This is a genomic window from Streptomyces sp. NBC_01166 (assembly GCF_045039765.1).
Lineage (GTDB): Bacteria > Actinomycetota > Actinomycetes > Streptomycetales > Streptomycetaceae > Streptomyces.
The window spans coordinates 850525-1773270 of sequence record NZ_CP108613.1; the positions used below are offsets into that span (position 1 = coordinate 850525).

798 protein-coding genes, 7 tRNA genes, 3 rRNA genes, 12 pseudogenes and 5 riboswitches (2 of these 825 cut by a window edge) are annotated in these 922746 nt (G+C 70.9%); of the genes and pseudogenes, 340 read left to right on the forward strand and 480 right to left on the reverse strand.

Going from position 1 to position 922746, the window contains the following annotated elements:
- The 3 genes from lnt (OG379_RS04110) to OG379_RS04120 all read right to left on the reverse strand — a co-directional run.
- Positions 1 to 894, reverse strand: the 5' portion of a protein-coding gene (lnt, locus tag OG379_RS04110; protein ID WP_405659376.1) for an apolipoprotein N-acyltransferase. It extends 738 nt beyond the left edge of the window; the window shows 894 of its 1632 coding nt (coding positions 1-894); its start codon is at positions 892 to 894; its stop codon lies off the left edge, out of view.
- Positions 895 to 961: 67 nt separating this feature from the next.
- Complete coding sequence (locus OG379_RS04115; protein ID WP_362929750.1) at positions 962 to 1525, reverse strand: hypothetical protein; 564 nt, start codon at positions 1523 to 1525, stop codon at positions 962 to 964.
- Between the two features lie 69 nt (positions 1526 to 1594).
- Entirely contained in the window at positions 1595 to 2386 is a 792-nt protein-coding gene (locus OG379_RS04120; protein ID WP_393754977.1) for a glutamate racemase, read from the reverse strand.
- A 58-nt stretch (positions 2387 to 2444) separates the two neighbouring features.
- Here OG379_RS04120 and OG379_RS04125 point away from each other — a divergent pair, with 58 nt between their 5' ends.
- Positions 2445 to 3626: a glycosyltransferase gene (locus OG379_RS04125; RefSeq protein WP_405659379.1), complete on the forward strand. Its 1182-nt coding sequence runs from the start codon at positions 2445 to 2447 to the stop codon at positions 3624 to 3626.
- A 10-nt stretch (positions 3627 to 3636) separates the two neighbouring features.
- Here the strand turns inward: OG379_RS04125 and OG379_RS04130 are convergent, their stop codons facing one another.
- From OG379_RS04130 to OG379_RS04145, 4 genes are all read right to left on the reverse strand, one after another.
- Complete coding sequence (locus tag OG379_RS04130) at positions 3637 to 4923, reverse strand: TerD family protein (protein ID WP_405659382.1); 1287 nt, start codon at positions 4921 to 4923, stop codon at positions 3637 to 3639.
- Between the two features lie 153 nt (positions 4924 to 5076).
- Positions 5077 to 6405 (reverse strand): SGNH/GDSL hydrolase family protein, encoded by a 1329-nt coding sequence (locus OG379_RS04135; RefSeq protein WP_405659387.1) that lies wholly within the window; start codon positions 6403 to 6405, stop codon positions 5077 to 5079.
- A gap of 111 nt (positions 6406 to 6516) precedes the next feature.
- A complete protein-coding gene (locus OG379_RS04140) occupies positions 6517 to 7974 on the reverse strand; it encodes an acyl-CoA synthetase (protein WP_405659390.1) in 1458 nt (485 codons plus the stop codon).
- 64 nt (positions 7975 to 8038) lie between these two features.
- Positions 8039 to 9301 (reverse strand): SLC13 family permease, encoded by a 1263-nt coding sequence (locus OG379_RS04145; RefSeq protein ID WP_405659392.1) that lies wholly within the window; start codon positions 9299 to 9301, stop codon positions 8039 to 8041.
- 197 nt (positions 9302 to 9498) lie between these two features.
- Between OG379_RS04145 and OG379_RS04150 the strand changes: the two genes are divergently transcribed.
- From OG379_RS04150 to OG379_RS04170, 5 genes are all read left to right on the forward strand, one after another.
- Positions 9499 to 10221 (forward strand): FadR/GntR family transcriptional regulator, encoded by a 723-nt coding sequence (locus tag OG379_RS04150; protein WP_362929764.1) that lies wholly within the window; start codon positions 9499 to 9501, stop codon positions 10219 to 10221.
- A gap of 199 nt (positions 10222 to 10420) precedes the next feature.
- Positions 10421 to 10915 carry a DUF6643 family protein gene (locus tag OG379_RS04155; protein WP_405659394.1) on the forward strand — a complete coding sequence of 165 codons (495 nt, stop codon included), beginning with the start codon at positions 10421 to 10423 and terminating at the stop codon, positions 10913 to 10915.
- Positions 10916 to 10960: 45 nt separating this feature from the next.
- Positions 10961 to 11785 carry an MOSC domain-containing protein gene (locus tag OG379_RS04160; protein WP_405659397.1) on the forward strand — a complete coding sequence of 275 codons (825 nt, stop codon included), beginning with the start codon at positions 10961 to 10963 and terminating at the stop codon, positions 11783 to 11785.
- Positions 11786 to 11924: 139 nt separating this feature from the next.
- Positions 11925 to 12542: a hypothetical protein gene (locus tag OG379_RS04165; RefSeq protein ID WP_405659400.1), complete on the forward strand. Its 618-nt coding sequence runs from the start codon at positions 11925 to 11927 to the stop codon at positions 12540 to 12542.
- Between the two features lie 206 nt (positions 12543 to 12748).
- Positions 12749 to 15181, forward strand: coding sequence for a right-handed parallel beta-helix repeat-containing protein (locus OG379_RS04170; protein ID WP_405659402.1), 2433 nt, complete (start codon positions 12749 to 12751; stop codon positions 15179 to 15181).
- Here OG379_RS04170 and OG379_RS04175 read toward each other — a convergent pair.
- Positions 15151 to 17553, reverse strand: coding sequence for a hypothetical protein (locus OG379_RS04175; RefSeq protein WP_405659405.1), 2403 nt, complete (start codon positions 17551 to 17553; stop codon positions 15151 to 15153). The two genes, OG379_RS04170 and OG379_RS04175, sit on opposite strands and share 31 nt — an antisense overlap.
- A gap of 257 nt (positions 17554 to 17810) precedes the next feature.
- Between OG379_RS04175 and OG379_RS04180 the strand changes: the two genes are divergently transcribed.
- Both OG379_RS04180 and OG379_RS04185 read left to right on the forward strand, forming a co-directional pair.
- On the forward strand, positions 17811 to 18641 hold the full coding sequence (locus tag OG379_RS04180; RefSeq protein ID WP_405659408.1) for a DeoR/GlpR family DNA-binding transcription regulator: 831 nt from the start codon (positions 17811 to 17813) through the stop codon (positions 18639 to 18641).
- A 72-nt stretch (positions 18642 to 18713) separates the two neighbouring features.
- Positions 18714 to 19148, forward strand: a complete 435-nt coding sequence (locus tag OG379_RS04185) for an SRPBCC family protein (protein ID WP_362929776.1) — start codon at positions 18714 to 18716, stop codon at positions 19146 to 19148.
- A gap of 322 nt (positions 19149 to 19470) precedes the next feature.
- Here the strand turns inward: OG379_RS04185 and OG379_RS04190 are convergent, their stop codons facing one another.
- On the reverse strand, positions 19471 to 20604 hold the full coding sequence (locus OG379_RS04190; protein ID WP_393755005.1) for a PLP-dependent cysteine synthase family protein: 1134 nt from the start codon (positions 20602 to 20604) through the stop codon (positions 19471 to 19473).
- A gap of 236 nt (positions 20605 to 20840) precedes the next feature.
- Between OG379_RS04190 and OG379_RS04195 the strand changes: the two genes are divergently transcribed.
- Both OG379_RS04195 and OG379_RS04200 read left to right on the forward strand, forming a co-directional pair.
- The gene (locus OG379_RS04195; protein WP_393755007.1) at positions 20841 to 21218 is read left to right on the forward strand and encodes a hypothetical protein; all 378 of its coding nucleotides are present in this window, start codon (positions 20841 to 20843) and stop codon (positions 21216 to 21218) included.
- A 197-nt stretch (positions 21219 to 21415) separates the two neighbouring features.
- Entirely contained in the window at positions 21416 to 21940 is a 525-nt protein-coding gene (locus tag OG379_RS04200; RefSeq protein ID WP_393755009.1) for an ATP-binding protein, read from the forward strand.
- A 106-nt stretch (positions 21941 to 22046) separates the two neighbouring features.
- Here the strand turns inward: OG379_RS04200 and OG379_RS04205 are convergent, their stop codons facing one another.
- Positions 22047 to 22346 carry an SHOCT domain-containing protein gene (locus OG379_RS04205; RefSeq protein WP_405659413.1) on the reverse strand — a complete coding sequence of 100 codons (300 nt, stop codon included), beginning with the start codon at positions 22344 to 22346 and terminating at the stop codon, positions 22047 to 22049.
- Positions 22347 to 22536: 190 nt separating this feature from the next.
- Here OG379_RS04205 and OG379_RS04210 point away from each other — a divergent pair, with 190 nt between their 5' ends.
- The 3 genes from OG379_RS04210 to OG379_RS04220 are packed head-to-tail and all read left to right on the forward strand — an operon-like array spanning position 22537 to position 24594.
- Positions 22537 to 23115 carry a TetR/AcrR family transcriptional regulator gene (locus OG379_RS04210; protein ID WP_405659416.1) on the forward strand — a complete coding sequence of 193 codons (579 nt, stop codon included), beginning with the start codon at positions 22537 to 22539 and terminating at the stop codon, positions 23113 to 23115.
- Between the two features lie 10 nt (positions 23116 to 23125).
- Entirely contained in the window at positions 23126 to 23707 is a 582-nt protein-coding gene (locus tag OG379_RS04215) for a DUF4865 family protein (RefSeq protein WP_405659418.1), read from the forward strand.
- The gene (locus OG379_RS04220; protein WP_405659420.1) at positions 23704 to 24594 is read left to right on the forward strand and encodes a phosphotriesterase; all 891 of its coding nucleotides are present in this window, start codon (positions 23704 to 23706) and stop codon (positions 24592 to 24594) included. Before OG379_RS04215 ends, OG379_RS04220 begins: the two co-directional genes overlap by 4 nt.
- Positions 24595 to 24618: 24 nt before the next feature.
- On the opposite strand, the gene OG379_RS04225 is transcribed toward OG379_RS04220, so the two are convergent.
- Positions 24619 to 25833, reverse strand: coding sequence for an ROK family protein (locus tag OG379_RS04225; RefSeq protein ID WP_405659422.1), 1215 nt, complete (start codon positions 25831 to 25833; stop codon positions 24619 to 24621).
- Between the two features lie 121 nt (positions 25834 to 25954).
- Between OG379_RS04225 and OG379_RS04230 the strand changes: the two genes are divergently transcribed.
- From OG379_RS04230 to OG379_RS04240, 3 genes are all read left to right on the forward strand, one after another.
- A complete protein-coding gene (locus tag OG379_RS04230) occupies positions 25955 to 27187 on the forward strand; it encodes an MFS transporter (protein ID WP_405659425.1) in 1233 nt (410 codons plus the stop codon).
- A gap of 71 nt (positions 27188 to 27258) precedes the next feature.
- Positions 27259 to 27630 (forward strand): SCO4225 family membrane protein, encoded by a 372-nt coding sequence (locus tag OG379_RS04235; protein WP_405659426.1) that lies wholly within the window; start codon positions 27259 to 27261, stop codon positions 27628 to 27630.
- 24 nt (positions 27631 to 27654) lie between these two features.
- Positions 27655 to 28407 carry a maleylpyruvate isomerase family mycothiol-dependent enzyme gene (locus OG379_RS04240; RefSeq protein WP_405659428.1) on the forward strand — a complete coding sequence of 251 codons (753 nt, stop codon included), beginning with the start codon at positions 27655 to 27657 and terminating at the stop codon, positions 28405 to 28407.
- Positions 28408 to 28423: 16 nt separating this feature from the next.
- Here OG379_RS04240 and OG379_RS04245 read toward each other — a convergent pair whose 3' ends face one another.
- Positions 28424 to 28858: a MarR family transcriptional regulator gene (locus OG379_RS04245; protein ID WP_405659430.1), complete on the reverse strand. Its 435-nt coding sequence runs from the start codon at positions 28856 to 28858 to the stop codon at positions 28424 to 28426.
- A 177-nt stretch (positions 28859 to 29035) separates the two neighbouring features.
- On the opposite strand from OG379_RS04245, the gene OG379_RS04250 reads away from it, so the two are divergent.
- Complete coding sequence (locus OG379_RS04250) at positions 29036 to 29332, forward strand: DUF6332 family protein (RefSeq protein ID WP_405659432.1); 297 nt, start codon at positions 29036 to 29038, stop codon at positions 29330 to 29332.
- Here OG379_RS04250 and OG379_RS04255 read toward each other — a convergent pair.
- The 3 genes from OG379_RS04255 to OG379_RS04265 form a co-directional block, all read right to left on the reverse strand.
- A complete protein-coding gene (locus OG379_RS04255) occupies positions 29293 to 29958 on the reverse strand; it encodes a response regulator (protein WP_393766733.1) in 666 nt (221 codons plus the stop codon). The two genes, OG379_RS04250 and OG379_RS04255, sit on opposite strands and share 40 nt — an antisense overlap.
- Positions 29955 to 31283 (reverse strand): sensor histidine kinase, encoded by a 1329-nt coding sequence (locus tag OG379_RS04260; protein WP_405659434.1) that lies wholly within the window; start codon positions 31281 to 31283, stop codon positions 29955 to 29957. Before OG379_RS04260 ends, OG379_RS04255 begins: the two co-directional genes overlap by 4 nt.
- A 154-nt stretch (positions 31284 to 31437) precedes the next feature.
- Complete coding sequence (locus OG379_RS04265; protein WP_405659436.1) at positions 31438 to 32169, reverse strand: TetR/AcrR family transcriptional regulator; 732 nt, start codon at positions 32167 to 32169, stop codon at positions 31438 to 31440.
- Positions 32170 to 32306: 137 nt separating this feature from the next.
- On the opposite strand from OG379_RS04265, the gene OG379_RS04270 reads away from it, so the two are divergent.
- The gene (locus tag OG379_RS04270) at positions 32307 to 32762 is read left to right on the forward strand and encodes a nitroreductase family deazaflavin-dependent oxidoreductase (RefSeq protein WP_405659438.1); all 456 of its coding nucleotides are present in this window, start codon (positions 32307 to 32309) and stop codon (positions 32760 to 32762) included.
- On the opposite strand, the gene OG379_RS04275 is transcribed toward OG379_RS04270, so the two are convergent.
- Entirely contained in the window at positions 32746 to 34011 is a 1266-nt protein-coding gene (locus OG379_RS04275; RefSeq protein WP_405659441.1) for a geranylgeranyl reductase family protein, read from the reverse strand. The genes OG379_RS04270 and OG379_RS04275 overlap by 17 nt on opposite strands.
- A 194-nt stretch (positions 34012 to 34205) precedes the next feature.
- Between OG379_RS04275 and OG379_RS04280 the strand changes: the two genes are divergently transcribed.
- Both OG379_RS04280 and OG379_RS04285 read left to right on the forward strand, forming a co-directional pair.
- The gene (locus OG379_RS04280) at positions 34206 to 35570 is read left to right on the forward strand and encodes a dipeptidase (protein WP_405659443.1); all 1365 of its coding nucleotides are present in this window, start codon (positions 34206 to 34208) and stop codon (positions 35568 to 35570) included.
- 89 nt (positions 35571 to 35659) lie between these two features.
- On the forward strand, positions 35660 to 36340 hold the full coding sequence (locus OG379_RS04285) for an MBL fold metallo-hydrolase (protein WP_405659445.1): 681 nt from the start codon (positions 35660 to 35662) through the stop codon (positions 36338 to 36340).
- 18 nt (positions 36341 to 36358) lie between these two features.
- Here OG379_RS04285 and OG379_RS04290 read toward each other — a convergent pair whose 3' ends face one another.
- Positions 36359 to 37402, reverse strand: coding sequence for an NUDIX domain-containing protein (locus tag OG379_RS04290; protein WP_405659447.1), 1044 nt, complete (start codon positions 37400 to 37402; stop codon positions 36359 to 36361).
- A gap of 197 nt (positions 37403 to 37599) precedes the next feature.
- Between OG379_RS04290 and OG379_RS04295 the strand changes: the two genes are divergently transcribed.
- Positions 37600 to 37776, forward strand: a complete 177-nt coding sequence (locus OG379_RS04295) for a hypothetical protein (RefSeq protein WP_405659449.1) — start codon at positions 37600 to 37602, stop codon at positions 37774 to 37776.
- Between the two features lie 16 nt (positions 37777 to 37792).
- Here OG379_RS04295 and OG379_RS04300 read toward each other — a convergent pair whose 3' ends face one another.
- The gene (locus OG379_RS04300) at positions 37793 to 38761 is read right to left on the reverse strand and encodes an ROK family protein (RefSeq protein ID WP_405659451.1); all 969 of its coding nucleotides are present in this window, start codon (positions 38759 to 38761) and stop codon (positions 37793 to 37795) included.
- 184 nt (positions 38762 to 38945) lie between these two features.
- Here OG379_RS04300 and OG379_RS04305 point away from each other — a divergent pair, with 184 nt between their 5' ends.
- Complete coding sequence (locus OG379_RS04305; RefSeq protein WP_104790888.1) at positions 38946 to 39974, forward strand: LacI family DNA-binding transcriptional regulator; 1029 nt, start codon at positions 38946 to 38948, stop codon at positions 39972 to 39974.
- Positions 39975 to 40017: 43 nt separating this feature from the next.
- Here OG379_RS04305 and OG379_RS04310 read toward each other — a convergent pair whose 3' ends face one another.
- The 5 genes from OG379_RS04310 to OG379_RS04330 form a co-directional block, all read right to left on the reverse strand.
- On the reverse strand, positions 40018 to 41316 hold the full coding sequence (locus OG379_RS04310; RefSeq protein WP_405659453.1) for a DUF6986 family protein: 1299 nt from the start codon (positions 41314 to 41316) through the stop codon (positions 40018 to 40020).
- 170 nt (positions 41317 to 41486) lie between these two features.
- Positions 41487 to 42449 carry an electron transfer flavoprotein subunit alpha/FixB family protein gene (locus tag OG379_RS04315; protein ID WP_393766744.1) on the reverse strand — a complete coding sequence of 321 codons (963 nt, stop codon included), beginning with the start codon at positions 42447 to 42449 and terminating at the stop codon, positions 41487 to 41489.
- Positions 42450 to 42506: 57 nt separating this feature from the next.
- Positions 42507 to 43292 carry an electron transfer flavoprotein subunit beta/FixA family protein gene (locus tag OG379_RS04320; protein ID WP_033305351.1) on the reverse strand — a complete coding sequence of 262 codons (786 nt, stop codon included), beginning with the start codon at positions 43290 to 43292 and terminating at the stop codon, positions 42507 to 42509.
- Between the two features lie 202 nt (positions 43293 to 43494).
- Positions 43495 to 44001, reverse strand: a complete 507-nt coding sequence (locus tag OG379_RS04325; protein WP_405659456.1) for a flavin reductase family protein — start codon at positions 43999 to 44001, stop codon at positions 43495 to 43497.
- A 195-nt stretch (positions 44002 to 44196) separates the two neighbouring features.
- The gene (locus tag OG379_RS04330) at positions 44197 to 44523 is read right to left on the reverse strand and encodes a TlpA family protein disulfide reductase (RefSeq protein WP_393766746.1); all 327 of its coding nucleotides are present in this window, start codon (positions 44521 to 44523) and stop codon (positions 44197 to 44199) included.
- A gap of 219 nt (positions 44524 to 44742) precedes the next feature.
- Between OG379_RS04330 and OG379_RS04335 the strand changes: the two genes are divergently transcribed.
- Positions 44743 to 45465 (forward strand): lysophospholipid acyltransferase family protein, encoded by a 723-nt coding sequence (locus OG379_RS04335; protein WP_362929856.1) that lies wholly within the window; start codon positions 44743 to 44745, stop codon positions 45463 to 45465.
- A gap of 23 nt (positions 45466 to 45488) precedes the next feature.
- Here OG379_RS04335 and OG379_RS04340 read toward each other — a convergent pair whose 3' ends face one another.
- From OG379_RS04340 to OG379_RS04360, 5 genes are all read right to left on the reverse strand, one after another.
- The gene (locus tag OG379_RS04340) at positions 45489 to 46181 is read right to left on the reverse strand and encodes a B3/4 domain-containing protein (protein ID WP_405659459.1); all 693 of its coding nucleotides are present in this window, start codon (positions 46179 to 46181) and stop codon (positions 45489 to 45491) included.
- A 43-nt stretch (positions 46182 to 46224) separates the two neighbouring features.
- On the reverse strand, positions 46225 to 46824 hold the full coding sequence (locus OG379_RS04345; RefSeq protein ID WP_405659461.1) for a transglutaminase family protein: 600 nt from the start codon (positions 46822 to 46824) through the stop codon (positions 46225 to 46227).
- Positions 46825 to 46895: 71 nt separating this feature from the next.
- Positions 46896 to 47978: a threonine aldolase family protein gene (locus tag OG379_RS04350; protein WP_405659464.1), complete on the reverse strand. Its 1083-nt coding sequence runs from the start codon at positions 47976 to 47978 to the stop codon at positions 46896 to 46898.
- The gene (locus OG379_RS04355; RefSeq protein WP_405659466.1) at positions 47957 to 48721 is read right to left on the reverse strand and encodes an SDR family NAD(P)-dependent oxidoreductase; all 765 of its coding nucleotides are present in this window, start codon (positions 48719 to 48721) and stop codon (positions 47957 to 47959) included. The genes OG379_RS04350 and OG379_RS04355 overlap by 22 nt, the downstream gene beginning before the upstream one ends.
- Before the next feature lie 26 nt (positions 48722 to 48747).
- Entirely contained in the window at positions 48748 to 50145 is a 1398-nt protein-coding gene (locus OG379_RS04360; protein WP_393766751.1) for a DUF6421 family protein, read from the reverse strand.
- Positions 50146 to 50425: 280 nt separating this feature from the next.
- Here OG379_RS04360 and OG379_RS04365 point away from each other — a divergent pair, with 280 nt between their 5' ends.
- Positions 50426 to 51076: a glycerophosphodiester phosphodiesterase gene (locus OG379_RS04365; RefSeq protein WP_393766767.1), complete on the forward strand. Its 651-nt coding sequence runs from the start codon at positions 50426 to 50428 to the stop codon at positions 51074 to 51076.
- A gap of 31 nt (positions 51077 to 51107) precedes the next feature.
- Here OG379_RS04365 and OG379_RS04370 read toward each other — a convergent pair whose 3' ends face one another.
- Positions 51108 to 51653 (reverse strand): GNAT family N-acetyltransferase, encoded by a 546-nt coding sequence (locus OG379_RS04370; RefSeq protein ID WP_405659467.1) that lies wholly within the window; start codon positions 51651 to 51653, stop codon positions 51108 to 51110.
- Positions 51654 to 51834: 181 nt separating this feature from the next.
- Between OG379_RS04370 and OG379_RS04375 the strand changes: the two genes are divergently transcribed.
- The 5 genes from OG379_RS04375 to OG379_RS04395 all read left to right on the forward strand — a co-directional run bounded on the left by OG379_RS04375 (position 51835) and on the right by OG379_RS04395 (position 55213).
- Positions 51835 to 52443 (forward strand): DUF5134 domain-containing protein, encoded by a 609-nt coding sequence (locus OG379_RS04375; RefSeq protein ID WP_405659468.1) that lies wholly within the window; start codon positions 51835 to 51837, stop codon positions 52441 to 52443.
- Positions 52444 to 52528: 85 nt separating this feature from the next.
- Positions 52529 to 53464: a M56 family metallopeptidase gene (locus OG379_RS04380; protein ID WP_405659470.1), complete on the forward strand. Its 936-nt coding sequence runs from the start codon at positions 52529 to 52531 to the stop codon at positions 53462 to 53464.
- Positions 53465 to 53498: 34 nt separating this feature from the next.
- Positions 53499 to 54197, forward strand: coding sequence for a phosphatase PAP2 family protein (locus OG379_RS04385; RefSeq protein ID WP_405659472.1), 699 nt, complete (start codon positions 53499 to 53501; stop codon positions 54195 to 54197).
- 30 nt (positions 54198 to 54227) lie between these two features.
- The gene (locus tag OG379_RS04390; protein ID WP_405659474.1) at positions 54228 to 54953 is read left to right on the forward strand and encodes an HAD family hydrolase; all 726 of its coding nucleotides are present in this window, start codon (positions 54228 to 54230) and stop codon (positions 54951 to 54953) included.
- 80 nt (positions 54954 to 55033) lie between these two features.
- Positions 55034 to 55213: a hypothetical protein gene (locus OG379_RS04395; RefSeq protein ID WP_104792033.1), complete on the forward strand. Its 180-nt coding sequence runs from the start codon at positions 55034 to 55036 to the stop codon at positions 55211 to 55213.
- Positions 55214 to 55377: 164 nt separating this feature from the next.
- Here the strand turns inward: OG379_RS04395 and OG379_RS04400 are convergent, their stop codons facing one another.
- A complete protein-coding gene (locus OG379_RS04400) occupies positions 55378 to 56868 on the reverse strand; it encodes an LVIVD repeat-containing protein (protein ID WP_405659476.1) in 1491 nt (496 codons plus the stop codon).
- Between the two features lie 181 nt (positions 56869 to 57049).
- Between OG379_RS04400 and OG379_RS04405 the strand changes: the two genes are divergently transcribed.
- Positions 57050 to 57709: a DUF305 domain-containing protein gene (locus tag OG379_RS04405; RefSeq protein WP_393766768.1), complete on the forward strand. Its 660-nt coding sequence runs from the start codon at positions 57050 to 57052 to the stop codon at positions 57707 to 57709.
- A 92-nt stretch (positions 57710 to 57801) separates the two neighbouring features.
- On the forward strand, positions 57802 to 59178 hold the full coding sequence (locus tag OG379_RS04410) for an FAD-dependent oxidoreductase (protein WP_405659478.1): 1377 nt from the start codon (positions 57802 to 57804) through the stop codon (positions 59176 to 59178).
- A 4-nt stretch (positions 59179 to 59182) separates the two neighbouring features.
- Here OG379_RS04410 and OG379_RS04415 read toward each other — a convergent pair whose 3' ends face one another.
- From OG379_RS04415 to OG379_RS04465, 11 genes are all read right to left on the reverse strand, one after another.
- A complete protein-coding gene (locus tag OG379_RS04415) occupies positions 59183 to 59530 on the reverse strand; it encodes an ArsR/SmtB family transcription factor (RefSeq protein ID WP_405659480.1) in 348 nt (115 codons plus the stop codon).
- Positions 59531 to 59581: 51 nt separating this feature from the next.
- A complete protein-coding gene (locus tag OG379_RS04420) occupies positions 59582 to 60310 on the reverse strand; it encodes a class I SAM-dependent methyltransferase (RefSeq protein WP_405659482.1) in 729 nt (242 codons plus the stop codon).
- A 29-nt stretch (positions 60311 to 60339) separates the two neighbouring features.
- Positions 60340 to 61440, reverse strand: coding sequence for an NADH:flavin oxidoreductase/NADH oxidase (locus tag OG379_RS04425; RefSeq protein WP_405659485.1), 1101 nt, complete (start codon positions 61438 to 61440; stop codon positions 60340 to 60342).
- 144 nt (positions 61441 to 61584) lie between these two features.
- The gene (locus tag OG379_RS04430) at positions 61585 to 61977 is read right to left on the reverse strand and encodes a hypothetical protein (RefSeq protein WP_405659486.1); all 393 of its coding nucleotides are present in this window, start codon (positions 61975 to 61977) and stop codon (positions 61585 to 61587) included.
- 27 nt (positions 61978 to 62004) lie between these two features.
- The gene (locus OG379_RS04435) at positions 62005 to 65184 is read right to left on the reverse strand and encodes a glycosyl hydrolase 115 family protein (protein ID WP_405659489.1); all 3180 of its coding nucleotides are present in this window, start codon (positions 65182 to 65184) and stop codon (positions 62005 to 62007) included.
- A gap of 84 nt (positions 65185 to 65268) precedes the next feature.
- Positions 65269 to 66804, reverse strand: coding sequence for a sodium:solute symporter family protein (locus OG379_RS04440; RefSeq protein WP_405659492.1), 1536 nt, complete (start codon positions 66802 to 66804; stop codon positions 65269 to 65271).
- A 446-nt stretch (positions 66805 to 67250) separates the two neighbouring features.
- Positions 67251 to 68354, reverse strand: coding sequence for an endo-1,4-beta-xylanase (locus tag OG379_RS04445; RefSeq protein WP_405659495.1), 1104 nt, complete (start codon positions 68352 to 68354; stop codon positions 67251 to 67253).
- Between the two features lie 140 nt (positions 68355 to 68494).
- On the reverse strand, positions 68495 to 70897 hold the full coding sequence (locus OG379_RS04450) for a glycoside hydrolase family 3 N-terminal domain-containing protein (RefSeq protein WP_405659497.1): 2403 nt from the start codon (positions 70895 to 70897) through the stop codon (positions 68495 to 68497).
- 52 nt (positions 70898 to 70949) lie between these two features.
- Complete coding sequence (locus tag OG379_RS04455) at positions 70950 to 71849, reverse strand: carbohydrate ABC transporter permease (RefSeq protein WP_405659500.1); 900 nt, start codon at positions 71847 to 71849, stop codon at positions 70950 to 70952.
- A 4-nt stretch (positions 71850 to 71853) separates the two neighbouring features.
- A complete protein-coding gene (locus tag OG379_RS04460) occupies positions 71854 to 72783 on the reverse strand; it encodes a carbohydrate ABC transporter permease (protein WP_405659502.1) in 930 nt (309 codons plus the stop codon).
- A gap of 2 nt (positions 72784 to 72785) precedes the next feature.
- Positions 72786 to 74030: an extracellular solute-binding protein gene (locus OG379_RS04465; protein ID WP_393757112.1), complete on the reverse strand. Its 1245-nt coding sequence runs from the start codon at positions 74028 to 74030 to the stop codon at positions 72786 to 72788.
- A gap of 214 nt (positions 74031 to 74244) precedes the next feature.
- Between OG379_RS04465 and OG379_RS04470 the strand changes: the two genes are divergently transcribed.
- The gene (locus tag OG379_RS04470; protein WP_405659505.1) at positions 74245 to 75303 is read left to right on the forward strand and encodes a LacI family DNA-binding transcriptional regulator; all 1059 of its coding nucleotides are present in this window, start codon (positions 74245 to 74247) and stop codon (positions 75301 to 75303) included.
- 190 nt (positions 75304 to 75493) lie between these two features.
- Positions 75494 to 76579: a WD40/YVTN/BNR-like repeat-containing protein gene (locus OG379_RS04475; RefSeq protein WP_405659507.1), complete on the forward strand. Its 1086-nt coding sequence runs from the start codon at positions 75494 to 75496 to the stop codon at positions 76577 to 76579.
- Between the two features lie 27 nt (positions 76580 to 76606).
- Here OG379_RS04475 and OG379_RS04480 read toward each other — a convergent pair whose 3' ends face one another.
- The 4 genes from OG379_RS04480 to OG379_RS04495 all read right to left on the reverse strand — a co-directional run bounded on the left by OG379_RS04480 (position 76607) and on the right by OG379_RS04495 (position 80822).
- Positions 76607 to 77023: a universal stress protein gene (locus OG379_RS04480; protein WP_405659508.1), complete on the reverse strand. Its 417-nt coding sequence runs from the start codon at positions 77021 to 77023 to the stop codon at positions 76607 to 76609.
- 1 nt (position 77024) lies between these two features.
- Positions 77025 to 78518, reverse strand: coding sequence for an APC family permease (locus OG379_RS04485; protein ID WP_405659511.1), 1494 nt, complete (start codon positions 78516 to 78518; stop codon positions 77025 to 77027).
- Between the two features lie 107 nt (positions 78519 to 78625).
- Positions 78626 to 79846: a saccharopine dehydrogenase family protein gene (locus OG379_RS04490; protein ID WP_405659513.1), complete on the reverse strand. Its 1221-nt coding sequence runs from the start codon at positions 79844 to 79846 to the stop codon at positions 78626 to 78628.
- A gap of 298 nt (positions 79847 to 80144) precedes the next feature.
- Positions 80145 to 80822: a uracil-DNA glycosylase gene (locus tag OG379_RS04495; RefSeq protein ID WP_393756549.1), complete on the reverse strand. Its 678-nt coding sequence runs from the start codon at positions 80820 to 80822 to the stop codon at positions 80145 to 80147.
- A gap of 188 nt (positions 80823 to 81010) precedes the next feature.
- On the opposite strand from OG379_RS04495, the gene OG379_RS04500 reads away from it, so the two are divergent.
- Together OG379_RS04500 and OG379_RS04505 are read left to right on the forward strand one after the other, a co-directional pair.
- On the forward strand, positions 81011 to 82003 hold the full coding sequence (locus OG379_RS04500) for an N-acetylglucosamine kinase (RefSeq protein WP_405659515.1): 993 nt from the start codon (positions 81011 to 81013) through the stop codon (positions 82001 to 82003).
- Between the two features lie 138 nt (positions 82004 to 82141).
- Complete coding sequence (locus OG379_RS04505) at positions 82142 to 83065, forward strand: sirohydrochlorin chelatase (RefSeq protein ID WP_405659518.1); 924 nt, start codon at positions 82142 to 82144, stop codon at positions 83063 to 83065.
- A gap of 81 nt (positions 83066 to 83146) precedes the next feature.
- Here the strand turns inward: OG379_RS04505 and OG379_RS04510 are convergent, their stop codons facing one another.
- Together OG379_RS04510 and OG379_RS04515 are read right to left on the reverse strand one after the other, a co-directional pair.
- Positions 83147 to 84217 carry a lactonase family protein gene (locus OG379_RS04510; RefSeq protein ID WP_393756555.1) on the reverse strand — a complete coding sequence of 357 codons (1071 nt, stop codon included), beginning with the start codon at positions 84215 to 84217 and terminating at the stop codon, positions 83147 to 83149.
- 159 nt (positions 84218 to 84376) lie between these two features.
- Positions 84377 to 85888: an FUSC family protein gene (locus OG379_RS04515; protein ID WP_405659520.1), complete on the reverse strand. Its 1512-nt coding sequence runs from the start codon at positions 85886 to 85888 to the stop codon at positions 84377 to 84379.
- Positions 85889 to 86033: 145 nt separating this feature from the next.
- On the opposite strand from OG379_RS04515, the gene OG379_RS04520 reads away from it, so the two are divergent.
- On the forward strand, positions 86034 to 86243 hold the full coding sequence (locus OG379_RS04520; RefSeq protein WP_405659522.1) for a hypothetical protein: 210 nt from the start codon (positions 86034 to 86036) through the stop codon (positions 86241 to 86243).
- Positions 86244 to 86298: 55 nt separating this feature from the next.
- Positions 86299 to 86679 carry an FKBP-type peptidyl-prolyl cis-trans isomerase gene (locus OG379_RS04525; RefSeq protein ID WP_405659524.1) on the forward strand — a complete coding sequence of 127 codons (381 nt, stop codon included), beginning with the start codon at positions 86299 to 86301 and terminating at the stop codon, positions 86677 to 86679.
- Between the two features lie 198 nt (positions 86680 to 86877).
- On the opposite strand, the gene OG379_RS04530 is transcribed toward OG379_RS04525, so the two are convergent.
- Positions 86878 to 87345: a hypothetical protein gene (locus tag OG379_RS04530; protein WP_405659526.1), complete on the reverse strand. Its 468-nt coding sequence runs from the start codon at positions 87343 to 87345 to the stop codon at positions 86878 to 86880.
- A gap of 59 nt (positions 87346 to 87404) precedes the next feature.
- Positions 87405 to 88025 (reverse strand): TetR/AcrR family transcriptional regulator, encoded by a 621-nt coding sequence (locus OG379_RS04535; protein ID WP_405668405.1) that lies wholly within the window; start codon positions 88023 to 88025, stop codon positions 87405 to 87407.
- Positions 88026 to 88214: 189 nt separating this feature from the next.
- Between OG379_RS04535 and OG379_RS04540 the strand changes: the two genes are divergently transcribed.
- From OG379_RS04540 to OG379_RS04555, 4 genes are all read left to right on the forward strand, one after another.
- Positions 88215 to 88982, forward strand: coding sequence for an SDR family NAD(P)-dependent oxidoreductase (locus OG379_RS04540; protein WP_405659529.1), 768 nt, complete (start codon positions 88215 to 88217; stop codon positions 88980 to 88982).
- Positions 88983 to 89042: 60 nt separating this feature from the next.
- Positions 89043 to 89522 carry an Lrp/AsnC family transcriptional regulator gene (locus OG379_RS04545; RefSeq protein WP_362927609.1) on the forward strand — a complete coding sequence of 160 codons (480 nt, stop codon included), beginning with the start codon at positions 89043 to 89045 and terminating at the stop codon, positions 89520 to 89522.
- Between the two features lie 24 nt (positions 89523 to 89546).
- A complete protein-coding gene (locus OG379_RS04550) occupies positions 89547 to 90236 on the forward strand; it encodes an HAD family hydrolase (protein WP_405659532.1) in 690 nt (229 codons plus the stop codon).
- A gap of 241 nt (positions 90237 to 90477) precedes the next feature.
- Positions 90478 to 91659, forward strand: a complete 1182-nt coding sequence (locus OG379_RS04555) for a serine/threonine-protein kinase (protein WP_405659535.1) — start codon at positions 90478 to 90480, stop codon at positions 91657 to 91659.
- A 9-nt stretch (positions 91660 to 91668) separates the two neighbouring features.
- On the opposite strand, the gene OG379_RS04560 is transcribed toward OG379_RS04555, so the two are convergent.
- Positions 91669 to 92661, reverse strand: coding sequence for an aldo/keto reductase (locus OG379_RS04560; protein ID WP_393756570.1), 993 nt, complete (start codon positions 92659 to 92661; stop codon positions 91669 to 91671).
- Between the two features lie 54 nt (positions 92662 to 92715).
- Positions 92716 to 93633, reverse strand: a complete 918-nt coding sequence (locus OG379_RS04565; protein ID WP_405659538.1) for a family 16 glycosylhydrolase — start codon at positions 93631 to 93633, stop codon at positions 92716 to 92718.
- Positions 93634 to 93826: 193 nt separating this feature from the next.
- On the opposite strand from OG379_RS04565, the gene OG379_RS04570 reads away from it, so the two are divergent.
- Together OG379_RS04570 and OG379_RS04575 are read left to right on the forward strand one after the other, a co-directional pair.
- A complete protein-coding gene (locus tag OG379_RS04570; RefSeq protein WP_405659540.1) occupies positions 93827 to 94351 on the forward strand; it encodes a DUF4232 domain-containing protein in 525 nt (174 codons plus the stop codon).
- Between the two features lie 138 nt (positions 94352 to 94489).
- Positions 94490 to 95044: a DNA polymerase ligase N-terminal domain-containing protein gene (locus tag OG379_RS04575; protein ID WP_405659542.1), complete on the forward strand. Its 555-nt coding sequence runs from the start codon at positions 94490 to 94492 to the stop codon at positions 95042 to 95044.
- A gap of 4 nt (positions 95045 to 95048) precedes the next feature.
- Here the strand turns inward: OG379_RS04575 and OG379_RS04580 are convergent, their stop codons facing one another.
- The 5 genes from OG379_RS04580 to OG379_RS04600 all read right to left on the reverse strand — a co-directional run bounded on the left by OG379_RS04580 (position 95049) and on the right by OG379_RS04600 (position 102687).
- On the reverse strand, positions 95049 to 99503 hold the full coding sequence (locus OG379_RS04580; RefSeq protein WP_405659545.1) for a HEAT repeat domain-containing protein: 4455 nt from the start codon (positions 99501 to 99503) through the stop codon (positions 95049 to 95051).
- 115 nt (positions 99504 to 99618) lie between these two features.
- Positions 99619 to 99993, reverse strand: coding sequence for a MerR family transcriptional regulator (locus OG379_RS04585; RefSeq protein WP_405659547.1), 375 nt, complete (start codon positions 99991 to 99993; stop codon positions 99619 to 99621).
- 36 nt (positions 99994 to 100029) lie between these two features.
- Complete coding sequence (locus OG379_RS04590) at positions 100030 to 101067, reverse strand: MDR family NADP-dependent oxidoreductase (protein WP_405659550.1); 1038 nt, start codon at positions 101065 to 101067, stop codon at positions 100030 to 100032.
- A 95-nt stretch (positions 101068 to 101162) separates the two neighbouring features.
- Positions 101163 to 101852, reverse strand: a complete 690-nt coding sequence (locus OG379_RS04595) for a class F sortase (protein ID WP_405659552.1) — start codon at positions 101850 to 101852, stop codon at positions 101163 to 101165.
- A gap of 118 nt (positions 101853 to 101970) precedes the next feature.
- Positions 101971 to 102687, reverse strand: coding sequence for a hypothetical protein (locus OG379_RS04600; RefSeq protein ID WP_405659554.1), 717 nt, complete (start codon positions 102685 to 102687; stop codon positions 101971 to 101973).
- 258 nt (positions 102688 to 102945) lie between these two features.
- On the opposite strand from OG379_RS04600, the gene OG379_RS04605 reads away from it, so the two are divergent.
- From OG379_RS04605 to OG379_RS04640, 8 genes are all read left to right on the forward strand, one after another.
- A complete protein-coding gene (locus tag OG379_RS04605; RefSeq protein WP_405659556.1) occupies positions 102946 to 103926 on the forward strand; it encodes a formylglycine-generating enzyme family protein in 981 nt (326 codons plus the stop codon).
- 66 nt (positions 103927 to 103992) lie between these two features.
- Positions 103993 to 105207 carry an ROK family protein gene (locus OG379_RS04610; RefSeq protein WP_405659558.1) on the forward strand — a complete coding sequence of 405 codons (1215 nt, stop codon included), beginning with the start codon at positions 103993 to 103995 and terminating at the stop codon, positions 105205 to 105207.
- The gene (locus OG379_RS04615; RefSeq protein ID WP_405659561.1) at positions 105204 to 106034 is read left to right on the forward strand and encodes an ABC transporter permease; all 831 of its coding nucleotides are present in this window, start codon (positions 105204 to 105206) and stop codon (positions 106032 to 106034) included. Before OG379_RS04610 ends, OG379_RS04615 begins: the two co-directional genes overlap by 4 nt.
- On the forward strand, positions 106031 to 106810 hold the full coding sequence (locus OG379_RS04620; protein ID WP_405659563.1) for an ABC transporter ATP-binding protein: 780 nt from the start codon (positions 106031 to 106033) through the stop codon (positions 106808 to 106810). The genes OG379_RS04615 and OG379_RS04620 overlap by 4 nt, the downstream gene beginning before the upstream one ends.
- A gap of 45 nt (positions 106811 to 106855) precedes the next feature.
- Positions 106856 to 107839: an aliphatic sulfonate ABC transporter substrate-binding protein gene (locus OG379_RS04625; RefSeq protein WP_405659565.1), complete on the forward strand. Its 984-nt coding sequence runs from the start codon at positions 106856 to 106858 to the stop codon at positions 107837 to 107839.
- Positions 107836 to 109347, forward strand: coding sequence for a sulfatase-like hydrolase/transferase (locus OG379_RS04630; protein WP_405659567.1), 1512 nt, complete (start codon positions 107836 to 107838; stop codon positions 109345 to 109347). The genes OG379_RS04625 and OG379_RS04630 overlap by 4 nt, the downstream gene beginning before the upstream one ends.
- Entirely contained in the window at positions 109344 to 111713 is a 2370-nt protein-coding gene (locus OG379_RS04635; RefSeq protein WP_405659570.1) for a family 43 glycosylhydrolase, read from the forward strand. Before OG379_RS04630 ends, OG379_RS04635 begins: the two co-directional genes overlap by 4 nt.
- Positions 111714 to 111956: 243 nt before the next feature.
- A complete protein-coding gene (locus OG379_RS04640) occupies positions 111957 to 114137 on the forward strand; it encodes a discoidin domain-containing protein (protein ID WP_405659572.1) in 2181 nt (726 codons plus the stop codon).
- Positions 114138 to 114210: 73 nt separating this feature from the next.
- On the opposite strand, the gene OG379_RS04645 is transcribed toward OG379_RS04640, so the two are convergent.
- Both OG379_RS04645 and OG379_RS04650 read right to left on the reverse strand, forming a co-directional pair.
- Positions 114211 to 115833: an FAD-dependent monooxygenase gene (locus OG379_RS04645; protein WP_405668407.1), complete on the reverse strand. Its 1623-nt coding sequence runs from the start codon at positions 115831 to 115833 to the stop codon at positions 114211 to 114213.
- A 121-nt stretch (positions 115834 to 115954) separates the two neighbouring features.
- Positions 115955 to 118657 carry a cellulose binding domain-containing protein gene (locus OG379_RS04650; RefSeq protein ID WP_405659574.1) on the reverse strand — a complete coding sequence of 901 codons (2703 nt, stop codon included), beginning with the start codon at positions 118655 to 118657 and terminating at the stop codon, positions 115955 to 115957.
- 757 nt (positions 118658 to 119414) lie between these two features.
- On the opposite strand from OG379_RS04650, the gene OG379_RS04655 reads away from it, so the two are divergent.
- The 4 genes from OG379_RS04655 to OG379_RS04670 all read left to right on the forward strand — a co-directional run bounded on the left by OG379_RS04655 (position 119415) and on the right by OG379_RS04670 (position 125662).
- A complete protein-coding gene (locus OG379_RS04655; protein ID WP_104790783.1) occupies positions 119415 to 119642 on the forward strand; it encodes a type A2 lantipeptide in 228 nt (75 codons plus the stop codon).
- An 83-nt stretch (positions 119643 to 119725) separates the two neighbouring features.
- Positions 119726 to 120532 (forward strand): HlyD family efflux transporter periplasmic adaptor subunit, encoded by an 807-nt coding sequence (locus OG379_RS04660; RefSeq protein ID WP_405659576.1) that lies wholly within the window; start codon positions 119726 to 119728, stop codon positions 120530 to 120532.
- On the forward strand, positions 120529 to 122802 hold the full coding sequence (locus OG379_RS04665) for an NHLP family bacteriocin export ABC transporter peptidase/permease/ATPase subunit (protein ID WP_405659578.1): 2274 nt from the start codon (positions 120529 to 120531) through the stop codon (positions 122800 to 122802). Before OG379_RS04660 ends, OG379_RS04665 begins: the two co-directional genes overlap by 4 nt.
- A gap of 1 nt (position 122803) precedes the next feature.
- Complete coding sequence (locus tag OG379_RS04670; RefSeq protein WP_405659580.1) at positions 122804 to 125662, forward strand: NHLP bacteriocin export ABC transporter permease/ATPase subunit; 2859 nt, start codon at positions 122804 to 122806, stop codon at positions 125660 to 125662.
- Here OG379_RS04670 and tkt read toward each other — a convergent pair.
- Positions 125659 to 127839 (reverse strand): transketolase, encoded by a 2181-nt coding sequence (gene tkt / locus OG379_RS04675; RefSeq protein WP_405659583.1) that lies wholly within the window; start codon positions 127837 to 127839, stop codon positions 125659 to 125661. The genes OG379_RS04670 and tkt overlap by 4 nt on opposite strands.
- 205 nt (positions 127840 to 128044) lie before the next feature.
- On the opposite strand from tkt, the gene OG379_RS04680 reads away from it, so the two are divergent.
- Both OG379_RS04680 and OG379_RS04685 read left to right on the forward strand, forming a co-directional pair.
- The gene (locus OG379_RS04680) at positions 128045 to 128728 is read left to right on the forward strand and encodes a TetR/AcrR family transcriptional regulator (RefSeq protein ID WP_405659585.1); all 684 of its coding nucleotides are present in this window, start codon (positions 128045 to 128047) and stop codon (positions 128726 to 128728) included.
- A 43-nt stretch (positions 128729 to 128771) separates the two neighbouring features.
- Positions 128772 to 129929: an FAD-dependent oxidoreductase gene (locus tag OG379_RS04685; protein ID WP_405659587.1), complete on the forward strand. Its 1158-nt coding sequence runs from the start codon at positions 128772 to 128774 to the stop codon at positions 129927 to 129929.
- Between the two features lie 74 nt (positions 129930 to 130003).
- Here OG379_RS04685 and OG379_RS04690 read toward each other — a convergent pair whose 3' ends face one another.
- Entirely contained in the window at positions 130004 to 130984 is a 981-nt protein-coding gene (locus OG379_RS04690) for a phosphotransferase family protein (protein ID WP_405659588.1), read from the reverse strand.
- Positions 130985 to 131075: 91 nt separating this feature from the next.
- Entirely contained in the window at positions 131076 to 132740 is a 1665-nt protein-coding gene (locus OG379_RS04695) for an IclR family transcriptional regulator C-terminal domain-containing protein (RefSeq protein ID WP_405659591.1), read from the reverse strand.
- Between the two features lie 126 nt (positions 132741 to 132866).
- Here OG379_RS04695 and OG379_RS04700 point away from each other — a divergent pair, with 126 nt between their 5' ends.
- The 7 genes from OG379_RS04700 to OG379_RS04730 all read left to right on the forward strand — a co-directional run bounded on the left by OG379_RS04700 (position 132867) and on the right by OG379_RS04730 (position 138770).
- Positions 132867 to 133637 carry a CoA transferase subunit A gene (locus OG379_RS04700; RefSeq protein WP_405659593.1) on the forward strand — a complete coding sequence of 257 codons (771 nt, stop codon included), beginning with the start codon at positions 132867 to 132869 and terminating at the stop codon, positions 133635 to 133637.
- Positions 133637 to 134284: a CoA transferase subunit B gene (locus OG379_RS04705; protein ID WP_405659595.1), complete on the forward strand. Its 648-nt coding sequence runs from the start codon at positions 133637 to 133639 to the stop codon at positions 134282 to 134284. Before OG379_RS04700 ends, OG379_RS04705 begins: the two co-directional genes overlap by 1 nt.
- Complete coding sequence (locus OG379_RS04710) at positions 134281 to 135495, forward strand: thiolase family protein (RefSeq protein ID WP_405659597.1); 1215 nt, start codon at positions 134281 to 134283, stop codon at positions 135493 to 135495. The genes OG379_RS04705 and OG379_RS04710 overlap by 4 nt, the downstream gene beginning before the upstream one ends.
- Positions 135496 to 135696: 201 nt before the next feature.
- On the forward strand, positions 135697 to 137520 hold the full coding sequence (locus OG379_RS04715) for a SpoIIE family protein phosphatase (RefSeq protein WP_405659600.1): 1824 nt from the start codon (positions 135697 to 135699) through the stop codon (positions 137518 to 137520).
- Positions 137521 to 137617: 97 nt separating this feature from the next.
- Positions 137618 to 137758 (forward strand): hypothetical protein, encoded by a 141-nt coding sequence (locus OG379_RS04720; RefSeq protein ID WP_405659602.1) that lies wholly within the window; start codon positions 137618 to 137620, stop codon positions 137756 to 137758.
- A 30-nt stretch (positions 137759 to 137788) separates the two neighbouring features.
- Positions 137789 to 138205, forward strand: coding sequence for a serine hydrolase domain-containing protein (locus OG379_RS04725; protein ID WP_405659605.1), 417 nt, complete (start codon positions 137789 to 137791; stop codon positions 138203 to 138205).
- A 61-nt stretch (positions 138206 to 138266) separates the two neighbouring features.
- Positions 138267 to 138770, forward strand: coding sequence for a serine hydrolase (locus tag OG379_RS04730; RefSeq protein WP_405668409.1), 504 nt, complete (start codon positions 138267 to 138269; stop codon positions 138768 to 138770).
- 43 nt (positions 138771 to 138813) lie between these two features.
- On the opposite strand, the gene OG379_RS04735 is transcribed toward OG379_RS04730, so the two are convergent.
- Positions 138814 to 139311 (reverse strand): hypothetical protein, encoded by a 498-nt coding sequence (locus OG379_RS04735; RefSeq protein ID WP_405659608.1) that lies wholly within the window; start codon positions 139309 to 139311, stop codon positions 138814 to 138816.
- 75 nt (positions 139312 to 139386) lie between these two features.
- Entirely contained in the window at positions 139387 to 139962 is a 576-nt protein-coding gene (locus OG379_RS04740; RefSeq protein WP_405659611.1) for a CGNR zinc finger domain-containing protein, read from the reverse strand.
- Between the two features lie 103 nt (positions 139963 to 140065).
- Between OG379_RS04740 and OG379_RS04745 the strand changes: the two genes are divergently transcribed.
- Entirely contained in the window at positions 140066 to 141238 is a 1173-nt protein-coding gene (locus tag OG379_RS04745; protein ID WP_405659613.1) for an epoxide hydrolase, read from the forward strand.
- A 288-nt stretch (positions 141239 to 141526) separates the two neighbouring features.
- Here OG379_RS04745 and OG379_RS04750 read toward each other — a convergent pair whose 3' ends face one another.
- From OG379_RS04750 to OG379_RS04775, 6 genes are all read right to left on the reverse strand, one after another.
- Positions 141527 to 141925: a hypothetical protein gene (locus tag OG379_RS04750; RefSeq protein WP_405659616.1), complete on the reverse strand. Its 399-nt coding sequence runs from the start codon at positions 141923 to 141925 to the stop codon at positions 141527 to 141529.
- A 48-nt stretch (positions 141926 to 141973) separates the two neighbouring features.
- A complete protein-coding gene (locus OG379_RS04755) occupies positions 141974 to 142879 on the reverse strand; it encodes a Gfo/Idh/MocA family protein (protein ID WP_405659618.1) in 906 nt (301 codons plus the stop codon).
- A gap of 33 nt (positions 142880 to 142912) precedes the next feature.
- Positions 142913 to 144121, reverse strand: coding sequence for an ROK family transcriptional regulator (locus OG379_RS04760; RefSeq protein WP_405659620.1), 1209 nt, complete (start codon positions 144119 to 144121; stop codon positions 142913 to 142915).
- A gap of 88 nt (positions 144122 to 144209) precedes the next feature.
- Positions 144210 to 145076 carry a carbohydrate ABC transporter permease gene (locus OG379_RS04765; protein ID WP_393757120.1) on the reverse strand — a complete coding sequence of 289 codons (867 nt, stop codon included), beginning with the start codon at positions 145074 to 145076 and terminating at the stop codon, positions 144210 to 144212.
- 80 nt (positions 145077 to 145156) lie between these two features.
- On the reverse strand, positions 145157 to 146137 hold the full coding sequence (locus tag OG379_RS04770) for a carbohydrate ABC transporter permease (RefSeq protein ID WP_405659622.1): 981 nt from the start codon (positions 146135 to 146137) through the stop codon (positions 145157 to 145159).
- A gap of 33 nt (positions 146138 to 146170) precedes the next feature.
- Positions 146171 to 147574: an ABC transporter substrate-binding protein gene (locus OG379_RS04775; protein WP_405659625.1), complete on the reverse strand. Its 1404-nt coding sequence runs from the start codon at positions 147572 to 147574 to the stop codon at positions 146171 to 146173.
- A 136-nt stretch (positions 147575 to 147710) separates the two neighbouring features.
- Here OG379_RS04775 and OG379_RS04780 point away from each other — a divergent pair, with 136 nt between their 5' ends.
- From OG379_RS04780 to OG379_RS04795, 4 genes are all read left to right on the forward strand, one after another.
- Positions 147711 to 148757, forward strand: coding sequence for a zinc-binding alcohol dehydrogenase (locus tag OG379_RS04780; RefSeq protein WP_405659627.1), 1047 nt, complete (start codon positions 147711 to 147713; stop codon positions 148755 to 148757).
- A 71-nt stretch (positions 148758 to 148828) separates the two neighbouring features.
- Positions 148829 to 149629 carry a TIM barrel protein gene (locus OG379_RS04785; protein ID WP_405659629.1) on the forward strand — a complete coding sequence of 267 codons (801 nt, stop codon included), beginning with the start codon at positions 148829 to 148831 and terminating at the stop codon, positions 149627 to 149629.
- On the forward strand, positions 149626 to 151014 hold the full coding sequence (locus OG379_RS04790; RefSeq protein ID WP_405659631.1) for an MGH1-like glycoside hydrolase domain-containing protein: 1389 nt from the start codon (positions 149626 to 149628) through the stop codon (positions 151012 to 151014). Before OG379_RS04785 ends, OG379_RS04790 begins: the two co-directional genes overlap by 4 nt.
- Entirely contained in the window at positions 151011 to 153035 is a 2025-nt protein-coding gene (locus tag OG379_RS04795; RefSeq protein ID WP_405659633.1) for a glycogen debranching N-terminal domain-containing protein, read from the forward strand. Before OG379_RS04790 ends, OG379_RS04795 begins: the two co-directional genes overlap by 4 nt.
- 205 nt (positions 153036 to 153240) lie before the next feature.
- On the opposite strand, the gene OG379_RS04800 is transcribed toward OG379_RS04795, so the two are convergent.
- Complete coding sequence (locus OG379_RS04800; RefSeq protein ID WP_393756663.1) at positions 153241 to 153372, reverse strand: hypothetical protein; 132 nt, start codon at positions 153370 to 153372, stop codon at positions 153241 to 153243.
- A 186-nt stretch (positions 153373 to 153558) separates the two neighbouring features.
- Positions 153559 to 154464 (reverse strand): NAD(P)-dependent oxidoreductase, encoded by a 906-nt coding sequence (locus tag OG379_RS04805; RefSeq protein ID WP_405659636.1) that lies wholly within the window; start codon positions 154462 to 154464, stop codon positions 153559 to 153561.
- Positions 154465 to 154547: 83 nt separating this feature from the next.
- On the opposite strand from OG379_RS04805, the gene OG379_RS04810 reads away from it, so the two are divergent.
- Together OG379_RS04810 and OG379_RS04815 are read left to right on the forward strand one after the other, a co-directional pair.
- Positions 154548 to 154919: a winged helix-turn-helix transcriptional regulator gene (locus OG379_RS04810; protein ID WP_405659637.1), complete on the forward strand. Its 372-nt coding sequence runs from the start codon at positions 154548 to 154550 to the stop codon at positions 154917 to 154919.
- Between the two features lie 96 nt (positions 154920 to 155015).
- Positions 155016 to 155600, forward strand: coding sequence for a GNAT family N-acetyltransferase (locus OG379_RS04815; RefSeq protein ID WP_405659639.1), 585 nt, complete (start codon positions 155016 to 155018; stop codon positions 155598 to 155600).
- Positions 155601 to 155803: 203 nt separating this feature from the next.
- Here OG379_RS04815 and OG379_RS04820 read toward each other — a convergent pair whose 3' ends face one another.
- The 3 genes from OG379_RS04820 to OG379_RS04830 form a co-directional block, all read right to left on the reverse strand.
- On the reverse strand, positions 155804 to 157270 hold the full coding sequence (locus tag OG379_RS04820; RefSeq protein ID WP_405659641.1) for an arabinose isomerase: 1467 nt from the start codon (positions 157268 to 157270) through the stop codon (positions 155804 to 155806).
- A gap of 238 nt (positions 157271 to 157508) precedes the next feature.
- Entirely contained in the window at positions 157509 to 160898 is a 3390-nt protein-coding gene (locus OG379_RS04825; RefSeq protein WP_405659644.1) for a CARDB domain-containing protein, read from the reverse strand.
- 313 nt (positions 160899 to 161211) lie between these two features.
- The gene (locus tag OG379_RS04830; RefSeq protein WP_405659646.1) at positions 161212 to 161817 is read right to left on the reverse strand and encodes a TetR/AcrR family transcriptional regulator; all 606 of its coding nucleotides are present in this window, start codon (positions 161815 to 161817) and stop codon (positions 161212 to 161214) included.
- A 58-nt stretch (positions 161818 to 161875) separates the two neighbouring features.
- Between OG379_RS04830 and OG379_RS04835 the strand changes: the two genes are divergently transcribed.
- Positions 161876 to 162928, forward strand: a complete 1053-nt coding sequence (locus OG379_RS04835) for a hypothetical protein (RefSeq protein ID WP_405659648.1) — start codon at positions 161876 to 161878, stop codon at positions 162926 to 162928.
- 52 nt (positions 162929 to 162980) lie between these two features.
- On the opposite strand, the pseudogene OG379_RS04840 reads toward OG379_RS04835, so the two are convergent.
- Positions 162981 to 163204: pseudogene (locus tag OG379_RS04840) on the reverse strand (30S ribosomal protein S14); the annotation flags it as partial.
- Between the two features lie 178 nt (positions 163205 to 163382).
- On the opposite strand from OG379_RS04840, the gene OG379_RS04845 reads away from it, so the two are divergent.
- Positions 163383 to 164090 carry a DUF2470 domain-containing protein gene (locus OG379_RS04845; protein ID WP_405659650.1) on the forward strand — a complete coding sequence of 236 codons (708 nt, stop codon included), beginning with the start codon at positions 163383 to 163385 and terminating at the stop codon, positions 164088 to 164090.
- 53 nt (positions 164091 to 164143) lie between these two features.
- Here the strand turns inward: OG379_RS04845 and OG379_RS04850 are convergent, their stop codons facing one another.
- Both OG379_RS04850 and OG379_RS04855 read right to left on the reverse strand, forming a co-directional pair.
- A complete protein-coding gene (locus OG379_RS04850) occupies positions 164144 to 164680 on the reverse strand; it encodes a hypothetical protein (protein WP_405659652.1) in 537 nt (178 codons plus the stop codon).
- A gap of 458 nt (positions 164681 to 165138) precedes the next feature.
- The gene (locus OG379_RS04855; RefSeq protein ID WP_371604899.1) at positions 165139 to 165216 is read right to left on the reverse strand and encodes a 50S ribosomal protein bL37; all 78 of its coding nucleotides are present in this window, start codon (positions 165214 to 165216) and stop codon (positions 165139 to 165141) included.
- 400 nt (positions 165217 to 165616) lie between these two features.
- Here OG379_RS04855 and malX point away from each other — a divergent pair, with 400 nt between their 5' ends.
- The 4 genes from malX (at position 165617) to OG379_RS04875 (ending at position 171728) form a co-directional block, all read left to right on the forward strand.
- The gene (gene malX, locus OG379_RS04860; protein ID WP_405659655.1) at positions 165617 to 167218 is read left to right on the forward strand and encodes a maltose/glucose-specific PTS transporter subunit IIBC; all 1602 of its coding nucleotides are present in this window, start codon (positions 165617 to 165619) and stop codon (positions 167216 to 167218) included.
- Positions 167219 to 167220: 2 nt separating this feature from the next.
- Positions 167221 to 168408 carry a MalY/PatB family protein gene (locus tag OG379_RS04865; RefSeq protein WP_405659658.1) on the forward strand — a complete coding sequence of 396 codons (1188 nt, stop codon included), beginning with the start codon at positions 167221 to 167223 and terminating at the stop codon, positions 168406 to 168408.
- 120 nt (positions 168409 to 168528) lie between these two features.
- A complete protein-coding gene (locus OG379_RS04870; RefSeq protein ID WP_405659661.1) occupies positions 168529 to 168999 on the forward strand; it encodes a MarR family winged helix-turn-helix transcriptional regulator in 471 nt (156 codons plus the stop codon).
- Positions 168996 to 171728 (forward strand): FUSC family protein, encoded by a 2733-nt coding sequence (locus OG379_RS04875; RefSeq protein WP_405659663.1) that lies wholly within the window; start codon positions 168996 to 168998, stop codon positions 171726 to 171728. Before OG379_RS04870 ends, OG379_RS04875 begins: the two co-directional genes overlap by 4 nt.
- Positions 171729 to 171764: 36 nt before the next feature.
- Here OG379_RS04875 and OG379_RS04880 read toward each other — a convergent pair whose 3' ends face one another.
- The 4 genes from OG379_RS04880 to OG379_RS04895 all read right to left on the reverse strand — a co-directional run bounded on the left by OG379_RS04880 (position 171765) and on the right by OG379_RS04895 (position 174048).
- Positions 171765 to 172283, reverse strand: coding sequence for a hypothetical protein (locus OG379_RS04880; protein WP_405659666.1), 519 nt, complete (start codon positions 172281 to 172283; stop codon positions 171765 to 171767).
- A 335-nt stretch (positions 172284 to 172618) separates the two neighbouring features.
- On the reverse strand, positions 172619 to 172789 hold the full coding sequence (locus OG379_RS04885) for an AAA family ATPase (protein WP_405659668.1): 171 nt from the start codon (positions 172787 to 172789) through the stop codon (positions 172619 to 172621).
- 59 nt (positions 172790 to 172848) lie between these two features.
- Entirely contained in the window at positions 172849 to 173505 is a 657-nt protein-coding gene (locus OG379_RS04890; protein ID WP_405659670.1) for a maleylpyruvate isomerase N-terminal domain-containing protein, read from the reverse strand.
- Positions 173506 to 173577: 72 nt separating this feature from the next.
- On the reverse strand, positions 173578 to 174048 hold the full coding sequence (locus OG379_RS04895; RefSeq protein WP_405659672.1) for an HIT family protein: 471 nt from the start codon (positions 174046 to 174048) through the stop codon (positions 173578 to 173580).
- A gap of 171 nt (positions 174049 to 174219) precedes the next feature.
- Here OG379_RS04895 and OG379_RS04900 point away from each other — a divergent pair, with 171 nt between their 5' ends.
- The gene (locus OG379_RS04900; RefSeq protein WP_405659674.1) at positions 174220 to 174588 is read left to right on the forward strand and encodes a hypothetical protein; all 369 of its coding nucleotides are present in this window, start codon (positions 174220 to 174222) and stop codon (positions 174586 to 174588) included.
- A gap of 79 nt (positions 174589 to 174667) precedes the next feature.
- Here the strand turns inward: OG379_RS04900 and OG379_RS04905 are convergent, their stop codons facing one another.
- Both OG379_RS04905 and OG379_RS04910 read right to left on the reverse strand, forming a co-directional pair.
- Positions 174668 to 176107 (reverse strand): gamma-aminobutyraldehyde dehydrogenase, encoded by a 1440-nt coding sequence (locus tag OG379_RS04905; protein ID WP_405659677.1) that lies wholly within the window; start codon positions 176105 to 176107, stop codon positions 174668 to 174670.
- 101 nt (positions 176108 to 176208) lie between these two features.
- Positions 176209 to 177744, reverse strand: coding sequence for a purine-cytosine permease family protein (locus tag OG379_RS04910; RefSeq protein WP_405659678.1), 1536 nt, complete (start codon positions 177742 to 177744; stop codon positions 176209 to 176211).
- Positions 177745 to 177847: 103 nt separating this feature from the next.
- On the opposite strand from OG379_RS04910, the gene OG379_RS04915 reads away from it, so the two are divergent.
- Both OG379_RS04915 and OG379_RS04920 read left to right on the forward strand, forming a co-directional pair.
- Positions 177848 to 179299, forward strand: a complete 1452-nt coding sequence (locus OG379_RS04915; RefSeq protein ID WP_393756699.1) for a PucR family transcriptional regulator — start codon at positions 177848 to 177850, stop codon at positions 179297 to 179299.
- A 106-nt stretch (positions 179300 to 179405) separates the two neighbouring features.
- Positions 179406 to 179897, forward strand: a complete 492-nt coding sequence (locus OG379_RS04920; protein ID WP_405659680.1) for an ATP-binding protein — start codon at positions 179406 to 179408, stop codon at positions 179895 to 179897.
- A 71-nt stretch (positions 179898 to 179968) separates the two neighbouring features.
- Here the strand turns inward: OG379_RS04920 and OG379_RS04925 are convergent, their stop codons facing one another.
- The gene (locus OG379_RS04925; protein ID WP_393757124.1) at positions 179969 to 180508 is read right to left on the reverse strand and encodes a transglycosylase SLT domain-containing protein; all 540 of its coding nucleotides are present in this window, start codon (positions 180506 to 180508) and stop codon (positions 179969 to 179971) included.
- Positions 180509 to 180973: 465 nt separating this feature from the next.
- Between OG379_RS04925 and OG379_RS04930 the strand changes: the two are divergent.
- The 3 genes and pseudogenes from OG379_RS04930 to OG379_RS04940 form a co-directional block, all read left to right on the forward strand.
- Positions 180974 to 181489 (forward strand): annotated as a pseudogene (locus OG379_RS04930) (trimeric intracellular cation channel family protein); the annotation flags it as partial.
- A 207-nt stretch (positions 181490 to 181696) separates the two neighbouring features.
- Positions 181697 to 182950 carry an amidohydrolase gene (locus OG379_RS04935; RefSeq protein ID WP_405668411.1) on the forward strand — a complete coding sequence of 418 codons (1254 nt, stop codon included), beginning with the start codon at positions 181697 to 181699 and terminating at the stop codon, positions 182948 to 182950.
- Positions 182951 to 183077: 127 nt separating this feature from the next.
- Entirely contained in the window at positions 183078 to 185078 is a 2001-nt protein-coding gene (locus OG379_RS04940; protein ID WP_405659682.1) for a glycoside hydrolase family 127 protein, read from the forward strand.
- A 641-nt stretch (positions 185079 to 185719) separates the two neighbouring features.
- Here OG379_RS04940 and OG379_RS04945 read toward each other — a convergent pair.
- From OG379_RS04945 to OG379_RS04970, 6 genes are all read right to left on the reverse strand, one after another.
- On the reverse strand, positions 185720 to 186556 hold the full coding sequence (locus tag OG379_RS04945; protein WP_393756705.1) for a carbohydrate ABC transporter permease: 837 nt from the start codon (positions 186554 to 186556) through the stop codon (positions 185720 to 185722).
- Positions 186553 to 187521, reverse strand: a complete 969-nt coding sequence (locus OG379_RS04950; protein WP_393756707.1) for a carbohydrate ABC transporter permease — start codon at positions 187519 to 187521, stop codon at positions 186553 to 186555. The genes OG379_RS04945 and OG379_RS04950 overlap by 4 nt, the downstream gene beginning before the upstream one ends.
- A complete protein-coding gene (locus OG379_RS04955; protein ID WP_405659684.1) occupies positions 187518 to 188849 on the reverse strand; it encodes an ABC transporter substrate-binding protein in 1332 nt (443 codons plus the stop codon). Before OG379_RS04955 ends, OG379_RS04950 begins: the two co-directional genes overlap by 4 nt.
- 81 nt (positions 188850 to 188930) lie before the next feature.
- Positions 188931 to 189659 carry a cupin domain-containing protein gene (locus tag OG379_RS04960; protein ID WP_405659686.1) on the reverse strand — a complete coding sequence of 243 codons (729 nt, stop codon included), beginning with the start codon at positions 189657 to 189659 and terminating at the stop codon, positions 188931 to 188933.
- Positions 189653 to 190576, reverse strand: a complete 924-nt coding sequence (locus OG379_RS04965) for a PmoA family protein (protein WP_405659689.1) — start codon at positions 190574 to 190576, stop codon at positions 189653 to 189655. Before OG379_RS04965 ends, OG379_RS04960 begins: the two co-directional genes overlap by 7 nt.
- Positions 190573 to 191721, reverse strand: a complete 1149-nt coding sequence (locus tag OG379_RS04970) for a Gfo/Idh/MocA family protein (protein ID WP_405659691.1) — start codon at positions 191719 to 191721, stop codon at positions 190573 to 190575. Before OG379_RS04970 ends, OG379_RS04965 begins: the two co-directional genes overlap by 4 nt.
- Positions 191722 to 192015: 294 nt before the next feature.
- On the opposite strand from OG379_RS04970, the gene OG379_RS04975 reads away from it, so the two are divergent.
- Positions 192016 to 193059: a LacI family DNA-binding transcriptional regulator gene (locus OG379_RS04975; RefSeq protein ID WP_405668413.1), complete on the forward strand. Its 1044-nt coding sequence runs from the start codon at positions 192016 to 192018 to the stop codon at positions 193057 to 193059.
- A gap of 102 nt (positions 193060 to 193161) precedes the next feature.
- Here the strand turns inward: OG379_RS04975 and OG379_RS04980 are convergent, their stop codons facing one another.
- The gene (locus tag OG379_RS04980; protein ID WP_393756716.1) at positions 193162 to 193455 is read right to left on the reverse strand and encodes a hypothetical protein; all 294 of its coding nucleotides are present in this window, start codon (positions 193453 to 193455) and stop codon (positions 193162 to 193164) included.
- Positions 193456 to 193687: 232 nt separating this feature from the next.
- Here OG379_RS04980 and OG379_RS04985 point away from each other — a divergent pair, with 232 nt between their 5' ends.
- A complete protein-coding gene (locus OG379_RS04985) occupies positions 193688 to 194047 on the forward strand; it encodes a hypothetical protein (protein WP_405659694.1) in 360 nt (119 codons plus the stop codon).
- Between the two features lie 4 nt (positions 194048 to 194051).
- The gene (locus OG379_RS04990) at positions 194052 to 194732 is read left to right on the forward strand and encodes a hypothetical protein (protein WP_405659696.1); all 681 of its coding nucleotides are present in this window, start codon (positions 194052 to 194054) and stop codon (positions 194730 to 194732) included.
- A 23-nt stretch (positions 194733 to 194755) separates the two neighbouring features.
- Here the strand turns inward: OG379_RS04990 and OG379_RS04995 are convergent, their stop codons facing one another.
- From OG379_RS04995 to OG379_RS05030, 8 genes are all read right to left on the reverse strand, one after another.
- The gene (locus OG379_RS04995) at positions 194756 to 195523 is read right to left on the reverse strand and encodes an ABC transporter ATP-binding protein (RefSeq protein WP_405659698.1); all 768 of its coding nucleotides are present in this window, start codon (positions 195521 to 195523) and stop codon (positions 194756 to 194758) included.
- On the reverse strand, positions 195520 to 196320 hold the full coding sequence (locus OG379_RS05000; protein ID WP_393756721.1) for an ATP-binding cassette domain-containing protein: 801 nt from the start codon (positions 196318 to 196320) through the stop codon (positions 195520 to 195522). Before OG379_RS05000 ends, OG379_RS04995 begins: the two co-directional genes overlap by 4 nt.
- Entirely contained in the window at positions 196317 to 197198 is an 882-nt protein-coding gene (locus OG379_RS05005) for an ABC transporter permease (RefSeq protein WP_405659701.1), read from the reverse strand. The genes OG379_RS05000 and OG379_RS05005 overlap by 4 nt, the downstream gene beginning before the upstream one ends.
- Complete coding sequence (locus tag OG379_RS05010; RefSeq protein WP_405659704.1) at positions 197195 to 198160, reverse strand: ABC transporter permease; 966 nt, start codon at positions 198158 to 198160, stop codon at positions 197195 to 197197. The genes OG379_RS05005 and OG379_RS05010 overlap by 4 nt, the downstream gene beginning before the upstream one ends.
- Positions 198160 to 199677: an ABC transporter substrate-binding protein gene (locus tag OG379_RS05015; RefSeq protein WP_405659706.1), complete on the reverse strand. Its 1518-nt coding sequence runs from the start codon at positions 199675 to 199677 to the stop codon at positions 198160 to 198162. Before OG379_RS05015 ends, OG379_RS05010 begins: the two co-directional genes overlap by 1 nt.
- A 39-nt stretch (positions 199678 to 199716) precedes the next feature.
- A complete protein-coding gene (locus OG379_RS05020; RefSeq protein WP_405659709.1) occupies positions 199717 to 200457 on the reverse strand; it encodes a DUF1684 domain-containing protein in 741 nt (246 codons plus the stop codon).
- Between the two features lie 323 nt (positions 200458 to 200780).
- Complete coding sequence (locus OG379_RS05025; protein ID WP_405659712.1) at positions 200781 to 201341, reverse strand: GNAT family N-acetyltransferase; 561 nt, start codon at positions 201339 to 201341, stop codon at positions 200781 to 200783.
- A gap of 249 nt (positions 201342 to 201590) precedes the next feature.
- Entirely contained in the window at positions 201591 to 202244 is a 654-nt protein-coding gene (locus OG379_RS05030) for a hypothetical protein (protein WP_405659714.1), read from the reverse strand.
- A 228-nt stretch (positions 202245 to 202472) separates the two neighbouring features.
- Between OG379_RS05030 and OG379_RS05035 the strand changes: the two genes are divergently transcribed.
- Both OG379_RS05035 and OG379_RS05040 read left to right on the forward strand, forming a co-directional pair.
- Complete coding sequence (locus tag OG379_RS05035; protein WP_405659717.1) at positions 202473 to 203654, forward strand: sensor histidine kinase; 1182 nt, start codon at positions 202473 to 202475, stop codon at positions 203652 to 203654.
- Entirely contained in the window at positions 203655 to 204332 is a 678-nt protein-coding gene (locus OG379_RS05040; RefSeq protein WP_405659719.1) for a response regulator, read from the forward strand. It begins immediately after the preceding gene.
- 5 nt (positions 204333 to 204337) lie between these two features.
- Here OG379_RS05040 and OG379_RS05045 read toward each other — a convergent pair whose 3' ends face one another.
- Both OG379_RS05045 and OG379_RS05050 read right to left on the reverse strand, forming a co-directional pair.
- Positions 204338 to 206341 carry a CASTOR/POLLUX-related putative ion channel gene (locus OG379_RS05045; protein ID WP_405659721.1) on the reverse strand — a complete coding sequence of 668 codons (2004 nt, stop codon included), beginning with the start codon at positions 206339 to 206341 and terminating at the stop codon, positions 204338 to 204340.
- Positions 206342 to 206758: 417 nt separating this feature from the next.
- Complete coding sequence (locus OG379_RS05050; protein ID WP_405659723.1) at positions 206759 to 210184, reverse strand: HelD family protein; 3426 nt, start codon at positions 210182 to 210184, stop codon at positions 206759 to 206761.
- A gap of 324 nt (positions 210185 to 210508) precedes the next feature.
- On the opposite strand from OG379_RS05050, the gene OG379_RS05055 reads away from it, so the two are divergent.
- A complete protein-coding gene (locus OG379_RS05055) occupies positions 210509 to 211003 on the forward strand; it encodes a hypothetical protein (protein WP_405659725.1) in 495 nt (164 codons plus the stop codon).
- A 41-nt stretch (positions 211004 to 211044) separates the two neighbouring features.
- Here the strand turns inward: OG379_RS05055 and OG379_RS05060 are convergent, their stop codons facing one another.
- Positions 211045 to 212208, reverse strand: a complete 1164-nt coding sequence (locus OG379_RS05060; protein WP_405659728.1) for a hypothetical protein — start codon at positions 212206 to 212208, stop codon at positions 211045 to 211047.
- Positions 212209 to 212798: 590 nt separating this feature from the next.
- Between OG379_RS05060 and OG379_RS05065 the strand changes: the two genes are divergently transcribed.
- From OG379_RS05065 to OG379_RS05085, 5 genes are all read left to right on the forward strand, one after another.
- Positions 212799 to 215300, forward strand: coding sequence for a CHAT domain-containing protein (locus OG379_RS05065; RefSeq protein WP_405659730.1), 2502 nt, complete (start codon positions 212799 to 212801; stop codon positions 215298 to 215300).
- A gap of 42 nt (positions 215301 to 215342) precedes the next feature.
- Positions 215343 to 215555, forward strand: a complete 213-nt coding sequence (locus tag OG379_RS05070; RefSeq protein WP_405659733.1) for a hypothetical protein — start codon at positions 215343 to 215345, stop codon at positions 215553 to 215555.
- Positions 215545 to 216246, forward strand: coding sequence for a DUF6338 family protein (locus tag OG379_RS05075; protein ID WP_405659735.1), 702 nt, complete (start codon positions 215545 to 215547; stop codon positions 216244 to 216246). The genes OG379_RS05070 and OG379_RS05075 overlap by 11 nt, the downstream gene beginning before the upstream one ends.
- A 220-nt stretch (positions 216247 to 216466) precedes the next feature.
- Complete coding sequence (locus tag OG379_RS05080; protein ID WP_405668840.1) at positions 216467 to 216934, forward strand: hypothetical protein; 468 nt, start codon at positions 216467 to 216469, stop codon at positions 216932 to 216934.
- Positions 216935 to 217425: 491 nt separating this feature from the next.
- Positions 217426 to 218760: a hypothetical protein gene (locus OG379_RS05085; RefSeq protein ID WP_405659738.1), complete on the forward strand. Its 1335-nt coding sequence runs from the start codon at positions 217426 to 217428 to the stop codon at positions 218758 to 218760.
- Between the two features lie 609 nt (positions 218761 to 219369).
- Here the strand turns inward: OG379_RS05085 and OG379_RS05090 are convergent.
- Together OG379_RS05090 and OG379_RS05095 are read right to left on the reverse strand one after the other, a co-directional pair.
- Positions 219370 to 219489, reverse strand: a pseudogene (locus OG379_RS05090) (MoxR family ATPase); the annotation flags it as partial.
- Positions 219490 to 219555: 66 nt separating this feature from the next.
- The gene (locus OG379_RS05095; RefSeq protein ID WP_405659741.1) at positions 219556 to 221529 is read right to left on the reverse strand and encodes an acyl-CoA dehydrogenase; all 1974 of its coding nucleotides are present in this window, start codon (positions 221527 to 221529) and stop codon (positions 219556 to 219558) included.
- 229 nt (positions 221530 to 221758) lie between these two features.
- Here OG379_RS05095 and OG379_RS05100 point away from each other — a divergent pair, with 229 nt between their 5' ends.
- The 8 genes from OG379_RS05100 (at position 221759) to OG379_RS05135 (ending at position 231601) form a co-directional block, all read left to right on the forward strand.
- Positions 221759 to 222277 carry a GNAT family N-acetyltransferase gene (locus OG379_RS05100; protein ID WP_405659743.1) on the forward strand — a complete coding sequence of 173 codons (519 nt, stop codon included), beginning with the start codon at positions 221759 to 221761 and terminating at the stop codon, positions 222275 to 222277.
- A gap of 534 nt (positions 222278 to 222811) precedes the next feature.
- A complete protein-coding gene (locus tag OG379_RS05105) occupies positions 222812 to 223765 on the forward strand; it encodes a hypothetical protein (protein WP_405659745.1) in 954 nt (317 codons plus the stop codon).
- Between the two features lie 216 nt (positions 223766 to 223981).
- The gene (locus OG379_RS05110) at positions 223982 to 224950 is read left to right on the forward strand and encodes a sugar phosphate isomerase/epimerase family protein (protein WP_405659747.1); all 969 of its coding nucleotides are present in this window, start codon (positions 223982 to 223984) and stop codon (positions 224948 to 224950) included.
- 86 nt (positions 224951 to 225036) lie between these two features.
- Positions 225037 to 228336, forward strand: a complete 3300-nt coding sequence (locus tag OG379_RS05115) for a PQQ-dependent sugar dehydrogenase (protein WP_405659749.1) — start codon at positions 225037 to 225039, stop codon at positions 228334 to 228336.
- A gap of 271 nt (positions 228337 to 228607) precedes the next feature.
- A complete protein-coding gene (locus OG379_RS05120) occupies positions 228608 to 229816 on the forward strand; it encodes an ROK family transcriptional regulator (protein ID WP_405659752.1) in 1209 nt (402 codons plus the stop codon).
- Between the two features lie 58 nt (positions 229817 to 229874).
- Complete coding sequence (locus tag OG379_RS05125) at positions 229875 to 230129, forward strand: hypothetical protein (protein WP_405659754.1); 255 nt, start codon at positions 229875 to 229877, stop codon at positions 230127 to 230129.
- A 7-nt stretch (positions 230130 to 230136) separates the two neighbouring features.
- Positions 230137 to 230352: a hypothetical protein gene (locus tag OG379_RS05130; RefSeq protein ID WP_405659756.1), complete on the forward strand. Its 216-nt coding sequence runs from the start codon at positions 230137 to 230139 to the stop codon at positions 230350 to 230352.
- Between the two features lie 49 nt (positions 230353 to 230401).
- Positions 230402 to 231601 carry a PP2C family protein-serine/threonine phosphatase gene (locus OG379_RS05135; protein ID WP_405659759.1) on the forward strand — a complete coding sequence of 400 codons (1200 nt, stop codon included), beginning with the start codon at positions 230402 to 230404 and terminating at the stop codon, positions 231599 to 231601.
- 5 nt (positions 231602 to 231606) lie between these two features.
- On the opposite strand, the gene OG379_RS05140 is transcribed toward OG379_RS05135, so the two are convergent.
- Positions 231607 to 233049 carry an aldehyde dehydrogenase gene (locus OG379_RS05140; RefSeq protein WP_405659762.1) on the reverse strand — a complete coding sequence of 481 codons (1443 nt, stop codon included), beginning with the start codon at positions 233047 to 233049 and terminating at the stop codon, positions 231607 to 231609.
- Positions 233050 to 233189: 140 nt separating this feature from the next.
- On the opposite strand from OG379_RS05140, the gene OG379_RS05145 reads away from it, so the two are divergent.
- The gene (locus OG379_RS05145) at positions 233190 to 234125 is read left to right on the forward strand and encodes a TIGR03619 family F420-dependent LLM class oxidoreductase (protein ID WP_405659764.1); all 936 of its coding nucleotides are present in this window, start codon (positions 233190 to 233192) and stop codon (positions 234123 to 234125) included.
- 29 nt (positions 234126 to 234154) lie between these two features.
- Here the strand turns inward: OG379_RS05145 and OG379_RS05150 are convergent, their stop codons facing one another.
- Positions 234155 to 234643, reverse strand: coding sequence for a TetR/AcrR family transcriptional regulator (locus OG379_RS05150; protein WP_393757132.1), 489 nt, complete (start codon positions 234641 to 234643; stop codon positions 234155 to 234157).
- A 300-nt stretch (positions 234644 to 234943) separates the two neighbouring features.
- Here OG379_RS05150 and OG379_RS05155 point away from each other — a divergent pair, with 300 nt between their 5' ends.
- Positions 234944 to 235783: a hypothetical protein gene (locus OG379_RS05155; protein ID WP_405659766.1), complete on the forward strand. Its 840-nt coding sequence runs from the start codon at positions 234944 to 234946 to the stop codon at positions 235781 to 235783.
- Between the two features lie 113 nt (positions 235784 to 235896).
- On the opposite strand, the gene OG379_RS05160 is transcribed toward OG379_RS05155, so the two are convergent.
- The 4 genes from OG379_RS05160 to OG379_RS05175 all read right to left on the reverse strand — a co-directional run bounded on the left by OG379_RS05160 (position 235897) and on the right by OG379_RS05175 (position 240485).
- Positions 235897 to 238170: a serine/threonine-protein kinase gene (locus tag OG379_RS05160; protein ID WP_405659768.1), complete on the reverse strand. Its 2274-nt coding sequence runs from the start codon at positions 238168 to 238170 to the stop codon at positions 235897 to 235899.
- 262 nt (positions 238171 to 238432) lie between these two features.
- A complete protein-coding gene (locus OG379_RS05165) occupies positions 238433 to 238942 on the reverse strand; it encodes a hypothetical protein (protein ID WP_405659770.1) in 510 nt (169 codons plus the stop codon).
- A gap of 71 nt (positions 238943 to 239013) precedes the next feature.
- Positions 239014 to 239874 carry an ABC transporter permease gene (locus OG379_RS05170; protein ID WP_405659772.1) on the reverse strand — a complete coding sequence of 287 codons (861 nt, stop codon included), beginning with the start codon at positions 239872 to 239874 and terminating at the stop codon, positions 239014 to 239016.
- On the reverse strand, positions 239871 to 240485 hold the full coding sequence (locus OG379_RS05175) for an ABC transporter ATP-binding protein (RefSeq protein WP_405659775.1): 615 nt from the start codon (positions 240483 to 240485) through the stop codon (positions 239871 to 239873). Before OG379_RS05175 ends, OG379_RS05170 begins: the two co-directional genes overlap by 4 nt.
- A 358-nt stretch (positions 240486 to 240843) precedes the next feature.
- On the opposite strand from OG379_RS05175, the gene OG379_RS05180 reads away from it, so the two are divergent.
- Positions 240844 to 242226, forward strand: a complete 1383-nt coding sequence (locus OG379_RS05180; protein ID WP_405659777.1) for a flavin-containing monooxygenase — start codon at positions 240844 to 240846, stop codon at positions 242224 to 242226.
- A gap of 37 nt (positions 242227 to 242263) precedes the next feature.
- On the opposite strand, the gene OG379_RS05185 is transcribed toward OG379_RS05180, so the two are convergent.
- Entirely contained in the window at positions 242264 to 243622 is a 1359-nt protein-coding gene (locus OG379_RS05185; RefSeq protein WP_405659780.1) for a hypothetical protein, read from the reverse strand.
- A 781-nt stretch (positions 243623 to 244403) separates the two neighbouring features.
- Here OG379_RS05185 and OG379_RS05190 point away from each other — a divergent pair.
- The 4 genes from OG379_RS05190 to OG379_RS05205 are packed head-to-tail and all read left to right on the forward strand — an operon-like array spanning position 244404 to position 260008.
- The gene (locus tag OG379_RS05190) at positions 244404 to 245549 is read left to right on the forward strand and encodes an SDR family oxidoreductase (RefSeq protein ID WP_405659783.1); all 1146 of its coding nucleotides are present in this window, start codon (positions 244404 to 244406) and stop codon (positions 245547 to 245549) included.
- A 33-nt stretch (positions 245550 to 245582) separates the two neighbouring features.
- Complete coding sequence (locus tag OG379_RS05195; RefSeq protein WP_405659785.1) at positions 245583 to 247166, forward strand: PfaD family polyunsaturated fatty acid/polyketide biosynthesis protein; 1584 nt, start codon at positions 245583 to 245585, stop codon at positions 247164 to 247166.
- A gap of 56 nt (positions 247167 to 247222) precedes the next feature.
- A complete protein-coding gene (locus OG379_RS05200; RefSeq protein WP_405659787.1) occupies positions 247223 to 253300 on the forward strand; it encodes an SDR family NAD(P)-dependent oxidoreductase in 6078 nt (2025 codons plus the stop codon).
- A 42-nt stretch (positions 253301 to 253342) separates the two neighbouring features.
- Complete coding sequence (locus OG379_RS05205; protein WP_405659789.1) at positions 253343 to 260008, forward strand: beta-ketoacyl synthase N-terminal-like domain-containing protein; 6666 nt, start codon at positions 253343 to 253345, stop codon at positions 260006 to 260008.
- On the opposite strand, the gene OG379_RS05210 is transcribed toward OG379_RS05205, so the two are convergent.
- Complete coding sequence (locus tag OG379_RS05210) at positions 259967 to 261583, reverse strand: phytoene desaturase family protein (RefSeq protein ID WP_405668415.1); 1617 nt, start codon at positions 261581 to 261583, stop codon at positions 259967 to 259969. The genes OG379_RS05205 and OG379_RS05210 overlap by 42 nt on opposite strands.
- Before the next feature lie 193 nt (positions 261584 to 261776).
- Here OG379_RS05210 and OG379_RS05215 point away from each other — a divergent pair, with 193 nt between their 5' ends.
- Positions 261777 to 263102, forward strand: coding sequence for an APC family permease (locus OG379_RS05215; RefSeq protein WP_405659792.1), 1326 nt, complete (start codon positions 261777 to 261779; stop codon positions 263100 to 263102).
- Here OG379_RS05215 and OG379_RS05220 read toward each other — a convergent pair.
- A complete protein-coding gene (locus OG379_RS05220) occupies positions 263091 to 263828 on the reverse strand; it encodes a FadR/GntR family transcriptional regulator (RefSeq protein WP_405659795.1) in 738 nt (245 codons plus the stop codon). The two genes, OG379_RS05215 and OG379_RS05220, sit on opposite strands and share 12 nt — an antisense overlap.
- A 176-nt stretch (positions 263829 to 264004) precedes the next feature.
- On the opposite strand from OG379_RS05220, the gene OG379_RS05225 reads away from it, so the two are divergent.
- Both OG379_RS05225 and OG379_RS05230 read left to right on the forward strand, forming a co-directional pair.
- Positions 264005 to 266380: a beta-galactosidase gene (locus OG379_RS05225; RefSeq protein WP_405659796.1), complete on the forward strand. Its 2376-nt coding sequence runs from the start codon at positions 264005 to 264007 to the stop codon at positions 266378 to 266380.
- 111 nt (positions 266381 to 266491) lie between these two features.
- Positions 266492 to 267766, forward strand: coding sequence for a cellulase-like family protein (locus OG379_RS05230; protein ID WP_405659798.1), 1275 nt, complete (start codon positions 266492 to 266494; stop codon positions 267764 to 267766).
- Between the two features lie 95 nt (positions 267767 to 267861).
- Here the strand turns inward: OG379_RS05230 and OG379_RS05235 are convergent, their stop codons facing one another.
- The 4 genes from OG379_RS05235 to OG379_RS05250 all read right to left on the reverse strand — a co-directional run bounded on the left by OG379_RS05235 (position 267862) and on the right by OG379_RS05250 (position 271554).
- Positions 267862 to 268836, reverse strand: coding sequence for a sugar kinase (locus OG379_RS05235; protein ID WP_405659800.1), 975 nt, complete (start codon positions 268834 to 268836; stop codon positions 267862 to 267864).
- Entirely contained in the window at positions 268833 to 269474 is a 642-nt protein-coding gene (locus OG379_RS05240; RefSeq protein ID WP_405659803.1) for a bifunctional 4-hydroxy-2-oxoglutarate aldolase/2-dehydro-3-deoxy-phosphogluconate aldolase, read from the reverse strand. The genes OG379_RS05235 and OG379_RS05240 overlap by 4 nt, the downstream gene beginning before the upstream one ends.
- Positions 269475 to 269550: 76 nt before the next feature.
- Positions 269551 to 270696 (reverse strand): galactonate dehydratase, encoded by a 1146-nt coding sequence (dgoD, locus tag OG379_RS05245; RefSeq protein ID WP_393756811.1) that lies wholly within the window; start codon positions 270694 to 270696, stop codon positions 269551 to 269553.
- 90 nt (positions 270697 to 270786) lie between these two features.
- Positions 270787 to 271554 carry an SDR family NAD(P)-dependent oxidoreductase gene (locus OG379_RS05250; protein ID WP_405668417.1) on the reverse strand — a complete coding sequence of 256 codons (768 nt, stop codon included), beginning with the start codon at positions 271552 to 271554 and terminating at the stop codon, positions 270787 to 270789.
- Positions 271555 to 271934: 380 nt separating this feature from the next.
- On the opposite strand from OG379_RS05250, the gene OG379_RS05255 reads away from it, so the two are divergent.
- Positions 271935 to 272108 (forward strand): CsbD family protein, encoded by a 174-nt coding sequence (locus tag OG379_RS05255; protein ID WP_393756815.1) that lies wholly within the window; start codon positions 271935 to 271937, stop codon positions 272106 to 272108.
- 222 nt (positions 272109 to 272330) lie between these two features.
- On the opposite strand, the gene OG379_RS05260 is transcribed toward OG379_RS05255, so the two are convergent.
- Positions 272331 to 272771: an ATP-binding protein gene (locus OG379_RS05260; protein ID WP_405659806.1), complete on the reverse strand. Its 441-nt coding sequence runs from the start codon at positions 272769 to 272771 to the stop codon at positions 272331 to 272333.
- Positions 272772 to 272930: 159 nt separating this feature from the next.
- On the opposite strand from OG379_RS05260, the gene OG379_RS05265 reads away from it, so the two are divergent.
- Together OG379_RS05265 and OG379_RS05270 are read left to right on the forward strand one after the other, a co-directional pair.
- Positions 272931 to 273101: a hypothetical protein gene (locus OG379_RS05265; RefSeq protein ID WP_405659808.1), complete on the forward strand. Its 171-nt coding sequence runs from the start codon at positions 272931 to 272933 to the stop codon at positions 273099 to 273101.
- 411 nt (positions 273102 to 273512) lie between these two features.
- Positions 273513 to 274682: an MFS transporter gene (locus OG379_RS05270; protein WP_405659810.1), complete on the forward strand. Its 1170-nt coding sequence runs from the start codon at positions 273513 to 273515 to the stop codon at positions 274680 to 274682.
- Between the two features lie 170 nt (positions 274683 to 274852).
- Here OG379_RS05270 and OG379_RS05275 read toward each other — a convergent pair whose 3' ends face one another.
- The gene (locus OG379_RS05275) at positions 274853 to 275449 is read right to left on the reverse strand and encodes a TetR/AcrR family transcriptional regulator (protein WP_393756823.1); all 597 of its coding nucleotides are present in this window, start codon (positions 275447 to 275449) and stop codon (positions 274853 to 274855) included.
- A 177-nt stretch (positions 275450 to 275626) separates the two neighbouring features.
- Here OG379_RS05275 and OG379_RS05280 point away from each other — a divergent pair, with 177 nt between their 5' ends.
- Both OG379_RS05280 and OG379_RS05285 read left to right on the forward strand, forming a co-directional pair.
- Positions 275627 to 277216: a class I adenylate-forming enzyme family protein gene (locus OG379_RS05280; protein ID WP_405659812.1), complete on the forward strand. Its 1590-nt coding sequence runs from the start codon at positions 275627 to 275629 to the stop codon at positions 277214 to 277216.
- Between the two features lie 21 nt (positions 277217 to 277237).
- Positions 277238 to 278416 carry an acyl-CoA dehydrogenase family protein gene (locus OG379_RS05285; RefSeq protein ID WP_405659815.1) on the forward strand — a complete coding sequence of 393 codons (1179 nt, stop codon included), beginning with the start codon at positions 277238 to 277240 and terminating at the stop codon, positions 278414 to 278416.
- Positions 278417 to 278596: 180 nt separating this feature from the next.
- Here the strand turns inward: OG379_RS05285 and OG379_RS05290 are convergent, their stop codons facing one another.
- Entirely contained in the window at positions 278597 to 279094 is a 498-nt protein-coding gene (locus OG379_RS05290) for a GbsR/MarR family transcriptional regulator (RefSeq protein WP_405659818.1), read from the reverse strand.
- A 130-nt stretch (positions 279095 to 279224) separates the two neighbouring features.
- Here OG379_RS05290 and OG379_RS05295 point away from each other — a divergent pair, with 130 nt between their 5' ends.
- The 3 genes from OG379_RS05295 to OG379_RS05305 all read left to right on the forward strand — a co-directional run bounded on the left by OG379_RS05295 (position 279225) and on the right by OG379_RS05305 (position 283446).
- Positions 279225 to 280787 carry a GMC family oxidoreductase gene (locus tag OG379_RS05295; RefSeq protein WP_405659820.1) on the forward strand — a complete coding sequence of 521 codons (1563 nt, stop codon included), beginning with the start codon at positions 279225 to 279227 and terminating at the stop codon, positions 280785 to 280787.
- Positions 280788 to 280870: 83 nt separating this feature from the next.
- Positions 280871 to 282295 carry an aldehyde dehydrogenase family protein gene (locus OG379_RS05300; RefSeq protein ID WP_405659823.1) on the forward strand — a complete coding sequence of 475 codons (1425 nt, stop codon included), beginning with the start codon at positions 280871 to 280873 and terminating at the stop codon, positions 282293 to 282295.
- A gap of 11 nt (positions 282296 to 282306) precedes the next feature.
- Positions 282307 to 283446, forward strand: a complete 1140-nt coding sequence (locus OG379_RS05305; protein WP_405659825.1) for a M20 family metallopeptidase — start codon at positions 282307 to 282309, stop codon at positions 283444 to 283446.
- Between the two features lie 127 nt (positions 283447 to 283573).
- Here the strand turns inward: OG379_RS05305 and OG379_RS05310 are convergent, their stop codons facing one another.
- Positions 283574 to 284152: a TetR/AcrR family transcriptional regulator gene (locus tag OG379_RS05310; RefSeq protein ID WP_405659827.1), complete on the reverse strand. Its 579-nt coding sequence runs from the start codon at positions 284150 to 284152 to the stop codon at positions 283574 to 283576.
- A 549-nt stretch (positions 284153 to 284701) separates the two neighbouring features.
- Here OG379_RS05310 and OG379_RS05315 point away from each other — a divergent pair.
- The 3 genes from OG379_RS05315 (at position 284702) to OG379_RS05325 (ending at position 287063) form a co-directional block, all read left to right on the forward strand.
- The gene (locus OG379_RS05315; protein ID WP_405659835.1) at positions 284702 to 285259 is read left to right on the forward strand and encodes a DUF3291 domain-containing protein; all 558 of its coding nucleotides are present in this window, start codon (positions 284702 to 284704) and stop codon (positions 285257 to 285259) included.
- Positions 285260 to 285375: 116 nt separating this feature from the next.
- Positions 285376 to 286653, forward strand: coding sequence for an erythromycin esterase family protein (locus OG379_RS05320; RefSeq protein WP_405659838.1), 1278 nt, complete (start codon positions 285376 to 285378; stop codon positions 286651 to 286653).
- A complete protein-coding gene (locus OG379_RS05325) occupies positions 286650 to 287063 on the forward strand; it encodes a VOC family protein (protein ID WP_405659840.1) in 414 nt (137 codons plus the stop codon). The genes OG379_RS05320 and OG379_RS05325 overlap by 4 nt, the downstream gene beginning before the upstream one ends.
- A 25-nt stretch (positions 287064 to 287088) precedes the next feature.
- Here OG379_RS05325 and OG379_RS05330 read toward each other — a convergent pair whose 3' ends face one another.
- The 18 genes from OG379_RS05330 to fabD are packed head-to-tail and all read right to left on the reverse strand — an operon-like array spanning position 287089 to position 326772.
- The gene (locus tag OG379_RS05330; RefSeq protein ID WP_405659843.1) at positions 287089 to 287745 is read right to left on the reverse strand and encodes a 4'-phosphopantetheinyl transferase; all 657 of its coding nucleotides are present in this window, start codon (positions 287743 to 287745) and stop codon (positions 287089 to 287091) included.
- A gap of 13 nt (positions 287746 to 287758) precedes the next feature.
- Positions 287759 to 288781: an acyltransferase domain-containing protein gene (locus OG379_RS05335; RefSeq protein WP_405659846.1), complete on the reverse strand. Its 1023-nt coding sequence runs from the start codon at positions 288779 to 288781 to the stop codon at positions 287759 to 287761.
- Positions 288765 to 291596 (reverse strand): beta-ketoacyl synthase N-terminal-like domain-containing protein, encoded by a 2832-nt coding sequence (locus tag OG379_RS05340; RefSeq protein ID WP_405659849.1) that lies wholly within the window; start codon positions 291594 to 291596, stop codon positions 288765 to 288767. Before OG379_RS05340 ends, OG379_RS05335 begins: the two co-directional genes overlap by 17 nt.
- Before the next feature lie 19 nt (positions 291597 to 291615).
- Positions 291616 to 291876, reverse strand: coding sequence for an acyl carrier protein (locus tag OG379_RS05345; RefSeq protein ID WP_405659851.1), 261 nt, complete (start codon positions 291874 to 291876; stop codon positions 291616 to 291618).
- A gap of 56 nt (positions 291877 to 291932) precedes the next feature.
- Positions 291933 to 292709, reverse strand: a complete 777-nt coding sequence (locus tag OG379_RS05350) for a class I SAM-dependent methyltransferase (RefSeq protein ID WP_405659854.1) — start codon at positions 292707 to 292709, stop codon at positions 291933 to 291935.
- 5 nt (positions 292710 to 292714) lie between these two features.
- Positions 292715 to 294118: an AMP-binding protein gene (locus OG379_RS05355; protein ID WP_405659857.1), complete on the reverse strand. Its 1404-nt coding sequence runs from the start codon at positions 294116 to 294118 to the stop codon at positions 292715 to 292717.
- A 43-nt stretch (positions 294119 to 294161) separates the two neighbouring features.
- A complete protein-coding gene (locus OG379_RS05360) occupies positions 294162 to 294950 on the reverse strand; it encodes a hypothetical protein (protein ID WP_405659860.1) in 789 nt (262 codons plus the stop codon).
- Between the two features lie 41 nt (positions 294951 to 294991).
- Positions 294992 to 299506, reverse strand: coding sequence for a beta-ketoacyl synthase N-terminal-like domain-containing protein (locus OG379_RS05365; RefSeq protein WP_405659863.1), 4515 nt, complete (start codon positions 299504 to 299506; stop codon positions 294992 to 294994).
- A 17-nt stretch (positions 299507 to 299523) separates the two neighbouring features.
- Positions 299524 to 305112, reverse strand: coding sequence for a beta-ketoacyl synthase N-terminal-like domain-containing protein (locus OG379_RS05370; protein ID WP_405659866.1), 5589 nt, complete (start codon positions 305110 to 305112; stop codon positions 299524 to 299526).
- Positions 305109 to 312740, reverse strand: a complete 7632-nt coding sequence (locus tag OG379_RS05375) for an SDR family NAD(P)-dependent oxidoreductase (RefSeq protein ID WP_405659869.1) — start codon at positions 312738 to 312740, stop codon at positions 305109 to 305111. Before OG379_RS05375 ends, OG379_RS05370 begins: the two co-directional genes overlap by 4 nt.
- Positions 312737 to 320296 carry an SDR family NAD(P)-dependent oxidoreductase gene (locus OG379_RS05380; protein ID WP_405659871.1) on the reverse strand — a complete coding sequence of 2520 codons (7560 nt, stop codon included), beginning with the start codon at positions 320294 to 320296 and terminating at the stop codon, positions 312737 to 312739. Before OG379_RS05380 ends, OG379_RS05375 begins: the two co-directional genes overlap by 4 nt.
- A 5-nt stretch (positions 320297 to 320301) precedes the next feature.
- On the reverse strand, positions 320302 to 321060 hold the full coding sequence (locus OG379_RS05385; RefSeq protein WP_405659873.1) for a polyketide synthase: 759 nt from the start codon (positions 321058 to 321060) through the stop codon (positions 320302 to 320304).
- Positions 321048 to 321812, reverse strand: a complete 765-nt coding sequence (locus OG379_RS05390; protein ID WP_405659875.1) for an enoyl-CoA hydratase/isomerase — start codon at positions 321810 to 321812, stop codon at positions 321048 to 321050. Before OG379_RS05390 ends, OG379_RS05385 begins: the two co-directional genes overlap by 13 nt.
- The gene (locus OG379_RS05395; protein WP_405659877.1) at positions 321809 to 323077 is read right to left on the reverse strand and encodes a hydroxymethylglutaryl-CoA synthase family protein; all 1269 of its coding nucleotides are present in this window, start codon (positions 323075 to 323077) and stop codon (positions 321809 to 321811) included. The genes OG379_RS05390 and OG379_RS05395 overlap by 4 nt, the downstream gene beginning before the upstream one ends.
- Positions 323078 to 323089: 12 nt before the next feature.
- Positions 323090 to 324310, reverse strand: coding sequence for a beta-ketoacyl synthase N-terminal-like domain-containing protein (locus OG379_RS05400; RefSeq protein WP_405659879.1), 1221 nt, complete (start codon positions 324308 to 324310; stop codon positions 323090 to 323092).
- Positions 324303 to 324548, reverse strand: a complete 246-nt coding sequence (locus tag OG379_RS05405) for an acyl carrier protein (protein ID WP_405659881.1) — start codon at positions 324546 to 324548, stop codon at positions 324303 to 324305. The genes OG379_RS05400 and OG379_RS05405 overlap by 8 nt, the downstream gene beginning before the upstream one ends.
- Positions 324549 to 324593: 45 nt before the next feature.
- On the reverse strand, positions 324594 to 325853 hold the full coding sequence (locus tag OG379_RS05410; protein ID WP_405659883.1) for a hydroxymethylglutaryl-CoA synthase family protein: 1260 nt from the start codon (positions 325851 to 325853) through the stop codon (positions 324594 to 324596).
- 52 nt (positions 325854 to 325905) lie between these two features.
- Entirely contained in the window at positions 325906 to 326772 is an 867-nt protein-coding gene (gene fabD / locus OG379_RS05415) for an ACP S-malonyltransferase (RefSeq protein WP_405659885.1), read from the reverse strand.
- 534 nt (positions 326773 to 327306) lie between these two features.
- A riboswitch (ZMP/ZTP riboswitch) is annotated at positions 327307 to 327396 on the forward strand.
- On the opposite strand from fabD, the gene OG379_RS05420 reads away from it, so the two are divergent.
- Positions 327367 to 328581 (forward strand): phosphoribosylaminoimidazolecarboxamide formyltransferase, encoded by a 1215-nt coding sequence (locus tag OG379_RS05420; RefSeq protein WP_405659887.1) that lies wholly within the window; start codon positions 327367 to 327369, stop codon positions 328579 to 328581. Its footprint overlaps the riboswitch before it by 30 nt.
- Here OG379_RS05420 and OG379_RS05425 read toward each other — a convergent pair.
- From OG379_RS05425 to OG379_RS05510, 18 genes are all read right to left on the reverse strand, one after another.
- A complete protein-coding gene (locus OG379_RS05425; RefSeq protein ID WP_405659889.1) occupies positions 328575 to 330389 on the reverse strand; it encodes an ABC transporter ATP-binding protein in 1815 nt (604 codons plus the stop codon). The two genes, OG379_RS05420 and OG379_RS05425, sit on opposite strands and share 7 nt — an antisense overlap.
- Entirely contained in the window at positions 330386 to 332281 is a 1896-nt protein-coding gene (locus tag OG379_RS05430; protein WP_405659891.1) for an ABC transporter ATP-binding protein, read from the reverse strand. Before OG379_RS05430 ends, OG379_RS05425 begins: the two co-directional genes overlap by 4 nt.
- Positions 332268 to 334289, reverse strand: coding sequence for an FkbM family methyltransferase (locus OG379_RS05435; RefSeq protein ID WP_405659893.1), 2022 nt, complete (start codon positions 334287 to 334289; stop codon positions 332268 to 332270). The genes OG379_RS05430 and OG379_RS05435 overlap by 14 nt, the downstream gene beginning before the upstream one ends.
- Before the next feature lie 133 nt (positions 334290 to 334422).
- Positions 334423 to 335451: a hypothetical protein gene (locus OG379_RS05440; RefSeq protein ID WP_405659895.1), complete on the reverse strand. Its 1029-nt coding sequence runs from the start codon at positions 335449 to 335451 to the stop codon at positions 334423 to 334425.
- Between the two features lie 23 nt (positions 335452 to 335474).
- A complete protein-coding gene (locus OG379_RS05445) occupies positions 335475 to 336251 on the reverse strand; it encodes an ABC transporter ATP-binding protein (protein ID WP_405659898.1) in 777 nt (258 codons plus the stop codon).
- An 11-nt stretch (positions 336252 to 336262) separates the two neighbouring features.
- Positions 336263 to 337108, reverse strand: a complete 846-nt coding sequence (locus tag OG379_RS05450) for an ABC transporter permease (protein ID WP_405659901.1) — start codon at positions 337106 to 337108, stop codon at positions 336263 to 336265.
- Positions 337105 to 338130 (reverse strand): ABC transporter substrate-binding protein, encoded by a 1026-nt coding sequence (locus OG379_RS05455; RefSeq protein ID WP_405659904.1) that lies wholly within the window; start codon positions 338128 to 338130, stop codon positions 337105 to 337107. Before OG379_RS05455 ends, OG379_RS05450 begins: the two co-directional genes overlap by 4 nt.
- Positions 338131 to 338152: 22 nt before the next feature.
- Entirely contained in the window at positions 338153 to 339361 is a 1209-nt protein-coding gene (locus OG379_RS05460) for an MFS transporter (protein WP_405659906.1), read from the reverse strand.
- A 32-nt stretch (positions 339362 to 339393) separates the two neighbouring features.
- Positions 339394 to 340260 (reverse strand): phosphoribosyltransferase, encoded by an 867-nt coding sequence (locus OG379_RS05465; protein ID WP_405659908.1) that lies wholly within the window; start codon positions 340258 to 340260, stop codon positions 339394 to 339396.
- Positions 340257 to 340616: a cupin domain-containing protein gene (locus OG379_RS05470; RefSeq protein ID WP_405659910.1), complete on the reverse strand. Its 360-nt coding sequence runs from the start codon at positions 340614 to 340616 to the stop codon at positions 340257 to 340259. The genes OG379_RS05465 and OG379_RS05470 overlap by 4 nt, the downstream gene beginning before the upstream one ends.
- Entirely contained in the window at positions 340613 to 341872 is a 1260-nt protein-coding gene (locus tag OG379_RS05475) for an aspartate aminotransferase family protein (protein ID WP_399234288.1), read from the reverse strand. The genes OG379_RS05470 and OG379_RS05475 overlap by 4 nt, the downstream gene beginning before the upstream one ends.
- Positions 341869 to 343173 carry a histidinol dehydrogenase gene (gene hisD / locus OG379_RS05480; RefSeq protein WP_405659911.1) on the reverse strand — a complete coding sequence of 435 codons (1305 nt, stop codon included), beginning with the start codon at positions 343171 to 343173 and terminating at the stop codon, positions 341869 to 341871. Before hisD (OG379_RS05480) ends, OG379_RS05475 begins: the two co-directional genes overlap by 4 nt.
- The gene (locus OG379_RS05485; RefSeq protein ID WP_405659913.1) at positions 343170 to 344843 is read right to left on the reverse strand and encodes a thiamine pyrophosphate-binding protein; all 1674 of its coding nucleotides are present in this window, start codon (positions 344841 to 344843) and stop codon (positions 343170 to 343172) included. Before OG379_RS05485 ends, hisD (OG379_RS05480) begins: the two co-directional genes overlap by 4 nt.
- Entirely contained in the window at positions 344840 to 345931 is a 1092-nt protein-coding gene (locus OG379_RS05490; protein WP_405659915.1) for a pyridoxal phosphate-dependent aminotransferase, read from the reverse strand. The genes OG379_RS05485 and OG379_RS05490 overlap by 4 nt, the downstream gene beginning before the upstream one ends.
- Positions 345924 to 347225, reverse strand: coding sequence for an acetyl-CoA carboxylase biotin carboxylase subunit family protein (locus OG379_RS05495; RefSeq protein ID WP_405659917.1), 1302 nt, complete (start codon positions 347223 to 347225; stop codon positions 345924 to 345926). The genes OG379_RS05490 and OG379_RS05495 overlap by 8 nt, the downstream gene beginning before the upstream one ends.
- Entirely contained in the window at positions 347222 to 348559 is a 1338-nt protein-coding gene (hisD, locus tag OG379_RS05500) for a histidinol dehydrogenase (RefSeq protein WP_405659919.1), read from the reverse strand. The genes OG379_RS05495 and hisD (OG379_RS05500) overlap by 4 nt, the downstream gene beginning before the upstream one ends.
- A gap of 581 nt (positions 348560 to 349140) precedes the next feature.
- The gene (locus tag OG379_RS05505; RefSeq protein WP_405668419.1) at positions 349141 to 349974 is read right to left on the reverse strand and encodes an HAD family hydrolase; all 834 of its coding nucleotides are present in this window, start codon (positions 349972 to 349974) and stop codon (positions 349141 to 349143) included.
- A gap of 160 nt (positions 349975 to 350134) precedes the next feature.
- Positions 350135 to 351304, reverse strand: a complete 1170-nt coding sequence (locus OG379_RS05510; RefSeq protein WP_405659920.1) for a sulfotransferase family protein — start codon at positions 351302 to 351304, stop codon at positions 350135 to 350137.
- Positions 351305 to 351782: 478 nt separating this feature from the next.
- Between OG379_RS05510 and OG379_RS05515 the strand changes: the two genes are divergently transcribed.
- Positions 351783 to 352394 carry a TetR/AcrR family transcriptional regulator gene (locus OG379_RS05515; protein WP_405659922.1) on the forward strand — a complete coding sequence of 204 codons (612 nt, stop codon included), beginning with the start codon at positions 351783 to 351785 and terminating at the stop codon, positions 352392 to 352394.
- 205 nt (positions 352395 to 352599) lie between these two features.
- Positions 352600 to 354099: a DUF4246 domain-containing protein gene (locus tag OG379_RS05520; RefSeq protein WP_405659924.1), complete on the forward strand. Its 1500-nt coding sequence runs from the start codon at positions 352600 to 352602 to the stop codon at positions 354097 to 354099.
- A gap of 120 nt (positions 354100 to 354219) precedes the next feature.
- Here the strand turns inward: OG379_RS05520 and OG379_RS05525 are convergent, their stop codons facing one another.
- Positions 354220 to 354825, reverse strand: coding sequence for a class I SAM-dependent methyltransferase (locus tag OG379_RS05525; protein ID WP_405659925.1), 606 nt, complete (start codon positions 354823 to 354825; stop codon positions 354220 to 354222).
- A 67-nt stretch (positions 354826 to 354892) separates the two neighbouring features.
- Positions 354893 to 355486 (reverse strand): PadR family transcriptional regulator, encoded by a 594-nt coding sequence (locus tag OG379_RS05530; RefSeq protein ID WP_405659928.1) that lies wholly within the window; start codon positions 355484 to 355486, stop codon positions 354893 to 354895.
- 110 nt (positions 355487 to 355596) lie between these two features.
- Here OG379_RS05530 and OG379_RS05535 point away from each other — a divergent pair, with 110 nt between their 5' ends.
- From OG379_RS05535 to OG379_RS05545, 3 genes are read left to right on the forward strand one after another with little or no spacing between them, the layout of a single operon-like run.
- Positions 355597 to 356730 (forward strand): Rieske 2Fe-2S domain-containing protein, encoded by a 1134-nt coding sequence (locus OG379_RS05535; protein ID WP_405659931.1) that lies wholly within the window; start codon positions 355597 to 355599, stop codon positions 356728 to 356730.
- A 1-nt stretch (position 356731) separates the two neighbouring features.
- Positions 356732 to 357736: a PDR/VanB family oxidoreductase gene (locus OG379_RS05540; RefSeq protein WP_405659933.1), complete on the forward strand. Its 1005-nt coding sequence runs from the start codon at positions 356732 to 356734 to the stop codon at positions 357734 to 357736.
- A 48-nt stretch (positions 357737 to 357784) separates the two neighbouring features.
- Complete coding sequence (locus OG379_RS05545) at positions 357785 to 359119, forward strand: MFS transporter (protein ID WP_405659934.1); 1335 nt, start codon at positions 357785 to 357787, stop codon at positions 359117 to 359119.
- A 467-nt stretch (positions 359120 to 359586) separates the two neighbouring features.
- On the opposite strand, the gene OG379_RS05550 is transcribed toward OG379_RS05545, so the two are convergent.
- Entirely contained in the window at positions 359587 to 359853 is a 267-nt protein-coding gene (locus OG379_RS05550) for a hypothetical protein (protein WP_393756855.1), read from the reverse strand.
- A gap of 547 nt (positions 359854 to 360400) precedes the next feature.
- Here OG379_RS05550 and OG379_RS05555 point away from each other — a divergent pair.
- The 4 genes from OG379_RS05555 (at position 360401) to OG379_RS05570 (ending at position 364770) form a co-directional block, all read left to right on the forward strand.
- Positions 360401 to 360985 (forward strand): hypothetical protein, encoded by a 585-nt coding sequence (locus OG379_RS05555; protein WP_405659935.1) that lies wholly within the window; start codon positions 360401 to 360403, stop codon positions 360983 to 360985.
- A gap of 754 nt (positions 360986 to 361739) precedes the next feature.
- Positions 361740 to 363188: a protein kinase domain-containing protein gene (locus tag OG379_RS05560; RefSeq protein WP_405659936.1), complete on the forward strand. Its 1449-nt coding sequence runs from the start codon at positions 361740 to 361742 to the stop codon at positions 363186 to 363188.
- Positions 363189 to 363309: 121 nt separating this feature from the next.
- A complete protein-coding gene (locus OG379_RS05565) occupies positions 363310 to 363750 on the forward strand; it encodes a hypothetical protein (RefSeq protein ID WP_405659937.1) in 441 nt (146 codons plus the stop codon).
- 387 nt (positions 363751 to 364137) lie between these two features.
- Complete coding sequence (locus OG379_RS05570) at positions 364138 to 364770, forward strand: HAD family hydrolase (protein ID WP_405659938.1); 633 nt, start codon at positions 364138 to 364140, stop codon at positions 364768 to 364770.
- Between the two features lie 448 nt (positions 364771 to 365218).
- On the opposite strand, the gene arr is transcribed toward OG379_RS05570, so the two are convergent.
- The gene (gene arr, locus OG379_RS05575; RefSeq protein WP_405659939.1) at positions 365219 to 365629 is read right to left on the reverse strand and encodes an NAD(+)--rifampin ADP-ribosyltransferase; all 411 of its coding nucleotides are present in this window, start codon (positions 365627 to 365629) and stop codon (positions 365219 to 365221) included.
- A 134-nt stretch (positions 365630 to 365763) separates the two neighbouring features.
- Between arr and OG379_RS05580 the strand changes: the two genes are divergently transcribed.
- Positions 365764 to 366183 carry a hypothetical protein gene (locus OG379_RS05580; protein WP_405659940.1) on the forward strand — a complete coding sequence of 140 codons (420 nt, stop codon included), beginning with the start codon at positions 365764 to 365766 and terminating at the stop codon, positions 366181 to 366183.
- 10 nt (positions 366184 to 366193) lie between these two features.
- On the opposite strand, the pseudogene OG379_RS05585 reads toward OG379_RS05580, so the two are convergent.
- Positions 366194 to 366415: pseudogene (locus OG379_RS05585) on the reverse strand (IS110 family transposase); the annotation flags it as partial.
- A gap of 162 nt (positions 366416 to 366577) precedes the next feature.
- On the reverse strand, positions 366578 to 367000 hold the full coding sequence (locus tag OG379_RS05590; RefSeq protein ID WP_405659941.1) for a secondary thiamine-phosphate synthase enzyme YjbQ: 423 nt from the start codon (positions 366998 to 367000) through the stop codon (positions 366578 to 366580).
- A 75-nt stretch (positions 367001 to 367075) separates the two neighbouring features.
- Between OG379_RS05590 and OG379_RS05595 the strand changes: the two genes are divergently transcribed.
- The gene (locus tag OG379_RS05595) at positions 367076 to 368152 is read left to right on the forward strand and encodes an FAD-dependent oxidoreductase (protein WP_405659942.1); all 1077 of its coding nucleotides are present in this window, start codon (positions 367076 to 367078) and stop codon (positions 368150 to 368152) included.
- A 126-nt stretch (positions 368153 to 368278) separates the two neighbouring features.
- Here the strand turns inward: OG379_RS05595 and OG379_RS05600 are convergent, their stop codons facing one another.
- Both OG379_RS05600 and OG379_RS05605 read right to left on the reverse strand, forming a co-directional pair.
- Positions 368279 to 368914, reverse strand: a complete 636-nt coding sequence (locus OG379_RS05600; RefSeq protein ID WP_405659944.1) for a hypothetical protein — start codon at positions 368912 to 368914, stop codon at positions 368279 to 368281.
- A 52-nt stretch (positions 368915 to 368966) separates the two neighbouring features.
- A complete protein-coding gene (locus OG379_RS05605; RefSeq protein ID WP_393756903.1) occupies positions 368967 to 370772 on the reverse strand; it encodes an ABC transporter ATP-binding protein in 1806 nt (601 codons plus the stop codon).
- A 153-nt stretch (positions 370773 to 370925) separates the two neighbouring features.
- On the opposite strand from OG379_RS05605, the gene OG379_RS05610 reads away from it, so the two are divergent.
- The 6 genes from OG379_RS05610 (at position 370926) to OG379_RS05635 (ending at position 381481) form a co-directional block, all read left to right on the forward strand.
- Positions 370926 to 371372 (forward strand): MarR family winged helix-turn-helix transcriptional regulator, encoded by a 447-nt coding sequence (locus OG379_RS05610; RefSeq protein WP_393756905.1) that lies wholly within the window; start codon positions 370926 to 370928, stop codon positions 371370 to 371372.
- A 45-nt stretch (positions 371373 to 371417) separates the two neighbouring features.
- Positions 371418 to 374360 (forward strand): FAD-binding and (Fe-S)-binding domain-containing protein, encoded by a 2943-nt coding sequence (locus OG379_RS05615; protein ID WP_405659946.1) that lies wholly within the window; start codon positions 371418 to 371420, stop codon positions 374358 to 374360.
- Between the two features lie 367 nt (positions 374361 to 374727).
- Positions 374728 to 376179, forward strand: coding sequence for a Gfo/Idh/MocA family protein (locus OG379_RS05620; RefSeq protein WP_393756909.1), 1452 nt, complete (start codon positions 374728 to 374730; stop codon positions 376177 to 376179).
- A gap of 151 nt (positions 376180 to 376330) precedes the next feature.
- Positions 376331 to 378163 carry an ABC transporter transmembrane domain-containing protein gene (locus OG379_RS05625; protein ID WP_405659948.1) on the forward strand — a complete coding sequence of 611 codons (1833 nt, stop codon included), beginning with the start codon at positions 376331 to 376333 and terminating at the stop codon, positions 378161 to 378163.
- Positions 378160 to 379941 (forward strand): ABC transporter ATP-binding protein, encoded by a 1782-nt coding sequence (locus tag OG379_RS05630; protein ID WP_405659950.1) that lies wholly within the window; start codon positions 378160 to 378162, stop codon positions 379939 to 379941. The genes OG379_RS05625 and OG379_RS05630 overlap by 4 nt, the downstream gene beginning before the upstream one ends.
- Positions 379942 to 380119: 178 nt before the next feature.
- A complete protein-coding gene (locus OG379_RS05635; protein WP_405659952.1) occupies positions 380120 to 381481 on the forward strand; it encodes an NAD(P)/FAD-dependent oxidoreductase in 1362 nt (453 codons plus the stop codon).
- Between the two features lie 45 nt (positions 381482 to 381526).
- Here OG379_RS05635 and OG379_RS05640 read toward each other — a convergent pair whose 3' ends face one another.
- Both OG379_RS05640 and OG379_RS05645 read right to left on the reverse strand, forming a co-directional pair.
- Positions 381527 to 383062 (reverse strand): ATP-dependent DNA ligase, encoded by a 1536-nt coding sequence (locus tag OG379_RS05640; protein ID WP_393756917.1) that lies wholly within the window; start codon positions 383060 to 383062, stop codon positions 381527 to 381529.
- A gap of 55 nt (positions 383063 to 383117) precedes the next feature.
- On the reverse strand, positions 383118 to 383909 hold the full coding sequence (locus OG379_RS05645; RefSeq protein WP_393756919.1) for a metal-dependent hydrolase: 792 nt from the start codon (positions 383907 to 383909) through the stop codon (positions 383118 to 383120).
- Between the two features lie 156 nt (positions 383910 to 384065).
- On the opposite strand from OG379_RS05645, the gene OG379_RS05650 reads away from it, so the two are divergent.
- Together OG379_RS05650 and OG379_RS05655 are read left to right on the forward strand one after the other, a co-directional pair.
- Positions 384066 to 386579 carry a DEAD/DEAH box helicase gene (locus tag OG379_RS05650; protein WP_405659954.1) on the forward strand — a complete coding sequence of 838 codons (2514 nt, stop codon included), beginning with the start codon at positions 384066 to 384068 and terminating at the stop codon, positions 386577 to 386579.
- A 34-nt stretch (positions 386580 to 386613) separates the two neighbouring features.
- The gene (locus tag OG379_RS05655; RefSeq protein ID WP_393756923.1) at positions 386614 to 387489 is read left to right on the forward strand and encodes an acyl-CoA thioesterase; all 876 of its coding nucleotides are present in this window, start codon (positions 386614 to 386616) and stop codon (positions 387487 to 387489) included.
- Between the two features lie 19 nt (positions 387490 to 387508).
- On the opposite strand, the gene OG379_RS05660 is transcribed toward OG379_RS05655, so the two are convergent.
- On the reverse strand, positions 387509 to 387739 hold the full coding sequence (locus OG379_RS05660; protein WP_393756925.1) for a DUF6011 domain-containing protein: 231 nt from the start codon (positions 387737 to 387739) through the stop codon (positions 387509 to 387511).
- Positions 387740 to 387787: 48 nt separating this feature from the next.
- Here OG379_RS05660 and OG379_RS05665 point away from each other — a divergent pair, with 48 nt between their 5' ends.
- Positions 387788 to 388477 (forward strand): hypothetical protein, encoded by a 690-nt coding sequence (locus OG379_RS05665; protein WP_405659956.1) that lies wholly within the window; start codon positions 387788 to 387790, stop codon positions 388475 to 388477.
- A gap of 134 nt (positions 388478 to 388611) precedes the next feature.
- Here the strand turns inward: OG379_RS05665 and OG379_RS05670 are convergent.
- Positions 388612 to 388783 (reverse strand): annotated as a pseudogene (locus tag OG379_RS05670) (trehalase-like domain-containing protein); the annotation flags it as partial.
- Between the two features lie 87 nt (positions 388784 to 388870).
- On the opposite strand from OG379_RS05670, the gene OG379_RS05675 reads away from it, so the two are divergent.
- The 3 genes from OG379_RS05675 (at position 388871) to OG379_RS05685 (ending at position 392838) form a co-directional block, all read left to right on the forward strand.
- Positions 388871 to 389830, forward strand: coding sequence for a DUF389 domain-containing protein (locus OG379_RS05675; RefSeq protein WP_405659958.1), 960 nt, complete (start codon positions 388871 to 388873; stop codon positions 389828 to 389830).
- Between the two features lie 112 nt (positions 389831 to 389942).
- The gene (locus OG379_RS05680) at positions 389943 to 391373 is read left to right on the forward strand and encodes a DUF2252 domain-containing protein (protein WP_405659960.1); all 1431 of its coding nucleotides are present in this window, start codon (positions 389943 to 389945) and stop codon (positions 391371 to 391373) included.
- A 130-nt stretch (positions 391374 to 391503) separates the two neighbouring features.
- Complete coding sequence (locus OG379_RS05685; RefSeq protein ID WP_405659963.1) at positions 391504 to 392838, forward strand: chloride channel protein; 1335 nt, start codon at positions 391504 to 391506, stop codon at positions 392836 to 392838.
- Here the strand turns inward: OG379_RS05685 and OG379_RS05690 are convergent.
- A complete protein-coding gene (locus tag OG379_RS05690; RefSeq protein WP_405659966.1) occupies positions 392792 to 393223 on the reverse strand; it encodes a hypothetical protein in 432 nt (143 codons plus the stop codon). The two genes, OG379_RS05685 and OG379_RS05690, sit on opposite strands and share 47 nt — an antisense overlap.
- Positions 393224 to 393339: 116 nt before the next feature.
- Between OG379_RS05690 and OG379_RS05695 the strand changes: the two genes are divergently transcribed.
- Genes OG379_RS05695 through OG379_RS05705 form a run of 3 tightly spaced genes read left to right on the forward strand, consistent with a single transcriptional unit; the run spans position 393340 to position 395021 of the window.
- Positions 393340 to 393930, forward strand: a complete 591-nt coding sequence (locus OG379_RS05695; protein WP_405659967.1) for a helix-turn-helix domain-containing protein — start codon at positions 393340 to 393342, stop codon at positions 393928 to 393930.
- Between the two features lie 19 nt (positions 393931 to 393949).
- Positions 393950 to 394501 carry a GNAT family N-acetyltransferase gene (locus OG379_RS05700; protein ID WP_405659969.1) on the forward strand — a complete coding sequence of 184 codons (552 nt, stop codon included), beginning with the start codon at positions 393950 to 393952 and terminating at the stop codon, positions 394499 to 394501.
- 31 nt (positions 394502 to 394532) lie between these two features.
- Complete coding sequence (locus OG379_RS05705) at positions 394533 to 395021, forward strand: glutathione peroxidase (RefSeq protein WP_393756943.1); 489 nt, start codon at positions 394533 to 394535, stop codon at positions 395019 to 395021.
- 166 nt (positions 395022 to 395187) lie between these two features.
- Here the strand turns inward: OG379_RS05705 and OG379_RS05710 are convergent, their stop codons facing one another.
- The 3 genes from OG379_RS05710 to OG379_RS05720 all read right to left on the reverse strand — a co-directional run bounded on the left by OG379_RS05710 (position 395188) and on the right by OG379_RS05720 (position 397163).
- Positions 395188 to 395550, reverse strand: coding sequence for a DoxX family protein (locus OG379_RS05710; RefSeq protein WP_405659971.1), 363 nt, complete (start codon positions 395548 to 395550; stop codon positions 395188 to 395190).
- Positions 395551 to 395686: 136 nt separating this feature from the next.
- Positions 395687 to 396181 carry a cupin domain-containing protein gene (locus OG379_RS05715; RefSeq protein ID WP_405659973.1) on the reverse strand — a complete coding sequence of 165 codons (495 nt, stop codon included), beginning with the start codon at positions 396179 to 396181 and terminating at the stop codon, positions 395687 to 395689.
- A gap of 154 nt (positions 396182 to 396335) precedes the next feature.
- A complete protein-coding gene (locus OG379_RS05720; protein WP_405659976.1) occupies positions 396336 to 397163 on the reverse strand; it encodes an alpha/beta fold hydrolase in 828 nt (275 codons plus the stop codon).
- A 110-nt stretch (positions 397164 to 397273) separates the two neighbouring features.
- Here OG379_RS05720 and OG379_RS05725 point away from each other — a divergent pair, with 110 nt between their 5' ends.
- On the forward strand, positions 397274 to 398101 hold the full coding sequence (locus tag OG379_RS05725; RefSeq protein ID WP_405659979.1) for a helix-turn-helix domain-containing protein: 828 nt from the start codon (positions 397274 to 397276) through the stop codon (positions 398099 to 398101).
- A gap of 186 nt (positions 398102 to 398287) precedes the next feature.
- Here OG379_RS05725 and OG379_RS05730 read toward each other — a convergent pair whose 3' ends face one another.
- Positions 398288 to 399514, reverse strand: a complete 1227-nt coding sequence (locus OG379_RS05730) for an acyl-CoA dehydrogenase family protein (protein ID WP_104790646.1) — start codon at positions 399512 to 399514, stop codon at positions 398288 to 398290.
- A gap of 173 nt (positions 399515 to 399687) precedes the next feature.
- Here OG379_RS05730 and OG379_RS05735 point away from each other — a divergent pair, with 173 nt between their 5' ends.
- A complete protein-coding gene (locus OG379_RS05735; RefSeq protein ID WP_393756955.1) occupies positions 399688 to 400338 on the forward strand; it encodes a TetR family transcriptional regulator in 651 nt (216 codons plus the stop codon).
- 22 nt (positions 400339 to 400360) lie between these two features.
- Here the strand turns inward: OG379_RS05735 and def are convergent, their stop codons facing one another.
- Positions 400361 to 400915, reverse strand: a complete 555-nt coding sequence (def, locus tag OG379_RS05740) for a peptide deformylase (RefSeq protein WP_393756957.1) — start codon at positions 400913 to 400915, stop codon at positions 400361 to 400363.
- A gap of 114 nt (positions 400916 to 401029) precedes the next feature.
- Here def and OG379_RS05745 point away from each other — a divergent pair, with 114 nt between their 5' ends.
- The 7 genes from OG379_RS05745 to OG379_RS05775 all read left to right on the forward strand — a co-directional run bounded on the left by OG379_RS05745 (position 401030) and on the right by OG379_RS05775 (position 406391).
- Positions 401030 to 402268 (forward strand): MurT ligase domain-containing protein, encoded by a 1239-nt coding sequence (locus tag OG379_RS05745; protein ID WP_031094061.1) that lies wholly within the window; start codon positions 401030 to 401032, stop codon positions 402266 to 402268.
- A gap of 34 nt (positions 402269 to 402302) precedes the next feature.
- Positions 402303 to 403031 (forward strand): type 1 glutamine amidotransferase, encoded by a 729-nt coding sequence (locus OG379_RS05750; RefSeq protein WP_393756960.1) that lies wholly within the window; start codon positions 402303 to 402305, stop codon positions 403029 to 403031.
- Positions 403032 to 403216: 185 nt separating this feature from the next.
- Complete coding sequence (locus tag OG379_RS05755) at positions 403217 to 404242, forward strand: 6-phosphofructokinase (protein ID WP_362927751.1); 1026 nt, start codon at positions 403217 to 403219, stop codon at positions 404240 to 404242.
- A gap of 111 nt (positions 404243 to 404353) precedes the next feature.
- On the forward strand, positions 404354 to 405304 hold the full coding sequence (locus tag OG379_RS05760; protein ID WP_405659982.1) for a cytochrome c oxidase assembly protein: 951 nt from the start codon (positions 404354 to 404356) through the stop codon (positions 405302 to 405304).
- Between the two features lie 68 nt (positions 405305 to 405372).
- Positions 405373 to 405531 carry a hypothetical protein gene (locus tag OG379_RS05765; protein ID WP_107103313.1) on the forward strand — a complete coding sequence of 53 codons (159 nt, stop codon included), beginning with the start codon at positions 405373 to 405375 and terminating at the stop codon, positions 405529 to 405531.
- A gap of 202 nt (positions 405532 to 405733) precedes the next feature.
- Complete coding sequence (locus OG379_RS05770) at positions 405734 to 405988, forward strand: HU family DNA-binding protein (RefSeq protein WP_405659984.1); 255 nt, start codon at positions 405734 to 405736, stop codon at positions 405986 to 405988.
- Between the two features lie 16 nt (positions 405989 to 406004).
- A complete protein-coding gene (locus OG379_RS05775) occupies positions 406005 to 406391 on the forward strand; it encodes an SRPBCC family protein (RefSeq protein ID WP_405659986.1) in 387 nt (128 codons plus the stop codon).
- A 102-nt stretch (positions 406392 to 406493) separates the two neighbouring features.
- Here the strand turns inward: OG379_RS05775 and OG379_RS05780 are convergent, their stop codons facing one another.
- Positions 406494 to 407519, reverse strand: coding sequence for an Lrp/AsnC family transcriptional regulator (locus tag OG379_RS05780; RefSeq protein WP_405659988.1), 1026 nt, complete (start codon positions 407517 to 407519; stop codon positions 406494 to 406496).
- Positions 407520 to 407610: 91 nt separating this feature from the next.
- Between OG379_RS05780 and OG379_RS05785 the strand changes: the two genes are divergently transcribed.
- From OG379_RS05785 to OG379_RS05800, 4 genes are all read left to right on the forward strand, one after another.
- Positions 407611 to 408921 (forward strand): amidohydrolase family protein, encoded by a 1311-nt coding sequence (locus tag OG379_RS05785; RefSeq protein WP_405659990.1) that lies wholly within the window; start codon positions 407611 to 407613, stop codon positions 408919 to 408921.
- Positions 408918 to 410498 carry an AbgT family transporter gene (locus OG379_RS05790; protein ID WP_405659992.1) on the forward strand — a complete coding sequence of 527 codons (1581 nt, stop codon included), beginning with the start codon at positions 408918 to 408920 and terminating at the stop codon, positions 410496 to 410498. Before OG379_RS05785 ends, OG379_RS05790 begins: the two co-directional genes overlap by 4 nt.
- Before the next feature lie 366 nt (positions 410499 to 410864).
- Positions 410865 to 411575: a lysophospholipid acyltransferase family protein gene (locus tag OG379_RS05795; protein ID WP_405659994.1), complete on the forward strand. Its 711-nt coding sequence runs from the start codon at positions 410865 to 410867 to the stop codon at positions 411573 to 411575.
- A gap of 65 nt (positions 411576 to 411640) precedes the next feature.
- Entirely contained in the window at positions 411641 to 412690 is a 1050-nt protein-coding gene (locus tag OG379_RS05800; protein WP_405659996.1) for an NAD-dependent epimerase/dehydratase family protein, read from the forward strand.
- A 79-nt stretch (positions 412691 to 412769) separates the two neighbouring features.
- Here the strand turns inward: OG379_RS05800 and OG379_RS05805 are convergent, their stop codons facing one another.
- From OG379_RS05805 to OG379_RS05840, 8 genes are all read right to left on the reverse strand, one after another.
- Positions 412770 to 414347, reverse strand: a complete 1578-nt coding sequence (locus tag OG379_RS05805) for an alpha/beta hydrolase (RefSeq protein WP_405659998.1) — start codon at positions 414345 to 414347, stop codon at positions 412770 to 412772.
- A gap of 154 nt (positions 414348 to 414501) precedes the next feature.
- The gene (locus tag OG379_RS05810) at positions 414502 to 415287 is read right to left on the reverse strand and encodes an urease accessory protein UreD (RefSeq protein ID WP_405660001.1); all 786 of its coding nucleotides are present in this window, start codon (positions 415285 to 415287) and stop codon (positions 414502 to 414504) included.
- Positions 415284 to 415961, reverse strand: coding sequence for an urease accessory protein UreG (gene ureG / locus OG379_RS05815; protein WP_405660003.1), 678 nt, complete (start codon positions 415959 to 415961; stop codon positions 415284 to 415286). The genes OG379_RS05810 and ureG overlap by 4 nt, the downstream gene beginning before the upstream one ends.
- Positions 415962 to 416005: 44 nt before the next feature.
- On the reverse strand, positions 416006 to 416671 hold the full coding sequence (locus OG379_RS05820) for an urease accessory protein UreF (protein ID WP_405660006.1): 666 nt from the start codon (positions 416669 to 416671) through the stop codon (positions 416006 to 416008).
- A 17-nt stretch (positions 416672 to 416688) separates the two neighbouring features.
- Entirely contained in the window at positions 416689 to 418410 is a 1722-nt protein-coding gene (locus OG379_RS05825) for an urease subunit alpha (RefSeq protein ID WP_405660007.1), read from the reverse strand.
- Entirely contained in the window at positions 418403 to 418714 is a 312-nt protein-coding gene (locus OG379_RS05830) for an urease subunit beta (protein WP_405660008.1), read from the reverse strand. The genes OG379_RS05825 and OG379_RS05830 overlap by 8 nt, the downstream gene beginning before the upstream one ends.
- Positions 418715 to 418728: 14 nt before the next feature.
- Complete coding sequence (locus OG379_RS05835) at positions 418729 to 419031, reverse strand: urease subunit gamma (RefSeq protein ID WP_104790628.1); 303 nt, start codon at positions 419029 to 419031, stop codon at positions 418729 to 418731.
- 139 nt (positions 419032 to 419170) lie between these two features.
- Positions 419171 to 419791 (reverse strand): TetR/AcrR family transcriptional regulator, encoded by a 621-nt coding sequence (locus OG379_RS05840; RefSeq protein WP_405660011.1) that lies wholly within the window; start codon positions 419789 to 419791, stop codon positions 419171 to 419173.
- Positions 419792 to 419900: 109 nt separating this feature from the next.
- On the opposite strand from OG379_RS05840, the gene OG379_RS05845 reads away from it, so the two are divergent.
- Complete coding sequence (locus tag OG379_RS05845; protein WP_405660014.1) at positions 419901 to 420896, forward strand: ABC transporter permease; 996 nt, start codon at positions 419901 to 419903, stop codon at positions 420894 to 420896.
- 99 nt (positions 420897 to 420995) lie between these two features.
- Here OG379_RS05845 and OG379_RS05850 read toward each other — a convergent pair whose 3' ends face one another.
- The gene (locus OG379_RS05850) at positions 420996 to 421295 is read right to left on the reverse strand and encodes a type II toxin-antitoxin system Phd/YefM family antitoxin (RefSeq protein WP_405660017.1); all 300 of its coding nucleotides are present in this window, start codon (positions 421293 to 421295) and stop codon (positions 420996 to 420998) included.
- A gap of 79 nt (positions 421296 to 421374) precedes the next feature.
- On the opposite strand from OG379_RS05850, the gene OG379_RS05855 reads away from it, so the two are divergent.
- From OG379_RS05855 to OG379_RS05865, 3 genes are all read left to right on the forward strand, one after another.
- Positions 421375 to 422010 carry an ATP-dependent Clp protease proteolytic subunit gene (locus OG379_RS05855; RefSeq protein ID WP_393756998.1) on the forward strand — a complete coding sequence of 212 codons (636 nt, stop codon included), beginning with the start codon at positions 421375 to 421377 and terminating at the stop codon, positions 422008 to 422010.
- Positions 422011 to 422017: 7 nt separating this feature from the next.
- The gene (locus OG379_RS05860; RefSeq protein WP_405660020.1) at positions 422018 to 422326 is read left to right on the forward strand and encodes a hypothetical protein; all 309 of its coding nucleotides are present in this window, start codon (positions 422018 to 422020) and stop codon (positions 422324 to 422326) included.
- Positions 422327 to 422666: 340 nt separating this feature from the next.
- A riboswitch (cyclic di-AMP (ydaO/yuaA leader) is annotated at positions 422667 to 422863 on the forward strand.
- Between the two features lie 3 nt (positions 422864 to 422866).
- Positions 422867 to 423337 (forward strand): C40 family peptidase, encoded by a 471-nt coding sequence (locus OG379_RS05865; RefSeq protein ID WP_393757002.1) that lies wholly within the window; start codon positions 422867 to 422869, stop codon positions 423335 to 423337.
- A gap of 18 nt (positions 423338 to 423355) precedes the next feature.
- Here the strand turns inward: OG379_RS05865 and OG379_RS05870 are convergent, their stop codons facing one another.
- Positions 423356 to 423997 (reverse strand): LysE family translocator, encoded by a 642-nt coding sequence (locus OG379_RS05870; RefSeq protein ID WP_405660023.1) that lies wholly within the window; start codon positions 423995 to 423997, stop codon positions 423356 to 423358.
- A 72-nt stretch (positions 423998 to 424069) separates the two neighbouring features.
- On the opposite strand from OG379_RS05870, the gene OG379_RS05875 reads away from it, so the two are divergent.
- Positions 424070 to 424984 carry a LysR family transcriptional regulator gene (locus OG379_RS05875; protein ID WP_405660026.1) on the forward strand — a complete coding sequence of 305 codons (915 nt, stop codon included), beginning with the start codon at positions 424070 to 424072 and terminating at the stop codon, positions 424982 to 424984.
- Between the two features lie 82 nt (positions 424985 to 425066).
- Here the strand turns inward: OG379_RS05875 and OG379_RS05880 are convergent, their stop codons facing one another.
- On the reverse strand, positions 425067 to 425498 hold the full coding sequence (locus tag OG379_RS05880) for an ATP-binding protein (RefSeq protein WP_393757008.1): 432 nt from the start codon (positions 425496 to 425498) through the stop codon (positions 425067 to 425069).
- Positions 425499 to 425728: 230 nt separating this feature from the next.
- On the opposite strand from OG379_RS05880, the gene OG379_RS05885 reads away from it, so the two are divergent.
- Complete coding sequence (locus tag OG379_RS05885) at positions 425729 to 426682, forward strand: helix-turn-helix domain-containing protein (RefSeq protein ID WP_405660030.1); 954 nt, start codon at positions 425729 to 425731, stop codon at positions 426680 to 426682.
- Positions 426619 to 426825 (forward strand): DUF397 domain-containing protein, encoded by a 207-nt coding sequence (locus OG379_RS05890; RefSeq protein ID WP_405660033.1) that lies wholly within the window; start codon positions 426619 to 426621, stop codon positions 426823 to 426825. Before OG379_RS05885 ends, OG379_RS05890 begins: the two co-directional genes overlap by 64 nt.
- On the opposite strand, the gene OG379_RS05895 is transcribed toward OG379_RS05890, so the two are convergent.
- On the reverse strand, positions 426818 to 427966 hold the full coding sequence (locus tag OG379_RS05895; RefSeq protein ID WP_405660036.1) for an 8-amino-7-oxononanoate synthase: 1149 nt from the start codon (positions 427964 to 427966) through the stop codon (positions 426818 to 426820). The two genes, OG379_RS05890 and OG379_RS05895, sit on opposite strands and share 8 nt — an antisense overlap.
- A 144-nt stretch (positions 427967 to 428110) precedes the next feature.
- Here OG379_RS05895 and bioB point away from each other — a divergent pair, with 144 nt between their 5' ends.
- The 4 genes from bioB (at position 428111) to OG379_RS05915 (ending at position 432023) form a co-directional block, all read left to right on the forward strand.
- Positions 428111 to 429274 (forward strand): biotin synthase BioB, encoded by a 1164-nt coding sequence (gene bioB / locus OG379_RS05900; protein ID WP_405660039.1) that lies wholly within the window; start codon positions 428111 to 428113, stop codon positions 429272 to 429274.
- Positions 429267 to 430571 (forward strand): adenosylmethionine--8-amino-7-oxononanoate transaminase, encoded by a 1305-nt coding sequence (locus OG379_RS05905; RefSeq protein ID WP_405660042.1) that lies wholly within the window; start codon positions 429267 to 429269, stop codon positions 430569 to 430571. Before bioB ends, OG379_RS05905 begins: the two co-directional genes overlap by 8 nt.
- Position 430572: 1 nt before the next feature.
- Positions 430573 to 431262: a dethiobiotin synthase gene (gene bioD, locus OG379_RS05910; protein WP_405660045.1), complete on the forward strand. Its 690-nt coding sequence runs from the start codon at positions 430573 to 430575 to the stop codon at positions 431260 to 431262.
- Positions 431263 to 431327: 65 nt separating this feature from the next.
- The gene (locus OG379_RS05915; protein ID WP_405660048.1) at positions 431328 to 432023 is read left to right on the forward strand and encodes a class I SAM-dependent methyltransferase; all 696 of its coding nucleotides are present in this window, start codon (positions 431328 to 431330) and stop codon (positions 432021 to 432023) included.
- 10 nt (positions 432024 to 432033) lie between these two features.
- Here OG379_RS05915 and OG379_RS05920 read toward each other — a convergent pair whose 3' ends face one another.
- Together OG379_RS05920 and OG379_RS05925 are read right to left on the reverse strand one after the other, a co-directional pair.
- Positions 432034 to 432405 (reverse strand): fic family toxin-antitoxin system, toxin component, encoded by a 372-nt coding sequence (locus tag OG379_RS05920; protein WP_362927781.1) that lies wholly within the window; start codon positions 432403 to 432405, stop codon positions 432034 to 432036.
- Complete coding sequence (locus tag OG379_RS05925) at positions 432402 to 432629, reverse strand: hypothetical protein (protein ID WP_014157595.1); 228 nt, start codon at positions 432627 to 432629, stop codon at positions 432402 to 432404. The genes OG379_RS05920 and OG379_RS05925 overlap by 4 nt, the downstream gene beginning before the upstream one ends.
- A gap of 122 nt (positions 432630 to 432751) precedes the next feature.
- On the opposite strand from OG379_RS05925, the gene OG379_RS05930 reads away from it, so the two are divergent.
- From OG379_RS05930 to mug, 7 genes are all read left to right on the forward strand, one after another.
- Positions 432752 to 433171, forward strand: a complete 420-nt coding sequence (locus OG379_RS05930) for a GNAT family N-acetyltransferase (RefSeq protein WP_405660052.1) — start codon at positions 432752 to 432754, stop codon at positions 433169 to 433171.
- Positions 433172 to 433380: 209 nt separating this feature from the next.
- Positions 433381 to 434718: a hemolysin family protein gene (locus tag OG379_RS05935; protein ID WP_405660054.1), complete on the forward strand. Its 1338-nt coding sequence runs from the start codon at positions 433381 to 433383 to the stop codon at positions 434716 to 434718.
- Positions 434715 to 435734, forward strand: coding sequence for a hemolysin family protein (locus tag OG379_RS05940; RefSeq protein ID WP_405660057.1), 1020 nt, complete (start codon positions 434715 to 434717; stop codon positions 435732 to 435734). Before OG379_RS05935 ends, OG379_RS05940 begins: the two co-directional genes overlap by 4 nt.
- Before the next feature lie 118 nt (positions 435735 to 435852).
- On the forward strand, positions 435853 to 436689 hold the full coding sequence (locus OG379_RS05945; protein WP_393757030.1) for an SGNH/GDSL hydrolase family protein: 837 nt from the start codon (positions 435853 to 435855) through the stop codon (positions 436687 to 436689).
- A gap of 124 nt (positions 436690 to 436813) precedes the next feature.
- The gene (locus tag OG379_RS05950) at positions 436814 to 437614 is read left to right on the forward strand and encodes an SAM-dependent methyltransferase (protein ID WP_405660060.1); all 801 of its coding nucleotides are present in this window, start codon (positions 436814 to 436816) and stop codon (positions 437612 to 437614) included.
- 97 nt (positions 437615 to 437711) lie between these two features.
- Complete coding sequence (gene purB / locus OG379_RS05955) at positions 437712 to 439154, forward strand: adenylosuccinate lyase (RefSeq protein ID WP_405660062.1); 1443 nt, start codon at positions 437712 to 437714, stop codon at positions 439152 to 439154.
- A 19-nt stretch (positions 439155 to 439173) separates the two neighbouring features.
- Complete coding sequence (gene mug / locus OG379_RS05960; RefSeq protein WP_405660064.1) at positions 439174 to 439719, forward strand: G/U mismatch-specific DNA glycosylase; 546 nt, start codon at positions 439174 to 439176, stop codon at positions 439717 to 439719.
- A 200-nt stretch (positions 439720 to 439919) separates the two neighbouring features.
- Here the strand turns inward: mug and OG379_RS05965 are convergent, their stop codons facing one another.
- The 3 genes from OG379_RS05965 to OG379_RS05975 all read right to left on the reverse strand — a co-directional run bounded on the left by OG379_RS05965 (position 439920) and on the right by OG379_RS05975 (position 442170).
- Positions 439920 to 440357 (reverse strand): hypothetical protein, encoded by a 438-nt coding sequence (locus OG379_RS05965; protein WP_405660066.1) that lies wholly within the window; start codon positions 440355 to 440357, stop codon positions 439920 to 439922.
- Between the two features lie 128 nt (positions 440358 to 440485).
- A complete protein-coding gene (locus tag OG379_RS05970) occupies positions 440486 to 441229 on the reverse strand; it encodes an ABC transporter permease (RefSeq protein WP_405660069.1) in 744 nt (247 codons plus the stop codon).
- Positions 441230 to 441234: 5 nt separating this feature from the next.
- The gene (locus OG379_RS05975) at positions 441235 to 442170 is read right to left on the reverse strand and encodes an ATP-binding cassette domain-containing protein (RefSeq protein ID WP_405660072.1); all 936 of its coding nucleotides are present in this window, start codon (positions 442168 to 442170) and stop codon (positions 441235 to 441237) included.
- 107 nt (positions 442171 to 442277) lie between these two features.
- On the opposite strand from OG379_RS05975, the gene OG379_RS05980 reads away from it, so the two are divergent.
- From OG379_RS05980 to OG379_RS05990, 3 genes are all read left to right on the forward strand, one after another.
- The gene (locus tag OG379_RS05980; protein WP_405660074.1) at positions 442278 to 443456 is read left to right on the forward strand and encodes a sensor histidine kinase; all 1179 of its coding nucleotides are present in this window, start codon (positions 442278 to 442280) and stop codon (positions 443454 to 443456) included.
- Positions 443457 to 443460: 4 nt separating this feature from the next.
- The gene (locus OG379_RS05985; protein WP_393757046.1) at positions 443461 to 444111 is read left to right on the forward strand and encodes a response regulator; all 651 of its coding nucleotides are present in this window, start codon (positions 443461 to 443463) and stop codon (positions 444109 to 444111) included.
- 133 nt (positions 444112 to 444244) lie between these two features.
- Positions 444245 to 445402, forward strand: coding sequence for an ROK family protein (locus tag OG379_RS05990; RefSeq protein WP_405660077.1), 1158 nt, complete (start codon positions 444245 to 444247; stop codon positions 445400 to 445402).
- Positions 445403 to 445556: 154 nt separating this feature from the next.
- On the opposite strand, the gene OG379_RS05995 is transcribed toward OG379_RS05990, so the two are convergent.
- A complete protein-coding gene (locus tag OG379_RS05995) occupies positions 445557 to 446324 on the reverse strand; it encodes a GntR family transcriptional regulator (RefSeq protein ID WP_405660079.1) in 768 nt (255 codons plus the stop codon).
- Positions 446325 to 446602: 278 nt separating this feature from the next.
- On the reverse strand, positions 446603 to 447487 hold the full coding sequence (locus tag OG379_RS06000) for an RNA polymerase sigma-70 factor (RefSeq protein ID WP_393757050.1): 885 nt from the start codon (positions 447485 to 447487) through the stop codon (positions 446603 to 446605).
- A 145-nt stretch (positions 447488 to 447632) separates the two neighbouring features.
- On the opposite strand from OG379_RS06000, the gene OG379_RS06005 reads away from it, so the two are divergent.
- Positions 447633 to 448496, forward strand: coding sequence for an alpha/beta fold hydrolase (locus tag OG379_RS06005; RefSeq protein ID WP_405660082.1), 864 nt, complete (start codon positions 447633 to 447635; stop codon positions 448494 to 448496).
- A 63-nt stretch (positions 448497 to 448559) separates the two neighbouring features.
- On the opposite strand, the pseudogene OG379_RS06010 reads toward OG379_RS06005, so the two are convergent.
- Positions 448560 to 449360, reverse strand: a pseudogene (locus OG379_RS06010) (DMT family transporter); the annotation flags it as partial.
- Between the two features lie 47 nt (positions 449361 to 449407).
- Here OG379_RS06010 and OG379_RS06015 point away from each other — a divergent pair.
- From OG379_RS06015 to OG379_RS06025, 3 genes are all read left to right on the forward strand, one after another.
- A complete protein-coding gene (locus tag OG379_RS06015; RefSeq protein ID WP_405660084.1) occupies positions 449408 to 450895 on the forward strand; it encodes a PLP-dependent aminotransferase family protein in 1488 nt (495 codons plus the stop codon).
- Positions 450896 to 451030: 135 nt separating this feature from the next.
- Entirely contained in the window at positions 451031 to 452611 is a 1581-nt protein-coding gene (locus OG379_RS06020) for an alkaline phosphatase D family protein (RefSeq protein WP_405660087.1), read from the forward strand.
- Between the two features lie 147 nt (positions 452612 to 452758).
- Entirely contained in the window at positions 452759 to 454162 is a 1404-nt protein-coding gene (locus OG379_RS06025; RefSeq protein WP_405660089.1) for a GNAT family N-acetyltransferase, read from the forward strand.
- Here OG379_RS06025 and OG379_RS06030 read toward each other — a convergent pair.
- Positions 454092 to 455312 (reverse strand): trans-sulfuration enzyme family protein, encoded by a 1221-nt coding sequence (locus OG379_RS06030; protein WP_405660091.1) that lies wholly within the window; start codon positions 455310 to 455312, stop codon positions 454092 to 454094. The two genes, OG379_RS06025 and OG379_RS06030, sit on opposite strands and share 71 nt — an antisense overlap.
- Before the next feature lie 59 nt (positions 455313 to 455371).
- On the opposite strand from OG379_RS06030, the gene OG379_RS06035 reads away from it, so the two are divergent.
- From OG379_RS06035 to OG379_RS06045, 3 genes are all read left to right on the forward strand, one after another.
- Positions 455372 to 455854: an Lrp/AsnC family transcriptional regulator gene (locus OG379_RS06035; protein WP_405660093.1), complete on the forward strand. Its 483-nt coding sequence runs from the start codon at positions 455372 to 455374 to the stop codon at positions 455852 to 455854.
- Between the two features lie 56 nt (positions 455855 to 455910).
- The gene (locus tag OG379_RS06040; protein ID WP_405660095.1) at positions 455911 to 457599 is read left to right on the forward strand and encodes a DUF885 domain-containing protein; all 1689 of its coding nucleotides are present in this window, start codon (positions 455911 to 455913) and stop codon (positions 457597 to 457599) included.
- A gap of 84 nt (positions 457600 to 457683) precedes the next feature.
- Complete coding sequence (locus OG379_RS06045) at positions 457684 to 458553, forward strand: ATP-grasp domain-containing protein (protein ID WP_405660097.1); 870 nt, start codon at positions 457684 to 457686, stop codon at positions 458551 to 458553.
- Positions 458554 to 458586: 33 nt separating this feature from the next.
- On the opposite strand, the gene OG379_RS06050 is transcribed toward OG379_RS06045, so the two are convergent.
- The 3 genes from OG379_RS06050 to OG379_RS06060 form a co-directional block, all read right to left on the reverse strand.
- Entirely contained in the window at positions 458587 to 461640 is a 3054-nt protein-coding gene (locus tag OG379_RS06050) for an AAA family ATPase (RefSeq protein WP_405660099.1), read from the reverse strand.
- Positions 461637 to 462803 carry an exonuclease SbcCD subunit D gene (locus OG379_RS06055; RefSeq protein WP_405660102.1) on the reverse strand — a complete coding sequence of 389 codons (1167 nt, stop codon included), beginning with the start codon at positions 462801 to 462803 and terminating at the stop codon, positions 461637 to 461639. The genes OG379_RS06050 and OG379_RS06055 overlap by 4 nt, the downstream gene beginning before the upstream one ends.
- 133 nt (positions 462804 to 462936) lie before the next feature.
- Positions 462937 to 463572, reverse strand: a complete 636-nt coding sequence (locus tag OG379_RS06060) for a YigZ family protein (protein WP_393757070.1) — start codon at positions 463570 to 463572, stop codon at positions 462937 to 462939.
- A gap of 82 nt (positions 463573 to 463654) precedes the next feature.
- Between OG379_RS06060 and OG379_RS06065 the strand changes: the two genes are divergently transcribed.
- Positions 463655 to 464071: a CoA-binding protein gene (locus OG379_RS06065; protein ID WP_405660104.1), complete on the forward strand. Its 417-nt coding sequence runs from the start codon at positions 463655 to 463657 to the stop codon at positions 464069 to 464071.
- Positions 464072 to 464188: 117 nt separating this feature from the next.
- Complete coding sequence (locus tag OG379_RS06070; protein WP_405660106.1) at positions 464189 to 464998, forward strand: aminoglycoside N(3)-acetyltransferase; 810 nt, start codon at positions 464189 to 464191, stop codon at positions 464996 to 464998.
- Positions 464999 to 465022: 24 nt separating this feature from the next.
- Here the strand turns inward: OG379_RS06070 and OG379_RS06075 are convergent, their stop codons facing one another.
- Both OG379_RS06075 and OG379_RS06080 read right to left on the reverse strand, forming a co-directional pair.
- Positions 465023 to 465577, reverse strand: coding sequence for a YbaK/EbsC family protein (locus OG379_RS06075; RefSeq protein ID WP_405660108.1), 555 nt, complete (start codon positions 465575 to 465577; stop codon positions 465023 to 465025).
- A 31-nt stretch (positions 465578 to 465608) separates the two neighbouring features.
- On the reverse strand, positions 465609 to 466193 hold the full coding sequence (locus OG379_RS06080) for a helix-turn-helix domain-containing protein (protein WP_405660110.1): 585 nt from the start codon (positions 466191 to 466193) through the stop codon (positions 465609 to 465611).
- A gap of 93 nt (positions 466194 to 466286) precedes the next feature.
- On the opposite strand from OG379_RS06080, the gene OG379_RS06085 reads away from it, so the two are divergent.
- On the forward strand, positions 466287 to 467153 hold the full coding sequence (locus OG379_RS06085) for an EamA family transporter (protein WP_405660112.1): 867 nt from the start codon (positions 466287 to 466289) through the stop codon (positions 467151 to 467153).
- A 39-nt stretch (positions 467154 to 467192) separates the two neighbouring features.
- On the opposite strand, the gene OG379_RS06090 is transcribed toward OG379_RS06085, so the two are convergent.
- Complete coding sequence (locus tag OG379_RS06090; RefSeq protein WP_405660115.1) at positions 467193 to 467945, reverse strand: acyltransferase; 753 nt, start codon at positions 467943 to 467945, stop codon at positions 467193 to 467195.
- A 148-nt stretch (positions 467946 to 468093) separates the two neighbouring features.
- On the opposite strand from OG379_RS06090, the gene OG379_RS06095 reads away from it, so the two are divergent.
- Positions 468094 to 468627 carry a gamma carbonic anhydrase family protein gene (locus tag OG379_RS06095; RefSeq protein ID WP_399234484.1) on the forward strand — a complete coding sequence of 178 codons (534 nt, stop codon included), beginning with the start codon at positions 468094 to 468096 and terminating at the stop codon, positions 468625 to 468627.
- 36 nt (positions 468628 to 468663) lie between these two features.
- Here the strand turns inward: OG379_RS06095 and OG379_RS06100 are convergent, their stop codons facing one another.
- Together OG379_RS06100 and OG379_RS06105 are read right to left on the reverse strand one after the other, a co-directional pair.
- Entirely contained in the window at positions 468664 to 469323 is a 660-nt protein-coding gene (locus OG379_RS06100; protein ID WP_405660117.1) for a DedA family protein, read from the reverse strand.
- Positions 469324 to 469453: 130 nt separating this feature from the next.
- Positions 469454 to 469891, reverse strand: coding sequence for a DUF4442 domain-containing protein (locus OG379_RS06105; protein WP_405668420.1), 438 nt, complete (start codon positions 469889 to 469891; stop codon positions 469454 to 469456).
- A gap of 109 nt (positions 469892 to 470000) precedes the next feature.
- On the opposite strand from OG379_RS06105, the gene OG379_RS06110 reads away from it, so the two are divergent.
- Both OG379_RS06110 and OG379_RS06115 read left to right on the forward strand, forming a co-directional pair.
- A complete protein-coding gene (locus tag OG379_RS06110; protein ID WP_405660120.1) occupies positions 470001 to 471035 on the forward strand; it encodes a hypothetical protein in 1035 nt (344 codons plus the stop codon).
- A gap of 67 nt (positions 471036 to 471102) precedes the next feature.
- Positions 471103 to 472413, forward strand: a complete 1311-nt coding sequence (locus tag OG379_RS06115) for an MFS transporter (RefSeq protein ID WP_405660122.1) — start codon at positions 471103 to 471105, stop codon at positions 472411 to 472413.
- Here OG379_RS06115 and OG379_RS06120 read toward each other — a convergent pair.
- The 3 genes from OG379_RS06120 to tuf all read right to left on the reverse strand — a co-directional run bounded on the left by OG379_RS06120 (position 472375) and on the right by tuf (position 475376).
- Positions 472375 to 473220: a spermidine synthase gene (locus OG379_RS06120; protein ID WP_405660124.1), complete on the reverse strand. Its 846-nt coding sequence runs from the start codon at positions 473218 to 473220 to the stop codon at positions 472375 to 472377. The genes OG379_RS06115 and OG379_RS06120 overlap by 39 nt on opposite strands.
- 64 nt (positions 473221 to 473284) lie before the next feature.
- Positions 473285 to 474136 (reverse strand): patatin-like phospholipase family protein, encoded by an 852-nt coding sequence (locus OG379_RS06125; protein ID WP_405660126.1) that lies wholly within the window; start codon positions 474134 to 474136, stop codon positions 473285 to 473287.
- Positions 474137 to 474206: 70 nt separating this feature from the next.
- On the reverse strand, positions 474207 to 475376 hold the full coding sequence (gene tuf, locus OG379_RS06130) for an elongation factor Tu (RefSeq protein WP_382495411.1): 1170 nt from the start codon (positions 475374 to 475376) through the stop codon (positions 474207 to 474209).
- A gap of 417 nt (positions 475377 to 475793) precedes the next feature.
- On the opposite strand from tuf, the gene OG379_RS06135 reads away from it, so the two are divergent.
- From OG379_RS06135 to OG379_RS06150, 4 genes are all read left to right on the forward strand, one after another.
- Positions 475794 to 480473 carry an RHS repeat-associated core domain-containing protein gene (locus OG379_RS06135; protein ID WP_405660129.1) on the forward strand — a complete coding sequence of 1560 codons (4680 nt, stop codon included), beginning with the start codon at positions 475794 to 475796 and terminating at the stop codon, positions 480471 to 480473.
- Between the two features lie 88 nt (positions 480474 to 480561).
- Positions 480562 to 481053 (forward strand): hypothetical protein, encoded by a 492-nt coding sequence (locus tag OG379_RS06140; protein ID WP_393757100.1) that lies wholly within the window; start codon positions 480562 to 480564, stop codon positions 481051 to 481053.
- Between the two features lie 208 nt (positions 481054 to 481261).
- The gene (locus OG379_RS06145; protein WP_393757102.1) at positions 481262 to 482008 is read left to right on the forward strand and encodes a TVP38/TMEM64 family protein; all 747 of its coding nucleotides are present in this window, start codon (positions 481262 to 481264) and stop codon (positions 482006 to 482008) included.
- Between the two features lie 171 nt (positions 482009 to 482179).
- A complete protein-coding gene (locus OG379_RS06150) occupies positions 482180 to 483052 on the forward strand; it encodes an undecaprenyl-diphosphate phosphatase (protein ID WP_393757104.1) in 873 nt (290 codons plus the stop codon).
- Between the two features lie 88 nt (positions 483053 to 483140).
- Here OG379_RS06150 and OG379_RS06155 read toward each other — a convergent pair whose 3' ends face one another.
- Positions 483141 to 484418 (reverse strand): HEAT repeat domain-containing protein, encoded by a 1278-nt coding sequence (locus tag OG379_RS06155; protein WP_405660133.1) that lies wholly within the window; start codon positions 484416 to 484418, stop codon positions 483141 to 483143.
- Between the two features lie 236 nt (positions 484419 to 484654).
- Here OG379_RS06155 and OG379_RS06160 point away from each other — a divergent pair, with 236 nt between their 5' ends.
- Entirely contained in the window at positions 484655 to 485437 is a 783-nt protein-coding gene (locus OG379_RS06160; RefSeq protein ID WP_405660136.1) for an SGNH/GDSL hydrolase family protein, read from the forward strand.
- A gap of 2 nt (positions 485438 to 485439) precedes the next feature.
- Here the strand turns inward: OG379_RS06160 and OG379_RS06165 are convergent, their stop codons facing one another.
- A complete protein-coding gene (locus OG379_RS06165) occupies positions 485440 to 489576 on the reverse strand; it encodes a molybdopterin-dependent oxidoreductase (protein WP_405660139.1) in 4137 nt (1378 codons plus the stop codon).
- Positions 489577 to 489793: 217 nt separating this feature from the next.
- Here OG379_RS06165 and OG379_RS06170 point away from each other — a divergent pair, with 217 nt between their 5' ends.
- The 3 genes from OG379_RS06170 (at position 489794) to lnt (OG379_RS06180) (ending at position 492965) form a co-directional block, all read left to right on the forward strand.
- Complete coding sequence (locus tag OG379_RS06170; protein ID WP_393765481.1) at positions 489794 to 490657, forward strand: universal stress protein; 864 nt, start codon at positions 489794 to 489796, stop codon at positions 490655 to 490657.
- A 99-nt stretch (positions 490658 to 490756) separates the two neighbouring features.
- Positions 490757 to 491227 (forward strand): nuclear transport factor 2 family protein, encoded by a 471-nt coding sequence (locus OG379_RS06175; protein WP_405660142.1) that lies wholly within the window; start codon positions 490757 to 490759, stop codon positions 491225 to 491227.
- Positions 491228 to 491336: 109 nt separating this feature from the next.
- Positions 491337 to 492965 carry an apolipoprotein N-acyltransferase gene (gene lnt / locus OG379_RS06180; RefSeq protein WP_405660145.1) on the forward strand — a complete coding sequence of 543 codons (1629 nt, stop codon included), beginning with the start codon at positions 491337 to 491339 and terminating at the stop codon, positions 492963 to 492965.
- On the opposite strand, the gene OG379_RS06185 is transcribed toward lnt (OG379_RS06180), so the two are convergent.
- Together OG379_RS06185 and OG379_RS06190 are read right to left on the reverse strand one after the other, a co-directional pair.
- Entirely contained in the window at positions 492889 to 493794 is a 906-nt protein-coding gene (locus OG379_RS06185) for a Gfo/Idh/MocA family protein (RefSeq protein ID WP_405660148.1), read from the reverse strand. The genes lnt (OG379_RS06180) and OG379_RS06185 overlap by 77 nt on opposite strands.
- 33 nt (positions 493795 to 493827) lie before the next feature.
- Complete coding sequence (locus OG379_RS06190; RefSeq protein WP_405660151.1) at positions 493828 to 495039, reverse strand: FAD-dependent monooxygenase; 1212 nt, start codon at positions 495037 to 495039, stop codon at positions 493828 to 493830.
- A gap of 82 nt (positions 495040 to 495121) precedes the next feature.
- On the opposite strand from OG379_RS06190, the gene OG379_RS06195 reads away from it, so the two are divergent.
- Both OG379_RS06195 and OG379_RS06200 read left to right on the forward strand, forming a co-directional pair.
- On the forward strand, positions 495122 to 495751 hold the full coding sequence (locus tag OG379_RS06195) for a TetR/AcrR family transcriptional regulator (protein WP_405660154.1): 630 nt from the start codon (positions 495122 to 495124) through the stop codon (positions 495749 to 495751).
- 40 nt (positions 495752 to 495791) lie between these two features.
- A complete protein-coding gene (locus OG379_RS06200; RefSeq protein WP_405660157.1) occupies positions 495792 to 496304 on the forward strand; it encodes a DinB family protein in 513 nt (170 codons plus the stop codon).
- Positions 496305 to 496342: 38 nt separating this feature from the next.
- Here OG379_RS06200 and OG379_RS06205 read toward each other — a convergent pair whose 3' ends face one another.
- The 18 genes from OG379_RS06205 to dnaK form a co-directional block, all read right to left on the reverse strand.
- Entirely contained in the window at positions 496343 to 496834 is a 492-nt protein-coding gene (locus tag OG379_RS06205; RefSeq protein ID WP_405660160.1) for a hypothetical protein, read from the reverse strand.
- 109 nt (positions 496835 to 496943) lie between these two features.
- Positions 496944 to 497663, reverse strand: coding sequence for a uracil-DNA glycosylase (locus tag OG379_RS06210; RefSeq protein WP_405660163.1), 720 nt, complete (start codon positions 497661 to 497663; stop codon positions 496944 to 496946).
- A gap of 90 nt (positions 497664 to 497753) precedes the next feature.
- The gene (locus tag OG379_RS06215) at positions 497754 to 499334 is read right to left on the reverse strand and encodes an ABC transporter substrate-binding protein (protein WP_393765665.1); all 1581 of its coding nucleotides are present in this window, start codon (positions 499332 to 499334) and stop codon (positions 497754 to 497756) included.
- A 119-nt stretch (positions 499335 to 499453) separates the two neighbouring features.
- Positions 499454 to 500209, reverse strand: coding sequence for an SDR family oxidoreductase (locus tag OG379_RS06220; RefSeq protein WP_405660167.1), 756 nt, complete (start codon positions 500207 to 500209; stop codon positions 499454 to 499456).
- Positions 500210 to 500231: 22 nt separating this feature from the next.
- Positions 500232 to 500993, reverse strand: a complete 762-nt coding sequence (gene fabG / locus OG379_RS06225; RefSeq protein WP_037831334.1) for a 3-oxoacyl-ACP reductase FabG — start codon at positions 500991 to 500993, stop codon at positions 500232 to 500234.
- Positions 500994 to 501195: 202 nt separating this feature from the next.
- Positions 501196 to 501579, reverse strand: a complete 384-nt coding sequence (locus OG379_RS06230; protein ID WP_393765499.1) for a DUF3037 domain-containing protein — start codon at positions 501577 to 501579, stop codon at positions 501196 to 501198.
- Positions 501576 to 502457 carry a HipA family kinase gene (locus tag OG379_RS06235; RefSeq protein ID WP_405660171.1) on the reverse strand — a complete coding sequence of 294 codons (882 nt, stop codon included), beginning with the start codon at positions 502455 to 502457 and terminating at the stop codon, positions 501576 to 501578. The genes OG379_RS06230 and OG379_RS06235 overlap by 4 nt, the downstream gene beginning before the upstream one ends.
- Before the next feature lie 243 nt (positions 502458 to 502700).
- The gene (locus OG379_RS06240; RefSeq protein WP_405660174.1) at positions 502701 to 504872 is read right to left on the reverse strand and encodes an FUSC family protein; all 2172 of its coding nucleotides are present in this window, start codon (positions 504870 to 504872) and stop codon (positions 502701 to 502703) included.
- 318 nt (positions 504873 to 505190) lie between these two features.
- Positions 505191 to 506312, reverse strand: coding sequence for a hypothetical protein (locus OG379_RS06245; protein ID WP_405660177.1), 1122 nt, complete (start codon positions 506310 to 506312; stop codon positions 505191 to 505193).
- A 225-nt stretch (positions 506313 to 506537) separates the two neighbouring features.
- Positions 506538 to 508277, reverse strand: coding sequence for an FAD-dependent oxidoreductase (locus OG379_RS06250; protein WP_405660180.1), 1740 nt, complete (start codon positions 508275 to 508277; stop codon positions 506538 to 506540).
- On the reverse strand, positions 508277 to 508540 hold the full coding sequence (locus tag OG379_RS06255; protein ID WP_393765509.1) for a UBP-type zinc finger domain-containing protein: 264 nt from the start codon (positions 508538 to 508540) through the stop codon (positions 508277 to 508279). The genes OG379_RS06250 and OG379_RS06255 overlap by 1 nt, the downstream gene beginning before the upstream one ends.
- Positions 508541 to 508647: 107 nt before the next feature.
- A complete protein-coding gene (locus tag OG379_RS06260; RefSeq protein WP_393765511.1) occupies positions 508648 to 509076 on the reverse strand; it encodes a DUF2267 domain-containing protein in 429 nt (142 codons plus the stop codon).
- A gap of 221 nt (positions 509077 to 509297) precedes the next feature.
- Positions 509298 to 509738 (reverse strand): thioredoxin, encoded by a 441-nt coding sequence (gene trxA, locus OG379_RS06265; protein WP_405660184.1) that lies wholly within the window; start codon positions 509736 to 509738, stop codon positions 509298 to 509300.
- Positions 509735 to 512374, reverse strand: coding sequence for an ATP-dependent chaperone ClpB (gene clpB / locus OG379_RS06270; RefSeq protein WP_405660186.1), 2640 nt, complete (start codon positions 512372 to 512374; stop codon positions 509735 to 509737). Before clpB ends, trxA begins: the two co-directional genes overlap by 4 nt.
- Positions 512365 to 512769, reverse strand: coding sequence for a chaperone modulator CbpM (locus tag OG379_RS06275; protein ID WP_405660188.1), 405 nt, complete (start codon positions 512767 to 512769; stop codon positions 512365 to 512367). The genes clpB and OG379_RS06275 overlap by 10 nt, the downstream gene beginning before the upstream one ends.
- Positions 512766 to 513725 carry a DnaJ C-terminal domain-containing protein gene (locus tag OG379_RS06280; RefSeq protein WP_393765519.1) on the reverse strand — a complete coding sequence of 320 codons (960 nt, stop codon included), beginning with the start codon at positions 513723 to 513725 and terminating at the stop codon, positions 512766 to 512768. The genes OG379_RS06275 and OG379_RS06280 overlap by 4 nt, the downstream gene beginning before the upstream one ends.
- A 6-nt stretch (positions 513726 to 513731) precedes the next feature.
- Positions 513732 to 514328 (reverse strand): nucleotide exchange factor GrpE, encoded by a 597-nt coding sequence (locus OG379_RS06285; RefSeq protein WP_405660190.1) that lies wholly within the window; start codon positions 514326 to 514328, stop codon positions 513732 to 513734.
- Between the two features lie 7 nt (positions 514329 to 514335).
- Complete coding sequence (dnaK, locus tag OG379_RS06290) at positions 514336 to 516234, reverse strand: molecular chaperone DnaK (RefSeq protein ID WP_393765523.1); 1899 nt, start codon at positions 516232 to 516234, stop codon at positions 514336 to 514338.
- Between the two features lie 531 nt (positions 516235 to 516765).
- Between dnaK and OG379_RS06295 the strand changes: the two genes are divergently transcribed.
- On the forward strand, positions 516766 to 518538 hold the full coding sequence (locus OG379_RS06295; RefSeq protein WP_405660193.1) for a PucR family transcriptional regulator: 1773 nt from the start codon (positions 516766 to 516768) through the stop codon (positions 518536 to 518538).
- Positions 518539 to 518889: 351 nt separating this feature from the next.
- On the opposite strand, the gene OG379_RS06300 is transcribed toward OG379_RS06295, so the two are convergent.
- Positions 518890 to 520002, reverse strand: coding sequence for an acetate/propionate family kinase (locus OG379_RS06300; RefSeq protein ID WP_405660195.1), 1113 nt, complete (start codon positions 520000 to 520002; stop codon positions 518890 to 518892).
- Between the two features lie 229 nt (positions 520003 to 520231).
- Positions 520232 to 520528, reverse strand: a complete 297-nt coding sequence (locus OG379_RS06305; protein ID WP_405660198.1) for a hypothetical protein — start codon at positions 520526 to 520528, stop codon at positions 520232 to 520234.
- On the opposite strand from OG379_RS06305, the gene OG379_RS06310 reads away from it, so the two are divergent.
- Positions 520506 to 521531 carry a hydroxyacid dehydrogenase gene (locus tag OG379_RS06310; protein WP_405660200.1) on the forward strand — a complete coding sequence of 342 codons (1026 nt, stop codon included), beginning with the start codon at positions 520506 to 520508 and terminating at the stop codon, positions 521529 to 521531. The two genes, OG379_RS06305 and OG379_RS06310, sit on opposite strands and share 23 nt — an antisense overlap.
- 58 nt (positions 521532 to 521589) lie before the next feature.
- Here the strand turns inward: OG379_RS06310 and OG379_RS06315 are convergent, their stop codons facing one another.
- Positions 521590 to 522639: a zinc-binding dehydrogenase gene (locus tag OG379_RS06315; protein ID WP_393765531.1), complete on the reverse strand. Its 1050-nt coding sequence runs from the start codon at positions 522637 to 522639 to the stop codon at positions 521590 to 521592.
- A 74-nt stretch (positions 522640 to 522713) separates the two neighbouring features.
- Between OG379_RS06315 and OG379_RS06320 the strand changes: the two genes are divergently transcribed.
- Positions 522714 to 523289, forward strand: a complete 576-nt coding sequence (locus OG379_RS06320; protein WP_405660202.1) for a TetR/AcrR family transcriptional regulator — start codon at positions 522714 to 522716, stop codon at positions 523287 to 523289.
- A 24-nt stretch (positions 523290 to 523313) separates the two neighbouring features.
- On the opposite strand, the gene OG379_RS06325 is transcribed toward OG379_RS06320, so the two are convergent.
- On the reverse strand, positions 523314 to 524201 hold the full coding sequence (locus tag OG379_RS06325) for a LysR family transcriptional regulator (RefSeq protein ID WP_405660204.1): 888 nt from the start codon (positions 524199 to 524201) through the stop codon (positions 523314 to 523316).
- A 307-nt stretch (positions 524202 to 524508) separates the two neighbouring features.
- Here OG379_RS06325 and OG379_RS06330 point away from each other — a divergent pair, with 307 nt between their 5' ends.
- Positions 524509 to 525351, forward strand: a complete 843-nt coding sequence (locus tag OG379_RS06330) for an alpha/beta fold hydrolase (RefSeq protein WP_405660206.1) — start codon at positions 524509 to 524511, stop codon at positions 525349 to 525351.
- A gap of 249 nt (positions 525352 to 525600) precedes the next feature.
- Here the strand turns inward: OG379_RS06330 and OG379_RS06335 are convergent, their stop codons facing one another.
- The gene (locus tag OG379_RS06335) at positions 525601 to 526116 is read right to left on the reverse strand and encodes a shikimate kinase (protein WP_405660209.1); all 516 of its coding nucleotides are present in this window, start codon (positions 526114 to 526116) and stop codon (positions 525601 to 525603) included.
- Positions 526117 to 526486: 370 nt separating this feature from the next.
- On the opposite strand from OG379_RS06335, the gene OG379_RS06340 reads away from it, so the two are divergent.
- Positions 526487 to 526900: a hypothetical protein gene (locus tag OG379_RS06340; protein ID WP_393765541.1), complete on the forward strand. Its 414-nt coding sequence runs from the start codon at positions 526487 to 526489 to the stop codon at positions 526898 to 526900.
- Between the two features lie 84 nt (positions 526901 to 526984).
- Here OG379_RS06340 and OG379_RS06345 read toward each other — a convergent pair whose 3' ends face one another.
- From OG379_RS06345 to hutH, 22 genes are all read right to left on the reverse strand, one after another.
- Positions 526985 to 528049 carry a GDSL-type esterase/lipase family protein gene (locus tag OG379_RS06345; RefSeq protein ID WP_405660212.1) on the reverse strand — a complete coding sequence of 355 codons (1065 nt, stop codon included), beginning with the start codon at positions 528047 to 528049 and terminating at the stop codon, positions 526985 to 526987.
- Positions 528046 to 529485 (reverse strand): MFS transporter, encoded by a 1440-nt coding sequence (locus tag OG379_RS06350; protein ID WP_405660215.1) that lies wholly within the window; start codon positions 529483 to 529485, stop codon positions 528046 to 528048. Before OG379_RS06350 ends, OG379_RS06345 begins: the two co-directional genes overlap by 4 nt.
- 232 nt (positions 529486 to 529717) lie before the next feature.
- Entirely contained in the window at positions 529718 to 530563 is an 846-nt protein-coding gene (locus tag OG379_RS06355; RefSeq protein ID WP_405660217.1) for a class I SAM-dependent methyltransferase, read from the reverse strand.
- Between the two features lie 111 nt (positions 530564 to 530674).
- Entirely contained in the window at positions 530675 to 531910 is a 1236-nt protein-coding gene (locus OG379_RS06360; RefSeq protein ID WP_393765550.1) for a serine hydrolase domain-containing protein, read from the reverse strand.
- 136 nt (positions 531911 to 532046) lie between these two features.
- A complete protein-coding gene (locus OG379_RS06365; protein WP_405660219.1) occupies positions 532047 to 532901 on the reverse strand; it encodes a class I SAM-dependent methyltransferase in 855 nt (284 codons plus the stop codon).
- Positions 532902 to 532903: 2 nt separating this feature from the next.
- On the reverse strand, positions 532904 to 533695 hold the full coding sequence (locus OG379_RS06370) for an alpha/beta fold hydrolase (RefSeq protein ID WP_405660221.1): 792 nt from the start codon (positions 533693 to 533695) through the stop codon (positions 532904 to 532906).
- Positions 533692 to 535077 carry a DUF6182 family protein gene (locus OG379_RS06375; protein WP_405660224.1) on the reverse strand — a complete coding sequence of 462 codons (1386 nt, stop codon included), beginning with the start codon at positions 535075 to 535077 and terminating at the stop codon, positions 533692 to 533694. Before OG379_RS06375 ends, OG379_RS06370 begins: the two co-directional genes overlap by 4 nt.
- Positions 535074 to 536210 carry a hypothetical protein gene (locus tag OG379_RS06380; RefSeq protein ID WP_405660226.1) on the reverse strand — a complete coding sequence of 379 codons (1137 nt, stop codon included), beginning with the start codon at positions 536208 to 536210 and terminating at the stop codon, positions 535074 to 535076. The genes OG379_RS06375 and OG379_RS06380 overlap by 4 nt, the downstream gene beginning before the upstream one ends.
- Positions 536207 to 537643 carry an NAD(P)/FAD-dependent oxidoreductase gene (locus tag OG379_RS06385; protein WP_405660229.1) on the reverse strand — a complete coding sequence of 479 codons (1437 nt, stop codon included), beginning with the start codon at positions 537641 to 537643 and terminating at the stop codon, positions 536207 to 536209. Before OG379_RS06385 ends, OG379_RS06380 begins: the two co-directional genes overlap by 4 nt.
- A complete protein-coding gene (locus tag OG379_RS06390; protein WP_405660232.1) occupies positions 537640 to 538506 on the reverse strand; it encodes a class I SAM-dependent methyltransferase in 867 nt (288 codons plus the stop codon). Before OG379_RS06390 ends, OG379_RS06385 begins: the two co-directional genes overlap by 4 nt.
- A complete protein-coding gene (locus tag OG379_RS06395) occupies positions 538503 to 540203 on the reverse strand; it encodes a GH3 auxin-responsive promoter family protein (protein ID WP_405660235.1) in 1701 nt (566 codons plus the stop codon). The genes OG379_RS06390 and OG379_RS06395 overlap by 4 nt, the downstream gene beginning before the upstream one ends.
- Positions 540200 to 540829 (reverse strand): hypothetical protein, encoded by a 630-nt coding sequence (locus tag OG379_RS06400; protein ID WP_405660238.1) that lies wholly within the window; start codon positions 540827 to 540829, stop codon positions 540200 to 540202. Before OG379_RS06400 ends, OG379_RS06395 begins: the two co-directional genes overlap by 4 nt.
- Positions 540826 to 542040, reverse strand: coding sequence for a chorismate synthase (gene aroC / locus OG379_RS06405; RefSeq protein ID WP_405660241.1), 1215 nt, complete (start codon positions 542038 to 542040; stop codon positions 540826 to 540828). The genes OG379_RS06400 and aroC (OG379_RS06405) overlap by 4 nt, the downstream gene beginning before the upstream one ends.
- Positions 542037 to 542888 (reverse strand): prephenate dehydrogenase/arogenate dehydrogenase family protein, encoded by an 852-nt coding sequence (locus tag OG379_RS06410; protein WP_405660244.1) that lies wholly within the window; start codon positions 542886 to 542888, stop codon positions 542037 to 542039. The genes aroC (OG379_RS06405) and OG379_RS06410 overlap by 4 nt, the downstream gene beginning before the upstream one ends.
- Positions 542885 to 544249, reverse strand: coding sequence for a class II 3-deoxy-7-phosphoheptulonate synthase (locus OG379_RS06415; protein ID WP_405660247.1), 1365 nt, complete (start codon positions 544247 to 544249; stop codon positions 542885 to 542887). Before OG379_RS06415 ends, OG379_RS06410 begins: the two co-directional genes overlap by 4 nt.
- Before the next feature lie 30 nt (positions 544250 to 544279).
- On the reverse strand, positions 544280 to 545374 hold the full coding sequence (locus OG379_RS06420) for a carbohydrate kinase family protein (protein ID WP_405660249.1): 1095 nt from the start codon (positions 545372 to 545374) through the stop codon (positions 544280 to 544282).
- Complete coding sequence (gene metF / locus OG379_RS06425) at positions 545361 to 546347, reverse strand: methylenetetrahydrofolate reductase [NAD(P)H] (protein WP_405660251.1); 987 nt, start codon at positions 546345 to 546347, stop codon at positions 545361 to 545363. The genes OG379_RS06420 and metF overlap by 14 nt, the downstream gene beginning before the upstream one ends.
- Positions 546344 to 547339 (reverse strand): carbohydrate kinase family protein, encoded by a 996-nt coding sequence (locus tag OG379_RS06430; RefSeq protein ID WP_405660253.1) that lies wholly within the window; start codon positions 547337 to 547339, stop codon positions 546344 to 546346. The genes metF and OG379_RS06430 overlap by 4 nt, the downstream gene beginning before the upstream one ends.
- A gap of 1 nt (position 547340) precedes the next feature.
- Positions 547341 to 548540, reverse strand: a complete 1200-nt coding sequence (gene metK / locus OG379_RS06435) for a methionine adenosyltransferase (RefSeq protein WP_405660255.1) — start codon at positions 548538 to 548540, stop codon at positions 547341 to 547343.
- On the reverse strand, positions 548537 to 550372 hold the full coding sequence (gene asnB / locus OG379_RS06440) for an asparagine synthase (glutamine-hydrolyzing) (RefSeq protein WP_405660257.1): 1836 nt from the start codon (positions 550370 to 550372) through the stop codon (positions 548537 to 548539). The genes metK (OG379_RS06435) and asnB overlap by 4 nt, the downstream gene beginning before the upstream one ends.
- Before the next feature lie 13 nt (positions 550373 to 550385).
- Positions 550386 to 551819 carry a phenylacetate--CoA ligase family protein gene (locus OG379_RS06445; RefSeq protein WP_405660259.1) on the reverse strand — a complete coding sequence of 478 codons (1434 nt, stop codon included), beginning with the start codon at positions 551817 to 551819 and terminating at the stop codon, positions 550386 to 550388.
- On the reverse strand, positions 551803 to 553443 hold the full coding sequence (gene hutH / locus OG379_RS06450; protein WP_405660261.1) for a histidine ammonia-lyase: 1641 nt from the start codon (positions 553441 to 553443) through the stop codon (positions 551803 to 551805). The genes OG379_RS06445 and hutH overlap by 17 nt, the downstream gene beginning before the upstream one ends.
- Positions 553444 to 553917: 474 nt before the next feature.
- Between hutH and OG379_RS06455 the strand changes: the two genes are divergently transcribed.
- The 4 genes from OG379_RS06455 (at position 553918) to OG379_RS06470 (ending at position 557772) form a co-directional block, all read left to right on the forward strand.
- On the forward strand, positions 553918 to 554502 hold the full coding sequence (locus tag OG379_RS06455; RefSeq protein WP_393765588.1) for a LuxR C-terminal-related transcriptional regulator: 585 nt from the start codon (positions 553918 to 553920) through the stop codon (positions 554500 to 554502).
- A 158-nt stretch (positions 554503 to 554660) separates the two neighbouring features.
- Positions 554661 to 555851 (forward strand): acyltransferase family protein, encoded by a 1191-nt coding sequence (locus tag OG379_RS06460; protein ID WP_405660264.1) that lies wholly within the window; start codon positions 554661 to 554663, stop codon positions 555849 to 555851.
- Between the two features lie 14 nt (positions 555852 to 555865).
- Positions 555866 to 557068 (forward strand): cytochrome P450, encoded by a 1203-nt coding sequence (locus tag OG379_RS06465; RefSeq protein ID WP_405660267.1) that lies wholly within the window; start codon positions 555866 to 555868, stop codon positions 557066 to 557068.
- 206 nt (positions 557069 to 557274) lie between these two features.
- On the forward strand, positions 557275 to 557772 hold the full coding sequence (locus tag OG379_RS06470; protein WP_393765593.1) for a MarR family winged helix-turn-helix transcriptional regulator: 498 nt from the start codon (positions 557275 to 557277) through the stop codon (positions 557770 to 557772).
- Positions 557773 to 557805: 33 nt separating this feature from the next.
- On the opposite strand, the gene OG379_RS06475 is transcribed toward OG379_RS06470, so the two are convergent.
- Complete coding sequence (locus OG379_RS06475) at positions 557806 to 558786, reverse strand: LLM class F420-dependent oxidoreductase (RefSeq protein ID WP_393765595.1); 981 nt, start codon at positions 558784 to 558786, stop codon at positions 557806 to 557808.
- A gap of 257 nt (positions 558787 to 559043) precedes the next feature.
- Here OG379_RS06475 and OG379_RS06480 point away from each other — a divergent pair, with 257 nt between their 5' ends.
- From OG379_RS06480 to OG379_RS06495, 4 genes are all read left to right on the forward strand, one after another.
- Entirely contained in the window at positions 559044 to 560249 is a 1206-nt protein-coding gene (locus tag OG379_RS06480; protein ID WP_405668421.1) for a cytochrome P450, read from the forward strand.
- A 206-nt stretch (positions 560250 to 560455) separates the two neighbouring features.
- Complete coding sequence (locus OG379_RS06485; protein WP_405660269.1) at positions 560456 to 561727, forward strand: SGNH/GDSL hydrolase family protein; 1272 nt, start codon at positions 560456 to 560458, stop codon at positions 561725 to 561727.
- Between the two features lie 81 nt (positions 561728 to 561808).
- On the forward strand, positions 561809 to 562261 hold the full coding sequence (locus tag OG379_RS06490; RefSeq protein WP_405660272.1) for a Rieske (2Fe-2S) protein: 453 nt from the start codon (positions 561809 to 561811) through the stop codon (positions 562259 to 562261).
- A gap of 85 nt (positions 562262 to 562346) precedes the next feature.
- Positions 562347 to 562817, forward strand: a complete 471-nt coding sequence (locus OG379_RS06495) for a pyridoxamine 5'-phosphate oxidase family protein (RefSeq protein WP_405660274.1) — start codon at positions 562347 to 562349, stop codon at positions 562815 to 562817.
- A gap of 3 nt (positions 562818 to 562820) precedes the next feature.
- Here the strand turns inward: OG379_RS06495 and OG379_RS06500 are convergent, their stop codons facing one another.
- Positions 562821 to 563744 carry a LysR family transcriptional regulator gene (locus OG379_RS06500; protein ID WP_405660276.1) on the reverse strand — a complete coding sequence of 308 codons (924 nt, stop codon included), beginning with the start codon at positions 563742 to 563744 and terminating at the stop codon, positions 562821 to 562823.
- 73 nt (positions 563745 to 563817) lie between these two features.
- Here OG379_RS06500 and OG379_RS06505 point away from each other — a divergent pair, with 73 nt between their 5' ends.
- Complete coding sequence (locus OG379_RS06505) at positions 563818 to 564807, forward strand: DMT family transporter (protein ID WP_405660280.1); 990 nt, start codon at positions 563818 to 563820, stop codon at positions 564805 to 564807.
- On the opposite strand, the gene OG379_RS06510 is transcribed toward OG379_RS06505, so the two are convergent.
- A complete protein-coding gene (locus OG379_RS06510) occupies positions 564794 to 566125 on the reverse strand; it encodes an aminotransferase class I/II-fold pyridoxal phosphate-dependent enzyme (RefSeq protein ID WP_405660282.1) in 1332 nt (443 codons plus the stop codon). The genes OG379_RS06505 and OG379_RS06510 overlap by 14 nt on opposite strands.
- A 36-nt stretch (positions 566126 to 566161) precedes the next feature.
- Between OG379_RS06510 and OG379_RS06515 the strand changes: the two genes are divergently transcribed.
- The gene (locus OG379_RS06515) at positions 566162 to 566857 is read left to right on the forward strand and encodes a pyridoxamine 5'-phosphate oxidase family protein (protein WP_405660284.1); all 696 of its coding nucleotides are present in this window, start codon (positions 566162 to 566164) and stop codon (positions 566855 to 566857) included.
- Positions 566858 to 566900: 43 nt separating this feature from the next.
- On the opposite strand, the gene OG379_RS06520 is transcribed toward OG379_RS06515, so the two are convergent.
- The 8 genes from OG379_RS06520 to OG379_RS06555 all read right to left on the reverse strand — a co-directional run bounded on the left by OG379_RS06520 (position 566901) and on the right by OG379_RS06555 (position 574326).
- A complete protein-coding gene (locus OG379_RS06520; RefSeq protein ID WP_405660286.1) occupies positions 566901 to 567857 on the reverse strand; it encodes a DMT family transporter in 957 nt (318 codons plus the stop codon).
- Positions 567858 to 568012: 155 nt separating this feature from the next.
- Positions 568013 to 569032, reverse strand: a complete 1020-nt coding sequence (locus tag OG379_RS06525) for an EamA family transporter (protein WP_405660289.1) — start codon at positions 569030 to 569032, stop codon at positions 568013 to 568015.
- Positions 569033 to 569099: 67 nt separating this feature from the next.
- Entirely contained in the window at positions 569100 to 569642 is a 543-nt protein-coding gene (locus OG379_RS06530) for a Clp protease N-terminal domain-containing protein (protein WP_405660291.1), read from the reverse strand.
- 212 nt (positions 569643 to 569854) lie between these two features.
- Positions 569855 to 570460, reverse strand: a complete 606-nt coding sequence (locus tag OG379_RS06535; RefSeq protein WP_393765618.1) for a PadR family transcriptional regulator — start codon at positions 570458 to 570460, stop codon at positions 569855 to 569857.
- A gap of 625 nt (positions 570461 to 571085) precedes the next feature.
- A complete protein-coding gene (locus tag OG379_RS06540) occupies positions 571086 to 571826 on the reverse strand; it encodes a dienelactone hydrolase family protein (protein ID WP_405660293.1) in 741 nt (246 codons plus the stop codon).
- 345 nt (positions 571827 to 572171) lie between these two features.
- Positions 572172 to 572465, reverse strand: a complete 294-nt coding sequence (locus tag OG379_RS06545) for a DUF1330 domain-containing protein (protein WP_405660295.1) — start codon at positions 572463 to 572465, stop codon at positions 572172 to 572174.
- 280 nt (positions 572466 to 572745) lie between these two features.
- Positions 572746 to 573630 (reverse strand): carboxylating nicotinate-nucleotide diphosphorylase, encoded by an 885-nt coding sequence (nadC, locus tag OG379_RS06550; RefSeq protein WP_405660297.1) that lies wholly within the window; start codon positions 573628 to 573630, stop codon positions 572746 to 572748.
- Positions 573631 to 573741: 111 nt separating this feature from the next.
- Positions 573742 to 574326: a carboxymuconolactone decarboxylase family protein gene (locus OG379_RS06555; RefSeq protein ID WP_405660299.1), complete on the reverse strand. Its 585-nt coding sequence runs from the start codon at positions 574324 to 574326 to the stop codon at positions 573742 to 573744.
- A gap of 80 nt (positions 574327 to 574406) precedes the next feature.
- On the opposite strand from OG379_RS06555, the gene OG379_RS06560 reads away from it, so the two are divergent.
- From OG379_RS06560 to OG379_RS06575, 4 genes are all read left to right on the forward strand, one after another.
- Positions 574407 to 574775 (forward strand): winged helix-turn-helix transcriptional regulator, encoded by a 369-nt coding sequence (locus tag OG379_RS06560; protein WP_405660301.1) that lies wholly within the window; start codon positions 574407 to 574409, stop codon positions 574773 to 574775.
- Positions 574768 to 575637, forward strand: a complete 870-nt coding sequence (locus OG379_RS06565; RefSeq protein WP_405660303.1) for a PhzF family phenazine biosynthesis protein — start codon at positions 574768 to 574770, stop codon at positions 575635 to 575637. Before OG379_RS06560 ends, OG379_RS06565 begins: the two co-directional genes overlap by 8 nt.
- Positions 575638 to 576148: 511 nt before the next feature.
- Positions 576149 to 576808: a class I SAM-dependent methyltransferase gene (locus tag OG379_RS06570; protein ID WP_405660305.1), complete on the forward strand. Its 660-nt coding sequence runs from the start codon at positions 576149 to 576151 to the stop codon at positions 576806 to 576808.
- Positions 576809 to 576907: 99 nt separating this feature from the next.
- A complete protein-coding gene (locus OG379_RS06575) occupies positions 576908 to 577729 on the forward strand; it encodes a PhzF family phenazine biosynthesis protein (protein WP_405660308.1) in 822 nt (273 codons plus the stop codon).
- 22 nt (positions 577730 to 577751) lie between these two features.
- Here the strand turns inward: OG379_RS06575 and OG379_RS06580 are convergent, their stop codons facing one another.
- Positions 577752 to 578561 (reverse strand): CPBP family intramembrane glutamic endopeptidase, encoded by an 810-nt coding sequence (locus OG379_RS06580; protein WP_405660310.1) that lies wholly within the window; start codon positions 578559 to 578561, stop codon positions 577752 to 577754.
- Between the two features lie 65 nt (positions 578562 to 578626).
- Positions 578627 to 580132: a glutamate-cysteine ligase family protein gene (locus OG379_RS06585; protein ID WP_405660312.1), complete on the reverse strand. Its 1506-nt coding sequence runs from the start codon at positions 580130 to 580132 to the stop codon at positions 578627 to 578629.
- Positions 580133 to 580624: 492 nt separating this feature from the next.
- On the opposite strand from OG379_RS06585, the gene OG379_RS06590 reads away from it, so the two are divergent.
- Positions 580625 to 581239, forward strand: a complete 615-nt coding sequence (locus OG379_RS06590; RefSeq protein WP_405660314.1) for a hypothetical protein — start codon at positions 580625 to 580627, stop codon at positions 581237 to 581239.
- 289 nt (positions 581240 to 581528) lie between these two features.
- On the forward strand, positions 581529 to 581735 hold the full coding sequence (locus OG379_RS06595; RefSeq protein ID WP_103759919.1) for a DUF5999 family protein: 207 nt from the start codon (positions 581529 to 581531) through the stop codon (positions 581733 to 581735).
- Positions 581736 to 581805: 70 nt separating this feature from the next.
- Here the strand turns inward: OG379_RS06595 and gcvP are convergent, their stop codons facing one another.
- Positions 581806 to 584691 carry an aminomethyl-transferring glycine dehydrogenase gene (gene gcvP, locus OG379_RS06600; protein ID WP_405660316.1) on the reverse strand — a complete coding sequence of 962 codons (2886 nt, stop codon included), beginning with the start codon at positions 584689 to 584691 and terminating at the stop codon, positions 581806 to 581808.
- A gap of 193 nt (positions 584692 to 584884) precedes the next feature.
- Positions 584885 to 584980, reverse strand: a riboswitch (glycine riboswitch).
- A 133-nt stretch (positions 584981 to 585113) separates the two neighbouring features.
- Here gcvP and OG379_RS06605 point away from each other — a divergent pair.
- Positions 585114 to 585485 (forward strand): PRC-barrel domain-containing protein, encoded by a 372-nt coding sequence (locus OG379_RS06605; protein ID WP_401516890.1) that lies wholly within the window; start codon positions 585114 to 585116, stop codon positions 585483 to 585485.
- Here OG379_RS06605 and OG379_RS06610 read toward each other — a convergent pair.
- From OG379_RS06610 to OG379_RS06670, 13 genes are all read right to left on the reverse strand, one after another.
- Positions 585407 to 586882: a DNA polymerase IV gene (locus tag OG379_RS06610; protein ID WP_405660320.1), complete on the reverse strand. Its 1476-nt coding sequence runs from the start codon at positions 586880 to 586882 to the stop codon at positions 585407 to 585409. The two genes, OG379_RS06605 and OG379_RS06610, sit on opposite strands and share 79 nt — an antisense overlap.
- A gap of 79 nt (positions 586883 to 586961) precedes the next feature.
- Positions 586962 to 587579: a MerR family transcriptional regulator gene (locus OG379_RS06615; protein WP_405660322.1), complete on the reverse strand. Its 618-nt coding sequence runs from the start codon at positions 587577 to 587579 to the stop codon at positions 586962 to 586964.
- A gap of 167 nt (positions 587580 to 587746) precedes the next feature.
- On the reverse strand, positions 587747 to 588220 hold the full coding sequence (locus tag OG379_RS06620; protein WP_006123076.1) for a bifunctional nuclease family protein: 474 nt from the start codon (positions 588218 to 588220) through the stop codon (positions 587747 to 587749).
- A gap of 53 nt (positions 588221 to 588273) precedes the next feature.
- A complete protein-coding gene (locus OG379_RS06625; RefSeq protein ID WP_405660324.1) occupies positions 588274 to 589017 on the reverse strand; it encodes a MerR family transcriptional regulator in 744 nt (247 codons plus the stop codon).
- Positions 589018 to 589059: 42 nt separating this feature from the next.
- Entirely contained in the window at positions 589060 to 589842 is a 783-nt protein-coding gene (locus tag OG379_RS06630; protein WP_393765654.1) for an FHA domain-containing protein, read from the reverse strand.
- A gap of 190 nt (positions 589843 to 590032) precedes the next feature.
- On the reverse strand, positions 590033 to 590902 hold the full coding sequence (locus OG379_RS06635; protein ID WP_405660327.1) for a DUF881 domain-containing protein: 870 nt from the start codon (positions 590900 to 590902) through the stop codon (positions 590033 to 590035).
- A 17-nt stretch (positions 590903 to 590919) separates the two neighbouring features.
- Positions 590920 to 591252: a small basic family protein gene (locus tag OG379_RS06640; RefSeq protein ID WP_003970459.1), complete on the reverse strand. Its 333-nt coding sequence runs from the start codon at positions 591250 to 591252 to the stop codon at positions 590920 to 590922.
- Positions 591249 to 592169, reverse strand: a complete 921-nt coding sequence (locus OG379_RS06645) for a DUF881 domain-containing protein (RefSeq protein ID WP_405660329.1) — start codon at positions 592167 to 592169, stop codon at positions 591249 to 591251. Before OG379_RS06645 ends, OG379_RS06640 begins: the two co-directional genes overlap by 4 nt.
- A gap of 97 nt (positions 592170 to 592266) precedes the next feature.
- A complete protein-coding gene (locus tag OG379_RS06650) occupies positions 592267 to 594762 on the reverse strand; it encodes a sugar phosphate nucleotidyltransferase (protein ID WP_405660331.1) in 2496 nt (831 codons plus the stop codon).
- Between the two features lie 112 nt (positions 594763 to 594874).
- The gene (locus OG379_RS06655; RefSeq protein ID WP_033301245.1) at positions 594875 to 595483 is read right to left on the reverse strand and encodes a CDP-alcohol phosphatidyltransferase family protein; all 609 of its coding nucleotides are present in this window, start codon (positions 595481 to 595483) and stop codon (positions 594875 to 594877) included.
- 146 nt (positions 595484 to 595629) lie between these two features.
- A 5S ribosomal RNA gene (gene rrf / locus OG379_RS06660) occupies positions 595630 to 595746 on the reverse strand.
- Positions 595747 to 595825: 79 nt separating this feature from the next.
- A 23S ribosomal RNA gene (locus OG379_RS06665) occupies positions 595826 to 598951 on the reverse strand.
- A gap of 296 nt (positions 598952 to 599247) precedes the next feature.
- A 16S ribosomal RNA gene (locus tag OG379_RS06670) occupies positions 599248 to 600773 on the reverse strand.
- The 16S, 23S and 5S rRNA genes sit together here, the layout of an rRNA operon.
- 681 nt (positions 600774 to 601454) lie before the next feature.
- On the opposite strand from OG379_RS06670, the gene OG379_RS06675 reads away from it, so the two are divergent.
- The gene (locus tag OG379_RS06675) at positions 601455 to 601904 is read left to right on the forward strand and encodes a PTS glucose transporter subunit IIA (protein WP_033304207.1); all 450 of its coding nucleotides are present in this window, start codon (positions 601455 to 601457) and stop codon (positions 601902 to 601904) included.
- 76 nt (positions 601905 to 601980) lie between these two features.
- Positions 601981 to 603651, forward strand: coding sequence for a phosphoenolpyruvate--protein phosphotransferase (gene ptsP / locus OG379_RS06680; RefSeq protein WP_405660335.1), 1671 nt, complete (start codon positions 601981 to 601983; stop codon positions 603649 to 603651).
- Positions 603652 to 603720: 69 nt separating this feature from the next.
- Here the strand turns inward: ptsP and OG379_RS06685 are convergent, their stop codons facing one another.
- Complete coding sequence (locus OG379_RS06685) at positions 603721 to 604635, reverse strand: hypothetical protein (RefSeq protein ID WP_405660338.1); 915 nt, start codon at positions 604633 to 604635, stop codon at positions 603721 to 603723.
- 78 nt (positions 604636 to 604713) lie between these two features.
- Complete coding sequence (locus tag OG379_RS06690; protein ID WP_405660340.1) at positions 604714 to 606699, reverse strand: acetoacetate--CoA ligase; 1986 nt, start codon at positions 606697 to 606699, stop codon at positions 604714 to 604716.
- Positions 606700 to 606920: 221 nt separating this feature from the next.
- Between OG379_RS06690 and OG379_RS06695 the strand changes: the two genes are divergently transcribed.
- Entirely contained in the window at positions 606921 to 609284 is a 2364-nt protein-coding gene (locus tag OG379_RS06695) for a glycoside hydrolase family 31 protein (protein ID WP_405660342.1), read from the forward strand.
- A gap of 73 nt (positions 609285 to 609357) precedes the next feature.
- On the opposite strand, the gene OG379_RS06700 is transcribed toward OG379_RS06695, so the two are convergent.
- The gene (locus OG379_RS06700; protein ID WP_405660345.1) at positions 609358 to 610113 is read right to left on the reverse strand and encodes a nucleotidyltransferase domain-containing protein; all 756 of its coding nucleotides are present in this window, start codon (positions 610111 to 610113) and stop codon (positions 609358 to 609360) included.
- 18 nt (positions 610114 to 610131) lie between these two features.
- Positions 610132 to 610638: an NUDIX domain-containing protein gene (locus OG379_RS06705; protein WP_405660347.1), complete on the reverse strand. Its 507-nt coding sequence runs from the start codon at positions 610636 to 610638 to the stop codon at positions 610132 to 610134.
- A 61-nt stretch (positions 610639 to 610699) separates the two neighbouring features.
- Here OG379_RS06705 and OG379_RS06710 point away from each other — a divergent pair, with 61 nt between their 5' ends.
- Together OG379_RS06710 and OG379_RS06715 are read left to right on the forward strand one after the other, a co-directional pair.
- The gene (locus OG379_RS06710) at positions 610700 to 611506 is read left to right on the forward strand and encodes a M15 family metallopeptidase (protein ID WP_405660349.1); all 807 of its coding nucleotides are present in this window, start codon (positions 610700 to 610702) and stop codon (positions 611504 to 611506) included.
- 117 nt (positions 611507 to 611623) lie between these two features.
- Positions 611624 to 611971, forward strand: coding sequence for an Mpo1-like protein (locus OG379_RS06715; protein WP_405660352.1), 348 nt, complete (start codon positions 611624 to 611626; stop codon positions 611969 to 611971).
- Between the two features lie 162 nt (positions 611972 to 612133).
- On the opposite strand, the gene OG379_RS06720 is transcribed toward OG379_RS06715, so the two are convergent.
- Genes OG379_RS06720 through OG379_RS06735 form a run of 4 tightly spaced genes read right to left on the reverse strand, consistent with a single transcriptional unit; the run spans position 612134 to position 616408 of the window.
- Positions 612134 to 612739: a GTP-binding protein gene (locus OG379_RS06720; RefSeq protein WP_405660354.1), complete on the reverse strand. Its 606-nt coding sequence runs from the start codon at positions 612737 to 612739 to the stop codon at positions 612134 to 612136.
- Positions 612720 to 613157, reverse strand: coding sequence for a DUF742 domain-containing protein (locus tag OG379_RS06725; RefSeq protein WP_393767035.1), 438 nt, complete (start codon positions 613155 to 613157; stop codon positions 612720 to 612722). Before OG379_RS06725 ends, OG379_RS06720 begins: the two co-directional genes overlap by 20 nt.
- Before the next feature lie 9 nt (positions 613158 to 613166).
- Positions 613167 to 613610: a roadblock/LC7 domain-containing protein gene (locus OG379_RS06730; protein ID WP_356712706.1), complete on the reverse strand. Its 444-nt coding sequence runs from the start codon at positions 613608 to 613610 to the stop codon at positions 613167 to 613169.
- Entirely contained in the window at positions 613607 to 616408 is a 2802-nt protein-coding gene (locus OG379_RS06735) for a nitrate- and nitrite sensing domain-containing protein (protein ID WP_405660357.1), read from the reverse strand. The genes OG379_RS06730 and OG379_RS06735 overlap by 4 nt, the downstream gene beginning before the upstream one ends.
- Positions 616409 to 616913: 505 nt before the next feature.
- Here OG379_RS06735 and OG379_RS06740 point away from each other — a divergent pair.
- Positions 616914 to 617399, forward strand: a complete 486-nt coding sequence (locus OG379_RS06740; protein ID WP_393767039.1) for a hypothetical protein — start codon at positions 616914 to 616916, stop codon at positions 617397 to 617399.
- 21 nt (positions 617400 to 617420) lie between these two features.
- Here OG379_RS06740 and OG379_RS06745 read toward each other — a convergent pair whose 3' ends face one another.
- The 6 genes from OG379_RS06745 to OG379_RS06770 all read right to left on the reverse strand — a co-directional run bounded on the left by OG379_RS06745 (position 617421) and on the right by OG379_RS06770 (position 630811).
- A complete protein-coding gene (locus tag OG379_RS06745) occupies positions 617421 to 622163 on the reverse strand; it encodes a hypothetical protein (RefSeq protein ID WP_405660360.1) in 4743 nt (1580 codons plus the stop codon).
- Positions 622164 to 622241: 78 nt separating this feature from the next.
- Positions 622242 to 623153: a hypothetical protein gene (locus OG379_RS06750; RefSeq protein ID WP_393767043.1), complete on the reverse strand. Its 912-nt coding sequence runs from the start codon at positions 623151 to 623153 to the stop codon at positions 622242 to 622244.
- 67 nt (positions 623154 to 623220) lie between these two features.
- Complete coding sequence (locus OG379_RS06755; protein ID WP_405660363.1) at positions 623221 to 624747, reverse strand: hypothetical protein; 1527 nt, start codon at positions 624745 to 624747, stop codon at positions 623221 to 623223.
- Between the two features lie 57 nt (positions 624748 to 624804).
- Complete coding sequence (locus OG379_RS06760) at positions 624805 to 628416, reverse strand: hydantoinase B/oxoprolinase family protein (protein WP_405660366.1); 3612 nt, start codon at positions 628414 to 628416, stop codon at positions 624805 to 624807.
- Positions 628417 to 628769: 353 nt separating this feature from the next.
- Positions 628770 to 630188, reverse strand: a complete 1419-nt coding sequence (locus OG379_RS06765; protein WP_405660368.1) for a HEAT repeat domain-containing protein — start codon at positions 630186 to 630188, stop codon at positions 628770 to 628772.
- 230 nt (positions 630189 to 630418) lie between these two features.
- Entirely contained in the window at positions 630419 to 630811 is a 393-nt protein-coding gene (locus tag OG379_RS06770; protein WP_393767051.1) for an ankyrin repeat domain-containing protein, read from the reverse strand.
- 327 nt (positions 630812 to 631138) lie between these two features.
- Here OG379_RS06770 and OG379_RS06775 point away from each other — a divergent pair, with 327 nt between their 5' ends.
- Together OG379_RS06775 and OG379_RS06780 are read left to right on the forward strand one after the other, a co-directional pair.
- Positions 631139 to 631333 carry a hypothetical protein gene (locus OG379_RS06775; protein ID WP_014044751.1) on the forward strand — a complete coding sequence of 65 codons (195 nt, stop codon included), beginning with the start codon at positions 631139 to 631141 and terminating at the stop codon, positions 631331 to 631333.
- A 37-nt stretch (positions 631334 to 631370) separates the two neighbouring features.
- Positions 631371 to 632972, forward strand: a complete 1602-nt coding sequence (locus tag OG379_RS06780) for a hypothetical protein (protein ID WP_405660371.1) — start codon at positions 631371 to 631373, stop codon at positions 632970 to 632972.
- A 12-nt stretch (positions 632973 to 632984) separates the two neighbouring features.
- Here the strand turns inward: OG379_RS06780 and OG379_RS06785 are convergent, their stop codons facing one another.
- Positions 632985 to 634484, reverse strand: coding sequence for a PLP-dependent aminotransferase family protein (locus tag OG379_RS06785; protein WP_405660373.1), 1500 nt, complete (start codon positions 634482 to 634484; stop codon positions 632985 to 632987).
- A 101-nt stretch (positions 634485 to 634585) separates the two neighbouring features.
- Between OG379_RS06785 and OG379_RS06790 the strand changes: the two genes are divergently transcribed.
- The 4 genes from OG379_RS06790 (at position 634586) to OG379_RS06805 (ending at position 638074) form a co-directional block, all read left to right on the forward strand.
- Complete coding sequence (locus tag OG379_RS06790) at positions 634586 to 635254, forward strand: YitT family protein (RefSeq protein WP_405660374.1); 669 nt, start codon at positions 634586 to 634588, stop codon at positions 635252 to 635254.
- A gap of 5 nt (positions 635255 to 635259) precedes the next feature.
- Complete coding sequence (locus tag OG379_RS06795; protein WP_405668423.1) at positions 635260 to 636024, forward strand: glycerophosphodiester phosphodiesterase; 765 nt, start codon at positions 635260 to 635262, stop codon at positions 636022 to 636024.
- Positions 636025 to 636070: 46 nt separating this feature from the next.
- Positions 636071 to 637435 (forward strand): MFS transporter, encoded by a 1365-nt coding sequence (locus OG379_RS06800; protein ID WP_405660377.1) that lies wholly within the window; start codon positions 636071 to 636073, stop codon positions 637433 to 637435.
- 264 nt (positions 637436 to 637699) lie between these two features.
- Positions 637700 to 638074, forward strand: a complete 375-nt coding sequence (locus OG379_RS06805) for an RNA polymerase-binding protein RbpA (protein ID WP_078598328.1) — start codon at positions 637700 to 637702, stop codon at positions 638072 to 638074.
- 117 nt (positions 638075 to 638191) lie between these two features.
- Here the strand turns inward: OG379_RS06805 and fxsA are convergent, their stop codons facing one another.
- The 4 genes from fxsA to OG379_RS06825 all read right to left on the reverse strand — a co-directional run bounded on the left by fxsA (position 638192) and on the right by OG379_RS06825 (position 642311).
- A complete protein-coding gene (gene fxsA, locus OG379_RS06810; protein WP_405660379.1) occupies positions 638192 to 638791 on the reverse strand; it encodes an FxsA family membrane protein in 600 nt (199 codons plus the stop codon).
- A gap of 68 nt (positions 638792 to 638859) precedes the next feature.
- Positions 638860 to 639627, reverse strand: coding sequence for a polyprenol monophosphomannose synthase (locus OG379_RS06815; RefSeq protein WP_393767347.1), 768 nt, complete (start codon positions 639625 to 639627; stop codon positions 638860 to 638862).
- 535 nt (positions 639628 to 640162) lie between these two features.
- Positions 640163 to 641803: an amidohydrolase gene (locus tag OG379_RS06820; RefSeq protein ID WP_405660382.1), complete on the reverse strand. Its 1641-nt coding sequence runs from the start codon at positions 641801 to 641803 to the stop codon at positions 640163 to 640165.
- Between the two features lie 67 nt (positions 641804 to 641870).
- Positions 641871 to 642311: an Lrp/AsnC family transcriptional regulator gene (locus OG379_RS06825; protein ID WP_033304241.1), complete on the reverse strand. Its 441-nt coding sequence runs from the start codon at positions 642309 to 642311 to the stop codon at positions 641871 to 641873.
- A gap of 202 nt (positions 642312 to 642513) precedes the next feature.
- Between OG379_RS06825 and OG379_RS06830 the strand changes: the two genes are divergently transcribed.
- Complete coding sequence (locus OG379_RS06830; RefSeq protein ID WP_393767351.1) at positions 642514 to 642924, forward strand: hypothetical protein; 411 nt, start codon at positions 642514 to 642516, stop codon at positions 642922 to 642924.
- 399 nt (positions 642925 to 643323) lie between these two features.
- Here the strand turns inward: OG379_RS06830 and OG379_RS06835 are convergent, their stop codons facing one another.
- Entirely contained in the window at positions 643324 to 644496 is a 1173-nt protein-coding gene (locus tag OG379_RS06835; RefSeq protein WP_405660385.1) for an acyl-CoA dehydrogenase family protein, read from the reverse strand.
- 351 nt (positions 644497 to 644847) lie between these two features.
- Here OG379_RS06835 and OG379_RS06840 point away from each other — a divergent pair, with 351 nt between their 5' ends.
- A complete protein-coding gene (locus OG379_RS06840; RefSeq protein WP_405660387.1) occupies positions 644848 to 646122 on the forward strand; it encodes a glycoside hydrolase family 18 protein in 1275 nt (424 codons plus the stop codon).
- An 81-nt stretch (positions 646123 to 646203) separates the two neighbouring features.
- Here OG379_RS06840 and OG379_RS06845 read toward each other — a convergent pair whose 3' ends face one another.
- From OG379_RS06845 to OG379_RS06865, 5 genes and pseudogenes are all read right to left on the reverse strand, one after another.
- Complete coding sequence (locus OG379_RS06845) at positions 646204 to 646350, reverse strand: SCO1431 family membrane protein (protein WP_393767357.1); 147 nt, start codon at positions 646348 to 646350, stop codon at positions 646204 to 646206.
- A gap of 365 nt (positions 646351 to 646715) precedes the next feature.
- A pseudogene (locus OG379_RS06850) lies at positions 646716 to 646955 on the reverse strand (LysR family transcriptional regulator); the annotation flags it as partial.
- 118 nt (positions 646956 to 647073) lie between these two features.
- Positions 647074 to 648096, reverse strand: coding sequence for an ABC transporter substrate-binding protein (locus OG379_RS06855; protein WP_405660390.1), 1023 nt, complete (start codon positions 648094 to 648096; stop codon positions 647074 to 647076).
- Positions 648097 to 648131: 35 nt separating this feature from the next.
- Positions 648132 to 648905, reverse strand: a complete 774-nt coding sequence (locus OG379_RS06860; protein ID WP_405660392.1) for an ABC transporter ATP-binding protein — start codon at positions 648903 to 648905, stop codon at positions 648132 to 648134.
- Positions 648905 to 650014, reverse strand: coding sequence for a FecCD family ABC transporter permease (locus tag OG379_RS06865; RefSeq protein ID WP_405660394.1), 1110 nt, complete (start codon positions 650012 to 650014; stop codon positions 648905 to 648907). The genes OG379_RS06860 and OG379_RS06865 overlap by 1 nt, the downstream gene beginning before the upstream one ends.
- 121 nt (positions 650015 to 650135) lie before the next feature.
- Positions 650136 to 650213, reverse strand: a riboswitch (cobalamin riboswitch).
- 170 nt (positions 650214 to 650383) lie between these two features.
- Between OG379_RS06865 and OG379_RS06870 the strand changes: the two genes are divergently transcribed.
- The 9 genes from OG379_RS06870 (at position 650384) to OG379_RS06910 (ending at position 660645) form a co-directional block, all read left to right on the forward strand.
- Positions 650384 to 651604 carry a cytochrome P450 gene (locus tag OG379_RS06870; RefSeq protein ID WP_405660397.1) on the forward strand — a complete coding sequence of 407 codons (1221 nt, stop codon included), beginning with the start codon at positions 650384 to 650386 and terminating at the stop codon, positions 651602 to 651604.
- Positions 651598 to 652251, forward strand: coding sequence for a TetR/AcrR family transcriptional regulator (locus OG379_RS06875; RefSeq protein ID WP_405660399.1), 654 nt, complete (start codon positions 651598 to 651600; stop codon positions 652249 to 652251). Before OG379_RS06870 ends, OG379_RS06875 begins: the two co-directional genes overlap by 7 nt.
- A 43-nt stretch (positions 652252 to 652294) precedes the next feature.
- Positions 652295 to 652495 carry a ferredoxin gene (locus tag OG379_RS06880; RefSeq protein WP_405660401.1) on the forward strand — a complete coding sequence of 67 codons (201 nt, stop codon included), beginning with the start codon at positions 652295 to 652297 and terminating at the stop codon, positions 652493 to 652495.
- Entirely contained in the window at positions 652492 to 653700 is a 1209-nt protein-coding gene (locus OG379_RS06885) for an NAD(P)/FAD-dependent oxidoreductase (RefSeq protein ID WP_405660402.1), read from the forward strand. Before OG379_RS06880 ends, OG379_RS06885 begins: the two co-directional genes overlap by 4 nt.
- A 138-nt stretch (positions 653701 to 653838) precedes the next feature.
- On the forward strand, positions 653839 to 655095 hold the full coding sequence (locus OG379_RS06890) for a cytochrome P450 (RefSeq protein ID WP_405660404.1): 1257 nt from the start codon (positions 653839 to 653841) through the stop codon (positions 655093 to 655095).
- 463 nt (positions 655096 to 655558) lie between these two features.
- A complete protein-coding gene (gene modA / locus OG379_RS06895) occupies positions 655559 to 656356 on the forward strand; it encodes a molybdate ABC transporter substrate-binding protein (protein ID WP_405660406.1) in 798 nt (265 codons plus the stop codon).
- 75 nt (positions 656357 to 656431) lie between these two features.
- The gene (locus tag OG379_RS06900; protein ID WP_405660408.1) at positions 656432 to 658381 is read left to right on the forward strand and encodes an ABC transporter permease; all 1950 of its coding nucleotides are present in this window, start codon (positions 656432 to 656434) and stop codon (positions 658379 to 658381) included.
- Between the two features lie 81 nt (positions 658382 to 658462).
- Positions 658463 to 659401: a MerR family transcriptional regulator gene (locus OG379_RS06905; protein ID WP_405660410.1), complete on the forward strand. Its 939-nt coding sequence runs from the start codon at positions 658463 to 658465 to the stop codon at positions 659399 to 659401.
- 125 nt (positions 659402 to 659526) lie between these two features.
- A complete protein-coding gene (locus OG379_RS06910) occupies positions 659527 to 660645 on the forward strand; it encodes a cytochrome P450 (RefSeq protein ID WP_405668424.1) in 1119 nt (372 codons plus the stop codon).
- A gap of 103 nt (positions 660646 to 660748) precedes the next feature.
- Here OG379_RS06910 and OG379_RS06915 read toward each other — a convergent pair whose 3' ends face one another.
- The gene (locus OG379_RS06915) at positions 660749 to 661333 is read right to left on the reverse strand and encodes a TerD family protein (RefSeq protein ID WP_393765737.1); all 585 of its coding nucleotides are present in this window, start codon (positions 661331 to 661333) and stop codon (positions 660749 to 660751) included.
- Between the two features lie 341 nt (positions 661334 to 661674).
- Between OG379_RS06915 and OG379_RS06920 the strand changes: the two genes are divergently transcribed.
- The 6 genes from OG379_RS06920 (at position 661675) to OG379_RS06945 (ending at position 668128) form a co-directional block, all read left to right on the forward strand.
- Positions 661675 to 663747: an ABC transporter ATP-binding protein gene (locus OG379_RS06920; protein ID WP_405660412.1), complete on the forward strand. Its 2073-nt coding sequence runs from the start codon at positions 661675 to 661677 to the stop codon at positions 663745 to 663747.
- A gap of 80 nt (positions 663748 to 663827) precedes the next feature.
- Positions 663828 to 664334 carry an NUDIX domain-containing protein gene (locus OG379_RS06925; protein ID WP_405660414.1) on the forward strand — a complete coding sequence of 169 codons (507 nt, stop codon included), beginning with the start codon at positions 663828 to 663830 and terminating at the stop codon, positions 664332 to 664334.
- 46 nt (positions 664335 to 664380) lie between these two features.
- A complete protein-coding gene (locus tag OG379_RS06930) occupies positions 664381 to 665538 on the forward strand; it encodes an NUDIX hydrolase (RefSeq protein WP_405660416.1) in 1158 nt (385 codons plus the stop codon).
- A 117-nt stretch (positions 665539 to 665655) separates the two neighbouring features.
- Positions 665656 to 666459 (forward strand): alpha/beta fold hydrolase, encoded by an 804-nt coding sequence (locus OG379_RS06935; RefSeq protein WP_405660418.1) that lies wholly within the window; start codon positions 665656 to 665658, stop codon positions 666457 to 666459.
- Positions 666459 to 667742 (forward strand): PP2C family protein-serine/threonine phosphatase, encoded by a 1284-nt coding sequence (locus tag OG379_RS06940; RefSeq protein ID WP_405660420.1) that lies wholly within the window; start codon positions 666459 to 666461, stop codon positions 667740 to 667742. The genes OG379_RS06935 and OG379_RS06940 overlap by 1 nt, the downstream gene beginning before the upstream one ends.
- Positions 667739 to 668128: an STAS domain-containing protein gene (locus tag OG379_RS06945; RefSeq protein WP_405660422.1), complete on the forward strand. Its 390-nt coding sequence runs from the start codon at positions 667739 to 667741 to the stop codon at positions 668126 to 668128. Before OG379_RS06940 ends, OG379_RS06945 begins: the two co-directional genes overlap by 4 nt.
- A 51-nt stretch (positions 668129 to 668179) precedes the next feature.
- Here the strand turns inward: OG379_RS06945 and OG379_RS06950 are convergent, their stop codons facing one another.
- Positions 668180 to 669526, reverse strand: a complete 1347-nt coding sequence (locus tag OG379_RS06950; RefSeq protein WP_405660423.1) for an MFS transporter — start codon at positions 669524 to 669526, stop codon at positions 668180 to 668182.
- Between the two features lie 2 nt (positions 669527 to 669528).
- On the reverse strand, positions 669529 to 670941 hold the full coding sequence (locus OG379_RS06955) for an alkyl sulfatase dimerization domain-containing protein (RefSeq protein ID WP_405660425.1): 1413 nt from the start codon (positions 670939 to 670941) through the stop codon (positions 669529 to 669531).
- A gap of 180 nt (positions 670942 to 671121) precedes the next feature.
- On the opposite strand from OG379_RS06955, the gene OG379_RS06960 reads away from it, so the two are divergent.
- Positions 671122 to 672360, forward strand: a complete 1239-nt coding sequence (locus OG379_RS06960; RefSeq protein WP_405660427.1) for a PucR family transcriptional regulator — start codon at positions 671122 to 671124, stop codon at positions 672358 to 672360.
- 129 nt (positions 672361 to 672489) lie between these two features.
- Here OG379_RS06960 and OG379_RS06965 read toward each other — a convergent pair whose 3' ends face one another.
- Positions 672490 to 673851: a peptidase C39 family protein gene (locus OG379_RS06965; protein ID WP_405660429.1), complete on the reverse strand. Its 1362-nt coding sequence runs from the start codon at positions 673849 to 673851 to the stop codon at positions 672490 to 672492.
- Between the two features lie 186 nt (positions 673852 to 674037).
- Between OG379_RS06965 and OG379_RS06970 the strand changes: the two genes are divergently transcribed.
- Positions 674038 to 674652 carry a uridine kinase gene (locus OG379_RS06970; RefSeq protein WP_405660431.1) on the forward strand — a complete coding sequence of 205 codons (615 nt, stop codon included), beginning with the start codon at positions 674038 to 674040 and terminating at the stop codon, positions 674650 to 674652.
- Between the two features lie 367 nt (positions 674653 to 675019).
- On the forward strand, positions 675020 to 676927 hold the full coding sequence (locus OG379_RS06975) for an AAA family ATPase (RefSeq protein WP_405660434.1): 1908 nt from the start codon (positions 675020 to 675022) through the stop codon (positions 676925 to 676927).
- A 50-nt stretch (positions 676928 to 676977) separates the two neighbouring features.
- On the opposite strand, the gene OG379_RS06980 is transcribed toward OG379_RS06975, so the two are convergent.
- The 12 genes and pseudogenes from OG379_RS06980 to OG379_RS07035 all read right to left on the reverse strand — a co-directional run bounded on the left by OG379_RS06980 (position 676978) and on the right by OG379_RS07035 (position 687015).
- Positions 676978 to 678063 carry a hemolysin family protein gene (locus OG379_RS06980; protein WP_393765750.1) on the reverse strand — a complete coding sequence of 362 codons (1086 nt, stop codon included), beginning with the start codon at positions 678061 to 678063 and terminating at the stop codon, positions 676978 to 676980.
- The gene (locus OG379_RS06985) at positions 678060 to 679427 is read right to left on the reverse strand and encodes a hemolysin family protein (RefSeq protein WP_405660436.1); all 1368 of its coding nucleotides are present in this window, start codon (positions 679425 to 679427) and stop codon (positions 678060 to 678062) included. Before OG379_RS06985 ends, OG379_RS06980 begins: the two co-directional genes overlap by 4 nt.
- 187 nt (positions 679428 to 679614) lie before the next feature.
- Positions 679615 to 680094 (reverse strand): PH domain-containing protein, encoded by a 480-nt coding sequence (locus OG379_RS06990; RefSeq protein WP_405660438.1) that lies wholly within the window; start codon positions 680092 to 680094, stop codon positions 679615 to 679617.
- Between the two features lie 40 nt (positions 680095 to 680134).
- Entirely contained in the window at positions 680135 to 680983 is an 849-nt protein-coding gene (gene hisG, locus OG379_RS06995; RefSeq protein ID WP_104790454.1) for an ATP phosphoribosyltransferase, read from the reverse strand.
- A 54-nt stretch (positions 680984 to 681037) separates the two neighbouring features.
- Complete coding sequence (locus OG379_RS07000) at positions 681038 to 681310, reverse strand: phosphoribosyl-ATP diphosphatase (protein ID WP_031097852.1); 273 nt, start codon at positions 681308 to 681310, stop codon at positions 681038 to 681040.
- A gap of 35 nt (positions 681311 to 681345) precedes the next feature.
- Positions 681346 to 681831: a 6,7-dimethyl-8-ribityllumazine synthase gene (gene ribH / locus OG379_RS07005; RefSeq protein WP_356712634.1), complete on the reverse strand. Its 486-nt coding sequence runs from the start codon at positions 681829 to 681831 to the stop codon at positions 681346 to 681348.
- A 25-nt stretch (positions 681832 to 681856) separates the two neighbouring features.
- Positions 681857 to 683143, reverse strand: a complete 1287-nt coding sequence (locus tag OG379_RS07010) for a bifunctional 3,4-dihydroxy-2-butanone-4-phosphate synthase/GTP cyclohydrolase II (RefSeq protein ID WP_405660443.1) — start codon at positions 683141 to 683143, stop codon at positions 681857 to 681859.
- A complete protein-coding gene (locus OG379_RS07015) occupies positions 683140 to 683784 on the reverse strand; it encodes a nicotinamide mononucleotide transporter family protein (protein WP_362937542.1) in 645 nt (214 codons plus the stop codon). Before OG379_RS07015 ends, OG379_RS07010 begins: the two co-directional genes overlap by 4 nt.
- A complete protein-coding gene (locus OG379_RS07020) occupies positions 683781 to 684401 on the reverse strand; it encodes a riboflavin synthase (protein ID WP_405660445.1) in 621 nt (206 codons plus the stop codon). Before OG379_RS07020 ends, OG379_RS07015 begins: the two co-directional genes overlap by 4 nt.
- Positions 684402 to 685502 (reverse strand): bifunctional diaminohydroxyphosphoribosylaminopyrimidine deaminase/5-amino-6-(5-phosphoribosylamino)uracil reductase RibD, encoded by a 1101-nt coding sequence (gene ribD, locus OG379_RS07025; RefSeq protein ID WP_405660447.1) that lies wholly within the window; start codon positions 685500 to 685502, stop codon positions 684402 to 684404.
- A gap of 161 nt (positions 685503 to 685663) precedes the next feature.
- Positions 685664 to 685794, reverse strand: a riboswitch (FMN riboswitch).
- A 158-nt stretch (positions 685795 to 685952) separates the two neighbouring features.
- Entirely contained in the window at positions 685953 to 686153 is a 201-nt protein-coding gene (locus OG379_RS07030; RefSeq protein ID WP_405660449.1) for a DUF397 domain-containing protein, read from the reverse strand.
- A pseudogene (locus tag OG379_RS07035) lies at positions 686150 to 687015 on the reverse strand (helix-turn-helix domain-containing protein). The gene OG379_RS07030 and the pseudogene OG379_RS07035 overlap by 4 nt, the downstream one beginning before the upstream one ends.
- Before the next feature lie 523 nt (positions 687016 to 687538).
- Between OG379_RS07035 and OG379_RS07040 the strand changes: the two are divergent.
- The 6 genes and pseudogenes from OG379_RS07040 (at position 687539) to OG379_RS07065 (ending at position 691516) form a co-directional block, all read left to right on the forward strand.
- Positions 687539 to 688588 carry a MarR family transcriptional regulator gene (locus OG379_RS07040; protein WP_405660452.1) on the forward strand — a complete coding sequence of 350 codons (1050 nt, stop codon included), beginning with the start codon at positions 687539 to 687541 and terminating at the stop codon, positions 688586 to 688588.
- A gap of 158 nt (positions 688589 to 688746) precedes the next feature.
- A complete protein-coding gene (locus OG379_RS07045; RefSeq protein WP_405660455.1) occupies positions 688747 to 689241 on the forward strand; it encodes an ATP-binding protein in 495 nt (164 codons plus the stop codon).
- A 68-nt stretch (positions 689242 to 689309) separates the two neighbouring features.
- Positions 689310 to 689825, forward strand: a complete 516-nt coding sequence (locus OG379_RS07050; protein ID WP_405668426.1) for an SseB family protein — start codon at positions 689310 to 689312, stop codon at positions 689823 to 689825.
- On the forward strand, positions 689818 to 690447 hold the full coding sequence (locus OG379_RS07055) for a hypothetical protein (protein ID WP_405660457.1): 630 nt from the start codon (positions 689818 to 689820) through the stop codon (positions 690445 to 690447). The genes OG379_RS07050 and OG379_RS07055 overlap by 8 nt, the downstream gene beginning before the upstream one ends.
- A 157-nt stretch (positions 690448 to 690604) precedes the next feature.
- A pseudogene (locus tag OG379_RS07060) lies at positions 690605 to 691011 on the forward strand (protein kinase domain-containing protein); the annotation flags it as partial.
- A 43-nt stretch (positions 691012 to 691054) separates the two neighbouring features.
- Positions 691055 to 691516, forward strand: coding sequence for a hypothetical protein (locus OG379_RS07065; RefSeq protein WP_405660459.1), 462 nt, complete (start codon positions 691055 to 691057; stop codon positions 691514 to 691516).
- Positions 691517 to 691541: 25 nt separating this feature from the next.
- Here the strand turns inward: OG379_RS07065 and OG379_RS07070 are convergent, their stop codons facing one another.
- Complete coding sequence (locus OG379_RS07070) at positions 691542 to 692744, reverse strand: ROK family transcriptional regulator (RefSeq protein WP_405660461.1); 1203 nt, start codon at positions 692742 to 692744, stop codon at positions 691542 to 691544.
- Between the two features lie 141 nt (positions 692745 to 692885).
- Between OG379_RS07070 and OG379_RS07075 the strand changes: the two genes are divergently transcribed.
- The 4 genes from OG379_RS07075 to OG379_RS07090 all read left to right on the forward strand — a co-directional run bounded on the left by OG379_RS07075 (position 692886) and on the right by OG379_RS07090 (position 699169).
- A complete protein-coding gene (locus OG379_RS07075) occupies positions 692886 to 694115 on the forward strand; it encodes an MFS transporter (RefSeq protein ID WP_405660462.1) in 1230 nt (409 codons plus the stop codon).
- A 152-nt stretch (positions 694116 to 694267) separates the two neighbouring features.
- Positions 694268 to 695659 (forward strand): uracil-xanthine permease family protein, encoded by a 1392-nt coding sequence (locus OG379_RS07080; protein WP_393765761.1) that lies wholly within the window; start codon positions 694268 to 694270, stop codon positions 695657 to 695659.
- Between the two features lie 313 nt (positions 695660 to 695972).
- The gene (locus OG379_RS07085) at positions 695973 to 698237 is read left to right on the forward strand and encodes a penicillin acylase family protein (protein ID WP_405660464.1); all 2265 of its coding nucleotides are present in this window, start codon (positions 695973 to 695975) and stop codon (positions 698235 to 698237) included.
- A 221-nt stretch (positions 698238 to 698458) separates the two neighbouring features.
- Positions 698459 to 699169 carry a DUF5995 family protein gene (locus tag OG379_RS07090; RefSeq protein ID WP_405660466.1) on the forward strand — a complete coding sequence of 237 codons (711 nt, stop codon included), beginning with the start codon at positions 698459 to 698461 and terminating at the stop codon, positions 699167 to 699169.
- Between the two features lie 15 nt (positions 699170 to 699184).
- Here the strand turns inward: OG379_RS07090 and OG379_RS07095 are convergent, their stop codons facing one another.
- The 5 genes from OG379_RS07095 to OG379_RS07115 form a co-directional block, all read right to left on the reverse strand.
- Positions 699185 to 700876: a flavin monoamine oxidase family protein gene (locus tag OG379_RS07095; protein ID WP_405660469.1), complete on the reverse strand. Its 1692-nt coding sequence runs from the start codon at positions 700874 to 700876 to the stop codon at positions 699185 to 699187.
- A gap of 46 nt (positions 700877 to 700922) precedes the next feature.
- Positions 700923 to 701720: a carbon-nitrogen hydrolase family protein gene (locus OG379_RS07100; protein WP_405660472.1), complete on the reverse strand. Its 798-nt coding sequence runs from the start codon at positions 701718 to 701720 to the stop codon at positions 700923 to 700925.
- 232 nt (positions 701721 to 701952) lie between these two features.
- Entirely contained in the window at positions 701953 to 702411 is a 459-nt protein-coding gene (locus OG379_RS07105) for an Lrp/AsnC family transcriptional regulator (protein ID WP_104790440.1), read from the reverse strand.
- Positions 702412 to 702528: 117 nt separating this feature from the next.
- Entirely contained in the window at positions 702529 to 703989 is a 1461-nt protein-coding gene (locus OG379_RS07110; RefSeq protein WP_405660474.1) for an aldehyde dehydrogenase family protein, read from the reverse strand.
- Positions 703990 to 704192: 203 nt separating this feature from the next.
- The gene (locus OG379_RS07115; protein WP_393765768.1) at positions 704193 to 705659 is read right to left on the reverse strand and encodes a GuaB1 family IMP dehydrogenase-related protein; all 1467 of its coding nucleotides are present in this window, start codon (positions 705657 to 705659) and stop codon (positions 704193 to 704195) included.
- A 294-nt stretch (positions 705660 to 705953) separates the two neighbouring features.
- Between OG379_RS07115 and OG379_RS07120 the strand changes: the two genes are divergently transcribed.
- Positions 705954 to 707006: a terpene cyclase gene (locus OG379_RS07120; RefSeq protein ID WP_405660476.1), complete on the forward strand. Its 1053-nt coding sequence runs from the start codon at positions 705954 to 705956 to the stop codon at positions 707004 to 707006.
- 58 nt (positions 707007 to 707064) lie between these two features.
- Here OG379_RS07120 and OG379_RS07125 read toward each other — a convergent pair whose 3' ends face one another.
- Positions 707065 to 708051, reverse strand: coding sequence for a sugar-binding domain-containing protein (locus OG379_RS07125; RefSeq protein ID WP_362929676.1), 987 nt, complete (start codon positions 708049 to 708051; stop codon positions 707065 to 707067).
- A 138-nt stretch (positions 708052 to 708189) separates the two neighbouring features.
- The gene (gene rpe, locus OG379_RS07130; RefSeq protein ID WP_362929473.1) at positions 708190 to 708873 is read right to left on the reverse strand and encodes a ribulose-phosphate 3-epimerase; all 684 of its coding nucleotides are present in this window, start codon (positions 708871 to 708873) and stop codon (positions 708190 to 708192) included.
- Between the two features lie 533 nt (positions 708874 to 709406).
- Here rpe and OG379_RS07135 point away from each other — a divergent pair.
- The 4 genes from OG379_RS07135 (at position 709407) to OG379_RS07150 (ending at position 713239) form a co-directional block, all read left to right on the forward strand.
- Positions 709407 to 710291, forward strand: coding sequence for an ABC transporter permease (locus tag OG379_RS07135; RefSeq protein WP_405660479.1), 885 nt, complete (start codon positions 709407 to 709409; stop codon positions 710289 to 710291).
- A gap of 71 nt (positions 710292 to 710362) precedes the next feature.
- The gene (locus tag OG379_RS07140; RefSeq protein WP_405660481.1) at positions 710363 to 711418 is read left to right on the forward strand and encodes an ABC transporter substrate-binding protein; all 1056 of its coding nucleotides are present in this window, start codon (positions 710363 to 710365) and stop codon (positions 711416 to 711418) included.
- Complete coding sequence (locus tag OG379_RS07145) at positions 711402 to 712238, forward strand: ABC transporter ATP-binding protein (protein WP_405660483.1); 837 nt, start codon at positions 711402 to 711404, stop codon at positions 712236 to 712238. The genes OG379_RS07140 and OG379_RS07145 overlap by 17 nt, the downstream gene beginning before the upstream one ends.
- 65 nt (positions 712239 to 712303) lie before the next feature.
- Entirely contained in the window at positions 712304 to 713239 is a 936-nt protein-coding gene (locus OG379_RS07150; protein WP_405660485.1) for a TauD/TfdA dioxygenase family protein, read from the forward strand.
- Positions 713240 to 713311: 72 nt separating this feature from the next.
- On the opposite strand, the gene OG379_RS07155 is transcribed toward OG379_RS07150, so the two are convergent.
- Positions 713312 to 714745: an RsmB/NOP family class I SAM-dependent RNA methyltransferase gene (locus OG379_RS07155; RefSeq protein WP_405660487.1), complete on the reverse strand. Its 1434-nt coding sequence runs from the start codon at positions 714743 to 714745 to the stop codon at positions 713312 to 713314.
- A gap of 78 nt (positions 714746 to 714823) precedes the next feature.
- Positions 714824 to 715756, reverse strand: a complete 933-nt coding sequence (gene fmt / locus OG379_RS07160) for a methionyl-tRNA formyltransferase (protein ID WP_405660489.1) — start codon at positions 715754 to 715756, stop codon at positions 714824 to 714826.
- Positions 715757 to 716015: 259 nt separating this feature from the next.
- On the opposite strand from fmt, the gene OG379_RS07165 reads away from it, so the two are divergent.
- A complete protein-coding gene (locus tag OG379_RS07165; protein ID WP_401522922.1) occupies positions 716016 to 716528 on the forward strand; it encodes a hypothetical protein in 513 nt (170 codons plus the stop codon).
- 48 nt (positions 716529 to 716576) lie between these two features.
- On the opposite strand, the gene OG379_RS07170 is transcribed toward OG379_RS07165, so the two are convergent.
- From OG379_RS07170 to pyrR, 14 genes are all read right to left on the reverse strand, one after another.
- Entirely contained in the window at positions 716577 to 718721 is a 2145-nt protein-coding gene (locus OG379_RS07170; protein ID WP_405660492.1) for a primosomal protein N', read from the reverse strand.
- Positions 718722 to 718840: 119 nt separating this feature from the next.
- Positions 718841 to 720049, reverse strand: a complete 1209-nt coding sequence (gene metK, locus OG379_RS07175) for a methionine adenosyltransferase (protein ID WP_362929204.1) — start codon at positions 720047 to 720049, stop codon at positions 718841 to 718843.
- A 240-nt stretch (positions 720050 to 720289) separates the two neighbouring features.
- Positions 720290 to 721492 (reverse strand): bifunctional phosphopantothenoylcysteine decarboxylase/phosphopantothenate--cysteine ligase CoaBC, encoded by a 1203-nt coding sequence (gene coaBC, locus OG379_RS07180; RefSeq protein ID WP_405660494.1) that lies wholly within the window; start codon positions 721490 to 721492, stop codon positions 720290 to 720292.
- Between the two features lie 191 nt (positions 721493 to 721683).
- The gene (gene rpoZ, locus OG379_RS07185; protein ID WP_003970369.1) at positions 721684 to 721956 is read right to left on the reverse strand and encodes a DNA-directed RNA polymerase subunit omega; all 273 of its coding nucleotides are present in this window, start codon (positions 721954 to 721956) and stop codon (positions 721684 to 721686) included.
- A 98-nt stretch (positions 721957 to 722054) separates the two neighbouring features.
- Positions 722055 to 722672: a guanylate kinase gene (gene gmk / locus OG379_RS07190; RefSeq protein WP_401522912.1), complete on the reverse strand. Its 618-nt coding sequence runs from the start codon at positions 722670 to 722672 to the stop codon at positions 722055 to 722057.
- Positions 722673 to 722710: 38 nt separating this feature from the next.
- Complete coding sequence (locus tag OG379_RS07195) at positions 722711 to 723034, reverse strand: integration host factor (RefSeq protein WP_014157387.1); 324 nt, start codon at positions 723032 to 723034, stop codon at positions 722711 to 722713.
- Between the two features lie 244 nt (positions 723035 to 723278).
- Entirely contained in the window at positions 723279 to 724118 is an 840-nt protein-coding gene (pyrF, locus tag OG379_RS07200) for an orotidine-5'-phosphate decarboxylase (RefSeq protein WP_405660497.1), read from the reverse strand.
- Positions 724115 to 725224 carry a quinone-dependent dihydroorotate dehydrogenase gene (locus tag OG379_RS07205; protein ID WP_405660499.1) on the reverse strand — a complete coding sequence of 370 codons (1110 nt, stop codon included), beginning with the start codon at positions 725222 to 725224 and terminating at the stop codon, positions 724115 to 724117. Before OG379_RS07205 ends, pyrF begins: the two co-directional genes overlap by 4 nt.
- A 56-nt stretch (positions 725225 to 725280) precedes the next feature.
- A complete protein-coding gene (carB, locus tag OG379_RS07210) occupies positions 725281 to 728589 on the reverse strand; it encodes a carbamoyl-phosphate synthase large subunit (protein ID WP_405660501.1) in 3309 nt (1102 codons plus the stop codon).
- Positions 728582 to 729724, reverse strand: coding sequence for a glutamine-hydrolyzing carbamoyl-phosphate synthase small subunit (gene carA / locus OG379_RS07215; protein ID WP_405660504.1), 1143 nt, complete (start codon positions 729722 to 729724; stop codon positions 728582 to 728584). The genes carB and carA overlap by 8 nt, the downstream gene beginning before the upstream one ends.
- Entirely contained in the window at positions 729721 to 730335 is a 615-nt protein-coding gene (locus OG379_RS07220) for a hypothetical protein (protein ID WP_405660506.1), read from the reverse strand. Before OG379_RS07220 ends, carA begins: the two co-directional genes overlap by 4 nt.
- The gene (locus OG379_RS07225; RefSeq protein WP_393765784.1) at positions 730332 to 731618 is read right to left on the reverse strand and encodes a dihydroorotase; all 1287 of its coding nucleotides are present in this window, start codon (positions 731616 to 731618) and stop codon (positions 730332 to 730334) included. The genes OG379_RS07220 and OG379_RS07225 overlap by 4 nt, the downstream gene beginning before the upstream one ends.
- Positions 731619 to 731620: 2 nt before the next feature.
- Complete coding sequence (locus OG379_RS07230) at positions 731621 to 732637, reverse strand: aspartate carbamoyltransferase catalytic subunit (RefSeq protein WP_356712559.1); 1017 nt, start codon at positions 732635 to 732637, stop codon at positions 731621 to 731623.
- Between the two features lie 90 nt (positions 732638 to 732727).
- A complete protein-coding gene (gene pyrR / locus OG379_RS07235; RefSeq protein ID WP_401522886.1) occupies positions 732728 to 733312 on the reverse strand; it encodes a bifunctional pyr operon transcriptional regulator/uracil phosphoribosyltransferase PyrR in 585 nt (194 codons plus the stop codon).
- A gap of 221 nt (positions 733313 to 733533) precedes the next feature.
- Between pyrR and bldD the strand changes: the two genes are divergently transcribed.
- Entirely contained in the window at positions 733534 to 734034 is a 501-nt protein-coding gene (bldD, locus tag OG379_RS07240) for a transcriptional regulator BldD (protein ID WP_014157378.1), read from the forward strand.
- 170 nt (positions 734035 to 734204) lie between these two features.
- Here the strand turns inward: bldD and nusB are convergent, their stop codons facing one another.
- The 13 genes from nusB to OG379_RS07305 form a co-directional block, all read right to left on the reverse strand.
- Complete coding sequence (nusB, locus tag OG379_RS07245; RefSeq protein ID WP_031097763.1) at positions 734205 to 734636, reverse strand: transcription antitermination factor NusB; 432 nt, start codon at positions 734634 to 734636, stop codon at positions 734205 to 734207.
- Between the two features lie 2 nt (positions 734637 to 734638).
- A complete protein-coding gene (efp, locus tag OG379_RS07250) occupies positions 734639 to 735205 on the reverse strand; it encodes an elongation factor P (protein ID WP_014044814.1) in 567 nt (188 codons plus the stop codon).
- A 75-nt stretch (positions 735206 to 735280) separates the two neighbouring features.
- On the reverse strand, positions 735281 to 736387 hold the full coding sequence (locus tag OG379_RS07255; protein ID WP_405660508.1) for a M24 family metallopeptidase: 1107 nt from the start codon (positions 736385 to 736387) through the stop codon (positions 735281 to 735283).
- A gap of 69 nt (positions 736388 to 736456) precedes the next feature.
- Positions 736457 to 737308, reverse strand: coding sequence for a Pro-rich N-terminal domain-containing protein (locus OG379_RS07260; protein WP_405660511.1), 852 nt, complete (start codon positions 737306 to 737308; stop codon positions 736457 to 736459).
- A gap of 107 nt (positions 737309 to 737415) precedes the next feature.
- A complete protein-coding gene (aroQ, locus tag OG379_RS07265) occupies positions 737416 to 737859 on the reverse strand; it encodes a type II 3-dehydroquinate dehydratase (protein WP_393765789.1) in 444 nt (147 codons plus the stop codon).
- A complete protein-coding gene (aroB, locus tag OG379_RS07270; RefSeq protein WP_405660514.1) occupies positions 737856 to 739502 on the reverse strand; it encodes a 3-dehydroquinate synthase in 1647 nt (548 codons plus the stop codon). Before aroB ends, aroQ begins: the two co-directional genes overlap by 4 nt.
- Complete coding sequence (gene aroC / locus OG379_RS07275) at positions 739499 to 740683, reverse strand: chorismate synthase (protein ID WP_393765791.1); 1185 nt, start codon at positions 740681 to 740683, stop codon at positions 739499 to 739501. The genes aroB and aroC (OG379_RS07275) overlap by 4 nt, the downstream gene beginning before the upstream one ends.
- A gap of 147 nt (positions 740684 to 740830) precedes the next feature.
- Complete coding sequence (locus OG379_RS07280; RefSeq protein WP_405660516.1) at positions 740831 to 741667, reverse strand: shikimate dehydrogenase; 837 nt, start codon at positions 741665 to 741667, stop codon at positions 740831 to 740833.
- Positions 741664 to 743382, reverse strand: coding sequence for an endolytic transglycosylase MltG (gene mltG, locus OG379_RS07285; protein ID WP_405660519.1), 1719 nt, complete (start codon positions 743380 to 743382; stop codon positions 741664 to 741666). Before mltG ends, OG379_RS07280 begins: the two co-directional genes overlap by 4 nt.
- 100 nt (positions 743383 to 743482) lie before the next feature.
- On the reverse strand, positions 743483 to 743956 hold the full coding sequence (gene ruvX / locus OG379_RS07290; RefSeq protein ID WP_393765806.1) for a Holliday junction resolvase RuvX: 474 nt from the start codon (positions 743954 to 743956) through the stop codon (positions 743483 to 743485).
- An 8-nt stretch (positions 743957 to 743964) separates the two neighbouring features.
- Positions 743965 to 746634: an alanine--tRNA ligase gene (alaS, locus tag OG379_RS07295; RefSeq protein ID WP_405660521.1), complete on the reverse strand. Its 2670-nt coding sequence runs from the start codon at positions 746632 to 746634 to the stop codon at positions 743965 to 743967.
- Positions 746634 to 746930 (reverse strand): hypothetical protein, encoded by a 297-nt coding sequence (locus OG379_RS07300; RefSeq protein WP_393765795.1) that lies wholly within the window; start codon positions 746928 to 746930, stop codon positions 746634 to 746636. The genes alaS and OG379_RS07300 overlap by 1 nt, the downstream gene beginning before the upstream one ends.
- A gap of 7 nt (positions 746931 to 746937) precedes the next feature.
- The gene (locus OG379_RS07305) at positions 746938 to 747393 is read right to left on the reverse strand and encodes a DUF948 domain-containing protein (RefSeq protein WP_393765796.1); all 456 of its coding nucleotides are present in this window, start codon (positions 747391 to 747393) and stop codon (positions 746938 to 746940) included.
- Positions 747394 to 747633: 240 nt separating this feature from the next.
- Here OG379_RS07305 and OG379_RS07310 point away from each other — a divergent pair, with 240 nt between their 5' ends.
- On the forward strand, positions 747634 to 749892 hold the full coding sequence (locus OG379_RS07310; protein ID WP_405660523.1) for an ATP-binding protein: 2259 nt from the start codon (positions 747634 to 747636) through the stop codon (positions 749890 to 749892).
- 14 nt (positions 749893 to 749906) lie between these two features.
- Here OG379_RS07310 and rpsD read toward each other — a convergent pair whose 3' ends face one another.
- Positions 749907 to 750521, reverse strand: coding sequence for a 30S ribosomal protein S4 (gene rpsD, locus OG379_RS07315; protein ID WP_031097728.1), 615 nt, complete (start codon positions 750519 to 750521; stop codon positions 749907 to 749909).
- A gap of 188 nt (positions 750522 to 750709) precedes the next feature.
- Between rpsD and OG379_RS07320 the strand changes: the two genes are divergently transcribed.
- A complete protein-coding gene (locus OG379_RS07320; RefSeq protein ID WP_405660525.1) occupies positions 750710 to 751411 on the forward strand; it encodes a DUF2470 domain-containing protein in 702 nt (233 codons plus the stop codon).
- Positions 751412 to 751421: 10 nt separating this feature from the next.
- Here OG379_RS07320 and OG379_RS07325 read toward each other — a convergent pair whose 3' ends face one another.
- The 4 genes from OG379_RS07325 to OG379_RS07340 form a co-directional block, all read right to left on the reverse strand.
- Positions 751422 to 752795, reverse strand: coding sequence for a replication-associated recombination protein A (locus OG379_RS07325; RefSeq protein ID WP_393765799.1), 1374 nt, complete (start codon positions 752793 to 752795; stop codon positions 751422 to 751424).
- A 44-nt stretch (positions 752796 to 752839) separates the two neighbouring features.
- Complete coding sequence (locus OG379_RS07330; protein ID WP_104790401.1) at positions 752840 to 753475, reverse strand: vitamin K epoxide reductase family protein; 636 nt, start codon at positions 753473 to 753475, stop codon at positions 752840 to 752842.
- A gap of 309 nt (positions 753476 to 753784) precedes the next feature.
- A complete protein-coding gene (gene hisS, locus OG379_RS07335) occupies positions 753785 to 755047 on the reverse strand; it encodes a histidine--tRNA ligase (RefSeq protein WP_405660528.1) in 1263 nt (420 codons plus the stop codon).
- A 15-nt stretch (positions 755048 to 755062) separates the two neighbouring features.
- Positions 755063 to 755749 (reverse strand): MBL fold metallo-hydrolase, encoded by a 687-nt coding sequence (locus tag OG379_RS07340; RefSeq protein WP_405660530.1) that lies wholly within the window; start codon positions 755747 to 755749, stop codon positions 755063 to 755065.
- Positions 755750 to 755896: 147 nt separating this feature from the next.
- Between OG379_RS07340 and OG379_RS07345 the strand changes: the two genes are divergently transcribed.
- From OG379_RS07345 to OG379_RS07355, 3 genes are all read left to right on the forward strand, one after another.
- The gene (locus tag OG379_RS07345) at positions 755897 to 756685 is read left to right on the forward strand and encodes a peptidylprolyl isomerase (RefSeq protein ID WP_405660532.1); all 789 of its coding nucleotides are present in this window, start codon (positions 755897 to 755899) and stop codon (positions 756683 to 756685) included.
- A 189-nt stretch (positions 756686 to 756874) separates the two neighbouring features.
- Positions 756875 to 758104 carry a DUF349 domain-containing protein gene (locus OG379_RS07350; RefSeq protein WP_405660534.1) on the forward strand — a complete coding sequence of 410 codons (1230 nt, stop codon included), beginning with the start codon at positions 756875 to 756877 and terminating at the stop codon, positions 758102 to 758104.
- 205 nt (positions 758105 to 758309) lie between these two features.
- Positions 758310 to 758768 (forward strand): ALF repeat-containing protein, encoded by a 459-nt coding sequence (locus tag OG379_RS07355; RefSeq protein ID WP_405660536.1) that lies wholly within the window; start codon positions 758310 to 758312, stop codon positions 758766 to 758768.
- Between the two features lie 52 nt (positions 758769 to 758820).
- Here OG379_RS07355 and OG379_RS07360 read toward each other — a convergent pair whose 3' ends face one another.
- The 15 genes from OG379_RS07360 to pgsA all read right to left on the reverse strand — a co-directional run bounded on the left by OG379_RS07360 (position 758821) and on the right by pgsA (position 774205).
- On the reverse strand, positions 758821 to 761493 hold the full coding sequence (locus OG379_RS07360) for a RelA/SpoT family protein (protein ID WP_405660539.1): 2673 nt from the start codon (positions 761491 to 761493) through the stop codon (positions 758821 to 758823).
- Positions 761494 to 761661: 168 nt separating this feature from the next.
- Positions 761662 to 762216, reverse strand: a complete 555-nt coding sequence (locus OG379_RS07365; protein WP_405660542.1) for an adenine phosphoribosyltransferase — start codon at positions 762214 to 762216, stop codon at positions 761662 to 761664.
- Positions 762213 to 763334 (reverse strand): protein translocase subunit SecF, encoded by a 1122-nt coding sequence (secF, locus tag OG379_RS07370; RefSeq protein WP_405660544.1) that lies wholly within the window; start codon positions 763332 to 763334, stop codon positions 762213 to 762215. Before secF ends, OG379_RS07365 begins: the two co-directional genes overlap by 4 nt.
- Before the next feature lies 1 nt (position 763335).
- Positions 763336 to 765090: a protein translocase subunit SecD gene (gene secD, locus OG379_RS07375; RefSeq protein ID WP_405660546.1), complete on the reverse strand. Its 1755-nt coding sequence runs from the start codon at positions 765088 to 765090 to the stop codon at positions 763336 to 763338.
- Between the two features lie 147 nt (positions 765091 to 765237).
- Complete coding sequence (yajC, locus tag OG379_RS07380; protein ID WP_405660548.1) at positions 765238 to 765720, reverse strand: preprotein translocase subunit YajC; 483 nt, start codon at positions 765718 to 765720, stop codon at positions 765238 to 765240.
- 168 nt (positions 765721 to 765888) lie between these two features.
- The gene (gene ruvB, locus OG379_RS07385) at positions 765889 to 766974 is read right to left on the reverse strand and encodes a Holliday junction branch migration DNA helicase RuvB (protein ID WP_405660551.1); all 1086 of its coding nucleotides are present in this window, start codon (positions 766972 to 766974) and stop codon (positions 765889 to 765891) included.
- A gap of 83 nt (positions 766975 to 767057) precedes the next feature.
- Complete coding sequence (gene ruvA / locus OG379_RS07390; RefSeq protein ID WP_362929271.1) at positions 767058 to 767684, reverse strand: Holliday junction branch migration protein RuvA; 627 nt, start codon at positions 767682 to 767684, stop codon at positions 767058 to 767060.
- Positions 767681 to 768214 (reverse strand): crossover junction endodeoxyribonuclease RuvC, encoded by a 534-nt coding sequence (ruvC, locus tag OG379_RS07395; RefSeq protein WP_033304357.1) that lies wholly within the window; start codon positions 768212 to 768214, stop codon positions 767681 to 767683. The genes ruvA and ruvC overlap by 4 nt, the downstream gene beginning before the upstream one ends.
- A 112-nt stretch (positions 768215 to 768326) precedes the next feature.
- Entirely contained in the window at positions 768327 to 769079 is a 753-nt protein-coding gene (locus OG379_RS07400; RefSeq protein ID WP_099176837.1) for a YebC/PmpR family DNA-binding transcriptional regulator, read from the reverse strand.
- 61 nt (positions 769080 to 769140) lie between these two features.
- Positions 769141 to 769734: a pyridoxal 5'-phosphate synthase glutaminase subunit PdxT gene (pdxT, locus tag OG379_RS07405; protein ID WP_393758366.1), complete on the reverse strand. Its 594-nt coding sequence runs from the start codon at positions 769732 to 769734 to the stop codon at positions 769141 to 769143.
- A gap of 6 nt (positions 769735 to 769740) precedes the next feature.
- Positions 769741 to 770661, reverse strand: coding sequence for a pyridoxal 5'-phosphate synthase lyase subunit PdxS (gene pdxS, locus OG379_RS07410; RefSeq protein WP_104790385.1), 921 nt, complete (start codon positions 770659 to 770661; stop codon positions 769741 to 769743).
- A 161-nt stretch (positions 770662 to 770822) separates the two neighbouring features.
- A complete protein-coding gene (locus OG379_RS07415; protein WP_104790384.1) occupies positions 770823 to 771368 on the reverse strand; it encodes a hypothetical protein in 546 nt (181 codons plus the stop codon).
- A gap of 73 nt (positions 771369 to 771441) precedes the next feature.
- Entirely contained in the window at positions 771442 to 772602 is a 1161-nt protein-coding gene (locus tag OG379_RS07420; protein WP_405660555.1) for a glycosyltransferase family 4 protein, read from the reverse strand.
- Positions 772599 to 773522, reverse strand: coding sequence for a phosphatidylinositol mannoside acyltransferase (locus tag OG379_RS07425; protein ID WP_393758361.1), 924 nt, complete (start codon positions 773520 to 773522; stop codon positions 772599 to 772601). Before OG379_RS07425 ends, OG379_RS07420 begins: the two co-directional genes overlap by 4 nt.
- Complete coding sequence (pgsA, locus tag OG379_RS07430; protein ID WP_393758359.1) at positions 773519 to 774205, reverse strand: phosphatidylinositol phosphate synthase; 687 nt, start codon at positions 774203 to 774205, stop codon at positions 773519 to 773521. Before pgsA ends, OG379_RS07425 begins: the two co-directional genes overlap by 4 nt.
- Positions 774206 to 774482: 277 nt before the next feature.
- Here pgsA and OG379_RS07435 point away from each other — a divergent pair, with 277 nt between their 5' ends.
- Complete coding sequence (locus OG379_RS07435) at positions 774483 to 776708, forward strand: elongation factor G-like protein EF-G2 (RefSeq protein WP_405660559.1); 2226 nt, start codon at positions 774483 to 774485, stop codon at positions 776706 to 776708.
- A 156-nt stretch (positions 776709 to 776864) separates the two neighbouring features.
- A complete protein-coding gene (locus OG379_RS07440) occupies positions 776865 to 778535 on the forward strand; it encodes a hypothetical protein (RefSeq protein WP_393758419.1) in 1671 nt (556 codons plus the stop codon).
- Positions 778536 to 778563: 28 nt separating this feature from the next.
- Here OG379_RS07440 and OG379_RS07445 read toward each other — a convergent pair whose 3' ends face one another.
- Entirely contained in the window at positions 778564 to 779136 is a 573-nt protein-coding gene (locus tag OG379_RS07445) for an HIT family protein (RefSeq protein ID WP_393758355.1), read from the reverse strand.
- A gap of 66 nt (positions 779137 to 779202) precedes the next feature.
- On the opposite strand from OG379_RS07445, the gene OG379_RS07450 reads away from it, so the two are divergent.
- Positions 779203 to 779874, forward strand: coding sequence for a potassium channel family protein (locus OG379_RS07450; protein WP_405660560.1), 672 nt, complete (start codon positions 779203 to 779205; stop codon positions 779872 to 779874).
- Between the two features lie 29 nt (positions 779875 to 779903).
- Here the strand turns inward: OG379_RS07450 and thrS are convergent, their stop codons facing one another.
- The 3 genes from thrS to OG379_RS07465 all read right to left on the reverse strand — a co-directional run bounded on the left by thrS (position 779904) and on the right by OG379_RS07465 (position 783822).
- Complete coding sequence (gene thrS / locus OG379_RS07455) at positions 779904 to 781880, reverse strand: threonine--tRNA ligase (protein ID WP_405660562.1); 1977 nt, start codon at positions 781878 to 781880, stop codon at positions 779904 to 779906.
- 101 nt (positions 781881 to 781981) lie between these two features.
- Positions 781982 to 783223: a hypothetical protein gene (locus tag OG379_RS07460; protein WP_405660564.1), complete on the reverse strand. Its 1242-nt coding sequence runs from the start codon at positions 783221 to 783223 to the stop codon at positions 781982 to 781984.
- The gene (locus tag OG379_RS07465) at positions 783223 to 783822 is read right to left on the reverse strand and encodes a DUF4365 domain-containing protein (RefSeq protein ID WP_405660567.1); all 600 of its coding nucleotides are present in this window, start codon (positions 783820 to 783822) and stop codon (positions 783223 to 783225) included. The genes OG379_RS07460 and OG379_RS07465 overlap by 1 nt, the downstream gene beginning before the upstream one ends.
- A 194-nt stretch (positions 783823 to 784016) precedes the next feature.
- Here OG379_RS07465 and OG379_RS07470 point away from each other — a divergent pair, with 194 nt between their 5' ends.
- Complete coding sequence (locus tag OG379_RS07470; RefSeq protein WP_399234662.1) at positions 784017 to 784742, forward strand: 3'-5' exonuclease; 726 nt, start codon at positions 784017 to 784019, stop codon at positions 784740 to 784742.
- Positions 784743 to 784803: 61 nt separating this feature from the next.
- Here OG379_RS07470 and OG379_RS07475 read toward each other — a convergent pair.
- Both OG379_RS07475 and OG379_RS07480 read right to left on the reverse strand, forming a co-directional pair.
- Positions 784804 to 784875: transfer RNA gene (locus OG379_RS07475), tRNA-Val, on the reverse strand.
- Between the two features lie 39 nt (positions 784876 to 784914).
- Complete coding sequence (locus OG379_RS07480) at positions 784915 to 785361, reverse strand: SRPBCC family protein (RefSeq protein ID WP_405660569.1); 447 nt, start codon at positions 785359 to 785361, stop codon at positions 784915 to 784917.
- Between the two features lie 91 nt (positions 785362 to 785452).
- Between OG379_RS07480 and OG379_RS07485 the strand changes: the two genes are divergently transcribed.
- Entirely contained in the window at positions 785453 to 787873 is a 2421-nt protein-coding gene (locus OG379_RS07485) for an SCO7613 C-terminal domain-containing membrane protein (RefSeq protein WP_405660571.1), read from the forward strand.
- A 13-nt stretch (positions 787874 to 787886) separates the two neighbouring features.
- On the opposite strand, the gene OG379_RS07490 is transcribed toward OG379_RS07485, so the two are convergent.
- From OG379_RS07490 to OG379_RS07520, 7 genes are all read right to left on the reverse strand, one after another.
- Positions 787887 to 790637, reverse strand: coding sequence for a Tat pathway signal sequence domain protein (locus tag OG379_RS07490; RefSeq protein ID WP_405660574.1), 2751 nt, complete (start codon positions 790635 to 790637; stop codon positions 787887 to 787889).
- Between the two features lie 55 nt (positions 790638 to 790692).
- A complete protein-coding gene (locus OG379_RS07495) occupies positions 790693 to 791241 on the reverse strand; it encodes a hypothetical protein (RefSeq protein WP_405668428.1) in 549 nt (182 codons plus the stop codon).
- A 46-nt stretch (positions 791242 to 791287) separates the two neighbouring features.
- A complete protein-coding gene (locus OG379_RS07500; protein WP_405660576.1) occupies positions 791288 to 792148 on the reverse strand; it encodes a carbohydrate ABC transporter permease in 861 nt (286 codons plus the stop codon).
- Positions 792145 to 793128, reverse strand: a complete 984-nt coding sequence (locus tag OG379_RS07505) for a carbohydrate ABC transporter permease (protein ID WP_405668429.1) — start codon at positions 793126 to 793128, stop codon at positions 792145 to 792147. The genes OG379_RS07500 and OG379_RS07505 overlap by 4 nt, the downstream gene beginning before the upstream one ends.
- 19 nt (positions 793129 to 793147) lie before the next feature.
- The gene (locus OG379_RS07510; RefSeq protein ID WP_405660578.1) at positions 793148 to 794434 is read right to left on the reverse strand and encodes an ABC transporter substrate-binding protein; all 1287 of its coding nucleotides are present in this window, start codon (positions 794432 to 794434) and stop codon (positions 793148 to 793150) included.
- Positions 794435 to 794667: 233 nt separating this feature from the next.
- Positions 794668 to 794739 (reverse strand) — tRNA-Val (locus OG379_RS07515).
- Positions 794740 to 794793: 54 nt separating this feature from the next.
- Positions 794794 to 795249 (reverse strand): TIGR02611 family protein, encoded by a 456-nt coding sequence (locus tag OG379_RS07520; RefSeq protein WP_393758333.1) that lies wholly within the window; start codon positions 795247 to 795249, stop codon positions 794794 to 794796.
- A 190-nt stretch (positions 795250 to 795439) separates the two neighbouring features.
- On the opposite strand from OG379_RS07520, the gene OG379_RS07525 reads away from it, so the two are divergent.
- Positions 795440 to 795853, forward strand: a complete 414-nt coding sequence (locus tag OG379_RS07525) for an SsgA family sporulation/cell division regulator (RefSeq protein ID WP_003959770.1) — start codon at positions 795440 to 795442, stop codon at positions 795851 to 795853.
- Positions 795854 to 796248: 395 nt separating this feature from the next.
- Positions 796249 to 796806 carry a CGNR zinc finger domain-containing protein gene (locus tag OG379_RS07530; protein ID WP_405660581.1) on the forward strand — a complete coding sequence of 186 codons (558 nt, stop codon included), beginning with the start codon at positions 796249 to 796251 and terminating at the stop codon, positions 796804 to 796806.
- Positions 796807 to 796942: 136 nt separating this feature from the next.
- Here OG379_RS07530 and OG379_RS07535 read toward each other — a convergent pair whose 3' ends face one another.
- From OG379_RS07535 to OG379_RS07545, 3 genes are all read right to left on the reverse strand, one after another.
- Positions 796943 to 797098, reverse strand: coding sequence for a hypothetical protein (locus OG379_RS07535; RefSeq protein ID WP_356712427.1), 156 nt, complete (start codon positions 797096 to 797098; stop codon positions 796943 to 796945).
- A 166-nt stretch (positions 797099 to 797264) separates the two neighbouring features.
- Positions 797265 to 798284, reverse strand: coding sequence for a LacI family DNA-binding transcriptional regulator (locus OG379_RS07540; protein ID WP_405660584.1), 1020 nt, complete (start codon positions 798282 to 798284; stop codon positions 797265 to 797267).
- Positions 798285 to 798602: 318 nt separating this feature from the next.
- Positions 798603 to 799064, reverse strand: a complete 462-nt coding sequence (locus tag OG379_RS07545; protein ID WP_405660586.1) for a hypothetical protein — start codon at positions 799062 to 799064, stop codon at positions 798603 to 798605.
- A 154-nt stretch (positions 799065 to 799218) separates the two neighbouring features.
- Here OG379_RS07545 and OG379_RS07550 point away from each other — a divergent pair, with 154 nt between their 5' ends.
- On the forward strand, positions 799219 to 799734 hold the full coding sequence (locus OG379_RS07550) for a DsbA family protein (protein ID WP_401630311.1): 516 nt from the start codon (positions 799219 to 799221) through the stop codon (positions 799732 to 799734).
- Positions 799735 to 799772: 38 nt separating this feature from the next.
- Here OG379_RS07550 and OG379_RS07555 read toward each other — a convergent pair whose 3' ends face one another.
- The 3 genes from OG379_RS07555 to OG379_RS07565 are packed head-to-tail and all read right to left on the reverse strand — an operon-like array spanning position 799773 to position 802540.
- Positions 799773 to 800609: a GNAT family N-acetyltransferase gene (locus OG379_RS07555; RefSeq protein ID WP_405660588.1), complete on the reverse strand. Its 837-nt coding sequence runs from the start codon at positions 800607 to 800609 to the stop codon at positions 799773 to 799775.
- A gap of 60 nt (positions 800610 to 800669) precedes the next feature.
- Positions 800670 to 801491, reverse strand: a complete 822-nt coding sequence (locus OG379_RS07560; protein ID WP_393758322.1) for an aminotransferase class IV — start codon at positions 801489 to 801491, stop codon at positions 800670 to 800672.
- Positions 801488 to 802540, reverse strand: a complete 1053-nt coding sequence (locus OG379_RS07565; RefSeq protein WP_405660590.1) for a chorismate-binding protein — start codon at positions 802538 to 802540, stop codon at positions 801488 to 801490. Before OG379_RS07565 ends, OG379_RS07560 begins: the two co-directional genes overlap by 4 nt.
- Before the next feature lie 144 nt (positions 802541 to 802684).
- Here OG379_RS07565 and OG379_RS07570 point away from each other — a divergent pair.
- The 5 genes from OG379_RS07570 to OG379_RS07590 all read left to right on the forward strand — a co-directional run bounded on the left by OG379_RS07570 (position 802685) and on the right by OG379_RS07590 (position 803130).
- Positions 802685 to 802757 (forward strand) — tRNA-Gly (locus OG379_RS07570).
- Positions 802758 to 802794: 37 nt separating this feature from the next.
- Positions 802795 to 802868: transfer RNA gene (locus OG379_RS07575), tRNA-Cys, on the forward strand.
- A 1-nt stretch (position 802869) separates the two neighbouring features.
- Positions 802870 to 802941, forward strand: a tRNA-Val gene (locus OG379_RS07580).
- A 19-nt stretch (positions 802942 to 802960) separates the two neighbouring features.
- Positions 802961 to 803032, forward strand: a tRNA-Val gene (locus OG379_RS07585).
- A 23-nt stretch (positions 803033 to 803055) separates the two neighbouring features.
- Positions 803056 to 803130: transfer RNA gene (locus tag OG379_RS07590), tRNA-Val, on the forward strand.
- A gap of 153 nt (positions 803131 to 803283) precedes the next feature.
- Here OG379_RS07590 and OG379_RS07595 read toward each other — a convergent pair.
- The 6 genes from OG379_RS07595 to OG379_RS07620 form a co-directional block, all read right to left on the reverse strand.
- A complete protein-coding gene (locus tag OG379_RS07595; RefSeq protein ID WP_393758318.1) occupies positions 803284 to 804633 on the reverse strand; it encodes an OFA family MFS transporter in 1350 nt (449 codons plus the stop codon).
- Positions 804634 to 804762: 129 nt separating this feature from the next.
- On the reverse strand, positions 804763 to 805071 hold the full coding sequence (locus OG379_RS07600; RefSeq protein ID WP_362929328.1) for a zf-TFIIB domain-containing protein: 309 nt from the start codon (positions 805069 to 805071) through the stop codon (positions 804763 to 804765).
- Between the two features lie 63 nt (positions 805072 to 805134).
- On the reverse strand, positions 805135 to 806097 hold the full coding sequence (locus OG379_RS07605) for a phosphotransferase family protein (RefSeq protein WP_405660594.1): 963 nt from the start codon (positions 806095 to 806097) through the stop codon (positions 805135 to 805137).
- Between the two features lie 242 nt (positions 806098 to 806339).
- Entirely contained in the window at positions 806340 to 806546 is a 207-nt protein-coding gene (locus OG379_RS07610) for a hypothetical protein (protein ID WP_362929332.1), read from the reverse strand.
- A 291-nt stretch (positions 806547 to 806837) separates the two neighbouring features.
- Complete coding sequence (locus OG379_RS07615) at positions 806838 to 806960, reverse strand: hypothetical protein (RefSeq protein ID WP_405660596.1); 123 nt, start codon at positions 806958 to 806960, stop codon at positions 806838 to 806840.
- A gap of 97 nt (positions 806961 to 807057) precedes the next feature.
- A complete protein-coding gene (locus OG379_RS07620; protein ID WP_393758310.1) occupies positions 807058 to 807303 on the reverse strand; it encodes a hypothetical protein in 246 nt (81 codons plus the stop codon).
- A gap of 205 nt (positions 807304 to 807508) precedes the next feature.
- Between OG379_RS07620 and OG379_RS07625 the strand changes: the two genes are divergently transcribed.
- Entirely contained in the window at positions 807509 to 808864 is a 1356-nt protein-coding gene (locus OG379_RS07625) for a protein kinase domain-containing protein (protein ID WP_405660598.1), read from the forward strand.
- Here OG379_RS07625 and OG379_RS07630 read toward each other — a convergent pair.
- The 8 genes from OG379_RS07630 to OG379_RS07665 all read right to left on the reverse strand — a co-directional run bounded on the left by OG379_RS07630 (position 808837) and on the right by OG379_RS07665 (position 819669).
- A complete protein-coding gene (locus OG379_RS07630) occupies positions 808837 to 809661 on the reverse strand; it encodes a TrmH family RNA methyltransferase (protein ID WP_393758306.1) in 825 nt (274 codons plus the stop codon). The genes OG379_RS07625 and OG379_RS07630 overlap by 28 nt on opposite strands.
- Before the next feature lie 60 nt (positions 809662 to 809721).
- Complete coding sequence (gene cobA, locus OG379_RS07635) at positions 809722 to 810975, reverse strand: uroporphyrinogen-III C-methyltransferase (RefSeq protein WP_405660601.1); 1254 nt, start codon at positions 810973 to 810975, stop codon at positions 809722 to 809724.
- Between the two features lie 245 nt (positions 810976 to 811220).
- Positions 811221 to 814523 (reverse strand): nicotinate-nucleotide--dimethylbenzimidazole phosphoribosyltransferase, encoded by a 3303-nt coding sequence (gene cobT / locus OG379_RS07640; RefSeq protein ID WP_405660604.1) that lies wholly within the window; start codon positions 814521 to 814523, stop codon positions 811221 to 811223.
- 332 nt (positions 814524 to 814855) lie between these two features.
- Positions 814856 to 816070: a precorrin-6y C5,15-methyltransferase (decarboxylating) subunit CbiE gene (gene cbiE / locus OG379_RS07645; RefSeq protein ID WP_405660606.1), complete on the reverse strand. Its 1215-nt coding sequence runs from the start codon at positions 816068 to 816070 to the stop codon at positions 814856 to 814858.
- A gap of 145 nt (positions 816071 to 816215) precedes the next feature.
- On the reverse strand, positions 816216 to 816854 hold the full coding sequence (locus tag OG379_RS07650) for a GNAT family N-acetyltransferase (RefSeq protein ID WP_356712390.1): 639 nt from the start codon (positions 816852 to 816854) through the stop codon (positions 816216 to 816218).
- 142 nt (positions 816855 to 816996) lie between these two features.
- Positions 816997 to 817863 (reverse strand): MetQ/NlpA family ABC transporter substrate-binding protein, encoded by an 867-nt coding sequence (locus tag OG379_RS07655; RefSeq protein ID WP_405660610.1) that lies wholly within the window; start codon positions 817861 to 817863, stop codon positions 816997 to 816999.
- Between the two features lie 67 nt (positions 817864 to 817930).
- Positions 817931 to 818602, reverse strand: coding sequence for a methionine ABC transporter permease (locus OG379_RS07660; RefSeq protein ID WP_104790347.1), 672 nt, complete (start codon positions 818600 to 818602; stop codon positions 817931 to 817933).
- The gene (locus tag OG379_RS07665; protein ID WP_393758294.1) at positions 818599 to 819669 is read right to left on the reverse strand and encodes a methionine ABC transporter ATP-binding protein; all 1071 of its coding nucleotides are present in this window, start codon (positions 819667 to 819669) and stop codon (positions 818599 to 818601) included. Before OG379_RS07665 ends, OG379_RS07660 begins: the two co-directional genes overlap by 4 nt.
- A gap of 575 nt (positions 819670 to 820244) precedes the next feature.
- Here OG379_RS07665 and OG379_RS07670 point away from each other — a divergent pair.
- Together OG379_RS07670 and OG379_RS07675 are read left to right on the forward strand one after the other, a co-directional pair.
- A complete protein-coding gene (locus tag OG379_RS07670; RefSeq protein WP_405660613.1) occupies positions 820245 to 820604 on the forward strand; it encodes a hypothetical protein in 360 nt (119 codons plus the stop codon).
- Between the two features lie 2 nt (positions 820605 to 820606).
- Positions 820607 to 821083 carry a hypothetical protein gene (locus OG379_RS07675; protein ID WP_405660615.1) on the forward strand — a complete coding sequence of 159 codons (477 nt, stop codon included), beginning with the start codon at positions 820607 to 820609 and terminating at the stop codon, positions 821081 to 821083.
- 33 nt (positions 821084 to 821116) lie between these two features.
- Here the strand turns inward: OG379_RS07675 and OG379_RS07680 are convergent, their stop codons facing one another.
- From OG379_RS07680 to OG379_RS07690, 3 genes are all read right to left on the reverse strand, one after another.
- On the reverse strand, positions 821117 to 821620 hold the full coding sequence (locus tag OG379_RS07680) for a GNAT family N-acetyltransferase (protein WP_405660617.1): 504 nt from the start codon (positions 821618 to 821620) through the stop codon (positions 821117 to 821119).
- A 36-nt stretch (positions 821621 to 821656) separates the two neighbouring features.
- Positions 821657 to 822238, reverse strand: coding sequence for a sigma-70 family RNA polymerase sigma factor (locus OG379_RS07685; protein ID WP_405660620.1), 582 nt, complete (start codon positions 822236 to 822238; stop codon positions 821657 to 821659).
- Between the two features lie 99 nt (positions 822239 to 822337).
- Positions 822338 to 823501: a glycerophosphodiester phosphodiesterase gene (locus OG379_RS07690; protein ID WP_405660622.1), complete on the reverse strand. Its 1164-nt coding sequence runs from the start codon at positions 823499 to 823501 to the stop codon at positions 822338 to 822340.
- 233 nt (positions 823502 to 823734) lie between these two features.
- Here OG379_RS07690 and OG379_RS07695 point away from each other — a divergent pair, with 233 nt between their 5' ends.
- On the forward strand, positions 823735 to 824406 hold the full coding sequence (locus OG379_RS07695; protein ID WP_356712377.1) for a lysophospholipid acyltransferase family protein: 672 nt from the start codon (positions 823735 to 823737) through the stop codon (positions 824404 to 824406).
- A 50-nt stretch (positions 824407 to 824456) separates the two neighbouring features.
- Here the strand turns inward: OG379_RS07695 and OG379_RS07700 are convergent, their stop codons facing one another.
- Positions 824457 to 826004 carry an MFS transporter gene (locus tag OG379_RS07700; RefSeq protein ID WP_405660624.1) on the reverse strand — a complete coding sequence of 516 codons (1548 nt, stop codon included), beginning with the start codon at positions 826002 to 826004 and terminating at the stop codon, positions 824457 to 824459.
- Positions 826001 to 826552: a TetR/AcrR family transcriptional regulator gene (locus tag OG379_RS07705; protein ID WP_405660627.1), complete on the reverse strand. Its 552-nt coding sequence runs from the start codon at positions 826550 to 826552 to the stop codon at positions 826001 to 826003. The genes OG379_RS07700 and OG379_RS07705 overlap by 4 nt, the downstream gene beginning before the upstream one ends.
- Positions 826553 to 826806: 254 nt before the next feature.
- On the opposite strand from OG379_RS07705, the gene OG379_RS07710 reads away from it, so the two are divergent.
- From OG379_RS07710 to OG379_RS07720, 3 genes are all read left to right on the forward strand, one after another.
- Positions 826807 to 827622 carry a carboxylesterase family protein gene (locus OG379_RS07710; protein WP_405660630.1) on the forward strand — a complete coding sequence of 272 codons (816 nt, stop codon included), beginning with the start codon at positions 826807 to 826809 and terminating at the stop codon, positions 827620 to 827622.
- Positions 827604 to 828407, forward strand: coding sequence for a carboxylesterase family protein (locus tag OG379_RS07715; RefSeq protein WP_405660632.1), 804 nt, complete (start codon positions 827604 to 827606; stop codon positions 828405 to 828407). The genes OG379_RS07710 and OG379_RS07715 overlap by 19 nt, the downstream gene beginning before the upstream one ends.
- A gap of 100 nt (positions 828408 to 828507) precedes the next feature.
- Positions 828508 to 829008 (forward strand): hypothetical protein, encoded by a 501-nt coding sequence (locus OG379_RS07720; protein WP_405660634.1) that lies wholly within the window; start codon positions 828508 to 828510, stop codon positions 829006 to 829008.
- A gap of 87 nt (positions 829009 to 829095) precedes the next feature.
- Here OG379_RS07720 and OG379_RS07725 read toward each other — a convergent pair whose 3' ends face one another.
- Together OG379_RS07725 and argH are read right to left on the reverse strand one after the other, a co-directional pair.
- A complete protein-coding gene (locus OG379_RS07725; RefSeq protein WP_405660636.1) occupies positions 829096 to 830067 on the reverse strand; it encodes an aldo/keto reductase in 972 nt (323 codons plus the stop codon).
- Positions 830068 to 830130: 63 nt separating this feature from the next.
- The gene (gene argH, locus OG379_RS07730; protein WP_405660637.1) at positions 830131 to 831564 is read right to left on the reverse strand and encodes an argininosuccinate lyase; all 1434 of its coding nucleotides are present in this window, start codon (positions 831562 to 831564) and stop codon (positions 830131 to 830133) included.
- A 193-nt stretch (positions 831565 to 831757) separates the two neighbouring features.
- Here argH and OG379_RS07735 point away from each other — a divergent pair, with 193 nt between their 5' ends.
- Positions 831758 to 832357 carry a pyridoxamine 5'-phosphate oxidase family protein gene (locus OG379_RS07735; protein WP_393758269.1) on the forward strand — a complete coding sequence of 200 codons (600 nt, stop codon included), beginning with the start codon at positions 831758 to 831760 and terminating at the stop codon, positions 832355 to 832357.
- A 64-nt stretch (positions 832358 to 832421) separates the two neighbouring features.
- Positions 832422 to 833123 (forward strand): L,D-transpeptidase, encoded by a 702-nt coding sequence (locus OG379_RS07740; protein WP_405660640.1) that lies wholly within the window; start codon positions 832422 to 832424, stop codon positions 833121 to 833123.
- Here the strand turns inward: OG379_RS07740 and OG379_RS07745 are convergent.
- Genes OG379_RS07745 through argC form a run of 5 tightly spaced genes read right to left on the reverse strand, consistent with a single transcriptional unit; the run spans position 833117 to position 837986 of the window.
- The gene (locus OG379_RS07745; protein ID WP_393758266.1) at positions 833117 to 833662 is read right to left on the reverse strand and encodes an arginine repressor; all 546 of its coding nucleotides are present in this window, start codon (positions 833660 to 833662) and stop codon (positions 833117 to 833119) included. The genes OG379_RS07740 and OG379_RS07745 overlap by 7 nt on opposite strands.
- A 25-nt stretch (positions 833663 to 833687) precedes the next feature.
- Positions 833688 to 834887 carry an acetylornithine transaminase gene (locus tag OG379_RS07750; protein ID WP_405660643.1) on the reverse strand — a complete coding sequence of 400 codons (1200 nt, stop codon included), beginning with the start codon at positions 834885 to 834887 and terminating at the stop codon, positions 833688 to 833690.
- Positions 834884 to 835810, reverse strand: a complete 927-nt coding sequence (argB, locus tag OG379_RS07755; RefSeq protein ID WP_393758262.1) for an acetylglutamate kinase — start codon at positions 835808 to 835810, stop codon at positions 834884 to 834886. The genes OG379_RS07750 and argB overlap by 4 nt, the downstream gene beginning before the upstream one ends.
- Complete coding sequence (argJ, locus tag OG379_RS07760; RefSeq protein WP_405660645.1) at positions 835807 to 836961, reverse strand: bifunctional glutamate N-acetyltransferase/amino-acid acetyltransferase ArgJ; 1155 nt, start codon at positions 836959 to 836961, stop codon at positions 835807 to 835809. Before argJ ends, argB begins: the two co-directional genes overlap by 4 nt.
- A complete protein-coding gene (gene argC, locus OG379_RS07765; RefSeq protein WP_401522674.1) occupies positions 836958 to 837986 on the reverse strand; it encodes an N-acetyl-gamma-glutamyl-phosphate reductase in 1029 nt (342 codons plus the stop codon). The genes argJ and argC overlap by 4 nt, the downstream gene beginning before the upstream one ends.
- Before the next feature lie 151 nt (positions 837987 to 838137).
- Between argC and OG379_RS07770 the strand changes: the two genes are divergently transcribed.
- A complete protein-coding gene (locus OG379_RS07770; RefSeq protein WP_405660648.1) occupies positions 838138 to 838770 on the forward strand; it encodes an SRPBCC family protein in 633 nt (210 codons plus the stop codon).
- Between the two features lie 7 nt (positions 838771 to 838777).
- Here OG379_RS07770 and OG379_RS07775 read toward each other — a convergent pair whose 3' ends face one another.
- Both OG379_RS07775 and OG379_RS07780 read right to left on the reverse strand, forming a co-directional pair.
- The gene (locus OG379_RS07775) at positions 838778 to 840043 is read right to left on the reverse strand and encodes a HEAT repeat domain-containing protein (protein WP_405660651.1); all 1266 of its coding nucleotides are present in this window, start codon (positions 840041 to 840043) and stop codon (positions 838778 to 838780) included.
- A 1-nt stretch (position 840044) separates the two neighbouring features.
- The gene (locus OG379_RS07780; RefSeq protein WP_405660654.1) at positions 840045 to 840464 is read right to left on the reverse strand and encodes a DUF5997 family protein; all 420 of its coding nucleotides are present in this window, start codon (positions 840462 to 840464) and stop codon (positions 840045 to 840047) included.
- 37 nt (positions 840465 to 840501) lie between these two features.
- Here OG379_RS07780 and OG379_RS07785 point away from each other — a divergent pair, with 37 nt between their 5' ends.
- The 5 genes from OG379_RS07785 (at position 840502) to OG379_RS07805 (ending at position 845507) form a co-directional block, all read left to right on the forward strand.
- Positions 840502 to 841281, forward strand: coding sequence for a LysR family substrate-binding domain-containing protein (locus tag OG379_RS07785; protein ID WP_405660657.1), 780 nt, complete (start codon positions 840502 to 840504; stop codon positions 841279 to 841281).
- A 133-nt stretch (positions 841282 to 841414) separates the two neighbouring features.
- A complete protein-coding gene (locus tag OG379_RS07790) occupies positions 841415 to 842374 on the forward strand; it encodes an alpha/beta hydrolase (RefSeq protein WP_405660659.1) in 960 nt (319 codons plus the stop codon).
- On the forward strand, positions 842367 to 843554 hold the full coding sequence (locus tag OG379_RS07795; protein ID WP_405660661.1) for an acyltransferase: 1188 nt from the start codon (positions 842367 to 842369) through the stop codon (positions 843552 to 843554). The genes OG379_RS07790 and OG379_RS07795 overlap by 8 nt, the downstream gene beginning before the upstream one ends.
- A complete protein-coding gene (locus tag OG379_RS07800) occupies positions 843547 to 844842 on the forward strand; it encodes a sensor histidine kinase (RefSeq protein ID WP_405660664.1) in 1296 nt (431 codons plus the stop codon). Before OG379_RS07795 ends, OG379_RS07800 begins: the two co-directional genes overlap by 8 nt.
- Positions 844839 to 845507: a response regulator gene (locus OG379_RS07805; RefSeq protein ID WP_393758243.1), complete on the forward strand. Its 669-nt coding sequence runs from the start codon at positions 844839 to 844841 to the stop codon at positions 845505 to 845507. The genes OG379_RS07800 and OG379_RS07805 overlap by 4 nt, the downstream gene beginning before the upstream one ends.
- Positions 845508 to 845514: 7 nt before the next feature.
- Here the strand turns inward: OG379_RS07805 and OG379_RS07810 are convergent, their stop codons facing one another.
- The 4 genes from OG379_RS07810 to OG379_RS07825 form a co-directional block, all read right to left on the reverse strand.
- Positions 845515 to 846666 carry a serine hydrolase domain-containing protein gene (locus OG379_RS07810; protein ID WP_405660666.1) on the reverse strand — a complete coding sequence of 384 codons (1152 nt, stop codon included), beginning with the start codon at positions 846664 to 846666 and terminating at the stop codon, positions 845515 to 845517.
- Between the two features lie 94 nt (positions 846667 to 846760).
- Positions 846761 to 847336, reverse strand: coding sequence for a histidine phosphatase family protein (locus OG379_RS07815; protein WP_405660667.1), 576 nt, complete (start codon positions 847334 to 847336; stop codon positions 846761 to 846763).
- A gap of 69 nt (positions 847337 to 847405) precedes the next feature.
- Entirely contained in the window at positions 847406 to 847843 is a 438-nt protein-coding gene (locus OG379_RS07820; RefSeq protein ID WP_405660669.1) for a GNAT family N-acetyltransferase, read from the reverse strand.
- On the reverse strand, positions 847840 to 849300 hold the full coding sequence (locus OG379_RS07825; RefSeq protein ID WP_405660671.1) for a PLP-dependent aminotransferase family protein: 1461 nt from the start codon (positions 849298 to 849300) through the stop codon (positions 847840 to 847842). The genes OG379_RS07820 and OG379_RS07825 overlap by 4 nt, the downstream gene beginning before the upstream one ends.
- On the opposite strand from OG379_RS07825, the gene OG379_RS07830 reads away from it, so the two are divergent.
- Both OG379_RS07830 and OG379_RS07835 read left to right on the forward strand, forming a co-directional pair.
- Positions 849299 to 850270 carry a DMT family transporter gene (locus tag OG379_RS07830; RefSeq protein WP_405660673.1) on the forward strand — a complete coding sequence of 324 codons (972 nt, stop codon included), beginning with the start codon at positions 849299 to 849301 and terminating at the stop codon, positions 850268 to 850270. The genes OG379_RS07825 and OG379_RS07830 overlap by 2 nt on opposite strands.
- Before the next feature lie 42 nt (positions 850271 to 850312).
- On the forward strand, positions 850313 to 850516 hold the full coding sequence (locus tag OG379_RS07835; RefSeq protein ID WP_405660675.1) for a DUF1918 domain-containing protein: 204 nt from the start codon (positions 850313 to 850315) through the stop codon (positions 850514 to 850516).
- Between the two features lie 79 nt (positions 850517 to 850595).
- Here OG379_RS07835 and OG379_RS07840 read toward each other — a convergent pair whose 3' ends face one another.
- Positions 850596 to 851828, reverse strand: coding sequence for a glycoside hydrolase family 10 protein (locus OG379_RS07840; RefSeq protein WP_405660678.1), 1233 nt, complete (start codon positions 851826 to 851828; stop codon positions 850596 to 850598).
- A gap of 226 nt (positions 851829 to 852054) precedes the next feature.
- Between OG379_RS07840 and OG379_RS07845 the strand changes: the two genes are divergently transcribed.
- The gene (locus OG379_RS07845; protein ID WP_356716362.1) at positions 852055 to 852915 is read left to right on the forward strand and encodes a 3-hydroxybutyryl-CoA dehydrogenase; all 861 of its coding nucleotides are present in this window, start codon (positions 852055 to 852057) and stop codon (positions 852913 to 852915) included.
- 134 nt (positions 852916 to 853049) lie between these two features.
- On the forward strand, positions 853050 to 853268 hold the full coding sequence (locus OG379_RS07850) for a hypothetical protein (RefSeq protein ID WP_405660681.1): 219 nt from the start codon (positions 853050 to 853052) through the stop codon (positions 853266 to 853268).
- Positions 853269 to 853326: 58 nt separating this feature from the next.
- Here the strand turns inward: OG379_RS07850 and OG379_RS07855 are convergent, their stop codons facing one another.
- Positions 853327 to 854235 (reverse strand): nitroreductase/quinone reductase family protein, encoded by a 909-nt coding sequence (locus tag OG379_RS07855; protein ID WP_405660682.1) that lies wholly within the window; start codon positions 854233 to 854235, stop codon positions 853327 to 853329.
- Between the two features lie 309 nt (positions 854236 to 854544).
- On the opposite strand from OG379_RS07855, the gene OG379_RS07860 reads away from it, so the two are divergent.
- Both OG379_RS07860 and OG379_RS07865 read left to right on the forward strand, forming a co-directional pair.
- A complete protein-coding gene (locus tag OG379_RS07860) occupies positions 854545 to 854814 on the forward strand; it encodes a hypothetical protein (protein WP_405660685.1) in 270 nt (89 codons plus the stop codon).
- Positions 854815 to 855134: 320 nt separating this feature from the next.
- A pseudogene (locus tag OG379_RS07865) lies at positions 855135 to 855251 on the forward strand (3-hydroxyacyl-CoA dehydrogenase family protein); the annotation flags it as partial.
- A 414-nt stretch (positions 855252 to 855665) separates the two neighbouring features.
- On the opposite strand, the gene OG379_RS07870 reads toward OG379_RS07865, so the two are convergent.
- On the reverse strand, positions 855666 to 856025 hold the full coding sequence (locus OG379_RS07870; RefSeq protein ID WP_405660687.1) for a hypothetical protein: 360 nt from the start codon (positions 856023 to 856025) through the stop codon (positions 855666 to 855668).
- 363 nt (positions 856026 to 856388) lie between these two features.
- On the opposite strand from OG379_RS07870, the gene OG379_RS07875 reads away from it, so the two are divergent.
- The 3 genes and pseudogenes from OG379_RS07875 to OG379_RS07885 form a co-directional block, all read left to right on the forward strand.
- Positions 856389 to 856838, forward strand: coding sequence for a DUF1931 family protein (locus OG379_RS07875; protein ID WP_405660690.1), 450 nt, complete (start codon positions 856389 to 856391; stop codon positions 856836 to 856838).
- A 331-nt stretch (positions 856839 to 857169) separates the two neighbouring features.
- Positions 857170 to 857418, forward strand: a pseudogene (locus tag OG379_RS07880) (NADP-dependent phosphogluconate dehydrogenase); the annotation flags it as partial.
- A gap of 18 nt (positions 857419 to 857436) precedes the next feature.
- Positions 857437 to 857552: pseudogene (locus OG379_RS07885) on the forward strand (3-hydroxyacyl-CoA dehydrogenase family protein); the annotation flags it as partial.
- A gap of 104 nt (positions 857553 to 857656) precedes the next feature.
- Here the strand turns inward: OG379_RS07885 and OG379_RS07890 are convergent.
- From OG379_RS07890 to infC, 10 genes are all read right to left on the reverse strand, one after another.
- Positions 857657 to 858910, reverse strand: coding sequence for a hypothetical protein (locus OG379_RS07890; RefSeq protein WP_405660693.1), 1254 nt, complete (start codon positions 858908 to 858910; stop codon positions 857657 to 857659).
- A 223-nt stretch (positions 858911 to 859133) separates the two neighbouring features.
- Positions 859134 to 859664 (reverse strand): NUDIX domain-containing protein, encoded by a 531-nt coding sequence (locus OG379_RS07895; protein ID WP_405660696.1) that lies wholly within the window; start codon positions 859662 to 859664, stop codon positions 859134 to 859136.
- 87 nt (positions 859665 to 859751) lie between these two features.
- The gene (locus OG379_RS07900) at positions 859752 to 861092 is read right to left on the reverse strand and encodes a transcriptional regulator (RefSeq protein WP_405660699.1); all 1341 of its coding nucleotides are present in this window, start codon (positions 861090 to 861092) and stop codon (positions 859752 to 859754) included.
- A 358-nt stretch (positions 861093 to 861450) separates the two neighbouring features.
- Complete coding sequence (pheT, locus tag OG379_RS07905; RefSeq protein ID WP_405660702.1) at positions 861451 to 863961, reverse strand: phenylalanine--tRNA ligase subunit beta; 2511 nt, start codon at positions 863959 to 863961, stop codon at positions 861451 to 861453.
- Positions 863961 to 865088: a phenylalanine--tRNA ligase subunit alpha gene (gene pheS / locus OG379_RS07910; protein ID WP_033304472.1), complete on the reverse strand. Its 1128-nt coding sequence runs from the start codon at positions 865086 to 865088 to the stop codon at positions 863961 to 863963. The genes pheT and pheS overlap by 1 nt, the downstream gene beginning before the upstream one ends.
- A 113-nt stretch (positions 865089 to 865201) precedes the next feature.
- Complete coding sequence (locus OG379_RS07915; RefSeq protein WP_405660705.1) at positions 865202 to 866356, reverse strand: ATP-binding protein; 1155 nt, start codon at positions 866354 to 866356, stop codon at positions 865202 to 865204.
- 136 nt (positions 866357 to 866492) lie between these two features.
- The gene (locus OG379_RS07920; protein WP_104790307.1) at positions 866493 to 867329 is read right to left on the reverse strand and encodes an RNA methyltransferase; all 837 of its coding nucleotides are present in this window, start codon (positions 867327 to 867329) and stop codon (positions 866493 to 866495) included.
- Between the two features lie 162 nt (positions 867330 to 867491).
- Entirely contained in the window at positions 867492 to 867875 is a 384-nt protein-coding gene (gene rplT / locus OG379_RS07925; RefSeq protein WP_003970214.1) for a 50S ribosomal protein L20, read from the reverse strand.
- Positions 867876 to 867989: 114 nt separating this feature from the next.
- Positions 867990 to 868184: a 50S ribosomal protein L35 gene (rpmI, locus tag OG379_RS07930; protein ID WP_099176763.1), complete on the reverse strand. Its 195-nt coding sequence runs from the start codon at positions 868182 to 868184 to the stop codon at positions 867990 to 867992.
- Between the two features lie 120 nt (positions 868185 to 868304).
- The gene (gene infC, locus OG379_RS07935) at positions 868305 to 869027 is read right to left on the reverse strand and encodes a translation initiation factor IF-3 (protein ID WP_393758413.1); all 723 of its coding nucleotides are present in this window, start codon (positions 869025 to 869027) and stop codon (positions 868305 to 868307) included.
- A 329-nt stretch (positions 869028 to 869356) separates the two neighbouring features.
- Here infC and OG379_RS07940 point away from each other — a divergent pair, with 329 nt between their 5' ends.
- Complete coding sequence (locus OG379_RS07940) at positions 869357 to 869722, forward strand: DUF1844 domain-containing protein (RefSeq protein ID WP_031097477.1); 366 nt, start codon at positions 869357 to 869359, stop codon at positions 869720 to 869722.
- Between the two features lie 55 nt (positions 869723 to 869777).
- Here OG379_RS07940 and OG379_RS07945 read toward each other — a convergent pair whose 3' ends face one another.
- Positions 869778 to 870506 (reverse strand): SseB family protein, encoded by a 729-nt coding sequence (locus tag OG379_RS07945; protein WP_405660708.1) that lies wholly within the window; start codon positions 870504 to 870506, stop codon positions 869778 to 869780.
- Positions 870507 to 870592: 86 nt separating this feature from the next.
- Here OG379_RS07945 and OG379_RS07950 point away from each other — a divergent pair, with 86 nt between their 5' ends.
- Positions 870593 to 871486 (forward strand): serine hydrolase, encoded by an 894-nt coding sequence (locus OG379_RS07950; protein WP_405660711.1) that lies wholly within the window; start codon positions 870593 to 870595, stop codon positions 871484 to 871486.
- Between the two features lie 11 nt (positions 871487 to 871497).
- Here OG379_RS07950 and mycP read toward each other — a convergent pair whose 3' ends face one another.
- Both mycP and OG379_RS07960 read right to left on the reverse strand, forming a co-directional pair.
- Positions 871498 to 872724 carry a type VII secretion-associated serine protease mycosin gene (mycP, locus tag OG379_RS07955; RefSeq protein WP_405660714.1) on the reverse strand — a complete coding sequence of 409 codons (1227 nt, stop codon included), beginning with the start codon at positions 872722 to 872724 and terminating at the stop codon, positions 871498 to 871500.
- Positions 872721 to 873584: a hypothetical protein gene (locus tag OG379_RS07960; protein ID WP_405668431.1), complete on the reverse strand. Its 864-nt coding sequence runs from the start codon at positions 873582 to 873584 to the stop codon at positions 872721 to 872723. The genes mycP and OG379_RS07960 overlap by 4 nt, the downstream gene beginning before the upstream one ends.
- A gap of 510 nt (positions 873585 to 874094) precedes the next feature.
- Between OG379_RS07960 and OG379_RS07965 the strand changes: the two genes are divergently transcribed.
- The gene (locus OG379_RS07965) at positions 874095 to 875297 is read left to right on the forward strand and encodes an amino acid deaminase/aldolase (protein ID WP_405660716.1); all 1203 of its coding nucleotides are present in this window, start codon (positions 874095 to 874097) and stop codon (positions 875295 to 875297) included.
- A gap of 8 nt (positions 875298 to 875305) precedes the next feature.
- On the opposite strand, the gene OG379_RS07970 is transcribed toward OG379_RS07965, so the two are convergent.
- Genes OG379_RS07970 through OG379_RS07985 form a run of 4 tightly spaced genes read right to left on the reverse strand, consistent with a single transcriptional unit; the run spans position 875306 to position 879771 of the window.
- Positions 875306 to 876220, reverse strand: a complete 915-nt coding sequence (locus OG379_RS07970; protein ID WP_405660718.1) for a DUF2510 domain-containing protein — start codon at positions 876218 to 876220, stop codon at positions 875306 to 875308.
- Positions 876221 to 876238: 18 nt separating this feature from the next.
- Positions 876239 to 877030, reverse strand: coding sequence for a 3-oxoacyl-ACP reductase (locus OG379_RS07975; RefSeq protein ID WP_393758201.1), 792 nt, complete (start codon positions 877028 to 877030; stop codon positions 876239 to 876241).
- 6 nt (positions 877031 to 877036) lie between these two features.
- Positions 877037 to 878401: an aldehyde dehydrogenase family protein gene (locus OG379_RS07980; protein WP_405660720.1), complete on the reverse strand. Its 1365-nt coding sequence runs from the start codon at positions 878399 to 878401 to the stop codon at positions 877037 to 877039.
- A gap of 8 nt (positions 878402 to 878409) precedes the next feature.
- A complete protein-coding gene (locus OG379_RS07985; protein WP_405660722.1) occupies positions 878410 to 879771 on the reverse strand; it encodes a glutamine synthetase family protein in 1362 nt (453 codons plus the stop codon).
- Positions 879772 to 879809: 38 nt separating this feature from the next.
- Here OG379_RS07985 and OG379_RS07990 point away from each other — a divergent pair, with 38 nt between their 5' ends.
- Together OG379_RS07990 and OG379_RS07995 are read left to right on the forward strand one after the other, a co-directional pair.
- A complete protein-coding gene (locus OG379_RS07990) occupies positions 879810 to 880583 on the forward strand; it encodes a FadR/GntR family transcriptional regulator (RefSeq protein ID WP_405660724.1) in 774 nt (257 codons plus the stop codon).
- 112 nt (positions 880584 to 880695) lie between these two features.
- Positions 880696 to 881409 carry a gamma-glutamyl-gamma-aminobutyrate hydrolase family protein gene (locus OG379_RS07995; RefSeq protein WP_405660726.1) on the forward strand — a complete coding sequence of 238 codons (714 nt, stop codon included), beginning with the start codon at positions 880696 to 880698 and terminating at the stop codon, positions 881407 to 881409.
- Between the two features lie 31 nt (positions 881410 to 881440).
- On the opposite strand, the gene OG379_RS08000 is transcribed toward OG379_RS07995, so the two are convergent.
- A complete protein-coding gene (locus OG379_RS08000; protein ID WP_405660728.1) occupies positions 881441 to 882376 on the reverse strand; it encodes a LysR family transcriptional regulator in 936 nt (311 codons plus the stop codon).
- 70 nt (positions 882377 to 882446) lie between these two features.
- Here OG379_RS08000 and OG379_RS08005 point away from each other — a divergent pair, with 70 nt between their 5' ends.
- Positions 882447 to 883601 (forward strand): TDT family transporter, encoded by a 1155-nt coding sequence (locus tag OG379_RS08005; protein WP_405660730.1) that lies wholly within the window; start codon positions 882447 to 882449, stop codon positions 883599 to 883601.
- Here OG379_RS08005 and OG379_RS08010 read toward each other — a convergent pair.
- The 4 genes from OG379_RS08010 to OG379_RS08025 all read right to left on the reverse strand — a co-directional run bounded on the left by OG379_RS08010 (position 883540) and on the right by OG379_RS08025 (position 888714).
- The gene (locus OG379_RS08010; RefSeq protein WP_405660733.1) at positions 883540 to 884244 is read right to left on the reverse strand and encodes a helical backbone metal receptor; all 705 of its coding nucleotides are present in this window, start codon (positions 884242 to 884244) and stop codon (positions 883540 to 883542) included. The genes OG379_RS08005 and OG379_RS08010 overlap by 62 nt on opposite strands.
- 13 nt (positions 884245 to 884257) lie before the next feature.
- Complete coding sequence (locus tag OG379_RS08015; protein WP_393758185.1) at positions 884258 to 884803, reverse strand: helix-turn-helix domain-containing protein; 546 nt, start codon at positions 884801 to 884803, stop codon at positions 884258 to 884260.
- Positions 884804 to 884990: 187 nt separating this feature from the next.
- Complete coding sequence (locus OG379_RS08020) at positions 884991 to 887618, reverse strand: ABC transporter permease/substrate binding protein (protein ID WP_405660735.1); 2628 nt, start codon at positions 887616 to 887618, stop codon at positions 884991 to 884993.
- On the reverse strand, positions 887611 to 888714 hold the full coding sequence (locus tag OG379_RS08025; protein WP_405660737.1) for a glycine betaine/L-proline ABC transporter ATP-binding protein: 1104 nt from the start codon (positions 888712 to 888714) through the stop codon (positions 887611 to 887613). Before OG379_RS08025 ends, OG379_RS08020 begins: the two co-directional genes overlap by 8 nt.
- Positions 888715 to 888978: 264 nt before the next feature.
- Between OG379_RS08025 and OG379_RS08030 the strand changes: the two genes are divergently transcribed.
- Positions 888979 to 889887 carry a 5'-3' exonuclease H3TH domain-containing protein gene (locus OG379_RS08030; RefSeq protein WP_405668433.1) on the forward strand — a complete coding sequence of 303 codons (909 nt, stop codon included), beginning with the start codon at positions 888979 to 888981 and terminating at the stop codon, positions 889885 to 889887.
- Positions 889888 to 889970: 83 nt separating this feature from the next.
- The gene (locus tag OG379_RS08035) at positions 889971 to 890813 is read left to right on the forward strand and encodes a siderophore-interacting protein (protein ID WP_405660740.1); all 843 of its coding nucleotides are present in this window, start codon (positions 889971 to 889973) and stop codon (positions 890811 to 890813) included.
- A gap of 64 nt (positions 890814 to 890877) precedes the next feature.
- On the opposite strand, the gene OG379_RS08040 is transcribed toward OG379_RS08035, so the two are convergent.
- On the reverse strand, positions 890878 to 891507 hold the full coding sequence (locus OG379_RS08040) for a MerR family transcriptional regulator (protein ID WP_405660742.1): 630 nt from the start codon (positions 891505 to 891507) through the stop codon (positions 890878 to 890880).
- A 195-nt stretch (positions 891508 to 891702) separates the two neighbouring features.
- Here OG379_RS08040 and OG379_RS08045 point away from each other — a divergent pair, with 195 nt between their 5' ends.
- From OG379_RS08045 to OG379_RS08080, 8 genes are all read left to right on the forward strand, one after another.
- Entirely contained in the window at positions 891703 to 892614 is a 912-nt protein-coding gene (locus tag OG379_RS08045; protein ID WP_405668434.1) for a hypothetical protein, read from the forward strand.
- Positions 892611 to 893081 carry an ABA4-like family protein gene (locus OG379_RS08050; RefSeq protein ID WP_405660744.1) on the forward strand — a complete coding sequence of 157 codons (471 nt, stop codon included), beginning with the start codon at positions 892611 to 892613 and terminating at the stop codon, positions 893079 to 893081. Before OG379_RS08045 ends, OG379_RS08050 begins: the two co-directional genes overlap by 4 nt.
- A 77-nt stretch (positions 893082 to 893158) precedes the next feature.
- Complete coding sequence (locus OG379_RS08055; RefSeq protein ID WP_405660747.1) at positions 893159 to 893743, forward strand: sigma-70 family RNA polymerase sigma factor; 585 nt, start codon at positions 893159 to 893161, stop codon at positions 893741 to 893743.
- On the forward strand, positions 893740 to 894495 hold the full coding sequence (locus OG379_RS08060) for an anti-sigma factor domain-containing protein (RefSeq protein ID WP_405660750.1): 756 nt from the start codon (positions 893740 to 893742) through the stop codon (positions 894493 to 894495). Before OG379_RS08055 ends, OG379_RS08060 begins: the two co-directional genes overlap by 4 nt.
- A 318-nt stretch (positions 894496 to 894813) precedes the next feature.
- Positions 894814 to 896409, forward strand: coding sequence for a molybdopterin-dependent oxidoreductase (locus OG379_RS08065; protein WP_405668436.1), 1596 nt, complete (start codon positions 894814 to 894816; stop codon positions 896407 to 896409).
- Between the two features lie 58 nt (positions 896410 to 896467).
- Complete coding sequence (locus OG379_RS08070; RefSeq protein ID WP_405660752.1) at positions 896468 to 897109, forward strand: fasciclin domain-containing protein; 642 nt, start codon at positions 896468 to 896470, stop codon at positions 897107 to 897109.
- 27 nt (positions 897110 to 897136) lie between these two features.
- Complete coding sequence (locus OG379_RS08075) at positions 897137 to 898141, forward strand: ADP-ribosylglycohydrolase family protein (RefSeq protein ID WP_405660753.1); 1005 nt, start codon at positions 897137 to 897139, stop codon at positions 898139 to 898141.
- A gap of 89 nt (positions 898142 to 898230) precedes the next feature.
- Entirely contained in the window at positions 898231 to 898722 is a 492-nt protein-coding gene (locus OG379_RS08080; RefSeq protein WP_405668437.1) for an SPW repeat protein, read from the forward strand.
- An 88-nt stretch (positions 898723 to 898810) separates the two neighbouring features.
- Here OG379_RS08080 and OG379_RS08085 read toward each other — a convergent pair whose 3' ends face one another.
- From OG379_RS08085 to OG379_RS08140, 12 genes are all read right to left on the reverse strand, one after another.
- A complete protein-coding gene (locus OG379_RS08085; RefSeq protein WP_393758165.1) occupies positions 898811 to 901639 on the reverse strand; it encodes a DEAD/DEAH box helicase in 2829 nt (942 codons plus the stop codon).
- 49 nt (positions 901640 to 901688) lie between these two features.
- Positions 901689 to 902579, reverse strand: a complete 891-nt coding sequence (locus OG379_RS08090; RefSeq protein ID WP_393758163.1) for a diacylglycerol kinase — start codon at positions 902577 to 902579, stop codon at positions 901689 to 901691.
- 18 nt (positions 902580 to 902597) lie between these two features.
- Complete coding sequence (gene tatC, locus OG379_RS08095; RefSeq protein WP_393758161.1) at positions 902598 to 903560, reverse strand: twin-arginine translocase subunit TatC; 963 nt, start codon at positions 903558 to 903560, stop codon at positions 902598 to 902600.
- 49 nt (positions 903561 to 903609) lie between these two features.
- Positions 903610 to 903903 (reverse strand): Sec-independent protein translocase subunit TatA, encoded by a 294-nt coding sequence (tatA, locus tag OG379_RS08100; protein ID WP_356716962.1) that lies wholly within the window; start codon positions 903901 to 903903, stop codon positions 903610 to 903612.
- 214 nt (positions 903904 to 904117) lie between these two features.
- The gene (locus tag OG379_RS08105) at positions 904118 to 904315 is read right to left on the reverse strand and encodes a hypothetical protein (protein ID WP_129261536.1); all 198 of its coding nucleotides are present in this window, start codon (positions 904313 to 904315) and stop codon (positions 904118 to 904120) included.
- A gap of 23 nt (positions 904316 to 904338) precedes the next feature.
- Positions 904339 to 904614: a hypothetical protein gene (locus OG379_RS08110; RefSeq protein WP_362939756.1), complete on the reverse strand. Its 276-nt coding sequence runs from the start codon at positions 904612 to 904614 to the stop codon at positions 904339 to 904341.
- 37 nt (positions 904615 to 904651) lie between these two features.
- Positions 904652 to 905608, reverse strand: a complete 957-nt coding sequence (locus OG379_RS08115) for a YafY family protein (protein WP_104790274.1) — start codon at positions 905606 to 905608, stop codon at positions 904652 to 904654.
- Between the two features lie 14 nt (positions 905609 to 905622).
- Positions 905623 to 906576: a YafY family protein gene (locus tag OG379_RS08120; protein WP_104790273.1), complete on the reverse strand. Its 954-nt coding sequence runs from the start codon at positions 906574 to 906576 to the stop codon at positions 905623 to 905625.
- Positions 906577 to 906691: 115 nt separating this feature from the next.
- Positions 906692 to 907066, reverse strand: a complete 375-nt coding sequence (locus tag OG379_RS08125; protein WP_124279619.1) for an FKBP-type peptidyl-prolyl cis-trans isomerase — start codon at positions 907064 to 907066, stop codon at positions 906692 to 906694.
- A 43-nt stretch (positions 907067 to 907109) separates the two neighbouring features.
- Complete coding sequence (locus tag OG379_RS08130; protein ID WP_405660757.1) at positions 907110 to 908045, reverse strand: FKBP-type peptidyl-prolyl cis-trans isomerase; 936 nt, start codon at positions 908043 to 908045, stop codon at positions 907110 to 907112.
- A 121-nt stretch (positions 908046 to 908166) separates the two neighbouring features.
- A complete protein-coding gene (gene pafA / locus OG379_RS08135) occupies positions 908167 to 909528 on the reverse strand; it encodes a Pup--protein ligase (RefSeq protein WP_104790270.1) in 1362 nt (453 codons plus the stop codon).
- 9 nt (positions 909529 to 909537) lie between these two features.
- Positions 909538 to 910797 carry an MFS transporter gene (locus OG379_RS08140; RefSeq protein ID WP_405660759.1) on the reverse strand — a complete coding sequence of 420 codons (1260 nt, stop codon included), beginning with the start codon at positions 910795 to 910797 and terminating at the stop codon, positions 909538 to 909540.
- A 129-nt stretch (positions 910798 to 910926) separates the two neighbouring features.
- Here OG379_RS08140 and OG379_RS08145 point away from each other — a divergent pair, with 129 nt between their 5' ends.
- A complete protein-coding gene (locus tag OG379_RS08145; protein ID WP_405660762.1) occupies positions 910927 to 911955 on the forward strand; it encodes a LacI family DNA-binding transcriptional regulator in 1029 nt (342 codons plus the stop codon).
- Between the two features lie 64 nt (positions 911956 to 912019).
- On the opposite strand, the gene prcA is transcribed toward OG379_RS08145, so the two are convergent.
- The 6 genes from prcA to arc all read right to left on the reverse strand — a co-directional run bounded on the left by prcA (position 912020) and on the right by arc (position 917881).
- Positions 912020 to 912880, reverse strand: a complete 861-nt coding sequence (gene prcA / locus OG379_RS08150; RefSeq protein WP_405660766.1) for a proteasome subunit alpha — start codon at positions 912878 to 912880, stop codon at positions 912020 to 912022.
- A 55-nt stretch (positions 912881 to 912935) separates the two neighbouring features.
- Entirely contained in the window at positions 912936 to 913781 is an 846-nt protein-coding gene (gene prcB, locus OG379_RS08155; protein WP_329226989.1) for a proteasome subunit beta, read from the reverse strand.
- Complete coding sequence (locus OG379_RS08160) at positions 913733 to 914029, reverse strand: endonuclease domain-containing protein (protein WP_405668439.1); 297 nt, start codon at positions 914027 to 914029, stop codon at positions 913733 to 913735. The genes prcB and OG379_RS08160 overlap by 49 nt, the downstream gene beginning before the upstream one ends.
- 7 nt (positions 914030 to 914036) lie before the next feature.
- Positions 914037 to 914255 (reverse strand): ubiquitin-like protein Pup, encoded by a 219-nt coding sequence (locus tag OG379_RS08165; RefSeq protein ID WP_393758145.1) that lies wholly within the window; start codon positions 914253 to 914255, stop codon positions 914037 to 914039.
- Between the two features lie 120 nt (positions 914256 to 914375).
- Positions 914376 to 915887 carry a depupylase/deamidase Dop gene (dop, locus tag OG379_RS08170; protein ID WP_405660769.1) on the reverse strand — a complete coding sequence of 504 codons (1512 nt, stop codon included), beginning with the start codon at positions 915885 to 915887 and terminating at the stop codon, positions 914376 to 914378.
- A gap of 227 nt (positions 915888 to 916114) precedes the next feature.
- Positions 916115 to 917881, reverse strand: coding sequence for a proteasome ATPase (gene arc / locus OG379_RS08175; protein WP_104790264.1), 1767 nt, complete (start codon positions 917879 to 917881; stop codon positions 916115 to 916117).
- 241 nt (positions 917882 to 918122) lie between these two features.
- On the opposite strand from arc, the gene OG379_RS08180 reads away from it, so the two are divergent.
- Positions 918123 to 918434: a ferredoxin gene (locus OG379_RS08180; RefSeq protein ID WP_104790263.1), complete on the forward strand. Its 312-nt coding sequence runs from the start codon at positions 918123 to 918125 to the stop codon at positions 918432 to 918434.
- Between the two features lie 4 nt (positions 918435 to 918438).
- On the opposite strand, the gene OG379_RS08185 is transcribed toward OG379_RS08180, so the two are convergent.
- From OG379_RS08185 to OG379_RS08195, 3 genes are all read right to left on the reverse strand, one after another.
- Positions 918439 to 919035: a hypothetical protein gene (locus OG379_RS08185; protein WP_405660774.1), complete on the reverse strand. Its 597-nt coding sequence runs from the start codon at positions 919033 to 919035 to the stop codon at positions 918439 to 918441.
- 199 nt (positions 919036 to 919234) lie between these two features.
- A complete protein-coding gene (locus OG379_RS08190; protein WP_307127888.1) occupies positions 919235 to 920143 on the reverse strand; it encodes a tRNA (adenine-N1)-methyltransferase in 909 nt (302 codons plus the stop codon).
- Positions 920144 to 920184: 41 nt separating this feature from the next.
- Positions 920185 to 921435, reverse strand: a complete 1251-nt coding sequence (locus OG379_RS08195; RefSeq protein ID WP_405668441.1) for a site-2 protease family protein — start codon at positions 921433 to 921435, stop codon at positions 920185 to 920187.
- A gap of 170 nt (positions 921436 to 921605) precedes the next feature.
- Between OG379_RS08195 and OG379_RS08200 the strand changes: the two genes are divergently transcribed.
- Complete coding sequence (locus OG379_RS08200) at positions 921606 to 922451, forward strand: RecB family exonuclease (protein ID WP_405668443.1); 846 nt, start codon at positions 921606 to 921608, stop codon at positions 922449 to 922451.
- Between the two features lie 9 nt (positions 922452 to 922460).
- Positions 922461 to 922746 carry the 5' portion of a response regulator gene (locus OG379_RS08205; protein WP_393758138.1) on the forward strand. It continues 386 nt past the right edge of the window, so 286 of the gene's 672 nt are visible here — the first part of the coding sequence; its start codon is at positions 922461 to 922463; its stop codon lies beyond the right edge, outside the window.

Sequence of the window (922746 nt, forward strand, 5' to 3'; positions counted from 1 at the left end):
GCGGTAGGGGTCGAGGTCGGACGAGTTCTCCGGCCACAGCACGAAGTCGGGCTGGGGTACCTTCCCGGCCTTCACGTCCCGCGCCAGCTGTTCCGTACGCTCCGCGTGGTTGTCCAGGACGGCCCGGCGCTGGGAGTTGAAGTCGAGCCCGAGGCGCGGCACGTTGCCCTGGACCGCCGCGACCGTGGCGGTGCCGTCCTCGGGCGAGTCGTCCACGAGCGGGAGGGCTGCCAGGGCGGCGGCGACCGGGGCGGCCACGGTGACGGCCGCGGCGACGACCGCGGAGCGGGGCACGGTGCCGTCGGCCCGATGGCGGCGGAACTGCCGGGCGGCCTCCAGGAGCCCGAAGCCGCACAGCACGACGGCGAACGTGAGCAGGGGGGTCCCGCCCACCGCCGCGAGCGGCAGGAACGCGCTGTCGGCCTGGCCGAAGGCGATCTTGCCCCAGGGGAAGCCGCCGAACGGGACACGGGCGCGGAGCGCCTCGTCCAGGGTCCACACGCCCGCTGCCCAGACGGGCCAGTACGGGAGCCGGGAGACCGCGGCGATCCCGACGCAGCCGACGGCGATGAAGAGGGCCTCCGCCAGCGCGAGCGCCAGCCAGGGGACGGGGCCGACCTCCTCCCCCGTCCAGTGCAGCAGGGGCAGCATGAAGCCGAGGCCCGCGAGGAGGCCGAGGCCCAGTGCCGCCCGCAGCCGCCGTGCGGTCAGGACCCACCCCAGCAGGGCGAAGCCGGGCAGCACCAGCCACCAGAGCGGCCGGGGCGGAAAGCTCGCGTAGAGCAGCACACCGGACAGCACGGCGGCGGCAGGCCGGACGAGCCGCGGCCACAGCTTCCTGCTGCGGGACACGGGGGCGGGCGGCGGTTCGGCGGTGGTGATGGTGGCGCTCACCTGCCGGAGTCTACGGTGGGCGGCTGTGAGGGCGGCAGCCGCTCCTGCCGTCCCGTACCCCGGCGGCTCAGCTCCCCGTGGTCTTCCCGGGGGCGGGGAGGTGCAGGCGGTCCCGGATGAAACGTACGGCGGCTTCCGCGTCGTCCACAGTGACGGTGAAGGTCATGCCGTCACCCAGCCGGAGCACCAGTGCCTCCCCCCGGCGCACGACCACGGCCGTGCCCTGCTCGGGGCGCCAGCGGTAGCCCCAGCCGCCCCACTGGCGCGGAGTGACCTTGGGTGCGAAGTCCGCGCCCACCACATGCGTGAGGAGGATCCGGCGCCTCGGAAGCCCGGCGTGACCGCAGCGCACCTCGAGGGCGTCGCCGTCGACCTTCACGGCCACGTGGACGAAGGCGAGGGTCCCGAAGAGGATCAGAAGCCCTGCGGCGACACAGCCGATGACGGACATGAGCAGAGGGGCGAACCCGCCGTGCCAGGCCGAGTCGACCGCGAGTTCGATGCCGAGCGCGAGACATGCGGCGCCGATGGCCGCGAGCAGCCACTGGAAGCGATTGGTGGCCCGTCCCGTCCAGACCGTGCTCGGGGCCTGGCTCGAACCGTGCCACGTGTTACCGGGGTGGTCCGTCATGCCCAGCAGCGTACCCACGTTCCGCGCCGCGGGGAGGGGGCCTGCGTCCCGGCGGGGCGCCGGGCGCGCTCAGAGCGCGGGGGTGACGGCCTTGAGCAGCAGGCCCTCGGCGTAGGCCAGAGCGGGTTCGGGCAGGTCGCCGGCGTGTCCGGCGAGCAGCACGGTGAGAGTGCCGACCGGTTCGGCCGACGGAGCGGGCACCGCCCCGACGCGGCGGAGCGCCTGGGCGGCCACCGCGTCGGCGGAGCCGTGGAGCACGAGGGGTGCGCGGCCGGGCCGGTTGCTCTCGACAGCGGCGCGAATGCGTTCGGCCACCAGTTCGTAGTGGGTGCAGCCCAGGACGACGTCCGTCACCCCTGCGGGGGTGAGAGCGGCGGCGGCGGCCACCGCGCGGTCGATCGCCTCCTCGTCGGCGTGCTCCACCGCGTCGGCGAGACCCGGGCAGGGCACTTCGGTCACGTCCACGGAGCGGGCGAATTCATTGATCAGCCCACGCTGGTAGGGGCTCCCGGTGGTCGCCGGCGTGGCCCAGATCGCGAAGGGGCCGCCGCCCGCGGCGGCCGGCTTGATCGCGGGCACCGTGCCGATGACCGGCAGTCCGGGCTCCAGTTCGGCCCGCAGGGCGGGCAGGGCGTGGACGGACGCGGTGTTGCACGCGACGATCAGGGCGTCCGGCCGGTGGTCCGCCGCGGCGCGGGCCACGGCGAGCGCGCGCCGGGTCACGTCCTCGGGCGTACGGGGCCCCCAGGGCATCGACCCGGGATCCGACGACACCACCAGATCGGCGTCGGGCCGCAGCCGGCGTACCGCGGCCGCTGCCGCGAGCAGGCCGATTCCCGAGTCCATGAGTGCGATCTTCACCCGGTCACCATAGTCGACAGCCCTTGCGGCACCGCCGGAGTGGGGCACACTTCGACGGATGAGCGCCGTTGCCTGGATCGCCGTGGGTTCGCTGATCGTGTGGATGTGGCTGTTGCTCGGCCAGGGCTTCTTCTGGCGGACCGACCAGCGGCTGCCCTTGCGCGGGGACCCGACGCGCTGGCCCTCGGTGGCCGTGGTCGTACCCGCGAGGGACGAGGCCGAGGTCCTGCCGATGAGTCTGCCGTCCCTGCTCGCCCAGGACTATCCGGGTGACGCGGAGGTCATCCTGGTCGACGACTGCAGCGGCGACGGCACGGGCGGGCTCGCCCGCGCGCTGTCCGAGCGGTACGGCGGGCTGCCGCTGACCGTGGTGACGCCCGGTGAGCCGGAACCGGGATGGACGGGCAAGCTGTGGGCCCTGCGGCACGGGATGGAGCTGGCCCGGCAGCGTAAGCCCGAGTTCCTGCTCCTGACGGACGCCGACATCGCTCATGAGCCGGACAGCCTGCGGGAACTCGTCGCCGCGGCCGGGAACGAGGGCGCGGGCGGTTTCGACCTTGTCTCGCAGATGGCCAGGCTGCGGGTGGCGAGCACCTGGGAGCGGCTGGTCGTGCCGGCCTTCGTCTACTTCTTCGGGCAGCTCTACCCGTTCCGCCGAGTGAACGGCAAGGGGTCGCGCACGGCCGCGGCGGCGGGCGGATGCGTACTGCTGCGGGCCGGAGCCGTCGAGCGCGCGCGGCTCCCGGAGTCCATCCGTTCGGCGGTGATCGACGACGTGTCGCTGGCGCGCGCCGTGCGGCGCAGCGGCGGCCGCATCTGGCTCGGACTCGCCGACCGGGTGGACAGTGTGAGGCCCTACCCTCGGCTGGCGGACCTGTGGCACATGGTCGCGCGGAGTGCGTACGCTCAGCTGCGGCACAGCCCCACACTGCTCGCGGGCACGGTCCTCGGCCTGGGCCTGGTCTACGTCGCGCCGCCCGTCACGCTGGTGGCGGGGCTGCTGACAGGCGATCCGGTGGCAGCGGCGGCCGGCGGGGCGGCCTGGGCGGTGATGGCGGGGACGTACATGCCCATGCTCGGGTACTACCGGCAGTCGCTGTGGCTGGCACCGCTGCTGCCCTTCACCGCGGTCCTCTATCTCCTGATGACGGTGGACTCCGCGGTGCAGCACTACCGGGGGCTCGGCGCGGCCTGGAAGGGGCGTACGTACGCCCGCCCCGAGGCCGCGCCGGAGCCCTGAGCCCGGCGGGTCACTTGCGCCCGGGTGTCCAGTTCATGCCCCACCCGTAGGCGGCGTCGATGGTCCGCTGGGGGCTGACCCCGCGCTGGGGGACGAGATAGCGGGCCTCGCGCTGCACGGTGAGGTCTCCCCCGGTGCTGGTGATCAGCGCGAGCGCGCACACCGTGGAAGGCACGGTGCATTCGTCGAGGGAGAAGTCGATCGCCGCCCCGTTCTGCGGCTGGAGCGTGACGGTGGCATGCAGGTCGGCGAAGCTCCGGGCGCCTTCGTAGATCGTGACGAAGATCAGGACACGGCGCAGCCGGTCCTTGTGGTCGAGGTTGACCGTGAGGTTCTCGCCGGACGAGTCGGCGCCCGTGCGGTCGTCCCCGTCGAGGTGGATGTAGGGCGGCTGCCGGAGAGAGCCGTAGGCGTTTCCCAACGCCTGCACGACTCCCTTGCTGCCGTCCGTGAGCTCGTACAGTGCGCAGAGATCGAGGTCCAGGTCCGCGTGCATGGCGACGGCCCTGCCGAGTTTCGCGCCCCAGCCCTTGAACTGCTTGCGCACCTCCCAGTTGAGATTGACGCGCAGCGCTCCGGAGGTGCCGCCCTGTTTCGACAGCGACACCGTGGGGACTTCCTTGGTCAGCGTGACCTTGGTCAGCCGCACGGCCTGCACGACGGGCGGGGCGGGCGGAGGCGTCGGGGCGGCCGCGGGTGCGGCCGGGCGCGCGGGCGGCTGCGGAGCGCTCTGCGGCTGCCGGGGCGGCGGCGACTGCTGCGGTTCGTCGACGGAGATGCCGAAATCCGTGGCGAGGCCCGCGAGTCCGGTGTCGTATCCCTGTCCCACGGCCCTGAACTTCCAGGCGCCCTGGCGGAGGTAGAGCTCACCGAGGATGAACGCGGTCTCGACGGTCGCGTCGGCGCTCTCGAAGCGCGCGATCTCCGAGTTGTCGACCGTGTTCACGATCCTCACGTAGAGGCCGGCCACCCGTCCGAAGGTTCCGCCGTCCGCCGACGCCGCGATCACGACACGGTCGATCGCCGGCTCCATCCGCGCGAAGTCCACGACGAGGCTGTCCGTGACGGCGCCCCCGGACGTCCGCTTGCCTTCGTGGCGCACCCCACCGGACCCGTGCGCCGGCTGGTTGTAGAAGACGAAGTCCGCGTCGCTGCGTACCTTTCCCGACACCAGAAGGAGCGCCGAGGCATCCACGTCCGGTGTCCCGGGTGATGTACGCCAGCCCAGCTCGACCCGCACGGCCTGAGCCGGCACCGCGACATTGGTTCCCTTTTGCATGGTCATGCTCGCCCCCATCACGAGTCCGGCTGCCCGGAGAGTCTCCCGACAACCTAATCCCCGGCCCTGCGGGGAGCCCACACTCCCGACGGGACAGCCGCCGGCGGTCCTCCGGCTGCTGTCCCGCACGAGGTGCTCACACGTCGCGGACCAGCCCCTTCGCCGACGTCGTCATCGTCGGGACGAGACCGCGAGCATCGGCAGCGAGAGTGTGTCGGCCAGGGCCTGCTGTCCGGATATGTTCACGTGGACACCGTCGCCGGTGTCGTAGGGCGGGTTGATGGCGTTCGGCTTCAACGGGTCCTTCAGAACCTGGTCGAAGCCCATGATGCCGTCGCAGGTGCCACTGCAGTCGTTCCGGTTCAGGACGAACGAGTTGACGGTGTGGCGGACCCTGTTGTGGTCGTCGGTGTAGCCCGGACGGGGGGTCACAGGAGTGACGTACACCTTGATGCCGGCCGCGTGCAGCCGTCGGAAGGTGTCGCGGTAGCTCGCCAGCACCTGCTCGGCGTCGCATCCGGCGGGCAGGTCGTTGGTGCCGTAGTAGTAGAGGACCCCGGTGACTCCGTGCAGGGCCAGGACGTCCCTCTGCAGGCGCGCCCCCGCGTCCAGACCGCGCAGGGGTTCGGCGAGCTTCGGGCAGTCGGGAGCGCTGGTGGTGCCGTTGACACCGGCGTTCGCCACCGCGAGCCGGCCCGTGGGGGGCAGCTCCGTGGTGATCCGCCGTGCGAGGTCGTCGGTCCATCGGCGGTTGGCGCCGGGCTGTGTGCAGCCGGGGCCGCAGTCGGTGGATCCGACCCCGTCGACCACGGAGCTGCCGTAGGCGACGAGGCTGCCCTTCAGGCGCGGGTTGTGTACGTCCACGGCGGTGACCAGATAGGTGGACCCGGTCGTCTCCGTGTAGGCGGCGGGACTCGTGTCGCGGGTGTGGTCCCCGGTGCCGGGCGCGGTCAGGTAGTTGGTACGGAACGCGGTCCCGTGCCGGCCCGGGACGACGGTGCCGGAGACGGACAAGGAGACCGCGACATCCGCCTGGGCGTGGGTCGTCAGGACGGTGGCGTCACTCCAGAGCTCGCCGCCGGCCGGGATGACTGCCTCCGGCCGGCCGTCGAAGGTGACGGGCCGGGGGCGCCCCTGTGTGGCGGCGCTCCCGCCGTCGGTGAGTCCCACGGTGGCGGCGTCCACGGTGAGGGGGGTCGTGCCGAATGTGTTCTGGATCCGGATGCGGAGCGCGTCGCCCCCCTGGCTGAGGTGGCTGACCATGCGAACGGTCTGGTCACGCAAGGGCGTGGGGGCGAGGTCGTGCTGTGAGTTCGACCAGGACGTGAACCAGCCACGCGAGCCGGACCGTTGGCCGGACGCGGTGTCACCCGCGGCGTCGGTCGTCGGTGCGGAGACGGCGAGGGCTGCCGCCGACATCGCGGCGGCCAACGCGATCGACGTGCGTCTCGCCTGCGGTATCCGGAGGCGGCGGGCTCCGGCGAGGAGGGATCGGATCAACGGCTTGCCTTTCCATGGGGAGAGGGGAAGGGTTTCCGTGCTGGGGTCCTCCGGCCGCGCTCCGACGGGAGGTTCAGGGGCCGTGCGCCTACGCCGGTCCGTTCCGAATCCTCAGGCGCGAAGAGCCCGCTTCATGATCTTGCCGAGGTCGTTACGGGGCAGCTCGGAGAGGTACCGCACGGTCCGCGGACGCTTGTGCGGGGCGAGCTGAGCAGCGACGTGGTCGGCCAACTCGGTTACGCCAGGGCAGTGCTGGGGGTCCTCCGGTACGATCCACGCCACGATCCGCTCGCCGAGGTCGGCGTCCGGCTCCCCCGTCACAGCCGCGTCCCTCACTCCGGGGTACTCCATCAGCGCGTTCTCGATCTCGCCCGCGCCGATCTTGTAGCCGCCGCTCTTGATGAGGTCGGTCGCCTTGCGGCCGACGATGCGGACGTAGCCGTCCGGATCGAGCACCGCCATGTCCCCGGTGCGGAACCACCCGTCCCCGGTGAACGCCTCGGTGGTGGCTTCGGGCCGGTTGAGGTACTCGGTGAAGAGGTTCGGGCCCCGCACCTGGATCTCGCCCACGACGTCCGGACCCGTGCCGGCCGGTTCGCCCTCCTCGTCGACGACCCGCAACTCGACGCCGCGCAAGGGCACTCCGACGGTTCCGGCCCGAGGCTCGCCGTCCGCGCGCACGCTGGTGTTCATCAGGGTCTCCGTCATCCCGTACCGCTCGATGACGGTCCGGCCTGTCGCCTCCGCGATCCGCTCGTGGTCGCGTGCCGGAAGCGCCGCCGATCCCGACACGAGCAGGCGCGCACCGGACAGCGCTCGGGCCAGCGCGGCGTCACCCGGCCCCGCGGAGAGGGCCTCGGCGATGCGGTGGTACATGGTCGGGACACCGAACAGCATCGTGGCCCCGGCGCTCAGCTCCCGTGCCACACCCTCGGTGCTGAACCGGCCGAGGTGGCGCACCGATCCCCCGCGTCGCAGAGGCCCGAGGATGCCGAGGATGAGCCCGTGCACGTGGAACAGCGGCAGCGCGTGGACCAGTACGTCGTCGGCCTCCCACTCCCAGGCGTCCCGGAGGGCGTCCAGCGTGCTGGTCAGGGCCCGCCGCGGCAGGACGGCGCCCTTGGGCGGGCCGGTGGTGCCGGAGGTGTAGACGATCAGGGCGGGGTGGCCCGGGCCGGGTTCGACGGGAAGCGCGCCCGCCGGCCCCGCGTTCGCGTCGACGTTCTCGCGAGGCAGTCCGTCCAGCGCGGCGGGGAGTGCGTCGCCCGCTGCGGCCAGGACCAGCGACGGCGCGCTGTCGGCCACGATGTGTGCCAGTTCCCGCTCGCCGGTCCGTGGATTGAGCGGCACCGCGGGCACTCCGGCGAGGAGGGCCGCCACCACGCCGACGGCGGTCTCCAGGGTCGGCGTCGCCCATACGGCGACCCGGCGAGCCGTACCCAGGGTCGCGGCGAGGCAGCCGGCCGACGCCGCGAGTTCCTCGTACGACAGGGTGCGGTCCCCGAACCGCAGGGCGGGCCGCGCACTGCGCTCGGCGAGTGCGGGGAACAGTGCCGTGGGGGCATTCACGCGTCGTACTCCGATCGACGGAACGGCGGAAAGGGGAGAGCCGCGGGCGGCGGTCTGCCGGGAGTCACCCGAATCCCGGCACCACCAGGACGAGCCACGCCGCGGCGGGCACCACTGCGACGACGACCCCGCCGTAGACCATCAGCTGCTTGAAGAAGCGTTCCCGGTCGACGTCCGGCGCCGCGGCGAGAACGAGTGCGCCGTTCGTCGAGAAGGGGCTGACGTCCACCACGGTCGCCGACACGGCCAGCGCCGCGATCATCCCGATCGCCCCGATCTCTCCCTGTGCGAGGAACGGCACGGCCAGCGGGATCAGCGCGCCCATGATGCCGACCGAGGAGGCGAACGCGGAGACGATCGCGCCGATGTAGCACAGCAGCAGCGCCGCGAGCAGCGGTACTCCGATGCCTCCGACGCCCTCCCCGGCCCACTTGATCGTGCCCATCTCCTCGAGCACGCCGACGTAGGTCAGTACGCCGCAGATGAGCAGCACGGTGGGCCAGGCGATCGCGCCGACCGCCTGGCGGCTGGTGTCCGGCCACGCGGCGCTGATCAGCACGGCGAGCGTGATGGCGGTCAGGCCCGCGTCCAGATCGAAGCCGAGTACGGCGACGACCAGGGCGATCAGCGCGAGAAGGGTGGCCGCCCGGGGTGCGTCGAGCCGGGTGGTCTCCTCGTCCGCGGGAGGTCCGGGTGAGTCGTCGCTCTCCACGGCACGGTGCCGGGCGAGCTTCAGTCCGCCGAAGAGCACGAACACCACACCGGCGATGACCAGGTTGGCGGCCAGCGAGGCGAGGAACAGGGCGATCTCGTTGCCCGGCAGGTTCTCGCGCTCCACGATGCCGTTCACGATCGAGCCGTAGATGCTGATCGGGGAGAAGCCGCCGCCCTGCGCACCGTGCACCACCATCGCGCCCATCAGGAGCGGGCTGATGCCGTAACGGGCGGCGAAGCTCAGAGCGATCGGTGCGACGATCGCCACCGCGGCGGGGCTGACCGCGCCGATCGCCGTCAGCGCCCCGGTGATCACGAACATCACCCAGGGGATCAGGGCGATACGCCCGCCGACCAGGCGTATGGACGCGTGCACCAGCCAGTCCGTGGTGCCGTTGGCCCGGGCGATCGCGAACAGATAGGTGACGCCGACCAGGACGACGAAGAGGTCCCCGGGAAACCCGGCGAAGATGCCGTCCGCGTCCAGGTCGGCGACCAGCTCCCCCACCACGAACGCGGCGGCGAAGGCCAGCGCGCCCATGTTGATCGAGCGGGTGGTGGCGATCACGAAGACCACCACGAGTACGAGGATAGAGATGAGTTCCGCGGACATTGCGGGCTCCTGTCCTGGGCCGACCCTTATTGGTCTGGTGGATGAGCCACTTCGCCTGTTGACGGCACTCAGAGTCCGGGGAGCGGCAACAGCCGTCAAGGGGGTGCGCAGGAATTGGTTCAGCCTCCGGACCACTGGGCGCTGCTACGCTGCCGGTGCCAAGAGGGCGCGGGGACCCTCCGGAACAGGGGCAGGGGATGTCCGACGCACTGCGGCCCATGGGGCGCACACGACTGTACGAGCAAGTGCTCGACCGACTGCGCTCCTTCGCCGCCGAGAGCGGTCTGGTGGCCGGCGACAGGCTTCCGCCTGAGCGCGACCTCGCTCAGCGCCTGAGAGTCTCCCGGGCCTCGGTGAAGCAGGCCATCGTCGTCCTCGAGGTGCAGGGGCTCGTCGAGGTGCGGCACGGAGGCGGCACCTACCTCCTCGGGGACGGACTGGACGCCGAACCCGTCGAGCGGCTCGTCGAGCGCCGGCGCAGACTGCCCGATGTGCTGGAGGCACGTGAGGCACTGGAGACCAAACTCGCCGAACTCGCGGCGGAGCGGCGCACCGAGCAGGATCTGACCGCGCTGCGGGCATCGCTCGCCCACATGGCGGCGGAGATCGCCGACGGGGGCCACGGCATCGAAGGCGACCGGCGCTTCCACGCCGCGGTGACCGCGGCCGCCCACAGCGCGCTGCTGGCGGAGTTCATGCGGTCCATCGCCGACCAGATCACCGAGAGCAGGCACGAGTCCCTGCGCCAGCCGAGGCGGCCCGGCCGCTCCCTGACCCAGCACCAGGCCATCCTCGACGCCATCGAGGAGCGGCGCGGCAAGGCCGCCGCCGCGGCGATGCGGCGCCATGTCCGCACCGTCGCGAAGGTGAGGCTCCTGGACTGGAACCCCGAACCGGACACCGCCGACGGGACGTCCTGAACCGTGCCGGACGACGGCCGGGCAGGTGCCGCCCTCCGCGGCGCGTGCGCCACTTCTCGTAGGCCGTAAAAAAAGCCCCCGCTGTCAACGGAAGCTTTGGCAATGTTTTAGCAGGTCAGGCGGCCAGAACTGGCGTAAAACGGATAAGCCCAAGATTGGGGCTCCCCAACCGGCACATCGTGGGCTTAACTTATGTGTCATGACCTCCCCCCGCTCCACCTACGGCAGCGGCTACTACGCCGCGCCGTCGTTCCCCGACACCCCGATCTACGACTCCCTCGTCGCCGAGCGGGGGACCCCTCAGATCGCGCCGATCCGGGTTCCCGCCGCCTACGACACCGGGAACAGCTACCTGCCGGCTCTGCCGTCCGCTCTTCCGGCGCTGCCCGCTGCCCCGTCGCAGCACACCGGCTCCTACGGCTACCCGCAGCAGGCGGCGCCGCAGCCGCAGTACCAGAACGCCGGGATGCAGCAGGCGCCGACGATGCAGCCCGCACAGCTGCAGCACGCGCCGGCCCCGTACATCCCGCAGCAGCCGTCGGCGCCCCGCGGCTACCAGCAGCAACAGCAGCAGCAGCGGCCCGGCACGGGTTACGAGGCGATGCGTCCCGCGTCGCCCCGGCCCGTGCCCGCTCCCGCGCAGTCGCCGTACGAGGACCCGTACAACCGCCCGTACCAGAGCCGGGGCTACTGACGGGCGCTGCCTGCCGTCGTCAGTGACGGCTGGCAGGATGAGTGCATGCTTTCGCCTGCGCTCAGTGCCGTACACATCCACCCGGTCAAGTCGCTGGCTGCCCGCGCCGCCGACGAGGCCGTCGTCGAGCCATGGGGACTCGCCGGCGACCGCCGCTGGATGCTGATCGACAGCGGGAGCAGGGTCGTCACGCAGCGTCAGCAGCCGCGCATGGCACAGCTGTCCGCCGAGCCCGTGCCGGGCGGCGGACTCGTGCTGTCGGCGCCCGGGAGCCCGTCCCTGACGGTGGAGGTGCCCGACCCGGCCCGCACGGTCGTCACGGAGCTCCACCGGAGCAAGGTCACGATGGTCCTGGCCGCGGACGCCGCCCACGCCTGGTTCGGTGCGCGTCTCGGTGCGGAGGTCCGGCTCGTCCATCTCGACGCGCCGTCGCACCGCAGACCCGTCGATCCGGAGTTCGGCCGGCCGGGCGAGACGGTGTCGCTCGCCGACACGTTCCCGTTGCTCCTCACCACGCGTGCCTCGCTGGACGCGCTCAACTCGCTGGTGGCCCAGGGGGACCATCCGGACGAGGGGCCGCTGCCGATGAACCGGTTCCGGCCGAACGTGGTCGTGGACGGCACCGCGCCCTGGGCCGAGGACGACTGGAAGCGGATCGCGATCGGGGAGGTCGCGTTCCGTGTCGCCAAGCCGTGCGGACGGTGCGTCATCACGACCACCGACCAGCGGACCGGTGAGCGGGGCAAGGAGCCGTTGCGCACGCTCGCCCGGCACCGCCGGGACGGGAAGCTCCTCCTCTTCGGCCAGCTCCTGGTCCCGGAGGGCACCGGTGTGATCCGGGCCGGGGATCCGGTGCGGATCCTCGGCTGACCACCCGGCGCACCGGCGCGGATCGGATCGGAACTCGGGCGGGCATGGGGGCCGTTGGCGGCGTGAGGTTGCTCTCTCTTCGCCGTCGGAGGACGCAATCGCCGCCCTCCCGGGTTATCACGGACAGGGAAGGGGGTGCATGACTGTGCGAGCGGTTCTGGGAATCCGGCGGTGGCGGCACAATCCCGTGTGCCGGGCCACCGACCGGCACGAGGCATGGGTGGCGCTGACCGCGCTGCTCCTGATGCTGCTGGCGGCACCGGCCCTCGGCTGGAAGGTCGGCGCGCTCACGGACGACGCGCTCCGGCGGACGGTGCGGACCCAGCACGAGCAACGCCATCCGACCGCGGCTGTCGTGGTCCGCGCGGCCTCGGGCACGTCCCGCTTCGCCCAGGACCCCGAGGCGGCCGTCGCCGAGGGCTCCATGCGTACGTCGGTGGTGGCCGACTGGCTCGCCCCGGACGGTACGGCACGCACGGGCACCGTGTCGACGGGGTCCACGGAGACCGCACCCGGCACCCGCATCCAGATCTGGACGGACGACCGGGGCCGTCCCGCGATGCGTCCCATGGACATGTCCACGGCCCGCACCCACACGGTGCTCGCAGGCATCGGTGCGGCGCTGATCGCGGGCGGCCTGACCGAAATCGCCCGCAGGCTCGTCGTATGGCGCATGATGCAACGGCGGTACACCCGGCTCGACCGTGCCTGGGCCGAAGTCGGCCCCGACTGGGGCAGAACGGGTACGGGCAGCTGACCTCGGGGGCGCAGGTTCCTCTCGTATCCGGCTGACCAGTGGCCTTCGGCGGCCGACCCGTCAACTCGCGCCCGTCTCGCGCGCTACGGTGGACCGGCCCGCCCGACTCCTCGGCAGGCGGGCCAGAGGGCTGCCGGCCGACCGGCGGCGACTGGGGACACGTACGAGGCAGCGCACACGGCACGAGGTGGGGGCACAGCAGCACCATGGCACAGGGCACGGTCCAGGTGACGCACACCGGCACATCGCGATGGCGGCGCCGTACGGGCGAATACGCATCCCTCACCGCAGCCCTGGAGGCCGCAGCGGACGGTGACGTCCTCACCATCGCCCCCGGCACCTACCGGGAGAATCTCGTCGTCCACCGAGCGGTGACGCTGCGCGGCCCCGAGGGATCCGCGGGTTCGGTACGCATCGCGCCGGTCGACGGTGTCCCCCTGACCGTCCGCGCCTCCGCCGTCGTCCAGGACCTGCATGTGGAGGGCCAGGACTCGGCCGCCCCCGCGCTGCTCGTCGAGGAGGGCGCCCCCGAGCTGTCGGACCTGCGCATCGTGACCAGGTCGGCCGCCGGCATGGAGGTGCGGGGCGCCGCCAGGCCCACCGTGCGCCGCTGCACGGTCGACAACCCGGCCGGGGTGGGCATCGCCGTACTCGACGGCGCCGGCGGCGTGTTCGAGGAGTGCGAGGTCGTCTCGGCGGGCCAGTCCGGCGTCTCGGTCCGCGACGGCGCGCACCCCCGGCTCGAGCGCTGCCGCGTGCACCACTCGTCGGGGGCGGGGCTGAGCGTGACCGGGGAGGGCAGCGGCCTCGAGGCGGTGGGCTGCGAGGTGTACGAGATCAAGGGCAGCGGGGTGCAGGTCACCTCCCGCGGTACCGCGCACCTCACGGACTGCAGTGTCCACCGCACGTCCGCCGACGGGATCACCCTGGACACCGACGCGGTCCTCACGCTCGCGGACTGCGACATCCACGACATCCCGGAGAACGCGGTCGACCTGCGCTCCCGTTCGGTCCTCACTCTGACCCGTTCCACCGTCCGCAGGTTCGGCCGCAACGGCCTCTCGGTCTGGGACCCGGGTACCCGCGTGGACGCCAACCAGTGCGAGATCCACGACAGCACGGGTGACTACCCGGCGGTGTGGGTCAGCGACGGGGCCACGGTGATACTCGACTCGTGCCGTGTCCATGACGTGCCCGACGCCCTCTTCGTCCTCGACCGGGGCTCACGCGCGGATGTCGTGGACAGCGATCTGACCCAGATCCGCAACACGGCTGTCTCGGTGAGCGACGGCGCCACCGCCCAGCTCGACGACTGCCGGATCCGCGAGGCCTCCACCGGAGCGTGGTTCCGGGACCACGGGAGCGGCGGCACACTGAACAACTGCACCATCGACGCGGCGCAGACCGGGGTCATCGTGACCAAGGGCGCCGACCCGACCATCGAGAGGTGCACGGTCACCTCGCCCGCGGAGGCCGGTTTCTACGTCTCCGCCGAGGGCCGGGGCACCTTCGACAGCTGCCGGGTCACGGGGAGCGACGGCTACGGCTTCCACGTGATGGACGGCTGCCGCTCGACCCTGACCCGGTGCCGGACCGAGCGGTGCGCACGCGGCGGATACGAGTTCGCCGACGGCTCCGGTGGCGACGGCGGCACCAGTGGTCCGGTGGCGCGGGACTGCACCAGCGACGAGAGCGGTCTGCGCAGCGCCACTCCCCCGCCCCCGCCGGTACTGACGGCGACGCAGACCACGCCCGGGCTGCTGGGTGCGATGCCCGGGCAGCGGACGGCCGAACCCGCCGCGGTGTCCGCGGCGCCCGCCGAACCGGTGCGCGACTCGGGCGCCGTGCTGGGCGAGCTCGACGCGTTGGTGGGCCTCGACAGCGTCAAGCGTGAGGTGCGGGCGCTGACCGACATGATCGAGGTGGGCCGGCGCCGCCGGCTGGCGGGTCTGAAGGCGGCATCGGTGCGCCGGCACCTGGTCTTCACCGGCTCCCCCGGCACGGGCAAGACGACGGTGGCCCGGCTGTACGGGGAGATCCTGGCCTCGCTCGGCGTCCTGGAGCACGGCCACCTCGTGGAGGTCTCGCGCGTCGATCTGGTCGGCGAGCACATCGGGTCCACCGCCATCCGCACCCAGGAGGCGTTCGACCGGGCGCGCGGCGGGGTCCTGTTCGTCGACGAGGCGTACGCGCTCTCGCCCGAGGACTCGGGCCGCGACTTCGGCCGGGAGGCCATCGACACTCTGGTGAAGCTGATGGAGGACCACCGCGACGCCGTGGTGGTGATCGTGGCCGGGTACACGCACGAGATGGAGCGCTTCCTCACCGTCAACCCCGGTGTGGCCTCCCGTTTCTCACGGACCATCACCTTCAGCGACTACGAGCCCGAGGAGCTGCTGCGGATCGTCGAGCAGCAGAGCGACGAGCACGAGTACAGCCTGGCGGAGGGGACGGGGGAAGCGCTGCTCAAGTACTTCACGGTGCTTCCCAAGGGCCCCGCCTTCGGTAACGGCCGAACGGCCCGTCAGACCTTCGAGTCGATGGTGGAGCGGCACGCGGGCCGGGTCGCCCAGCTCCCCGAACCGACCACCGAGGACCTGACCATGCTCTACCCCGAGGACCTTCCGGCGCTTCCCTGAGCAGTGCTGCCCCGGCCCTCCGCACCCGCCTGCTGGGGCACGACCGGCTCGAGCCGTTCCAGGAGCGCGGCACGCTCGACGGCGAAGACCGGGTCGGCCTGGTAGTCGGAGTGCCCCAGGATGGGTTCCGGCAGCGGGTGTTCGGCGGTGCGCCCGTAGACCAGCGGGTCCTTCAGCGGCCCCCGGTCCACTTCGTGGCCCGGCCCCTCGTCGATCCTGACGGGGCCGCCGATCGGGTCCGTCGAACGCCAGAGGTTCCGCCAGCAGTGGACGGACCGGTGCAGCCCTTCGAGGGGGACGCGGCCGAAGTAGGCCGGGAACCAGCGCCCGTACAGCCGCTCGATCGGGGAACCGTACGTGAGCAGCGCGACCCGGCGCCGGGCGGAGTCGGGGAGCTGCCACACCGCCGCCGCGGCGAGCACGCTTCCCTGGGAGTGGCCGGAGATGACGAGCCTGCCGCGGGTGCGCCCCGTCCAGGCGCACATGCGGGACGAGAGGTCCGGGACGGCCCGCTCCGCGTAGCAGGGCGGTGCGAACGGATGGGCGGCACGCGGCCAGAACGTACCCACGTCCCACAGGATGCCGATGGTGCGCCGGGCGGAGACGTCACGGTAGGCACGGCGCCCCCAGGTGACGAGCAGTATCACGCCGAAACCGGTCATCCAGGAGCCGGTCGACTGGGCGGTCTCGGCGACCGACTCGACGAACGGACCCGTGCCGTCCGTCGCGAGGCCGGGAACCTCGCCGGTGAGCCAGGACCCGGTCACGGCTCCGGCGCCGAGCAGCAGCGTGGCGGCGGAGAGCAGTCCTAGGATCCCCGGCGCGGAGTCGGTGAGCGCGGCGGTGGCCCGGGTGCGGGCGATCCGCCGGGTGCGTCCGGGCTCGGGGTGCCTCTCCTCGTACTCCGCCTCGACGGCGGGCCCCAGCCGGCGGGCGCGGCGCACGGTGCGGACGGCCAGCCAGATGACGGGCGGGAGCAGGAGCAGCAGCAGGACCGGGATCACGGAGGCCTGCCAGCTGAGGAGCACGGGCGGCCCCTCTATGTCCGCGCCCGCACCCATGCCGGGCGTACCGGGGCCGTCGAGCCAGTCGGCCACGCGCTGGGCGATCCCGCCGGTCATGACCCCGCCGAGCGCGCAGGCGAGCATGGCCACCGCCGGGCCGCCGAGACCATGGAGGGTGGTGCGCGGCTCGGGGGCGCGCCGGTACAGGCTCAGGGCCACCACGGCGAGTACGGAGACGAGCAGGCCCTGACCCAGGGCGAGCGTGCGGAAGACGGCCTCTCCGGAGAGGGCACCCGAGGACACCCAGTCGGGGCGCGACCACCCGGCGTACACGACCGTGCCGAGCAGCAGGGCGAGGGCGGCGCCGGGCAGGAAGGTGGTGACGGCCCGGTCGAGCCGGTTGTCGAGGCGCCGCTCGCTGCGTCCCCGGTGGCAGACCACCGCGACGACGACGAGTCCGCACAGGGCGAGGGCGGACTCGAACAGGGCGCCGATGACCGGGGGTACGGGGCTGCCGGCGGCCCTGTCGTGCCGGGCCGCCGTGCTGCCGACCGCGGCCGCGACCATGAGGAGTCCGGCAGCGGTGTGCGCCGCGCGCAGCCGGGCCACCAGCCTGCGTCCGTACCAGAAGCCGGGCCTGCCGAGGGCCGGGCGGACGACGGGGGCGCCGGACTGGGCGGCCACATCCGTGTCCGCCTCCTCGTCCGTCTCCGCGCTGTCCGGTTCGTCCCAGGTCAGGGAGCGCTGTGACTCGTAGGCTGTCCAGGTGCGGTTGGACAGGTACCAGAGGAGTCCCACCAGGGCGGCGGGTACGAGCGCCGCGACGGCGAGGCGGCGTCCGGGCTGGGCGAACCAGCCGTCCTGCCGTGTGGAGAGGAAGCCCAGCCAGGAGCGCTGCACGGAGCACTCGGGCGTCCCCGCGCACTGCCAGGCCACCAGGTCGAGGGCGACCTCGCAGACCGCGGCGGTAAGGAGCACGGTCAGGCTGAGCGCGAGGAGCCGCACCAGCACCCCGTAGAGCCGGACCGTCCGCTTACGCCCCTGGGCGGCGGGCCGCATCCAGTGGGCGAGGTTGACCACCATGAAGGGGAGCAGCAGCAACCACAGGGCGCGGGAGCCGTTGCCCGAGGTGAGGTTGGACCAGCAGTAGGCCTCGGCGATGGGCCCGTCCCGGTGGCGCTCGGGGTGGTGTTCGGCTCCGACGTCCTCGGTGCGCCGGTGGACGGCTGCCGTGGCGTCACCGGTGATCCTCGTCGTACGCGGGTCGCCGAGCATCTCCTGCGGAGTGGTTCCGCCGACACCGTGGACGAGCAGTTCCAGTGCGACGCCGCTGCTCTGCGCGGCCTCGGCCTTGGGGGCAGGGGGCAATGTCGGTGACTCGCTCTCTGGTCCTTCCGGCTCGCGGCCGGTGGGCGGCTGTTCGTCCGGGACGGGCTGGGCTGATGCGCGTCGGACGGGCTGGGCTGATGCGCAGTCACCACCATCGCCGACGGGAGCCGTCCGCCGCACCGGCTCTCACCGAATCTCCCCAGTGGCACGGCTCGTACGCGTGCGTGGGAGGATGTGGGAGTCCCGCAGGACCGCTGCAGGACCGTGCGGACAGAGCGAAGGACCGGGGCCCCGCGTTGAGCGAGAATCAGAACCTGCTCGCGGAGCAGCGGCGTGCGCTCATTCTGGACGACGTACGCAAGCGTGGCGGGGTCAGGGTCAACGAGCTGACCCGCAAGCTGAGCGTCTCCGACATGACCATCCGCCGGGACCTGGACGCACTGGCGCGCCAGGGTGTCATCGAGAAGGTCCACGGCGGAGCCGTGCCGGTCGTCGAGGCGAGCACGCACGAGCCCGGTTTCGAGGCCAAGTCGACGCTGGAGCTCAGCGCCAAGGAGGACATCGCGCGCACGGCCGCCGGGATGGCGCTGCCCGGCAGTGCGATCGCGCTCTCAGGCGGCACGACGACGTTCGCGCTGGCCAGGCATCTCCTGGACGTCCCGGGCCTGACCGTGGTGACGAACTCGGTGCGGGTCGCCGATGTGTTCCACGGCGCGCAGCGGCCGACGGCTGCGGGCGGTGCGCGGGCCGGTGCGGCCACGGTGGTGCTGACCGGCGGGGTGCGTACGCCTTCGGACTCGCTCGTCGGGCCGGTCGCGGACCGCGCGATCAGCTCGCTCCACTTCGACGTGCTGTTCCTCGGCGTGCACGGGATCTCGGTCGAGGCCGGTCTCTCCACGCCCAATCTCGCGGAGGCCGAGACGAACCGCCGCTTCGTGCGGGCGGCCAGGCGTGTCGTCGTGGTCGCCGACCACACCAAGTGGGGCACGGTGGGCCTGAGTTCGTTCGCGGCGCTGGACGAGGTCGATGCCTTCGTCACGGACGCGGGTCTGCCGGACTCGGTCAGGCAGGAGATCGAGGAGCACCTGCCGGGCCTGGTGGTGGCGGGCGGGCCGGCGGACGAGTAGTCCGACGGCGGGTGCCGCCGCCACGCCTTCCGTTCCTGGGCCCGCAGACGGCGGACGTCCTAGGATCGGGCTGTGGCCGTATTCCGCATAGAGCGTTTCACTCCCCTCCCTGCCGCCGAGGCGTGGCGACGGGTGACCGACTGGGAGCGGCACGGCGGGACCGTTCCGTTCACCTCGGTCACCGTCCCCGCTGGCCTGCCCACCGGGACGGGGACGGTCTTCGTCGCCCGTACCGGCGTGGGGCCGCTTGGTTTCGACGATCCGATGGAAGTGGTGCGGTGGACCCCGCCGGCCGCAGGCCGGGCGGGGCTGTGCCGGCTGGAGAAGCGGGGTTCCCTGGTGCGCGGCCGGGCGTCGATCGACGTATGCCCGACCGGTTCGGGTTCGCATGTGATCTGGGTCGAGGAGCTGCGTGTGAGGCTGCTGCCGCGCTGGACGGATCCGCTGCTGGCCGGCGCGGGGCGGCGGGTCTTCGGCCGGGTGCTCGGCACTCTGCTCGACGACTGAGGCCTGACCGCGCGCCCCGTCCCGGCGGTGCGGTGTCTCCCGGGGCCTGCGCCCAGGAGGGGCGGCGGGGAGCGCCATGCGGTATCCCGGATCCATGGGTGTGCGGCAGTCGGTACCCGGGCTCAGGGGCGGTGCCCGGCGGTCCCGGGCCTTCATCGCGGTGCCCGCTGGCCGAGCGGGTGGCCTCGTGGCCGGGTATGGGGGCCCGAGCCGCTGCCGGAGCGGATCTCCGCCGATCTGCCGCGCCACGCGGGCGGCCACCTGGGGGGCGTCGCCCTCGTGGCGGTGGAACCGCTTCCGGGTCCGGGGTGAGCGGCCCGGCTCAGGCCGGCCAGGTGCCGGTGGCCAGGAAGTGGTCGATCGTCTCCGTGTAGGGCCGGATGTCCAGGCCCTGCTCGCTCAGCCAGGCGTCCGAGTAGTACTTGTCGAGGTAACGGTCGCCCGGGTCGCAGAACAGCGTGACGACGCTTCCTGTACTCCCCCGCTCCACCATCTCGGCCACGAGCTTGAACGCGCTCCACAACCCGGTGCCGGTGGAGCCGCCCGCCTTGCGGCCGATGGCGCGCTCCAGCACCCGGACGGCCGCCACGCTGGCCGCGTCGGGCACCTTCATCATCCGGTCGATGGCTCCGGGCACGAAGCTGGGCTCCATGCGGGGTCGGCCGATGCCTTCGATGCGGGAGCCGCAGTCGCTGGTCGCCAGCTGGTCGTTCCGGGTCCACCCGTCGAAGAAACAGGAGTTCTCCGGGTCGGGTACGCAGATCCGCGTGTCGTGCTGCATGTAGCGGACGTAGCGCCCGATGGTCGCGGAGGTCCCGCCGGTGCCGGCGGTGGCGACGATCCAGGCGGGTTCGGGATACCGCTCCATCCTCAGCTGCTGGTAGATCGACTCGGCGATGTTGTTGTTGCCGCGCCAGTCGGTGGCGCGCTCGGCGTAGGTGAACTGGTCCATGTAGTGGCCGCCGGTCTCGGCCGCCAGGGCCGCCGACTCCTCGTACAGCCTGCGGGAGTCGTCGACGAAGTGGCACTGACCGCCGTGGAATTCGATGAGGCGGCACTTCTCCGGGCTGGTGGTCCGGGGCATCACGGCGACGAACGGCACACCGATCAGCTTCGCGAAGTAGGCCTCCGAGACTGCCGTCGAGCCGCTGGAGGCCTCGATGACCGGCTTGCCCCGGCGGATCCAGCCGTTGCAGAGCCCGTAGAGGAAGAGCGAACGGGCCAGCCGGTGCTTGAGGCTGCCCGTCGGGTGCGTCGACTCGTCCTTGAGATAGAGGTCGATGCCCCAGTGCTCCGGCAGCGGGAAGCGCAGGAGATGGGTGTCCGCCGAACGGTTCGCGTCCGCCTGGACCTTGCGCACCGCTTCCTTGAGCCAGGCCCGGTAGTCCGGGTCGCTCCGGTCGACGTCGACGGTCTCCATGACGCCACCGCCAGGTGTGTTCTCACCGGTGTCCATCAGCGGTCTCCTTCGGGTGACGGCGGTTCTCCACGGGACCCACGATATTCCCCCCACCTGCACAAACGTTTACTTTGGCGTCCCATAGGCCTCCCTTGGCCCCGGGCGTCCCGCCGGCACACCCGGACGCGTGCCCGATCCGGGCCGTGGCCGGAATCGATCGCGGTGAGGCCTGGCGTACGGGCCCTGTCCATGGGCAGAATTGCAGAAGCCGGTACAAGGGGGGCGAAGTCGCCATGGCCGAGACAGAATTCAGTCCTGCGGATTTCCGCGCGCGGGAGTTCGGCGCGGTGGAGTTCAGGGCGAGCGACGTCAGGATCCGCCGTTGGGCGCGGTCGCTGACCAGGGCCGGCCAAGTGATCGTCGAGGACGGCCGGATCGCGCTGCTGACGAGCGACGGGCGGGAGATCGCCAGCGCCCCGGTGACCGCGGTGAGCGCCGGGAAGCCATGGTTCCTGGCCGCCGACTCGGCGATCGCCCGGATCAACGGCGTGCGGTACCGGCTGACCATGGGCCAGCGCAACCGCAGGCCCGGCGGGGCGGCGCCGGTCCGCAGATTCCTGAAGGCGCTGCGCAGCGCCGCGGGACGGCGGTCTGACGCTACGGTCCGGTAGGAACACCGCGAGTTGCGGAGCCCAACCCCCTGAGTCACGCTGTTCACACGTCACTGATGGTGTACCGGCGGTGACAGCGAAAGCCGCCCCGCCGGGAGCCACGCAGGGCGGACCACGCATGACCAGAAACAGCAGCCAGCCATCTGCTGGATCCGTTCCTTCGTCTTCTTCCGGACCTATTTCGGGGAGTCGCAGCCGTGATCAGCGAGCCAAGCAGGCACTGCGCGGTGGAGCTCCAAGCCCTGCCGTCGCGGATCGGTCAGGTCCGCAGAATCATTTCGGCGCAACTGCGCTACTGGCATCTCGATCCTCTGATCGACCCGGCAGCGCTCGGTGTCACCGAACTGCTGACCAACGTCCACCGGCACGCACAGCCGGACAAATCATGCACCGTCGAGATCGAGCTGCTGCTCGACCGGCTGACGGTCTCCGTCCACGACCACGACCCCCGGCTGCCGACCGTGTGCGACGCCGATCAGTCCGCCACCTCCGGGCGCGGGCTGGCGATGATCGCCGCGGTCAGCGAGAGCTGGGGTGTACGACCGAGCGACGACGCGGGAAAGGTCATCTGGTTCACCCTGCCGGCACCGTCGTTCACCACCGCTCTGCCCCCTCTCCCGGTGTACGGGTCGACGACCGACGGCCCGTTCGGCTCGGACGTCGCGGGGCTCATGGAGCCGACGGCAGCACGGACGCGGGCCCGGTCGGCCGTCGTCGGCTGACGGGAAGGCGGCCGCGCGCCGTACACCGCGCACAGGAGCGCGTCGGTCCTCCCGGACCGACGCGCTCCGCTCCGTTCCCGCCCGGAGCCTCACCCACCTCCCGCGGTCACGCCGGGCCGTCCTTCTCGTAACGGCCGTAGGGCTCGTCAAGGACGGAGAGCCTCCGCCAGTACTCGTCCTCGTCGATCTCACCGGCGGCGAACCGCCGGCCCAGGAGATCGATCGGCGAGTGCTCGCCCGTGGGCCCGCCCCGCCGGACGCCGTGCGACTGCCAGGGCCCCGGGCGGCGGCCGCGCCGGACGGTGCGGCGCAGCAGCGTGATGACGCCGACCGCGACGGCCGCCCAGATGAGGGGGAAGAGGAGGATCCAGGGCCCGGGCCCTCCGTGGTTCGCCAGCGTGTTCATCTCGGTCAGCTCCTCGGTCAATCGTTCGTCCGTGCGTTCCTGTCACCTACGAGCCTGTCTCCGGGAGGCGGCCGGAGCGTCGTACGGGCGGCGGCAGTTCGCGTACGGCGGTGGGAGTACGGCGGAGCCGGGCACCTGCTTCCGCCGACCGCCGTGGATTCTGTACCTACTGGTATGTACAGTGGAGTTCATGAGCACTCCGGACCGGTTGATCGAAGCCACCCAGGAGCTCCTTTGGGAGCGCGGATATGTCGGCACCAGCCCCAAGGCGATCCAGCAGCGGGCCGGGGCGGGCCAGGGCAGCATGTATCACCACTTCGCGGGCAAGCCCGACCTGGCGCTCGCCGCCGTGCTCCGCACATCCGCGGAGATGCGGGAGACGGCCGGCCGCCTGCTGGACGGCCCCGGATCGGCGTACGAGCGGATCTCGGCCTATCTGCTGCGCGAGCGTGACGTGCTGCGGGGCTGCCCGGTGGGGCGGCTGACGATGGATCCCGAGGTGGTGGCCGACGACGCGCTGCGAGCACCGGTGGACGAAACGATCGGCTGGCTGCGCGGCCGGCTCACCGAGATCCTCCAGGAGGGCCTGGACGTGGGCGAGTTCTCCCCCGGCCTCGTGCCCCGGGACGTCGCGGCGGCCGTCGTGGCCACGGTTCAGGGGGGCTACGTCCTGGCCCGTGCGTCCGGTTCGCCGGCGGCGTTCGACTCGGCCGTCCACGGGCTGCTCTCCCTGCTCGCCCCGCACGTACCACCGAGCCGCACAGCCTGAGGAGTACGCCATGCACGCCATGCAGTACGAGATCACCCTGCCCGCCGACTACGACATGGGGATCATCCGGGAGCGGGTCGCGGCCAGGGGGCATCTCCTCGACGGCTTTCCGGGGCTGGGCCTCAAGGCGTACCTGGTCCGCGAACGCGGTGGCACCTCGCCGGTCAACCAGTACGCGCCGCTGTATCTGTGGTCCGCCCCGGAGGGCATGAACACCTTCCTCTGGGGCCCCGGGTTCCAGGGCATCGTGGATGACTTCGGCCGCCCCGAGGTGCAGCACTGGACCGGACTCTCCTTCCAGGAGGGTGCGGCCTCGGCGGCGCTCCCCCGCACGGCGGTCCGCCGCCGCGAGCGGGTCGCGGACACCGCGGCCCCGGCTGTCGCGGTGGAGGCCGCGCTGGAGGAGAGCCGTCGGCTGGCCGCCGCCCCCGGGGCCGTCGCCACCGCGCTGGCCGTCGATCCGCGCCACTGGGAGCTGCTCCACTTCACGCTCTGGGAGGACGAGCCGTCGGGCGACGCGGGCGACCGCTTCGAGGTGCTGCACCTGTCGTCGCCGGAGCGTGACCGGCTGGGGCGGGGGAAGCAGTGGTGAGCCCGGTCCGTACGGTCCTCGGGGACGTCCCCGCCGGCGAGCTCGGCGTCTGCGACGCGCACGACCACCTCTTCATCCGCAGCCCGGTGCTGCCCGGGCTGGAGCTCGACGACCCGGAAGAGGCAGGCGAGCGGCTGAGGAGCTTCCACGAGCTGGGCGGACGGACCGTCGTCCAGTGGACTCCGCACGGGATGGGCAGGCGGGCCGGGGACCTGGCGGCGCTCTCCCGAGCCGGCGGTACGCGGATCGTCGCGGCGACCGGGCTGCACCAAGCCGCCCATTACGCGCCCGGGTTGCTCGGCCGGATCATGCCGGAACTGGAAGAACTGTTCGTCTCGGAGATCACGGAAGGGATCGGGGCCACAGGAGTACGGGCGGGGCTGATCAAGGTGGCCGGGGCGTTCCACGGCATCGACCCGCACGCCAGGCACACCATGACGGCTGCTGCCGGTGCCCATCGGCGTACGGGGGCTCCGATCGCCGTCCATCTGGAGCTGGGTACGGGTGCGCGGGACGTACTGGATCTGCTGTGCGGGGAGCTGGGGGTGGAGCCGCGGCGGGTCATCCTCGGCCATCCGGGCCGGTTCCCGGACGGCGTCGCGCAGCTCGATGCCGCGCGGGTGGGCGCGTTCCTGGCGTTCGACGGCCCTTCCCGGGCGAATCACGCCACGGACTGGCGGCTGCCGGAGCAGCTCGCCGGGCTCGCGGAGGCCGGGTTCGGCGGGCAGTTGCTGCTCGGCGGCGACACCACGGTGCCCGGGACGCCCGGCATGCCGTATCTGCTGCGGCGGCTGCGCCCACGACTGGCGCGGTCGCTTGGCGAGGAGCTCCTGGGAGCGATGCTCGTGGCCAATCCCGCGCGGGCGTTCGCCCTGGCCGCGCGCTGAGCGTGGCCGCCCCCGGCCCGCCGGTCAGGCCAGTGCGGCCAGCGGGTCGTCGAGAACGGGCTGCCAGGCCAGTTCGGCCGCGCCCACCAGGCTGTTGTGGTCGAGCGTGCAGGACAGGATCGGCACGCTTCCGCTGCGCCCCCAGAGGCTGCGGTCGGCGACGACGGCCCGCAGGCGTTCGGGGTCGGCCTCCAGGAGATCGCGGTGCAGGCCGCCGAGGATGATCCTGTCCGGGTTGAGGATGTTGACCAGCCCGGCCAGGCCCAGGCCGAGACGGTCGATCAGCTCCTCGGCCGCGGCCCGCACATCGGGGTCGCCGTACTCGGTGCGGAGCAGGCCGCCGGACTGCTTGAGCAGCGACTCCTCGGGGCCGGGCTCCCGGCCGGCCGCCGTGAGGAAGGCGAGGGGGTCCGTCTCCACGTCGAGGCAGCCTCGCCCGCCGCAGTGGCAGGGGCCGCCCTCAGGGTTGACGGTCAGATGCCCGACCTCCAGGGCGAGCCCCGAACTCCCGCTGTGGAGGCGGCCGTCCAGGACGAGGGCGCCACCCACCCCCCGGTGGCCGGTGGCCACGCAGAGCAGGTGCTGAGCACCACGCCCCGCGCCGTGCCGGTGCTCGGCGAGGGCGGCGAGGTTGACGTCGTTGGCGGTGAAGGCGGGGCCCGTGATGCCCGCGGCGCGTACGCAGGTGGAGAAGATCTCCCGGACCGGCGCTCCGGCCGGCCAGGCGATGTGCAGCGGATTGAGGGCCGTTCCCTCCGGTTCGGCCACGGCGGAGGGAACGGCGAGCCCGGCCCCGACGCAGCGCAGCCCGGTCTCTCGCAGGAGCTGGGCCCCCGCCTCGACGACCTCGCCGAGGACCTGGGCGGGATCGGCCATGACGGCGACGCAGCCGGGCGCGGTGGCCACGATCCTGCCCCCGAGCCCCACGAGCGCGGCGCGGAAGCCGTCGGAGTGCACCTGGGCGGCGAGAGCCACGGGCCCGCTGTCGCGGATGGACAGCCGGTGCGAGGGGCGGCCCTGGGAGCCGGCGGCGGAGCCCGGGCTGGAGTCGACCTTGATGAGCCCGAGCGCCTCGAGCTCCGCGGCCACCGCGCCCGCTGTGGCACGGGTGACGCCGAGTTCGGAGGTGAGCACGGCGCGGGTGGGGGCACGCCCGGTGTGCACGAGCTCCAGGGCGGGCCCGAGCGCGCTGCGGCCCCTCTCCAACTTCGTCCGCGTGGTGGTCGACTTGCCGTTCATGGGGGCGAGTCTCCCATGATCCGGAGCCGTTGCCGACGCTCCGGCACCCCGCACCGTTCACCGGCCGGTCACCGGCGCAGCGGCCTTGCGCGCTCCCTCCGGGCGACCCTATCCTCACTTTGTGCCGCAAGTAAACAAACTGCGGACGGCCCTGCCGGGGGAACGTGGCGGAGACACCGCTCCACCTTCGCCGGCCCGCCTCCGTACCGCGCTGACCGTGTTCTTCGCCCTCGACGGGTTCCTCTTCGCCGGCTGGGTGGTCCGCATCCCGGCCATCAAGGACCGGACGGGGGCCAGCGCCTCCACCCTCGGGCTCGCCCTGCTCGGCGTCTCCGCCGGTGCGGTGATCACGATGATGCTCACCGGGAGGCTCTGCTGGCGCTACGGAAGTCACGCGGTCACCGTGGTCTGCGGTGTGCTGCTGTCACTGAGCATCGCCCTTCCGGCACAGATGGGTTCGGCGCTCACCCTCGGCCTCGTGCTCCTGCTCTTCGGTGCCGCGTACGGCGGGCTGAACGTGGCGATGAACAGCGCGGCCGTCGAAGTGGTCTCCGCGTTGCGCCGCCCGGTGATGCCGAGCTTCCACGCCGCCTTCAGCTTCGGCGGCATGGCGGGCGCGGGCCTCGGCGGGCTGGTCGCCGGCAGTCTCTCGCCCGCGACCCATCTCTTCGCCCTGACGGGCACCGGACTTCTCGTCACCGCGGTGACCGGCCCGGTGCTCCTGCGTGGCCGGACCGCCGCGCCCCCGGTGGAACAGCGGGCGACGGACGCCCGTGAGCTGCCGAAGGGGATGAGCGCCCAGGCGCGCCGGGTCGTCGTCCTCTTCGGTGTCATCGCCCTCTGCACGGCGTACGGGGAAGGGGCACTGGCCGAGTGGGGCGCGCTGCACCTCAGCCAGGACCTCGGTGCCGCCCCCGGTCTCGCCGCCGCCGGATACTCCTTGTTCGCGCTGACGATGGCCATCGGCAGGCTCAGCGGCACCGCTCTCCTCGAACGGTTCGGGCAGACCCGCACGCTGGTGGCGGGCGGGGCCACGGCCGCGGCGGGGATGCTGCTCGGCGCGCTGGCTCCGGCAGTCTGGCTCGTACTGCTCGGCTTCGCCGTGGCCGGTCTGGGACTGGCCAACATATTTCCCGTCGCGGTCGGCCGGGCGGGCGCGCTGGCCGGGCCCAGCGGGGTGGCCGCAGCGTCCACCCTCGGCTACGGCGGGATGCTCCTGGGGCCGCCGGTGATCGGCTTCCTCGCCGACTGGATCTCCCTCCCGGTGGCCCTCACCACGGTGACGTTGCTCGCCGCCACGGCGGCGGTACTGGGCGGTGCCGCCCGCAACGTGAGCGAACACCTGAGCGGTTGAGTAGCCGTACTCAGGCACCACCGGCTCTCCCGGCACAGGATGGAGGCATCAGCCATCCACGGGAGCGGGACATGAGTCATCAGGTGACGAACAACCGGCAGTTGCGCACTCTGGCACGACTGACCTTCGGCAACACGGCTTCGCGGATATACCTCGGTCTCGTACTGGCGGCCTCGGTGTTCGTCGCGGTGGACACCCTGTTCGTGTCCCACGAGGACGCCTCGTTCGCCGGTGTCTGGGTGTTCTTCCTCGCCGCCCCGACCGTGTTCGTGTTCCTCCTCGGCAGCTCGATGGCCGGCGCGGACTTCGGGGGCCCAGCCTGGTTCATCTATCTCGCGCTGGTCGTGTCGGTGCTCGTGCAGGCCTGTGCGCTGGGCTGGTTCTCACGGCTGCTGCTCCGCGGGCCCCGCCGGGGCGGTTCCGCACACCCCCAGGGCGCCTGACGCCGCTCTGGCACAATCGCCGGCGTGGAGACCACCGAGCACCTGACAGCCCTTACCGCTGAAGGCCACGCCCTCGCTCGCGCCGCACGCGAGGCGGGGACGGACACCCCGGTCCCGACCTGCCCGGGATGGCGGGTGCGCGACCCCCTCGAGCACACCTCCATGGTCCACCGCTGGGCCACCGCGTTCGTCGTCGACGGGCACCGGACGTACCGCCCGGCGGCCGACGAGCCCGAACTGGACGGCGAAGCACTGCTCGACCGTTTCACCGAGGGCCACCGCCTGCTTGTCGACGCGCTCCGGACCGCACCGGACGGCCTGGAGTGCTGGACGGTCTTTCCCTCCCAGGCCCCGCTCGCGTTCTGGGCGCGCCGCCAGGCGCACGAGACCAGAATCCACCGGGTGGACGCGGAGTCGGCGCGGGGCGGCCCCCTCACCCCCGTGACACCGCCGCACGCGGTGGACGGCATCGACGAGCTTCTGGCCGGCTTCCACGCCCGCGCAAAGAGCCGTGTCCGTACGGAGTCCCCGCGCACTCTCCGGGTGCGGGCCGTGGACACGGACGCGGTGTGGACCGTACGTCTGTCGGCCGATCCGCCGCTCACGGTGCGCGGGGCCGCCGCCCTGGAGACACCGGCCGACTGCACGCTCAGCGGCACGGCCGAGGAGCTCTACCCGGGGCTGTGGAACCGCGTCCCGCTGTCGTCCGTCGGCTTGTCCGGGGACCCAGGGTTCGTCGCGCTGTGGGAGGAGAACTCCGCCGTCGTCTGGTCGTGAGCGGGGCCGGGTCCGCTCAGCCCCCCGGCCTGTCCGCTTCCCGGTCCTGTCCGGCGCCAGGGTGGTTGAGCATCCGGGAGAGCACCGCCCGCTGGAGGGGCCTGGCCTCGGTATGGCGGGCCCGGCCGGTCTCCGTCAGCTCGACACGCACACCGCGGCGGTCCTCGCTGCACATCGCGCGGCGCACGAGGCCGTCCCTCTCGAGCCGCGCGACGAGACGCGACAGCGCGCTCTGGCTGAGATGGACCCGCGAAGCGATCTCCTGAACGCGGAGGCAGCCGTCGCCGCCCTCCGCACCGGCTTCCGCGAGGATGTCCAGGACCTCGAAGTCACTGGCTCCCAGGCCGTGCCGGTCCAGCGCCCGGTCCAGCTCACCCAGGGTCCTGGCGTGCAGCGCGAGCATCTCGCGCCACTCGCCGACGAGCGCCTGCTCGGACTTCTTCGCTGCCATGACCGCACGCTAGCAGAGGGGGGAACCATTCATGCACACACATTAAATGCATACGCATCAGAACATTCCGAGTCGGATCCGGGGCCGGCGGGAAGCGGCGGGAAGACGCGGGGAACTGCCGAAATCGCGCGGAAACGCAGCCTTGCCGTCGGCCACGACTCCTGTGACACTTCGGACATGTCGCGACGCACTCAGGCGGAACGGGACGCCATGACCGTGGAGATCGGGTACGCCCTGGTCAGCGGAGCCGTGGTCGCCGCGGCCACCTTCGCCGGGGTCTGCCTCCCCGCGCTGCTCCTCCACCTGCCGGCCGGTGCGGAACGCGTGCTGTTCCGGTTGGGGGCTGTGCTCGGCGCGCTGGTGTTCGCCCTCCGGATGGTGCACGTGCTCCGGCACTTCCCCCGCACGGCCGAGGAGCGGCGCCTGCCGGTCGTTCAGCCGAGCCAGCCGGGCCGCACGAGCCCCGACTCATAGGCCAGTACGACGAGTTGGGCCCTGTCCCGGGTGCCCAGCTTGACCATGGCGCGGCTGACGTGGGTCTTCGCGGTGAGCGGGCTGACGACGAGCCTGCGGGCGATCTCCTCGTTGGTGAGGCCGATGCCGACCAGGGCCATGACCTCCCGCTCACGTTCGGTGAGTTCGTCCAGGACCGTCGCCGCCGCGGGCGCCTTGGAGCGGGCCGCGAACTCCGCGATGAGCCGCCGGGTGACTCCCGGCGACAGCAGGGCGTCCCCGGCCACCACCGCACGGACCGCGCGCAGCAGTTCGTCCGGTTCGGTGTCCTTGACCAGGAATCCGGAGGCTCCGGACCGGATCGCCTCGAAGACGTACTCGTCGAGTTCGAAGGTGGTGAGCATGACCACCTTCACCTCGTGGAGGGCCGGGTCGTCGGTGATCGCCCGGGTCGCCGCCAGACCGTCCAGCTTCGGCATCCGGATGTCCATGAGCACGGTGTCGGGGCGCAGTTCGCGCACGAGGCGTACGGCCTCCGCCCCGTCGGCGGCCTCACCGGCCACCTCGATGTCCGGCTGGGCGTCCAGAAGCGCCCGGAACCCTGCCCGTACCAGCAACTGGTCGTCGGCGAGCAGTACGCGGATCACGTCGTTCCCTCCGTTCCCGTCTCGTCCCGTGCGGCGGGCCCGCCCCGGCCGGGCCGCAGGGGGAGTTCCGCCGTGACGCGGAATCCGCCGTCGGGACGAGGGCCCGCGTCGATCGTGCCACCCAGGGCCGCGGCCCGCTCCCGCATGCCGATGAGTCCGTTGCCGCTGCCTCCGGCGTCGTCGCCCGTGGCCGGCCCCTCGTCGTCGACCAGCAGTCCGAGGTGTTCGCGACCGTACGCGATCCGGACACGTGCGGTACGCGATCCCGAGTGCCGCACCACATTCGTCAGAGCCTCCTGCACGATGCGGAAGGCGGCGAGGTCGGTACCGGGCGGAACCGGCCCCCGGGCACCGTCCGTTTCGACGGTCACGGTGAGCCCCGCTCCTGCGGCCTGGTCGACCAGCTCGGGCAAGCGGTCCAGGCCTGGGGCCGGAGCCCGGGGGGCGTCGCCGGGGGTCCGGAGGTTCTCCAGCACCTGACGCACCTCGCCGAGCGCCTCCTTGCTGGCGGACTTGATCGTGGTGAGTGCCGTACGGGCCTGTTCGGGATCGGAGTCGAGCAGGGCCAGCCCGACCCCGGCCTGCACGTTGATGACGGAAATGCTGTGGGCCAGGACGTCGTGGAGTTCGCGGGCCATGCGCAGCCGCTCCTCGTCGGCCCGTCGTTTCTCCGCGGCCTCCCGCTCCGCCCTGGCCGCCGCCCACTGCTCACGGCGCACCCGGAGGAGTTCGGCCGCGGCGACGACGGCCACGACCCAGGCGGTGATGAACGCCTCCTGGGCCCAGGGAGCCGGGCCGTCGCCGTCCGGCGGCAGCCATCGGTACAGCCAGTGCGCGACCAGCAGGTGCCCCGCCCACAGGGTGCCCAGCGACCACCATGCCGCCTTGCGGTGGCCCGCCACGATGGCACTGAAGCAGCCGACGGCGACGGCGAGGAAGACCGGGCCGTACGGATACCCGAGGCCGAGATAGACGAGCGTGGCGACGGACGTGCCGGCCACCGCGACGACAGGGTGGCGGTGGCGCACGAGCAGCACGGCGACCGCGGCGAGGAGCAGCAGCCGGGCGGCGAGGCCGAGCGGTTCGCGGTCCTGGCCGTGCGCGGCGACAGTGGTGCCCACCATCACGATCACGCCGACGACGACGGTCGACGGCCATGGCAGCCGGTCGCCGCGCCGTCCCCGGCCGGCGAACCTCCCCAGGCCGCCGGGCCCCTCCCCGCCGTCGTACCGTCCGCGCCACGGGAGGCCGTGGCCGGCCCGTCGGCCTCCCGGCCCGGGGCGGGGGCCGGCCGCCGCACTCTGGTGCGCTCGCTGATCCTGCATACCGGCCACGCTAGACGCGCGAACCCCCGGCGCACGTCAGCCGGGCGTGGTGATCCCACGTACTCCCTGCGGAGTACCCGCCCGGGGCGCCGCCCCGGCCTCTCCGCCCCGCGCCTGCGCGCCCGGGGGGATACACGGCCGCCCCCGCCCCTCGTCAGCCTCCGGCGCCCCGGGCTCCGGAGTGCCGGCCGTCCAGCAGGCCGACCGAACGCCCGAGCTCCTGAACAGCGTGCCGGAAGAACTGTTCGCGTGCCTCGACCACGCGGTTGAACTGACCGAAGAGTTCGAAGGAGATCAGCCCGAAGAGCTGCGCCCACGCGGCGACCAGGGCCACCACGACGGCGGGCGGCAGGTCCTCGGCCAGGTCGGCCGCCATCCGCGCGCCCTCGGTGCGCAGTCCGGCATCCTGCGGGGGGACGGCGAGGCCCTCGGCGAGGTAGGCGTCGCGTACGAGACCAATCAGGGCTTGGCCCACGCGTGAGGCGGGGCCGACGGTGTCCTGCGGGGCGGTGTAGCCGGGGACCGGCGAGCCGAAGATCAGCGCGTACTCATGGGGGTGGGCCAGGGCCCAGTCGCGTACGGCGCAGCCGACGGCCAGCCAGCGGGCCGGGTGGGGGACGGCCGGGAGGCCTGCCTTGCCGCGCGCCGCCGTCTCCGCGGCTTCGCCCACCGCGTCGTAGGCGTCGACGATGAGCGCCGTCAGCAGGTCGTCGCGGCTGGGGAAGTAGCGGTAGAGCGCGGAGGACACCATGCCGAGCTCGCGGGCGACGGCACGCAGGGAGAGCTTCGCGGCGCCTTCGGCGGCGAGCTGTCTCCTGGCCTCGTCCTTGATGGCCGCGGTGACTTCGATGCGGGCGCGTTCTCGGGCTCCTCGAATGGTGCTCATCGGTTCAGTCTGCCATGCGATCGGAGCAGTGAACAAAAACGAGAGCACTGCTCTTGCTTTGGTGCGCCGCACTCGTGCACACTGATCTCAAGCGAGAGCACCGCTCTCCCAACGGCACTCGATGGCAGGAGCCACCCATGTCGCAGCAGCCGTACTACCTCCAGGCCAACGCCTTCGCCCAGCGGATGAACGGTGTCGTCGGCTGGCTCGCACGGCACGGCGTCAGCCTCCTCGGCTCCGCCGAGATGTCGGTACGGGGCCGTAAGAGCGGCCGGATGCAGCGCATCCCCGTCAACCCCCACCGCCACGACGGCGTCCAGTACCTGGTCTCCGCCCGCGGCCACTCCCAGTGGGTGCGCAACATGCGCGTGGCCGGAGGCGGAGAGCTGAAGGTCGGCCGGAAGGTCCGTGCCTTCACCGCCGTGGAGATCCCGGACGACGAGCAGAAGGTGCGGATCGTCCGCGCCTATCTGAAGCGCTGGGGCTGGGAGGTCAACCAGTACTTCCAGGGCATCACGGTGAAGTCGACCGACGCCGAGCTCCTGGCCGCCTGCCCCGACCACCCGGTCTTCCGGATCACGGTCGAGAGCTGACCCCGCCCGCCCCCTGGCGGTCCATCACATGCATCGCCCGCTGCGCCAGCGGATGCGTACGGACCAGCTCGGCCAGTGACGTCGTCCCCCGGGTGACCCCCGCGAACGCGTTCCAGGCAGGGCGGAAGCCCGTCAGCACCGCGTGCAGGATCCCCGGGCGCCGCTCGAACAGCCTGAGCATGCGGCGTCCGACACTCATCTCCACACCCAGCCCCGCCTTGATCGCGAAAGCGTAGTTGAGCGCCTGCCGGCGGGCGTCGACCGCGTCGTGCGCCTCCGCGATCCGCACGGCCCATTCGCCCGCGAGCCGCCCGGACCGCAGTGCGAAGGAGATGCCCTCCCTGGTCCAGGGTTCCAGCAGCCCGGCCGCGTCGCCGCAGACCACGACCCGTCCGCGGGAGAGCGGCGAGTCGTCGCTGCGGCACCGGGTCAGATGGCCTGAGGAGACAGTGGGCTCGAACCCGGCGAGGCCCAGCCGTCCGACGAAGTCCTCCAGATACCGCTTGGTCCCCGCACCGTCGCCGCGCGCCGAGATGACGCCGACGGTCAGCGTGTCGCCCTTGGGGAAGACCCAGCCGTAACTCCCGGGCATCGGGCCCCAGTCGATGAGCACCCGGCCCGCCCAGTCCTCGGCGACCGTCTCCGGGACGGGGATCTCCACCTCGAGCCCGAGGTCCACCTGGTCGAGCTTCACGCCGACATGAGCCCCTATGCGGCCGGCGCTGCCGTCCGCGCCGACGACGGCCCGGGCGAGCACCGTCTCCCCGCCGGCCAGCACGACGGCGACCGTACGCCGGTCGGGCACGGCCGTGCCGTGCTGCTCCACCCGCGTCACCGCCACGCCCGTGCGCAGCTCGGCACCGGCCTTCTGGGCCTCTTCCACCAGACCGGCGTCGAACTCCGGCCGGTTGATCAGCCCGAAGAGCATCCGCTTGGACCTGCGGGTGCGCGACAGCTTCCCGTTGAGCGAGAAGGTGACCGCGTGGATCCGGTCCTTCAGGGGGAGTTCGAACCCGGGGGGCAGGGAGTCCCGCGAGTACCCGATGATTCCACCGCCGCACGTCTTGTAGCGGGGGATCTCCGCCTTCTCCAGCAACAGCACCCGACGGCCTGCGACAGCCGCCGCGTACGCCGCGGAAGCTCCGGCCGGGCCCGCGCCGACCACGACGACGTCCCATACCGAGGACTCCTGCGGTACCGACGACGTCTCATCCGGCTCACGTCCGGCGTCTGCGTTCTCGCTGCTCACGATGTGCTTCTGCTCCTGATCCGACCAGTGGCCCCAGCTGCTCACGGCATCCTACGGCGCGCCGTGGCCGAACTCCGCTGTGGGAGGATCAGCCATGAATTCGTTGTACACGTGTCGCCGCGTCCACGGCGTCGCCCCCGGCCGCGTACACACCGCGCCATAGTCCTAACGTCGCACCCACGAGGAGCGTGCCCATGACCGCCCGTCCGATTTCAGAGACCGTCGCCTCGCTGATGCCCCGCGCGAAAGCGGAGCTCGCCGAGCTGGTGGCCTTCCGGTCGGTGGCGGACCCCGCACAGTTCCCCCGGAGCGAGTGCGAGGCGGCGGCAGGCTGGGTCGCGGACGCGCTGCGCGCCGAGGGCTTCCAGGACGTCGCGCTGCTCGACACCCCCGACGGAACCCAGTCGGTGTACGGCTACCTGCCGGGCCCGCCCGGATCGCCCACGGTGCTGCTCTACGCGCACTACGACGTGCAGCCGCCGCTGGACGAGTCCGCCTGGCTCTCCCCTCCGTTCGAGCTGACCGAGCGCGACGGCCGCTGGTTCGGCCGGGGTACCGCGGACTGCAAGGGCGGCTTCATCATGCACCTGCTCGCGGTGCGCGCCCTCATGGCGAACGGCGGCGTGCCGGTGTCCGTCAAGGTGATCGCGGAGGGCTCGGAGGAGCAGGGCACGGGCGGCCTCGAACGGTACGCCGAGGCGCACCCGGAGCTGCTGGCCGCCGACTCGATCGTCATCGGTGACGCGGGCAACTTCCGCGTCGGGCTGCCCACCGTCACCGCGACGCTGCGCGGTATGACCATGCTGCGGGTGCGGCTCGACACCCTCGAAGGGAACCTGCACTCCGGACAGTTCGGCGGCGCGGCACCCGACGCGCTGGCCGCGATGATCCAGCTGCTGGCGTCCCTGCGGGACGAGGACGGCACGACCACGGTCGACGGACTCACGGCCGACGCGGAGTGGGACGGGCTGCAGTACCCGGAGAGCGAGTTCCGCGGCGACGCCAAGGTGCTCGACGGCGTGGGGCTCATCGGCACGGGTACGGTCGCCGACCGCATCTGGGCGCGGCCCGCGGTGACCGTCATCGGCATCGACTGCCCGCCGGTGGTGGGAGCCACTCCGTCGCTCCAGGCGAGCGCCCGGGCGCAGATCAGTCTGCGGGTGCCGCCGGGCCACGACGCCTCCGAGGCGACGAAGCTGCTGACCGCCCACCTCGAGTCGCACGCCCCCTGGGGAGCACGCGTCTCCGTCGAACAGGTCGGCCAGGGACAGCCGTTCCGCGCCGACGTCACCAGCCCCGCCTACGCGTCGATGGCCGAGGCCATGCGGCTCGCCTACCCGGGTGAGGAGATGCAGGCCTCCGGCATGGGGGGCTCCATCCCGCTCTGCAACACCCTGGCCGCGCTGTACCCCCAGGCGGAGATCCTGCTCATCGGGCTGAGCGAGCCCGAGGCCCAGATCCACGCGGTGAACGAGAGCGTGTCCCCCGAGGAGCTGGAGCGGCTCTCGGTCGCCGAGGCGCTCTTCCTGCGGAACTACGCGGAGTCCAGGAACGGCTGAGGGCCGCGCCCGCCCCCGTACGCGCTGAGCGGAGTCGCCCGGAGCAGAACTCCGGGCGGCGGGCCGCCCGCCGTCCGTACGTTGACCGTATGGACCGTGTCGAGGTACTTCCGCAGCTGCACATGTTCCGCTTCCCGATCGGCCAGGCGTATCTCTGGCGTGACGGCGCGGACCTGACATTGATCGACGCCGGTGATGTGCACGCGGCGGCCGCCGTCGAGGACGGCATACGGGGCCTCGGTGCGGACCCGGCCGGGATCCGGCGGATCGTCCTCACCCACGGCCACCCCGACCACTACGGCGCCGCCCAGGAGCTGGCGGACAGATACGGCGCCGAGATCCTGGCGCACCGGCTGGACGCCCCGGTGGTCCGGGGCGAGGAGCGCATGCCCGATCCCGACCTGCACGACTGGGAACGGCCCCTGTACGCCCATGCGCTGACGGTCCCCGAGGCGCCGCCCACCCGGGTCGACCGCGAGCTGGAGGACGGCGACGAGCTCCCGTTCGGGGGCGGGGCACGGGTGGTCCACTCCCCCGGTCACACCCCCGGCTCGATCGGCGTGCACCTGCCCCGCCACGACGTGCTGTTCACCGGGGACACCGTGGCGGGGGTGGACCGGGTGATGCCGGGTGTGTTCAACACCGACCACGCACAGGTACGGGCGTCCTTCCGCCGACTGGCCGCCCTCCGTCCGGTCGTCGCCTGCTTCGGCCACGGTGACCCGCTCACCACCGACGCGGCGTCCGTCCTGCGGGCCGCCGCGCGGTGAACGGCGGCCCGCAGGACGCTATCGGCCGCCCACGGGCACTCCGGCCTCCAGATTCAGCACGGTGGACCGCTCGCGGGCGCGCAGCGCCCAGCGGAGCCTCTCGAAGCGGGTCGGCGGCAGCAGGCCGGCCGCCTCCTCCTCGGTGACGAACCGCCAGCCACGCAGCTCCGAACCCGGCAGCAGCAGCCGCGCGGCGTCCTCGCCCCGCAGCCGGCCGCCGTCGAACAGGAAGCGCAGTCCTCCGTACGCGGGCGGCTTCGGCGCCTCCCAGTCGATCACCAGAAGCCCCGGCACCGTGCCCAGGTGGAGCCCCAGCTCCTCGGCGACCTCTCGTATCCCGGCCTGGGCGGGAGCCTCTCCGGGTTCCACCACGCCGCCGGGGAACTCCCAGCCGGGTTTGTAGGTGGGGTCGACGAGCAGCACCCGGTCCTGCTCGTCGAAGAGCAGCACCCCGGAGGCGACGGTCTCCGCACGCGGTTCGGGGGTCTGGACTATGCCGCACTCCCTGGCCTCGCCGGTGCGCAGTGCTTCGGCAATCCGCTGGGCCGTCTCGTAAGGGGTGAGGGCGCTGGTGTCGATGGTGTGGGCGTCGGCGGTGATCCATCCGAGGGCCGCCCGGTAGGGCTCGATGTGCTCGTAGGCCCATTGCCGGACGCGCTCACTGTGCTCGGGATCGTCGGCGAATTCCTCGCGCTGGGCGATCCGGCTCCGCAGGATCGTTTCCTCAGGTGAGAGCAGTACATGACGCACCGGTATGCGCCGGGAGGCGAGCCCGCCGAATATCTCGTCGCGGTACTCCTGCCTCAGCAGTGTCATCGGCACGACCAGTACCCCGGAGAGTTCCGCGAGAAGCGCGGCGGCCGTGTCGACCACCAGGCGCCGCCATATCGGCAGGTCCTGGAAGTCGGTCACCTCGGCTAGCTTCTTCTGGGGCAGTAGCCGACGCAGTCCCCCGCCGGTCAGTCCGGGGTCGTAGAAGGTGCTGTTCGGGATCAGATCGATCAGTTCGCACGCGGCGCTGGTCTTGCCCGCACTGAACGCACCGTTGATCCAGACGATCACGGGTCCCCCTCTTCCGTAGCCCCCTGTGGCTTGCCCGCAACACCCCGCTCCGGAAACCCCGCACGGGCGACTCGGTTGCGCCGGCGCGGACGCCGGGGGCGTCCCACTGTACGAGCCGGGCCCGGCGCACCGCCGTAACGAGTGACGGCCGGACGTCGTTGGAGCGGACAGTCACTGGAACGACGAGGGGATGCGCGGTGCGCCGCACGGTACTGGGGCAGTTTCCCGCTGGAGGGCCACGGGGCAGCCGGCCCGCCGAGGAGTTCGCCGCCGCCCGCCGCGGGGAGGGCATGGCCGCCGAGGTGGTGATGGACCTGGAGCAGGACGCCTTCCTGGTGGTGGCGCCTCGGCAGCCGACGGACAGGGGCCGCTGACCGGGCGGCCCTGTCCCTACGGGGTGGCTACGGCCCGTACGCCGTTCGAGGTGACGTGGCGGACCGTCGAGGCCGCGGCGGCCGCACCGACCAGTCCCGCGTCGGTGCCCATCACCGCGGAGGTCACGGTGAGGTCCTGGACGAAGGACAGCGTGGCGTAGTCGCGCAGGGACCTGCGCAGCGGCGCGAAGAGCACCTCGCCCGCTCCCGCCACTCCCCCGCCGATCACGGCGATGTCGATGTCCGTCAGGGTGGCGGTGGCGGCGATCCCGGCGGCGAGAGCCTGGGCGGCCCGCTCGAAGGAAGCGGCGGCGACCGGGTCCCCCGCCCGCGCGGCGGCGGCCACCGCGGCGGCCGTGGCATCACCGTCCGGGCCGGGGCGCCAGCCGTTCTCCAGGGCCCGCCGGGCGATGTTCGGCCCGCTGGCGATGCGCTCCACGCAGCCGCGCGCGCCGCAGGGGCAGGGGTCGCCGTCCAGATCGACACTGATGTGCCCGATGTGACCGGCGTTGCCCGAGGGGCCCGGGTACAGCTTTCCGCCGAGTACGAGACCGCCGCCGACTCCGGTGGAGACGACCAGGCACAGCGCGTTGTCATAACCCCGGGCGGCGCCCAGCCAGTGTTCGGCCGCCGTCATCGCGACCCCGTCGCCGACGAGCGTGACCGGCAGCCCGCCGGTCGCCGCGGCCACCCGGTCCACCAGCGGGAAGCCGCGCCAGCCAGGGACATTGACCGGGCTGACCGTGCCCGCCGAGGCGTCGACGGGCCCCGCACTCCCGATGCCGACCGCACGCGTCCGGTGCCACAGCGGCGAGGCCGCCAGCTCCGTCAGGACGTCGCTCACCGCACCCATCACGGCCTCGGCGCCCTCGCGGGCCGGGGTGGGGCGCTGCGCCCGTACGAGAAGGGATCCGCCGCCGTCCACCAACGCCCCGGCGATCTTGGTACCGCCGATGTCGAGCGCGGTGACGAGGTCGGTATGCATCGGTGTGGACTCTCCGGAGGGGGTGAGGCGCAGGACCTGCGACTTCAGTCAGATGATGCTCCTAGTCTCCATTCTCTTGACAACGTTGTCCAGGGCCTATGCTCGACGCCACAGCATCCGGCCCGTTCCCGGCACCGCCGAAGGGGGCCGGAATCACCCGTTCCCGACGTCAGGACAGCGCACCGTGGCCGAGACCGCCCGCCATTCCGAGTCCCGCTACGGCAACAGGCCGACCATGAAGGACGTGGCAGCCCGTGCCGGAGTAGGCCTCAAGACGGTCTCACGCGTGGTGAACAGCGAGCCCGGAGTCACCCCCGACACCGAACGCCGCGTCCAGGAGGCGATCGAGGCGCTCGGATTCCGCCGCAACGACAGCGCGCGCGTCCTGCGCAAGGGCCGAACCGCGTCGATCGGCCTCGTGCTGGAGGACCTCGCGGACCCCTTCTACGGCCCGCTGAGCCGCGCCGTCGAGGAGGTGGCCCGCGCCCATGGCGCGCTGCTGATCAACGGCTCCAGCGCGGAGGACCCGGAGCGCGAGCAGGAGCTCGTCCTCGCGCTCTGCGCCCGCCGGGTGGACGGCCTCATCGTGATCCCGGCGGGCGACGACCACCGCTACCTGGAGCCCGAGATGAAGGCCGGCATCGCCACCGTGTTCGTCGACCGTCCGGCGGGCCGGGTCGACGCGGACATGGTCCTGTCGGACAGCTTCGGCGGGGCGCGCGCGGGCGTCGCCCACCTGGTCGCGCACGGCCATCGCAGGATCGGCTTCATCGGTGACCAGCCGCGCATCCACACCGCGACGGAACGACTGCGCGGGTACCACGCGGCCCTGGCCGACGCGGGGATCGAGGTGGAGGACGCCTGGGTCTCCCTGGGCCCGACCGACCCGGCCCGGGTCAGGTCCGCCGCCGAGGCCATGCTGGCCGGGCCCGAGCCGGTGACCGCCCTCTTCGCGGGCAACAACCGCGTGACGGTCACGGCGGTCCGCGTCCTGGCCGAGTGCGAACGCCGGATCGCCCTGGTCGGCTTCGACGACATCGAGCTGGCCGACCTGCTCGGCATCACGGTGATCTCGCAGGACGCCGCGGCGGTCGGCCGCACCGCGGCGGAGCACCTCTTCCGCCGCCTCGACGGCGCCGCTCACGCCCCTGCGCGGGTGGAGCTCCCGACGCGGCTCATCCCACGCGGCTCGGGGGAACTCCCGCCCGCGTGAACGCCCGGGGCAGGTGAGCCCCGGGCGTTCCGGACGGGAGACCTCAGGGGGCCGTCACGGTCAGCCCGCCGCGCCGGGGCGAGGCGAAGCCGTCGAGGTCCGCGCGGCTCAGGCCGGTGAGGTCCGTGACCTCCGGGGTGTCCAGGGCGCCGCAGTCGATGCCACGGAGCAGGTAGCCGCTCAGCGCCTTCGCGGTGGCGGGCTCGTCCATGACGTCCCCGCCGGCCTTGGCCACATAGGCGGCGAGCCGGGACGCGGCCTGGCCGAGGCCCTCGCGGTAGAAGCTGTAGACGGCGGCGTAGCGGGTGGGCAGGTGGCCCGGGTGCATGTCCCAGCCCTGGTAGTAGGCGCGGGCCAGAGCGCGGCGGGTGAGGCCGTAGTGCAGGCGCCAGGCGTCGTGGACCTGCTGGGCGGGGCCGACCGGAAGCACGTTCGTGGAGCCGTCGCAGACCCGCACGCCGGTGCCCGCGGCGGCGACCTGCATGACGGCCTTGGCATGGTCGGCGGCGGGATGGTCACTGGCCTGGTAGGCGGGGCTGACACCGACACAGGCGCTGTAGTCGAAGGTCCCGTAGTGCAGACCGGTCGCCCGGCCCCGGGCGGCGTCGATCATGCGGGCCACTGCGGCGGTTCCGTCGGCCGCCAGGATGGACTGGCTGGTCTCGATCTGGATCTCGAACCCGAGGCGGCCGGAGGGCAGACCGTGGGTCTCCTCGAAGGCCTCGAGCAGCCGCACGAAGGCGGTGACCTGTTCGGGGTACGTCACCTTGGGCAGCGTCAGCACGAGCCCCTCGGGGAGACCTCCTGCCCGCATCAGGCCGGTGAGGAAGATGTCCGTGGTGCGGATGCCCCGGTCACGTACGGCGGCTTCCATGCACTTCATCCGGATGCCCATGTACGGAGCCGCGGTCCCGTCGGCGTACGCCTCGGCCACCAGACGCGCCGCGCGGGCGGCGGCCTCGTCCTCCTCCGCGTCGGGGCGCGGGCCGTACCCGTCCTCGAAGTCGATGCGCAGGTCCTCGACCGGCTCGCGCTCCAGCTTGGCGCGTACGCGGTCGTGGACCGGCTCGGCGAGCTCCTGCGGGATCCCGAGGACCGAGGCGAGGGCGGTGGCGTCGGGGGCGTGCTCGTCCAGCGCCGCAATCGCCTGGTCACCCCAGGTGCGGAGGGTCGTGGGGGTGAAGCTGTCCGCGGGCACGTAGACGGTGTGGACGGGCTGACGCGTGCCGGGGTCTCCTGGGTACCGGCGGGCCAGTTCGGCGTCCACCGATGTGAGGGAGGCGCTGATCTCCTCACCGACCGTGCCGGCGAGGCTCGTTGCCACCTTCTCCTGCTGACCCATGACCGTACCCTCCACGTATTCAGTAATTCCGCTTCCCGGAATCTTTCATCCGCATAGTGAAGTTATAAGTCTCCCGGCCCTGCGTCAATGGTGGTCGGAAACAGCCCGGGGCCGCGCGGTGAGAACACCACGCGGCCCCGGGCCGTCGTACGGGCAGAGCTCCTGCCGGGTCAGCCCTTGCGGGTCTTGACCTCGTCGGTGAGCTGCGGGACGACGTCGAAGAGGTCGCCGACGACGCCGTAGTCGACGAGGTCGAAGATCGGGGCTTCGGCGTCCTTGTTGACCGCGACGATGGTCTTCGAGGTCTGCATGCCGGCCCGGTGCTGGATCGCGCCGGAGATGCCCGAGGCGATGTACAGCTGCGGGGACACGCTCTTGCCGGTCTGGCCGACCTGGTTGGTGTGCGGGTACCAGCCGGCGTCGACCGCGGCACGCGAGGCACCGACGGCCGCACCGAGGGAGTCGGCGAGCGCCTCGATGATCGCGAAGTTCTCGGCGCCGTTGACGCCGCGTCCGCCGGAGACGACGATCGCGGCCTCGGTCAGCTCCGGACGGCCGGTCGACTCACGCGGGGTGCGCGAGAGGACCTTGGTGCCGGTGGCCGTGGCGGAGAAGGAGACCGTGAGGGCCTCGACGGCACCGGCGGCCGGGGCGGCCTCGACGGCGGCCGAGTTCGGCTTGACCGTGATGACCGGAGTGCCCTTGGAGACACGGGACTTGGTGGTGTACGAGGCGGCGAACGCCGACTGCGTCGCGACCGGGCCCGAGTCACCGGCCTCCAGGTCCACGGCGTCGGTGATGATGCCGGATCCGATGCGCAGCGCGAGGCGGGCCGCGATCTCCTTGGCCTCGGCCGAGGAGGGCAGCAGCACGGCGGCCGGGGAGACCGCGTCGTACGCGGCCTGGAGCGCGTCCACCTTCGGTACGACGAGGTAGTCGGCGAACTCCGGCGCGTCGGCGGTCAGTACCTTGACCGCACCGTGCTCGGCGAGCGCGGCGGCGGTGTCGGCGGCACCCTTGCCGAGGGCGAGCGCGACGGGCTCGCCGATGCGGCGGGCGAGCGTCAGCAGCTCCAGGGTGGGCTTGCGGACGGCACCGTCCACGTGATCGACATAGACGAGAACTTCAGCCATGGGACTTCAATCTCCTGCGTGCGAAAGAGGCGGGGCGGCGATGGGGACGGGCGGGGCTCAGATGAACTTCTGGCCCGCGAGGAACTCGGCCAGCTGCTTGCCGCCCTCGCCCTCGTCCTTGACGATCGTGCCCGCGGTGCGGGCGGGACGCTCGGCCGCGGAGTCGACCGCGGTCCAGGAGCCGCCCAGGCCGACCTCGTCCGCCTCGATCTCAAGGTCCTCGAGGTCCAGCGACTCGACCGGCTTCTTCTTCGCCGCCATGATGCCCTTGAACGACGGGTAGCGGGCCTCGCCCGACTGGTCGGTCACCGAGACCACGGCCGGCAGGGACGCCTCGAGCTGCTCGGACGCGGAGTCGCCGTCACGGCGGCCCTTGACCGTGCCGCCGTCGACCGAGACCTCGGAGAGCAGCGTGACCTGCGGGACGCCGAGGCGCTCCGCGAGCAGAGCCGGGAGCACGCCCATGGTGCCGTCCGTCGACGCCATGCCGCAGATGACCAGGTCGTAACCGGTCTTCTCGACAGCCTTGGCCAGGACCAGGGAGGTACCGATGACGTCGGTACCGTGCAGGTCGTCGTCCTCGACGTGGACGGCCTTGTCGGCGCCCATCGACAGCGCCTTGCGCAGCGCGTCCTTGGCGTCCTCGGGGCCCACCGTGAGCACGGTGATCTCCGCGTCGTCCGCCTCGTCGGCGATCTGCAGCGCCTGCTCGACCGCGTACTCGTCGAGCTCCGACAGCAGACCGTCGACGTCGTCACGGTCCAGGGTCAGGTCATCGGCGAAGTGCCGGTCGCCGGTGGCGTCGGGCACGTACTTCACACAGACAACGATCCTCAAGCTCACGCCGGCTCTCCTACTGCATCGTCATTTCTGGGCTGCCTTGTTGCACGCAGCATAGGCGCCTTATCGGGCGGTTTCCGGTCGGGGCGACCCGGCTCCCGGCCAAAATATTACTCGCCAGTACACCCAGTACATTACCCATAAGCAAGCGCTTGGAACTGTGACGTAGCCAACGAGGTCGGCTCCGGCACCGCCTTGCTCGCCCTCAGTCTCGCAGAGCCGTGAAACGCCCCTGGTGGTAGACCAGCGGCCTGCCGCCCCGCGACGGGTCCCCGGCCACGGCCTCGGCGATCACGATGCGGTGGTCCCCCGCCGGGATCCGGGCCACCACCCGGCAGACCAGCCAGGCGACCACACCCCCGAGCAGGGGCACCCCCTCGGGGCCCCTGCTCCAGTCGGTGGAGGGGCCGAACCGGTCGGCGCCGCTGCGGGCGAACGTCGCGGCGAGCTCCTGCTGGTCCTCGCCGAGTATGTGCACGCCCACGTGCTCCGCCTCCGCGACCACGGGCCAGCTGGAGGACGAGGTGCCCACACCGAAGGAGACGAGCGGGGGCTCGGCGGCGACGGAGTTGAGCGAGGTGGCGGTGAAGCCGACCGGCCCCGCGCCCGCGGCGGTGATCACCGCGACCCCGGCGGCGTGCCGACGGAAGACGGAGCGGAGGAGTTCGGGGGAAGCCGTCCGGGTGGTGCCGAGATCGGGCGAGGCCGTCATGGGGTGTCCTTCTGCGAGGGGGCGGTACGGGGCGTGGGGTCTTCAGGCACCCGGACAGCGCGCACTCGCGTGGCGCACGAGGTCGACATGGACCCGGCCGAAAAGAAGGAGTTCTGGCGGCATAACGTCAGAGTGACGATGCGTGGTGTACACAGTCAAGTGCGTCCCGTCATGTGGGAGATGCGTCACGGTCCGTCACATCGCCTGCCCCAGAGCGGCGACGACATCCGCCGCACGCGGCTGCCCCGCCGCCCGGCGGACGATGCGGCCCGCCGCGTCGAGCACCAGGACCGTGGGGGTCCGGCTGATGCCGAGGCTGCGCACGAGCGCGAGATGCGCCTCGGCGTCGATCTCGACATGGGCGACGCCGTCGACCATCCCGGCCACCTCCGCGAGGGTGCGCCTGGTGGCGCGGCACGGCTGGCAGAACGCGGTCGAGAACTGCACGAGAGTCGCCCGATCCCCCAGTTCCGCGCCGAGTTGGGCCGCGTCCAGCGTGCCCGCGTCCGTCCGCCCGTCCATCCCGGCCTCCCTCTCAGAGCTCTGCGCAAAGGGTCAGCGCCCTGCGACCTCATTACATTCCCGGATGATTCACGTGACGAGAATCTCTCGCGCCGGGCCCTTTGGGGCTGGCCACGGCGTCGCGCATGGGGCACGATCGCCCCAATGCCGAAAACCTACGGCTGCGTAACTTCCGCCGGGAGAACCCTCCCCAGGCATTGAAGAAGGGTCTTCATCCAGATGGCAGAGCTCGTCTATCGGCCGGTCATCGGCGCCGCTCGCACGCTGTTCAAGGCGCTCGACCTGAAGATCGACACCCAGGGTTCGGAGCACATCCCGAAGACCGGTGGCGCGGTTCTGGTCAGCAACCACATCAGCTATCTGGACTTCATCTTCACCGGGCTCGGCGCCCTGCCCCAGAAGCGGCTCGTCCGCTTCATGGCGAAGGAGTCGGTGTTCCGCCACAAGGTGTCGGGACCGCTGATGCGCGGCATGAAGCACATCCCCGTCGACCGTAACCAGGGCGAGGACGCCTACGCGCACGCGCTCGCGTCGCTGCGCGCGGGCGAGATCGTCGGAGTGTTCCCCGAGGCGACGATCTCCCAGTCCTTCACGCTGAAGAGCTTCAAGTCGGGCGCCGCGCGCCTCGCCCAGGAGGCGGGCGTGCCGCTGGTCCCGATGGCGCTGTGGGGTACCCAGCGACTGTGGACCAAGGGGCGCCCGCGCAATTTCCGGCGCAGCCACACCCCGATCACGATTCGCGTGGGCGAGGCCCTGGAGGCCCCCACCGACCAGTACGCGGGTGCGATCACCCGCCGGCTGCGTGAACGCGTCCAGGAGCTCCTCGAGGCGGCACAGCGCGCCTACCCGGTGCGCCCCAAGGACGCGGCCGACACCTGGTGGGTGCCGGCGCACCTCGGCGGTACGGCTCCGACGCCCGCGGAGGCTCGCGAACTCGGCTGATCCTCCGCGCGTCGGAGGGAAGGTCACGCCGGGTCGTGGAGGGTGATCCGTACTCCGGGGCTGATCTTCTCGAGCGACTCGGCGAGTTCGGCGGCCGCGGCCCCGAGCTCCGGCGCCGTCACGGGAGCGAGGCCCTCCAGAAGGAAGACGGCGTTGACCGATTCCTCGGTGAGACGGGTGCGTGTGCCCTGGCGCCAGTTCCAGCGCCTGCAGGTGACGCACTCGTCGTCACGCCAGACGACCTCCCCGGGGTCGGGGTGCTCCACGACCTCCTCGCCGCCCGCGACCGTGGGGAACGGGTCCAGGCCGGTGGAGCGCACCAGCCTCATGGCGCCGCTGATGCGGTCGGTGTCCTCTCCGCCGACCGGGATCAGATGGGCGACACTGACCGCGTTGTAGAGATCGACCAGCCGGTTGATGCGGGGCAGCCCGGCCTCGGTGAGGGCGCGCCTCGCGAGGGCTTCGGCGGAGTTGCGGGTCCGGGAGGGCTTGGCGCCGAAGGCCGTGTACATCTCACGCCAGGCGGCCACATGCGGGTCCTCGTGCGGCGCCCGGCCGCAGAGCCGCTCGGTGAGCCTTCGGGTCGCGTCGTCGAGCAGCGCCGAACTCTCGTCGTCGCTGGGGCCGTTGACGAGGCCGTGCGCCTCGACGGCGATGTGGGTGAAGCCGGGGGCGAGGCTGCGGACCTCGTCGGAGACCGTGATCGTCAGGGTCATCTTCTGCAGTGCTCCGGTGCGGGTTTCGGGGACATGGCCGGGCTCAGAGCGTGGCCGGAAGGTTCCGGCCCAGCTCCGCGCGGTCGCGTGAGCTCCGCAGGGCATGGAGAGTCGCCGCGTGCGGTACTGCATATACTACCGGATAGTCCATTTCATTGAACTCCGGCCGCGGTACCCAGGCCAGCCGCTCCTCGCCGGCCGAGAACCGGGCGTCGACTCCGCCCACGTTCCCGCGCGGATCCTGCCGCACCCACCGCTCCCACCCGGGCAGCCGCACCGCGACCAAGCCGTGGATGACGAGGTCCGTGCCGTCACTCCCGGCGAGCCGCTGGTAGCAGAGGCCGGCATGGATGCCCGCGGCCCGCAGCAGCGCGGTCAGGGCGTGCGACTTCGCGTAACAGATACCGGTGCGGGCGGCCAGGACGTCGGACGCACGCCAGGTGACCCGCGGATCTCCCGTGTCCATCGAGTGCGGGATGGTGTCGCGCACGAACGCGAAGGCCGCCGAAGCGTATGCGTATGCGTCGACCGTCTCGGCGCCGAGACGCTCGGACGTCTCCCGCACGAGGGGATGACGGTGGTCGATGACCTCATCCTCGGCCAGATAGGCGGAGATGTCCGAGTCGTGCTGGATCAGCTTCATGCCCGGGGAGCGTAGCGATGCGGCCGACCGGACGCAATACAATTCCGATCGGCCGCATAAGTATGTGGCTGCTACTGCCGGGCCATCTCCTCCTTGAGCGCCAGAACGAAGGAGTCGACGTCGTCCTCACGAGTGTCGAAGGCACACATCCAGCGGACGTCTCCCGCCTTCTCGTCCCAGAAGTAGAACCTGAACCGCTTCTGCAGCCGTTCGGTCACCTCGTGCGGCAGCCTCGCGAAGACGGCGTTGGCCTGCACCGGGTAGAGGATCTCCACCCCGTCCACCGTCCGGACCCCGTCGGCGAGCCGCTGGGCCATGGCGTTGGCGTGGCGCGCGTTGCGCAGCCAGAGATCCCGCGCGAGCAGCGCCTCGAGCTGGACCGAGACGAAGCGCATCTTGGAGGCGAGCTGCATCGACAGCTTGCGCAGATGCTTCATGGCCCGGACCGCGTCCGGGTTCAGGACGACCACGGCCTCACCGAAGAGCGCGCCGTTCTTGGTGCCGCCGAAGGACAGGACGTCCACGCCGACCGTGTTGGTGAACGTACGCATCGGCACGTCCAGCGATGCCGCGGCGTTGGCTATCCGGGCGCCGTCGAGGTGCACCTTCATGCCCCGCTCGTGGGCGTGCTCGCAGATGGCGCGGATCTCGGCGGGCGTGTAGACGGTGCCGAGCTCCGTGTTCTGGGTGATCGAGACGACCTGCGGCATCGCCCGGTGCTCGTCGTCCCAGCCGTACGCCTCCCGGTCGATGAGCTCCGGTGTGAGCTTGCCGTCCGGGGTCGGGACGGTGAGCAGCTTCAGCCCGCCCACCCGCTCCGGCGCCCCGCCCTCGTCCACGTTGATGTGGGCGGACTCGGCACAGATCACCGCGCCCCAGCGGTCGGTCAGCGCCTGGAGGGCGACGACGTTGGCTCCGGTGCCGTTGAAGACCGGGAAGGCCTCGGCGGTGGGACCGAAGTGGCTGTGCATGATCCGCTGGAGGTGTCCGGTGTAGTCGTCCTCGCCGTAGGCGACCTGGTGGCCGCCGTTGGCGAGGGCGAGGGCAGCGAGGACCTCAGGGTGCGCGCCGGCGTAGTTGTCACTGGCGAAACCGCGCACCTGCGGGTCGTGATGACGTCGCGCGTCGGTCCTTACGGTTGCGGGGTCAGCCACAGACGCTTTCCGTTCACTTCTCCGGCGGGCATGTCCCAGACTCCGGCGATGGCATCGGCCAGCTCCGTGACGTCCGTGAAGCCCGCGAACTTCGCATTCGGGCGCTCGGCGCGCATCGCGTCGTGCACCAGTGCCTTGACGACCAGGATCGCAGCAGCCGACGTCGGGCCCGCTTCGCCCCCCGCCTTTCGGAAGGCGTCCGCCAGGGCGAGCGTCCAGGCCTCGGCCGCCGCCTTGGACGCGGCGTAGGCGGCGTTGCCTGCGGTGGGGGCGCCGGCTCCGGCCGCGCTGATCAGCACGTACCGGCCGCGGTCGCTGCGCTGGAGGACCTCGTGGAAGGCGAGCGAGGTGGACTGGACCGTGCGGATCAGCAGCTTCTCCAGGTAGTCCCAGTCGGCCAGGCTGGTGTCCGCGAAGCCGGAGCCGCCGCGCCAGCCTCCGACGAGATGCACCAGTCCGTCGACGCGGCCGAACTCCTTCTCCGTCTTGAGGGCCCACTCCCGCGCGGCCGCCGGATCGAGGAGGTCGACCGTGTCGCCGGTGACGGTCGCTCCCCCGTGGGCGTAACGCGCGGCGTCGACCGCTTCCACGAGCCGCTCGGGGTTCGCGTCGGAGGCGACCACGGTCGCCCCCGCCTCCGCGAGCCTGAGCAGGGTGGCGCGGCCCGCCGGCCCCGCCGCTCCGGCCACCGCGATCACGGCGCCCTCGAGCACACCGTTGTCGTCCCTGCCTGTTCCGTTCATCGCCACCGCCTCCTCAGAACCCGCGCTCACGCAGCTGCCCGCCCGGCGTCCGCCGCGGTGATCCCCTTGGTGGAGGCGATCACATGCTTCAGCTTCTTCGAGAGCGCCTCATAGAACATGCTCAGGGGAAACTCGTCCGGAAGCACGTCGTCGACGAGCTTACGAGGCGGTTGGTTCAGGTCCAGGGCATCCGGGCCCTTGGCCCAGCGGGATCCCGGGTGGGGTGCGAGATAGGTCGCGACAAGGTCGTACGCCGCGAACCAGTGCACGAGCTTCGGGCGGTCGATGCCGTCGCGGTAGAGCTTCTCGATCTCACCGCAGAGCTGGTTGGTGACCTCGGGGGCGCGGGCCCAGTCGATCTTGAGCGTGTTGTCGGTCCAGCGGACGACGTCGTGCTTGTGGAGGTAGGCGAAGAGCAGCTGACCGCCCAGGCCGTCGTAGTTCCGCACACGCTCGCCGGTGACGGGGAAGCGGAACATCCGGTCGAAGAGCACGGCGAACTGGACGTCGCGGCCCTGGCCGAAGCCGTCGGCCTCCAGCTTCACCGCCTCCCGGAAGGCGGTGAGGTCGCAGCGCAGCTCCTCCAGCCCGTACATCCAGAACGGCTGACGCTGCTTGATCATGAACGGGTCGAACGGAAGGTCGCCGTGGCTGTGGGTGCGGTCATGGACCATGTCCCAGAGCACGAACGCCTGCTCGCACCGCTTCTGGTCGCCGATCATCTCGCGGACGTCGTCGGGCAGCTCGACGCCCAGCAGGTCGACGGAGGCCTCGGTCACGCGGCGGAAGCGGGCGGCCTCACGGTCGCAGAAGATGCCGCCCCAGCTGAAGCGCTCCGGCGCCTCGCGTACGGCGATGGTCTCGGGGAAGAGCACGGCGGAGTTGGTGTCGTAACCCGAGGTGAAGTCCTCGAAGGTGATGCCGCAGAACATCGGGTTGTCGTAGCGCGTGGCCTCGAGGTCGGCGAGCCACTCGGGCCACACCATCCGCAGCACGACGGCTTCGAGATTGCGGTCCGGATTGCCGTTCTGCGTGTACATCGCGAACACGACCAGGTGCTGGAGGCCGTCCGCGCGGCTCCTGGCGGGCTGGAAGGCGAGCAGGGAGTCGAGGAAGTCCGGGACACCGAACCCGTCCGCGGCCCAGCGGCGCAGGTCGGTGACGAGCGCGCGGTGGTAGGCGTGGTCGTGCGGGAGCAGCGGGGAGAGCTGCTCGACCGCGGTGACGACGCGCTCGATGACGGCCCCGGCCGTTTCGGCCGAGGGCGCGCCCTCGGACCCGAAGTCGATGGAGCCGTCCTTGGACTGCCAGGGGCGGAGCTCCTCCACGGCACTCTTGAGCGCCGGCCAGGCAGGGTGCTCCACGACCCGCTGGGCAGAAGCTATCGCGCCGGTGGCGGCGGCGTGCTCAAGAATTTCCGTCATAACACTTCCTTCACGGGAGAACCTCGCGTCAAGCAACCGTATCCATCCACGGCTCCATCAGACAAGTGGAGGGCAGCAAATCATCCTGCCGACTCACATTTTCACCGTTATTTTTCCTGCCACACCTCCATGCGACAACTTCTTCCGCCGGACTGGCAGGGCAGGGGCCGTCCTGCACGGGAGAACTGGTTCCCTGGGGGTAGGAGCCGCACGCGGGGCGTACACGACGGACGGAAGCGGGAGTGCCTTGACTTTTCTCACCATCGGTCATCGCGGTGTCATGGGTGTCGAGCCGGAGAACACACTGCGTTCGTTCGCGCACGCGGAGCAGGCCGGCATGGACGCCGTCGAACTGGATCTCCACCTGAGCAAGGACGGCGCGCTCGCCGTGATGCACGACGCCGCCGTGGACCGCACGACGGACGGGCGGGGGCTGATCGCCGAGAAGACGCTGGCGGAGCTCCGCGAGCTCGACGCCGGGCAGGGCGAACGGGTGCCGGTTTTCGAGGAGGTGCTCGACGCCATCGGCTCGCCCGTCCAGGCCGAGATCAAGGACGTGGCGGCGGCGAGGGCACTGGCCGAGGTGATGCTGCGACGTGATCTGGCCGCCCGCGTAGAGGTCTCCTCGTTCCACGACGAGGCGGTCGCCGAGATCGCGCAGCTCGTCCCGGGCGTACGCACGGTGCTCATCGCCAGTCACTGGGAGGGCGATGTGGTGGACCGGGCGAAGGCGGTGGGCGCGGCGACGCTCGCCCTGAATATCCGCCGCCTCACCCTCGAGGTCGTCGAGCACGCCCACGCGGAAGGGCTGAAGGTGATCGGCTGGGTGGTCAACACCCCCGACCACCTGCGCCTTGTCCGCGCACTGGGCCTGGACGGCGCGACGACCGACTATCCGGAGATCCGGCGCGCAGGGCGCTTCACCGCCTGAGGCACCCCGCGCGCATCCCGTTTCCCGTGCCCTACAGCTCCTTGACCAGGAGCTCGAAGGCGAGATCGTCGCGCTGCGGGATGCCGAAACGCTCGTCGCCGTACGGGAAGGGCGTGAGCTCTCCCGTACGGCGGTAGCCCCGGCGCTCGTACCAGGCGATCAGGTCCTCGCGGACCGAGATCACCGTCATGTGCATCTCGCTCACACCCCATTCCTCCCGGGCCGTGCGCTCCGCCTCGGCGATGATGACCTTGCCGAGGCCCGCGCCCTGCAGCTCCGGCTTCACCGCGAACATGCCGAAGTACGCGGCCTGCCCACGGTGTTCGAGCTGGCAGCAGGCGACCGGCCCGCCGTCCTGCTCGGCTATGAGGACCCGGCCCCCGGGGACCGCGAGCACCTCGCGCACCCCGTCGGCGTCCGTGCGCTGCCCCTGGAGAATGTCCGCCTCGGTGGTCCATCCGGTCCGGCTCTCGTCGCCCCGGTAGGCGGACTCGACGAGTCGCACGAGGAGCGGCACGTCGTCGCCGGTCGCGTCGCGGAAGGTGAGTGACCGTGCCGTGGCCGGTGCGCTGTCCATGTGGTTCTTCTCCGGTCCTGTGCTGCCGACGGTGTTTTCCAGAGACTAACCCGCCCCCCCGCCGCGCCCCCGCAGGTTCTGGCGCGCTCCCCCAGTACCCCAATGCGCCCCGGTAGGAGCGGTCGGTACGGGGCATCGATGGGACGACACCGGCGTGATTCGCCGTAGGGGGAGGTGCACCGTGCACGGACCGGCGCTGTCCGGCTGGCTGCTCATGGTGTTGTGCGGGGCCACGGGGGCGTACTGCCTGCTGCGGACCCGCGACGGCACGGAGCGGGAACGCAGATCGGCGCGCGCCGAGGCGCTGATGGGGTTCGGTATGGCCGCGATGGCCGTGCCCGCGGCCCTGCTCACGCTCCCGGAGTGGACGTGGTTGGTGTACGCGGTGGTGTTCGGCGCAGCCGCGCTGCAGGCGGTCGTGTACGCCAGGAGCGGCGGTCACCATCTGCACCATCTGGTCGGCTCGCTGGCCATGGTCTACATGGCCGTGGCCATGGCCCCGGGAGCCGCCCATGCCACGGGAGGCGGCCACGCGGGCCACGGAGCGGGCACGGCCGGGGGCATTCCCGTGCTGACCGGAGCGCTGCTCGTCTACTACGCGCTCTACGTCCTGCACTCGGCGGGGCAGCTGATACCTGCCCCCACGCCCGTCGGCGTGACGGCCGGCGGGGGCGGTGGCGGCCACACCGGCATGACGGCGGCCCCGCCCTGGGGCGCGCGGCCGGAACTGGCCCTGGCGTGCAGGCTCACCATGGGGATAGCCATGTTCGCCATGCTGCTCACGCTGTGAGGCGGCCCGGCCCCGCGCCGTGTCGTACGTCACTTGGCGCGCGCGGCCATACCCGTGGGTACCACGGCACTCATAGGCTGACGCCATGTTGGTCTCCCTCGCGCTGCTGCTGCTCGGTGCACTGGCTGCCGTCGTGGCCCCGGGCCTGATGGCGAGGGCCCGATGGCCCGAGCGCGAGCCGGTCGTGGCCCTGTGGGTCTGGCAGTGCGTGGTCGCGGGCGTCCTGTTGTCGTTCGGGCTCTCCATGACCTTCAGTGCGGCTGCCGCCTGGCAGGCGGTCCGCGGCCATGTCTTCGCCCCCGCTCCGCACGCCGTGGTCGAGGCGTACGCCCTGGGCGCGTACGGGCCGTGGTCGGCGGTCATCGCGGTCCTGCTGGCGCTCGGCGGACTGTGGACCGCCGCCATGCTCGTACGGGAGATCCACCGGGCCCGGGCCCGCCGTCGGCAGCGGCGCGGCGAACTGCTGGTGCGTTCCCCCCTGATGCCGGGCGAGGAGCCCGGCAGCGGGCGTCTCGTGGTGCTGGAGGGCGAACGGCCAGACGCCTGGTGGCTGCCGGGGGCGGCTCCTCAACTGGTCATCACCACCGCGGCACTCGGCCGGCTGAAGGGGCGTCAGCTCGATGCCGTGCTGGCGCACGAGCAGGGCCACGCCCAGGCCCGTCACGACTGGCTCCTGCACTGCTCGGACGCGCTCGCGACCGGATTCCCGCAGGTGCCGGTGTTCGCGGCGTTCCGCGACGAGATGCACCACCTCGTCGAACTGGCCGCGGACGATGTGGCGTCACGGCGCTTCGGGCGTCTCACGATCGCACTCGCCCTGGTCGAACTCAACGAGGACCGCGGTGTGTTCGGCCCGGCGCCGGCCTCCGGAGCCCATGTGCCGCTCAGGGTCAACCGCTTGCTCGCCCCCGTGGACCGGCTGACCGCGGGGCGCCGACTGCGGCTGACCGCCGCCGCCGCGCTGGTACCCGTCATACCGTTGCTGGTGGCCTTCGTACCGGGACTCAGGGCACTGGGATAGCCTCACGGGCGGATCATGCACGAGGATCATCCCCATGCACTCCCCTCCTCCCCTCCCCCCGCCCGCCCGGCGCCCCTTCCTGATCACGGGCGTCGTCTGCGCCTCGCTGTCCCTCGTTCTGCTCGTGCTGGTCGCGGTGCGCTGGCCGCCCTTGATGTCCATGGACACCTCGGTGGCCGGGGCGCTGCACCGCCGGGCGGTGACCGAACCGGGGCTGGTCCAGGTCAGCCGGGTACTGACGGACTGGGTGTGGGACCCCTGGACCATGCGCGTGCTGACCGCCGTCGTCGTGGTCGCCCTGTGGTGGCACGGCTTCCGGCTGCTCGCGGGGTGGGTCGCCGCGACCAGTCTGCTCACCTCGCTCGTGCAGCAGGGGCTGAAGGCCGCCGTGGGCCGGGAACGCCCCCGGTGGATCGACCCGGTGGACTCGGCGCAGTACGCGGCCTTCCCCTCGGGTCACGCCATGACCGCGGCTGTCACCTGCGGGCTGCTCGTGTGGCTGCTGCGTCTGTACGGCGCGCGCCCGCCCCTGTGGTGGGGCTCACTCGTGCTCGCCGTGATCTCGGTGACCGGCGTGGCCCTCACTCGTGTCTACCTGGGCGTGCACTGGCTGAGCGATGTGGTGGGTGGAACGCTCATGGGCGTCGCCCTGGCCTCGCTGTCAGCGGCCGGCTACACCGAGTACACCAGGCGAAGCCGGCGGCCTGCCGGTGACGGCGGCTCGCCCTTGTAGATCCTGACCGGAGGCGGCCAAGATCGGCTCATGTCAATCAAGGGTGTACTTTTCGATTTCTCCGGGACCCTCTTCCGGATCGAGTCCGTCTCCGCGTGGCTGCGCGCGGTCCTCGACGCACGGGGCACGGACGTGGAGCAGGCGGACTTCGAGCACTGGACGCGTGGGCTCACCGAGGCCGGAGCGCTGCCCGGCGGCCCGGCCCCCTCACGGATCCCGCCGGCGCTGGCCGCCGCGTGGGCCGACCGCGACCGCACCGCGCCGGCGCACAGGGAGGCGTACACCGGGCTGGCCCGGCAGGTGACCCTCCCGGACCCGGCCCTGTACGACGCTCTGTACGACCGCCACATGACCCCTGCCGCCTGGCAGCCGTACCCCGATGCGGCCGAGGTGCTGCGCGGGCTGCGCCGCGACGGCACCGCGGTCGGGATCGTCAGCAACATCGGCTGGGACCTGCGCCCCGTCTTCCGCGCGCACGGCCTGGACGAATTCGTCGACGCGTACGTCCTGTCGTACGAACACGGCGTCCAGAAGCCCGATCCGCACCTGTTCCGCACGGCGTGCGCGCTGCTGGAGCTGGATCCCGCGGATGTGGTGATGGTGGGTGACGACCGCCACGCGGACGCCGGCGCGGCCGCCGTGGGCTGTGAGGTGCGTTTCGTGGACCATCTGCCCGTGGCGGAGCGGCCGGACGGGCTCCGGGCGCTCGGACTTCCGGAACTCGCCGCGGAGACGCCCGGCACACACCGTCCGTGAAGGATTCCGGGAGACGGTGTGAGGGATATCCCTGTCCCGGAGGGGGTCCTGCGGCCCGCAGGGGGTTTAGTTTGGTGGACATGTCCCCGTATCCGAACCCGTCCGCCACCGTGCGCCCCGCCTCCGTGGTCAACGAAGAGATCCGCACCCTGTGGCAGCGCTCGGGCGGACTGCTGTCCCCGGACGACGAGACGGAGTACCAGCGCCTGCTGGTGGAGTGGGCCGCGGCCGCGGGCACGAGCGTGCGGCCGGCGGCCTGAGCGGCGCGCCGTCCCGTGTCTGATTCCGGCGATCCCCCGCATCGCCGGAATCAGGGATACAGCATGTCCCCGTGCCGCCCACCGGTCAATGAGATAAACGTGCCCCGCCGGGCGGAGACCGTCCGGCGGGGCACTCGCTTTCAACTGCGGGAGGAACCTGTGGTTCAGCGGTCGAAGTAGTCCGGCTGCGTCTGCACGTTGAGCTCCTTCAGCCGCACCTTCTTCGCCGGGTCGGTCCGCCGGTCGTCGAGCTTCAGGACGTCGAAGCCCTTGGCGATGTCGTTGGAGTAGATGTAGCCGTTGTAGTAGTAGGCCGACCACGGGCCGGCCGTGGTGACCGCGTCCGTGGAGACCGGACCGCGCTCGAAGTACGCGATCTCCTTCGGCTTCGAGGAGTTGGTGAAGTCCCACACGGAGACGCCGCCCTGGTACCAGGCCTGGACCATCAGGTCCTTGCCCTTGACCGGGATGATCGAGCCGTTGTGCGCGACGCACACCTCGGTGTCCGCCTGCGGGCGATCGATCTTGAAGTAGCTGCGGAAGACCAGCTTGCGGTGGTCCCCCCTGCCCGTGATGTCGTAGACGCCGTCGGCACCGCGGTTCGGGCCGATCTCGTCGTTGCAGGTGGCCGCACCGCCGCCGCCGAGCTCATCGGTGAACACGACCTTGTCGGCATCCTGGTTGAAGGTCGCCGAGTGCCAGAACGCGAAGTTCACGTTGTCCTGGACCCGGTCGATGATCTTCGGGTTCTCCGGGTCCTTGATGGAGAACAGCAGGCCGTCACCCATGCACGCCCCGGCCGCCAGGTCCTTGGACGGCAGCACGGTGATGTCGTGGCACCCGGTGGTCTTGGAGACGCCGGGGTTGGCCGGCGCTCCGGGGTTGCCGCCGTCCGGGAAGAGCACCGGGAAGTTCACGATCCGGGAGTCCTCGGGGGCGCTGCGCGGCACCTTGATGACGGAGATTCCGTCGTGCGGCGGCTGGCAGTCCGGGAACGTCTCGTTCGGCGAGTACGAGGAGACGTACACGTACACGTTCCTGCGCTCGGGGACGATCGTGTGGGTGTGCGAACCGCACGCGGTCTCGACGGCGGCGACGTACTTCGGGTGGCGCTTGTCGCTGATGTCGAAGACCTTCATGCCCTCCCAGGACGACTTCTCCGTGGCGGGCTGCGTGGTGCTGGCACAGGAGTTGTCACTGCGGGAGGAGTCGGTCGACAGGAAGAGGAGATCCCCGGAGACCGAGATGTCGTTCTGCGAACCGGGGCACAGAACCTGTGCGACGGTCCTCGGCTTCTTCGGGTTGCGGATGTCGAAGATCCGGAAGCCGTCGTAGTTCCCGGCATAGGCGTAGGTGCCCTGGAAGGCCAGGTCCGTGTTGGTCCCCTGGAGCGCGTCCTTGGGGACGTTCGTGAGGTGCTCGATGTTGGCGCTGTGGACGATCTCGTCCACGCCGGGTATCTCGCCGCTCTCGATCGCGGCCCGTGCTTCGGCCTGCTCGCTCGCGGAAACACCGCTGCGGGTGGTGGCGGTGTCACCGGGGTCCGGTGTCGCGGCCGCGGGTCCGGCCGTGAACAGCGTGGCGATGAGCCCGGCCGCGGCTGCCGCCACGCCCAGACGTCTGCGCCGCACGCTGGTGGTGTGCAACGAGGTCACTGCGTCCTCCCTTGTATCCGTTCGTCGACGAACGGTCCTTGGACCCCGGCAGTATCGTCCCTCTCATGTACACACCAACAGATGGCAACAGAGACGTAATAAAAGTTTTTGATCACGAGCAGGTGGAAGGTGTTAGGACAGTCTGCGACAAACTCATGTGTCAATGGAGGTCGCCGTGTTGATGCCCCGTCGGACCACACGCGTGCGCGCAGCCGCCCTGGCGACGACGCTCGTGGCCGCAGTTCTCGCTCTCGGGGGCTGCGACGACGGCAGCGGCGGAGCGGCCGACGCCGGGGCGGACAAGGGCGTTTCGGTCGTGGCTCCCGGGAAGCCCGGTGAACCGGCCAGGACGCTCTCGGCGGACGAAGCGGCGAAGGCCGCCGGCAACGACACGCCCAACTCCGCCGACTTCCGCTACGCCCGCATGATGATCCAGCATCACGAACAGGCGCTCGTGCTCACCGCCCTCGTTCCCGGACGGGCGTCGTCCGCATCTGTCGAACGGCTCGCGAAACGCATATCGGCAGCCCAGAAGCCGGAGATCGGCGCCATGGAGGGCTGGCTGAAGAACAACGGCGGGGACGACCGTGAGGAGACGCACGACCACTCCACGATGCCCGGCATGGCGACCGACAAACAGATCGAGAAGCTGCGCGCCTCGCAGGGCAAGGCCTTCGACGAACTGTTCCTGGAGCTGATGATCACCCACCACCAGGGCGCGGTCACGATGGCGACCGAGGCTCTCGCCGACGGCAACAACGTACTGGTGGAGGAGATGGCCAACGACGTCGTCGCGCAGCAGACCGTGGAGATCGACCGGATGCGCGGCCTGATGACCTGAAGGGCCCCACCGGGACCCCCGGGCCCGCGAGCCTCTCCCCGCTTCCCCGCGGCGGTGCCATGCTGGAGGGAACCTGCCGCAGGAGGTGCGCCGTGCTCCGTGTCGCCGTCGTGGGTTCGGGCCCCAGCGGGGTCTACACCGCACAGGCCCTGCTGGAGCAGTCCCGGGTGCCGGACGTGCGCGTGCACGTGCTGGACCGGCTGCCCACACCGTACGGACTCGTCCGCTACGGTGTGGCACCCGACCACGAGAAGATCAAGTCGCTGCAGAGCAGTCTCCGTGCGGTCCTGGAGGACGACCGGATCACCTTCGTCGGCCATGTCGGAGTGGGTGACGAGGGCGGGCTTTCACCCGCCCGGCTCAAGGAGCTGTACCACGCGGTGGTCTACTGCGTCGGCGCCGCGGAGGACCGGCCGCTCGCCGTTCCCGGGGAGGGCCTGCCGGGGAGCTGCTCCGCCACCGAGTTCGTCTCCTGGTACAGCGCCCACCCGGACGCGGCCGCCGGCGCCTTCGCGCTCCGGGCCCGTTCGGCCGTGGTGGTCGGCGTCGGGAACGTGGCGGTCGACGTGGCCCGGATCCTCGCCCGCGGCGCGGCCGAGCTGCGGGGCACGGATGTCCCGCGGGCCGCGCTCGACGCGCTGGGGGCGAGCAGGGTGCGTGAGGTCCACATCGTCGGCAGACGCGGCCCCTCGCAGGCCAGGTTCACCACGAAGGAGCTCCGCGAACTGGGCGCGCTCCCCGGGGCCCGTATCGCCGTCGACGGGGCGGAGCTGGCGCTGGATCCGGCGTATGCCGTCGCGGCGGGGCGTCCGGGGGCGCCGCTGCCTGCCGTGGTCCGGCGCAATCTGGACGTGCTGCGCGGGTGGGCGACGGATCCGCCGTCCACGACGGCGGGCCAGGAGCGCCGCATCCGGCTGCGGTTCTTCCTGCGTCCGGTCGAGCTGCTGGAGCGGGACGGGCGGGTCGCCGGAGTGCGGTTCGCTCGGACGGCCCCGGACGGCGCAGGAGGCGTACGGGACACCGGGGTGTACGAGGACGTCGAGGCGCAGCTCGTGCTGCGGGCCGTGGGGTACCGGGGGACGCCCCTGCCCGGCCTGCCCTTCGACCCGGTGCGCGGCACCGTGCCGCATCTCGCGGGCCGCGTGGTCAGGGACGGGGCGGCGTCGCCCGGGGAGTACGTCGCCGGGTGGATCAAGCGCGGCCCCACCGGGGTGATCGGTTCGAACAGATCGTGCGCGAAGGAGACGGTCGCCTCGCTGATCGAGGACGCGCCGCTGCTCGTCGGCCGGGAGGTCTCCGCCGACCCCCTGGGCGCTCTCCGGGCCCAGGGGCTGCGTCCGGTGGAGTGGGACGGCTGGCTGTCCATCGAGCGTGCGGAGTCGGCGCTCGGCCGCTCTCTCGGCCGCGGGCCGGTGAAGATTCCCGACTGGTCCGGGCTGCTCGACGCCGCTCGGGGCGAGTCCCGGTAGCGCGTCAGCTCAGGCCGAGACGCTCGGCCTGCAGCTCCACCCCGCCGAGAACACTGTCCAGCAGGCCGGGGAAGAGTGCCTCCAGATCCTCGGTCCGTACGCAGCTCAGCTTGGCCGTGCCACGGTAGAACTGGGAGATGACGCCGTTCTCGCGGAGCACCCGGAAGTGGTGCGTGGTGGTGGACTTGGAGACCGGGAGATCGAAGCGGGAACAGGACTGCTCGTCGGTCGCGCCTGCCAGTTGGTGCACGATCCGGAGCCTGATCGGATCGGACAGCGCGTGGAGCACGCCCTCGACGCGGATCTCCTCGCGCGAGGGGTGGGCGAGCACGCGAGCGGCGTTCGACGTCACGGTGCCTCCACTTCGTCCGGGGGGGCCCATTGTACGAGAGTCGTCGTAGTTTTATCCACGGGCCGCCGCCACGAGCCGGACGCGAGGGCTGCCGTCCGGTCTCCGGCCGAACTCCTCCAGCGGCAGCAGCCGCACGGCGAATCCGGTCCCCACGAGGTCGTCCACCACCCCGGCGAGCGGGAACGTGCGGTAGTACATGACGAAGGGCGGACGCCACAGCGCGTTGCGCGCCCGCATGGCCAGGTCGAAGCCGAGCATGGACCAGTAGGCCCGGGAGCCCACCGCCGGAGGCGCGCCAACCGGGAAGACGAACAGGCCGCCGGGCCGCAACGCCGCGTAGACCTGGTCGAACAGTGCGGGGCGTTCCTCCGGCAGGAAATGGCCGAACGCCCCGAAGCTCAGGGCCAGGTCGAACACGCCCGTGAACGGCAGGGCCAGGGCGTCGGCCCGGACCCAGTCAACGGCGGGACCACCGGCGTCCACGGCGTACGCCTCCCGGGCGACGTCGAGCATGCCGGCGCTGAAGTCGATGCCGGTGACCCGATCCCGGCACAGCCCGCGCAGCACGCCGACCCCCGCCCCGGTGCCGCAGCAGACGTCCAGACCCCGGTCGAAGGGCCCGAGGGGCCGCACCGCGTCGGCGACGGCTTCGAGCACCCGGTCCGGGGTCCGGTAGGGCGTCAGGTCGAACTTCGGCGCGAGAAGGTCGTATCCGCGCATCGTCGAGGAGAGCGCCTGCACGGCCAGTTCGCGCAGTGTGGGGCCCTGGGGAGTGAACATCGCCGCTCAGCGTACCCACAGACGCGGTGTCACACCGCCCGCCCGTACTGGTCGGGCGTCCGGATGTCACCACCGAGTTCGCGCGCGGCCTTGCGGGCGAAGTAGGGGTCACGCAGCAGCTCGCGGCCGAGCAGGACGGCGTCGGCGCTGCCGTCGGCGAGGATCTTCTCCGCCTGCACGGGGTCGGTGATCAGCCCCACCGCGGCCACCGGAAGGCCGGTCTCCTTGCGCACCCGCTCGGCGAACGGCACCTGGTAACCGGGCTCCACGGGGATGCTCGCCCTCGGCGCCAGACCGCCGGTCGAGACGTCCAGCAGGTCGACGCCGTGAGCGAGCAGCTCGCGCGCGAAGCGGACGGTGTCGTCGGCGGTCCAGCCCTCGCGCGGGTCGTCCCCGTTCTCGGTGAGCCAGTCGGTTGCGGAGATGCGGAAGAAGAGCGGGAGCTCCTCGGGCCACACGGCGCGCACGGCGTCCACGACCTCCAGTGCGAAGCGTGTGCGGTTCTCGAAGGAGCCACCGTAGGCGTCGGTGCGGTGGTTGCTCTCCGGGGACAGGAACTGTCCGATCAGATAGCCGTGCGCTCCGTGGATCTCGGCGACCTTGAAGCCCGCGTCGAGCGCCCGGCGGGCGGCGTCGGCGAACTGCCGCACGACCTGCTGGATGTCGTCGACGCCCAGCTCGGCGGGCACCGTGTGGCCCTCGTCGTACGCGAGGGGGCTCGGGGCGACCGTCTGCCAGCCCTCGGGGTCACCGGCATCGATGGAGGCCCCACCGCGCCAGGGACGGTCCGTCGACGCCTTCCGTCCGGCATGCGCGAGCTGGATCCCCGGGACGGTTCCCTGAGACGCGAGGAAGCCGGTGATCCGGCGGAACGCCTCCACCTGACGGTCGTTCCAGATGCCGAGGTCGGCGGGGCTGATCCTGCCCTCCGGGCTGACGGCGGTCGCCTCGACCAGGACGAGCCCGGTGCCGCCGACCGCGCGGGAGGCGTAGTGGGCCACGTGCCATTCGTTGGCCGTACCCGCCTCGGGGCCTGACGTTTCCGCACTGTACTGGCACATCGGGGCCATCCAGACCCGGTTGGGGACGGTCAGCGACCGAAGGGCGTAGGGCTCGAACAGTGCACTCACAGGGGACTCCGATTCCTCGGGACGCGACAGGCTGCGCGACGGCCCGGGGCGCCCCGGGCCGTCGCTTCGTACGAGATTCACCGTACTACGAGATTCACCGTACTACGGCAGCTGTCGAAATACGAAGTGGCCCGTACGCCTTCCTCACCGCTCCGGCCGCAGCCGACGCCGGAGGCGGATGTCCGCGTCGGCCTCGTACATCTGGCTCCAGCTGCGTCCGCCTCCCGACGTCCAGGTCACCTGGACGTTCGCGCCGTCCGTCCGGACGGACTCCACCGTCATCAGCCGGTCCCCGTCCCGTACGTCCCCGCGCAGCAGCTCGCGCGCCTTGACGGTGACGGGCTCAGCCGACCGCGCGCTCTCCGTCTCGGCGGCCGCGGCGACGAGTGCCGCGGCCAGTTCCCTGGCCGCGGCCGTCGAGCAGGACCAGGAGTCGCCCTCGATCCGGATCCCGACCCGGAGGGGCCCCTCCGCGGGCCCGGGGGCCACCTCCAGCGCCGCACCGCGCCCCTCGGTGTCCAGGATCTCGATGCTCATTCCTGCCGCCTCCTCGTCCCGCTCCGGTCAGCTCAGCCGGAGACTCTCCGGCGGGCCCAGATAGCTGGGCTTGAGGCCGCCGGTGTCCACCACGAGGTTCTGGAGTACCACGGTCGGGTCGACCATCCAGAATTTCAGTACGTGGGCGCCCGCCCTGCCGATGTGGTGCGCGGTGCCGGTGCGGTTGACGTTGTCCGAGGTGTTGCGGGCCCACTGCGTGTTCATGGTGCCGTCGTCCGACCCCGTGACCTCGGTGATGTCGACGGACTGCGGGGCGTCGTCGTCGAAGGAGACGGCGTACGTGAGTCCGTCGGTGGCCAGGGCGCTGTTGCGGGGCGACAGATACGCCCAGACGGTCACCGGCCCGGTGGTGAACAGGCTGACCCGGTACTCCAGCCGGGGCCCCCGGCCGCCGGGGGTCTGCCGTGCCGCGGTGACGGGGAAGGGCTCCATGCCCGATCCGGTACGGCCGATGCCCGGCAGGCGGCGCCAGGAGATCCCCTCCCTGCCGACCGCCCGGTGGAAGTGGTCGGCCTCGATGGAGACGTAGCCGTTGGCCTCGACGAACCCCTTGAGCTGTGACCGCTCCAGCCGGGGCCGGTCGACCACGGCACGGACGGTGACCTCCCTGCCGCCGGGGCCGGAGACGGTGACGGGAACCCGTGTGACGCCCTTCGGGGCCCGGGACCAGTCGACCCGGAAGGTCACCCGGGTCTGGGCGTCCACCCTGCCCCGCGTCCGGTCGGCGACCAGCCAGGAGGCGCCCGTACGGATGCGGAAGTCGAAGGGTTCGCTGCCCCGGTTGAACACCTCCACGTACTGCGCGGGCTGGCTCTGGTAGGGGCTGAAGACGGGCAGGACGGCCTCAGCGCCGGACGCCGGCCACCAGTCGGACGAGCCGTCGACGGCCACGCCCATCTCGGCCCTGCGCGGGAGTTCGATGCGCCGCACGGCGGGGAAGATCTCGTCCGCGATCGCCACGTTGTTCAGCTCGGGCTGCTGCCAGGGGGCGTTGGGGCCGTAACGGTCCACATCGCCGTAGCCGATGTGCGGCTGGGTCTGGAAGCCTTCCCATTTGCCGTCGGCCACCTCGGTGTTGAAGCGGCGCGCCAGTGCGAAGTCCTCGGCCAGGCCCGCCTCGGCGGTCGCCGCGAGCTGGTTGGTCAGGGCGCGGCCCTGGGGTGCGTAGTGCAGGTTGGTGAATTCCGCCTCCCGCAGGGCGTACAGATTGGCGGTCGCCCGGACCGCGTAGCCGACGAGCTCGTACCAGGCGTCCTGCGCGGACGCCGGCAGGCTCCGCCGGACACGTTCGGCGGCGGCGTCGAGGCGCTGCCAGTCCTCGGTGACCCGCTCCAGCTCGCGGTAGTCGACGATGCTGAAGGGCGTGGCCCGGTCGTCGTAGACGATGGCGGAGGAGTCCGTGGCCGGGTCCTTGGCCGGATCGAGAGTGATCTTCCGGTTGAGCAGCTCGGGCTTGCGGCGGGACTGCAGCCGGGCGTACGTACGCAGGATCTCGGCGATCTCCTCCGCCCGGCGCTCGCCGAAGTTCTGCGCGGCGTAACGCTCCTCCCACTCGGGGAGCGCCTCCAGAGGCCAGCGGTCGGGGTCCCAGGCGTACTCCAGGAAGAACTGGGTGGGCAGTTCGTTGCCCTTGAGGTCGCCCACGTTGGTGACCCAGAGGCCGTGGTTGCCGTAGGCCGCGCTCTGGTGGAGCTGGTCCCACATGTTGGGGAGCGAGGCGGTGTCGACCCACTTGTAGTTGCGCCCCACCCCGACGTAGTCGAAGTGGTAGTAGAGGCCGTAACCGCCGCTGCGGGCATCGTTCTTCAGGTCCGGCAGCTTGCGGACGTTGGCCCAGTTGTCGTCGGTGAGGACGACGGTGATGTCGTCGGGCACCCTCAGTCCACGGTCCCAGTAGTGCTGGACCTCCTTGTAAAGGGTCCAGACCTGCGGGACGGCGTCCTGTTCGCCGAGTTCCTCGGCGAGGATCTGACGCTGGGTGGCGATGATCTCCGTCATCAGGTCGATTCCGTCGCCGTCCGGCAGGCTGACGTCGCCGTTGCCGCGCATCCCGAGGGTGACCACGCCCTCGAAGTCCTCGTCCGCCATGCGGCGGACGCCCTGACGCCAGTAGGCCTTGATGGCCTCGGCGTTGCGGCGGAACGACCACTCGCCGGTGCCGCCGTACGGGTCGTGGCCCGGCTCGGTGATGTTTCCCGCACTGTCGCGGACAGCGGCGACGGCGTGCCGGTTCCACTCCTCGATGCCCCGCATCATGGGCGCCTCGTGGGAGGTGCCCATGACGACCCCGTAGGCCTTCGCGGTGGCGTGGTTCTCCGGGTCGTCCTCGGCGAAGGCGCGGCCCCAGACCGCCGGCCAGAGGTAGTTGGCCTTGAGCCGCAGCATCACTTCGAAGATCCTGGCGTAGAAGGCGGCGTTGAAGCCGCCCTCGAAGCCGGGCGCCTTGCCGGGGCCGAAGAAGGCGGGTGCCCAGGTGCCGAGCGCAGGGTTCTCGTCGTTGATGAAGAACCCGCGGTACTTCACGGCGGGGGTGCCCTGGCTGTACCGGCCGGGCAGGACGTACAGCGCGTCGCGGTGGACGGGGGTGACGTCGTCCCACCAGTACCAGGGCGAGACCCCGATGCCGCGGGAGACGTCGTACGCGCCGAAGATCGTGCCGCGCTGGTCGCTGCCGGCGATGACGAACGCGCGCTCCACTCCGGGCAGCGGCTTCTCCACCACCGTCTGCAGGCTGGTCTCCCACGTGCCCGCGATCCCGGAGACCCTGAGCTTGCCCGCGGCGATCAGGCCGTCGATCAGCGGACTGCGGCCGATGGTGCCGACGAGGACGATCTCGCGGGCGCGGGGCGCCTCGTTCCGGAAGAGCGCGGGGCGCACGCCGGTGACGCGCTCGATGTCGTCCCGGAGGTCGCCTGCCACCCGGACAACGCCGTCGTGATCCTTGTCGCTGACCACGACCGGGACCGCCTTGCCGGCCCTGACCAGGGGGAAGGCACCGGAGCGTGGCGTGAAGGAGATGTACGCCCCGGGGTCGGTGGGGCGCACCCCCGGGGAGCGCCCCGAGCCGGCGGGCGTCGCCGCGGCCTCCCCCGTCAGCCCCATCAGCGACCCGAGGGGCGTCGCCGCCAGTGCCGTGACGCCGAGGCCGGCCCCGAGGACCGCTCTGCGGCTGGTGTGCTTGTCCATGTCGCTCTCCCCATTTTGTTCACACTCATGACAAATTGAGTGGGCGTGAGCCCTTGGCAGATGTGCGGTGCGGGCGCCGCGAGGTCAGTCGGTGACGGCGGGCGCGGCTGCGGGCCGCCGGGCTGCGGGCGCCGGTCCGCCTTCCTCGCCCGGGCCGGGCGAGAGCGCGGCGACGATGGCGTCGGCGGTGCCGTCCGGCTCCGGGCTGATCAGCCCGACGACGATGTACACCACCAGCGAGGTGACGAGCGGTGTGACGATCACGAGCGTCTGGTCCGTGCTGTCCAGCCCGAACTTCACGAGGAGGTACCCGAGCATCCCCAGCGCCCAGGAGGACAGTGCGGCCCGGGGCCCGAACCGGCGGAAGGCGGGCAGCAGCCCCAGCAGCATCGGAATCGATATGGGGCCCATCACGGCCGCGACCAGTCCGACGATGATGCCCAGCACACCACCGAAGTGGTCCGCCTCGATCGCGACGATCATGCTGACGCCGATGAAGACGACGGTGCACACCCGGGCGACGAGCAGCCCGGTCGCCGGGGGGAGATCCCGGGCGCGGCGGACCACGGCGGGGATGATGTCGCGGGTGACCACCGCGGAGACCGCGTTGGCGTCCGAGGAAGCCATCGCCATGGTGTGCGAGAACATCCCCGCCAGCGTCAGCCCGACGAGCCCGGCGGGCAGGTACGACTCCGCCATGAGCGCGTAGACCTTCTCCGGGTCCGCGATGTCCGGCAGCAGCACGGCCGCGGCGACGGGCGGGAAGAGCAGGACGGCCGGCCAGAACACGTACAGCAGGGCGGAGAGCCCGGCCGAACGGCGGGCCGCCTTCGGGGAGTCCGTGGCCATGTAGCGCTGGGCCAGGTTCCACATGCCGCCGTTGTACTCGAAGAGCTTCACGACGACGTACGCGCCGAGGAAGGTCGCGGTGTACGGACCGACGAGCGGCTGCCCGTGCCCCTCGGGCAGCCTGTGCCAGATGGTGCCCAGGCCGGCCAGGCCGTCGCCGAGGCGGTCCAGCACGACCCAGAGCATGGCGAGTGCGGCCGCGCCCTGGATGACGAACTGCCCGAAGTCGGTGAGCGCGTCGGCCCACAGGCCGCCGACGGTGCAGTAGAGGAGGGTGACGATGCCGGTGATCAGGATGCCGGTGGTCATCGACATGCCGGTGAACACGTTGAGCAGCACGGCCACGGAGGCCCACTTGGCGGCCACGTCGAACACCTTGAGCAGCGCGCCGCTCCACGCGAGCGCCTGCTGGGTGGGCACGTTGTAGCGCTTGGCGAGGTACTCCAGGGGCGAGGCGACCGCGTAGCGCTGCCTGAGCCGCTGCCAGCGCGGGGCGAACAGCCAGGCGCCCACCGCGGTACCGAAGGCGAGCGGCAGGAAGGCCCAGACGTAGACGGTGATGCCGTAGCTGTAGGCGATGGCGGCGTAGGCGACGAACACGGCGGCGCTGTAGCCGGACATGTGGTGCGAGATGCCGGAGAGCCACCACGGCATCCGGCCGCCTCCGGTGAAGTAGTCGCTCACGTTGCCGACGCGGCGGTGCGACCAGAGGCCGATGAGCAGCATCACCAGGAAATAGCCGCCCAGGGCGGCCCAGTCGAGCGGGGCCATCAGAACTCCTCGATGTGCGTACGTGACCGGGGCCGCGCGGCGGGGAACCGGCGGCCCGGGCGGATTACCGGCGGGGCGTCCTCTCTCGTACGAGGGGCCGATCCGCTTCATGCAGCCGGTGTCGTCCCGGTTGCGCGGTCGTCGGCGTGGCAGCCGCCGGGTGGGTCATCGCGGCCGGGCGGATGCCCAGGTGCGGGTCGGAGTGCACACAGCCCCATGCCGAAGGTGCCGCGGATCCCGGAGAGGAGCCCGGAGCGGTGCAGGCCGCCCCGGTGACGGTCCGGCAGCACGATCTCGCGATCGCCCGCAGTGCGCAGGACTCGTGCACACCGACCGCGTTCCGCGGGGCCGGGTCCCGGAAGACGACCGGAGTGATGCGCACTCCGGTGGTGTTCCGGAGATCCGTCGTCGTCCCGCACCTCTCCGTGCCTGTGGTGGTGTGTGGTTCAGTGCCGGCCCGCGGCGAGCGTCAGGGTCTGGCGCAGGGTGCTGTAGGCGGGCTTGGGGACGTAGTTCTCGTCGAAGATGTTGGCCGCGCCCTCGCCGGGGAAGGTGTCCGGGACCCAGGAGTAGGTGTCGGAGAAGCCCCAGACGGTGAAGTCGTTGCAGCCCGGGGTGAGGAGGCAGCCGCGCAGCAGGACGGCGTAGCCCTCGGCCTGGGCCTCGAGCTCCGTGCTGTCGGCCGGCATGGGGATCCGGACGTCCGCCTCCGTGATCGCGGTCTCGAGGCCGAGACGGTCGAAGCGCAGCATGTTGTCGGCGATGTCGTGGGGTGCGCTGTACTGGACGCCGAGGTGGCCCTGGATGCCGACTCCGTGGACGGGCACGTGCTGCTCACGCAGCTCGGTGACCAGCTCGTGGAGGGCCGTGCTCTTCGCGTTGACGCCCTCGATGTTGTAGTCGTTGATGAAGAGGCGGGCCTTTGGGTCCGCTCGGTGGGCCCAGCGGAAGGCGTCCGCGATGTAGCCGGGGCCGAGCTTCCGCAGCCAGATGCTGTCCCTCAGCGTGCCGTCGTCGTTGAAGGCCTCGTTCACGACGTCCCACTGCCAGATCTCGCCCTTGAAGTGCGTGACCTGGTCCGTGATGTGCCGGCGCAGGATCTCCCGGAGCTCGGCGGTGGTGAAGTCGCCCTCGTTCAGCCATGCGGGCAGCTGGTTGTGCCAGACCAGGGTGTGGCCGCGGACCAGCTGTCCGTTCTTCTTCGCGAAGTCGACGAGCTCGTCGGCGGCGGCCCAGTCGTGCGTCCCCCGCTGCGGCTCGACCACCTCCCACTTCATGACGTTCTCGGCGGTGACGGAGGAGAACTCCCCCGCGGCCTTGGCCCGGTAGGGCGCGTCCTCGGCCAGGGCGGAGGTGTCGACCGCCGTCCCGATGCGCAGTCCGGCCTTCCGGCCGAGGTCGCCGAGGCTCCGCGGGGCGGCGCTGTGACCCTTTCCGCCCTGCCGTCCGGAGTCGTTGCCGGCGGCGGAGGCGCTGGAGAGGGTGAACGCGGAGACCAGGAGGACGGCGGCCGCCGAGCCGACCGCGACCGAACGAGTTGCCTTGAGCATGACAGGTACCTTTCCGTGGTGACGCGGGGACGCGAAGCCTGCGCCCGGGCGCGCCGAGGTGGCCTTCGAAAGTTTCGACACCGCCCCCCGCCCCCGGAGGGTGCGCGGGGCGGGTGTGCGGGGGCCGAGGCCCCCGCACGTCACACCCGGGCGATCAGCGAGTCGACGGACGTGGCGCACACCATGCGGCGGCGGTGATCGACGGTCCGCTCAGGGCCGGTGAGACGCAGCCGTACGGTGTGCTTGACGTCGGCCAGGTCGCTGGAGGTGGCGAGGCGCAGCTCCAGGTCGCCGGGCTCGACGATCCGGCGCCCGTCGGCCCCGGTGAAGGAGACCAGGTCCGGGTGGAATCGGAAGCTGACCTTCCGGGACTCCCCCGGGGCGAGCTCCACCCGGGCGTACCCGATGAGCCGCGCCTCGGGGCGCGTGGTCTGGGCGACCGGGTCGTGGACGTAGAGCTGGACCACTTCGGCCCCGTCCCGGTCTCCGGTGTTGCGCACGGTGACCGCGAGGTCGGTCTCGCCGTCGGTGGGAAGGTCGGCCGGCACGTCGGCACCGGCCTCCCAGGCGAACGAGGTGTACGAGAGCCCGTGACCGAAGGGATAGAGCGGGGTCGGGTCCAGGTTGCTGACCCCGTTGGCCCGGCCGAGCGGCGGCTGCAGATACGTCCACGGCTGGCCGCCCGCACCGTTGGGCACGCTCACGGGCAGACGCCCGGAGGGGTTGACCCGCCCCGAGAGCACGCCCGCGAGCGCCGGGCCGCCCTCCTCACCGGGGAAGAACGCCTGCACACAGCCGGCCAGCCGGTCCGCACGACCGCCGAGTGCGTACGTCCGTCCCGTCAGCAGGACGAGGACGACCGGGGTGCCGGTCGCGAGCAGCGCGTCGAGGAGCTCGCCCTGGAGACCGGGCAGCGCCAGATCGGCCGCGTCGCAGCCCTCGCCGGAGGTACCGCGGCCGAAGAGCCCGGCCCGGTCGCCGAGCACGGCCACGCAGACGTCGGCCCCGGCCGCCAGAGCGGTGGCCTCCTCGATCCGGGAGGCGTCCGTGCCGTCCACGTCACAGCCCTGCGCGTAGTCGATGCCCGCACCGGGGAACTCCTCACGGAGCGCCTCCAGCACGGTCGGCACGTCGATGCCCATGGCTGCCTCTGGGTGCTGCACCCCGACGTGGCTGGGGAAGGAGTAGCAGCCGAGCATGGCCAGCGGGTCGTCGGCGCGGGGCCCCACGACCGCGATCCGTCCGGTGCCGCTCAGCGGGAGCACGGCCTCGGGGTTGGCCAGCAGGACACAGGACCGCTCGGCGAGCAGCCGGGCCAGGGCCCTGTTCCGCGGCGGGTCGAGGTCCACCGTGCCGCGCGCCTGCCCGGGATCCACCCCGTTGAGCACGGCGGGCAGGACCTTCCGGTCCGGATCGAGCAGGCCGAGCTCGCACTTCTGCAGCAGGACCCTGCGCAGGGCACGGTCCACCAGTTCCTCCGCCACGAGTCCGTCGCGTACGGCGGCGACCAGGGCGTCACCGTAGCTGCGCACGGTGGGCAGCTCCACGTCGACGCCCGCGGTGAGGGCCAGGCGCGCGGCGTCGCCGCGGTCCGCGGCCACCTTGTGCAGGGTCTCCAGGAAGCCGATGCCGAAGTAGTCGGCGACGACGGTGCCGGTGAACCCCCAGGTGTCGCGGAGGAGTCCGGTGAGCAGCGACGGGTCGGCGGCCACGGGTACGCCGTCGATCTCGGCGTACGACAGCATCACCGAGCGGGCGCCGCCGTCACGGATCGCCATCTCGAACGGAGGCAGGATCACATCGGCCATCTCCCGGGCACCGGCCCGGACCGGGGAGAGGTTGCGGGCGCCGGCCGACGCCGAGTAGCCCGCGAAGTGCTTGAGCGTGGCGACGACCCCGGAGGACTCCAGGCCCCGGACGTAGGCCGTACCGATGGTCGCGACGAGGTAGGGGTCCTCGCCGATCGTCTCCTCCACGCGGCCCCAGCGCAGGTCCCGCACCACGTCCAGGACCGGGGCGAGGCCCTGGTGGACACCGACCGACCGCATGTCGCTGCCGATGCGGTGGCCCATCTCGGCGACCAGCTCCGGGTCCCAGGCGGCGCCCCAGGCGAGCGGGACCGGATAGGCGGTGGCGCCCCAGGCGGTGAAGCCGGCCAGGCACTCCTCGTGGGCGAGGGCGGGGATCCCGAACCTGCCCGCCGCGGAGATCCTGGCCTGCGCGGTGGCCAGCGAGACCGCGCCGACGCCGGGGTCGACCGGCGCGGTGCCGAACGGGCGCGTGAGCTGGCCGAGTCCACGCGTGGTGATGTCCTCGAAGTCGACCGGGTCGACCATGTCGTTCTGGTGCGGTGCGACTCCGTCGCCCTCCGCGTCGGCGCCCACCCAGATTCCGTAGAGCTGGGCAGCCTTCTCCTCTAGGGTCATACGGGCCGCGAGGTCGGCCACCCGCTCCTCGGGGCTGAACGACGGGTCGCTCCACGGGCCGTCGGCGGTGGTGGGCGGGTCGGCCCGGCGGGTGTGCGGGGCGGGGTGGATTGCCATGGCGGCAGGGGTTCCTCTCATGAGTGCGGTGGTCCGGAGCGGCGTCGATGTGCTATTTGCCGCCCACCCCCATCAGGCCGTTGATCAGCGCCCGCCTCGCCACGAGGTACACGGCGAAGATGGGTATGACGGAGAGGATGATCGCCGCCAGTACCGCGGGGATGTTCACGCCGAACTGGCTCATGAAGTTGAACAGTCCGAGCGTCAGCACCCGTTGCTCCTCCGACTGCGTCAGGATCAGCGGGAAGAGAAAACCGTTCCACGCCTGCAGGGCGGAGAAGATCGCCACCGTGCTGATCCCGGCCTTGGACAGCGGCACCGCCAGCTGCCAGAGCATGCGCACGGGCGAGGCACCGTCGAGGGCCATCGCCTCGTACATCTCCTCCGAGACGTCGCGCATCGTGCCGCTCAGCACGAGGACCGCGACAGGCATCGCGAAGGCCGCGGTGGGCAGGATGATCGCCCACAGGGTGTCGTACAGCCCCATCTTGCCGATCATCAGGTACAGGGGCACGATCACCGCCTGCGCCGGGATCGCCACACCGAGCAGGAACGTCCGGAAGGCGAGCGACGAGAGCCGGCTGCGGGTGCGCACCGCCACGTATGCCACCGGGACGGAGAGCACCAGCACGATGGCGACCGTGGCCACGGCGACGATCGCGGTGTTGCCGATCAGCGAGAGGAACCCGCTGTCGAGCACGAAGTTGTAGTTGTCGAGCGTCGGATCCGAGGGGACGGCCAGCGGGTCGCCGTTCAGCGCCTCGTCCTGGTGCATCAGCGACGCGGAGACCAGCGTGTAGAGCGGCACCAGCACGATGACGAGCCAGATCAGCGAGCCGATGCCGGCCACGGGGTTGCCCAGGGACCTGCGCCGGCGGACCGGGCGGCCGCGGCGCGGCGGGGTGGGTGTCGTGCGCTGCCGCGGCGAAGCGGGGCGGGTGTCGATCGACATCTCGTCACATACCTTCCCGGGTTGACCGCATGGTCCCGAAGCCACTGAGGCGGACCATGATCAGCGAGATGCTGGTGGCCACGACGACGAGAGCCGTGGCGATGGCCGCCGCGTAGCCGAGGTCGTACGTCTGGAAGCCGGTCCGGTACATCAGGTAGGGCAGGATCGTCGTGTCCGTGCCGGGGCCGCCCTTGGTCATGATGAGTACGGTGTCGAAGTACGTCAGCGAGCCGACGATCATCAGGATCGACGAGGTCGTCATCGTGTGGCGCAGCTGCGGCAGGGTGATGTGGAAGAACTGCCGCAGCATGCCCGCGCCGTCGATGGAGGCGGCCTGGTAGAGGACCTCCGGGATCTGCCGGGCACCGCCCTGGTAGATCAGCGTGTGGAAGGGCATGAACTGCCAGCCGCCGACGAACGCCACCACGAGCAGGGCGCCGGTGGACGATCCCATGACGTTGGGGTCGATGCCGAGCCAGGGCCCGATCGTCTGGATCACACCGAAGTTGGGGTCCAGCAGGGCGCGGAACAGCATCGCGATGGCGGTGGTGGAGAGCAGCAGCGGGATGAAGAAGACCGCGGACAGGAACGCGCGGCTGCGCTGGCGGCCCGCGGCCCAGACACCGAGCAGCAGGGCCACCGGGGTCTGGAAGAGCCAGCTGATCGTGGTGAGCAGGAGGCTCAGCCAGGCTGCCTGGCCGAACTCGGAGTCCTTGAACAGCCGGGTCCAGTTGTCCAGGCCGGTGAAGACCGGGGAGTCGAGCCCGTCCCACTCGCAGAAGGAGAGATAGACGGCGATCGCCAGAGGGACGATCGCGAAGACGGCGAAGAAGAGTATGCCGGGAACGGCCCAGGCGACCGGCGGGCGGCCGACGTTGCCGACGGCCGCCTTCCTGTCTCCGTGGCTCTTCGCGACCGGAGTGTGGTGGGACATCGTTACTTTGCGGCCTTCATTGCTTCGACGAACTGCTCGGGGGTCGTCTTGCCGGCGAACAGCTTGCTGATCTCCGTGAGCAGTGGCGTGGCGTACTGGGATTCGAGCGCCTGGTCCCACGAGAGGGTGAAGCTCGGGGCCTTCTGCACCATTTCGTACTGGTCGGTGGCGAACTCCGGGTTGGGTGAACCGCTCAGCATCGAGGCCGCGTTGGACGTGGTGGGTACGTCACCGTTGTCGACGAGGGCCTGCGCGTAGGTCTTCGACGCCATCGCCTTCAGGAAGGCGATCGCGGTGTCCTTGTGCTTGGTCCGGGCGTTGATCGACCAGTAGTTGGTGGGATTGCCCACCACGTTCGCGGGGTCCCCCACGCCGCCGGCGACGGTCGGGAAGGCGGTCCAGCCGAGGTCCTTCTTGGCGAACTCGGGGGCCTTGCCCAACTGCGTCGAGTACTCCCACGAACCCATGAGGTGCATGGCGGCCTTGCCCTTGCTGAGCAGTGTCGGCGCCGCTCCGCTGCCGTAGTCCACGGAGTTGAAGTTCTTGCCGAAGGCGCCCTGGTCGATCAGCTCCTTGACGGTCTGCGCCGTCTTGAGCACCGCGGGGTCGCCCCAGCCTTCGGTGTCGCCGTCCTGGATCTTCTTGAAGACGTCGGGGCCGGCGATCCGGTCCAGCAGGTACTCCATCCACATCAGCTCGGGCCACTTCTCCGAGCCGCCGAGGGCGAAGGGGATGATTCCGGCGGCCTTGAAGGTCTTGATCGCCGCCTGGAGGTCTTCCCAGGTCTTCGGCGGCTCGATCTTGTGCTCGGCGAAGAGGGTCTTGTTGTAGAAGAGCATCACGGGCTGCATGCCGCGCATGGGCACCCCGTAGACCTTCCCTTCGAGACCGCCGGCCGTCATGATCGACGGAATGAAGCCGTCCTTGAGCGTGGCGTCGTTCTTGACCGTCGAGGTCAGATCGACCAGGTCCTTGGAGTCGACGTACGGCTTGATGGACCCGCCGCCCCAGTTGAAGAAGACGTCCGGGGCGCTGGGCGAGCCCATGGCGCTGCGCAGCTTGTTCACGTAGTCGGCGCCGGGGACCGGAACCAGCTTCACCTTGACCTTGGAGGTCTTGTTGAACGTGTCGACCGCCGCCTGCTGAACCTTGACCGCGTCGTCCCCGTAGACGTAAGCGGTGATGGTCCCGCTGTCGCTCCCGCCCCCGCCGGAGCCGCAGCCGGCCAGCACGCCGGCCATGACCATCGCCGCGCCCGCCGCGGCCCATCTCGTCGTACGTGTGCCCTGAGTGAATATCCCCGACCGCATGACCGCACCTCTGTCGAATGTTTCGGCGTGCCTTTCGAATGTTGCCGGAACCGTACGGTCGTGTTTCGGGCGCGTCAAGAGGGCAGGAGCAAGGATTTACCAACCTTGCCCGGACGCCTGTCCGGAGCTGTGGGGGAGCTACGATTCGTGCATGAGCCCTGCAAAGGTCCAGCCCCAACAGGAGAAGGCGCCCGTCGACGAGTCGTCGGAGAGCACCGCCACGCTGGCAGAGATCGCCCGAGCGGCCGGAGTTTCGGCTCCGACAGTTTCGAAAGTGCTGAACGGCCGCGCCGATGTCGCCCCAGGTACGCGCACGAAGGTGGAGGAGCTGTTGCTGCGGCACGGCTACCGCCGCAGGCGTGGCGCCTCCCAGCAGTCCCAGCTCATCGACCTGGTCTTCCACGAGCTGGACAGCGCCTGGGCGATGGAGGTCGTCCGGGGCGTCGAGAACGTCGCGAGGGAGGAGGGCCTGAGCCTGGTCCTCTCGGAGAGCGCGGGCCGGCTCACCCCGGGCCAGACATGGGTGGACGGCGTGCTGGCGCGCCGGCCGGCAGGGGTGATCCTGGTGCTCTCGGACCTGGACGCTGCGCAGCGTGCCCAGCTGACGAGCCGCTCCATCCCGTTCGTCGTCGTCGATCCGGCGGGCGACCCGGGTGACGACATCCCGTCGGTCGGGGCGGCCAACTGGCAGGGCGGGCTTGCCGCGACCCGCCATCTGACGGGGCTGGGCCACCGGCGGATCGGCGTCATCGGCGGACCGGCCCGCATGATGTGCAGCCGCGCCCGGATCGACGGTTACCGCGCCGCCCTGGAGACCTCGGGCGTTCCGATGGACCCCGAGCTGGTCCGGGAGGGCGAGTTCAACCACGAGGGCGGCTATACGGCGGCCCTGGAGCTGCTGCGCCTGCCGGAACCGCCCACGGCCATCTTCGCCGGGGACGATCTGCAGGCACTCGGTGTCTACGAGGCCGCGCGCGAGCTGGGACTGCGGATCCCGGAGGACCTCAGTGTGGTCGGCTTCGACGACCTGCCGCTCACCCGCTGGATCGGACCGCCGCTCACCACGGTGCGCCAGCCGCTCATAGAGATGGCCGAGACCGCCGCCCGGCTGGTCCTCGACCTGGGCCGGGGCAGGCAGCCGGCGACCACCCGGGTCGACCTGGCGACGAGCCTGGTGGTGCGCAGCAGCACGGCCCCGCCGGCACGCTGAGCGGTGGCCGTGACTCCGCGGACCGGGCGACGGGGAGGCCGTAAGCCACCGGTGAGGCTCGGGCCGGCCGGTGGCTGTGCGCGTCCATGGCCGCTGTGACCTGGGCGGGTGCCGTCGTTGCGGGCCGTTGTCAGTGGCGGGGTGCAGACTGACCCGTATCCGGCACAACGGCGTCTCGGGAGGTCTTGTCATGACCGATGTACTGCTCACCGTAGGCACCCGCAAAGGGCTCTTCCTCGGCCGCAGACGCGGCGGGACATGGGAGTTCGGCGATCCGCACTTCAACGCCCAGGCGATCTACTCGATCGCGATCGACACCCGCGGGAAGGCGCCCCGGCTGCTGGTCGGCGGCGACAGCGCGCACTGGGGCCCTTCCGTCTTTCACTCCGACGACCTGGGTGCCACCTGGGTGGAGCCGAAGCAGCCTGCCGTGAAGTTCCCGCAGTTCACCGACGCGTCGCTGGAGCGGGTCTGGCAGCTGCACCCCGCAGGCCCCGAGGCCCCCGACGTCGTCTACGCGGGGACCGAGCCGGCCGCGCTGTTCCGGTCGGACGACCGGGGCGAGTCCTTCGAACTGGTCCGCCCGCTCTGGGAGCACCCGACCCGGTCCCAGTGGGTCCCGGGCGGGGGCGGCGAGGGCCTCCACACCATCCTGACCGACCCGAGGGACGCCCGGGCGGTGACCGTCGCCGTGTCCACCGCGGGCGTGTTCCGTACCGAGGACGGCGGTGAGCGCTGGGCTCCCTCCAACAAGGGGGTTTCCGCCGTCTTCCTGCCGGACCCCGATCCCGAGTTCGGTCAGTGCGTGCACAAGGTCACCCGGGACGCGACCGATCCCGACCGGCTCTACCTCCAGAACCACTGGGGCGTGTTCCGCAGCGACGACGGCGGGAAGCGCTGGAAGGACATCGGCTCCGGCCTGCCCTCGGACTTCGGCTTCGCCGCCGCCGCGCACCCTCACCGTCCGGACACGTTCTACGTCTTCCCGATCAACGCCGACGCCGACCGTGTCCCCGCCGGACACCGCTGCCGGGTGTACCGCACGCAGGACGCGGGCGAGACATGGGAGCCGCTGACCCGCGGTCTTCCGGACGGCGATCACTACGGGACGGTGCTGCGCGACGCGCTCTGCACGGACGACGCGGACCCGGCCGGCGTCTACTTCGGCAATCGCAACGGGGAGGTGTACGCGAGCGCGGACGACGGCGACAGCTGGCAGCAGCTCGTCTCGCATCTGCCGGACGTGCTGTGCGTGCGGGCAGCCGTGATCGGCTGACCAGGCGCCGTGTCACCGCCCGCCGGATCATTCCTCGGTCGGCACGCAGAGCACCGGAACGGTCGACAGGTGCAGGAGCTTGTGCGGGGTGGAGCCGAGCAGCGCACCCCGCAGCGGGCTCTCGCCCCAGCTGCCCACCACGATGACTCTCGCTCCGTGGCGCGAGGCGGCTTCGATCAGCGCCTGTGCCGGACTCAGGTCGATGACCTCGACCGTGGTCGGCACGTCGGCCTCCTCGGCCGAGGCGACGGCGCGCTCCAGCCCGGTGCGCCCGGCCTGGCGGATGGCCTCGTAGTGGGCGCGGTACTCCTCGCCGGTAGGACCGGGCGGCGCCGCCCCGTAGACCAGGACCAGCCGCTCGCCGAACGCGGCGGCCACCTCGATCGCCGCCTCCAGGGCACGCGCGGCACCCGGCGACTCGTCGTATCCGAGGACCACGGACATCTCAGGGCTCCTTGCCGTGTACGAGGTCTGGGTCCACCACACCTCGGCGTTCGGCCCAGAAGGCCGGCGACCGGAATCGCAGCACCACCATGAGCACCACACCGGCGAGGCTGATGCAGATGCCGATGACGAGAGGGGGACCGAGCCCGAACCAGGAGGTCCCGCTGTAGGAGTTCGCCGGGTCGGACATGTCCATGACCGACCTGACGAGCAGCCAGGTGAGCAGCCCGGCTCCGACCAGCGGACCGAGGCCGACGAGGAAGAAGTTGCGCACGCTCTCCGTCAGATGGCGGCGGTAGTAGACGGTGCACGCCACCCCGGTGAGCGCGTAGTAGAAGGCGATGAGCAGGGACAGTGCGGTCAGGGAGTCGAAGAGTGCGTTCTCGCTGACCTGGCTGACGACGAGATACCAGGCGATGGCGATGGCGGCCACCCACCACGTGCTCACGTCGGGGGTCCGGAACCGTGGGCTGATACGGGCGAAGTGAGCGGGAAGCGCGTGGCGGCGGGCCATGGACAGTGCGGTGCGCGACGCCGGGATGATGGTGGTCTGGGTCGAGGCGAGCGCGGACGTCGCGACCGCGAGCAGCACGATCCAGTCCCAGCCCCCCATGACCTCGCCGGCGAGCAGGGCGAAGACGAACTCCTCCTCCCCCGCGTTCTCCGACAGATAGGCCGTTCCGGCGAACGCGACGACGGCGAAGCCGACGGACAGGTAGGTGACCAGAAGGATGACCGTCGACCACACGCCGGCCTTTCCTGGCGCACTCGCGGAGTCCTCGACCTCCTCGGTGAGGTTCACGGCCGATTCCCAGCCCCAGTAGATGAAGACGCCCAGCAGCAGCCCGCTCGTGAGGGCCGCGCCGCCCGCCCCGAAGGGGTTGAGCCACTCGGCCGAGGGTCTGACCGAGTCGAAGGACGTGGTGCCCGCGTAGACCCGGTAGAGCGCGACGATCACGAACACCAGGAGGAAGGCCACCTGAGCCAGGATCAGGACGTTCTGCACCTTGGCCGACAGCTCGGTCCCGATGACGCACAGCCCGGTCATCACGATGATCAGGAGCACGGTGAGCAGTTGGCGGACGAAAGTGTTCTCTGCCCAGCTGTCGAGTCCGACGGCGAGGAGCCCGAAGCTGACGGCGATGTCCGCCAGTGACCCGACCACGAGCACACCGGTCATCGCGATCGCCCAGCCGCCGAGCCAGCCGGTCCACGGGCCCAGGGCGCGCGTCACCCAGGAGAACGTCGTCCCGCAGTCCTGGTCGACCTTGTTCAGGTAGTAGAAGGCCGAGGCGATGAGCAGCATCGGCACGAAGGACGCGAAGAGCGCGCCTGGTGCGTAGATGCCGACGAGCGCGACGATCGGGCCGATGACGGCCGCCACCGAATAGGCAGGGGACGTGGCGTTCAGTCCGATGACCAGCGCGTCGACGAAGCCGATCGCGTTCGGCTTCAAGGTTGCCGGTGGGGCGGATCCGGCAGGGTCCTTCGCCATGTTCCCTCGCTCGGGTCACAGGCCTGAAGAGAAGGCGGAATGTTTTCTTCCACATGCTATGGACGTACTTCCGGGTGCGCATGTCCGGCGGGCCGGCATCGCGGCTGTCACTGCTCGCGCATGCCCCACGGGGCGCCGTACTCCGTCAGCAGGTCGAGGAACGGCCTCGGCGGCATGGCCTCCGGCCCCAGCACTCCGCTGCCGCCCCAGACGCCGCTCGCGACGAGTTCGAGCGCGGCGACGGGGTTGATCGCCGTCTGCCAGACCACGGCCTGGGAGCCGTATTCGCGCATCGACCACTGGTTGTCGACCACGTGGTACAGGTAGACCTCCCGGGGCCGCCCGTCCTTGCTCCCCTTCACCCAGGTGCCCGCGCACGTCTTCCCGTGCATCCGCTCGCCGAGTCCTGCCGGGTCGGGCAGGCAGGCGGCCACCACGTCACGCGGCGAGACGTCGGCGTTCCCTGCACCGCTCTTCACCGACACGGGGTCCGTACGGTCGAGACCCAGCTTGTGCAGCGTGCGCAGCACCCCGATGAACTCGTCACCCAGGCCGTACTTGAAGGTGACGCGCCGGACCTTCAGCCACCGCGGGACGAGCAGTACCTCCTCGTGTTCGACGTTGACGCACTCGACGGGCCCGATGCCCTCGGGAAAGTCGAAGACCTCCGGCTCGCTGAAGGGGGCGGTGGTGAACCAGCCGCGCCCCTCCTCGTAGACGACCGGTGGGTTCAGACACTCCTCGATGGTGGTCCAGATGCTGAAGGACGGGGCGAAGTCGTAGCCCTCCACCGTCAGGTCGGCGCCGTCCCTGATCCCGATCTCCTCGATCTCGTCGAACAGTTCGTCGGAGGCGTACCGGGCGAACACGTCCGAGAGCCCGGGCTCCACGCCCATCCCGACCAGCGCGAGCCGCCCGGTGGCCTCCCACTCGGCCGCCCGGTCGAACTGCGCGTCGCCGAGCTTGACGCCGCACTCCTCGTACGGGCGGGACGGGTGCGGCCGGGAGAGGGACATGGCCATGTCCATGTAGTGCGCGCCATGGGCGAGAGCCGCCTCGAACAAGGGCATGACGAAACGCGGGTCGGTGGCGTTGAGCAGGACGTCGCAGCGGTGTCCGGCGAGAGCGGCTCGCACGGCTGACCGGTCGGACGCGTCCAGCCGGACCGCGTCGAAACGGTCCCCGCGCTCCCCGAGGGCAGCGACGGCGCTCTCGGCCCGGCCGATGTCGTAGTCGGCGACCGTCATGTGCTCGAAGAAGGGCCGCCGGGCCGCGATCCTTGTGATCGCCGTGCCCACGCCACCCGCGCCGACCAGGAGGACACGCATCGGACACCACTCCTCTGCCGCTTCTGCCGCGGCAACGGCTCCAGCCGGGCCGGCCGGTCCGGTGGAGTGGGGACGCTAACAGCCGGGGCGCCCGGCGGCGGGCAGCCGTCCGGGCGGTGTCCCGCGTCCGGGCTATCCGTCCCGGGGCGCCCACCCGGACGGGCGCCCGGCGGCGAGGAGCGAGCTCCCGGCTCGTCGGGACGCGGCCCCGGCCACCGCTGTCAGCGGAGTGTCCGCCCCCGGGGGCGGAAGGATGACGAAGGGTGACGGTGAAGCAGGATGTCCGGCCCGGCACCGCTCACGGCAGGCGCCAGTCCACGGGCTGTTCCCCGGCGCGCAGCAGGTAGTCGTTGGTGCGGCTGAAAGGCCGCGAGCCGAAGAAACCGCGGTCCGCGGACATGGGGGAAGGATGGGCGGATTCGATCGCGGGCAGATCGCCGAGGAGCGGCCGCACATTGCGCGCGTCCCGCCCCCACAGCACGGAGACCATCGGCTTGCCCCGGGCGGCCAGGGCGCGGATCGCCTGCTCGGTCACTTCTTCCCAGCCCTTGCCACGGTGTGCGGCGGGTTTCCCGGGAGCCGTGGTGAGTGCCCTGTTGAGCAGCAGCACGCCCTGCTGCGTCCAGGGCGTCAGGTCTCCGTTCGAAGGCCGGGGAAGGCCCAGGTCGGAGTGGAGCTCCCTGAAGATGTTCTCCAGGCTTCCCGGCAGACGTCGCACGTCGGGCGCCACCGCGAAACTGAGACCGATGGCCATGCCCGGTGTCGGGTAGGGGTCCTGACCCACTATCAGGACGCGCACCTCGTCGAAGGGCTGCTGGAAGGCGCGCAGCACGTTCTTCCCCGCGGGGAGATAGGTGCGGCCCGCCCCGATCTCCGCACGGAGGAAATCCCCCATCGCGGCGACCCGGTCGGCCACCGGCCCCAACGCCTCGGCCCAGCCGGGCTCCACAAGTTCGCTCAACGGTCGCGCTGCCACACCCGTCACTCTACCGGCCTACACGGGCCGGAGTGATCATGTGGTCCCCCATGGACGGGCGTGAGCGATAGGGTGCCGGTCGTCGTCAGTCCTCCATCCCCCCGGAGTCCAGCCATGAGGCGCGCAGGCGTTCGTCCGCAGACAGCGTTGCCCGTGGCTTCCGGCGGTCGGGCCTCCCGGCGGCTGCCGTGAGCGCCGGCACGTTCGTCCTCGGCGTCGACTCGGGCGGGTCAGGGCTCCGCGTGGCCCTCGGGCCGGTGGAGGCGGAGAACCCGGCGCTGACCGTCGCCTGCGCCGAGCCGGTGCGGACGGGGACGGACGGCATAGACGCCGGACACCTGCTGGAGCAGCTGCTGCCCGCCGTACGCGGGCTGCTGGAGCAGGCGGGTCCCGGGGCGACCGTCGTCGCCGCCGCGATCGGGGCCGCGGGAATGGCGACCCTCGGCGAACAGCTGCGCGCTCTGCTGCCGGACGCGCTCGCCGGCTCGCTGGGCGTGCGGCGGGTGGCGCTGGCCGCCGACGCGGTGACCGCGTACGCCGGAGCGCTGGGACAGCGGCCCGGAGCGGTCGTCGCGGGTGGCACGGGCCTGATCGCACTCGGCACCGATCTGACGTCGTGGCACAGGGCGGACGGCTGGGGGCATCTGCTGGGCGACAGCGGCGGCGGCGCCTGGATCGGCCGGGCGGGACTCGATGCTGCGATGCGGGCCCACGACGGCCGCCGCGGAGGGTCGTCCGCGCTGCTGACACGGCTGGAGGCGGTCCTCGGTCCGGCCACCGGCCTTCCGGGCCTGCTCTATCCGCGTACGGACCGTCCGGCGCTGCTCGCCTCGTTCGCCCCCGAGGTCGGGGCCTGCGCCCTCCAGGACGAGGTCGCGGCGGGCATCCTGCGGGAGGCGGCGGCCCACATCGCCGAGGCAGCGGCAGCGGTGTGTCCCCGCCCCACCGGCTCCAGCCCTGACGGGTGCGAAGTCGCTCTGACCGGTGGGCTGTTCCGCATGGGTGAGCCTCTTCTCGGCCCGCTGCGGGCCGAGCTGGCGAAGCAGGTCCCGCAGGCACGGGTGGTTCCGGCGAAGGGTGATCCGCTGCACGGTGCGCTGGAGATCGCCCGCGCCCTCGCAGGACCGGGGCTGCGACTCCCGGCCCACCCTTCACTGCTCTTCGTACCGGGAGTAACCTAGACGATTCGAGCGGTCGTCCGTCCGGACAGAGCAGGTCAGTTGCCCGCTATGCCACTCAACAGACATATACGGACAGATAACGCCTGACGGCCCCCTCCCCGAACAGAGGGGCACCCAAAACCAGTAGCATGCGGCGCCATGAGCACCCCCACTGGGCCCGCTTCCGGCCTGCCTGTACGAATGCCGCGACCTCGCCAGTCCGGACGGCACCGCCGCCCGGAGCCCGTGGTCGCACCTGAGGGCGCTGCCGCGCTCGTTCTCGCCCTTCCCGGTACCCCTTCCCCGGCCTCGCGCAGCCTGGCCGAGGAAGTGATCAGCATCGCCCGCTCCGAGCTGCCCGGTCTGAACGCGCAGATCGGTTATCTCGACGGCGACGACGCCGAATTTCCCACTCTCGTCTCCGCGCTCACCCATGTCGCCGCCGAGCGCACCGCGCGCTACGAGCAGGCCGTCGCCGCGGGCCGCGAGGTCGCTGCGCCCTCGGGCCCGTCCGCCGTCGTGGTGCCGCTGCTCGCCGGCCCGGACAGCGCCCTGATCCGGCGCATACGGCAGGCCGTCATGGACAGTGGCACGCAGGCCGAGCTGACCGACGTACTGGGTCCGCACCCGCTGCTCGCCGAGGCACTGCACGTACGCCTTTCGGAGGCCGGTCTGGCGCGCGCCGACCGCGCGAGGCTGTTCACCGTGGCGACCGCGGCCGACGGCATCGTGCTGGCCACGGTGGGTGGCGAGGAGGCCGTGCAGGCCGCCGGGATCACCGGCATGCTGCTGGCCGCCCGTCTCGCCGTGCCCGTGATGGCCGCGGCCCTGGACGTGGAGGGCTCGGTCGCCTCGATCGCCGCTCAGCTGCAGAACTCCGGTTCGGCGCAGCTGGCGCTCGCGCCGTACCTGGTGGGCCCGGAGATCGACCCGGGGCTGCTGGACGCCGCCGCGAAGGAGGCCGGCTGCTCGACCGCCGAGCCGCTCGGCGCGTACCCGGCCATCGGCAAGCTGGTGCTCTCGCTGTACGCGACGACGCTGGGCATCACCCCGGAGACTCCCCAGGGAGCGCAGGCGCACTGATCCGCGCCACACAAGTGCCGGGCGATGCGGCGCGGACCGGTTCACGCCGGTCCGCGCCGCAGGCCGTCGCGGGGCCGGGCGTCAGGCGAAGACCACGCAGGAGGCGGCCGGAACCTCGATGGAGCCCGCGTGTGCCGGGATTCCCGTCTCCGCGTCCACGGCGAACCAGCTGACGTTCCCGGAGTGCTCGTTTGCGGCGTAGAGCCACTGCCCGGTGGGGTCGAGGGTGAGATCGCGGGGCCAGCGTCCGCCGCAGCCCACAGCCGCTGCCAGGACGAGTTTCTCGGCCGTCTCGTCGAGTGTGAGGACGGAGATGCTGTCATGGCCGCGATTGGCGGTCCACAGGAACCGGCCGTCGTGCGAGACCACCACCTCCGACGGGTACGTACGCACGCCGGCGCCCTCGTCGTGGTCGTGCGGCAGCACCTGCGTCTCCCCGAGCGGTTCGAGCAGACCTCCCGCTGCGTCCCAGCGGCACACGGTGACCGTCGGCTCGAGCTCGTTCAGGACGTACGCATGTCCCCCGGACGGGTGAAAGGCGAGATGGCGCGGTCCGGTCCCCGGCCGCAGTGCCGTCTCGGCGTGCAGCCGCAAGGAGCCGGTGGCGGGGTCGAGTGCGCAGACGCGTACGGAGTCGGTACCGAGGTCCACGCTCAGCACCCAGTTCCCCGAGGGGTCGGCCAGCACCTGGTGCGCGTGCGGGCCCGACTGGCGGCCCTCGTCGGGACCTCGGCCCTCGTGCCGCAGCACCCCGGCCGCCGGGCCGGGTGAGCCGTCGTCCCGGACCGGCAGCGCGGTGACGCTCCCGGAGCCGTAGTTGGCCGTCAGGAGGTGCCCCGCGGAGACGGTCAGGTGGGTCGGGCTGCCCCCGCCGACCGGCCGTACCTCGCCGATCAGCCGCGGCGTGCCGTCGTCGTCGATACCGAAGGCCGCGGCGGCGCCCTCGGAGGTCTCGCTGACCGCGTACAGCACGGGGTCGCCCGTCCCGGGAGCACGGCCGACGGCGAGGAAGGAGGGGTCGGCGACGGCGTCCGTGGACGCGAGCACGGACGGCGCTCCGGTGTCCCGGTCGACGGCGGCGACACTGACGCCGAGTCCGCCCGCCGACGTGAACGACCCTATGAATGCCCGCTTCTCTTCGTCGGCGCCCATCCCGCTACCCCTCTTCGCGTCCGTCACGATCTTCCCGGCCGACGGTAGCAGGCGACGTTTCCCGGTCCGGGCCTGAACGTGGGGCGTCAGGCTGCCGATCGGCGGAGCGCGGGGGGGCGAGCCGGGGTGATGCCCGACGATCCCGCCGTGCGTGACGGCTCAGGCGCCGGCCGTGATCCGGCGGGACCTGCGGAGGGGCACCGCGAGTTCGAGCAGGGCCTGCTCCAGCGCATGGAGGTGGGCGAGCATCTGCTCGGCGCCCGTCGGCTCCGTAGCCGCCATGTCGTCGGGTCGGAGGTGCCGCCCGACGGCCGGCGCATCGGTGAGGGCCTCGACGGCCGCCTCCACCCGCCAGCAGGCCGCGGCGAGCCGGACGTCGTGCGAGGCCTCGGGGTCGGCAGCGACGGAGGCCAGGCCGCGCACCTCGCGTACGCAGTCGTCGAGCAGCGCGAGCACCTGCCGCGCCCGTCGTTTGCGGGCCTTCAGCGGGTTGAGCGGGTGCACCAGCGGCGCGAGCGACAAGCGCACCCGGCCGAGGATCGCCTCCAGCTCGACGACGCGCCCGGGTGGGTCGGCGTCCTCGCTCCCGGCGAGCCGGGCGGCGGCCTCCGCCGTGCACGTGTGCACGCATCGGAGCGCCCGCTCCACCCAGGCCTCGGTCACCGAGTGCGTGGTCACCGGCAGCACGAACAGCACCGCCAGTACGGCGCCGAGCGCCCCGACCGCCGTCTCGGTCACCCGCAGCACGAGCAGACCCGTGTCGAGCACGCCGAGCAGCCCGTACAGCATGCTCGCCATGACGGTCACGGCCAGCATCATCCAGGTGTAGGAGACAGCGGCGGTGTAGAAGATCCCGAACACACTGATCGCCACGACCAAGGCGGCCACGACCGGCTCATGGTGCAGCGGCACAGCCACGGCGAAACCCAAACCGATCCCGAGCACCGTGCCCAGGAATCGCCGGAACCCGCGGACCACGGTCTCGCCTCGCGAGGTCGTGGCCACGAACACCCACCAGGTGGCGCCGACAGCCCAGTACCAACGCTGGTCGGAGAGCACCTGCCCCACCGCGAGCGCGAACCCCGCTCCCACTGTCGCCTGCACGGCCTGCCGCGTCGTGATCCGCGCGAGCCCGGATGCCCCGGCAGGGAGGGCGACCGCCACGGGGGCCGCGAGCCGCCGCTCGTAGCACCACACACCGAACCGCACCGCCGACGACGCGACGAGCGACAGCAGCACGGCCGCGTACAGCTCGGGCAGCTGGCCGGGCACGGTGTGCAGGAACTGCGCGGAGAAGTAGGACATGAAGCCGAACACGCCCAGCGAGTGCCCGCGAGGTCCCCACCGCCTCGCGTACACCCCCGCCCCCACGACGGCGAGGAACGCCAGGTCGCGGGCGACGGGCACGTCGTGCAGCACGGCGGCGAGCGTGAGAACCGGGAGGCCGACGACGGGGAGGAAGGCGGTCGTGATCGCCTGCCCACGCACCGTCGCGTCGGTCACCGTGAACAGTGCGAGCAGCGCGGCCAGGCCACCGGTGACGGCCGCCGCCAGCGAGTGCCCGGCGGCCCCGCACAGCGCGACGGCGAGCCCGATGCCGAGCACAGCCCGGGAAGCGAACCGCAGCCGTATCTGTCCCGGATCCGGTGCCACGAACGCCCTCTTCAGCAAGTTGCCCCGTACCTTTCGCACACAGACCAGCACAGACATGAGAAAGGCGCCGCGGAGATCCCCGGGGGACCCGCAGCGCCATTGATACCTCCATCTCAGCACTATGGGGTCTGATGGTTCAACCGACGCCCAATACACTGGGCCATTGGCCCACAAAGGACTGGCATCGCTCGGCCACAGGAGAGCCAACGGACCAGCCACGGTCAAGAGCCGCGCAGTCTTCGTCGGCGAGGCGGCGGTCCTCGTCAGCGAGATCGACCGGCCCCGGTCACGCTGCGCGTCGTGCACCTTCGGGCTTGATGCACTCAAGGAGATCAGCGTTCACGGCAGCATGATGATCTACTGCATGGAGTGACCATGCGCCTGGCCGGTCCGTACAAGGTGTCCGGCGGCGAGCGAATGAGGCTGCGATGAGTGAACTGACGAAGCCCGAGATCGACCTCCCGGAGGGTGACGCTCCCACCGAGCTGACAATCCGCGACCTCGTCGTCGGGGACGGGCTCGAGGCGAAGCCGGGCAGGGTGGTCCAGGTCCACTACGTCGGGGTCACCTACGGGTCCGGAAAGGAGTTCGACACCTCCTGGGACCGGGGCCGGACGTTCAAGTTCGCCGTGGGCGGTGGCAAGGTCATCAAGGGCTGGGACCGCGGGATCAGAGGGATGAAGGTCGGCGGCAGGCGCGAGATCATCGTTCCCCCGCGCCTCGGCTACGGCGACCAGTCACCCTCGACGTTGATCCCGGCGGGCTCGACACTCGTCTTCGTGGTGGACCTGCTCTCCGTCGCAGCCTGAGGCCTTCTGCTGCGCGGGCTCTCCGCCCGGAAACCCAGCCCGGTCCACCGGCCGACGGCCGGGGCGCCCGATGAGGCCGGCCGTCGCGGGTGAGTGCGGAAGCAGCGGGCGGCGGTCCGGGCGGACACAGTGCCCTGCCTGGGCCGAACCCCCGCGGGACGCCTTCCGCAGATCCCACGCGCGCTCCGTGATGCCCCGTCACCGGCCGTACGTGGTGCGGCACAGGTCGACGATGTCGGCGGACGCGACCCCCCGCCCCGTCGCACAGACGGTGCGCATGTCGTACGTCTGCCGCGGCCGCGCCCGGTGGGGCGTGCCCGCGCCGCGCCGCGGGCCGGGCCTGGCGGGCTCCGCACGTCGCGGCTGGTTCCGCACCTCCTGGCGCACCGGGGGCGCGACCACGTCCGCACGCCGGGCAGGAGCACGCGCCCCCTTCTCCTCCTTCCGCTTCCCACCGTCCGCACGGTCCGGCCCCTCCTCGGTCTTCCCGAGGGCGTCATGGACGGCCGGGGGCGCGGTGGGCACCGTGGACGCCTGTGCGGCGGGGGCGTTTCCGGGACGTACGGAGGCGGGGGACGCCGGCCTCTCCGCTCCTGCCTGGACGGAGACGCAGCCGGCCGCGCCCAGCAGGGCGACGAGCACGAGGGGGATGGACCGCAGGTTCATGCCCTGGTCAACGACGGGCAGTGCGAGCGGACACGTCCGGAAGCTCCGGGCGGGAGCGCTCAGTCGGACAGGCCGGACCGGGCGATCCCCAGCGCGCGGTGGATGGTGCGGGACAGCGCGGCCGGCTGCGGGTCCGCGCTCCACGCCCACTGCTCGACCGCGATGCGGAGCGCCCCGTTCAGCAGGGTCGCCTGCACCCGTGGTTCGAGGTCGTCCGGCCCGTGGCCCGTCCGCTCGGCGATGACCGCGGCGAAGGCCGGCTCCGCGTCGTGGTGGACCTGCAGCCACACGGCGCGCAGCCCGGGTTCGGTCCGGGTGAGCAGGACCAGGTCGCGCAGGGCGTCCGCGTCGGGGCCCGCCGATGCGACCGGGTGCGAGGACGGGCTCCCCACGACGGCTTCCACCAGCGGCCGGTCGCGCGGCCACGACCTCATGAGGGCGATGACGAAGTCGAGCGCGTAGGTCAGCAGGGGGCGTACGCACAACTCCTTCGATGAGGTGTAGCGCCACAGGGTCCGCTGCGAGATTCCCGCGGCGGCGGCGATCTCCTCGGCGGTGGTCGCGGCCACACCCCGTACGGCGAAGAGGCGCACGGCTTCACGGGCGATCTCCAGCCGGGTCGCGGCCTTGCGGCGCTCCGTCAGCGGCGGGCGTCCGAGGCGGACTCCACCGTCGGCCACGGCTCCGGCGGTGGCCGGGGCAGGGTCCGGCGCCCCTCCGGCGTGCGCGGCTTCCACGGTTTTCGGCCACCTTCCTTCACAGCTGGGCCCATCGTAGCGATATCTTTTCTGGCACCGCCTGCCATTTTGGCACCGCACGCCATTAAAGGTAGCGTGCCGACCCCTGCCGACGAACCCGAGGAGCATCACGTGAGCACCACCACCAGCGGCCCGGGCCGCAGCGTCATCGTCACCGGCGCCGGCTCGGGCATCGGCCGTGCCACCGCTCTGCTGTTCGCGAAGGAGGGGGCCCGCATCGTGATCGCCGACGTCGACGAGGCGGCCGCCCGGACCGTCGCGGAGGAGGTGGAACTGGACGGCGGGACCGCGGTCACCGTGATCGGGGACCTCCGCGACCAGGCCGTCGTCGACCGGGTGGCCGCGGCCGCGGCGGAGGAGTTCGGCGGCATAGACGTCCTGGTCAACAACGCCGGAATCATGGACAGCATGTCGGCGGCGGCCGACACCGGTGACGACGAGTGGGAGCGCGTCATCGGCATCAACCTCACAGCCCCGTTCCGTCTCACGCGTGCCGTGTTGCCGCACATGCTCGCCGCGGGGAAGGGCGCCGTCGTCTTCACCGCCTCCGAGGCCTCCCTGAGGGGCAGCGCCGCGGGTGCCGCGTACACGGCGTCCAAGCACGGCATCGCGGGCCTGACCAAGTCCCTGGCCGTCATGTACCGCGACAGGGGCATCCGCTCCAACGCCATCGCGCCCGGCGGCACGATCACCAACATCCGGGTCGATGCCGACCGGGGCGCCCACGGGCCGGCCGCTCTCGCCCCCTACATGGGCAACGTCGGTTCGCCCGCGCGGGCGGAGGAGCAGGCGGCGGCGATCCTCTTCCTGGCATCCGACGCGGCGAGCAACATCAACGGGGCGATCCTCCCCGTCGACAACGGCTGGTCCGCGGTCTGAACCCTGGCCCTGGGTAGAGTCGGGCGACCGATCACCGAGCCAGGAGGAGCACAGCCCGACATGGCGGTGGACGCCCTCGACACCCGCATCCTCCGGCTGCTCATCGAGCAGCCGCGCACCAGCGTGCGCGAGTACGCGCGCATCCTCGGCGTGGCACGCGGGACCCTGCAGGCCCGGATGGACCGTCTCGAGCGGGACGGAGTGATCACGGGCACGGGCCCCGCCCTCTCCCCCGCGGCCCTCGGCCACCCGGTACTCGCCTTCGTGCATCTGGAGGTGACGCAGGGGCATCTGGACGAGGTGGGTGACGCGCTCGCCGCCGTCCCGGAGATCATCGAGGCGTTCTCGACGACCGGGGGCGGTGACCTCCTGACTCGCGTCGTGGCCCGCGACAACGGGCATCTGGAGGACGTGATCCAGCAGCTGATCCAGCTCCCCGGAGTGGTCAGGACCCGGACGGACGTGGCCCTGCGCGAGCGGGTGGCACACCGGGTCCTGCCGCTCGTCGAGTCGGTGGGGCGGGCAGCGGGACCGGGCTGATCACCGTCGGGCATGCTGGAGGCCATGAAGACCGCGCCCTCCCCCGCCCCGCCCGTACTGTTCGACCTCGACGGCACCCTGGTGGACAGCGAGCCGAACTACTACGAGGCGGGGCGCCGGCTGCTCGCCAGGTACGGCGTGCGGGACTTCAGCTGGGAGAACCACACCCGCTTCATCGGGATCGGCACCCGGGAGACCCTCACGGTCCTGCGGGAGGAGTACGGGATCGAGGCGCCGGTCGACGAACTCCTGGCCGGCAAGAACGCCCTGTACCTGGAGCTCGCCGGCGCCTCGACCGAAGCCTTCCCGGAGATGCGGGCCCTCGTCGAGCGGCTGCACGAGGACGGGGTGCCGATGGCGGTGGCGTCGGGGTCCTCCAGGGCGGCGATCGCGGCCTCGCTCGCGGTCACGGGGCTGGAGGCGCACCTCCCGCTGTACGTGTCCGCGGAGGAGGTGGCGCACGGCAAGCCGGAGCCCGACGTGTTCCTGGAGGCGGCCCGGCGGCTCGGTGTGGCGCCCGGCTCATGCGTGGTCCTGGAGGACGCCGTCCCGGGAGTCCGGGCGGCTCACGCGGCGGGAATGCGCTGCGTCGCCGTCCCCGACCTCCATGCGGCGGCTGACGGCGCGGAGTTCGGGAAGGCGGAGTTGCTGTTCCCGGGCGGGCAGGCGGAATTCACCGCTGCGGCCGTGCTGGACTGGCTCCACGCCGGGTGAGAACAAGCCGGTCCGGCCCGCCGATTGGCCGGATCCGGCGTCTCGTGCTCCGGCCGGGCGAGCGGGGGTCCCGGGGGCGGATATCCTGATCATGCCGCGCACCCCGACGCACCGTACCGAGGCGATGAGCCCGATGAGGTCGCCGCCGCGGCAGTCGGAGAGGGCCATAATTCGAGATTGGTGTGCACAGGTGCTGGTTGCTGGGCGGTACCGGCTGATATCCCCCATCGGCCGTGGCGGTATGGGTGAGGTGTGGCGCGCCACGGACGAAGTGCTGGGCCGGGCCGTGGCGGTGAAGCTGCTGCTGGGTGACCAGGCCGATGCCTCGTCGACCGCACGCTTCCGCCTGGAGGCGCAGACGGCCGCGCGTCTGAGCCACCCTCACCTGGTGGCCGTGTTCGACTTCGGCTCATGGGAGGACCGCTTCTATCTCGTGATGGAGCTGGTCGAGGGAAGGAGCCTCGGGGATCTGCTGGAGGCCCAGGAGACCGTCCATCCCGAGCAGGTCGCCCATATCGCCGGCCAGGCCGCCGCCGGTCTGGCCGCCGCTCACCGGCAGGGCATCGTCCACCGGGACATCAAGCCCGGCAACCTGATGCTGGACGCCGACGGGTCCGTGAAGATCGGGGACTTCGGCATCGCCCAGTTCGTCGACGACCCCTCGACGGCGCTGACCACGGCCGGCCACATCGTCGGTACGAGCCTGTATCTGGCTCCCGAGCGGGCCCTCGGCCGTACGGCGGACTCCGCGTCGGACATGTACTCGCTGGGCTGCGTCATCTATCAACTGCTGGCCGGGCAGCCGCCGTTCCGCTCGGACACGGCGACCGCGACGCTCTACCAGCACGTGGACACGCCTCCGGTGCCGGTCAGGCAGCGGGGGGTGGACATCTCCCCCGCGTTCGACTCGTACCTCCTGGGCCTGCTGGCGAAGCAGCCCGAGGACCGGCCGAGCGCGCAGCAGGTCTCCGACTGGTTCCGTACGGATGCCTGGCGTGGCCGGCCCGAGCCGCTGCCGCACCACGCGGCCGCCGCCCCGCGGCCCGCCACGCATGTCCCTCCCGCGCCGGCCCCGGGCGCCCAGGCCGCCGGGGGCCCGTCGACGTACCGGCTGCCGCAGTCCGGCGGCCGCAGACGGGCGGCTCCCGCGCCCCGGACGTCCAGATCCGCGGCCAGATCGGCCACGACGCGCCGGATCAGCACGAGTGAGGCCATCCGCCGCCGCCCGCGTGTGGCGAGTGCAGTGGCCGGTACGGTCGCCTTCCTGGCGGCGGTGTATCTGGGCACGATCCTCTTCGCGCCGGACACCGGGGCGGCGGACACCCCGGATCCCGGCTCCTCGCCGACTGCGGGGCTCGAATCGCCCGCGCCGACCGGACCGGCGGTGGAGCCGGCCCAGGACGGCGAGGGCGAGGACGACTGAGCCTTCGGCTCACCAGCGCGCGTGTACCTCCGCGCGGATCCGGCGGTCGTACAGGTCGCGCACCGCGTCGAGGGTGCTCTGCGGGAGTGGCGGGAGAGCGGCGGCCGACGCGTTGGCCCGGGCCTGCTCGACCGACCGTGCACCGGGGATGACGCTGGTGACACCGGGCTGCTGGATGATCCAGCGCAGTGCGGTCTGTGCCGGGGTGGCGCCTTCGGGAGCGAATCCGGCGAACTCCGCGGCGGCGGCCACGCCCGTCGCGTAGTCGACGCCGGAGAACGTCTCGCCCTGGTCGAACGCCTCGCCGTGCCGGTTGTACGTGCGGTGGTCCTCGGGAGCGAAGACCGTGTCGGCGGTGTACTTGCCGGACAGCAGCCCGGAGGCGAGCGGAACGCGCGCGATGATGCCGACCCCGGCCTCCGCCGCGGCCGGGAGGACCTCGTCGAGGGGCTTCAGGCGGAAGGGGTTGAGGATGATCTGGACGCTCGCGACTCCGGGCCTGGCGATGGCCGTGAGCGCCTCGGCGCATGTCTCCACGCTCACCGCGTACGCGGCGATCCGCTGCTCGGAGACGAGCGTGTCGAGGGCGTCGTACACGGCGTCGGAGGAGTAGACCGCCGTGGGCGGGCAGTGCAGTTGTACGAGATCGAGGGTGTCGACGCCGAGGTTGGCGCGCGAGCGGTCGTTCCAGGTACGGAAGTTGTCCAGGACGTAGTTCTCCGGAAGCTGTTCGGCTCGCCTGCCCATCTTGGTGGCGACGAAGACGTCCGCGTCCGGGCGTTCCTTCAGATAGCGGCCGATGAGCTGTTCGCTGCGGCCGTCGCCGTAGACGTCGGCGGTGTCGAAGAAGGTGACTCCCGACTCGACGGCGGCGTCGAGGACGCCGAAGGCGTCGGCCTCCCGCACCTCGCCCCAGTCCCCGCCCAGCTGCCAGGTGCCCTGTCCTACGACCGATACGTCACGGCCGGTCCTGCCGAGTGTGCGCTGCTCCATACGGATCATGCTACGTCCGCAAGCGGACCGGCGGCGGTGGCCGGCGCCGGTCCGCGTGCGCGCTCAGTCGGCTGTGGTCACGCGGACGTAGTCGACGACGAGCTGCTGCGGGAAGCTCGTGCTGCCGTCGGGGTCGCCGGGCCAGTAACCGCCCACGGCGAGGTTGAGGATGAGGAAGAACGGCTTGTCGAACACCCAGGCGTTGCCGTTGAGGTCCGCGGGTGTCCGGCGCTGGTAGACGGTTCCGTCGACGGACCAGGTGATGGAGTCGGGGGCCCAGTCCACGGCGAAGGTGTGGAAGTCGTCGGCGAAGGCGGCTCCGCCCGGCAGGGTGTAGCCGGCGCCTATCCCGCCGCTGCCGGAGTAGCCGGGGCCGTGCAGCGTGCCGTGGACGGTGCCGGGTTCGAAGCCGACGTTCTCCATGATGTCGATCTCACCGCTGTTGGGCCAGCCGACGCTGCCGATGTCGGCGCCGAGCATCCAGAAGGCCGGCCAGATGCCCTGTCCGCGCGGGATCTTCATCCTGCTCTCGACGTGTCCGTACGTCGCGGTGAACTTGCCCGAGGTGTTGAGCCGGGACGAGGTGTACTCACAGGTCCCGTACCAGCACTGGTAGTTGCCGGGGTTCTCCTTGCGCGCGGTGATGACCAGGTTGCCCTGGCCGTCGAGGGCGGCGTTGCTGTTGCCCGAGGTGTAGTACTGCCGCTCGTGGTTGTTGACGTTGTCGCCGGTCTCCGTCAGCCACTTGCCGCCGTCGACGGCCGAGCCCGCGGGGCCGTCGAACTCGTCGGCGAAGGCCACGGCCGCCGTCCGGGAGTTCGTGGAGGACGCAGCCGTGTGGGGGGCGGGTGCGGCCGAGGCTCCGGCGGGAAGCGCGGTCATGACCATGGAGCAGCAGAGCAGGGAGAGTGCGGCGTACAGCGTCGTACGGCGCCTCTTCGGGAGGCGGCGCACGGCGTGGTGGGGAGAATGCACGGTCATCACTTCTTTTCGGGGTGGGGGGATGACAGTCATGCGCATGACAGGTAGACGCCGAGAGGTGAACGCTTCGCACGCTCGCCCCGGCGGCATCTTTCAACACTTGATTTAAGGGAGTGGTCCGAGGCCCGTCAAGGATCTGGTCCGGACCGGGCGGGTACGGGTAGAACTCGACGCGGCGGGGAACGGACAACTCATGCGCATCCGTACCGAAGTCACCGTTCCCGCCACCCTCGCCCTGGCCGTCGCCCTGCTGGCTCCGGCCGGCGCCGCGACGGCCTCCTCCGCCACACCCGCTGTCCCCACCTGTCGGGAGGGCAGCCTGAAGGTCGCCGCCGCAGCCTCCGACCAGCCCGAGACGCTGCGCATCAGCGTCACCAACCGGGGCCGCCAGGCCTGCGTCGTCGACCGCATCCCCACGGTCGTCTTCGGCGACCTGGACGGCCCGGCCCTGCCGGTGCCCGAGGGCGCGAGCGGTCCGTACCGTCTGCCGGCGGGCGGATCCGGCTACGCCGCGGTGCGCACCCTGGACCCGGCGGCCACGGAGCTGCGGGTGGTGGACCGGCTGACGGTCGCCGGTGACCCCGCGCACCGCGGGCGGACCTTCGACTCCGCCTCGCTGGGGGCGCCGGACGGGATCCGGGTGTGGGAGCCGGTGACCACGTGGTGGCACCGCTCGAGCGCGGCGGCCGACGCGACCCTCGAGCGGTACACCGACTGACCGGACTCTCCGCGCGGCTGCCGTCGTGCGGCGTGCGGTCGACGGCCGCACAGTGGAGACATGGACTGTGCGGGGCCTGCCCGGCCTCGGCCGGGCAGGCGCACATCGTCCGACCGCATCCCGGCGGAAGGATCAGACGTGGATACCGAGAGCACACGGCGTTTCGTGGTGCAGATCCACGACGCCCGGCGCATGCATTTCGATTTCCGTCTCGAGGTCGGCGGCGTCCTGAAGTCCTGGGCCGTGCCGCGCGGCCCGTCGGACAACCCCAGCGACAAACGGCTGGCCGTGCCGACGGACGACCACCCCTTGGAGTACCGAGAGTTCGAGGGCGTCATTCCGCAGGACGAGCAGGGCAGCGGCACCGTGATCGTCTGGGACCAGGGCACCTACACCCCGACCAGCCATGACCTCGCGGGTGACCCCGTCCCGTTCGCCGAGTCCCTGGAGCGCGGGCACGCCACGTTCCGGCTCGAGGGCGCCAAGCTGCACGGGGAGTTCGCGCTCACCCGCTTCCGCATCGACGACGAGGAAGGGACCCGGGGGCCGGAGGCCTGGCTGCTGATCAAGGCGAACGACCGGCAGGCCGTCCACGACCGGGCGGGCACCCCCGACCCGTACCACGCACGCTCGGCCCGCACCGGCCGGACGCTGCACCAGGTCGCCGTGGCCGAGCGGGAGGGCGCCCGCTGAGCACTCACCGGAGGGGCGGCGCGTCACCGGACCCGGTGAGCCGGTCCAGGACGTCTGTGTAGCGGGAGCGCTTGTCGGGACGGGCCTGGCCGACGGCGTGCCGCAGAGCGGGGACGGCGGCTCCGCCCATCAGCAGCAGTCCTTCGGCGGCCTCTCCTCGGACACCCTGATGCGTGTGGCCGAGCAGGGCGACCAGCGCGGGAACGGCGGGTTCCCAGGCGGCGTGACAGAGCGTCCTGATGGCCATGCGCCTGATGTCCGGCTGCGGGTCGTCCAGCAGGACGGCCGTGTGGAGCAGGTGGGCCGGCCGGTCCAGCATGGTGCGCGAGATCCGGTGGGCGTGCAGCCTGACCTTGGGCCGGGGATGGGTCAGCAGCGCACCGATGACCTCCTTCAGGGCGGGGTCCGGGTCCGGGGCGCGGCCGGTGTGCTCCTCGGCGAGGCGGGAGAGGGCCCTGCGTATCTGCTCCGGTCCCCCGGTCCGGGCCAGACGCAGCAGTTCGGCGCGCCCGGGCCGGTGGACCGCTCCGGCGGGAGCCGCCGTACGGAGGCCGGAACCCGGCCCCTCGTCCAGGAGGAACCTCTCGGCCAGGTCGTCCCGCCCCTCGGCACGCAGCCGCTCCCGGATCCTCGTCCTGTCCGGGGAGCCCAGCAGCGGCCGCCCCGCAAGCAGGTCCAGGAACCCCCAGGATCCCGCCTCGATCCGGGGCAGGAGGTGGTCCGCCAGGATTTCCGCGGGTGCCGTCCGCAGGGCCTGGGCGGCTTCCGTCCGGAGACCGGAGGGGCCGTGCTCCCACCATCCGAGCAGCAGCGGGATCAGAGGCACGAGGTCCCAGGGGTCCAGGTGCGGGGCGAGGCGGACCACCCTGGCGGGCATGATCCCTCCACCGCCCAGCTCTGCGGGAGCGACGGTGGCCAGTGCGCGCGCCAGGCGGTCTCCGGGCGGCAGGTCGACACGTCCTCGGAGGTACGCGTCGAGGACCGCGCGTGCCGTCTCCGGCTCCGGCCAGTCCAGGAGCTGCCGGGCCGCGCCGGATCTGCGGCCGGGGTCCGGCGCTTCCAGCGTTTCCATCAGCCGGGTGCGCCGCTCGGCGGAACGCGGCCGGCCGGGGGCGTCGCGTACGACTTCCGAAGCCGGGCCTGCCGTCTCGGAGAGCGTCCACGGGGGCGTTCCGAGAGGTTGAAGGTCCGTCATCCAGTCGACCAGAAGGGCGCGTACCCCGTCGTCGACGGCATCGGGGTACGCGTCGACAAGGGCGCCGAGGCGCTGCCTGGAGTCCGGCGGGTACGGGGCGCGGCGCCGGAACTCCTCCAGGGCGCGACGGGTGCGGAGGGCCTGGCGCAGCGCGGACCGCCACGCTTCCGCCTCCTTGCCGGGCGTGGGCGGCTCCGGCACTCCGAACGCCTCATGCAGTACGGCGTTCTCGGCCTTCTGTACGTCGTCGTCGAGGCGCGCGGCGGCGAGGGCCCGGTCCAGGTCGCCTCCGACGGGCACGGCATCGCAGGCACGGAGCAGCCGCAGCGCCGGCACGTGCTGAGGGGGCGTCATGGCGCGTACGGCATCGGCGAGTGCCATGCGCTCCGGCCAGGGCAGCCGGGGAGCCACGGCCTGGAGTACGGCGAGGAGTCCGGGCCGGTGTTCCCGCTCGCCCGAGAGGCCGTCCGTCAGCACCTGGACGGAGTCCGCCATCTTCTCCAGTTCGTCGGACGGCCAGGGTGCGGGGCACATCCGCAGGACGAGGCCGAGGACCCGGTCGCGGGCGCCTTCCGGTACGGACCGGGCCAGGCACAGCCACTCCGCCAGCATCGGCCGCAGCTCCCTCAGGCGCCGTGGCCGCAGAGCGTCCGGGCTGTCCGCGAGGCGCAGGGCGACCGGCGCGCTCCAGCCGTGGTCGACGAGCCGGGTGGCCCAGGACTCGGCCTCGTCGGCCGGCCGACGGCCGGACGGTGCGTTCCCGTGGGCGGCCGACAGCTCCGCGAGGTCGGCGGCGCTCCCCGCACCGAGGCGGATACGGCCGTCGGCCACCGCGGCGAGCAGGTCCGGCACGAGCGGGGAGCCCTGGTCGGCCAGGGCGACGACCGTGCGGGCGGTGAGGGCGCCGGTGAGGGCCCCCAGCAGCAGCGTGCGCTCGCGGGGGGCGCCGGTGCGTGCCGCGGCGGCGAGGACCGTGGCCGTGCAGGCGTCACCCAGCACCGCGCGCAGCGCGGCGACCAGTCCGGCGCGCAGCCCCGGGTTGTCGTTGCGGCCGAGTGCGCGCAGGAGGCCGGGCACGGCGGCCGGTGTCCCGGCGCGCGCGAGGGCCGACGCGGCGGTCTTCCTGATGTTCATGTTGGGGTGGTCCAGGAGTGCGGTGATCGCCGGGCAGGCCCAGTGCGCCTCCGCGTGGCCGAGGGCCAGCAGCGACTGCCGTACGGTCTGGATGTCCTCGGCCCGGGTCAGGGCGATCAGCGTCGCCGACAGGGCCTGCGCGTCCTCGCCGCCCGCGCCCGCGGCCAGGAGGGCGATCACCTGCTTGCGCACATGCGGATCGCGGTGGCGGAGCAGCCGGTGCACGCGGGGGCGGGTCTCCGCGGACGGTGCGCGCCGCAGGACTTCGAGGAGGACGGACTGCTGACGGGCGGACAGGTCCGGCCTGTCCAGCAGGTCCAGGACGATCCCGGCCATCAGCGCGTCGCCGGCCTCCCGGGCGTCCCGGGCACCGAGCAGGCAGGACGGCCTGATCCTGCGCCGCTCGTGCAGGCGGCCGCCCAGACCGCGTACGGCGTCCACGATCTCCTGGGGGACGACGGGCTCCCCGGCGGGGGCCGGTTCCGGGTGCGGGTCCGTCTCCACCGTCTCCCACGAGGCCGCCAGTCCGCTCACGACCCTCAGCAGCAGGCCGGTGAGGGCGGGCAGGGTGGCGGCGCTCCCGCGGGCCGCGAGCGCGCGGAGGGCCGCCACCGGATCGGCCGGCTCCGGACCCCCGGTCAGCAGGGCCAGTTCGCGCTCGTCGGGGGCTCCGAGGTCGGCCGCGACGGCCGGTGGCGGCGCGGTGGGATCGACACGGGCGAGCAGGTGGCGCCGGAGGTCCGGATCGGTGTTCAGCTGCCACAGGAGCTCGAGTGCCCGGTGGCGTACGGGGCGGAGGAAGGGCGCGGTCCCACGGCCGTCGGGGTCCGGGCCGAGCGCCTCGGTCAGCACCGCGACGGTGCGGTCTCCGCCGATGGCTTCGAGCGAGTCGAGGGCGGCGGCCGGGACTTCGGGCAGCAGCGCGAGGACGGCCTCCTCGGCGTCCTCATGACGGAGTGCGCGGATCGCGCCGAGGAACGGCGCGGGTACGCGTGCGGAGGGGAGCAGCCGGGTGACCGCGGCCCCGATCGGGAGGTCTCCCGTCCCCTGCCCGGCCAGGGCGACGAGCAGGTCGAGCCTGTGCGGCGCGCCCGGGTCGTCCGCAGGGGCGTCGACGAGCAGGTCCAGGACCGTCCGGCGGCAGGTGTAGAGGATCGTCGCGACCGTGCGGGGATCGATCGAATGATCGGCCAGCGCCAGGCCGACGACGGCCGGTGCCTGCGACGCGTCGGGGAAGTGCCCGCGCCTGTGGAGCCCTTGCAGACAGCTCATCGCGGGTCCGCCGAGCAGCAGCGGGTCCTGGGCCGCGATGTCCAGGAGCGTGCCGATGTCGCCGCGTCCCGCCAGATCACCGAGGAGTTCCATGGCCAGTCGGCGTACCGCCGGAGGTACGGCGGGGTCCGCCGCCGTACGCGGCAGCAGCGACCCGTGCCCGTGCCGGGCCGCGGCGGTGAGCGCGGGGGCCGCGACCGCGACCGGCCGGGCGGGGTCGAAGTACGGGGCGAAGAAGGCGGCGGGAAGGGGGTCCGACGCCGCCCAGGGCTCGGCCAGTTCCTCCAGGGCGGCGGCCGCGACGGCCGTGTCGTCCTGGCCCGCACCGAGCAGCCCGGCCAGATGGTCCCTGGCGAGGCCGGGGGCCAGCAGACCGGCGTGCAGGCCCTGCCGGATCAGCCGGACCGCCTCCGCACGCAAGGTGGGGTCACGGGTGCCCAGGACCTCCGCCACGAGCCGGTCCGGCCGGTGGGCGTCCCGGGCGTCGATGGAGCGAACGGCCTGGTGGAGTGCTTCCCCGGCCGGCTCGTCCCGCAGCCCGGAGGGGTCGGTGAGGAGTTCGGCACGCAGCCAGGCGATCCGTACCCGTTCCGGCAGCGGGACCGTACGCCAGGCGGGCAGCCCGCGCGGGAGGTGGATCCCGAGACGGCCGTGGAGCCCTGCCAGGAGGAGCGACTCGTCGGGCGACTCAGGGACGTCCGGCGGCAGCAGTGCCGCCAGCTCGGCCGCTTCACCGGCCGGCAGGTGGGGCCCGGCCGCCCGCTCGGCGAGGAGGGCCAGCCCCAGATGCCTCGTACGACGGTCCGTGTGTCCGACGAGCCGGCCGAGCTCGGAGACCGGGCAGAGGTCAACCGCCATGTCACGCCCCGGACGTCCCGTGTGTCGCTGCTGTATCCGCGCGTCCGCGGGGCTCGTGGTCACCCGGGGATATTAGGTGCGTACGGGACGGCTCAGCCAGTGGATACCGGTGCTGTCAGCGGACCGCCCCGACCCGGGACGCCAGTTGCTCGCGCAGCCGGGTGAGGCGGGCGATCTCCGCGTCGAGGACGGCCAGTCTCCGCGCGGCGACCCCCGGGCTCTCCGCGTCCCCGTCACCCGATCCGCCGCAGCACTGCGGCGGATCGTCCATCAGCAGGTCGAGACGGTCCGCGCAGTGGCTCAGGTCCTCCACTGTGAGACCCAGGGCCAGCAGCTCCCGGATGAACCCGACCCGGGCGACATCGCGTGCGCTGTACTGCCGCTGCCCCGTGGTGCTGCGCGCCGGAGGGGGCAGCAGCCCCCGCTCCTCGTAGAACCGGAGCGCTCTCGGTGTGGTCCCGGCAGCCGCCGCCGCGTCACCGATCCGCATCTCCCCACCCCCACCTGCTGCTGTGCCGTCCCGGTGCTACAGCTCGACCACCACTGTGCCGAGATGCTGTCCGGCCATCAACTCGTGCAACGCGGAAGGGGCGTTGTGGATGCCCGCGATCCGTACGTGCGGAAAGGTGATCTCGCCCGAGCGCAGCCACTCGCCGAACTTCCGGGTCCATTCGCCCTGGGCCTCGGGATGGTCCAGCCCGGTGATCCCGCGCATCGTGATCCGCTTGACGACCAGCTGGAAGGTGTCGATCTCGACCGGCGCCGTGGTGCCGCCCCCGTCTCCGGACAGCTGGCCCGCCAGCGTGCCGACCAGGACGAAACGGGCGCCGGGCCGTGCGGCCCGTACGGCCGCCCGCAGCTGCTCACCCCCGACCATGTCGACAAAGACATCAATGCCCTCGGGAGCCGCTCCGGCCAGCCGGGCCGACAGGGATTCCTCCGGGCTTCTCGCCACGACCGCGTCGTATCCGAGAGCGTCCGTCATCCTCCGGGCCTTGGCCGGAGAACCCGTGGACCCGATGACACGTCCGGCCCCGAGCAACCGGGCGATCTGGCCCGCCATGGAGCCGATGCCCCCGGCACCGCCCGACACGAACACGGTCTCCCCCGGCTGGAGTTCCGCGATCCGGGTGAGCGCCGTGTACGCCAGGGAGCCCTGGGACAGATGAGCCGCCGGATCGGGGAGCCCACCGCCGTCGAGGAGCTCGCACTCGGCAGCGGGGACCACCGCGTACTCCCGCCAGCCCTGGAAGTGCGAGACCGTCGCCCCCACCGGCGGTCCGGCGGGTCCGCGCCGCGCCGCGACCTCACCGACGGCCGGGCCGAACAGCGCGTCCCCAGGATTCAGACCGGCGAAGGGCGCGCCCTCCACCCCGCCGCCGATGAGGGTGCGCAGGGCGGGGAAGACCTGGAAGTACGTGTTGCGCACCAGCACCTCCCCCTCCCCCGGCCGGGGAAGCGGCTGCTCCACGACACGGAAGTGCTCGGGGCGCGGCAGCCCGTCGGGGACGGCCGCGAGCCGTACCTCCCGGGAGGTACGCGGCAGGGTCGGGCGTGCGGTCATGGGCGGACTCCTCGTCTGCGTGCTCCGGGCCGGTCGGCCGGAGCACGCAGACGCTAAACCCTCACCCGTGCGTCAGGGGCAATGGCCGGACCGCCTCAGGAGTTCGTGGTGGAGGCGAGGTGGGCGAACACCACCACGTTGTCCTCGTAGTCCTTCTTCTTCTTGTCGTAGACACCACCGCAGGTGATCAGCCGCAGCTGGGCGGTGCCGTTGTCGGCGTACACGCGGTCGTCCGGGAAGTCCTCCTTGCTGAAGGTCTCGACCGTGTCGATCTTGAACGTGGCGACGGAGCCGTCCCGGCGGGTGATGTCCACGGTGTTGCCCGCCTTGAGCGTGCTGAGCAGCAGGAACACGGCGGGACCGGTCTTGGTGTCGACGTGCCCGGCGACCACCGAGGTGCCGCGCTCACCAGGGGTGGCACCGTCCTTGAACCAGCCCGCGAGATTCGCGTCGTTCGCGGGCGGCGCGTCCAGTTGCCCGGAGGGGCCGATCGACAGGGGCGTGAAGGGGGCGTCGACGGCGATCGACTTGATCGAGATCCGTTCGGGCTCGGACCGGGGCAGCCCGAGGCGGGCGGAGGACGCGGATGCCGAGGGTGCGGGCGAGGCGGGCGCCGAGGCCGCGGGCAGGGACACCACGGCGGGGGCAGGCGGGACTCCGGCCGACGCGTCGAAGGAGTTGTAGACGAGGAGGAAGCCCAGCCCCACCGCCGCGACGGGCCACAGCAGGGAACGGCCGAGGGCAGGGGAGGCGGGGGCTGGTTCTGACGGCTGCGGGGCGGCCATGCGCATGCTGCCTTTCGCGTTTGGGAGGGGCGGGCGACTGTACGGGGAAATCGGCGCGGCCACCGCCCCGGAGAGGGCGGCGGCCACGACAGATTCGATCAGCGGTGCGATGCGCCGGTCAGGCGGCCGCCGCACCCGTGGCGTTGCGGCGGCGCAGCTTGTACGCGGCGGCACCCAGGCCACCGAGCATCAGCACCGAACCGGCGGCCAGGCCGCTGCCGGAGAGCGCCATCGCTCCACCGCCGGTGTGGACGCCGCCCTCGGGCTTCTCGTGCTTCCAGGTCTGCTCGCTGTCGCCGGAGCCGGACTCCTTGTCCTTGTCCTTCTCCCAGTCGTCGGCCGACAGACCGGCGAGCGCACCGCCACCGGCGTGTACGCCGCCCTCGGGCTTGTCCTGCTTCCACGAGTCCGGCTTCTCACGGTCGTCGTTGCTGCCGGAACCGGACTCCTTGTCCTTGTCCTTCTCCCAGTCGTCGGCCGACAGACCGGCGAGCGCACCGCCACCGGCGTGTACGCCGCCTTCCGGCTTCTCGTGCTTCCACGAGTCCGGCTTCTCACGGTCGTCGTTGCTGCCGGAACCGGACTCCTTGTCCTTGTCCTTCTCCCAGTCGTCGGCCGACACGAGGGCCAGCGCACCGCCACCGGTGTGGACGCCGCCCTCGGGCTTGTCGTGCTTCCACGAGTCCGGCTTCTCACGGTCGTCGTTGCTGCTGGCGGAGGAACCGCTGTCCTTGTCCCAGTCGTCCGCCGAGGTCACGGCGTATGCGGCGGGAACGGAGACCGCGAGGACCGCCGTGACGGCGGCCGATGCGAACAGGGTGCGGGCAGAGCGCATGGATACACAGTCCTTTCGCCACCCCCGCGCTGGCCGGCTGGTTGTCGGCTCATCGGATCACGGGTGCGACGTGATCCACCGTCAGCTGAAATCCGGAGGCGCACCACTCGGGAAGGCCGCATTCGAGGGAAGGAGTGGGCTCATCGTGTGACAGGAAGCCAGATGTCACCCGTTGGACGGCACGCCACGCCGGGAGGAGGTTTGGGCGGCGACGATCATCGGTGTAGGGGGCTCACGGGGTGCTCGTAGGATCACGGCATGAACGACATAGCACCTGCCGGCTGCTGCTCACCCAGCCGTAAAGGGCCTGACGGCCCGTCCGGGACCGCCCCCTCCGTCCGCCCCGGGCAGGACCGGGCCGCTCCCGCGGTATCAGCGGCGAAGGATGTCGCCGACGGGACGGTGCTGCTCACGGGAGGACCGTTCCTCATGGGGACCGAGGACCCCGACGGGTTCCGGGCGGACGGTGAGGGCCCGGTCCGCGAGGTGCGGGTGTCCGCCTTCCGCATCGATGCCCACGCGGTCAGCAACGAGCGGTTCGCGGAGTTCGTCTCGGCCACCGGTCACGTCACGGAGGCCGAGCGTTTCGGCTGGTCGTACGTCTTCGCCGGGTTCCTGCCGGCCGCGCTCCGTCGCGGCGCCGGCCGTCCGGACGGCGCCCCGTGGTGGTGCGGGGTGGAGGGAGTCCGGTGGGACAGGCCCGAAGGTCCCGGCAGCGGGATCGAGGACCGCGCGGACCATCCCGTCGTGCATGTCTCGTGGAACGACGCGCGCGCGTACTGCCGTTGGGCGGAGGCCCGGCTGCCGACGGAAGCCGAGTGGGAGTACGCGGCGCGGGGCGGCCTGGTGCAGGCACGCTTCCCGTGGGGCGACGAGCTGACCCCCGACGGGGAGCACCGCTGCAACGTCTGGCAGGGGCACTTCCCCACGAAGAACACCGCCGAGGACGGCTACGCGGGCACCGCACCGGTCGATGCCTACCAGCCCAACGGATACGGCCTGTACAACATGGCGGGGAACGTCTGGGAGTGGTGCCAGGACTGGTGGAGCACCGACCGTCAGGCGGCCCGCCGGAGCGACCCGCGCGGGCCGGGCGCGGGTGACGCCAAGGTGATCCGGGGCGGCTCCTACCTGTGCCACCGCTCGTACTGCAACCGCTACCGGGTGGCGGCGCGCACCCGCAACACGCCGGACAGCACGACGGGGAACCTCGGCTTCCGCTGTGTGCGCCCGGCCTGATCCCGCCGTCATTGCGGCAACATGAATATTTTTCCGGGTCATTGACTAAAAAATCGCGCGGTCATCATGCTGGGCGCCATGCACTCACACGGTGGACCTCTCTCGCGGCTGAGGCGCGGGCACGAGGAACGCGTACTCGGTCTGCTGCGCCGTCACGGACCACAGAGCCGAGCCGAGCTCGGACGCCAGGCCGGGCTGTCGCGTACCACGCTGTACGACATAGTCGGGACCCTGGTCGCGAGCGGTGCCGTCGTGGCGGCCGCCGCGGAACCGGGTCCGCGCCGGCGCGGCCGTCCGGTCGAGCACCTCACGCTCAATCCCGCGGCCGGCCAGGCCGTCGGCATCGATTTCGCCCGGCGCGCCGTTCATGTGGCCGCCGCCAACGTGGCGCACGAAGTCATCGGGTCGGCGAGCCGGGCCCATCCTCCCGGGCTCTCCTGGGAGCGGCGGGTGGAACTGGCCGAGCGGCTGGTCGCCTCGCTGGCGGGCGGCACCCTGCGGCTGGCCGCCCTCGGCACGACCGGTGCGGTCGGGGTCGGTGTCGTGGGCCCGGTGCGGACGGCCGCGGGCGCACCCGAGGAACCGCTGGCGAATCTGGCCGGGCTGCTGGGCAAGCGGTTCGGGGCCCCGGTCCTGCTGGACAACAACACCCGGCTCGCGGCCCTCGCGGAGTCCACCTGGGGGGCTGCGGCGGCAAGCCAGGACGTGCTGTATCTGCGTCTGTCCCACGGAGTGGGCGGCGGCCTCGTGGTGAACGGTTCGCTCCACCGGGGTGTGGACGGACTGGCGGGCGAGCTCGGCCACATCACCGCCGATCCCGAAGGCCGACCGTGCGAGTGCGGGGGCACGGGGTGCCTGGAGACGATCGCGTCGATCGGGCCCGTACTCGCCTCCTTCCGCGCCCTGGGCGGACGCGCGGACGACGTACCGACCCTGCTGCGAGCGGTCGAGAACGGCGACCGGGCGGCACACGAGGTGCTACGGGCGGCGGGGGCCAGGACCGGCACGGTGCTCGCGGGGGTCGTCAACGCGGTCGGTCCGGGTGTGATCGTGCTGGGCGGTGAGCTGGCCCGGGCCGGCGAGGCGCTGCTCGCACCCGTGCAGGAGGCACTCGACGCGCATGTCATGCCGCTGGCCCGTGGGCGCGTGACGCTGCTGCCCGCCGGGCTCGGCGAGGCGGGCGGCGCGCTCGGCGGGGTCGCCCTCGCCCTCCATGAATCCCCTCTGCTCGCCCGCTACCCGGGGCCGGGCGCCGACGACCTTCCCGAGGACGCCACATGAGTTCCACGGAGACACCCCTGAAGCAGGCCGGACCCGTACTCGAGGACGCGGTACCCGCCCGCGAGCGCCGGCGGAAGCGCCTCCGGGCCCCCGCGGTCGTACTGAACCTGATCGCCCTGGCGGCGGGCATCGGCCTGTGGGCCTGGCTGGCGTCGCTCGGGGTGCAGGCGCTCCCGGGGCCCGCCGCCGTGGCGGGCAGGGCGGGGGAGCTGATCGCTGACGGCACGCTGGCCGACGACTCGCTGGCGAGCCTGCGCCGGGTCCTGAGCGGTTTCGCGCTGGGCACCCTGCTGGCCGTGCCGGTGGGCTTCCTGATGGGCTGGTATCCGGTGGCCCGCGGGCTGCTGGAGCCGTACGTCCAGTTCTTCCGCACCGTGCCGCCGCTGGCCATGATCCCGCTGGCCATCGTGCTCCTGGGCATCGGCGAGGTGCCCAAGGTGTTCGTCATCTTCCTGGCGGCGTTCCTGTCGAGCGTCGTGGCGGCCTTCCAGGGCGTCGTGGGGGTCGACAGGACGCTCATCGACGCCGCCCGGGTGCTGGGCGCCCGGGACGGGACCATCTTCCTGAAGGTGGTCGTCCCCGCCTCCGCTCCGTTCATCCTCGTCGGGATGCGGATCGGCCTGGGCTCCGCCTGGGGAACCCTCGTCGCGGCGGAGTTGATCGCCGCCCAGGAGGGGCTCGGCTACCGGATGCAGAACGCCCAGCTCTACTACGACCTCCCCACCATCTTCGTCGGTCTGATCACCATCGGTCTGCTCGGCCTTCTGATGGACCGGTTGCTGCTGCTGGCCGAACGTCGCCTCACCCGTTGGCAGGAGACCCGATGAACGCCAAGATCTCCTTCCGGAACGTCTCACGGACCTTTCCGCTGAAGAAGACCACCTTCACCGCCCTGGACGAGGTGTCGCTGGACATCGGTGACGAGGAGTTCGTCACCGTCGTCGGCCCGTCCGGGTGCGGCAAGAGCACCCTGCTCAATCTGGCCGCCGGCCTCGCCGTCCCGACCTCGGGCGAGGTCCTCGTCGACGGGCGGCCCGTCGGCGGTCCCGGACCGGACCGTGGGGTGATCTTCCAGCAGTACGCGCTCTTCCCCTGGCTGACCGTGCGCGGCAACGTCGAGTTCGGGCTGAAGCTGGCGTCCGTGCCGGCCGCCGAGCGGAAGCGGCGGGCGGAGCGCGCCATCGAGCTGGTCGGTCTCACCGACTTCGCCGACGCGCTTCCCAAGACGCTGTCGGGCGGGATGAAGCAGCGCTGCGCGATCGCCCGTGCCTACGCCGTCGATCCGCAGGTGCTGCTGATGGACGAACCCTTCGGAGCCCTGGACGCCCTGACCCGGGTCCAGCTGCAGGACCAGCTCCTGGACACCTGGAGCCGTGACAAGCGCACCGTCCTGTTCGTCACGCACGACGTGGACGAGGCCGTGTACCTCGCGCGTCGCGTCGTCGTGATGGCCGCGCGGCCGGGACGGATCCAGTCGGTCATCGATGTGGACCTGCCGTATCCGCGTACCGAAGCCATCCGGCTCTCCCCCGAGTTCGCCCGGATCCGCAATGCCGTGTGGACCTCCGTCTACCACCAGTCCCCGGCCGCCCCGGCCGCCTGAGACCTCCCAGCCGCTCACCCGAACTCCCGTAAGGAACCCTGCGTCATGCGTCTACCTCAGCGCGCCCTGACGGCGGCCGTCGCCGTGTCCGCCCTGGCACTCTCCGTCACCGGGTGCTCCGGTGACTCGTCCTCCGACGGAGCCTCCACCGTCCGATTCGGCTACATCAGCGACTACAACGGCGCGAGTCTGCTGGCCATCGCGGACAAGCAGGGGCTGTGGAAGAAGGAGGGGCTGAACCCCGAGTACAAGCCGTTCACCAACGGCCCGCTGCAGATCCAGGCGCTCGGGTCCGACAACCTCGACTTCGGCTACATCGGGCCCGGCGCCATGTGGCTGCCCGCGTCGGGCAAGGCCAAGGTCGTCGCGATCAACACGCTCGCCCGCGCCGACCGGGTCATAGCCCAGCCCGGCATCACCTCCATCAAGGGCCTCAAGGGCAAGAAGGTCGGGGTGCCCGAGGGCACCTCCGGCGCGATGGCGCTCAACCTCGCGCTGCAGAAGGCCGGGATGTCGGAGAAGGACATCGAGAAGGTGCCGATGGACCCGTCCACGGTCGTCTCGGCGTTCGTCTCCGGGCAGATCGACGGGGCGGGCCTCTGGTATCCCCTGATCGACACCATCAAGGCGAAGCAGCCGAAGCTCAACGAGGTCGCCAGCACGGCGGACTTCAAGGACCGGGCGTTCCCCACGGCCTTCGTGGCGCCCGCCAAGAGCGACGAGAAGCTGAACAGCAAGGTCGTCAAGGTCCTCCAGGAGGCCAACGACTGGCGCGCCGCACACCCCGACGAGGCCATCGACGCGGCTGCCTCGCTGCTGAAGATCGACCGCGACAAGGTGGCGGCCGACGCGGCCAACGTGGAGACGCTGTCGACGGCCGATCTGGTCGCCAGGACCGCGGACGGCACCGTGGACGGCTGGCTGGACGGGCTCGGCGATTTCTTCGTGGACACGGGCCAGCTCAAGAAGGCCCCGGCGGCGGACACCTACTACGAGGGCGATCTCTACACGAAGGCGTACAAGAAGTGAACCTGCTCTTCCTGATGACCGATCAGCACCGGGTGGACACCCTCGGCTGTTACGGCAATCCGCACGTCGCCACCCCGAACCTGGACCGGCTGGCGGCCACCGGCACACGCTTCGACCGCTTCTACACGCCCACCGCGATCTGCACCCCGGCGCGCGCGAGCCTGCTCACCGGACAGGCGCCCTTCCGGCACCGGCTGCTCGCCAACTACGAGCGCAACGTGGGTTATCTGGAGGACCTGCGGGAGGACGCCTTCACCTTCCCGGCGGCCCTGGCGGAGCGCGACTACCGGCTGGGGCTCATCGGCAAGTGGCACGGCGGGACCCATCGCAACGCCGCCTCGTACGGTTTCGAGGGCCCGGACCTGCCGGGCTGGCACAACCCTGTCGACCATCCGGACTACCTGGCGTATCTGGAGGAGCGCGGGCTGCCGCCTTACCGCATCTCCGAGCCGATCCGGGGCACGGCCCCGGGCGGCAACCCGGGGAATCTGCTGGCCGCCCGGCTGCACCAGCCGGTGGAGGCGACGTTCGAGCACTACCTCGCCACCCGGGCCATCGAGCATCTGGAACGGTACGCGGCCGGCGAGGAGCCGTTCTTCCTGGCGACGCACTTCTTCGGCCCGCATCTGCCCTATCTGCTCCCGGACGCCTACTTCGACCTCTACGATCCGGAGCTCGTCGAACTTCCGCCGTCCATCGCCGAGACCTTCGAGGGCAAGCCACCGGTGCAGCGCAACTACAGCGCGCACTGGGCCTTCGACACCATCCCGATCGAGACGACCCGCAAACTGATCGCCGTCTACTGGGGCTATGTGACCCTCATCGACGAACAGATCGGACGCATCCTCACCCGCCTCGACGAGCTGGGGCTCAGCGAGGACACCTCCGTGTTCTTCACCGCGGACCACGGCGAGTTCACCGGCGCCCACCGGCTCCACGACAAGGGTCCGGCGATGTACGAGGACATCTACCGCATCCCCGGCATCATCCGGATCCCCGGGGCCGCCCCGCAGGTCAGGGACGAGCTGGTCAGCCTCACCGACTGCACCGCCACACTGCTCGAACTGGCGGGCTGCGACCCGTCGCCGGCCGTGGACAGCCGCAGCCTGGTCCCGCTGGTCAAGGGTGAGACCCCAGACTGGCCGGGTGAGCTGGTCGCGGAGTTCCACGGCCACCACTTCCCGTACCCGCAGCGGATGATCCGCGACGACCGCTACAAGCTCGTCGTCAATCCGGAGTCGGTCAACGAGCTGTACGACCTGGAGGCGGACCCGCACGAGCTCAGCAACCGCTACACGCACCCCGAATTCAAGGCGGTCCGGGCCCGGTTGATGCGGCGGCTGTACGAGCTGCTGCGGGACAGGGGCGACAACTTCTACCACTGGATGACGTCCATGTACGACATCGGCGCCTCCGACTACGACCCGAGCCTGAGCGCCTTCGAGACGGACGACACGACCTGGACCGCGACGGCGGATCCGGGCGGGACACTCGCGGAGACCCCATGAGACGCACACGAAGGAGCGCCCGCACCCGCTTCCTGCCCCGGTGGGCGGCCGCAGCGGCCGCCCTGGTCTGGATCCTCACCCTCGCTTCCGCTCCGTCGCACGGTGCGCAGGACCGCGCGGCCTCCAGGGCGACGTACACCAACCCGGTGTCCACCGGGGCCGTCGACACCTTCCCCGACCCCGCGATGATCCGCGGCAAGGACGGTCTCTGGTACGCCTACGGCACCCAGAATCCCGTCATGCAGAGCAAGGGCGAGGACGGGGAGCGCATGCTGCCCATCCTGCGCTCGGCCGACATGGTGACGTGGGAGTACGCGGGCGAGGTGTTCACGCCCGGGAACAAGCCGGCCTGGCACGAGGGTTCGCGGCTGTGGGCGCCCGAGGTGCGCTACGCCCTCGGCCGTTACTACCTCTACTACTCCGTGCCCGGGCGCAACACCGTCGGCCTCGTCACGTCCACCACACCCACGGGCCCGTGGACCGACCGCGGAGCCGTGCTGCCCTCGCCGAGCGGCTGCCCGGCGGGCAACATCGACCAGGCGCAGTTCACGGACACGGACGGCACCCCCTACCTGTACTGGGGCAGTTACGACACGATCTGCGTCGCGAAGCTGAACGCCAACCTGTCCCGGACCGAGGGCGAGGTCACGCAGGTGGCCCGTGGCCGCCGGGTCGAGGGCGGCTTCGTCGTGCGGCGTGACGACTTCTACTACCTGTTCTACTCCGACGCCGGCTGCTGCGACGGCGCGTACAGCGGCTACCAGGTGAAGGTGGGCCGCTCCACCAGCCCCACCGGTCCCTTCACCGACGACGAGGGCACCGGACTGATGGCCCTCACCAGCAAGGCGGGCGTGGTCGCCGGGGCCAACGGCAACCGGTGGATCGGCCCCGGCCACAACTCCCTCCAGACCGACCTCGCGGGCCAGGACTGGCTGGTCTACCACGGCATCCCCGCCGAGTCACCCGATCTCGCCCCGGCCTCGAACGGCACCCTGAAGCTGACCCGGCGCCCGATGCTCATCGACCGGCTCGACTGGATCGACGGCTGGCCCGTCGTACGCGCCGGCGCGGGGCCCTCGGACGGGCCGACAGCCGCGCCGGTTACCTCCTGGGCGACGGGCGGAACCTTCGAGGACGGCGGCCTGTCGGGCTGGCGCCCGAAGGGCGACGCGCCCACCGGCTGGTCCACCGCGACCCATCCGGACTCGGGCGTCCACGCCGTGTACGCCCCCGGCGCTTCCAGGACGGGCACCGCGTACCTCGTCGCCGATGGACGCGCCCCCGCGGACCTGCGGGCCGAGGCGGACCTGAAGGTGACGGAGGCGGGTGGCGCCGCGGGGCTCACCGTCGCCTACCGGGACCCCGGCAACCGGATCGTGGCCTGGCTCGACCGGGCGCGCGGCGCGCTCGTCACCGACGTACGTGTGGGCGGCAGGAGCCGTGGCGAGCAGGTCACCGAGCTGCCCTCCGGATTCTCCTGGGACACCTGGAACAACGTGTCCGTGGAACTGCGCGGCACCCGGCTGACGGCCGAGGTGACCGGTGACCGGCTGCGGGACCCGGTAGCCCTGCAGTCCCGTGACCTGCCGGACGCCGCTGTGCGCAAGGGCGCGGTGGGTGCCGCCGCGCGAGGCGCCGGCGCGGCGGCGGACAACGTGGGGGCGGCCGCCCTGTACCGGCCTGTCAAGAAGCGGGTGGTCCTCGATCCGCCGGGGCGTCTGCTGCGGGAATTCAGCGACGAGTTCGACACCGCCACGGTCCCGGGCACCGGTGCCGCATCCCCCTGGCAGTGGGTGCGCGGGCCGGCCGCGGGGGTCACCGTGTCCGACGGGGCGCTGTCCTGGCCGACGCAGAACGCCGAGCTCCATCTCGGCAACAACACGGCGTCCGTGCTCCTGCGGGACGCGCCCAGGGGTGACTACACGGTCGAGACCGAGCTGCGCTTCGCCCCCGACCGGGCGGCCCAACAGGCCGGTCTCGTGCTGTACGAGAACGACGACCGTTGGTTCAAGCTCGTCCACTCGGTGCTGCCGCTCACCAACGGCGACGGCGCCGTGCTCGATGTCAGCGAGTTCGGCAAGGAGGGCGAGCGCCCCACCACCACCCCGCCGACGGCCGTGGCCAACGCCCCGATGTTCGGGGGACCCACGGCCGACACGATGTGGCTGCGGATGGCCTACCACCGCGACACCACGCACGGGGAGCACGAGGTACGCGCGTCCACCAGCCGCGACGGCATCCACTGGTCGCCGGGCGGCACCTGGACCCTTCCGGTGCGGGGGGAGCTGAGGATCGGCCTGGTGTCCCACAACCGGGCGGGCGCGACAGCGGACTTCGGGTACGTACGGACGTACGGAGCCTCCTGAAACCCGCTACCACTTCCTGAACCCATAACCCGTCAGTTATCACAATCAGTCACCGAGGAGGGCGATCCGGAGGGGCCTTCAGCGCGCCGGAGCCATCAGTTCTTGTCGACAACAGGCCCTGAGATACCTGTTGTTGCACATCTCTTGACGCGTCCGTAACCAGGGTGGAGTATCTCGCACAGCCGGAGAGAGCGCTCTCCGGCTGTGCGCGTCGTGTACCCGCCCCACGACTCAGGAGACCCCATGTACGCACCTCCGAACCTCCACAGACCCGCGTTCGCACCGCTCGGAAGACGCAGCGGCGTGCTGGCCGTCATTGCCGGCCTCGTCCTCTCGCTCCTGGCCTTCGTCCCCCAGCCCCCCGCGAGCGCCGCACCCTCGCTGCTCTCCCAGGGGAAGACGGTCACCTCGTCCAGCCAGGAGAACGACGGCACCCCCGCCGCCGCCGCGGTGGACGGGAACAGCGGAACGCGCTGGTCGAGCGCGTTCTCCGACCCCCAGTGGATCAAGGTCGACCTCGGCGCCGCCGCCTCGGTCAGCCAGGTCGTGCTCCGCTGGGAGGCGGCCTACTCCACCGGCTACCGGATCGAGTTCTCCCCGGACAACAGCAGCTGGAGCACCGCCTACTCCACCACCACCGGCCCCGGCGGCACGGAGACCCTGAACGTCTCCGGCACCGCTCGCTACGTCAGGCTGACCGGCACCGCGCGCGCCACCGGATACGGCCACTCGCTCTGGGAGTTCCAGGTGTTCGGCACGACCGGCGGAGGTGACCCGCAGATCCCCGGCGGTGGTGACCTCGGCCCCAACGTGCTGGTCTTCGACCCCTCGACCCCGGACATCCAGGGCAAGGTCGACGCGATCTTCAAGCAGCAGGAGTCCGCGCAGTTCGGCACGGGCCGCTACGCGCTGATGTTCAAGCCGGGCACGTACAACAACATCAACGCCCAGATCGGCTTCTACACCTCGATCGCCGGACTCGGCCTCAAGCCCGACGACACCACCTTCAACGGCGATGTCACCGTGGACGCGGGCTGGTTCAACGGCAACGCCACCCAGAACTTCTGGCGCTCGGCCGAGAACCTCGCGCTCAATCCGGTGAACGGCACCAACCGCTGGGCCGTCTCCCAGGCCGCCCCCTTCCGCCGCATGCACGTCAAGGGCGGCCTCAACCTCGCGCCGAACGGCTACGGCTGGGCGAGCGGCGGCTACATCGCCGACAGCAAGATCGACGGCCAGGTCGGCCCCTACTCGCAGCAGCAGTGGTACACCCGCGACAGCTCCATCGGCAGCTGGGGCAACGGCGTCTGGAACATGACGTTCTCCGGCGTCGAGGGCGCCCCCGCCCAGAGCTTCCCCGAGCCGCCGTACACCACGCTGAACAACACCCCGGTCTCCCGCGAGAAGCCCTTCCTCTACCTCGACGGCAACGACTACAAGGTCTTCGTCCCCGCCAAGCGCACCAACGCACGCGGTGTCTCGTGGAACGGCACCCCGCAGGGAGAGTCCGTCCCGCTGAGCCAGTTCTACGTCGTGAAGCCCGGTGCGACCGCGCAGACCATCAACGCGGCCGTACGCCAGGGGCTGCACCTGCTGTTCACCCCGGGCATCTACCACGTCGACCAGCCCATCGAGATCAACCGCGCGAACACCGTGGCCCTCGGCCTCGGGCTCGCCACCATCATCCCGGACAACGGCGTGACCGCGATCAAGGTCGGCGACGTCGACGGCGTCAAGCTCGCCGGACTCCTCGTGGACGCGGGCACGCAGAACTCCTCCGTGCTCGTCCAGGTCGGTCCTGAGGGCGCGGCGGCCGACCACTCGGCCAATCCCACCAGCCTCCAGGACGTGTTCGTCCGGGTAGGCGGCGCGGGCGCCGGCAAGGCGACCACCGGGATGGTGGTCAACAGTGACGACACGATCATCGACCACACCTGGCTGTGGCGCGCGGACCACGGCGACGGGGTCGGCTGGGAGACCAACCGGTCCGACTACGGCCTCCGGGTGAACGGTGACGACGTGCTGGCCACCGGGCTGTTCGTCGAACACTTCAACAAGTACGACGTCCAGTGGTACGGCGAGAACGGGAAGACGATCTTCTTCCAGAACGAGAAGGCGTACGACGCCCCCAACCAGGCCGCCATCCAGAACGGTGACATCAAGGGCTACGCCGCCTACAAGGTGGCCGACTCCGTCACCACCCACGAGGGCTGGGGCATGGGCAGCTACTGCTACTTCAACGTCGACCCGACCATCCGCCAGCAGCACGGCTTCCAGGCCCCGGTGAAACCCGGAGTCAAGTTCCACGACCTGCTCGTCGTCTCCCTCGGCGGCCAGGGACAGTACGACCACGTCATCAACAACACCGGATCCCCCACCTCCGGCACGTCGACCGTCCCCTCCCAGGTGGTGTCCTTTCCCTGAGACGGGATGAGATGAGCGAGCCGGCTCATCGGACGGCGCGGGGCCCGGCGGTCACTCCCTGCCGGGCCCCGCGTCACGTCCCGAGGAGCATGGCCAGATACACCGGCAGGTCCGGCCCGTCCGCCGGAATCGCGCGCAGCCCGAGATAGCCGTCGGGCCGCACGACGACCGCCTCACCGCCCCGCGCACCGTAGGTACGGCGAAACTCGTCGAGGCTGTCGTGCACGGCGGGCAGGCGCAGCGCGGGCGCGCCCACCTTCGGAGCGAGCACCGCACAGGCGTTCAGCATGCCGTGGGCCGCGTGCACCGCCGAGGCCGCCACCTGGTCGAACGATGCGAGCTGGTCCTCGTGGTCGGCGTAGAGGATCAGGGTGTGCTCGCGCTCCCGCAGCAGGCTGAACAGCCGGGCGGGGAAGGTTCCCAGGGCGTACAGGAGGCCGCCGCAGTCGGGCGCCCGGTCGCCCGGTGCCGGGCCGTCGTGTGCTGAGCCGTTCGGCCCCACGATCTCGCTGCCCCGGTATCCGAGGAGGAGCTGGGCCTCACGGAGCATCATGGTCGCCGGGTCGTCCGGGTCGGCCTGGATGCCGCTCCGCGCGTGGCGCAGGGTGCGGTCCACCACTTCCTCACCGACCGGCCGGCGTTCGGCGTCGTAGCTCTCCAGCAGTCCGGCACCCGCGTGCCCCCGCACCGCGGCGGCGACCTTCCACGCCAGGTTGTACGCGTCCTGGATCCCGGTGTTCATCCCCTGGGCGCCCGTGGGCGGGTGGATGTGCGCGGCGTCCCCGGCCACGAAGACCCGCCCCCGGCCGTACCGGCCGACGATGCGGTGGCTGATGCGGAACACCGAGGACCAGCGCAGCGAGGACGCGGTCGTGGGGCGGGGGGAGAGCCGGTCGAGCACTGCCTGGATGTGTTCGACACCGGGCACCGGGCCCTGTTCACCGCTCAGGCCGTGCGTGACGCCGTCCGCGTCCTTCCGCCCCGCACGCGAGAGTTCGGGCGGGGCCGCCATCGACATCCGGTAGCGGCGGTCACCGGGCAGCGGGATGCACACGAGGAGGTCGTCCGGTTGCCCGTCGACGACGTGCGAGGCGCGGATGCCGTATCCGGCCGGCAGGTCCCAGTCGACCTCGACGTCTCCCAGCATGTACTCCACGGGAAGGGCCGCGCCTTCGAAGGACAGGCCCAGCCCCTTGCGCACCGCGCTGTGGGCGCCGTCGCAGCCCAGGAGGTAGTGCGCCGTCAGTTCCTCGGTGCCTCCCGACGGTACGGAGAGAAGGACCCGCACCTCGTCGGAGTCCTGCTCGAACGAGACGAGTTCGGTGCCGCGTTCGACGTCGCCTCCCCTGCTGCGGAGGAGTTCCTCCAGGAGCCGCTCGGTCTCGTACTGCGGGAGGGCGGCGAAGCCGTAGGGCACCTCCGGAGGCAGTTCGAGATCGATCCGGGGGCCTTCCTCACCGTTGACGTAGAGCAGTTGCCCCTTCAGCGGAACCGCTGTCTCCAGGGCCTCACGGACCATCCCCATCCGGTCCCAGATCTCCAGTGTCCGGGGCTGGACGCCCACGGCCCGTGCATAGGGAAGACGTGCCGGGAGCCGGTCGACGATCCGGCACGACACTCCGCGGCGGCACAGCTCGGACGCGGCTGTCAGGCCGACGGGGCCCGCCCCTGCGATCAGCACATCGACGTCGACCACGGGTGCCTCCCAGGGCGAGGTGCGTTCACTCCAATGCAGCACGCCGTGGACGGTATGTCCATTTGGCGGCCCGCGGGGCCGGTGCGGGGTGTGGTCTGCTCGCCGCACCGGCCCCCGGGGGTCAGCCGACGGTGCAGGCCTCACCGCCCAGCGTGAACGCGTCCGGCTCGGTGCTGCCGCCCGGTGTCGTGCCGGTGAAGCCGAAGCCGGCCGAGGAGCCGGGCGCCACCTTGCCGTTCCAGCCGACGTTCGTCACGGTGACCTTCGCCCCGCCCTGCTGGTGGGTGGCGTTCCACATCTGGGTGACCTTCTGACCGCCCGGGAAGGACCAGCCCAGCTGCCAGCCGTCGTAGGCCGTGCTGCCGGTGTTGGTGACCGTCACCTCGGCCTGGAAGCCGCCGGACCACTGGTTGGTGACCGTGTAGGTCACCGCGCAGTCGGCAGCCGCCGGCGGCTCCTCCGGGTCGGGATCGGGGTCCGGGTCGGTGCCCGGCCCGCCGGTGCCGGAGGACTCGCCGACCTGGATGCCCCGGCCGTTCGTGGAGACGTACACCCGGCCGTAGACCCGTGGGTCCCCGGTGATGGCCGCGCCCGTCCAGGCCCACTGGTGCGCGTCGTCGTTGATCCGTGTCCAGTTGGCGCCCGCGTCCGTGGACCGGAAGATGCCGCGCACCCCGCCGATCTTCGCGCTGACGAAGACGGTCTGGTATGAGGCCCCGGACGCCGCCTTGCCGAAGCCGACGCTGTCGGCCTGCTCCACTCCGGAGAACTCGGTGAAACTCGTACCGGAGTCGGTGGAGCGCCAGAGCCCGTACGCCCCCGTGGCGGCGCCGCCCGCGAGCCAGATGTCGCCCTCCTTGCCGGGCAACGCCTTGAAGCGGACGTTGCCCTCGGCCGGGAGGCCGGTCGCCTTCGCGGTGAACGTGGCGCCGCCGTCGGTCGACACGTAGAAGGTGCCGCCCTTGAATCCGTAGAACTTCTCCGGGTTCTCCCGGTCCGACTCGACCGTCGCGCCCGCCGGGATTCCCGTCGAGGCCGTCCAGGAGTTGCCGTAACCGGTGGTGTGATGGACGGCCGCGCCGTCCGGGCTCCAGACGAATCCACTGCCGTCCGCCGCGGCGGCGACCGTGCCTCCGCCGGTGACACCGGAGGGTTCGGAGCCCTGGAACCAGTTGGCACCGTTGTCGGTGGAGAAGCCGATGTGCGGAGCGGCGTCGGCGTTGCCGACCCGCACGACGGTGCCGGGGGACTTCTCCGCGAAGTCCAGGCTGGTGGTCGAGTCCAGGTTCGGGGAGGTGAACATCATGGCGGGCACCGTGTCGAGGTCGGTGTGCCGGAAGCCTCCGATGTCGCCGAGGGCGCTCAGCAGCGGCGCGCCGGAGGGCGGGCTGGCCAGGTCGTTGACGGCCGTCTCCTCCAGTCCCTTCACCATCGGCTCGATCGTGAACTGGCTCCCGGAGTCCCAGGACGTGAGGTCCTCGGTGCCGTAGACCGTGGCACCCGTGCCGTACATCATCCGGTCCGAGTCGAAGGGGTCGATCTCCAGGGACTCGGTCATCCAGCCCAGTTTGGGCGCGGTCTCCGGCGGTGAGGGGTTCGCTCCCCAGCTGAGCCAGGGCACCGAGGAGACGTCCAGCGTGTAGCGGTTCGAGCGGTTGGGGTAGCTGGTGTAGTCCCATGCCTGTGTCCACGTCGCGCCGCTGTCCGTGGAGCGGAAGATCTGAGTGTCGGGCCACCACGAGCTGTAGGCGGTCGCCATCAGGGTGCCGGGCTTCTGCCGGTCGACGGAGATGCCGCTGAAGCCGTAGTAGGTGTCGGCCTCCGCGACGGGACTGACGTCCGTCCAGGCGCCGGACTCCGTGTCGTACCGCCAGATCTGTCCCTTGCCGCCGTCGTACGGGCCGCCCGTGTCACTCAGCGTCAGGTAGAGATGGCCCGTCGATGAGTCGAGTACGCCCTTGTGCGCGAGGTACCCGGTCGGCTGGCCGGCGATCCTGGACCAGGTGGAGCCGCCGTCCGTGGAGCGGTAGACGGTGTTCTCCTTGTCGGCGACCCCGACGTAGATGTCCTGGGTGGCGCTGCCCGCACCGCCGGAGCGTTCGTCGAAGGTCACCCACACGATGCCCTGGTTGTCGTTGCCGTACCCGCTGGTGTCCGTGGGGTCCTGCGCGTAGTTGCCGGGGTTCGGGAAGGCGGTCACCTCCGACCACGTGACGCCCGAGTCGGTGGACCGCCAGAGCCCGTTGCCGCTGGGGGCGCCGAGGTACAGCACGGAGTTCTTGTTCGGGTCGACCGCGAGCCGCTCCCCCATCCCGCGCCCCGGCATGTTGCCGCCGAGCTTGAAGGGCAGCGTGGCCGCCTTCCAGGAGGCGCCCCGGTCCGAGGAGCGCAGGACGGCCCCGTTCTTCGGGTCCCAGTCGTTGGTGTACGTGCCGACGGCGGCGTACACGTTGTCGGGTTCGGCCGCGTCGGAGGCGAGACTCACCACCCCGGACCAGCCCCACCGGTCCCAGTCCACCCAGTCCAGCAGCGGTGTCCACTGCTTGCCCGACTGGTCCCAGCGGTAGGCGCCGCCGATGTCGGTGCGCGCGTAGGCGAGGTTCTTCTCGGACCGGTTGAAGACGATGCCCGGCACGAAGCCGCCCCCGTCGATCCGTGCGTTCTTCCATGTGTATGTGTCCGCGGCTACGGACACATCCGATGCCTCGGCCGTGGCGGGCCCTTCGTCCGAGCGTGCGACGGCCGGGGTTCCGGTGACCGTCAACCCGGCGGTGAGGGCAAGTGCCGCCAGTAGGGCGGCGATTGGTCTGGCGCTCAAGCGCACGGAAACGTCCTCTCCGAGCTGGACCGCCGCTCAACGGCGGTACGGGGCTGACACAGAGATGGGAGCGCTCCCATAAAGCATCCCGATGGTAGCGCCGCGTGTCGCCCTGGAGAAGGGTGGTGCGGACGTTTCATCGGATGAATCAGACCCGCCCCTCCCGTCCGACCACGCAAGCACCCGCACTCCACCCACGACACCCAGGAAAGGAAGCACATCTTCTCCACATATCCGGAGGCCGCGTGACAGCGTGATCACTTGAACGCGGATAACGCTTCATAAATGCGCCGTTCATTCATACGCCGGGCACAGAGAAAAGAGAGCCATGTTCATCTTTCACAACCACGTGAATACCGATACCTTCCGAACTTCGCTCGGCTTCCCTCGTCACCGGCGCCCGGAATTGAAAGGGCCCCCGGATCGAAGAAACCTGCACACGGCGTGCGCACACCGATCACGCGACCTGGCACGGAACGCCAGGTCCAGACCGGGTCAGGGGGTGATTGAGGCGGGAGTGCCCCACTTGGGGGGCGTGAAGCTGCGGGGTCACGGAATTCATCCTGTGAAGCTCGTGAAGGATTCGCCGCCATGGAATGAACACTTCTGCACGTAAGTCGATTCCAGCAGGCCTTTAACCACAGATCCGCCGCAGTTCGATTGGCTGTACGAGGCACGGGCGTGCTTTGATCCTGACCCATACGGAGGCCGCACCACGGGTTTCCGTATATAGGCAATTTCCACACGAAGGGCAGCGCTCATCATGAACTACACCCCCCAGGTCGAGACCGCCGAGATCTCCGACAGCGACCTCGACAACGTCTCGGGCGGCCTCGTCGGCGGCGTGCTCGGCAACGTCACGGGCACCGTTGAGGGCATCGTCCCGGTCGCCGGCGTCGTCGGCTCGGTCACCGGTCTCGTCGAGTCCGCCACCGGCGTGAACACGGGCGCGGTCACCGGCCTGGCCACCGGCCTCACCGCCGGTCTCTGAGACACGGCAGTACCCCACCGAGCCCCGGAACCCGTCGGTTCCGGGGCTCGGTGCCGACCGCTGACAGGTGAGGGAAGAGTTCCGTGCAGTTCCGCCAACAGGCCCTTTCCAAGCTGCAGTCGCCCGAACAGCTCGACCTTCCGGTGCGCTTCGCCCGCCCGCAGGGCCTGCTCGTCCTCTGCGTCACCGTCGCGGTGATGGCCGCCGCCTGCTTCTGGGCCGTTACGGGCTCCGTCGCCAGCACCCTCGACGCCCCCGGCATCCTCACGCACTCCCGCGGCAGTTACATCCTGCAGAGCCCCGTCGCCGGCCAGATCACCGAGGTGCTCGCCGACGAGGGCGAGACCCTGCCCCGGAACTCCCCCCTGCTCAAGGTCCGTACGGCGCAGGGTGAACGCGTCGTCCGCACGATCGACGCGGGCCGGCTCACCTCGGTGACGGCCACGATCGGCGCCGTGGTCACCACCGGCGCGGACGTGGCGAGCGTCGAACGGATCGACGGCGCCGACGACCCGCTGGTCGTCCTGCTCTACGTGTCCGGCAGCAGTGCCGCCTCGGTCCCGGTGGGCGCCTCCGTCGACCTCACCGTCCAGTCCGTGCCCGCCCAGCAGTACGGGGTGCTGCGCGGCAAGGTGGCCGCGGTCGGCAGGGCCGCGCAGACACAGCAGCAGATCACCCGCTTCCTCGGTGACGCCCAGCTCGGCGAGCAGTTCTCCCGGCACGGCAGGCCGTTGGCGGTCCTGGTGAAGATCGAGCCCTCGGACTCCACTAAGTCCGGCTACCGGTGGTCTTCGGCCGACGGCCCCCCGTACGCGATCGGCTCCATGACCCTGGCCACCGGCTCCGTCCGTCTCGCCGACCAGCGCCCGATCGATTGGCTGCTCCCGTGACCGCACCGCATCCGTCCCCCACCGCCCAGCAGCTGCCGCCGCCCAGCCGTGGCAGGCACCGCCCGGAGGGGGCCCCGGGCAACAGGCGGCGGTCGCGCCCGGCGGCGAAGCCCGGGCGGACCAAGACCGTGCACACCCCCACCGTGCTCCAGATGGAGGCGCTGGAGTGCGGTGCGGCCTCACTGGCGATGGTGCTCGGCCACTACGGCCGCCATGTGCCGCTGGAGGAGCTGCGGATCGCCTGCGGCGTCTCGCGTGACGGCTCGCGCGCCAGCAACGTGCTCAAGGCCGCCCGCAGTTACGGTCTCCAGGCCAAGGGCATGCAGATGGAGCCGGCGGCCCTCGCGGAGGTCCGGGCGCCCGCCATCCTGTTCTGGGAGTTCAACCACTACGTCGTGTACGACGGCGTGGGGCGCCGTCTCGGACGGCGGGGCGTGTACATCAACGACCCCGACAAGGGGCGCCGGTTCGTGCCCGCCGAGGATTTCGACACCAGCTTCACCGGGGTCGTCCTGGTCCTCGAACCCGGCGAGGGCTTCGAGCGCGGCGGACGGAAGCCCGGTGTCATGGCCGCCCTGCCGGCCCGGCTGCGCGGCACGACGGGCACGATGCTGGTCGCCCTGCTCGCCAGCCTGCTGCTGGTGGCGGTCGGGGCGACGCTCCCGGCCCTGAGCCGTACCTATATCGACATGTTCATGATTGGCGAACAGACCTCGCTGCTGGGCGTGCTGTTCGCCGCGATGGGCACCATGGTCGCCCTCACCGTCGTGCTGACATGGCTGCAACAGGCGAATCTGCTGCGTGGGCGCGTCATCGCGTCGACGCTCGGCAGCGCGCGCTTCTTCCGGCATCTGCTCCGGCTGCCCGTCACCTTCTTCTCGCAGCGCAGCCCCGCCGACCTCGTCCAGCGTCTCCAGTCGAACGACGCCGTGGCCGAGACCCTCGCCCGGGACCTCACCGCGGCGGGCGTGGACGGCATCGTCGTCCTCCTCTACGCTTTTTTGCTCTGGACCTACGACCCCCAGCTGACCTTGATCGGAGTGGGGATCGCCCTGCTCAACGTGGTCGCCATGCGCATCGTCGTACGAATGCGGGCCGTCGGGACCCAGAAGCTGCGGGCCGACAGCGCGCGGCTCACGAACACCTCGTACACCGGCCTCCAGCTGATCGAGACGATGAAGGCCACTGGCGGCGAGAACGGGTACTTCCGCCGGTGGGCCGGGCAGCACGCGACGACCTTGGAGGAGCAGCAGCGCCTCGGTGTGCCGAGCGCCTGGCTGGGCATCGTCGCCCCGGCCCTCGCGACGCTCAACAGCGCGCTGATCCTGTGGATCGGCGGACTACGGGCCGTCGAGGGGCACATCTCGATCGGTCTGCTCGTCGCCTTCCAGGCTCTGGTGACCCGCTTCACCGCGCCGGTCACCCGGCTCAACGGGGTGGCCGGCAGGGTCCAGGACTTCGCTGCCGACGTTGCCCGGCTCAAGGACGTCGAGAACTTCCCCGTCGACCCGCTGTACTCCCGCCGTGAGCCTGCGGCGAGCACCCGCCGTCTCAAGGGCCATGTGACGCTGGAGGACATCACCTTCGGCTACAGCCCGCTCGACAAGCCGCTGCTCACCGGCTTCTCGCTCTCCGTGGGACCCGGGCAGCAGGTGGCGCTCGTCGGCGGTTCGGGCAGCGGCAAGTCGACGGTCTCGCGGCTCATCTCGGGTCTCTACAGCCCCTGGGAGGGCACGATCCGCATCGACGGGCAGCGTCTGGAGGACATACCCCGGGGGGCGCTGGCCGCGTCCGTGTCCTTCGTCGACCAGGATGTCTTCCTCTTCGAGGGGACGGTCCGGGACAACGTGGCGCTGTGGGATCCCTCGGTCCCGGACGAGGCCGTGGCCGAAGCCCTCCGGGACGCCGCCCTGTACGACGTCGTCGCCCGCCGGCCGCGCGGCATCCACAGCCGGGTGGAGCAGGACGGCCGGAACTTCTCCGGCGGGCAGCGTCAGCGCCTGGAGATCGCCCGGGCACTCGTGCGCCGCCCCAGCATCCTGGTCCTGGACGAGGTGACCAGCGCGCTGGACGCAGAGACGGAGCGGGTCATCATCGACAACCTGCGGCGGCGTGGCTGTGCCTGCGTCGTGATCGCGCACCGGCTCAGCACCGTCCGCGACAGCGACGAGATCGTGGTCCTGGACCACGGGACCGTCGTGGAGCGCGGCCGGCACGAGAACCTGGTGGCCGCCGGGGGCCCGTACGCCGATCTGGTCAGGGAGCACTGACGTGGCATCCGTACATCCTCTCGCGGGCACGGAGGCTCCCGGGCAGGACCCGGTCATCGGCGCGCTGGGAGCTCTCGGCGAGCCGGTCGACTGCGCCGGGCTGCGGAGTCTGTCGCTGGAGGGCCCCCAGGTGCTGTGGCTCGTCGTGGGCGGCGCCCTCGACCTGTTCGCCGTGGACGCGGTGGAGCAGGGGCACTGGCACTTCCTGGGCCGGCTCGAACCGGGAACACTCGTGCTGGGCCCCGTCGAGGGCCCGCAGCACACCCTGGTCGGGCGGCCGCTCCAGGAGTGCGTGCTGCGCCGGATCCCGCTGCGTGAGCTGTACCGGCCGGAGTACGCCGACCAGGGGGCGCACGAGGCGCAGTACCGCAGCCGTTACGACACCGGGGACGCGACGCTGAGCCTGCTGGAGCACGCCTTCTCGCTCGGCGTGGGCCGGAGCCAGCGGGTGCTGTTCGAGGCCCCGCTGGACGGGCGGACCACCTTCGACGAAGCGGTGGGCGACGACGACATCCTGTGGCTTCCGGTGTCGCCCGGCAGTGTGCAGTACGGCGCCGCGTTCAGCGCCGAGGCGGCGGGTGACCTGCTCGTCGACCCGGCGATGTGGCAGGGGATGGTCAATCAGCAGTACCGCCTGCTCTCGGCGCTGGACCGCTGGATCGAACAGCTGGAGCGCGCGCACGAGGACCGGACCGCGGCGGGCATGAAGGCGGGCGAGGCCGTCCGCAAGGAGGCCGACCAGGCGCTGCTGACGTCGATCGGCCGGTCCCGGAGGGGCTCCTCGCCTGCGACGGGGGCCTCGGACGACGCGGTGTACGCGGCCTGCCGCCTGGTGGCGCGGGACTCCGGGATCGTCCTCGGTGAGCCCGCGACGGGCGGGGCGGTGAGCGACCGGATCGACCCGGTGGAGCGGGTGGCGGTCGCCTCGCGTGTCCGCACCCGGGCGGTACGGCTCGCCGGACGGTGGTGGCGGGAGAACTCCGGGCCGCTGGTGGGCCGTCGGGCCGCGTCCGGAGCACCGGTCGCCCTGCTCTGGCGCCGGGGCCGCTACGAGGCGGTCAACCCGCTGACGGGGCGGCGCAGCCGTGTCGACAGCTCCTCCGCGCAGGAGTTCGACGAACGAGCCGTGATGTTCTACCGGCCGCTGCCGGAGCAGCCCTTGAGCAAGAGGCAGCTGCTGCGGTTCGGCCTGTTCGGCACCAGGGGCGACCTTCGGAGACTTGTGCTGGCGGGGCTGGTGACGGTGGCGCTGGGTTCGCTGGTGCCGATCGCGACCGGCAAGGTGCTCGGCGTGTACGTGCCCAACGCGCAGAACGCCCTCATCGTGCAGGTGTCGCTGGCCGTCATCATCTCCGGTGTGGTCTCGGCGGCCTTCATGCTGCTGCAGAACCTCACGATCCTGCGGATGGAGGGGCGGATCGAGAGCACGCTCCAGCCCGCGGTCTGGGACCGGCTGCTGCGGCTGCCGACGAAGTTCTTCACGGAGCGCTCCACGGGCGAACTGGCGAGCGCGGCGATGGGGGTCAGCTCCATCCGCAGGGTGCTGTCCGGCACCGGTCCGGTCGTCGTGCAGGCGGGCACGCTGGGGGCGATGAATCTGGGCCTGCTGCTCTGGTTCAGTGTGCCGCTGGCTCTCACCGCCGTCGCGATGCTGGTGGTCATCGCCGGGGTGTTCCTCACCATGGGCATGTGGGAGCTCCGTTGGCAGCGCCGTCTGGTCGTGCTGGGCAACAAGCTCAACAACCAGGCGTTCCAGACGCTGCGAGGGCTGCCCAAGCTGCGGGTCGCTGCGGCCGAGAGCTTCGCGTACGGGGCGTGGGCGGCCGAGTTCGCCCGCAGCCGCGAGCTGCAGAAGCGGGCGGGCCGGATCAAGAATCTGACGACGGTCCTGAACGCGGTCTATCTGCCGCTGTGTTCGCTCGTCATCTTCGTCCTGCTGGCGGGCCCGGCACGCGGATCACTCACGGCCGCCGAGTTCCTGACCTTCAACACGTCCGTGACGATGCTGCTGACGGCCGTCACCCAGCTGACCGGGGCCTTCGTGTCAGCCGCCGCCGTACTGCCGATGTTCGAGCAGATCAAGCCGGTGCTCGACGAGGCACCCGAGGTACGCGGCGCCAGCACCCAGCCGGGCGAGCTGTCCGGGGAGATCGAGGCCAGAGGGGTGTCGTTCCGCTACTCCGACGACGGCCCCGTCGTCCTCGACGACGTGTCGCTGACCGTGCGCCCCGGGGAGTTCGTCGCGGTCGTCGGCCCGAGCGGATGCGGCAAATCGACCCTGCTGAGGCTCCTCATCGGCTTCGACAAGCCGGTCTCGGGCAGTGTCCTGTACGACGGCCAGGACCTGACGGCGCTCGACCAGGCGGCGGTGCGCCGCCAGTGCGGGGTCGTCCTGCAGAACGCCCAGCCGCTGTCCGGATCGATCCTGGACTGCATCTGTGGCGCCGAGGTCTTCACCCAGGAGGAGGCGTGGGAGGCCGCGGCGATGGCGGGGCTGGCCGAGGACATCAAGCGGATGCCGATGGGGCTGCAGACCATGATCTCCGGCGGGGGCTCGATCTCCGGGGGGCAGCGCCAGCGGCTGATGATCGCCCAGGCTCTCGTCCGGCGCCCTCGCATCCTGTTCTTCGACGAGGCGACCAGTGCGCTGGACAACGAGACGCAGCGCACGGTGATCGAGAGCACGAGGTCCCTGCGGGCCACCCGGGTGGTGATCGCGCACCGGCTGTCCACGGTCATGGACGCCGACCGGGTGATCGTCATGGCGGACGGCCGCGTCGTCCAGGAGGGGCCGCCCGCCGAGCTCCTCGCGGACACGGACGGGCAGCTCCATGAACTGGTGCGGCGTCAGATGAGCTAGGACCGGCGCCCGCCCGGTACGGGGGGCTCCACCGCGTCGCGGATGCTGGCACGGGCCGCCGCGGCGACGGCCTCGGCGGTGATGCCGAACTCGTCGTACAGCCGCTGGTAGTCGGCGGAGGCGCCGTAGTGCTCCAGGCTGACGATCCGGCCGGCGTCGCCGACCACCTCGCGCCAGCCCTGGCCGACGGCGGCCTCGACGCTCACCCGTGCGCGCACGTCCGGCGGCAGCACCTCGTCCTGGTAGGACAGCGGCTGCTCGGCGAACCATTCGCGGCAGGGCATCGAGACCACGCGGACGGCCAGGCCTTCGTCGACGAGCAGCTTGCGGGCGTCGAGAGCGATCTGGACCTCCGACCCCGTCGCCACGAGGATGACGTCGGGGACGGTTCCGGAGGCCTCCACGAGGATGTAGGCGCCGCGCGCGGCTCCCTCGGCTGGGGCGTGGACCCCGTCGGCACGGTCGAGCACCGGCAGGTTCTGCCGGGTGAGGACGAGGCCGGCGGGCCGGTCGGTGTGCTCCAGGATCGTCCGCCAGCAGGTGGTGGTCTCGTTGGCGTCCCCGGGGCGTACGACGTCGAGCCCGGGGATCGCGCGCAGGGCGGCCAGGTGTTCGACGGGCTGATGGGTGGGACCGTCCTCGCCGAGCCCGATCGAGTCGTGGGTCCACACATAGGTGGCGGGAAGCTTCATCAGGGCGCCGAGGCGGACGGCGGGGCGCATGTAGTCGCTGAACGTGAGGAACGTGCCGCCGTAGGGACGGGTCAGGCTCTGCAGCGCGATGCCGTTGAGCACCGCGCCCATGGCGTGCTCGCGGATGCCGAAGTGCAGGGTGCGCCCGTAGGGGCCTCCCGAGAACTCGGCCGTCTGCCGGTCGGCCGGGATGAAGGAGGGCTCGCCGTCCATGGTGGTGTTGTTGCTCCCCGCGAGGTCCGCGGAGCCGCCCCACAGCTCGGGCAGGACCGGTGCGAGCGCGGTGAGCACCTTGCCGGACGCCTTGCGGGTGGCCATGCCCTTGGGGTCGGCCGGGAAGTCCGGCAGGGCGTCGGTCCAGCCGTCCGGGAGCTCCTGCTCACGCAGCCGGTCCAGCAGGGCCGCCCTCTCCGGGCTGGCGGTCCGCCACTCCTCGTAGGCCCGCTCCCAGCGCTTCCGGGCCTCCCTGCCCCGCTCCCCCACGGCCCGGGTGTGGGCGAGGACCTCGTCCTCCATGGGGAAGTACTCCTCGGGGTCGAAGCCGAGGAGCCGCTTGGTGCCGGCGACCTCGTCGTCCCCCAGGGCCGCCCCGTGCGCCTTACCGGTGTTCTTCTTCGTGGGCGCCGGCCATCCGATGATCGTGCGCAGCATGATCAGTGAGGGCCGGGACCGCTCCGCCTTCGCCGCCTCGATCGCGGCGAGCAGCGCGTCGACGTCCTCGACGTAGTCGCCCGTTCGGGTCCAGTCCACGGTCTGCACGTGCCAGCCGTACGCGGCGAAGCGGGCCGGCACGTCCTCACTGAACGAGATGTCTGTGTCGTCCTCGATGGAGATGTGGTTGGAGTCGTAGAAGGTGATGAGGTTGCCCAGCTGCTGATGTCCTGCCAGCGACGCGGCCTCGGAGGCGACGCCCTCCATCATGTCGCCGTCGGACGCGAGCACGTAGACGTGGTGGTCGAACGGGCTGGTGCCAGGTGCGGCGTCCGGGTCGAGCAGGCCCCGCTCCCGGCGTGCGGCCATCGCCATCCCGACGGAGGCGCCCATGCCCTGGCCCAGCGGTCCCGTGGTGATCTCGACGCCGCGGGTGTGCCGGTACTCCGGGTGGCCGGGGGTCGCCGACCCCCAGGTCCGCAGCGCCTTCAGGTCGTCCATCTCCAGGCCGTAGCCGGCCAGGTAGAGCTGGATGTACAGGGTGAGGCTGGTGTGGCCGCACGAGAGGACGAAGCGGTCCCTGCCCAGCCATTGGTCGTCGGCGGGGTCGTGCCGCATGACCTGCTGGAAGAGCAGGTAGGCGAGCGGGGCCAGGCTCATCGCCGTGCCGGGGTGGCCGTTGCCCGTCTTCTGCACGGCATCGGCGGCGAGTACCCGCACGGTGTCCACCGCGCGCAGGTCCACGTCGCTCCACCCCGCCCGCTCGGCCAGTGGCCGGGCGAGGCCGGGGTCTCGTGATGCCGTTAGGCCTGAAGAGGATCGCTCGGGCGCCATGGTTTTGTCTCCCTCGGACGTCGCGTCTCGGTACGACGGGGCCGGTAGGTGCGGCTCGCCACCTTTCGCATCCTCTGTTTTCCCGCCGCCCTCCGCACCCGGAGTGGCGGCGGAAGAGGCTCCGTCGCCCGGTCGCCTACCCTCTGCGGCCCCCGACAGGCACGACGAACTTGTTCGTAACGAACATGTTCGTTACCGTTGGACAGTGACCCCGCGATCCCCGGAACACCGAAGCCGCCGCGAACGGCCGGCCAAGCCCGCCCTCACCCACGAAACCATCGTCAGTGCAGCCGTCCGGCTCATGGCCGCCGAAGGACTGCAGCGCGTCACCATGCGCCGACTGGCCCAGGAGCTCGACACCGGGCCCGCTTCGCTGTACGTGTACGTCGCCGGCACGGCGGAACTGCACGCCGCGATCCTCGAGGAGCTTCTCGGCGAGGTCGACCTCACTCCGGCCGCCGGCGACGGCGACTGGCGTGACCGGCTGGCGCAGGTACTCCTGTCGTACACCCGCGTCCTTTTCGACCACCCCGGCCTCGCCCGTTCCGCACTGCTCGCCCGGCCCGCCGGGCCGCACTACCTGGCGCTCGTCGAGACGGTCCTCGCGATCCTGCACCAGGGCGACGTGCCCGACGCGCAGGCCGCCTGGGGAGTGGACGTACTCCTCCAGGTGGCCACCGCCACCGCTGCCGAGCAGTCCGGGCGCGCGGGCGATCCCGACGCCGAGGCCGAGCACGACGCCCTCGTCGAGACATTGCGGCAGGCATCCCCCCGGGCCCACCCGCGTATCGCCGCCCTCGGCAGCGACCTCGCCTCCGGTACCCCGCAGCAACGGCTGGCCTGGATCTTCCGTGCGGTCGTCAACGGCACGGCCGGCACACCCCGCTGAGCCCGCCGGAAGTGCCCGTACCCGTACGAAGGAAAGCGAAGGCATGACCATGAACACCACCCCGCACCACCCCATAACCATCGTCGGCGCCGGCATCGGCGGCCTGGTCCTCGCCAGGGTTCTTCACGTGCACGGCTTCGAGTCCGCCGTCTTCGACCTGGACGCCGACCGGCATGCCCGCACCCAGGGCGGCATGCTCGACATCCACGGGGAGACCGGGCAGGCGGCGCTGCGCGCCGCGGGGCTGTACGAGGAGTTCCGGGCCCGGGTGCATCCCGGCGGCGAAGCCGCGCGCGTGGTCGACAAGCAGGGCCGCGTGATGCTGGACCACAAGGACGACGGCAACGGCGACCGGCCCGAGATCGACCGCGGCGATCTGCGCGATCTCCTGCTCGACTCGCTCCCCGGGGGCACCGTCCGCTGGGGCGCCAAGGTCATGGGGGCAGAGCCGCTCGGCGACGGGCGCCACGCGGTGACGCTCGCCGACGGCACCACGTTCACCACCGGCCTGCTCATCGGGGCGGACGGAGCGTGGTCGAGGATCCGGCCGCTCCTGTCCGGGGCCCGGCCCGCGTACACCGGCATCTCCTTCGTCGAGCTCGACCTCCACGACGCCGATGCCCGCCACCCCGAGTGCGCCGAGCTGATCGGGGGCGGGATGTTCTTCGGGCTCGGCGAGAACAAGGGGTTCCTCGCCCACCGCGAGACGGACGGGAGTCTGCACGTCTACGTGGCGCTGCGCGCAGCCGAGGACTGGCTGTCCACCGTCGACTTCACCGACACCGAGGCCGCGAAGGCCGCGCTGCTGGCGCACTTCACCACATGGGCGCCCGGCCTGCGCAAGCTGATCACCGAGGCGGACGGCCCACTGACCCCCCGCCTCATCCACGCACTGCCCACCGGGCACCGCTGGCAGCGCGTTCCCGGTGTCACCCTGCTCGGCGACGCCGCGCACCTGATGTCGCCGTTCGCGGGTGAGGGCGCCAACCTCGCCATGATCGACGGTGCCGACCTGGGGCAGGCCGTCGCCACTCACCAGGGGGACACCGAGGCCGCGCTGTCGGCCTACGAGGCGGTCCTGTTCCCGCGGAGCGAGCAGACCGCCCTGGAGTCCGCACGGGGCCAGGAGACGCTGTTCGACGACCGGGCGCCGCAGCCGCTCATCGACATGTTCACCTCTCATGGGGAAGGCGGAGCCTGACCGTTGGATGACGGCGCCCTTGTTCCCGAGGGGTCCGGCTTGGACACAGGCCGAGCCGCTGCGTGCGTGGACGTTCAGCCGAAGCGGCTGAACAGCTCTTCGAGATAGTCCTCCAACCTTCTTGTGAGCAGGGCCGAGGTCAGGTCGGTGCGACCCAGTTCACGCCAGGGCACCGCTACCTTCTCGGCATCCGGCGCGAACCCGAGCGCATCCAGGACACGCCAGTACAGGTGAGCGGCCGGGTCGTCGCTCAGCGCGCCCCCGCAGGCCAGATAGCTGTCGGCCAGCCGCATTCCTTCCTGGACGCCGTACAGGAGAGCCAGGGCGGTGGAACAGTGCGCCACGTCCAGATCGGCCGGCCCCCAGGAGGTCTCCACCCAGTCGACGACACCACTGATCTCCGTGCGGGCGCCCTGCCCGGTGAGGAGCACGTTGCCGGGGTGGAAGTCCCGGTGCAGGAAGCAAGGCCGGTATTCAGGTGGATCGCGCCGGATGACGTCCACAGCTCGCTGCCACAAGTCCGGTCGCCCGGTGGATTCGGGCAGCCGCACCCGGTCGGGCGAGGCCCAGCCCTGGTACACGCGTGGCCGGACCTCGGGCGGGACACGCACCTGGTGAATACCGAGGAGTTGGCGGGCCAGAAGCTCGGTCCGCAGCCCCGCCCCCACCTCATCCAATCGCACACCGCCGGGCAGCAGTGACATCAGCAACGACGGGTGGTCGCAGTACGCCGCCGTCGCATCGACACCGAGACACTCCGCCACCGGCACCTCGGTCTCGCGGAGAAGAGTCAACACATCCGATTCGCGGGTGAGCAGACCCTTCGCATGCTGGACGAAGAAGGGCTTCACGAACGACCTCAGCACGAACCACTGCGGCTCCGCCGTCCCACTGACGCGAAGACTCCGCATCTCCGAGGTCCAGCCCCCACGCAGTCGCTCGACGGCGTCGATGCGGCGCCCTCCGCCGAGACGTTCCTCCACCCAGGCGCGCGTGTCGGACCAGCCTCGGTCATCGATGGCGCCCGCGACGGCCACACCCTCATTCGCAACCATGCACACAACCTATCGACCGCCTGTGGATGATCAGGTTCACCTCAGGACGGAGAGTCGGCGGGCGGATCGCCCGGAGCCCGGCCCCACCCGCTCACATCACCGCGACGTCCGTGAAGCGGGCCGCGGTGTGCAGTTCGGACTCGATGTCCCCCGCGGTGCGGCGCAGTTCGGGCAGCACCTGCTCCAGGCATTCACCGATCGTCCGGCTGCTGCTGTGCATGGCGACGTTGATGGACGCGATCGCCGTGCCCGCCCGGTCCCGTACGGGTACGGCGATCGAGCGCAGGCCCGCCTCCAGCTCCTCGTCGACCAGGGCGTACCCCTCGGTGCTCACACGCTCCAGCGCGGCTTCGAGTTCGGTGCGGTGGGTGAGGGTGTGGGGCGCCAGGGGGCGCAGCTCCGCGTGGTCGAGGAGCGGCCCGAGCTCGTCCGCGGGCAGTCCGGCCAGCAGGGCGCGGCCCAGAGAGGTGGCGTAGGCGGGGAAGCGTGTGCCGACGGTGATGTCGACGTTCATGATGCGGTGGGTGGCGGCGCGCGCCACGTACTGCACGGAGTCGTCGACGAGGACGGCGAGGGAGGCTGAATCCTCGATCCGTCCGGCCAGCGCGGCGAGGTGTGGATCGGCGATCTTCGCCAGGGTCGTACGGGAGAGCGGTGCGTAGCCGAGGGCCAGGACGCGTGGTGTCAGCCGGTGGTCACGGCCTTCGACCGTGACGTACCCGAGGTGTTCGAGGGTGATCAGGGCGCGGCGGGCGGAGGCGCGCGAGAGACCGGTGGCGCGTGCGACGGCACTGAGCGTCAGGCCGGCGCCGTCCTCCCCGAAGGCGGTGATGACCGTCAGGCCCCGGGCGAGGGACTCGATGAACTCCCGGCCGAGCTCCTGCTTCGAGGCCGTGGTCCAGGAGGCGAGGGCGCCCGGGGCCGAAGTCGGGTCCGCGGGGGGCTCGTCACGCAGTCGGCGCTCCATCGCAGAGGCGGCGTCGAGCAGCCGGGGCAGGAGGTCCTCCCGGAGGCCCCGCACGGTGTGCCTGCTGGTGTGGCTGACCACGCTGAGCACGCACGCGAAGCCTCCCGCGTGATCCCGCACCGGCACGGCGAGGGCGAGGAGGCCTGGCTCGATCAGCTGGTCGTCCACCACCCAGCCGTCCGCCCGCGCCGATTCCACCCGCTCCTCGAACAGGTCGTCCGCCGACCGGGGCCCCCGAGGCAGGGACGGGAAGTCCGCCCCGTCCGGGTCCGAAGCCCGCCGCTCCCGCCAGGCCCGCCACTCCTCCGATCCCCATCGGGTGGCGAACAGCGTGCCCGGGGCGGTGCGTTCGGCCGGCAGCAGATCACCGATGCGGAAGCGCAGGGACATCGCGCGCCGGCGGGTGGCCTGGTGCACGAAGCGGACACCGCTGCCGTCGGGAACGGCGAGGGAGACGGACTCGTCGAGCTCCTCCGCGAGGTCGTCCACCCGGCCGCCGAGGAGGCCGGGAAGGCGGACCGAGGAGAGGTAGGCGTTGCCCAGCTCCATCAGGCGCGGCGCGAGGGTGACGACCTTGCCGTCGAGGCGGACGTATCCCGTGCGGGCGAGCGTGAGCGTGATCCGGTCGACGGTCGAGCGGGCCAGCCCGGTGGCGCGCTCCAGATCACTGAGGCCGAGGGAGCCGTCGGCGTCGGTCAGCCGGCGCAGGACGGCTATGCCGCGCATCAGCGGGGCCACCGCCTCCGCGGGCGTCTCCTCGCCCGGCTGTGGCGTGCCGGTCGGTGCCATCTGTCCTCCGTCGGGTGGGGGCGGCCGATGCCGGGACCGTTGACAGAGCTCCGGCCCTGGCGGCAGACTCACACCATCGTAGTGAAGGAAACTTCACTATGCGAACACTATTGGATGGACGGTCCCATGGACAAGGTGGTCGCGTCAGCGGCGCTGGCCGTCGCCGACGTGCCGGACGGCGCTTCGGTGGCGGTGGGAGGCTTCGGTCTCAGCGGTGTGCCGAACGTGTTGATCGATGCTCTGTACGCGAGCGGCGTCAGCGGGCTCGGTGTCGTGTCCAACAACTGCGGAGCGATGGACACGGGGCTCGCGGTGCTGCTCTCCGCCGGCCGGATCACCAGGGTGACCGGCTCGTACATCGGCGGGAACAAGGAGTTCGCCCGGCAGTACCTCGGGGGCGAGCTGGAACTCGAACTGATCCCCCAGGGCACCCTCGCCGAGCGCCTCCGGGCGGGCGGGGCGGGGATACCCGCGTTCTACACCCCCGCCGGCGTGGGCACGCAGGTCGCCGACGGCGGGCTCCCCTGGCGCTACGACGGCGACGGCGGGGTGGCCGTGGCCTCCCCGGCCAAGGAGGTACGCGACTTCGACGGCACCGAGTACGTCCTGGAGCACAGCATCCGCACCGACTTCGCCCTCGTCAGGGCGGCGAAGGGCGACCGGCACGGCAATCTGGTCTTCAACAAGTCCGCGCGCAACTTCAACCCGCTCGCCGCCATGGCCGGCCGCATCACCGTCGCGGAGGTCGAGGAGCTGGTCGAACCGGGCGAGATCGACCCGGACCACGTGCACCTGCCCGGCATCTTCGTGCAGCGGGTGGTCGCGCTGACAGCCGAGCAGGCCGTGGACAAGAAGGTCGAGAAGCGGACGATCACGGAGCGGGGGGCACAGGGCTGATGGCCTGGAACCGGAACGAGATGGCCGCCAGGGCGGCCGCGGAGCTGCGCGACGGCGAGTACGTCAACCTCGGCATCGGACTGCCGACGCTGATCCCGAACCACCTGCCCGAGGGCGTTCACGTCGTCCTGGAGTCCGAGAACGGCATCCTGGGCACCGGCGCCTTCCCGTACGACGAGGATGTCGACCCCGATCTGATCAACGCGGGCAAGGAGACGGTGACCGTGCGTCCCGGGGCCTCGTTCTTCGACTCGGCGCTCTCCTTCGGCATGATCCGGGGCGGTCACATCGACGCCGCCGTCCTCGGGGCGATGGAGGTCTCGGCCCGGGGCGACCTCGCCAACTGGGCGGTGCCGGGAAAGATGGTGACGGGCATCGGCGGGGCCATGGACCTCGTGCACGGGGCCCGCCGCGTCATCGTGACCATGACGCACACCTCCAAGGACGGCAGCCCGAAGATCGTCGAGGAGTGCACCCTTCCACTGACCGGCAAGGCGTGCGTCCACCGCATCATCACGGATCTCGCCGTGCTCGACGTGACCGACGACGGCCTGCTCCTGGTGGAGACCGCCCCCGGGGTGAGTGTCGCCGAGGTCCTGGAGAGGACGGCCGCCCCGGTCATCACCCCCGAAAGGGTCACCTCATGAGCTTCCGCCCCCGCGACGTGTACATCGTCGACGCCGTCCGCACCCCGATCGGCAGGTACAACGGGGCACTGGCGCAGGTACGGCCCGACGACCTCGCCGCCCACACCATCCGCGCACTGCTCGAGCGCACCCCGGAGCTCGACCCGTCGCGCATCGGTGACGTGGTGCTGGGAAACGCCAACGGCGCGGGTGAGGAGAACCGCAACGTCGGCAGGATGGCCGCGCTCCTCGCGGGTCTGCCGGTCTCCGTCCCCGGCGTGACCGTCAACCGCCTCTGCGCCTCCGGCCTCGAAGCCGTGGTGCACGCGGCCCGTGCGGTGGCGCTCGGGGACCACTCGCTCGTCGTGGCCGGCGGCGTCGAGTCGATGACCCGCGCCCCGTACGTCCTGCCCAAGAGCGACCGCGCCTTCCCCGCCGGGCACACCGAGATGTACTCGACCACCCTGGGCTGGCGCATGGTCAACCCCCGGATGGATCCGCAGTGGACGGTGCCGCTCGGCGAGAGCGCCGAGCTGATCGCCGACAAGCACGCCATCAGCCGGGAACAGCAGGACGAGTTCGCTCTCGCCTCCCACCGGAAGGCGTCGGCGGCACGGGCGGCGGGGCTGTTCGACGGGGAGATCGCGCCCCTGACGATCCCGCGCCGGAAGGGCGATCCGCTCGTCGTCGACCGGGACGAGTGCATCAGGGACGACGCCTCGCTGGAGGCCATGGCCAAGCTCCGCCCGTCGTTCCGCACGGAGGGCGGCACCGTCACCGCGGGCAACTCCTCCCCGCTGAACGACGGTGCGGCGGCCCTGCTGCTGGCGGACGAGGAAGGCCTCCGGGCCACAGGCCGCGAACCGCTCGCCCGGATCACGGCCTCCGCCGTGTCGGCCAACGAACCGCACTACTTCGGGCTCGCTCCCGTCGAGGCCGTGAACAGGGCGCTCGACCGGGCGGGCAGGAGCTTCGCCGACCTCGCGGCCCTCGAACTCAACGAGGCGTTCGCCGCCCAGGTCCTGGGCTGCCTCGCCGAGTGGCCCGACCTCGACCCGTCCGTCCTCAACCCTCGTGGTGGAGCGATCGCGATCGGCCACCCGCTCGGCGCCTCGGGAGCCCGCCTCGCCGGGTCCGTCGCGCACCAGCTCAGGGCCGCCGGGTCCGGGACCGGCGTGGCGACACTGTGCATCGGCGTGGGCCAGGGCTCCGCGCTGGTGCTGGAGAGGTAGCCCGGGGCTGCGGGGGCGCCCTCCTCCCGAGCGGCGGAACGGGCGTGCCGGATGAATGATGGACGGCATGACCTCCCAGACCGTGATTCCGGCGGCGGACACGATGCCGCCCGTGCGGCTGCCGCCGCCGGGCGGCCCGGAAGGCACGAGGACGTCGAGCACGGGCGGAGAGGGCCGCCCGGGGACGGCGAGGGCCGCTCGATGAGGTCCACGGACGGGCTGCTGGAGATCGGCTTCATGCGCACGGTGTTCGACAGCCTGGGGACAGGGGTCTTCGTCACCGACAACACCGGCAGGCTCACCGCCTGCAACCCACGTGCTCAACAGATCCTCCGCCGTCCGCAGGAGCAGATGCTCGGTCATGACATGCACGATCTGCTGCACCGCGGACCGGACGGCGCCACGGTCCCGCGGGACGAGTGCGTCATGCTGACCGTCCTGGAGAGCGGCCGGCCGGCCGAGGGCAGCGAGGAACTCTTCCTGCGTGGGGACGGCACCCTGGTGCCGATCATCTGGGCGGCGACTCCGTTGCGGCACGAGGGACTTGCGGAAGGCTCGGTGGTCGTCTTCCACGATTTCAGCCTGCACCGTGACGCGGCCGAGCAGACCGCGGCCTATCTCGCGGCCCTGGAGGGGCTCACCGCCCGGCTGACGATGGTGGCGGAGGTGTCGACGGTCCTGATCTCCGCCCTGGAGACACCGGAGATGCTGGACAGACTGGCCGGACTGCTCGTGCCGGACATGGGTGACTGGGCTGCGATCGACGTGCACACCGCGAGGCAGGCGGGCGAGATGCAGCGCGTCGCCGTCCGTGCCCCTCGCGACCACCGGGCGGCCGAGTCACTCAAGGGCCCGCTGCCGCCCCTGCCCGAATCAACCCGTTCCGCCGTGGTCCAGGCCATGCGGAGCGCCGAGCCCGTCGTTCTCGACGCGGACGCCCTCGCGGAGCTGCCGGACAGCCCGCTCGCGCGCGCCCACCGGGAACTCTTCGACCGGCTGGGGGGCAGCTGCGCCGTTGTGGTGCCCCTGCACACCCGGCGGCAGGTCTTCGGCGCGCTGACCGTGGCGCGGGTCGCCCCCGGATCCTCCTACAGCGAGGCCGAGGTCTTCGTACTGGCCGACATCGCGCGCCGCGCCGGCCTGGTCATGGAGGCCGCCGTACTGTTCGAGCAGCAGCGGCATGTCGCCGAGACCATGCAGCGCCAGCTCCTCACTCCCCTGCCGCAGGTCGACCACCTCACGATGGCGGCCCGCTACCGGCCCGCCGAGAGCGCCGCCGAGATCGGCGGGGACTGGTACGACTCCTTCCTCCTGGGCGACGGCGTCCTGACGATGGTCATCGGGGACGTCGTCGGCCACGATCTCAAGGCCGCGGCCCACATGGCCGAGGTCCGCAACATGCTGCGCGCCCTGGCCTGGGACCGGACGGAACCCCCCAGTCTGATCATGCGCCGTCTGGACGAGGCCATGACCCATACGAGTGATGCGCCCATGGCCACCTGTGTCTTCGCCCGGATCGAAGGCGAGGAGGGCGGGCCCTGGCAGCTCCACTGGGTCAACGCCGGCCACCCCCCGCCGCTCCTGATCACGGCCGACGGGCACACGCGCTTCCTCGAGGACGGCCACGGCCCTCTCCTCGGTCTCAGCTCGGCCCTGCACATGGGGCTGGGGTGGCCCGACGCCCATGTGGACCTCCCGCCCCGGTCGACGCTGCTGCTGTACACCGACGGGCTCGTCGAGAGCCGCACCCGTGACATCGAAGCCGGTCTCGCCACACTGCGCCGGCATGCCGCGGCCCTGGCCCGTCGGGACATCGAGGACTTCCTCGACGAGCTCCTGGTCCGCATCGAGCCCAGCGGCGACGACGTCGCCCTGCTGGTCCTGCGCACCCCGGCGGCGGGCGTCGGCGCCGGCACGGACGAGGCACCGGCGCAGCATGCGCACAGCCCGGCCGCCGGCAACCGCGGAGCGCCCGGGTCCCGTATCGAGGACACACCCGTCAGGGACACCTCCGAACCGGCCTGACGCATACGACGGGCGTCCTGACAAGGGGGGTTGAGGACACCTTCGATTCGGGGCCGGGACGCACCGATCTTGCGGCGGCCGCCTGGCAGGGTCATCGGTGAGCGACCGATCGGTCCGCGTGATTCCGGGCCACGACTCAGGGGGAACACCCATGCACCGCAAGCACCTCGCCGCAGCAGTCCTGCTCGCCGCCACGCTGACCGGGGCACTCGCCCCTGTGGCAGCCGCCCGTCCGTAGGACCCGGTACAGCGTCAGCTCGACCTGCTCGTGGACAGGGACGGTGTTCCCGGCGCACTCGCGTACGACGGCAGGACCACCCGGACGGCCGGGGTGGCGGACCTGGTGTCCGGCCGTCACATGCCGGGCGCCCAGGGCCGGTTCCGGCTGGCCAGCGACACCAAGGCGTTCACCGCGACCGCCGTCATGCGCCTGGTCGCGGACGGTCGGATACGTCTCGACGACCGCGCCGGGGTCCATGTGCCCCAGCTCGCCGGAAGCGCCATCACCGTACGTCAGCTGCTGAAGCAGACCAGTGGGCTGCCGGAGTACTCCGCGCTGGTCGACTGGTCCGAGGCGGGCACGTCGGAGGAGTATCTGGCGTCGGCGCTCGACGCGGAGCCCGTCTTCGAGCCCGGGGAGGACTGGGCTACTCGAACACCAACTATCTGGTACTCGGCATGGTGATCGACAAGGCCTCGGGCGTCGGCTTCCGCACCTCGAGCGTACGATCCTGCGCCCGCTGCACCTGGACGACACCTACTGGCCGGCCCCGGGCGAGCTGACCCTGCGCGGCCCGCACGCCCGCAACTACGGCGTGCACCCCGCGTCCCCGGAGGCAGGCGTCGTGGACGTGACCGAGCTTCCCGGGTACGAGTTCGGCGCGTCCGGCGGGCTCGTGTCCACACCCGAGGACCTCAACGCCTTCTGGGACGGCCTGTTCGGCGGCCGGCTCCTGCCCGACCGGGCGCTGCGCCCGATGATGCGGGACACCACCGGCATCGGCGGCAGGGACGTCTACCCCGCGGGCAGCCGCTACGGCTACGGCATCGCCTCGATCCCGCTCAGCTGCGGCGGCGTCTACTGGGGCCATGGCGGTGACCTGCCCGGCGGCTCGGTGGGCGGGGGCCGGGCCACGGGCGGCCGGGGCACCGTGACCGTCTACACCACGACCTGGGCGGCCGAGGGCGACAGTCTGGAGCATCTCCAGGGCGCGGTGGACGCCGCGCTGTGCGGCAAGGGCCACGGGTGAGCCGGCCCCACGCCACAAGGACCTGACCCGACGGAGCGCCGGGTCAGGTCCGGCCGGCGACCCTTCGGCCGAGCTGTTCGAGAAAGTGCTGGACGGACTCTGCGGTGACTTCGAAATCGGCGAGCCAGGAGGCGGTGGCCGACCTCCAGACCCGTCCGCTTCCTGCCACCGCGAACAGACGCCCACCACCGTCACTGGCAAACACGATGCCAGGTGGCTCGTCGTCGATCTGGACGGATCCGTACTCGCGCAGGTGCTCCGCTACCGTCGAGGCCGGGTGGACGAAGTATCCGTGCTCCACATCAGGCATGGAAATTTCGCAGACCACCCAGTAAAGGGTCGTCAGGTCGGAGGGGATCGGCGTCAGATCCACGAGTGCGCCCGTCGCCCCATGACTCTCATCCGTTGCGAGGACGACGGCGTTCCCACCGGGCGGATAGCCGTGCGTCTCCAGGAACGACGACATCAGAGCCGAGAGCCCAGCAGAAGTCCGCTCGCACCAGCCCCGTACCCACTCCGCGTCGAGCCGCTCACCGGACACGTCCGTCCTCCTCGCGCCCGACGCGGCAGATGTGTCGCAGGCGTGGGGCCCACTCGGATGTACCGAGGATGACGTTCACTCCGCTGACCTGGTGCTTTTACGCTGGCCGGCATGGAAGCGCGCCTTCTTCTGACGATTCCCGCACGTGTTCATGTCACACCATTTGCGGGTGCGACTCTGGCTGGTGTCGAAGAAGGCGGCCCGGCAGGTCGGGGATGCGCACAAGGCCAGCTTTCCGTCTCGTTCGCCTGCGATGACGCTGATCGCGTCGGCGGCGATCACGCTGAGGGCATCTTCCACACAGGAAGCCGAGCTGAGCCGCCATCGCCGTTCACCCTCGGGCGTCAGGATCGCTGCGGCCCGGCCTTGAGCGCTGCAGTCGTTGATGACTTGGACAGCGGAAGCAGGGAGAGCGTCCTGGATCGCCGCAGCTGTCGCGGCGGCGTGGATCGACTCCCTCAGTTCCCGAGCGAGTTCGAGCTGGGCGGTGGTGCAGGAGTCCACGGCGAGGCCGCTCACCGCCAGCCAGTCGATGAGCCGGTGAGGCGTGGGAATGCGCTCCACAGCGTCACCACGACGCTCCGACAGAGTCCCGGTGAAGCTCATCGCGAGCACCTTGCCGAGGCGGAAGTCAGGGAACGCAGCACACATGGAACCACCTTAGCCGGTTGCAGCGGGGCTCGGAGAACTGCTAGAACCGTCTTAGCCGGTTCACAGAAGACCGTGGCCGGCTCCACGACGGCCAGGAGGTCTCATGCCCCGTCCGACCAGCGACGTGCAAGCATTTGAAGCCCATGCCACTGACGTCGAGCTCGACGATCTGCGCGCGCGACTGGCCGCGGCGCGGCTGCCGGAGGCCGAGACGGTCCATCGCACCGCGCCCGGCCCTCGCCGATGGGAGCAGGGCGTTCCTCTGGCCGACCTCGTCGACGTCGTGAACTACTGGCGCACCGGGTACAACTGGCGGTCGTTCGAAGAGCGCCTCAACCGGATCGGCCAGTTCCGCACGACCATCGATGATCTGGGAATCCACTTCCTGCACCGCCGGTCCCCGCACGCGGATGCCACTCCCCTGCTCCTGACGCACGGCTGGCCGGACAGCATCGCTCGGTTCATCGACGTAGTGGACGAGTTGGCAGATCCGAAGGATGCGAACGCGCCGGCGTTCCACGTCGTGGTCCCCTCGCTGCCAGGCTTCGGTTACAGCGACAAGCCGGCCACCACCGGGTGGGGAACCGAAAAGATCGCAGCCGCGTGGGTGGAGCTGATGGGAAGGCTCGGCTACGACAAGTTCGTGGCCCACGGCGGCGACTGGGGAGGCAACATCACCACGGTTCTCGGCGGCAGGTTCCCGGCGCACGTCCTCGGCATCCACACGACGTTCGCGGAGGGACCGCCCGGGCTGACCACGGACGGGCTGACGGCGATCGAGCGCAGGTGGACCGAGGAAACCCGTGATTTCTGGCGCCACCACGCGGCGTACGCGAAGCAGCAGGCGACCCGACCGCAGACCATCGGCTACTCGCTCGTCGACTCACCGATCGGGCTTCTTGCCTGGATCCTCGACAAGTTCGCCGAGTGGTCGGACACCGAGGACAGCCCGTTCGAGACGATCTCCCGAGACCGCATTCTCGACGACGTCACCCTGTACTGGCTGACGCGGACCGGCGCGTCGGCGGCCCGCATCTACTACGAGAGCCACAACTCGCTGGACCCCGGACTTCGGGTCGACGTCCCGTCGGCACTCACCATGTATCCCCGCGATGTCGAGAAGTGCCCGCGCCCCTGGGCGCAGGAGCGGTACCGGCAGATCGTGCGATGGAGGTCGCCCGAAGCCGGGGGGCATTTCCCGTCGCTGGAGGTTCCCGGATACTTCGTCAAAGACCTGCAAGAGGGCCTCGCGGCGGTGCTGGCCGCCCATCGGTGAACGCGGCTCGGCGACCGGCGCTCGCCTGGACTCCGGGTGCGTCAACGGCCCGCCCGCCTCGGCCCGGGAGGGTCGAAGCTCACCCCGTGCTCGTCGAGCGCGGTGAAGACGGTCACGCGACCCGTCTCGAAGGCGAAGCTGGTGTCGACGTTACCCTGAGCGATGTCCTCGCCTGTCCCTTCGAGCCGTTCGGCCCCCTGAGCGGCAACCCTCGCAAGGGTCGAAGCCGGGCCACCGCGACTGGCGAGGTGGCTGAACGGCGGCAGGGTCGCCTCACCCTCGTGTGCATCACAGCAGGTAGGGATACAGGCTGACCCTGTCGCGCTCGACACGGACCTCGACCCACGTTCCGTCAACCGCAACCGGTGGCAGCGGATCGGCGACGTCGAACAGGATCTGTGAGTCACCCGCTTCCAGCACCGCCCCGCCGTCGCCCGTGAGAGTCAGACGCCCCCGGAAGACGACCTGACTGCCGTTCTCACTCAACGCGGGCGAGGGACAGACCACTGGTTGGGTGTTCCCGCCCCAGGCCACGTCGTCATCAACAGTCCACTCCACATAATGCTCGCAGCCCACATCCGTCGGGCCCCCACACCAGAGCCCGACGGCGACGCCCACCTCCGAGCGCACCCGGACCATCGCAGCCCCGCCGGAGATCTTTCGTACTGCTTCAATCTGGACCAACACCCCGCAATCATCCACGCCAGGGGCGCATACCAAGCCGGTCCTGCGGGCTCATCCGGTCGTGCGGGCGGCCATGTCGAGCAGCTCCTGTATGTGCAGGCCGTGGGCGGCGTCGATGTCGGTCCCCCGGCCGGTCCTGACGGCGGTGGCGAATTCGCGCCGGAGGACCGGCCAGCATTCCTCGTGGTCGATGCCGGCCGTGTCGTAGACCAGCTCCTCCCCCGGGCCGAACAGTTCGATCCTGGTCCGGGCCTTCGGGAGCCGCACGCAGCCCGAGAGGGATGCCTGGCTGACCGCGCCGTTCTCGTGCTCACAGGTCAGTTCGACCCAGCGGCGCGGGTCCCCGGTCGCCCGTACGGAGACGATGGGCGCGACCGCGGTGTCGAGGAGGTCCAGGAGGTGGGGGCCGAGGTCGAGCAGCGCGCCGTGTTCCAGCCGCCAGGACGTGGCGAACTCCCCGCCGAGGAAGGCCCCGTGCAGATAACAGGAGCGGGCTCCCGTGACCTCGCGGGTGGCCGCCTCGGCGAGGAAGGCGCGGGTGGCCGGGTGGTACCGCTTCGTGAGGACGAGCTGGGAGACCACCCCGTGGTCGCGGACGGCGTCCGCCACGGCGCGGGCCGCGCCGAGATCGGCGCCGAGCGGCTTCTCCAGCAGGAGGGCGCGGCCCGCAGCCGCGGCACGGGGTGCGAGGGCGGCCTGCACGGCGGGCGGCACGGCGAACGCGACCGCCTCGCAGCGGTCGAGGAGTTCCTCGAAGGAGTCGGCGACCGGTGCGCCGTAGGGCTCCGCGACCTCGGCCGCGGCCTCGGGGCGGCGCGCCCAGACCGCCGCCAGGGAGGTTTCCGGCCCGGCCGCGAGCATGCGGGCGTGCATGGTCCGGGCCCAGGGCCCTGCGCCCACGAGGCCGACGCGGACCGGTTCGTGGGGGCGGCTGTCCTGGAGGGGGGCGGTGGACATGGTGCTCTCCGTCGTTCTGCTGGGGGCGGTGGCTCAGGCGCCGGTACGGGCGAGTGCCGCGAGGCGGGCGTCGGCGCGTTCGGGCGCGTACAGGTGGTCGATGACCATGCGGGCGGCTCCGACCAGGGCCGCGCGGTCGCCCAGCTCGGAGGTGACGACCTGGAGGTGGGCGGTGGTGCGCGGCATGGCGCGCTGGTAGATGAGTTCGCGGACGCCGGTGAGGAACGGGGTGCCGGCCAGGTCGCCGCTGAGCATCAGTACGCCGGGGTTGAGCAGCGTGACGACCGTGACCAGGACCTCGCCGACGCGCTGTCCCGCCTCGCGGGCGAGCCTGACGGCATCCGGCTGGCCCGCGGCGAGATGCTCGCGTACGTCGGAGCCCGACGCGGTGGGCACACCGGCCGCGGTGAGCTGTCCGGCGATCGACCGGCCGCTGGCGACGGCGGCGAGGCATCCGTAGGACCCGCACATGCACAGTGCGTCAGGGCGATCGTGCAGCCGGATGTGGCCGATGTCGCCCGCCCCGCCGTCGATGCCCCGGTAGACCTCGCCTCCGACGACGACGCCGGCGCCGATACCCGTGGACGCCTTGATGAGGACGAAGGCGCTGCAGTCCGGGTGGCCGGCCCGCTGCTCGGCCAGGGCCATCAGGTTGGCGTCGTTGTCCACGAAGACGGGCAGGGGCCCGGCGGCCGGCATCGGTCCGACGTGCTCGGTCCAGGCCTCCCGCAGTCGTTCCCGTACGGGGAAGCGGTCCCAGCCGGGCATGATCGGCGGCTGCACGATCTGGGCCGACTCCCAGTCCACCGGCCCCGGCACGGAGAGCCCGATGCCGCAGACACGCTCGGCCCCCACTCCCGCCTCGGCGAGCAGCGGGCCGAACCAGCGCGCCAGTTGGTCCAGGGCGCGGTCGGGGCCGTCGGCGATGACGAGGGCCCCGGTGTGCTCGGCGAGGACGGTGCCGGAGAGGTCGAGCGCGGCGACGCGGGCGTGCCGGGTCTCCAGGTCCGCGACGAGCACCACGGCGTGCCCCGGGTCGAACTCCAGCCGGGCGGAGGGGCGTCCGCCGGTGGAGGTGCCGGTGGCGCCGCGCAGCCAGCCCGCTCCGAAGAGCTGGTCGAGCCGGTGTCCCACCGTGGAGCGGGACAGGCCGGTCGCCTGCTGGAGCTCGCCGCGCGTGGTGGCTTCGCCGCTGCGAATGAGCTGCAGCAGATGCCCCGCGCTGGCCTGGTTTCCTGCCATCCCCGCCGTCCTCGCCCTGTCTGTCGCGTCGCTGCCCGGCCCCGGGGGCCGTTGGATCCCGCCCTGCCGGCCCTCCCGGCTCCCGGCGTCAGCCCTTGTCCGCACCGCTGGTCAGGCCCTCGGTGAGGAGCCGTTCGGCGGAGAAGAACAGGAGTACCACAGGGATGGTGAGGACGACCGACCCGGCCATCAGCACCGTCTTGGACACCTCGATGCCGTTGGCGAGTTGCTGGAGACCGAGGGAGACGGTCCACCGTTCCGGGTCGGCCGCCAGGAAGAGGAGGGCGAACAGGAACTCGTTCCAGGCGATCATGAAGACGTACAGCCCGGTGGCCATGAGGGTCGGCAGGGCGAGCGGCAGGATGATCTTGCGTACGGTCTGCAGCCGTGACGCGCCGTCGATCGCCGCCGCCTCCTCGATGCTGAACGGGATGGTGACGAAGTAGTTCTTGAGCATGTAGATCGAGACGGGCACGGTCTGCGCGATGTAGACGATGGCGAGCCCGACGAGGCTCCCGGACAGCCCCATCTTCGCGAACATGACGAAGAGCGGGACGGCCAGCAGCGTGGCCGGGAACAGGTAGACGGCCAGGAAGACCGCGCTGATCTGGCGGTTGCCGAAGAACTTCAGCCGGCTGACGGCGTACGCGCCCGGTACCGCGGCGGCCAGCGTGAGCAGGACGGTGGCGACGGCGACGAGCGCCGAGTTGAGCAGCATGCCGAGGAAGCCCTGGCCGCCGTCCTCCGAGGACTTGAGGACGCTCTCGTACGTGTCGAGCGTGAAGTCCTTCGCCGAGACCCAGAGGTTGCCCGGGTCCAGGAGCAGTGCGTCGATGGGCTTCACCGACAGCATCAGCATGTAGTAGAAGGGCACGATCGTGATCGCCGCGAGAAAGGCGATCACCACCCAGCGCAGGACTCCGAAGAACCGTTCCTCGAACTGGGCGCGGGTCAGCCGCGGCCGGGGCCGCCGCGACTCGGGCAGCGGGCGGGCGGTGCGCTCGGCCGGCTCATGGGTCATGGTCGGGGTGGGGGTCATGCCGACTCCTCCTGCATCTTCTTGCCGAAGAACTTGAAGTAGACGCCCAGGAGGGCCATGAGCACGACGGCGAGGACGAGGGCCTGCGCGGAGGCCGCTCCGACGTCGAAGCGCGAGGTGAGGAAGTCGTAGACGCGGACGGCCACGACGTCCGTGCCGGAACCGCCGCCGGTGAGCAGGTAGATGTCGTCGAACTTGTTGAACGTCATGATGAAGCGCAGGACGGACAGCAGGGCGATGACAGGCATCAGCTGCGGCAGCAGGATGTGGCGGAAGCGCTGGGACAGCGTGGCACCGTCGACCTCGGCGGCCTCCTCGAGACCGTCCGGTACCGCCTGGAGGCGGGCGAGCATGAAGAGGAAGGCGAACGGGAAGTAGCGCCAGGTCTCGAAGGCGATGACGGTGAGCAGCGCCAGCGGGATGTCGAAGTGGACCCCGAGCACGCCGACTTCGTAGGAACGGGTGGACAGGAAGGCGATGGGGTCGTCCCACCCGAAGAGCTTCTGGCCCCATTCGTTCACGATGCCGTACTGCGGGCTGAGTGCGACCTCCCACACGAAGGAGACCGCGACCACGGGGGCGACGTACGGCAGGAGCATGGCGGCGCGCAGTGCGCCCCTTCCGCGGAAGGGCTTGCGCAGGGCGAGGGCGGCGATCAGACCGAGGACGACGGAGCCGGCGGTGGCGCCGACGGTGTAGAGGAGCGTGGTGCCGAGGCTGCTCCAGAAGCCGGGCGAGCCGAAGACCTGGGAGAAGTTGTCCAGGGTCCAGCGACCGAAGAGGCCGTTCTCCTGGATGTCGACCAGCTTGGCGTTCTGGAAGGCGAGCAGGACGGTCCAGAGGATCGGCAGGATCACCACGACCAGGACCACCAGGAAGGTGGGGGTCACGAAGGCGAGGCCCGCGCGGTTCTCCCGCCTGCTCGTACTCTGCGGTGGGATGCGGCGCTTCTTCGCGCCGCTCGTGATTGTGCTCATGGGTCGGTTACCTCGTGAGGGAGCGGCGGGCGGCTACTGGAGGGACTTCTGGAGGGCGGCCACTTCGTCGTTGGCCTCCTCGGCGGCCTCGTCGGGCGAGAGCTGGCCACTGGTCATCGCCCCGATGGCCTTGCCGACGGGGAGTTCGCCGTTCGTGGCGCCGACAAGGGCGCCCTGCCCCTGGGTCAGGCCCCACCGCTTCATGCCTCCGACACCGGTGACGAGCCGGTCGAGGAGCGCGGAGGGGTAGGCCTTCTGCATGGATTCGCGGCGGTCGACGCCCATGACGCTGGCGCGCCACGCCTGCTCGAAGGAGCCGGGCTTCTCCGCCGTGCCGGTACGGACGGGGATCTTGCCCTCGGGGGCCATGCCGAACCAGTCGGCGTACCCGTTGCCCATCATGTACTCGATGAACTTCTGGGAGGCGTCCGTCTCGGCGGTCCGGGTGACGGCCCAGGAGGTGATCTCGCCGAACTGGGCGGGTTCCTTGCCGTCGGGGCCCTTCAGGGAGGTGACGACGCCGGTGTTACGGGCCAGGAACTTCGGGTCCTTCTTGCACTCCGGGCAGCTGGGCAGCGCGTCCGACCGCAGGCCCGCCAGCTCGTCCAGGAGGAAGGACGACCAGACCATCATCGACGACTGACCGGCGAAGTAGGTGGCGCGGGTGGAGTCCACGCTCTGGGTGCCGGGCGCTCCGTGCTCGCGGGCGAGATCGTCGTACGCCGCGAAGGCGTTTCGGCACGCCGGTGAGTCGAGAGCGGGCTCGCCCGCCTCGTCGACCAGCTGGCAGCCGTTGGCCAGGGCGAGGTCCTCGAAGCTCTGCTGGGTGAAGACGTCCGAGGGGTCGGTGGCCAGCGAGATGCCGTCCCGGCCGCCCTGGTCGAGGGCGGCGGCGGCCTTCAGGGCGCTCGGGTAGTCCTCCGGTGCGTCGAGCCCGGCCTTCGTGAACAGGTCCTTGCGGTAGACGAGGATCTGGAGCCAGGCGTCGGAGGGGACGCCGAGCCTGGTGCCTCTGTCGGATGTGAGCTCGAGCGCGTTGCTGTTGAACGTGTCCGGCCGCAGATCCTTCACGATGCGGTCCGCGACCTCGGTGTTGAGCAGGCCGTTGCCGTACATCTGCCAGACCTGGCCCATCGGGACCGCCCCGATCACATCCGGGAGCTTGCCGGCCGCGGCGGCGGACATGATCAGCTGCGGCAGCTGGGCCTCGTCCACGCCGACGAGGTCGACCTCGACGCCGCTCTCCTTCTCGAAACGGCTGATGACCTTTCTGGTCGCCGCCATCCGCGGCGGCAGGTTCTCCTGTGACCACACCGTGATCCTGTTGTCGGGCCGCTCTGCGCCGGAGCTGCCGGAGCAGCCGGCCAAAAGGCCGCCGGCCAGGGTCGCGGCGAGCCCGAACAGGGTCACCCTCGACCGTCGGGTCTTCATCACCATGCTGTGTCCTCACGCCACTTACGCACTTTCCTGACGCATCTCAGCATCACTTTTGCTTATTGACAAGACATAACTCTGAGATATCTTCGACTGAAGTCAGCGAGCAACACCCCTCCAAGCGCTACCGGAGCCCCCCGTGGAACGCGTCGTCCAGTTCACCGGCCCCCGTCAGGTCGAAGTCGCCGAGCACGAGAGTGCTCCGCTTCCCGCGGGGCACCTGCGGGTCCGCACCCGCTACTCCGGCATTTCGGCAGGAACCGAACTCACCGCCTACCGAGGGACGAATCCGTACCTGACACGCACCTGGGACGCCGAGGCCCGGATCTTCCGCGACGGGGCGGCCGGGATCGAGTACCCGGTGGCCGGCTGGGGCTACTCCGAGGTCGGCGAGGTCACCGAGGTCTCCCCCGAGCTCGTCGGCACGCCCGGTATGCCGGTCGAGGGCGATCTGGTCTGGGGCATCTGGGGGCACCGCAGCGAGGGCATCGTCCCGGCCGAGCGCATGGTCGGCCACACCCTGCCCGCGGGCCTGGAACCGCTCGCCGGGGCCTTCGCCCGGGTCGGCGCCATCGCGTACAACGCGATCCTCGCCGCCGACATCCACCTGGGCGAGGACGTGGCCGTCTTCGGCCAGGGCGTCATCGGGCTGCTCACCACCCGTCTCGCCCAGCTCAACGGCGCGCGCGTCACCGCGGTCGACGCGCTCGACGGACGGCTCGCGACGGCCCGGGAGTACGGGGCGCGGCACACCCTCAACGCCCGTACCGGCACCGTCGCCGAAAGCATCCGGGCCGCCACCGGCGGGGCGGGCGCCGATGTCGCGATCGAGATCAGCGGTGTGTACCCGGCCCTGCACGAGGCCGTGCGCTCCGTCACCGTCGGCGGCCGGGTCGTGGCCTCCGGCTTCTACCAGGGTGACGGCGCGGGTCTTCGCCTCGGCGACGAGTTCCACCACAACCGGGTGCAGCTGATCTGCTCCCAGATCGGCGGAGTGCCCCCGCAACTGGCGGGGCGCTGGACCGTCGAGCGGCTCCAGCAGACCTTCCTCTCGCTGGTCGCCGAAGGCCAGGTCGACGTGAAGTCCCTGGTCAGCCACGTCGTCCCGGTGGCGGAAGCCGCCGACGCGTATGTGCTGCTCGACGAGAAGCCCGCCGACGCCCTCCAGGTCGTCCTGGAGTTCTGAGCCCTCGCGGCCCGGACCGATCACACCACCAGAACTCCCGAGCGCCGTCCGCCGGCGCCGAAAGGCACCCCATGCTGAAAACCGCCTGCCAGGAACAGCTCCTCCCCGGCGACACACTCCAGGAGAAGTGGGCCTTCGCCCAGGACGCCGGCTACGACGCCGTGGAGCTGCGCTCGAAGGGGGATTTCCACTTCCGTGACCGCCTGCCCGAGCTCAAGCAGGCCCTGGCCGACGGTGTGGTCATGCCGACCGTCTGCGTCGACATGCTGCACTTCTTCGCCGCGTTCGACGACGGCCTGCGCCGTGACGCCCTGGAGCAGATGAAGTCCCAGCTCTCCGTCGCTGCCGAGATCGGGGCGCTGGGCGTCCAGACCCCCGCGTCCTACGGGATGTTCTCGCGCAGGCTCCCCCCGTTCGAGCCGCCGCGCACCGAGGAGCAGGACCGCGAGGTGCTGCTGTCCGGCCTCTCCGAGCTGGGGGAGCACGCGCGCCGCGAGGGCGTCACCCTCTACCTGGAGCCGCTCAACCGGTACGAGGACCACATGGTCAACCGGCTGGAGCAGGCCGTCGACCTGATCCGTACGGTGGGCCTGGACTCGGTCCGCATCGGTATCGACAGCTATCACATGAACATCGAGGAGGCCGACCCCTCGGCGTCGATCCTGGCGGCGGCGCCCTACATCGGCCACGCCCAGGTCAGCGACTCGAACCGCTTCCAGCCGGGGGCCGGCCACCTCGACTGGCCCGCTTGGATCGGCGCGCTGCACAGCATCGGCTACGACGGCTACCTCGCCGCCGAGTGCCGGCTGACCGGCGACCCGCTGGCGGCCGTGCGCTCCGTCCCCGCGTTCCTCCGGAGGTCCGGCGCGTGACGTCGCTGCTCGAAACCCCCGTGCCCGCCGCCGCCGATCACCTGACCCTTCGGCGCGGCGCGGCACGGGTACTCCTCACCAACTGGACGGGGTCCTCCACCGTCCCGTCGCGCGGGCTGTATCCGCACCAGTGGAGCTGGGACTCGGCCTTCATCGCGATCGGTCTGCGCCATCTGTCCGTGCGCCGGGCCCAGCGTGAGCTGGAGAGCCTGCTGGGCGCGCAGTGGACCGACGGGCGCGTCCCCCACATCGTGTTCAGCCCCGCCGTGCCCCTCGACGCGTACTTCCCCAGCCCCGACTTCTGGCGCTCCTCCACGGACGGCGCCACGGCAGGCGCCCCGGCAGGCACCGAGACCTCCGGCATCGTGCAGCCCCCGGTGCACGCGCTCGCGGCCTGGCTCGTCTACCGGGCGGACCCGGAGACCTCGCGCAGCCGCGGTTTCCTGCCCCGTGTGTACGACCGGCTCGTGGCCTGGCACGACTACCTCACGGGCCCCCGCGACCTCGGCGGCGGCGGGCTGGCGGCCATGGTGCACCCGTGGGAGCCCGGCATGGACAACAGCCCCTGCTGGGACGGCCCGTTGGGACGTGTCGAGCCGGCCGCCCCCGGTTCGTACCGCCGCGCCGACCTTGACCACGGGCAGGCCTCGGAACGTCCGACCGACCTGGACTACGGACGCTATGTGCGGCTCGCCGCCGACTACCGCGACAGCGGTTACGCGGACGTGCCGGGCGGGCATGCCTTCGCGGTCGAGGACCCCTGTGTCAACGCTCTGCTGATCGTCTCCGAGCACGCGCTGGCCCGGATCGCCGCCGAGACGGGTGCGGACCCCGCCCCCCACGAGGCGCGGGCGGCGCGCCTCACCGCGGCCCTGTTGGAGCGGCTCTGGTCGCCCGCCGACGGCATGTTCCTCTGCCGTGACCTGGTCGGCGGCGAGCTGATCCCCGAGCGCAGCGTCGCCGGGCTCGTCCCGCTCATGGTGCCCGGACTCCCCCAGGACATCGTGGACGCCCTGCTCGGCACGGCGACGGGCACCGGTTTCCGCCTCGGCGAGGTCCCGATGGCTCCGTCGTACGACATCACCGGACACGCCTTCGACCCCTCCCGCTACTGGCGCGGCCCCGCCTGGTTCAACACCAACTGGCTGCTGGAGCGCGGTCTGCGCCGGTGCGGGCACGCGCAGACCGCCGATTCCCTGCGCGGGGCCATGCTCGACGCCGCCGGTGCCAGCTCCTTCGCCGAGTACGTGGACCCCTTCACGGCCGAGGCCCGCGGGACCCGCTCCTTCGGCTGGACGGCCGCCCTCACCCTCGATCTGCTGGCCGCCACGCGGCCTGCCGACGGCGGTGCCCCCCGCACCGCACCGATCGGAGCACACACGTGAACGGCAAGGCGGACACCACCCTGGTCCGCGCGGGCACCTTCGCGGTCCTCGGGGCCGACGGCGGTGTGAGCGGCCGTCGCGGCACCTCCCCCGACGGACTGTTCCATCGCGACGCCCGGCATCTGAGCCGGTGGGCACTGACCGTCGACGGCACCGAGCCGGCCGTGCTGGTGCCGTCGGACGGCGAGGCGTCCGCCCGGTGCGTGCTCACACCCCCGGGCACCAGGGACGAACCGGCGGGCTACACCGTCTTCCGCGAACAGGCCGTCGACACAGGCGTCCTGACGGAGTCCCTGCGCCTGGTGAACAACCGTCCGGCGCCCGTCACCGCGGTCCTCTCCCTCACCGCCGACGCCGACTTCGCCGACCAGTTCGAGCTGCGCTCCGACAAGCGGCGGTACGAGAAGGCCGGTGCCCTGCGCACGGCGAGCGTCCACGCCGAGGGGGTCACCTTCACCTACGAGCGCGGCACATGGCTGTCCCGTACGGCGGTGTGCGCCACGCCCGCCCCGGCCGCCGTCCGGCCCGTGGGCGTACAGGACACGGCCCACCGGCTGGACTGGCACCTGGAACTGCCCGCCCACGGCACCGCCGAACTCCTGATCACCGTCACGGCGTACGCGCACGGCGCGCCCGCGCCGGCCCTCGTCGGTACACCGGCCGAGGCGGTCGCGGAGCGTGCGGCGGACACGTCGGCGTTCACGGGCGCGCCGCTGCCCGTTCCGGCCGGTGCGCCCGAGGGTCTGGCCGCCGCCTGTGCCCGTGGGCTGAGCGACCTGGCGGCCCTGCGGGTCCCCGCCACCGGCCCGGACGGTGAACACGTGCGCGTACCCGCGGCGGGGATCCCCTGGTTCCTCACGCTCTTCGGGCGCGACTCCCTGTTCACCTCGCTCTTCGCGCTGCCGTACCGGCCGGAGCTGGCGGAGGGCACCCTGCGTGCCCTGGCCACCACCCAGGGCACGGAGTACGACACCGCCCGCGGCGAGCAGCCGGGGCGCATCGTCCACGAGATCCGGCACGGCGAGCTGGCCCACTTCCGCCAGGTGCCGTACGGCCGCTACTACGGCTCGGTCGACGCCACCCCGCTCTTCCTCGTGCTCCTGGACAGCTTCACCGAGGCCACCGGCGACCGCGCCCTGGCCGCCCGTCTGGAGGACCACGCGCGGGCGGCGGTGGACTGGATGTTCCGCGACGGCGGCCTGGACGACGGCGGCTACCTGGTCTACTCGCCCGACCCGCAGGGTCTGGTGAACCAGAACTGGAAGGACTCCGACGGCGCCGTCTGCTTCCTAGACGGTACCCAGGCCGAGGGACCGATCGCGGTCGCGGAGGCACAGGGCTACGCCTACGACGCGCTGGTGCGCACCGCGCGGCTGGCCCGCTCGGTGTGGGACGACGACGCGTACGCCGACCGGCTCGACGGCGCGGCCGCCGGTCTGCGGGCCCGGTTCCTGCGGGACTTCTGGATGCCCGGCCCCGACTTCCCGGCGCTCGCCCTGGACGGCCGGGGCAGGCAGGTCGACTCGCTGGCCTCGGATGCCGGGCACCTGCTGTGGTCCGGCATCCTGGACGACCGGCACGCGCGGCGCGTGGGGCGGCGGCTGCTGGAACCCGACTTCTTCTCGGGCTGGGCCATCCGTACGCTGGCGTCCGGCCAGCCGGGGTACCACCCGCTCTCGTACCACCGGGGCACGTCCTGGCCGCACGACAACGCGGTCATCCTGCTCGGTCTGGCACGGTGCGGCCTGCGGGACGAGGCGCGCACGGTCGCCCTCGGTCTGCTGGAGGCGTCGGCCCACCACGGTCACCGGCTGCCCGAGGTCATGGCGGGCTACTCGCGCGCCCAGCACCCCCGGCCTGTTCCGTACCCCCATTCCTGCTCCCCGCAGGCCTGGGCGGCGGCGACTCCTCTGGCCGTACTCACCGCGCTGCTGGAGGAGGACGAACATGTTCCCGCCCGCCACGGCGCCCCGGGAGTGGCACAGGCTTGGCCCGTGGACCAGGGGCCGCAGCGGCCGTGACGTCGGCGTAAGAGGTGACGCGCGATGAGGCTTGCCGTCCAGGAGTTCCTGTACCTCGACTCCCAGGGCCGCCCCGGTCGTCCTGCGGCTCGTCAGCCGCAGGACGACCGCGCGGGCTCTCGGTACACACCTTCGAGAAGACGGGACTGCCGGAACAGGGCATGTACGCGGCCTGAGCCCTGCTGTGGGTAAAGGGGACGGGCTGCTACCGCTGGCCGTGCACCTGGTCCTGAAGGCGGCGGCCCTCGTCCCGCAGCCGCTGGTCCTGCAGGGCCTTGCCGTCCGCTTCCATCTTCCGCCCTCGCAGCAGCTTGAGCGCGGAAACCATCTTGCCCATGAGACCACCTCACGATCTCGATACCGCCGGACCTGTGCACGACAGATCCTTCCGTCCGGCCGGCCGGGGCGACTCCGAAGAGCCGCCCCGGTCCGCCTTGCCCCAATTTTTCCCCCCTGTCCGAACCGAATGCAAGTGCGGAAAGTCCCCCGCGTTCGGACAGGGGGAAGAAGCACGGGTGTGCGGTCAGCGCGGTGCCCGGATCCTGTCGATGATGCGTGTCCAGTTGTCGCTGCCGTGCCCGTCCTCGACCGCGTGCCGGTAGTGGGCCTGCACGGCCAGCGGGAGCGCGAGGTCGAGTCCGAGTGACGTGCTGGTCTCGACGATGTGGTCGGCCGTCGCACCCATCATGGTGACCGTGCTGAGGTGGCCGGGATGCTCGCCGGCATCGAGCGCGGCGCCGGGACGCTCTTCGCCGGCGCTCATGATGTCGCCGATCGTGCCGGCGGCGGCGAGCAGCTCCGGCAGCGATTCCTCGGCCTTCATCCCGGCGGTTCCAAGCATCGCTGTGGCGTGCATCAGCGCGGAGAGGGTGGTGAGAAACACCGCGAGCTGGGCTTGGTACATCATCTGGGCGAGGCCCGGATCGTCGCCCAGATACCTGGGTGCGCCGAGCGGCGCCAATGCCGCCCGGTGCCTCTCCATCACTTCACCGGGACCGCTGTAGTAGACGTAGGACGCCTCCGTGCCGACCATCGGCGCCGGGGTCATGACCCCGCCGGTGAGGAAGGCGGCACCGTGGCCCGCCGCCCAGGCGGCAGCCTCGCGTGTGCGATCGGGAGTGTCGGAACTCAGGTTCACCAGCGTCCGGCCGGCCAACGATCCGGTCGCATCACCGAGGATGTCGTACATCGCCCGGTAGTCGGTGAGGCTGAGGATCACGAGGGCGCTCGCGTCGAGGGCCTCGCGCGGTGTCGCCGCGCGCGTCGCCCCGTCGGCGACGACGCCGTCGGCGCGGCCGGGGGTGCGGTTCCAGACGGTGACCGGGCGGCCGGTGGCGAGGAGGGTGCGTGTCATCGCCCGGCCCATCGGGCCGAGCCCGATCACGGTGACAGCGTCGTCTTGTCCGGTGTTACGGGTCTGTTCGTTCACCCCCCCATCCTCGGAGAGCACCACTACTCTCGGAAGTACCCACTATTTTCTGCGGTACTTACCTTTTAGTAAGGGAGCCACTGATGGCCAAGGCGCCGAGACGCGGGCCCTACATCTGCGGCATCGACGCCGCGTTCGACGTGGTGAGCGGCAAGTGGAAGGGGCTGATCCTCTGGGAGCTCGACGCCCATCGCGTACGCCGGTTCGCCGAGCTCCGCCGCGGACTGCCGGGAGTGAGCGAGAAGATGCTCACCCAGCACCTGCGTGAGATGGAGGCGGACGGCCTCGTGCACCGGAAGGTCTACGCCGAGGTGCCGCCACGCGTGGAGTACTCCCTGACCGAGCACGGACACACGCTCAACCAGGCGCTCGAACCGCTGGGCACCTGGGGCGTCGAGCGTATGCGCCGCGAAGGCTCCGACAGGGCCGACGTGGTGGAGACTCCACACGCTTGAGCGGCGGTCCGGCCGGTCGGACGTGGCATTTCGGCTCGCGGAAGACCGGGTCCGCGACCTTGACGCGCGGCGTCCCCCTCGGCCGATCATGGCCCCATGACTCGCGCCCTCTCGACGCAGCCCGTCATTGCCTCCGGCTCGCTCGCCGGTTCCTCCCAGCCTGTCCTCGCCGCTGCCGGGGGCCTGCTGCTACGCCCCTGGGAAGAGGGCGACGTACCAGGGTTCCTCTCCGCCTATCGCGACGAGGAGATCCGCCGCTGGCACACACGCCGGCCCCTGACCGAGGCCCAGGTCCGGGAGTGGTTCGAAGACCATCGCCGGGACTGGCGACGTGAGAAGGGAGGCCACTGGGCGGTCACCCGTGACGGCGGGGAGATGCTCGGCCGGATCGCCCTGCGCGGGCTGGACCTCGACGACGGCGTCGCCGACGTCGCGTACTGGGTGCTCCCGGCCGCTCGTGGCGCCGGCGTGGCCTCCGGTGCCGTCGCCGCGCTCACTACCTGGGCCCTGCACGAGATCGGCTTCCACCGCCTGGAGTTGGACCACTCGACGCGAAACACCGCTTCCTGCGGGGTCGCCATGAAATCCGGCTACCTGCTGGAAGGCACCAGGCGCAGCGCCGCGGTGCACGACGACGGCCGGCACGACATGCACCTGCACGCCCGCATCCGGAGCGACTGAGCCCGTCCGGTCTCCACATCGCAGGCAGCCGGACGCAGTTGGTGAATTCAGACCGGGGACACAGCGACCAGGACGACGTCGGGGCCGCCGAAGACCGCGGTGTTACGCAGACAGGTCTGGGCACGCGCCCAGCGGGGGAGGCGTCCTCGGCGGCCCGGAGCGGCAACTCACCACGTAGAACCGAGCGAGCCCCCACCGGTCACTCACAGCTCGCCGGGGCCGTCGACCCTGCGGAAGGGGATGCCGAGCAGGTCCGCCGCGGCCTTGAAGTCCTTGGCGCGGTGGCCGGTGCAGAGGGTCCAGTGATGCCCGATTCCGGTCGAGGACCAGGCGTCCGTCCATTCCCCGGGGTCGAAGCCGAAGTCGACACGGGAGGTGGTGTTCCCGATCTCCAGCAGGGGCCCCGGAACGACTTCGCCCTCGGAGACGATGAAGCTGAAGGTGCCGTCCGCCTCCTGACCGATGCCGAAGGTGGTGACCGGACCGTGCGTCACGTCGAACTCCACGCTGACCCCCCAGCCACGCTTGCCGTGGTAGACGCCGAGTCCGCGCAGGAGCGGGTCCCTGGACGAGATGGCGAGGTGAGCGGGTCCGTCGTGTCCCATCTCCACCACCCCGTCACGGAAGTTGAGGGCCTGGAGCTCGGTGAACGACCCACCCGCGCCGAGGGTGTCGGCGATCAGCATGGCGAGGCTGGTGCGGAGTTCGTACTCGCCGGCGACCGGTATGCCGCGGGCGGTGAGCAGAGAGGCGCCGAGGATCATGCCCGCGCCGAGCCGCTCGTGGATCTCGCCGTCGAGGCCGCGGTGGTAGTACGCGAGGCTGTCGAGGCCGAAGTCCTCCACCAGGCGGTCGAGACCCACCGAAACCCGGGCCGCCCAGTCGAGGTCCTCCTCCTTGACCGAGCCGTCGAGAGTGAAGACGCGGCGGGCCAGGGCGACGCGTTCGGCGGCCTGCTCGTCCGTCACCGCCGCGACCCTGACCCGCAGGTCGTCGAATTCCAGCACCTCCACATGCCCGCCGAACTGGCTGGACACCAGGGTCATGTCCGTGGAGACGTCCAGCATCCCCGGGTAGAGGTGTCCCATCAGGCCGTGCCGGCCATGACGCATCGCACCACGCACACCGGCCGAAGAGATCCACCTGCCGATCCGGGTCCAGGCGTTCTCGTCGTGCAGATGCCCCGAGACCGAACGGAACGGGATGCCGCTGCGCCGGAAGACGTTGGCGACCTCGGGCAGCGGGCACTGCCCGCAATAGGCCAGCCACTGCCCCGTACCGGTGTTCGGGTGGTCCATCGCTTCGGTCGGCTGGAGGTCGATGACCAGGACGGGCGTGTGGGTGCGCTGCGCGATCGGCAGCACCATCGAGGCGGTCAGATACGTCGTCAGGAACGTGACGACGATGTCGCAGTCGGCCTTGCGCAGCACCTCGGCCGCCTTGGCGGCTTCCTGCGGGTCCGAGATGAAGCCGGCGTCGACCACCTCGCAGCCCATCCCCTCGAATCGCCGGGTGACGAACAGCGCCGAGTCCTGCAGTTGGCCGAGGAGGCCCGGGAACTGCGGCCAGTACGCACCGAGTCCACCGGAGACCAGTCCGACGCGGGTACGGCGCCGCCGCACCGGTGTGAGAGCCCCGTCGAGCACGGCGGGGGAAAGGTCGTCGGCCATTCAAGCGCCCCTTCCTGAAAGTTCCACGGCTGCGAGGTTAAGCACGGGTGACGCAGGCCGACAAGGGGTTGAAACGTATCAATCAAGCGGCGGGAGGGCTGCCCGAAGGGCACGCTCCGGGGCGCGCGGTCAGGTTCTGTGGACAGGATCACCGTGAGCCGAGGTCGTCGCTCCCCCGGCCCGCTCGCGCCATGGCGAGCGGGCCGGGGGCTGCGCGCGGTCCGGGGACCCGGCTGATCTACTTCCGGGCCGGCGCCGTACCGGCGCTGCCGTTGATGACGAACTGCGATCCGGGTTCGACCTCGACGTCGCCGTCCGCCGAACCGGTGATGGTCACATCGGTCAGGGTCGCGCTGCCCCGTGCGCCTCCGTGGGCCAGGATCCCGGACCCGTTGACGGAGTTGTCGATGCGGACGTCCGAGATCTTCGCTCCGGGCACGGACCCGCCGCCGGACTTGAACTGGATCCCGTCGTAGGTCGAGTCATGGATGTCGGTGTCGCGGATCGTGACACCGGGAATGTCCTGGCCGGCGGCGAACAGCGTGATCGCGCCGAACTCCTGGGCCTCCCCCCAGAACGCCCCGCCCGTGCGGTGGAGCGCGTTGTTGGCGATCAGTGTGTCCCCGGAGAAGGGCAGCGGGTCGTGGTCCGTCGCCAGCATGATGCCGGGGTAGTTCATCGTGTCGGAGATGATGTTGTTCTCGATGGTGTTGCCGTAACCGCCGTAGACCGCGATGCCGTTGGCCCTCCACGGCAGCTGGATCGTGTTGTTGCGGAAGTGGTTGTCGTGACCGACGTCCACCGACGGGTTCTTCACGTACTTGCTCGACCACACGGCCAGCGAGTCGTCCCCGGTATTCCTGAAGGAGGAGTTGAACACCGTTGAATTGCGCGTCCCGTTGGCGAGGTTGATGCCGTCCGCGTAGGTGTTGCGTATCCGCATCCCCGTGAACTCGACGCCGTCACCGGGTCCCCAGAGATCCGGGATGTTGTCGTAGTCGCGGCCGACCCAGACCCCCACGTTCGCGTGTTCCAGCCAGATGTTGGTGATCTTGGTGTCGTCGCCGAAGCGTCCGTTCAGTCCCACTCCGCCCTCGGCGTTCCCGTCCCCTCCGCGGATGGTGCCGGAGCCGAAGATCGCCAGGTCCGAGATCTTGGTGTTGTCGTCGATGTCGAAGCCGAAGTTCCCCTCGTGCGGGTGGTTGATACCGCCCGCGTCCTGCGGCTGGGTGAGTGTGTACAGCTGGGAGTGCCACATGCCCGAACCGCGGATCGTGACGTCCCTGATGCCGACCTGGTTGAACTGCCCCCGGTTCAGCGGGTCGTCGGTCAGGATCTTCTGCTCCTGCCGCCACTGCCCCGGCGGGATCCACACGCAGTCGATGTCTCCGTTCTGATCGGCCGTCACCGCCCGCTGAATGGCGTCCGTGTCGTCGATCCCGTCGTTCGGAACAGCGCCGTAGGAGGTGATCGAGGTGCATCCGGCCGGCTGGCTCGCCGCCGGCGCCACCTGCTCCAGGTCGACGAGGTCGATGACGTAGAAGGACGCCGTGTCGCCCGCGTCCCGCTGGAGGCGGAACTTCGTCCCGGCGGGGTAGGTCCGGCCGAGCAGGGCGTTGGACTCGTCGAAGAGCCTGCGGGCGTCCGCCTGCGGCTGGTTGGTCAGACCCTCCGGACTGTCGGTGTCGCCGTAGAGCCAGCTGTGCTTGGAGGAGAGGGTCAGCTTCCGGGCGAAGGTGCCGTCGGCGTACAGGCTGATCGTCGCCTCGGTCCCGCCGCCGCCGGGGGCGTCGGGGATGGAGTTGCGGACCACGATCGAGTTCGTCGGCACGGTCGAGGTGACCTCGACGTACTCACCGGTGGTGTTCAGCCGCACGGACTCACGGCCCGAGGACTCCGTGGCGAAGTTGGTGTGGCCGAAGGTGCGCTTCTGGTCGGACTTCAGCAACGTGCCCTTGTACGCACCCTGTTCGGCCTCGTACTCGGTGTACGGGACCGCGGCGCCGCGGCCGACCACGATGGCGCGCGAGAAGACGTTGTTGTTCTCGTCGGTCTCGGTGACCACACCCGTCGCGTCCGCGGTGGCGGTGAGGTTGGCCCCGCCGCTCCTGGCGGTCCAGCTCCCGTTGATGGGCACGGTGACGGTGGATCCGGCGGGAACCGACCCTGTCGTCCCGTTCAGTGTGGTGCTCTCCACCAGGAGACGGGTCACCGTGGACGAACTCACGGCAGTCGTACCACGGTTGTGGAGAGACACGGTGAAGCTGACGGCTGCGCCCACAGCGGGATTCGACGGGCTGGAGGTGATGCCGAGCACCTCCAGGTCGGGGCCGGGGCTCTGGCCGACGACCAGCTTCGACGAGGCGGTGAGGCTGTTGTTGCTGTTGTCCTGCTCGACGACGGTGTCGGTGGGATCGACCACGGCCGAGACGCTGTACGTGCCCATCGGCTGCCTGCCCACGTCGACCGGCACGGTGGCCGAGGCTCCGGCGGCGAGACCGTTCACCGCCGCGCTGCCGACGACCACCCCTGCCAGGCTCACGTCGACGGCCGTCGCGGCGGCGGCGGACGTGCCCGTGTTGCGCACGGTGGCGTTCACGGTGACGTCGTCCGTCTCGGACGGCGTGGCGGGTGACCAGGTCAGCCCGGTGACGGTCAGGTCGGGGTTGGGAGCCGCGGTGCCGGCGACCTGGATCTCGGCGACCTGGGCCCCGGGGGCGCCGGTGTTGGCGAAGAACTTGAGCTGCACGTCCGCATACCTGCCGCTGACCGGGATGGTCACCGTGTTCTGGTTCCCCGAGGGGTTGAACACGTGGTCGGCGCGGTCCTTCAGCGAGGTGAAGCCGGTGGCCGACTGGGCGCGGCCGAGCACCTGAAGACTCTGCGTCCGGGTTGCCCACGCCTGGTCCGGGGAGAGCTTGACGACGACGGCCTGGATGTCCGCGTCGGCGCCGAGTTTCACCGTCAGCGTCGAGGGGTGGCCGTTCGCCTCCCAGTACGTACCGAGCTTGTCGTCATTGGCGTTGGCCGCCACATAGGTCTGCGTGGACGACGACGCCTCGATCGGCTTGTTCAGCGCCAGGTTGGAGCCGTCGACGGGAAGCGGACCGGAGCCTTCCTCGCCGTGGACCTCGACCTGGGAGAGCTGTGCGGCGTTCCAGCCGGTGTTGGCGGTCACCTGGACCCGGATGTACCGCACCTGCTTCGCGGTGAAGCCGACGGTGACGGTGTTGCCCGCCGCCGGGGTGAACTCGCGGGCGGCCGATGCCGACAGGGTGCTGAAGCTGCTCCCGTCCGTGCTGCCCTGGACGCCGAGTGTCTGGGTCCGGGCCTCCCAGGTGGCCGGCAGCTTCAGCACCACCTGGTCGACGTCGAAGGAGCTGCCGAGGTCGATCCGGATCCACTGCGGGAAGGTGCCGGAGCTCTCCCAGTACGTCTGCTGGCTGCCGTCGGTGACGTTCGACGCGGGGTAGGCGCCGTGCGACCCACTGGTCGTCACCTGCTTACCGAGGGCCAGGTCGGGGCTCCGGTCGGCCGCCGTGGCGACGACGGGCAGGAGTCCGACGGTCATCAGTGCGGCTGCCACCGCGCCGATGACGAACCGCCGTCCGAATTGCTTCCATCTCATGCTGTCCTCTGTTCCGTGCGGCTGCGGGACCGGGAGGGCACGGTGACGCCTCACCGACCGCGCGATGCGTACGGCATCGGCGGTCGAGGACGGGCAGGTGCGGGCTGCCGGCACACCGACGAGGGGGCGATCAGGGACGCCGACAGGAGAGGGAGCAGGCCACCTGCCGGAAACTCGCGCGCATTGCCTAGGTTTTTGAGCGAACCAGTCAATATTTTGCGGTGTCGAGGTGACAGGTTTCTAGCAGGCCGCACTTTTGTCAACGGTCCTCACACCGGGGGCCGCTCCCCCGGAACTTCCGGGCGGCAGGCTCTCAGGCGTGCCGGTCCCGCCGGAGCGCGACGAGGGGGAGGAACAGCAGGTCCACGACTTCCTCCAGGTCGGCCTCGGACGGGGTGCGGCGGGCCATGAGGAGGTCATGGAGGACCAGGACCACCGGGAGCGCGACCAACCGGTCGGGAAGCGGAACCCCGGGATCGATCTCACCGCGGCGGGCGGCACGCTCCAGGACCGTACGCATCCAGTCGCCTCCAGGGCTGCGGTTACGCGAGGTCAGATACGCGGACAGCTCCGTGTCCTGCCCCTGCTCCGCGGCGAGCGCCTGTCGCACATGGGCCAGACCGGCCGTCTGCCCGACGACGAAGCGGAGCAGGGCGAGCACGTCACCGCGCAGATTTCCCGTGTCCGGCGGCTCGTCCGGGACGGGCGGCGCCTTGCTGCGCAGGGCGGCAAGGACGAGTTCCCGTTTCGTCGGCCAGCGGCGGTAGAGGACGGCGCGGCTGGTGCCGGCGCGGCCCGCGACCGCTTCGTAGGTCAGCTGTTCGTAGCCGGCGGCGGTCAGCTCGTCCCAAGTCGCGTCGAGGAGCGCCGCTTCCAGCTCGACCCCTCGGCGACGCTTGCGCGCAGGCTCTTTAGACACGTCGTGTATCTTAAGCGAAACCGTAAGATACACAGCGACTCTTATTGGAGGCGTCGGAATGCGCGGCAGAGGAATCCACTACGACACCGGCATGTACGTCCTCGGCAAACACTCCAGGCCGTCCTTCGACCCCCGTGTCGTCGAGCGGGAGATACGCGTCATCAGCGAGGACCTGCACTGCAACGCGATCCGCGTCATCGGCGACGACCCCGACCGCATCGACGTGGCGGCACGGTACGCGGCGGCCGCGGGACTCCAGGTCTGGTACTCGCCCTTCCCCTGCGAGATGACGAACGAGCAGATGCTGCCGTACTTCGTCGACTGCGCCGAGCGGGCCGAGCGGCTGCGCCTCGACGGCGCGGACGTCGTCCTCGTCACGGGCTGCGAGCTGAGCCTGTTCGCCCAGGGGTACCTGCCCGGCGACACCTTCGCGGCCCGCATCCCGGTCCTCGCCGGTCCCGACCGGGAGTCCGCCCTCCAGGGCATCCCCGACCGGGTCAACGCCTTCCTCGGTGAGGTCGTCGACGCCGTGCGGCCCGTCTTCGGCGGACCTGTCACCTACGCCTCCAACCCCTTGGACGGCGTGGACTGGAGCCCGTTCGACATCGTCGGCCTCGACGCTTTCCGCGGCCTGCGCAACGCCGCCACCTACCGCGACGACCTGCGCCGGGAGTTCGCCCACGGCAAACCGGTGGCGATCCTGGAGGTCGGCTGCTGCACCTTCCGCGGGGCCGGCGACTACGGCGGCGCCGGATGGTACGTGGCCATGGAGCCGGACGGCGTCACACTCAAGTCCGACCTGGTGCGCGACGAAGGCGAACAGGTTCGCTACATGGACGAACTCATGCCCGTCTTCGAGGAGGAGGGCGTCGACTCCGTCTTCTGGTTCAGCTTCGCCGACGGCCGCGCACCCCACCGACCGGTCGGCGGCCCGGACCTGGACATGGCCTCCTACAGCATCGTCAAGCTGCTCCAGGAGGACCACGGCGTCCCCGCGTCCTCACGCGCCTATCCCGACATGCGCTGGGAACCGAAGGAAGCGTTCCACGCGCTCGCAGGCCACTACGAAGCCCTCGCCACATCGGGCGCCGTCGCCCCGGCCCCGAAGTAGACGCCTGTGGCGGGTTGCACGGCGCCACCCGCCACGGTTCAGGGAGCAGGCGTCACCACGACGACCAGGTCACCCCGGCAGAGATCCGGCGTGCGCCTGCTCCCGCATCCGGACCCGGGACAGCCCGAACTTCCGCAGGTGCCCACGGGGCCGTCCATCCACGCCGCCCCCGTTGCGGACGCGCGTGGCACTGGCGTCACGCGGCCGGCGCCGCGGCTCCTCGACGGCCACTCTCCGGGCCGCCTCCGCCGCCCACGGTTCACGGATGATCCCTTTACTTCGAAGGACACGGAACTGCTGCGGAAGTAAGTGACCGGCCACCGCGCCGCTTTCCGGTCAATGCGGCGTGGCTGGGGACGCGGCGCCGCTACCCGAACCCCGAATCATGGGTTAGGTTAGGCATACCTAAGTAACTGCAATGAGGTCTCCCCGCCCGCTCCTCTGGAGAACTTGGATGCGTCCTTTCAACTCCCGCGCCAACCAGCCCACCCCCGCCGAACGCGTGCTGTCCATCCTGACCGCGGCTCATTCGATGACAGTGGTGAGCGACGGGCTCGACCCCGTCGAGGTGCACCGCCTCGACGGTACGGCCGCGATGGGCCACATCCACCTGCACGAACCGTCGGAGGCCGGCTCCCCCCACCCGGGGCCACGCGTCCCCGTCCGGCTGGAGTTCACCGACATCGCGCCCACGCCCGTACGGGACCGCACGCGCGCCCGTGTCACGGTGACCGGCCTGCTGGCGACCCCGTACACCACAGACGCCGCGGAGAGCACCTGCATGGAGTTCGGCCAGGCGGTCTTCGAGGACCACAGGGGCCGCACGTTCGTCACGCTGGACACACTGCAGGACACCGACCCCGATCCGATCGCCACGAGCGAGGCCGGGATGCTGACCCACCTCGTGGACGATCACGGCGAACTCGTCCCCCTCCTCCTTCGCCTGGTGCAGCCGCAGCCGGCGAAGGGCGCGACGCGCGTCCTCCCGCTGGCGATGGACCGCTACGGCGTGACCCTGCGTCTGGAGTACCCGGGCACCCACCGCGATGTGCGCCTGCCGTTCGCGAAGCCCGTGGCCCGGCTCGACCAGGCCGGTCCTCAGATCCACGCCCTGCTGGCGGCCGCGCGTCGCGCGTCCCACCGGAACCAGCTGCTGACCTGACCTCGGGCGGACGAGAGACCGGACGGGGACCGCGTCGGGGTGCGCCGATTCCATCACGCAGCAGCCTGCTCCAGCCCCGCTGCCCACTTCGACAGTGCGCTGAAGTCCTCCGCCAGGAGGCCCAGGCGTGGGTCCACCCGGTGCAGGAGCGCTGGAGCATCGTGGTGCTCCTGGACCCATGCGCGGTCTTCAGGACCCAGCTCGTCGTCCACCCAGGCGAACGGCCGGCCCTGTGCGTACTCGACCAACGCCCGTGTCTTCCAGTGCAGTCGGTGGCTCTGCGGCGTCGTGGACGGCCAGTCGACGAAGGGGAGTGTGGGCAGCCCGAGGTGTGGGCCGATCCAGTCGTTCGCCTCGTTCTTCCACGTCGTGGCCCACACGAGCTCGTAGGGCAACGCCAAGAGGTCTTTCCCGTGGTCGTGGTTGAGCCAGACCCGCAAGGGCTTGTCCCACGGGTTCTCCCACCCGGTCGGGCGCATGCGGTGCGTGCCGTAGCCGGCAGGACGCTTGTGCGGCGGGGCGGCGTAGGGGTTCAAAGGGCCGTCCACATCGAGCAGGAGCAGCGGACGTCCATCGCTCTCGTACCCCATGCTCCTCCCCCCGAAGCAGTGACGTAGAAGGGCGATTGTAGGTGGGTGGGCATGAGGCGGTCCGTCGAACGCCGCGTTCAGAGATGGTTTCCCGTGACGGCAGCCGGGACAGCGGCACGAGGCGAGGCGAGGCAGCCCGGTCCGGCCCTCCGCCTCCGCACCCTGGATAGTTGCAGGGTCCTTCCGAGTGCCCGCCCGCACCGGTGCCGGCGAACTACCGAGGGGGAACTCGCGATGGGATTCAGGACAAAGGTGGCAGCCGTCTGACACCACGGTCCGGCCCGGCGGACGCCCCTCAGCCGCGGGGAAGAGCTGCTTGCTCGTTTTCGAGGGGCCTGAGCTGGGCCGACCCGGAGCCTCGGATCGAGGTGCCCGTCGCCGTCGAGGTCGCCCCAGGTTCCGTCAGGAACGCGTCCGGGGGGTGGCATGTGCCACCCCCCGGTCATGTCTGCGCGTCCTCAGGTCTGCGGACGGCTGCCGTGGTTCGCGCCGTTCTTGCGGCGGGCCTTCTTCTTGCGACGTCGCTTCGAGGACATCGAACCTCCTGGATCAATAGTTTTCGCACACTATCCACCGGATTGTCGGATCCGGCGGCCAATGAGCCCCTTACCCACCGACACGTCGGCAAACACCCGATCGTGATCCGGACAGGTGGCGTACGTCACGGCGCGCGACAGCCGGTTCACTGCCCGTCGGGCCCTCCGCGTCCGGTTCGGCCGACGCTCCGGCCTCCATGGACAGCCGTCGACCCGCTGTGATGTGATCCGTGCGGCGGAACGGCCCCGTCTGGCGCTGCTCACCGGGCGATCCTCAGGTGCGTTCGCGCGAAGGCGGCCCGGGCCCCTCGTCCATATCCACCGACGCTCGATCACCCGTGGGTCCATCGCCACGGCGAGCGCCCGGGTCCGTCCCCCCAGGCTCGAAAGTTCCGTACACATGCAGAAGACCAAAGCCGCACTCTGGGAATTCCTCCAGGGGCTCGGCAAGACGTTCATGCTCCCCGTGGCCCTGCTCGCGTTCTGCGGCATCATGCTGGGCATCGGCTCCTCACTCTCCAGCGAGGCCGTCACCGACAATCTGCCCTTCCTGAAGGCAGAGGGCTTCCACCTCGTCTTCACCTGGATGGCCAACACGGGTCTGGTGGCCTTCACCTTCCTGCCCGTCCTCTTCGCGATGGCGATTCCCCTCGGCCTCGCCCGCGAGGACAAGGGCGTGGCGGCGTTCTCGGGTTTCGTCGGCTTCGCGGCCATGAATCTCGCGGTGAACTTCTACCTCACCGCCAAGGGTGTCGACTTCGAGGACGACGCCGCCGTCGAGCACTACGGCATAGCCGATGTGCTCGGTGTGCAGTCCATCGATACGGGACTCCTCGGAGCCGTGGCCGTTGGCATCGTTGTCAGCCTCCTCCACCAGCGCTTTCGTACGCAGCGGATGCCTGACGCACTGGCCTTCTTCGGTGGTCTGCGCTTCGTCCCGATCATCTCCGCTCTCGTCCTGAGCGTCCTCGGTCTGCTCATCCCCCTGGTGTGGCCGGCCTTCAACGGCTGGATCACCGCGGTGGGCCGCGGCATCGGGCACACCGGTGTCTTCGGGCCGTTCTTCTTCGGCATGGGAGAGGTGCTGCTGCGCCCCATCGGTCTGCACCACATCCTGGTGGCCATGTTCCGGTTCACCGACGTCGGCGGTTCGGGAGCCGTGTGCGGGGACAACGTCTCCGGTGCCCTGAACATGTTCTACGCGCACCTCGACTGCGCGGGCGCGCCGAGTGCCGCAGTCACGGACGCGACGCACTTCCTCTCCCAGGGCAAGATGGCGTCCTACCTCGGCGGCCTGCCGGGCGCCGCGCTCGCGATGTACCACTGCGCGCACAGGAAGATGCGCCCGGAGATCAAGGCGCTCCTCGTGTCCGGCGTGGTGGCCTGCGTGGTCGGCGGCATCACGGAGCCGCTGGAGTTCCTGTTCCTGTTCGTCGCGCCGTGGCTGTACGCCATCCACGCTGTCCTGGTGGGGCTCGGCTTCCTCACGGCTGCCCTGCTCGGCGTCTTCATCGGCAACACGGACGGCAACGTCATCGACTGGCTGGTCTTCGGCGTCCTCCAGGGATCGACCACCAAGTGGTACCTGGTGCCGGTGATCGCGGCGGTGTGGTTCGCCGTCTACTACTTCCTGTTCCGCTGGGCGATCAACCGCTTCGACCTCAAGACCCCCGGGCGCGAGGAGGAACAGGACGAGAAGGACGGCGAGCCCGTCGCTCCGGACTCGGCGGAGCAGCCCGCGCGCGAGCTGGTCGCGGGCAAGTACGACGCCGTCGCCATCCTCGACGCGATCGGCGGCGCCGGCAACATCCGGTCCCTGGACAACTGCATCACCCGCCTGCGCATGACGGTGGGGGACGCGGCGCAGGTGGACGAGGCGCGGCTGAAGAAGCTCGGCGCCGTAGGCGTGATCAAGCTCGACGGCCACAACGTGCAGGTCATCATCGGGCCGCAGGTCCAGTCGGTGAAGGACGCCATCGCCACCATGATCCCGGTGGGCTGACCATGGCTTCCCCCTCCCCCGCGTCGCAGGATCCGTACGGCTTCGGCACCGTCGTGGACCGGCACGGCACCTGGTGCACACAGTGGGACTACGTCGAGGACCGTTTCGGCGTGCCGGACCTGCTGCCGTTCACGATTTCCGACATGGACTTCGAGACCGCCCCGGAGATCATGGCCGCACTCCACGGCCGGCTGGACCACGCCGTGCTGGGTTACTCGCGGTGGCGGCAGGACGACTTCCTCTCCGCGATCGTCCACTGGTACGCGACGCGGCACGCGACGGCCGTCGACCCCGCGTCGATCGTCTACGCGCCGTCCGTCGTCTACCAGCTGTCACAGCTGCTCCGGCTGTGGTCGCGCCCCGGGGACGGCGTGGTCGCCCACACCCCCATGTACGACGCGTTCCCCAAGACCGTGGCGGCCCACGGGCGGCAGCTCCGGGAGTGTCCGCTCGACGACCGGGCGGAGCTGGAGCGGCTCCTGGCGTTGCCCGACACGGCCGTGCTGCTCCTGTGCTCGCCGCACAACCCGACGGGCAAGGTCTGGTCCGCCGACGAGCTGGATTGGATGGCGCGGCTGTGCGCGGAGCACGGAGTGGCCGTCATCAGCGACGAGATCCACGGCGACCTGGCCCATCCCCCGCACGTTCACCGCCCCTGGTCCGGACTCGGGGGCGAGGGCCGGTGGGCGGTGATCACCTCGGCGTCGAAATCATTCAACATCCCTGCTTTGACAGGGAGTTACGGGATCATCGGCGACCCCGCGTCGCGCGACGCGTATCTGCGGCAGCTCAAGGAGGCCGACGGCCTCTCCTCCCCCGCCGTGCTGTCACTGGTCGGGCACATCGCCGCGTACAGGGAGGGAGCACCCTGGCTGGACGCCTTGCGTACGTACCTCGCCGGAAACCTCGCGATGGTCGCCGACCGCCTCCGCGGGGAGTTCCCGCAGCTCGGCTGGGAGCCCCCGGAGGCGGGATACCTCGCCTGGATCGACCTGCGGCCGCTCGGCGTCGACGACGAGGCGCTGCAACGCGAACTCGTCGAGGTGGAGAAGGTGGCCATCATGCCGGGAACGGCGTACGGCGCCCCGGGGTGGGTCCGGCTCAACGTCGGATGCCCCCGGTCCAAGGCGGTCACGGGCGTCGAGGCACTGGCGCGCGCGCTGCGCCGGCTCACGCGGGCGCGCGGGTGACCGGCACCCGCCCCGGTGAGGTCCGACCCACCGGGGCGGGGCAGCGGACTGCCGGACGAGGCCGGGCATTTTGCCCGCACATGGTTCCGCACCAACTCTTGACATCTATATAATTGCTATATGCATCAATCGTCATCCCCGGCAGGCCTCACCGACGAGCAGCGCATCGAAAGCGCTGCCCGGGGCCTCCTCAGAGGCATCGGACGGCTCTCGCAGACGCTCTTCCGCACCGGGGACTTCGGGCTCAGCCGCAGCCAGGTGGCCGTACTCGACGCACTGGAGGACGGCCCGCGGCGGGTGACCGCTCTTGCCGCGTACACGGGCATGTCCCAGCCGCGCGTGACAGTGGTTCTGCAGAGCGTCGAGGAGCGCGGCCTGGCCACGCGCGAACGCCGCGCCACCGACCGACGCGTCGTGGAGGCCTCCCTGACCCCTGCCGGAGGGGACCTGCTCGACCGGGGGCGCCGGCGGATGGCCGCGGCGCTCCTGCGAGGCCTCGACGCGGGCGTCGACGACTCCGAGCGCGCCGTGGGCGCCGCCCGGAACGCCCTCACCACCCTGCTCGACGCGATGGATTCGGAGCCCAGTTGATCAGCCCAGGTACCGCGCCGTCGGACACGGCGTCGGAACTCGCGCCCTCCGCACCGCCCACCCGCGCCCCCGCCGTCGCACCGCACCGGGTGGGCGGCCCACGGCGGCGCTGGGACTGGATTCTCGCGGCGGACCCCGGCCTGGGGCAGCTCCAGGCGGGCTGGCGCACCCTCGTCGCGATGGTGACCTCGCTCGCGGTCGGCTACGGGATGGCCCGGGCCCTGGACGTCCCGGCCATGATCGGCATGATCGTCGGCGGGATGATGGGCCTGATGAGCGCCTTCGCCGTCGCCGAGAACACCTGGCAGCGGCTCACCCGCGCCATCCTGTGGATGCCGTTCCCGTACGCCGCCGTCCTGTGGGCGGCCACCGAGCTGCACGACGACCGCGGCCTGGAGATCAGCCTGATGGTCGCGGCGCTTGCCCTGACCTTCTTCCTCGCCCGCTTCGGACAGCTGTCGCTGCTCACGGGCATGATGCTGTTCAACGGCCTGATGGTCGGCATGATGGCGGACATCCCCTCCGCCATGTGGGGCAAGGCGTTCGCCGTCGCCCTGGTCTCCGCCGGTGCGGTGCTCCTGACACGGCTGCTGTTCTGCTGTCCGATGCCGCGCGAGGACCTGCTGCGCACCCAGCGCGCCTTCGTCGTGGAGGCACGCCGGGTGGCCGACGCGGCCATCGAGACGCTGGACCCCGACGCCGACCAGGAGCGGGCCGTGCGCCGCATGGCACGTGCCCTGCACCACCTCAACGTCACCACCGTCACCATCGACGGCCGGCTCGCCCAGCCGGAGGTCGCCGCGGACCCCGGCATGGCCGAACTGCTGCACCGCCACCTCTTTGACGCCGAGCTGGCCCTGCGCGGTATCGGCCGGGCCGTGCAGGACCTGGCCCGCCTCGACGTACCGCCGCACCTGCGCGAGGCGATGGCCGTCGGCCTCGTCATCGCACGGGACACGCCCCTCGGCAGCGCGCAGGGCCTGCGTCCGGCCGCCGAACGCATCCGCCGCCAGGCCGACCGCGTGCGCGAGCACCCCGACACGGGCGACAGCCGGGCGCAGACCGTCGAGCTCGCCCGTCGCGTGGCCCATCTCCTCGACTCGCTGGCCGGATCGCTCTCCCGCTGGCTCGCGCTGGGCTGGAACTCCCCGGAATCCCCTGCGCAGGTCCCCTTCCAGCCGACCGTGGCCCTGGAGCGCAACCGCCCCGCCGGGTCGGCGGGCGCGACACAGCGCGTGCTCGCCGCGCGCACGGAGAAGAGCTGGCGGCGCGCCGTCCCCTTCGTACGCGCACCACTGCACGCGGGGGTGGCCGCCGCCATCGTCTGCCCGATCACCGACGCGATCGACCCGCAGCGCTTCTACTGGGGTCTCGTCGGTGTGATGATCACCCTCTTCGGCACGAACACGACGCACGAGCGGCTGCGCAAGTTCGGCCACCGTATGGCGGGCACGGTGATCGGCGCCGTGCTCGGCATCGCCCTGCTCCATCTCCTGGGCCACGGCCACGTCTACGGGACGCTGACGGTCATCGTGGCGGGCCTTACCCTCGGGGCCTGGGGGATGCAGCGCGCCTACGCCCTCTGGGTCGTCGGGCTCGTCGTCGCGCTGGTGCAGTTGTACGGACTGACGACGCCCTACGGCGGGATGGACCACCTGCTCGGCGAGCGACTGCTGGACAACGGCCTCGGGATACTCGTCGCCACCGCGTGTGCCGCACTGATCTTCCCGTTGTCGAGCCGCAGGATCACGCGGGAGGCGGAGCGCGGCTACGTGTCCGCCGTCGACACCCTCGTCTCCCAGCTCGCCCTGCGCTGGGAGGACCCCGATGCCCCCGTACGGCTCCGTGGAGCCGCCCGCGGGGTGGACTCCGCCCTGTTCGAGGTCCTGAGCCTGGCCCGTCCGCTGGTCCGGATGCCACGCGGTCTGCGGGGGCGTGACGCGGACAACCGCACCGCGCTGCTCACCACGGCGACGGGCCATGCCCGCGCCCTCGCGGCGGCTGCGGACATCGACATCGACCTGGCCCCGGGGCCGGCCGAACGGTTCGCCCGCATCACCACGACGCTGAGCTGTTCACTGCGTGCCCTCGACCGCTCGCTGACGACCGGTGAGCCCGAGGGGGGCTGGCAGCGGGTGGGCCCACTGGTACGGGAGTTGAGGGCGGACCTGGACAAGGCACCGCCCGGACCACGGGCGTCGCGCATCCGCACGACGCTGCGGGAGCTCTCCGCACTCGACGAGACGCTCGCCGGCTACGCGGAGCGGTGCGGGCTCGCCGTGCACGACAACGCTCCCGGGACCACGGCGGGTTCACCGATGGAACGCCGTACTCGGGCGCTCGTGGCGGAGTGGTCCCTGCGGCCGGCGACACGGGCAGCGGTCGCTCCGGGGAACGCCACTCGCACCGCCACGGCCACTGACGCACCTCGGACGGCCCCGGGGCCGGGCCCGGTGACCGACACGGAGACAGCCGGAGTGACCGTCGCGGGCACCGTCCGGTGCGCAGCGCATCCAGCGGGGTGTGCGGGATGGATCACCGTGATCGACGCACGGGGGAAGCGGGTCGCGGCAGGGCCGGTGCGGTCGGGCCGGTACCTCGTCGACGGGCTCCGGGCGGGGAGTCACACGCTCATCGTGTCGGCGACGTCCCACGCCCCGCACGCGGAGTTCCTGTACGTGCCGGAATCGCGGGAGACCGGCCGAATCGGCCACGACATGCGGCTGTAGCGAGCGCGAAGGCGCGCCCGCGCCGTCTCCGCCCCGTCAGTGCCCGGCGGCCGCCTTCACCAGCGCGACCGCGACACCGATCACCGCGTCGGCCAGACCCGCCAGCACGGCCGGCAGAACACCGCCTCCCATGCGCAGCCCTCCCGCGCACCCCCAGGCGAAGAGTGAGGCGATGCCCACTCCGGCGGCCGTCGTCAGGGCGGCGGACAGGGACAGGACGTCCAACGCCGCGAGGGTGATCATCACAGCCGGGCCGACCGCGCAGGACAGCAGCGGGCTGCTGACGTACAGCATGCGCCGCAGGTCGTGGCCCGTCGCGAGGTGACGGTGGACCGTGCGGTGCGCCTGCTGGTCGGCGACGAAGGCCGCGAGCCACAGCCCCAGAGCGGTCGTCAGCACCGTGGCCAGGGCGCCTGTGGTGCCGGCTTCGCCCAGGGACAGGCCGACCACCACGGCGATCATCGTGATCGTCGCGTAGATACGCTCCTTGAGCCGGTCCGCCGACGCACCCGCGGCCTGCTCGGGCGGCAGTCCTGACAGCCGGTCGTCCGCCATGTGGTTTCCCTCGTACGTCACGGGACGGCGGACGTCGCGCGTCCCTGGTCCGGCACCGCGGCAGGCCCACGGGAAGCGCCGTGGCCACGGCCACCAGCATGCCCTGCCGGCGGTCCGGAACCCGGAACCACGAGACCGCCGCGGCGGGTGTCACGCCTCGGGCCGCCTACTGCCCGCAGGCGGTGAGGTGACGCAGGAGTGAGTCCAACGACTCCTGCGGCCGCTCCCCCGCGGTGTCGACGACGATGTGGTCCCCGTTCCACGGCTCGTGGTCGTGGTCGAGGACCTGCTGCCAATCGGGCGGTTCAGGCCGGGGATGTCGACGGACTGCGAGGTCACCCGGTGCCGGTGCTCGTCCCGGTCCGGGGGCGCGGGGCCGGGCCCGAGTGGACGCACGCCTGCTCGATGGTGTCGATCCGCAGGTGGACCGCACCGATCCGTGAGGCGAGGAGTCGCGCGAGCGTGGTCTTTCCGGTTCCGGGCAGTCCACCGATGACGATGAGCATGCTCCCGTGCTGTCATCGAGTGCTGCCGTCGAGTGCTGTCCGGGCGGGCGGCCGTATGGTCAGCCGAGGACGAACGGGAGTCTCGCGGCGAGTTCGCCCAGGTCGGCCTTCTCCGCGTCGGTCGGGGGACGCCGTCCGGTGCCGACCAGCAGCGCGTCCTTGTCGGAGAGGGAGGCGGGGAAGGCGCTACCGGCGATCTCCTCCAGCAACTGACGGGAGCGGGCGAGGCCTTCCGCGGGTGCTTCCGGGACATCGGGGAGGTGCGCGGCGAGATCGAGGTGGTGCAGCGTCCACTCCAGGACGTACGTGGTGAGGTAGTCGCCCACGCTCATGACCTCCCCGCGGGTGCCGACCCGGAGGCCGGGGGCGGCGAGTCCGGCGGCACGGCCGGCCGCGGATCCCACGTCGTCCAGGTGGAACTTCAGCAGCGAGGGCTGCTCGTACGCGGCGGCCAGCCTCACGGTCAGCGCGTCGAGCGGATCGTCGCCGCTCGGCGGAGTCCCGGTGATCTCCCAGTAGCTGACCGCGTCCCGGGTCGGCTCCGTAGCGGCCGGAGTCGCGAGGGTGATCAGGACGTCCTGGGCGTCGATGACCAGATGGCACACCAGGTCCCGCACGAGCCACCCGGCGCAGCCGGACGGCTGTGAGAAGTCCTCGTCCGGGAGTTCGGCGACCACCGTGCGCAATGCCGCCCACGAGCGTGAGAAGAGATTCACACCGGCAACGCTAGTGCGCTGCCGCGAGGGCCTGCAAGGACGCTCACGGTCCGGGCGCGGCCGCCCCCGGCCTCACTGTGGCTCCCGCGGGCCCTCCTCCAGCCGGGCTCGGAGGGAGCGGGCCAAGTCGTCAGCCCGGTCAGCCGTTACCCGCTCGGGCTCCGGTCGGCCGAGCAGCCGGAAGACGCCCGGCCCTCGTTGCTCGGGAGGCAGGTCCGTCATGCGCGGCACGATGTGGAAGTGCGCGTGGGCGAAACCTTCGGCTTCGGCGAACTGGACGACGTAGGTCTTGGCGCAGCCGGTCACGCTCCGGAGAGCCCGGGAGAGCCTGACCTGCCATGTCCCCAGGGCGGCTGCCTCGGCGTCTGTGAGGTCGTGGACGGCGGTGACATGACGGCGGGGCAGGAGCACCAGCCAGCCGGGCAGTGCCGTGTCGAAGGCGTGGGCCACCCGCCAGTGCTCGTCGGACGCGACGCGCTCGCGTGGTGGGAGTTCGCCGAACTGTGCTTCTCTGCCGCACGCGTAGCAGTCGGGAGCCCTCATGGACCCCGATGGTAGAACCACCCCGTGCCGCCGGGCGGGTGTTCGGGCACATGGGGACGAGGTTGATGTGTACTTACGTGACACGAGGGCGAGTTCACCGCGACGCGAGCAGAGAGGGCACCGCCCATGGGACGGCCGACGACGTCAACACCCCTGCCGAGGAACACGAAGGTGCTGTCCATCGGACTGCATCCGAGTGCGCTCGACCACACCCGGATGCCCGACGGTCTCGACGAGGCAGCGCTCACCGCCCGGATCGCGGCCGGGAACACGGCGCTGCGTGCGGCGGGGTTCGATGCCGTCCCGTGCCTGATCGACACCTCTCCGGACCGCGCCGAGGCGACCGTCCGGAAGCGTCTCCAGGAACATGCGTTCGGTTTGGCGATGATCGGCGGTGGCATACGCATGGCGCCGGAGAACACCCTGCTGTTCGAGCGGCTGGTCAACGTCCTGGCCGAGGCGGCGCCCGGGATCCGGCTGTGCTTCAACACGTCGCCCGAGACCACGGTCGATGCGCTGAGGCGGTGGATCCGGGAGTGAGGGGGAAGAGCCTGCGCTCCGGGCCCCCGTCCTGCCGCCCGGCTCGGTCGTACCGTTCCGGGCGGCAGGCTCCCGGATGTCAGAGCGACGTCATGACGTGCTTGATCCGGGTGTAGTCCTCGAAGCCGTACGCGGAGAGGTCCTTGCCGTAGCCGGACTTCTTGAACCCGCCGTGCGGCATCTCGGCGACGAGTGCCATGTGGGTGTTGATCCAGACACAGCCGAAGTCGAGCTTCTTCGACATCCGCATCGCCCGCGCGTGGTCCTTGGTCCACACCGAGGAGGCCAGGGCGTAATCCACGCCGTTGGCGTACTCGACGGCCTGGGCCTCGTCCGTGAACGACTGGACGGTCATGACCGGTCCGAAGACCTCCTGCTGGACGATCTCGTCGTCCTGGCGGAGGCCCGAGACGACCGTCGGGGCGTAGAAGTAGCCCTTGTCGCCGACCCGGTGGCCGCCCGCCTCGATCCTGGCGTGCTCGGGCAGGCGCTCGATGAACCCGCTGACCTGGGCGAGCTGACCCGCGTTGTTGAGGGGCCCGTACAGCACGTCCTCGTCGTCCGGGAGCCCGGTCCTCGTGTCGGCCGCCGCCTTGGCGAGGGCGGTGACGAACTCGTCGTGGACGGACTCGTGGACGAGGACGCGGGTGGCGGCCGTGCAGTCCTGACCGGCGTTGAAGAAGCCGCCGACCACCAGGTCCTCGACCGCCTTCGCCAGGTCGGCGTCCTCGAAGATCACGGCGGGAGCCTTGCCGCCCAGCTCCAGGTGGACACGCTTGACGTCCTTGGACGCGCTCTCGGCGACCTGGATGCCGGCCCGCACCGAGCCGGTGATGGAGGCCATCGCCGGGGTCGGGTGCTCCACCATCAGCCGGCCGGTGTCACGGTCACCGCAGACCACGTTGAAGATTCCGGTGGGGAGCTCCAGCTCTGTCAGGACACCGCCGATGATCTCAGCCATCAGCACCGTGGACGCCGGGGTGGTGTCCGAGGGCTTGAGGACCACCGCGTTGCCCGCGGCGAGCGCGGGCGCGAACTTCCACACCGCCATCAGCAGGGGGTAGTTCCAGGGCGCGACCTGGGCGCAGACGCCCACCGGCTCACGGCGGATGATGGAGGTGAGGCCCTCCATGTACTCGCCGGCCGAACGGCCTTCGAGCAGCCGGGCGGCACCCGCGAAGAAGCGCACCTGGTCGATGGCGGGGGCGACTTCCTCGCTGCCCGTGAGGTGGAGCGGCTTGCCGGTGTCCCGGCTCTCCGCGGCGACCAGGTCGTCCGCCCGTGCCTCCATCGCGTCGGCGATCTTCAGCAGCGCGCGCTGGCGCACGGACGGTGTGGTGTCGCGCCAGACGGGGAACGCGGCGGCCGCGGCCGCCATCGCCGCGTCGACGTCGGCCGCCCCCGAGAGGGGGGAAGTCGCGTAGACGTCGCCCGTGGTGGGGTCCACCACATCGAGCGTACGGCCGTCCGAGGCGTCGGCGAACGCACCGTCGATGTAGTTGCGGAACGTGGTGCTCATGGAGGTCTCTCCCGGTCAGGCGGTGGTGCGGGCGGAAAGGTGTGCGTGGACGGCGGCCGTCCTCGGCGCGGGCGAGGACGGGGGCGCGTCCGGCGGAGGAGTCAGTGGGCCGTTGCGGGTTCGGTGGCGGGGCCCTCCGCGCCGCCGGTGATCGGAGGCACCGGGGAGTCCGAGGCCCGGACGAAGCGGGGTCCGTCCGGTCCGTACACGGCACGCGGTTCGGGGAACAGGGCGAGCAGTGCGAGGTAAAGGACGGTGGCGAGGGCGAGGCCCACCGGCAGGGAGATGTCCGTGCCGTTGGCGAGGTCACCGAGCGAGCCGACGAACTGGCCGGGCAGGTTGGTGAAGAGGAGCGCCACGACGGCCGAGACGAGCCAGGTGGACAGGCCACGCCAGTTCCAGCCGTGCGTGAACCAGTAACGGCCGCCGCGCTGACGGCGGTTGAAGACCTGGAGCGCCTCGGCGTCGTACCAGCCGCGGCGAGTGACGTAGCCCAGCGCCATCACGATCATCCACGGTGCGGTACAGGTGATGATCAGCGTCGCGAAGGTGGAGATGGACTGCGCGAGATTGAGCGCGAAGCGGCCGACGAAGATGAACGCGATGGACAGGACGCCGATGAAGAAGGTGGCCTGGACGCGGCTGAAGCGCGTGAAGACGCTGGAGAAGTCGAGGCCCGTGCCGTAGAGGGCCGTCGTACCGGTGGAGAGGCCGCCGATCAGCGCGATCAGGCAGAGCGGCAGGAAGTACCAGCCGGGCGAGATCGCGAGCAGCCCGCCCACGTAGTTGGGGGCCGCGGGGTCGACGTACTTCGCGGCCTTCGACGCGATGATCGACGCGGTGGCCAGGCCGAAGAGGAACGGCAGCAGGGTGGCGATCTGGGCGAGGAAGGCGGCCCCCATCACCCGGCGGCGCGGGGCCCCGGCCGGTATGTAGCGGGACCAGTCGCCGAGGAACGCGCCGAAGGAGACCGGGTTGGAGAGCACGATCAGCGCGGCGCCGATGAACGACGGCCAGAACAGTGGGTCTGCGGTCGAGGCGAAGGCTCCCGCGTAACCGGGGTCGAAGTCTCCGGCGAAGGCGAACGCGCCGAGGACGAAGAGGGACGACGCGGCCAGCACCGCGATCTTGTTGACCAGCAGCATGAAACGGAAGCCGTAGACGCAGACGACCAGCACGAGTCCGGCGAAGACCGCGTACGCGACGCCGTACGTGAGATCCGATTCGGGGAGGTCGACGAGACGGTGCGCGCCTCCGACGAGTGCGTCCCCCGAGGACCACACCGAGATCGAGAAGAAGGCGATCGCCGTGAGCAGGGAGAGGAACGAGCCGACGACCCTGCCGTGTACGCCCAGGTGCGCGGAGGAGGAGACGGCGTTGTTGGTGCCGTTGGCCGGTCCGAACAACGCCATCGGGGCGAGCAGCAGCGCACCCGCGACGAGGCCGAGAACGGTCGCGGCGAGGCCCTGCCAGAAGGAGAGGCCGAAGAGGATCGGGAAGGCGCCCAGCACACAGGTCGCGAAGGTGTTGGCACCGCCGAAGGCGAGCCGGAACAGATCGACCGGGCGGGCCGTGCGGTCCTCGTCCGGGATCCGCTCGACACCATAGGTCTCGATTTCGGTGATCGAGGTCGTCACGGACGCTCCACCTTCCGTTCATGCGTCGGGGCGTCCCAGCAGTCTGTGGCCCGCAGATGATCAGCGACAACTGTGTTCAGCACAAAGATGTAGGCTGCCGACTGTGGCCGGCAACAAACTCACCGTCGAGGATCTGCTCTCCTTCCCGGCGCTCCAGCTCTCGGTGAAGGCCGGCAGCGGCGGCCTGGGCCGGTCCGTGTCGTGGGCGCACGCCAGCGAGCTCGCCGACCCGACGCCCTGGCTGCTGGGCGCCGAGGTGATCATGACGGCCGGTCTGGCGGTCCCCCGCAGTGCGGCCGGGCAACGCGCCTATCTGGAGCGGCTGGACGACGCGGGTGTATCCGCTCTCGCGCTCTCGGCCCAGCTGCACATGCCGCCCCTCCACGACGCGCTCTTCGAGGCAGCCGAGGAACGCGGCTTCCCGGTCCTCGAAGTCCCGCTCGCCGTCCCCTTCATCGCTGTCGCCCAGGAGATCGCGGCTTCGGTCCAGGAGGACGCCCGGCACCGGCTGGGGGCGCAGCTCCAGGTCTTCGGCTCCCTGCGCTGGCTGGTCGCCGAGGACCTCGACACCCCGGCGCTCCTGCGCCGTCTCGAAGGCCTGTCGGGCTACGACATCTACCTCTGCACGCCGCAGGGCCGCCCGCTCCTGCCGGGCGTCCCCACCCCGGACCCCGGTGTCCTGCCCGCGTCCGTCGACGCCCCGCCCACGATGCCCGGCGGCTTCGTCATCCCGGTGCCCGCGCCCGGCGGGCCGGCGGGCTTCCTCGTCGCGTACGAGCGCCAGGGCGCCCAGCCGGCGGGCCTCGCCGTGGTCCAGCACATCGCCACGGTGGCGGCGCTGCGGCTGGCCATGGTGCGCAACGAGCGCGAGGTGCTGCGCCGCGAGGGGGCGGAGACCCTGGCCGAGCTGTTGCAGGAGGTCCTCGACCCGGAAGCGGCCCGCCGTCGGCTCGCCCGGCATGCGATCGAGGGCGACGCCGTGCTGTTCGTGGTCCGCCGCGCCACTGACGAGGCGCTGCTGAGCTGCCTGGAGGGTCACCCTCATCTGCTGCTCACCTGGGGCGAGGACCGCTACGTCCTGGGAGCGCCGGACCTGGCGGAGGCCGTCGGTGGGCTGCCGGCCGTGGCGGCCGGGATGAGCCGTCCTTTCGCGCCGGGCGTCGCGCTGAAGGTCGCCGAGCGCGAGGCGCTCTGGGCCGTCTCGAAGGCCGTGGAGTCGGGCCGCCCGGTCGTCCGGTACGGCGACGACTCGACGGGCCGGTGGCTGCCCGACGACCCCGCTGTCCTGACCGCCCTGGTCGAGCATGTGCTCGGCGAGGTCCTGCGGTACGACGAGGCCCACGACTCGCATCTGCTGGTCTCGGCCCGCACCTGGATGGAGCGCGACCGCCGTACGGAGACGGCCGCGGCGGCGCTGCACATCCACCCGAACACCCTTGCGTACCGGCTGCGCCGCTTCGGTGCTCTCTCACAACGAGATCTGACATCGACGGGCGCGCTGGCCGAGGTCTGGCTGGCGATCCAGGCGGCGGGCGCGCTGGGTCTCACCGACTGACACCGGTTCTGTCTCCCGTGATTTCTCCGGGCCTGAAATCCGTGACGGGGGGTAGGCGGGCGGTGTACTGAGCTGCGTGGTGCAGCTGACGAACGGGGGAACTGGCATGGAACGGCTGGCGACGAGGTGCGGGACCGAGCAGGACAGGACGCAGGGCGACGCGGGCGTCGTGGCAGGTAGCGCCGCGTACGACATGGAGTCCGGGGAGATTTCCCGTGCTCGTGGTTTCGTTCGGGAGTTTCTGTCCGATGCACGGACCCTGCGAGGTGTGGACGTGCCCGCGCGGGCCATGGAGGTCTCGCAGCTGGTGGTGAGCGAGCTCGCCACGAATGTCTGCAAGTACGCGCCGGGCCCGTGCCTGCTGGATCTCGAGGTGGACGGCAGCATGCTGACCATCACGATGTGGGACTCGGGCTCCGTGCTCCCCAGCGCTGTGCAGGGCGACCCCTCACGGGCGGGGCAGCACGGCCTGGAGATCGTTCTCGCGGTCTGCCAGAGCTTCGAGGTGCGCCGCGAGCCTGTGGGCAAGCGGGTGCGCGTACAGATCTCGCTGCTCGACGGCTTGGACGGCGACCTTGCGGGCCAGTCGCCCTGGTGACGCCCGGTGGATGACAAGCGGCACGGCCACACCCCGGGAGGGGTGTGGCCGTGCCGTGTGTGGCTCGTGCCTCAGTAGGCGGAGTCGACGTTGTCGATGGAGCCGTACTTGTCGGCCGCGTAGTTGGCGGCCGCGGTGATGTTGGCGACCGGGTCGGTCAGGTCCTTCGGGGTGCCCGAGACGTGATAGGCGTCGAAGGTCGGCTGGATGACCTGCAGCAGGCCCTTGGAGGGCGTGCCGTTCTGCGCGTTGACGTCCCAGTCGTTGGATGCCTCGGGGTCGCCGCCGGACTCACGCATGATGTTGCTGTGCAGACCCTCGTAGCTGCCCGGGATCCCCTTGGCGTCCATGATCTTGAGGGATTCCCGGATCCAGCTGTCCAGGTTGTCCTTGTCGGCAGCCGCCTTGTCTGCCTTCTCACCGATGGCGTCCGCCTGCGCGGCGACTCCGGCGGCCGAGACGCCGGCCGACGCGGCCACGCTGTGCGAGGCCGGCTCGGAGGCGTGCGCGGGGGACGGGGCGAGGGTCAGAGCGGCTGCTGCGGCTCCTGCCGCGCACAGTCCGGAGACCGCGAACCTGCGGATCCGGGCGGTACGGGCGGTGGGGGCCAGGGACTGAGCGGACGTACGGATAAAACACTCTCCTTGCGCTGATGTCAGGGACGTCCCGGGGCCGGAGTCCGGAGCGGAGACGCGCGGCGGAGTCCGTAACGGAATGCCGCGATCCACCGGTCCGGGGCGTCAGCTCCCCGGGGCTCGAACCATGATTAGCGGCACGCCGCGACGACGGCAACGACCCGGGCTACTAGGCGTTTACGTAGTCCGGGGCCGGAGGTGCGAACGGTGCGCCCGGACACCGAGACCTGGGAACCGGCTGCTACTACCGCGTCTCGTATGTGACCTGGGACCTATGGGCCGACTCACAGACCGACGCACGTGGGTCCGGCATTCGGGCGATGTCTCCGCCGGACCCAGGAGGATGCGGGTGCTCGGGGGAAGGGCTCGTGCACGGCCCTTCTTCGCGGTACGCGCCGCGCGCCGGAGGTCACCGGCCGCTCGCAGGATGGGAACGACGACATGGGCCACTGGCTGTCACCGGACCAGGTCGACACGGTGACCCGCTGGCTCGACCTGGCCGGTGTCTTCATCTGCGCACTGCTCGGCGGCGTCGTCGCGAGGCACGAGGGGCTGGACCTGTTCGGATATCTGGTCGTCGGCACCGTGTCCGGGCTGGGTGGCGGCCTGATCCGCGACACGCTGCTCCAGCACGGCACCCCCGTGGCCCTCACGGACGCCGCCTACCTGCCCACCGCGTTCGCGGGCGCCCTCCTCGCCTTCGTCCTCTCCTTGGACCAGGACCAGTGGGCCAGGGCATTCACCGCCCTGGACGCCGCTGTCATCGGCTTCTGGTCCGTGGCCGGTGCGCAGAAGACACTGGCCGCCGGTCTCGGCTGGCTGCCCGCCGTCCTCCTCGGCACCATCACGGCGGTCGGCGGCGGAGCCGTGCGTGACCTGCTGCTGCGGCGGGTGCCGGAGGTCTTCGGAGGCAACGGCCTGTACGCCACGGTGGCCGTCGCGGTGGCCGGGGTCTATGTGATCTGCGCAGACCTGAACCGGCCCACCCTGGGCATCGTCTGCGGTGTGCTCCTGGCCCTCGTCTTCAGGCTGCTCGCCCACCGGCGGGGCTGGTACCTGCCGGTAGGGCTCTCGCTGGAACCGCGTACCGCCCTGAACGCGGTGCGCGACAGAACTCCCTGGGGTACGGCTACGGGCCGACGCCCACGAGGAAGGAAGAATCCCATGTCAGCGCCGCTCGACCGCGTCCTGTCCGGTCTCCCCGGTATCCGCCGGGCCGCCGAGGACTTCTACAAGGACCTGCACGCCCACCCTGAACTCGGCAACGAGGAGCACCGCACCGCCTCGCGCGCGGCGGAACTCCTGCGGGGCTGTGGGTACGAGGTGACGGAGAACATCGGCACCACGGGTGTCGTCGGCGTCCTGTCCAACGGCGACGGCCCGACGGTGCTGCTGCGCGCGGACATGGACGCCCTGCCGGTCCGGGAGGCCACCGGGCTGCCGTACGCGTCGACCGTCACCGTGACCGGGGACGACGAGCAGGAGCGTCCGGTCATGCACGCCTGCGGCCACGACGTGCACGTCACCTGCCTGCTCGGCTTCGCACAGCTCATGGCCTCGGGCAGGGACGCCTGGCAGGGCACCGTCATCGCGCTCTTCCAGCCCTCGGAGGAGAACGGCGACGGTGCGGACGCCATGGTGGACGGCGGTCTGGCCGATCGTGTTCCCCGGCCGGACGTCGCTCTCGCCCAGCACGTCCTCCCCTACCCGGCCGGATACGTCGGAGTGAGGCGGGGATCGTTCCTGTCGGCAGCGGACAGTCTGCGCATCACCCTGTACGGGCGCGGTGCCCACGGCTCCATGCCGCAGGCCGCCGTCGACCCCGTCGTCATGGCGGCCATGTGCGTGGTGCGCCTGCAGACCGTCGTCTCGCGCGAACTGGCCGCCACCACACCTGCCGTACTCACCGTCGGCAGCATCAAGGCCGGCGCGAGCCCCAACGTCATCCCGGACACCGCCGTCATCGAGCTCAACGTCCGCACCTACGACGACGCCACGCGCAAGCAGGTCCTGGAAGCGGTCCGGCGCTGCGTCAACGCCGAGGCGGCCGCGTCGAACGCGCCCGAGGAGCCCCTCATCGAGCGGCTCAACGCGTTCCCCCCGACCGTCAACGACCCCGATGTCGCCGACCGCGTCGACCGCGCCCACTTCGGCGACGAAGCACACACCATCGACCTCCAGACCGCCAGCGAGGACTTCAGCCGCATCCCGCAGGCACTGGGCGCCCCCTTCGCCTACTGGGGTATCGGCGGTATCGACCCGGACACGTACCGGGCAGCAGACGAGCGAGGCACCGTCGCGCAGGACATCCCCGTCAACCACTCCCCCGCCTTCGCTCCCGTCCTCCAGCCCACCCTGGACACCGGCATCACCGCGCTCACCGTCGCCGCCTTCGCCTGGCTCGGCCGGGACGCGTGAGCCTGAGCGCTGTCGGCGGCATTGACGCTTGGGGACGGCCCCCCTAGGGTTCCGGCGGCTTGACGAACAGTGTTCGACATCACGAACGCAAGGCAGGCGCTCCCCCGACCACGGAAAGGGCCGCACGATGTCCCCCTCCATCAGCAGACGGCACCTCCTCCGGACGGCAGGGGCCACCGCCGTCGTCTCCGCCGCCGGGCCCCTGGTCGGCAACTCTCCCGCCGGAGCTGCCGTTCCCCCGCGCGTGGCCGGCATCGGGGTGTCCGCCTCCCCCTTCGCTCTCGGTCAGGTCCGTCTGGCCGAGAGCCGGTGGCTGGACAACCAGAACCGCACCCGCGCCTACCTCCAGTTCGTCGACCCCGACCGGCTGCTGTACAACTTCCGTGCCAATCACGGGCTGTCCACCCGTGGAGCGGCTGCCACCGGCGGCTGGGACGCTCCCACGTTCCCCTTCCGCACCCACATCCAGGGCCATTTCCTGACGGCCTGGGCGCAGTTGTACGCCGTCACCGGGGACACCGCCTGCCGGGACAAGGCGGTCCACATGGTCGCGGAACTGGCCAGGTGCCAGGCCAACAACAAGGCCGCCGGGTTCGGCGCCGGATATCTCTCCGGCTACCCGGAGTCGGAGTTCACCGCCCTCGAGGAGCGGACCCTGGACAACGGCAACGTGCCGTACTACACGATCCACAAGACGCTCACCGGCCTGCTGGACGTGTGGCGGCACATCGGCAGCACCCAGGCCCGGGACGTGCTGCTGGCATTGGCCGGCTGGGTCGACCGGCGCACGGCCCGGCTCAGCGGCGGGCAGATGCAGACCATGCTGGAGACCGAGTTCGGCGGCATGAACACCGTGCTCACCGATCTCTACCTCCAGACCGGCGACACACGGTGGCTCGCCGTCGCCCGGCGCTTCGACCACGCCGCCGTGTTCGACCCACTGGCCGCCGGCCAGGACCGGCTCGACGGACTGCACGCCAACACCCAGGTACCGAAGTGGATCGGAGCGGCACGCGAGTACGGGGCCACGGGGACCACGCGCTACCGGGACATCGCCACCAACGCCTGGAACGCCTGCGTCGGCACGCACACGTACGCGATCGGCGGCAACAGCCAGGCGGAGCACTTCCGCGCGCCGAACGCCATCGCCGCGTACCTGAAGCGGGACACGTGCGAAAGCTGCAACACGTTCAACATGCTCACCCTCACCCGTGAACTGTTCACGCTGGACCCGGACAGGGCGGCCCTGTTCGACTTCTACGAGCAGGCGTGGCTCAACCAGATGATCGGGCAGCAGGACCCGGCCGACCGCCACGGCCACGTCACCTACTTCACCCCGCTCGAACCGGGAGGCCGGCGTGGTGTGGGACCGGCCTGGGGCGGCGGCACCTGGAGCACCGACTACGACTCCTTCTGGTGCTGCCAGGGCACGGGCCTGGAAATGCACACCAGGCTCATGGACTCCGTCTACTTCCACCGTGACACCACACTGATCGTGAACCTGTTCGTGCCGTCGGTGCTCACCTGGACGCAGCGTGGGATCACCGTCACCCAGAGCACGTCGTTCCCGGTCGGCGACACCACGACCCTGCGGATAACCGGCGACGCCGCCGGTACCTGGGCGATGCGCATCCGCATCCCGGGCTGGACATCGGGGGCCACGGTCGCTGTCAACGGCGTGGCCCAGGACATCGCCACCACGCCCGGAAGCTACGCGACCGTGACCCGTTCCTGGGCTGCCGGCGACACGGTCACCGTCCGCCTGCCCATGCGGGTCGTCCTGCGGGCGGCCGCCGACGACCCCGACGTCGTGGCGGTCACGTACGGTCCGACGGTCCTCTCCGGTGACTACGGCGACCGCTCACTCGGTTCCCTCCCGGTGCTCGACACTGCCTCGGTCACACGGACCGGCGGCAGTTCGCTCGCGTTCACCGCCGTCGCCGACGGCTCCACGGTCGGCCTGGGCCCGTTCCACGATGCGCACGGCCACAACTACACCGTCTACTGGAAGGCCGGTCGCCCGCTGGCCGGGGCGGATTCCGTGGACTTCGCCGGTGCGCGCAAGGGAGTTGACGGAGGATCGACCGGAGGCCCTGGAGCGGGATCTTCGGCCGGCGGTCGGCCGTGAGGAGGCCGTTGGTCTCCTGTTCGGTGTCGGTGAACGGCGGCGGTGGAGCGGATGTCCACCACGGTGGCGGCGAACGCCAGCGGCCCGGGCAGCAGCGGGATCAACAGGGGCATCGACCACGCGAGGAGCGCCGCGAGCAGCACGGCTGCGGCCAGCAGGAGGGCGCCTCCCGGGTCGGCGGCGGAGCGGACGAGTCCCTCGCGTACGGACAGCCGGTGCGGGGCCCGGAGCGCGGTGGCGCGCAGCCCGACGACGGCAGCCGCGAGGGCGAGCAGGGCCAGGGCGGGTGCCACGACGGGTGCCCCGGGCAGCTCGCTGCGGACCAGGGCGGCGTCGATCAAGAGGAGCAGGACGAGTACGGGCACCAGCAGTCCGGCGGCGAGCGTGCGGAGGGACAGGTGTGCCCGGAGCCGTCCGGCGTACGCCCCGAAACCGACCGGCAGGCCGTCGTGCGCGGTCCGGCGCAGGCTTCCCGACGCCGCGGCGAATGCGGCCGGGGCGGTGACGACCGGCAGGCAGGCGAGGCTCGTGAGCAGTCCGACGAGCAGCATGTCGGCGAAGAGGCTGAAGCCGGATCCGAAGACCTCGCCGGGCTCCCGGCGGTCGCGGTGCGGCACGGTGGGTGCGTGGGACACGGTGGTTCAGCCCTTCAGCCCGGAGGTGGCCATGCCCTGCACCAGGTAGCGCTGGAACACGAAGAAGAACAGCACGATCGGGAGTACGGAGATCACCGACATGGCGAACATCGGTCCGTACGCGGAGGTGCTGGACTGGTCGACGAAGCTGCGCAGGGCCAGGGTGATGGTGAATTTCTCCGGCGCGAACAGGTAGATCATCTGGGTGAAGAAGTCGTTCCACGTCCAGATGAACGTGAAGATGGCCGTGGTGATCAGCGCGGGCCGGCTCAGCGGCAGAGTGATCGACCAGAAGGTGCGGAAGGGACCGCACCCGTCGATGCGGGCGGACTCCTCCAGCTCACGGGGAAGCCCGCGCATGAACTGCACGATGAGGAAGACGAAGAACGCCTCGGTGGCAAGGAACTTGGGCAGGATCAGCGGCCAGTAGGTGTCCACCAGGCCTAGCTGGTTGAAGACGATGTACTGCGGGATCAGCACGACGTGGTGCGGCAGCATCAGCGTCGCCACCATGAAGGCGAACATCCCCTTGCGCATACGGAAGCGCATCCGGGCGAAGGCGTAGGCGGCAAGCGAGCAGGACAGGACGTTGCCGAGGACGGCGCCGCCCGCGATCACCAGGGTGTTGCCGAGCAGCCTGGTGACGGAGACGCCCGACACACCGTCGAGGGCGGTCGTGTAGTTGGACCACTCCAGGTGGCTCGGCCACAGGTCGAGGCTGGTGACCACCTCGTCGACCGGCTTGAGTGACGTGGCGAGCAGCCAGGCCAGGGGATACAGCAGGACGAGAAGGCTCACTGCCGCGGCCGTGTGCGGCAGCCACCGCTTCGTGGCGAAGTTCATCGTCCCTCCTCGTCCGCGTAGAAGACCCAGGACCGGGAGGTCCGGAACAGGATCAGGGTGACCAGGCCGATGGCGATGAGCAGCAGCCAGGCCATCGCCGACGCGTAGCCCATGTGGGAGGCGGTGAAGCCGCGCTCGTACAGGTAGAGCGTGTAGAACATGGTCGAGTCCGCCGGTCCGCCGTCGCCGCCGCTGATGGCGAAGGCGGGCGTGAAGACCTGGAAGGACTGGATGGTCTCGAGGACCAGGTTGAAGAAGACGACCGGGGAGAGCATCGGCACGGTGACGGAGACGAACTGCCGCCACCGGCCGGCCCCGTCGAGCGCCGCCGCCTCGTAGAGGTCGGGTGAGATCTGCTGCAGACCGGCCAGGAAGATCACCATGGGTGCGCCGAACTGCCACACGGTGAGCAGCACGACGGCGAACACCGCCAGGTCGGGGTTGCCGACCCAGCCGCCGAGGTCGATGCCGATCGCGCCCAGCACGCCGTCGACCGAGCCGCCGTCGTTGAACAGGGCCTTCCACACCAGGGCGATGGACATGCTCGCCCCGAGCAGGGAAGGCGCGTAGAACGCGGAGCGGTAGAAGGCACGGCCCCGGCCGAGGTTCTTCAGCAGCATCGCCACACCGAGGGCCAGGGCCAGTTTCAGCGGGACGGCGACCACGACGTACAGCAGGGTGGTTCCCACCGAACGCCAGTACCGCGGGTCTTCGGTGAGCATCTCGGTGTAGTTGCGCAGGCCGACCCATCGCGGCGCGTCGAAGAGGTTGTAGTCGGTGAAGGACAGGTACAGGGACACGGCCATCGGCACGAGGGTCAGGATGCCCGCGCCGATCATCCACGGTGAGAGGAACACATAGGCGGGCCACTGCTTCTCGCGTACCTGGCGGCGCCGCTTCTCCGGCGGCTTCGGGGGCGTCGTCCGGTCGGTGGACGCGGGTGTGTCGGTCGAGACCGCGCTCATGACCTCAGCTCCCTGTTCGCCTCGTCGATGAGTTCACGCGCGGACTCCCGGGGTGTGGCGAGGCCGTATGCCACGCGCTGGTACTGGCGCTTGAAGGCGTTCTGGATCGCGACGTCGCCCCGCGGCGGTGCGGCCGGCGGGGCGTCGAGGCCGTACTTCTCCATCTCCTGCGCATACCGGTAGATCTCCAGCTCCGCGCCCTTGAGGGTCTTGGCGACCCGGCCCGCGACCATCCGGTTGGGCGGAGTGGACCGGGTGAAGCCGAGGATGTCCCCTGCCCGCCGGTCGTTGAGCAGGAAGTCGACCAACTGGGCTGCTTCCTTGGGGTGTTCGGTGCTCGATCCGACACCGAAGAGCATGGAGGGCTTGAAGTACGAGCCCTGGCGGCCGCCGGTCGACGGGGTGGGGCCGAAGCGGATCTGGTCACCGAGGAGGTCCGGGTAGCCGGGGAACGGCGCGTCCCAGGTGAAGTCGGAGGCCGCGAGACCGCGGCCGATGGGGCTGGTCTCGGTGGTGACGGCCTGCACGGTGTCCTTGGCCTGGGCTGCGGCGCCCTCACGGCGCAGCGTGTCGCAGAGTGCCCAGAACTCGGTGAGGTCGTCCTCGGTGAAGCCGAGCTCGGTCTGTCCGGCGTACAGCTTCCCGCCGCGGCTGCGCAGCCACGTCTCGAACACGTCCTCGTTGACCCCGCCGTCGTTGGTGCCCGCGAAGGGGCGGCCGTCGGGGGACTTCAGGCCGAGGGCGGCGATGCGCCTGTTCGCCTCCGCCCACTCCTCCCAGGTCCGGTCCGGCCGGGGGGTGGGGACGCCGGCCTTCTTGTAGATGGCGGAGTCGTAGGCGTATCCGGTGATGCCGCGGCCCGCGGGCAGTGCGTACTGCTTGCCCTCGTAGGTGCCCGTGCGGACGAATTCCGGGTCCATCTCGGAGGTGCGGATCGTCCTGTCCCGGATGGCGTCGCCCAGTGGCAGGAGTGCGCCGCCGCCCGCGTACTGGGAGATCTGGCGGTAGTCGAGCTGGGCGACGTCGGGGATGCCGCCCCCGGCCGCCTGCGTGGCCAGCTTCTGCATGTACGAGCCGAAGTCGCCGTTGGAGGTCCGGACGGTGACGCCGGGGTGTTCCTTCTCGAAGAGCCGCACGGCCTGCACGGTGCGGGAGGCGCGGTCGTCGTTGCCCCACCAGGAGAACGTGAGGGTGATTCCTTCTGAGCTGCCGCCGCTCCCGGCGGAACACGCGGTGAGCGACGCCATCAGTGCGGTGCCGAGGCCGGCGCCGGCCGCGGCCAGGACGGCCCGGCGGCTCGGTTGCCGGCCGCTTCGGGGCTCAGGCATGGGGGCCTTCCAGGGGTGGGACATGGGTGGAGGAGGGGCCCGGGCGTGCTGCCGGGCCCCCGGTCCGGGCGACGGGTTCCGTCAGATGCCCGGGTAGACGTCCAGGCGGCCGCACATGCCGAAGCGTCCGCGTGCGATGGGGCCGGTCGAGGTGACCCGGGCATCCGCCAGGTGCCGCCCGTCCCCGCCACGCAGGGCGCCGAGCTGGGCCTCGGTGGCCGACGCGGCGGCGTGCGCCCCGTCCCGCCATCGCTGTTCCCAGCCGTCGAGGCGAGGCCGCACCAGCTCGGCGGCCGCCCGCTGGAAGGCCGCGAGCGGTTCCGGGTCGCCGCTCTCGGTGGCCTCGCGCAGCTCCAGGAATCGGCGGGTCGCCAGATCCCGGCGTGCGCGGGCGACGTCCGCCTGCTCGGCCTCGGAGACGTCGGCCGGGATACGGACCGCGTCGGCGTAGGTGCCGGGGTCGCCGAGGCGGTCCTGCGGCAGCGTGAGGACGGCGTCCCCCGCTTCCGGGAGACCGCTGTTCTGCATCACCACGACGATCTCCAGACCGCCTTCGTTGACCAGGCGGTGGATCGTACCGGGCGTGAACCAGGCGACGGAGCCCGCCTCCAGGGGCGTCTCCTGGTAGCCCGCGGTGGTGAGCGTCTGCACGGCACCCCGGCCGGCGGTGACCACGTAACCCTCGCTGCAGGTGAGGTGCAGATGGGGGGTGCCACCTCCGGGCAGGCCCTCGACGGTGGGCCAGTCGTAGACGCTCAGCCGTGACACGCCGACCGCTGCCGGAAACCCGTCGTACGTCGCGCTCACCACGTCTGCGCCTCCAGGTGTGCCGCGACCCGTTCGCGGTCCCAGGCGCCGTCCGCCACGAGCACGCGGTAGCTCCGGTCGAGCGTGTCGCCGGGGGCGAGGACCAGCTCCTCGTGGAACGCCCAGGACGGCGCGACCGCTGCGAACGGGGCGCTGCGCACGAACCAGTGAGCCGGGTGGGTCCCCTTGTCGCCCGCGTGGTCGTTGGCGGGCGCGTGCTCGAAGACGACCGTGGCATGGCCGTCACGGCCGTCGTGCTCACCGACGTATGCCAGCCAGGGCGCCTGACTGCCCATCAGGTCCTCGCCGTCCGAATCGGCGGTGAAGACCTTGCCGTCGCGGAAGGCGCGGGGGCCGCGCCAGAAGAGTCCGGTGTATCCGGCGGCGGGACGGCCGTGGGTCGTGGGGCTGCCGAAACGCAGCGGCTCCTCCCGCCGGTTGGTGACCGACGAGGTCCAGCTGAGCGTCCAGCTGCCGGCCTCCGCGTCGACGTCGCACACCTCGATGCGGCGCTCCTCCTCGGCCCACAGCTCGCCGTCGTACGGGTGCCAGTTCAGCCGTTCGGCGATGACGGCCCGGTCACCGGCCGCGGAGACCTCGCCGAAGGCCACATGGGCCATCGAGCCGATCCTCTCCGGCAGTGCGAGGTACCCCTCGCCGTGCACATAGGTGTTGCCGCCCCACAGGTTCTGGCCCGACAGGTGGGAGGCCGTCAGCTGCAGCCCCTTGTGCCACCGGTGGTCGTTGGGCCGGTAGTCCGTGACGAGTCCGCCGGAGAGGGTCCTGACCGGGTGCAGGTAGGGCTTGGGCGCCTCCCATGGGGCCTCGGGGCGGTACACGTAGGCGAACAGCTCGGTGCCGGTCGCCTCGTGCGCGACGGTGATCCGGTCACCGTGGGCGTGGGTCAGCGAGAGCGTCATACGTGGTCCTCTTCCTTGCGGGTGGTGGCCGGCGCCCAGCCGGGGGCGCCGCCGTGCAGTTCGGTGTAGTAGGGGTCGCCGGGCCCGATGTCACCCGCACGCACGGGTGTGCCGGTGAACGCGGACTTGTACAGGGCGGTGATGAATTCGAGCGTCTGACGGCCGCCGACGCCGCTGGTGGGGTGGCGCCGCCCGCCCCTGATGTCGGCGACCAGCGCACGCAGCTGGGCGACGTGCGAGCTGGGCTCGTCGGCGCCGAAGTCCTGCCAGGCCGCCGCGGTCTCCCCGGGGACTCCGGGCGCCGGGGTGATGCGCCAGTCCGCGTTGCGGTAGCCGTACAGGTGGGTGAGCTCGATCGTGGCCTTCTCGCAGTCGATGCGGATCCGGCTGACCTCGTCGGGGCTGAGCACGCTGTTGACGACGGTGGCGACAGCTCCGCCCTCGAAGCGGATCTGCGCGGTGGACACGTCCTCGGTCTCCACGTCGTGCACGAGCCGCGCCGCCATGCCGCGCACCTCGGCCCAGGGCCCCATCAGATCGAGCAGCAGGTCGGTCTGGTGGATGCCGTGGCCCATGGCGGGGCCCCCGCCCTCGGTGGCCCAACGGCCGCGCCACGGAACCGCGTAGTACGCCGTGTCCCGGTACCAGGTGGTCTGGCAGTGCGCCACGAGCGGTCGGCCGAACGCACCGCTGCGCAGCAGCCGTCGGACGTGACGCGCGCCGGAACCGAAGCGGTGCTGGAAGACGATGGCCGCGTACGGGTCCGCGTCACCGCCCTTCTCCGCCGCCTCGATCGCGTCGAAGTCGGCGAGGGACGGGCACGGCGGCTTCTCGCACCACACCCAGGCGCCGGCCTTCAGCGCCGCGACCGACTGCTCCCGGTGTACGGCCGGCGGCGTGCACAGCACCACGAGATCCGGGCGCACGTCGGCGAGCATGGCGTCGAGTTCCGTGCCGGCGTACGGGATTCCGGCCTCGTCCGCGAGCAGTCGGACGGCGTTCCCGTCGACGTCGACCGCGGCGACGACCTCCACCTCGCCCTCCGCGGCCAGGGCCTGAAGGGCGGGCAGATGACTGGAGCGTGCGATCCCTCCCGTGCCGACCACGGCTGTGCGCAGCGGGGCGCTCGAACGGTGCGGAGACATGCAGACCCTCTCGTGAAGCGGGTGGGCGGAGCACTACGGCCTCGGGCCGTAGTGACGAGCCGGCCCGGGCAGCGGCCCTGGTGAGGGCGGCCGACCGCGCGCCGCAGCCGTCCGGCGGTCCCGATAGAAAGCGTTTGCTGTCGTGGCCGTCGTCGACGTGTTCCAACGTTGTAACCGCCGTAAGTCTCCGAGGTCAACCCATCGGACAGCACGGGCTCGAGATCCGCTCCGAGCCCTGACACTGCGCGACAGTCCATGCATAATCCGGTGAATGACGACAAGGGAGGCCGGTCGGTGGCAGCGGTGACGCTCAAGGACGTGGCGGAGCGCGCGGGGGTGTCGATCAAGACCGTGTCCAACGTTGTACGTGGCGCCCCCCGGGTGTCCGAAGCCACCCGGGAACGGGTGATGCGCGCCGTGGGCGACCTCGGCTACCGCCCCAACCCGACGGCGCGCCGCCTCCGGACGGGACGCAGCGGTCTGATCGGGCTCGCCGTCCCGGACCTCGCGACGCCCTACTTCGCGGAGCTGGCCCACCATGTCAGGTCGGAGGCCGCGGCGTTGCAGCTCACCGTCCTGATCGAGGAGACCCTGGGGGACGCGACGGAGGAGCTGCGCCTGGCGACGGGCGTCGGCGCCTCGCTCCTGGACGGGATGATCCTTTCACCGCTGCACGTGTCGCTCGGTGAACTTGCCCCGGTGGCAAGCGAGTTCCCCCTCGTACTGCTGGGCGAGCGCAACTACGGGGGCGACCGGATCGTGGCGGACCATGTTCTGATCGACAACGTCGCGGCGGCTCGTGAGGCGACCGCGCACCTCGCCGGCCTGGGACGGACCCGGATCGCCGCCGTGGGCGTGGACGCCCAGGGGTCCGCGACCAGTCGGCAGCGCCTCGAAGGGTTCCAACAGGCCTTGCACGGCTCCGGGTTGACATTCGATCCCCGGCTGGCACCCCCGGTGAGGGAGTTCGACCGGCGCAACGGCCTGCTGGCCACGCGCGCGCTCGCCGCCCTGCCGCAGGCCGTGCGGCCCGACGCGGTGTTCTGTTTCAGCGACCCGCTGGCCGTCGGAGCACAGCGGGCCTTGTACGAAGCGGGGATGAGCGTCCCGGGGGACGTCGCGGTGGCGAGCATCGACGGCTCGGACGAGGCGCTCTACAGCACGCCGTCCCTCACCTCGGTGGTGCCGGACAAGGCTGCGATCGCGGCCTTGGCGGTGAAGTGCCTGGCGACACGCATCCGTTCGGAGGTGCCGCTGCCGTTCGAGGTCCACATGGCCCCGCACTGGCTGGAAACACGGGAGTCCACCGACGGCGTACGAAGACAGCTGGCCCCGTGAGCCGGAGCAGCCGAACGCGGGGCGCGCACACCCCTCGCAGACCACCCGCCGTCATGCGGTGGGCCGTGGACACCACGAGGCCGACGGGTGGCCGTCCGGACGTCAGAGGATGAAGACGCTTCCCGCGGTTTCGGAGTGGTACGTCCCGCCCGGATGGACGAGCTCCTCCACCTGTCCCGTGCAGTCGGGACCTGAGTGCACCTCGGCGATGGCGTCGGTGTGGTTGGTCACCGACGACGGATACCACTTGATCGAGTAACAGCCGGACGGGTCCTTGTACTCACCACCATTGATGACCAGCACACCTTCGGCCGCGTATGCGGAACCCTGGACCGTGAGGGCCAGCGCTGCGGCGGCCGCGAACACTCCCAGGCTTGTCGCCATGCGTCTCTTCATGCGCGTCGTTCCTTTCGATGCCGCGAGCCGTGTCTGCAACGACTCACTGTCATCACGCAAAGTATCGGCGATCGGACGAAAGGTGAATGCGGTGGACCCGGACGGCCCGGGTCGGTGTTCCGGCCGCCAGGCGTCGATGTGATCTGTTCGAACTCCTGCACGCAATGGCACACTTGGTGTGCACGTGGCATTTACGACGCCGGCCGCATCGACTCAGGGAAGGTGGCTTCACGTGATCGCCATTCGTCGTGCGCTCGCCCCTCTCCGTAAAGTCTTCACCGCCCATCCGCCCGTCCCCGTCCCGCCTCGGGACCCGACCCGCCCGCGGCACAACGTCTTCGAAGCCGCCGCGACGTACGTGACCGCAAGCGCCGAGGAGGACACGGACCGCCTCGACGACGCGGCGGGCTGGGTCGCGCCCGACGCCTTGGCCTTCGGGATCAACGAGCTCGCCTGCCGAGCCGTGATCGCTCTGGCCAGGGAGCGCGACGAGCCCGTGGAGGTCGTGGCACGCGGTCTCCTCGGCTTGCCGGAAGCGCAACCGGCGGGAGCGGCGCCAGGGCGCCGAGAACCACCCGGCGACAAGGGCTGAACCAATGACACTGCGCTCCGATGTCGCCGAGTTGCTGGCGGGGGCCGGCATCATCGACGTGGACGTCGATGATGCCGTCGCGGACGAGCACGTCCGATCGTCCGCGTACCGACGCGTCGTCTCGGTGACCGCTGCCTCGCGGAGCCGCGACCGGGACCGCGAGGTGGTGGCCACGATCCTGCGCGATCCCGTCGAGATGGTGTCCAAGACCGCGGCGGTCGACCTCGTGGACCGGATCGCGATGAAGGCGACCGGCCCCGCGGAGTTCCGGCAGTGGTCGGCCGAACTGCTGCCGGAGATCGGCCGGCTCAGGGCGGAGGGGTATCGCGAGTTCATCCGCCGCCGCATGGACGACTGGCTGTTCTACCTGTCCGTCAAGGACGGTCACGTGTCGACGCCGGCCGAGCTGGCGAAGGTCACGGACTGGATGCAGCGCTTCCTCGCCACGGGGTCGACGTCGCCGGCGGTACTCGCCCTGCTCGCCGAGTCGGGCAGCACCAGGAAGATACGGAACATCGCGAAGGACCGGGCCGGGAGCCGCAGGCTGAAAACGCAATGGGCCGGCAGGAGGCAGTCGGCAGATGCGCCGACTGCCTCACCCCGGGACGGCGGCATGTCCGACGGTCATGCGGGAGAACACGTCGCCGGCGAAAAGCGACGTAGGCCCAGCCACGCCAGGTCCTGACCTGACCAGTGTGACCAGACCGGTCACACCGTCGGCAGCCGCGGCACGCTCTCGATCAGCCGGCGGGTGTACGAGTGCGCGGGTTCGCCGAGCACCTGGGCGGTGGCTCCCTGCTCGACGACCCGGCCACGCTCCAGCACGGCGGTGCGCTCGCACAAGGAGGCCACGACCGACAGGTCGTGGGAGACCATCACCATCGTCAGCCCCCGCTCCTCCTTCAGCTCGGCCAGCAGGTCGACGACCTTCACCCGGGTGGTGACGTCCAGCGCGCTGACCGGTTCGTCGGCCAGCAGGACCCGTGGGTCGCAGACGGTGGCCCGGGCGATGGCGATGCGCTGGCGCTGGCCGCCGGAGAACTCGCGCGGGTAGCGGTCGACGGCGTCCGCCTGGAGGCCGACGCGCTCGAGCGCCGTGGCCACCTGGGGCGCCGCCGTGGCGCGGGTGGCGAGCCCGAGGGAACGCAACGGTTCCGCGACGATCGCGCCGACCTTCCGGCTGGGGTCGAGGGAGGAGTACGGGTCCTGGAAGACGCACTGCACGCTGCGCCGGAAACGGCGCATCTGCTCGCGGTCGCGCGGGTTCAGGCCGGCCCCGTCGAATCGGACCGTGCCGGCCGTGGGGCGGGCCAGCCCCAGCAGCAGGCGCAGCAGCGTCGTCTTGCCCGCGCCGGACTCGCCGACCAGCGCGAGGCTCTCGCCCGCTTCGACGGCGAGGGACACGTCCCGCACCACGTCGGCGGCGGCACCCCGGTAGCGCACCGCGGCGTCCTTCAGCTCCAGCACCGGTGTCATCGCGGGCTCCTCAGGTCCAGGGCGGACTCCAGCTTCCGGGCACTGGCGACCAGAGCCCTGGTGTACTCCTCGCGTGGCGCGCGCACGATGTCGTGGACCGCGCCCTGCTCGACGGCCCGGCCGTCCTTCATGACCAGCACCCGGTCGGTGACCCTGGCGACGACGGCGAGGTCGTGGCTGACGAACAGCACGGCCATCTCCCGCTCCCGCACCAGGCCGTCGATCAGCTCCAGCATCTCCGCCTGCACGGACACGTCCAGGGCGGTGGTGGGCTCGTCGGCGATGAGCAGCTTCGGCTCGCAGGCCAGCGCCATCGCGAGGGCGACGCGCTGACGCTGGCCGCCGGAGATCTCGTGCGCGAAGGCGCGGGCGATGCGGTCGGGGTCGGGCAGCCGTACCTGTTCGAGGGCGTCGTGCACGGCCCCGCGGAGCTGCTTGCCCTTGAGGCCCGTGCGGCGGGCGAGCGGCTCGGCGATCTGGCGGCCCAGCCGCATCAGCGGGTCGAGTGCGGTCAGCGGCTCCTGGAAGACCACGGCCGCGTCCCGCCCGCGTACGGCGGTGAGCCGCTTCTCGGCGGCGCCCACGGTCTGCGTCCCGGCCAGTTCCACACTGCCGGCCGAGGTCATGCCGTCCGGCAGCAGCCCGAGCACGGCGAGCGTGGTCAGAGACTTGCCGGAGCCGGACTCACCGATGAGTCCGAGCCGTTCACCGCCGGCCACAGTGAAGGACAGGTCGTCGACCAGGGTCCGCCCGTCGGGAGCGTGGACGGTCAGTCCGCGTACGTCGAGGAGAGTCACGTGCGCCTCCGCCGGGTGGCCGGGTCGAGGGTGTCACGCATGCCGTCGGCGACGAGGTTCACACCGATGACGAGCAGTACGAGCAGGATGCCGGGCGCGAGGGCGCCGGCCGGCGCCGTGGTGAAGGTGGCCTGGGCCTCCTGGAGCATGCGGCCCCAGGACGCGTTGGGCGGCGGCGCTCCGAGTCCCAGGTAGGAGAGCCCGGCCTCGGCGAGCACGGCGAGGCCGAACTGCAGGGCGAGGTTGACCACCAGTGTGGGCCAGATGTTGGGCAGGACGTGGGAGAGGACCGTGCGCGGCCAGGAGGTGCCGGAGGTACGGGCGGCGGTGATGTAGTCCTGGGCCAGGACCCGCTTGACCAGGATGCGCACCAGCCGCGCCACGACCGCGCTCTGCGCCAGGCCGATCGCCAGGACCGCCGAGCCGAGCGTCGCCGACCGTGCGGCGACGATGAGCATCGCCAGCAGCAGCGTCGGGAAGGCGATGAGGATGTCGAGGAACGCCGAGAGCGTGTCGTCGATCCAGCCCTGTGCGAACGCCGCGAGCACTCCCAGGGTGACCCCGATGGCGGCGGCGATCGTCACCGAGCCGAGCCCTGCCTCGACGGCGATGCGGGAGCCGGTCATCACCTGGGTGAACAGGTCGCGCCCGAGCTTGTCGGTACCGAGCAGGTGACCGCCGCCGGGCCCGGCGAGCCGTCCGCCGGAGGTGTCCTCGGCGTCGTAGGGCAGCCAGAAGAACGACACCACGGCCAGCAGGGCGATCAGACCGGCCAGTACGCATCCGACGGCGAGGGTGGCGGAGCGCCGCGGTGAGCGCGGCTTCGCGGAGGGCTTCTTGGGCGGCTTCGTGGGGGTGAGCAGGTCCGTGCCGGTCATCGGGCACCTCCCGAGAGTCGGCCGCGCAGCCGCGGATCGATGATCCGCTGGACCAGGTCGGCCACGAAGCCGATCATCAGCACCGCGAGGGTGGATACGAACAGCACGCCCTGGATGACCGGGTAGTCGTGCTGTGCGATGCCGGTGGCGAGCAGCGAGCCGAGGCCCGGCAGCGCGTACACCGACTCCACGACCACGGCGCCGAGCAGCGTCGAGGCGAGTTCGATACCGAGGACGGAGATCACCGGCACGGCGCCGTTGCGCAGACCGTGCCGCCACATGGCGCGGCCGAAGGACGAGCCGAGGGCGCGGGCGGTCCGCAGGTAGTCGCTGCCGAGGACGTCGAGGGTGGCGGAGCGGACGTAGCGGATCAGGGACGCGCTCATCACGAGGGCGATGGTCACGACCGGCAGGACGAGGGCGCGGAACGCCTCGGCGGGGTCGGACCAGCCGTCCTGCGGGAACCCGCCGGAGGGCAGCCAGCCCGCGTTCAGCGCGAACACCGCGATCAGGATCATGCCGAGCCAGAACACGGGTATCGCGATGCCCAGTTGGGACACGCCGCTGAGCAGCGCGCCGTACCAGGTGTGCCGCTTGTACGCGGCGACGAACCCCGCGGGTACCGCGACCAGGACGGCAAGGACGAATGCGGCCAGGGTGAGCGGCACGGTGACGTCCAGCCGGGCGGTGACCTCGGGTCCCACGGGCAGCGAGCTGACGAACGAGGTGCCGAGGTCGCCGCTGGCCAGCTGCCCGAGCCAGTGGGTGAACTGTTCGGGCAGCGGGCGGTCGGAACCGATGGAGTGGCGGGCCGCGGCTATCTGCTCAGGGCCGGCGCCCACCGCGGTGAGCGCGTTGGCCGGGTCGCCGGGCAGCATCCGCAGCAGCACGAACAGCACCACGCTCGCCAGGGCCAGCGATACGGCGAGGAAGGCGAGCCGGCGCAGCAGATAGCGCGCCATCAGCCCGTCTTCTTGATGTCGTAGGCGAAGAACTGGGAGTTCAGGCCGTTGAGCGGGTAGCCGGAGAGCTTGTTGTTCGCGACGACGATCTGCGGGTAGAGGTACAGCCAGTCGCTGGCGGCGTCCTCGGCGGTCTGCCGGTTGACCTTCTTGAGCAGCTCGGTCTGCTCGGCGGTGCTGGAGGCTTCCTCGGCCTGCTCCACCCACTTGCTGACCTGCGGGTTGTCGTAGCCCCAGTAGAAGTCGGGGTTGCCGTACCAGACCAGGTCGCGGTCGTTGACGTGTTCCTGGAGCGTGGCCGTGAAGTCGTGGTTCTTGTAGACCTTCGTGTACCACTCGTCCGGCGTGATCGTGTTGATCTTGACCGTGATGCCGACCTTGGCGAGCTGGGACTTGATGAAGGTCGCCGCCGTCGGGTGCGGGTCGTAGTTGGGGGTGTCGAGGGTGAAGCTGAAGCCCTTGGCGTAACCGGCCTCGGCAAGCAGCTTCTTGGCCTTCGTCACGTCGTGGGCGTCGACGTCGGTGAGGTCCTCGTACCAGGGGTCGGTGGGCGGCACCATCGAGCCGATCTGCTTGCCGTAGCCGCCCCAGACGGACTCCAGGAGCTTCTTGTCGTCGATGGCGGCGGACACGGCCCGGCGCACCTTGACGTCGGTGAAGGGCTTGGCCTTGTCGTTGAACGCCAGCAGCAGCTTGGTGGTGGAGTCGCCGTCGTTCACCTTGTAGTTGCCGTTGCTCTTGAACTGCTCCAGGGCGTCGGGCGACTGCTCGCTCGTGACCACGTCGACGGCGTTCGTCAGCAGCGCGTTGTTCAGCGCCGTGGCGTCCTTGTAGTAGTGGAAGACGACCTGCTTGTTGGCGGCGGCGTCGCCCCAGTAACCGGCGAAGCGGTTCAGGCTCAGCGCGGAGCCACGGGTCCACTTGTTCAGGGTGTACGGGCCGGTGCCGTCCTCGGTCGTCTTCAGTTCCTTCGCCTGGGAGTTGATGATCCAGACGTAGGAGAGGTTGTAGACGAAGGAAATCGACTTCTTGGAGAGCGTGATCTTCACGGTCCGCGCGTCCGGGGTGGCGATGTCCTTGACGACCTCGAGATTGCTCTTGCGTGCGGACTGCGAGTCGTCCGCGAGCACCTTCTCCAGGCTGTACTTGACGTCCTGGCTGGTGAGTTCCTTGCCGCTGTGGAACTTCACACCGTCGCGGAGGGTGAAGGTGTAGGTGAGACCGTCGGCGCTGGTCTCGTAGTCCTGGGCGAGGAGCTTGTCGACCTTGCCGTCGTCGGCGAGTTCGAACAGGCCCTCGTAGACGTTGCCGTTGAGCGCCTCCGTGACACCCTGGCCGCCGCCCGCGGTGTTGTCGAGGTTCTGCGGCTCGTAGAGGGAGCCGATGTTGACAACCGCGTCCTTGTCCCAGGTGCCGCCCGAGGCGCTGGACCCGCCGGAGCCGCCGCAGGCGGTCAGGGTCAGGGCGAGAGCGGCGGCGGAGGCGGTGCCGTACAGGACGTTCTTCTTGGTACTCATGGGGTGAGGGCTCTTTCGGTGCGGGGAGCTGCGGGGTGATCAGTGCTGGGCGTCGAAGCCGTCACGGAAGACAGGGAGCTTCTCGCCGGCCTCGACGGGCAGGTGGAAGCGGTTCTGCCGCGGCGGCATCGGACAGTTGTACTGATCGGAGAATCCGCAGGGCGGCACGAAGGCCTGGTTGAAGTCGAGGACGACCCGGGTCTCGTCCTCCGTACGCCGCACGAAGAGGAAGCGGCCGGCCCCGTAGGTGATGTCACCGTTGGTCGGGTCGCCGAAGACGAGGAGCAGCGTGCCGTCGTCGTCGAAGGCGCTGAGCGTGTACGGGCGGCCGTCGACGGTGAGCGTGATGTCTCCGGGGACGACCAGGTCGCGGCTGCCGCCGTTGTCCCGGATGTGCTCGAAGGCGATGCGCCGGGCGTCGGCGACAGGCGTGTACGAGGCTTCCAGGACCCAGGCGGGGTCGTAGGGGAAGGCATCCACCCGGTCGAAGTGGCGGATGGCGGGCGCGTCGGCGTCCCAGAATCGCAGACCGTGCTCGTCCTGGCCGCTGACCCGGTCGGTGCGCCGGAGGGTGGTGACGGTCACGGTCTCCGGCTGACCCGCTCGCGCGTCCGCCACGTCCGGGACCTCACCGGCCGGAGCCCAGCGGGTCTCGACCAGGGCGAGATTGCCGGTCGGGGACGTGAGCGCGCGGTGGCGCTCGGCACGCCAGGCGTCCCATTCCTCCGCGGGGTCGATGGATGCGCGGTCGGGGGCGGCATGGGACACGGCGTTACTCATTCGTCTAGGTGGAGCAGCCCTCACAGCCTCTGGGTAGCAGGACGTGAATATATGGCCAAAGCATCACCTTTATTGTCCATAAGCCCACCTAATGTCAAACGTACCTGTCACATTGTGAGACGAATCCCGGCCCGGACCGCGACGCGGAGGTTGTGCCGAGAAGACGCGGACGGTGTCCGCCCCTCCGTGGAAGTACTCGCCCCCGGCCACCGCCGGCAGGGTGGCCGCGGCCGACCTGGAGCGGATCCGGAGCACTCCAGGAGGCGTTGAACCCCGCGGTGGCACCCGACGGCGACGATCCACATATCCGTCGAGGCCGTGAGTCACTCAGCCTGAACAGCACCTGCCGGGACCTCGAAGACGATCACGAGCCCGTCGCTCTCGTTCCCCTGCTCGCCGACGCGGGTGAAACCGAAAGCCGCGACGGTTGCCAGCGAGGCGCTGTTGTCGGCTCTGACCCTGGCCCGCACGGTCCTGACCTCGGGTTCGGCGGCAGCCCTGACGAGCAGCGCCCTCAACATGGCTCGGGCATAGCCCTGGCGGCGATGTCCAGGCACGACGGTGAAGCCGACCTCGACCATGCCGGCATCGTCCGGTGGCCCGTGAAACCCGGCGTCACCGACGACGATCCCGTCCGGCTCGGACACCGCGACCCGCGTGATCCAGGGCGCGGCAGACGGGTTCTCGGCGAGCTGGCCGGCGCGATGGCGGAAGATCCAGCGAGCCCGGTCGCAGACGAAGTGTTCGTCCAGGGCGACGCCGGCCTCGGCGCTGCCCCCGGCGAGGTCACCGTCGGCAAGGGCCCCCAGAGCCTTCGCGCTCAGCTCGACGAAGCGGACGTGTTTGGAGGTGGCGAGCGAGGTGGCGAGAGGTTCGTTGTTCATCGCGGAGATGCTGGCCCGGCGCCGAAGGACTGTCCACTGCTTTACGACCTCGGCGGACAGGATCGTCCCGGTCGGCCCGTCCACCGTCGGACTACGGCTGTCCGAAGGCGCGCAGAAGTTTCGTCCGCTTGCGTCGGGCGCTGGTCACACACCGGAAGCGTGGCCGCGCACCGCCCGCGGTGATCGCGAAGGTCCGGTCACTTCCCGCCCGGATCACAGACACCTCCGTTGAGCGTGCGCTCCGGCCACTCAGCCGGCCCCGCCGTCGAGCAGCCAGCTGTAGCGCAGCCGCAGTGCCCGCTCCGTGCTGGCCACCGCAGTGCCGATACCGACGGCGATGTTGAGCCATCCCGGCAGGTCGACGGGCGAGGTGAAGGTCCCGATGCGTTCCGCGACGGGCTCCACCTGGGTGACCGTCCCGATGAGCTGCGAGACGAGGAGAGCCAGGGCGAGGACGAGCACGATCGACGACATGACACCGAAACAGCGGCTCAGTACGGGGTGCGCCCTGTCGAAGTGTGCGCGGCGTCCTTCGGCGGAGCGGGGGTCGGGGGTGAGTTGGTACTCGGCCCCCTCTGCGGTGACGTAGTGGCAGCGCTTGATCCCGAAGGCGCTCATCCTCACCTCGACGGTGCCGCCCTGGACGGGGAAGTTGGCGGGGAGTTTCGACCGGGCGTGCTGCCTGCCGTCGAGGTACAGGTGGGCCTTGACCTCACCGGACGACTGGTTCTGCCCATGCCTGACGTCGACGGCGTAGACCGCCTGCCTGCCGTCGTCCTGCGGCAGCCGAAGGTAGAACAGTGCGCGGAAGAGCATCTGCCACCAACGGAACCGCTTCAGCGTCCGCCCGTCCCCCGGCGTGACCCGCTGCGCGGCCCTGTGACGCCGCCACTCCTTGAACATGCCTCCCGCTCCCTCCACCCGCCCGGCTCCGCCGCGCGGACGACGCCCTGCGACGGTCGCTGTCCCACGGTCCGGAATCCGAGTCTGTCCGCGCGGACCGCCCCGCACATCAGCCCGGCGGTCCTGAGGGCCTTCGACCGCGGGCGAGGCACTGGTTCGACTCAGGTCCAAGGCGGTGTCAGCCCCAGGTCCGACTCGTCGGCCGCACCGCCTGGCGATAATGACCAGGTGAACACGGACGGCGCGCCACAGCTCGGATGGTGGCAGCAGACCTGGCGACTGGCAGCAGCCGCGGCAGTGGGCATTCCGGCCTGGCTCTACACGGGTGTGCTGCTGCACTGGCAGGGCGCCGAAACGGGCTCCTGGTTCGTCATCGGTGATCCGCTGGTGGCTCTCGGCTGTCTGGCCGCGCTTCTGTGGCGGCGGCGGTTCCCGCTCGCGGTCGCCTTGGCGGTCGCGATCGCCTCGGCCGCGTCGGCACTCGCGGCCGGCGCCGCGCTCGTGGCGCTGGGCTCGGTCTCCACTCGTCGACGTCCGGCGGAGATCGGGGCCGTCGTGTCGGCCTACGTGATCGCGTCGCAGTTCGCCGTCGGGTTCTACCCGGTCCAGATCCCGCCCGGCTCGTTCTGGCTCCAGGTCGCGTTCCCGGCACTGACCGCGGGCATCGCTGTGGCCGTCGGTATGGCCGTCGGCGCGCGGCGTGTCGAGGTTCGGTCCTTGCGGGAGCGGGCGGAGAGCGCAGAACGGGAACAGAGCGCACGAGCGGCGCAGGTACGGGCCCTGGAACGCAACCGGATCGCCCGCGAGATGCACGACGTGCTCGCGCACCGGATCTCCCTGGTCGCCATGCAGGCGGGGGTGCTGGACCACCGCAGCGACCTCGGGGCCGAGGACAGCCGCGTGCTGGTCCGCGGCATCGCCGAGGCCTCCCACAGCGCGCTGGAGGAACTACGGGATGTCCTCGGTGTGCTCCGCGCCGACCCGGGCCACCCGGAACCACCCCAGCCCTCCCTCGACCGGATCCCCGAACTCGTCGCCGAGGCCCGCGCATCCGGACTGGACGTCACGCTCACCAGCACCGTGTCGGGAACACCGTCCGACGTCGTCGGACGGACCTGCTACCGGGTCGTCCAGGAAGGGCTCACCAACGCCGCCAAACACGCCCCGGGCGCACGCATCCACATCGCTCTCGCGGGAACGGCGGACGACGGACTCGATGTCAGCGTCCACAACTCCTCGGCGACCACGAAGCCCGTCCAACCGCCGGCATCGGGATTCGGACTGCTCGGCCTCGCCGAACGGGTAGGCCTCGCCGGCGGAAAGCTCGACCATCACCCCGGCCCCGGCAACGGATATGTCCTCACGGCGCGACTACCCTGGCCGAACCCCATCCACGAAAAGAGAACATGAGTGGACAGCGAGCGGGAGCCGGTGCGTGTCGCCGTCGTAGACGACGAACAGCTCGTGCGGATGGCGCTGCGGCTCGTCATCGACGGCGAACCCGACCTGACCGTCGTCGCGGAGGCGGCCGACGGGAACGCCGCGATCACCATGGTGGACGAACACCGGCCGGACGTCGTGCTGATGGACGTACGGATGCCCGGTCGTGACGGTCTCAGCGCGACCCGGGAGCTCCTCACCCGCCCGGAGCCGCCCCGGGTGCTCATGCTGACCACGTTCGACTCCGACGATCTGATCCTCGGCGCACTGCGCGCCGGAGCGCTGGGGTTCGTCCTCAAGGACACCCCACCGCCGCAGATCCTCGACGCCGTGCGGGCCGTCGCGGACGGCAACCCCGTGCTGTCTCCCGCGGCCACGGCACGGGTGATCGCCGCGGCCACCGGGCCTCGGTCCTCCCACGCCCGCGACTCGTCCCGCGAGGCCGCGCGGAGGCGGCTGTCCACACTGACCGAACGGGAACTCCAGACCGCTCGGGCCATCGCCGACGGACTGGGCAACCCTGAGATCGCGCGAAGGCTGAACATCACAGTCGCGACCGTCAAGGCGCACACAGGCGCCCTGTTCGCCAAGCTGGCGGCCGAGAACCGGGTGCAGATCGCCCTCTTGGTCCGTGACGCGGAGGAGTGACCGTGTCAGTCCCGGGTGATCACGATGACATCGTCGCTCTCGTTCCAACGCCGGACGTCGGTCTTGCGGGGGTTGACCCGCACCCCGTAGCCGGGCCCCGTCGTCGCGCGGTCACGGCACCGGTATCCGATGGCGCACTCTCCTCGGCGCGAAGCAGACTCGACGACGGTGGCGAAGGAGGCGCGGCACCCCGCCCTCACATAGTGGCCGGCCGGCTTGAGCTGGATCGTGTTGCCGCCGGGAGCGAGGAGTTCCTCGAACAGGCCGGCGAGATGCCAGTTCTGCGAGATCTGAGAGATCAGAAGGCCGACCAGTTTGCCGCTGACGACGAAATCGGCCCCGGGGCCGACCGGCGCGATGGCCCTGTTGCGGTCATCGGTCATCTCGGTGACCACGGTGACCGGGCTCCCCGACGTGCGTTCCAGATCGCGCAGGAGCAGCAGGGTCACCAGCGTGCGGTCGTCAGGCGCACCGCCACAGACCTCGCGGTCGGGGCCGAGGACGATGACGCCGTCGTACGCAGCGAGGTCCAGGCCGTTCACCGTCTCGGGCAAGGTGGGGTCTCCGGGGCGCAGGACGACCGTGAGGCGGGTGGCGACCTCCGCCTCCGCGGCGCGAACCTCCGCGGCGGTGGGCTCCCCGCCGTCTGCCACCACGTGGAGGACCGAGCCGGGGCCCACGTGGTCGGACAGGTGGCGGACGATGCGGCGTGCGCGGCGGTTCCACCCCAGCAGGAGCATCCTTTCGGACCGCGACGCCGCCGGTGGCCGGGACACGATCACCGACGCGTCGACGGGCGCGGGCTCAGGGGCCTCCGTCGTGGTGTCGTCGTCCTCCGCGATCACGACGATCCGGTCGCCCGTACGAACGAGCGAGTCGGGTGCGGGGTTGAGCCGCAGCTCCCCGCCCGCACGCACGATGCCGACCGCCGTCGACGCCGGATAGGCCGTCAGGACTTCGGCGAACGTGCGGCCGTCCTGCATCGGCGCCTCGACCACGTAGAACTCGTCGCCGGCGAAGTCCAGCAACTCCTGGTACACGGTCGACAGCCCGGGCTGCCGGGCGCACTGTGCCACGAGCCGTGCGGTGATGTCGTCGATCTCCACGACGACCGCCCCCGGGCCGGCGGCGAGAGTGGCGGCCAGCCGGTAGCGGCCGTCCCGGACCACAGCCAGGATCCGGGCGCGGCAGTCGTCGTCGATCGCCGCCCGGAGGGACAGCAGGTTCTTGACGATCTCGGCGTCCTCGTCGGGTTCGTCGCGCGGTAGCACCAGGACGACGTCCGCCGTGGCCGGGCTGACCCGTTCGAGCGCGGCCGGGTCCGTCGGGCGGCCGTTGCGGCAGATGAGCCGGGTGCCGCCTGTGTCACCCACTTCGGTACGCAACTCCTCCTCCATGTCCGTCTTGTCCCGGTCGGCCAGGACGGCGATGGCTCTCCGCCCCTGGTTGGCGTTGGCCTCCACGATCTCGGCCACGACCGTGAAGATCTGGTCGGACCAGCCGAGTACGACGGTGTGGCCGTCCTCCAGGACGGTGGAGTGGCCTCGGCGGAGGTCCAGGAGCTTCTCGGTGATCGCGGCGGTGATCAGGCTGACGAGGGTGGACACGTAGAAAAGAGCGACCAGGGCGAGGAAGACCGACAGGACGACGCGCAGGGGCGATCCGGGCTCTCCGCCCAGCCGCAGGGTCTGTCCGACGCTCCGCCACACCGCAGCGGCCTTCGCCCACCGGTCGTCGGGTGCCTGCTCGTCCGTCCACACCAGAATCGCGCTGGCCGGGACGACGATGACCAGGCACGCGACGGCGAGCCAACCGATGAGGGCCGCGGCACCACCTGCAAGCGTGTTGTCGAACCAATACCGCGCCTGCTCGCTCAGCGCTGCCCGGCGGGACACCCCCGCGGCAGGGCCCACCGGGGCCGTGGGGGCGGCCTGACCTTGCCGTTGCTTACCCACCCTGGCGGCCCCGGGCCGGCGGCGCCTGTCCTGATCGTTGCTCGTCTTGTGCACAGCAGCAGCGTGAAGAGTCGTTGACCACGGCATACGGGTATCCGTTCGCGGTTCATCCTTTAGAGGACGAAGTGGACATCGGCGCGGCTTCTCCCCCTGCCCGGCGTGGCCGGCTGTCCGCCGCGCGTGTCCGCTTCACCCAGACCGTGGCGCCGGCCCCTCAGGCCAACCGGAACACCGGGCCACGCGGAGTGAACGGCAGAGTGACACCCTGCGGGATCATCGCTGCCTCAGGACGGTCACGCCGCGGGTCGTGTCCCACAGGCCACCGAGCGTGCGAATCGAGTGCTCCAGGCTGGATCTCTGGGAATCGTGGGCCATGGTCGCTCTCCCCTGCTCGTATGGTGCTTGCGGACGTGATCGCGGGCGCTGGACGGGCGGCGGCGTAGCCAGTCGTACGTCGTGCGCCCCGCGGCCTCATGCCTGGGGGCGGCCGAAGGCGGCGTCGGAATCGTCGCCGCCCCAACCACCCCGAGTACGCCACAGGACGTGAACCCCGAAGACCTCGCGCACGGTCTCGGCAGCCCAGTCCTCGGCAGGCGGCTCGCACAGGACCAGGTGCAGGCGGTCGGCCGGCGTGTGCAGGGTGTGGTTGATCTCGAGAAGACGGGTCGCTCCCGAGCGGAGATCCTCGTACGCGGAGTGGCCCACTCCCAGAACCTCGTAGACGTACAGCCCGTCGCCCACGGTGCAGAGGACGTCGACAGCCTCCGAGTCGTTCGGCTGAAGGTCCGCCCACAGCAGCTCCGACTTCAAGGCGTGGCGCACCGCCTCGTGCTTCTTGCAGGTGCGGTCGACGGCGGCCGAGGCCTCCAGGGCGCGCAGGAAGCCTTCCTTCGAGGTCACGGCCGGTACCGCGGGTGCTTCTTCGACGGTGGTCACGAGTTCGGCTTCCTTCTGATCTGCGTGCTCGGGCTGGTGGGCGGCGGGTTCGGTGGTGTTGTCGAGGGTCACGGCGTCGGCCAGGCGGGTGCGGAGCGTCTTCTGTGCTTCAGCCAGAGCCACGGCCCATCCGGACTCGGCGAGTTCTGACCTCAGGCGAGCGGTCTCCAGTGTGCTGTCCTTCAGCGCGCGGTTGGTGCGTGATGCGAGGTCTCTCAGCACGCCCAGGCGCTGCCGGTCGGGGGAGCCGAGAACGCGGTACACGTCCACCCAGTCCGGCGAGTCGCGGCGGAGGATACGGTTGACAATGCCCTGCAGTTCGGACAGCCGGGCACGCGCATCCGCCACGACTACCTCGTCGCCGGCGATGAGGTCTTCGAGCACGCCGAGCGCCGCCAGATAGCGCTGAGCCATCTTCGTCGAGATGGGCAGGCGGCCCCGACTGTCAGTGGTGAGCACACTCTGGCCCGTCTCGTTGGCGAACACCCAGCAGTCCAGTTCGTCGCCGGGGCGGGGAGGCGTGGAACCGTGCCGGACCGTGAGGGCCAAGGGCCGGTCCGTCTCGGGGCTGAGTGCCTGAACCTTGTAGCGGCCGCCCGGCCCGGGGCCGAGCACCCGGACGCGGATATCTGCCCCGATCTCGGGGACGTCGCCCCGGTCCGTACCGGATCCTGTCTCGGCGGAGGGGGCGTCCTGGTGGCCGGGATCCGTCTCCGTGAGGACATCCGGAAGCGGCGAGGTGTGCAGCACCGTCAGGCTCTGCGTGCTGCGCGTGAGGGCGATGTACAGCTGCCGCAGGCCGGTCGGACCGCGGCCGGCGAAGGTGGCGGGCTCGAGGACCAGGACATGGTCGTACTCCATGCCCTTCGCTTGAGGCGCGGCCAGAACGGATACCGCCTCACGGTCCGTTCCCGTGAGGTCGGCGCCCTCATCGAGGCGACGGCTGATCTCCTCCAGCCAGGGCGAGTCGTCGGGGACGATGACGGCGACGGAGCGCGGTGTGTTCCCGTCGCTGGTGCCGACCAGGCGGGTCATCTGGGTGACGGTGTCGTCGAGCAGCTGCCCCGGTTCGGTCGCCACCGTTCGTACGGCGTCCTCCCCCGCTCTTCGCACAGCCTGCGGGTACAGCTGTCCCGGGGCGACCGCGCCGGCGAGGGGCGCGACGAAGTCCATGATCTCGGCCGGCACGCGGTAGCTGGTGCTCAGCTCGGCGACGCGCCAGTCCCCGTGATCGGACAGAAGTGCGCCGAGAGGGTCCCAGCTGAGGTGGGTGTGGGGGCCGGTGGCCTGGGCGAGGTCGCCGAGGACCGTCATGGAGCCGCCGACGGCGCAACGGCGGCGCAGCGCGCGGGCCTGCAGCGGGGTGAGGTCCTGGGCCTCGTCGATGACGATGTGCCCGTAGCGGCGGGGTGTCTCCCCCGCAATGAGGAACCGGAGTTCTTCGAGGCAGACATGGTCGTCGAGACTCCAGGGCTCGGCGTCGGCGGTGGCGGCCCGGGGCCGGTGCAGGGCTGCCTGCTCGTCGGCGTCGAGGATGCCGTCCGCGCAGGCGTGCAGGAGGTCTGGCGAGTCGTAGAGGCTGCGCAGGGCCTCCCTTGCGCCGGGCGACGGCCAGATGCGTTCGACGAGCCGCTCGACGCGGCGGTTGCGTTCGAGGTCGCGACGGATCGTGCCGCCCTGGCCTCGCCGGGGGGCGATGGTGGCCAGCTCCTGGAGGAGCCGGTCGACGAACAGGCTGCGGAAGCGTTCGCGGCGCTGCCGGTAGGGGCCGTCAACGGCGCGTGCCTCGTCGAGGAGTGTGAGGACCTCGGACTTCGGCACGCGGAGCGTCGTACTGCCGGCGGTGACGACGACGGCCGGCTCGTCGCCCTCGTAGGAGGGCGCGGTGGTGAGGTCGTCGAGTGCCTCGGGACGGCAGTCGCTCTCGACACGGCGCCGCAGCACGGCCGCCATCCGCTCGTCGGACTTCACCTGCCGCGCCTGCGAGGTGTCGGTGCCGAGGGTCTCGCCCTCCCACAGCCGGTTCAGCTGGACGACGTTGACGTCGCGTGTGCCGAGCGTGGGCAGCACCTGACCGACGTAGTCGAGGAATCTCTGGTGCGGGCCGATGACGAGGATGTCCTGGGCCTTGAAGTGCTCGTTGTTGACGAGCCAGGTCACGCGGTGCAGCCCGACGGCGGACTTGCCGGTACCCGGGCCGCCCTGCACGACGAGGATGTCGGAGGGTGAGCCGGTGACCAGGTCCATCTGGTCACGGCGGATGGTCTCGACGATGTCCCGCATCCGGCCACCGCGCGAGCGCCGCAGCTCGCGCAGCAGGAAATCGTCCGGCTGGAGCGGCTTACGGCGCTGGTGGCGGACGACGTCGCCGGGCGTCGGGGACGGCGGACGGCCCACCGGCTGTTCGTCGCCCGGCTCCGGACGCCTCGCGACGGGCGTCTCGGGGGCCATCTGCGTATCTGCCCCGGTCGCGTCGTCCGCGGCCGGGCGCGGCTGCGGGACGGATGCGGGGGAAGGGTCCGCAGCTGCGATCTCGTCGAAGTAGTCCTGGACGACACGCTGTACGCAACGCAGCCGCCGCCGCAGAACCACCTCCCCGGGTGCCTCGGGCAAGGCCTCGGCCCACCTCTTGGCGAGTGTGCTGGTCCACAGCAGGACCACCGGATCGTTCTCGGCATCGCGCACACCCCGCCGACCGATGTACCAGGGACGCGGCTTCACGCCCGGGTCATCCGGCGCGTCCACCCGGGAGAAGACCAGCGCCTCGTCACCGAGCCCTCCGTACGCTTCGGCCTGCGCCTCCGCGTGCTTCCGGTTGGCGATGCCGTCCTTCCCGCTCGCCGAAGCCGTCGCGGCCGACGTCCCGGTCATCTCGGCCAGCTTCGCGGTGTAACAGGCGTACGCGTGGTCCACCGCCGTCTGCTCGGTGGCGATTACCTCGTCGTGCGTGGTGGTGCCCATGTACATCCTCCCTGCGGGCGCCCGTGAGCGCCGCTACGGGCCTGCGCCCGTACCCCGCTGCAACAACTACCAGAAGCCGGACGGTGACAACTAGTCAGATGCCAAGTTCGCGTACCAGCTCCCCGACCTCGGCATGCCGGACGCTCACCTGATCGCGCGGGGGCCTGATCTCGTACTGGTGGTGTGGCCCGGAGTTCGATACGACACAGGCCGGGCAGCACGTAGGCGTGTGCTGCTTCCGGGAGGCTAGGCCGTCTCTCTCGGATCTTGTCGCTGCTTTCCCCCGCCTCTCTGTTCCCACCCGCCGAGCGGCAGGATGGACGGATGGCGATGAGCGAGACGGAACTGCTGGCCCTCCTGCGTGAACTCGACGACCCCGAGCGGCTGGAGTGGCCGCTGAACTACGACCGCGCCGCAGCCAGCCTCACGTTCGGCAGGCTGGTGCGCCGGCTCGAGGCGGACTTCGGGGTCCAGTGCGAGTTCGAGCAGGAAACGCAGGACTCCAGCGAATACGGGCGTATACGCGTGCCGGCCCAGGCGACGCTCTGCGGGACGCGGATCGTGGTCTGCGTGAGCAAGTTCGGCTCTCTCGCCGAGGTCTGCGCCGACAATCCAGGGGCCTACTTCGGCACGGACGACGCCCGAGAGGAAGGCGCGCTGGACCCCTCCGACCTTGCCACCGTGGAGCGAGCGCTGGACGATATCGGCTACGTGAGCGTCCCCGAGGAACTGCTGGAAAGCGACTACGAGGGCCCAAGTGCGCTGGTGCTGTTCGAAGCGCGGCCCACTTGGTGGACGCGGTTCTTCGGCCTTGTGTGATCCGCCTGCCCGGCGGGATCTCGCAGCAAGAACGGTTCCGACTACCCCCGCCGGCTGGCTGCGCGGAGATCGGCGATAGACGGCATGCTGTCCATCGCTTCTTCTGCACGTCCGTGTTTGATGAGGAGCGCGGCCACCTCCCACGCCTCCACGTCGGCATCTGCCCGGAGCAGGCCGAGAGCCTCGTCGACGCGTCCTGACTGCTCCAGGATCCACGCGGTGCTGGATGTCAGTCCGTACACGTCCGTCGGTAGGGTCTTGGCGTAGGCGAGGGCTTCCTCGTATCGGCCTGCCTCGCCCAGCAGCCCTATCCGATTCGTGTGGAACCAGGACGAGTGCTCGTCGATGTATTCGGCATCGCGCTCGTCGAGGATGGCCAGGGCGTCATCGAAACGCCCGGCCTCGGAAAGAAGATGGATGACGCTTTCGAGAAGGCAGGCATCGTGGTGGTCGAACGTAGGTCGTCCCACCTCGACGGCCTCCGCGATCCGACCCTGCCGCCCCAGCAGCTCGATCAATGGCCAGCGGCAGCGGTCCCACTCGTCAGCCGCAATGAAACGTCGCAGGACGGTCTCGGCCTCTTCGGCCTGACCGCGGTCTTCGAGGGCCCTGGCGTAGTAGGGCAAGCCGACGTGCGCGTGCTCCCCTATGCCCAGTTCGCGCAGTTCGTCTATGCGACCGTTGCGCTGGAGGAGTTCGGCATAGGCGGTGAGCGTGTTCTGGACCAGGAAGTGACCGGCGGCTATGTCTGCCCTGAGTAGCCGGACGGCCTCGTCGACGCGGCCCGCGCGTTCCAGGACCTGGGCCTGAAGGTCCTGCGCATTACTGGCATCGAGGTTCCATCGTTCCTCACCGCAGGCGGTGCGGGCCCGCTCGGCCTTCGGTGCGAGCAGTTCAAGGACCCGCTCGTCCCGGTTCTGTCCCTCGGTCAGCTCGACCAGGGTGGACAAGAGCCATCCCCTGTCAAGATGCGGGGTGAGAACGGCGATCGCTTCATCCACCTGTCCCGCCTTGACCAGCAGCTCCGCGAAGTTGCGGCACACGTGCTCCGACGCCAAATCCGTATCGTCCGGGCGGCCCCAGTCCAGCGCCTGCTGTACCCGTCCCGCCTGCAGCATGATGTCGGCAGCCGCCCAGCGTGCTGGCTCCCAGCCAACTTCGACAAACGGCTTCAGTACGCCCAGAGCCCGCTCGAACTCCGCCATCCTGCCCAGCTCGCACGCTGCCGCCCTCGCGCAGGACCACGCTCCCCTTGAAGCCGCCCGGACCAGCAGTTCCACGTGCCCTTGCTCTACCAACAGGTCCACCAACACGGGCGGGTATCCACCGAGACCCCGTGACTGCCAGTTAAGATCATCAATATTCACGGGCTGAGCGTACGGTCGCCCACTGACAAACCAGCGGCACCATACTTCGATCGCTGAGCTAGCCGATCGTCGGCAACGCTCCTTCCCTCTAGCCGTTTCGACGGTCCTCAACTGCACCGCGTTGACTGGCGCGCAGCAGGTCGTCCATCACGACAAGGCAAACGTTGCCTGATACGGCACTGATGGCCCTGGCCTCGGTGAGCGCCTGCCCGGTCGGATCCGCCAGGTGCCTGCCGGGGCCAGTCGGTAGACAGCACCGCGAGCCGGTTTCATCTGATTTTCCGTTTTCGACAGCCTTCGTAGGCTCGTATCCCTATGCTGAGCGCCCAAGGCTGAGCAGTGGGGGGCAAATGGGCGAAGCCGGGCATGGCCATGAGCCGAAGATCGATGACACACGACGTCGGGTCTCCTGGAAGTTTCTTGCCGCGGTGGCGGTCTTCTCGTACCTCATATCGCGGGCGCTCAGGGGCGGCTCCTGGTATCCGCCCCTGGTGCTGCTCGTCCTGGGTGTCGTCGTACTCACCGTGCGGCACATACGGGACACGAGCATGGTCGGCATGGGCCAGCTCCTGCGTGAGGCCACCGTTGCGGAGCCGCTGATGAAGCGACTGACGAGGGCGGACCAGCTGAGTCTGGCCGGAGAGGTCGCCGCAGCCGTCGAGTTGCTCGATTCCGTGGCTGCGGATCCGGCCACCCGGCGGTTCCCGCTGCTGGCGGCGCACGTCGCCATGAAGCGCAGCGACTTCGCGGTGGGGCAGGGCGACCTGGCGACCGCCGAGTCGGAGGCGATCGCTGCGGTGCGCCACCACGAGAAGGGCCGTAACCGCTCCGCCCATTCCGAGGCGCTGGAGAAGCTTGGCAAGATCCAGTTGATCCTGGGCCGGAACGACGAGGCGGACGCCACCGTCACTCAGGCTGTGGCCGTCGGCGGGGGCCACATGTTCCGGATCAGCCGGGTCCGTGCGGAGCTCTACCTCGCCAACCTCGCCTTCGATCAGGACGACGTTCCGCAGGCCGCCGAACACGCCATGACGGCCCGCACGCTGGCCGCCAAGTGGCACTGCTACCCGCAACACGCCGGTGCGTGCGACCTGCTCGCCGTCGTAGCGCTCGCTGAGAACCGCGTCGCGGACGCGGCCACATGGACCGCCGAGGCCGATCGTGCGCTCTCGCGCGAAGGCAGTACATCGCCTCACCGCGTACGCCACCTGATCGCCACCGCCCTGGTCGCCCATGGGCAGGGCGACGAGACGGGCGCCCTCGCCGCTTACCTGCAGATGATGCGGGGCGTCGCCGAACTGCGCACCGGCTGGGGTTGGCGCGATGCCCAGGCGTATTACGTCGACCTCTACAGCGAACACGAGTTCGCCGCGTACACCACGGCGCACGCGCTGTATCAGAGCGGCGACCACCAAGCCCTGGACGCCTTCGCGTCGCTCCTCGACCTCGGCAGCCGGACCGCCCTGCGGCGCATGCTGCGCGGTGAACTCGTCTCGCGTACACCCGACGACCTCGAGGAGGACGGCATGGGGGAGATCGTCGGCCTGCTGACGACGCTGGCCGGAGCCGAGGCCACGAGTAGCGGTCCGGAGGGTGCGCTGATCGCCGAGGTCCAGTCGGCCCCCGCCCGGCCCGAAGAAACGAGCGGCCAGGTGGCGCGGGCGTACGAGCGTCTGGAGACGCTGGTGTCACTGAGGTTCCGTTGGGCCATCGAAGTGGACGGCGACGCCCCGGTCGCCGATCCGCGCACGTACGCGGATCGCTGGAACAGCCATGTGCTGCACGCACGGCTCGTGTCCAACGGCCAGGAGACCTCTGTGGTGGGGCTGTGGACGACCCCCGACGGCACGAGGCTCCCCTTCCTGCACCCGGTCCAGGGAGCCGCGGCGGCGCTGCTCGGCGACGTGGCCGGCATCGAGTCCCTGCGGAGCGGGCGGAAGCCGGTGACGCCGCCGGAGCCGGACACCACCGGGGAGACAGAGGGTGTTCGCGCCGAAGCACCGGACTGGCGGAGGACGCCACGCCATCGCCACCTGGCCTCCCGAGACGTCTTACCCTGGGCGGCCTTGGCCCGTCTTCTGCTGCCGCCCGGTCTCCTGGAACTCCTGGACGACGCCGACCCCCGCGGCGCAGTGCCCAAGCTGCTGGTCGTCCCGGACTCAAGCCTGTGGCGGGTGCCGTGGGCCGCTCTGAGCGTCGCGCCGGATGACCCGGATGGGTACGTAGTGGACCGATCGGTCCTCGCCATGTCGCCGAGCCTGTCCCTCATGGAGGGCCAGCAGCAGACTCCCCGGCCTGCCTCGGGCACGGAGGGCGGGGTGCCCGGACGGGCATTCACGTTTCTCTCCGGTGTGAACGCCGAAGGGCTGGACCTTGAACGGGCCGCCCTTGATGCCGCGTACGGCACCGGTGTCGTCCACGCCCGGACCCCCGGGCAGTTGCTGTCGCTGCTGGACCCCGACGGCGTGGACTTCGTGGTCGGTGCCGCCTCCGTGCACGGCAACGACAGACCGGGACTCGCGCACGCCCTGCACCTCGACCGGCACACCACGCTGTCCGCTGCCCGCATGCTTACCCTGCGGTTCCCGCGCACGCTGCTCTTCAACGCCTGTCTCTCCGCTGAACTCGACGAACGCCGCGGCACCGATCCGCTCGGCATCCCGACGGTCGCGTTGTGCCGAGGCGCCGAGACGGTCATCGGGGGGATCTTCCCGCTGCCGGACGGGAAGGGGAAGAACCCCCTGTACAGCCACCCGACGGCCCGCATCCTGGCCGCCCTCTACCAGCTCCTGGCCGAGGGCGTCGCGCCGGCCACGGCACTGCGCACCGCCCAGCGCCAGTTCCGGGCAGAGGTCGGCCCGGTCCCGCCGCTGCTGTGGGCGGGACTTGTCAGTATCACGGCGTCGTTCGATGACCCACCCAACACCTGACCCACCCATATCTGGAGCCTGCAGAGAAAGGACGCGTGCGTCATGACGACCCGAAACAGTGAGCCATCACCGGACCCTCAGAACAACGGGGGCGAGGGAGCGGACTGGGAGGACGAGTTCGGTTTCGACGACCGCCAGTTCGTCGTCGAGGATCTCACCGACGGGCCCGAGCTCCCGTTGCCACCCGCCGTGACCGGCGCCCCTCCCGCCCCGACGCCCGCCGTCGAACCGCCAGGGGAGCCAAGTGCCCAGTAGTGTCATCGCCGCAGTGCTGCTGCTCGCCGCGATGACTCCGGGTTATGCCTTCCACCGGTCCATGAACCGCTACCGCCCCAAGGACACCAGGTCCTCAACCACCGAGGTCGTCGAGCTGTTCAGCGTGGGGGCGCTGGCGACCGCCGCCGGGCTGCTGCTGACCCTGCTCCTCGGTGAACTCGCGCCCTTTCTCGTGACGCTCCGTGAGGTGACGAAGGCACCGGCCCACTTCCGGGACCACCCCTGGTCGTGGGTCGGTGCGGTGGTGCTGGCCATGGCACTGAGCATGGCGCTCAGCACGCTGGCCGGCGTGTACGCAGGCCGGAAGTCACCGAGACGTACGGGCGCTGCGGTCCGGGAGGGGACAGTGGCTGTACACGCTCTCACCGACCGCGCGGGGCCGGACAAGCGACGCAAGCCGTTCGTCTCCGTCGAGCTGTCCGACGGGAGATTGGTGGAGGGCTACGTGCGCTACGTGTCGACCGATCCGGACCCGGCCCGTCGGGACATCGTGCTCCAGCGGCCGATCGCGTGGACGGGCCCGGGCGCCGTACCGCGCACCGCGTCACCGGCCGTGTGTGTCTTCGTACCGGGGGCGCTCGTGCGTGTGGTGCACATCAGTTATCCGCCTGCGCAGGCACCGAGCGCCACACCGGTGCTCCGGTCGCAGGCGGCGTCGGCCGCTCCGTAGACCTGGTCCTCAGAGCCATCGAGCCCGTGGTCAACGAGTGGTCCACGGGCAGAGCCTCGGACAGCTGAGCAGTCCTTGCCTCCCCGCCGGTCCTGGCAGAGATCTTCTCCGCCAGGACCGGCGTCTGCGAGCGGCGCATGGCAGTGCGACAAGCCGAGCCAGCGCGCCCTCGAGGCGCCCGTGTTCTACGGGCGGGCGTGGTCATGGCACATCCTGGGAGATGACCCAGATACGCCAGAGACCGCCGCGAGATGATCTTGGAGACCGTCTCGCCCTGCGCATCCACGACGGGGCGTTCTCCGCGATGGATCTCACCGCCCGCTACCCGCGTACCGGCGAGCTGCTGGCCACCGTGAAGTTCATGGTCCGGACCCTCGCCGCCCCGCAGTCGGCCAGGCCGACGCTTGGTGTCGGACTGGTCGTACTGCGCGGGCCGGCAGGCGCGCCGTACCGGGTACGGGTCCGTCGCCTGAACGGTGCACTCGTGCACGGCGCGGGGGCGGCCGACAGGTGTGAACTACTTCGCTCTCCGCAGCCATCGTTCTCGGCCTCGACATTCGCTGTGCTACGACCGTCTGCATCTTTGCGCTCCTCCGTGCCGACCAGGATGGACATCGTCTCTGTCGTGCGGGCGCTCCCGGACCTCGTGCTTGCCCCGCTCCCCGGCGCCGCCAGTGAATGGGCATGAGCCCCGGATCGCCGGTATCGACGGCGGGTCTGACACACGAATCCCGCCGGTGGTCACCCGAGCCACCAACCAGATCAGCGACTATTCCTCGCTTTCTGGTCCCGGCTCAGCTGCAGTCGCCAGCGGCGCCTCACCGCCCCTGGGCGTCGGCGCGGCCCGTGGGCGTCAACTGGGCATGTGCCGCGGGGAGTTGGACCGGGCGCTGGAGCGGGGCGTGCATACAGGCGGCATGGTCGCGTTAAAGTGCCCGCCGTGGAGGCGGGATGGCCCGTGGAGCCGCTCGAGAACGTCCCGGTTCGCCGGGCAGGGCCACCATCGCTCGACTGATCAAATCCTGCGCGCCAGGCGATGACACACGGATACGATGCGCTCGCCGCTCGTACAGACGTGCCCATCGGGGCACCCTGCGTGCGATCAACGGGAGGAATCACTTGACCATGTCCTTCGGCGCGAGACCGCGTGCAGTTCTCGCCTCTCTGGGAGCTGTTGCCATGGCGCTGGCCGGCGCCGCAACCCCGGCGAACGCGGTCGACGGGACGCTCACCCCACCGACTCATCTGTTCAACGAGTACAGACACTGCGCGACGGACGCACAGCAGCCTTCGTACCGGTGGGCCCGCGAAGGTCTGCTGGTGGAAGGCATCCCCGGAGTCACAGAGGCCACGGGAGGCGCCCGCGTCAGCGTGCGGTACCAGGTCTGGCCGGTAGCCGATCCCTCGAAGATCACCACGGTCACCCGCGACTACGCCACCCCCGGATTCGAGGCTCCCGCCACACTTCCGGCAAGCGCGTTCGTCGATGGGCAGAGCTACGCGTGGCAGGCGCGGACGGTGGCAGGGGACGCGGTCTCGGACTGGTCAGCGCCCTGCTATGTCACCGTCGACAACAGCAAACCTGCGAATGCCCCCTCCATCACCTCGTCGAACTACACACCCGAGACATGGAACGAGGGCGGCGAGCCGGTCGAGTTCACGCTCGGCGCGAACGGCGTCGACGATGTCGAGGGCTTCGAGTTCTCCTGGCAGCAGAGCCTGCCGGTCATCGGTACGAGTATCGGTGACCACGGCATTCCGCAGCCCGTCGACCCGTACGCCGATACAAAGTACTTCAAGCGCGCCAACACGCTCGGTGGCTCGACCACGCTCAGTCTGGTGCCGCCGACCGGCTCCGGTCCGATGACGCTGTGGGTGCGCAGCCTGGACCGCGCCTACAACGGGTCGGGGATCGCCAGGTACGACTTCCGAGTCAATTCCACGGCGCCCACCATCTCACCGGCGGTCCCGGAACCCGAGTTCGGTCAGCCTACCGAGTTCACGTTGCGCCCCGACCCCGAGCTGCAGGCGAAGAGCCCTGTCGTGAGCTACTCCGTCAAGACCATCGGAGGTCAGGAAGACAGGACCTTCGACGTCACGGCACGACCGGACGGCACTGCGACGGTGGAGCTCGCGCTGGATGGCCTCTACAACGAGCACCTCCAGGTGAGTAGCAGGAGTGGCAACGGATGGGTGAGCGACGCAGCGTGGTGGGGTATCAGTTTCGACACCACGCCCGGTGTCTCCTCGGTCACCTACCCTGAAAACGGTTCGGGCGGTGGCATCGGCGTTCCGGGCACCTTCACGTTCACACCCAGGGTGAAGGATGTCGTGAGCTTCACGTACAGCTTCAACAACGGTGACCCGGAGGTGACGGTCCCCGCGGGCGCCGACCACACGGCAAGCATCGACTGGAGCCCGGCCGCGGATGGCTGGCATGACCTCACGGTGTACGCGACGACCCGCTCGGGCCTTCAGCTGGCGCCCTACGACTACTTCTTCACCGTGAACTGAATCCAACCCACCAGATGGTCCCGGGCCCGGGCTCCCCTGCGGAGGCCGGGCCCGCGTCTGCACAGGCCGGTCAGGCCGGTCAGGCCGGTCAGGCGTCATCGTCGCTCCCGCGGCACCCGACGATGACTACCCCGAAGAATGCCGGATGCCTATTCAATAGCGGCCGTGTTGGAGACCGACCTGGCCTGGTACCGCGAGGACCGTACGGACGAGACCGAGTTCCGCTCCGTCACCGACCTCCGGGGACTTGGCCTCCATCCGTAGAGACCATCCCCGCGGGGGCGGGGAGCAGACTGCGTGACCTGCAGGTTCATCGGCGAGGGGACGCGTTTCTGGGCACCTTCACGAGAATCGACACTACAGACATAGTTCACTTATCTTCCAAAGAGCCAGAACTGCTGCGCTGGAACTCTACCGAGATCAGCAGTCGGCCGGGGCCCGGCAAACAGCTACCTTCGGTGACCACAGACCGGCTTGCACAGCTGTCCACCAAGCAGCACCCGGTAAGGCATCGCTGCCGGTCGCAGGACCACAGGGCCAAGACCCAAGTGACCGTCCAGCTCCTGCCGCAGCTACTATCCGGTCTCCGTCCGGTCGGCGCCTCCCCGGAACTTCTGGGGTGGCGGCCTTCAGCTCGTCGAGGAAGAGGCAGTACGGTTCGTCGCGCGCGATGCTCTCCGGCAGGCAGAACACGGACCGCCCGTCGCGGATCTGCGGCACACCGATCATCTACTTCGGCACGTGGGAGAGTGAGCCCGCTCAGTTTGGGAGCGCCCACGGACCGCCCGCAGCCGATTATCGGGCGGGTCGGCCCACCAGGTCCGGCGCGCGCAGCATCTCCGGCGGGATGCCCCAGGCGTCGACGAAGTCGACCGCGAGGGGGCGGACCTTGCGGCAGAGGTCGTTCACCTCGCGGCTGATCGCCTTGGAGCGCTGGACGGTCAGCCGGCCGTGCTCCATGAACCAGGCCCGGTCCGCCTCGATCGTGGACAGGGCGAACAGGTCGCACAGCAGGCCCAGCGCGACCTTGTTGCCGCCCTCCGGCAGTGTGCGCACCTTGTCGACGAACGCCTCCAGCACCAGGCGCTCGACGTGTGCGTGGGCGACCGCGATGACGTGGTCCTGCACCTGCGAGAAGACGACGCCGGGATTGCGCTTCTGGTCGACCCCGCGCTTGAGCCGGCGGGCCACGCCGGCGAGCATGTGCTCCTCGCGGTAGCGGAGCATCGCGAGCTGGTACTCCGAGTCGAGCAGGCCGGCTTCCTGGTCCCACTCGTCGCCGCCGGGCAGCAGGTCACGGACCCGCTCGAGCAGCTTGTGGGCCGAGGTCTTCTCGATGACCGTCTCGACGGCGAGGCCGGTGACGTAGCGCACCATGCCGAGCTGGTCCAGGTCCTCGAACTCGGCCGCGTAATGGGTGAGCAGGCCCTTGGCCACGAGCTGCAGCAGGACGTGGTTGTCGCCCTCGAAGGTGGTGAAGATGTCGCTGTCGGCCTTGAGGGCGGCGAACCGGTTGACGGCGAGATAGCCGGCTCCGCCGCACGCCTCGCGGCACTCCTGGACGACCCGGGTGGCGTGCCAGGTGGCGAGCGCCTTGGTGCCGGCGGCCCGCGCCTCCAGTCGGCGCCGTCCCTGCGCGTCGTCCTTGATGCCGGAGAAGACCTCGTGCAGTTGCGTGCGCACGACGTCCTGCGCGAAGTGCAACGCGTACGTACGTGCGATGAGCGGCAGCAGACGACGCTGGTGCAGACCGTAGTCGAGGAGCAGTTGCTCCTCCGTGTCCGAGGCCGCTTCGAACTGGCGGCGCCGCACGGCGTACTTCGTGGCGATCGCGAGGGCGACCTTGGCGGCGTTGACCCCGGCGCCGCCCACGCTGACCCGGCCCTGCACCAGCGTGCCGAGCATGGTGAAGAAGCGTCGGTCGGGGTTCTCGATCGGGCTCTCGTAGACACCTTCGGCGGTGACGTCGGCGAACCGGTTGAGCAGCGCCTCACGCGGCACCCGTACGCCGTCGAACCAGATGCGTCCGTTGTCCACGCCGTTGAGGCCCATCTTGCGGCCGTCGTCCTCGATCCGGACGCCGGGCGCCACTTCGCCGCCGGCCCGGATCGGCACGACGAACGCGTGCACCCCCCGGGACTCCCCGCCGACCTCCAGCTGGGCGAAGACGACTGCCAGCTCGGCGTGGCGCGCCGCGTTGCCGATGTAGTCCTTGCGGGCATGGTCGCCGTCGGTGGTGATGACGAACTCCTGGCGGGCGGCGTCGTACGTCGCGCGGGTGCCGAGCGCCTGGACATTGGAGCCGTGCCCGGTCTCGGTCATCGCGAAGCATCCCATCAGCCGCCCGGTGATCAGGTCCGGCAGATAGGCGTCGTGGTGGCGTTCGGTGCCCAGCTGCAGGATCGCGCCGCCGAAGAGGCCGAACTGCACGCCGACCTTCACCAGCACCGAGAGGTCACCGAAGGCAAGCGTCTCGAACGCGGCGATCGAGGCCCCGATGTCGCCGCCCCCGCCGTACTTGCCCAGGAAGCCCATGCCGGTCTGGCCCGTCGCAGCCATCTCGACCACGAGCTCACGCACCCGCTCGCGAAACGCGTCGAAGCCGAGCTCGTCGGCCTCCTCGAGGACGGAGGCGTACGTCACAAGGTTGGTCCGGACGAGGTCGCGGATCTCGGCGTACTCGCCGTCGAGCACCTCTGTCAGCGCCTGGACGTCGATCTCGGGCTGCACGTAACCGCTCGGGTCGGTGGATGTGTTGTCAGTGGCCATGCCATTTCGCTACCCCGCCCCGACGCGATCAAGCGGTCGGCCCGCGCTCCCGGAGCCATACGAGGGAAGGATGGGGCTGCCGGCGCCCGCAGTGATGGCCGCCGACGGCGAAAGGCGAGGCGGTACTCTGAAACCGATGACCGGGCGCGCCCCCGTATGACCAGCACGCCACCGGTCGGCTTCCAGCTGACAAGGCAGCAGAACACCCGTGAGCTCCACGCTGATCCGCTTGATCGAGCCCTCCGACGGCGCCGTGCTCGCCGGGCTGCTCGCCCGGGACCGGCAGGCGTACGCGCGCTGGCTGCCCGCGAGGCCCGCGGAGTTCTACACGCCCGAGGGGCAGGCCCAGGTCATCGAGTCCCTTCTGCGTTCCCATGACCAGGGGCTCGCATGGCCCGGCGTCGTGGTCTCCGACGACACCGTCATCGGACAGGTGACCATCAGCTCGATCCTGCGCGGGCCGTTTCAGAAGGGCTTCCTCGGCTACTGGGTCTCTTCGCTTCACCATGGACTCGGTCACACGAGCCGTGCCGTCGGCCTCGCAGTGCGGATCGCCGAGGACAAGCTGAACCTGCATCGGCTGGAGGCGCACACCCAGCTGGAGAACCTCGCGTCCCAGTCGATTCTCCGCAAGCACGGATTCAACCCCTGGGGCATCGCCCACGAGCATTTCCACGCCGAAGGCGCATGGCGTGACGAAGTGTTCTGGGAGAGGAGACTGACCGGCGGACTCGCCCCTCAGCCGTAACGCCGTGACGACCGGGGGCGGCCGGGGTCCGGGGAGGGCACAACCGGCGCCGTCCCGCGCCGACTCGACGGACCTGTCACCCCTGCCCGTGAGACGACCGTAGCCGGAATCGGCCCAGGCCCGGGCGTCTGCGCCCGAACACGGCGCCCGACGCGCACCCTGGCGTCCGATCCCCGGCAGCCCCGTCCTCCCTTTTCACCGGCGCGCCACATCTTTTGATGAATCATCAGAAAGTTCAGGAGATTCGTACCGAACCTCTGGACAGTCCCCGGGGCCGCGCCCTAATCTCTCGGCGCATCGAGACATACGTTTCGCCCAGGTAACACCGCAGCCGATCGGCGTTCCCCCCGAACGCTCCTCACCTCACGAATCTCTCCACGTCTCTCCCCCCACGGCCGGGCCCCGCCCGTCACGAGGCACCGCGCGATCGCAGGCAAGCGGTCGTCGCGCACGCACCGTCTCAGCACCCCCGTCGGAACGGGGAAACCGGCCGGGTCTCCGACCCCGCCGTGAACGCAGTGGAAGGGAAGCGACATGAAGATTCGCACGTTCATCGCGACGGCCTCACTGGTGGCATCCGGGACCCTGGTGGCCTTCTCCGGCTCGGCCCAGGCCGCGCTCTACACCACCTGTGTCGGTGACGGCGGGGCCGTGACCGTCGGCAACGACCTCGTCGTACCGGCCGGGAAGTCCTGCACCCTCACCGGGACGAAGGTCAAGGGCACGGTGACGGTCGAGGCCGGAGCCGACCTCGTGGCGGCGGGTGCCACCTTCAACGGCGCGGTCACCGTCGAGGAGAACGCCTACCTCGATCTCACCGACACCACCGTGAAGGGCGCGCTCACCACCGAATCCGCCTTCGGCGCGCACCTGGAGAAGAGCAACCTCAAGGCGGTCGACGCCACGGAGGGATTCGTCTACGTGGTCGACTCGACGCTCGGCGGGAACGTCAGAACCGGCGCCGGCGAGCTGTACGTCTCCGGGAGCACACTCAGCGGCTCGCTGACGGGCGACGGCAACCAGTACAGCGATGTGTACGACTCCACCGTCAAGGGCGCGCTCACCGTCGACGGCAACACCCTCGGCGGCGTGTTCTGCGCCAGCGAGGTGTACGGCGCCGCGAAGTACGCGGGCAACGCGGACAACCTCCAGCTCGGCGGCGAGGGCCTGCTCGGCTCCTGCGCGGGCGCCTCGTACTTCGGCGGCAACCTCGCGGTCACCGACAACACCGCGAAGGCCGTGCTCGACAACGCGATCGTGCGCGGCGGGCTCACCGCGACCGGCAACGACCCCGTCCTGGTCGTGGGCGAACTGGCGCGGGTCCGTGGCGCCGTCACCGGCGAGACCGCCACCGCCGCCGCTTCCTCCTCCCGCTCGGCGAAGGAGGCTGCGCCGGAGGACCGGGGTGCCGACCTCGCCGAGAAGGCCGCCGCCCGCGCCGCCCAGGCGCGGGCCGACGCCCACGGGGCGGGCAGGTCCAGCCTCTGACGCCGAGCGGTACAGCCGGCGGCCCACGTGGTGGTCCGCCCGGCGGTACCGGCCGGCGGCCCGCCCCCGCCGCCGTACCTCCGCACAGCGCGGCGGCTCCCCTCCCGCCGTCGCCCACGCCCGATCCCCGGAACCCCGGGGGTCCACGTCGCCGGGCGCACAGACCCATTTGCGCCCCGACCCGTACGTCCTTCTCCTCAGTACCCAGGAGTGACCGTGAGTCATATCCGCAAGTCCTTCGACCGCAGGGACTTCCTGCGTGCCACCGTCGGCACCACCGTGGCCATCGCCGCAGCCTCCGTCACCGGGGCCGTGGCGACCTCGGCCGCCGCCGCACCGAGCGGTCTGTCCATCCCCAAGGACCGGATCGGCATCCAGCTCTACAGCATCCGCGACAAGGTCAGTGCGCTGGGCTTCGCCGTCGTCCTCCCCGAACTGGCCCGGATCGGCTACAAGGAGATCGAGTTCGCCGGATACACCCAGTCCACCTCCATCCTTGGCCGGCAGATCACTCTCCCGGAGATCCGCACGCTGCTCGACGACCACGGACTGCGGGCGGTCGGCAGCCACGTCGGCATCGGCAATCTGCGGACCAACCTGCAGGCCGAACTGGACGCCGCGCAGATACTCGGGATGCCCCACGTGGGCACCGCCAACGCACCCTCGAACGTCAACACCGTCGCGGGCTACCGCGCCGCCGCCGACGAGTTCAACGTCTGGGGCGCGGCGGCGACCGCGCGTGGTCTCAAGCTCTACCAGCACAACCACGCGGGAGAGTTCGCATTCGCCACCGACCAGCCGTCGGTCCGGCTGTACGACGTGTTCCTCAAGAACACCGACCCACGCCATGTCTACCTGGAGCTGGACATCTACTGGGCCTACGTGGGCCAGTACCGCTGGCCCGGATTCGACCCCGCCGCGTACGTGCGCAACCAGCCCTACCGCTACCCGCTGTTCCACATGAAGGACGGCGACGCCAACGCGGCGAACGTCAACGGCTTCGACATCGTCGAGTTCGGCGCCGGTGACCTCCCGTACGAGAGGTTCATCCGCGACATCGGGCCCCGTGCCTCGCACGTCGGCATCTGGGAGCAGGACACCGCGCCCAACACCCAGCCCAATCCGCCCGGTTCGCTCGGTGCGGCGGAGCGCAGCTTCACCGCGCTCGAAGGGCTCCTCGCCTGAACAGCGCCCACGGCAAGGGAGGCGCCTCCACGTGAGGCGCCTCCGTGTCCGCTCCTCACCGCCAGCGATCAAGGAGACGCATCACCGTGCACCGCACTCTGAGACGCCTGATCACAGGGGTTCTGCTCATGGCACTGCCCGCGCTGGGCGGTGTGGCGCTCGCGCCCGCCGCTCAGGCGCACCCCGGCCATGAACACGCCCTGGACTGGTCGAACTACGAGAAGGTCACCCTGACGAAGGACACCGGCGAGCCGATCGACCTCGCCGTGCTGCCCGACAACCGCGTCCTGCACACGGCCCGCAACGGCGACGTACGGCTCACCGACCCCGGCAGCGGCGTCACGAAGGTCGTCAACCACGTCGACGTGTACCAGAACTCCGAGATGGGGCTGCAGACCGTCACGCTCGACCCGGACTTCGCCACCAACAAGTGGGTCTACCTGTACTACTCGCCGCCGCTGAACACCCCGGCCGGCTCCGCACCGCTCCAACTGCCCGCCGGGCAGGACGACTCGTACTGGAAGCAGTGGGAGGGGTACGACACCCTGACCCGCTTCAAGTGGACCGGGGACAAGCTCGACCTCTCCACCGCACAGGAGATCATCCGGGTCGACAGCAACCGCGGCCAGTGCTGTCACGTGGCCGGTGACGTGGACTTCGACGGGGAGGGGAACCTCTACCTCGCGACCGGCGGCAACACCCCCGCGTCGGGCCCGAACGTCAACGGCTACACGCCGATCAACGACGCGGCCGGTTACAACCCCGGGCTCGACGAGCGCCGCGGGTCGGGCAGCACCAACGACCTGCGGGGCAAGATCCTGCGCATCCATGTGCAGGAGGACGGCAGTTACACCATCCCTGAAGGGAACCTCTTCGAGCCCGGCACGGACAGGACCCGTCCCGAGATCTTCGTGATGGGCCTGCGCAATCCCTTCCGGCTGGCGGTGGATCCCGAGACCGACGCCGTGATGTGGGGCGACTACGGCCCCGACGCCGGTACCGCCGACCCGAATCGCGGGCCGATGGGCTACGTCGAGTGGCAGACCACGACCAAGGCCCTGAACAGCGGCTGGCCGTACTGCACGGGTGACAACAGCAAGCCCTACCGGGACTTCGACTTCGCCACCCTCACGCCCGGCCCCGCCTTCGACTGCGCGGCGCCGGTCAACGACTCCCGCTGGAACACCGGCCTGACCGAGCTGCCCGCGGCCGCGCCGGCCACGCTCTGGTACGGCGACCGGGACACCGACCAGCCCTGGCCCGAGCTGACCGCCTTCCGCGGTCCCGGCGGCCCGGGTGGGCAGGCCCCGATGGGCGGCCCCGTCTACCACTACGACGCGGACAACCCCTCACCCGGCAAGTTCCCCGAGTACTGGGACGGCAAGGCGTTCTTCGCGGAGTTCTCCCAGGACTACGTCGCCGCGCTCACGCTCGACGGGCCGGACGGCCCCGTGAGCAAGCTGGAGAACCTCCTGCCCAACAGCGAGCGTTCGCAGAACGGCATCCCGCAGTGGGACAACCCGATGGACCTGGAGTTCGGTCCGGACGGCGCGCTCTACGTCCTCGACTACGGTGACGGCTTCTTCCGGCAGAATCCCGACGCCGGCCTCTACCGGATCGACTACGCCGAGGGCAACAAGGCACCCACCGCCGTGATCAAGGCCGACAGGACGTCCGGCCAGGCCCCTCTGAAGGTCTCGTTCGACGCCACCGGCTCCAGCGACCCGGAGAACGGCGACCTCACCTACCAGTGGGACCTCGACGGCGACGGCACCTTCGACGCCACCGGGCCCACGGCCACCCGTACGTATCCGGAGAACGGCCAGTTCCAGGCGCGGCTGAAGGTCTCCGACCCCCAGGGCAAGTCCGGCCTGTCGAGCCGTCAGATCACCGTGGGCAACACGGCGCCGACGGTACGGATCACCTCGCCCCCCGACGGCGGGTTCTTCAACTGGGGCGACGCCGTGCCGTACGGCATAGCCGTCGAGGACCCGGAGGACGGCACCACGCCCGACTGTGCCAAGGCGGCCTGGACGTTCGGTCTCGGGCACAACCAGCACGGGCACCCGGTCAACAGCGGCACCGGCTGCGCGGGCGGCGTCGTCACCCCGACCGACGCGGGGCACGGTGACACCGAGAACGTCTTCGGCGTGCTCGGAATCACCTACACCGACAAGGGTGCGGGCGGCGTTCCGCCGGCCACCGGCGACGCCCAGGTGGTGCTCAACCCGGCCCTCATGCAGGCCGAGCACTACGACTCGGCGGAGGGAGTCACGGTCACGGACGACACCACGGCGTCCGGGCAGCGCAAGCTGACCTCCTTCGACGCGGATGACTGGATCGCGTACGACCCGGTGTCGTTCGCCGGGATCACCGGGGTGCAGACCCGCGCGAGTGGCGCCGGCACTCTGGCGCTGCGCTGGGGCGCGGCCGACGCGGAGCCGTTCGCCACGGTGTCGGTTCCGGCCGGCGAGGGCTGGCAGACCGTCACCACCGCGCTTCCCGGGGGGCCTTCGGGGAGCGGGGAGGTCTTCGTCACCAGCTCGGGCGGTGTCGAGCTGGACTCACTGACCTTCCAGGGCGCGGGCGTCGCGGACCGGACCGCGCCCAAGGTCACCGCCACGCTCAACCCGCCCCGGCCCAACGGTGACGACGGCTGGTACACCGGCAACGTGTCGCTCGCTGTCTCGGCGACCGACAACGGGACGGTCGCGAGCCGTCAGTACTCGGTCGACGGAGGGACGACGTGGCAGTCGGCCAACGCGGCCGTCACGCTGTCCACCGAGGGCGCCACGACCGTCCGTTACCGGGCGACGGACAACGGCGGCAACGTCTCCGAGGTGCGTTCGCTCACCGTACGGATCGACCGCACCGGCCCCACGGTGGCGGTGAACGGTCTCGACACCGACGGCGTGTACGGGGATTCCGAGCGACCCACGCCGGTCTTCTCGGCGCAGGACGCGGTGTCCGGCGGGGCCACTGCGACGGCCACACTGGACGGCAGATCCGTCACCTCGGGCCAGGTGCTGGAGCTGTGGCGGCTGCCACTGGGGAGCCATGACCTCACGGTCAGGGCCCGGGACAAGGCCGGCAACACCACCACGAAGACCGTCACCTTCACGACCCGTACGTCCTACGCGGACATCCGCGGGCTGATCACCCGGCTGCGGGCCGACGGCCTGATCACGGCGCAGGGACAGCAGCGGCTCACCGTACGGCTCGCCCAGGCGGAGGCGCACGCCGATGCGGGCCGCACCGGTCAGGCCGCGGCCGTGCTGGAGTCGTTCGCCGGCTACACGTCCGACACCGCCCTCGTCCCGGACGGCGAGGCCGGCGCGGCACTGGCACGGAGCGCGCGGGCGTTGAAGGTAGGCGCCGCCGGCTGACGCCAGGAGGGACGGAGCTGCCCCGCTGTCACCGGCGGGGCAGTTCTGTGCCCGGTGCTTGCGAGAGGTGGGTGCTTCCAGGTGGCGGGGCGGGAGTTCCGTCAACAGTGCGGCAACTTTCTGCGTTCTATGAAAAAGTTGCCGGAAGTCGCCCGCGCCTCACTTTGCGGCGCGCGAGCGCGGACCCCGCCGGGCATCACGTTGCCGGGTCTCCGTGCCACGCCGCGACAACTCCCCAAGCTCTCCGAGGGCGTTCAGAGGAAGTGAGTCCGTGAACCTTCAGTACCGCGTGTTGAGTCTATTGCGTGACAACGGACCGCTGTCCCGCGCCCAACTCGCGGACCGGCTGGAGGTCCCACGCCCGCGGCTGCTCGGCGAACTCGACCGCATGGTCGCGGCCGGGCTCGTCCGCGAGGCCGGCCCCGCCGCGTCGCGCGGCGGGCGGCGCTCCACCCTCGTCCAGCTCGATCCCGGGGTGCGCTTCGCCGCCGTCGATCTGGGCGCCAGCTCCATCGACATCGAGATCACCGACGGCTCGCTGGCACCGGTGGCCTCCTGCTCCGAGCCGGCGGACATCCGCTCCGGGCCGGTCGCCGTGCTCGGGCGCGTCAGCGAACTCCTGCGAGCGCTGGCGGACGAAGGGCACTACGCGCGACTCGACGCGATCGGCATCGGACTGCCGGGGCCGGTCAGCTTCCGCGAGGGCATACCCGTCTCGCCGCCGATCATGGTGGGCTGGAACCGCTTCCCGGTACGCGACACCCTCGCCCGTGCGCACGGCTGTCCCGTCGTGGTCGACAACGACGTCAACGTGATGTCCCTCGGGGAGCAGCACAGCGGGGTCGCGAGGACCGTCGACCACCTGCTGTTCGTGAAGATCGGCAGTGGTATCGGATCCGGCATGCAGCACCACGGCCGCATCTACCGGGGCGCGGAGGGGTGTGCCGGCGACATCGGGCACGTCCAGGTCGAGGCCGAGGCAGACGGACCTGTCTGCTCCTGCGGGAACACCGGCTGCCTGGAGGCGTACTTCGGCGGGGTGGCGCTGTCCAGGGACGCAACGGAGGCCGCGAGGTCCGGGCAGTCACCCGCCCTTGCCGAACGGCTCGCCGAGCGGGGGGTCCTGACCGCCCGGGATGTCGGGGAGTGCGCGGACGGCGGCGACAGCACGAGCGTCGGCCTGATCCGGGCCGGGGGCCACCGGGTCGGACAGGTCCTCGCCACACTGGTCAGCTTCATGAACCCGTCGATGATCGTGATCGGCGGAGGACTGACCGGGCTGGGCTACCCCCTGCTCGCCGAGATCCGCAGCGTCGTGTACAAACGGTCGCTCCCCCTGGCCACCGGAAACCTGCCGATCGTCATGTCCGAACTCGGCCCTCGCGCGGGGGTGGTGGGAGCCGCGCTCCTGGCGAGCGAACTCGCCTACGGCGAGGTGTCGGTGGCCGGGGACGCCCGAGCGGCGGAGGCCGCCGGATAGGCGCCCCGGCCGGTTTTCCCCGCTCGATCAAGCCGCATTCCTCTGTTGCTTTTTGTACGTGGACGCGGGGCCCTCCGGCGCGCCGACGCTGAAGGACTACACCCGCCTGGCGCCGGAGAGCAGCCGGCACGAGGGCGTCGGCTTCGGCTGGGCGGGCAACACGCCCGATGCCACCGAAACCGGGCTGTTCGATGTCGTCCGCCGCGACTACGTACGGGACAGTGCCCCCACCGTGCTGCGGTTGAAGCTGCCCGCCGGACGCTTCACGGCACATCTGCTCACCGGCGACCGAACACGTTCAGCAGGACACTGATCGTCCGGTGGACGGTGCGGAGAGGGCCCGCAGTGAGCAGCTCGACGGCCGGGAGTTCACCTGGCTCCGGGTTCCGCTGGACGGTGGTCCCTCCGGACGCGAGGTGGACCTGGAACTGTCCGCGAAGGAGGACCAGACCTGGCATCTGAGCGCCTGCCTCGTCCTGGCGGACGAGGCGACCTGGGGGGACGGCAGGGGCCTGTTTCGAAAAGTTACGAGGTGAGGTTGGCGAATCCCGGGGAACAAGGGGCGACAGACGATGGGAGGTTGCCATGGATGGCAGAGATCTGGAACTTGGCGAGCTTCTGGCCGCCGCGGAGTCCGCGCCGCCCGGAGCGTCCGTCGGCGTGGTCGCGCACGATCTGCGCAAGCGCTTCGGGGCGGAGAGTGTGTCGTTCCTGTTCGTCGACCTCATGGGGGAGCGACTGCTACGCCTGACCGCGCCCGTCGAGGGTGACATGGCGGACGTTCCGGAACAGATCGGTCTGCAAGACAGCGTCTACGACACGGTTCTCCGCAGCCAGCGCCAGTACGTGGGGCCGGACGGCCAGGGCGGCCGGCGCGTGATCTCGCCGGTGAGCAACAGGGGCGACTGTATCGGTGTGCTGGAGGTGACACTGCAGTACGCCGACGAGGCGGTGCTCGGACAGATCAGCGACGCAGCCCACGCACTGGCTTACATCATCGTCACGGACCGCCGCTTCACCGACCTCTACCACGCCGGCCGGCGCACCACCCGGACCAGCCTGGCCGCCGAGATCCAGCATCAGCTGCTCCCTTCGGCCTCCTGCTGCGAGGCTCCCCAGTTCACGCTCGCCGCAGGTCTTGTCCCGGCCGACGACATCGGCGGCGACACCTACGACTACACCCTCGATCAGGACACGCTGCACCTGTCCATCACCGACGCCATGGGCCACGACACCGACTCCGCCCTGCTGGCCACATTGGTCACGGGCGCGCTGCGCGGCGCCCGCCGCACAGGCTGCGACGCGCTGCACCAGGCCCATCGCGCTCACGAGGCCCTGCTGAGCCACAGGCGTGGGCTGGCGACCGGACAGCTGCTGTGCGTCCGACTCGAGACGGGCACCTGCGAACTCGTCAACGCGGGGCACCCCTGGCCCCTTCGCCTGCGGGAGGATGCCACCGAGGCCGAGGAGGTCCAGCTCGCCGTCAACCTGCCGTTCGGCGTGGCGGCGCCCACCTCCTACCAGCTCCAGACGCTTCAGCTGCACCCCGGCGACCGCCTCGTCCTGCTCACCGACGGCATGCAGGAACGAGGGGCCGCGGCGGTCGATCTGGCCCACCTCGTGGGCGAGACCCGCGCCTCGCATCCCAGGGAGGCCGTCCGCGCCCTGACCACAGCGGTGCTGAATGCCTGCCGGGGCAACCTCAGGGACGACGCGACCGTCCTCATACTGGACTGGCACGGAACCGAGGAGACCGTTCGGCGAGGCACGCTCGCGGCGCACTGAGTCGTTCAGACGGTGATGGTCTTGTACTCGATGTACTGGGAGAGGCCGGCAGCCCCGTACTCGCGACCGATGCCGCTGGCCTTGAAGCCTCCGAACGGACCGTCGAAGCCGACGGAAGCGCCGTTGACCGTCACGGTTCCGGTGCGGATCCGGCGAGCCACAGCCAGGGCCCGGGCCTCGTCGGAGGACCACACGCCGCCGGAGAGTCCGTACTCGGAGTCGTTGGCGATGCGTACGGCGTCGTCCTCGTCGTCGTAGGCGATGACGACCAGGACGGGGCCGAAGATCTCCTCCTGCGCGATCCGCATGGAGTTGTCGACGTCGGCGAACAGGGTCGGGGTGACGTAGTTACCCCTTTCCAGGCCCTCGGGGACCTGCGGGCCTCCGGTCACCAGGCGGGCGCCTTCCTCGATGCCCAGCGCGATGTAGTCGCGCACCCGCTGCTGCTGGTCCCGGCGGATCATCGGGCCGATGAAGGTGTCCGGCTCCTCGGGGTCACCCACCTTCAGGGACTCCACGAGCTCCTTCAGCGCGGCCACGACCTCCTCATGACGGGAGCGCGGTACGAGGATGCGGGTCTGGGCGATGCAGGACTCGCCGTTGTTGAGCAGCGAGCCGAACTTCAGCCCTTGAACCGCCTCGGCCACGTCGGCGTCCGGAAGGATCACCGCCGCCGACTTGCCGCCCAGCTCGAGGCTGACGCGCTTCAGCTGTTCACCCGCGATCGAGGCGATCCGGCGCCCCGCCCGCGTCGATCCGGTGAACGCGATCTTGTCGACCCCCGGGTGTGACACCAGGTACTCGCTGGTCTCCCTGTCCGCCGGCAGGACGCTGATCACGCCCTCCGGCAGGCCGGCCTGCTCCAGCAGTTCTGCCAGCAGCCCCATGCTCAGGGAGTTCTCCGGCGACACCTTCAGCACCACCGAGTTTCCCGCCAGCAGGGCCGGAATGATCTTCGCCGTCGCCGACGAGAACGGTGAGTTCCACGGAATCACAGCGGCCACCACGCCCACCGCCTCCCGGCGCACCACGCTGCGCACCGGCGAAGCAGGATCGGAGGGCTCCAGGGTCTCCTCCCATCCGAACTCCTCCGCCGCCTTCAGGTAAGCGTTCGCCTGCCGCGTGAGGCCCGGCTGACCGGCAAGCGTGAACCACCTGGCCGATCCGTTCTCCGCCGAGATCAGCGCGGCGATCCTCTCGGCGCCCGCTTCCCGCAGGGCGTTGAACTCGCGCAGTACGGCGACCCGTTCAGCAGGCGCCACTCCCTGCCACACGCCTGCCTCGAACGCTGCGCGCGCCGCTGCCACCGCACGGTCCACATCGGCCGGCAGGGCCTGCGCCGCACGGCCGATCACGGTCTGGTCGTGCGGGGAGCGGATCTCCCGCAGCCCCGCGCCGCTCGGGTCCGTCCAGGAACCGGCGATGAAGAGCCGGTCGTAGGTGATCATTCGCTCCCGCCTCCATGAGCTCGTTTAAATGTCTCACCAATGTAGCACTTCGCTCGATTGATAGCACTCTCCTGTGCTACCCGGAGCGCCGGGCACGGCCTCTTCCCCCCGCACGCGGGCACGTGACATCGTGAGTTCCCATGTCACAGAGCACTCGTACGCGACTGGGCGTGGCCCTCCCGACGTTCGGTCCGGACGCAAATCCCGAAGGCATCATCAGAGCGGGCCGCACCGCGGAGGACATGGGCTACGACTCCCTGTGGACGGGTGACCGCCTGCTCGCCCCGGCCGAGCCGAGCGCGCCCTACCCGGGCCGGGGTGGCGTGATGCCACGCACCTACGAGAACCACCTGGACCCCCTTGTAGCCCTGACGTTCGCCGCGGCGCACACGAGCCGGGTCCGCCTCGGGACCAGCACGCTGAACGGCCTCTGGCAGCCGCCGATCATGCTCGCCCGGTCATTGACCACGCTCGACCTGGTCAGCCGGGGGCGCCTCGACGTCGGCCTCGGGCTCGGCTGGATGCCCGAGGAGTACGAGGCGGTGGACGTGCCGTGGGAAGGCAGGGGCGCGAGGCTGGACGAGACGCTCGACGTCCTGGAGGGGTACTGGGCCGGCGGTTCCTTCGCCCACGACGGGAGGCTGTTCACCGTTCCGGAGACGGAAGTGGGGCTCGGGCCGCATCAGCGGCCCGGGCCTCCCGTGCTCCTCGCGGCGTTCACACCCCGGGGCTTCGCCCGCATCGGACGACGGCTCGACGGCTGGCTGCCCGGCGCCATGCCGCTGACGTACCTCATGGACATGTGGGGCGCCATCGTGCGGGAGGCCGAGAAGGCGGAACGGGACCCGGCCACTCTGAGGATGGCGCTGCGTGTGAACCTCGAACTGACCCACACCGAAGCGGAGCCGGAGCAGGTGCCACAGCGGGGAACACTGCAGCAGTACGTCGACTACGCCCGGGCCGCGGCCGAGCACGGCGTGCATGAACTGTTCGTGGATTTCGGCCAGACACCCGTCACGCTCGACGAACGAATCGACCTGGCCGGCCGCTTCCTCACCGGAGTGCGTGCGGGATGACGGGCCGTACGCGGGTGCACTCGCGTACGTCAGGTCCTTCCGAGCCCTCGCAGCAGCGTGTCGACGACGAGGTCGGCCGCCCGGGCGGCCGACAGATCCGGCATCTGCCGCGACGCGAGGTGCATGAGCTGGGGCAGCAGAACACCGGCCCAGCCCGCCGGTGCGTCGGAGCGGAGGAGGCCCTCGTCGGTGGCGCGTCGGAGGAAGGCGTCGACTTCGCGGATCGAAGCGTCCCTGCGGGCGCGGACCTCGTCGTCGGCGAGCATGCGGGCCAGGTCCACGGGCCAGGTCCGGTTCACGCCGATGATGTTCTCGACGTACCGGTGCAGAGCCACAGCTACCGGGGCCTCACGCAGTCGCGCGTCCTCGATGGCCCGCTCGATGGCCTCCAGCCGGGACGCGTAGACGGCCGCGAGGAGTTCCTCGCGGGAGGCGAAGCGCCGGTAGACCGTCCGCCGGTCCACCCCGGCCTCGGCGGCGATGCTCGCGATACTGGCACCCGGATCGGCGGCCAGCATGCGCGCCCCGGTGGTCAGGACCGCTTCCATGTTGCGTACGGCGTCGGCTCTCACGCCTGGATTTTACCCACACCCGAGGAGCCTGTGGCCATACATGTCCCACGGGTGCGCGAGTATCACATAACAGAAGCCACATCGGAGTGGTGGATGTGCGTCCCCGGGTCCCTCAGGACGCCGGGTCCGGGCAGCACACGACGTCGCGTGGCGTTGCCCACGGGGCAGGCATAGCCTCGTAGGAGGGGCGGGATACGACGCGCGGGGTCCCGCGTGCACCGATCCGACTTGCCGGGAGGTCACGGCATGGTACGGGGTATCCGCAACACCATCGGACTGATCCTGGCTGTCCTGGGCGCTGCCGCTGCACTGTGGGCGCCGTTCCGCAATTGGTACAGCGGCCGGCTCGGCCATGACTACCGGGTCTGGGAGCTGTTCACCGGGGCCGGGGTGACCGACTCGGGCGCAGGGTTGTTCGCGTCCATGTTCCTGCCCCTCCTCGTCGCCGCCGTACTCACGGTCATCGGAGTGGTGTGGCGGTCGCGCCTGCTCGTCCTCATCGCCGGAATCATCGCCCTCGGGTTCGCAGTCCTGTGGATGGTCAGGCAGGGGCAGGCGCAAGGCAGCCTGACGGCCTCGGGGGACGGCAACGGTCTCGGCAGCGGAGTGGGGCTCGCCCTTCTCGGCGGCGTACTCATGCTGGTCGGATCGGCAGTCATGAGCGGGCGCGAGCACCGGGCGGAGCGCCGGGCGCGCCATGAACGGGGACAGCGGGAGCAGGACACTGTGCACGCCGAGGATCGGAACCGTCGCGGTGCGGAACCCGATTCCCCCTACGGCATGGCGGCCCGCAGCGACACCGAACCGACGGCTGCCGCCCCTGGGGACAGCGGGGAAGACCGGCGCACGGCCACCGACTCCGTCGGCCGGGCTCCGGGAGAAGCGGTGCCGCCGCGGCACGCCCGGCAGCAGCCGCCCGCGCCGCGCGGCAGGCCGGTGCCGGCCAGAGACGCAGGGTCCGACGGCGCGGGGCGCGGAGAGCGGGACCGTACGCAGTACGAGCAGGGCGACCAGCCAGGCGGCTCCCACTCGTCGGACGACCCCCGTTCGGGCCGATGGCACCTGCATCGCGGCGACCGGTCCTGATCCGGTCGCCTGCTACCCCAGGGGGCGTGGCGCAGGCTGATCGCTTGACGGCAGGAGTCGACGTCTGAACGTACGTGCCCGCACAACGGGAAAGGCGGCCGGTGCCGCCGGGGTCAGCCCGACTTCGGCGGCTTCTGCGCGTCGAAGGCGAATAGGGTGTTGTCGGCCGCGGCCACGATCACCGCGCGCCCCGCGACGGTCACGCGCGGGCTCTCGCCCTCCCCGCCGGACAGACCCTCGGCCTGCGGATCCGTCGTCCACAGGGGTTTGCCGTCGTCTTGCGACAGCGCGACGACCCGGCCGGTGGCCGAGCTGAAATACAGCGCGCCGGCTCCCGCCACGGGGCCCGAAGCGCCCTCCACGGGCGTCTGCCGCGACCACTTCTTCCGTCCGGTCGCGGGGTCGAGCGCCGTGACAAGGCCCGTCTGTCCGCTCACGTAGACGGTGCCGTCCGCCATGCCGGGCGTCCCCGCGTACGTCTTGGCCAGTCGGGAGTACGTGACCTTCCGCGAGGCCGGGTCGACCCGCGCCACCCCGTCGTACCCGGCCAGCGCCGTGCCCTCCCTGTGCTCCTGAAGGAGTACGAGACCGCCCTGGTCGACGCCCACCGGCCTGGCGGGCCCGTCGACCGCGATGGGCCCGCCCAGTGTCCCCGAGGCGCGGTCGAGCGTCTGCAGGGTGGGGTGGCGCACCTCCAGGGCATCCACCTCGGCTTCCGTCGCGCACATCGCGAAGAGCCGCGGTCCCGCGGGGACGGGAGCGCACTGCGTACCCGCGGGAAACGGTGTCTTCCAGGTCACCTCGCCGCTGTGCGCGTCCCGCGCCTCGAAGCGGGAGTTGGAGGCGTCGACCGTCACGACGGCGGAGCCGGCCACGACGGCGTCCTGGGTCCGGCCCGTGACGGCCGTGGACTGGGCGCCGGACGGCACGGACCACAGCTCCCGGCCGCTGTCCGCGTCGATGGCCACCACCTCGCGGGGAGGGCCCTGCGGGGCGTCCTGGGAGGCGAAGCGGTAGCCGAGCACCGTGTCGTCGGTGGCGCCCACCAGGTGCATGCCCTGGACGGGGACGCCCGGGCTCTTCGCCGTCCACGCTCTCGAGCCGTCCACGGCACTGATACGGGTCGCGACGACACCGCCGCCCCCGCAGAACAGCGCGTCGCCGCGCGCGACGCAACGCAGCTCGTCGGGTATGCCCTCGTCACCGCCCTGCACGGTACTGCGCCACGGCTCGAAGCCGTCCGGAAGGGCGGCGGCCGGCGCCGCGACGCTGGCGCCCTTGTCGCCGCCGCTGCCTCCGAAGCTGCCCGTCTTCAGCGCGGCGACTCCCCCGCCGATCGCTGCCACCGCGATCGCGGCCGCGAGCACGGGCCGCCATCCACGACGCAGGCGGCGACCGGTCGGGGCGCCGCTGCTGCCCGTACCGGGACCGGCCGGGGCGGCGGCAGCCGGGACGGCCGGCGGCGGGGTGGCCGGCGGCGGGGTGGCCGGCGGCGGGGTGGCCTCCGCCCCGGAGTGATGCTGCGTGATCATGTCGCGGGTCCGGCTCGCGCCGGCCGCAGGCGTCTCGGTCCCACCGAGGTCGGACGGCAGGTCACGCAGCAGCACGAGGAGTTCGTCCGCCGAGGGGCGCCCCTCCGGCTCCTTGTCCAGGCAGGACTCGACGACCGCACGCAGAGCCGCCGGCACGGCGCCCAGCGACGGCTCCTCGTGCACCACCTGATACGCCGTCATGTAGGGACTGTCCGCGTCGAAGGGCCCGTGGCCCGTCGCGGAGTACACCAGCAGGGTCCCCAGCGAGAAGACATCGGACCGCGGACCCACACCGCGCGGCGCCTGCAGCTGCTCCGGCGACATGAAGGGCGGCGTACCGATGACACGCCCGGTCATCGTCAGCGTCTGCTGGTCCGCGGCGCGTGAGATGCCGAAGTCGATGACGCGCGGGCCCTCGGGCGAGAGAACGACGTTCGAGGGCTTCAGGTCACGGTGGACGACCCCCACCCGGTGGATGTCGCGCAGCGCCTCCGCCAGCCCGATGGCGAGCCTCCTCAGCTCCGCACCGTTCAGCGGGCCCTTCGCGGCGATGTGCTGGGCGAGCGTGTTCCCCTCGATATAGGTGGTCGCCATCCACGGCTGCTCGGCCTCAGGGGCGGCGTCGACCACGGCGGCGGTGAACGCGCCGCTCACCCGTCTCGCGGCCGCCACCTCCTGCCGGAAACGGATGCGGAACTCGTCGTCCCCCGCGAACTGCTGGTGGATCAGCTTGATCGCGACGGGTCGTCCCGAACTCGTACGGGCCAGGAAGACCGTGCCCATACCGCCGGAGCCGAGCCGTGCCTCGAGCGGATAGCCGCCGATCTCCGCTGGATCACCTCCGCGCAGCGTCACTCTTCCCGACCTCCCGTCCCCCGTGCACCTCGCCGTCACGGGCCCCTGCCTGTCCTGCACCCAAACTAACCGCAGGGCAGTACGGCAGAGCAAAGCGGGTGACGAAGAGGGAGCACCGGGCTGCTCCCGCGCCTCGCACGGCGGAGCCCCGCCAGGAGCCCGGCGTGGCTCCGCCGTGTCCGGGACACCGCGCGGTGCGGCCTGTCGCACACGCGTCACCCCGTGGGCGCAGGCCGATCCGACGCCTCGCCGCCCGGTTCCGCTACCAGCCGGCCTTCACCCCGGTGTAGGCCGTACGGCAGTCGGCGTTCGTGGCCTCCGCGGCCAGCTTCTCCATGGAGTTCTGCCAGACCTTCTTGGCCAGCTTCTCCAGCTCCCGCGTCGCGGCGGGCACGTTCGGGGCGTACTTCTTGATCGTGGCCATGGAGGACTTGGCGAACTTGTTGCACACGGGCCCGGTCGCGTTCCGGTAGCGGGTGTCCAGGTCCGCGGCGACGGCCTGGCCGTTCTGGGTCGCCCAGGTGTTCCAGGCCGCACACGCCGTCTCGGTGAGGACCGCCTGGTCGGCCTCGCTCAGCCCCAGGACCTCGGCCAGCATCGTGTTCTGGGCCTTGTCGGGGACCGTGAAGTCGACCACGGGGAACTTGTCGAGGGTCTCGAGCAGCGCCTCCTGACAGGCCGGGGGCAGCGGGGCGGCCTGTGCGGGCGAGGGGACGGCCAGGGCGGAGGCCGACAGGAGAACGGCGGTGAGGACGGTGCGCGAAAGGGTCATGAGGGTGGTGCTCCTTGCACGGAGAACGTGTCGGTCCGGGCACCGCGTCGGCGCCCGCGGCTACAGAACGATCAACGGCTTCCCTTGGTCACGGCCGTTGCGGGCGGGGCCTCTTGAGTGCCCTCGGCCGCAGCGGGCCCGGAGGGGGACGGAACGCCGGGCTTCCGTTCCGGTGGCAGCGCAGTGCGGGTGCGCCGTCGGAAGACCAGGAATCCGGCGAACGCGGCGCCGGTGAGCCACAGGACCTGGATCACGAGGCCCTCACGCACCGACGCGTCGGAGAAGGCCGCGGACATGCTCGCCTGCACGGCTCCGTACGTCGGCAGGAAGCGCACGACGGCGCTGTCCGATCCGGAGCTGGAGAGGGGGTTCTGCAGGGCGACGTCGAGGATGCTGATCATCAGGATGGCGAACATGCCCTCCACCTCGCGACGGAGCACCGATCCGAAGACCACGCCGAACGCGCCGTAGGTGAGGGCGGCGCAGAACAGCGCGGCGGCGAGCATGAGGGGCTGCCGGGGGGACCAGGCGAAACCCGCGGCGGCCGTCGCGTACGCGGCGACGGCGGCGCAGACCAGCGTGAGCGCGGAGAGCTTGGCGAGGACGAGGTGATACCTCGGGTATCCCGCCATGGCCAGGCGGCGGTCGAACGCACCGCCCGTGAAGGTGGCGGCGAACATCATGAACCCGGCGATCAGGGTGACCGCGTTCAGCGCCCCGGTGATCTGCGTGAGGTGGTTCCCCGGCGGGGACAGGATCTCTCCCGTGGCCCGCAGCCGGAACGGTGCGGGATCGTCGGGGATGGTCACATAGGCGAGCCCGATCCACACGGGGATGTACGCGACCACCAGCAGCATCGCGAACCGGTTGCGGGCATGCCCGATCAGGGCGTACCGGGACGCCGTGGTGAAGAGGGACCAGTGCCGCCTCATGCCGTCGCCCCCGCCCGCGGTTCCTGAAGGGTGAGGCGCCCGCCGTCCAGGCGCCACAGCACGTCCAGCCGGTCGATGTCGTACGCAAGATGAGAGACGACGAGCACCGAACGTCCGGCGTCGCGCAGACTCGTCGCCAGCTCCCAGAAGCGCAGATAGGTCTCCCAGTCGAACCCTTGGTAGGGCTCGTCCAGCAGCAGCACGTCCGGATCGTGCATGAGCGCCAGGGTCAGATTCAGCTTCTGCCGCGAGCCCCCGCTGAGCTGGCCGGCGCGCCGGTCGAGGTACTCGGTGAAGGCCAGGGTCTCCATCACTTCTCCGGCCCGCCGCAGGTCCGGGAGCCCGAACGCGTTCCGGAAGAAGTCGAGATGCTGGCGGACGGTGAAGGAGTCGTCCAGAACCACGGACTGCGGGCAGTAGCCGAACCTGCCGGCATGGCGCACCGACCCCCGGTCCGGCCTCAGTTCACCGGCGAGGGCCTTCAGCAGAGTCGTCTTGCCGGCGCCGTTCTCCCCGACGATCCCGGCGAGGGTGCCGGGCCGCAGCCGAAAGTCGACGCCCCGGAGAACGGCGTGCTGCCGGTAGGAGTGGTGCACATCTCTGACGTCCATCGCGCTGCTCCGTCGTGACAGGTCTTCCCGATGGCTGCGGAACCGGTCCGCGTCTTCCAGTCGGCGAGTTCGTCCGGCCGGCCACTCGGCGGCTCGACCGGTCCGCTCGTGGTCAACGAGCGGGCCACGCAGCGGAAACGGCGCCGGAAGCACGTCGGCGTCAACGTGGTGCACGACATGTCACGCGTGCGGCGGGTTCACCGCCGTCATCCGGTTCCGAGGGGGCGGGGGTGACTAGCGTGACCGGGCCGGGGCGCCGCGGCGGCCGGGCCCCGTCGTCCGGTCCGACCCCTTCGTGCGGTCCTGCCCACGCGCGTTCCGGCGCGTTCAACTCCACACGAGGGAAGGTCGGTCAGTCATGCGGAGAACGTGCGTGATCGGTGCGGGGCCGTCCGGCCTGGCAGCGAGCAAGGTCCTCGCCTCACGGAACGTTCCGTTCGACTGCTTCGAGGCCGGTTCGAAGATCGGCGGGCTCTGGCGGTACGGCAACGACAACGGCATGTCGGGGGTGTACGCGTCGCTGCACGCGAACATCTCGAAGGAGAGCATGTCCTTCTCCTCGCTGGCCATGCCGGAGACCTACCCGGTCTTTCCGCACCACAGCAAGGTCCTCGCCTACCTGGAGGACTACGCCACCTCCTTCGGCCTGCACCGCCACATCACGACCGGCACCGAGGTCACCTCGGTGCAACCCCTGGACGACGGCGGCTGGGCGGTCACCCGCCGACGCCGCGGGGACACGAACGCGGAGGCGGAGACGCGGCGTTACACCGAGGTGGTGGTGGCCAACGGCCACCACTGGGACCCCCGTCTCCCCGCCCCGGCCGTCCCCGGGGCCGAGGAGTTCGAGGGGCCGGCTGTCCACTCGCACGCCTACCGCTCCCCCGAGCCGTACGCCGGGCTGCGGGTGCTGGTGATCGGCATGGGCAACTCCGCGTGCGAGATCGCGGCGGAGATCTCCCGTACGGCCGCGCGGACGTACCTCTCCGCACGCGACGCGGCGCATGTGTTCCCCAAGATGCTGCTCGGCCGGCCGGCGGACCATCTGGTGTGGAGCCCGCTGTCCCGCCTTCCGCTGCCCCTCAAGGGGCCGGCGATGGCGCTCCTCCTGCGGCTCACCCGTGGCGCCCCGGCCCACTACGGGCTCCCCGAACCGGTCCGGGGCCCGCTCACCGCCCACCCCTCCACCTCGGACGAACTCCTCGTCCAGCTGGCCCGGGGCGCGGTCACCCCCAAGCCCGGCGTGAGCTCATTCGGCCGGGACACGGCGGCCTTCACGGACGGCAGCCGTGAACCCGTGGACGCCGTCGTGTACGCCACCGGTTACTCCATCTCCTTCCCCTTCCTGGACTCCTCCGTCTTCGCCGCCCCGGGCGGCCGCACCGAGCTCTACCTGCGCACGGTCCCGCCGCGGCTCCCCGGGCTCTACTTCATGGGGCTCGCCCAACCCGCCGGTGCGGCCTTCCCGTTGCTCGAACCGCAGGCGGAATGGATCAGCGACCTGATGGAGGGCACGGTCGCCCTTCCGTCACCGGCGGACATGGAGCAGGCGATCGCCCGTGAACGGCGCCGCCATGAGAAGACGTACGTGTCCACCTACCGCCACGGCATCGAGATCGACGTCCGCTCCTACCGGAGAGCCCTCCGCAGGGAACTCCGGGCGGGCAGGCGCCGGGCACGCGGTACGCTCCTGCCGCTGCCCGGCGTGACCGGCCCCGCTCCGGCGGCCGACGCCGCCTGATCCTCGCCGTCCGAGGGCCCGGCAAGGGGGCACGAGCTCACGCGGGCGCCGCGCTCTCCTCCAGCTCCCCCACGGCCTGCTCCCACAGCTCCGGCAGCAGTTCCGCCATCGGAAGGGCGCTGTCGGCGACGAAGGACACCTCGGCCCAGTCACCGAAGAACGACAGCCCCACCCCGAAGAGGTGCCCGGGTACGAGCAGGGGCAGCAGGGCGGTGCCCGTCACCTGCGTCTCCCCCAGGCTCCCCCTGTCGGCGAGCGGCATGGAGGTGGCCATGACGTTGGTGACGCGTGGGGAGAGCACCCTTCGCATGTACCAGTCGGTGGGGCGTCCCGGCATGAAGCGGACCAGGTCCTGAATGGCCTGCCGCCACGCCTCGCCCCGCAGCTTCCGGGTCGCCGTCATGACGTGGTCCAGTCGCCGCAGGGACGCCTCGCAGTCCTGGGACCCGTCCGGGCGCCGTGAGGCGATCCGCACGGGCAGCTCCAGCGGCAGGGCGAAGCAGCGGTTCCCCCACGTCTGGTCCTCGTCGGTGCGGCGCGCGTCGACGGGCAGCACGGCCGTCACCCGTGGGAGCGGTACACCGGAGCGGTCCGACCAGACCGACAACGCCCCGGCGAGTGCGGCGAGATGTACATCGTGGGCCGAGCCGCCGCGCGGCGCACCGATCCGGCGGAGGGTGTCCACCGGCACGCGCCCCCGCCACAGGCGTTGCTCCCCCGAGGGGACGAACGCGGCGCCGGGACGGTGACGGGGGACGACGAGGGAGCCCGCCACGAATTTCGTGGCCAGCCCGACGGCCGCGCCCACGCGCCGTGTCACCCCGGCCCCACGGCCCCCGCCCGGCACCGGGCGGGCGGAGGGCTCTCCCTCGCCCAGCATCGTCCGGAAGGTCATGGCGGCCGCCGAACCGTCCTGGCAGGCGTGGCGGAAGCGGTAGCACACGGCGTACGCGTCCGGTGCGTGGCCGTGGACCAGCCAGACCCCCCAGTACGCGCCGGGCGCGAACGGGGCGTTGAGCGCGGTGTGCAGGGCGGCGTCCCACCCCTCGGGGCCGTCGGCGACCACCTCGTGCACGTGCCGGTCGACGGCGAAGTCCGCGTCCGGCTGCCACCGAAGCCGGCGGCCGCCCTCGACCCGGCTGGTGAGCAGGGGCAGTTCGCCCAGGCGGAAGCCCACATACGCGCGGAGGTCCGCCAGGGCCGGGGCCGGGCCGCCGAGGTACGCGACGCCGCCGGCGTCCCAACGCACGTCGGGCCGGCGGCGTTCCAGGTTGAGGAAGGCGCGGTCGACGGAGTGGGTCGGGTGGCGGGGAGAGGGAACGGACCGACCGGACCGGACGGACGTGTCCGACGGGACGGACCGGGTGGACCGGGCGGACTGATCGGAGACGGGCATGGGGCAGGGCTCCTATTCGTGCCAACAGCGAGCGGGCCGACGGGAAGAGGGACGGGCGGCGCGCGGCGGGGCCGACCGGCAGGTCGAGAGCACCGGACCGGGCAGCCCGGCTACCCCCGCCCAACCATTCAGCATGACCACCGGCCACGGCGGAGCCGTCCGGCACCGGAATGCCGCTCCCGCTCCTGGCAGCCCCGTTCCCGCCCGCCGAGGTGGCCCGCCAGGCTCGCGGGGCACCCGTTCGCCGTGCGGTGCCCGGCCTGCTGCCGCCCGCAGCACGCCGCCGGAGGCGGGGGCACGCTCGGGAGGACCGTCCCGGAACGCCGCCCGCAAGGTCCCTCGAAGGGGGGACACGCCTCCGCGCTGTCGCGTCACCCCCCGTACGTCCGGGCGCCCTGGCCTGCGTCGGGATCCCTCCGATCGGTGCAGGTCGCACCCGTCACTGCGCGGCGTACTTCGTTCGGGTGAGCAGACCGAATCGGGGGCCCCGCCCTGCTCACCGTCTGACATCGTGTGCCGTACGCCGGAGATCATCGGACCCCGAGAGGGCCCGAGAAGCCCCCGGCGAGCTTGGGGGCGTCGGGGGGGCCGGCGAGCACTCGCCGCACCGGACCGGCCGGAGGGGTCGAGCCGCTCGCACCACGACCGCCGGGTGACACACCGCGCCGTGGGACGGCCGGTGGCGCCCCGTTCCGCCGCTCCCGGTCGCCGCAGCAGCGGCACCCCGTCCCCGCCCCTCCGCACCCGGTCGCGGGCCCGTCCCTTTCGAAGTCTTGGAGCCATGGTCGTGCATGTCGCCCTCACCGGCGCCACCGGATTTCTCGGACTGCGCCTGTTGCGTCGCCTGCTCGACACGAACCGGTCGCTCACGGTCCTGGCCCACGCGGGGTCGGGAGACGCCCTGTGCCGCATCACCCGGTTCTTCGAACTGACAGGTGCCCCAGAGGCGTTCGTCGCCGGGCTCCCCGGCCGGTTGCGGGTGGTGGAGACCGACCTCGCCGAGCCCCGGCTGGGATTGTCCGTGCGGGCGTTCCAGGAGCTGGCCGACGGCATCGGCACGATCTGGCACAGTGCGGGCAGCATCAACCTGGAGGGGGACCTCCCCGAGCTGCGCCGGACCAATGTCGAAGGGACCCGGCACCTTCTGGAGCTGGCCACCGCCGGCCGCGGTCGACCCGTGGTCCACCACGTGAGCACCGCCTTCGTGGCCGGAGCACGGCGTGAAGGGGTGGCGTACGAGGACGAGCTGGACGATGCCTGCGGTTTCGAGAACGCCTACGAACGCTCCAAGTACGAGGCGGAGCTGCTCGTCCACGCGTGGTCCAGGGAGCATGACCGCCCTGCTCTGGTCCTGCGGCCGAGCATCCTGGTCTCCGACGTGCCGCCGCACCCCGAACTGCCCGCGCATCCGCTGCTGGTCGTCGAGCGGATCCTGCGTGACGCGCGAAGGGCCGCGGGCCTCCAGGCCCCCGGCCGGCCCCGCGTCCGTACGGTGGGGCATCCGCACGGCCACCTGAATTTGCTGCAGGTGGAGCACGCGGCTGAGGTCATGGTGCGGCTGGCCGGCCGGACGCCCTCGGGCGGGGTCGACACGTACCACGTCGTCCATGACCGCGACGTGCCCGTACCCACCGTCGTCACCTTGCTCGAACAGCTGGTCCCGCTCACGATCGAGCTGGTCGCCACCAAGCCGGACGCCCCGTCGGCGCTGGAGGCGCTGCTGGACTTCTACCCGGGCATGACCACCTATCTGGCCCACCGGCGGCGGTTCGACGACACCCGGGTCAGGTCGCTGCTGGGGCCCTCGGCCGCGTCCACCCCCGTGGACCTCGACTACCTCTGGTCCGGTCTGGCCCCGCCCGGCCGGGCCCGCACCGCCTCGCCGGACGCACCCACGACCGCCTTCTCGTCCTCCCGTCACGCCTGACCAGCAGACGTCCTCTCGCGTTGGAGCCTCTCCGTGTCCGTCCTCGCAGCTCCCGGTTCCCCCGCCGCGTCCGCGCCGGCCTTCTCCCCCGAAGGGATCGCGGCCTGTGCCCGGCGGATCCGGGAACCCGTGCACGTGGTCAGCGGGCCGGACGGCCGTGAGCTGGGGCTCGCGACCGGTCCCGTGCCGGGCGGACCGGTGCTCGGTACGCTGCCGCCGCTGTATCCGGAGTGGCTCGGCGGCCGCACCTTCTGCGAGGCGCACGGCGTCCGCTTCCCCTATGTCGCGGGCGAGATGGCGAACGGCATCGCGACCACGGGGATGGTGGCGGCGATGGCCCGGGCGGACATGCTCGGCTTCTTCGGCGCGGGGGGTCTGGCGTACCCCGACGTGGAGCGGGCCGTGCACACGCTGGTCCAGGAGCTGGGACCGCGCCCGAACTGGGGCGTGAACCTCATCCACTCACCGGCCGAACCGGAGCTGGAGTGGCGCGTCGCCGAGCTGCTGGTGCGCGTCGGTGTCCCCCGGATCTCCGCGTCGGCGTTCATGGATCTGACCCCGGCTGTCGTGTTGTGCTCCGCCCGGGGCCTGCGCAGGGGCGCGGGCGGCGACATCGTCCGGCGTGCGAGGGTGCTCGCGAAGGTGTCCCGGCCCGAGGTGGCCGAGAAGTTCCTCTCCCCCGCCCCGGCCGCATTGCTGAGCTCCCTCGTCGCTCAGGGGGAACTGACCCAGGAGGAGTCGGAGCTGGCGGCCCGGGTGCCGGTGGCCGAGGACATCACCGTGGAGGCGGACAGCGGCGGGCACACCGACAACCGGCCGCTGTCGGCCCTCTTGCCGAGGATCGCCCTGCTGCGCGACGTCCTGTGCCGGCGGTTCGGCTACCGCCGGCCGGTCCGCATCGGGGCGGCCGGCGGCCTCGGCACACCGGATGCGGTGGCAGCCGCCTTCGCCCTCGGCGCGTCGTACGTGGTCGTCGGGTCGGTGAACCAGACGGCTGTCGAGGCGGGCCTGTCCGACGAGGCCAAGGCGATGCTCTGCGACGCGGACATCGCGGATGTGACCATGGCGCCGGCAGCCGACATGTTCGAGCTCGGTGTGAAGCTGCAGGTTCTCTCCCGGGGAACGATGTTCGCCCAGCGGGCCGGGCGGCTCCACACGGCGTACCGGGCGCACGGCTCGCTCGAGGAGATCCCGTCCGCGCTACGGGTTCCGATCGAACGTGACGTGCTGCGCGCCCCGTTCGACGAGATCTGGCAGCGGACCCGCACGTTCTGGGAGCAGCGCGATCCCGCGGAGATCACCCGCGCGGAGGCCGACCCGAAGCACCGCATGGCACTGGTCTTCCGCTGGTACCTGGGCAGTTCCAGCCGGTGGGCGATCACCGGGGACGGGACACGACGGGCCGACTACCAGATCTGGTGCGGACCGGCGATGGGCGCGTTCAACCGGTGGGTCGAGGGCACCTTGCTGGCCGAACCGGCGAACCGTTCGGTGGTGCAGATCGCGCTCAACCTGCTCGAGGGGGCCGCGGTGCTGACCCGGGCCCACCAACTGCGTACCTACGGAGTCCCGTTGGCGCCCGACGCGTTCACGTACACACCGTGCGAGCTGGCGTGAGCGGGCCCGGCGCCCGGAAGGCACCCACGATTACAGCCCCGCTGCGAGGAGAGACCGTGCACGATTCCCCGTCCCACCGGATTCCCGTCGCCGTGGTCGGCGTGGGCGCTGTGGTGCCCGGCGCGACGGACGCGGCCGGCTACTGGCGGATCGTGACAGGCGGCCGGGACCTGATGACCGAGGTGCCCCCGTCCCGCTGGCGGGTGGAGGACCACTACGACCCGGACCCGGCCGCCACCGACAAGACGTACGCCCGCCGGGGCGCCTTCCTGCCGGAGGTGGACTTCGAACCGATGGCTTACGGGGTGCCTCCCGCCAACCTGCCGGCGACGGACACCTCCCAGCTGCTCGCCCTGATGGTCGCCGACCAGGTGCTGGCGGACGCCGGCGGTCCGGCCGGGTTGGACCGGGAGCGGACCGGTGTCGTCCTCGGTGCGGCCGCCCTGGAACTCCTACCGCACATGTACGGGCGCACCCAGCGCCCGCTGTGGCTCGCGGGGCTGCGGGAGAGCGGCCTCGGGGAGGCAGAGGCGCAGGCCGTGTGCGACCGCATCTCGGCCCGTTTCGAGCCGTGGCGGGAATCGACCTTCCCCGGTCTGCTCGGGAACGTCGTCGCCGGCCGCATCGCCAACCGGTTCGATCTGCACGGCGTCAACCACACCACCGACGCAGCCTGTGCCAGTTCACTGGCCGCCCTGTCCACGGCCGTCGGTGAGCTGGCGCTCGGCCGGGCCGACCTGGTGATCAGCGGAGGCGTGGACACCGGGAACGACATCGGCATGTTCCTGTGCTTCTCCAAGACTCCCGCGCTGTCCCCCAGCGGTGACTGCCGACCGTTCTCGGCCGCGGCCGACGGCACCATGCTCGGCGAAGCGGTCGTCATGTATGCGCTGAAGCGGTTGTCCGACGCGGAGCGCGACGGCGACCGGATCCACGCCGTGATCCGGGGTATCGGCACCTCGTCCGACGGCAGGAGCACGGCGATCTACGCCCCGCTGCCCGACGGCCAGGCGCGCGCCCTGCGACGCGCCTACGAGGAGGCGGGTTACGGACCGGAGACCGTGGAGCTGGTCGAGGCGCACGGAACGGGCACGAAGGCCGGGGACACCGCCGAACTGGCCGCCCTCGGCGAGGTGTTCGGAGCGTCCGGCCGTCCGGACGGGCAGTGGTGCGCGATCGGCTCGGTCAAGTCGCAGATCGGCCACACCAAGTGCGCGGCGGGTGCTGCGGGACTGCTCAAGGCGGTCATGGCCCTGCACCACAAGGTGCTGCCGCCTACCGTCAAGGTCGACCGGCCGAATCCGGCGGCCGCCACCCCCGACGGCCCGTTCTACGTCAATACGGAGACCCGCCCGTGGGTACGGCCCGCCGGGCATCCTCGCCGGGCCTCGGTGTCGAGCTTCGGCTTCGGCGGCAGCAACTTCCACGTCACGCTGGAGGAGTACGTGCCCTCGGCGCAGGGCCGCGCGGCCCTGCGCCACCGGTGGGCGCCGAGCGAACTCGTCCTCTTCAGCGGCGCCTCCGTGTCGGATCTGGTGCCGCCGCGGACGGACGACGGCCGTCCGCTGGCCGCTCTGGCACGGGAGAGCCACACCTCCTTCTCATCCGCCGCCCGGGTGCGGCTGGCCGTCGTCGCCACCGACGCCGAGGACCTGCGGGAGAAATACGCGCAGGCGGTCGCGTCGATCCGGCAGCGACCCGGCGCGGCGTTCTCCACACCCGCCGGCGTCCGGTACGCGTCCGGGGAGCCCGCCCCGGGCCGAATCGGCTTCCTGTTCCCGGGGCAGGGATCCCAGTACGTCGGGATGGGAGCCGACCTCGCCATGCTGGCGCCGGCCGCCCAGGCCGTGTGGGACCGGCTCGGCGGCACCCGCTTCGCCGGGCGGCCGCTGCACCGCGTGGTGTTCCCGCCGCCCGCCTTCACCGATGAGGAGCGCGCGGACCGGCGGGCCCTCCTGGACGCCACCGAGTGGGCCCAGCCCGCCCTCGCCGTGCACGCGCTCGCACTGCTGGAGGTGGTGCGGGAGCTGGGACTGCGACCGGACTGCGTGGCGGGCCACAGCTTCGGTGAGCTGGTGGCGCTGCACTGCGCGGGTGTGCTGGGAGCGGAGGCGCTGGTGGGTCTGGCCCGCCGCCGCGGTGAGCTGATGCGGGACGCGGCGGTCACACCGGGGGCGATGCTGGCCGTGGCGGCGGACCGCGCGCACGTGGCGGAGGTGCTGGCCGGCGGCGGATTCGGCGAGATCTGGCCGGCCAACCACAACTCCCCGCACCAGGTGGTGCTCTCGGGTTCGCAGGAGGCCGTCCTGCGCGCCGAGGAGGCGTTCACGGCCGAGGGGGTGGGCACCCGTCGGCTGGCCACGTCGACCGCGTTCCACAGCCCGCTGGTCGCCGCGGCCGCCGAGCCGCTCGCCGCGTACCTGCGCACGGTGCCGCTCACGGAGCCCGGGATCGAGGTCTACGGCAACGCCGACGCGGCACCGTACCCGTCGCACCCCGACGAGGTGCGCAGCCGGGTCGCCGGTCATCTCGCCTCACCGGTGCTCTTCCAGGACCAGATCGAGGCGATGTACGCGGCGGGGGTCCGGACCTTCGTCGAGGTCGGCGCGGGCGCCGCGCTGACCGGTCTGGTCGGACAGATCCTCGGCGACCGCGAACACGCGGCCGTTCCCCTGGACCGGCCGGGCCGGTCCGGGGTCAGCACCCTGCACACCGCGCTCGGCGAACTCGCCGTGCGCGGCGTCCCCCTCGATCTCGACAGCCTCTGGGCGCCGTACGGCACGCCCGGAGCCTCAGCGAAGAAACGCGAGCCCCGAATGACCGTGAAGATCAGCGGAGCCAACTACGGTCAGCTCCACCAGCCCCGCGCCGCATCCACCGAACCGTCGCACGCACCGGAGCGCGGACCGGAAGGCCGACCGCGGACCGCCCCCGTGCACGCATCCGCGTCCGGCACCCCTGCGGTCCCACTGCCCGCGCCGGAGCCCACACACGATCCGGCGGACGCTCACGACGTCGTACCCTCGCCGGGGCCGGCGCCCGTGCACGAGACCGTCTCCCCTTACGCCGCCGAGGCCGTCGGCGCGGACTGGTATGCGGCGGTCGAGAATGTCCAGCGGCACACCGCGGAGGCCCACGCGGCCTGCCAACGCATGCTGACGGACAGCCATGTGGCCTTTCTGCGGATGACCGAGACGACTCTGGCCGCGATGCTCGGAATGCCCCGCACGGGTGAGGTGCTCGACGCGGCGGCTCTCCCCGTGCCGCTGCCCCTGCCCCGGCCTTCGTCACCGGGGCGCGCACCGGCGTCCGTGGCAACCGCTCCGGTCGTGGCCGGTGTCACGGCGGCCGTGCCCGCCCCGGCCGCCGCTCCCGCAGCCCCTTCGTACGCCGGTGCGGGAACAGCGCCTTCGCCCGCGACGGCTCCGGCTCCGGCTCCGGCTCCGGCTCCGGCTCCGGCTGATGATGTCGTGCCCCTTTCGCCGTCGGAGCTGGAGGAGTTGCTCCTCTCTGTGGTGGCCCAGCTCACCGGCTACCCCAGCGACATGCTCGACATGGACATGGAGCTGGAGGCGGACCTGGGGGTCGACTCCATCAAGCGCGTCGAGATCCTGTCGGCCGTACGTCGTCGGGTGGGCGACCTGGGGGCGGGAGACGTCGGCCACCTCGGCAAGCTCCGCACCCTGCGCGAGATCGTCCAGGCGCTCACCGCCGCCGCCCGGCCCTCGGGGGAGTCGGCGCCGGGCCCCCAGGACGCGGCCGGCTTCCCCGCGGGCGCGGTCGCCCCCGTACCGGAGCCCCATGGGGTCTCCGGGCCCTCCGGCGCCCCGGAGGACCTCACCGCCACGCGCACCGGGGCCGGTTGGACGACGGTGCTGACGAGGCTGGTACCGCGCATGGTGGAGTCGCCGGCCTCCGGCCTGGCGACGGCCGGACTGCTGGACCGCCCGGTCGTGGTGACCGGCGAGGGCACGGACGGATGCGGGCTGACCGGTCTCGTCGCCCGGAAGCTGACGGAGCGCGGAGTGGACGCCACCGCGGCGGCGGAGGTGCCCGCAGGCACACGCGGTGTCGTCCATCTCGGCGGGCTGACCGCGGGTGACGGGCCGCAGGAGGCGACGGAGGTCCACCGGTCGGCGTTCCGCGCGGCGCGTACGGTGGCGGCGCGAGCCGCCGCGGAGGGTGCGCTGTTCGTGACCGTCCAGGACACCGGGGGCGACTTCGGGCTCGGTGGCCGCGCGCCCGGCCGCGCGTGGCTGGGTGGTATCGCGGGGCTGGCCAGGACCGCGGCGAAGGAGTGGCCGGACGCCTCGGTAAGGATCGTCGACTGCGAGCGGGGCGGCCGGGAGGGCGAGGAGCTCGCCGAGGCGATCGTGCGGGAACTGCTCGAAGGCGGAGCCGACATGGAGGTCGGTCTCCGCGCGGACGGCACCCGCACCCTCCTGCAAACGGTGCCCGAGCAGGTGACGCCCGGCGACACGCGGCGGATCACCTCCGCGTCCGTGATCGTCGCAACCGGCGGGGCGCGTGGGGTGACCGCCGCCGCTCTGCTGGACCTGGCCAGGACCCACGGTCCACGTATCGTGCTGGTGGGCAGGACCGACCCGGCCGCCGAACCCGCCGAGCTGGCTTCGGCGTCCGACGAGCCGACGCTCACCCGGCTGCTCGCGGAGCGCTCCGGAAGGGACGCCGCGGACTCCTCGCCCGCCCGGATCGCGTCGCGGGCCAGGGAGATCCTGGCCGCGCGGGAGGTACGCGCGACACTGGCGGCGCTGGAGTCGGCCGGGTCCCCCGTCCGGTACGTCCAGGTCGACGCCCGCGACGCCGACGCCCTGGCCGCCGCTCTCCGCGACGTACGCGACACGTGGGGGCCGGTCACGGGCATCGTGCACGGTGCGGGGGTCCTGGCCGACAAGCTGATCGCCGACAAGAGCGATGAGCAGGCCGAGCTGGTGATGTCCACCAAGGTGGACGGTCTGCGGGCGCTGCTGGCCGCGACGGCGGACGATCCGCTGGACATGATCTGCCTGTTCTCCTCGGTGGCCGCCGTGTTCGGCAACACCGGGCAGAGCGACTACGCCATGGCCAACGAAGTCCTCCAACAGGTCGCGTCGGCCGAACAGGCCCGCCGCCCGGGCTGCCTGGTGCGGTGCATCGCCTGGGGCCCCTGGCAGGGCGGCATGGTCACACCCGCCCTGGCCGCACATTTCGACCGGTCCGGGGTCCCGCTCATCCCCCTGGAACAGGGCGCGGCCGCCTTCACGGCCGAGCTGGACGGCACCGCCGGTGACGCCCGCGTCGTCCTGGCGGCCGGGGACGATCCTGCGGCCCTCTCCCGGGTCGGCGGCCCGCCCCGGGCACAGGTGCTGGTCCGCTCGGACACCCTGCCGCAGCTGGCCGACCACGCTCCCGCCGAGACCCCGGTGCTGCCTGTGGCTCTGGTCCTGAACTGGTTCGCGAGCGCCGCTACGGCCTGGCTGCCGGCCCCCGGGCCGCTCGTCCTGCGCGATCTGCGTGTGTACAAGAAGTGCGCCCTGCCGGAACTGGCAGGTGCGGGCCACCGGCTCACCCTGTCCGGCAGCCGGGGCGCACCCGGTTCGCCGTCTGCTCTGGAGGCGGAGCTGCGGGGCGAGGACGGCCTGGCTCACTTCCGGGCCGTGCTGGACGCCGGGAGCGGGGAGCCGGACCCGGCGGCGTGGGACGCCCCGGCCGGCCTGAGGCCGCTCGGCCGGGCCGACGTGTACGACGGGAAGGTCCTCTTCCACGGTCCGTGGTTCCACGCCCTGCACGCGGTGCACGGCGTCTCCGAGCAGGGCGCCGAGGCGACCGTCGCGGGCGTGCGCGCCCTGGACTGGCAGGGCGCGCACTGGACGGTCGACCCGGCCGCCGTGGACGGTGCGCTCCAACTCGCCCTGCTCTGGGGCGAGGCCGTACTCGGGGCGGCGACGCTGCCCATGGCCGTCGCCGAGTGCAGGGTGCACCGGCGCGGCCCGTCGGACGGCACCGTGCGGTGTGTCGTACGGGGCCGCAAGGCACATGACACGGGGGCGCGCTGCGACGCGGCGCTGATCGACGCCGACGGCTCCGTGCGGCTGGAACTGATCGGTGTCGAGCTCGTCCGCCGCCCCTCCTGACCCCGTCCCCGCACTCCGCCCCGCCGTGAAGTGAGTACCCGCATGGATTTCGAACCGATCGCCGTCGTCGGCCGGGGCTGTGTGCTGCCCGGCGCGCTCGACCCGGACACGTTCTGGGAGAACATCGCCGCCGGCCGCACCACGGTGTCGGCTGCCCCGGCGGGTCGCTGGCGGTTGCCGCACCGCTGGGCCATGGGCTCGGTGGACGACCACCTCGACCGCACCTGGACCGATGTCGGCGGTTACGTCGAGGGGTTCGGGTCCGTCTTCGATCCGGCCGGCTTCCGGATCCCCCCGGAGCGGATCTCCTCACTGGACCCGCTCTTCCACTGGGTCCTGTACGGGGTGCGGCAGGCGCTGACGGAGGCGGGCCGCGTGGGACCGCTGCCGCGCGGGGGCCTGGTGATGGGAAACCTGTCGTACCCCACGCAGGCCGGGGCGGCCTTCTCCGAACACGTCTGGCTCTCCGCGCAGCGGTCCCCGCTCCGTGACGCCCTGCTGACGGGTGAACACCGGGCGCGCCCCGACGCACGCAACCGCTTCTCCTCCGGGCTGCCCGCACGGCTCGCGGCCCGTGCGCTCGGGCTCGGCGCGGGGGCGTGGGCCCTCGACGCGGCCTGCGCGTCCTCGTTGTACGCGATCAAGCTGGCGTGCGACCGGCTGCACGACGGCACGGCCGATCTGATGGTGGCCGGTGGGGTCAGCCGACCCGATCCCCTGTATCTGCACGTGGGGTTCTGCGGCCTGTCCGCGACGAGCCGCACGGGGCGCAGCCGCCCCTTCCACCGGGACGCGGACGGGCTGGTGCACGGCGAGGGGGCCGGATTCGTCGCCCTGATGCGGCATTCCGAGGCCCGCGCCGCCGGCCTGCCCGTGTTCGGTGTGATCCGCGGTGTGGGGCTGTCGAACGACGGGCGCGGTTCCGGGCTGATCAGCCCGTCGGAAGAGGGTCAGGTACGGGCCATGCGCCTGGCCTACGGCATGGCGGGCGTCGCTCCCGATTCGGTGTCGCTCGTCGAGTGTCATGCGACGGGAACGCCGGTCGGTGACGCGGTGGAGGTGCGGGGCATGGCCGGGGTCTTCGGGGCCGGTGACGACGTGCCCATCGGTTCGGCGAAGTCGAACGTCGGGCACCTGCTGGCTTCGGCGGGCGTGGCCGGGCTGCTCAAGGTGCTCGGTGCGCTGCGTGCGGGGGTCCGTCCGGCGACACTCGGCGCGGATCGGCCGCTGGACGCGCTGGCGGGCACGCCGTTGCGGGTGCTGACCGCTCCGGAGGAGTGGGCGGGGCCGCGCAGGGCGGCGGTGAGCGCCTTCGGGTTCGGCGGGACCAACGCCCATCTGGTCGTGGACCACGCGGAGGACGCTCCCCCGGCCTCCGTGCCGCGGCCGCCGCGCCGCGCGACGACTGCCGTACGGCGGCCCGACGGGCCTTCCGGCGGCCGGGCGGTGGCGATCGTCGCCCTCGGTGCCCGGGTCGGCGACGGGACCTGCGTCGAGGACCTCCGCCGGGCGGTGCTGGGCGGTGAACGTCGGGGTCCCGCCACGGAGATCGCCGTGGAGCTCACGGGCCTGTGCTTCCCGCCGTCGGGGCTGGAGCGGACCGTACGCCACCAACTTCTGGTGCTGGAGGCCGCACGGGAGGCCGCACGGGATGTGGTCCTGCCTCGCGAGCGGACCATGGTGGTCATCGGCATGGGGGTGGACCCCGAAGTGGCCCGGGCGGGCGCCCGCTGGCGGGTTCCGCACTGGCTGGAACAGGCCGCCGGGCAGGGCGTGAGAGTGCCGCCGGCCGGGCCGGCCCGGGACGCGTTCGTGCCGCCCATGACCGCGGAGGGGGTGGTGGGCAGCATGCCGAACCTCGTGGCCAGCCGGATCAGCACGCAACTGGACCTGGCCGGGCCGTCGTTCGCGGTGTCCGCGGAGGAGGCGTCCGGGCTGGTGGCGCTGGAGATCGCGGCGCGGGCCGTCCGGTCGGGGGAGGCCGATGCGGCGCTCGTCGGTGCCACCGACCTGTCCTGCGAGGCGGTTCACCGGGCGGCCCTGCGGGAGCTCGGGGGCGAGGGCGATCCGGGGGACGCGGCGGTCGTCCTGGTCCTCAAGCCCCTGGACGCCGCGCGCAGGGACGGCGACACCGTCGTCGCCCTGCTGGACGAGGGGGCCTCCGACGAGCCCGACATGGTCATCGGCGACGGCCCCGGCGCGGCGTTCGACCCGGCGTCGGCGTTCGGGCGTGCTCATGCTGCGTCCGGGCTGGCCTCCGTCGCGGTCGCGGCGCTCGCACTCCGGCACCGCGCCGTGCCGCGTCCGGGCGGGCCCGCGGACACCGCGGCCGTCGCCCACACCGCGCGGGCCGTGGTGACGCCGATGGAGGGGCCCGCCGCGGGCGTGCGCCTGCGCACGGGTGACCCTCGGCCGTGGCTGCGGGGACCGGCTCCGCGTCTGCACGTCTTCTCCGGGGCCGACCGCCGGGAGGTGCTGGCCGCGCTGGACTCGGGTACGGAGTCCGGCGCCGGACCGGCCCGGCTGGCGCTCGTGGTCGGCGGCGACACCACTCTGTCGGACCGTAAGGCGGCCGCCCGCCGCTGGCTGACGGGGGGCGGGCCCCGTCCCGCCGATGTGCTGTACCGGGACCGGCCGGTCGACGGGCGGACCGCGTTCGTGTACACCAACGGCTCGGCCGCGTACCCCGGGATGGGCCATGAGCTGATGCTCGCCCTTCCGTCGCTCGGCGAGGCCGTCCGGGACAGCCACCGGGCGATCGGCACGCGGTTGCGCTCCGAGCCGGAGCGGGAGCGCGGGGTGCTCGGCCAGATCTGGGCCGCCGCCGAACTGTCCGTCTTCCACACCGTGTTCACCCGCGAGGTGCTCGGTTTGCGGCCGGACGCCGCGCTCGGGTACTCCTCGGGCGAGTCGGCAGCCCTGGTCGCGCTGGGGGCCTGGCCGGACGCCTCGGGGCTGTACGAAGCCACCCTGGCCAGCGGTCTGTTCACGACCGAACTCACCGGTGAGCTCCGGGCGGTCCGGCGCCACTGGCAGCAGCGGGGCATCCAGGGCTCCCGGTGGTCGAGCTACCTGGTCAGCGTCCCCCTGGACGTGGTCCGTGCGGAGCTCGCCACGGAGGCCGCGGTCCATCTGATGGCGGTGAACGCGCCCGGGGTCTGCGTCATCGGTGGCGAGTCCCGGGCGTGCGCGGCTGTCGTGGCCAGGCTCGGCGCCGACCGTGCGATCGAGCTGGACTACGACATGGCGGCCCACGCGCCGGAGTTGGCCGAGGTCCGGGACGTATGGCGCGAAACCCACCGCCGGCCCACGGTCGAGGTGCCCGGGGTTCTGTTCTACAGCGGGGCCACCGGGCAGGCGTACCGGCCGACGGCCGAGCGGGCCGCCGAGGCGATCACCGCTCAGGGGCTGGGCACGATCGACTTCGCGGCCACGGTCGAGCAGGCCTGGGCCGACGGTGTCCGGGTGTTCGTGGAGCACGGGCCGAGGAGGCTGTGCACCGGCTGGATCAAGCGAGTCCTCGGCGACCGGGACCATGTGGCCGTCGCGCTGGACTCCCCGGAGGACACCGGGCTGCGCCAGCTGTGCCTTGCGGTGGCCGAACTCGTCGTCGCCGGAGTGCCCGTGCGGGCCGACGAGGTGTTCGCCCGGCTCGCCGAGGCCGCCACGGATCTCCCGCGGCCCGGGCCCACCGTCACCGTTCCCGTGATCGCGTCTCCGTGCCTGCCGCCCCTGGAGCCTGTTGTGACGATCCTGCCCCGGGCCCCCGAGCTGGCCCCGGTACCGGACGGACCCGGCCGTCCCTCCGCCGCCCCGCAGGACCGTGGTCCTCGACACTCCACCGCACCGGCCGTCCCGCCGGCGCGGGACTCCGGCGGCCTCACCACCCCGGCCGCTCTCGCCGTTCCCTCCCCCGGTGCCGTGGAACAGCGGCTCCGGCCGCCTGCCGAAAGCCCGGAGGAGCGGGGGGCGGTGGGAGTACGGGCCGCGGTCGTCCGGCAGAGTCTGCGGGTCGCCGCGCTGCACCAGGAGGTCATGGCCGGGCACACGGAGGCCCATCAGCGGTTCCTGCGGGTGTCGGCTCTCGCCGTCACCGCACTGACGACCGCAGTGCCGCCGGACCCCGACCCCGTACGGCGGCACGCCCCGGCCGCACCGCCCCCGCTCGTCCAGCCGCCTCCGGCGCCCACGCCGGCCCGGAGGCCGGGTCCGGCATTCGACCGCGGCCAGTTGGAGCACCTCGCCTCCCGTGAGATCTCCGCCCTGTTCGGCCCGCGCTTCGCCGAGCAGGACGGATACGCGGTGCAGACCCGGATGCCCGGGCCGCCCATGCTGTTCGCGGACCGGGTCACCGGCATCGACGCGGTGCCCGCGGCGCTGACCCTGCCGGCTCCGGCGCGCACGGACGGAAGGATCTGGACGGAGACCGACGTCCTGCGCGACAGCTGGTACCTGGACTCCACGGGACGCATGCCGGCCGGTCTGCTGATCGAGGCGGGCCAGGCCGATCTGCTCCTGCTCAGCTGGCTGGGTGTCGACCTCCTCAACCGGGGCGAGCGCGCCTACCGGCTGCTGGGCTGCGAGGTGACCTTCCACGGCGAGCCGCCGCGAGCCGGTGACACGCTGTGCTTCGAGATCCATGTCGACGGCCACGCGGAGGAGGAGGGCGTCCGGCTGGCCTTCTTCCACTACGACTGTTTCGTGGACGGCGAGCTCCGGCTCAGTGTCCGTGAGGGCCAGGCCGGGTTCTTCACCCCCGCGGAGCTCGCCGGCAGCGGCGGTGTCCGGTGGGATCCCGCCGAGCACGCGCCAGGCGACGACCTGCCGCTCGACCCGCCTGCCGTGCGCTGCGGAGAGACCCGTTTCGGCACGGACCGGGTGCGGGCCCTCGGGGAGGGGCGGCCGGCGGACTGCTTCGGACCGGGCTGGGAGGCGACGGCGGCCCATGTCCGCCCGCCGAGGCTCGACGAGGGCCGGCTGCGGCTGCTGGACGAGGTGACCGCCTTCGACCCGGCCGGCGGCCCGTGGGGCCGGGGCTATCTGCGTGCCGAGACCGCGTTGTCGCCGGACGACTGGTTCTTCGCCGGGCACTTCAAGAACGACCCCTGCATGCCGGGCACTCTGATGCTCCAGGGCGGTCTCCAGGCGATGGCGTTCTACCTCACGGCCATGGGCTTCACCGTCGACCGGGACGGCTGGCGCTTCGAACCGGTCAGCGGGATCCCCTACAGGGCCATGTGCCGGGGCCAGGCGACCCCGGAGGGCCGGCGGGTCGTCTACGAGGTGTTCGTACGCGGTGTCTCGGCCGGGCCGGAACCGACGCTCCACGCCGACGTGCTGGGTTCGGTGGACGGGACGAAGGCGTTCCTGGGCCGCGGCATGGCACTGCGGCTGGTACCCGACTGGCCGCTGGCTCGATGGCGGCACTCGGGCCCGCCCCTCGTCCAGGCCGGCGGAGCCCCGGTGCCGCTGTCGCGGCTGGGCGGGCTGGCCGGGCACCGCGAGGAGAAACCGGTGGCTGTGTCAGCCGACGGATTTCCCTTCGACTACGCCTCGCTGCTGGCGTGCGCCTGGGGCAGGCCGAGCGAGGCGTTCGGCGCCATGTACGAGCCCTTCGACGGCACCCGCAGGGTGGCCCGGCTCCCCGGGCCGCCGTACCACTTCATGAGCCGGATCGCCTCGGTGGACGGGCCGCAGGCCGGGATGCGGGAGGGCAGTACCGTCGTCGCGGAGTACGACGTACCGGCGGAGGCCTGGTACTTCGAGCAGAGCGGTGGCCACACCGTGCCGTTCGCCGTGCTCATGGAGATCGCGCTGCAACCCTGCGGGTGGCTCGCCTCGTACGTGGGCAGCGCGCTGACCACGGGCGTGGACCTGCTCTTCCGCAACCTCGACGGGTCGGGGACGGTCACCGGCGAGGTGACCCCGGCGACGCGTACGGTCCGTACCCGTGCCGAACTGACGCGCGTCTCGCGCAGCGGGGACATGATCATCGAGTCGTTCCGGGTGTCGTGCACGGCCGACGGCGTGCCCGTGCTCGAACTCTCCACGGTCTTCGGTTACTTCCCTCCGTCGGCCTTCGAGGGCCAGCAGGGTCTCGCGGCGTCGGCGGATGACCTGGCACGCCTCGACGAGCCCTGCGGCCGTACGGTCGATCTGACCGCCCGGCCCGCCCGGTACTGCGCCGGGGAGCCGCGCCTTCCGGGCCCCATGCTGCTGATGCTGGACCGGATCACGGGCTACTGGCCGGACGGGGGGAGCGCGGGACTCGGCCGGTTGCGGTCGGAGAAGGACGTTCGCCCGGACGCCTGGTTCTTCCGGGCCCACTTCTTCCAGGACCCGGTGCAGCCGGGCTCCCTGGGCCTCGAGGCCATGTGCCAGCTGCTCCAGTATCACCTCGTCGAACGGGGAGCGGGCGACGGCATCCCGCACCCCAGGTTCGAGCCGGTGCTGCCCGGCCGCGAGACGGCCTGGACGTACCGGGGCCAGATCACGCCTGCCCACCGGCTGATCCGGGTGGACATGGACATCGTGGAGAGCGGCACGGACGAGCGGGGCCCCTACGCGGTGGCGGACGCGTCGCTCTGGGGCGATGACACGTGCATCTACCGGGTGCGTGGGCTGGGTATGCGCGTGGTGTCCGGGGCGGACCGTCCACCACACACCTCACCCGGTGTTCCGCCCCGCGCGGACGGCCCACGGCATTGACGGCGCGCGCAGCCCGCACCCGCTCCTTCCGCGCAGCGCCGCACGCGCGGCGTTGGCGCCGGGGGCTCCGTGCACGCCGCCGCCCGGATGGGCCGAGGCCGACGCGAGGTACAGGCCCTTCACCGGTGTTTCGGGCCTCCCGGTACCGGCCGTCGGGCGGAACACCAGTTGCTGGTGCGCGGCTGCGGTCCCACCGTTGATCGCGCCGCCGTGCAGGTTGGCGTCCATGGACTCGAGGGTGGGCGGCGCGAGAAGACGCCGGGACGTGATGCGGGAGCGGAACCCGGGTGCCCAGCGTTCCACTTCGTTCTCCATGCGGTCGGCCATGGCTTCCTGCTCGCGCCGGTCCCATCGCCCCGTCAGGTCGTCCTCGCCCGCGTCCCCCTTGATCCGGTGCGGGACGTGGGTGTACGCCCAAGCCGACTCCGTGCCGGCGGGTGAGCGTGTGGCGTCGGCGGTGGTCATCTGTCCGAAGAGGAGGAAGGGGCGGTCGGGCACCTGGCCGGTCGCGATCTGGGCGGCGAAGCGGGTGAGACCGTCGACCCCGTCGGCCAGGTGGACGGTTCCCGCCGTGGACGCGTCCCCGGCGGTCCAGGGCACGGGGCCGTTCAGCGCCCAGTCGACCTTGAACGTCGCGAAGTCCCACTGGAACCGGCGCAGGTCGCTCAGCATCCGGCCGGGCAGGTGCCGTGCGTCGACCAGTTCGCCGTACAGCGCCGGCGCGGACACGTCGGCGAGGACGGCACGGGAGGCCGGTACGGCTTCGCCCCCCGCGGTGCGTACGCCGACGGCACGGCCGCCGCGTACGACGACCTCGGTCACGCGCTCTCCGCAGCGGACCACGCCACCGTGCCGTTCCAGCCGTCGCACCAGGGCCGCTGTGAGCGCCCCGGCTCCCCCTACCGGCACCGGGAAGCCGTATGTCTGGCCGAGCATGGACATGAGCCATCCGTAGCCTCCGCTCCCCGCAGCCTCCGGGCCGAGGTCCGCGTGCAGCGCGTTGCCCGCGAGGAGGAGCCTGCCCCCCTCGCCCCGGAACTCCTCCTCCCCGAGGCGACGCACGGGCAGCACCATCGTCCGTGCCATCCGGAGACCGCCGGACGCCCGGAGCCTGGCAGCGAGACGGAGGGCGGAGCCTACCGGCGGGAAGGGGGTGAACAGGGCCCGCAGGATGTCGGGACCCAGGCGGCTCCATGTGCCGTACAGATCGAGCCAGGCGGCCCCGTCGCCCGCGGCGAACGTGTCCAGCCCCGCCGCGGTGTCCTCCGCCCCGCGTTCGAGGACCGCGCACCGGCCGTCCGGCAGCGGATGCGCCAGCACACGCGGGGCGCGGCTCCATCTGAGCCCTTCCTCGTGGAGCTCCAGACCGCCGAGGACCGGCGAGGCGGCAGCCAGCGGGTAGAAGGCGCTGAAGAGGTCGCTCACGTAGTCGGGATGGACGCCGCGGTCGCTGCGGACCGCGCCGCCCGGCTCCTGCTGCGCCTCCAGCACCTCCACGCTCCAACCCGCAGCGGCGAGGAGATTCGCGGCGACGAGGCCGTTCGGCCCCGCCCCGATGACCACCGCGTCCGGCATCGATACCTCCATGTGTTCCCGACGTTCCTGGTCCGCCCGGCCCCGCTGCCGCGCCCTGCGGAGAGCTGTGATGGTCCTCCGGACCTCGTCGGATGCGCCGGCTTTCGTACCGGACCCTTCGGACCTCCTCACTCTCGCAAGCATCCGGGGGTTCCGCCGCCTGCCGGGCACCCGGCCGGGTATACGGGACGATGTGAAACCTTCTCCTGCGACGCCCTCGGCACCGGACTCCCCGGCCGCGCTCAAGAAGTCCCTGACCACCCCGCTGCTCTACTTCTTCATCCTCGGGGACGTCCTCGGGGCGGGGGTGTACGTCCTGGTGGGCCAGGTCGCCGCCGAATCGGGCGGCGCCGTGTGGGCTCCCCTGCTCGCGGCGTTGTGCCTGGCCCTGCTGACAGCGGCCTCCTATGCGGAGCTGGTCACCAAATATCCGCGCGCGGGCGGTGCCTCGCATTACGCCACCTTGGCCTACGGTCCGTTCGTCGGCTTCTTCGCCGGTTTCTGCATGCTCGCCGCCGGAGTCGTGTCGGTGGCCGCACTGGCCCGCGGGTTCGGCGGCGACTACCTGTCCGAGTTCGTCTCTCTCCCCGTGGTGCTGGTGACGATCGTCTTCCTGGTCGCGCTGGCGCTGCTGAACGCGCGAGGGATCAGCGAGTCGACCCGGGCCAACGTCGTCGCCACGGTCATCGAGGTCGGCGGACTGCTGCTCGTGATCGGGCTCGGAGCCTGGATCGTGCTGCGCGGTGACGGGGACGTGGGAAGACTGACGGAGTTGGGCACCGCGAGCGAGGGGCCCGCGGCAGCCCTGCTGAGCGGAGCGGTGCTCGCCTACTACTCCTTCGTGGGGTTCGAGACCTCCGTCAACGTGGCTGAGGAGACCCGTGACCCCCGCCGCTCGTATCCGAGGGCGCTGTTCGGCGCACTGGTCACGGCGGGCGCGGTGTACGCCCTGGTCGGAGCAGCCGCCGCGGCGGCCGTACCGACCGGAACGCTCGCCGGGTCGAGCGGGCCGCTCCTCGAAGTCGTCCGGGCCGCCGGCGGGGTCCCCACGGAGCTCTTCAGCGCCATCGCCCTGGTGGCCGTCGCGAACGGTGCCCTGCTGACGGGCATCATGTCCTCACGGCTGGCCTACGGCATGGCTCGGGACGGCCTGCTGCCCCGTTTCCTGACGAAGGTGCTGCCCGGGCGGCGCACGCCCTGGGCCGCCATCGCCGTGACCACCGGCCTCGCTCTGCTCCTGGCGCTGACCGGCGATGTCTCCACCCTCGCCTCCACCCTGGTCCTGCTCCTCCTCGTGGTCTTCTTCCTCGTCAACACCGCGCTCCTGGTGCTGCGTCGCGATGCCGCCCCTCGCGAGCACTTCCGGGCGCCGACGGCCGTACCCGTTCTCGGGGCTGTGTCCTGCGTCGTGCTCGCGACCCGGATCGAGCAGGAGGTCTGGCTGAGGGGGCTCCTCGTCCTGGCTGTCGGCGCGGTGCTCGGCGCCGTCGCCGCGGTGCGGTCACGCTCAGCGGCCTGAGGCGGGCTGTCCCTCGGGTGAGCCCTCGGAACCGGTGGTGATCCGGTCGAGGTCGTTCGCCGCCTTGGCGAGCAGGTCGAGCATCGCGAGTTCCGCCCGTGCCGGGTCGCGGTCCCGGACGGCGTCCAGCACAGCCTGATGGCTGGGCACGGGGTCGCCGGCTTCGGCGTGTGAGTGGACGAGCCGGTCGCGCTCACGGAGACCTGGTTCGAGCAGCATGTCCATGCGGGTCAGCATCTCGTTGCCGGTGGCGGCCAACAGGGCCCGGTGGAAAGCCGCGTCGCTCTCCGCCGCGGCTGCCGAATCGGCCCGGGCGCGCCCCATGGCGTCCAGTGCCTCCTGGAGCGCGACCAGGTCCGCGTCCGTCCGGTGCAGTGCGGCGCGGTGCGCCGCCGCGGGTTCGACGATGGACCGGACGTCGGCGAGGTCCCGCATCAGCTGGTCGGCGCCGCCCCCCTCGACTCTCCAGCGAATGACGTCCGCGTCGAGCAGGTTCCAGCGGCTTCGCTCGGTGACGAACGTTCCACGCTTCTGACGTGCGTCGATCAGCCCTTTGCTCGCGAGGACCTTGAGCGATTCCCGCATGACGGTGAGGCTCACGTCGAGTTCCTCGCCCAGTGCACGGATGTCCAGGGTCGCTCCCACGGGGATGCCGCCGCCCACGATGCGTGCCCCGAGGATGTGCACGACCTGTCCGTGGACGCCTCGTCCGCTGTAGGACGCCATGTCGCGCTCTCCTCTCGATACACGCACCGAGGTGCGCGCTGTGTGGGTGCTGCTGCGCGTGCAGAGCGACCACACTTTAGCGGTAGGCATTAATTATGAATACATCTTGACAGGGTAGGGGCCCGCGCCCACGATGAAGCCACTTCCCCGAGCCGCACACGCAGGAGCCGCCTGTCATGTTGTCGTTGCGTAGCCAGAAGCCGTCCCCGGCACTGTCCGGGCACCTTCCGATGGGCAGCGCGGAAGGGGCTCCGCGGGCCGTGTCGGTGGACAGCCGCCGGGTGCTCCGCGCAGGCGAGGCGTGGATCCCCGTCATGGGCGAGTTCCACTTCAGCCGGTATCCGGCAGCGGAATGGCGCGAGGAGCTGCTGAAGATGCGCGCGGGCGGCATCGACCTCGTCGCCACGTATCTCTTCTGGAACCAGCACGAGGATCTGCGCGGCACCCTGCGCTTCGACGGGAACCTCGACGTACGCCACTTCGTACAGCTGTGCGGGGAACTCGGTCTGGCCGTGGCGGTGCGCATCGGTCCGTGGTCGCACGGCGAGTGCCGCAACGGCGGCTTCCCCGACTGGCTGGAGGGCGTCGACTGCACGCCCCGCACCGACGATCCGGCCTACCTGGCCCTCGTCGAGCCGTACTACGCCCGGATCGCGCACGAGCTGCGCGGGCTCGCGCACGACGAGGGCGGGCCGATCGTCGCCGTACAGGTCGAGAACGAGCTGTACGACCAGCCGGCCCACCTCGCGACGCTCCGGCGTACGGCGGAGGCCGTGGGTATCCGGGCACCGCTGTGGACCGCGACGGGATGGGGTGCGGCACAGCTTCCCGAGGACGTCCTGCTGCCTCTGTACGGCGGCTACCCCGAGGCGTTCTGGGAGGACGCGCACGAGGGCTGGACGCGGGACATGCGTCGCCACTACTTCTTCACGCCCATCCGCGACGACCACGCCATCGGTGCCGACCTCCGGAACTCCGCACCCACCGGCACGGGCCCGGACGACCGCCGCTACCCGTACGCCACCTGCGAACTCGGCGGCGGCATGGCCATCGCCTACCACCGCCGCCCCGTCGTGCCGGCCGAGGACGTCACCTCGCTGGCGCTGGCCAAGCTCGGCAGCGGCTCCGTGTGGCAGGGCTACTACCTGTACCACGGCTGCTCACAGCGCCTGGACCGGTCGGTCCCCAACCAGGAGTCCCACGCCACGGGTTACCCCAACGACCTGCCGAGGATCTCGTACGACTTCCAGGCACCCCTCGGCGAGTACGGGCAGGTCCGGCCGTCGTTCCACGGGCTGCGGCTCCAGCACCTCTTCCTGGCGGACTCCGGGGCCGACCTGGCCGGGATGCCGACGGCACTCCCCGACGCCGAGCCCGACGGGCTCGACGACCGCACCACCCTGCGCTGGGCCGTCCGCTCCGACGGTGAGCGAGGGTTCCTGTTCGTCAACAACCACCAGCCGCACGAGTCGTTGTCGGAGCACGAGCAGGTCCGTTTCCGGGTCGTGCTCGACGACGCCCGCACCGTGACCTTCCCCGGGCAGCCGGTGACCGTGCCTTCCGGAGCCCACTTCGTCTGGCCGGTCGGCTACGACCTGGGTGGCGGAATCCGGCTGGGCTGGGCAACTGCCCAGCCCGTCACCCGGCTCCACGTCGACGGCCTCCCGCTGACCGTGCTCGCCGCCACCGCCGGGATCCCTGTGAGCCTCGCCCTGCCCGCCGGGCTGCGTGTCGAAGGCCCGGCAGAGGTGACGGCGGGTGCGGACTCCACCCTGGTGTGCGTGCCCGAGCCCGGCGCGGGCGCCCTCCTCACGGTCCACGGCCCGGCAGGCCCCGTGCGCGTGCTCGTGCTCGACGAGGACCGCGCGCGGTCCGTGAACCGGGTCCGTGTCTGGGGCGAGGACAGGCTGGTCCTGTGCGACGAGCTCGTCCTGGCCGACGGCCCCGAACTGCGCCTGCACACCGTCTCCTCCACCCCCTCGTTCGCCCTGCTGCCCGCACCGGCCGCGCTGTCCGCGCCGGGCCTCGGCGCCCCTGAGGCCGACGGCGCCTTCACCCGGTGGACGCTCCGCCTGCCCTCGGAGTCGTACGAACGCGTCGTGACCTGTGTGCGGTCCGGGGCCGAAGCCCCGCCCGCGAGGACCGGTGGCTCGCACAACCGCGCCTCCGCTCCACGGGACGAGGACTTCGACTCCGCTGCCGTGTACCGGATCTCCGTTCCCCGCGCCGCCTTCGATGTCGAAGGCGAAGTGCTGCTGCGTCTCTCCTTCACCGGCGATGTCGCGCGCGCGTACATCGGAGGCCGGCTCGTCGCCGACCACTTCTGGTACGGCCCCGAGTGGGAGATCGGCCTGCGCCGGTTCGCCGACGAGGCCGTCGAGCACGGTGTCGAGATCCGCCTGCTCCCGCTGCCCCATGACAGCAAGGTCCACGTCGACGCCTCCGTCCGCGAAGGACTCGACGCCGCGCACGGGGCGGCTGTCCTGCACACGGCCCGGCTGGAACACGTTCGCCGGGCGTCCGTCCGTTCCGCCGACGCCGGCCTTGACTGACCTCGGAGGCAGAGCCCTGCTCCGCGGCGCGGGCGGTCTCCGGATGACCGGTCAAGCGATCGCCGACGGCGACACACCCGCTACCTCCGACCCACGGAAGGCTTCTCCACCATGCCCACCGCGCTGCCGGACCACCTTCCCGCCACCCTCACCATCTCCCTGTGGGACTTCACCTGGTACACGCGTACCGGTCCCGGCGAGCCCTTCGCCGACCTCGACCGCGCCTTCGCCGAAGCGGTCGAGCGCGGCTACAACACCGTCCGCGTCTGCGCCATGCCGCTGCTGCTGTTCGGCACCGGGCTCGACACCACCGGCCTCCGGCTCGGCCCCCTCGGCGGTGAGTACGGGCAGCGGGTGCGCTGGTACGACGTACGCGGCACCACCGAGATCGACGCGCGTGCCCATCTGCTCGCTCTGTTCGAGGCGGCCCGACGGCACGACTGCTTCGTCATCCTGTCCAGCTGGGAGTACCAGCAGTCACCCGCCTTCGCCGGTGACCGGGCCTGGTTCGACGCGATCATGGCGATCGAGCCCGAGCGGCGGGCGGAGGCGCTCGCCGACGCGCTGGCCGACCTCATCGACTTCCTCGCGGCCCACGACGGCCTGGACGACCGGATCGCCTTCACCGAGCTCCACAACGAGGTCCAGGCGGGCCGCCTGGCCGAAGGACTCACCGGTGACGACACCGTGGTGGCCCTGCGCCCCCGGCTGGAACGTGGCCTGGCCCGGTTCCGCGAGCGGCACCCCGGCCGGCCGGTCACCGTCAACTACGCCGAGGTGCCCGTGGGTTCCATGCGAGGCATCCCCCGCGACATCGACGTAGCCGTGTTCCACCCGTACGTCTACGGCGTCCTCGACGAGCTCCTCCACATCTACGCCCTGCGGGACCCCTCCCGGCCCTTCCCCCAGGAACGCGCCGCGAGGGAGCTCCTGCGCCCCGGAGCACCCGCCCTGGAGGAGTGGGCGCCACCGGAGGAGGACCGGTGGCGCCTCGAAGCGACCGTCGTCGGCCTGCGCGAGGTCTACCTCCACGACTGGTGCGACCCGGACCTCTTCGACGCCTGGCTCTACGACCGCTACGCAGTCCACCGCGCCGCGATGGAAGCGAAGCTCGGCATCTGGATCGCGGCCGCCGCCGACTGGGCCGCGGAGACCGGTGTGCCCTTCGTCCTCGGCGAGGGCTGGATCGGATACACGCCGCTGCACGGCACCTTCGAAGAGGGCCCGGTCGGCGCGGCGTTCTGCCGGCGCGCGGTCACCGAAGCCGCCCGGGCCGGAGCACGCGGATCCGTCGTGTGCTCCAACGCCGCCCCGCAGCACCCCATGTGGGGGGACATCCGCCTCCAGCGGGAATGCAACGCCTTGCTGGGTGGACGAGCCGTCTGACTCCAGGTCGTCGTGGGCCGTGCCCCCTGTTCTCCGGGGCACGGCCCGCACGGGTGTTCCTTGCTGGTCACCCGGCCCTCGATGCCAGGGCAGGATCAGCGGACGGCGCTGCCGGGGGTGGCGTCGAGCAGGCCCAGTTCGTCACGGTGGGGCAGCCCTTCCCAGTCGCCGTCCGAGGCGACGCCGAAGGCCGCGGTGGTGGTGGCACGGTGGAGCCTGGCGAGCGGGTCGAGACCGTCGAGCAGTCCGGACAGATATCCGGCACAGAACGCGTCACCCGCGCCGACGGTGTCGGTGACCGGAACCGGGCGGGCGGCCGCGTGCACCGGGGCCGCCCCGGGGAGGTACAGGTCGGCGCCGTCCGCGCCACGCTTGACGGCCACCTCACCGATCCCCGCCTCGAAGAGTTCCGCGACCAGGTCGGCTTCCGTCCTGTCGGCGGCCGCCCCGGGGTCCGTGCACAAGAGGGGGAGTTCGTCGTCGGACGCGATCACGGCATCCACGTAGGGAAGCAGCGGGTGCAGCGCCGTTGCGGCGGCCTCCTGGCTCCACAGCCGCGTGCGGTGGTTGACGTCGAGGGAGACCGTCCAGCCGTGCTCGGCGGCGTATGCGGCAGCGGACCGCACCGCGGCCAGAGGACCGTCGCCGAGTGCGCAGGTGATGCCGGTCAGGTGCAGGATGCGGGCCCCCGCCTCCAGGGCCGGCGCCAGGTCCTCGGGCCGCTGGCGGGAGGCGGCGGAGCCTGAGCGCCAGTAGTGCACGCGTGCCAGGTCGGCGACGCGGCGCTCCCTGAGCATGGCGCCGGTCGGCGCCTCCGGGTCCGTCGTGGCGTGGCTGGTCACGACCCCCTCGCCACGCAAGGTGCGAAGGATGACCCGGCCCGGTTCGTCCCTGCCGGTGCGTCCGGCCCACGAGACGCGGTGGCCGAGCCGCGCCAGGCCCACGGCGACGTTGAACTCGGCCCCCGCCACCGTCGTCCGCGCCGTACCGCCCGCGCTCAGCGGCCCCTCGGTCTGCAACGAGAGCATGGCCTCACCGAAGGTGAGGACGTCCACGGCCGGGATGCTCACGAGCGCGCCTCCGAACGGCAGACGCCCAGGAAGTCCTTCGCCCGCTTCCGCAGGTCGGCCAGGTCGCCGCCGTGGGGGGCGTCACCGGCGAGCGGGCTGCCCACACCCACGGCGACGGCCCCCGCCTCGAAGTACTCCGCGGCCGCGTGTGCGTCCACGCCGCCGACCGGTACGAACGGCAGGTCGGGGAAGGGGTCGCGCAGGGCGCGAAGATACGCGGGGCCGCCCAGCGAGGCGGGGAACAGCTTGACCGCGCTCGCGCCTCCGGTGCTCACCGCGACCGCCTCGGAAGGGGTCAGCGCGCCCGCCAGCACGGGCAGGCGCCGGGCCACGGCCTCCTCGAACCCGCCGCCCAGCGCGGGAGTGACGATCCAGGTCGCGCCGGCTTCCTGGGCACGCCGGGCGTCGTCAGCGGTGACGACGGTCCCCGCCCCGATCGCGACGGACGAGTCGACGGCGCTCGCCGCCCGGGAGATGACCGTGAGGGCGTCGGCCGTGTTCAGGGAGACCTCGATGAGCCCGATGCCCTCCTCCGCGAGGGTCAGAACCGTACGCAACGAGGCTTCGGCATCGCGGCCCCGCACGATCGCGACGAGGCGGTCGCGGCGCAGCCGGGTGGTGAAATCGTCTGTTTCCATGTGGGCTTACTGCTCCGTGAGGTGTGACAGGAGGTGTACGTCGGGCGGTGCGGCGGGCAGGACGGCGTACGGCCGCTCACCACTCGGCGAAGGAACCGTCCGGGTGGCGCCAGACCGGACCACGCCAGTCCGGTGTGTTTCCATCGGCCGCCCGTACGACTCTCTCATCGACCTCGATCCCCAGTCCCGGCCGGGTGGGCCGGTTCAGGTGTCCTTCGTCGAAGCGGAACACCTCTCGGTCGACGACGTAGTCGAGGACCTCGGCCCCCGTGTTGTAGTGGATGCCGATGCTCTGTTCCTGGATGAGGAAGTTGGGTACGGAGAACGCGATCTGGAGGCTCGCCGCGAGGGAGAGGGGCCCCAGCGGGCAGTGCGGGGCCACCAGTACGTCGAAGGTCTCCGCCAGGGCCGCGATTCGGCGCACCTCCGAGATACCGCCGGCGTGCGAGAGGTCCGGCTGCAGAACCGCGATACCGGCCTGGAGCGCGGGCAGCGCGTCGGTCCGCGAGAAGAGCCGTTCGCCCGTGGCCACGGGGATCGGTGTCGCCTCGACGACATCCCGCAGCAGGTGGGTGTGCTCGGGCAGCAGGGGTTCCTCGACGAACAGGGGATTCAGCGGCGCGAGGTACGGCAGGACCCGGCGGGAGTTCGCCATGTTGAACCGGCCGTGGAAGTCCAGGGCGAAGTCGCGGTCCGGACCGAGGACCTCGCGGGCCGTCGCGGCGCGCTGGACGACGGCGTCGATGTCACGGGTGCTCGCGATCCGGTTCATCCTGCCGGAGGCGTTCATCTTCACCGCGGTGAACCCTGCCTCCACCTGTGCCTGGACGGCGTCGGCGATCTCCCCCGGCTCGTCTCCGCCCACCCAGCTGTAGGCCCGCACCCGCTCGCGGACCGGCCCGCCCAGGAGTACGTGGACGGGCACCCCCAGCGTCTTGCCGGCGATGTCCCACAACGCCTGGTCGAGCCCGGCCACCGCGCTCGAAAGGACGGGGCCCCCTCGGTAGAAGGAGCCCTTCGTCATGACCTGCCAGTGGTCCTCGATGCGCATCGGGTCCTTGCCGATGAGGAGTTCGGCGAGCTCGTGGACGGCAGTGCGCACTGTCGCCGCTCGTCCCTCGACGACCGGCTCGCCCCAGCCGACGACGCCGTCGTCGGTCTCCACGCGACAGAAGAGCCAGCGGGGCGGTACGGCGAAGGTCTCGACGCGTGCGATCTTCAAGAAGGTGCTCCAGGAGATGGCCGCGGGCAGCGCGGCGTCGGATGAGGCCGGATGGTTCAGGAGCGCGACAAGGCTCCGGAGGACTGCCGTTCAGGATGAGTTCTTCATGACGCTCCACCCGCCGTCCACCACCAATGAGGCGCCTGTCATGAAGGACGCGTCGTCACTGAGGAGAAAGGAGATCGTCGACGCGATCTCCTCCGGCCGGCCGAGCCTCTTTGCGGCGGTCTCCTCGGCCGCGACCCGCCGGTCTTCCTCACCGATGTCCGACCACGCCTGGGTGAGCACCGGCCCGGGCAGGACGGAGTTGACGCGGACCTGCCCTCCGTACTCCACGGCGAGCTGTCGGGCCAGCCCCGTCAGACCGGCCTTGGCCGCGGCGTACGCGGGGCGCCCGGGCAGCCCCACGAGCGCGTGGACCGACGAGACCAGGACAGCGCTACCGCCGGTGGTACGCAGATCGTCGAGGCAGGCACGGAAGCCCAGGTAGGAGCCGGTGAGCGAGACCGCGAGCTGGCGGTTCCACTCCGCCACGCCGATCACGTCGGCCGATCCGATCCGCACGGTGCAGGCGTTGCTCACCAACGAGTGGACGGGGCCGAACGCCTCACGAGCGGCATGAACCGCCGACCGCCACGAGGATTCCTCGGACACGTCGCAGTGCTGGAAGAGCGCACGGCCGCCGGCCTCACGGATACCTTCGGCGACCTGCTGACCGGCGTGCGCATCGATGTCGGCGAGCAGGACGCCGGCGCCCTCGGAGGCCAGCCGCCGGGCCGTGGCGGCGCCGATGCCGGATGCACCGCCGGTCACCAGGACGCAACGCCCGTCGAAGCGCCCGTGGCGGGACGGATGCAGATGGTCCACGACGGTCTCCAGGTACGCCAGACTGACAGATCCATAGCATTAAATATTAATTATCGGTTCCCGCCAAGGGACCCCGCAGTGTTCGCACCGACGCAGTCGTCGGAGCACACCGGCCTCGCGACCACTCACGCTGTCGTCACGCGAATCGCGCGCCCGGTTGAAAGGTGGCCACTTCTGACCCCGAGCCGGTCCTCGGCTGCAGCGACATCTCAATGCTCCATCTGGTGCTCCCGACGTTCGTCGAAGTACCCGATTCGGTGACGCGTGACAACGGCCGCCGGGAACACGGCCGCCGTCGCCATGTTTGCGCGTGCTGCTACCGGTCACACGAGAAGTGTTCCTGACGCCGATCAGAGCAAGGTGTGAATGACATGGCTGCCGATGAGAAGACCCAGGCGAAGACCGAGCAGGCCAAGGGCAAGGTCAAGGAGGCCGCGGGCCGCGCGGTCGGGAACGAACGCCTCACCGCCGAAGGCCGGGCCGACCAGACCAAGGGCGACGCCCGCCAGGCCAAGGAGAAGGCGAAGGACGCTTTCAAGCACTGACTCCCGCGCGAGCGCGACGCGCTCACTCCGCGATGTGTGTGGCCCGGCCGTGCCGGGCCACACGCATGTCGGCCGTCACGAGGCGTGGGGCGTGCCGGGTCGGCCCAGAACGCCGTTCCTCCCGTTCCGGGGCGCTGCCGCCCGGAGTTCAGCTGACGTCCCCGCCGTGCTGGGGTTTCGGAGCGCCCGGCGGCACGAAGCAGGGGCGCTGCCGCCCGGAGTTCAGCTGACGTCCCCGCCGTGCTGGGGTTTCGGAGCGCCCGGCGGCACGAAGCAGGCGGTGACAGTCTTGCCCGAGGCCTGCGGATGCGTGGCCCAGCCGTCGGCGAGCGCGTCGACGATGGCCATTCCGCGCCCCCCGGTCGTCGTGAGATCTTCGGGCTGCTTGGCGGGAAGCAGGGAATCGGAGTCGTGGACACTGACGTGCAGGCAGTGGCTGTCCCAGGTGAGAACCAGCTGGGCGTCACTGTGCGCATGAACGTGCGCGTTGGTGATCAGCTCGGAGACGCTGAGCAGGATCGCGTCCACCGTCTCGGGTGCGTCCTGGGTCCACTCCAGGGACGCCAGGTGCTCCCGTGTCCACCGGCGGCCGGCCCGCACCCCTTGCGCCGCCGGAAACGACTGCGCCCACCCCATCGCACGCAGCGACGTGTCCTTCGCCATCGACTCTCCCTCACTCGGCTCTCCTCACCACCTACCCCCGCCCTCGATGTACACCCCTAGAACCCGAGCGGTCCGGCCGGCGTGTCCCGACGCCGAAGCGGGGGTCTGTCCGCGGGATGTCCGGGCACACGCACCTCACACCCTTCGAGAGGAGCACCCATGCTCGGCATAGCCGCAGCCGTCCTGTTCGCCATCGCTTTCCTGATCAACGCGGCGGACATCGCCACCAACGAAGTCTTCTCCTCCGTGAACGTCATGCTTCTGGGCCTGACACTTCTCGCCCTCCACGTCGCGGGAATCGGAGCGGGCCGCCCCTCCCGCAGACGCTGACGACATCCACGAGAGCCCGGCGTGGGCCGGCCGCTCATCGAGCTCCCTCCCCCGCGCCACGCAGCAGCCCTGGTCCCGAGTCAATTCCGGACCAGGGCTGCTCCGTCATGTGACCCCTGACGTGCCGATCCCCTCGAAGCCCGTAGCCACTGCGGCTGATGGGTGTGAGGGCCGGCCCGGCGTCGCACCTCCCGCGACGACGACGAGTACCCGAGTCGTCGTGCCGGTGACCGAAGGCACCACCTGACACACATGGCCGCACGAGCCCGAGTGCATGCCGCCGGGCCGGAGGTGTTGCGGCGGTATTGCAGCGACGTCAGAACCGTTGACCTTCCGGCCCGGGACGTTTACGTTGCCGAACTAACAGCATGTTAGTAGACATGTTGTTCGGTTACGCGCCAAAGGAGTCCCGTGCCACGCTCCGTCGACACCGCGCCCGTCGAATCTTCGCCTCGCCCTGAGCACGTCCCCCGCCGCACCGACCGCCGGGCGTGGGTGATCCTCGTGATGATCGTGGTCTTCATGATGATCAGCTACGCCGACAAGGCCGTCCTCGGTCTCGCGGCGGTGCCGCTGATGGAGGAACTGGGTATCGGCAAGAGCACGTACGGACTGATCTCCAGCTCCTTCTACCTCTTGTTCAGCCTGTCCGGGCTCGTCGTCGGCTTCTTCTCGTCAAGGATCTCCAGCCGTGCCCTGCTCCTCGCCATGGCCGCGCTCTGGGCCGTCGCCCAGCTCCCGGTCCTGCTGGTCGCCGCCGTGCCCTCGCTGATCGCCGGGCGCGTCCTGCTCGGCATGGCGGAGGGCCCTGCCGCCTCCATGTCCATGCACGCGCTCTACAAGTGGTTCCCGACCGGCCGGCGAGGCCTGCCGTCCGCGCTGCAGATCGGTGGCGCCGCGCTCGGGACCGCCGTCTCCGCCCCGCTGCTCACCTGGCTCATCGTGGACCACGGCTGGCGTTCGGCATTCGTGGCTCTCATGCTCGTCAGTGTCGCGTGGTGCCTGGTCTGGCCTTTCGTGGGTCAGGACGGGCCCTTCGGCGGAGAGGAGCGGAAGCCGTCCGGAGGCGAGGGCCGTCCGCTGCGCGCGGCAGCACCTCCCCTGAGGGCCCTGCTGACGAACGGCACCGTGACGGGCGGAATCCTCAGCGCCTTCGGGTCCCACTGGGCACTGGCGCTCTCCAGCGCGTGGCTGCCGGTCTATCTGCAGACGGAGATGGACATGACCGCGACCGGCGCCTCCACCGTCGTCAGTGGGGTCTCGGTGGTGAGCCTGGTGCTCCTGCTGTCCGTGCCCGCCTATGTCGACCGCCTCAAGCGCCGCGGCGTGTCCAGCAGGCGCGCGGATGGCATCCCGCAGGGCACGGCGGTCCTGGTCGCGGGGTGCGCACTGGCCCTGCTGCCCTTCGCCGGCGGAGCGCCGGTGCAACTCACGCTGATCGCGGTGGCGTTCGGCTGTCACGCGGTCGCCCTTCCGCTACACTACGTCACCACGGCGACGGTCGTTCCCGACGGCCGCCGTGGCGCCGTGTTCGGCGTCGTGGCCGCTTCGGGAACCCTGCCGGGCCTGTTCGTTCCCTAACTGACCGGGCATCTCGTCGACAACGCGGCCACGGAGACGGCCGGTTACACCGTGTCGTTCCTGCTGTCCGCAGGCGTCATGGCTGTGTGCGGACTGCTGGCGATCGCAACCATCCGCCCGGAGCGGGACGCCCGGCGGCTGAATCCCGCAGCAGCACCCGCTCCGACACCTCAGGCGGGCGAGTCGAAGCCCGTGGCCCAATAGCGGCCGCGCAGGGCGAGGTCGAGCAGCATGCGCACGACCTCCTCGGCCGGCATGGGGGGCGCGTCCTGCTCCACCCACCACTGCAGGACTCCGACCTGCTCACCCACCCAGGCCCTGGCCAGCACCTCGGAGTCGATTCTCGGTTCGACCGCGTTACGTTCGGAGCGGCCACGGAACTCCTGCGCGGCAACGCGGGCACAAGCTTCCGTGAACATCCGCAGAGGCTTGCCGTCCCCCTCCCCGCGCAGCACGATCCGATAGAGGTCACGCTCGTCGTGCGCGTGGCGCAGCATCTGCAGGATCGGTTTACCCGTGAAGCCCACCGCACTGTCCTGCACCGCAGGTCGCAGCCGGACGTCGAGTTCGGCCAGGAGGTCCGCGGTCACCCGGGCGAAGAGCTCGTCCTTGTCGCGGAAGTGGCTGTAGAAGGTCGCGCGGCCCACGTCCGCCCGCTGGGTGATGTCCTCGACGCTCAGGGCGGTGAACCCCCGCTCGAGCACGAGTTCCACCAAGGCGTCACGCAGCGCCTTGCGCGTCTTGCGAACGCGCCTGTCCTCGGCCAAAGCCGTCCCTCTTTCCCTTGCCGCGCCCGGGCCCCCTGCCGGGGGTGCGACAGCTCAGTGTACGGAAGCCTTGACTCTCCACCCGTTACTGAACAGACTGTCTCAAAACTTGCAACCCGTCGATAAAGCCTTGCCGATGTGCGTCCCTCACATGTGACCGGTCCCAGGAGCCTCCCGATGAACCTCGGTACGTACCTCACACGCAGCGCCCGCCACCGGCCTGCTCACCCCGCGCTGGTGTGCGGGGACCAGATCTGGTCCTACGGCCGGCTGGAGACCGCCGCCAATCGGCTCGGCTCCGCGCTACTGCGGCGCGGGCTGCGTCCCGGCGACGCAGTGGCCTCACTCGCCTGGAACCGTGCCGAACTCGTGGAGGTCGAGTTCGCGCTGTACAAGGCAGGGCTGATCCGTGTGCCGGTCAACGCCCGGCTGGGCCGCGCCGAGATCGAGCACATCCTGCGGGACGCTCCCGTCCGTGTTCTGGTGTTCGACGCCGCGCATCGGGTGGACGCCCTGGCCGCTGTCGAGGCCGCGGGCACCGGCTGCCTGCCCGTGCTGCTCGACTCCGCCGCCGACGCCATTGCCGACGACAGGCCGAGGACCGGGCCTCAGACGGTCCCGTACGCCGACCTGCTGGCCGAGGGCGACACCGGAGTCGTGGCCGTCGAGACCTCTGAACACGACCCGGCCGTACTCAATTTCACCTCGGGTTCGACCGGCGCTCTCAAAGCGGCGGTGCAGACGTTCGGCAACCGCCTCGCGAACATGCGGAAGACGCTGATGAGCGAGGAATCCCGGCCCGGCCCCGCCACCCGTTACCTGGCCTGCGGGCCCATCACCCACGCCACCGGCATGGTGCTGCTCGCCGGTGTGTTCGGTGGCGCGACCACTCACATCCTGCCGGCGTGGAGCGCGGAGGCCTTCTTCGATCTCGTCGAGCGGGAGCGGATCACCTCCACGTTCCTCGTGCCGGCCATGCTCAACATGGTGCTGGCCCACCCGGGTGCGGCGGAGCGCGATCTGTCGAGTCTCACGAGCGTCCGTATCGGCGGGGCCCCGGTGTCCCCCCAGCGGCTGCGCGACGCCGTCGCCCTGTTCGGGCCGGTCGTCGCCCAGGGGTACGGGCTGGCGGAGACCACCAGCGTGGTGGCCGGCCTCTCGAGCGCCGACATCCTGCGGGCGGTGACCGACGACGAAGAACTCCTCCGGTCGTGCGGGCGCCCCGCCTACGACTCCGAGGTCCGTGTCGTCGACGGACGTGGGGACGAACTGCCGCCTCGCGGGATCGGAGAGGTCATCGTGCGCGGCCCCGACTGCGTACGCGAGTACTGGCACGCCCCCGACCTGTCGGCGGAGACCTTCCGCGACGGCTGGGTGCACACCGGCGACCTGGCCTGGATGCGCGAGGACGGCTATCTGTTCCTGGTCGACCGGAAGAAGGACATGATCATCTCCGGCGGCTTCAACATCTACAGCACCGAGGTGGAGACCGCCCTGTACGAGCACCCCGCCGTACTGGAGGCCTGTGTGGTCGGTGTGCCCGACGAGAAATGGGGCGAGGCCGTCAAGGCCGTCGTCGTGACCCGCCCCGGGCAGCACGTCGGTGAGCAGGAACTGGCCGACTTCTGCGCCACGCGCCTGGACCGGTTCAAGAAGCCGAGCTCGGTCGAGTTCGTGGCCGCGCTCCCCCACAACCGCAACGGCAAGCTCGACCGCAAGGCCGTGCGCGAGCCCTTCTGGGCGGGCGCCGACCGCCGCGTGCACTGAACCCCTCAGGAGAGACCGCACATGACCTTCTCGTTCCGCCCCGCATACGAGGACCCGCACCTCGCCGGACTCGTCGACCGTCTGCGCACCTACCTGGAGGGCGAACTCGCCGACTACGAACGCGAGCGGGGTATCACACGCGACACCCGGCTCACCCGTGCCGATCTCGAACCCGTCTGGCAGCGCAGTCGCGAACTCGGCTTCTACGGCATCCAGTTGCCGGCGCAGTACGGGGGCCAGGCCATCAGCAACGTCCAGCTCGCCGCACTCAAGGAGGAGATCGGCGCCAGCGGACGAGTCCTCGGCCACTCGGTGCTCGGCGACATGGGCGGACCGCTCCGGGCAGGGGACATCCTGAAGCACGCCACGGAGCACCAGCTCACGACCTATCTGCTTCCTCTCGTACGCGGTGAACGCGCCTGTTGTTTCTCCCTGACCGAGGCCGACGCCGGATCCGACGTACGGTCCATGACCACCACCGCCGTACCGGACGGGGACGGGTACCGGCTGACCGGCCACAAGGTGTTCAGCTCGGCGGGGCCCTTCGCCGATTTCGCGATCGTGGTGGCGAGGACGGCCGGTACGGAGGACTCCTTCTCCGCGTTCCTGGTCGACCTGGACAGCCCCGGTTGCCGTGTGGTGGAGGGTGCCACCCCGATGTCCGGCGAGCACATCGAGAGCGACATCATCCTGACGGACTGTCATGTCCCGGCGGCCAACCTGCTGGGCGGAGAAGGCCAGGGGCTGAAGATCGCGCTGGGCCGGGTGACGAGCAACCGGCTGCTGCACTGCCCCACCGCCATCGGCGCCGCCCGCCGCGCCCTCCAGCTCACCCGCGACCGCGCCCTGACCCGCAAGGCCGCCGGCGGCCGGCCCCTCATGGAACTGCAGTCGATCCAGCACAAGCTGGCCGACATGGCTACGGATCTCTACGCGGCCCGTTCGATGACCTACGCCGCTCTGGTCGCCCTGGACGGCGGAGCCGACGTCCGGGCGGAAGCGTTCATGTGCAAACTGTTCGTCGCCGAATCGGCCTTCCGCATCCTCGACCAGGCCGTCCAGATCCACGGTAAGGAGGGGCTCACCCAGGGCAACGAGATCGAGTACCTCTTCCGCAAGATGCGCATGTTCCGCGTCCTGACCGGTACCTCCGAGATCCAGCGCAACGGCATCGCGAGGTCCCTGGTCACGCTTGCCTGAGGACGCGGTCAGCTCCCGCAGCAGGACGAGACCGAACCGGCACCGGCCGCCCTGCTGCTACGCGGTGACGTGGCGGACGGGCACATCGGCCGTCCAGCAGGAAGAAGGCCGGTCACCTTCGGCGACCGGCCGGTTCCACCCGCCTCGGACACGCCGTAGCCATTCCGAACCGGCCGCCTGCTACGGCTGCGTCCTGCGGGATTCCCGCGCGGCGGTGTACTCCGACAGCATGGACTCGAGACGGCTCACCATGAAGCGGTAGTACTCCTGCATCTCGCCGAGCCGGTGCTGCTGCACTGCCGTCATCCTGGCGCCTCGCAGCTGCGCCTGTTCGGCGAGCTCGCGCAGTTGGGCGGTCGAAGAGACGATGTGCTGCAGGCACCCGGCCCAGGCGTCCTCCCTCCAGCGGAAGACGAAATGCCGCTGTCCTGCCTCTTTGTAGCGCTCCACGGTGCCGTTGGTGACGAGCAGCCGCGTCATCTCCGAGACCGACCCCTTGCTCGCGTCAAGGGCCTCCTGCAGTTCGGCGAGGGTCATCGGTTTCTCGCTCAGCATCAACAGGCCGGCCGCCCGGCCGGCCATCGGCGGCCAGCCCATCGCCCGGCCGACATGCATGCCGAACTCCTCGACGAGTACTTCGTGGGCGTCAGCGTTGCTGCCCTCGGCCGCCTGGGACACCGAGGCCTCCAAGAATCAGAATAAAGTGAACGTTCAGTATTGACTGAACCATGCGCCCGAGTGGAGAGTACCGGGCAAGCCTGCGGACCTCCGGGGCCACGAGCGATCACCCTACGGCGGGAGACGAGATATGACGAGCGGCAGCTGGGACGTCATCGTGGTGGGGGCGGGATCGGCGGGCGCGGCGTACGCGGTCCGCTCGGCGGAGAAGGGCAAGCGGGTCCTGCTGCTGGAGGCGGGCCCCGATTACCGGTCGGCACAGATGCACGAGGCGTGGCGCTCACCCAACCCGGTGGTCGCCCTGATGGATCCCGCAGCGGCCGAGGGGCTGCTGTGGACGGGCCTCATGTCCTCCCGCACCGACAGGCAGCAGCAGGCTCCCTACTGGCGCGGCCGGGGGGCCGGTGGCAGCTCGTCGGTCAACGGGCAGATCGCGATCCGGCCGCCGATGGCGGACTTCGACGACTGGGCGGCCCTCGGCTGTTCGGGGTGGTCACCGGAGGATGTCCTGCCGTACTTCGCGAAGCTGGAGGACGACACGGAGTTCGGCGACGAGCCCTACCACGGGCGTGGTGGGCCCACGCCGGTCCATCGGATGCCGCAGGACCGGTGGGGCGCTGTGGACACCGCGCTGGCCCGTTCCGCTCTGGCGGCCGGGTTCGGCTGGGCCCCTGACGTCAACGCGCCTTCGACAACCGGGGTCTCGCCGTACCCGATCAATTCGCGTCATGGCCGGCGGGTGACGGTCAACGACGCGTACCTGGAGACGGCACGGGAGCTGAGCACGCTCACCATCCGCGGGGACGCACTCGTGGAACGGGTGGTCCTCGCCGGCGGCCGGGCTGTGGGAGTCCGGCTGCTCGTCGGCGGGCAGGTGGTGACCGAGCGGGCCGACACGGTCGTCCTCAGTGCCGGTGTGATCCACTCCCCCGCGATCCTCATGCGCTCGGGCATCGGCCCCGCGGCGCACCTGCGTTCTGTGGGCATCGACGTCCGCCACGACCTTCCGGTGGGGCTCGGCATGCAGGACCACCCGATGGCTCTGGTGTCGATCCCGCTGAAGGATGCGGCAGCGGTCAGAACACCGCACGATCGGCACACCAACGTCTGCGTCCGATGGACCAGCGGAGCGGACGCCCCGCAGAACGACTTGATGTTCGTCGCGCTCAACCAGAACGTGCTGGCCATGGCCACCGCCTCGACCGGCACCAGCTCGGGAGCCTTCGGGGTTTGGCTGAACCAGAACCACTCCCGCGGGGCGCTGACGCTGGCCTCGGCCGACCCCTCCGACCAGCCGCTGGTGCGGCAGCGGATGCTCTCCGACGAGAGGGACCTCGCCCGCATGCGCCACGGTGTACGGACGCTGGTCGACATGGCCCGCCGGCCCGAGGTCGCGGAGATCACAGCCGGCTCGCTCGAGAAGGAGAACGCGGCTCTGTTCCGCGTGCTGGAGAGCGACGCCGGGCTCGACGACTACTTGCTGACCACGGTCGTGGACGCGCAGCACGGGACCAGCACCTGCCGCATGGGCGCGGCCGGCGACCCCGGCACGGTCGTCGACAGCGAGTGCCGCGTCCTCGGCGTGGACGGCCTGCACGTGGTCGACGCCTCGGTCTTTCCGGCCGTGCCGCGCGCCAACACCAATCTCGCCACGATCATGGTCGGTGAGCTCATGGCCGACCGGATCGCCTGACCTGACCCCGCTTGCCGATTCTTTCAGCGGGCCGGGCCCTGTCGGTGTCACGCCCCCGCTCCGTCCACGGAGGAGATCTCCCGATGAAAACCTTGCAGAACCTTGTCGGCGGCATGTGGGAGGACTCCCTGGACGACGCGCTGCTCGATGTCGTCGACCCCGCCACCGAGGACGTCGTCGCCCGCGCTCCCGGTGGCTGCGGGGGCGACATCGACCGCGCGGTAGCCGCGGCGGTGCGGGCACAGCCCGCATGGGCCGCGCTGCCCGTGTCCGAGCGTGTCGCGCAGCTCTCCACCTGGGCGGACACCATCGCCGAGCACGCCGATGAACTCGCCGAACTCGAGTGCCGGGAGATGGGCAAGCCGGTCGGGATCGGACGCACCTTCATCGACGGTGCCGTGGCGGGCCTCAAGGCCGCGGCGGCCCAGGCGCTGTCGTACGGCTTCGAGGAGACGGTCAGCCACGCGGACGGCAGCGCGACGAGGATCCTGCGGCACCCGCTGGGGGCCACCGCGGTGATCACGCCCTGGAACTTCCCGGTTCCCATGGTTCTCGGCGCGCTCGGCCCCCTCCTGGCAGCCGGCAACACCGTCGTCGTCAAGCCCTCGGAGCGCTCCCCTCTGTCGGCCGTGAGGCTCTTCGAGCTGCTGAACCTGCCGCCGGGGGTGGTGAACCTGGTCCTCGGCGATGCGCGGGCCGGAGTGCCTCTGGCCGAGCACGAGCAGATCCGGCTCGTGCACTTCACGGGGTCCGTCGAGGCCGGCCGAGAAGTCGGAGCGGGTACCGGCAGGCTGTTGCACCGCGCGGTGCTCGAACTCGGCGGCAAGGACCCGGTCGTCATCGACTCGGGAGTCGACCCCGCAGCGACGGCCGCCGCCGTCGCGTTCGGCGCCTTCATCAACACCGGGCAGATCTGCACGTCCATGGAACGTATCTACGTGCACCAGGAGATCGCGGACGAGTTCATCGACGCCCTGGTGCAGGCGGCGCGGTCGTACACCATGGGCGACGGTCACGACGAAGGCGTCATGATGGGCCCGCTGGTCGACGGGCGTCAGCGCGACATCGTCCGGCGGCACGTCGCCGACGCGGTCGAGCGAGGTGCGACGATCCGCGCGGGAGGGACCGATCCGGACGGCAAGGGCTTCTTCTACCCGGCCACGGTCCTGACCGGCGTCGACGAGTCGATGCTGGCGATGAGCGAGGAGACCTTCGGCCCGCTCGCCCCCGTCGTGGTCGTCTCCTCCTTCGAGGAGGGTCTCGAGCGGGCCTCCCGGTCCCGCTTCGGCCTCGCCGCGACGGTCTACACCGACGACCCCGACCACATCGCCGCTGCCGCCCGGATCCCCGCAGGTGTCGTCTGGATCAACCAGTGGCAGGGCGGTGGCCCCGAACGCCTCTACGAACCCGCCGGCGACAGCGGCATGGGAGCCACGGGCTCGACCGCGGCCTATGACGCCGCCACCCGGCCGGCCACCGTCCACATCGCCTCGCGGCCGGCGTCATGAGGACCGTACCGGTGGCTCCCAAGAGCATCATCGAGCGGCGGATCCGGACCGCGGAACGCGGACTGGTGGATCTGTCCCACCGGATCCACGCCCACCCGGAACTCGCCTTCCAGGAGGTCCGAGCCAGTGACTGGGTCGCCCAGCACCTGAGCGAGGCCGGCTTCGAGGTCGAACACGGCTGCTACGGCCTGCCCACCGCGGTCCGCGCCACCGTGGGCTCCGGGCCGCTGCACATCGCGGTCTGCGCGGAGTACGACGCGCTGCCCGAAATCGGCCACGCCTGCGGACACAACGTGATCGCTGCCGCCGCGGTGGGCGCCGGCCTCGGGCTGGCAGGCCTCGCCGACGACCTCGGGATCACGCTCACCGTCCTCGGGACACCGGCCGAGGAAGGAGGCGGCGGCAAAGTACTGATGCTCGAACGCGGAGCCTTCGACGGGCTCGACGCCGCCATGATGGTGCATCCAGCGGCCGCCGAGATGGATGCCATGCCCGGCTCGGCGGTCTCCATGTTCGACGTGTCCTACCGCGGCACGCCCGCGCATGCGGGCGCCTATCCCGAACGTGGCGTCAACGCCGCCGACGCCATGACCGTCGCCCAGGTGGCCATCGGGCTGATGCGCCAGCAGACCGCGGGCGGGGACCGCATCCAGGGCATCGTCACCGAGGCCGGCACCGCGGCGAACATCATCCCGGAGGCCAGCCGGGGCCGATGGGTCGTCCGCTCGGACACACTGTCGACGCTGACACCGCTCAGGGCACGGGTACAGCGCTGCTTCGAGGCCGGGGCACTCGCGACCGGCTGTGAACTGTCGATCGCCCCGGCCGGCCCCGACTACGCCGACCTGCGGCCCGACCCCCGGCTGCTGGCGCTGTACCGGACCAACGCGGAGGCACTCGGCCGGACCTTCGCGGACCTGCCCGGCGGCGCAGCCGTCGGAGCCGCGACCGACATGGGCAACGTCTCCCACGTCGTGCCCACCATCCACCCCATGCTCGGACTGGACTGCGCACCCGCCGTCAACCACCAGCCCGAGTTCACCGCCGCGTGCATCACTCCGGCCGCGGACCGCGCCGTCATCGACGGCGCCGTCGCCATGGCCTGGACCGCCGCAGACCTCGCCGCGGCCTCCCGAACGGGCCGCTTGTGACACACGACCGGAAGTCCAGGGTCAGCAGGGTGTGTGACCACGGCAGCCCGGCTCCAGCGAAGTGCCCGTCCGTACGATCGCCCGGCGCGGGTTGTCGGTAGGGACCGGCGCCGGTAACCGGTTCACGTCACGGCCGTGGTCCCATCCCGGCGAAGAGGGCGTCGAGAATTCGGTCGACGTATGCGTGGGTCAGTGGTTCCTGTGTGATCAGCAGGCGGAAGTACAGGGGGCCGGAGAGGACCGCCATCGCCAGGTCCAGGTCGAAGTCGGACGCCAGTTGGCCCTGTTCTCGTGCCGCCTGGAGGCGTGCGACGGTCTTGGCCGCCTGTGGGGCGATGAACCGCTCATTGAGCGCGCCGGCTACGCCGGGGTCGAACTGGGCCTCGCCGACCAGAGCCTGGAAGAGGGGGCGGAGCGGTGCGGTGGCCAGGAGATCGACGGTCTCGTAGATCTGCTTGCGCAGGTCTGCGACGACATCAGCCGTGTCGGGGTAGTCCAGCGCTGACTCGGCGAGCGACAGCAGTGAGTCGAGCAGCAGGGCGCCCTTGGAGGGCCATCGGCGATAGATGGTGTGCTTGCCGACGCCGGCCCGGGCAGCGATGGCTTCGATGCTGAGCTTGGCGTAGCCGAGTTCCTGCCCCAGATCGAGCGTGGTCCGCATGATGGCTTTGGTCAGGTCGGGGCCGCTACGACGGGCGTTGGTCATGTTCCCACAGTAACGGAACGGCACGGCACGTGCCGTGCTTGACAGGATGGCATCATCCCGGCACGCTTCAGCCGGAACGGCACGGCACGTGCCGTTCCTTCGGAGGGGTGGGTGTGTGGACACTGACGGGATCATGGCGGGTGCGGGCTCGGCGGGCCGGATGCCGACCGACGAACCGCGGCGCCTGTGCGCCGCATCGGAGCCTTCTTCAACCGCACGCGTTCGGTGGCACTCGGGGCTGTCGGACAGGGGGTGCGGACGGGCACGGCGGGCGGACCATACCCCCCCAGCTCGCCGCGCCCGTCACCGCCCCGGACCCCGGAATGCCCGGTACAGGAGGCCACTTGGGCAGGGAAAACGCAACTTCGACATGGCCCGCATAGACAGCTACCTTCACCTGGTCTTCGGCGATCGCCCACGGTCGCGCAGGAGTTCCTACGGCTGTGCCACCCGCGACGGGATGAGTCGGTCAGGCCATAAGAATCCTCGCCCCGTGCGTAAACCACCGAACCGGACCCGCACCGGGCACCCCCGATCAAGGAGAGACGCATGCCCCAACTGGCGCTGTACACGTTCGGCGTCCTGAAGTCACCTCTCGTCGATCCCGCACCTCTCACGCGCGAGTTCTACGACATTGGTGAGGCCGTCTACGGGAAGATCAGTCAGCACCCCGGGTACCTCGCTCGTGCTGAAGCGGCAGACGGTGACCAGGGCATGCTCTTCGAGGCGGACTGGGGAGCATGGGGAGACTTCGCCGTACCGACCTGGTACGGCAAGGGCCGTACGGTGGAAACCACCGCCCTGGCCGCGACACTCTCACTCTGGACCGACCTGCGCCCCGCCTTCGACGCGGTCTACACCGGTCTGCACCGTGAGGCGCTGAACAGGCGTCACGACTGGTTCGAGAGGACTGGACACCCGGGTCACGTCTGCTGGTGGGTCTCCGACGGCGTGATACCCACCTGGCGCGACGGGGTCTCCAGGCTGGAGCACCTCCACGACCACGGCGCCGCGCCGCACGCCTTCACCTTCCACCACCCGTTCGCCCCAGAGGGGACTTCGACCAGGGTCAAAGGCATCGGGCCGAAGAGCGACCAGGTTCGCTGACAGGGAAGCCCGAACGACTGGATTCGCTTCCCGTGCGCAACCGTCACAGCTCCCTCCCGCACCCGTGATCCACCGCCCCCGCGCTCGCCCTCACCTCTCGGAAATGAGCCGCCGCCATGCCCGCCACCACCGATCGGACCTCCTTCACCGACTGGCTCCACAGCCATGCCACCCCGCTGGGCCACCTCGCCCCGTCAGCGCCCCTGGACGACCTGGAACCGCTGCGCGACATGCTCGACGGCGCCCGAGTGGTCGCCCTCGGCGAACACTCCCACTTCATCGACGAGTTCGCCGCGATGCGCCAACGCGTCCTGCGGTTCCTCGTCGAACGCTGCGGCTTCACCGTCCTGGCCTTCGAGTACGGCTTCTGCGAAGCCATACCCCTCGACGCCTGGACCCGAGGCACGGGAGCGGACGACGACCTCTCCGCGCTCCTGGCAACCGCGGTGCCCATCGGACTCCACGATCCGCTGCGCTTCATCCGCCGCCACAACCGCACCGCCGCGGAACCGGTCCGCTTCGCAGGAGTCGACATCCCGGCGGCCGGCGGGTCGCTGCTCCCCGCCTTGGCCCCGGTCGCCGACTACCTCCGCCACATCGACCCGGAAACCCTGCCGACGGTCCGGAGCGCGACCACGATCGCCGCGTCCTTCGCCGGTGACTCGGCAGCCGTGGCCGCACCCGCATGGGCGCGTCTGACCACCACCGACCAGGACACCCTCAGCGCGCTCCTGGCGCGGCTGCTCATCCGATTCCGTTCCCTGGAACCGCTGTACGTCTCCCGCGGAGACCGTCACAGCTACGACACCGCCCTGCGGTGCCTGGAGGCCGCCTGTCACGGCGACTACACCTTCCGCGCCATGGCCGCCCTCTTCGCCGGAGAGGGTCTCACGGCCGACACCTCCGCCCGCGACCGCTACATGGCGGAGTCACTTCTGTGGCACCTGAACCGGCTCGAACCCACGGCCCGCGTCGTACTGATGGCGCACAACGCCCACATCCAGAGGACGCCGATCGCCTTCGACGGCCACCTCACAGGGCTCCCCATGGGGCAGCACCTGCACCACGCCCTGGGTGACTCGTACTTCGCCCTCGGCCTGACCAGCGTCACCGGCCACACCGCCGACATGCGTCGTGACGAGAGCGCTCCCTTCGGATTCAGCGTCCACGACACCCCGCTGGAGCCACCCGTGCCGGGAAGCATCGAAGCGGCCTTCGCCGAGACCGGCCTCGGACTCGCCGTCGCCGGTCTTCGTCAGGCCCGGGCCGAGAATCTCCGCACCCCTGACCGCATCCGTATGCAGGGGATCTACCAGCACACCCCGGTCATCGACGCGTTCGACGGCATCCTCAGCACACCCGCCTCCACCACCACCGACCTGGAGAAGCCATGACCAGCAGGTTCACCGAATTGGTCTTCGATTGCCATGATCCGCAGCGGCTCGCTGCCTTCTGGTGCGAAGTCCTGGACTTCACCGTGCTCGACCGGAGCGAGGGGAAGGTCGAGATCGGCTCCTGGGAGCCGACCGTCGAAGCTGTCCGGGGCGGCCAGATGACGCCAACGCTGGTGTTCATCAAGGTGCCCGAGGGAAAAACCGTGAAGAACCGGCTCCACCTCGACGTGAGCCCCATCGACGCCGGAACCGACGACGAAGTCGCCAGACTGCTCAGCCTCGGCGCCACCACGGTGGACGTGGGCCAGGGCCCCGCCCGCAATTGGACGGTCATGGCCGACCCCGAGGGCAACGAATTCGACGTCCTGCGCAGCCTGGCACCTCCCACCCACACGACGCCCACCGCATAGCCGGCATTAATCGTCCTGGAGTTGATCACACCGGGTCGTCCGCTATCGCTGCCAGCAGCAGGCCGTCGCGTGCCAGCCAGCGTCCGGAGAAGACGGCCGGTTCGTCGTCCGTCCGCGCGGGACGGGACGGCCGCAGCCGCGCGCGGAACGTGTTGCGGTCCGGGTCGATCGTGACCACGGCGTCGTGGAACCCGAGCCAGCGCCCGGTGAGCGGGAACCACGCCTTGTAGACCGCTTCCTTGCAGCAGAAGAGAAGCCGGTCCCAATGGACCGGGTCAGCACGGGTCCGCAGGTCCTCGATGTGGCGCCGCTCGGCGGCGTCGGCGATCTGGTCGATGACGGCGGGCAACGGCTCGTCGGGCTCGGCGTCCACGCCGACAGCGCGCACGAGGTCCGACGGGGCGACGGCCGCCGCACGGTAGCCGGGGCAGTGAGTCATGCTCCCCACGATCGCCTGCGGCCAGCGCGGAGCACCGTACGCGTCCGGGACCAGTGCCGTCGGCCCCACGCCCAGCTCCGCCAGCGCCGCTCGCGCGCAGCGTCGCACCGTGGCGTACTCGCGGCGGCGCCGTTGCGTCGCGCCGGAGACGGCCTCGCTCTCCCCGGGGAGGAGCGGCGCCTCGACGGAGTCGTCGAACGCCTCGGCGGACCGGACGCCGGGCGGCAGCAGTTCCTCGATCAACGTCCCACCCGGCTCATCCCGGTCCGCCGAGGGCCGCACGGGCCTTCGCGAGGGCGTCCCGGCCCCCGCCGAAGGGGCTCAGCAGTCCGAGCGCCCGTGAACGGGTACCCTCGGCCAGATTGTTGCGCGCGAAACCTTGGAGGGTCCCCGACGGACCGAGATCGAGGTAAAGGAAGTCTCCGCGTTCCTGCATGGCCCGCATGGTGCTCTCGAACTCGATCGGCCGGCGGGCCACCCGCCAGAAGTGTCCGGCGGTGGGGCGCGTGACCGGACGGCCGTCCACGCACGAGTACCAGGGGATGACGGGCGCGGTCAGCGTCACACCCTCGAAGCAGTCGTGGAACGTCTCCCGCACGTCGTCCATGAGGTACGAGTGGAACCCGTGCTCCACCGGCACAGGCTGGTGGAGCACGCCGGCGGCACGCAGTTGTGCGGCCGCGCGGTCGAGTACGTCCGTCCTGCCGGCGACGACCAGGTGCCCCGGGTAGTTCCGCGCGGCCACGTCGGTGCCGTGCAGCGCCGGCGCGTCGTCGAAGACCGTCATGTCGGCGAGGACGGCGAGCATCCCACCGGGAACCCGGGCGTGCACCAGCGCGGCCTGGCGCACCAGCAGGCGCAGACAGTCCGCCGGTTCGATGGCTCCGGCCACCGCGGCGGCCGCGTACTCCCCCAGGCTCGAACCGAGCACGGAGCGTACGGGGATTCCGGCGGCCCGTACCGCCTCGGCGAGCGCCAGCTGGAACATGACGATCGCCGGATGCGTGAACCGGGTATCGGTGAACGGGTCCGTCTTCCGCCTGGCCGGGTCGAAGACCCGGTCCAGGACGGACGAGCCCGACTCATCGACGACCACGGCGTCGTACCGGAGCAGTGCGGCGCGGAAGACGGCGTCCGCCTCGAACAGCTCGCGCCCCATGTGGTGGTACTGCGATCCCTGACCCGAGAACATGAAGACGGTGGGCAGTCCCCGCGGGCCCCGCTCACCGCCGGAGCGGAGCGGGGCCTGCGGGGCGCCGGTGTCACGCGGCACCGGCATGCGATTCCAGCATCCGCTCGGCCTGTTCGAGATCCAGGCTCCCGGCCATCACGCGGCGGAGCACCTCCTCGATCTCCGGGTCGTCCTGTTGTCGCGCCATCCTTCCCGCGAGGTGGCCGGCGAACTTGCGGAGGGTGGGGTACTCGTAGATGTCGGCAACCGGCAGGTCGGTGCCGTAACGGTCGTTGACCGCGCGCATCCACTCCACGGCGATGATGGAGTCCAGACCGACGTCCATGAACGGGTCGTCGGCCCCCAGTTCTTCGCGCGGGACGTACAGCACGTCCGCAAGGGTCTCCGTCAGCTCCGATACCAGCGAGGACGGGTCCGCCGGAGCGTCCCGCGTCTCCGTCGCGGTGGCCGGGCGCCCTGCGGCCACCGGGCCCCGGTCTCCGCCGTCGGATACGGGCTGTGCCGTGGTGGCGGCCAGTTCGGCGGCGAGCTCCCGGATCGTCGAGAACTCGTACACGTCGGCCGTCCCCAGGGATACCTCGAATCGGGCGTTGACGACGCGGATCCACTCCACGGCGACGATCGAGTCGAGGCCGACGTCGATGAATTTGCGGTCGATGCCGACCTCCTCCTGTTCCAGATAGAGCACCTCGGCGAGGCTGTCCGCGAGCTGCCGCTCCAGATCCGCGGCATCGGTCCTACGCGGTGCGGGCGGCGCGGTGACCGGCGTCGGAGCTGACGGCGCGGGCAGTACCCTCAGTCCGATCCCGCGCGGTTTGGGCACGGCCGGCCTGGGCCCTTCCCCCGGCCGGGGGTACGCCGAGAGCACGGCGAGCCGGGCGCCCGTCGTCGGCTCCGGGTCGGGTGCGGTTGTCACGGGCACTGCGGGCGGCGGCTCCACCGTGGCGGCCTCGGCGACCGGGGGCACGACGGCGCGCCCGGCAGCGGCCGGCGCCGTGGTGTCCGCCTCGTCCGGCTGCGTCGCCGGCAGCCAGTACCGGCGCCGCTGGAAGACGTAGGCCGGCAGGTGGACGCGCCGCGCCTCGCCGTCGGTGTGCAGCCCGTCCCATTCGACGGGTCCGCCGAGCGTCCACAGCTCGGCGATCTTCTCCAGCTTCCCCTTGGCGCCCCAGCTCCGCACCATCGCGGCGGCGTCCTCGTCCCCGGCCAGCACCGCCAGCTGCGCCCGGTCCTCGGCCGTTCCCTGCCGGCACTGTGGGGACAGGTCCTCCGCGTCGGCGAACGCCCGCAGGTCCGTGGTGAGTTCGTCGAGATCGGCGACGACGAAGGCTACGCGGTGGGTCATCTCGGTACGCCCCGTCTGAAGGGTGTACGCGATGTCCCGCAGCGCCGGGGCGTCGGAGCCGGGTTCGGTGCCCGCGGCCTCGAGGGAGCCGAGCAGGTTCCGCGCCATGGACCGCAGTTGTTGAGCACTCCCGGCGGACACGGGCACCAGGTGCCGGGGCTGCGTGGCGGCGACGGCGGGCTGGACCGGAGCGCTCCCGGCGGGCAGGTGTTCCTCCAGCAGTACGTGCGCGTTGCTGCCGCCGAAGCCGAACGAGCTGACGCCCGCGCGGAGCGGGAGCACGGAGCTGTCGGGCGCCGCGACCGGTTCCCAGGGCTGTGCCCGGTCCACGACGTGGAAGGGGCTGCCGTCCAGCTTGATGAGCGGGTTGAGCTTCGCGAAGTGCAGCGTGGCCGGCAGGGTCCGGTGCTTCATCGACGCCACGACCTTCAGCATGCCGGCCATGCCTGCCGCCGACTCGAGGTGGCCGATGTTCGACTTGACCGAGCCGAGTCCGCAGGATCCCGCGGGCAGTTCCACCCCGTCCCGCTCGGCCAGGCGTCCGAAGGCGGTCTTGAGGCCGTGCACCTCGATGGGGTCGCCCAGCGGTGTGCCGGGGCCGTGGGCCTCGATGTAGCCGACTGTGCCGGGGCCGACACCGGCCCGTGTGTAGACGCTGCTGACCAGGTCGGCGTGCGCCTGCGGATTGGTGATCGTCAGCGAGTTCGTCCGTCCGCCGTGATTCGTGCCGATGCCGCGGATGACGGCGTGGACGGCGTCCCCGTCGGCGACCGCGGTGGCCAGGGGCTTCAGCAGGATCACCGCTCCGCCCTCGGCCCGTACGTATCCGTCCGCCTGGCTGTCGAAGGCCCTGCAGAGGCCGTCACCGGAGAGCATGCCGTTGCGGCTCAGCGCCTCGAACCTGCGGCTGGACCAGCACAGGTTCACGCCGCCGGCCAGGGCGTACTCGCAGTCGCCGTGTTCGAGCGCGCGGACCGCCTGCTGCACGGCGACCAGTGAGCTCGCGCACGCCGTGTCGACCGTCATGCTGGGCCCGAGCAGGTCGAACCAGTAGGAGATCCGGTTGGCGATGATCGCAGCCGAGGTCCCGGTCGGCAGATACGCGTCGACGGGGCCGTGCCGGGTCTCGGCCAGCTCGGTGTAGTCGGAGTTGGCGACCCCCATGAACACACCGGTGCGTGACCCCTGCAGTGCGGACGCCCGGTATCCGGCGTCCTCGATGGCCTGCCAGGCGAGTTCCATGGCGAGCCGCTGCTGCGGATCCATGAACATCGCCTCACGTGGCGAGATGTTGAAGAAGGCGGCGTCGAAGGCCTCGGCGTCGGCGAGGAACCCGCCGCGCACGGCGGGCCCGTCCTGCTCCGTGGCCCCGGAGCCGCGCCGGCCCGCCCGCCGGTCGGCCGGCAGGTCACCGATCGCACAGCGGCCTTCCTCCAGCAACTGCCAGAACTCGTCCATCGACTCCGCGCCGGGGAAACGCAGGCTCACCCCGACTATGGCGATCTCCTCGGCCCGCACGCTTCCGCTTCCCTCCGCGTCGTCATCCACATGTGTCATGACCTCTGTCCCCGTTCTCTCAGGCCGGCCCGCCGCCACCCTGCTTCCGGTGCACGAACTCGGTGATCCCCGAGAGGGACACGAGCACGTTCATGAAGAGGTCCTCGTCCGTCATCTCGACCTTCAGGTCCTCCTGCAGGAAGCGGAGAATGTTCAGGTAGTCGCGCGATTCGACGACTCCTGCCTTGAAGAGGTCGGTGTCCTCCGTGACCTCGCCGTCGAAGTCCACCAGGAGGGTGTCCTCCATGAACTGCCTGATCTGCCCGCGCACTGCGTCCATCGCCCTGGTTTCCTTACGTCTGAGAGGTGTTTCCGGTGTGGTGGGCACGGCGGGGATCACGTCCGGTCCGCCTTGCGGCCCCGGATGGTGCAGACCTTGCGGCGCCACATCAGCCGGTCCTCGTGCCAGGTGAACTCGGTGGCGACGTCCGGGTCCGCCAGTCCGGTCGCGAGGAGCCCACCGATCCGGGCGCGGCTCTCCTCGGTCTGCGCGACGTGCTCCACGTAGTCATGGAAGTCGAGGAGCGACTCGGACTCGAAGAGGCCGGTGACCCTGACGCCGTTGTCCTTGAAGAGGCCGAAGAACTCCCGCTTCCCGTAGGTGAGGTGATGGCTCCGGTCGATGAGCCGTTCCATCTCCTCGAAGTAGCGGTCCTTCTTCTCGTCGCCGTACGCCATGACGTCCTGGACGCACAGCAGTCCGCCGGGCCGGCAGCAGCGCACCATCCCGGCGAACACGTCCTGGTAGCGCGCCATGTGGTGGAAGGCCGACCGGGACACGACGGCGGAGAACCGGTCGCTCCGCAGGCCGAGCCTTTCCACGTCGTGGCACTCGAAGGAGGCGTTGTCCAGGCCTCGGCCGGCGGCGTTCCGGCGGGCGACCGCGATCATCCCCTCGGAGATGTCCACGCCCGTGACCGTACGCACGAGGCGGGCGCCGTGCAGCGCCATGGCTCCGGTGCCGCAGGCCACGTCCAGCAGGTCGTCGTCCGGCCCGAGCTCGCAGAACTCCGCGAGCCCCCTGAGCGTGCGCTCGTCCTTCGTGACCGACCAGTTGTCGAAGTGTTCCGCCCCTGCGTCGAACTGCTCGACGACCGCGCGATTGGTCCTCACCGTCTTCACTCCCCGTTCTCGAATGTCTGTGCGTAGGCGATCTTTCCGGTGGCCGTGCGGCTGATCAGCGGCACCTGGACGACGCGCACCTGCGTCGGGTCCACGTGGAAGGTCCGGCGCAGGGTCTGCTTGACCTGCCTGACCAGGGCCGGGTCCTCGACGGCGACGGCCAGTTGTTCGTCGCTGCCCCCGCAGGCACAGGTGATGCCGCTCTGCGCGAGGCCCAGTTCGAGTGCGTCGAGGTCGTAACGGATGCCGGACAGCTTCACGAAGCGGCCGCGCCGCCCGGCGATGTAGTAGCAGCCGTCCTCGTCGGCCCAGGCGAGGTCGCCGGTGTCGAGGACCCCGCCGAGCTCGTCCCCACGGGCCAGGTCGGCCCGTCCGCCCGCATGGCCCTGCATCACGTTGGGGCCCTCGTAGCAGAGACTGCCGGTCCGTCCCGGGGCGGTGACGGCCACCCCGTGCTCGTCCCTGAGGTACAGCGTCCCGCCGGGCACGGCCCGTCCGATGCTGCCGGGCTTGGATGCCAGGAGGCCGGGCTCCAGGTAGGCGATGCGGGCTGTGGCCTCGGTCTGTCCGTACATCACGTAGAAGCGGGCCCCTCTGCGCTCCGCTTCGGCGGCGTACCGTTCGACCCGCTCCGCGGGCAGCCGGCCGCCCGCCTGGGTGAAGTAGCGCAGGCTCGGCAGGTCGAGCGAGGCGAACCGCAGGGTGTCCAGCATCTCGTACGTGTAGGGCACGCCCGAGAACGACGTCGCTCCGTTCTTGCGGAAGAAGTCCCAGAACTCGCCCCGCACCAGGGACGCGTCGGTGAGCAGCAGTGTCGCCCCGGCATGCAGATGGCTGGTGATGACCGAGAGGCCGTAGGAGTAGCTCATGGGGAGGCTGGTGACGGGCCGCTCGGTCTCGTCCAGGCCGAGGTATTCGGCGATGGAGCGTGCGTTGGCCGCGATGTTCGCCCGGGTCAGCCGCACCCCCTTGGGCGAGCCGGTCGATCCGGAAGTGAGCAGCACGGCGCCCAGGTCCGCGTGGAGGGGCTCCCCCGTTCCGTAACGTGTCGTGGTCAGGGTGTGGTCGCCCATCGTGAACAGCGCCGGGCCCGTCTCCCGGCCCGTCCCCCACACGTACTCAGGCCGGTAGGCGTCCATGAGCCGGGCGACCAGGACGGCGTCGATGCCGTGATCGACCGGCAGCACCGCATGGCCGGCCAGGATGCCGCCCAGGTATCCGACGAGCGACTCCGTGCGATTGCTCGTCCTCAGCAGGATCAGCGACCGCTCACCTCGGGGCAGACGGGCGCCGAACGCGCGTGCTGTCCGGTGCAGTTCACGGTACGAGAAGCTGCGGCCGCGGTCGTCGACCACCGCAGTCCTGTCACCGAACCGGTGCAAGTCCTCGAAAAAGTCCATGTCTCCGTGTTTCCGAGCGGGGACCGCTCCCCTTGCGACGTGACTACTTGACCGGTGTGCCGATGAGGTACACGACCTCGCCCTTGCCGACGCCCTCGGCGTGCACCGCGGTGCCGATCTTCCACTCGTAGTCCACCGCCTCGATGCCGGCCGTGAGTTCGCGCAACTGGTCCGGTGTGTACACCCGGAGGATCGAGACGACGCCGTCCCAGATCGTGGCGAGGGGGATCACCGGAAGCAGATACGTGAAGAGGATCCGGGACGCTCTGAAGGGCTTCAGGAAGGGCGTCACCAGGAGGAGGCCGATCGGCACGGTGACGACGAGTTTGGCGATGGCCTTGGGGCCTTTGTTGCCGAGTTCGAAGACTCCGATCGGCACCTTCTTGTCCACCGCGTCCTGCAGGATGGCCGTGGCGGTGTCCGGCTTGAAGTGGTGGAACGCCGTGAAGATGGTGCGGAATCCGTCGAGCCGGCCGGGAACGTCCGTGGCGTCGACGGGCCCGGACTCGTACTCGACTCCCTCGCAGCTCTGCTTGATCTTCTCGAAAGCCTCCAGGTTCGGGTACTTGTCGCTGAGGGTGACGGTCACCTTCCTGTCGAGCAGTGCGGACAGGTCCCGCTGCAGATTGGCGATGCCGCCGCTGCCGCCGGAACACAGGTCCAGGATCCGCACCGGGTCCTCCCCGTCCACGGCTTCCGCGATGAGGGGCACCACGGGTGCGTACCTGTTGGTCTTGGAGAAGACGAACGAGAGGAAGTCCGTGGTGCCGCGCCGGAACACGTCGGGGAACCAGGTGAGGTCCTCGAACTCGAAAAGATGCCGCCGCTTCATTGCTTCTCCTTGTGGTGGTGGCTCATTCGGACAAAGTCTGCTCAGGGGGCCAGAGCGCGCGCGATGTGCAGGAGCAGCAGGCGCTGGTCCTGGTCCTCGCGCAGGAAGAGGTGGTCGCCGGAGACCAGGTGCAGGGCGAAGGCTCCGCTGGTCGCCTTCTGCCAAGCGGCCATGTCGGACTCGGTGACCTTGTCGTCGCGGAGCCCGTGCACCGCGGTGACGGGGACGTCGAAGGTGGCCTCGTCGGGCTCCTGGTAGTCCCTCACCAGCTTCAGTTCCGCGAGCCGTGTGGGCAGCAGGGCCCGGGCCAGTTCCTCGCTGACGTCGGCCTCGGAGGTGAGCACGCCGAGCACGGCCTCGCGCTCGGCGGGTGTCGCGGTGGCCAGATCGGCCGGACCGGGGATCTCGTCGTAGCCGATCGCGGCGAACTTCTCGCGGGTGAAGGCCACCAGGGGGTTCGGCCGCACGCTGGGAGCCGAGTACGCGCCGACGAAGAGGTGCCCGGGCTTGATCCCGTGCCGCCGCCACAGCCGGTGGGCGACCCGGTAGGCGAGGAGTGCGCCCATGCTGTGCCCGTAGAAGGCGTAGGGGCGGTCGAGTTCGGGCAGCAACGCCTCGCAGAGCGCGTCGGCCGCGGCCTCGGCGTCCTCGAAGGCCTTCTCCCTGATCCGGCTCTCCTTGCCCGGCAGCTGTACGGGGCACACCTCGATGTCGTCGGGGAGCAGTTCCTGCCAGCCGCGGTACACCGACGCTCCGCCCCCGCTGCCGTACGGCAGGCAGAACAGCTTCAGCCGCGCCCGGGGGTTGGGCGTGCGGTGTGCGATCCAGCCGGCCGCCGCGGTGGCGGCCCGCGGGCCGGCCGGGGCCGGGCCGGCGGCCGCCGGCACTTCGGCGAGGTCCAGACCGGGCAGCACGGCGGCGGCGAGGTCGCGCACGGAGGGCCCCTCGATCAGGGTCTCCATCGGCAGGCGCACCCGCAACTCCTGCTCGATGAGCGCCTTCGCCCTGACTCCGACCAGGGAGTCCATGCCCAGATCGGAGAGACGCTCGTGGGGGTCCAGATCCTCGTCGTCCATGCGCAGCAGTTCGGCGAACCGCTCCCGCAGGTACTCCTCCAGGCGGGCGGCGCGACGCTCCGCGGACGTCCGGCCCAGCTCCAAGAGGATCGGGGAGGGCTCGCTGTCCTGGCTGCCGTCCGCGCCGCCGTCGGCCGCCAGCTCCCGGAAGAGCTGGTCGTGTTCGGCTCCGATGCCCTTCATCGTGACGCCGCCCACACTCGCCGAGATCCTTCCGCGTCCGTCGAGAAGCGCAAGCGCGCCCCGCAGTTCGGCTGTCTCCTCGTCGAACTCCTCCACCGTGACCCGGCACCAGAGGTCGCCCTGGTGCTCGTCCGTCGGGAGCCGGATCTCGCGCCACTCGGTGACCATGAACTTCATGTCGGGGGGCACGGACCGGGGCAGCGCGGCGTGGAAGAGCTGGGCGCACGCGTCGAGGGCGCCGGGGTGGGAACCCACCAGCCAGGGGCCGGCGGTGTCCAGGCCGGCCGGTGCCACGAGGCGGGCCAGTGCCGCTCCTTCACGCGTCCACACCTCGGACAGCCAGCGCACGTCCTCACCCAGGGCCAGTCGGCGCTCGGCCGCGGCCTGCCCGTAGAAGGCGTCTCCTGCGGTCGGACCGTCGAATCCATGGGTGAGGGGGCCGGATTCCGGTGGGGCGGCCGGCGCCTCGCTTGCGGGCCGGTCCCCGGCGGGAACGAACGAACCCTCGGCGTGCCGCGTCCAGTCCCTGCGGTGTTCTCCCTGGGCGTGCACGGTGAACCCCGGTGTGCCGTCCGGTCCCTCCTGCAGGGCGACCACGAGGCGGTTGTCCCGGTCCTCGCGCAGGACCAGAGGGCTGGTGAAGCGGAGGGACCGGATGGCCGGGGGCTCACCCTCGGCGGTCAGCCGCAGCGCGCGGGCCACCAGCTCCAGATAGTGGCCGACATGCATCACCCCATGGGTGGCGCGCACGTCGGGTACCGCGGCCATCGGCACGTCGAAGCCGACCTGGTCGGCACCGAGCGGCGCGTGGATGAGCTGTCCCTCCAGTGAGCCCCGGGGCGCGGCCGGCCGCGCCGGGGCCGCACCGGGGGGTGCCTCCTGCGTCCAGAAGGGCTTGCGCTGGTACGGGTACGTCGGCAGCAGCACCTTGCGCCGGTCGTGACCGCTGTCGAAGCCGGCCCAGTCCACGGGCGTTCCCGCCTCGTACAGCGCGGCGAGCGTCCGTGCGAGCTGCGGCCAGGCCTCCGTCTCCGTCGCGGTCCCGTTGCCGTACGCACCGGCAGGCCGGTCCGCGGGGGCGGGGGGCGCCATGGTCACGCAGTGGTCGTAATCCGCCGCGAGCCGCTGCACGACGGGCCCGAAGGGCTCGGCAGGCACCGTGCCGGCGCCCTCCCACCAGGTGGGGTCGAGCAGCTCCCGGCGGTCCACGACACCGCCGGTGGACCCGGAGAACACACGGGCCCCGGCCGGGCGCAGCCGTATCCCACCGGAGGGCCGCGCCGACGACGGCAGCAGGAACGCGAGTGCCGTGCCCGGATCCATGACGCCGGCCGCGCAGGCGGCGGCGTACACGCCGCTGCCCCGGCCGATGACGGCGTGCGGCCGGACTCCCCAGGACGCCCACATCCGGTCGAGTGCGTATTCCAGGCAGAAGGCCGCGACGGCGTCCGCCGCGGCGGGCGGCGTCCGGTTGCGGGTGCCGGCGAGGCCGTCCGTGATCCCGGTTCCGCCACGGCTGCGCACCGCCTCGTCGCAGGCGTCCGCGGCGGCGCGGAACGCGGGCTGCGTCGCGTACAGCTCCCTGGCGAGCCGGTCGTCGTAGCGGCCCGCGAAGACGAAAGCCGTGCGCGGACCGGAGGCCGGGCGCGGTGCGGCCTCAGGAGGCGTGTACTCCCGCAGCCGCTGCCTCAGCTCCGCGTGGTCGCCGGCGACCACGGCGAGGCGGTGCGCGAAATGGCTGCGCCCCGCATTCGCGGTGTGGCAGAGGTCGCCGAGCGCCGGGAGGCCGCCGCCGTCGAGGAACCGCAGGTAGGAGTCGGTGAGCGCACGCAGCGCGCCCTTGCTCCTCGCGGAGAGCGCCAGGAGGTGCAGAGGGCGTTCGCCGTGCCCGCCGCGCGGCCCGGCCGGCTCCGGCGCCTCGGCGACGATCGCGTGAGCGTTCGTGCCGCTGAAACCGTACGAGCTGATGGCGGCGGTTCGAGCGCCCGCACCTGCTTCCCATTCCTCGCACGTACGGGGGACGGACGCGGGTATGTCGGCCAGCCTGATCTTCGGGTTGACCGTGTTCAGGTGCAGGTTGGGAGGGACCTTGCCGTGCTGCAGACACAGCACGAGCTTGATGAGGCCCGCCACACCGGCCGCCGCTTCCAGGTGGCCGATGTTGCTCTTGACCGACCCGATGCGCAACTCCCGCTCGCGGGACGGGTCGTTCGCGAATACGTCCTTGATGGCCTGGAACTCGATCGGGTCGCCGAGCGCCGTCCCCGTACCGTGCGCCTCGAAGTAGCCGACTTCGGCAGGGACCACACCGGCCTCGGCGAGGGTACGGCGGATCAGGTCGCGCTGGGCCGAGCCGTTGGGCACCGTCAGACCGCTGCCGGGACCGTCCTGGTTGACCCCGCTGGCCTTGATGACGGCCAGGACCGGGTCTCCGTCGCGCCGGGCGTCGGACAGGCGCTTCAGTACGACGACACCGCAGCCCTCACCCCGCCCGTACCCGTCCCCGCTCGCGTCGAAGGACTTGCACCGCCCGTCCTTGGACAGCGCCCCCAGGTCGCACAGCGAGGCGAAGCCGGTGGGCGACAGCAGGAGGTTGACCCCGCCGGCGAGCGCGGTGTCCGACTCTCCCCTCAGCAGGCTCTCGCAGGCCAGATGGACGGACACGAGCGAGGACGAACAAGCGGTGTCGACGGACAGCGAGGGCCCCTGGGCGCCGAGGACGTAGGAGACGCGGCCGGACATGATGGCGGACATCGCGCCGGTCAGTGTGTAGGGGTTGCCGTACTGCTCGGCCCGGGGCAGACCGGCGTACTCGGAACCGATCACCCCGATGAACACACCGGTCCTGGTGCCCCTGAGGCTGTCGGCGGGGATGCCCGCCCGTTCGAGCGCCTCCCAGGCCACCTCCAGGAGGAGTCGCTGCTGGGGGTCCGTCTCGGCCGCTTCGAGGGGCGAGATCCCGAAGAAGTGTGCGTCGAATCCGCGGATGTCCTCCTGGAGGAATCCGCCCTCCTTGAGATAGATCTTGCCCGGCTTCCCGGGTTCGGGGTCGTACAGCTCCTCGACGTCCCACCGGTCCGCGGGCACCTCGACCACGCCGTCGCCACCACCGCTGAGGAACTCCCAGTAAGCCTCCGGCGTGACGCTGCCGCCCGGGAAGCGGCAGCCCATGCCGACCACGGCCACCGGCTCGCGCGTCCGCGCGCCCTGTGCGCCTTCCTGCCTGAGTTTCCTGATGGTGCGCAGCGACTCCGACAGGAGTGCCTTGTAGTCGTCCGGCTTCACTTCCACGGCCATGCCGTCACCTCCCCTTGTCACGCGATCGCGCCGAGCTCGAGCAGCTCCTGCCGCAACTGGGCGACCGTGTCGGCCAGTTCGGGATCAGTACGTTCGACGGGACCGGGCCCGACCGGGCCTGAACCGGCGGGACCCGCACCGAAGGCTGTCCGTCCGATGTCGTCCCAGGGGATCAGCCCCCGCAGATGCGCGGTGAGCGCCACGACCGTGGGGTGCTCGAAGACCGCCGTGTCCGCCACATCCACGCCGAGTTCGGTCTCCAGCGACAGCCGGAACTTCTCGACCATGACCGATTCCATTCCCAGGTCGAAGAAGCCCCGGTCCGGGTCGGGCAGTTCGGAGGGCGGGTAGTCGAGGAGCTCGGCGAGCCGCTCCCGCAGGAAGGCCGCCAGGATGTCGTCCCGCTCGAAATCCATCGCCTCGGCCAGAGATGCCCGCAGCGCGGAGACGCCGGGCGGCGGCGTACCGGACGGCTCCGGGGCCGCATCGGCCGGGGCCGGCCGGGCGGACGGTTCCCGTGCGGGCCGGGCGGGCTCCGTCGGCACGACCGGCTGCCGCGCCTCCTGCCGTCCTGGAGGCCGGGTCAGGGAGCCGGTGCCCGATCCGCTGCGCCCGGTCCAATAACGGTCACCCGAGAAGGGGTACGTGGGCAGCGGAACCCGTGCCGGTTCGGCTCCGCCGCGGAGTGCGGACCAGTCGACGGACGCACCGAGCACCCAGGCCCGCGCGGTCTCCTCCGGCCCGTCGGAACCCGGAGCATGGTGAGGCGCCGTCCCTGCCGCCCCGCCGTTCGGCGCGGCCCGGCCGACGTGAAGGCGTGTCCCGTCCTCGCCTCCCCGCAGGTACGCGTCCAGGGTTCGGACCGCGTCCGCCTCGTCCGTCGCCACGAAGGCGAGCCGGTGCTCGTGGGCGTCCCGCCCGGTCTGCAGCGTGTCGGCCACCGCCGCGAGCCCGCCCGGCTGGTCGCCCGCCGAGTTGAGGTGGTCGCGCAGCGCCTCGGCGCCGGCGCGCAGTGCGGAGCCGGTCCTCGCGGAGAGCGGCACGACCACGGGGCCTGTCCGTCCGGCCGGTGCGGCGGCGGACGTGTACTCCTCGACGACGGCGTGGACGTTCACGCCCCCGGCGCCGAAGGAGCTGATCCCGGCCCGCCGCGGCACCTCGTGTACGGAGCCGTCCCCGGCGGTGATGACGGGGCGCCGCCATTCGCCCGTGGCCCGCTGCACGTAGAAGGGGGTGGCCTCGAAATCGATGTGCGGATTGAGATCCTCGGAGTGGGTGAGCGACGCGGCCAGTTGCCGGTGCTTCAGCTGCAGCAGCACCTTGGTGAGCTGCGCGATGCCGGCGGCCGCCTCCAGGTGTCCGATGCCCGACTTCACGGAGCCGATGGCGCAGAACTGCGTGTCACCGGTGTCCTTGCCGAACGCCTGCGCCAGTCCGGCCACTTCCACCGGGTCGCCGAGTTTGGTGCCGGTGCCGTGCGCCTCCACGTAGCTGATGGTCCTGGCGTCGACGCCCGCCTTGTCCAGTGCGCGCCCGATCACCTCGGCCTGCGCGGAAGGGTTGGGCACGCTGTAACCGAAGGTCCGGCCGTCGTTGTTGACCGCCGTCGCCCTGATGACGCCGTAGATGTGGTCGCCGTCCCGCTCCGCCGCCGCCAGCGGCTTCAGCAGCACGGCGCCGACCCCCTCGCCGGGCACGTACCCGTCTCCGTCCTTGCCGAAGGACCGGCACCGGCCGTCGCTGGCAGCGAATTGCCCGGCGCACAGCGAGACGTACTTGCTCGGGTGCAGGGAGAGGTTCACCCCTCCGGCGAGAGCCATGGCCGACTCACCGCTGCGGACGCTCTCACAGGCGAGGTGCACGGCGAGCAGCGAGGACGAGCAGGCGGTGTCCACGGACAGGCTCGGACCGCGCAGGTTGTAGAGGTAGGAAACCCGGTTGGCGATGGAGTACAGCTGGGAGTTGACGGGCGCGAAGTGCCCCTCCCGGTACCCCTCCGCCTGGTGCAGTTGGTAGTTGTTGAACGTGGCCCCGACGAACACGCCCACCGACGCGCGGCCGTCCGCCGCGGTGGGGTCGTGCAGCCGTTCCCGGGAGTACCCGGCGTCCTCCAGGCAGGCCGCGGCCGTCTCCAGGAACAGCCGCTCCTGCGGGTCCATGTGCTTGGCCTCGAGCGGTGAGATCCCGAAGAAGTCCGCGTCGAAGCGGTCCACGTCGGGCAGGAAGCCGCCCCACTTGCAGTACATCCCCTCGCCCTTGCCGCGCACTGCGTTTCGTGAGCCGTAGTCGCGGTGGTCCCAGCGCTCCTTCGGGATTTCGACGACGCAGTCGCGGGCGAACTCCAGATTGGTCCAGAACTCCCGGAGGGTGTGCGCCTTGGGGTACCGGCCGCTCACGCCGACGACGGCGACGGCCTCGCCGGGCGGGACGCCGCCGGCCTCACCGGGAGGCGCCGCCACCTCTGTGTCCTGACGGGCCGTCACAGGGGCGGCCGGCCGCTCGGGCATGCGGGCGGCAAGGAATCCGGCCAGCGCACCGATGGTCTTGTGCGTGAAGAAGGCCTCCGCGGGAATCTCCCCGAAGACGGCCTCCAGGCGTTCCAGGAGCTGGCGTACGGCGAGCGAGTCCACGCCGATCTCGTGGAAGGCGGTCCGGGCGGACAGCTGCCGCCGGTCGATGTTCAGGAGGTGCGACAGCTCGTCCGCGAGCAGCGCGGTGGCGTCGTCGTCCGGCGGCGGACCGGAGGTCCCGCCTCCAGGGGCCGGTGCCCGGTCCAGGGACGGTGTCCGGTCACGTGCCGGTGCCCGGTCACCTGCCGGTGTCCGGTCGCGCGCAGGCTCGGAGGCGGCCGGCCCGAAGGAGTCCCGGAACTCGGCCAGCCAGTACCGCTCGTCGGCGAACGGGTACCCCGGCAGATGGGTCCGGCGCGGTCGGTGTTTCCCGTGCAGCGGCTCCCAGTCGGGGCTGCCGCCCGCCAGCCACTCGTCGGCGGCCCGGGCGATCTCCCCCGTGGCGGTCAGCTCTTCCGGCCTGGTGGCCCATGCCCCCGCCGTGCCCCCGTCGGCGAAGTCGTCGAGGGAGTCCAGGAGTTGCGCGCGGGTGGTAGCCACCGTCGCCATCCGGCACGCCAGCGGGTCCCTGCCCACCTGGGTCGTGTACGCCCAGTCGGCCAGATCGGCGTCCGGGTCGGCCGCCACCGCATCCCGGAGCCGGACGGCGTAGGCACGCAGTCGATCCTCGGTCCTGGCGGACAGCACGAGCAGTACGGGGTGCTGCTGCGCCTCCGGGTCGGGCCTGACGGCGGGTACGGCTTGATCCGGGACGTACTCCTCGATCACGAGGTGCGCGTTGGTGCCGCTGAAACCGAAGGAACTCACCGCCGCCCGACGCGGTGCGCCGTCGACCGCGTCCCAGGGCTCCGGTCGGGTGGCCAGGTAGAACGGGCTCTGCTCCAGGGCGATGTGTTCGTTCACCGTGTCGACGTGCAGGGTCGGTGCCCGCATACCGTGACGCAGGGAGAGCAGGACCTTGAGCACCCCGGCGATGCCGGCCGCCGTGAGCAGATGGCCGATGTTGCTCTTCACGGATCCCAGTGAGCAGAAGCCGGTGCGGTCCGTGAAGGCGCGGAACGCCTCGGTCAGGGCTTCGACCTCGATGGGGTCTCCGAGCTTCGTGCCCGTGCCGTGCGCCTCGACCATGGTGATCGTTCCGGGGTCGATACCGAAGCGCTCGTACACCTCCTGTTGGAGCCGCGTCTGGGAAGCGGCGCTCGGAGCCGTCATTCCGTTGGTCCGGCCGTCCTGGTTGACGCCCCAGCCACGGATCACCCCGCGGATCGGGTCACCGTCACGCACGGCGTCGTCCAGGCGTTTCAGCAGGACGACCCCGACGCCCTCCCCCGGGACGAAGCCGTCGGCGCCCGCGTCGAACGTCTTGCACCGGCCGTCCTTGGACAGCATCCCGGCCTTGCTGGTCATGATGTGCATCGAGGGCCCGGAGATCACCGACACACCACCGGCCAGTGCCAGGTCGCTGTTGCCGAGCAGCAGGCTGTCGCACGCTTCGGCGATGGCCACGAGCGAGGAGGAGCAGGCCGTGTCGACGGCCAGACTCGGCCCCTTGAGGTTGAGCAGATACGCGATCCGGGCGCTCAGGATCGACGACGCGGCACCGGTGAAACCCTGCGGGTTGTCGCCCTTCTGCATCAGGTACTGACCGTATTCACTGGAGGCGCAGCCCACGAAGACGCCGCAGCGGGCGCCGGAAAGGGCCGACGGCGCGATCCCGGCATCCTCGATGCAGTGCCAGCTGCTGGTCAGGAAGATCCGTTGCTGGGGGTCCATGTGCACGGCCTCGACCGGCGAGATGTTGAAGAACAGCGGATCGAAGGAGTCCGCCGTCTCCAGCGCGCCCATCCACCTGCTGTACGTCTTGCCGGGGGCCCTCGGATCGGGGTCGGCGTACGACTCCAGGGGCCACCGCGAGTCGGGGACCTCGGACACGCAGTCCCGGCCGGCCGTGAGGTTGTCCCAGAACACGTCGAGGTCCGGTGCCATCGGCAGCTGGCCGGCCATGCCGATGACGGCGATCGCCCGGCCGGTGTCCGGTCCCGCCTCCGGCGGGGTCTTTTCCGGGGCCGGCTCCGTGCCGGACTTCTGCCGTCGCGGCTCCGCCCCGGCAGGCCGGGGGGCTTCGGCGGTCGCCGGCACGGCGGGCGTCCCGGTTCCGAGCTGTGCGTGGATGCGGTCGCGGACCTCGGGCTGGTTCACGAACGTCCGGTCGTGCATGGCCAGTTCCCGCTCAAGAGTGCCCGCTACGCGGTCGCGTACCGGCCCGGCGAGCAGGGTCTTGAGGCCGATGAGGGACTCGCGCGGTGCCTGAGCGAGCTCCCGCGCCAGAGCCAGCGCGGTCTCGCGGACCTGCGACCGGGGGACGACCGGGAACGGCACACCCCGCTCGGCCAGTTCCGAGCCCCGGTACCTGCGACCGGTGAAGAGGATCTCCCGGGCCAGCGCGGATCCGAACCGCTCGGGGAAGATCAGGGTGGCTCCCGCTCCCGGCGTGAATCCGTACGTCATGTAGTTGCTGGTGTAGTAACTCTCCGAGCTGAACACGGCGAAGTCGCAGAACATGCCCATGGACCAGCCCGCCCCGATGCCGTGTCCCTGCATGGCGGCGACGACGGGCAGTTCGCAGTCGAGCGGCAGGTGGTAGACGCCCAGGTCGGTGAACTTGACCCGGCCCTCCTGGATCGCCAGCAACCCCTCCTTCGTCCCTCCGGAAGCGAAGTAACTGTCGTAGCCGGTGAGCACCACGACGCGGGCGCTGTCGTCCGCCTGGATCTCCGCGAAGGCACGGGTCAGCCCGGCCACCAGGCCGGGCGAGAAGCCGTTCCCGTGCGCGCGGTCCTCCATCACCACCAGCGCGATCCCCGGTTCGACGTGCCGCCAGCGCACGGGGCTCCCGTCGCCGGGCCGCTCGGCAGCGCCGTGCTCCCGGGGCCGGGAAACCGCTGCGGGAGCCATCAGGGCGCGCAGCCGGCTCTCGGCCGCGTCGGGGGTGATTTCGCCGTTCCTCAGTGCGGCGAACACTTCCTGTGCGTTCACCGCCGGGGCTCCTTGCCGAGGTCCTGGAACAGCTTCCCGGCCGCATCGACATCCAGGTCGCCACGCTGTACTCCCGCGACCAGGGCGTGCAGGCCTTGCCCGGACGGCCCCCGGTCGATCTGTGGTGAGAGGAAGCGGCGGAACTCGCGGACGGTCGGGTGGTCGTAGATCTTCGACGCGGTGACGGACAGACCGTAGGTGGCGTTCACCCACTGCACCCACTCCACGCCCACGATCGAATCGAGCCCGAGATCGGCGAAGCTTCTGTCCGGGTCGATCTCGTCACGCGGCACCGCCAGGATCTCGGACAGCCCCACCGCCAGTTCGTCCTCCAGACGCTCGCCGGAGACACCGGCCGGTGCCGGCGAAGGCTCCGTCGCGGAGGGCACGGGCCGCGACGTCCTCGGGGGACGCGACGGCGGAGCGGGAACCGGGCCGGCGGCCGGCGCCGCGGGGACTGTGGCCGGCGCCGGTGCATCGTCTGCCGGGCGCGTGCGCTCCGACAGCACCGACAACCGGATGCGGTTCGCCGGCCCGCCGGATGCGGCGACGGTCGGCGGTTGTGCCACGGCGGGGGCGTGTTCGGGCCGCACCGCGGGGCGGGGCGGGGCGGCCGCAGAGTCCAGGGCTGCGCGGTCATGCTCTGCCGGGGCGGCTGAGGCCTCGTCACCGATCCAGAACCGCTCCTTGGCGAAGGGATAGGTGGGGAGGCTCATCCGGTACGGCAGGTGTTCCCCGTAGAACTGTTCCCACTGCACCCTCATGCCCATGGTCCACAGCCTGAGCAGCTTGCCGATGCCACCGGTCGTGGCCAGCGCCGCGAGAGCCTCGCCGATGCCGTTGTCGTCGAGCAGCAGGTCCAGGACCTCCTTGTGCCGGCGGGAGCTCCCCCGGTGTACGCCCTCCGCGGAGTCCGGGTCGGCGAGCCAGGCGGTCAGCCGGCTCTCCAGTTCGGCCGTGCTCGCCACGGCAAGGGCGAGCCGCTCCTCCAGTTCCTCACGCCCCGTCTGCAGGGTGAACGCGGCGTCGGCCAGCCGGTCGTCCCTCACCACACCGTCGCGGACGGCCTGTGCCAGCTGGCCCGCTCTGGCGTTCAGCTGCTCGGGGGTGCGCGCCGACAGGACGATGAGCGCGGGGCGTTCGGGGGTGACGTGGTTCACCGGAAGGTCCCGGCCGTCCTCCCCGGGACGCGGAACGTACTCCTCGATCAGGACGTGGGCGTTCGCTCCGCCGGCGCCGAACGAGGAGATGCCCGCGATCCGGGGCGCGGTCGTGATGTCGCCGTCACGCACCACCGTGGGCCGCTTCCACTCACCGAGTTCCCGCTGGAGGGTGAAGGGGGTCTGCTCGAAGCGGAGGTTGGGGTTGAGCTGATCGGCATGGAGGCTGGGCGCCAGGGCGCCGTGCCGCAGTTGCAGGACTACCTTGGTCAGGCCCGCCATACCGGCTGCGGCCTCCAGGTGACCGATGCCGGACTTCACCGACCCGATGGCGCAGAAACCGTCGTCCTGGGTGTCCGTGCGGAAGGCCCCCGTGAGTCCGGCCAGTTCGATCGGATCACCGAGTTCGGTGCCGGTGCCGTGCGCTTCGATGTAGCTGACGGCCCGGGCGTCGATGCCCGCCTTGTCGAGCGTCCTGCGGATGAGGGCGGTCTGCGCAGTGGGGCTGGGCACCGTGTAGCCGTGGGTGCGGCCGCCGTGGTTGATGCCCGTGGCCGGGATCAGGGCGTGGATCTGGTCGTGGTCGGCGACGGCGTCGGACAGCCGTTTCAGAATGACGGCACCCACGCCCTCACCCGGTACGAAGCCGTCGGCACCCGCACCGAAGCTCTTGCAGCGGCCGTCGGACGCCAGCATGCGGTGGGCGCTCATGCCGATGTAGTTGGACGGGTGCAGGTAGAGGTTGACGCCACCCGCGACGGCCATGCGGCACTCCTCCCGCAGGATGTGCTCGCATGCCTCGTGGAGGGCGGTGAGGGAGGAGGAGCACATCGTGTCGACCGGCATGCTCGGGCCGTGGACGTCCAGCAGGTACGAGACGCGGTTGGCCACCGAGGCGAAGGAGCTGTGCAGTTCGCCCCGCCACCCGGCGGCCCGGGCCTCGGGACCGTAGAGGTTGTATCCGGTCTTGGTGATGCCGGCGAACACGCCGACACTGCCCTCGTAGGTCCGGCCCATCTGCTCCCGCGTGCAGCCGGCGTCCTCCATGGCCTCCCACACCGCCGTGATGAACAGCCGTTCCTGCGGGTCCATCAGACGGGCTTCGCGCGGGGACATCTGGAAGAAGAGCGGGTCGAAGTCGGCGAACCCGGCCAGGAACCCGCCCCACTTGCTGTAGCTCCTGCCGCGTGCGACGGCCTCCTCCGGGTCCGGGAGGTAGAAGTCGTCCAGCCCCCAGCGGTCGGCCGGGATCTCGGTGACGCAGTCGTCTCCCGCGGCGAGCCGCTCCCAGAACTGCTGCAGATCGTCCGCCTGCGGATAGCGTCCGGAGATGCCGACGATGGCGATCGGCTCGCGCTCCACGGCCCGGGCCGGACGAGGGGCCGTCCGGTGGGCCCGGGGCGCGGGTGGCGCCTCGGATAGGGCTGAAACGGCTGCCACCGCACCGGGGGCGGAGGCGGACGCGGCGGACGCCGTGCCCGTCCACCCGGCACACTCGGCGGGGAACTCCGTGAGCAGGTAGTCCGCGGCCTGCGCGATGGTCCGGCGCTCGAAGAAGAGCGTGCGGGGCAGGTCGGGGAAGTCGTCCTCGAGCATCCGGTTCCACCGGGTGATCATCACGGAGTCGATCCCGTACGTCTCCAGCGGTGCTCGCGCGTCGAGGCTCTCCTCGCCCAGCTTCACGATGCCGCCGAGCTGCCGCTTCAGCCGTCGTACGACCGCCTCACGCAGTGGATCCCGGTCCACGGTGGCCCGCTCCGTCCGCGCGGTGCGCGGAAGAGCGGTGTCGTTCACATGATTCATGATGTCGTCCCCGGCTCCCGCGAACACGGCCAGCCGCCCGACTCCGGCGGCGATCCCTCGGTACAGCGCCTGCAGAGCGCTCTCGGTCTCCAGCGCGGCCGCCCCCGTCGATGCGCGGAGCCGCTCCTGTGTCTCTTCGTCCATCCGCATGCCGCCCTCACGCCACAGAGGCCAGTGCACGCACAGTGCCTGCCCGTGCCGCTCCCCGGCGGCGGTGAGCTCGTTACGCCGCACGGTGCAGTGGCCCATGAAGCCGTTGGCGGCGGCGTAGTCCGCCTGTCCGACGTTCCCCACGACGGCGGTGGCGGACGAGAAGGCCAGAAAGACGTCGAGCGGATCGTCCTTGGTGCTCTCGTCGAGATTCACCCACCCCGTCACCTTGGGGGCCAGGACACGGCGCACCCCTGCGGCCGTCCGCCCGATGAGGAAGGCGTCGTCGAGCACCCCGGCGCAGTGGATCACGCCGTTCGGGCCTCCGAACCGGCTGCGGACCTCAGCCATGAGGCGATCGGTCTGCGCCCGGTCGGTGATGTCCGCGGTCACGTACTCGGCGTGCGCCCCGAGCTCCCGCATCGCCCGCAGCGCGTCCCGCGTCGCCGGCCGGTCCGGGCCCGAACGGCCGGTCAGCACGATCCTCGCCCCCGACGTGCACCGCGCGATCTCCCTGGCCAGGTGCAGTCCGATCGCCCCTGCGCCGCCGGTGATCACATAGACGCCGTGGTCCTTCCAGGGCGCCGGGGCGACCGCCGGTGCGGTGGCTTCGCGGTAACGGGCCACCAGCCTTTCGCCGCCCTCGTGGCGGACGTGCCGGTCCCCGGCGCGCGCGGCGTTCTCCATGACGACCGGGGTCAGCCGGTCCGCCCGGTCGCCGGCTTCGATCAGCTGGGCGATCACCCTCGGGTTCTCCAGCGTGACGGACCGCAGCATCCCCGACAGGGCGGTCAGCGCGGCGTCGCCGCCTCGTCCCAAGACGACAAGCTGGACCAGTGACCGGCCTCCCACGGCGCGGCGCAGCACGTCCTGAAGGACCTGTGTCAGCTGCACCGTGTGGTCCTCGAAGCGCCGGTCGGCGCGTTGCTCGGCGGAGCGCAGCACGGTCAGCCGTACCCGTCCCTCCCTCAGACCGATGTGGTCCGGCAGGCCGTCCGGCAACCCTGCTCCGCACAGGATGATGTCGTGGTGGGCGAACCGCTGTGCGTCGGCGGTGCCCGTGCCGGCGTCCTCCCCGGCGGCCCAGCCCGGGACGAGCAGCAGCGCTGGGTCGACGACGGTCTCGGGCACGGCGGCCGGCGCGGGCGGTGCGGGCGTCTCCTGCCGTGTGACCCAGTACCTGCCCCGGGCGAACGGGTAGCCAGGCAGCGGGATCCTGCGGGGGCGGGGCCCGGCGGCGTCGCGCGTCCAGTCGGCATCGGCGCCTCGCACCCACGTCCGCAGCGCCGCGTCGTGCTCGCCCTCGGCCAGCAGGTCCTCCACGCTCCTGGTGTGCGGGCCGTCCTGGCCGCCAGGCCTCTCCTCGTAGGCGGGGCTGAAACCCCGGTGGAGACCGGGCGTCTCGTCGCCGTCCAGGAACCGCCGCAGCGTACGGCCGAGTTCGTCCAGGGAACCGGCCATGAAGGCCAGTCGCGCCGCCATGGCCTCCCGGCCCGTCTGCAGGGTGAACGCGATGCTCGCGAGGTCCCCCTCGCCGTAATCGCGGTCCGGGTCGCGGAGCGCCGCCAGCAGCCCTCGGGCCCTCTCGCGCAGGCGGTCCTCGTCCATGGCGGAGAGGACGACGGGGTGGCGGGTGCCGGCGGCAGCCCCGCCGGAGGTCCCCGTGTCGTCGGTGTCCGCCGGGGTGAACTCCTCGATCAGTACGTGCGCGTTGGCCCCGCCCGCCCCGAACGAGGAGATGCCCGCGAGCCGTGGGTGCTCGGCGCCCTCCAGGACGGGACGCTTCCAGGGGCCGGTCTCCTGTTGGAGGGCGAAGGGCGTGTCGGCGAAGTCGATCTCGGGGTTCGGGGTCCGCGCGTGCAGCGTCGGTGCGATCCGTCCGTGGCGCAACTGCATCAGGACCTTGGTGACCCCGGCGATTCCGGCGGCGCTCTCCAGGTGGCCGACGTTGCTCTTCACCGAACCGATGGCGCAGAACTGCCGGTCCGCGGTGTGCTGCTCGAACGCCCGCCTGAGAGCGGCGACTTCGATGGGGTCTCCGAGCGCGGTGCCGGTGCCGTGGGCCTCCACGTAGCTGACGGACCGGGCATTACGGCCGGCCCGCTCCAGGCAGGCGGTGACGAGCTCGGCCTGGGCGCGGGGGTTGGGCACCGTGTAGCCGGTGGTACGGCCTCCGGCGTTGAGGTGGGTGGCCTTGATCACGCCGTGGACGGTGTCACCCGCGGCCACGGCCGCCGCGAGGGGCTTCAGCACGAGGGCTCCCACGCCCTCCCCGTCGACGAATCCGTCGGCCCCCTCGCCGAACGCCTTGCAGCGGTCGCCCGCCGAGAGCATGGTCAGGGAGCTCAGGCGCAGATAGTGCACGGGATCGACGATCAGGTTGACGCCGCCGGCCACGGCACACTCGCAGGAGCCGTTCCGCAGGCTCTCGACCGCGAGGTGGATCGCGGTGAGCGAGGCGGAGCACGCGGTGTCGACGGCCAGGCTCGGGCCCCGGAAGTCGAGCGCGTGGGAGACACGGTTGGCCACGGACCAGTAGTGCGCCCCGGTGGGGTAGTTGCCGTTCATGACACCGACGAAGACGCCGACCTGTCGGCTGCCGGACAACCCGGCGGGCGAGTACCCGGCGTCCTCGACGGCGGAGTACGCGGTTTCGAGGAACAGCCTCTCCTGCGGATCCATCCGCTCCGCCTCGGCGGGCGAGATGCGGAAGAAGAGAGGGTCGAACGCGTCGACGTCGGTGAGGAAGCCGCCCCACCTGGTGTAGGCGGCGCCGGGGGCACCGCGCTCCGGACTGAAGTACGTCCGCCAGTCCCAGCGCTCCGGCGGGATCTCCGTGATGCTGCTGCGGCCGTCCCGCAGATTGCGCCAGAACGCGTGGATGTCCTCGGCCCCGGGGTACCGGCCCGCCAGTCCGATCACGGCGATGTCCCCCTCGCCGTCCGTGCGGTCCGGCCGGTGGACGGCGGGGCGCGGCGTGCGCTCCTCCGGCGGCCCCTGCGAGGCGGCCGTCTCCTGCGGACGGGGCGTCTCCCGCGGCCCGTCCACGGCGGGCGTCTCGTCCGTCAGCCCGAGCAGCCCGGGGAGCCGTGCGCCGTGCGCAGCGACGAAGTGGCCGGCCAGTTCCTCGATCGTCGGGTACTCGAAGAAGACCGTGCTGCTCACCTTGCCGAGCCTGTCGCGCAGTTCGGCACCGAGCTGGGTGACCACGAGGGAGTCCAGCCCGTAGCTCTGGAGCGGCTCGGCCGGGTCGATCCGGTGCACCGGGTACTTGAGCGCGGCGGCGACCAGCTCCGTGAGATACGGCGTCACGCGTGCCGTGAGCTCGTCCGCCGTGCCGGCGGCGTCCGCGCCGGCTGTGTGGTCAGGGGTGTCGGTGGCTCCGGTGCGGCCGGCCGCGTGCCCGCCGCCCGGGGCGCCGGCCGCGACGGGGCTCCCGGCCGGTCCGGATCCGGGGCTGTCCGGCCGTCCGCGGCGTACGAAGCCGTCGCTCTCGGCGCCCAGCAACTGCTGCCCCGCCTCCGCGCCCGGGACGTCGGGCGAGAGTACGGGCCTGAGTCCTTCCTCCGTCAGCACCCGCTTCCACGTCTCCACGCTCAGACCCGGGGAGCCGGTCAGCCTCAGCTCCGGGTCCGTGTGGCGCCACCAGCCCTCCAGCAGCCCGAAGGTGAGGTGGGCGAACAGGGTGTTGCCGACCAGCTCGTTGACCAGCAGCAGAGCACCCGGCCTGAGCAGCGCCTTGGTGTGCCGCAGCGCGCGGCGCACCGATGCGGTCGCGTGGAGCACGTTGGCCGCGATCACCAGGTCGTATCCGCCGACGGCCAGACCCTGCTCCTCGGGCGGCCGCTCCACGTCGAAGGTCCGGCACACGAGGAACGGATGCCGTGTGCCGTAGGTCCGCTCCGCATGGGTCAGGAAGGCGGCGGAGACATCGGTGTACGTGTACTCCGCGATGCGGTCGGTGAAAGGTGCGAGCCTGCCGAGGACGGCCTCGCTGGTCGCTCCGGTCCCGGCGCCGACCTCAAGGATGCGCACCCGCGCGCCGGGCCGCCGGTCCACCAGTTCCGCAACGCGGGCGGCGGCCTCCGCGGCCAGCGCCTCACGCCCGGCGTCGGCGGCGGGGTCGTCCTTGTAGACCGCCTCCACCAGGTGCAGCGACGAGTCGGGGAAGAGCACCTCGGTGGCCGGCACCTCTCCGGTCAGGATGCCGGGGATACGGCGCACCGTGCGGTCGAGCAGGGCGGCCCGTCCGCGGAGCGCGGGCAGGGCCTGCCACTGCGGGAGCTCCTGGTCCCACTCCCGCCACAGCTGTGCGGCGGCGCCCGGCTCCCCGACGTCGGCGCGGATCACCCGGAGGGTCTCGCGCGTCCACTCGCGGTAGGCCGGACCGATGGCCGCGCCGGCCATGACCTCGTCGAGCCCCGCCCCGTCCGGGGCTCCCAGCTCGGCCAGTTGGGCCCGCAGCAGCTGCCGCAGCAGCCGTTCCATGTGCTGCTGCGCCTGCGTCGGTGTCACTGCTCTTCCCCTCCGTCGGAAACGCCCACCGAAGTGGTCCTGGCATGTCCCGTCGGCCGGTCGGCGATGAGCCGTGCCAGGTCGGGGAGAGTCGGGTGGTCGATGAATGCCGCCTGCGTCAGGTGCATCCGGTACTGCTCACCTATCTGCTGGGCCAGTTCGGTCAGTTGGGCGGGTCCGAAGCCGTAGGCGGTCAGTTCACGGCCGTCGTCCGAGGGCTGGATCGGCCCCTCGATCCGGGCCCCGGCCAGCTCGCGGAGTTCTGCGAGTACGGTCCCGTCCCCGGGAGGCTCCTCCCGGTGCACGTCCCCGGCCGAAGCCGGGGTCAGGCTCTGGGTCATGTCCAGGGCTCCGATGCGTCCCGGGTCCGCGGCCTTCATCAGGGCGAGCCGGTCGAAGGGGGACGAGAGCAGGAATTCCAGGGCCGCCATGCCTTCGGACGGCTCGATGGATCCGATGCCCTCCCGCGCCATGCGCTCGCGGTACGCGTCGGACGCCACGACCCCGACGCTCCCCCAGTAACCCCAGTTCATGACCTTCACCGCGCAGGGCCATTCCTGGGCGAGCCGGTGGGCGAGGGCGTCCTTGAAGGCACACCCGGCCGCGTAGTTCGCCTGTCCGGCGCCCTTGACGAACGAGATGACCGACGAGAAGAACAGCACGAAGTCGAGCGGTACGTCACGGAAGACCTGTGCCATGCGGACCCCGACGTCCAGCTTGGCCGCGTAGCCGGCCCGGAAGCGCTCCTCCGTCATCCCCGCCAGGCTCCGGTCGAGGAGGGAGATCGCCGCGTGCACCACTCCGTGCAGCGCGCCGAACCGGTCGAGGGTGATGCGGCACGCGCGGCGCAGCTGCGCCTCGTCGGTGGCGTCCGCCTGGATGTAGACCGGTGCGTGGCCGAAGCCGGCCAGTCGATCGAGCCGGCGGGTGATGTCCGTGTCGAGGGGCCGCCGTCCGACCCACACGATCCGGGCCCGGTACGTCCTGATGAGGTACTCGGACCACGTGTCGCCGAGTCCCCCGGCCCCGCCGATCACCAGGTACACGCCTCCGTACCGGTATCCGGTGGGCTCTGCGGGCGTCCGGGCGTCGACGGGGATGAGCCTCCGTCCGTGCCAGGCACCGGACCGCAGGGCCAGCACGTCCACGCCCGTCTCCCGGGGCAGGCGGCGCAGCGCTCCCTCGGGCCACCGTCCGTCGGCCGGGAGGTCGACGCTGCGTACCCGCCAGCCGGGCTGTTCGTTGGCGAGCGAGCCGGCCACCCCGTGCACCCCCGCGTGCGTCGGATCGACGGTGTCGTACGGTCCGCACGGCTCGCTCTGCCGTGTGACGACGGTGAGCGTCAGTGCCCTCTGCTCATAGCCCAGTTCGAGCAGCGCTTTGATCAGCCGGAAGAGCTGGAGCACACCGCCGTTCTGGGCCTGCGGCACCTGGTCCCAGCCGTCCTCCGTCACGGTTCCGCGGGGCGCCGCCCAGACGAGGTGGCCGATCTCCCCGTACCCGTCGACCAGGTCGCGCAGTTCGGCCACCGACGCATCCGGCGCCACCTCGGGCAAGGCGGCGTCCGGGAAGTCCGCCGCGAGCGCCGGCCGGATCACCGGGTCACCGCCCAGGAGGACGGTGCGGCCCCCGGCGGACGCCGTCACGTCGTTCTCCTCGAACGTCAGCACGTCCCACACCTGCGCGGCCATGACGGTCTCCACCGGCGCGTCGGCGGCGGGTGCCGTGTCGCGCCAGGTACGGCAGGCCGCGCCGCGGATGCGCACACAGACGGTCCCGTCCTCGTCGCAGACGTCCACGTCGAACGTCCGGAGCGCCTTCGTGCCGGCCCGTTCCCGCACCCGGGCCCATCCGGCGTCGCGGCACGGGGCGAGTACGTCGACCTCGTCGACGGAGAACGGGAGGGCGGGGCCGTCGAGCCCCTCCGGAGTGTCCGCGGAGGGGAACATCAGTCCCACCACCGCCTGCAGCGCGGAGTCGAGCAGGCTCGGGTGGAGTCCGTACGCGGTGGCGGTGTCCCGCACGGCGTCCGGCAGGGCCAGCCGGGCGAGGGCCTGGGCTGCTCCGACGTCGATGTGCCGGATGCCGTGGAAGGCGGGTCCGTACTCCATCCCGGCCCGCCGGAACGTCTCGTAGCACTGATCGGCCGTCAGGTGCCGTACGTCGCATGCTGTGCGGATCGCCGCCACGTCGAGCGTCTCGCGGACGGCCACCTCGTCCGTCAACGCCTCCACCCGTCCACGGCAGTGCAGGGCAGGCTCCCCACCGGTCCGGGCCGGCGCTCCGTGCACGGTGAAGGCGCTCGCGCCGTCGGCCGCGGGTGTCAGTGTGACGTCGAGACGCAGGGGCCCGTCCGCCGCCTCGGCAGGCGCCGTCCAGACCACGTCGGCGAGGCGCAGGGGGCGGTCGGGGAGGCCGCCCGCCTGGCGGTGCGCCTGCGCCGCCGCCCGGGCGATCTCCAGGTGGGCGACGCCGGGCAGGATCCTGCGTCCGAGCACCCGGTGGTCGGCGAGGAAGAACTCCGTGCCGGAGTATTCCGGGCGGAACGTGGTGTGCCCGCTGTCCGGCTCCGCGGCGGGCAGCAGCGGACCGCCGGACTCCGGGGCGGCGGGTGCCGCCTTTCCCGCCGTGTCCGGGAGCCAGTAGCGCTCGCCTGCGAACGGATACGTCGGCAGACCGACGAGCCTCGGCCGGGCCGTGCCGTGCAGCGACCGCCAGTCGAAGGCGGCGCCGTGCACCCATGCGTCGAGCAGTGCCGCGTACTCCAGCGCGTCATGCGTGCCGTGCAGTGCCGGGGCCGGCACAGTGGCGTGCCCCGAGCCGGCGGAGGCGCGGCCCCGGTGGACCCGGTCGTCGGCACGCCCCTCGGCGAACCCCTCCAGGATGCCTACGAGTTCGCCGACCGAGGACACGACGCAGCCCATGCGTTCGGGCATCGCCTCCCGTCCCGTCTGCAGGGTGTACGCGATGTCGGGCAGGCCGGAGCCGGCCGGCGGGCCGTCGCGCAGTGCGTCGGCCAGCAGCCGCGCCCGTTCCACGAGCCGCTCCTCGCTCCGAGCCGAGAGCACGACCGCCGCCGGGCGGGCCGTGCCGTCGGGCGCGGCCCGCGGCAGGTCCTCGGAGGCCGGAACGAACTCCTCGACCACCACGTGCGCGTAGGCGCCCGAGATGCCGAACGAGCTGATGCCCGCGCGGAGCGGGACCCCTTCGGAGGCGATCCAGTCCTGGGGTTCGGTGGCCGCCCGCAGCGCTCCGCCGTCCCACTTGATCAGCGGGTTGTGGTCCCGCAACCGGGGCAGCGGCGGGATCCGGCGGTGGCGCAACTGCAGGATCACCTTCAGCAGGCCTGCCAGGCCCGCGGCGCCTTCGGTGTGCCCGATGTTCGCCTTGACCGAGCCGACCGAGCAGAAGCCCTCCCGCTCGGTGTACCGCCTGAAGGCCCGGTTCAGCGCGGTGATCTCGATGGGGTCGCCGAGTTTGGTCCCGGTCCCGTGCGCCTCGACGTAGCTGATCGTCTCCGGCGGGACCCCGGAGTCCTGCCACGCCCTGACGACCGCGTTCTCCTCACCCTCGACGCTGGGCGCGGTGAAGGACGGGGTGTAACCGCCGTGGCGGGCCGCGGAGCCCTTGATCACCGCGTGGATCCGGTCTCCGTCCTCGACGGCTCTGCTCAGCGGCTTGAGCAGCACCGTGCCGATGCACTCGCCCGGGACGTACCCGTCGGCCTCCTCGGCGAAGGTGTGGCAGCGGCCCGTCGGCGACAGAGCGCCCACGCTGCTGAAGAAGCGGTAGTGGTACGACGACAGCAGCAGGTTCACCCCGCCGACGAACGCAGTGGCGCACTCCCCGCTGCGCAGCGCCTGGCAGGCCTGGTGCAGCGCCACCAGCGAGGAGGAGCACGCGGTGTCCACTGCCACGCTCGGGCCCTTGAGGTCGAAGGCGAAGGAGACCCGGTTGGCGAGGACCGTGTGGTGGTTGCCCAGACCGGCGTACGGCTCGACGGGCAGCCGCCGCTCGTTGATCACGTCCAGGTAGTCGTGGCAGCAGACCCCGATGAACACGCCGGTGTCACTGCCCCGGAGCCGTGCGGCGGCGCCCGCGTCCTCGGCCGTGGCGTAGACGCTCTGCAGCAGCAGCCGCAGCTGGGGGTCCATCCACTCGGCCTCGCGCGGCGAGATGCGGAAGAACTCCGCGTCGAAGGTGTCGACGTCCTCGAGGAACCCGCCCCACTTGCAGTACGTCTTGTCGCGGGCCCCCGGGGTCGCGTCGAACCAGGGACGGTAGTCCCAGTGGTCCGGCGGGATCTCACTGATCACGTCCTTGCGGGCGACCAGGTTCTGCCAGAACTCGTCGAGGTCCGCCGCACCGGGCAGCATCCCGTGCATGCCGATGACCGCGATGTCCTCGTGCCCGGCGCGGTCGGCTTCCGCGCGGGCCGGGAGCACGGGTGCAGGCGTGGGTGCGGGTCCGGAGGCGGGTACGGGTGCCGCGCCCACCGCCGGCCACCCGCCTCCGGGGCCGGAGGCGAACACGTCGCGGTGGTCCCGGAGGAAGTGGTCCGCCAGCTGGTCCAGACTGGGGTACTCGAAGAACAGGGCGGGGCTCAGTTCGAGTCCGTTGTCCCGCTCGATGTCCGAGGTCAGCGAGACCAGTTGCTCCGAAGTGACGCCCAGGTCCATCAGGTTGATCCGCGGGTCGACCTCCTGCCCGGGATCGTCGAGCAGGGCCGCGACCTTGCCGGCGAGGTAGCGCCGGATGGCCTCGGGCAGGTCGTCCTGCGTGGTGACCACGGGGACCACGGGGGGTGCCGCCGGGCGGACGCGTTTCATGGAGCATGCGCTCAGCCGTGCGACGACCTCACCGGCGTCATCCGTCAGGTCCGCGTCGAACACCACCAGCTCACCGGAGTCCCGGCGCAGCCGCACGGTCAGCCACACCCGTCCTCGCACCGCGGCGCGCCGCGCCCGCACCTCCTCGACGCCGAAGGGCAGATAGCCGGTGGAACCGTCCTCGTCGAGGAAGAGCAACGCCGCCTGGAAGGCGCTGTACATGAGCAACGGGTCCAGGGAGTGTCCCCTCGTCCCGTCCCCCGTGATGTCGACGGCGGCCACCACCGTCGAGCCGTCCGCGTACAGCTCGGCGAAGGTCCTGAACGTCTCCCCGATCTCGATCGCCGGGTTCCGTCCGTACAGCCGCTCCGGGTCCACCGGTGGCAGTCCGGCCACGCGGTCGGCCCTCTCCGGTTCGTACGCGGCCCCGCGTATCCGGCACTCGGCCGCCGGGGTCCACGGCTCGCGTGCGTCCTTGCGGTACACCGCCCGGACGTGCAGGTCCTCCCGGGAGGGTGTGTCGTCCGGTTCCAGCCGGATCTCGGCCCGGGTTCCGTCGGGCAGCTCGACCGTACGCAGGAACGTCAGCCGGCTCAGCCGGGCGGCGTCGTGCTGCGGGAAGCGGTCGAAGAACCAGTCGAGCGCCAGGCCGGCGTGGGTCATGCCGATGAGGGTCGGCACTCCTGCCACGGTGTGGTCGCGGACGTACGGGTCCTGGGAGCGGAAGTGGAGGCTCTCCCCTCCCGGGGCGGGCTCCGGGGACGAGGCGAGTTCCGGGGCCGGCACGGGCTCCGCGGCCGGGGCGAGGGCCGTGTACCAGTACGTGTCCTCGGCGAAGGGGTATCCCGGCAGGTGGACGCGGCGCGGCGTGCCGTCGTGGAGGAGGGCCCACTCGTCGGCCGTGAGGTCCACGCCCTGCAGCCAGGCCGCGGCGAGTTCCGGCAGCTCCGGCAGGGCCGTCCGCGCCGGCCACCGGCGGCGGTGCGACGCCGGGACACGCCGTGGCTCCCCGGCGGAGGACGAGGACGTCAGCGCGGCCTCGTATGTGCGTACGTGGCCGTCCAGCGCCCCGAGCAGTTCCTCGCGCGAGGCGGCGACGAATGCGGCGCGCACGTCCATCGCCTCGCGTCCGGTCTGCAGGGTCCAGGCCGTGGCCGCGAGGTCCGCCCCCGGTGTGTCGAGCAGGTGCCGGTGCAGCCCGGCGGCCTGGCGCGCCAGCGCGTCGGGGGTTTTCGCGGACAGCACGAACAGGTGGCCGCCGCCGCGCGCGGAACCGGTCGGCGGCGTGGGGGCGGCCGTGTACTCCTCCAGCACGATGTGGGCGTTGCTGCCGCTGAAGCCGAAGGCGCTCACACAGCCGAGGCGAGGACGTCCGTCGGGAGCGTCCCAGGGGCGGGTGCGGGTGTTCAGGTAGAAGGGCGAGGAGGGGAAGTCGAAGTGCGGGTTGGGCTCTTCCACGTGCAGCGTGGGCACCAGCGTGCGGTGGCGGAGGGAGAGCAGCGTCTTGTGGAGCCCGGCCACCCCCGCTGCCGCGGTCCCGTGGCCGATGTTGCCCTTGACCGAGCCGACGGCGCAGAACTCGCGTTTGTCCGTGCGTTCCCGGAACACCGTGTTCAGTGCGTCGAGTTCGATGAAGTCGCCCATGGTGGTGCCGGTGGCGTGTGCCTCGATGTGGCCGATGTCCGCGGGGTCGATGTCCCGCGCCGCGTACAGCTGCCGCATCAGTGCGGCCTGGCTGCGCCTGCCCGGGGCCGTGATGCCGTTGGTGCTGCCGTTCTGGTTGACGGCCGTCGCGACGATCACACCGTGGACGGGATCGCCGTCGCGCTCCGCGTCGTCGAGACGCTTGAGCACCAGGGCCCCGACGCCCTCACCGGGTACGAATCCGTCGGCACGGCTGTCGAAGGGGCGGCACTGCCCGGTCGGGGACAGCATGCCGGCGGCGCTCATGCTCACATACCGGTCGGCGCCCAGGTAAAGACTGACCCCGCCGGCCAGCGCCAGGTCGGTCTCGCCCGCGCGGAGGGCCTGGCAGGCCAGGTGCACGGCGACCAGGGACGAGGTGCAGGCCGCGTCCACCGACATGGCCGGGCCTGTGAGATTGAGGTGATAGGCGATCCGGGCCGCCGCGATGGCCCCGTTGGTCCCGGTCGCATTGCCGGCGTCAGGAGCGTGCCGGGAGAGGAGGTCCCCGTACTCATGGCTGGCCAGCCCCAGATAGACACCGCAGGCGCGGCCGTCGAGCCGCTCCCGGCCGTATCCGGCGTCCTCGAAGGCATGGAAGGCCTCCTGGAGGAACAACCGGTGCTGGGGGTCCGTCGCGTGCGCCTCGGCCTGCGGTATCCCGAAGAACGCCGGGTCGAAGGCGTCGAAGTCCGAGAGCGCCCCGATCCACCTGCAGTCGGTCCTGCCGGGGCGGCGGCTCTGCGGATCGTAGTGGGCATCGACGTCCCAGCGTCCGGCGGGCACCTCGGTGACGGTCGACCGGCCGGCGCGCAGGTTCTCCCAGTACCGGTCGAGGTTCTCGGCCCCGGGATAGCGGCCGGACATGCCGATGACCGCGACGGCCTGCCGTGCCGGCACCTGTGCGGGTGCGACGGTCTCCGGCCGGGTTCCGGCTTCCGGGGCGGTGCCGGGGGCGGCCGGTCCGGAAGCCAGGAGGTTCCGGGCCTCGTCGAGTCCGATCCTGCCGGACCGCAGAGCCAGCAGAAGGTCTTTGGTCTGCATCTCTCTCACTCTCCGAACAGATCGGTGACTCGCTGCCGGACTTCCTCGCGGTGGAAGGTCAGTTCGTGCATCGCGAGTTCCGCCTGGATGACGTCCGGCAGTTCCTTGCGGACGGGCGCCACCAGATGCTGTTTGAGGGCCCGCAGGGACACGGCCGGCTTGTCGGCCAGTTCCCTGGCCCGTCGGAGGGCCTCGGGCAGGACGTCCTTGCGCGGCAGAACGGGGAACGGCACGCCGCGTGCGGCGAGCTCCGCGCCGCGGTGGTTGGCGCCGTTCAGCAGCATCTCCTGCGCCAGCGGAAGCCCCAGTTTCCTGGGGAGGATGCAGGTGGCCCCCATGCCGGGAGTGAAGCCGTAGCGCATGAAGTTGGCGGTGTAGACGCTCTCCCGGCTGAGCACCACGAGATCGGCGTACAGCCCCATGACGAAGCCACCGCCGATGCCGTGCCCCTGCATGGCGGAGATGACGGGCACAGCGCATTCGAGCGCCAGGCTGTACAGGTTCAGGTCGGTGAACCGGCTGCGGCCCTCGTAGATGGCCAGCAGTCCCTCCTGCGTGCCGCCGGAGGAGAAGTAGCTGCCGTATCCGGTCATGACGACGACCTTGCACGTGTCGTCACGCCGAACCGTCTCGAAGGCGTCGAGCAGGCCGTCCACCAGCTCCGGGGTGAAGGCGTTCCTGCCCACCCGGTCCTGCATGGTCAGCAGGACGATTCCCGGCTCGACCTCACGGAGATCGACGACCGGCCCGGTCACGCCTGCCACGGCAGTATCCCTTCCTCTGCGTAGCGACGGATCAGCTCGAGGTTCCGCTCGTCGGAGAAGACCTCCCGGTTTCCCGCCAGGGCGGCCGGGCGTGACGCGGTCAGGCTGTCGTCCAGTGCGTGGAGATAGCGCTTGTAGCGGGCGATCCCCGTCCTGGGCAGGCACGTGAGCCGGGTGAGGTGCCTGCGCAGAAGGGCGTCGCTGTTGGCGCCCGTCGCATCCACGAGTCCGGCCGTCGCGGCCGCCGCGGCATCGAACGGCATCGTCATCAGCGTCATGTAGTGCGCCTTCTGGAATCCGCAGCGCCGGACGAGGAAGGGCAGCACGCACGCCGGGTAGAGCCCGAAGAGCAGTTCCGAGAGGCTGAACCGGGCGGAGTCCCCGGCGATGACGATGTCGCTGGCCGCGGCCAGTCCGACGCCGCCGGCATTGGCTGTCCCGCGCACGTGCGAGACCGTGACGAAGGGGCCCGTCGCCAGTCGCAGGAACAGTGTGTAGAGCAGTTCCGGACTCCGGTCCGCCTCTTCGTCCGAGGTGTCCCCAGCGGTGAGCTCCTGGAAGTCCGCGCCGAAACAGAAGTGTTCAGGCGTTCCTTCGAGCACCACCACGGTGGCGGTCTCCTGATGCCGGTCGAGTGCGTCGAGGAGTTCTGTGACCATGAGCCCGTTCAGGGCGTTCTTCGCCTCCGGCCTGTCCATGCGGATGCGGCAGACGGTACCGGTGGTCTCGGTTCGGATCGTCCGGTAGCTCATGCGGCCCACCTGTACTCCCGGTGGTATTCGCTGATCCGCTCCAGGACCAGCCCGCGTGTGCCCCGTTCGGTGCCGAGCTCCTTGGCGTACCGCTCGGGATCCAGTGCGACGTTGCGGGTGCCGAACGCCACGGAGGCGCTGTCCCGCAGCACCTGCTCGTACGCCTCCATCGACAGCAGGTTCCGCTCCAGCAGGGCTTGTTCCGTCCCGAGTCCGCGGAGCTGCTCCTGTCCCCGTGCCGTGGCCACTCCGCTGTAGAACTCCGCGCAGCAGCCGGAGCCGTAGGAGAAGCAGCCGATCCTGCGTGGTTCCTCGAAGGATCCGTGCACGAGGGTCGCGGCGAGCGAGGCGAAGACGCTTGCGCCCATCATGTTCCCCGTGTGGCGCGCGTACCGGAGCCCCGGCACGACGCGTTCGAGGAAATCGGCCTCGGTCTCGGCGCCCCGGGTTCCGGCGAACTTGCGCATCATGGTGCGGTGGGCGCCCTTCACCATGCCGCCGAAGGGCGTGTGGAACGCCAGGTATCCGAACGTGTCCCGGTAGTCGGCCTCCGGAACGCGGCGCAGGTACGCGCGGAAGGTCTGCTCGCAGCAGTCCAGGTAGGACATCAGCCCGAGGTCGGCGTCCCCGGCCTCCCCCGTGGTCGAGGGCCGGCAGGTGTCCATCACTTCGTAGCCGTACGACCCGTACGCGCCGTGATCGAGGTGGAGGACCCGGGGATCGTCCCCGACCAGGAGGGCGGCGGCACCGGCACCGGACGTCGGTTCCATGAAGGCCCAGTCCATGGTGACCGAGTCGGCGTCCTCGGGCATCGCGTAGCGCGACACGTCGGTGGCGACCACCAGCGCCTTGGCCCCGGGTGAGGTGCCGGACCGGATGAAGTCGACGGCCGTCTGCAGTCCCGCGGTCCCGGCGTAGCAGGCGTTCTTGATCTCGAACAGCCGGCAGTTGCGGTTCAGCCCCAGGTGGTGGTGCAGGTAGCTGCTGAGCGACTTCCCGAAGTCCACTCCCGATTCCGTGCACACCACGAGCATCTCGATACGGTCCCGTTCGGCGTCGGAGAGCGCTTCCACCAGCGGCTTCGCGGCGTTGACCCCGAACGTCACCGGATCCTCGAAAGGCAGCGCGACAGTCTTGCGGTGCACCATCAGCTCTGCGGACCTCAGCGTGTCCAGACCTCGGTGCTCCATCAGTTCCGGCACGTCGATACAGGCGCTTCCCCCAAAGATGTTGAGTGCTTCTATGCCGACGGGGACCGTGTGCATTGCCTACCTTCCTCAGCCGTTCGCGTTCTGCAGACAGAGAGCGGTGTTCACGCCTCCGAAGCCCATGCTCAGAGTCAGCGCGTGGGTGATCCGGCGGGACTCGGCCTGCCCCCGCACCCAGTTCAGCGTGGGGTCGATCGGGGTCTCCAGGTTCCGTGTCGGATGCAGCACGGCCGCCTCCATCTGCAGGAGCGTGGCGACCACCTCGACGGTCCCCGCCGCGCTCAGTCCGTGGCCGGTGATCGACTTGGTCGCGTTCAGATACGCCCCGTCGAGTCCGCAGGCGCGCAGGGCCGCCAGCTCCACCGGATCGCCGACGCCCGATCCCGTGCCGTGCGGGTTCACGTAGTCGATGTCCCCCGGTGCCCGGCCGGCGTGCGCGAGTGCCTGTCCGATGGCCCGGCTCTCGCCGTCGACGGAGGGGTCCGGGTTCCGGTTGGCGTCGACAGCGACACCCCAGCCGGTCACAGCCGCGTACGGCCGTGCTCCGCGTCCGCCGCCCGTCGAGGCACGCTCGACGACGACCGCGCCGCAGGCCTCCCCGTAGATGAATCCGTCACTCAGCGAGTCGAACGGCCGGCAGGCCAGGTCGGGTTCGTCCGCGAACCGGTCGGACCCCATGGCCCCGATCGAGCGCAATGCCTGGCACTCCCAGGAGGACAGATCCGCCAGTGCGCCGATCGCGACACATACGTCGACCGCTCCCGAACGCACCGCCTGGGCCGCCTGGATGACGGCCAACTGGCCGCTCGCCGAGGCGCCGCCCACGGTGTGAGCCGCACCGCGGATGCCGAACTGCTCGCTGCACAGTCCGCATAGATCGCTGTCCAGGAAGGAGAAGGCGTACGTGGGCGGCAGATAGGCCGGCCTGTCGCGGTAGGCATCCTGTTTGAGCATCAACTCCCGCTGCTGGACGTTCGAACCACCGATGACCAGGCCCACGCGTTCGGGGTCGGCCGTGTCCAGGCGTGCGTCCTCCCATGCCTCGTGCAGGGCGAGCAGCGCGGCCCGTCCGGAGAGGGAGACCGTGCGCAGCAGCCTTCCGGAGAACCTGCCTGGAAGGGTGAGTTCAGCGATTTCCGCGCCCAGGAAGCCCCGTTCGCCGCCCCTCCCGGGGCGCTCCATGACAGCGAAGCGCCCGCCACCGGAAAACAGGCCCTGTGCGAACTCCTTCTTTCCCGTTCCTGCCGCGGTGACCACACCGCAGCCGGTGATGACGAGGTCTTCAGGCATTCGACTTCGCATGCAGGGCGTCGACCAGGTCGCCTATGTTCGAGACGCCGGCGAGCTCGACTCGTGCCATCTGCAAAGACAGGGATTCCATGGCGAGCATGGTCACTTCGGCCCGGTCGACGGAGTTCGCCCCGAGGTCCGTCAGCCTGTCCTCCAAGCGGACCGGACGGCCCTCCAGATCGGGAAGCACCTCGTAGATGTGCCCCTTGACCATTTCGAAGATCTCGTCCCGCTGCATTTCGCGACTCCCCTTGTTCTTCTGCTGTGTCGGGTGGTGGGTGCGTCAGGCCCAGACGTACTCTCGGTGGAATTCGTTGATCTCCTGCAGGATGAGCCGGCCGGTCATCCGACCGGTCGCCATTCCGGCCGGAAGTGTGGCGGGGTCGAGCTTCCAGTTACGCGTACCGAAAGTGACTGCGCCGCCTCCGGACAACAGGTCCTCGTACTCCGGGATCGTCAGTTCGTGACGTGCGTCGAGATGCCGGGCGATTTCCATTCCGCGGAGCATTTCCCGGCCGTCCGGCGTGATGACCCCGCTGTAGAATTCGGAGCAGCAGCCGGAGCCGTAGGAAAAGACACCGACGCGTCGTGGAGCATCGATGGAGCAGTTGTCGATCGTGCTCGCCAATGAGAGGAAGACGGTTCCGCCCATGATGTTTCCGGTGCGCTGGCAGTAGCGGATTCCCGGCTCCACCCGCTCCAGGAAGTCGCTCTCGACCTCGGCCCGGGAGGACTTCGACATCTTCCTCATCATGGTGCGGTGCGCGCCCTTCACCATTCCGCCGAACGGTGTGTGGAAGGCGAGGTGATGGAACGTCGCGCGGTAATCGGCGTCGGCCACCCGACGCTGATATTCGAGGAATGTCTGCTCGCAGCAGTCCAGGTAGGAGAGAAGCGACAGGTCGGCGTCGCCCGCCTCGCTGTCGGCCGTGGGCCGGCAGGTGTCCATCACCTCGTGCCCGTAGTAGCCGTTGGCCCCGGCGTCCACCTCGAAGACCGTCGGCGTGTCGCTGACGAGCATGGCTACGGCGCCGGCCCCGGAACTGGGCTCCGCGAAGGACCAGTCCTCGGTCAGCGCGTCACCGCCGTCCACCACGGTGAACCGGGAGATGTCGGTGGTGACGACCAGCGCCTTCGCACCGGGTGACGCCTGCGAGAGGACGAAGTTGACGGCCGTCTGGAAGCCCGCGGTCCCGGAGTAGCACGCGTTCTTGATCTCGAACAGCCGGCAGTTGCGGCTCAGTCCGAGGTGATGGTGCACATAGGTGCTCAGCGACTTCCCGAAGTCGATACCCGATTCGGTGCAGGTGATCACCATTTCGATCCGCGCCCGTTCGGCATCGGTCAGCGCGTCGACGATCGGTTTGGCGGCGTTGACGGCGAACGTGACCGGATCCTCGCACGGCAGAGCCACCGTCTTCTGTCGCATGAGCAGGTTCTCGAAGCGTGCCCTGTCCAGCCGGCGGTGGTCGACCAGCCGCATGACGTCCAAATACGCAGTGCCGCCGAACACGTTCATCGCTTCGATCCCGGCAGACCTCATCCTTGTCCCCTCTCGTCCAAGCCACTCGCTCACGGCCACGGCCCCGGCGCTCTCAGTCGCTCCCGGCCGCGTCCCGGATGCGTTCGATCAGGGAAGTCAGCACGCGCCCCGTCCCCACCTCCACGAACTCCTCCTGGCCGACGGAAAGCAGGTGGCGGATGGTCTCCACCCAGCGCACGGGCTGGGTGATCTGTTCGGTGAGACACGTCTCGACCCGGGCGAGGTCGTACGCCTTGGCGTCGACGTTCGCGATGACGGGAATCGTCGGCGCGCGGAAGCGCGGTGACGTGTCGGCGAGGTACTGGGCGAACTCCGCCCGCGCCGGAGCCATCTGCCGGCTGTGGAAGGCGCCGCTCGTCCGGAGTTCGGTGAATCCCACGTCGCCGGGAAGAGAGGTGAAGACGTCCCGTGCCGCTGCGATCGCCGGCTTCAGGCCGGACACGACCACCTGCGTGGGCGCGTTGTCGTTCGCCACCTCGATGTCGGTGAGTTCGTGCCGGTCCAGCAGCTGTGACACCTGCTCGCGGTCGAGGCCGGTGACCGCCGCCATGCCGCCGCCTTCGATGCGGCCCATGGCCGCGCCCCGCTTCCGGACCAGCCGCAGACCCGTCTCGAAGTCCAGCACCCCGGCGGCCAGCAGGGCGTTGTACTCGCCGAGGCTGTGGCCGGCCACGTACTCCGGGACCTGTCCTGTCTCCTTGGTGCGCTTCAGATACGTCAGCGTGTTGACGACGTAGACCGCCGGCTGCGTGTACTGCGTCTCGTTCTGGAGTTGGTTCGGATTCTCGGTGCACAGCTTCTTGACCGAATAGCCGAGGATACGGTCAGCACGCTCGGTGATATCAGGGAATTCATCGAACAACGCACGCCCCATACCCTTGCGTTGCGATCCCTGACCCGGAAAAACATACGTGCTCATTTCGCTCCTGTCTCGCTTTCCGGATCAGCACGGAACACACATGCGGAGAAAACCGGACGCCACGTCAACACAGTGAGGAATGCGGGGTGAAACCGCCGTCCACATTGACGGCAGGAAAACGGGCGACCTGTCATGACATGCCCGTTTCGGGGGGTGCGCCGCCCCCGGGAGGAGTGAAGGGTGATCGCGGTCTTCCGTAGCGGCCTCGTCGCCGATGGGATATCCGCGCTGTCGATTCAGTCAGAAGCCGGCACAAACACGTCGTCCCCCATCGTTCGTGTCCCACGGTCGACGGCTTCGGTCAGGTCCGTCGTGCTCATCGATATCACCGGGATCCGTGAGTAGTTGTCAAGTACCGGTATCGGATCGGTGATCAGCGGAACTGCGCGACGGCCGCAGGGTCAACGCGCGTCAACTCTGGTTCTACCAGGCGACTTGAACATTCCTTGGGAATTACTGTCGGACCGGAAACACGTCTCACCCGTCTCACTGGTTGTCGGGCCATTGATCAACTCCTGTCGTCCCTGTACCGTTACCGAAGGCCGCGACTGGCGAAGGTGGACAACCACCGGGGAACGGCTGCTGTACGCACAGATGCGAACGCCGTCCGCCTGGGTGTTCCCGTCAACGATGTCCTTCCGAGGGAGTCATGACGTGGAACTTCGCTATGGGATCAATCCGCAGCAGCGTCTCGCCGAGGTGGCACCGACGCGGTCCGGGCAGTGGCCCGTACGGCTGCTGAACGGCGTGCCCTCCTACATCAACCTGCTGGACGCGCTCAACGCCTGGCGGCTCGTCAGTGAGGCGAGCGCGGCTCTGGGCAAGCCGGCCGCCGCCTCGTTCAAGCACGTGTCCCCGGCAGGCGCCGCCGTGGACGGCCCGCTGGACGAGGTCGTCAGGGATCTGTACCAGCTCGGCGACACGTCGGTCGGCGCACTCACCGGCGCCTACCTCCGCGCCCGCGACGCCGACCCCAAGTCCTCGTACGGGGACTTCGCCGCCGTCTCCCACCCCATCGACGACGAACTGGCCGACCTGCTGGCCCGGGTGATCTGCGACGGGGTCATCGCTCCCGGCTACGCCCCTGGCACGGTCGACAAGCTGAGCAAGAAGAAGAACGGCCGCTTCCTGGTCCTGGAGGCCGACAGCACTGCCGTACCGCCGCGGCGGGAGACCCGCGAGGTGTCCGGGCTCCGTCTGACACAGGACCGTGACGCGGTCCCCCTCACCCGGGATCTGTTCACCCTGCGGCACGGGGAGATCACCGCCGAGGCGACGGACGACCTGCTCCTGGGCCTCGCGGTGCTGCGCTACACCCAGTCCAACTCGGTCTGCTATCTGCGGGACGGGATGACTCTGGGCATCGGCGCCGGCCAGCAGTCCCGGGTGGACTGCACCAGGCTGGCGGGGGCGAAGACCGACACGTGGTGGCTACGGCGCCACCCGGCCGTCAGGGCACTGGACTTCGAGCCCGGCCTTCGGCGCCAGGACCGGATCAACTGGCAGGTCCGATTCATCGAGGGCGATCTGACGAAGGACGAGGAGAACAGGCTGGCGCAGGTGCTCCGCACGCCGGCGGTCCCGCCGGACGCGGAGGAGCGTGCGCGGTGGATGCATGCCCTGACCGGGGTGTCCTTCGTCTCCGACGGCGCCCTGCCCTTCCGCGACAACGTCGACCACGCGAAGCGGCACGGGGTCTCCGCCATCGCCGAACCGGGCGGCTCCATCCGGTCCGACGAGGTCGAGGCAGCCTGCCGCGAGCAGGGCATCGCGCTCGCGCACACCGGTCTTCGGCTCTTCCATCACTGAGCGCCGTCGGGCCCGAGGTCGTCGTACGCCCGGGCCTGAAGGCTGTAGAGCTCGGCGTAGAGGCCGCCCGCAGCGACCAGGTCGGGGTGCGCCCCGTATTCGAGGACCGTGCCCTTCCTGAGGACCACGATGCGGTCGGCCGTCCGCACGGTGGACAGACGGTGGGAGACGAAGAGTGTGACTGAGCCCGCCCGGGAGGCCGCGGCCTCGGCCGATGCGACGAAACGGTCGAACAGGGCGTGCTCGGCCATCGCGTCCAGAGCTGCGGCAGGTTCGTCGAGCGCCAGGACGAGGGGATCGGCGCGCATCATGGCCCGGGCGAGTGCCAGGGTCTGCCACTGACCTCCGGACAGTTCGGCCCCGTCGCCGTACGCATGGCCGACCAGTCCGTCGACCCCTCCGGGGACCCGGGCGACGATCGGCCCGGCGTGCGCACGCCCGAGCACCTCGCCGAGGACCGCGTCGTCGTCCAGGTCCGGCAGGTGGCCGATGCCGACGTTCTCCCTCAGTCGCAGTTCCAGCTTGGAGAAGTCCTGGAACAGCATGGCCACCCTGGACCGCCAGCGGTCGGGCGGCATGGACCACAGATCCACACCGTCGACGAGGATGCGTCCGCCCGTCGGCCGGTACAGCCCGCACAGCAGTTTCACCAGAGTGCTCTTACCGGCGCCGTTCTCACCGACCACGGCGACGGACGTACCGGCCGGGATGACGAAGGACACGCCGTCCAGCACAGGCGTGCCGGTGCCGGGGTAGGCGAAGGACACGTTGTCGAACCGGATGCCGTCGGTCATCCGCAGGGGAACGGGAGCGGTGCCGGCGGGCCGCGGCGAGTCGTCCGGCACCGAGAAGCCCGCCAGCTCCGCGATGCGTCCGAAGGTCCGCCCGGCCCCCTGGAGCGTGGCCAGCAGAACCAGGGCGTTGGTCACCTGGATACTGACCTGCGCGGCGAGGGTGACGACCAGGAGGACGTCGCCGACGCTCGCCGCACCGTGCACGGCCTGCCCGATGACCAGCAGCACAGCTCCCGAGTACACCAGGGCGAACAGCAGCTGCCCCGCGGCGCGCGAACCCGCGGCGCGAAGGTGCGCCGTCCGGCGCTCCTTCGTCGCGGACGCCCAGGCGTCCTGCTGAAGCTGGAGGATGCGGTCCTCGGCGTGGCACAGACGCACCTCCTTCATGGAGTCACCGCTGGTGGCCACATCGAGGAGATGCGTACTGAGCCGACTGGCCGCGGCGCCGCGTTCCTTGGCCCTCTCGATGATGTTCTGTGCCCGGTTGCTGATGAGCACCGGGGGCACGACGGCGGCGGGCAGGAGCATCAGCCAGGGGTCCACCGTGCTCAGAACGACGATCGTGACCGCGGTCTGCACTCCCAGTCCGCCGAGCTGCAGCACGCTCTCCAGGGCGTGCCGGGTCCGTGCGAGATCCTCCCGTACGACGGTGAGGGTCTCGGTGAATCCGGGTAAGTCGAAGTGACCGATGCCAGGGGTGCCGTTGGATATGTCGAGCACATCCTCGTGCAGAGCCGCCTCGACCAGTTCACCCACCTCGAAGTAGTACAGATGGGCGAAATGGCTCATGGTCAACTCGAATACGAGAAGCAGGCCGATGGCCACGGCCACCGCGGTGGCACGACCGCCGTCGCCGGCGAGCGTGTCGTCCATGAGTGTTCTGAGCAGTCCGGCGACCAGCGGGGTGGCCGACAGCCCGACCAGCAGCAGTGCGGCCGCCGTCACGAGGCGACGTGCGTCGAGCCGCCATCCGAGGACCAGCAGCCGGCCGGCTGCGAGCACCGTGGTCCTCACGGTGCTGTCCTGCCGTCCACGTCGTGCGCGGCGAACCGGCGTGCCTGGAGACGGAACAGCCGCTCGTAGCTTCCCCTGGCAGCCATCAACTCCTGGTGGCTGCCGCGCTCCACGATCCGTCCGTCCTCTAGGACAAGGATCTGGTCGGCCTTGCGGACGGTCGAGAACCGATGCGAGATGATCACGCTGGTGACCCCCTTCACCGTCTCCAGGAAGCGGTCGAAGAACTCCACCTCGGCGCGGGCGTCGAGCTGTGCGGTGGGCTCGTCCAGCACCAGCAGCGAGGCTCCGTGGCGTACGGCGAAGAGGGCGCGTGCCAGGGCGACGCGCTGCCACTGGCCGCCGGAGAGATCACGGCCGCCGCGGTATCCGCGGGACAGGACCGTGGACAGTCCGTCCGGCAGCCGCTCCAGGGCGTCGAGGACGCCGGCGCGTTCAGCCGCCTCGCGGATGCCGTCCGTGTCGTCGGCCCACCGGGGCGCGCCGAGGGCGATGTTGGCCGCGGCGCTCAGCTCGTAGCGCACGAAGTCCTGGAAGATCACCGAAAGCCGGGACTGCCATTCCCGCGGATCGAGCTCTGTGAGGGGCCGGTCATCGACGGTGATCCGGCCGGAGGAGGGGTCGTAGAACCTTGCCAGCAGTTTCACCAGGGTGGTCTTCCCTCCGCCGCTCAGGCCCACGATGGCCGTCGAGGTCCCCGCAGGCAGACCGAGATCCAGTCCGCGCAGCACTTCGGGGGCATCAGGCCCGTAACCGAACCGCACGTCCTGGAAGCTCACCCCGCGGGCGACCGGGCCCGCTCCGGCGATCGTGCCCCCGGCGCTCCCGGGGCGCATCTGTGCGGCGCTCTCCTCGAACCGGCTCAGCGCGTGGTACCCCTGCAGTCCGTACTGGGTCTGGGCATCGCTCTCCGGGAAGAAGACCCCGAAGCGGATCGGGATGGTGATGGTCTGGATCGCCACCGCCAGTTCCAGCACCGACAGTTCGCCGGCGGCGGCTGATCGGGCCAGAAGCACGAGTGAGGCGCAGCCGCCCAGCATGCCGAGCGCCGCGAAGCCGATGAAGGGGCGCAGCAGGATGCGGCGGCGTCCCGCCCAGAGGGAGCCCAGATAGGCGCGGGCCTCGGAGCGTTCCCTGGCTCGCAGCCATTCCACCAGGCCGAGAACACGGATGTCCTTGGCCGCCGACTCCGACGAGGCGTAGGTACGCACGTACGTCATGGCGCGCCGGCGCCCGGCAAGGCCTTGCCAGACCTTCGCGAACCGTCCCAGGGAGCCGCGCTGCCCGAAGCGCGTGACGAGCGCGGTCATGGCCAGGACCCCGCCCGCGACCGGTGACAGGGTGACCGCGGCGAGCAGGACGGCGCCCACCAGCTGGCCGTAGCGCGCGACGAGCGCCAGCACCCCGGCGATCGCCTCTCCCGGAGTAGGCATCGCCCGGTCGAGCGCGGCCCGGGAGTCGGCAAGGATGTCGAGCATGTCGGGACGGTCCAGCGCGGACAGAGGAGCGTCCCGCAGCGCCGCGCTCATGAGGCGGTGGATGCAGTATCCGTCCACCCGCCGAGCCGCGATCTCCCCCAGGGCGGTCTGGAACGGCACAAGGCACTGCTGAACCGCGAAGGTGCCGCAGGCGACGAGGAGGGCCGCGACCAGTGGCGGCCAGCCGGCCCCCGGAGCCGCCGCGCCGGGAATGCGTCCGATCAGCACGCTCATGGCCACGACGAAGCCCAGGGGCAACAGCCCGATCGCCGTGTTGGCCAGGACGGAGGCCACGACGATGCCGCGTCCCGCATGGGGCAGGAGCCGCAGGACGGCGCGCCACTTCTCGGCGCGTGCGCCGACGGCACGGGCCACGGCTGATGCCGTGGCCCGCCGGCCCTTACCGCGTCGCATGGACCATGAACGTCCGGATGTCTTCCGGGATCATCGGGGAGGGACGGACCTGCGGTGTCAGCCCGTGCTGCCGCAGCAGGCCGCAGATCTGCCCGAGCCGCTCGTTCAGGTCCTGGACCTCCAGGATCACCTGGCGGACGAGCGGCCAGTGGCCGGCGTCGATGCCCAGCAGCACCTCCAGCTCCGCGCCTTCGACGTCGACCTTGAGCAGGTCGATGACCTGGTCCGGCTTCAGGTAGGTGGACAGGCGCTCGACCGGGACGCTCACGGTGTAACCGGCGTGCTGTCGCTCGACGTCGTCGACGGGCTCCTCCCGGGCGAGTACCTCCTTCTGCAGTTCCTTCTCGTGGGGGTAGCGCGTCGAATTGCCCGGCAGCACCGGATAGTAGGTGAAGTCCACCCGCTTCTCACGGACGGATCCCAGAGCGAGTTCCTCGATCTCGATGCCGCTCAGGCGGCTGCGCGCGATGTTCGCGCGCAGGGCCCGCGCGGACTCGGGCATCGGCTCGAAGGCGTGGATCCGGGCGTCTGCTCTCAGCTGTTTGACGAAGAGGGCGAACAGGCCGATGTTGGCACCGACGTCGACGACGAAGGCGTTCTCCGGCAGAGAGATCTCCTCGTATCCACCGCATTCGAAGATCTCCTCGTACTGCCACCTCAGCTCCTTCTCGCTGGGCGCCAGCAGACTCACGTGCGGGCGGATCGTGAAGAGGTGCAGGCCCGTCAGGTCCTCGGCCGCACCTTCCGCTTCCGACGTCACGCCCCGGGCAGGGACGGCGTCCTCCCCGCCGAGCCGAAGGCTGAGACCGCGAGCACGGGCGGTGCGGGCAGCGGATTCGGCCTGCGCGGTCAGGTTCGCGAGCGCGACGACACGCGGTGGCACGGATGACATCCGGTAGATCGCCGCGCTGGAGGCCGCGAGGCCCGAGTCGATCCTCTCGACCCGCGCCTCCCAGACCGTGTCACCGCTCCTGGTGACCTCGATCGCCCGGCCGCCCTGGGCGTCGGTGACGAGAACGTTGTCATTGCCGAGCAGTTCGCAGCCACCGGCCACGGCCGAGTAGAACGACTCCGGCGGATCGGCGGCGTACTGCCAGACGACCGATCCGGTGACGGGATCGGTCTCCACCACCCGTGAACGTCCGACCGCGTATCCGTTGTCGAAGACGAGGACGTTGCCGTTCTTCAGCACGGAGGGCTGGTGCTGACGGGAGAGCTCGCCCGGCCCCCACCACCAGCGGACGGAGTGTGCCTCCAGGTCCAGGACCGCGATCAGGTCCAGGTTCCGTACGGAGACGAGGACGCTGCCCTCACCCCACAGACCCTGCGGATGCGCGTCGAGCACCTCGAGGGTGTTGGTGTGCAGGACGTCACTCGGCCATCCCGGCAGTTCGTGAAAGTACCGCAGGGCATCGAAACTGCCCAGCTCCGCCACCTCGGAGAGCAGTGCGGCATCGAGCTTCCGGTATCCGGGCGCCGGCTCCGTGCGGCCCTCGCCGTATCGGCGCCGCCCGATCTCGTCGTCGATCAACGCCCGCAGGGAGGGCTCCGTGGCCAGCAGCTCGTAGAGGGAATGAACGGCGAGCCGGCGTCCCTCCGGGTCGAGGACGGTCACGGTGTCGTCGAGGATGATGTGTTCCTCGTCCCCCCACCCGACCAGCTTGGGTTCCTGTGAGAGCACATGGATTCTCCCCGCCCGGTCGAAGCCGAGATCGTGGTGGGCGGCCACCTCCGCCCGCCATATGAGCTGTGAGTCGGGGCCGAGTTTCAGGAGCGACTTCCGTGGCACCGTGGCGTAGAGACTTCCGTCGTCCGCGAGCTCCACGTGGTTCCAGCCCCGCAGGTACGTCGGAGGGTCGGTCTCGGGGCTCAGCTGGTCCAGCGAGTTGCTCCACATGTGCACGCACTCGGCCCGGCTGTTGATGAGGCACGCGATGGGTTCGGGATAGGAGGACGAGGGTGAGAAGAGCAGGAACTTCTCATCGCCTTCGGTTTCAGGTCGGTTCACTTGTGTCTCCCGCAGTCGAAAGGTGTCGTGCGATGACGTGCCGTTCGATCAGGGCGGGTGCCGACCGCCGTTCAGCCGGACTGCCCGCCCGAGCCCTCCAGGACGACCGCGACCGGGCCGGTGACTCTGCCCCTCACGGCCGGTCGAGTCCCAGGAACCGCAGCGCGTTCCCCGCGAGTTGTTGCTGTACGGCCTCCTCGCCGAGCCCTGCTTCCCTCAGCCAGCCGGGCAGGTGGCGAGGCAGATGGCCGTAGCCGACTCCCCCGTACGCAGCCAACTGAGTGCGTGTGCACACGTCGTGGGAGTGGGTGAGCCGGTCGCCGTAACCGAGTTCGATGACCTGCAGCAGTGCCTGCACACGTTCCGTGTCCTTCGGCATGCGGTCCGGACCGTACTGGTACTCGTCCCCCCAGATGTCGAAGGCGACGTAGCAGCCGCGGTCGAGGAGAGCGGTGAGGAGTGAGGTGTCCTCCGTGCCGCGGACGTCGAGGTGGCAGAGGCTGACACGGGACAGGTCGACCCCGTGCCGCTCGAGGATGTCCAGTGCTGCGAGACCTTGGGGGTCCCACGGGTGCAGATGGATGAAGACGGGCGCGCCGGTACGCCGGTGTGCCTCGGCCGCCGCCGCGAGTGCCGTGTGTTCACGAGGCGTGATCGGGCTGCCGGTTCCGATCTCGCCGATGACGCCCGCCGGATGGTCCGGGTCCGTCAGGGCCCGGACCATGGCGTCCGCCAGCCGGCCCGCGGAGGCATCTCGCAGCGACGGCGGCCAGGAACCGTCGATGTAGGGGCCGCACCCCGTGATGATGTCGACTCCGGCACGTGCCGACACCTCGGCCAGCCGTTCCGGGTCCCGGCCGATGGTGTCCGGGGTGAGGTCCACGATCAGGGAGCGGCTGGACACCTCGGAGAGCAGGCCGAGTTCACGAACGGCGAGATCCACGTCGTCGAGGACCAGGTTGTCAGGGCAGGCGAAGGGGTTCTGCCGGACGAGCTCCAGATTGTCCGGGCCGACCCGCTGGTCCCGCAGCAGCTCGTGGCGTGGATCGTCGGCGGCCAGCCAGCACCGCAGATCGAGGAGGATGTGCTCGTGGGCGAGCACCGTGTCGTAGTGCGCGGCAGGGCTCCTGCCGCGCACCGTGCGGGGTCTCCAGACGGGCATGATGCGTTGCTCCTCGCGCGCGCTCAGGAGGCTTTGACGTCGGGAGCGGCGTAGATCTCCTCGTACGCCGCCGCGCAGGCCTCCCGGAAGCGCGCGTCGGACGTGACGTCACGCGTGCGGGGACGGGCCAGGTCGATGGGGATGTCACGCCGGATCCGCCCCGGGGTCCCGCCCATGACGAGCACCCGGTCCGAGAGGTAGACCGCTTCCTCGATGTCATGCGTCACGAACAGCACGGTGAGGCGGTGCTGTTCCCACAGCTGGGTCAGCAGGTCCTGCATGACACGCCGGGTCAGGGCGTCGAGGGCACCGAAGGGCTCATCCATGAGCAGCACCGCGGGCCGGTAGGACAGCGCCCTCGCGATGGCCACACGCTGCTGCATCCCGCCGGAGAGCTGGTCCGGGAAGGCGTCGGTGCGAGCACCGAGACCGACCTGGTCGAGCAGGGCCAGCGCCTCGGCCCGCCGTTCCCGGCGCGTCAGGCCTGCCTGGTCACGGAGGGCGAACTCGACGTTCTGCACCGCCGTCATCCAGGGGAAGAGGGTGTACTTCTGGAAGACCATGCCGCGGTCGCGCCCCGGGCCCTCGACACGGCTTCCGTCCAGGACGACCGTTCCCGTGGTCGGCGGAACGAGGCCGGCGACGACGTTCAGCAGCGTCGACTTGCCGCATCCGGAGGTGCCGACGACGGAGACGAATTCGTTGCGTGCGAGGGCGAGATCGAGCGGGGCGACCGCCGTGGTGTCGCCGAAGCTCACTGACACCTCACGCAGCTGAAGGTGAGCGGTGTCGTCGTGCATGACTGGTCCTTTCACTTGTTCAGCTCGGCAGGACGGAACAGCAGGAGGCCTGCGCGCCGCAGGAGCTGGTCGGTGACGAGTCCGAGCAGACCGAGCACCAGGAGGTAGCCGATGATCGTCTCCGTGGACAGGTAGCGCTGCGCGAGAGTGATGCGGTAACCCAGTCCGGATGTCGCGGCGACGAGTTCGGCGACGACCAGCCAGGTCCACGCCCAGCCGAGGCTGACGCGCAGCGAGTCCCAGAGCGCCGGGGCGCCGGCGCGCAGCACGATGCGCTGGAGAATCTGCTGCCGTGTGAGGCCGAGCGTGCGGCCCACATCGATGAGTTCGGTGGGTACGCGTCGGACGTTGTCCGTGAACAGCAGGACTTGCTGGAAGAAGGTCCCGATGAAGATGATGAGGAACTTCTGTCCGTCGTCCGTGCCCACCCACAGGATGGTCAGGGGGACGAAGGCCACGACGGGCATGTAGCGGATGAAGTCGATGACGGGTTCGAAGCAGGCCGCCCACAGCTTGAAGCGCCCCATCAGGATGCCCAGGGGCAGCGCGAGGACGGTGGCGAGAAGGAAGCCGACCCCCACCCTGTATACCGAGACGCCCAGGTCCTCCCAGAGCTCGCCGCCCGCCGACAGTTCCGTGAGCCGGGACAGCACGGCGTCCGGGCTCGGCAGGAAGAGCCGGTCGACCCACTCAAGGGCCGTGATCAGCCACCAGACGCCGAGCAGGACGAGAAAGGACACGACGGGTACGCCCGCGGAGAGGGTCTGCCGGGTCCGGCCGGCCCCTCGCGTCGTGGGCGGGCCGGACTTGCCGGGCGGAGTGGTGGTGGTGCGGTCCTTGTCCACGAGGTTGGTCATGACTGCTTCCCGCCTGGCAGGTAGCGGCCGTCGACCGCGGCGTCGGTGTCGACGTCACCCTGCAGCAGACCCGCGTCCTTGGCCACCGAGGCGACCTCCGGGAGAACGGAGCTCACGTATTCACCGGTCAGTTTCGTCTCGTTCTCCGAGCGGCCGTAGTACTCGATGCCGTCGAAGGCCGTGCCCAGTTCCTTCGGGTTCGCGCCGACGCCTCGCGCCATGACCGCGCGGGATGCCTCCGGGGCCTTCGCGTACTCGCCGACCGCGTCGTTCCACGTCTTGACGAGTGCGGCGACCTGGCCCGGCTTCTCGGCGAGGACGTCGGCCCGGACCACGAACACGTCGGAGATGAGCCCTGGGTTCTCGGCCGCCGAGTACACCGATCGGGTGGTCGGCTGTTTCGCCTGCGCCGCCGAGACGTACGGCTCGTACGTGACCGCCGCGTCGACACGTCCGGCCAGGAAGGCGCTGCCGGCATCCGTGGCGGACATGGGGACACGCTTGATGTCGTCGATGTCCATGCCGTTCTGGCGCAGTCCGTAGCGCAGCAGGATGTCGCTGGTGGTGCCCTCCTCGTAGGCGACCCTCTTGCCCTTGAGAGCCTTGATGCTGTTGGTACCTGCTCGGGTGAGGACGGCGTCGGCCTGCTTGCTGACGTCCTCCAGCATCACGATTCTGATGTCGACCCCGGAGGCGATCAGATTGAGCGCCGTGTGCGAGGAGACATTGGCACCGTCGATCTTCCCGCCGGCCAGGGCGGCGTTGAGCTGGTCGTCGGTGGTGAAGTTGACCTGCTCGAACGCCGTGCGGTGCTGCTTCGCGTACCCCTTCTCCTCGGCGATGTACCAGGGGGCGTAGCCGATCCACGGCTGTGTTCCGAGACGGAAGGTACCCGGCTCAGGGGTGGCGGGGATCTTCACCGGTCCGTCGGCGGCGCTCCGGTCGTCGGTGCTGCAGCCGCTCGTCAGGACGAGCAGGGCGGTGGCGGCAAGGGCGCCGACATGGCGTTTGGCGATGGGCATGGGGATGTTTCTCCAAAGTGGGTCAGGGGGCCACGGGTTGGCGGGTGCCGCGGACCACCGAGGGGACGGCTGCCCCGGCCAGGGCCATGAGCAGACCGAAGGCGAGCCAGCCCATGGCTCCGAAACCGATGACGATGCTGGTGGCGGCCACAGGGGTGAGTGCCGATCCCAGCTGGGAGGTCATACCGAAGAAGCCCTGGTACTGTCCGTGCGCGCCTTCCGGAGCCAGTTCGTACGAGAGGGCCCAGGAGCCGGCGCTGTAGAGCAGTTCGCCCAGCACATGTACCGCGGTCCCCACGACGAGCAGGGCCACGGCCAGGCCCAGGGGCGCGTCCGCGGACCAGGCGAACAGGGCGCAGCAGGCCAGCAAAGCGATGCCGGCCAGCCTCGAGGTGCGCGCCGCCGCATCGGCGTCGGTGGCGCGCCGGCTGACCCGGACCTGGAACAGCACCACACCGAGCGTGTTCAGGACGAGCAGTGCCGCGTACAGCGAGTTGGGTGCCTCCGTACGCTCGCTGATCCAGAGCGGCAGCGCGATGGTGAGGAGGCCGACGTTCAGGACGAGCGCGACATTGAGGAGTCCGACCAGTGCGTAACGACGGTCACGGAAGACCGCCCAGGGGGACGCCCGCGTCTGTGCGCTTCCGCCGGTGATCGCGGGCAGACGCATCTGGACCAGGCCGCCGACGGAGAACAGGACTCCGCAGCCGACGAGTCCCCAGGCCTGCACGGACGGGGCGTCGTACGAGAGTATGACGCCGCCGACGAGAGCGCCGACGGCGACACCCGCGTTCGTCACCGACCGCAGGTAGGCACGGGCCTGGACACGCTCGGCGCCTTCGGTGATACCTGCGATCAGGGCGCCGAACGCCGCACCGCCGGCGGACTCCGTCAGCGCGGCGAGCACGGCGACAGCGACGAAGAACACGAACCCGTCCATGGACGCGTAGGCACAGGTCACGATGCCCTGCAGGACGAAGCAGGCGGACGACACCTCCCGGGGCCCGAGGACGTCCGCCAGGTGCCCCGCCGGCACGCTCACCGCCATGGCGGCAACGGCGGCAATGGTCATGCCGATTCCCACCAGGCGGACCGACATCCCGGCGGCATGCGCGAAGTAGAGCACGCTGACCGTGAAGAAGACGCCGTGTCCCACCGCGCGTGTGAGCGTGGCGACGGCGAGCACGCGCAGATCGGCGGTGCGCGGCAGAACCTGGGCGGGGAATCGCACGATGCCCTTCATTCCTCTCGTACGACGCCTGGTCAGATCTGGTCGAGCAGGCGGAGGTCGTCCAGCAGGTCCCGGGTCCGTGTCCAGTGGGACCGGGCCTCCTCCGCCCTGGTGCCGTGCAGGAAGGAGAGCCAGTCACCGCCGGAGGAGTAGGACGTGGAGGTGCCGTCGGCGAAGCGGACCGCGGTGTCCACCAGGAAGTCGCGGACACAGAACAGATCCGTGGCGTACGACATCGGGTAGGTCTCCCCGGGGAGCAGGGTGCCGAAGTCGATGGTCCAGCCGTCCGACTCGCGGCGCCGACGGGTGAACTCGTTGCAGACGAGCGTGACCACCGAACCACTCGTCACACCTGCCGCCTCGGCGACAGCGGTCAGAGTGCCGCCGGTCTGCACACAGTCGTCGACGACGAGCACGCGCGTGCTGCCGCTCGGGACCACGACCTCCAGGGGGGTGCCGTCCCTGCTCAGTACGCTGTGCTCGGAGAAGAACGCGTCCCCGGAGTCGGAGAGGATCTTGGCCGCGGGTACGTCGAGGCGTCCGGCGAGCCGGCGGCCCTGTTCCTCGAGCTGGTCGGCGAAACGCCTTCCCCCGGAGCCGATGACGATCGCCACGTCGTGTGCGGGCAGCGTGGGGGTCCGGGCCAGGAACTCGGCCAGTGCGTGGTCCCAGCTGATGAGTTCGACGGCTATGTGGTCCAGGTCGATGAGCCCGGCCACGTTCAGCACGCAGCGGCGGACCGCTCCCACGGCCTCGGCCACCGCCTCCTCGCCGAGCTCCCGCGCACGCGGGAGGGTGGGGATCAGCCCGGTCAGATCGTCGAGAAGGTAGACGTGGCGCAGCGGCGAGAGGCCCTCCCCGGCGGGGGCGGCCGCCTGCTGTTCGGTCACCGCGCTCATGCCTGCCCCGCTTCCGTCTCGGCCGGCGGGGCGGCTTCCTTCTCGTCCTCGGGGCGGAACGCGGGCGAATTCACGGCGAGCATGTGCACGACCGCCTCACTGCGGTTGATGCTTCCGTGCGGCACGTGCCGGGGAACCGGGATGACGTCGCCGCGGGTGACGGGGAACTTGTCGTCGCCCAGATGCATCTCGAGCTCACCGCTGAGGATGTAGAGGATCTCCTCACCGTCGTCGTGCACCACCGGGGTGCGCACCGCTCCGGGCAGGATCTCCAGGAAGTCCATGGAGACCGTGCCGAGGTCGGCCAGGTTGCGCATCCACATGGTCTCGGTCAGCCAGACCTGCTTCTCACTCATGCGGTGGCACCCCGCAGGGCGAGGGCGGCGTCCAGCGCCTTCGGGTAGGCGTCGGTCGTCCACTCCAGCGCCTCCTGGTCGTGGGCGGCACTCACGAACCACTGCGACAGCCAGCTGGCACGGGGATTGGGCCGCAGATCGCCCTTGAAGATGTTCACGCCGCGCGCCTGGAGCTCCTGCACGAGGTGCCCGTAGAGCACGGTGTCCGTGGCCAGGGCCTGTGCGTGCGTGCGGACGGGCGAGTCGGTGAAGAAGAACTGGAAGACAGAGGTGTCTCCCTGACATACGGCGGGCACACCACGGCGTTCAAGCTCGGCAGCCATGAACTGCTGGAGCTGCGTGCCGTGTTCGGCGATCCGCTCGTACACCGGCTCGGTCTCGAGGACGTCGAGGACCGCGTGGGCGGCGGCGACAGAGACGGAGTTGGCGTCGTACGTGGCCGCCTGGTAAGCGGTGCCGGAGGCGAGCGGCGCCATCGCCTCGGCCGTTCCGGCGCAGATCCCGATGGGGAATCCGGCGCTGACCGCCTTGCTGTAGGTGACGAGGTCCGCGGTGACGCCGAAGCGTTCCTGGGCGCCACCCGGCGCGAGCCGGAATCCGGTGATGCACTCGTCGAAGATCAGCAGAGCACCGGTACCCGTGGCCTGCTCCCGCAGGAAGGCGAGGAAGCCCTCGTCCGCCGGGACCGGCCCCGCGTGGCAGAGCATGGGTTCGCAGAGCACGGCCGCGAGCCGGTCACCGTGGCGTGCGATGACGTCCCGGACCGCTTCACGGTCGTTCCACTCGACGACGATCATCCGCTCGCCGGCGTCGTCCGGCAGACCTCGGTCGTACTCCAGGTCGGGGACGAACCGTGAGATCTCCTCGGAGAACCACCCGTGGTAGTGCCCCTCGAACTTCAGGACGAGTTGACGTCCGGTGGCCGCGCGGGCCGCACGCAGCGCGCAGTGGACCGCTTCGCTCCCGCTGTTGACGAGACGTATCGCGTCCTTGTTCGCGAGCCCGGTGATGCGCTCGGCCAGGCGGTACGCCTCGTGGGTGCGGTTGTCGCCCACGTTCACGGAGCGGCCCACCTGCTGCCGGACCGCGTCGACAACACGTGGATGACAGTGTCCGAGCATCTGGGAACAGTTCCCCAGGAGGTAGTCGGTCAGCTTGCCGGTCGCCGTGGTTAGCCAGGGACCGGAGGCGGAGGTGACGTAGGTGTCGCTTTCGCTGAAGCGGTTGGAGAGCAGATCCATGGGGCGGCCCTTCACTTGTCGGACGGTGCTGCGGCGGCGGGCACGCGCAGGCGCTGGGAGTGCGCGTGCCGGGGGAACCCCTCGTACGCCGCCAGTGGGTCGATCAGCCGGGCGAGACGCTCCTGGGCGGGAGCGCCGATGCGGGAGATCACCACGGTGCGACGGAAGGTCTCCGCGGTGACGGCTGAATGGGAACGTGCGGACCGCCCCGTCGGCAGGCACCCGGGGGCGCCCGTCATGTAGGCGGCGGAGATGCCGGTCGGCTGGCCGACCTGGATCGCGGAGAACGCCGTGATGGCCGGCAGGAGTTCCTCGGCCCGCTCGGCGGAGACCGCCAGCTGGATCTGCTCGCCGCCGAGGGTGTTGGCGGTGCGCACGGCGGCTGCCTGGTCCCGGCACAGCACGGTCGTGCCGCACCGTCGCCAGATGGTGGCGGCCTCCTCGTCGGCCGCCATCTCCGCCGCGAACGCCTCGGCGACGGACGCCTGCCACGTGATGAGGACGAGGCGCGGGGCGTGCCCGTGCTCGGACTCGGTCAGCAGATCGGCCGCCAGAAGTGCGGGATCAGCCGTGTCGTCGGCAAGGACGGTGCAGTCGGTAGGCCCGAACTGCGGTCCGACACCGATGCCCTGGAGCCCAGCCAGTTGCTGTGCCGCCACCACGTGCGGGCCGCCGGGCCCGACGATGAGCTCCGCTGCGGGCAGCGTGGGTGCGCCGAGTGCGATCGCGGCGAGGGTGGTGGGCCCGTTCGCGGCTATCAGGTGCTCGATGCCGGCGCTCCGGGCGATCCAGCACGCGGCCGGGTCGGGCAGCCCGTCGTCCTCCGGCGGCAGCACTGCGGTGATGTGGGCCACCCCCGCAACTTTCGCCGCCACTGCGAGGCCCGCGAGTGTGGAGGGATAGCGCTCCTGTCCGCCCGGAACGTACAGGCAGGTACTGCTGACGGGGCGGCGTTCCAGGCGTGTGGTGATCCCGTCGCCCACGGACACCTGGGCGGCCGGCGCCAGGAACGCCTCGTTGACCTGGCGGTGGGCCTCCATGCTGGCCTGCAGACTGGCGGCAAGTTCGGGCGAGACCTGCGCGGCACGGCTGTTCACGACGTCGTCGGCGATGACGAGCGGTTCCCGGACGGTGACACCGTCGAAGCGTTCGGTCGCGTCCACGACGGCGGTGGCGCCTCGTTCGCGTACGTCGTCGTACAGCTTCTGCAGGTCTTGGCGCACTGCCTCGGAGGCGAGTTCGGCGGCGGCGCCGAGTTCGGCGAGGCGCTGGTGGAAATCGGGGTCGGTGTCCGTGAGGACGTCGAAAGCGGTCATGGCTGGTAGGCCTCCGGAACGGGACACGGGTCGATGAGGACGTCGAGAACGCTGGGCCCCCCGGTGGCCCTGGCGGCGCGGAGCGCGGTGTCGAGTTCGTCGGCGGTGCGGACCGTCTCGGCGTGGGCGCCCAGCGACCGGGCGAGGAGCACATGGTCCGTGGGCGGCAGGTCGGCGGCGACGACCGGGTGGCCTTCCCGTTCGAACCAGGCGCGCTGGGTGCCGAGCGTGCCGTTGTTGAAGATGACCCAGGTGACGTCGGCCCGCTCCGCGACGGCCGTCGAGATCTCCAGGGCTCCCATCATGAAACCGCCGTCGCCGCACACGCAGATCACGTGTTCGTCGGGGTGCTCGTCCGCCCGGGCCATCCACGCGCCGGTCGCTCCGGCAACGGCGTGGCCCATGGTGCCGAGGCCGCCGTTGATGATGAACCGGTTGTCCCCGCGGGTGCGCAGGTGCCGCTCGCCCCAGTAGGCGTTCTGGCCGATGTCGGCGACCACGGTGGTGCGATGGTCGAGATGGCGGTTGAGGGTCTCGCAGACGGTGACCGGATGCAGGGCGGTGCTGCGGCTCGCCTCGACCTGATCGGGAAGACGGCGTCGCATGTCGGTGGCCCAGGCCAGACCGCCGGCGGCGGGGCCCGGGGGAAGCGCGGCGAGACGGCGTACGACATCCGCCGCGTCGCCCAGGATCCCCTGGCCGAATTCGGCATTGGCTTCGAGCTCGCGCCGGTCGTTGTTGATCCGTACGACGCGGTCCCCGCGAAGTGTGTCGGGCCAGCCCGCGGTACTGAGGTAGGTGAAGGCGACACCGAGGGCGACGACCAGGTCCGCCTCGTGGTGGAAGGCCTCGTTGGCCGCGCGGGTGCCGAACACGCCGACGGGGCCCAGGACACGCGGGTCGGTCTCGTCGAGGACCGACTTGGCGAGGAAGGTGCCGGCCACGGCCATGTCCCGGGAGCGGGCCAGCGCCAGGGCGTCGTCCAGGGCTCCGCTGCGGGCGACGCCGTTGCCGATCAGCAACAGGGGGCGCCTGGCCTGTCGCACCGCCGCGTCCAGAGCCCGGAGTTCGTCCTCGGTGGCGCGCACGGCCGCGGCGGCCGGGAAGGTCTCGGCAGCCGGGGACGGCTCGATCCGTTCGGGAACGAGGTCGAGCAGCAGGTCGCTGGGAATGTCGACGTGGACGGGGCCGGGACGTCCTTCGGTCGCCAGTCGCAGAGCCGCGCTCAGGTCCGGGATCAGTTGCTCGACGGAGGTGGGCTGGAAGCTTCCCTTGGTGGTGGACGCGAACATCGCGCGGATGTCGGGGGTCCGGCCGATGCCCGTCCCCTCCTGGATGCCGTACCTGCCGAACTCGTGGGTCGCCGCCTGAGCGGTGAGGGCGAGCACGGGGACGCTGTCCATGTAGGAGGCCGCGAGGCCCGTCAGCAGGTTGATGGCACCGGGGCCGGATGTCGCCAGACAGCAGCCGATACCGCCGAGTCGTGCGTGCATGTCCGCCATGAAGGCGGCGCCTTGCTCATGCCGGGTCAGCACGACGGGGATGCCGTGTTCGTTCGCCATCTCGTGGAACAAGGGGAGGATGCGCTGGCCGGGGATCCCGAACGCGCGGCGGATACCTGCCTGCGCGAGGACGGAGGCCACGGCGGCCGCGCCTGTCTGCTTGGTCACAGCACCCCCGCGGGGGTGGTGAGCCGGTCGTGCACGTCCGCGACCGCGGAGACGACCCGGGCCACCGTGTCAGGGCGGCACACACCGATGCGGACGTGCCGGTCGAATCCGAGGGAACGGCCGTCACGCACCTGGATCGCGTGCTCGGACACCAGCTGCTGCACGAAGGCTTCCCTCTGCGGGCCGACTTCGGCCAGTACGAAATTCGCCTGTGAAGGCAGACATCGGATGCCGTACCTGGCCAGGCCTTCGGACAGCAGGGTCCGGGAGACGATGGAGTCGTGGACGACGTGCCGAAGATGGTCCTGGTCCTGCAGCGCTGCCGTCGCCGCGGCGATCGCGACACGGTTGACGTTGTAGGGGAGGACCGTACGGAGCCCGGCCATGGCATCGATGATGCGCGGGCTGCCGATCGCGTATCCGCAGCGCAGCCCCGCGAGGCCGTAGGCCTTGGAGAAGGTGCGAAGCACCACGATGTTGTCGGTGTCCGTGATGTCCGTCAGGCCGGAGGTGAAGTCCTGCGGCACGGCGAATTCGGCGTAGGCCTCGTCGAGGACCAGCACGCCGTTCCCCTCGACGGTCGCCTGGTGGACTCGGCGTATCTCGTCGCTGTCCAGGGCGCGTCCGAGCGGGTTGTGCGGGTTGCACACGATCGTGATGTCCGCGGTTCGGGCCTGTTCGACGAGTTCGTCTACGTCGGGGCCGTTCTCGTCCAGGGGGACGAGCCGCGTGGTCAGTCCGGCGGTCTCGAAGGCGGCGGTGTAGCCGGCGAAAGTGCGCTCCGTGGTGACCCCGCGGCCGCCCGCGGCGCAGGTGGCCAGGACGGTGAGCAGAATGAGCTCGTCCGCGCCGTTGCCCACCAGGACCCAGTCGGCGGGTACCCCGTAATGAGAGGCGAGCGCACCGCGCAGAGGCTCGGTGTCGGAGTTCGGGTAGTGGTTGATCCGCTCGACCTCGGCGCGGGCCGCGGCCAGGGCCTTGGGCGAGGCCCCGAAGGGGCTCTCGCTCAGCGCCAGGCGCTCCACGCCGTGCGGATCGAGGGCGTGCGGGCCGGCTTTGAAGGGAACGAGGCTGGGGAATTTACGCACTGGGTATGTCCTCGTGAGAGGTGGAAGGGGGCTCGGCTGACTCCTGCCGGGTGACGACCGCGTCACTGAACCAGTCGCGCAGTTCCCGCAGGAGTACGTCGAGTTCGGCGCCCTCGGGGGCCACGATGACGGCGTCCGCCAGGCGGGCGGCGGTCCAGACCGTGGTGTCCGGGACCGCGTCGTCCGAGTTCACGAGATAGCGGAAGTCGGTGACTTCCGGTCGCTCTAGGACCTCGTCCTCGGTAGGGCGGGAGACGAGCTGCCCGGGAGCGGCCGTCAGGTAGGTCCAGGCGACGTCGTTCCCGATCGCCGGGCGCGGAGGCGTGACCGGCAGACCGGCGGCGATCTCGATGCCGGCCCGGTAGAGATCGAGTCCGAACTTACGCAGGACCGCCTCGCGGACCATGGCGCCGCCGAGCCGGGCCGCGCATTCGCCGAACACAAGGCGATCGGGCCCTTCCTGGTGGAACGCCTCCAGGTGGAACAGGCCGTCCCGCAGGCCCAGCACGGAAAGACTGCGCTCAGCCAGATCGTGGCCCAGCCGGTAGGCCCACTTCTCGCGCTCGGGGTCCAGGCACCAGCTCCACAGGAGCGAGCCCTGCCTGGTGTCGATCGGGTTCACCCCGTACCGCGACACCGCCAGGAATTCCAGCTCGCCGTCGCGCACGTAGCCGTCCAGATGCCATTCGCGGCCCGGGACGAAGGACTCCGCGATGAAGGTGCGACGCCCGAGCACGACAGGTGTCTCGTCGTGTGTGCGCGCTTCGGCCTGCGCCCGCTCGACGTCGGCGGCGTCCCGGGTCAGCACGGTGATCGAGGTGCCTGCGCCCGCGATGGGTTTGAGCACGGTCGGAAAGCCGAACTCCGCCACCTGGGAGGGGACCTCGGGACTGAGGATGTCCGGGATCTCTAGGTGGGCGGGGATGTCGAACCCCGCCGCGGTCAGATGGTCCTTCTGCAGCGCCTTGTCGCGGAAGCGGCACATCACGTCCGCATCGGGCCCTCGTACTCCGAGGTGCTCGGCCACGAGCCCCGCTGAGGCCAGGGCCCATTCCTCCTGCGTGTGGACCGCGATGCAGCCGGACAGATCGAGTCTGGCCACGGCCCTCAACACGTGCTCGACACTGGAAAGTTGTTCCACGAGCATCGACTGGTCGGCTTCCGCGGGGTCCACCTGACCGCTGTCCCACTGCCCGGGCGGGTAGAGCACCACAGTGCGCAGACCGAGCTCACGGGCGATGCGGATGTAGGGGGTGCGCCATCCGAGAAGGAGGATGCTCGGCTTCGGAGTCATCGGAGCCCTTCCTGACGGATCGTCACGGACGCGGCATGCGCGGGAAATCCCTCGTGGGTGGCGAGCGCTGTCACGGTCGGCGCGATCCGGGCGAACGCGGCGCGATCCAGCCCCGCGACGGCGATGCGCTTCAGATAGGTCGCCGTGGTCACGCCGCTGGTGATACGCGCGAAGCCGTTGGTGGGCAGCGTGGCCGGAGTCCCGATCGCGAAGTTCGACGCGGCGAAGGTGGTCCACTGCCCCAGCAGGACGGTGCCGGCGTGGCGTACGAGCGGCAGCAGCGACTCGGGGTCCGCCACGGCCAGTTGGAGGTGCTCGGGCGCGTAGTCGTTACCGATGTCCATGGCCTCGGACAACGAGCGCACCAGGACGATGCCTCCGTTGTCGTAGATGGAGCTGTGGGCGTAGCGGCGGCGCTGTTCGGGCAGCATGGCCGCCTGCCGTACCACCTCCTCGGCGGTCCGTGACAGCACGGACGCGTCCGTGCCCACGAGTACGGCGGACGAGTCCATGCCGTGCTCGGCCTCGTTCAGCAGGTCGGCGGCGAGGAGTTCGGGACGTGCCTGGTCGTCACAGACGATCAGGGAGTCGCTGGGGCCGTAGCCGACCTCGACCAGGCATCCGCTGCGCTGGACTTCACGCTGCGCCAGGGCCACCGCGGGGCTGCCGGGGCCGACGATCTTGTCCACGCGCGGGACGGTTTCGGTGCCATGGGCGAGCGCGGCGATCCCGGCCGGCCCGTTGACGCGGTAGACCTCGTCGATTCCGAGCTCCTGCGCGGCGACGAGGACCGCCGGGTCCACCTCGCCCGCGGTGCCCGCGACGGGCGGCACCGCGACGGCGATGCGCGGCACGCCGGCCACGACGGCGGGCGTGGCGATCTGCACCAGGACCGAGGGGAAGGAGCCCTTTCCGCAGGGGACGAAGAGTCCCACGCTGTCGAGCGGCCGTGCCGTGACCCCGAGCAGCGTGCCGTCCGCCCGCTCCTGCCAGGAAGCGTGCTCCAGCTCCCTTTCGCTGAAGGCCCTGACCTGGGCGATGGCCACGCGGATGGCGTCCGTCGTCGCCGGGTCGAGCGAGGCCCGTGCCTCCGCGAACTCCTCTGCGCTCACCCGGATGTGCTGTTGCGTCAGGTCGATGCGGTCGAACTGCTTCAGCGCCTGCAGCAGGGCGGCGTCCCCCTGCGTACGGACGTCCTCGATCAGCTGCTGGATGCCGGCCAGCAAGGCATCACCGGCGTGGTCGTCGGCCGGGCGAGCAGGTCTGAACAGGCGCGCCCGCGCCTCGGGCGAGGCCGTGGCCCAATCGAGCACGGGAGGTGGAGAGTCAGTCATCAAAGCCCCTTGGTGCGAACTAATGTCCTGAAAACGCGGATCAGCACAACAATCACGGAGATATCCGCCGTGCGTGTCGACAGATGAGTTCAGGCGCCACGAATCCCCCTGGTCATGGGCAGGCGCTGCCGGGGCCGCGTTCTCAACGCGTCAGAGACCCCCGGACCGACAGCGTCGGACACTGACGACACATGCACTCACCGCCTCGTGGGGCCGCGCTGTTTGCGTGGGTGGCACGCGGATCAGTGAGTGATCATCAGCCGCTTCGTGTTGCACAAGTGTTTATCAACGGTGAAGCACTGTCAACGACCTATCAGGTTGCGGCCGGGCCGAACTGCATCACATGGCAGCTTTTATCCCAGTTGACCTGCACGTTTGTCACGCACACATCATGCTAGAGGTGTCCACCCACTGAACAACGGGCGCGATGCGCGCCGTCCGTGACTTTGAACAGTTGAACAGGAAAACTTGTGAATCCACGGTTTTGCGAGTGACGTTCACCGCCACGGCGGTGCACGGCCAGGTGCGGCAGCGTCTCGCCGCGGCGACTCCCACGGTGCGGCGCTGCCGCTTTTCCTGCCTCAGCCGGCGAAGCCCGCGAACAACTGTTCGAGCACGACAGCGATCCCGTCCGCGTCGTTCGAGGCGGTGACCTCGTCCGCCACTGCCTTCAGCCCGGTGTGCGCGTTCTCCATCGCCACCCCGCGCGCCGCCCACTCGAACATCGGGATGTCGTTCGGCATGTCCCCGAAGGCGATCACGCCCGCGGCCGGCACTCCGAGCTCGCGTGCTGCCAGGGAAAGCCCCGTCGCCTTGGTGAGACCCGGCGGCAGCAGCTCCACCACACCCGCGCCGGCCATCATCACCCCGACCACATCACCCGCCGTCCGCCGCGCCACATCGGCGAGCCGGTCGTCGTCGAACTCCGGATGCTGGATGTAGATCTTGTTCAACGGCGCCGCCCACAGATCCGACGGCTCCACCATGGCCACGTACGGCAGTGGGTGCGCCGTCTCCTCACCTTCGCCGGGCCTGCGGAAATCAGGTGTGGCGATGACCTCGCCCTCGAGCCCGTCCCTGCTCACGGCCATGGCCAGGGGGCCGGTCACGGCCTCGATCCTCGACAGAGCCGACGCGGCCGTCCGCCTGTCGAGCGTGACGGATGTGATCAGCCGCTGCTCCCCCGCGTGGAAGACCTGAGCGCCCTGCCCGCACACCGCTATGCCCCGGTAGTCCAGGTAGTCGAGGATCGGCCGGGTCCACGGCACGGACCGTCCTGTCACCACGATGTGCGCCGCGCCCGCCGCCGCCACACCGGCGAGCGCGGCGCGTGTACGATCCGACACCGTGTCGTCGGAACGCAGCAGCGTCCCGTCCAGATCGGTCGCGACCAGTTGGTACGGGAATCCGGCCACGCCCGACCCGGAGGCGCTCCGCAGGAGCCCGGCTCCGGGGTCCCGCGGTCGCCGGGACACTGAAGCGCCGCCTTCCGTACGCCCTCGCAGCACGGTCACCGCTCCTCGATCCGAGCCGCACCCGACGCGAGACGACGGGACTCCGGCGGGGCCGTGCTGTTCACCGGAAGCTCCCGACCGGGTCCTCGGCCGCCAGGTCACGCAGTTCACGCGCGACCCTCGCTTCGTCCGCGCAGAACCTGTCCAGCGAGTACCGGTGAACGCCGTACTTGTGCTGACTGAACTCCCCGACATAGGCCGTGAGGCGCTGCTCGATGTCGGCGGTGACGTCCAGTTTCAGGAATTCGAAGATCGTGCAGGCAGTGGCCACCGGGTCGGCTGAGAGCGTGGTGTAGCTGATGTCCAGGGCTCTGCCGTCGAGCGGGTTCGCCTGCCGGAAGGCTTGCTGTGCGCGAATCAGCTGCTCTATCAGCGAGGCAAGTTGCGCACCGTACGTGTGGACCGGCTGGTTCTCGTAGGACAGCTTGCGCACGCTCTCCAGCAGACTGCAGAGCGAACCGAGCACCTCGGCGGGGTCACGGTGGAGGTAGATGAACCGTGCGTCGCCGTACACCTTGTTGATCTCGTTCAGATACAGCGCGTGATAGGGGTCCTTGAGGACGAAATTCCCCCCGGGACGCCGCCATTGGATGTGCTGGAGCTGTGACCGGTGAGACAGGAACGCGCGTTCCATGTCGGCGGAGGCAAGCCATTCGCCGTACTCCGGCACGTCGAAGCAGAACAGGAAGAGGAAGCTGCGCAGCTCGTTCATGAGGAGCCAGCTGCACTCCTCCGGCCCTTCGGGGGACTGCGCGTGGATGGAACGGAAGCTCGGGGTCTTCTCGTGCTGCACTTCCAGCCCTGCCCGGCACTTCGCGATGAGGTCTTCCCGCCCCTCGCCCCGGGGGGTGGCCGGAGACTGGAGTTCCCAGAACAGGGGGGCGCGCAGGGCGGGGTGCACGGCCAACAAGTTGTGGAGCAGCGTGGTCCCGCTCCGGGGCAATCCAAGAATGAAGACCGGTTCGTGGATGGCCGTCCGTGCGATATCCGGGTGTGACCGGGCGTTCTCGGCGAGGTGCAGACGGTTCTCCAGAGCGCCCAGGGGCATGCCGAGCGCGCACGTCCTGCCGTAGGGGCCCAGGTCACCGGCGGTCCTGCGCAGCGATTCGAGGAGGATTTCGAGGCTTTCCTCGAATCCGGGCTCACCGAAGTCGGAGAGTCCGGTGTTCTTGACCGCCTCCTCCATGAGCCGGTCCTTCGTCAGCTGCCGCAGGATGTCTTCTTCACCCATGTCCCGTCCCTCTCACCAGTTGCATTGCGTCGTGGTCTCGCGCCTGCAGGTCGATGAACACCGGTTTCCGAGCCGAAGACGACAGCACACCGCCTCTGGCTTGCCCCCGTAAGCCCTCACCCCGCCTCGACGGGGCACATCGGCCCGGTCGAAGTTGCGTCAGCGTTCATCAGTCGGCAGTTGGGTGTCAAGGGGAGTCCGCCCGCCGGCGGGCGTAGCACAGCGGTCCCCCTCCGTCGCACCATGGGCTTGAACTGCACTTTCGTGTCACCCGAACGCACTTGATCACCAGTTCGGCCGCAGACCCGGGAGCCTCTGCAGCAGGAGTCCGAGGGCGACTGAATCTTTGAACGCCTGTGCAGTAGAGTGCATGACCGAAGAGCTTGATGTCGGGTAGGGGGCCGATAGCCTGTGAGGGCGTCGATGCCTGCGTCATACGTCTGGTGACCAGGATCGTTGCTGTCGAGAGGAACCACCTGTGGCACGTCGGGTTCGTTCGGAAGAGCGCAAGAAGCAGCTGGTCAAGGCGGCCGAGGAGTGCATCGCGGAGCTCGGGCTCTCCGCTCTCACCATCCGGGAGATCGCGTCCAGGGCAGGAATGTCACCCGGCTCGGTGCTCTACCACTATCCGGAGACGGACGACCTGGTGTACGACGTGCACCGGGCACTGGTCAACCGGTATGTGGATCACCGCATGCAGGCCATGTCGAGGGTGGTCGACCCCTCGCGGCGACTGGTCAGGGCATTCGAGTCGGGACTTCCCTCGGGCCCTGAGGACCAGATCTGCGGCATGCTGTACGAGCTGCACGGTCTCGCCACACGGAGCAAGCAGCACGCCGCTCTGATGACGTCGCTCTGGGATCGGGAGATCATGCTCTACGAGAGCATCATCGACAGCGGGCTGGCAGCCAAGCAGTTCCGCGCGGAGATGTCCGCACGCGCTCTCGCGGAAGCGTTGCTGGCCATGGAGGACGGCCTTGGTCTGCACATCGTCAGCGACAACGCTTCCGTTTCCGTGAACGATGCGCTGAACATGCTTGTCACCACCGCCTCGGTCTGGCTGAAGGCCGACCTCTCGAAGCATCTCTGACCGGAACGCACCCGGTCGGAGATCACGCAGGGCGATTGGAGCGGCTCGGTCTCCCACGGCGCTTCGCTGAGCCGTCCGGGCTCCGGACCGTGCGGGTTGTGCTCCCGGACCGGCGATGACGGAGACCACGGCTGCGGTGTCGGTCTGCTGAAGTATCCTTCCCGCCACCGCACACCGACCCGTAGGACCAAGAGAATCGACTGGCATGTCTGCCTTCCCGCTGCCCTTTCATGCTTCCCGTTCCATATCGTTCGCGACGCCTCGTACGCTGCGGGAACTCCAGATGATGCGGTGCAGCTCGCACATCCGGGCGAAGCCGGGGTGGTTCGACAAGATGAACGATGCCGAAATCGTCGCCAGGTGGACGCAAGAAGCCGTCGCCCAAGGGCTCACCGAAGCGCAGGTTCGTTACGTGCTTGACGAACTCGTGCATTACGCGGCACTGCGGGACGGACGGACCGGCATCGAAGTGTCGGCCGTCGACGGCGTCTGGCAGTCGGACACATTGGTCGACGACAAGCTCAGGTCCCGGCTGCGCGAGGCGGTTCGCGTTCTGGAAGAGGTCCCCGAAGCAGAAAAGGACTGGCATCCCGGATCCGACGGTCAGGTGATGGATCTGGTTCATCCCTCGCTGTTCTGTCTGGTGAGGGAGGTGAGCGGGGCGCCCGAGCGGGCTTGGCAGAACCCCACGGACCGCTACTCGAAATACGAGTTCTCGGAGAAATTCCAGTGGCTTCCCACGGACGTCGATGTCAGTTCCGACGGCAATGTGGTCTTCCGTTCGTACGTCAACAACGTCCACCCCGAAGCGCATCACGAACTGGCATCCGTCCTGCCGGACTTGTTCGCGCGCTTGCGTCCTCTGTTCGAGAACGTGCTCACCGACCTGCGCCATCCGCGGCCCCTGCGGATCGAGGCTGATCCTTTCGCATGGTACGACTCGGAGCCGGAGTACCCGGACGAGTCCTCCTACGGTGATGACGGGGCCTACGCAGAAGCCCTTCGTGCATGGGAGGAGGCCCAGGACGACTGGTGGGAGAACCGCCGCCCGGTCATCCCGGACGCGCCGTCCTTCACGCCGCCCGTGTTGCCCGACGGATCCGCCCGAGTCGACCTGCGCGGTCGCGGTCTCCAGGTCATCGTCAAGCTCGCCACCATTCACCTCACCCCGGAAAAGCCTGAGTACACCGGCGGTTCGTGGCATGTCGAGGGAATGCTGAACGAGCGGATCGTGTCGACCGGCATCTACTACTGGGACAGCGAGAACATCACCGAAAGCCGGCTGAGCTTCCGGTCGGCGCTCGACGACCCGCGCTACGAACAGAACGACGACAACGGTCTGCGGGAGGTCTACGGCCTGGAGGACGAAGACGCACTGAATCAGACGCTGGGGTCGGCCACCACCCCAGCGGGCCGCTGCCTGGCTTTCCCGAACATGCTGCAACACCGCGTCGGCTCGTTCCGCCTCACGGATCCCAGCCGCCCGGGACATCGCAAGATTCTCGCGTTCTTCCTGGTCGACCCGTCGGAAAACATCGTCTCGACCTCTGATGTGCCACCGCAACAACCGTGGTCAGGCACCTCGACCATGACTCTTGAACAAGCCAGGAGCTACCGCGAACAGCTCATGCAGGAACGCAAGTTCTTCGTCGACGAGCACAACGAGCAGCTCTACGAACGAGAATTCTCCCTCTGCGAGCACTGAGCCTCTTTCCTCCGGAATGGGCGTACCACTGAGCACGGTGCCTGCCAGAGAATTGCCCACGGTGCCCAGTGGTCGCCGACCCGCCTGATGGACACGGCAGTCAAGACGTCCAGTACGCCCTCATCGACGGTGGACGCTGACGGCGTAACCGCCGTCGTCGTAAGGGTCGGCATCCCAGGTGGCGAACCGGTCGACGAGGGTGAGCCCGGCCGCTGCGCAGCAGTCGTCGTAGTCCGACAGCGTAAGGCTGGGCGGCACCGGCAGGTGGGCTTCGTCGAGGCCGAAGCCGGCGACCAGCAGGCCGCCCGGACGCAGTGCCGCGGCCAGGTGCTCGACCACCGTGGACTCGGTGCCGGGGGCAAGCAAAGGGAAGATATTGCCCGCAGCGACGACAAGGTCGAAGTCTCCGGCGATGCCGAGCCGGGCCGGCTCGAACTCCGCCAGGTCGCTCCGGAACCAGGGCAGTCCCGGCGCCTCCTTCCGCGCCACTGCCAGCATCGACGCGTCCAGATCCACCCCGACACAGTCGTACCCGAGTTCCGCGAGCCGGATCATGACGCGTCCGGTTCCGCAACCGGCGTCCAGCACCCTCGCTCCGACAGGCACGAGAGCTGCACAGAACTGCGCCTCGCCGTGCACGTTCTTTCCACTACGGGCCAGGGTGGCGAAACGTGCGGCGTAGTCCTCCCCGGACGCTTTCCCGGTCAAATCCGTCCAGCGGCTCATAAGGCCAACTATAGGGCGACCATGCGACTGCGCGAAGAGTCGGCTGGGCGCACAGCGCTGATGGAAGTCATTCCGGTCGGAGGTCGTGCAGTTCGTCGACGAGGGCGAATCCGTCCGCTATCCAGGCCAGCTCGGTTCGGGCGCGGGCGATGAGCCCGTCGTAGGCGTACACCTTGTAGCGCACCGCGAGCTCGGCCTCCCGCTCGGCCAGCTTGGACAGGCGGGCGGCCAGGGTGGGGTGAGTGCGGTCGACGAGCGCGGCCCGGGTGCCTTCGAGCATGCTCAATTGCTCCTCCCAGTACACCTGTTGCTGCGTGAGCTGCTCACGCACCGACGCGGGGTCGGCGAAGTCGAAGTAGGCCGCCTTCAGGAACGCCGGGTCGCGCTGCCGCTGAGGCGTCAACGGGGAGCTCATCCACGCCCGGAAGTCGGCGAGGCCGGCGGCGGTGACGTGGTACTCCTTCTTCGTCCCCTTCTTGCCCCAGGGCACCTCGACCGAGGTGAGCAGCCCGTCGCGCTCCATCCGGTTGAGCTCGGGATAGATCTGCGAGTCCGGGGCGTGCCAGACATGGGCCACCGAGCGACTGAAGCTCTTCGAGATGTCGTACCCAGTCATCGGGCGACCGGTGAGCAGCGCGGTCAGCGCGTACCGCAGGGACAAGGCACTACCTCCCCTTCCGGACTGATCAAGGTACACACCCTTGCCACTCACTATATCCATAGCTAGTTTGTGACCCGCGCAACACATACCTCTCTCCATAGGGAGTTCCTATGTCCCTCTCCGTCTCTCCCCCGCCGGACACCGCACCACCGACCACCGCAGCGGCGAAGATCTTCAACTACCCCCGCAACGCCTGGTACGTCGCTGCCTGGGACTACGAGGTCACCGCCCGGCAGCCGCTGGCCCGCACGGTCGCGGGCGTACCGCTGGCGTTGTGGCGCAACTCGGAGGGCCGCGCGGTGGCCCTCGCGGACGCCTGCTGGCATCGGCTCGCTCCGCTGTCGAAGGGCAGGATCCTCGGCGACGAGCTGCAGTGTCCGTACCACGGTCTGCGGTACAACTCGACCGGCCGCTGCACAGGGATGCCCGCGCAGGAGACGATCAACCCCAGCGCGGTGGTCCCCTCGTACCCCCTCGTCGAACGCTACCGGTACCTCTGGGTCTGGGTCGGCGATCCGGACCTGGCCGATCCGACCACCGTGCCCGACATGCATCAGATGGATGATCCGGCGTGGGCCGGCGACGGCAGGACGATCCACGCCGAATGCAACTACCAGCTCGTCCTCGACAACCTCATGGACCTCACCCACGAGGAGTTCGTGCACTCCTCGAGCATCGGCCAGGAGGAGTTGTCGGAGGCCGAGTTCGACGTGACACACGAGGGCGACACGGTGACCGTCGCCCGATGGATGCGCGACATCGACGCCCCTCCGTTCTGGTTGAAGAACATGCGCGACAAGTACCCGGGCTTCTCCGGCAAGGTCGACCGCTGGCAGATCATCAAGTTCGAGGCACCGGCCACGATCCGCATAGACGTCGGTGTGGCGAAGGCCGGCACGGGTGCGCCCGAGGGCGATCGCAGCCAGGGCGTCAACGGATACGTGATGAACACGATCACTCCCGAGACCGATCGCACCTCCCACTACTTCTGGGCGTTCATGCGCGACTACTGCCTGGACAGCCAGACCATCACCACCCAGCTGCGCCAGGCGGTGCACGGGGTCTTCGGCGAGGACGAAGACATGCTCTGCGCCCAGCAGCGCGCCATCGACGCCAACCCGGACCACGAGTTCTACAGCCTCAACATCGATGCCGGCGGGATGTGGGTACGCCGGATACTCGAGCGCATGATCGCGGCCGAGGGGCGTCCCTCCTCCGTGCCCGCCGCCGGTCAGGGGGCCTGAAGTGGCGGTGCAGACCCGGCTTCGTTGGCAGCGGGCCCGGGTCGTCGAGGTGTCCGACGCCGCTGTCGGCGTCCGCCGCATCGTCCTGGCCCCCGAGCAGCCCGAGCACGCCGCGCCAGGCACGCACATCGACGTGGAGATCGGGGGCGGCGCCCGCCGGGTGCGTTCCTACTCTGTAGTGCGCTCCGAGGACGGCGGCCGCCGGCTGACCCTCAGCGTGCAGCTCTCCCCCACCTCGTCCGGTGGCTCGGCGGCGATGCACCGGCTGGAGGCCGGGGACGAGCTGACCGTCACCGGTCCGCTGCAGAACTTCCCCCTCGCGGTCGGGGCCACCCGCTACGTACTCGTCGCCGGTGGCATCGGCGTCACCGCGTTGGTGGCGATGGCCTCCGCCCTACGGCGACGCGGTGCCGACTACACGCTGGTGTTCGCCGGTCGCAGCCGCGTCGTGATGGCGTACCTCGACGAACTGGTCGCGGAGCACGGCGAGAGAGTCCGTGTCCACGTCGTCGACGAGGGCACTCCGCTGGCGGTGGACGACCTCGTCGCCGAGATCCCCCGGACGCCCGCCGCGGCGAGCACCGAGCTCTACATGTGCGGCCCGATCGGGCTCATGAACGCCGTCTCGCAGAGCTGGGCCGTACACGACCTGCCGGCAACCAACCTGCGCTTCGAGACCTTCGGTTCCAGCGGCCGGCACCCGGCCGAGGAGTTCGTGGTGCGTCTTCCTCAGCTCGACCGGGAGATCACCGTCGCAGCCGACACGTCGATCCTCGATGCCCTCGAGGCGGCCGGTGTCGGGACGCTCTCGGACTGCCGCAAAGGCGAGTGCGGGCTGTGTCTGGCGAAGGTGGTCGACTCCACCGGCACCATCGACCACCGCGACGTCTTCCTGAGCGGGCCGCAGAAGGAGCGTTCGGGCCGCCTGTGCCTCTGCGTCTCCCGAGCAGTGGCAGCCGACAGCGGCTCGGACGACCCCGCCGTCCTCACCCTCCACCTCACCTGACCCGGTGCAGCACCGCGTACGCCCGGATCCCTCACCACCTGGACACCCATGAGCATCGCTGCACGCATATCGCAGACACCGATGAGCGGCTACCAATGGCTGATCGTCGCGCTCTGCACCTTCATGAACTGCCTGGACGGCTTCGATGTCATGGCGGTCGCCTTCACGGGGCCGTCGGTCACCGAGGAGTTCGCGCTCAGCGGCTCGCAGTTCGGGCTGCTGGTCTCGGTCGGCCTCATCGGGATGGCGATCGGCTCGATGCTGCTCGCGCCCTTCGCCGATGTCATCGGCCGGCGGCCCCTGATCCTGATCAGCCTCACCCTCTGCACGATCGGCATGTTCGGCGCGGCTATGGCGCCGTCGGCGACGGTGATGGGCATTTTCCGTCTCGTCACCGGCCTCGGGGTCGGCGGAATCCTGGCGAGCACCAACGTGATCGCCAGCGAGTTCTCCAACGCCAGGAACCGTGGTCTCGCCATCGGTATCTACACCGCCGGCTACGGGCTCGGTGCCACCGCGGCGAGCCTGGTGGCGAAGGCCGCCCTGGGCGGCGACTGGCGGATCGTCTTCCACGCCGGTGGCGTGGGGACCCTGCTGGCCCTGATAGTGATCGCCGTCGTCCTCCCCGAGTCGGTCGCATTTCTCGAGCAGCGCCGTCCGAGCGGTGCGCTGGAACGGATCAACCGGACGCTGGCCCGGATGCGGATGGAGGCCGTCACCGACACCGACCTCGACCGGGCGGCCGCCACCCGGGCGGACACCGGGCGGGCCGGCTCGGGCTGGCTCAAGCAACTGATGACCCCGACCATCCTGCTCTGGCTCACCTTCATCACGATCATGTTCGGCTTCTACTTCGTCAACAGCTGGACCCCCACGCTCCTGGTCGAGGAGGGCCTCTCGGAGAGCGCGGCGGTGACCGCCGGAATGGCGATCTCGATCGGCGGCACGGTCGGCTCGGTCCTCTACGGCGTCGCCGCCCGGGTGCGTACGCCGAGGGTGGTGCTGATCGGGTTCTCCCTGCTCTCGGCCGCGATGATGATCGTCTTCATCCTGAGCACCTCGACCCTGTGGCTCGGTTTCGGCATCGGTGTCGTCGTCGGCGCCCTGATCAACGGCTGCATCGCCGGTGCGTACACCGTCGGTCCGCCGCTCTACCCGGCCAACGTCCGCAGCGTCGGCATGGGCTGGGCGCTCGGGATGGGACGTATCGGCGCCATCCTGTCCCCGACCATCGCCGGCATGCTCAAGGACACGGGAGCCTCCGCGACGCAGCTCTACGTCGGCGCCGCCATCGTGGTCGCCGCCTGCGCACTCGTCCTGGTAGGCCTGCGCCGGTACGACCCGGAGTCCCGCCCCGAAGCGAAGGAGGCACTCGCCGTCTGACCGCTGCCCGGCCTCCTCGCGACCCGGGCCGGCCGGTCTTCGGCCGGCCTGGGGTCGGGACTTCGCATTTCACAGGCCGTTGTTCTCCCGGACGGACCTGATCCGGCGGGACAGGGCGGTCTATGCATCGAAGGCGCCCTGTCCGCGCTCGGACCGAAGCGGAAACATCGAGGCGTGCGCGGCGCCGTGACCGAAGGGCGTACGGGCGAGGTTGCGTCCGGCGGCCGGCGGCACTGATCGTCCGTCCTGGGACGGCTGGCGGCCTGCGCCTCGGTACAGCTGGCCGCGCTCGGTTCGCGAGAGCTGAATGGTCCGGGCGAGCGAGGGAGCTGGTCACCGACCGGGGCCACACCCAGCGACATGACGTGGCCAGAGTCTTCGCGTACTTCGGCCGGTTGCTGTCCCGCACCATATCGGTACGGCACAGCAACCGGCCGATGAGTACCGGTGCCGGCTCGGTTCAGGCGCTAGGCCAGCAGAGCGCCGAGGACCATGCCGCCGATCAGGCCGACAGCGCTGACCACGATGGCGGGCACGGCGAGTCGCTCGTGCCGGACGGTCTTGGCGATGATGGCAAGTATCAGGCCCACCACGCCGAAGACGATCGGCAGGAAGAGGAGTGAGATCACGCCCAGCACCATCGCGATGATGCTCAGCACATTGCCGCCGGCGGTGCGCTGCGGTGCACCGTGGGGCTGCTGCCCGGTCGGTCGGTTGCCATACTGCGTCGTCATGTGCCTCTCCTTCGAGCGATCGTCGTGCGACCCGACCCCGAATGGACCGGCTCACTCTACGGTTGCCCCCAATTACCCGGGAAACACAGGAACTTGAGACGGCGGTACCACGCAAGGCCGGGCATCCCGTGCGGCGGTCGAGGTGCCGGCGGCTGTGCATCGGCTCGACTGCGGTGGCTTCGGCTTGAGGACATTGCTGGCAGGCGACGTCGTGTGCCGCGTCATCACTTCCTCAACTCCGGTACAGGAGGCGCTCAGAGCGACTGGTGCCCGAGGAAACGGCCGGTCTCTTCCCGGGCCGTTGAAACATCACGTAGATCTGGCCGCACGCGGCGTCGTGAGCGCGTTCGTTCGATCGGTCCTCGGCTGCATCGCGTGCCCCTGCGCAGGCTTCGGCAGGTGGACAGAAGCCCGAGTGGAGGAGATGGAGATCGTTGACCGCTTTTGGAAAGGTCGCGCCGGTCCGCCTCGGTGAGGTGGTCGTGGAGGACTTCAGCAAAGGGCCCGGCATCGCACGGAATCATCCCGCAGTTGGGACTGGGGACTCGTGACCGGGAACGAACAGGACTGGCATCGGATCTCGGACGGCCTGTCAGTCATGCACGCGCTTGAACGGGTTCTCGGCCGCAGGCATTCCGAGAAATCTCCCCGGTGGACAGACCTCGGCTTCCCCGTGATCGACCGGGGCAAGTACGCGATCTTCCCGCTCGCGGTGGCCCGTTTGCAGAAGGATGACGATTCCGGAGCGGCCGTCCGCCTGTCGGACATGAGGCGCAGCCTGCAGCGCAGCTGCGTCCACTTCTTCGGAGGCGATGACTTTCATGCGGAAATGGAGCTCGATACCGAGGACGGGTACGGCCGGAAGCTCGCTGACACCGGAGCCGTCGTCACCGGACCGCCCTGGGAGTGCCTGTGGTGCATCCAGCGCTTTGCCGTGGTGCTCGCGCACTCGGTCGATCAGCCACGCGCGTCGGAATCCCTGGCCCTCCACATCATCCCGATGGACTGGGTCCGGTACCGCCCGCTCAACCCGGGAACGAAACGTGAAGCATCACGCTACCGACGGATCGTCAGAGAACGGGACGCCGCTGATGTGGTCTGGTCGTGGCCGCTTTCGGTTCCGGACGAATGAGGAAGTCGGGAACGCGGCTTCCGGCTCTTCGCCCGATGCGGGGCGGGAGCGGGAGTAACGCCCCTCACCTGCGGAGGCGGATGGGTGCGCGGACTCACGCCGTCCGACCCGCTATCCGAAGAAGCTCAACCGCACCTGACGGCCCTTATTGTCGACGTTCGTATCCATCAAACTCCGTTAAAGCAATCGCCAAGGCACTCGATCCCACCCGCCACGTGGCACCTCATCGAGAAGGTGATGCGTTAAGCGGGATTGAAGATAGTTGCAGGTCAACGCAGGTAGGGGGCCTCGCCAAGCACCCCTTCGGGCATCTGGAGCGTTCACGAACAGTCACAGGCGCACTCCGGCCGCGCCATTGCGGCTGTCCGACAGTGCGCATCGGCCGACAGCTTCTCGACCCCAGCGGTGCCGTGCTCCGGCCCACTCGGCTCCCACGGCGCTCCGGTGAGCCGTCCGGGCTGCGGATCCTCCTGCATACGCTTCCGGACCGGCGATGGCAGGGACTCCGCCTGCCGTGTCGGTTGGCGACCGGAGGGCCATAACAGGGTCGGAACCGTACACCAGGCCGGTGGGGTGTGGCGCATGGGGCTTTTCCGAGTACCGAGCTGATCAGTCGATGGCTCCGGTGTCAGTCTGGAGCGCCTCTCCCGGCGAGAAGGTGGGGTACTCCACCTCTTGGCGGGTACCCGCGTCCCCAGGTGCGTCGGTCGCGGCTCGCCAAGGGCATCGGCCCTTCGATGCAGTGGGAGAGGGAATGAGGCTTCGCGACTTTGCTCAGGCCACAGCTTCCCGGTGCTCCGCCGAGGTGCTGGGGGGCCGGTACCGTCTGGACGAGCTCCTCGGCTCAGGCGGTGCTGCGGATGTCCACCGAGGTTTCGATCTGCGGTTGCGTCGCCCGGTCGCGGTCAAGATCTTCCGTCCCCACGCCGACATCGGCATGGAGGAGACCTGGCACAGCGAAGCGGTGATCCTGGCCCGGCTGCACCATCCTGGCCTTGTCACCGCCTACGACGCCGGGCAGCACGATGGACGCGCCTTCCTGGTCATGCAACTGATCCAAGGTGACACGCTGAAGGCCCGCATCGCTGAGGGACCGCTGCCACCCGAAGCGACTGCTGCAATCGGCGCGGACCTTGCTCATGGATTGGCTCACGCACACGAAACTGGAATCATCCATCGAGATGTCAAGCCGTCCAACGTTCTCCTGGATGCCAGGAACCGGCCCCACCTTGCCGACTTCGGCATCTCCCGGCTGCTGGACGCCACCTCCCACACCACGACCGGCACCCTCATCGGCACCGCGGCTTACCTCTCTCCCGAACAGGTCCTCGGCGAGCCTGTTGGCCGGCCCGCCGACATATACGCCCTCGGTCTGGTGCTCCTCGAATGCCTCACAGGCAGGCTCGAGTACGACGGTGGCCCCCTTGAAGCCGCGATCGCACGCCTGCACCGACGCCCCGTCCTGCCTCAATGGCTGCCGGAACAACTGAGCATTCTGCTGCGAGACATGACCGACCTGGACGAACAGAACCGTCCGACGGCCCGTCACTGCGCGGATGCCCTGACGGCGCTGGCCGACGAGGCACACCTCGCACCCGGGCCGTCGGCGCCCGCCACCAGTCTCATCGGCAGCCCAGGAACATCGCAGACGACCGAGCACACGCACACGAATCCGATGCCCCGTGAAAAACGGGCCGCTCCCCGAACCACGCCTGCGCGGGGTCGCACCCTCATGGCGGGCGCGACCATCGCACTCGCCGCCGTCACGGCAGCCACCCTCTCCATCACCGGCAGCTCCGCGCCACAAGGCAGTGACCGAAGCGCGACCAGGGCTACGGGCGCCGCCCCCGCAGGAGAGGCGGGTCCCTCGGGCAGCGCGGGGCGGAAGAAGTCCGACACCACACCCACGGCGGCGCCGCCCTCTGAGCCCACCGACTCCGCCGGCATGTCCCCTCGGCACACTGACGGACAAGCCTTCCGCCCTGATCCTCAAGGCCAGAAAAGGGAATCCGCCATCGGTGCAGGCGTGCACAGCTCATCAGGGAAGGCGGCGCAAGCCGCACCAGCCACATCTGCGGCGACGACGCAGGGCGGCACACCGACCGCCGCGCCCCACCGGCCGCCTGGCCAAGCGAAGAAAACAGGAGAGGTCACGAACAAAGCTCAGCAGGAGAAGGCCAACAAGAGGGCGCCGCAACACTGAAGGTGCGACGCCCTGAAGAGCCCGGGGCGCTGCCAGGCGTTGCAGCATCGTCGGCCGGTGTTGAGAACCTCGCCGGGGCCCTGGTGCGCGGGGTGGCGGCCGGGCAGGCTAGTTTGCTCGGATGAGTCTCCTTGATGATGTGGCCGAGCGCGACGGCTGGCGGTGCTGGGTGTGTGACGAAGCGGTCGACCCCGACGAGTCGGTGAACGACCCGCGGGGGCCCAGCGTCGACAGCCGGACTGCCGACCGGAAGGCCAAGGTCGCCGAGCGGCTCGCACACCGCGGATGTAACACCCGCAAGGGCGCTGTCAAAGTGGTCATCGCCTGGCCGGACCGCTTGTACGTGGTCGAGCCCGCGCCGCTGATCACCGTTGCCGGAAGGCTGGAGCGCAAGGGGGGCCGCGAGATGGTGGGCCGTTGTCCGACGAGGCAGGACGCCCAAGAAGCGGCGGACTGGCTGGTGGACCGGTTCTCCCGACTGGTACCGGGGCTGCCGGTGACCGCCGACATCGAGCCGGGCGGCGGCCAGTTCCTTGTCACCCTGGCCACCGGCCGCCGCTGACCAGGGATCACCAGCGCATACTCGCGTCGAGCTGCCCAATGGGCCATGGTCTCCCTCTGCCTGGTGACCGCTATCGGCATCGGCCCCAGATGGGCATCCGGACGTCGGTATCGCCCTCGCCATCAGTTCGCTGGCCCGGCAGAGCGACAATCTCCAGCTCTAGGTTCGGCAGCGGGCCCTGCTCTTCGTTCAGGGCCGCTGAGGCGCTCCTTCACCCGATGAGTCGTGGCCGCACCGAGCGTCACCGCCTTGCTGTTCGGCGCGTGGGGCGTCCTCGGCCTGGTGCTGAGGAGGCGTCTGCGCGGCGGTTCCCGGAACGGCCTCGTCGAAGAGGCCGCTGGCGTTCGGGCTCTTGATCACCGGCTTCTCGGGGTCGAAGATATTGGAATGACTGTCGAAGAGCTGCTCTGGGACATGGACGGCACACTGTTGGACACCAGCGTCGTGGTGCCCGCAGCGTTCGTGAAGACCGTGCAAGCACTGGGCGGACGGTCTGTCGACGCGGCCGAGGTCGTTGGCGCCTACTGGCGCGGAACACCCGAGGTCATCCTGGAGCATCTCGTCGGCCGTCAACTGGCACCGGACGAGATGGACCTCTACTACCAGGAACTGGAGAGCGCTGCACCCGCCCTATACCCCGGGGTGCGTGAGGTCTTCGACGCGTTGCGTACCCAGGGGCGGGTGTGCGCGGTGTTCACTGGGGCAAGTACCCGGGCGGCCTTGATGCTGCTGAAGTCCGCGGGTCTGGAGGTCGACCTCGTCATTGGCGGGGACCAGGTCCAGCGCTCCAAGCCGGCACCGGACGGCATCCTGCTCGCCGCAGACAAGCTCGGCACCGATGCGACACAGTTGGCGTACGTCGGCGACTCCCCACTGGACCTGCGAGCCGCCCGGGCAGCGGGCGGTCACAGTGCCGCAGCCGGATGGGGGCACATGTACGACGCGGCGGAGCCAGCGAACTCGATCCTGGCCCACCCGCAGGAGGCTCTGGACCTGCTGGCGAAGCGCGCAGCCAGCTGACGGACCCCATGCCGGCACCGGACGCGTCGGGGTGGCGACAGATCATCGACACTTGGCTCTCATGGGAGGCCATCTGACGCAGAGACTCGTGCCGGGCAGCTTGTGGGTGCTCGTGGAGCCGGTGCTTCCAGCCTTCCGGGTTCGCCGACGGGGCGGAGGCACTGCTCCAGTACACGTACTCACGGACCCGCAGGGCTTGCCGATGGTGGTCGGAGTTTCCGCTGCCAGCGTCAACGACCTCCAGGCCCTCGGTCCGCTCATCCTCGGCGTGCGCGGCTCGTTCGCGGCGCGGTCCGCGCCGGCGGCACCCTGACAAGCTTCGAGCCCGGCTTGCCGAAGCAGCGCGAGCTCAGCCGGTGAACGAGGCTGTCCGGGACGGCTCCGACGTCGTTATCACACCGGCCACACCAAGATCATCTCACTGTGACCAGCGGATACCGGGCAACCTTCAGTTGATGATTTCGGCGCGGTCGTCCAGACGGATTGCGGCCAGCCGGTCTCGCCACGTCTGGAGAGCTTCGGGTGTCTGTCGCGTCCACCCCGTGACCTCGCCGATGATCCGGAGCGGTTCCCTGCTGCGGTAGGAGCGGGTGGGATTGCCAGGGAACTTCTTGTCGGTGACGTTGGGATCGTTCTCGAACTCCCCGGTCGGTTCGACGACATACACTCGCGGGGTCCCGTCGCCGGCGGCGAGTTCAGCGGCGAGTCCCGCGCCGTCGCGCAGCGCAGTGAAGTAGATGTGGTTCATCACGATTTCGGGCCGGTAGTTAGAACGGAAACCTGCGGTGAGGAGATCACCGACCTGCAGCTCGGCCTTCGTGCCGTGATAGAACGGCCCCTCGTCCAACACCTCGTCCATCGACACAGGCTATCAAGCCAAGCTGTCGCGACTGCGAACTATCCGGACACCTCAGGGTCCTAACTCGTCAAGCCGTACGCTCGCAGCCGCTGTGTAGCCTGTCGATCTGTTCGAACGGGATGAGGAGGCCGCCGGTGGATGCCGAAGGAACGCATACTGCGGTCCAGCTTCCCGAAGGGTCCTGGTGCGACTGGGACGTCGTCACCTGGGACGGCGGACAGCTCAGGCTCGCCGCCGACCACGACCTGACCTACCATCACGGCCTGGAACTGATCTTCAGCGAACCGATCTTCGTGAGTTGTCCGTCCGGCTTTCGCGATCCGGTCTTCCGATCCCCGTCGCCCGACGAGCTCCTGAAAGTCACTCGTCAACTCGGCGAGATGCCGACCAACGTGGTCGCCTTCGAGGCCGACGCCGGCGGGCAGGAGCCGGTCTCGTGCCTCATCGCCACAGAGCGCCTCGACATCGTCCAGGAAACCGTCCTGCGATGCTGGCGCGAGGATGCAGGCCCCGATCAGCGCTTCGCTCGCTGGGTGACGTCCCCACGCCAGTAGGCGCACTGGGCTATGCGGCCGCTGTGCCGCCCTGGGCGGTCTGTGCCGGGAAGGCCAGTGCCTCGTCACATGGACGGCACTGCTGGAGGCAGCGGTAGAGCTGGCCGATCATGCGGTCGAAGAGGTTGCGCTGGGCGGCGGCGTGCCAGTCTGCGTGGTTCCCGCGTCGTCGCCGGTAGTGGGCTTCGGCGCCGGGTGAGGCGGTGATCGCGGAGAAGGACCAGAGGTAGCCGCCCCTCGCGGAGGGCTTTGACGACCGGAGACGCCCCCTGACGGCTTGGGAGCCCGCCAGAGGTGGATCACGCTCGGTGACCTGCGGACCGGCAGGCAGCCGTGCTCGCCACTCAGTTGGCGCGGCCGGACTCCTCCTTTACAGTCCCCTCCAAGCAACTCGCTAGCCAAAGAAGCTCAACCGAACCTGACGGTCGGCATTGTCCCCGTTGGTATCGACCAGACACACGGACTGCCACGTCCCCAGTTCCAGCCTCCCCCCGATCACCGGCAAGGTGGCATGCGGCGGCACCAGTGCCGGGAGCACGTGGTCGCGGCCGTGGCCCGGGCTTCCGTGGCGGTGGCGCCAGCGGTCGTCGGCGGGGAGCAGGGTCTGCAGCGCCGTGAGGAGGTCGTCGTCGCTGCCGGCGCCCGTTTCCAGGATCGCGATCCCGGCGGTGGCATGGGGGACGAAGACGTTGAGCAGGCCGTCCCGTCCGTGAGCGACGCGGTCCAGGAACTGCGTGCAGTCGCCCGTCAGGTCCATGACCGTTTCGGCCCGTCCCGTGGTGACGCTCAGCAGGTGTGTGGCAAAGGTGTCGGACATGGCCCCATTCTCTCGTCGTCGGGACGGGCCGCGCCCACCGGGAAGATCCGGGGCCGGGCCAAGGTTGGTAGAAACGTGAACAACTTCGGGACGCGTGAGCTGGACGTGGTCGTCATCGGCGCCGGGCAGGCAGGGCTGTCCGCCGCCTATCACCTCCGCCGCGCCGGACTCGGCCCCGACCGGGACTTCGTCGTGCTGGATCACGCGCCCCGGCCCGGCGGCGCCTGGCAGTTCCGCTGGCCCTCGCTCACGTACGGCAAGGTGCACGGCATGCACGCCCTGCCCGGCATGGAGCTGAGGGACGCTGATGGCAGCCGTCCCTCGTCCGAGGTGATCGGAGCGCACTTCGACGCGTACGAGAGCCGCTTCGGCCTGCAGGTGCACCGGCCTGTCGAGGTGAGCGCCGTACGCGACGGTGAGGCCGGGCGGCTGCTCGTCGAGACCTCCGAGGGTACGTACGCCACGCGCGCCCTGATCAATGCCACCGGCACCTGGGACCGTCCGTTCTGGCCGCGCTATCCGGGTCAGGAGACGTTCCGGGGGCGGCAGCTGCACACCGCCGGCTATCCGGGGCCGGAGGAGTTCGCCGGCCTCCGGGTTGTCGTGGTCGGTGGCGGCGCGTCGGGCACCCAGCACCTGATGGAGATAGCCGAGGTCGCGGCGGAGACGTACTGGGTGACGCGGCGCCCCCCGGTGTTCCGCGACGGGCCGTTCGGCGAGGAGGAGGGGCGGGCCGCGGTGGCCATGGTGGAGGAGCGCGTACGCCGCGGGCTTCCGCCTCAGAGCGTGGTCAGCGTGACCGGACTGCCGCTCAACGACGCCGTCCGGCGCGCACGCGAGCAGGGCGTGCTCGACCGGCTCCCCATGTTCGAGCGGATAACGCCGGACGGGGTGGCCTGGTCCGACGGCCGGACCGTCGACGCCGACGTGATCCTCTGGGCGACCGGCTTCCGGGCGGCCGTCGATCACCTGGCACCGCTGAAGCTCCGCGAACCGGGCGGCGGCATCCGCGTCGAGGACACGCGGGCCGTGCGGGACCCACGCGTCCACCTCGTCGGCTACGGCCCCTCCGCCAGCACCATCGGCGCCAACCGCGCCGGCCGGCAGGCCGTCCGCTCGGTCACCCGGCTGCTGGACAGCGTGCCGGTCTGATCCCGCTCCGGTGCCTGCTTGCCGGCGTCGTCCACTTCGCGGGTTGGCTCGTCTGATCGTTTCTGCACCACGGCGCCGCCGCTCCCCGTCCCACGGGAGCGGCGGCGCTTCCGTGCGTCCGCTCCGTCAGGACCGGGGATCCCTGACGGTGGGTCCGGTGAACGGGGGCAGTTCGGCAAAGCGCGGATCCACCGTGACCCCCTCGGTGAGCGCGTCGAGCGTACGGCGCACCCGGCTGAGCGGGTGGTCGGGGAACTTCGAGTCCCAGCGGAGATGGTCCGCCGCATGGAAGGGAAGGCCGCCCCGCACATCCGGTGCGTAGGGGTGTGGGCGGAAGTACGCGTCGGGGCCGACTTCGGCCATCACGACGGCTTCCCGCATCCCTGTCATCCCGCGCTCGGGTGCCTGGATCTTCACCACGGTGCTGCACGCCTGGCGGGGCACCGTGAAGCTGCCGATGAACACCTGCCCGCTGGGCTGCTGGGGCAGTGGCACCTTGATTATCTGCCGCAGTGCGGGCAGGCCCCCGAGCCGTTTCACCGACGCTTCGATGAGTCCGCCGCCCGCCTGCGCGGTCCAGTGGGTGAGGGTGGTCCGCAGCGCGGGGCCGTCGTCCAGGCCGGCCGGGAGGTCGGGCGGCAGGGCGAAGTAGTACACGGACAGCACATCGCCGTCGTCGTTGGCCCAGGCGTCACCCTGGGCGCCGGCGTCGCTGTCCAGGGGCCGGTATCCGGGGAGTTCCACCCCGAGCAGTGCTCTCATGCGTGGGGATCATGCCGCACCTGCCGGTGGCTTCGCAGCCGGATCCCGCTCCTCAGGTGGCAGCCGGGACCGGATGGCTGTCGCGGCGGATCAGGGCTGCATAGCGTCCGTCCTGCGCGAGCAGTTCCTCGTGCGTGCCACGCTCGACCGTGCGGCCGTCGTCCAGGACGACGATCTGGTCCGCGTCCCTGATGGTCGAGAGCCGGTGCGCGATGGTGAGCGTGGTGCGGCCCTTCGAAAGGGAGTCGATGGCCTGCTGCACGGCGTGTTCCGTACGGGTGTCGAGGGCGCTCGTCGCCTCGTCGAGGATCAGCACGGGCGGGTTCCGGAGAATCGTGCGGGCGATCGCCAGCCGCTGCTTCTCGCCCCCGGAGAATCGGTATCCGCGTTCGCCTACGAGGGTGTCGTAGCCGTCGGGCAGCCCGGCGATGTGCTCGTGGATCTGGGCGGCGCGGGCGGCGGCCTCGATCTCCTCGTCGGTGGCGTCCGGTTTGGCGAAGCGGAGGTTCTCGGCGACCGAGGCGTGGAAGAGGTAGGTCTCCTGCGAGACCACTCCGACGGCACGCGCGAGGGTGTCGAAGTCCAGGTCGCGCACGTCGACGCCGTCGATGGTGACCCGGCCCCCTGTGACGTCGTACAGCCGCGGCACCAGGTAGCTGAGCGTGGACTTGCCCGATCCGGTGGGGCCGACGACCGCCAGGCCGGTCCCGGCGGGCACGGTCACATCGATGCCGCTCAGGGTCGGCCCGCTCTTCTCGTCGTAGCTGAAGGTGACGTCCTCGAAGGCGATCTCGCCGCGGATCTTCTCCAGCCGGACGGGCTTCTCGGGCTCGGTGATGTCCACCCGGAGATCGAGGTACTCGAAGATGCGTGCGAACAGGGCGAGGGACGTCTGCATCTGGACACCGGTGGCGAGCAGGCTCACGGCCGGCCGGAAGAGGCCCTGCTGGAGCGAGACGAAGGCGACCAGGGTGCCGAGGGAGACCGCCGTGGCGCCCGACTGGAGGGTGAGACCGGCTGCCCAGTAGATGACGGCGGGCATGGCGGCCATCACGATCCCGATGGTGGACATCCTCCAGCGCCCCGCCATGTTGGAACGCACCTCGAGGTCGACGAGCCGCTCCGATTCCTCGGAGAAGGCCTTGGTGAGCGAGTCCGAGCGGCCCATGGTCCGGCCGAGCAGGATTCCGCTGACCGAGAGCGATTCGGTGACCGTGGCGGCCATGGCGGCCATCTGCTTCTGGCGCTGGGTGGTGATCTTCTTGCGCTCCCGGCCGACTCGCCGGCTGATCCAGACGAAGACGGGCAGCAGGAGCAGCGAGACGACCGTGAGCCGCCAGTCCAGCGCGAGCATGGCCACCACGGTCGCGATGACGGAGGTGAGGTTGGAGACCAGCGAGGTGGCGGTGGATGTGACCGTCGCCTGCATGCCGCCGATGTCGTTGGCGATACGGGACTGGACCTCGCCCGTGCGGGTCCGGGTGAAGAAGGCGAGCGGCATCCGCTGCAGCTGGGTGTAGACGGCGGTGCGCAGGTCGTGCATGACGCGCTGTCCGACCGTCGTGGAGATCAGGGTCTGCAGGACGCCGAAGACGCTGTTCATCACGGCGGTGAGGATCATGCCGAGCGCGAGCAGCGTGAGCAGCCCCGTGCGCCCCTGGGGGATCGCGGTGTCCAGGATCTCGCGGAGCAGGAACGGGGAGGCGACCGACACCAGGGAGGAGGCGCCGACCAGCAGCCCCACCACCGTGAGTCTGCCGCGGTAGGGCCGGAAGAGCCGGAAGATGCGGCGCAGCTCGGCGGGCGGCTGCCCCGCGCCTGCGGCTGGAGGTGTCCAGACGGGTTCGTCGGGTTTCATGGGCTCCTTCGAGAGCGTGCGAATGAGGGGGCGCCCGTGCGTCCGGCAGCCGGCACCGAGGCCCGGTCGAGCTGACGGGAAGGGCGAACTTTCAAGAGCCTAGCTCATTGTTACCTCTATTCACAATGAACAAGGTCCTGATATTGTTCCCTCATGGACTCCCCCGACTCCGACGGCATGCTCGCCGAGCAGCTGTTGCGGCTCACCCGCCGCCTCCAGCGCATCCAGAGCCGGCAGCTGGAGCCGATCGGCATCACCCCGGCCCAGTTCCGCCTGCTGCGCACGACCGCGCACTACGACGGCGCGCCCCGGATGGCCGATCTCGCCGAGCGCCTGGACGTCGTCCCACGGGCCGTGACCACTCTGGTCGACGGCCTGGAGGCGAGCGGCCGGGTGCGGCGCGCCCCTGATCCGGCCAACCGCCGGGTGGTCCGTATCGAGATCACCGAGGAGGGCCGCGCCGTGCTCCGTTCGATGCGCGCCGCGCGCAAGGCCGCCGCGGAGGAGATCCTGGCTCCATTGACCGCCGAACAGCGTGAGGTGCTCGGCGGACTGCTCACCGCTCTGGTCGACGGGATGCCGGAGCGCCGCCGCTGCTGAGGCACGCGGTGCGGCCGCCGCACCGCACCGTCGAGGGGACCTGACATGCCGCTGTTGGAGCCGAAGCCGGAAGCCCTGCGCCCTGGGACGGCACGCCAGCCGTCCCCCGATCGGGTGCCCGGCTGGAAGGCGTCGGGGACACCGGCGGAGCTGCGGGACGGTCTGACCGCCCTGCTCGGCGCGGAGAAGGTCCTGTGGAAGATCTCCGACCTGGTGCGCTACGCCTCGGACGCCAGCCCCTACCGCTTTCTTCCGCAGGTCGTCGTGGTCCCCGAGGACATCGACGACATCTCCGCGATCCTCTCCTACGCGCACGGCAAGGGCCGTGACGTCGTCTTCCGGGCGGCGGGCACGAGCCTCAACGGCCAGGCTCAGGGCGAGGACATCCTCGTGGACGTACGCCGTCACTGGACGGGGATCGAGGTCCTGGACGACGGGGCGCGGGCCCGGATCCGCCCGGGCACCACCGTCATGCGGGCGAACATCACGCTCGCCCGGCACGGCAGGCTCCTCGGCCCCGATCCCGCCAGCGCGATCGCCTGCACCGTCGGCGGCGTCGTCGCGAACAACGCCTCCGGGATGACCGCGGGGACGACGCGTAATTCGTACCGCACGGTCTCCTCCCTCACCTTCGTCCTGCCGAGCGGCACGGTGGTCGACACGGCCGAGCCCGATGCCGACGAGCTGCTGCGCCACGCGGAGCCGCGCCTGTGCGACGGGCTGATGGCACTCAAGGCGGAGATCGAGGCGGACGCGCCGCTCACGGCCCGGATCCGCGCCAAGTACGAGATCAAGAACACCAACGGCTACCGCCTCGACGCGTTCCTCGACGGATCGACCCCCGTCGAGATCCTGCGCGGGCTGATGGTCGGCTCCGAGGGCACCTTCGGCTTCATCTCCGAGGTCGTCTTCGACACCCTGCCCCTGGACCGGCACGTCTCCTCCGCGCTGCTGTTCTTCCCTTCCCTGACCTCGGCGGCGGCAGCGGTGCCCCGGTTCAACGAGGCAGGCGCGATCGCCGTGGAGCTGATGGACGGCAACACGCTGCGCGCCTCGGTGAGGGTCCAGGGCGTTCCCTCGGACTGGGCGGGTCTCCCGCAGGCCACGGCGGCGCTCCTGGTGGAGTTCCGCGCCCCGGACGAGACCGCGCTGGGGACGTACGAGGAGGCGGCGGCCTCGGTCGTCAGCGGCCTCGACCTCGTCGTGCCGGCCGTCTCCGTCACCAACGAGTTCACCCGGGACGCCGGGACCATCGCGGGGTACTGGACGGCCCGGAAGGCGTTCGTCACCGCCGTCGGCGGCTCCCGTCCGTCGGGCACGACGCTGATCACGGAGGACTTCGCCGTTCCGCCGTCCCGGCTAGCGGAGGCCTGCGAGGCGCTGCTCGAGCTCCAGGCGGTGCACGGCTTCGACGCCGCCGTCGCAGGCCACGCGGCCCACGGGAATCTCCACTTCCTGCTCGCCTTCGACGCCGCGCGGCCCGCCGACGTCGAGCGGTACGCGGCGTTCATGGACGACTTCTGCACGCTGGTCGTGGACCGTTTCGACGGATCGCTGAAGGCGGAGCACGCCACCGGCCGCAACATCGCCCCGTTCCTCGAGCTGGAGTGGGGCCCGAAGGCGACCGAGCTGATGTGGCGTACGAAGCAGGTCATCGACCCCGAGGGGGTGCTGGCGCCGCGGATCGTCCTGGACCGCGACCCGAAGGCACATCTGCGCGGGCTCAAGACCATCCCCTCGGTCGAGCCGGTCGCCGACCCGTGCATCGAGTGCGGCTTCTGCGAACCGACCTGCCCCAGCGAGGACCTGACGACCACTCCGCGCCAACGGATCGTGCTGCGCCGGGAGATGATGCGCCAGCCGGACCGCTCCCCCGTGGAAGCGGGTCTGCTGGACGCCTACGGTTACGACGCCGTGGACACCTGCGCGGGCGACTCCACGTGCAAGCTGGCCTGCCCTGTCGGCATCGACACCGGCGCGATGATGAAGGACTTCCGCCACCATCGGCACTCCGCCCGCGAGGAGCGGGTCGCGGTGCTCACCGCGAAGTACTTCGCGGCGGTGGAGACCACGGCCCGGCTCGCGGTCGCCGCTGCCCACACCGTGCCAGGAACGGCCCGTGACCGGGTGCTCGGGGCCGCGACCAGGCTCGCCCGCCGGGCTGTCCGGCCGGATCTCGTGCCGGAGTGGTTGCCGGAGATCCCCGGCGCCGCCTCGCTCCGGCTCCCCCCGACCTCGCGGGCGGGGGCGAGTGCCGTCTACTACCCGGCCTGCGTGAACCGCATCTTCGCCGGCCCCGAGGACCAGGGCGCGCTGTCGCTCGCCGACGCCGTGGTCTCCGTGTCGGCGCGGGCCGGGAAGCCCGTATGGATCCCCCAGGACGTCGCGGGGACCTGCTGCGCGACGATCTGGCACTCCAAGGGTTACGACGCGGCCAACGCCGTCATGGCCAACCGCATCGTGGAGGCCGCCTGGGGCTGGACCGCGGGTGGCAGGCTGCCGCTTGTGGTCGACGCCTCCTCCTGCACCCTGGGCCTGGCGCACGAGGTGGTGCCCTTTCTCACCGAGGACAACCGGGAGTTGCACCGCGAGCTGACCGTCGTCGACTCGCTCGTCTGGGCGGCCGAGGAGCTGCTTCCCGCCCTGACCGTGTTCCGCAGGACGGGATCCGCCGTGCTCCATCCGACCTGCTCCATGCAGCATCTCGGCGACGTGGCACAGCTGCGTACGGTCGCCGAGGCCTGCGCCGAGGAGGTCGTCGTCCCCGACGACGCCGGCTGCTGTGCCTTCGCGGGCGACCGCGGCATGCTGCACAAGGAGCTCACCGACTCGGCGACCGCCAAAGAGGGTGCCGAGGTGAGGGCCCGGGAGTACGACGCGTATCTGTCGGCCAACCGGATGTGCGAGATCGGCATGGACCGGGCCACCGGCCACCCCTACCACTCGGCGCTGATCGAGCTGGAGCGGGCCACACGGCCGGTCCTCTGACTCCGGGCGCACGCCCACACGCCGGAACCGGGCGCACGCCCACACGCCGGAACCGGGCGCACGCCCACACATCGGAACCGGTCGCACGCCCGCCCGTCTGCAAACCGGGCGCACGCCCGCAGTCCGCTCCCTGCTCCGCAGAGCCGACGGCCCGCCGCCGCCCTCTCGGCCGCTTCCCCGTGCCCGCACACCGCCGCCGCGCCGTCGGCCGCAGCAAAGTCCATGGTTTACGCGCGAGAGTCCAATCGCATCCCTTGCACAACAACAGCCCCACCGTTCAAGGTCCTTACCAAGGTCCGGGCGCCCGCCTCATCACGGGTTCCCGGATTCGTCTGCGCACCGTCGGATCGCCCTTTCTGGAGGCTCGATGAATGACGACGCACCACAGGATCTGGACCCTCTGAACACGGACGACGGCTCGATGAGCCGTCGTTCCGTGCTTCGCACCACAGCCGGGGCAGCCGGTATCGCCGGCGTCGGACTCGGCTTCGGCACCCTCGGCAGCGGCACCGCGGCGGCGGCGGAGAATGCGCCGGCCGCCGCCTCCGGCCCCGCCGCCTCTCCCACCCGCAAGGGCGCCACCATGGCCGGCGTCCCCTTCGAGCGCCGCTCCACCGTGCGGGTCGGCATCGTGGGGCTCGGCAATCGCGGCGGCAGCATGATCGATCTCTTCCTCGCCGTGGCCGGGGTACGGGTCGTCGCGGTCTGCGACCCGGTGAAGGACAAGGCCGAACAGGCCGCCGCGAAGGTCACGGCGGCGGGCCAGCCTGCGCCCGCCGTGTACACGAACGGCGAGGACGACTACGAGAACCTCTGCAAGCGCGGCGACATCGACTTCGTCTACGTGGCCACGCCCTGGGACTTCCACTTCGAGATGGCGAAGACCGCCATGCTCAACGGCAAGCACGTCGGCGTCGAGTGTCCGGTCGCCCTGCGGCTCGACCAGCTCTGGGAGCTGGTCGACCTCTCCGAGCGGACCCGGCGGCACTGCATGCAACTGGAGAACTGCTGCTACGGCCAGAACGAGATGCGGGTGCTGCGGATGGCGCACGCCGGCCTCTTCGGCGATCTGCTGCACGGCGCGGGCGCGTACAACCACGATCTGCGCGGGCTGATGTTCGACCCCGACTACTACGAGGGCCCGTGGCGGCGGCTGTGGCACACCCGGCTGCGCGGTGACCTCTACCCCAACCACGGGTTCGGGCCGGTCGCCAACTACATGGACGTCAATCGCGGCGACCGCGCGGTGTCCATCACCAGCGTCGGCTCCCCCTCGCTCGGCCTCGCCGAGTACCGCGAGAAGCACATGCCGAAGGGCGACCCGAGCTGGAAGGAGACCTATATCGAGAGCGACCGGACGATCAGTCTCGTCCGGACCGCCAAGGGCCGGGTCATCCGCCTGGAGCACGACGTGTCGACGCCCCACCCCTACTCGCGGATCAACAACCTCGGAGGCACCAAGGGCGTCTTCGAGGACTACCCGGCCCGTATCTATCTGGAGCCCGATCACACCGACGACCAGTGGGCGGACTTCTCCGCGTACGCCGACTGGGACCACTGGCTGTGGAAGGAGCACGCCAACCCGCCCGGTGGTCACGGCGGGATGGACTACATGCTGGTGTTCCGGCTGATGCAGTGCATGCGCCTCGGGCTCGTCCCCGACTTCGATGTGTACGACGCGGCCACCTGGACCGCGCCGGTCCCGCTGAGCCACCTCTCCATCAAGGCCGGGGGCGCCCCGCAGCAGATCCCGGACTTCACCCGCGGCGAGTGGAAGAAGGAACGCCCGGGCATGGACTCCCAACAGCCCGACGAGTAGGCCGGATCGGGCCCCGGCGTCGGGGCCCGATCCCCCGCACCGAAATAATCGGTTGCCCCGGGCGGGGTCAGGAAGCGAACCTTGCACGGTTTGGTCCCCCACTGTTCCACGAGGTCCTCCACGGATCTCCGCTTCCGATCCTTGGGACGTCATGCAGATTCGCGATCTTCCGTACTCGGATCCCGGCGATCCCGATGTAAGGTCAGGCCCCCGTTTTCTCTACTGGCTCGGGCGGAACCAGCTCACCGGCCAGCTCAAGTCCCTCGCCTGGGGGCTGCTCCACCACTGCGCGATCGCGGGCCTCCCGCTCGCCGTCGGCCTGGCGGTGGAGGCCGTCATCGACCGGTCCGGCCGTGACCTCGCGAGGGCCGGCGTTCTCCTCACCGTCCTGGGCATCCTCATCGCCCTCGGCGACACCATGCTCCACCGGACGGCGGTCACGAACTGGATCACCGCCGCGGCGCGGGTTCAGCAGCTGCTGGCGCGCAGAACCGCCGAGCTCGGCTCGGCGCTGACCCGGAGGGTGGCGGCCGGAGAAGTGGTCGCCGTGTCCACCGGCGACGTCGAGAAGATCGGATGGTTCGTCGAGGCCCTGTCACGCTTCCTGGCTGCTGCGACCGCGCTGGTGCTGATCTGCGTCGGGCTGGTCTTCTACCTGCCCTCGCTCGGTGTGCTGGTCGCGATCGCCACCCCGGTGCTCGCCCTGACCGTACTTCCGCTGCTCCCCCGGGCCACCCGCCGGGCGGATCTCCAGCGTGAGAAGGCGGGCCGGGCCACGGAACTGGCCTCCGACACGGTCGCCGGGCTGCGGGTGCTGCGCGGCATCGGCGGCGAGGAGCTGTTCCTCGACCGCTACCGGCGTGCGTCCCAGGAGGTCCGCGAGGCGGCCGTCCGCAGTGCGCGGATGTGGGCGCTCATCTCGGCGATCCAGGTGTTCCTGCCGGGAGTTCTGCTGATCTCGCTGGTCTGGTACGGCGCGACGCTGGCCCGGGACGGCCGGATCGACGTCGGCCAGCTGGTCACCGTGTACAGCGCGGCGACCCTGATGCTCTTCCCTCTGCGCAACGTGGAGGAGATCGCCATGGCGTACTCCTTCTCGCGGCCGTCCGCGCAGCGCGCGGTCCGGGTGCTGTCCCTGCGTCGCAGTACCCGTCCCCCGACGGCGGACACCCCTGCTCCCCGGGGCGATCTGTACGACCCGGTGACCGGACTGATGGCGCCGCAGGGCCTGTTCACCGCAGTGGTCTGCGGCGATCCCGACGAGGCGGGACGGCTGGCGGAGCGGCTCGGCGGCCACACCGAGCCCGACGACGACGCTTCCGTGGATGCCCCCTCGGTGCTGCTCGGCGGTGTGCCGCTGGACGAGCTGCCGCTCGACACGGCACGCGCCGCGGTGCTGGTGCAGGACAAGGACCCCGTGCTGCTCTCCGGGACGCTGCGGGAGCTGCTGGACGTCCCGTCCTCGGGCGGCGTGTCGGCCGAGGACGCGCTCGACGCCGCCCGGTGCGGTGACGTGCTGGACGCGCTGGCGCAGGCATCCGTCGACGCGGACGGAGACCCCATGAACACCCGGATCACCGAGCGCGGCAGATCCCTGTCGGGCGGTCAGCGGCAGCGGCTGGCGCTGGCCCGGTCGCTGGTCACCGACCCGGAGGCGCTCGTGCTCGACGAGCCGACGTCCGCCGTGGACTCCCACACCGAGGCCAGCGTCGCCGCCGGTGTCGAGCTGCTGCGCCGGGGCCGTACGACGGTGGCGTTCGCCTCGTCACCGCTGCTGCTGGACGTCGCCGACCGCGTCGTGCTCCTGCACGGGGGCACGGTCGTCGCGGCGGGGACGCACCGCGAACTGCTGCGGAACGACCACCGGTACCGCGCGGTCGTGACCCGTGAGACCGACGACGAGGCCCCTGCGCGGGACGGGATCCCCGCGGCCGACGGCCTCCGGCCGGCCCGGGCGGCCGAAGAAATCGAGGAGACGGCATGATCGGCCTGGCCACACCGGAGTACGACCCGGCGGCACCGCAGTCGGCGACGACCCTGCCGGTCGGTACACCGACGACCGTACGGACGTATGTACGTGCCCTGCTGCGGCGCCACCGCAGGCCGTTCGCGGTGCTGATCGCCGCCAACGCGGTCGCGGTGATCGCGTCGATCACCGGCCCCTACCTGCTCGGCGGACTCGTCGAGGACCTGTCGAACGGTGTCACCGACCTCCATCTGGAGCGCACCGCCGCGGTGTTCGCCCTGGCGCTGGTCGTGCAGACCGTGTTCACGCGGGCGATGCGGCTGCGCGGGGCGATCCTCGGCGAGGAGATGCTGGCCGATCTGCGCGAGGACTTCCTCGTACGCTCGGTGGGCCTGCCTCCCGGTGTCCTGGAGCGGGCCGGGACGGGTGATCTGCTGTCCAGGATCACCACGGACGTCGACCGGCTGGCCAACGCGATGCGTGAGGCCGTGCCGCAGCTGGCGATCGGGGTCGTCTGGGCGGGGCTGCTGCTCGGCGCGCTGACCGTCACCGCCCCGCCACTGGCGCTCGCCGCCCTGATCGCGCTTCCGGTGCTGGTCGTCGGCTGCCGCTGGTACTTCCGGCGGGCGCCCTCGGCGTACCGCTCGGAGGCGGCCGGGTATGCGGCGGTCGCGGCCGCGCTCGCCGAGACCGTGGACGCCGGGCGGACCGTCGAGTCCCACCGGCTGGGGTCCCGCAGGGTCGCGCTGTCTGACCGGCGGGTCGCGGAGTGGACAGCATGGGAGCGGTACACCCTGTTCCTGCGCTCGGTGCTCTTCCCGGTCATCAACACCACGTACGTGACGATTCTCGGCGCGGTGCTGATGCTCGGCGGCTGGTTCGTGATCGAGGGCTGGATCACCGTCGGGCAGCTGACGACGGGGGCGCTGCTGGCGCAGATGATGGTGGACCCGATCGGCCTGATCCTGCGCTGGTACGACGAGCTGCAGGTCGCCCAGGTGTCGCTGGCCAGGCTCGTCGGCGTGCGGGAGATCGAGCCCGACGCCGGTGACGACCTCGTCGGTCCCGAAGGCCGGGAGGTGAAGGCCCAGGAGGTGCACTTCGGTTACCGCGCGGGCGTGGACGTCCTGCACGAGGTGTCCCTGGACGTCGCCCCGGGTACGCGGCTGGCGCTGGTCGGGCCGTCGGGTGCGGGCAAGTCCACGCTGGGGAGGCTGCTGGCGGGGATCTACGCGCCCCGGGCGGGTTCGGTCTCGCTGGGCGGTGCCGAACTGTCCCGGATGACGGCCGAGCGGGTACGGACCCATGTGGCTCTCGTCAACCAGGAGCACCACGTGTTCGTGGGATCGCTCCGGGACAACCTCCTGCTCGCCCGTACGGGAGCCGAGGACGCCGAGCTGTGGGCTTCGCTCGCCGCTGTGGACGCGGACGGCTGGGCGAAGGCTCTCGACGCGGGTCTGGACACGGAGGTCGGCTCGGGCGGTCTGGCCCTCACCCCTGCTCAGGCGCAGCAGATCGCCCTGGCCCGCCTCGTCCTGGCGGACCCGCACACGCTGGTGCTGGACGAGGCGACGTCGCTGCTGGACCCGCGGGCGGCCCGGCACCTGGAGCGGTCGCTGGCGCAGGTGCTGGACGGCCGCACGGTGGTGGCGATCGCGCACCGGCTGCACACCGCGCACGACGCGGATGTGATCGCGGTGGTCGAGGACGGCCGGATCAGCGAACTGGGCAGCCACGACGAGCTGGTGGCCGCGGAGGGTGCGTACGCGTCGCTGTGGCGCTCCTGGCACGGCTGAGCCACGGGCGGCCGTCGCCGTCCCGGCCGGGGCCCTGCCACGTGTCACCGTCCCGGCGGCAGGGCCCCGCCGCACAAGAGGCGAACTCGGTCCCCTCCGGTAAGGATGAGGGAGTGACTGGCCTCGGATACGGGGCAGGCGAGCGATGACCGCGTAAGCCCGAGAAGGGACGCACACCGTGGCACGACCCAGGATTCTCGTTGTCGGCGCCGGCTTTGCCGGGGTCGAGTGCGTACGCCGGCTGGAGCGCACTCTCGCGCCCGGCGAGGCGGACATCGCGCTCGTCACCCCGTTCTCGTACCAGCTCTACCTGCCGTTGCTCCCTCAGGTCGCTTCCGGGGTGCTCACCCCCCAGTCGGTCGCCGTCTCCCTGCGTCGCAGCCGGCGCCACCGCACCCGGATCGTGCCGGGCGGGGCCATCGGGGTGGACACCAAGGCGAAGGTCTGCGTGGTCCGCAAGATCACGGATGAGATCGTGAACGAGCCGTACGACTACATCGTGCTGGCCGCGGGCAGCGTCACCCGGACCTTCGACATCCCTGGGCTGGTCGAGAACGCCCGGGGCATGAAGACCCTGGCGGAGGCCGCCTACATCCGGGATCACGTCATCTCCCAGCTCGATCTGGCCGATGCCAGTCACGACGAGGAGGAGCGGGCGTCGCGGCTGCAGTTCGTGGTGGTGGGCGGCGGGTACGCCGGCACCGAGACGGCCGCCTGTCTGCAGCTGCTCACCACCAACGCGGTCAAGCACTACCCGAGGCTGGACCCGAAGCTGATCAAGTGGCATCTGATCGACATCGCGCCGAAGCTCATGCCGGAGCTCGGTGACAAGCTCGGTCTCAGCGCCCTGGAGATCCTGCGCAAGCGCGGGATCGAGGTCTCGCTGGGTGTCTCCGTGGCCGAGGCGGGGCCGGACAAGGTGACGTTCACGGACGGCCGGGTGCTCCCCTGCCGCACGCTGATCTGGACCGCCGGGGTCGCCGCGAGCCCGCTCATCGCCACCCTCGACGCCGAGACGGTCCGCGGCCGCCTCGCCGTGACGCCGGAGATGACGCTGCCCGGCAGCGACGGCGTGTTCGCGCTCGGCGACGCGGCGGCGGTGCCGGACCTGGCCAAGGGCGACGGGGCGATCTGCCCGCCCACCGCTCAGCACGCCATGCGCCAGGGCCGCAAGCTCGCGGACAACATCATCGCGTCGCTGCGTGGCCGTCCGCTGCAGCCGTACGTCCACAAGGACCTCGGGCTGGTCGTGGACCTCGGCGGCCGGGACGCGGTGTCCAAACCGTTGGGCATCGAGCTGAAGGGCCTGCCGGCCCAGGCCGCGGCGCGCGGCTACCACTGGGCGGCGCTGCGGACGAACGTCGCGAAGACCCGCGTCATGACCAACTGGCTGCTCAACGCGATCGCCGGTGACGACTTCGTGCGGACGGGGTTCCAGGCCCGCAAGCAGGCGACCCTGCGCGACTTCGAGTACACGGACGCGTATCTCACGCCGGAGGAGATCCGCGCGCACACGGCCGGCGCCGACGTCCGCGGCTGAACCGCCCGCCCGGCCCCTGTCCCCGCCGCGGGGCGGGGGCCGGGGTCATGTCCGGCGGGAGAGCACCGTGTCGACGGTGTCCGCCTCATCGGCCCGCTTGTCCTCGCGGTAGCGCAGGACACGGGCGAACCGCAGCGTGACACCCGCCGGGTAGCGCGTGGAGGCCTGGAGTCCGTCGTAGGCGATCTCCACGACCAGTTCCGGGCGCACCGTCACCACGTGCCCGTCGTCGCCGGTGGCCAGCTCCCGGAGCCGTTCGGTCTGCCACGTGAGCACCGTGTCCGTGAGCCCCTTGAAGGTCTTGCCCAGCATCGCGAACGTGCCGTCCTCCCGGCGTGCCCCCAGGTGCAGGTTGGAGAGCTTCCCGGTGCGTCGGCCGTGGCCCCATTCGGCGGCGAGCACCACGAGGTCCAGGGTGTGCACGGGTTTCACCTTGAGCCAGGAGGCGCCCCTGCGGCCGGCGCTGTACACCGCCGTGTCGCCCTTGACGACGACGCCCTCGTGGCCGCGGGCCAGTGTGGCCTCGGAGAACGCCACGGCCGCCTCGCGCTGCGCCTCGTCCGCCGGGTCCTCCACGACGACGCGGCGTACGCGCATCGGCTCGGGGACCAGCCCTGCCAGTTCCCGGTGGCGTTCGGCGAAGGGGAGGTCGAGGAGCTCGCGGCCGTCGACGGACAGCACGTCGAAGAAGACGGGGACCACGGGGACGGCGCCCGCGGCGGTGGCGACGTCGCGCCGGGATCCGACCCGGCCGGCGGTCTCCTGGAACGGCCGGGGCCTCCCGTCGTCCCCGAGCGCGATCACCTCGCCGTCGAGGATGAACCGGTCCGCGGGGAATCCGGTCACCGCCGCCGCGAGTTCGGGGAGCCGGTCGGTGATGTCGTCGAGGGTGCGGGTGTAGACGCCGACCCGCTCGCCGTCGCGGTGCACCTGCACGCGGATGCCGTCCAGCTTCTCCTCGACGGCGCAGGAGCCCAGCCGGTCGATCGCTTCGGTCACCGAGCGGGCGGTGTGCGCGAGCATGGGCTGGACCGGCCGTCCGACGGTGAGCCGGAAGGACGCGAGGCCCCCGGGGCCGTCCGCCAGCAGGGTGCGGGCGACGGGTCCGAGCGACCCGGCGAGCATGACGGCGCGCCGTACGTCGGCGGGCGGTGCTCCGGCGGCGTCGGCCAGGGCGTCGACGGCGACGGCGTCCAGCGCGCCCTGCCGCACCTCACCGGTGAGCAGTGCGCGAAGGAAGCGCTGCTCGTCGGCGGTGGCGGCAGCGAGAAGACCGGTCAGGCGTTCCTTGCGGGCGGCCTGCGAGCCCGGGCCGCCGAGGGCTCCGATGGCCGTCAGCTCCGCGTCGGTCTCCGTGACGGTCAGCGTGGGCGTGTCGGCGGGCGTCACGTCGTGGCGCAGGGCGCTCCAGCCGATCCCGAGCCGGCCCTGCGGGAGGCGCCCGGCAAGGTAGGGGATGACGACCGGGACGTCGTCAGGGCCCGCCTCCCGGAAGAGCCCGGCCAGCAGGGCCGTCTTCCGGGTACGGGCCGACGTCGCGGCGACCTCCAGGGACACATGGGCGAGCCTGGCGAGCAGCATGCCGCCATGGTGCTACGGCGGCGGGCTCGCCGCCCCCCGGAGGGCGCTCCTGGCGTCAGATGACGTTGAGCGCCGCCGCGGCGCCCACTCCCCCGAGGATCATGAAGAGGGGCATCAGCACCTTGAGCTCCACCCAGCTGCCGGCCCGGAACCGCATGGCCTTCGGCGGCCCGAGCGGATACCAGCGCTTACGGCCCAGCGGTATCGGCCACAGGATCGGGCAGCCCGAGACGGTCAGGGCGTCGCCGATGTCATGGACGAGGGCGCCGAGCACGATGGGGAGTCCGAGCCAGAGGTACTCCTGGCCGGGCGCGGTGAACAGCCAGTCCGAGCCGTTGCCCGGCTGGTCGAGCACTCCCGCGAGGATCCAGGCGCTGGTCGCGCCGAGCAGCCATACGAGGACGTCGCTGGAGACCCTGGCCGCCCGCCACAGCAGGCCTTCCACGGCGAGCACGAGATGGACGAAGAGGATGCCCAGGACCGCCCACCGGCCGCCGAAGACGGCGGCGGCAGAGGCTCCGGCGCCGATCAGCACCGCCCAGAGCCAGGTGTGGGTGAGGGTGCGGTGGCCGCCGTTCCTGCGCGGGTCGCCGGGGCCCCGGGTCGCCTTGTAGACGGAGTACGAGAGCTTGTCGACTATCTCGCAGACACCCTTGGAGATCGGTCCGAAGGCCCGGGAGATGGTGGCCGACTTGTGGTCGAGGTCCGGGGCGAGCGCGGCGCCGGCGGTGATCAGGGCCCCCACGGCCAGGACGGGCCAGGGCATCGTGTGGCCCATGGCGGCGGCCGCGGCACCCACCCCCAGCCAGGCCGCTGCCCCTGACAGAGAGTGTGCCGGTCCCATCATGGCTGTTCCCGCCCCCATCGTGATTCGGCCGTGTGTCCAGGCCGGGCCGCCATCGTCTGTGTGCGGCAGCCGAGTTGAGTGGGAAGCGTATCGTCCGTGATCTTCGCGGGATCCTCCGGTTCCCTCATCCGGGCCGGAGGCATGCAAGATGGGGGCGTGACCCTTATCGATCAGCTGCCCCCGACCGCAGACCCGGACGCCCTCTTCGAGGCCTTCTCGTCATGGACCGAATCGCAGGGCATCACCCTCTATCCGGCTCAGGAGGAGGCGCTGATCGAGGTGGTCTCCGGGGCCAATGTGATCCTCTCCACCCCCACGGGGTCCGGAAAGAGCCTGGTGGCGGCGGGTGCGCACTTCACGGCGCTGGCCCAGGACAAGGTCACCTTCTACACCGCGCCCATCAAGGCGCTGGTCTCGGAGAAGTTCTTCGACCTGTGCAAGCTCTTCGGCACGGAGAACGTCGGCATGCTGACCGGGGACGCCTCGGTCAATGCCGACGCCCCGGTCATCTGCTGCACCGCCGAGGTGCTCGCGTCGATCGCGCTGCGTGACGGCAAGTACGCCGACATCGGCCAGGTCGTGATGGACGAGTTCCACTTCTACGCGGAGCAGGACCGCGGCTGGGCGTGGCAGATCCCGATCCTGGAGCTTCCGCAGGCCCAGTTCGTCCTGATGTCGGCCACCCTCGGCGACGTCAAGATGTTCGAGGAGGACCTGACCCGCCGGACCGGCCGCCCGACGTCCGTCGTGCGCTCCGCGACCCGGCCGGTGCCGCTGAGCTACGAGTACCGCCTGACGCCGATCACGGAGACGCTCACGGAGCTCCTGGACACCCGGCAGTCGCCCGTCTACATCGTGCACTTCACGCAGGCCGCGGCGGTGGAGCGGGCGCAGTCGCTGATGAGCATCAACATGTGCACGAAGGAGGAGAAGGAGAAGATCGCCGACCTGATCGGCAACTTCCGCTTCACCACCAAGTTCGGCCAGAACCTCTCCCGCTACGTGCGCCACGGAATCGGGGTGCACCACGCGGGCATGCTCCCCAAGTACCGCCGCCTCGTCGAGAAGCTCGCGCAGGCGGGCCTGCTGAAGGTCATCTGCGGCACGGACACGCTCGGCGTCGGCGTCAACGTGCCCATCCGCACGGTGCTCTTCACCGCCCTCACCAAGTACGACGGCACCCGGGTGCGCACGCTGCGCGCCCGTGAGTTCCACCAGATCGCGGGCCGCGCCGGCCGTGCCGGGTTCGACACGGCGGGCTTCGTCGTCGCGCAGGCCCCCGAGCACGTCATCGAGAACGAGAAGGCCGTCAAGAAGGCGGGCGACGACCCCAAGAAGAAGCGCAAGGTGGTCCGCAAGAAGGCCCCCGAGGGCTTCGTCGCCTGGTCGGAGACCACCTTCGACAAGCTGATCCAGTCCGAGCCGGAGCCGCTGACCTCCCGCTTCCGGGTCACGCACACGATGCTGCTCTCGGTGATCGCCCGCCCGGGCAACGCCTTCGAGGCGATGCGTCATCTGCTCGAGGACAACCACGAGCCGCGCAAGGCGCAGCTGAGGCACATCCGCCGGGCCATCGCGATCTACCGCTCGCTGCTCGACGGCGGTGTGGTGGAGCAGCTCGACACACCCGACGCCGAGGGCAGGATCGTACGGCTCACCGTCGACCTCCAGCAGGACTTCGCGCTCAACCAGCCGCTGTCCACCTTCGCGTTGGCCGCCTTCGACCTGCTGGACGCCGAATCCCCCTCGTACGCCCTGGACATGGTCTCCGTCGTCGAGTCGACGCTCGACGACCCGAGGCAGATCCTGGCCGCCCAGCAGAACAAGGCGCGGGGCGAGGCCATCGGGCGGATGAAGGCGGACGGTGTCGAGTACGAGGAGCGGATGGAGCTGCTCCAGGAGGTCACGTACCCCAAGCCGCTGAGCGAGCTGCTCTGGCACGCGTACGACGTGTACCGCACGAGCCACCCGTGGGTCGGCGACCACCCCGTGTCGCCGAAGTCGGTGATCCGCGACATGTACGAACGGGCCATGACCTTCACGGAGTTCACCTCGAACTACGAGCTGGCCCGCACCGAGGGCATCGTCCTGCGGTACCTGGCGAGCGCGTACAAGGCCCTCGAGCACACCATCCCCGACGACCTGAAGTCCGAGGACCTGGAGGACCTGATCGCCTGGCTGGGCGAGATGGTGCGTCAGGTGGACTCCAGCCTGCTGGACGAGTGGGAGCAGCTGGCCAACCCGGAGGTGGAGACCGCCGAGCAGGCGCAGGAGCGGGCCGACGAGGTCAAGCCGGTGACGGCCAACGCCCGTGCCTTCCGTGTGCTGGTGCGCAACGCGATGTTCCGCCGGGTGGAGCTGGCCGCGTTGGACCGGGTCCGCGACCTGGGCGAGCTGGACGCCGACTCGGGCTGGGACGAGGACGCCTGGGGCGAGGCGATGGACGACTACTGGGAAGCGCACGAGGAGCTGGGTACGGGCCCGGACGCGCGCGGCCCGAAGCTCCTGAAGATCGACGAGGACCAGGAGCACGGTCTCTGGCGGGTGTGGCAGGCCTTCGCCGACCCGGCAGGGGACCACGACTGGGGAATTCGTGCGGAGGTCGATCTCGCGGCCTCCGACGAGGAGGGCCGGGCGGTCGTCCGGGTCACGGCCGTGGGCCAGCTGTGACGGCGCGCCGGCCAGGAGAGTGGAGAAGAACCGCATGACGAACCCCGCCGACGGACTGGTCGATCTGCTCGACCTGGAGCGGATCGAGGTCAACATCTTCCGTGGCCGCAGCCCCGACGAGTCCCTGCAACGGGTCTTCGGCGGGCAGGTCGCGGGCCAGGCGCTGGTCGCGGCCGGCCGCACGACCGACGGGGACCGTCCCGTCCACTCGCTGCACGCCTACTTCCTGCGTCCGGGCCGTCCCGGCGTGCCGATCGTCTACGACGTGGAGCGGGTGCGGGACGGCCGGTCCTTCACCACGCGCCGGGTCACGGCCGTGCAGCAGGGCCGGACGATCTTCAATCTGACGGCGTCCTTCCACCGCCCGGAGGAGGCCGGCTTCGAGCACCAGCTGCCGCCGGCCCGCGTCGTGCCCGGTCCGGACGAGCTGCCGACGGTCGCCGACGAGGTGCGCGAGCACCTGGGCGGTCTGCCGGAGGCACTGGAGCGGATGGCCCGGCGCCAGCCCTTCGACATCCGCTACGTCGACCGGCTGCGCTGGACGCGTGAGGAGATCAAGGACGCGGACCCGCGCAGCGCGGTGTGGATGCGCGCGGTCGGGCCCCTGGGCGACGACCCGCTCGTGCACACCTGCGCACTGACGTACGCGAGTGACATGACGCTGCTGGACGCGGTACGTATCCCGGTCGAGCCGCTGTGGGGGCCGCGCGGCTTCGACATGGCGTCGCTGGACCACGCCATGTGGTTCCACCGGCCGTTCCGGGCGGACGAGTGGTTCCTCTACGACCAGGAGTCGCCCATCGCCACGGGTGGCCGTGGACTGGCCAGGGGGCGGATCTACGACCGTCAGGGGCAGCTCCTGGTGTCCGTGGTGCAGGAGGGGTTGTTCCGCCGTCTCGACGGCGCGTAGGCCCTGCGTGCGCGGTCGGTCAGGTGCCGGGCAGCGGGTCCTGGTCGACCTCGTGGCGGCGGGTCCGGATGTCCGGGCCCGTGGGATGCAGCTTGGCGTCGCAGGCGGGGCCCAGCCCCGTGCGGCGTGATTCCGCTCCGGTGAGGGGCCGCCCGCAGAGGGCGCACCTCACCGGGCGCCGGCCCTCGCGACGGCCGGCGTCCGGCTGCGGTCCGGGGAAGAGTTCAGGAAAGGGCTCGGGGGGTTCCACGTACGGATCCTCTCAGGCCGGTGTGACACACCACGGAGGGGCACAGCGGTGAGCAGCGTACTGAGGATGGTGCCCGCGCCACGGGGCGAGGGGCCGGCCGGGGGCGGTGCCGCCGCTCCGGTGGGGCACCAGGTGTTGTGTGCGGACGGCTCGGCGCCCGAGCGCGTGGCGGCGTACGTGGAGCGCGAACTGCCGCCGGGCGGGATACCCGTCTACCGGGCGGCACGGGGCAGCGGTGCGCGCTCCTTCGTCCTGTGGGCGGACGAGCACCGCCGGGAGCGGCTGGCCACCCTGGTGACGGTGTCCGCCGGGAGCGGTGTCGCGGCCTACCAGGTGCTCGGGGCACACGGAGAGCTGATCGGCACGGTCGTCCGTGAGAAGGCGCTGCGGGGCAGGGGGCTGCGTACCCGCTGGACGGTGACCCCTGCGGGCGGCCAGGAGGCGGTGGGCTTCAAGGGCAGGATCCTCTGGTGGTGCGTGTGGTGGCTGCTCTCCCCGCTGCAGACGTTGATCATCGTGGCGAGTCTGCTCAGCGGCGACGGTGACGCGGCGCGTGGGCCCCGCCGCATCGTGTGGCGTGCGGGCGGGCAGGTTCCGGTGGAGTTCAGGTCGAAGGGCGACACGGTGCACCTGCACGCGCCCGGGTACGACCGGCGGCTGGGTGCGGCGCTCGTGGCCGTGCTGCGCACGTTCGACAGCCCGCTGCTCGGCAAGGAGTGGGACGACGGGAAGGACTGACGGCCGGTCCGCTGCCGGTCGGGCGGCTCGTCGAGGATCCGGGCCGCTGTGATGAGTGACAGGTGGGTGAACACCTTCGGGAAGTTGCCCGGTTGCTCGCCGCGGGGGCCGATCTCCTCGGCAAAGACGCCGGCGTCGGGCGAGAGGCGCACGTAGCCGCCGCGGTCGAGCAGGGCGGCGAAGATGCTCGGGGAGTCGAAACGGGGGGCCGGTGAACCAGTCGACGACGCCCTGCGCCGACACCAGCGCACCCGTCTGCAGTTCACCGACCAGACCATGGGCCGCTATGGGAAGGTATCGGTCCATGACCGTCCAATGTCCGCTTTACCACTGTGAAAGCCACTATCCGGGAAAGGCCTCCCACCCTCTCCTCAAACCTCGCGGAGGTGCAGCGTGGACATGATCCACGTCCGCGCGGTCAGCCCGCCGGACCTCACGGGGCGGGTCGAGGAGCTCCTGGCGGGCGATCCGTACGTCCTGAACCTGATCGTGCAGCGGGGCGCCGCGCGTAACCCCGTCGGCGACTCCGTCGCATGCGACGTGCTGACGGGAGCCGCGAACGAGGTCCTGCGCGGCCTGCGGGACCTCCGGGTCGATGTCCACGGATCGGTCGTCATCGAGCCGGTCGACATGGCGTTCCCGGGCCGGGCCTCGGAAGGCGCCACGCGACGGCTCGGGGCACTCGCCGGCACACCGGTCTGGGAACAGGTGGAGGCCCGCATCCGGTCCGGGGGGCGATACGCACCGAGCTTCTACCTCTACCTGGTCGTCGCGGGCCTGATCGGATCCGTGGGCATCGTGACCAACTCCCAGATCCTGATCGTGGGCGCGATGGTCGTCGGCCCGGAATACGGGGCGATCGTCGCCGTGGCCCTGGGCCTCGACAGGGGGGACCGGGGCATGGTCCGCACCGGTCTGTCCGCTCTCTGGAAGGGCTTTCTGCTGACGGTGGCGGTCACCCTCCTCTTCAGTCTGCTCATCCGCGGCTTCGGCCTGCAGTCGGAGGCGTTCGACCGGGGGCTGCGTCCCGTCTCCAATCTGATCAACACCCCCAACTTCTTCTCCTTCGCGGTCGCCGCCCTGGCCGGTGTCGTCGGCATCGTGTCGCTCACCGAGGCCCGCACGAGCGCCCTCCTGGGAGTGTTCATCTCGGTGACGACGATCCCGGCGGCCTCCGCCATCAGCGTCTCCGCGGCCTTCGCCGGCTGGTCCGAGGCCTGGGGTTCCCTCATCCAGCTCCTGGTCAACATCGCCGTGCTGATCGTGGTGGGGGCTCTCGCACTCAGGTCCCAGCGGGCCATCTGGCGGCGCGTGGGCCGGAGACAGGGGGCGCGCGGCGGCGGGCCGTCCTGAGGCCCCGCGAGCGGAGCGGCCCCGGGTCGCGCCGAGCGGCCGGAACGGCGTCCGGCCGGGATGATGGGGGCAGGGCCGCCCGCAGGCCCCGCGCGCAGTCAGGAGGGCCGCCATGCCCCAGGAACGCACCTCACCACTCCGTGCCCTGCCCGGCGCGACACCGAAGGAACGGGCCGCGCTCGGCAGGGCGGCCCGCAAACAGGTCCCCAGGTCCAGCCATCACGCGTACGAGCCGCCGTCCGACCGGCCGGACCCGCTGACCATCCTGGAGGCGCAGTCGGCGGCCAGGGTGCAGGAGCTCGTCCCGATCCGGTACGGGCGGATGGCGGAGTCGCCGTTCCGCTTCTACCGGGGCGCCGCGGCCGTCATGGCGTCCGATCTCGCCGGGACACCGGACTCCGGGATCAGGGCCCAGCTCTGCGGTGACGCCCACCTCCTGAACTTCAGGCTGCTCGCCTCCCCCGAGCGCCACCTGCTGTTCGACATCAACGACTTCGACGAGACGCTGCCCGGGCCCTGGGAGTGGGATGTCAAGCGCCTCGCGGCCAGCTTCGTCATCGCGGGGCGGGCCAACGGATTCACGGACCGCGAGCGGAAGCGCATCGTGCGGGCCACGGTGCGGTCGTACCGGGAGTCGATGATCCGGTTCGCCGGCATGCGAAACCTCGATGTCTGGTACACGCAGATCGACGAGGGGCAGCTCCGGGCGGCGGGCGCCGACAAACTGGCCGCCAGAGGCCGCGAGCGCCTGGCCAGGGCGACCGCGAAGGCCCGCACCCGGGACAGCCTGCAGGCGTTCGACAAGCTCACCGAGGTGTCCGGCGGACGGCTCCGGCTCTCGGCGGATCCGCCGCTGCTCGTACCGGTCGAGGACCTGTTGGAGGACGTCGAGCGCGATGTCACGGAGCGGCAGTTCCGGAGACTCCTACGACGCTACGGCCGCAGCCTCCCGTCGGACCGGCGGGCCCTGCTCGCCGACTTCCGCCCGGTGGACATGGCCCGCAAGGTCGTGGGGGTGGGCAGCGTCGGAACCCGCTGCTGGATCATCCTCCTGCTCGGCCGGGACGGCGGCGATCCGCTCCTCCTGCAGGCCAAGGAGGCCGACACCTCGGTACTCGCGCCGTTCGCGGGGCCGAGCGCGTACCGGAACCAGGGCGAGCGCGTGGTGGCCGGCCAGCGCCTGATGCAGGCGGCCGGCGACATCTTCCTCGGCTGGGAGCGGGTGGACGGGTTCGACGGGCGGCGCCGGGACTTCTACGTACGCCAACTGCGCGACTGGAAGGGCATCGCCGAGCCGGAACTGATGGTGCCGCGCGGGATGGCCGCCTTCGGCGAGTTGTGCGGGACGACCCTGGCCCGCGCCCACGCGCGATCCGGTGACCGGATAGCCATCGCGGCCTATCTGGGGCACGGTGACGTGTTCGACCGGGCACTGGCGACGTTCGCCGAGCTGTACGCCGACCGGAACGAGCGGGACCACCGGGCGCTTACCGACGCGGTTGCGGCGGGCCGTCTCCCCGCCGCCGGGCCGGACGCACGGTAGCGGTGGCCCGAATCGCCGGGCGTGAACAGCGGGTACATCACGGACAGAACGCCACATCGTGGTATCACCGTGTGGATCCCGGCGGGACAGCGTGTTCCGGCAGGGACCCGACGCTGAGGAGACCATGACGATGTCGGCCGAACCCGGAACAGCACCCGGGACCGAACACCCGGATCCCCTCACCGTGGTGCGCACCCGGGGATACGCCGTACTGCTGGTCATGGTGGCGCTGCTCGGAGTCCCCATCTCCGCGGCGGCGTTCGGCTTCCTGGCGCTCGTCCACGAGCTCCAGTCCCTGACCTACAAGGACCTGCCCCACGCGCTGGGCTTCGGGAGCACGCCGTCGTGGTGGCCGGTCCCGCTGCTCGCCGTGGCGGGCCTGCTGACGGGGCTGGCCATCCGTCACCTGCCGGGAACGGGCGGTCACAAGCCGGCGGAAGGGTTCGTGAACACGGGGGCGCCGACCGCCGCGGAACTGCCGGGGATCGCGCTCGCCGCGCTGGCGTCCCTGGGTCTCGGCGCCGTGCTCGGGCCCGAGGCCCCGCTCATCGCGCTCGGCGGGGGGCTGGCCGTCTGCGCGGCGCGGCTGCTGAAGCCGGGCATCCAGCCGAGTGCGGCCGCGATGGTGGCGGCAGCGGGGAGTTTCGCCGCGGTCAGCGCCCTCCTGGGATCGCCGCTCCTCGGCGCGTTCCTGCTGATGGAGGCGTCCGGACTCGCCGGAATGATGCTCGGCCTGGTGCTCGTGCCGGGGCTTCTCGCCTCCGGCATCGGGTCGCTCATCTTCATCGGCCTGGGCTCGTGGACCGGTCTGGGCACGTACTCCCTGACCCTCCCCCACGTCCCTCACGCCCCCCAGCCCACCGTCGCCGAGTTCGGCTGGGCCCTCGTGCTCGGGGCCGCGGCCGCGCTCGCGGGCACGGGCATCAGGAGACTCGCCCTGGCCCTGCAGGGGCGGGTCGAGCGGCGGCGCGTGATCGCGGCCGTGGTGATGGGCCTGACCGTCGGTGTGCTCGCGCTCCTCTACGCCGAGAGCACGGGGAGGAACGCGTCCGAGGTGCTGTACTCGGGCCAGGACGCCCTCGGCGGCCTGCTCGCCGAGGACGCCACGTACACGGTGGGGACGCTCCTCGTGCTGATCATCTGCAAGGCGCTCGCGTACTCGACCTCGCTGAGCGCCTTCAGGGGCGGCCCCATCTTCCCGTCGATGTTCCTCGGCGCGGCGGGCGGGCTCGCCATGTCGCACCTGCCGGGCCTGAACGCCACCTCGGGTTTCGCGATGGGAATCGGGGCCATGTGCGTGGCGATGCTCAGGCTGCCGATGACCTCGGTGCTGCTCGCCACGCTGCTGCTGGGATCCGAGGGCGTCACGGTCATGCCGCTCGTGATCGTCTCCGTGGTGGTGTCCTACGTCCTCACACTCAGGCTCGGACGCTCTTCTGAGGCCCCACACACAGCGCCCAGATGACGAAGATGTTGATGGCGATGAGCACCAGGGACCAGAACGGGTAGTAGGGGAGCCACAGGAAGTGGGCGACCACCAGGAGCCCGGCGAGCACGACACCGACGGCGCGCGCCCACAGGGCCCCGCTGAAGAGCGCGAACCCGGCGAGGACGACGACGATGCCCAGGATGAGGTGCACCCAGCCCCAGCCCGTGAGGCTGAACTGGAACACGTAGTTGCGTGTCGAGACGAACAGGTCGTCCTTGGCGATGGCGGCGATGCCCTCGAGTATGGCCATGGCCCCACCGAAGATCATCATCACCGCCGCGAACACGGTCCAGCCGGACTGGGCTGCGCGCCCACCGGCAGTGTCGTGCCCCACCTTCGTCCCGCTAGCACTTCCAGCCATGTCGGCCTCCTCGATTCCCAGCCGATGAGCGGCTCGTCGAGTCGCTTCGCGGCTTATGTTCCGTTTATCAGCCTGACACGGCATCACCCGATCGGCACTCTTCTCAGAACAGAGATATGCTCCCGAATGTGAGAGAGCCTGAGCTGCCGCCCGACAACGTCGACGACCGCCTCGCGGCAAGGCTGAGCATGCTCCGCACCGAACGCGGATGGTCTCTGGACGAGCTGTCCGGCCGAGCCGGTGTGAGCCGCTCGACCCTGTCGCGGCTGGAGCGCGGGGAGCTGAGTCCCACCACGGCCGTGCTCGGCCGGCTGTGCACGGTCTACGGGCGCACGATGTCCCGGCTGCTGATGGAGGTGGAGGCGGAGCCGCCACAGCTGGTCCCCGCCGCACGGCAGCCGGTGTGGCGGGACGAGTCGTCCGGGTTCGTGCGCCGCTCCGTCTCGCCGCCGCACCCCGGCCTGCGCGCCGAGGTCATCGAGGGCACGCTCGACGCCGGCGCGGCGCTCTCGTACGAGAACGCGCCGGTGCCCGGTGTGGAGCAGCACATCTGGGTACTCGAGGGCACGGTCGAGATCACGGTCGGCGGGACCACGCACACCGTGCGCGAGGGCGACTGCCTGCGCTTCCGGCTGCGCGGGCCCTCGCACTTCCGCTGTCCGGGCCCGCTACGCGTCCGCTACGCACTGATGATTGTCCTGCCGTGAATGTGAAAGGACCCGCTTCATGACCGAGATCGTCCCCGTGTCCGGCCCCGAACTGATCACGTACGCCGATGAGCTCGCCGCCCTGCTGATCGAGGCGGTGGAGGACGGGGCCTCCGTCGGCTTCCTCGCCCCGCTGGACCGCGCGGCGGCCGCCATCTGGTGGCGGGAGCGGGCCGCCGCCGTCGAGGCGGGGAGTCACCAGGTGTGGATCGCCCGGGACGACGAACGGCTGGCGGGCACGATCGGCCTGGTCAAGGCGGCCCTGCCCAACGCCCGCCACCGCGCGGAGGTCGCGAAGCTCGTGGTCAGGCCGTCGGCCCGGAACCGGGGGGTCGGCCGGGCCCTGCTCGCCGCGGTCGAGCGGTCCGCCGCCGCCGAGGGGCTGACGCTGCTGGTCCTGGACACCGAGACGGGAAGCGACGCCGAGAGGCTCTACCGCTCGGCGGGGTGGACGCCCTGCGGCTCCGTGCCGGACTACGCGTCGGACCCGTTCGGCACGCTCAGGGCGACCACGTTCTACTACCGGGCGCTGGACCCGCGGGAGGCTCCTGCGCAGGGCCCGTCACAATGAGAGGGACGCCACGCCACCGAGGAGACATCCCATGACGCTGCACGACATCCCGCTCCGTACGCTCGCCGGCGAACCGACCACCCTGGGCGCCTACAAGGGTTCGGCGGTCCTGCTGGTGAACGTCGCTTCCCAGTGCGGGCTCACTCCGCAGTACGCCGGTCTGGAAAGGCTCCAGAAGGAGTACGCGGACCGGGGCTTCACCGTTCTCGGGGTGCCCTGCAACCAGTTCGCGGGCCAGGAGCCGGGCACCGCGGAGGAGATCCAGACGTTCTGCTCGACGACCTACGGGGTCAGCTTCCCGCTGCTGGAGAAGATCGACGTCAACGGCGAGAACCGGCACCCGCTGTACACGGAGCTGACGAAGCTCGACGACGCCGAGGGCACGGCGGGGGACGTCCAGTGGAACTTCGAGAAGTTCCTGATCTCCCCGGCCGGTGAGCCGGTCGCGCGGATCCGCCCCCGCACCGAGCCGGAGGCGCCCGAGGTCGTGGCGGCCGTCGAGGCGCAGCTGCCGCGGTAGCGGTAACGGACAACACGCGGGGCCGGACCGTGCACGGTCCGGCCCCGCGGCCTCACCAGCGCTCCGCCCCCGCCACGCGGAAGGCGGCGGGTTCGATGTTTCGTGAGAAGGAACGGCCGCCATGGGGCGGTCGGCCCGCAGCCGCGTCAACCGGTCGGGGGCGCGATCACAGCCAGGTGATGGCCAGCCAGATGGTCACGGCCGCAGTGGCGATGAGCCCGACGTTGAGTGCGATCCGGCGGTCTCCGCCGGTGAGGTGGACGGGGATTGCAGCGATCTGCAGGAGCACGAACCCGATGGCCGCAGCCAGTGCCAGCCAGGGCGCGATACCGGTGAGCGGCGGCAGGATCAGCCCGGTCGCGCCGAGTATTTCGACCGTCCCCAGCGCCCTCACGGCGGGCAGGGGTATGCGATCGACCCAGGCCATCATCGGGCGGAGTTGCTCTCGGTCACGGAAGAGCTTCATCGCGCCTGCGTAGAGGTAGAAGAGGGCGAGCAGTCCGGCGACGATCCAATACGCGATGTTCATGATTCCCGTCTGCGGTCACCGGTCGCAGGTGACCCGTTGATTCCCGTGGCAGCCCGTGGCGAAGACCCGAGCCATGATCTGAGTGGTCCGGAAGCTGAGAGGTGGGAGCGCCCCGGCGGCGCCGGCCGGGCCGGCTTCAGGCCAGGTCGGTGGCGGGCTCGGTCGCGTAGCGGCTCATCACCCGGGCGCCGTCCTGCGGCGTCAGCGGCCGGCCGTCGGCAGTCATGTCCTGGAGGTCTCGGAAGTACTGCACGTACAGGTCAGGGGTGAATGTGCTGAGCATGACGGCGGGTTGGTCGGTGATGTTGGCGAAGGTGTGCGGGGCGCCGGGCGGGACCATCACGAGCGCGCCCCTGGTGGCGTCGTACTCCTTGTCCCCGACGGTGAACCGCACCGTGCCGGAGACGATGTAGAAGCCCTCGTCGTGCTGGGCGTGGCGGTGCTGCGGCGGACCGGGGGTGTGCGGGGCGAGGACGGATTCGGCAATGCCGAGGCGGTGCCCGGTGTGGCTGCCGTCTTCGAGAACGCGCATGCGCGTGGTGCCCAAGACGATCGTTTCGCCGTCGTCGGGACCCACCACCCACACGGCGGGGTCGGCCTGCGGTGCACTGGACTTCGCTTCTTCGATCATGCTCCAAGTGCACCGCCAGGGCCCTGCGACTGTCCAAGACCCATTCCACGACGCCGATACCTTGTGGGTATCGCCGCAGCGTGGAGCTATGTACCCCCGCGCTACTCCATGACGGTCCCTGAGAAACTCCACTACGGTCGGCCGCCACTCGAAGTCACCCCGGCGTCGACCTACGCGACACCGGCCTGGCCGACCCGACCTGCGGACCGCGCGCCGGCGCGAAGGCGGTGATCACGTCGACGAGCTCGGCCGGTGCTTCCAGCGGGATCAGGTGACCCGTCTCCGGGATCACCTCGAAGTCGACTTCGGAGAGGTAGGGCACCAGGTTGTCGCGGAGCACGTCGACGGGCTCGACGTGGTCGTTCTCTCCGGCGACGACGAGCGCGGGGACACTGATCATGCGGGTGTGCTCGGTGATGTCCTCCGCGATGCCGCGCAGCGGCCACTCCGCGCGGGCGGCATCGGCCCCGGCACGCGAGTCGGTCGCGATCTGCGACTTCATTGCTTCGGGCAGCTCGGTCGCGGTGAGGATGTTGTCCCGTGCGCCGGCGACGGATTCGTCGGAGTCGTAGGCGTGGGAGAGGGCTTCCTGGTACTCGGGAGTGATCTCCGCGGCGGGCTTCGCCGGGCCGGGAGCGACGAGGGCGATCCCTCGGAGGCGCGCGGGCCTGCTCGCCGCGACCAGCTGCGCGACCTTGCCGCCCATGGAATGTCCGACGAGGACGTAGTCGGTGACGCCCGCGTCGGCGATCACGGCGAGCGTGTCGTCCGCGAACCGGCGGAGCGTGTAGGGACCGGACAGGCTGCTCGACCGGCCCCACCCACGGAAGTCGACCGTGAGGACGTCGCGCCCCGCGAGGCGGTCGACGACGAGGTCCCAGGTGCGGGCGGAACCACCCCAGTAGTGCAGGAACACCAGGGTCGGCCCGGTACCCGGCCGGTGGTCGTAAGCGGGCAGCAGCGGCTGCTGTGTCGTGCTCATCGCATGTCCTCGATCAGTGTTCCGAAGCGGATCTTCCCCACTGATTGAATCTCTGCGGCCCCCTCCGGGGCATCGGCGCGACTGGTCGCCCGATGGTGGAAACTGGACACGTGACCGCGATCCGGCAGATGACGTACCGTCCCTTCGGGCACGGTGCCGCCGCTGTCGAGACGATGACGTTCGGCCGCCTTCGCGAGCTGAACGACGGCGGGACGCAACGCGCCGACTTCCATGTCCTCGCCGTCGTCGATGCCGGGCACGGATCGGTCACCGTGGACTTCTCCGTGCACCCGCTCCGGGAGCGGTCCGCGGTGTGGATCGCTCCTGGCGCGGTGCACCGGTGGGATGACATCGCCGGCGTGGCGGGGCACCTCGTGCTGTTCGTCCCGACCGCGCCCGTCAGCCATGCCGCCAGAGAGCTCGTCGCGTCCCCCGACGTGATCGCGCAGTGGAACATTCCCGACGCCGACTGGCCGTTCGTCGACGCCGCGCGGAACCATCTCCTGCTCGAGGCGTCCGCCCCGCCCGTGGACGGGCCGGCGGAGCTGCCCGAGATCCTGCTCTCCGCGCTCATCGCACGGCTCCGGCCGCCGCACGGCGAAGCGTCGGCGACGAATCCGGTGTTCCGGCTGTTCCGGGCCGAGGTCGAAGCGCACTTCCGGGAACACCACGACGCCGGTTACTACGCCCGGGCACTGGGATACGCGCCCCGCACCCTTTCAAGAGCGGTGCAGCGGGCCACCGGCCGCACCGCCAAGGCGTACATCGTCGATCGGGTCGTGCTGGAAGCCAAACGGCTCCTCGCGCACGACCGCCTCACTGCGGCCGGCTGTGCCGGCACGCTCGGCTTCCCCGACGCGTCCAACTTCTCGGTGCTCTTCCGGAAGGCGACAGGCATGCCCCCGGGCGCGTGGCAGACATCGGTGACCGTCGAGTGAGGTCGCGTACGCCGCACTGCCTCGGGCTTTCACGATCGCGCCCGTCCAGGACTTGATCAGCTGACCGGAGCCGTGGGTACCGGCGCCCGCCCGGCGCGAGGCTCGGGCGACCGCTTGCCCGCGTACACGCCACAACGACGAATCGGCCGCCGGCGGAAGCCGGCGGCCGATCACGAACGATCGGGGCTAGCGGATCGGCATGCCCGACAGGGTGCGGGCGATGACCAGACGCTGGATCTCGCTCGTGCCCTCGAAGATGGTGTAGATCGCGGCGTCCCGGTGCATGCGCTCGACCGGGTACTCACGGGTGAAGCCGTTGCCGCCGAGGATCTGCACGGCCTGGGCGGTGACCGTCTTCGCCGTCTCGCTCGCGTAGAGCTTCGACATCGAACCCTCGGCCGCGGTGAACGGCTTGCCGGCGCTCGCCATCCAGGAGGCACGCCAGACGAGCAGCCGGGCTGCGTCGATCTGGGTGCGCATGTCGGCCAGCTGGAAGGCGATGCCCTGGTTGTCGATGATCGGGCGGCCGAACTGGGTCCGCGTCTTGGCGTAGTCGAGGGCGACCTCATAGGCGGCGCGCGCGGTGCCGACCGCCATGGCGCCGACGGCCGGGCGGGACGCCTCGAAGGTCGCCATCGCCGCGTTCTTCACGCGCTCGCCGCCGGACCTGGCGCGCTCGCGGGCCCGGGCGAGGCGCTCGTCGAGCTTCTCCTTGCCGCCGAGCAGGCAGTGGCCGGGGACGCGGACGTCCTCGAGGACGACCTCGGCCGTGTGCGAGGCGCGGATGCCGTGCTTCTTGAACTTCTGCCCCTGCGAGAGGCCGGGAGTGGCCGGCGGGACGATGAAGGAGGCGTGGCCCTTCGAGCCCAGCTCGGGGTCGACGACGGCGACGACGACGTGGACGTTGGCGATGCCGCCGTTGGTCGCCCAGGTCTTGGTGCCGTTGAGGATCCACTCGTCCTTGGCCTCGTCGTACACCGCGCGGGTGCGCATCGAGGCGACGTCGGAACCGGCGTCCGGCTCGGAGGAGCAGAAGGCCGCGACCTTCACGTCGTCGGCGTCCCCGTACATCTGCGGGATCCAGGTGCCGATCTGCTCCTCGGTGCCGTTGGCGAGGACGCCGACGGCCGCCAGACCGGTGCCGACGATCGACAGGGCGATACCCGCGTCACCCCAGAAGAGCTCCTCCATGGCCATGGGGATGCCCAGGCCCGTAGGGTCGAAGAACTGCTGGGCATAGAAGTCGAGGGAGTAGATGCCTACCTTGGCCGCCTCCTGGATGACGGGCCAGGGCGTTTCCTCACGCTCGTCCCACTCCGAAGCGGCCGGCCGGATCACCTCGGCGGCGAATCCGTGCAGCCAGTCACGGACCTGCTTCTGGTCGTCGTTGAGCTCGAGCGTGAACTCGGCCATGTTCCCTCCATGCACTTCCGGAAAACCCGTTACTAGCGGTAACACCAGTCTGTTACCAGCAAGTAGCCTCTGTCAACCAGTCAGCTGCGGATCCGCGCACGGCGGACCCAGGGTGTTACGTTGCCCGGGCGTGACGAGATCGCAGGACAGTTGGGTGGGGCGGGAGAAACGACATGGAGACCACAAGAGGGGCCGAACGGCAGCGGACAGCGGCCGAACGCCGCCGCCGGGAGCTGCTCGAAGCCGCGGACCGAGTGGTGCTCAGGGACGGCCCGAAGGCGTCGATGAACGCGATCGCCGCGGAGGCCGGGATCACCAAGCCCATCCTCTACCGGCACTTCGGCGACAAGGGCGGCCTCTACCGTGCGCTCGCCAAACGCCACACCGACGCACTGCTGAGCGCCCTGCGGGCCGCGCTCGACGCCCCCTCGGAGCGGCGCGAACGGGTCGAGTCGACCCTGGACACCTACCTCGCGGCGATCGAGGCGCGCCCCCAGGTCTACCGCTTCCTGATGCACCCGTCCGACGACGCGGCCCCCTCCCCCGAACAGGGCTTCGACGTCGGCCGTCATTCCGCGCCCCTGCTGCGCCGCCTCGGCGAGGAGCTGGGGAAGGTGATCGCGGAGCGGGTCGATCTCGGTCCGGACAGCGAGCAGATGGCCCGCATCTGGGGTCACGGCATCGTCGGCATGATGCACGCGGCCGGCGACTGGTGGCTGGGCGACCGGCCGTGCTCGCGGGAGCAGCTGGTACGCAGCCTCGCCGACCTGCTCTGGGGCAGGCTCGCCGAGGCCCGCGACCTGCCCGGCGGCCAGGGGTTCTGAGCGACCACCGGGCCCCGGGGGCTCAGCCGTCGGCCGCCGTACGCGCCCAGGGCGCCCGCCGGGCCGCGCGCAGCGCCCTGGCCCGGCGCAGCCCCGTCAGCCGGTCCGTGTAGACCGAGCCTTCGAGGTGGTCGCACTCGTGCTGCAGACAGCGGGCGAACCAGCCGGTGCCGGCGATCCGCACCGGCTCCCCCGTCACCGTCCGGCCTTCGACCACCGCGTGGTCGAAACGCGGAGTGGCGGCTTCGAGCCCCGGGAGCGAGAGGCACCCCTCCGGTCCGCGTACGGTGATGCCGTCCGCCTCGACGAGCACGGGATTGACGACGTGGCCCAGGTGCCGGACCTCGTCGTCGTCCGGACAGTCGAAGACGAACACCTTGAGAGGGGAGCCGATCTGGTTCGCGGCGAGCCCCACGCCGTTCGCGGCGTACATGGTGGCGAACATGTCCTCCACCAGCCGGGCGAGCGACGGGTCGAATTCGGTGACGTCGTCGCACGGACTGTGGAGCACCGGGGCGCCGAGCAGAGTCATGGCGCGAACGCGTCCGGTACTGCCGGGGATCGGGCGGTTTCGCATGGGGAGAAGCGTACGTTCCACGTGACCTCCACGTTCCCCGTGGTGCCGAGGTGCGGTCGCCGCGCCGGACATCGATAGGCTGGGCGAGGACTTACGCAAGGAGGATCTAGGACGATGGCAGGCAACACGGAGCCGTTGTCGCCGCGGGCCAAGCTCGCCGTGACGGCGGGCAAGGCCGCGGCGGCGGTGTCGCGCGCTGCGGGGCGCGGCAGCGGATCGGTGATCGGCGGCCGGGTGGCGCTCAAGCTCGACCCCGACCTGCTCGGGCGGCTGGCGCAGCACCTGGACGTGATCCTCGTGTCCGCGACGAACGGCAAGACGACCACCACCCGGCTGATCGCGGAAGCGCTCACGGCCGCCGGTCCCGTCGTGTCGAACGCGCTCGGAGCCAACATGCCCGCGGGGATCACCTCCGCGCTGGCAGGGGGCTCGGACGCGCGGTACGGCGTGATCGAGGTCGACGAGAAGTACCTCGCGGGTGTGGCACGCGACACGACACCGAAGGTCATCGCGCTGCTCAACCTCTCCCGCGACCAGCTGGACCGCGCGGCGGAGACCCGGATGCTGGCGGAGAAGTGGCGTGAGGGCCTGTCGGGCTCGAAGGCCGTGATCGTGGCCAACGCCGACGACCCGCTGATCGTCTGGGCCGCTTCCTCCTCCCCCAATGTCGTGTGGGTCGCGGCGGGCCAGGCGTGGAAGGACGACGCCTGGTCCTGCCCGTCCTGCGGCGGTGTGATGCAGCGTCCCGGTGACGACTGGTTCTGCGGCGAGTGCGGCTTCCGCCGCCCCGCCCCGAGCTGGGCGCTGAACGGCGACTACGTCCTGGACCCGCACGGTTCCGCGTGGCCGATCCACCTCCAGCTGCCGGGCCGGGCCAACAAGGCCAACGCCACGAGCTCGGCCGCCGTGGCCGCTGTCTTCGGCGTGCCGCCGCAGGTCGCCCTGGAGCGCATGTACCAGGTGCAGGCCGTGGCGGGCCGCTACGACGTCGTCACCTTCCTCGGCCGTGAGCTCCGGCTCCTGCTGGCGAAGAACCCGGCCGGCTGGCTCGAGACGTTCTCCCTGATCGACCCGCCGCCCACCCCGGTGATCCTCTCGGTGAACGCCCGTGGCGCCGACGGTACGGACACCTCCTGGCTGTGGGACGTGGACTACACCCAGCTCTACGGTCACCCGATCTTCGTGCTCGGCGACCGCAAGCTGGACCTCGCGGTCCGGCTCGAGGTGGCCGGACTGGACTTCCGGGTCTGCGAGACCCTGGACGAGGCCGTCCAGATGGCCCCGCCCGGCCGCATCGAGGTCATCGCCAACTACACCGCCTTCCAGGATCTGCGCCGTCGTGTCGGCAACTGACCCCCGCGCGGGCAACCCCCGGAGAGGACGAAGCATGAGCAACAACAGCCTGCGGCTGGTGTGGGTCTACCCCGACCTCCTCAGCACCTACGGCGACCAGGGCAACGCCCTGGTGGTGGAGCGCCGGGCCCGGCAGCGCGGCCTCGACGTGGCGCGCGTCGACGTGCGCAGCGACCAGCCCATCCCGACGTCGGGCGACATCTACCTGATCGGCGGCGGTGAGGACCGGCCGCAGCGGCTCGCCTCGGAGCGGCTGCGCCGTGACGGCGGGCTGAACAGGGCCGCGGCGAACGGCGCGATCATCTTCTCGGTCTGCGCGGGCTACCAGATCCTCGGCCACGAGTTCATCAACGACCTCGGCGAGCGCGAGCCCGGCCTCGGGCTGCTCGACGTCGTCTCGACCCGTGGTGAGGGCGCGCGGTGCGTCGGCGACGTGCTCGGCGACATCGATCCGAACCTGGGCCTGCCGCCGCTGACCGGTTTCGAGAACCACCAGGGCGTCACCCACCTCGGTCCCTCGGCGCGCCCGTTCGCCCGGGTGCGTCTCGGCCGGGGCAACGGCACGGGCGACGGCACGGAAGGCGCGTACAACGACACCGTCTTCGGTACGTACATGCACGGCCCGGTCCTGGCGCGGAACCCGCTGATCGCGGACCTGCTGCTGAAGCTGGCCCTGGACGTCAACGCCCTGCCGCCGAGCGACGACCGGTGGTACGAGGCGCTGCGCGCCGAGCGCATCGCCGCCGCGACACAGCCCGCCTGACGCCGCCCGTTACGGGCCGGCCCCTCCGGGGGCCGGTCCGCGTGTGCCGGGCCGGTGTACATCCGGTGGACGTCCAGCAGTCGGACAGTGGGTTCGGTCCGGCCACCCCGCGCCGGTAGGGTGGCGGGGATCCAACCGGACGACGTGGTCCGGCGTCGGCCCACGTTGCAAAGGTTTCCCGGGCAATGCGAATTGGTGTGCTCACCTCCGGCGGCGACTGCCCCGGCCTCAACGCCGTCATCCGTTCCGTCGTACACCGCGCGGTCGTCGACCACGGCGACGAGGTCATCGGCTTCCACGACGGCTGGAAGGGCCTGCTCGAGTGCGACTACCGCAAGCTCGACCTCGACGCGGTCGGCGGCATCCTCGCACGTGGTGGCACGATCCTCGGCTCCTCCCGTGTCCAGCCCGCGCACCTGCGTGACGGCGTGGAGCGGGCGAAGGGCCATGTCGCGGATCTCGGCCTGGACGCGATCATCCCGATCGGCGGCGAGGGCACGCTGAAGGCCGCCAACCTGCTCTCGGAGGCGGGCCTGCCCATCGTCGGTGTGCCGAAGACCATCGACAACGACATCGCCTCCACCGACGTGACCTTCGGTTTCGACACGGCCGTCGGCGTCGCGACCGAGGCGCTGGACCGGCTGAAGACCACGGCGGAGTCGCACCAGCGTGTGCTGATCGTCGAGGTCATGGGCCGCCACACCGGCTGGATCGCGCTGCACTCGGGCATGGCGGCCGGCGCGCACGCCATCGTCGTACCCGAGCGGCCCTTCGACATCGACGAGCTGACCGAGCTGGTCGGCAAGCGCTTCTCGGACGGCAAGAAGTTCGCGATCGTCGTCGTCGCGGAGGGCGCCAAGCCGCGGGAGGGCTCCATGGAGTTCAACCAGGGCACGAAGGACATCTACGGCCATGAGCGCTTCGCCGGTGTGGCGACGCAGCTCTCCGGCGAGCTGGAGCAGCGCCTCGGCAAGGAGGCCCGCCCGGTGATCCTCGGCCATGTGCAGCGCGGCGGCACCCCGACCGCGTACGACCGTGTCCTGGCCACCCGCTTCGGCTGGCACGCGGTGGAGGCCGCTCACCGCGGCGAGTTCGGCATGATGACGGCGCTGCGCGGCACGGACATCACGATGGTCCCCCTGGCGGCCGCGGTGGAGACCCTGAAGACGGTCCCGGCCGAGCGCTACGCCGAGGCGCAGGTCGTGCTCTGACCGTCACGACACCCGCTGAACCGCCCCCGGCCGCACCCGCGGCCGGGGGCGGTTCTAGTCTGGACCGGACAACCGGCACGAAACGGGGACGTCCCCAGCGGGAGTGAACAGATGGATCACGGCGGGCACGGCACGAACATGGATCTGCCGCCGTTCACGCTGGGACGCGGGCTCGAGTTCTCCGCGGACCCGTTCTTCCTGGTCGGCTGCGTCGCCGCCCTCGCCCTGTACGGCTACGGGGTCGCGCGGCTGCGCGCCCGTGGCGACGGCTGGCCGGTGAACCGGATCGTGTTCTTCGTCATCGGTGTGCTGTCGATCGCCCTGGTGATGTGCACGGGGCTGAACGACTACGGCATGGTCATGTTTAGCGTGCACATGGTGCAGCACATGGTGATCAGCATGGTGTCGCCGATCCTGCTGCTGCTGGGCGCCCCGGTGACGCTGGCACTGCGGGCGCTGCCCGTGGCCGGGCGGGACCGTACAGGACCTCGCGAGCTGCTGCTCAAGCTGCTCCACAGCCGCTACATGAAGATCATCACGCATCCGGTCTTCACGATCCCGCTCTTCATCGCGAGCCTGTACGGGCTCTACTTCACTCCGCTGTTCGACTTCCTCATGGGGTCGAAGACGGGCCACATCGCGATGATGGTGCACTTCCTGGCGGTCGGCCTGGTGTTCTTCTGGCCGATCATGGGCATCGACCCGGGCCCGCACCGGCCGGGTTACGTGATGCGGATGCTGGAGCTCTTCGCGGGCATGCCCTTCCACGCGTTCTTCGGGATCGCGCTGATGATGGCGAGCCAGCCGATGGTGAAGGCCTACGAGAATCCCCCGGCCTCACTCGGTATCGATGCCCTGGGCGACCAGTCCGCGGCCGGTGGGATCGCCTGGGCCTTCAGCGAGATCCCGTCCGTGCTGGTGCTGATCGCGCTGGTCTTCCAGTGGTACCGCTCCGAGCAGCGGACGGCCAAGCGTTCCGACCGTGCCGCCGACCGGGACGGCGACCAGGAACTGAAGGCGTACAACGCCTATCTCGCCTCATTGCAGGCGCGCGGCCAGTAGCGGTGGGCGCCCCCGAGGGGTGACCATGGCTTCACCGGCCGTGCGGCCGGGTGAGGAGCGTGCAGCTCATGCCTGGATCCACGAAAACCATGGGAGTGCTCACGGTCGGCGCGCTGGTCGCGGTGACGGCGTACACAGTGGCGCTGGGGAGCAACGGCTGGCTCTGGTTCGGCTGGGTGGTCCTCGGGCTCGCCACTCTGGGGATGCTCGCCACCCGCGACACCTGAGGGGATGAGCGGTCGGCCCGCTGCCACGCTTCCCACCGCCGGCGCGGGCCTGCCGGCCTCCGTACACAGCCGGCGTACGGCGCCGTGCGGAGGTGCTCCACCGGTGTCACGCTGGTGGGACTGTGTGGCGCATGACCGGCCGACGTGGACCGCAGGTTCGTGTCGGCCGCGCGTCCTCGTCGGCGGGAAGTGGGTGCTTCGCATGGACAGGGCCGGGCTGATCGAGGCGGTCGGACGCAAGACGGCGGGGGACGGCGAAGTGCCGGCCGAGCAGATCGGCCGGGTCGTGGACGCCCTGTTCGGCACGGTCGCGGAGGCCGGCGTGATCGCCGACGCGCTCAAGGATGGGAGAGCGGTCACCCTGGTGGGCTTCGGCAGCTTCCACGACGTGGGCGGCGAGGCCTCTTTGCGCCCGGGCAAGGCTCTCAACGAGTTCATCCACGACCAGGCCGGATGAGCGGGGTCCCGGTCCGATGGCAGCGGTGACGCTACGGGCCGAAGGCCGCGCGGCGGCCGAGGACGTCTGGCTGCGCTATGTCACACCGGCCCGATGGCCGTCCTGGTCGCCGCAGATCATGGCGGTGCGCGTGAACGATGAACGGATCAGGCCCGGCACCCGGGGTGAGATCGTGTCCCTGTTCGGGGTCACGGCAGCGTTCGTCGTCGAGTCGGTGGACGAGGAACGGTGGCGGTGGGCGTGGAGGGTCCGGCTCGGGCCGGTACGCCTGCGGCTGCGTCACGAGGTCCAGCACCGACCCGGCGGATCGGCCACGACACTCCGGATCGAGGGTCCTGCCGTCGCCCTCGCCGTCTATGCCGGCCCGGCGCGGTGGGCGCTGGGGCGCCTGCTCCGTGGGTGACGGGGCGGCCGCCCGGCACGGATTGCGCGTGTGCTGCCTCGCCCTCGACTCACCGCGTCCTGGACCGGAACGGCCGCGGCAAGGCCGCCGGTGTTCCGCCGGTCATGCGAGGCCCGACCAGTAGTCCACCGGCGCGAGGCCCGTGCTGCGGCCGTTCCGGTCCAGGATCCGGCCGACGTGCTTCACGGTGCGCAGCACGATCGCCCGCTCGGTGATGCGTAGCCGGTGGTCGGCGAGCCGGCTCTCCAGATGGGCCTCCATGCTGTGGACGTCCGCCAGATCACGCTGCCACAGATCGAGGATGAGGTTGTCGCGCCCGGTCGTGACGGTGCACATGCGCAGTTCGGGCAGAGTGCTCAGCGAGGCGACGGTGTCCTCGAGGTGGCGTGCCGGGACGGACGCGAAGTACACCACCGAGACCGGAAACCCGGTGAGTGGACGGGCGAGCGTGCACCGCAGTGCGAGACGCCGGTTGCCGGTGAGGACGCGCAGCCGGCGGCGGACGGTGGCCGGGCTGGTGCCGGCCGCCGTGGCCAGGTCGCGCACCGGCATGCGCCCGTTGTGCCCGAGAGCGAGGGCCAGCGCCCGGTCCACCGGTCGCAGCGGCTCGTCCGGCACCTCCTCCCGGGGCACCGTGAGGGCCCTCTGCTGAGCCCGGCTGAGGCTGCGCAGCCTCCACCGGTCGCCCTCGAAGGGGACGGCGGTGATCACGTGGACCCGGGTGGTGCGGATGCCGGGAAGACGGGCGATGCGCTGACCGACCAGACGGGAGAGGTCGTCGATGCTCGCCGCGCCCACGATGGCGAGCAGGTCCCGGCTCCCGGTGGTCTGTTTGAGACTGAGGATGCGACTGTCCCGGGCCAGGCTGTCCAGGCTGGACTCGAGCGGCAGACCGCCCATGTCGATCTCGACCTGCGCGTAGACGCCGTCGTCGTGGCCGGGCGAGAGGTAGCCGTCCACCCAGGCCGTCCCCGTCCGCTCCAGGCGGTCCCAGCGCCGGGCCGCGGTGACCGGGTCTATCCCCAGGACATCGCCGAGGCGGGTCCACGACACCCTCGGCTGCGTCTGCAGGGCGTGGATGATCGCGAGGTCCAGTTCGTCGGGGTGCGGCATGTTCTGCGTCTGCATGGGGTGACCGAATCCTGCATCCGGTGAGAGATCGTGTCCAGTTCCGGCGATTTTACGGGCGCGTAATTCCGGTTCTGGAAGGTAGGGCGCCATGAGTACCCCCCTTTCCTCTCAGGTGCCCTCCGCCCCCGTTCTGCCGGCCGTCGCCTCACTGCGCCTGACCGGTGCACGGCTGATCGACGGCACGGGGTCGGAGCCGGTCGCCGATGCCGTGGTCGATGTGGACGACCGCGGCCTGATCGTCCATGCCGGGCCCGCCGCCACCGCGCCGCCGGCGCCGCCCCGTGCCCGCACCATCGACGTCGCGGGCCGCACCGTGCTTCCCGGTTTCGTCGATGCCCACGTCCACCTCGGCGTCGAGTCGGCGCGGCACATGGTGCGGCGTTTCGCCGAGGACCCCGCTCTGGAGGCCTTCCGCACCGCTTCCCGGCTGCGCGTCACACTGGACGCCGGTATCACCACAGCCCGTGACCTGGGCGGACTGTCCGCAGGCTTCCGGGAGGCAGTCGCCCAGGGCCTGACCGCCGGACCGCGTCTGCACACCGCGGTGCGCATACTCAGCCACACCGGTGGCCACGCCGACTTCCACACCGACTGCGGCTTCGACACCAGCGCCGGTATGGGGGAGGTCGCCGACACCCCGGACGAGGTACGGCTCGCGGTGCGCAGGCTGCTGCGGTCCGGGGCCGACGTGATCAAGATCTGCGCGACCGGCGGCATGTCCAGCCCGTACGACCAGCCCGACGACGAAGGCCTGACCGTCGAGGAGATACGCGCGGTCGTGGAGGAGACCGACCGGCACGGGGGCCGCCCCGTCGCCGCGCACGCGCAGGGCACGGCCGGCATCCTCAACGCCGTGCGGGGTGGTGTCACCAGCGTCGAGCACGGTTACGGCTTGACCGCACAGGCCCGGGAACTCGCCGGGGAGAAGGGCGTGTTCCTCGTCCCGACCCTCTCCACGGTGTTCGACGGCATCGACAAGGCGACCATGGAACCCTTCCACTACGAGAAGAAGCTCCGCTGGTCGGACATCACGCGCACCAACATCGCCGCGGCCATCGCCGACGGGATGAAGATCGCCATGGGCACCGACTCGGCGATGGTGCCGCACGGCCGCAATCTGCGTGAACTGCTCCACCTCACCTCCCTCGGCATGACGCCGCTCCAGGCGATCACCGCCGGCACTCTCACCGCGGCCCGGCTCCTCGGCCTCGACGACCGCATCGGCACCCTGGAGACGGGCAAGGAAGCCGATCTGGTGGTGTGCGACGGCGATCCGCTGGCCGATGTCTCGGTGCTCGCCGACCCGTCCCGCATCGTCCTCGTCGCGCAGCGCGGTGCCGTGCGGAAGGACCTGCTCACGGGCGGCAGGCGTCCGGACACGGAGGCGGGAAGCCGATGACCCCGCGCACCGAGACCTCCACGGCCTCCGGGGGCAGCACGCTGCTCGACACGGTGCTGGGCGGCATCGAGCGGGCCGGCAACAGGCTCCCGCACCCGGTCGTGCTGTTCCTCTGCCTCTTCGCCCTCCTCGGCATCGTCTCCACCGCCCTGGCCGCCGCCGGTGCGACGGTGACGGTGCCGGGCGACGACCAAGTCCTGGAAGTGAAGGGCCTGTTCACCGGCGAAGGGATCACCTGGCTGCTGGAGAACTTCATCCCCAACTTCACCGGCTTCCCGTCCCTGGGCACCGTGCTGCTCATGATGGCCGCCGTCGGGGTCGCCGAACGCACGGGGATGCTCGAGACAGCCGTCCGCGTCTCCATCGGGCGGGCCCCGAAGGCCGTGCTGCCCTACCTGGTGGCTTTCGTCGCCGCGCAGGGCCACCTCATGAGCGACGTGGCGATCCTCATCATCCCCCCGCTTGCCGCGCTCGTCTTCAAGGGCGCCGGCCGGAACCCGATCGCCGGGCTGATCGGCGGGTTCGCGTGCGTGTGCGCCGGATACGCGGCGGGCTTCTCCATCGGTGCGCTGGACGCCCTCTACACGGGCATCACCGAGCAGGCCGCCGCCGTCCTGCCGGGAGGGGAGGACGCGCCGACGCACATCCTCATCAACTACTTCTTCACCGCCGCGGCGAGCGTCGTCCTCGCCCTGATCGGCGGCTTCCTCATCGACCGCGTCCTCGAACCACGTCTGCCCGCCGCCGTGGAGGCAGCGCCGACGGACGGGGACGGCACGGCGGACGACGACGGTTACCGGCCCACTCTGGAGGTCACCACGACGGAGCGCCGCGGACTCCGGATCGCGGGACTGTCGGTCCTGGTGTATGCGGCCGTCGTCATCGTCTGCTGGCTCCTTCCCGGCTCGGCGCTGCGGGGAGAGGGGGGCGCGCTGGTGCCCTCCCCGGTGCTGACGGGCATCGTGCCCCTGCTGTTCGTCGCCTTCCTCATCGCGGGCGTGATCTACGGCAAGGTCACCGGCAAGGTGCGCAAAGCCGGCGACGTGCCGGAGATGATGGCCGAGTCGGTCACCGGCATGTCCGCATACATCGTGCTGATCCTGGTGATCGCTCAGGTCATCGGCGTCTTCGACTGGTCGAACGTCGGCACCCTGCTGGCCGTGAAGGGGGCCGCGCTCCTCGAGTCGGCGGGGCTCACGGGATTCACCGGGCTGGTCCTGTTCGTGCTGCTGGTCTGCCTGCTGAACCTGTTCGTGACGTCGGGGTCCGCACTCTGGTCCCTGGTGGCCCCGGTCTTCGTACCCGCGTTCATGCTCATCGGCCTCGAACCGGCCGTCACCCAGGCGGCGTTCCGCATCGGGGACTCGGCGACCCAGATGATCACGCCGTTGAACCCGTACGTCTTCCTGATGCTCATCATCCTGCGGCGCTACGAACCCGACGCGAAGCTGGGCACGATACTCTCGCGCCTCTTCGTCTTCGTCGTTCCCTTCCTGGTGGCCTGGCTGATCGCGCTGGGTGTCTTCTACGGCTTGGACCTGCCTCTCGGCCCGGGTGCGGACATCCACCGGAACTGACCGCCACGAGAGCACAGAGGGGGCACGTCAGGGAGGGTCCTCCGACACGGTTCGGAGGACCCTCCCGCGGGCTCCCGCCATGTCGCGGCGGCCGGGGAAGAGGCGGGTGCCCGACCGCCCCCGTTCTGCGGGGCTTCCCGGAAGCGCCCGGAACAGAGCTACGATCTCCGCCGGAGAGAAGCGACGGAGTCCGTACGCACCATCGACTGATGAGGCGTCAGGTGAGGCGACGAGAAGCGGGTACCAGTCGGAAGAGGCCGGTCCGCCGTCAGCCGCGCCGACGAGTCGGCCACACAAGTGACAACACCATGCGTGACCTGGCAGAACGCGGCCAACAGCCCGGTCCGGAAGGCTAGGAGAGATGCTGTGTTCTATTACGTCCTGAAGTATGTCGTGCTGGGTCCCCTGCTCCGGCTGGTGTTCCGGCCCCGCATCGAGGGGCTGGAACACATTCCCGACGACGGCGCAGCCATCGTCGCGGGCAACCACCTCTCCTTCTCGGACCACTTCCTGATGCCCGCCATCCTCCGGCGCCGCATCACGTTCCTCGCGAAGGCCGAGTACTTCACCGGCCCCGGCATCAAGGGCAAGCTGACCGCGGCGTTCTTCCACAGCATCGGGCAGATCCCCGTGGACCGGTCCGGCAAGGAGGCCGGACAGGCGGCCATCCGCGAGGGGCTGGGGGTGCTCAGCAAGGGGGAACTGCTCGGCATCTATCCGGAGGGCACCCGCTCGCACGACGGGCGGCTGTACAAGGGCAAGGTCGGGGTCGCGGTGATGGCGATCAGGGCAGGTGTACCGGTCATCCCCTGCGCCATGGTCGGCACGTTCGAGATCCAGCCGCCCGGTCAGAAGGTGCCCAGCATCAAGCGGGTCACGATCCGGTTCGGGGAGCCGCTGGACTTCTCCCGCTACGCCGGCCTGGCGGACCAGAAGGCGGCGATCCGGGCCGTCACGGACGAGATCATGTACGCCATTCTCGGCCTCTCCGGTCAGGAGTACGTAGATGAGTACGCGGTCAAGGCGAAGGCGGCGCAGGCCGAGGAGACCAAGAAGTTCCCACGTCGGCCACGCTGAGCGGGGAATCTGCTGAGGGCCGATTTCGCTGGTCCGGCCGCTGAGGCCGCCGTAGCGTTTCCCGCATGAGCAGAGGACGAGCGTTCGTACTGGGAGCCACGGGACAGATCGGCCGTCCCGCGGTGCGGGCTCTGGCCGAGGACGGCTGGGAGGTGATCGCGGCCTCACGTGCAGGCGGCCGGGACAGCGGCTGGGACGAGGGGGTCCGCTCCGTCGCGGTGGACCGCGAGGACGAGGGGGCGCTGGAGGCGGCGCTGGGCGACGGCTGTGATGTCCTGGTCGACATGGTCGCCTTCGGCCGGGAGCACGCCACGCAGCTCGCCGGGCTCGCGGGCCGGGTCGGCTCCGCGGTCGTCATATCCAGCGGCGCGGTGTACGAGGACGACCGGGGCCGGGGTTTCGACACACAGGGCGAGCCGGACGGTTTCCCGGAGTATCCCGTGCCGGTCCCGGAGACACAGGGCACCGTCGCCCCGGGGGACGCGACGTACGGGACGCGGAAGATCGCACTGGAGCGGGAACTGCTCGCGGCCGGTGACGCGTTGCCGGTGACGCTGCTCCGGGCGGGGGCGATCCACGGGACGCACTGCCGGACGCCACGCGAGCTGTATTTCGTCAAGCGGCTGGTGGACGGACGCCGGCGGCGGGTCCTCGCGTACGACGGGGCGAGCCGCTTCCACCCGGCCCATGTGTCCAACATCGCCGAGCTGATACGCCTCGCCGCTCCGCGCCCGGCCTCCCGGGTGCTCAACGCGGCGGACCCGCAGGCACCGACCGTCGCCGAGATCGGCGCGGCCGTCGACGCGGTGCTCGGGGTGGAGACCGAGACGGTGCTGGTGGCGGGTGCGGCGCCCGAGGGCGGTATCGGGGAGTCGCCGTGGAGCGGTGCGCATCCCGTCGTGTACGACATGGCCGCTGCCGAACGGGAGCTGGGCTACCGCCCGGTCACGGGATATGCCGAGTCGCTGCCGCAGACCGTCGAATGGCTCGTCGCAGAGCTCGACGGACGCGACTGGAAGCAGGCCTTCCCGAAGATGGCCCGCAACTACGGCGAGGCGCTCTTCGACTACGCGGCCGAGGACGCCTGGCTGGAGCGGCACGACCGGGGAGCGTGAGCGGACCGCGCACCAGCCCCGAGGGGGTGAGCGGGCGGCCGCCGGATGACATCGGCCGCCCGCTCACGTCAGGTGGTGATCACGGAGTCGGTGTGGCGTGCGGGGTGCACGTCACATCGCGCCGGTCGGTCTTCCCCGTGAGCAGGTAGGTGTCCACCCGCTCGTTGACGCAGGGGTTGACCAGGCCCGTGACACCGTGCGAACCGGCGCCCTTCTCGGTGATGAGACGGGAGCCCTTGAAGCGCTTGTGCAGCTCGACGGCGCCCTCGTACGGGGTGGCGGCGTCGCGTGTGGACTGCACGATCAGGACCGGAGGCAGGCCCTTGCCGGTGCGGACGTCCAGCGGAGTCTGCTGCTTGGACGACCAGGTCGCACACGGCAGGTTCATCCAGGCGTTGGCCCAGGTCATGAACGGGTGGTCCTTGTGCAGCCGGGTGTTGTCGCGGTCCCACTTCTTCCAGCTGGTGGGCCACTTGGCGTCCGCGCACTCGACCGCCGTGTACACGGCGTTGCTGTTCTCCGAGCTGATGTTGCCCGCGGTGTCCGACAGGTCGGGTGCCGCGGCGTCGATCAGCGCCTGGGTGTAGCCGCCCCGGTAGTCGCTCCAGACCTGGGCGGTGGGCGCCCAGGCGGAGTCGTAGTACGGCGCGCCCTGGAAGAAACCGATGAGTTCGGCGGGGCCGAGGACGCCGCCGATCGGGTTCTTCTTGGCCGCGGCGCGCAGGGTCAGCCACGCCTGCTCCACCTTCTCGGGCGTGTCACCGATGTGGTAGGCCGCGTCGTTCTCGGCGACCCATGCCTTCCAGTCGTTCCAGCGCGTCTGGAAGGCGATGTCCTGGTTGAGGTTGGCCTCGTACCAGATGTTGTCCTTCGCCGGGTTGACCACGCTGTCGACGACCATGCGGCGTACGTGCGACGGGAAGAGCGTGCCGTAGACCGCGCCCAGGTAGGTGCCGTAGGAGACACCCAGGAAGTTGAGCTTCCGCTCACCGAGCGCGGCGCGGATGACATCCAGGTCGCGGGCGGTGTTGGGCGTCGTCATGTGCGGCAGCATGTCGCCGCTGCGCTCGGCGCAGCCGTCGGCGTACTCGGCCGCGAGCTTGCGCTGGGCCCGCTTGTCGGCCTCGCTGTCCGGCACCGGATCGGCCTTCGGGGCCTTCACGAACTCCTGGGGATCGATGCAGGAGATCGGCGCGGAGTGGCCGACCCCGCGCGGGTCGAAGCCGACGAAGTCGTACGCCTTCGCGGTCTTCGTCCAGAGCGGGTTCTTGGTGACGATGCGCTTCGGGAACGCCATGCCCGAGCCGCCGGGGCCTCCGGGGTTGTAGACGAGCGCGCCCTGGCGTTCGTCCTTCGTGCCCGTGCTGACGTGCCGGTCGACGGCGAGCTTGATCTGCTTGCCGCTCGGCTTCGCGTAGTCGAGCGGAACGCTCACCCAGCCGCACTGGATGGGCGCGGCGATCGCCCAGTCGGCCGGACAGTCCGTCCAGTCGATTCCGGCCTTCGCGGCCCGGGCCGCGGCGATCTGGACACCGCGCGCTTCCTGGCCGCCGTGGTGCCGGCTGTCGGCACCGGCGGCCGGTGCGGCTATCGCCCCCGCTATGAGCGTGCCCGCGATCAGTGTGCCGGCCGAACCGAGCACCGCTGTGCGTCTCAAGTGGAACCTCCCCCTGCGTGATGCGCCGCCGGTGGCGGCGCGCTGGTTCACATGTCCAGGAGGATCCTTTCGTCTGTGAGGTTGCTGAGAACAAGGCGTACGCGTGTTTCTTTACCGAACCAATAACCGGTGCCCCCTGTCCCGCTGAGCGAACTCACGGCTCCCTAAGGGCCTTTGCCTCCTTCAGCAGACCCTCCAGCGCCTCGTCCAGCACCGCGCGCAGCAGCCGTGCGTCGGCGGCGAGCGCGGTCACCAGGACGGCGGGCCCGGCCAGCGGGGTGAGCGCGGCGGTGGGGCCGAGCAGCAGCGGTGCGGGAGGACCGTCGTCGAAGGCGGGGTCGACGACGAGCAGCTGGCCGACGGCGCGGTGGCCGCCCAGGACGGCCGCGCCGTCCCAGCCTCCTGGCGCTCCGGGCCCGTAGGACAGTTGCTGGTCGAGCAGCGGGCGGCCGGATCGCCGCACGGTCAGACGCGTCGAGAGCCGGCCGGTGGGTTCACCGTGCCTGCCCAGAATCTGTTCCTCACGGAGCACCAGGCGGGCACTGCCGGCGAGATCGGCCCGGGTGGTCATGTCGAGATCGCTGCCGTGCGCGGAGACGATCTGTTCGGGGAGCCAGTGGAGTTCGGCCCCCTCCCCCACGCTCAGCCGCACGTCGTACGAGGCGGGGCCCGCGTCCGGGCCGGCCCCGGGGAGCGCCACGGTGGCCGCGGCGGAGTCCACGGCCACCCGGGCGCCGTCCTCGGCCCGCGCCTCGATCGTGAGCCGGTCCCCGCCGAGGGGCGCGCTCATCGCGCCGACCACGGTGACACGCGCGTACGCGGGGTCCGGGGATCTGGTCCGGCGCAGGGCGAGCGGGCCCTCGCTCCGGAGGACCGGCAGCACGGTGGATCCCCGTCCGTCGGCGCACGCCGTGATCCGGGCTGTGGCCGTGACGCTCATGCGGTCCAGTCCGCGAGCCGGGCCCGCACCCAGTCGGCCACGGGCCCGACACCGTCGGCGCCGGTCAGGGAGGTGAGCACCACGGGGAGGTCACCGCGCTGCTCCGCGGCGTCGCGGGCCATCCTGCCCAGGTCGGAGCCGACGTAGGGGGCGAGGTCGGTCTTGTTGATGACGAGCAGGTCTGCGGTGGTGACACCGGGGCCGCCCTTGCGGGGGATGTCGTCGCCGCCCGCGACGTCGATCACGAAGACCTGCGCGTCGACGAGGCCCTTGGAGAAGGTCGCGGTGAGATTGTCGCCGCCCGATTCGACGAGGATGAGGTCGAGGGGGCCCACGGAGGCCTCCAGGTCCTCGACCGCCTCGAGGTTGGCCGAGATGTCGTCCCGGATCGCGGTGTGCGGGCAGGCGCCGGTCTCGACGGCCTGGATGCGCTCGGGCGGCAGCACCGCGTTGCGGAGGAGGAAGGCGGCGTCCTCGCGGGTGTAGATGTCGTTGGTGACGACGGCGATGGAGATCCGGTCGCGCAGTGCGCGGCAGAGGGCGGCGACGGTGGCCGTCTTGCCCGATCCGACCGGTCCTCCCAGGCCGATCCGAAGCGCGCGGCGGGTGCCGTCGGGGCGGGTGGAGTCGGCGCTGACGGCGGCGGGGCCGTTGTGCGCGTGGTCGAGATGCATGGGTGCGGCTCCTGGTGATGACGGTGAGCTGAGATTCGCGGGATTCAGGACGCGAACAGGCGGACGGGCCAGGCCGCGTGGGCCTCGGCGGAGATGTCGAGCAGCGGGGCGGAGGCGGCGGGCAGGGCGTCGATGCCGTGCCGTGCCGCCTCGGCGGCCTGTTCGGCGACCCGGTCGAGGGCGGGTGCGAGCCGGGCGAGGACCGCGGTCGCCTCGAAGGGGTCCAGCGACAGCAGACGGACCACCGCCGTGGCCGGGCCGCTGACCGCTTCGTAGGCGACGCAGTGTGCGGCGTCGGCGGCGTCGAGGCCGGCCGCCCGCGCCGTGAGCCCGAGGACTACGGGCTGGTGGGCGCCGCGCGGCCGGGCTTCGGCGAGCGCGGCCAGTTCGGCGCTCGGCCAGGTGGCTCGCGCCGCCCTCATCAGCTGCCGGCCGAGCTTGCGGGCGACGTTCCTGAGTGCCGGCGAGGGCGTCCGGGCGTCGGCGGCCGCGTCGAGGGCGAGCGGGTCCAGGCCGTGGGCGGCCGCGGCGGCCAGGGCGGCGGAGGTGAGCCCGGTGGTGTGAAGCCGGCCCAGGCAGAAGTCCGCCAGGTCCTCGGCGTTCCGGATGCGTCCCGCCTTGACGGCCGGCTCGGCTCCGCCGGAGTGGGCGTGCCCACCTGCGGGGAACCGGCCGTCGGCGAGCACGAGCAGGGCTGCGCGCGTCGTCATGAAGTGCTGTCCTGCCCTCAGAAAAGGAAGTACCGCTGGGCCATGGGGAGCTCCGCGGCGGGGGCGGGTTCGACCGGATCGCCGTCGATGGTGACGGCGAAGCTGTCGGGGTCGACCTGGACCCGGGGCAGGGCGTCGTTCTCGCGCATGTCCGCCTTGGTGACCCCTCGGGTGCTGGTGATCGGCACGAACTCCTTGCCCAGCCCCAGGCGTTCCGGCAGCCCGGCCTCGACGGCGGCCGAGGAGACGAAGTTGAGGGAGTTGGCCGAGGGTGCGCGGCCCACGGCACCGAACATCGGGCGCGGCATGACCGGCTGCGGGGTGGGGATCGACGCGTTGGCGTCGCCCATCTGCGCGTAGGCGATCTGGCCCCCCTTGATCACGGTCTGCGGTTTGACGCCGAAGAACGCCGGGTCCCACAGCACGAGATCGGCGAGCTTTCCGGTCTCGACGGACCCGATCTCCCGGTCCAGTCCTTGCGCCACCGCCGGGTTGATCGTGTATTTGGCGACATAGCGACGTGCCCGGTGGTTGTCGGCGTGACCGTCGCCCGGCAGGGCTCCGCGCCGCCGCTTCATCACGTGGGCGGTCTGCCAGGTACGCAGGATCACCTCGCCGATGCGGCCCATCGCCTGGGAGTCCGAGGAGATGATCGAGATGGCTCCCAGGTCGTGGAGGATGTCCTCGGCCGCGATGGTCGAGGGCCGGATCCGGGACTCGGCGAAGGCGAGGTCCTCCGGCACCGTGGGGTTGAGGTGGTGGCAGACCATCAGCATGTCGAGGTGTTCCTCGATGGTGTTGATGGTGTGCGGCCGGGTCGGGTTGGTGGAGCTGGGCAGGACGTAGGGCTCCGAGACCACGCTGATGATGTCGGGAGCGTGCCCGCCGCCCGCGCCTTCGGTGTGGTACGCGTGGATGGAGCGCCCCGCGATGGCGGCCAGCGTGTCGGCGACGAACCCGGCCTCGTTGAGCGTGTCCGTGTGGATGGCGAGCTGGGCGCCGGTCTCCTCGCACACGCTCAGGCAGGCGTCGATGACGGCGGGGGTGGCACCCCAGTCCTCATGGATCTTGAACCCCAGCGCACCCGCACGCAATTGGGAGTGCATGGCCTCCCGGGACATCGTGTTGCCCTTGCCGAGCAGACCGATGTTGACCGGGTAGGCCTCGAGCGCCTCGAACATCCGGGCAAGGTGCCAGGGGCCCGGGGTGATCGTGGTGGCCTTGGTCCCCTCGGCCGGGCCCGTGCCCCCACCGACGAGGGTGGTGATCCCGGAGGAGAGAGCCTGGTCGACGAGGGTCGGCGAGATGAAGTGGACGTGCGCGTCGATGGCACCGGCGGTGACGAATTTGCCGTTGCCCGCGATGATCTCGGTCTCGGGGCCGATGACCAGCTCGGGGTGGACGCCGTCCATCGTGTCCGGGTTGCCGGCCTTGCCGATCCCGGTGATCCGGCCGTCACGGATGCCGATGTCGGCCTTGACGACTCCCCAGTGGTCGATGATGACGGCGCCGGTGATGACGGTGTCGGGTGCCCCTTCGGCGCGGGTGGTCCGCGCCTGCCCCATGGATTCGCGGATCACCTTGCCACCGCCGAACACCGCCTCGTCACCGGCCCGTCCGGGGCCGCCGGAGCGGTCCTCCTCGATCTCGACCACGAGATCGGTGTCGGCGAGCCGGATGCGGTCGCCGGTGGTGGGCCCGAACAGGTCGGCGTACACGGGGCGGCTGAGCTCAGGCATCGAGGGAACCTCCGGTCTCGCCGCGCAGTCCGGGGACGATGCGCAGACCTGCGAGCGGGACGAGTTCGACATCGACGGGGATACCGGGCTCGAAGCGCACAGCGGTTCCGGCGGCGATGTTCAGCCGCAGCCCGTGGGCGGCGCGGCGGTCGAAGTCCAGGCCGGGGTTGGCCTCGGCGAAGTGGTAGTGCGAGCCGACCTGGACGGGCCGGTCAGCGGCGTTGAGGACGGTGAGACGGGTGGCGGGGCGCCCCTCGTTGAGCGCGATCCGCCCCTCCGCGAACAGGATCTCTCCGGGAATCATCGGCCGTTCCCCCGTCAGACGATCGGTTCGTGGACGGTGACGAGCTTGGTGCCGTCGGGGAAGGTGGCCTCCACCTGTACGTCGTGGATCATCTCGGGGATGCCGTCCATGACGTCGTCGCGAGTGAGGACCTTCCTTCCGGAGGCCATCAGTTCGGCCACGGTCCGGCCGTCGCGGGCGCCTTCCAGCAGGTGCGACGTGATCAGCGCGATCGCCTCGGGGTGATTCAAGCGCAGTCCGCGCGCCCTGCGCTTCTCGGCGACATCGGCCGCCACATGGATGAGCAGGCGTTCCTGTTCGTGCGGAGTCAGTTGCACGCTTCCACCCTCTTCGTCTCCCGCCCGGTACCTGCCCCGGACGCAGCGGGACCCTATCCCGCCTTCAACACTCTGTTGAACGATGAAGAGGATTCCGCGACCAGGTATTGCACGTTAGGGCGGAAGTTTTTCCGGCGCGTTAACTGATCTTTGACTGGTTCATGGACATCAGCCCGCGCAACCCGTTCTCCAGGACGGCGGGTTCGACTCCACCGAAGAGAGCCTCCTGTGCCATGAACCCCTGAGCGGTGGCGATCATGGTGCGGGCGACATCATCGGCCGGAACGTCGGAGCGCATGAGGCCGGCCGCGCGGTACGCGTCCACCAGCTTCGACCAGGCGGCGCGCATGCCGGCGTAGCCGTCCTCGAGCGTCCTCGCCAACATGTCGTTGCGCAGCGTCTCGGCCCACACCTGGACGATGAGCGCGGCGCACGCGCGGCGCTCCATCCCGTACATCTGCTCCTCGAAGATCCCGCGCAGCACCCTGCCGAGCAGCACATCGGGCGTGGGGGGCGGGGTGAGCTCCGCAGCCTCCTCGAAGGCGCTCCGAATGGAGCGGAACGCCTCGTCGGCGATGGCCGCGATCAGGTCCTCCTTGCCCGCGAAGTAGCGGTAGACGGCTCCGGCCGACAGCCCGACCTCCTTCAGCACGTCCTGCATCGAGGTGCCGTGGAAGCCGTTGCGGGCGAAGCAGCGCGCGGCGCCGGCGAGGATCTGCCGACGGCGGGCGTCGAGGTGCTCCTGGGATACACGTGCCATGGCCTCAATCTAAAACGAACGTTCCTTCTTGACAAGCGTCCGGGCCGGGGAGACAGTGGCCACACTTCCTAAAACGAACGATCCTTCTCTTTGAATTGAGGCAGTCGTCATGCCTGCTGCGCCGAACAGCCGCGCGGTCGCGGTCATCCTCCTCGTCCCGCTGATCGTGACACTCAGCCTCTGGGCGTTCTCCTGGCCCGCCGCCCGGATCGCCCCGCGCGACCTGCCCGTGGGCGTCGCAGGCCCCGCGCCGGTGGCCGAACAGCTGCAGAGGCAGCTCGAACAGCGTGCGGGAGCATTCGAGATCCACCGTTACGACGACGAGGGCGCGGCCCGCGACGCGATCGAGGACCGGGTCGTATACGGCGCCGTCGTCGTCACCGAGGAGGGCCCACGGCTGCTCACCGCCTCGGCGGCGAGCACCGTCGTCGCCCAGCTGTTGACCGAGGCGGCCAAGGGGGCGGCTCCGTCGGGAAGGGCCGTACCGGTCACGGACGTCGTCGCCGCGCCCGAGTCGGATCCGCGCGGCGCGGCGCTCGGCGCGAGCATCCTCCCGCTGGCACTCGCCGGTGTCGCCGCCGGGGCGTTGGTGACCGTCATGAGGCTGCGCGGCGCCAGGGGGGCCGTGGCCCTGGTCGGCGCGGCGGCCCTGGTGGGCGTCGCCGCCACGGCCGTCGCCCACAGCTGGCTGGGTGTGGTGACGGGTGACTGGTGGACGGAAGCCGGCGTCGTCGGGCTCACCGTGCTGGCCATCTCCTCCGGTGTCGGAGGGCTCGCGGCACTGTTCGGCTCGAAGGGCATCGGCGTGGGCGCGCTGCTGATGGTGCTGCTCGGCAATTCGTTCTCGGGCGTCACGAGCGCACCTGAGCTGCTCCCCGAACCGGTCGGCGCGATCGGCCAGTGGCTCCCGCCGGGCGCGGGCGGCTCACTGCTGAGGTCGGTGGCCTTCTTCGACGGCGCCGCGGCGGTCGGGGCCGTGCTGACCCTGACGACCTGGGCCGTACTGGGGCTTGCAGCCGTATTGATCGGCGGCCGCCGGCAGCCGGAAGCGGGCAGCCCCGCCGAACTCCCCGGCCGGCGCCGGGAACCGGTCCTCACGGACTGAAGGACATCCCCGGACGAGCCGAGCCCCCGCCAGGACAGGCGGGGGCTCGGTTTTTCGCGGTTCGGCGGCAGACGGGGGCGCGGGGTTCCGCGGACCGGGTCAGCGGTCCCGGTCGTCGTGGCCGCGGTGCTCCGCCGCAAGCCCGAAGCGGTGCTGTTCGCCTTGAGCAGACGACACGGAGCGGAACGAGGAGACCGAACTGATCACCTGCTCCTCGGCCGCCGCTTCCTGCGCCGCAGCCTCACCACTTTCGAGTCGTTGCAGGTCAGCGGCCGAAACCAGGGCCACCAGGGGCTTTCCGTGCCGCGTCACCACGACCCGTTCACCCCCGTAGACGACGCGGTTGATCAGTTCGGCGAGCTCCGCCCGGGCTTGCGTCACCGGAATCTCGTAGGCCATACCCCCATCTTAACCTCCTGTACGTCCTGTACATTTTTTACGTACTGCGCTTCGCTTTGGTCCGAGGAGAGGCATCGCCATGTTCCGTCCCGCCGCCCGCTACGTCCTGCCCGAGTTCACCGAGCGCACCGCCTACGGCTCCCGGAGCATGGATCCGTACTCGAAGCTGCTGTCCGAGCGGATCGTCTTTCTCGGCACGCCGGTCGACGACACCGCGGCGACCGACCTGATCGCACAGTTCATGTATCTGGAGCACTCGGACCCCGACCGGCCCCTGTCCCTCTACATCAACTCGCCCGGCGGCTCCTTCAACGCCATGACCGCGATCTACGACACCATGCACTTCCTGGCCTGCGAGGTGGAGACCTTCTGCCTCGGCCAGGCGGGTTCGAGCGCCGCGGTGCTGCTCGCGGCCGGCGCGCCCGGACGCCGACATGCCCTGCCTGGCGCCCGGGTAGTCATTCAGCAACCCGCCCTGGAAGAGCCGGTGCAGGGCCAGCCCTCCGATCTCGAGATCCAGGCCCGCGAGTTGGAGCGCGAGCGCGAGATGCTCACCGCCATGCTGGCCCGTCACACGGGGCGTTCCACACGGGAGATCAGCGCAGACATCGAACGGGACACCATCCTCGACGCCCCGGCCGCCCTGGCGTTCGGACTGGTGGACCACGTGATGGAGAACCGCACGCCGTCCCAGCCGCCGCATCCCGCGAGGTGAACGCCCGATGCTCTCACCGCAGTTCCCACCGCTCCCCGCCCTGACCCGCGCCGAGGCCGAGTTCATCGACTGCTACCTGGAAGTGCTGGACCAGCTCGGCCGCATCAACCCCGCCCGCGGCAGCGACACGTACGGGGCGCTCCGGGCGGCTCAGGCTCTCGCGTCCCGGGCCACCGCCCTCCGCGACGCACTCGCGCTGATGCACGAGCGGGGCGAGTCACAGATCCACGCGGACACTCTGGCCGGGGCACTGCGGCTGCTGGACGGCGAGCGTCGCGCCGGACGGGTCGCCGTGCCTCCCGCGTCGTCGAGTTGAGCACCACGGCGCCCGACTCGGCTGCCGCACCCGCCTTTCGGCACCTCTTTTCGACACGCCCGGCGGCCTGACGAGTTTTCCTCGCTCGATCGGCGTAGAAGGTCCCCCGCCCGAGGGACAGCCCAACTTGCGCGACAGGCGCGGACACTGAACCGAATCTGTTGTTCCGCCGCTGGTGCGCGGCCGGTCCGGTGCGGCCGCCCCGACTGCGGGCCGGCCGCGTCCACCCGATCGGATCAATCGTGACGACTCTCACATATCGGTACTTCAGAGAGGAAATCCGGCGGCGTGTGCGTAAAGATCCCTGGGACGACAAGCCCCCGCCACCGCGGCGGGGCGGTCCGGGCGGACGCCGAGTCCTGCCGCCGTCCGGATGCCTGGTCGACAGGAGTGGATCGGCAGGAGTGGAGGACCCGAGCACAACGGGCCGACCGGAGTTCCGGACGGCCCTCGGGGTGAAGCCGCTTCCCGCGGCCGGGCAACTTCGCCAGCCCGAACCCGACAGGTCATCCTTCACAGGCGGCTGACGAAGGGTTGCGCATGACTGCGCAGGTTCATGTCCCGTCTCTGTTCGCCCGGGTCGGTACGGCCTCGGTTCTGACATTCGCCGTGGGCACCACCATGATGACTCCTGGTCTCGTGAACGACGCCGAGGCCGCCGCCCACTCGACGACGGCGCTCAGGATCGCGGCCTCGAAGAAGGGCGCGCCCTACAGATGGGGCGCCACGGGCCCCCACAGGTTCGACTGCTCAGGGCTCACGCTCTACTCGTTCAAGAAGGCCGGCAAGAAACTACCCCGCACGGCTCAGCAGCAGTACAACAAGACCCGCCATATCTCCAGGTCGCAGCGGAAACGCGGCGACCTGGTCTTCTTCCACGCGGGCCGCAGCGTGTACCACGTCGGGATCTACGCCGGCAGCGGGAAGATCTGGCATTCACCGAAGACCGGCGCCGTGGTCCGGCTGGAGAAGATCTGGTCCGGCAATGTTCTGTACGGGAGGGTCCGCTGAGGTCCCTCCCTTCTCCGTTCAGTGCAGCAGGGGGCCCGTCACCAGCACGAGCCCCAACGCGGTGAGCGCCGTGCCGCTGCCACCCTCGATCACCCGGGTGGCACGCGGCCGACGCAGCCACCGGCCCAGGCGGTCCACCAGCAGGGCGACGGCCGGGAACCAGACGAGTGCGAGCAGGACGACGACGGAGGCCAGCAGCAGTGTCCTGGGCAGCGGTGGCTCTCCCTCGGGGACGAACTGGGGCAGCAGGCTGAGGAAGAGCACGGGCGCCTTCGGGTTGAGGGCGTTGGTCAGGAAGCCCTGGCGCAGTGACCTTCCGGCCCCCGACGGCGTCCTGCCCTCGCTCTCCTCCTCGGCAGCGGTGCCGGCGGTGGCGCGCCGGCGCATCGCGTACAGGCCGCTGAGCCCGAGGTAGAGCACGTACGCGCCGCCGAGCAGCTGGACGGTGCGGAACAGGGCGGGCATCGTCACGAGCACGGCGGCGAGTCCGGCCGCGGCCAGCGCGGTGTGCACCACCAGCCCTCCGGCGACCCCGACGGCGGTGGCGAGCCCGGACCGCCGGGATGCGAGCGCGTTGCGTACGACCACGGTGAAGTCGGCGCCGGGAAGGGCCACCATCCCCGCGGCCACGGCGACGAAGGCGAGCAGTTGTGCGTCCATGGGTCCACCCTGACCGATCGCAGCCCTTAGCATGTACTTGCAATCTTCTGGGTCTGCCAAAAGGAACGCTTAATGTACGACCCGACGCGGCTGGCCGCGCTGGTGGCGGTGTCCGAGGCCGGATCGATCACGCGTGCGGCGGCGCGGCTGGGTTACACCGCGCCCGCCCTCTCGCAGCAGCTGGCCAAGCTGGAGAAGGAGACCGGCGCGGCACTCCTCGTCCGCCACCACCGGGGGGCACGGCTGACGGCCGCCGGTGAGCTGCTGGCAGGGCGGGCCAGACGCATCCTGGACGAGATGGACCAGGCGCGGCACGAGCTGGCCGGGCTCGCAGGGCTGTCGGGCGGCCGGCTGCGGGTCGGCACGTTCGTCACGGCCGGGATCCATCTGCTGCCGCCGGTGCTCACCGCGTTCCGGCGCGCCCACCCCGACGTGGAACTTGCCGTCACGGACTACGAGCCGCCCGCCGGCGTCGCCGCCGTGGCGGCCGGCGACGTGGACCTGGCGCTGACCCACGCGTACGAACCCGCGGCCGCCGATCCGCTCCCGTCGGGGGTGTTCGCCGAGCCGCTGCTCGTCGAGGAGCTGGTGCTGGTCACCGCGCTCGGGCAGATGCTGTCCGAGGGCAGCGGCCCGCTGCCCGTGGCCGAACTCGCGGGCCGGCCGCTGATCAGCAGCGCACCCGACCATCCGCCGCGTCGCGGGGTGGAGCGTGCGCTGGCGGAGGCGGGGGCCACCCCCGCCGTGGTCTGCGAGTCGCCCGGGTACGCGCTGGTGTGCGCCCTGGTCAGCGCGGGGATCGGCGTGGCGGTGGTGCCGGAGATGGTGGCCGCGATGTCCCCTGCGCCGCTCGCCGTCCGGCGCCTGGAACCCGCCGCCTTCCGGCGGACGATCTCCGTCGTGCACCGGGAGGACCGGAACACCGCGGCCGCGACGACGCTGATGGCGCTGCTGCGCAGCGGGTTCGGCCGGGCCTCAGCCGTGTGAGGACGCCCCGGCGCCCCACGGCCCGGACCGCACGGCCCGCACCACCGACCACCCGCACCGCACGGGGACCTGCCCGACGGCTTCAGGCCTGCGCGGGAACCGGCCAAGGCAGAGCGATCGACACGGTCTTGCCCCCGTCCGGAGTGGGGCTGACGCTGAGCCGCCCGCCGTGCTCCTTCGTCAGGGCCCGGATGATCACCATGCCGCGGCCGTTGTCCTGCCGGACCGCGGCGGGCAGCCGCTGGGGCCAGCGGGGATGGCTGTCCGTCACGCCCAGATAGAACTCCACGTCCCGGTCGAGGCGGAGGTCCACCGTGAAGGTGGGTGACTGCCCGAAGGTGTGCTGGACGGCGTTGGTGGCGAGTTCCGAGACGATCAGCCGGATGGTGTCAGCGGTGTCGCCGTCCTCGGCCAGACCCCATTCGGCGAGCACCCGGGCCACATGTCTCCGGGCTGTGGAGACCGAGGCCGGATCGCTCGGCAGAGTGACGGTTGCTTCCTGATGGTCTGCCATGGCGACGCCGTCCCTTTCCCGCCCTGACCGGCCCGTGGCCGGCCTGGATTGTGCTTCGCGCCAGACTGCCACCGATGCCGTCCTCCATGACGGCGATCCACCTAGATATGCATATATCTATCGCTCATTACGGTGAACTCCGCCCCCTGCGCCGTGTACGGGCGTAACACTGGCCCCTTTCCGAGCCGGACCCGCCCGGGCGGCTCTCCGTACAACGGGAGGAGGCCGCCATGCGAAACGGCCCTGCGGTACGCCGTCGCAAGCTCGGGGAGGAGCTGCGCAGCCTGCGTCACACATCGGGACTCACGAGCCGGGACGCCGCCGGGCTGCTGGGCTGGCACCAGTCGAAGATGAGCCGGATCGAGACGGGGGCGAGCGGCGTGACGCCCGGTGACGTAACCCGCCTCCTGGACGCCTACGGCGTGGACGACCGTCAGCTGCGCTGCCTGCTCCAGACGCTCGCCGGCTCGGCGGGCGGAGGCGGAAGCGGGTGGTGGCACGCCTATCGTGGGCTCATCCCGCCCCAGTACCGCGACTTCATCAGCCTGGAGTCCCAGGCCGATGCCGCCCGCACACTGGAGACGTCCGTGGTCCCGGGCCTGCTGCAGACCGCCGACTACGCGCGGGCGGTGACCCGTTCCTCGCTGGACGGGCTGCCGCCCGCACAGCTGGATTCCCTGGTGGAGGTCAGACTCGCCCGGCAGAGCGTCCTCCACGCGCCCCGGCCGCTGCGGCTCAGTGCCGTACTCGACGAAGCCGTGTTACGGCGAGTGGTCGGCGGCCCCGGGGTCATGGAGGAGCAGCTCCTCCATCTGTCACAGGTCGCCCAACTTCCGCACGTGACGCTGCAGTTACTGCCGTTCGAGGCCGGGAGCTACATCGGCCTCACAGGCTCTTTCGTTATTTTTTCATTTCCGACCACTTCTGATCTAGACGTGGTCGTTCTTGACCACTTGACGAGTAGTCTCTATCTGGAGCGGAAAGAAGACCTCGAGGCGTACAGCTCGGCCTTCCGCACGATGCAGGGGCACGCGCTGTCGCCCGAGCGTTCGCTGGACCTCATCTCCGCGATAGGCCGCGGTGATCAGACGGGACCTTCAGACTGCCCGAGGGAGCCACGATGTCCGACCGTCTCGCACAGCCCGCACCCGGGTGGCGGCGCAGCAGCCGCAGCACCGGAATGAACAACTGCGTGGAAACCGCGCCGGCCGGCGACGAGGAGCTCGCCGTGCGGGACTCCAAGGACACGTCCCTGCCGCCGCTTCGATTCTCGGCGTCGGCGTGGACGTCCTTCGTCGCCGGACTCGACGGCCGCCGGGTCAGCTGACGGGCTCCGGCGCGGTGGAGAGGATCGTGCCCACGGCTGTCGCGATCTGCTCCTGCGTCAGGTCGGCCCGGGCTGTCAGCCTCAGTCGGGAGATCCCGTCCGGCACCGACGGCGGCCGGAAGCATCCCACCGCGAGGCCGGCCGTGCGGCAGGCGGCCGCCCATCGCACCGCGGACTCCGCCGAGGGCGCGCGGACCGATACGACGGCGGCGTCGGGGCGCACGGCGGTCAGGCCAACCGCCGTCAGCCGGCCGTACAGCTCGACGGCGACCGCCCCGGCCCTCGCCGCGCGTCCGGGTTCGCGGCGCAGCAGCCGCAGAGCGCCCAGAGCCGCGCCGACGGCCGCGGGTGCGAGACCGGTGTCGAAGATGAACGTGCGCGCCGTGTTGACCAGGTGGCGGATGACCCGGGCGGAGCCGAGCACCGCTCCCCCCTGGCTGCCGAGCGACTTGGAGAGGGTGAGGGTGGCGACGACCCCCTCGTCGCCCGCCAGTCCGGCAGCCGCGAGCGCGCCGCGCCCGCCCTCGCCCAGGACACCCAGTCCGTGCGCGTCGTCCACGAGGAGGGCCGCGCCGGCTTCGCGGCAGACACCGGCGAGTGCTGCCAGCGGAGCGGCGTCCCCGTCCACCGAGAAGACGGAGTCGGTCACGGCCAGAGCCCGTCCGTCGTGGTCGTGGAGCGCCTTTCGCACCGCCTCGGGGTCCGCGTGCGGCACGACGGCGGTGGCGGCCCGGGCGAGCCGGCAGCCGTCCACGATCGAGGCGTGGTTGCCCGCGTCGGACACGATCAGCGACTCGTGTCCGGTGAGCGCCGTGAGGGCGGCGAGGTTGGCCGCGTAACCGGACGAGAACACCAGGGCGGCTTCGAATCCGCAGAAGTCGGCGAGTTCGCGTTCGAGTTCTGCGTGCAGCGTGGTGGATCCGGTGACGAGCCGTGAGCCGGTGGCGCCCCCGCCCCATGTCCGTGCCGCCTCGGCGGCGGCCGAGGTGACCTCGGGGTGCCGGCTCAGACCCAGGTAGTCGTTGCTCGCGAGGTCCAGCAGTTCCGTGTCGGCGGGCCGGGGGCGCAGCGTCCGGACGAGTCCGGCGTCGGCACGGCGCCGGGCCTCGTCGTCGATCCAGTCGAACGGGGCGTAGGACATGAGCAGGTCCCTTTTTGTAGGCAGCTCACAGACCCTAACCGGGCGCGCAACAGGCCAGGGTGTGGCAATACACACAGCATCGACCGGCTCTGCTGTCCGGTTCCTCCTTGGCCGATGACGGTGCCGTACGTCAGGATCAAGGCCATGGACCTGCTGAATACGCTGGTGGACAAGGGGCTGCGGCGCGAACTGCCGACCCGTGACGAAGCGCTCGCCGTGCTGGCGACGTCCGACGACGAACTGCTCGACGTGGTGGCCGCGGCCGGAAAGGTACGCCGCCAGTGGTTCGGGCGGCGCGTGAAGCTCAACTATCTGGTGAACCTGAAGTCCGGGCTCTGCCCCGAGGACTGCTCGTACTGTTCGCAGCGGCTCGGTTCCGAGGCGGGCATCCTCAAGTACACCTGGCTGAAACCGGACGAGGCCACGAAGGCCGCCGCCGCCGGGGTGGCCGGCGGCGCGAAGCGGGTCTGCCTGGTGGCGAGCGGCCGGGGGCCGACGGACCGGGACGTCGACCGGGTGTCGCAGACAATCGAGGCGATCAAGGAGCAGCACGAGGACGTCGAGGTGTGTGCGTGCCTCGGCCTGCTCTCGCAGGGCCAGGCCGACCGGCTGAAGTCCGCGGGCGCGGACGCGTACAACCACAACCTCAACACCTCGGAGGGGACGTACGGGCAGATCACGACCACCCACACGTACGCCGACCGGGTGGACACCGTGCAGCAGGCCCAGGCCGCCGGCCTCTCGGCGTGCTCGGGGCTGATCGCGGGGATGGGTGAGAGCGACGCCGATCTGGTGGATGTCGTGTTCTCGCTGCGTGACCTGGACCCCGACTCGGTGCCGGTGAACTTCCTGATCCCCATCGAGGGCACCCCGCTCGCCAAGGAGTGGCACCTCACTCCCCAGCGGTGCCTGCGCATCCTGGCGATGGTCCGGTTCGTCTGCCCGGACGTCGAGGTGCGGCTCGCGGGCGGCCGTGAGGTCCACCTGCGGTCGATGCAGCCGCTCGCACTGAACCTGGTCAACTCGATCTTCCTGGGTGACTACCTGACCACCGAGGGCCAGTCGGGCCAGTCCGACCTCGACATGATCGCGGACGCCGGATTCGAGGTGGAGGGGGCGGACACCACGACGCTTCCCGAACACCGCGCCCTGACGGGCGGCGGCTGCGGTTCGCACGAGGGCGGCTGCGCTCCGTGCGGCGAGACCCCCGAGGCCGCTCCGGAGCCGTCCGAGGTCCTGGCGGCGCGTACGGATCTGGTGACGGTCCGCCGTCGCGGTACCGGGACGGACCTCGCGCCCAATGCCTGATCCGCTCCGCCCGGCCGAACTCCGCGCTCTGGACCGGGCCCACGTCTGGCACCCCTACGGCCCGATGCCGGGCCGGCAGGAGCCGCTCGTCGTGGAGTCCGCGTCCGGGGTTCGTCTCCGCCTCGCCGAACCCGCCCACGGTCAGCACGAGTTGGTGGACGGCATGTCGTCCTGGTGGTCCGCGGTCCACGGCTACAACCATCCGGTGCTCAACGAGGCCGCCCGCGGCCAGCTGGACCGGATGAGTCATGTGATGTTCGGCGGGCTCACCCACGAGCCCGCCGTCCGGCTGGCGACCCGGCTGGTGGAGATCACTCCGGAGCCGCTGCAGCACGTCTTCCTCGCCGATTCGGGCTCGGTCTCCGTCGAGGTCGCGGTGAAGATGTGCCTGCAGTACTGGCGTTCGGCGGGGCGGCCCGCCAAGCACCGGCTGCTCACCTGGCGCGGCGGCTACCACGGTGACACCTGGCAGCCGATGTCGGTGTGCGACCCCCAGGGCGGGATGCACGAGCTGTGGTCGGGGTCCCTTCCCCGGCAGATCTTCGCGGACGCCCCTCCGGACGGTTTCGACGCCGAGCCCGACGACACCTACGTGAGGCATCTGCGCGAGCTGGTGGCCGCGCACGCCGACGAGACGGCGGCGGTCGTCGTGGAGCCGGTGGTGCAGGGGGCGGGCGGGATGCGCTTCCACTCCCCCGCGTATCTGCGGGTGCTCCGGGAGGCGTGCGACGCGAATGACGTGCTGCTGGTGTTCGACGAGATCGCGACGGGGTTCGGCCGCACCGGGCAGCTGTTCGCCGCGGGGCACGCCGGGGTCTCCCCGGATGTCATGTGTGTCGGCAAGGCGCTGACCGGGGGCTATCTGACGCTGGCTGCGACGCTGTGCACCTCGCGGGTGGCGGAGGGCATCTCGAGCGGGGATGTGCCGGTGCTCGCGCACGGGCCGACGTTCATGGGCAATCCGCTCGCCTCGGCGGTGGCCTGCGCCTCCGTCGATCTCCTGCTGGGCCAGGACTGGGAGCTGGAGGTGAAGCGGATCGGCACGGGACTGCGCCAGGGGCTGGCGGAGGCCGTCGGTACGCCGGGCGTACGGGATGTCCGGGTGCTGGGCGCGATCGGGGTCGTGCAGCTCGACCACGAGGTCGACATGGAGGCCGCCACACGGGCCGCGGTGCGCGAGGGCGTCTGGCTGCGCCCGTTCCGCGATCTCGTGTACACGATGCCGCCGTACGTGACCGGCGACGACGATGTGGCAAGGATCTGCCGGGCCGTGTGCGCGGCTGCGAGGGAGGGCTGAGATGACGATCCTCGTGGTGACCGGTACGGGCACCGAGATCGGCAAGACGATCGTGACCGCGGCGGTCGCGGCCGCTTACCGGGACCGCCGGGTCGCGGTCCTCAAGCCCGCCCAGACGGGTCTCGCACCGGGCGAACCGGGGGACGCCGCCGAGGTGGCACGGCTGGCCGGCGCTCATGTGACGGCCGTCGAACTGGCCAGATTCCCGGAGCCGTTGGCACCGGAGACGGCCGCACGCCGGGCAGGCCTCACCCCCGTACGCCCGTACGAGATCGCCGAGGCCGCCCAGAAGCTGGCGGCGGAGCACGACCTGGTGCTGGTCGAAGGCGCGGGCGGGCTGCTCGTCCGCTACGACGAGCAGGGAGCCACGCTCGCGGACGCCGCACGGCTGATGGCGGCGCCCGTGCTGGTGGTGGCCCCTGCCGGCCTGGGCACGCTCAACGCCACCGCCCTGACGACGGAGGCGCTTAGGGCGCGAGGACTCACGTGTCCCGGAGTGGTGGTGGGGAGCATGCCGGCCGATCCGGACCTGGCCTCGCGCTGCAACATCGACGACCTCCCGGTCGCCGCGGGCGTCCCGCTGCTCGGCGCGGTGCCGGCCGGCTCCGGGGCGCTCGAACCGGCCGACTTCCGGGCGCGGGCGGCGGGTTGGCTGGCACCGGAACTCGGCGGTCACCGTATGAGCGGCTGAGCGGGGCCGTACGGGGGAGAATCGAAGGAGAGCCGTATCCACGTGCCCTCCGAGGAGGCCCGATCATGCGTCGGCGCAGCACACCTGTCCCCCGTGACGCGGTGCACCACCCGGTCTTCGCCCGCTTCTACGCCAGGCTGAGCGTGGCGGCCGACCTCAAGGGGGGTGTGGCGGACCGTCGCGACGAGCTTCTCGCGGGTCTTTCCGGGCGTGTCATCGAGATCGGCGCGGGCAACGGCCTCAACTTCGCGCACTACCCGGGGGCCGTGTCCGAAGTCGTCGCGATCGAACCCGAGCGGAGCTTGCGGCAGCTGGCGGCCGGTGCGGCGCTGCGCTCGGAGGTACCGTTCGATGTGGTGCCGGGCACGGCCGAGGCGCTGCCGGTCAAGAGCGAGGCGTTCGACGCGGCGGTGGCCTCACTGGTGCTGTGCACCGTGCGGGATCTGCCCCGCGCGCTGGCGGAGATCAAGCGGGTGCTGAGACCGGGCGGTGAGCTGCGCTTCTTCGAGCACACCCTGGCCCCTGGCCGGGCGCTGGCGACCGCGCAGCGGGCGGCGGACCGCACTCTCTGGCCACTGCTCTTCGGGGGCTGTCACACCGCGCGGGACACGGTGGCGGCCATCGAGGAGGCCGGCTTCGAGCTGGGGATGTGCCGCAGGTTCCGCATCCCGGACAAGGGCGTTCAGCTGCCGAGCTCGCCGTGTGTGCTCGGTGTGGCCCGCCGGTCGGCCGTGGTGGACCGCGCGGCGGAGGCAGGCTGAGGAAGGCCGGTCACAGGCTCCACCGGCGGAGCTCTTCGGCGATGGTCCGGACGTCGGCCTTGCCCTCCTTCACCAGCCGCGCGAGATCGCGCACCTGCTCGGGAGAGGTGATGACCTTCAGCCCCGAGGCGACGAGATAGCCGTAGGCGACGGCGGAGGCGAACATGGCGTTGGAGTGCTCGAGCGCGGGCACGTGCAGGAGCAGCTGGAGCAGGGCCGCCGCCCGGGAGTGCGGGTCGCTGTAGACGGGGCTGCCGAAGATCTCCGCCTCGTGCCGGCTGACCGCGGCGACGAGCGCGCCCCAGTCGACGACCTGCGGATCACCGGGCGTCTTGTGCTCGGCGACCATGAGCAGCCAGGAAAGGTCGATCTGCAGGTTCAACGGGTGCCTTCGCGCTCCGGGCCGAACTCCTCGGCGAACACCGACTCGTACTGCTTCATGAAGTCGGCCGCGGCCTCGACGAAGGTGTGTCCCACCTCGCCCGCATCCTGTTTGACGAGTTCCTCTATGTAGCGGTTCACGCTCATCCCCCGCTGGAGGGCGCGCTGTCGCGCCGCCTCGGCGGTGGCCTCGTCCACTCGAACGTTCAGCTGAGTCTTGGGCACGCCATCACGCTAGCGCGTGTGCGCTAGCACTCGCAAGAGGAACGGGGCGGGACGACGCACCCGACACGGCCCGGCGGCGAAACAGTTCGCCCTTCCCACGAACGCTCTGATTGGCTCTGGCCATGACCGATCTCGATATCCGCTGCGCGGCCCTCTCCGACGTCGACGACGTGCTGCGGTTCTGGCGCGAGGCCGCGGAGGGCACCAGCATCACCGACGACCACGAGGGGGTCGCCCGGCTGATCACGCGGGACCCCGAGGCCCTGCTCCTCGCGGAACGCGACGGCCGGATCGCCGGGACCGTCATAGCCGGCTTCGACGGATGGCGATGTTCCGCGTACCGGCTCGCCGTGCACCCCGCCTGCCGTCGGCAGGGCGTCGCGACCGCGCTGCTGGAAGCCGCGGAACGACGATTCCTGACACTGAGCGGCCGCCGGGTCGACGCCATGGTGCTGGAATCCAACGAGCGGGCCCATCACGCGTGGGGCGCGGCTGGCTACCATCGCGAGGACCACTGGCGGCGCTGGGTCAAGTCCCTGTGACCACGCCCGGAACCGCCGAATGCCCCTGAGCGGGCGCCGGCCATCCGCCCGTACAGGGCATTTTGCCGATCCTTTACTATGTATTCTCGACCGTCCGACCCTTTCGAAAGGTGTGAGCGTCCGCCCATGGGCGAGCCCCCCAGTAGTAGACACTGCCGACATCGCGCGAACCTTCTGCCCCTGCCCGATCATGGGACGGAGGTGAACCGATGACCGAAGTGCTCCTGCTCCTCGTGGCGGTACTGCTCTCCCTCGCCTGCGGAGCGTTCGTGGCGGCGGAGTTCTCCCTGACCACCGTGGAGCGCGGCGATCTCGAACGGGCCGTCGAGCGAGGGGACCGGGGTGCGGCGGGAGCACTCAAGGCCGTACGCAGCCTCACCTACCAGCTTTCCGGCGCACAGCTCGGCATCACCGTCACCAACCTGATCGTGGGCATGCTCTCCGAGCCGTCCATCTCCAAGCTGATCCGGGGGCCGGTGGAAGCGACGGGGCTGTCGCCCGGTGTGTCCTCCTCGCTGGCACTCGTCATCGGCACGGCGCTGTCCACCGTCGTCCTGATGGTGGTTGGTGAGCTCGTCCCGAAGAACTGGGCGATCTCCTCCCCCCTGGCCGTCGCCCGGACGGTCGCAGCGCCGCAGCGCGCATTCACGGCGGTCTTCCGTCCCTTCATCAGCCACCTCAACAACACCGCCAACCGGATCGTGCGGCGCTTCGGCCTCGAGCCGGCCGAGGAGCTGGCCTCGGCCCGCAGCCCGCAGGAGCTGGTGGCCCTGGCGCGCCACTCCGCCAAGGAGGGTGCGCTGGAGGCGGACACCGCCGAACTCTTCGTACGCACCCTCAACCTGTCCGAACTGACCGCGGAGAACGTGATGACCCCCCGCGTCCAGGTCACCGCCCTCGAGGTCCAGGCGACCGCCGAGGACGTCGCGAACGCCACCCGGGCGACCGGCCTCTCCCGGTTCCCCGTCTACCGGGGCAGCCTGGACACGGTCGTCGGCGTCGCCCACATCAAGGACGTACTGGCCATTCCCGCGGACCAGCGGCCCCGTAAGCGGGTGTCCGACATGCTGCGCGAACCACTGCTCGTGCCCGAGACGCTCACCGTGGACCGCCTGCTGGACCGGCTCTCCGGAAAGCTGGCCATGGCCGTCGTCATCGACGAGTACGGCGGCACGGCGGGAGTCGTGACGCTGGAGGACATCGTGGAGGAAGTGGTCGGCGAGGTGCGGGACGAGCACGACCCGCACGAGACCCCCGACCTGGCGGCCGCGGGCGAGGACGCGGACGGACGCACCCTGTGGTCCGCCGACGGAGCGGCCCGCACGGACCAGCTCCGCACCATCGGGCTGCGGGTACCGGACGGTCCGTACGAGACACTGGCCGGTCTGATCGCGACGGAGGTGGGCCGCATCCCGGTGGTCGGCGACACCGTCGAGCTCGCCGGGTGGCGCATCGACGTGGTGGACGCTTCGGGGCATCGCGCCGCGCGTGCGCTGCTGCACGCCCCGCTGCCCGGCAGCGACGAGCAGGCGGAGGACGAACGATGATCGCCGTCCAGCTCTTCATCGGCCTGCTGACCCTGGTCGTCAACGCCTTCTTCGTCGGCGCGGAGTTCGCGCTGATCTCCGTACGCCGCAGTCAGATCGAGCCCGAGGCCGAAGCCGGAAACCGCCGGGCCCGCAGTGTCATCTGGGGGCTCGAGCACGTGTCGGCGCTCCTCGCGGCGGCACAGCTGGGCATCACGCTCTGCACCCTGGTGCTGGGCATCGTCGCCGAGCCCGCCATCGCCCATCTGCTGGAACCCGTCTTCGACGGGGTGGGGGTGCCGCACGGGCTGGTGCACCCGATCTCGTTCGTCATCGCCCTGACCGTGGCGACGTATCTGCACATGCTGCTGGGCGAGATGGTGCCGAAGAACATCGCGCTGGCCGAGCCGGTCCGCACGGCGCTGCTGCTCGGACCGCCGCTCGTCACGCTCGCCAGGGCGCTGAAGCCGGTGATCTTCGCGATCAACGCCTTCGCCAACACGCTGCTCAAGCTGCTGCGGGTGGAGATCAAGGACGAGGTCTCCGCGACGTTCTCCGACGACGAGCTGGCACGCCTCGTCAAGGACGCCGAGGATTCCGGGCTCGTCGACGACCGCTCGGCGGACCGCCTGCGCCACGCGCTGGAACTGGGCCGGCGCCCGGTCCGGGACGTGCTCCTCCCGGTCGACCGGGTGCTCTACACCAGGGTCGGCACGACCCCGGAGGAGCTGGAGCGGCTCTCCCACGAGTCCGGCTTCTCGCGCTTCCCCGTGATGGACAGCGAGCAGCGCATCATCGGATACCTGCATGTGAAGGACGCTCTGGACGCCACGCCGCGCGACGTGCCCTTCCCGGTCAGCGCTCTGCGGCCGATCGCCCGGGTGCGTGCGGCAACGCCTCTGGACGACGTGCTGACCGCGCTGCGGCGCAGTCGTACGCATCTGGCGGCCGTGCTCGACGAGGACGGCCGGCTGGTCGGCATGATCACGATGGAGGACGTGCTTCGTGAGCTGGTGGGCAGGCCGCAGCCCCGCTGACGCCCGCGTCGGCGTCGGGTGACGGCACGGGGAGGGGCGGGGCTGCGGCCGCGCCCCTCTTCCGTGCTCCCGCGGCCCCCTGGTGAGGGGCCGCGGTCGCGGTACGATCGGCAGCGCCATGGAATTGAATGCCTCCTACACCAGTCTTGTCGCGGTCGGCGACTCGTTCACCGAGGGCATGTCGGACCTGCTGCCGGACGGTTCCTACCGCGGCTGGGCCGACGTCCTCGCCGCCCGCCTCGCGGCACGCGCACCCGGCTTCCGGTACGCCAATCTCGCCGTACGGGGAAAGCTCATCGGCCAGATCGTGGACGAGCAGGTCTCGATCGCCGCCGCACTGCAGCCGGATGTGATCACCCTCGTCGGCGGGCTCAACGACACCTTGCGGCCCAAATGCGACATGGGCATGGTCCGCGGCCGGCTGGAGGAGGCGGTGGAGCGACTCGCGCCGGCGTGCAAGACCTTGGTGCTGATGCGCAGCCCGGGCCGGAACGGTCCGGTGATGGAACGTTTCCGTCCGCGCATGGAGGAGCTGTTCTCGCTGGTCGGCGACTTGGCCGAGCGCCATGGCGCGGTGGTGACCGACCTGTACGGCGCGCCGTCGCTGGGAGATCCGCGGATGTGGGACGTGGACCGGCTGCACCTGACGGCCGAGGGACACCGCAGGGTCGCGGAGGCGGTCTGGCAGACGCTGGGGCTGCCCGCGGAGAGCGACTGGCAGACCCCGATGCCGGTGTCCGCGCCCGCTCGGTGGGCACAGCGGCGGATCGACGACGTACGGTTCGCCCGGCACCATCTGATGCCCTGGATCGGGCGGCGCCTGACCGGGCGCTCGTCCGGCGACGGCCGGGCAGGCGCGCAGTTCGACTCGGAGCTGGGCAAGGCGTACTGGATCACTCCCGCGGACACGGCGAGCCCGGGGCCGGTGACCGGTTGGCGTCGACTGGACGGCTGACCGGTTCGCGCCGGCTTGACTGCTGACCGGTTGGCGCAGTTGTTCCTGTTGCGCATGTGACTGGTGGGGCAGCATGGGCGTTCAGCGCGCAGGACCACCCTGGGCACCGGAGCGGAGAGTGCCCATGAGCGGCGTACCGGACATCCAGGAACCGGCGGACGGGATCGACACCGGCACGCCTCACTCGGCACGGGTCTGGAACTACTGGCTGGGCGGCAAGGACAACTACGAAGTGGACCGTCGGCTCGGCGCGACGATGGAAGAGCTCTATCCGCAGATCATCGACATCGCCCGGGCTTCCCGCCGCTTCCAGGCCCGGGCGGTGCGTTATCTGGCCGGGGAGGCGGGGATCCGGCAGTTCCTCGATCTCGGCACCGGCCTGCCGACCGCGAACGCGACGCACGAGGTCGCGCAGGCCGTCGCCCCGGCGGCGCGCGTGGTGTACGTGGACCACGACCCGATTGTGCTGGCCCACGCGCGCGCACTGCTGACGAGCAGCCCGGAGGGCGCCACGAACTACGTGCACGCGGATCTCAGGGACACGGACGCCGTGCTTCGGGAGGCCGCCCGGACTCTGGATCTTCAGCAGCCGGTGGCGCTGATGGTGCTCTCCACCTTGGGACACATCGCCGACCCGGGTGAGGCTGCCGCCCTTCTGCGCGGCTACCTCGACGCGGTCCCCGCCGGAAGCTTCCTGATGCTGTGCGACACCATCGAGACCGAGGAGACCCGGGCGGCTTCCGACGAGTACGCCAGCGGTGGTGCCATGCCGTACATCTCACGCCCCAAGGCGGTTGTGCGTTCCTTCGCGGAGGGGCTGGATCTCGTCGAACCCGGATTCGGGTCGATCAGCCTGTGGCGCCCCGAGGAGCCTCCGGCGGGTGAGCCCGTGGACCAGTGGGGCTTCGTGGCCGCGAAGCCCTGAAAAGCCGGCGGACCGGAGACCTGTGCCGGCCCTCGTAGGAAGCCACATACCGGCCCGCGGCGCGGACCTGCAGAAACCGCCAGTAGAATCCGGACACGTGACTGCTGTGTCTGCGAAGCCTCGCATCCCCAATGTCCTGGCCGGCCGCTATGCCTCTACGGAGCTGGCCGTCCTCTGGTCCCCCGAGCAGAAGGTGAAGCTGGAACGTCAGCTGTGGCTGGCGGTGCTGCGCGCTCAGAAGGACCTCGGGATCGAGGTACCCGACGCGGCGCCGACCGACTACGAGCGTGTGATCGACCAGGTCGACCTCGCCTCGATCGCCGAGCGCGAGAAGGTCACCCGGCACGACGTGAAGGCGCGGATCGAGGAGTTCAACGCTCTCGCCGGCCATGAGCAGGTCCACAAGGGCATGACCTCCCGGGACCTCACCGAGAACGTCGAGCAGCTGCAGATCCGGCTCTCGCTGGAGCTGATGCGCGACCGCACGGTGGCGGTTCTGGCGCGGCTGGGCAAGCTGGCGGCGGAGTACAGCGAGCTGGTCATCGCGGGTCGCTCGCACAACGTCGCCGCACAGGCGACCACGCTCGGCAAGCGCTTCGCCACCGCCGCGGACGAGCTGCTGGTGGCTTACGGGCGCCTGGAGGACCTGCTGGGCCGCTACCCGCTGCGCGGCATCAAGGGCCCCGTCGGGACGGCGCAGGACATGCTGGACCTGCTGGGCGGAGACGCGAGCAAGCTCGCCGACCTGGAGCAGCGCGTCGCCGGCCATCTCGGCTTCGCGCACGCCTTCACCTCCGTCGGCCAGGTCTATCCCCGTTCCCTCGACTACGACGTGGTCACCGCGCTGGTGCAGCTGGCCGCCGCGCCGTCGTCGGTCGCCAAGACCATCCGGCTGATGGCCGGACACGAGCTGGTGACGGAGGGCTTCAAGCCGGGCCAGGTCGGCTCGTCGGCGATGCCGCACAAGATGAACACGCGCTCCTGCGAGCGGGTCAACGGGCTGATGGTGATCCTGCGCGGCTACGCGTCGATGACGGGCGAGCTGGCGGGTGACCAGTGGAACGAGGGCGACGTGTCCTGTTCCGTGGTCCGCCGGGTCGCGCTGCCGGATGCCTTCTTCGCATTCGACGGTCTGCTGGAGACGTTCCTCACCGTGCTCGACGAGTTCGGCGCGTTCCCCGCGGTCGTCGCGCGTGAGCTGGACCGCTACCTCCCCTTCCTCGCCACGACCAAGGTGCTGATGGCCTCGGTGCGGGCAGGGGTCGGCCGCGAGGTCGCGCACGAGGCCATCAAGGAGAACGCGGTCGCCTCGGCTCTCGCCATGCGGGAGCAGGGAGCGGAGCGCAACGAGCTGCTGGACAAGCTGGCGGCCGACGAGCGCATTCCGCTCGACCGCGGTGAGCTCGATGCCCTCATGGCGGACAAGCTCTCGTTCACCGGCGCGGCGGGCGATCAGGTCGCCGCTCTGGTGTCCAGGATCGAGGAGATCGCCAAGCAGCACCCGGAGGCCGCGGCCTACACCCCCGGCTCCATTCTCTGACGGCCGGCTCCACAGCCGTATGACACCCGATGAGCTGCAGGCCGCCCGCGACCGCGTCGTACCCGACGTCGTCGCGGGCGGTCTGCGTGTGCTGTTCTGCGGAATCAACCCGAGCCTGATGACCGCGGCTACGGGGCACCATTTCGCTCATCCCGGCAATCGGTTCTGGCCGGTGCTGCATCTGTCGGGCTTCACGCCCAGGCAGCTGAAACCGTCGGAACAGGATCAGCTTCTGGGCTACGGCCTGGGCATCACCAATGTGGTGTCCAGAGCCACCGCACGGGCGGACGAGTTGAGGCCGGAAGAATTCCGTGCGGGCGGAGAAGTACTTTCGGCCAAGGTGGAAGCGCTGGCCCCGCGGCTGCTGGCCGTGGTCGGGGTTACCGCCTACCGCTCGGCCTTCGGCGACCGCAGTGCGCGGATCGGCCCGCAGGAGCGGACCATCGGCGGCGCGCGTGTCTGGGCGCTGCCCAACCCGAGCGGCCTGAACGCACACTGGACCGTGAGCACCATGGCGGAGGAGTACGCCCGCCTGTCGGCGGCGGCTGAGCAGAACGGCTCGTAACAGGCCACCTGACTCGCCACGTGGCGGACGAGCGACAGGGCTACTGCGCAGGCGACGGCGGCCCTTCCGGCATTCGGCGCGTGCGGCGTGCGTGCGACGTGCGGTATGCGTGCGACGTGCGGGCAACGCGCGGCGTGCGGGCGACGTGCGGGCAACGCGCGGGTGAGTACGGATAGCGCGCTTACGGAGTCGTAGGTGGGTCAGGGCGGGTCGACCACAGTGACCAGCACTCCCAACTCGCAACCCGGTCCGTCATCCTCCAGGTAGAGCACGACGGCGACCCACCGGTCCTCCGCGCGCCACAGCTGAAGATGCTCACAACTCGCGACGGGGTCGGCCCAGGGCTCGGCTATCACCTCCCCTGTCATCATCCGTTCCTGCGCGCTCCACAGGCTGACAATCTGCGGTTCTCCCCAGCGCATGGTGAGCAGTGCGAGCAGGGCGTCGTGTTCCGCCAGGCATTGCGCGCGGCGTTCGAGGCGGTCCACCTCGTCCCCGTCCCTGTGGTCGTCCTCGCTGAGGAGAAGCGCCGTGTGGTAGCCAGGTCCGCTGCTTCCCGAGCCCGCCGGGACGCGCTCCAAGGGGAATTCCCTGGTGCGCATCCCGTCGATGAGGCGGAGATGATGTGCGGTGGTCATACCGTCAGTAAACCGCCCCGCACTGACACATGGCGTCACACCGATCCTCCCCCGCCTTTCCCGGGTACAGAAAGCCGGCCTCCAGGCACCGCGGTGACCGCGCTGTTCGCACCCCTCTTACCGCACTCTCAGGCGTCTCGCGTCCGGAGTCTCCACCAGCCGGCGAGCAGGGCGGCGCCGGCCCATGCCGCGGTCACTGCCAGACCTGCCCACGGTCCGAGGCTTCCGTCCGGATCCTGGTGGAGCACCAATTGCCCTGCCTGATCGGGAAGATATCGGGCGATGCCCCCCGCGATGTCTCCGACGACGAAGGAGACGATCAGCAGGAAAGGGATGAGCGTACTGAGCACGGCGACAGCACTGCGCAGCACCGCCGTCAGTCCTGCGGCGAACAGGGCGATCAGCGCGAGATAGATCCCGCCTCCGAACGACGCGCGGAGCGCCCCGGGGTCCCCCAGGCCGATCGCGTACTCACCCATGAACATCTGTCCCACCAGAAACGTGGCGAAGCTGGTAACCATCCCCATGGCGAGGGCGAGACCGCCGACCACCGACATCTTCGCGGCGTAGAGAAGGCCTCGTCGGGGTACGGCCGAGAGGGATATACGCAGACCTCCGTTCAGGAACTCGGAGGACAGAGCCGTCGCCCCGAAGCTTATGGCCGCGATCTGGCCGAAGTTCAGTGCGTAGAAGGCCGAGAGCAGCAGATCATGGCCGGCGTCGTCAGCCTCTGCCTGCCCCACGGTGGCGAACGCGAGCACCGTGACGGCAAGTGTGGCAGCGAATACCGCTATCAGTGAGAACAGTACGGACCGCACCGATTTGATCTTGATCCATTCGGAGCGCAGTACCGCCGTGGTCGGAGTGGTCACGATGGTCAGACCTCCTGGCGTGGGGCCGGCGATGCGGCCGCCGCGAATTCTGATTCGTCCGTGGTGAGATCGAGGTAGGCCTCCTCCAAGGTTGGCTGCAGGTCTATGAGTTCGAGCAGGGGAATGCCTTCGACCGCGGCTGCGGCGCCGACCTCCTCCGCCTTGGCCCCGTCGACGGTCCAGCGTCCGTCGTCCTCACGCACCGGCGTGTATCCCTTGCGGATCAGGACTTCGCAGAGCCGGGTGGCGTCGGTGGTGCGGAGCCGGACACCTGGCCGGCCGCGGGAGTCGAGGAATTCCTGCATCGGCAGATCTGCGAGGAGCCGTCCTCGGCCGAGCACGATCAGGTGGTCGGCGAACGAGGAGGTCTCGTTCATCAAGTGGCTGGAGACCAGGACGGTGCGGCCCTCGCGGGCCATGCCGCGCATCAGCTCGCGGATCCAGATGATGCCTTCCGGATCCAGCCCGTTCGACGGTTCGTCCAGCATCACCACGTCCGGCTCACCGAGCAGCGCTCCCGCGATCCCGAGGCGTTGTCGCATTCCGAGCGAGAACGTCTTGATCCTCCGTCTCGCGACCGCTGCGAGGCCCGTTTCCTCCAGGACCTCGTCGGCCCTGCTCTCGGCTATGCCGTTGCTCACCGCGAGAGTGAGCAAGTGGTCCCGCGCGGTGCGTGAGCCGTGGGCTGCCTGGGCGTCGAGCAGGGCGCCCACCCGGCGAAGCGGACTTCCCAGCGAGGCGTACGCCCGCCCGCCGATGGTGGCGGTGCCGGCTGTGGGCCGGTCCAGGCCCAGGACGAGTCGCATGGTGGTGGACTTGCCCGCCCCGTTGGGCCCGAGAAAGCCTGTCACGCGGCCCGGTCTCACGCTGAACGTGAGCTGGTCCACGGCGCGAGTGGGCCCGTAGTCCTTGGTGAGTTCGTGGACGTCGATGCTGGTCATGTGCCAAGCCTGGCTGCCTGCCGCCGGCTGCGGCCTCCCCCGCCAGGGTGGTTCGTCTCCCTCGCTCGGGGGAGCCCTCCGTGCCCCTGCGCTGAGACGATGGCGGCATGCGCCACTTCCTCGGGCCGCTGGCCGCGCCCGTCACGTACAGCCGCTGGCTGCATCTCCTCATTCCGTCCGCGGTCGTCAGCCTATGGATGTTCATCGCCATCGACACTCCGTGGGTACCGATGCCCTTCGTCTTCGCGGTTCCGGTCGGGCTGCTGCCCGCGATGCGCCTTGCCGAAGGGATACAGGCGCAGCTCCTCCTCACCCCCGGGGAGCGCGGCCGGCCGGACCCCACCATCTCCGCCGCACCCGCGGGCACGTGGGGGGACCGCTGGCGCACCGTGGCCTGGCTCGAGGTCAGGCTGCTGCTCACGGCGGCGGTGGGCTTCGCCACCGTGTGGCTGTCGACGACCACGTTCGACCTCATCAGTGTCTCGGTGGGTGCGACTCCGAGCGTGGACTGGCTGACGGACTTCCTCGAAGTGCGGTGGCTGTGCGGGCTGCTGGCCCCGCTGCCGGTCCTGATACTTCTCGGATGGGTCGTCCTGTGCGGAGAGGTGGCCACCGCGGCCGCCCGCGGGCTGCTGGGGCCCTCGCCGACGGAGCGGCTGACCGCTCTGGAGGAGCGCACCGAGCAGCTTCTGGAGCGAAACCGCATAGCGCGCGAGCTTCATGATTCGATCGGACACGCGCTCACGGTCGCGGTCGTGCAGGCGGGGGCTGCCAGGACGGCGGGCAATCCGGAGTTCACCGCTCGGGCCCTCGCCGCCATCGAGGAGACGGGGCGCCAGGCACTGGACGATCTGGAGCGTGTCCTGCGCGTGTTGAGGGAGTCGAATCCTCCCGCCGGGGCTTACCCGACCCTGGTCGAAGCCGACCGGCTGCTGGATTCGGCCCGCGGCTCCGGCGTGAAGATGGACGTGGAAATGACCGGGCCGCTCGATCTGGTCCCCGGCCCGGTGTCCCGTGAGGGCTACCGGATTCTGCAGGAGTCGCTCACCAATGTGCTGCGTCATGCCGGCGCCGTTCCCGTACGGGTGAGGATCGCCGTGGCGAAGGAGAGGCTGGAGCTGGAGGTGGCCAACCCGCTCGCGGCATCGGCCCGTGCCCCGAGCAGCGGCAGCGGGCTGCGGGGTATACGGGAGAGGGCCGCCCTGCTGGGTGGCCAGGCCAGAACGGGCCCGCACGAAGGGGAATGGATCGTGCACGCGAGCCTTCCGCTGGACCGCATACGCTGACCGGATGCCGGTCACCGTACTTCTCGTCGACGACGAACCTCTGGTGCGCGCGGGGCTCCGCGCGGTCCTGGAAGCGCAGGACGACATCGAGGTGGTGGGTGAGGCCGCCGACGGTGCGGCCGTGATCCCTCTCGTCAGCAGGCTCCGGCCCGACGTCGTGGCCATGGATGTGCGCATGCCCCTGATGGACGGCATCGAGGCGACCCGGCTGGTGCTGCGCACCGTTACCGATCCGCCGAAGATCTTGGTGGTGACCACATTCGAGAACGACGAGTACGTCTACGAGGCGCTGCGGGCAGGGGCGGACGGGTTTCTGCTCAAGCGGGCCCGGCCCGCAGAGATCGTTCACGCGGTGAGGCTGGTTGCCGAAGGTGAGTCGCTGCTGTTCCCCGCAGCGGTCCGGCAGCTCGCCGCGGACTACGGCACGAGCAAGGCGCGGGACGCGATGGTCCGGGCGGCGCTCACCGACCGCGAGGCGGCAGTGCTCCGCCTCATGGCACGGGGCCGGTCCAACGCGGAGATCGCCGCCGAGCTCGTCGTGGGTGTGGAGACCGTGAAGTCACATGTCAGCGCCGTGCTTGCGAAGTTGGGTGCCAGGGACCGCACACAAGCAGTGATCGCAGCCTACGAGTCAGGCTTCGTAGCTCCCCGCTGACCCTCGGCGTTCCTACTGCACCCCTCCCCAGGCCCGGACCGGTGCCGGTTGTCTCTCTACGGGTGCTGCTCGCCGAGGTCGGGGTCAGCGAGTACGATCCGGCAGACATGGGCACGACCTGGGAGGACACACGGTGGGCAGGCTGACCGGTGGGGACCCGTCTCTGCTGCGGAGGATCAATTCCGCGGTGGTGCTGCATGCCCTGCGAGGGGCGGATTCGCCCACGCTCACGGACCTGACCCGCATCACAGGTCTGTCGCGCCCCACGGTCGAAGGTGTCGTCGAGGGGCTCTTCGCGGCGGGCCTGGTGGTGGAGGCGCTGCCCGACGAGAGCGGAACCAGGCGCCAGGGCCGGCCTGCCAGGCGCTTCAGGTTCCGCGCCGAGGCCGGGTTCCTGCTGGGCATCGAGATAGGCCCGCACCGGGTCTCCGCCCTGCTGTCCGGGCTGGACGGCCGGATCGTCGGCGCCGGCTCACGGGACGTCTCCGAGACGGCGTGTGCGGATGACAGACTCGACCAGGTCAGAGGCATGATCGCCGATGTGCTGCGCCGCACCGGCGTGCAGCGGAGCAGCTTGCGCGCGGTCGGCGTGGGCAGCCCCGGCATCGTGGAGGCCGACGGCACCGTCCGACTGGGCACCGCTCTGCCGGACTGGACCGGTCTCGCGCTCGGCGAAAGACTGCGGCGTTCCTTCCGGTGCCCCGTCCTGGTGGAGAACGACGCCAACGCGGCCGCGGTGGCCGAACACTGGAAGGGCGCGGCGACCGAGTCGGACGACGTCGTCTTCGTCCTGGCGGGTTTGAGCCCGGGCGCCGGGTCGCTGATCGGCGGGCGACTGCACCGTGGGTTCGGTGGTGCGGCCGGAGAGATCGGCGCACTGCATCTCCTCGGCCGCGATGTCACACCGGAGCACCTGCTCTCCACGACGGACACCCCGCTGGACCCTCTGGACGAGCATGCCGTCGCCGCGGTCTTCGCCAAGGCCAAACACGGCGATGCGCGGGCGCAGGCCGCGGTCGCACGGTTCATCCAGCGTCTGATGCACGATGTCGCGGCTCTGGTGCTGGCGCTCGATCCGGAGCTCGTGGTCATCGGCGGTTGGGCCGCCGGCCTGGACGGTGTTCTCGACCCGCTCCGCGACGAGCTCGCCCGCTACTGCCTGCGGCCGCCGCGGGTGACCCTCTCCCTCCTCGGAGAGGCGGCTGTCGCCACGGGCGCGCTGCGGCTGGCCCTGGACCATGTGGAGGAACAGCTCTTCGCCGTGGAAGGAACGGTGACGGCCCGCCGCTGACGGCGACGGGCCGTGAAGAAACGGGATCGGCCCCCTGCACCCGGGCAGGACTTCCGGGCAAACCCCCGTCCGGGAAGCCGTGACGGAACTCCGTGAGGGACCCCGCGTCCGGGAAGCAGGCTCCCGGCGACGTCGGGTGCAGGTCTCCCGAACGTCAGGAGGCTTTGCGCTCCTGCTCGTCGTGGCTGATCTCCAGCGCGCCGGAATCCCCGAAGGTGAGCCGGCAGGTGTCGGCCCTGTATGTGGCTACGGAGACCGCTGCCGTTCCTGCGGCGGCGAAATGCCGGGTGGTGACCACGAGAACCGGGGCGCCGGGGAGCCGGTCGAGCTCCTTCGCGTCGTCCGCGCGGGCCGAACCGAGCTCGACCGAGCGGTCCTGGCCGTCGAGGTCGAGGCGGTGCAGTTCCCGCAGGACTTTGCGGGCCCGGACAGGCCCTGACGGCGCTTCGATGGCTGACAGCTCGGGGACGGAAGACGTCGGCACGTAGAGGAGTTCGGCCGCCACGGCCTGCCCCTGAGCGACCCGGATGCGGCGCACCACATGCACAGGTTCCCCGGCGTCCGTACCGAGCAGCGCGGCGACCGCCGGAGGAGCCGTGTCCGTGGAGCACTCGATGGGCTGCCACGCGTCGTCCGTGTCGCCGCCCGCCCATCCCTGCTGTGCGGTGGCAACAGCCACGCCGACCCGGGGCGGGGCGACGGTGGTGCCCACGCCGCGGCGCCGCTGCAGCCTGCCTTCGAGTTCGAGCTGCTCCAGCGCCTGGCGGAGGGTGGCCCTGGCTACGCCGAAGCGCGCCGCGAGGTCCCGCTCGTTGGGCAGGACCTCTCCCACCGCGAAGTCCGAGTCGAGTGCCTCACTGAGCACGGTCTTGAGGTGCCAGTACTTCGGCTCCTGCACCGATTCCAGCTGCGTGGTCCCCACCCTGTCCTCCGCATCCGCCCGGTGGCTTGTATTCCGCGACGTTATTTATTAAAGGTTCCTGCCTTATCGTTCAGACCTTAGGACGGCGAACCACCTTGGTCAAGACCAATCCTCGCGCCGTGACGCAGCGAAACGATCCACTGCCGCAGAGCGTTCACGGGACGTTCGTATGGTGACGGGCGCAGGCAACACGAAGCCCCACGGCCGACACCATCGGTGAGGGTCGTGGGGCTGGGTGGGGCGCATGAGTCCCTGGGCCGGGGCTTCCGCCCGCGCCACTAACCCGCGCGCACCGCTGCCAGTTTGTCCGGGTTGCGGATGACGTAGACACACTGGATGACTCCGTCGCCGACCTCGGCCTGGAACACCGTGTCCACCTCTCCCTTCACACTGAACACCAGGGCGGGACCGCCGTTGAGTTCCAGGATGCGGACCTCCGTCGCGGCAGACAGGTCCTGGCCCACCGCGATGAGGAAGCGGCCGACCTTGTCAGCCGTCTCGATGACCCGCCGCGGCGCCCTCGCCTTGCCTCCGCTGTCGCTGACGAGGCGCACGTCGGGAGCCAGCAGGGCCAGCAGTTGCTCCAGGTCCCCGCCCGAGGCGGCGGCGAGGAAGCGCTCGGTGAGATCGCGCCGCACGGCCGGGTCCACGTCGTACCGCGGCTTGCGCTCCTCCACGTGGCGCTTGGCACGGCCGGCCAGCTGCCGTACCGCCGCCTCGGACCGTTCGAGAGCGGCGCCGATCTCCGCATACGGGAAACCGAAGGCCTCGCGCAGGACGAAGACGGCACGCTCCAGCGGGGAAAGGGTCTCGAGGACGACCAGCACGGCGAGGGACACGGAGTCGGCGAGCACCACGCGGTCGGCGGAGTCAGGGACGGCCGGACCGAATTCGGTGGCCACGGGTTCGGGCAGCCACGGCCCGACGTAGGCCTCGCGCCGGGACCTCAGGTGGCGCAGCCGGTCGATGGCCAGCCGCGTGGTGATCCGGACGAGAAAGGCCCGCGGCTCCCGCACATCCTCACGCTCCGCCGACGACCAGCGCAGCCACGCCTCCTGCACCACGTCCTCGGCGTCGGCGACGCGGCCGAGCATGCGGTAGGCGACCCCGGTGAGGAAGGGCCGGTGTTCTTCGAAGGGATCGGTCGCTGTGTCGGCAGTCACTCATCCATCCCAGCCGACGCGCCTGAGGGTGTCCAGCGGGAATCGCGCTCTCCCCTTGAACTACGAGCTACCCGGCGGTAATCATTGTTGACGAGGCGTCTCATTCCTTCCGCCCCGACCCGGCAGGCTCGTCCCGAGGAGCAGCATGGCCGCCACGATCTCGTTCGCAGTGGACTCCCCCGTCGGCCGGCGTACGGTCGATGTGTCGTACGAACGGACTGGTTCGGGCGAACCGTTGGTGCTGCTGCACGGCATCGGTCATCACCGTCAGGCATGGGATCCGGTCGTGCGCATCCTGGCGGCCGAGCGGGACGTCATAGCGGTGGACCTGCCCGGGTTCGGCGCCTCACCGGCGCTGCCGCAGGGGCTCGACCATGATCTGCGGACCATGGTTCCGGTGCTCGGCTCGTTCTTCGACGCGCTCGGCGTGGCGCGGCCACATGTGGCCGGTAACTCTCTGGGAGGCCTGCTGGCACTGGAGTTGGGGCGCGAGAAGCTCGTCCGTTCGGTGACGGCGCTGTCCCCCGCCGGCTTCTGGACCCGGAGCGAGCGCCGCTACGCCTTCGGGGTGCTGCGGGCGATGCGCGGAGCGGCCCTCTCGATGCCGATGCCGCTGATCGAGCGGCTGTCGCAGAGCTCACCCGGCCGGGCCGCACTGACCAGCACCATCTACGCGCGCCCCGGCCGCCGTTCACCGGGCGCGGTCGTGTCGGAGACCGTCGCCCTGCGCGAGGCCACCGCGTTCCGGCAGACTCTGGCGGCCGGTCTGACCGTCGCGTTCACCGACGACGTACCGGACGTCCCCGTCAGCATCGCCTGGGGCGACAAGGACCGGCTGCTCCTGCGCCGGCAGGGCGTCAGGGCCAAGCACGTGATACCGGGCGCGCGCCTCGTGCGCCTTCCGGACTGCGGCCATGTCCCGATGAACGACGCCCCGGCCGCCGTCGCGCGGGTCATCCTCGACACGAGCCGCCGACGCACCGGTGCCGCCCCGTCCCAGAACGCCTGATCCCAGCGCCACCCCCAGACCCACCAGAAGGCTGCCCACGCCCTGACCCACGCCGTACGTCCCCGTACCGACCAGCGGTGCGGTCAGCGCGGCCGATACGGGGATCAGCCCGGAGAAGAGCGTGGCCCGCTCGGCCCCGATGCGCCGCATGCCGCTGTACCAGCACACGAAACCGATGACGGTGACCACTGCCGCCTGCCAGAGCAACGCCAGGCCCTCCCCCACGGTGGGCATCCGCAGAATGCCTCCTCCGTCGAGCAGGACGCCGAGCAGCGCGGATTCCACGGCCGCCACGGCGCACACGACCGCCGACAGCAGTTTCGGTCCGAGGGGCCGCAGCACCGGCACGGCAAGCACCGCGAAGCCGACCTCACCACCGAGTGCGCCCACCGAGTAGAGGACGCCCGCCAGGTCGGTCCGGCCCCAGCCCTGGACGGTGAACGCCCCGACGGCCACGAGACCCGCCGCACACAGAACCGCCCGGGTGGGGCGGCGCCCTTCCATGGCGGGCACGAGGACGCCGACGACGATGGGCGCGCACCCGACGAGCACTCCCGGCACAGCTGGTTCGGCCGTACGTTCCGCCGCCAGGACGGCGAGATTGAAACCGACCATTCCGATGGCGGCGAGAGCCCCCAGGCGGCCCCACTGCCTCCGGGTGAGCGTCCTCAGGACCGCGGCGGGCCGGGGGCCGCCGCCTGAGCGCAGCAATGGCAGGAGCAGCAGGGCGGCCAGGCCGTACCGCACTGCCTGCCCGCCCGCGTACGGGTAGTCGCCGAGGACGCTGTTCGCCGTGAAGGAGGCGCCTACGAGGGTGCAGGCGAAGGCAGCGAGGAGGGCCCCGCGCAAGCGAGTTGCGTTCATGAGGGCGACGCTAGATTCCGTGGCGGTCCCGTTTAAGGTCCACTTCCATGACTTCTTCGGGGACCAATCCACCGCCCGGTCCGGTCTCGCCCGACGGGGGCGGGGACGCTTCAGCCGCCTGGGAACTGCTGCTCCCCGCCGCCTCCGCCCCCGCACGCCGGCGGGGACGCGCGCTGCAGTCGGCCCTGCGTGATGCCGTGCGTTCGGGCCGTCTGGCAGCAGGCACCCGGCTGCCTGCCAGCCGTGAGCTCGCGGCCGATCTCGGGGTGTCGCGCGGCCTGGTGACCGAGGCGTACGAGCAGCTGACGGCGGAGAGTTACCTCCGCGCCGGCCGGGGCGCGGGCACCTGGGTGAGCGGAGCGGTGCGGCCCGCCGCGCAGGGAGCGCGGGATCTGTCACCGTGGGCGCCCGGCCCCCAGGTGGACTTCCGTCCGGGCACCCCGGACCTCGCGCTCTTCCCGCGGACCGCCTGGGCGGCGGCTCATCGCACGGTCCTGGACCGGCTGCCGCACAGCTCCCTCGGCTACCCGGATCCGCGCGGCCTGCCGGAGCTGCGCGTGGCGCTGGCCTCCCTGCTCACCAGGCGCCGTGGCGTGGTGGCCGATCCGGAGCGGCTGGTGGTGTGCTCGGGAGTGGCCCAGGCCACGACCCTGCTGGGGTTCGTCCTGCGCGAGCGCGGCGAAGCAGCGGTCGGTGTCGAGGATCCCGGCAGCCCCGAGCACGCCTCGTTGTTCGCCTCCACCGGCCTGAGGACGCTTCCGCTGCCGCTCGACGACGAAGGACTGGCGGTCGAACCGCTGCTGCGCTCCGGGGTGCGCGCGGTGGTCACGACCCCGGCTCACCAGTTCCCCACCGGCATCGCGTACTCCTCCGGGCGGCGCGGCGAACTGCTCGACTGGGCCCGGCGCACCTCGGGCGTGATCATGGAGGACGACTACGACGGCGACTTCCGCTACGACCGGGCGCCGGTCGGGGCCCTGCAGGGTCTGGACCCGGAACATGTCGTGTACACCGGCTCGGTGAGCAAGTCCCTGGCTCCCGGCCTGCGGCTCGGCTGGCTCATCGCCCCGGCCTCGATGACCGAAGCCATCGTCGCCCGCAAGCGCACGATGGACCTGGGCAACCCGTCGGTCGACCAGGCGGTACTGGCGGACTTCGTCGCCGGCGGCGGCTACGACCGACAGCTGCGCCGCTGTCAGCGCGCGTACCGGGAGCGCCGCGACACCCTTACGGAAGCCCTGGCCAGGCACTTCCCGGGGGCGGAGGTCAGCGGGATCTCCGCGGGTCTGCACATCATCGCCCGGCTGCCGGAACGATTCGGGCCGCAGGACGAGTTCCTGCGGCGGGCGGCGGGCGCCGGCATCGCGCTGCGTCCGCTGAGCGACTGCACGGCGGGCGAGGCGCGGGACAGCACGGTCCGTCTGGTGCTCGGTTACGCGCAGCTGGCGCCCGCCGTCGTGGAGCACGGTGTCCGGCTCCTGGCCGAGGCGGTCCGAGACGGCCGGGCACCCCGGGTCCCGGTGGTCGAGGCATAGGGGCGGAGGGGCGGACCGACCGGTTGTTCATCTGTGGTTGGCGTGCCCGCCGCCACCAGGTATTAGGCATAGGGCTGCAGTCAGCCTGTACGCCCCCGCTGTCCCGGCAGCCCTCTCGCCCATGGAGGCGCATCGATGTCGAACCGTCCCCTCGTCCCGGCCCCCGGCCGCCGCACCGTCCTGCGTGGCTCGCTCCTGGCCTCGGCGGCGGTCGCCGTGCCGGCCGCGGTCACCACGGCTCCCGCTTTCGCGCTGTCGGGCCGGCCGAGCGCGTCCTGGGGCGTGCAGGTCGGTGATGTCACGGCGTCGTCCGCCCTCGTCTGGGTCCGTTCGGACCGCCCCGCGCAGATGGTGGTGGAGACCTCCGCGACCGAGTCCTTCCGCCGGGCCCGCACATGGCACGGCCCGCTGGTCGACGCACGTACGGACTTCACCGGCACGACCCCGCTGTACGGCCTGCCGGCCGGCGAGCAGGTGCACTATCGCGTCACGCTCGCGGACCCGCACGACCCGCGTCGCACGGGAAAGCCGGTGTACGGAACCTTCCGCACGGCACCTGCGCGCCGGCGTGACGGGGTGCGATTCCTCTGGTCCGGCGACATCGCGGGCCAGGGGTGGGGCATCAACCCCGACATCGGCGGCTACCGGGTGTACGACGAAATGCGCCGCCTGGACCCGGACTTCTTCCTCTGCAGCGGCGACAACATCTATGCCGACGGAGTGATCGAGCCCAGCGTGACGCTGCCCGACGGCCGGATCTGGCGCAACATCACGACCCCGGAGAAGTCGAAGGTCGCCGAGACCCTGGCCGAGTACCGCGGGAACTTCCGGTACAACCTGCTCGACGACAACCTGCGGGAGTTCAACGCGCAGGTCCCCTCCGTCATCCAGTGGGACGACCACGAGGTGCGGAACAACTGGTACCCGGGCCAGATCCTCGACGACGCCCGTTACACGGAGAAGAACGTGGACCTGCTCGCCACGCGCTCGATGCGGGCGTTCCGAGAGTACTTCCCGGTCACGACGCTCCAGGGATCGCCGGACGAGCGGCGCATGCACCGCGTGGTGCGGCACGGTCCGCTGCTCGATCTGTTCGTGCTGGACATGCGGTCCTTCCGCAACGCCAACTCCCCCGGCAGGCAGCCCGACGACACCCAGGGCATCCTCGGCGCCGAGCAACTGCGCTGGCTCCAGCGCGAGCTGTCGCGGTCCCGTGCGGTGTGGAAGGTGATCGCCGCCGACATGCCGCTGGGGCTGGTGGTCCCCGACGGAGCCACGGACTTCGAGGCGGTCGCCCAGGGAGACCCGGGCGCACCGCTGGGGCGCGAACTGCAGATCGCGGAGCTGCTGCGCTACATCAAGCACCGGCGTATCACCGGTACCGTCTGGCTGACGGCCGACGTGCACTACACCTCCGCCCAGCATTACGCCCCCGAGCGCGCGGCCTTCAAGGACTTCGCGCCGTTCTGGGAGTTCGTCTCGGGCCCTCTGGCGGCGGGCAGCTTCCCGGCCAACGCGCTGGACGGGACATTCGGCCCGGAGCGGGTCTTCGTCCGGGCACCCGACCGGCAGAACGTCTCCCCCATGGAACAGCCGCAGTTCTTCGGAGAGGTCGACATCGACGGCGGGAGCGGGGAGCTGACCGTGCGGCTGCGGGCGCAGGGCGGCACGGTCCTGTTCAGCAAGGTGCTGCAGCCGGGGCGCACCGGACAGTGAGTTCCGACCTTGGGGGGGCCGGACGGGCTCGTCGGCGGTGCGAGGACGAGGACACGAAAAAGGTGCTGAAGGCGACCAGATCCACACGTAACCCATCAGTCACAATGCGTTCGTGATCAGGCAACACCGTTCGGTCACAGTGAAGGCATGACTGATGTGACATCCGCGAAGAGTGCCCGCCGTCCGCACCACTGGCGGCGGGACCTGATCGAGCTGGCCGCCCTCTTCACGGCCGTGGCCGTGGCCGACGCGATCGCCAACCTGATCGGGCACCAGCCCGACGGGCCCTATCTGCTCATGGCGTCGGCCGTGGCTCTGGCCGCCACGGCCGCCTTCCACACGTGGTGGGCGCGGCGGCACAGTCACGCACCACCCCCGGACACCGATACCGGCGCCGGCCCGGGGCGTCTCTCCGCCGACGCCGAGGAAACCGTAGGGACCGACGAGCCCGCCGAAACGGTGCTCTGGCGGATGCGGACGACCGTGCGGGACACGCCGGGCGCCCTGGCCGCCCTCTGCATCGCCCTGGCCCGTCACCGGATCGACATCCTGACCCTGCAGACCCACCCCCTGGCCGAGGGCACCGTCGACGAGTTCCTGCTGCGTGCGCCCGCGACGCTGCCGGCCCAGCAGCTCACCCGGGAGGTCTCCGCCGCCGGCGGGTCCGCCACCTGGATCGAGCGCGCGGACGCCCACGACCTGGTGGACACGCCCACCCGGGTCCTCGGCCTCGCCACCCGCACCGCGCTGGACGCGGCCGAACTCCCGCTGGCCCTGCGCCAGCTCCTGGGCCGGTGCACCATCCACTCGCTGCCCGCCCTGTCCATCACCGGCCGCCCCACCGGGGAGAGCGCACCGGTGGAAGGTGTCCTCGAGGAGACCGTGATGAGGCTGCGCGATCCGTCGGGCGGTGTCATCACCGTGGAGCGCCCCTACCTCCCCTTCACCCCGACGGAGTTCGCCCGTGCCCGTGCGCTGGTCGAGCTCGACGCGCGGCTCGGCCCGCGCGTCCCGCGCAGCGAGGACGTCCTCACCCTGCCGGAGGGCAACGAGATCACCGTGCGCCGCGCGGACCGCGACGACCTCGACGCGGCCCTCGCCATGCACGGACGCTGCTCCGAGCACACCCTGGGCCTGCGCTACCACGGTCCGGTCCGTGACGCCGACCGGTATCTGGACCACCTGCTCAGTCCCCGTTTCGGCCGCACACTCGCCGTGCAGACGGCCTCCGGCCGGCTGGTGGCGCTCGGCCACCTGCTCTGGGACGGGGACGATACCGAGGTAGCCCTCCTCGTCGAGGACGACTGGCAGCGCCGCGGCATCGGCTCCGAGCTCCTCGGCCGGCTGGTGGCCCTGGCTGTCGAGGCGGGCTGCGAGAGCGTCTACGCGGTGACGCAGGCCCACAACACGGGGATGGTGGCCGCCATGCGGGCGCTCTCGCTGCCTCTCGACTACCAGATCGAGGAAGGCACCCTGGTCATCACCGCACGGCTGGCCGCGGCTCCCGCCCAGCAGTTCGCGCCGCCTGCGGAACAGCGCTTCCGTCACTGAGCGCCTGGCACAGATCCGCCCAGAGGTCCTCGACGTCCTCCAGGCCGACGGACATACGCAGCAGACGGTCACCGACACCGGCGGCCCTCCGGTCTCCTTCACCCACGATGCGGTGGCTGATGGAGGCCGGATGCTGGATGAGGGTGTCCACGCTGCCGAGGCTCACGGCGGGCGTGATCAGCCGGACCCCCGCGATGACCCGGTGCGGCTCCCCGAACACCTCGAAGGACACCATCGCGCCGCCCACCTCCGGGTAGTGCACGCGGGCCACGCGGGGGTCGGCCGAGAGCCTGCGGGTCAGTTCGGCGGCGGAGGCCGAAGCGGCCCGGATCCGTACCGGCAGGGTAGACAGCCCGCGCAGCAGCAGATATCCGGCCATCGGATGCAGCACGCCGCCGGTGGCGAACCGGACCTGGCGCAGGGTCGCGGCGAACTCCTCGTCGCAGGCCACGACTCCACCCATCACATCACCGTGACCGCCCAGGTACTTGGTGGCACTGTGCAGCACGATCCGGGCCCCGTGTTCGAGGGGCCGCTGCAGCACGGGCGTGGCGAAGGTGTTGTCGACGAGGAGCGGCACGGAGCCGCAGGAGTGTGCCACGGCCCTGATGTCGATCTCGGCCAGCGTCGGATTGGCGGGCGTCTCCACCATCACCAGACCGGTGTCCGGGCGGATCGCGTCGGCGATGCCCGCCGGATCCGTCCACGTCACCTCGGTGCCCAGCAGTCCGGCGCTCAGGAGGTGGTCGCTGCAGCCGTAGAGCGGCCGCACCGCGACCACATGACGCAGCCCCAGGCTCGCGCGGGCCAGCAGGACAGCGGTGAGCGCCGCCATCCCGCTGGCGAACGCGACCGCGCTGTCCGCTCCTTCCAGCCGGGCCAGTGCCGTTTCGAAGCGGCCCGTCGTCGGGTTGTCGAGCCGTGCGTAGACAGGCGGGCCGTCGGGCCTGGCCCCGGTGGTGGCGAAGGCGTCGATGCGCGCGGCCTCGCCCCGGGAGTCGTACGAGGGATAGGTGGTGGACAGGTCGATCGGCGCGGCGTGCAGGCCGAGAGAGGCGAGGTCGTCGCGTCCGGCGTGCACGGCTTCGGTGGCGAGCGCCCTGGACCGGAAGGGGGGCTGGGATGTCAGCGAGGAGGCTTCGGTGTCCATGTCACCAGCCTGAACAGCAACCGGCCCGAGGCATCGGAACGCCGTGCTACGTTCGCCCGATGCCTGAATCCGTCGTTCTCGATCCGGTTGATCTGCACATTCTGCGGCTGCTGCAGAACGATGCGCGGACGACGTACAGGGAGCTGGCCGCAGAAGTCGGAGTGGCCCCGTCCACATGTCTGGACCGTGTGGCACGGCTGCGCCGGTCCGGTGTGATCCTCGGGCACCGGCTGCGGCTCGATCCGGCGCGGCTCGGCAGGGGCCTGGAGGCGCTCCTGCTGGTCCAGGTCCGGCCGCACCGCAGGGAGCTCATCGGCCCCTTCGTCGAACGGGTCAGGGCGCTGCCCGAATCCAGGGCGTTCTTCCACCTCACCGGACCCGACGACTATCTGGTGCATGTGGCCGTCGCCGACCCGACGGACCTGCAGCGCTTGGTGCTGGACGAGTTCACCTCACGCCGCGAGGTGGCGCGCGTGGAGACCCGGCTGATCTTCCAGCAGTGGGAGTGCGGCCCTCTGATGCCGCCGGCGACCGGCGCGTGATCCGAAGTCCTGTTTCCCCGTGACGCGGAGGCCTTCTCCGTACGAGGATGTCCCACATGTCAGACACATCGAGCAGCGCACTGCCGCGCCAGGTCGCCGACGCCTACGTCGACGCATACATCGAACTCGACCCGATCACAGGTACCTATCTCGGTGTCGCGGAAAGCTCCCGCCGGCTGCCCGATTTCTCGCCCGCCGGCCAGGCCGCCCTGGCCGGACTCATCCGCAGCACCCTCAGTGAACTCGACGCCGCCGAGCAGGTGCCGGGTGCGGACGCCGACGAGGAGCGGCGGTGTGCGCGCCTGCTGCGGGAGCGCCTGACGGCCGAACTCGCCGTCCATGAGGCCGAGGAGGGGCTGCGGGCCGTTTCCAACATCCACTCCCCGGCGCACAGCCTCCGCGACGTGTTCTCGGCGACACCGACGGCGACGGACGATGACTGGGCCGCGGTCGTGGACCGGCTGCGGGCGGTACCGGCGGCGCTGGAGGGGTATCGCGAGTCGCTCGCCCTCGGTCTGGAGCGCAAGCTGTACGGCGGTCCCCGTCCGGCCGCGACGTTCATCGGCCAGTTGGGGACCTGGGCAGGGGAGGACGGCGGGCCCGGATTCTTCCAGGACTTCGTGGCCGGGGGACCCGCGTCGCTGCGCCCCGAGCTGGACGAGGCGGCCGGGCAGGCCGCCGCGGCCCTGGTCGCCCTGCGGGACTGGATGAGGGACGTCTACGCGCCCGCGATCGAGGGCGCCCCCGACACGGTGGGCCGGGAGCGCTACGCCCGCTGGGCACGCCAGTTCAACGGCACGGACCTGGATCTCGACGAGGCGTACGCCTACGGCTGGTCCGAATACCACCGGCTGCTGGCCGAGATGAAGACCGAGGCGGACAAGATCCTCCCCGGCGCGGGCCCCTGGGAGGCGCTCGCCCACCTCGACGTGCACGGCAAGCACATCGAGGGTGTGGAAGAGGTCCGGGTCTGGCTGCAGAGCCTGATGGACGAGGCCATCGAGGCGCTCGACGGCACCCACTTCGAACTCGCCGAGCGCGTGCGGAAGGTGGAGTCCCGGATCGCTCCCGCGGGCGGTGCCGCAGCTCCCTACTACACCGGGCCGTCGGAGGACTTCTCGCGGCCGGGCCGCACCTGGCTCCCCACCATGGGCGAGACCCGTTTCCCCGTGTACGACCTGGTGTCCACCTGGTACCACGAGGGCGTGCCGGGCCACCACCTGCAGATCGCGCAGTGGACGCATGTCGCGGACAGCCTCTCCCGCTATCAGGCGTCGGTCGGCCAGGTCAGCGCCAACGCAGAGGGCTGGGCGCTGTACGCCGAGCGGCTCATGGACGAACTGGGCTTCCTGCCCGACGCCGAGCGCCGCCTCGGTTATCTGGACGCGCAGATGATGCGCGCCTGCCGGGTGATCGTCGACATCGGCATGCATCTGGAGCTGGAGATCCCCGGCGACTCCCCGTTCCATCCTGGTGAGCGGTGGACGCCTGCTCTGGCCGAGGAGTTCTTCGGCAGCCACAGCGGCCGGCCCGCCGACTTCGTGGAGAGCGAGCTGACCCGCTACCTCTCCATGCCGGGGCAGGCCATCGGCTACAAGCTGGGCGAGCGTGCCTGGCTGCTGGGCCGGGAGAACGCCCGGAAGGCACACGGCGACGCGTTCGATCTCAAGGCCTGGCACATGGCGGCCCTGTCGCAGGGGTCGCTCGGTCTGGACGACCTCGTGGAAGAGCTGTCCAGGCTCTGATCCCGGCGGTGCGGGGGCCGGTGCGCGCCGCCGGCCCCCCGCACGCCTCTCTCCCCCACCGCCAGCCCGAAGGATGATGTCCGCATGCCTGCGACCGGCTTTCTGTTCTGCTGCGACCCTCTGCGCCCGCGGCACCCTGATCCTGCGTTCGCCCAGGAAGCGGCCGCGGCACGGCGTGCCGGTGCGCGGACCGCCTCGGTCGACCACGACGCGCTGCTCGCCGGGGATGCGGAGGCGGCCGTCGGCCGGGTACCGCAGGACTCGGGGGCTTACTGGTACCGGGGCTGGATGGTTCCGCCCGCCCGCTACGCGGAGCTGCAGGACGCACTCGCCGCCCGTGGCTGCTCGCTGCTCACCGATGCCCCCGCCTACCGCACTGCCCACGAACTCCCCGGCTGGTACGAGGTGTTCGCCGATCTCACCCCGCGCAGCGTGTGGCGCGCCCTGGCCGCCGGTGAAGCGCTGCCGGAGCCGTCCGTGTGGTCGGGCCTCGCCGGGGGGCTCGGCTCCGGCCCGGGAATCGTCAAGGACTTCGTGAAGTCCCGTAAGCACGAATGGGATGAGGCGTGCTTCGTCCCGGAGCTGGGGGACGAGGAACGGCTCGCTCGCGTCGTCGGCCGGTTCGTCGAACTGCAGGGGGACTTCCTGGCCGGCGGCGTAGTGCTGCGCGCGTACGAACCGTTCGTGCCGGGCGGAGAGGCACGGGTGTGGTGGCTGGACGGCGAGGCGGTGCGGGTGACGGCTCATCCGGACACGCCCGGCCTGCTCCCGGCGCCCGCCCTCGACGCCGTCGGCGAAGCCGTCCGCGCTCTCGGCTGCCGGTGGGTGACCACCGACATGGCGCTGCGGGAGGACGGGGCGTGGCGGGTGGTGGAGGTCGGTGACGGTCAGGTCAGCGGCCTCCCCGCCGGGGACACCGGCGAGGGCCTGTTCGGAGCCCTCACCGGTACCTGACGGCATCCGGGAGCACTCGCCCCCGTCAGGCGATCAGCCGCTGAGCGTCCCGGCCGCCCGGTGGACCACCGCCGATCCGTGCCGCTCCTTCACCACCTCGAGCTGGGCCGGGATGCGACGGCGCAGGTCGGCCACATGGCTGACGATGCCGACACTGCGGTCGCGTTCGCGCAGCGAGTCCAGGACGTCGAGCACCTCGTCCAGCGTCTGGTCGTCCAGGCTGCCGAAACCCTCGTCGATGAAGAGCGTGTCCAGACGCACTCCGCCCGCCTCGTCCGTCACCACGTCGGCGAGGCCGAGCGCCAGCGCGAGCGAGGCGAAGAAGGTCTCCCCGCCGGACAGCGTGGCCGTGTCGCGCTCCCGGCCCGTCCAGGAGTCGACGACATGCAGTCCGAGCCCCGCCCTGCGGCCCCCGCTGCGCTCGTCGGAGTGGACCAGCGTGTAGCGGCCCGCCGACATCCGCTGGAGGCGGGCCGTCGCCGCGGCGGCCACCTGTTCGAGGCGCGCCGCCAGCACGTACGCCTCCAGCCGCATCTTGCGCTCGTTGTCCGCGGAGGTGCCGGCGGTCAGACCGGCGAGACGAGCCACCCTCTCGTACTCCTGGCGCAGGGGGCCCAGGGCGCGAACCTCTTCCTCCGCGCGACGGGAGAGCCGGCCGAGCTCAACGCAGCGCTCCTCGGCGGCGGCATGCGTCGCGGCGCTGTCGCGCAGCACCTGCGCGGACCGGTCGTACGCCTCCTGGGCCGCGTCCGGCTCCGCGGGCGGCCGGTCCGAGGCGACCCGGGCGTCCTCCTCGGCCAGCCGGTCGGCGACCGTGGCGGCCTCCGTCTGCCAGGCGTCGATGCGGTGCTGCAACTCCCGCTGCGCGGCATCGCCCAGGAGCTTCGCGGCGGCGGCCTCCGGGGTGGCGAAACCGGCCCTGAAGGCGGCGTCGGCGAGCCTGCCGTCGGCCTCCTTGAGCCGCTCGGCCGCGTCCTGCTCCACACGGAGTGCCTCGGCGGCGTCGGCCAGCAGCCCGGCACGGCGCTCCAGGAGACCGGCGTGTTCCGCCACGGAGTCGCAAGCACCCCGCGCTTTCACCAACTCGGCTTCCAGCGCGGACCGTTCACGGTCGAGCGCTTCCCGCTGCGAGGTGCGGGCCGCTCCACGCCGCTCGGCCTGCTGCCGGTCGTCGAGGCGGCCGAGGTGCTCACGCTCGGCGGCGGCGAGTGCTTCCCTGGCCGCGTGCGTCCCCGCGGCCGTGCGGTGCGCGTCCGCGTGCTCCCGGGTCAGGCGGTCGACGACGTCCCGCAGTGCGGCCACGGAGGCGTGCGACCGGCCGGCCGGCCCTGTGGCCCCGTCCTCGTCCTCCGGGTCCGCCGCCTCCGCCCGGGCCGCGGCGAGGCGTTCGCGCACCACCCCGAGCTCGTTCTCCGCCTCGGCACGGTCCCGGTCCGCCCGCTGGTGGGCGGCGAGCGCCGCCTCCTCCGTGGCCCGGTCCACGTGGCCGGCCTCCGCGCGGGCCGGCTCCGGGTGCTCCGCCGAGCCGCACACCGTACAGGCGACGCCATCGACGAGCTGACCCGCCAGCTCCGCGGCGATGCCCCGCAGCCGCTGCTCCCGCAGCGCCAGCCATTTCTCGTGCGCCTCCACGGCACGCTCGCGCGCCGCGGTCAGGGCGGCCGCCGCGGTCTCCTCCCGGACACCAAGGGCGTCACGGCGGCGTGCCGCCTCCAGCCTCCTGCGCGCGGGGTCGAGGCGGCCGGCCAGCTGTTCCGCGCGGGTCGCGGCCTCCTGAGCCGTCTCGACGCGTTCCCTGAGGCTCCGGTGGGTGGCGTCCCAGCCGGCCAGCCACTGTGCCGCCTCCTGGATCAGTTCGTCGTCGGAGCGGGACTGCCTTTCCAGGCCGGAGCGTTCGGCGTCGATCTCCCGGCTGCGCCGTTCGGCCCGGCGTGCGGCGTCGAGTGCGCCCAGCTCCGCCCGCAGTGAGCGTTCCGTGCCGGCCAGCTGCTCGAAGCCCGCTTCGGCCAGTTCGGGAGGCAGCATCGCACGGGACCGCTCGCGGGCCTCGACAGCCGTGCGATGGGCCCGCTCCGCCTCGTCGCGCAGGTCGAGCGCCGGCGCGACCAGGTCCGCCTTGCGCGCGCGGGCCAGCTGTTCGTGGCAGCGGTCGCGTTCCGCACGGCGGTCCTCCAGTCCTGCGGCACGGCGTCGGGTCTCCTCGTAGCGCTGCTGGAGCCGGGCGAGTTCACGCTCGGCTTCGAATGCGCGGCGCGCGGCGGCGGCCCGGCCCTCGGCCCCGGCCAGGACGCACCGGGCGATGTCGGACCGTTCAGCGGCTCCGCTGCGCGCGACGGCGGCCCACTGCAGGACCCCTTCGGCGAGACCGGGCTCACCCGGCCTCGCGTCCGGCAGCGGCACCTCGTCCGCCACCGGACCGGCCGCCTGGGCGATGCGCTGGGCCAGGGCGAGGATCCGCTCGTCCCCCGCCTTGACCCGGGCTTCGGCCACGCGTCGCAGTTCGGCCAGGCGCTCCTCGACCGCGGCGAAGCGGCGGGTGTCGAAGAGCCTGCCGAGCAGCTTCCCGCGCGCCTCGGCGTCGGCGCGCAGAAACCGCGCGAAGTCGCCCTGCGGCAGGAGTACCACCTGACAGAACTGGTCCCGGCTCATCCCGATGAGGCCGCCGATCTCCTCGCCGATCTCCTGGTGGGAGCGGCTGAGAGCCTTCCAGCCGTGTTCCGGGTCGTACTCGCGCAGCCAGCTCTGCGCCTTCTCGGTCGTGAAGCCGCCGCCCCTCTTCTTGGGGCGGGGCTGGGCGGGGCGCCTCGTGATCTCCAGGCGGCGTCCTCCGACGGTCAGCTCCAGGCACACCTCGGTCGGCAGGTCCACCGGGGCGTGGTCACTGCGCAGCGAGGTGCCGGGGCTCTGCCGGGCACCGGGCACCGCCCCGTACAGGCCGTAGCAGACGGCGTCGAGGACGGAGGTCTTGCCCGCGCCGGTGGGGCCGTGCAGCAGGAAGATCCCGGCCGAGGACAGTGCGTCGAAGTCGACTTCCTGAGTGGCGCCGAAGGGCCCGAACGCGGTCAGGGTGAGTTTGTGCAGCCTCAACGGGACACCTCGTCCACTCCGTCGCCCACCCGTACGTCGTCGAGGACGGCGCGCAGCACCGTCCGTTCCTGTGCGCTGGGTCCGCTTCCGCCGCGTACATGGGCCACGAAGTCCTCCGCCACCTGCTGGTCGTCACGCCCCCGCAGCCGCTGGGCGTACGAAGCGAGGGGGTCCTGAGGGGAGCGCTCGGGGTCGAAGACCAGGCTGAGGGTGTGCGGGAAGCGCTCCGTCAGGCGGGCCATCGGCTCGTCCGGCCGCGCCGGGTCCGTGAGCGTGGCCTCCACCCAGGACTCCTGGTGCCGTTCGAGGGCGGGGTCCTCCAGCAGCGTGCCGAGGCGTCCGCGGAGCCGTGCCAGCGGGCGCGGCGCAGGGCAGTCGATGCGTTCGGCGGCCATGTCCCCGCCGGGACCGAGGTCGATCAGCCACATCGTCTTGCGGTGCGTGTGCTCGGAGAAGGAGTAGGCGAGAGGCGAGCCCGAGTAGCGCACGCGTTCCGTGACCGTCTGGCAGCCGTGCAGATGGCCGAGTGCGACGTAGTCGACGCCGTCGAAGACTCCTGCGGGGACGGCGGCGACACCGCCGACGGTGATGTCGCGTTCGCTGTCACTCGGTTCGCCGCCCGCCACGAACGCGTGGGCGAGAACCACGGACCGGGTGCCGTCCGGCCGCGCGGCGAGGTCGGCCCGCACCCGGTCCATCGCGGCGGTCAGGACGGCTTCGTGCCCCGCCTTCGAGGCACCCAGGCTGTCCCTGACGAGTGCCGGCTCCAGATAGGGGAGGCCGTAGAACGCCACGTCGCCATGCGTGTCGCGCAGCACGACCGGGGTGGCGCAGTCGGCGGGGTCGGTACGCAGATGGATGCCGGCCCGGGCGATCAGCCCCGCGCCGACGCCGAGTCTGCGGGCCGAGTCGTGGTTCCCGGAGATCATGACGGTCGGTACGCCGGCGGCGGCGAGCCGGTGCAGCGCGTCGTCGAAGAGCTGGACCGCCGGGAGCGGCGGCACGGCCCTGTCGTAGACGTCGCCCGCCACGACGACCACGTCGACGGCGTGCTCGCGCACCGTCATGACGAGGTGGTCGAGATACGCGGCCTGGGCGTCGAGCATGGAGACGCGGTGGAAGGACCGCCCCAGATGCCAGTCCGAGGTGTGCAGAATCCTCATGCCATCACTCCGGCTGCTCCGACCCGCATGTGCCACTTCCTCCGCCCCCAGGACCGGACCGGTCCGCACGCTGTCCAGCCGCGGATTTCCGCGGCCGGCCCGACCACGCTAATGCCGCGCGGCCCCGGGCCCCTCATCCGCCCGGGACATCCCCGTACGCCTCGCCGCCCGGTTCGAACGTCGCGGAGCCTGCCGTGGCGTCGGCCAGCCAGGCCCTGAAGCCGTCGACGTCGGCGTCCGGCACTCCGATGGCGATGGTCACAGCCTCCGCGTAGGTCACGTCGCGGACGTCCACTCCGGTGGCCCGCAGATCGTTCTCCAGCTTGCCCGCCCGCTGGTGGTCGACGGTGACGGTGGCGAGGCGGAACCGGCGGCGGGTGGTCGTGCCCAGCGCGTCGAGCGCTTCGCCTACCGCTCCTCCGTACGCCCGGATCAGTCCGCCCGCTCCGAGCTTGACGCCGCCGAAGTAGCGGGTGACTACCGCGACGGCGTACCGCACCTCACGGCGCATGAGCATCTGCAGCATGGGGACGCCCGCCGTCCCGCCGGGCTCCCCGTCGTCACCGGCCTTCTGCACGGAGGCGTCGGCGCCGATGACGTAGGCGAAGCAGTTGTGGTTGGCGGTGGGGTGTTCCTTGCGGACGCGCGCGATGAACTCCTGCGCCTCCTGCTCGGTGGCGGCGGGGGCGAGCGCGCAGAGGAAGCGGGATCGGCTGACCTCGGTCTCGTGCACGCCCGCGCGGGCGACTGTCCGGTACTGCTCCTGCATCGGTCCACCCTATGCGCCGGGCCGCCCCGCACTTTCACCCTCCCGTGGGGAATGGTCCGGCGGGACCGTCCGTTGTCAGGGCATGTACGCAGACGACGAGACGGTTCGCAGGATTCTCCAGGACACGGGCGACACCTGGGCGGTGGTCGGCCTGTCCACCAACCGCACCCGCGCGGCCTACGGGGTGGCGGAGGTCCTCAAGCGCTTCGGCAAGAGGGTGGTGCCCGTCCACCCCAAGGCGGAGCCGGTCCACGGCGAACAGGGATACGCCTCACTGGCGGACATACCCTTCCCCGTCGACGTGGTGGATGTCTTCGTCAACAGCGACCTGGCGGGCGGTGTCGCCGACGAGGCGGTTGCGGTCGGCGCGAAGGCGGTCTGGTTCCAGCTCGGCGTGATCGACGAGGAGGCGTCCGACCGCACGCGCGCCGCCGGTCTCGCCATGGTGATGGACCGCTGCCCCGCGATCGAGATACCCCGCCTGGACCGTCGCCGCTGAAGCCTGCTGCGGGGTGTCCTCCGGCGCGCTCGGCAGAACGCCGCCGGACGCGCCCACCGGCACGCGGTCGCCCGCCGCCCGAAGGCGTGGTGTCGCGGGAGGCCTCCGGCGGGGAGAATGTGCGCTGTGACACAGCATCTCCTCCTCGGCGGTGAGCGCGCCGCCACCCAGCTGTACGAGCTCGGCGTGCGGCGGGGCGGCGTCCTGCTGGTGCATGCCTCGATGCGCTCCGCGGGCGGTGACGCGGGCGGCATGGCCGATGCGCTGCGCCGGACCCTGGGCCCGGAGGGGACGCTGGTCGTCCCTGCCTTCACCCCGGAGAATTCCGACACCTCGCGCACATACCTGGACCGGGTCCGCGGCCTGAGTGCCGAGGCCCGCGCCGAGGTGCGTGCGTCGATGCCGGCGTTCGACCCGGCGACGTCTCCGGCACCCGGCATGGGCGCGCTCGCCGAGTCGGTGCGGCTGGCTCCGGGCGCGCTGCGCAGCGCCCACCCGCAGACCTCGTTCGCCGCGCTCGGCCCGGCGGCGGAGAAGCTGCTGTCGAGCCACCGCGCGGACTGTCACCTGGGCGAGGACTCCCCCCTCGCCCGGCTGTACGAGGCGGACGCATCGGTGCTGCTGCTGGGCACGGGCTTCGACAGCTGCACCGCCTTCCACCTCGCGGAGTACCGCCGCCCCGCCCCGCCCCGCCGTCTCTACCGCTGCGTGGTGGCGTCGGAGGGCGGACGCCGCTGGTGGGAGTACGAGGACATCGCCCTGGACGACAGCGACTTCGCCGCGCTCGGGGCCGACTTCGTCCGTGCGCGGGCCGGAGTGGTCGGCAACGGCCGGGTGGGGGCGGCGCGGAGCCACCTGTTCCCTCTCCGCGCGGCTGTGGACTTCGCTGCGGAATGGCTCAGGGACCGTCGGCCCAGCGGCTGTTGAGCGTCCCCGTCCACTGCCGCCCCCTCAGACGCCGAGGCCCTCCAGCACGAGCGCTCCCGGCAGTGCGGCCAGCGCCTTGCCCGGGACGATCAGCTTGCCGCGGCGGCTGCCGCTGCCGATCAGGACCCACTCCTCGTCCGCCACGGCGGGGTCGACCAGGAGGGGCCAGGCCGCCGGGAGGCCGATCGGGGTGATCCCTCCGTACTCCATGCCGGTCTCGCCCACGGCCACGTCCATCGGGGCGAAGGACGCCTTACGGGTCCCGAGGTGCTTGCGCACCACCCCGTTCACGTCGACCCGAGCACGCGACAGCACCACGCACGCGGCGAGGGTCGTGTCAGCGCCGCGCTTGCCCGCGACCACCACGCAGTTGGCCGACGTGTCGAGCAGCTCCAGGCCGTAGCGCTCGGTGAACACGGCCGTGTCGGCGATCTCGGGGTCGGTGTCGACGTGGAGGACCGACTCGGCCGGGATGCCGCCCCAGCCGGTCTCCACCGCTGCCGCGACGGGAGGGATGAGCAGGTCCAGCCGGTCGGCGGCAGGGGCGGCATCGCTGAAGATACCCAGGAGTGAGCGCATGCCGCTCACGCTAACAGCCCTCATGCGCTGCTCACTTGCCCACTCGGCGGACCGGTGGGATCGAGACCGCCATGGTCAGGTCGGCGGGCTCGGGGCCGTCGTTGCGGTAGCTGTGCGGCACGTGCGCCTCGAACGTCGCCGAGGTGCCGGCGGGCACCACATGGGTCTCGCCGTCGACGATCAGGGTCAGCTCTCCCGCCGTGACGTGCAGGAGCTCCACCGTCCCCTCGGGGTGCGGGTCGGAGGCGCTGCTGTCGCCGGGCATCAGATGCCAGGACCAGAGCTCGATCGGCCCCCTGGCCTCCGTGCCCACCAGGAGCGTGGTCGAGCTGCCCGCCTCCGTCGACCACATGCGCACCGCCTGGTCCTCCGGCACCAGCCGCACCTGGGACCCCTGCTCGTAGTCGAGCAAGGTGGTGATGCTGACGCCCAGCGCGTCGGCGAGCTTCACGGTGGTGCCGACGCTCGGGTTCGTACGGGCCTGCTCGATCTGAATGATCATGCCGCGGCTGACCCCCGCCCGTGCCGCGAGAGCGTCCAGGGTGAAACCGCGCTCGCCCCGCCAGCGCTTGAGGTTGCGGGCGAGCGACTGCGTCAGCTGATCGAGGTCAGACACATTCCGTCCAATATTCTGGATGACAGAGTCGAAAATACTGCACTACCGTGTGGTGTCCCCACCCGACCATCAGACTGTACTGCGAGGCACCCGATGACAGCACTGTTCGCCCTGGCCACGAGCCTGCTGTGGGGGTTGGCCGATTTCGGCGGCGGCCTGCTGACCCGGCGCACCCCCGCCCTCACCGTGGTCGTCGTGTCGCAGTGCATCGCCGCCGTCGTCCTCGGGACCGTCGTGATCGCGACGGGCGGCTGGAGCGAGGCCGGGAGCCGCCTCTGGTTCGCGGTCGCGGCGGGGGCCGTCGGCCCTGTCGCGATGCTGAGCTTCTACAAGGCCCTGGCGCTGGGCCCGATGGGCGTGGTCTCCCCGCTCGGCTCCCTCGGAGTGGCGGTCCCGGTGGGAGTGGGGCTGCTGGTCGGCGAGCGGCCCGGGCTGCTGCAGTTCGCCGGGGTGGCGGTCGCCGTCGCGGGGGTCGTCATGGCCGGTGGGCCGCAGCTGCGCGGCGCGCCGGTGCAGCGCCAGGCGGTCGTGCTGACCCTGCTGGCCGCTTTCGGCTTCGGAGCGGTGATGACCCTGATCGCGGAGGCCTCCACCACGGTGACCGGTCTCTTCCTCGCCCTCTTCGTCCAGCGGCTCACGAACATCACGGTGGGCGGCACGGCCCTGTACGTCTCCGTACGCCGGGGCGGCCGCGCACTGCCCGAGGACGGCGGGGCGGCCGTCGTCCGGGCCGCGCTCCCCGCACTGGCCTTCGTCGGGCTCGCCGATGTCGCGGCCAACGGCACGTATTCGATCGCCGCCCAGCACGGCCCGGTGACGGTGGCCGCCGTCCTGGCCTCGCTGTATCCGGTGGTGACGGCGCTGGCGGCGCGAGGCGTGCTGGGTGAGCGACTGCGCGGGGTCCAGGCGGCGGGCGCGGGGCTGGCCCTGCTCGGAACACTCCTGCTGGCGACAGGCTGAGGGGCTCCCGGGAGAGGGCGGGCGGGGCCGAGGGGCATGTCAGGCCCCGTCGGCCGCGTCCTCCAGCAGCAGGGCCACAGCGGCCAGTTGCTCGGGCGTGACCCCGTCGGGGATCGGCACCGGCGCGGGAGTACGCAGCGGCGGCTGCCAGCCCTTCTCCGGATCCCAGCTCCGCACCACCCGGGCCGGCGCCCCAGCCACCACCGCGTGGTCGGGGACCTCTCCGCGTACGACGGCTCCTGCCGCGACCACCACGTTGCGGCCGAGCCTGGCCCCCGGGAGGATCACCGCCCCGGTGCCGATCCAGCAGCCTGGCCCGATCTCGACCGGCTCCATGCGCGGCCACTGCTTGCCGACCGGCTCGTGGGGATCGTCGTAACTGTGGTTGGTGGAGGTGATGTAGACGTACGGACCGCAGTAGGTGTCCGAGCCGATCGAGACGCTGGTGTCGGCGATGACGTGGCTGCCCCGGCCGAGCACCACACCGTCGCCCAGGGTCAGGACGGTCTCGGCCCCCAGATCCAGATCGGGCATCAGGCCGGCCGTGAGCGTCACCTGTTCACCGATGATGCAGTGGTCGCCCAGTTCGATCCATGGTTCCCCGAAGACGGTGCCCTGCGGGAAGGCGAGCCGGGTTCCCGTGCCGATACGGCGGAAGCGGAGGCGCCCGGGGTGCTGCGCGGTGACCGCTCCGGTCTCCTGCACCCAGGCCCAGACGCGGTGGACGGCGCGGGACGCGAGGCCACGCCGCCGGAGGGCCAGGGAGGAGAACGAGTTCCGGTTCTTCGGCACCCGCTCACGGTAGTCCGCCCGGGCGGAGCGGGTCCGCGCGACGGGCTGTGATGTTCACCCCACCTGTCCGGGGCGCCGGGACCGTCCATTACGGTTCGTGCGGAGCAAGGGGCGCCGAGCGCACCACACCCCACCGGAGGAGCAGGCGATGGCATTGCAGGCATTGGTCACCGGTATCGGCGGCAAGGAGCCGGACATCGATCCGGACGCCTTCCTCGCCCCGACCTCCGTCGTGATCGGCGATGTGTCGATGGCCGCGGGCTCCAGCGTCTGGTACCACGCGGTGCTCCGCGCCGACGCCGGCCCGATCTCCCTCGGGCCCGACAGCAACATCCAGGACAACTGCAGCGTGCACACGGACCCCGGCTTCCCCCTGACGGTGGGCGCCAGGGTCTCCGTCGGTCACAACGCCGTACTGCACGGCTGCGTCATCGAGGACGACGTCCTGGTCGGCATGGGCGCCACCGTGCTCAACGGCGCGCACATCGGGGCGGGTTCCCTGATCGCCGCACAGGCTCTCGTGCCGCAGGGGATGCGGGTTCCGCCGGGGTCCCTCGTCGCCGGGGTGCCCGCGAAGGTCAAGCGGGAGCTGACCGCCGAGGAACGCGAGGGCATCGCCTTCAACGCGGCGGGGTACGTGGAGCTGGCGAAGGCCCACCGCGCGGCGCACCAGGAGGACTGACGGCCGCGGCGGGCCCCTCGAGGGGCCCGCGCCGGGTCAGTCGGCCGGGACCGCGTCCGGCTCGGGTGCCGGCACCGGGTGCTCGGCCTGCTCCGCGGCCTTCTTGGCGCGGCTCTTCAGTACCAGCATCGAGACCAGGCCGATCAGCACGGCGGCCAGCAGCCCCAGCCACGAGAAGCGCTTGAGCCACGCCTCGGCGACGACTCCCACCGAGTAGATGACGGCGGTGGTGCCGCCGGCCCAGACGATCCCGCCCAGCACGTTGGCGATGAGGAACTTCCAGTACGGCATGTGCAGAACACCGGCCAGCGGTCCCGCGAAGATCCGCAGCAGTGCGACGAAGCGGCCGAAGAAGACCGCCCACATGCCCCACTTCTCGAACGAGCGCTCCGCCATGGCGATCTGGGGCGCCCCGAAGTGCTTGGGGAACTTTCCGCCGAGCCAGGCGAGCAGGGGGCGCCCTCCCTTGCGGCCGATGGCATACCCGACGGAGTCGCCGATGATCGCTCCGGCGGACGCACAGGCGCCGAGCACCACGGGGTCGATGTCGCCGTGCTGGGAGGCGAGGAGCGCCGAACTCACGAGGATGATCTCGCCGGGCAGCGGAATGCCCAGACTCTCGAGTCCGATGACGACCCCCACCAGGAGGTAAATGCTGACCGCGGGGACGGTCTCGAGCCACTCCTGGACGTGCAACGCGGGGTCCTTCCCGTAAGAGATCTGCGGCCGTGCACCACGGGTGGTGCACGGCGGGCAGCCTACCGGGCCGGACGGCCGGAGCGGCCCCCACGGCCCCCGACCGGGGCGTACGGGGGCCCGGCGGCGGTCAGCGGTTCGGGCGCAGTGTCCAGACCACGCTCATCTCGCTGGTGACGGCGCCGTCGGCGCGCCGGATCTCGACGCTCACGGGAAACTCTGGACGCTTGCCCTCGTCGAGTTCGGCGACGACCTCGGCCGCCGGGCGGCCGAGCACCGCCGTCGCGGTGAGTTCGCCCATGGCCACCTTCTTGAAGGCCATCTCCGTGGTGACGGGCAACGGGACGGCCCGGGTCATCTGGTCGCCGAACGCGGCGACGACGATCGCGCCGCTCGCCGACTCCGCGAGCGTGAACATCGCTCCGGCGTGGGGGCCGCCTAGGTGGTTGTGGTACTCGGCCCGGTCGGGGAGCGAGAGGACAGCGCGCTCCGCGGTCGTTTCGAGGTACGTGATGCCGAGGGTCCGGACCATCGGGACGCTCGCGGACAGGATGTCGCCGACTGTCATCTCTTCTGTGCTCATGGCCGCGATGTTACTAGCGAGTAGCACTCTTTGACCATCCCCTCACAGGGGCGCCCGTGGCAGAGGGCTCCCCACCCCTCTATGGTTACTGGCCATGTGGCCAGGACAGCAGCCGCCCGGGGGCGAGCAGAACCCGCAGGACCAGAATCAGAACCCGTACCAGCAGCCGGGGTACCAACAGCCGAATCCCTATCAGCAGCCGGGATACCAACAGCAGGGTCAGCCGGGCTATCCGCAGCCCAACCCGTACCAGCAGCCCACGGTGCCGCAGTACGCCGTACCGGGCGGGCCGGGCGGGCCCCAGCCGGACGACAAGAAGAAGACGACGATCGTCGCCGTGGTCGCGGCCACCGCGGTCGTCGTCGCGGCGGTCGTCACCGGTGTCGTCGTGATGAACAAGGACGACGACAAGGGCGGCTCGGACGTGGCCGACGGCAAGGCGTCCTCGTCGCCGTCCGCGAAGGCGTCCGAGTCCGCGTCGTCCTCCCCCGCGGCCAACCCGCGGGGCGGCGAGGACGCGGCGCCCACGGTTCCGGGCTGGAAGGTCGTGACCAACCCCAAGTGGGGCACGCAGTTCGACGTGCCCGGCGACTGGGAGGTCTCGGGCACCGGTGTGATCTCGGGCTTCGAGGACGTGAAGAACCCCACGGGTCCTCCGGCGGTCGGCTTCTCCGCGCCCGCGCACTACAAGACGAAGTGGTGCACCGACGACCCGGACAAGGACGGGACCAAGGACGACACCAGCCTGGCCGGGGTCGGCACCAAGGGCGGGCAGGGCGCCAAGAACACGGACGAGGCAGCCACGAACGAGGCCGCCAACTGGGTCTGGGCCGCCTATGCGCAGGAGGACCCGAAGGACAAGGTGAAGGTCGGCAAGCCCAAGCCGTACACGACCAAGTCGGGACTCTCGGGCAGCGTCGTCACGGCCACCGCCACGGGGCTGGCCAACAAGAACAAGTGCGACACCGACGGCAAGTCGATCGCGTTCACCTTCAAGAACGCCAAGGACGAGTACTCCTCCTGGATCCTCTACGCGAACGCGGGGATCGACGACGAACTCCCGGACGCGACCATCCAGAAGATCCTCAGCACCGTGCGTCTGGCGGAGGGCGCGGAGACCGCGTCCTGAGCCTCCGGCGCACACCGCCTGGACGATCCATTTGGCGGGAGGGGGGCGGGCCGGGGATAGTCCCTTGGTGACTTCCGCCGCCCCCTCACCGTCCCCCGCCCTCCGCTCCCTGCCGGAAGGCCGCAATTTCGGTCTGCTGACCGCCGCCGCGATCATCACGAGCCTGGGCACCAACGGCGCTCTGATCGCGGCGGCGTTCGCGGTTCTGGAGTCGGGCGGCGACGGCGGCGACGTCGGCCTGGTCGCAGCCGCGCGTACGGCGCCGCTGGTGCTCTTCCTGCTGATCGGCGGAGCGGTGGCGGACCGGCTGCCGCGCCACCGGGTGATGGTGGCCGCGAACACGCTCAACTGTGTCTCGCAGGCGGTCTTCGCCTGGCTGGTGCTGACCGGCGACGCCGAGCTGTGGCACATGATGCTGCTGACGGCGCTCTGCGGCACCGGGCAGGCCTTCTTCGGCCCGGCGGCCGAGGGCATGCTGATGTCCAGCGTCAGCGGTGAACAGGCGGCCCGCGCCTTCGCCTTCTTCCGGATGTCGATGCACGGCGCCGCCATCGGCGGCGCGGCACTCGGCGGGGCCATGATCGCGGCCATGGACCCGGGCTGGGTGCTGGCGGTCGACGCCGCCGCGTTCGCCGTCGCCGGTGGCCTCCGGGCCTTCCTGGACGTGAGCCACATCCCCGCGCGCGCACCTGGCGACGGGCTGCTCGCCGATCTCCGTGACGGCTGGCAGGAGGTCGTCGGGCGCCCCTGGCTCTGGGCCGTCGTGCTGCAGTTCTCCGTTGTGGTGGCCGTCGTCGGGGCCGCCGAGGCGGTGTACGGACCGCTCGTGGCGCGGGACGAGCTCGGAGGTGCCCGCCCCTGGGGGTTCGCTCTCGCGGCGTTCGGGGTCGGCACGCTGGGCGGGGCGCTGCTGATGATGCGGTGGAAACCCAGGCGGCTGCTGCTGGCCGGGACGCTCTGCGTGTTCCCGCTGGCCCTGCCGTCCGCGGGGCTCGCGATCCCGCTGCCGGTGGCAGGCCTCTGCGCGGTGATGTTCGTGACCGGGGTCGCCATCGAGGTGTTCGGGGTCTCCTGGATGACCGCTCTTCACCAGGAGATCCCGGAGGAGAAGCTCTCCCGGGTCGCGGCGTACGACTGGTTCGGCTCGGTGGCGATGGTGCCGCTGGCCACGGCCGCGGCCGGCCCGGTGGAGACGCTCGTCGGGCGCAGCCAGGCCCTCTGGGGCTGTGCCGCTCTGATCGTGCTGGTGACGGCGGGTGTGCTGTTCGTCCCGGATGTCAGGAATCTGACGCGGCGCACCTCGGTGAAGCAGGTCAGCGTCCCGGAGCGGTCCCGGGAGTCAGCCGATGCTGAAGGCGCCGTCCGGGGGCTCGGGTGAGGCCACGGCCTCGCTGTCCCGCACCGGCTTCGCGCCGCGCATGAACCGGGTGAGGGCCGCACCGTACTCGACCCGCGCGGGGAACGCGTCGGCGGCGCACAGCCGGGTGAGCGGAGCGACGTCGATCGGGGCGCGGGAGGCGAGCAGCACGGCGTTCCCGAAGCGCCGGCCGCGCAGGACAGCCGGTTCGGCGATGAGGGCGAGCTCGTCGAAGACCTCTGCGAAGTTGGCCAGTTGGGACCGCAGGAAGGCGAAGGGAGCGCTGTCGGCCAGGTTGGCCGCGTAGACGCCGTCCTTCCGCAGGACGCGTCCGGCGGCCCGCGCGTACTCCACGGAGGTGAGGTGCGCGGGCACCCGCGCCCCGCCGAAGACATCGGCGATCAACAGGTCGGCGGAGTCCTCCGGCGCCTCTTCCAGCCAGCCCCGGGCGTCGGTGCCGTGCACGGTGACGCCCGCGTCCCGGGGCAGCGGCAGGTGCTCGCGGACCAGGTCGACGAGCCCCCTGTCCGCCTCGGCCACCTGCTGCCGCGAGCCGGGGCGGGTGGCCGCGACGTACCGCGGCAGCGTGAGCGCCCCGCCGCCGAGATGCACGGCCTCCAGCGGCGTTCCCGGTGCGCCGGCCCGGTCCACGACATGGCCGAGCCGGCGTACGTACTCGAATTCGAGGTGCTCCGGCGCGTCCAGATCGACGTAGGACTGCGGGGCCCCGTCGACCGTGAGCAGCCAGGCCCGGTCCCGGTCGACGTCGGGCAGCAGCCTGGCGGTGCCGCAATCGGTGTCGCGGATGACGGGTATCGGCTCGTTCACCCCTCCATTGTGACGGGCTCCGAGCCCCTGTGGTGACGGGCGCCTGCCCCTCTCTCCCGCAGGGTCAGCCGTTCCACACCGCGGCGACCGCCTCGGTGTGGGCGGCGGACTGGGCGAGGCCGGCCCTGGCTGCCGCGGCCCGGCGGGCCGGGTCCAGGGAGTTCCGGCCGATGGCCTTCCGGGTGCCGGCGTCCGGGGTGATGACCTCGACGCGGGCGCCCGCGGCCTCCAATTCGGCGGCCTGTGCGCGGGGCGAGGCGATCACCTTGTTGCCGCTCGCGGTGGGTGCGATCACGATGACGCGTTCGTAACCGGAAACGAGGTGGGCGTTGGCCGGGGAGTGCACGCCGCCGTCGATCCAGCTCCCGCCGCCGGCGCTGACCACGGGCCAGACCGCCGGGACCGCGCAGCTCGCGGTGACGGCGTCGGTGAGTGCGACCGTGCCCGTCCTGTCGAAGGTGTGCAGAGCGCCCGTCAGCGCGTCCACGGCGGTGATCAGCAGGTGCCGTTCGGGCCATTCGGGCGACGGGAGCCTGCTCGCGATCGACTCGCGTCGTTCGTCCGCGGTCGCCGCGAGGCGGCTGTCCCGGGCCAGGGCGCCCAGTCTGCGTCCGTATTCGTCGGGTGTGCGGGAGGAGAGCACGGCTCTCGCGTACCGCAGGATGGTGACGGGCCCGAGCCGGCCCGCCGCTCCCCGCTCGTTCTCCGGGGAGGCCAACTGCCGCTCGTAGAGGTCGTCGATGCCGGCGGGGCCGAATGCCAGCTGCGCCCCGACGATGGCCCCCGCCGAGCTTCCGACGATCACATCGGCGGTGGAGAGGTCGACGCCCGCCTTGGCGAGGCCGTGCAGGATGCCGGTTTCCCAGGCGGTGCCGGTGACGCCTCCGGCACCCAGTACGAGAGCTGTGTCTGCCATGGCACCCAGTCTGGGGCACGGCGCGCGGCCCGCCTCCCCGGGGGGTGGGGAAACAGGCCGCGCCGAGCCGTCAGAGCAGACCGGTGACCGTACCGGCGCCGACCGTGCGGCCGCCCTCGCGGATCGCGAAACCGAGGCCGGACTCCAGCGGGACGTCACGGCCGAGCTCGACGGTCATGGTGACCGTGTCGCCGGGCCGCGCCACCGCCGCCTCGCCGAGGTCGACGTCCCCGACGACGTCCGCCGTACGGATGTAGAACTGCGGCCGGTATCCCGTGGTGACCGGCGTGGTCCGGCCTCCTTCCCGAGCCGACAGGACGTACACCTGCGCGGTGAACCGCCGGCTCGGGGTCACGCTGCCGGGCGCCGCGACCACATGGCCGCGGCGTACCCGGTCGCGCTCGACCCCGCGCAGCAGCAGCGCGACGTTGTCGCCGGCCTCGGCGGACTCCATCGGCTTCCCGAAGGTCTCCAGGCCGGTGACGACCGTCTCGACGTCCGCGCCGAGCACCGACACCCGGTCCCCGACGCGCACCGTCCCGCGCTCCACGGCCCCGGTGACGACGGTGCCGCGGCCGGTGATGGTGAGCACGTTCTCCACGGACAGGAGGAACGGCGCGTCGGTGTAGCGCACCGGCATCGGTACATACGTGTCGACGGCGTCCAGCAGCCCCTCGATGGACGCCGTCCATCGAGGGTCCCCCTGGAGCGCGCCGAGCCCCGACACCCGTACGACGGGCACGGTGTCCCCGCCGTAACCGTGCGCGGAGAGAAGCTCACGGACCTCCAGCTCGACCAGGTCGGTGAGCTCGGGGTCACCGGCGTCGGCCTTGTTGAGGGCGACGACGATGTGGTCGACGCCGACCTGACGGGCCAGCAGGACGTGCTCCGCGGTCTGCGGCATGATGCCGTCGAGCGCGGAGACGACGAGGATCGCCCCGTCGAGCTGCGCCGCCCCGGTGACCATGTTCTTGATGTAGTCGGCGTGTCCGGGCATGTCGACGTGCGCGTAGTGGCGGGTGTCGGTCTCGTACTCGACGTGCGCGATGTTGATGGTGATGCCGCGCTGAGCCTCCTCCGGGGCCCGGTCGATCCGGTCGAACGGCACGAAGGTGCCGGTGCCGCGGTCGCTGAGCACCTTGGTGATGGCGGCGGTCAGGGTGGTCTTGCCGTGGTCGACGTGGCCCATGGTGCCGATGTTGAGGTGCGGCTTGGTGCGCACGTATGCCGTCTTGGGCATGGCTCGTTCCTTGGAATTCGAAGCTGAGAAGAGAAGACCCCAGGGCCCCGCCGACCCTCCCCTTGCGGGGTCCGCCGGACTGTCGGGGGAGGGTCAGCTTCGGGCGCCGCCGAAGGGCGCCGTGGCAGCGGCGAACGCTGCGTCAGTTGCTGCTGCGACTGCTGCGGTGCATGCGGCCGCGAGGCTCACGGCAGCCTTCGGCGCGTCCGCGACTGCGGACTGCGCTGCGAGGAAGGCGTACCGGAACATGCCCTGATCATGGCGGAGCGACCGCACGACGTCGAATGATTTTCGCGCTGCCCGACCCCCGCCTGCCGCGCGGCGCTGGGGAGGGAACCGGTTGATCCGACGGCGCGTCACACGCAAGATCGATCATCGGAAGATCGCAGCGCGAAGGGGAACGGGGGCTGTTGCGTCGTGGGTTACACAATTCCTGAGGGCGTCGACACGATGCTCGATGTCATCGGTGTCGGCTGGCCGAACGTGGACGAGGACGCCTACCGCGACATGGCGGACTCGTTGCGGGAGTTCGCGGACGACGCGGACGACGATGCGGGGACCGCCTACGGACACATACAGAGACTGCTCGCCACCGGGCAGAGTGAGTCGCTGGCCGCCCTGGACCGGCACTGGTCGAAGGTGCAGGGGAAGCACAAGGATCTTGCCAAGGCCGCCCGCCTGGTGGCCGGTGCGCTCGACCGGGTCGCCGACATCATCGTCGCCCGCAAGATCGCCGCGGTGGGCGAACTGGCCGACCTGTGCGCCACGGTGGGCGTCACCCTGGCCTTCGCTCCGGTGACGGCCGGCCTGTCGACGCTGCTGGCCGGCGCCAAGATCGCCGCAACCCGGATCGCGTTCAAGCGGATCCTGAAGGAGATGGCGGAGGCGGCCGTCTCGGAGATCGTCGCCATGCTCACGGAGCCCGCGGTGGCCGCGATCGAGAACATCGTCGCCGACCTGGCGATACAGACCGCGATGAACGTCGCCGGCGTCCAGGACGGTTACGACGCCGGCCAGACGAAGCAGGCGGGCAAGGACGGCCTCCAGATCAACTCGGCGGGCGGCCCCACCGGTCCCGGTTCCGGGAGCGGTCTGGACATCGACCACGACGCGCACGGCAAGTCCGGTATGCACCTGGCCTCCGTGGAGGTCACCATGCGGTCCCGGGCCGGCAGCAAGCTGAGCAGGGCCAAGGGGCACCATGGCCGGGCCAAGGGCAAGGACTCCCTCACCGCTGTTCTCGACACCACCATCGAGGGCATCACGGAGAAGCTCACGAAGGCGCTCGACGACCTGGGGAACCACGTCGGCAAGAAGGTCCCCGCCGCCATCACCAGAAGTTCCAAGACGCACAAGGACACCGACGGCGACATCCGCGACGGCATCAAGGCCATCTCGTCGAAGGACGACAAGGACGGCGGCGACGTCCGCCGTAGGAGCTCGGAGCCCGTACGCCGGCGCCCCAAGTCGATGCGTGAGGCGCTGGACCGTGCCCGCGAGGTGGCGATGTCCCTGCTCAGCAGGCGCTGCAAGACCGACCCGGTGGACGTGGCCAGCGGAGAGATGGTGATGTCCCAGACCGACCTGGTCCTGCCGGGCATGCTGTCCCTGGTGCTGAGCCGCACACACATATCCGGCTACCGCTTCGGCCACTGCTACGGCAGCAGCTGGGCATCCACATTCGACGAGCGCCTGGAGATGACCGGTGCGGGCGCGGCCTGGGCGCGGGAGGACGGATCCGTCCTGTTCTATCCGGCACTGCCGGCTGAAGGGGGCCCGGAGACACTGCCGCTGGAGGGCGACCGGCTGCCGCTCGCCTTCGTCGACCAGGGTGCCCTCGGCAATGTCACGTACGAGGTCACCGACCCGCGTACGGGACTCGTCCGGCGCTTCGCGGGCAACCCGTACCGCTCGGGCCTGTACTGGCTGAACGAGATCGAGGACCGCAACGGCAACGCCTACCGGATCAGCCGCACCGAGGACGGCCTGCCGGTCCTCGTGACGCACGACGCCGGCTACCGGGTGCGCGTGAGTACCGACCCCGAACGCGGAGTGGTCACCGGCCTGGACGTGCAGACCCCTGAAGGACCGGTGCGGGTGGCCTCCTTCGGATACGACACCGGGCGGAACCTGGAGTCCGTCGCGGGCTCGTCCGGTGTGCCGCTGCGCTTCACCTACGACGGCGACCGCCGCGTCACGTCGTGGACGGACCGCAACGGCTACACGTACGCCTATGTGTACGACATCGCGGGCCGGGTGGTGGAGACGATCGGCCCCGACGGGGCGCTCTCCTCGCGCTTCTCCTACGACACCGAGGCCCGCGTCACCAGGTTCACCGACTCAACGGGCGCGATGACCGTCACCCGGTTCAACGACCTCGGCCAGACCGTCGCCGAGACCGACGCCCTGGGCCACACCGTGCTGTACACCTGGGACCGCTACGACAATCTGCTGTCGCGCACCGACGAACTCGGCAACACGGCCGAATTCGGCTACGACGAGCGTGGCGACCTGGTCACGATGCTCCTGCCCGACGGGCGCCGCGCGTCGGCCGCCTACGACGAGCGGCATCTGCCCGTATCGGTCGCGAGCCCGGACGGGTCCGTCTGGCGGCAGGCCTTCGACGACCGGGGGAACCGGCTGTCGGTGACGGCCCCGGACGGCACGTCGACCAGCTACACGTACGACGCGACGGGCGCCCCCGCCACGGTGACCTTCCCCAACGGCATGACGGAGCGGCGGGTCAACGATCCGGCGGGACTCACTCTGTCGGCCACGGACTCCCAGGGCGCCACGTACACCCTCACGCGGGACGCCTTCGGGCGGCCCTGCGAGTCGGCCGACGCGGCCGGATCCGTGACCCGGCTGGAGTGGACGCCGGACGGGCGGATGTCGCGGCGTACGGCCCCGGACGGCACGACCGAGACGTGGGCCTGGGACGAGGAGGGCAACTGCCTCTCGCACACCGATGCCCTGGGCGGCACGGTCCGGTTCGAGTACACCTGGTTCGATCTGCTGGCCGCACGCACCGGCGTGGACGGGGCGCGGTACGAGTTCGCGTACGACACCGAACTGCGGGTCACCGAAGTCCGCAGCCCCCAGGGCCCGACATGGGCCTATACCCACGGACCGACCGGTCTGGCGACGTCGGAGACGGACTTCGACGGCCGCACCACGCGCTACGAGCACGACGCGGCCGGGCGGCTCGTCGCCCGCGTCAGCCCGTCCGGCCACCGCATCACCATGGCCTACGACGCCCTCGGTCACCTGCGGGAGAAGGACGCCGCCGGGGTGGTCACCCGGTTCACCTACGACGCGGCCGACCGGCTGACCCGGGCCGAGACACCGGCGTCCGTCCTCACCCTGGAGCGCGACGCGACGGGCCGCCTGCTGGCGGAGACCGTCGACGGCCGCACCATGCGCTTCGGCTACGACGCCCACGGCGAGCTGATCTCGCGCACGACACCGACCGGGGCCGTCACGTCGTACGCGTACGACCCGGGCGGCAATCGGACCCGCGTCGCGGTGGGCGGCCACGCCATGGACTTCACCCACGACGTACTGGGCCGCGAACTGCTCCGCACCTTCGGGCCCGCCACCGCCCCCGTGGCGCTCGCCTCCGCCTGGGACACCACCGGGCGTCTGACGTCCCAGACGGTGTCCACGGAGCGGCGCACGGTCCGCTCCCGGGCCTTCGGCTACCGCGCCGACGGCCTGCTCACCTCGGCCACCGACGAACTCAACGGGGTGACCACCCTGTTCGACCTCGATCCGCTGGGTCGGCCGCTCGGAGTGACCGTGGAGGACTGGTCGGAGCGGTACAGCTACGACGCCGCCGGGAACCAGACCGGCGCCCGGTGGCCCGACCGGGCGCGCCACACGGAGAGCTGCGGGGAGCGGGTGTACGAGGGGACGCGTCTGGTCTCCGGGGGCGGGCTGCGCTACGAGTACGACGACGCCGGCCGGGTCGTACTGCGCCAGAAGAAGCGCCTGTCCCGCAAGCCCGACACCTGGCGTTACACCTGGGACGCCGAGGACCGGCTCATCTCCTGCACCACGCCGGACGGCACGCTGTGGCACTACACCTACGACCCGTTCGGCCGTCGTACCGCCAAACACCGCATGGACGCGGACGGGACGACGGTCGCTGCCACGGTCCTCTTCTGCTGGGAGGACACCCGGCTGGCCGAGCAGACCGACGTCGCGTCCGGTGTCACCCTGACCTGGGACCACGAGGGCTACCGCCCCCTCTCCCAGTTGGAGCGCCGCACAGGCAGCGACGACGCCCGTCAGGACGAGATCGACAGCCGCTTCTTCGCCATCGTCACCGACCTGGTCGGCACGCCCACCGAACTCGTCGACGAACAGGGCGGGGTCGCCTGGCACAACCGCTCCACCGTCTGGGGTCTCACGGCCTGGAACCGCGACGCCACCGCCTACACCCCGCTGCGCTTCCCGGGCCAGTACGACGATCCGGAGACCGGACTCCACTACAACGTCCACCGGCACTACGACCCGGAGACTGCCCGCTACATATCGTCCGACCCGCTGGGGCTCGCCCCCGCCGCCAATCCGGCCACCTACGTGACCAATCCGTACACCTGGATGGATCCTGAGGGGCTGATCGCCAAGGGATGCACCGAGAAGGCCGGATGGTACGGCGGCCTGCTGCCGGCCAACGAGAGGGCGAACGGAACGCGGTTCCCCGTCTCGATGGAGGTCAACCACATCCCGCCCAAGGCGGCCTGGAAGCAGGTCATCGAGCCGGGCTTCTACATCGCGAACAAGCCGCACAGGAAACAGAAGGTCAACAACGGCCCGGCCATCCGCATGGAACGCGCCGACCACAAGAAGCTGAACAGCACCGACAACGACCTGGTGGCCCAGGCATGGCACCAGTGGCAGCGCGAACTGATCAGCCAGGGACGGCTCACCGAGGCGATGCGGATGGACATCGACGACATCAAGCGCAAGTTCCCAGGAAAGTACGACGATCACATCCAGCAGATGGTGGAAAGCCTGAAGGACAACAAGAACCTGCAGGCGCTGCTCACCAAGAAGGGCTGGACGATCGACAAGGCCGAACTGCTGCGATGAGGACCCCGCCGCGATGGCCACCACCTCGAGGGCGGGGCACGGGGGTACGGCAGAGTAGTAGGCGGTACGTATCGGACGGTCGGAAGGTATGGCGATGATTCTGGAACTGCTGCCGGAGGTCGGGGTTGCCACGCTCAGGCTCGGCATGTCGGCCGACGAGGCGGTCGGGGCCGCACGCGAACTGGGCTTCGCACCGTCCGACCCGGACTACGGCGACGCGCCCGGACAGGTGCTCTGCGAGCACAGGGAGTCCCGGACCGAGTTCAACCTCGGCTTCACCAAGGGCGCGCTGACCGACATCCATATGTATCGCTTCCAGATCGAGGACGCCGATGTCGCGGTCGTCCTCGACGGGCTCGACGTCTTCCGGACCCCCGCCGACGAGCTGCTGGAGCGCCTCGAGGAACGGGGCCACACGGTCGAGCAGAACGACGACGGTGTGGACACACTTCCCGACCTCAAGGTGATCCTGTCCAACGAGAGCAGCTTCGAATACCCGATGGACGAGGAGGGGGACCCGATCTACTTCGACTACGTCCTCGTCACCTCCGTGGACTTCCGGGGTCCGCGCGGCGACTGACCGCGGCCTGCCGCACCGCGGCGAACGGGTGTGCCGTGCTCCGGAGCGCTCCTCGCGGCCGGCCGGGAACAGGGGCCACCGCGCCTTGTTCCGGGCCGGCCAGGCCCGGGGTCACCGCCCGGAAGGACTTGGGTGCGTGACGAGTGACTCGTCGTCCGCCGCCCGCACGTTACGGCGATCACACACCTGTTTCGGTTAGGCTCCCCAGATGTTCGACCCCGTCCCCGCAACACGGCCCTCCGGCGGCCTCGCAGTGCGCTGTACGAGGGCGCTGCTGTCCCCCTGGTCCCGGTTCTCCCTGCTCGTGGCGGTCCTGCTGGCCGCCGCGACCACCATGCTGCTGTTCGAACCACAGCGGCTGCTGGCCTCCGGCTGGCCACCACAACTCACGGGTTCCGCCGCGGCGATGCTGTTCGGGCTCGCGTACGGCGTGTGCACCGTGGCCTTCGTACCGCGTCCGCTGCTCAACCTGGCCGCCGGGGCGCTGTTCGGTGCCCAGGCCGGTCTCGCGGCGGCTCTGGCCGGAACCGTCCTCGGTGCCGGCGTCTCCTTCCTGCTCGGCAGGGTGCTGGGGCAGGACGCGCTCCGGACTCTGTTGCGCGGCAAGTACCTCAAGGCGGCGGACGGTCTGCTGAGCCGGCACGGGTTCAGGTCGATGCTGGCGCTGCGGCTCTTCCCCGGAGTGCCGTTCGCCGCGGCCAACTACTGCGCGGCGACCTCTCGCATGGGCTATCCGCCGTTCCTGCTGGCCACCGGGCTCGGCTCGATCCCGAACACGGCCGCGTACGTCATCGCGGGCAGCTCGGCCTCCTCCCCCACGTCACCGGTGTTCCTGGCCGCGATGGGCTTCATCGTGCTGTCCGGGGTGGGTGCGGCGCTCGTGGCCTGGCGCAGGCGGCACAAGCTGGGTGGCACGGACGGCGAGTCGTCGCCCGGGGCGGGCGACGCGGCGTAGCCAGGGGCAGGCGGGAGTCCGTTCACCTGCAGGCGATACGCTGCGCGCAACCGACAGAGGATGTCCGGGGCCGTGGCGTCCCGTCCCCTTTTCTGACCGCATCCGCACGCCGCCGACGGCCTTCGCGTCCGTCGGCCGTTGCATGAGTACCTCCGGGATGGCCTAAGCCCCATGAGCTGGTTCGAATCATTCGTCCTGGGCCTCGTTCAGGGACTGACCGAGTTCCTGCCGATCTCCTCCAGCGCGCACCTGCGGCTGACCGCGGCGTTCGCGGGCTGGCACGACCCGGGAGCCGCGTTCACCGCGATCACGCAGATCGGCACGGAAGCCGCGGTCCTCATCTACTTCCGCAAGGACATCGCCCGGATCATCTCGGCCTGGTTCCGGTCTCTGACCAACTCCTCGATGCGCGGCGACCACGACGCCCAGATGGGCTGGCTGGTCATCATCGGATCGATTCCCATCGGTGTGCTCGGGGTGACCTTCAAGGACCAGATCGAGGGCCCGTTCCGTGATCTGCGCCTGATCGCGACCACACTGATCGTCATGGGCATCGTCCTCGGCATCGCGGACCGGCTCGCGGCCCGCGACGAGACCGGCGGCAAGCACCGGGCCATCAAGGAGCGCAAGTCCCTGAAGGAACTGGGTGTCAGGGACGGCCTGATCTTCGGCGTCTGCCAGGCGATGGCCCTGATCCCGGGCGTCTCCCGCTCGGGCGCGACGATCAGCGGCGGTCTGCTCATGGGGTACACCCGCGAGGCGGCGGCCCGCTACTCCTTCCTGCTGGCGATTCCGGCGGTGCTGGCCTCGGGCGCGTTCGAACTGAAGGACGCGGGCGAGGGGCACGTCTCCTGGGGGCCGACGATCTTCGCGACGATCATCGCGTTCGCCGTCGGTTATGCCGTGATTGCCTGGTTCATGAAGTTCATCACGACGAAGAGTTTCATGCCGTTCGTCATCTACCGCGTGATCCTGGGCATCGTGCTGTTCATCCTGGTCGGCGCGGGTGCGCTGAGCCCGCACGCGGGAGAGTCCGCCGGCTGACGGGAGGCTTCGGCGCGGAAGTCTCCAGCTCCCGGATGTGTTTCTTCCGCTCCGGACGCCTGACCGGCGTCGGTGGAGTGGGGGGTGGTCAGCGGCCGGCCCGCTCCCGCTCGTATCCCCAAGCCGCGCCGAGGTAGTGCTCCTCGTCCGGATGAGCGGGCTGCGGCGGGCCGAGGCGAAGGGCCCCTTCCACGCACCGTCCGTCGTCGTGGCGGGCGAGGCCGTACACCGCGATGACCCGGACGTGGCGGTCATCGTCGTCCATCAGAGCAGCCATGGCATCGATGAGGACGGGATCGTGGTCCTTGCCGTCGGCGAACGTGAGGCAGGCGTCCTGCCGCACCCCTGCCTCCGGGTCGCGCATCAGCTCTCGCAGCGCCGTGCGAACCGCGCCGGAGAAGGCGGGTGGCGAGGGCCAGGCACCGAGTCCGCGCGCCACCGCGCGCCGGACGCGGGTCTCATGGTGGCCTGCGTGGGGCAGGAGGGCCGCTTCCGCTCGCGGACCGGAGTGCTCTCCGAGGGCGACCAGCACCTCGGCGAGGACGGCGGGGTCCGTCTCCTCGGCCGACCAGCCGGTGAACGTGTCCAGGGCGGGGCCGGCGAACGCGTCCTCGTCGCTGCCGTCGAAGAGATGGGTCAGCCGCAGTACCTCGGCGCCGAACAAGCGGTGCAGCGGCTCCGTGTGCGTGCGCAGTGCCGCGGCGGCCGTCCAGGTCGCCCGGTCGCGCCGGTGAGCCAGCAGCATGGTGGCAGCGGCCCATGACGCGTGGTCCTGATCGGCGTGGACAGTCGCCCGGGCCATGAGCTCCTCGAACGGGGTACGGGCACCGAGCAGTTCCTCCAGGCGTGTGAGGACCGCCCCGTGCCCGTCCCGCACGGTCATACCGTCGAGGGTGCACTCGTCGACGCTGTTGTACTCGTCGTCCTGGACCCGGGTCCGGGTGACGACGTCCTCGGAACCCGTGCGCCGCCGCAGTCCGGCCTCGACACCCGTCTCGCACCAGTCGCGGGCGAGGTCCCGCGCGTCCAGCAGCTCCGACTCGGCGTAGCGTCCCAGGATCCTGTCGTCCAGGAGGGCATGGACCAGAGCGGGCGACCCCGAGTCGACCGCCTCGCGCAGCGGCAGCAGGCTCCCCGGTGCGCCGGTCCGGGGATCCGCGCCGTACTGCAGCAGCAGTTGGGCGATGGCTCCGGAGTGCGTGCGGACCGCCAGGCAGAACGCGGCGTCGTCCACGTAGGGGCCGCGGTGCTCCACGAGAATCCTCCGCACCGCGGTGGTGTCCCCGGCCCGGACCGCGCCGATCAGCGGGGACTCGGCGTCCGCCGCACCGTCCGCACCCGTGTCCCTACCGGCATCAGTAGCCATGCTTCTGCTCCCCCGTCGCTTCTCCCGCAACCTCATTGTGGCAAGGACGCCGCGCGTGACGGAGGCCGAGCAGGCCGCGATGCCGAGGGCCGCGCCGTAGCAGCTCGCCGGGGGACGGGTCATTTCACCGATGACGTGGGCGCGCCGGAGCGGGAGGTTGGGCGTGGTCACGGCCGTCGGCCTCGCGCGGCAGCCGTGCGCCGGCCGCGTTCCCTCCCCACACCACGGAGAACCTCATGCCTCTCCCCCGTACCGCCGGTGCCGCACTGCTGGCCCTCGCGATCGCCTCGGTCACCACGTCCACCGCGGCAGCCGCCCCCGAGGCCGCCGAGGTGAACTACGTGGCCCTCGGCGACTCGTACGCCTCCGGTACCGGCGCCGGCAGCTACTCCGACATCACGTGCACCCGGAGCCGTAACGCCTACCCCGCTCTCTGGGCCGATGCCCACGACCCGGCCTCGTTCTCGTTCGCCGCCTGCGGTGGTGCGAAGATCCCCGACGTGCTCGGCGACCAGGTGGATGAGCTGGACGAGGAGACCACCCTGGTCAGTCTGAGCATCGGGGGCAACGACTCCGGCTTCGCCTCGACCATGCTCAGCTGTCAGTACTCCACCCAGTCGGCCTGCGAGCGGGCCCTGGAGACGGCCGGGGAGTACGTCGTGAACGAGCTGCCGGGCGAGCTGGACACCCTCTACGCGACCGTCCGCGCCCGGGCGCCCCGTGCCCAGGTCGTCGTCGTCGGTTACCCGCACCTCTACAAGGAGGGCGGCCTCTGCCTCGGCGGGCTCAGCTCCGCCAAGCGCACGGCCGTCAACCGGGGTTCGGATCTGCTCAACGAGACGATCGCGGGCCACGCGGCGGCGGCCGGGTTCGCGTTCGCGGACGGCCGGCCGGCGTTCGCCGGGCACGAGATCTGCACGAGCGACGCCTGGATCAGCAGCTCGAACGTCCACCCGACGGCCGAGGGCCACGAGTCCGCGTATCTGCCGGCCTTCAGCGCCGCCGTGTCGGGGAACTGATCTCAGTACACGTCGCGCACGTACCGTTTGTCGGCGGCGAGCTGCTTGACGTACGCGGCGGCGGCGTCCTCCTGGAGTCCGCCGTGGGCCATGGCGATGTCCCGCAGCGCCCGGTCCACGTCCTTCGCCATCCGGGAGGCGTCGCCGCAGACGTAGAAGTGGGCGCCGTCCTGGAGCCAGGACCAGAGCTGGGCACCGTGCTCCCGCATCCGGTCCTGTACGTAGATCTTGGCCCGCTGGTCGCGGGAGAAGGCGGTGTCCAGCCGGGTGAGGGTGGAGTCGCGGTGCAGGGAGTCGAGTTCGTCGCGGTAGTAGAAGTCGGTCGCCTTGCGCTGCTCGCCGAAGAACAGCCAGTTCGCGGCGCGGTGGCCGAGGGCGCGCCGTTCGTCGAGGAACCCGACGAACGGGGCGACCCCGGTGCCGGGACCGACCATCACCATGGGGGTGGCCGGGTCGGCCGGCGGACGGAAGTGCGGGGCACGCTGGACGAACACGGGGACGGGGCTGCCCGGTTCCGCGTCGGCGAGGAAGGTGGAGGCCACGCCCTTGCGGACGGTGCCGTGCCGGTTCTCGTAGCGGACGACGGAGACGGTGAGGCTCACGAGGCCGGGGTCGGTGAGCGGGCTGGAGGATATGGAGTAGAGCCTCGGCCGCAGGCGGGTGAGAGCCCCGGCCCACTCGGCGGCGGAGGCGCGGGCGGAGTACTCGGCGATGACGTCGACGGCCTGCCGGCCCCAGGTCCACTGGGCGAGTTCGCCCTTGTTGTCCGGGCGTAGGAGCTTCTTGAGGGTGCGGTCGTGGGTGCGTTCGGCGACCAGGCGCAGCAGCCCGGGGGTGATCCGGGCGATGTCCAGGTGACGGTGGAGCGCGTCCCCGAGCGACACGGACCCGACGCCTGACACCTCGACGGTGTCCGTGGGGTCCAGGCCGGTCACCGCGAGCCACTCCGCTACCAGTTCCGGGCAGTTGAGCGCTTCCACGCCGAGTGCGTCGCCCGCCTCGTAGGTGAGCGGTACGGGGCTGTCCTGCGTGTCGAAGGTGAACCGGCGCACTTCCTTGGTGGCGCCGGGGAGGCTGAGCAACTGGTTGCCCACGAGCCGCCCGGTCGCCGTCCTGGCGGTGCGGGACGGGGCCGACGGGGTGGCGGGAGCGGTGGGTCCGGCGGGGACGGCCGGGGCGCCCAGGGCTGCGAACACCTCGTCGAGCCACTGCCCGGCCGGCTCCTCGTAGTCCGGTTCACAGTCCGTACGGGGGACGAGCCGCACGGCGCCCAGTTCACCGAACCGCTCGTCGAGCCGCCTGCCGTGCCCGCAGAAGTCGTCGTACGAGGAGTCCCCGAGGGCGAGCACGGCGTAGCGGACCCCGTCCAGCCGGGGCGTGTCGGGCGCGTTGAGCGACTCCCAGAATCCGGAGCCGTTGTCCGGCGCGTCCCCGTCGCCGAACGTGCTGGTGACGACCAGCAGATCGGCTGTGCGCGGCAGGCTGTCCAGGGGGCTGTCATCCATCCCGAGGAGGGTCGCCGTCCGCCCTTCGGCGGTCAGCCGGCGGGCCGCGGCCGCGGCGACCTCCTCGGCGTTCCCGGTCTGCGAGGCCCACAGGACCACGACCTGCCGGCCCGGAACGGCGCCGGCCCCCTGGGCCGCCCCGGCGGACTCCGGGGCGCGGGAGGCATCCCCGGGGGCGCGCGAGAACATGCCGGCCAGTACGCCGTTGACCCACAGGGCACGGTCGGGTTCGAACGGCGCGTGCACCGGCAGTACGGGGGTGCCCGCCGGCTGTGTCCCGAGTCCCGCGAGGAATCCGGACAGATAGCGCCGCTCGTGCTCGGTCAGTACGGGCGGGGCCGTGTCCGCGATCCCGAACACCCCGGCGAGGGCGGCGGCGGGGCCGCCCACGGAAGCCGGGACAGGGACGGCGGGGGCCGGCGCGGCGGCCGGCACGACGGCGGCGACCTTCACCAGCGTCACCGCGCAGACCTTGAACTCGGGCTGGAAGGAGACCGGGTCGACGGCGTCGTTGGTGACGGCGTTGACGCTGAGGTACTCGCCGAAGAGATCGTTCCAGTGGAACGGCGCGAAGCAGTCGCCGGGCCGCACCCGGTCGGTCACGACGGCCGGCAGCACGGCCCGGCCGCGCCGCGAGGCGACCTCGACCGAGTCGCCCTCCGTGATCGAGAGGGCCGCCGCGTCCCGCGGGTTGATCTCCACGAACGGGCCCGGGTTCAGCCTGTTGAGCTTGGCGACCTTCCCCGTCTTCGTGAGGGTGTGCCACTGGTGCTGCAGGCGGCCGGTGTTGAGCACGTAGGGGAAGTCGTCGTCGGGCATCTCGGCCGGCGGCATGTGCGGGCGGGCGAAGAACGCCGCCCGCCCGCTCGGGGTGGGGAACACGAGCCGTGGCACGCTCCCGTCGGCGCGTACGGCCCGGTTCTGGCTGACCCCGTCGTTGAGGTAGCGGACCGGGTTGCGCGCGGGGCCGTCCGGGGTGGCGCTGGGCCACTGGACGGGGGTGCGGCGCAGCCGCTCGTAGGTGACTCCGCGCAGGTCGTAGCCGGTTCTCGGGTTGTGGGCCCGCTTGATCTCCTCGAAGACCTCCTCGGCGCTGCTGTAGCCGAAGGCCGCCTCGTACCCCATCTCACAGGCGATCCGCGCGATGATCCGCCAGTCCGGCCAGGCCTCCCCCGGCGGATCGGCGGCCTGTCCGGCGAGCGTGAGATTCCGTTCCGAGTTGATCATGACGCCCTCGGCTTCGCCCCACAGCGCGGCGGGCAGGGCGACGTCGGCGTACGCGTTGGTCTCGGTGTCGGCGAACACGTCCTGGGTGACCACGAACTCCGCGGACTCGAGCCCTTCGATGACCGTTCGGCGGTTGGCCACGGATGCCACCGGGTTGGTGCAGATGATCCAGCAGGCCTTGATCGCACCGTCCGACATGTGCCGGAACATGTCGACGGTCCCGACGCCCGCCGCGTCCGTGCGCAGGGTCCCGGGGGCGATGCCCCACAGCTCCTCGGTGAAGGCGCGGTCCTCGTCGGACTGCAGGCCCCGCTGCCCGGGCAGGCCCGGGCCCATGTAGCCCATCTCCCGGCCGCCCATGGCGTTGGGCTGGCCGGTGAGCGAGAAGGGGCCGCTGCCGGGGCGGCAGACGGCTCCGGTGGCCAGATGCAGATTGATCAGGGCGTTGGTGTTCCAGGTGCCGTGGGTGCTCTGGTTGAGGCCCATGGTCCAGCAGCTCATCCACTCACCCGCCTCGCCGATCCAGCGGGCGGCCAGCCGGATGTCCGCCTCGGGGATGCCGGTGATCTCCGCGACCGCGGCGGGCGTGTAGTCCCGCAGGAAGCCGGGCATCGCCTCCCAGCCCTCGGTATGCTCGGCGATGAACTCCGGGTCGGTGTGGCCGTTCTCCACGAGGAGGTGCATGAGGCCGTTGAGCAGGGCGAGGTCCGTGCCCGGGCGTATCTGCAGGAACAGGTCGGCCTTGGCGGCGGTGGCGTTGCGCCGGGGGTCCACGACGATGAGTTTCGCGCCGGCCTTCACCCGCTCCATGAGGCGGAGGAAGAGAATGGGGTGGCAGTCGGCCATGTTGGAGCCGATGACGAAGAACGTGTCGGCGTGGTCGAAGTCCTCGTACGACCCGGGCGGGCCGTCGGCGCCCAGCGAGAGTTTATAGCCGCTGCCCGCACTGGCCATGCAGAGCCGGGAGTTGGACTCGATCCAGCTCGTGCGGACGAAACCCTTGGCCAGCTTGTTGGCGAGGTACTGCGCCTCCAGCGTCATCTGCCCGGAGACGTAGAGGGCGAGCGCGTCGGGTCCGTGCTCGTCGACGATCGCGCGCAGCCGTCCGGCGGTCTCCTTGACCGCTGCTTCCATGGGCAGCGGCGCGGGCTCCTCGCTGCGGTCGGCCCGGACCAGGGCCGTCGTCAGCCTGCCCGGTGCGGCCAGCATCTCCGCGCTCGTCGCCCCCTTGGTGCAGAGCCGCCCGCCGTTCGCGGGGTGCGCCTTGTCTCCCGTGGCCTTGAGGACGGTGCGCCTGCCGTCGGGGCCCATGCCGATGTCCAGGACCATCCCGCACCCGACACCGCAGTACGAGCAGACCGTCCGCACCTGGGCGGGAGTGTCCGGCTGCGGGTTCGGCACGGTCATGGACGGCCTTTCATGGGGGACGCTGATGTCGCGACGGTACGAAACGCCCGTTTCCCGGGTGTCACGCCGGACGATCAAGCGTGGTTACGTCCGCTGCACAGTGGCACGCGCACGCCGGTGAGGGCCCGGCGGGCCCCCGGTGCGCAGCCGGGTCATAATCACGGTTCCGGGCTGTCCCGCCCCGGCCCGGAAGCTCTCCGACCCGGTGGAGGCTTGTATGAGCGCCGACGACCTTCCCGTGATCGCCGCCGTGGACGGTTCCGCCCCCAGCTGGGAGGCGCTCGACTGGGCCGCCGCCGAGGCGGTGCGCACCGGTCTGCCGCTGCTGATCGTGCACGTCAGGCCGCCCACCAGGCGTGCGGAGGAGGAGAGAGGGCTGCGGGAGGCCGAGGAGCTGCTCGCGCAGGCCGTGCTGCGGACCTCCCGGCTCGCCCCCGAGCTGCCCACCTCGACGCTGGCGCCGCTGGACTTTCCTTCCGCGGCGCTCACCTCGCTCAGCCGTGACGCCTCGCTGGTGGTCGTCGGTTCGCGCGGTCTCGGCGGATTCCGCTCGCTGATGATCGGATCCAACAGCCTGGCCACCGCCTCGATGGCGCACTGTCCGGTCGTCGTCGCCCACACCGGCAGGACGGACGAGGGCGAGATGGAGTCGTCGGACGCCTTCCCGGACGTGGTCGCGGGGGTCGCCGCCGACGAGAGCAGCGGCGCGGTCCTCGATTTCGCCTACGCGGCCGCCTCCTCCAGGCCGGGTGCACGGTTGCGGCTGGTGCACGGGTGGACGATGTTCTCCTCGATGCTGTCCGGCGGCCCGGTGTTCGACAGCGACGCGGCGGCGGAGTCGGCCGAGCGGGTGCTCGGCGAACTCACGGCGGGCCGGCGCGAGAGGTACCCGCAGGTGGAGGTCGTGCGCGAACCGGTCCGGGGGTCGGCGTCCCGCACCCTGGTCACGGCATCGGCCACCGCCGCGCTGACCGTGGTCGGGCGGCGCAGGGGCGGCGAGGCCCTCGGGCTGGGCCTCTCCCCCGTCGCTCAGACGACGGTGACGCACGCCCTCGGCCCGGTCGCCGTCGTCCCCACGTGACACCTGCCCCCGGACTGGGCGACACCTGCCCCCCGGACGGGGCCGGGAGGCCCTGCCCGGCCCCTTGGCTTGCGGCGTGCGACGGCCGAGACTTGGGCGATGACACAGCGCGTGGCTCTCGCGACGGTGATGGACCGGCTCTCCATCGATGCAGTGATCACCGATTACGCCGTGGCGTGGGGCGACGGCGTCTGGCAGGACTACGGCGCTCTGTTCACGCCGGACGGACGCGCCGACTACCGCGGTGCGGGCGGTGCCGAAGGGCGGGCCGCCGAGGCCGCGGGGTGGCTGGCGGAGAACCTGCGGGCTTACCCCGCCCGCCAGCACCTGATCGTCAACAGGCGCCTCGATCTCCAGGATCTGGGCGGCTACCCCGGTGACCGGGCGCAGGTGCGGGCCGACTACCTCAGCCCGGCGGGCCCGGGGGCCTGGGACGGGGAGGCGGCTCCGGCCCTGGTCACCGGCGGCGGGTATGTCTTCGAACTGGTGCGTACGGAACCGGGCTGGCGGATCCGCACCGTCACTGCGCACCGGAAGTGGCGGTACGCGCCGGGGGCGGCGGCCGGCTGAACCGCGGCAGGAGGGGGCGCCCGGCCGGTGGCCGCGGCACGCCCCCTGTGCGCTGCTGATCTTCTGCACCACACTGGGATCAGGCGCACGACCGGCGAGGAGGGCATGTATGCCGATGCTGCGCGGGCGGCTTCGCGACGAACCGCCCGGTGACGAAGGCGCACGGCCGTACGAGCGGCTGCTGCGGACCAGGACCGGGCGCGGCGCCGTGGCCCTGTGCGCGGGCGCCCTGCCCGCCCTGGCGTTTCCCGCGCCATCGCTCTGGTGGCTCGCCTACGTCGCCCTGGTGCCCTGGCTGCTGCTGATCCGCTCGGCGGCCACGGACCGCCGTGCGGCGGTCGACGGCTGGCTCGGCGGTACGGGCTTCATGCTCGCCGCGCACCACTGGCTGATGCCGAGCCTCCATGTCTTCATTCTGCTGCTCGCCGCCTTGCTGGGACTGCTCTGGGCTCCCTGGGGCGTGCTCGTGGCCCGGCTGCTGGGGGGCTCGCCCTCCGTCCGGCGTTCGGTGGCCGCGGTGGCCGTGGTGCCCTCCGGATGGCTGATGATCGAACTGGTCCGCTCCTGGGAGGGGCTCGGCGGCCCCTGGGGACTGCTGGGCGCCAGCCAGTGGGACGTACCGCCGGCGCTGCGCGTCGCCTCGGTGGGGGGTGTGTGGCTGGTGAGTCTGGGGCTCGTGGCCGTGAACACGGCCGTCGTGCTGCTGGCGGCCGCGCCGGCGGCCCGTACGGCCGGGGCCGCGTGTCTGGTGGCGGGGGCGCTGGGCGTGGGGGCGACGGTGCTCTGGGCGCCGCGTCCCGAGGAGACCGGCACGGCCCGGATCGCCGTCGTGCAACCGGGTGTCGTCGAGGGTCCCGGCAGCATCGAACGCCGCTTCGCGCATGGCGAGGAACTGACCCGGGGCCTCGCGGGCCGGGACGTGGACCTGGTGGTGTGGGGCGAGAGCAGCGTGGCCGTCGATCTGTCCCGGAGCAAGGCGACGGCGGACCGTGTCGCCGCACTGTCCCGTCTGGTCGGGGCCGATGTGCTGGTCAACATGGACGCCCGGCGCACGGACGGCCCCGACCGCGCCGGAATCTTCAAGTCGGCGGTGCTGGTGGGTCCGGACGGCCCGACCGGGGACCGCTACGACAAGATGCGCCTGGTGCCGTTCGGTGAGTACGTCCCGGCCCGCGCGCTCCTCGGCTGGGCGACCTCGGTCGGCAAGGCCGCGGGTGAGGACCGGCTGCGGGGAAGCGAGCCCGTGGTGATGGAGCTGCCGGACGGGCTGCGGGTGGGTCCCCTGGTGTGCTTCGAGTCGGCGTTCCCCGACATGAGCCGGCAGCTGACGAAGGACGGCGCCCAGCTGATCGTCGCCCAGTCCTCCACCTCGACGTTCCAGCAGAGCTGGGCCCCCGAGCAGCACGCCTCGCTGGGGGCGCTGCGGGCGGCGGAGACGGGCCGCCCGATGGTGCACGCCACGCTGACGGGCGTGAGCGCGGCGTACGGCCCCCGGGGCGAGCGGGTGGGGGTACCGCTGGGCACGGACGCGAGCGGGGCCGCCGTCTACGACGTACCGCTCGCCCGGGGCACCACCCTCTACGTCCGGCTGGGGGCCTGGCCCGTGTACGGCGCGCTGGCGGTGCTGGCCGTCTTCTTCGGAGCGGCGGGGCTGCGGTCCCTCAGGTCGCCTGCTCCGACGCGTCCAGGACCACCCGCTCGCACAGCCGGTGGGTCTCCAGGGCGTCCCGGGCGCTGAGCACCTCGCCGGACCGCACCGCGTCCAGGAAGGACAGCACGCTCTGTTCGATTCCGCGCTGGCGGGCGACCGGCACCCAGTCCCCGCGCCGCCGAAGGGTCGGCTGACCCTTGTGGTCCACGACGTCGGCGAGGTTGAGGACCTGCCGCTTCGTGTCCTGCCCCGAGACCTCCAGGATCTCCTCCGTCGACCCGTTGAGCCGGTTCATCATGCCGATGGCCGTGAATCCGTCGCCGGACAGCTGGAGCACCACGTGGTGCATGAGCCCTTCTGCGATCCGCGCCCGCACGACGACGTTCGACACGGGGCCGGGGACCAGGAAGCGCAGGGTGTCGACGACATGGATGAAGTCGTCCAGCACCATGCTGCGCGGGTCCTCGGGCAGGCCCACCCGGTTCTTCTGCAGGAGGATCAGCTCCCGCGGGTGCTCGGCGCACTGCGCGTACGACGGGGCGAGCCTGCGGTTGAACCCGACCGCGAGAGAGACACGGCGTTCCTCGGCGAGGGACACCAGCCGCTCGGACTCCGCGAGTTCGTAGGAGAGGGGCTTGTCGACGTAGGTGGGGACGCCCGCTTCGAGCAGCCGTCCCACGATCTCCGCGTGAGCGGCGGTCGGCGCGTGCACGAAGGCGGCGTCCATCCCCCGGTCGAGCAGCGAGCCGAGGTCCTCGTGGCACTGCCGCTCGGGGATCCGGTGGGCCCCGGCGACAGCCGCCAGCGTGGCCGGGGTGCGGGTCTGCAGATGCAGTTCGACGCCGGGCAGGGTCGTCAGTACCGGCAGATACGCCTTCTGCGCGATGTCGCCGAGCCCGATGCAGCCGACCTTCACGAGGTTCTCCCTGTCGCCTTGACCAGGGTCTTGTCACGGTCGCGTCGTCTGTCCTTCCCTGGTCCCGGCAGCATACGTGCGCTGCGGCGGCTGCCAGTCGCAGATCCCGTCGAACGTGCGCAGGACGAGACCCGGGCCCAGCCGGGAGACGGCGGACATCAGCCCGTTCCGCAGGGCCACGGCCGGCGCACTGGACAGCCCTGTCATCCGGGAGACCTGCGCCGCCTTGCGGACCATGGCGGTCGTACGGGGATGCCTGGCCGCGCTGTAGGCGGCCACACCCGCTCCCAGGTCACCGTCGGGTGTGACGTGGTGGGCGAGCACGACGGCGTCCTCGATGGCCTGGTTACCGCCCTGACCGAGGAAGGGGACCATGGCGTGCGCCGAGTCACCGACGAGCACGGTGCGGCCCCGGTGGAAGGAGGGCAGCGGATCGGCCAGCTGGTACACGTCGTGGCGCAGGACCTGGTCGGGCTCGACGGCGTCGATGATCGCGGGGATCGGGTCGTGCCAGTCGCCGTACCGGCGCAGCAGCTCGGCCTTCTCGTCGTCGGCGGCCCGGGCCCCGGCGGGGACCGCCGCCGCGGCGTAGGCGTAGATCCCGCCGTCCTTCAGGGGGTGGCTGCCCCAGAGCGCGCCGCGGCCCCAGGTCTCGTGCGAGCTGAAGGTACGGCCCAGCCCGGGGGCGAGGACGCGCCAGGTGGTGAAGCCGCTGTACGAGGGGCCGGGGTGGCCGGGGAACAGCTCGGTGCGCACGGCCGAGCCGATGCCGTCGGCACCGACCACCAGTTCGGCCTCGATGTCACCGGCGGCCGTCCTGACGAGGGCCGGGCTTCCGCCCGCGCGGCCCGGATCCACGAGTCGCGCCGGTGTCCCGGTGCGCACGGCGTCCTCGGGGAGCCGTGCACGCAGCAGATCGACGAGCGCCGAGCGGTGCAGCAGGACGAGCGGCCCGCCGAACCGTTCCGCCGCGGCGGCGCTGTCCGTGCGGGCGAGCCAGCGTCCGGACGGTGTGCGCATGCCGCCGTCCCCCTGCCAGGCCGCGAGGGACCTGACCTCGTCACCGAGTCCGATGACGTCGAGAGCGCGCTGGGAGTTGGGGGCGAGGCTGATGCCCGCGCCGACGGGTTCCAGTGAGGCGGCACGTTCGAACACGGTGACCTGCCACCCGCTCCGGTGCAGCGCCGCCGCGGCGGTGAGTCCGCCGATTCCGCTGCCGATGACCACCGCACGGGACGTCGTCATGACTGACTCCTCCTCGGAACTACATCTGTAGTAGGTGAGCTCCACCGTACTACAGGTGTAGTGAAGGCGGTAGATTGGTTCCATGCCCACACGCTCCACGCCCCCGGCGGCCGCCGACGCCCGGCCGTCCGCGCTCTCCCGCGCCGAACTGATCGCCGACACCGCTCTCACCCTTCTCGCCGAGCGCGGGATGAGAGGTCTCACCCATCGGGCGGTGGACGAGCGGGCCGGGCTCCCCCAGGGGTCGACGTCCAACCACGCCCGCACCAGGCAGGCCCTGCTGGAAGCCGCCGTCCGCCGCCTCGCCGAGCTGGAGGCACGGGTGCTCGCGCCGGGGGAGCTGCTCACCAGCAGCGATCCGGCCGGCGCCGCCGCGGGGCTCGCACACGCGCTGCACCGGTATCTCACCGGCTCCACCGACCTCCTGGTCTGCCGCTACGAACTCGCCTTGGAGGCCACCCGCCGCCCCGGCCTCCGGGTCTTCTACGACGAGGCGGGCCGGCGGTTCCGCGAACCGCTGGTGGCTCTGATGACCGCGGCGGGATCGTCCGAACCGGAGCGCCACGCGCTGTCCGTCGTGGCCTGGGCGGAGGGGATGATGTTCGCCTGCGCCGTGGGCTCCTACCACCGGGCCGTGCCGGCCGAGGAGGAGCTGCGCAGGGGCTGCGCCGAACTGCTGCGGGGGATGCTCGGCACCGGGGCCGCCGGTTGAGCGATGGCGCCGCCGGTCGTCACTGCGCGAGGGTTCCCGCATGACGACAGAGGAACGGTCCGTGCCGGCGCTCGACGCGGCCGGGCGACAGATGCTGGAGGGGTGGCTGGACCACCACCGCGCGACTCTGGCCATGAAGTGCGAGGGGCTGACCGACGCCCAGCTGCGGGAGGCGTCCGTGCCCCCGTCGGAATTCAGCCTGCTCGGTCTCGTGCGGCACCTGGCCGAGAACGAACGCGGCTGGTTCCGCGAGGTGCTGGCCGGCGAGAAGCTGCCGCCGATCTACGGGACCGACGAGGACCCGGACGGGGAGTTCCACGTCACCGATACGGACACCTGGGACGAAGCCAGGTCCACCTGGCTGGGGGAGATCGAAGCGGCCCGGGCCAACGCCGCCGGGGTCGGTCTCGACGACCTGTCCGTCGGCGTCGGCAGGCAGGGCACGCCCTTCAACCTCCGCTGGATCTACACGCACATGATCGAGGAGTACGCCCGGCACAACGGCCACGCCAACCTCCTGCGGGAACGGATCGACGGCGCGACCGGCGCCTGACCCCCCGGGACGGAGCCCCCGCGGCGAGCCGGCCCGCGTCACTCCCCCGCCGCGCTCCCCCGCATGCGCTGCTCCATCCGCCCGATGGCGGCGCGGATCCCTCCGCCGTATCCGTCGTCCTCCAGCACCCCTACGGCGTCCCAGGCACGGTCCAGATGGACCCGGGCGGACTCGAAGCGCTGGAGCTTCAGATAGTCCGCCGCCAGATTGAGGTGCAGGGAGGGGACGAGGGCCCGCACGGCGGTCACCTCCCGGCGCTCACCGCCCGGCTCCGGGTCCGTGCCGGGGCCCGCGTCCGGGGCCGTGACCTCCGCCCCGGTCAGGCCTTCCGCGGCTGTCAGCGCCCGGAGGTCCCAGGCGAGCTCGTCCCCGGGATCGTCCTGGGTGTCGGCCATGTAGTGGGCGAGGGTGCATCGGTGCAGGGCGGCACCGCGCTCACCGATCTCCGACCAGAGGATCCCGAACCGGTTGCGGGCCTCCTCCCTGTCCCCCGCGTGGAGCAGCATGATCGCCTGGCCGATCCTGGTCATGACGGCGTCCCCCGGCACTTCCCACTGCTCCACTACAGAGGTCCCCCCTGATCACCACCCGGCCTGTTCCGGTGGCTCAGACGCTAGCGGCAGCCACGGGCAATCACGCTCAGGCGCGTGCCCCGGCGGTCGGCCGGGTCGTCCCGAGGCCCAGGTCCGGGATCCGCCAGTCGACGGGCTCGTGGCCCTGCGCGGCCACCGCCTCGTTGATCTGCGTGAAGGGTCGGGAGCCGAACCACTTCTTGGCGGAGAGCGGCGAGGGGTGCGCGCCCTTGACCACCACATGGCGGTCCTGGTCGATCAGCGGGATCTTCTTCTGGGCGTAGTTGCCCCAGAGGACGAAGACGGCCGGGTCCGGCCGCTCGGCCACGGCGCGGATCACCGCGTCGGTGACCTTCTCCCAGCCCTTGGCCTTGTGCGAATTCGCCTCGCCGCCGCGGACCGTCAGCACCGCGTTGAGCAGCAGGACGCCCTGCTCGGCCCACGGCATCAGATATCCGTTGTCCGGGACCGGCAGCCCGAGCTCGTCGTTCAGCTCCTTGTAGATGTTGCGCAGCGAGGGGGGCGTCTTCACGCCCGGCCGGACCGAGAAGCAGAGGCCGTGTCCCTGCCCCTCGCCGTGGTAGGGGTCCTGGCCGAGGATGAGCACCTTCACCCGGTCGTACGGCGTGGCCTCCAGCGCGGCGAAGACCTGTTCGCGCGGCGGATACACCGGCCCCCTGGCCCGCTCCTCCTCGACGAAGTCCATGAGCTCCTTGAAGTAGGGCTTCTGCAGCTCTTCGCCGAGGACGCCGCGCCAGGACTCGGGCAGCAGGTCGGTGTCGGTCACGTCCACAACCTCCGGTAAGCAATCGGTTCTTGACCACAGAACCTACCGGGGACCACTGACAACCGGCCCGCCGAGCCCGCCGTCGTCCTCCTACCAGCTGGCCTTGCGGTACAGCTCCCACATCTGCATGACCGTCTGCGGGTCGAGCGCGCGCTCGCCTCCGCCGATGTCCTCCCCCGCGGCCACGTAGAGCTTGCCCTGCCACAGGGGCAGCAGCCGCACATCCTTCACGAGGATCTCCTGTGCCCGCTTGAACTGGTCGGAGACCGCACCTCGGTCGCTCTCCTTGCGGGAGGAGGGCAGCAGGTCCTGGGTGATCTCGTTCGTCAGGTACGGGGTTCCGGTGACGCTGTCCTCGCCGACGAAGGGGGCCACGAAGTTGTCCGGGTCGGGGAAGTCGGGGAACCAGCCACGGCCGAAGACCGGGTAGTCACCCTTGGTGAAGCCTTCCTGGAAGGACTTCCACGGCGCGCTCTTCAGCGTGATCCGGAACAGGCCGGACGCCTCCAGCTGGCGCTTCAGCTCGGCGAACTCGGGAGCGGTGGAGGAACCGTAGCGGTCCGTGGTGTACCAGAAGGTCATCTCGACCGGCTCGGTGATACCGGCCTGGGAGAGTATCGCCCTGGCCTTGGCGACGTCCGGGTCGCCGAAGGAGTCGAAGAAGCTGGTGGCGTGACCCGCGATGCCCTTCGGAACCATGGAGTAGAGCGGTTCCGCGGTGCCCCGGTAGACCTTGGCGACGAGGGCGTCCCGGTCCACGATCTGGGCGATGGCCCTCCGGACGGGGAGCTTCCCCGAAGCCGGGTCCTTGGGGTTGAAGACGAGGAAGCGGATGTCGGCGCCGACCGACTCCACGATCTGCAGGCCGTCGTTGTCCTTCTTGTTGTCCTCGAGACCGATGACCTCCTCGGCGGTGAGGCCTCGGTAGGTGGCGTCGATCTCCTTGTCCTTCAACGCCTTCACCATGGGGGTGGAGTCGGTGAAGTAGCGGATCGTGACCGCGTCGTTCTTCCGGTCGGCGAACCCCTTGTAACTGGGGTTCTTGGTCAGCTCGGCCTTCTTGCCCGGTTCGTACGAATCCATGACGTACGGCCCCGAACCCGTGACCTTGCCGTCGTCGCGGATGCTGTCCTCGGGGTAGTCACCGGGGGCGACGATCGACATGGCCGGTGTGGCCAGGATGAACGGGAAGGTCGCGTCCGCCCTGCTGAGGTGGAAGATGACCGTGTCGTCCCCCTTGGTCTCGACCCGGTCGAGGGACCCGAGGAGGCCGGCCGGGCCGCCCTTGACCTTGATCTTGGTGATCCGGTCGATGGAGTACTTCACGGCCTCGGCGTCGATCTTCTCGCCGTTGGAGAATTTCAGGTCCGAACGCAGGGTGCACCGGTAGGCCATGCTCGTGGCGTCGGTGAACCGGCACTCCTTCGCCGCGTCCGGCTCGGGGCTGGTGCTGCCGGTCGGGAAGCTCACCAGGGTCTGGAAGACGTTCCTCATCAGCTCCCAGGAGCCGTCCCACGCCGCCGCGGGATCAAGGGTCGAGGGCGAGCTCGTCGTTCCGACCGATATCTGCTGGTCCGTTTCCGAACTGCTGTCGGACAGCAGACCGCAGCCGGCCAGCACAGAAAGGGAAGCAAGGGCTGCAGCGGCCTGCAGACTGGCCCGGTAGAACACGTGCACGCTCCTCGATCAGCCTTGGGGTCGGCAGACCATACCGCAGCGCCCCACCGGCACAATCCGCTGGCCCGGTGGGGCACTTGAGTCAATCAGGGCCAAACCGGCGCAGGCCTGTCTCAGGCCACGCCCGCATTCAGGAAAATACCGCCGTCGACCACGAGAGTCTGCCCCGTGACCCAGGCGGACTGCTCGGACGTGAGGAACGCCGCCGCCCCGCCGATGTCCTGCGGAACACCGAGCCGGCCCAGCGGGTAGGCCGCCGCGGCCTCGGCCTCACGGCCCTCGTACAGCGCCTCCGCGAACTTGGTCTTCACCACGGCGGGGGCGATCGCGTTGACCCGCACGACCGGCGCGAACTCGTGCGCCAGCTGGAGGGTCAGGTTGACCATCGCGGCCTTGCTCATGCCGTAGGCGCCGATGAACGGGGACGCGGAGACACCGGCGACCGACGCGATGTTGACGATCGCCCCGCCGTTCTCCCGCTGCCACGCCTTCCAGGTCTGCTGGGCGAATCCGAGCGCCGAGATCACATTGGTCTCGTAGACCTTGCGGGCCACGTTGAGATCGAGCTCGGCCATCGGCCCGAAGACCGGGTTCGTACCGGCGTTGTTGACCAGGTAGTCGACCCGGCCGAAGGCCTCCATGGCACGCTCGACGGCCGCGGCCTGGTGCGCCTCGTCGTGCGCCTTGCCCGCGATGCCGACCGCCCGGTCGGCGCCGAGCTTCTCCACGGCCTCCTTCAGGGCGTCCTCGCCACGGCCCGTGATGACGACCCGGTCGCCCCGGGCGACGAAAGCCTCCGCGATGCCGTAGCCGATGCCCCGGCTCGCGCCCGTGATGAGCGCGACCTTGCCACTGTCCTGCACAGTCATGGTGTCCGTTGCCCTTCCGGGGTCAGTTGAGCGGTCCGCCGGCGACGTACATGACCTGGCCGGACACGAAGCCCGCGTCGTCGCCGGTGAAGAAGGCGATCGCGTTGGCGATGTCCTCGGGGCGTCCCACGCGCTGCACCGGGATCTGCGTCGCGGCGGCGGCCTGGAACTCCTCGAAGCCCATGCCGACCCGCGCGGCCGTCTGGGCGGTCATCTCGGTGACGATGAATCCGGGGGCGACGGCGTTGGCGGTCACGCCGAACTTGCCGAGCTCCTTGGCGAGCGTCTTGGTGAAGCCCTGGAGGCCGGCCTTGACCGCGGAGTAGTTGGCCTGGCCCCGGTTGCCCAGCGCCGAGGAGGAGGAGAGCGAGACGATGCGGCCGAACTTGGCCTCCACCATGTGCGACTGGACGGCCTTGGCCATCAGGAACGCACCCTTGAGGTGGACGTTCATCACGAGGTCCCAGTCGGACTCGCTCATCTTGAAGAGCAGGTTGTCGCGGAGCACGCCCGCGTTGTTGACGAGGATCGTCGGGGCGCCCAGCTCGGCGGCGACACGCGCGACGGCGGCTTCCACCTGCGCGCTGTCCGAAACATCGCAGCCGACGGCGAGGGCCTTGCCCCCGGCGGCGGTGATCTTCTCGACCGTGTCCTTGCACGCCGCCTCGTCGAGGTCGAGTACGGCGACGGCGCGGCCCTCGGCCGCCAGGCGTACGGCGGTGGCGGCGCCGATGCCCCGTGCCGCTCCCGTCACGATGGCGACGCGCTGCTCGGTGGTGGACATGCTTGGTTCTCCTCGCCCTTGGATCGCGGCTCAGCGGACGTCAGGAAGTTCCCGATAACTGAGCAACCGCTTAGTACCTTCAGCAGACGAGACGCTAGAAGCCCCGGCACCCGGTGTCAACGGCACACGGGGGCCCGGGCGCATGTCACACCGGACGGTGCCGCCGCCCGGTGACTCCCGGACGGCGGCACCGCCCCCGCAATCAGCGCACCAGCAGATCGAGCAGCCGCTCGACCTCGGCGGCCGGGTCCGTGGTCAGACCGCTGTGCACGACGCCCGGCTGGACGACCGTGGAGCGGGGTGCGATCAGCCAGCGGAAGCGTCGCCCCGGATCGTCACCGGCCGCCTGGCCCGCGGCCTCGCCGCCGCCGCACACCCCTTCGACCGCCCGCAGCGCGGCCCGTACACCGAGTACGTCGGCACGCGGGTCCAGCGCCTTGAGCTTGCGCTCGTCCAGGTGCGTCCGCGCGGCGACGAACGACTTGGCCCGGCAGTACACCAGCACGCCCGCGTTGAAGCACTCACCGCGCTCCACGCGCGGCACGACGCGCAGGACCGCGTACTCGAAGACATCGCGCTCGCTCATCGGTCGCCGTCCTTGCTGTTCGCGGTGCCCGCCTGCGCGTCCCGGTCCTTCTTGGTGGGATGCGGCCAGGGGGTCAGGTGTTCGGTGAGCCATCCGGGGGCCTGGCTGGGCCGGGTCTTCGTGGGCCCCTCCATGAGGATGCGCTCATGAATGCTTCCGGCACGTGCCAGCAGCGGCTCCACGTACGCCCGGCGCAGCTGGTCCGTGGTCTCGAAGCCGGGTTCACCCGCCAGCCACTCGTCCGGCACGTCGGCCGTGACCTCGGTGAGGAGTTCCTCCGTGACCAGCGGGGCGAGCTCCGCGGCCGCGGCCGCGATGTCCGGACCGAACGGTGCGAGGACATGGTCGGAGGCGTTGTACGGCTTGGCCGCGGAGGCCTGCGCGCCCGGCCAGTTGTGGTGCCAGATCATGGTCGCCCCGTGGTCGATCAGCCACGGCTCCCCGTGCCAGACCAGCATGTTGGGGTTCCGCCACGACCGGTCCACGTTGTTGATCAGCGCGTCGAACCAGACGACCTTCCCGGCCTCCGCCGCGCCCACTTCGTACGCGAGCGGGTCGAATCCGAGCGAGCCGGGCAGAAAGTCCATCCCGAGGTTCAGACCGGCGCTGGCCTTGAGGAGCTCCTGCACCTCCTGGTCCGGCTCGGCGAGACCGATGACGGGGTCGAGCTGGATGGTCACCAGCTCCGGCACCCGCAGCCCCAGCCGCCTGCCGAGCTCTCCGCAGATGACCTCCGCGACCAGGGTCTTGCGGCCCTGTCCGGCCCCGGTGAACTTCATGACGTACGTCCCGAGATCGTCCGCCTCGACGATCCCGGGGAGCGAACCGCCTTCACGCAGGGGCGTGACATAGCGGGTCGCGGTTACTTCTGTCAGCACTGTTCCAGGCCACCCATCTATTCAACCTTGCAATCCGTGGTAAGCCCTGGAGGGGTGCAACAGTGGGATTCACCCGTCAACGGGCCCGGGGAGAATCTTGGGAGTCTCGGCCGGCCTCCCGATCTCCTCGCTCCCCGATCAGTCCGTCGATGGCAGTGCGCCCCTTGCTTCCAGCCTCCGGCATGAAGTGAGCATAGTAACCGAGGGTGATCACGGGCGAGGCAGCAAGGAAACCCTGATAAGTCACCCACCTCGGTGCGCGGGTCCTGAGCCATCGCCGTCAGCCACCTCGGCCGCCCGCACCCGCTGCTCCTCGCGCGCGGAGCCGACGTCGCGTTCCAGAGGGGTGCGGCTCACGGCTGTCGCAAGGTCCTCCAGGGCACGCTTCTGCAGTTCCGCCTCGCGCCGTAGCGCCGGGCTCCGGGCACCGGCACCCTCCCACGCCTGGAGGACCTCCTCCACTCGTCCCCAGTCCGGATTCCTGTGCTCGCGCATGTCGGCTGCCGCCTGCGCCGTGTCCGTTTCCAGGGCCTTGGCGAGTCCCTCCGCCTCGGGGGCGAAGGGACTGTCTGCTTGCGGGATGTGGTTCTCCATGAGCGTCGCCGCCCTGTCGAACCCTTCGAGCGCCTCCTGTGCCTCTTTCGCCTCACGCGATGTCAGGCCCCTGGGCCGGACCGGTTCCTGCTTCGCCTGGTCGTATGCCTCCTGCCAGGCGGCACGCGCCTTCCTGCTCGCCAGTTGTGCCCTGCGCATGTCGGCACGGCGCTCCCTGGTCGGTTCGGCGTAGCTGCGGAGCACTGCGGCCGCGTAGCGGCCGTTGGCGGCGAGCCAGTCCGCAAGCCGGCCCGGCAGCCGAGGCGTCTCCCATGCCGGGAACACCGCGTAGGCCAGCATTGCCAGGGCCCCGCCCAGCAGGGTGAGCACCATCCGCTCCGGGACCGTCTGTTCCCATGCCTGGCCGCCCATGCCGAGCAGGAAGACGACGTACGCGGCAGTGAAGCACTGGGAGTAGGCGTAGCCGGTACGGATCAGGGTGTACGACAGGCCCGCCGAGACTACCGCCAGGGCACCGAACAGATAGGCGTCCGGGCCCAGGGCCCGCACCATCCCCGTGGCGAGCGCGACCCCCACCAGGGTCCCGGCGAGACGGGCGACCGCACGCGCGTACGTCCGGTGGAAGTCCGGACGCATCACCATCACCGAGGTGATGGGCGCCCAGTAGCCGTGACCCAGGGGTAGCCGGGCGGCGATCAGATAGCCGAGTGTGGCTACCGCCGCCAGGCGAACGGCGTGCCGGACCACGGGCGAGTCGCGGCGGAGCTCACGGCGGGCCGCCCGCACAATGACCGGGACCAGCCGGAACATGGTCGGGCGCACCAGGAAAGGGGCGCCCTCGGGGCCGTGCGGCGTGAGCGTCCTTCCGCGCGCGTTGCCGCTCTCAGCGATCTCCAGCGCCTCGCCGAGCAGACCCGCGAGCCTCTCGGCGGCCTGCCGCGCGGGCCCGTCGAGCACCTCGTGCTCCTCGTCGACGCGCAGGACGTCCACAGTCTTGGGCGGTACCTCGACGGGAGTGCCGCGGCGGATCGATCGGGCGGCCGCATCCAACACGTCGGCGGCCGCGTCGAGCAGTTCCCGCGCGCGGTCTCTCCCTGGCCCCTCCGCCGGGGCGCCGACGTCCGGGTCGGCGAGCGCGGCGATGGCCGGCAGAATGCGCTCGGCGAGTCCCCGGGGGCCGTGCAGGACGGTGGGGCGGGTGCGTGCCTGTGAGGGCGTCACGGCGGCCGCGTCCCGGGCTGTCATCAATGGCTCCGGGTCGAACGGGGCGGTCGGGTCGTTCCGGAGCCGGCGGGCGTAGTGCGCCACGGCGGCCAGGGCGTCGGCGAGCGCGTCACGATGCGCCCCCCATCGGCGGATCGGGAACAGCAGGATCAGGACGGCCTGCGCCACTCCGCCGAGCGCGATGATCCCGGCGTGCTCCAGGGCTCGTCCGGCGCTCGTGGGCAGGGTGATGGTCACCAGCATGCTGCCGACCGTCGTCGCCGCGACGATCCCGGCGGTGGATCCGACGGCCCACGCCAGCCCCGCGACAAAGGTCCACAGGGCCAGCAGTGGGAGGAACGTCACGAGTCGCCCCGCCGCCAGGTAGCCCACCAGGGTGCTGAGCGCCAGCCCCGCGCCGGCGCCGAGCGCGATCACCTTGCGTGGGCGCCAGGTGCGCTGGAAGGTTGCCCCGCCCGCGGAGTAAGCGCCGAGGGCTGCGGATGCGGCGTATGCAGGAGAGCCCAGCCATAGCGCCGGCCCCACGACGATGGCCACACCGGCGGCCGTGCGCAGCGCGAGCAGGGGCTCCAGCCGCGTCTCCTCGATCTTGATCCCGGCCCGTAGGACTTCCCTGAAGGCCTGCGGCCACCTCACGGGCGGGAGCCCAGCCGGAACGCCATGCCGGGCCGCGTCGGCCTGCTTCGGGTTCGCCCGTCGTGCGAGAGAGCTTCCCGCACGGGCCGGAAGCATGGTGACGGCCGCAGGTCCTGGGACAGGGCGCTGCTACTGCGGACACCTCCGGCCGAAGGTCCGGCACAAGCCGACGAGCCGATGGACTGCTGGACAACCGGTCTGCCCTCCGTCAGCCCGGTCACCGGACGCACCATCACTTCACTCTCATCACCGCCGCCGAGGGGACGGGCAGGATGCGCCGTACGCCATCGCCATCGGCTCCTGTGCATCTTCATACAGCTAGCCATCGTGCTCGTCCTGGAGCATGTGTCGACGTTCCTGTTCGCGCTTGGAGTAGGCGGCTGCTCGGATTGCGTCGTCGCTCTCCAAGCCTGATCCCAGCGCGCCGCCCACCGTGGCAGTCGAAGCCACGAACCATGACAACGTCCAATAGTCCGCTGCGCTCAACGGGTTTCGTGTCATGGAAGCGAACACTTGGTCGTTGAGGATGAACAGCGCCCACACAAAGTTGATGACCATCAAGCCCACGTAGCAGACGAGCACCCCGATACCCACGGTCACGACTGTCGAGACGTTGTAGAGTCTCGCCCTCTGCCTCGCCTCCGGCGAGCTCTGTGCTGAGCGATGCCAAAGCTGCGCGTCCACGATCAGCCAGCCGATCATGAGCGCGACGGACCCGACCGTGGCGATGACTAGGCGTGGCACGCTCAGAGAGTCGGCCAGGCTCCACACGGTGGAGTTCACGGTGGCCACGGCTCCCGTGGCGAGTGCGGCCGCCAGGGCTTTCGAGAGGCCCGGCACCAAACGCCACGGCCGGTTGGCGCGGACCATGCCGAGGAGTACCCGCAGGTAACCTCGCCGCCCGCTGATGACGTACCGGAGATCAGCGCTCTCCTCCTTGCCGACCGGGCTCGGATGAATGGGTGCGAGAGAGCCGTCGGCCGATTCCAGAAGCAGCTGACTTCGAGGAGGCCCCCCAGGCTGGGTGGGCTGCGGGCCCGCTAAGCCGAGCACGGCTTCTTCCACCGCCCGGCGGGCCCTCGTCTGCAGCCGGAAGCCCCCCAGCGAAGGTAGTGACAACAAGGCCAAGCCGTGTTCGTGGCTCATGTTCGCCACGAGCCTGCGGCCGTGCGAGTGCAACGGGAGGTCGGTGAGGGCGACGACGACGTCCCAATTCTCCCCACTGCCACGGTCTATGATCCGGCGCATCAAGGCGGGCGGGTCCTCGGTCCCCGAGGTGAAGGGCTCACTGATCACTTCGATGTGGAACCGTCGCCCCTGGCCGGACCTGTCGGCGAGCCGTGCAGGAAGGGTCCGGGCCATGCGCTTCGCGATCTCGGTCGGTGCGTCCGGATCCGCCAGGAGAGCCACGACCGTAAGGCTCTGGGACGACGCGTGCATGACTGGCCCTTCTCGTCTGCTGCCCCCGGGATGGCAAGTGCTCACAGGATGCCCTCAGGCAAAGTCGACGCTGTGATGACACGCTGTCCCCGTGCCCGGTGGCGTCTTCGCCAGGGCGGCATTCGGCCGCGTAGCCGTGCCCCCCCCCCCCCTGCAGCCCACCTTCGTCTCGGGCACACCACGCCGGCCGGCTGATCACCGACCCCGGACCGCCGCATCGTTCGCTCACCGGCCCGTCACCGGCCGAGGCCCTTCGGGGCCTGCGGTGCGGACCAGGTTGCCGGCCATTTCCCGGTGCTCGTGCACGAGGCGGATCGCCATGGCGCCTTCGCCGGTGGCCGAGGCCACTCGTTTGACGGAGCCGCTCCTGACGTCGCCGGCGGCGAAGACCCCGGGGAGGCTGGTCTCCAGCAGCAATGGACCACGGCCGAGCGGGTCCCACCGGGTCTCGTCGGCAACAGCCTGGGCGTCCGCCCCGGTGAGGACGAAGCCCTTCTCGTCCAGGGCGAGCACGCCTCTCAGCCATTCCGTGCCCGGGCGGGCCCCGATGAACACGAACAGCGCGGCGGCCCGCAGCGTGCGGCGCTCACCATTTGCGTTGTCCTCCACGATCAGGGACTCCAGCTTCTCCTTCCCGGAGACGCCCCGGACTTCGGTGCGGAGCCGTACCTCGATCTTCGGGTGCCGTTCCACCTGGTCCACCAGGTACCGCGACATGTCGGCGTTGAGGTCGCCGCCACGGACGAGGAGGTGGACTCCGGATGCGTGGTTGGCCAGGAACAGTGCCGCCTGCCCGGCGGAGTTGCCCCCGCCGACCACGGCGACCGGGTCCGCCTCGCAGAGGCTGGCCTCGTGCACGGTCGCCGCGTAGTAGACGCTGATCCCTTCCAGGCGGTCGATGCCGGGCACCTCGAGCCTGCGGTACCGGACACCTGAGGCGAGCACCACGGCTCCCGCCCGGGCCTGGGACCCGTCCGTGAAGGCGACTACGTACTCGTCGTCCTGCGGGACGAGCCTGTCGACCTGGGCCGGCACCATGAGGCGGGCACCGAACTTGTGGGCCTGGAGCACCGCGCGTTCGATGAGCTCTCCCCCGGAGATGCCCGACGGGAAGCCGAGGTAGTTCTCGATGCGGGACGAGGTGCCTGCCTGGCCTCCCGTGGCCACGGCGTCGACGGAAATCGTGCTGAGGCCGTCGGAGGCGCCGTACACGGCGGCGGCGAGTCCCGCAGGACCCGCGCCGACCACCATCACGTCGCACCGGGCGGCCTTCGGCGTGGAGGTGGGCAGCCCGATGAGCCTGGCGAGTTCTGCGTTGCTCGGATTGCGCAGCACCCGCTCGCCCTTCCAGAGGACCACGGGAGTTTCCTCGGGGCGGATGGAGAACCGACGCAGCAGCGACTCAGCCTCTTTGTCCCTTTCCAGATCCAGCCAGCGGTGGGGCAGCCGGTTGCGGGCAGCGAACTCACGCAGCCGCAGCGTGTCCCGCGAGTAGCACGATCCCAGGATGCGGAAGCCCGCGCCGAGGCCGATGAGCAGATACCGTCGGCCCAGATAGGCGCGGAGGATCAGGTCGCCGAGTACGGGGTCGCGGCCGACCAAAGTGCGTTGGCGCTCCACCGGTACCGCCAGGATCTCGCCTGCCTCACGCACCACGGCGGTGTCGAACGCCGCCTGCCCCTCCAGCATCCCCAGTTCACCCAGGAACCTGCCGGGTCCGTGTACCGCCACCCTGCGCTCTTCGGGCCCGCCATGGTCCTGAAGGATCTCGACGGCCCCGCTGAGGATCGCGAGGAACTCCCGGAACGGCTCGCCCTCGCGGTACAACACCTCCCCTTCCGTGGTCCTGCGCCGCTCGCCGTGCACGGTCAGGTCCTGAAGCTGTTCGGGTGTCAGGCGTGGGAACGCCCCGTACCGGTCCGGCGTCTCGTGGATCGCACCGTTCTTGTGCTGGGCGGTGCTCATCAGACCAAAGCCTCGTGGACGTAGCACCAGCGCCAGTCTTCTCCCGGTTGGAAGGACTGCACGACGGGGTGACCGACGCTGCCCGCGTGTCGCCTCGCGTGCTTGAGGGGTGAGGAGTCGCAGCAGCCGACGTGTCCGCAGGTGAGGCAGAGCCGCAGATGCACCCATGGGGAATGCTCTTTGAGACACTCCTCGCAGCCCTGCGGGGTACGCGGCGTCACTGGCCGCACCATTGCCAGGTGCGGATCCGGAATCGTGGCCATGACGTTCTCCTATCTGAATAGTTGCTCGGCCGCGGCCCCCGTATGGTCTGCAGTCCGGTAGCCGTCGCTCACGCAGAAGTCCCCGGCCGTGACGGTTCGCCCAGCGGCTACGGCACCACGGCGGCCAGCGAGTTGGGCAGGCCGGATTTGAGGTGATCCCACTCCCCTTCGCTGACGTAACGCTTCAGAGCCTCCAGCACGCTGCGCACGACCGTTTCGATGCCGCCGTCGACCGCGTAGGGAAAGTCGTCCCTTACGCGCTGGAAGAATTCCTCGCCACTGAGTTTCACTGGTGTTTCGGAAGGCTTCCATCCGTCGTAGTAGACGCCGCGGATCAGAGTCGGAAGCTGTGCCCCGAGGTGCGCCGCTCCGTCGACGGAGAGGCGATCCCGTAGCCGGTGCAGGACGGCGCGCAGTGCGGCGTACGACTGTTTCCGGCGTTCCTTCGGCCAGCCATTGGCTTCCTCGATGTCCCTGAGGAGCCGATTCGCTTTGTCCACCATGGTATCGAAGGAGGAGAATGTCGACTCACCCATCTCATGGCTCCTTTCATTACCGGAGGGCAGGGCGGTGACGGGCATTCACCCGTATTGTCGAACTCCCTCTTCTCTGCGCTCCGTGATGTGGGTGTGATGAGGCTCGGCGGTCTCCGCCTAAGGGACGAGATTCCCTTGGTGCTCACCTTTTCGGCAGCGGCCGCCGGTACTTGCAGCCCTTGCGTCGGCCGGCCCATGGTGTTTCACCGCCCAGTAGTGGTCTACCGGCCCGCCAAGGCCTGTTCGACCCACTCACGCAGGGCATGTGCGGGTGCCGCACCGGCCTGTCGGGCGACCGTCTCACCTCGGTCCAGAACGATCAGCGTGGGCACCGCTTGGACCTCGAACCGTCGGCTGACCCTTGGGTTCTGGTCGACGTCTACCTTGACGAGCTTGATCCGTCCGGCGAGGTCGCGGGCGACCTGTTCGAGGGCCGGGCTGACCATGCGGCAGGGGCCGCACCAGGTGGCCCAGAGGTCGACGACGACGGGTTGTACGGCGTTGTCGGCCACTTCGGTGAAGTCGTCGTCACCCGCGTCGACGACCCAGGGCAGCGGCTGCTTGCAGTTGCCGCATTTAGGCCGTCCCTCGGCGGCAACAGGAATGCGGTTGTCGCGCCCGCAGTGCGGGCAGGTCACCGTCGTTGCACGGGTGGTGTTCACGCCGCCCTCGCTTCCCGGGCCTCCTCCTGCTGGTCGTAGGTGACCACCAGCTCTCCGTGTTGGGAATCGACACGGACCGTCGCGCCGTCCTGGACGTCGCCGCGCAGAAGAGCGCGCCCGACCAGCGTCTCGACCTCGTGGGAGATGTATCGCCGCAGCGGCCGGGCCCCGTACACCGGGTCGTAGCCCTGGTGGGAGATGAGCTCTCGGGCCGCATCGGTGAGTTCTACGGTGATGCGGCGATCCGCGAGCCGCTGCCGCAGCTCGTCGAACTGCAGCTCCACGATACGTTCGATCTGCCGCTCGCCGAGCGGCTTGAACAGCACGATGTCGTCGACGCGGTTGAGGAACTCCGGACGGAAGTGCCCCCGCAGCTCGCCCATCACCAGGGCGCGGGCCTCAGGCTTGATCTCACCCTCGGCGGTGGCACCGTCGAGGAGGTGCTCGGAGCCGATGTTGGACGTCATGATGATCACGGTGTTGCGGAAGTCGACGGTACGGCCCTGAGCATCGGTGATGCGGCCGTCATCGAGGATCTGCAGCAGGGTGTTGAAGACGTCGCTGTGCGCCTTCTCGATCTCGTCGAACAGCACGACCGAATACGGCTTGCGGCGTACCGCCTCGGTGAGCTGGCCGCCTTCCTCGTAGCCGACGTATCCGGGTGGTGCGCCCATGAGCCGACTGACGGTGTGCCGCTCCTGGTACTCACTCATGTCGAGGCGGACCATGTTCTCCTCGGAGTCGAACAGCGCCCGGGCGAGGGTCTTGGTCAGCTCTGTCTTTCCGACGCCGGTGGGGCCGAGGAAGATGAAGGAGCCGATGGGCCGGCGAGGGTCGCGGATGCCGGAGCGGGCTCGGATGATGGCGTCGGCGACGAGCTTGACGGCCTCGTCCTGGCCGACGACGCGCTCGCGAAGGATCTCGTCGAGGCGCAGCAGCTTGTCGCGTTCACCCTCCTGCAGGCGGGCGACCGGGACGCCGGTCCAGGCGGCGACGATCTCTGCGATCTCCTCTTCGGTGACCACCTCGCGCAGCAACCGGTTCTCTCCCTGCCTGGTGGCCAGCTGCTCCTCCTCCGCCGCGAGTCGACGCTCCAGGTCCTGGAGGCGGCCGTATCGGAGTTCGGCGGCCCGGTTGAGGTCGTAGGCGCGTTCGGCCTCCTCCGCCTCGTGGCGGACCTGCTCCAGTTCCTGGCGCAGTTCCTGCACACGCCGGATCGCCTGCCGTTCGGCCTCCCACTGGGCGTGTTTGGCGTCGGCCTCGCCCCGCAGGTCGGCCAGTTCCTTGCGCAGCTCCTCCAGGCGGGTTCTGCTGGCGGGGTCGGTCTCTTTGGAGAGGGCGGCGTCCTCGATCTCCAGGCGGGTGACGCGGCGGGTGATCTCGTCGAGTTCGGCAGGCATGGAGTCGATCTCGGTACGCAACCGGGCGCATGCCTCGTCGACGAGGTCGATGGCCTTGTCGGGCAGGAATCGATCGGTGATGTAGCGGTGGCTGAGGGTGGCGGCGGAGACCAGTGCGGTGTCCTGGATCTTGACGCCGTGGAAGACCTCCAGGCGCTCACGCAGTCCACGCAGGATGGAGATGGTGTCCTCGAGGCTGGGCTCGTCCACCACGACCTGCTGGAACCGTCGTTCGAGCGCGGCGTCCTTTTCGATGTGTTTGCGGTACTCGTCGAGGGTGGTGGCGCCGATCATGTGGAGTTCGCCGCGGGCGAGCATCGGTTTGAGCATGTTCCCCGCGTCCATGGCCCCTTCGGCGGCGCCCGCGCCGACGACGGTGTGCAGTTCGTCGACGAAGAGCAAGATGCCGCCTTGTGCAGCCTTGACCTCGCTGAGCACGGCCTTGAGGCGTTCCTCGAACTCACCGCGGTACTTGGCGCCGGCGACCAGGGAACCCATGTCGAGAGCGAACACGATCTTGTCGCGGAGTCCTTCGGGCACATCGCCGCGGACGATGCGCTGGGCGAGGCCCTCGACGATGGCCGTCTTGCCGACACCGGGGTCGCCGATGAGGACGGGGTTGTTCTTCGACTTGCGGCTCAGGATCTGCGTGACGCGGCGGATCTCGGCGTCCCGCCCGATGACCGGGTCGAGCCTGCCGTCCCTGGCCTCGACGACGAGATCGCGGCCGTACTTCTCCAGAGCCTCGTAGGCCACTTCGGGGTTGGCGGAGGTGACGCGCTGGTTGCCGCGGACCTGGGTCAGCGCGCCCAGAAACGAGTCCCTGGTGATCCCGGCCTGGTTGAGCAGTCGTCCGGTGGCTGTTGATGACCCCTCTTCAGCCAGGGCCAGCAGGAGGTGCTCCACGGACACGTACTCGTCCTTGAGGCGTTTGGCCTCCCGTTCAGCGGCGTCGAGCAGGCCGGAGAGGCGCTGAGTGACGAAGACCTGGCCGGGTGCCGCACCGGGGCCGGTGACCTTCGGGCGGCGGGAGAGTTCCTCGCGCACGGCCGCGCGCAGTTCCTTCGGCTCGGTTCCGGCCTGTTGCAGCAGCCGTGGGATCAGACCGTCCTCCTGATCGAGGAGTGCGAGCAGCAGGTGTTCTCCGTCCACTTCGGTCTGCCCCATGCGGACGGCCGCGGTCTGGGCCTCCTGGAGGGCTTCCTGGGATTTCTGTGTGAGACGGTTCATGTCCATGGGGGTGTATCACTCCTCGTGGCGCGGCCACGCAGCGCGGTTTCGAGCAGGCTGATGCGGTCGAGCAGGTCGAGCACCAGGCCGATGGATGCGTAATTGAGGCAGAGTCCGGAGCGCAGCCGCTGGATGCGGGCAAGTACCGCTGGGGCACCGGGGTCGAACACCAGGTGGCCCACGGCGTCGCGTTCGGCGTCGACCAGCCCGAGGGCGACGAACCGGCGGACCAGATCAGGATGGAGACCCGATCGACGGGCCACGGCCCCCAGGGAAAGTCTCGAGGCGGGAACGAGCGCATACCGGACAGCCGTCGAGGCGGTGCTGACGTGTGTGACCGGCTGCGCTGGACGGTCGCCTGCACCGGACCGGCCTGCCGCTCCCGTGGGTCGGTGGTTCATCGCGTCCTCCTGGGGTCGAACGAGGAGGTCGCGGCGAGCTCCTCGAACAGTTCACGCTCCCTGTCGCCAAGGGTGGGTGGCACCATGACGCGGAGTTCGGCGTACAGGTCGCCGTTCGCACCGCGCGGGTTCGGCATGCCCTCGCCCCGCAGCCGCAGCCGACGGCCGCTGGACGAGCCGGCAGGCACTGTGACCTTGGCTGTGCCACCGCCGGGGGTGGGCACCGGCACGGTCGCGCCCAGAGCCGCCTCCCAGGGGGTGACCGGGACCTGCACGTGGACATCACGGCCGTCCAGCCGGAACTGAGGATGGGGCTGAATCCTCACCCTCAGGTGCAGGTCGCCCGCGGGTGCGGCACCACTGCCCCGCCCTCCCTCTCCCGCCAGCCGGATGCGCTGCCCGTCGGTGACGCCCGGCGGGACGTCGACCTCGTAACGCCGCGGCTGCCCGGTGGGCCCGGCGAGTGTGACGGTGCGGCGGCCGCCCTTGTACGCCTCCTCGACGGTGAGCGGCAGTTCGGCCTCCTGGTCGGCTCCCGGCACGCCTGCGGAGCCGGAGCGGGCGCCTGCGCCGAAGAGCGAGCCGAACAGGTCCTCGATGTCCACATCCTCGGCTGAGAATTCATCGCCGAAGCCGGTGGTGTACCGGACGCGGGGGCCGCCCGCGCCTGCGGTCCGCTGGGTACGGAATCCGCCGCCCGCTCCGGCCGCGACCCGGTCGTCGAAGTCTTCGGGGATCTTGCGGAAGTCTTCGCCGAAGCGGTCGTAGCGTGCCCGGGTCTTCGGGTCCGACAGGACGCTGTACGCCTCGTTGAGTTCCTTGAAGCGTTCCTCCGCCGCCGGGTCCTTGTTGACGTCGGGATGGTGTTTGCGGGCGAGCTTGCGATATGCCTGCTGGATCTCGTCCTGGCTCGCGGTCCGCGACACTCCCAGCACTTCGTAGAGGTCCCGTGCCATGAGAGATCACTCCCGCTTCGCGACGGTCACGGTGGCGGGCCTGAGCTGCCGATCGCCGTCGCCGTAGCCCGGACGCAGCACCTGCACGACGGTGCCCGGCTCGACGTCGGGGTCATCGACCACGCTGACCACCTCGTGCCGGGCCGGGTCGAAGGCGACGCCGGTCTCCGCGTGCCGCGGGTAGCCGAGCAGTTCGAGAACATTCACCGCCTGGTCGCGGACTGCCCGGATGCCTTCCACGACCGCATCCGAATCGGCGTCGGCGTGGGACAGGGCGAGTTCGAGGTTGTCGAGGACGGGCAGGAAGGCAGCAGCGGTACGGGACCGCTCGACCGTCCGCTCCCGCTCCAGTTCCCTGGCGTGACGCTTGCGCAGGTTGTCGAGGTCGGCGAGCGCGCGCCGCCAGCGGTCCTCCAGTTCCTGCATCGCGGCCGTTCGCTCGTCCTCCGCGGGTGCAGGGCCGACGGCGTCGGATCCCGTTTCGTCGTTCGTCGCTTGCGGCCGGGGAGGCGGTCCGGGTTGACGCGAGTCCTCGTGGGGAGGGCGTACGGCGCCTTCCGGGGCCGGTTCGGCCGGCGTGGGTTCTTCGGGGTGGCGGGGCATGGCGGCCTCAACCCTTGTCGAACTCGGCGTCGATGACGTCGTCGTCACCGTTGCCACCACTCGGGGGAGCGCCGGTGGCGGCGTCCTGGCCCGGGCCTCCCGTGGCGGTGGCACCCTGCTGGGCAGCCAGTCCGGCGAGGACCTGCTGGAGTTCGGAGGCCAGTGGCCGCACACGCTCCACGCCTGCCTCTTCCTTGACCGCCGCCCGGGCATCGGAGACGAGCATCTCGGCGCGTGCCTTCTCGTGCGCGGGGGCTGCGTCGCCCAGTTCGGCGAGGCGCTTCTCGACCTGGTACGCGACGGCGTCGAGTTCGTTGCGTGCGTCTACGGCCTCGCGGAGCTCCCGGTCCTGGCCCTGGTTGCGTTCGGCCTCCTGGACCATGCGCTCGACCTCACTGCGGTCCAGGTTGGAGCTTTCGCTGATGGTGATGCCCTGTTCCTTGCCGGTGTCCCCGTCGCGCGCCTTGACATTGAGGATGCCGTTGGCGTCGATGTCGAAGGTGACCTCGATCTGGGGTTCGCCTCGCGGCGCCGGCCGGATGTCGGTGAGCTGGAACCGGCCGAGCACCCGGTTGTCGGCAGCACGCTCGCGCTCACCCTGGAGGACCACCACGTCGACGGCCGGCTGGTTGTCCTCGGCCGTGGAGAACGTCTCGGTACGCCGCACCGGGATGGTGGTGTTCCGCTCGATGATCTTCGTCATGACTCCGCCGCGCGTCTCGACGCCCAGCGACAGGGGTGTGACATCGAGCAGCAGGACGTCCTTGACCTCGCCCTTCAGCACCCCGGCCTGGATCGCGGCGCCCAGGGCCACGACTTCGTCGGGGTTGACGCTCATGTTGGGGTCCTTGCCGCCGGTCAGCCGGCGGACCAGGGCCTGGACCGCTGGTATGCGTGTGGAGCCGCCCACGAGGATGACCTCGTCGATGTCGCTCTCACCGACCTTGGCGTCGGCCATTGCCTGCTGGACCGGCTCCAGGCACCGTTCCACGAGGTCGCCGGTGATCTGCTCGAACGTGGACCGCATGACGGAGTCGGTGAGGTGTTTGGGGCCCGAGGCGTCGGCGGTGATGAACGGCAGGCTGACCTGCGTCTGCGTCACCGAACTGAGCTCGGTCTTGGCCTTCTCCGCCGCTTCGAACAGTCGTTGCAGCGCCTGCGGGTCATTACGCAGGTCGATGCCGTTCTCCTTCTGGAAGCCGTCTGCGAGGTGGTCCACCAGACGCCGGTCGAAGTCGTCGCCGCCCAGGTGGCTGTCCCCGGCGGTGGAGCGCACCTCCACCACGCCGTCGCCGACGTCGAGGATGCTCACGTCGAAGGTGCCGCCGCCCAGGTCGAAGACGAGGACGGTCTCGTGCTGCTTCTTGTCCATGCCGTACGCGAGGGCGGCCGCCGTCGGCTCGTTGATGATCCGCAGCACCTCCAGACCCGCGATCCGACCGGCGTCCTTCGTGGCGGTGCGCTGGGCGTCGTTGAAGTAGGCGGGCACCGTGATGACCGCCTCCGTGACGCGCTCGCCCATCTGCTTGGAGGCGTCGTCGGCGAGTTTGCGCAGCACCTGTGCGCTGATCTCCTCAGGCGCGTACAGCTTGTCGCGCACCTTGAAGCGGGCCGCTCCGCCGTCGCCCTCGACGACGTCGTACGCCACCGCTTTCGCCTCGTCGGAGATCTCGTCGAAGTGACGGCCTATGAATCGCTTGGCCGAGTAGATGGTGCCCTTGGGGTTGAGAATCGCCTGGCGCCGGGCCATCTGGCCCACCAGGCGCTCGCCGGTGTCGGTGAAGGCCACCACGGACGGTGTCGTGCGGTTGCCCTCGGTGTTGGGCACAACGGACGGCTCGCCGCCCTCCCACACGGCGATCACCGAGTTTGTGGTGCCCAGGTCGATGCCCACTGCCCTGGCCATGAGGAACTCCTTCCGGTCTGCGGCCTGCGCCGACTCTCCGGTTCACTTTCGTTCAGGTACGGACAGGACCTCCGCGGGTGATCCACGGCGCGACAGGTACCGCGTCGCCGCGACCACCTCGTACCGGCTCGGCTGCGTCGAGCGGGAGGGCAAGAGCATGCTGAACAGCTCCGTGACCAGCACACTCAAAAGCAGTCCCTGAGCGCGAGGAACAAGCCTGGGTCGACGGAGCCGAGCCGGTTCACCAGGCCGGACAGCCAGACGGTACGTCTCGTACCAGGCAGCCGGCCTCAACGCTGCTCAGTCATCGCCCTGTCTTTCCTGCCGGTTCGCAGGCGGAGGATCTCGAACGCACTCCAGCATGGCGAGCCGAGTGGCTCCACGCCTGCGCCTGGCCTGTCAGAGATCTACGAGCCCGGTCGACCTACGAGTACTAGAGTGAAAATACGGACATTTCGCACACGGGGTGGCTCGCGAGCGGGGTGACCGAAACACCATCGTCTCGCCCTCTGAGGGCCAGGAAGTGATCACATGGCCAGGAGTCGGCCGCGCAACCTGTACCGCCACTCCGACCGGAAGGGGAGTGCGTCGCGGGACAGTCCCGGGCGGCCGCCCGCGTGCAGAGGGTCCCACCCGCCTGATCAGCCCTCCGCCGACCATGCCCTCGACGAATTCACGGTGCTGTCCCGCACCCTGTTCGACGCCCCGGACGAAGGCGAGATCCTGCGCCTGGCCATGGACCACATAGCCGCCGCCGGGCCGTACAGCGCCGAAGCCGGCTACCTCGCAGCGGACGGTTACCTGGTCCCCAGCCCGGGAAACCGGCAGAATCATGCCTTGACCGTGGACCGGAGGGTGCGGGAGCTGGCCGGGCAGGACGGTCCTGTGACCGTACCCGGCAGGTCCTGGGGCCAAGCCCTGGGGCTGCGCGGACTCGAGAGACTCCACGGTTATCTCGTAGTGACGTCCCCTTCCCGACCCAGCGAAGCCGAGCGGTCCCTGCTCGCCACACTCGTCCGGCACACCGCTGCCGCACTGTCGGTCGCGTTCGCACACCGCCGCCGCCGTGAGGAGGCCGTGGAGCTGCACCGGCTCAGGGAGGAACGCGCAGCCCTCCAGCGGCAGCTGATCGCCGTCGTGGCCGAGCTGGCGTACGGGCGGGCCGTTCACGCGCTCATGGCCGACGTCGCCGCCTCGGGCGGTGGCGAGGAGGCCGTCACCCGCGCACTGCACGGACTGACCGGACTCCCCGCTCTGGTCGAGGACCGCTTCGGTCGGCTGAGGTCCTGGGCCGGCCCCAGTCGACCCGACCCCTATCCGGAACCGAACCCCGTGCGCCAGGACGAACTGCTGCACACCGTCGCCCGGCAGCCCGGGCCGGCGCGGATCAAGGACCGGCTGATCACTCTGATCCGCCCGCACGGCGAGATCCTGGGCATGCTGGCTCTGGTCGATCCCCAGGGCGAGGCAGTCAGGCACACCATGCTCGCGCTGGAACAGGCCGCCACGTCGCTCGCCCTGGAACTGGCGCACCTGCGCAATCTGGCCGAAGTGGAGCTGAGGCTGCACCGCGAGCTGGCCGACGACCTGCTGGCAGGGACGGACGACGAAAGCGCCTACGCCCGGTCCGAGGCAGTCGGACACGACCTGCACCGGAGCCATTACATCGTCGTGGTGCAGTGGTCGGACCGGGCTGTGGACGATTCCTTCGCCCAGACCGTGGGCCGGGCGGCCTCTGCCGTGGGCATGCGCTCACTGCTGACCCGACGTTCCGGCCACGTGGTCCTGGTCGCTGACGACAGGCCGCACGCCCGAGCGCTGTACGAGGCGCTCGCCCTGGAAACGGGGACACCGGCCGGGACGATCGGCGTGAGCGCCCCGTGCGATTCCCCGGACGACATCCCCCAGCGATTTCAGGAGGCGCAGCGCGCCCTGGAAGTGCGCCGCCATTCTCGTGAGCGATACGGCATGACGTTCTTCGACGAACTCGGCCTTTACCGCATCCTGGGGCCTGGCAACGATTACGGGGAACTTGAGGCGTTCGTCCACGAGTGGCTGGGGCAACTCATCGATTACGACGCCCTACACAACTCGGCTATGACGGAGACCCTGGCCCGGTACTTCGACTGCGGCGGCAACTACGACGAGACCGCCGCATCCCTCGCCATCCACCGCAGCACGCTGCGCTACCGACTCCAGCGCATCCGCGACATCAGCGGCAACGACCTCGCGAACGTCGAAGACCGGCTCAACCTCCAGGTGGCGACCCGAGTGTGGAAGATCGTGCTGGGCGGGCTCGGCTGACGCCCGTACTACAGCTGTGCAGGCGCAGCACCTGTCCCTGGAGTCGGGAGGTCCGCTTCTTCGGCCGTGATTCGTGCGTCCTGGCGTCGGATGCGGGATCGGTCCGAGCTCCCTCTCTTCCGGTCTTGTGACTGCGCCGCAGCGTGTTCGCCCGCCGCCCATGACACCTGCGAAACCGGGGCGACTTCTTCGCTGCACCAGCTTCGGTGCCAGGCGTGCAGTTCCCTACTCGCGGACCAGGGCACAGATGAGCTGCGACCGGCGTCATGCCTGGTCCCCAGGCTCCCCCGAGGCCCGATCGAACCTCGCAGGCGTCAGATCCTGCCGGCGTGTCGGTGGCGTCGGCCCACCTCAGCGGTGAGCCAGGAGAGCCCGGGTCTCGACGTCGATCTGCTGAGCCTCTCCGGTGGGAACGACCACGACGGGAACTCGCGCGCCGGGCTCGCTGATGATTTCGGGACGTTCGGCGACCAGCGGTCGCAGACCGCCCGTGAGGCCGAACACAGACAGCCCGGCGCACACCTCCTCACGCACCTCGGGCTGGTCCTCGCCGATCTCGCCGGTGAAAACCAGAGCGTCAAGACGGCTCAGGGATGCGGCCATCTCGGCGATGCCGCGGCGGCACTGGTGGGTGAAGACGTCAAGGGCGAGTGCTGCACGCTCGTCGCCTGCCGCCCGGCTGCCTACCAGGTCGCGCGTGTCGTCCGAAGTGCCGGAGAGGGCAAGCAGACCGGACCTGTGGTTCAGAGCGTCCTCGATCTCGTCCGCAGACAGATTCTTCCGTGTCAGCAGCCAGGTCAGGGCGCCAGGGTCGACGCTGCCGCTGCGCCGGGTCATCACCAATCCCTCCAGGGGCGTAAAGCCCATCGTCGTGTCGACACTGCGCCCGTCGCGCACCGCGCAGGCGGAGCAGCCACCGCCGAGGTGCACGATCACCAGGTGCAGTTGCTCGGGACGGCGGCCGAGAAGTTCACCGGTTCGGGCCAGCGCCCAGGCGTAGGACAGACCGTGGAAACCGTAGCGGCGCAGTCCGTACGCTTCGCGCCAGCTGGAAGGAACCGCGTACTCCCGTGCGGCGGCCGGTAGGCCGGCGTGGAATACGGTGTCGAAGCAGGCGACGTGCGGAACTCCGGGCAGCAGATCCCGAGCCGCGTCCAGAACGGTCAGTGCTTGCGGAACGTGCAATGGCGCGAGGTCTGCCACCCGGTCCAGGCGGGCGCGCACATCGTCGTCGAGCAGGGTGTGGCTGCGCAGCTCCGATCCGCCGTGGACGATGCGGTGACCCACAGCTGCGGGAGCCGGCCCTTCCTTCAGCATCTGCCGCAGCGATCCCGATGCCCCCTCGCCGGGGGGAGAGTCGCTGTGGTGTTCGTTGAGGACCTGACCCCCGTCCCCGAAGACCGTCAGACGCAGGCTCGATGACCCCGCGTCAGTCACCAGTACCGGGCTGGTTCGTGTTCGCACGCACCGATCCTCTCCCTCGTTCCGCCACATACTTCGAAAGAGACTTCGTGACTTTCGTGACGGGCTTCCACGCCCCGGCACTGCGTACCCGATCCGACCGCGCAGGAAACGGAACAGTCCACCGGGCGAGCCCGGCAGACCAGCGCATTCCGCGTACCGATCGACGCGCGCTCAGACCTCAGGCTGTAGGCGCGGCTACCCAGGGACCCGGACCAGGACGGCGCGGGGCTCAGAAGCGGTCGCCGTACCGGTTGACCGCGCCGGGCGCCGTGACCGCGGCCCGTACGGATTCGGAGGTGGCCTGCGGCGGCCGTGCCGTCCCCACGTGTTCCGCCGCCCGCCGGGCGGCCGGGAGCAAGCAGCGGATGTTCGCCGACAGGCCCTGGCGGCGCAGGAGTTCGGGGTGCGCCGAGACACCTTCCCCGAGCGGGCCGAGGAGATCGCCCCGCTGGCCTCGGCCTACCCTTGGCCGACCGATGACGCCTTCGTTGCGGAGCACCTCGATGCCTGGCTCACCCGAAATCACCGACCGCTCCTCCCGGGTGGTCGTCGCCGTACCGCCGCACCTGCGCGCCCAGTTCTTCACCGCCGAGGTGTGGCGGGAGCTGGAACGCTCCGCGCGGCTCACGGTCATCGACGAGCACACCGACCGGGCGGCGGTGGCGGCCGCCCTGCCCGGCGCCCGTGCGCTGATCCTCTCGTGGCGGGCGCCCAAGGTGGATGCCGAGCTTCTGTCCCACGCCGACCGGCTGGAGCTGGTGGCGCACACCGGCTCGGCGGTCGCCCCCTATGTCACCGAGGAGGTGTTCCGGCGGGGCAGCCTCGTCACCCAGGCCGGTGACGAGATGGCCCGCCCGGTCGCCGAGGTGGCTCTCGCCTTTACTCTCTCGCTGCTCCATCGCGTCCAGCGCTTCGACCACTCCCTGCGCGGCGGCCTGGACTGGGCGGCGGCGAGCGAGGCACCGCCGCGCCACGAGATCCACGGCAGCGACATCGGGGTGATCGGCGCCTCCCGCACCGGCCGGGCCTACATCCGGATGGCCCGGGCGATGGGAGCGCGGGTACGTGTCACCGACCCGTACCTCTCCGGCGCGGACGCCCGGGAGCTCGGCGTGGAATCCGTTCCGCTGGAGACGCTGCTCACGGGGAGCCGGATCGTGGCCGTGCACGCCCCGGTCACCGAGGAGACCCACCGGATGCTCGGCGCCGAGCAGCTGGCACTGATGCCTGACGGGGCGGGTCTGGTGAACACCGCCCGCGCGTGGCTGGTCGACCAGGACGCCCTCCTCGCCGAACTGGCCACCGGCCGGCTGGACGCGGCGCTCGATGTCTTCGACGCCGAGCCGCTGCCCGTCGGCCACCCCTTCCGCTCCCTGCCGAACGTGCTGCTCACCCCGCACCAGGGGGCCGGCAGCGTCGAGTGCAGGCAGCGGCTCGGCACCAGCGCCGTCAACGAGGTGCTGCGCCTGCTCGCGGGGCGTCCGCCGGTCCATGCCGTCACCGCCGAAGCCCTTGTCCGGCTGCGCTGAGCGTCGTATCCGTACGCGTCCCTGACAGGAGACCGGCCCTTCACGCGGCCGGCGGCCGTCAGGGGCGAATGACGATCTTTCCCACGTGTTCCCTGCGGGCGAGCTGTTCCTGCGCCCGGGCGGCCTGGTCCAGCGGGAACGTCGCGGCGACCACGGGCTGGATCGCGGCCTGGCGGGCGAGCTCCATGAGCAGGCCGAAGTGCGTGGGTGTGTGCATCGCGGAGCCGATCAGCTGCGCGTTGTGCAGGTAGAGGCGGCGCACGTCGAAGGCCACGTCGAACCCGCCGAGCGCGCCGGCTACGACCCATCGGCCACCTTCGCGCAACAGCGGCAGGCACTCGCTCACCAGATCCCCGGCGACCACGTCGAGTGCGACGTCGATGCCTTCCGGGGCGACGGCGCGGATCTGCCCGGCGACGTCGTGCGCACGGTCGATGACATCGTGCGCGCCCGCCTCCCGCACCGCGTCGATCTTGGATCCGCTGCTGATGGCGAGCACCCGCGCACCGCGCGCACGGGCGATCTGGATGAGCGCGAGGCCGACACCGCCGGACGCTCCGGAGACCAGGACGGTCTCCCCCTCCCGCAGCCGTCCCCGCTCGATCATGCCCAGCGCCGTGCCGTAGGCGGTCGGCAGTGTCGCAAGCTGGTCGTCGGTGAGCGGGGATTCCGTCACGTCGTGCACCTGCGCGGCCGGCGCGGTCACGTACTCTGCGTAGCCACCGTCACGTTCGCTCCCCATCAGGCCCACCGGGTTCGCGTCCGGGCCCTCGGTGTCGTAGATCGCCGGGTCGACGACCACACGGCGGCCGACCAGGCCTCCGTCCACGTCGGCGCCGACCGCCACGACCCGGCCTGCCACGTCGGCGCCCTGGATGCGCGGGAAGGCGATCGGGCCGCGCCAGCCCGACAGCGCCTTCGGGTCTCCCGGGCGGCCGTAGGCGCCCTCCCGGGTCCACAGGTCGGTGTTGTTCAGCGCTACGGCGCTCACCCGGACCAGCACCTCTCCCGCCTGCGGGGAAGGCACGGCCACCTCTGTCAGCTCGAGAACCTCCGGCCCTCCGTGCTCCGCGATCCGCACCGCTCGCATGGTCTCCGAGACACCCATCGTTCGAACCTCCTCATCGGTATACTGATCTGTATACCCTGCCCACCGTACACCGATCAGTGAAGAGGCGCCCGATGCCGGAAGCACAGTCCATGACACCGGCAGGCCGCCGCATCGTGGCGGCCGCCGAGGAGCTGTTCTACAACCGCGGGATCACGGCGGTCGGCGTGGATCTGATCGCTGAGCACTCAGGCGTGACCAAGCGGACCCTCTACAACCGGTTCGGTTCGAAGGACCACCTCGTGGCGGCCTACCTCGCGGAGCGTGACCGGCGCTGGCGGTCACTCGTCCGCGAGGCCGTCGACGCCTCCGACGGCCCCCTCGAGGCCGTCACCGCGCCCTTCGAAGCGCTGCGGGTCTGGAGCGGGACCAACACCCGCGGATGCGCGTTCATCAACGCGCTGGCCGAGCTCCCGGACCCCTCGCATCCCGCGCACCGCATCGCCGCGGACCAGAAGCTCTGGCTGCTGGACCTGTTCGGCGAGCTGGCCACCGCGGCGGGCTGCCCGGAACCCGGCGTTCTCGCCACCCGGCTCCTCGTACTCCATGAGGGCGCTCTCGCCACGCAGCCGCTCCCGCTCGAAACTCTTTCGGCGAGCATCGACCTGGCACGAGCCCTGGTCCGGTCCGGTGCGCCCGGGAGGCGCTGACCGAGGATCCCGGTCGTCGGTGGGTCAGGTGGGACCGTCGTCGGAGGAGAGTCCGCTGATCGCCTCCGCGACCTCCCGTACGACCGCGCGGGTGTCGGATTCCGTCGCCAGCCAGGTAGTCATGGTCAGCGGCATGTCGACGAGCGCCCCCCAACACCATGCCGGCAGCTGGGCCGCCGCGGTGTGGGCGGCCACCAGCACCGCGTCGGAGCCGGTCGCACAGGCGTGCGCGAGGGCGTGTTCGGTGAATCGGGAGAAGTGCCAGTGAGGCCGGATGCCGGCGGCCTGCGCGGCCGCGATGAGCCCGTGCTGCTGGGCCGGGACCTGGTCCTGGGAGTGCAGGAGGACCCGCAGGCCGTCGAGGTCGGTCAGCCGGTACGTCCCCTCGGCTGCCAGGGGATGATCCGGTCGGACGGCGATTCCGAGCGGGTCCCGCCGCACTCTCCGCACCGCATGCCCTTCGGGCGGAGGCTGGTGCACGAGGCAGATGTCCAGCCGTCCTTGTCCGAACAGCCGGAGCTGTTCGAAGCTGCTGGCTTCGACGTAGTCCGGTTCCGCACGGGGGACCCGGGCACGGACGGCGTCGACGATGTCGATCAGCCAGGAGCCTTCGGTTCCCGGTGGGACGCCGACCGTGACCGCCTGGCGGACGGGCTTCGCACCGGTCACCGTCTCCCGGGTCGCCTCGGCCATCGCGAGCAACTGGTGGGCATGCGGCAGCAGGGCCTGGCCGGCCGGGGTGAGCTCGACGCCTCGCGAGGTCCGCTGCAGCAATTGCCGCCCGAGCTCCCGCTCCAGATGAATGATCTGGCGGCTGAGGGAGGGCTGGGAGAGCAGCAGGCGCTGTGCCGCACGGTTCAGCGATCCCTCTTCGGCGGCGACCACGAAGTATCGCAGGTGACGCAGTTCCATCCAGCCCCCCGAACACCTCTCGGTAATGCCTCGTGAGCATATCCGGTCTGCCGCAAAGGACTTGGACGGCGAAGGGGGCAGCAGTCTCTAATGGAGCGATCCGGCCACGGACCGTGCGACACAGGCGGGTCCGGGGCGCCAGGCGATTCCGTCGGCTTCTGGATCCGGTGCCGGGCCTGGTGATCCCTTCCGTGACCCGGTCGGGATATGAGGAGCGAATGGCGGTCTCCGCTGCAGAGGGAGCGGGCCGGCCTGATCCCGAGCCCCGACGACCCACCATTCTGCGTACGAGGCGGGAGCATACGTGATGCCGTTCACCGATCTGCCCGACGTGAGGCTGTTCCACATCGACCGTCGGCCCTCGGCCGGCGTCCCGCGCACCGGCGCCCTCGGCATCCCGACCGTGCTGATCCACGGCATGTGGGGCAGCGTCGACACCTGGACCCACCAACTGCCCCGTCTACGTACCCGTTGCCGCACGCACGCCGTCGACCTGCGCGGGCACGGCCGCACCGGGCCGGCCGTCGGCGGGTACTCGACGGACCGTCATGCCGCGGACGTCGAAGCCTTCGTCGAACGGCTCGCGCTCGGCCCGGTGGTCCTGATCGGACATTCGATGGGCGCATCCGTGGCAGCCGTACTGGCGGCCCGCCGGCCCGACCTGGTGCACGCGCAGGTGTCGATCGACCCGGACTACGCCGGCACCGACGACAGCCGGGCGCGCCTGCGGGCGCTGGCCGACGAACTCGACGGTCCCTCGGCCGGGGCCGCCGCGTCGAGGATCGTCTCCGCCCTGGCCCAAGGACCCGACACGCCCGCGCACCTCGTCGAACAGCACCGGCTGGCCGCCATGCGGCTGCCGCCGGAGACCCGGGCACGCATCTTCCGGCACAACGCCTTCCACCCGGGCAGTATCCGGTTCCGGCCCGAAGCCGACGCTCTGCTCCGCCGGCGGCCTCAGCCGGTGCTGGCCCTGCACCGCGACACAGCCCGGATGCGCGCCGACGAACAGTCCTTCACCCACCCGGACAGCAAGGCCGTCGCCGTCCGGGGCGCCGGGCACTTCTTCCACCAGGAGATTCCCGCGTACGTGAACTCCGAGATCGACCGCTGGCTGGCCACACTGCCCCCGCCGGCTTCCTGGACTTGACGCAGGGCACGTCACCGACAGTCCGCGCCGCCTTCCGGCAGGAAGCGATGGCACCGGTCCCGGAAGCACACCCACACCCCCCGGCCATGAGCGCGGCGAGGGCGTGCGGTGGTTGTCGCCGGCAGGCGCGTCTGCGTCTCGCGCGACACCCGTCCCGGAGTCGTGGGCGTCCGCGGAGACGGAGTACGGGCCGGATCCGGCGTCCGGGGACACATGGGCGGCCCCGGACGCCGCTTCACGTCCGGCTCGTCATGCGTCGCGCAACCCGAGGGCGTCGAGGACCGCTTCGGCGACCTCGTCGGAACTGCGGGCGTCGGTGGCCACCACGACCCGGGCCACCTCGGCGTACAGGGGGCGGCGGGCCTCCATCAGCTCGCGCCAGCGCCGACGCGGGCTGTCGCCCAGCAGCGGCCGGGGAGTGTCCAGGCCGGTGCGCCGCATGGCCTCGGCATGCTCCACCGTGAGGTGGACGACGGGGTGACGGAGCAACAGGGCACGGGTCGAAGCGTCCAGGACGGCGCCGCCACCGAGCGCGAGCACCCCGCCGTGCCCGGTGACCGCGTCCCGCACCGCCCGCTTCTCCAGGTCACGGAAGTACGGTTCACCCTCCTCGGTGAAAATATCTCTGACCGACCGGCCGTGGGCGGCCACGATGTCCTCGTCGGTGTCCCGGAATCCGCAGCGGAGTCTCCCGGCCAGCAGCCTGCCGACCGTGGACTTCCCCACGCCCATGGGACCGACCAGGACGACGCGCGGCCCGTTCACCGGACCCACGGAGGCTCGGTGACCGCCGCGCGTTCAGCCAAGATCGTCATGACGCCCCTTCTGAATTCCGGTCGGCCGGAATTGTTCATCGACATGTCTCCCGCGCATCCGGCCGACCGGAGGAACTCAAGTCTCAACCGCGCCAATGCCTTTCGGCTTCGGTCTGTCGACCAGTCTGCCACTGGTCTCAGGACCAGGTCCACGTGCGGAATTCCGGCGTGCATCACAGATGGCCCCGAATTGCCTCTCCGGCCGGCCGGTGTGGGTTAACATTTTTGCCAGTCGCCGCTTCATGCCCGCGATTTCCGCTCTGGAACACCTTTCTCGAACTCAGCGCGTCTCCCTGTCGACCGCGCACGAAAGGCTCACCATGACCGCATTTTCTTCCTCCGATTCCGCCCATGTCGTGAAGGAGGCCCGTGCCGCCCTCGACGCCTTTCTCGACGGGCTCAACAGCCATGATCTGGAGAAGTGGACCAGCACTCTTCATTTCCCCCAGATCCGTATCCATGAAGGGGCTGTGACGCTCTGGCAGAATCCCGAGGAGTACATAAGGAGTTCGCAGGCGGAACTCGAGGCGCTGCTCGCGTCCGGCTGGCACCACAGCGCCTGGGCCGAGGTCGAGTTCCCCCAGGTCTCCGCCGATCAGGTGCACGCCCAGGTGCGGTTCAGCCGGCACGACGCCGAGGGACGTCCGCTCGGCGTCTTCGACTCGGTCTACGTCGTGACGCGGCAGGGTGAGCGGTGGGGCGTGCTCGCCCGGATCGGTTACGAGGCCGCCTGAGCACAAGGAGACCCGCGGTGGCGGGCGGGCCGGGGGATGTACCCGTCCGCCACCGCGGGTTGTTCGTGGCGCCTCCGGCCTGCGTCAGGGACCGACCGGCGACAGGGTCTCGCGCAACGCGGAACCGATCCTGGCGGCCAGGACGTGCTCGCCGGCCGCCGTCGGATGCAGGCCGTCGGCGAAGACCTCGGCAGCCTCGGAGACCGGGACGACGGTGAGTCCGTCCACGGTGCGGAGGTTCTTGTCACCCAGCCCTTCGAGCACCCGCACCGCCTCCTCGGTGTACGCGCGCACCTGCTCCAGCGTCAACCCGACGTTGTTCGCGGCCCGTTCGCGCTCCGGCGACGACAGAGGGGTGATCACCGCTATCGGCACGTCGGGGTGCCCGTCCCGGATGGTCTCGATGAAACCGCAGACCGCGGGGGCCCAGCTGCGCACCGAGAACGTGTCCCGCGTGTAGACGTTGATCCCCAGTTCCAGCGAGATCAGGTCGGCGGGCAGGTTCCTGATCGTCCGCGCGACCACGGGATCGAGGTGCGCCTCACCGGCGAAGCCGAGGTTGTGCAGCCGCCAGCCCTGCTCCGCCGCGACGAGCGCGGTCCAGGTCTCCGACGGCCCCGAGGCGAACATGCTGTGCGTGAGGGAGCTCCCGTACGTGACCCAGCGCGGGCCGGTGCGCTCCGCGGGCAGCACCGTGCTCTGCCCGCGGAAGCCGATCTCTCCGACGAGCGCGCGGCCCAGGTTCGGCAGCCACACCTCCACGTCCCGGAGCACGCCGCCAGCGGACGGGGCGGCGCCCGGGGCCAGCGGGACGGCGATCTCCCGCTCGCCGGAGACCTCGACGCGCCGTTCCAGTGCTCCGTCGACCCGGATGTCCACCGGTGCGCTGCCCGCTTCCACGATCAGCCGCAGGACCAGCTCCTCCGCGTCCGTGCGGACACCGCACCGGATGCCGGCGGGCATCGCCGCGAGGCGCGCGAAGTTGGGAGACAGCGTGGTGGCGAGCCGCTCCCCGGGAATCCGCCGGGGCAGCCAGGCCCCCTGGGACCATTCCGCCTGCGCGACCCCGTCCCAGGAGAGCCTGGGATCGTCGGGCGACAGCCACTCGGTGGCGCCCTCCCCCGCCCCGGACCCCGCGGGCCCGCTCATGCGCGCCCGCCCTCGAGTCCGGCTTTCGGCTGCGACTGCACGGCCTCACCGGCACTCGGCTCCTTTTCGGAGCCCCCGGACGGGCCGGAGGCTCCGAGCCCCACGGCCGAGGCGGCAGCGCCCACGAGCGAGAAGATGCCGACCGCGAGGAAGGCGTGGTGGTACGTGCTCACCTCGTCCGCCGACCCCGCGGCCAGGACGGCCGCACCGACGGCGACGCCGAGGCCGCCACCCAGCTGCACGGCCGACTGGATCAGCGAAGCCGCAAGGCCCTGCTTGTCGTCGGCGACCCCGCCGACGCCCGCGATGTTGAAGCCCAGGAAACTCGTGCCGTTGCCCAGGCCGTGGATGATCAGCGCCGGCAGCAGCACGGTGACGTAGGAGGAGTTCTCGTCCGCGCGCAGGAAGAGGAGGATTCCCAGGCCCTGGAGCAGCAGGCCGACCACGGCCGGGATGCGCAGACCGACCTTCCCGATGAGACGGGGGGCGATGTTCACCGCGACCAGGATGGAGACGGCCATCGGCACGATCGCCATACCGGCCTTCAGGGCGCTGTAGCCGAGCGTGTTCTGCAGGTAGAGCAGGGCGATGAACTGCCAGCCGATGGTGGCGCAGGCCCAGGCGATACCCACGATGTTGGCGGTGGAGAGGGTGCGTGAGCGGAAGATCGAGAGGTCGACCAGGGGGTCCGTACGCCGGCTCTGGATCACGACGAAGACGACGAGCAGCACCACGGACGCCACCAGGCCGCCCACGGTGGCCGCGGAGCCCCAACCCACCTCGGGGGCCCGGGTCAGCGCGAAGACGAGCAGCAGGACACCACCGGTGGCGGTGACGGCGCCGGAGACGTCGAAGCTGGGGCGCCGTCCGGTCCGCTCCCCGTCGGGAGCGATCACACCGCGCACCGACAGCAGGACGACGGCCGCCACGACGAACGGCACGAAGAAGGTGAGGCGCCAGCTCAGCGAGGTGAGGAGTCCGGAGAAGACCAGGCCCGCCGCGTAGCCGCTGGCGCCGGTGAGGCCGAACATGCCCATCGCCCGGTTACGCTCCGGACCCTCGGGGAACGTCGTCGTGATGATCGACAGCGCGGCGGGCGCGATGAACGCCGCGGCGATGCCCTTGACGACGCGCGTGATGATCAGCAGCCACCCGTCCGTGACCAGACCGCCGGCGAGACTCACGACGGCGAACACCGCCGTGGCCCAGAAGAAGATCCGGCGCCGTCCGAACAGGTCGGCCGCCCGGCCGCCCAGGAGCAGGAACCCGCCGTAGGCGACGGCGTATCCCGAGATGACCCATTGCAACTGCTCGGCGCTGAGCCCCATGTCGTCCTGCATCTCGGGGAGGGCGACCCCCATCAGCGAGACATCCATGGAGTCCAGGAAGAGCTGCGCGCACAACACCAGGAGTACGAGGTTCTTGCGCGCACTCATCCCCGGCGACGCCGCTAATGCTTCCGACTGCCGATCCGACATCTTCCCCGCCATTTCGTCTTGCAGACATCAATCTGCACGCCAACTATTGGCCATAAACGTAGCAGCGCAATCATCTTCAGTCAAACGATATGCGCGCCGCCTTTCGACCTCCGTCGAGAAAGAACGAGGGCCGGCGTCGCGTCGGGGCTGCGCGCCCCGGCACGACGCCGGCCACCGGTCGGTGCCGCGTTCAGCTCTCCTTCTTCCGCCCCCATGCCGTGAACACCGCGAGGGAGAGGTCATGGAAGCCCGGGTCGGTCAACTCCCGGTAGGCGGCCTCGAAATCCTCGTCCGTCGCCAGGCCCTCGGCGACCACGGCCTCCCGCGTCTGCTCCAGCGTCAGCCGCCACCACTCGGCCTCGTCGTCACCGCCCGTTATCCGCTGGAAGCGAGCGTCGTAGCCGATGTCGTCGAGCCCCTTGTCGCGCAGGGGCACCGGAAGGCTGCGCGCCCACTCCGTGTCCGTGCCCACGGCGCTCTCCAGGTGACTGCGGAAGGCCCGCATCACCTTGCGGTACGCCGGGTGCGGGGAGTCCTTGATGGGGAAGAACGAGGGTTCTTCGAGCAGCAGGACGCCGCCGGGCTTGAGCCATCGGGTGAGCCGGGCCACCGCCTTCTCCGGGTCCGGCAGATGGATGACGACGTAGCGGGTGTGGATGAAGTCGAAGGTTCCCTCGGGGAAGTCCTCCGTGTAGACGTCGTGCCGCAGCACCTGGACCCCCGCCTCGGAGAGTTCGTCGAGGTAGGTGGTGTCGAGGTCGGTGACGGTCACCTCGGCGCCCTCTCCGGCCAGCCAGCGCGCGACCGACCCGCCGCCGCCGCCCACCTCCAGGACGCGGTGTCCCGATGCCAGGCCCTGACGCCGGAAGTGGCCACGGGTGTGCTCGTCCAGGACGGACTCCAGCAACCGCAGCCGTTCCCGTTCGGTGGACACGGCGTGGCTGAACACCCCGTCCCTGTACCGCTCCTCGTTCCACTCCCAGCGTTCCCTGGACGGCCCGTCCGCGGGGGCCGCCGTGCCGGTTGATGCGGTCATCTGCGTTCTCCTTGATCGGTTCGAACTCGGCAGTGCGAGAGCCCGCGCGGGGCGCTCATACGAAAGTCGGCGGAGGGATGGCTCCAGGAGCACACCCGGCGAACCGCCCCCTCAGTCGATGAGGGCCTGGTTGACCAGCTGACGCAGACGGCTGTGCAGCGGATGGACGCTGGACGGCATGAGCTGGGTGAAGAACAGGACGGTCAGCTGCTCCACGGGATCCACCCAGAAGATCGTCCCGGCCGCGCTGTGCCAGGCGTACTCACCCGCAGCGGCCGGCACTCCGGCCGCCGCCGGGTCCTCGACCACGGCGAATCCCAGCCCGAAGCCGACGCCCGCGGTCGGCATCTCCGAGAAGACCGGACGGCCCACCGACTGCAGGTCGCCTCCGCCGGGCAGATGGTTGCGCCGCATGTGGCGCACGGTGCGCGGGCCCAGGATCCGCTCGCCCTCGAAGACGCCCTCCCCGAGCAGCATCTGGGTGAACCGGTGGTAGTCGCCGAGCGTGGTGACCAGCCCGGCACTGCCCGACAGGCAGGCGGGCGGGTGCAGCGCGCCGGCTCCGAGGTGGTCGGCCCTGGCCGCGCGCCCGGTGGCCGGGTCCGCGGTGTAGAAGGCGGCGAGGCGGTCCGCCTTCTCCTGCGGCACGTGGAAGGCGGTGTCGGCCATCCCGAGCGGCCCCAGGACGCGTTCGGCGAAGAACGCGTCGAGGCTCTTGCCGGACGCCACTTCGATCACACGGCCGAGCACATCGCTGGAGACGCCGTAGTTCCAGGCGGTGCCGGGTTCGAAGAGCAGCGGGAAGCCGGCCCACTGCTCGCAGCAGTCGGCCAGGTCCAGCCCGGGCGGCGTGGCCCACTCGAAGCCGGCCGCCGTGTAGATCTCGTCGACCGGGTGGGCCCGGTGGAAGCCGTAGGTGAGGCCCGAGGTGTGGCTGAGGAGGTGCTGGATGCGAATGGGGTTCGCGGCCGCGGTGGTGACCGGGCGCGCCGCGGGGCCCCGCTGGTAGACCCGTACATCCTCGAAGGCGGGGATGTAGCGGCTGACGGGGTCCTGGAGGCCGATCGTGCCGTCCTCGACCAGGGTCATCGCGGCGACGGAGGTGACCGGTTTGGTCATCGACCAGGCGCGGTAGATGGTGTCACCCCCGCTCGGCAGGTCGTTCTCCACATCGCGCCTGCCGTACTCCGCGAGGTGCGCCACCTTGCCCCTGCGCGTCACGGCCACCTGCCAGCCGGGCAGTCGGCCGTCGTCCACGTAGGAGGCCAGATGGCGGTCGATCCTCCGTAAGCGGTCGGCGTCCAGCCCGACCTCCGCCGGGTCGACCTCGATCTTGAGCTCGGGCACCTTGTCTCCTCATGATCTCGCGATACCGTGACCGATGGTTCGATGGTTCGCAACTTATAGAACTATAGAAGAGGCTCACTCGGCGCAACAAGTGCTTCCCGAGGCCGAGTTGGAGCGGATGCGCCTCGGCGCCGCCTCACGAGGAGGACACCGGCACGCTGCCCACCGTCACGGTGTTGCCCTCTCTGATGTATCCCCTCGGGTCGCGCAGGGGGTGGCCGGCGGCGTCCGGGTCGAGGAAGGCCGTCCATGCCGCGTCGGATCCCCCGCTCGCCGCCATGCCGGCCACCCGGGCACAGGCCCGCGTGTAGAAGCGCAGCACGGCCTCGGACATCGGCGCGAAGTGCTCGATCAGCACGGTGTGCTGGCGCACCCCGCTCAGCCCGGCCTCACCCAGCCACCGGTACAGCTCACCGGTGCGAAGCAACTGCCGTGCGTACCCCGGGGTCGCGGCCGCGTCACGGAAGAAGTCCGTGAACCGGAAGGGGTCTCCGGGGCGTACGGCGATGAGGGCCGCGTCGAGGTCCTTGACCGCCACGGTCCCGCCCGGGCGCACCACGCGGCGGAACTCCGCCAGGGCGCGGGGAAGTTCCTCGTCGCTCAGGTACTGCGTGGTGTTGGCACACCAGACGGCGTCGAACGAGTCGTCCGGGTAGGGCAGTTGCAGGATGTCGCCCTGCCGGATGTCCGGCTCCCACGGCGTGTCCGTGGTCCGCATGCGAGCTGCCGCGCGTTCGGTGTTCTCCTCGGCGAGGTCGAGGGCGGAGACCCGCCCCTGGGGGCCGACCGCGTCGGCCAGCCAGGGCAGAAAGGCGCCGGTGCCGCATCCGGCGTCGAGCACCCGCCACCCTGCTCGGATGCCGGCCGCCTCCAACGTCGCACGGTACGCGCCGGCACAGGCGTCGAAGTGGGCGTCGACGATGTCCTCGTGGGTGAAGCCGAGTCCGGTGGAGGTCGTGTAGCCCCATGAGCTGTGGTCCGTCGTGAGCATCTCTACCGTCCTCCTCCTGCGGTGCGCAGCACGGCTGCGGCGTCCTCGTGCAGCGCGGTGAGCAGTTCCGTGGTCGGGCCGGGGGCTTCGAGCGGCGGGAGGTGGCCGGCACCGGGCAGGACGACGAGCGTCCCGCGCGGCAGGGCGTCCGCCGCCGCACGGCCTTCGGCGACCGAGACGAGTTCGTCCTCGTCGCCCACGACCACCAGTGCCGGCACGTCGGTCGCGCGCAGGACCTCCAGCGAGTCGGGCCGCGAGGCGATGGCCCGTTGCGCCCAGGCGACCGCCTCGGGGCGGGCGGTCCGCGCGGTCGCGAGGAGCTCGGCGAGCATCGTGGGATGCCGGTCCCGGCTGGTGGCGCCGAGCAGGGCGGGCGTGGTGGCCTCGACCAGCCGGTCACGCGTGGCGTCGCCCCGCATCCCGTCGGCGAAGGCACGGCGCCGGACTGCCGCCTCGGGGCTGTCGGCCGTGGCACGGGCGGACAGCAGGGCCAGCGCACGGACCCGTCCGGGGTGGCGGCGCAGGAACGCCATCGCCGTGTAGCCGCCCATGGAACAGCCGGCGAGAACCACGTGGTCGATGCCCCGCCGGTCCAGTGCGGCGGCGAGGTCGTCGGCCACGACGTCGAGGGAGGGCGGCGCCGAGCCCAACGGCTGCTGCCCGAAGCCTCGTTGGTCGAGAGCCAGGACCCTGTGCCCGCGGGCGGTCAGGGATCGCGTCTGGGCCCTCCACATCGAGGAGTCCAGGGGCAGCGCGTGCAGGAGGACGATCGGCGTCCCGTCGGAAGCGCTCACCGGCCCGCGCTCCGTTCGGCGGCGGCGAGGAACGCGGCGACTTCCGGGGGCGGCGGGGTGTGCCGCAGCCGGGCGAGGGAGACCGGGGCGGGCGGGAGGTCCGGCACGGGGACGACCGTGATCCCGGGCGGCACGATCGCCTCCAGCGACCGGAACGACAGGTGCAGGGCGTCCGAGCCGCCGAGGATCTCCACCATGTCGGCGACGCTGCCCATGGGGTGGACCCGGCGGATCGGCGCTCCCCCCGGCGTGCGGGGTGGCACGACCTGGTCCCAGACGTAGGGAGGGAAGTCGCCCGGGCAGCGGAAGGCGTCGTAGGCGGTGATGTCCTCGATCGAGACGGACTCGTGGCCGGCCAGCGGGTGACCCGTCCGGACCAGGACGGCTCTGCCGTCGAGAGCGACCGTCCGGCTGGTGACGATGTCCGGTTCGTCCAGCGCGAACTTCACGAGTACGAAGTCCAGTTCGCCGGCCCGCAGCAGCCGGAACGGCTCCCGGACGTTGTAGGGCACGTAGCTCACCCGCTCCTCCTCGTACCCGGCCGCGGCGACGATCTGCCGGGCCTGGTGGGGCGAGCCGTGGACTCCGATGCGGAGCGGGCGGGCGACGGTGGAGGGAGGGGCTTTCGGCACTTCGGTTCTCCTGGGAGGCGTCAGTCCGGCGTATGCCCGGAGCTCGTGGGGATTGCGGCCGTCGGTGTCCACGCGCAGGGCCGCGTAGGGCGTGGGCAGTTCCGTCAGGCGTGGTACCGAACGCAGGGTCAGGCGGTCGCCGGGTCCGACCGTGCCGTCGATGACCGCCTCGGCCAGCAGGTGTCCGAGGTGGACCAGTGCGTCGGAGACGGTGAGGTGCTCCGTGGCGAGGTACAGGTCGCGGTGGACCGGCTCACGGCCGGGGTCCCGTGCCGTGCCCGGGACGTCGATGGTGACGGGCCGCCAGGCCGTCAGCGGACGTCGTCCGCTGAACGTCTTCAGCAGCCTGCGCAGACCGGTCGTGGCCTCGTCCGGCAGCGGCCCGGCCCAGGCTGCCGACCCGTCGGCGGCGATGTGCGTGAAGGTGAACCGCGGGCTCAGGTTGTCGGGACGCCCGGCCAGGTAGACGGTCCGGGTCAGGGAGCGGCGCCAGGCGTCGGCCTGCTCCGGCGGCAGGGACAGCACGAACGCGCAGGTCTCCGCCGCCCAGGAGGCGAGCCGGAGGTCGCGGACGACGGCGACCGCCGACACCCCGCCGGTGCGGCCGAGCGCGGCGTCGTCCTGGATCCGCTCCTTCGCCGCGAGCAGGGAGTGCGGGGTGACCGGGTTCACGCGGGCCGACAGGTCGGGGCGTGCGGCCCGGAGGCGCTCGCCCGCAACGGTCAGCAGCAGGTCCGGGGGAAGGGTCATAGGTACACCGTGGAGAGGAGGTCGCGGTCGATGGTGGGGCGGGCCCGGGCCGTCAGGGACGAGGTGAGCCGGTAGGGATCGACGTGGGTGTGGTCACGCCGGTGCCGGCGCAGGTCGTCCACGAGCGCCGGAACCCCGGCCCCGCGCTCGCTGGTCCGGCGCAGCAGCCGGCGCGCCCGGTCGAGGCTCCTCCGGAGGAGGTCGGTGCGGAAGGACTGCGCCTGTCCGGGGCCGAGGACGGCGACGAAGTAGAGCCGTACGCCGAGGCGTCGTACGTCCTCGTCGTCGTCCGTGCCGACGGCCTTGAGCAGGGCGCCCGCCGTGTGGTCCTGCCAACCGCCGTGCCGCGCGGATCTGATCGTGCCGTCGATGGGCACCCGACCGATCGGGACCCGGTGCACCTGGGGCCCCAGCCGGTTCAGCACGAGCTGCAGCAGCCGGTAGTCCGCGCCGAGCTCCGTGTCGTACAGCAACACGACCTCGTCGTACGCGGGTGCCATCGGCAGCAGTTCCCGCAGGGCGCAGGCGAGGTAGTTCGGGCGGCCCTCGGCCGTCACGATCTGGCGCAGTGGCAGGCCGTGCCGGGTGGCGTCGAGGTACACGGGGCCGCCGCTGGAGCGCTGGTCGAGGCCCAGGCCCAGGGCGACGAGCCGCTCGATCATCTCCTCCGTGCCGATCCCGGGTGGCTGATGGGCGGTCAGTCCGGGGTCGTGGAGGCCGAGCCGGGCGTAGTGCCCGCTCCACAGTCGCAGGACGCGTTCGCCGGCCGGGTGCACCCAGCCGTTGCTCTCCACCTCGTGCGCGTAGGGACGCAGGGCGGCGGCCGGTGGCGGTGGGCCGGCCCGGAACCGGATGTACAACTCACCGATCTCTTCCTCGGAAAGGGAGGCGTAGGGCAGATCCTCCTGGGTGCGGTCGAGGAACTCCCAGAACCCGAGGGTCTGCTCGGTGAGGTGGTAGGTCGTGGGGCTGTAGCGGTAGGTCACGTCGGCGAGGGGCGCGGTGGCCCGGAACATGACGTCGGTCCACAGCAGGCCCTTGAGGTGACTGGGAGTCAGCGGTTTGGCCGGGGTGACCGTGACGGGTGCGAGCAGCACCTTGCGACGCGCCTCGGGGGGATGCGGTGCGGTCATGCGTACGCCTCGTTCCGGACGGCGGTGACCAGTTCCTCCCGGGTCGGCGGGGGCGGCGCGGCCACGGCCGGTGCGGGGGCCGTCCGTACGCGCCGCCGGAACACCTCGTCGTCGAGGACGTCCTCGACGGTCTCCAGGCCCATCAGCACACGGGTGAGGCCGCGCCACACGGCCCCGTCGGTGGAGGCCGCCCGGGCGACCTCCGGCAGTGCCGGACGGGCGGACTCCGGTGCGGCCGGCGGCGGGCTTCCCGTGACCCTCGCCTGCCACAGGGCCGTCCGTGCCGTGTCCTCGCGGACGGCATGCTCGTACCACGACCGGTAGACGCCGTCAGCGATGCGTGCGGCACGTTCACCCTGCTCCTCGGCCGCCGGCTCGTCCTCCAGGAACTCCGCGAGCAGGAACGCGTGCCGCAGGGCCAGCGACATGCCCCGGCCGAACAGCGGGTCGGTGACGCACGCGGCGTCCCCGACCGGATACAGGCCCGCGATCGGTCCGGCGCCGGCGTCGGGGGCGCAGCACAGCTTGTTGGGCGGAAGGGTCATGGGGCGCACCTCACTGATCGCCTCGCCCACCATGGGATCCACCCAGGCGGCGAGGTGCGGCGAAAGACGGGCGACCGCGGTGAACGGGCCGGGGTGCCGCATGTCCGTCGTCTCCGGATCCGCGGTCGGCACGCCGAGGGTCAGGGCGTACGTGTCGTTGTCGGCGAGGTGCGCGACCGCCGCGTAGTGGTCCCAGATGCCGCCGGCCGCGTTGCCGCGGTTGAGCGGTCCGGGCAGCGTGCCGGGAGACCTGAGCCGGTAGAAGCGGGTGAAGGCGCGCACCCGGGTGGGCGCGGTCCGTTCAGGCGCCGGGGACAGTCCGGCGGCGGTGAGCCAGGACCGGGAGGCCGCCCGGCGTCCGGTGGCGTCCACCACGGCATGCGTGGGGATGATCACGCCGTCGCCGGTCACCAGGCCGGTGACCCGGCGCCCCGACGGCGTCGTGCGCAGGGCCACGACCGTGACGCCGTGGCTGATCCTGACGTTCGGCAGCGACCGCAGCACCTGGCGCAGGACCAGCTCGAAGACCGGACGGCGCACGGCGAGGGCCACGAGCTCCTCGTCGCCCGGCCGGCGGACCCCGTCGTCGGCCCCCGCCGGCAGCGCCCGCGTGAGGTCGAGCATGCGTGCTCCGGCCTCCGAGGCCGCGTCGAGCACCTGCGGAGCATGGGCTCTCAGCACGCGTACGCCGAGCGAGGTCAGGACGTGGGAGTGACCGCTCTGCGCGACGGTGGGTCTCCTCCACAGCTCGGCCGCCTTCTCCGGCGGTCCGTCCGGTGGCACCGGCGCCTGCTCCAGCACCCTGACGGACAGGCCTCGCAGTGCCAGGGCGAGGGCGGTGGCGAGCCCGGCCACACTGCCGCCCACCACGACGACAGCCCGGGTCACCGGCGTCGGCCGTGCACGAAGAACACCCGGCGCACGTCCTTGACCGCGCGGTCGGGGACCGGGTCCGGCCAGCGGCCGAAGTGGGCACCTGGCTCACCGGGCTGGACCGCGGCCACCTCGAAGCCGTACCGCTCGAAGAGCGCCTCGGGCTCGTCGCTGCCGAAGAGCCAGGGGCACCCCCAGCCCTCGAAGACGTCCAGGAGGGGCCGCATGTGCGGGAGGGAGAGGGCCGCGGAGTTGACGAGGTCGGCGGCGATGCGGCTGCCCGGGGCGCAGAAGGCGGCCACCCGCTCCAGCATGCGGTCGGTGTCCTTCTCGGGGATGTAGTACAGCAGCCCTTCGAGGAGCCAGGTGGACGGCAGGTCCGGGTCGTATCCGGCATCGCGGAGCCGGTCCTCCCAGTCGTCCGCGGTCAGGTCGACGGCCACCGTGACGTGGTCGACGCGCGGGCCGGTTCCCCGCAGGCGCTCCTCCTTGAAGGCGAGCACCGACGGCCGGTCGACCTCGAAGTACCGCAGGTGTTCCGGCCAGGGCAGCCGGTAGGCACGGGAGTCCATGCCGGCCGGGGCCACGACGAGCTGGGTCATCCCCCGCTCCTGGACGGCCTCCTGGAGGAGGTCGTCGAAGAACCTGGTGCGGATCGCGTTGTAGTCCGGGGTGCTGGGCACGCTCCGCTGCCGGCCGGGCGGGAACGTCGCGGCACGGATCTCCGCCAGGAGCCGGGGGCCTGCGTCCCCCACCAGCGCGGCCGCATACGGGTCCGTGTAGAGCCGGTCCTCGCGCCGGCTCTCGGCGGCGCGCAGGGCGGCTGTCAGCAGGGCGGTCTTCTCCACGGGGGCGGCGGGATCCTGGACGTGCGTCATGTGCCCTCTCCTCGTAGTGCGTCGGACGCGGCGATCAGTCGCCGCCACTGGCTCTCGTCCTGCCGGAACAGCCGGTCCTTGACCTGGGTGGGCCGGACACCGTCCGCCACGCGGGCGTGCCATTCGCTATGGAAGGCGTCGGGGTGCAGCAGCAGGAGCCGCGCGGCGCCGAGCCGCCTCTCGCGCAGGGCTCCGGCGTATCCCGGGGACTCGGCGGCCAGCTCCGTGTCGAGCAGCCCGGCGAACCGCACGGTCTCGGACGCCAGCCACGGAGACTGCGGGGCCACTGCGAACACGTACCGGGGCGCTTGGCCCGCCACTTCCTCCACCCGGCACGACACGCCCCTCAGCGCGAGGCCGGTGCTCGCGAGTGCCTGTCCCAGCGCTCTCACCACCTGGGCCTCGCGCAGGCGTTCCCCGGCCGCGTCCGACCGGGTGGCCCGGCCCGCGTACAGGACCCGCGGCACGCCCCGGACACGGTCCACCACGCGGACGACGTCCCCGACGGCGTACCGGTAGAGGCCTCCGACGTGGCTGAAGAGCACGTGGTAGTCGCGGTGCGGTTCGAGTTCCTCCGCCACGAGCGTCTCGGTGCCCGGGCCGAGGTCCTCGTCGGCGTCCACGAACTCGTACACGGCGGCGGAGGGGACGAGGCTGCCCGCGGCGGGATGCCGGTCGAGCGGCACCGCCACCGGCCCCTCCGACGCGGCCACCGGCGCGGGCAGGACACCGACTCCGGCCCCGAACCGCTCACGCAGGCCCGGCATGTACAGGGAGGCCACCCCGGTCGTCCAGCCGAACAACGCCCGGACCTGTGGCCAGACGTGAGCCGGGCTCGGCTCCCCGAAATGGTCGGCGAGGAACTCCAGTCGGGCGGCGCGCTCCGGATCGGGGGCTCCGTACGGCACTCCGCCCAGCGTCCCGTCGCGGACCTCCTTGACGATGCGCGGCCACCACAGGCCGAGCTGGTAGGGCACGGCCGCGATCATCGCCGGATTGATCCCGATGAATCCCCGCACGTCGCTCTGCACCGCCAGCCTCAGCCGCAGGTACATCTTCTCCAGGTGGTCCTCGGGGGCTACGTCCACGGGAAGGGTGGACCACGGGGCGGCGGTGCCCAGTTCGGCGGAGAGCGGTTCGCCGAACGCCGTGCCGAAGTCGACCTGGCTGGCTCCCACATGGGGGCGGCCGCTGCTCGTGACGGGAGGAACGGCGAGCGGATCGTGTTTGAGGTTCAGCACCGCGTCCGGACGCTCCATGAGCTCCGGGACACTCTCGATCAGCGGCGCCCAGGCCGCGTAGTAGAAGGGGAAGAAGACGGTCTTCATGAAACGGCGGGTGACCGGGACCTTCTTGTGGTCCCCGGTGCTTCCGCTGCTGGTGAAGTACACCACCGGCGCGTCCGCGGTCAGCAGGTTCGGCTCTCCGGCCGCCATGCGTTCGATCAGCGGGGCGTGCGCGGCGTAGTCCTGGACCGGCACCGCCGCCCGGAAGTCCTTCAGGGTGCGGATCGCGGCGAAGCCGTGACGGCGTCCGAACTCCGTGTCGCCGTTGAACTCCAGGAGATCTGCCAGCACGTGCTGTTGATGCCTGCTCAGGTCGTCGAGGCCGGCGCTCAGCCGGGCCCGCTCGGCGAACACCCGCTCCCGGTAGCGGTCCGCGTGGCCGGGTGTGCCCCAGCCCTGGGCGCTGCTCATGCCGCGAGGACCTCCCGCACGGCCGCGGCGGTCGCGGCTCTTCCGGAACGCTCCTCGACCACCGTGACGGGCAGTCCTCCCGTTTCCTCCAGCAACAGCTTTCCGAGGTTCTTCTGATAGCTCTCGAAACCGAACCACTCGGGCCGGTCGCCGAAGTACTCGAGGGGGTTGAGCCGGGATCCACGTCCCGAGCGACGCCAGGCGGTCTCGGGCGAGACGTCGAGATAGATCACCTCGCGCGGCTGGGGAAAGGAACGCCACCAGGTGTACAAGGGGTGTCCTTCGAGCCCGGCGAGCCGGCACTTCGCGAGGATCTTGTAGTAGTACGAGTCCATCAGGACGGGCACGTCCGGCTCCTGGCGTTCGAGCTGGTCCTTCAGGTGCACGACGGCGGTACCCAGCAGATTCGCGAGGAAGTCGGCGGAGTACGTGCGGCCCAGGCCCGGGAGTACGTCCCGGACGACGTTCCGGCGCAGCTGCGGGATCAGCCGGTGTTCTCCCGCCACGAGGTCGTCGTCGGTCGACAGGGTCCGCCAGCCGGGCAGCGATGCCGAGAGCTCCGCCATCACCGTGGACTTCCCGGCGCAGTCAGGCCCCAGCAGGACGTAAAACTGACGGTCCGTCACTTCTCGCTCCCTGTCTTCCGATCGCGTGCGTACCGGGGCAGACGGCCGAGGTACGAATGGACGTTGCGCCGTGTCTCGACGACCGAGTCGCCGCCGAACTTCTCCGCCACCGCGTCGGCCAGCACCAGAGCCACCATCGCCTCCGCGACGAACCCGGCCGCCGGCACCGCGCACACGTCGGAGCGCTGATGGTGGGCGGCGGTCGCGTCACCGGTGGCGACGTCGACCGTCCGCAGGGCCCGCGGCACGGTCGCGATCGGTTTCATCGCGGCCCGCACCCGCAGCAGCTCACCGGTGGTCAGCCCGCCCTCGGTGCCACCGGCGCGGCCCGAGGCCCGCCTGAGGCCCTCGGGCGTGCTGACGATCTCGTCGTGCGCCTTCGAACCCGGCACGCGTGCGAGGCCGAAGCCGTCACCCACCTCGACGCCCTTGATCGCCTGGATGCCCATGAGTGCCGCTGCGAGCCGGGCGTCCAGACGCCGGTCCCAGTGGACGTGCGAGCCCAGGCCGACCGGGACGCCGTACGCCAGCACCTCGACGACTCCCCCGAGGGTGTCGCCGTCCTTGTGGGCCTGGTCGATCTCCGCGACCATCGCCTTCGACGCGTCGGCGTCCAGGCAGCGCACCGGGTCGGCGTCGAGCCGCTCGACGTCGGAGGGGGTCGGGTACACGCCGCGGGGCGCCTCGGCGGCGGCCAGCTCCACGACGTGCGAGACGACCTCGATGCCGGCCGTCTCCTTCAGATAGGACCGGGCCACCGCGCCCAACGCGACGCGGGCGGCCGTCTCCCGCGCGGAGGCACGCTCCAGGACCGGCCGGGCCTCGTCGAAACCGTACTTCTGCATGCCCGCGAGGTCTGCGTGGCCTGGTCGCGGCCGGGTCAGCGGGGCGTTGCGGGCCAGACCCCCGAGGATCTCGGGGTCGACGGGGTCGGCCGCCATGACCTGCTCCCACTTCGGCCACTCCGTGTTGCCCACCATGACCGCGACCGGCGAGCCAAGCGTGAGGCCGTGCCGGACACCGCCGAGGAAGGTGACCTCGTCCCGCTCGAACTTCATCCGGGCGCCGCGCCCGTGACCGAGCCGTCGCCGCGCGAGTTGGTCGGCCACCATCTCCGTGGTGACCGGCACGCCGGCGGGAAGACCCTCCAGCGTCCCGACGAGTGCGGGGCCGTGGGACTCCCCCGCCGTCAGCCAGCGCAATCTGCTCAACGCGGTCCACCTGCCCGGCTGCTGTCACTCGCGGAGAGCGCCGCCTGCCCGTCATGGGCGCGTTCGAGCAGATGCCGCAGGTGCTTCATGCTCTCGTCACCGGTCTCTGTCTCCGGCGCCGAGAGGCCGTCCAAGGCGTCGAGCAGGACGGTGAGGTCGGCGCTCACCTCACGGAGCACCTCGGCGACGGCCGGGGCGTTGCCGCGCAACACGTCGCTCCAGGCCTCGGGTCCGGCGGCGGTGGTACGGGTGGCGTCGCGCAGTTCCGGTCCCGTCAGCCGCAGCACCTCCGGCACTGCGGGGTGGAACCGGGCGGCCAGCAGGGCGGCCATCGCGTACGGCGCGTGCGCTGCCCGGGCCATCGCGTGGTCGTGAGCCGCGCTCTTCATCACCACCGGCACAGCACCGCACAGCGCGGTCAGCGCGAGGGCTCGATTGAGGGTTTCCTGGGAGGTGACAGGGGTGGGGGTGAGGACCCAGGGGCGCCCTTCGAAGAGCGCGGCCGACGCGTCCCGCCCCGCGAGGTCCGTCACCGGGTGCCCACCGACGTAGGTGGCCGCGTCCGCGTGGCCGTGGGCGACATCGCGCTCGGGGACCGACTTGATGCCGGCCACATCGGTGTACGCGTACGCCAGACCGCGCCGCTGCCAGGCCGCGAGTGCGGGGCCGACTCCGCTCGGGTGGACGTCGAGCACAGCCAGGTCCACCGGCACCCGCGGGCCATCGGCGTCCGCGTGGGCCGGGTCCTCGGGGAGCAGCAGGACGTGTACGCCGTGCCGTGCCAGGGCCGCCGTCACCGAGGAGGCGATCACGCCGCTGCCCACCACGGCGACTGTGCGGGGCATCATGCGATCGCTCCCTCGGGGCGGTACATCTCGGCGACGAGGAACGCCAGGTCCAGCGACTGGCTGTGGTTCAGCCGCGGGTCGCAGGCGGTCTCGTAGCGCTGGTGGAGGTTGTCGACGAAGACCTCGGCGCCGCCGCCCACGCATTCGGTGACGTCGTCACCGGTGAGCTCGACGTGGATGCCGCCCGGGTGGGTGCCCAGCGACTTGTGGACCTCGAAGAATCCCTTGACCTCGTCCAGCACGTCGTCGAAGCGGCGGGTCTTGTGCCCGGAGGCCGCCTCGAAGGTGTTGCCGTGCATCGGGTCGCTCACCCAGGCCACCGTGGCGCCCGACGCGGTGACCTTCTCGATCAGCTCGGGGAGCCTGTCGCGGACCTTGTCGGCGCCCATGCGGACGATGAAGGTCAGCCGTCCCGGCTCGCGTTCGGGGTCGAGGCGCTCGATGTACCGGAGCGCCTCCTCGGCCGTGGCCGTGGGGCCGAGCTTGACGCCGATCGGGTTGCGGATTCTCGAGGCGAACTCGATGTGTGCGTGGTCCAGTTGACGGGTGCGCTCGCCGATCCACAGCATGTGCGCGGAGACGTCGTACAGCTGCCCGGTGCGGGAGTCGACGCGGGTGAGTGCCGACTCGTAGTCGAGCAGCAGCGCCTCGTGCGAGGAGTAGAACTCGACGGTCTCGAACTCCTCGGGGTCGGCCCCGCAGGCGTGCATGAAGTTCAGCGCCTGTTCGATCTCACGGGCGAGCTGCTCGTAGCGCAGCCCGGACGGGGACGACTTCACGAAGTCCTGGTTCCAGGCGTGCACCTGACGCAGATCCGCGTACCCGCCGGTCGTGAAGGCGCGCACCAGGTTGAGCGTCGAGGCCGACGCGTTGTACATCCGCTTCAGACGCCCGGGGTCCGGGACGCGGGCGGCCTCGGTGAACTCGAAGCCGTTGACCGAGTCGCCGCGGTAGGTCGGCAGGGTCACGCCGTCGCGGGTCTCGGTCGGCTTGGAGCGCGGTTTGGAGTACTGCCCGGCGATCCGTCCGACCTTCACGACCGGGACCGAGGCCGCGTACGTCAGCACGGCGCCCATCTGCAGCAGCGTCTTGAGCTTGTTGCGGATCTGGTCGGCGGACACGGCGCCGAAGGCCTCGGCGCAGTCGCCGCCCTGCAGCAGGAACGCCTCCCCCTCGGCGACGGCCGCCATCCGGGAACGCAGTTGGTCGCACTCGCCGGCGAAGACGAGCGGCGGATAGGACTCGAGCTCCGCGACGACCGCGCGCAGGGCCTCGGGGTCGGGGTACTCGGGCTGCTGCGCCGCGGGCAGGTCTCGCCGGCCCGGGCGGGCCGGGACCGGTTCCTCCGGATAGGCATGCATGACTGGCTCTCCTGTAGCTCAAGAAGGTGGTCAGCGTCGGCCGACGGGGGGCGCTGCGGCTCCTCTGAATCCGATCGTCGGAACCGCACGTCGTGGCGGCGTCAGTGGCGCCATCTCGGACAGGTCTGCCAGGAAGGAATAGCGGCGGCGCAGTTCGGCGTCGGTGCGACGGCGGGAGTCCCCGTCTCTCAGCCCGGACCACCACCGCGTGATCTCGTACCAGCCGGGTGCCGAGTGAGCCCCGCCGAACTCCGCGACGGACAGTGCCGCGCAGAGGTCGGCGAACGCGAGGCGGTCGGCCAGGGGCCAGTCGGCCAGGGTCGCGAAGACGAAACCGGCCAGGAACACGTCGCCCGCGCCGGTGGGGTCCAGGGCGTCGACCGGGACCGCGGGGACGACCGCCTCCTCGCCGGTGCGTCCGTCGCAGGCGACGGCTCCCTGGGCGCCCATGGTCACCACGGCGACCGGAACGACCTCGGCGAGGGCGCGGGCGGCCGCCCGCGCGCTGTCGGTTCTGGTGTACCGCGTCGCCTCGGCGACGTTCGGCAGGAAGGCGTGGCAGTGACGGAGCCCGTCGAGGTCTGACACGGACCAGCGTCCCGTGGCGTCCCACCCGGTGTCGGCGAACACCAGGCTGCCGTCCTCCGCCGCCCGGCGGAGCCACTCCGCGTCCTCCCCGGGAGCGAGGCCCGTGACGCAGGCGCGGCTGCGGGGCGGGCGGCGCGGGGGAAACCGCTCCTCGGCCGGGGCCTCGTGCCCATGGGTGACCATGGTGCGTTCCCCGTCGTAGGCGAACGAGACCGTCACCGGGGAGTGCCAGCCCGCCGGTCTGCGCGATGTCGACAGATCGACCCCGTCGGCGGAGAGGTCCACCCAGCAGTGGTCGCCGTACTCGTCGTCGCCGAACGCCGCGCACAGCATGGCGCGCAGGCCGAGCCGGGCCAGTGCCGTCGCCGTGGTGGCCACGCCTCCGGGGCTGCACCCCATGCCGCGGGCCCAGGACTCGGCTCCCTTGACCGGGGCGCCTTCCAGTCCGGTGAAGACGATGTCCTGGAACACCGTGCCCACGACGTACACGTCGCACTCGGCGCCACCCTCCGCGGCAGTCTGCTCAGTACGTTCCACGGTCGGCTCCTCCTACGGCGGCGACCTGCGTCTCACGACGGGGTTCGGGCAGGCCGAGCCCGCGGTAGATGTCGAGCGTCGCCGTGGAACGGTTGAGGGTGATGAAGTGCAGACCGGGGGCGCCCTGGTCGAGCAGCTGCCGGGCCATCCCGGTGGCGTGGGCGACCCCGATGCGGTGGCCCTCGGCGGCGTCGTCACCCGCTTCCTCCAGGCGGCGGGCCAGGTCCGCCGGGACCGTGGCGCCGCTCAGCTCCGCGAATCGCGCCAGCTGCCCGAAGCGCGTGGCGGGCATGATCTCCGGGATCACCGGGATGGTGCAGCCCGCCGCGTCGAGCCGGTCGCGGAGCCTGAAGTAGTCCTCGGGCCGGAAGAACATCTGGGTGATCGCGAAGTCGGCTCCGGCCCTCGCCTTCGCCACGAAGTGGCCGATGTCGTCCTCCCAGTCCCGCGAGCGGGGGTGCCGCTCGGGAAACGCGGCGACGCCGATGCCGAAGTCACCGGATTCCCGTACCAGGCCCACCAGTTCGGCGGCGTGGCGCAGCCCTTCGGGGTGCGGGACCCAGGGCCCTCGGGGGTCGGACGGCGGATCCCCGCGCAGGACGAGGAGGTCACGGACTCCGGCGTGCGCGTACTGCCCGATGATCCGGCGGAGTTCGGCCACGGAGTGCCCGACGGCCGTGAGATGGGCGACGACGGGGAGCGTGGTGTCCTGCGCGATGCGCTCGGCGAGAGCGATCGTCCGGTCCCGGGAGGATCCGCCGGCACCGTAGGTGACGGAGACGAATGCGGGCCGTACGGCTTCCAGCTCGCGCAAGGTCTGCCACAGGGCCCGCTCGCCCGGCGAAGTCTGCGGTGAAATCAGCGGCTTCGGCGACTTCGGCGACTTCGGCGGGAAGATCTCGAAGGAGTAGAGGGTGCGCCCCTCGGCCAGCAGGCGGCGCACCCCGTCCGGTGACGTGCCCCGTGGTGTCACGACACCTCCCCACCGGTCCGGCCGAGAAAGCGCGCCAGCTCCTGTGCCGCCTCGGGCTCGTAAGCCGAAGCGCACAGCGTCAGCAGCTCCGCGTGGTCCAGCCGGTACTCCTGCGCCCCGACCGCGCGCAGTACGACGGCGGCCACCGCGCAGCCGAGCTGGGCGGCCCGGGTCGGGGTGAGCCCTCCTGCGACCGCCGCGAGGAAACCGGCGCGGAACCCGTCGCCGACGCCGGTGGGGTCCCGCGGTTCGGCCACGGGCACCGCCGCGACCTCGACGGGTGGCTCACCCCTCCGCTGGATCCGGCAGCCCTTCTCGCCCAGCGTCGTGATCCAGGTGCCGGCCCTGGCGAGCACGTCCGTCTCGGTCCAGCCCGTCTTGCGGAGCAGCAGGGTGTTCTCGTACTCGTTGGTGAAGAGGAAGCCGGCGCCGGTCACCAGGTCCCGGATCGTCTCGCCGTCGAGCCGTGCGAGCTGCTGCGACGGGTCGGCGGCGAAGGGCAGTCCTGCCGCACGGCAGTCCTGGGTGTGCCGCAGCATGGCCTCAGGGTCGTTCGCCCCGATCAGGACGAGGCCCACGCCGCCTGCGCGTTCCACCACCGCGCGGATGTCGATCGCCGCCGCCTCGCTCATCGCGCCGGCGTAGAACGAGGCGATCTGGTTCCCGTCGTCGTCCGTGGTGCACTGGAACCGCGCCGTGTGCCGGTCCTGCGACACGTGCACCGAGCCCGTGTCCACGCCATGGCGGGCGAGCCGTTCGCGGTGGTCCTCGAAGTCGCGTCCGACGGCCCCGACGAGCACGGGCCGCAGGCCGAGGCCGCCGAGGCCGAAGGCGATGTTGGAGGCGACGCCGCCCTGGCGGATGTGCAGTTCGTCGACCAGGAAGGAGAGCGACACGTGGTCGAGCGCGTCCGGCACGAGCTGTTCGGTGAACCGGCCCGGGAAGTGCATCAGATGGTCGGTGGCGATGGAACCTGTGACCGCTGTGCGCACCTCACACCCCCGCCGACTTCCGGAGCGCCGCCGCGCGATCCGTGCGCTCCCAGGTGAAGTCGGGGTGCCTGCGGCCGAAGTGGCCGTAAGCGGCGGACCGGGCGTAGATCGGACGCAGGAGACCCAGGTCCCGGATGATCGCCGCCGGGCGGAGATCGAAGACCTCACCGATCGCCTTCTCGATCCGCTCGGTCCCGATCCGGTGGGTGCCGAAGGTCTCGACGAACAGACCCACCGGCCGGGCCACGCCGATCGCGTAGGCGACCTGGACCTCGCAGCGCGAGGCGAGGCCTGCGGCGACGACGTTCTTGGCGACCCAGCGCATGGCGTACGCGGCCGAGCGGTCGACCTTGGACGGGTCCTTGCCGGAGAACGCGCCGCCACCGTGGCGGGCCATGCCGCCGTACGTGTCGATGATGATCTTGCGGCCGGTGAGGCCCGCGTCGCCCATCGGGCCGCCGATCTCGAAGCGGCCGGTCGGATTGACCAGGAGGCGGTAGCCCTCGGTGTCCAGCTTGATGCCCTCGTCGAGCAGCGCCCTGAGCTCCGGCTCCACGACGAGCTTCCGGATGTCCGGGGCCAGCAGGGAGTCCAGGTCCACGCCGGACGCGTGCTGCGAGGACACCACGACGGTGTCCAGTCGGACCGCCTTGTCGCCGTCGTACTCGATGGTGACCTGCGTCTTGCCGTCCGGACGCAGGTAGGGGACGGTGCCGTTCCTCCGTACGCCGGCCAGGCGCTTGGACAAGCGGTGCGCCAGGAAGATCGGCAGCGGCATCAGGGTCGGCGTCTCGTCGGTCGCGTAGCCGAACATGATGCCCTGGTCGCCGGCGCCCTGCCGGTCCAGCTCGTCCCCGACGCCGGCCTTGTCCGCCGTGTCCACGCCCTGCGCGATGTCCGGCGACTGCGCGCCGATCGACACCGTGACGCCGCAGGAGGCTCCGTCGAAGCCCTTCGCCGACGAGTCGTAGCCGATCTCGAGGATCTTGTCCCGGACCAGCTGCGGGATCGGGACACGGGCCTTGGTCGTGACCTCTCCGGCCACGTGCACCAGCCCGGTGGTGATCAGGGTCTCGACGGCGACGCGGGAGGTGGGGTCCTCCTTGAGCAGCGCGTCGAGAATGGTGTCGCTGATCTGGTCGGCGATCTTGTCGGGGTGTCCCTCGGTCACGGACTCGGAGGTGAACAGACGGCGTGTCACAGGACCACCCGCACGTCGTAGTCACGCAGCCAGCTGTCGAGTTGGAGCGCCCGGGGCAGGATGGGAGGCGGCGTGAACGCGCCGTTGAACCAGTCCTTGTTGTCGACCATGGCGCGCAGCGTCGCCGCGTCCAGCAGTTGCATGGCGGGCGAGCCCGGGTCGCCGATCATGTCCGAGACCGCGTCGCGGACGGAGTCCAGGTACTCGGAACCCTTTCCGACGGGGAATCCGCTCTTGGGCCGGTGCACGACCTCGGCGGGCAGCAGGTCCTCGACCGCGCTGCGGAGCAGGCCCTTCTCCTGGTCACCGAGGCGTTTGACCTGCCATGGCACGTTCCACACGTAGTCGACCAGGCGGTGGTCGCAGAACGGGACGCGGACCTCCAGGCCGTTGGCCATGCTCATCCGGTCCTTGCGGTCGAGGAGGAACGGCAGGAAGCGGGTCTGCTGGAGGTAGTACACCTCGCGCATCCGCCGGTCCGTTCCGGTCTCGCCCTCGAGGTGGGGCACCTCGCCCAGCGCCTCCTCGTACCGGGCGTCGAGGCGCTCGTGCAGGTCCAGGCTGCCGCGCAGGTGGCCGGAGAGGACGGCGTTGCGGTCCTGGACGCCGGCCGACCAGGGGAAGCCGTTCGTGGGCTTCCGGGCCTCGGAGACGAACCAGGGGTAACCACCGAACGCGTCGTCCGCGCCCTCGCCGGACAGGGCGACCGTCAGGTACCTGCTCACCTCGCGGAAGAGCAGATAGAGGGACACGTCCAGGTCGCCCACGCCGGGGATGTCGCGGGCCCGCAGGGTGGTCCGTGACTCGTGGAGCAGCGAGGCCGGCTCCACCAGGACCTCGGTGTGCTTGGTACCGAGGTGCCCGACGACCGCCTGCACGAACGGCGCGTCCCGGGAGACGTGCAGCGCGTCAGCGGTGAACTCCTCCTCGCTGCCTTCGAAGTCGACCGAGTACGTCGCCAGCGGGTCGAGGCCGTTGGCGGACAACACGCCCGCGCCCAGGGCCGTGATCGCGCTCGAGTCGATGCCGCCCGAGAGCAGGGCGCCCAGGGGCCTGTCGGCCTCGATCTGCTCGGAGACCGCCCGGTCGAGCAACTCGCGGACGCGGGCGACGGTGGTCGGGACGTCGTCCTCGTGCGGCGCACTGCGCAACTCCCAGTAGCGGTGCGGCCTCGCGCCCCGCCGGTCGAAGCGGATCAGGTGACCCGGCTTCACTTCGCGCAGGGTGCGGAAGACGGCGTCCCCGGGGCGCTTGGCCGCCACCGTGAAGACGTCGACCAGCCCCTCCGCGTCGACCTCCGGGGCGACCTGCCCGCTGGCGAACAGTGCCTTGGGCTCGGATCCGAAGATCACGCCCGACGCGTGTTCCGCGTAGTAGAGGGGTTTCACGCCCAGCGGATCACGTGCCAGCAGCAGCGTCTCCCGCGTGACGTCCCAGAGCGCGAAGGCGAACATTCCGGCGAACCGGGTGACGGCGGACTCGCCCCACTCACGGTACGAGGCCAGGATCACCTCCGTGTCCGTGCCGGTACGGAAGCGATGCCCGCGGGTGGTCAACTCAGCCCGGATCTCCCGGAAGTTGTGGATCTCGCCGCTGAAGGAGACCACTGCGAGCTCCCGGCCGTCGTCCTCCCCGCGGGCGACCATGGGCTGCTGCCCGTGGTCCACGTCGATGACCGCGAGCCTGCGATGCCCCAGTCCGATGCTGGGAGCACTCCACACTCCGGCGTCGTCCGGGCCGCGCAGGGCGAGTGTCTCGGCCATCCGGGAGACGGTGGCGACCTGACCGGTCATGTCACGTTCCCAGTCCAACCAGCCTGCTATGCCGCACATGTGCGTGAGCTCCTCACTTCTCGGAGGCTGTGGCGAAGCCGGCGAGGCTCGCCTCCACCACGCCCCGGATCGGGGCGGGCAGCCGGTCCCAGTTGCGCGCGTCGTTGAGGTCGAGGACCCTCGACAGCTTCCAGCCGAGGTACTGGCCGAGGGAGGCGAGCGGCGGGAGCGTCTCCACCGGGCGCAGCACCAGCTCGTAGCCCGGGAACAGGCCGCCGATGCGTTCGGCGGTCGCGCGTGACCAGGCCTCGTCGACGGGTACGTCGGTGGTGGCCAGGCACACGATGGCCGTACCGCGGATCACCAGCATGTAGTTCAGGACGGTCGGGCCGGTGTGCTCCTCCGGCCACAGGCCGGCCTCGAAGTCGTTCTGCCGGATGCCGTTGCCCTCCAGCACGATCAGGTCCTGGGAGCGTCCGAGGGTGCGCAGCAGCGGGGTGGCCACCCCGCACGGGCAGGGCGTTCCAGGGATCTCGACAAGGTCGCCCGTGCGGTACCGCAGCAGTGGCCTCGCTTGCATGTCGAGGGTGGTGACGACGAGTTCACCGCGGTCGGGGCTGCCCTCGATGAACCGGGTCCCGGTGTCGTCGGTCAGTTCCAGGACGTAGCTCTGCGTCTGGAGATGGAGGTTGCCCTGTTCGCAGGTGATGGCGGTGGTGCCGGTCTCCGAGGAGCCGTAGGCGGCGGAGTAGGCCTTGGCCCCGGTCAGCCGCTCCAGGTGCCGGATGAATCCCGGCCCCGTCTGCTCGGCCATGAGCAGGAGCTTGTCGAAGGCGGGCACCGGCTCGTCGTTGCGGTAGGCGAACTGGATCATCTCCAGGAGGCGGGACGGAGGCCCTACGAAGACGTTGACACCGAGTTCGCGGGTCAGTCGCAGCACCCGGGTGTAGTCACCCGTGATGTTGTCCACCCACGGCCGCAGGGACATCACCTGGAGATATTCGAGGACCTTCTCGAACTGGTAGGCCGCGGGGGCGAAGGGGGCGTTGATCAGGATGAGCGCCCGGTCGCTCCGGTCGAGGATGCGGGCCCACTGCTCCCCGATGTTGATGGTGTTCACGATCAGGTCGTCCAGGGCCTTCGGCGCCGCGACCGGGTTGCCCGTCGTGCCGGACGACTCGTAGTAGTGGAGGAACTCCGACAGGTCACGGGTGAACGCCTTGTGTCCGCCGGAGCTCAGGCTCTGCTTGGGCAGGAACGGCAGCTGGGGCAGGAGGTCCGCGATGACCGTCTCCGGGGCCGTCGCCTGTGCCTTCTTCGTGAGGTCCGCGAGCGTGTCGCGCTCGTAGAGGCCGGAGTCGGTTGCGGCCTCCAGGGTGGCGGAGAACTTCCTGCCCAGCGCGCCGGGTTCGGGGGTGCCCGCGTGGCTGTCACGGACGAGATCGGTGTGCGCCCGGGCGGTGGCCAGGAGTGTGTGCTCGATGTGGGAGTCACGCAGCAGCAACATCGGTGTCCTTGTCGGAGGTGAAGCCGGCCGCACGGGCCAGGCTGCCGTCGAGAATGAGCTCGCCGACCGCGGCGATGTCTCCGTCCATGCGCCGGTCGCCGTCGGTGAACGGGACGTGGGCGCGCACGACTTCGTGCACGCGCCGGACCCAGGGAGCCGCGTTCTCGCGTCCCCTGAGGTCGATGGCCTGGGCGCCGGCGAGCAGGGCGATCGCCGCGACCTGGCTCGTCAGTTCGTTCACGGTGCGGGCGTCGCGCGCGGCAAGGGTGCCCATGCTCACCTTGTCCTGGTTGTGGGCTTCGGTGGAGCGGGAGAACACACTGGCCGGAGCGGCGGTCTTGAGGGCCTCGGCGGTGATGGCGGAGGCGGCGATCTGCATGCCCTTGAATCCGTGGTGCAGTCCGGCCTCGTCGCTCAGTGAGGGGGGTACGAGGTTGGCCGGCAGCCCCGCGTTGAACTTCGGATCCACGACGAGCGCCAGCTGCCGGTCCAGGAGGTCGGCCACGTTCGCGGTGGCGATCTTGAGACTGTCCATCGCCTGGGCGACGTGTCCGGCGTAGAAGTTGCCGCCGTGGTGCACCCGCTCCTCCTCGACCGCGAAGAGCGGGTTGTCCGTGGAGGCGTTGATCTCCGTGGTCAGCCACTGCTCGACCCAGGTGAGGGTGTCGCGGAGGACACCGATGACATGCGGAGCACAGCGCACCGAGTAGTGGTCCTGGATGCGCTGTTCGAGCCTGCGGTAGTCGTCGTGCAGCGGGTCCGTCCCGTCCAGGATCTCCTCGTACGTCGTGGAGAGCCCGGACTCCGCGGTCATCCGCCGCACTTCCCTGGCCGTCGCGACCTGGCCGGGGTGGGGCTTGGCGTCGTGCAGGAACGCGGCGAAGTGGGAGGCGTTGCCCAACAGCGCCTCGCTGATGAACGCGGTGACGATCTCGGCGGTCCGGGCGATGCTCACGGCGTCGTGCGCGGCGAGGACGGCGAACGCGGTGGTGAACGACGTTCCGTTGATGAGCGCCAGCCCCTCCTTGGCCTCCAGGTCGAGGGGCGCGATGCCCGCCTCCCGCTGGGCCTCGGAGGCCGGCACGATCCGCTTGCCGTAGAGCACGTCGCCCTCGCCGAGCAGGACGGAGGCCACGTAACAGAGCGGCACCAGGTCCCCGCTGGCCCCCAGGGAGCCCCTCTCGGGTACACGCGGCAGGATGTCCGCGTCCAGGTGGGCGAGCAACCGCTCGATCACCAGGGGGCGGATTCCGGAGTTGCCGCGGGCCAGTGCGTTGGCGCGGATCAGGAAGGTGGCGCGGACCACGTCGTCCGCGGCTTCCGGGCCCGTGCCGTTGAGGTGATAGCGAATCAGGTTCCGTTGCAGATGAGCAGCGCGCTCAGGGCTGATCTGGTTGGTGACGCTGTCCCCGAAGCCCGTGGTCACACCGTAGATCGGCTTCCGGTCGGCGATCAGCCGGTTGCGCAGCCGCACGCTCCGCTCCGCGGCGTCCACCGCCCGGGATGCCAGCGCCACGGTGGGGGCCACGCCCTCCCTGGGCGGGCGGGCCAGTCGTACGACGTCGCGCAGGGTGAGCGATCGACCGTCGAGTTCGATCCCGACGTCGTGGGTCTGTGCGGTCACAGGGCACTCTCCGACGCAAATCGATTTGGCATGCGCCCAGCCTCTGTGATCGGCCGTGCTCCGGGCTTCCGCCGAGCGGCCAGTCTCTACCTGGGCCGAAGACCAGGAGGAATAGATGGTTCCGTATGAGTGCGCAGAGGGGCGCCGCACTGCAAAGCGGTGTCGCGAACCGATTTCCCCGTGACCAGCGGCGGAATGCGCGACGGAGCGAATGTTACAAGGTTATGTCTGGCCGAAAATCATTGAATGCAAGACGGTTATCGGGTTAGCATCTGCCAGCCGCACGCCTCGCGGCCAGTGTCCCGCAGTACTCCGGTCGCCGCCGCGAGCAGCAGCTCCGCGAAGCCATCCACAGGGGGATCAATGATCGACTGCGCCACCCACCGCACCGGAACGCCGATACGCGTCGCTGCGCCCAGAGGTCCTTCGATCCTGTCTGCCGGAATCGCCGCCGCCCTGCACTCGACACCAGGCATGAGCGTCATCAGCCCCGGCCGGCCCGGGCCGGAAGGACGGGAACCCAGGCCACAGGCCGACGTCCTCCTGGTGGAGGACGACCCTTCCTTATCTCCCCCCGAGGTCATCGCCGCCGCCCGGCCGTGGCAGGCCTCGGAGACCCGGCAGCGACGGGCCGGAGTCGTGCTGGTGACACAGGAGCCGACCATCGAGCGCATCGTCGCGTACCTGCGGTCGGGCGTCCGCGCCTTCGTCTGCCATGACGCACCGCTCGACGACCTGGTGGACGCCGTGCATTCGATCGCACGGGGAGAGGTGTTCCTCCCCCACGGAATAGCGGTCCAAATCATCGACGGAATACTGCCCCATCTCCCCTTCTTCACCCCCGGCACCACCTCACCCCTGGACCGGCTCACCACGCGTGAGAGGGAGGTCTACTCCCATGTGGCCGCGGGGCGGTCCAACGCGGAGATTGCCAGGGCGTGTTACCTGAGCGAAAAGACCGTGAAATTCCACGTCTCCAATATTCTCCGCAAACTCGGCGTGAAGAATCGCCTCCAGGCCGTCGCCCACGCCCATCAGGCGGTCGAGAAGGCGGCGTGAGAACGCAGTAGCACCTGGGCGCCGGGGCGCGGCCGCTCGCCGGCCTCGCCCCGTCAGCCTGTACAGCCCCAACTCCCTTGCTTGTCAGGGCAGTTCACCATATGATTCGATACTTAGCGAACTTTAGAATACTGGCCTTCTAGATCCGGAGTGCCTTCATGACCACGGATCCGCGCGGGCCGTCGGGCCTGTCCCGACTCCCGTCCCTCACGGGCCTGCGCTTCATCGCCGTTCTGTTCGTCTTCGCCTTCCATGCCTCCCTGGAGGCGCCGTTCAGCGACACCGGCTTCGGCCAGGCGTACGCGGACACGGTCATGAACGCGGGATGGCTGGGCGTGAGCTTCTTCTTCGTCCTCAGCGGGTTCGTCCTGACGTGGTCCGCCCGCCCCCGGGACACGGTGCCGGGCTTCTGGCGGCGGCGGGCCGCCAAGGTCTATCCGCTGCACATCGTCACCTGGGCCGTCGCCCTCGTCCTGGTGGCCGCGGCCGGCGCACCGGCACAGCTGCGCCAGGCGCTCCCGAACCTGTTCCTGTTGCACACCTGGTTCCCCGACCGCGACGTCTTCTCCAGCCTCAACGACGTGAGCTGGTCACTGTCCTGCGAGGTCTTCTTCTACCTGCTCTTCCCGTTCCTGCTGCGGGCCCTGCGACGCGTCGAGGCCGGCCGCCTGTGGGTGTGGGCGACCGTCACAGCACTCCTGGTTCCCGTGCTGCCACTGCTGGCCGAGCTGTTGCCGGACTCCCCGCCGCTGCCGTTCGGTTCCGGCTCCGAGTGGCAGTTCTGGTTCGTGTACGTGATCCCGGTGGGCCGCCTGCTGGAATTCTGCTTCGGCATGTTCCTGGCCAGGATGCTGCTGTCCGGGCGCACCGTCCCCGTCCCGGTCCTGCCCGCCGCCGCGCTCGTCCTCGTCGCCTACGCGGTCTCGCTCCAGCTCCCCTTCCTGTACGGGCTGACCAGCGTGACCGTCGTGCCCATCGGGCTGCTCATCGCAGCCGTCGCCCAGAAGGACATCCGCGGGACGGCCTCGGTACTGGCCCGCCCCGTGGCCGTCCGACTGGGGGAATGGTCCTTCGCCTTCTACCTCGTCCACCGACTGCTCCTCCAGCACGGGCACCGGCTGCTGGGCGAGGGCCGCACCTGGTCGACACCCACGGTGTTCGGCCTGCTCGCGGCCGCGTTCGCCCTGTCACTGCTGATCTCCTGGGCGCTGCACGTCTGCGTCGAACGTCCCGCGATGCGCCTGCTCGGTTCAGCCCGGGGCGGGTCCGCGCCTCCCCCGGCCCCCGCCAGGCCATCGGCCGCCGCCCCTCCCGCGACTACCGAAGCCGCCCCTTCCCGAACCGTCTGAAAGGGAACGACAGTATGTCCGACGACTCGCTCACCCAGTACCCGCTCCCCCTGGGCCCCCTCGGCGAACCCCCGGAGAAGTACTCCGAACTGCGCGCGAAGTGCCCGGTCTCCCGCGTCCGACTGCCCAGCGGTGACGCCGCGTGGATGGTCACCGGCTACGACGAGGTCGTGGCCGCCATGTCCGACCGGCGGCTGTCCCGTGCGGCCCTGCGCGAGCCCGGGGCGGTCCGCACGGTCAGCGGCGAGGACTTCTCGGACAACCCCTACAACCTCCTCAACCAGGAGGGCCAGGACCACACCCGGCTGCGCAGGCTCATCGCCCCCGCGTTCACCCCGCGCAAGGCCGAGCTGTGGCGGGCCAGGATCGAGGAGATAGCCCATGAGCTGATCGACCAGCTGATCGCCGGACCCCGTCCCGCCGACCTGCACCACGACTTCGCGGCCACGCTGCCCATCTGGGTCATCTGCGAGATGGTGGGCGCCCCGGTCGAGGACCGCGCGAAGCTCCAGAAGTGGACGGACCGGCTGGTCAGCATCACCGCGCACACGCCCGAGGAACGGCTGGCCGCCCGCGAGGAGTCCGCCGCGTACGTGGCCGGGCTGATCGCCCAGCACCGCGAGGAGCCGGGTGAGGACCTGCTCAGCACCCTCATCACGGCCCGCGACGACGCCGACCGGCTGAACGAGCGTGAGCTGGTCTGGCTGGGCATCAACCTGCTCGTCGCCGGCCACGACACGACCGTGAGCGCGATCTCGCGCAGCCTGTTCCAGCTGCTGCGCCACCCCGACCAGTGGCGCCTGCTGGTCGACAACCCCGACCTGCTCCCCGGGGCCACCGAGGAACTCCTGCGCTACGCGCCTCCCTCCGAGATCGGCTTCATGCGCATCGCGACGGAGGACGTCGAGCTCGCCGGCACCAAGGTGGCCAAGGGCGAGGGCGTCATCCCGGTGATGCACGCGGCCGGCCGTGACACCAGGCGGGTCTCCGCACCGGAGACGCTGGACCTCACCCGCACCGACACCACGCACCTCGCCTTCGGGCACGGCCACCACTACTGCCCTGGCGTCGGCGTCGCCCGGGTGGAACTCCAGTCGGCCTTCGGGACGCTCGCGAAGCGCCTTCCCTCGCTGCGTCTGGCCGTTCCCGCGGAGCAAGTGGAGTGGATCGGCGGACTGCTGACCCTGCGCCCCAAGGCCCTTCCCGTGGACTGGTGACGGCGGAACACATCTGATCGCGGACCGGAGTGCGGCGACGGGCTCGAGGAGCCCGGCCGCACTTCGGCCGTCCACGGCGGCGGTGCCGCCCACCGTGTATACGGCCGCGCACGCGTTAGACTTGACCATAAAGTAGAAAGAAAAATAATCTTGACACCCACTATGCAGCGGTCAGGATGACAGCAGCTGCACACGAGGGAGCCCGGATGACGACCAACCCGCCGCGAACCCGCCGGACCTCGCCGAGCAGGGCTGCCGACGACAGCGCACGCCGGCACTACTTCTCCACACTCGCCCTCGACCGTCCGGACATCGCCATGTGCCGGGCCACGACCGTGGTGGCCCGCGCCATCGACGTCGAACTCACCGACTACAGGGTCTCGGCGGCTCAGCACCTGGTGCTGAAGATGCTCAGCGACGTGGGGCCCTGTTCGCAGCAGGAGCTGAGCGAGCAGCTGCGCATCGACCGCAGCGTGATGGTCGGCTGCATCGACGGCCTGGAGGACTCGGGGCTGGTACGCCGCGAACGGCACCCCAAGGACCGGCGGGCCAACGCCATCACGCTGACGGCGGACGGGCTGGTCGCCCTGGCCGAGGTCGAGAGCGGGGTGCCGCGCCTTCTGGACCGCGCCTTCCAGGCACTCACGCCCGCGGAGCGCAAGACACTCACCCGTCTGATCGCCAAGATCCTCGAAGTCAAGTGAGTGGCCGGGCGGCGGCCGGCGCCGACAGCCGGTTCAGGAAACGGGCGCCAGGGCCCGCAGGGCACGCAGCATGCCGTCGGGGCCGGCACCGAATTCGGGCGCGGGGCTCACGGCGAGCAGCGGTGTGACCACACCGGCCTCGACGTAGCGCTCCACATGCGCGCGGCACTCCTCCGGGCTGCCGTGGACGAGGAGTTCGTCCACGAGCCGGTCCGGTACGGCTGCGGCGGCGCCTCTGAAGTCACCGGCAGCCCAGGCCCGCCTGGAGGGCTCCAGCACCTCGCCCCGTCCGAGCCAGTCGTGGAAGGCCGAGTAGGTCCGCGCGTTGAGGATCGCGCCCAGCATCGCCCGGCCCTGCGCCCGGGCGTAGCCCTTGTCCCGGGTGGGGCAGACGAAGATCCGCGCGACCACTTCCTTCGCCTTGCCCTCGGGACCCATCGCCTCCATCACCTGAGGAAGATCGTCCACGGCGAGGAAGTTGGTGACGAGTCCGTCGGCCTCCCGCCCGGCGAGCCGCAGCATCTGCGGCCGCAGGGCACCGATGAGGACCGGAGGTGCCGGGTCGGGCACGGAGGCGACGCGGAAGCCTTCGATGCTGAACGAGTCGAAGTCTCCCGACACGTACTCCCCGTTCAGGGCCGCCTTGAGGAAGCGCACCGTGTCGCGGACCCTTCGGTAGGGATGCTCGAAGGGGATGCCGTTGATGCGCGTGACGAACGGAGGCCCCGAGGATCCCACCCCGACCACGACCCGCCCGGGCGCGGCCTCCGCCAGCGTCGCCACCGTCATCGCCAGCAGGGCCGGGCCGCGCGTCTGCACCGGCAGCACGGCGGTTCCCACCCTCAGCTCCGGCGCCCATGCGGCGGCCAGCGCGAGCGGGGTGAAGCCGTCGTAGCCCGCGGCCTCGCCGGTCCAGGCGTCCGTGTAGCCGAGATCGGGGAGCTCCTCGATGATGCGACGGTGTGCGGACAGAGGAACGGTCTGGAGCGGGATCGTCACCCCGTAGCGGTCCAACGGCTCATTCCTTCCTTCTCACGGGGAGCACCCGGACGAGCCGAGGCGCCCGGGTCACAGCCACTCCAGTTTCATTTAATAGTTCGCCAACAATGAAACTATGAACTTCGACTGTGGCCATGTCAACACCCACCCGCGCGGCACCGGGTCACCACTGGCATCATCCGCTTGTCACGCGAGCAGTTGGAAGCATTCTTCGAGAAGGAGCCCAGTTGAACACGTCACCGGTGAACTCCTCACCCGGCAGCCCGCACCGCATGGACCCGTCCGGGGGCTGCCCGCACGCGGCCAACGCCCGCCTGCTGTCCCAGGGCGCTGTCACCGCAGTGATCCTGCCCGGCGGGGTGGAGGGCATGGCGGTCCTGGGACATGACGCCCTCAAGGAGTTCCTAGCGCACCCCGAAGTCGCCAAGGACGCGCAGCACTTCGCGGCGCTCCAAGCGGGTGAGATCGCCGACGGCTGGCCGTTGAAGACGTTCGCGACGGTGCAGGGGATGACGACCGCCGACGGAGCGGACCACCGACGGCTGCGGTCCCTGATGAGCAAGGCCTTCACCGCGCGCCGGGTGGAGGAACTCCGGCCACGTGTGGAGGCGTTGACGGCCTCGCTCCTGGACGGTCTCGACCGGGCCGCGGCCGCCGGTGACGGTGTCGCCGACCTGCGCGCGCACTTCGCGTTGCCGCTGCCCATGGGTGTCATCTGCGAACTCCTGGGCGTGGACGCCGAACACCACGACCGGCTGCACCACCTGTCCAACCGCATCGTCGCCACCGACATAGCCCCCGCGGAGGCCATGGCGGCCAACCGGGAGATGGTGGAGGTACTCGGCGCGGTGGCGGCCGCCCGCACGGAGAACCCCGGGGACGACCTCATCAGCGCGCTGATCGCGGCCCGGGAGGCCGACGGCGACCGGCTGGGCCCGCACGAGCTGATCGGCACCCTGATGCTCACGATCATCGCCGGACACGAGACGACGCTCAATCTGATCACCAACGCCGTACGCGCCCTGTGTGCCCACCGGGACCAGCTCGACCTTGTCCGGTCGGGCGGGGCGAGCTGGGAGGACGTGGTGGAGGAGACGCTGCGCTGGGACAGCCCGGTCAGCTACTTCCCGTTCCGCTACCCGACCCGCGATCTGACGCTAGACGGCACCGTCATCCCCAAGGGGACCCCGGTGCTGGCCGGTTACTCCGCGGCGGGCCGCGACAGGAAGGCCCACGGCCCGGATGCCGACCGGTTCGACATCACCCGTGACAGCGGGACCCGGCACCTCTCGCTCGGGCATGGCGCGCACTACTGCATGGGCGCCCCGCTGGCCCGGATGGAGGGCACTGCGGCGCTCGCGCAGTTGTTCGCGCGCTTCCCCGATCTGGATCTCGCCGTCCCGGAGGCCGAACTGCCGCGCCACGCCTCCTTCGTGGGCAACAGCGTGAGGGCGCTGCCGGTACGCCTGCGCGGCTGAGGCGGAGCGCCGGGCTGCGGAGAACCGGCGCGGGTGGCAGTCGGACACCAGGTGTTCCCACCTGACTCGAACAGCCCTTGTGCCCCCGCGCCGGCTCCGGTCTGCTGCATGACAGCAGACTCGTCCGGCCGGGTGACAACGTTGCCGGACCCCTCAGAGGCGGTGCAGGGCGCCGCCGTCGACGCACCGCACGAAGGAGTACGCCGATGCACTTACGCCCCTCCGCCACCATGCGACTGGCCCTCGCCACCGTGAGCGCCGTCGCCCTCTCCGTCACACAGGTGCCGCACGCCTCCGCCCACGGCCCGGGCGGGAAGTGGGTCGCCGCCTGGGGTGCGAGCCAGGTGGCCGGCAGTGCGATCCCAGGCAGCACCTGCCCCGCCGGGTCGGGGCTGGAGAACCAGACCGTCCGCAACGTGCTCTTCGTCAGCGCCGGCGGTGCAGGCGTCCGGGTCCGGCTCGCCAACACCTTCGGCACACGGCCGGTGAGCGTGGACCGTGTCACGGTCGCGCTCCAGCGGTCCGGGGCCGCAGCCGTGCCGGGCACACTGCGCGCCCTGACCTTCGACGGCCGCCGGGACACCACGATCGCAGCGGGTGAGGACCTCTTCAGTGACCCCGTACCGATGCGGGTGGAGGCCCTGTCCAAGCTGCTGGTCAGCGTGCACGTGGACGAGGCCACGGGCCCGGTGACCAATCATCCGTTCACCGCCCAGGGGAATTACCTCGCCGCGGGGGACGCGGCCGGCGACACGTCGGGCACTCCCTACTCGGACACCCCGTGCTGGATGCTGGTGAGCGGCGTCGACATACGCGGGAGCGCCCGTACCGCCGGTGCCGTGGTCACGTTCGGGGACTCCGTCACCGATACCGCGAGCACCACCGGCAATGCCGACCAGCGCTATCCGGACCACCTCGCCCGTCGACTGCGGGACCGGACGGGGCGCACGCTCGCCGTGGTCAACGCGGGGCTGGGCGGCAACCGCCTCATCGCCGAGCGGGACGGCGAGCCCTACTACGGCCCGTCGGGCATTTCGCGCGTGGAGCGCGACGCGCTCGGCCAGAGCGGCGTGCGGGCCGTCATCCTGCAGGAGGGCATCAACGACATCGGCTTCGGCGCGTCCGCCGAGGACATCGTCGCCGGGTACCGGACGTTCATCGAGAAGGTGCGCGCCAAGGGCGTCCCGGTGTACGGCGGCACCCTGCTGCCCTTCCGCGGGTCGTTCGTGTGGACCCCGGAACGCCAGGCGACCTGGACCACGGTCAACGACTGGATCCGGCACTCCGGCGCCTTCGACGGAGTGGTCGACTTCGCGGCGGCCACCGCATCGGCCACCGATCCGCTGGCGCTGGATCCGGCCTACGACAGCGGGGACGGCCTGCACCCCGGTGACGCGGGCACCCGTGCGATGGCCGATGCCGTCGACCTCGGCATGCTCCTCGCCGGGCCGGCGCGGAGGAATCAGCCCCGCGCCTGAACACGCGGCTGCGAGGATCCGTATCCACACCTGACGTCATCCTCACCCGGCGTCTCGTACTCGACGAAGGGAAAGCTGGGCATGAGCGCATCGCAGGAGAGCCGGATCCACGTAGGGCGTCGCGCCGTCGTCGCGGTCGGGGCGACGGGACTGGCCGTCGCTCTCACCGCGTGCGGCGGCGGATCCAAGGACTCCGGCGGTTCGGACACGGTCGAACCGGCCGGGGAGGGGGACGGTGCGAACGGCGGCGCGCCGCTCGCCCGGACAGCCGACATCCCGGAGGGCGGAGGCGTCGTCTTCGCCGACCAGGGGGTGGTGGTGACGCAGCCCAACGCCGGTGAGTTCAAGGCCTTCTCCTCGAAGTGCACCCACCAGGGCTGCGCGGTGAAGGGGATCGCCGACGGTGTGATCACCTGCCCGTGCCACAACAGCACGTTCGACGCGGCGACCGGCGAGGCGACGGGCGGCCCGGCGACCATGCCGCTGCCGGAGAAGCAGATCCGGGTGGAGGGCGGCGCCATCACCCTGGTGTGAGAGGCCGCACCGGTCGGGGCCGTTGCGTGATCACGGACGAGGCCCCATGATTTCCGGAACCGGCCGAAGCTCAGGAAGGCGTCCCGTGACCGTTGCCCAGCGCCGTGGCCGTCGGATCATGATGACCGACGCGGAACGGGACGCCTACCTCACGGAACAGCGGACCTGCCGGGTCGCCACGGTCTCCCCCGAGGGCATGCCGCACATCGGCGCCCTCTGGTTCGTGTGGGACGGCACCTCTGTCTGGCTGTACTCCCTCACCCGGAGCCTGCGCTGGGCCCAGCTGCGGCGCGACCCGAGGATCGCCGTGGTGGTGGACGACGGGACGGAGTACGGCGAGCTGCGCGGTGTGGAGCTCGCCGGAGAGGTCTCGTTCGTCGGCGAGGTTCCGCGCGCCGGCCAGGACTGCCCCGAACTGGACTCGCCCGAAAGGCTGTTCGCGTCGAAGTATTTCGGTCTGGACTCCATGCCGTACGACGACCGGCATGCCTGGCTGCGGATCGCACCACAGACCGTCAGGTCCTGGGACTTCACGAAGCTGTCGACCGGGGAGTGACCGTCACGGGCCTCCGGGAATCGGCGCGTGCAGAGTCCGGCCGGCCGCACGCAAAGCCTCCACTGCGGCCCTGATCGACGGCCTCCGGTCGGCGTCCGCGCGCCACACCGCGTGAACATGACGCCGCATCGGCTGTCGTACGGGCACCAGGCTCACCCCGTCCGGCACCGGCCCCCGCCCCAGTCGTGGCGCCACGCATACGCCGAATCCGGCCGCGATCAGGGCGAGTTGGGTGTGGTGCTCGCCTGCGAGGTGTGCGATGCGCGGCTCGATGCCCTTGGACCGCAGGGTGAACATCAGCCAGTCGTAACAGAATTCCCCCTCGGGCCAGGAGACCCAGTCGTCCTCGGCGAAGTCCTCGATATCCACCTCCGTCCGGCCGGCGAGGGGATGGCCGACGGGCATGGCGATGTCCGGTGCGTCGTCGAGCAGTTCCGCCTTGACGAGACCTCCGGGCACCGGCAGGCGCTTGTTGCTCCAGTCGAGCACCACCGCGAGGTCGGCGTCCCCCCGGAGCACCGCCCGGATTCCACTCTCCGGCTCCAGCTCCGTCGTACGCAGCCTGAGCTCCGGATGGTCCGCGCGGAGTGCCGTGAGAGCGGCGGGGAACAGCCCCCGGGCCGCCGTCGGGAAGGCCGCGAGCCGCACCTCGCCCACCACCTGGCCCCGCTGGGCCTCGATGTCGGACTGGGCCACCGCCACCTGCGAAAGGATCTTCGCGGCGTGGTCCGCCAGCAGCCGGCCGGCGTCGGTGAGGCGGACCCCCCGTCCGTTCTTGGCCAGGAGCTGCTGCCCCACCTCGCGTTCCAGCTTGGCCATCTGCTGGGAAACGGCCGAGGTGGTGACGTGAAGACCGTCGGCCGCGCCGCTCACCGAGCCGTGCCGTGCCAGGGCATCCAGCGTCCGCAGGCGCTCCAGATTCAACATGTAAGCAATGCTACGTCAAGAAGCTAACAAAGTCTCACTTGTTCTACGTCTTCTCGCTCGGCATGGTTGACTCATGAGCGCTCCCGCCGCACCGAGAACCGTGCCTGTTTCCGCCATCCCCACCTCCGCGCCCCCGATGCGGCGACGGGCCCTGGACTGGCGTGTCCGCTTCACGGCGTTGTCGCTCATCTGGGGGTTCAGCTTCCTGCTGATCAAGGTCGGCACCGACGGGTACGCCCCGTTCCAGGTGACCTTCGGCAGGCTGCTGGCCGGGACCGCGGTTCTCGCCGTCGCGATGGCGGTGCGCCGCGAGCGGCTGCCCCGCTCCGGCCGGACCTGGGGCCACCTGTTCGTCGCCGCGTTCTTCCTCAACGCCCTGCCCTTCTCGCTCTTCGCGTACGCCGAGCTGACCATCCCGTCCACCCTCGCCGGGATCTGCAACGCGACCTCGCCCCTGTGGGGCATGGCGCTCTCCCTCATCGCGCTCTCCGAGGACCGGCCCACCCGCCGCCGGGTCGCGGGACTCGGCGTGGGCTTCATCGGCGTACTCACGGTGCTGGGCGCCTGGCAGGGGTTCTCGGGCCTGGACGTGACCGGTACGGCGATGGCCCTGCTGGCCTCGCTCAGCTATCCCGTCGGCTGGATCTACGTCCGTCGCACCCTGGCGGGGACGGGCTCCTCCACCCTCGCGCTGACCGGCAGTCAGCTCTTTCTCGGCACCATGCAACTCGCACTGGTCGTGCCGCTGTTCACCTCGGTTCCCGGACGCTTCCCGCTGCTGCCCACACTCGCGGTGGTCGCCCTGGGAGCCCTCGGAACCGGACTCGCCGTCCTCCTGCAGTACGGCCTCGTCCAGGAAGTCGGCCCCACGACGGCGCAGATGGTCACCTACTTCATCCCGGTGATCGCCACGGCCGCCGGAGTGACCCTGCTCGGCGAGCAGTTGAGCTGGAACACCCCGGTGGGAGCCCTGGTGGTACTCGCCGGCGCGGCCCTCACCCAGGGCCGGGTCCGGAGGGCCGGCCGGCGCACCCCCTCCCGCGGACCGCTCAGCCGTAACTGACCGGGCGGGCGGGCGGCGCCGCTGCCGCCACCGCGTCGGCCAGCGGCTCGATGTCGGCGGCGGACAGCGACGAGACGGTCAGGCGCACCCCCTGCGGCGAGGCCATACGGAACCGGGCCCCCGGGGCCACGGCCCAGCCCGAGTGCAGCATCCGGGCCACCGCACCGGTCTCGTCGCTCACGGGGACCCACACGTTCATCCCGGTCCGCCCGTACGCCGCGATGCCCCGCTCCCCCAGGGCCCGTACGAGCGCGTCCCTGCGCCGCCCGTAGGAGTTGGCGACCACTGCCGTGTCGACGGCCCCTGTCGCCCACAGGTGCGCCACGGTTCGCTGCAGCAGCCCGCTGACCCAGCCGGGCCCCAGCCGCTGACGCCCCGTCACCCGGTCCACGGTGAGCCCGTCGCCGGTGAGCACGGCGAGCCGCAGGTCGGGTCCGTACGCCTTGGAGACCGATCGCACGAAGGCCCAGCGCTCCGTCATGCCTGCGAGCGGGTGCACCGGCAGGTCGACGATGGCGTGGCCGTGGTCGTCCTCGATCAGGAGCACACCGGGGTGCTCCGCGAGAACGGACCGCAGCTCGGCGGCCCTCCGGCTGCTCACCGACGCACCGGTCGGGTTCTGCGCCCGGTCGGTGACCACCAGAGCCCTGGCACCGTCCCGCAGGGCTCGCTCCACCTCGCCCGGCAGGGGGCCGTCGTCGTCCAGGGCGACCGGGACGACGCGCATCCCGAGCGCCGGGACGAGATCCAGCAGCGCGCCCCATCCCGGGTCCTCGACGGCGACCGCGTCACCGGGCCTGAGGTGCGCGGCGAGCACCCGCTCGATCGCGTCGAGGGACCCGGAGGTGACCGCCACCGGCCCGGCAGGCACACCGTCGGCGTCCAGGCCGGCCCGCGCGAGGCCCCCGAGGCGGGGGACCACCGCCGCGTCCCCGTAGAGACCGGGCTCCCGGCCGTACGCATCCGCGGCGGCGGCCAGCGCCTCCCCGAGGCCGGGCAGCAGGGCGGGGTCGGGGTTACCGTCACCCAGGTCACGGACGCCCGGAGGAGCCTCCACCCGCAGGGATCCACGCGACGTGCTCGCGGGTCGCGGCCGCACGCGGCTGCCCCGGCGCCCCGCCGTCTCGATCACTCCACGCTCGCGAAGGGTCCGGTATGCGGCGGCCACCGTATTCGGATTCACCCCCAGCAAGGTCGCCAACTCCCGCATGGGCGGCAGGACATGACCGGGCGCGAGGTCGCCCGACGCGACACCTCGCTCCACACTCGCGGCAATGTCGGATGCACGCCGCCCACTGATCCGATACTCTCCTAGCACAAAGAACACTATGCACTAGTGCAATGGAGTACGCAAATGCCGGACACCGCCACGCCCGACAGCACCGGCCTCCCCGGGGCCGCCGCCTACGAGCGGACGGACCGCACGGTCCCGAGCCGGTCCAGGGAACGCGCCTCGTACGACCACGAAACGGTCCACTCGATACTCGACACGGCCTACCTCTGCCACCTGGGCTTCGTCCGCGACGGCGCACCCGTCGTCCTCCCCACCCTCTTCGCCAGGGTCGGCGACCGGCTGTACGTGCACGGCTCGACCGGCTCACGCCCGCTGCGCACGACGGGCGCGGCGGATGCGGGCCTCGCCGTCTGCCTGACCGTGACGCATGTGGACGGTCTCGTGCTGGCCCGTTCCGCCTTCCATCACTCGATCAACTACCGCTCCGTGGTGGTCCACGGCATCGCCCGCACGGTGACCGACCCGGAGGAGCGGCGCATCGCACTCGACGCCATCGTCGACCAGGTCGTGCAGGGCAGGTCGAAGGACTCCCGGCCCGCCGACGCGAAGGAGCTCGCCGCGACCGCGGTGATCCGCCTGGACCTCGACGAGGTCTCCGCCAAGTCCCGTACCGGCGGGCCGAACGACGACCCCGAGGACCTCTCGCTGCCGTACTGGGCGGGCGTGGTTCCGCTGGCCCACGGATACGCGGCGCCGGTGCCCTCCGGCGACCTGGACCCGTCGGTCCAGGTGCCGGACTACCTCACCGCTCTGTGACCCACGAGCGGCGGCCTGCCATGCCCGTCCGTGACCTCGTCGGTCAGGCCGCCACGGCGGCCCGCCGACGGGCAGCGGCAGCACCGCGCGTCTCGGAGAAGGCCAGTCCCGCCACGGCGGCGAGCAGGAGCAGAGTGCCGACGACCGTGGCCGCGGTCAGCCGCTCCCGCAGCACCGTCACCGCGATGACGGCGGCGCTCACCGGTTCGAGAAGCATGATCACGGATACCGTCGCCGAGCGGACCACCGCGGCGCCCGCGAAGTAGAGCGCGTAGGCGAGCGCGGTCGGCACCGCCGCCACGTAGACGAGCAGCCACAGCACCTGCCCCGTCTCGACGGTGTGCGGCACGAGGCCTTCGGCCGCCGCCATGGGCAGCAGGCCCACGGCGCCGATACCGAAGGCCCACGCGCTGGTGGAGAGGGAGTCGCCGGCCGCACCGTCCCGGCCGAGCCACCGGGTCAGCAGCGTGATCGCCGCGTACCCCGCGGCGGACAGCACGGCCAGCAGCAGTCCGACAGGCCGCACTTCGGCCGGCTCACCGCCGAGCACCAGCACGGCGAGGCCGATGAGCGCGCCCGCCACGGCGGCGAGCCCGCCCCCGCCCAGCCGCTCCCCCATGGTGAGCCGCGCGCCGACCGCGATGAGGACGGGGCCCGCGCCCAGCGTGACGACGGTTCCGACCGCGAGTCCGGTCGCCTCGACCGCCGCGAAGTACGCGCTCTGGAACACGGTCAGCCCGATCCCGGTCCCCAGGATGCGGAGCAGCCGCCGACGGCGCGGCTCGGTGGGGGTATGCGGCCGGCGGGGGCGCAGTGCGAGCACCCCGCCCAGCAGGGCCAGGCCGCCGACGCAGCGCCAGAACGACAGGGCGAGCGGTCCGAGATCGCTGATCCGGAAGAGGAGGGAGGCTGCCGCGCCCGCCGTCCCCCAGGCGAGACCGGCGACGACGAGATAGACGAGGCTCCGCCCGACGGGCAGGCCGGGAACAGGGTGGGACATGTGATTCTCCAGAAGAAGGGGTGGTGGTCGCTCGGCTCCGCGCGCGGGCAGCGACGAACCGCTCGGGACGTACCCGAGCCCGGTCTTCGTCCGGAGTGGCCGCCTCGCGCTAGGCGGCAGGAGGCGGAAGTACGGTCAGCAGCATGATCGGCACCCTACGGCGAGGCCGGAGGCCGGGACAACTCACTTCCGGAACCGGCCGGCTCGCGGGCCCCCGTCGCCCCCGGTCCCGATGCCACCGGCCCGGACGGCGGCTTGGGCGCGGACGACTGCGCGATCAGAGCACCGAGCAGCACCACGCCACCACCCACGAGCTGTGGCGCGGAGAGGTGCTCACCCAGCAGCACCCAGGCGAGCACGGTCGCGATGACCGCCTCCAGGCAGGCGACGACGCCCGCGACCTGGGGCGAGAGCAGGCGTACCGACACCACACCGGTGGCGTAGGCCAGCACGGTCGCGAGCAGCACGATCCATCCGAGGAGCAGCCAGGCGGGCACCTCGTGCCCCTCCATGTCCGCGGTACCGCCGAGGACCGCCCAGTCCATGGCCCAGGGGCCCGCCACCACCGTGAGTACGGCCGCGCCCGCCAGCAGTCCGTACGCGATCACGCCCACGGGGTGCGGGGGTTCGGCGTCCGCCGTGTCGCCGTGGCCGGCGCCCTGGTCCGACAGGACGAAGTAGCCCACCTGGCAGCACGCCGCGCCGAGAGCGAGCAGCAGTCCGACCGCGTCGAAGCTCAGACCGGCCCACACCTCGACGACACAGGCGAGTCCGCCGACCGCGAGCACCACGCCGGCCGCGGCGGCGCGGGTGACGGGCCGCCGCTGCACGAAACGCACCCAGCCGAGGACGAGGGCGGGCGCCAGATACTCGATGAGGAGCGCGACGCCGACGGGGATGCGTGAGATCGAGGCGAAGTAGAAGGCCTGAACCCCGGCCACGGCGAACAGCCCGAAACCTGCCAGCAGTACGGGCCGCTCGCGCACCAGATTCCGGTGCCGCCAGGCGACCGGCAGCATGACGAGCGCGGCTCCGGTCACCCGCAGCCACACCACGTGCAGCGGGTCGAGCCCCGCCTCGATCAGCGGTTTGGCCGCAACCCCTGAACCACCGAATGCGAAGGCCGAGGCAAGGGCCAGGCCCAGACCGGCACTTCTCTTCTGAGTCGCGTGCATCGGCACATCATGGCAGCAGGCGTCAGCAGCGTCACCCCCGTCACACCTGTCCACCGCGTGTTCATGATCACCCGTACGGGCCCTTCGCGGCGGTTCGGTCCGCCGCGCGCACGCGGAGCGGCTCGACCGTGACCCCGGCCCGCTCCAGCACCTCGACCGCACGGCATCGGGGATCCGCGACCAGCGCCGCCAGCAGGTCGCGCCCGTCGGCGTGGAGCTCCCCGCGCAGCAGAGCGCTCCGGGCGGCCCGGTCCATGGCCGCTGCCGCCGAGGGCGACCACCCTTCGCCCGCGGGCTCCCGTACGGCCGGGAACGCGCCCGAATCCTCCTGCGTTCCCTGCCAGCGGAGGCCGTATCCGATGCTGCGCTGTACGAGATATCCGAGCACCCTGGCCAGCTGCGGCCCTCCGTCGAAGGCCTGCCGGACCTCAGGGTCGGACTCGACGAGGGAGTGCAGGAGGTGAGCCGTGTCGACATGGCGGTCACCGTCGCGCACCGCCCGCCGGCGCGCCCCCGTCACCACGGCGGTCATCGTGGCGCTCAGGCCGGCGCCGGCCCACGGGTGGTTCGGTGTGGCTTGTTCGGGGATCCCTGATGTCCGGTTCTGCACATCTCCACCCCATCAGCCCCGGGGAGCGAAAACATCCCCGGCGCGGCCCATCCGGCATCCCGCGGAAGGCGGGGACCGCCGCGGGGTTCCTCATCCTCGGGGATGAGATCACGCCATCACGGGCAGCGAGGTGGCGGGTGCGCCGGTCCGTACGGGGGACAGAAAAAGGACCCCACGACGGGGCCCTTCTCCGCTTGCGCGTACCGCACGGCTCAGTTCTCGTCGGCGAGGATCAGGTACAGCTTCTTACGGGCGTCGTTGATCACCGTGAGGGCCTTCTGCCGCTGGTCGGCCGAGCCGGTCTTCCAGACCTGGCCGAATGCCTCCATCAGACCGAAGCCGGCCTGCCGGATCTCGTTGACGCCCTCCCAGTCGACACCGCGCCCCGCCTCTTCCCAGGGGGCTTCGGGGCCGGACTCGGCCTCGCTGCGGCCGAGGTCGGTGAGGGTGAACAGCTTCTTGCCGCCCTCGCTGGCGCTGATGATCAGGCCCTCGTCCTCCAGAAGCTGGAGGGTGGGGTACACCGAGCCGGGGCTGGGCTTCCAGGCCCCTCCGCTGCGCTCGCCGATCTCCTGGATCATCTCGTAACCGTGCATCGAGCGGTCCTTGAGCAGCGCGAGGATGGACGCGCGTACGTCACCACGCCTGGCCCTCCCCCGGCCGCCTCCACGGCCGCGTCCGCCTCCGAAGGGTCCGCCGCCGAAGGGCGGCCCGAACGGACCGAAGGCGGCGCGGCCCTCGAAGTCTCCCCTGCCGGCGCCTCGGCGCCCGGGGCCGTAGCCGTGGTCGTGTCCGTGGTCGTTTCCATGTGAACGCATGACTGCGCTCCTCTCTGTCTTCAGTACCACGCGACTCTTCATTGAACGGTCGCGATGCCTCAACGATATATCGGAAGCTATCGCCTGGCAAGAGTTCGAAAGACCGCTCCGCTGACCTGTGACAGCGGTCTTGGGTCAGTTGCCACTGAAGCTGGACCGATGACGGCCCATGTCAGAGAAGACGGGTTGTTCCGTTTGTGACACCGAAGACGGGTCGATCGCTCGCTCCGCCTTCGACTTCTCAGAACCGATCTTTGAACCTCGGTTGATCTCGTACATGCGCCACGGTGGACGACTCGGTGCTCGCAAGGAGTCTGTGTACCCAGTGGCCCGGCATCGGGCTTCGCGGACGGCTTTCGGGTGCTTCGCACGCCGCGGTGATACGCCTTTGCCGTGCGGGCCGGCAGGCGGAGTCTGCCCTTACCTGGGCGCGCCGGAGTTTCCTTCTTCCACGGTTGCGGGGCCGTGCTCCGGCCCGGCAGGGGGTGGGTGTGGTGCCGAGTTCAGAGACGGTCGGCAACGTCAGCGTTGACCGGTACGAGCAGGTCGCGGAGCAGCTGCGCGAGGTCGTCGACACGTCCCAGGCATGACGCCGACAAGCCTGGTGCCAGCATGGGTGCCCGGGTCATGCCCCCAGATCCTCCGTCACGGGCAGGCACTCGGCGAGCAGGTCCACGACGTCGCGCCAGGCTCGCTGCGCGTGCTGTGGGTGGTAGCCGACGCCGGTGACCGTGGGGTGGTCGACCGGCGGGTGGTGGAAGGCGTGCAAGGCGCCGCCGTAGACCGTGAGGCGCCAGTCGACGCCCGCGGCCTGCATCTCAGCGGTGAACGCGTTCCGTTGCGCGGGCGGCATGATCGGGTCTTCCGACCCGACCCCGGCCCACACCGGGCAGCGAATGCGCTCCGCCTCGCCCGGTCGGCCCGTGGTGGTTGCGTTGACTGTCCCGATCGCGCGCAGGCTGACGCCGCCGCGCCCGAGTTCCAGTCCGACGGCGCCCCCGGTGCCGTAGCCGACGGCGGCGATCCGGTCGGGGTCGGTCCGCGGTTCGGTGCGCAACACGTCGAGCGCCGCCTGGCCGATGCTCCGCATCCGGTCGGGATCGGAGAGCAGTGGCATGCAACGGGCCAGCATCTCCTCGGGGTCGCTCAAATAGCGCCCGCCGTGGAGGTCGAAGGCCAGCGCTACGTATCCCAGCCCGGCGAGAGCATCGGCCCGGCGGCGCTCGACGTCGCTGAGCCCCATACCCTCCGGTCCGAGCAGCACCGCGGGCCGGCGGTCGACACCGGCCGGGAGCGCGAGGTGCCCGATCATCGTCAAACCGTCGGCCGGGTACTCGACCGTACGCGTCGTCATCGTCGTCGTCATGAGGCTGGACTGTAGTGATCGTCGAGCCCGGTCCGGCCGCTGTTCTGCCGCTGGCAGAGCAGCGCGGGTATCCCCCCCGAGATAGGGCGAGGGCTCACAAGAACCGTCACAGACCTCGTCCCCACAGCAGCTATCCGTCCCCCTTGCGCTTACCGGTGGGGGACACGAACAGCAGCTTGCCGGGGTAACCCGTGCCGGGTTGAGCCGGAGTCGGGTGAGGACGCGCCAGTTCTTCAGCGCGGCGAAACCGTGCTCGACGGGGGCGCGGGCGGCGGCGATGATCTGGTTGGCCTGCTTCTGTCCGGCGAATCAGGTGTCGGATGCTCAGCGATGGGTGAGCCGTCGTCAGCCGATGCCGTCGATGATGCGGAAGTCGCGCTCGACGCTGTCGGAGAGGACCACCAGTGCCTTCTGGTACGCCTCGCTCTCGTATGCCGCGACGGCCTGTTCGAAGCTGTCGAACTCGATCAGAACGACACGCTGCGTGTTTCCGGCCTCGTGGGCGACGACTCGACCGCCACGGGACAGGACGCGCCCGCCCCCAGCCTGCACAGCCGGACCGGCCAGCTTGTCGTAGGCAGTCAGCCTCTCAGGGTCGGAAATGGCGCGGTAGACACTGACCCAGTAGCCCTTGGCCATGGAAACCTCCTCTGTTCGGCCGGACATGTCCGGCTGCGAATCGACGCTCAGATTGCTCGGTCCCGGCGACAGGGCACCGGGCATGTGTAGGGGGTGCTGATCCGGCCTGGTTCGGCTCTGCCGCCCGCGGCTGCCGGTTGGCGTCCCGCTGAAGTCTTCCTCGGCGCCCGGCGCCTTCGGCGAGGGGGGAACATGCCGGAGACGGAAACGAAGGCCTCCCGGTCGACGGGGCCGGCCATGGCGGGCATTCCAGCCCGACCACGCAGGAGGAGACACGGCCTCATCCGAACCTCGCCGGGTGTCCGCCACCCGCTGGTGCCGTCGGCGTCAGCAGCAGGGTGAGGTCGAACGCCGGCGCGCTGTGGGTGATGGCACCGACGGATATCGCGTCGACTCCCGTCTCCGCGACGGCCCTGACGGTGTCCAGCGTGATGGATCCAGACGCCTCGAGTCGGGGTTTTGCCGACCCTCGCAGTGTCACGATGTGCCGCATGTCTTCGATGGGCATGTTGTCCAGCATGATCCACTCGACCCCGGTGCGCAGCGCCTCAGCTGCCTGGGCCACCGACTCGACTTCGACCTCAACGGCGATGCCGGTGGCGTTGTGTGCGCGGATGGCTGCGACAGCGGCGCCGACCCCGCCCGCCACGGCGATGTGGTTCTCCTTGAGCAGCACCATTGCGGCCAGGTCGAGGCGGTGGTTGCTCGCCCCGGCGGTCGCGACCGCGTACTTGTCCAGGGCACGGAGCCCGGGTGCCGTCTTGCGGGTGTCCAGGATTCGCACCGACAGTCCGGCCACCGCGTTCACGAACGCCGCGGCGTGGGTAGCGATGCCCGCCATGCGCTGCAGGAAGTTCAATGCGGTGCGCTCCCCGGTGATGATGGCGCGCGACGGTCCGGTCAGTTCCGCCAGGCTCTGTCCTGCCTGAACCCGTTCTCCGTCCTTTACGCGCACACTCACCTCGACGTCGTGGCCGAGCTGTCGGTAGACCTCACCGAGAAGCGGGAGGCCGGCGACCACGCCGTCCTGTCGGGCCAGGATGCGCGCGTGCGCACGCGCGTCAGCGGGCACCGCCCAGAGTGTGGTGACGTCGTCGCCGGCGCAGTCCTCGGCCAGCGCGGTTCGCACCGCCGACTCTCGGACCTGCGTTTCGATTTCATTCATCGGGAGCCTCCGGTAAGGAAAACGCAGAATTCGTGCATCCGGTGAAGGTGGGGCAGCTGCCCATGAGGGAGGGGCCCGGCAGCCGCGCCTCGGAGTACTCCCGGGTGGTGCTCATCGGCTGGTCCCGGTCGTGATGGGCAAGAAGTCGGCGAAACGAGGGGCACCGGGCTCGTGCGGCACGCGCGTGGCGCGCGCGGCGAAGCTGACGGCGTGGTACCACCCGCACAGCAGAAGCAGATCGAGCAGCTGCAGCTCGTCGAAGACCGACACGAGCCGTGCCCACAGCGCGTCATCGATGTCGGAACGCTCGTGCAGCGCGTCGACGGCGAGGATGAGCAGCCGTTCCCGCTCGGACGTCCAGCACTCGTCAGCGGCGCCGCCGTGCACCAGGGATGCCGCCTGCCCCCGGGTGAGCCCGACCCGTTCGGCGAACATCATCATGTGCACGCCCCACTCGTACTCGCAGCCGCACAGCACGCATGTCCGGTCGATGGCGATCTCACGCTCCCTCATGGTCAGGGTCAGCCGGCGGCCCAGCTCATAGCGCCCCCACCCGTGCATGGCGCCGGCCATCGGGAGGTTCCTGGCGAACATCCGGAACAATCCGATCGGCGGCACGCCCCCGGGCATCATGCGCGCGAGCAGCGCGCCGGCCTGGTCGGCGTACGGCGGTTCCAGCAGGGCTATTCGCGACATCGGCGCTCCCGTTGCCAGTGCTTCTGTTTTCGAATCACTATGCTGCTTCGATAAGCGAAGCGCAAGGAGGAGAGGGGAACATGGGAGGCGGAACACCGCGGCCCGGCGTACCGGTGCGGGGGTCCGAATCGGGACGCCCGGTCATGGCCGCACTCGATCTGCTGGGACGGCGCTGGACGCTGCGCATCCTGTGGGAGCTGAGTCGATCCCCGGGCGGTTTCCGTGAGTTGCAGCGCCGGTGCGAGGGCATGTCCTCCAGTGTGCTCAGTACCCGGCTCGGCGAGCTGACCGATGTCCGCCTGCTCACTCTGCGTGAGGACGGATATCACCTCACCCAGCTCGGTGGGGACCTTGTCGACGCCCTCCAACCGCTGTTTGCGTGGAGCCGGCGGTGGGCGGAGGAAGCGGACGCCGGTCCGGCACAAGGATCCCGGCACTGCGATGAGTAGATACGGTCTGCCCGTCACGATCGTCCGCGCGTGTCTGCGCGACGGCCACGGCGGTAGTCCCACGGCGGTGCTGGTGGAGAAGCCGTTGAGTGACGATGAGCGCCGTCGTGTGCCGGTTCTGATGGGAACGTCGCATGCCGTCTTCGTGTCGGTGCACGACAGCCGACGGGGCGGTCCGGTCGTGTCCCTCCGCTTCTTCACCGCCGAGGGAGAACTGCCTGCGTGCGGTCATGGGACGGTTGCCGCTCTGGCCTTCATGGCCGAGCGCGCCGGGGGCCGGGAGTATCGAGCCACCATCCACGCGGCAGGACGTGTCTTCCCTGGTTGGTCCGTACGGCAGAAGACGCATGTCGATGCCGCCTTCGACCCCGGTCCTGTCGACCTCCGCAGACCCACAGCTATGGAGTGCGACCTTGTCCTGCCCGCACTCGGTGTCACCTCGGGCACACTCGCTCCCGGTGCCCGCGTCGCCTCGGTGGGGCGGTCGCGGTTGCTGGTTCCCCTGACCACGCGGTCCGCTCTCACCACCCTCAGCCCGGACTTCGAACGGCTCCGTTCCGCCTGCGACCGTCTCGGTTTCCTGGGCTGCTACGCCTACTCGGTGCCGACGCCCACCGGCCGCGTCGCGGCCCGCATGTTCGCCCCGTCGATCGGCGTCGCGGAAGACATCGCCAACGCCAACAGCACCGCCTGCCTCGCTGCGCACCTGGCCCGCCAGGGCATCAGCGACATCGCAGTCGACATGGGTGACTCCCTCGGCAGTCCCTCCACGATCACCGCCACCGCACAACCCGACGCGTCGGGGCTGCGGGTCCTCGTGGGCGGCGCCGCGGATGTCATACGCAGCATCCGCATGCCATAGCCGGCCCGAAGCTCATCAGCGGCCGGCACGTCAGACGATCTCCACCGTGGACACCGGCCGACGACCAGTCCGAGTATCCCGCCCGCCACCACACCAACCCTCGTGGCCTGCGAGCTTCACGATGCACACGGCTCACTGGTCAGCCGTCGCGGTGGCCCACGGACTGACCCGCTTCGGCACCGCAGCCGGAACCCGCCTCACTCGGCGTCATCGTCCTCGTCCGGCTCTGTGGCGTCCGGATCACGCAGGGGGCGCAGCCCGTCGAACTGGACTCTCCGGCCGATTACAAGGGCCGACGGCGCTTGAGCCTGCCCATCCGCTCACGCGTGTCACCGCCGGAGCCCGGTCCAGCAGGACCAGCCGCTCCCGCTCCAGCCACGACTCGTACCCCACGTGATCCCGCACGGACACCGAGTAGTACCAGCCTGCGAACCCCCAGGCCTCCTTGTGCCGGCTGATCTCGCGTACAGGCTCAGGCGCCTCCATGGGGCGGACGGTCTAAGGTGCGCGCATGACTGAGCCCTCCTACCTCGCCGCGGTCCGGGAGTCCTACGACACCGTCGCCGCCGACTACGCTGCACGCGTCAAAGCCCCCGCGGAGCTCGATCCCCTGTCACGCGCGATGCTGGCCACGTTCGCCGAGGTCGTCCGGACGGCCGGGCACGGACCTGTCGCGGATCTGGGATGCGGGCCCGGCAAGGTCACGGCGCATCTGGCAGGCCTGGGGGTGTCAGCCTTCGGCGTCGACGTGTCCCCGAAGATGATCGAGCTGGCCCGGCGGGACCGTCCCGGTCTGCGGTTCGCGGTCGGCTCGATGACCGCGCTGCCGATCGGGGACGGAGAGCTCGGCGGCATCCTGGCCTACTACTCGACCCACCACACACCACCGGAGATGCTGCCCGTCGTGTTCGCCGAATTCCGGCGCACGCTCGCGCCCGGCGGGCACCTGATGATGGCCGGCCACGTGGGAGACGGCGAGCTCCTGCGTCCGACGCAGGCGTACGGAGGCCACCCGGTCTCCTACGAGTCCCATCTGGTGGAGCCGGACCGGATCGTCGCCCTGCTGGAGCAGGCCGGACTCGTCGTCACCGCGCGCCTGCTGGAAGAGCCCGGCGAAGGGTCGAAGAGGGCGGCCGGCACCTTCTTCGCCCGGAAACCCGAGCGTCCCTGAGCGGATTCCGGGCGCGAAGCCCGGCCCCCGGCGCCCACAGGCCGCGCATCCGCGATTGGCCTTGGACCACGCGGAACGGCCCCGCCTACGGTCGGCTTCATGAAGATCCGCATCGTCGACGCGTTCACCGACCGCCCCTTCGCCGGCAACCCCGCCGGAGTCGTGATCCTGGACTCCGGCACATTCCCCGAGTCGGACCGCCTCCAGCGCATCGCCTCCGAGGTCAATCTCTCGGAGACGGCCTTCCTCCACCCCCTGCCGCCGGGCGGTGAGGCCGACTGGGCGCTGCGCTGGTTCACCCCCACCACCGAGGTCGATCTCTGCGGGCACGCGACACTCGCCGCCGCCCATGTCCTGCACACGACCGGAGTCGCGAGCGGCACGGTGCGCCACGCCAGCCGTTCCGGCGTCCTGCGCACCACCGCCCATGACGACGGCACCGTGACCCTGGACTTCCCGACCGCGCCGCTCACCCCCGCCACCGCCCCGCCCGGGATCGCGGAAGCACTCGGCGCGTCACCCCTCTCCCTCCACGACACGGGGAAGCACATCGGCGACCTCCTGGTGGAGCTCGCCGACGAAGCGGCCGTACGCGCCCTGAAGCCCGACTTCCCCGCACTCGTCTCCTGCTCCCGCCGGGGCGTCATCGCCACAGCGGCGGCCGAGGACCCGGCCGGGGCGTACGACTTCGTCTCGCGCGGCTTCTTCCCCGGGGTCGGCATCGACGAGGATCCGGTGACCGGCAGCGCCCACACCGCCCTGGCCCCCTTCTGGTCGGCCAGGCTCGGCCGTGACGACCTCATCGGCCTCCAGGCCTCCGCCCGCTCGGGCCTGGTCCGCACCTCCTTGCGCGGCGAGCGCACGCTGCTGACGGGCAGCGCGGTCACGGTGATCGACGGGGAACTGCTCGCCGGGCTCTGACAGCGGCGGGAGCGGACCTCGCTCACGGGGTGGGCAGCCAGCCCACCTTCCCGGCGAGCAGCGCGTATCCGACGAACGCCCCGATGTCGAGCAGGGCGTGCGCGACGACCAGCGGCCCGACCCGCCCCCAGCGCCTGTAGAGCAGCACGAAGACGACGCCCATGGCCACGTTCCCGATGAAGCCGCCGATCCCCTGGTACAGGTGGTACGAGCCGCGCAGCACGGAACTCGCCACCAGTGCGGCCATGGGCGTCCACCCCAACTGCCCCAGCCGGCGGAGCAGATAGCCGACGACGATGACTTCCTCCACGAGGGAGTTCTGCACCGCGGAGAGGATCAGTACGGGGAACTTCCACCACACGTCGGGCAGTGACTCCGGTACGACCGTCAGGTTGAATCCCGCGGCACGCGCCACCAGGTAGAACGCCAGCCCCACGCTGCCGATCCCCGCCGCGACGAGGGTCCCCCTGCCCAGGTCCGGCCAGGGCCTGGTGCGGTCGAGACCGAGGGTCCGCAGTCCGGCCCGCTCCCGGAGCAGCAGGTGGGCCACCAGCGCGACCGGCACCAGGGCGGAGGTGATGCCGAACAGCTGCCACGCCAGGTCCAGCCAGGGCCGCCCGGGAGCGTACGAGCCGTTCAGCGTCGCCGCCTGATCCTTGAGACCCCCGGGTTTCGTCAGAGACCCGATGAAGCTGATCAGGGCGGACACCCCGCTGGCCCCGAGTGAGAGAGCCAGCACGAGGAGGGTCTCCGACCGGAGGATCCGCCGGGACACCTCCTCGTGAGGAATGGATTCAGCCACGCGCCCCGCCTCCACCTGTACACCTGCCATCAGCTGTGCGTCGTCATAGCTTGCCCGACGGGGCCGGGGCGGAGGGACACCGGGAGGCGGTCTCCTCAGGGCGCGGGAAAGCCGATGGGCCAGGTGTGCACCGGCTCACCCACCTGCATCAGCTCGCCGTAGCGTCGGGTGGTGGCTGCCAGCGCGCCCTCCCGTTCGAGTCCCGCGTCCAGGGCGCGGTGGTAGGTGTCGACCTGCCAGGAGGCGCCGTTCACCCTGAGCCTGCAGCGCTCCTCGATGACGCCGAGGTAGCGGTCCCGGTCCGAGGACTCGATATTCCACGCGTCCAGCCCGGCGGCCGCGAGCGGCAGCAGTTCGTCCCGTACGAGCTTGACGGCCGGCACCTTCGCCACGCCGCCGGACCGGCCGGGGCGCGGCCACAGCAGCTCGGCCTCGATCCCGTGGCGGCAGGCGGCGTCGAAGTTCTCGGCTGCCGCCTCGAAGGGCAGCTTGGTCCACACCGGCCGGGATTCGTCGGCGAGGGCGCGCACCAGCCCGTAGTAGAAGGCGGCATTGGCGATCACGTCGTCGACCGTGGGGCCGGCGGGCAGGACCCGGTTCTCCACCCTCAGGTGGGGCACGCCGTCGGCCAGCCCGTACACCGGACGGTTCCACCGGTAGACCGTGCCGTTGTGCAGGACGAGCTCGGCCAGGGCCGGTACGCCGCCCTCGTCGAGGACCCGCAGCGGGTCCTCCTCGTCGCAGATCGGCAGCAGGGGCGGGTAGTAGCGCAGGTTCTCCTCGAAGAGCTCGTACGCCGAGCTGATCCAGCGCTCCCCGAACCAGGTCCTGGGGCGTACCCCCTGATTCCGCAGTTCGGGCGGCCGCACGTCCGTGGCCTGCTGGAACAGCGGCGGCCTCGACTCGCGCCACAGCTCCTTGCCGAACAGGAAGGGGGAGTTCGCCCCGACTGCGATCTGCACGGACGCGATGGCCTGCGCCGCGTTCCAGACGTCGGCGAAACGGTCCGGCGTCACCTGCAGGTGCAACTGCACCGAGGTGCAGGCCGACTCGGGGGCGATCGAGGCGGAGGTCGAGACCAATCGCTCGACACCTTCGATATCGAGGACGAATTCCTCGCCGCGCGCGGCCGCCATTTGGTCGTTGAGGAGCGTGTAACGGTCGACGTCCGAGAGGTTCGCCGAAACCACGTCGTCCCGGCCGAGGGTCGGCAGGATGCCGATCATCACGATCCCCGCGTCGACCTCCGCCGCCTTCCGGTGGGCATATGCGAGCCCCGTACGCAACTCCTCGGCCAGCTGATCGAATACCCGGCCGCTCAGCCGGTGGGGAAGAATATTTACTTCCAGGTTGAACATCCCCAGTTCCGTCTGGAAATCCCGGCTGGCGATGCGCTGGAGCACCTCCGCATTCCGCATCCTCGGCATGCCGTCCGATCCTGCGAGATTCAGCTCGATCTCCAGCCCCATGAGATTCCTGGGACGATCGAACCTCCGCTCCGACAGGAGCCTCTCCAGCCCCGCCAGGCACTGGGTGAGCTTCTCGCGGTACGTCTGCCGATCGGACGGGGCAAAGGCACCCGCCACGACCTTCTCGCCCATCGAAGGGTCCCTCCTCGAGTGGGCGGCCCGCGGCACAGGCCGCTCGTATCACGATCGATAATGCCCCGACGAGATGATCCGTAACGCCCCCACGACCGATGGGCACCCAGTAGTCTGGTGACTGAAGCCGGAGGCACATTCCGAAGGCATGGGGCATACGCAGTTTGCCAGGTCGGGTTGCCCGGCTGAAACACCGACGGGTTTCAGCCTACCGCCGCGCCGGGAAAGTACCTGGCAACGCGGGTCGGGAGCGGCCCGAATCCACAGAAACCGCGCAATTCAAAGTCTCGAATCCGCCTTGCGCGCAATATGCGGGTCGGCTAGCCGAAACACCGTGTGAACATTTGTCGTATAAACTCTGCGAACGAGGCAGAGAGTTGACGCACCGGCCCGTCCGCCCCGTCACCGGCCTTCCTCTGGCCCCGCACGCCGACAGCGCCGTCTGCACCCGCCCACGCACCACCGTGTCTCCGAAGTGAGAGGCGACCCACTATGCCGCTGCATGTTTCCCCGGCCCCCGCGCCCGCACTGCGCAGCGTTCTCGCGGCACTCGGTTCTCCCACCGCAGTCCGCGAGGCCCACACGCCCGCTCTCCGGTCCGTCCAGGGATCGCTGAGCCCCGAACTCCCGCTTCCCGTCCATGTACTGGACCGGATCGTGCCGAACGACGCCGCACCGCGCACCCGCCTCGCCGGCTGGCGCTTCCTGATCCGCAGCGGTGAGCGCGCCGTCGCCGCCGCGGACACCATGCTCACCGCCGACGGCTGGACCTTCTCGCACTTCTTCGAGGGCCCTTACATCGTCTCCACCGAACTCGCCGTACGCCAGGCGGAGTCGTCGACGACGCACTACCAGCCACGTCTGCTGTCGGTGCCCGAGCTGTACATGTTCACGCTGTGGCTGCACCACGACATCGAGGCCGACGCCGCCGGCGGCACGCTCGCCCCGACCGATGTGCTGGTGCCCCTGGCACCCGCTCCCCCGGGCATCACGGCTCACCGTCCGCACCACGTCGCGGAGCTGCTTCCGGTCATGACACTGCGTGTCACCCCGGCGCCTCTGCCGGACCTTCCCGAACTCCCCGGCCTCCTCGGGTCGCCGGCCTGACACTCCTGACACACGCGCCCCCGCCGAGACTGCTCGGCGGGGGCGCGTCCGTACCCGTCCGGACTAGTCCGGTCAGGTCACCCCGAACCATCCGAACGGACAGCCAAGTTGGATCGAACCGTCCGGCCGGGTGATGCGTCATGGGAGGAGAACAGCAGCTGCCGCGAAATCCCTGCGGAGAGACGTCCGTAGGGCAACACTGGGACCGGACCGACTTGATACGGGGGCGGCCATGAACACATCGTCCAGCCGCAGGACACTCGACTCAACGCAGCGAAAGAACCCACCCATGTGCCAGCACCAGCCACCCTGTCCAACCGCTGACTCCAACGACCGGGAAGCCGCACGTCTGATGGCCCACCACCCGGAACAGGGCTGGAGCCTTCTGTGCAACGGCGTCCTGCTCTTCGAGGACACCGGTGAGCTGCTCCCTGACGGGCAGATCATCGCCCCTCACCGCCCGCTGAAGAGCGGTCAGGTGATGAAGGCCGCCTGACCGCGGCCGACGGAACACGGGGGCCGGCCCGGAGAAGTCTCCGCACCGGCCCCGACGCGTGTCCCCGTGCCTACTGGTCGTACGCGTCCAGCGGCGGGCAGGAGCAGACGAGGTTGCGGTCACCGAACGCACCGTCGATCCGGCGCACCGGCGGCCAGTACTTGTCCGAAGGCGTGACGCCGGCCGGGAAGACCGCCTCTTCGCGGCTGTAGGCGTGCGTCCACTCGCCACCGAGCGCCGCCGCCGTGTGCGGGGCGTTGCGCAGCGGGTTGTCGTCCCCGCTCCACTCACCGGAGGCGACCTTGTCGATCTCGCCGCGGATGGCGATCATCGTGTCGCAGAACCGGTCGAGCTCGGCGAGGTCCTCGCTCTCCGTCGGCTCGATCATCAGCGTCCCGGCCACCGGGAACGACATGGTCGGCGAGTGGAAGCCGTAGTCGATCAGCCGCTTGGCGATGTCGTCGATGCTGACACCGGTCGCCTTGGAGACCGGCCGCAGGTCCACGATGCACTCGTGCGCGACCAGGCCGGCCGGGCCGTTGTAGAGGACCGGGAAGTGCGGTTCGAGACGCTTGGCGATGTAGTTGGCCGCGAGTACCGCGACCTGCGTCGCACGCTTCAGACCCTCGCCCCCCATGAGACGTACGTACGCCCAGGAGATCGGCAGGATTCCGGCCGAGCCCCACGGAGCGGCAGAGATCGGCCCGACGCCGGTCTCGGGGCCCGCCGCGGGCTGGAGGGGGTGGTTGGGGAGGTACGGCGCCAGGTGGGCGCGTACTCCGACCGGGCCGACACCCGGGCCACCGCCGCCGTGCGGGATGCAGAAGGTCTTGTGCAGGTTCAGGTGGGAGACGTCACCGCCGAAGTGGCCCGGCTTGGCGAGACCGACCAGCGCGTTGAGGTTGGCACCGTCCACGTACACCTGACCGCCGGCGTCGTGCACCTCTCCGCAGATGTCGGCGACGTGCTCCTCGAAGACGCCGTGCGTGGAGGGGTAGGTGATCATGAGGACGGCGAGCTCGTCGCGGTGGGCCGCGATCTTGGCCCGGAGATCCTCTATGTCGACCTCGCCGTCGTCGGCGGTCTTCACCACGACGACCTTCATCCCGGCCATCACGGCGCTCGCGGCGTTGGTGCCGTGCGCGGAGGACGGGATCAGGCAGACCGTACGTCCGTGGTCCCCGTTGGCCCGGTGATACGCGCGCACGGCCAGCAGACCGGCGAATTCGCCCTGCGAACCGGCGTTGGGCTGGATGGAGACGGCGTCGTACCCGGTGACCTCGGCGAGACGCTCCTCCAGCTCCCGGATGAGGGTGAGGAAGCCCTGCGCCTGCTCGGCCGGCGCGAAGGGGTGCAGCGCACCGAATTCGGGCCAGGTGATCGACTCCATCTCGGCGGTCGCGTTGAGCTTCATCGTGCAGGAGCCGAGCGGGATCATGCCCCGGTCCAGCGCGTAGTCGCGGTCGGCGAGCTTGCGCAGGTAGCGCAGCATCGCCGTCTCGGAGCGGTACTGGTGGAAGACCGGGTGGGTGAGGACGTCGTCGCTGCGCAGCAGCCCCTCGGGCAGCGCGTCGGCCGTCGCGGTGTCCAGCGCCTCGATGTCGCCGTCGGCGCCGAAGGCCGCCCAGACGGCGGCGATCCGGGTGCGGGTCGTGGTCTCGTCGCAGGCGACGGAGACGTGGTCGGCGTCGACGAGCCGCAGGTTCACCCCGCGCTCACGGGCGGCGGCGACCACACCGGCCGCTCCCCCCGGCACGCGGACGGTGAGGGTGTCGAAGTACGCGTCGTGCACGACCTCGGTCCCGGCGGCCCGCAGCCCCTCGGCCAGGATGGCGGCGAACCGGTGGGTGCGCCGGGCGATCGTCCGCAGCCCCTCGGGCCCGTGGTAGACGGCGTACATGCCGGCCATGACGGCGAGCAGCACCTGGGCGGTGCAGATGTTGCTGGTGGCCTTCTCGCGGCGGATGTGCTGCTCGCGGGTCTGCAGCGCAAGCCGGTAGGCCTTGTCGCCGTCCGCGTCGACGGAGACACCGACGAGGCGGCCGGGCAGGCTGCGGGCGAACTTCTCGCGCACGGCCATGAAGCCGGCGTGCGGTCCGCCGAAGCCCATCGGGACGCCGAAGCGCTGGGTGGTGCCCACGGCGATGTCCGCGCCCAGTTCGCCGGGCGAGGTGAGCAGCGTCAGGGCCAGCAGGTCGGCGGCGACGGACACGATCGCGCCCAGCTCGTGCGCCTGCTCGATGACGGGCTTGATGTCGCGCACGGCACCGGAGGCGCCCGGGTACTGGAGCAGCACGCCGAAGACGCCCCGCTCGGCGATCTCGGCGGGGATGCCCTCGCCGAGGTCGGCGACGACCACCTCGACGCCGGTCGGCTCGGCGCGGGTCTCGATCACGGCGACGGTCTGCGGCAGGGTGTCGGAGTCGACCAGGAAGACGCCGCCCTTGACCTTGCCGACCCGCCGTGCCAGGGCCATGGCCTCGGCCGCTGCGGTGCCCTCGTCGAGGAGCGAGGCGCCCGAGGTCGGCAGCCCGGTGAGGTCGGCGACCATCGTCTGGAAGTTCAGGAGGGCCTCGAGCCGCCCCTGGGAGATCTCCGGCTGGTACGGCGTGTAGGCCGTGTACCAGGCGGGGTTCTCCATGACGTTGCGCAGGATCACCGGCGGGGTGAACGTCCCGTAGTAGCCGAGCCCGATCATCGGTGCGAGCACCTGGTTACGGTCGGCGAGGCTGCGCAGCTCGGCCAGCACCTCGGCCTCGGTACGGGCCGCGGGGAGGTTCAGCGCCTCGGCACTCTTGATCACGTCGGGCACCGCCGCGGCGGTGAGCTCGTCGAGGGAGCCGTAGCCGACCTGGGCCAGCATCTTCGCCTGGGCCTCGGCATCGGGCCCGATGTGGCGCTGCTCGAACGGAATGCCCTGCTCCAGCTGGGAGAGCGGAGTGCGACGGGGGGTCATGATGGAGGCCTCCTGGTCTGCCACGACCTGCGAGGGGCGCCACGGCGTGGCTGCCCGAACGGCCTCCCCATCTGTCATCTCGACCTGAGAGCTTCACCGGCACGCCCTGGGGCATACCGGCTTTCACCGTCGGTGAGGGTGGTTCCCGTCGCGGCACGTGCCGTACGGATCCCGCCCTGCTTTCCAGAGTGACCTCGTCCGTGCGGTACGGGGGCCTGAGAGATTCCGGGGAGGAGTTGCTCCTTCGGCGCCTCCGAATCGCTCCGGAGGACTCTCCCGCACAGGGTCAGCAGCCGTGCTCCAGCCTACCAGCGGGGCCGGGGCGGGCCGTCTCGAGTGGCCGACATCCCGGATCTGGCATTTCGTAGTGAGGGTGGAGCAGCCGCGACCACCTGATGCAGTTGTGACCAGTGGGAGGCACCGTGCAGACCGACATCGATCCGCGCAGCCTGATCGGCCGCAAGGCCTTCGACCGCCAAGGTGCCAAGATCGGAACGGTGGACGAGGTCTATCTCGACGACGCCACCGGGGTCCCCGAGTGGGCCGCCGTACGCACAGGTCTCTTCACCAGGGACGCGTTCGTCCCGCTGGAGCCGAGCGAATTCGTCGACGGCGCGCTCGTGGTCCCATTCGAGCGGGCCCTGATCAAGGACGCGCCGGACTTCGGCGTGGGCCGCCATCTCTCGCCCGAGCAGGAACTGCAGCTCTACCGCCATTACGGACTGGACTCCTCCCCCTCCGCCGGCCCGGGTCCGGACAGGGACTTCGGCAGGCTCGCCGGCCACGAGGAGTAGTCCACCGGGTCCCGCACCAGGCGGAGCGGATCGGCCGGCTGCAGCTGCGGATCATCGATCCGGAACGTCCGCACCCGGCCGGGTGGCGTCCACGGTTCCTCGAAGCGAACGGTGACCCGGCCGACGCCGCTGCCCTGCACCCAGCCGTGCCCGTGGACCTCGTGCCGTACGTCGTGCCCGGCCGGCCAGCGCCGCGCGGCCAGTTGCTCGTCGCTCTCCCGGGCCTCCCCTCCGGGCTCCTCCTCCCCCGTGCGACGCCCCTCGTCCGCCGCGGCGGAGGCTGCGACCGCTGCCGCGGCGGATTCCTCGGCGGCGTGCTCCGCGTCGGCTGCCTGCGCGAAGAGGTCCTCCTGCGTGAAGTCCGCCAGCCCCGTGACACCGACTCCGAGCAGCCGGACGCCGCCGGTCGTGTCGACGGCCTCCAGAAGGCGCGCAGCGGCCTCCCTGACCACCGTGGGGTCATCGGTGGGGCCGCGCAGCGTCTCGGACCGGGTGAGCGTCGAGAAGTCGTAACGGCGCACCTTGAGGACGACGGTGCGCCCGGACCGGCCTGCGCCCCGCAGCCGCTGCACGCACCGGTCCGCGAGCCGCTCGACCTCCGTCCTCACGCGCACCCGGTCGTGCAGGTCCACGTCGAAGGTGTCCTCGACCGAGACGGATTTGGCATCCCTCTCGGCGACGACGGGACGGTCGTCGTAACCCTGCGCCATGCGGTGGAGCGCGACGCCGTGCGCCTTGCCCAGCAGCCGCACGAGCTCCGCCTCGCCCGCCTCCGCCAGATGACTGACGAGGGTCATTCCCGCGCGCCGGAGATGGTCACCGGTGGCGGGGCCCACGCCCGGGAGGATGCGTACGGACATGGGCGCCAGGAGCTCACGCTCGGTGCCGGGCTCGATCAGCAGCAGCCCGTCCGGTTTCGCCTCCTCGGAGGCGATCTTGGCCAGCATCTTGGAGCCGGCCAGACCGACGGAACCACTGAGTCCGGTGACGCCTCTGATGACGGTGCGCAGTTGTCCGCCGATCGCCCGCGCGGACGCCGAGTCGTCGGCGACCCCGCCGGCCTCGAGGTCGACGAAGGCCTCGTCGAGGCTGAGCGGCTCGACGAGCGGTGACAGCCGTCCGAGCAGCTCCATCACCTGGTCGCTCACCGTCCGGTAGAGCGCGAAGCGCGGGACCAGATAGGCCGCGTTCGGCGCGAGGCGCCTCGCCTGTGCCATCGGCATCGCCGAATGCACGCCCAGACGCCTCGCCTCGTACGACGCGGTGGCGACCACGCCCCGCATCCCCAGGCCGCCCACCACCACCGGCTTGCCGCGCAGGCTCGGCTTCGACGCCTGCTCGGCCGAGGCGTAGAAGGCATCCATGTCCAGATGCAGGATGGTGGGTGCGGCTCTCACACGGACCGATGCTGCCCTACGCCACTGACAACCGCCCCACCCGGCGCACGCGTCGCGCCGGACCGCCCCGGTGAATCATTCAGCCCGCGCGATTGCGCCGGCGCGCCAGTTCATCGGCGGGGTTGTGCCCGATCAGGGTCTCCCCCGTGTCGACACGCTCCCCGTGGAGCTGGGACAGCGCCGCGTCGACATCCCGCCAGACGACACCGACGGCGATACCGAAGATGCCCTGGCCGCCCTGGAGAAGATTCACGACCTCGTCGGGCGAGGAGCACTCGTAGACCGTCGCACCGTCGCTCATCAGGGTCATCCGCTCGAGATCCGTGAATCCGCGCGCCCTGAGGTGCTGAACGGTGGTCCGGATGTTCTGCAGAGCGACCCCCGTGTCCAGGAACCGTTTGACGATCTTGAGGAGAACCACGTCCCGGAAGCTGTAGAGACGCTGCGTCCCCGACCCGTACGCCGGACGCACGCTCGGCTCCACGAGCCCCGTACGCGCCCAGTAGTCCAGCTGTCGGTAGGTGATCCCGGCCGCCGCGCACGCTGTCGGCCCCCGATAGCCGATGTCCCCTGCCACACCCACACCGTCCGCTGCCACCACAGCCGGCTGAACCGGCTGTCTGATGGAGTGGTCGGCCGCACTGCCGTGCTGCTGGTACGGCCCACCCGCAGCCGTACCGTCGCCGCTGCTTCTCACGCCGACCTCCGTCCTTGACCTGCCACCTCGAAGGTAGGCAGTCACCAGGGGTGCGTCAACGATCGCCACACTCGGCACGCCGAGTGATAATCACCCTGAGGGTGGTTTCGCGTGACTGATTTACGGGAACGGCTTGTCGGATGCGCTGACACCGCCTCCGCGGAAGGTCACTGGCTGTTGGTACCGAAGTCCTCCGGCGAGATCTGGTCGAGGAACTCGCGGAACTTCTCCACCTCGTCCTCCTGCTCGTCCGGGATGGCGATACCCGCGTCGTCCAGCACGCCGTCACTGCCGTAGATGGGCGTGCCGGTGCGCAGGGCGAGCGCTATGGCGTCGGACGGCCGCGCGCTCACCTCGACCCCGCTGGCAAAGACCAGCTCCGCGTAGAAAACCCCTTCCCGCAGGTCCGTGATGCGGACCTCGGTGAGCTCCTGGCCGACGGCCTCGAGCACATCCTTGAAGAGATCATGGGTCAGCGGCCTGGCCGGAGCCATGCCCTGCTGGGCGAAGGCGATCGCGGTCGCTTCCCCAGGGCCGATCCAAATAGGGAGATACCGGTCGCCTCCCACTTCACGCAGGAGCACGATCGGTTGGTTGGAGGGCATTTCCACCCGGACACCCACAACGTCGAGCTCGTTCACACAGCAACCCTAGGACGTGCCCGCCATGTTTGGATAGTCGGGCTCCTCCGCCCTCAGTGGAAGCCGGCCTTCAGAGCGCTCTGCACGAGCGCGGCGTGGAGCCGGACGGAGAGGTCAGCGAGCTCCTTCGCGGTGGCCTCCGCATGTGCCCTGGTCTGCGGATTCCTGTGTCGGCGCAGCGGCGCGACCACCTGCTCGACCAGTCCCGCCTCACGCTCCGCGGCCGCCTTGACGGCCCGCAGATGCCGAGGTTCGAGACCGAATCTTCCCAGGTCCGCCACCAGCCGTGCCACATTCACCGCCTCGGCGTCGTAGCTCCCCCCGGCGGCGGGCACGATCAGCCCGTACGACTCCCACTCGTCGAGCTGCTCCTCGGTGGCCTCGGTGGCCGCCAGGAGCTCGGAGCGTCCGATACGGGCGGCGGTGGCCTGCCCCAGGTCCTGGTCCCGGAGGGCGTCGGCGGGATCACCCGGTCCGCCGCCGGACGGCAGGGCCACCTGCTCACCGCGCGCGAGGGCCTCCAGGTGCTCACGGATGACCTTGAGCGGCAGGTAGTGGTCCCGCTGCATGCGCAGCACCTGCGCCAGCCGCTCGACGTCGGCGGGGCCGAACTTCCGGTAGCCCGACGCCGTCCGCTGGGGCTCGATGAGCCCCTCCGTCTCCAGGAAGCGGATCTTGGAGATGGTGACTTCGGGAAATTCGTCGCGCAGCTGCAGAAGCACCGTGCCGATGCTCATCGCGCGCTCGCCAGCGGCGGCGGTGCCGTGACCGGCACCGCCTGTCGGTGTTCGCAGCATGGACCTTCCTGGGGATCCCCCCGGACACTGTCCGGGGGAGGGTCACACGCCTCGCTGGCTCGCGTAGAAGACCAGCCGGTACTTTCCGATCTGGACTTCGTCGCCGTTGGTCAGCGCGACGGAATCGATGCGCTCGCGGTTGACGTAGGTGCCGTTGAGGCTGCCGACGTCTCCCACGGTGAAACTACCGTCCGGGTTCCTGTGGAACTCCACATGACGCCGCGACACGGTCACGTCGTCGAGGAAGATGTCGCTCTGCGGGTGACGGCCGGCCGTCGTCAGGTCACCGTCCAGCAGGAAGCGGCTTCCGGAGTTCGGGCCCCGTCGCACCACCAGCAGCGCGGAACCCGCCGGCAGGGCGTCGACGGCGGCCTGGGCCTCCGGGGAGAGCGACGGAACGGCCGTCTGGCCTGTCGCCTCGGCCTCGTACGCCTCGATACCGGAGATCGAGATCGTCGAGGTCGTCTCGGATGCACGCTCGGGCACTCCGCCCCTCAGCGGCGCACCGCAGTTGGAACAGAAACGGCTGGCCTCGGCATTGCGATGCCCGCACCTCGTACAGACCGGCATGGACGAGCCCTCCGGAGCGGGGGCGAACCCTCCACCCGTACTCGAGGTCGATGATTCACCGAAACCTATGCGCCCTGCACCTCCGGGGTCAACGGACGACGCGCCGGACCCGCCGGCGCCTCCCTGGACCTCGTCGCGGAAGAGCGGGCGCTCCGAACCCTGCTCCTCGGCACCCTGACGCGGAGCGCGGTGGCGGGCAGCGCTGTTGCTGTCCTCGCGGGCGCTCTTTCCGAACAACTTCGCAAACAACTTCACGGGCGTTTCCCCTTGACCGAAATAGACCCGCCCGTGGGGCAGGACGAACCCTGAATGAACACACCTGCCGACCCGGACATCCTCACAACGTCCGTATCCACCCGACAGTTTCCACCACGCGTCGCCGATCCGTTGCGCCGACCCCCCGCAACCTGGCACCCGTGTCCTTCGAGTACGGCGCTCCGCCGCCTCACTGGGGCGACGACCGAGCGTAATCAGGCTGCTTCGGGGGTCGCAAGGCGTCCACGACGATGTCGTCGGCGCGTGTCACCTCCGCCGTGGCCTGCTCCTTCTCGAGCGTCTGCACCACACCACCGGGGATGTTCAGAGCCGGCTCCAGGTCCTGCGGCTTGCCGATGACCTTGAACTCGTAGGGAGACTCGACCTTCCGGCCGTCGACTCTCAACTCTCCCCCGTCACCGGAGAAGTATGTGTTCGCCACCACCCGCACGCCGTTGATCTCGATGGCCTCGGCGCCCGCCGCGCGCAGCTCCTGGATGGTGTCGAGGAGCATGTCGGCCTCCACCGCGCCGGCCGGGTCACTGATGGTCAGCGTGATCCCGGGGCCGTGCGCGGCGACGGTACCTGCCAGGATACCGAGCTGCCGCTCCTTCTCGAGCGTCTGCTTGCGGGCCTCCTCCGCCTGGTCGGAGCTGTTCTCCAGTTCCGTGCGCTGGTCGTCGAGGCGCTGCTTCTCGTCCTCGAGGCGCTGGGTCCGGTTGTCGAGCTCGTCGAGGATGCGGACCAGGTCCTCCTGGCGGGCCCCGCGCAGGGCGCTGTTGTCGCTGTTCGACCTGACCTGGATGGCCAGGCCCAGACCGAGGACGAACAGCAGGAGCGCCACGATCAGTTGGGCTCTGCTCACCCTGGGCGGCCACAGGCCTGCCCGCAGCCGCTGGCGTCCCGAGGCCTCCTCCGACCCGGCCGGCGGAGACGGTGCGGGGCCGGGCTCGGGTGCTTCGGGCGCTTCCGGCGGGAGCGCGCCGGCGGGTCCCCCGCTGCCGGGCTCGAATCCGTGTCCCGGCTGCCGCCCGTCGTCCGGGTTCTGTTCGTTGCTCATCCCGTTGCTCATCGGCCTCACGCCCGGAAGACGTGCCGGCGGATGGCCGCGGCGTTGGAGAAGATCCGGATGCCGAGGACGACCACCACACCGGTGGAGAGCTGGGCCCCGACGCCCAGTTTGTCGCCGAGGAAGACGATCAGCGCGGCCACCACGACGTTCGACAGGAACGACACCACGAAGACCTTGTCCACGAAGATCCCGTCGAGCATGGCACGCAGCCCGCCGAAGACGGCGTCGAGCGCGGCGACCACGGCGATCGGCAGGTAAGGCTCGACCACCGCCGGCACTTCGGGCCGGACCAACAGTCCGACCACGACTCCCACGACGAGGCCCAGTACGGCGATCACGATGTGCCCTTCCCTGTGTCTGCCGCACCACTGCCCGTGTCTGCGGCCTGAGGCTCTGCTGTACGTACGATCAGGCTGGGCGCGGCCGGAAGGCGCACCTTCTCCTGCTCGGAGATGCTGGTGCGGATGTCGAAGCTCTCGTGCAGCGCCTGAAGATACTGGCCGTCCGCACTGTCCTGGAAGGCCGTGACGAGCTTCTTGCCGTCCCCCACCGCCTGCACCGTGTACGGCGGCACGAGCGGCCTGTTGTCGACCAGTATGGCGTCGCCCGCCGCGCGGATCGCGGAGAGGGCCGTCAGCCGCTGCCCGTTGATGGCGATCGCCTCGGCACCGGACTGCCAGAGACCGTTGACCACGCGCTGCATGTCCCGGTCGCGCACCCGCCCGGTGTCGGCGAAACCGGTGGACTCACGGGGGCCGCCACCGCCCTGGTCGGTGTCCTCGGCGTCGTCCACGACCAGCTTGATCCCGGGGCCTTCGACAGGGGTGGCGCCGGACAGCAACGCCACCAGGCCCCCCTGGTCCCCACCGTGCTCCTGAAGCGCCTTGCGCTGGCGCTCACCGACGTCCTTGCGCAGCTTGTCGACATCCGCCTCGAGCGTGTCGGCCGTGGAGGTCTCGGCGTTCACCCGGTCGATGAGTTCCTCGCGTTCCTTGGCCACGACAGGGGCCGCGACCCGCGCCTCCGCGGCACCGAGTGTCACCACGAGGGCCGCCAGCACCAGGCCGGCGGCTAGGCCCAGCTTGGCCTTCAGCGTGCGCGGCAGCCCGTCCCGCCCCTCGGACCGGCGACGCGCGGAGGCCTCGGCGTATCCCTCGTCGAGGCTGTGTTCCATCACGGTGGTCAGCAGCGACATCGACGCGTCGGGGCGAGGACGCGGCGGGGCGCTACTCCGATCGGGGGGCGGCTGCGACATGCCGCACATCGTCGCACGTCATGCCTGCTGCCGCCGAATGGCCCCACCGTGGGTCCGGAAGCCGCGCAACCCGGCTTCCGGACCCACGGTGGCCTGCTCAGTCGCCCGCGCTGTCCACGACCGCCGCCCACTCGTCGAGCAGCGCCTGGGCCGAGGCGTCGTCCGGGCCCTCGGCCCACAGGTGCGTGACCGCTTCCGCACGGTCGGGCAGCACCATCACCCACCGGCCGTCGGTCTCGACCACGCGGACTCCGTCGGTGGTGTCGACGCTGCGGTCCCCCGCCGCCTCCACGACCCGGCGCATGACGAGCCCCTTGACCGCCCACGGTGTGGCGAGGTCACGGCGCAGCACATGGGCACGCGGGATCCGGGCATCGATCTGGCTGAGGGTGAGCTGTGTCCTGGCCACGAGGCCGATGAGCCTGACGAAGGCGGCCGCACCGTCGAAGACACTGCTGAACTCCGGGATGATGAAGCCGCCACGACCGTCACCACCGAAGATCGTGGTGTCCTCCCGGCCCACGCGCGTCAGGTCGTCGGGCGACGTGGTCGTCCACTCCACCTGCGTACCGTGGTAGGCGGCGACCTGTTCGGCGACGCGGGTGGTGGTCACCGGCAGGGCGACCCGTCCGCTCCTGCGCTCGGCGGCCACGAGGTCGAGCATGACAAGCAGCGCCCGGTCGTCCTCGATGATGCGGCCCCGCTCGTCCACGAGGGACAGCCGTTCACCGACCGGGTCGAACCGTACGCCGAAGGCGGCCCGCGCGGACGACACGATCTCGCCGAGGCGCACCAGCCCGGCCCGCCGCGACTCGGCGGACTCGGTGGGGCGGGACTCGTCGAGCCCGGGGTTGATCGTCAGCGCGTCCACACCGAGGCGTCCGAGCAGGCTGGGCAGGACGAGCCCGGCGCTGCCGTTGGACGCGTCCACGACCACCTTGAGGCCCGCGTCGGCGATGCCGCTCGTGTCGACGTTGCGGAGCAGTGAGCCGGTGTAGGAGTCGAAGACGCTCGACGGGAAGTGGAGGTCGCCGATCTCGCCGGGGAAGGCCCGGCGGAATTCCTGACGGGCGTAGACGCGGTCCAGCTTCTTCTGGCGTGCCTGGGAGAGATCGGCTCCCCGCTCGTCGAAGAACATGATGTCGACCGAGTCGGGCACCCCGGGAGACGTACGGATCATGATGCCGCCTGCGCTGCCCCGTGCGGTCTGCTGACGGGCCACCGGCAGAGGCACGTTCTCCAGGTCCCGGACATCGATGGCGCTGGCCTGGAGGGCCGAGATGACCGCTCTCTTCAGTGCGCGTGCACCCCGGGAGTGGTCGCGGGCGGTCGTGACGGTCGCGTTCTTCTTCAGGGTCGTCGCGTACGCGCCGGCGAGCCGGACGGCGAGCTCCGGGGTGATCTCCACGTTCAGGATCCCGGACACACCGCGGGCGCCGAAGAGATGCGCCTGTCCTCGCGACTCCCAGATGACCGAGGTGTTCACGAAGGCGCCGGCTTCGATGGTCTTGAACGGGTAGACCCGGACATTGCCCTGGATGATCGATTCTTCGCCGACCAGGCACTCGTCGCCGATGACGGCGCCGTCCTCGATACGCGAGGCCCGCATGATGTCGGTGTTCTTACCGATCACGCAGCCGCGCAAATTGCTGTGCTGGCCGATGTACACGTTGTCGTGCACGACCGCCCGGTGCAGGAAGGCGCCGGATTTCACGACGACATTGGAGCCGATGACCGTGTGCTCACGGATCTCGGCGCCTGCCTCGATCTTGGCGTAGTCACCGATGTACAAGGGCCCCCGCAGTACCGCGTCGGGATGGACCTCGGCGCCTTCCGCCACCCAGACACCGGGCGAGATCTCGAAGCCGTCCAGCTCCACGTCGACCTTGCGCTCCAGCACATCGGCCTGGGCCTTCACATAGCTTTCGTGCGTGCCCACGTCCTCCCAGTAGCCCTCTGCGATATAGCCGCAGATCAGCTTGCCTTCCTTCATCAGCTGCGGGAACACGTCACCGGACCAGTCGACGGAGGTGTCGGCCTGGACGTAGTCGAAGACCTCGGGCTCCATGACGTAGATGCCCGTGTTCACCGTGTCCGAGAAGACCTGGCCCCAGGTCGGCTTCTCCAGGAAGCGCTCTACTTTTCCTTCTTCGTCCACGATCGTGATCCCGAATTCCAGCGGGTTCGGGACCCGGGTCAGGCACACCGTGACCAGTGCGCCCTTTTCCTTGTGGAACGCGATCAGGTCCGTCAGGTCGAAGTCCGTGAGGGCGTCGCCGGAAATGACCAGGAAGGTGTCGTCCTTCAGAGCTTCCTCGGCGTTCTTCACGCTTCCCGCGGTACCGAGTGGCTTCTCCTCGTTGGCATAGCTGAGCTCCATCCCGAGTTCCTCGCCGTCGCCGAAGTAATTCTTGACGAGGGAAGCGAGAAACTGGACCGTGACCACGGTCTCATTGAGCCCATGCCTTTTGAGCAGCCGCAGCACATGCTCCATGATCGGCCGATTGGCCACGGGCAGGAGCGGCTTGGGCATGCTTGAGGTCATGGGGCGAAGGCGGGTGCCTTCACCGCCTGCCATCACGACGGCCTTCATGTCGGAAACGTCCTCCTCGAAAGAGACGACGGTCTGGCCGACTTCGCCCGTCGGGGCAACACCACAACTGTCCGTGCGGGCCGGCGACTCTGCACGGCACCACGTCAACGAGCTAATCGGCTACTTGATCCGCCTTGACCAGACGGCGGACCTGGACCACGTATAGGATTCCTGCCCACCAATAGAGGGTTGTACCCCATCCAGCGAACGCCCATCCGAAAATGGTGCCCAGCGAAGCAAGCCAACCACTTCCGTCGCTGAGCAGCAACAAGGGGAAGGCGTACATCAGGTTGAAAGTTGCAGCTTTGCCTAGGAAGTTCACCTGGGGCGGCGGATAGCCGTGCCGGCGAAGGATTCCCACCATCACGAGGAGCATCAGCTCACGGGCGAGGAGCGCGGCGGTCAGCCAGAGTGGCAGGATCTCCCGCCAGGTGAGCCCGACGAGGGTCGACAGAATGTAGAGGCGGTCGGCAGCCGGGTCCAGGAGCCGGCCGAGACTGCTGATCTGGTTCCACCGGCGGGCGAGCTTGCCGTCGAGGTAGTCGCTGACACCGCTCAGCATCAGGACCAGCAGGGCCCAGCCGTCACTGTTGGGCCCGCCGAACACGGGGCGAAGAATCAGCCACAGGAAGAGCGGTACGCCGACGAGGCGGGCCATGCTGAGGATGTTGGGGATGGTGAGTACTCGGTCCGTCTGAACTCGAGTCTCCTGGACCTCCACCCGGGGGCCTCCTGTGAAGAACGTGCCAATGATGCCCCCTGACCTTACCCTCAGTCTCCGAGGTCCGGTGCACAGGGGTGCGAGGGAAGGTTCTGAACGCAGAAAAGCCCCGTGCCACAAGGGCACGGGGCTTTCCCGGAATAATTGTTCGGCGGCGTCCTACCCTCCCACAGGGTCCCCCCTGCAGTACCATCGGCGCTGAAAGGCTTAGCTTCCGGGTTCGGAATGTAACCGGGCGTTTCCCTAACGCAATGACCACCGAAACACTATGAAATTAACCAACACCGGATAAAAACACGGCCGTTCGTTATTTCAGAACTAACACAGTGGACGCGAGCAACTGAGGACAAGCCCTCGGCCTATTAGTACCAGTCAGCTCCACCCGTTACCGGGCTTCCACATCTGGCCTATCAACCCAGTCGTCTACTGGGAGCCTTAACCACTCAAGGTGGTGGGAATACTCATCTCGAAGCAGGCTTCCCGCTTAGATGCTTTCAGCGGTTATCCTTTCCGAACGTAGCCAACCAGCCATGCCCTTGGCAGGACAACTGGCACACCAGAGGTTCGTCCGTCCCGGTCCTCTCGTACTAGGGACAGCCCTTCTCAATATTCCTACGCGCACAGCGGATAGGGACCGAACTGTCTCACGACGTTCTAAACCCAGCTCGCGTACCGCTTTAATGGGCGAACAGCCCAACCCTTGGGACCGACTCCAGCCCCAGGATGCGACGAGCCGACATCGAGGTGCCAAACCATCCCGTCGATATGGACTCTTGGGGAAGATCAGCCTGTTATCCCCGGGGTACCTTTTATCCGTTGAGCGACAGCGCTTCCACAAGCCACTGCCGGATCACTAGTCCCGACTTTCGTCCCTGCTCGACCCGTCGGTCTCACAGTCAAGCTCCCTTGTGCACTTACACTCAACACCTGATTGCCAACCAGGCTGAGGGAACCTTTGGGCGCCTCCGTTACTCTTTAGGAGGCAACCGCCCCAGTTAAACTACCCATCAGACACTGTCCCTGATCCGGATCACGGACCCAGGTTAGACATCCAGCACGACCAGAGTGGTATTTCAACGACGACTCCACAACCACTGGCGTGGCCGCTTCAAAGTCTCCCACCTATCCTACACAAGCCGAACCGAACACCAATATCAAACTATAGTAAAGGTCCCGGGGTCTTTCCGTCCTGCTGCGCGAAACGAGCATCTTTACTCGTAGTGCAATTTCACCGGGCCTATGGTTGAGACAGTCGAGAAGTCGTTACGCCATTCGTGCAGGTCGGAACTTACCCGACAAGGAATTTCGCTACCTTAGGATGGTTATAGTTACCACCGCCGTTTACTGGCGCTTAAGTTCTCAGCTTCGCACACCCGAAAGTGCACTAACCGGTCCCCTTAACGTTCCAGCACCGGGCAGGCGTCAGTCCGTATACATCGCCTTACGGCTTCGCACGGACCTGTGTTTTTAGTAAACAGTCGCTTCTCGCTGGTCTCTGCGGCCACCCCCAGCTCACCGAGTAAATCGGATCACCAGTGATGGCCCCCCTTCTCCCGAAGTTACGGGGGCATTTTGCCGAGTTCCTTAACCATAGTTCACCCGAACGCCTCGGTATTCTCTACCTGACTACCTGAGTCGGTTTAGGGTACGGGCCGCCATGAAACTCGCTAGAGGCTTTTCTCGACAGCATAGGATCATCCACTTCACCACAATCGGCTCGGCATCAGGTCTCAGCCTTAATGTGTGACGGATTTACCTACCACACGGCCTACACCCTTACCCCGGGAACAACCATCGCCCGGGTTGGACTACCTTCCTGCGTCACCCCATCGCTTACCTAGTACAAGTCTGGTTCGTCGGCTCCACCACTACCCTCAACTCCGAAGAGATCGGGCCGGCTTCACGGACTTAGCATCGCCTGATTCAGTATTGGGCGTTTCAAAGCGGGTACCGGAATATCAACCGGTTGTCCATCGACTACGCCTGTCGGCCTCGCCTTAGGTCCCGACTTACCCTGGGCAGATCAGCTTGACCCAGGAACCCTTAGTCAATCGGCGCACACGTTTCTCACGTGTGTATCGCTACTCATGCCTGCATTCTCACTCGTGAACCGTCCACAACTCGCTTCCGCGGCTGCTTCACCCGGCACACGACGCTCCCCTACCCATCCACACAGGCGTTGGCCCTATATGTGTGAATGACACGACTTCGGCGGTACGCTTGAGCCCCGCTACATTGTCGGCGCGGAATCACTTGACCAGTGAGCTATTACGCACTCTTTCAAGGGTGGCTGCTTCTAAGCCAACCTCCTGGTTGTCTCTGCGACTCCACATCCTTTCCCACTTAGCGTACGCTTAGGGGCCTTAGTCGATGCTCTGGGCTGTTTCCCTCTCGACCATGGAGCTTATCCCCCACAGTCTCACTGCCGTGCTCTCACTTACCGGCATTCGGAGTTTGGCTAAGGTCAGTAACCCGGTAGGGCCCATCGCCTATCCAGTGCTCTACCTCCGGCAAGAAACACACGACGCTGCACCTAAATGCATTTCGGGGAGAACCAGCTATCACGGAGTTTGATTGGCCTTTCACCCCTAACCACAGGTCATCCCCCAGGTTTTCAACCCTGGTGGGTTCGGTCCTCCACGAAGTCTTACCTCCGCTTCAACCTGCCCATGGCTAGATCACTCCGCTTCGGGTCTAGAGCGTGCAACTCAATCGCCCTATTCGGACTCGCTTTCGCTACGGCTTCCCCACACGGGTTAACCTCGCTACACACCGCTAACTCGCAGGCTCATTCTTCAAAAGGCACGCAGTCACGACTGCATGTGCAAGCACATACAGCGACGCTCCCACGGCTTGTAGGCACACGGTTTCAGGTACTATTTCACTCCGCTCCCGCGGTACTTTTCACCATTCCCTCACGGTACTATCCGCTATCGGTCACCAGGGAATATTTAGGCTTAGCGGGTGGTCCCGCCAGATTCACACGGGATTTCTCGGGCCCCGTGCTACTTGGGTGTCTCTTAAACGAGCCGTTGATGTTTCAGCTACGGGGGTCTTACCCTCTACGCCGGACCTTTCGCATGTCCTTCGCCTACATCAACGGTTTCTGACTCGCCTCACAGCCGGCAGACTGTGAAAAAGAGATCCCACAACCCCGTATGCGCAACCCCTGCCGGGTATCACACGCATACGGTTTGGCCTCATCCAGTTTCGCTCGCCACTACTCCCGGAATCACGGTTGTTTTCTCTTCCTGAGGGTACTGAGATGTTTCACTTCCCCTCGTTCCCTCCACACTGCCTATGTGTTCAGCAGCGGGTGACAGCCCATGACGACTGCCGGGTTTCCCCATTCGGAAACCCCCGGATCAAAGCTTGGTTGACAGCTCCCCGGGGACTATCGTGGCCTCCCACGTCCTTCATCGGTTCCTGGTGCCAAGGCATCCACCGTGCGCCCTTAAAAACTTGGCCACAGATGCTCGCGTCCACTGTGCAGTTCTCAAACAACGACCAGCCACCCATCACCCCACCCTTACAGGCGAGTTCACTGGGGCCGGCAACCGAAGGCAGCCTCACGGCCATACCTTCAGATACCCAACAGCGTGCCCGACCCGACCGATCCTCTTCACTTTCCACGCCGAAGCAGTACTCACGAAAACAACCTGTCGTGCCGAATAGTCAACGTTCCACCCTTGAGCAACCACCGTCGAACATTTGCCGACGAAATGGTCTCTGGATTCCCCGAAGAGAACCTAGATGCTCCTTAGAAAGGAGGTGATCCAGCCGCACCTTCCGGTACGGCTACCTTGTTACGACTTCGTCCCAATCGCCAGTCCCACCTTCGACAGCTCCCTCCCACAAGGGGTTGGGCCACCGGCTTCGGGTGTTACCGACTTTCGTGACGTGACGGGCGGTGTGTACAAGGCCCGGGAACGTATTCACCGCAGCAATGCTGATCTGCGATTACTAGCAACTCCGACTTCATGGGGTCGAGTTGCAGACCCCAATCCGAACTGAGACCGGCTTTTTGAGATTCGCTCCGCCTCGCGGCATCGCAGCTCATTGTACCGGCCATTGTAGCACGTGTGCAGCCCAAGACATAAGGGGCATGATGACTTGACGTCGTCCCCACCTTCCTCCGAGTTGACCCCGGCAGTCTCCTGTGAGTCCCCATCACCCCGAAGGGCATGCTGGCAACACAGAACAAGGGTTGCGCTCGTTGCGGGACTTAACCCAACATCTCACGACACGAGCTGACGACAGCCATGCACCACCTGTATACCGACCACAAGGGGGGCACCATCTCTGATGCTTTCCGGTATATGTCAAGCCTTGGTAAGGTTCTTCGCGTTGCGTCGAATTAAGCCACATGCTCCGCTGCTTGTGCGGGCCCCCGTCAATTCCTTTGAGTTTTAGCCTTGCGGCCGTACTCCCCAGGCGGGGAACTTAATGCGTTAGCTGCGGCACCGACGACGTGGAATGTCGCCAACACCTAGTTCCCAACGTTTACGGCGTGGACTACCAGGGTATCTAATCCTGTTCGCTCCCCACGCTTTCGCTCCTCAGCGTCAGTAATGGCCCAGAGATCCGCCTTCGCCACCGGTGTTCCTCCTGATATCTGCGCATTTCACCGCTACACCAGGAATTCCGATCTCCCCTACCACACTCTAGCTAGCCCGTATCGAATGCAGACTCGGGGTTAAGCCCCGAGCTTTCACATCCGACGTGACAAGCCGCCTACGAGCTCTTTACGCCCAATAATTCCGGACAACGCTCGCACCCTACGTATTACCGCGGCTGCTGGCACGTAGTTAGCCGGTGCTTCTTCTGCAGGTACCGTCACTTTCGCTTCTTCCCTGCTGAAAGAGGTTTACAACCCGAAGGCCGTCATCCCTCACGCGGCGTCGCTGCATCAGGCTTTCGCCCATTGTGCAATATTCCCCACTGCTGCCTCCCGTAGGAGTCTGGGCCGTGTCTCAGTCCCAGTGTGGCCGGTCGCCCTCTCAGGCCGGCTACCCGTCGTCGCCTTGGTAGGCCATTACCCCACCAACAAGCTGATAGGCCGCGGGCTCATCCTTCACCGCCGGAGCTTTTAACCCCGCCCCATGAGGGACAGAGTGTTATCCGGTATTAGACCCCGTTTCCAGGGCTTGTCCCAGAGTGAAGGGCAGATTGCCCACGTGTTACTCACCCGTTCGCCACTAATCCACCCCGAAGGGCTTCATCGTTCGACTTGCATGTGTTAAGCACGCCGCCAGCGTTCGTCCTGAGCCAGGATCAAACTCTCCATGAATGTTTTCCCGTAATCGGGAGAGCACCATAAAAGAGCGGGACAACCAACCGGAATAGGGTTGGCAATCCACTGCGTCCTCGCTGATGTTGCCTACCTGCCACATGGGCCGGTAGGACTTCAAAGGAACCACCAACCCACCGAAGTGGGCCGGGGTATCAACATATTTGGCGTTGACTTTTGGCACGCTGTTGAGTTCTCAAGGAACGGACGCTTCCTTCGGTCCCGTTTCACCGGGGCCCTCCGGGCGCTTCCCTTCGTTCTTGCGTTTCCGACTCTATCAGACTCTTTCGTGTCCGATTCCCGGTCGAAGCGGGTTCCTGCTCAATCGCTTTCCAGTTCTTCGCTTTCGCGTTTCCCTTTCGGCGAGTCCGACTCTATCAGGCCTTTTTCGTTCCTTTGACCGGCGGTCTCGCGAGCATGCGAGAGCACAATCAGAGTTAGAGTCTGGGCTTGGGAGTCGCTGTCCGCCCCCGACTCGAAGTCGTGTGGGGGCCAGGCAGGGATACGACAGTACAGGCCGCCGTGAGGCGAGGCAAATCGTTTCCGGTGCACCTCTAGGTCGGCCAACCGGTAGCTCTCGGGCGGAACCGGGACTTCATATGACTTACGCTGCTGACCAGTAAGCCGCCCTCCTTCAGTCGTGGCGGTGACATCCGGATCCCCACCTCTGGGAGGCTCTCCATGACCACAGTGACGTCCCCTCTTGCCGGCCGCGCCATCGGACTCACCGCGGTTCCCGACCCCGTGTTCTCCGGAGCGATGGTGGGTCCCGGTACGGCCATCGACCCCGTGCGCGAGCCTTCCGAGGCCGTCTCGCCGGTCGACGGAATCGTCGTCTCCCTCCACCCGCATGCCTTCGTCGTCGTCGACGACCAGGGCCACGGCGTACTGACCCACCTCGGGATCGACACCGTGCAGCTCAACGGCGAGGGCTTCGAGCTCCTCGTGAACAAGGGGGACACGGTCACCCGCGGTCAGGGCATCGTCCGCTGGGACCCGGCCGGCGTCGAGGCCGCCGGCAAGTCGGCGATCTGCCCGGTCGTGGCCCTGGAGGCCACCGCCGAGTCCCTCTCCGACGTGCGTGAGGACGGCGACGTGAAGGTCGGCGAGACTCTCTTCGGCTGGCAGTGACACCCTCGGCTCAGTAACCAGCCAATTGGGAATCCACCGCGGTGGCGCGGCCACCGCACAATCGGAGACGGGTGAAATGGAGACAACGCTGCGAGGCGTCGGCGTGAGTCACGGTGTGGCGATCGGCGAGGTTCGGCACATGGGTACGGCGGTCCTCGAGCCGCCGGCCAAACAGATTCCCGCGGACGAGGCCGAGCGCGAGCAGGGGCGTGCCCGTCAGGCCGTCGAGGCCGTGGCGGCCGACCTGATCGCGCGCGGCAATCTGGCGGGGGGCGAGGCACAGCACGTGCTCGAGGCCCAGGCCATGATGGCGCAGGATCCCGAGCTCATCGCCGATGTCGAGCGTCGTATCGCTGTCGGGAGCACCGCCGAGCGTGGCGTGTACGACGCGTTCGCCGCGTACCGGGCGCTGCTGGCCAACGCCGGGGAGTACCTGGCGGGGCGCGTCGCCGACCTCGACGACGTACGGAACCGGATCGTGGCGCGGCTGCTCGGTGTGCCGATGCCGGGTGTACCCGACAGTGATGAGCCGTACGTGCTGATCGCGCGTGACCTGGCTCCCGCCGACACGGCTCTGCTCGACCCCACGCTGGTGCTCGGCTTCGTGACGGAGGAGGGCGGGCCGACCAGCCACAGCGCCATTCTCGCGCGGGCGCTCGGTGTGCCTGCCGTGGTGGCTCTTCCCGGAGCGGGTGAGATCACCGAGGGCACGGTCGTCGCCGTCGACGGCAGCACCGGTGAGATCTTCGTCGAGCCCAGCCAGGAGAAGCGCTCCGAGATGGAGAGCGCCTCGGCGGCCCGCAAGGCGGCGCTGTCGGCGGTGACCGGTCCCGGTGCCACCTCCGACGGTCACAAGGTGCCGCTGCTCGCGAATGTCGGCGGCCCCGGTGACGTTCCCGCGGCGCTGGAAGCCGGTGCCGAGGGCGTCGGACTGTTCCGTACGGAGTTCCTCTTCCTGGACGACAGCAAGCAGGCGCCGTCCGAGGAGAAGCAGATCGCGGCGTACCGGGCGGTGCTGGAGGCGTTCCCCGAGGGGCGTGTCGTGGTGCGGGTGCTCGACGCCGGTGCCGACAAGCCGTTGGACTTCCTGACGCCGGCCGACGAGCCGAACCCCGCGCTGGGTGTGCGTGGGCTGCGCAGTCTGCTGGATCACCCGGATGTGCTGCGGACCCAGCTGACGGCGCTGTCCCGGGCGGCCGAGGGGCTGCCGGTGTACCTCGAGGTCATGGCCCCGATGGTCGCCGACCGTGCCGACGCGAAGGCGTTCGCCGACGCCTGCCGCGAGGCGGGACTGCAGGCGAAGTTCGGGGCGATGGTGGAGATTCCGTCCGCCGCGCTCAGGGCCCGCTCGATCCTGCAGGAGGTGGAGTTCCTCTCGCTGGGTACCAACGACCTGGCGCAGTACACCTTCGCGGCCGACCGTCAGGTGGGAGCCGTGTCGCGTCTCCAGGACCCGTGGCAGCCCGCGCTGCTCGACCTGGTCGCACTCTCGGCCGAGGCTGCCAGGGCCGAGGGCAAGAGCTGCGGCGTCTGTGGTGAGGCCGCTTCGGACCCGCTGCTGGCGTGTGTGCTGACCGGTCTGGGTGTCACCTCGCTGTCGATGGGTGCCGCGTCCATTCCCTACGTGCGGGCGACGCTGGCGAAGCACACGCTCGCGCAGTGCGAGCGTGCCGCCTCCGCCGCGCGTGCGGCGGACTCCGCCGACGACGCACGGCGTGCGGCGCAGGCGGTGCTGTCGGGCGAGTGATGCCGTCCGCCGCGCACGGTCGGATGTGAAGGGGTTCCCGCCGGTTCCGGCGGGAACCCCTTCTGTCTGTCAGCGGTGGACCTCCGGTTCGTCGGCACCGAGGTCGAAGCCCGCGCAGTACTCGACACCGGATTCCGGCGACACGGGTTCGCCGGTGTCGGCGTCCGTGCAGTAGGCGCTGAAGACCTCGCCCGCCGTGAGCGGGAGGAGGCTGCCCCGGTTCAGGCGCCAGCCGTGCACCCGATCCGGCGCGTCGGGAGCCGTGGTGCGCAGTACGACTCCGCCCTGGGTCTCGAGCGCTACCCCCGCGGCAAGCACGGTGGCGAACTCCGCTCCTTCCGACGATGCGAGGCGGGCCGGCCCGTCCATGTCGCGGGCGGTGTGGAGGACGGCGAGGAGCTGTTCGTTCTCCGCGGGCATGCTGCAGACGATGTGATGGGTGCCCGGGCCCGCCGTGTCCAGCAGGCGCATCAGCAGGTGGGACGCCCGGTCGAAGGCGGCCCGCCCGATGTCCTGGCCGCAGTCCGCGCAGTCACCGAGGCCTGCCAGCAGCATCGTGGCGTACTCCCATGTCGCGCGCCGGACCGCTCGTGAGACGAGCAGCGGGATCAGCGTGTCGATGGGCTGACCGGTGTAGGCCACGGTGGCGCCGGCCGACGCGACCTCCGCGACGAAGCGGCTCCGGCTTGTGCGTTCGTCGGGTTCCAGGCCGGACTCGGCGCAGAACTCGGCGTAGTCCTCCGGGTCGAAGAGGGCGACGGTGGTGTGCATTCCCTGTGCGGCGAGCGTCCGCAGCAGGCCTTCGACCTGCTGCAGGTAGACCGCGTGGTCGTCGAAGGTGAAGCTCCGGTAGTGGCGCATGGCCGCGAAGTCTTCGGGGTCGACCAGGAGGCCGACGGTGCTCGGTGCTTCGCGGCGCAGTGCGCGTCGCATGGATGTTCCGGCGCGCTGCCGGCTGCGTTCGGTCTGCTTGATGTGCGCCATGAGTCCCCCTGTGCGCTGTCGATCGATGCTCACTCAGCGTAATCAGGGGGACTGACAACGTCTGTCCGGCGGCTGGGTTCAGTGGCGGTCGCGGGCGAGGTCCTCGTAGAAGCGGAGGAGTTCGAGGTTGTCGACGGAGCCCGGGTTGACCGCCTTGGAAAGGGCTGTGCCCTGGAGGAGGCGCTTGACCGGAACCTCGATGCGCTTGCCGGTGAGGGTGTGCGGGATGCCGGGGACCTCGATGACCTCGTCCGGTACATGGCGGGGTGAGAGGTTCTCGCGGATGGTCCGCTTGATGCTGTCGCGGAGTTCGTCGTCGAGGGTGGCGCCTTCGGCGAGGTGGACGAACAGGGGCATCCAGTAGCCGCCGTCCGGCTCTTCGAGGCCGATGACGAGGGACTCGCGGATCTCGGGGAGCCGCTCGACCGCCTCGTAGATGTCGGCGGACCCCATGCGGACGCCCTGCCTGTTGAGCGTGGAGTCGGAGCGGCCGTGGATGATGACCGAGCCGCGGTCGGTGAGGGTGATCCAGTCTCCGTGCCGCCAGACACCGGGGTACGTGTCGAAGTAGCTGTCGTGGTAGCGGCGGCCGTCGGGGTCGTTCCAGAAGCGGACCGGCATGGAGGGCATGGGCGCGGTCACGACGAGTTCGCCGACCTCGCCGGTGAGCGGCTTGCCCGACGGGTCCCAGGACTGGAGATCGGTGCCCAGACAGGGGGCCTGCAGCTCGCCGATGTGGACCGGCAGGGTGGGTACCGCGCCCGCGAAGCAGCTGCAGACGTCCGTCCCGCCGCTGACGGAGGCGATCCACAGGTCGGCGCCGGTGCCGGTGAACTCGTCGTGGAGCCAGCGGAAGCCGTCGGGCGGGAGCGGGGAGCCGGTGGTGGCGACGCACTGGACACGGCTGAGGTCGTGGTCGCGGCCCGGGTGGACGTCCGCCTTCCGGCAGGCCATGACGTAGGCGGCCGACGTGCCGAAGAGGGTCGCGCCGGTCAGTTCGGCGACGCGCCACTGGGCCTGGACGTCCGGATAGCCGGGGCTGCCGTCGTAGAGCACGAGGGTGGTGCCGGTGAGCAGGCCGGAGACGAGGAAGTTCCACATCATCCAGCCGGTGGAGGTGTACCAGAAGAAGCGGTCGTCGGGGCCGAGGTCGCAGTGCAGCCCGATCTGCTTGAAGTGTTCGAGGAGGATCCCGCCCTGGGACTGGACGATGGCCTTCGGGAGGCCGGTCGTGCCGGAGGAGTACAGCACCCACAGCGGGTGCTCGAAGGGGACCTGCTCGAAGGCCGGTTCGGTCTCGGAGGCGGTGAGCGCGGACCATTCGAGAGTGCCTTCGGGCGCCTCCGTGCCGAGGAGCGGGATGTGGACGACCGCGCGGAGGGTGGGGAGTTCGCTGCGGAGCTCGGCGACGGTGCCCGTGCGGTCGTGCTCCTTGCCGCCGTAGCGGTACCCGTCGACGGTGAACAGGACGACGGGTTCGACCTGTTGGAAGCGGTCCAGGACACTGCGGGCGCCGAAGTCGGGGGCGCAGGAGGTCCAGACCGCGCCGACGGCGGCGGTGGCGAGGAACGCGACGACCGCTTGGGGGATGTTGGGGAGGTATCCGCTGACCCTGTCGCCGGGGGTGACGCCGAGGGCGCGGAGCTCGGCGGCGAGTGAGCCGGTCTGGCGCCGGAGTTCGGACCAGCTGATGGAGACCTGGGTGTGGGTCTCGTCGACGTACAGCAGGGCGGGGGCGTCCGCGCGGAGCGGGTCGTCGGCCGTGCGCAGGGCATGCTCGGCGTAGTTGAGGGTGGCGCCGGGGAACCACTGGGCGCCGGGCATGGTGCGGTCGCCGAGGACGGCGTCGTAAGGGGTGGAGAAGCGTACGTCGAACCAGTCGGCGACGGCCTCCCAGAAGGTGTCGAGCTCCTGGACCGACCAGCGGTGCAGCGCCGCGTAGCCGCCGTCGGCGGGGGCTCCGTGGCGTCCGGCCGCCCATCGCTGGAAGCGGGTGACGGCCGCCGCCTCGATGCGCTCGGGCTCGGGCTGCCAGAGGGGGGCTTCGCCGGCTGCTGAGGTCATGGAGGCTCCCTGGCCTTTCGGGTGTACGCGGGGGTGTGCGTGCGTCGCGCGCACGGGCTGGGGTGTGCGCGTGGACGGCTGTTACGGACGATGCCACGTGATCGTCTTGTGCACCAGGGTCCCTCTGCCATGACCGCGTGTCCGGCTGTGTGGTGAAGCCACAGGTGAACGGAAGCTGAACGGAGCACGCTTCGGTCCGGGCGGATGGCAGGGTGGCCCGCATGGATGGTCGTGACCTGGTGCGCTCGGTGAAAATGGTCGGTTCTGTACAGGGGATGCGCACGGTTCGCTCGGCCTGGCGGCGCCGGCGTGCGGATGCGCGGGCGCTGGCGTCGCGGGGTGCGGAACGGGCACGGGTGCCCGGGCTTCTGATCGGTGCGGAGCCCGGGCCGGGCGGTGGAGTCGTGCGGTTCGCGCGTTCGCAGCTGCGGATCAGGGTGGCGGTGGGCGGTGCGGTGTTCTGGTCCTGGGACGGCGCCGGGCCGCTGCCCTCGTACGCCCTGCCGGGAGACGGGCCGGAGGCCGATACGCGGGCGCGGCTGGAGCCGGACACGAACGGCGGCTGGCAGGTGGTGTCGGAGCGGCTGACGGTCGCCGTGTCGCGGCACGGGGCGCTGGAGTTGCGTACGCCCGGCGGAGTGGTGCTGCGCCGGGAGCTGCCGCCGCGCTGGTGGGAGCCGGTGGAGGGGGGCCCGGCGCGGTGGGTGCAGCGGTCCGAGGTCCCGGCCGACGCCCGCTTCTTCGGCCTGGGCGGCCGGGCCGGCGGTCCGAGGCTGAGGGAGGGGACGTACGGGCTGTGGAACACCGATCCGGGCGGTCGTTTCGGTCCGGGGGACGATCCGCTGTATCTGACGATGCCGGTGCAGGTGGTGGTCTCGGACGCGGGGACCCATCTGGCGTTCCACGACAACTCCTGGGCGGGCCGGGTGACGCTCCGCGAGGGCGAGGAGGGCGCGGGGTCGGGACACGACCGGCCGGGCGCGTGCGAGGTGCGGATGGAGGGTGGTCCGCTCCGCTGCTGGGTGGTCGTGGGTACGCCGGCCAAGGTGCTGCGGAGCTGGACGGCGCTGACGGGGGCGCCCGCGCTGCCGCCGTCGTGGGCACTGGGTCCGCAGCACGCCCGCTGGGGGTTCGGCAGTGAGCAGGAGGTGCGACGGGTCGTCGCGGGATACCGGGAGCGGGGGCTGCCGTTGTCGGTGCTGCATCTGGACATCGACCACTACGACGCGCATCAGGTCTTCACGGTCGACCGGGAGCGGTTCCCCGGTCTCCCCCGGCTGGCGAAGGAGCTGCGCGAGGACGGCGTCAGGCTGGTCTCGATCGTCGATCCGGCGGTGCGGGCCTCGGCTGGCAACGCGGTGTTCGACAGCGGCCTGGAGGTCGGTGCGGAGGGCGCGTTCGTCCGGGACCCGCAGGGCCTTCCGGTGCTGGGTGAGGTGTGGCCGGGCGAGTGCGTCTATCCGGATTTCACCGATCCTCTGGTGCGCGAATGGTGGGGCGCGCTGTACGAGGAGCGGCTCGGCCAGGGGTTCTCCGGGGTGTGGCACGACATGAACGAACCGGTGTCGTTCTCGGCCTTCGGGGATCCGTCGCTCCCCCGTTCGGCCCGGCACTCGCTGGAGGGCCGCGGCGGGGACCACCGGGAGGCCCACAACGTGTACGCCCTGGCGATGGCGAGCGCCGGGTACGAGGCGCTGTGCCGGCTGCGCCCCGACGAGCGGCCGTTCCTGTTCTCCCGTTCGGGCTGGGCGGGGCTGCAGCGGTACGGCGGCACCTGGTCCGGTGATGTGGCGACGGGGTGGCCGGGCCTCCGGGCCTCGCTGGCCCTGGTCCTGGGGCTCGGGCTCTGCGGGGTGCCGTACTCGGGGCCCGACGTCGGCGGGTTCGACGGGTCGCCGTCGCCCGAGCTGTATCTGCGCTGGTTCCAACTGGGCTCGTACATGCCGTTGTTCCGTACGCATGCGGCCATCGACGCGGGTCGCCGGGAGCCGTGGGAATTCGGGCCGGAGGTCCTCGCGCACGCCAAGCGCGCACTGGAGGAGCGGGAGCGGATGCACCCCTACTTCGTGACGCTGGCCCAGCTTGCCCGGCTGACGGGAGCACCGTATGTGCGGCCGGTGTGGTGGGGTGCCCCGGGGGACCGGGAGTTGCGGGACTGCGAGGACGCGTTCCTGCTGGGGGACGCGCTGCTGGTCGCGCCGGTGCTGGAGGAGGGCGCGGAGCGCAGGCCGGTGCGGCTGCCGCGCGGGCGGTGGTACGACACGGTGACCGGGCAGGCGTACGAGGGCCCGGGCCAAGCGGTGGTGGACGCTCCGCTGTCCCGGATTCCGGTGCTGGCGAGGGCCGGAGCCGTGATCCCGGTGCGGGGCCCGGACGGCGCTCTCGAACTGGAGGTGTGGGCTCCGTCGGCCGGGCGTACCGGGGGCGGGCTGGTGGTGCGGGACGCGGGCGACGGGTGGGCGCGTTCCGAGGTCGAGCGCTACACGTCCCGTCTCAGGGCCGGCCGCGTGGTGGTCGAGCGGGACGGTGAGGAGGCACTGGTGCCGTACCCGGTCCGCGTCCGGGGGCTGCCGGGCCCGGCGTGATCCCGCCGTGCTTCGACGTGGGGCCGGGATCCTGGAACCGCCGGCACCGGAACTGACGCGGCCGCGCCGGGCGTCAGCGCTCGATGTAGCCCTCGCGGAGTGTGCCGCCCGTCAGGTTCAGCACTCGGACGGCCGAGTCCGTCAGCGCTGTCGGGTCGGCGTGCCTGGCCAGGACGAGGTGTCCGTCGAGCAGGCGTCGGCCGAGGTCCGGGTCGGCCGCCCTCAGACGCCTGGGCAGCCACTTTCCGGCGCCGTTCCACGTGCGGTGATGCGCGGTGAGCAGCTCTGCCGCTTCACGGAGGACACGGTCCGCCACGGCCAGCTGTTCGTGCGGGTCGCTGTGGGGGCCGGTGTCGGTGAGGTCGTCCACGAGGTCGGTGAGCAGGGCTCGCCCGGCGTCGCGTTCGGGCCCGGTCAGGGGATCCGGGCCTGCCGCCAGCAGGGCTTTCGCCTCATGCCGAAGCGTCTCCACTTGGCCATCGGGGTCGAGGAGGACGATGGAGTCGGCGAAGAGGAAGAGAGCTGTCGCCCTGCGCGTGGTGCGGCTCTCCGCGAAGGCGGTTCGCAGGTCGGAGCGACTGTTGAGGAAGACCTCCGCCAGGCGGCCGTCGTGGCGGAGCAGCTCGCGACGTCTCACGCCGCCGTCAGGGAGAAGGACCGTGATGTCGAGGTCGCTGCCGGGAGTTGAGCGTCCGCGGGCGGCGGAACCTCCCAGCACCGCGCCGGTCGCCTCCGGATAGTGCGCGGACACGAGTCGGCCGGCCGCGCGGACGTCCGCGGCCGCCTGGTCGGGACCCGGCCGTCGTCCGGGATGCGGTCCGGCGTTCATGGCCGTCATCGTGCCAGGTCAGGAACCCTGGCGGTAGGCGCCGGCGAACCAGGAGCGTACGGCCTGGGTGTGCAGGGGGAAGGCGAGTTCGTCCGGGGTGTGCAGCACGTCGTATCCCGAGGTCTCGTCCGTGGGTGCGGAGGGCGGGAGTTCCACGGCGGGGCGTGGCGGGAGCAGGCCGAAGAGCAGCAGGTGGCCGTCCGGGGAGCTCAGGGCGTCGGCGAGGCGCACGTCCGTCGCGTCGGCGCGGATGCCGGTCTCCTCGCGCAGTTCGCGTACGACGGCGTGGCGCCAGTCCTCGGTGCGGTCGATGTAGCCGCCGGGCAGCGCGATCCCGCCCGGGTGCGGGGGGATGGTGCGGGTGATGACCACGAGGCCGGTGCCGCGTGGTCCGGTGACGGGCAACAGGGCGACGGCCACGGGAAGCGGGTTGCGGTAGGCCGTACGACCGCAGACCGTACAGGTGCGGGGCCAGGCGTCGGTGGCGTACGGGGCCCCGCAGCTGCCGCAGTGGGAGTCCTTCACGGGGCGGACTGTATCCGATCACTCTTCTCTTGCGGCTCCGGAGCTGATAGACGGTGTGCCCATGACAGGAACTGCTCGTCTTCTCCGCGCCCTGGCCGTCGCCGGCGCCGCCCTGCTCGCCGTGACCGCCGCTGCCCCGGTGGCGGCGGCCAAGCCCGAACCCAAGGCTCCGCCGGAGTTCGTCGACCTGCGCTCCGTCGATCCGACGATCATCACGGAGATGCGTTACACCACCGCGCACAACTTCATGGGCGAGCCGGTGGACGGCTACCGCCATCCCGTCTGCATCCTGACCCGGCCCGCCGCCCGCGCGCTGCGCACCGCCCAGCGGAGCCTCCTGCGCCAGGGCTACTCGCTCAAGGTGTACGACTGCTACCGGCCGCAGCGTGCCGTGGACCACTTCGTCCGCTGGGCGAAGGATCTCGACGACCAGGCCATGAAGGCGGAGTTCTATCCCATGGTCGACAAGACTCGGCTGTTCGAGGACGGTTACATCGCGGAGAAATCCGGTCACAGCCGGGGCAGCACGGTGGACCTCACCCTGGTGAAGTTGCCGGCACTGCCGACCAGGCCGTACGAGCCCGGCGAGGAGCTGGCCCCGTGCTACGCGCCGAAGGCCGAGCGCTTCCCGGACAACTCGGTGGACATGGGGACGGGTTACGACTGTTTCGACACCCTGTCGCACACGGACGACCCGCGGGTGCAGGGAGCGCAGCGCGCCAACCGGCAGTTCCTCAAGGAGACTCTGACCGGACTCGGGTTCGTGAATCTGGCGGAGGAGTGGTGGCACTTCACCTACAAGCCGGAGCTCTTCCCTGACACGTACTTCGACTTCCCGGTGGCCAGGCGCTCGGTGGCGGGTCACTGACGGGACGGGCGGAGAACGGGCGACCGGGACCACCCCCGTGGGCTCCGGCCGCCCGTTCTAGTTCTCGGACGCGGAACTGCCGTATCCGGTTGCCGAGGGAGCGATTACGGTGCCTTCATGTCACAGCAGACGTTCGGTTCGTATGAAGAGTTCTGGCCCTACTACGTCGCCATGCACTCCAGGGCGGCGACGCGATGGGTCCATCTGACCGGGACACTGACCGGTCTCGCGGTCACCGCGTACGGTCTGGCGCGCGGCCGGAAGCGCTACGCGCTGGCGTTGCCGCTCATCGGTTACGGCACCGCGTGGCCGGCGCACTTCCTCATCGAGAAGAACAACCCGGCGACGTTCGGACACCCCGCGTGGTCGCTGCGCGGCGACGTGCAGATGATCCGGATGATGCTCGCAGGACGGGACGGGGAGCTGGCCGAGACCGCGGCCGAGTGGCTCGCCGAGAACCCGTGAGCCCAGCCTGATCCGAGCGAGCGGCCCCGGGTGCGCGCGCAGGGTTGACGGGCCGTCACTCCGGGTGAAGACTCCTGTCACGCCCGCTGCCCCCCGCACCGTACGCGCGGTCCGTACCCCGGTCGGCGGGGGTACGGGCCGCGTTACGTGCGTGCCCGCCCGTCAGGTCCTGGCAGGTTCCCGGAGCCGGTCGGCATGCACCATGGCGTGCTCCACGACCGCCACGAGGACATCCCGGACGGACGCACGGTCACGTGCGTCGCAGAGCAGCACCGGCACCTCGGGGTCGAGGTCGAGTGCCGCCCGGACCGTCTCGGTGGGGAACTGCTCGGCGCCCTCGAAGAGGTTGACGGCGACGGTGAACGGTATTCCGCGGCGCTCGAAGTAGTCGACCGCCGCGAAGCAGTCCTCCAGCCTCCGGGTGTCCGCGAGGACCACGGCGCCGAGGGCGCCCTGGGCCAGCTCGTCCCAGAGGAACCAGAAGCGGTCCTGTCCGGGGGTCCCGAACAGGTAGAGGACCAGGTCCTCGCGCAGGGTGATGCGGCCGAAGTCCATGGCCACCGTCGTGGTGTTCTTGCCCTCGACCCCCGCCACGTCGTCGACGGGACGGCCGGCCTCGCTCAGCCTCTCCTCCGTGCGCAGCGGTCTGATCTCGCTGACCGCTCCCACCAGGGTCGTCTTGCCCACACCGAAGCCGCCGGCCACCAGGATCTTCAGGGTGACGGGCTCGACGTGCCGCCTTTTGCGGTTAGAGCGCCCGAAGGCCATTGATCACCTCGCGAAGAAGGCTCTCGTCCGGCAGCTCGGCCGGCGGAACGGGACGGGTGACGTGCACCAGTTCGTCCTCGACGAGGTCACCGACCAGGACACGGACCACCCCGACGGGGAGGTCCAGTCCGGAGGCGAGTTCGGCGATCGACTGGGGCATGTCGCTGCACAGTTCGACGATCTCCACGTGTTCCGGGGAGAGCGTCTGGTCCCGGCCGGGATCGTCGGCCGCCGGTTCGGGGATGACGATCGCGATCAGGTCGAGACGATGACGGGACGCGCTGCTGGTACGCCCCCGGGTCATCGCGTAGGGCCGGACCACCGGACCCGCTTCGGCGTCGTACCAGCGCGAGGAGCCCGCTTCTGCGGGCGCGGGCGGTGATCCGGGCGCGGTGTCCCGGGCGGAGTCTGCGCTCATCCCCTCGCCTCACCCTCCGGCGGGCAGACCGGTGGTCCGGGGGGCGTTGGCCAGGTGCGCCCCGACCCGCTTGACCATGAGGGTCATCTCGTACGCCACCTGCCCTACGTCCGAGTCCGAGTCGGCCAGGACGGCGAGACAGCTGCCGTCGCCCGCGGCCGTGACGAAGAGGAAGGCCTCGTCGAGCTCGACCACGGTCTGGCGGACGCGGCCGGCGTCGAAGTGACGGCCCACGCCCTTGGCGAGGCTGTGGAACCCGGAGGCGACGGCCGCCAGGTGCTCGCTGTCCTCACGGGTCAGGTCCTGGGACGTGCCGGTGGCGAGGCCGTCGCTGGAGAGCACCAGCGCCTTGCGGATGCTTGCGACGCGCTCGACCAGTTCGTCGAGGAGCCAGTTGAGTTCGCCGGAGCCCTGGCGTGAGGAGTTGTGTGCTGCGGCGTTCGGTGCGGTCATCGACCGTCCCCTCCCGGAGTGGTTCCTGGTGCTGCCCCGCCGGGGCCGGTCGCGTCCTCGGCGTTCTGCCGACGGCCGCGCTGCCAGCCGCGTTGAAGCGAAGCCATGCGATTGCGTACTTCGTCCGCATCACGTTCGAGGTCGTCGTCGGTGTATGCGGGAACGTGGCCGGAAGTCCGCCCTGCGGAGTCCTCCCGGAGCTGTGGGGCGAGGTTCGCCTGCCGGACCCTGCGCGGGAGGCCTCCCACCGTACCCGGCGCGGACGGCCTCGGCGCGGGCCTGAGCCTCGGCGGCGCCTCGTCGGCCGGGGAAGCGCCTCGGCCGGGCCCCGCGGTGACGGCTTCGGAGCCGGAGGTCTCAGGGGGGCCTTCGGTCGTACCGGGGTGCGAGCGGCCCCCGTCGCCGATCCGGCGGCCATGGCCGGCGGCGGGTGTCTGCGGCTTGCGGCGCGGCAGCGGGACGGGGCCGGCGGGACGCATCGGCCGGACGTCCGCCGAACGGCCGTCCGAGGCGTCGAAAGCCTGCTGGTGCTGTTCCCGGTCGGCTTCCCTGCGCAGGTCGCGGGCGCGGAAGATGCCTCCCCGCTCGCTCTCGGTGTCCTCCAGGTCGGATACGCCGTCGAGGACGGGGCCGAGTGCCGGGTCGAGTTCCCGGTCGAGGGCCGGGTCGGTGAACCCGAGTGTGCCCACCGGTCCTTCGAGCTCGACGGGCCCGTCGAGCACCGACGGATCGGTGAGGCCGGTGGGGACCGGGGAGAGGCCGGAGGGCCTGCCCGGGATGCTCTTGTCCGCGACTCCGTCCCTGCGGGCCTTGTCGCTGCCGGGCGCGGCGCTGCCCGGCCGGCCGCTGCCGATCGCCTTCTCGGCGCGCCGGTCGAGGCGGAAGCCGGTGCCGTGCGTGTCGGGTGCGTCGGTGAGCAGCTGCGCCGGGATGAAGACGACCGCGGTCGTCCCTCCGTACGGTGAAATCTGCAACGACACCCTGACGTTCTGCCGCTGGGCGAGCCGGCTGACGACGAAGAGGCCGAGCCTGTCGGTGTCGGAGAGTTCGAAGTCGGGGGTCTCGGCGAGCCTGAGGTTGGCGTCCAGGAGGACTTCCGGGGCCATGCCGAGGCCGCGGTCGTGGATCTCGAGGGTGAAGCCGTTGGCCACGCGTTCGCCGTGGACCTGTACGGCGGTGTGCGGTGGCGAGAACACCGTGGCGTTCTCCAGCAGCTCCGCGATCAGGTGGGTGAGGTCGGCGACGGCCGGGCCGCCCACGCCGATGCGGGGCAGGCGCCGGACCTCGATCCGCTCGTAGTCCTCGACCTCGGCGACCGCCGCGCGCACCACGTCCATCAGCTGGATCGGCTTGCGCCACTGCCGGGACGGGGCCGCCCCGGAGAGGATCACGAGGCCTTCGGCGTGGCGGCGCATGCGCGTGGTGAGGTGGTCGAGGCGGAAGAGATCGGCGAGCTCGTCGCTGTTCTCGGTGCGCCGCTCCATGGTGTCCAGGAGCGTCAGCTGACGGTGCAGCAGCACCTGGTTGCGACGGGCGAGGTTGACGAAGACCTCGGACACGCCGCGGCGCATGTCCGCCTGCTTGACCGCGGCCTCGACGGCGGCGCGCTGCAGCGTGTTGAGGGCCTGCCCGACCTGGCCTATCTCGTCCCGCTCGTAACTGAGGTGAGGCGCTTCGGTCTCCACGTCGACCTGCTCGCCCGCGGCCAGCCGACGCATGACGCTGGGGAGCCGCACTCCGGACACCTCGTGCGCGTCCTTGCGCAGCCGGGAGAGGTCGCGGACGAGTTCACGTCCCACGCGGACGGAGACGAAGACGGACACGAGCAGGGCGACGAATCCCAGGACGCCGGCCACGCCCGCCTGGATCAGGACCCGGTAGCCGGCGGGTTCCGCGCGGTCCTGGAAGCGGTTGGACATCTCGGTGCCGTCGTTGGCCAGGTGCTCCAGGACGGGTGGGGCCACTTCCTCCCAGCGCGCGGAGTCGATGGTGCCCGGCTTCGTGATCGGGCCCGCGGCGATGAGCCTCTGCTCGGCCGTTCGCAGCGGCTCGGTGTCGGGGCTGCGCCAGTACTGCTCCATGCGGCCGCGCTCGCTCGCCGGCAGGAGTTCGAGGTTGACCTCGTACAGGAGCGTGCGACTGGCGGCGAGGTCGGAGACGACACGGAGCTCGGGGGCGCCGAGCCGCCCCGCGATGAGGCCGGACGCCACCAGGGCGTCCTCACGGGAGAGCATCTCGCGGGCCCTGGAGATGCCGACCAGGGCCCGGACCTGCTTGTCCATGGAAACGTTCTCCATCGTGTGGAGACCGTTCAGGAAGCGGTAGCAGGGGTCGACGAGGCCGTTGTAGAAGTCGAGTGCCCTGGTCCGGTCGACGGTGCGCTTCTCGACCGACCCGCGCAGCGCGTCCAGGCCGTCGACCTCGCCGAGGATCGCGTCGAGCTGGGCCTCCGACTCCGGACTCAGCTTGTCCCGTACGTCCTTGCTCTTCGCGCTGCGCCTGACCTCGGCCACGACCCGGTCGGTCCGGGCGCGCTCGCGGCGCAGGAGGGGCAGGGCGTCCGAGGCCCGGGGGTCGGCGAGGAAGACGAGTGTCTGGCGGCGTTCGCCCTGCACTGCCCTGATGGTGTCTTCCAGCGGGTGGCCGACCTGCTCCACGATGGCGCTGGCGCCCATCAGCTCACCGGCCTCGCGGCCGGTGACGTAGGTGGCGAAGACCCAGAGACCTGTGAGAGAGGCGAGCGGCACCAGGAGCAACGCCACGATCTTCCTGCGGATGGACTTCCCGCGAAAGCGCATGGCCTCCCCCAGCTCGGCCCCGCACCGCGGGGGTGGTTGTGCCGGGCCCGGTGGTTCCGGTCGCCCGGTCTTCGTGGTTGTTCGGGTGTTCCTGCCGCAGCCCACCGAGCGTCGGTCGGAGTTCCGTCAACAAACGGCGCGAGCCTACTACTGACCTACCGGTAACTCGAAGACGTGTCCGGACGATTTCAGGCCGCTCTTCCCCGAGTTGCTCACCAGTTGTCCCGGTATTCCCTGCGAAGAAACTCGCGAAAGCGACAGAGAATCCCTGGCCGAAGGCGGTGCATCCACACAAGGCAGTTGGCTGGAATTCTTCCTTCCGTGACCTTGCGGGGCTGGTTGCCGCCCCCGGCGGGAATCTTCACGACCTGGTATTCGTCCACACGTACGGGGCAGAAGAACCTCACGGGGGTACGTGCGACAGGCAAGCGGCTCCGCCCGCGTAAAAGGGGCGCAAGCCGGGCAGCCACCCTTGAGTCGGACAGTGGTGGGGAGTTGAAGGTCCTTGGACACGGATGAGCGCCGGGGCGCGGCGGCATCGTCGGCGATCCCGTCACAGACGGGCACGGCACCGGCAGGAGGGGCGCCCGCCGGTGCCCACATCCCCCGTCAGCTGTGGGTGGACGAACCCGCGGTCCGGCGGAGGATGCCGGATCCGGTGCGGACGGCGGCCGTGCGCGCCGTCCTCATCATGTCGCTGACGATCATTCTGGCCATGGTGGCCTTCCTGTGCACGCTGGCCGGGTCCTGGCTCGCCTTCCCGATGGTGCTCACCGGTGTGGCGGGCACGGTGGTGGCGACGTGGTCGGTGCTGGACGTGTGGGTGACCCGGCAGGTGTGGAACCAGCGCAACGGCGTGGTGTCCGTCCCCAGCAGCACGGCGCGCCGCATGCGTCGGGAGCGCCGTGCCGCCAGGCGTGGGGCGCGGTCCCGGGCGCGCAGGGAGGCCCGGATACGACGCCGGGGCGAAGGCAGGCTCTCCCGGGCCTGATCGCCTGCGCCCCGGCCTCCCCTACCGCTTGTCCGCGGCCTGCTGGGCGGGCTCCGTGCGCGTGTCCGTCATCTCCGTACGCATCTCCGGGACCGTCGACGCGCCCACGGTGCCGGTCGCCTCTCCGCTCCGCTTGAACATGCGGGTCGCGGTGATCTCGCCGTGGACGGTCTCACCGGCGGGGCCCTGCTGGGGCAGCCCCGGCCTGAGGTGCTCCTCGACACTGATGTACTTCAGCCCTGCCCGAAGGTCCGCGTCGTTGCGGAGGCGGATGACGAGCGGGAATTCGGCGAGCGCCGTCGTGTCGAACAGCCCGGTGGTGTAGAGCAGCTGGACTCCGAGCGCATCGGAGACCGCGCGCTGCAGCTCCAGCAGGTACGTCGCGTTGGCTCGCCCGATGGGATTGTCGAGGAAGAGCGTGCCCGCGTGCCGGTGCCGGTCGCGGCCCCTGTCGTTGCTGCGCAGGGCCGCCATCGTGCAGTACAGCGCGATGGCGGCGGTGAGCAGCTGGCCGCCGGAGAAGACGTCGCCCATCTGCCCGACCGGGACGCGCTCGGCTCGCAGCACCGCGTCCGGCTTGAGGATCTCCACCGCGATGCCCTTGGGCTGCAGGGCCGCCTGTACGCCCCGCAGCAGGAGGGACATGCCGTCCCTGCGCAGGTCGGAGTTCTTCTTGAGGGCCGCGTGCGTGGCCTCGTCGATGACCTCGCCGAGCCTCTCGGTGAGCGTGGCCTGGTCGGGTTCCTCGAAACGGATCCGGAGGAATTCCTGGCCGGACCACTCCCCCAGCCCCTCGGGCAGCCGGGAGAGCCGCTGGGCGGAGCGGAGCGTCGTGAGGGCCGACTCCACGAGGCCTCGGAGCCGGTCGACGATGGAGTCGCGGTTGCGCTCCAGCTGGACCAGCTCGTCGGTGAGCACCCGCAGCCTGGGAGCGAAGGCGGCGGCCCACTTCTCGGCGTGATCGGGCAGGGCGGCTGCCGGGAGTTCCCGGATCTGCTGCCGGGCCGGGGTGCGGACCTGTTCGTAGCGGGTGGAGTTGGCGTGCCGCACGAGGACGTCGCTCGCCTCGCGTACGGAACTCTCCGCGGCCGACAGGTCGGTGGAGCAGCCGCGCAGTGAGCGGCGCGCCTCGGCGGCGGACTGCCTGGCCTCCTCCAGAGAGCCCGGGTACGGGTCGGGGGACTCGGTCTCGTCCTCGGCGCCGTGGTCCCTGAGCAGGTCACGCAGGAGTGCGGCGGTCTCGTCGAAGCCGCTCGCCGAGTCCTCGGCGGTGCGGTGGGCCCGCAGCAGTTCGGCGTGGGCTGCACGCGCGGTGTCCAACGCCTCGGTGGCGGAGGCGAGTTCGGCCGTCGCCGTACGGAGCAGAGCCTGGGCCTGGTCGGCGTCGGCCGGGGCCAGGTCGGCGGGGAGCTCCGTGTGGTGCGGTGCCTCGTGGGCGGGCGCGAGCCGTTCGGCTTCGCCGCGCAGTCGGCCGAGCTGCTCGCTGGCCGTGGATGCCCGGGTCTCCAGGAGCTGGACGTGGGACTCGGCGCGGGCGGCGGCCGCCTGCCGGGAGGGCCCGTCCGCTCCGTCGGTGCCTTCGAGGAGCTGGGCGGCGCGGGTGCGGACCTTGTTGGTGAGGCGGTCGAGTTCGGCCAGGGCGGCGCTCTCGTCGCTCTCGGCGCGCGCCTGCTCGGCACGCAGGTCGGCCCCGACACCCACCTTCTCGTACAGCCTGGAGGCCGCCCGGTACGCCTCGCGCAGGGCTGGCAGGGAGGTGCGCGCGCTGGAGGCGTCGGGCTCCGGGAGCGTTTCCGGGGCGCCCGCGATCTCGGCCCTCTCGGCACGCAGGGCACGGGCGGTGCGGTGGGCGTCGTCCGCGGCGCGCTGGGCGGCCCGGCGGTCCTCGTCGGCGGCGCGTGCCCGCTCCAGGCAGGCCGTGGCGCGTGCCTCCGATTCGGCTGCCTCGTCGGTCAGTTCGCGCAGTCGCGCCTGCCAGCCCGCGCGGTCGCGGAGACGGTGGGCGAGGCCCGCGAGCGCGTCGGCGGCGCGGCGGGCGCGCTGGGCCGCCTCCTGCCGCTCGTCGCGGACGCGCGCGGCGTCGGCAGCGGCCTCGTCCGCCTCGGCGCGCACGGTACGCGCCTCGGCGAGTGCGGCCTCCGCGGTCTCCGCGGCGGCGCGGGCGGTGCGGGCGGCCTCGCCGAGCTCGGCGAGCATCCCGGGCGGGCAGTCGGCGCGCCAGGAGCCGATGCGGGAGGCGAGGGAGCGGTCGGCGGCGAGCCGGGCCGCGAGCGACCTGATGTCCTCGTCGCGCGCCGCGGCGCGGGCGCGGAGCGCCTGGCGCTCCTCGTCCGCGGCGTGCTCGTCGTGCATCGCGGGGTTCGGCGGTACGAGGAACACGTCGTCGGCGCCGGCGCCCGGACCGCCGGGCGCGGGTACGGGGGCGAGGAGCGCCGCGGCGGTGCCCACGGCGACGGCCGACCGGGGCAGCAGGGCGGCGGCGGCCAGCACTTCGCGGGCGCGGGTGTGCGCGTCCGGGTCGGTGATGACGACACCGTCGACGAGCTCGGGACGCGCCGCCAGGACCGCGGCGTGGTCGGCGGGGTCCACGGCCTGGGCGAGGTAGCGCCAGCCGGGCAGGGCAGGGATGCCGTGCTCACCGAGGTACTCGACGGTGGTGAGGACGTCGGGCCCGGGCGGCAGCAGCCCGCCGTCCCCGAGGGCGCCGAGGATGCGGGAGTCGTCGGCGGCGGCGGTACGCAGGTCGAAGAGCCGTCGTTCGGCGGCGGAGACGCCCTGGTCGAGGAGCTCCCTCAGCTCGTCCGCGGCGCCATCGAACTCCTCGGCCGTGAGGGACTGCGCGTCCCCACCGGTGGCCTCTTCGTTCCCGTCCGTTCCCGCGGCGGCGCTGCGGGGGCGCGGGACACCGACGCCGCCGGCCGCCGGGAGACCCAGCAGGTCGGCGAGGCGGGGGTCGGCGGCGATCGACTCGGCGGCCCTGCGCTCGGCCTCGTAGGACTGCTCGGCGGCCTGTGCGCCGTCGGCGGCACGGGCCGCGGCGAGCTCGGTGCGGCTCTCGGCCGCCGCGGCTTCCCGGGCCTGGTCGGCGGTGGCCCTGGCCGCCTCGCGCGCGGTGTCCCAGGCGGCGACCGCGCTCTTCTCGGCGTCGTTCGCCGCGAGGGCAGCGCGGGCCGGGTCGGCGTCCGGCGCGGTGTCGTCCAGCCAGCCCGCGCGTACGGCTTCCGCGGTCTCCTGCTCGACCTCGGCGAGGCGCTGGCGCAGGTGTCCGGCCTCGCTGCGGGCGCGCTGGGCCTCGGTCGCCGCGGTGGTGGCGTCCCGGTGTGCCGTCTCCCCGGTGGACTGAAGGGTCGCTGAGCGCTCCTCCTCCTCGTCCGCCACCCGCTCCCCCGCCTCCGCGGCGGTGTGCAGGGCCCGTACGAGGTCGGCGGCGGCCGTGGCGCGTGCGGCCAGGGCGGGGGCCGCGTCCCGCTCCGCCTCACGGATGGCGACGGCGACGCGTGCAGAGCGGTCGGCGGCGGCACGGTGGCGCAGGACGGCTTCGGCGGCCTGCCAGGCGGAGTGCAGGGTGCGTGCCTCGCCCAGCTCGCGGCGCTGAGCCGCAGCGCTCTTCTCGGCGGCGGTGAGGGCCAGGGACGCGTGCCGGTAGGCCAGTTCGGCCGCGATCAGGTCCCGGCGGCCGCGGGTCGCTTCGGCCTCGGTGACGGTGTGGGCGGCGTCCGCGACCTGCTGGGCGAGCTCGGCGGTGCGGCCCCGCTCCTCCACGGCGCGCCCGGAGAGCCTGCGGGCGAGCGTGCGGGTGCGGCGTTCGGCACCGGCGTGGACGTCGCGGCTGCGGGCCCTGGCCGCGGTGGCGTCGACGATCCGGCCGAGCAGCTCGACCGAACCGGCGGTGAAGTCGCGTTCCGCGGTGAGTTCGGCGCGGCGGCCCAGCTTGTTGCCGAAGCCGCTGACGAGGTCGGCGAGGCCGTCGGTGTCACGGGTGTCGGTGACGGCCCGGAGCAGCAGGTCGGTGAAGTCGGAGTCCTTCTTGACCGCGAAGAGGCCGGCGGCCTCGCCCTCGTCGGCGTTCATCTCCCGCTGGTAGCGAAAGAGTTCGGGGTCGAGTCCGAGATCACCGAGGTGTTCGTTCCACCGGTCGTGGATCTCTTCCCAGTGCACGTCGAGGTGCGGGTAGAACTTGCCGGCGTCCGTGAGCGCGTCGCGGAACCCCTTCATCGTGCGGCGTCTGCCTCGGGCGTTCGAGACGCCTTCGGCGGGGCGGCCCACCGAGCTGGCCTCGGCCACGGGCAGGCTGTCGAGGCTGAGACCGGGCCCGGGGCGGAAGGAGTACCAGGCCTCGGCGAACTTACGGGGGTCGTTGGAGACCTGCCGGCCACGCCATTCGCTGACCTTGCCGACGACGACGCACTCGCCGGTCAGGGTGTGCTGCCACTCCAGGGCGACATGTCCGCAGTCGTCGGCGAGCAGGAACTTGCGCAGGACGCCGGAGCTGGCGCCGCCCAGGGTGTTGCGGTGGCCCGGCAGCATCACCGAGAAGATCAGCTTGAGCAGGACGGACTTGCCGCCGCCGTTCTCCAGGAAGAGCACACCGGCGGGCGCAGGGCGGCGTGGGGGGCCGACGGGCTCGTCCTCGAAGAACTCCGCCTGGGCCGGCGCGGGCCTGGGCACGGGCTCGCCGACTCCGCGCAGGTCGAGCACGGTGTCGGCGTAGCGCGCACCGGCGGGCCCGATGGAGTAGAGGCGGACCCGGGACAACTCGTACATGGCGGCGGACTCTCGTCGTTCTGGCGGCGGGCGGGCGGCTGGAGCGGCAGCGGGGGCAGCTCGGGGCGGTGCGGCGGTTCAGGAGTGGAAGGGGAGTCCCGCGTCGGCGGCCAGTTCCAGGCCTTCGTCGTCGGGCGGGGGCAGCAGGGTGGCCGAGCCGTCCGAGACCGGGACGACGCCGAGTTCCAGCAGTTCGGCCATGGCGGCACTGCCCGCCATGTCGCGCACCTGGAGCTGGTAGCGGGCGGTGGTGCGGTAGGCGCCGCCCGCGTCGTCCCCGGTGCGCTGGAGGAAGCCCGAGTCCGTGAGGAAGGCGACGGCCTTGCCGATGATGCCGGTGGTCGAACCGGCGAGCCGGCGGGCGTCCTTGGTGGCTCCGGTGGCGCTGCGGCGGGAGTAGATCCGCCACCCGGATTCCAGGCCGGGCGCGTCGGTGGCCGGGTCGGTGTTGTCGCCCTGCTCCTCGGCGCGCTCCTCCAGGCGTCGGCAGGCCTGGCGGACGAAGGCGTCTACGCCGTTGACGGTGATGCGGCCGATGTACGAGTCGTCGGCCAGGTCCTCGGGCCGGGGGAAGGCCATGGCCGCGACGGCGAGGTGGGCGAGACCGTGCAGGAAGCGGTCGGCGGAGTCGGGGGACGCGCGCCGGGCGTAGTCGCCCATGCGTACGGCGAAGACCGAGTCCTCACCGGCGGTCACGGCCATCCCGGCGCGGGTGGAGACCTCCAGCACGATGAGCCCGAGCCCGGTGGCGACGGCGTCGGCGAGCCTGGCGAAGGCGGGCTCCTCGCGGTAGCGGCGGAGCAGCTCGGTGTACTCGGCGTCGCGGGCGGGCATCAGCTTGGGCTGCAGCCCGAAGGAGACCAGCCGGGCGGCGTCGGCCGCGTCGGCGGGGGTGACCGCGGTGGGAGCGGCCGGCCGTGCGGTGTCGGCCGCCTGCGTGAAGGGCTGGTCGCCCCACGCGTCGGTGTGCTCGGCGTGCTGCTCGCTCAACTCGGTGACTCCTCGGTGGGGGTGCCGCTCCCGGGCGGCTGCGGGTGGGTGGTCGGGCCGGGGACGCTCACGAGGCGTCCTTGCGGTCCGCGGCCATGCCCGCCGCGTCCAGCAGGGCCATGCCCACTATCAGGTCGGCTCCGCCGAATTCGTGGTCCTCGAGCTGGGTGCCGTCGTCGACGGCGAACAGCAGCCGTCGCTCGCCCTGGCGGTAGGCGGTGCCCACGGGAGGGCTCGCCGCGTGGACGGCGAGCAGGGCGACGAGGTACGGCAGCTCGGGGTCGCGCAGCCGGGCCTCCGCCAGGAGTCCTGAGAGCCGGCGGGGGGCGTCGTGCTCCAGGTCGAGCAGCTCCATGGCGTATCCGAGCTGCTCCTCGCTGAACCGGCTGTCGTCCGGGGTGGCGATGAGGTCGGGCTCGGGCATCTCCGCGCCCAGGTGCTCGCGCTCCACCGGGGGCATGAGCAGCAGGTCGACGAGGTCGCCGACCCTGACCGAGGTGGGTGTGCGCAGCCCGGTGCCGTGCGCGAAGAACGCGTCGGTGGCCCGGGTGGCCTGCTCGACGGGGAGCGGCAGCAGGGGCACGACGAGCTGTCCGTAGAGGTCGAGGCCCGTCTGCGCGGTGGGTGTGGCGAATGCCTGGCGGTCCTGCTCGGCGCGGAAGAGGGGTCCTGCCTCCAGGAGCCTGGACTGGAGCTGGGTGTGGCGGCGGATGCAGTCCTTGACGATGTCGACGAGCTCGGCGGCACGGCGCTTGTGCTCGGGGTCCTCGGCCTCGTCCCTGGCCTTGCGGATGTTGGTGAGGATCGCGTTCTCGTGGCGGTAGCGGTCGGCGACGTGGTCGAGCGCCTCGGCGATCATGTCGGGGACGGCGTTGAGCCAGTCGACGGCGCGGACGTTGCGCCGGGTGGCCTCAAGGGTCCTGCGGAGCGTCTCGGCGTACTGCACGGTGCGGTAGCGGGCCTGTTCGGCGGCGAGCTGGGCGTCGGCGAGCCGGCCCCTGCTGATGAGGACCTCCAGCTTCACCTCGGCGGCGATCTGGGCGCTGGTGACGTCCGTGTCCAGGGCGCCCACCAGGACGTTGACCGCCTCGTCGGTGGCGCGGAGGTAGACCGTCCCGCCGTGGCCGGGGACTTCCTCGATGAGCTTGAAGTCGTAGTCCCTGCGGACGTAGACGCCGTCGGGTCCGAAGGTGCCGTACACCGCGCGGAAGCCGCGGTCCACGCTCCCGACGTTGACCAGGTTCTCCAGGACCCAGCGCGCGACCCGCTCGTGTTCGGTGACGGGCCGGCGGGGTGCCTGGGCCGCGACCCGCGGGAGGAGCCTGGCCACTATCTGGTCGTGGTCGGCGCCCGTGTCGAAGTCCATGTTGAGGGTGACGAGGTCGATCGCGGCGAGGGCGACCTCGGCCATCGCGTAGACCGTGTACTCGCCGGCCAGATTGGCCTTGCGCACGTCGAGGTCGTGCAGCGGAGCGGTGCAGGCGAGCGCGCGCAGCCGTCGCGAGAGCCCCTCATCGGCGGCGGGGCCCTGGGCGGGCCTCGGTCCCGCGCTGAGCTGGGGCGCAGCGGTGTGGGTGTCGGCAGGCGAAGTCACGCTGCACAGATTAGGTCCTCGCACCGACAACGGTCGAAACGGCGCAGAAGCGACCGGTCACGGCCGCCCGTAACCGCCCCCTCCCGGGGTGCGCAGCACGAGGACGTCCCCGGTGTCCAGCTCGACGGTGTCACACCCTTCGAGCGGCGTCACCGCCTGCCCGCCGGCCCGCTCGACGTACTGCTCGCCGAGAGCTCCGGGGCCGCCTCCCGCCATGCCGTACGGCGGCACCCGGCGGTGTCCCGACAGGAGCGCCACCGTGACGGGTTCGAGGAAGCGGAGCCTGCGTTCCACCCCCCGGCCGCCGTGCCACCGGCCCGGGCCTCCGCTTTCCTCCCGTACGGCGAAACTCTCCAGCAGCACCGGGTAGCGCCACTCGAGGATCTCCGGGTCGGTGAGCCGGGAGTTGGTCATATGGGTCTGCACGGCGTCGGCACCGTCGAATCCGTCACCGGCGCCGGACCCGCTCGCGACGGTCTCGTAGTACTGGACCCGGTCGTTGCCGAAGGTGAGGTTGTTCATGGTGCCGGATCCCTCGGCCTGGACGCCCAGGGCCGCGTAGAGGGCGCCGGTGACGGCCTGGGAGGTCTCGACGTTGCCGGCGACGGTCGCCGCCGGGTGGACGGGGGCGAGCATCGAGCCCTCCGGGACGCGGATGTCCAGGGGTTTCAGGCAGCCGCTGTTGAGCGGGATGTCCTCCTCGACGAGCGTCCGGAACACGTAGAGGACGGCGGCCATCACCACGGACCTGGGGGCGTTGAAGTTGCCGGTCTGCTGCGGGGACGTGCCCTCGAAGTCGAGGACGGCCCGGCGGGCGTCGCGGTCCACGGTCACCCTCACGGCGATGACGGCGCCGTTGTCGGTCTCGTAGCGGCAGGAGCCGTCGCGCAGCCCGGCCACGATCCGGCGTACGGACTCCTCGGCGTTGTCCTGGACGTGACCCATGTACGCCTGCACGACGTCCCGCCCGAACTGGCGTGTCATGCGCCGCAGTTCCGTGATGCCCTTCTCGTTGGCCGCGATCTGGGCGCGCAGGTCGGCGAGATTGGTGTCCGGGTCGCGTGAGGGGTGGGCCGCGGTCGTGAGCAGCTCCAGGGTCTGTGCCTCGCGGAAGGTTCCGTCGCGCACCAGCAGCCAGTTGTCGAACAGGACGCCCTCTTCGTCGATCGTACGGCTGAAGGCGGGCATGGAGCCCGGGGTGATGCCTCCGATCTCGGCGTGGTGGCCGCGTGAGGCGACCAGGAAGCGCAGTCGGCACTCCTGTCCGTCCGCCGGCTCGTCGAACACGGGCGTCACGACGGTCACATCCGGCAGGTGGGTGCCACCGTGGTAGGGATCGTTGACGGCGTACACGTCCCCGGGCCGGAGGGTGCCCTCGTTACGCCGCAGCACCTCTTTGATGGACTCCCCCATCGAACCCAGGTGGACCGGGATGTGCGGGGCGTTGGCCACGAGGTTGCCGTCCGCGTCGAACAGCGCGCACGAGAAGTCCAGCCGCTCCTTGATGTTGACGGAGTGCGCCGTGTTCTGCAGTCGTACGCCCATCTGTTCGGCGATCGACATGAAGAGGTTGTTGAACACTTCGAGCATGACGGGGTCCACCCGGGTGCCGACGGCGGTCCGCTCGGGCCGCGGCTCGGTCCGGCGCAGCACGAGGTGTCCGGCCGGCCCCGCCGTTGCCTGCCAGCCGCGGTCGACGACGGTGGTGGCGTCGTCCTCGGTGACGACGGCCGGGCCGGTCACGGTGTCCTCGGCGCGCAGTGTCGCGCGGCGGTACAGTCCGGCGTCCCGCCAGCTGCCCCCGGTGAACATCCGCACGCTTCCGAGCGGCCGGGCCGGCCCCTCCCCGGTACCCGGGCCGGCCTGGGGCGGGGTGTGCGGTCCGGCCGTTCCGGTGGCCTCCACGGAGACGGCCTCGACCACCAGGGGCTTGTCCATGGTGAATCCGTAGCGCGCCCGGTGGGCCTCGGTGAACTCCTCGGTCATGGCGGTGACGGTGCCGTGGGCGACGGGCAGGGCGGCGTCCGTGCCGGCGTAGCGCAGGAGGATCCGCGCGCGGGTGCCGATGGCGCTGTCGGGGACGCCGTCGCCCCTGAGTTCGGCCCGGGTGTGCTCCGCCAGGGACTCGCAGAGGCCGCGCACCCGGGTGCCGGTCGCGTCGTCCAGTGCGGCCTCGACGGACTGTTCGCGCATCGCGGTGGCGTCGGCGAGACCGATGCCGTACGCGGAGAGGACCCCGGCGAGCGGCGGTACGAGGACGGTGTCGATGCCCAGGGCGTCGGCGACGGCGCAGACGTGCTGCCCTCCGGCGCCGCCGAAGCCGGTGAGGGCGTAGCGGGTGATGTCGTGGCCCCGTTGGACGGAGATCTTCTTGACTGCGTTCGCCATGTTGAGCACGGCGATCTCCAGGAAACCCGCGGCCACTTCGGCGGCCGTACGGCGGCCCCCCGTGGTGGCCGACACCTCCTCGGCCAGGGCGTCGAAGCGCTCCTCCACGAGACGGGCGTCGAGCGACTGGTTCCCCTCGGGCCCGAAGACGGCGGGGAAGTGCTCCGGGCGGATGCGGCCGAGCATCACGTTGGCGTCGGTGACGGTGAGCGGCCCGTCCTTGCGGTAGGCGGCGGGTCCGGGGTCGGCCCCGGCCGAGTCGGGGCCGACGCGGTAACGCCGTCCGTCGAAGTGCAGGACGGATCCGCCGCCGGCGGCGACGGTGTGGATGCTCATCATGGGCGCGCTCATCCGCACCCCTGCCACCTGTGTCCCGAGCTCGCGTTCGAACTCGCCCGCGTAATGGGAGACATCGGTGGAGGTGCCGCCCATGTCGAAGCCGATGACCCGGTCGTGGCCCGCCTGGCCCGACGTACGCACCATGCCGACGACGCCTCCGGCCGGTCCGGAGAGCACCGCGTCCTTGCCCCGGAAGTGCGCGGCCTCGCGCAGCCCGCCGTTGGACTGCATGAACATGAGCCGGATGCCGGGGAGTTCGTCGGCCACCTCCTCGACGTAGCGGCGCAGGATCGGCGAGAGGTAGGCGTCGACGACGGTGGTGTCGCCGCGCGGCACGAGCTTGATCAGCGGGCTGACCTCGTGCGAGCAACTGACCTGGGTGAAGCCCGCGGCCCTGGCTTCCTCCGCGACGGCTCTCTCGTGGTCCGGGTGGCGGTAGCCGTGCATGAGCACGACGGCGGCGCTGCGGAACCCGTCCTCCGCGGCCTCCCTGAGCCGCCCGGCCACGACGTCGCGGCCGAGGGCCTTCACGGTGTCGCCGCGGGCATCGATGCGTTCGGGGACCTCGACGACCCGGCCGTACACCGCCTCGGGGAGCAGGATGCGGCGGTCGAAGAGGCGGGGCCGGTTCTGGTACGCGATCCGCAGGGCGTCCCGGAAGCCTTCGGTGACGACCAGGACGGTCGGCTCGCCCCGTCGCTCCAGGAGGGCGTTGGTGGCGACCGTCGTACCCATCTTGACGCCGGCGACCCGGTCGGCGGGGACCGGGTCGTGGGGGCCGAGACCGAGAAGCAGCCTGATCCCCGCGACGGCGGCGTCCCGGTAGCGGCCGGGGTCGTGCGACAGCAGTTTGCGGGAGATCAGTTGGCCGCCGGGGTCACGTCCCACCACGTCCGTGAAGGTGCCGCCGCGGTCGATCCAGAACTCCCAGCGTCCGGTCATCCCTCCATTCTGGCGCGCGGGACGAACCACCGCAGACACGGCGCACGGGCGGCCGGCTCCGGTGTGGGGCGGAGTCCCACGGGGGCGGAGCGACGGGGCGCACCGGCTGCTCGACGGCGGTCGCCTCCGGGGCCAGGTCGTCCTCACCGTCCGATGCCCCGGTGGGGCCTCGCCCGAACGAGGCCCCACCGGGACCCGGGCGCAGTGGAAGCGCAACCGGCCCGGCCTTCACATCAGATCCGTGACCTACGACGTCGCTCAGGGCCTGCTCGGCCCGTGCGTCGAGACGTTCGCTCACGCTGCGCACCCCCGGCGGGCGGTGTCCGGGCTCAGTGTGTCAGCGGAGCGCCGGCTCAGACGGCGGGCGCGTCGGGCCCGATCCTGCTGCGTACGGCGGTCTGGACCTCGGCCTCCTCGGCCGGGTCGGCGGCGAGCCGCCTCAGCCGTTCGGCGACCCGGATGTCCCCGGTCTCCGCGTGGTGCGCGGCCAGCTCCCGGGTGGTCTCCTCGCAGTCCCAGAGGCACTCGACGGCGAATCCGCTGGCGAAGGACGGGTCGGTGGCGGCCAGGGCCCGGGCGGCACGGCCCCGCAGGTGCGAGGAGGACGTCTCCCGGTACACGTGGCGCAGCACGGGTGCGGCACAGGCGATGCCCAGGCGGCCCGCGCCGTCGACGAGCGTCCAGAGGCGCGGGGCGTCGGGTCCCTCGCCCCTGACCGCCTCGCGCAGCGCGGCGAGCACGAGCGGGGCGTCCTGTGCGGCGCCGCGGCAGGCCAGGACCCCGGCCGCGGAGGCTCCGAGGGAGTCGGGCCGGTACGCCCAGCGCCGGGCCCGGTCGACCGCCGCTTCTCCGCACATGCGCTCGAAGGCGGCGACGGCCGCCTCCGCGACGGTGGGTGACGGGCCGGCGACGGCCCGCTCGATCAGGTCGAGCACTGCGGGGTCCTGGGCCTCGGCCAGATAGTGCAGGGCGGCGCAGCGCGCGCCCTCGGAGCCACTGCCGGCGGCCTCGACGATCAGTGGCCGGTCCTCGGTCCCGGCTACGGCGGAGAGGCAGCGGGCCGCGGGGACGTGGAGCGCGCTGCCGCGCTCCAGTCCGGCCTGGGCCCAGTCGAACACGGCCTGGACGCTCCAGCCGGGACGCGGTCCGCCCGGCCGCATCTGCCGCTGCCATCGGTCGAAGGAGCCCTGTTCCGTCGCCGCCCTGACCCGGGCGCCGACCGCTTCGCGCGGATCGTCGGCCCAGAGCCGCCAGGGCCGGGGCTCGAAGGCGTCCCGTACGGAGGCGGCCAGCTCGGCCGTGCCCTCCGGGGTGGTGGGGAAGCGCCCGAGCACCGGCTCGGCGAGGGAACGCAGCCCGGCGTCGTCGTCACGCAGGGCGAGCTCGTCGAGCGCCCACGCCCAGTTGGACCCTGTCGCGGCGTACCGGCGCAGGAGCACGAGGGCGTCGTCGCGTCCGTAGGAGGCGAGGTGGCCGAGCACGGCGAGGGCGAGACCCGTGCGTGAGTCGTCGGTGTCGAGGTGGTCCTCGGGATCCCACAGGTGCCGCTCGATCTCCTCGGTGCCACCGTCGAGATCGAGGTAGAGGCGCGCGTAGTAGAGGGAGCGGTTCTCCACCTGCCAGTCATGACGCGGATCGCTCAGGACGCAGTGGTTGAGAGCCGCGAGGGCCTCGGGGCGCGGTGCGGCGAGCGCGTGGAGCGTGCCGTCGCCGCGGCCCCTCTGCAGCAGGCCGAGCAGTGTGCCGCTCGGCGCTATGAACGGATCGAACATGGGGAAAGCCTCACATCAAGCTGTCGACGCGACCGGGACTGTGCTGTTCCATGTGCCGGGGTGACATCCCCTAGGCCGCGCAGCAACATGATCGGCCGACTGCCGTCTTCTGCCTGGTGCTCATCTTCCTCTGCCTCTCGTCGGTGGTCCGGAACGGACCCGCGACGTCATGATGACCCAGCCATTTCGCCGACGCGACCACATTTACGACGCAACGGCCGGCCGGCCGTTCAGCGCGCACCGAAGAGTTCCAGCAGGTCGTCCTTGCCGAACATGCGCGCGGTGTCCACGGCCGAGGGTGTCCCGGCGGCCGGATCGGCCCCCGCCGAGAGCAGCGCGTCGATCACCTCGCGCTCCCCCTTGAAGACGGCTCCGGCCAACGGGGTCTGCCCCCGGTCGTTGGCCCGGTCCGGGTCGGCGCCACGGCCCGCGAGCGCGACGACTGCGGGGGCGTGTCCGTGGTAGGCGGCGAGCATGAGGAGGGAGTCGCCCCGGTCGTTGGTGAGGTTCGCGGGGACACCCGCGTCGACATAGGCGGCGAGCGCGTCGCTCTCGCCCCGGCGGGCCAGGTCGAAGACCTTGGTCGCCAGCTCGATCACCTCGGGGTCGGGGGTCTCGCTCATCGGAGGGGCCGCCTTCCATTGCCGTTGTCGCGGTTGCTGACCTGGTGGGGAGTACGGCGGGGGGGCCGTACGAGTGAATCGACAGAGTACTGCTCCGGGGCAGTCCTCAGCCTGCCCAGCACCGGCGGGAGATCACCCCGCCGACGGCACTTTCCGGTGGGGACAGGGCCTGCGCGGTCCGAGGAGCCCCTGGCGCTGCGCCTGTTCGCCCACCGGTCGGGTGAAAACAAAGGATATTCACTCAGTTGCACCTTTTATCGTATAGGTACATCTTGTGATCCTGGAAGTACTCATGGTGACTGTCCCCCTCAACCAGGAGAACCGCTCATGATCCTCTCCATCTCGGGCGTGGTACTGCTCGGCATCATCGTCTTCCTGTTCTTCAAGAAGGACGGGCTCAAGGCGTCCCACGCCCTCATCTGCGCTCTGTTCGGCTTCTACCTGGCCGGCACAGCCATCGCCCCCAGCATCACGGCCGGCGGGGCGAGCCTCGCCAGCATGCTGGGCGGGATCAAGTTCTGACGCTCCGAAACCGCTCCCACCTCTACAGGAGACCGACGTGGCCCGGCGACCACTCCCCCGCATCCTCAAGAGCGGCAGCGCTTCGATCACCCGCAGTCGCGAGATCGCGCGCACGGCCGCCGACAACGCCACCGACGTCCTCCATCCGATGATCACGGTCACCCGTGGCCTGCGGCTGCTGGCGGGAGCAGGGCGGCAGAAGTGGGCCGCGACACCCAGGGACCGGCGCGGGCACGTGCTGTTCCTCGTCGCGGCCTGTGTACTGGCGGTGGCGCTCATCCCCTACGGGCCTCTGCTGGCCCTCATCTCGGTGATGGGCGCTGCCGCGTGGCGGGGACGCGACCGCACCCCCGCGAGTACCGGCCCCGCCGAGGCGGAGGCCGCACGGCTCGCGGCGCTGTACGAGGCGCTGGTCCCGCACTTCTCCGTGGCCGACGACCCCGGTCCGCTGTTCTCCCACGGCGGCGACTGGGAGAAGGCCTTCGGCACGTCGTACGAGTTCGACGGCAACGGGCGTCTCACCCGGCTCCAGGTGAACTACCCTGCGTACTTCACCGACGGGGATCCGGCGTCCCGGGCCCGTGTGGAGCAGGTGCTCCACGTCAAGTCGGGCCGGGGCCGCGAGTACCACTTCGCCTGGGACGAGGAGAGCAACCACCTCCTCATGACCGTGCTCGCCGCACTCCCCACCACGATCGCCGCCCAGCGCTTCGTCACCGCGCCCGGCGAGACCGTGCTCGGCTTCACCGACGCGGACGCGGTCCGGCGCACCGTTCCGATCCAGGACGGCGACGTGACGCGGGACGCCTCTCCCGTGATCTGGCGGACCGGGGCCCGTTCGACGGAACCCCATCTGCTGATCGCCGGGCACCCCGGCAGCGGCACCACGACCCTGATGCGTTCGCTCGCCCTGCAGGCTCTCCAGCACGGCGACATCCTCGTCGTCGAGGGCGGCGGCACCGGCGAGTACGGCTTCCTGACCGGCCGGGACGGCGTACTGGCCGTGGAGTGCGGGCTCGCCGGTGCCCTCGCGACGCTCGAATGGGCGGCGCACGAGACCGAGCGCAGGCTCATCGCCGCCAACCGGGCCCGCCAGGCCGGGCACCCCGAGCCCGAGGACATCAAGCGCCCCCTCTGGATCCTCCTGGACCGCCCCAGCGCGCTGGGGCACCTGGCGGCCGCCGACGGCAGGCAGGATCCGCAGGAGCTCCTCCAGGTGCCGCTGCGGCACGGCCGCGCCGCAGGGGTGACGGTCGTGGTCGCGGACCAGTTCGACAGCCTGGACGCCCTCACCGAGACCGTGCGGACCCACACCAGGGCACGCGCCGTCCTCGGCCCCGCCGACCGGGAACAGGTCGAGGCGGTCCTGGGCGTCCAGCCGCACACCACGCCCACCCCCGACGTCCCGCCGGGCCGCGGCTACACCCGGCTGGGCACCGGGCCGGTCCTCCGGCTCCAGGTGCCGGCCACCCCGGACCCGTACGACGACGCCACGAGCGAGGCCCACCGGCAGGCGGTGCTCGACCTGCTCCCGGGTGGGACACCCGCCGTCGAGAAGGCCGTGACGGAGGACGCCGCCGAACCCGTGGCCGTGCACACGGAGCAGCTGGTCGGGACGCCCGCCGTCGCGGAAGGGTGACGTCGGGGCGCCTCAGGCCACGAAGGTCCGGGGCGCCTCGGCTCCCGCGCTCGCACCGGAGCCGACCAGCTCCGCGGCGGCGGCCAGCCGCAGCGCCGCCTCGTCCGCCACCGGGCCGCCCACCGTGAAGGGCAGCCGCACATAGCCCTCGAAGGCACCGTCGACCCCGAACCGAGGGCCCGACGGGACGCGGACGCCGACCCGTTCACCCGCCACGGCCAGCCGGGACCCGGAGAGGCCACCGCTGCGCACCCACAGGGTGAGGCCGCCGGCGGGCACCTCGAACTCCCACGCCGGGAGTTCCCGGCGCAGGGCGTGCACCAGGTCGTCCCTGTTCTCCCGGGCCTGTTCGCGCCGGATCTCCACGGCCTGCTCCCAGCCGCCCGTCCGCATCAGCCAGTTGATGGCGAGCTGTTCCAGCACGGGCGTCCCCATGTCGGCGTACGCGCGTGCCGCGACCAGGCTGCGGATGACGTCCGGAGCCGCCCGCACCCAGCCGATCCGCATGCCGGCCCAGAAGGCCTTGCTCGCGGAACCGACGGTCAGGACGGTGCTGCCCGCCGGATCGAACGCGCAGACCCTGCGGGGCATCTCGACATCCGGGTCCAGACGCAGTTCGTGCATGGTCTCGTCGACCACCAGGACCGTGCCCGCCGACCGCGCGGCCTCGACCAGGGCGCGGCGCTGCTGCTCGTCGGCGAGGGCCCCGGTGGGGTTGTGGAAGTCGGCGACGACGTAGGCCAGCCTCGGGGCGGCGTCCCGCAGGACCTGTCGCCAGCGGTTCATGTCCCAGCCGCCGAGGCCTTCCTCCATCGCCACCGGCACCAGCCTGGCGCCCGCCTCGCGCATGAGCTGGAGAATGTTGGCGTAGCTCGGGGACTCCACGGCGATGCGCTCGCCGCGCCCGGCGAAGAGATGACAGATGGCGTCGATGGCGCCCATCGCCCCGGTGGTGACCATGATCTGCTCGGGCATCGTGGGGATGCCGTGCCCGGTGTAGCGGTCCGCGATCATCTGGCGCAGTGCGGGAAGACCGGCCGGGTAATCGCCGTGCGTATGGGCGTACGGCGGCAGCTCCTCCAGGGCGCCCTGGACGGCACGGGTCAGCCACGGCTCCGGGGCGGGCAGCGAGGCGCAGCCCAGGTCGATCATGGAGCCGAGCGACTCCGGGGGCAGCGGTTCGAGGCCCCGGGCGGGCAGCGGGTTGCCCGCGGGGACCGCGGTCCAGCTCCCGGCGCCGCGGCGCGACTCCAGGAACCCCTCCGCCCGCAGCGCCTCGTACGCCGCGGCGACGGTGGTCCGGCTGAGGGACAGGGCCAGCGCGAGCTCCCGTTCGGCGGGAAGCCGCGCGGCGACCGGGACGCGGCCCTCCAGGACGAGCAGGCGCACACCGTCGGCCAGGGCACGGTAGGCCGGCGGCTTGCGCGAACCGGGCGGCAGGGGGCGCGCCTGCTGGCCCTGGAGCTGACGGGCGAGCTGCGCCGCACCGACGGTCGAAGTCCACTGCGCCATGCAGATCAGTCCACCTTCCTCGGATTGGCCATAGTTGGCAGCCAATCCCCTGCCACAGAGTGACATGCAGCAGTCCACTACCACCACACAGGGGGCACCACTTGTCCGACATCACCTCCCGGAGCGGTACCCGGCTCGCCCGGCGGCTGACCCACCTCTACGTGGGCCTGGCCCTGTACGGGGCGAGTTCCGCGCTCCTGGTCCGCGCCGGACTCGGACTCGAACCGTGGGGCGTGCTGCACCAGGGCCTCGCCGAGCGGACCGGCATCTCCATCGGGGTCGTCTCGATCATCGTCGGAGCGGTCGTGCTGCTCCTGTGGATCCCGATCCGGCAGCGCCCGGGGCTCGGCACCGTCTCCAACGTCTTCGCCGTCGGCATCGCGATGGACGGCACGCTCGCCCTCGTACCGGATGTGCACGGCCTCGGGGCCCAGATCCCGGTGATGGCCGCGGGCATCGTGCTCAACGGGGCCGCCACGGGCCTGTACATCTCCGCGCGCTTCGGCCCCGGGCCGCGCGACGGCCTGATGACGGGCCTGAACCGGCTCACGGGCCGTTCGATCAGGCTGGTGCGTACGGCGATCGAGGTGGCGGTGGTCGTGACCGGCTTCCTGCTCGGCGGTTCGCTGGGCGTCGGCACGGTCCTCTACGCCCTGGCCATCGGCCCGCTCGCCCAGTTCTTCCTGCGCTTCTTCGACCTCCCCGCGCCGGGATCCCGCACCGTGCCCGTTGCCGGACGGACACCGCGAGAGGCGATACTTCCGCGGTGACCGCAGTGACTTCGGGGCGCCACCCCTATCTGGACCATCCCTCCACGATCCCGTTCGCCCACCGGGGCGGGGCGGCGGACGGCATGGAGAACACCGCAGCCGCGTTCCGGCGCGCGGCCGGCGTCGGCTACCGCTACTTCGAGACGGATGTGCACGCCACGGCGGACGGCCGCCTCGTCGCCTTCCACGACGCGACCCTGGACCGGGTGACGGACTCCCGGGGGCGGATAACCGGGCTGCCCTGGAGCGAGGTGCGCCGGGCCAGGGTGGCGGGCAGCGAGCCGCTGCCGCTCTTCGAGGAACTGCTGGAGGAGTTCCCGGACGCCCGGTGGAACGTGGACATCAAGGCGGAGCCCGCCCTCGTCCCGCTCGTCGACCTGATCCGCAGGACCGGCGCGTGGGACCGGGTGTGCGTGGGGTCCTTCTCCGAGGCACGCGTGGCCAGGGCCCACCGCCTCGCGGGCCCCCGCCTGGCCACCTCGTACGGGGTGCGCGGCGTGCTCGGCCTGAGGCTGCGCTCGTACGGCATCCCGGCGGCGCTCCGGGCGGGCGCGGTCTGCGCGCAGGTCCCGGAGAGCCAGAACGGCGTCCGTGTCGTCGACCGGGGCTTCGTCCGCACGGCGCACGCGCGCGGCCTGCAGGTCCATGTCTGGACGGTCAACGAACCGGAACGGATGGCGGCACTCCTGGACCTCGGGGTGGATGGCATCATGACCGATCACATCGAGACGCTGCGCACGGTGCTGAGCGAGCGGGGGGCCTGGGCCTGACGCCGGGACCCGCCGCGTCCGCACGGGACGAACGAGGGGGCGCGGCGTGAGCACCGACATCGCAGGGACGGAGGATCCGGCGGGACCGCCGGCCGAGGCCGCCGTCCGCAGACGAGAGCAACGCGGCTGGTATTTCTACGACTTCGCGTGCTCCGTGTATTCCACCAGCGTCCTCACTGTCTTCCTCGGCCCCTATCTGACGTCGATCGCCAAGGCGGCGGCCGACGCGGACGGGTTCGTACACCCGCTCGGGATACCCGTGCGGGCCGGATCGCTCTTCGCGTACTCGGTGTCGGTGTCCATCGTGGTGGCGGTGATCGTCATGCCCCTCGTGGGCGCGGCGGCGGACCGCACGGGACGCAAGAAGCCCCTGCTCGCCGCGGCCGCGTACACGGGTGCGACGGCGACGGCCTGCATGTTCTTCCTGGACGGCCACCGCTATCTGCTGGGCGCCTTCCTGCTGATCGTCGCGAACGCGTCCATCTCCGTGTCGATGGCCCTCTACAACGCGTACCTCCCCCAGATCGCCACCCCGGAGGAACGCGACGCGGTCTCCTCGCGCGGCTGGGCCTTCGGGTACACCTCGGGTGCGTTCGTCCTCCTCCTGAACCTGGTCCTCTACACGGGCCACGACTCCTTCGAGCTCTCCGAGACCGACGCGGTCAGGATCTGCATCGCCTCGGCCGGCGTGTGGTGGGGCGCCTTCGCCCTCGTACCGCTGCGGCGGCTGCGCGACCGCAGGGTGGCACCCGGCGGCGACGGCTCGGTCGGATCCGGCTGGCGTCAGCTGCGGGCGACGCTGCGCGACATGCGCCGCCACCCGCTGACGCTGTCGTTCCTGCTCGCCTATCTGGTCTACAACGACGGCATCCAGACGGTGATCTCCCAGGCGTCGCTGTACGGCTCCGAGGAGCTCGGCCTCGACCAGACGACTCTGATCACGGCGGTACTGCTCGTGCAGGTCCTCGCGGTGGCGGGGGCGCTGGGCATGGGGCGGCTCGCCCGGATGTACGGGGCGAAGCGCACGATTCTCGCCTCGCTGGCCGTCTGGACGCTGATCCTCGCCGCGGCGTACGTGCTGCCCGCCGACGCGCCGGTGTTCTTCTACGTCCTGGCGGCCGCGATCGGGCTCGTGATGGGCGGCAGCCAGGCCCTCTCGCGGTCCCTGTTCTCTCACCTGGTTCCGCGCGGCAAGGAGGCGGAGTACTTCTCCGCCTACGAGATGAGCGACCGGGGACTCAGCTGGCTGGGACCCCTGGTCTTCGGTCTCGGCTACCAGCTCACCGGCAGTTACCGGGATGCGATCCTGTCCCTGGTGCTCTTCTTCGCGGTCGGCTCGGTGCTGCTGGCGAGGGTTCCCGTACGGGCCGCGGTGGCCGCCGCGGGCAATCCCGTGCCGGACCGGATTTAGACGTTGAAGTGAAAGGCCGGTAGTGTACGCCTTTGGTGTGCTCGGCGGACCGTTACTGCGAGTGGAAGAAGCCTGACCCTTGGGTGACAACTTCGACCAGAGGTGACAAACCGGGCACCGGCGGGTAGTAGACCCAGACCAAGCAGCGGCACGACGGGCGACGCATGACCGGCAACGGGAATCTTTACCGCCGACCGGACGTTGACCGGATGACGACGACAGCGACACCTGTCCTGTGGGCGACAAGCCCGGGAGGCACGATTCATGAGTGAGCGAGCTCTCCGCGGTACGCGACTCGTGGTTACCAGCTACGAGACGGACCGCGGCATCGATCTGGCCCCGCGCCAGGCGGTGGAGTACGCATGCCCGAACGGACATCGATTTGAGATGCCGTTCTCGGTAGAGGCGGAAATTCCGGCGGAGTGGGAGTGCAAGGCGTGCGGCGCCACGGCACTCCTGGTGGACGGGGATGGCCCCGAGGAGAAGAAGGGCAAGCCTGCGCGTACGCACTGGGACATGCTCATGGAGCGGCGTACACGCGAGGAGCTCGAGGAGGTGCTGGCCGAGAGGCTGGCGGTTCTGCGCTCCGGTGCCATGAACATCGCCGTGCACCCGCGGGACAGCAGGAAGTCTGCCTGACCGCGTATCACCGCAAAGATCAAGAGCCGCGGGCCACGACACAGAACATGTGTCGTGGCCCGCGGCTCTTCGTCGTCCGACGGCTCCCGTGTCAGGGGGTCGTCCGACGGCTGTCGTTCAGGGGATCAGCGGCGGGCGGTCCGTGCCCTGGCCGTCGTCGGGGCGGGGCCGGGCCGGAGTGCCGTCCTCCCGGATGACCTCGCCCGGAACCACCTTGCCGTCCGGGCGGTGGATACGGGCCTGCTGGAAGGCGTCGGAGAGGCCTCCCGGCCGCGCCGCGCGCATCCGGCTCTCCAGGGAGCGTTCCGCGTAGCGCCCGAGCACGGAGCGGACCGGGGGCAGCAGGAGCAGAAGCCCCGCCGCGTCGGAGATCACGCCGGGGATCATCAGGAGCAGGCCGCCCAGCATCAGGAAGCCGTTGCCCTTGCTGCCGGCCGGGGCGGCGGCCGGGGTCTCGGGAGCGCCTGGCTGCCCCGGCATCTGCTGGAGGGTCTCGGTGAGGTTGCGGAAGGCCCGCCGGCCCGCCCGCTTGATCACCGCTCCACCGAGTACGGCGCCGCCGACCAGGATCAGCAACACGGTGAAGCCGTTCGTCGCACCGGCGACCACGGTCAGCAGCCAGATCTCCAGCACCAGCCAGGCTGCGACGCCCAGTGGCAGGAGGGTACGGGCGCGTGAGCGCCGTGGACGGTTCGGAGGCGGTGTGCCGGTCGTCATGTCCCCAGTGTGCCTGTACGGGCGTGGAAGCGGCGTAAGGGGGTGATCATGAGGTCTCGGCGGGGCGGTCAGGACGTCTTGCGGCCCAGCACCTTGTTGGCCCGGCCGGTGATGCCCCAGCCGGTGACCCGCCACAGGGCCTCGACGAGGATGTCGCGGCTCATCTTGGAGTCACCGATCTCCCGCTCCATGAAGGTGATCGGCACCTCCACGACGTGATAGCCGGCCTCGACGGCCCGCCGGGCCAGGTCGACCTGGAAGCAGTAGCCCTGTGAGGCGACCTGGTCCAGGCCGAGACCGTCCAGGGTCCCGGTGCGGAAGGCGCGGTAACCGCCGGTGACGTCCCGCACGGAGAGGCCCAGCAGCATCCGGGAGTAGAGGCTGCCGCCGCGCGAGATCATCTCGCGGTGCCGGGGCCAGTTGACCACGCGGCCGCCGGGGACCCAGCGCGAGCCGAGGACCAGATCGGCGCCCTTCAGCGCGGTGAGGAGCCGGGGCAGTTCCTCGGGCTGGTGCGAGCCGTCCGCGTCCATCTCGACCAGGACGCCGTAGCCGTGCTCGGAGCCCCAGCGGAAGCCGGCCAGATAGGCGGCCCCGAGCCCTTCCTTGCCCTTGCGGTGCAGGACGTGCACCTGGCTGTCGCCGGCCGCGAGCTCGTCGGCGACCTTGCCGGTGCCGTCGGGGCTGTTGTCGTCGGCGACGAGGATGTCCGCTTCCGGCACGGCGGCGCGTACCCGGGCGACGATCAGCTTGACGTTCTCGGCCTCGTTGTAGGTCGGAATGATCACCAAGACTGTGCCGAGCGGGCCGAACTGCCTCTGACCGCCGTCGTTCACTACTGCCCCTTAAAGTCCGTACGCAGGTGCACACCATATCCAGCGCGACGCGGCCGGGCTCCGACGCGGTCACGGGGGTGGCGTGTGGCGCGCGGACAGAAGCGTGGAACTGGGGACAGAAGGACAGCACTGCGGATCGGGGCCCGGCGTCCTTCGGGCCGACCTGGGACCCGCTGGCTGCGGGTCGACCGAGAGCCGTTGTCTACTGAACCTCCGGGCCCCACCCGGGTCGCACCTGCCGTCCGGACGAAACCTTCCCTCGCCCCCGAGGCGCGGGCGCTGAACCTGGCTGTCAGTGGTGGTGCACCGGTGCGGCACACCGCCCCATGACCCAGCGGCGTTCGACGACTGCGTGGAGGTTTGACCGGTCGGACGTCCAGTGGTGGACCCGGCCGAACCTACCGGCCCGTGGGCACGTGCTGTCAACAGCCGCCCTACCTGCCGTTTCTTCTCAAAGCTCCTGGTCAGCGCCGAGGACGCGCAGGTCGCGGCGGAGTCCCGGCGCCTTCGATCGGCGGTACGAAATGTCCTGACGTCACTCGTTCGGCCGTACGTAGACAGTTTGTCCGAAGACCACCGTCCGCAGACAGACCGGAAGCTCCGCGCCCGGGGTGAGATCGGGCAGGCCAGGGGTGCCGGAACGGGGATCGGTGGACCACCGCGCCACCCGGTCGTCCGGGGCCTGGACCAGCAGGTCGCCGGTACGCCAGACGGCGTAGTCGGCCGGGGCTCCCGGGACGAGCACACCGCCGTCGTCCCGCCCGACGGCCCGCCAGCCGCCCCGTGTGTGTGCGGTGAAACCGGCGCGTACGGAGACCCGGTGCTCCGGTGTGCGGTGATGGGCGGCGGCCCGCACCGTGCCCCAGGGGTCCAGCGGGGTGACCGGGCTGTCCGAGCCGAAGGCGAGGGGCACGCCCGCGCGCAGCAGGGCGGCGTAGGGGTTGAGGGTGGCGGCGCGCTCCGCGCCCAGACGCCGGGCGTACATGCCGTCGGGGCCGCCCCAGGCGGCGTCGAAGGCGGGCTGGACGGAGGCGGTGAGGCCCAGTTCCGCGAAGGCGGCGACAGTCTCCGGGGTGAGCATCTCGGCGTGCTCCACCCGGTGCCTGGCGGCCCTGATCCGGGCGAGCCCGAGGGTCTCGGCGGCGGCCCGGACGCCGGCGACCACGGCGGAGACGGCCGCGTCGCCGATGGCGTGGAAGCCGGCCTGGAGCCCCGCCTCGGTGCACGCCGTCACATGTGCGGCGATCCGCGCGGCGTCGAGCCGGCCGGTGCCCGAGTGCGGGGCGTCGGCGTACGGCTCGTGCAGGAGGGCGGTGTGCGAGCCCAGGGAGCCGTCGACGAAGAGGTCTCCGGCCGCGCCGACGGCACCGAGCTCGCGGACACGGCGGGCGCCCTTCTCGTCCTCGACGGGCTCGGCCCAGTATCCGAAGACCCGGGGGCCGGGCTGCTCGGAGGCGAGCTTCAGCAGCCCGGTGAAGTCCTCCTCGTCCGAGATCTCCGGGCCCGCGCACTCGTGCACGGTCCCGATCCCCAGGGATGCGGCATGCGCCAGGGCGGCACGCTGGGCCAGCGCCCGCTGCGCCGGCGTGACGGCACCGTGGGCGGCCGCACGCACCGCGTGGTGGGCGTCGCCGGTCAGCGGGGCGTCGGGGTGGTAGCCGTGCAGCTCGGTGACGCCGGGAACCAGGTCCAGGAGCGCCGTGGTCACGACGGCGGAGTGGACGTCCACACGGGGCAGATAGACGGCCCTGCCGCCGGCCGCTTCGTCGAGCTCGCCGCGCGACGGGGGCCGCTGCTCCGGCCAGCGGGCGGCGTCCCAGCCGTGGCCGAGGATCACCCCGGCCCCCGCGTGGCCGTTCGCGAACGCACGCACGAGTCCGAGGGCTTCGGCGAGCGAGCGCGCGCCGGAGAGGTCCAGCCCCGTGAGGGCGAGTCCGGTCGACGTGGTGTGGACGTGGGAGTCCGTGAAGGCCGGGGTGACCAGCGCCCCTTCCAGGTCGATCACCTCGTCGACGCCGCTCGCGAAGGCGTCGGCCGCCCCCTCCGAGCCCACCCACGCGACATGGCCGCGTTCGACGACCATCGCGGTGGCGAACGGGTCGGCGGGGCTGTGGACGTCTCCACCGCGCAGCAGCACGGTGCGGTGTTCGCTCTGGGGGGCGGTGCTCTCGGTCATGGGACCAGTCTCGCGCCTGCCGGGTCCCGCGCCTTCCCCGCCCCCTCCGCAACGCCGGGCGGAACCCTCAGATACGCGGTGGACGCGCCTCGTAGGGCGTCGAGAGGACGACGGTCGTGCGGGTGGAGACGCCGGCGAGGGTGCGGATGCGGGTCAGCAGGTGCTCCAGCTCCAGGGGGCTGGAGACCCGCACCTTGAGGATGTAGTTCTCGTCGCCCGCGACGCTGTGGCACGCCTCCAGCTCCGGCACGCCGGCGAGCCGTTCGGCGATGTCGTCGGGTGCGCTCGGGTCGAAGGGTTTCACCGAGATGAACGCGGTGAGGGGCAGGCCCACGGCTTCGGGGTCGACGACCGCGGCGTAGCCCCGGATCACCCCGCGCTGCTCCAGCCGGCGGACACGCTGATGAACGGCCGAGGTGGACAGGCCGGTGGCCTTGCCCAGGTCGGTGTAGCTCATCCGCCCGTCCTTGACGAGCAACTCCACAATCTGACGGTCCAGCTCCTCCATGCGGATCAACCTATGGCCCCGGGCCCTCCAGGCACAGCCGTGAGACCCCTGGAAGGGCACGTTCGAGGGGCATGTGACGAATGCCACATGTTTACGGACCGGTAGCCGAGGGCGTCACGATTACGACCGGCCTCCGACGGGAAGTGCTTGCTGTGGCCGAGGCCGTGGCGCCTTGTCGGCCCACCCGAGGGGGGAAAGAACCATGCAGAGCCTGAAGCTCACCGGACGTACCGAACCGGAGTCCGACGATTACGCCGCTCCGGACGAGGACGCCGTTCCCGACGCGTACGACACGTTCGAGATGTACCGGGTGATCTGCCCGGACTGCGCCCAGCCGATCGCCCTGCTGGCGGACGAGGACGTACTTCCCGAGCACGCGCTGTGCCCCACGCCGTGGAACCCCTTCGTCCTCACCGTCTGCCCCGGTACGAACCGTGACGCCTCCAAGGCGCGCCCGGCCGACGAGTCGCTCGAGGCCCAGGAGCAGGAGACCGCGCTGCTGTTGACGCTCCCTCAGGGACTCGACTGGCGGATGCAGCCCTTCTCGCACGCCGGCGGCCCGGGGTCGCGTCCCCTGCGGTACATGCCCCAGGCCCGGCGTCACGCCGCCTGACGTCTCCGCACCGCGAGGGCGCACCTCTGCGCGCACCACGACGGCGGGGCCGGCGTGGTGCGGCCGGTGGCCGCGGCACCCGAGGAACGGGCGCGCGAATCGGCGGGGCAGTGACCCGGGACCCCGTGGCGCGTTGCCTCTGTATGACCACGCTGCATTCAACGGCCGGCCCCGTACGCCGCCGTCTCGCCGCACCGACGTCCGGAGAATCGGTTCCTCGGCCCGGACCGCCGGCCGGGGAGGCCGCGGGGCCGTCCGCGCCGCACTCCACCGACCCGCCCATCTACCGGGCCATGCTGCGCCATTGGGAGAGCTCGGGCCGGACCCTGCCGGGCCGCCATGATCAGGAGTGGAACCGGATCATGACGACACCGGTCTGGTCGGACCGGCCCGTCCGGGTCAGTGCGTCTCGGGACCCGCGAGGTGACGGGCGATGACCATCCGCTGGATCTGATTGGTGCCTTCGACGATCTGGAGCACCTTGGCCTCGCGCATCAGCCGCTCGACCGGGAAGTCGAGGGTGTAGCCGTAGCCCCCGAGGACCTGGACCGCGTCGGTGGTCACCTGCATGGCCGCGTCGGTGCAGAACAGTTTCGCCATGGCCGCCTGCCGCGAGAACGGGAGGCCGGCGTCGCGGAGCCGTGCCGCCTCCAGGTAGAGCGCCCGCCCCGCCTCGATCCGGGTGGCCATGTCGGCGAGCATGAAGCGCAGCCCCTGGAAGTCCGCGATGGGCCGGCCGAACTGGCGCCGGTCGGTGGCGTATCCGACCGCCTCGTCCAGGGCCGCCTGGGCGATGCCGATGGCGCAGGCGGCGATCCCCAGCCGCCCCGAGTCGAGCGCGGACAGGGCGATGGCGAAGCCCTGCCCCTCGTCACCGATGCGGCGGTCGCCGGAGATCCGTACGCCGTCGAAGTGCAGCTGGGCGGTGGGCGAGCCCTTCATGCCCATCTTCTTCTCGGGCAGGGCCGCACCGAGGCCCTCGGCGTCGCCGGGCACGAGGAAGGCCGTGATGCCGCGCGGGCCGTCCTCCCCGGTGCGGGCCAGCACCGTGTAGAAGTCGGCGATGCCTCCGTGTGTGATCCAGGCCTTGGTGCCGGTGATGACCCAGTCCTCGCCGTCCCGGACGGCCCTGGTGCGGAGCGAGGCGGCGTCGGATCCCGAGGAGGGCTCGGAGAGGCAGTAGGCGCCGAGCAGGCCACCCGAGAGCATCGCCGGGAGGTGGGCGGCCCGTTGCGCCTCGGTGCCGTATCCGGCAAGCGCGTGACAGGAAAGCGAGTGGACGCTGACGCCGAGGCCGACGGTGAGCCGGGCGGCCGCGAGCTCTTCGAGCACCTGGAGGTAGACCTCGTACGGCTGGTCGCCGCCGCCGTACGCGGAGTCGTACGGCAGTCCGAGCAGGCCGGCCTCGGAGAGCAGGGTGAAGACCGGGCGCGGGAAGAAACCCGCTTCCTCCTCCTCGGCCGCCCGGGGAGCGATTTCCTTCGACACGATGTCGCGTACGAGCTCGACGAGCTGCCGGGACTCCTCGGTGGGCAGACGGCGTTCCACCGGCTGCGGGGCACGGTCGGACATGACGGCGCTCTCCTCCCTGTCGGGCGTGACGGCGGTCGCGCGCGGGGTGTGCGCCGCACCGCCGGGTGGTCCCGGGCGATGCCCGGAAATCTACGGCTCCGCAGCCGATCCTGCCTTCCCGGATCACGGGAGGCGCTGGCCAGCGGCTGTGGCGCGTTGAGTATGCCCGATCGGAGCGCACGCGTCACCGGGTAGCCGGAGCCACGGCCAGGGAAATTGGTCCGAACCATTGACCCAACTGGTCTAGTCCTTCTACGGTCTCCCCCAATGCCTCATCGCGTCCATGCCAATTCCGGATTGCGCCGGGGCAGGCACCCCCCACACCCAAGCCCTCCCCCACGAGGAGCCACAATGACCGGACTTCACCGTCCTCGCGCCCGCCTCCGGGCGCTCACCGCCACCCTCTGTACCGCCGCGCTCGGAGCCGCTCTGCTCGGCGTCGCCGGTACGTCCTCCGCGGGTGCCGCCCCTGCCGCCGCCGAGGCCTCCGCACCGGCAGCCGCCGAAGCCACGCCCACCGCGGCCGGCGACAAGGTGGTCGGGTACTTCACCAACTGGGGTGTCTACGACCGCAATTACCACGTCAAGAACATCGAGACGTCAGGCTCGGCCGACAAGCTGACACACATCAACTACGCCTTCGGCAACGTCCAGGGCGGCAAGTGCACCATCGGCGACAGCTACGCCGACTACGAGAAGGCCTACACCGCGGACCAGTCGGTCGACGGCGTCGCGGACACCTGGGACCAGGAACTCCGCGGCAACTTCAACCAGTTGCGCAAGCTGAAGAAGCTGCACCCCGACCTGAAGGTCATCTGGTCCTTCGGCGGCTGGAGCTGGTCCGGCGGTTTCGGTGAGGCCGCGCAGAACCCCGCCGCCTTCGCCGAGTCCTGCTACGACCTGGTCGAGGACCCGCGCTGGGCCGATGTCTTCGACGGCATCGACATCGACTGGGAGTACCCGAACGCCTGCGGGCTGACCTGCGACACGAGTGGCCGCGACGCGTACGGCGGCCTCCTGTCGGCGCTGCGCTCGAAGTTCGGCACCGGCAATCTGATCACCTCGGCGATCACCGCGGACGGGTCCGACGGCGGCAAGATCGACGCGGTGGACTATGCGGGAGCGGCGAAGTACCTGGACTGGTACAACCCCATGACGTACGACTTCTTCGGCGCGTTCGCGGCGCAGGGGCCGACGGCTCCGCACTCACCGCTGACCTCCTACCCGGGCATCCCGACGGAGGGCTTCGACAGTGACGCGGCGATCTCCAAGCTCAAGGGCCTGGGCATCCCCGCGGAGAAGCTCCTGCTGGGCATCGGCTTCTACGGGCGCGGTTGGACCGGCGTCACCCAGGAGGAGCCGGGTGGCACGGCGACCGGGGCGGCCCCGGGGACGTACGAGGCGGGCATCGAGGACTACAAGGTCCTGAAGAGCAGCTGCCCGGCCACCAGCACGGTCGCCGGGACGGCGTACGCCCTCTGCGGCACCGACTGGTGGAGCTACGACACCCCGGCCACCATCGCCACGAAGATGGACTACAAGAACGAGCAGGGCCTGGGAGGCACGTTCTTCTGGGAGCTCAGCGGTGACACGACGGACGGTGAGCTGATCCGGGCCATCAACTAGCCCCGACGGGGTACACGACCCGCAGGGCGGGTCAGGGGTGGGGTGCCGGGCGGGCGCCCCACCCCACCCGTCGTTCACGGGTCACATCAGTCCGGCCTGGGTGACGAACATGGCGAGGACGACGACGAGCGTCCAGCCCAGGATGTGCTCCAGGACCTTCGGCCCGTCCTTGGGGCCGCCGGTACGGGCGCGGGTGTGGGTCCGGTTCTCGGCTGTGGTCGCGGTCATGGCATCTCACTCGGTCGTTCGGCGTGGGCATCCCCCGTGACCCGACCACAGTGCCAGCGGAAGCGGGCGACGCGGTAGAGATCCGGGTCACAGCGGCCCCGCGGGACGGCAGGCCGGAGGAAGGCCCGGATCCGCGCTCCCGCAGGGGATCGGCGGGCGGCGACACCTGGCGCGGGCGGGCCCGCTGTGCGCTACGCCATACCGCGCCGCAGGCTCCTGGCGGGACGTAGAACCGTCCCCTCGCCGCGACGGCCCGCCGGACACGCCTGCCCTCGGGACCATCGGCCGGATGCCGGCGATCCGGGCCGTGGATGCCATGAACCGAACCCGCCCGGCGGCGGCGCCCCGTGGAACCGTCCGAGGTGTCACGCGTCGGGCGGGCCTCCCAGACGTCTGCCGACCCGGGCGGCGGTCTCCCGGAGCCGGCTGTGGGCGGCGTCGTGCGTGTGCACCGGGTGCCACCACAGCGCTTCCCGCAGCGGCACCGCTTCGTACGGGGGCTCCACGATCCGCACGGCGGCGACCCGGGTAAAGGAGCCGGGATGGCAGGTGACCCAGGGCAGCCGGGCGAGATCCTGCTGCGTCAGCGTGCCGTCGACCACCAGCAAGTGGGCCGCTGCGGGGCCTGTCGAGGACCACGGCGCTGGAGCTCGGTGCACGGGGCAACCGCTTCGACACCGTCCATTCCGGCTGCATCGAGACCGAAGGGAACCCCGGAACCGTTCAGGAGCCGATATCCCGCAGCTCCGCGGCGAGTGCGCTGATGGCCGCGGGGTTGCGCGGGCTCTCGACGAGGTCGACGTAGTCGAGGACGACGATCCGGTCGTTCTTGATGGCGGACACGTTCGCGAGCGGCCCGTAGGACTTCAGGAACTCCCGCTTCCGGTCCGCGGTGGTGTCCCCGTAGTTGTTGATCACGATGACCTCGGGGTCGCGGGCGACGACCGTCTCCCAGCCCACCGTGGTCCAGCTGTCCTCGAGGTCCTTCATGATGTGGTCGCCGCCGGCCTTGGTGATGATGTCGTGGGGGCCCGCGTAGGCGCCCGAGGTCAGGGGCTTGTCCTGACCGTCGTCGTAGAGGAAGACGCGCGGCCGGTCGGCGCCTTCCGGGGCCTTCGCCTGTGCTTCGGCCACCTGCTTGCGGAACGAGGCGATGAGCGTGCCGGCCCGGTCCTCGACGTCGAAGATCCTGCCCAGGTTCCGCAGGTCGGTGTAGAGCGCGTCGAGCGGTGCCATCACCCCGCGGGCCTTGCCCTGCCCGTTGCGGCACGACTCGCTGAGCAGGTAGGAGTCGATGCCCACCCGCCGCAACGCGTCGGGGGTGAAGCCCTCGCCCTCGCTGAAGCCGTAGTTCCAGCCCGCGAAGACGAGATCGGCGCCGGCGTCGAGGACCAGCTCCTTGTTGATCCGCTCCTTCGAGAGCCACTTGGTCTTCCGGTATCCGTCCTTCCAGGGCACGGATGTCAGGTCCCCCTTGTCGTCGGGCATGACGTATCCGGCCATGTGGTCCTCGAGACCCAGCGAGAACATGATCTCGGTGATCCCGACATCGTTGGTGACCACGCGCTGCGGAGCCCTGTCGTACGTCTTCTTCTCGCCGCAGTTCTCGACGGTCACCGGGTAGTGGCCGCCGGCTGCCGGGGCGCCGTCCTCCTTCCCTCCCTCCGTGGTGACATCCGCCCCGCAGCCGGCGAGGGCGAGGGAGGCGGCCAGGACGAGCGCGGCGGGGCGTACGAGGCGACGCATGGCGGTGGGAACTCCTTGGGGCGGGGACGGGGGCGTCATGCGGACGGGAGCCGGTCGAAGAGCAGCTGGAGCGCACCCGTCTCCGGGTGCGGTACGCGATGGGCGCGGACGCCGAAGACCTCGGCCAGCAGCCCGGGCGTGAGGACGTCGTGGGGTGGGCCGGAGGCGGCGATCCGCCCACCGTCGATGACGTGGACGATGTCGCAGTGGCGCGCGGCGAGGTTGAGGTCGTGCAGGGCGGTGAGCGCGGTCAGGCCGCTGCCGCGTACCAGTGCGAGGACCTCCAGCTGCTGGGCGATGTCCAGGTGGTTGGTGGGCTCGTCGAGCACCAGCACCTGCGGCTGCTGGGCGAGCGCGCGGGCGATCAGGACCCGCTGCTTCTCGCCGCCGGAGAGGGTGAGGAAGCCGCGGTCGGCCAGGTGGCCGGCTCCTACGCTCTCCAGCGCCGCCTCACACGTGCGGCGGTCCTCGTCGGTGGTGCGGACCATCGGCCCCTGGTGCGGCAGCCGGCCCATGGCCACGGTCTCGGCGACGGTGAAGTCGAACTCCGCGACCACTTCCTGCGGAAGGGCGGCCAGCCGGCGCGCGCCCTCACGGGCCGTCATGGTCCGCAGGTCCTCGCCACCGATCCGCACCGATCCGGCCGACGGACGGAGCGCACGGTAGACGCAGCGCAACAGGGTCGACTTTCCGCTGCCGTTGGGGCCGACGAGACCGACGAGCTGTCCGCTGCCGGCTCGCAGCGTGACGTCCTCCACCAGCCGTGCGCCGGCGATCTCGACCGTGAGCGCGTCGATCTCGACCCGCATCACACACCTCCGAAGGTATAGGTGCGCCGGCGCATGAGCAGGACGAAGCACGGCACGCCGACGGCCGCGGTCAGTACGCCCACCGGCAGTTCGGCCGGTGCGAGCACCACGCGCGAGAGAATGTCCACCCAGATCAGCAGGACGGCGCCCGCCAGGGGCGCGACGGCCAGCAGGCGGCGGTGGTCCGCGCCGACCAGCATCCGTGCGGCGTGCGGGACCATCAGGCCCACGAAGCCGATCGCCCCGCTGACCGCGACGACCGCTCCGGTGACGGCGGCGGAGACGAGGAAGAGTTCCTTCCGCAGGCGGCCGGCGTCCACGCCGAGCGCGGCGGCGGTCTCGTCGCCCATGGCGAGGGCGTTCAGTCGCCGTGCAGACCAGCCGAGGTGGGCGAGGCCGCAGGCCACCGCGCCGGCGGCGATCGGCACGGACGACCAGTTGGCCCCGCCCAGGCTGCCGAGCAGCCACATCATCGCGGACCGTGCAGCCTCGCCTCGCTCCGCGGCGAACACCATGAAGGTGGTCACGGCCGAGAATCCGTAGTACATCGCGGTGCCGGTCAGCACGAGGCGCAGCGGTGTCAGGCCCCGGGCGGTCCGGGCGATCGTGTACACCAGGACCATGGCGAGGAGCGCGGAGAGGAAGGCCGCCGAGGACAGCGCCCAGACGCCGAGCGCGCCGAACGCCCCGAAGATGAGCACGGCGTTGGCACCGACGGCCGCACCCGAGGAGATGCCGAGGACGAACGGGTCGGCGAGCGCGTTGCGCACCATGGCCTGCACGGCTACGCCGACGGCCGCCAGCCCGGCCCCGACGACCGCGGCGAGGACGGCGCGGGGGAAGCGGAGCTCCCACACGATGGTGTACGAGGAGACCTCGTCGGGGGCTATGGTCCCGCCGGTCAGTCCCGCCCACAGATGGTGCAGCGTCTCGCCCCACGTCAGCCCCGAGGCCCCGATCCCCGCCCCGCAGGCGAGGGAGAGCGGGAGCGCGGCGCACAGGCCGGTCACCAGGAGGGGCAAGGAGACGCGTCCGGGGGGTGCGGGCCCACTGCCGGACCGGGTGCTGCGCGACAGCACGGCGGGTATTCGGTCGCGGGGCGTGGCCACAGGCGGTTCGCTTTCGCCTCGGGCCGTGCCTACGTAATCCAAGGAGCGGCTCGGGACGCCAGGCGCGCCGTGCGCAGCACCTCTCGCAGTCCACGGCGATCGACAGGAGCTTCGCCACCGTGGGTGATCGGGCTTACGGAACCTTGCGGGGCTCCGCCTACCGTTGCGGGTCAGCGCCGGACTTCGACCGGACTTCCCCCACGAGGCGCATGCAGCTTAGCGCGTGCCGGACGGCTGCCCGTCCCGGGGAAGTCCCCGGACGGCGCCCACACGATTCCGGCCAGCCGCACCGTCCGATTAAGTCAGTCGATTGATTTAAATGAGGGTCTGTTGTCTAGTGATCGAGAACGCGGAACCGAGGAGGCAGCCATGAGCGAAGTCCGGAAGGACCGGCCGCTGGACTACCCGGTCGTCGCCCCGACGGCCCTGGAGCCGCCCGGGGAATGGGCTGAACTGCGGCAGAAGTGCCCGGTGGCGGGCGTGACCTTTCCGAGCGGCGACGCGGCGGTGCTGCTGACCCGGTACGAGGACGTACGCACCGCGCTGGCCGATCCGCGGCTCACACGCGAGGGCCTGGCCAGGCCCGACGCCGCGCGCATCACGGCCGGTGACGCCGAGGGCATCTTCAGCAGCCCGATGGCAAGGGCCCTGAACGACGAGGGACATGAGCGCTGGCGCCGGATGGTGGGCAAGTGGTTCACCGCGAAACGGATGGGGGCGCTCAAGCCGCGCATGGAGGAGATGACCGACCAGCTCGTCGACAGGATGATCGAGCACGGCGCCCCCGCGGACATGGTGAGCCATCTGGCCCTCCCGCTGCCGGTCTACGTCATCTGCACCATGCTCGGGGTTCCCGAGAGCGACCGGGACCGCTTCAAGAAGTGGTCCGACACCTTCCTCAACACGACGAAGTACACGCGGGAGGAGACAGAGGCCGCCCACGGGGAGTTCGCCGACTACATGTCGGCACTCGTCGCCGGCAAGCGCGACGAGCCCGGGGACGATCTCCTCAGCCGGCTCATGGACGCGGCGGACGCCGAGGGCGAGCCGATGTCCGAGGCCGGTCTGGTGGCCACCGGCCAGGCCCTGCTGCTGGCAGGCCACGAGACCACAGCCGGGTTCATCGCCATGATGACGACGCACCTGCTGTCCGACCGCGGCCGCTGGGAGCGCCTGGTCGACGACCGGTCGCTGATCCGTTCCGCGGTGGAGGAGCTCCTGCGCTTCGACCCGAACGGCAGCGGCTTCGGGATGCTGCGCTACGCCCACGAGGACATAGAGTTCTCCGGCGGCACCGTGCCGAGCGGTACGACGGTCGTGTGCAGCATGGCGGCAGCCAACCGGGACGAACAGGCCTGGGAGAAACCCGATGTGATGGACCTGGGTCGCAGTCCCAACCCCCACCTCACGTTCGGCGCCGGACCGCACTCGTGCCTGGGCCAGCCACTGGCCCGCACGGAGCTGCAGGCCGTACTGGGGGTGCTGCTGCGCCGCCTCCCGGGCCTCAGGCTCGCCGTGGACCCCGCTGCCCTGCGGCGCCATGAAGGCATGCTCACCAGTCCGTTGCGCGAGGTGCCGGTGACATGGTGAACAGAACAGAGCCTCGCACCGGCCGCGGCGCCGGTACACGCGAGGCCATCATGACAGCGGCCGAGCGCCTCTACGCCGAGCACGGGCTGTCGAACGTCTCCAACCGCCAGATCGGCGAGGCGGCCGGCCAGGGCAACAACACGGCGGTCAGCTACCACTTCGGCAGCAGGGCGACGCTCGTACGGGCCATCATGACCAAGCACGGCACGGACATCGACGCGATCCGCGCGCGCTACGTGGAGGCCGCGGGCGACAGCACCGACCTGCGGGACTGGGTGCGTTGCCTGCTGCGCCCGGTGACCGACCACCATGCCGCTCTCGGTGTCCCCTCATGGCACGCCCGCTTCGCCGCGCAGGTGATGACCGACCCGCTGATGCGGACGCTGGTGGCGGACGAGTCCCTCACCCGTGACAGTCTGCGCCGCACCCTCCAGGGACTGGGCACGTGCCTGCACGACATCGTGCCCCCCGGTATCCGACCGGCGCGCGCCGAGATGGCCCGTCATCTGATCACCCATACCTGCGCGGAGCGGGAACGCTCCCTGGCCGAGGGCCCGGTCCGTCCCGGCTCGTCCTGGGAGCGCACCGCCGACGCGCTGGAGGACGCGCTGGTGGGACTGCTCGCCGCGCCCACCACCCGCCGCTGAACCGACCCGGGCCGACGAGGCCCCGTCCGACAAGGGAGAGAGCATGAAGATCACTGTGGACGAGGAGAAGTGCTGCGGCGCCGGGCAGTGCGTACTGATCGCCCCGGAGGTGTTCGACCAGCGCGACGAGGACGGCATCGTCGTCCTCCTGGACGCCGCACCCCCCGCCGACCGGCACAAGGTGGTCCGCGAGTCCGCCAGTGTCTGCCCTGCCGCTGCCATCCACCTCGGTGAGGGCACGTGAACACACCGTCGGGTGTGCTCGTCGTCGGCGCCGGCGCCGCAGGTCTCGCCGTCGTGGAGACCCTGCGCCGCAAGGGCTACCGCGGGCGGATCACACTGCTCGGCGAGGAGACCGGCGCGCCGTACGACCGTCCGCCGCTGTCCAAGCAGGTGCTCGCCGGGGCGTGGGAGGCAGAGCGCACGCATCTGCGCGCCCGTGACGTACTGGACTCCCTGGACGCCGAGTTCGTCCTCGGCGAACGCGCTTCGGCCCTCGACACCTCCACCCGTACCGTGCGCACGGCGAGCGGAGCCGAACTCGGGGCGGAAGCCGTCGTCCTGGCGACCGGACTGCGCGCGCGCAGGCTGCCGGGTCTGTCGGGGGCGGCGGGTGTGCATGTGCTCCGGACCCTCGACGACGCCGCGGGGCTACGGCGGGAACTGCTGGAGGCGCAGCGGGTCGTGGTCGTCGGTGACGGGGTGCTCGGCTCCGAGATCGCCGCCACGGCCCGTCTCATGGGAACCGACGTGACGCTCGCCGGCCCGCAGGCGGCGCCGATGCAGGCGCAGTTGGGCCCTGCCGCCGCCGAACTGCTCGCCGCGCTGCACACGGGGCACGGGGTACGGCTCCGGACGCACGCACCGGTGGACGGGCTGGCGACGGCAGGCGGACGCGTCACAGGTGTCCGTCTGGCCGGCGGCGATACGATCCCCGCCGATCTCGTCGTCTCGGCGGTCGGCAGCACCCCCGCCACCGACTGGCTGGCCGGCAGCGGGCTGGTACTGGACGACGGTGTGGTGTGCGACTCCCGCTGCCGCGCCGCCGACGGTGTCTACGCCGCCGGGGACGTGGCCCGCTTCCACCACGAGGCTCTCGGCCGGTCCCTGCGGCTGGAGAACCGTACGAACGCCACCGAGCATGCGATGTCCGTCGCGGCGAACATCCTGGGCGAGGACCGCCCCTACAGCCCCGTCCCTTACTTCTGGACCGACCAGCTCGGCGTGAAGATCCAGGTGTACGGGCTTCCCACACAGGCCGCCACCACGCAGATCGTCGAAGGGGGCACGGAGCAGGGCCGGTTCGTCGCCCTGCACCTCGACGACGACGGCAGCCCCGTCGCGGTCCTCGGCTGGAACATGCCGAAACAGGCCCGTCTGCACCGCCGGCTGCTGCTCGACCGGTACGCCCCCGCCGCCCGGCCCGAGTCCGCCGCCGCCCCTCGGTGAGCGGAACCACCGCCTGACGTCCGGCACGCCCGGCCCACTCCGACGGCCGCACGCTTCCGTCGCCCCCTACCGACTGATCCGCGTACGCCTCCCACGCCCCGCCGTGGCGGAGGCGGCCCCACCCCACCGGAGAAGACCATGACCAGCACGCCCGCAACTCCCGTCACTGCCGGCACTCCTGAGGCGAGGGCCGACGGCATCCCCGACTTCCCCCCGCCGCGCTCCTCGGAATGCCCCTTCGCGCCGTCGCCCGAGATGCGGGCGCTGTCCGGATACGGCCCGCTCACCCGGGTCCGCTCCTGGGGCGGCAGCACCCCCTGGGCCGTGACGGGGCACGCCGAGCAGAAGGCGCTGCTGTCCGACGCGCGTCTGAGCGTGGAGTTCACCCGGCCGGGCTTTCCCAGCCCCGTGGATCCCTCGCACGCCCATGCGGGCAGCACCGACCTGAGCTTCGTCGGCATGGACGACCCCGAGCACGCCCGGCTGCGCCGCATGATCAGCGGCGCCTTCACCATCAAGCGCATCGAGGCGATGCGCCCCCGCGTGCAGAAGATGGCCGACGACTTCATCGACGCCATGCTGGAGGGCCCCGGCACGGCCGACCTCGTCCAGGCGCTCGCCCTGCCCATCCCCTCCCTGGTCATCTCCGAGATGCTCGGCGTCCCCTACCGGGACCACGAGTTCTTCCAGACGAACAGCAAGGTCATCGTGTCCGCCGTCGCCTCTCCCGAGGAACGGCGCACGGCCCACACCAACCTCGCCGCCTACCTCGACGAGCTCGTCGGCCGCAAGCTCACCGAGCCCGGCGACGACCTCCTCTCCAGCCTCTGCACACAGATCGAGAACGGCGAACTCACCCGCCGGGAGGCCGCCACGATGGGCGTACTCCTTCTCCTCGGCGGACACGAGACCACCGCGAACATGATCAGCCTGGGTACGCTCCTGCTCCTCCAGCACCCTGAGCAACTGGCCCTGATCCGCGATACGGACGACCCCGCCGTCATCCGCGACGCCGTCGAGGAGCTCCTGCGCTACCTCTCCATCGTCCACCTCGGCCGCCGCCGCACCGCCCTGGAGGACATCGAGATCGCCGGTCGCACCATCCGTGCGGGAGAGGGCGTCATCCTCCTCGGCGAACTCGCCAACCGCGACCCCGCGGTCTTCCCCGACCCCGACCGACTCGACCTCACCCGCAACGCCCGTCACCACCAGGCGTTCGGAGCCGGCGCCCATCACTGCGTGGGCCAGCCACTGGCCCGCATGGAGCTCCAGGTCATCTATCCCACCCTCTTCCGTCGCATCCCCACCCTCCGCACCGTCGACGACCTCGACGCCGTCCCCTTCAAGTACGACGCCGTCATCTACGGCCTCCACGCCCTGCCCGTCACCTGGTGACCGCCCGGGAAACGGCTCGCAGCGGCACCGGTCCGAGGGGCCGTTGCGGGCGCCGCACCGTGCCGGCTCGGGCGGAGACCGACGCCGACTTCGGCGACACCCCCGTCCTCCTGGCCACCCGGATGGACGGCCGGGATCCGGACACGGCCGGGAAGCCGGCTCGTGGTCCCCGTGGACCGGTGCGGGGCGCGCTACGTCCGCGCGATCACCCGCGTGTGGGTCGGGGCGTGGCCGGAGCAGATGTGGACCACCCATCCACCGCCGGCCACCCCTGGAATCGGACCATCCTCCAGGTATGAACGCATGTGCCATGGAGATTCGCATTAAGCTTTGTAAATACAAGCAGGGCTCCACTAATCTGTCGCACATGCAGCCCCGCGCTGGGGATCGTCCCGCTCGGCGCGGCCCTCCGACAGCCGCCCGGGCGGCACAGGCCGGCCGAGTCCCCAAGGAGCTCCCCCTCATGTCTCTCTCCTTCACCCGACGGCGTACCGCGGCCGCGATCCTCACGGCGGTGCTCCTCGTTCCGCTGGCCGCCTGTGGCAGCGACGACAAGAAGGACTCGGGTGACAAGGCGTCGGCGTCCGGGGCGCCGGATGCGGACCTGACGGTTCTGGCCGCCTCCTCGCTCACCGACGTCTTCAAGACGGCCGGTGCGGCCTACGAGAAGAAGCACCCCGGGACCGAGGTGACCTTCTCGTTCGCCGGGTCGCAGGAGCTTGCCGCGCAGGTCAAGCAGGGCGCACCCGCCGACGCACTGGTGACGGCGGACACCAGGACGATGGACGCACTGAAGTCCGACACCGGGTCGCCGACGGTCATCGCGAAGAACCGACTGGTGATCGCCACGGGCAAGGGCAACCCGGAAAAGGTCGAAACCCTGAAGGACCTCGCCGACCCCGAGCTGAAGGTCGTCCTCGCCGCGCCCGAGGTGCCGGTCGGGCGCTACAGCCGGCAGATCCTGGACGCGCAGAAGATCGACGTGAAGCCCGTCTCCCAGGAGCCCAACGTCCGCGCCGTCCTCAGCAAGGTCGAACTCGGCGAGGCGGACGCCGGCCTCGTCTACAGGACCGACGCCGCCACCGCGTCCGGCAAGATCGACGCGGTCGACATCCCGGACGCGCAGAACGCCGTAGCCTCCTACCCGGCGGCGACCCTGAAGACCTCCGGGAACAGCGAGGCCGCGACCGCGTTCGTGGCATGGCTGTCCACCCCCGAGGCCCAGAAGATCCTCGCCGACGCCGGCTTCCAGAAGCCGTAGCGGGCATCCGCCCCGTGCGGGCGTCCCGTCCGCGGGACGGGACGCCCGCACGCCACTTCAGCATCGGGAATCTTCATGAGACGCCTTCGCCGCCGCGCCACCGGCCCCCGCGCCCCGATCGCCCTTGCGATCCCCGCACTGCTGGCCATCGCCTTCCTGCTCCTGCCTCTGCTGGGGATCATCACCCGTACGTCCTGGTCCGACCTGGGCGCTCACCTGACCAGCCCCGAAACGACCCAGGCGCTGAAGCTCTCCCTGGTCGTCTCCGCCTGGGCCCTGGGGCTCTCCCTCGTCCTCGGTGTGCCACTGGCCTGGCTTCTGGCCCGCGTCGACTTCCCCGGCAAGGCGTTCGTCCGCTCTCTCGTGCTCCTGCCGATGGTCCTGCCACCGACCGTCGGCGGCGTCGCCCTCCTTCTGGCCTTCGGCCGGCGCGGGCTCCTCGGCTCGTGGCTGGAGGACACGTTCGGACTCACGCTGCCGTTCCACACCTCCGGCGCCGTCCTGGCCGCGACCTTCGTCGCCATGCCGTTCCTGATCATCAGCCTCGAAGGAGCGCTGGGCGGACTTCGCCCTCGCTACGAGGAGACCGCTGCCTCCCTGGGAGCCTCACCGGTACGGGTGTTCTTCACCGTCACCCTGCCCATGGTCGCCCCCGGTCTCGCCGCGGGCGCGGCGCTGACCTGGGCGCGCGCCCTCGGCGAGTTCGGCGCGACCATCACCTTCGCCGGAAACCTCCCCGGCACGACCCAGACGCTTCCACTCCAGGTCTACCTGCTGCTCCAGGACAGCCCGGAAGCCGCGACCTCGGTCTCGCTCCTCCTGCTGGTCATCGCCATGGCCGTACTCATCGCGCTGCGCGGACGATGGACCGGCACCCCGAACTCCCCCCGGCCGCGCGCCCTGGCGGACGGTCCCGGCCCGGCCCCGCAGCTGGACACACCTGCCGCCTCGGACGTCACACCCGACGCCGGTGACTCGGAGGCAGGGGCAGGCTGGCCGCTCCACGCCACCGTCACGGGTTTCAACGACCTGACGCTGGACGCGGATGCCGGGACCACCATCGCGGTCGTCGGCCCCAACGGCGCCGGGAAGACCACCCTGCTGCGCGCGCTCCTCGGCCTCACCCCGCGCGCCCACGCCGAACTCCGGCTCGGCGACACCGACGTCACCACGCTCCCCCCGCACCGCAGGGGCGTCGCCTGGGTCCCCCAGGACGGGGCGCTCTTCCCCCACATGAACGCATCGGCCAATACCGCGTACGGGCTCCGCGCCCGTGGCGTCCCGCGCGCCGAGGCCCGTCGCAGTGCGCAGATGTGGCTGGACCGTCTGGGCGTAGGGCATCTCGCGCACCGCAGACCGGGTCAGATCTCGGGAGGCCAGGCCCAGCGGGTCGCGCTCGCCCGGGCGTTGGCCGCCCGGCCGCGGCTGCTTCTGCTCGACGAACCGCTCGCGGCCCTCGACCAGACCACACGCGCCCACGTCCGGCACACCCTCCGCCGCCATCTCGACGGCTTCGGCGGCGTATGCCTCATGGTCACCCACGACCCCGTCGAAGCCGTGGCGCTCGCCGACCGGGTCCTCGTCCTCGACGAGGGACGGACCCTGCAGGACGCCCCACCCGCCGAGGTCACCCGCAACCCGCGCTCCCCCTGGGTCGCCCGGATGCTCGGCCGCAACGCCTGGCCCGGCACCGCCACCGACGCCGGCATCCGACTCACCGACGGCGGCCTCCTCGTGGCCGCGGACCCGCTCCCGCCGGGGACGGACTCCCTCGCGATCATCGCTCCGGAAGCCGTCTCCGTGCACAGGGACAAGCCGACCGGCAGCCCCCGTAACGTCTGGCCGGGCACCGTACGGGAGATCACCACCAGCGGCAGCCGGCTGCGGGTCCTGGTCACCTCGGGCCAGGTGCCGGATCTCGTCGCCGAGATCACTCCTCAGGCCCTCGCCGAACTCGGCCTCGCCGAGGGAAGCTCCGTCTGGACCAGCGTCAAAGCCACGGAGGCGACCGTCGTCGCCCTCTGAGCAGACCGGGTGGCGGGAAGTCGTGGTGGCGGAGCAACCTGGGCTTGAGTCTCCACCAGGGGGAGACACGAAGGTGGGGACATGGACGACGACACGCTCCACTCGATCGGCGAGCTGGCCCGGCGGACCGGCCTCACGGTCAAGACCATCCGGTTCTACTCCGATCGCGGAATCGTGACGCCGACCGACCGCAGCCCCGCCGGCTACCGCCTTTACGCCGTCGACGCCGTCGCGCGCCTGGACCTCGTGCGGACCCTGCGCGACCTGGGACTGGACCTTCCCTCGATCCGGAAGGTCATGGACCGGGAGATCTCGCTCCCCGAGGTCGCCGCGGCGCACGCCGAAGCACTGGCCGTGCAGATCCGCACGCTGCGCCAGAGGCGCGCGGTCCTGACGGCTGTGGCCACACGCGGGGCGACCCCCGAGGAGACGGATCTCATGCACAAGCTCGCCCAGCTCTCCGAGCACGAACGCCGGTCCCTGATCGACGATTTCCTGGACTCCGTGTTCGGTGGTCCCGGCGCCGACCCCGTATTCGCGGCGGCCATGCGCTCGATGACTCCCGAACTGCCCGACAACCCCGAGGACGAACAGGTCCAGGCCTGGATGGAATTGGCCGAACTGTCCCAGGACCCCGACTTCCGCGCCGTCCTGCGGCGGACAGCCGAGGACCACGCGGCCGAGCGCGCCTGCGGAGGCACCACGGGGCCACACCGCGACCTTGTCGGAACGGTCCGTGACCTGGTCGGCCCGGCCCTGGCGGACGGTATCGAACCGGCCTCACCCCGAGCCGATCCCGTCGTCGCCGCGCTCACGGCCCACTACGCCCGTGTCCTCGGCCGCCCCGACGACGCCGAACTCCGCCGCCGGCTGCTGACGCGGCTGGAAGGGGTCAGCGATGCTCGCAGGGAGCGGTACTCCCAGCTCCTGGCGGTGATCAACCGCTGGTCGGCCCCGGAGAGGCTGGCGCCGGTGCTCGAGTGGTCCGTCGAGGCTCTGCGTGCCAGGGTGCGGCACTGACCCGCGCACGGGTTCACCCCCGGCGGGGATGATGGCCCCCCGCACCCCGGTTGGAGCCTGACATCTCGAACAACGCCGCCCCGGACGCCCAGTTCGCCCGCGACCCGTACCCCGCCTACGCGGCCATGCGCTCCGAATGCCCCGTACGGGCTGTGGCGTCCGGGTCCGGCGGACGCCGCAGCTACCTGGTCACGGGCTATGAGGAGGCCCGGCTGGCTCTCGGCGACGCGCGGCTCTCCAAGGACACCGCCGCCTTCTTCGCCGGCGTGGACTCGAAGCGCCGGCTGCATCCCGCCGTCGCGCACACCATGCTGGCCGGCGACCCGCCTCGTCACACCAGGCTCCGCAAGCTGGTCACCGGTGCGTTCACGAGCGGCGCCGTCGCCGGGCTCCGCCCCTTCATCACGCGGCTGACCGACGAACTGCTGGACCGCTGGCCCGCCGACGGGCCGGTCGACCTCGTCGCCGACCTCGCCGTCCCTCTTCCGGTCATGGTGATCTGCGAACTGCTCGGCGTGCCGGAGACCGACCGGCCCCAGGTTCAGCGCTGGTCCGCCGAACTGTTCGCCGCCGGAGAGCCCGGCCGCACCGACGCCGCCTCGTACGCCGTCGCCGAATACATGACCGGCCTCATCGCGTCGAAGCGTCTCCGGCCGGGCGATTCACTCCTGGACCGCCTCATCGCCGCACGCGACGGCGAGGACCACCTCGATGAGGACGAGCTGGTCTCCCTGGCCGTGCTGCTGCTCGTCGCCGGGCACGAGACGACCACCCACTTCCTGGGCAACGCCGCCCTGGCCCTGCTGCGGCACCCCGCCGCGATGGAACGCCTGCGCAGCGCCCCGGACTCCCTCCCGCAGGCGCTGGACGAGCTGCTCCGCTTCGACGCGCCGGTCAGCACCTCCACCTTCCGGTTCACCACGGAAGCCATCACCCTGGGCGGGACCGAGATCCCCGCGGGCGTCCCCGTACTCGTCGCCCTCGGAGCCGCCAACCGCGACCCCCGACGCTTCCCGGCGCCGGACCGGCTCGACCTGGACCGGGACGCCACCGGTCATCTCAGCTTCGGCCACGGCATCCACCGCTGCGTCGGCGCGCCCCTCGCGAAAGCCGAGGCCCACATCGCCCTACGCGCGATCCTGACCCGCTTCCCCCGCATCCGGCTCGCGGTGCCGGACGAGCGGCTGGTGTGGCGGCACACCCGTCTTGTCCGCGGACTGGATTCTCTCCCCGTTCTGACCTGACACGCCGGCCCGGCCGGATCCCCTTCACGGGAGCTCCGGCCGGCAGAAGGCTTTCGGCCCGGGGTCACACGGTCCCCGTCGGGGGGCGGTCCGTGCGAGAGCCCTACTTGCTGATCGCGAAGCGCATCAGCGCGTGCTCGTCACCCTGCTTGATCTTCCCCGCCGAATTGATCACTTCGAGTTTCCAGGCGCCCCCGACCCGCACGGCCTTCGCGACCGCGCAGCCGTTCTCCTGGGTCAGCAGGCTGGGCCAGATGTCGGCCACCTGCTGGGCGCTGCCGCCTGTCGCGTCGTAGACCTTGAAGCTGATGTTGCGGGCCTTCTGGAAGGAACTCCCCTTCTTGAAAGCGGCGGCGACGAACACGATCGACGTGATGTTGGCGGGGATGCGCGCGAATTCGACCGTGACGGTCTCGTCGTCGCCGTCGCCGCGCCCTGTCTGGTTGTCGCCGCTGTGCACCAGGGAGCCGTTGCCCATGGGGTCCAGCGAGTCCAGGCCTGCCAGACGCACCGGGTCGGCGCCCTGGACGGCGATGGCGATCAGGTCGAGGTCGGTCCCGGTCTTGCGGCGCAGCATGCCCATGACCCCGCCGCTGCTGCCGGCCGTGGGGTCCCAGGACACACCGATGGACAGATGGGTGACTCCGTCCAGATCTGCCGGTCCGTCTTCCTTGGTGAGCGTGATCATGTGTGGGCCGTCCTCTGCTGAAGGAAATACAACACGCAGAGTGTGCCTGTCGCCCCGGCAGCGCAATACGCCGGGCCTCACCTCTTCGCACTGTCCCGGTGGTGCTGTCCCGGCCCAGGACTGCGGCCCTGACCATTCCGCCCCATGCCTTCCGATCGACGGCGTTTCGGCCAACACCCACTCGTGGAGCACCTCTTACGGCACAAGGGCCCATGCATCCGACACCTTTCGACAACCGCGCGGAACCGGGATTCGAAACTCGGCCGAAAGACACGTGTTCGAAAACTGGCTGCGCTCGTTGAACCTGACGATCCCGACACGGCCACCAGGAAGGAGCGACGTTGACACGCACCGGCCCACGCCGCGACAGCTCGCGGGGCGAGAAAGGCACACCCGCGAAGGAGGAGATCTCGAACGCGGAGCGCGAGCTGTACGGGGGACGCCTGCGCTACGACCAGTCCTTCGTACGCCACGTGGGGCCGCTGACCCGGCTCTCGTTCCGGCACATGGCGGCCGCGCTGCCGCGCATGGTCGCCCTGGTACTGCGCACCGGATGGCGGACGGACCGGCGGGCGATGGCGGCAGTGGTGGCCGCACAGCTCGGGCAGGGAGTGACCGCGGCCTGGGGACTGGTCGCGGTCAACAGTGTGCTCACGAATCTGTTCGCGGAGGGTCCGACGGCGGACAAGCTGCGCGAAGCCCTTCCGGCCCTGACAGCTCTGGGGGCGACCGCGGTGGTCGCGGCCCTGCTGACGGCGTGGTCGACGGCGATGTCCGGACGGCTGGAACCGCAGGTGGAGCGGGCCGTCTCGGCGCGCTACTACAGGGCTGTCACCCGCGTCGAACTGGAGGCGACCGAACGCCCGGAGGTCCAGCGTGTGCTGGAGGCCGGCCGGTTCGGCACGGACTCGGCCCGCAGCATGCTGATGCTGTCGGTAGGGGTCGGCAACGTCCTCATCTCGATGGTGGCGGCCGCCGTCGTACTGGCGTCGTTGCACTGGATGCTGCTGCCGATGCTCCTGGTGATCGCCCTGCCCAAGGGATGGGGCGCGGTCAGCTCCGCACGCCGCGAGTACGTCTCGAAGCTGCACTGGATCGATCACCGGCGGGCCATCGCCTCACTCCTGGGATTCCTGACCCGACCGCACGCGCAGGGCGAGATCCGCGTGCACGCGGCCGGCACCAAACTGCTCAGCAGCTATGAGGAGATGTCCCACCAGACCGAGGCGGAGCAGCGCCGCCTGGCCCGTGCGCAGGCGTCCACGGATCTGGTGGCCGGCGCCTTCGCGGGCGTCGCGTCGGTGGCCTGCTACGGGGTCCTGTGGTGGCTGCTGGCCGACGGCTCGCTGCCACTCGCCGTCGGCGGCACCGCGGTCCTCGCGATCCGCGCCTCGACGGCACGGCTGACCTCCCTGGTCCAGCAGGTCAACCGGCTCTACGAGGAGCTGCTGTTCCTCACGGACACCGAGGACGCCATCGCCCTGGCCGAGGAGAACGCCATCCCCACCACCGGGACCCCGCTGCCGGCCCGCGTCCATCAAATCCGCGTCGACAACGTGTCGTACACCTACCCGGGAGCCGACTCCCCCGCGTTGCGGGACGTCAGCCTGCGGGTCCGCCGCGGCGAGGTGACCGCGCTGGTGGGCGCGAACGGCTCCGGGAAGACCACCCTGACCAAGGTGCTGGCCGGGCTGCTGGTGCCCCCGGACGGCGATGTGTGGTGGCAGGACGCCGACGGCAGCGACCGGGTCGGACTCCGGGACGCCGACCGGGCGGGAGTCTTCGCCCTGGTGGGGCTGCTCGCGCAGGACTTCCCCCGCTGGGAGATGACCGCGGCCGCGAATGTGGCGATCGGCGCCGGCGACCGCGTCCGTGACATGGACGGGGTGAAGTCCGCCGCGCTCTCCGCCGGGGTCCTCGGACTGATCGAGAACCTGCGCCACGGCTGGGACTCCATCGTCTACAAGGGCTACGAGCGCGGCGTCCAGCTCTCGGGCGGACAGTGGCAGAAGCTCGGCACGGCGCGAAGCCTGTACCGAGGGGCTCCCTTCCTCCTGGTCGACGAACCCACCTCGGCCCTCGACCCGCACGCGGAGATCGCCGCGTTCGAAGGCCTGTGGTCCCTCGCGGAAGAAGGCCACGCCGTCGTACTCGTGACCCACCGGCTCGCGGCCACGGCCGACGCGGACCACATCTACGTCCTCGACCAGGGCCGGGTGGCCGAAGAAGGCACCCACGAACAACTCATGACCCGGCCCGACGGCATCTACCGCAGCATGTTCACCGCCCAGGCCGCCCAGTACGCGACGAAGACCGCGGCCATCCCCCCGCAACCCGGCCACACCCCGGCACCGGAGTCGGCGACGGGCGGACCGGAGTCCGGTGCGGCGGCCGCCGAGCCGCCCCTGCCATGAATCCGGGAGACGACGTGAAGTCGGTCCCCCGTCGTCGTGACGCGAATCCCGTTCGAAATCAGCACCAACGAAGGGGCCCCGTGAGTCGTATCTGGCTACCACCGGAGGAGTACGCCTCGTCCGTGCCCAAGTCGACGGGTTTCGCCTGCGTGTTCTTCACCGACAAGGATCACCGGCCGGTGCAGTTGCGGGCCACGTACTCCCGGGCGCACCCGTGGCAGTTCCCGGGCGGAACGATGGATCACGGAGAGCGGCCCTGGCGGACGGCGCAGCGGGAGTGCCGTGAGGGGACCGGCATCGAGGTCGAGGGGCCTCCTGGTCTGCTCGCGTCGGTCTTCGGTCTTCCCGGGGGCGACTTGCCGTTCAGCACGACGGGGTGTGTGTTCGACGGCGGCCGGCTCACCGACGAGCAGTTCCGATCCATCGTTCTGGACCCGGACGAACATGACGCGGTTCGGGCCCTCCCGGTGGAGGGGTGGGAGCCGCTGATGCCTCCCCAGGACTTCGCCCGTCTGGAAGCGGTGATGACAGCACGGCTGACCGGCACGGCCGCCTACTTCGATTCCTGGGGCTGGGGGGACAGCTGAACGCCTCCAGGACCAGGCCTGCCCCCCCTTCCTCGATCGGAGAGTCATGACGACAGCGCCAGTTCCCGGCGAGCCGCCCAGCACGCTGATGAGCGACGAGGCCTACGGCGCGCTGCGGGCCGCAGCCGCTCTGTGGGTCGGCACGTCCGTACTGATCACCAACTCGTACGGGAAAGTACTGATCCAGCACGTCGACTACCGCGACACGTGCCTCCTGCCGGGAGGCGCCGTCGACCAGGGCGAGTCCCCTGCCCACGCCGCCGCGCGCGAGCTCATGGAGGAACTCGGGGTCGCCGCCCTCGTCGACCGGGGCCTGGCCGTCGACTGGGTTTCCACCGGTGCCGTCGACGCGCCCGCGTCCATGAGGTTTCCCGGCGAGATCCTCCACGTCTTCGACGGCGGCACCTGGGACGACGGACGGATCGCCGAGATCCGCCTGCCTCCGAGTGAGATCACCGGCATCGAGTTCGTCGAGCCCGCCCGGCTGCCCGGCCTGCTCTCCCCGGCCGACGCCCGCCGCGCTCTGTCCGCGCTGCGTGCCCGGATCAACGCCGCCGGCACAGTGCTTCTGGAGAACGGCCGTCCGATCACCCCCGGCGTCCTGGACCGCCTCGACGTCCTGCGGACCGCCCGCCCCGAGTACCACTACCCGTGGCACCGGGGCCCGGCCCCGCGCGAGCTCACCGTGACCCAGGTGTGGGCGTGGCTGTTCGCGCCGGACGGGCGCGTCCTCATCCTCCTCGACCCCGAGACCGGAAGCGCACTCCTGCCGGGCGGCAAGCCCGAGGAGCAGGACCAGGGCGACCCCGTGTCCACCCTGCACCGCGAAGCCGACGAGGAAGCCGCAGCCCGGTTCGGAAGCCCCTTGCTCCTCGGACACGTCACCGATCCCGCAGGACGGCGCGCGTACCTGCGCTACGCCGCAGCACTCACCGACGTCGGCCCTGCACGGTCCGATCCGGCCACAGGACTCACCTACACCCGCATCCTGGCGGCCCCCGAACAAGCCGCGGAGCTCTTCGACTGGGGGCCGTCCGTTGCCGATCACCTCGCCGCCGTCCACCGGGCTCGCCGGCGGCTGGGCATCCCCGGAGCCGCCCTCCAGCCCGTCACCGAACTCGGCATCACAGACCTCGTCCTGTCCGATGCCGCACACGGTCCAGGGGGAGCGGGCGGGTCTCGCCATCCTTCCCACGCCCCGTAGGCCGCACGGCCGCGCACCGCGCCGCCTGGACCGCTGCACGCCTTCGCAGGCGCCAGGAGATCCACGACGTACCAGACCCCCTGCTTCGCGTGGGGAGGAGGGTGGCAAGCTGGCGGTATGGATATCCTCCGCAGGAACAACGTCACTGTCACCGGCCGTACGGATGGGCCGGTGCTCCTGCTGGCGCACGGGTTCGGCTGTGATCAGAACATGTGGCGTCTGGTGGTCCCCGCCCTGGCCGAGCGCTACAGCGTGGTGCTGTTCGACTACGTGGGCTCGGGCCGGGCGGACCCTTCGGCCTGGGACGAGAAGCGCTACAGCTCGCTGGAGGGCTACGCGCAGGATGTGCTGGAGGTCTGCGAGGAACTTGACCTGCGGGACGTGACGTTCGTGGGGCACTCGGTCAGTGCGATGGTCGGGGCCCTCGCGGCGGCAAAGGCGCCGCAGCGCATCTCCCGCCTGGTCATGGTCGCGCCCTCGCCCCGCTACATCGACGACGACGGCTACCGCGGCGGGTTCAGCGCCGAGGACATCGACGAGCTGCTGGAGTCGTTGGAGTCGAACTATCTGGGCTGGTCCGCGGCGATGGCCCCGGTCATCATGGGCAACGCGGACCGGCCGGAACTCGGCGAGGAGCTGGCCGCCTCGTTCTGCGCGACCGACCCGGACATGGCCCGGGTCTTCGCCCGCACGACGTTCCTCTCCGACAGCCGCGAGGACCTCGGGACGATCACGGTGCCCACGCTGATCCTGGAATGCACTCAGGACATGATCGCCCCCCGCGAGGTCGGTGCCTACGTCCGGGACGCGATCCCCGGCAGCCGGCTGGTCACCCTCGAGGCGACAGGGCACTGCCCGCAGCTGAGCGCACCGCAGGCCACCGCCGGGGCGATCACCGACTTCGTCGGAGCCCTTCGGTGATGTGCCGTACCGACCAGGCACCGGAGCCGGGCGAGGAGCAGGACTTGGACGCCACGGACGCGGTGTTCACATCACTGCTGGAGGACAGTGCCGAGGAACTGTACGAGCAGGCGCCGTGCGGATATCTGTCGACGCTGATGGACGGCACGATCGCGAAGATCAACACCACGTTGCTGGACTGGCTGGGCCTGGATCAGTCCCGGGTGGTGGGACGCATGCGGTTCGCCGATCTGCTGACCGTGGGCGGCAAGCTGTACCACGAGACGCACTTCGCGCCGCTGCTGCAGATGAAGGGCGAGGTCAGCGGCATCGCCATGGACATCAAGGCCGCCGCCGGTCAACGGATTCCGGTGCTGGTCACCTCGAAGGTGAAGACCAGCAGGGACGGGGAGCCGCTGCTGATCCGCACCACGGTCTTCGACGCCCGGGACCGCCGCGCCTACGAGACCGAGCTGCTGCGCGGCCGGCGGGCGGCCGAGGAAGCACACAGACAGGCCGAGGCCGACCGTCAGCGGCTCCAGGAGGCGCTCGCCGTCCTGCAGCAGAGCCTGCTGCCCGCCGAGCTGCCCGCAGTTCCAGGGCTGGAGGCCGCCTCCTACTACCACACCGCCTCCCCGGATCTGCTGGGCGGAGACTTCTACGACCTGTTCCCCCTGGGCGCCGGCCGGTGGGCGTTCTTCCTCGGCGACGTGTGCGGCAAGGGCCCCCAGGCCGCCGCCGTCACCTCCCTGACCCGCTACACCCTGCGCGCCGCCGCCCTGCACGACGCCGACCCGGTCACCGTGCTGACCACGTTGAACACGGTGCTGCACGATCGGTACACCAGCGGCGACGCCCGCTACTGCACCGCCATATTCGGTGTCCTGGAGCCCGCCGACGGGCATGTCGGCGTGCACCTGGCCTCCGGCGGGCACCCTTCGGCACTGATCCAGCGCGCGGACGGCACCGCCGATTACCTACCCACCCCCGGCGGGATGCTCATCGGGGTCCTGCCCCAGGCACAGTTCACTGCCGTCCGCGCCCGGCTGCTCCCCGGCGACACCATGCTCCTCTACACCGACGGCCTGACCGAGGCCCGCACGGGCCCGGGCCGCGAGCTGTACGGCGAGGACGCCCTGCGCGCCTTCACCACCGCCCGGCTCCCCGCCGGGCCCCGGGAGCTGATCAGCGCCCTGTCCGGGCTGCTCGCCGGGTTCGGCGACGGACTCGACGACGACACCGCGCTGCTCGCCCTCGGCGTGCCCGCCGCGCTTCCCACCACAGCGACCGAAACCCTGACATGAGCCCACTGAAGATCAACACCCGAGAGGCCACCACCGGCCCCGTACTCCAGATCGTCGGCGACCTCGACCACGAGACGGCGCCCGAACTGCGCCGAGCCGTGGACGATCTCACCCTGGCCGTGGGACAACTGCTGGTACTGGATCTGGCCGCCCTGGAATTCTGCGACTCCAGCGGGATCAGCGCTCTGCTGACGGCCCGGAACCTGGTCGGCGCACAAGGCTGCGACATCGCTCTCGCCTCGGTACCCGCGAACACCACCCGCATCCTCGGCATCGTCGGCCTGGACCGGGTCTTCGCCATCCACCCGGACGTCTCGACCGCCACCGCACGCAGCTCCGCTGCCCGCTGTTCCTACCCCGGGGAGCGGGCAGCTGACGGAAGCTGAGGGGACATAGCTCAGCGCGAAGCAACGGACTGACGCCCGCCAGGGCGCCTCTCAGTGGCTGACGGGAACCCCGGTGACCGGGCCCTCCGGGACGCCGAGGCGCCGGGCGTCCCTTTCCGGGCGCATGAACAGGGCCGCCAGCATGCCGGTGATCAGCAGCAGGGCGGCCGTGACGAGCCAGCCGTTCTCGTAGCCGGACGTCGCTGACGCCGCGCTGTCCACGATCCGGCCGAGGACCAGGGGCGACACCACGCCGCCCAGAGCGAAGACCGCCACGAGGGCCCCGAGGACGACACCTCGCTGGGAAGGCGGCGTGATGCGGGCGATGGCAGTCTGCGCAGCGGTGATCATGACCAGGGCGATCGCCATGGGGCCGAACATCATCGGGATCTTGATCCATAGAGCGTCGGCGGTGGCGAACACGGTCACCGCGCCCGCCGAGGCCACCAGCAGCAGACCGGCACCGGCGCCCTCGGGCAGCCTGCCTCCGGTGCCGCGCAGGGCGGCCCGGCGTGCCAGCAGGCCGTGCGCCAGCAGGACCACGCCGTTGGCCACGGCAGCTCCACCGACCGCCGCGCCGGCCTGCCCGAGGTCCCAGCCCACCACCGTGCGGAGATAGTCCGGCAGCCAGGTGAGTTTGGCGCTCATCACCCAGTAGGCCGCGAACGCGCCCAGGGCCGCGGTGATGAACGTGCCGGAGAGGAAGACAGCCCGCAGCGGTACCTCTGCGGCCCCGGATCCGGCGTCCGCTGCGCGTGCTTCACGGCCGACCGGTGGGGCCAGTGGTCCTCCCTTGCCCTTGACCGCCCAGACCGCCGCCCACAGCAGACCCGCGATTCCCGCTGCGCCGAAGGCCCAGCGCCAGCCGAAGTGCGAGATCACCGCACCGAGCGTGGGCGCTGCCACCGCGACCCCCGCCGCCGCCCCCACCATGAGGATCGCCGTCGGCAGGGTGCGCTCCCGCTGCTCGAACCAGCCGTGCACATGGTGGACCGCCACGGGCGCCGACGGACCCTCGGCGATGCCCAGCAGCACCCTTGTCGCAATCAGCGTCCCGAAGCCCGCCGCGCCCCAGAGCATCGGCAGCTGGGTGGCCGACCACAGCAGGCCCATCGCCAGGAGCAGCACCGATGTGCGCACCTTGCGGGTCAGGAAGGAGACGGCCAGCGCGGACAGCGAGAAGAGGCTGAAGAAGGCGGCCTGGGCCATGCCGAACTCCTGGCGGCTCAGACCGAATTCCTTCATGATCTCCGGCCCGGCGAGCCCCAGGACGGCCTTGTCGGCGAAGTTCACCAGCATGAAGGCCAACAGCAGCCAGGTGGTCGTCCATGCCTGCCGGCCGCCGGCCGGTGGGCCTGCCGGGCCTGCGCGCCGTGCTGCGGCAGTCCTTGTCTCCACGATCACCCTCCTTGCTCTGCGCTGTCGTCCGCGGGCACGCCGCATCCGCAGCTGTCGTCGTCGACGACTCCCACGCTGATGGCTCCTGCGGCGCGCCGCCGTCCCTGGTCGCTGCGCGTCAGTTCGGTGGCGACGTCCGTTCCCGCGGCGACGGCGGCGGATTCGGCAGCCGCCCAGTTGAAGACGCCGCGCGCCATCGTCGAGGGCTCGCTTGCGGCCCGGCGGGCGAAGACCTCGGCCCGGATCCGTGCCACCTCACGGTCGGTCGGAGCGGCCAGCGCGGCGGTCTCGGCGAGGTGTGCTGCCAGCCGCAGTTCGCCGCGACCGAGCAACTGCTCGGCCCGGCCCGCCAGCACCTGCGCGCCGCCTGCCGCGTCGGCGAGTTCGGCGGCCAGCGCCGCTTCAGGGGCCGGCTTGAGGTTCGCCGGGTTCTGGTCGTACCAACCGCCCCAGAGACGCCACAGGTTGCGTACGACGAACTCCGGCTCGTCGTACGCCGGGTGCAGATACGGCTTCTCCAGGAGGCCCTGCGGGACCTTCACGCCGTGCAGCACCTCGTCGAGACGCGCTCCGGCATTCATCAGGTCCCGCGTCTGGGTGCACAGGGACTCGAGCAGCTCGGCGGTGTCGCCGAGCGCCTGCCGGATGCGGCCTGCGCCGAGGATCGGCACACCGTGCCCGGGGAGCAGCACCTCGGCCCCGAGGTCCTGCATGTCGCGCAGCGCCCGCGCCCATTCCACCGGGTAGCGCTGCACTTTCTGGGGGTTGCCCGCGTTGGGCGAGTTCCAGATGAAAAGGTCGCCCGTGCACAGGGTCTTCAGCTCCGGGATCCACACGTAGGTGTGGTCGTCGGTCTCGCCGCGGGCGTGCACCAGCTCGAAGGTCAGGTCTCCCCTGCGCACGGCCAGCCGGTCGCGGTAGGTCGTGTCCGGGTAGCGGTACTCCGTCGGCCACTGCAGGGAGGGCACACCGAACTGCCGCCGGTTGATCCACGTGTTGTACCCCGCCGTCTCGCGGTAGCGGTCGAAGCGCGCAACGACCGCCTCGTGCGCGACAACCTCGGGGCGCGCCGTCCCGGCCTCTGCGGCTTCCTTGTCGAAGGGCCCCACGCCGAAGACGTGATCCACATGGCCGTGGGTGTACACCACCGCGCTCACCGGAGCGGGCGAGTGGCCGCGCACCGACTCGTGCAGCTGGGACGCGGTACGGAAGTCGCCCGAGTCGACCAGTACCAGCCCGTCCCCGGTGTCGAAGACGGCCACGTTCGCGAAGGCCGGGAAGAACCCGGTGCGCTCACCGACGCGTACAAGGCCGCCGTCGGCGAAGGCCCCCGTGAAATGGGCCAGCAGCGACTCCTCGCCGGCCCAGACCCGGTCCGCGTACTCCATGTAACTGCTGGCATTGTGTTCCGTCATAGCGCCCGGCTCCTCGCACGTGATGCTGAGGGCCACTCCTCCTGCCCACCGGGGCGGGGTGGCCCGTCGATGTCCGTAGAGTCTGGTGCGGGGCCCGGCGAGGAGACACCCGCCGCGCTCACAACCGAACGCGCCGTACTCTGTGATCCGTCACAACCGTTCTTGAGGAAGGTGCGGCCGGTGCCCGACGAGCCGATACCTGAACGCAGCGGTGCGCATCCGGCGCTTTCACCCGCCGCGCAGGCTCTCGCCGCCCGGTGCGAGGGCCGCGTCAACGAGCTCGCCCGCCGCATGGCCCGCCAGAGTTTCGAACGCCTCCCCGGATACGGCGAGCTCCCCTCGGACGTGAAGGACGTGGAGATCGCCGCGACGGTCCGCAACGGGCTGCGCCTCTTCCTTCGCCGCGTACGCGACACCCAGGGCCGCGCCGGGGACTACAGCCTCTTCCGTGAACGCGCCGCCCAGCGCGCGGACGAGGGCATGCCCCTGCACACACTGCTCCGCAGCCACTCCACGGGCATCTACGTCCTCTGGCAAGCCCTCCGGGACGAGGCCACCGACGGGGAGGAAGGCGCTCTCATAGAACTCGTCGACTTCCTCCTGCGCGGTCACGAAGCCGTCATCGGCGCCGTGGCCGAGACCTACCTCGACGAACAGGCGGCCCTCTTCGCCGAACGACGTGAGCACCACCGGTCCCTCGTACGCAGGCTGTTGGACGGTTCCCTTCCCCCAGCGCGGGCCCTCGAGGAACTGGGCCTCGAAGGACCCTGCCTCGTCGTCCATCTGCACATGCCGCGAGGGCAGGTCACGGCGGCCTCGGCCGTCACGGACCGCCGTCAGGTCCGCCGTGTCCAGACCGTGGTCGACCGCGCGCTCGGCACCGAGGCGGTATCGCTGCTCGGCGTCGACGGAGGTCACGTGATCACACCGCGCCGGGCCGACGACACGGACGGCGTCCGTGCATGCGAGGAGCTGGCCGCCCGGCTCCGGCAGATCTGCGGCGACCACGTGCGACTCGCCGGGGTCACCGCCGCCACGCCCCAGGACGTGCCGGCTGCCGCCCGCACCGCCACCGACATCGTCCGGGTCGCCCGCGCCTGCGGACGTCCCGCCGGTGTGCACCGCATGGACGAGGTCCTGCTGGAGTACCACCTCTCCCGCCACGACGAGAGCAGCGACCGCATCGCCGCCCTGCTCGATCCTGTCGGCGACCGGCCCGAACTCATCGAGACCCTGCGCGCCCACCTTGAACACCGGCACGACCGACGTGGCACCGCACGCCACCTGGGGCTCCACCCCAACACCGTGGACAACCGGTTGGCGAGGATCGCCGAGCTCACCGGTCTCGACATCGCCTCCCCACGCGGCAACGCCCTGGCACTGGCCGCCCTGCTCCTGCGCGGCGACGCACCCCGGTGACCGCCCGCGGGATCAGGGGCCGGGTGTGCCGCTCCGTCAAGGTCACGAGGACCGGTACGGCCACCTCGCGCCAGGACGGTCAGGAGCGCTGCCGTCAGGTCGTCGAGGTGGCCGTAGGTCCCTACCCGCTCAGGTCAGCCCGAGCGACCGGAGCACACGGCGCTGGCCTGCCGTGGGGACAGCCGGCCAGTAGACGTAACAGACCCCTCCCGTGCCGCTCCTGACCGCGCCGTTGGCGTCGTAGCGCTTCGTGCGGAGCCAGATATTTTCCCACTCGCGCCGCCGGTAGACGCGGCGCACCGCGTCGTTGGACGGGGACGCGGGGTCGTTGGCGATCACGTCGCCGTCGGACGTGAAGCCGATGACGGTCATCAGGTGACCCGATGTCCCGTAGCCCGCCCCTGTCAGCTCGCCCTTGAGGAACGACTGGGACGTTATGACCGGGACGCCCGCGGCGATCAGCTTCTCCACATCGGTCAGCGACCCGAGCCGGGTGACCACGGCGTTCATGTCCTTGTACGTCGCGGCGTAGGCGGCATTGAAGGGCCAGTTGCCACATCCTTCGTACTGGTAGTCGAAGGTGTAGCGCGCCGCGTGGCACACCTGCGGGTCGGGGATGCCGGGCTTGACCCAGGCCAGGTCCTCCGGGGTGGGCTTGCGGCCCCAGTACTCGATGATCATCTGCGAGGAGGTGGGGCTGCACCAGGCCTCGCCCCCGTTGTCGTACTCCGGGTACTCCCCCACATGGACGTTCTGCGAGTAGCGGGGCACCTCCAGTTCCCGGGCGGCGCCGGGTTCCGTGGCGGGGACGGTGAAGCGGTCGGGGATGTCCGAGGCCATGGCGCCGACCCGGTGGACCGTGGGCGTGAGGCCGGTGCCGGGGGTGCGGTGGAGGGTGAGCCGCAGGCGGTAGGAGGCCAGCCGCAGCCCGCTCGCCGCGTCGTCCACGGAGAAGGTGTCGGTCCAGACCGAGCTCCTGCCGTCGGTCTGGTCGTCCACGGAGGTGCGGCGGATGTCCGCGTCACCGGCGGCCCATCGGCCCATCACGTACCAGGGCGTGTCCGTCCCGTCCGAGTAGCTGCCGCGCAGCTCGACCTGGATCCAGGTGCCCTGCGGGGTGTTGGCGTTCCAGGAGGCGATCACCTCGGTGGCGGGGACGGCCGAGCGGTGGACCGGAGAGGTCCAGGTCGCGTACTCCCAGGTGCTGGTCCTGCCGGTGTGCGGGTCGGTGTAGTCGGTGCTCCCGGCGGGGGCGGAGATCTCCAGGCCCGGCCGGCGTCCGGCGACCGCGCGGGTCCCGGCGGACGTGCCGCAGCGCCAGTCGGTGTACGTCGTCCAGAAACGGTTGTCCACGAGCGAGGCTGCCGCCGGTGATGGGGAGGTGCGGGAGGGGGCGGCGCTCGCGGGGCCGGCGGAGGCCACGGTGCCTGCCCCTGCCGCTGCCGCGAGCGCGGCGGTGAGCACGGTCCTGCGTGAAGTCGGTCTGGTCATGGGCGAGACCCCCGGTCGTTGAGCGGATTGGGGCTGCGGGTGCCGATCGGTGCGCCAACTATTGCGGGTCGAGGACGGATCCGGCCAGTGATTCGCCCCGTGCCGCGTCAGCAATATTGGTCTGGTCCACTGGCGTGACCTGGGCATGGCCGCGAGAGACACCGCGGACTCTCGTAGGGTGGGGACATGAACGACCTGGGGGACCACGCGCGCCGGCTGCGCTCCCTGCCCCCGTCCTGCGGGCCGGTGCGGCTGATCGCCGTCGACGGGCACGCGGGGTCCGGCAAGAGCACCTTCGCCGACCGCCTGGCCGCGGCGCTCGGCGGCGCCCCCGTACTGCGCCTGGACGACCTGGCCACGCACGAGGAGCTCTTCGCCTGGACGGACAGGCTCCGGGCGCAGGTCCTGGATCCGCTCTCGCGGGGAGAGGCCGCACGCTACGCGCCGTACGACTGGACGGCCCGTCGCTTCGGCCCGCCGAGGACGCTGGACCCCGCCCCCGTGGTCCTGATCGAGGGGGTGGGGGCCGGGCGCTCCGCGGTGCGGCCGTATCTCGCGGGGCTGCTGTGGATCGAGGGGGAGAGTGAGGCGTCCTGGGAGCAGGGCCGACTGCGCGACGGCCCCGGCCTCTCGGACTTCTGGGACGGCTGGACCGTCGCCGAGCACCGTCATTTCGCCGACGATCCCTCATATCCCTTCGCGGATGCGGTGATACGACGGATGCCCACGGGATACATGTGGCTGGATGGCCCTCGCCCGACAGCGGTGACGAGTCGAATCGTCACGGACAGTGAAGCGTGAGGGCCGCCATACCGGGCAGTACGAAAAAGCCCCGGAGCCGCTCCAACTCGGCTTGACCGAGGGGCCGTACAGGTCTTACGTTCTCAATGTGCGGCTTTTCGGAGCCCCCGCGGACGCGAAGCCCCCGGTTGTTCCCCCGTGATCGGGGGCTTCGTTCTGCCCTCACACCTCGCCGCACCGGGCCGTTCCCTCACCCTCGGTCACGGCCGTCGAAGCGCCGGTTACGCACTTAACCGCTCACTCCCTGTACAGGTACGATGCGTCTCGGGTGTGGTCAATTCCCGTCCCCGGCACGGTGATTAGGGGCGCCGAGCTGGGCATGCTGTGCGGGCGGGACATTCTGGGGGCACGGTTTGTGGGGGACCTGATGGACATCGGCACGCCGGGCACGCAGGCCCCGGCCGACCTTGCCTGGCTGCGTGGGGTGGACGCCTACACGATGGGCGCGTACCCACAGGCCGAGGAGGAGTTCAGAGCGGCGGTGCGTCTCGACCCCGGCATGGCGGACGGCTGGCTGGGCCTGCACGCCCTGCGGATCGACACCACCACGGCACTGTTACGCATGTACCGCCACCGCGACCGCTTCGGCGAGCAGCGCACCCGTCATCGCCGCACGCTCAACTCGTGGTACTGGCTGGGGTGGTGGGTCCAGCCCGTGCTGGAGAGTCCGCGCGATCTGCTCCTCGCGCACGCCTCGCACTGGCTGGACGGCCGCCATGTGCCGGAGCTGGACCGGGCGTTGGCGGGTCTTCCGCCGGTCGATACCGATCCCCAGGTCCGCTTCCTGCACGCCTGCCGCTCCTACCTGGTCAAGGACTGGGACCAGCTCGTACGCACCACGGAGCCGCTCATCGACGATCCGCTGCTCGGGATCGAGGCGGGCCTCTTCGGCGGCATGGCGCGGGTGCGTCTGGAGATGTACGGGCAGGCCGAGCCTCTGCTCTCCGCCGCGCTGATGCGCTGCCGCAGCGAGCAGCCGCAGCGCAAGGAGCTGCGCTACTGGCTGGCGCGGGCCCACGAGGGCACCGGCCGCAGCGCGGCGGCCCTGCCGCTGTACCGGGCGGTCCACCGCGTGGACCCGGCCTTCATGGACACCTCGGCCCGGCTCGCCGCGATCTCCGAGGGGGACGGCTACGACGAGGCCGCCGATCTCGCGGCGGTCTCACTGGCCGGCTTCGGCTCGGACGGCACGGGCCTGGAGGGACGGGCGGACGGCGACATGGCGCTCGGCACCGACCTGGTGGACGGCCGTGAGCCCTGGCTCGGCGGTGACCCGCAGGTCCTGCCAGGGGCCGTGGTGCCACCGCCGGCTTCCGGTGCCGCCGGGGCACGGCAGAAGCCCGGCGCACCGCGGGCCGCATCCTTCCCCGCGGGACCGAGCGACCCGGTGATGCTCGCGGAGGCCTTGGCCGAGCTCGAACGCATGGTCGGCCTCGAACCCGTGAAACGCCAGGTCAAGGCGCTGTCCGCGCAGCTGAACATGGCACGTCTCCGTGCGGAGCAGGGACTTCCGGTACAGCCGCCGAAGCGCCACTTCGTCTTCTCCGGGCCGTCCGGGACGGGCAAGACCACGGTCGCCCGCATCCTGGGCCGGGTCTTCTACGCCCTCGGGCTCCTCGGCGGCGACCATCTGGTGGAGGCCCAACGGTCCGATCTGGTCGGCGAGTTCCTCGGTCAGACAGCGGTGAAGGCCAACGAGCTGATCGATTCGGCACTCGGCGGGGTGCTCTTCGTGGACGAGGCGTACAGCCTCTCCAACTCCGGTTACAGCAAGGGCGACGCCTACGGCGACGAGGCCCTGCAGGTCCTCCTCAAGCGGGCCGAGGACAACAGGGACCACCTGGTCGTGATCCTCGCCGGCTATCCGGAAGGCATGGACCGGCTGCTCTCCACCAACCCGGGGCTCTCCTCACGCTTCACCACCCGGGTCGACTTCCCGAGCTACCGCCCCCTCGAACTCACCGCGATCGGCGGGGTGCTGGCCGCCGAGAACGGCGATGTGTGGGACGAGGAGTCCCTCGACGAGCTGCGCAGCATCAGCGGGCACGTGGTCGACCAGGGCTGGATCGACGAGCTGGGCAACGGCCGCTTCCTGCGCACCCTGTACGAGAAGAGCTGTGCCTACCGCGATCTGCGGCTGTCCGGCTACACCGCCGTGCCGACCCGGGACGATCTGGCCACGCTGCGGCTGCCGGACCTGATGCAGGCGTACGGCGAGGTGCTGTCGGGCCGGGGCCCGGTGGACCGGGGGAAGCAGGAACCCGGCAGCCTGTAGGCCCGCTGTCCGCCGGACGGCCCCGGCGAGGGGCCGTCCGGCGGCGGGGGTCAGCCCAGCGGCGCCATGGCCTTCGGCACCTCCACCGTGCGGCGGGGCACCGAGACGTGGTGGGCCGGGTCGCGGACCTCGCCCACGAGCATCTCCAGGACGTCCTCCATGGCGACCAGGCCGAGCACCCTGCCGGACGCGTCGGCGACCTGGGCGAGATGCGTGGCCGCGCGGCGCATCACCGTCAGGGCGTCGTCCAGCGGGAGCTCCGCCCGTACGGTCGCCATCGGGCGCCAGATCTGCTGCGGCACGGCCCGCTCGCCGTCCTCCAGCTCCAGGACGTCCTTGACGTGCAGATAGCCCATGAACGGGCCGCCGCCCTCGGCGCAGACGGGAAAGCGCGAGTAGCCGGTCCGCACGGTGAGCTCCTCGATGCGGCGCGGGGTGACGGAGGGGTCCACCGTCACCAGGGAGGCCCGGTCGAGCAGCACATCGGTGACGGGCCTGGTGCCCAGTTCGAGGGCGTCCCCGAGGCGGTCCCGCGCCTCCGGTTCCAGCAGACCGGCCATGCCGGCGTCCTCCACCAGCCGGTTGAGCTGCTCACTGGTGAAGACGGCCTCGACCTCGTCCTTCGGCTCGACCTTGAAGAGCCGCAGGACGAGATTGGCGCAGGCTCCGAGCGCGGAGGTGACCGGCCTGCAGAGCCGGGCGAAGCCGACCAGGCCGGGGCTGAGCCACATCGCGGTCTTCTCGGGGGCGGCCATCGCCAGGTTCTTCGGGACCATCTCGCCGATGACGAGGTGCAGGAAGACCACGGAGACGAGGGCCACCGCGAAGCCGAGCGGATGGACGAGCCCTTCGGGCACGTGTGCCGCGTGGAAGACCGGCTCCAGGAGGTGGGCCACGGTCGGCTCCGCGACGGCGCCGAGCGTGAGGGAGCAGACGGTGATGCCGAACTGCGCGGCGGCCATCATCTGCGGCAGGTTCTCCAGGCCGTACAGGACCTGTCTGGCCCGGCTCGACCCCCCTGCCGCAAGGGGTTCGACCTGGCTGCGCCGCACGGAGACGAGCGCGAACTCGGCTCCGACGAAGAATCCGTTCGCCAGCACCAGGAGACCGGCGAAGATCAGCTGTACGAGGCTCATCGCACGGCCTCCAGCAGATCCTGGGTGAGCCGTCCGGCCGGAGCCTGCGGTATGTCCGTCAGCCGGACGAAGCGGACCCGCTCGGCACGGTAGTGGCCGACCTGGCGGACGGAGATCCGCCAGCCGGGGAGTTCGGCCCGGTCGCCGGGGGCGGGGATGCGTCCCAGCAGATCGGCGACCAGCCCCGCCACGGTCTCGTACGGCCCTTCGGGTACGTCGAGGCCTATCCGCCGCAGGGTCAGCACCCGGGTACTGCCCTCCACGTCCCAGCCGGCCCGGCCGTCGTCGGCGACGACGGGTGTCAGCTCGGGGCGGTCGGCGCCCTCCACGTCGTGCTCGTCCCTGACCTCGCCGACGAGTTCTTCGATGATGTCCTCGAGGGTGACGACACCGGCGGTGCCGCCGTACTCGTCGACCACGACGGCGATCGGCTGCTCGCTGCGCAGCCGCTGGAGCAGCTGTTCGACGGGCAGGGTCTCCGGCACCAGGAGCGGTGCCACGGCGATCCGGCTCACCGGGGTGCGCAGCCGGTCCTGGGAGGGGACGGCCAGGGCGTTCTTGAGGTGGACCATGCCGACGACCTCGTCGATGCGGTCCTGGTAGACGGGGAAGCGGGACAGGCCGGTGGCCCGTGTGAGGTTGAGGACGTCCGCCGCGGTGGCCGACGTCTGGAGCGCGCTGACCTTCACGCGCGGGGTCATGACGTGCTGCGCGGTGAGTCCGGCGAGGGACAGGGTCCGCACGAAGAGATCGGCGGTGTCCTGCTCCAGGGTGCCGGCCTCGGCGGAGTGCCGGGCCAGCGAGACGAGTTCGCCCGGGGTCCTGGCCGAGGCGAGCTCGTCGGTGGGTTCGACCCCCAGCAGCCTGACCAGCCGGTTCGCGACGGTGTTCAGTGCGGTGATCACCGGGCGCAGGACGGTGGAGAAGCGGTGCTGGGGCCCGGCGACGAACCGGGCGACCTGGAGCGGCCGGGAGACCGCCCAGTTCTTGGGCACGAGCTCGCCGATCACCATCTGGACGGCGGAGGCGAACAGCATGCCGATCACGACGCTCACCCCGGGTACGGCCCCTTCGGGCAGTCCGGTGGCGGTGAGTGGTCCGGCGAGCAGCTGGGCGAGCGCCGGTTCGGCGAGCATGCCGACGACCAGCGAGGTGATGGTGATGCCGAGCTGGGTGCCGGAGAGCTGGAAGGAGAGTTCACGCAGGGCGGCGACGACGGTACGGGCCCGGCGGTCGCCTTCGGCGGCGGCGCGTTCGGCGTCCGGCCGTTCCACCGTGACGAGCCCGAATTCGGCTGCCACGAAGAACCCGTTGGCGAGGATGAGAAGGAATGCCGCGAGGAGCAGCAACAGGGGGGTGGTCATGCCGCCGCCTCCGGGGAGAGGGCGGCGCAGGTACTACCGGACGATCCGTCCATTGCTGGAGGGAGTCACTCCTTGGGTCGCAGGAATCTGCCCCGCGGCCTCGGGGGCCTTCTGGTGCGGGGCGGGGCGCACCCGGTGCGCCGCCGGATCCAGAATAATCGGGATCGGGGCGTACGGGGCAGGGGGCTCAGCCGTTCTCCGTGGCGTCGTTCACTCCGCTGCCGTGGAATTCGGCGAGCGCGCGGAGTGTCCGGGCGTCGCTGATGGCCCGTTTCCGGGCGATTCCGGGCTGGATGCCGAGGGCCGGCATGCTGGTGCCGTCGCTGAGGTCGAGGAAGACCCACGGGTCTCCGGCGCGCAGATTGACGCGGAGGATCTCGGCCCAGGCCAGTCGGCGGGTGCGGGTGATGTTGACCACCGTGACCCCCGTCTCGTCGGCGGTGACGCGCGGCCTGCTCAGCATGGCGAGGACGCCGAAGAAGAGAAGGGCGACGAAGACGAAGCTGGTCCGCTCCCCCGCGCTGAGGTTCTCCAGTATCAGCGCGACCGCGGTGATGACGACGAACATCGCCGCCCCCACGGCCAGCAGGACCACTCGGGTGAGGGTGGGCCTGAAGGTGGCCGGAAGAGCGGGGAGTTCGGGCGGCCGGGGCGCGGGGGCGGACATGGCGGCGCTGTCGTCCTTCGGTGTGCTCGTGGTCCGGCCGTCAGAGGCGGCAGGCGTGGATGGCCGTCGTGAGGATGGCGCGGGCGCCCAGCTCGTAGAGGTCGTCCATGATCCGCTGGGCCTCCTTGGAGGCGACCATGGAGCGGACGGCGACCCAGCCCTCGTGGTGCAGCGGGGAGATGGTCGGCGACTCCAGGCCCGGGGTGAGGGCGACAGCGCGCTCCAGGTGCTCGACCCGGCAGTCGTAGTCCATCATCACGTAGGTGCGGGCGACCAGGACGCCCTGGAGGCGGCGCAGGAACTGCTGCACCTTCGGGTCCTCGGCGTCGGCGCCCTTGCGGCGGATGACGACGGCTTCCGACGTCATGATGGGCTCGCCGATGACCTCGAGTCCGGCATTGCGCAGGCTGGTGCCGGTCTCGACGACATCGGCGATGACCTGGGCGACACCGAGTTCGATGGCGGTCTCGACCGCGCCGTCGAGGTGCACGACGGAGGCCTCCACGCCGGCGTCGGCGAGGTGCGCCGCGACGATGCCCTCGTAGGACGTGGCGATCGTCATGCCGCCGAAGTCCTTGGGGCCGGTGGCCGTGCCGGGCTTGGTGGCGTAACGGAAGGTCGAGCGCGCGAAGCCGAGCTGGAGGATCTCCTCGGCCTCGGCACCGGAGTCCAGCAGCAGGTCGCGGCCGGTGATGCCGATGTCGAGGCGGCCGGAGCTGACGTAGATCGCGATGTCGCGCGGCCGCAGGTAGAAGAACTCGACCTCGTTGGTCGGGTCGACCAGGACGAGTTCCTTCGACTCCTTGCGCTGCTGGTAGCCGGCCTCATGGAGCATCGCCATCGCAGGCCCGGAGAGTGAACCCTTGTTGGGGACGGCGATGCGCAGCATGAAGTCGGGTTTCCTTTGTGCGGAGGGATGTTCGGGGGGCGTGCGGGGCGTGGCTCAGAGGTGGGCGTAGACGTCGTCGAGGGAGATCCCGCGGGCGACCATCATCACCTGGACGTGGTAGAGCAGCTGCGAGATCTCCTCGGCGGCGGCTTCCTTGCCCTCGTATTCGGCGGCCATCCAGACCTCGGCGGCCTCCTCGACGACCTTCTTGCCGATGGCATGCACACCCTTGTCCACCAGCTCGGCGGTGCGGGAGGTGGAGGGGTCGCCGTCGGCGGCCTTGAGCTGCAGCTCGGCGAAGAGTTCTTCGAAGGTTTTGTTGGCCATGATGGTCCTAAGAATACGGGGTACGGGAGCGCTGCTCAGCGCCAGGGTTCGCTGACGGTGCGCAGCGTGGCGGCGGTGGCCACGGCGGCGGTGACCGCTTCGTGTCCCTTGTCCTCGTTGGAGCCCTCGAGTCCGGCCCGGTCCAGAGCCTGTTCCTCGTCGTCACAGGTGAGCACGCCGAATCCGACGGGTACGCCGGTGTCGACCGTGACCTGGGTGAGGCCGTTGGTCACGCCTTGGGACACGTATTCGAAGTGGGGAGTGCCGCCGCGGATGATCACCCCGAGGGCGACGATCGCGTCGTAGCCCCGGCCGGCGAGGACCTTGGCCACCACGGGGAGCTCGAAGCTGCCGGGGACCCGGAGCAGCGTCGGCTCGTCGATGCCGAGGTCACGCAGGGCGCGCAGCGCCCCGTCGACGAGCCCGTCCATGACCTTCTCGTGCCACTGGGCAGCGATCACCGCCACCCGCAGGTCTCCGCAGTTGCGTACGGACAGTTCGGGTGCGCCCTTGCCGCTCATGTCTCTCCTGTGTGTTCGTCGGTGCTTACTGGTTGCCGCAGGCCGACGCCGCGGCGTCGAGCCAGGGCAGGTCGTGCCCCATCCGGTCCCGCTTGGTGCGCAGGTACCGCAGGTTGTGCTCACCGGCCTGGACGGGCATCGGTTCACGCCCGGTGATCTTGAGCCCGTGCCGTACGAGGGCGGCGGTCTTGTCCGGGTTGTTGGTCATCAGACGCAGGGTCCGCACACCGAGGTCGCTCAGGATCTGGGCACCGGCGGCGTAGTCCCGGGCGTCGGCGGGCAGCCCGAGTTCGAGGTTGGCGTCCAGGGTGTCGGAGCCGCGTTCCTGGAGTTCGTACGCACGCAGCTTGGACAGCAGCCCGATGCCGCGGCCCTCGTGCCCGCGGAGGTAGACGACGACCCCGCGGCCCTCGGCGGTGACGCGTTCCATGGAGGTGTGCAGCTGAGGGCCGCAGTCGCAGCGCTGGGACTGGAAGATGTCCCCGGTCAGGCATTCGGAGTGGACCCGGACGAGGACGTCCTCGCCGTCTCCGATGTCGCCGTGGACGAGCGCGACGTGCTCGACGCCGTCGACGATGGAGCGGTAGCCGTACGCGGTGAACGGGCCGAAGGTGGTGGGCAGCCGGACCTCGGCCTCGCGGCGCACGGTGGGCTCGGCGCTGCGGCGGTAGGCGATCAGGTCCTCGATGGAGATGATCGTGAGGCCGTGCTTGCGGGCGAACGGAACGAGTTCGGGGAGCCTCAGCATGACGCCGTCCTCGCCCGCGATCTCGACGATGGCGCCCGCGGGGCGCAGCCCCGCGAGCCTGGCCAGGTCGACGGCCGCCTCGGTGTGGCCGTTGCGGACGAGGACACCGCCGGAGCGGGCGCGGAGCGGGAAGACGTGGCCGGGGCGCACGAAGTCGCCCGGGCCCGCCCTGCCGCCCGCCAGCATCCGGAGCGTGGTGGCGCGGTCGGCCGCGGAGATCCCGGTGGTCACTCCGTGTGCCGCGGAGGCGTCCACGGAGACGGTGAAGGCCGTCTGCATCGACTCGGTGTTGTGCGTGACCATCTGCGGGAGTTCGAGGCGGTCCAGCTCGTCGCTCTCCATGGGCGCGCAGATCAGACCGCGGCACTCGCTCATCATGAACGCGATGATCTCGGGGGTCGCCTTCTCGGCGGCGACGACGAGGTCGCCCTCGTTCTCCCGGTCCTCGTCGTCGACGACCACGACGGGCCGTCCGGCGGCGATGTCGCGGATCGCCTGTTCGACGGGGTCGAGCGAGAGGTCCTCGAGGGTGCGGTCGTGCAACCAGGTGGGCTGGGCAGTCATGCCGTGGCTCCTTCCAGAGCGGGTGTCCGCGTACGCAGCCACCAGTCGCGCATGCCCCACAGGACGAGGGCGCCGTAGACGACGTAGATGAGACCGGAGAAGGCGAGTCCGCTGTGGAAGTTGAGCGGTACGCCGACGAGGTCGACGAGCAGCCAGGCGAACCAGAACTCGACCATGCCGCGGGCCTGCGCCAGCATCGCGACGAGCGTGCCCGCGAAGATGTACGCGTCGGCCCACGGGCTCCAGGAGAGGGAGGGGAAGGCGGTGAAGAGGCCGCCGACCGCGAGGGTGCCGACGACGGCGCCGCCCAGCAGGTAGGCGCGCTCGCGCCAGGTGGCGAAGCGCACGGCGATGGACCCGTCCTGCGCCTGCTGCCGGCCGCGGGTCCACTGCTGCCAGCCCCACACGGCGACGGCGATGACGATCAGCTGCTTGCCGACGCTGCCCGCCTGCTGCACGGAGACGTTGGCGGCGACCAGGACGACGCCGGACAGGAGCTGGGCCGGCCAGGTCCAGACGGAGCGGAGCCAGCCGAGGGCCAGGGCTATCAGGCCGATCGTGTTGCCGAGCATGTCCGACCAGATGATGTGCTGCCCGAAGGCGGTGAAAGCCTCCGAGTTCAGCCAGTCCAGGGCGTTCATGCGACCGGCTCCCCCGACTCGGGCGCGGCGCCGTGGCCGAGCAGTCGTTCGACGTACTTCGCGAGGACGTCCACCTCGAGGTTGACCGCGTCGCCGGGCTCCTTGATGCCGAGCGTGGTCAGCGCGAGGGTGGTGGGGATGAGGCTGATGGTGAAGTGGTCGGTGCCCGCGTCGACGACGGTCAGGCTCACGCCGTCGACGGTGATCGAGCCCTTCTCCACCACGTAGCGGGTCAAGCCGGCGGGCAGGGAGATCTTGACGAGCTCCCAGTTCTCGGAGACCCGGCGCTCGATGATGTGACCGGTGCCGTCCACGTGCCCCTGGACGATGTGGCCGCCGAGGCGGCCGCCGAGGGCCATGGGGCGCTCCAGGTTGACCCGGGAGCCGGCGGCGAGCGCGCCGAGGCTGGAGCGGTTCAGCGTCTCGGCCATGACGTCGGCGGTGAACTCGTTCTCCCCGAGGTCCACGACGGTGAGGCAGACGCCGTTGACGGCGATGGAGTCGCCGTGTTTGGCGCCCTCGGTCACGACGGGGCCGCGCAGTCGGAAGCGGGAGGCGTCGTCGAGCTTCTCGACGGCGGTGACCTCACCCAGTTCTTCGACAATTCCGGTGAACACTCAGTTTCCCTTCCGAGCAGGAACGGGGACGGCGGTGATGCGCAGATCGGGGCCGATTCGGGCGGTCTCGGTCACATCGAGGCGCAACGCCTGGGAGATGGTGGAGATTCCGGCGTCCGCGAGGGCCGCGGGGCCCGCGCCGAGGAGCACCGGAGCGAGGTAGCCGACGACGGTGTCGACCGCTCCCGCGGCGACGAAGGAGCCGGCCAGGACGGGCCCGCCTTCGAGGAGTACGGAACGGAGGCCTCGGCCGTGGAGGGCGGCGAGCAGGGCGTCGATGTCCAGGCCGGGCCCCTGGGCGGCGCGCGGCAGGCGCAGCACGGCGTCGTCGGGGAGGTGGCCGGCCTCGGCGTCGTCGGCGACCGCGATCAGGGTGGGCGCCGTGGAGTCCAGGACCCGGGCTCCGGGGCGGACGGCGGTGGCGTCGGTGTCGACGACCACCCGGAGCGGCTGGACGGCGCCCTCGATGCCGCGTACGCCCAGCTGCGGGTCGTCGGCCCGGGCGGTTCCGGAGCCGACCACCACGGCGTCGGCCTCGGCGCGCAGCCGGTGGACGTCGGCGCGGGCCTCGGGGGAGGTGATCCAGCGGCTGGTGGCGTCGGCGGCGGCGATCCGGCCGTCGAGGGTCGCCGCGTACTTCCACAGGACGTACGGACGGCCGAGGCGGACCGAGGTGAGCCAGGCGGTGTTCCCGGCCTCCGCCTCGTCGGCGAGCAGTCCCTGTTCCACCTCGACGCCGGCGGAGCGCAGGGTGTCCGCACCACCGGTGGCCTGCGGGTTCGGATCGCTCACCGCGTACACGACACGGCTGACGCCGGCCTCGACGAGCGCCTGGGCGCAGGGTCCGGTGCGTCCGGTGTGGTTACAGGGTTCGAGGGTGACGCAGGCGGTGCCGCCCCGGGCCCGCTCGCCGGCCTCGCGCAGGGCGTGGACCTCGGCGTGCGGCCCTCCGGCGCGCTGGTGGAAGCCCTCACCGGCCTGTTCCCCGGCGGCGTCGAGGATGACGCATCCGACGACCGGATTCGGGCTGGTGGCGCCGAGTCCGCGGGCTGCGAGCGTGATCGCCCGCCGCATGGCGGTTCTTTCGGCTGCGGTGGCCACCGGGTCCTCCTGCCTCTTCGGGCACGGACTCCGGGGCCTGTCGATGACGACAGATGAAGCGGAACGCAACAGGGGAACGCCGAAAACCGAAGACACGGATGTGGGCGTCCCGGAACCTCCCGGAACACATCCGCCGACGGCGGCGTACCTGTGACGGCCCGCCGCGCACTGCCTCCCATCCGGACTTTCACCGTCGGTCCAGGAATCTCACCTGGTCAACCGGCCGCTGGATGCGGACGGGTCGCGGACTATAACCGCCGGTTCGGAATTACACCGACCCCGGAGTGCGCTGCTGCTGGTACATGGTCATTGTGCCACGTGACGCAACGGTCCATACGGGTGGCTTCTGTGGGACGGGTCACAGAGCGTGGGTGCGGCTGCGGGAACAGTGACCAGGGCCAGGCCCGACGGCTCCCTCGCAGGCGTGCGGGGGCGCTGCGTGTGGGTGGCTCAGCTTGCGGCGAGCCCCAGGAATCCCGCCCATGCCCGGACGCCGACGGTCAGCATCGGGCCGTCCGGCTGCTTCGAGTCCCGGATGTGCACGTGGGTGGCCACGGAGGCGACCTCGATGCACTCGCCGCCCTCGGCCCCGCTGTAGCTGCTCTTGAACCAAACCAGCTCCTGGGTGACAGGAGCATCGGTGGTCTTCATAGCTCTCCCAGCAACTTCTCGATGAACACCAGAGACTCTTGTGGAGTCAGAGCCTGCGAACGGATGATCCCATAGCGCGCCGCCACGGAGCGCACCTCGTCGCGATCGGTCAACAGGATGCTGCGCCCCTGCACCTCCAAGTACGCGAGTTGCTCGCCGCTCCTTCGCGTAATCAAGGTGAACGGACCATCCAGTCCGGCATTGTCCTCGCGAACCGTCGGCATGACCTGGATCTCTACGCTTCGCTGACGCCCCACAAGCAGAATCTGCTCCAGCACGCCCCGCAGCACCGCCCTCCCACCGAACGGCCTCCGCAGCACAGCTTCCTCGATCACGAAGCTCGTCAGGGGAGCAGGCCAACGGTTGAATACCTCCTGCCGCGCAATGCGAGACAACACGCGCTGCTCGATGGTGTCTTGATCAAGCAGCGGTCGACGCATCGCAAGGAGAGCACGGGTGTACTCCTCGGTTTGCAGAAGTCCAGGTACTGCGCTCACCGCATAGAGGAAGAGTTCCAGCGCCTCAGCCTCCAGCCGCGCGGCATCCCGGAAGAACGCCGGGTACTGCGACCGCGCCAGCTCCTCCTTCAGGGCCATCAGCAGCCCATCGGCCTCCAGCAACCGGTCCGCCTTGTCGACGAACTCAGGCTGCGGGATGCGCCGCCTTGCTCGAATGACGCGACCGACTGCGCCGCGTAGCCCAGCCGCTTCCCGAACTCCACCCGGTCCAGCCCCGCCCGCACCCGCAGCAGCTTCAACTGCCGCCCGAAGGCGACCGCCACGCCGTTCTCCGACCTGTTCTCCGGCTGCGTCCCCGACGAGGCCACCGCCTCCGCACCCATGGCCGCCTCGTCCTGCGTCATCGCCACCGCCTGTCCACGTACGTACACGCCTCGGCCTATCGCGTACAACTAGCTCGCGATGGAGGGCTCTTCGCCATCCCGGAGGCAGCGCCCGCCCCGGCTCGTCCCACTCGGGCACCGTAACGACCCACGTGTTCGCACGCACACCATTCCCGCCGCGTTCCATCGAAGGAGTGGCCCGACGCTCGACATCCGAGAGCCGAGCTTCGAGCGTCGGGAACGGATCGTTCACTCGTCGGGAGGACACGATCAAGGGCGCCGGCCCGACGCTTGAACTTCGGGATTCGGGGGCCGGGATGCGAGCGTCGAGACCCGAGCGATGTTGTTCACCCGGTAGGGAAAGAAGGGATTTGGGAAAACCTCCCCACCCTCCCGACCCCGTCACGGCCAGCCGGTATGACTAAATGTGATCAGCTTGCGGCGCACCGTCACGGCTGCTTACGGTGCCTCCAACGAATCGACCCCGACGCGGTGCGCAAACACCAGGCCGGGGTCTCACCCCAAGATCGAAACGGACGATCTCGTGGCTACCGAGCACCTTAGCCCTGCCCTTCGCACACCCGCATCCTCGCGCCCGTACGCGAGAGCCCGCCCCGGCTACGGCAAACGAACCGCACCAGATCAACGCGCGCCCCATGCGACGGACTTCGTCCTGATGCCGGAGCGCGAGCGGTACATCGCCGGTTACGTCGACCGGCTCCCCGACGGCGCGGCGATGGACATCAAGTCGCTCGCCAAACACCTTCCGCTGTACGGCCAGATGGCAGTCTCCAGCGCATTGAAGGCCCTCGGAGTGGCCGGGCATCTGCGGCGCGTACGCTGCCTTGCCGGCGAAGGGGATCAGGTCCGCTGGGTCTCTCGCACCTACTGGTCACGCACAGCACGCGACAACGAGTGGTGGGACGCGTTCCTGACCACCGAGGGCAGCCACCTCACGCCGGAAGAAGCGACGCCCGCTCCCCCGCCTGCCGACGCCGATTCAGAGGCTCCGGTCCAGGCCACGCCCCTGAACGCGACCGCATCACCGGCCGCCCCGCCCGAGCCCACCGCGCACCCTGCCCCGGCAGCCCCCGCGCCCGCACCACCCGTCGCGCCCGCGCAGCGCACACAGGCGACGCCCCCGGTTGCCGCCTCCCCCGCGTACCTCACCCTGGCTCAACTCGGCCGCAAGGACACCCGCCTGGCGCTCTCCGCATCCGACTGCCGCGCCCTGGAGCCGCTGGCCGCCGCCTGGTTCACACGCGGTGTGGATGCCGACTACCTCACCCAGGCCCTCACGGCGGGCCTCCCCGCACAGGTCGGCTCCCCCGTCGGCCTCGTACGCCGCCGCCTGACCGACAAACTCCCGCCGCAGGTGGCCAGCAGCCCGGCACCAGTCACGGCCGTCACGCCGGGACGCCGCCTCCTGGCGGAGTGCACCGAATGCGGGCGCCCCGGCTCACCCGAAGCCCTCCCCGACGGCCTCTGCCGCCCGTGCCGGAGCAATCCGCCGGAGGCGCACGCCACTCCGCCCGCCGAACGCGACGTACACGCACTGGTCGAACAGCTCCGCGACCTGACACGCCTGCCCTGACCGACCGACGGCGCAGGACGGGTCCCAAGTCAACAACAGACCTCGGGCATACCCACCGGCTCCTCGTGCGTACAGGCCCTGCACACGCCACGTACAACCACTCCATGACAGCGCGTCGCCTCTGGTCACGTTCGGGCACGGCGGCGCAACGTTGAGGAATGACCAGCACGCAACCGCCCCTCCCTGTCCGCCCGGCCCGCACTCCTCGCACCCGTTTCCCCTGGCACCACTTCACGATGCGTTTCAGCTCCACCCCGCGCGGCGCCCGGCTCGCCCGGCGCCTGGCCGGCGAGCGCCTCGACGCCTGGGGTGCCCCGTACGGGAGCGATACGCACGATGCGTTGCTGCTGACCGTTGCCGAGCTCAGCAGCAATGCCGTGCGCCACGGGCACGTGTCCGGCCGGGACTTCCGCCTCCGCCTCTCCGCCGAGGGCACGTCCATCCGCGTCGAGGTCACCGACACCCGGGGCGAACGCCTCCCCGCCCCCACCGATCCGGCCTCGCCCGATCAGGAGGACGGCCGCGGCCTCCTGTTGGTCGCAACCCTCGCCGACCGCTGGGGCTGGTACCCCTGCGCGGACGGGCCGGGCAAGACTGTGTGGGCGGTCCTGGAAGTCTCCCCCTTGCTCGTGGCAGCAGGATCCAGCCAGTAGGCGATGTCACGTTGCACTCGAAAATCCGTGCGTGTGATGATCCTGCGCATACCACGGGTGGGGACGGGATACCGGAGCAGCAGCGCAGGCGGTCACGGCTGGCGGACCTGGATGATCTTTCAGGGCCGCCCCCGGAGCGAGCGCCCCTTGTGACGTCGGTGGAGGCCGAGCAGGACCAGTTGCGTGCGGCTCAGCGGGAGTTTGCTGTGTTGCTGGGTGAGTTCCGGCGGACGGCGGTGCTGGTGCCTCTGGATGAGGCCGGTGATCTGTGGTCGGCGGAGCAGAGTGGTGTGCGGTGGATCTGCGCGTTCTCGGATGAGGAGTCGTTGGCCCGGTTCGCGGTGGCTCGTGGTGAAGCCGGGCGGGAGTGGACGTACCAGACCGTGCTGGGTGCACGGTTGCTCGATGTGATGGTGCCGTTGCTGCGGGGTCCTGCGGGGGTTGCGCTGGATGCGGGCAGTGTGGACGGCGGGATGTTGTTCCCGCCGGTGGCGGGCATCGTGCAAGCATCTCTCTTCCCTGCCGCAGCGAGATGCGATTGTCCAGCACTTCATGGGCCTGTTCTAGGAGATGGAAATGAATAATGTCCCAAAAGTATCGGAAACTTCGCTGGCTCGCGCGATCTTTGGCCCACTGGGAGGGATCGTTGAAATCGGCGCGGTAGCCGACTCCGGTGAATATACGAACCTCAACCATGTCTCCATCGAGAACTTCACCACTCGAAACCATGAAAATTTGCACCGGATTTTGCACATCACACAAATGATCGGCAAATTTCACGCATCAACGATGGCGCTCGTGGATGAGCTGGGGTGGCATGCCAACCACGAAGTAACCGCACCATCCCTGCTCCTATGGTCCGGAGGAATTGAGAAATACTCTCCGAACATTGAAACCCCTCAGGCCGTACATAGAATGCTGAGCACTGGCGGCGACCTACAATTGGTAGAGTTCATGCATGCATTGATTGGTGCGGCCGTAGCCAGGAGTCAACCCGCAGAATCAACATCCGAACTTATCATTCAAGCAGTCCGGGGAGCCTGCACCGTTGTTGGCATCAGTGAATCCGGTGCGGACCGCACAACATATCGAATGTGGCGCGTCGCGCATCTTCCGACTGTTCTGATGCCGAATTCAGGCTCACCAGAAGCTGTCAAGACTGGTTACAGGTCATTCGCGCATGCCATCGGGCGTCTCGTTTCGTGACGAGCGCAGCGAGTTGCGGGAGGACTGTCTCCGCACGCCGAAACCGAGCATAGTCGCCGCTCCACCGCTGGGCACAAGGACCGCGTGGTGCCCCACCCGGCACTCCCCCATGACCAGAGAGTGAGCCCCCTTCCCTTACTCCCGCAACTCCGCTGGACTGGAGATCGCCGGGCGGTACGAGCTGATCGAGGAGCTCAACAGCGGTGGCACGGGCGACGTGTGGCGTGGTTACGACGCCGTGCTGAACCGGCCCGTCGCCTTGACAGTGGTCCGGCGGCAGGCCGTGGCCGGCTCACGGCAGCTGGCAGAGGAGGTCGCCAAGCGGTTCAAGCGCGAGGCCCGGATCACCGCGCGCATCCAACACCCCGGTATGCCGCGAGTGTTCGACGCGGTGCTGGATGAGGCCTAACGAGCGGTTGTTCCTCGTCATGGAGCTGGTCGACGGCGTCCCGCTGTCTGCATACATCCATCCCGATCGCCCTCTGCCTGTCGCATGCCCACGAGGTGCCCGTCATCCACCGCGACCTCAAGCCGGTCAACATCCTGGTCGCGCAGGACGGGACGTGAAAATCCTCGCCTTCGTTCCAGTAGGAAGGAGCTTCAGTCCATGATCGAGGTAATGTTTTCGGTTCGGGCGGGACAGGGTGATCCCAGCGGTTTCGACCTCGGGGACATCTTCATCGAGGGAGAATACGGGTCAATGGGGTCGGGTGGCCATGTTCCCGATCAAGGAATGATGATCCACCCTTCAGTTACACTCCTTCTCGACTCCCTCAGGACGCTTTTCGCTGGCGAGAAGAAGCAGATTTCGTTCACCGGTGCCGATACGTCATTCCGGCTCGATTTCAAACGTGACAGGAGGGGACTCGTGTCGGTATCACAAGACGGAATACTGCTTGGGAGATCAAGCCTTGAGGATCTTTCATGCGCAACCCTCCGTGCAGCCCAAAACTTTTCCGAGGATTACCTATCGGCCCTTCCTGCGGAGGATGCGGTACGAAGCGACTACCTTTCCGCTCTGCGAGACCTCCACATGGCCATGACGCGAGAGCAGCAGAGGCACGGTTAGCGGTCGGATGCCTTCCTGGCCCCCGTCAAGCTTCCCCCGCACCGAACAGCGCCTCCTGCGCCGCGTCCCGCGCAGCGAACAGCGCTCCGCTCAGGACCGCGCCGCCGCCCAGCGTCCCGGCCCTGACTTCCGTACGCAGCGGTGACATCCGGACCAGTCGTTCCTCCACCCGCGCGGCGAGCGCGTCGCCCCCGGCGCGGCCGACCTCGCCGGCCAGGACGAGGCAGCCGGGGTCGAGGACGGAGACCACGGAGGCGGCTCCCAGCGCGAGGCGGTCGGCGAGCGCCGACAGGAACGCCTCACCGTTCCCGTCGCCCGCGCGCAGCGCGGCCCGGACGGCGAACGCGGCGGCGGGGTCCTGCTCCTGTGCCCCGTCCTCAGCCGGGCCCCACGTCCTGATGCCGTGTTCCGCGGCCAGCCGGCAGACTGCGGCGGAACCCACGAGGGAGTGAAAGCCTCCCTCGCAGTTGACCGCGGAGGGGACACCGGAGGTGCCGGGCACCGGCAGGAAGCCGATCTCCCCCGCTCCGCCCGAGGCGCCCCGGCGCAGCTTCCCGTCGAGCATCACGGCGGCGCCGATGCCGTTGCCGAGCCAGAGCAGCACGAAGGTGTCGCGGTCCTGGGCGGCTCCGATGCGGTGTTCCGCGACGGCGGCGAGATTGGTCTCGTTCTCCACGAGGACGGTGGCGGAGAGCCGCTGCTGGAGCTCCTTGACCAGGCCCCCGTGCCAGGCGGGGAGCCCGGCGGTGTTCCTGAGTTCGCCGGTGACCGGGTCGATGAGACCAGGGGCGCCGATGCCGACGCTGTGCAGCGGGGCGGTGCCCGCGGTGCGGGCCGTGCGCTCCAGCATCGCGACGGCGCGCTCGACGGCGGGCCGCGTCCCGGTGTCGCCGCCGATCGGCAGCGTGGCCTCGGCGAGGGTGACGCCGAGCAGGTCCGCGACGACCACGGCGACGCTGTCCGTACGCACGTCGAGGGCGGCCAGGTGCGCGCGGTCGGCCACGATCCCGTACAGCCGGGCATTGGGCCCCCGGCGGTCCGAGCCGCTCTCCCCGACGACCCGGACCAGCCCGGCGTCTTGGAGCCGCTCCACCAGATCGGCGACGGTGGGACGGGACAGGCCGGTCAGGGTCTTCAGCTGAGTGGCCGTCAGCGGGCCGTCCTGCTGGAGGAGCCGCAGGGCGAGCCGGTCGTTGATGGCCCGGGCTGTGCTCGGGGATGCGGGCATGCCGGGATCCTTCCAGATCACTGAGAGACCGCCGCCGGGGGGTTATTTATCAGGCAGGGTTCCTGATAGTTTACGCTCCGCACCGCGAGACGCGGCGCCGGGGTACCGGCGGGCCGCAATTTCCAGGGGAGGGCACGGCGTATGACAGAGGATCAAGCGGTCCCGGTCTTCGGCAGGGAGCAGATAAGGCGGGCCAGATACGCGGTCGCAGCGGTCTTCGCCGTACACGGGGCGGTGACCGGCAGCTTCGCGACCCGGGTCCCGTGGATCCAGGACCATGCCTCGGTGAGTGCGGGCCAGCTCGGTCTGGCACTCGCCTTCCCGGCCATCGGCGCCTCGCTGGCCATGCCACTGGCCGGCAGCGTCAGTCACCGCTTCGGGGCGCGGACGGCTCTGCGCGGTCTGCTGGCGCTCTGGACGCTGGCACTGATCCTGCCCGCCCTGGCCCCCAATCTGCTGACGCTCTGCCTCGCGCTGTTCGTCTACGGGGCGACCGCGGGGATGTCGGACGTCGCGATGAACGCACTCGGGGTCGAGGTGGAGAACCGTCTCGACAGGTCGATCATGTCCGGCCTGCACGGCATGTGGAGCGTGGGCGCCCTGATCGGTTCGGCGGGGGGCACGGTCGCGGCACACATCGGGGCCGACGCCCGGCTGCACCACACCCTGGCCGCGCTGGTGTTGACGGCGCTCGGCCTGGCCGCCTGCCAGGGGGTCCTGGACCTGCGCAGCCCGCCCGACGAGGAGCCGCCGCCGCGCTTCACCCTGCCGCCGAAGTCGGCGCTGGTCATCGGGGCGGTGGGCTTCTGCGCGGTGTTCGCCGAGGGGGCCAGCATGGACTGGTCGGCGGTCTACCTCCGGGACATCATGGGCAGCTCCGCCGGGCTCGCCGCGGCGTCGACCACGGCCTTCGCCCTCATGATGGCCATCGCCCGGATCGCCGGCGACAGGATCGTCGACCGTTTCGGTGCGGTGCGGACCGTACGGGTCGGAGGCGCGCTGGCCACGGTCGGCGGACTGCTCGTTGTCCTGGCTCCCGGTGCCGCCCTGGCGCTCACCGGCTTCGGGCTGCTGGGCCTCGGCGTGGCGGTCGTCGTTCCGCTGGCGTTCGCCGCGGCCGGCCGCAGCGGCACGAACCCGAGCCGGGCCATCGCGGGCGTCGCCACCATCACGTACACCTCCGGGCTCATCGCCCCGTCCGCGATCGGCTCGCTGGCCGAGGCGACGTCGCTGCTCGTGTCGTTCGGCCTGGTGACGGTGCTGGCGTTCGGCCTGGTCCTGGGAGCCGGGGTGCTGCGGGCGGGCGACCGCAAGGTCGCGGAGGGCGGCGTCCCGCAGCCCGCGCCGGACAGGAGCCCGGCGGGCGGCTGACGGCCTGGTGGCGTGCGGGCGGAGCGGAACGACAGATTCCACCGGCGGCGGGGCCGGGCGCGAGGCCGCGCCGCCTCGGCACTAACATGGCTCTGATCTTTTCCGCGGGTGGACCCCCAGGGCGCACCGCACACACCAATCAGGGAGCGACCATGGGCCTCGGCGTGCGCTGGACCTTGCACGGCGACGGAAAGACGCCCGCACCGGGCGCCGTGGTGCGCCCCGACGAGCGGCTCTCCTGGCCCCGTACGTTCGGGCTCGGCGCCCAGCACGTGGTGGCCATGTTCGGCGCGTCCTTCGTGGCGCCCGTCCTGATGGGCCTCGACCCGAACCTCGCCATCATGATGTCCGGCGTCGCCACCGCCATCTTCCTGCTGGCGACGAAGGGCAGGGTGCCCAGCTATCTGGGGTGCTCGCTCTCCTTCGTAGGCGTGGCAGCCACGATCCGCGCCAGTGGCGGCAGCAGTGCCACCGTCACCGGTGCGGTCCTTGTGGTCGGCGCCGTGCTGTTCCTGGTGGGGCTCGTGGTGCAGCGGTTCGGCGCGCGGATCATCCACGCGGCGATGCCTCCGGTGGTGACCGGCGCCGTCGTGATGCTGATCGGCTTCAACCTGGCACCCGTCACCGCGTCGACGTACTGGCCGCAGGACCAGTGGACGGCCCTGCTGGTGATGCTGTTCACCGGGCTGGCCGTGGTCTGTCTGCGCGGGTTCTTCTCGCGTATCGCGATCTTCCTGGGGCTCGTCTTCGGCTATGTCCTGTCCTGGGTGCTCGACCTGGTCTTCGGGAAGATCCACTCCCCGGCCGGCGGCGCGGAGGCCGTGGACCATTGGCGGCTGGACCTGTCGGCCGTGGCGGACGCGAACTGGATCGGGCTGCCGTCCTTCCACGCACCGAGCTTCGAGTGGTCCGCGATCCTGGTCGCGCTGCCGGTCGTCATCGCCCTGATCGCCGAGAACGCCGGGCATGTGAAGGCCGTCGGCGAGATGACCGGCGACTCCCTCGACGACAAGCTGGGCACCGCGATCGCCGCGGACGGCGCCGCCTCGATGCTGTCCACGGCCGTCGGCGGCCCGCCCAACACCACGTACTCCGAGAACATCGGCGTGATGGCGGCGACCCGGGTCTACTCCACCGCGGCCTACTGGGCGGCGGCCTTCTTCGCGCTGCTGTTCGGCCTCTGCCCCAAGTTCGGCGCGGTCGTCGCCGCGATCCCCGGCGGGGTGCTCGGCGGTATCACCGTGATCCTGTACGGCATGATCGGCCTGCTGGGCGCCCAGATCTGGCTGAACGCCAAGGTCGACCTGCGTAACCCCCTCAACCTCGTACCGGCCGCCGCGGGCATCATCATCGGCGTCGGCGGGGTCAGCCTGAAGATCACCGACAACTTCGAGCTGAGCGGCATCGCGCTCGGCACGCTCGTCGTGATCACGGGCTACCACGCGCTCCGGGCGTTCGCCCCGGCGCACCTGAAGACGCAGGAGCCCCTGCTGGACTCGGGCACGTCCCAGTACGACGAGGAGCCCCCGGCCGGTAAGGACTGACGGGGTCCGTGCCACCGGGGGCCCCGCTCCCGGCAGTACCACCGCTCAGCCGGTGGCCGGCTTGTTGGCATAGTCCGGGGTGGACGAGCCGGCTGAGGCGTCGCAGCCGTCGGACTCCCCCGGCAGTTTCACCCAGAGGTACGCGGTGACGACAGGGCTGCGGGAATGTGCAGCGGGAAGCCCTTCGTCCGCTTTCGGCTGCCCGGGTCGTGGCGGGGATCTTGTCAACGCGTCACGTCATGGATAGGACTGTCCGCGTGGATGATCACCAAAATCCACGCGTCCTGCCGCGACAGCCGATGGGGAGCATTTGATGAGCGACGCGCAGAGCACAGGGCAGACCCCGGGACAGCACGGAGGACTGAGCCGACGCCGCGTCCTGGGTGGTGCCGCCGGGCTGGCCGCCGTCACGGCGGGGCTGCCGGCCGGCAGTGCGCTCGCGGCGTCGGACGCGGCGTCAGACGCCGCCCGCTGGCGACGACACTGCGCGCGTGTGACGATCACCCGCGACGACTGGGGTGTCCCGCACGTGGTCGGCGAGAGTGACGCCGACGCGGTGTTCGGGATGATGTACAGCCAGGCCGAGGACGACTTCAACCGGGTCGAGACCAATTACCTGACAGCCCTCGGCCGGCTCGCCGAGGCCGAGGGCGAGAGCGCGATCTGGCAGGACCTGCGCCAGCGGCTCTATCTCGACCACGCGGAGCTGAAGAAGGACTACGCCAGGTCCCCCGCCTGGCTGCGCACCTTGATGCAGGCCTGGGCGGACGGCCTCAACTACTACCTCGCCACCCACCCCGACGTACGCCCGCGCGCACTCGACCGCTTCGAGCCGTGGATGCCGCTGAGCTTCTCGGAGGGCAGCATCGGCGGCGACATCGAGTCGATCCCGCTCAGCCGGCTCGAAGCCTTCTACGCCGGGCGCGAAGTGCCGATGACCGACGACGAGCTCGGCCTGACGTTCCGCGAGCCGACCGGATCGAACGGCATGGCCATCGCGCCGAGCCACACCCGCGACGGCCACGCCCTGCTCCTCATCAACCCCCACACCAGCTTCTTCTTCCGCGCCGAGCAGCATGTGACGAGCAGGCAGGGGCTCGACGTCTACGGGGCCGCCACCTGGGGCCAGTTCTTCATCTACCAGGGCTTCAACGCCGACACCGGCTGGATGCACACGACGGCCGGGGTCGACAACATCGACAACTTCGCCGAGACGATCGTGAGCGGCCCGGCCGGGGAGGACGGGGAGTACTTCTACCGTTACGGCGACGAGCTGCGCCCCGTCACCACCAGGACGGTCACGCTGTCCTGCCGCACCGAGGACGGCGGCCAGGAGGAGCGGAGCTTCACCACCTTCGCCACCCACCACGGCCCGGTGGTCCGCGAGGAGGACGGCAAGTGGATCGCGTGCGCGCTGATGAACAAGCCCGTCGAGGCGCTCAAGCAGAGCTTCCTGCGCACCACGACGAAGAACTACGAGGAGTACATCCGGGTCGCGGAACTCAAGGCGAACAGCTCCAACAACACCCTCTTCGCGGATTCCAGCGGTGACATCGCGTTTCTGATGCCGCAGTTCATGCCGAAGCGCGACGACCGTTTCGACTATCTCAAGAACGTCGACGGCAGCGACCCCGCCACCGACTGGAACGGACTGCACAGCCTGGCGAGCATGCCGCAGGCCGTGAATCCCAGGAACGGCTGGGCCTTCAACACCAACAACTGGCCCTGGACCGCCGCCGGTGACGAGAGCCCCGACGCCGCCGACTACCCGCGCTACTTCGACAAGGCCGGCGAGAATCCACGCGGGCCTCAGGCCATCCGGGTGCTCACCGCACGCAAGGACTTCACCCCTCGGACGCTGATCGAGGCCGCCTTCGACCCGTACCTCACGGCCTTCGCCCGGCTGCTCCCCGGCCTTGTCGCCGCGTGGGAGGGGCTTCCCCGTGGCAACGGGCAGCGGAAGCGGCTCTCCGGCCCGATCGCCCTGCTGCGCGACTGGGACTGTCGCTGGTCGACGCGGTCGACGGCCATGTCGGTGGCCGTGTTCTGGGGTGAGGACCTGTGGGCGATGACCGCGCAAGCGGCGGCGGACGCCGGACTCTCGGGATGGGACTACATGGCCGACCGCGCCACCGACGCCGAGCGCATCGAGGCGCTCGGCACGGCGGTGGCGCGGCTGGAGCGGGACTTCGGCAGCCGGTACGTGGAGTGGGGCGAGATCAACCGCTACCAGCGCAACGACGGTGCGATCGTCCAGGAGTTCGACGACGACAAGCCGAGCCTTCCGGTCCCCTTCGCTTCCTCGCGCTGGGGTTCGCTCGCGTCGTTCGGTGCGAAGGCCTACCCGGGTACGAAGCGCTACTACGGCACCAGCGGCAATTCCTTCGTCGCGGTGGTGGAGTTCGGGCCGCGGCTGCGCGCCTGGGCGGTCACGGCGGGCGGCGTGAGCGGCCACCCCGGCTCCCCGCACTTCGACGACCAGGCCGGACGCTACGCGAGCGGCGACCTGCGGCGCGTCTACTTCTACCCCGACGAGCTGAAGGGGCACGTGGAGCGGAGGTACCGGCCCGGCGAGTGAGAGCCCGCCGACCGGGACGGCCCGGTGGGGCCCGGGGCCGGGGTGGCCGTCACGCAGGCCGAGGGCGAGGCGGACGGGGTGGGCGCCTCGCCCCGGTCCTGCCCTCCGCGTGTACGCCCGGCACTGCCCGCCCCCTCCCCCGGCGCCCGGTGTTCGTCCGTTCCGATGAAGTCTCCGGCCCGTCGGCGCCGTGGCGAGCCCATGGCTGGGACGCTGCCCGCATGGACCGGATCGAGCAGTTCGCAATCCCGGCCGGCGCGGCCGGCGCGGTGACCGATGTCGGCACGGTGATCGAGCGGATGCGTGCGTTCCGCTCCGACTGGCCGCCCGAGGACGGTGTGGCGGTCTTCAACCAGATCTATCTGACGGTGACGGAGGCGGTCGGCCGGCACATCACGGACGGCGCGTTCACGGACCGGGAGGCCGTGTCCGCACTGGACGTGCGGTTCGCCGAGCACTATCTGGCGGCGGTCGACACAGCCGTCTCGGGCGACCGTCCGCCCGAGTGCTGGCGCCCGCTGTTCCAGTACCGCCGCCATCCGGGCGTACGTCCCCTGCAGTTCGCGCTGGCGGGTATCAACGCGCACATCGGGCACGATCTCGCCCTGGCCGTCGTGGACACCTGCCGTACGCTCGACTGCGCTCCGCCGGACCTCAAGGAGGAGTTCGACCGGGTGGGCGATCTCCTCGTGTTGCTGGAGGAACAGATCCGCGAGGATCTGATGCCCGGCCCCGATCTGCTGCAGGTCGCCGATCCCCTCATCCATCTCGCGGGGGCCTGGAGTCTGGAGCGGGCCCGCGAGGCGTCCTGGTCGGCGGCCCGGATGCTGTGGCAGCTGCGTGGAGTGCCGCCTCTGGCCGAGGAGTTCAGGGCACGGATGGATGCCGGAGCCGGCCTGGTGGGGCGCTTCCTGCTCACTCCGTGCCGCTGAGGCGGCGCGCCCGTCTCAGCCCTCCGGGAGCTCGACCGGCGCGATCTCGTCGAAGACGTCGCCCGGCCCCGGGTTCGCCGGGTCGGTGGCGCCGCCGAACTGCGCCATCACGCCCCATACGGCGTTCAGCGCGGTCTGTACGGCTCCCTCGGCCCAGCCCGCCGTCCACGAGATGTCGTCGCCCGCGAGGAACAGGCCGCGCTTGTCGGAGGGCAGCCGGTCCTGCATGAAGTGGGTGAAGAGGCGGCGCTGGTAACGGTAGTGGCCGGGCAGGTTCGCCTTGAACGCGCCCATGAAGTACGGCTCGTTCTCCCAGGAGACGGTGACCGGGTTGCCGATGATGTGCTTGCGGATGTCGACGCCCGGATAGATCTCGCCGAGCGACTTGAGCATGACGTCCATGCGTTCCTTCGGGGAGAGCGGCAGCCACTTCAGGCTGTCGTCGCACCACGTGTAGGAGAGGCAGATGACGGCCGGCTTGTCGGGCCCGTCGTCCAGGAGGTACGTCCCCCGGGTCATCCGGTCCGTGAGCGTCATGGACATCGCGTCCCGGCCGGTGACCTCGTCCTTGTCGAGCCAGAACGGCCGGTCGACGGGCACGAACAGCTTGGAGGACTCCATGTAGTGGGTGCGCTCCATCGCCGTCCAGTGGTCGATGGGGAAGAGCGCGTCGTCGCAGGCGATCTTGGAGAGCAGCAGCCAGGACTGTCCGGTGAAGACCGCCGCCCGGTAGGTGCGGATGTCACCCGTGGCGTCGGTGACCGTGATCCGGTTACCCGCCGTGCGGTCGAGCCGGGTCACTGCGGGGCGCGGCTGCCCGTCGTGCAGCGAGGACAGCGACGTGCCGTACGGCCAGTGCACGGTCTTCTGAGGTTCGCGGTCCCAGAGGCGCAGCGGAAGCTGCTGGCTGCCACCGACGATGCCCCGGTGGTGGTCGTCGGCCTCGGTGTAGACGACGCGGAGGATCTCCAGGATCGAGTTGGGGAAGTCGGTGTCCCAGCCGCCGGTACCGAAGCCGACCTGCCCGAAGATCTCGCGGTGCCGGAAGGAGGCGAAGGCCTCGGAGCCGCAGAGGAAGCCGTAGAAGGTCTGGTCGTCGAGCTTCTCGACGAGCTCCGCCCAGATCTCCCGGATGCGCGGTACGTCACGCTCGCGCATCGCGCGGTTCATGTCGGAGAAGTCCGCGCCCTCCTCCAGGCAGGAGTTCCAGGCGTCCATCACCTCGCGGTACACCTGGGGCAGGTCGTCGATGGTGCGCGCGTAGTGGGACTCGCCCTTGAGGTCGACGACGGTCGAGGGGGTCGCCGGGGAGAGCGGGTTGGGGAACGGCTTGGTCTCCAGCCCCACCAGGTCGATGTAGTGCTGGAGCGCCGTGGACGAGGGCGGGAAGCGCATGGCGCCCATCTCGGCGGTCAGCGAGGGGTCGCACCCGTCGAAGCCGACGGTGCGCAGCCGGCCGCCGATGCGGTCCGCCTCGTAGACGACGGGCTTCAGCCCCATCTTCATGAGTTCGTACGCGGTGATGATGCCGGAGAGGCCCCCGCCGATGACGGCCACCTCGGTGCCGTGCTCGGTGGCGGGTATCTGTCCGATGCCCGCCGGGTGGGCGAGGAAGTCGTCGTAGGCGTACGGGAAGTCCGGCCCGAACATGGTGATCGGCGGCTGCGCGTCGGTGTGCTGGACGGCGTTGGGCACCGTGGACGTCATGGGGTACGGACTCCTTGCGGGGGAAGCGTGGAACGGGGACGGGTGCTCAGACCAGGGAGCCGTACATGCCCGGCCGCCGGTCCTCGATGTACGGATTGGCGGCGCGCGACCCGGCGAGCAGGCCGGGGTCGGCCTCGCCGACGAGGAGCTCCTCGCCGCGGCCGGCGCGGACGCGGACCGTGCCGTCGGGGCCGGCCAGGCAGCTCAGCCCGGTGAAGTCGAACTCTCCCTCGCTGCCTGCCCTGTTGACGTACGCGATGTAGAGCTGGCTCTCGAAGGCGCGCACCGGCACGACGGATTCGGCGACGAACGTGAAGGGGTGCATCAGCGCGGTCGGGACCAGCAGCAGCTCGGTCCCGGCCAGGGCGTGCGCGCGCACGTTCTCCGGGAACTCGACGTCGTAGCAGATCAGCAGCCCGACCCGTACGCCGTCCAGCTCGGCCTGCACCACCGGCTGCTCGCCGGGGGTGAACCACTCCTCCTCGAAGCCGCCGTAGAGGTGGGTCTTGCGGTAGTTGGCGAGCGGCACCCCGTCGGGGCCGATGAGCTGTGCCGCGTTGAAGACCGCCTCGCCCGAACGCTCCGGGTACCCGTAGTGGATGGCGAGGCCGTGGCGTACGCAGATGCCGGCGACGGCTCGCGCGGAGGGTCCGTCCGCGGGTTCGGCCAGCTCGGGGACGGCGTCACCGATGGCGTATCCGGTGAGGAACAGCTCCGGGCAGACCAGCAGCCGGGCACCCGCGGCGGCGGCCCGTGCGGCGGCCTCGTCGAGCGCCGCGAGGTTGCCGTCCACGGAGCCGGCTCGTCCGGAGCTCTGGAGCAGGGCGGTACGCAACGGCGGCATGGCTGACCTCGGGCGGGACGGGCGGGGTGGGGAGACGTATTGAAGGTACGGCGCGGGGATCACGGCCGACAAGGCGCGATTGTTGCGCGTGTACCGTCGATCCGTTGCGTGAAAAGCAGCCGATGCGGTGATTTGTTGCGTGGGACGTCCTCGCAGGCCGGACGAGTGATTTCGGTCTCCCCCGCACCCGCCCGCAGGCCAGGGGCCCGGCTCCCGCGACGCCCGTACGAGGTCAGGCCGGCGGGCCGGAGGAGGAGTACCGCCGCAGCAGCGGCGAGAGCACGAGGACCGACTTGGTCCGCTCGACGTAGGGCTCGCCCGCGATCCGCTCCAGCACCTGCTCGAAGTGGCGCATGTCGGCGGCGAAGACCTGCACGACCGCGTCGGCGTCGCCCGTCACCGTGGACGCGGACGCGATCTCCGGATAGGCGGAGAGGCCACGCTTGATCGCCTCGGGGGCTGTGTTGCGGCTGCAGTAGATCTCGATGAACCCCTCGGTCTCCCAGCCGAGGGCCGCCGGGTCGACGCGCACGGTGAAGCCCGTGATGGCCCCTTCGGCGCGCAGCCGGTCCACGCGGCGCTTCACCGCGGGTGCCGAGAGGCCGATGAGGGCGCCGATGTCCGCGTAGGAGCGGCGGGCGTCCTCGGCGAGGGCGTGGACGATGCGTTCGTCGAGGTCGTTCAGGCGCACTTCGGGTGGATCACTTCTCTGCGGCGGAAGGTGTCGGGGGCGGCCGGGGTCTTCGGCCGCCCCCGAAGTAGACCATGCGCGCCCCGCGAGGGCGCGCTCACCGCGGGGGACGACCGGTCAGAAGGGGAACTCCGAGCGGCCGTGCTGGACCGAGATCCACTTCTGCGTGGTGAACGCTTCGAGCATCGACTCGCCGTTCAGCCGCCCGAGGCCGGAGTTCTTCTCCCCGCCGAAGGGGACGATGGGCTCGTCGTGGACCGTGCCGTCGTTGATGTGGATCATGCCGGTGCGGATCCGCTGCCCCACCCGCACGCCGCGCTCGATGTTGCCGGTGTGGACCGCGCCGCTCAGTCCGTACGGGGTGTCGTTGGCGATCCGTACGGCCTCGTCCTCCCCGTCGAAGGGGACGAGCAGGGCCACCGGACCGAAGATCTCCTGCTGCAGGACGGGGGAATCGGCGGCGAGGCCGGTCAGGACGGACGGGCTCACCACATTGCCCTCGCTTCGGCCGTGCAGCAGTGCCGTGGCGCCCGCCGCCACGGTCTCGTCGACGAGCCTGGACACGGCGTCGGCCTGCGAGGAGCTGATCAGCGGGCCGATGTGGGTCGCGGGGTCGGCCGGGTCGCCGACGCGGAGGGAGGCGACCTTGGCGACGAACTTCTCGGTGAACTCCTGCTCCACCGAGCGGTCCACCAGGATGCGGTTGGCCGCCATGCAGACCTGGCCCTGGTGGACGTAGCGGCTGAAGACGGCCGCGTCGACGGCGTAGTCCACGTCGGCGTCGTCCAGGACGATCAGCGCGCTGTTGCCGCCGAGTTCGAGCACCGCGCGCTTGAGGTTGGCCGCGCAGACCGTGGCGACGTGGCGGCCGATCCTGTCCGACCCGGTGAAGGAGATGACCTGCGGGACGGGGTGCTCCAGCAGGGCGTCGCCGATCTCGGCGATGTCGGTGACCACGACGTTCAGCAGTCCGGCGGGGAGCCCCGCCTCCTCGAACACCTTGGCGATCAGTGTGCCGCCGCAGACCGGGGTGTTCTGGTGCGGCTTGAGGACCACGGCGTTACCGAGGGCCAGCGCGGGCGCCACCGACTTGAGCGACAGCAGGAAGGGGAAGTTGAACGGGCTGATGACACCCACGACCCCGACCGGCAGCCGGTAGACGCGGTTCTCCTTGCCCTCGGTCGGCGAGGGGAGTATCTGCCCGGTGGACCGCAGTGCGAGCTGGACCGCCTCGCGCAGGAACTCCTTGGCCAGATGCAGCTCGAAGCCCGCCTTCAGCCGGGTGCCCCCGAGCTCCGCGACGATCGCCTCGCTGATCTCGGCCTCGCGCTCCTCGACGACCCGCAGCGCCTTCTCCAGCACCGCCCGCCGGGCGTAGGGGTTGGTGTCGGCCCACTCCGGCTGGGCCCGCTCGGCGGCGCGGTAGGCCTGGTCGACCTCACCGGCCGTGGCGACGGTGACCGAGGCGAGCTTCTCCCCGCTGTACGGGTTGAAGTCGATGATGTCCCAGGACCCCTTCCCCGGCCTCCACTCGCCGTCGATGTACTGCTGGGCCAGGTCGGTGAAGAAGGAGCTCATGGGATCCCTTACCGCAGAGGGGCGGGCAGCTGATTGCGGCTCATATTACTTATCCTTCAACCATGTTGAAGGGGAGACGGGAGCGCTCGCCTGTGAATGCCGTCAGGCAGCCATGACCTCGGGTGCACACACGAAAAGTGCCCCTCCCCGCGCGAACGGCGGGGAGGGGCACTCGTGCCACAGGGCCGCCGGGGCCCCCGGCATCAGCTCCAGCTGGCGTGGAGCGGCTTGCCCTCCGCGTAGCCCGCGGCGCTCTGGACACCCACGATCGCCTTCTCGGCGAACTCCTCGAGCGAGGAGGCGCCCGCGTAGGTGCAGGAGGAACGGACACCGGCGATGATCGAGTCGATCAGGTCCTCCACACCGGGGCGGGTCGGGTCGAGGAACATCCGCGAGGTGGAGATGCCCTCCTCGAACAGTCCCTTGCGGGCCCGGTCGTAGGCGGACTCCTCCGAGGTGCGGTTCTTGACCGCGCGCGCCGAGGCCATCCCGAACGACTCCTTGTAGTACCGCCCGTCGGCGGACTGCTGGAGGTCGCCGGGCGACTCGTACGTCCCGGCGAACCAGGAACCGATCATCACGTTGGACGCGCCGGCGGCCAGAGCCATCGCCACGTCGCGCGGGTGCCGGACGCCTCCGTCGGCCCAGACGTGCTTGCCGTGCTTCTTGGCCTCGGCGGCGCACTCCAGCACGGCGGAGAACTGCGGCCGGCCGACGCCGGTCATCATGCGGGTGGTGCACATCGCGCCCGGGCCCACGCCGACCTTGATGATGTCGGCGCCGGCCTCGATCAGGTCACGCACGCCCTCGGCTGCCACGACGTTGCCCGCGACGATCGGCACGGCCGGGTCGAGCGCCCGGACGGCGGCGACCGCGCTGATCATGGATTCCTGGTGACCGTGGGCGGTGTCCACGACGAGGGTGTCGACACCGGCGTCCAGGAGCTGCTTGGCCTTGCCCGCCACATCGCCGTTGATACCGACGGCCGCCGCGATCCGCAGCTTGCCGTCCGCGTCCGTCGCGGGGGTGTAGAGCGTCGCGCGCAGCGCGGCCTTGCGGGTGAGGATGCCGACGAGCCGGCCGTCCGCGTCGACCGCGGGTGCGAGCTTGCGGTTGGCGCCGTCGAGCTTGTTGAAGGCCTCGCGCGGATCGATGTCCGCGTCGAGCACCACCAGGTCCTTGGACATGACCTCGGAGAGCTGGGTGAAGCGGTCCACGCCGGTGAGGTCGTGGTCGGTGACGACACCGACCGGACGGTTCTCGGCGTCGACGACGACGCCGGCTCCGTGGGCCCGCTTGTGCAGGAGGGACAGCGCGTCGGCGACGGTCTGGCCGGGGGCCAGCACGATGGGCGTGTCGAGCACGAGGTGGCGCTTCTTGACCCAGCCGATGACCTCGGTGACGACCTCGATCGGGATGTCCTGCGGGATCACGACCAGACCACCGCGGCGGGCGATGGTTTCGGCCATCCGGCGGCCCGCGATGGCGGTCATGTTCGCGACGACGAGCGGGATGGTGGTGCCACTGCCGTCCGGCGACGAGAGGTCCACGGCCTGCCGGGAACCGACCGCGGAGCGGCCGGGGACCATGAAGACATCGTCGTACGTGAGGTCGTAGGGGACCGAGGGAGAGGTCGTGTAGCGACCGGTGCCGGGCTCAAGAAAACGCATAACACCCATTTTTTCATACGAAACGGTGCAGGTCGTTTCCACGAAGACACAGCAATGGACCCCCGCGTTCGTCAGTTCCTCCAAGGAGGCTGCCCGGGGGCCGGGCAAGTGGAAGCCTGCCTTACCCATGGACCCTACCCGAACGGTATTCGCTCCTTCGTGATCACTATCCCTGGACCGGGTGACGAGGGGTCAGGTAGCTTCAAAGACGCAGGTCCATGCGGTAGGCGCGACACCGCCCACGAACCCGGAACACCTGTCACGCGTTTGGCCGGAGAGGATGGGGATCCGCCTGTGGAGAGCGAACTGCCCGACATCTACTGCCCGTTCCCCCAGCGAAGCAATCCGCACGTGGCTCACACCCGTGAGCACCTCGACGCCTGGACGCGGCGCACCGGTCTGGTGCACCGGGAATCGGCCAGGAAGCGCTTCGAGCAGGCAGACTTCGGCGCCTTCGTGGGCATGGTCCACCCGACGGCCGACAGCGAGCACCTCGACCTGGTCGCCGACTGGTTCGTCTGGCTCTTCCTCGTCGACGACCAGCTGGACGACGGGCACCTGGGCCGCAGCCCGGAACGCGTACGCGACGTGGTGGAGCGGATGCGCGCCGTGATCGAGGGCGGGGCTTCCGCGCCCCTGCCCGACGAGGAGGCCCCCGCCGCGCTCGTCGCCCTGGCCGACCTGTGGGAACGTACGATCCCGAGGGCCGCCCCGCACTGGCGCGCCCGCTTCACCTGGCACCTCATGACGTATCTGACGACCGCCACCACCTGGGAGGCGGGGAACCGCGCCGACGGGGTCGTGCCGTCCGAGGCGACGTACATCGCCAAGCGCCGGCACACCGGGGCCATCCATGTGTGCATGGACCTGATAGAGATCGTGGCCGGCATCGGGGCGCCCGAGTCGATCCACAACGACGCCCGGTTCATCACGGCGCTCGAAGCCGCCTGCAACGTCGTGTGCTGGGCGAACGACGTCTACTCCTACGAGAAGGAGCAGGTGCTGGGCGAGATCCACAATCTCGTCCATCTGGTCCGGCACCATCGCGGCTACGGTGAGCGCCAGGCGCTGGAGCACGTATGTGCGGAGATAGCCGACGAGACGAGACGCTTCCTCGACGCGGAGGCCGAGCTGCTCGGACTGTACCCGGAGCTGGCGGGCCTGCTCGTGCCCTATCTCGACGGGATGCGGAGCTGGATGCGCGGAAATCTGGACTGGTCCCGGCAGACCCCCCGCTACAACCCGGCGGACGTCAGCCAGTACGCGGAGCCCGGGGCCTATCTGGAGGAGTCCGTGCTCGGCGTGAGCCCGGACCACGCGCGGCTGGGCGCGGGGGGCAGCGGCTGAAGCAGGACATGGCGGAGGCCGGGCACCGTGTGGTGCCCGGCCTCCCCTTTGTCCTCGGTCAGTCGTCGGGGTCGGCCCGCTCCAGCGCCGGGCGCTGTCCCGCGGCGAACTCCGTCAGGAGGTAGTCGGCGGCGGCGGTGTCCGTGACGAGGCTGGTGACCAGCCCCGAACGCAGCACGGCGCCGATCGCCGCCGCCTTCCGCTGTCCGCCGGCGATGGCCACCACCTCGGGGATCCGGCGCAGCCGGTCGGCCTCCACGGTGATGCACCGCTCGCCCAGGTCCCGGCCGACCCGGCGCCCGTTCGCGTCGAAGAGGTGGGCGGACATCTCCGCCGCCACACCGAGCGAGGCGTAGTGGGCGCGCTCCTCGTCCGAGAGCATGTCGTGGACGGTGGAGATGCCGGGCTCCCAGGATCCGATGGAGACCGCGGCGACCGTCACCTTGTCGAAGTACTCGAAGGCGCGGGCGATTCCCGTCTGGTGGCGCAGCGCGGCCGCCGTCGCCGGATCGGGCAGCAGCATCGGAGCGTAGATCGGGTGCGCCTCCCCGCCGGACACCTGCGCTGCGCGGCGGACCGCCTCGACCGAGCCGCGCTCGGCCGTACCCGCGTCGTAGACACCGGTCAGCTGCACGACCGTGCACGGGGGCAGCCGGTCGAGGGCCGCCGCCATGTGGATGGTGGAGCGGCCCCAGGCGAGGCCCAGCACATCGCCCTCGTTCACGAGCTCGCCGAGCAGCTCGGCCGCCACCTCACCCAGATTCTCCGGATCGGCGGCGTCGTCCTGCTCCTCCGCGGGGGACTCGACCACGACGGCGTGCCGCAGGCCGTAGCGGGCCCGGAGCGCGTCGGAGCGTTCCGCGTCCAGCTCCGCCGGTACCCGGATCTCGATCCGTACGAGATCACGCTCGAGGGCTGTCTCCAGGACCCGGGCCACCTTGAAGCGGCTGACGCCGAACTCCTCGGCGATCTGGATCTTCGACTTTCCCTCGAGGTAGAACCGGCGGGCCATGGCCGCCGCCTGCACCAGCTCCGCGGGTCCCATCCGCATGGCTGACCGACCCGCCGAGATGCCAGACACCGCGATCTCCTCACTGCTGTTCACACGCTGATACGCCGTTCATCCTGTCAGATGCGGCGATCCCTGGTCAGACCCGTCGGGCCGCGTTCATCCGAGGTTGGTTCAGTGGCCGCATGCCCAGGGCGCGGAAGCCGTGACCGTGTCCGCCTGCGCGCGCAGCGCCCGCACCGCCTCGGCCGGGTCCTCGGCCCCGTACACCGCCGAGCCGGCGACGAACACATCCGCGCCGGCCTCGGCGCACCGCTCGATGGTGGTGGCCGAGACTCCGCCGTCGACCTGGAGCCACAGCTCCAGGCCGTGCTTGGAGATCAGCTCACGCGTCCGGCGGATCTTCGGCAGCATGATGTCGAGGAACGCCTGGCCTCCGAAGCCGGGCTCCACCGTCATGATCAGCAGCATGTCGAGCTCGGGGAGCAGGTCCTCGTACGGCTCGATGGGCGTCGCGGGCTTGAGCGCCATGGAGGCTCGGGCGCCCTTGGCCCTGATCTCCCGGGCCAGCCTCACGGGGGCCGCCGCGGCCTCCGCGTGGAAGGTGACCGAGCCCGCACCGGCCTCGACGTACTGCGGAGCCCACCGGTCCGCGTTCTCGATCATCAGGTGGCAGTCCAGCGGGGTGTCCGTCGCCTTGCTCAACGCCTCCACGATGGGCACGCCGAGGGTCAGGTTGGGCACGAAATGGTTGTCCATGACATCTACATGGAGCCAGTCGGCGCCTTCCACGGCCTTCGCCTCCTCGGCGAGACGGGCGAAGTCGGCGGACAGGATGCTGGGGTTGATCTGGGCCATGCACCCAAGCCTGCCATGCCCGGCGCCGCTTCCCCGCCTCGGTGCGCCTCAAAGCCTCACGGGATCATCACGGTTCGCGCATTCGCGGCTTTTCGGCGGACCCGGCGGGCGGAGGACCCGCCCGGTCCGTACCAGGGCGCGGACAGCCCCTGGTGCGGGCCATGCGGCTGTGTTAGAAAATCCCCGTGATCAGCGACCAGTTCCTGAAGGAGCGCCTCAGCATCGATCTCTGCCGTGTGACCAGCTGCTCCTGTTGAGCCTGGCCCGGCAGCGCTGAGCGCTTCCAGAACTGTGCGGCGTCGTCCGCCCGCCTTCCGGCCGCCCCTCGGGTGAGCCGGCTTCATCCCTCAGAACCCTGTCCGTGAGCCGGACCGGACGTCTCCGTCCGTGTACGGCGCACCGGCCCGTCGGTTCTGCGGTCCCCTCCCCCGTTGCCGCGGGCGCGGTCCTCCGCGCTCCGCGTCCGCCTGCCCGGCCCTGTCCGCCCTGCCGGCGGCCCTGTGTCCGCGGCGCCCCTCCCGACGGAGTCCGCCATGACCACGCCCACCACCACGGAGAAACAGCCGTCCGGCCCGGCGCTCTCCGGTGAACCCGCTCCCGTGCCCCCTCCGCGCCGCCGCTCACCGGAGCGGGCCGCGCGGCTGCGCAGGGTGGGCCTGCGGCTGCTCGCGCTGGTCGTGCTGCTCGCACTCTGGCAGTTCGTCACCGCTCTGCGGTTGTGGTCCCCGTTGCTGGTGCCACCGCCCTCGGCGGTCTGGGACGCGCTCGTCGAGACGTCCGGGACGCATGACGGGGTGCGGGGCTATCAGGGCCACACCCTGATCGAACATCTGGGCATCAGCCTGCGGCGGATCGCCGTCGGTGCGGGCGCGGGGGTCCTGGCAGGGCTGGTGGCCGGGGTCCTGATGGGCACCTTGCCGTGGGTACGGGTGGTGTTCGAACCGGCGGTGGCCTTCCTCCGTACCCTGCCGCCGCTCGCCTACTTCAGCCTGCTGATCATCTGGTTCGGCATCGACGAGGCGCCCAAGCTGTGGCTGCTGGCGATCGCCGCCATGCCGCCCGTGGCCGTGGCCACGGCGTCCGCCGTCGCCTCCGCGCCGGCCTCGCTGGTGGAGGCCGCACGGGCCATCGGGGCACGCCGCTCCCAGGTGGTGGCCTCCGTCGTCCTGCCGTCCGCACTGCCGGAGATCCTCGTCGGCGTACGGCTGGCCTTCGGGATCGCGTACTCCTCGGTGGTCGCCGCGGAGACCGTCAACGGGCTGCCCGGCATCGGCGGCATGATCCGCGACGCCCAGCGCTACAACCAGTCCGACGTGGTCGTCCTCGGACTCTTCGCGATCGGTGTGTCCGGCCTGCTGATCGACGCCCTGCTGCGGGGCGCCGAGAACCGGCTCGCCCCCTGGCGCCGGCTGTCATGACCCCTGTGCCCCGGACTCGTCGTCCCTCTCCCCGTGCTCCCGAATCCGATCAACGAACGAAGGACTACCCCATGCCCGGAACACGCGGTACGCGCCGCACCTCCACGCTCGTCGCGGCTCTGGGAGCACTCGTCGTCGTGACCGCCTGCGGTACCGGCGGTGGCGGAGGCGGTGACGACCAGGGCGGCGGCAGCACGATACGGATCGGCTACCAGGCCTTCCCCAGCGGTGACTTGATCGTGAAGGAGAAGGGCCTGCTGGAGAAGGCCCTGCCGGACCACACGATCAAGTGGATCAAATTCGACTCGGGCGCGACCATCAACACGGCCTTCGTCGCGGGCTCGGTCGATCTGGCCGCGATCGGCTCCAGTCCGGTGGCGCGCGGTCTGTCCGCGCCGCTGAACATCCCGTACAAGGTCACCTGGGTGCTGGATGTCGCCGGTGACAACGAGGCGTTGGTGGCCCGTGACGGTTCCGGCATCAAGGGGGTCGAGGATCTCGCGGGCCGGAAGGTCGCCACACCCTTCAGCTCCACCTCGCACTACAGTCTGCTCGCCGCGCTCGACAAGGCGGGCGTGGACGCGTCGGAGGTCGATCTGCTCGACCTCGAACCGCAGGACATCGTCGCGGCCTGGTCCCGTGGGGACATCGACGCCGCGTACGTCTGGCTCCCGACGCTGGACGAGCTCGGGAAGACCGGCAAGACCCTGCTCTCCAGCCGGGAACTGGCCGCGTCGGGCAAGCCCACGCTCGACCTGGGGGTGGCGTCCACCGCCTTCATCGAGAAACAGCCCGAGGTCATCGCCACCTGGCGCAAGGCCCAGGCGCAGGCACTGGACCTGATCCATGACGACCCGTCGGCGGCCGCCGAGGCCGTGGGCAAGCAGCTCGGGACGAGCCCCGAGGACGCCGCCGCCCAGCTGAAGCAGGGCATCTTCCTCAAGCCGGCCGAACAGGCCGACGACAAGTGGCTCGGCCGCCCGGGCCGGGTCGGCGACCTGGCGCAGAACCTGCGGAGCGCGGCGGAGTTCCTGGCCGGGCAGAAGCAGATTCCGGCCGCACCGGAACTCTCCGAGCTTGAGAAGGCCGTGTACGTGGAAGGGCTCAGCGATGCCGTCTCCGAATGACCACCGCACCGACGCCGGGGACAGCTCCGGGGAAGCCGGGACCACGGCCCTCGCACCCGCCGTGTCCGTGCGTGGGGTGACCCACCGCTACGGTCGCGGCGCTGACGCCGTGACGGCCCTCGGCCCGCTGTCGCTCGACATCCCGGCCGGTGAGTTCCTGGTGCTCGTCGGCCCGTCCGGGAGCGGAAAGAGCACCTTGCTGCGACTGATCGCCGGCTTCGAGCACGCCTCCCGGGGCGAGGTCACCGTGCACGGCCGGACGCCCGAACCGGGACGTCAGGCGGGAGTCGTCTTCCAGCAGCCACGGCTGTTCCCCTGGCGCACCGTCGGCGAGAACATCTCCCTGGCGCTGCGCTACGCCGGAGTTCCCCGGGCCGGACGTCCCTCGCGGGTCGAGGAGTTGCTGGACCGGGTCGGGCTGGCCGGGACCGCACGGCGCAGGACCTGGCAGATATCGGGGGGCCAGCAGCAGCGGGTCGCCATCGCCCGGGCGCTGGCCGGCGGCAAGGATCTGCTGCTGCTGGACGAGCCGTTCGCCGCCCTGGACGCGCTGACCCGTGAGCGGCTCCAGGAGGACCTGAGAGCGGTGAGCTCCCGGACGGGGATCACCTCGGTCTTCGTCACGCACAGCGTGGACGAGGCCGTCTTCCTCGGTACCCGAGCCGTCGTCCTGAGCGCCGGGCCGGGTACGGTCGCCCTGGACATCCCGATCCCCCTGCCCCGCACCGGAGATGAGGACCCGGACGGACTGCGGGGGCTGCCCGAGTACGCCGCGCTGCGCGCCGAGATCGGAGCGGCGGTACGCGACGCGGCCCGCTGAACCGCCGGGGCCGGCCGCCCCGGGCAGGCGGCCCCGCACCACCCCCCACGCAGACAGGAGTCCCCATGTCCCCCACCGCTTCCATCGGTTCGGTCCCCGCGCTGCGCACCTCCCGGCTGCCTCCGGACGGGCTCTACGAAGGGCCCCGCGAGCTGCGCAGGCTGGCACCGGGTCAGCCAGACCGGCCCTACACGCTGTTCGACGTCGTTCCGCTCGGCGCGGTGATCGGGGCGGAGATCGGCGGTGTGGACCTGACCCGTCCGCTCACGCCCGCCGTGCGCGCGGAGCTCGACCGGGCGCTGCTGGAGTGGAAGGTGCTCTTCTTCCGCGGACAGCACCCCAGTTCGGCCGAGCAGCGGGCCTTCGCCCGCAACTGGGGCGAGCTGGAGACCAATCCGCTGCTGGCAGCCGGGGACGATCCGGAGGTGGCGCGCTTCGACCGCTCGTCCGCGCCGAGCTTCGAGAACGTCTGGCACACCGACGTGACGTTCCGCGAGCGGCCCGCGCTCGGCGCGGTCCTCCACCTGCGCGAGGTGCCCCCGTACGGCGGCGACACGATGTGGGCCGACATGGCCGCCGCGTACGACAACCTTCCGCAGGAGGTGAAGGCCCGCCTCGAAGGGGCGAGGGCGGTGCACGACTTCGTGCCGGGATTCGCGCGGTTCACCCCCGAGGAGCGGCTGGTCCGCTTCCAGGACCGCTTCCCGCCGGTCGAGCACCCCGTGGTGCGGACGCACCCCGCCACCGGGCGCCGGATGCTCTTCGTCAACACCTCGTTCACCACCCGGATCGTGGGCTGGGACCAGGAGGAGAGCGACCGGATGCTGCGGCTGCTGTTCCAGCAGGCGCACGTGCCCGAGTACCAGGTGCGCTTCACCTGGCGGGCGGGGGACGTCGCGTTCTGGGACAACCGGGCGACGCAGCACTACGCGGTGAACGACTACGCCCCGCACCGCAGGGTGGCCGAACGTGTCGCCGTCGCGGGAGACCGCCCGCGCTGACGGCCGGTTCGAGGCGGGTACGGCGCCCGCCCGCGCCGACCGGCCGGTCCGACGCGGGCGGGCGCCGCCGGGTCAGCCCGTGCGGCGCAGCAGCGCGAGGTACATCGCGTCGGTGCCGTGCAGGTGCGGCCACAGCTGGATGTCGGGCCCGTCGCCCAGGGCGGGGACTCCGGGCAGCAGCGGTCGGGCGTCGACCCACTCCGCCTCGAACGGTTCCCCGCCGCGCCCCTTGAGCACGTCCTCGACGACGACCCTGGTCTCCGCGAGGTGCGGTGAGCAGGTCGCGTAACCGACGACCCCGCCGACCCGTACGGCCTTCAGCGCCTCGCGCAGCAGACCGCGTTGCAGGGGGGCGAAGCGCTCCAGGTCCTCCGCGCGGCGCCGCCAGCGGGACTCCGGGCGCCTGCGCAGCGCGCCGAGGCCGGAGCAGGGGACGTCCATGAGGACCCGGTCGAAGGAGCCGGGCCGCCACGGCGGCCGGGTGCCGTCGGCGGTGATCACCTGGTACGGCCCCGGATTGCCGGCCAGCGCGCGCTCGACGAGCCGGGCGCGGTGCGGCTGCTTCTCGGCGGCGAGCAGGGTCGCGCCGCGTCCGGCGGCGAGCGCGGCCAGCAGCGCGGCCTTGCCGCCCGGACCGGCGCAGCCGTCCAGCCACCGGGTGTCGTCGCCCTCGACGGGGGCGTTGGCCAGGGCTGCGGCGACGAGCTGGCTGCCCTCGTCCTGCACACCGGCGCTGCCATCCCGTACGGCGGCCAGGGCGCCGGGCTCGCCACCCTCGGCCATCCGCACGGCGTACGGCGACCAGCGGCCGGGGAGCCCGCTCTCCTCACCGAGGGCGTCCAGCAGCTCCTCGGTGGTGGAGCGGCCGGGGCGGGCGGCCAGGGTCACCTCGGGCCGCTCGTTGTCGGCCTCCAGCAGGTCCTCGATCCCGGCGCGGCCGCCGCCCAGGGCGTCCCAGAGGGCGGAGACGATCCACCGGGGATGCGAGTGGACCACGGAGAGGTGTTCCTCGGCGTCCTCGTCGTACGCGGGCGCGACGCGCTCCACCCACCCGTCGAGGTCGTGAGCGGAGACCTTGCGCAGCACGGCGTTGACGAACTTGGCGCGGCCCTCGCCCAGCACCACCCGCGCCAGCTCCACACTGGCGGAGACGGCCGCGTGGGTGGGGATGCGGGTGCCGAGCAGCTGGTGGACGCCCATGTTGAGCACATCGAGCACGGGCGGGTCGACCTCGCGCAGCGGCCGGTCGATGCAGGCGGCGACGATCGCGTCGTAGGTGCCCTGCCGACGCAGCGTCCCGTAGACCAGCTCGGTCGCCAGCGCCGCGTCCCGGCCCTCGAAGTCGCCCTTGGCGCGCGCCTTCTTCAGCAGCGGGGGAAGGACGAGGTTGGCGTAGGCGTCGCGCTCGTCGACGGCCCTGAGCACCTCGAAGGCGAGGAACCGGACCGGGTCCTTCTTGGGACGCCGGTGCGGTGTGGAGGGACGGCGACGCTGCTGGTCGTTCACGTGAAAGGTGCTCCGCTGATGGTGAGGGGACGAACCCGTCCAGCGTACGTCGCCGGGCCCGCCCCCTGCCCCGGGGCCTCAGAGCCCCAGGAGCTCCCCGTGGGCGATGCGCACACCGCGGGCCCAGTCGGCGGCCCGCATCGGCTTCTTGCCCTGCGGCTGGACCCAGAGGAGCTCCACGGCGTGCGAGCCGGTGCCCACGTACACGTTGTTCTTGCCCGCGGAGAGCTCGCCGGGGGCGAGATCGGTGCGGTCCAGGACGGGCGCCGCCTGGACCAGCTTGAGGCGCTCCCCGCGGAAGAGGGTCCATGCCCCCGGCGCGGGGGTGCAGCCGCGCACGACGCGGTCGACCCTGAGTGCGGGGGCGGACCACTGCACCTGGGCGTCCTCGACGGTGATCTTGGGTGCGAGGGTGACGCCCTCGGCGGGCTGCGGGACGGCGTGCAGAGTGCCGTCCTCGATGCCGTCCATGGTCGCCGCGAGCAGCCCGGCGCCGGCGAAGGCCAGCCGGGTGAGCAGGTCTCCGCTGGTGTCGGTGGGCCGGACCTCCTCGGTGAGGACGCCGTAGACCGGTCCGGAGTCCAGCCCTTCCTCGATCAGGAAGGTTGACGCGCCCGTGACCTCGTCGCCGGCCATGACCGAGTGCTGCACGGGGGCGGCCCCGCGCCAGGCGGGCAGGAGCGAGAAGTGCAGATTGACCCAGCCCCTGGCCGGCACGTCCAGCGCGCTCTTGGGCAGCAGGGCGCCGTAGGCGACGACGGGGCAGCAGTCCGGTGCGATCTCGCGCAGGCGCGCCAGGAAGTCCTCGTCGCGCGGCCTGGCGGGCTTGAGTACCTCGATGCCCGCCTCCTCGGCGCGTTCTGCGACGGGGCTGGCGACCAGCCGGCGGCCCCGCCCGGCCGGAGCGTCGGGGCGGGTCACCACGGCGGCCACCTCGTGGCGGTCGGAGGCGATCAGGGCGTCCAGGGCGGGGACGGCGACCTCGGGGGTGCCTGCGAAGACGAGCTTCATGGGTGGCGGACTGCCTCTCGGGCCGGAACGTACGTGGCGAGCAGCACACCAGTCTAGGGGGTCACCCCGTGGTCCCGCCCGGCCTCCCCGGGCCGGACGGCGGGGGGCGTACGCAGGTCCGCGCGCCCCGCGCATATGCACATACGCCCCTATTGCGTGACCACATGGCCGGGTGACGCGTTGGTCAAGTGAGATTGACCGAAGTGGGCCGCCGCCGCGCGGTCCGATCCCTTTCAACGCCGGTTCGAGAGGCTTGTTCATGGCCGACCACGCAACCCACGACGCCCAAGCGCGTGCCAGTCTGCACCTGTTGGTGCGGGACATCGAGCGGGTCCGGCGGCAGGTGGATGCGCTGCGTACGCTCACTGCTCAGCTGGGCAACGTCTACCGTCCGCGCCGCTCCGGCCCGTCCGCGGGCTTCGTCGTCTACGGCAGGGCGCCGGCCCCGACGGTCCGGCTCGCCCAGGAACTGCGGGACAGCGTCGAGACGCTGGTCACCGCGGCGGTGGACTTCGACCGCTCGCTGGGTTTCTCGTGGGACGCGGTGGGTTCCGCCCTCGGGGTCACGAAGCAGGCGGTGCACCGGCGTTACGGCGCGCGCCGCGCGACCCCGCAGCCCGGATCGGCGGAGGCCGCCTCCGAGAACGCGACGCGTGCGGTGCCCGCGACGCCGGGCTCTTCCTCCGTGCTGCCCACCGTGCCCCCGGCCCGCTCGATGCCGCCGCAGCCGTCGGACCGCCCGGGCGCCTTCCCCGGGCCGCGCAACGGCTGACGGACGGCGGTGAAGGCGGGGCGGCGCCTCCGCCCCTTCCCGGCCGCCTCAGCCGATGTCCGGCGGATCGATCCTGATCCGTACGGGATCTCCGGTCCCCTTGGCCGTCCGGGCCGCCAGCGCCGTCTTCAGGGCGGCCGCCAGCGCCGCTCCCCGCCCCGGCGGGACCCGGACCAGCGCACGGTCCCAGGTCTCGCCGGTGGGTGCGTCTCCCTGTCGGCGGGGCCTGCCGGGGGTGGCTGCCGGCACGGGGACCGGGCCGAGCACCTCCGCCTCGGGCGGCAGGTCCGCTCCGGCGAGGTAGGCGGCCACCGCCTCCGGCGGGCCGGTCACCGAGGCCATCCGGGACACCGGCGGGAAGCCGAGCTCGGCGCGTTCGGCGAGCTCACGTCGGGCGTGACCGACCGGGTCCCAGCGGACCAGGGCCTGCACGGGCCGCAGGGTCGGCTCGGCCACGATCACCACCGTGCCGCCCTCCGGCTGCCCCCGGACCAGCGCGGCGGCGGCCGTCCAGCGCCGCAGGGCCTCCTCGCCCGCCCGCAGGTCTGGCCGGCCGACCATCGCCCAGCCGTCCAGCAGCAGCGCCGCCGCGTAGCCGCCCTCGGCGACCGGCTCCGCGCCGGGGGTACTGACCACCAGGGCGGGCTGGCCGGGCACGGAGTCCAGCACATGGTCGCGCCCGGACGTCCGCACCGGGACGGCGGGGAACGCCCGTCCCAGCTCCTCGGCGGTCCTGCGGGCGCCGACGATCTGCGCCCGCAGCCGGACGCCGCCGCAGGCGGCGCAGCTCCAGGCCGTCTCGGCCCGCCCGCACCAGGCGCAGTTGAGATCCTGCTGGTCGGGTGCCTGCAGCGGCCCCGCGCAGTGCCTGCACCGGGCGGGTTCGCGGCAGCGCTCGCAGGCCAGCCTGGGCGCGTAGCCCCGGCGCGGCACCTGGACGAGCACGGGACCGCTGCGCAGGCCGTCCCGTACGGTCTGCCAGGCCAGGCTGGGCAGCCGTGCGGAGCGGGCGGCGCCGTCCCGCGCGAGCTCCCCGTCGCCGACGGTGCGCACGAGGGGGGCCGCGGCCCGCAGCTGGTCCCGGTCCGCGCGCAGGGGCAGGGCCCAGCCGCTCTCGACCAGCTGGGCGGCCTCCACCGTGCAGCTCGTGCCGCCGAGCAGGAACGCGCAGCGGCCGTGCGCCGCCCGCAGCTCCAGGACCTCCCTGACGTGCGCGAAGGGGGCGTTGTCGTCGCTGTGGCTGGAGTCTCCGTCGTCCCAGAGGGCCACCAGGCCCAGGTCCGCCACCGGGGCGAACATCGCGGCTCTGGTTCCGACCACCGCGCGCACGGAGCCGCGCCGGACGGCCAGCCACTGCCGGTAGCGCTTCTCCGGTCCGGAGTCGGCGGTCAGCAGCGCGTGGCGCCCCTCCCCCAGCACCGCGGTGAGCGCGGCGTCCACCCGCCCGGCACTCCGCCCGTCCGGTACGACGACGAGCGCGCCCCGCCCCGAGGCCAGGGTGGCGGCCATCGCGCGGGCGATCTCCTCGGGCCAGTGCGGTCCGGGAAGCGCGGTCCAGACGGCCCGGGGCGCCCCGCCCTCGGCCAGCGCACGCAGGAATCCCGGGCCCTGGGTGTAGCGCTCCCAGGTGCCGGGCGACGGGACAGGAGGCGGCGGCAGGGGGGCCGGTGAGGGCTTGGACTCGGCGCGGCCGTTCCTCGGCGGCACCGCGAGCTGCAGCACGTCCGCGAGGCTTCCGGCGTAACGGTCGGCGACGGCGCGCGAGAGCTCGAGCAGCTCCGGTCCGAGCACCGGCTCCGGCGAGACGACGTAGGCGAGGGCGGCCAGGGCCCCCTGGTAGTCCGACGAGGCCCGCCGCTCGATCAGGAAGCCGTCGATCAGCCCGCCGCCCTCGCGTCGCCCGCCGCGGACCTGACGTCCTCCGGCCCCGAACCGCACCCTCACCCGGACACCGGGCTGCGCGTCCGCGTCGAGCTCCACGGGTACGGCGTAGTCGAAGTACTGGTCGAGGTGGAGTGCGCCCTTGTTCACCAGGACGCGGGCGACCGGGAGCTTCTCGGCGAGCGGGGCGCCCCGCCAGGTCCGCGGCTTGGCACGCGGCACCTTGGCCCGGCGCACCGTCTCCCGGATGAGCGCAAGCTGCTCCGGTGCCCCGGACCCGGGCTCGTCGGACCGCTCGTCGTCGCTGCTCACAGCCACATTCCTACCAGACACCACTGACACGCCCCGGCTGCCCGGAAGAGCCGCACGCGCGGGGGCCCGGACACCTCGTGCGGTGTCCGGGCCCCTGTCGTGCAGGACGGCGAGCGGTGCTAGATCCCCGCTGCCTGGCGCAGCGCGTCCACGCGGTCGGTGCGCTCCCAGGTGAAGTCGGGGAGCTCGCGGCCGAAGTGCCCGTACGCCGCGGTCTGGGCGTAGATCGGGCGGAGCAGGTCGAGGTCGCGGATGATCGCGGCCGGGCGGAGGTCGAAGACCTCACCGATCGCGTGCTCGATCTTCTCCGTGTCGACCGCGGCGGTGCCGAAGGTCTCGACGAACAGGCCCACCGGCTCGGCCTTGCCGATCGCGTAGGCGACCTGGACCTCGCAGCGGGTGGCGAGCCCGGCCGCCACGACGTTCTTGGCGACCCAGCGCATGGCGTACGCGGCCGAGCGGTCGACCTTGGACGGGTCCTTGCCGGAGAACGCGCCGCCACCGTGGCGGGCCATGCCGCCGTACGTGTCGATGATGATCTTGCGGCCGGTGAGGCCCGCGTCGCCCATCGGGCCGCCGATCTCGAAGCGGCCGGTCGGATTGACCAGGAGGCGGTAGCCGTCCGTGTCCAGCTTGATGCCGTCCTCGATGAGCTGGTTGAGGACGTGCTCGACGACGAACTCGCGGATGTCGGGCGCGAGCAGCGAGTCCAGGTCGATGTCCGAGGCGTGCTGCGAGGAGACGACGACCGTGTCGAGGCGGACGGCCTTGTCGCCGTCGTACTCGATGGTGACCTGGGTCTTGCCGTCGGGACGCAGGTACGGGATGGTCCCGTTCTTGCGGACCTCGGAGAGCCTGCGCGAGAGCCGGTGCGCGAGGTAGATCGGCAGAGGCATCAGCTCGGGTGTCTCGTCGCAGGCGTAGCCGAACATCAGCCCCTGGTCGCCCGCGCCCTGCTTGTCGAGCTCGTCCTCGTCGCCCTCGACCCGCTTCTCGTACGCGGTGTCGACACCCTGGGCGATGTCCGGGGACTGCGCCCCGATGGACACCGAGACGCCGCAGGAGGCTCCGTCGAAGCCCTTCTTGGAGGAGTCGTAGCCGATCTCCAGCACCTTGTTGCGCACGAGGTTGGGGATGTCGGCGTAGGCCTTGGTCGTGACCTCACCCGCGACATGCACCAGACCGGTGGTGATCAAGGTCTCGACGGCGACGCGCGAGGAGGGGTCCTCACGCAGGAGGGCGTCGAGAATCGTGTCGCTGATCTGGTCAGCGATCTTGTCGGGGTGGCCCTCGGTAACGGACTCCGAGGTGAAGAGACGGCGGGACACATCGCTCCCTGGGGTTGCAGCGGCTGCTGGCTGATCATTGTCGGAATTCCGGGAGCTGCGCCCGGCACATTCCGTCGACCAGTTTATCGGTCGCTTCCGGTGATTGGGGCACGTGTCTCGCCCCTTGGGAGGTCTGTGACCTGCGGCACTGTTGACGGCGGTACGACAATCCCTCCTTCCGGGTACGAGATATGGCCGAATGTCATGAGATTCTCCACGCCGCGACGGCGTGTGTGCAATCTAGTCGAAACGCGCGGTCACCAGGTCCCAAACCGTGTCGGCAAGCGCTTCCTTCGGTCCGTACGGCACAGGCGTCTCACTGCCGTCGGCCCCGAGCACGAGCGCCTCGTTCTCCTCCGACCCGAAGGTCTTGCGCTCCCCCACCTCGTTCACGACGAGGAGGTCGCAGCCCTTGCGGCGGAGCTTCTCCCGGCCGTTGCGGAGGACGTCGTCGGTCTCCGCGGCGAATCCGACGACGAGCTGCCCCTCCCGGGCGCGGTCCGCGGCGACCTCGGCGAGGATGTCCGGATTGCGGACGAGCGCGACGGGGGCGGGCTCCTGGCCGTCCTTCTTCTTGATCTTCCCGGTCGCATAGGCGGCGGGCCGGAAGTCGGCGACGGCGGCGGCCATCACCACCACGTCGGCGTCGGCCGCCGCCTTCAGCACGGCCTCGCGCAGCTGTACGGCGGTCCCGGCACGCACGACGTCGGCGCCCGCGGGGTCGGGCAGCCCGGTGTTCGCCTCGATCAGCGTGACCCGGGCGCCGCGGGCGACGGCGGTGCGGGCCAGGGCGTAGCCCTGCTTGCCGGAGGAGCGGTTGCCCAGGTAGCGCACCGGGTCCAGCGGCTCACGCGTGCCGCCCGCGCTGATCACCACGTGCCGGCCCGCGAGGTCGGGGGCGCCGGCGCCCCGGGTCAGGACGCGCCGGCAGACCTCGAAGATCTCCCCCGGATCCGGCAGCCGGCCCTTGCCCGTGTCCACGCCGGTGAGCCGGCCGACGGCGGGCTCGATGACGACGGCGCCGCGACGGCGCAGGGTGGCGACGTTCTCCTGGGTGGCGGGGTGCTCCCACATCTCGGTGTGCATCGCGGGCGCGAAGACGACCGGACAGCGCGCGGTGAGCAGAGTGTTGGTGAGGAGGTCGTCGGCGAGGCCGTGGGCGGCCTTGGCGAGCATGTCGGCGGTGGCGGGGGCCACCACGACGAGGTCGGCGCCCTGGCCGATCCGGACGTGCGGCACCTCGTGCACGCTCTCCCAGACCTCGGTCGACACGGGGTTCCCGGAGAGGGCCGACCAGGTGGCCGCCCCGACGAAGTTCAGCGACGCGTCGGTCGGGACTACCCGTACGTCGTGGCCGGACTCGGTCAGCCTGCGCAGCAGCTCGCACGCCTTGTACGCGGCGATGCCTCCGCTGACCCCCAGGACGACCCTCGGCTTCTCCACTGCGTCTCCCCGCACTCGTGTTCTCCGCGCACTCGCGTGCGGCCTCGTGACGTACGCACCCCATGCTGCCTCACCGCCCCGGACACGGTCCGGCCGGTACGGCGGATCCCGTGGGTGGCGCGGAACACACCACAGGCCCGGCGGGTACCGACCGCCGGGCCTGTGGTGAAGGTGCGTTTCCTGCCGCCTGCTTACTGCGCGGGGCCCTCGATGGCCTCGGAGGTCAGCAGGCCCGCGTTGATCTCGCGGAGCGCGATCGAGAGCGGCTTCTCGTGCACGTGGGTGTCGACGAGCGGACCGACGTACTCGAGGAGGCCTTCACCGAGCTGCGAGTAGTACGCGTTGATCTGACGCGCGCGCTTGGCGGCGTAGATCACAAGGCTGTACTTCGAGTCGGTGGCCTCAAGGAGCTCATCAATCGGCGGGTTGATGATGCCCTCGGGCGTGGTGATGGAAGAGGACACTCTCTGCCTTCCGAAGGGGATAGAGATCAAAGAGATCTTTGATCATGCTGGTTCCGCAGTGGTGATGCTCTGCGTCCGTGGACGGTGAGGACAGTGGGTCAGTCGTCGGTACCACGGAGGCCGGAAGCCTGCAGCATCAACGTTAGCAGCTCGCGTGCCACGTCCTCGACCGAGGTGTTGACGAGCGTGGTGTCGAACTCCGCCTCGGCGGCCAGCTCGACCTTCGCGGCGGCGAGCCGGCGCTCGATCACTTCCTGCGACTCGGTCCCGCGGCCGGTGAGCCGGCGCACCAGCTCGTCCCAGCCGGGCGGCGCCAGGAAGACGAGCTGCGCCTCGGGCATCGACTGGCGGACCAGCCGGGCACCCTGGAGGTCGATCTCCAGCAGCACCGGCTCGCCCGCCTCCAGGCGGTCGAGCACCGCCCGGCGCGGCGTGCCGTACCGGTTGCCCGCGAACTCGGCCCACTCCAGCAGTTCGCCGTTGGCGATCAGCTTGTCGAACTCCTCGTCGTCCACGAAGAAGTAGTGGACGCCGTTGCGCTCGCCGGGGCGTGGCTTACGGGTCGTCGCGGACACCGAGAGCCAGACCTCGGGGTGAACCTTGCGCATATGAGCGACGACCGTGCTCTTGCCGACCCCTGAGGGGCCGGAGAGCACGGTCAGCCGCGGACGTACGTCCGGGGGTACGGGGGACGTCCCCCGGGATGTTGCAGCCATGGGGCGATTATCCCCGCTCTCAGGAGTGCCTGAGAACGTCAGGCGGCGCTGCCGCCGAACTCACGCTCCAAGGATGCGATCTGGTTGGAGCCAAGACCCCGGACACGGCGGCTCTCGGAGATACCGAGACGCTCCATGATCTGCTTGGCGCGGACCTTGCCCACGCCCGGCAGGGACTCGAGAAGGGCGGAGACCTTCATCTTGCCGATGACGTCGTTCTCCTGGCCCTGCTTGATGACCTCGTGGAGGGAGGCGCCGGAGTGCTTGAGTCGATTCTTGACCTCGGCCCGCTCCCGGCGAGCCGCGGCGGCCTTTTCGAGCGCGGCTGCGCGCTGTTCAGGGGTAAGGGGCGGAAGAGCCACGCCTACGTCACCTCGGATGTCGATCTGTCGGATACGGACCGGTGAGGAACCTGGTGGCACCACACCTGGTGAGCAACGAACAACGAGTGCTCGTTGGCTCTCGACGGAGACTAGCGGCCAAGGCCGCCTGAGTCAGCGAGAACAGCGGAAAAGTCCTGGTCAGCCTTGATCGACTCGGACATTTCAGCCATAACAACCCGGATTTCTGGTCAGAATTCCGTGAACAGGCTGTTACGTGGCATGGTCAGCTTTCCGAGACGGCCGTACGGACCTCGTCCGCGAACCGTCCGGCGGCTTCGCGCAGCCCTGACGCGTCCGGTCCGTGGCGGAGCACGCCCCGGCTCACGCTCGGCACCACATTGCCCACCGAGGCACCGAACACACCGGGCAGATCCGCGGGGGTCGCGCCCTGGGCGCCGATGCCGGGAGCGAGCAGCGGACCGTTGATCGCCAGATCCACACCCGCGTCCCCGAGCGTGGCACCGACCACCGCGCCGACGGAGCCGAGCGGCGCCGCCCCCGCGTTCTCGGCGGCCATGTGGTCGAGCATCACCTGGGCCAGCGGCCGTCCGTCCGCCGCGGTGGCCCGCTGGACCTCCGCGCCCTCCGGGTTGGAGGTGAGGGCGAGCACGAAGACTCCCGCGCCGGAGATCTCGGCGGCCTCCAGCGCGGGGCGCAGCGAACCGAAGCCGAGGTACGGCGAGACCGTGACCGCGTCGGAGAAGAGCGGCGAGTCCTTGTCGAGGTAGGTGGCCGCGTAGGCCTCCATGGTCGACCCGATGTCACCGCGCTTGGCGTCCATCAGCACGAGGGCCCCCGCCGCGCGGGCCTCTTCGACGGCCTTCTCCAGGACGGCGATGCCGCGCGATCCGAAGCGCTCGAAGAACGCGGACTGCGGTTTGAGCACGGCGACCCGGTCGGCCAGTGCCTCGACGACCGTACGGGTGAAGCGCTCCAGGCCCGCGATGTCGTCGTTCAGGCCCCAGGAGGTGAGCAGGGAGGAGTGCGGGTCGATGCCGACGCAGAGCGGCCCGCGGGTGTCCATGGCGTGGCGCAGGCGCGCGCCGAAGGGTTCAAGGGTCACTGCATGACCTTCCGTGTCTCGGCGCCGACGGCTTCGGCGAGGGTGGCGTACGGGGATGCGGCCAGGCGGGCGGCCAGGCCCTTGTGGACCGCGCGGGCGTAGAACGGGCCCTCGTAGATGAAGGCGCTGTAGCCCTGGACGAGCGTGGCACCGGCCAGGATGCGCTGCCAGGCGTCCTCGGCGTTCTCGATGCCCCCGACGCCCACCAGGGTGATCCGGGTGCCCACGCGGGCGTACAGGCGGCTCAGGACCTCCAGGGAGCGCTCCTTGAGGGGCGCGCCGGAGAGTCCGCCGGTCTCCTTGACCAGGGAGGCGTCGGACTTCAGGCCGAGGCCGTCGCGGGCGATGGTGGTGTTGGTGGCGATGATGCCGTCGAGACCCAGCTCGACGGCGAGGTCGGCGACCGCGTCGACGTCCTCGTCCGCGAGGTCCGGGGCGATCTTGACGAGGAGCGGGACCCGCCGGCCGGTGACGGTGCGGTCGGCGGCCTCACGCACGGCGGTGAGCAGCGGGCGGAGCGCCTCGGTGGCCTGGAGGTTGCGCAGACCGGGCGTGTTGGGCGAGGAGACGTTCACGACGAGGTAGTCGGCGTGGGCGGCGAGCCGCTCGGTGGACTTCACGTAGTCGCCCACGGCCTCGTCCTCGGGGACGACCTTGGTCTTGCCGATGTTGACACCGACGGTCGTACGGAAGACCGGGGTGCGGGCGGCGAGGCGTTCGGCCACGGCCGCGGAGCCCTCGTTGTTGAAGCCCATGCGGTTGATCAGCGCCCGGTCCGCGACGAGACGGAACAGCCGCTTCTTCGGGTTGCCGGGCTGCGGCTCACCGGTGACCGTGCCGATCTCGATGTGGTCGAAGCCGAGCATGGACATGCCGTCGATGGCGACGGCGTTCTTGTCGAAGCCGGCGGCGAGCCCGAACGGGCCGTGCATGCGCAGGCCGAGGGCCTCGGTGCGCAGCTCCTCGTGGCGGGGGGCGAGCGCGGCGGCGACGAAGGTGCGCAGGACCGGGGTGCGGGCGGCGAGGCGGATCCAGCGGAAGGCGAGGTGGTGGGCCTGCTCCGGGTCCATCCGCTTGAAGACCAGCTGGAAGAAGAGTTTGTACATCACGGTGTCCTCATGAAGAGGGGGACACCGTTTCCGGTGTCCCCCTGCTGGGCTTCCTAGTCGCGGGCCGCGGTCAGATGTTCCGCGTGTTCCTGGAGGGAACGTACGCCGACGCCGCCGTGGTTCAGCGCGTCGATGCCCTGGACGGCGGCGGCGAGCGCCTGGACCGTCGTGAGGCACGGCACCGACCGGGCGACCGCCGCGGTGCGGATCTCGTAGCCGTCGAGCCGGCCGCCCGTCCCGTACGGGGTGTTGACGATGAGGTCGACCTCACCGTCGTGGATCAGCTGGACGATGGTCTTCTCGCCGTTGGGACCCTCGCCCTCGGAGAGCTTGCGCACGACCGTGGCGTTGATGCCGTTGCGCTTGAGGACCTCGGCGGTGCCGGAGGTGGCCATCAGCTCGAAGCCGTGGGCGACCAGCTCGCGGGCCGGGAAGATCATCGTGCGCTTGTCGCGGTTGGCGACCGAGATGAAGGCACGGCCCTTGGTGGGCAGCGGTCCGTAGGCGCCGGCCTGCGACTTGGCGTACGCCGTGCCGAAGACGGAGTCGATGCCCATGACCTCACCGGTGGAGCGCATCTCCGGGCCGAGGACCGTGTCGACGCCGCGGCCCTGGATGTCGCGGAAGCGCGACCACGGCATGACGGCCTCCTTGACGGAGATCGGCGCGTCCAGCGGCAGGGTGCCGCCGTCGCCGGTCTTCGGCAGCAGGCCCTCCGCGCGCAGCTCCGCGACGGTCGCGCCCAGCGAGATGCGGGCGGCGGCCTTCGCGAGCGGGACCGCGGTCGCCTTCGAGGTGAAGGGGACGGTCCGCGAGGCGCGCGGGTTGGCCTCCAGGACGTAGAGGATGTCGCCGGAGAGCGCGAACTGGATGTTGATCAGCCCGCGTACGCCGACGCCCTTGGCGATGCCCTCGGTGGAGGCGCGCAGCCGCTTGATGTCATAACCGCCCAGGGTGATCGGGGGCAGCGCGCACGCCGAGTCGCCGGAGTGGATGCCGGCCTCCTCGATGTGCTCCATGACGCCGCCGAGGTAGAGCTCGGTGCCGTCGTAGAGAGCGTCGACGTCGATCTCGATCGCGTCGTCGAGGAAGCGGTCGACCAGGACCGGCCGGGTGGGGCTGATCTCGGTGGACTCCTCGATGTACGAGGACAGGCGGGTCTCGTCGTAGACGATCTCCATGCCCCGGCCGCCGAGCACGTAGGACGGGCGCACGAGGACGGGGTAGCCGATCTCGTCGGCGATGGCCTTGGCCTCGGTGAAGGTGGTGGCGGTGCCGTGCTTCGGGGCCGGCAGGCCGGCCTCGGCGAGAACCCGGCCGAAGGCGCCGCGGTCCTCGGCGGCGTGGATGGCCTCCGGGGAGGTCCCCACGATCGGCACGCCGTTGTCCTTGAGCGCCTGCGAGAGTCCGAGCGGGGTCTGGCCGCCGAGCTGGACGATCACACCGGCGATCGGGCCGGCCAGCGACTCGGCGTGCACGATCTCCAGGACGTCCTCGAGCGTGAGCGGCTCGAAGTAGAGCCGGTCGGAGGTGTCGTAGTCCGTGGAGACGGTCTCCGGGTTGCAGTTGACCATCACGGTCTCGTAGCCCGCGTCGCTCAGGGCGAAGGAGGCGTGGACGCAGGAGTAGTCGAACTCGATGCCCTGGCCGATGCGGTTCGGGCCGGAGCCGAGGATGATCACCGCGGGCTTGGTGCGCGGCGCGACCTCGCTCTCCTCGTCGTAGCTGGAGTAGAAGTACGGCGTCTTCGCGGCGAACTCGGCGGCGCAGGTGTCGACCGTCTTGTAGACCGGGCGGATGCCCAGCGCGTGCCGGACCTCGCGCACGACGTCCTCGCGCAGGCCGCGGATCTCGCCGATCTGCGTGTCGGAGAAGCCGTGCCGCTTGGCCTCGGCCAGGAGGTCGGTGTCGAGGCGCTCGGCGGCGGCCAGCTCGTCGGCGATCTCCTTGATCAGGAAGAGCTGGTCGACGAACCAGGGGTCGATCTTCGTGGCGTCGAAGACCTCTTCCTGGGTGGCGCCGGCGCGGATCGCCTGCATCACGGTGTTGATGCGGCCGTCCGTGGGGCGGACCGCTTCGGCGAGCAGTTCGGCCTTGTCGCCCGTCTCGCCGGTGAAGGCGAACTGCGAGCCCTTCTTCTCCAGGGAGCGCAGGGCCTTCTGGAGGGCCTCGGTGAAGTTGCGGCCGATCGCCATGGCCTCGCCCACCGACTTCATGGTGGTGGTGAGGGTGGAGTCGGCGGACGGGAACTTCTCGAAGGCGAAGCGCGGGGCCTTGACGACGACGTAGTCGAGTGTCGGCTCGAAGGAGGCCGGCGTCTTCTCGGTGATGTCGTTGGGGATCTCGTCGAGCGTGTAGCCCACGGCCAGCTTGGCGGCGATCTTGGCGATCGGGAAGCCGGTGGCCTTCGAGGCGAGCGCCGAGGAGCGGGAGACGCGCGGGTTCATCTCGATCACGATGATCCGGCCGTCGGCCGGGTCGATCGCGAACTGGATGTTGCAGCCGCCGGTGTCGACGCCGACCTCGCGGATGATCGCGATGCCGATGTCGCGCAGCCGCTGGTACTCACGGTCGGTGAGGGTCATCGCCGGGGCGACGGTGATGGAGTCGCCGGTGTGGACGCCCATCGGGTCGAAGTTCTCGATGGAGCAGACGACCACGACGTTGTCGTTCTTGTCGCGCATCAGCTCCAGCTCGTACTCCTTCCAGCCAAGGATGGACTCCTCAAGGAGCACCTCGGTGGTCGGCGAGAGCGTGAGGCCCTGTCCGGCGATGCGGCGCAGCTCCTCCTCGTCGTGGGCGAAGCCGGAGCCGGCGCCGCCCATGGTGAAGGAGGGGCGGACGACGACGGGATAGCCGCCGAGGGTGTCGACGCCCGCGATGACGTCGTCCATCGTGTGGCAGATGACGGAGCGGGCTGACTCGCCGTAACCGATCTTCGCCTTGACGGCTTCGACGACCCCCTTGAAGAGGTCGCGGTCCTCGCCCTTGTTGATGGCCTCGACGTTGGCGCCGATGAGCTCGACGCCGTACTTCTCCAGCACTCCGTTGTCGTGCATGGAGATCGCGGTGTTGAGTGCGGTCTGGCCGCCCAGGGTCGGGAGCAGCGCGTCGGGGCGCTCCTTGGCGATGATCTTCTCGACGAACTCGGGGGTGATCGGCTCGACGTACGTGGCGTCGGCGATCTCCGGGTCGGTCATGATCGTCGCCGGGTTGGAGTTTACCAGGATGACGCGCAGGCCCTCGGCCTTGAGCACGCGGCAGGCCTGGGTGCCGGAGTAGTCGAACTCGGCGGCCTGCCCGATGACGATCGGACCGGAGCCGATGACCAGGACGGACTGGATATCGGAGCGCTTAGGCACGCGGGCCCTCCATCAGGGTGACGAAACGGTCGAAGAGGTACGCGGCGTCGTGCGGGCCGGCGGCTGCTTCGGGGTGGTACTGGACGCTGAAGGCCGGCTGGTCGAGCAGCTGGAGGCCCTCGACGACCTGGTCGTTCAGGCATACGTGGGAGACCTCGGCGCGGCCGAACGCCGTGTCCGAGACCTTGTCGAGGGGGGCGTCGACGGCGAAGCCGTGGTTGTGCGCGGTGACCTCGACCTTGCCGGTCGTGCGGTCCTGCACGGGCTGGTTGATGCCCCGGTGGCCGTACTTCAGCTTGTAGGTGCCGAAGCCGAGCGAGCGGCCGAGGATCTGGTTACCGAAGCAGATGCCGAAGAGCGGGGTCTTCCGCTCCAGGACACCCCGCATGAGGGCGACGGGGTGGTCGGCGGTGGACGGGTCGCCGGGGCCGTTGGAGAAGAAGACTCCGTCGGGCTTCACCGCGTACACCTCGTCGAGGGTCGCGGTGGCCGGCAGGACGTGCACCTCGATGCCGCGCTCGGCCATGCGGTGCGGGGTCATGCCCTTGATGCCGAGGTCGATCGCCGCGACCGTGAACTTCTTGGTGCCGACGGCGGGGACGACGTACGCCTCCTTGGTGGCGACCTCGGCCGCGAGGTCGGCTCCGCTCATCTCGGGCGCCTGGCGCACCTTGGCGAGCAGCACGCCCTCGTCCTGGATGGCGTTGCCGGAGAAGATGCCGACGCGCATCGCGCCGCGCTCCCGGAGATGGCGGGTGAGCGCGCGGGTGTCGATGCCGCTGATGCCGACGACGCCCTGGCTCTCGAGCTCCTCGTCCAGCGAACGGCGGGAGCGCCAGTTGGAGGGGGTCCGGGCGGGGTCGCGCACGACGTAGCCGGAGACCCAGATCTGCTTGGACTCGGGGTCCTCGTCGTTCACGCCGGTGTTGCCGACGTGCGGGGCGGTCATGACGACGACCTGGCGGTGGTACGAGGGGTCGGTCAGCGTTTCCTGGTAACCGGTCATGCCGGTGGAGAACACCGCCTCGCCGAAGGTCTCCCCCACGGCCCCGTAGGCGCGGCCGCGGAAGGAGCGGCCGTCCTCCAGGACGAGTACGGCGGGAGCCTTTCCGGCTCCCCGGGTGGAGATCGTCATCGTGCGGTGCCTTCCGTCGTGCTGGTGGTGGTGCTGGTGAGGTGGTCACCGGCTGCGCCGGTGAGGTGATTGACGGCGTCGACCCACGCCTGGTGCTCGGCCGCGCGGTCGGAGCGGAAGCCGGAGTCGATCAGCTGGTCGCCGTGCTCCCAGGTGATGACCAGGAGGCCGCCCTCGGGCAGGACCTTGCCGGCGAGCGCCTTGTCGAGCCTGGCCTCGCGCAGCGCGGCGGCCGGTACGAAGAAGTCGGCCGCCCCGGTGCGTACGACGTCGAGGCCCTGCGCGGTGAGGGTCAGCTCGACCCGGCTGCGGGTGCCGAGGCCGTGCGCCACGATCCGGTCGAGCCACTGCCCGGCGGTCGTCGAGGCGTGGTAGCGGCCCGTGAGTGTGAGCAGCTTCTCGCCGTCCGCGAACCCTTCGGGGGTGGTCGTGAGTTCGGGCAGGCCGGACTGCAGGCTCCCCCGCCACTTCCATCCCTGGCGCATCAGCCAGTAGACGAAGGCGATGAGGACGACCAGTCCGAGGACCCAGCTGATGCGGGCGGACCAGTCCGTCACTTCGGCCGACTTCTCTTCGGCGGCCAGCTGGTAGAGGGGGTTGAGTGTTGTCACGCGAGCTTCCCGTCGACGACCGTGGCACGGCCCCGCAGGAAGGTGTGGGTCACTCGGCCGGGCAGCTCGCGACCCTCGTACGGAGTGTTGCGGCTGCGGGAGGCGAAGCCCGCGGGGTCCACAGCTCCACGGTATGCCGGATCGACCAGGGTGAGGTTGGCGGGCTCACCCGCCGAGACGGGCCGGCCGTGTCCTTCGAGCCTGCCGATGGCCGCGGGGCGGAAGGACATGCGGTCCGCGACGCCCGCCCAGTCGAGGAGACCGGTGTCCACCATCGTCTGCTGGACCACGGAGAGCGCGGTCTCCAGGCCCACCATGCCCATGGCGGCGGCGGCCCACTCGCAGTCCTTGTCCTCGTGCGGGTGGGGCGCGTGGTCGGTGGCCACACAGTCGATGGTGCCGTCGGCGAGGGCCTCGCGCAGGGCCATGACGTCGGCCTCGGTACGCAGCGGCGGGTTCACCTTGTAGACCGGGTTGTACGTCCGTACGAGCTCGTCGGTGAGGAGCAGGTGGTGCGGGGTGACCTCTGCGGTGACGTTCCAGCCCTTGGACTTGGCCCAGCGGACGATCTCCACGGAGCCGGCGGTCGACAGGTGGCAGATGTGGACCCGGGAGCCGACGTGGGCGGCGAGGAGGACGTCGCGCGCGATGATCGACTCCTCGGCGACGGCGGGCCAGCCGCCGAGGCCGAGCTCGGCCGAGACGACGCCCTCGTTCATCTGGGCGCCCTCGGTGAGGCGGGGCTCCTGGGCGTGCTGGGCGACGACACCGTCGAAGGCCTTCACGTACTCCAGTGCGCGGCGCATGATCACGGCGTCGTCGACGCACTTGCCGTCGTCGGAGAAGACCTTCACCCCGGCGGCGGAGTCGTGCATGGCGCCGAGCTCGGCGAGCTGCTTGCCCTCCAGGCCGACGGTGACGGCGCCGACGGGCTGCACGTCGCAGTAGCCGGACTCCCTGCCGAGCCGCCAGACCTGCTCGACGACGCCGGCGGTGTCGGCGACGGGGAAGGTGTTGGCCATGGCGTGGACGGCGGTGAAGCCGCCGACCGCGGCCGCCCTGGTCCCGGTGAGGACGGTCTCGGAGTCCTCGCGGCCGGGCTCACGCAGGTGGGTGTGCAGGTCGACGAGGCCGGGCAGCAGGATCCGGCCTGCCGCCTCGATCACGGTGGCGTCGCCCGCCTCGATGCCGGTGCCGGTCTCCGCGACCGTCTCGCCGTCGATGAGGACGTCCTGCGGCTCGCCGCCGAGGACCTTCGCACCGCGGATCAGGATCTTGCTCATGGTTACTTGTTCTCCTCGGTACGGGCGGAGGCGGACGGCAGGGCGGTCTCGGAACCGCCCAGCAGCAGGTACAGGACGGCCATGCGGGTGGAGACGCCGTTCGCGACCTGTTCGACGGCGGTGCAGCGGTCGGAGTCCGCGACCTCGGCGGTGATCTCCATGCCGCGGACCATCGGGCCGGGGTGCATCACGATGGCGTGCTCGGGCATCCGAGCCATGCGTTCGCCGTCCAGGCCGTAGCGGCGGGAGTACTCGCGCTCGGTCGGGAAGTAGGCGGCGTTCATCCGCTCGCGCTGCACACGGAGCATCATGACGGCGTCGGACTTCGGCAGCACGTCGTCGAGGCGGTAGCTGACGTCGCAGGGCCACTGCTCGACGCCTACGGGCACGAGGGTGGGCGGGGCCACCAGGGTGACGTGCGCACCGAGCGTGTGCAGCAGGTGCACGTTGGAGCGGGCCACGCGGCTGTGCAGGATGTCGCCGACGATCGTGATCCGGCGGCCTTCGAGGTCGCGGCCGATGCCCGCGTCGGGGCCCACCAGCCTGCGGCGCATCGTGAACGCGTCGAGCAGTGCCTGGGTGGGGTGCTCGTGCGTGCCGTCACCCGCGTTGACGACGGCGCTGTCGATCCAGCCCGAGGTCGCGAGGCGGTACGGGGCTCCGGAGGCGCCGTGCCGGATGACGACGGCGTCGGCGCCCATGGCCTCCAGGGTCAGGGCGGTGTCCTTGAGCGACTCGCCCTTGGAGACGGACGAGCCCTTGGCGGAGAAGTTGATGACGTCGGCGGAGAGGCGCTTGGCGGCGGCCTCGAACGAGATCCGCGTCCGGGTCGAGTCCTCGAAGAAGAGGTTGACGACCGTTCGTCCACGCAGGGTGGGAAGCTTCTTGATCGGCCGGTCCGCGACCCTCGCCATCTCCTCGGCGGTGTCGAGGATCAGGACGGCGTCGTCGCGGGTGAGGTCTGCGGCCGAGATGAGGTGGCGGGGTGTCCGGGGGTTGTCCCCGGGAGGGCGCAGCATCTGGGAGTCTCCGTGAAGGGTGGAGGGATCAGGCAGGCGGGCGTGCTGAAGCAGCCGTGCGGCCTTTCGGGCGCACAGGACGGGACTCGGCTACTGCTCGCCTGCCGGGACGGTCTGCTTGACACCGAGCAGCACGGCGTCGCGGCCGTCCTCCTCGGCGAGCTGGACCTTGACCGTCTCCCGCAGCGACGTGGGGAGGTTCTTGCCGACGTAGTCGGCACGGATCGGGAGCTCGCGGTGGCCCCGGTCGACGAGGACCGCGAGCTGTACGGCACGGGGCCGGCCGATGTCGCCGAGCGCGTCGAGTGCGGCGCGGATCGTGCGGCCGGAGAAGAGCACGTCGTCGACGAGCACGACGAGGCTGCCCTCGATGCCCTCACCGGGGATCTCGGTGCGCGCGAGGGCACGCGCCGGGCGCATCCGCAGATCGTCGCGGTACATCGTGATGTCGAGTGACCCGACCGGCGTCTTCCGGCCGGTGATCTCTTCGAGCTTTCCGGCGAGCCGACGGGCGAGGAAGACCCCTCGTGTCGGGATGCCGAGGAGCACCACGTCGTCGGCGCCCCTGGCGCGTTCGACGATCTCGTGGGCGATTCGGGTCAGTACCCGGGCGATGTCGGGAGCCTCGAGAACGGGGCGTGCCGCATTGCCGGTGTGGTCATGCTGTGCGTCCATAAGAAACGGACCTCCTTCTCCGCCTCACTGGACGGACGTTAAAGGACGTCGAAATTGCGTCATCCACGTTACCAGGGCTTGTGCGAGGCCCTGGCCCCGCCCCCGGGAGGCCGCAGTCCGGACCTTTCGGCTTGACGCAGCCAAGTAACGCTGCGTAACCTCACAGTGAGTTACCAGCCACGCGGCCCAGCCGCAGAATGTTCCAGCGTCCGGGGAGCCTTATGTCCAGCGAATACGCAAAGCAGCTCGGGGCCAAGCTCCGCGCCATCCGCACCCAGCAGGGCCTCTCCCTCCACGGCGTGGAGGAGAAGTCGCAGGGCCGCTGGAAGGCCGTCGTGGTCGGTTCCTACGAGCGCGGCGACCGCGCCGTGACCGTTCAGCGCCTTGCCGAGCTGGCCGACTTCTACGGCGTCCCGGTGCAGGAGCTCCTGCCCGGTACGACTCCTGGCGGTGCCGCCGAGCCGCCGCCGAAGCTGGTCCTCGACCTCGAGCGCCTCGCCCACGTGCCGCCGGAGAAGGCCGGACCGCTGCAGCGTTACGCGGCGACGATCCAGAGCCAGCGTGGCGACTACAACGGCAAGGTGCTGTCCATCCGCCAGGACGACCTGCGCACCCTGGCCGTGATCTACGACCAGTCGCCGTCCGTGCTCACGGAGCAGCTGATCAGCTGGGGCGTGCTGGACGCCGACGCGCGTCGCGCCGTGGCCCACGACGAGGGCTGACCACCAGCACCACGTAGAGCCTGCCGCCGGGCCGGCGGAGTCCTGAGGACTCCGCCGGCCCGGCGTTCTCATGTCCCGGCCCGTTCCGCCGCAGCCGGGGCGGACACGCCGAAGGGCCCACGGTCGCGTGCGACCGTGGGCCCTTCGTTCGGCTCTGTCGCCGCCGGAGGCTACTGCTCCCGGCGGAGATTCGGCTTGAGGTCCTTGAACCGGGCCAGCAGGCCGTTCACGAAGGCCGGGGAGTCGTCCGTGGAGAACTCCTTGGCGAGCTGGACCGCCTCGTCGATCACCACGGCGTCCGGGGTCGAGTCCATCCAGATCAGCTCGTACGCCCCGAGCCGCAGGATGCTCCGGTCGACGACCGGCATGCGGTCGATCTCCCAGTCCACGGCATAGGTGACGATGAGGTCGTCGATCCGGTCCGCGTACTGCGCGTACCCCTCGACCAGCTCCATCGTGAATTCACCGACCGGCGGCTGACGGTCATCGGTCCGCGAGAGCCGTACCCAGTCCGCGAGGACCGTCTGCACGGACTCACCGCGCTGGTCGGCCTCGAAAAGGATCTGGAAGGCGCGCTTGCGGGCCTTGTTCCGGGCAGCCACGGTTAGCTGTTCACCCGGCCGAGGTAGTCGCCCGTACGGGTGTCGACCTTGATCTTCTCGCCGGTGGTGATGAAGAGCGGGACACCGATCTCGTAACCGGTCTCCAGGGTGGCGGGCTTGGAGCCACCGGTGGAGCGGTCGCCCTGGACGCCCGGGTCGGTGTGCTGGATGGTCAGCTCGACCGCGGCGGGCAGCTCGACGTAGAGCACCTCGCCCTCGTGCTGCGCCACGGAGGCGGTGAAGCCCTCGATCAGGAAGTTGGCGGCGTCGCCGACGGCCTTGCGGTCGACCATGAGCTGGTCGTACGTGTCCATGTCCATGAAGACGAAGTACTCGCCGTCCATGTACGAGAACTGCATGTCCCGGCGGTCGATGGTGGCCGTTTCGACCTTCACGCCGGCGTTGAACGTCTTGTCGACGACCTTGCCGGAGAGCACGTTCTTGAGCTTGGTGCGCACGAAGGCGGGGCCCTTGCCGGGCTTGACGTGCTGGAACTCGACGACGGACCAGAGCTGGCCTCCGTCGAGCTTGAGCACCAGGCCGTTCTTGAGGTCGTTCGTGGAAGCCACGGTTGCGGAATCTCCTGGACTGAAGCTGGTGGACGACAAAGGATGCGCGCCCGGAGTCCTCCGCGAGGAGTTCCCCTAGAGCGCGAGCAGCTCCTTGGTCGTAATGGTGAGTAGCTCGGGTCCGCCGTCCGCCTCGGGGCGCACGACGAGCGTGTCATCGATCCGGACACCGCCCCGGCCCGGGAGGTGGACCCCCGGTTCGACGGTGACCGGCACACAAGCGTCCAGTTTACCCATGGCTGTCGGTGCCAACTGCGGGTCCTCGTCGATTTCGAGTCCGACCCCGTGCCCGGTGCTGGGCTGGAGGCAGTCCGCGTGACCCGCGGAGTCCAGGAGATGGCGGGCCGCGCGGTCCACGTCGCGGTAGGCGGCACCGGGGGCGAGAGCCTCCCTGCCGGCCCTCTGAGCGGCGAAAACAAGGTCGTAGAGCTCGATCTGCCAGTCCGCGGGACTGGTCCCGATGACGAAGGTGCGGCCGATCTCGCAGCGGTAGCCGCGGTAGTTCGCTCCCAGACAGACGGAGAGGAAATCACCCTCCTCGACCCTGCGGTCGGTGGGCCGGTGGCGCCCCAGACCGGAGTGGGGGCCCGTCCCCACCGAGGTGGCGAAGGCCGGGCCGTCGGCACCGTGGTCCACCAGCCGGCGCTCCAGCTCCAGGGCGAGGTGGCGTTCCGTGCGTCCCACCAGGATGGATTCGAGGAGCTCGCCCAGCGCCTGGTCGGTGATCTCCGCGGCGATCCGCAGGCAGGCGATCTCCTCCTCGTCCTTCACGAGACGAAGCTGCTCCACCGTGCTGCCCAGGTCACCGAGGCGCAGGCGGGGCGCGACGGAACTCATGGCGCGGTGGCGGGAGACCGTCAGGTCGTGTTCCTCGACCGACAGGGACTCGGCGTGCAGGCGAGCGGCGAGCTCGGCCGCCGCGACCACCGGGTCGCTGTCGGCGTCGGGGAGGACGGTCAGTCGCAGCCCCTCGTCGGGGCGCCCGTGGGCGGGGTCCCCGGTCGGCGCGCGGGGGGAGAGCAGGACATCCTCGCCGGGGCCGAGCAGCAGCACGGCGCCGGGCGGGGCCCCGCCCGCGAGATAGCGGACGTTGGCGGGGCGGGAGACCAGGGCGGCCGCGGATCCGGCGGCGGCGTACCGGTCACGCAGCTGCCCGCGTCGGACGGCGTACACCTCTGACATGTTCCCGAGCCTACGAGCGCGGGCCGGGCCCCGCCCGGTCAGCGCACCCGACCGGGGACCGCGCGGCCGTTACCAGGCCGGAGGGCTGGCTATGGAGCGGGCCAGGACGTCGTCCAGGACCCGCGCGGTCGTCTCGACGTCGTAGGTGGAGTTGTCGATGATCGGCAGGCCGGAGCCGTACCAGCCGGCCATGCGGCCGTGGATCCTGGCGACTTCCTCGTCGGAGAGCCTGCGGTTCCCGCTGCGTGCCGCGTTGCGCTCCAGGACGACCTCCAGGCCGGGCAGGAGGACCACGGGCAGCAGCCCGGGGCCCACGTGGCGCTTCCAGCCGCCGAGGCCCACGACGGGCCGGTCGGGGAAGACGGCGTCGTCGAGGATGCAGGAGATGCCGTTGGCCAGGAAATTACGGGCGGCGAAGCCACAGGTGCGCCGGGCCAGGCGGTACTGGGCCTCGGAGTGGTCGTTCCACCCTGCCTGCGGGTCGGCGAATCCGGAGCAGACCCATTCGCGGACGTCGTCCAGCGAGACGTGCGCGGTGGGGACCTGGCGGCGGCCCGCCCAGAGCTTGGCGACCGTGGTCTTTCCCGCTCCTGCGGGCCCGATCAGCAGCACGGCCAGGGTCGCCGCTCCGGTGCCCGCATCGGCGGGCGGCGCGGGCAGCGGGACGGGACCGCCGGGCGGCAGCTGGATGTGCCCGGTGGTCTCCCGGGAGGGCGGCACCGGGGCGTGCTGTGGCACAGGCGCCTGCGGCTGGGGCCCGGGAGCCATGTGAGGAGGAGGCGGCCCCGCCTGGCCGGGGTGGCCCTGGTGCTGGGCCTGGTGCTGGGCCTGGTGCTGGGCCTGGTGCTGGGCCTGGTGCGTCCACGGCCCGTTCCCGGGACCCTGGGGCGGCGGCAGCGGAGCCCCCACTGCGTGCTGCATCCCGTGCCACTCCGTCTCGTACAGGCAACTGGCGCTGGTCGACGGCAACCGTACCTCCCCCGGCCGCCACTCGGTGAACGGGCGGGGGAGGTACGAAGTGCCCGGTGTCAGTCCGTCAGTTCGTCGGCCAGCGCCCGCAGGGCCAGCCGGTAGGAACCGATTCCGAAGCCCGCCACGGTCCCGGTGGCCACCGGGGCGACCACCGAGGTGTGGCGGAACTCCTCTCGCGCGTACGGATTCGAGATGTGCACCTCGATCAGCGGGGCGGTGCGCTGGGCGGCCGCGTCCCGCATTCCGTACGAATAGTGCGTGAAGGCGCCGGGGTTGAGGACGACCGGAATCGAACCGTCCGCCGCCTCGTGGAGCCAGCGGATCAGTTCGCCCTCGTCATTGGTCTCGCGGACGTCGACGTCGAACCCGAGTTCCTTGCCGAGGGCCTGGCAGGTGTCGACCAGACCGGCGTAGGACGTGGCCCCGTACACGTCGGGCTCGCGGGAGCCGAGACGTCCGAGGTTCGGGCCGTTGAGCACGAAGACCCTGCGGGTCGTCATGCGGAGACCTCCCCGTAGGCGGCGAGCAGGACGGCCGGGTCGGGGCCCTCCAGCACGGTGGGCTTGCCGATGCCGTCCAGGACGATGAAGCGCAGCAGGTCGCCGCGGGACTTCTTGTCGACCTTCATGTTCTCCAGGAGCTTGGGCCACTGGTCACCGCGGTAGGTGAGCGGCAGCCCGACGGACTCCAGGACGGCGCGGTGCCGGTCGGCGGTGGCGTCGTCGAGGCGTCCCGCGAGCCGGCCCAGCTCCGCGGCGAAGACCATGCCGACCGAGACGGCCGCCCCGTGGCGCCACTTGTAGCGCTCGTTCTTCTCGATGGCGTGGGCGAGGGTGTGGCCGTAGTTGAGGATCTCCCTCAGGCCGGACTCCTTGAGGTCGCTGGAGACGACCTCGGCCTTGACCCGGATGGAACGCTCGATCAGCTCCGCGGTGTGCGGCCCGGCGGGCGTACGGGCGCCCTGGGGGTCGGCCTCCACGAGATCGAGGATGACCGGGTCGGCGATGAAACCGGCCTTGATGATCTCGGCCATGCCGGAGACGTAGTCGTGGACCGGCAGCGAGTCCAGCGCGGCGAGGTCGCAGAGCACACCGGCCGGCGGGTGGAAGGCGCCCACGAGGTTCTTGCCCTCGGCGGTGTTGATGCCGGTCTTGCCGCCGACCGCCGCGTCGACCATGCCGAGCACGGTCGTCGGTACGGCGATCCAGCGCACCCCGCGCAGCCAGGAGGCGGCGACGAAGCCCGCGACGTCGGTGGTGGCGCCGCCGCCGATGCCGACGATGACGTCGGTGCGGGTGAAGCCGGTCTGGCCGAGCGCCTTCCAGCAGTAGGCCGCGACCTCGACGGTCTTGGCCTCCTCGGCGTTCGGCAGCTGGATCGCGATGGCCTCGTAGCCCTGGGAGGCGAGGTCCTCACGGACCGCCTCGCCGGTCTCGGCGAGCGCCTCGGGGTGCAGGACGGCGACCCGCTTGGCACGGTCACCGATGAGATTCGGCAGCTCATCGAGGAGCTGGCGGCCGACGAGCACCTCGTACGGGTCGGTGCCTGCCGTGCCGGCGATCTGGATGCGTGTGGTGCCCTGCTCGGTCATGCGTGTCTTCTCCTGGTCGGACGGTACGGGCCCGCCTGTACGCTCCGGCAGCTCCAGTGCGTCGAGGATCGCCTGGGCGACCTCTTCCGGAGCGCGTTCGTCGGTGGCGACGGTGACGGCCGCCACCTCTTCGTAGAGAGGGCGCCGGGCGTCCATGAGCTCGCGCCACTGCCGTCGCGGGTTGACGGCGAGAAGGGGGCGGGCGGTGTTCAGCCCGACCCTCCGGACGGCCTCGTCCACATCCATGGAGAGATAGACGACCCGGCGGCCTGCGAGCAGGGCACGGGTCTCCGCGTCGAGCACCGCGCCGCCGCCGAGGGCGAGGACGCCGGTGTGCCGCTCGATCGCGTCCCGCACCGCCTGCTGTTCGAGAGCGCGGAAACGCTCCTCGCCTTCGTCGAAGAAGATCTCCGGGATGGCCTTGCCCGCCGTGGCCACGACGTCCGCGTCGGTGTCGCGGTAGGTGCTGCCCAGCCGGTCGGCGAGCAGCGCGCCCACCGTGGACTTGCCCACCCCCATCGGGCCCACCAGGACGATCAGCGGGCCGCTCACCGGATCTGGAGGTGGGAGAGGTACGACTGCACGTTGCGGTGGGTCTCGGCGACGCTGTCGCCGCCGAACTTCTCCGCCACCGCGTCGGCCAGCACCAGGGCGACCATCGCCTCGGCGACGATCCCGGCGGCCGGAACGGCGCACACGTCGGAACGCTGGTGGTGGGCCTTGGCCGCCTCGCCGGTGACGACGTCGACCGTGGCGAGCGCGCGGGGCACGGTGGCGATGGGCTTCATCGCCGCGCGGACCCGCAGCAGCTCACCGGTGGTCAGCCCGCCCTCGGTGCCGCCGGAGCGGCCGGAGGTGCGCCTGATCCCGTCCTCGGTGGCCACGATCTCGTCGTGTGCCTTGGAGCCCGGCACCCGGGCGAGGTCGAAGCCGTCGCCGACCTCGACGCCCTTGATGGCCTGGATGCCCATCAGCGCGGCGGCGAGACGGGCGTCGAGCCTGCGGTCCCAGTGGACGTGCGAGCCGAGGCCGACGGGGACGCCGTAGGCGAGCACCTCGACGACTCCGCCGAGGGTGTCGCCGTCCTTGTGGGCCTGGTCGATCTCCGCGACCATCGCCTTCGACGCGTCGGCGTCCAGGCAGCGCACGGGGTCGGCGTCGAGCCGCTCGACGTCGGAGGGCTTGGGGTAGACGCCGTAGGGCGCCTTGGCCGCGGCCAGCTCGACGACGTGGGAGACGATCTCGATGCCCGCGGTCTCCTTGAGGTAGGACCGGGCGACGGCGCCGAGGGCGACACGGGCCGCGGTCTCCCGGGCGCTGGCGCGCTCCAGGATCGGCCGGGCCTCGTCGAAGCCGTACTTCTGCATCCCGGCCAGGTCGGCGTGACCGGGCCTGGGGCGGGTCAGCGGGGCGTTACGGGCCTGCGCGGCCAGTACGTCGGGGTCGACCGGGTCGGCCGACATGACCTGCTCCCACTTGGGCCACTCGGTGTTGCCCACCATGACCGCGACGGGAGAGCCCATCGTCAGGCCGTGCCGGACACCGCCGAGGAAGGTGACCTCGTCCCGCTCGAACTTCATCCGGGCGCCGCGCCCGTAACCGAGCCGTCGCCTGGCGAGCGCGTCCGCCACCATCTCCGTGGTGACGGGGATACCGGCGGGAAGACCCTCCAGCGTCGCCACCAGTGCGGGGCCGTGCGACTCTCCGGCGGTCAGCCAGCGCAACCTGCTCAACGGTGCTCCTCATGCTCGCGCCTGTAACTGCAACGGCGCGACCGGGTGCGCGGCCCTGGCCCGCCGCCCCCGATCCTCCCACGATCGGGAGGGCCGACCGGCCGCCGGTCCAGCAGACGGACGTTTCACGGCCCGATTCGGACGGGCCTACCGGCGTTCCCGTGCCGCGAGTGCCTGCTCCCCGGCCGCCCGCATGACACCGAGCGGGCCGGGGGTCCGTCCGGTCATCTGCTCGACCTGGAGAACCGCCTGGTGGACGAGGAGGTCGAGCCCCCCGACGACCGTCCCCCCGGCCGCCGACCAGCGAGAGGCGAGGACCGTCGGCCAGGGCTCGTACAGCACGTCGAACAAGGTGCCGGGTGCGGTCGGGACGGCGTCCGCCAGGGCGTCCGTCGTGCCGGCCGGCGTAGTGGCGATCACGAGGGGTGCGCGCAGGGCCTCGTCGGCCCTGGCCCAGTCCGCGATCCTGACGTCGAGACCGAGGCGCTCGCTCCAGCCACGCATCTCGTCGGCCCGTGCAGCACTGCGCACGTACGCGGTGACCGGGCCGGTACAGATCACGGAGAGGGCGGCCAGCGCCGAGGACGCCGTGGCTCCGGCGCCGAGCACTGCGGCGGACTCGACCTTCTCGAGCCCGCGTTCGTGCAGGGCGGCGACCATCCCGGGGATATCGGTGTTGTCGCCGACGCGCCGGCCGTCCTTGGCGAAGATCACGGTGTTGACGGTCTCGACCGACGCCGCCGTGTCGCTGATGCCGTCCAGCAGCGGGATGATCGCCCGCTTCAGCGGCATGGTCAGGGAGAGCCCCGCCCAGGAGGAGTCCAGCCCCTCGACGAAGCCGGGGAGAGCCGCCTCGTCCACGTCGAAACGCTCGTACGACCAGTTCTCCAGGCCGAGCTCCGCGTACGCGGCGCGGTGCAGGACGGGCGAGAGGGAGTGGGCGATGGGCGAGCCGAGGACGGCTGCCCTGCGGGTTGTACTCACTGGTCTGCCTTGTTCTCTTCGTACTTCTCGCGGTTGCGCTCGTGCTCCTCGTTCGTCACCGCGAACAGCGTCTTGTCCTCGGTGACGGAGACGAAGTAGTACCAGGGGCCGGACGCGGGGTTGAGCGCCGACTGGAGCGCGTCAGCGCCAGGGTTGGTGATCGGGCCGAGCGGGAGCCCCTTGATGCTGTACGTGTTGTACGGATCGTCAATCTTCCGCAGGTCGTCGACGGCTCCCACGTCCAGCGTGCTCTCGTCCCGGATGTAATTGACCGTGGAGTCGAATTCGAGCCTGCCGACGGTTTCGAGGTTGTCCGGCTTGAGCCGGTTGTAGACGACCCTCGCAACCTTGTCGAAATCGTGCTTGTACTTGCCCTCTTCCTGAACAAGGCTCGCGACAGTGATGACGTCGAGCGGCGAGTCCAGATTAAGCTTTTTCGCGTTCTGCTCGAGATCAAGCTTCCCGTACTCCTTGTTAGCCCGGGTCACCATCTTTTTGAGGGCGTCCTCGGGCTTCGAGTCCTTGGGAACCGCGTAGGCGGCCGGGAAGAGGAAACCTTCCAGCGGATCCTTGACCTCGGGATCGTCGTCTGCCCATTCAGGAAGTCCGAGGCTCTCGGCCTTCGCCTTCGCGACCTTGGCCGTAGTGCCGGCCTTCAGCTCGAGCCTCTTGTCGATCGCCCCATAGATGCCGATGGTGCTCGTACCCTCGGGAATAACCAGCGCGTTCTGGCTCTTCGGGTTCAGCATCAGTTCGACAGCACTGTCGGCGGACATCTTCTCCTTCAGGAGATAGACACCGGCCTGCAAGGAGCCACCCTTGGGATTCCCGTTCTGCGCCGAGACGAAGGCATCGACGGATTTGACGACGCCCGCCTTCTTCAGGATGTTCGCGATCTCGTAGCCCAGGGCGCCTTCGGGGATCTCCACCTCGACCGTGCCCGTGCCGGAGCCCGCGTAGTCCGGGGCCTCCCCGAACTGACCCTGGTAGTACGAGTAGCCGAAGTAGCCCACTCCCCCGAGGCCGCCGACGAGGACCGCCGCGACGCCCAGGCACGCGCAGCCGTTACGGCTCTTCTTCTTGCCCTTGCCGCGGCGCTCGCCGCCGCCCCGGCGGGACTCGCGCGGGTCGTCGTCGTACTCGCCGTCATCCCCGGAACCGCGGGCGTCGGCCGGTGCGTCCACGCCTGTGAAGAAGGGATGCGTCTCCTCCTGCGGCACCTCCGGATCCCAGTCCGGACTCTGCTGCTGCGCGGGCTCCTCGCGACGCCCCGGGGGCTGCGGCGGAGGGTAGGCCTCGGGAGTGCCGTAGTAGTCGCCCTGCTCGCCGTAGCCGGGGTTGTTGCCGTACGGGGGCTGCTGCGCCCCGTACGGCATCGCCGCCTGCTGGCCGGTGTCCCAGCCACCGTCGTACGGCTGCTGCTGGGCGTACGGGTCCTGCGGCGCGCCGTACGGCTGCTGCGGCTGCTGCGTGTACGGGTCGTGCTGGTGCTGCGGCTGCTGCGTGTACGGGTCGTGCTGGTGCTGCGGCTGCTGCGCGTACGGATCCTGCTGGTAGCCCTGCTGGGCGTACGGGTCCTGGGCGTAGGGCTGCTGCTGGCCTTCGTACTGGCTCTGGCCGTGGGCAGCCTGCTGGCCTCCCCATCCCTGGTCCCCGTACAAGGGGTCCTCGGGATGCCACGGTTCGGAGCCGGAGCCCCGGCCATACTCAGTCATCGGTCCCCTTGAGCCGCGAGACGACGCTCCGTCTCTTCGCTTTGCTGTGCGGTGTCTGTTCGAACACCGGCGCATCGCGCGGAACGTTACCGTATCGCGATCAGGCAGCCACCTCGACGCCCTCGCCAGGTGCGGTGCCTGACGCCCGTTCGGACTCCAGAGCGTTCTGAAGGATCACCACAGCGGCAGCCTGGTCGATGACAGACCGGCCCTTCTTGGACTTCACGCCCGAAGCGCGTAGCCCCTGAGTGGCCGTCACTGTGGTCATCCTCTCGTCCAGAAGACGAACAGGAATTGGCGCGATCGCCTGGGCGAACACCTGCGCGAAAGCGCGGACCTTGGCAGCAGCCGGGCCCTCACCGCCGCCCAGGGACCGGGGCAGCCCGACGATGACCTCGATCGGCTCGTACTCCGCGACGATCTGCCCGAGCCGCCGGTGGGCGGCCGGGACGTCGCGTCCCGGCACGGTCTCCACCGGCGTGGCGAGGATCCCGTCGGGGTCGCACGAAGCGACCCCGATACGGGCGTCACCGACGTCGACGGCGAGTCGGCGTCCACGGCGCATCTGCGACATGCCGGACGTCACGCCGTCTCGGTGACGAGGCGTTCGACAGCGGCGACGGCGTCGCCGATGGCGTCCGGGTTCTGGCCGCCGCCCTGGGCGACGTCCGGCTTGCCACCGCCACCGCCACCGAGGGTCTTGGCGGCGGTGCGCACCAGCTCACCGGCCTTGAGGCCGCGCTCGCGGGCCGCCTCGTTGGTGGCGATGACCGTCAGCGGGCGGCCGTTGGCCGTGGTGAACAGGGCCACGACGGCCGGCCGGCCGCCCTGGATGCGCCCGCGCACGTCCAGGACCAGCTTGCGCAGGTCGTCGGCCGTGGTGCCGTCCGGCACCTGCCCGGTGACCAGGGCGACGCCACGCACGTCCTTGGCCGACTCCACGAGCCCGGCGGCGGCCGCCAGGACCTTCTCCGCGCGGAACTTCTCGATCTCCTTCTCGGCGTCCTTCAGCTTGCCGAGCATGCCGGAGATCTTCTCGGGGAGCTCCTCGGGGCGGCCCTTGAGCAGCTCCTGGAGCTGGGCGACGACCGTGTGCTCCTTGGCGAGGAAGTTGTACGCGTCGACGCCGACCAGGGCCTCGATGCGGCGCACACCCGAACCGATGGAAGACTCGCCGAGCAGCTTCACCAGGCCCAGCTGGGAGGTGTTGTGGACGTGCGTACCGCCGCACAGCTCCTTGGAGAAGTCGCCGATGGTGACGACGCGGACCCGCTCGCCGTACTTCTCGCCGAACTCCGCGATGGCGCCCTGCTTCTTGGCGTCGTCGATGGACATGACCTCGGCCTGGACGTCGAGCTCCCGCGAGAGGACCTCGTTGATCTTCTGCTCGACGTCGGTGAGGACCGTGCCGGGTACGGCGGCGGGCGAGCCGAAGTCGAAGCGGAAGCGGCCCGGCGAGTTCTCCGAGCCGGCCTGGGCGGCGGTCGGGCCGAGCGCGTCGCGCAGCGCCTGGTGCGTGAGGTGCGTGGCGCTGTGGGCGCGGGCGATGGCGCGGCGGCGGGTGTTGTCGATGGCGGCGTAGGCGGAGGCGCCGACCGTCACCTCGCCGACCTGGACCGAGCCCTTGTGGACCGAGACGCCCGGCACGGGCTGCTGCACGTCGCGGATCTGGATGACGGCGCCGCTGTCGAGCCGGATGCGGCCCTGGTCGGCGAGCTGGCCGCCGCCCTCGGCGTAGAAGGGGGTGCGGTCGAGGACGACCTCGACCTCGTCGCCCTCAGTGGCCGCGGGCGAGGGAACGCCGTCGACGAGCAGGCCGACGATCTTCGACTCACCCTCGGTGGAGGTGTAACCGGTGAACTCCGTGACGCCGGAGTTGTCGGCGACCTCGCGGTAGGCGGACAGGTCGGCGTGACCCGTCTTCTTGGCCTTGGCGTCGGCCTTGGCGCGCTCCCGCTGCTCCTTCATCAGGCGGCGGAAGCCGTCCTCGTCGACCGAGAGGCCCTGTTCGGCGGCCATCTCCAGGGTGAGGTCGATCGGGAAGCCCCAGGTGTCGTGGAGCAGGAACGCCTTGTCGCCGGCCAGGACCTTGCCACCGGAGGCCTTGGTCTCGGTGACGGCGGTGTCGAGGATGTTCGTCCCGCCCTTGAGGGCCTTCAGGAAGGCGGCTTCCTCGGCGAGGGCGACGGTCTCGATGCGCTTGCGGTCGGTGATCAGCTCCGGGTACTGCTGCCCCATGGTGTCGACGACGACGTCGACGAGCTCACGGACGACCGGGCCCGTGGCGCCCATGAGCCGCATGTTGCGGATGGCCCGGCGCATGATGCGGCGCAGGACGTAGCCACGGCCCTCGTTGCCCGGGGTGACGCCGTCGCCGATGAGCATCACCGACGTGCGGATGTGGTCGGCGACGACGCGGAGGGAGACGTCGGACCCCTGCTCGGCGCCGTAGCGCACGCCGGTCAGCTCGGTGGCCTTGTCCATGACGACGCGCAGGGTGTCGGTCTCGTACATGTTCTGTACGCCCTGCAGGATCATGGCGAGGCGTTCCAGGCCGAGACCGGTGTCGATGTTCTTCGACGGCAGGTCACCGATGATCGGGAAGTCCTCCTTGCCGTCGCCGGCACCCCGCACGTACTGCATGAAGACCAGGTTCCAGATCTCCACGTAGCGCTCGTCATTGACGGCGGGGCCGCCCTCGACGCCGAACTCCGGGCCGCGGTCGTAGTTGATCTCGGAGCACGGGCCGCAGGGGCCGGGGACGCCCATGGACCAGAAGTTGTCCTTCTTGCCCAGGCGCTGGATGCGCTCGGCCGGGACGCCGATCTTCTCGCGCCAGATCTGCTCGGCCTCGTCGTCGTCGAGGTAGACGGTGATCCAGAGGCGCTCCGGGTCGAGGCCGAAGCCGCCGTCCGCCACGGAGTTGGTGAGGGCCTCCCAGGCGAACTGGATGGCCCCTTCCTTGAAGTAGTCACCGAAGGAGAAGTTCCCGCACATCTGGAAGAACGTGCCGTGCCGGGTGGTCTTGCCGACCTCTTCGATGTCCGGCGTACGCACGCACTTCTGCACGCTGGTGACGCGCGGGGCGGGCGGCTTGACCTCACCGAGGAAGTAGGGCTTGAAGGGAACCATGCCCGCGGGGACCAGCAGCAGAGTCGGGTCGTCCGCGATGAGCGACGCCGAAGGCACGACGGTGTGACCGCGCTCCTCGAAGAAGCTCAGCCAGCGGCGGCGAATTTCAGCCGACTCCATTAGTGGTCCTCATTCCGGTTGTTCGAGTTGTAGGGGAGTGTTCGGTGGAGGGCGGGTTCGGGGTCGGCCGGCGCCTCGATGCCGAGCGCCCCGCCCAGTTCGGCCTCGCGCCTGACCATGCCCTCACGCACGTCGAGGGCGAAGTCCTTCAGCTTGTGACCTGCCTCGAGCGCCTTGTCGGCGGCCTGCGCCGCGAGGCTCTCGGGGGTCAGCTGCCGGATCTTGCGGTTGACCTTGGTGGTGGCCCAGACACCGGCGGCTGCGCCGGCGGTGAACCAGAACGTACGGCGGAACATCGCTGGATCAGTCCTTCTGTCCGCGGGAGCTTCGGCCGTTCCGCTTCCTGTCACGGGCGGACGGCACGGTACGGCCGACAATCACGGTGCGGCGGGAGGTCCGGCGGGCCTTGTCGGGCTCGGGCTCCGCGGCGGTACGGCGGCCGATCGCCTGCCGCACGCCGTAGCCGAACGCGGCGACCTTCACGAGCGGTCCGCCGAAGGTCGACGCGACGGTGGTGGAGAGCGCCGAGGCGTTGGAGGTGACCTCCTGGACGTCGCTCGCGATGGCGTCGACCTTGTCCAGCTGGGTCTGCGCGGATCGCAGCGTGGCCGAGGCGTCGGCGAGCAGCGGAACCGCCTGCTCCGTCACGTCCGCCACCAGCGCGGTGGTCGCCCTGAGCGTCTGGGCCAGTCTCACCAGTACTACGGCGAGAAAGGAAACCAGGATCGCCCAGAAGACAGCCACCAGGATGCCGGCCACCTCTCCACCGGACACAGTGCACCGCTCTCTGCTCGTCGCCCGCATCGGCCGGAACTCTCTCCCGGCCGGTACCTGCCTGTCACTGCTCGGCCGGCGGCGTGCTGCCACCACTGCCGATCGTCGTCCCCCGAGCCTATCGCGCCGGGCGTCGCACGCCGTACCGCATTACGGGCGGACGGCGGGGGTCCGGATGCGGGGAGATTGTACGGAGAGCTTATGTGCCAGTACTCTGCGTGTTTCATGCGACGCCCTCAGCGCCCCTGCCCTACGCCCGACGACGCGGAGCCCGCCCCCGTACGCGGAAATCTCCCGGCCGAGCTGAACACCTTCGTGGGACGCGACGACGAACTGGCCGAACTCGAGCCGCTCCTGCGGCAGTCGAGGCTCGTCACCGTGGCGGGGGTGGCCGGGGTCGGCAAGACCCGCTTCGTGACCAGGGCGGCAGCCCTGATGGAGAAACGGTACTGCGATGGGGTCTGGATCGCCGAGCTGTCGGCCGTCCAGGACCCCGCCCTGCTCGAACACGCGCTGGTCGAGGCGCTGGGACTCACCGACCACACCAGCAAACCGCCCCGCACCGTGCTGGTCGAGCACTGCGCGGAGCGCCGGCTCCTGCTCGTGATCGACGGCTTCGAGCATCTCGCCGACACCTGCGCCGAACTCGTACGGGAGTTGCTGCGCCGGGCCCCACGGCTCCAGGTGCTGGCCGCCGGGCGCCGCCCCCTGCGGGTGGACGGCGAACTCGCGTTCCCGCTGCTGCCGATGACGGACGACGACGCCCTGGAACTCTTCACCCTGCGCGCCGCCGCGGTGCGCCCCGGGTTCCGGCCGGCCGGCGGCGACCTCGATACCGCGCGGGAGCTCTGCAGCCGTCTCGACGGCATCCCGCTGGCTCTGGAGCTCGCCGCGGGGCGGCTGCGCGCCCTGACGATGGAGCAGGTGCTGCACCGCCTCGACGACCGTTTCCGGCTGCTGACCGGCGGCAGTCCGAGCGCACTCCCCCGCCACCAGACGCTGCGGACGGCCATCGGCTGGAGCCATGAGCTGTGCACTCCCGAGCAGCGGCTGCTGTGGGCGCGGCTCTCCGTGTTCGCGGGACAGTTCGACCTGGAGGCCGTCGAGTACATCTGCAGCGGCCCCGACCTGCCGGTCGACTCCGTGCTGGATGTGCTGGACGAGCTGCTGGCGCAGTCCGTGGTGCTGCGTGAGGACTCGGCCGTCGGCAGCCGCTACCGGCTGCTGGACACCGTGCGGGAGTACGGCGCCGAGTGGCTGCGCGCCACCGGGGACGCCGAGCGGCTGCGCCGGCGGCACCGGGACTGGTATCTGGGGCTCGCCACCTGGTGCGAGCTCGACTGGTTCAGCCCCCGGCAGGCGGAGGCCGCCGCCCGGGTCGACTGCGAGCTGCCCAACCTCCGCCGCGCGATGGAGTGCTCGATGGAGAGCCCGGAGGAGGTCCATCTCGCGCAGTATCTGGCGGGCACGCTCTGGTTCTACTGGGTGGGCTGCGGACGCCTCTCCGAGGGCCGCCACTGGCTGGACCACGTCCTGGAGGCGGAGTCCCCGTACGACCACTCAAGGCTGAAGGCCCTCTGGGTGCTCGGGTACGTCTCCGTGCTGCAGGGGGACCCGGCCGGCGCGGTGTCGGCGTTGCAGGAGTGCCGCGAGGAGGGCGAGCACTCGGGGGACGCCACCGCCGTGGCCTACGCCGTGCACCGCACGGGCTGCCTCTCGATCGTCACGGACGACCCGGTCCGCGCGGAGGTGCTGCTGCGCGACGCGCTCGGGCGCTACCGGGAGATCGGCGAGCTGAACAGCAATGTGCTGATGGCCCAGGTGGAGCTGGGCATGGCCGTGGCGTTCCGCGGGGACCTGGACACGGCCGCGGCGATCTGTGACGAGGTCCGCGAGATCTGCGAGGACCACGGTGAGCGGTGGGCTCTGGCCTACGCGCTGTACGTCCTGGGCTTCGCGGCGCTGCGGTCCGGGGCGAGCGGGCGGGCGCGCCGAATGCTCGGGGAGTCCCTGTCCATCGCGCACGCGTTCCACGATCTGCTCGGCACGGTCCTCTCGCTGGAGCTGCTGGCACTCGTCACGGTGGTCGAGGGGGACGCGGCGGAGGCGGCGGTGCTCCAGGGCGCGGCGGACCGGATCTGGCCGTCGGTGGGCCTGCCGCTGTTCGGCTCCGTCCACTACGGAGGGCCCCGGGTCGAGTGCGAGGGGCGGGCGCGGGGCGAGCTCGGCGACGAGCGCTACGAGGCGGAACGGCTCTCGGGCCGCCGGCTGGACGCCTCCGCGGCGGTGGCACGGGCGCTGGGCGCCGGTGCGGCCGACGGCCCGGGCCCGGCCGGCGTCTGTGCGGTTCCGGACGATCCCGGCGTGGCCCGGGAGGGCGACGGCACGGCCCTGGAGGGGACGTCCGGTGCCGGGGCGGCCGGGGAAACGCGAAGGCCCGCCGCCTCCCGGACAACAAGGAGGGGCGGGCCCGAGCTCGGTTGAGAGCTACGCCTGCGTCAGCGGGCGTAGTACTCGACGACGAGCTGCTCGTCGCAGATGACCGGGATTTCCTTGCGGTTCGGGTCCCGGTCCAGGCGGAAGGCCAGGGCCTTCAGGTTCACCTGGAGGTAGCGCGGGGTCTCGCCGTCGGTGTCGTAGCCACCCTCGCGGGCCACCTGGAAGGGGACCTTGGTGCGGCTGCGCTCGCGGACCTGCACGACGTCGTCGGGGCGCACGCGGAAGGACGGCTTGTCGACCTTGCCACCGTTGACCTCGATGTGGCCGTGGACGACCATCTGACGGGCCTGGTAGATGGTGCGGGCGATGCCCGAACGCAGGACCAGGGCGTCGAGGCGGCGCTCGAGCTCGACGACCAGCGCCTCGCCCGTCTTGCCCTCGGCCTTACGGGCGCGGTCGTAGGCGCGCGCCATCTGGCGCTCGCTGATGTCGTACTGCGCACGCAGACGCTGCTTCTCGAGCAGACGGACCTTGTAGTCCGAGTTCTGCTTGCGGCCACGGCCGTGCTCACCCGGCGGGTAGGGGCGGGCTTCGAAGTACTTGACAGCCTTCGGCGTCAGGGCGATGCCGAGGGCACGCGACTTCTTGACCTTGGGACGCGACTGGTTAGGCACGTTCTCCAGACCTCCGTTGTAGGTTAGGTTAGGCTTACCTTACTCAAGGAGATCGCATGTCTCGCCCTGGGAACACCACACACGTCACGGACAGCACAGACAGCGGCAGCACACCAGAAGGTGCTGCTACGACGGAAGGCCGATCTGATCGTGGTCAGCCGCGTCCCAGCGGGCTTGAAAACACTCGGATGCCGTCAGCAGCCGAGCGCACACGAACTCTCGTACAGAGTACCTGCTCCGCGGTGCTGCTCGTACCGGGGCTGTCGGTGATCCACCCGGACCAGCTGATGCCGGCCGACAGGAGCATCGGTCCCGAGGGGGATCTCTTCCTCTGCTTCCCCGTGGATTCCCCGGTCGTACGGGCCGCGACGCGCGCCCAGGGCGACGAGCTGACCGCTGTGCTGGAGATCACCGATGTCGCCCCGGTCTCGGTCCCGCACCGGATCCGCGGCCGCGCCCGGATCGCCGGCTGGCTCACCGCCGTGCCGGGGCTCGCGGAGCCCGGCCGGATGATCCTCCGGCTGGAGACCGGGGAGGCGTCGGTCGACGACCTGTGGGGGTTCGAGGAGGTGGAGCCGGAGGCCTTCCGGGACGCCGTCGCCGATCCGCTGGTCGCCCATGAGGCCGAGCTGCTCCAGCATCTGCACGCCGCGCACAGCGAGCGGATGGCCACGCTGTCCGCGCTGCTCGGGGACCGGGCCGAGTGCGGTTGCGCGGAGCACCGGCTCGGCGCCGTCCCGGTCGCGCTCGACCGCTTCGGGCTCCGGGTTCGGTTCGTCGACGGCCGCGACGCCTGCTTCGACGCCCGGTTCGAATTTCCCGAGCCCGTACGCGACATCACCGGGCTGCGCCGCGCGATGCACACCCTCTTCGAAGCGGCGGCCTGCTGATCGGCGCCCGTCACGAGGACGCCGGACCGCCCTGCTCCCCGCGGCCGAGCCGCTCCCGCACCCGGTCCGCCACGTCGGCGTAGCGCGCCTCCGCGCCGTACCGCGTGGGTTCGTAGTAGCGCCTGCCGCGGACGGCGTCCGGGGCGTACTCCTGGGCGGCGATACCGCCGGGGACGTCGTGCGGGTAGACGTAGCCCTGGGCGTGGCCCAGCTTGGCCGCGCCCTTGTAGTGGCCGTCGCGCAGGTGGGCCGGGACCGGGCCGGCGAGGCCCCGGCGCACGTCCTCCTGCGCAGCGGAGATCGCCAGGGTCGCCGCATTCGACTTGGGGGCGAGCGCCAGCGCGATAGTGGCATGGCTGAGGGTGAGCGCCGCCTCGGGGAAGCCGATCATGGCAACGGCCTGGGCCGCCGCCACCGCCGTGGGCAGTGCCGTCGGATCGGCGAGCCCGATGTCCTCGCTGGCGGAGATCATCAGCCGCCGGGCGATGAAGCGCGGGTCCTCCCCCGCCTCGATCATCCGGGCCAGATAGTGCAGGGCGGCGTCCACGTCGGAGCCGCGGATCGACTTGATCAGGGCGCTCGCCACGTCGTAGTGCTGGTCGCCGTCGCGGTCGTACTTCACGGCGGCGCGGTCGACGGTCTCCTCGAGCGTCGTGAGCGTGATCTCCCGCTCGTGCGTGGTGAGGGCCGCTCCGGCCGCCGCCTCCAGCGCGGTCAGCGCGCGCCGGGCGTCTCCGCCGGCGATGCGCAGCAGATGCGCCTCGGCGTCCTCGGGCAGGGTGACGGCGCCTCCCAGCCCCCGCTCGTCGGTCAGCGCCCGGCGCAGGAGCGCGCGCAGATCCTCGTCGGTGAGGGGCTCCAGGGTGAGGAGCAGGGAGCGAGACAGCAGCGGAGAGATGATCGAGAAGTACGGATTCTCCGTGGTGGCCGCGATCAGCGTGACCCAGCGGTTCTCCACGGCGGGGAGCAGGGAGTCCTGCTGGGCCTTGGAGAAGCGGTGGATCTCGTCGAGGAAGAGGACGGTCTCCTTGCCGAAGCCGCCGGTGGCGCGGCGCGCGCCCTCGATGACGGCCCGGACCTCCTTGACGCCGGCGGTGATCGCGGAGAGCTCGACGAAGCGCTTGTTGGTGGCCTTGCTGACCACGTACGCCAGGGTCGTCTTTCCCGTGCCGGGCGGGCCCCAGAGGATCACCGACGAGGGACCCGCGGGCCCGCCGCTCCCCTCACCGACGAGTCGCCGCAACGGCGAGCCCGGCTTGAGCAGGTGCTGCTGGCCGACCACCTCGTCCAGCGTACGAGGACGCATCCGGACAGCGAGGGGGCTGCTGGACGGGTCCTTCTCCTGGCGGTCTTCGGCTGCTGCGGTAAAGAGGTCGGGCTCCACGTCACGAAGCCTATGTCACCCCACTGACAGGACCGCCTGGAGCGTCAGCTGGTCCAGAAGTCCCACCACCGGGTCAGGATCAGCATGCCGATGATCCCGATCCAGAGGACCGGCGGCACCCAGTGGAACTCGGTGAGGGTGTTCCGCAGCCAGGCGGGGGCGGGCAGGATGCCGTGCTTGATGTTGTGCGTGGTGACGTAGCAGAACATGAAGATCGTGGCGACCCAGGCCAGGCAGCACCACAGGCAGAGCGAGTTGATGTTGTACAGCGACTGGTACTGCAGCCAGGTGCAGAAGCCGACGCCGAAGAGCGTGCCCGCGTTGAGGCCGAGCCAGTACCAGGCGCGGAAGCGTGCGCCGGCGAGGAGCGCCATGCCGATGCCGATGACCACCGAGTAGGTGGCGATGCCGAGCATCGGGTTCGGGAAGCCGAAGGCGGACGCCTGCTCGCTCTTCATGATGTTGCCGCACGCGACCACCGGGTTCAGGCTGCAGCCCGGGGTGAAGCTCGGGTCCTCGAGCAGCTTGAACTTGTCGATGGTGATCACCCAGGCGGCGAGCAGCCCGGCCGCGCCGGTGATCACCAGCAGCAGTGCGAGCGCACGGCTCGCGCCGAAGGTCTTCGCGCCGTTGTCCTCGTCCTGCCGGGAGGAGGGGTGGTCTACCGCTGCCATCGTCATATCGCCGTTCCATCACTGAGTAGCCGGCTGGGCATGGTCATTGTGCCGCACCGACGTTGTGGCCAGCCGTTCGATCGGCATAAAAGTGCGCGAGGACGGCCCTGCGCCCGGAGGTGCCAGGGACCCCCGCGTCCCTGGCCGGGCACGCGGCGGACGTCCGAGGCCCTGGTGAGCGCTCCGGGCGTCCTGACCCCGTAAGGGAATGTCCCCGGCAAGGTGAATCCACGCACCCGGAGTTGACGAAGGCGCCCTGGAACGCGCTGTGCCCGCCCGGGCGGACCGGGCGGGCACAGCGGTGGGACGTGCGGCTCAGGCCAGTTTGGCCCGCACCGTGGCCACGAGCGCGTCGAGCGCGACCGGCTCCTGGTCGCCCGACTCCATGTCCTTGAGCTGGACCGCGCCCTCGGCGAGATCACGCTCACCGGCCACGATCGTGAAGCGGGCACCGGAGCGGTTCGCGCTCTTCATCGCGCCCTTGAGGCCCCGGCCGCCGTACGCGAAGTCCGTGGCGACCCCGGCCTTACGCAGCTCCGTGACCAGACCGAAGAGCACCCGCCGAGCCTCGTCACCGAGAGGTACGGCATAGACGCTGGTGGTGGCGGGGATCGCGAGCTCGACGCCCTCCGCCTCCAGGGCGAGCACCGTGCGGTCCACACCGAGCGCCCAGCCGACGGACGGCAGCGCGGGGCCGCCGATCATCTCGGACAGCCCGTCGTAGCGGCCGCCGCCGCCCACCGCGGACTGGGAGCCCAGACCGTCGTGGACGAACTCGAAGGTCGTCCGCGTGTAGTAGTCGAGGCCGCGGACGAGCTTCTCGTCGTCCTCGTACACCACGCCCGCCGCCGTCAGGAGGTCGCGGACCTCCTCGTGGTACGCCTTACAGGCGTCGCAGAGGAAGTCGCGCAGCATCGGGGCACCCGTCAACTGCTTCTGGACGTCGGACCGCTTGTCGTCGAGCACCCGCAGCGGGTTGATCTCGATGCGGCGGCGGGTCTCCTCGTCGAGGTCGAGGTCGCGCAGGAACGTCTGGAGCGCCTCCCTGTAGACGGGGCGGCACTCCTTGTCGCCCAGCGAGTTCAGCAGGATGCGGAACTGGCTGAGGCCGAGCGAGCGGTACGCCTGGTCGGCGAGGATGATCAACTCGGCGTCCAGCGCCGGGTCCTCGGTACCGATGGCCTCGGCGCCCACCTGGGAGAAGTGACGGTAACGGCCCGCCTGCGGCTTCTCGTAGCGGTAGTACGAGCCGGAGTACCAGAGCTTGACGGGGAGGTTGCCCGCCTTGTGCAGGTTGGCCTCCAGCGCCGCGCGCAGCACGGACGCGGTGCCTTCGGGGCGCAGGGCGAGCTGGTCGCCGCCCTTGGTCTCGAAGGCGTACATCTCCTTGGACACGATGTCGGTGGACTCACCGACGCCACGCGAGAAGAGGGCGACGTCCTCGAAGCCGGGCGTCTCGATGTAGCCGTAGCCGGAGTTCTTCAGAGGTGCGGAGATCGCCTCGCGCACCGCGAGGAACTTCGCGGAGCGCGGCGGGATCAGGTCGTACGTGCCCTTGGGGGCCTGGAAGGTGCTCACGGTTCTTTTCTCTCGTCACATTCCTCGGCGGGGCGCGGCCAGACCGTTCATGTACGGGTTGGAGGCGCGCTCGCGGCCGATGGTCGTCTGGGGGCCGTGGCCGGACAGCACCACGGTCGAGTCGTCGAGCGGCAGGCACACGCGGGCCAGCGACTCGAGCAGCTCGGCGTGGTCGCCGCCGGGCAGGTCGGTGCGTCCGACGGAGCCGGCGAAGAGCAGGTCGCCCGAGAAGAGGACCTGCGGGACATCCGCGGCCTCGGGCATCCTGAACGTCACCGACCCCTTGGTATGGCCGGGCGCGTGCGCGACGCCGAACTCCAGACCCGCCAGCTCCAGCCGGGCTCCGTCGGTCAGCTCCTTGACGTCGTCCGGCTCACCCACGGTCAGCTCGCCCATCAGCGGCATCCCGATGGAACGGCCCAGGGCCTTCTCGGGATCGCTCATCATGTAGCGGTCCTCCGGGTGGATCCAGGCGGGGACGTCATGGGCACCGCAGACGGGGACGACCGAGGCGACGTGGTCGATGTGGCCGTGGGTGAGGACGACGGCGACGGGCTTGAGCCGATGCTTCTTCAGTGCTTCCTCGACGCCCTGGGCGGCCTGGTGGCCCGGGTCGATGATCACGCACTCCTCACCGGCGGCGGGGGCGACCAGGTAGCAATTGGTCCCCCAGGCCCCGGCGGGGAACCCGGCAATGAGCACGTTCGTCCTTAGTGTTCGTCCGACGAGGAGGGCCGCTGAGGGGAATGCGGCAGATCAGAGACTACCGGCGCTCCTCATTCCACAGCTAACCCATATACCGTACGGGCATTCCAGGACCGATCACACGACGTACAAGGAGACCATCCGGTGGTCAGCAGCGATCAGCGGCGGCGGCAGCTCGCCCGGGAGAAGTTCGAGCGGCAGCAGCAGCGCCGGGAGGAAGCGCGCCGGAGGACGAGGCGTCTCACGGTGATCATCGCTTCGTCGGTGGCCGTGGTGGCGGTCATCGGTGTGGGCGCGTACGTCTCGCTCGACGGCGACGACTCGAAGACCTCGGCGGACGCGGCGGCGAGCGAAAGCCCGTCGGCATCGCCCTCGGCGAGCGAGAGCAGTGCTCCCGAGCCGGCGATGAAGATCGACAAGAAGGCCAAGTACTCGATGTCGCTCAAGACGAGCCAGGGCGACATCGGCATCGCGATGGACGCGGCGAAGACCCCGCACACCGTCAATTCGTTCAAGGCCCTCGCGGACAAGGGGTACTTCGACGACACGAAGTGTCACCGACTGACCACTGAGGGCATTTTCGTCCTGCAGTGCGGCGACCCGAAGGGTGACGGGACGGGTGGCCCCGGCTACACCATCCCGGACGAGAATCTGACCGCGCTGGGCAAGGCGGGCGACGAGGGCTCGGTGACGTACCCGGCGGGCACCGTCGCGATGGCGAACACCGGCCAGCCGGGCACAGGCGGCAGCCAGTTCTTCCTCGTCTACAAGGACACCAAACTGTCGCCCACCTACACGCCGTTCGGGACCATGGACGATGCGGGTCTGAAGGCCGTCAAGAAGGTCGCCGAGGCAGGCGTCGCCGGTGGGGCGGGCGACGGTGCCCCGAAGAAGACCGTCACGGTCGAGAAGGCGACGGTCGACAAGGCCTGACCGTACGCGCGGCCGCCCGGCACGAGGTCCTGGGAGCGCACCGGAGAATTTCAGCCGCGCTGAGTGCGGACAGCCGGGCGGCCGGTCGCCTAGATTGGCGTTGTGCAGGGCGGGCGCTGCCCGCCCCAGGAAACTGTGGACGATGCACGGGGGGCGAACCCTCTCGATGCATCAGGTGGAGGAGGCGCTGTGAGCAGCGACCCGTGGGGCCGTGTCGACGAGACGGGCACCGTGTACGTGCGTACAGCCGAGGGCGAGCAGGTCGTCGGATCGTGGCAGGCCGGTTCCCCCGAGGAGGCCCTGGCCTATTTCGAGCGCAAGTACGAGGGCCTGGTGGTCGAAATCGGCCTCCTCGAGCGGCGGGTGAAGACCACCGACCTGTCGGCGAAGGACGCCACCGCGGCGATCGAGCACCTGCGTCAGCAGGTCGACGAGCACCACGCCGTCGGTGACCTCGCCGCGCTCGGCAAGCGGCTGGACGCGCTCGTCGCGACGGTCGACTCGCGCCGCGAGGAGCGCAAGGCCCAGAAGGCGAAGCAGACCGACGAGGCCCGTCAGGCCAAGGAGGCGCTCGTCGTCGAGGCCGAGGAGCTGGCGCAGAGCGAGCAGTGGCGGTCGGCGGGTGAGCGCCTGAGGGCGCTCGTCGACACGTGGAAGGGGCTGCCCCGTCTGGACCGCAAGTCCGACGACGAGCTGTGGCACCGCTTCTCGCATGCCCGTTCCGCCTTCTCCAAGCGCCGCAAGGCCCACTTCGCGGCGCTCGACGCGCAGCGCGAGGAGGCCCGCAAGGTCAAGGAGAGGCTGGTCGCCGAGGCCGAGTCGCTCTCCGAATCGACCGACTGGGGTGCGACGGCCGCGCGTTACCGCGACCTGATGACCGAGTGGAAGGCGGCGGGCCGCGCCCAGCGCGAGGCCGAGGACGAGCTGTGGAACCGCTTCCGCGGGGCCCAGGACGTCTTCTTCGCCGCCCGCAGCGGGGTCTTCGCCGAACGGGACGCGGAGCAGGGCGAGAACCTCAAGCTCAAGGAGGAGCTCGCCGCCGAGGCCGAGAAGCTGGTCCCGGTGAGGGACCTGAAGGCGGCCAGGGCTGCGTTCCGGTCCATCAACGAGCGCTGGGAGGCCATCGGCCACGTGCCGCGTGACGCCCGCCCGAAGGTCGAGGGCCGGGTGCAGGCGGTGGAGCGGGCGCTCCAGGAGGCCGAGGAGTCCGAGTGGCGCCGGACGAACCCGGAGGCGCGGGCACGCGCCGCGGGTCTGACCGGTCAGCTCCAGGCGGCCGTCGACAAGCTGCGCACGCAGATCGACACGGCACGCGCCTCGGGCAACAACGCCAGGGCGGACAAGCTGTCGCGCGAGCTCGAGGGCCGGCAGGCGCTGCTGGACCAGGCGCTGAAGGGCCTGGAGGAGTTCGGCGGCTGAGCCGGGCGATCGCGTCCACACGAGAGGGGCTCCCGTACGCCTGGCGTACGGGAGCCCCTCTCGTGTGTGGACGGCGACGAAGAGTTGATGCGGCGCTTCCGGAGTCCGCCGGTGCCGTTGTCAGACCGAGGCGCGATGATCTCCATGTCGGCACGCGCACGTGTGCCGGCACCGGGTTCACTACGAGCTTGAGGCAGGTTCACCCATGAGACACACCCGTGCCGCCCTGACCGTCGCGGCCACCGCCCTTGCCCCGGCGCTCCTTCTGGCCGGCCCGGCCTTCGCCACCGGACCCGTGTCCTCACCCGCCCACGTGGCTGTGTCACCGGCGGTCGTGGTCCTGGAAACCCCGGTGGACGAGATGTCCGACGACGACGTCCGCGTCACCCTCTCCCGCATACTCGCCGACCCCGACTCCGGCCGAAGGGTCATCAGAGAGATCAACGCACTCCTCGACAACGGCACCCCCGAAGAAATGCGCACCTGGCTCGAAACCGGCTACCGCCTCGCCCAGGCCGAGGACGACCGCGTCGCCATCGTCAGCATCCTGAACCGCCCCGGCATCAGCGACGCGCTGCGCGCCGCGGTCCAGGAGGCCATCGACGGCACGCCCGAGGAGATGCGCTACTTCCTGGAGTACGGCCAGTACGAGGTCGACGCGTAGACGGCCGTGGACCCGCGTCCGGCAGGCTCGGCGCCTGCCGGACGCGTCGTCCTCAAGGCCTGCGCGCCGAGGTGACCCGGTAGACGTCGTAGACGCCCTCCACGCCGCGTACGGCCTTCAGGACGTGTCCCAGGTGCTTGGGGTCGCCCATCTCGAAGGTGAAGCGCGAGGTGGCCACCCGGTCTCGCGAGGTCTGCACGGCGGCCGACAGGATGTTCACGTGCTGGTCGGACAGGACGCGGGTGACGTCGGAGAGCAGTCGCGACCGGTCCAGTGCCTCGACCTGGATGGCGACGAGGAAGACCGACGACTGGGTGGGTGCCCACTCGACGTCGAGGATCCGCTCCGGCTGCTGCGAGAGCGAGTCGACGTTGACGCAGTCCGCACGGTGCACGGAGACCCCGCTGCCCCGGGTGACGAATCCGATGATCGGGTCGCCGGGCACGGGCGTGCAGCAGCGGGCCAGCTTGACCCAGACGTCCTCGACGCCCTTGACGACCACACCCGGATCCGCCTTGGCCCGGCGCTTGTTGCGGCCGTGCGAGGGCGGCGAGCTCTCCGCCAGGTCCTCGTTGGCCGCGTCCTCGCCGCCGAGCGCCTGGACGAGCTTCTGGACGACGCCGGCCGCGGCGACATGGCCCTCGCCGATCGCCGCGTACAGCGACGAGATGTCGGGGTAACGCATCTCGTGCGCCAGCGTGACCAGGGAGTCGCCCGTCAGGATCCGCTGGATCGGCAGGTTCTGCTTGCGCATGGCCCGCGCGATGGAGTCCTTGCCCTGCTCGATCGCCTCGTCGCGCCGCTCCTTGGAGAACCAGGCGCGGATCTTGTTGCGCGCCCGGGGCGACTTGACGAACTGGAGCCAGTCACGGGAGGGCCCCGCGCCGGCCGCCTTGGAGGTGAAGACCTCCACCAGGTCGCCGTTGTCGAGCGTCGACTCCAGCGGTACGAGCCGTCCGTTGACCCGTGCCCCTATGGTCCGGTGGCCGACCTCCGTGTGGACGGCGTACGCGAAGTCGACCGGCGTCGCACCGGCGGGCAGCGCTATCACGTCGCCCTTCGGCGTGAAGACGAAGACCTCGTTGCGCGACAGGTCGAAGCGCAGGGACTCCAGGAACTCGCTGGGGTCCTCGGTCTCCTTCTGCCAGTCCAGGAGCTGGCGCAGCCACGCCATGTCGTTGACGGTGTCCTGGCCTCGGCCGCCACCCGTGTTCTTCGGGATGTCGGTACGGACCTTGGAGGCACCCGCGACGGCCTCCTGCTTGTACTTCCAGTGCGCCGCGATGCCGTACTCCGCGCGGCGGTGCATGTCGAACGTGCGGATCTGGAGCTCGACGGGCTTGCCGCTGGGACCGATCACCGTGGTGTGCAGCGACTGGTACATGTTGAACTTGGGCATCGCGATGTAGTCCTTGAACCGCCCGGGCACCGGATTCCACCGGGCGTGGACGGTGCCGAGCGCCGCGTAGCAGTCGCGGACCGTGTCGACGAGGACGCGGATGCCCACCAGGTCGTAGATCTCGGCGAAGTCGCGGCCTCGCACGATCATCTTCTGGTAGACGCTGTAGTAGTGCTTCGGCCGGCCGGTGACGGTGGCCTTGATCCGCGCGGCGCGCAGGTCCGCCTGCACCTCGTCGGTCACTATGGCGAGGTACTCGTCGCGCTTGGGTGCGCGCTCGGCGACGAGGCGGACGATCTCGTCGTACATCTTGGGGTAGAGGATCGCGAAGGCGAGGTCCTCCAGCTCCCACTTGATGGTGTTCATGCCCAGGCGGTGAGCCAGCGGCGCGTAGATCTCGAGGGTCTCGCGGGCCTTCTTCTCCTGCTTCTCCCGCTTGAGGTAGCGCATGGTGCGCATGTTGTGCAGCCGGTCGGCGAGCTTGATGACGAGGACCCTGGGGTCCTTGGCCATCGCGACGACCATCTTGCGCACGGTCTCCGCCTGGGCGGCCTCGCCGAACTTGACCTTGTCGAGCTTGGTGACGCCGTCGACGAGCAGCGCCACCTGGTCGCCGAAGTCCTTGCGCAGGGTGTCCAGGCCGTACTCGGTGTCCTCGACGGTGTCGTGCAGCAGCCCGGCCATCAGCGTCGCCGGGTCCATGCCGAGCTCGGCGAGGATCGTAGTGACGGCGAGCGGATGAGTGATGTAGGGGTCGCCGCTCTTGCGCTTCTGGCCGCGGTGCCAGCGCTCGGCGACCTGGTACGCCTTCTCGATCTGCCGCAGAGTGGCCGACTCGATCTTGGGGTCGTTGCCGCGGACCGTACGCAGGAGGGGCTCGAGGACCGGGTTGTACGGACTGGAGCGCTGTACGCCCAGACGGGCGAGGCGGGCCCGGACGCGGTTGGAGGAGCCGCCGGAGCGTGCGGGTGCGGCGGGCGGGGTGGCAGCGGACCGGGCCGGGGGCTTCGCGGCGGGAGCCGGCGCAGGGGGCTTGGGCGCCGCAGGTCCGGAGGCGGGCGTCGCCGGGGGCTTCGTCCCGGAGGAGGGCGAGGAGGGCGCGGCCTTCGTGCCGGGCGGAGGCGCCGGCTTCGTCCCGGGCGGCGGGGTCGGCTTCGCCGGTGCTGCGGGCGGGCGGTCGCCCGGTGTCTCGGCGGGGCCCTGCGTGTGCCCGCCTGCGGGGCCGGGCTTGCCTGCTCCTTCGGGCTGCGCCTTCCCGGGCGTGGCGGAGGCCGCCGCGGGCCTTTCGGGCTGCGGGGCGGCGACTGGCTGGGCCTCGTCTGGCAAGAGCGCTCCTCGTGCGGATCCGGGCTACCGGAAACCCCATGGTATCGACCTCCGGGCGGGTCCTCGCCCGGGGAGTGTGGAACCCCTCACAACGCGGAACGGGCACCCGGATGTTCCCGGGTACCCGTCCTGTACGTCCCTACGCGCGCCGCCGCGGCGCGGTGCAGGTCAGAGGGTGATCAGGGCCTCCAGCGGGGCGTCCCGCAGCCCTGCCTCCAGCCGTGCGCGGCCGGCGAGGAAGCCGAGTTCCATGAGGACCGCCACCCCCGCGACCTGCGCACCGGCCCGCCTGATGAGCTCCAGCGAGGCCTCGGCGGTGCCGCCGGTGGCCAGGACGTCGTCGATGACCATGACCCGGTCGTCGGCGGCCAGGTCCTCGGCATGGATCTCGATCTCCGCCGTGCCGTACTCCAGCTCGTACGTCTGCCCCAGCGTCGCACCGGGCAGCTTCCCGGCCTTCCGCACGGGTACGAACCCGATCCCGGCCCGGACCGCGACCGGCGCGGCCAGGATGAAGCCTCGGGCCTCGAGGCCGACGATCTTGGTGGCACCGTGCCGGACGCACAGTTCCACGAAGAAGTCGGTCAGCGCGGAGAAGGCGACCGGGTCCGCGAGCAGCGGGGTGATGTCCTTGAACAGCACTCCGGGCTTCGGATAGTCCTGCACGTCACGGATCCGGCTGAGCAGGAGCTCCCGGGTGGCGTCGGTGACGTTCGTGGTCATCGGCGGTTCCTCGGGCTCCTGCCGTGGCCACCGGCCTGCCTGCGCGGGCCGACGACGGCCCCGGCCGTCCGGGAGTCCTCGTCCGGCCCGTCATCGAACTCCTCGGCCCGGTCGTCGCGCTCGTCCTCGACGGACTCGCCCTTGGCCGCGGCCGCGGCACGCTTGGCGAGGATCCGCTTCTTCAGTGCCTTTATCTGCGGCTCGCGTTCCTTGAGGTCGGCGACCAGCGGGGTGGCGATGAAGATCGAGGAGTACGCACCGGCGGCGAGGCCGACGAAGAGCGACAGCGAGATGTCGTTCAGCATGCCCGCGCCGAGGACGCCGCCACCGATGAACAGCAGACCGGCGACCGGCAGCAGGGCGACGACGGTGGTGTTGATGGAGCGCACCAGCGTGCCGTTGATGGAGCGGTTGGCGATCTCGCTGTAGGTCCAGCGGGTCTGTTTGGTGATCCCCTTCGTGCCCTCCTTGAGGCTGTCGAAGACGACGACCGTGTCGTAGAGGGAGTAACCGAGGATGGTCAGCAGACCGATCACGGTGCCGGGGGTCACCTCGAAGCCGACGAGGGCGTAGACGCCGACGGTGATGGTGATGTCGTGGATCAGCGCGACGAGCGCGGCGACGGCCATCCGCCACTCGAACGCGATGGCCAGGTAGACCACGACGAGGACCATGAAGATGCCGAGGCCGGTCCAGGCCTTGTTGGCGATCTGCTCACCCCAGCTGGGGCCGACGAGGTCCGCGTTGATCTTCGCCTCGGGCACGCCGAGGTCCTCGGAGAGCTGGGCCTTGATCTGGTCGGCCTTCTGGGTGTCGACCTCGGTGATCTGGATCCGGAGTCCGCCGTTGCCGAGCTCCTGGACGATCGCCTCGTGGCCGGAGGCCTCGACCGCGTCCTCGTGGGCCTGGGAGACGGACACCTTGGCCTTGGTGTCGGTCGTGAAGACGGCACCGCCCTTGAACTCGATGCCCATGTTCAGGCCGCTGACCGCCAGGCCGAGGATGGCCGTGATGGTGATCAGGATCGAGACGCCGTACCAGATCTTGCGCTTGCCGATGAAGTCGTAACCGACCTCGCCACGGTAGAGCCGGGCGCCGAGATTGCCGAGTCGCGACATCTCACGCCTCCTTCGGGTGGTCGGTGCGGGCGGTGACGCGGCGGGAGCGGCGCAGCGGCGGCTTGGCGCCGAGCCTCTTCGGGTCCAGGCCGGACCACGGGTGACCGCTGGCGAAGAACTTCGTGCGGGCCATGAGCGTCATGACGGGCTTGGTGAAGAGGAACACCACGACGACGTCGAGCAGGGTCGTGAGCCCGAGCGTGAACGCGAAGCCCTGGACCTTGCCGACGGTGACGAGGAAGAGGACGGCCGCCGCGAGGAACGACACGAAGTCGGACACGAGGATGGTGCGGCGGGCCCTGGGCCAGGCGCGCTCGACGGCCGGACGGAGCGTGCGGCCCTCACGGATCTCGTCGCGGATGCGTTCGAAGTAGACGATGAACGAGTCCGCTGTGATTCCGATCGCCACGATGGCACCGCAGACGGCCGGGAGGTTCAGCGCGAAGCCGATGGCCGGGCCGAGCAGGGCCATGATCGTGTACGTCAGGATGCCGGAGACCAGCAGGCTGAGAAGGGCGATGAGCGCCAGGCCACGGTAGTAGGCCACCAGGTAGATGACGACCAGGGCCAGCCCGATGGCGCCGGCGATGAGACCGGCCTCCAGCTGCTCGCCGCCGAGGGCGGCGGTGACGGTGGTGACGGTGTCCTCGCTGAAGGAGAGCGGGAGCGCGCCGTAGGACAGGACGTTGGCCAGGTCCTCCGCCGACTGCTGCGTGAAGCTGCCGGAGATCTCGGCGCTGCCGCTGAGCGCCTCGTTCACCTGCGGTGCGGAGACGACCTCACCGTCGAGGGAGATCGCGAACTGGTTCTGCGGGGACTGCTGCGACGACAGCTTCTTGGTGATCGTCTGGAACTTCTTGGAGCCCTTGTCGGTGAACTCCATCGAGACGAGCCAGATGCCGCGCTGCTGGTCGAACTGGGCCTTCGCGTCGTCGACGTCCGTACCGGAGACCTCGGCCGGGCCGAGGAGGTACTTGGCGTCACCCTCGGAGCTGCACGCGACCGTGGGGTCCTCGGGCTTGACGCCGTCGCCGGCCTTGGCGCGGGCGGCCGCGTCGGTGCAGTCCAGCGCGGTGAACTTCTTCTCGAGCGCCGCGGTGGCGGGGTCGGGCGTCCCGGTGGCCGCGGGGGTCTCCGATCCACCGGAGGTGCTCGCGGACGGGGTCGGCGTCGCGTCCTCCTTCAGGGCGCCGGTGACCGCGCGGCCCTGGGTGGTGGCGCTCGCCGAGGGCGTCGTCTTCGAATCGGAGGCTGTTTCCGGGTCGCTCGCCTTCGCACTGGGCGTGGCGCTCGGCTTCCCGGAACCGCTCGCGGACGGGCTCGTGGAACCCTCGGGGGTCGGTGCGCCGCCGGTGACCGTGAGCACGGGCCGGAAGTACAGCTGGGCGGTCGTGCCGACCTGCTCCCGGGCCTGCTTCGAATTCGTCCCCTTGGGAATGTTGACGATGATGTTCGAGGGGCCCTGGGTCTGAACCTCGGCCTCGGAGACACCCAGACCATTGACACGGCGTTCGATGATGCTGACCGCGGTGTTCATGTTGGTCTCGTTGATCGCGTCAGGCTTGCCGGGCTGGCTCTTCGCCTTGAGCGTGATCGATGTGCCGCCGGCCAGGTCGATGCCGAGCCGGGGCGTGGTGTGACCGGACAGGAACATCCCGCCGGTCAGGGCGACCATGGCGATCAGGATCAGAGCCAGGGCACGGCCCGGCTTGCCCTGTCCACCGGTTGAACCCCGGCCTTTCTTCGGTGCTGCCACCTTTTCGTTTCTCCCTGTCCAACCGCCCCGCGCCGGGTACGCGCCCGAGCGGCCACGAAGTGTTGTGGGGACCCGCCCCCGCAGAAGACCGCACGGCCCGTGAGACGCCGGACACCCTCGGGTGTCCGGCGTCTCTGGGTCGTGGAACTACTTCGCGTCGCCCTCGCCGTCGGCCTTGGCGTCCTTGACCTCGGAGCCCTTGGTCCCGGCGTCCTCCGGCGCGGCGTCCTCGGCCTTCTTGCCCAGGTCGATCTTCGCGACGTCGTCGGCCGCGTCCTCGTCCGTGGACTCCCCGGCGGTGAGCGATGAGGCGTCGTCGGGCACGACCGTGCCGTCGGCGTCCAGCTCGTCACCGTGGACGATGCGGTTGTACTCCGCGTCGTCGAGGACGGCGCCGATGGCGTTCTTCGCGAAGATGGCGTGCACGCCGGGCGCGATCTCGAGGAGGACCGTGTCGTCCAGAATCTCCTTGACGGTGGCGTACATGCCCCCGATCGTCCGGACGCCGGTACCGGGCTGCATGTCGTTGCGCATCTGCGCAGCCGCCTGCTGCTTCTTCTTGGCGGACCGGGTCATCAGGAACATGGCCCCGATGAGCACGATGAAGGGGAGGAGGGTCACGAGACTCACGGGACGGAACTTCCTTCGCACGACCACGCTGGATTCACGCGGCCTGGTCTACGGGGGTGGGTACACCGACCTGAACGGGCGGCATCGGCGGAGTCTAAGCGAGTCCGCATCATTGGAACAACGTCCAGCATGGCACCGTGGTTCCCCTGCTGGCCAACCCGTCCTGTGTCACGCCCCGAACAGGCCCTGTTGTCCCTTTGCACCGTGCTGCGGAGGCACGAGTCCGAGGTGCGCCCATGCCGCCGGGGTCGCGACCCTGCCCCGCGGGGTCCTCGCGAGCAGTCCTTCCCGTACGAGGAAGGGCTCGGCGACCTCCTCGACGGTCTCGCGCTCCTCGCCGACGGCCACGGCGAGGGTGGAGAGCCCGACGGGGCCTCCCCCGAAGAGCTTCAGCAGGGCGCCGAGCACCGCGCGGTCCAGCCGGTCGAGCCCCCGGGCGTCGACCTCGTACACCCGCAGGGCCGCGGCGGCGATGTCCCGGTCGATCCGTCCTTCGGCCTTGACCTGGGCGTAGTCCCGGACACGGCGCAGCAGCCGGTTGGCGATACGGGGCGTGCCCCGGGAGCGTCCGGCGATCTCGGCGGCGCCGGCTGTGTCTATGGCGACGTCGAGCAGGCCGGCGGACCGGTGGATGACCCGCTCCAGCTCGGTGGGGGCGTAGAACTCCATGTGGCCGGTGAAGCCGAAGCGGTCACGCAGCGGGGGAGGCAGCAGTCCCGCCCTGGTGGTGGCGCCGACGAGAGTGAACGGCGGCAGCTCCAGCGGAATGGCGGTGGCGCCCGGGCCCTTGCCGACGATGACGTCGACCCGGAAGTCCTCCATCGCCATGTAGAGCATCTCCTCGGCCGGCCGCGACATGCGGTGGATCTCGTCGAGGAAGAGGACCTCGCCCTCCTGGAGCGAGGACAGGATCGCGGCGAGATCGCCGGCGTGCTGGATGGCGGGGCCGGAGGTGATCCGGATCGGCGCGCCCATCTCGGCCGCGATGATCATGGAGAGGGTGGTCTTGCCCAGGCCGGGGGCGCCGGAGAGCAGGACGTGGTCGGCGGTGGCGCCCCGGGCGCGGGCCGCCCTGAGGACCAGGTCGAGCTGTTCCCGCACCGTCTCCTGGCCGACGAATTCGTGGAGGTCCTTCGGGCGCAGGGCCGCCTCGACGGCGGTGTCCTCGCCGTCCGCCCCGGCGTCCACGAGGCGGTCGTCCAGCCGCTCGTCCGTGAGGTCGCCGGTGTCGGGCCCGGTCTCGTCCCAGTTCATCTCGTCAGTCCCGCCTCGGGTGTTTCGGTGCCGGTCCGTGCGGTGTTCCGGCCGGCGTGCGGGGCGCGTGGCGGCCCCTGGGGTCAGCGTGCGCGGTTGAGTGTCTGGAGGGCGGCGCGCAGCAGCTGCGGTACGGGGGCCTGGCCGCTGTCGGCGATCGCGGCCTCGGCCTGCGGAGCCACCGCGGTCACCGCCTCGTCGGCCTCGCGGGTGGCGTAGCCGAGGCCGATCAGGGCGGCCTGCAGCTGGTCGCGCCAGGAGCTGCTGACGGCGGTGCCGATGCCCTGCTGCCCGATGTGCGCGCCGACCGGTTCGCCGAGCCGGTCCTTGAGTTCGAGGAGGAGCTTCTGGGCACCCTTCTTGCCGATGCCGGACACGGCGGTGAGCGCCTTCTCGTCACCGGTGGCCACGGCGATGCGCAGGGCGTCCGGGCTGTGGGTGGCGAGCATGGCCTGCGCGAGCCGGGGACCCACACCGCTGGCGGTCTGGAGCAGCTCGAAGATCTGCCGCTCGTCGTCGTCCGCGAAGCCGTAGAGGGTGAGCGAGTCCTCCCGGACCACCAGGGACGTCGCCAGTCTCGCCTCCTTGCCGATCCGCAGACCGGCGAGGGTCTCGGGGGTGCACTGGACGGCCATGCCGATGCCGCCGACCTCGATCACGGCCGTGGCCGGGGCTAGGGCGGCCACCGGGCCTGAGACGAAGGCGATCATGCGGTACGGCCTTTCAGCGTGCGGTGGGCGGCGACGGCCTGCTGCAGTCGGTTCTGCGCGGGCGCGCGCCAGATGTGGCAGATGGCGAGGGCGAGGGCGTCCGCGGCGTCGGCGGGCTTCGGCGGCGCGTCGAGCCGCAGCAGCCGGGTCACCATGGCGCCGACCTGCGCCTTGTCGGCGCGTCCCGACCCGGTGACGGCGGCCTTGACCTCGCTCGGGGTGTGCAGGGCGACCGGGATGCCGCGGCGCGACGCGCAGAGCATGGCGACGGCGCTGGCCTGTGCGGTGCCCATGACCGTACGCACGTTGTGCTGGCTGAACACCCGCTCCACGGCGACGAATTCGGGCCGGTGCTCGTCGAGCCACCGCTCGATGCCCTGCTCGATGGCGACGAGCCGGTGACCGAGCTCCGCGTCGGGCGGGGTCCGCACCACGCCGACGCCGACCATGGTGAGCGGCCGGCCGGCGACTCCCTCGACGACTCCGACACCGCACCGGGTCAGCCCCGGGTCCACACCCAACACCCGCATGAATGGGCCCCCTCCGCCGCTCGGTCATCTGTTCCCGCAGGCTATCGGCTCCCGCTGACAATGCGACGGGCCGACGGGGTGTGTCCCGTCGGCCCGTCCCGGTTGCGCCGCCTCAGGCGTCGACCTTCTCCATGACCTCGTCCGAGACGTCGAAGTTGGCGAAGACGTTCTGCACGTCGTCGCTGTCCTCCAGCGCGTCGATCAGCTTGAAGATCTTGCGCGCGCCCTCTTCGTCGAGCTCGACCTGCATGGTCGGGACGAAGTTGGCCTCGGCCGAGTCGTAGTCGATGCCGGCCTCCTGCAGCGCGGTGCGGACCGCGACCATGTCGGTGGCCTCGCTGAGCACCTCGAAGGTGTCACCGAGGTCGTTGACCTCCTCGGCACCGGCGTCGAGCACCGCACCGAGCACGTCGTCCTCGCCCAGCTCGCCCTTGGGGACGATCACGACACCCTTGCGGTTGAACAGGTACGAGACCGAGCCCGGGTCCGCCATCGAACCGCCGTTACGGGTCATGGCGACACGGACGTCGGACGCGGCGCGGTTGCGGTTGTCGGTGAGGCACTCGATGAGCACCGCGACGCCGTTCGGCCCGTAGCCCTCGTACATGATCGTCTCGTAGTCGGCGCCACCGGCCTCGAGACCGGCACCGCGCTTGACCGCCGAGTCGATGTTCTTGTTCGGGACCGAGCTCTTCTTGGCCTTCTGGATGGCGTCGAAGAGGGTCGGGTTGCCGGACACATCGGCACCGCCGGTGCGGGCCGCGACCTCGATGTTCTTGATCATCTTCGCGAAGAGCTTGCCGCGCTTGGCGTCGATCACGGCCTTCTTGTGCTTCGTCGTAGCCCATTTAGAGTGGCCGGACATCTGCCTTCTCCTTCGCGTCACCAAAATCGATCCGAACCCGAGAGATCCTACCGGGGTCGGATCAGCCCACGGCGCGCACCATGTCGGTGAAGAGTGCGTGCACCCGGTGGTCGCCGGTCAGTTCCGGGTGGAAAGACGTGGCGAGGGCGTTTCCCTGGCGTACGGCCACGATGTGCCCGCCGTGCACCGCGACGACCTCCGCGCGGGCGCCGACCGACTCCACCCAGGGGGCCCGGATGAAGACGCCCTCGACGGGTCCGCCGGGCACGCCGTCGACCTCGACGGCCGCCTCGAAGGACTCGTTCTGCCGCCCGAAAGCGTTACGGCGCACGATCATGTCGATGCCGCCGACCGTCTCCTGGCCGGAGCGCGGGTCGAGGATCTTGTCGGCGAGCAGGATCATGCCGGCGCAGGTGCCGTAGACCGGCATCCCGGCGGCAACCCGCTCACGCAGCGGTTCCAGCATGCCGAAGAGGACGGCCAGCTTGGACATCGTGGTGGACTCGCCACCGGGTATGACGAGCCCGTCGACCTCGGCGAGCTCCTCGGGCCGCCTGACCGGCCTGGCCACGGCGTCAGCCGAGGCCAGAGCGATCAGGTGTTCCCGTACGTCGCCCTGGAGAGCCAGGACTCCGATGACAGGGGTGTCGGTCATCGGTGCTTACCAGCCGCGGTTGGCGTAGCGCTCACCCTCGGGCAGCGTGTCGCAGTTGATGCCGACCATGGCCTCGCCGAGGTTGCGCGAGGCGTCCGCGATGATCTTCGGGTCGTCGTAGAAGGTGGTGGCCTTCACGATGGCGGCGGCGCGCTTGGCCGGGTCGCCGGACTTGAAGATGCCGGAGCCCACGAAGACGCCCTCGGCGCCGAGCTGACGCATCAGGGCCGCGTCCGCGGGGGTCGCCACGCCGCCGGCCGAGAACAGGACGACGGGCAGCCGGCCGAGCTCGGAGACCTCCTTGACCAGCTCGTAGGGGGCGCGGAGGTCCTTGGCGGCGGCGTACAGCTCGTTGTTGTCGAAGCCGCGCAGGCGGGCGATCTCGTTCTTGATCTGGCGCAGGTGGCGGACCGCCTCGACGACGTTGCCCGTGCCCGCCTCGCCCTTCGAGCGGATCATGGCGGCGCCCTCGGCGATACGGCGCAGGGCCTCGCCCAGGTTGGTGGCGCCGCAGACGAACGGGGTGGTGAAGGCGAACTTGTCGCTGTGGTTGACCTCGTCGGCCGGGGTGAGGACCTCGGACTCGTCGATGTAGTCGACGCCCAGGGACTGGAGCACCTGGGCCTCGACGAAGTGGCCGATGCGGGACTTGGCCATGACGGGGATGGAGACGGCCTCGATGATCTCCTCGATCATGTTGGGGTCCGACATCCGGGCCACGCCGCCGTCCTTGCGGATGTCGGCCGGCACCCGCTCCAGCGCCATGACGGCCACGGCGCCCGCGTCCTCGGCGATCTTCGCCTGCTCGGCGTTGACGACGTCCATGATCACGCCGCCCTTGAGCTGCTCGGCCATGCCGCGCTTGACGCGGGCGGTGCCGGTGGCCGGGGTCTCGGCGGACTGCGGGGTGGTGGGGAGCGTAGACACGGATCGACCTCACTGGGGGTGGAGAAACGCTGGACGGTGCAGATCCGAGCAAACGCTCCGGGAGCAGTCCACAGCAAGGGCCAATGAACACCGCGTGGATCGTTCTGCACGCCTCCGGGGCGATCCGGCCGATCGCCGCTCGCCGCCGGGGCGGTCCGCGCTCAGCTGCCGGGACGGTCCGCCAGGGCGACCGGCGGCTCGTCGTCCATCTCGAACGCGAGCGGGAACGGGGCGTGCCCCGCGAGCCGGAACAGCCGTACGGTCCGGTGTCTGCGCAGCGCGCGGGCGGCGCGCACCGAGTCGTTGTGGAAGCGGCGCGCCATCGGTACGCGGCGTACGGCGGCGGCCAGTTCCTTCGCCGCGTCCTCGCCGCCCGGGAACTCCTTCACGGCCTCGACCTGCGCCGCCTCGCCGAACACGGCCCGCAGGGCGGTGCTCAGCTCGCTCTCGGCGACCTCGCGCTGCTCCTCCTCGGCCTGCCGCGCCGCGTGCGCGGCCTCGTAGAGCACGATCGACGCGGCAGGGTCCAGGACCCCGGCGGTGGCCAGTTCCTGGGTGACCGAGGCGCGGCGCAGCAGCTGGGCGTCGAGCGCTGCCCGGGCCGCGTCGATACGGGCGTGGAGCCGGTCGAGCCGCCCGGCGGTCCAGCTGAGATACAGGCCGATCGCGAAGAGCGCGACGACGGTCCAGATGAGGATTTCGATCACGGGCGGCAAGGCTACCGTCGGAGGGGACCGCCCGGTCGCGCCGGTGCGCCTCCGGGGCGGTGACCGGCCTCGCTCAGTCCCGGGCGAGGCCGAAGCGCGCGCGGAGCCCCGTGCGTTCGTCGGTGTCCACGGCCGCCGCCCCGTCGGTCACCGTCTCGTACACCGCCAGGATGTCCGCGCCGACCGTCGTCCAGTCGAAGCGGCGCACATGCGCGCTGCCCCGTTCCCGCAGCCCCGAGCGCCGATCGGGGTCGCCAAGGAGCCGGATCGCGGCCGAGGCCAGGGCGTCCGCGTCCTCGTTGGCGAACAGGTCGCCGGCGGCTCCCTGGTCGAGCACCTGCGCGAACGCGTCCAGGTCGCTGGCGAGTACGGGCGCTCCGGCCGACAGGGCCTCGACCAGGATGATGCCGAAGCTCTCCCCGCCGGTGTTCGGCGCGACGTACACGTCGACGCTGCGCAGCAGCCTGGCCTTGTCCTCGTCGCTCACCATGCCGAGGAACTCGACGCGCGAGCGCATCTTCTCGGGCAGCGAGGCGACCGCCTCCTCCTCGTCGCCGCGCCCCGCGACCAGCAGCCGGGTCTCCGGGCGGGCGGCGAGGATCGTGGGCAGCGCCTTCATCAGGACGGGCAGCCCCTTGCGCGGCTCGTCGATGCGCCCTATGAAGCCGAGCGTGCCGCCCTGCCACGCGGACTTCGGCTCGGCCCGGGCGAAGAAGTCCACGTCGACGCCGTTCGGGATGACCACGGCGTCGCCGCCGAGGTGCTCGACCAGGGTCCGGCGGGCGTACTCGCTCACCGCGATCCGCGCGCTGATCTTCTCCAGCGCGGGCTGGAGGATCGGGTACGCCGCGATCATGGCCCTGGAGCGGGGGTTGGACGTGTGGAACGTGGCCACGATCGGCCCCTGCGCCGCCCAGCAGGTGAGCAGGCCGAGCGAGGGCGAGGTGGGCTCGTGGATGTGGATGACGTCGAAGGTGCCGTCGTTGAGCCAGCGCCTGACGCGCGCAGCCGACAGGAACCCGAAGTTCAGCCGGGCGACCGAGCCGTTGTACGGGACGGGCACGGCCCGGCCCGCGGAGACGACGTACGGCGGGAGCGGTGTCTCGTCGTCGGCGGGCGCGAGCACGGAGACGTCGTGGCCGAGGCGGATCAGGTGCTCGGCCAGGTCGCGGATGTGGAACTGCACCCCGCCCGGAACGTCCCAGGAGTACGGGCAGACGATGCCGATCTTCACGGAGCTTCCCCCTGGGGTTCCAGATCGGAGAGCCAGAGTCGCTGCAGCATGTGCCAGTCCTCCGGATGCTCGGCGATCCCGGTGGCGAAGGCATCGGCCAGCGCCTGTGTCATGGAGGACGTCTTCTCGGCCCGGGTGCCTGTCTCCGGTTCCGCGACGGGCGGATGGACCTGCGCCCGCATCACGGGCGTGCCGTCGTACCAGAGGGTCACGGGCAGCAGCAGCGCACCGGTCTGCTGGGCCAGCAGGGCCGGGCCGGCGGGCATGCGCGCGGTGTCGCCGAAGAAGTCCACCTCGACGCCGGAGGCGGACAGGTCGCGGTCGGCCACGAGGCAGACCAGCCCGCCGGCGCGCAGCCGCCGGGCGAGGATCCCGAACGCGGCGCCTCCGTTGTGCGGCAGGACCTCCATGCCGAGGCCCTGGCGGTAGGCGACGAACCGGTCGTAGAGGGTTTCGGGCTTGAGCCGCTCGGCGACCGTCGTGAACGGCACCTTGAGGTTCGTGGTGACCCACGCGCCCGCCAGATCCCAGTTGCCGAGGTGCGGCAACGCGAGGACGACGCCCCGGCCCGCTTCCAGGCTCTCGGTGAGCCGGTGGACGTCGCGGACCTCTATGGAGGCCTTGATCCGCTCCGGGGTCCAGGTCGGGAGCCGGAAGGACTCCATCCAGTAGCGCATGTACGAGCGCATGCCGGCCTTGGACAGCTCGGCGAGGCGGGCGGCGTCCGCGTCGGGCACCACCCGGGCGAGGTTCGACTCCAGCCGCAGCACGGACTTCCCGCGCCGCTTCCACACCTGATCGGCCAGGGTGCGGAAGAGCGCGGTGGCCGCCGGTTCGGGGAGCTTCTTGACCGCGCCCCAGCCCAGGCCGTAGAGCCCGTCGGTCAGCCGGCCCCTGAGATCGGTTCCGGTGCCGCTCACTGCGTGGCCTCGCTCCCCTGTTCCGCCGTCCCGCCCTGGGCGGCGGCCGCGGCGGCATCGGCCTCGGCCGACTCCCTGCGCACGGTCACCACCCGCTGGACCAGCGTCACCAGGCTGCCGACGGCGACGATCCACAGCGCGATCGGCAGCAGGACCTGGATCCCCGGCACACCGAAGCCGTGCAGGCCGGCGAGGCCCGCCGCGACCAGTGAGATGACGAGCCGCTCGGCGCGCTCCACCAGTCCGTTCACCGCGACCGGCAGGCCGATCGACTCGCCGCGCGCCTTCGTGTACGAGACCACCTGGCCGCTGGCCAGGCAGAAGATCGCGACCGCGCACAGCACGTTGTCGTCACCGCTGCCCGCGTACCAGAGCGCGAACCCGGCGAAGATCGCCCCGTCCGCGACCCGGTCGAGCGTCGAGTCCAGGAACGCGCCCCACCGGCTGGAGATCCCGGCCTGCCGGGCCATGTTGCCGTCGACCAGGTCCGAGAAGACGAAGACCGTGATCACGATCGTGCCCCAGAAGAACTCCCCCATCGGGAAGAAGACCAGCGCACCTGCCATCACTCCGGCCGTACCGACGAGAGTGACCGCGTCGGGACTGACCCCGAGGCGGAGCAGCAGAGCGGCGAACGGTGTGAGGACACGCGTAAAAAATGCACGCGCGTACTTGTTCAGCATGGCCTTCCCGAGGTTCGGTGGGCGCCGCGGCCCTTTCGGCCATCGGCTGGCCCATCGTAGTCACGAGCCGTGCCGCCCAACGGCGGGGCACCCCGTCCCGCCGGATGTCCCGGAAGTCATGCTTCGCCGTGTGCGACGTATGGACGGCTTCCGGCACGAGTGAAAAGCTCGAATGACCGCGGGCGTCGCCGAAGCCGCCGCGGCGGCTCCGCCCTGCCCGTGCATCCACTCCCCCAGCTCTTGCGGCACTGCGCCAACCGATCGGGAGGCACGCATCATGGGCGACAGGACTCACACGCACACCGGAGCCGCCGGCAGGGCAGCGACGGCCGACCGGCCCGCTTCCGTACGGAACGTGGTGCTGGTCGGCCACAGCGGCTCGGGCAAGACCACTCTGGTCGAGGCTCTCGCGCTGACGGCCGGGGCGCTGAACCGGGCCGGCCGGGTCGAGGACGGCACCACCGTCTCCGACCACGACGAGATCGAACAGCGCCGACGGCGTTCCGTACAGCTCTCGCTGGTCCCCGTCGAATGGGGCGGCTACAAGATCAATCTGCTGGACACCCCCGGCTACGCGGATTTCGTCGGGGACCTCAGGGCCGGTCTGCGCGCGGCGGACGCGGCCCTCTTCGTCGTCTCGGCCGCCCAGGAGGCCGACGCCGTGGCAGGCACCACCCGCGCGGTCTGGGAGGAGTGCGCGGCCGTCGGGATGCCCCGGGCGATCGTCGTCACCCACCTGGACACCGCGCGTACGTCCTTCGACGAGATAACCCGGATCTGCGGCCGGATCTTCGGGCACGACGACCCCGACGCGGTGCTCCCCCTCTACCTGCCGGTGCAGGGGCCCGAGGGCCCTGACGGACACGCGCCGCTGACCGGGCTCACCGGGCTCCTCACCCAGCGGATCTTCGACTACTCATCGGGGGAACGGCAGGAGGCACCGCCCAGCGGTGACCAGCGGGAACCGCTCCAGGAAGCCCGTAACCGGCTCATCGAGGGGATCATCGCCGAGAGCGAGGACGAGACCCTGATGGACCACTACCTCGGGGGCGGCGAGGTAGGCGTCACGACGCTCGTCGCGGACCTGGAACGCGCGGTCGCGCGCGGCTCCTTCCACCCCGTCCTCACCGCCGCGCCCGCCGCCGACGGCGCCCGCCAGGGCATCGGCACCGTGGAACTCCTCGATCTGATCACCCGCGGCTTCCCCTCTCCCGAGGAGCGCACCCTGCCCGCCGTCACCACCCCGGACGGCGCCCCGCGCCCCGCCCCGGTCTGCGATCCGGAGGCGCCCCTGGTCGCCGAGGTCGTGAAGACCACGTCCGACCCCTACGTGGGACGGATCTCCCTCGTGCGCGTCTTCTCCGGCACCCTGCGCCCCGACGACGCCGTGCACGTGCGCGGTCACGGGCTCACCGGACCCGGGGGCGGCGCCCGCCCCTGCCACGAGGCCGACGTACGCGTCGGGGCCCTCTCCGCACCCTTCGGCAGACAGCAGCACCCCCTGGACAGCTGCATCGCCGGAGACCTGGCCGGCGTCTCCAAGCTCGGCGGGGCCGAGACCGGGGACACCCTCTCCGGCAGCGGTGAACCGCTGCTGATGGAGCCGTGGACCACGCCCGACCCGCTGCTCCCGCTGGCGGTCCGGGCCCACGGCAAGGCCGACGAGGACAAGCTCTCGCAGGGGCTGGCGCGTCTGGTCGCCGAGGATCCGACCATGCGTCTTGAGCAGAACCAGGACACCCACCAGGTCGTCCTGTGGTGCATGGGCGAGGCGCACGCGGAGGTCGCGCTGGAGCGCCTGCGCAGCAGGTACGGCGTGCAGGTGGACGCCGAACCCCACCGCGTGCCGCTGCGCGAGACCTTCGCCTCGCGGACCCTGGGGCGGGGCCGGCACGTCAAGCAGTCCGGTGGTCACGGCCAGTACGCCATCTGCGAGATCGAGGTCGAGCCGCTGCCGCCCGGCACCGGTATCGAGTTCGTGGACAAGGTGGTCGGCGGTTCGGTGCCGCGGCAGTTCATCGCGTCCGTGGAGAAGGGCGTACGCGCCCAGGCGGCCCGCGGTGTCGCGGCCGGCCATCCGCTCGTCGACGTACGCGTCACCCTGCTCGACGGGAAGTCGCACTCGGTGGACTCCTCCGACGCCGCCTTCCAGACCGCGGGCGCCCTGGCGCTGCGCGAGGCCGCGGCCGACACCCGCATCCAGCTCCTCGAACCCGTCGCCGAGGTCGGCGTCCTCGTTCCGGACGACTACGTGGGGGCTGTCATGAGCGATCTCGCGGGGCGACGCGGGCGGGTCGTCGGCACCGAGCAGGCGACCGGTGAGCGGACGCTCGTACGGGCTGAGGTGCCGGAGATCGAGATCGGCAGGTACACCGTCGACCTCCGCTCCCTGACGCACGGCACCGGACGGTTCGACCGGGCGTACGCCCGGCACGAACCGATGCCTCCCCAACTCGCCGACCGCATCCGCGAAGCGCCGGAAAGCAGCACAAACGTGAGCTAGTTGACTGGATCTGGCTCCTTCCGCCCGCCCCCGGCCACATCGGCGGGCGGGCGGCGCGCCCGGACGATACTCTGTGGGCCCAGCTCAGAAGGTGTGCGACGTACGGTAGTTGGGAACAGCCGCAGGAGCAGACCGTGCGGGCGAGTGGGGGCGACAGTGGCCAACGACGGATTCGATTTCTCTCCCGGAGCGCAGATCCCGCTCCAGGGTTCGGGAGGGCAGGCGGTGGCGACCAACGCCCTCGCCTCCGCCGCGTACCGCGACAGCGATGTGACCGAGATCCTGAAGGCCAACAGCGAGTGGCACAAGTCCGAGGTGAAACCGGGCGAGTCCAAGCTGTTCAAGTCCGACTATTTCAAGCCGAATCTGGGCGAGGCGTTCTCCCGGGCCGTCCAGGAACGCATGCTCGGCGGCGGCCGCAACGCCCTCATCCAGTCCTTCGGCACCGACCCGCAGACCGTCGTCGAGCACTGCCTCTCCGCGAACGGTCTGCGCAAGGCCCGTGACAAGAAGCTCACCGTGGTCACCCTCGTCCTCGGCGTCCTCTTCCTGCCCGGGCTGCTGTTCTGGGTCCTCGCCTTCCGGCTGCGCGACTTCCTCAACAAGTCCAAGGACAGGTTCTTCCAGGCGCTGGGCGGCATCCTGCTCGTCGCGCTCGGCGCCGCCGCCGCGTTCTTCCTTGTCGCCATGCCCCTGACCGGGCCCCTGGCCCTCTACCTGCGCGCCTCGGCGATCGCCCCGGTGATCGGCTGGCTGGTCGCCAAGCGGATCGCCGAGACGTCCGTACGCGACCTGCGGGCCCGCTGGGAGGGGCTCCTGTCCGGCGCCGGCGTCATCGCGAAGATCCCCGAGGCCGCACCCAAGAGTCCCAACGAGACCGCGCGCGAGGCGCTGCGGCAGAGTCTGGAGAAGCTCGCGGCGGAGCAGCAGTCCAACGCCGTCTTCTACGCCGGCCCCAAGGGCATCCTGGGGATGGGCACCCGGTGGGGCGGCTGGCATCTCGCCGAGGAGCTCACCCCCGCGGACCCCACCAAGGAGATCCACCAGTTCCGCAGCTGGGACGTCGTGCGTGCCATCCACGACCAGCTGAAGCTGCTGGAGCGCGGCCCGCTGAACACCGGTGGTTTCCCCACGCCGTCCGTCAAGCACTGGATCGTGTCCCCCATCGGGGAGAACGCGGACTCCGTCTCCCGGCCCGCCGGGGAGGACGTCGCCACCTTCCAGGTCAAGCCCCACGAGATACAGCGCATCTGCAACCACCAGCAGTTCGGCAGCGGCGACCGACACTACCTGGGCGTCCAGTTCACCCTCTGGGACGGCCAGCTGGTGATCACCATGCTGATCACCGTCACCGTGCTCCACGAGACCCTGCGGATCGAGGTCACCGGACACGCACTGGGTCCCGTCCACGGGCTCTTCCTCAGCAAGCCTGAGGCACCGACCAAGACGGTCAAGAAGGCGGTCAGGTTCTGGGAGACCCGGAAGGTCGCGCTTCCGCTCATCAAGGCGAGCGAGGTCGTCCGGCTCGCCCTCCGGGCCCCTCTGACCTGGTATCCCCCACTGCTCGACTACCTGGGCGGCAAGATCGTCCTGCCCGAGCCGTTCGGCCTGCGCCACGCCTGGGCGGCCAAGCCGTGGGGGCACCGCTTCATGGCCGACGACGCCATGCGCGCCGCCACCCCGGTGCTGCGTGTGGTGCACTCCGCCGCCAAACGGGTCCTGACGGAGCACGGTGTCGACACCGAGCGCTTCGACACCCGCTCCTCGATCCTCAGCGGCATGGTCCAGGACCCCGCCCCGAGGAAGGCCGACGTCTACGACGCCTGACCCGGCCCGGGACGGGAACCCCCGCGGCTCAGGCTGACGGCTGTGCGGCCGGCCACACACCGGCCAGCATCGTCCGGGTGTCCCCCAGCAGCTGAGGAAGCACCTTCGTGTGACCGACGACGGGCATGAAGTTGGTGTCCCCGCCCCAGCGGGGCACCACGTGCTGGTGGAGGTGCGCGGCGATGCCCGCCCCTGCCTCGGCGCCCTGGTTCATCCCGATGTTGAAGCCGTGCGCCCCGGAGGCGGCCCGCAGCGCGACCATGGCCCGCTTGGTGAAGTCGGCCAGCTCCACGGTCTCCGGACCGTCGAGCTCGGTGTAGTCGGCCACGTGCCGGTACGGCACCACCATCAGGTGCCCGCCGTTGTACGGATAGAGATTGAGCACGGCGTAGACCCGCTCGCCCCTGGCGACGATGAGCCCGTCCTCGTCGGACTTCGAGGGGATCTCGCAGAACGGACAGCCGTCCCCGGCTCCCGGGCCGCTCGGCTTGCTCTCACCCTGGATGTAGGCCATCCGGTGGGGCGTCCACAGGCGCTGGAACGCGTCGGGCGTCCCCACTCCGATCTGCTGTTCCGGCTCACTCGTCATGCCGGTCAGCATATTGCGTCACTCCCGGCGCGCGTGTCGCCGGGGGCGAGCCCGCCGGGGCACCGCGATGCTGACGCCATGAGCGACCGCCCCACGGCCCCCGACCCCGCCCGGCTGAAGGAATGGGAGCAGCGCACCGAGGTGCCTCTCTTCGCCTCGGCGCTGGTCTTCCTCACCGGTTACGCGGTCCGCGTCCTCGTCGGCGCCCAGCCCTGGCGCGACATCGCCCTGGCGCTCGTCGCCGCCACCTGGCTGCTCTTCGTCGTGGACTACGGCGTGCGGCTCAGGCTCAGCGGCCTGGGCATCCGATTCGTGCACCGTCACTGGCTGGACACGGCCGTCCTGCTCCTGCCGCTGCTGCGCCCGCTGCGCATGGTCAAGGTCTACACGGCGGTCCAGCAGCGCAGGGCCGGCCCCGGGCTGAGTCTGTACGCCCGGGTGATGACGTATGCGAGCCTCTCCGCCGCGCTCCTGGGCTTCTCCTCGGCGCTCGCGGTCTACCACCAGGAGCAGGGGGCGCCCGGCTCCACCATCCGTACCTTCGGCGACTCGCTGTGGTGGGCGTGCGCGACGCTCACCACGGTGGGATACGGCGACGCGGTGCCGGTGACCCCGGTCGGCCGGGTGATCGCGGCGTTCATGATGGCGTGCGGGCTGGCTCTGCTCGGGGCGGTGACGGGCTCGTTCTCGTCGTGGCTGGTGGAGGTGTTCGAGCGGGAGGACGAGAAGAGGCCCCCGGGGAGCGCGTAGCTCTCCGGGGGCCTCCTGTCGGGCGGGGATCACACCTGCACGCGACGCTCCACCACGTCGACGAGCTTGGTGATCGCCTCGTCACGGGCGATGCCGTTCTCCTGCGAACCGTCGCGGTGGCGGAAGGACACCGTGCCCGCGTTCATGTCGTCGTCCCCGACGATGATCATGAACGGGACCTTGGCCTTCTGGTGGTTGCGGATCTTCTTCTGCATCCGGTCGGACGAGGCGTCCACCTCGACCCGCAGCCCCTTCTTGCGCGCCTCGGCGGCGAACTCCTGGAGGTACGGGATGTGGGTGTCGCCGATCGGGATGCCGACCGCCTGGACCGGGGCCAGCCAGACCGGGAACGCGCCCGCGTAGTGCTCCAGCAGCACCGCGAAGAAGCGTTCGATGGAGCCGAACAGCGCACGGTGGATCATGACCGGGCGCTGCTTGGTGCCGTCCGGGCCGGTGTACTCCAGGTCGAAGCGCTCCGGCAGGTTGAAGTCGAGCTGCACGGTCGACATCTGCCACGTACGGCCGATGGCGTCCTTGCACTGCACCGAGATCTTCGGGCCGTAGAACGCGGCGCCGCCCGGGTCCGGGACCAGCGGGAGGCCCTGCTTCTCGGCGACCTGACGCAGCGTCTCGGTGGCCTCTTCCCAGGCCTCGTCCGAGCCGACGAACTTCTCGGGGTCCTTGGTGGACAGCTCCAGGTAGAAGTCGGTCAGACCGTAGTCGCGGAGCAGGTTCAGGACGAAGGTGAGCGTCCGGTCGAGCTCCTCGGCCATCTGCTCGCGGGTGCAGTAGATGTGCGCGTCGTCCTGCGTGAAGCCGCGCGAGCGGGTCAGGCCGTGGACGACACCCGACTTCTCGTACCGGTACACCGTGCCGAACTCGAAGAGGCGGAGCGGCAGTTCACGGTAGGAACGGCCCCGCGCGTCGAAGATCAGGTTGTGCATCGGGCAGTTCATCGGCTTGAGGTAGTAGTCCACCCCGTCGTCGAGCTGCATGGGCGGGTACATGCCGTCGGCGTACCAGTCGAGGTGGCCGGACTTCTCGAAGAGCTTGCCCTTGGTGGCGTGGGGGCTGTAGACGAACTCGTAGCCCTCCTCCTCGTGGCGGCGCCGCGAGTAGTCCTCCATGGCCCGGCGGATGACGCCGCCCTTGGGGTGGAAGACCGCGAGGCCGGGGCCGATCTCGTCGGGGAAGGAGAAGAGGTCCAGCTCGTTGCCGAGCTTGCGGTGGTCGCGCTTGGCGGCCTCCTCCAGGAACAGCAGGTGCGCCTTGAGCTCGTCCTTGGTGGGCCAGGCGGTGCCGTAGATGCGCTGGAGCATCGGGTTCTTCTCGCTGCCCCGCCAGTACGCCGCCGCGTTACGCATCAGCTTGAACGCGGGGATGAACCGGGTGGTGGGCAGGTGCGGCCCCCTGCAGAGGTCCTTCCAGCACAGCTCGCCGGTCTTGGCGTCCAGGTTGTCGTAGATCGTCAGCTCGCCGCCGCCCACCTCGACGTCCGCGCCGTCGTCCGTGGAGGCGGAGCCCTTGATGCCGATGAGCTCCAGCTTGTACGGCTCGCCGGCGAGCTCCTCGCGGGCCGCCTCGTCGGTCACGACCCGGCGGGAGAACCTCTGGCCCCGCTTCTGGATCTCCTGCATCTTCTTCTCGATGGCCTTGAGGTCCTCGGGCGTGAACGGCTTCTCGACGTCGAAGTCGTAGTAGAAGCCGTCCTTGACCGGCGGGCCGATGCCCAGCTTGGCCTCGGGGTGCAGCTCCTGCACGGCCTGCGCCATCACGTGCGCGGTGGAGTGCCGCAGGATGTTCAGGCCGTCCTCGGAGGAGATCTCGACGGGCTCGACGACCTCGCCGTCCCCGAGCTCGTACGCGAGGTCCCGCAGCTCGCCGTCGACCCGGGCCGCGACGACGGTGCGCTGCCCGGGGAAGAGCTCGGCGGCCGTCGTGCCCGTCGTCACCACGTGCTCTTCCCGCTCGGAATCGCGTTGGATGATCACACGGACGTCTGACACCGGTCTCTCCTGACTGAGGGGGTGCGTCGCTTTCCTCTGGCGCGCGCAAGAGGAATCGTACCGAGCCGGGGGGCCTCGACGCGAAAGGGATACCGGGCGGGCTACTCCTCGTCCCCCGTGCACGCCTCCTCGAAGAAGTCGACGTTCTCGTGGAGCGACTTCATCAGCCGGTCCCGCTCGGCCTCGTCCACCTGCACCGGTGTGACCTGGGAGGCGCCGCTGAGCCGGCGGAAGCCGCCCCGGTTCTCCAGTCTGCCCTCCACCCGCAGCGGGAGTCCGACCAGGTGCGCGTGGCCCGCGATCCGGTAGGCCTCCTCGTCCAACTCGATCCGTACGTACGCCACCTCGGCTCCGGCCAGCACTCGCAGCCGCACGATGCCGGGGCCGCGCGGCCCGGAGCGGCGCAGCCGCACGACGGCTCCGGTGATGCGTACGGGAACGGCGGGCTCGTCCTGCTGGTAGCGCGCTCCCGCCATGCGGAGGGCGGGCAGATCGCCCGGGGAGAACTCGACGGGCTCGGGGTGCGCGGGGCACCCTTCGGGCGTTCCGGCTGCGGGCGCCCAGGCCAGCGTGATCCTGGCGCCCTCCGCTCCCCGGACGAGGGCGACGACCGCGTCGGTCAGTTCCCGGCTGACGCCGGCGGCGACGGCGGTGTCGAAGGCTTCCATGCCGCCGGTGGCCCGCTGGTAGTCGACGGCCTCCCGGGCCGCGTGCAGCGCCGCGTAGAGCTGTACGGCGACGGCCCGCCCCGAGGTGACAGGGACGAACGCGGTGAGGCAGCGGCCGTCGGCGGCGGGTCCGACCAGGGTGCCGTCCAGGGCCCTCCGGGCTTTCCCCCGGTGCCGGGCGCCGTGGTAGCCGGCCCGGCCGCGTACGGCGAGGGATCCGGCGAGGAGGATCTGCCGTGCCGCTCTGCGCAGCTGGTCGGTGCCGGTCCAGTCGGCGGCTCCCGAGGCGCCTTCGGGGACGTCACGCCACCAGCGGATCTCGTCGCTGGGCACGGTGAGGGCGACCAGGATGTCGCGGGCCGAGGGGGCGGCGCTCCGGGTGAGCGCGGTGAGGGCCTCGGCGAGCAGTTCCTCGCCGTCGGGGAAGGCGGTGCCGTCCGGCACGAGCAGGCTGGTGCCACCGGCGGCGGGACCGGGCGGGACCCAGCGGCTGTAGCGTCCGCTCGCGCCTCCGCGCCGGTGCCAGCCGTGGCGCCGCAGCAGGGCACCGAGGACGGCGGGGTCGACGCGTGCGGGGTCCGGGGCCCCTCCGGGGCCGGGGCCGTCGGCGTACGGGTGCGCACGGCTGCCCGCCGGGATCGTCCCTCCGGTGGGCTCGTCCATAGACCGGTGCATCAGGGTCTCCCTCCCGCCCCGACCCGGGCCATGATGTCGCAGAGCGCGCGGTCGTCGAAGATCCGCGAGGTCTGCATCCGCACGGTGGTCCGGTGCCGGCCCGTCACCGGGTGGCCGGCCAGGTTCGTCCAGTAACAGCAGTGCCGAAGGTCCAGCCGGTCGTGTCCGGCCCTCAGCCAGTCGTCCTGGCTGCGGGGCACGAGCATCACGACCAGGATCTTGTGCACCGACACCGGGGTGCGCGCGAGCTTCACCAGATGGGCGTTGTCGAGGGTGAAGGAGAACGCGGCGCCGGGTGGGTGCGGAGGGATCTGGTAGGTGCATTTGAGCTGCACCTTGATGGTCACTTCGTCGTCGACCGTGTGGTCGGGGGCGCCGTGGCTGACGTGCCAGTCGATGCCGTTGTCGGGAAAGGGCTGCGAGAGCGAACAGCCCGCCGCGGCCGCAACCGCGTGGAGGTAGCCCACCTGGAGGGTCTCCATGCAGGCGGTGGTGGCGAGTGTGCCGCGCAGCGGTGGTGTGCTCCGCTGTCGCGGCGGCTTTCCCCCGTGGTCCTCGGTGCGGGCGGGACTCCCTGGGTTCGGCTGCGCGAGCGCCATGGCTCCGTGCCTTCCGGGCTGTGCCGACCGGTTGCCCGGTCTCCGCTGGCGGGCTGGTCAACTTCCGTGCCCGTCACTTGTGTTGTCACCGCAGGAGGCGGGCCGTAAACGGCGTATCAGGCATAGGGCGCGGGTATCACCGAACCGGGCAGAGGAATCCCGCCATCTGCCGAGCAGGCGCGAGGAGTTCGGGGATGATGCACTGGTTCGAGGGGCCGCTGGCGGCTTTTGACACCGAGACAACAGGCGTGGATGTCGAGGAGGACCGGATCGTCTCGGCCGCCCTCGTCGTCCAGGACGCGGCGGGCGGACGGCTCCGCGTCACCCGCTGGCTGGTCAATCCGGGGATTCCGGTGCCGCCCGGCGCCACCGAGATCCACGGTCTGACCGACGACCACCTGCAGCGCAACGGCCGTTGGCCCGCGCCGGTCGTCGAGGAGATAGCCCGGGCGCTGGCGGAGCAGTGCGCGACGGGACGGCCGCTGGTCGTGATGAACGCACCGTTCGATCTGACGCTGCTGGACCGGGAGCTGAGGCGCCACCGGGCGTCGTCGCTGGCCGGCTATCTGCGGAACAAGCCGCTGTGCGTGCTGGACCCGCGGGTCCTGGACAAGCACCTGGACCGCTACCGCAAGGGCCGTCGCACGCTCACGGACCTGTGCGAGCTGTACGGGGTGACGCTGGACGGCGCGCACGACGCGGCGGCCGACGCGGCGGCGTCGCTCGAACTGGTGCGGGCGGTGGGGCGGCGGTTCTCCGCCCGGCTGGAGCGGCTGTCACCGGCCGAGGTGCACTCGCTGCAGGCGGTGTGGCACGCGGCTCAGGCGCGCGGGCTGCAGGCGTGGTTCGAGAAGAACGGCGCACCGGAGGCCGTGGATCCGGCGTGGCCGTTGCGTCCGGAGCTCCCCGCGGCGGCCTGACCGGCGCCGGGCACGCGAAAGCCGGTCCGTCGATGACACTGACGGACCGGCTTTTCCCGGGTGGGCGATACTGGTTTCGAACCAGTGACCTCTTCGGTGTGAACGAAGCGCTCTCCCACTGAGCTAATCGCCCGGGAACGGGTTGAACCATACAGGGCTCGGCGGTCTCCGTTCAAACCGCTTGGAGCCATGCCCCCAGTCCGCGGCGTCCGGCGCGCATCATCAGCGTGTGGTTGGCGCGGAAGAAGGGGCGGCAGGGGACGGCGAGCCGGCGCAGCAGCGCCCTGCGCACCTCGGCCTCCTGCTCGTACACGATGCGGCTGCCGCCCTTGTGCGGGGCGACGGTCCAGCGTGCCCAGCCTTCGAGGTCGCCGCTCATGGCCGCTTCGAGGGTCCGTGCGGCGGGGTCGTTGCGGCGCTGCCGCAGTGTCAGGACGAGGTCGTACGGGAGGGACGAGCGGAAGCGGGCCCGGGCGGTGGAGTCGTCGATGCGACTGATCCCCCGGACCTGGGGCCACCACCGGGGGTAGTCCTCGACGCGCTCCAGGGCGGCGTAGACGGTGTCGGGCGGCGCGGGCAGGTCCCAGACGCTCGTGAAGCGGTAGTGATTCCAGTCCATGGTTCCATCCTGCGCGCACGGCCCTACTCAGAGGCGGATCTGAGTAGGGGAACGCATGCACGAGGATGTGGCGGCCGCCACACTCCCGTACATGAGACATATGCCGCCGCCCGCCGAGGAATTGGCGCTCCTCGATCATGAACTGGCCCGGCTGGACGCCCGCCGGCTGCAGCTGCTGAACCGCCGTGCCTGGCTGGTGGGCGTGCTGGGCGCGGCGGCGGCCCCGTCACCCTTTCCGGCCCCGGCCGCCCGGCCGCAGGCTCCTGCTCTTCCCTACGCCCCGTCGGCGCCCGCGCACGGTACGCAGAATGTGCTGCTGGTCCTCGGTGGTCTGCTGCTGACGATCGCGGCGATCGCCTTCACCCTGTTCAGCTGGGGCGAGATGGGCATCGCGGGCCGTTCGGCGGTGCTGGCGGCGGTGACTGCGGGTGCGCTGGTGGCGCCGGCCCTGCTGCTGGCGCGCAAGCTGCCCTCGACCGCGGAGGCGGTGGCCGCTCTGGCGCTGGTGCTGACGGTGCTGGACGCTGTTGCCCTGCACGCGGTCGCCGCTCCCGGGACCGACGGACTCGTGTTCTCGGCGGTCGCGTCGGCGGTGCTGGCGGCGGTGTGGGCCCTGTACGGGCTGCTGCTCGGCCGGCTGCGGGTGCCGCTGCCCGGGGCCGTGGTGGCGGGGCAGCTGCCGCTGGTGCTGACCGCCTGGGCGGCGGGGTCGTCCGCGACCGGCTTCGGCTGGGCCCTCCTGGTGACTGCGGCGGCGGATGTCGCGGTGGTGTCGTGGGGCCGGGGGATCGCGGTGCGGGTCACGGCGGCTGTCGGGGCGGGGGTCACCGGGTTGTTCGCACTGCTCATCGGTCTGGGGCTGTCCGTGTCGGCCGGTGGGCCGCTCGCGGCAGCGGGCCCCGGGGCGTTGCTGTTGGCGGGCGCGGGGGTGGCCCTGGCGGGAGCGTGGCGCGCGCCGAAGGAGTGGGCCGTCACCGCGGGCGCGGTGGCGGGCCTGGCCTCGGTGGCCGCGGTGGGCGGTGTGCTGCGTACGGGGCTGCCGTGGAACTGGTCGGTCGTGGTGTATCTGCTCTGCGGCATCGCGTTGTCGCCGGTGGTGCGGCTCCGGGTCCCGCAGCCGGTGGGCCGGGGTGTGCTGGGGGCGTCCGCCGCGGTCACGGCGGGTGCGCTGGTGTGGGCGTCGCCCGTGGTGGCTGCGGTGCTGCTGGGTCCGGTGTCAGGGCTGGCGGACGTCTGGTCCGGCGCGCCGGAGGGGTTCCGGGGTGCGCTGGGGCCGTCGATGCCGTGGTCGGCGTCGGCCGCGTCCCCGGTGGTGCTCGCGGTGGTGGCGGGTGTGCTCGCGGCGCTGCGTCTCGGGTGGGCGCGCCGGACGCTCGTGGCGCCTCCTCAGGGGTGGCGGGTCGCCGCGGAGGCCGGTGCGACGGTCCTGGGCTGGAGCGCGGTGCCCGCGCTGCTCGCGGTGGCGGATGTGCCGTACGCGGTGGCGGTGGGCGTGGAACTGCTGCTGGTGGGCGGGCTGCTGGTGCTCGCGGTGCGGCGGGGGTCCGGAGCCGTCCCCCTGACCGCTCTGGCGTGTGCGCTCGTGGGTGCGGTGAGCGTGGGGCTGCTCGCTCTGGCCGCCGAGCCGGCCACGTACGCGGTGTTCGGAGGCCTGCTGGTGCTGTTCGCGGGTGCGGCTGCCCGGTCGCAGGCGGTGGTGGTGCGGTCGGTGCTCGCCGTCGGGTCGGTGCTGTGCGCGATCGTGGTGGCTACGGCGGCCGGGGCGTCGCTGGGGTGGAGCGCGCCCGGGTCCGCTCCGGTGGTGCTGGTCGTCCCGGCGGTGACGGTGCTGCTCGGGGCCCGGCTGCGGGAGGCGGCGGTGGCGTTGTCGCTGGAGGCCGCCGGGGCGTTCGGTGCGCTGGTGGCCGTGGGACTCGCGGTCACGGACGCGCCGTTCCTCGCGCTGGTGCTGGCGTTGTGCGGGGTGCTGGCGGCGGGGAGCGCGGTGCGGCCCGAGCGCCGGCCGGCCGCGGGGTATCTGGCGGCCGTGTTGTTCGTGGCGGCGATGTGGGTGCGGCTGGGGGCTTCGGGGGTGACGGCGCCTGAGGCGTACACGCTGCCCGTGTCGGTGGCCGCGTTCGCGGTGGGGTGGCTGCGGGGCCGCACGGACCCGGCCGTGTCGTCCTGGGTGGCGTACGGCCCGGCCCTCTCGACGACGATGGTGCCGAGCCTCGTGGTGGCGTGGACGGATACCGGCTGGCCACGGCCTCTGCTGCTGGGTGCGGCGGCCCTGGTGGTCACGCTGGTGGGCGCCCGTCTCCGCCTCCAGGCCCCGTTGGTGCTGGGCGGTTCGGTGCTGGCCCTGGTCGGCCTGCACGAGCTGGCCCCGCATGTGGTGCAGGTGCTCGACGCGCTCCCGCGCTGGGCGCCCCCGGCGCTCGCCGGGCTGCTGCTGCTCGCGGTCGGAGCGACCTACGAGCAGCGGCTGCGCGACGCGCGCCGGGTGCGGGAGAGCCTGGGCCGGATGCGCTGAGGTCAGGGGCCGGTCAGCTGGGCATCCGGTCTCCGACGAGGGCGAGGTTCTCGATGGCGGCGAGTCCGTAGAGCGCGGTGTCGTTGGTGTAGACCCAGTTGGCCTCGGTCCCGGGGACCGTGGTGACGGGGCCGGTCACCTCCTCGGTCTTCCAGGGGGCCGACTCCTTGTATCCGTCGCTGTTGTAGAACTTCTCCCAGGCGCGGGCGGCGAGCTTCTCGTCGCCCGTACGGACCGCGGCGTAGGCGTCCAGCCGTGAGTGGCCCTGGAAGAGCAGGAGGCTGCCGAAGTCGGACCCGTAGCGTGCTTTCTGTTCGGCCTTGGTCGCGTTGAAGTACCGGCAGTAGTCGAGGTACGCCTCCTCGAACTTCGGCACTTCGACGCCTACGAGGCCGATGAGTTCGGCGCACAGCTCGTTGAGGCCGAAGACCGCCGAGAGGTGCGAGACGCTGACGACCGGCTCGGTGTCGACGGCGAACCTCCCGGTGTCGAGGTCGTACAGGCCGCTGCCCTGGACGAAGCCGTTGGGCTGGGCGGCGATGGTCTCCATGGTTCCGAGGATGCGGGCCCTGGCCTTCGCGGCCTGCGGGCCGCCCCGCTCCCATTCGGTGAGCCAGGCGGAGACCAGCCCGCTCCAGTCGGTTCCGAAACCGATGGACAGGGCGTGCCGGTCCGGTGTGTAGGGCTCGGTACGGATCTTGCGGAGCGGGTCGAGGGCGAGGAAGGTCTCGTCGGAGTCGACGTTGGCGCGCATCAGGTCGCCGACACGCTCGTCGGCGGTGAGGAAGTAGTAGAAGCGCCGGTAGGTGGTGTTGGCGATGCGCTGCTGCTTGGCGCTGTCGGCGTAGTGCTGGATGCCGTGCCGGGTCCCGAGGCCGGCCCACTCGCCCAGGTGGTAGACGTCGACCTCGCCGGTGTGGCGGGTCATGGCCTCGGCGAAGCGGAATATGTCGGCGCGGCCGGAACGCAGGTAGGCGTACCAGAGCCACAGGTCGGGTGAGAGCTCGGAGTTGTCCCAGGCGTAGCCGCCGACGTCGTAGCGCCACTGGTGGCGGGCGGGGTCGTAGGAGTGCATGACGTCGCCGTAGTCCCAGAAGCCGTACCAGCGCCGCATTTCGACCTGGTCCTTGTAGTACGTGAAGAGGAAGTCGAGGTGGTCCTCGATCTTCGCCTTGGCCGGGGTCGAGCGGTCGACCGGGGAGAACAGTCCGCCGAAGACCTTCGCGCCGATCAGCTGGGACGGCGGCGCGACCAGCTGCGGGAGGGTGCGGACGGCCTCGGTCTGCTGGGCCAGGGCGGTGGCGCCGGGGGTGGAGTCATGGGCCCAGAAGAGGAGTTCGCTGGTGCGCGCGATGCCGTACGGGGTGCCGAAGCCGGGTTCGTAGTCCTCGTAGGTGATGTTGAGGCCTTCGAGCTGTTCGGCGTACGTGTCCTGGCCCAGGCCGTCGTGGTAGAAGCGCAGGTCCATCGGTTCGGCCTCGGGCGACCAGAGCCACAGGGTGACTTCGGCCGCGTCGGTGTGGGCGTCGCGGATGTCGAGCTGGGCGGGGAACTTCTCCCAGAAGTCGCGCAGGCCGAAGGCGAGTCCGCCGCTCGCCCCGCCGACGTATCCGAAGCCGGAGGCCCGCCGGCCGCCGCCCGCCGCGATCCAGCCGTGGCCCTTCTTCGTGCGCTTGCGGAGGGAGAAACCGTCGGCGGACAGCTGACTGAGAGTGTAGTCGCCCCAGGTGGGGATGAGGTGGAGGCGGCTGGTGACGCGCTGGTCCCAGGTGGCGGGGTCGGGGAGCTTCGTGCCCTCGAACTGGGCCGCCTGGACCGCGGCGCCGGGGTCGCGGCGCAGACCGGTGATGCCCTTGACGGCTTCCCGGAGCATGCCGGTGCCTTCGCCGCCGATGCGGATGTGCCGGTCGTAGGCCTCGTCCCGCATCGGGACGGTGAAGCGGACGCCGAGGCCGCGGATGAAGTCGCCGCCGGCCTTCCCGGGCTCCTGGGTGCCGTCGAAGGTGATGGTGTGCACCATGCGGAACGATTCGGCGCCGGCGTAGAAGTAGAGCCGCACCGAGAAGGGCAGCCAGGAGCGCTTCCCTCTGCGGTGCTTGCCCTCGATCCGGACGACGGCGCGTACCGGACCACTCTGTTCGACCTCGGTGGTGGTGACGGCGCTCTCGAACCGCTCGTACGCCTCGCGCCCCTGGTCGCCGTCCTCGATCTCGCCCTGCCGGATCAGGACGAGCCGTCCGTCCTTGGCGATCTCGGTGGAGCCACGGGTGAGGGAGGTGATGAGCGAGGAGCCGGACTTCCCGATCTTCGCGGTGATGACGCCGGTGGAGACGGTGATGGTGGACCCGGTGCTCTTGACGGCGACCTTGTGGGAGGGAGCCGCGGGCGCGCCCGGGCCGAGGACGAACTTCTTCGCGCCCGCGGCTTCGGGGCCCACGGCGTGCGCGGTCCATTTCGCGGAACCGTCGGGCCAGGTGGCGGTCGTCCACGACTGCACGGGGACGTCCTTGCCGTCCTCGGTGGTCAGCGCGAAGGTCTGGTCCTTGCGGTACTGCCCCTTGGGCCAGGGCACCCCGAGCGTGGAACCGGGCGCCGCACCGAGACCGCCGGACTCCAGCCAGCTCAGGGTGACGGGTTCGCCGGTGTGATCCGCGCCCGGTGCCGCCGCCGACGCGGGAGTGGCACCGGGGGACCAGCTGAACTGTGCGGCCGCGCCGGCCGCTGCCGCGGCCTTCAGAAGCGTTCTGCGGGGCATCCTGGACATGGGTGTGCCTCTCTCCGTGCTGATTCGGGACAGGGGACGGACGAACAGGTACGGGTCAGTGCGGGAGCAGCCGCACCCGCACCGCTGTGGCCGCGGCGGCGACGGCCCCGACGACGGGGACGGCAAGCGGCAGCACCAGGGCGCCGGACAGTACGACGACTGCCATCCCGCAGACGAGCAGCAGTGAGCCGGCCGGGTCCCGGACGGTGTTCCGGCCGGCCTCGGCCAGGAGGGGGCGCCAGAGGGCGCCGGGCTCCCAGCACGAGGCGGCGCGTACGACGGCGACCAGGAAGCCGATCATGGCGAGGATGCCGACCGCGCCCACGAAGGGCCCGCCGGGCAGTCCGGCGCGGACGGCCGCCAGGTCGAGCCAGAGCAGGCTCCCGGCGGCCCACACGGCCACACCGACGAGCCATCCGCCGCGGGCGGCGGCCCGGGCGTCGTCCGCGAACTCGCGCACCCCGCCGTGCTCACCGTCGAGGTAGCGGCGCAGGTGCCGGGTCCCCGCGGCGAAGGCCGCGGGGAACGTGAACAGCGGCAGGGCGGCGACGGCGATCCACACGCCGACGAGCAGGCATTCGGAGAACAGGGCGAAGCGGTTCATGACACGCGAACGCCTGGCCGGGGTACGGGTCTTCGTCGCCACGGTGTCAGCCCTTCAGGCCCGAGGTGGCCATGCCGTCGATCAGGTACCGCTGGAAGGCCACGAAGAAGGCCAGCACCGGGAGCAGCGCCACGAGTGACATGGCGACCATGCCGCCGTAGTCCGCGACCGCGTCCTGGTCGATGAACATCTTCAGCCCCAGGGAGACGGTGTATTTGTCCGGCTCGTTGAGGTACAGCAGGGGGCCCATGAAGTCGTTCCAGGCGTTGATGAACGTGAAGATCGCACTGGTGACGAGCGCCGGCCGGCAGAGCGGCATGACGATGGACCAGTAGGTCCTCAGGTGCCCGCAGCCGTCCAGCCGTGCCGCCTCGTCGAGCTCCTTGGGCAGTCCGCGCATGAACTGCACCATCAGGAAGACGAAGAAGGCGTCGGTGGCCAGGTACTTGCCGATCAGCAGCGGGGTGAAGGTGTTGATCAGCTCCAGCTTCTGGAACAGGACGTACTGCGGAATGATCAGTACGTGGTACGGCAGCAGGAGGGTGCCGATCATGACGGCGAACATGATGTTGCGGCCGGCGAACCGCACCTTGGCGAAGGCGTACGCGGTCAGCGAGCAGGACAGCACGACGCCGATCACGGAACCGATGGCTATGTAGGCCGAGTTCAGGAAGAACGTCGAGATGGGGATGGAGGCGATGCCCTCGGTGAGCCGGGCGTAGTTGTCACCGATCGGGTCCACCGGGAACAGGTCCAGGCCACCGATGATGTCGGCGCTGGGCTTGAACGAGGCCCCGATCGTCCACACCACCGGGTAGAGGACCACGGCGAGGATGACGAGCGCACCGAGGTGCCAGGCGAGTGCCCCGGGTCCCCGGCGGCGTACTGCTGCTGTCAGGAGACTCATCGGCCGCCCTCCTCGTAGTGCACCCAGCGCTTCTGGGACCAGAACAGCACGGCGGTGACCAGTCCGACCGCGAGCAGCAGCAGCCATCCCATGGCCGAGGCGAAGCCCATGCGGCTGTTCACGAAGCCTTGTTCGTACAGGTAACAGGTGTAGACGAGCGTCGCGTCGGCCGGTCCGCAGCTGCCGTTGCTGACGATGTAGGCCGAGCCGAAGATCTGGAACGAATGGATGGTCTCCAGCAGGACGTTGAAGAACAGGACGGGCGAGATCATCGGCAGCGTGATGTGGAAGAACCTGCGCCAGGGGCCGGCTCCGTCCACCTCGGCCGCTTCGTACAGTTCGCGCGGGACCTGCTTGAGGCCGGCCAGGAAGATGACCATCGGCGCGCCGAACTGCCACACGGTGAGGGCGATCAGCGCGTAGATGATCATCGCTGGATCGCCGATCCAGCCGCCGACCTCGAAGCCGAACACCTTCTGCGTACGGTCGACGATCGCGTCGTCCGAGAACAGCGCGCGCCAGACGATGGCCGCCGAGACGCTCGCCCCGATGAGGGACGGGGCGTAGAAGGCCGCGCGGTAGAAGGACTGGCCCCACCGCTTCTGCGCGAGCAGCATCGCGACGGCGAGTGCCGCGGCCAGCTTGACCGGGGTGCCGATCAGCACGTACCAGGAGGTGACCTTGACCGACTGGCGCCAGCGGGGGTCCGCGAACATGTCGGTGAAGTTCTGGAGGCCGATCCAGCGCGGGGCCTCGAACAGGTTGTACTCGGTGAACGACAGGTACAGCGAGAACACCATCGGCCCGGCGATCAGGAACAGGAAGCCCGCGATCCAGGGCGACATGAACAGATAGCCGGCCAGGTTCTCGCCGCGGTCCCGCCGCTTCTGTGCGGGGGGCGGCGCGCTTCCTCCGGGACCGTTCCGCTTGGCGGCGGAGCGGTCGTCCCCGGCTGCGAGCACGCCCGGGGAGGTGCGGATGTGAGTCACCTCGGTCCTCTCAGTTCGAGCCGAGGGCGGTCTTCGCCTCGGAGAAGAACTGCTTCACGGAGTCCTTCGGCGAGGTCTTGCCCAGGGACAGGTCGGCGCCGATGCGCAGGAAGGCCGCCTCGATGACGTCGGCGCCTGCCGGGTGCGGGGTGATCGGCTCCAGGACACCCGCGTCGGCGATCGCGGTCTCGTACGCGCCGATGGCCTTGCTGGGGGCGTCGGCGGGCTGGTAGGCCTCGAACTGCGCCGTGGTGGCGGGCACTCCGCGGTCGTATCCCATGATCCGGGCGACCTCGGGGTCGTGGGTCATGAAGCTGATGAAGGTGGCCACCTCGGCGGGGTGCTTGGTCCGCGCCGTGCCGCTCAGCATCAGCGAGCCCAGGTACTGACCGGTCTTCTTGCCGTCGGTGCTCGGGATGGGCGCGAGGCCGTAGCTGCTCTTGCCCTCCGCGCTGTAGCGGACCGAGAAGTTGTCCCAGGTGAACTCACCGGCGGACAGGCCCTTGGCGGTGGCCGACGCGGGCTTGAGCTGCTCGACCTTGTTGGGGTCGGCGTAGAGCCCCGACTTGACCCGCTCGAGGGCCTCGGTCCAGTACGGCAGCAGTTCGTCCTCGCCGAAGCCCATGCCGTCCTCGGTGAAGAAGGCCTTGCCGTTCTGGCGGAGGATCAGGTCGTACAGGTACATCACACCGTGCGGGCCGGCGTCACCGGCGATCTCCTGGCCGCGCTTGATCTTCTCCAGACCGGCCAGCCAGTCGTCCCACGTCCAGCCGATCTCGGGGGTGATGCCGGCCTTCTCGTACACCTTCTCGTCGATGACCAGGGCCATGGAGTTGCTGCCGACCGGCACGCCGAGCAGCTTGCCGTCGATCTCGGCGAACTTCTCCAGCCCGGAGCGGAAGCCGCCGAGGTCGAGGTTGCCCTTCTCCGCCTGGGGGCCGAGGTCGAGGAGAACGTTCTTCGCCTCGTACTTGCGCAGGAAGGTCACGGCGTTCTGGATGACGTCCGGGGGGTTGCCGCCGGCCGCCTGGGTGTTGAACTTCTTCCAGAAGTCCGCGTACTGCTGGAAGTCCGTCTTCACCTTGATCTTCGGGTGCTTCTTCTCGAAGAGGGTGACGCACTGCTGGACCTTCTTGGCACGGTCGTCCGCGCCCCACCACGAGTGCCGGATGGTGACCGGACCGCCGGAACCGCCGCTGCCCGAGCCGCAGCCGGCCGCGGTCAGGCCGAGACCGGCCGCAGAGAGGCCGGCCAGCTTCAGCAGCTGCCGCCGGTCCATGCCGTTGTTCCGAGACATAGCTCGCCCCCACCGTTCACATTGAATCGTTTTAGAAAGCGCTTGCTGGGTCAAAGTAGGGAGCGGCAGGGGGCGCGTCAACGGTTAGGACGAAATTTCGGCGACCGGACGACGGGCCGAACAGGCGACCGGGCGACAGGCCGAACAAACGGTGAGGGCGGCGCCGACGGGCGCGCCCGGAAACGCCGATGGCCCGGAAGCTTCTCAGAAGCTTCCGGGCCATCGGTCCGGGGTGGGCGATACTGGGTTCGAACCAGTGACCTCTTCGGTGTGAACGAAGCGCTCTCCCACTGAGCTAATCGCCCCGGCGCACGGCACACATTACCCCATGTCAGCGGCGCCTCCGGACCACTACCGGGTCACTGCTCGATCTTCCACGGCATCACTATGCCGAACTTCCAGACGTAGATCCCGACCAGCACCGCGATGATCACGAGCCCCACCGTGGTGAGGATGATGTTGCGCCGCCGGACCTTGGGGTCGAGGGCGCGCTGCGCGGCCTCCGTGACCTTGCGGCGGGTCCAGCGCAGGACGAGCTGCGCCCAGACGAATTCGGTCGCCCAGATCGCCATGCCGCCGAAGATCACCAGCCACCCCGGGCCCGGCAGCGGCAGCATCACGATGCCCGCGCCGACCACGGCGAGACCGACGACGAAGATCCCGACCTGCCAGCTCAGGTGGAGAACTCTCGATCCCTTGATGAACCCGGGCGCTCTCGAGCCCAGCTCGCGCTCCGCCGTCCGTCCGTCCCCCGCAGCGGAACTGCCGGCCGCCGGCGCGGCGACCTCTTCCCGCTCGTCACTCTCCGCGTTCATGGAGCCCAACCTACCGGAACGTCGATCGTCACCGGAATGGACGCATGACCCAAAGTTACACACCGCCGCACGAGCGACCTGAAGCATCACAAATAGGTCAGAGGGGTTTACAACGGCACCGTAGGTGGCATGTCGATTTCGCCGACGTGCGAATCCCCGAGCGCACACTGAGCGAAAGGCCCTGGCGCTTATGAACACCACGGTCAGCTGCGAGCTGCACCTGCGCCTCGTTGTGTCGAGCGAGTCCTCACTGCCTGTACCCGCGGGCCTGCGGTATGACACGGCCGACCCCTATGCCGTGCACGCCACCTTCCACACCGGAGCGGAGGAGACGGTCGAATGGGTTTTCGCCCGTGACCTCCTTGCCGAGGGGCTGCACCGGCCCACCGGCACCGGAGACGTCCGCGTCTGGCCATCACGTAGTCACGGTCAAGGCGTCGTCTGCATCGCACTGAGCTCCCCTGAGGGAGAAGCCCTGCTGGAAGCCCCGGCACGGGCCCTGGAGTCGTTCCTGAAGAGGACCGACGCCGCGGTCCCGCCCGGCACCGAGCATCGTCACTTCGATCTCGATACGGAGCTCTCACACATCCTGGCCGAGAGCTGAGCCAGGCCGAGAGCTGCGGGACGCCGTCCGACTCGGGGAGACGGCGTCGCGCGGACAACCTCATAGGGCAGGCACCGGCGCCGTCGCCGCGGAACCCACCGCGGCGGCGGCGCTGTGCGCGGGGGCGGGACGAACGCGGCGGGGGCGAGCAGGCGCGCCGGGGGTCGGCCGGCCCTCGCCACACCCGCACCATCCGCACCACGCGCCTCACCTCTGCCGCAGGAACCGCTTCCGGGGCCGCCGGAGCGGCCCGTGCGCTCCGCGGCGCCGTCCGGCCGGGAAAAGGGACCACCCTCCCCCGCCGAGCCCGTACCGGCCCCTGAGCGCCTCCGGCGAGCCAGTAGAGTCAGCCCGCATCGGTGGACGCCCGTCCGCCGGAGGCCAGGGAGCGAAGCGTGCTGATCCCACACGACACCAGGATCGCCCTCGAAACGGTGGTCGATCTGGTGAACACCGCGCCGGAGAGCGAGTCGGGCGACGGGCTCGCGGAGCTCACCGCGCTCTACGCCTTCGCGGAGCGCCACCACATCAGCGGCGTCGGAACCCTCGGCGACAAGGACCTGCGCGCCGTGCGGGACGTCCGGGGCCGGTTCGCCGAGATATTCGCCGCGCCCGACGCCCGCACGGCCGCGGACCTCGTCAACAGCCTGGTGGCCGCGGCCGGGACCACCCCGCAGCTCACGAATCACGACGGCTACGACTGGCACGTCCACTACTTCGCACCGGACGCCTCCATCGCGGACCACCTCGCGGCCGACTGCGGCATGGCCCTGGCCTTCATCGTCGTGGCGGGTGAGCAGGACCGGCTGCGGCGCTGCGAGGCCCCGGACTGCCGGGACGCCTTCGTCGACCTGTCGCGCAACCGCTCCCGCCGCTACTGCTCCAGCCGCACCTGCGGCAACCGGCTCCACGTCGCCGCGTACCGGGCCCGCCGCCGGGAAGCCGCGCGCTGAACCCTCCGCGGGCGGGCGGTGCGGCCGTCCCCGGGAGGGGGGCGGCCCTGCAGGACGGTGGGCGTCCGGGTGCGGCGGCCGTTCACGGCGGAAGGATCGCGGCGGCCGTTCACGGCGGAAGGATCGCGGCGGCCGCTCACAGCAGGAAGAGATCGTGCAGTGCGGCCATCAGCAGCAGGCCGCCGACGACCGTCAGGAAGATCATCAGCGGCGGCTGGGAAAGCGCGAAGAGGCAGCCACGCGGCTCTTCGGCGGGGGGTGCGGGGACGTCGCCCCGGGATGTGTCCACCATCTCGTAGTGATCATGACGCAGAGCGGACCCTGTTGGCGATCAACAAAGCTTTTCCCAGGGCGAGTTCACACACTCCAGGATGAATGGGAATCGCTCTCGCGTCCGAAGGTCCCGCATGCGTTCGCTCCACGTGTCCCCGCGCCGGGGCCCCGGCCCTCGTGTGGTGTCAGCGCGGGGCGGCGCTGGAGGCGCGTACGACGAGTTCCGGCTGGAGGACCACGCTGCGGTGCCGGTGGCTGCCGTCCCCGTCGTCCGCCTCCTCCAGGAGGAGCTCCGCCGCCATCCTGCCCATCACCACGGCGGGCTGCCGGACCGAGGTGAGAGGCACGGCGGCGGCCGCGGCGAACTCGATGTCGTCGTAGCCGACGATGGCGACGTCCTGCGGCACCCGCACGCCGGCGGCGTACAGCGACTGCAGGACACCGAGCGCCAGCAGGTCGTTGGCGCAGAACACGGCGGTCGGCCTGGGCACGAGGCCGAGGAGCCTGGCCCCCGCGTCGCGGCCGGCCGCCACATCCAGGCGGTCGGAGGGGATCTCCACGAGCGCCTCGGGGCCGAGCCCCGCCTCGGCGAGCGCCGCGAGGGCACCTTCGCGGCGGTCCCTGATCTGGTGGAGATCACCGGGCCCGCTCACATAGGCGACGGACCGGTGGCCCGCGGAGACGAGATGCCCGACGGCGAGCATGCCGCCTCGCACGTCGTCCACCGAGACGGCGCAGCTGTCGGTGGAGGCTGCCACGCGGTCGACCAGCACATAGGGGATCCGGTGGCGGGCGAAGGCTTCGAGGTTGCCGCCGGTGGCGTCGGCCGGGGTGACCAGCACGCCGCAGACCCGCTGCTCGGCGAAGAGCCCGAGATATTCGGCTTCCTCCTCCGGGCTCTGGCCGCTGTTGCAGACCATCACCCCGAGACCGGCCTCCCGGGCCGCTCGCTCGGCGCCGCGCGCGACGTCCACGAAGAACGGGTTGCCCATGTCCAGCACGAGCAGGGCCATGATGCGGCTGCGGCCCGCCCTGAGCTGCCTGGCCGACTCGCTGCGTACGTATCCGAGTTCCTCGATCGCCGCCAGCACACGGGCCCGGGTGTCGGGAAGCACCGCCTCGGGACGGTTGATCACATTGGAGACCGTGCCCACCGAGACTCCGGCCTGCCGGGCCACGTCCTTGATCCCTGCCACACGCCCCACTTGCCCTGCCCCACTGATGCCGTCCGGCCGCCGCGCGTCGGCGCCGGTCCCTGATCCTCGGACGGACGTCCAGCACGGTCCGTCACGCCGTCGCCCGGGCCGCGCCCACCGGATTGAATTGTTTCAATCCGCTCGGGACGCTAACCGCATCCACGGGATACCGTCAAGATCGGGGCGGCGCAACCCCGAGAATACCCAGACCCGGCACAGGCGTCGGCATTCCGCTGCCCGGGGTCGGCCATGAATCGATTCACGCCCCTTGCGTGCCACAGCTTCCTGTCCCCGGACCTCTCCGGACGGGACGGCCCGGGCGGCCTGTCAGATCCCGTGCTTCTTCAGAATGGCCTCGATGTCACTGAAGTCGTCACCGGGCGCGGCAGCCTGCTGCTGCCTCTTCGGCTTCTCCCGCGCCTGCTGGGACGTCGCTCCCGCACCGGAGGTCAGCGAGGGTGACGACGCGCCCGGCGCCACCGCGGCGCCCTGCTCCGCCGCCCGCGCGGCCTTGCGCTCCTTGCGGGTCGAGCCACTTCGGCGCTCCACCGCGCGCGTGGTCATGAAGAGCAGCCAGGCCACGGCAAGCAGCCCGAAGCCGATCCAGACGCTCGGCTTGAAGACGATGCCCGACACCCACTCGACGACACCGGTCATCACCAGCCCCACGGGCACGAGCGAGTAGGCGGCGATCCGGGTCGCCGTGAGGAACCGCTTTCGGTACGCGGTGATCGCGGCGATGCCCAAACCGGCCGCCGACACCGCGGAACAGATGGTCTCGGCAAGCATCGGTGCCTCCAGCGATCGGGATACGTCCCTTCCATCCTGCACCGGTCACTGCCACAGGGGCCACGGCGCGGGCCCACATCAGGGACATTTCAGGGCCGCGGTCCTCCCCAGGTCCCGATTGGGAAGCGGGGGTCCGGCCTGAAAGACTGGTTTCATGAGCGATTCCCCCTCCGCCGCACCGGTCGTCCTCGACCTCTGGTGCGAGCTCGAGTGCCCCGACTGCCACCGGGCCCTCTCCGACGTCCACGCCCTGCGCGCCCGCTACGGCGACCGGCTGGAGGTACGGCTGCGCCACTTCCCGCTGGAGAAGCACAAGCACGCGTACGCCGCGGCGCAGGCCGCCGAGGAGGCCGCCGTCCAGGGCAAGGGGTGGCCGTACATCGAGGCCGTCCTGGCCCGCACCGCCGACCTCGCACGCGCGGGCGAGCCCCTGCTGCTCGAGGTGGCGGGCGAACTGGGCCTGGACGCCGAGGAGTTCGACACCGCCCTGATCGACGGACGGCATCTGCTGATCGTGGACGCGGACCAGGCCGAGGGCAAGGCGATCGGCGTCACGGGGACCCCGACGTACGTGATCGGTGACGAGCGGCTGGACGGCGGGAAGAGCCAGGACGGGCTGCTCGCGCGCATCGAGGAGATCGCCGACCGCCTGCTCGCCGGGCAGGGCTGACAGCCCGGCGCTGTCGGCGGCCGGGCGTCGCCGGCCGGTTACAGCGCCTTGGCCAGGTTGTACTGCGTCACCTCGTAACCGAGCGACTCGTACAGCCGCAGCGCGGGTGTGTTGTCCGCGAAGACGTGCAGGCCGAGGAGGCCGAGGCCGGCGTCGAGCGTGATCTCCTCCGCCAGGTGCATCAGCGCCCGGCCGTATCCGCGCCCCCGGTACTCCTCGCGCACCTCCACGTCGAAGACGTATCCGAGGTCGTCACCGTCCGGCACGTCACGACGCGCCACCCAGACATAGCCGAGGACGGCGCCGTCGTGGACGAGGACGTGGAAGTACATGCCGGGGGTGGCCAGGCCGTCCGGCAGGTTGGTGGCGTGGTCCGTCTCGGACTTGCGCCGCGCCTGCTCCTCCGGGACGCCGCGCTCCACCCACTCCTGCGTGTACGTGTCGACGCTGGTCGCCGCCCACGCGGCGTACTCCTGCTCCGTCATGGGACGTCCGGTGACCCCGGCGGGCAGTGCGGGGGCGGTCCGCCGGAGGGTCTTCAGCATGTTGCGGCTGCGCTCGTTGTAGCCGAGTACGGTCGCCAGGGCGCGGGCGGCATGGTTGTCCACGGGGGCCACCAGGCGGACCTGCGTACAGCCCCAGCCGCGGAGCACCTCCTCGGCGGCGAGCGCGGCGATGGTCCCCCGGCCACGCCTCCGGTGCGCCTCGTCGATGCCGAGCGACTGGAGTATGCCCGCCGAGGCGCCGAACGCCGGATCGGTGGAGATGGCGACGGCACCCACGGGCCGCCCGTTGTCGCACACGTCGTACGTCCGTGTCCGCACGCCGTCGGCGCCTTGCTGGACCGGCTCGGCCGGCCGGATGGTCGTGGTCATCAGGTCGTTCTATCCGCTGGGCGGCGGGCCGTCACCCCTTTTTCGGTTCCGGTTCCGGACTCACGGGTCGAGATCCTCCGCCGCGCGCTCGTCGAAGACCCGCATGGCCTTCGCCGTCACGGGCCCCGGAGCCCCGGGCAGCTCACGCGCGTCGACCCGGTGGACGGCCTGGATGTCGCGGAGCGTGGAGGTCAGGAAGATCTCGTCGGCCCGCTCGAGCACGTCCAGCGGGAGGTCGGTCTCCTGCGCACCCGTCCACTCCACGGCCAGCGCGCGGGTGATCCCCGCGAGGCACCCCGAGGTGATGGGCGGCGTGTGGATCCGGCCGTCGAGGACGACGAAGACGTTCGATCCGGTGCCCTCGCAGAGCTGCCCGACGGTGTTGGGGAAGAGCGCCTCCGAGGCGCCCCCCTCGTGGGCGCGCGCGAGAGCGACGACGTTCTCGGCGTACGAGGTGGTCTTGAGCCCTGTCACCGCGCCGCGTTCGTTGCGCGTCCAGGGGACGGTCACCACGGCGGTGCTGTCGGGGCGGCGCGTCGTCCCGCCCAGCGCGACGACCAGGCTGGGCCCGGCGTTCCCGCGGTCGGAGCCGAGCGGCGAGAGACCACCGGTGCAGGTGATCCGGAGCCGGCCGAGCTCCATGGGGTTGGCCTCGACGACCGCAGCCACCGCGTGTCGGACCTCGTCGTGATCGGGGTCCGTCAGGCCCATACCCCTGGCCGAGCGCGTCAGCCGGTCGAGGTGCCGGGTGAGGGCGAAGGGGCGGCCCCCGGCGACCTTGACGGTCTCGAAGATGCCGTCCCCCACGGTCAGCCCGTGATCGAACACGGACAGCCGTGCGTCGTCCGCGTCGTACAGTCCGCCGTTGACCCAGATCCTCATGACGCGGTTCTCCCTGTCTCCTCGTAGGCTCCCGACGCTACAGCGAGCAGCCGGGATGCCTTGAGCTCGGTCTCTGCCCATTCGCGTGCCGGGTCGGATCCCCAGGTGATGCCGGCTCCGGTGCCGAAGCGGAGAAGGGGGGCGGGCCCGGTCCGGTCGATCCAGAAGGTCCGTATACCGACGGCCAGTTCCGCCGTGCCCCGGTCGGCGTCCACCCAGCCGACCGCTCCGCAGTACGGGCCGCGGGGAGCCGTCTCCAGAGCTTCGATGATCCCCAGCGCGCTGGACTTCGGCGCGCCGGTGACGGATCCGGGCGGAAACGCGGCGGTAAGCAGCTCCGGCCAGCCGGCGCCGTCGGCGAGCCGTCCGCGCACGGTGGAGACGAGGTGGACGAGCCCGGGATGCTTCTCCACTGCGCAGAGGTCGGGGACGCTCACGCTGCCGGGTACGCAGACCCGGCCCAGGTCGTTGCGGACCAGATCCACGATCATGACGTTCTCCGCGTGGTCCTTCTCCAGCAGATCGTCCTCGGTGCGCCCGGTGCCCTTGATGGGGCCGGACTCGACCGTCCGGCCGTCCCGTGCGAGGAAGAGCTCGGGAGAGGCGGTGGCGATCTCCACACCGTGGTCCGGGAGCCGGATCGTTCCCGCGTAGGGCGCCGGGTTGCCGCGGGCGAGCAGCGCCGTGAGCGCGTCCACGTCGGCCCGGGGGCCGGGCAGCGGCGCGGACAGGACCCTGCAGAGGTTGGCCTGGTAGACCTCGCCGGCCGCGATGTGTTCACGGATCCGTCGCACCCCGGCCATGTAGGCCTGCTCGTCGAGAGAGGAGGTCCACTCCTCAGGGGAGGGCCCTCGCCAGGCCCCGGGCACGGGGAGGGGGACCTCTTCGGACCGCACAGTGGCGAAGCGGGCACAGACCAACCGGCCTTCGAAATCCGCACATACCGCCCAAAAGCCGGACGATTCAAGAGCTGCTGGGTCGCTGGTGACATCCAGCAGGCCGGAGGCGACGAGGCCACCGAAGCGGGCAAGGGGGGTGAGGTCGCGCACGTGACCGAGTCTAAGGCGGCACGCGGTGACCTGCGGCGGGCGACGGTGGCGCAGCACGCTGCGCAAACGCGTTTTTGTGCTGGCCCGGGAATCGGCTAGAGTTCAACACGTCGCCGGGACGCGCAAGCGGTCCGGGAAAGACAAGCGGACGTAGCTCAGTTGGTAGAGCGCAACCTTGCCAAGGTTGAGGTCGCCAGTTCGAACCTGGTCGTCCGCTCGCAGTAGATGGGGGATCTTCCCGAACCCCCGTCCCTGGTGGAGTGGCCGAGAGGCGAGGCAACGGCCTGCAAAGCCGTCTACACGGGTTCAAATCCCGTCTCCACCTCCAAGGACGATTAGCTCAGCGGGAGAGCACTTCCCTGACACGGAAGGGGTCACTGGTTCAATCCCAGTATCGTCCACCGGTCCGCAAGGACCCCCGCGCGATTAGCTCAGCGGGAGAGCGCTTCCCTGACACGGAAGAGGTCACTGGTTCAATCCCAGTATCGCGCACGCAGTACACGCAGGGTCACCCTGCGCGATTAGCTCAGCGGGAGAGCGCTTCCCTGACACGGAAGAGGTCACTGGTTCAATCCCAGTATCGCGCACCAGCCGAAACCCCCGGTCGTCTCGACGACCGGGGGTTTCGTCGTGGGCGGGGGCGGGCTCAGCCGGTGAAGAGCTGGGTGGCCTTGCGGACGAGCTCGTACAGTCCGTAGGCGAACGGCAGGGCGACCCAGAGCCAGGCGAACGCCATGAGGGGCTTACGAGTGCTGGTGGACACGGGGGCTCCCTTCCGGTGCCTCGTGGAAGCGTGCGTTGACCGGGCGTATGCATTCGTTGGCGACGAAGCCGACGACCAGCAGCCCGATCATGATCGTCAGGGAGGTCGTGTAGAGGCTGGGGCCGCTGTGCCCTGCCCGCTCCCCCGCGTCCGCGACCCGGTTGACGATCAGCGGGCCGAGGACGCCGGCCGTGGACCAGGCGGTCAGCAGGCGGCCGTGGATGGCTCCCACCTGGTAGGTGCCGAAGAGATCCTTCAGATAGGCCGGCGCGGTCGAGAACCCGCCGCCGTAGAAGGAGAGGATCACCAGCGCGCAGCAGATGAAGAGCGGCTTGGAGTCGTCCCCCAGCTGGGCGATGACCACGTACATGAGCGCGCCGACGCCGAGGTAGATCCGGTACATGTTCTTACGGCCGATCAGGTCCGAGGTGGAGGACCACAGGAGGCGTCCGCCCATGTTGGCCAGTGAGAGCAGGGCGACGAAGCCCGCCGCCGCGGAGACCGAGACCGGGGTGGCGGTGTTCGCGAAGAAGTCCTGGATCATGGGCACGGCCTTCTCGAGGATGCCGATGCCCGCGGTGACGTTCATGCAGAGGACCACCCACAGGCACCAGAACTGCGGCGTGCGCAGGGCGTTGCGGGCGGAGACCTGGGCGTTGGTGACGAGCCTGCGGGTCTCCTGCTTCGGTTCCCAGCCGTCGGGGAGCCAGCCGTCCGGCGGCACCCGCACGAGGACGACGCCGAGTGCCATGAACGCGGCGTAGACGACACCGTGGACGAGGAAGGCCGTGGCGATGCCGGAACGGTCGGTCCCGAAGCTCTCCAGCATCCCGGTGGACCAGGGTGAGGCGATGAGGGCGCCGCCGCCGAATCCCATGATGGCGATGCCCGTGGCCATGCCGGGCCGGTCGGGGAACCACTTGATGAGGGTGGAAACCGGCGAGATGTAGCCGATGCCGAGCCCTATGCCGCCGATGAATCCGTAGCCGAGGACGACGAGCCAGTACTGGCCGGTGGAGGCGCCCAGCGCGGCGACGAGGAAGCCGGAGGAGAAGCAGACGAGGGAGACGAACATCGCCCAGCGTGGGCCGTTGCGTTCGACGAGGGTGCCGCCGAAGGCGGCCGAGAGGCCGAGCATGACGATGCCCAGCTGGAACGGGAGAGCACTGGCGGTGCCCGAGAGGTCGAGAGCGGACTCGAGCGGGGGCTTGAACACGCTCCAGGCGTAGGCCTGTCCGATGGAGAGGTGCACGGCGAGCGCGGCGGGCGGTACGAGCCAGCGGCTCCACCCCGGGGGCGCGACAGTCCGGGACCTGTCGAGGAAGTTCATGGATCCGCACTCTAGGCATCAGCCATGGCCGTGACTAGATCATGAGAGGAAGTCGGTCGACCGTATGCAATGCGGGCCCGGGCACCGGCCCGGACCCGCCCTGCGGCACTACCCGCTCAGAATCCGCGGTCAGGAGCTGAACAGCATCCGGCCGAAGCTCTTCTGACGGTGGTGGCCGCCGTAGTGACCGCCCTGGTGCGGCGCTCCCCAGGCGGGGGCCGGTGCCGCGGGGTACGGCTGCTGAGCGGCGGGGTAGCCCTGCTGCGGGGCGGGCGGCGCGGGCGGGGCCTGCTGCGCCCACTGCGACTCCAGGCGGGTCAGGGACTCCAGCTCGCCGTAGTCGAGGAATATCCCGCGGCAGCCGCTGCACTGCTCGATCTGCACACCGTTGCGGTTGTACGTGTTCATCTGCGCATGACACTTGGGGCACTGGATCATCGGGTGGACTCCTCAGGTCGTGGCGGCGTCGCCGGATACATGCCCGGCGGCGCACGCTTCACCCTACGACGCGTATTCGGACGCCAACTCGGGCGGGAGGGAAGCAATTCGGACACATGCGTCGATCATCAACTGTTCCACCTCATCCGGACTGCGGCCCTCCGCCGCGGACTTGGCGAGTGCGAGGGCTGCCGTCTGCACCGTGAGCGCTCGTGCCGCGACGTCCAGCTCGGGCCACGGGTCCCCTTCGGCCCGTACGGCGGGGCCGCCGGACTCCCGGTAGGTGTCGAGGAAGCGCAGCCAGATCTCGGGCGACAGCAGGCCGGCGGCGTACCAGGCCGCGGGCCGCGCCAGGTCCCAGGCGGGGTCGCCCAGGCCGGTGTCGTCGATGTCGATCAGCAGCCAGGGGCCGCGCCGCGCGGGGTGCCGCACGAGCTGGCCGAGGTGGAGATCGCCGTGGCAGAGGAAGCCGTCCCGGTGCTCCGGTGTCGGCTGCTCGGCGCGGGCCCAGCCGGGCAGCCCTCGCCAGGCGGCCAGCACGGGGCCGGCAGCCGGGTCACCGGGGCGGGCGGCGCTCATCCGCGCCACGGCCCGGGCGGCCTTGACCGGACCGCGCATCGGCGGGAGCGGATGGGGCGGCGGGGTGCGGTGCAGCCGGGCCAGAAGGGCGGCGGCTTCCTCCCAGGGGGCCGCGTCCGGGTCCGAGGGGTCGACGGGTGAGCCGTACGGCCAGAGGCTCACGGTGCGGCCCTGGGCGCTGTCCGGTGGCACGTCCGGGGCGGGCAGCGGCGGGAGCAGGATCCCCGCCAGCCGGGGAGAGGCGGCCAGGGACAGGCGGGCCGCCAGGGCTGCGGGGTCCGAGTCCGGGGCGTGCGCCTTGGCCACGTGCCGGCCGCTGCGGACCACCGTGGCGTCGGGCCGGTCCGCGAGCACCTGGGGCGGCGCGCACACGCACGGCGTGGTGCCGGCGTGGACGCTGCCGTGCGCGAGCTCGCCCAGCGCGCGTACGACAGGGGTGGTGGTCATCTGACGGCTCCCGCGGAGGTGATCGGCCGGCCCGCGGCCGGTCCCGGCGGCGATCGTACGCGGCCGCCGGTGCCGTGGCGGGCGACGGGCCGCCGCGGCGGCGGAACGGGTCCGGACAGCGCGATGTCCGGCCAGCTCCCCAGCTGGCCGGACAAACGCTGCCGTCCGCCGCACCCCCGTCCCCACGGGGCTGTTGGCCGGATGTCCCGGTCCGGACCGCTCTTCCGGACCCGGGGCGCCGCTCAGCGCCCCAGCATCACGCCCACGGACGACGCCTGTGTGACCACTGCGTCCCAGCCGCCGAAGACGACGACCAGCAGGGCCGCCAGGGGAAGGACCATGGCTGTCGCCACCAGGGGGTGGCGCGTACCGGACGCGCGTACGCCGAACGAGGCGTATGCCCTGCGTCCCTGCGTGCGGATGATCGTCCGCGCGGCCGTGTCCGCCATGGTTCCTCTCCTGACCTGTTCCGGAGCGGCGGGCGTCTGGCCTCGGGGGACGAGTTCCACGCCCGCCGCTTGACTTCAAGATTAGGGAGACGGAAGACCCCCGTCGTCATGCCCGCGTACCGAATGCCGGGCCTCCCGGAGGATGAGCCGACCGCCCCCGGTGTACTCCCCTGGGTGGAGAAACGGTGATGGCCGCGGCACCCGGCACCTAGGGGTTGTCGTTCGGGTCAGGCCGGCATGATCCGAACGACAGGCCTCAGGGTCCGCTCCGGCCGGAGGTCGCTTCCGGGGTCAGGCCTCGGCGTTCGCCATCGGGAGCAGCCGGTCGAAGACGGCCGCGTCGGCCCGGATCACGACGGAGGCCTTCGTGTCCCGCAGCGCTCCCCGGGCGGTCAGCGCTGCGGGCCGATGCACGGAGGATCATCGGTCCGGGTCGGTCCGGGTCGGTCCGGGTCGGTCCGGGTCGGTCCGGAGGCGGGAGGCCTGGCCGGACCGACGCGGAGGAGGCGCGCTAGGCGTCGAGGGAGCGCTCGGAGGCGTCCTCACGAGGGACCGGCTGTTCCACCAGGGCGAGCACCCTGGTCGCCATGAACCGGGCGGTACGGACAACTGATCCACTTCGGGTGACTTCACTCACTTCCACCACCCCCCGGCGGACCGCTGTCTCCACCCTTCGGCCTGCCCTGGAGGCCACCACTTCGTACGTCCTGGTCGTGTCACCCGCGTCCACGACTATTTCCACACGATCGCCCTTCATTGATCCAATCCCCCTTATGCGACGGTCCTTTGAGATCTCGCACGGGCCACGGAGCCTGGATCCCCGGCTCCCTGACCACTCCTCAATTCTCCCACCGGGCACTGACAATCGATGGGCCGGTGAGGGCGCGGCCTCTGAGCGCGCCGCGCCACGGGTACGTAAGCTGTGCCTCGTCAGGCGGACCGGCAGCGGGGATGGGCAGACGATGGCGATGATGCGGCTCCGGCGCGAGGACCCGCGTGTCGTCGGCTCGTTCAGGCTGCACCGGCGACTGGGCGCGGGCGGCATGGGCGTCGTCTACCTGGGTTCCGACCGTCGGGGCCAGCGGGTGGCGCTGAAGGTGATCCGGCCCGATCTGGCGGAGGACCAGGAGTTCCGCTCGCGTTTCGCGCGCGAGGTGTCCGCCGCCCGGAGGATCCGCGGCGGCTGTACGGCCCGGCTGGTGGCCGCCGATCTGGAGGCGGACCGTCCGTGGTTCGCGACGCAGTACGTACCGGGTCCCTCGCTGCACGACAAGGTCGTCGAGGAGGGCCCTCTCTCGGCGGCCGAGGTGGCCTCGATCGGGGCGGCGCTCTCGGAGGGGCTGGTGGCGGTGCACGAGGCCGGTGTCGTCCACCGTGACCTGAAGCCGTCCAACATCCTCCTCTCCCCCAAGGGCCCCCGGATCATCGACTTCGGCATCGCCTGGGCGACCGGGGCCAGCACGCTCACCCACGTGGGGACTGCCGTCGGCTCGCCGGGCTTCCTGGCGCCCGAGCAGGTGCGCGGTGCGACGGTGACCCCCGCGACGGACGTGTTCTCGCTGGGCGCCACCCTGGCCTACGCGGCGATGGCGGACTCGCCCTTCGGGCACGGAAGTTCCGAGGTGATGCTCTACCGCGTGGTGCACGAGGAACCTCATCTGTTCGATGTGCACGACGCGCTCGCCCCCCTCGTACGGGCCTGTCTGGCGAAGGACCCGGAGGAGCGGCCGAGCACCCTGCAGCTCTCCATGCGGCTCAAGGAGATCGCCGCCCGGGAGGCGCAGGGGCTGCAGGAGCGCCGTCCGCCCGCCCAGCGGAGCGCACAGGAGCTGGACCGGCCGACCGGCCGGATGGAGGGCCCGTACACCGAACAGGCGACCCGGCACACGGCCGGGGGGTCCGCGCACGAGTCACGCGCGCCGGGCGGCCGGCGCCCCGCGTCGTCGCGCCCGGCGGCCCCTCGCACCGGTGGCTCGCAGTCCCGGGCGGCGCGGGGCGGCCCACGCTCCGGTCAGCAGCCCCAAGGGTCCAAGGGCACGAACGGCAGGCAGGCCTCGAGGCCCGGCGTCCGGACGACCTCCGCGGGTAAGGGCGGGAAGCGGCGGCCGGCCAACCCACGGCTGCTGCGCCAGCGGCTCGTCGTCTTCGTCGTGGTGACGCTGCTCGTCGCGCTGGGCATCGCGGCCGCCCAGGGCTGCCAGGGCCCGGCGCGCGGGCTGGGGGGTTCGCCGTCGCAGACGTACGACGGGGCCGCCGCCGGCCCCGCGCACGAGAGCGGGGCGGCTCCGGCTCAGGCGGATCCGGCCCGGGTCGCGTAGAAGGCGACGGCGGAGGCCGCGGCGACGTTGAGCGAGTCGACCCCGGCGTCCATCGGGATGCGTACGTGGGCGTCGGCCGCGACGAGCGCCCCGGGCGTGAGGCCGTCGCCCTCGGTGCCGAAGACGAGCGCCAGCTTCTCGTGCTGCTGTGCGACGAGTTCGTCCAGGGTGATCGACGTGTCGCTGAGGCAGAGTGCGGCGGTGGTGAAGCCCGCCTCGCGCAGTACGCCGACGTCCTCGGGCCATGACGTCAGGCGGGTCCAGGGGACGTGGAAGACGGACCCCATGGAGACCTTGACCGCCCTCCGGTAGAGCGGGTCGGCGCAGCGCGGGGTGAGCAGGACGGCGTCGACGCCGAGTGCGGCGGCGTTACGGAAGGCCGCTCCGAGATTGGCGTGGTCGACGATGTCCTCGAACACGGCGACCCGCCGTACGTCTCCCCGCTCCGGGGACAGCAGCGTGCCGACGTCGGGAAGCGGCTTGCGCTGCATGGACGCGAGGGCCCCACGGTGCACGTGGTAGCCGGTGACGCGTTCGGCGAGGGCCGGTGTGACCGCGTAGACCGGTGCGGTGGCCTCGTCGATCACATCGCGCATGACGTCGGTCCACTTGGCGGAGAGCATCATGGACCGCATCTCGTACCCGGCGTTCCCGGCACGCCGGATCACCTTCTCGCCCTCGGCGATGAAGAGGCCCTCGGCGGGTTCACGCCGTCGCCTGAGCTCGACGTCGGTCAGGCCTGTGTAGTCGCCCAGGCGCGGGTCGTCCGGGTCGTCGACGGTGATGAGTTCAGCCACGGGGTGCTACTGCCTTGTCGGGGTGGTGGGAGTGCGGGAGCGCGGCGGAGGTCCCGCCGCTCAGCCTTCGAGCCAGCCGGCCGGGTCCGTGGCGACGGCGACGACATCGCCGATGACGATGACGGCCGGGGGGCGCACCTCTTCCGTGACGACCCTCTCCCCGACGTCCGCGAGGGTCGCGTCGACCCGGCGCTGGGCTGCCGTGGTGCCCTCCTGGACGAGGGCCACCGGGGTGTCGGGGGCCTTGCCGTGGGCGATGAGGGCCTGGGAGATGGCGCCGATCTTGTCGACGGCCATCAGGAGGACCAGGGTGCCGCGCAGCTGTGCGAGCGCCTTCCAGTCGACCAGGGACCTCGGGTCGTCGGGTGCCACATGACCGCTGACCACCGTGAACTCGTGCGCGACGCCCCGGTGGGTGACGGGGATGCCCGCCGCTCCCGGCACGGAGATCGAGCTGGAGATGCCGGGGACGACCGTGCAGGCGATGCCCTCGGCGGCCAGCGCCTGTGCCTCCTCCATGCCACGGCCGAAGACGAACGGGTCGCCACCCTTGAGCCGGACCACGGACCTGCCGGCCTTGGCGTGGTCGATCAGCGCCTGGTTGATCGCCTCCTGCGCCATGTACCGGCCGTACGGGATCTTCGCGGCGTCGATCACCTCGACGTGCGGCGGGAGCTCGTCGAGCAGGTCGCGGGGGCCGAGGCGGTCGGCGATGACCACGTCGGCCTCGGCGAGGAGACGGCGGCCGCGGACCGTGATCAGGTCGGGGTCGCCGGGGCCACCGCCCACCAGCGCGACACCGGGGGCGCGGGTGCGGTGGTGCGGGGCGGCGAGGGTGCCGTCGCGCAGGCCCTCCACGATCGCGTCGCGGACCGCGGCGGAGTGCCGGGGGTCGCGGCCCTGCGAGGTGGTGGTGAGGACGGCTACCGTGATGCCCTCGCTGCGGCCGGTGGCCGGGGTCCAGGCGGTGGCCGCCTCCGCGTCGTCGCTCCGGACGCACCAGGTGCGGGTGCGCTCGGCCTCGGCGGACGCGGCGTCGTTGGCGGCGGCGTCGGACGACGCGACGAGGGCGTACCAGGTGTCGGCGAGGTCGCCGTCCTGATACCTGCGGCGCTCCCAGCGGATCTCACCGGTGTCGGCCATCGCCTCGACGGACGCCGTCGCCGACGGGGACACCAGGGTGATGTCGGCCCCGGCCGCGATGAGGGCGGGCAGCCGGCGCTGCGCGACCTGGCCACCGCCGACGACGACGACGCGGCGCCCGTTCAGGCGCAGTCCGACGGGGTAGGCAGGGTGATCGTCATGCTCGGCCATGGTCGTGCGGGCTCCTCGTGCAGGGTGCGGTGTGCTGCGGGCCGCTGCGGCGGTGGAGCGGCGGTGACGTGGGCTGGGTGAGGCGGTGACGCGTGGGACCACGATACGGGGTGGTCGGTCCGGCACCCGGGCTGTGCGGCGGGCCGGCCCGGAGGCCCGGGTACGGCCGGCCGCGCCCGGTCGTGCCCGCGTGGGACCGTGTGGTGCCCGGACGGGCCGGCCGGGCGCGTCCGGGCACGTGGCGGCTACTTCTCCGTGACGCCCGCGGAGTCGAACGTCGCCACCTCGTGCATCGCGCGGGCGGCGCTCTGCACGATGGGGAGCGCGAGCAGCGCGCCCGTGCCCTCACCGAGGCGGAGGTCGAGGTCGACCAGCGGACGCAGACCCAGCTTGTTGAGCGCGGCTACATGGCCGGGTTCCGCGCTGCGGTGCCCCGCGATGCACGCGGCGAGCGCCTCGGGGGCGATCGCCCGGGCGACCAGCGCGGCGGCGCCGGCGCTCACACCGTCCAGGATCACCGGCGTACGGAGCGAGGCGCCGCCCAGGAGGAAGCCCGCCATGGCGGCGTGCTCCAGGCCGCCGACCGCGGCCAGTACGCCGATGGGGTCCGTCGGGTCGGGCTGGTGCAGGTCCAGGGCGCGGCGCACCACGTCGACCTTGCGGGCGTGCATCTCGTCGTTGATCCCGGTACCGCGCCCGGTCACCTCCGACGGGTCCAGGCCGCTGTAGACGCAGATCAGCGCGGCCGACGCGGTGGTGTTGGCGATGCCCATCTCACCGGTGAGCAGGCCCTTGTTGCCTGCCGCCACCAGGTCGCGGGCGGTCTCGATGCCCACCTCGATGGCCGCGAGAACCTCTTCGCGGGTGAGGGCCGGGCCCGTGGTGAAGTCGGCCGTTCCGGCGCGGACCTTCCTGGGCAGCAGACCGGGCGTCGCGGGGAGTTCGGACGCCACACCGACGTCGACGACGCAGACCTCGGCGCCGACCTGGGCGGCGAAGGCGTTGCAGACGGCGCCGCCACCGAGGAAGTTGGCGACCATCTGCCCGGTGACCTCCTGCGGCCACGCTGTGACGCCCTGGGCGTGCACCCCGTGGTCACCGGCGAAGATCGCGACGGCGGCGGGCTCCGGGATCGGAGGCGGGCAGAGCCGGGAGAGCCCGGAGAGCTGCGCGGAGATGATCTCCAGCATGCCCAGCGCGCCGGCGGGCTTCGTCATCCGCTTCTGGCGTTCCCAGGCCTCGCCGAGCGCCTTGGCGTCCAGCGGGCGGATGCCGGCGATGGTCTCCTGGAGGAGGTTGTGCGGCTCCTCGCCCGGCAGGGCGCGGCGGCCGTACGTCTCCTCGTGGACGACCCAGGACAGCGGGCGGCGCTTGGACCAGCCCGCCTGCATCAGTTCGGGCTCCTTGGGGAATTCGTCGACGTATCCGACGCAGAGGTAGGCGACGACTTCGAGGTGGTCGGGCAGGCCCAGCGCCCGGACCATCTCCCGCTCGTCGAAGAAGCTGACCCAGCCGACGCCGAGGCCCTCCGCGCGGGCCGCCAGCCACAGGTTCTCCACGGCGAGCGCCGAGGAGTACGGGGCCATCTGCGGCTGGGTGTGCCGCCCCAGGGTGTGGCGGCCGCCGCGGGTGGGATCGGCGGTGACGACGATGTTCACGGGCGTGTCGAGGATGGCCTCGATCTTCAGTTCCTTGAACTGCTTGGCCCGGGCCTTGGGCAGCGACTTGGCGTACGCCTCGCGCTGACGCTGGGCCAGTTCGTGCATGGAGCGGCGCGTCTCCGCGGAGCGGATGACGACGAAGTCCCAGGGCTGCGAGTGGCCGACGCTCGGCGCGGTGTGCGCGGCCTCCAGGACGCGGAGGAGGACCTCGTGGGGGATGGGGTCACTGCGGAAGCCGTTGCGGATGTCGCGGCGTTCACGCATGACCCGCAGGACGGCCTCGCGCTCGGCGTCGTCGTAGCCGGGGGCGGGGAGGGAGGCCGGGGCCTCGGCCTCGGCGGCCTCGGCGGGGGCTGTTTCGGCCTCCGCCTCCTCGGTCTCCTCCGGCGTCTCGACAGTGGCCGGGGTCTCCTGGACGACTTCCTCGGTGGGGGCCGGGGCCTCGGCCGCCGGGGCCGGGGCCTGGGCCACCAGGGGCTCGGCTTCCGGGGCCTCGGGCTCCAGGACCTCCGGGGTCACGGCCTCGGGGGTCTCGATGATCTCGGGTCCGGTGCCGGGCTCCGGCTCCGGCTCCGGCTCGGCCAGGATCTGGGGTCCGGCCTGCGGGACGACGAGGGACTCCGGCTCGGGCTCCGCGACCTGCTCGGGCGCGGCCTCGGGCTGCTGGACGGCGACCGGCTCCGGCGCCTCCACGGCCTCGGGCACGACCGGTGCGGGCTCCGCCACGGCGGGCGCGGGCTCGGCGGCCGGCTCGGGCTCGGCGACGGGTACGGCGGTCCCGGCCGCGGGGGTCGGGGCGAGGTGCGGAGCCGTCGGTACGGAGCCCTCCACGGGCACGAACTGCACCGCCGGCTCAGCCGGGGCGGCGGCCTCGACGGGCAGTTCGACGGGCACCTCGGCGGGAGCGTCGACCGGGACGGGGGCCGGGGTCTCCGCCAGGGCCTCTGCGGGACGCTCCTCCACCGTCTCCGGCACCGGCGCGACGGGAGTCTCCGGGATCACGGCCGCCACGGGCTCCGGGGCGACCGTTTCTGCGGGAGCGACGGGCGTGACGGGCGGGGCAGCCACGACGGGTTCGACCGGTTCGGCAGGCGCGGCATACTGCTCGACCGGTTCGGCGGGCGCGACAGCCGCGTCGGGTTCGACGAGTTCGGCGGGCGCGGCATGCTGTTCGACGGGTTCGACCGGTTCGGCGGGCGCGGCATGCTGCTCGGCGGGTTCGACCGGTTCGGCAGGCGCGGCATGCTGCTCGGCGGGTACCACGGGCTCCGCCACCGGAGGCTCCACCACCGTCTCGGGCGCCACGGCGGGCTCAGGCGCGCCCCACGCGGGCGCGCCCTGGGGCGGGATCTCGCCGAGCTGCGGGCCGGGCAGCATGGAAGCGTCGTCCGCCGGGACGTCGAAGTACTCGGGCCCGGTCGTCGGCGGTCCCGCGTGCCGTACGGGCATCGGGTTCTGCGGGCCGGCCGGCCCCCGGTCCGCGAGCGAGCGGACGACTCCCCCGGTCGGCGGCCCCCCGTAGGAGGGCGCCTCGGTGGAGGCGGGGCCGCGGTGCAGCGGACGCCGGGCCGGTGCGGCCGCGACCGGGACCTGCGCGGGCGCGTGCGCCGCGACCCGCACGCCGTTGAGGTCGGCGGCGCCGGACCCGTGGGTGCCGTTCACCGCCCCGTCGTGCGCCGGGAACTGCTCGGGCACGCCCGCCGGTGCGGCCGGAGCGTCGCTCCAGGCGCCCTGGGGCGCAGGCATCAGAAGGAGGTCGTCGTCCTCTGGTGTGTGCTCGGAGGGTTCGAGGTAGGTGTAGGCGTCCGGGGCGGGGACGCCCGGCTGCTCCACCATGCCTGCGTTCTCCGGCAGTCCCTCGCCCGGGATCTGGCCGGTGTCAGTCATGCGTACCCCTCGCCCATCGTCAGTGCTCCTTCGCCCTTCGCCCGGGATGCCCGAACCACGGCACGCCGGTGCTCGTCAACAAGAACGAGCGGGCTCCCCGCGCGGCACGAAACGCGCGCGGAGGTATACATTCTCGCGGCCGTTCGCCGCCGCGACAGACAGTTCTGCCTCGGCTCGCTGTGGACTGCGCCACGTTGCGCGTCCCCCGGTTACGCCGTACCACATCGCGGACCAAAACGGTCCACTTTTCCGGACATTGACGAACGAACCGTCGAACGGCCGGGCGCGGTACAACAATCGGTCAGCCTACCTCGCACTCCCCCGCGAACACTTCAGGGGGCGAGGTCGGTACGCACCGCGGAGAGCATGAACACGACGGAGCGTTCGCGTTCGGCCCAGACGGAGGTGTCCAGTTCGACGGACTGGAGCAGCGCGCATTCGACCAGGTATCCGTTCTCACCGAGCGCCGCGCCCAACGCCTCCGCCTCGTCCCGGTTCGAGGCGTGGGTGACGATGCGTTCCGGCCGACGGTCCGCGACCGCCGTGACCACGGGCACCCCGCCGCCCCCGATCCGTACGACATCGGGTTCGGGCAGGCTTTCCAGGACGTGCGGGGCGGTGCCCATGACGACCTGGACGCCGACCTGGAAGGTGCGGGCGGCGGCGGCCGTACGCGCGCAGGCGTCCGGATCGCTGTCCACGGCGAGCACAGCGGCGCCGAACCGGGCTGCTTCCACGGCGAGTGCGCCGCTGCCGGAGCCGATGTCCCAGACGAGATCGCCGGTACGCGGTCCGAGGCGGGCGAGCTGGGCTGCGCGCAGCCCGGGGAACTCCCCTTCGCCGGTCTCCCCCGCCCCGCCGTACACCGCGGGCGGCAGGGCCCAGCCGCGAGGGCCCTCGGGGCGGCGGCCGGCGATCCAGGCACTGTTGGCGGTGGTCTCGGGACCGCCGCCGATGACGATGACGACATTGGGGTCGCGCCAGGTGTGGTCGGCCGTCTTGTCGGAGGTGAGGACGGTGACCCGCTCGCGTACGGTGCCGAGCTCCTCGCAGATCACGAAGGTGCGGTGGACGTTCTCGAGCAGCAGCGCGAGCTCGGCCGGGCCGGCTCCGGGCGATGTGAGTACGGCGACCTTGTGGTGGGCGCGGATGACGTTGACCGCGCGGCGCAGGGTACGGGGGTGGGCGACGACGATCTGTGCGTCGTCCCACGGCATTCCGGCGCGGGCGAAGGCGGTGGCGACGGACGAGACGGCGGGGACGACCTCGACCTCGAGCCCGTGTTCGGGCTTGCGCAGGGTGCGTACGACGCCGAAGAAGCCGGGGTCGCCGTCGGCGAGGACCACGGCGCTCCCCCGGTGCCCGGCGATCCTGCGGGCGGCCAGGTCGACGCTGCCGAGGCGGACCCGTTCCGCGCGCTCGGGCACTTCGGGGAGCGCGAGGTGGTGCGCGGCGCCGGCGACGAGCGTGGCGGCCGAGAGCGCGGCTGTGGCCGCGCCGGTCAGTGGCGAGCCGTCCCAGCCGATCACCGTGACCCGGTCGGCCATCGTCGTCAGTCTCCTGGGGTGTGAGCAGGCAGGGTGTCTCCGCGGGATGCGCGGAGCAAGGGTGAGCGTATCCGGTCCGTACCAACGCCCTGCCGGGGGCTCCCGCCCCGGGAGCCAGGGTCTTTCGTCCGGAGCAGGACCCAGGTCAGTTCCAGTCGTTGTACGTGCCGTAGCCGCCCGCGTCGGCCAGCTGCTCGGCGACGCCCTCCAGGTCCTCGGGCAGGAGTCCCCACACGATGAGGTCGGTCCTGATGTCGGCCCAGCCTCCGTCCTCGGTGGCGGTCCTGGCTATGCGGGCGTTCCGCAGGACTCCCTCGCTGATGCAGCCCAGCTTCTGGGCGACCTGCTGGGAGGCCGTGTTCCCGGCGGGGGTGCGCAGTTCGATCCGTTCGAAGCCCTGGTCGCGGAAGAGCCACTCGGCGAGGGCCAGCACGGACTCGGTGGCGTATCCCTCGCCGCGCGCCCAGGGGGCGGTGATGTAGCGGACCTCGGTGGCCAGGGTGCGCCGGTCGGTGTTGAGGAGCCGCACGGAACCGACGAGGCGCTGGGTGAGGAACTCGGTGACGGCGAAGACGATGCCGTTGCCTTGGGAGCGTTCGGCCGGGGCGATCCTGCGGACCCACCGTTCGGCGTCGACCTGGGTGTAGGGGTACGGGGCTTCGGTCCAGGCGGTGACGAGCTCATCGTTCATCATCTCGATGTACGCCGGGACGTCCGCCATGTCGAAGGGGCGCAGCACCAACCTGTCCGTGCTGATGGAGATGGACGGGAAGGTGGTAGTCATGCGCAGCTCCATGCCGAAGACCGTGTAAAGCCACCAGCATGCAGCATCGGGGCGTGGATGCGCATGGCCGGGTCCGCACGGCGGAGCCCCGCACACCCTGGTGCGGGCGTGCGGGGCTCGTGGGGCAAGTGGTGCTGGGGTGTCAGGACTTGGCGGGCTCGCCGAAGGCGGGGACGATGGAGCCCTTGTAGGTGTCCTCGATGAACTTCTTGACCTCGTCGGAGTTCAGGAGCTTCGCGAGCTTCTGGACCCGGGGGTCGTCCTCGTTGCCGTCCTTGACAGCCAGGAAGTTGGCGTACGGGTTGCCCTCGGCCTTCTCCAGCACCAGGGAGTCCTGACCCGGCTTCAGGTCGGCCTCGATGGCGTAGTTGCCGTTGATGACGGCGGCGTCGACGTCGTCCAGGGCACGGGGCACGGTCGCGGCCTCGATCTCCTTGAACTCCAGGCCCTTCTTGTCCGTGATGTCGCTGAGCTTGGCGTTGGTGCCCACGCCGTCCTTGATGGTGATCAGCCCGTTCTCGGCGAGGAGCTGGAGCGCGCGGCCCTCGTTGGTGGTGTCGTTCGGGACGGCGACGGTCTGGCCGGCCTTGATGTCCTTCACGTCCTTGGCCTTCTTGGAGTAGAGGCCGAGGGGCTCCAGGTGGACGTTGACCACCGGGACGATGTGGGTCTTGTTCTTCTTGTTGAAGTCGTCCAGGTAGGGCTTGTGCTGGAAGAAGTTGGCGTCGACCTGGCCGTTCTCGGTGGCGGTGTTCGGCAGGACGTAGTCCGTGAACTCCTTGACCTCCAGCTTGAGGCCGGCCTTGTCCGCCAGGTTCTTCTTGACGTAGTTCAGGATGTCGGCGTGCGGCGTCGGGGACGCGGCGACGACGAGGGCCTTGGAGGTGTCGGCGTTGGCACCGGTCTCGCCCTTGGCGGCGGGGTCGGAGTCCGTACCGCAGGCGCTGAGGCCGAGGGCGAGGGCGGCGGCTGCGGCGGCGGCAGCGGTGATCTTGATGTTCTTACGCACGAAGAGTGCCTCTTTCTGGTGGTGGTGCGCCCGGACAAGGAGTTCGGGCTTCAGGGGGAGAAGGAAGTCAGGAGGAGGTGCGGCCCCGGCGGGCGAGCAGGCGTACGGCTCCGTCACCGATCAGCTGGACCACGGTCACGATGACGATCAGCAGCACGACGGTGATGAGCATGAACTGGTTGTCGAAGCGCTGGAATCCGTAGGTGACGGCCTTGGAGCCGAGCCCTTCGCCACCCACCGCTCCCGCCATCGCGGAGTAGCCGATGAGCACGATCACGGTCGTGGTGACGCCCGAGACGAGCGAGGGCAGCGCCTGCGGCAGCAGGACCTTGCGGACGATCGTCGGGACGGACCCGCCCATGGACTGGACGGCCTCGACGAGCCCGTGGTCGACCTCGCGCACCGCCGTCTCGACGAGCCGCGCGAAGAAGGGGATGGCGCCGATGGCGAGCGGCACGATCATCGCGGACGGGCCGATGAAGGTGCCGACGACCCAGGTGGTGAAGGGGATCAGGGCGATCAGCAGGATGATGAACGGCAGCGAGCGGCCGATGTTCACGATCACGCCGATGACCTTGTTCACCACCGTGTTCTGCAGCAGTCCGCCCTTGTCGGTGAGGACGAGCAGAATGCCGAGCGGCAGTCCGCCGACGACGGTGACGAGCGTGGACCAGAGCACCATGTAGAGGGTGTCGATGGTTCCCTGCGAGAGCAGTGGCTGCATTTCGGACCAGGTCACTTCGCCACCTCCTTGGTGATCGCGGCGGGGGTCTGGGAGGGGATGTCGGTGGCGCCGGCGGGGCCGCCGTCCACGACCTCGGCCTGGAGGCCCTGCTCGCGCAGGAAGCCGATCGGTACGACGTTCTCCTCGAAGCGGCCGGGCAGCTCGATGCGCATGCGGCCGATCTGCTTGCCGCCGACGGTGTCCATCGCGGCACCGAGGATCGAGATGTCGATGTTGTACGTCCGGGAGAGCTGCGAGATCACAGGCTGGGCCGCGGCCTCGCCGTGGAAGGTGACGTCGACGACGGTGGAGCCGGGGCCGGAGGCGGTGCCCCCGACGGGGAACAGCTCGTGGGCCAGCTCGGAGCCGGGGGTGGACAGCAGCTCACCGACGGTGCCCGACTCGACGATGCGGCCCTGCTTCATCAGCGCGGCGGAGTCGCAGACGGTCTTGACGACGTCCATCTCGTGCGTGATGAGCAGGACGGTGAGGCCGAGCTCCTGGTTGAGGTTGCGCAGCAGCTGCAGGATGGAGCGGGTGGTCTCGGGGTCGAGTGCGGAGGTCGCCTCGTCGGAGAGGAGCACCTTCGGGTCGCCCGCCAGGGCGCGGGCGATGCCGACGCGCTGCTTCTGGCCTCCGGACAGCTGACCGGGGTAGGCCTTCGCCTTGTCGGCGAGACCGACGAGGTCGAGGAGTTCGAACGCCTTGCGGGTGCGTTCCTGTCCGGAGATCCCGAGGATCTCCAGGGGGAGCTCGACGTTGTCGCGGACGGTACGCGAGTCCAGCAGATTGAAGTGCTGGAAGACCATGCCGATCCGGTTGCGCGCCCGGCGGAGCTCCTTGCCGGCGCGGCGGCCGCGGCCGGCGAGGGCGGTGAGGTCCTGTCCGGCGACCGTCACGGTGCCCGATGTGGGGCGTTCGAGGAGGTTGACGCAGCGGATGAGGGAGGACTTGCCGGCGCCGCTCTGTCCGATGACGCCGTAGACCTCGCCTTCGCGGACGTGCAGGTCCACGCCGTCCAGGGCGGTGACCTCTCGGCCGCGTGACTGGTAGACCTTCGTGAGGCCCGAAGTGGTGATCACAGGGTTTCCGTCACTGTCGAGTGCACGGCGCGGTGTCCGCCGGGCACGGGGCATTCATCTGAATGAGACTGTTCTCAGTGGTCGACCGGTGGGAGTCTCTGCATGGCCGGGCCGCGGCGGAGCCGCTGGGCGCGGGGCATGGGCGGGCCGGCTCGATCCGCTGGGTGCGGACGGCACGGGCACGGTCTCGCTTCGGGGCGCGAGGCTCGGGCGGGGACCCTCAGAAGGCGCGCATTCGACACATACAACGAGCACCGGGCGTCGGGATCGCCTCGGTCGCAGGGCTGCGGTAGCTCGTCGTGGTCATGGCCCAAGTAAAACAGACGTAACGTTCCGGCGATCCCCCGTGTCCGTATAGCGGACGGCCGTGGATATGTGCCCCTTGCAGTGGAGGCCGCCGCAGACACCGCCCTGACCTGCGGAAACGCGAGCCGCGCCACGTGCCGTCCCACCGGCGGGGCGATCATGCTGTGCGCACCCTGTGGCAAAGGCCACGCTTCCCCGCGACCACCGGCGCGCACGGGGCGTCCGGGCCCGCACGCGGCGGCTCCGCCCGTCCGTAATACCCTCACTTCATGCTCGACGCCCTGACGGTCGCGGTCGCCGTGACCGCGCTCGCCCTCGCCGCCTGGTGCGGATTCGCCGCCTATCGGGACCAGCCCACGAAGGACTGGCACTTCATCGGCATGGCGGTCGTGTCCGTGCTGGCGCTGGCGCAGCTGCTCGTGGGAATCGTGCAGCTGGCGAGCGGTGAGCGGCCCGACCAGGGCATGACGATCTTCATCGCCTATCTGATCGGCGCGTTCGCGGCCGTGCCCGCGGCGGGTTTCCTGTCGCTGTCGGAGCGGACCCGCTGGGGCTCGGTGACGGTGGCGGCCGGCGCGGTCGTGCTCGCCGTCCTCGAAGTACGGCTCTACGACATCTGGGGAAACTGACCTTGAGCGACACCGACCGCACGGGGAAGCCCGCGTCCCCGGCCCCACAGCCGAACGTCCCGGAGCAGAACGCCCCGCAGCAGAAGCGGCAGTTCGACCTCGGCACCGGGCCGGGGCGGGTACTGGTCTGGTTCTACGGGGTGTTCACCGTGGCCGCTGCGTCCCGCTCGATCGTCGAGATGATCCTGGACTTCGGCAAGGCGCCGCTCGCGTACGTCCTCTCGGCCGTCGCCGCCGTCGTGTACGGCTTCATCACGTACTCGCTGGTGCGGGGCGGGGAGAAGGCGCGCAGGGCGGCGCTGGTGTGCTGCGCCGCCGAGCTCGCCGGTGTGCTGATCGTCGGCACCTGGACGCTCCTGGAGCCGTCCGCCTTCCCGGACAGCACGGTGTGGTCGGGATTCGGCATGGGCTACCTGCTCATCCCGGTGATCCTGCCGGTCACCGGGATGATCTGGCTGCGCCGCGTGCGCAACGCCTGACGCCGGGCGTACGGGAGCCGTCAGGCGCCTCGTTCAGGCACTGGTCACATAGGCGGGGGCGGTGGCGTCCTTCTCCAGCAGGACCAGCCGGACGCCGTCACCTCCGGTGGCGTTGCCCACCTGGGCGTAGCCCGCCTTGCGGTAGAGCCGCAGATTGCCTTCGCTGCGCTCCCCCGTGTGCAGACGGAAGCGGGTGGCCGAACGCCCGTCGGCCAGGCCGGATTCCGCGGCCCGCAGGAGACGGGTGCCGAGGCCGTGGTTACGGAGCCGGGGGTGGACGCAGAGCTTGCCGATCCGGCCGGCGCCGTCGGCGTCGGTGAAGCCGCGTACCGAGCCGACGACTTCGTCACCGAGCCGGGCCACGAACACCAGGTCCGTGGCGACTTCGTCCCGCACCGAGTCGAGCGTCTGGACGAGTGGGTCGATCCGGTAGTTGCCGTAGAGCTCCGCCTCGCTCTGGAAACAGAGGTACTGGAGTCTGAAGATCTGCTCGACGTCCTGTGCTGTCGCCGCCGAGATGGTCACGCTCATGCCCATGTGTGCATGCCTCCCGCTCACCTGTCCGCCGGTTGTCTACCGCTCCATTCCCCGCAGTTCAGGAGCTACAACCTCCGCCGCCAGCATTCTGCGCAGACATCCAAGGCATCGGGAACGCATCGGGCCCAAACTCCCCTGTGACATACCCAACTCCCCTGCGATTTCCCGGTACGTCGGATCGTGGGGGGCCAGCATCGCCTCGAGTAAACGTGGGCACCTGCCGGGCAGCCGGCCCACCGCGGTGCGCAGCGCACGGCGTTCGTCGGCTCCCACCGCGAGCCGTTCGGGGCAGCCCCTCCAGTCACCCGGTGGCTCACCGGCGGTGTAGTCGCGCTCGCGCCGGATCCTGCGGCGGGCGACGCGCGCCTCGGCCCGCACGGCGGCGCGGACCCAGCGGGCGGGGTCAGCGGGCACGCCCGGGCCGTCCCGGCGTTCCAGCAGCTTCAGCCACACCGACTGCTCCAGGTCCGCGGCCTCGACGCCTGCGGCCTGGGCCTCGGCCCCCGCCTCCGCGCGCACCAGTGCGTGCAGGGCGCGCACGAGGGCCCGCCCGCCGTCGCCGGCCGCCTCGCCCGCCGCCTCGGCCGGGGCCGCCGGAACATGATCAAGAAGTGTCATGCCCCGTCAACGCTCCCCGTGCGCGGTGGGTTGCCGCACCCGGGGAGCTCCACCCGACCGGGGCATGAGGGCCGGGCGGCTGACGCGGCCCCTCGTATCTCAGCCCTCGGCGAAGTCTGCTGCCGCGAGCAGGGCGGTGTCCGGGTTGTCGGAGAAGATCCCGTCGATCCCTGTCTCGAAGTACGCCCGGAGAGCGCCGAACACGTCGCCGTACGCGTTCGGGTCGGTTCCGCGCCGGAAGTCCGCCGGCAGGAAGGTGTTCTCGTTGCGCAGGGTGTACGGGTGGAGGACCAGGCCCCGCGCGTGCGCGTCCGCCACCAGGGAGGTGGGGGACGTGAGCCGTCCTTGCCCGTCCTTGGGGATGACCAGGTCCAGCGTGGGGCCGATGCCCTGGGCGAAGGACGCGATCCACTTCAGCCCGGCGGGCTTCACCAGGTCGGCGACCGTACGGGGGTCACCGGCCTCCACGAAGTCCCACGGCCGCTCCTTCGGGCCGGACAGCAGGACGACACGGGGGGTTGCGACGAGCTTCGACAGCCGCTGCAGCGAGCCGGGCTCGAAGGACTGGAGGATCAGCGCGGAGTCCGCACGGTGCCGGCCGTGGCGGCGCAGCAGCCTGGCGAGGGGCTCCTCCAGGCCCAGGCCGAGGCCCCTGAAGTAGGAGGGGTGCTTGGTCTCGACGTAGAGCCAGACGGGCTCGCCCCGCCTGCGGCCCTCCTTGTCCGCCCAGCGCAGGACCTCTTCGAAGGTGGGGATCTCCCAGCGGCCGTCGTACAGCGTGTTCTCCTGGCGGTTGCCGGGGATGCGCTCCTTGGCCCGGAGGGTCTTCAGCTCGGCGAGGGTGAAGTCCTCGGTGAACCAGCCGGTGAGAGCCACGCCGTCGACCCGCTTGGTGGCCTTGCGGCTCGCGAACTCGGGGTGCTCGGCGACGTCCGTGGTGCCGGTGATGTCGTTCTCGTGGCGGCAGACCAGGTGGCCGTCCTTGGTCGGCACGAGGTCCTGCTCGACGATGTGCGCGCCCATGTCCAGGGCCAGCTGGTAGGAGCCGAGGGTGTGCTCCGGACGGTAGCCGCTGGCTCCGCGGTGGCCGACGACGGTGGGCACGGGCAGGTCCCGGTAGCCGCCCCGGCCGCCGCCTCGCCCGTCCGGGGCGCCACGCCCGGCGGCGTCGGCCGTTCCGGTGGCTCCGAGGGCCGTCGCGCCGAGGACTGCCGCCCCCAGGAGTATCCGCCGGCCGGGCCCGGTCTGCGCGCGCTCTGTCATAAAATGCTCCTCGCATGTGATGTCCGGCACCTTCGGGCGAGGCTTGATCGTAGGCAGCTACGCCATCGGTGGGGCGGACCGTGGACGAACATGGCGGAAACACACGTCAACACTGCGTATCCACTGGGTGAACCCGATGTGCGGAGAGGCAGTACCCGCGAGTATCGTCCTCACCTGCACAGACCCTCGCGAATTCCCGCCCCGGCCGCCCGGCCACGACACCGGAGGATGCGTTGTCCCGACTCACGGTCATCAAGGCAGTGCTCGGACCGATCCTGCGCCTGCTCTTCCGGCCACAGGTGGAGGGCGTCGAGAACATCCCGGGTGACGGCCCGGTGATCCTCGCGGGGAACCATCTGACGTTCATCGACTCGATGATCATGCCGATCTGCTGCGACCGGCCGGTTTTCTACATCGGCAAGGACGAGTACGTCACCGGCAAGGGCTTCAAGGGCCGGCTGATGGCCTGGTTCTTCACCGGCTGCGGCATGATCCCGGTGGACCGGGACGGCGGCCGCGGCGGCGTCGCGGCGCTGATGACGGGCCGCCGGGTGCTGGAGGAGGGCCACGCCTTCGCCATCTACCCGGAAGGCACCCGCTCCCCCGACGGCCGGCTCTACCGGGGCCGTACGGGTATCGCGAGGCTGACCCTGATGACCGGTGCGCCGGTCGTGCCGTTCGCGATGATCGGCACGGACAAGCTGCAGCCGGGCGGCGCGGGCCTGCCCCGCCCGGGCAAGGTCACGGTCCGCTTCGGTGAGCCGTTGGAGTTCTCGCGCTACGAGGGCATGGACCGCGACCGCTACGTCCTGCGGGCGGTGACGGACTCCGTGATGGCCGAGGTGATGCGCCTGTCCGGCCAGGAGTACGTCGACATGTACGCCACGAAGGCCAAGGCCGCCTGAGCCGGACGGGTGCACTCCGGTGACCCCGCGCGACCACGGCGCCGGGTCACTCACTCGTCGGGGATGATCCCCTCTTCCAGCTTCTGGCCGCGCAGCAGGAACCACGCGGCGACCGCGGTCGCGAGCAGCACGACGGCACCGACCGCCGCCGACACCCGCAGCCCGTTGACGAAGGCCTCCTGAGCCGCCACGACGAGCTCGCTCCCCTGCTGTGCGGGGAGGTGCTCCGACGTCTCCACAGCTCCGCCCAGCGACTCGTGTGCCGCCGTCGCGGCGGCGGCCGGGATGCCGTCCGGGGTCCCGAAGCCCTTGTAGACGCCTGTGACGATGGATCCGAGCAGCGCGATACCGAGGGCCGCCCCGAGCTCGTACGCCGTCTCGGACACCGCGGACGCGGAGCCCGCCTGTTCCTTCGGGACGCTGGAGAGGATCACGTCGGAGGTGACGGTGAAGGCGAATCCCGCGCCGACGCCCACCACCAGGAGCAGGACCCCGATCAGGGGATAGCCGGTCTCCTTGTGGATCACCGTGACCACGGCGAGCGACACGCCGATGGCGCCGAGTCCGACGGCGACCACGGAGCGCACGGAGTAGCGGCGCGCCACCCTCCCCGCCAGCAGGCCGGCGGTCACCGCGCCGACGGCCGCGGGCAGTTCGGCGAGGCCCGCCTCCAGCGGGCCCCGCCCCTGGACCAGCTGCAGGAACTGGGAGAGGAAGAAGACGATCCCGGACAGGCCGAGGATGGTCAGCAGGTCCGCGAGGACCGCTCCGGAGAACCCCCGGTGGTGGAAGAGCCGCATGTCCAGCAGTGGGGCGGGGAGCTTCAGCTGACGGCGCACGAACCAGGTGAGTGCCAGCACACCGCCGAGGGCCGCCACGCCGTTCTCCCAGCTCACGCCGTGCGCGGCGGCCTCCTTGACGGCGTACACGACGCCGATCATGCCGACCAGGGAGAGTCCCACACTGAGCAGGTCCCAGGGCCCCGGCGCCGGGTTCTTCGACTCGGGGATCATCTTGATGCCCACGACGACGAGGACGGCCATCACGGGCAGGTTGATCAGGAAGACCGAGCCCCACCAGAAGTGCTCCAGCAGGAGTCCGCCCACGACGGGCCCGACGGCGGCGCCCGCCGCGGCCATCGCGCCCCAGATACCGACGGCGAGGCTGCGTTCGCGCGGGTCGTGGAAGAGGTTGCGGATCAGGGCGAGCGTGGACGGCATCAGGGTGGCGCCCGCGACACCGAGCAGCGCCCGGGCCAGGATCATCATCTCGGGGCTGGACGCGTAGGCGTTCAGGACGGAGACCGCTCCGAAGGCGGCGGCGCCGGTCAGAAGGAGCTTCTTCCGGCCGATGCGGTCACCGAGGCTGCCCATGGAGACCAGGAGTCCGGCGATGACGAAGGAGTACACATCGCCGATCCAGAGCAGCTGGGTGCCGGTCGGTTCGAGGTCCTCGCTGAGGAACGGTGTCGCCAGGCCGAGGACGGTGGCGTCGACGGCGACGAGGAGCACGGCCAGGACGAGGACGGTGAGGGCGATCCACCGGCCCGGATGACGCACGTCGCCGGTGACGCCTGCCTTCGAAAAGGTGCTGCTCATTTCTCCACGCTCCGGCGTGCTCCGCCCAGGAGCAACTCGACGATCATGTACGGGAAGTCCTGCGCGGCCACCCGGCCCGTCTGCACGGACCACGCGCAACTCCCGATCAGGCCGTACAGTGCCTCGGTCAGCCAGGCGGGTGTGAGGTCGATCCGGAACTCGCCGCGTTCCTGGCCGCGCCGGAAGAAGGCCGAGACCCGGGCGTCCAGACGGCTCCAGCCCTCGTTGACGTCGTCGCCCTCGAAGAGCTGGTTCTCGGTGACGAGGAACGACAGCAGCCCGGCGCTCGGCTCGACGGCCGCGATCAGCCGCCGGAGCCCGCCCTCCGCGGTGCCCTCGTCGAGTGCGGCGGAGTCCAGGGCCGCCTCGAACTCCCGGATCCCGAGGTCCTCCAGCGCTCCGACCAGCGCGTCCCGCCCTGCGAAGTGCCGGTGCAGGGTGGCGCGTCCGATGCCCGCGGCCCGGGCGACCTCGTCCATGGTCGCCGTGGATTTACGGGTCAGCAGGGCGGCGGCGCTCCGCAGCACATGCTCACGATCAAGAGCCATGAGACAACCGTAGCCCATATGAGACATCAGAGTCCCACCCCCTTGACCCTTGATCGATCACGAGAGGGGCAGAACACCCTGGTGACCGGTCACGGCGGAGCAGTACCCGTCACTTTATGTCACGGTGTGTAATCACTTCAGCTCTCAGGGTAACTAACCTGCGTCCTGGCCGACGTCGGTGCGGGACGCCCGACGGGGGGTGGGCCGGCCTCCCCGCGGGACGGCTCCAGAACCAACCGGCCCTGAGGAGACACATGTCCGAGCAGAGCACGGTCGAGGTCGAAACGGCTTACGGCTTGGTGTCGGGGACGGCGGAGGACGGCATCGCCCGTTTCCTCGGAATGCCCTACGGCCGTGCACCGATCGGTGAGCTGCGTTTCGCCGCTCCCGTGCCGCCCGAGCCCTGGCAGGGCGTGCGGACGGCTCACGCTTTCGGGCCCACGCCCCCCAAGCCGCCACTGGGCGGCAAGCTCGGCGAGATCATGCCCGACCCGGAGGTCGCCGGCGACGAGTGGCTGAACCTCAACGTGTGGACGCCTGACACCGAGGGGGCTCTGCCCGTGCTGGTGTGGATCCACGGCGGCGGGTTCACCACCGGCTCGTCCGCCGTACCCGCCTACGACGGTGCGACCTTCGCCCGCGACGGCGTGGTGTGTGTCTCCATCAACTACCGCCTGGGGGTGGATGGCTTCGGCTATCTGCCGGACGCCCCGGCTCCGGCCAACCGCGGCCTCCTCGACCAGATCGCCGCGCTCACCTGGGTCCGCGAGAACATCGCCGGCTTCGGGGGCGACCCCGGCGACATCACGCTGTGCGGGGAGTCGGCCGGCGCCATGAGCGTGCTCGCCCTGCTCTCCCGCGACGAGGGCCTGTTCCACAAGGCGATCGTGCAGAGCGGCAACGCGCACATCGGCCAGACCCCGGAGGACGCCGCGCTGGTACTCGGCGCGGTGGCGGAGCGCCTGGGCGTCGAGCCCACCGCCGCCGCCCTGGCGGGCGTGGACATCGACGCCGCCTGGGCGTCGAGCCCACCGCCGCCGCCCTGGCGGGCGTGGACATCGACGATCTGACCGAGGCACAGAACGAGGTCTCCAAGGAAGTCAGCCAGAGCGCGGACGCGGACGCCTACGGGCCGAGCACCATCGCCTCCTGCGGCCTGGCGTTCCTGCCCGTCATCGACGGTGATGTGCTCCCCCGGCTTCCCGCGGCTGCAATCGCGGACGGCGCGGGCGCCCAGGTGCCGCTGCTGATGGGCACGACCACCGAGGAGTTCCGTCTCTTCATCGTGACCAGCGCTCTGGTGTCCGTGCTCCTTCCGGGTCCGTTCAAGACGCGCCTGAAGGCGTACGGGGCTCCGGACAGCGCCTACGACGCGTACGCGAAGAACGACACCGCCGCGTACCCGCGCAACAAGCCCTCCGGGATCGCCGCCGCGGTGCTGACCGACCGGATGTTCCGTATCCCGACCTACAGGGTCGCCGAGGCCCGGGGAGAGAACCAGGGGGCACCGACCTACCTGTACGAGTTCGGGTGGCGCTCCCCGGTCGTCCCCAACAACGTCCAGGTCAAGCTCGGCGCCTGCCACAGCCTTGACCTGCCCTTCGCCTGGGACACCCTCGGCCTGGAGGCCAACCAGAAGTTCACCGGGCCCCGTCCGCCCCAGCCCCTCGCGGACGCCCTGCACAGCACCTGGGCCGACTTCGCCAAGACCGGTCAGGCGTCGTGGAAGGAGTACGACGCGCAGGAGCGTCCCGTCATGACGTTCCGCCACAACAACACCACGTCCGACCAGGTCGTCAACGACCCCCGCGCGACCGAGCGCGAGCTGTGGGAGGGGCACCTGGACACCGCCTGACGGCCACCGCTGGCGCCGGGACGCCGAGCGGCTTCGGCCGCCGTCCCGGCGCCCCGGGAAATCCATGGGTGCCGGGCGGTCCAGGAGGCACCATGGCGGGATGAAGCCGCTGCTGCTGATCGACATCGACGGTCCGCTCAACCCGTACGCGGCGCTGTCCCGCCCCGCGCCTCCGGAGGGTTATCTGCTCCACCGGATGCGGCCGACCGGGTGGGAGGCGGGAACGCCGCTGCCCGTTCTGCTCAGCCCCGGGCACGGTGAGGAGCTGCTCGCCCTCGCCGCCCGGTACGAGCTCGTGTGGGCGACCACCTGGAAGGACGAGGCCAACGAATGGGTCGGCCCGCGTCTCGGGCTGCCCCCGTTGCCGTACATCGACTGGCCCGCGATGCACGGCGCCACGACCGACGGGACGTACTGGAAGACGCGGTATGTCGTCGACTACGCGGACGGAAGGCCGTTCGCCTGGGTCGACGACGAGATCTCCGACCTCGATACGGCCTGGGTCACCGCGCACCACCCGGGGCGGTCGCTGCTGCGGCGGATCGACCCCTGGGTGGGTCTGGTGCGGGCGGACTTCGATGTGCTCGCCGACTGGGCGTGAACCGGCGCACCTCTCCGACCGGGCCGGGCGTTGCCCTGCACTCCGGCCGGAGTGCACCGGCGCCGGGATCGGACGCGAGACGGCCGTTCAGCTCCAGGGGAGTGAGGCCCGGTGGCGCCAGTACGCTTCCGGCTCCTCCACCAGGGCGGCCAGCCGGTCCAGCCGGTCCGCGTCAAGGTCGAGCAGCGGGGCGTGCAGGTTCGCCGCCAGCTGGGTGACGGTGGCCGCGCCGGACAGGACGACTCCGGCCCACGGCTGGTGGAGCACCAGCGCCAGGGCGACGGCGTCCGCGTCCAGTCCGGCTTCGGTGCCGATCTCCCGGACGACGGCGGGCGCTTCGGTCCCGGCGAGCCGGCCGTTGGCCATGGCCTCCTTGACGATGACCGTGAGGCCGGCGTCGTGCGCCTCGGCGAGCGCCGCCCCGGCGGAGGTCTCCAGGGCGTTGTAGGTGGCCTGGACGGTGCGGAAGAGGGGTTCGCCGTCCACGGTCACGGCGAGGGCGGCCCGGATGGCGTCGCTCTGGCCGGGGCCGCTCGTGGAGAGGCCGATCGTGGTGCCTCCGGCGGCCAGCTCGGCGAGACGCGCGTGCAGGTCCTTGTCGCCGAGCGCCGGGCTGTCGGCGGTCACCGAGTGGATCTGGTACAGGTCGAGCCGGTCGCCGAGCAGCCCGGCCGTCTCGGCGTGCTGACGTTCGAAGGTGGCGAGTGAGTGATCCTTGACCTCGTGCGCCTCTGCGTCGACGCGCCAGTCGCCGGTGTAGGTGTAGCCCCATTTGCTGCCGATGACCACGTCCGTCGCGTCGGGGCGGGTGGCCAGCCACTCGGCGAGGAACTCCTCGGCGCGGCCGTAGGAGCGGGCGGCGTCGAAATAACGCACGCCCTGGGCGTAGGCCGCGTCCAGGAGTTCGTGGGTGTGGGCGCGCAGCGCGTCCACGCCGCGTTCGCCGGGCAGATCGCGGTCACGGTGCGGGGTGATGTAGCCGGGCCTTCCGACGGCGGCCAGACCGAGCCCGATGTGAGAGGTCGGGGTGGTCGCTCGGTTCAGGCGGGCGAAGGGCATCGCGGGCTCCTCTGGGTCGGTTCCGAACGCCTTCCCGTCAACGTAGCCCGCGATGCCTGCGAATCATCCGCGCGCGGTCGCCCAGGCGTGCTGCGTCACCAGGTCGGCCTTCACCTCGGCCAGCTGGACGGCGACGGCCGAGGGGGCGGTCCCGCCGCGGCCGTCGCGGGAGGCGAGCGCGCCGGGCACGTTCAGGACGGTGCGCACCTCCGGGGTGAGGTGCTCGGAGATCTTCGCGAACTGCTCGTCGGTGAGCTCGTCGAGCTCGATGCCCTGCTGCTCGCACACCTTGACGCACTCACCCGCGACCTCGTGCGCCACCCGGAACGGGACGCCCTGCTTGACCAGCCACTCGGCGATGTCCGTGGCGAGCGAGAAGCCGGCCGGGGCGAGTTCCTCCATGCGCTCCCGGTTGACGGTGAGCGTCGCCATCATGCCGGTGAAGGCGGGGAGCAGGACCTCGAGCTGGTCGCAGGAGTCGAAGACCGGCTCCTTGTCCTCCTGGAGATCACGGTTGTACGCGAGCGGGAGGGCCTTCAGGGTCGCCATCAGACCGGTCAGGTTGCCGATGAGGCGGCCGGACTTGCCGCGCGCCAGCTCGGCGATGTCCGGGTTCTTCTTCTGCGGCATGATCGAGGAGCCGGTGGAGAAGGCGTCGTGGAGGGTGACGAAGGAGAACTCCTTCGTGTTCCAGATGATGATCTCCTCGGCGATGCGGGAGAGGTTGACGCCGATCATCGCGGTGACGAAGGCGAACTCGGCGACGAAGTCCCGCGAGGCGGTGCCGTCGATGGAGTTGCCCACCGACCCGCGCTCGAAGCCGAGGTCCGCCGCGACCGCCTCCGGGTCGAGCCCGAGGGACGACCCGGCCAGCGCGCCGGAGCCGTAGGGCGACACCGCGGTCCGCTCGTCCCACTGCCGCAGCCGCTCCGCGTCCCTGGACAGGGACTGCACGTGCGCCAGGACGTGGTGGGCGAAGAGGACGGGCTGCGCGTGCTGGAGGTGCGTACGGCCGGGCATGGCCACGTCCGGGTGCGCCTCGGCCAGTCCGACCAGGGCGTCCTGGAGCCCCGCGACCAGTCCGCCGATGATCCGGGCGTGGTCACGCAGGTACATGCGGAAGAGCGTCGCCACCTGGTCGTTACGGGACCGGCCGGCGCGCAGCTTCCCGCCGAGGTCCGGACCGAGGCGCTCCAGGAGTCCCCGCTCCAGCGCGGTGTGCACGTCCTCGTCGGCGATGGTGCCGGTGAACGACCCGTCGGCGACCGCGGCCTCCAGCGAGTCCAGGCCCTCGATCATGCGGGCCAGCTCGTCGTCGGTGAGCAGCCCCGCCTTGTTCAGCACGCGGGCGTGCGCGCGGGAGCCCGCGATGTCGTACGGCGCGAGCCGCCAGTCGAAGTGGACGGAGGCGGACAGCTTGGCCAGCGCCTCGGCGGGGCCGTCGGCGAAACGGCCGCCCCAGAGGCGTACGTCGCTGTTGCCGGTGCCGTTGCTCACTGCGTGCTCCTCGGAAGTGCAAGGGGTGTGCGTCCGCCTCATGGCGCGCGATCACGAATGGCATAACTATGCAGTGGTCCGTATGTTTTGTCAAAGCTGCTGGTCAGCCCCTTGGCCGCGGCCAGGCTCGGGGCCTGCCGGTCGTCCTCTGAAATTCCTGGCGGCGACCGGTGTGCAGTACAAGAATGCGGCCATGGGAAAAACGTACGAACGTATAGACGGTCGGCTCCGGACCTTCATCGAGGAACAGCACCTCTTCTTCACCGCGACCGCGCCCCTGGACGGCGACGGCACGGTCAACCTCTCCCCCAAGGGGATGAGCGGCTCGTTCGCCGTCGTCGACGAACGGACCGTGGCCTACCTCGACTTCGCCGGCAGCACCGCCGAGACCATCGCGCACCTCCGGGAGAACGGGCGCATCACGCTGATGTGGTGCGCCTTCCAGGGCCCGCCCAACATCGTCCGTGTGCACGGGCGGGGCGAGCCGGTGTTCCGTGACGACCCGCGCTTCGCCGGGCTGCTCGGCCACTTCCCGGACATCGACCCCACCGCGCACGGGCTGCGCGCCATCATCGTGGTGACGGCCGATCTGATCCGGGACTCCTGCGGGTACGCGGTGCCGTTCATGTCGTACGAGGAGGACCGCACCCTGCACGCCGGCCGTTTCCGGCGCGAGGACGACGAAGGCCTGAGCAGGTACTTCGAGAAGAAGGACCACATCGCGACCAGCATCGACGGGCTGCCGGGGCTCCCCCTGCCGCTGCCCGCGATGCCCGCACCCGTCATGGAGTGAGCCGTTGGGCCGTACGGAGCAGGCGCGGTGGGGGTGGGAGGCGGCGCGCCGTACGGTCCGGAGCATGCGCAGACTCCTGGTGACGGTGTCGGTCCTGCTGGCCATGGCCGGTTCGCTCGCGGCGCGGCCCGCCGGTCCGCCGCCCCTTCCGGAGCGGCTGGCCGACACGGGCGGCGGTACACAGCTGATCACCGCCGAGGCCCCCGGCACGGACTCCGTCACGGGCACGGTCACCTGGTGGGACCGGCGCGGGGGCGGCTGGGTGGCGGCTGGGTCGGCGCCCGCGCGCTTCGGGGCGAACGGACTGGCCGACGGGGCCACCCGCACCCAGGGCACGAACACCACGCCCACCGGGCTGTACGACCTGCCGTACGCCTTCGGGATCAGGGCCGCCCCGCCCGGGACCCGCTACCCGTACCGCAAGGTCGGCGAGAACTCGTGGTGGTGCCAGGACAACGCGTCCCGGGCCTACAACCGCTGGGTGGAGCCGCGGCCCGCCGACTGCCGCGCGGACGAGGCCGAACACCTCGTCACCTATACCGCGCAGTACGCCCGTGCGCTCGTCATCGGCTTCAACTACGACCGGCCGGTGCGTGGCAGGGGCGCCGGGATCTTCCTCCACGTGGACGGCAAGGGCGCGACCGCCGGCTGTGTGTCCGTGCCGGCGGCCGCCATGGACCGGATCCTGGCCTGGGCCGACCCGGCACGCCGTCCGCACATCGCGGTCGGGACGGAGTCCGGCCCGACCGCGATCACCCGCTACTGAGGACCGCGGTCGTTCTGGGCCAGCCGCAGCAGATGGTCGGCCAGCGCCTGGCCGCCGTTCGGGTCACGGCTGATCAGCATCAGTGTGTCGTCCCCCGCGATCGTGCCGAGAATCGCCTGGAGTTCGGCCTGGTCGATGGCCGAGGCAAGGAACTGGGCGGCGCCCGGAGGCGTACGCAGCACCACGAGGTTGGCCGAGGCCTCCGCGGAGATGAGCAGCTCGGCGGAGAGCCTGCGCATCCGCTCCTCCTTGGCGGACCCGCCCAGCGGCGCCTGCGGGGTGCGGAATCCGCCCTCGCTCGGCACCGCGTAGATCAGCTCGCCGCCGGTGTTGCGGATCTTCACCGCGCCGAGCTCGTCCAGGTCGCGGGAGAGCGTCGCCTGGGTGACGCTCAGCCCGTCGTCGGACAGCAGCCTGGCCAGCTGGCTCTGCGAGCGCACCGGCTGGCGGTTCAGGATGTCCACGATCCTGCGGTGGCGGGCCGTGCGGGTCTGTGGCACCGACGGCCCTCCGTGGTCGGGTTCCTGCGCCTCGGTCATCGTCGTCGCCTCATTCTCCGGATGGTCACTCTCCGGATCGTCCGTCCCCGTAAGCCGCGTCGAGAGCTCCCGGCAGAATCCGCAGGAACGCGTCCACCTCGGCGTCACCGATGATCAGCGGCGGCATGAGCCGTACGACGTCGGGGGCGGGCGCGTTCACCAGGAGTCCGGCTCCCTGAGCCGCCTGCTGCACCTTCGGTGCGAGGGGCCCGGTGAGCACGATACCCAGCAGCAGTCCGGAGCCGCGGACGTGGGAGACCAACGGGTGCCCGAGGCCCTCGACGCCGTCCCTGATCTTCTCTCCGAGCCGCTTCACGGTGTCCAGAGCTCCGTCGGCTGCGAGCGTGTCCAGCACGGCGAGACCGGCGGCACAGGCGACGGGGTTGCCGCCGAACGTCGTGCCGTGCTGACCGGGCTTCAGCAGGTCGGCGGCGGCGCCGAACGCGACGGTGGCGCCGATCGGCAGTCCGCCGCCGAGCCCCTTGGCGAGCGTGACCACGTCGGGCTCGACGCCCTGGTGGGCCTGGTGCTCGAACCACTGGCCGCAGCGGCCGATCCCGGTCTGTACCTCGTCCAGGACGAGCAGCGTGCCGGTGGCCCGCGTGATCTCCCTGGCCGCCTCCAGATAGCCCTTGGGCGGTACGACGACGCCGATCTCACCCTGCACGGGCTCGATGATCAGCAGTGCCGTGTCGGTCGTCACCGCGGCCCGGAGCGCCTCGATGTCGCCGTACGGCACGTGCGTGACGTCGCCGGGCAGCGGCAGGAACGGGGTGCGCTTGGCGTGCTGGCCGGTCAGGGCGAGGCTGCCCATGGTCCGGCCGTGGAAGCCGCCGTCGGTGGCGACCATGTGCGTGCGCCCGGTCAGCCGGCCGATCTTGAAGGCCGCCTCGTTGGCCTCGGCGCCGGAGTTGCAGAAGAAGACCTTGCCCGTCCGCCCGAAGAGCTGGAGCAGCCGTTCGGCGAGCGCGATGGGGGGCTCGGCCGTGTAGAGGTTGGAGACATGGCCGAGGGAGGCGATCTGCGTCGAGACGGCCTCGACCACCGCGGGGTGGGCGTGGCCGAGCGCGTTGACCGCGATGCCGCCGACGAAGTCGAGGTACTCGGTGCCCTCCGCGTCCCAGACACGGGCACCCGCGCCACGCACCAGCGGCAGCTGCGGAGTGCCGTAGTTGTCCATGAGCGCGCCCTGCCAGCGCTGTGCGAACTCCTCGTTGCCGGTCATGACTCCCCCTCTGCGTCGTGCTCCGTGGCGGGTGTTGCGTCGGGAACGACCATCGTGCCGATTCCCTCGTCGGTGAAGATCTCCAGCAGGATCGAGTGCTGGACCCGGCCGTCGATGACACGGGCGGTCTCGACACCGTTGCGTACGGCGTGGAGGCACCCCTGCATCTTCGGCACCATGCCGCTGGAGAGGTCGGGCAGCAGCTTCTCCAGCTCGGTGGCCGTGAGCCGGCTGATGACGTCGTCGCTGTTCGGCCAGTCCTCGTAGAGGCCCTCGACGTCGGTGAGGACCATCAGCGTCTCGGCGTTCAGCGCGGCCGCGAGTGCGGCGGCCGCGGTGTCGGCGTTGACGTTGTAGACGTGGTTGTCCTCGGCGGAGCGGGCGATGGAGGAGATGACCGGGATACGGCCGTCGTCCAGCAGCGCCTGGATCGCTCCGGTGTCGATGGAGGTGATCTCACCGACACGGCCGATGTCGACGGCCTCACCGTCGATCATCGGGCGGTGCTGGGTGGCGGTGATCGTGTGGGCGTCCTCGCCGGTCATGCCGACGGCCAGCGGACCGTGCTGGTTGAGCAGCCCGACGAGCTCGCGCTGCACCTGCCCGGCCAGGACCATCCGTACGACGTCCATCGCCTCGGGCGTGGTGACCCTCAGACCGGCCTTGAACTCGCTGACAAGTCCCTGTTTGTCGAGCTGGGCGCTGATCTGCGGGCCGCCGCCGTGCACGACGACCGGCTTGAGGCCGGCGTGCCGCAGGAAGACGACGTCCTGGGCGAAGGCGGCCTTCAACTCCTCGTCGATCATGGCGTTTCCGCCGAACTTGATGACGACGGTCTTGCCGTTGTGCCGGGTGAGCCAGGGCAGCGCCTCGATGAGGATCTGCGCCTTGGGCAGCGCGGTGTGCTTCCTCGCGGCGCTCATGAGCTGTACGCGCTGTTCTCGTGGACGTACTCGGCGGTCAGGTCGTTGGCCCAGATGACGGCGGACTCGTCGCCTGCCGCGAGGTCCGCGGTGATCCTGACCTCCCGGTAGCGCATGTCGACCAGGTCGCGGTCCGCGCCGACGCTGCCGTTCTTGCAGACCCAGACGTCGTTGATGGCGACGTTCAGCCGGTCGGGCTCGAAGGCGGCCTTCGTGGTGCCGATCGCGGAGAGGACCCGGCCCCAGTTGGGGTCCTCGCCGTGGATGGCGCACTTCAGGAGGTTGTTACGGGCGATGGACCGGCCGACCTCGACGGCGTCGTCCTCGGTGGCCGCGTTGATCACCTCGATCCGGATGTCCTTCGAGGCGCCCTCGGCGTCACCGATCAGCTGCCGGGCGAGATCGGCGCAGACGCTCTGCACGGCCTGGTCGAACTCGGCCTGCGCGGGGGTGATTCCGCTCGCCCCGGAGGCGAGCAGCAGCACGGTGTCGTTGGTCGACATGCAGCCGTCGGAGTCGACCCGGTCGAAGGTGGTGCGCGTGGCGGCGCGCAACGCGGAGTCGAGCGCGGGCGCTTCGACGTCGGCGTCGGTGGTGAGGACGACCAGCATCGTGGCGAGGCCGGGGGCGAGCATGCCCGCGCCCTTGGCCATGCCGCCGACGGTCCAGCCCTCGCCGCCCGCGACGGCGGTCTTGTGGACCGTGTCCGTGGTCTTGATGGCGATGGCGGCCTTCTCGCCGCCGTGCTCGCTCAGGGCCGCCGCTGCCTTCTCGATGCCGGGCAGGAGCTTGTCCATGGGCAGGAGCAGGCCGATCAGCCCGGTCGAGGCGACCGCGATCTCCCCGGCGCTGTGGCCGCCGAGGACCTCGGCGGCCTTCTCCGCGGTGGCGTGGGTGTCCTGGAACCCCTGAGGGCCCGTACAGGCGTTGGCGCCACCGGAGTTGAGGACGACGGCGGTCACTTCGCCGCCCTTGAGTACCTGTTCCGACCAGAGGACGGGTGCGGCCTTGACGCGGTTGGAGGTGAAGACGCCCGCGGCGGCGCGGCGGGGCCCGTTGTTGACCACCAGGGCCAGGTCGGGACTACCGCTGTCCTTGATCCCGGCGGCGATGCCCGCCGCCGTGAATCCCTTGGCTGCCGTGACGCTCACGGTGCGACTCCGATCGTGGAAAGACCCGTGTCCTCGGGAAGTCCGAGGGCGATGTTCATGCTCTGCAGGGCGCCTCCGGCGGTGCCCTTGGCGAGGTTGTCGATGGCGCTGATCACGATGATCCGGCCGGCCGCCTCGTCGTGTGCGACCTGGATCTGCACGGCGTTGGATCCGTACACGGCCGCGGTGGCGGGCCACTGTCCTTCGGGAAGCAGGTCGACGAAGGGCTCGTCGGCGAAGGCCTTCTCGTACGCCGTACGGAGCGACTCGGCGCTGACCCCGGGCTTCGCCTTGGCGCTGCACGTGGCGAGGATGCCGCGGGGCATGGGCGCGAGGGTCGGCGTGAAGGACACGGAGACGGGCTCGCCGGCGGCGGCGCCGAGGTTCTGGATCATCTCGGGGGTGTGCCGGTGGACCCCGCCGACGCCGTACGGGGACATGTTGCCCATGACCTCGGAGCCGAGCAGGTGCGGCTTGGCCGCCTTGCCCGCGCCGGAGGTGCCGGACGCGGCGACGACGACGGCCTCGGGTTCGGCGAGGCCGGCCGCGTACGCCGGGAAGAGTGCGAGGGAGACGGCGGTGGGGTAGCAGCCGGGCACGGCGATACGCTTGGTGCCTTCCAGCGCTGCCCGGGCTCCGGGCAGCTCGGGCAGCCCGTAGGGCCAGGTGCCGGCGTGCGGCGATCCGTAGAACTTCTCCCAGTCGGCGGCGTTCTCGAGCCGGAAGTCGGCGCCCATGTCCACCACGAGCACCTCGTCACCGAGCTGTTCGGCCACGGCGGCGGACTGCCCGTGCGGCAGGGCCAGGAAGACGACGTCGTGCCCGCCGAGGACCTCCGCGGTGGTCGGCTGGAGAACACGGTCCGCGAGTGGCCTCAGGTGCGGCTGGAGCGCGCCGAGCCGCTCGCCGGCGTTGGAGTGGCCGGTGAGGGCCCCGATCTCGACCTGTGGGTGGGTGAGGAGCAGACGGAGCAGTTCCCCGCCGGCGTATCCGCTCGCCCCTGCCACTGCCGCACGTACCACCATCGGAAATTCCTCCTCATCGATGGCATGACTATACGCAGCTATGCAGTTTTATGCAAAGACCGCATGGGGCGCCCCGCGCGCGGTGACGGCGGTTGCGGCAGACCATCGGTACAGCATGAACACGGCGACGCACGGAGGAGAAGTGAGCGGCATGGACGAGATCGTCGACGAGATCAGCCGTGTGCACCGGGAGGTCGGCACACGCCGTGTGGGGTCCGAGGAGGCGGGCGCGGTGCTGTTGCGGCGCACCTTCGACGCGGGCCGCGACGAGGTCTGGGACGCGGTGACCTCGCCGGCGCGGATCGCCCGGTGGTTCCTGCCGGTCACCGGTGATTTCCGCGTCGGCGGCGGTTACCAGCTGGAGGGGAACGCCGGCGGCGAGATCCTCGAGTGCGTACGCCCGGAGCGGCTACGGGTGTCCTGGCGGTTCGGCCCCGACCCGGGCTTCAGCGAGGTCGAGGTGCGCCTCGCGCCGGAGGGCGCCCACCGGACGGTGTTCGAGCTGGAGCACGTGTCGGTGGTGCCCGAGGAGTTCCGGAGCCAGTTCGGGCCTGGTGCGGTCGGGATCGGCTGGGACCTGGCTCTTCTGGGGCTCGGGTGGCATCTGACGGGGGGCGGGATCAGCCCGGAGGACGCCGTGGAGTGGCAGAACTCTCCCGAGGCGAAGGCCTTCGTGGCCCGCTCCGGCGAGGAATGGGGACGCGCGTTCGCCGCTTCGGGCGCGGACCCGGAGACCGTGACCGCGACGACGGTGGCGACGATCGCGTTCTACACAGGGGAATAGGACGCCGTCACAGTGCCCGTGCGGTCCCGTCCCGTAGGCGCTCCTCGTACCGCCGGACGCCGTCCAGCATCCAGGTGTCGGGCCATTCCTCCGGGTCCACGGGCCCTATCAGGCGCTCCCCCGCCACACACCGAGGGTCGTCGCACCGGGCCAGCCCGTACACGGCCCAGATGCGCGCCATCTGGTCCTCGTGCTCCAGCAGGCTCGCCAGGGCGTCCGCGATCTCCGGGGTGTTGTCCGGATACTCGGCCAGCCAGGCGCCGGCCACCTTGCGCACGTCGGCGTCCTCGTCCCGTGCCAGCGTGAGCACCGCGTCCAGCGCCACGGGCGTGACGAGAAGCCTGTCCGACAGCATGAGGGTGCGGGGCACCATGCAGCGCACATCCGGGTCCGGGTGTGCGAGGAAGGAGAGGCCCACCGCTTCGGCCTCCGGGGTGTCGTGGTCGGCCAGGCCGTTCAGCACGGCGCAGAGGACCGAGGGGTCCTCCTCCTCGACCGCCCAGGAGCGGAAGATCTCCAACGCCCGCTGCTCGTAGGGCCGGGTCTCGGCCATGAAGCCCCCGTCCGCGATGGCCTTGAGGACTTCGGCGGCGAGGAGCCGGGGCAGGGGATCGGCGTGGGCCCGCAGCGCCGCCGCGGACTCCCAGGTCTCGTCGTCCTCCCTCCGGCTCAGGACGTACATCGGCCCCCACCAGTCGGCATGCTCGGGTCCCGGGGAGGCGAGGGCACGCCCCACCAGTTCGTCGAAGGGTGTACGCAGGCCGAAACGGGCTTCCAGGTCGGTGAGGATCTCCCCGTGCCCTTCGCGCACCGTGACACCGCCGAGGGTGAACTGCTCGTAGTCCTGGAAGTAGTTCTCGTCCCGGACCTGGACCCTCACGACGGGTTCCGAGGCCCCCGTCCGGCGCCGCAGTTCGGCCTCGGTGCCCGTCTCGTGCCACCGGCGCGCACGGTCCAGGAGCTCCGTGCGTGCGGCGGCGTCCACGGCGGGACCCGTTCCGTCGAGCAGCGCGGCGACCCCGGCGACGCAGCCGCCGTCGACGGCCCGCAGCAGTGGGGTGGAGCCGTCCGGCAGCCGGCGGTACGGGTCGGCGCCCCCTGCCACGAGGGCTTCGGCCACGGGTACGTCGTACGAGGCGACGGCCGCGCAGAGCAGCGGCAGGCCGTCCTCGCCGAGGGCGTCCGGGTCGGCGCCGGCGGCCAGGAGCTCCCCCACCGCAGCGGCGTCCCGCTCACGCACCGCGGCGACGAGCCGGGAGTCCCCGGCGGGCACGTCAGTCGCGGCCGGCCTGCTCGGCCCGGGCCGCGTCGCGCTCCTTGATGCGGGCCGCTTCCTTGCGGACGTCGGCCTGGGTGGCGCGCTCCTTCTGCAGCCACTCGGGGCTTTCCTGCTTCAGGGCGTCGATCTGCTCGGTGGTGAGGGGCTCGGTGACACCGCCGCGCGCGAGGCCGGCGATGGAGACGCCCAGCTTCGAGGCGACCACCGGCCGGGGGTGCGGGCCGGTGCGGCGCAGCTCCTGCAGCCACTCCGGCGGATCGGCCTGCAGCGCGTTCAGCTCGGCGCGCGAGACGACGCCCTCCTGGAACTCGGCGGGGGTGGCTTCGAGGTACACACCCAGCTTCTTCGCCGCGGTGGCGGGCTTCATTGTCTGGGTGGTCTGGTGCGACGTCATGGTGTCCAGGGTATCGAGCATGTGCGCCGCCTCCGACCACGGCCGGTAACCTGGCGGGGTGACAGGCTCGGAAGTACCCCCTGCGTTCCGGCTCGCCTACGTCCCGGGCGTGACCCCGACCAAGTGGGTGCGGATCTGGAACGAGCGGCTGCCCGACACCCCGCTGACCCTTGTCGGCGTGCCCGCGGCCGAGGCCGCCGCTCTGCTGCGCGACGGCGGCGCGGACGCCGGTTTCGTGCGGCTGCCCGTCGACCGTACGGACCTCAGCGCGATCCCCCTCTACACCGAGACGACCGTGGTCGTGATCCCCAAGGACCACGCCGCGACGGCCGTCGAGGAGATGTCGGCCGAGGATCTCGCCGAGGAGATCGTGCTGCACCCCCTCGACGACCCGCTCGACTGGGAGCGTCCGCCCGGCAGGCCCGCGTTCGAGCGGCCCGCCACGACCGCGGACGCCGTGGAGCTGGTGGCGGCGGGGGTGGGGCTGCTGGTCGTCCCGCAGTCCCTGGCGCGGCTGCACCACCGCAAGGACCTCACCTACCGGCCGCTGACGGGCGTCCCCGAGTCACGGATCGCCCTGTCGTGGCCGGAGGAGAAGACGACCGACCTGGTGGAGGAGTTCATCGGGATCGTCCGGGGCCGGACGGTCAACAGCACCCGGGGCCGGGCCCCGACGCCGCCGCAGCCCAAGGCCAGGCGCGCCGAGAAGAAGCCCGACAGGAAGGGCGGCGGCTCCCCGCGCAAACCGGCGGCGGGCAAGACCTCCCGGGGCGGCTCCGGCGGCGCGAAGAGCCCCAAGGGCGGCGCCAAGCGCGGGAAGCCCCGCCGCGGCCGGTAGGCGGACCCCCCTACCTGTAGTACTTGGGAGCTACGCGCCAGGTGCGCTCCCGAGCGGGACGCCGACCACGCGGGTCGGTCCATAACTTCGGTACCGGATTCAACGAGACCCACCCGGTACGGAAGGACTCCCCATGGCGCCCCGCCCACGGAACAGTCGCGCCCTGCGCGCCCTGCTCACCGCACTCGTCACCGCGTCCGTGGCGCTGCCGGTGTCGGGCGCGGCCCGCCCCGCCGCCGTTCCGGCCCCCGCCCCGGCCGCCCTCGCACCGCTGAGCACGGCACGGCCCTCCGCGCTGGAGGCCAGGTACGCGGCCGGCCGGGAGGAGATCCGGGCGGCACGGGACATGGCGGCGCGCCACGGTGACCGGCGACGGGCCGCCGCGCTCACCGCGATGGCGGCCCAGGGGCGCACCTTCCTGATGTTCGACGGGCGCGACGGCGGCCGCGGCGCGGAGGTCCTCGGGGATCTGTCCCGGGCCCGGCGTATCGCCGTACTCGTGCCGGGTGCGGGCGTCGACCTCGATCACTACGCGCGTTTCCGGCGTGGCGCCGCGGCACTCCTGGACGAACTGGGCAGCGGGTCCGCCGTCGTCGCCTGGCTCGGCTACCGGACGCCCACCACACTGGGCCCCTCCTCCCTGACATCGGCCCTGGCCGATGAGGCGGCTCCCGGACTGCGTACCTTCGTACGGGAGTTGGGCGCGGCCAGGCCCGCCGCCCGGATCTCCCTCCTCTGCCACTCCTACGGTTCCGTGGTCTGCGCCCGGGCCGCGTCCGGGCTCGATGTCGCGGACATCGTGCTGTACGGAAGTCCCGGCACCGGTGCCGGGAGCGCCGCCGCCCTGCACACCCGGGCGACGGTGCGGGCGGGCATCGGCGGGGACGACTGGATCGCCGGGGTCCCCCACGTCGAGCTCCCGCTGCCGTTCGCCACCGTCGGGTTCGGGACGGACCCGGTTTCACCGGAGTTCGGCGCCGAGCTCTTCGACGCGGGCGACGCCGGCCACAGCGACTACCTGGAACGCGGGTCCGTCTCGCTGCGCAGCATCGCCGGGATCGTCGCGGGGACGACCGGGGGCCGTCATGCGTGACCTCGTGCGGCGGGTGGACGTACGAGGCCTCGTGCGGCGGATCGACGCGGCGACGCCCCGGGACCGCGACCGCGCGGTGGACGCGCTGCGCGCGCTCGCCATCCTGGGTGTGGTGTGCGGCCACTGGCTGGTGACCGCGCTGGTCGCCGACACCGGCACGGTGCGGGGCGCGAGTCCGCTCCAGCACATGCCGGGGCTCGTCCCCGTCTCCTGGGTGTTCCAGACGCTCGCCGTCTTCTTCCTGGTGGGCGGCCAGGTGGGCGCGCAGGGGTACGCCTCCGCCCGGGCCCGGGGCGAGTCCTACGGGCACTGGCTGGGGATCCGGATGGGCCGCCTGTTCCGGCCGGTCGCCGTCGTGACGGTCGTGTGGGCCGTGGCGGCCGGCGTGATGCTGGCCTCGGGCGTGGACGAGGGCACGGTACGCGCGCTCGGCAAGCTGGTCTGGTCGCCCCTGTGGTTCCTGCTGGTCTTCGCGGCGCTGACCGCGGCGACCCCGCTGGTGGCACGCCTGCACCCGCTGTGGCCGCTCACCGTCGTCCTGTACGTCGACCTGGTCCGGCTGGGCTTCGACGGCCCCGCCGCTCTGGGCTGGATCAACGTGGCCGCGGGCTGGCTGGTCCCCTACTGCGTGGGGGCGGCCTGGGCGCGGGGCGGGCTCGGCGACCGGCGCACCGGATGGATGCTGCTGGTGGGCGGCGCGGCGGCCACGGCGGGGCTGGTGCTCTTCGCCGGGTATCCCGCCTCCATGGTCGGGGTGCCGGGCTCCACGCTCTCCAACCTCGACCCGCCGACGCTCGCCGCCGTGACCTTCGGCCTCGCGCAGTGCGGTGCGGCGCTGCTGCTGCTCGGGCGCCTGCGACGGGCTCTCGCGCGGCCCGCCCTGTGGACGGTGGTGGCTCTGCTGAACCTGTCCGCGATGACCGTGTTCCTGTGGCACCAGACCGCGATGATCGTGGTCACGGCGACGGCCCTGTTCCTGGGCGGCCCGCTTCCCGGGCTGCACACTGTCCCCGACGACTCCGGCTGGGTGCTCGCCCGGCTCGCCTGGCTGCCGGTGTTCGCCTTGGCGCTGCTGGTGTGCCGGTCCGCGTTCGGGGCGTACGAGCAGCGGGGCGGCGGCCGTTCGACGATCGTACGGTCCGGCTCCCCTGCCCGGACCCCGGAGTCGCGCCATGTCTAAGCTGAGCGCCATGACGGGGGTCGGGGGGCGGATCATGACGGCGCTGCGCGGGCTGCCGCGCATACTGCGCGAGGATCTGTGGACCGCACCCGTCGATCCCGTACCGCCCATGGGCGCGCCCGGCTCACCTGTCTGGCGGCCTGCTTTCGGGGTGCTGCTGACGCTCGGGGCGACGACCGTCGCCATCTGGCACGTTCCTGACCTGGTCCCGCACGGTGCCGCCGTTCCCGAATACGCGGTGCTCCTCGTCGTGCTTCAGGCGCTGGCACTCCTCGCCGGTATGTCACAGCCCTTGTACGCCTGGTGGGCCTCACTGGTCCTGATGGTCGCCAGCGTGCGGATCGCGGCGTCCGTGATGACGCCCGGCGAACTGTTTCCATGGACGGGGCCTGAGATGGCCCTGCAGAGCGGGGCGTTGTTCCTGCTGGCGCTCCGGGTACGTCCCCGGCGGGCGGGTCTGGCGCTCGCGCTGAGCCTGCTGGCGGGGCTGGTGGCCGGCTTCACCGTCAGGCCGCACCACTACTCCCTGGGCATGACCGCACTGGCCCTCCTCACAGCCGTGGTGATCGGCGCCGCGCTGCGCGCCCTGCGCGTGGCCCGCACGGAGCTGGTCGAGCAGTCCGAGCTCACGGAGGAGGAGCGGGCCCGGCGCACCCTCCTGGAGGAGCGCAACCGGATCGCGCGCGAGCTGCACGACGTGGTCGCCCATCACATGTCGGTGATCTCCATCCAGGCGCAGGTCGCCCCGCATCTGGTCGAGAACCCGTCGGACGAGCTCAGGGAGAACCTCGCCGGCATACGGGAGAACGCCGTCGAGGCGCTGGCCGAGCTGCGCCGGGTGCTCGGAGTGCTCCGCTCGGAGGACGCGGTGGCGGACGGGCTGCGGCATGCCCCGCAGCCCACCCTGGACCGCTTGGACGAACTGATCGGAAAGGTCCGGAGCGCGGGCGTCACCGTCGTGACGGAGACCACCGGCAGGCGTCGCCCGCTCCCGCCGGGGGTGGAGCTGTCGGCCTTCCGCATCGTGCAGGAGGCGCTGAGCAACGTGCTGCGGCACGCTCCCGGAGCGCGGGCCCGGGTGGAGGTCGGCTATCACTCCGCCAGCGTCACGGTCCGGGTCACCAACACCGCCCCGGATTCCCCCGGCCGGCCGACGAGCGGCGTCGGACACGGGCTGCTCGGCATGCGCGAACGCACCGCCATGCTGGGCGGTGACCTCACCCACGGCCGCACCCCCGGCGGGGGTTACGAAGTAGTGGCGACGCTCCCCCTGGAGGACCCCGCATGACCATCCGCGTACTGATCGCCGACGACCAGATGATGGTCCGGCAGGGCTTCACGGTGCTGCTGAACGCCGAGCCCGGCATCGAGGTCGTCGGGCAGGCGGTGGACGGTCTGGACGCACTGGAGAAGGCGGCCGAACTCGCCCCCGATGTCGTGCTGATGGACATACGGATGCCCCGCCTCGGGGGCATCGACGCGACCCGCCGCATCACCGAGGCGCCCGGCGCGGCCCCCAGGGTCCTCGTCCTGACCACCTTCGATCTCGACGAGTACGTGTACGAGGCGCTGCGCTCGGGGGCCTCCGGATTCCTGCTGAAGGACGCCTCGGCCGCCGAACTCGCCCAGGCCGTAAGGGTGGTGGCGGCCGGTGACGCCCTGCTCGCCCCGAACATCACCAAGCGTCTGATCGCCGAGTTCTCCCGGGTGAGCGCCGGGCCGCGCGCTCCCGGCAGGGAGCGCGTCGGCGATCTCACGGAACGCGAGACGGAGGTGCTGTCCCTCATCGCGCAGGGCCTGTCGAACGCCGAGATCGCGGTGCGCCTGGTGGTGGCGGAGCAGACCGTGAAGACCCATGTGAGCCGGATCCTGGTGAAGCTGGGCCTGCGCGACCGGACCCAGGCCGCGGTGTTCGCGTACGAGTCGGGGCTGGTGCGCCCGGCAGGCTACTGACCGCGGCTCACAGGGCCCCGTACACCGCGTCGACCAGCGCCATCTTGCGCGGGTCGTCGGCGATGTGGGGGCCCATGCGGTTCATGACGTAACCGAGCGCGATCCCCGCCTCCGGGTCGGCGAGACCGCAGGAACCGCCCGCCCCGTCGTGGCCGACGGCGCGCGGGTTGGGGCCGTACGACGCGTTCGGGCCGCTCAGCCAGAGGCCGAGGCCGAGCTCCGTCTCGTGGGCGAAGCCCGCTCCCAGCACCAGGTCCCGGCAGGCGCCCTGGCCCTCGCGGACCCGCTCGGCCGCCTCCTCGGACAGGATCCGCCGGCCGTCGAGGCTGCCGCGCCCGGCGAGGATGCCGTAGAGGGAGGCGACGGCGCGGGCGGTGCCGTGGCCGTTGGCGGCGGGGATCTCGGCGGCCCGCCACTCAGGGGTGTTGGCGGCGGCCGTACCCGTGCCGGGGTTGAGCAGGGAGGCGATGGCCAGCGGCTCCATGGCGGCGAAGAGCGCGGCCTGTTCGCGTGAGACGGCCTTCGGCTGGACGAGCTCGGCGACCCGGTCGGCGTCCTTCTCGGGGAGGCCGACGCCGAAGTCGATGGAGAGCGGGCCGGTGATCTCCTGCCGCAGGAACTCCCCGGGCAGCAGTCCGGTGATCCGGCGGACGACCTCGCCGACGAGGAAGCCGTACGAGATCGCGTGGTAGCCGGAGCGGGTGCCCGGTTCCCACCAGGGCTCGGTGGCCGCGAGGCGGGCGGTGGTCAGCTCCCAGTCGTAGAGCTCGGCCAGGGTGTGCGGGTCGCGCAGTCCGGCGACCCCGGAGCGGTGCGAGAGGAGGTGGCGTACGCGTACGGACTCCTTGCCCGCGGCGGCGAATTCGGGCCAGTATTCGGCCACCGGGGCGTCCAGGTCCAGGAGCCCCCGGTCGACGAGGACGTGGGCGCAGAGCGCGGTCGGGCCCTTCGTCGTGGACCAGACGTTGACCACGGTGTCCCGCTCCCACGGGCGGGTCCGTCCGCCGTCGGCCCAGCCGCCCCAGAGGTCCACCACGGGCTGTCCGTCGAGCAGGACGGTGACCGCCGCGCCCAGCTCGTCGCGTTCCGCGAAGTTCGCCGCGAACGCGTCGCGCACCGCGCCGAACCGGTCGTCACAGTGGCCTTGGATCTGCGGCACGGGTCTCTCCTCGTCTCGGTGCCACGCACCATACCGACTGGTCGGACTGGCGGGAAGACGCCGTACGCGAGGTTCCTTCGACCGGGGGATGCGGTCAGCGCGGACGTGCTTCGAGGCTGAGGCTCCAGCGGCCCGGCAGCCCGGTGATCGTCACGGTGGCGAGCGGACGCACGTCGACGTGCCAGTACGTCGACGGCGGGGCCTTGAGGGCGTACACCAGGGCCGCGCGGACCACGGCGGGCTCGGCGACGGCGACGAGGGCGCCCTCGCGGACCGGGCGGGTGTCGAGCCAGCCCCCCACCCGGGATATGAACGCGAGCAGGGATTCGCCACCGTGCGGCGCGGAGCGCGGATCGGCGAGCCAGGCGTCGACGGCGGCCGGCTCGCGGGCGGCCACTTCGGACAGGGTCAGCCCGCGCCACCGGCCCATGTCGCAGTCGCGCAGCGCGGGCTGGACGAGCGGGGCGAAGCCGAGGGCGTCGCCGGTGGCGCGGCTGCGCGGCGTGGGCGAGCAGTAGCGCAGTTCGGCGGCGCCGAGCGGCACCAGCGTGTAGGCGGCGAGCTGGACCTCGCGCCAGCCGGCGTGGTCGAGCGGCCGGTCGTCGTCGAAACGCTCGGCGAGGAGGGCGGAGCTGCGTGCTGCGGCGACGAGGGACACCCGAACACTCATGCGCGCGATCGTGGGGCCCTGCGCCGCCCCGGTCAAGAGGGCCGCCCGCCACGTGCGTTCCCCCGCTGCTCAGCTCATCTGGAGGGACATCCACATGTCCGGTTCGGCGAGCGGGGTGAATCCGAGCTTCGCGTACACCCCGTGGGCGTCCTTGGTGGCCAGGAGGAACCTGCGCACCCCCAGCGGGGCCAGGTCGTCCCGGACGGCGGTGACGAGCTGGGTGCCGAGCCCGCGGCCGCGGGCCGCGCGGTCGACGTACACGTCGCACACCCACGCGAAGGAGGCACGGTCGGTGATCACGCGTGCGTAGGCGGCCTGCGCGCCCGAAGCAAGGTCGTAGGCACCGTAGTTGAGCGAACCCGCTATTGCCCGGTCCTGCTGTTCGCGGGTGCGCCCCAGGGCCCAGTAGGCGTCCATGGACAGCCAGTGGTGGATACGTGCCGCGTCGAGCCGTGAGGCGTCGTCGGAGATCTCGTAGCGCTGCTCGGCGCTGTCGAAGTCGTTCATCCGGGGAGGCTATCGCCAGGCACCGGCAGTTCATCGAGGGCGGTGCGCAGTCGGCGCACCCCCTCGGCGATCTCGGCCGGGCCCGAAACGGCCGCGAAGCTCAGCCTGATGTGTCCGGCGGGGGGTTCGGCGCAGTGATACGGGCGGCCGGGCGCGACCGCCACTCCCGCCCGCAGGGCGGCGGAGACCAGGTCAGCCTCGCCTGCTCCAGTGCCCGCGAGCCGGAGCCAGATGATGCCGCCGCCCGACGGCACGTGCGGCAGGGCGAGTTCGGGCAGCCGGGTGCGCACCGCCGCCGTCATCGCGGTGCGGCGGCTGCCGAGCTCGGCGGCCACGGTACGGAGGTGGCGCTCCCAGGCCGGGGAGCCCACGAGTTCGAGCGCGGCCTCCTGGATCGGGCGGGGGACGAAGAAACTGTCGACGACCTGGATGGCGCGCAGCCGTTCCAGGACGGGCCCACGGGCGGCCAGCGCGCCGACGCGGAGGCTGGGAGATGTGATCTTGGTGAGGGAGCGCACATGGACGACGACGCCGTCCGGGTCGTGGGCCGCGAGGGGCTCGGGCAGCGGACCGGCGTCCGCGTGGACGAGGTGACGGGCGAAGTCGTCCTCGACGACGAAGGCGCCCGCGTCCCGGGCGGCGCGCAGGATCCGTGCGCGCCGTTCCGGGGCGAGGATCACACCCGTCGGGTTCTGGAAGAGCGGTTGACAGACGAAGACCCTCGCCCCGGTGGCCCGGAACGCCGCTTCCAGCAGGTCGGGCCGCACCCCGTCGGCGTCCATGGGCACGGGGACCGGTCGCAGGCCGGTGGCGCGGGCGGCGGCCAGCATGCCCGGGTAGGTGGGTGATTCGACGAGTACGGGGGCTCCCGGCGGGGCGAGCGCCCGCAGCGCGGTGGCCAGGGCGCTCTGCCCTCCCGCCGTGATCAGGACGTCGGCAGCGGTGAGCGTGGAGCCGATCTCCCGGGCGAACCAGGCGCGCAGCTCGGGCAGCCCGTCGGTGGGCGGCCTGCCCCAGGCCCCCGGCCGGCGGCCGGCCCGGGCCAGGGCGGCGGCCAGGGCACGCTCGGGCTGCAGGCCGGGGTGGAGGTAGCCACCGTTGAATTCGATGACGCCGGGCGGCGGTGCGGCGAGGGTCACGAGGACCCCCGAGGCGTCGACGGTGCGGGGCACGACCTCGGGCCCGCTGTCCCCGCTGAGCGAGACCTCCTGCCAGGAGGTGTCACCCGGAGCGGGTGCGGCCGTGCGGGCCTCGGCCAGGAAGGCTCCGGATCCGGGGCGGGTGACGACCAGACCTTCGGCGGCGAGTTGGGCAACGGCCCGGGAGACGGTCACCGGACTCACCTTGAAGCGCTCGACGAGTGCCCGACTGGACGGCAGCTTCCCACCTGGGGAGTAGCGGTCCAGCTCACCCTTCAGGGAATTCACCAGTTCGGACACACTGCTACGCTCATTCATGACAGTACAGAATAGCGCTACTGGACAGACGACGATAGCGGTCGTTGCCGGACCGCCCGGGGTGCGCCGCTCCCCCGGGGGCGGCGTCCTCCTCGCCGGACTCGGCGTCCTCGCCTTCTCGCTGACCTTCCCCTCGACGGTGTGGGGCCTGGAGAGTTTCGGCCCCTGGTCCCTGGTGGCGCTGCGCAGTGTGCTCGCGGCACTGATCGCGGGATGCGCGCTGCTCGCCGGCCGGGTCCCGCTGCCCGCCCGACGCCACTGGGCGGGTCTCGCGGTCGTCGCGGGCGGTGTGGTGGTGGGTTTCCCCCTGCTGACCACGCTCGCCCTGCAGACCTCGACGAGCTCGCACGCGGCCGTCGTGGTGGGGCTCCTGCCACTGACGACCGCGCTCCTCTCGGCGCTGCGCACCGGCTCCCGCCCGCAGCGCGCCTTCTGGGCGGCGGCGCTGGCCGGGGCGGCGGTGGTGATCGTCTTCACGGTCCAGCAGAGCGGCGGGAAGCTCTCCGCCGGTGATCTGTACCTGTTCGGGGCACTGCTGGTCTGCGCGGCGGGATACGCCGAGGGCGGCAGGCTGGCCGGGGTGATGGCGGGTTGGCAGGTGGTCGGCTGGGCCCTCGTCCTCGCCCTGCCGCTCGCCGCGGCCGGCGCCGCCGTGGCGCTGCCCTTCGAACCGGTGCACCTCACGGCGCACGGGGTCGTCGGGCTGGTCTGGGTGGCCGCCGGATCGACCTTCCTCGGGCTCTACGTCTGGTACCGGGGTATGGCGGAGATCGGGGTCCCGCGCGCCAGCCAGCTCCAGCTGGCGCAGCCGCTGCTCACCCTGGTCTGGTCGTTCCTCGCCCTCGGCGAGCGGGCGTCCGCCGCCGCCCCGGTGGCGGCGGTGGCCGTCCTGGTCTGCATCGCCGTCACCCAGCGGGCGGGGAGCCGCAGCGCGGGCCGCACGAGAGCCGACGCGCCCGTGGAGACATAGACTTGTCGACATGGACCGCCACCCCTGAGGAGGTCACTCCCGATGGAGGCACACACGGGCGACAGGCTGCTGACGCACGGCAGGACCGTGGGACAGCACGACCGGGTCGCAGAGATCATCGAGGTGCTCGGCGACAGGGGCAGTCCCCCGTACCGCCTGCGCTTCGAGGACGGGCACGAATCGATCAGGTCCCCGGGCCCCGACAGCGTCGTCCAGCACACGACCCCGGAGGACCGGGACCGCTAGCGCGCGCGTGGGCCGGGGGCACGAGTGGTCCCCGGCCCGCGCGTCCGGGCCGTGCGGGGCGTGAGCCCGGCGCTTCCGGTCAACGGGGTGTACGGGCCCGGACCTGGTAGTGGTCGGCCACCACCCGGGCCATGGCCCCGATGGGATCCGACTTCACCTGCCGCGCGGAGAAGTAGACATGACCGCCCACCTCCGGATGACCGGCGGCGAGGTCGAGGTGGCGGGAGAGCTCGGCGGGGTCCTGCCAGGCGGCGGGCTGGGCGGGGTCGCCGGCCTTGTAGAGCGCCTCCCCGATGTACAGGCCGACGCCGGTGCCGCGGACCGTCTCGGCCCACCACGGCAGCAGCTTCGCGTAGTCGGCGGCGGAGAAGCCGATGTTCCAGTAGATCTGCGGGCAGATGTAGTCGATCCAGCCCTCCTTCACCCACTTCCGGGTGTCGGCGTGCAGGTCGTCGTACGTCTGCACGCCGGCCGCGGTGTCGGAGCCCAGCGGATCGGTCGCGGCGTTGCGCCACACCGCGAAGGGGCTGATACCGAACCGGACGCCGCTCCTGACCTCCTTGATCCGCTCGGACGTCTCGCGCACCAGCCGGTCGGTGTTGTCGCGGCGCCAGGCCGCCTTGTCCGCGAAGTCCTCGCCGTACCGCTCGTACGCGGCGTCGTCGTCGAAGACCTGGCCGGCCACCGGGTAGGGGTAGAAGTAGTCGTCCCAGTGCACCGCGTCGACGGCGTAGCGACTCACCGCGTCGAGCATCGCGTCCTGGACGAACTCCCTGACCTCGGGCAGCCCCGGGTTGTAGTAGAGCTTCCCGCCGTACGGCAGGACCCAGTCCGGGTGGAGCCGCGCGGGGTGGGAGGCGACGAGACGCGACGGGTCCGTGTGGTTCGCGACCCGGTACGGGTTGAACCACGCGTGCAGCTCCAGACCGCGGGCGTGCGCCTCACGCACCGCCGTGCCCAGCGGGTCCCAGCCGGGGTCCTTGCCCTGGACACCGGTGAGGCACTGGGCCCACGGCTCGTACGACGAGGGCCACAGGGCGTCGGCGCTCGGCCGGACCTGGAGGACCACGGCGTTGAGCCGCAGTGCGACCGCCCGGTCCAGGTGGGCGATCAGCTCGGCCTCCTGGGCCGCGGCGCTCAGGCCCGGCGCCGAGGGCCAGTCCAGGTTGGCCACCGTGGCGATCCACACACCGCGCAACTCCCCCTCGCCCGCCCTGCGCCCCCGGCCTCCGTGCCGGGGGGACCCGGGTCCGCGCACGGCGGCGGCGTCACCCGCTGTCATCAGCGCGGCCGCCGTAGCGACCGCTCCCATCACCAATGACCTCCGGCCCATACGAGGCATCTGTGTACCTTTCGTCTCTCAGTTCCCGTGTGTCACATCGGCAGTGCGTGACACAGATCATGCCCGCTCACGGACCGCTGGACCCGCAGCTCACCGGAGCCGGATCGCGGAGTAACGTCGTGGGGTCGAGGCGGGCACCGGAATCACACGGGACTGCCGCACGAGGATCAGCGAAAGGCACGAGGTGACGGACTCTATGGCCGACATTGCACGCGTCGGAGTGGTGGGCTGTGGCCAGATGGGCGCAGGCATCGCGGAGGTGTGCGCTCGCAGCGGCCTCGAGGTCAAGGTGGCCGAGACCACCGGTGAGGCCCTGGAGATAGGGCGCACCCGGCTCCACAACTCCCTCTCCAAGGCCGCCGAACGCGGCAAGATCACCGCGGAGGAGCGGGACGAGACCCTCGCCCGCCTCAGCTTCACCACGGACCTCGGCGAATTCGCGGACCGCGATCTCGTGATCGAGGCCGTCGTGGAGAACGAGCAGGTCAAGACGGAGATCTTCCAGGTGCTCGATCAGGTGGTGACGCGGCCGGACGCGATCCTCGCCTCGAACACCTCCTCCATCCCGCTGGTGAAGCTGGCCGTGGCGACCTCCCGGCCGGACCAGGTCATCGGCATCCACTTCTTCAACCCGGCCCCGGTGCAGCGGCTCGTCGAGCTGATCCCCGCGCTGACGACGTCCGACGAGACCATAAAGCGTGCGGAAGCCGTCGTGCAGACCGTGCTGGACAAGCACGCGATCCGTGCCCAGGACCGGTCGGGCTTCGTCGTCAACGCCCTGCTGATCCCGTACCTGCTCTCGGCGATCCGGATGTTCGAGTCGGGCATCGCCAGCCGCGAGGACATCGACAACGGCATGGAGATGGGCTGCGCCCACCCGATGGGCCCGCTCAAGCTCGCCGACCTGATCGGCCTGGACACCGTGGCCTCGGTCGCCGACTCGATGTACGCGGAGTACAAGGAGCCCCTGTACGCCGCTCCCCCGCTGCTCCAGCGGATGGTCGACGCGGGCCGCCTCGGCCGCAAGACGGGCTCGGGCTTCTACCCGTACGACTGACCGCCCCTCCGCGGGCTCGGCGCTCACGCCGCCGGGCCCGCCGGGCACGTTCCCCGAGGTCAGGGCCGTGTACGGCCTCGAGAGCCTCGTCTCCTACTGCCGACCCGCCGCAGCGCCGTGGAGCGACCGCTCGGATGCGCGGGCCCGACTGCGCGCTGGTGGCCGACCTGCTGGTCGGGGCCGTGGACCGGCTGTTCCGGGCATCAGGAACGGCCGGGCACAGCGAGGACTCACCGCTTCAGCGGCTGTGGCGGGACGTCCACTCGACCGCCGGACACATCGTGCTCCGGTTCGGCCCTAACGCCAGCGCTTACGCAGCCCGGGCACTGTCCACCGGCCCGGCCGCGCGGTAGTGGACACCCCACGCCCCGGCCGGCCTCTCCATCCGGGGCCGGCCGGGGCACATCGCGTTCAGGCGGCCGGCGGCGGCCCGGGCGGAAAGGGGATCTCGGAGAGCAGCGGCAACAGCGACTCCTCCTCGTAGTCAAGGTGGGCGTTCAGCTCCGAGGACATCCGGGCCAGCTCCTTGCGGAACCGCTCCGGGTCGGCGCTCGTGATGTCGGAAAGCAGCGCGCTCAGCTCCTGCTGCAGCCGCGCCACCGTGACGTGTTCGGTCCGCAGCCGCTCGAAGACGCCCGCCAGGTGCGGGTTCTGTGCCGCGAGCGCCGGGAACATGTGGGCGTCCTCACCGGTGTGGTGGACCTCCAGCGTCTGGCAGAAGGCCAGGCAGTGCTGGCGAATCTGGAGCCCGAGCCCCACCGTCGGCACCGCCCCCTCGCCTTCGTGCGCGGCAGCCTTCGCGAAGTACTCGTCCACCTCGGCACTCACGTGCCGCAACTGCCCGCGCAGCCACACGTGCACCTCGACCACCTTGTCGGCCAGGCTCCGCACCTCCGCCGGGCCCTCGCCCGGAGCGGGGTCGCTCCTCTGCAGCGTCACCACGGGCAGGACACGGCTGGTGTTCTCCTGGTACTCGCCGTAGCCCGGCTCCGAGGCCACCACGTGCGCGAACAGCCGGTCGCGGTCCGCGCCCTCGGCCGGCACCGCGACCGCCTCGAAGGAGTTGGCGCCGATCTCCACCTGCACCAGCGGGTTCGCGAGCACGTTGTGGTACCAGTCGGGGTGTTTGGGTCCGCCCAGGTTGGAGCCGACGACCAAGAGCTCGTCGTCATGGGTCACATAGCCCAGCGGGGTGGTCCGCTCCTCGCCTGACTTGGCGCCGGTGGTGGTGAGCAGCAGCAGGTCACTGCCCTCGAAATAGCCGCCGACCTTTCCCTGGTTCGCGCGGAACTCGTCGATGACGGACTCATTGAAGGACATACGAGGTCGGACTCCGTGGTGAGGCGACAGAAGAAGGAGGGGAGGGGGTGCGTGCGCATAGGGCCGTACCAGCGAGAGAGGTGCTGGAAACGGGCCTGCCGGAAACGGCAGTTGCGACACGGAGTAAAGAGCACGGCCGACTAGAGCAGCGGTGCGGGCACGCCGAGGTGCCTGTCAGGCAGAACTGTGAGGAGAGAACGCATGGAGTGTTCCCCAAGGTGCGGGTGGTCGCCCGGTCACCGGCCGGGCCAGTTCTCTTTGGCCGGTGCCACGCGCCACATCTCTCATTAGAACGAGCGCTCAGGGACCTTGTCAACGCGGCCCGATCAGCCCCCTGGCCGGATTCAAGCGGACGCGTTCCATCTCCTGCACTTCTTCGCGATCCAGGTGGTCCTCCACGTCATCGGACTCGACTTCCGGCCGACGAACCTGAGTTCCGTCGGGTTCGTTCTGGGCTCCCTGGCAGTCTCGGTCGTCGCCGCGTGGGCGCTGTACGAACTAGTCGAGAAGCCGATGATGCGGAGGTTCGCCACCAAGCGCCGCGGCGAGGGCCAGCCGTCCGCCGTCGTACGTTCCTGAGACGCCGCGGGGGTTCGCCGCCGCGCGTTGAAAAGGTGATCGGGCCCGTTCGCGTCAGGAGGCGTCCCCGACGACCTGGCCTTGCTCTTTCGTGAGCGCCCGTCAGCTGCGGCTGGCGGGCGAACTGCGTTTCCGGGAGGGTATCGGGTATGCCGGTGGCCCGGCTGTCGTGCCGGGTGGGCGCCGGGTTCCACGGTTCCGGGGCTTCGGTATGTGGTCGTGAGGCGGTTGAAACTGCCGGTCAGCAGGCATGCGGCTGATCGTCCGCAAGGAACGGCCACACTCCGGCGCAAGGCAGAGCACCGGTAGCCCATGACGCGAACATGAACGCGGAGTACAAGGAGCCCCTGTACGCCGCTCACCCGCTGCTGCAGCGCATGGTGGACGCGGGCCGCCTCGGCCGCAAGACGGGCTCGGGCTTCTACCCGTACGACTGACCACCCGCCGACGGGTCCGGCGCTCACCCCGCCGGGCACTCCGGGGCGCGTTCTCCGAGGTCAGGACCGTGTGCGGCCCCGAAAGAGCCTCGCTTCTACTGCCGACCCGACGGAGTCGGCGGTGGCAGTACCAGACCCACTCCGCGGTGGCGAACTCGACCCGTCGGCCACCTGACCCAGTCCGCCCTGGGCAATGGGCTCGCCTTACAAATGGTGGCGCGGGCCGGCTGGCTGGTGGCGCGTCGCGCGAAGCGGACTGTGGGACACCCAATGCCCGGCTTCCGGTTCGGCGAGGCACAGTAGGACGGGGAGCGGTTGGCTATTCCCGAACTGCCGCCCGTGCCCGTGAGACCGCGGGGCGGGTGCATTGGCACAGGAGCGGTGCGGGGAAGGCAGGCGCAGCGTGAGTCTGGCTCAGGAAAGTTCTTCCAGCATTCCGTGCACATGAGCCACGGCAACCTCTATGTCGGTGTGCTTGTACTGCCCGGCGCGTGACTCCGCGGAGAGGACTCCGCCGCGGTGCACTTTCTCGAAGTCGCCATAGGGGAACTTGTACCGGCCTTTGTTCTCATCGTTCTGTTCGTCATCTTCGCCGAGGTACCACTTCCGGAATTCGGAAAAGCCGTGCTGCTCCAGGTAGCAGTTCTCCTCCTCGGCCGAGGGACGATGTTCGCTCCACTCGTCCCGGTCGTCGAGTACCACCTGCCGTTCCTTGACCAGCTTCTTCGCGTGATCAAAGGCTCGTGCGTTCAACTTCACCACCACGAGGTTCACACCTCCCACGCGTCGTCGTGCCACGGGTCAGCGGGGAATCCTCCCGGAATGACGCTCACCGGGGGGAGGGTATAACGCTCGGGTGTCTGACTGCGTGCCCCTGTATCCGCAGCGGATGATCCGCCGGTCCGGAGCGTCCATGGCTCATACATCGAGGTAGCGCTTCGCGTCCTCTTGTCCGCGCCCATTCTACGCCGCCGCGGGGATCGCTTGGACTGCCAGGTGAAATAAGCGCCACGGCTTCGGCCTGGCATGTGCAGGCGTGCCCCCGGAGGTATCTGGAATCCTGGAACCGTACATTGCGCACCGGTGCGCGGACAGTCGCCGGTGTGGGGCATTACCGTGGGCGAGGAGGAGAAAACCATGACCGTGATGGGCGTGTCCAGGTTCGAAAGGTTCTTCCGTGCCGCCGCAGGCCTCGACGTAGACAAGAACGATCTGAAGCGGTACAGCGACTTCGTCGACGGCAAGCTCTACGACCTCCTGCTCGTCGCCCAGGCCGCGGCCAAGGCGAACGACCGGGACATCGTCGAACTGTGGGATCTACCGATCACCAAGGGGCTTCAGGAGAGCATTCACCGGTTCCGGCGGCTGGACGAGGAGGTCGAGCTCAAGCCGATCCTCGAGCAGTTGGCCGCGCACCCCCTGCTCGACCGGGCACCCAGCGAGGAGACCGAGGCCCGGTACCCGGAGATCATCGGCGGGCTGAGCCTGGCACTCGCCGAAACCTTCAAGATCATGTATCCCGGCGTCAAGAACCCCCAGACCAATCACTGGGAGGGCGCGACCGCCATCTTCGACCTGCTCCTGTAGCCGGCCCTGCCCGTATTGCGCGGGTCCCCCCTTCAGGGGCCAGAACCACCCGCCCCCGCCCGCCTTGGCGAGCGGCGGAGCGCGGAGCAGGGACGTGTGAACGCCGTGCACCGGTCACGGTCGGGCTTATCGGTCCATGGTCTCGGCCACCGGCGCGGTGTAGCTGAGGCCGGATCGAGCATGGGGCCCCGCTACAGCCCCCACCTTCAAGTTCGGCGGGGTGAGAGGCGCCATGCGTTGCAATTCGGGGAATCAATGGCCCTTCGTGATGAACTTGATGGTGTGCCACCGGGGCGCCGTCACGTAGGTGACGGGGCCTCAGGTCCGACTGGACAAGAGCTTCGCCGAGGAGATCGCCGCCGCCCAGGACGACTGGCGCGCCGTGATCGCCACCGCCGTCACCCAGGGCGTCCCCACCCCCGCCTTCGCCGCCCCCCTCGCCTACTACGACTCCCTGCGCGCCGAACGCCTCCCCGCCGCCCTCACCCAGGGCCAACGCGACTGCTTCGGCGCACACACCTGCCACCGCACCGGCCAGAACGGCACGTTCCACACCCTCTGGGGCGGCGACAAGACCGAAAGCCGACCGACACCCTTGCACGCGGAGTACAAGGAGCCGAAGAAATGTACGCCGCTCCCCCGCTGCTCCAGCGCATGGTGGACGCGGGCCGGCTCGGCCACAAGACGGGCTCGGGGTTCTACCCGTACGACTGACCTCTCAGCTGTGGGCCCTGAGCCGGTGGTCCGGCTCAGGGCCCACAGTGCTTCCCTCCCTCGCGCACGGCGGGCCGATGCCGGGGCTTCTTCGCTCTCACGGGTCAGACGCCGAACGCAACCGACTCGTCCCGCGCCTCGCGCACGTCGGTTCCGAGGAAGGAAGCGTCCCGGAAGGCTTTGAGCCCCTTCGCCCTGGAAACCCCCAGCTTCTCCAGGACCTCCTCCTTCGCCAGGCCGCTGCCGCGCAGTTCGGCGCAGTGCCGTGCCAGCTCCAGACGCTCGGGATGGTCCTCGGGTGCGTCGTAGAAGACCGCGTCCTGCAACAGGTCCTTCACCGATTCGAGCGATCGGCCCATGGCTTGCGCGATCTGCGCCCTCGCCATGCCGGACCTCCTGTGCCGAAGAGCTTCCGCCGCCGCACGGCGTCGCTCCGTCTGCAGGTCCTCGTTGCGCGGAGGGGTGATTCCCGCCGCCTTACGGGCACGGTGGAGGAGGTTCTCGACGTGCTTGGGAGTCAGGGACAGCTCCTCGGCGATGTCCCGATTCCGCCGCCCCTCGCCGTGCAGTCGGAGCGCGTGCTCCTCCTGTGCTCGGCGCCGCAGACGCTCCTGCTCGCGTTCCTGTTCCTTCCGCCGCGCGATCTCGTTCTTGAACTCACGCGTCAGGGCCGACTTCACGGACCTGGCGAAGCGGACTCGCTCCTCGTCCGCCCGCATCTGCTCGCGGACGAAGTATCCGTGCCAGAACGGCATCCGCTCGCTGAGATCGCCGTCGCGCTTGCCGCCCCACGCGAACATGGGGTACCGCTCGCGGTTCCTCAGCAGAGCCTTCAGGGAGGACTCGTCCGGGGTGTAGCCGCCGTCCTGCCTCATGAGGAGACGCTGCTCCTCCGTCAGCTCCTCCAGGGCGGCTTCCGAGGCCGTCCTCAGGCCGGCCGCCTCGGTCATGGCCAGGAGGTCCTGCCAGCCCCACTTGGGTACGGTGAGGCCGAACCGGACCCCACCGTCGCCCTCCCAGCGGTTCACCTCCGCTCCGACGTACACCGCGAAGCCTGCGGCGTTCCATGCCCGCACGACGTCGTGCCACATCTTCGCGGCGGTCGCGGGCAGGTAGGCGACCCTCCGCCCGTCCACGTCATAGGCCACCGCTCGCGCGTCCCACGGGTTGGAGGGCTCAGGCACGAGCTCGGCCTCGACCTTCCGACCGGCATGGAATCTGCTCAGCGATTCCTGGTGGTAGTACGCCCCGGAGGCGTAGTACTCCCCTTCTGTACGGCCGTAGTCGCCGAGCAGGATACGGCCGGCGGGCCTGACGTACTCCCCGGCCCGACGTATGTGGACTCCCACAGCGTCCACCCCCCTCACCTCTGTCGCACGCTGTCCAGCCAGGTCGGACGGATGACACCAAACCACCTCCGACCTGCAACTATGCAATGATCGCACGCCCCGAATCGCTCCCACCCGAGGCCTGGCCGGGGTGGCCGAGGGGTCGCTCGGGGGGTGGTCGAGGACCCGTCGGACCGCACCGTCGTACGCGCAGGGCCGACCGGGGACATCCCGGCCGGCCCTCCGTGTGCGTTCAGCCCAGCCGCATGTGATGGAGCATCAGCAGACCGGCCGCCATGTTGGCCGCCGGTATCTCACCGCGCGCGATCATGTCGGGCACGAGTTTGAGCGGGACCCATTCGCGGCGCGAGGACTCGAAGTCGTCCGCCGGATGACCGGTGTACGTCGCCTCCCGGGACCAGAAGAGGTGGTGCCGGGCGTCGACGAGGCCGTTGGCCGGCTCCACGGTCAACAGCGGTTGCAGCTCGCCGGGGCGCCATCCGGTCTCCTCCTCCATCTCCCGCGCCGCCGCGGCAGCGATGTCCTCGCCGTCCTCGACCACACCCGCGGCCAGCTCCCAGCCCCAGCTGTCGGTGATGAAGCGGTGCCGCCACAGGAGCAGGACCTCGTTGGCCTCGTTGACGACGGTCGCCGCGGCGACGGCCCGGAGGCGGATGAGGTAGTGGTCCAGATGGCGGCCGTCGGGGAGTACGACATCCGCCAGATTGACCCGGAACCAGCGGTTCTCGTACACAGTCTGTTCGCTTAAGTTCGTCCACTGCACAGTTCTGCCACCTTCCGACTGGTCGATGGCAATATCGGAGCAGGGTCCGCCCCGCAGGGGAACGTGTGGAGGCTCCCGGGACGAGGCTCACAGGGGCACGCGCAGCTCCCCGTCGATGAGGCCGGCCGCCGCCACGGCGTCGGCGCTGCCGCTCGCGGCCAGCTGTTCCCGTACGGAGCGGAGCCGGTCCCGGAGCCGCTGGGATTCCATGCCCCGGGCGCGTTCCGCCATTTCCGAGGCGGTACGGGCCGCCTTGTCCGCCTCGCCCTGGAGCAGTTCGAGATGCGTCAGCATGGCGAGCCGGTGCACGGTCCCCCGGTCGTGCGCCGGGGAGCGTACGGCGGCGGCAGCGTGCTCCCGGGCGCCGGGGAGGTCCCCCAGGCACAGCAGCGCCTCCGCCACCTGGACGTTGACGAGGCCCGGCTGGACATATCCCGTCTCGTCCGGCTCGCCCCCGCTGCGGATGCGGCCGGCCTCGCCCTCGGCGCGGCGGATGCACTCCAGGGCGCTGCGGTGGTCGCCGAGCTGGGCGTAGGCCTTGGCCTGCATCGCGTGCAGATCGGTGGCGAGCGCCGGGGTGATGTGCGGGCCCGCCGCGCGCAGTGCGGCCTCGGCGAAGGCCACCGACCGGCGGAATTCGGCCAGGTACAGCGACTGGTTGACGAGCAGTGCGATCACATAGCCGCCGAGCCCCCGGTCCCCGCTGGCCTTGGCCAGGCGCAGTGCCTGGTGGAAGTAGCGCTGGGCGAGTCCATGGGCGTCGGAGTCGTAGGCGCAGATGCCGGCGACGGCCACCAGTCCGGCGGTCGCGCGGTGGAGCTGACGGCCCATGGCGTCGCTGTACCCGCCGCGCAGCAGCGGCGCGGTCTCGGCGTTGAGGAAGCCGACGATGCGGGACCTGGTCGCGATGCCGCCCGCCTTTCGGTACATCTGTTCGTAGTGCGCCCTGGCCGCGCGGAGCATCGCTATGTCCGCCATGCTCACGCGGGACGGCCCGGGGCGTGAGACATCGGTGTCCTCGGGCGGGTTCTCCCACTCCCAGACCGGCATCACGGCTGTCGTGCCCGTGACGGCGGGGGCGGCGGTGAGGTGGGGACGCTGCTGTTCGTCGGAGCGCCACAGGGCCGTCGCGTGCTCGACGAACCCGGACAGGCCGGCGCTCGGGGCCGCCGCGTGGACGCCGGAGATCCCCATACCGATGTCGTCGAGCGTGACGGGCCGGCCCAGCCGGCCGGCCAGCACTTCGCAGATCAGGTCCGGGACCTGCCCGCGCGGGCGCTGGCCCTTGAGCCAGCGGGCGACCGCCGTGTGCTCGTAGCGCAGGCACAGCCCGCGGGCGCGGCCGGCCTGGTTGACATGACCGGCGAGCCCGGCGCGGGACACACCCGCCTCGTCGATCAGGGATTCGAGCAGGACATTGGGCTCCATCGCCCCCCCATGTGCGCGTCGCAATGAGCCTAGCGGAGCACGATTCACACGGGGTGTGAACGGAATGCCCGAACCATCCTGCTGTGCGCTCTGCCGCGCCGGGGCGCCTCTCGGTTGAATGAGCTCCTCGCAAGAGGCGGCCGGGTCGTCGGCTCCCCCTCGTAACAGTTCGACGACCCGCCCCCGCGCCGTTCGTTCTGCCGGCCTGCCCGACACTCCGTGGCAGGGCGGACGGCGCCGGATCGCACAGCCCACTGCCCCGATGACAGGAGGCCCGTGTGCGGTCCCCGGGCCGTCCTGCGAGAACAGAAGGGGCGTATCCGGTGGCCGGATACGCCCCTTCTCAACTCTGGTACGCCTACGCGCCGCGCAGCACCGCGCCGGTGCGCTCGGTGGCCAGGGCGACCGCGTTGTCGCGGGCCGCGGAGGCCTCCTCCACGGTCAGCGTGCGGTCCGGGGCACGGAACCGCAGCGCGTACGCCAGGGACTTGTTGCCCTCACCGATCTGCTCGCCGGTGAAGACGTCGAACAGCCGAAGCGATTCGAGCAGAGCGCCGGCGCCTTCGCGCAGGGCCTTCTCCACAGCGTCGGCGGGCACGTCCGAGGCGACGACGAGTGCGACGTCCTGGGTCGCCACCGGGAAGGTGGAGATGCGGGGCGCCTGGAGCGCACCGTCGACCGCCTGCTCCAGGACGTCGAGCTCGACCTCCATGGCGCAGGTCCGCTCGGGCAGGTGGAGCTCCTTGATGACGCGCGGGTGGAGTTCGCCCGCGTGTCCGAAGAGGGTCTCCTCGCCGTCGACCGTGACGTACAGCGCGGCGCAGCGGCCGGGGTGCCACGGTGCGTGCCGGTCGGCGCGGACCGTCACCTCGACGCCCGCCTCACGGGCGATGGTGCGCGCCGCCTCGACGGAGTCCGCCCAGTCGGCGGGGCGGCCCTTGCCCCACCAGCCGGCCAGCTCGCGGGCGCCCGCGAGGACGACGGCGGCGCGGCGCGGCTGACGCGGGAGCGCCGCGTCCAGTCCGGCGATCTCCTCGTCGGTGGGACGGCGGTCGACGGGCAGCCGTACGGCCTTGGTCTCCTCGCCGGTCGGCCTGAAGACCAGGCCGGTCTCGAAGAGCGCCAGGTCGTGGTTGCCGCGGCCGTCGTTGCGCCGCAGTGCGCCGAGCAGGCCCGGCAGCAGCGTCGTGCGCAGTGCGGGCTCCTCGTCGGAGAGCGGGTTGACGAGGGTGACCGTACGGCGGCGGGCGTCGTCCTTCTCCAGGCCGAGCTGGTCGAGGACGGCGTCGCCGATGAACGGGTAGCTCAGCGCCTCGACGTAACCGGCGCCCGCGAGGGCACGGCCGACGCGGCGGTGCAGCCGCTGGCGGTCGGTGAGCCCGCGTCCGGAGGGCGGCTTCGGAAGGGTCGACGGGAGGTTTTCGTACCCCTCCAGCCGGATGACCTCTTCGGCCAGGTCGTTCGGCTCGGCGAGGTCGGGGCGCCACGACGGCACCGTGACGATCAGCTCGTCCTGGCCGTAGACGTCGCAGCCGACCTGCTGGAGACGGCGTACGACGGTCTCGCGGCCGTACTCGACACCGGCCACCCGGTCGGGGTGGTTCGCCGGCATGGCGATGGTGCGGGGTGCGGACGGGGCGGTGATCTCCGTGACGCCGGCCTCGGCCGTGCCGCCCGCGAGGAGGACCAGCAGGTCGACCGTGCGCTGCGCGGCAGCGGCGGCGGCCTGCGGGTCGACGCCGCGCTCGAAGCGCTTGGACGCCTCGGAGCTCAGCTTGTGGCGGCGCGCGGTCCGGGCGATGGCGATCGCGTCGAAGTGCGCCGCCTCGATGACGACCTCGGTGGTCCCGGCCTCATCGGCCGAGTCCGCGATCTCCGTGTCGGCGCCGCCCATGACGCCCGCGAGGCCGATCGGCCCGCGGTCGTCGGTGATGACCAGGTCCTGGGAGTCCAGGACGCGCTTGACACCGTCGAGCGTGGTGAGCTTCTCGCCCTGCTGCGCGCGGCGCACCCCGATCGTCCCCGCGACACGGGTGCGGTCGTAGGCGTGCAGCGGCTGGCCGAGCTCCAGCATCACGTAGTTGGTGATGTCGACGGCCAGCGAGACGCTGCGCATCCCGGCCTTCTGCAGCCTGCGCTGCATCCAGATCGGGGAGCGCGCCTCGGGCCGCAGCCCGGTGACCGTACGCGCGGTGAACTTGCTGCAGCCGAACGGGTCGGACACCTTCACCGGGTAGCCGTGCGCGTTGGGCGGGGGCACGTCCAGGAGCGCCGGGTCGCGCAGCGGCAGCCCGTACGCGATGGCCGTCTCGCGGGCGACACCGCGCATGGAGAGGCAGTAGCCCCGGTCCGGCGTGACGGCGATGTCCAGGACCTCGTCGACGAGCTCGAGGAGCTCGATCGCGTCGGTGCCCGGCTCGAACTCCGGCGGCAGCACGATGATGCCGTGCGTGCCGTCGTCGCCCATGCCGAGCTCGTCCGTGGAGCAGATCATGCCGTGCGAGGTCTTGCCGTACGTCTTGCGCGCGGCGATCGCGAAGTCGCCGGGCAGCACGGCGCCCGGGAGGACCACGACGACCTTGTCGCCGACGGAGAAGTTACGGGCGCCGCAGACGATCTCCTGCGGCTCCCCGGTGCCGTTGGCGGTGCCGACGTCGACGGTGCAGAAGCGGATGGGCTTCTTGAAGCCCTCCAGCTCCTCGATGGTCAGGACCTGTCCGACGACCAGGGGGCCCGTGAGGCCGGCGCCGGTCTGCTCGACGGTCTCGACCTCGAGGCCGACGGAGACGAGCTTGGCCTGTACGTCACGGCCGGTCTCGGTCGCCGGCAGGTCGACGTATTCCCGCAGCCAGGAAAGCGGGACGCGCATCAGATCTCCATCCCGAACGGCCGGGTGAACCGGACGTCACCCTCGACCATGTCTCGCATGTCCTCTACGTTGTGGCGGAACATCAGCATCCGCTCGATGCCGAACCCGAAGGCGAATCCGCTGTACTTCTCGGGGTCGACGCCACAGGCGACGAGCACCTTGGGGTTGACCATGCCGCAGCCGCCGAGCTCGATCCAGCCCTCGCTGCCGCAGGTGCGGCAGGGGCGGTCCGGGTTGCCGACGGACTCGCCGCGGCAGACGTAGCAGACCATGTCCATCTCGGCGGACGGCTCGGTGAACGGGAAGAAGTTCGGCCGCAGCCGGGTCTTCATGTCCGGGCCGAAGAGCGCCTGGACCATGTGGTCGAGGGTGCCCTTGAGGTCGGCCATGGTGAGGCCCTCGTCGACGGCGAGCAGCTCGATCTGGTGGAAGACCGGGGTGTGCGTGGCGTCGAGCTCGTCGGTGCGGTAGACCCGGCCGGGGCAGACCACGTAGACGGGGGGCTTACGGCTGAGCAGCGAACGGGCCTGGACGGGCGAGGTGTGCGTCCGCAGCACGACACCGGACTCGTCGCCCTTGGCGCCGTCGGCGCCCTGGACGAAGAAGGTGTCCTGCATCTGCCGCGCCGGGTGGTCCGGCACGAAGTTCAGGGCGTCGAAGTTGAACCACTCCGCCTCGACCTCGGGGCCCTCGGCGATCTCGTAACCCATGGCGACGAAGACGTCGGCGACGCGCTCCATGATGGTCGTCAGGGGGTGGCGCGCACCGGCCGGGGTGCGGTCGTAGGGCAGGGTGACGTCCACCGCCTCCTCGACCAGCACCCGGGCGTCACGCTCGGCCTCCAGCTCGGCCTGGCGGGCGGCCAGCGCCTTGGAGACGGCGCCGCGGGCCTGGCCCACGCGCTTGCCCGCCTCGGCCTTGGCCTGCGGCGGCAGGGCGCCGATCTCGCGGTTGGCGAGCGACAGGGGCGAGGTACCACCGGTGTGCGCGGTCTTCGCCTGGGCGAGCGCGTCGAGGTCGCCCGCGGCGGCGAAGGCGGCGAACGCCTCGTCCCGCATGCGCTCGATCTCTTCCGGTTTCAGTGCCTCGACCTCGACTGGGTCGTACGACTTGTTCGGTGCCGACATCTCTTCCCGTGCTTCCGATTGGCTGGTGGCGACCTGGCTCGACGACTGAGGACGCAAAGGTGCCAAAAGTCGAGTCTACGGGCCGCCGGGAGGCGAAGAAGCCCGTGGGCAGCTCAGACCAGGTAGGCCGGCATGCTCACGGGCAGGATAAATCGGAATTCGGCGCCGCCGCCGGGTGCCCGGGCGACGGTGATCGTCCCGCCGTGCGCCTCGACGATGCCCTTGACGATGTACAGGCCCAGGCCGGTCCCGCCGCGCTTGCTCCCCCGCCAGAAGCGGGTGAAGACGCGGCCCATCGACTCCTCGGGGATGCCGGGGCCTTCGTCGCTCACGGTGACTGCCGTTCCACTCTCGTCGTCCTTGCCCGGCGCGGGCGCGGGGGCGATCTCAATAGTGACGGTTCCCTCGCCGTGCCGCACCGCGTTTTCCAGGAGGTTGCCCAGGACCTGGTCGACCTTGTCGGGGTCCGCCCAGAGAGCGGGCAGCGGCTGCCGGGTGTGGACGAGGAAGCGGTCGGGCGCCTGGCCGTTCGCCGTGTGCGCCTGGATGTGGCGTTCGACGGCCGCGGCGATGTCGACGGGCTGGCGGCGCAGCTCGAGCCGGCCGGAGTCGATACGGGAGATGTCGAGGAGCTCGGCGATGAGCCGGGTGACCCGGTTGGCATCGGCGTCGACGGTCTCCAGCATCAGCCGCTTCTGGTCGTCGGTGAACCGCTCCCACTTGGCCAGCAGCGTCGCGGTGAAGCCCTTCACCGAGGTCAGCGGGGAGCGCAGCTCATGGGCGACGGTGGCGATCAGCTCGGCGTGGCTGAGCTCGGTGCGCCGGCGCGCCTCCGTGCCGCGCAGCGACACGACGAGCCGGCGGACCGGGCCGGTCGGGGCTTCGCGTACGTACCGGGCGGAGACCAGGACCTCACGGCCGCCGGGGAGCAGCAGATTCCGCTCGGGCTGGCCGACCCGGGTGGAAAGGCCGCCGTACGGGTCGGTCAGGGCCCACCAGCGGCGGCCCTTGAGGTCTTCGAGGGGCAGTGCCTGGTCGAGGGAGCGGCCGAGCACCTCGGCCGCGGGTGTGGCGGTGATCCGGGCCGCGGCCGCGTTGAAGCAGATGACCTCGCCGTTCTCGTCGGCGACGACGAGACCGTCCGGCAGATCGTCCGGGTCGATGCCCGTCGCGGGGTCCCCGACGGCCTGGCTTTCGCCGGCCCCGCCGGAGAGGGCGCGCACGGCGGCCGTGTGTGTCGCTCGCGGCCTGCTCATGCCGACAGCCATCTTCCCGTACCCCACCTCTCGAACCGGTGCAGTGGGCCCCCGAGTTCGTCACCCTACTAGGCGCCGGCGGCCGGGCGACACCCTCCGGGACGGCACCGGCGGGGTGTGGCCCGTATCGGCCGGTGGGTCCCGGGGGTCAGCCGGCCCGCCGCGGGCGCTGGGCCCGCGCGGAGGCGTAGAGGCAGACGGCTGCGGCGGTGGCGAGGTTGAGGCTCTCGGCCTTTCCGTGGATCGGGACGCGGACCACTGCGTCGGCGAGGGCGCGGGTCTCCTCGGGGAGGCCCCACGCCTCGTTGCCGAACACCCAGGCGGTGGGCCCGCCCATGGTGCCCGCGTCGAGCTCGTCGTCGAGGTCGTCGCCCGCGCCGTCGGCCGCCAGGATGCGCACACCCGCGTCCCGGAGCCCCTGCACGGCCTGCTCCACGGGCACCCCGACGGCCACCGGCAGATGGAAGAGGGAGCCGACGGAGGCACGGACGGACTTGGGGTTGTAGAGGTCCACGGAGGCGTCGGTGAGCACCACCGCGTCCGCGCCTGCGGCGTCCGCGCAGCGCAGCACCGTGCCCGCGTTACCGGGGTCGCGTACGTGGGCGAGGACGGCGACCAGGGTGGGCTTCGCCGCCAGGATGTCCTCGAAGGGCGAGTCCAGGAACCGGCAGACGCCGATCAGCCCCTGGGGGGTGACGGTCTGCGAGACGTCGGCGAGCACGTCGCCGTCCGCAAGGTGGACGCGGGCGCCGGCTCCGCGCGCGGCGTCGATGATGTCGGCGTACCGGTCGGCCGCCTCGACGGTGGCGAAGAGCTCGGTCAGCGTGGGTTCGCCGTCGGTACCCCGGTGCGCGGCGGCCTCCCGCACGGCCTGTGGCCCCTCGGCGATGAACCTGCGCTCCTTGCCGCGGAAGTTGCGCCTGGCCAGCCGGCGTGCGGCGGCGATTCGCGGTGACCGCGCGGAGATCAGTTCGGGGGTGCCCATGGTCGGCGGCGAGCCTCTCTGCGTAAGTCAGCTTCTCTGCGTACGTTTCTCTGCGTACGGCTGACTACGTACGCGACACGTGCTGCAACGCACCGGACCCGCAGACGGCGCGCGCCTGCGGGTCCGGCTCGAAACGCTGGAACGACGGAAGTACTGCCTGGGTCAGGCGGCCTTCGGGGCGTTGACGTCGCTCGGGAGGGCCTTCTGGGCGACCTCGACGAGGGCGGCGAACGCGTTGGCGTCGTTGACCGCGAGCTCGGCCAGGATCTTGCGGTCCACCTCGATGTTGGCGGCCTTCAGACCCTGGATGAGGCGGTTGTACGTCATGCCGTTCTGGCGGGCGGCCGCGTTGATGCGCTGGATCCAGAGCTGACGGAAGTCGCCCTTGCGCTTCTTGCGGTCGTTGTAGTTGTAGACCAGGGAGTGGGTGACCTGCTCCTTGGCCTTGCGGTACAGGCGCGAACGCTGACCGCGGTAACCGCTGGCGGCCTCGAGGATCGCCCGGCGCTTCTTGTGGGCGTTTACCGCCCGCTTGACGCGTGCCACTTTTAACTCCTTGCAGCGGGGTCAGGTGGTCGAAGGGAGGACTCACCGGACCCGGAAACGAATTGGTCCCGGTCGGATCGAGGTCGCGCCTCCGGGTTCACCGGAGGCTGCGCCTCACTTGCCGAGAAGCTTCTTGACCTTCTTGGCGTCGGCCGGAGCCACGACGACCGTGCCGGTCAGCGAGCGGGTCTTCTTCGAGGACTTGTGCTCGAGCAGGTGGCGCTTGCCGGCCTTCTCGCGCAGCACCTTGCCGGAGCCCGTGATCTTGAAGCGCTTGCTGGCACCGCTGTGCGTCTTGTTCTTCGGCATCGCGCCGTTATCTCCTCGTCAGTGGCGCCCCTCTCGGTGCGGGCACCGGACTGCAGGGGCGTCAGATCTTTGGGTGGTTTCCGAGGGACCCGGGGGCGCCTGGGTGGCGACCCCCGGAGGTCACGCCTCGGAAGGTGTCTCGGCCGGAGCCTCGGCCGCTGCGGCCGGGGCCTCAGCGGTGTCATCGCCCTCGGACTCGGCGTCGGGGGCGAATCCCTGACGCTCCGCCTTGCGGGCGGCCTGGGCCTCGCGGGCTTCGGCCATGGCTTCGGTCTTCTTCTTGTGCGGGCCCAGAACCATGATCATGTTCCGGCCGTCCTGCTTCGGGTTCGACTCGATGAAGCCGAGGTCCTCGACGTCCGAAGCGAGACGCTGGAGCAGCCGGAAGCCCAGCTCGGGGCGGGACTGCTCGCGACCGCGGAACATGATCGTGATCTTGACCTTGTCCCCCTGCTTGAGGAACCGGACGACGTGACCCTTCTTGGTGTCGTAGTCGTGCGGGTCGATCTTCGGCCGGAGCTTCATTTCCTTGATGACCGTGTGCGCCTGGTTCTTGCGCGCCTCACGGGCCTTCATGGCCGACTCGTACTTGAACTTCCCGTAGTCCATGAGCTTGCACACGGGGGGACGGGCTGTCGCCGCCACCTCGACCAGGTCGAGGTCGTACTCCTGTGCGAGCTCCAGGGCCTTGGCAAGCGGGACAATCCCGACCTGCTCGCCGCTGGGACCGACAAGTCGCACCTCGGGAACGCGAATCCGGTCGTTGATGCGGGGCTCGGCGCTGATGGATCCTCCTCGGTAGCACCACGCGACCGCCTGGCGGACAGCCGCGTAACGTCTTATGTATGACCAACCGAGCCGGGAAAACAGAAACGCCCCGGACGGGACACAGGCGGGGCTCCTGGAAATACCGGAACACCGCCGCGTGCTACCGCGGGGCGCAATCGGGCGGCCCCATCGTCCGTACGGAACGATGGCTGCCACCTGACCGGTGACCCGCCGCCCCGGAGGACGGTCAGGTGGGAGATCGGAGCCTCCACTTGTGGGCCGGTCACATAGGTGTCCGGCCGGTCGTTACACAAGGTTAGCAGCTCCCCGGGGATGCGGCTAACCCGCTGTCCGGACGACTCCCGCAGGAGGAGCCGCGCCGACGTGGCCTTATCGTGTGGGGCATGAGCGACGCGACCACCCCCAGCACCGAGAACCCCGGCTTCGACGACATGGCCCGCGACATCGCGGAGGTTCCCGCGGTCGAGGTGATCGTGACCGTCGCCGTCAATCTGATGAGCGCGGCAGCCGTGAAGCTCGGGCTGACCGAGGAGGGCGAGCAGCACAAGGATCTCGACGAGGCCCGCAAGCTGGTCCAGGCCCTGGCCGGGCTGCTCGACGCGAGCGCCACCGAGATCAGCACGTTCCACGCCTCGCCGCTGCGCGACGGCCTGAAGTCGCTCCAGCTGGCCTTCCGTGAGGCCTCGCTCGTGCCGGACGAGCCGGGCCAGGGCCCGGGCGAGAAGTACACCGGTCCCGTCTACGGCTAGTCGCCCCCGCACCTCTCGAGCCCGTCGCCCGTCCCAGGCGGCGGGCTCGCGTGCGTCAGCGGCTGAACAGCGGCTCGCCCGGGGCGTCGGCGTCGGCCGGCAGCAGCGCCAGGTCGATTCCGCGCACCAGCCGGGCGCGGAGCACCTCGCTGGCCGACAGCGCGTCGGCGACCCGGCGGGCGGCGTCGCCGACCACGGCGTCCGGGGAGAGGACGAGGGCGAGGGTGCCGTCGGCCCGGCCGGGACCGAGGTGGGCGCGCAGCACCGCGGGCTCGGCGGCGACCGCGTCCCGCACCGCGGCGACGACGGCCGGGTCGTCGAGCGGGTCCGTGCTGGTGCGGTTCTCCGCCAGAGCGAGCAGCGCCGGGCCGGTCAGCTCGAAGGCGACGGGCCCCGCAAGGTCGAGCACCACGGTGTCCGCCTTCTCGTGCGCGGCCGCCTGCAGCGCCTGGTGCAGGGGTACGGCGACGGGGCGCGCCTGCGGATCCCAGCGGGCCAGCGAGGCGGTGGAGGTGAAGGCGGGCAGGGCGCGCCGGTCCCCGGCCTGCAGGGTCGGCACGGCCATGTCGCTGGTCTTCTCGCGGCGCAGGCCGTTCTCGTCCTCCTCGACCTCGCCGAGTACGGCGACGACCGGCACGAGCAGCCGGGCGCCGCGGAGCGCCGCGAGGACCGGGCCGACCGCCGTCCTGTCGTCGGCCCACGCCGCGAGGGCTGCCGTCAGTTCGGGCGAGGCAGTGCCGTCGTCGTCGGAGAAACCGGGGTCCGGGATGTTCTTGAGCGCCACACGACGAGCGTAGTGGGTCGGCTCTCTCACCTGGGCGACAGGTCGGGCACAGGCTGCTGCCAGCCGGGCTGCCTAGCGTCCGGGCCATGCCCCGTCACAGAACGCGCAGGCCCGCGCTGTCCGGCCTCCTGACCGCCGCCGCCGTGCTGCTCGCCGGTTCCGCCGCGGGAGGCGCGTATCTCGTGGCTCGCTCACCGGATGACGCACACGCGGCCGTGGCCGCCGTATCGTCCGCGTCGAGCCCGTCGGCCACGACGGGCCCGAGCGAGGAGCCCGAGGTGGATCTCGACGCGGAGCTGGCCGAGGCGCTGGCGCCCCTGGCGGACGGCGCCGATGTGTCGGTGGCCGTGCTGGACACGGAGAGCGGCGCGGGTGCCGTCTACGGGGACGGGGCGTACGACGCCGCCAGCATCGTGAAGGTCGACATCCTGGCGGCGCTGCTGCTCAGGGCGCAGGACGAGGACCGGGAGCTGAACGGCGCCGAACAGGCGTACGCGGAGGCCATGATCCGGCGCAGCGACAACACCTCGGCCACCGAACTGCTCAAGGTGATCGGCGGGGAGGAGGCCCTCGACGCGGCCAACGGACGGCTGGGGCTGACCGGGACGGAGGCGGCCCACGCGTGGGGCCTGACCCAGACGACGGCCGCCGACCAGGTGCGGCTGCTGGCGGCGGTGACCGGGACGGATTCGGAGCTGTCGGCGGCCTCGCGGGCGTACATCACGGAGCTGATGGGCCAGGTCGAGGCGGACCAGCGGTGGGGGGTGTCCGCGGCGGGCACCGACGCGGTGCTGAAGAACGGCTGGATGCCCAGGACGACGACCGGGCTGTGGGACGTCAACAGCATCGGGCGGGTGGAGAGCGGCGGGCACACCGTGCTGGTGGCGGTGCTGTCACGCGGGCACGCCACGAAGGAGGCGGGCATCGCTCTCGTGGAGTCCGTCGCGAAGACTGCGGTGGGCGTCACCGGATCGGGGTGAGGCCGGTCTGCTCAGCGGAGGGGGCGGGTGGGAAACGGGTTGTGCCGGGGAGAGGCTGCTCCGCCGACGGCTCCCCTGCCGCGCCACAGCACGACGGCCAGGGCGAGGAGCACGGCTCCGAGGCCGCCCGCCGCGGGTGCCAGCCAGCCCGCGGGATCCCGGTCGCCCCCCTGCGGGGCGGGCCCGGAGCCGAAGTACTCCTTGCGGTAGCCGGCCTTCGCGGACCGGGCGCTGAGCTCGTCGGGGCGCAGCTTCGCCCCCGCCTTGATCGCCGCGGCGGGATCGACCATGCCGTAGCCCCTGGCGTCGTCGCGGCCACCGGAGGGGGCGTCGCCGGCGGTGTCGGTGATCAGGGTCTTGATCTGTGCCGGCGAGAGGCCCGGGTGCGCGGCGCGCACGAGGGCGACGGCCCCGGAGACGAACGCCGACGCGGCGGAGGTGCCCCACTCGATGTAGTAGTGCCGGTCGGGGTTGGCCACGACGATGTCGACCCCGGGCGCGCTGACGGTGGCGTACCAGCGGCGGGTGGAGAACGCCGCGTGCGTGCCGTACTCGTCCACGGCCGCTGCGGCGATCACACCGGGGTAGGCGGCGGGGTAGGAGATCCGGTCGCCCTTCTCCCCGCTGTTCCCGGCGGAGGCGACGACGGAGACACCCTTGCCGAGGGCGTACTGCACGGCGGCGTCCTCGCCGGGCTCCGGGTGGGCCGACTCGCTGTCGTCGCCGAGGGAGAGGTTGATGACGTCGGCGCCGTGGTCGGCCGCCCAGCGGATGCCGTCGGCGAGCGCGGTTCCGCGTGACTCGCGGGCCTTGGCGCGCGACGGGTCGCCGGATTCGAGGATCACCCGCACGGGAAGGATCTTCACTTCCGGGGCGACACCGAGCACGCCGTCCCCCCGGCCGGGGCCGTTCCCGCGGCCCGCGATGATGCCGGCCATGGCGGTGCCGTGGAGGGCCCAGGAGCGGTCGCCGCGTTCGGCCCCGAAGCCGATGAGGTCCTTGCCCGGAAGCACCTGCCCGGCGAGGTCGGGGTGGTCGTCGTCGACCCCGGTGTCGAGGACCGCGACCGTCATGCCCTTGCCCTTGGTGGTCGCCCACGCCGTCCGCGTGTGGAGGGCCTCCAGGCCCCACTGCTGGTCGCGGATGGCGTCCGCCTGGGCGGGCACGGCGGGCAGCAGTGCGAAAGCGGTGGCCGTGGCCACGGCGGCGAGCGCCCGCAGCCGGCGGGTACGGGTCATTCCGGCTGCTCCGTGAGGTCGGTGACGGTCCTGCGCAGGGTGCGCTCGACCCGGTCGGCGACGCCCTCCGCCTCGTGGCCGAGCCCTGCCTGGGCCGGGGCGGTCGTGGCGTCGGAGGCCATGGCCGCGGCGGCGGGCTGCGGCTCGGTGACCGGGCGCCCGTCGGCGAAGCCGGAGACGGCGAACACGACGGCGGGCAGCTCGGTCAGGACGTGGACCGTCCAGCTGGCGCGCTGCCGGTCGCCGAAGCCCGCGGCGACGGTGCCCTTGACCGGGTAGGTGCGGGGCATCAGGTCGGAGCGGTCGGCGAGGCGCTGTGTGGTGAACCGGGTGTCGAGCGCGCTCATGGCGTCGGTGTCGCCCTCGGTGAAGACGATGCCGACGGTGGTGACGCTGCTGCGCGTGGCGTCGGTGTAGGTGGCGCGCACCAGGCGTTCGCAGCCGACGGGGCGGAGCGTCCGGAGCAGCAGCGGGTCCAGGCCCGCCGCGCAGCCGCTGTCGCTCGCGACGGCGACCCTGGTCCAGACGCGGTCGGTGGCTCCGGGGCCCGCGCCGTCTCCCTTGAGGGTGGCCGGGAAGAGGGTGTCGACGGGCACGCTGTGCCAGGCCGAGCGGCCCACGGAGTACGCGCTCCCGGCGCCGGGTTCGGCGGCGGAGTCGCCGGTGAGCCAACTGCCGGTGACCGCGCCGCCGATGAGCCCGAGGCCCAGCACGGCGCAGACCGCGGCCGCCGCGGTCCTGACGGGCTTCCTGGCCTTGACCGGGCGAAGCCGGGTGGTGGTCTCGGCGGGCGTCTCGGCGTACGCGTAATAGGCGCCGGGCGGGGCCGGGGTGGCGCCGGGGCGCGGGGTGAGGTCCACGGCGCCGACGGGCCTGCGCCTGGTGGCGGGGGGCGGTTGCGGTGGCGGCGGGCCGGGGTGGGCGGGCGGGACGGGGCGGAGCCGGGCGGTCGTCTCCACCGGGGGCAGGGGTGCGCCGCCGGGCACGGGCGGTGCGGATCCGGTGCGCGGGACCGGCGGCACGGGCTCGGCACGCGGGGCCGCGGGGGCGGGGAGCGCGGGGGCGCTGCCGGGGGCAGGAGGTGCGGGCTCCGGAGGGACCGGCGGCACGGCTGGGGTGCCGGGTACGGGCGGAGGGGTGGTCGGGCGGGGCGGCACTGGAGCGCGCTGCGCCTCGGTACTCATCCGTCCCCCTGGTCCACGTCCCCGCACCGCCCACGGACCGCCGTTGCGCACGGGCCCGTCGGTCGATCGTGTGACGGTCACTCTACGGGGTGGACGGCGCCCCGTGGGAACGGGACGGAGCGTGCGGGACGATCTGCACCGAACGTCCCCTACCCAGTGGTACGGCCGTCTGGCAAGCTGCGGGCCATGACTGCCCGCACCGCTGACCGGAGCCGCTACAACCGGGCCACCGCCCATCTCGACGCCCCGTTGGCCGTCGTCGACCTCGAGGCCTTCGACGCCAACGCCGACGACCTGGTGCGCCGTGCGGCCGGCAAGCCCATCCGGGTGGCGAGCAAGTCGGTACGCTGCCGAGCCCTTCTGGAGCGGGTGCTCGCGCGTCCCGGCTTCGCGGGGATCATGTCGTTCACGCTCGCGGAGTCGCTGTGGCTGGCCCGCGCCGGTTTCGACGACGTACTGCTGGCCTATCCGTCGGCCGACCGGTCCGCGTACGCCGAACTGGCGGCCGATCCGAAGCTCGCGGCGGCCGTGACGGTGATGGTGGACGATCACGCGCAGCTGGAGCTGATCGACGCGGCGCGGGCGGGCGGCACCGAGGAGATCCGGGTCTGTCTGGAGCTGGACACCTCACTGCGGCTGCTCGGCGGCCGGGTCAGGATCGGCGCGCTGCGCTCCCCTCTCCGCTCCCCCGCCCAACTGGCCGAGCTGGCCCGCTCGGTGGATCGCAGGCCCGGCTTCCGTCTGGTGGGCCTGATGGCGTACGAGGGTCACGTCGCCGGGGTGGGCGACTCGATCGCCGGCCGGCCGCTGCGTTCCCGCGCGGTCCGGCTGATGCAGTCGGCGGCCCGCAAGGAGCTGGCGGCCCGCCGCGCGGAGGTCGTGCGGGCGGTCCGCGCGGTGGCACCCGGCCTGGAGTTCGTGAACGGCGGCGGCACCGGCAGCGTGCAGCACACAGCCGCCGAGTCCGCGGTGACGGAGATCGCGGCGGGTTCCGGTCTCTACGTGCCGAGGCTGTTCGACAACTACACGTCGTTCAGGGGCCGTCCGGCGGCCCTGTTCGCGCAGCCCGTGGTGCGGCGGCCGGGCGTGGGCGTGGTGACGGTGCTCGGCGGCGGCTACCCGGCGTCCGGGGCGGCGGGCGCGGACCGGCTGCCGGTGCCTTATCTGCCCGAGGGCCTGCGCTACGACCCGCAGGAGGGCCCCGGCGAGGTCCAGACTCCGCTGCTAGGCGCCCCGGCGGACGATCTGCTGATCGGCGACAAGGTGTGGTTCCGGCACGCGAAGGCGGGCGAGCTGTGCGAGCGCTTCGACGAACTGCGGCTGATCGAGGGCGACCGGATCACGGCCACCGTGCCGACGTACCGCGGTGAGGGCCGGACGTTCCTGTAGTACCCCGCTCAGGGCCCGACGGTGCTGCCCACGCCGCCGCCGGTGGAGTCGCCGATCGGGCGGATGCCCCGGGTGATGGTGTCCATGAGGGAGAGCGGCAGGTCCTCCCGGCCCGCGTCGAACGCGAAGCGCACGATGACCGGCGTCTCGCTGCCCACCGCGGAGGGGAAGACGAGGGACTGCACGTAGCCGCCGGGGCCCTTGCCCGTGGTGACCTGGCGGCGCACCAGATATCCGGTGCGTCCCGCCACGGTCACGGACTTGGACGCCAGGTCCTTGTGGGACCTGATGCCCCCGTGGATGCGGTCGCCGAAGGTGTCCTTGCCGTAGGCGCGGTCGGCCGCCGTCCCGATGTCCTCCTCGGCCAGCGCCTTCATGGCCGTGAGGTCGGTGCCGCCGGCCGTCCGGACCGTGACGGTGCCGTGGTAGCAGAAGCTGCCCGAGTCGCCGGGGCAGGTGTAGGAGCCGACCGTACGCATCGTGGAGGCGTCGTCGAGGGTGTTCTCCGGCTTCTCCCAGCCGTCGGGAACCGGGAGTGTGACCCCGTTGAGCTGGTCGACCAGCACCGCGGGGTCGTCCTCCGGGCCCTCGGCGGGCGTCGGGCCGGGCGCGCTCGCGCTGTCCGTGGCGGTGGGGGGCGCACCGGTGCTGGGCGAGGACGTCGGCTGCGTACCGCCCCCGTCCTCACCCAGCACCAGGAAGCCGGTGACGGCGGCGGCGACAACGAGCAGGCCTGCCGCGGTCATGGCCACGGTCCGGGCGGTGGTGCCGGCTCCCCGGGGCGCGGCCTGTGGCCGGAGCCCGACCGGCTGCGTGACGGCGGTCGAGCGGGTGTACCCGGTCCAGGCCGTGCCGTCCCACCACCGCTCGGTGCCGGGCACGTTCACGTCCGGGTACCAGCCGGGCGGAGTCGCGTTGCTCATGCCGCCACCCTAGAAGCGTCAGTCGAGGGGGGTCACGTACGCCCCCGAGATTCCGCCGTCGACGAGGAAGTCGGTGGCGTTGACGAACGAGGAGTCGTCGCTCGCCAGGAAGGCGACGGCCGCCGCGATCTCCGTGGCCTCGGCGAACCGGCCGAGGGGAATGTGGACGAGCCTGCGGGCGGCACGCTCCGGGTCGGTGGCGAACAGCTCCTGGAGCAGGGGGGTGTTGACCGGGCCGGGGCACAGGGCGTTGACCCGGATCCCCTCGCGGGCGAACTGCACCCCGAGTTCGCGGGACAGGGCGAGGACGCCGCCCTTGGACGCGGTGTACGAGATCTGGGAGGTCGCCGCGCCCATCCGGGCCACGAAGGACGCGGTGTTGATGATCGAGCCGCGGCCCTGGCGCCTCATATAGGGGAGGGCGGCCTTGCAGCAGAGGTAGACGGAGGTGAGGTTGACGTCCTGGACGCGTTTCCAGGCCTCGAGACCGGTGGTGAGGATCGAGTCGTCGTCGGGCGGCGAGATGCCCGCGTTGTTGAAGGCGATGTCGACGGAGCCGTAGGTGTCGTCCGCCGCGGCGAAGAGCGCCTCGACCTGGTCGGGGTCGGTGACGTCGACGCGTACGAAGGTGCCTCCCGCCTCCTTCGCGGCGGCCTTGCCCGCGCTCTCGTCGATGTCGCCGCAGACGACGTGCGCCCCTTCCGACGCCAGCCGGCGGGCGGTGGCGAGGCCGATGCCGCTGCCCGCCCCGGTGATGACGGCGGTGCGGCCGGTCAGGCGGCGGCAGATGTTCCCCGTATCGGTGGTCATGTGTGGTCAGGCCTCCGTGCCGATGAAGACGTTCTTGGTTTCGGTGAAGGCCGCGAGGGCGTCGGGCCCCAGTTCACGGCCGAGCCCGGACTGTTTGTACCCGCCGAACGGGGTCCAGTAGCGGACCGCGGAGTGGGAGTTGACGGAGAGGTTCCCGGCCCGGACCGCCTGGGAGACCCGCAGGGCGCGGCCCACGTCGCGGGTCCAGATGGAGCCGGCCAGGCCGTGTTCGGTGGCGTCGGCCAGCCGGACGGCGTCGTCCTCGTCGTCGAAGCGGAGGACGACGGCGACCGGGCCGAAGACCTCCTCGGTGGCCACGGGAGCGTCGGGGGAGATGCCGGTGAGGACGGTCGGGGGGAACCAGAAGCCGGGGCCGGTGGGCGCGCTGCCCCGGATGCCGTCCGCGTCCTGGGGCACGTACGCGCGGACGCGCTCCAGTTGGGTCCGGGAGATCAGCGGGCCCATCTGCGTCTTCTCGTCCGACGGGTCCCCCACGACCACGGACGCGACGGCCGGGACGAGGAGCTCCAGGAAGCGGTCGTAGGCGGACCGCTGGACCAGGATGCGGGTGCGGGCACAGCAGTCCTGGCCCGCGTTGTCCAGGAAGGACATGGGCGCGGCAGCCGCGGCGGCCTCGATGTCGGCGTCGGCGAAGACGATGTTGGGGCTCTTGCCGCCGAGTTCGAGGGTCAGCCGCTTCACCCGGTCCGCGCACCTGGCCATGATCTGCTTGCCGACACGGGTCGACCCGGTGAAGACGATCTTGGCCACGCCCGGGTGTTCGACGAGCGCGTTGCCCGCCACGTCCCCCGCGCCGGGCAGTACCTGGAAGAGGTGTTCGGGGAGGCCGGCGTCGAGAGCGAGCCGGGCCAGCCGGAGGGCGGTGAGCGGGGTGGTCTCGGCCGGTTTGAGGAGGACGGCGTTGCCGGCGGCGAGGGCGGGGGCGGCGCCCCAGGCCGCGATCGGCATCGGGAAGTTCCACGGGGCGATCACTCCGACGACGCCCAGCGGTTCGAGGAAGGTGAGGTCGATGCCGCCCGGCACGGGGATCTGGCGTCCCGTCAGGCGTTCCACTCCCCCGGCCGCGTAGTCCAGCAGGTCCCGGACGTTGGCGGCCTCCCAGCGCGCGTTGCCCAGGGTGTGGCCGGCTTCGGTGACCTCCAGAAGGGCCAGTTCCTCGGCGTGTTCGTCGACGCGGACGGCGAAGCGGCGCAGCAGGCGGGCGCGGTCGCCGGGTGCCAGGGCGGCCCAGGTGCGCTGGGCGGCCGCGGCCCGTGTGACGGCGGTGTCCACCTCGGCGACGGTGGTGGCGGGGACGGTGGCGACGAGCTCCTCGGTCGCCGGATTCAGGACGCGGTGTTCGTGGTTCACGGGGTGCCTCACAGACGTTCGAAGGAGCGGCGGAGCTCCCAGTCGGTCACCGCTGCGTCGAAGGCCTCCAGTTCGACGCGCGCCATGTTGCGGTAGTGCGCGACGACGTCGTCGCCGAAGGCCTCCCGGGCCACCTCGCTGTCCTCCCAGAGGGCGGCGGCCTCGCGGAGCGTGGTGGGGACCTGGTCGTATCCGGCGGTGTAGGCGTTTCCCTCGCAGGCGTCGGGGAGTTCCAGTTCGTTCTCGATGCCGTGGAGCCCGGCGGCGACGAGGCCGGCGACCGCGAGGTACGGGTTGACGTCCCCGCCGGGCAGCCGGTTCTCGAAGCGCATCGAGCGGCCGTGACCGACGACGCGCAGGGCGCAGGTGCGGTTGTCGTGGCCCCAGGCGACGGCGGTCGGGGCGAAGGAGCCGGGCTGGAACCGCTTGTAGGAGTTGATGTTCGGCGCGTACAGCAGGGAGAAGTCGCGCAGGGCTGCGAGCTGGCCGGCGAGGAAGTGCCGCATCACGGGCGACATCGCGCCGCCCTCGCCCGCCATGACGCTGTGTCCACCGGTGTCCTGGAGCGAGAGGTGGATGTGGCAGGAGTTGCCCTCGCGCTCGTTGAACTTGGCCATGAAGGTGAGCGAGACGCCTTCCTGGGCGGCGATCTCCTTCGAGCCCGTCTTGTAGACGGCGTGCTGGTCGCAGGTGACGAGGGCCTCGTCGTAGCGGAAGACGATCTCGTGCTGGCCGGGGTTGCACTCGCCCTTCGCGGACTCGACGCACAGCCCGGCGGCCGCCATCTCGTTGCGGATGCGGCGCAGCAGCGGTTCGATGCGGCCCGTGCCGAGTACCGAGTAGTCGATGTTGTACTGGTTCGCCGGGGTGAGGCCGCGGTAGTCGCGGTCCCACGCCTCCTCGTAGGTGTCCTTGAAGACGATGAACTCGAGTTCCGTGCCGACGTGGGCGGTCAGTCCGTGTGCTGCGAGCCGCTCCAGCTGACGCCGGAGGATCTGGCGGGGCGCGGCGACGACCGGCGAGCCGTCTTCCCAGGAGAGGTCGGCCATGACGAGGGCGGTCCCCTCGTGCCAGGGGATCAGGCGCAGGGTCGTGAGGTCGGGGCGCATCGCGAAGTCGCCGTAGCCGTTGGACCAGGAGGACATGGCGAACCCGTCGACGGTGTTCATGTCCGTGTCGACGGCGAGCAGGTAGTTGCAGCCCTCCGTGCCGTGCTCCAGCACCTCGTCGAGGAAGAAGGACGCCGCGAACCGTTTGCCCTGCAGCCTGCCCTGCATGTCGGTGAAGGCGAGGACCACGGTGTCGATCTCACCGCGCTCGACGAGCACGCGCAGCTCGTCGGTCCCCAGCGGGGGTGTTCGGTCTGCCACGGGATGCTCCTCGTTCGGTCAGCCGGAAGGCTTAAGGTATGGGAGAAAACCATTGGGGGGAAGGGAATCGGGACGTGGCGGAAGAGACCGGGGAGCCCGGGTCCTCCGGCCGGCTGCTGCCCGCACTGCGGCCGGTCCGTGCGGGCAACGGTTTCGAGGAGGCCCTGGAGCAGATCCTCCAGGTGGTCCGGCTCGGCCTGGTGCCCGGTGGTGGGCGGCTGCCGGCCGAGCGCGAGCTGGCCGAACTCCTCGGGATCAGCCGCGTCACCCTGCGCGAGGTCCTGAAGGTCCTCCAGGACCAGGGTCTGATCGAGGCCCGGCGCGGCCGGTACGGCGGTACGTTCGTGCGTCACCGCACCGGCCCTGCCGACGGTGACGAGCTGCGCCGCCGGGTGGCGGGCGTGGACCTCGAGGACGTCCTGCTCTTCCGCGAGGTCCTGGAGTCGGGGGCGGCCGGGCTCTGCGCGGCGCGCGGCCTCGACGACGAGGGGGCGGACCGGCTGCGTACGGCTCTGGCGGCGACACACGAGGCACCTCTGCCCGACTACCGCAGGATCGACACCCTTTTCCATCTGACGCTGGCCGAGCTCTCCGGCTCCCCCTCCCTGGCCGCCCGGTACGCGGCGGTGAGGGCGAGCGTCAACGACCTGCTGGACTGCATCCCCCTGCTGGTGCGGAACCTCGAACATTCGCAGCATCAGCACACGGCCCTCGTCGCCGCGGTGCTCGACGGCGACGAGGCGGGCGCGCGGGCGGTGATGCGCGAGCACTGCGCGGGGACCGCCGCACTGCTCCGCGGCTTCCTGGCTTGATCCCGCCCTTCCGGATCACTGCTCTTGCGTGACGGCCCCGCACGAACAAAGGTATGACGCAACACCATTGCACCGGGCCGGCCGGCAGACCGGCCGCCGGAGGGACCGCACCATGCACGAACCGCTCATCGGCGTCACGACCTATCTGGAGCCGGCGGCTCGCTGGGGCGTCTGGGAACTCCCCGCGGCGGTGCTCCCCGCCGCCTACCCCGCGCTGGTCCAGCGCTCCGGCGGACTCGCCGCGCTGCTGCCACCGGACGACCCGGCGAAGGCTGCGGCCGTCGTGGCCCGGGTGGACGGCCTCGTGATCGCGGGCGGCGCCGACGTCGACCCCGGACTGTACGGCGCGGAGCGCGACTTCAGGACAGGTCCGCCGGCCCATGAGCGCGACACCTGGGAAGTGGCCCTGCTCCGCGCGGCGAGGGAGGCCGGCACCCCGGTGCTCGGGATCTGCCGGGGCATGCAGCTGCTCAACGTGGCGCTGGGCGGCACGCTCACCCAGCATCTGGACGGCCACGCGGGCCCGTTCGGCAAGGCCGGGGTCCTCGGCGAGCACCCGGTGACGCCGGTCCCGGGGACGCTGTACGCCTCGCTCGTGCCCGAGGAAACTTCCGTACCCACGTACCACCACCAGGCCGTGGACCGGCTCGCGCCGGGTTTGGTCGCCTCCGCCCACGCGGCGGACGGCACCGTGGAGGCGGTCGAACTGCCGGGGGACCGGTGGGTGCTCGGGGTCCAGTGGCACCCGGAGATGGGCGACGACCTGCGGATCATGCGGGCGCTGGTGGAAGCAGCCAGGGCGGCGGCGGCCGTACCTTCCGCCTGAGGCCCGCCACCCGACGGGCGCCCCGGGGGCGTCAGCGCTCCCGGGCCTCGCGGGCGGTCAGGGACAGCAGATCGCGCGCCGGCCCGGTGGGCCGGTGGCCGGCGGGCCAGACCGCGCGCAGCTGACGGCGCAGCCGTACGCCCTCGACCGGAACCTTGACCAGGCGCCGTGCGGAGAGCTCCTCGCCCAGCGCGAGTTCGCTCAGTACGCAGGGGCCGGCCCCGCTCTCCGCGGCCCCCTTCACCGCCGTGGTCGAGGAGAGCTCCAGCAGGGGGCGCGCCAGTCCGCCGTGCACCGCCAGTGCGGCGTCCAGGACCTGGCGGGTGCCCGAACCGTGTTCCCGCAGGATCAGGGGCGCCTCGGCGAGTTCCCCCGGGGTCAGCCGGGCCCGGCGCGCCCAGGGGTGGGAGGGGGCGACCACGACGACGAGCCGGTCGTGCGCGATGACGGTGCCGTCGAGTCCTTCCGGTATCGAGAGCCCCTCGACGAAGCCCAGATCAGCCTCACCGGACAGCAGGCGCAGGGCGACCGCCGCGGAGTTGCCCGCGAGCAGGGACACCGCGGTGTCCGGACGTTCGGCCCGCAGCGCGATCAGCCAGCCGGGCAGCAGGTACTCCGCGATGGTCATGCTCGCGGCGACCCGCAGCCGGGAGTCGCGCCGGTCCCGCAGCGCCTGGGCTCCCGCGTCGAACGCCTCGGCAGCCTCGACGACCCTGCGCGCCCAGTCGGTGACGAGGGCGCCCGCGTCCGTCAGCCGGGAGCCGCGCGGTGAGCGGTCCAGGAGCGCCACGCCCAGCTGCCGCTCCATCGACCGGATGCGCCCGGAGGCGGCGGGCTGGCTGATGCCGACGTCCCGCGCCGCCCTGCCCAGGCTCCCGTGCCGCGCGACGGCGAGCAGCAGCACCATGGCTCCCAGGTCGGGGACCCGGTGGGGCAGGGAGGAGGGCGTGGACCGAGGACTGGACATAAGCCCAGCCTATGACCTCATAGCCCCGCGCTCCCTGGTGGGCACCGGTCCGCCCGGCGAGAATCGTGGCATGGCCATCTTTCCGCAGACCAAGACCGGGACGCCCTCCTCCCGAACCGTCGCCCCCCGGCTCCCGGCCCTGCGGCACCTCGGCCCCAACTGGTACGCGACGGTGATGGGGACCGCCATCGTCGCGACGGCGGGCGCGGCGCTGCCCGTGGACGTGCCGGGTCTGCGGACCGTCTGCGTCGTGGTGTGGGCTCTGTCCGCCGTGGCACTGGCCGTCGTGCTGGCCGCCCGTGCCGGGCACTGGATCCTGCACCGGGACCAGGCCCGCGCCCACCTCCTGGATCCCGCCGTCGCCCCGTTCCACGGCTGTCTGTCCATGGCGCTGCTCGCCGTCGGCGCCGGCACCCTCGTGGTGGGCCAGGACGTCATCGGTCATCCCGCCGCCCTCGCCGTGGACGTGCTGCTGTTCACGGCGGGCACGGTCGCGGGCCTCGCCGCCGCCGTGGCGATCCCGTACCTCATGGTCGTACGCCACCGTCCTGCCCCGGGCACCGCGTCGCCGGTCTGGCTCCTGCCTCTGGTGGCCCCGATGGTCTCCGCCGCGGTGGGACCGCTGCTGGTGCCCGAGCTGGCCCCCGGTCAGGCGCGGGAGGCGCTCCTGCTGGCCTGTTACGCGATGTTCGGGCTGTCGCTGCTGGCGACCCTGGTGGTCGTCCCGCTGGTCTTCGCTCGGCTGGTCCACCAGGGCCCGCCGGCACTGGCGCTGACCCCGACGCTGTTCCTGGTGCTCGGGCCGCTCGGCCAGTCCACGACCGCCGTCAACCAGCTGGCCGACGTGGCACCGGGCGCGATCGCGGCGCCGTACGCCTCCGCGTTCGGCGCGTTCGCCGTCCTGTACGGGGTGCCGGTGATGGGGTTCGCCCTGCTGTGGCTGGCCCTGTCCGTCGCGCTGGTGGTGCGCGCGATGCGGCGCGGCATGCGGTTCACGATGACGTGGTGGGGGTTCACCTTCCCGGTCGGCACGTGTGTCACCGGCGCGGCGGGGCTGGCCCGGCACACCGGGCTGGACGCGTTCACCTGGCTGGCCGTGGCGCTCTACGCGCTGCTGGTGACCGCCTGGGCGGTCGCCGGCGCCCGGACACTGGGCGGGCTCTTCAGCGGAGCGCTGCTCGCAGCGCCCCGGCCGCTTCGGCCAGTGACGGTCCGTACCACGTGAGGTGACGCCCGTCGACGAGCACGGCGGGCAGGCCGGGGAAGGCCTCGGGCCCGTCGGCGGCGGTGAAGCGGTACGGCTCGTCGGGCAGTACGACCAGCTCGGCACCGGACGCGTTCAGCTCGGCCAGGGGGATGCGGGGGTAGCGGTCCTGGTGGCCGGCGTACACGTTCCGTACCCCGAGGCGGGCCAGCAGGTCGCCGGCGAAGGTGTCGCGGCCCAGCACCATCCAGGGCCTGCGCCAGACCGGCACGATCGCGGGGCGCGGGGTGGGAGCGGGCGGCAGCGCCGCCCAGGCGGTCCGGGACTCCTCCAGCCAGTGCGGCCGGGGCAGGCCGCAGGCGGTGAGGACCCGTTCCAGTTCGGCGAAGGCCTGGTCGAGGGTGCGCACCTCGGTGACCAGGACGTTCAGCCCGGCCTCTCTCAGGGCGGTCAGGTCCGCTTCCCGGTTCTCCTCCTCGTTGGCGACGACGAGGTCAGGACGCAGGGCTGCCACGGTGGCGGTGTCGGGGTTCTTCGTGCCGCCGATCCGGGCGGCGGTCAGCCCCGCGGGACGGGTGCACCAGTCGGTGACGCCGACGAGCAGCCCGGGAGCGGTGACGGCGACGGCCTCGGTGAGCGACGGGACCAGGGAGACGACACGCATCGGCACCGCCCCGTCAGCGGCGCGAGTCGTACGTCGCGTCGATGTGCTCGGCGACCGAGACCACCAGCAGCCGGGTGCCCGGCACGGTCGCCCGCCACCGGTGCCGCACCCCGCCGGAGAGGAAGAGGGTGTCGCCCCGGCCCAGCCGGTGGGCCCGGCCCTCGGCCTCGACCTCGACGGCGCCCTCCACGACGTACATCACCTCGTCGTTGCGGTGCTGGAACTCGCGCCCCAGGTCCTGCTCGCCGATGAACTCCAGCGCGCTGAGCTGGTGCCTTCCGCGCACCAGCCTGCGTACGCCGTCCTCGTCACCCGCCCGTACGACGTCCACGGCGCGTGCCGAGTCCGCCGCGGCCCGCAGCCGCTCGGTCGTGGTCTCCAGCGCCTCCGCCACCCGGTGCAGGGAGCGGGGGCTGGGTCTGGCCCGTTCGTTCTCGATCTGGCTGAGGAACGGTACGGACAGGCCGCTGCGCCCGGCCACCGCGGCCAGGGTGAGTCCGAGGCTCCTGCGGCGTCGGCGGACCGCCGCGCCCACTCGAAGGGCTTCCTTGTCGTCCATGTCCGGCTCCCTCCCCGGATCGCCATCCTCCCGGTTGCCAGCACCCTACGCATGTCGTTTGCGCGACGGAGTGCAGACCGGTGGACGGAGAACCTCGGGGAACCCCCTCCGACCAGCCTGAAGGGGACGGCCCCGGTTCGCGACCTGGGCCGTCCCCTTCAGGGTGACGCGTGGGTGGATCCGCGGATCAGCTGCCGACGGGCGCCAGCTTCTCCACCACGTCCGGGTTGGCGTCCATCCAGCGCCGGGCGGACTCCTTCTCCTTGCCGGCGCCGCCCTTCTGGAGCTCCACCTCGAGCGAGGCGAGCTGCGCCTCGGTGAGCTTGAAGTCCTTCAGCCAGCCGGTCAGCTCCGGGAAGTCCTTGGCGAAGTCCTTCTTGGCGACCGTGTGGATCTGCTCGCCCTTGCCCCAGGCACCCTTGGGGTCCTTGAGCTTCTTCAGGTCGTGCTTGCCGTAGGCCCAGTGCGGCGACCACAGGGTCACCACGACCGGCTCCTTCTTCTTGATCGACCGGTTCAGCTCGGCCAGCATCGACGAGGTGCTGGAGGAGACCACCTCGTACTCACCTTCGAGGCCGTACTCCTTGAGCACCTTCTTGTTCAGCGTGCCCATCATGCCGGCGCTCGACTCGATGCCGATGATCTTGCCGTTGAACTTCTTGCCCTGGCCCTTGAGGTCCTCGAGCGAGTCGATGCCCTTGACGTACGACGGAACCGTGAGCTCCAGCGAGGTCGGCCCGTACCAGGAGCCGAGATCGACGAGGTTCTCCTTGTACCGGTCCCAGTAGTCCTTGTGCGTCGTCGGCAGCCAGGAGTCGAACTGGACGTCGAGCTGGCCCTGTGCGAGACCGGTGTAGAGCGGTCCCGGGTCGAGCTGCTTGACCGTCGTCTTGTAGCCGCGGTCCTCCAGCATGTTCTGCCAGAGGTAGGTGCTGGCGATGGCCTCGTCCCACGGGAAGTACCCCATGTTGACGGTCTTGCCGGCATCCTTGCCCTGCTGCGCACCGCCGCCGCCCGGCACCGGGGCCAGCTTGTCGACCAGGCCGGGGTTCTTCTTCAGCCAGGCACGGACGCCGTCCTGCTCCTGGCCCTGGCCGGCGGTCTGGATCTCGTTCTCGAGGCTCGTCAGCTGCTTCTCGGTGAGCTTGAAGTCCTTGAGCCACTTGGAGACGGCGGGAGCCTTCTCGGCGAAGCCCTTGTGGGCGACGGTGTGGACCTCTTCGCCCTTGCCCCAGGCACCCTTCGGGTCCTTGAGCTTCTTCAGGTCGTGCTTGCCGTAGGCCCAGTGCGGCGACCACAGGGTCACCACGACCGGCTCCTTCTTCTTGATGGAGGCATTGAGCTCGGCGAGCATCGAGGAGGTGCTGGAGGAGACGACCTCGTACTCGCCCTCCAGGCCGTACTCCTTGAGCACCTTCTTGTTCAGGGTGCCCATCATCCCGGCGCTGGCCTCGATGCCGATGATCTTGCCGTCGAACTTCTTGCCCTGGCCCTTGAGGTCCTCGAGCGAGTCGATGCCCTTGACGTACGACGGAACCGTCAGCTCCAGCGAGGTCGGCCCGTACCAGGAACCCAGGTCGTCCAGCTGGTCGCTGTACTTGTCCCAGTAGTCCTTGTGCGTGGTCGGCAGCCAGGAGTCCGTCTGGAAGTCGATGTCGCCGCGGGCGACGCCGGAGTAGAGCGGACCGGCGTCGAGCTGGGTGATCCCGGTCTCGTAACCGCGCTGCTCCAGGATCTCCTTCCACAGGAAGGTGGAGGCGATGCCCTCGTCCCAGGGGATGTACCCCATGTTGATCTTCTGGCCCTGGCCGACGTTGCCGCCGTCGGCCGTGGTGGCCTTCGAGTCGCTGGAACCGGCGATGTTGAGGCCGCCCGCGACGAGCGCGAGGACGACGACACCGGTCATCGCGACGGCGGTTCCCGGCTTGTAGTGCGTGAACTTGAGCCGACGCGCACCGGCGGCGACCTTGGCGGCGGCGCGGCGGCCGAGCGGGGAGACCCGCTCGTTGAGCGCGCCGGTCATCCGGTCCAGGTACATGGCGAGGATGACGACGGCGATCCCGCTCTCGGCGGCGAGGCCGACCTGGAGCTGGGTGATGGCCGCGTAGACCTTCTCGCCGAGGCCGCCGGCGCCGGCCATGCCGCCGATGACGACCATCGACAGGGACAGCATGATGACCTGGTTGATCCCGGCCATGATCGTCGGCAGGGCGAGCGGCAGCTGCACCCGGGTGAGGGTGTGCTTGGGTGTGGTGCCGAAGGCCGCGGCGGCCTCGACCAGCTCGCCGTCGACCTGGCGGATGCCCAGCTCGGTCATCCGGACGCCGGGCGGCATCGCGAAGACGATGGTGGCGATCACGCCGGGGGTGACACCGACGCCGAAGAACATGACGCCGGGGATCAGGTAGACGAAGGCGGGCATCGTCTGCATGACGTCGAGCACCGGCCGCAGCGTGGCGCTGACCCTGTTGTTGCGCGCCGCCCAGATACCCGTGGGCACCGCGATGATGATCGTGATGACCGCGGCCACGACGACCAGCGAGAGGGTGGCCATCGCCTCGTCCCAGAGGGCGAGGGAGTCGATGAGCGCGAACCCTACGAAGGTGAGCACGGCGGGTATCACCCCGCGCAGCCAGAACGCGAGAACGGCGAAGATCCCCGCCATCAGCAGCGGCTCACCACCGCTCAGCACGGCGTTGACGCCGTCGTACATCCCGCCCAGCACGGTCTTGATGGCGTCGAAGATCCAGGTGAGGTTCGACTGGAGCCAGTCGACCACGTCCTCGACCCATGCACCGAAGGTGAACCTAGGCACCGGCGATCACCTTCTTGACCTCACGCGGGGCCGGGACCCGGCCGTCGGCCTGGCCGTCGACCTGCGGTTCCTCGCCGAGCGCGGCGAGCAGCCTGCCGCGCGGGACCATGCCTATGACCTTGCCGTCCTCACCGGTGACGGCGACGGCCGCCCCGCTGGTGGAGCAGGGGGTGAAGAGCTCGGCGATGGGCGTCTCGGCGGACACCGTCGCGGGCGCCTCGGCCTTCAGCTCGGCGTCGGAGCTGCCCGCCGCGGGCGCCTCCATGATCGAACCGGCGGTGAGCACCCGGGAGCGGTCGACGTCCTGGATGAAGGACGCGACGTAGTCGTTGGACGGCCGGACGAGGATGTCCTCGGCGGTGCCCTGCTGGACGATCTCGCCGTCCCGCATCACGGCGATACGGTCGCCGAGGCGCATGGCCTCGTTGAGGTCGTGCGTGATGAAGACGATGGTCTTCTTCAGACGCTTCTGCAGTTCGAGGAGCTGGTCCTGCATGTCGCGCCGGATCAGCGGGTCGAGCGCGCTGAAGGACTCGTCCATCAGGAGCAGGTCGGCGTCGGTGGCGAGCGCGCGGGCCAGACCCACACGCTGCTGCATGCCGCCGGACAGCTCGTCGGGCCAGGACTTCTCCCAGCCGGCGAGGCCGGTCATCTCCAGCGCCTCGGCGGCGCGCGCCTCCCGCGCGGCACGCGGGACGCCCTGGACCTCCAGGCCGTACGCGGCGTTCTCGAGCACACTCCTGTGAGGGAAGAGCGCGAAGTGCTGGAAGACCATGCTGATCTTCCTGGAGCGGACGGTGCGCAGGTCACGGGCGCTCAGGGCGGTCAGGTCCTGCCCGTCGAACAGCACACGTCCGGCGGTGGGCTCCAGCAGCCCGTTGAGCATCCGCAGCAATGTGGACTTCCCCGAACCGGAGAGTCCCATGACGACGAAGATCTGGCCAGGTTCCACGGTGAACGAGGCGTCGATCACCGCTGCGGTCGTTCCGTCGGCGCGCAGCTCGTCGCGGTGTGTGCCGCCTTCGAGCTTCTGCACGGCTTGATCGGGTCGTCTGCCGAACACTTTGTACAAGTGCTCAGCTTGCAGCCTTGACACATACACCTCACGCGTTGAACCGAAAACGGTCTGCCACCCCCGTCGGCAGACCGTGGAGCGGTGCGGATTCGGTCCGCAGAGCACGCGCATTCGTTGAAAAATGGACGTGGTCCGCTCCGGTGCCGCGCCTGCCCGCACTTACGCGACCCAAACACGTGTGTGATTCAGATCACTCACAAGAAACCGCTGTCGCGGGAACCGCGCGCTTCACCCGGCCCGGCTGTCGGAGGGGTACGGCATCATCGGGGTGTGACGCGACGCCTGATGCTCCTCGACACCGCCTCCCTCTACTTCCGCGCCTATTTCGGCGTCCCCGACTCGGTGCGCGCACCGGACGGCACCCCGGTCAACGCCGTGCGCGGACTGCTCGACTTCATCGCCAGGCTGGTCCAGGACCACCGGCCGGACGACCTGGTCGCCTGCATGGACGCGGACTGGCGCCCGCAGTGGAGGGTCGACCTGATCCCGACCTACAAGGCGCACCGGGTGGCCGTCGAGACCACCGAGGGCGTCCCCGACGAGGAGGAGGTCCCCGACACCCTCTCCCCGCAGGTCCCGGTGATCGAGGCCGTTCTGGACGCGCTCGGGATCGCCCGGGTGGGCGTCGCGCCGTACGAGGCGGACGACGTGATCGGCACGCTGGCCGGGCGGGCCACCGGCCCCGTGGACATCGTGACCGGGGACCGCGACCTCTATCAGCTGGTCGACGACGCCCGCCGGGTGCGGGTGCTCTATCCACTGAAGGGGGTGGGGACGCTCCAGGTGACGGATGAGGCCTGGCTGCGCGGGAAGTACGGCGTGGACGGCAGCGGATACGTCGACCTGGCCCTGCTGCGCGGCGACCCGAGCGACGGGCTGCCCGGGGTCCCCGGCATCGGCGAGAAGACGGCGGCGAAGCTGCTGGACGCCTTCGGCGACCTGGCCGGCATCATGGCCGCGGTGGACGATCCCGCGGCCCGGCTCACCCCGTCCCAGCGCAAGCGGCTCGACGAGGCCCGCGACTACGTGGCGGTGGCCCCGAAGGTCGTCCGTGTCGCCGATGACGTGCCGCTGCCCGATTTCACCCCCGCGCTCCCCCGCGAGCCGCGCGATCCCGCGGCGTTGGAGGCCCTCGCGACCCGATGGGGCCTCGGAAACGCGCTGCAGCGCCTGCTCCTCACACTCCAGGCATGAAGGTGCTAGCTTAGGTAAGCCTAAGTACGTAGAACCTCACATGGGCCCGTCCCACATCCGGGTCCAGAGCTAGGGAGCACTCCGTGGCAGAGCGGCCGCAACGCCGGACACCGAAGGCGCAGGGGGCGCAGGTCCTGCGCACCGAGCAGATCACCCCGCACATGGTGCGCGTGATTCTCGGCGGCGACGGCCTGGCCGGCTTCACCCTCGCCGGGTACACCGACCACTACATCAAGCTGTGCTTCGCCCCGGAGGGCGCGGACTACAGCCACCCCTTCGACATGGCCAGGATCCGCGAGGAGTACCCGCGCGAGCTGTGGCCCACCACCCGGACGTACACCGTGCGCTCCTGGGACCCCGACGCCCGCGAGCTCGCCGTCGATTTCGTGGTGCACGGCGACGAGGGCCTGGCGGGCCCCTGGGCGGCGCGCGCCCAGCCCGGCGACCAGGTGACCTTCCTGGGCCCCGGCGGCGGTTACGTCCCGGAGGCCTCGGCCGACTGGCACCTGCTGGTGGGCGACGAGAGTGCCCTGCCCGCGATCGCCGCGTCCCTGGAGCACCTGCCCGAGGGCGCGGTGGCGCATGCCTTCGTGGAGGTACCCGACGCCTCGGAGGAGCAGAAGCTCGTGGAGCCGGAAGGCGTCTCGGTGACCTGGCTGCACCGCGGCGACCGCCCGGTCGGCGAGGCTCTCGTCGCGGCGGTGAGGGGGCTGGAGTTCCCCGAGGGTGAGGTACAGGCCTTCGTCCACGGCGAGGCGGGCTTCGTGAAGGAGATCCGGCGCCACCTCCGACTGGAGCGCGGCATCCCGCTCCAGCAGCTGTCGATCTCGGGCTACTGGCGTCTCGGCCAGAACGACGACGCGTGGCGCGCGGTCAAGCGCGAGTGGAACGAGCAGGTGGAGCGCGAGCAGGAGAGCGCCGGGTAATCCTCCCCGCCCGCCCCGTGACCCGGTCGCCGTCCAGGACGGTGACCGGGTTTCGCGTGTGCCCTCACTCCCCGCCCCCCTGCTCCGCTCCGCCCTCGTAGGCCCGGGCGGAGGCGTCCACGTGGGCGAGCCGCCTGAGGGCGCCGAACATGGCCTCGCCGAGCACCGTGCCGACCACCACGCTCTCCACCAGGTCCTCGCGCGCCACCCGTCGCCGGACGTAGTCGAGATCCGCGTGGGCAATGGGCTCGGCCGCGTCCGCGTAGACGTCGAGCAGTTCGACGAATCCGCCGTGCCCCGCCCGGTGAAGGGCCGCCAGCACGCCCGCCAGTGACCGTCCGGCCGGGCTGTCCGCACGCACGAACCAGCCGCGCCGCGCCAGCAGCGCGGCGACCTCCTCGCGGGCCTCGGCCGACTCCGGCCCCTCCTCCTCGGATCCCTCGGACTCCTCGGGCCCCTCGGGCGTGATGCGCCTGGCCGCCGCGCCGAGCACCTTGTGCACCGGCTGCCCTGGATCGTCGACGGCTTCCAAAACTTCCGCGATGGCGGACAGCGACAGCCCTCCGACGTCCAGGAGGGCGCGGATCAGCCGCAGCCTGCGCTCGTGCCCGTCGTCGTATCGCGCCTGGTTGGGGCTGGTCAGAACACCGGCGGGCAGCAGCCCCTCGCGTACGTAGTACTTGATCGTCGGCACCGGGACCCCGGACCTGCGACTCAATTCGCCGATGCGCACTGTGTGTTCACCCTCCAGGAGGTTGCCAAGCCGACCCCCATCATAGATAGTCCCCCTATCGGATAGCGGACAGTGCCACTATCCATAATTCCTCTGGGGGGACCTATGCAGTCATGGCGCACATGGCACCGGCCGTTAGTGCTGTTCGCCGCCTCGATGGTCGTGATGTCCGTCGTCGGAGCGGTGGGGATCCTGGTGGACGGCCGGGTCCTCGCGGGCGCGCCGATCTGGGCCAAACCGTTCAAGTTCGCCGTCTCGTTCGTGGCGTACGCGCTGGCCCTGGCTTGGATGCTGACGTTGCTGACCCGCGGCCGGCGCGTCGGCCGGTGGGCCGGCACCGTGGTCGCCCTGGCGTGCGCCGGGGAGATGGTGATCATCACCGGCCAGGTGATCAGGGGGAAGCGGAGCCACTTCAACCACGAGACCGCGCTCGACTCGGCGTTGTACGACGCGATGGCCGCCACCGTCGCCGTCCTCTGGGCCGGCACGCTCGTCATCGCGCTCCTGCTGCTCCGCGCACGGATCGCCGACCGCGCCTCCGCCTGGGCCGTGCGCTCGGGGGTGCTGATCGCCCTGGTGGGCGCGGGGTTCGGCTTCCTGATGGCGCGGCCGTCCGCCGGACAGCGGGCGGCCGGCGGTCTCGACACCGCGGACGTGGTCGGCGCCCACGCGGTCGGTGTGCCGGACGGCGGGCCCTCGATGCCGCTGACCGGCTGGTCGACGACCGGCGGCGACCTGCGCGTCCCGCACTTCGTCGGCATGCACGCCCTGCAGGCACTCCCGCTGTTCGTGGTGGCCCTGATCCTCCTCGCGCCCCGGGTCGCCCGTCTGCGCGACCCGCGTGTGCGGCTGCGGCTGGTGCTCGTCACCTCCGGCGCGTACGCCGCGGTCGTCGCCCTGGTGGCCTGGCAGGCGCTGCGCGGCCAGCCGCTGGTCCACCCCGACGGCACGACACTCGCCGTCGCGGGACTGATCGTCACCGCGACGGCCGCGGGGGTCCTCGCCGCACGCCGCCCGGCCGCCCCCGCCTCATCGGCCACCGCGCCGGACAAGGAGCTCGTGTCATGACCGGTGCACTCTTCGAGATCACTTTCATGGCGGCCGCCCCGTTCTGGCTGCTCATGATCTTCGCGCCGAACTGGCGCCCCACCGAGCGCGTGGCGTCCTCGCCGCTGACCGTCCTGCCGGTGCTGACCCTCTGGGCGGTGATGGCCGCGCCGGTGTTCCCGGAGCTGTGGGCCGCGGTGAGCAGCCCGGACATCGACACGTTCCGCGACCTGACGTCGCTGGCGAACGGCGCCGGGGCCGTGTGGGCGCAGATCATCGCCTGGGATCTGCTGCTGGGGCAGTGGATGTTCCTGGAGTCGCGCAGGCTGGGGATGTCCCCGCTGGTGACGGGTCCGCTCCTGGTACTGACGATCCTGCTCTCACCGATCGGGCTGGTGGTCCTCCTCGTCGTCCGCGCGGCCAGGCGGACCCGGTCGCGGCCGGCCGGACAGGCGTACGGGAAGGTGGGCGGACCGGCCGATTCCTGAAGCGTCCGACCAATCCTCCGGGCAGCCGGCTCCGAATCACCCAGGAAACCGTTGCGTGCTCCGGGAGGACCGTCCGCGTGAGAGAAGCCGTACACATCAGTGGGGTCCCTTCGTCGGGCCCCGGCCTGCAGGAGTTGCTCGGCCAGGTCGCCCGCGGCGACCAGGCCGCCTTCACTCAGGTGTACGACCGGGTCAGCGGGCCGGTCCTCGGCCTGGTGCGGAGCGTTCTCCGCGACCCGGCCCAGTCGGAGGAGGTGGCCCAGGAGGTACTGGTCGAGGTGTGGCGCACCGCCCCCCGCTACCAGGCGTCCCGCGGCAGCGCCATGAACTGGGTGCTGACGCTCGCCCACCACCGCGCGGTGGACCGGGTCAGGTCGGCCGAGGCGACCGCGGCACGGGAGCACAAGGCTGCGCTGCTCGACCGCACCCCGGACTTCGACGAGGTGTCCGAGCAGGTCGAGAGCCGGCTGGAGAGGGAGCAGGTCCGGCGCTGTCTGCGGACGCTGTCCGAGCTCCAGCGGGAGTCGGTGACGCTGGCGTACTACCGCGGACTGACCTACCGCGAGGTCGGCGAGCTGCTGTCCGTACCACTGGGGACCATCAAGACACGGCTGCGCGACGGGCTCATCCGGCTGCGCGACTGCCTGGGGGTGAACGCATGAGCACGGCCGAGCTGCACACACTGACCGGGGCCTATGCCCTGCACGCGCTGCCGGACGAGGAGCGGGCCGCGTTCGAACGGCATCTGGGTGCCTGCGAGGCGTGCGCCCAGGAGGTACGGGAGCTGTCCGCCACCGCCGCCCGGCTGGGGCTCGCCGTGTCCGCCGCCCCGCCCCCGGGGCTCCGGGACCGGGTGCTGCGCGACATCACGACCGTGCGGCAGGAGCCGCCGCCCCGGGGCGGGAGTGCCGGCTCCGGGGTCTCCACCGGCCGGGCCGGGCGCTGGTCGACGTACGCGCTCGCCGCCTGCGTCGCCGCCGCTGCCGCCTTCGGCGGAGTCGCCGTGTGGCAGAACCAGGTCGCGCGGGACGCCCGGCAGGAGACCGCCCGGGCCGAACAGCACAACGAGCAGGTGGCGCGGGTGCTGACCGCACCGGACGCCAGGACCAGCGCCGCGGACCTCCGGGACGGCGCCCGGGGCACGGTGGTCGTCTCGCAGAGCGTGAACCGGGCGGTGTTCCTCGCGTCGGACATGGCGCCGCCGCCCGGCGGCAAGGTGTACCAACTGTGGTTCGACGACGGCGGCACCATGCGTGCGGCCGGGCTGATGAACCCGTCCGCCACGGATGACGCCGTTCTGCTGGACGGTCCGGTGGACCGCGCGTCCGGCATGGGCATCACCGTCGAACCGGCGGGCGGATCCGAACAGCCGACCTCCGACCCGGTGGCCCTGATGGAGTTCCAGGACGCCTGAGCCCGAGTGGGCGCACCCCTTTCCGGGAGCGCGCTCCCGGAAAGGGGTGCGGGAAGAAGCCGCTGGTGCGGGCCGGTCGGCCACCCCCGCTGCCCACGACGGCTGTGCGTCGCGCTCTCCTGCCGTTCCGGTTCCTTCCCGTGTCGCATGCCTGGCCGGGGCGCTGCCGGAGTGCCTCAGGGGTCATTCGGGGCAGCGGGCACCACGGATCGGCCTGTGCTCGGAATTACTTCGATCGGGTGAACGACCAATCCGCCGGGCGGTCCGCGCCGAACCCCTGGTGTGAGAACAGACCGAGATGTTTCGCAGAAGCAGGGGATCCCCGGGCCCCGGCGGTCCCGCTGGGCACGCGCCGCGTTCGCCGCGCTCAGCGGTCTGATCGCCGGTCTCACCGCCCTGTGCGTCGCCGAACTCGTCGCCGCTGCCGTGCGTCCCGAGGCGGGTCCGGTCACGGCCGTGGGCGGGGCGGTCATCGACCGCACTCCCCCGGCCGTCAAGGACTTCGCCGTACGGAACTTCGGCACCGACGACAAGCTGGTGCTGCAACTCGGGATCCTCGTCCTCCTGGCGGCCTTCGCCATGGCGGTGGGGGTCCTCGCGCTGCGGCACCGGTGGACCGGTGCCGCAGCCGTCCTGGTCTTCGGCGTGGTCGGGGCGGTGTCCGCGGCCGGCCGGCCGGAGGGCCGGCCGGGCGACGTACTGCCCTCGGTCGTGGGCGCGCTGGTGGCCGCAGGAGTGCTGTATCTCCTGGCCGGACGGCTGCGCGTCCCGGAAACCGTGCCGTCTCCCGCGGCTGGGGAGACGGACGGTGGGGCGCAACGCGCCTTGGACCGCCGCGGATTCGTGATCGCGGCGACCGCCGCCGCTGCGGCCTCGGCCGGTGCGGGGCTCCTGGGCCGACAGCTCCAGGCGTCCCAGCTGGCCGGGGTCTCCGCCTCACGCGGTGACCTCATCCTCCCGGCACCTGCCTCGGCGGCGCCCCCGATACCCGCAGCCGCCGATCTCGGCATCCGGGGCCTGAGCACCTTCACCACCGCGAACAAGGACTTCTACCGGGTGGACACCGCTCTGGTGGTCCCGCGCGTCGACGCCGCCGCATGGCGGCTGCGGATCCACGGCAAGGGGGTGGCGCGGCCCGTCGCCCTCAGCTTCCAGGACCTCCTGGGCCGCGAGCTCGTGGAGCGGGACATCACGCTGACCTGCGTGTCCAACCAGGTGGGTGGCCCCTATGTGGGCACGGCCCGGTGGATCGGCGTACGCCTGGCCGATCTGCTGCGCGAGGCCGGGGTGAAGCCCCCGTCGAAGGGCGGGCCCGCGGACCAGATCGTGGCGCGCTCCGTGGACGGGATGACGATCGGGACTCCGGTCGAGGAGGTAATGGACGGCCGTGACGCACTGCTCGCGGTCGGCATGAACGGCGAACCGCTGCCGTTCGACCACGGCTTCCCGGTCCGGATGGTCGTCCCCGGCCTCTACGGCTATGTCTCGGCGTGCAAGTGGATCCAGGACATCGAGCTCACGACGTTCGACGCGTACGACGCCTACTGGGTCGAGCGCGAGTGGTCCCGCGAGGCTCCGGTCAAGACCCAGTCCCGCATCGACACGCCGCGCCCCTTCGCCGCCCCCAGGGCGGGGACCGTGCCGGTCGCCGGTGTCGCCTGGGCCCAGCACCGGGGCATCGCCCGGGTCGAGGTCCGGGTCGACGGCGGGGAGTGGCACACCGCACGGCTGGCGGCGGCGGCCGGCCGTGACACCTGGCGCCAGTGGGTGTGGGAGTGGCCGGCCACGACCGGCCACCACACCCTCGAGGTCCGCGCGACGGACCGCACCGGGGTCACCCAGACCGACAGGCGGGTCGGCACCGTGCCCGACGGTGCGACCGGATGGCACTCGGTGGTGGTCGACGTGACCTGACGACCGAGCGCACTCCCTCTTCCCACCCCTTGATCAACGACTCACCGAGGAGAACACCATGAACAACCGTCACCTTCGCCGCCTCGCCGTCATCGTCTCCGCCGCGGCCGTGCTGCCGCTCGCGCTGACCGCCTGTTCCAGCGACGACACCTCCGCGTCCGGCTCCGACTCCGGTGCGGACAAGGCCGCGTCGAGCGCCCCGGCCAAGGAGACCGAGCCCATGAACGAGCCGTTCGGCCCGGGCTGCGCGACGGTCCCGAAGGAGGGTGCCGGCTCGTTCGACGGTATGGCGCAGGACCCGGTTGCGACGGCCGCGTCGAACAACCCGGCGCTGTCCACCCTGGTGACGGCGGTCAAGCAGGCCGGTCTCGTCGACACCCTCAACAGCGCCGAGAACACCACGGTGTTCGCCCCGACCAACGATGCCTTCGCCAAGATCCCGAAGGCGGACCTGGACAAGCTGCTCGCGAACAAGGCCGAGCTGACCAAGGTGCTCACCTCGCACGTGGTCGGCGAGAAGCTGACGCCGAAGCAGCTGGAGAAGGGCTCCTTCGACACCCTGGCGAAGACGGAGCTGACGACGTCGGGGTCGGAGACGTCCTACACGGTGAACGACTCCTCGAAGGTCGTCTGCGGCAACGTCCCGACCGCCAACGCGACGGTCTACATCGTGGACACCGTCCTGATGCCGGCCGCCTGACCGACGGCCCGTCGGTACGCTGACGGCATGACACCGAGCCCCGAGGACCGCGTCCTCCGCCCCGACCGGAGCGGCGCGGACCGCGGGGCTCGCGCCGTCGGCGCCGTCGTGGGCTCCGCGGTGGGTGACGCCCTGGGCGCCCCCTTCGAGTTCGGCCTCCCAGGGGTGTACTCCGCCCGGTTCCCGGACGGAGTGGGCGCGATGTGCGGGGGCGGCGGCTGGGATCCGGGTGAGGCCACGGACGACACACAGATGGCCGTCCTCGTCGGTGAATCACTGCTGGAGAACGGGGACCTGGACCTTCCCGACATCTTCGGCCGGTTCCGCCGGTGGGCGGCCGGTGAGCCGAAGGACATCGGTCTGCAGACGGAGGACGTCCTCACGAGCGGTGCGCCGTGGGACCTGGCCGCAGCGCTCCATTTCCAGGTCAACGGGCGTGCGGCGGGCAACGGTTCGCTGATGCGCGCGACCACGTCGGCTGTGTACTTCGCCCGGTCGGGGCGGACCGCCACCATGGACGCGGCCCGGCGGATCGCCGCCCTGACGCACGGCGACCGGGCGGCGTGGGAAGGCACCGCGGTCTTCCATGAACTCGTCCGTGTGGCGCTGGAAGGCGGCGACCCGCTCGCGGCCGTGGAGGACACGCTGGCCCTGGTCCACACAGGCCACCGGGCCCGTTGGGCCGCCGTACTGGCCCCGGACTGGCATCCGGACGACGCCACCGAGTTCAACGGCGCGGTCTGGCCCTGCCTCGGTACGGCGCTCTGGGCGCTGCGCACCACCGACTGCTTCGAGCGCGCCCTGGGCGCTGGCGTCGACGTGGGCGGGGACACCGACACGGTGGCCGCGGTCACCGGCGGCCTGGCCGGCGCGGTGTACGGCATCGACGCCGTCCCGGAACGCTGGACCCACCCCCTGCACGTACCGCTCCCGGGATACGGGGCCCGTGTGCTGCGGACGGCGGACCTGGTGTCACTGGCACGCCGCCTCGACGGAACCGCAGGATCCGACCGCCAGGAAAACTACACATAAAGGGCATATAAGAGCACACTGGTCTCGAGAGCTGATGACCGCACCTCTTGGCCGCGGTCGCTCCAGCAAGTGCGAAGGAGACCATCCTCATGAGTAACATCTCGCACACCGGAAGGGATGTTTCCGGGAAAACCGGTGACGTTTCCGGACACACCGGAAGAGACATCTCCGGACACCCTGACGCCGAAGAAATGCGAGCGCGCCACGACCGCCTGATGGGTGGTGGCGGCCGCCGCACCACGGCCGGTGCGGACGCCCCTGTGTTTCTGCTCGGTCTGTACTGCGCCGTCTCGCCGTGGGTGCTTCACTTCACCGCGAGCCAGCCCTCCCTGGTGACGCACAACCTCGTCATCGGCATCGCGATAGCCGTGCTGGCACTCTGCTTCACGGCCATGCCCGAGCGGATGACCGGGATGAGCATCGCCATCGTCGCGCTGGGCGCCTGGCTCATCGTGTCGACCTGGGTCGTGGGCCAGAGCCCTGACATGGGCGTCATCCTCAACAACGTGATCGTCGGTGGTCTGGCGATTGTGCTGGGGGCAGCCTGCGCGGGACTCTCGATGAAGAACAACAAGACCTGACGGGAGAACGCACAGGAGTGGCCACAGGCGCGTACAGCCGCCCGTGGCCACTCGTCCGTTCTTCCTCACCCGTGGGGAGGGAAGCCGCTCACCCCACCGAGCTGTACGCCACCACGCCCCGCAGCACCGCGTCGACGGCCTTGTGGGCGTTCTTCGCGACCGAACTGCCGTCCCGGGGCGCGGCGGCCGCGATCTGCCCGAGCACGTCGATGACCTGCTTGCACCACCGTACGAAGTCACCGGCCGGCATCTCCGCCTCGCGGAGGACCTCGTCCAGCGTCCGGCCGGAGGCCCACATGTAGACCGCCCAGGCGAAGCCGAGGTCGGGTTCGCGCTGTCCGACCCCTTCCGTCTGGCTGATCTTGAAGTCCTCCTCCAGGGCGTCGAGACGGCCCCAGATGCGGATCATCTCGCCCATCGCGGCCTTCGCGGGTCCTGAGGGCAGCTTGGGGGCGACCGCGTCGTCCGCCTGGCGCGCCTCGTAGACGAGCGCCGAGACGCAGGCGGCGAGTTCGGCGGGGTTGAGCCCCTCCCAGACGCGGTCCCGCAGGCATTCGCTGGCCAGCAGATCGAGCTCTCCGTAGAGCCGGGCCAGCCGACGGCCGTTGTCGGTGACCTCGTTGCCCCGCAGGTAGTCCAGTTCGGTCAGGAGCGCGACGATGCGGTCGAAGGTCCGGGCGATGGTGTTCGTCCGGCCCTCGATGCGGTGCTCCAGCTGCCGGGTGTCGCGCTGGAGCCGGTGATACCGCTCGGCCCAGCGCGCGTGGTCCTCGCGCTCGTCGCACCCGTGGCAGGGGTGCGCGCGCAGTTCCGTGCGCAGCCGGGCGATCTCGTGGTCGTCGGCCGCGGCGGCCCGCTGCTTGCGGTGCCTGCCCGGGTCGATGTGCCCCGCCTTGCTCCTCAGCGCGGAGGCCAGGTCGCGGCGGGACTGCGGTGAGCGCGGGTTGAACGACTTGGGCACCCGCATCCTCTCCAGCGCCTCGACCGGCACCGGGAAGTCGATGTGGGCCAGCCGCTTGACCTGCCGCTCGGCGGTCAGCACCAGGGGACGCGGTCCGTCGTGGTACTCCAGCCCGCGATGGCCGTTGGTCCGCCCGGCGGGCAGTCCCGGGTCGAGGACCAGGGCGAGTCCGGCGAACTTGCCGGTGGGGACGTGGATGACGTCGCCGGGCTTCAGCTTCTCCAGGGACGACGCGGCGGCCGCCCGCCGCTGGGCCGCGCCCTGTTTGGCCAGCTCCGTCTCGCGGTCCTTGAGGTCGCGGCGCAGTCGCGCGTACTCCTCGAAGTCCCCGAGGTGGCAGGTCATGCCCTCCTTGTAGCCCGCGAGGCCCTCCTCGTTGCGCTGGACCTGCCGGGAGATCCCGACGACGGACCGGTCGGCCTGGAACTGCGCGAAGGAGGTCTCGAGCAGCTCGCGCGAGCGGTGCCGCCCGAACTGCTGGACGAGGTTGACGGCCATGTTGTACGAGGGCCGGAAGCTGGAGCGCAGCGGATACGTACGCGTCCCCGCGAGTCCGGCGAGTGCTCCGGGGTCCATCCCCCGCTGCCAGAGGACGACCGCGTGGCCCTCGACGTCGATGCCGCGGCGCCCGGCCCGCCCTGTCAGCTGGGTGTACTCGCCGGGCGTGATGTCGGCGTGCTGTTCGCCGTTCCACTTGACGAGCTTCTCCAGCACCACGGAGCGCGCGGGCATGTTGATGCCGAGCGCCAGCGTCTCGGTGGCGAAGACCGCCTTGACCAGGCCGCGGACGAACAGCTCCTCCACGACCTCCTTGAAGGTCGGCAGCATCCCGGCGTGGTGCGCCGCGATGCCGCGCTCCAGGCCTTCGAGCCACTCGTAGTACCCGAGGACATGGAGGTCCTCGGGGGGAATGGAGGCCGTCCGCTCCTCGACGATCTCCCGCACCAGCCCGCGCTTGTTCTCGTCGTTCAGCCGAAGACCGGCCTGCAGGCACTGCTGGACAGCAGCCTGGCAGCCGGCCCGGCTGAAGATGAAGGTGATGGCGGGCAGCAGACCCTCGGCGTCGAGCCGGTCGATGACCTCGGGCCTGGACGGGGTCCAGATCCGGCTGCGCTGACGCCGCTCGCGCTCGCGGTCCGCCTCGCGCACCATCTTCCCGCGCCTGCGCTCGCGCGGGTTGTATCCGCGCTGGTTCTCCATGCGGGCGAGGCGGACGAGGTCCGGACTGACCTCACGACGGCCGGTGCCCCTGCCGCCGTGGTCGGTCTCCTCCTCGAAGAGGTCGTACATCCGGCGTCCGGCCATCACGTGCTGCCACAGCGGCACGGGCCGGTGCTCGGAGACGATCACCTGGGTGTCACCGCGGACGGTGTCCAGCCAGTCGCCGAACTCCTCGGCGTTGGACACGGTCGCCGAGAGCGAGACCAGCGTCACGGACTCCGGGAGGTGGATGATCACTTCCTCCCACACGGCGCCGCGGAAGCGGTCGGAGAGGTAGTGGACCTCGTCCATGACCACATAGCCGAGGCCGGTGAGAGCCTGGGAGCCCGCGTACAGCATGTTGCGCAGGACCTCGGTCGTCATGACGACCACGGGTGCGTCCGCGTTGACGCTGTTGTCACCGGTCAGCAGCCCGACCTTGTCCGCGCCGTAGCGCCGGACGAGATCGGTGAACTTCTGGTTGGACAGCGCCTTGATGGGCGTGGTGTAGAAGCACTTGCGGCCCTGCTGCAGGGCCAGGTGCACGGCGAATTCACCGACGATCGTCTTGCCCGACCCGGTCGGGGCCGCGACCAGTACCCCCTTGCCGGCCTCCAGGGCCTGGCAGGCCTCGATCTGGAACGGGTCCAGTCCGAATTCGTACATCTCGCGGAAGGGCCCGAGGGCGGTGGCCTGCTCGGCCGCACGGACCCGGGACGCCTGGTATCGCTCAGCTGGTGAGAGGTCCTCTGTCATCTTGATACGAGCCTACCCGCCCCGTATGACAGTCAGCCCGATCTTTATTTCACGGTGCAAGGACCCGTACCGCGCCGGGCACGCACGTGGCGCTGAGCGGCAGCGCGCCCAGCGGCTCACCGTCCGCGTACGCCGTGACACCGCCCGCGGCCAGCTCTATCGAGGACACCCGGTGCACGGTGACCTTCGGGTGCCCGAGATGCGTGCCCTTGTAGACCTTCGGGAAGACCTTGAGCAGGGTGGTCCGGCTGCAGTCACCCACCACGGTCACGTCGAAGAGGCCGTCGTCCATGACCGCGTCGGCACAGATCCGCATGCCGCCGCCGTACGTCGTCCCGTTGCCCACGGCGATCAGCGTCGCCTCGATCTCGGTCACCGGTCCGCCGTCCAGCCTGACGCGGTACGGGATCGGCCTGAAGGAGGCCAGCTCGGCGAGGATCGCCAGGTCGTACTTGAAGCGCCCGCCGACCCACCGCATCCGGTTCCCCCGGTCGTTGACCCGCGAGTCGAATCCCGAGGCGAGCACGGAGCCGAACCAGCGCTCCCCGACCCGGCCCAGGTCGATCGCGCGCGCCGTCCCGGCCTTGAGCATCTCGGCAGCCAGCCGTCCGGCGGCGGCGGGCGATCGGACCGGCAGCCCGAGGGCGCGGGCGAAGTCGTTCCCGGTGCCCACGGCGATGGCGCCGAGCGGTGTCGAGGTACCGGCGACGGCCTGCAGGGCGAGGGACATCATGCCGTCCCCGCCCACGGCTATCAGCGCCCCGGTCCCGTGTGCCACCGCCTCCCGGGCCCGGCGCAGTGCGTCGTCGGCGTCCTCGCCGAGAACCGTCCGTACGGAGAAGCCGGCGTCCCGCAGAGCGGAAGCGGCCGGCTGCGCGGCGCGCGCGCCCCGGCCGCTCCCCGCGGTGGGATTGACGAAGAGGGTGATCTCGCTGGTCACCCGCGGGACCCTACAAGGTCAGGTGATGTCGTCGTAACCGTTGAGCCGGTTCGTCCGCCCGCCGTCCGCGTCCCCGCTCGCCTGCCCCGGCAGAGCAGGCCGGGAGGACACCGGTTCGACGGCGCCGACCGCCTCGGGGGTCAGGTCCAGGCTCGACGCCTCGTCGTCGTCGAGCTCGGCGTCGGGGTTGGCACGCCGCCTGCGCTTGTCGTTGAGCAGCGAGAAGCCGACGGCCACGAAGTAGAGCACGGCGAGCGGGCCGGCCAGCAGCAGCATCGAGATGGGCTCGCCGCCAGGGGTGGCGATCGCCGCGAAAGCGGTCAGCCCGACGAGCATCCCGCGCCACCAGCGCAGCATGCGGGCGCCGGACAGGACACCGGTCAGGTTCAGCAGGATGAGCAGGAGCGGCAGCTCGAAGGCGAGCCCGAAGACGATCACCATCCGGGTGATCAGGTCCAGGAAGTCGTCAAGGGGCAGCAGGTTCTTCACGTTGTCGGGTGTGAAGCCGAGCATGATCTGCGCGGTCTGCGGGAGGATCGCGTACGCCAGGTAGGCGCCGGCGACGAAGAGCGGCACCCCGGCCACGACGAAGGCGATCGAGTAGCGCTTCTCCTGCTTGTGCAGGCCGGGGGCGACGAACCCCCAGAGCTGGTACAGCCACACCGGAGTGGCCACCAGCACGCCTGCCATCAGGGACACCTTCAGCGCGATGGTGAACGGCGACAGCAGACCGTTGGTGGTCATCTCCGCGCAGGGCCGACCGTTGATCATGGTCACGGCGCCGTTCTTGCAGCCGACCGAGTCCAGGATCGGCTTCATCAGGAACTCGAAGATTTCCTTCTGGAAGAACGCCGCCACGATCACGGCGACGATGATCGCCAGGACCGACTTCAGCAGCCGGTTGCGCAGCTCACGCAGGTGATCGAGGAGGGGCATCCGCCCCTCGTCGTCCTTCTCCTGCTTGCGGGCAGACTTGAGCAACCCACTTCCCTCGTCTCGTGCGGCAGCTTCAGATGGTGCGGATCAGCTGTCAGCTCTGGGTGGTGGGCTTGGCCTCGCTGACCGGGCGGGAGCTGGTGACATCTCCCGGAGCGGCCTGGATCGTGCGCGCGGTGGCCGCGGGCGGGGTGGTGTCCGCGACGTTCTCCGTGGTGGGCGCCGCGGGCTCCGCGTCGTCCTTCTTCATGGCCTTGGCCTCGCTCTTGAGGATGCGGGCCGACTTGCCGAGCGAACGCGCCATGTCGGGGAGCTTCTTGGCACCGAAGAGCAGCAGGACGACAGCGATGATCAGAACGATCTCGAGGGGCTTCAGATTGCCGATCATGTGCGACTTCCTTCTCACTGAGGCGTCTGGAGGGTGGGCTCGCTACCCGTTCGACCGGACAGTTGTCCGACCTTCGCGCTGGCAGCGATCGTAACCCGCAGGGGTAAACGTGAGGCAATGCCTGTGCGTACTCCCGCTTGCGGCCCACACCTCCCTGCCTGGGCCGCTCCAGCAGCGTACCCCCCGAACCGGTGAATCAGGAGGCCGCGCACTGCTATCGCAGGGCCTCTCCCGTGTCGGCGAGGGTGGTGGCCGCTCGTTCGAGATCCTCGGCCGCTCGGTTGATGCGGCGCGTGGTCGCGGCGACCTGTCCGGCTAGCCGCTGTGCCTCGACGAAGACCTTGACGGCCAGGACGCCGAGCACGGCCAGGCCGGCGAATCCCAGAGCGATGGCGAGCATGGGCCAGAACATGGGCGGATCCTCGGTGTCTCTCGTTACCGCAGGGCGGTGTGCAGGCGCAGTGTCCGTACCCCGCCGCCGCTGAGGAGTTCGATGATGCGCTCCCCGGCCGGCTTGCGGACCGCGGACCCGCAGGCGGGACACGTGAAGGAGTAGAAGGTCGTACGGCGGCTGGCTCCTATGGCCAGCCGCAGTGAGCCCGCACCGAGCTCGAACCGCTCACGGCAGTCCGGGCAGGCCGCCCGGAAGCGCACGGTGTCGGGCACCGTGACCGGAACCGGTCCGGTCTGTGTGCTCGATATCGCAGTCATACGGCCTTCGTCTCCTCGGTGCACCGCCGGCCGCCTCTCAGAGCGCGCCGTCGTAGGCGGCCAGTGCCTCACGCGCCGCCAGCCGGGCGCTCTCGGCCAGGTCCGGGGGCGATGTGATGCGTCCTTCGCCGCCCAGCCGCAGGGCGAGCCTGCGCAGGGAGGCGGGGTCGGGCGTGCGGAGCGTGATCCGCAGACCGCCGTCGGGGAGCTCCTCCGCGCTGTCGTGCGGGTAGTACTCGGCGACCCACCGGCCGCCGGGGCCGACCTCGATCACGACCTCCGGGTCCTCGGCGGCGGGCTGCACCAGCCCCTCGGAGAGGTCCCGCAGCTCCAGCTCGGGCGGGGCGGACGGGGCGTCGAGGAGCCTGATCTCGGCGACCCGGTCGAGCCGGAACGTACGCCGCGCCTCGGAGAGGCGGCACCAGCCCTCCATATAGGTGTGGCCGACGGCGAACAGCCGGATCGGGTCGACCTCGCGCTCGGTCAGCTCGTCACGCGCGGGTGAGTAGTAACGCAGCCAGAGGCGACGCCGCTCGGAGATCGCCCGGTCGACGTCGGCGAAGACACCGCCCTCGGACTCGAAGGTGACCGAGAGCCGCGAGCTGGCGGCTCCCACCTCACCGGCCGCCGTCTCCAGCTTCGCGGTGGCGCGCACCAGCGCCTGCCGGTCGCTCTCCCGCAGGCCGGGGAGCGTGGCGACGGCCCGGGCGGCGACGAGCAGGGCCGTCGCCTCGTCGGCGGCCAGGCGCAGCGGCTCCGCGACGTCGTCCGGGTTGTGCCACCAGATCCGGTCGCCGTCGGTGTCGATGTCCAGCAGGTCACCACCGCGGAAGCTGGTCCCGCACATGGGCAGCACGTCGAGGTCGGAGATCAGCTCGTCCTCGGTGATCCCGAAGGCCCGGGCCACGTCCTGGACGTGCGCGCCGGGGCGCTCACGCAGATACGTGACGAGGGAGAGCATCCGCCGTGTCTGGTCGATCGCGTTCGTGGCCACGAGTACGGGTCCCCTCAGTCCTTGGCCACGGCGCGCAGCCGGTCCATCACGTCGGCCCGCAGATCGGCGGGTTCGCTCACGATCACGTCGGGCCCGAACTCCACGAGCCAGGCGTCCAGCCCGTGCCCGTACGGGATCTCCAACTCGTCCCAGCCGTCGCCCAGTTCCCGTACCGATATCGCGCGGGAGCGCAGCGGGTAGCCGGAGCCGGTACGCAGCCTGATGCGGGCGGTCCTGGTCGCGGTCTCCCCCGCCCAGCTCTCCACCGTCTCGCGGACGGTGACGGCGTCGGGCACGGGGGCCGTGAAGGCCCCTGCGCGGGAGCGGACCCGGCCGGAGATCCGGGAGAGCCGGAAGACCCGCTCGGCGCCCCGCTCGCGGTCCCAGCCGGCCAGATACCAGTGGCCGCGCCAGCACTCGAGCGTCCAGGGCTCGACCTGGCGCTGCTCCGGGCGGGCGGCGTTGCCCTTGCGGTAGTCGAAGGTGACCGGGCGGCGGTCCCGGCAGGCGAGCATCAGCGGTTCGAACGCGGCCTCGTGGACCGGGATGCGCGGTTCGAGAGCGCTGTGCACCTCGTAGGCGTCCTCGGCCTCCGGCATGCCGGCGGCCCGCAGCTTCTGCAGGGCGCCGCTGGCGGCGCCGGCGAGCCGGGCCTGCTGCCAGACCTTGGCGGCGAGCCCGAGGGCAGCGGCCTCCTCGGCGTCGAGGGTGATGGGGGGCAGCCGGTTGCTGTCGCGGCGCGCGAGGTATCCGGTGTCGCCGTCCAGATTCTCCACGGTCTCGATGATCAGGCCGAGTTCACGCAGGTCGTCCTTGTCGCGCTCGAACATCCGGTTGAAGGATTCGTCGGAGCCCGCCTCCAGGTAGGCCTCGATGGACCCGCGGAGCTCACGCTTGCTGAGCGGACGCCGGGTACCCAGCAGACACAGTGCCAGGTTCATCAGCCGTTCGGCCTTGGCAATCGCCATCGACGCCCTTTCTCGACGTGCTCTCCGACCGTCGACCGTACCGCCCCGGGGTGTCCGGACCAAAGCGAGGGCCCGTGCCTTGCGGCACGGGCCCTGACTGCTGTAGACGGACGGATCAGACGCCGACGAGGTCGCAGACGAAGATCAGCGTCTCGCCCGGGGCGATCGCGCCGCCGCCCGCGCCACGGTCACCGTAGGCGAGGTGCGCGGGGATGGTCAGCTGGCGACGGCCGCCGACCTTCATGCCCTGGACACCCTGGTCCCAGCCGGCGATGACCTGGCCGGCACCGAGCTGGAACTGCAGCGGGGTGCCGCGGTTCCAGGAGGCGTCGAACTCCTCGCCGGTGGAGAAGGCCACACCGACGTAGTGCACGGAGACGGTCTGCCCCGCCTGGGCCACCGGTCCGTCGCCCTCCCAGATCTCCTTGATCTCAAGGTCGGCCGGCGGCTCGCCACCCGGGAAGTCGATCTCGGGCTTGTCGATGCTCACTGAACTGCTCCTCTTACTGATGAACTGGGCAACCGGGACAGTCTTACATCTTTGTCAGGATGTCCACGGCGAAGACGAGGGTGGACTTCCCGGGGATGGACTGCTGGGCCTCGTCGCCGAAACCCTGGTCCGGCGGAATGACGAGCAGCACACGGCTGCCGACCTTCTTCCCGACCAGACCGTTCTTGAGACCCTTGAGGGTGACCTGGGCGAGCGGGAAGGTCTGGGTCTTGCCGGTCTGGTAGGTGCTGTCGAAAGCCTTGCTGCCCTTCCAGAGCAGACCCACGTAGTTCACGACGACGCTGTCGGTCTCCTTGATGACCTCGCCCTTGGACTCCAGCACGTAGTTGGAGACCAGCTTCTTCGGCGGGTCGGTCTTGGGGATCGTGACGGTCGGCGCCTTGCCGTCGGTCTTGGTCCCGACCTTCGGCAGGTCGATGTTGTCCTGGGCCACGGACGTGCCCTCGGCGGACTTCGGGATCTGCGTCGCCTTCACGATGTCGACGACGAAGACGAGGGTGGCGTTGGGCTTGATGTCGCCCTGGCCCTGCTCGCCGTAGCCGAGGCTCGGCGGGATGACCAACTCGACGCGGCTTCCGACCTTCTGGCCGACGAGCCCCTTGTCCCAGCCCTGGATGACCATGCCCGCGCCGAGCGTCAGGTCGAAGGGCTGCTTGCGGTCGAAGCTGTTGTCGAAGGGCTTGGTGGAGTCCCACGCCTGCCCGAGGTAGTTGACCTGGATCGCGTCGCCGTTCTTGAGCTTCGCGCCGTCACCCTCACTGATGACGTCGGTCTTCAGTTCCTTGGGAGGATCCCCCTCACCCTTCGCCAGAGTGGGCTTCTCGCCGAACTTCGCGCCCGCGGTGATCGCGGGAACGCCCTTCTCGGTCGAGGCGGAGTCGGAGGCCTTGTCGTCGCCGCATGCCGCCGCGGACAGCAGCAGAAGGGGGACGACGAGAAGGCCGGCAAGTCGGCGCACTGGTTCCTCAGATCTCAGACGGCACGTGAATGGTCCCCCGACACTCTAGGCGGACGGAAGGGCCCCGTACGAGGAACGTACGGGGCCCGGTCACATACGAGGCAGGACATTCCTGTCCGGGTCACATGCCCGCGATCAGCTTCTCCACCCGGTCGTCGACGGAACGGAAGGGGTCCTTGCACAGCACGGTGCGCTGCGCCTGGTCGTTGAGCTTGAGGTGGACCCAGTCGACGGTGAAGTCCCGTCGCTGCTCCTGGGCCCGCCGGATGAAGTCGCCGCGCAGCCGCGCCCTGGTCGTCTGCGGGGGCACCGACTTGCCCTCGAAGATCTTCATGTCGTTGCAGATGCGGGCGGCCTGGCCCTTGCGCTCCAGGAGGTAGTAGAGCCCGCGCCGCCGGTGGATGTCGTGGTAGGCGAGGTCTATCTGGGCGACCCTCGGATTCGACATGGTCATGTTGTGCTTGGCCCGGTACCGCTCGATGAGCTTGTACTTCATGACCCAGTCGATCTCGGTGCCGATCCGGTCGAGGTCCTCGGCCTCGATGGCGTCCAGCGTGCGGCCCCACAGCTCGAGGACCTGGTCGACGGTGCCGGTGCGGATGCCACGGCGCTCGACGAAGTCGACGGCCTTCTCGTAGTACTCGCGCTGGACCTCGATGGCGGATGCCTCGCGGCCGCTGGCCAGGCGCACCTTGCGCTGTCCCGTGATGTCGTGACTGACCTCGCGGATCGCCCGGATCGGGTTCTCCAGGGTCAGGTCCCGCATCACGGTGCCCGCCTCGATCATGCGCAGCACGAGATCGGTGGCGCCGACCTTGAGCAGCATGGTCGTCTCGGACATGTTGGAGTCACCGACGATGACGTGGAGGCGGCGGTACCGCTCCGCGTCGGCGTGCGGTTCGTCCCGGGTGTTGATGATGGGACGGGAGCGCGTCGTCGCGGAGCTGACGCCCTCCCAGATGTGCTCGGCCCGCTGGCTCACGCAGTAGACGGCTCCGCGCGGCGTCTGCAGCACCTTGCCGGCACCACAGATCAGCTGACGGGTGACGAGGAACGGAATGAGGATGTCCGCGAGCCGGGAGAATTCTCCGTGCCGGGCCACGAGGTAGTTCTCGTGGCACCCGTAGGAGTTTCCAGCCGAGTCGGTGTTGTTCTTGAAGAGATAGACGTCGCCCGCGATTCCCTCCTCGTGCAGGCGGCGTTCGGCGTCGACGAGCAGGCCTTCGAGAATGCGCTCGCCCGCCTTGTCGTGCGTGACCAGTTCGGTCACGTTGTCGCATTCGGGTGTCGCGTATTCCGGATGCGATCCCACGTCGAGGTACAGGCGGGCGCCGTTCCGCAGGAAGACATTGCTGCTGCGGCCCCATGACACAACACGGCGGAAGAGGTAGCGCGCCACTTCGTCAGGTGACAGTCGGCGCTGTCCCCTGAACGTGCACGTGACGCCGTACTCGTTCTCCAGCCCGAAAATGCGGCGGTCCATGACTGAACATTACGCCTTATGGCCTGAGCTGAAACCGGGTTCGGCAGCACCGTTTCGATCATTTTCCGAACCGGCCACAACCGCGGGCGTACGCCCGGGAGCTGCGAGGACCCTTCCGGTGGCCAGCAGAACCAGCAGCGCCGCCACTCCACCGGCCCCGGCGACGGCGAAACTCCACGCCGTCCCGCCGAGCTCGACGGCCGGGCCCGCCACCGCCGTTCCGGCCGCCGCGCCCACCCCGAAGGTCGTCACGAGCCAGGAGAACGCCTCGGTCACCGTGCCCTGCGGTGCGTGCCGGTCCACGACGATGAACGAGCACGCGATCGCCGGGGCGAGGAACACTCCGGCGAGGGCCGCCAGTGCGGTCATGGCGGGCACGCCGGGCGTCAGCATCAGCGGCAGATAGCCCAGCGCCAGCAGCGCGACGATGATCCGCAGCCTGCGCTCGGGCGCCCCGGCCCACTGCCGCGCCCCGTAGACCACTCCGCCGATCAGCGCGCCGAGGCCGAGCGCGGCCATCAGCCAGCCGTACACGGACTCCCGGCCCTGGTCGTCGGCGTAGGCGACACCGGCCACCGTGATGGAGCCGAGCGCGAGCCCGACGAAGAAGAAGGCGCCGAGCAGGGCGAGCAGTCCCGGCGAGCGCAGGGCGCCCAGCCAGTGCGCCTCGCGGGGCGCCGAGCGCCACACCCTGGAGGGCTCGGACAGGACGACGGACAGCGCACCCAGTACGCCGAGGGCGTTGATGACCAGGAGTGCGGCGGCGGGCGACCGGAGCGACACCAGGACCGTCACGAGGAGCGGCCCCACGGTGAACATGATCTCCTGGGCCACCGCGTCCATGGCGTACGCGCGGTGCACCCGGTCCTCCCGGCCCAGGACCGTCGGCCACAGGGCGCGCAGGCCGCCCTCCAGCGGGGGCGTGAACACGCCTGCCACGACGACCGCCGCGCAGGCTGCCGGGAGCGAGGCCAGGCCGATGAGGGCGAGCACGGCCATGCCGAGCGCGGAGACGACCGCCGCGGGGAGCTGGACACGCGGCTGGCCGTACAGGTCCACGGCCCGGCCCAGCAGGGGCTGCCCCACCGCTGTGGCGAGTCCGTACGCCGCCGCGAGGGCGCCCGCCAGCGTGTAGCTGCCGCCCTCCGCGCGGGTGAACAGGACGATCGCGATGTGGGCGGTGCCGTTCGGCAGCCGCCCCACCAGCGTTCCCGCGAGCAGCCGGGCGGCGTGCCGCGTCCGGAGGATGTCCATGTACCCCGCGGCCATGTCCGCCCCTCTCCCCCAGCGGTGCCACACCCTGGAGTTTTACGTATAACTTCGACGCTCATACGTACCATGTGGGCAGCCCGGGAGTCCATCCCGCCACGATCCGACCGGCCCAGCACGGAGGCACGAGTGAGCAGCACCCAGCGGCCCTCCCCACCACGGCCCACCAGCCGTGACGTGGCCCGGGCGGCGGGCGTCTCGCAGGCCACGGTCTCGCTCGTACTCGGTGACAAATGGCGGGGCCGGGTCTCCGCGGCGACCGCCGAGCGGGTCCGCGACAGTGCCAGGGACCTCGGCTACCGGCCGAATTTCGCGGCCCGCAGTCTCCGGCTGGGCCGCACCCGCACCGCCCTCCTCGTCGTCCCGGCGCTCACCAACGAGTTCTTCGCCCGGGTGTACTCGGGGGCCGCCGCCGTCGCCGCCGAGCACGACTTCGGCGTGGTCCTCTACCCGTCCCCCGACGGCACCGGTCCCGCCAGGGACCCGTTCGCCTCGGCCCGCGCGGCGCTCGACGGGGTGATCGCCTCGTCGATGGCGGCGGACGCCCTGGGGGCGCTGAGGGGCGCGGACCTGCCGCTGGTGATGCTGGACAGCGACCCCGAGGACCACGGCGCCGCGGCGCGCGTGAACCTCGACATCGCGGACGGCATGCGCCAGGTGACGGACCATCTGCTCGGCCTCGGCCACCGCCGGATCACGCACCTCGCCTCCGCCGTGGACACCTGGACCTTCGCGGTGCGTGCCCGGGCGCTGCGGGAGGCCGTGAGTGACGTCCCCGGCGCCGTTCTGCGCACCGTCACCGCCCCGCTCGACGTACGGTCCGGGCGCGAGGCCGCCGAGACGGTGCTGGCCGCCCCCGGCCCGCTGCCGACGGCCATCGTCTGTGACGACGACATCCTGGCCGCCGGCGCCTGCAAGGCGGTCCGCAGACGAGGGCTGCGGGTGCCCGACGACATCTCCGTGACCGGTTTCGACGACCTTGCGCTCGCCACGGCGGTGGAGCCGGAGCTCACCACCGTGCACCTCCCGGCCGAGCAGGTGGGTGAGCGCGGCATGACGGCTCTGCTGGCCGTCCTGGAGGGCCGCCCCGCGGCCCACCACGACCTCCCCGTCCGTCTGGTGGTTCGGGGCTCCACCGCGCCCCCGGCCACGGCGTGACGGAGCCCTCCGGCCGCCGCGTACGACGGCCGGAGGGCTCCGCCCGGAGATCTTCCGGTACCGGTTACTCCTTCGGGGCCTCGCCCGTGCCCTTCTCGGGCCCGTCGCTGCCCTTCCCAGGGGTGTCGGCGCCCTTCCCGGGGGTCTCGGTCCCGGCGGCCGGGGTGGAGCCGACCTCGGGCTCCTCCGTGTCGGACGGGGCGTCCGTCGGGGTCGCCCCCGCGCCGTCCGCGTCCAGCAGCCTGGTCAGCTGCCGGCCGACGATCCGCTTGAACTTGCGCTGTTGCGGCCTCGTACGGTCCAGGACCGCGACCTCGAGCCGCTCGGCGGGGATCTCCCGCTCGTTGCCGTTGGCCTCGCGGGACAGCGCCTGCACGGCCAGCTTCAGCGCCTCGGCGAGCGACATCCCGTCGCGGTGGCGCTGATCGAGGAAGCTGCTGATCTGCTCGGCGTTCCCGCCGACCGCGACGGAGCCGTGCTCGTCCACGATCGAACCGTCGTGCGGCAGCCGGTAGATCTGGTCGCCCTCGGGCCCGGCGCCGACCTCGGCGACCACCAGCTCCACCTCGTACGGCTTCTCGGCGGCGCTGGAGAAGATGGTGCCGAGCGTCTGCGCGTAGACGTTGGCCAGCCCACGGGCCGTCACGTCGTCGCGGTCGTAGGTGTATCCCCGCAGATCGGCGTAGCGCACTCCGCCGATGCGGAGGTTCTCGTACTCGTTGTACTTGCCGGCGGCGGCGAAGCCGATCCGGTCGTAGATCTCGCTGAACTTGTGCAGCGCGCGGGACGGGTTCTCGCCGACGAACACAATGCCGTCGGCGTACTGCAGCACAACCAGGCTGCGACCACGGGCGATGCCCTTCCGGGCGTATTCCGCCCGGTCGGCCATGGCCTGCTGAGGTGAGACATAGAACGGCGTCGACACCGGCTATCCGTCCCTTTCTGTCAGTGACGAGTGCATCGGAGAAGCATCGGGCCGGTCAGAGCAGCGCGGCGCGGGGGCCGTCGGGCTGCTCGAGCCGGCGCTCCAGGATCGCGCGCGCGATCTCCGAGGATTCCGCGTCGTCCAGCCTGCGGAAGCCCTCGTCGGTGATGACGGTGACGATCGGATAGATCCGGCGGGCCACGTCCGGGCCACCGGTCGCCGAGTCGTCGTCGGCCGCGTCGTACAGCGCCTGCACGACCAGCGTGAGTGTCTGCTCCTCCGTCAGGTCGTCGCGGAACAGCTTCTTCATCGACCCGCGCGCGAAGACCGAACCGGATCCGGTGGCCGCGTAGCCGCGCTCCTCGGAACGGCCGCCGGTGACGTCGTACGAGAAGATCCGGCCCTTCTCGCGGTCGACGTCGTACCCGGCGAACAGCGGGACGACCGCCAGGCCCTGCATGGCCATCGCCAGGTTGCTGCGGATCATCGTGGAGAGCCGGTTCGCCTTGCCCTCCAGGGAGAGCGTGGCGCCCTCGACCTTCTCGAAGTGCTCCAGCTCCAGCTGGAACAGCTTGACCATCTCCACGGCGAGACCCGCCGTGCCGGCGATGCCCACCGCCGAGTACTCGTCGGCCGGGAACACCTTCTCGATGTCGCGCTGCGCGATCATGTTCCCCATGGTCGCCCGCCGGTCACCGGCCAGCACCACTCCGCCGGGGAACGAGGCCGCCACGATGGTCGTGCCGTGCGGCGCCTCGATCGCGCCCTGCAGCGGCGGCAGGCTGCGGTTGCCGGGAAGGATCTCGGGTGAGTGGTCGGACAGGAAGTCCATGAACGAGGACGAACCCGGCGTCAGGAAGGCAGCTGGTAGACGCCCGGTGCTACGAGTGTTGGCTTCCACGCGTTTCCCTCCAGGTATGCGATGGCCCTGCGCAAGGAGTCAGGATCATCCCCAACTTGCCGATGGCCGAATTGCAGTTGAAGCAGTACGCCACGGACCCTACCCGTCCTGTGACGGTGATCAACATGATCCCGGGTGCGGAAGCATTTCCGCGGGACGCCCCGGTGATGCCCGGTGCGGGCGAGGGCGTCCCACGGAAATCGCCTGCCGGCGGCGCGAGCCCGCCGGCGAACGGTCCGGCCGGAAATCCGGCTGTTACTCGCCGCCCTTTTGGACGAACGATCGAACGAAGTCCTCGGCGTTGGACTCGAGTACGTCGTCGATCTCGTCGAGGACGTCGTCCACGTCCTCGCTGAGCTTCTCCTGTCGCTCCGCAAGGTCCTCGGTCGCCTGCGCGTCCTGCGCCTGCTCCTCGGTCTCCTCGGTGGAACGCGTCGCCTTCTGCTGTCCGCCGCCGGTGTCCTTGGTCGCCATGTAGCTCACCCCGCTCGGTTCGAAGCACTTGATCAGACCCTACCTACGGGGTCCGACATTGGCCCGGTACTTTCCTCAACGTCCGGAGGTCATCTGATTGATTCCCAGCCGGGACGCCTTTCAGCCCCCCGTCAGCGTCCGGACCAGCTCTTCCGCCGTGCGACAGCGGTCCAGGAGGTCCTTGACGTGGGCGCGTGTACCCCGCAACGGTTCCATCGTGGGAACCCGTTGCAGCGAGTCACGGTCGGGCAGATCGAAGATCACCGAGTCCCAGGAGGCCGCGGCGACGTCGTCCGCGTACTGCTCCAGGCAGCGGCCCCGGAAATAGGCCCTGGTGTCCTCGGGAGGCTTCGTACGGGCCCTCTCGACGTCGTTCTCGTCGAGGAGCCGCTTGATCTTCCCCCGGGCCGCCAGACGGTTGTACAGGCCCTTGTCTGCCCGTACGTCGGCGTACTGGAGGTCCACCAGGTGCAGGCGTGGCGCGTCCCAGTCCAGGCCGTCACGGCGCCGGTAGCCCTCCATGAGCTCCCGCTTGGCGATCCAGTCCAGCTCGCCCGAGAGGCTCATCGGGTCGTTCTCCAGGCGGTTCAGGGTGTCCTCCCAGCGGGCCAGGACATCCTTGGTCTGCTCGTCCGCGTCCGCCCCGTACCGCTCCTCGACGTACTTGCGGCCCAGCTCGAAGTACTCCATCTGCAGCTGCACCGCGGTGAGTGTCCGGCCGCTACGGAGCGTGATCAGCTGCTTCAGCGTCGGGTCGTGCGAGACCTGGTGCAGCGTGCGGACCGGCTGGTCCACCGCCAGGTCGACATTGATGAAGCCGTCCTCGATCATGGCCAGGACCAGCGAGGTGGTGCCGAGCTTCAGATAGGTCGAGATCTCGGAAAGGTTCGCGTCGCCGATGATCACATGCAGCCTGCGGTACTTCTCGGCGTCGGAGTGCGGCTCGTCGCGGGTGTTGATGATGGGGCGCTTGAGGGTCGTCTCCAGGCCGACCTCGACCTCGAAGTAGTCGGCGCGCTGGCTGATCTGGAATCCGTGCTCATGGCCGTCCTGGCCGATGCCGACCCGGCCCGCACCGGTGACGACCTGGCGGGAGACGAAGAACGGGGTCAGATGGCGCACGATGTCCGAGAAGGGGGTCTCCCGCTTCATCAGGTAGTTCTCGTGCGTGCCGTAGGACGCGCCCTTGTTGTCGGTGTTGTTCTTGTACAGATGGATCGGCTGGGCGCCCGGGATCGCGGCCGCCCGTTCCGCCGCCTCCGCCATCACCCGCTCGCCGGCCTTGTCCCAGAGCACCGCGTCCAGCGGATTGGTGATCTCCGGTGAGCTGTATTCGGGGTGCGCGTGGTCGACGTAGAGCCGCGCACCGTTGGTGAGGATGACATTGGCGAGGCCGATGTCCTCATCGGTGAGCTGGCTGGAGTCCGCGGTCTCACGGGCGAGGTCGAAGCCTCGCGCGTCGCGCAGCGGGTTCTCCTCCTCGAAGTCCCAGCGGGCGCGGCGCGCCCGGTGCATCGCCGCCGCGTAGGCGTTGACGATCTGGGACGAGGTGAGCATGGCATTGGCGTTGGGTTGACCGGGGACGGAGATCCCGTACTCCGTCTCGATGCCCATCACTCGCCGTACGGTCATGCGGCCCTCCTTGCCCGGCGTCGCTCCCGTCCGGGAGCGGCGCTCAAGTACCGCTGCTGGTCCGCGGTGCCCGTCCCCGCACTGCGCGACTCGGCGGTACGGCAGAGCCTAGAGCGCCTCTGCGCCGGTGGGGAGATCAATTACGTCATTGTTCGGGTGTGGCCGGAGCTGCCGGGAAAACGGCCGGCTGCGGATACCCTGCCGGGCATCCGCAGCCGGTCTGCGTTTTACAGGTACTGTCCGGTATTTGCCACCGTGTCGATGGAACGACCGGTGTCTGCGCCCTGCTTTCCGGTGACGAGTGTGCGGATGAACACGATCCGCTCGCCCTTCTTTCCGGAAATCCTGGCCCAGTCGTCCGGGTTGGTCGTGTTGGGCAGGTCCTCGTTCTCCTTGAACTCGTCCACGCAGGCCTGGAGGAGGTGGGAGACGCGCAGGCCCTTCTGGCCCTGCTCGAGGAATGCCTTGATGGCCATTTTCTTTGCCCGGTCCACGATGTTCTGAATCATCGCTCCGGAGTTGAAGTCCTTGAAGTACAGGACTTCCTTGTCGCCGTTCGCGTAGGTGACCTCGAGGAAGCGGTTCTCCTCGGATTCCGTGTACATCCGCTCCACGACGGACTGGATCATCGCGTGGGCGGCGGCCTCCCTCGACCCGGTGTGCTCGGACAGGTCGTCCGAGTGCAGCGGCAGCGAGGGCGTGAGGTACTTCGCGAAGATGTCCTTCGCGGCCTCCGCGTCCGGACGCTCGATCTTGATCTTCACATCGAGACGGCCGGGCCGCAGGATCGCGGGGTCGATCATGTCCTCACGGTTGGAGGCGCCGATGACGATGACGTTCTCCAGGCCCTCCACACCGTCGATCTCGGCGAGCAGCTGGGGGACGATGGTGTTCTCCACGTCCGAGCTGACACCGGAGCCACGGGTGCGGAAGAGGGATTCCATCTCGTCGAAGAAGACGATGACGGGGGTGCCCTCGCTCGCCTTCTCCCGGGCACGCTGGAAGACGAGGCGGATGTGCCGCTCGGTCTCACCGACGTACTTGTTGAGGAGCTCGGGGCCCTTGATATTGAGGAAGTAGCTCTTCCCCGCGGGCTGTCCCGTGACCTCGGCGACCTTCTTGGCCAGCGAGTTGGCGACGGCCTTGGCGATGAGTGTCTTGCCGCAGCCAGGGGGGCCGTAGAGCAGGATGCCCTTCGGCGGGCGGAGTTCGTGCTCCTTGAAGAGGTCCGGGTGGAGGTACGGGAGCTCGACCGCGTCGCGGATCAGTTCGATCTGGTCGCCCAGACCGCCGATCTTGTTGTAGTCGATGTCCGGGACCTCTTCGAGAACGAGCTCCTCGACCTCGCTCTTGGGGACCACTTCGTAGACGTAGCCGGACCTGGGTTCGAGCAGGAGGGCGTCGCCGGGGCGGATGGTGATGTCCAGCAGAGGCTCGGCGAGCCTCACCACCCGTTCCTCGTCGGTGTGCCCGACGACCAGGGCGCGCTCGCCGTCCTCGAGGATCTCCTTGAGGGTGACGATGTCCCCGGCCCGCTCGAATTCCATGGCCTCGACCACGTTGAGCGCTTCGTTGAGCATGACTTCCTGGCCTCGCCGGAGGCCCTCGAGCTCGACGCTCGGACTGACGTTCACCCGGAGCTTGCGGCCCCCGGTGAAGATGTCGCAGGTGTCGTCCTCGTTGGCCTGCAGGAAGACACCGAAGCCGGCCGGCGGTTGCGCGAGCCGGTCGACCTCCTCCTTGAGGGCCACGATCTGGTCGCGGGCCTCCCGGAGTGTGTTGGCGAGCCGCTCGTTCTGCGCGGACACGCCTGCCAGGTTGGTCTGCAACTCGACGATCCGCTCTTCGAGAATCCTCGTATGACGCGGAGAGTCGGCGAGCTTACGTCGCAGGACGGCGATTTCCTGCTCGAGATAGGCGACCTGGCCGGCTGGGTCCTCAGACCCTCGCCCGGGCCGGTTGCCGCGGTTGATGTCGTCGTCGTGGGCTGCCACGGTCCTCACCTCCTCCAAGGGGAGCTGGACGCTTCCTGACCCTACCTGGGTGGGTGATGATTGAAACCCCTAGATCACAAAGACCCGGGAGTCTGTCCGATCTTCACCCTTGCGCTCTCCCTCACGCCAAGGGAATACCCACCCTTCGGCACCGGAAAGCAGCCGGTTGTATCGTCGAAGCGTTCAACACCCGTCAGGGCTGGCTTCAATTGGTGCAGATACGCAGGGAACGGCAGGACACATGACCGTGCAGCAGGACGCTCCGGGCGACAGCGACACACAGGACCTCGAGGTCTGGATCGACCAGGATCTCTGTACGGGCGACGGCATCTGCGTGCAGTACGCACCTGAGGTGTTCGAGCTGGACATCGACGGTCTGGCGTACGTCAAGAGCGACGAGGACGAGCTCCTCCAGGACAAGGGCGCCACCACACCGGTGCCGCTGCCTCTCCTCCAGGACGTCGTGGACTCCGCCAAGGAATGTCCGGGCGACTGTATTCATGTACGTCGCGTTTCGGACAATGTAGAGGTCTTCGGGCCGGACGCGGAGTAACGGCTCAGACGCCTCGCGCGGTGGAGCCCTCGGGGCCGGCGGACTTGATGAACGCGTTGCCCTTCCACTGCCAGGAGGCGCTCTCCAGCTCGTCGGGGCAGCAGCGGGGGACGTCGGCCGAGGAGTAGCCGAGCAGGGTCGCCGACACGCGGCCGTCACGGACGGTGAAGTCGGTGACGTTGAGTTTCTGAGCGGGGTCCACCAGGGTCGCCACGACCCGGGGTGCGGCCCCGCTCGGCTGTGTCACGACGTAGATGCCGCTGGGTGGGGTGCCCGACCCCGCGGCGCAGCGTACGACGGCCACGGTCTCGGGCCCGCCGTCCCCGTCGAGGTCCCCGGGTGCGCTTTCGGCCACGGTGTGTCCGGCGGCGCCGCAGTCGAGCGGGAAGGCGACCTGCGCCGGGTCGGGCGCCTTCGCGGCGGGCGCACTCCCGTGCTGCGTGGTGACGCGGTGCTCGGACGCGGAGGCCGTCGCGGTGGCCGCCTCCGGCTGGAGCAGGCCCGCGGCGGCGACGACCGCGGCCATCGCCGTCGCCGTGGCGAGCCAGTGCACCGGCTTGGCGTCGGTGTGCGCGAGGTCCGGGAGCGCGGAGGTCTGCACGCGGTATGTCTCCTGTGGTTCCTGGTGCCTGGATAGGCGGTGCCGCACGGATGTCGGCGGGCGGGGGGTGGCCAGCATCGTGCCACACCTCACACCCGAGGGGAACGGCGGGGTCGTCGCGGCCGACGGGAAAGGCGCCGCCGCCGGGCTCCCCGGGTCGGTCCGGGAACTCGACGGCGGCGCCTTCGCGTTGTACGGGTCAGTCGCGGGTGGCGGAGCCGCTCCGGCTGCCGGGACCGTCGTAGTCGTCGCCGTAGGCGCCCTTGGACGGGCGGCGGCGGCGCAGCGGCGGCTCGACGCCGTCCGCGAGACGGCGGGCGGTGACGAGGAAGCCGGTGTGGCCGATCATCCGGTGGTCGGGGCGGACGGCCAGGCCTTCGACGTGCCAGTTGCGGATCATCGACTCCCACGGCTGCGGTTCCGCGAAGCAGCCGATCTCACGGATGGACTCGACCGTCCGCGAGAGCTGGGTCGTGGTCGCGACGTACGCGCAGAGGATGCCGCCGGGCACCAGGGCCTTGGAGACGGCCTCGAGGCACTCCCACGGGGCGAGCATGTCGAGGACGACACGGTCGACGTCGGTGTCCGAGAGGTTGTCCTGGAGGTCGCCGACGGTCAGCTGCCAGGCCGGGTGCGGCGAGCCGAAGTAGCGCTCGACGTTCTGCTGGGCGATCTCGGCGAAGTCCTCGCGGCGCTCGTAGGAGTGCAGCATGCCCTGCTCGCCGATGGCGCGCAGCAGGAAGGTGCTCAGCGCACCCGAGCCGACGCCGGCTTCGACGACGCGCGCACCGGGGAAGATGTCACCGAAGGCGAGGATCTGACCCGCGTCCTTCGGGTAGACCACGGCGGCACCGCGGGGCATGGACAGGACGTAGTCGGGGAGCAGGGGACGCAGCGCGAGATAGGCGACGTTTCCCGTGGTTCGGACAACACTGCCCTCGGGAGCACCGATCAGCTCGTCGTGCGGGAAAGAACCCTTGTGGGTGTGGAAATTCTTTCCGGCCTCGAGCGTGAAGGTGTAGTGGCGTCCCTTGGGGTCGGTGAGCTGGACCTGGTCCCCGACTTTGAATGGGCCGCGACGGCGGGCGGCACCGGTCGGTTCGGACATGTGACCAGCCTACCGGTATTTCGGGGGCCGCTTTCCGGACGTCAGGCCGAGGGACGGGCCATGGCCTTGATGAAGGCGCGCTCGACATCGGCGGTGGAGAGGACGCCGTAGATCTCGCCGGTCTCCTCGACCACCAGGTACTCGGTGGCCGGGGTGGCCTTCAGCCGGTCCAGCAGGGCCTCGCCCGCGAGTTCGGCCGGGACCTTCATACCGTCGGTGAGGTCCTGGGCGAGGCCGCTGACGGCCACCCAGGGCCTGCGGTGTTCGGGGACGCCGGCGATGGCCGCCTCCCGGACGACGCCCTTGGGGCTGCCCTGGCCGTCGACGACGACGAGGGCGCGGGCGCCCGCCTCGTTGGCGCGGCGGAGTGCCTCGGAGAGCGGGGTGGCGGACTCCACGGGCACGGCACGCCGGGTGAGGGTACGGGCGCGGAGTTCGGGGAGGTGCTCACGGAGCCGCGCCGTCCGCAGGCTGTTCCCGGCGCCGGTCCAGATGATCGCCGCGAGGATGGCCGCGAGGAGGGCGTCGGTGACGGTCTCGAACCCGCTGATCTCACCGGTGGCGTTGCCGAGGGCGCCGGTGTGGGTGAGCAGCGGGAGGCCGACGAAGACGGTGATGGCCAGGCCCCGGCCGACCCACGCGGCGGCGATGGTGCCGCTCATGGGCTTGCCCGTGATCTTCCAGACGACCGCGCGGAGCATGCGGCCGCCGTCCAGGGGCAGGCCGGGCAGCAGGTTGAAGGCGGCGACGATGAGGTTGGAGACCATCAGCCCGGCGAGGAGCACGCCGGGGACGGTGCCCGCTTCGACGAACTGGAGCGGGATGTAGAAGACACCGCCGAGGACGAGGGAGAGCAGGGGGCCCACGAAGGCGAGGACGAACTCGCGGCCAGGGGTCTCGGTCTCCTTCTCGATCTCGGAGACGCCGCCGAAGAACTGGAGCTGGATGCGGCGCACCGGCAGCTTGTAGCGCAGGGCGGCGACGGTGTGGGCGAGCTCGTGGACGAGCACGGACGCGTAGAAGGCGATCGCGAAGAAGAGCGCGACCAGGTAGCGGGCCCCGCCGAGTTCCGGCAGGACGCGGTCGAGCTGTCCTCCGAAGACCCATGTGATCAGCGCCGCGACGACGAACCAGCTGGGTGCGACGTACACGGGCACGCCGAAGGGGCGCCCCATCAGGAGGCCGCCTCCCGGGTCTGCCGGGCGTCGCGGTTTGCCCTTGTCCGGTCCGGTGCCGGGGTCCTTGCCCCCTGCGCCGGGCTGCGGGCGCCCGCTGTCGCCGCTCTCGTCCACGGGGTCCCTTCGGTCGGTGGCTTCTGCCACGATCATGCTGTGTGCGAGCTCTGTCGTCGATGGTATGCCGATGGGTGTCAGTGGCGGGCCGTAGGGTCTGCGACATGACGTCCGTACCGCGCCCGCCTCAGCCACCCTCGTCCCTGTCGCCGTCGCGCGCGAACGATTTCATGCAGTGCCCCCTGCTGTACCGCTTCCGGGTCATCGACAAGCTCCCGGAGAAGCCCAGTGAGGCTGCTACCCGGGGCACGCTGGTGCATGCGGTGCTTGAGCGTCTGTTCGACGCCCCGGCGGCGGACCGTACGGCGCCGAGGGCCAAGGCGCTGATCCCGGGCCAGTGGGACCGGCTGCTGGAGTCGAAGCCCGAGCTGACGGAGCTCTTCGAGGGGGATCCGGGGGGAGAGCGGCTCGCGGGGTGGCTCGGCGAGGCGGAGCGGCTCGTGGAGCGGTGGTTCTCGCTGGAGGACCCGACCCGCCTGGAGCCGGCCGAGCGGGAGCTGTTCGTCGAGACGGAGCTGGATTCGGGGCTGAGGCTGCGCGGCGTGATCGACCGCGTGGACGTGACCCCGACGGGTGACGTCCGCATCGTGGACTACAAGACGGGCAAGGCGCCCCGGCCGGAGTACGCGGAGGGCGCGCTCTTCCAGATGAAGTTCTACGCCCTGGTGGTGTGGCGCCTGAAGAACGTGGTCCCGCGCCGGCTCCAGCTGGTCTATCTCGGCAGCGGTGACGTGATGACGTACGACCCCGTGCCGGCGGACCTCGAGCGGGTGGAGCGCAAGCTGCTTGCGCTGTGGGAGGCAATCCGGCTCGCCACCGAGACGGGCGAGTGGCGGCCGAGGCCGACGAAGCTGTGCGGCTGGTGCGACCACCGGGCGGTCTGCCCGGAATTCGGCGGGACTCCCCCGGTCTATCCGCTGTCCGTGCGCCCGCCCGAATCGGTGGAGGCTGTGCAGGGCAGAATGGAGCCGGTCCGGCCCGAGGCCGGCCGGCCCGCGGCCCTGGAAGGCCCTTAAGGAGATTACGTGGCTATCCGCGTCCTGCTCGTCGATGATCAACCACTGCTGCGTACCGGTTTCCGGATGATCCTGGAGGCGGAGGGCGATCTGGCGGTGGTCGGTGAGGCCGGCGACGGCCTGCAGGCCATCGATCAGGTGCGGGCGCTGCAGCCCGATGTCGTGCTCATGGACATCCGGATGCCGCGGATGGACGGGGTCGAGGCGACCCGCCAGATCACGGGCCCCGGGCGGGACGGCCCGGCGAAGGTCCTGGTGCTGACGACGTTCGATCTCGACGAGTACGTGGTGGAGG

Excerpts from the sequence above, each read along its gene's own strand:
- OG379_RS06500 (WP_405660276.1), bottom strand. The coding sequence starts at position 563,744 with ATGTTGAATCTGGAGCGCCTGCGGACGCTGGATGCCCTGGCACGGCAC.
- OG379_RS07355 (WP_405660536.1), top strand. The coding sequence starts at position 758,310 with ATGAGACACACCCGTGCCGCCCTGACCGTCGCGGCCACCGCCCTTGCC.
- OG379_RS04815 (WP_405659639.1), top strand. The coding sequence starts at position 155,016 with ATGACTCGCGCCCTCTCGACGCAGCCCGTCATTGCCTCCGGCTCGCTC.
- OG379_RS05190 (WP_405659783.1), top strand. The coding sequence starts at position 244,404 with ATGGTCGTGCATGTCGCCCTCACCGGCGCCACCGGATTTCTCGGACTG.
- OG379_RS05355 (WP_405659857.1), bottom strand. The coding sequence starts at position 294,118 with ATGGACTTTTTCGAGGACTTGCACCGGTTCGGTGACAGGACTGCGGTG.
- OG379_RS07485 (WP_405660571.1), top strand. The coding sequence starts at position 785,453 with ATGAGACATATGCCGCCGCCCGCCGAGGAATTGGCGCTCCTCGATCAT.
- OG379_RS05405 (WP_405659881.1), bottom strand. The coding sequence starts at position 324,548 with ATGCAGCGGGACGAGATCTTCGAAATGGTCAAGGGGCACATCTACGAG.
- OG379_RS07090 (WP_405660466.1), top strand. The coding sequence starts at position 698,459 with ATGGACCGGATCGAGCAGTTCGCAATCCCGGCCGGCGCGGCCGGCGCG.
- OG379_RS08060 (WP_405660750.1), top strand. The coding sequence starts at position 893,740 with ATGAGCACGGCCGAGCTGCACACACTGACCGGGGCCTATGCCCTGCAC.
- OG379_RS04195 (WP_393755007.1), top strand. The coding sequence starts at position 20,841 with ATGGCCGAGACAGAATTCAGTCCTGCGGATTTCCGCGCGCGGGAGTTC.
- OG379_RS06200 (WP_405660157.1), top strand. The coding sequence starts at position 495,792 with ATGACGACAGAGGAACGGTCCGTGCCGGCGCTCGACGCGGCCGGGCGA.
- OG379_RS04130 (WP_405659382.1), bottom strand. The coding sequence starts at position 4,923 with ATGGGGGCGAGCATGACCATGCAAAAGGGAACCAATGTCGCGGTGCCG.
- OG379_RS07205 (WP_405660499.1), bottom strand. The coding sequence starts at position 725,224 with ATGTACAAACTCTTCTTCCAGCTGGTCTTCAAGCGGATGGACCCGGAG.
- OG379_RS05560 (WP_405659936.1), top strand. The coding sequence starts at position 361,740 with ATGAGGCTTCGCGACTTTGCTCAGGCCACAGCTTCCCGGTGCTCCGCC.
- OG379_RS07825 (WP_405660671.1), bottom strand. The coding sequence starts at position 849,300 with ATGAATGAGCGTAGCAGTGTGTCCGAACTGGTGAATTCCCTGAAGGGT.
- OG379_RS05070 (WP_405659733.1), top strand. The coding sequence starts at position 215,343 with ATGACGACCCGAAACAGTGAGCCATCACCGGACCCTCAGAACAACGGG.
- OG379_RS05890 (WP_405660033.1), top strand. The coding sequence starts at position 426,619 with ATGTCCGACCGTCTCGCACAGCCCGCACCCGGGTGGCGGCGCAGCAGC.
- OG379_RS06890 (WP_405660404.1), top strand. The coding sequence starts at position 653,839 with ATGACCAGCACGCCCGCAACTCCCGTCACTGCCGGCACTCCTGAGGCG.
- OG379_RS05625 (WP_405659948.1), top strand. The coding sequence starts at position 376,331 with ATGCAGATTCGCGATCTTCCGTACTCGGATCCCGGCGATCCCGATGTA.
- pheS (WP_033304472.1), bottom strand. The coding sequence starts at position 865,088 with ATGTCGGCACCGAACAAGTCGTACGACCCAGTCGAGGTCGAGGCACTG.
- ruvA (WP_362929271.1), bottom strand. The coding sequence starts at position 767,684 with ATGATCGCCTTCGTCTCAGGCCCGGTGGCCGCCCTAGCCCCGGCCACG.
- OG379_RS08075 (WP_405660753.1), top strand. The coding sequence starts at position 897,137 with ATGACACCGAGCCCCGAGGACCGCGTCCTCCGCCCCGACCGGAGCGGC.
- OG379_RS07330 (WP_104790401.1), bottom strand. The coding sequence starts at position 753,475 with ATGACGATGGCAGCGGTAGACCACCCCTCCTCCCGGCAGGACGAGGAC.
- rpe (WP_362929473.1), bottom strand. The coding sequence starts at position 708,873 with ATGGCCCAGATCAACCCCAGCATCCTGTCCGCCGACTTCGCCCGTCTC.
- OG379_RS06585 (WP_405660312.1), bottom strand. The coding sequence starts at position 580,132 with ATGGGCGAGAAGGTCGTGGCGGGTGCCTTTGCCCCGTCCGATCGGCAG.
- ruvX (WP_393765806.1), bottom strand. The coding sequence starts at position 743,956 with ATGTCGCAGATGCGCCGTGGACGCCGACTCGCCGTCGACGTCGGTGAC.
- OG379_RS04335 (WP_362929856.1), top strand. The coding sequence starts at position 44,743 with ATGGCAGAGCTCGTCTATCGGCCGGTCATCGGCGCCGCTCGCACGCTG.
- OG379_RS05510 (WP_405659920.1), bottom strand. The coding sequence starts at position 351,304 with ATGGGTGAAGAAGACATCCTGCGGCAGCTGACGAAGGACCGGCTCATG.
- OG379_RS04595 (WP_405659552.1), bottom strand. The coding sequence starts at position 101,852 with ATGGCCGCCCCGCAGCCGTCAGAACCAGCCCCCGCCTCCCCTGCCCTC.
- OG379_RS05005 (WP_405659701.1), bottom strand. The coding sequence starts at position 197,198 with ATGACCGGCACGGACCTGCTCACCCCCACGAAGCCGCCCAAGAAGCCC.
- pyrR (WP_401522886.1), bottom strand. The coding sequence starts at position 733,312 with ATGGACGCACAGCATGACCACACCGGCAATGCGGCACGCCCCGTTCTC.
- OG379_RS06945 (WP_405660422.1), top strand. The coding sequence starts at position 667,739 with ATGAGCCCACTGAAGATCAACACCCGAGAGGCCACCACCGGCCCCGTA.
- OG379_RS06040 (WP_405660095.1), top strand. The coding sequence starts at position 455,911 with ATGTCAGACACATCGAGCAGCGCACTGCCGCGCCAGGTCGCCGACGCC.
- OG379_RS05395 (WP_405659877.1), bottom strand. The coding sequence starts at position 323,077 with ATGCACACGGTCCCCGTCGGCATAGAAGCACTCAACATCTTTGGGGGA.
- OG379_RS07560 (WP_393758322.1), bottom strand. The coding sequence starts at position 801,491 with ATGAGGATCTGGGTCAACGGCGGACTGTACGACGCGGACGACGCACGG.
- OG379_RS06280 (WP_393765519.1), bottom strand. The coding sequence starts at position 513,725 with ATGGCACGGGACCTCTACGAAGTGCTGGGAGTGTCGCGGACCGCGAGC.
- OG379_RS04465 (WP_393757112.1), bottom strand. The coding sequence starts at position 74,030 with ATGGTCATGGCCGGCGTGCTGGCCGGCTGCGGCTCCGGCGGGGGCGGG.
- OG379_RS05225 (WP_405659796.1), top strand. The coding sequence starts at position 264,005 with ATGTTGTCGTTGCGTAGCCAGAAGCCGTCCCCGGCACTGTCCGGGCAC.
- OG379_RS06595 (WP_103759919.1), top strand. The coding sequence starts at position 581,529 with ATGTGCCAGCACCAGCCACCCTGTCCAACCGCTGACTCCAACGACCGG.
- OG379_RS05790 (WP_405659992.1), top strand. The coding sequence starts at position 408,918 with ATGACCCCGCGCACCGAGACCTCCACGGCCTCCGGGGGCAGCACGCTG.
- OG379_RS08000 (WP_405660728.1), bottom strand. The coding sequence starts at position 882,376 with ATGTCCAGTCCTCGGTCCACGCCCTCCTCCCTGCCCCACCGGGTCCCC.
- OG379_RS06965 (WP_405660429.1), bottom strand. The coding sequence starts at position 673,851 with ATGACCAGACCGACTTCACGCAGGACCGTGCTCACCGCCGCGCTCGCG.
- OG379_RS05765 (WP_107103313.1), top strand. The coding sequence starts at position 405,373 with ATGCCTGGATCCACGAAAACCATGGGAGTGCTCACGGTCGGCGCGCTG.
- OG379_RS07745 (WP_393758266.1), bottom strand. The coding sequence starts at position 833,662 with ATGACCGAGGCGCAGGAACCCGACCACGGAGGGCCGTCGGTGCCACAG.
- OG379_RS06150 (WP_393757104.1), top strand. The coding sequence starts at position 482,180 with ATGAGCTGGTTCGAATCATTCGTCCTGGGCCTCGTTCAGGGACTGACC.
- OG379_RS08140 (WP_405660759.1), bottom strand. The coding sequence starts at position 910,797 with ATGGCCGCGGGGTACATGGACATCCTCCGGACGCGGCACGCCGCCCGG.
- OG379_RS07650 (WP_356712390.1), bottom strand. The coding sequence starts at position 816,854 with ATGACTACCACCTTCCCGTCCATCTCCATCAGCACGGACAGGTTGGTG.
- OG379_RS05180 (WP_405659777.1), top strand. The coding sequence starts at position 240,844 with ATGCGGAGAACGTGCGTGATCGGTGCGGGGCCGTCCGGCCTGGCAGCG.
- OG379_RS05685 (WP_405659963.1), top strand. The coding sequence starts at position 391,504 with ATGTCGGCCGAACCCGGAACAGCACCCGGGACCGAACACCCGGATCCC.
- OG379_RS05690 (WP_405659966.1), bottom strand. The coding sequence starts at position 393,223 with ATGGCTGGAAGTGCTAGCGGGACGAAGGTGGGGCACGACACTGCCGGT.
- OG379_RS05175 (WP_405659775.1), bottom strand. The coding sequence starts at position 240,485 with ATGGACGTCAGAGATGTGCACCACTCCTACCGGCAGCACGCCGTTCTC.
- OG379_RS06345 (WP_405660212.1), bottom strand. The coding sequence starts at position 528,049 with ATGAGCGGGCCCGCGGGGTCCGGGGCGGGGGAGGGCGCCACCGAGTGG.
- OG379_RS08190 (WP_307127888.1), bottom strand. The coding sequence starts at position 920,143 with ATGTCCGAACCGACCGGTGCCGCCCGCCGTCGCGGCCCATTCAAAGTC.
- OG379_RS08165 (WP_393758145.1), bottom strand. The coding sequence starts at position 914,255 with ATGGCGACCAAGGACACCGGCGGCGGACAGCAGAAGGCGACGCGTTCC.
- OG379_RS04360 (WP_393766751.1), bottom strand. The coding sequence starts at position 50,145 with ATGACGGAAATTCTTGAGCACGCCGCCGCCACCGGCGCGATAGCTTCT.
- OG379_RS06460 (WP_405660264.1), top strand. The coding sequence starts at position 554,661 with ATGACCACGGATCCGCGCGGGCCGTCGGGCCTGTCCCGACTCCCGTCC.
- OG379_RS04705 (WP_405659595.1), top strand. The coding sequence starts at position 133,637 with ATGGCCTGGAACCGGAACGAGATGGCCGCCAGGGCGGCCGCGGAGCTG.
- OG379_RS08050 (WP_405660744.1), top strand. The coding sequence starts at position 892,611 with ATGACCGGTGCACTCTTCGAGATCACTTTCATGGCGGCCGCCCCGTTC.
- OG379_RS07110 (WP_405660474.1), bottom strand. The coding sequence starts at position 703,989 with ATGAGCTCCTTCTTCACCGACCTGGCCCAGCAGTACATCGACGGCGAG.
- OG379_RS07080 (WP_393765761.1), top strand. The coding sequence starts at position 694,268 with ATGGGCCTCGGCGTGCGCTGGACCTTGCACGGCGACGGAAAGACGCCC.
- OG379_RS05340 (WP_405659849.1), bottom strand. The coding sequence starts at position 291,596 with ATGACACATGTGGATGACGACGCGGAGGGAAGCGGAAGCGTGCGGGCC.
- OG379_RS05870 (WP_405660023.1), bottom strand. The coding sequence starts at position 423,997 with ATGGACGCACAACTGCTCGCCTTCGTCGCCGTGGCCGCGGGGATGGTG.
- ruvB (WP_405660551.1), bottom strand. The coding sequence starts at position 766,974 with ATGAACTGGGACGAGACCGGGCCCGACACCGGCGACCTCACGGACGAG.
- OG379_RS07770 (WP_405660648.1), top strand. The coding sequence starts at position 838,138 with ATGGACGAGATCGTCGACGAGATCAGCCGTGTGCACCGGGAGGTCGGC.
- OG379_RS05145 (WP_405659764.1), top strand. The coding sequence starts at position 233,190 with ATGTCACAGAGCACTCGTACGCGACTGGGCGTGGCCCTCCCGACGTTC.
- OG379_RS05620 (WP_393756909.1), top strand. The coding sequence starts at position 374,728 with ATGAATGACGACGCACCACAGGATCTGGACCCTCTGAACACGGACGAC.
- OG379_RS04905 (WP_405659677.1), bottom strand. The coding sequence starts at position 176,107 with ATGAGCACCACGTTCCGCAACTACATCGACGGTGCGTTCGCCGACGCC.
- OG379_RS06410 (WP_405660244.1), bottom strand. The coding sequence starts at position 542,888 with ATGATGCCCCGCACAGTCGCCGTGGTGGGCAGCGGCGTGATCGCCTCC.
- OG379_RS06910 (WP_405668424.1), top strand. The coding sequence starts at position 659,527 with ATGCGCTCCGAATGCCCCGTACGGGCTGTGGCGTCCGGGTCCGGCGGA.
- pdxT (WP_393758366.1), bottom strand. The coding sequence starts at position 769,734 with ATGACCGACACCCCTGTCATCGGAGTCCTGGCTCTCCAGGGCGACGTA.
- tatA (WP_356716962.1), bottom strand. The coding sequence starts at position 903,903 with ATGATCGGCAATCTGAAGCCCCTCGAGATCGTTCTGATCATCGCTGTC.
- OG379_RS07525 (WP_003959770.1), top strand. The coding sequence starts at position 795,440 with ATGAACACCACGGTCAGCTGCGAGCTGCACCTGCGCCTCGTTGTGTCG.
- OG379_RS07055 (WP_405660457.1), top strand. The coding sequence starts at position 689,818 with ATGAATAATGTCCCAAAAGTATCGGAAACTTCGCTGGCTCGCGCGATC.
- arr (WP_405659939.1), bottom strand. The coding sequence starts at position 365,629 with ATGGACGAGGTGTTGGACGAGGGGCCGTTCTATCACGGCACGAAGGCC.
- OG379_RS07555 (WP_405660588.1), bottom strand. The coding sequence starts at position 800,609 with ATGACCACGACCATCCGGCCGGCCGAGCCGGTCCAGCAAGGCGCCGAC.
- OG379_RS05610 (WP_393756905.1), top strand. The coding sequence starts at position 370,926 with ATGGACTCCCCCGACTCCGACGGCATGCTCGCCGAGCAGCTGTTGCGG.
- OG379_RS06535 (WP_393765618.1), bottom strand. The coding sequence starts at position 570,460 with ATGCGTTCACATGGAAACGACCACGGACACGACCACGGCTACGGCCCC.
- OG379_RS05615 (WP_405659946.1), top strand. The coding sequence starts at position 371,418 with ATGCCGCTGTTGGAGCCGAAGCCGGAAGCCCTGCGCCCTGGGACGGCA.
- OG379_RS07495 (WP_405668428.1), bottom strand. The coding sequence starts at position 791,241 with ATGAACCGCTTCGCCCTGTTCTCCGAATGCCTGCTCGTCGGCGTGTGG.
- OG379_RS07850 (WP_405660681.1), top strand. The coding sequence starts at position 853,050 with ATGCGCGGGCCCGACTGCGCGCTGGTGGCCGACCTGCTGGTCGGGGCC.
- OG379_RS06975 (WP_405660434.1), top strand. The coding sequence starts at position 675,020 with ATGGACATCGGCACGCCGGGCACGCAGGCCCCGGCCGACCTTGCCTGG.
- OG379_RS04715 (WP_405659600.1), top strand. The coding sequence starts at position 135,697 with ATGAGGTCCACGGACGGGCTGCTGGAGATCGGCTTCATGCGCACGGTG.
- asnB (WP_405660257.1), bottom strand. The coding sequence starts at position 550,372 with ATGTGCGGCATAGCAGGCTGGTTGGACTGGGAACGTGACATGACCGGT.
- OG379_RS05600 (WP_405659944.1), bottom strand. The coding sequence starts at position 368,914 with ATGAGAGCACTGCTCGGGGTGGAACTCCCCGGATACCGGCCCCTGGAC.
- OG379_RS04475 (WP_405659507.1), top strand. The coding sequence starts at position 75,494 with ATGACCGATGTACTGCTCACCGTAGGCACCCGCAAAGGGCTCTTCCTC.
- OG379_RS04225 (WP_405659422.1), bottom strand. The coding sequence starts at position 25,833 with ATGAACGGCAAGTCGACCACCACGCGGACGAAGTTGGAGAGGGGCCGC.
- OG379_RS08200 (WP_405668443.1), top strand. The coding sequence starts at position 921,606 with ATGCAGTGCCCCCTGCTGTACCGCTTCCGGGTCATCGACAAGCTCCCG.
- OG379_RS06650 (WP_405660331.1), bottom strand. The coding sequence starts at position 594,762 with ATGAAGGCCGTCGTGATGGCAGGCGGTGAAGGCACCCGCCTTCGCCCC.
- OG379_RS04845 (WP_405659650.1), top strand. The coding sequence starts at position 163,383 with ATGCGTCCTTTCAACTCCCGCGCCAACCAGCCCACCCCCGCCGAACGC.
- OG379_RS05940 (WP_405660057.1), top strand. The coding sequence starts at position 434,715 with ATGATCGCCGTCCAGCTCTTCATCGGCCTGCTGACCCTGGTCGTCAAC.
- mug (WP_405660064.1), top strand. The coding sequence starts at position 439,174 with ATGACACCCGATGAGCTGCAGGCCGCCCGCGACCGCGTCGTACCCGAC.
- OG379_RS06830 (WP_393767351.1), top strand. The coding sequence starts at position 642,514 with ATGCAGAGCCTGAAGCTCACCGGACGTACCGAACCGGAGTCCGACGAT.
- OG379_RS05185 (WP_405659780.1), bottom strand. The coding sequence starts at position 243,622 with ATGCCCGTCTCCGATCAGTCCGCCCGGTCCACCCGGTCCGTCCCGTCG.
- OG379_RS04340 (WP_405659459.1), bottom strand. The coding sequence starts at position 46,181 with ATGACCCTGACGATCACGGTCTCCGACGAGGTCCGCAGCCTCGCCCCC.
- fabD (WP_405659885.1), bottom strand. The coding sequence starts at position 326,772 with ATGAGCACGTATGTTTTTCCGGGTCAGGGATCGCAACGCAAGGGTATG.
- OG379_RS05975 (WP_405660072.1), bottom strand. The coding sequence starts at position 442,170 with ATGACCAGCATCGACGTCCACGAACTCACCAAGGACTACGGGCCCACT.
- OG379_RS05165 (WP_405659770.1), bottom strand. The coding sequence starts at position 238,942 with ATGACCCTTTCGCGCACCGTCCTCACCGCCGTTCTCCTGTCGGCCTCC.
- OG379_RS06580 (WP_405660310.1), bottom strand. The coding sequence starts at position 578,561 with ATGGCAGGTGTACAGGTGGAGGCGGGGCGCGTGGCTGAATCCATTCCT.
- OG379_RS07365 (WP_405660542.1), bottom strand. The coding sequence starts at position 762,216 with ATGACCACGAACGTCACCGACGCCACCCGGGAGCTCCTGCTCAGCCGG.
- OG379_RS04850 (WP_405659652.1), bottom strand. The coding sequence starts at position 164,680 with ATGGGGTACGAGAGCGATGGACGTCCGCTGCTCCTGCTCGATGTGGAC.
- OG379_RS05800 (WP_405659996.1), top strand. The coding sequence starts at position 411,641 with ATGAGCAGAGGACGAGCGTTCGTACTGGGAGCCACGGGACAGATCGGC.
- OG379_RS05820 (WP_405660006.1), bottom strand. The coding sequence starts at position 416,671 with ATGACGACGCGCGCAGCCCTGCTCGTGCTCGCCGACGGCCGGTTCCCC.
- lnt (WP_405660145.1), top strand. The coding sequence starts at position 491,337 with ATGCCGATGCTGCGCGGGCGGCTTCGCGACGAACCGCCCGGTGACGAA.
- OG379_RS08005 (WP_405660730.1), top strand. The coding sequence starts at position 882,447 with ATGGCCATCTTTCCGCAGACCAAGACCGGGACGCCCTCCTCCCGAACC.
- OG379_RS05640 (WP_393756917.1), bottom strand. The coding sequence starts at position 383,062 with ATGCTGCTCGCCAGGCTCGCCCATGTGTCCCTGGAGGTCGCCGCGACG.
- OG379_RS06980 (WP_393765750.1), bottom strand. The coding sequence starts at position 678,063 with ATGAGCCTCGTACAGCTGATCTTCGCCGGTCTCCTGGTGCTGGCGAAC.
- OG379_RS07480 (WP_405660569.1), bottom strand. The coding sequence starts at position 785,361 with ATGGACTGGAATCACTACCGCTTCACGAGCGTCTGGGACCTGCCCGCG.
- OG379_RS04950 (WP_393756707.1), bottom strand. The coding sequence starts at position 187,521 with ATGAGCGCGGTCTCGACCGACACACCCGCGTCCACCGACCGGACGACG.
- OG379_RS07015 (WP_362937542.1), bottom strand. The coding sequence starts at position 683,784 with ATGAACGCCCTGGACTGGCTGAACTCGGAGGCTTTCACCGCCTTCGGG.
- OG379_RS06140 (WP_393757100.1), top strand. The coding sequence starts at position 480,562 with ATGGCGATGATTCTGGAACTGCTGCCGGAGGTCGGGGTTGCCACGCTC.
- ptsP (WP_405660335.1), top strand. The coding sequence starts at position 601,981 with ATGGAGACAACGCTGCGAGGCGTCGGCGTGAGTCACGGTGTGGCGATC.
- fabG (WP_037831334.1), bottom strand. The coding sequence starts at position 500,993 with ATGTCCACCACCGAGCAGCGCGTCGCCATCGTGACGGGAGCGGCACGG.
- OG379_RS06045 (WP_405660097.1), top strand. The coding sequence starts at position 457,684 with ATGCCTGCGACCGGCTTTCTGTTCTGCTGCGACCCTCTGCGCCCGCGG.
- OG379_RS04870 (WP_405659661.1), top strand. The coding sequence starts at position 168,529 with ATGCATCAATCGTCATCCCCGGCAGGCCTCACCGACGAGCAGCGCATC.
- OG379_RS06320 (WP_405660202.1), top strand. The coding sequence starts at position 522,714 with ATGCCGGAAGCACAGTCCATGACACCGGCAGGCCGCCGCATCGTGGCG.
- OG379_RS07790 (WP_405660659.1), top strand. The coding sequence starts at position 841,415 with ATGGCGCCCCGCCCACGGAACAGTCGCGCCCTGCGCGCCCTGCTCACC.
- OG379_RS07490 (WP_405660574.1), bottom strand. The coding sequence starts at position 790,637 with ATGTCCAGGATGCCCCGCAGAACGCTTCTGAAGGCCGCGGCAGCGGCC.
- OG379_RS04490 (WP_405659513.1), bottom strand. The coding sequence starts at position 79,846 with ATGCGTGTCCTCCTGGTCGGCGCGGGTGGCGTGGGCACGGCGATCACA.
- OG379_RS07400 (WP_099176837.1), bottom strand. The coding sequence starts at position 769,079 with ATGTCCGGCCACTCTAAATGGGCTACGACGAAGCACAAGAAGGCCGTG.
- OG379_RS04825 (WP_405659644.1), bottom strand. The coding sequence starts at position 160,898 with ATGAGATGGAAGCAATTCGGACGGCGGTTCGTCATCGGCGCGGTGGCA.
- OG379_RS07470 (WP_399234662.1), top strand. The coding sequence starts at position 784,017 with ATGATGCACTGGTTCGAGGGGCCGCTGGCGGCTTTTGACACCGAGACA.
- OG379_RS04740 (WP_405659611.1), bottom strand. The coding sequence starts at position 139,962 with ATGTGTGCTGCGTTCCCTGACTTCCGCCTCGGCAAGGTGCTCGCGATG.
- OG379_RS04965 (WP_405659689.1), bottom strand. The coding sequence starts at position 190,576 with ATGACGCTCTCGCTGACCCACGCCCACGGTGACCGGATCACCGTCGCG.
- OG379_RS04205 (WP_405659413.1), bottom strand. The coding sequence starts at position 22,346 with ATGAACACGCTGGCGAACCACGGAGGGCCCGGGCCCTGGATCCTCCTC.
- OG379_RS07085 (WP_405660464.1), top strand. The coding sequence starts at position 695,973 with ATGAGCGACGCGCAGAGCACAGGGCAGACCCCGGGACAGCACGGAGGA.
- OG379_RS07460 (WP_405660564.1), bottom strand. The coding sequence starts at position 783,223 with ATGCACCGGTCTATGGACGAGCCCACCGGAGGGACGATCCCGGCGGGC.
- OG379_RS06060 (WP_393757070.1), bottom strand. The coding sequence starts at position 463,572 with ATGCAGGAGCAGTACCGGACAGTCGCCCGCGCGGGCGTGCACGAGACC.
- argB (WP_393758262.1), bottom strand. The coding sequence starts at position 835,810 with ATGAGCGCCGCGAGGAAGCACACCGCGCTGCCCAAGGCGCAGATCCTC.
- OG379_RS06190 (WP_405660151.1), bottom strand. The coding sequence starts at position 495,039 with ATGACGACGTCCCGTGCGGTGGTCATCGGCAGCGGAATCGGCGGACTC.
- OG379_RS06165 (WP_405660139.1), bottom strand. The coding sequence starts at position 489,576 with ATGACCGTGCCGAACCCGCAGCCGGACACTCCCGCCCAGGTGCGGACG.
- OG379_RS07165 (WP_401522922.1), top strand. The coding sequence starts at position 716,016 with ATGGCCGACCACGCAACCCACGACGCCCAAGCGCGTGCCAGTCTGCAC.
- OG379_RS05700 (WP_405659969.1), top strand. The coding sequence starts at position 393,950 with ATGACCGAGATCGTCCCCGTGTCCGGCCCCGAACTGATCACGTACGCC.
- ribH (WP_356712634.1), bottom strand. The coding sequence starts at position 681,831 with ATGAGCGGCAAGGGCGCACCCGAACTGTCCGTACGCAACTGCGGAGAC.
- OG379_RS07610 (WP_362929332.1), bottom strand. The coding sequence starts at position 806,546 with ATGGCGGACACGGCCGCGCGGACGATCATCCGCACGCAGGGACGCAGG.
- OG379_RS05360 (WP_405659860.1), bottom strand. The coding sequence starts at position 294,950 with ATGAAGCGGCGGCATCTTTTCGAGTTCGAGGACCTCACCTGGTTCCCC.
- OG379_RS07125 (WP_362929676.1), bottom strand. The coding sequence starts at position 708,051 with ATGGGACCCGCGGAGCTGGTGCAGGCGGCGGCCATGGCCCGCCGGTTC.
- OG379_RS04545 (WP_362927609.1), top strand. The coding sequence starts at position 89,043 with ATGGCGGTGGACGCCCTCGACACCCGCATCCTCCGGCTGCTCATCGAG.
- OG379_RS06875 (WP_405660399.1), top strand. The coding sequence starts at position 651,598 with ATGGTGAACAGAACAGAGCCTCGCACCGGCCGCGGCGCCGGTACACGC.
- OG379_RS06625 (WP_405660324.1), bottom strand. The coding sequence starts at position 589,017 with ATGCTGCGAACACCGACAGGCGGTGCCGGTCACGGCACCGCCGCCGCT.
- OG379_RS06325 (WP_405660204.1), bottom strand. The coding sequence starts at position 524,201 with ATGGAACTGCGTCACCTGCGATACTTCGTGGTCGCCGCCGAAGAGGGA.
- pgsA (WP_393758359.1), bottom strand. The coding sequence starts at position 774,205 with ATGCTGAACAAGTACGCGCGTGCATTTTTTACGCGTGTCCTCACACCG.
- OG379_RS05945 (WP_393757030.1), top strand. The coding sequence starts at position 435,853 with ATGGAATTGAATGCCTCCTACACCAGTCTTGTCGCGGTCGGCGACTCG.
- OG379_RS04380 (WP_405659470.1), top strand. The coding sequence starts at position 52,529 with ATGTTGGTCTCCCTCGCGCTGCTGCTGCTCGGTGCACTGGCTGCCGTC.
- OG379_RS04430 (WP_405659486.1), bottom strand. The coding sequence starts at position 61,977 with ATGAGCATCGAGATCCTGGACACCGAGGGGCGCGGTGCGGCGCTGGAG.
- cbiE (WP_405660606.1), bottom strand. The coding sequence starts at position 816,070 with ATGGCCGACCGGGTCACGGTGATCGGCTGGGACGGCTCGCCACTGACC.
- OG379_RS05300 (WP_405659823.1), top strand. The coding sequence starts at position 280,871 with ATGAAAACCTTGCAGAACCTTGTCGGCGGCATGTGGGAGGACTCCCTG.
- OG379_RS05455 (WP_405659904.1), bottom strand. The coding sequence starts at position 338,130 with ATGCCCATCGCCAAACGCCATGTCGGCGCCCTTGCCGCCACCGCCCTG.
- OG379_RS05055 (WP_405659725.1), top strand. The coding sequence starts at position 210,509 with ATGGCGATGAGCGAGACGGAACTGCTGGCCCTCCTGCGTGAACTCGAC.
- OG379_RS06560 (WP_405660301.1), top strand. The coding sequence starts at position 574,407 with ATGGGAGGCGGAACACCGCGGCCCGGCGTACCGGTGCGGGGGTCCGAA.
- OG379_RS04555 (WP_405659535.1), top strand. The coding sequence starts at position 90,478 with ATGGGTGAGGTGTGGCGCGCCACGGACGAAGTGCTGGGCCGGGCCGTG.
- OG379_RS05860 (WP_405660020.1), top strand. The coding sequence starts at position 422,018 with ATGCTCTCACCGCAGTTCCCACCGCTCCCCGCCCTGACCCGCGCCGAG.
- OG379_RS07940 (WP_031097477.1), top strand. The coding sequence starts at position 869,357 with ATGAGCGACGCGACCACCCCCAGCACCGAGAACCCCGGCTTCGACGAC.
- OG379_RS08010 (WP_405660733.1), bottom strand. The coding sequence starts at position 884,244 with ATGCGTGTCGTCTCCCTGGTCCCGTCGCTCACCGAGGCCGTCGCCGTC.
- OG379_RS05060 (WP_405659728.1), bottom strand. The coding sequence starts at position 212,208 with ATGGCGGAGTTCGAGCGGGCTCTGGGCGTACTGAAGCCGTTTGTCGAA.
- OG379_RS07830 (WP_405660673.1), top strand. The coding sequence starts at position 849,299 with ATGACAGTACAGAATAGCGCTACTGGACAGACGACGATAGCGGTCGTT.
- OG379_RS05865 (WP_393757002.1), top strand. The coding sequence starts at position 422,867 with ATGACTGCGCAGGTTCATGTCCCGTCTCTGTTCGCCCGGGTCGGTACG.
- OG379_RS04880 (WP_405659666.1), bottom strand. The coding sequence starts at position 172,283 with ATGGCGGACGACCGGCTGTCAGGACTGCCGCCCGAGCAGGCCGCGGGT.
- OG379_RS04635 (WP_405659570.1), top strand. The coding sequence starts at position 109,344 with ATGAGACGCACACGAAGGAGCGCCCGCACCCGCTTCCTGCCCCGGTGG.
- OG379_RS06710 (WP_405660349.1), top strand. The coding sequence starts at position 610,700 with ATGACAGGAACTGCTCGTCTTCTCCGCGCCCTGGCCGTCGCCGGCGCC.
- OG379_RS06125 (WP_405660126.1), bottom strand. The coding sequence starts at position 474,136 with ATGGCAGACACAGCTCTCGTACTGGGTGCCGGAGGCGTCACCGGCACC.
- OG379_RS04565 (WP_405659538.1), bottom strand. The coding sequence starts at position 93,633 with ATGACCGTGCATTCTCCCCACCACGCCGTGCGCCGCCTCCCGAAGAGG.
- OG379_RS07795 (WP_405660661.1), top strand. The coding sequence starts at position 842,367 with ATGCGTGACCTCGTGCGGCGGGTGGACGTACGAGGCCTCGTGCGGCGG.
- OG379_RS05630 (WP_405659950.1), top strand. The coding sequence starts at position 378,160 with ATGATCGGCCTGGCCACACCGGAGTACGACCCGGCGGCACCGCAGTCG.
- OG379_RS05010 (WP_405659704.1), bottom strand. The coding sequence starts at position 198,160 with ATGGCGCGCTATCTGCTGCGCCGGCTCGCCTTCCTCGCCGTATCGCTG.
- OG379_RS05605 (WP_393756903.1), bottom strand. The coding sequence starts at position 370,772 with ATGAAACCCGACGAACCCGTCTGGACACCTCCAGCCGCAGGCGCGGGG.
- OG379_RS08110 (WP_362939756.1), bottom strand. The coding sequence starts at position 904,614 with ATGACTGCGATATCGAGCACACAGACCGGACCGGTTCCGGTCACGGTG.
- OG379_RS06330 (WP_405660206.1), top strand. The coding sequence starts at position 524,509 with ATGCCGTTCACCGATCTGCCCGACGTGAGGCTGTTCCACATCGACCGT.
- OG379_RS04970 (WP_405659691.1), bottom strand. The coding sequence starts at position 191,721 with ATGTCTCCGCACCGTTCGAGCGCCCCGCTGCGCACAGCCGTGGTCGGC.
- fmt (WP_405660489.1), bottom strand. The coding sequence starts at position 715,756 with ATGAAGCTCGTCTTCGCAGGCACCCCCGAGGTCGCCGTCCCCGCCCTG.
- tkt (WP_405659583.1), bottom strand. The coding sequence starts at position 127,839 with ATGGCGCCCGAGCGATCCTCTTCAGGCCTAACGGCATCACGAGACCCC.
- hisD (WP_405659919.1), bottom strand. The coding sequence starts at position 348,559 with ATGACTGACTCTCCACCTCCCGTGCTCGATTGGGCCACGGCCTCGCCC.
- OG379_RS05170 (WP_405659772.1), bottom strand. The coding sequence starts at position 239,874 with ATGAGGCGGCACTGGTCCCTCTTCACCACGGCGTCCCGGTACGCCCTG.
- OG379_RS07435 (WP_405660559.1), top strand. The coding sequence starts at position 774,483 with ATGGGCGACAGGACTCACACGCACACCGGAGCCGCCGGCAGGGCAGCG.
- OG379_RS06075 (WP_405660108.1), bottom strand. The coding sequence starts at position 465,577 with ATGCGCTCACTCCTGGGTATCTTCAGCGATGCCGCCCCTGCCGCCGAC.
- OG379_RS06005 (WP_405660082.1), top strand. The coding sequence starts at position 447,633 with ATGGCCGCCACGATCTCGTTCGCAGTGGACTCCCCCGTCGGCCGGCGT.
- OG379_RS08030 (WP_405668433.1), top strand. The coding sequence starts at position 888,979 with ATGCTCCTCGACACCGCCTCCCTCTACTTCCGCGCCTATTTCGGCGTC.
- OG379_RS05710 (WP_405659971.1), bottom strand. The coding sequence starts at position 395,550 with ATGAACATCGCGTATTGGATCGTCGCCGGACTGCTCGCCCTCTTCTAC.
- OG379_RS06825 (WP_033304241.1), bottom strand. The coding sequence starts at position 642,311 with ATGGAGGAGCTGGACCGTCAGATTGTGGAGTTGCTCGTCAAGGACGGG.
- OG379_RS04115 (WP_362929750.1), bottom strand. The coding sequence starts at position 1,525 with ATGACGGACCACCCCGGTAACACGTGGCACGGTTCGAGCCAGGCCCCG.
- OG379_RS07045 (WP_405660455.1), top strand. The coding sequence starts at position 688,747 with ATGACCAGCACGCAACCGCCCCTCCCTGTCCGCCCGGCCCGCACTCCT.
- OG379_RS07995 (WP_405660726.1), top strand. The coding sequence starts at position 880,696 with ATGCACGAACCGCTCATCGGCGTCACGACCTATCTGGAGCCGGCGGCT.
- OG379_RS05570 (WP_405659938.1), top strand. The coding sequence starts at position 364,138 with ATGACTGTCGAAGAGCTGCTCTGGGACATGGACGGCACACTGTTGGAC.
- OG379_RS04990 (WP_405659696.1), top strand. The coding sequence starts at position 194,052 with ATGACACTGCGCTCCGATGTCGCCGAGTTGCTGGCGGGGGCCGGCATC.
- OG379_RS06700 (WP_405660345.1), bottom strand. The coding sequence starts at position 610,113 with ATGAACGCCGGACCGCATCCCGGACGACGGCCGGGTCCCGACCAGGCG.
- OG379_RS06880 (WP_405660401.1), top strand. The coding sequence starts at position 652,295 with ATGAAGATCACTGTGGACGAGGAGAAGTGCTGCGGCGCCGGGCAGTGC.
- OG379_RS07595 (WP_393758318.1), bottom strand. The coding sequence starts at position 804,633 with ATGAACTTCCTCGACAGGTCCCGGACTGTCGCGCCCCCGGGGTGGAGC.
- OG379_RS05135 (WP_405659759.1), top strand. The coding sequence starts at position 230,402 with ATGGATGGCAGAGATCTGGAACTTGGCGAGCTTCTGGCCGCCGCGGAG.
- OG379_RS05645 (WP_393756919.1), bottom strand. The coding sequence starts at position 383,909 with ATGATGGGACCGGCACACTCTCTGTCAGGGGCAGCGGCCTGGCTGGGG.
- OG379_RS06555 (WP_405660299.1), bottom strand. The coding sequence starts at position 574,326 with ATGTCGCGAATAGCCCTGCTGGAACCGCCGTACGCCGACCAGGCCGGC.
- OG379_RS07135 (WP_405660479.1), top strand. The coding sequence starts at position 709,407 with ATGACCACGCCCACCACCACGGAGAAACAGCCGTCCGGCCCGGCGCTC.
- OG379_RS06805 (WP_078598328.1), top strand. The coding sequence starts at position 637,700 with ATGAGTGAGCGAGCTCTCCGCGGTACGCGACTCGTGGTTACCAGCTAC.
- OG379_RS06575 (WP_405660308.1), top strand. The coding sequence starts at position 576,908 with ATGAAGATCCGCATCGTCGACGCGTTCACCGACCGCCCCTTCGCCGGC.
- OG379_RS04310 (WP_405659453.1), bottom strand. The coding sequence starts at position 41,316 with ATGGGTCAGCAGGAGAAGGTGGCAACGAGCCTCGCCGGCACGGTCGGT.
- OG379_RS04865 (WP_405659658.1), top strand. The coding sequence starts at position 167,221 with ATGGCTTCCCCCTCCCCCGCGTCGCAGGATCCGTACGGCTTCGGCACC.
- OG379_RS06970 (WP_405660431.1), top strand. The coding sequence starts at position 674,038 with ATGAACGACCTGGGGGACCACGCGCGCCGGCTGCGCTCCCTGCCCCCG.
- OG379_RS06170 (WP_393765481.1), top strand. The coding sequence starts at position 489,794 with ATGAGCGCCGACGACCTTCCCGTGATCGCCGCCGTGGACGGTTCCGCC.
- OG379_RS06545 (WP_405660295.1), bottom strand. The coding sequence starts at position 572,465 with ATGGCCAAGGGCTACTGGGTCAGTGTCTACCGCGCCATTTCCGACCCT.
- OG379_RS06175 (WP_405660142.1), top strand. The coding sequence starts at position 490,757 with ATGACACAGCGCGTGGCTCTCGCGACGGTGATGGACCGGCTCTCCATC.
- OG379_RS05520 (WP_405659924.1), top strand. The coding sequence starts at position 352,600 with ATGTCTGCCTTCCCGCTGCCCTTTCATGCTTCCCGTTCCATATCGTTC.
- OG379_RS06355 (WP_405660217.1), bottom strand. The coding sequence starts at position 530,563 with ATGACCGCATCAACCGGCACGGCGGCCCCCGCGGACGGGCCGTCCAGG.
- OG379_RS04980 (WP_393756716.1), bottom strand. The coding sequence starts at position 193,455 with ATGAAGAGACGCATGGCGACAAGCCTGGGAGTGTTCGCGGCCGCCGCA.
- OG379_RS04585 (WP_405659547.1), bottom strand. The coding sequence starts at position 99,993 with ATGCGGATCGGTGACGCGGCGGCGGCTGCCGGGACCACACCGAGAGCG.
- OG379_RS04450 (WP_405659497.1), bottom strand. The coding sequence starts at position 70,897 with ATGGCAATCCACCCCGCCCCGCACACCCGCCGGGCCGACCCGCCCACC.
- OG379_RS04590 (WP_405659550.1), bottom strand. The coding sequence starts at position 101,067 with ATGACCGCACGCCCGACCCTGCCGCGTACCTCCCGGGAGGTACGGCTC.
- OG379_RS05695 (WP_405659967.1), top strand. The coding sequence starts at position 393,340 with ATGCTCCCGAATGTGAGAGAGCCTGAGCTGCCGCCCGACAACGTCGAC.
- OG379_RS04385 (WP_405659472.1), top strand. The coding sequence starts at position 53,499 with ATGCACTCCCCTCCTCCCCTCCCCCCGCCCGCCCGGCGCCCCTTCCTG.
- OG379_RS05770 (WP_405659984.1), top strand. The coding sequence starts at position 405,734 with ATGGACAGGGCCGGGCTGATCGAGGCGGTCGGACGCAAGACGGCGGGG.
- OG379_RS06840 (WP_405660387.1), top strand. The coding sequence starts at position 644,848 with ATGACCGGACTTCACCGTCCTCGCGCCCGCCTCCGGGCGCTCACCGCC.
- OG379_RS06315 (WP_393765531.1), bottom strand. The coding sequence starts at position 522,639 with ATGGGTGTCTCGGAGACCATGCGAGCGGTGCGGATCGCGGAGCACGGA.
- rpmI (WP_099176763.1), bottom strand. The coding sequence starts at position 868,184 with ATGCCGAAGAACAAGACGCACAGCGGTGCCAGCAAGCGCTTCAAGATC.
- OG379_RS05285 (WP_405659815.1), top strand. The coding sequence starts at position 277,238 with ATGACCTTCTCGTTCCGCCCCGCATACGAGGACCCGCACCTCGCCGGA.
- OG379_RS07835 (WP_405660675.1), top strand. The coding sequence starts at position 850,313 with ATGGAGGCACACACGGGCGACAGGCTGCTGACGCACGGCAGGACCGTG.
- OG379_RS05335 (WP_405659846.1), bottom strand. The coding sequence starts at position 288,781 with ATGCCGGTGCCGCGTGACACCGGCGCCCCGCAGGCCCCGCTCCGCTCC.
- OG379_RS06690 (WP_405660340.1), bottom strand. The coding sequence starts at position 606,699 with ATGACCTCAGCAGCCGGCGAAGCCCCCCTCTGGCAGCCCGAGCCCGAG.
- OG379_RS06160 (WP_405660136.1), top strand. The coding sequence starts at position 484,655 with ATGCCTCTCCCCCGTACCGCCGGTGCCGCACTGCTGGCCCTCGCGATC.
- OG379_RS07965 (WP_405660716.1), top strand. The coding sequence starts at position 874,095 with ATGACTGCCCGCACCGCTGACCGGAGCCGCTACAACCGGGCCACCGCC.
- OG379_RS07705 (WP_405660627.1), bottom strand. The coding sequence starts at position 826,552 with ATGGCTCTTGATCGTGAGCATGTGCTGCGGAGCGCCGCCGCCCTGCTG.
- OG379_RS05535 (WP_405659931.1), top strand. The coding sequence starts at position 355,597 with ATGTCCCTCTCCGTCTCTCCCCCGCCGGACACCGCACCACCGACCACC.
- OG379_RS04250 (WP_405659432.1), top strand. The coding sequence starts at position 29,036 with ATGTCGCGACGCACTCAGGCGGAACGGGACGCCATGACCGTGGAGATC.
- OG379_RS04570 (WP_405659540.1), top strand. The coding sequence starts at position 93,827 with ATGCGCATCCGTACCGAAGTCACCGTTCCCGCCACCCTCGCCCTGGCC.
- OG379_RS07070 (WP_405660461.1), bottom strand. The coding sequence starts at position 692,744 with ATGCCCGCATCCCCGAGCACAGCCCGGGCCATCAACGACCGGCTCGCC.
- OG379_RS04395 (WP_104792033.1), top strand. The coding sequence starts at position 55,034 with ATGTCCCCGTATCCGAACCCGTCCGCCACCGTGCGCCCCGCCTCCGTG.
- OG379_RS04280 (WP_405659443.1), top strand. The coding sequence starts at position 34,206 with ATGACCGCCCGTCCGATTTCAGAGACCGTCGCCTCGCTGATGCCCCGC.
- OG379_RS05310 (WP_405659827.1), bottom strand. The coding sequence starts at position 284,152 with ATGACCAACGCCCGTCGTAGCGGCCCCGACCTGACCAAAGCCATCATG.
- OG379_RS07840 (WP_405660678.1), bottom strand. The coding sequence starts at position 851,828 with ATGGGAGCGGTCGCTACGGCGGCCGCGCTGATGACAGCGGGTGACGCC.
- OG379_RS05930 (WP_405660052.1), top strand. The coding sequence starts at position 432,752 with ATGACCGATCTCGATATCCGCTGCGCGGCCCTCTCCGACGTCGACGAC.
- OG379_RS04270 (WP_405659438.1), top strand. The coding sequence starts at position 32,307 with ATGTCGCAGCAGCCGTACTACCTCCAGGCCAACGCCTTCGCCCAGCGG.
- OG379_RS05260 (WP_405659806.1), bottom strand. The coding sequence starts at position 272,771 with ATGGCGAAGGACACGTCGCTGCGTGCGATGGGGTGGGCGCAGTCGTTT.
- OG379_RS04835 (WP_405659648.1), top strand. The coding sequence starts at position 161,876 with ATGCGCGGCAGAGGAATCCACTACGACACCGGCATGTACGTCCTCGGC.
- OG379_RS06230 (WP_393765499.1), bottom strand. The coding sequence starts at position 501,579 with ATGAGCGAGCGCGATGTCTTCGAGTACGCGGTCCTGCGCGTCGTGCCG.
- OG379_RS06380 (WP_405660226.1), bottom strand. The coding sequence starts at position 536,210 with ATGACCGCACCGCATCCCCCCGAGGCGCGTCGCAAGGTGCTGCTCGCA.
- OG379_RS07150 (WP_405660485.1), top strand. The coding sequence starts at position 712,304 with ATGTCCCCCACCGCTTCCATCGGTTCGGTCCCCGCGCTGCGCACCTCC.
- modA (WP_405660406.1), top strand. The coding sequence starts at position 655,559 with ATGTCTCTCTCCTTCACCCGACGGCGTACCGCGGCCGCGATCCTCACG.
- pafA (WP_104790270.1), bottom strand. The coding sequence starts at position 909,528 with ATGGACCGCCGCATTTTCGGGCTGGAGAACGAGTACGGCGTCACGTGC.
- OG379_RS06085 (WP_405660112.1), top strand. The coding sequence starts at position 466,287 with ATGACAGCACTGTTCGCCCTGGCCACGAGCCTGCTGTGGGGGTTGGCC.
- OG379_RS04770 (WP_405659622.1), bottom strand. The coding sequence starts at position 146,137 with ATGAGCACAATCACGAGCGGCGCGAAGAAGCGCCGCATCCCACCGCAG.
- OG379_RS06030 (WP_405660091.1), bottom strand. The coding sequence starts at position 455,312 with ATGGACACCGAAGCCTCCTCGCTGACATCCCAGCCCCCCTTCCGGTCC.
- OG379_RS07725 (WP_405660636.1), bottom strand. The coding sequence starts at position 830,067 with ATGCCCTTCGCCCGCCTGAACCGAGCGACCACCCCGACCTCTCACATC.
- OG379_RS04485 (WP_405659511.1), bottom strand. The coding sequence starts at position 78,518 with ATGGCGAAGGACCCTGCCGGATCCGCCCCACCGGCAACCTTGAAGCCG.
- hisG (WP_104790454.1), bottom strand. The coding sequence starts at position 680,983 with ATGCTGCGCATCGCCGTCCCCAACAAGGGTTCACTCTCCGGGCCTGCG.
- OG379_RS04215 (WP_405659418.1), top strand. The coding sequence starts at position 23,126 with ATGCACGCCATGCAGTACGAGATCACCCTGCCCGCCGACTACGACATG.
- OG379_RS07845 (WP_356716362.1), top strand. The coding sequence starts at position 852,055 with ATGGCCGACATTGCACGCGTCGGAGTGGTGGGCTGTGGCCAGATGGGC.
- OG379_RS05365 (WP_405659863.1), bottom strand. The coding sequence starts at position 299,506 with ATGGCCGTGGAAGTGAAGCCGGACGACTACAAGGCACTCCTGTCGGAG.
- OG379_RS04620 (WP_405659563.1), top strand. The coding sequence starts at position 106,031 with ATGAACGCCAAGATCTCCTTCCGGAACGTCTCACGGACCTTTCCGCTG.
- malX (WP_405659655.1), top strand. The coding sequence starts at position 165,617 with ATGCAGAAGACCAAAGCCGCACTCTGGGAATTCCTCCAGGGGCTCGGC.
- OG379_RS07535 (WP_356712427.1), bottom strand. The coding sequence starts at position 797,098 with ATGGTGGACACATCCCGGGGCGACGTCCCCGCACCCCCCGCCGAAGAG.
- OG379_RS06015 (WP_405660084.1), top strand. The coding sequence starts at position 449,408 with ATGACTTCTTCGGGGACCAATCCACCGCCCGGTCCGGTCTCGCCCGAC.
- OG379_RS06505 (WP_405660280.1), top strand. The coding sequence starts at position 563,818 with ATGAGCGCTCCCGCCGCACCGAGAACCGTGCCTGTTTCCGCCATCCCC.
- OG379_RS06590 (WP_405660314.1), top strand. The coding sequence starts at position 580,625 with ATGCCGCTGCATGTTTCCCCGGCCCCCGCGCCCGCACTGCGCAGCGTT.
- OG379_RS06985 (WP_405660436.1), bottom strand. The coding sequence starts at position 679,427 with ATGACCACCCCCCTGTTGCTGCTCCTCGCGGCATTCCTTCTCATCCTC.
- OG379_RS04695 (WP_405659591.1), bottom strand. The coding sequence starts at position 132,740 with ATGGCACCGACCGGCACGCCACAGCCGGGCGAGGAGACGCCCGCGGAG.
- OG379_RS04370 (WP_405659467.1), bottom strand. The coding sequence starts at position 51,653 with ATGGACAGCGCACCGGCCACGGCACGGTCACTCACCTTCCGCGACGCG.
- OG379_RS05150 (WP_393757132.1), bottom strand. The coding sequence starts at position 234,643 with ATGCTGGCCGCCGATCCGGGTGCCAGTATCGCGAGCATCGCCGCCGAG.
- OG379_RS05525 (WP_405659925.1), bottom strand. The coding sequence starts at position 354,825 with ATGAGCCGCTGGACGGATTTGACCGGGAAAGCGTCCGGGGAGGACTAC.
- OG379_RS04345 (WP_405659461.1), bottom strand. The coding sequence starts at position 46,824 with ATGAAGCTGATCCAGCACGACTCGGACATCTCCGCCTATCTGGCCGAG.
- OG379_RS06340 (WP_393765541.1), top strand. The coding sequence starts at position 526,487 with ATGACCGCATTTTCTTCCTCCGATTCCGCCCATGTCGTGAAGGAGGCC.
- OG379_RS07000 (WP_031097852.1), bottom strand. The coding sequence starts at position 681,310 with ATGGCCAACAAAACCTTCGAAGAACTCTTCGCCGAGCTGCAGCTCAAG.
- OG379_RS07920 (WP_104790307.1), bottom strand. The coding sequence starts at position 867,329 with ATGGGCACCCCCGAACTGATCTCCGCGCGGTCACCGCGAATCGCCGCC.
- OG379_RS04510 (WP_393756555.1), bottom strand. The coding sequence starts at position 84,217 with ATGGGCGCCGACGAAGAGAAGCGGGCATTCATAGGGTCGTTCACGTCG.
- OG379_RS04935 (WP_405668411.1), top strand. The coding sequence starts at position 181,697 with ATGTCAGCGCCGCTCGACCGCGTCCTGTCCGGTCTCCCCGGTATCCGC.
- OG379_RS07065 (WP_405660459.1), top strand. The coding sequence starts at position 691,055 with ATGATCGAGGTAATGTTTTCGGTTCGGGCGGGACAGGGTGATCCCAGC.
- OG379_RS07900 (WP_405660699.1), bottom strand. The coding sequence starts at position 861,092 with ATGGAGCCCAATGTCCTGCTCGAATCCCTGATCGACGAGGCGGGTGTG.
- nadC (WP_405660297.1), bottom strand. The coding sequence starts at position 573,630 with ATGAATGAAATCGAAACGCAGGTCCGAGAGTCGGCGGTGCGAACCGCG.
- OG379_RS05775 (WP_405659986.1), top strand. The coding sequence starts at position 406,005 with ATGGCAGCGGTGACGCTACGGGCCGAAGGCCGCGCGGCGGCCGAGGAC.
- OG379_RS04810 (WP_405659637.1), top strand. The coding sequence starts at position 154,548 with ATGGCCAAGGCGCCGAGACGCGGGCCCTACATCTGCGGCATCGACGCC.
- OG379_RS04445 (WP_405659495.1), bottom strand. The coding sequence starts at position 68,354 with ATGCTCAAGGCAACTCGTTCGGTCGCGGTCGGCTCGGCGGCCGCCGTC.
- OG379_RS07550 (WP_401630311.1), top strand. The coding sequence starts at position 799,219 with ATGAGCGATTCCCCCTCCGCCGCACCGGTCGTCCTCGACCTCTGGTGC.
- OG379_RS05470 (WP_405659910.1), bottom strand. The coding sequence starts at position 340,616 with ATGAGTGAGAAGCAGGTCTGGCTGACCGAGACCATGTGGATGCGCAAC.
- OG379_RS05810 (WP_405660001.1), bottom strand. The coding sequence starts at position 415,287 with ATGAGCGTCACGGCCACAGCCCGGATCACGGCGTGCGCCGACGGACGG.
- OG379_RS06470 (WP_393765593.1), top strand. The coding sequence starts at position 557,275 with ATGACGACCAACCCGCCGCGAACCCGCCGGACCTCGCCGAGCAGGGCT.
- OG379_RS07710 (WP_405660630.1), top strand. The coding sequence starts at position 826,807 with ATGTCCGAGCAGAGCACGGTCGAGGTCGAAACGGCTTACGGCTTGGTG.
- OG379_RS06940 (WP_405660420.1), top strand. The coding sequence starts at position 666,459 with ATGTGCCGTACCGACCAGGCACCGGAGCCGGGCGAGGAGCAGGACTTG.
- OG379_RS06645 (WP_405660329.1), bottom strand. The coding sequence starts at position 592,169 with ATGTCGCAGCCGCCCCCCGATCGGAGTAGCGCCCCGCCGCGTCCTCGC.
- OG379_RS05720 (WP_405659976.1), bottom strand. The coding sequence starts at position 397,163 with ATGAGCACGACACAGCAGCCGCTGCTGCCCGCTTACGACCACCGGCCG.
- OG379_RS05715 (WP_405659973.1), bottom strand. The coding sequence starts at position 396,181 with ATGATCGAAGAAGCGAAGTCCAGTGCACCGCAGGCCGACCCCGCCGTG.
- OG379_RS04165 (WP_405659400.1), top strand. The coding sequence starts at position 11,925 with ATGACTGTGCGAGCGGTTCTGGGAATCCGGCGGTGGCGGCACAATCCC.
- OG379_RS04245 (WP_405659430.1), bottom strand. The coding sequence starts at position 28,858 with ATGGCAGCGAAGAAGTCCGAGCAGGCGCTCGTCGGCGAGTGGCGCGAG.
- OG379_RS07600 (WP_362929328.1), bottom strand. The coding sequence starts at position 805,071 with ATGATCCAGTGCCCCAAGTGTCATGCGCAGATGAACACGTACAACCGC.
- fxsA (WP_405660379.1), bottom strand. The coding sequence starts at position 638,791 with ATGACGACCGGCACACCGCCTCCGAACCGTCCACGGCGCTCACGCGCC.
- OG379_RS05265 (WP_405659808.1), top strand. The coding sequence starts at position 272,931 with ATGCTCGGCATAGCCGCAGCCGTCCTGTTCGCCATCGCTTTCCTGATC.
- hisD (WP_405659911.1), bottom strand. The coding sequence starts at position 343,173 with ATGACCGCTTTCGACGTCCTCACGGACACCGACCCCGATTTCCACCAG.
- OG379_RS07115 (WP_393765768.1), bottom strand. The coding sequence starts at position 705,659 with ATGCGTTTTCTTGAGCCCGGCACCGGTCGCTACACGACCTCTCCCTCG.
- OG379_RS06485 (WP_405660269.1), top strand. The coding sequence starts at position 560,456 with ATGCACTTACGCCCCTCCGCCACCATGCGACTGGCCCTCGCCACCGTG.
- OG379_RS04655 (WP_104790783.1), top strand. The coding sequence starts at position 119,415 with ATGAACTACACCCCCCAGGTCGAGACCGCCGAGATCTCCGACAGCGAC.
- OG379_RS07915 (WP_405660705.1), bottom strand. The coding sequence starts at position 866,356 with ATGGCTGTCGGCATGAGCAGGCCGCGAGCGACACACACGGCCGCCGTG.
- OG379_RS05050 (WP_405659723.1), bottom strand. The coding sequence starts at position 210,184 with ATGGGCACCACCACGCACGACGAGGTAATCGCCACCGAGCAGACGGCG.
- OG379_RS07445 (WP_393758355.1), bottom strand. The coding sequence starts at position 779,136 with ATGCTGACCGGCATGACGAGTGAGCCGGAACAGCAGATCGGAGTGGGG.
- OG379_RS05680 (WP_405659960.1), top strand. The coding sequence starts at position 389,943 with ATGCCCCAGGAACGCACCTCACCACTCCGTGCCCTGCCCGGCGCGACA.
- OG379_RS07670 (WP_405660613.1), top strand. The coding sequence starts at position 820,245 with ATGCTCGACGCCCTGACGGTCGCGGTCGCCGTGACCGCGCTCGCCCTC.
- OG379_RS05210 (WP_405668415.1), bottom strand. The coding sequence starts at position 261,583 with ATGCCGGACGCGGTGGTCATCGGGGCGGGGCCGAACGGCCTCGTCGCC.
- OG379_RS04615 (WP_405659561.1), top strand. The coding sequence starts at position 105,204 with ATGAGTTCCACGGAGACACCCCTGAAGCAGGCCGGACCCGTACTCGAG.
- OG379_RS05345 (WP_405659851.1), bottom strand. The coding sequence starts at position 291,876 with ATGGACGCAGTGCGCGGGCAGATCAGGCAGTTCATGGAGGACACCCTC.
- OG379_RS04440 (WP_405659492.1), bottom strand. The coding sequence starts at position 66,804 with ATGGCCCCGCTCGACTGGGCCGCCCTGGGCGGCTATTTCCTGGTGATG.
- cobA (WP_405660601.1), bottom strand. The coding sequence starts at position 810,975 with ATGGCCGAGCATGACGATCACCCTGCCTACCCCGTCGGACTGCGCCTG.
- OG379_RS05760 (WP_405659982.1), top strand. The coding sequence starts at position 404,354 with ATGGATCACGGCGGGCACGGCACGAACATGGATCTGCCGCCGTTCACG.
- OG379_RS06730 (WP_356712706.1), bottom strand. The coding sequence starts at position 613,610 with ATGACCGCACCGAACGCCGCAGCACACAACTCCTCACGCCAGGGCTCC.
- OG379_RS07465 (WP_405660567.1), bottom strand. The coding sequence starts at position 783,822 with ATGGCGCTCGCGCAGCCGAACCCAGGGAGTCCCGCCCGCACCGAGGAC.
- OG379_RS05855 (WP_393756998.1), top strand. The coding sequence starts at position 421,375 with ATGTTCCGTCCCGCCGCCCGCTACGTCCTGCCCGAGTTCACCGAGCGC.
- OG379_RS07735 (WP_393758269.1), top strand. The coding sequence starts at position 831,758 with ATGGGAAAAACGTACGAACGTATAGACGGTCGGCTCCGGACCTTCATC.
- OG379_RS05880 (WP_393757008.1), bottom strand. The coding sequence starts at position 425,498 with ATGGCAGACCATCAGGAAGCAACCGTCACTCTGCCGAGCGATCCGGCC.
- def (WP_393756957.1), bottom strand. The coding sequence starts at position 400,915 with ATGCGAAACCGCCCGATCCCCGGCAGTACCGGACGCGTTCGCGCCATG.
- OG379_RS06295 (WP_405660193.1), top strand. The coding sequence starts at position 516,766 with ATGGCCAGGAGTCGGCCGCGCAACCTGTACCGCCACTCCGACCGGAAG.
- bldD (WP_014157378.1), top strand. The coding sequence starts at position 733,534 with ATGTCCAGCGAATACGCAAAGCAGCTCGGGGCCAAGCTCCGCGCCATC.
- ruvC (WP_033304357.1), bottom strand. The coding sequence starts at position 768,214 with ATGCGGGTGTTGGGTGTGGACCCGGGGCTGACCCGGTGCGGTGTCGGA.
- OG379_RS06415 (WP_405660247.1), bottom strand. The coding sequence starts at position 544,249 with ATGCATGCCTATCCGGAGGAACCGGTCCCGGCCCGCCCGGGCCGGCGA.
- OG379_RS04755 (WP_405659618.1), bottom strand. The coding sequence starts at position 142,879 with ATGTCCACCGCCCCCCTCCAGGACAGCCGCCCCCACGAACCGGTCCGC.
- OG379_RS04920 (WP_405659680.1), top strand. The coding sequence starts at position 179,406 with ATGGAACGGCTGGCGACGAGGTGCGGGACCGAGCAGGACAGGACGCAG.
- OG379_RS07750 (WP_405660643.1), bottom strand. The coding sequence starts at position 834,887 with ATGACCGGCAACGAGGAGTTCGCACAGCGCTGGCAGGGCGCGCTCATG.
- clpB (WP_405660186.1), bottom strand. The coding sequence starts at position 512,374 with ATGGACATGAACCGTCTCACACAGAAATCCCAGGAAGCCCTCCAGGAG.
- OG379_RS04505 (WP_405659518.1), top strand. The coding sequence starts at position 82,142 with ATGAGCACCCCCACTGGGCCCGCTTCCGGCCTGCCTGTACGAATGCCG.
- OG379_RS06745 (WP_405660360.1), bottom strand. The coding sequence starts at position 622,163 with ATGTACGAGTTGTCCCGGGTCCGCCTCTACTCCATCGGGCCCGCCGGT.
- OG379_RS05905 (WP_405660042.1), top strand. The coding sequence starts at position 429,267 with ATGCCTGATCCGCTCCGCCCGGCCGAACTCCGCGCTCTGGACCGGGCC.
- OG379_RS05085 (WP_405659738.1), top strand. The coding sequence starts at position 217,426 with ATGGCGCTGGCCGGCGCCGCAACCCCGGCGAACGCGGTCGACGGGACG.
- OG379_RS04800 (WP_393756663.1), bottom strand. The coding sequence starts at position 153,372 with ATGGGCAAGATGGTTTCCGCGCTCAAGCTGCTGCGAGGGCGGAAGATG.
- aroQ (WP_393765789.1), bottom strand. The coding sequence starts at position 737,859 with ATGACGACCCGCAGGGTCTTCGTGCTCAACGGCCCGAACCTCGGACGT.
- OG379_RS08070 (WP_405660752.1), top strand. The coding sequence starts at position 896,468 with ATGAACAACCGTCACCTTCGCCGCCTCGCCGTCATCGTCTCCGCCGCG.
- OG379_RS06465 (WP_405660267.1), top strand. The coding sequence starts at position 555,866 with ATGTCCGACGACTCGCTCACCCAGTACCCGCTCCCCCTGGGCCCCCTC.
- OG379_RS04265 (WP_405659436.1), bottom strand. The coding sequence starts at position 32,169 with ATGAGCACCATTCGAGGAGCCCGAGAACGCGCCCGCATCGAAGTCACC.
- OG379_RS05745 (WP_031094061.1), top strand. The coding sequence starts at position 401,030 with ATGGCAGGCAACACGGAGCCGTTGTCGCCGCGGGCCAAGCTCGCCGTG.
- OG379_RS07075 (WP_405660462.1), top strand. The coding sequence starts at position 692,886 with ATGACAGAGGATCAAGCGGTCCCGGTCTTCGGCAGGGAGCAGATAAGG.
- OG379_RS06635 (WP_405660327.1), bottom strand. The coding sequence starts at position 590,902 with ATGAGCAACGAACAGAACCCGGACGACGGGCGGCAGCCGGGACACGGA.
- OG379_RS07100 (WP_405660472.1), bottom strand. The coding sequence starts at position 701,720 with ATGCCGCCGTTGCGTACCGCCCTGCTCCAGAGCTCCGGACGAGCCGGC.
- OG379_RS06565 (WP_405660303.1), top strand. The coding sequence starts at position 574,768 with ATGAGTAGATACGGTCTGCCCGTCACGATCGTCCGCGCGTGTCTGCGC.
- OG379_RS07740 (WP_405660640.1), top strand. The coding sequence starts at position 832,422 with ATGCGCAGACTCCTGGTGACGGTGTCGGTCCTGCTGGCCATGGCCGGT.
- OG379_RS08120 (WP_104790273.1), bottom strand. The coding sequence starts at position 906,576 with ATGGCGATTGCCAAGGCCGAACGGCTGATGAACCTGGCACTGTGTCTG.
- OG379_RS05950 (WP_405660060.1), top strand. The coding sequence starts at position 436,814 with ATGAGCGGCGTACCGGACATCCAGGAACCGGCGGACGGGATCGACACC.
- OG379_RS05980 (WP_405660074.1), top strand. The coding sequence starts at position 442,278 with ATGCGCCACTTCCTCGGGCCGCTGGCCGCGCCCGTCACGTACAGCCGC.
- OG379_RS04885 (WP_405659668.1), bottom strand. The coding sequence starts at position 172,789 with ATGCTCATCGTCATCGGTGGACTGCCCGGAACCGGAAAGACCACGCTC.
- OG379_RS06145 (WP_393757102.1), top strand. The coding sequence starts at position 481,262 with ATGTTCGACCCCGTCCCCGCAACACGGCCCTCCGGCGGCCTCGCAGTG.
- OG379_RS05915 (WP_405660048.1), top strand. The coding sequence starts at position 431,328 with ATGCGTCGGCGCAGCACACCTGTCCCCCGTGACGCGGTGCACCACCCG.
- OG379_RS05830 (WP_405660008.1), bottom strand. The coding sequence starts at position 418,714 with ATGATTCCCGGAGAGATCCTGTTCGCGGAGGGGCGGATCGCGCTCAAC.
- OG379_RS05240 (WP_405659803.1), bottom strand. The coding sequence starts at position 269,474 with ATGGAAACAGACGATTTCACCACCCGGCTGCGCCGCGACCGCCTCGTC.
- OG379_RS06275 (WP_405660188.1), bottom strand. The coding sequence starts at position 512,769 with ATGAACCACCGACCCACGGGAGCGGCAGGCCGGTCCGGTGCAGGCGAC.
- OG379_RS07095 (WP_405660469.1), bottom strand. The coding sequence starts at position 700,876 with ATGACGTCCACGGTGCCCAACGCCGTCCAGCACACCGACGCGCAGCCG.
- OG379_RS06390 (WP_405660232.1), bottom strand. The coding sequence starts at position 538,506 with ATGACGCACGTCCAGGATCCCGCCGCCCCCGTGGAGAAGACCGCCCTG.
- OG379_RS06720 (WP_405660354.1), bottom strand. The coding sequence starts at position 612,739 with ATGGCCTTCGGGCGCTCTAACCGCAAAAGGCGGCACGTCGAGCCCGTC.
- OG379_RS04125 (WP_405659379.1), top strand. The coding sequence starts at position 2,445 with ATGAGCGCCGTTGCCTGGATCGCCGTGGGTTCGCTGATCGTGTGGATG.
- OG379_RS07310 (WP_405660523.1), top strand. The coding sequence starts at position 747,634 with ATGCGACGCCCTCAGCGCCCCTGCCCTACGCCCGACGACGCGGAGCCC.
- OG379_RS05565 (WP_405659937.1), top strand. The coding sequence starts at position 363,310 with ATGAGTCTCCTTGATGATGTGGCCGAGCGCGACGGCTGGCGGTGCTGG.
- OG379_RS08180 (WP_104790263.1), top strand. The coding sequence starts at position 918,123 with ATGACCGTGCAGCAGGACGCTCCGGGCGACAGCGACACACAGGACCTC.
- cobT (WP_405660604.1), bottom strand. The coding sequence starts at position 814,523 with ATGACTGACACCGGCCAGATCCCGGGCGAGGGACTGCCGGAGAACGCA.
- OG379_RS06860 (WP_405660392.1), bottom strand. The coding sequence starts at position 648,905 with ATGCGGGTCGAGATCGACGCGCTCACGGTCGAGATCGCCGGCGCACGG.
- OG379_RS05220 (WP_405659795.1), bottom strand. The coding sequence starts at position 263,828 with ATGGCGTCCTACAGCGGACGAGGCGTCCACGGACAGGTCGTGCACATC.
- OG379_RS08015 (WP_393758185.1), bottom strand. The coding sequence starts at position 884,803 with ATGGACGACAAGGAAGCCCTTCGAGTGGGCGCGGCGGTCCGCCGACGC.
- OG379_RS06835 (WP_405660385.1), bottom strand. The coding sequence starts at position 644,496 with ATGTCCGACCGTGCCCCGCAGCCGGTGGAACGCCGTCTGCCCACCGAG.
- OG379_RS05840 (WP_405660011.1), bottom strand. The coding sequence starts at position 419,791 with ATGGCACGTGTATCCCAGGAGCACCTCGACGCCCGCCGTCGGCAGATC.
- OG379_RS06775 (WP_014044751.1), top strand. The coding sequence starts at position 631,139 with ATGATCCTCTCCATCTCGGGCGTGGTACTGCTCGGCATCATCGTCTTC.
- OG379_RS06025 (WP_405660089.1), top strand. The coding sequence starts at position 452,759 with ATGACTGATGTGACATCCGCGAAGAGTGCCCGCCGTCCGCACCACTGG.
- OG379_RS06110 (WP_405660120.1), top strand. The coding sequence starts at position 470,001 with ATGTGGCCAGGACAGCAGCCGCCCGGGGGCGAGCAGAACCCGCAGGAC.
- OG379_RS05205 (WP_405659789.1), top strand. The coding sequence starts at position 253,343 with ATGGATTTCGAACCGATCGCCGTCGTCGGCCGGGGCTGTGTGCTGCCC.
- OG379_RS07255 (WP_405660508.1), bottom strand. The coding sequence starts at position 736,387 with ATGTCAGAGGTGTACGCCGTCCGACGCGGGCAGCTGCGTGACCGGTAC.
- OG379_RS07225 (WP_393765784.1), bottom strand. The coding sequence starts at position 731,618 with ATGAGCAAGATCCTGATCCGCGGTGCGAAGGTCCTCGGCGGCGAGCCG.
- OG379_RS05255 (WP_393756815.1), top strand. The coding sequence starts at position 271,935 with ATGGCTGCCGATGAGAAGACCCAGGCGAAGACCGAGCAGGCCAAGGGC.
- OG379_RS04455 (WP_405659500.1), bottom strand. The coding sequence starts at position 71,849 with ATGTCGATCGACACCCGCCCCGCTTCGCCGCGGCAGCGCACGACACCC.
- OG379_RS06070 (WP_405660106.1), top strand. The coding sequence starts at position 464,189 with ATGTGCGCTGTGACACAGCATCTCCTCCTCGGCGGTGAGCGCGCCGCC.
- OG379_RS05730 (WP_104790646.1), bottom strand. The coding sequence starts at position 399,514 with ATGGCCGAGTTCACGCTCGAGCTCAACGACGACCAGAAGCAGGTCCGT.
- OG379_RS05750 (WP_393756960.1), top strand. The coding sequence starts at position 402,303 with ATGAGCAACAACAGCCTGCGGCTGGTGTGGGTCTACCCCGACCTCCTC.
- OG379_RS06525 (WP_405660289.1), bottom strand. The coding sequence starts at position 569,032 with ATGCACGCGACTCAGAAGAGAAGTGCCGGTCTGGGCCTGGCCCTTGCC.
- OG379_RS05390 (WP_405659875.1), bottom strand. The coding sequence starts at position 321,812 with ATGAGCTACCGGACGATCCGAACCGAGACCACCGGTACCGTCTGCCGC.
- alaS (WP_405660521.1), bottom strand. The coding sequence starts at position 746,634 with ATGGAGTCGGCTGAAATTCGCCGCCGCTGGCTGAGCTTCTTCGAGGAG.
- OG379_RS08045 (WP_405668434.1), top strand. The coding sequence starts at position 891,703 with ATGGTCGTGATGTCCGTCGTCGGAGCGGTGGGGATCCTGGTGGACGGC.
- OG379_RS05155 (WP_405659766.1), top strand. The coding sequence starts at position 234,944 with ATGGTACGGGGTATCCGCAACACCATCGGACTGATCCTGGCTGTCCTG.
- OG379_RS06820 (WP_405660382.1), bottom strand. The coding sequence starts at position 641,803 with ATGACCGAGAGCACCGCCCCCCAGAGCGAACACCGCACCGTGCTGCTG.
- OG379_RS04365 (WP_393766767.1), top strand. The coding sequence starts at position 50,426 with ATGGGTGTCGAGCCGGAGAACACACTGCGTTCGTTCGCGCACGCGGAG.
- OG379_RS04390 (WP_405659474.1), top strand. The coding sequence starts at position 54,228 with ATGTCAATCAAGGGTGTACTTTTCGATTTCTCCGGGACCCTCTTCCGG.
- OG379_RS04895 (WP_405659672.1), bottom strand. The coding sequence starts at position 174,048 with ATGAGGGCTCCCGACTGCTACGCGTGCGGCAGAGAAGCACAGTTCGGC.
- OG379_RS06020 (WP_405660087.1), top strand. The coding sequence starts at position 451,031 with ATGTCGAACCGTCCCCTCGTCCCGGCCCCCGGCCGCCGCACCGTCCTG.
- OG379_RS07685 (WP_405660620.1), bottom strand. The coding sequence starts at position 822,238 with ATGACACTTCTTGATCATGTTCCGGCGGCCCCGGCCGAGGCGGCGGGC.
- OG379_RS04820 (WP_405659641.1), bottom strand. The coding sequence starts at position 157,270 with ATGGCCGACGACCTTTCCCCCGCCGTGCTCGACGGGGCTCTCACACCG.
- OG379_RS04760 (WP_405659620.1), bottom strand. The coding sequence starts at position 144,121 with ATGGCAGGAAACCAGGCCAGCGCGGGGCATCTGCTGCAGCTCATTCGC.
- OG379_RS06155 (WP_405660133.1), bottom strand. The coding sequence starts at position 484,418 with ATGGCTACTGATGCCGGTAGGGACACGGGTGCGGACGGTGCGGCGGAC.
- OG379_RS04315 (WP_393766744.1), bottom strand. The coding sequence starts at position 42,449 with ATGGCTGAAGTTCTCGTCTATGTCGATCACGTGGACGGTGCCGTCCGC.
- OG379_RS04525 (WP_405659524.1), top strand. The coding sequence starts at position 86,299 with ATGAGTGAACTGACGAAGCCCGAGATCGACCTCCCGGAGGGTGACGCT.
- OG379_RS04710 (WP_405659597.1), top strand. The coding sequence starts at position 134,281 with ATGAGCTTCCGCCCCCGCGACGTGTACATCGTCGACGCCGTCCGCACC.
- carA (WP_405660504.1), bottom strand. The coding sequence starts at position 729,724 with ATGACGATCTCCACCCGGGGAGCCGGAAAGGCTCCCGCCGTACTCGTC.
- OG379_RS04625 (WP_405659565.1), top strand. The coding sequence starts at position 106,856 with ATGCGTCTACCTCAGCGCGCCCTGACGGCGGCCGTCGCCGTGTCCGCC.
- OG379_RS07605 (WP_405660594.1), bottom strand. The coding sequence starts at position 806,097 with ATGACCACCACCCCTGTCGTACGCGCGCTGGGCGAGCTCGCGCACGGC.
- OG379_RS05705 (WP_393756943.1), top strand. The coding sequence starts at position 394,533 with ATGACGCTGCACGACATCCCGCTCCGTACGCTCGCCGGCGAACCGACC.
- OG379_RS06845 (WP_393767357.1), bottom strand. The coding sequence starts at position 646,350 with ATGACCGCGACCACAGCCGAGAACCGGACCCACACCCGCGCCCGTACC.
- OG379_RS05825 (WP_405660007.1), bottom strand. The coding sequence starts at position 418,410 with ATGCCTGAGCTCAGCCGCCCCGTGTACGCCGACCTGTTCGGGCCCACC.
- OG379_RS06715 (WP_405660352.1), top strand. The coding sequence starts at position 611,624 with ATGTCACAGCAGACGTTCGGTTCGTATGAAGAGTTCTGGCCCTACTAC.
- OG379_RS06105 (WP_405668420.1), bottom strand. The coding sequence starts at position 469,891 with ATGACAGTCGGCGACATCCTGTCCGCGAGCGTCCCGATGGTCCGGACC.
- OG379_RS05985 (WP_393757046.1), top strand. The coding sequence starts at position 443,461 with ATGCCGGTCACCGTACTTCTCGTCGACGACGAACCTCTGGTGCGCGCG.
- OG379_RS05785 (WP_405659990.1), top strand. The coding sequence starts at position 407,611 with ATGAGTACCCCCCTTTCCTCTCAGGTGCCCTCCGCCCCCGTTCTGCCG.
- OG379_RS06455 (WP_393765588.1), top strand. The coding sequence starts at position 553,918 with ATGAGCGTCATCAGCCCCGGCCGGCCCGGGCCGGAAGGACGGGAACCC.
- OG379_RS04145 (WP_405659392.1), bottom strand. The coding sequence starts at position 9,301 with ATGTCCGCGGAACTCATCTCTATCCTCGTACTCGTGGTGGTCTTCGTG.
- OG379_RS05295 (WP_405659820.1), top strand. The coding sequence starts at position 279,225 with ATGACGAGCGGCAGCTGGGACGTCATCGTGGTGGGGGCGGGATCGGCG.
- OG379_RS07230 (WP_356712559.1), bottom strand. The coding sequence starts at position 732,637 with ATGCTGCGCCCTCCCGGGGACAACCCCCGGACACCCCGCCACCTCATC.
- OG379_RS06935 (WP_405660418.1), top strand. The coding sequence starts at position 665,656 with ATGGATATCCTCCGCAGGAACAACGTCACTGTCACCGGCCGTACGGAT.
- OG379_RS06375 (WP_405660224.1), bottom strand. The coding sequence starts at position 535,077 with ATGACCCTTCCCCCGGACCTGCTGCTGACCGTTGCGGGCGAGCGCCTC.
- OG379_RS05780 (WP_405659988.1), bottom strand. The coding sequence starts at position 407,519 with ATGCAGACGCAGAACATGCCGCACCCCGACGAACTGGACCTCGCGATC.
- OG379_RS05965 (WP_405660066.1), bottom strand. The coding sequence starts at position 440,357 with ATGACCACCGCACATCATCTCCGCCTCATCGACGGGATGCGCACCAGG.
- OG379_RS05140 (WP_405659762.1), bottom strand. The coding sequence starts at position 233,049 with ATGATCACCTACGACCGGCTCTTCATCGCCGGTTCCTGGACGGACCCG.
- OG379_RS04785 (WP_405659629.1), top strand. The coding sequence starts at position 148,829 with ATGCTGAAAACCGCCTGCCAGGAACAGCTCCTCCCCGGCGACACACTC.
- OG379_RS04300 (WP_405659451.1), bottom strand. The coding sequence starts at position 38,761 with ATGCATACCGACCTCGTCACCGCGCTCGACATCGGCGGTACCAAGATC.
- OG379_RS07700 (WP_405660624.1), bottom strand. The coding sequence starts at position 826,004 with ATGAGCAGCACCTTTTCGAAGGCAGGCGTCACCGGCGACGTGCGTCAT.
- bioD (WP_405660045.1), top strand. The coding sequence starts at position 430,573 with ATGACGATCCTCGTGGTGACCGGTACGGGCACCGAGATCGGCAAGACG.
- OG379_RS04610 (WP_405659558.1), top strand. The coding sequence starts at position 103,993 with ATGCTGGGCGCCATGCACTCACACGGTGGACCTCTCTCGCGGCTGAGG.
- OG379_RS05655 (WP_393756923.1), top strand. The coding sequence starts at position 386,614 with ATGACGAACCCCGCCGACGGACTGGTCGATCTGCTCGACCTGGAGCGG.
- OG379_RS05885 (WP_405660030.1), top strand. The coding sequence starts at position 425,729 with ATGCGAAACGGCCCTGCGGTACGCCGTCGCAAGCTCGGGGAGGAGCTG.
- OG379_RS05875 (WP_405660026.1), top strand. The coding sequence starts at position 424,070 with ATGTACGACCCGACGCGGCTGGCCGCGCTGGTGGCGGTGTCCGAGGCC.
- OG379_RS07620 (WP_393758310.1), bottom strand. The coding sequence starts at position 807,303 with ATGAAGGGCGATCGTGTGGAAATAGTCGTGGACGCGGGTGACACGACC.
- OG379_RS04955 (WP_405659684.1), bottom strand. The coding sequence starts at position 188,849 with ATGCCTGAGCCCCGAAGCGGCCGGCAACCGAGCCGCCGGGCCGTCCTG.
- OG379_RS06990 (WP_405660438.1), bottom strand. The coding sequence starts at position 680,094 with ATGTCCGCCCCCGCGCCCCGGCCGCCCGAACTCCCCGCTCTTCCGGCC.
- OG379_RS05440 (WP_405659895.1), bottom strand. The coding sequence starts at position 335,451 with ATGCCCGTCTGGAGACCCCGCACGGTGCGCGGCAGGAGCCCTGCCGCG.
- OG379_RS07975 (WP_393758201.1), bottom strand. The coding sequence starts at position 877,030 with ATGACCACCGATACGGGGAACATCTGCCGCCGCCTGACCGGCCGCACC.
- OG379_RS04285 (WP_405659445.1), top strand. The coding sequence starts at position 35,660 with ATGGACCGTGTCGAGGTACTTCCGCAGCTGCACATGTTCCGCTTCCCG.
- OG379_RS07625 (WP_405660598.1), top strand. The coding sequence starts at position 807,509 with ATGGCGATGATGCGGCTCCGGCGCGAGGACCCGCGTGTCGTCGGCTCG.
- OG379_RS05545 (WP_405659934.1), top strand. The coding sequence starts at position 357,785 with ATGAGCATCGCTGCACGCATATCGCAGACACCGATGAGCGGCTACCAA.
- OG379_RS05430 (WP_405659891.1), bottom strand. The coding sequence starts at position 332,281 with ATGCGACGCGGTAAGGGCCGGCGGGCCACGGCATCAGCCGTGGCCCGT.
- OG379_RS07520 (WP_393758333.1), bottom strand. The coding sequence starts at position 795,249 with ATGAACGCGGAGAGTGACGAGCGGGAAGAGGTCGCCGCGCCGGCGGCC.
- OG379_RS04745 (WP_405659613.1), top strand. The coding sequence starts at position 140,066 with ATGCCCCGTCCGACCAGCGACGTGCAAGCATTTGAAGCCCATGCCACT.
- OG379_RS04405 (WP_393766768.1), top strand. The coding sequence starts at position 57,050 with ATGCCCCGTCGGACCACACGCGTGCGCGCAGCCGCCCTGGCGACGACG.
- OG379_RS07450 (WP_405660560.1), top strand. The coding sequence starts at position 779,203 with ATGAGCGACCGCCCCACGGCCCCCGACCCCGCCCGGCTGAAGGAATGG.
- OG379_RS05495 (WP_405659917.1), bottom strand. The coding sequence starts at position 347,225 with ATGACTCCGAAGCCGAGCATCCTCCTTCTCGGATGGCGCACCCCCTAC.
- OG379_RS06250 (WP_405660180.1), bottom strand. The coding sequence starts at position 508,277 with ATGAGCACCGCCCAGCACAAGAACGGTGCGATCCACGAGACGCCGGAC.
- OG379_RS04560 (WP_393756570.1), bottom strand. The coding sequence starts at position 92,661 with ATGATCCGTATGGAGCAGCGCACACTCGGCAGGACCGGCCGTGACGTA.
- OG379_RS07815 (WP_405660667.1), bottom strand. The coding sequence starts at position 847,336 with ATGAGTGTTCGGGTGTCCCTCGTCGCCGCAGCACGCAGCTCCGCCCTC.
- OG379_RS07500 (WP_405660576.1), bottom strand. The coding sequence starts at position 792,148 with ATGAGTCTCCTGACAGCAGCAGTACGCCGCCGGGGACCCGGGGCACTC.
- OG379_RS06245 (WP_405660177.1), bottom strand. The coding sequence starts at position 506,312 with ATGCACGCGTCGTCCCAGAGCCTTACGGTCGTGGCTCTCCTGGCGGAT.
- OG379_RS04420 (WP_405659482.1), bottom strand. The coding sequence starts at position 60,310 with ATGTTCACTCCCCAGGGCCCCACACTGCGCGAACTGGCCGTGCAGGCG.
- OG379_RS04435 (WP_405659489.1), bottom strand. The coding sequence starts at position 65,184 with ATGGACAAGCACACCAGCCGCAGAGCGGTCCTCGGGGCCGGCCTCGGC.
- OG379_RS06695 (WP_405660342.1), top strand. The coding sequence starts at position 606,921 with ATGGATGGTCGTGACCTGGTGCGCTCGGTGAAAATGGTCGGTTCTGTA.
- OG379_RS06520 (WP_405660286.1), bottom strand. The coding sequence starts at position 567,857 with ATGTCCCACCCTGTTCCCGGCCTGCCCGTCGGGCGGAGCCTCGTCTAT.
- OG379_RS06905 (WP_405660410.1), top strand. The coding sequence starts at position 658,463 with ATGGACGACGACACGCTCCACTCGATCGGCGAGCTGGCCCGGCGGACC.
- OG379_RS05020 (WP_405659709.1), bottom strand. The coding sequence starts at position 200,457 with ATGAGTAACGCCGTGTCCCATGCCGCCCCCGACCGCGCATCCATCGAC.
- OG379_RS05400 (WP_405659879.1), bottom strand. The coding sequence starts at position 324,310 with ATGCCTGAAGACCTCGTCATCACCGGCTGCGGTGTGGTCACCGCGGCA.
- OG379_RS07320 (WP_405660525.1), top strand. The coding sequence starts at position 750,710 with ATGCCGTCAGCAGCCGAGCGCACACGAACTCTCGTACAGAGTACCTGC.
- tuf (WP_382495411.1), bottom strand. The coding sequence starts at position 475,376 with ATGCCCAAGACGGCATACGTGCGCACCAAGCCGCACCTCAACATCGGC.
- OG379_RS04460 (WP_405659502.1), bottom strand. The coding sequence starts at position 72,783 with ATGTCCCACCACACTCCGGTCGCGAAGAGCCACGGAGACAGGAAGGCG.
- OG379_RS05095 (WP_405659741.1), bottom strand. The coding sequence starts at position 221,529 with ATGGCCACTGACAACACATCCACCGACCCGAGCGGTTACGTGCAGCCC.
- OG379_RS06035 (WP_405660093.1), top strand. The coding sequence starts at position 455,372 with ATGCCTGAATCCGTCGTTCTCGATCCGGTTGATCTGCACATTCTGCGG.
- OG379_RS04260 (WP_405659434.1), bottom strand. The coding sequence starts at position 31,283 with ATGCAGGATCAGCGAGCGCACCAGAGTGCGGCGGCCGGCCCCCGCCCC.
- OG379_RS05450 (WP_405659901.1), bottom strand. The coding sequence starts at position 337,108 with ATGACCAACCTCGTGGACAAGGACCGCACCACCACCACTCCGCCCGGC.
- gmk (WP_401522912.1), bottom strand. The coding sequence starts at position 722,672 with ATGGCTGCAACATCCCGGGGGACGTCCCCCGTACCCCCGGACGTACGT.
- OG379_RS05105 (WP_405659745.1), top strand. The coding sequence starts at position 222,812 with ATGAAGATTCGCACGTTCATCGCGACGGCCTCACTGGTGGCATCCGGG.
- OG379_RS04690 (WP_405659588.1), bottom strand. The coding sequence starts at position 130,984 with ATGGTTGCGAATGAGGGTGTGGCCGTCGCGGGCGCCATCGATGACCGA.
- OG379_RS06255 (WP_393765509.1), bottom strand. The coding sequence starts at position 508,540 with ATGGCCACGATTCCGGATCCGCACCTGGCAATGGTGCGGCCAGTGACG.
- OG379_RS06570 (WP_405660305.1), top strand. The coding sequence starts at position 576,149 with ATGACTGAGCCCTCCTACCTCGCCGCGGTCCGGGAGTCCTACGACACC.
- OG379_RS04685 (WP_405659587.1), top strand. The coding sequence starts at position 128,772 with ATGACCATGAACACCACCCCGCACCACCCCATAACCATCGTCGGCGCC.
- OG379_RS06055 (WP_405660102.1), bottom strand. The coding sequence starts at position 462,803 with ATGAGGATTCTGCACACCTCGGACTGGCATCTGGGGCGGTCCTTCCAC.
- OG379_RS05445 (WP_405659898.1), bottom strand. The coding sequence starts at position 336,251 with ATGCACGACGACACCGCTCACCTTCAGCTGCGTGAGGTGTCAGTGAGC.
- secF (WP_405660544.1), bottom strand. The coding sequence starts at position 763,334 with ATGTCGCGACTCGGCAATCTCGGCGCCCGGCTCTACCGTGGCGAGGTC.
- OG379_RS05845 (WP_405660014.1), top strand. The coding sequence starts at position 419,901 with ATGCCTGCTGCGCCGAACAGCCGCGCGGTCGCGGTCATCCTCCTCGTC.
- OG379_RS04470 (WP_405659505.1), top strand. The coding sequence starts at position 74,245 with ATGAGCCCTGCAAAGGTCCAGCCCCAACAGGAGAAGGCGCCCGTCGAC.
- argC (WP_401522674.1), bottom strand. The coding sequence starts at position 837,986 with ATGGTGGTACGTGCGGCAGTGGCAGGGGCGAGCGGATACGCCGGCGGG.
- OG379_RS05030 (WP_405659714.1), bottom strand. The coding sequence starts at position 202,244 with ATGTTCAAGGAGTGGCGGCGTCACAGGGCCGCGCAGCGGGTCACGCCG.
- OG379_RS04550 (WP_405659532.1), top strand. The coding sequence starts at position 89,547 with ATGAAGACCGCGCCCTCCCCCGCCCCGCCCGTACTGTTCGACCTCGAC.
- OG379_RS06310 (WP_405660200.1), top strand. The coding sequence starts at position 520,506 with ATGCCTGGCTCACCCGAAATCACCGACCGCTCCTCCCGGGTGGTCGTC.
- OG379_RS07010 (WP_405660443.1), bottom strand. The coding sequence starts at position 683,143 with ATGACTGCCCAGCCCACCTGGTTGCACGACCGCACCCTCGAGGACCTC.
- OG379_RS05410 (WP_405659883.1), bottom strand. The coding sequence starts at position 325,853 with ATGAGGTCTGCCGGGATCGAAGCGATGAACGTGTTCGGCGGCACTGCG.
- OG379_RS04160 (WP_405659397.1), top strand. The coding sequence starts at position 10,961 with ATGCTTTCGCCTGCGCTCAGTGCCGTACACATCCACCCGGTCAAGTCG.
- OG379_RS04700 (WP_405659593.1), top strand. The coding sequence starts at position 132,867 with ATGGACAAGGTGGTCGCGTCAGCGGCGCTGGCCGTCGCCGACGTGCCG.
- OG379_RS05895 (WP_405660036.1), bottom strand. The coding sequence starts at position 427,966 with ATGTCCTACGCCCCGTTCGACTGGATCGACGACGAGGCCCGGCGCCGT.
- OG379_RS06395 (WP_405660235.1), bottom strand. The coding sequence starts at position 540,203 with ATGAGCAGCGCCCAGGGCTGGGGCACACCCGGCCACGCGGACCGCTAC.
- OG379_RS05230 (WP_405659798.1), top strand. The coding sequence starts at position 266,492 with ATGCCCACCGCGCTGCCGGACCACCTTCCCGCCACCCTCACCATCTCC.
- OG379_RS05465 (WP_405659908.1), bottom strand. The coding sequence starts at position 340,260 with ATGAGCGCGGTGACCGAACAGCAGGCGGCCGCCCCCGCCGGGGAGGGC.
- OG379_RS05320 (WP_405659838.1), top strand. The coding sequence starts at position 285,376 with ATGCCCGCCACCACCGATCGGACCTCCTTCACCGACTGGCTCCACAGC.
- OG379_RS04605 (WP_405659556.1), top strand. The coding sequence starts at position 102,946 with ATGAACGACATAGCACCTGCCGGCTGCTGCTCACCCAGCCGTAAAGGG.
- OG379_RS06765 (WP_405660368.1), bottom strand. The coding sequence starts at position 630,188 with ATGTTCGATCCGTTCATAGCGCCGAGCGGCACACTGCTCGGCCTGCTG.
- OG379_RS05850 (WP_405660017.1), bottom strand. The coding sequence starts at position 421,295 with ATGGCCTACGAGATTCCGGTGACGCAAGCCCGGGCGGAGCTCGCCGAA.
- OG379_RS06770 (WP_393767051.1), bottom strand. The coding sequence starts at position 630,811 with ATGAGCGAGACCCCCGACCCCGAGGTGATCGAGCTGGCGACCAAGGTC.
- pheT (WP_405660702.1), bottom strand. The coding sequence starts at position 863,961 with ATGCGCGTCCCGCTTTCCTGGCTGCGGGAATACGTCGACCTGCCGGCG.
- OG379_RS07990 (WP_405660724.1), top strand. The coding sequence starts at position 879,810 with ATGGGAGAAAACCATTGGGGGGAAGGGAATCGGGACGTGGCGGAAGAG.
- OG379_RS04945 (WP_393756705.1), bottom strand. The coding sequence starts at position 186,556 with ATGAACTTCGCCACGAAGCGGTGGCTGCCGCACACGGCCGCGGCAGTG.
- OG379_RS04480 (WP_405659508.1), bottom strand. The coding sequence starts at position 77,023 with ATGTCCGTGGTCCTCGGATACGACGAGTCGCCGGGTGCCGCGCGTGCC.
- OG379_RS05315 (WP_405659835.1), top strand. The coding sequence starts at position 284,702 with ATGCCCCAACTGGCGCTGTACACGTTCGGCGTCCTGAAGTCACCTCTC.
- OG379_RS05080 (WP_405668840.1), top strand. The coding sequence starts at position 216,467 with ATGACCCAGATACGCCAGAGACCGCCGCGAGATGATCTTGGAGACCGT.
- OG379_RS04940 (WP_405659682.1), top strand. The coding sequence starts at position 183,078 with ATGTCCCCCTCCATCAGCAGACGGCACCTCCTCCGGACGGCAGGGGCC.
- OG379_RS05380 (WP_405659871.1), bottom strand. The coding sequence starts at position 320,296 with ATGCAGACCAAAGACCTTCTGCTGGCTCTGCGGTCCGGCAGGATCGGA.
- OG379_RS06930 (WP_405660416.1), top strand. The coding sequence starts at position 664,381 with ATGACGACAGCGCCAGTTCCCGGCGAGCCGCCCAGCACGCTGATGAGC.
- mycP (WP_405660714.1), bottom strand. The coding sequence starts at position 872,724 with ATGACCCGTACCCGCCGGCTGCGGGCGCTCGCCGCCGTGGCCACGGCC.
- OG379_RS07970 (WP_405660718.1), bottom strand. The coding sequence starts at position 876,220 with ATGAGCAACGCGACTCCGCCCGGCTGGTACCCGGACGTGAACGTGCCC.
- OG379_RS06675 (WP_033304207.1), top strand. The coding sequence starts at position 601,455 with ATGACCACAGTGACGTCCCCTCTTGCCGGCCGCGCCATCGGACTCACC.
- OG379_RS07720 (WP_405660634.1), top strand. The coding sequence starts at position 828,508 with ATGAAGCCGCTGCTGCTGATCGACATCGACGGTCCGCTCAACCCGTAC.
- gcvP (WP_405660316.1), bottom strand. The coding sequence starts at position 584,691 with ATGACCCCCCGTCGCACTCCGCTCTCCCAGCTGGAGCAGGGCATTCCG.
- OG379_RS05015 (WP_405659706.1), bottom strand. The coding sequence starts at position 199,677 with ATGAGTACCAAGAAGAACGTCCTGTACGGCACCGCCTCCGCCGCCGCT.
- OG379_RS06870 (WP_405660397.1), top strand. The coding sequence starts at position 650,384 with ATGAGCGAAGTCCGGAAGGACCGGCCGCTGGACTACCCGGTCGTCGCC.
- OG379_RS07690 (WP_405660622.1), bottom strand. The coding sequence starts at position 823,501 with ATGACAGAGCGCGCGCAGACCGGGCCCGGCCGGCGGATACTCCTGGGG.
- ureG (WP_405660003.1), bottom strand. The coding sequence starts at position 415,961 with ATGCATCTCGACCACGCGCACAACGGCCCCGCCGCCGTCAGCGCCGAC.
- OG379_RS07545 (WP_405660586.1), bottom strand. The coding sequence starts at position 799,064 with ATGCTTGCCGAGACCATCTGTTCCGCGGTGTCGGCGGCCGGTTTGGGC.
- OG379_RS08105 (WP_129261536.1), bottom strand. The coding sequence starts at position 904,315 with ATGTTCTGGCCCATGCTCGCCATCGCTCTGGGATTCGCCGGCCTGGCC.
- OG379_RS05420 (WP_405659887.1), top strand. The coding sequence starts at position 327,367 with ATGCGAACGCCGTCCGCCTGGGTGTTCCCGTCAACGATGTCCTTCCGA.
- OG379_RS05025 (WP_405659712.1), bottom strand. The coding sequence starts at position 201,341 with ATGAACAACGAACCTCTCGCCACCTCGCTCGCCACCTCCAAACACGTC.
- OG379_RS05755 (WP_362927751.1), top strand. The coding sequence starts at position 403,217 with ATGCGAATTGGTGTGCTCACCTCCGGCGGCGACTGCCCCGGCCTCAAC.
- OG379_RS07145 (WP_405660483.1), top strand. The coding sequence starts at position 711,402 with ATGCCGTCTCCGAATGACCACCGCACCGACGCCGGGGACAGCTCCGGG.
- OG379_RS06735 (WP_405660357.1), bottom strand. The coding sequence starts at position 616,408 with ATGCGCTTTCGCGGGAAGTCCATCCGCAGGAAGATCGTGGCGTTGCTC.
- OG379_RS07820 (WP_405660669.1), bottom strand. The coding sequence starts at position 847,843 with ATGAACGACTTCGACAGCGCCGAGCAGCGCTACGAGATCTCCGACGAC.
- OG379_RS04170 (WP_405659402.1), top strand. The coding sequence starts at position 12,749 with ATGGCACAGGGCACGGTCCAGGTGACGCACACCGGCACATCGCGATGG.
- OG379_RS07780 (WP_405660654.1), bottom strand. The coding sequence starts at position 840,464 with ATGCTCGATACCCTGGACACCATGACGTCGCACCAGACCACCCAGACA.
- OG379_RS04355 (WP_405659466.1), bottom strand. The coding sequence starts at position 48,721 with ATGAACGGAACAGGCAGGGACGACAACGGTGTGCTCGAGGGCGCCGTG.
- OG379_RS06350 (WP_405660215.1), bottom strand. The coding sequence starts at position 529,485 with ATGAGTGCGCGCAAGAACCTCGTACTCCTGGTGTTGTGCGCGCAGCTC.
- OG379_RS07950 (WP_405660711.1), top strand. The coding sequence starts at position 870,593 with ATGCCCCGTCACAGAACGCGCAGGCCCGCGCTGTCCGGCCTCCTGACC.
- OG379_RS06955 (WP_405660425.1), bottom strand. The coding sequence starts at position 670,941 with ATGACGGAACACAATGCCAGCAGTTACATGGAGTACGCGGACCGGGTC.
- OG379_RS06685 (WP_405660338.1), bottom strand. The coding sequence starts at position 604,635 with ATGGCGCACATCAAGCAGACCGAACGCAGCCGGCAGCGCGCCGGAACA.
- OG379_RS06095 (WP_399234484.1), top strand. The coding sequence starts at position 468,094 with ATGGCATTGCAGGCATTGGTCACCGGTATCGGCGGCAAGGAGCCGGAC.
- OG379_RS05590 (WP_405659941.1), bottom strand. The coding sequence starts at position 367,000 with ATGTCCGACACCTTTGCCACACACCTGCTGAGCGTCACCACGGGACGG.
- OG379_RS06480 (WP_405668421.1), top strand. The coding sequence starts at position 559,044 with ATGGACCCGTCCGGGGGCTGCCCGCACGCGGCCAACGCCCGCCTGCTG.
- OG379_RS08080 (WP_405668437.1), top strand. The coding sequence starts at position 898,231 with ATGAGTAACATCTCGCACACCGGAAGGGATGTTTCCGGGAAAACCGGT.
- OG379_RS07855 (WP_405660682.1), bottom strand. The coding sequence starts at position 854,235 with ATGTCCTTCAATGAGTCCGTCATCGACGAGTTCCGCGCGAACCAGGGA.
- OG379_RS05280 (WP_405659812.1), top strand. The coding sequence starts at position 275,627 with ATGAACCTCGGTACGTACCTCACACGCAGCGCCCGCCACCGGCCTGCT.
- OG379_RS06900 (WP_405660408.1), top strand. The coding sequence starts at position 656,432 with ATGAGACGCCTTCGCCGCCGCGCCACCGGCCCCCGCGCCCCGATCGCC.
- OG379_RS05325 (WP_405659840.1), top strand. The coding sequence starts at position 286,650 with ATGACCAGCAGGTTCACCGAATTGGTCTTCGATTGCCATGATCCGCAG.
- OG379_RS06760 (WP_405660366.1), bottom strand. The coding sequence starts at position 628,416 with ATGACCGGACGCTGGGAGTTCTGGATCGACCGCGGCGGCACCTTCACG.
- OG379_RS06285 (WP_405660190.1), bottom strand. The coding sequence starts at position 514,328 with ATGCCCCGCCACCCCGAAGAACCCACGCCGGCCGAACCGGCCCCGGAA.
- OG379_RS04530 (WP_405659526.1), bottom strand. The coding sequence starts at position 87,345 with ATGAACCTGCGGTCCATCCCCCTCGTGCTCGTCGCCCTGCTGGGCGCG.
- OG379_RS07300 (WP_393765795.1), bottom strand. The coding sequence starts at position 746,930 with ATGTTCCGCCGTACGTTCTGGTTCACCGCCGGCGCAGCCGCCGGTGTC.
- OG379_RS04190 (WP_393755005.1), bottom strand. The coding sequence starts at position 20,604 with ATGGACACCGGTGAGAACACACCTGGCGGTGGCGTCATGGAGACCGTC.
- OG379_RS04155 (WP_405659394.1), top strand. The coding sequence starts at position 10,421 with ATGACCTCCCCCCGCTCCACCTACGGCAGCGGCTACTACGCCGCGCCG.
- OG379_RS06915 (WP_393765737.1), bottom strand. The coding sequence starts at position 661,333 with ATGATCACGCTCACCAAGGAAGACGGACCGGCAGATCTGGACGGAGTC.
- OG379_RS07805 (WP_393758243.1), top strand. The coding sequence starts at position 844,839 with ATGACCATCCGCGTACTGATCGCCGACGACCAGATGATGGTCCGGCAG.
- OG379_RS07510 (WP_405660578.1), bottom strand. The coding sequence starts at position 794,434 with ATGTCTCGGAACAACGGCATGGACCGGCGGCAGCTGCTGAAGCTGGCC.
- OG379_RS04600 (WP_405659554.1), bottom strand. The coding sequence starts at position 102,687 with ATGCGCTCTGCCCGCACCCTGTTCGCATCGGCCGCCGTCACGGCGGTC.
- OG379_RS07875 (WP_405660690.1), top strand. The coding sequence starts at position 856,389 with ATGACCGTGATGGGCGTGTCCAGGTTCGAAAGGTTCTTCCGTGCCGCC.
- OG379_RS04855 (WP_371604899.1), bottom strand. The coding sequence starts at position 165,216 with ATGTCCTCGAAGCGACGTCGCAAGAAGAAGGCCCGCCGCAAGAACGGC.
- OG379_RS06725 (WP_393767035.1), bottom strand. The coding sequence starts at position 613,157 with ATGAGCGCAGACTCCGCCCGGGACACCGCGCCCGGATCACCGCCCGCG.
- OG379_RS04330 (WP_393766746.1), bottom strand. The coding sequence starts at position 44,523 with ATGGACGGGCGGACGGACGCGGGCACGCTGGACGCGGCCCAACTCGGC.
- OG379_RS04775 (WP_405659625.1), bottom strand. The coding sequence starts at position 147,574 with ATGGTGATGAAGACCCGACGGTCGAGGGTGACCCTGTTCGGGCTCGCC.
- OG379_RS06445 (WP_405660259.1), bottom strand. The coding sequence starts at position 551,819 with ATGTTGCTGCTGCGTGACTCCCACATCGAGCACACACTCCTGGCCACC.
- dnaK (WP_393765523.1), bottom strand. The coding sequence starts at position 516,234 with ATGGCCAGGGCAGTGGGCATCGACCTGGGCACCACAAACTCGGTGATC.
- OG379_RS06540 (WP_405660293.1), bottom strand. The coding sequence starts at position 571,826 with ATGACGACGACGATGACGACGCGTACGGTCGAGTACCCGGCCGACGGT.
- dop (WP_405660769.1), bottom strand. The coding sequence starts at position 915,887 with ATGACCGTACGGCGAGTGATGGGCATCGAGACGGAGTACGGGATCTCC.
- OG379_RS06195 (WP_405660154.1), top strand. The coding sequence starts at position 495,122 with ATGCCCACACGCTCCACGCCCCCGGCGGCCGCCGACGCCCGGCCGTCC.
- OG379_RS07260 (WP_405660511.1), bottom strand. The coding sequence starts at position 737,308 with ATGCAGCACGCAGTGGGGGCTCCGCTGCCGCCGCCCCAGGGTCCCGGG.
- OG379_RS06515 (WP_405660284.1), top strand. The coding sequence starts at position 566,162 with ATGCCGGACACCGCCACGCCCGACAGCACCGGCCTCCCCGGGGCCGCC.
- OG379_RS05735 (WP_393756955.1), top strand. The coding sequence starts at position 399,688 with ATGGAGACCACAAGAGGGGCCGAACGGCAGCGGACAGCGGCCGAACGC.
- OG379_RS06365 (WP_405660219.1), bottom strand. The coding sequence starts at position 532,901 with ATGCTCACGACGGACCACAGCTCATGGGGCTACACGACCTCCACCGGA.
- OG379_RS06855 (WP_405660390.1), bottom strand. The coding sequence starts at position 648,096 with ATGCGTCGCCTCGTACGCCCCGCCGCGCTCGTCCTGGCCGCCTCCCTC.
- OG379_RS05550 (WP_393756855.1), bottom strand. The coding sequence starts at position 359,853 with ATGACGACGCAGTATGGCAACCGACCGACCGGGCAGCAGCCCCACGGT.
- bioB (WP_405660039.1), top strand. The coding sequence starts at position 428,111 with ATGGACCTGCTGAATACGCTGGTGGACAAGGGGCTGCGGCGCGAACTG.
- OG379_RS07030 (WP_405660449.1), bottom strand. The coding sequence starts at position 686,153 with ATGAAGACCACCGATGCTCCTGTCACCCAGGAGCTGGTTTGGTTCAAG.
- OG379_RS07800 (WP_405660664.1), top strand. The coding sequence starts at position 843,547 with ATGTCTAAGCTGAGCGCCATGACGGGGGTCGGGGGGCGGATCATGACG.
- mltG (WP_405660519.1), bottom strand. The coding sequence starts at position 743,382 with ATGACTGAGTATGGCCGGGGCTCCGGCTCCGAACCGTGGCATCCCGAG.
- OG379_RS04640 (WP_405659572.1), top strand. The coding sequence starts at position 111,957 with ATGTACGCACCTCCGAACCTCCACAGACCCGCGTTCGCACCGCTCGGA.
- OG379_RS04150 (WP_362929764.1), top strand. The coding sequence starts at position 9,499 with ATGTCCGACGCACTGCGGCCCATGGGGCGCACACGACTGTACGAGCAA.
- OG379_RS04580 (WP_405659545.1), bottom strand. The coding sequence starts at position 99,503 with ATGGCGGTTGACCTCTGCCCGGTCTCCGAGCTCGGCCGGCTCGTCGGA.
- OG379_RS06065 (WP_405660104.1), top strand. The coding sequence starts at position 463,655 with ATGTACGCAGACGACGAGACGGTTCGCAGGATTCTCCAGGACACGGGC.
- OG379_RS07680 (WP_405660617.1), bottom strand. The coding sequence starts at position 821,620 with ATGGGCATGAGCGTGACCATCTCGGCGGCGACAGCACAGGACGTCGAG.
- OG379_RS07140 (WP_405660481.1), top strand. The coding sequence starts at position 710,363 with ATGCCCGGAACACGCGGTACGCGCCGCACCTCCACGCTCGTCGCGGCT.
- OG379_RS04235 (WP_405659426.1), top strand. The coding sequence starts at position 27,259 with ATGAGTCATCAGGTGACGAACAACCGGCAGTTGCGCACTCTGGCACGA.
- OG379_RS04325 (WP_405659456.1), bottom strand. The coding sequence starts at position 44,001 with ATGACGGCCTCGCCCGATCTCGGCACCACCCGGACGGCTTCCCCCGAA.
- OG379_RS06260 (WP_393765511.1), bottom strand. The coding sequence starts at position 509,076 with ATGGGTGAGTCGACATTCTCCTCCTTCGATACCATGGTGGACAAAGCG.
- OG379_RS06490 (WP_405660272.1), top strand. The coding sequence starts at position 561,809 with ATGAGCGCATCGCAGGAGAGCCGGATCCACGTAGGGCGTCGCGCCGTC.
- OG379_RS08085 (WP_393758165.1), bottom strand. The coding sequence starts at position 901,639 with ATGACAGAGGACCTCTCACCAGCTGAGCGATACCAGGCGTCCCGGGTC.
- OG379_RS06220 (WP_405660167.1), bottom strand. The coding sequence starts at position 500,209 with ATGACTGTGCAGGACAGTGGCAAGGTCGCGCTCATCACGGGCGCGAGC.
- OG379_RS04210 (WP_405659416.1), top strand. The coding sequence starts at position 22,537 with ATGAGCACTCCGGACCGGTTGATCGAAGCCACCCAGGAGCTCCTTTGG.
- OG379_RS04995 (WP_405659698.1), bottom strand. The coding sequence starts at position 195,523 with ATGACACCGGTGCTGGAGCTGAAGGACGCCGCGGTGCGCTACCGGGGT.
- OG379_RS06785 (WP_405660373.1), bottom strand. The coding sequence starts at position 634,484 with ATGGCGCAGTGGACTTCGACCGTCGGTGCGGCGCAGCTCGCCCGTCAG.
- OG379_RS06205 (WP_405660160.1), bottom strand. The coding sequence starts at position 496,834 with ATGACCAGGATCGGCCAGGCGATCATGCTGCTCCACGCGGGGGACAGG.
- OG379_RS05935 (WP_405660054.1), top strand. The coding sequence starts at position 433,381 with ATGACCGAAGTGCTCCTGCTCCTCGTGGCGGTACTGCTCTCCCTCGCC.